Annotated in this window: 862 protein-coding genes, 11 tRNA genes, 1 other RNA gene, 11 pseudogenes and 1 riboswitch (2 of these 886 running past the window's edge); of the genes and pseudogenes, 457 read left to right on the top strand and 428 right to left on the bottom strand. The window is 63.0% G+C overall.

Annotated elements, in window-relative coordinates:
• On the top strand, positions 1-2,594 hold the 3' portion of the coding sequence (locus DVR09_RS03035) for an efflux RND transporter permease subunit (RefSeq protein ID WP_115415628.1). 856 nt of this gene lie to the left of the window's left edge; the window shows 2,594 of its 3,450 coding nt (coding positions 857-3,450); its start codon lies off the left edge, out of view; its stop codon occupies positions 2,592-2,594.
• A gap of 254 nt (positions 2,595-2,848) precedes the next feature.
• On the top strand, positions 2,849-4,108 hold the full coding sequence (locus DVR09_RS03040) for a DUF445 domain-containing protein (protein WP_234041533.1): 1,260 nt from the start codon (positions 2,849-2,851) through the stop codon (positions 4,106-4,108).
• 14 nt (positions 4,109-4,122) lie between these two features.
• Here DVR09_RS03040 and DVR09_RS03045 read toward each other — a convergent pair whose 3' ends face one another.
• The 4 genes and pseudogenes from DVR09_RS03045 to DVR09_RS03055 form a co-directional block, all read right to left on the bottom strand.
• Positions 4,123-5,049 (bottom strand): TonB family protein, encoded by a 927-nt coding sequence (locus tag DVR09_RS03045; RefSeq protein ID WP_115415629.1) that lies wholly within the window; start codon positions 5,047-5,049, stop codon positions 4,123-4,125.
• A gap of 60 nt (positions 5,050-5,109) precedes the next feature.
• Positions 5,110-5,235, bottom strand: coding sequence for a hypothetical protein (locus DVR09_RS17880; RefSeq protein WP_369692550.1), 126 nt, complete (start codon positions 5,233-5,235; stop codon positions 5,110-5,112).
• Positions 5,232-6,038 (bottom strand): electron transfer flavoprotein subunit alpha/FixB family protein, encoded by an 807-nt coding sequence (locus DVR09_RS03050; RefSeq protein WP_369692551.1) that lies wholly within the window; start codon positions 6,036-6,038, stop codon positions 5,232-5,234. The genes DVR09_RS17880 and DVR09_RS03050 overlap by 4 nt, the downstream gene beginning before the upstream one ends.
• A 28-nt stretch (positions 6,039-6,066) precedes the next feature.
• A pseudogene (locus DVR09_RS03055) lies at positions 6,067-6,812 on the bottom strand (electron transfer flavoprotein subunit beta/FixA family protein).
• A gap of 201 nt (positions 6,813-7,013) precedes the next feature.
• Here DVR09_RS03055 and DVR09_RS03060 point away from each other — a divergent pair.
• Complete coding sequence (locus DVR09_RS03060) at positions 7,014-7,526, top strand: DUF6265 family protein (RefSeq protein ID WP_115415630.1); 513 nt, start codon at positions 7,014-7,016, stop codon at positions 7,524-7,526.
• 19 nt (positions 7,527-7,545) lie between these two features.
• On the opposite strand, the gene sucC is transcribed toward DVR09_RS03060, so the two are convergent.
• Positions 7,546-8,745, bottom strand: coding sequence for an ADP-forming succinate--CoA ligase subunit beta (gene sucC / locus DVR09_RS03065; protein WP_115415631.1), 1,200 nt, complete (start codon positions 8,743-8,745; stop codon positions 7,546-7,548).
• A 119-nt stretch (positions 8,746-8,864) separates the two neighbouring features.
• Between sucC and DVR09_RS03070 the strand changes: the two genes are divergently transcribed.
• A complete protein-coding gene (locus DVR09_RS03070; protein ID WP_115415632.1) occupies positions 8,865-9,632 on the top strand; it encodes a 3'(2'),5'-bisphosphate nucleotidase CysQ in 768 nt (255 codons plus the stop codon).
• A 135-nt stretch (positions 9,633-9,767) separates the two neighbouring features.
• On the opposite strand, the gene DVR09_RS03075 is transcribed toward DVR09_RS03070, so the two are convergent.
• The gene (locus DVR09_RS03075) at positions 9,768-10,463 is read right to left on the bottom strand and encodes a YiaD family glycine zipper/OmpA-like lipoprotein (protein ID WP_115415633.1); all 696 of its coding nucleotides are present in this window, start codon (positions 10,461-10,463) and stop codon (positions 9,768-9,770) included.
• Between the two features lie 187 nt (positions 10,464-10,650).
• Between DVR09_RS03075 and DVR09_RS03080 the strand changes: the two genes are divergently transcribed.
• Positions 10,651-11,970, top strand: a complete 1,320-nt coding sequence (locus DVR09_RS03080) for a hemolysin family protein (protein ID WP_115415634.1) — start codon at positions 10,651-10,653, stop codon at positions 11,968-11,970.
• Positions 11,971-12,238: 268 nt separating this feature from the next.
• On the opposite strand, the gene DVR09_RS03085 is transcribed toward DVR09_RS03080, so the two are convergent.
• The 10 genes and pseudogenes from DVR09_RS03085 to DVR09_RS17355 all read right to left on the bottom strand — a co-directional run bounded on the left by DVR09_RS03085 (position 12,239) and on the right by DVR09_RS17355 (position 21,824).
• A complete protein-coding gene (locus tag DVR09_RS03085; protein WP_115415635.1) occupies positions 12,239-12,649 on the bottom strand; it encodes a DUF3035 domain-containing protein in 411 nt (136 codons plus the stop codon).
• The gene (gene lspA, locus DVR09_RS03090; RefSeq protein WP_174223715.1) at positions 12,646-13,197 is read right to left on the bottom strand and encodes a signal peptidase II; all 552 of its coding nucleotides are present in this window, start codon (positions 13,195-13,197) and stop codon (positions 12,646-12,648) included. The genes DVR09_RS03085 and lspA overlap by 4 nt, the downstream gene beginning before the upstream one ends.
• A pseudogene (locus DVR09_RS03095) lies at positions 13,194-16,309 on the bottom strand (isoleucine--tRNA ligase). Before DVR09_RS03095 ends, lspA begins: the two are co-directional and overlap by 4 nt.
• A gap of 102 nt (positions 16,310-16,411) precedes the next feature.
• Entirely contained in the window at positions 16,412-17,338 is a 927-nt protein-coding gene (locus tag DVR09_RS03100) for a bifunctional riboflavin kinase/FAD synthetase (protein ID WP_115415636.1), read from the bottom strand.
• Positions 17,335-18,504 (bottom strand): dipeptidase, encoded by a 1,170-nt coding sequence (locus DVR09_RS03105; RefSeq protein WP_115415637.1) that lies wholly within the window; start codon positions 18,502-18,504, stop codon positions 17,335-17,337. Before DVR09_RS03105 ends, DVR09_RS03100 begins: the two co-directional genes overlap by 4 nt.
• Positions 18,505-18,555: 51 nt before the next feature.
• On the bottom strand, positions 18,556-19,209 hold the full coding sequence (locus tag DVR09_RS03110) for a dihydrofolate reductase (RefSeq protein ID WP_162814833.1): 654 nt from the start codon (positions 19,207-19,209) through the stop codon (positions 18,556-18,558).
• Positions 19,210-19,320: 111 nt separating this feature from the next.
• Entirely contained in the window at positions 19,321-20,376 is a 1,056-nt protein-coding gene (locus DVR09_RS03115; protein WP_115415639.1) for a 5-(carboxyamino)imidazole ribonucleotide synthase, read from the bottom strand.
• Positions 20,376-20,858, bottom strand: a complete 483-nt coding sequence (gene purE / locus DVR09_RS03120) for a 5-(carboxyamino)imidazole ribonucleotide mutase (RefSeq protein ID WP_115415640.1) — start codon at positions 20,856-20,858, stop codon at positions 20,376-20,378. The genes DVR09_RS03115 and purE overlap by 1 nt, the downstream gene beginning before the upstream one ends.
• A 1-nt stretch (position 20,859) precedes the next feature.
• Positions 20,860-21,546, bottom strand: a complete 687-nt coding sequence (gene gpmA / locus DVR09_RS03125; protein ID WP_115415641.1) for a 2,3-diphosphoglycerate-dependent phosphoglycerate mutase — start codon at positions 21,544-21,546, stop codon at positions 20,860-20,862.
• A gap of 134 nt (positions 21,547-21,680) precedes the next feature.
• Entirely contained in the window at positions 21,681-21,824 is a 144-nt protein-coding gene (locus DVR09_RS17355; RefSeq protein ID WP_174223716.1) for a hypothetical protein, read from the bottom strand.
• Between the two features lie 114 nt (positions 21,825-21,938).
• On the opposite strand from DVR09_RS17355, the gene DVR09_RS03130 reads away from it, so the two are divergent.
• Positions 21,939-22,013: transfer RNA gene (locus tag DVR09_RS03130), tRNA-Thr, on the top strand.
• Between the two features lie 301 nt (positions 22,014-22,314).
• Here DVR09_RS03130 and DVR09_RS03135 read toward each other — a convergent pair.
• Positions 22,315-23,211 (bottom strand): SDR family oxidoreductase, encoded by an 897-nt coding sequence (locus tag DVR09_RS03135; RefSeq protein WP_115415642.1) that lies wholly within the window; start codon positions 23,209-23,211, stop codon positions 22,315-22,317.
• A gap of 95 nt (positions 23,212-23,306) precedes the next feature.
• Between DVR09_RS03135 and DVR09_RS03140 the strand changes: the two genes are divergently transcribed.
• Together DVR09_RS03140 and DVR09_RS03145 are read left to right on the top strand one after the other, a co-directional pair.
• Positions 23,307-23,774 (top strand): PH domain-containing protein, encoded by a 468-nt coding sequence (locus tag DVR09_RS03140; protein ID WP_115415643.1) that lies wholly within the window; start codon positions 23,307-23,309, stop codon positions 23,772-23,774.
• A complete protein-coding gene (locus DVR09_RS03145; RefSeq protein WP_234041534.1) occupies positions 23,771-25,300 on the top strand; it encodes a PH domain-containing protein in 1,530 nt (509 codons plus the stop codon). Before DVR09_RS03140 ends, DVR09_RS03145 begins: the two co-directional genes overlap by 4 nt.
• Here DVR09_RS03145 and DVR09_RS03150 read toward each other — a convergent pair.
• Positions 25,297-25,587 carry a GNAT family N-acetyltransferase gene (locus DVR09_RS03150; RefSeq protein WP_234041535.1) on the bottom strand — a complete coding sequence of 97 codons (291 nt, stop codon included), beginning with the start codon at positions 25,585-25,587 and terminating at the stop codon, positions 25,297-25,299. The genes DVR09_RS03145 and DVR09_RS03150 overlap by 4 nt on opposite strands.
• Before the next feature lie 61 nt (positions 25,588-25,648).
• Between DVR09_RS03150 and DVR09_RS03155 the strand changes: the two genes are divergently transcribed.
• Entirely contained in the window at positions 25,649-26,644 is a 996-nt protein-coding gene (locus DVR09_RS03155) for a threonine aldolase family protein (protein ID WP_115415645.1), read from the top strand.
• A complete protein-coding gene (locus tag DVR09_RS03160) occupies positions 26,641-27,585 on the top strand; it encodes a DMT family transporter (RefSeq protein ID WP_115415646.1) in 945 nt (314 codons plus the stop codon). Before DVR09_RS03155 ends, DVR09_RS03160 begins: the two co-directional genes overlap by 4 nt.
• Here DVR09_RS03160 and DVR09_RS03165 read toward each other — a convergent pair.
• On the bottom strand, positions 27,569-28,354 hold the full coding sequence (locus DVR09_RS03165) for a Rossmann-fold NAD(P)-binding domain-containing protein (protein ID WP_115415647.1): 786 nt from the start codon (positions 28,352-28,354) through the stop codon (positions 27,569-27,571). The two genes, DVR09_RS03160 and DVR09_RS03165, sit on opposite strands and share 17 nt — an antisense overlap.
• A gap of 42 nt (positions 28,355-28,396) precedes the next feature.
• Here DVR09_RS03165 and pepN point away from each other — a divergent pair, with 42 nt between their 5' ends.
• The 9 genes and pseudogenes from pepN (at position 28,397) to DVR09_RS03210 (ending at position 38,061) form a co-directional block, all read left to right on the top strand.
• A complete protein-coding gene (gene pepN / locus DVR09_RS03170; RefSeq protein WP_115415648.1) occupies positions 28,397-31,054 on the top strand; it encodes an aminopeptidase N in 2,658 nt (885 codons plus the stop codon).
• Positions 31,055-31,717 (top strand): peptidoglycan editing factor PgeF, encoded by a 663-nt coding sequence (pgeF, locus tag DVR09_RS03175; protein ID WP_115415649.1) that lies wholly within the window; start codon positions 31,055-31,057, stop codon positions 31,715-31,717. It begins immediately after the preceding gene.
• 282 nt (positions 31,718-31,999) lie between these two features.
• Positions 32,000-32,572, top strand: coding sequence for a ubiquinol-cytochrome c reductase iron-sulfur subunit (gene petA / locus DVR09_RS03180; RefSeq protein WP_115415650.1), 573 nt, complete (start codon positions 32,000-32,002; stop codon positions 32,570-32,572).
• A 23-nt stretch (positions 32,573-32,595) separates the two neighbouring features.
• A pseudogene (locus DVR09_RS03185) lies at positions 32,596-33,889 on the top strand (cytochrome b).
• An 18-nt stretch (positions 33,890-33,907) separates the two neighbouring features.
• On the top strand, positions 33,908-34,759 hold the full coding sequence (locus tag DVR09_RS03190; protein WP_115415651.1) for a cytochrome c1: 852 nt from the start codon (positions 33,908-33,910) through the stop codon (positions 34,757-34,759).
• Positions 34,760-34,838: 79 nt separating this feature from the next.
• On the top strand, positions 34,839-35,369 hold the full coding sequence (locus DVR09_RS03195) for an adenine phosphoribosyltransferase (RefSeq protein WP_115415652.1): 531 nt from the start codon (positions 34,839-34,841) through the stop codon (positions 35,367-35,369).
• Positions 35,370-35,462: 93 nt separating this feature from the next.
• Positions 35,463-37,316, top strand: a complete 1,854-nt coding sequence (locus DVR09_RS03200) for a cation:proton antiporter (RefSeq protein WP_115415653.1) — start codon at positions 35,463-35,465, stop codon at positions 37,314-37,316.
• Position 37,317: 1 nt separating this feature from the next.
• Positions 37,318-37,941 (top strand): OmpA family protein, encoded by a 624-nt coding sequence (locus tag DVR09_RS03205; protein ID WP_115415654.1) that lies wholly within the window; start codon positions 37,318-37,320, stop codon positions 37,939-37,941.
• A 46-nt stretch (positions 37,942-37,987) separates the two neighbouring features.
• Positions 37,988-38,061, top strand: a tRNA-Gly gene (locus DVR09_RS03210).
• A gap of 219 nt (positions 38,062-38,280) precedes the next feature.
• Here the strand turns inward: DVR09_RS03210 and panC are convergent.
• Positions 38,281-39,129 (bottom strand): pantoate--beta-alanine ligase, encoded by an 849-nt coding sequence (panC, locus tag DVR09_RS03215; RefSeq protein WP_115417757.1) that lies wholly within the window; start codon positions 39,127-39,129, stop codon positions 38,281-38,283.
• Positions 39,130-39,203: 74 nt separating this feature from the next.
• Positions 39,204-39,977, bottom strand: coding sequence for a CsgG/HfaB family protein (locus DVR09_RS03220; protein WP_115415655.1), 774 nt, complete (start codon positions 39,975-39,977; stop codon positions 39,204-39,206).
• A 226-nt stretch (positions 39,978-40,203) separates the two neighbouring features.
• Here DVR09_RS03220 and DVR09_RS03225 point away from each other — a divergent pair, with 226 nt between their 5' ends.
• From DVR09_RS03225 to DVR09_RS03245, 5 genes are all read left to right on the top strand, one after another.
• Positions 40,204-41,013 carry a division plane positioning ATPase MipZ gene (locus DVR09_RS03225; RefSeq protein WP_435867805.1) on the top strand — a complete coding sequence of 270 codons (810 nt, stop codon included), beginning with the start codon at positions 40,204-40,206 and terminating at the stop codon, positions 41,011-41,013.
• Positions 41,010-41,312: a DnaJ domain-containing protein gene (locus DVR09_RS03230; RefSeq protein ID WP_115415656.1), complete on the top strand. Its 303-nt coding sequence runs from the start codon at positions 41,010-41,012 to the stop codon at positions 41,310-41,312. Before DVR09_RS03225 ends, DVR09_RS03230 begins: the two co-directional genes overlap by 4 nt.
• On the top strand, positions 41,309-42,712 hold the full coding sequence (gene pgmG, locus DVR09_RS03235; protein WP_115415657.1) for a phosphoglucomutase/phosphomannomutase PgmG: 1,404 nt from the start codon (positions 41,309-41,311) through the stop codon (positions 42,710-42,712). The genes DVR09_RS03230 and pgmG overlap by 4 nt, the downstream gene beginning before the upstream one ends.
• A 20-nt stretch (positions 42,713-42,732) precedes the next feature.
• On the top strand, positions 42,733-43,554 hold the full coding sequence (locus DVR09_RS03240; RefSeq protein WP_115415658.1) for a DUF2059 domain-containing protein: 822 nt from the start codon (positions 42,733-42,735) through the stop codon (positions 43,552-43,554).
• Between the two features lie 191 nt (positions 43,555-43,745).
• Positions 43,746-46,229, top strand: coding sequence for a ligase-associated DNA damage response DEXH box helicase (locus DVR09_RS03245; protein WP_115415659.1), 2,484 nt, complete (start codon positions 43,746-43,748; stop codon positions 46,227-46,229).
• Positions 46,230-46,289: 60 nt separating this feature from the next.
• Here DVR09_RS03245 and DVR09_RS03250 read toward each other — a convergent pair whose 3' ends face one another.
• The 4 genes from DVR09_RS03250 to DVR09_RS03265 all read right to left on the bottom strand — a co-directional run bounded on the left by DVR09_RS03250 (position 46,290) and on the right by DVR09_RS03265 (position 48,895).
• On the bottom strand, positions 46,290-46,727 hold the full coding sequence (locus DVR09_RS03250; protein WP_115415660.1) for an ExbD/TolR family protein: 438 nt from the start codon (positions 46,725-46,727) through the stop codon (positions 46,290-46,292).
• 39 nt (positions 46,728-46,766) lie between these two features.
• Complete coding sequence (locus DVR09_RS03255; RefSeq protein WP_174223717.1) at positions 46,767-47,297, bottom strand: ExbD/TolR family protein; 531 nt, start codon at positions 47,295-47,297, stop codon at positions 46,767-46,769.
• 83 nt (positions 47,298-47,380) lie between these two features.
• Positions 47,381-48,178 (bottom strand): MotA/TolQ/ExbB proton channel family protein, encoded by a 798-nt coding sequence (locus tag DVR09_RS03260; protein ID WP_115415661.1) that lies wholly within the window; start codon positions 48,176-48,178, stop codon positions 47,381-47,383.
• A 57-nt stretch (positions 48,179-48,235) separates the two neighbouring features.
• Positions 48,236-48,895 carry an energy transducer TonB gene (locus DVR09_RS03265; RefSeq protein WP_115415662.1) on the bottom strand — a complete coding sequence of 220 codons (660 nt, stop codon included), beginning with the start codon at positions 48,893-48,895 and terminating at the stop codon, positions 48,236-48,238.
• 357 nt (positions 48,896-49,252) lie between these two features.
• On the opposite strand from DVR09_RS03265, the gene DVR09_RS03270 reads away from it, so the two are divergent.
• Both DVR09_RS03270 and DVR09_RS03275 read left to right on the top strand, forming a co-directional pair.
• A complete protein-coding gene (locus DVR09_RS03270; protein ID WP_115415663.1) occupies positions 49,253-50,095 on the top strand; it encodes a hypothetical protein in 843 nt (280 codons plus the stop codon).
• Positions 50,096-50,165: 70 nt separating this feature from the next.
• Positions 50,166-51,473, top strand: coding sequence for a homoserine dehydrogenase (locus DVR09_RS03275; RefSeq protein ID WP_115415664.1), 1,308 nt, complete (start codon positions 50,166-50,168; stop codon positions 51,471-51,473).
• Here the strand turns inward: DVR09_RS03275 and DVR09_RS03280 are convergent.
• On the bottom strand, positions 51,427-52,005 hold the full coding sequence (locus tag DVR09_RS03280; protein ID WP_115415665.1) for a hypothetical protein: 579 nt from the start codon (positions 52,003-52,005) through the stop codon (positions 51,427-51,429). The two genes, DVR09_RS03275 and DVR09_RS03280, sit on opposite strands and share 47 nt — an antisense overlap.
• Before the next feature lie 108 nt (positions 52,006-52,113).
• Here DVR09_RS03280 and glpX point away from each other — a divergent pair, with 108 nt between their 5' ends.
• The 18 genes from glpX (at position 52,114) to DVR09_RS03370 (ending at position 69,042) form a co-directional block, all read left to right on the top strand.
• Positions 52,114-53,088, top strand: a complete 975-nt coding sequence (gene glpX / locus DVR09_RS03285; RefSeq protein ID WP_115415666.1) for a class II fructose-bisphosphatase — start codon at positions 52,114-52,116, stop codon at positions 53,086-53,088.
• A 136-nt stretch (positions 53,089-53,224) separates the two neighbouring features.
• Positions 53,225-54,160: a ribose-phosphate pyrophosphokinase gene (locus DVR09_RS03290; protein WP_115415667.1), complete on the top strand. Its 936-nt coding sequence runs from the start codon at positions 53,225-53,227 to the stop codon at positions 54,158-54,160.
• Position 54,161: 1 nt separating this feature from the next.
• On the top strand, positions 54,162-54,935 hold the full coding sequence (hisN, locus tag DVR09_RS03295; protein WP_115415668.1) for a histidinol-phosphatase: 774 nt from the start codon (positions 54,162-54,164) through the stop codon (positions 54,933-54,935).
• A gap of 43 nt (positions 54,936-54,978) precedes the next feature.
• Positions 54,979-55,410, top strand: a complete 432-nt coding sequence (locus DVR09_RS03300; protein WP_115415669.1) for a hypothetical protein — start codon at positions 54,979-54,981, stop codon at positions 55,408-55,410.
• Between the two features lie 16 nt (positions 55,411-55,426).
• Entirely contained in the window at positions 55,427-56,167 is a 741-nt protein-coding gene (locus DVR09_RS03305) for an SDR family oxidoreductase (RefSeq protein WP_199798587.1), read from the top strand.
• 131 nt (positions 56,168-56,298) lie between these two features.
• Entirely contained in the window at positions 56,299-56,502 is a 204-nt protein-coding gene (gene rpmI, locus DVR09_RS03310) for a 50S ribosomal protein L35 (protein ID WP_067693021.1), read from the top strand.
• 23 nt (positions 56,503-56,525) lie between these two features.
• A complete protein-coding gene (gene rplT / locus DVR09_RS03315) occupies positions 56,526-56,885 on the top strand; it encodes a 50S ribosomal protein L20 (protein ID WP_115415670.1) in 360 nt (119 codons plus the stop codon).
• A gap of 118 nt (positions 56,886-57,003) precedes the next feature.
• Complete coding sequence (locus DVR09_RS03320) at positions 57,004-57,873, top strand: helix-turn-helix domain-containing protein (protein WP_234041536.1); 870 nt, start codon at positions 57,004-57,006, stop codon at positions 57,871-57,873.
• 105 nt (positions 57,874-57,978) lie between these two features.
• The gene (locus DVR09_RS03325) at positions 57,979-58,899 is read left to right on the top strand and encodes a helix-turn-helix domain-containing protein (protein ID WP_115415671.1); all 921 of its coding nucleotides are present in this window, start codon (positions 57,979-57,981) and stop codon (positions 58,897-58,899) included.
• A 263-nt stretch (positions 58,900-59,162) separates the two neighbouring features.
• The gene (gene pheS, locus DVR09_RS03330; protein ID WP_115415672.1) at positions 59,163-60,263 is read left to right on the top strand and encodes a phenylalanine--tRNA ligase subunit alpha; all 1,101 of its coding nucleotides are present in this window, start codon (positions 59,163-59,165) and stop codon (positions 60,261-60,263) included.
• On the top strand, positions 60,260-62,650 hold the full coding sequence (gene pheT / locus DVR09_RS03335) for a phenylalanine--tRNA ligase subunit beta (protein ID WP_115415673.1): 2,391 nt from the start codon (positions 60,260-60,262) through the stop codon (positions 62,648-62,650). Before pheS ends, pheT begins: the two co-directional genes overlap by 4 nt.
• Positions 62,647-63,420 (top strand): SDR family NAD(P)-dependent oxidoreductase, encoded by a 774-nt coding sequence (locus DVR09_RS03340; protein ID WP_115415674.1) that lies wholly within the window; start codon positions 62,647-62,649, stop codon positions 63,418-63,420. The genes pheT and DVR09_RS03340 overlap by 4 nt, the downstream gene beginning before the upstream one ends.
• 105 nt (positions 63,421-63,525) lie before the next feature.
• Complete coding sequence (locus tag DVR09_RS03345; protein WP_115415675.1) at positions 63,526-65,046, top strand: peptide chain release factor 3; 1,521 nt, start codon at positions 63,526-63,528, stop codon at positions 65,044-65,046.
• Positions 65,047-65,083: 37 nt separating this feature from the next.
• The gene (locus DVR09_RS03350) at positions 65,084-65,956 is read left to right on the top strand and encodes an alpha/beta fold hydrolase (protein WP_115415676.1); all 873 of its coding nucleotides are present in this window, start codon (positions 65,084-65,086) and stop codon (positions 65,954-65,956) included.
• Positions 65,956-66,513, top strand: a complete 558-nt coding sequence (locus DVR09_RS03355; RefSeq protein WP_115415677.1) for a pyridoxamine 5'-phosphate oxidase family protein — start codon at positions 65,956-65,958, stop codon at positions 66,511-66,513. Before DVR09_RS03350 ends, DVR09_RS03355 begins: the two co-directional genes overlap by 1 nt.
• 6 nt (positions 66,514-66,519) lie before the next feature.
• Positions 66,520-67,221 carry an endonuclease/exonuclease/phosphatase family protein gene (locus DVR09_RS03360; RefSeq protein ID WP_115415678.1) on the top strand — a complete coding sequence of 234 codons (702 nt, stop codon included), beginning with the start codon at positions 66,520-66,522 and terminating at the stop codon, positions 67,219-67,221.
• Positions 67,222-67,363: 142 nt separating this feature from the next.
• The gene (locus tag DVR09_RS03365; protein ID WP_115415679.1) at positions 67,364-67,702 is read left to right on the top strand and encodes a P-II family nitrogen regulator; all 339 of its coding nucleotides are present in this window, start codon (positions 67,364-67,366) and stop codon (positions 67,700-67,702) included.
• Between the two features lie 20 nt (positions 67,703-67,722).
• On the top strand, positions 67,723-69,042 hold the full coding sequence (locus DVR09_RS03370) for an ammonium transporter (RefSeq protein ID WP_115417762.1): 1,320 nt from the start codon (positions 67,723-67,725) through the stop codon (positions 69,040-69,042).
• Between the two features lie 148 nt (positions 69,043-69,190).
• Here the strand turns inward: DVR09_RS03370 and DVR09_RS03375 are convergent, their stop codons facing one another.
• From DVR09_RS03375 to DVR09_RS03385, 3 genes are read right to left on the bottom strand one after another with little or no spacing between them, the layout of a single operon-like run.
• A complete protein-coding gene (locus DVR09_RS03375; protein WP_115415680.1) occupies positions 69,191-70,777 on the bottom strand; it encodes a GMC family oxidoreductase in 1,587 nt (528 codons plus the stop codon).
• Positions 70,778-70,802: 25 nt separating this feature from the next.
• Positions 70,803-71,741 (bottom strand): sterol desaturase family protein, encoded by a 939-nt coding sequence (locus DVR09_RS03380; RefSeq protein WP_115415681.1) that lies wholly within the window; start codon positions 71,739-71,741, stop codon positions 70,803-70,805.
• A gap of 5 nt (positions 71,742-71,746) precedes the next feature.
• Positions 71,747-72,151 (bottom strand): hypothetical protein, encoded by a 405-nt coding sequence (locus DVR09_RS03385; protein ID WP_234041594.1) that lies wholly within the window; start codon positions 72,149-72,151, stop codon positions 71,747-71,749.
• Between the two features lie 62 nt (positions 72,152-72,213).
• Here DVR09_RS03385 and DVR09_RS03390 point away from each other — a divergent pair, with 62 nt between their 5' ends.
• Entirely contained in the window at positions 72,214-73,635 is a 1,422-nt protein-coding gene (locus DVR09_RS03390; RefSeq protein ID WP_115415682.1) for an amidohydrolase, read from the top strand.
• On the opposite strand, the gene DVR09_RS03395 is transcribed toward DVR09_RS03390, so the two are convergent.
• Both DVR09_RS03395 and DVR09_RS03400 read right to left on the bottom strand, forming a co-directional pair.
• A complete protein-coding gene (locus DVR09_RS03395) occupies positions 73,636-74,076 on the bottom strand; it encodes a protein tyrosine phosphatase family protein (protein ID WP_115415683.1) in 441 nt (146 codons plus the stop codon).
• Positions 74,073-74,891 carry a TerC family protein gene (locus DVR09_RS03400; protein WP_115417764.1) on the bottom strand — a complete coding sequence of 273 codons (819 nt, stop codon included), beginning with the start codon at positions 74,889-74,891 and terminating at the stop codon, positions 74,073-74,075. The genes DVR09_RS03395 and DVR09_RS03400 overlap by 4 nt, the downstream gene beginning before the upstream one ends.
• A gap of 247 nt (positions 74,892-75,138) precedes the next feature.
• On the opposite strand from DVR09_RS03400, the gene DVR09_RS17835 reads away from it, so the two are divergent.
• From DVR09_RS17835 to DVR09_RS03435, 7 genes are all read left to right on the top strand, one after another.
• The gene (locus DVR09_RS17835) at positions 75,139-75,858 is read left to right on the top strand and encodes a cold-shock protein (protein ID WP_115415684.1); all 720 of its coding nucleotides are present in this window, start codon (positions 75,139-75,141) and stop codon (positions 75,856-75,858) included.
• A 144-nt stretch (positions 75,859-76,002) separates the two neighbouring features.
• Positions 76,003-77,190, top strand: a complete 1,188-nt coding sequence (locus DVR09_RS03410; RefSeq protein ID WP_115415685.1) for an aspartate aminotransferase family protein — start codon at positions 76,003-76,005, stop codon at positions 77,188-77,190.
• Positions 77,191-77,203: 13 nt separating this feature from the next.
• Positions 77,204-78,127: an ornithine carbamoyltransferase gene (argF, locus tag DVR09_RS03415; protein ID WP_115415686.1), complete on the top strand. Its 924-nt coding sequence runs from the start codon at positions 77,204-77,206 to the stop codon at positions 78,125-78,127.
• Between the two features lie 43 nt (positions 78,128-78,170).
• Positions 78,171-79,085, top strand: coding sequence for an Hsp33 family molecular chaperone HslO (gene hslO, locus DVR09_RS03420; RefSeq protein WP_234041537.1), 915 nt, complete (start codon positions 78,171-78,173; stop codon positions 79,083-79,085).
• A 99-nt stretch (positions 79,086-79,184) separates the two neighbouring features.
• The gene (locus DVR09_RS03425) at positions 79,185-79,586 is read left to right on the top strand and encodes a hypothetical protein (protein WP_115415687.1); all 402 of its coding nucleotides are present in this window, start codon (positions 79,185-79,187) and stop codon (positions 79,584-79,586) included.
• 43 nt (positions 79,587-79,629) lie between these two features.
• A complete protein-coding gene (queC, locus tag DVR09_RS03430; RefSeq protein WP_115415688.1) occupies positions 79,630-80,340 on the top strand; it encodes a 7-cyano-7-deazaguanine synthase QueC in 711 nt (236 codons plus the stop codon).
• 4 nt (positions 80,341-80,344) lie between these two features.
• The gene (locus DVR09_RS03435) at positions 80,345-81,934 is read left to right on the top strand and encodes an MFS transporter (protein ID WP_234041538.1); all 1,590 of its coding nucleotides are present in this window, start codon (positions 80,345-80,347) and stop codon (positions 81,932-81,934) included.
• Here DVR09_RS03435 and DVR09_RS03440 read toward each other — a convergent pair.
• From DVR09_RS03440 to DVR09_RS03520, 18 genes are all read right to left on the bottom strand, one after another.
• The gene (locus DVR09_RS03440; RefSeq protein WP_115415690.1) at positions 81,931-82,458 is read right to left on the bottom strand and encodes a superoxide dismutase family protein; all 528 of its coding nucleotides are present in this window, start codon (positions 82,456-82,458) and stop codon (positions 81,931-81,933) included. The two genes, DVR09_RS03435 and DVR09_RS03440, sit on opposite strands and share 4 nt — an antisense overlap.
• A 96-nt stretch (positions 82,459-82,554) precedes the next feature.
• Complete coding sequence (locus tag DVR09_RS03445; RefSeq protein WP_234041539.1) at positions 82,555-83,667, bottom strand: OmpA family protein; 1,113 nt, start codon at positions 83,665-83,667, stop codon at positions 82,555-82,557.
• A 190-nt stretch (positions 83,668-83,857) separates the two neighbouring features.
• The gene (locus DVR09_RS03450) at positions 83,858-84,316 is read right to left on the bottom strand and encodes a DUF2793 domain-containing protein (RefSeq protein ID WP_115415691.1); all 459 of its coding nucleotides are present in this window, start codon (positions 84,314-84,316) and stop codon (positions 83,858-83,860) included.
• A 20-nt stretch (positions 84,317-84,336) separates the two neighbouring features.
• Positions 84,337-86,520: a GTA baseplate fiber-binding domain-containing protein gene (locus tag DVR09_RS03455; protein WP_115415692.1), complete on the bottom strand. Its 2,184-nt coding sequence runs from the start codon at positions 86,518-86,520 to the stop codon at positions 84,337-84,339.
• Complete coding sequence (locus DVR09_RS03460) at positions 86,508-86,939, bottom strand: NlpC/P60 family protein (protein WP_234041540.1); 432 nt, start codon at positions 86,937-86,939, stop codon at positions 86,508-86,510. The genes DVR09_RS03455 and DVR09_RS03460 overlap by 13 nt, the downstream gene beginning before the upstream one ends.
• The gene (locus DVR09_RS03465; protein ID WP_115415693.1) at positions 86,936-87,751 is read right to left on the bottom strand and encodes a phage/gene transfer agent baseplate hub protein; all 816 of its coding nucleotides are present in this window, start codon (positions 87,749-87,751) and stop codon (positions 86,936-86,938) included. The genes DVR09_RS03460 and DVR09_RS03465 overlap by 4 nt, the downstream gene beginning before the upstream one ends.
• The gene (locus DVR09_RS03470; protein ID WP_115415694.1) at positions 87,748-90,060 is read right to left on the bottom strand and encodes a DUF2460 domain-containing protein; all 2,313 of its coding nucleotides are present in this window, start codon (positions 90,058-90,060) and stop codon (positions 87,748-87,750) included. Before DVR09_RS03470 ends, DVR09_RS03465 begins: the two co-directional genes overlap by 4 nt.
• 286 nt (positions 90,061-90,346) lie before the next feature.
• Positions 90,347-90,919 (bottom strand): tail tape measure protein, encoded by a 573-nt coding sequence (locus DVR09_RS03475; protein ID WP_115415695.1) that lies wholly within the window; start codon positions 90,917-90,919, stop codon positions 90,347-90,349.
• Entirely contained in the window at positions 90,912-91,106 is a 195-nt protein-coding gene (locus DVR09_RS03480; RefSeq protein ID WP_115415696.1) for a phage tail assembly chaperone, read from the bottom strand. Before DVR09_RS03480 ends, DVR09_RS03475 begins: the two co-directional genes overlap by 8 nt.
• A gap of 115 nt (positions 91,107-91,221) precedes the next feature.
• A complete protein-coding gene (locus DVR09_RS03485; protein WP_115415697.1) occupies positions 91,222-91,572 on the bottom strand; it encodes a gene transfer agent family protein in 351 nt (116 codons plus the stop codon).
• Positions 91,569-91,988 carry a phage major tail protein, TP901-1 family gene (locus tag DVR09_RS03490; RefSeq protein ID WP_115415698.1) on the bottom strand — a complete coding sequence of 140 codons (420 nt, stop codon included), beginning with the start codon at positions 91,986-91,988 and terminating at the stop codon, positions 91,569-91,571. The genes DVR09_RS03485 and DVR09_RS03490 overlap by 4 nt, the downstream gene beginning before the upstream one ends.
• Before the next feature lie 388 nt (positions 91,989-92,376).
• Entirely contained in the window at positions 92,377-92,766 is a 390-nt protein-coding gene (gp17, locus tag DVR09_RS03495) for a tail completion protein gp17 (RefSeq protein WP_115415699.1), read from the bottom strand.
• The gene (locus DVR09_RS17065) at positions 92,767-92,949 is read right to left on the bottom strand and encodes a hypothetical protein (protein ID WP_162814834.1); all 183 of its coding nucleotides are present in this window, start codon (positions 92,947-92,949) and stop codon (positions 92,767-92,769) included. It lies immediately after the preceding gene.
• Positions 92,919-93,206, bottom strand: coding sequence for a head-tail connector protein (locus DVR09_RS03500; RefSeq protein WP_115415700.1), 288 nt, complete (start codon positions 93,204-93,206; stop codon positions 92,919-92,921). The genes DVR09_RS17065 and DVR09_RS03500 overlap by 31 nt, the downstream gene beginning before the upstream one ends.
• A gap of 312 nt (positions 93,207-93,518) precedes the next feature.
• Positions 93,519-94,661 carry a phage major capsid protein gene (locus DVR09_RS03505; protein ID WP_115415701.1) on the bottom strand — a complete coding sequence of 381 codons (1,143 nt, stop codon included), beginning with the start codon at positions 94,659-94,661 and terminating at the stop codon, positions 93,519-93,521.
• A gap of 319 nt (positions 94,662-94,980) precedes the next feature.
• On the bottom strand, positions 94,981-95,487 hold the full coding sequence (locus DVR09_RS17530; protein ID WP_369692552.1) for an HK97 family phage prohead protease: 507 nt from the start codon (positions 95,485-95,487) through the stop codon (positions 94,981-94,983).
• Positions 95,484-95,804 carry a DUF6127 family protein gene (locus tag DVR09_RS03515; protein ID WP_115415703.1) on the bottom strand — a complete coding sequence of 107 codons (321 nt, stop codon included), beginning with the start codon at positions 95,802-95,804 and terminating at the stop codon, positions 95,484-95,486. Before DVR09_RS03515 ends, DVR09_RS17530 begins: the two co-directional genes overlap by 4 nt.
• The gene (locus tag DVR09_RS03520; RefSeq protein WP_115415704.1) at positions 95,801-96,958 is read right to left on the bottom strand and encodes a phage portal protein; all 1,158 of its coding nucleotides are present in this window, start codon (positions 96,956-96,958) and stop codon (positions 95,801-95,803) included. Before DVR09_RS03520 ends, DVR09_RS03515 begins: the two co-directional genes overlap by 4 nt.
• Before the next feature lie 135 nt (positions 96,959-97,093).
• On the opposite strand from DVR09_RS03520, the gene DVR09_RS03525 reads away from it, so the two are divergent.
• Entirely contained in the window at positions 97,094-97,393 is a 300-nt protein-coding gene (locus DVR09_RS03525) for a GIY-YIG nuclease family protein (protein WP_115415705.1), read from the top strand.
• Between the two features lie 105 nt (positions 97,394-97,498).
• Here DVR09_RS03525 and DVR09_RS03530 read toward each other — a convergent pair whose 3' ends face one another.
• Both DVR09_RS03530 and DVR09_RS03535 read right to left on the bottom strand, forming a co-directional pair.
• Positions 97,499-98,854 (bottom strand): DNA-packaging protein, encoded by a 1,356-nt coding sequence (locus tag DVR09_RS03530; protein ID WP_115415706.1) that lies wholly within the window; start codon positions 98,852-98,854, stop codon positions 97,499-97,501.
• Positions 98,841-99,518 carry a hypothetical protein gene (locus tag DVR09_RS03535; RefSeq protein ID WP_162814835.1) on the bottom strand — a complete coding sequence of 226 codons (678 nt, stop codon included), beginning with the start codon at positions 99,516-99,518 and terminating at the stop codon, positions 98,841-98,843. The genes DVR09_RS03530 and DVR09_RS03535 overlap by 14 nt, the downstream gene beginning before the upstream one ends.
• A gap of 247 nt (positions 99,519-99,765) precedes the next feature.
• Between DVR09_RS03535 and DVR09_RS03540 the strand changes: the two genes are divergently transcribed.
• Positions 99,766-100,416: a YqaA family protein gene (locus DVR09_RS03540; RefSeq protein ID WP_115415708.1), complete on the top strand. Its 651-nt coding sequence runs from the start codon at positions 99,766-99,768 to the stop codon at positions 100,414-100,416.
• Positions 100,417-100,438: 22 nt separating this feature from the next.
• On the opposite strand, the gene spt is transcribed toward DVR09_RS03540, so the two are convergent.
• From spt to DVR09_RS03555, 3 genes are all read right to left on the bottom strand, one after another.
• Positions 100,439-101,689: a serine palmitoyltransferase gene (gene spt, locus DVR09_RS03545; RefSeq protein ID WP_115415709.1), complete on the bottom strand. Its 1,251-nt coding sequence runs from the start codon at positions 101,687-101,689 to the stop codon at positions 100,439-100,441.
• Positions 101,689-101,931, bottom strand: a complete 243-nt coding sequence (locus tag DVR09_RS03550; RefSeq protein WP_115415710.1) for an acyl carrier protein — start codon at positions 101,929-101,931, stop codon at positions 101,689-101,691. The genes spt and DVR09_RS03550 overlap by 1 nt, the downstream gene beginning before the upstream one ends.
• A 233-nt stretch (positions 101,932-102,164) precedes the next feature.
• Positions 102,165-102,533, bottom strand: a complete 369-nt coding sequence (locus tag DVR09_RS03555) for a response regulator (RefSeq protein ID WP_115415711.1) — start codon at positions 102,531-102,533, stop codon at positions 102,165-102,167.
• 102 nt (positions 102,534-102,635) lie between these two features.
• Here DVR09_RS03555 and DVR09_RS17535 point away from each other — a divergent pair, with 102 nt between their 5' ends.
• From DVR09_RS17535 to DVR09_RS03580, 5 genes are read left to right on the top strand one after another with little or no spacing between them, the layout of a single operon-like run.
• Positions 102,636-102,869, top strand: a complete 234-nt coding sequence (locus DVR09_RS17535) for a DUF3572 family protein (RefSeq protein WP_234041597.1) — start codon at positions 102,636-102,638, stop codon at positions 102,867-102,869.
• Positions 102,866-103,495, top strand: coding sequence for an HAD family hydrolase (locus DVR09_RS03565; protein ID WP_115415712.1), 630 nt, complete (start codon positions 102,866-102,868; stop codon positions 103,493-103,495). Before DVR09_RS17535 ends, DVR09_RS03565 begins: the two co-directional genes overlap by 4 nt.
• Positions 103,492-103,947: a RidA family protein gene (locus tag DVR09_RS03570; RefSeq protein ID WP_115415713.1), complete on the top strand. Its 456-nt coding sequence runs from the start codon at positions 103,492-103,494 to the stop codon at positions 103,945-103,947. The genes DVR09_RS03565 and DVR09_RS03570 overlap by 4 nt, the downstream gene beginning before the upstream one ends.
• Positions 103,922-104,692: a glycerophosphodiester phosphodiesterase family protein gene (locus DVR09_RS03575; protein WP_115415714.1), complete on the top strand. Its 771-nt coding sequence runs from the start codon at positions 103,922-103,924 to the stop codon at positions 104,690-104,692. The genes DVR09_RS03570 and DVR09_RS03575 overlap by 26 nt, the downstream gene beginning before the upstream one ends.
• Positions 104,689-105,828, top strand: a complete 1,140-nt coding sequence (locus tag DVR09_RS03580; protein WP_115415715.1) for a GNAT family N-acetyltransferase — start codon at positions 104,689-104,691, stop codon at positions 105,826-105,828. The genes DVR09_RS03575 and DVR09_RS03580 overlap by 4 nt, the downstream gene beginning before the upstream one ends.
• Here DVR09_RS03580 and DVR09_RS03585 read toward each other — a convergent pair.
• Positions 105,825-106,154: a sel1 repeat family protein gene (locus DVR09_RS03585; protein WP_115417767.1), complete on the bottom strand. Its 330-nt coding sequence runs from the start codon at positions 106,152-106,154 to the stop codon at positions 105,825-105,827. The genes DVR09_RS03580 and DVR09_RS03585 overlap by 4 nt on opposite strands.
• A gap of 290 nt (positions 106,155-106,444) precedes the next feature.
• On the opposite strand from DVR09_RS03585, the gene dksA reads away from it, so the two are divergent.
• From dksA to kynU, 7 genes are all read left to right on the top strand, one after another.
• The gene (gene dksA / locus DVR09_RS03590; protein WP_115415716.1) at positions 106,445-106,900 is read left to right on the top strand and encodes an RNA polymerase-binding protein DksA; all 456 of its coding nucleotides are present in this window, start codon (positions 106,445-106,447) and stop codon (positions 106,898-106,900) included.
• Between the two features lie 96 nt (positions 106,901-106,996).
• Positions 106,997-107,380 (top strand): PilZ domain-containing protein, encoded by a 384-nt coding sequence (locus tag DVR09_RS03595; protein WP_234041541.1) that lies wholly within the window; start codon positions 106,997-106,999, stop codon positions 107,378-107,380.
• Between the two features lie 44 nt (positions 107,381-107,424).
• The gene (locus DVR09_RS03600) at positions 107,425-108,885 is read left to right on the top strand and encodes an ABC transporter substrate-binding protein (protein WP_234041542.1); all 1,461 of its coding nucleotides are present in this window, start codon (positions 107,425-107,427) and stop codon (positions 108,883-108,885) included.
• Between the two features lie 5 nt (positions 108,886-108,890).
• Positions 108,891-109,307 (top strand): DUF4112 domain-containing protein, encoded by a 417-nt coding sequence (locus DVR09_RS03605; protein ID WP_115415717.1) that lies wholly within the window; start codon positions 108,891-108,893, stop codon positions 109,305-109,307.
• Positions 109,308-109,356: 49 nt separating this feature from the next.
• Complete coding sequence (locus DVR09_RS03610) at positions 109,357-110,148, top strand: tryptophan 2,3-dioxygenase (RefSeq protein ID WP_115415718.1); 792 nt, start codon at positions 109,357-109,359, stop codon at positions 110,146-110,148.
• Positions 110,145-110,810 (top strand): arylformamidase, encoded by a 666-nt coding sequence (gene kynB, locus DVR09_RS03615; RefSeq protein ID WP_115415719.1) that lies wholly within the window; start codon positions 110,145-110,147, stop codon positions 110,808-110,810. Before DVR09_RS03610 ends, kynB begins: the two co-directional genes overlap by 4 nt.
• Positions 110,803-112,020: a kynureninase gene (gene kynU / locus DVR09_RS03620; RefSeq protein ID WP_115415720.1), complete on the top strand. Its 1,218-nt coding sequence runs from the start codon at positions 110,803-110,805 to the stop codon at positions 112,018-112,020. Before kynB ends, kynU begins: the two co-directional genes overlap by 8 nt.
• 224 nt (positions 112,021-112,244) lie before the next feature.
• On the opposite strand, the gene DVR09_RS03625 is transcribed toward kynU, so the two are convergent.
• The gene (locus tag DVR09_RS03625; RefSeq protein ID WP_115415721.1) at positions 112,245-112,853 is read right to left on the bottom strand and encodes an HNH endonuclease; all 609 of its coding nucleotides are present in this window, start codon (positions 112,851-112,853) and stop codon (positions 112,245-112,247) included.
• A gap of 138 nt (positions 112,854-112,991) precedes the next feature.
• Between DVR09_RS03625 and gluQRS the strand changes: the two genes are divergently transcribed.
• From gluQRS to DVR09_RS03650, 5 genes are all read left to right on the top strand, one after another.
• Positions 112,992-113,834: a tRNA glutamyl-Q(34) synthetase GluQRS gene (gluQRS, locus tag DVR09_RS03630; protein ID WP_115415722.1), complete on the top strand. Its 843-nt coding sequence runs from the start codon at positions 112,992-112,994 to the stop codon at positions 113,832-113,834.
• Positions 113,835-113,846: 12 nt separating this feature from the next.
• Positions 113,847-114,077: an HIG1 domain-containing protein gene (locus tag DVR09_RS03635; RefSeq protein WP_115415723.1), complete on the top strand. Its 231-nt coding sequence runs from the start codon at positions 113,847-113,849 to the stop codon at positions 114,075-114,077.
• Positions 114,078-114,090: 13 nt separating this feature from the next.
• Positions 114,091-114,669, top strand: a complete 579-nt coding sequence (locus DVR09_RS03640) for a cob(I)yrinic acid a,c-diamide adenosyltransferase (RefSeq protein WP_115415724.1) — start codon at positions 114,091-114,093, stop codon at positions 114,667-114,669.
• Positions 114,670-114,842: 173 nt separating this feature from the next.
• Entirely contained in the window at positions 114,843-115,715 is an 873-nt protein-coding gene (locus DVR09_RS03645) for a 3-hydroxyacyl-CoA dehydrogenase NAD-binding domain-containing protein (protein ID WP_115415725.1), read from the top strand.
• 255 nt (positions 115,716-115,970) lie between these two features.
• A complete protein-coding gene (locus DVR09_RS03650; protein WP_115415726.1) occupies positions 115,971-116,315 on the top strand; it encodes a hypothetical protein in 345 nt (114 codons plus the stop codon).
• Here DVR09_RS03650 and DVR09_RS03655 read toward each other — a convergent pair whose 3' ends face one another.
• From DVR09_RS03655 to mutS, 3 genes are read right to left on the bottom strand one after another with little or no spacing between them, the layout of a single operon-like run.
• A complete protein-coding gene (locus DVR09_RS03655; protein WP_115415727.1) occupies positions 116,316-116,723 on the bottom strand; it encodes a YidH family protein in 408 nt (135 codons plus the stop codon).
• A gap of 42 nt (positions 116,724-116,765) precedes the next feature.
• Positions 116,766-117,170, bottom strand: coding sequence for a hypothetical protein (locus DVR09_RS03660; protein ID WP_115415728.1), 405 nt, complete (start codon positions 117,168-117,170; stop codon positions 116,766-116,768).
• A gap of 25 nt (positions 117,171-117,195) precedes the next feature.
• Positions 117,196-119,820, bottom strand: coding sequence for a DNA mismatch repair protein MutS (gene mutS, locus DVR09_RS03665; protein WP_115415729.1), 2,625 nt, complete (start codon positions 119,818-119,820; stop codon positions 117,196-117,198).
• Positions 119,821-119,933: 113 nt separating this feature from the next.
• Here mutS and DVR09_RS03670 point away from each other — a divergent pair, with 113 nt between their 5' ends.
• Positions 119,934-122,192, top strand: a complete 2,259-nt coding sequence (locus tag DVR09_RS03670) for an NADP-dependent malic enzyme (protein WP_115415730.1) — start codon at positions 119,934-119,936, stop codon at positions 122,190-122,192.
• Positions 122,193-122,328: 136 nt separating this feature from the next.
• Here the strand turns inward: DVR09_RS03670 and DVR09_RS03675 are convergent, their stop codons facing one another.
• From DVR09_RS03675 to DVR09_RS03685, 3 genes are read right to left on the bottom strand one after another with little or no spacing between them, the layout of a single operon-like run.
• Positions 122,329-122,541 carry a putative antibiotic biosynthesis monooxygenase gene (locus tag DVR09_RS03675; protein ID WP_115415731.1) on the bottom strand — a complete coding sequence of 71 codons (213 nt, stop codon included), beginning with the start codon at positions 122,539-122,541 and terminating at the stop codon, positions 122,329-122,331.
• A complete protein-coding gene (locus tag DVR09_RS03680; protein ID WP_115415732.1) occupies positions 122,538-122,987 on the bottom strand; it encodes a MarR family winged helix-turn-helix transcriptional regulator in 450 nt (149 codons plus the stop codon). Before DVR09_RS03680 ends, DVR09_RS03675 begins: the two co-directional genes overlap by 4 nt.
• Before the next feature lie 4 nt (positions 122,988-122,991).
• Positions 122,992-123,282, bottom strand: a complete 291-nt coding sequence (locus tag DVR09_RS03685) for a putative quinol monooxygenase (RefSeq protein WP_115415733.1) — start codon at positions 123,280-123,282, stop codon at positions 122,992-122,994.
• A gap of 450 nt (positions 123,283-123,732) precedes the next feature.
• Here DVR09_RS03685 and hutC point away from each other — a divergent pair, with 450 nt between their 5' ends.
• From hutC to DVR09_RS03705, 4 genes are all read left to right on the top strand, one after another.
• Positions 123,733-124,452: a histidine utilization transcriptional repressor HutC gene (gene hutC, locus DVR09_RS03690; RefSeq protein WP_115415734.1), complete on the top strand. Its 720-nt coding sequence runs from the start codon at positions 123,733-123,735 to the stop codon at positions 124,450-124,452.
• A 177-nt stretch (positions 124,453-124,629) separates the two neighbouring features.
• Positions 124,630-127,344: a TonB-dependent receptor domain-containing protein gene (locus DVR09_RS03695; RefSeq protein ID WP_115415735.1), complete on the top strand. Its 2,715-nt coding sequence runs from the start codon at positions 124,630-124,632 to the stop codon at positions 127,342-127,344.
• Between the two features lie 11 nt (positions 127,345-127,355).
• Positions 127,356-128,063, top strand: a complete 708-nt coding sequence (locus DVR09_RS03700; RefSeq protein WP_115415736.1) for a PepSY domain-containing protein — start codon at positions 127,356-127,358, stop codon at positions 128,061-128,063.
• Positions 128,012-128,794 (top strand): PepSY domain-containing protein, encoded by a 783-nt coding sequence (locus tag DVR09_RS03705; protein ID WP_234041543.1) that lies wholly within the window; start codon positions 128,012-128,014, stop codon positions 128,792-128,794. Before DVR09_RS03700 ends, DVR09_RS03705 begins: the two co-directional genes overlap by 52 nt.
• A 229-nt stretch (positions 128,795-129,023) precedes the next feature.
• Here DVR09_RS03705 and DVR09_RS03710 read toward each other — a convergent pair whose 3' ends face one another.
• The 7 genes and pseudogenes from DVR09_RS03710 to DVR09_RS03730 all read right to left on the bottom strand — a co-directional run bounded on the left by DVR09_RS03710 (position 129,024) and on the right by DVR09_RS03730 (position 136,213).
• A complete protein-coding gene (locus tag DVR09_RS03710) occupies positions 129,024-129,737 on the bottom strand; it encodes a LysR substrate-binding domain-containing protein (RefSeq protein WP_234041544.1) in 714 nt (237 codons plus the stop codon).
• Positions 129,738-129,803: 66 nt separating this feature from the next.
• Positions 129,804-129,995: pseudogene (locus DVR09_RS17885) on the bottom strand (helix-turn-helix domain-containing protein); the annotation flags it as partial.
• Between the two features lie 124 nt (positions 129,996-130,119).
• Positions 130,120-130,428, bottom strand: a complete 309-nt coding sequence (locus DVR09_RS17070) for a hypothetical protein (protein WP_162814836.1) — start codon at positions 130,426-130,428, stop codon at positions 130,120-130,122.
• The gene (locus tag DVR09_RS17540; RefSeq protein ID WP_234041545.1) at positions 130,425-130,661 is read right to left on the bottom strand and encodes a hypothetical protein; all 237 of its coding nucleotides are present in this window, start codon (positions 130,659-130,661) and stop codon (positions 130,425-130,427) included. Before DVR09_RS17540 ends, DVR09_RS17070 begins: the two co-directional genes overlap by 4 nt.
• A 145-nt stretch (positions 130,662-130,806) precedes the next feature.
• Entirely contained in the window at positions 130,807-132,018 is a 1,212-nt protein-coding gene (locus DVR09_RS03720) for a TolC family protein (protein WP_115415740.1), read from the bottom strand.
• Between the two features lies 1 nt (position 132,019).
• Positions 132,020-135,124, bottom strand: a complete 3,105-nt coding sequence (locus DVR09_RS03725) for an efflux RND transporter permease subunit (protein WP_115415741.1) — start codon at positions 135,122-135,124, stop codon at positions 132,020-132,022.
• A gap of 6 nt (positions 135,125-135,130) precedes the next feature.
• Positions 135,131-136,213 (bottom strand): efflux RND transporter periplasmic adaptor subunit, encoded by a 1,083-nt coding sequence (locus tag DVR09_RS03730; RefSeq protein ID WP_115415742.1) that lies wholly within the window; start codon positions 136,211-136,213, stop codon positions 135,131-135,133.
• Between the two features lie 130 nt (positions 136,214-136,343).
• Between DVR09_RS03730 and DVR09_RS03735 the strand changes: the two genes are divergently transcribed.
• Positions 136,344-137,000 (top strand): response regulator, encoded by a 657-nt coding sequence (locus DVR09_RS03735; RefSeq protein WP_115415743.1) that lies wholly within the window; start codon positions 136,344-136,346, stop codon positions 136,998-137,000.
• A complete protein-coding gene (locus DVR09_RS03740; protein WP_115415744.1) occupies positions 136,997-138,367 on the top strand; it encodes an ATP-binding protein in 1,371 nt (456 codons plus the stop codon). Before DVR09_RS03735 ends, DVR09_RS03740 begins: the two co-directional genes overlap by 4 nt.
• Positions 138,368-138,983: 616 nt before the next feature.
• Here the strand turns inward: DVR09_RS03740 and DVR09_RS03750 are convergent.
• Positions 138,984-141,989 (bottom strand): TonB-dependent receptor, encoded by a 3,006-nt coding sequence (locus tag DVR09_RS03750; RefSeq protein ID WP_115415746.1) that lies wholly within the window; start codon positions 141,987-141,989, stop codon positions 138,984-138,986.
• Between the two features lie 750 nt (positions 141,990-142,739).
• Between DVR09_RS03750 and DVR09_RS03755 the strand changes: the two genes are divergently transcribed.
• Entirely contained in the window at positions 142,740-143,456 is a 717-nt protein-coding gene (locus tag DVR09_RS03755; protein WP_115415747.1) for a TetR/AcrR family transcriptional regulator, read from the top strand.
• On the opposite strand, the gene DVR09_RS03760 is transcribed toward DVR09_RS03755, so the two are convergent.
• From DVR09_RS03760 to DVR09_RS03805, 10 genes are all read right to left on the bottom strand, one after another.
• Positions 143,453-145,729, bottom strand: a complete 2,277-nt coding sequence (locus tag DVR09_RS03760) for a porin family protein (RefSeq protein ID WP_115415748.1) — start codon at positions 145,727-145,729, stop codon at positions 143,453-143,455. The genes DVR09_RS03755 and DVR09_RS03760 overlap by 4 nt on opposite strands.
• A 279-nt stretch (positions 145,730-146,008) precedes the next feature.
• On the bottom strand, positions 146,009-146,494 hold the full coding sequence (locus DVR09_RS03765) for a PraA/PraB family alkane oxidation protein activator (RefSeq protein WP_115415749.1): 486 nt from the start codon (positions 146,492-146,494) through the stop codon (positions 146,009-146,011).
• Between the two features lie 404 nt (positions 146,495-146,898).
• Complete coding sequence (locus DVR09_RS03770; RefSeq protein ID WP_115415750.1) at positions 146,899-147,321, bottom strand: DUF2147 domain-containing protein; 423 nt, start codon at positions 147,319-147,321, stop codon at positions 146,899-146,901.
• A 153-nt stretch (positions 147,322-147,474) separates the two neighbouring features.
• Complete coding sequence (locus tag DVR09_RS03775) at positions 147,475-148,329, bottom strand: metal-dependent hydrolase (RefSeq protein WP_115415751.1); 855 nt, start codon at positions 148,327-148,329, stop codon at positions 147,475-147,477.
• A gap of 224 nt (positions 148,330-148,553) precedes the next feature.
• Positions 148,554-148,967: a potassium channel family protein gene (locus DVR09_RS03780; RefSeq protein WP_234041546.1), complete on the bottom strand. Its 414-nt coding sequence runs from the start codon at positions 148,965-148,967 to the stop codon at positions 148,554-148,556.
• Positions 148,964-150,247: an APC family permease gene (locus DVR09_RS03785; RefSeq protein ID WP_234041599.1), complete on the bottom strand. Its 1,284-nt coding sequence runs from the start codon at positions 150,245-150,247 to the stop codon at positions 148,964-148,966. Before DVR09_RS03785 ends, DVR09_RS03780 begins: the two co-directional genes overlap by 4 nt.
• Positions 150,248-150,316: 69 nt before the next feature.
• The gene (locus DVR09_RS03790; protein ID WP_115415753.1) at positions 150,317-152,527 is read right to left on the bottom strand and encodes a copper-transporting P-type ATPase; all 2,211 of its coding nucleotides are present in this window, start codon (positions 152,525-152,527) and stop codon (positions 150,317-150,319) included.
• Positions 152,524-152,802, bottom strand: a complete 279-nt coding sequence (locus tag DVR09_RS03795) for a DUF5676 family membrane protein (RefSeq protein ID WP_115415754.1) — start codon at positions 152,800-152,802, stop codon at positions 152,524-152,526. Before DVR09_RS03795 ends, DVR09_RS03790 begins: the two co-directional genes overlap by 4 nt.
• Positions 152,803-152,918: 116 nt before the next feature.
• Complete coding sequence (locus tag DVR09_RS03800; RefSeq protein ID WP_234041547.1) at positions 152,919-153,374, bottom strand: DUF411 domain-containing protein; 456 nt, start codon at positions 153,372-153,374, stop codon at positions 152,919-152,921.
• A 19-nt stretch (positions 153,375-153,393) separates the two neighbouring features.
• Positions 153,394-154,029 carry a DUF2231 domain-containing protein gene (locus DVR09_RS03805; protein WP_115415755.1) on the bottom strand — a complete coding sequence of 212 codons (636 nt, stop codon included), beginning with the start codon at positions 154,027-154,029 and terminating at the stop codon, positions 153,394-153,396.
• A gap of 111 nt (positions 154,030-154,140) precedes the next feature.
• On the opposite strand from DVR09_RS03805, the gene DVR09_RS03810 reads away from it, so the two are divergent.
• The 8 genes from DVR09_RS03810 (at position 154,141) to DVR09_RS03845 (ending at position 161,846) form a co-directional block, all read left to right on the top strand.
• Positions 154,141-154,425 (top strand): hypothetical protein, encoded by a 285-nt coding sequence (locus DVR09_RS03810; protein WP_115415756.1) that lies wholly within the window; start codon positions 154,141-154,143, stop codon positions 154,423-154,425.
• Positions 154,422-154,862, top strand: a complete 441-nt coding sequence (locus tag DVR09_RS03815) for a periplasmic heavy metal sensor (RefSeq protein WP_255704343.1) — start codon at positions 154,422-154,424, stop codon at positions 154,860-154,862. The genes DVR09_RS03810 and DVR09_RS03815 overlap by 4 nt, the downstream gene beginning before the upstream one ends.
• A gap of 9 nt (positions 154,863-154,871) precedes the next feature.
• A complete protein-coding gene (locus DVR09_RS03820; RefSeq protein WP_115415757.1) occupies positions 154,872-155,429 on the top strand; it encodes an RNA polymerase sigma factor in 558 nt (185 codons plus the stop codon).
• Between the two features lie 55 nt (positions 155,430-155,484).
• On the top strand, positions 155,485-157,233 hold the full coding sequence (locus DVR09_RS03825; RefSeq protein ID WP_115415758.1) for a copper resistance system multicopper oxidase: 1,749 nt from the start codon (positions 155,485-155,487) through the stop codon (positions 157,231-157,233).
• Positions 157,230-158,234, top strand: a complete 1,005-nt coding sequence (locus DVR09_RS03830) for a copper resistance protein B (RefSeq protein WP_115415759.1) — start codon at positions 157,230-157,232, stop codon at positions 158,232-158,234. Before DVR09_RS03825 ends, DVR09_RS03830 begins: the two co-directional genes overlap by 4 nt.
• Before the next feature lie 13 nt (positions 158,235-158,247).
• A complete protein-coding gene (locus tag DVR09_RS03835) occupies positions 158,248-158,748 on the top strand; it encodes a YybH family protein (protein WP_234041548.1) in 501 nt (166 codons plus the stop codon).
• A 192-nt stretch (positions 158,749-158,940) separates the two neighbouring features.
• The gene (locus DVR09_RS03840) at positions 158,941-159,339 is read left to right on the top strand and encodes a hypothetical protein (protein ID WP_115415760.1); all 399 of its coding nucleotides are present in this window, start codon (positions 158,941-158,943) and stop codon (positions 159,337-159,339) included.
• 296 nt (positions 159,340-159,635) lie between these two features.
• The gene (locus DVR09_RS03845) at positions 159,636-161,846 is read left to right on the top strand and encodes a TonB-dependent receptor (protein ID WP_115415761.1); all 2,211 of its coding nucleotides are present in this window, start codon (positions 159,636-159,638) and stop codon (positions 161,844-161,846) included.
• Here DVR09_RS03845 and DVR09_RS03850 read toward each other — a convergent pair.
• The 7 genes from DVR09_RS03850 to mtnP all read right to left on the bottom strand — a co-directional run bounded on the left by DVR09_RS03850 (position 161,843) and on the right by mtnP (position 170,600).
• On the bottom strand, positions 161,843-162,301 hold the full coding sequence (locus DVR09_RS03850; RefSeq protein ID WP_115415762.1) for a DoxX family protein: 459 nt from the start codon (positions 162,299-162,301) through the stop codon (positions 161,843-161,845). The two genes, DVR09_RS03845 and DVR09_RS03850, sit on opposite strands and share 4 nt — an antisense overlap.
• 52 nt (positions 162,302-162,353) lie before the next feature.
• Positions 162,354-163,529 (bottom strand): saccharopine dehydrogenase family protein, encoded by a 1,176-nt coding sequence (locus tag DVR09_RS03855; protein ID WP_115415763.1) that lies wholly within the window; start codon positions 163,527-163,529, stop codon positions 162,354-162,356.
• Positions 163,530-163,583: 54 nt separating this feature from the next.
• Positions 163,584-164,369 (bottom strand): acyl-CoA thioesterase domain-containing protein, encoded by a 786-nt coding sequence (locus tag DVR09_RS03860; protein WP_115415764.1) that lies wholly within the window; start codon positions 164,367-164,369, stop codon positions 163,584-163,586.
• Positions 164,366-164,920 carry a dCTP deaminase gene (gene dcd, locus DVR09_RS03865; RefSeq protein WP_115415765.1) on the bottom strand — a complete coding sequence of 185 codons (555 nt, stop codon included), beginning with the start codon at positions 164,918-164,920 and terminating at the stop codon, positions 164,366-164,368. The genes DVR09_RS03860 and dcd overlap by 4 nt, the downstream gene beginning before the upstream one ends.
• An 89-nt stretch (positions 164,921-165,009) precedes the next feature.
• Positions 165,010-168,147, bottom strand: a complete 3,138-nt coding sequence (gene putA / locus DVR09_RS03870; RefSeq protein ID WP_115415766.1) for a bifunctional proline dehydrogenase/L-glutamate gamma-semialdehyde dehydrogenase PutA — start codon at positions 168,145-168,147, stop codon at positions 165,010-165,012.
• Between the two features lie 96 nt (positions 168,148-168,243).
• Positions 168,244-169,731, bottom strand: coding sequence for a glycerol-3-phosphate dehydrogenase (gene glpD, locus DVR09_RS03875; protein WP_115415767.1), 1,488 nt, complete (start codon positions 169,729-169,731; stop codon positions 168,244-168,246).
• Positions 169,728-170,600, bottom strand: a complete 873-nt coding sequence (gene mtnP / locus DVR09_RS03880; protein WP_115415768.1) for an S-methyl-5'-thioadenosine phosphorylase — start codon at positions 170,598-170,600, stop codon at positions 169,728-169,730. Before mtnP ends, glpD begins: the two co-directional genes overlap by 4 nt.
• A gap of 255 nt (positions 170,601-170,855) precedes the next feature.
• On the opposite strand from mtnP, the gene DVR09_RS03885 reads away from it, so the two are divergent.
• The 9 genes from DVR09_RS03885 (at position 170,856) to DVR09_RS03925 (ending at position 184,413) form a co-directional block, all read left to right on the top strand.
• Positions 170,856-173,636 carry a phosphoenolpyruvate carboxylase gene (locus DVR09_RS03885; protein ID WP_115415769.1) on the top strand — a complete coding sequence of 927 codons (2,781 nt, stop codon included), beginning with the start codon at positions 170,856-170,858 and terminating at the stop codon, positions 173,634-173,636.
• Between the two features lie 53 nt (positions 173,637-173,689).
• Positions 173,690-175,039 carry a patatin-like phospholipase family protein gene (locus tag DVR09_RS03890; protein WP_115415770.1) on the top strand — a complete coding sequence of 450 codons (1,350 nt, stop codon included), beginning with the start codon at positions 173,690-173,692 and terminating at the stop codon, positions 175,037-175,039.
• 190 nt (positions 175,040-175,229) lie between these two features.
• Positions 175,230-176,162, top strand: coding sequence for a 1-phosphofructokinase family hexose kinase (locus tag DVR09_RS03895; RefSeq protein ID WP_115415771.1), 933 nt, complete (start codon positions 175,230-175,232; stop codon positions 176,160-176,162).
• Between the two features lie 95 nt (positions 176,163-176,257).
• The gene (locus tag DVR09_RS17075) at positions 176,258-176,635 is read left to right on the top strand and encodes a hypothetical protein (RefSeq protein ID WP_162814837.1); all 378 of its coding nucleotides are present in this window, start codon (positions 176,258-176,260) and stop codon (positions 176,633-176,635) included.
• A gap of 63 nt (positions 176,636-176,698) precedes the next feature.
• Positions 176,699-177,952 (top strand): TolC family protein, encoded by a 1,254-nt coding sequence (locus tag DVR09_RS03905; RefSeq protein WP_115415773.1) that lies wholly within the window; start codon positions 176,699-176,701, stop codon positions 177,950-177,952.
• An 11-nt stretch (positions 177,953-177,963) separates the two neighbouring features.
• Entirely contained in the window at positions 177,964-179,112 is a 1,149-nt protein-coding gene (locus DVR09_RS03910; RefSeq protein ID WP_115415774.1) for an efflux RND transporter periplasmic adaptor subunit, read from the top strand.
• A 46-nt stretch (positions 179,113-179,158) separates the two neighbouring features.
• Positions 179,159-182,422 (top strand): efflux RND transporter permease subunit, encoded by a 3,264-nt coding sequence (locus DVR09_RS03915; RefSeq protein ID WP_162814991.1) that lies wholly within the window; start codon positions 179,159-179,161, stop codon positions 182,420-182,422.
• Between the two features lie 238 nt (positions 182,423-182,660).
• Positions 182,661-183,290, top strand: coding sequence for a cation efflux transmembrane domain-containing protein (locus DVR09_RS03920; RefSeq protein WP_115415776.1), 630 nt, complete (start codon positions 182,661-182,663; stop codon positions 183,288-183,290).
• A 160-nt stretch (positions 183,291-183,450) separates the two neighbouring features.
• The gene (locus DVR09_RS03925; RefSeq protein ID WP_115415777.1) at positions 183,451-184,413 is read left to right on the top strand and encodes a cation diffusion facilitator family transporter; all 963 of its coding nucleotides are present in this window, start codon (positions 183,451-183,453) and stop codon (positions 184,411-184,413) included.
• Positions 184,414-184,572: 159 nt separating this feature from the next.
• Here DVR09_RS03925 and DVR09_RS03930 read toward each other — a convergent pair whose 3' ends face one another.
• The 13 genes and pseudogenes from DVR09_RS03930 to DVR09_RS17085 all read right to left on the bottom strand — a co-directional run bounded on the left by DVR09_RS03930 (position 184,573) and on the right by DVR09_RS17085 (position 196,821).
• The gene (locus DVR09_RS03930) at positions 184,573-186,087 is read right to left on the bottom strand and encodes a multicopper oxidase family protein (protein ID WP_115415778.1); all 1,515 of its coding nucleotides are present in this window, start codon (positions 186,085-186,087) and stop codon (positions 184,573-184,575) included.
• Positions 186,088-186,139: 52 nt separating this feature from the next.
• Positions 186,140-186,553: a copper-binding protein gene (locus DVR09_RS03935; RefSeq protein WP_174223718.1), complete on the bottom strand. Its 414-nt coding sequence runs from the start codon at positions 186,551-186,553 to the stop codon at positions 186,140-186,142.
• Between the two features lie 317 nt (positions 186,554-186,870).
• Positions 186,871-187,257: an EMC3/TMCO1 family protein gene (locus DVR09_RS03940; protein WP_115415779.1), complete on the bottom strand. Its 387-nt coding sequence runs from the start codon at positions 187,255-187,257 to the stop codon at positions 186,871-186,873.
• Between the two features lie 64 nt (positions 187,258-187,321).
• A pseudogene (locus tag DVR09_RS03945) lies at positions 187,322-190,527 on the bottom strand (efflux RND transporter permease subunit).
• Positions 190,524-192,032, bottom strand: coding sequence for an efflux RND transporter periplasmic adaptor subunit (locus DVR09_RS03950; protein WP_115415780.1), 1,509 nt, complete (start codon positions 192,030-192,032; stop codon positions 190,524-190,526). The pseudogene DVR09_RS03945 and the gene DVR09_RS03950 overlap by 4 nt, the downstream one beginning before the upstream one ends.
• The gene (locus tag DVR09_RS03955; RefSeq protein WP_115415781.1) at positions 192,029-193,258 is read right to left on the bottom strand and encodes a TolC family protein; all 1,230 of its coding nucleotides are present in this window, start codon (positions 193,256-193,258) and stop codon (positions 192,029-192,031) included. Before DVR09_RS03955 ends, DVR09_RS03950 begins: the two co-directional genes overlap by 4 nt.
• Positions 193,259-193,371: 113 nt before the next feature.
• Positions 193,372-193,602 (bottom strand): hypothetical protein, encoded by a 231-nt coding sequence (locus DVR09_RS03960; protein ID WP_162814838.1) that lies wholly within the window; start codon positions 193,600-193,602, stop codon positions 193,372-193,374.
• Between the two features lie 163 nt (positions 193,603-193,765).
• A complete protein-coding gene (locus DVR09_RS17080) occupies positions 193,766-193,918 on the bottom strand; it encodes a hypothetical protein (protein WP_162814839.1) in 153 nt (50 codons plus the stop codon).
• Between the two features lie 46 nt (positions 193,919-193,964).
• On the bottom strand, positions 193,965-194,669 hold the full coding sequence (locus DVR09_RS03965) for an NAD(P)-dependent oxidoreductase (RefSeq protein ID WP_115415783.1): 705 nt from the start codon (positions 194,667-194,669) through the stop codon (positions 193,965-193,967).
• 117 nt (positions 194,670-194,786) lie between these two features.
• Entirely contained in the window at positions 194,787-195,275 is a 489-nt protein-coding gene (locus DVR09_RS03970) for a DUF6692 family protein (RefSeq protein WP_115415784.1), read from the bottom strand.
• Positions 195,272-195,799, bottom strand: coding sequence for a DUF305 domain-containing protein (locus tag DVR09_RS03975; RefSeq protein WP_174223719.1), 528 nt, complete (start codon positions 195,797-195,799; stop codon positions 195,272-195,274). Before DVR09_RS03975 ends, DVR09_RS03970 begins: the two co-directional genes overlap by 4 nt.
• A gap of 408 nt (positions 195,800-196,207) precedes the next feature.
• Positions 196,208-196,657, bottom strand: coding sequence for a hypothetical protein (locus tag DVR09_RS03980; RefSeq protein WP_115415785.1), 450 nt, complete (start codon positions 196,655-196,657; stop codon positions 196,208-196,210).
• A 2-nt stretch (positions 196,658-196,659) separates the two neighbouring features.
• Positions 196,660-196,821 carry a hypothetical protein gene (locus tag DVR09_RS17085; RefSeq protein WP_162814840.1) on the bottom strand — a complete coding sequence of 54 codons (162 nt, stop codon included), beginning with the start codon at positions 196,819-196,821 and terminating at the stop codon, positions 196,660-196,662.
• Positions 196,822-196,894: 73 nt separating this feature from the next.
• Here DVR09_RS17085 and DVR09_RS03985 point away from each other — a divergent pair, with 73 nt between their 5' ends.
• Positions 196,895-197,332: a MarR family winged helix-turn-helix transcriptional regulator gene (locus DVR09_RS03985; RefSeq protein ID WP_115417776.1), complete on the top strand. Its 438-nt coding sequence runs from the start codon at positions 196,895-196,897 to the stop codon at positions 197,330-197,332.
• 171 nt (positions 197,333-197,503) lie between these two features.
• On the opposite strand, the gene DVR09_RS03990 is transcribed toward DVR09_RS03985, so the two are convergent.
• A tRNA-Leu gene (locus tag DVR09_RS03990) sits at positions 197,504-197,591 on the bottom strand.
• 110 nt (positions 197,592-197,701) lie between these two features.
• Positions 197,702-198,538 carry an MJ0042-type zinc finger domain-containing protein gene (locus DVR09_RS03995; RefSeq protein WP_115415786.1) on the bottom strand — a complete coding sequence of 279 codons (837 nt, stop codon included), beginning with the start codon at positions 198,536-198,538 and terminating at the stop codon, positions 197,702-197,704.
• A 155-nt stretch (positions 198,539-198,693) separates the two neighbouring features.
• On the opposite strand from DVR09_RS03995, the gene ftsE reads away from it, so the two are divergent.
• The 4 genes from ftsE to DVR09_RS04015 are packed head-to-tail and all read left to right on the top strand — an operon-like array spanning position 198,694 to position 201,564.
• On the top strand, positions 198,694-199,419 hold the full coding sequence (gene ftsE / locus DVR09_RS04000; RefSeq protein ID WP_115415787.1) for a cell division ATP-binding protein FtsE: 726 nt from the start codon (positions 198,694-198,696) through the stop codon (positions 199,417-199,419).
• Positions 199,416-200,348 carry a cell division protein FtsX gene (locus DVR09_RS04005; RefSeq protein ID WP_115415788.1) on the top strand — a complete coding sequence of 311 codons (933 nt, stop codon included), beginning with the start codon at positions 199,416-199,418 and terminating at the stop codon, positions 200,346-200,348. Before ftsE ends, DVR09_RS04005 begins: the two co-directional genes overlap by 4 nt.
• Positions 200,345-200,875 (top strand): YdcF family protein, encoded by a 531-nt coding sequence (locus tag DVR09_RS04010; RefSeq protein ID WP_115415789.1) that lies wholly within the window; start codon positions 200,345-200,347, stop codon positions 200,873-200,875. The genes DVR09_RS04005 and DVR09_RS04010 overlap by 4 nt, the downstream gene beginning before the upstream one ends.
• An 8-nt stretch (positions 200,876-200,883) precedes the next feature.
• Positions 200,884-201,564 carry a lysophospholipid acyltransferase family protein gene (locus DVR09_RS04015; protein WP_115415790.1) on the top strand — a complete coding sequence of 227 codons (681 nt, stop codon included), beginning with the start codon at positions 200,884-200,886 and terminating at the stop codon, positions 201,562-201,564.
• A 58-nt stretch (positions 201,565-201,622) separates the two neighbouring features.
• On the opposite strand, the gene DVR09_RS04020 is transcribed toward DVR09_RS04015, so the two are convergent.
• Positions 201,623-202,123, bottom strand: coding sequence for a MarR family winged helix-turn-helix transcriptional regulator (locus DVR09_RS04020; RefSeq protein WP_115415791.1), 501 nt, complete (start codon positions 202,121-202,123; stop codon positions 201,623-201,625).
• Between the two features lie 75 nt (positions 202,124-202,198).
• Here DVR09_RS04020 and DVR09_RS04025 point away from each other — a divergent pair, with 75 nt between their 5' ends.
• Positions 202,199-203,662: a serine hydrolase domain-containing protein gene (locus DVR09_RS04025; RefSeq protein WP_162814841.1), complete on the top strand. Its 1,464-nt coding sequence runs from the start codon at positions 202,199-202,201 to the stop codon at positions 203,660-203,662.
• A 75-nt stretch (positions 203,663-203,737) separates the two neighbouring features.
• Here the strand turns inward: DVR09_RS04025 and DVR09_RS04030 are convergent, their stop codons facing one another.
• Together DVR09_RS04030 and hisC are read right to left on the bottom strand one after the other, a co-directional pair.
• Positions 203,738-204,643 carry a prephenate/arogenate dehydrogenase family protein gene (locus DVR09_RS04030; RefSeq protein WP_115415793.1) on the bottom strand — a complete coding sequence of 302 codons (906 nt, stop codon included), beginning with the start codon at positions 204,641-204,643 and terminating at the stop codon, positions 203,738-203,740.
• Positions 204,640-205,722: a histidinol-phosphate transaminase gene (gene hisC / locus DVR09_RS04035; protein WP_435867806.1), complete on the bottom strand. Its 1,083-nt coding sequence runs from the start codon at positions 205,720-205,722 to the stop codon at positions 204,640-204,642. The genes DVR09_RS04030 and hisC overlap by 4 nt, the downstream gene beginning before the upstream one ends.
• A gap of 178 nt (positions 205,723-205,900) precedes the next feature.
• On the opposite strand from hisC, the gene metX reads away from it, so the two are divergent.
• Both metX and metW read left to right on the top strand, forming a co-directional pair.
• Positions 205,901-206,989: a homoserine O-acetyltransferase MetX gene (gene metX / locus DVR09_RS04040; RefSeq protein WP_115415795.1), complete on the top strand. Its 1,089-nt coding sequence runs from the start codon at positions 205,901-205,903 to the stop codon at positions 206,987-206,989.
• Complete coding sequence (metW, locus tag DVR09_RS04045) at positions 206,986-207,585, top strand: methionine biosynthesis protein MetW (protein WP_115415796.1); 600 nt, start codon at positions 206,986-206,988, stop codon at positions 207,583-207,585. Before metX ends, metW begins: the two co-directional genes overlap by 4 nt.
• A 3-nt stretch (positions 207,586-207,588) precedes the next feature.
• On the opposite strand, the gene DVR09_RS04050 is transcribed toward metW, so the two are convergent.
• Positions 207,589-208,089 (bottom strand): prolyl-tRNA synthetase associated domain-containing protein, encoded by a 501-nt coding sequence (locus DVR09_RS04050; RefSeq protein WP_115415797.1) that lies wholly within the window; start codon positions 208,087-208,089, stop codon positions 207,589-207,591.
• Complete coding sequence (locus DVR09_RS04055) at positions 208,089-208,481, bottom strand: VOC family protein (protein WP_115415798.1); 393 nt, start codon at positions 208,479-208,481, stop codon at positions 208,089-208,091. The genes DVR09_RS04050 and DVR09_RS04055 overlap by 1 nt, the downstream gene beginning before the upstream one ends.
• 114 nt (positions 208,482-208,595) lie before the next feature.
• On the opposite strand from DVR09_RS04055, the gene DVR09_RS04060 reads away from it, so the two are divergent.
• The 3 genes from DVR09_RS04060 to DVR09_RS04070 all read left to right on the top strand — a co-directional run bounded on the left by DVR09_RS04060 (position 208,596) and on the right by DVR09_RS04070 (position 210,206).
• The gene (locus DVR09_RS04060; protein ID WP_115415799.1) at positions 208,596-208,964 is read left to right on the top strand and encodes a hypothetical protein; all 369 of its coding nucleotides are present in this window, start codon (positions 208,596-208,598) and stop codon (positions 208,962-208,964) included.
• A 73-nt stretch (positions 208,965-209,037) separates the two neighbouring features.
• On the top strand, positions 209,038-209,457 hold the full coding sequence (locus DVR09_RS04065) for a hypothetical protein (RefSeq protein WP_115415800.1): 420 nt from the start codon (positions 209,038-209,040) through the stop codon (positions 209,455-209,457).
• A 77-nt stretch (positions 209,458-209,534) separates the two neighbouring features.
• A complete protein-coding gene (locus tag DVR09_RS04070; protein ID WP_115415801.1) occupies positions 209,535-210,206 on the top strand; it encodes a glutathione S-transferase family protein in 672 nt (223 codons plus the stop codon).
• A gap of 362 nt (positions 210,207-210,568) precedes the next feature.
• Here the strand turns inward: DVR09_RS04070 and mutM are convergent, their stop codons facing one another.
• Positions 210,569-211,384, bottom strand: a complete 816-nt coding sequence (gene mutM, locus DVR09_RS04080) for a bifunctional DNA-formamidopyrimidine glycosylase/DNA-(apurinic or apyrimidinic site) lyase (protein WP_115415803.1) — start codon at positions 211,382-211,384, stop codon at positions 210,569-210,571.
• A 237-nt stretch (positions 211,385-211,621) separates the two neighbouring features.
• Here mutM and DVR09_RS04085 point away from each other — a divergent pair, with 237 nt between their 5' ends.
• From DVR09_RS04085 to DVR09_RS04100, 4 genes are read left to right on the top strand one after another with little or no spacing between them, the layout of a single operon-like run.
• Entirely contained in the window at positions 211,622-212,353 is a 732-nt protein-coding gene (locus DVR09_RS04085; protein WP_115415804.1) for a class I SAM-dependent methyltransferase, read from the top strand.
• Between the two features lie 3 nt (positions 212,354-212,356).
• The gene (gene ubiB, locus DVR09_RS04090) at positions 212,357-213,919 is read left to right on the top strand and encodes a 2-polyprenylphenol 6-hydroxylase (protein WP_115415805.1); all 1,563 of its coding nucleotides are present in this window, start codon (positions 212,357-212,359) and stop codon (positions 213,917-213,919) included.
• Positions 213,886-215,028: a hypothetical protein gene (locus tag DVR09_RS04095; RefSeq protein ID WP_234041549.1), complete on the top strand. Its 1,143-nt coding sequence runs from the start codon at positions 213,886-213,888 to the stop codon at positions 215,026-215,028. Before ubiB ends, DVR09_RS04095 begins: the two co-directional genes overlap by 34 nt.
• Positions 215,025-216,119: a hypothetical protein gene (locus tag DVR09_RS04100; protein ID WP_115415806.1), complete on the top strand. Its 1,095-nt coding sequence runs from the start codon at positions 215,025-215,027 to the stop codon at positions 216,117-216,119. The genes DVR09_RS04095 and DVR09_RS04100 overlap by 4 nt, the downstream gene beginning before the upstream one ends.
• On the opposite strand, the gene DVR09_RS04105 is transcribed toward DVR09_RS04100, so the two are convergent.
• Positions 216,073-216,462 carry a hypothetical protein gene (locus DVR09_RS04105; protein ID WP_115415807.1) on the bottom strand — a complete coding sequence of 130 codons (390 nt, stop codon included), beginning with the start codon at positions 216,460-216,462 and terminating at the stop codon, positions 216,073-216,075. The genes DVR09_RS04100 and DVR09_RS04105 overlap by 47 nt on opposite strands.
• A 185-nt stretch (positions 216,463-216,647) precedes the next feature.
• On the opposite strand from DVR09_RS04105, the gene DVR09_RS04110 reads away from it, so the two are divergent.
• Positions 216,648-218,336 (top strand): bifunctional phosphopantothenoylcysteine decarboxylase/phosphopantothenate synthase, encoded by a 1,689-nt coding sequence (locus DVR09_RS04110; protein ID WP_115415808.1) that lies wholly within the window; start codon positions 216,648-216,650, stop codon positions 218,334-218,336.
• Positions 218,329-218,790, top strand: a complete 462-nt coding sequence (gene dut / locus DVR09_RS04115) for a dUTP diphosphatase (protein ID WP_115415809.1) — start codon at positions 218,329-218,331, stop codon at positions 218,788-218,790. The genes DVR09_RS04110 and dut overlap by 8 nt, the downstream gene beginning before the upstream one ends.
• Here dut and DVR09_RS04120 read toward each other — a convergent pair.
• The 5 genes from DVR09_RS04120 to secB form a co-directional block, all read right to left on the bottom strand.
• Positions 218,787-219,080, bottom strand: coding sequence for a hypothetical protein (locus tag DVR09_RS04120; RefSeq protein WP_115415810.1), 294 nt, complete (start codon positions 219,078-219,080; stop codon positions 218,787-218,789). The two genes, dut and DVR09_RS04120, sit on opposite strands and share 4 nt — an antisense overlap.
• Positions 219,081-219,249: 169 nt before the next feature.
• Positions 219,250-219,954, bottom strand: a complete 705-nt coding sequence (locus DVR09_RS04125) for a DUF4136 domain-containing protein (RefSeq protein WP_174223720.1) — start codon at positions 219,952-219,954, stop codon at positions 219,250-219,252.
• A gap of 176 nt (positions 219,955-220,130) precedes the next feature.
• Complete coding sequence (trpS, locus tag DVR09_RS04130; RefSeq protein WP_115415811.1) at positions 220,131-221,144, bottom strand: tryptophan--tRNA ligase; 1,014 nt, start codon at positions 221,142-221,144, stop codon at positions 220,131-220,133.
• A gap of 16 nt (positions 221,145-221,160) precedes the next feature.
• The gene (gene murJ, locus DVR09_RS04135; RefSeq protein WP_115415812.1) at positions 221,161-222,732 is read right to left on the bottom strand and encodes a murein biosynthesis integral membrane protein MurJ; all 1,572 of its coding nucleotides are present in this window, start codon (positions 222,730-222,732) and stop codon (positions 221,161-221,163) included.
• Positions 222,733-222,762: 30 nt separating this feature from the next.
• The gene (secB, locus tag DVR09_RS04140) at positions 222,763-223,296 is read right to left on the bottom strand and encodes a protein-export chaperone SecB (protein ID WP_115415813.1); all 534 of its coding nucleotides are present in this window, start codon (positions 223,294-223,296) and stop codon (positions 222,763-222,765) included.
• A gap of 254 nt (positions 223,297-223,550) precedes the next feature.
• Here secB and DVR09_RS04145 point away from each other — a divergent pair, with 254 nt between their 5' ends.
• From DVR09_RS04145 to DVR09_RS04155, 3 genes are read left to right on the top strand one after another with little or no spacing between them, the layout of a single operon-like run.
• Entirely contained in the window at positions 223,551-224,207 is a 657-nt protein-coding gene (locus DVR09_RS04145; RefSeq protein ID WP_115415814.1) for a Tim44/TimA family putative adaptor protein, read from the top strand.
• Positions 224,208-224,233: 26 nt separating this feature from the next.
• Positions 224,234-225,418, top strand: coding sequence for a murein transglycosylase A (gene mltA / locus DVR09_RS04150; protein WP_115415815.1), 1,185 nt, complete (start codon positions 224,234-224,236; stop codon positions 225,416-225,418).
• On the top strand, positions 225,415-225,981 hold the full coding sequence (locus DVR09_RS04155) for a Smr/MutS family protein (protein WP_115415816.1): 567 nt from the start codon (positions 225,415-225,417) through the stop codon (positions 225,979-225,981). Before mltA ends, DVR09_RS04155 begins: the two co-directional genes overlap by 4 nt.
• Positions 225,982-225,985: 4 nt before the next feature.
• Here the strand turns inward: DVR09_RS04155 and DVR09_RS04160 are convergent, their stop codons facing one another.
• From DVR09_RS04160 to ahpC, 4 genes are all read right to left on the bottom strand, one after another.
• Positions 225,986-227,536, bottom strand: a complete 1,551-nt coding sequence (locus DVR09_RS04160; protein WP_115415817.1) for a catalase — start codon at positions 227,534-227,536, stop codon at positions 225,986-225,988.
• A 161-nt stretch (positions 227,537-227,697) separates the two neighbouring features.
• A complete protein-coding gene (gene katG, locus DVR09_RS04165; RefSeq protein ID WP_115415818.1) occupies positions 227,698-229,911 on the bottom strand; it encodes a catalase/peroxidase HPI in 2,214 nt (737 codons plus the stop codon).
• Positions 229,912-230,149: 238 nt separating this feature from the next.
• Positions 230,150-231,739 carry an alkyl hydroperoxide reductase subunit F gene (gene ahpF / locus DVR09_RS04170; protein WP_115415819.1) on the bottom strand — a complete coding sequence of 530 codons (1,590 nt, stop codon included), beginning with the start codon at positions 231,737-231,739 and terminating at the stop codon, positions 230,150-230,152.
• Positions 231,740-231,911: 172 nt separating this feature from the next.
• Positions 231,912-232,478, bottom strand: coding sequence for an alkyl hydroperoxide reductase subunit C (gene ahpC, locus DVR09_RS04175; RefSeq protein WP_115415820.1), 567 nt, complete (start codon positions 232,476-232,478; stop codon positions 231,912-231,914).
• A 294-nt stretch (positions 232,479-232,772) separates the two neighbouring features.
• Here ahpC and DVR09_RS04180 point away from each other — a divergent pair, with 294 nt between their 5' ends.
• Positions 232,773-233,159 (top strand): hypothetical protein, encoded by a 387-nt coding sequence (locus tag DVR09_RS04180; protein ID WP_115415821.1) that lies wholly within the window; start codon positions 232,773-232,775, stop codon positions 233,157-233,159.
• Between the two features lie 118 nt (positions 233,160-233,277).
• On the opposite strand, the gene DVR09_RS04185 is transcribed toward DVR09_RS04180, so the two are convergent.
• Positions 233,278-234,981 carry a GGDEF domain-containing protein gene (locus DVR09_RS04185; protein WP_115415822.1) on the bottom strand — a complete coding sequence of 568 codons (1,704 nt, stop codon included), beginning with the start codon at positions 234,979-234,981 and terminating at the stop codon, positions 233,278-233,280.
• 62 nt (positions 234,982-235,043) lie between these two features.
• Complete coding sequence (gene aroC / locus DVR09_RS04190) at positions 235,044-236,132, bottom strand: chorismate synthase (RefSeq protein WP_115415823.1); 1,089 nt, start codon at positions 236,130-236,132, stop codon at positions 235,044-235,046.
• A 308-nt stretch (positions 236,133-236,440) separates the two neighbouring features.
• Here aroC and ruvA point away from each other — a divergent pair, with 308 nt between their 5' ends.
• Together ruvA and DVR09_RS04200 are read left to right on the top strand one after the other, a co-directional pair.
• Positions 236,441-237,049: a Holliday junction branch migration protein RuvA gene (gene ruvA, locus DVR09_RS04195; RefSeq protein ID WP_115415824.1), complete on the top strand. Its 609-nt coding sequence runs from the start codon at positions 236,441-236,443 to the stop codon at positions 237,047-237,049.
• A complete protein-coding gene (locus tag DVR09_RS04200; protein ID WP_115415825.1) occupies positions 237,046-237,603 on the top strand; it encodes a DsrE family protein in 558 nt (185 codons plus the stop codon). The genes ruvA and DVR09_RS04200 overlap by 4 nt, the downstream gene beginning before the upstream one ends.
• Before the next feature lie 37 nt (positions 237,604-237,640).
• On the opposite strand, the gene DVR09_RS04205 is transcribed toward DVR09_RS04200, so the two are convergent.
• Complete coding sequence (locus DVR09_RS04205) at positions 237,641-237,976, bottom strand: GIY-YIG nuclease family protein (RefSeq protein WP_234041550.1); 336 nt, start codon at positions 237,974-237,976, stop codon at positions 237,641-237,643.
• Between the two features lie 62 nt (positions 237,977-238,038).
• On the opposite strand from DVR09_RS04205, the gene ruvB reads away from it, so the two are divergent.
• Complete coding sequence (gene ruvB, locus DVR09_RS04210; RefSeq protein WP_115415827.1) at positions 238,039-239,064, top strand: Holliday junction branch migration DNA helicase RuvB; 1,026 nt, start codon at positions 238,039-238,041, stop codon at positions 239,062-239,064.
• A gap of 584 nt (positions 239,065-239,648) precedes the next feature.
• Here ruvB and DVR09_RS17090 read toward each other — a convergent pair.
• From DVR09_RS17090 to acnA, 4 genes are read right to left on the bottom strand one after another with little or no spacing between them, the layout of a single operon-like run.
• Positions 239,649-240,305 (bottom strand): hypothetical protein, encoded by a 657-nt coding sequence (locus tag DVR09_RS17090; RefSeq protein WP_234041551.1) that lies wholly within the window; start codon positions 240,303-240,305, stop codon positions 239,649-239,651.
• A 47-nt stretch (positions 240,306-240,352) separates the two neighbouring features.
• Positions 240,353-241,072 carry a prolyl hydroxylase family protein gene (locus tag DVR09_RS04220; protein WP_115415829.1) on the bottom strand — a complete coding sequence of 240 codons (720 nt, stop codon included), beginning with the start codon at positions 241,070-241,072 and terminating at the stop codon, positions 240,353-240,355.
• A gap of 44 nt (positions 241,073-241,116) precedes the next feature.
• Entirely contained in the window at positions 241,117-241,542 is a 426-nt protein-coding gene (locus DVR09_RS04225; protein ID WP_115415830.1) for a rhodanese-like domain-containing protein, read from the bottom strand.
• A complete protein-coding gene (gene acnA / locus DVR09_RS04230) occupies positions 241,539-244,214 on the bottom strand; it encodes an aconitate hydratase AcnA (protein WP_115415831.1) in 2,676 nt (891 codons plus the stop codon). The genes DVR09_RS04225 and acnA overlap by 4 nt, the downstream gene beginning before the upstream one ends.
• Positions 244,215-244,431: 217 nt before the next feature.
• Between acnA and DVR09_RS17095 the strand changes: the two genes are divergently transcribed.
• Entirely contained in the window at positions 244,432-244,584 is a 153-nt protein-coding gene (locus DVR09_RS17095) for a hypothetical protein (RefSeq protein ID WP_162814842.1), read from the top strand.
• Here the strand turns inward: DVR09_RS17095 and DVR09_RS04235 are convergent.
• Positions 244,581-245,471 (bottom strand): DMT family transporter, encoded by an 891-nt coding sequence (locus tag DVR09_RS04235; protein ID WP_234041552.1) that lies wholly within the window; start codon positions 245,469-245,471, stop codon positions 244,581-244,583. The two genes, DVR09_RS17095 and DVR09_RS04235, sit on opposite strands and share 4 nt — an antisense overlap.
• Before the next feature lie 146 nt (positions 245,472-245,617).
• Here DVR09_RS04235 and DVR09_RS04240 point away from each other — a divergent pair, with 146 nt between their 5' ends.
• Positions 245,618-247,045 carry a L,D-transpeptidase family protein gene (locus DVR09_RS04240; protein WP_115415832.1) on the top strand — a complete coding sequence of 476 codons (1,428 nt, stop codon included), beginning with the start codon at positions 245,618-245,620 and terminating at the stop codon, positions 247,043-247,045.
• A 6-nt stretch (positions 247,046-247,051) separates the two neighbouring features.
• On the opposite strand, the gene DVR09_RS04245 is transcribed toward DVR09_RS04240, so the two are convergent.
• From DVR09_RS04245 to ispG, 4 genes are all read right to left on the bottom strand, one after another.
• A complete protein-coding gene (locus DVR09_RS04245) occupies positions 247,052-247,759 on the bottom strand; it encodes a murein L,D-transpeptidase catalytic domain-containing protein (protein WP_115415833.1) in 708 nt (235 codons plus the stop codon).
• Between the two features lie 62 nt (positions 247,760-247,821).
• A complete protein-coding gene (locus DVR09_RS04250) occupies positions 247,822-248,373 on the bottom strand; it encodes a retropepsin-like aspartic protease family protein (RefSeq protein WP_234041553.1) in 552 nt (183 codons plus the stop codon).
• Between the two features lie 26 nt (positions 248,374-248,399).
• Entirely contained in the window at positions 248,400-248,888 is a 489-nt protein-coding gene (locus DVR09_RS04255) for a thioredoxin family protein (RefSeq protein WP_115415834.1), read from the bottom strand.
• Between the two features lie 2 nt (positions 248,889-248,890).
• Positions 248,891-250,033, bottom strand: a complete 1,143-nt coding sequence (gene ispG / locus DVR09_RS04260; RefSeq protein ID WP_115415835.1) for a flavodoxin-dependent (E)-4-hydroxy-3-methylbut-2-enyl-diphosphate synthase — start codon at positions 250,031-250,033, stop codon at positions 248,891-248,893.
• A gap of 340 nt (positions 250,034-250,373) precedes the next feature.
• Here ispG and DVR09_RS04265 point away from each other — a divergent pair, with 340 nt between their 5' ends.
• Positions 250,374-250,925 carry a DUF2799 domain-containing protein gene (locus tag DVR09_RS04265; protein ID WP_115415836.1) on the top strand — a complete coding sequence of 184 codons (552 nt, stop codon included), beginning with the start codon at positions 250,374-250,376 and terminating at the stop codon, positions 250,923-250,925.
• A gap of 27 nt (positions 250,926-250,952) precedes the next feature.
• On the opposite strand, the gene DVR09_RS04270 is transcribed toward DVR09_RS04265, so the two are convergent.
• The 4 genes from DVR09_RS04270 to DVR09_RS04285 are packed head-to-tail and all read right to left on the bottom strand — an operon-like array spanning position 250,953 to position 252,935.
• Positions 250,953-251,594 (bottom strand): DUF1109 domain-containing protein, encoded by a 642-nt coding sequence (locus tag DVR09_RS04270; protein WP_115415837.1) that lies wholly within the window; start codon positions 251,592-251,594, stop codon positions 250,953-250,955.
• Between the two features lies 1 nt (position 251,595).
• Positions 251,596-252,126, bottom strand: a complete 531-nt coding sequence (locus DVR09_RS04275; protein ID WP_115415838.1) for a sigma-70 family RNA polymerase sigma factor — start codon at positions 252,124-252,126, stop codon at positions 251,596-251,598.
• A gap of 30 nt (positions 252,127-252,156) precedes the next feature.
• Positions 252,157-252,615, bottom strand: a complete 459-nt coding sequence (locus tag DVR09_RS04280) for a DoxX family protein (protein WP_115415839.1) — start codon at positions 252,613-252,615, stop codon at positions 252,157-252,159.
• Positions 252,616-252,647: 32 nt separating this feature from the next.
• Positions 252,648-252,935, bottom strand: coding sequence for a BufA1 family periplasmic bufferin-type metallophore (locus DVR09_RS04285; RefSeq protein ID WP_115415840.1), 288 nt, complete (start codon positions 252,933-252,935; stop codon positions 252,648-252,650).
• A 196-nt stretch (positions 252,936-253,131) separates the two neighbouring features.
• On the opposite strand from DVR09_RS04285, the gene bufA2 reads away from it, so the two are divergent.
• From bufA2 to DVR09_RS04300, 3 genes are all read left to right on the top strand, one after another.
• Complete coding sequence (gene bufA2 / locus DVR09_RS04290) at positions 253,132-253,413, top strand: BufA2 family periplasmic bufferin-type metallophore (protein ID WP_115415841.1); 282 nt, start codon at positions 253,132-253,134, stop codon at positions 253,411-253,413.
• Between the two features lie 107 nt (positions 253,414-253,520).
• A complete protein-coding gene (gene bufB, locus DVR09_RS04295; protein ID WP_115415842.1) occupies positions 253,521-254,357 on the top strand; it encodes an MNIO family bufferin maturase in 837 nt (278 codons plus the stop codon).
• On the top strand, positions 254,354-255,205 hold the full coding sequence (locus DVR09_RS04300; protein WP_115415843.1) for an HvfC/BufC family peptide modification chaperone: 852 nt from the start codon (positions 254,354-254,356) through the stop codon (positions 255,203-255,205). Before bufB ends, DVR09_RS04300 begins: the two co-directional genes overlap by 4 nt.
• Here the strand turns inward: DVR09_RS04300 and DVR09_RS04305 are convergent.
• On the bottom strand, positions 255,121-257,217 hold the full coding sequence (locus DVR09_RS04305; protein ID WP_115415844.1) for a S9 family peptidase: 2,097 nt from the start codon (positions 257,215-257,217) through the stop codon (positions 255,121-255,123). The two genes, DVR09_RS04300 and DVR09_RS04305, sit on opposite strands and share 85 nt — an antisense overlap.
• 102 nt (positions 257,218-257,319) lie before the next feature.
• Entirely contained in the window at positions 257,320-258,528 is a 1,209-nt protein-coding gene (locus tag DVR09_RS04310) for a mechanosensitive ion channel (RefSeq protein ID WP_115415845.1), read from the bottom strand.
• A gap of 109 nt (positions 258,529-258,637) precedes the next feature.
• Between DVR09_RS04310 and DVR09_RS04315 the strand changes: the two genes are divergently transcribed.
• On the top strand, positions 258,638-259,735 hold the full coding sequence (locus DVR09_RS04315; protein WP_115415846.1) for an isoaspartyl peptidase/L-asparaginase family protein: 1,098 nt from the start codon (positions 258,638-258,640) through the stop codon (positions 259,733-259,735).
• Here the strand turns inward: DVR09_RS04315 and bla are convergent, their stop codons facing one another.
• Both bla and DVR09_RS04325 read right to left on the bottom strand, forming a co-directional pair.
• On the bottom strand, positions 259,736-260,665 hold the full coding sequence (bla, locus tag DVR09_RS04320) for a class A beta-lactamase (protein WP_115415847.1): 930 nt from the start codon (positions 260,663-260,665) through the stop codon (positions 259,736-259,738). It abuts the gene before it with no gap.
• Positions 260,662-261,555, bottom strand: a complete 894-nt coding sequence (locus tag DVR09_RS04325) for a prephenate dehydratase (protein WP_115415848.1) — start codon at positions 261,553-261,555, stop codon at positions 260,662-260,664. Before DVR09_RS04325 ends, bla begins: the two co-directional genes overlap by 4 nt.
• 137 nt (positions 261,556-261,692) lie before the next feature.
• On the opposite strand from DVR09_RS04325, the gene DVR09_RS04330 reads away from it, so the two are divergent.
• A complete protein-coding gene (locus DVR09_RS04330) occupies positions 261,693-262,400 on the top strand; it encodes a c-type cytochrome (protein ID WP_115415849.1) in 708 nt (235 codons plus the stop codon).
• Between the two features lie 65 nt (positions 262,401-262,465).
• Here the strand turns inward: DVR09_RS04330 and DVR09_RS04335 are convergent, their stop codons facing one another.
• On the bottom strand, positions 262,466-263,131 hold the full coding sequence (locus DVR09_RS04335; protein ID WP_115415850.1) for an RlmE family RNA methyltransferase: 666 nt from the start codon (positions 263,129-263,131) through the stop codon (positions 262,466-262,468).
• A 108-nt stretch (positions 263,132-263,239) separates the two neighbouring features.
• A complete protein-coding gene (locus DVR09_RS04340) occupies positions 263,240-264,457 on the bottom strand; it encodes a Ppx/GppA phosphatase family protein (RefSeq protein ID WP_115415851.1) in 1,218 nt (405 codons plus the stop codon).
• Between the two features lie 187 nt (positions 264,458-264,644).
• Between DVR09_RS04340 and DVR09_RS04345 the strand changes: the two genes are divergently transcribed.
• The 11 genes from DVR09_RS04345 (at position 264,645) to DVR09_RS04395 (ending at position 275,890) form a co-directional block, all read left to right on the top strand.
• A tRNA-Gln gene (locus tag DVR09_RS04345) sits at positions 264,645-264,718 on the top strand.
• Positions 264,719-264,783: 65 nt separating this feature from the next.
• A complete protein-coding gene (locus DVR09_RS04350; RefSeq protein WP_435867807.1) occupies positions 264,784-265,935 on the top strand; it encodes an acyl-CoA dehydrogenase family protein in 1,152 nt (383 codons plus the stop codon).
• Positions 265,936-265,962: 27 nt separating this feature from the next.
• Positions 265,963-267,042: a CaiB/BaiF CoA transferase family protein gene (locus tag DVR09_RS04355; RefSeq protein ID WP_115415853.1), complete on the top strand. Its 1,080-nt coding sequence runs from the start codon at positions 265,963-265,965 to the stop codon at positions 267,040-267,042.
• 25 nt (positions 267,043-267,067) lie between these two features.
• Positions 267,068-268,486, top strand: a complete 1,419-nt coding sequence (locus DVR09_RS04360; RefSeq protein ID WP_115415854.1) for an aldehyde dehydrogenase family protein — start codon at positions 267,068-267,070, stop codon at positions 268,484-268,486.
• Positions 268,486-268,941 (top strand): MaoC family dehydratase, encoded by a 456-nt coding sequence (locus tag DVR09_RS04365; protein WP_115415855.1) that lies wholly within the window; start codon positions 268,486-268,488, stop codon positions 268,939-268,941. The genes DVR09_RS04360 and DVR09_RS04365 overlap by 1 nt, the downstream gene beginning before the upstream one ends.
• 50 nt (positions 268,942-268,991) lie before the next feature.
• On the top strand, positions 268,992-269,648 hold the full coding sequence (locus DVR09_RS04370) for an exopolysaccharide biosynthesis protein (RefSeq protein ID WP_115415856.1): 657 nt from the start codon (positions 268,992-268,994) through the stop codon (positions 269,646-269,648).
• Between the two features lie 48 nt (positions 269,649-269,696).
• The gene (locus tag DVR09_RS04375; RefSeq protein WP_115415857.1) at positions 269,697-271,634 is read left to right on the top strand and encodes a DUF3604 domain-containing protein; all 1,938 of its coding nucleotides are present in this window, start codon (positions 269,697-269,699) and stop codon (positions 271,632-271,634) included.
• Positions 271,631-272,419, top strand: coding sequence for a peptidyl-prolyl cis-trans isomerase (locus DVR09_RS04380; protein ID WP_115415858.1), 789 nt, complete (start codon positions 271,631-271,633; stop codon positions 272,417-272,419). The genes DVR09_RS04375 and DVR09_RS04380 overlap by 4 nt, the downstream gene beginning before the upstream one ends.
• Entirely contained in the window at positions 272,416-273,387 is a 972-nt protein-coding gene (locus tag DVR09_RS04385; protein ID WP_115415859.1) for a HupE/UreJ family protein, read from the top strand. The genes DVR09_RS04380 and DVR09_RS04385 overlap by 4 nt, the downstream gene beginning before the upstream one ends.
• A gap of 80 nt (positions 273,388-273,467) precedes the next feature.
• Complete coding sequence (gene ftsH / locus DVR09_RS04390; RefSeq protein ID WP_115415860.1) at positions 273,468-275,426, top strand: ATP-dependent zinc metalloprotease FtsH; 1,959 nt, start codon at positions 273,468-273,470, stop codon at positions 275,424-275,426.
• 74 nt (positions 275,427-275,500) lie between these two features.
• Entirely contained in the window at positions 275,501-275,890 is a 390-nt protein-coding gene (locus tag DVR09_RS04395) for a hypothetical protein (RefSeq protein WP_115415861.1), read from the top strand.
• Between the two features lie 3 nt (positions 275,891-275,893).
• On the opposite strand, the gene DVR09_RS04400 is transcribed toward DVR09_RS04395, so the two are convergent.
• The 3 genes from DVR09_RS04400 to rpoZ form a co-directional block, all read right to left on the bottom strand.
• The gene (locus DVR09_RS04400; protein WP_115415862.1) at positions 275,894-276,487 is read right to left on the bottom strand and encodes a hypothetical protein; all 594 of its coding nucleotides are present in this window, start codon (positions 276,485-276,487) and stop codon (positions 275,894-275,896) included.
• A 67-nt stretch (positions 276,488-276,554) separates the two neighbouring features.
• A complete protein-coding gene (locus tag DVR09_RS04405) occupies positions 276,555-277,070 on the bottom strand; it encodes a DUF3667 domain-containing protein (protein ID WP_115415863.1) in 516 nt (171 codons plus the stop codon).
• Positions 277,071-277,176: 106 nt separating this feature from the next.
• A complete protein-coding gene (rpoZ, locus tag DVR09_RS04410; RefSeq protein WP_115415864.1) occupies positions 277,177-277,521 on the bottom strand; it encodes a DNA-directed RNA polymerase subunit omega in 345 nt (114 codons plus the stop codon).
• Between the two features lie 113 nt (positions 277,522-277,634).
• On the opposite strand from rpoZ, the gene DVR09_RS04415 reads away from it, so the two are divergent.
• Entirely contained in the window at positions 277,635-278,825 is a 1,191-nt protein-coding gene (locus DVR09_RS04415; protein WP_115415865.1) for a phospholipase D-like domain-containing protein, read from the top strand.
• 4 nt (positions 278,826-278,829) lie between these two features.
• On the opposite strand, the gene DVR09_RS04420 is transcribed toward DVR09_RS04415, so the two are convergent.
• Complete coding sequence (locus DVR09_RS04420) at positions 278,830-280,350, bottom strand: replicative DNA helicase (protein WP_115415866.1); 1,521 nt, start codon at positions 280,348-280,350, stop codon at positions 278,830-278,832.
• 148 nt (positions 280,351-280,498) lie between these two features.
• Between DVR09_RS04420 and DVR09_RS04425 the strand changes: the two genes are divergently transcribed.
• The 7 genes from DVR09_RS04425 (at position 280,499) to DVR09_RS17360 (ending at position 285,997) form a co-directional block, all read left to right on the top strand.
• The gene (locus tag DVR09_RS04425; protein WP_115415867.1) at positions 280,499-281,002 is read left to right on the top strand and encodes a UPF0262 family protein; all 504 of its coding nucleotides are present in this window, start codon (positions 280,499-280,501) and stop codon (positions 281,000-281,002) included.
• A 10-nt stretch (positions 281,003-281,012) separates the two neighbouring features.
• Positions 281,013-281,741 carry a glycoside hydrolase family 25 protein gene (locus tag DVR09_RS04430; protein ID WP_115415868.1) on the top strand — a complete coding sequence of 243 codons (729 nt, stop codon included), beginning with the start codon at positions 281,013-281,015 and terminating at the stop codon, positions 281,739-281,741.
• Positions 281,742-281,751: 10 nt separating this feature from the next.
• Positions 281,752-282,156 (top strand): cytidine deaminase, encoded by a 405-nt coding sequence (locus DVR09_RS04435; RefSeq protein ID WP_115415869.1) that lies wholly within the window; start codon positions 281,752-281,754, stop codon positions 282,154-282,156.
• Positions 282,153-283,172: a S66 peptidase family protein gene (locus DVR09_RS04440; protein WP_115415870.1), complete on the top strand. Its 1,020-nt coding sequence runs from the start codon at positions 282,153-282,155 to the stop codon at positions 283,170-283,172. Before DVR09_RS04435 ends, DVR09_RS04440 begins: the two co-directional genes overlap by 4 nt.
• A gap of 57 nt (positions 283,173-283,229) precedes the next feature.
• Complete coding sequence (locus tag DVR09_RS04445; RefSeq protein WP_115415871.1) at positions 283,230-284,534, top strand: amidohydrolase family protein; 1,305 nt, start codon at positions 283,230-283,232, stop codon at positions 284,532-284,534.
• Complete coding sequence (locus DVR09_RS04450; RefSeq protein WP_115415872.1) at positions 284,531-285,751, top strand: amidohydrolase family protein; 1,221 nt, start codon at positions 284,531-284,533, stop codon at positions 285,749-285,751. The genes DVR09_RS04445 and DVR09_RS04450 overlap by 4 nt, the downstream gene beginning before the upstream one ends.
• Positions 285,752-285,823: 72 nt before the next feature.
• On the top strand, positions 285,824-285,997 hold the full coding sequence (locus DVR09_RS17360) for a hypothetical protein (RefSeq protein WP_174223721.1): 174 nt from the start codon (positions 285,824-285,826) through the stop codon (positions 285,995-285,997).
• Between the two features lie 4 nt (positions 285,998-286,001).
• Here DVR09_RS17360 and DVR09_RS04455 read toward each other — a convergent pair whose 3' ends face one another.
• From DVR09_RS04455 to DVR09_RS04465, 3 genes are read right to left on the bottom strand one after another with little or no spacing between them, the layout of a single operon-like run.
• Positions 286,002-286,358, bottom strand: a complete 357-nt coding sequence (locus tag DVR09_RS04455; protein ID WP_115415873.1) for a hypothetical protein — start codon at positions 286,356-286,358, stop codon at positions 286,002-286,004.
• A 44-nt stretch (positions 286,359-286,402) separates the two neighbouring features.
• The gene (locus DVR09_RS04460) at positions 286,403-287,542 is read right to left on the bottom strand and encodes a M14 family metallopeptidase (protein ID WP_115415874.1); all 1,140 of its coding nucleotides are present in this window, start codon (positions 287,540-287,542) and stop codon (positions 286,403-286,405) included.
• Positions 287,539-288,144: a DUF4136 domain-containing protein gene (locus DVR09_RS04465; RefSeq protein WP_115415875.1), complete on the bottom strand. Its 606-nt coding sequence runs from the start codon at positions 288,142-288,144 to the stop codon at positions 287,539-287,541. Before DVR09_RS04465 ends, DVR09_RS04460 begins: the two co-directional genes overlap by 4 nt.
• Positions 288,145-288,281: 137 nt before the next feature.
• Between DVR09_RS04465 and galE the strand changes: the two genes are divergently transcribed.
• The 7 genes from galE (at position 288,282) to pal (ending at position 293,783) form a co-directional block, all read left to right on the top strand.
• Positions 288,282-289,292 (top strand): UDP-glucose 4-epimerase GalE, encoded by a 1,011-nt coding sequence (gene galE, locus DVR09_RS04470; protein ID WP_115415876.1) that lies wholly within the window; start codon positions 288,282-288,284, stop codon positions 289,290-289,292.
• Between the two features lie 88 nt (positions 289,293-289,380).
• A complete protein-coding gene (locus DVR09_RS04475) occupies positions 289,381-289,845 on the top strand; it encodes a YbgC/FadM family acyl-CoA thioesterase (protein ID WP_115415877.1) in 465 nt (154 codons plus the stop codon).
• Positions 289,842-290,540: a protein TolQ gene (gene tolQ / locus DVR09_RS04480; protein ID WP_115415878.1), complete on the top strand. Its 699-nt coding sequence runs from the start codon at positions 289,842-289,844 to the stop codon at positions 290,538-290,540. The genes DVR09_RS04475 and tolQ overlap by 4 nt, the downstream gene beginning before the upstream one ends.
• A complete protein-coding gene (locus DVR09_RS04485; protein ID WP_115415879.1) occupies positions 290,540-291,007 on the top strand; it encodes an ExbD/TolR family protein in 468 nt (155 codons plus the stop codon). The genes tolQ and DVR09_RS04485 overlap by 1 nt, the downstream gene beginning before the upstream one ends.
• A gap of 10 nt (positions 291,008-291,017) precedes the next feature.
• Positions 291,018-291,821, top strand: a complete 804-nt coding sequence (tolA, locus tag DVR09_RS04490) for a cell envelope integrity protein TolA (protein WP_115415880.1) — start codon at positions 291,018-291,020, stop codon at positions 291,819-291,821.
• Positions 291,776-293,200 carry a Tol-Pal system beta propeller repeat protein TolB gene (tolB, locus tag DVR09_RS04495; RefSeq protein WP_115415881.1) on the top strand — a complete coding sequence of 475 codons (1,425 nt, stop codon included), beginning with the start codon at positions 291,776-291,778 and terminating at the stop codon, positions 293,198-293,200. The genes tolA and tolB overlap by 46 nt, the downstream gene beginning before the upstream one ends.
• A 73-nt stretch (positions 293,201-293,273) precedes the next feature.
• Positions 293,274-293,783 carry a peptidoglycan-associated lipoprotein Pal gene (gene pal, locus DVR09_RS04500; RefSeq protein ID WP_115415882.1) on the top strand — a complete coding sequence of 170 codons (510 nt, stop codon included), beginning with the start codon at positions 293,274-293,276 and terminating at the stop codon, positions 293,781-293,783.
• A gap of 66 nt (positions 293,784-293,849) precedes the next feature.
• On the opposite strand, the gene DVR09_RS17100 is transcribed toward pal, so the two are convergent.
• Positions 293,850-293,999, bottom strand: coding sequence for a hypothetical protein (locus DVR09_RS17100; RefSeq protein WP_162814843.1), 150 nt, complete (start codon positions 293,997-293,999; stop codon positions 293,850-293,852).
• A 155-nt stretch (positions 294,000-294,154) separates the two neighbouring features.
• Here DVR09_RS17100 and DVR09_RS04505 point away from each other — a divergent pair, with 155 nt between their 5' ends.
• Positions 294,155-294,688, top strand: coding sequence for a J domain-containing protein (locus DVR09_RS04505; protein WP_115415883.1), 534 nt, complete (start codon positions 294,155-294,157; stop codon positions 294,686-294,688).
• On the opposite strand, the gene DVR09_RS04510 is transcribed toward DVR09_RS04505, so the two are convergent.
• The 3 genes from DVR09_RS04510 to DVR09_RS04520 all read right to left on the bottom strand — a co-directional run bounded on the left by DVR09_RS04510 (position 294,651) and on the right by DVR09_RS04520 (position 298,571).
• Positions 294,651-295,592 carry an ATP-grasp domain-containing protein gene (locus tag DVR09_RS04510; RefSeq protein WP_234041555.1) on the bottom strand — a complete coding sequence of 314 codons (942 nt, stop codon included), beginning with the start codon at positions 295,590-295,592 and terminating at the stop codon, positions 294,651-294,653. The two genes, DVR09_RS04505 and DVR09_RS04510, sit on opposite strands and share 38 nt — an antisense overlap.
• Positions 295,589-296,899: a cystathionine gamma-synthase family protein gene (locus tag DVR09_RS04515; protein WP_115415884.1), complete on the bottom strand. Its 1,311-nt coding sequence runs from the start codon at positions 296,897-296,899 to the stop codon at positions 295,589-295,591. The genes DVR09_RS04510 and DVR09_RS04515 overlap by 4 nt, the downstream gene beginning before the upstream one ends.
• Positions 296,900-297,161: 262 nt before the next feature.
• Positions 297,162-298,571: an SLC13 family permease gene (locus tag DVR09_RS04520; protein ID WP_115415885.1), complete on the bottom strand. Its 1,410-nt coding sequence runs from the start codon at positions 298,569-298,571 to the stop codon at positions 297,162-297,164.
• 126 nt (positions 298,572-298,697) lie between these two features.
• Here DVR09_RS04520 and DVR09_RS04525 point away from each other — a divergent pair, with 126 nt between their 5' ends.
• Entirely contained in the window at positions 298,698-300,629 is a 1,932-nt protein-coding gene (locus DVR09_RS04525; RefSeq protein ID WP_199798589.1) for a S9 family peptidase, read from the top strand.
• 72 nt (positions 300,630-300,701) lie between these two features.
• Here the strand turns inward: DVR09_RS04525 and infC are convergent, their stop codons facing one another.
• A complete protein-coding gene (infC, locus tag DVR09_RS04530; RefSeq protein WP_115415886.1) occupies positions 300,702-301,220 on the bottom strand; it encodes a translation initiation factor IF-3 in 519 nt (172 codons plus the stop codon).
• Between the two features lie 219 nt (positions 301,221-301,439).
• Positions 301,440-302,141 carry a ligase-associated DNA damage response endonuclease PdeM gene (gene pdeM / locus DVR09_RS04535; protein WP_115415887.1) on the bottom strand — a complete coding sequence of 234 codons (702 nt, stop codon included), beginning with the start codon at positions 302,139-302,141 and terminating at the stop codon, positions 301,440-301,442.
• Positions 302,142-302,186: 45 nt separating this feature from the next.
• Between pdeM and hemF the strand changes: the two are divergent.
• From hemF to DVR09_RS04570, 7 genes and pseudogenes are all read left to right on the top strand, one after another.
• Positions 302,187-303,057 (top strand): annotated as a pseudogene (hemF, locus tag DVR09_RS04540) (oxygen-dependent coproporphyrinogen oxidase).
• Positions 303,058-303,106: 49 nt separating this feature from the next.
• Positions 303,107-304,435: a TrkH family potassium uptake protein gene (locus DVR09_RS04545; RefSeq protein ID WP_115415888.1), complete on the top strand. Its 1,329-nt coding sequence runs from the start codon at positions 303,107-303,109 to the stop codon at positions 304,433-304,435.
• Positions 304,425-305,093, top strand: coding sequence for a potassium channel family protein (locus DVR09_RS04550; protein WP_115415889.1), 669 nt, complete (start codon positions 304,425-304,427; stop codon positions 305,091-305,093). Before DVR09_RS04545 ends, DVR09_RS04550 begins: the two co-directional genes overlap by 11 nt.
• Positions 305,094-305,263: 170 nt before the next feature.
• Positions 305,264-307,168, top strand: coding sequence for a M1 family metallopeptidase (locus DVR09_RS04555; protein WP_115415890.1), 1,905 nt, complete (start codon positions 305,264-305,266; stop codon positions 307,166-307,168).
• Between the two features lie 88 nt (positions 307,169-307,256).
• Positions 307,257-308,240: a hypothetical protein gene (locus DVR09_RS04560; protein WP_115415891.1), complete on the top strand. Its 984-nt coding sequence runs from the start codon at positions 307,257-307,259 to the stop codon at positions 308,238-308,240.
• A 61-nt stretch (positions 308,241-308,301) separates the two neighbouring features.
• Positions 308,302-310,392 (top strand): RelA/SpoT family protein, encoded by a 2,091-nt coding sequence (locus tag DVR09_RS04565; RefSeq protein WP_115415892.1) that lies wholly within the window; start codon positions 308,302-308,304, stop codon positions 310,390-310,392.
• Complete coding sequence (locus DVR09_RS04570; protein WP_115415893.1) at positions 310,389-310,754, top strand: VOC family protein; 366 nt, start codon at positions 310,389-310,391, stop codon at positions 310,752-310,754. Before DVR09_RS04565 ends, DVR09_RS04570 begins: the two co-directional genes overlap by 4 nt.
• Here the strand turns inward: DVR09_RS04570 and DVR09_RS04575 are convergent.
• Both DVR09_RS04575 and DVR09_RS04580 read right to left on the bottom strand, forming a co-directional pair.
• Positions 310,751-311,065: a DUF1905 domain-containing protein gene (locus DVR09_RS04575; protein WP_115415894.1), complete on the bottom strand. Its 315-nt coding sequence runs from the start codon at positions 311,063-311,065 to the stop codon at positions 310,751-310,753. The two genes, DVR09_RS04570 and DVR09_RS04575, sit on opposite strands and share 4 nt — an antisense overlap.
• Entirely contained in the window at positions 311,062-312,123 is a 1,062-nt protein-coding gene (locus DVR09_RS04580; protein ID WP_115415895.1) for a peptidylprolyl isomerase, read from the bottom strand. The genes DVR09_RS04575 and DVR09_RS04580 overlap by 4 nt, the downstream gene beginning before the upstream one ends.
• 308 nt (positions 312,124-312,431) lie before the next feature.
• On the opposite strand from DVR09_RS04580, the gene DVR09_RS04585 reads away from it, so the two are divergent.
• The 9 genes from DVR09_RS04585 to DVR09_RS04625 all read left to right on the top strand — a co-directional run bounded on the left by DVR09_RS04585 (position 312,432) and on the right by DVR09_RS04625 (position 326,701).
• Positions 312,432-312,522, top strand: a tRNA-Ser gene (locus DVR09_RS04585).
• 341 nt (positions 312,523-312,863) lie between these two features.
• Complete coding sequence (locus DVR09_RS04590) at positions 312,864-313,175, top strand: hypothetical protein (RefSeq protein ID WP_115415896.1); 312 nt, start codon at positions 312,864-312,866, stop codon at positions 313,173-313,175.
• A 435-nt stretch (positions 313,176-313,610) separates the two neighbouring features.
• Positions 313,611-315,260 carry a bifunctional helix-turn-helix transcriptional regulator/alpha/beta hydrolase gene (locus DVR09_RS04595; protein ID WP_115415897.1) on the top strand — a complete coding sequence of 550 codons (1,650 nt, stop codon included), beginning with the start codon at positions 313,611-313,613 and terminating at the stop codon, positions 315,258-315,260.
• A gap of 175 nt (positions 315,261-315,435) precedes the next feature.
• Positions 315,436-318,372 carry an autotransporter outer membrane beta-barrel domain-containing protein gene (locus DVR09_RS04600; RefSeq protein WP_162814844.1) on the top strand — a complete coding sequence of 979 codons (2,937 nt, stop codon included), beginning with the start codon at positions 315,436-315,438 and terminating at the stop codon, positions 318,370-318,372.
• 140 nt (positions 318,373-318,512) lie between these two features.
• Positions 318,513-320,378 carry a DUF294 nucleotidyltransferase-like domain-containing protein gene (locus DVR09_RS04605; protein ID WP_115415899.1) on the top strand — a complete coding sequence of 622 codons (1,866 nt, stop codon included), beginning with the start codon at positions 318,513-318,515 and terminating at the stop codon, positions 320,376-320,378.
• Positions 320,371-321,045 carry an exonuclease domain-containing protein gene (locus tag DVR09_RS04610; protein ID WP_162814845.1) on the top strand — a complete coding sequence of 225 codons (675 nt, stop codon included), beginning with the start codon at positions 320,371-320,373 and terminating at the stop codon, positions 321,043-321,045. The genes DVR09_RS04605 and DVR09_RS04610 overlap by 8 nt, the downstream gene beginning before the upstream one ends.
• 116 nt (positions 321,046-321,161) lie before the next feature.
• Entirely contained in the window at positions 321,162-321,440 is a 279-nt protein-coding gene (locus DVR09_RS04615) for a DUF4212 domain-containing protein (RefSeq protein ID WP_115415901.1), read from the top strand.
• A gap of 10 nt (positions 321,441-321,450) precedes the next feature.
• The gene (locus DVR09_RS04620; protein ID WP_115415902.1) at positions 321,451-323,226 is read left to right on the top strand and encodes a sodium:solute symporter family protein; all 1,776 of its coding nucleotides are present in this window, start codon (positions 321,451-321,453) and stop codon (positions 323,224-323,226) included.
• 103 nt (positions 323,227-323,329) lie between these two features.
• A complete protein-coding gene (locus tag DVR09_RS04625) occupies positions 323,330-326,701 on the top strand; it encodes a hybrid sensor histidine kinase/response regulator (RefSeq protein ID WP_115415903.1) in 3,372 nt (1,123 codons plus the stop codon).
• Here DVR09_RS04625 and DVR09_RS04630 read toward each other — a convergent pair.
• Complete coding sequence (locus tag DVR09_RS04630) at positions 326,671-327,306, bottom strand: response regulator transcription factor (protein ID WP_115415904.1); 636 nt, start codon at positions 327,304-327,306, stop codon at positions 326,671-326,673. The genes DVR09_RS04625 and DVR09_RS04630 overlap by 31 nt on opposite strands.
• 4 nt (positions 327,307-327,310) lie before the next feature.
• Positions 327,311-329,197 (bottom strand): acetate--CoA ligase, encoded by a 1,887-nt coding sequence (gene acs, locus DVR09_RS04635; protein ID WP_115415905.1) that lies wholly within the window; start codon positions 329,195-329,197, stop codon positions 327,311-327,313.
• Between the two features lie 186 nt (positions 329,198-329,383).
• Here acs and DVR09_RS04640 point away from each other — a divergent pair, with 186 nt between their 5' ends.
• Positions 329,384-330,772, top strand: coding sequence for a DcaP family trimeric outer membrane transporter (locus DVR09_RS04640; protein WP_234041556.1), 1,389 nt, complete (start codon positions 329,384-329,386; stop codon positions 330,770-330,772).
• Between the two features lie 56 nt (positions 330,773-330,828).
• On the opposite strand, the gene DVR09_RS04645 is transcribed toward DVR09_RS04640, so the two are convergent.
• The 3 genes from DVR09_RS04645 to DVR09_RS04655 form a co-directional block, all read right to left on the bottom strand.
• Positions 330,829-331,854 (bottom strand): TerC family protein, encoded by a 1,026-nt coding sequence (locus DVR09_RS04645; RefSeq protein ID WP_115415906.1) that lies wholly within the window; start codon positions 331,852-331,854, stop codon positions 330,829-330,831.
• Positions 331,847-333,049, bottom strand: coding sequence for a Na+/H+ antiporter NhaA (gene nhaA / locus DVR09_RS04650; protein WP_115415907.1), 1,203 nt, complete (start codon positions 333,047-333,049; stop codon positions 331,847-331,849). Before nhaA (DVR09_RS04650) ends, DVR09_RS04645 begins: the two co-directional genes overlap by 8 nt.
• 66 nt (positions 333,050-333,115) lie before the next feature.
• The gene (locus tag DVR09_RS04655) at positions 333,116-333,325 is read right to left on the bottom strand and encodes an HP1242/YdcH family protein (RefSeq protein ID WP_162814846.1); all 210 of its coding nucleotides are present in this window, start codon (positions 333,323-333,325) and stop codon (positions 333,116-333,118) included.
• 100 nt (positions 333,326-333,425) lie between these two features.
• On the opposite strand from DVR09_RS04655, the gene DVR09_RS04660 reads away from it, so the two are divergent.
• The 6 genes from DVR09_RS04660 to DVR09_RS04685 all read left to right on the top strand — a co-directional run bounded on the left by DVR09_RS04660 (position 333,426) and on the right by DVR09_RS04685 (position 340,105).
• A complete protein-coding gene (locus DVR09_RS04660; protein WP_115415909.1) occupies positions 333,426-334,340 on the top strand; it encodes a hydrogen peroxide-inducible genes activator in 915 nt (304 codons plus the stop codon).
• A gap of 79 nt (positions 334,341-334,419) precedes the next feature.
• Positions 334,420-335,541 (top strand): FAD-dependent oxidoreductase, encoded by a 1,122-nt coding sequence (locus DVR09_RS04665; protein WP_115415910.1) that lies wholly within the window; start codon positions 334,420-334,422, stop codon positions 335,539-335,541.
• Between the two features lie 45 nt (positions 335,542-335,586).
• Positions 335,587-337,725 carry a dihydrolipoyl dehydrogenase family protein gene (locus tag DVR09_RS04670; protein ID WP_115415911.1) on the top strand — a complete coding sequence of 713 codons (2,139 nt, stop codon included), beginning with the start codon at positions 335,587-335,589 and terminating at the stop codon, positions 337,723-337,725.
• Positions 337,726-337,754: 29 nt separating this feature from the next.
• Positions 337,755-338,186, top strand: a complete 432-nt coding sequence (locus DVR09_RS04675) for a hypothetical protein (protein ID WP_115415912.1) — start codon at positions 337,755-337,757, stop codon at positions 338,184-338,186.
• 16 nt (positions 338,187-338,202) lie between these two features.
• Complete coding sequence (locus DVR09_RS04680; RefSeq protein ID WP_115415913.1) at positions 338,203-339,480, top strand: NupC/NupG family nucleoside CNT transporter; 1,278 nt, start codon at positions 338,203-338,205, stop codon at positions 339,478-339,480.
• Between the two features lie 19 nt (positions 339,481-339,499).
• The gene (locus tag DVR09_RS04685; protein ID WP_115415914.1) at positions 339,500-340,105 is read left to right on the top strand and encodes a CDP-alcohol phosphatidyltransferase family protein; all 606 of its coding nucleotides are present in this window, start codon (positions 339,500-339,502) and stop codon (positions 340,103-340,105) included.
• On the opposite strand, the gene DVR09_RS04690 is transcribed toward DVR09_RS04685, so the two are convergent.
• On the bottom strand, positions 340,095-341,024 hold the full coding sequence (locus tag DVR09_RS04690) for a DUF1499 domain-containing protein (protein ID WP_234041557.1): 930 nt from the start codon (positions 341,022-341,024) through the stop codon (positions 340,095-340,097). The two genes, DVR09_RS04685 and DVR09_RS04690, sit on opposite strands and share 11 nt — an antisense overlap.
• 13 nt (positions 341,025-341,037) lie before the next feature.
• Entirely contained in the window at positions 341,038-343,062 is a 2,025-nt protein-coding gene (locus DVR09_RS04695) for a glycoside hydrolase family 3 C-terminal domain-containing protein (protein WP_115415915.1), read from the bottom strand.
• Between the two features lie 133 nt (positions 343,063-343,195).
• Here DVR09_RS04695 and DVR09_RS04700 point away from each other — a divergent pair, with 133 nt between their 5' ends.
• The 9 genes from DVR09_RS04700 to gcvPB all read left to right on the top strand — a co-directional run bounded on the left by DVR09_RS04700 (position 343,196) and on the right by gcvPB (position 354,371).
• Positions 343,196-344,167, top strand: a complete 972-nt coding sequence (locus DVR09_RS04700) for an ArsR/SmtB family transcription factor (RefSeq protein WP_115415916.1) — start codon at positions 343,196-343,198, stop codon at positions 344,165-344,167.
• 17 nt (positions 344,168-344,184) lie between these two features.
• Positions 344,185-345,084 carry a methylenetetrahydrofolate reductase [NAD(P)H] gene (metF, locus tag DVR09_RS04705; RefSeq protein ID WP_115417785.1) on the top strand — a complete coding sequence of 300 codons (900 nt, stop codon included), beginning with the start codon at positions 344,185-344,187 and terminating at the stop codon, positions 345,082-345,084.
• 2 nt (positions 345,085-345,086) lie between these two features.
• The gene (locus tag DVR09_RS04710; RefSeq protein ID WP_115415917.1) at positions 345,087-346,127 is read left to right on the top strand and encodes a homocysteine S-methyltransferase family protein; all 1,041 of its coding nucleotides are present in this window, start codon (positions 345,087-345,089) and stop codon (positions 346,125-346,127) included.
• A complete protein-coding gene (locus DVR09_RS04715; RefSeq protein ID WP_115415918.1) occupies positions 346,124-346,651 on the top strand; it encodes a GNAT family N-acetyltransferase in 528 nt (175 codons plus the stop codon). Before DVR09_RS04710 ends, DVR09_RS04715 begins: the two co-directional genes overlap by 4 nt.
• 4 nt (positions 346,652-346,655) lie before the next feature.
• Positions 346,656-349,280 (top strand): methionine synthase, encoded by a 2,625-nt coding sequence (gene metH / locus DVR09_RS04720; protein WP_115415919.1) that lies wholly within the window; start codon positions 346,656-346,658, stop codon positions 349,278-349,280.
• Between the two features lie 246 nt (positions 349,281-349,526).
• Positions 349,527-349,623: riboswitch (glycine riboswitch) on the top strand.
• Positions 349,624-349,777: 154 nt separating this feature from the next.
• Positions 349,778-350,953 carry a glycine cleavage system aminomethyltransferase GcvT gene (gene gcvT, locus DVR09_RS04725; RefSeq protein ID WP_115415920.1) on the top strand — a complete coding sequence of 392 codons (1,176 nt, stop codon included), beginning with the start codon at positions 349,778-349,780 and terminating at the stop codon, positions 350,951-350,953.
• A gap of 3 nt (positions 350,954-350,956) precedes the next feature.
• On the top strand, positions 350,957-351,328 hold the full coding sequence (gene gcvH, locus DVR09_RS04730; protein WP_115415921.1) for a glycine cleavage system protein GcvH: 372 nt from the start codon (positions 350,957-350,959) through the stop codon (positions 351,326-351,328).
• 95 nt (positions 351,329-351,423) lie between these two features.
• On the top strand, positions 351,424-352,791 hold the full coding sequence (gcvPA, locus tag DVR09_RS04735) for an aminomethyl-transferring glycine dehydrogenase subunit GcvPA (protein ID WP_115415922.1): 1,368 nt from the start codon (positions 351,424-351,426) through the stop codon (positions 352,789-352,791).
• On the top strand, positions 352,788-354,371 hold the full coding sequence (gene gcvPB, locus DVR09_RS04740; RefSeq protein ID WP_115415923.1) for an aminomethyl-transferring glycine dehydrogenase subunit GcvPB: 1,584 nt from the start codon (positions 352,788-352,790) through the stop codon (positions 354,369-354,371). Before gcvPA ends, gcvPB begins: the two co-directional genes overlap by 4 nt.
• Before the next feature lie 96 nt (positions 354,372-354,467).
• On the opposite strand, the gene DVR09_RS04745 is transcribed toward gcvPB, so the two are convergent.
• A complete protein-coding gene (locus tag DVR09_RS04745) occupies positions 354,468-355,736 on the bottom strand; it encodes a lipopolysaccharide biosynthesis protein (RefSeq protein WP_115415924.1) in 1,269 nt (422 codons plus the stop codon).
• A gap of 16 nt (positions 355,737-355,752) precedes the next feature.
• Positions 355,753-356,637, bottom strand: a complete 885-nt coding sequence (locus DVR09_RS04750; RefSeq protein ID WP_234041559.1) for an NTP transferase domain-containing protein — start codon at positions 356,635-356,637, stop codon at positions 355,753-355,755.
• Here DVR09_RS04750 and DVR09_RS04755 point away from each other — a divergent pair.
• Entirely contained in the window at positions 356,627-357,349 is a 723-nt protein-coding gene (locus DVR09_RS04755; RefSeq protein WP_115417786.1) for an Nmad3 family putative nucleotide modification protein, read from the top strand. The genes DVR09_RS04750 and DVR09_RS04755 overlap by 11 nt on opposite strands.
• Here DVR09_RS04755 and mmsB read toward each other — a convergent pair.
• The 21 genes from mmsB to DVR09_RS04860 form a co-directional block, all read right to left on the bottom strand.
• Positions 357,336-358,202, bottom strand: a complete 867-nt coding sequence (gene mmsB / locus DVR09_RS04760) for a 3-hydroxyisobutyrate dehydrogenase (protein ID WP_115415926.1) — start codon at positions 358,200-358,202, stop codon at positions 357,336-357,338. The genes DVR09_RS04755 and mmsB overlap by 14 nt on opposite strands.
• Positions 358,203-358,628: 426 nt before the next feature.
• Positions 358,629-359,414: an enoyl-CoA hydratase-related protein gene (locus tag DVR09_RS04765; RefSeq protein WP_115415927.1), complete on the bottom strand. Its 786-nt coding sequence runs from the start codon at positions 359,412-359,414 to the stop codon at positions 358,629-358,631.
• A gap of 116 nt (positions 359,415-359,530) precedes the next feature.
• Positions 359,531-360,580, bottom strand: coding sequence for an enoyl-CoA hydratase/isomerase family protein (locus DVR09_RS04770; RefSeq protein WP_115415928.1), 1,050 nt, complete (start codon positions 360,578-360,580; stop codon positions 359,531-359,533).
• Positions 360,577-360,972 (bottom strand): VOC family protein, encoded by a 396-nt coding sequence (locus DVR09_RS04775; protein WP_234041560.1) that lies wholly within the window; start codon positions 360,970-360,972, stop codon positions 360,577-360,579. The genes DVR09_RS04770 and DVR09_RS04775 overlap by 4 nt, the downstream gene beginning before the upstream one ends.
• Positions 360,969-362,123 carry an acyl-CoA dehydrogenase family protein gene (locus DVR09_RS04780; protein ID WP_115415929.1) on the bottom strand — a complete coding sequence of 385 codons (1,155 nt, stop codon included), beginning with the start codon at positions 362,121-362,123 and terminating at the stop codon, positions 360,969-360,971. The genes DVR09_RS04775 and DVR09_RS04780 overlap by 4 nt, the downstream gene beginning before the upstream one ends.
• Positions 362,124-362,172: 49 nt before the next feature.
• Positions 362,173-362,559: a RidA family protein gene (locus DVR09_RS04785; protein WP_115415930.1), complete on the bottom strand. Its 387-nt coding sequence runs from the start codon at positions 362,557-362,559 to the stop codon at positions 362,173-362,175.
• Positions 362,556-362,864, bottom strand: a complete 309-nt coding sequence (locus DVR09_RS04790) for an I78 family peptidase inhibitor (protein WP_115415931.1) — start codon at positions 362,862-362,864, stop codon at positions 362,556-362,558. Before DVR09_RS04790 ends, DVR09_RS04785 begins: the two co-directional genes overlap by 4 nt.
• 12 nt (positions 362,865-362,876) lie before the next feature.
• Positions 362,877-363,347: a hypothetical protein gene (locus DVR09_RS04795; protein ID WP_115415932.1), complete on the bottom strand. Its 471-nt coding sequence runs from the start codon at positions 363,345-363,347 to the stop codon at positions 362,877-362,879.
• A 27-nt stretch (positions 363,348-363,374) separates the two neighbouring features.
• Positions 363,375-364,868, bottom strand: coding sequence for a CoA-acylating methylmalonate-semialdehyde dehydrogenase (locus DVR09_RS04800; protein WP_115415933.1), 1,494 nt, complete (start codon positions 364,866-364,868; stop codon positions 363,375-363,377).
• 88 nt (positions 364,869-364,956) lie between these two features.
• Positions 364,957-366,171 (bottom strand): DUF819 family protein, encoded by a 1,215-nt coding sequence (locus tag DVR09_RS04805; RefSeq protein WP_115417788.1) that lies wholly within the window; start codon positions 366,169-366,171, stop codon positions 364,957-364,959.
• 84 nt (positions 366,172-366,255) lie between these two features.
• Positions 366,256-367,569, bottom strand: coding sequence for an oxygen-independent coproporphyrinogen III oxidase (hemN, locus tag DVR09_RS04810; RefSeq protein ID WP_115417789.1), 1,314 nt, complete (start codon positions 367,567-367,569; stop codon positions 366,256-366,258).
• 31 nt (positions 367,570-367,600) lie between these two features.
• Entirely contained in the window at positions 367,601-367,810 is a 210-nt protein-coding gene (locus DVR09_RS04815; protein ID WP_115415934.1) for a hypothetical protein, read from the bottom strand.
• Positions 367,807-367,965 carry a cbb3-type cytochrome oxidase assembly protein CcoS gene (gene ccoS, locus DVR09_RS04820; protein WP_115415935.1) on the bottom strand — a complete coding sequence of 53 codons (159 nt, stop codon included), beginning with the start codon at positions 367,963-367,965 and terminating at the stop codon, positions 367,807-367,809. The genes DVR09_RS04815 and ccoS overlap by 4 nt, the downstream gene beginning before the upstream one ends.
• Positions 367,962-370,085 (bottom strand): heavy metal translocating P-type ATPase, encoded by a 2,124-nt coding sequence (locus DVR09_RS04825; protein WP_115415936.1) that lies wholly within the window; start codon positions 370,083-370,085, stop codon positions 367,962-367,964. The genes ccoS and DVR09_RS04825 overlap by 4 nt, the downstream gene beginning before the upstream one ends.
• The gene (locus tag DVR09_RS04830) at positions 370,082-370,531 is read right to left on the bottom strand and encodes a FixH family protein (protein WP_306664141.1); all 450 of its coding nucleotides are present in this window, start codon (positions 370,529-370,531) and stop codon (positions 370,082-370,084) included. The genes DVR09_RS04825 and DVR09_RS04830 overlap by 4 nt, the downstream gene beginning before the upstream one ends.
• On the bottom strand, positions 370,528-372,111 hold the full coding sequence (gene ccoG / locus DVR09_RS04835) for a cytochrome c oxidase accessory protein CcoG (protein WP_115415937.1): 1,584 nt from the start codon (positions 372,109-372,111) through the stop codon (positions 370,528-370,530). The genes DVR09_RS04830 and ccoG overlap by 4 nt, the downstream gene beginning before the upstream one ends.
• Positions 372,098-373,009, bottom strand: coding sequence for a cytochrome-c oxidase, cbb3-type subunit III (ccoP, locus tag DVR09_RS04840; protein WP_115415938.1), 912 nt, complete (start codon positions 373,007-373,009; stop codon positions 372,098-372,100). The genes ccoG and ccoP overlap by 14 nt, the downstream gene beginning before the upstream one ends.
• A complete protein-coding gene (locus DVR09_RS04845) occupies positions 372,999-373,163 on the bottom strand; it encodes a cbb3-type cytochrome c oxidase subunit 3 (protein ID WP_115415939.1) in 165 nt (54 codons plus the stop codon). Before DVR09_RS04845 ends, ccoP begins: the two co-directional genes overlap by 11 nt.
• A complete protein-coding gene (gene ccoO / locus DVR09_RS04850; protein ID WP_115415940.1) occupies positions 373,160-373,924 on the bottom strand; it encodes a cytochrome-c oxidase, cbb3-type subunit II in 765 nt (254 codons plus the stop codon). The genes DVR09_RS04845 and ccoO overlap by 4 nt, the downstream gene beginning before the upstream one ends.
• A 12-nt stretch (positions 373,925-373,936) precedes the next feature.
• Positions 373,937-375,613: a cytochrome-c oxidase, cbb3-type subunit I gene (ccoN, locus tag DVR09_RS04855; protein ID WP_115415941.1), complete on the bottom strand. Its 1,677-nt coding sequence runs from the start codon at positions 375,611-375,613 to the stop codon at positions 373,937-373,939.
• Between the two features lie 80 nt (positions 375,614-375,693).
• Entirely contained in the window at positions 375,694-376,395 is a 702-nt protein-coding gene (locus DVR09_RS04860; protein ID WP_115415942.1) for a helix-turn-helix domain-containing protein, read from the bottom strand.
• 144 nt (positions 376,396-376,539) lie between these two features.
• Here DVR09_RS04860 and DVR09_RS04865 point away from each other — a divergent pair, with 144 nt between their 5' ends.
• From DVR09_RS04865 to DVR09_RS04880, 4 genes are all read left to right on the top strand, one after another.
• Positions 376,540-377,208, top strand: a complete 669-nt coding sequence (locus tag DVR09_RS04865; RefSeq protein WP_115415943.1) for an OmpW/AlkL family protein — start codon at positions 376,540-376,542, stop codon at positions 377,206-377,208.
• A gap of 111 nt (positions 377,209-377,319) precedes the next feature.
• Positions 377,320-377,393 (top strand) — tRNA-Gly (locus DVR09_RS04870).
• Positions 377,394-377,428: 35 nt separating this feature from the next.
• The gene (locus tag DVR09_RS04875; protein ID WP_115415944.1) at positions 377,429-378,481 is read left to right on the top strand and encodes a YeiH family protein; all 1,053 of its coding nucleotides are present in this window, start codon (positions 377,429-377,431) and stop codon (positions 378,479-378,481) included.
• A 22-nt stretch (positions 378,482-378,503) separates the two neighbouring features.
• Positions 378,504-378,755 (top strand): DUF6356 family protein, encoded by a 252-nt coding sequence (locus tag DVR09_RS04880; protein WP_177822615.1) that lies wholly within the window; start codon positions 378,504-378,506, stop codon positions 378,753-378,755.
• A 130-nt stretch (positions 378,756-378,885) separates the two neighbouring features.
• On the opposite strand, the gene DVR09_RS04885 is transcribed toward DVR09_RS04880, so the two are convergent.
• Entirely contained in the window at positions 378,886-379,680 is a 795-nt protein-coding gene (locus DVR09_RS04885; RefSeq protein ID WP_115415945.1) for an SDR family oxidoreductase, read from the bottom strand.
• 77 nt (positions 379,681-379,757) lie between these two features.
• Here DVR09_RS04885 and DVR09_RS04890 point away from each other — a divergent pair, with 77 nt between their 5' ends.
• The 4 genes from DVR09_RS04890 (at position 379,758) to DVR09_RS04905 (ending at position 382,028) form a co-directional block, all read left to right on the top strand.
• Positions 379,758-380,321, top strand: coding sequence for a TMEM165/GDT1 family protein (locus DVR09_RS04890; RefSeq protein WP_115415946.1), 564 nt, complete (start codon positions 379,758-379,760; stop codon positions 380,319-380,321).
• Positions 380,322-380,412: 91 nt separating this feature from the next.
• On the top strand, positions 380,413-380,874 hold the full coding sequence (locus DVR09_RS04895) for a Dps family protein (protein WP_115415947.1): 462 nt from the start codon (positions 380,413-380,415) through the stop codon (positions 380,872-380,874).
• A gap of 75 nt (positions 380,875-380,949) precedes the next feature.
• The gene (locus DVR09_RS04900) at positions 380,950-381,570 is read left to right on the top strand and encodes a 6-phosphogluconolactonase (protein ID WP_115415948.1); all 621 of its coding nucleotides are present in this window, start codon (positions 380,950-380,952) and stop codon (positions 381,568-381,570) included.
• Positions 381,558-382,028, top strand: a complete 471-nt coding sequence (locus DVR09_RS04905; protein ID WP_115415949.1) for an NUDIX domain-containing protein — start codon at positions 381,558-381,560, stop codon at positions 382,026-382,028. Before DVR09_RS04900 ends, DVR09_RS04905 begins: the two co-directional genes overlap by 13 nt.
• 70 nt (positions 382,029-382,098) lie before the next feature.
• On the opposite strand, the gene dinB is transcribed toward DVR09_RS04905, so the two are convergent.
• Positions 382,099-383,217, bottom strand: a complete 1,119-nt coding sequence (gene dinB / locus DVR09_RS04910; protein ID WP_115417791.1) for a DNA polymerase IV — start codon at positions 383,215-383,217, stop codon at positions 382,099-382,101.
• Positions 383,218-383,284: 67 nt separating this feature from the next.
• On the opposite strand from dinB, the gene DVR09_RS04915 reads away from it, so the two are divergent.
• Positions 383,285-384,550, top strand: coding sequence for a multidrug effflux MFS transporter (locus DVR09_RS04915; protein WP_115415950.1), 1,266 nt, complete (start codon positions 383,285-383,287; stop codon positions 384,548-384,550).
• A gap of 79 nt (positions 384,551-384,629) precedes the next feature.
• Here DVR09_RS04915 and DVR09_RS04920 read toward each other — a convergent pair whose 3' ends face one another.
• The 6 genes from DVR09_RS04920 to crtY all read right to left on the bottom strand — a co-directional run bounded on the left by DVR09_RS04920 (position 384,630) and on the right by crtY (position 392,648).
• Entirely contained in the window at positions 384,630-386,177 is a 1,548-nt protein-coding gene (locus tag DVR09_RS04920; RefSeq protein ID WP_115415951.1) for an acyl-CoA carboxylase subunit beta, read from the bottom strand.
• Between the two features lie 110 nt (positions 386,178-386,287).
• A complete protein-coding gene (locus DVR09_RS04925) occupies positions 386,288-388,159 on the bottom strand; it encodes an acetyl/propionyl/methylcrotonyl-CoA carboxylase subunit alpha (RefSeq protein WP_115415952.1) in 1,872 nt (623 codons plus the stop codon).
• 145 nt (positions 388,160-388,304) lie between these two features.
• A complete protein-coding gene (locus tag DVR09_RS04930) occupies positions 388,305-389,246 on the bottom strand; it encodes a phytoene/squalene synthase family protein (protein ID WP_174223722.1) in 942 nt (313 codons plus the stop codon).
• 77 nt (positions 389,247-389,323) lie between these two features.
• Positions 389,324-389,905 (bottom strand): LOG family protein, encoded by a 582-nt coding sequence (locus DVR09_RS04935; RefSeq protein WP_115417792.1) that lies wholly within the window; start codon positions 389,903-389,905, stop codon positions 389,324-389,326.
• Positions 389,906-389,913: 8 nt separating this feature from the next.
• Positions 389,914-391,464 carry a phytoene desaturase gene (locus DVR09_RS04940; RefSeq protein ID WP_115415954.1) on the bottom strand — a complete coding sequence of 517 codons (1,551 nt, stop codon included), beginning with the start codon at positions 391,462-391,464 and terminating at the stop codon, positions 389,914-389,916.
• Positions 391,461-392,648, bottom strand: coding sequence for a lycopene beta-cyclase CrtY (crtY, locus tag DVR09_RS04945; RefSeq protein ID WP_115415955.1), 1,188 nt, complete (start codon positions 392,646-392,648; stop codon positions 391,461-391,463). Before crtY ends, DVR09_RS04940 begins: the two co-directional genes overlap by 4 nt.
• 228 nt (positions 392,649-392,876) lie before the next feature.
• Between crtY and DVR09_RS04950 the strand changes: the two genes are divergently transcribed.
• The 6 genes from DVR09_RS04950 (at position 392,877) to DVR09_RS17365 (ending at position 399,156) form a co-directional block, all read left to right on the top strand.
• Entirely contained in the window at positions 392,877-393,716 is an 840-nt protein-coding gene (locus tag DVR09_RS04950; RefSeq protein ID WP_115415956.1) for a MipA/OmpV family protein, read from the top strand.
• 85 nt (positions 393,717-393,801) lie between these two features.
• Positions 393,802-395,355 (top strand): flavin-containing monooxygenase, encoded by a 1,554-nt coding sequence (locus DVR09_RS04955; protein ID WP_115415957.1) that lies wholly within the window; start codon positions 393,802-393,804, stop codon positions 395,353-395,355.
• Between the two features lie 8 nt (positions 395,356-395,363).
• On the top strand, positions 395,364-395,762 hold the full coding sequence (locus DVR09_RS04960; RefSeq protein WP_115415958.1) for a hypothetical protein: 399 nt from the start codon (positions 395,364-395,366) through the stop codon (positions 395,760-395,762).
• A 105-nt stretch (positions 395,763-395,867) separates the two neighbouring features.
• Entirely contained in the window at positions 395,868-397,691 is a 1,824-nt protein-coding gene (locus DVR09_RS04965; RefSeq protein ID WP_115415959.1) for a DUF885 domain-containing protein, read from the top strand.
• A gap of 103 nt (positions 397,692-397,794) precedes the next feature.
• Positions 397,795-398,958 (top strand): glycosyltransferase family 87 protein, encoded by a 1,164-nt coding sequence (locus DVR09_RS04970; RefSeq protein WP_115415960.1) that lies wholly within the window; start codon positions 397,795-397,797, stop codon positions 398,956-398,958.
• Between the two features lie 48 nt (positions 398,959-399,006).
• Positions 399,007-399,156: a hypothetical protein gene (locus DVR09_RS17365; RefSeq protein WP_174223723.1), complete on the top strand. Its 150-nt coding sequence runs from the start codon at positions 399,007-399,009 to the stop codon at positions 399,154-399,156.
• Between the two features lie 75 nt (positions 399,157-399,231).
• Here DVR09_RS17365 and DVR09_RS04975 read toward each other — a convergent pair whose 3' ends face one another.
• Entirely contained in the window at positions 399,232-400,755 is a 1,524-nt protein-coding gene (locus DVR09_RS04975) for an alanine/glycine:cation symporter family protein (protein ID WP_115415961.1), read from the bottom strand.
• A gap of 251 nt (positions 400,756-401,006) precedes the next feature.
• Between DVR09_RS04975 and secE the strand changes: the two genes are divergently transcribed.
• Positions 401,007-401,210 (top strand): preprotein translocase subunit SecE, encoded by a 204-nt coding sequence (gene secE / locus DVR09_RS04980; protein ID WP_115415962.1) that lies wholly within the window; start codon positions 401,007-401,009, stop codon positions 401,208-401,210.
• Between the two features lie 44 nt (positions 401,211-401,254).
• Entirely contained in the window at positions 401,255-401,791 is a 537-nt protein-coding gene (nusG, locus tag DVR09_RS04985; protein ID WP_115415963.1) for a transcription termination/antitermination protein NusG, read from the top strand.
• Positions 401,792-401,887: 96 nt separating this feature from the next.
• Here nusG and DVR09_RS04990 read toward each other — a convergent pair whose 3' ends face one another.
• A complete protein-coding gene (locus tag DVR09_RS04990; RefSeq protein WP_115415964.1) occupies positions 401,888-402,166 on the bottom strand; it encodes a metal-sensitive transcriptional regulator in 279 nt (92 codons plus the stop codon).
• A 68-nt stretch (positions 402,167-402,234) separates the two neighbouring features.
• Here DVR09_RS04990 and DVR09_RS04995 point away from each other — a divergent pair, with 68 nt between their 5' ends.
• Both DVR09_RS04995 and DVR09_RS05000 read left to right on the top strand, forming a co-directional pair.
• Positions 402,235-403,974 carry a copper resistance system multicopper oxidase gene (locus DVR09_RS04995; RefSeq protein WP_115415965.1) on the top strand — a complete coding sequence of 580 codons (1,740 nt, stop codon included), beginning with the start codon at positions 402,235-402,237 and terminating at the stop codon, positions 403,972-403,974.
• Positions 403,971-404,912, top strand: a complete 942-nt coding sequence (locus DVR09_RS05000) for a copper resistance protein B (protein WP_115415966.1) — start codon at positions 403,971-403,973, stop codon at positions 404,910-404,912. Before DVR09_RS04995 ends, DVR09_RS05000 begins: the two co-directional genes overlap by 4 nt.
• Positions 404,913-404,927: 15 nt before the next feature.
• On the opposite strand, the gene DVR09_RS05005 is transcribed toward DVR09_RS05000, so the two are convergent.
• The 4 genes from DVR09_RS05005 to DVR09_RS05020 form a co-directional block, all read right to left on the bottom strand.
• Complete coding sequence (locus tag DVR09_RS05005) at positions 404,928-406,622, bottom strand: LuxR C-terminal-related transcriptional regulator (RefSeq protein ID WP_162814847.1); 1,695 nt, start codon at positions 406,620-406,622, stop codon at positions 404,928-404,930.
• A gap of 269 nt (positions 406,623-406,891) precedes the next feature.
• Positions 406,892-407,794, bottom strand: coding sequence for a hypothetical protein (locus DVR09_RS05010; protein ID WP_115415968.1), 903 nt, complete (start codon positions 407,792-407,794; stop codon positions 406,892-406,894).
• A gap of 98 nt (positions 407,795-407,892) precedes the next feature.
• The gene (locus DVR09_RS05015) at positions 407,893-408,939 is read right to left on the bottom strand and encodes a retroviral-like aspartic protease family protein (protein ID WP_115415969.1); all 1,047 of its coding nucleotides are present in this window, start codon (positions 408,937-408,939) and stop codon (positions 407,893-407,895) included.
• A gap of 93 nt (positions 408,940-409,032) precedes the next feature.
• Complete coding sequence (locus DVR09_RS05020) at positions 409,033-410,190, bottom strand: sensor histidine kinase (protein WP_162814848.1); 1,158 nt, start codon at positions 410,188-410,190, stop codon at positions 409,033-409,035.
• Positions 410,191-410,524: 334 nt separating this feature from the next.
• Here DVR09_RS05020 and rplK point away from each other — a divergent pair, with 334 nt between their 5' ends.
• Positions 410,525-410,956, top strand: coding sequence for a 50S ribosomal protein L11 (gene rplK / locus DVR09_RS05025; RefSeq protein ID WP_067690596.1), 432 nt, complete (start codon positions 410,525-410,527; stop codon positions 410,954-410,956).
• A gap of 4 nt (positions 410,957-410,960) precedes the next feature.
• Positions 410,961-411,653: a 50S ribosomal protein L1 gene (gene rplA, locus DVR09_RS05030; protein ID WP_115415971.1), complete on the top strand. Its 693-nt coding sequence runs from the start codon at positions 410,961-410,963 to the stop codon at positions 411,651-411,653.
• 91 nt (positions 411,654-411,744) lie between these two features.
• Here the strand turns inward: rplA and DVR09_RS05035 are convergent, their stop codons facing one another.
• Genes DVR09_RS05035 through DVR09_RS05050 form a run of 4 tightly spaced genes read right to left on the bottom strand, consistent with a single transcriptional unit; the run spans position 411,745 to position 415,987 of the window.
• Entirely contained in the window at positions 411,745-412,668 is a 924-nt protein-coding gene (locus DVR09_RS05035) for a GNAT family N-acetyltransferase (RefSeq protein ID WP_234041561.1), read from the bottom strand.
• Positions 412,665-413,633 carry a polysaccharide deacetylase family protein gene (locus DVR09_RS05040; protein WP_115415972.1) on the bottom strand — a complete coding sequence of 323 codons (969 nt, stop codon included), beginning with the start codon at positions 413,631-413,633 and terminating at the stop codon, positions 412,665-412,667. Before DVR09_RS05040 ends, DVR09_RS05035 begins: the two co-directional genes overlap by 4 nt.
• 52 nt (positions 413,634-413,685) lie before the next feature.
• The gene (locus DVR09_RS05045) at positions 413,686-414,444 is read right to left on the bottom strand and encodes a competence/damage-inducible protein A (RefSeq protein WP_115415973.1); all 759 of its coding nucleotides are present in this window, start codon (positions 414,442-414,444) and stop codon (positions 413,686-413,688) included.
• A gap of 34 nt (positions 414,445-414,478) precedes the next feature.
• Positions 414,479-415,987, bottom strand: a complete 1,509-nt coding sequence (locus tag DVR09_RS05050) for a flavin-containing monooxygenase (protein ID WP_115415974.1) — start codon at positions 415,985-415,987, stop codon at positions 414,479-414,481.
• A gap of 184 nt (positions 415,988-416,171) precedes the next feature.
• On the opposite strand from DVR09_RS05050, the gene DVR09_RS05055 reads away from it, so the two are divergent.
• Both DVR09_RS05055 and DVR09_RS05060 read left to right on the top strand, forming a co-directional pair.
• Positions 416,172-417,212 (top strand): LacI family DNA-binding transcriptional regulator, encoded by a 1,041-nt coding sequence (locus DVR09_RS05055; protein ID WP_174223724.1) that lies wholly within the window; start codon positions 416,172-416,174, stop codon positions 417,210-417,212.
• A 17-nt stretch (positions 417,213-417,229) separates the two neighbouring features.
• The gene (locus tag DVR09_RS05060; RefSeq protein WP_115415975.1) at positions 417,230-420,553 is read left to right on the top strand and encodes an amidohydrolase family protein; all 3,324 of its coding nucleotides are present in this window, start codon (positions 417,230-417,232) and stop codon (positions 420,551-420,553) included.
• Positions 420,554-420,622: 69 nt separating this feature from the next.
• Here the strand turns inward: DVR09_RS05060 and DVR09_RS05065 are convergent, their stop codons facing one another.
• The 9 genes from DVR09_RS05065 to DVR09_RS05105 form a co-directional block, all read right to left on the bottom strand.
• Positions 420,623-421,966 carry a methyl-accepting chemotaxis protein gene (locus tag DVR09_RS05065; protein ID WP_115415976.1) on the bottom strand — a complete coding sequence of 448 codons (1,344 nt, stop codon included), beginning with the start codon at positions 421,964-421,966 and terminating at the stop codon, positions 420,623-420,625.
• A gap of 57 nt (positions 421,967-422,023) precedes the next feature.
• Positions 422,024-423,826, bottom strand: a complete 1,803-nt coding sequence (locus DVR09_RS17840) for a methyl-accepting chemotaxis protein (protein WP_162814849.1) — start codon at positions 423,824-423,826, stop codon at positions 422,024-422,026.
• The gene (locus DVR09_RS05075; RefSeq protein WP_234041562.1) at positions 423,823-425,361 is read right to left on the bottom strand and encodes a putative bifunctional diguanylate cyclase/phosphodiesterase; all 1,539 of its coding nucleotides are present in this window, start codon (positions 425,359-425,361) and stop codon (positions 423,823-423,825) included. The genes DVR09_RS17840 and DVR09_RS05075 overlap by 4 nt, the downstream gene beginning before the upstream one ends.
• 105 nt (positions 425,362-425,466) lie before the next feature.
• The gene (locus tag DVR09_RS05080; RefSeq protein ID WP_115415977.1) at positions 425,467-426,330 is read right to left on the bottom strand and encodes a CheR family methyltransferase; all 864 of its coding nucleotides are present in this window, start codon (positions 426,328-426,330) and stop codon (positions 425,467-425,469) included.
• On the bottom strand, positions 426,321-427,418 hold the full coding sequence (gene cheB, locus DVR09_RS05085; RefSeq protein ID WP_234041563.1) for a chemotaxis-specific protein-glutamate methyltransferase CheB: 1,098 nt from the start codon (positions 427,416-427,418) through the stop codon (positions 426,321-426,323). Before cheB ends, DVR09_RS05080 begins: the two co-directional genes overlap by 10 nt.
• An 11-nt stretch (positions 427,419-427,429) precedes the next feature.
• On the bottom strand, positions 427,430-427,795 hold the full coding sequence (locus DVR09_RS05090) for a response regulator (RefSeq protein WP_115415978.1): 366 nt from the start codon (positions 427,793-427,795) through the stop codon (positions 427,430-427,432).
• A gap of 56 nt (positions 427,796-427,851) precedes the next feature.
• Positions 427,852-428,286: a chemotaxis protein CheW gene (locus DVR09_RS05095; RefSeq protein ID WP_115415979.1), complete on the bottom strand. Its 435-nt coding sequence runs from the start codon at positions 428,284-428,286 to the stop codon at positions 427,852-427,854.
• Complete coding sequence (locus DVR09_RS05100) at positions 428,283-430,691, bottom strand: chemotaxis protein CheA (protein WP_115415980.1); 2,409 nt, start codon at positions 430,689-430,691, stop codon at positions 428,283-428,285. Before DVR09_RS05100 ends, DVR09_RS05095 begins: the two co-directional genes overlap by 4 nt.
• Positions 430,692-430,754: 63 nt before the next feature.
• Positions 430,755-432,098 (bottom strand): MATE family efflux transporter, encoded by a 1,344-nt coding sequence (locus DVR09_RS05105; RefSeq protein WP_369692557.1) that lies wholly within the window; start codon positions 432,096-432,098, stop codon positions 430,755-430,757.
• A gap of 131 nt (positions 432,099-432,229) precedes the next feature.
• On the opposite strand from DVR09_RS05105, the gene DVR09_RS05110 reads away from it, so the two are divergent.
• Positions 432,230-432,997, top strand: a complete 768-nt coding sequence (locus tag DVR09_RS05110) for a class II aldolase/adducin family protein (RefSeq protein WP_115415982.1) — start codon at positions 432,230-432,232, stop codon at positions 432,995-432,997.
• A 25-nt stretch (positions 432,998-433,022) separates the two neighbouring features.
• Positions 433,023-433,574 carry a (2Fe-2S)-binding protein gene (locus DVR09_RS05115; RefSeq protein ID WP_115415983.1) on the top strand — a complete coding sequence of 184 codons (552 nt, stop codon included), beginning with the start codon at positions 433,023-433,025 and terminating at the stop codon, positions 433,572-433,574.
• A gap of 204 nt (positions 433,575-433,778) precedes the next feature.
• On the opposite strand, the gene DVR09_RS05120 is transcribed toward DVR09_RS05115, so the two are convergent.
• Positions 433,779-435,896, bottom strand: a complete 2,118-nt coding sequence (locus DVR09_RS05120; RefSeq protein ID WP_115415984.1) for a TonB-dependent receptor — start codon at positions 435,894-435,896, stop codon at positions 433,779-433,781.
• 162 nt (positions 435,897-436,058) lie between these two features.
• Between DVR09_RS05120 and arsC the strand changes: the two genes are divergently transcribed.
• Positions 436,059-436,403, top strand: coding sequence for an arsenate reductase (glutaredoxin) (gene arsC, locus DVR09_RS05125; protein WP_115415985.1), 345 nt, complete (start codon positions 436,059-436,061; stop codon positions 436,401-436,403).
• A 4-nt stretch (positions 436,404-436,407) separates the two neighbouring features.
• On the opposite strand, the gene DVR09_RS05130 is transcribed toward arsC, so the two are convergent.
• Positions 436,408-437,757 carry an MFS transporter gene (locus DVR09_RS05130; RefSeq protein WP_115415986.1) on the bottom strand — a complete coding sequence of 450 codons (1,350 nt, stop codon included), beginning with the start codon at positions 437,755-437,757 and terminating at the stop codon, positions 436,408-436,410.
• A 121-nt stretch (positions 437,758-437,878) separates the two neighbouring features.
• Here DVR09_RS05130 and DVR09_RS05135 point away from each other — a divergent pair, with 121 nt between their 5' ends.
• Positions 437,879-438,487 carry a class I SAM-dependent methyltransferase gene (locus DVR09_RS05135; RefSeq protein ID WP_370459233.1) on the top strand — a complete coding sequence of 203 codons (609 nt, stop codon included), beginning with the start codon at positions 437,879-437,881 and terminating at the stop codon, positions 438,485-438,487.
• Here DVR09_RS05135 and DVR09_RS05140 read toward each other — a convergent pair.
• Positions 438,484-439,308 (bottom strand): glycerophosphoryl diester phosphodiesterase membrane domain-containing protein, encoded by an 825-nt coding sequence (locus DVR09_RS05140; protein ID WP_115415988.1) that lies wholly within the window; start codon positions 439,306-439,308, stop codon positions 438,484-438,486. The two genes, DVR09_RS05135 and DVR09_RS05140, sit on opposite strands and share 4 nt — an antisense overlap.
• A gap of 59 nt (positions 439,309-439,367) precedes the next feature.
• On the opposite strand from DVR09_RS05140, the gene lipB reads away from it, so the two are divergent.
• Both lipB and DVR09_RS05150 read left to right on the top strand, forming a co-directional pair.
• A complete protein-coding gene (gene lipB, locus DVR09_RS05145) occupies positions 439,368-440,039 on the top strand; it encodes a lipoyl(octanoyl) transferase LipB (RefSeq protein WP_115415989.1) in 672 nt (223 codons plus the stop codon).
• Positions 440,036-440,299, top strand: coding sequence for a hypothetical protein (locus DVR09_RS05150; protein WP_115415990.1), 264 nt, complete (start codon positions 440,036-440,038; stop codon positions 440,297-440,299). The genes lipB and DVR09_RS05150 overlap by 4 nt, the downstream gene beginning before the upstream one ends.
• Here DVR09_RS05150 and DVR09_RS05155 read toward each other — a convergent pair.
• Positions 440,296-441,171 (bottom strand): HpcH/HpaI aldolase/citrate lyase family protein, encoded by an 876-nt coding sequence (locus DVR09_RS05155; protein ID WP_162814850.1) that lies wholly within the window; start codon positions 441,169-441,171, stop codon positions 440,296-440,298. The two genes, DVR09_RS05150 and DVR09_RS05155, sit on opposite strands and share 4 nt — an antisense overlap.
• Positions 441,172-441,202: 31 nt before the next feature.
• Complete coding sequence (locus DVR09_RS05160; RefSeq protein WP_115415992.1) at positions 441,203-442,315, bottom strand: alkene reductase; 1,113 nt, start codon at positions 442,313-442,315, stop codon at positions 441,203-441,205.
• A gap of 55 nt (positions 442,316-442,370) precedes the next feature.
• On the opposite strand from DVR09_RS05160, the gene DVR09_RS05165 reads away from it, so the two are divergent.
• Positions 442,371-443,279, top strand: coding sequence for a DMT family transporter (locus DVR09_RS05165; protein WP_115415993.1), 909 nt, complete (start codon positions 442,371-442,373; stop codon positions 443,277-443,279).
• Positions 443,280-443,283: 4 nt separating this feature from the next.
• On the opposite strand, the gene DVR09_RS05170 is transcribed toward DVR09_RS05165, so the two are convergent.
• The 7 genes from DVR09_RS05170 to DVR09_RS05200 all read right to left on the bottom strand — a co-directional run bounded on the left by DVR09_RS05170 (position 443,284) and on the right by DVR09_RS05200 (position 450,922).
• Positions 443,284-444,600 carry a DUF2254 domain-containing protein gene (locus tag DVR09_RS05170; protein WP_115415994.1) on the bottom strand — a complete coding sequence of 439 codons (1,317 nt, stop codon included), beginning with the start codon at positions 444,598-444,600 and terminating at the stop codon, positions 443,284-443,286.
• Positions 444,601-444,659: 59 nt separating this feature from the next.
• A complete protein-coding gene (locus tag DVR09_RS05175; protein ID WP_115415995.1) occupies positions 444,660-446,792 on the bottom strand; it encodes a prolyl oligopeptidase family serine peptidase in 2,133 nt (710 codons plus the stop codon).
• Positions 446,793-447,051: 259 nt separating this feature from the next.
• The gene (locus DVR09_RS05180) at positions 447,052-447,303 is read right to left on the bottom strand and encodes a GIY-YIG nuclease family protein (RefSeq protein WP_115415996.1); all 252 of its coding nucleotides are present in this window, start codon (positions 447,301-447,303) and stop codon (positions 447,052-447,054) included.
• Positions 447,304-447,447: 144 nt separating this feature from the next.
• Entirely contained in the window at positions 447,448-448,434 is a 987-nt protein-coding gene (gene nadA, locus DVR09_RS05185) for a quinolinate synthase NadA (RefSeq protein WP_115415997.1), read from the bottom strand.
• Positions 448,435-448,522: 88 nt separating this feature from the next.
• Positions 448,523-449,299 (bottom strand): hypothetical protein, encoded by a 777-nt coding sequence (locus tag DVR09_RS05190; protein WP_115415998.1) that lies wholly within the window; start codon positions 449,297-449,299, stop codon positions 448,523-448,525.
• Between the two features lie 79 nt (positions 449,300-449,378).
• The gene (locus DVR09_RS05195; protein WP_115415999.1) at positions 449,379-450,065 is read right to left on the bottom strand and encodes a DUF4230 domain-containing protein; all 687 of its coding nucleotides are present in this window, start codon (positions 450,063-450,065) and stop codon (positions 449,379-449,381) included.
• Complete coding sequence (locus tag DVR09_RS05200; RefSeq protein WP_115417798.1) at positions 450,050-450,922, bottom strand: MBL fold metallo-hydrolase; 873 nt, start codon at positions 450,920-450,922, stop codon at positions 450,050-450,052. The genes DVR09_RS05195 and DVR09_RS05200 overlap by 16 nt, the downstream gene beginning before the upstream one ends.
• A 119-nt stretch (positions 450,923-451,041) precedes the next feature.
• On the opposite strand from DVR09_RS05200, the gene DVR09_RS05205 reads away from it, so the two are divergent.
• On the top strand, positions 451,042-452,505 hold the full coding sequence (locus tag DVR09_RS05205) for a glycerol kinase (protein ID WP_115416000.1): 1,464 nt from the start codon (positions 451,042-451,044) through the stop codon (positions 452,503-452,505).
• Here the strand turns inward: DVR09_RS05205 and DVR09_RS05210 are convergent, their stop codons facing one another.
• Together DVR09_RS05210 and DVR09_RS05215 are read right to left on the bottom strand one after the other, a co-directional pair.
• Positions 452,506-452,964: a DUF1465 family protein gene (locus DVR09_RS05210; protein WP_115416001.1), complete on the bottom strand. Its 459-nt coding sequence runs from the start codon at positions 452,962-452,964 to the stop codon at positions 452,506-452,508. It abuts the gene before it with no gap.
• A 92-nt stretch (positions 452,965-453,056) separates the two neighbouring features.
• On the bottom strand, positions 453,057-453,266 hold the full coding sequence (locus DVR09_RS05215) for a YdcH family protein (protein WP_115416002.1): 210 nt from the start codon (positions 453,264-453,266) through the stop codon (positions 453,057-453,059).
• 165 nt (positions 453,267-453,431) lie between these two features.
• Between DVR09_RS05215 and DVR09_RS05220 the strand changes: the two genes are divergently transcribed.
• The 5 genes from DVR09_RS05220 to tilS all read left to right on the top strand — a co-directional run bounded on the left by DVR09_RS05220 (position 453,432) and on the right by tilS (position 458,854).
• Positions 453,432-453,587: a YdcH family protein gene (locus tag DVR09_RS05220; protein WP_115416003.1), complete on the top strand. Its 156-nt coding sequence runs from the start codon at positions 453,432-453,434 to the stop codon at positions 453,585-453,587.
• 71 nt (positions 453,588-453,658) lie between these two features.
• Complete coding sequence (gene ptsP, locus DVR09_RS05225) at positions 453,659-455,929, top strand: phosphoenolpyruvate--protein phosphotransferase (protein ID WP_115416004.1); 2,271 nt, start codon at positions 453,659-453,661, stop codon at positions 455,927-455,929.
• A 141-nt stretch (positions 455,930-456,070) separates the two neighbouring features.
• The gene (locus tag DVR09_RS05230; RefSeq protein WP_115416005.1) at positions 456,071-456,901 is read left to right on the top strand and encodes a RodZ domain-containing protein; all 831 of its coding nucleotides are present in this window, start codon (positions 456,071-456,073) and stop codon (positions 456,899-456,901) included.
• Between the two features lie 107 nt (positions 456,902-457,008).
• Entirely contained in the window at positions 457,009-457,914 is a 906-nt protein-coding gene (locus tag DVR09_RS05235) for a tol-pal system YbgF family protein (RefSeq protein ID WP_115416006.1), read from the top strand.
• Positions 457,915-458,017: 103 nt separating this feature from the next.
• A complete protein-coding gene (tilS, locus tag DVR09_RS05240; RefSeq protein ID WP_115416007.1) occupies positions 458,018-458,854 on the top strand; it encodes a tRNA lysidine(34) synthetase TilS in 837 nt (278 codons plus the stop codon).
• Positions 458,855-458,860: 6 nt separating this feature from the next.
• Here tilS and DVR09_RS05245 read toward each other — a convergent pair whose 3' ends face one another.
• The 8 genes from DVR09_RS05245 to rimO all read right to left on the bottom strand — a co-directional run bounded on the left by DVR09_RS05245 (position 458,861) and on the right by rimO (position 469,524).
• Positions 458,861-459,517 (bottom strand): L,D-transpeptidase family protein, encoded by a 657-nt coding sequence (locus tag DVR09_RS05245; RefSeq protein ID WP_115416008.1) that lies wholly within the window; start codon positions 459,515-459,517, stop codon positions 458,861-458,863.
• An 84-nt stretch (positions 459,518-459,601) separates the two neighbouring features.
• Complete coding sequence (gene eda, locus DVR09_RS05250) at positions 459,602-460,213, bottom strand: bifunctional 4-hydroxy-2-oxoglutarate aldolase/2-dehydro-3-deoxy-phosphogluconate aldolase (RefSeq protein ID WP_115416009.1); 612 nt, start codon at positions 460,211-460,213, stop codon at positions 459,602-459,604.
• Positions 460,210-461,181: a glucokinase gene (glk, locus tag DVR09_RS05255; RefSeq protein ID WP_115416010.1), complete on the bottom strand. Its 972-nt coding sequence runs from the start codon at positions 461,179-461,181 to the stop codon at positions 460,210-460,212. Before glk ends, eda begins: the two co-directional genes overlap by 4 nt.
• 2 nt (positions 461,182-461,183) lie before the next feature.
• Positions 461,184-463,001 carry a phosphogluconate dehydratase gene (gene edd, locus DVR09_RS05260; RefSeq protein ID WP_115416011.1) on the bottom strand — a complete coding sequence of 606 codons (1,818 nt, stop codon included), beginning with the start codon at positions 462,999-463,001 and terminating at the stop codon, positions 461,184-461,186.
• Entirely contained in the window at positions 462,991-464,433 is a 1,443-nt protein-coding gene (gene zwf, locus DVR09_RS05265) for a glucose-6-phosphate dehydrogenase (RefSeq protein ID WP_115416012.1), read from the bottom strand. The genes edd and zwf overlap by 11 nt, the downstream gene beginning before the upstream one ends.
• A gap of 85 nt (positions 464,434-464,518) precedes the next feature.
• Entirely contained in the window at positions 464,519-465,316 is a 798-nt protein-coding gene (locus DVR09_RS05270) for a transglutaminase-like domain-containing protein (protein ID WP_115416013.1), read from the bottom strand.
• A gap of 225 nt (positions 465,317-465,541) precedes the next feature.
• A complete protein-coding gene (locus DVR09_RS05275) occupies positions 465,542-467,908 on the bottom strand; it encodes an EAL domain-containing protein (RefSeq protein WP_115416014.1) in 2,367 nt (788 codons plus the stop codon).
• Positions 467,909-468,150: 242 nt separating this feature from the next.
• Entirely contained in the window at positions 468,151-469,524 is a 1,374-nt protein-coding gene (gene rimO / locus DVR09_RS05280) for a 30S ribosomal protein S12 methylthiotransferase RimO (protein ID WP_115416015.1), read from the bottom strand.
• A gap of 77 nt (positions 469,525-469,601) precedes the next feature.
• Between rimO and DVR09_RS05285 the strand changes: the two genes are divergently transcribed.
• Entirely contained in the window at positions 469,602-470,000 is a 399-nt protein-coding gene (locus tag DVR09_RS05285) for a DUF1761 domain-containing protein (RefSeq protein WP_115416016.1), read from the top strand.
• Here DVR09_RS05285 and DVR09_RS05290 read toward each other — a convergent pair.
• The 3 genes from DVR09_RS05290 to serS are packed head-to-tail and all read right to left on the bottom strand — an operon-like array spanning position 469,997 to position 473,338.
• Positions 469,997-471,124, bottom strand: coding sequence for a potassium channel family protein (locus DVR09_RS05290; protein ID WP_115416017.1), 1,128 nt, complete (start codon positions 471,122-471,124; stop codon positions 469,997-469,999). The genes DVR09_RS05285 and DVR09_RS05290 overlap by 4 nt on opposite strands.
• Before the next feature lie 52 nt (positions 471,125-471,176).
• A complete protein-coding gene (gene surE / locus DVR09_RS05295) occupies positions 471,177-471,941 on the bottom strand; it encodes a 5'/3'-nucleotidase SurE (RefSeq protein WP_115416018.1) in 765 nt (254 codons plus the stop codon).
• Positions 471,941-473,338, bottom strand: a complete 1,398-nt coding sequence (gene serS, locus DVR09_RS05300) for a serine--tRNA ligase (RefSeq protein ID WP_115416019.1) — start codon at positions 473,336-473,338, stop codon at positions 471,941-471,943. The genes surE and serS overlap by 1 nt, the downstream gene beginning before the upstream one ends.
• Positions 473,339-473,469: 131 nt before the next feature.
• Here serS and DVR09_RS05305 point away from each other — a divergent pair, with 131 nt between their 5' ends.
• Positions 473,470-474,771: a sulfotransferase family protein gene (locus tag DVR09_RS05305; protein WP_234041564.1), complete on the top strand. Its 1,302-nt coding sequence runs from the start codon at positions 473,470-473,472 to the stop codon at positions 474,769-474,771.
• Positions 474,772-474,826: 55 nt separating this feature from the next.
• On the opposite strand, the gene DVR09_RS05310 is transcribed toward DVR09_RS05305, so the two are convergent.
• Positions 474,827-477,157, bottom strand: coding sequence for a TonB-dependent receptor (locus tag DVR09_RS05310; RefSeq protein WP_115416020.1), 2,331 nt, complete (start codon positions 477,155-477,157; stop codon positions 474,827-474,829).
• Between the two features lie 128 nt (positions 477,158-477,285).
• Between DVR09_RS05310 and DVR09_RS05315 the strand changes: the two genes are divergently transcribed.
• The 3 genes from DVR09_RS05315 (at position 477,286) to DVR09_RS05325 (ending at position 480,097) form a co-directional block, all read left to right on the top strand.
• Positions 477,286-477,906, top strand: coding sequence for a TetR/AcrR family transcriptional regulator (locus tag DVR09_RS05315; RefSeq protein ID WP_370459229.1), 621 nt, complete (start codon positions 477,286-477,288; stop codon positions 477,904-477,906).
• Positions 477,907-477,957: 51 nt separating this feature from the next.
• The gene (locus tag DVR09_RS05320; RefSeq protein WP_115416021.1) at positions 477,958-478,221 is read left to right on the top strand and encodes a hypothetical protein; all 264 of its coding nucleotides are present in this window, start codon (positions 477,958-477,960) and stop codon (positions 478,219-478,221) included.
• Positions 478,222-478,414: 193 nt separating this feature from the next.
• Positions 478,415-480,097, top strand: a complete 1,683-nt coding sequence (locus DVR09_RS05325) for a BCCT family transporter (RefSeq protein WP_115416022.1) — start codon at positions 478,415-478,417, stop codon at positions 480,095-480,097.
• A 71-nt stretch (positions 480,098-480,168) separates the two neighbouring features.
• Here the strand turns inward: DVR09_RS05325 and DVR09_RS05330 are convergent, their stop codons facing one another.
• From DVR09_RS05330 to DVR09_RS05360, 7 genes are all read right to left on the bottom strand, one after another.
• Positions 480,169-480,837, bottom strand: a complete 669-nt coding sequence (locus tag DVR09_RS05330; protein WP_115416023.1) for an enoyl-CoA hydratase/isomerase family protein — start codon at positions 480,835-480,837, stop codon at positions 480,169-480,171.
• A gap of 84 nt (positions 480,838-480,921) precedes the next feature.
• A complete protein-coding gene (locus tag DVR09_RS05335) occupies positions 480,922-481,851 on the bottom strand; it encodes an electron transfer flavoprotein subunit alpha/FixB family protein (protein ID WP_115416024.1) in 930 nt (309 codons plus the stop codon).
• A 27-nt stretch (positions 481,852-481,878) separates the two neighbouring features.
• A complete protein-coding gene (locus tag DVR09_RS05340; protein ID WP_115416025.1) occupies positions 481,879-482,625 on the bottom strand; it encodes an electron transfer flavoprotein subunit beta/FixA family protein in 747 nt (248 codons plus the stop codon).
• A 117-nt stretch (positions 482,626-482,742) separates the two neighbouring features.
• A complete protein-coding gene (locus DVR09_RS05345; RefSeq protein ID WP_162814851.1) occupies positions 482,743-485,094 on the bottom strand; it encodes a TonB-dependent receptor in 2,352 nt (783 codons plus the stop codon).
• A 312-nt stretch (positions 485,095-485,406) separates the two neighbouring features.
• Complete coding sequence (locus DVR09_RS05350) at positions 485,407-486,210, bottom strand: SDR family NAD(P)-dependent oxidoreductase (protein WP_115416027.1); 804 nt, start codon at positions 486,208-486,210, stop codon at positions 485,407-485,409.
• 2 nt (positions 486,211-486,212) lie between these two features.
• Positions 486,213-487,007: an enoyl-CoA hydratase/isomerase family protein gene (locus DVR09_RS05355; RefSeq protein ID WP_115416028.1), complete on the bottom strand. Its 795-nt coding sequence runs from the start codon at positions 487,005-487,007 to the stop codon at positions 486,213-486,215.
• On the bottom strand, positions 486,997-488,634 hold the full coding sequence (locus DVR09_RS05360) for a class I adenylate-forming enzyme family protein (protein WP_162814852.1): 1,638 nt from the start codon (positions 488,632-488,634) through the stop codon (positions 486,997-486,999). The genes DVR09_RS05355 and DVR09_RS05360 overlap by 11 nt, the downstream gene beginning before the upstream one ends.
• 227 nt (positions 488,635-488,861) lie before the next feature.
• On the opposite strand from DVR09_RS05360, the gene DVR09_RS05365 reads away from it, so the two are divergent.
• The 15 genes from DVR09_RS05365 to DVR09_RS05435 all read left to right on the top strand — a co-directional run bounded on the left by DVR09_RS05365 (position 488,862) and on the right by DVR09_RS05435 (position 503,232).
• Positions 488,862-489,377: an FAS1-like dehydratase domain-containing protein gene (locus DVR09_RS05365; protein WP_115416030.1), complete on the top strand. Its 516-nt coding sequence runs from the start codon at positions 488,862-488,864 to the stop codon at positions 489,375-489,377.
• Positions 489,374-489,841, top strand: coding sequence for a MaoC/PaaZ C-terminal domain-containing protein (locus DVR09_RS05370; protein WP_115416031.1), 468 nt, complete (start codon positions 489,374-489,376; stop codon positions 489,839-489,841). Before DVR09_RS05365 ends, DVR09_RS05370 begins: the two co-directional genes overlap by 4 nt.
• Before the next feature lie 99 nt (positions 489,842-489,940).
• Entirely contained in the window at positions 489,941-491,080 is a 1,140-nt protein-coding gene (locus DVR09_RS05375; RefSeq protein WP_115416032.1) for an acyl-CoA dehydrogenase family protein, read from the top strand.
• Positions 491,073-491,867: an enoyl-CoA hydratase/isomerase family protein gene (locus DVR09_RS05380; protein ID WP_234041565.1), complete on the top strand. Its 795-nt coding sequence runs from the start codon at positions 491,073-491,075 to the stop codon at positions 491,865-491,867. The genes DVR09_RS05375 and DVR09_RS05380 overlap by 8 nt, the downstream gene beginning before the upstream one ends.
• Positions 491,857-492,618 (top strand): enoyl-CoA hydratase/isomerase family protein, encoded by a 762-nt coding sequence (locus DVR09_RS05385; protein ID WP_162814853.1) that lies wholly within the window; start codon positions 491,857-491,859, stop codon positions 492,616-492,618. Before DVR09_RS05380 ends, DVR09_RS05385 begins: the two co-directional genes overlap by 11 nt.
• The gene (locus DVR09_RS05390; RefSeq protein WP_115416035.1) at positions 492,615-493,085 is read left to right on the top strand and encodes a MaoC family dehydratase; all 471 of its coding nucleotides are present in this window, start codon (positions 492,615-492,617) and stop codon (positions 493,083-493,085) included. Before DVR09_RS05385 ends, DVR09_RS05390 begins: the two co-directional genes overlap by 4 nt.
• 4 nt (positions 493,086-493,089) lie before the next feature.
• Positions 493,090-493,563, top strand: coding sequence for a Zn-ribbon domain-containing OB-fold protein (locus tag DVR09_RS05395; RefSeq protein WP_162814854.1), 474 nt, complete (start codon positions 493,090-493,092; stop codon positions 493,561-493,563).
• The gene (locus DVR09_RS05400; RefSeq protein WP_115416037.1) at positions 493,560-494,543 is read left to right on the top strand and encodes a VOC family protein; all 984 of its coding nucleotides are present in this window, start codon (positions 493,560-493,562) and stop codon (positions 494,541-494,543) included. The genes DVR09_RS05395 and DVR09_RS05400 overlap by 4 nt, the downstream gene beginning before the upstream one ends.
• Positions 494,540-498,025 (top strand): indolepyruvate ferredoxin oxidoreductase family protein, encoded by a 3,486-nt coding sequence (locus tag DVR09_RS05405; protein WP_174223725.1) that lies wholly within the window; start codon positions 494,540-494,542, stop codon positions 498,023-498,025. The genes DVR09_RS05400 and DVR09_RS05405 overlap by 4 nt, the downstream gene beginning before the upstream one ends.
• Positions 498,022-498,903, top strand: coding sequence for an SDR family NAD(P)-dependent oxidoreductase (locus DVR09_RS05410; RefSeq protein ID WP_115416038.1), 882 nt, complete (start codon positions 498,022-498,024; stop codon positions 498,901-498,903). Before DVR09_RS05405 ends, DVR09_RS05410 begins: the two co-directional genes overlap by 4 nt.
• The gene (locus tag DVR09_RS05415; protein WP_115416039.1) at positions 498,900-500,063 is read left to right on the top strand and encodes a thiolase C-terminal domain-containing protein; all 1,164 of its coding nucleotides are present in this window, start codon (positions 498,900-498,902) and stop codon (positions 500,061-500,063) included. The genes DVR09_RS05410 and DVR09_RS05415 overlap by 4 nt, the downstream gene beginning before the upstream one ends.
• An 11-nt stretch (positions 500,064-500,074) precedes the next feature.
• A complete protein-coding gene (locus tag DVR09_RS05420) occupies positions 500,075-500,509 on the top strand; it encodes a VOC family protein (protein ID WP_115416040.1) in 435 nt (144 codons plus the stop codon).
• 2 nt (positions 500,510-500,511) lie between these two features.
• A complete protein-coding gene (locus tag DVR09_RS05425; protein WP_115416041.1) occupies positions 500,512-501,222 on the top strand; it encodes an SDR family oxidoreductase in 711 nt (236 codons plus the stop codon).
• Positions 501,223-501,401: 179 nt separating this feature from the next.
• On the top strand, positions 501,402-502,022 hold the full coding sequence (locus DVR09_RS05430) for a TetR/AcrR family transcriptional regulator (RefSeq protein ID WP_162814855.1): 621 nt from the start codon (positions 501,402-501,404) through the stop codon (positions 502,020-502,022).
• Between the two features lie 19 nt (positions 502,023-502,041).
• Complete coding sequence (locus tag DVR09_RS05435; protein ID WP_115416043.1) at positions 502,042-503,232, top strand: acyl-CoA dehydrogenase family protein; 1,191 nt, start codon at positions 502,042-502,044, stop codon at positions 503,230-503,232.
• Here DVR09_RS05435 and DVR09_RS05440 read toward each other — a convergent pair whose 3' ends face one another.
• The 7 genes from DVR09_RS05440 to DVR09_RS05470 form a co-directional block, all read right to left on the bottom strand.
• On the bottom strand, positions 503,233-504,456 hold the full coding sequence (locus DVR09_RS05440; RefSeq protein ID WP_115416044.1) for an acetyl-CoA hydrolase/transferase family protein: 1,224 nt from the start codon (positions 504,454-504,456) through the stop codon (positions 503,233-503,235). It lies immediately after the preceding gene.
• A gap of 4 nt (positions 504,457-504,460) precedes the next feature.
• On the bottom strand, positions 504,461-505,651 hold the full coding sequence (locus DVR09_RS05445; protein ID WP_115416045.1) for a cytochrome P450: 1,191 nt from the start codon (positions 505,649-505,651) through the stop codon (positions 504,461-504,463).
• 125 nt (positions 505,652-505,776) lie between these two features.
• Positions 505,777-506,805: an acyl-CoA dehydrogenase family protein gene (locus DVR09_RS05450; protein WP_115416046.1), complete on the bottom strand. Its 1,029-nt coding sequence runs from the start codon at positions 506,803-506,805 to the stop codon at positions 505,777-505,779.
• Positions 506,802-507,950: an acyl-CoA dehydrogenase family protein gene (locus DVR09_RS05455; protein ID WP_115416047.1), complete on the bottom strand. Its 1,149-nt coding sequence runs from the start codon at positions 507,948-507,950 to the stop codon at positions 506,802-506,804. The genes DVR09_RS05450 and DVR09_RS05455 overlap by 4 nt, the downstream gene beginning before the upstream one ends.
• A 153-nt stretch (positions 507,951-508,103) precedes the next feature.
• Complete coding sequence (locus DVR09_RS05460) at positions 508,104-508,877, bottom strand: SDR family NAD(P)-dependent oxidoreductase (RefSeq protein WP_115416048.1); 774 nt, start codon at positions 508,875-508,877, stop codon at positions 508,104-508,106.
• 26 nt (positions 508,878-508,903) lie between these two features.
• Positions 508,904-510,103, bottom strand: a complete 1,200-nt coding sequence (locus tag DVR09_RS05465; RefSeq protein WP_115416049.1) for an acetyl-CoA acetyltransferase — start codon at positions 510,101-510,103, stop codon at positions 508,904-508,906.
• On the bottom strand, positions 510,096-511,619 hold the full coding sequence (locus DVR09_RS05470) for a 3-oxoacyl-[acyl-carrier-protein] synthase III C-terminal domain-containing protein (protein WP_115416050.1): 1,524 nt from the start codon (positions 511,617-511,619) through the stop codon (positions 510,096-510,098). The genes DVR09_RS05465 and DVR09_RS05470 overlap by 8 nt, the downstream gene beginning before the upstream one ends.
• Positions 511,620-511,859: 240 nt before the next feature.
• On the opposite strand from DVR09_RS05470, the gene DVR09_RS05475 reads away from it, so the two are divergent.
• From DVR09_RS05475 to DVR09_RS05490, 4 genes are all read left to right on the top strand, one after another.
• Positions 511,860-513,023, top strand: coding sequence for an acyl-CoA dehydrogenase family protein (locus DVR09_RS05475; RefSeq protein ID WP_115416051.1), 1,164 nt, complete (start codon positions 511,860-511,862; stop codon positions 513,021-513,023).
• 187 nt (positions 513,024-513,210) lie between these two features.
• Entirely contained in the window at positions 513,211-514,326 is a 1,116-nt protein-coding gene (locus DVR09_RS05480) for a Rieske 2Fe-2S domain-containing protein (RefSeq protein WP_115416052.1), read from the top strand.
• 23 nt (positions 514,327-514,349) lie between these two features.
• Positions 514,350-515,576 carry a sulfotransferase family protein gene (locus DVR09_RS05485; protein WP_115416053.1) on the top strand — a complete coding sequence of 409 codons (1,227 nt, stop codon included), beginning with the start codon at positions 514,350-514,352 and terminating at the stop codon, positions 515,574-515,576.
• The gene (locus tag DVR09_RS05490; protein ID WP_115416054.1) at positions 515,573-516,895 is read left to right on the top strand and encodes a DUF1254 domain-containing protein; all 1,323 of its coding nucleotides are present in this window, start codon (positions 515,573-515,575) and stop codon (positions 516,893-516,895) included. The genes DVR09_RS05485 and DVR09_RS05490 overlap by 4 nt, the downstream gene beginning before the upstream one ends.
• A 120-nt stretch (positions 516,896-517,015) precedes the next feature.
• Here the strand turns inward: DVR09_RS05490 and DVR09_RS05495 are convergent, their stop codons facing one another.
• From DVR09_RS05495 to DVR09_RS05525, 7 genes are read right to left on the bottom strand one after another with little or no spacing between them, the layout of a single operon-like run.
• Positions 517,016-517,453, bottom strand: a complete 438-nt coding sequence (locus tag DVR09_RS05495; protein WP_162814856.1) for a lipocalin-like domain-containing protein — start codon at positions 517,451-517,453, stop codon at positions 517,016-517,018.
• The gene (gene paaN, locus DVR09_RS05500) at positions 517,443-519,161 is read right to left on the bottom strand and encodes a phenylacetic acid degradation protein PaaN (RefSeq protein ID WP_115416056.1); all 1,719 of its coding nucleotides are present in this window, start codon (positions 519,159-519,161) and stop codon (positions 517,443-517,445) included. The genes DVR09_RS05495 and paaN overlap by 11 nt, the downstream gene beginning before the upstream one ends.
• A 20-nt stretch (positions 519,162-519,181) precedes the next feature.
• The gene (locus DVR09_RS05505; RefSeq protein ID WP_115416057.1) at positions 519,182-520,342 is read right to left on the bottom strand and encodes an acetyl-CoA C-acyltransferase; all 1,161 of its coding nucleotides are present in this window, start codon (positions 520,340-520,342) and stop codon (positions 519,182-519,184) included.
• 4 nt (positions 520,343-520,346) lie between these two features.
• Entirely contained in the window at positions 520,347-521,576 is a 1,230-nt protein-coding gene (locus tag DVR09_RS05510; RefSeq protein ID WP_115417802.1) for an acetyl-CoA acetyltransferase, read from the bottom strand.
• Between the two features lie 4 nt (positions 521,577-521,580).
• The gene (locus DVR09_RS05515) at positions 521,581-523,272 is read right to left on the bottom strand and encodes a class I adenylate-forming enzyme family protein (RefSeq protein ID WP_115416058.1); all 1,692 of its coding nucleotides are present in this window, start codon (positions 523,270-523,272) and stop codon (positions 521,581-521,583) included.
• 1 nt (position 523,273) lies between these two features.
• Complete coding sequence (locus DVR09_RS05520; protein WP_115416059.1) at positions 523,274-524,770, bottom strand: carotenoid oxygenase family protein; 1,497 nt, start codon at positions 524,768-524,770, stop codon at positions 523,274-523,276.
• Between the two features lie 5 nt (positions 524,771-524,775).
• Positions 524,776-525,726 (bottom strand): NAD(P)H-dependent flavin oxidoreductase, encoded by a 951-nt coding sequence (locus DVR09_RS05525; protein WP_234041566.1) that lies wholly within the window; start codon positions 525,724-525,726, stop codon positions 524,776-524,778.
• A gap of 134 nt (positions 525,727-525,860) precedes the next feature.
• Here DVR09_RS05525 and DVR09_RS05530 point away from each other — a divergent pair, with 134 nt between their 5' ends.
• From DVR09_RS05530 to DVR09_RS18020, 11 genes are all read left to right on the top strand, one after another.
• Positions 525,861-528,188 (top strand): TonB-dependent receptor, encoded by a 2,328-nt coding sequence (locus DVR09_RS05530; protein WP_115416061.1) that lies wholly within the window; start codon positions 525,861-525,863, stop codon positions 528,186-528,188.
• A 323-nt stretch (positions 528,189-528,511) separates the two neighbouring features.
• Complete coding sequence (locus tag DVR09_RS05535; RefSeq protein ID WP_115416062.1) at positions 528,512-529,432, top strand: winged helix-turn-helix transcriptional regulator; 921 nt, start codon at positions 528,512-528,514, stop codon at positions 529,430-529,432.
• A gap of 752 nt (positions 529,433-530,184) precedes the next feature.
• Entirely contained in the window at positions 530,185-530,388 is a 204-nt protein-coding gene (locus DVR09_RS05545; protein WP_115416064.1) for a hypothetical protein, read from the top strand.
• Positions 530,389-530,409: 21 nt separating this feature from the next.
• On the top strand, positions 530,410-530,727 hold the full coding sequence (locus DVR09_RS05550; RefSeq protein ID WP_199798591.1) for a helix-turn-helix domain-containing protein: 318 nt from the start codon (positions 530,410-530,412) through the stop codon (positions 530,725-530,727).
• A 163-nt stretch (positions 530,728-530,890) separates the two neighbouring features.
• The gene (locus tag DVR09_RS05555) at positions 530,891-531,655 is read left to right on the top strand and encodes a reverse transcriptase family protein (RefSeq protein WP_162814858.1); all 765 of its coding nucleotides are present in this window, start codon (positions 530,891-530,893) and stop codon (positions 531,653-531,655) included.
• A 339-nt stretch (positions 531,656-531,994) separates the two neighbouring features.
• Positions 531,995-533,329: a tyrosine-type recombinase/integrase gene (locus DVR09_RS05560; RefSeq protein ID WP_234041567.1), complete on the top strand. Its 1,335-nt coding sequence runs from the start codon at positions 531,995-531,997 to the stop codon at positions 533,327-533,329.
• Between the two features lie 248 nt (positions 533,330-533,577).
• Positions 533,578-534,213 (top strand): hypothetical protein, encoded by a 636-nt coding sequence (locus tag DVR09_RS05565; RefSeq protein WP_115416066.1) that lies wholly within the window; start codon positions 533,578-533,580, stop codon positions 534,211-534,213.
• Between the two features lie 35 nt (positions 534,214-534,248).
• The gene (locus DVR09_RS17105; RefSeq protein WP_162814859.1) at positions 534,249-534,740 is read left to right on the top strand and encodes a hypothetical protein; all 492 of its coding nucleotides are present in this window, start codon (positions 534,249-534,251) and stop codon (positions 534,738-534,740) included.
• A 503-nt stretch (positions 534,741-535,243) separates the two neighbouring features.
• Entirely contained in the window at positions 535,244-536,698 is a 1,455-nt protein-coding gene (locus tag DVR09_RS05580) for a hypothetical protein (RefSeq protein ID WP_115416068.1), read from the top strand.
• A gap of 264 nt (positions 536,699-536,962) precedes the next feature.
• Complete coding sequence (locus tag DVR09_RS18015; RefSeq protein ID WP_435867810.1) at positions 536,963-537,316, top strand: transposase; 354 nt, start codon at positions 536,963-536,965, stop codon at positions 537,314-537,316.
• Positions 537,238-537,468 (top strand): transposase, encoded by a 231-nt coding sequence (locus tag DVR09_RS18020; RefSeq protein WP_435867808.1) that lies wholly within the window; start codon positions 537,238-537,240, stop codon positions 537,466-537,468. Before DVR09_RS18015 ends, DVR09_RS18020 begins: the two co-directional genes overlap by 79 nt.
• Positions 537,469-537,744: 276 nt before the next feature.
• Here the strand turns inward: DVR09_RS18020 and DVR09_RS05590 are convergent, their stop codons facing one another.
• The 3 genes from DVR09_RS05590 to DVR09_RS05600 all read right to left on the bottom strand — a co-directional run bounded on the left by DVR09_RS05590 (position 537,745) and on the right by DVR09_RS05600 (position 539,842).
• On the bottom strand, positions 537,745-538,653 hold the full coding sequence (locus DVR09_RS05590) for a hypothetical protein (protein WP_115416069.1): 909 nt from the start codon (positions 538,651-538,653) through the stop codon (positions 537,745-537,747).
• Positions 538,654-538,744: 91 nt separating this feature from the next.
• Positions 538,745-539,215, bottom strand: a complete 471-nt coding sequence (locus tag DVR09_RS05595) for a hypothetical protein (RefSeq protein WP_115416070.1) — start codon at positions 539,213-539,215, stop codon at positions 538,745-538,747.
• A 21-nt stretch (positions 539,216-539,236) separates the two neighbouring features.
• Positions 539,237-539,842, bottom strand: a complete 606-nt coding sequence (locus tag DVR09_RS05600) for a hypothetical protein (RefSeq protein ID WP_162814860.1) — start codon at positions 539,840-539,842, stop codon at positions 539,237-539,239.
• 258 nt (positions 539,843-540,100) lie between these two features.
• Between DVR09_RS05600 and DVR09_RS05605 the strand changes: the two genes are divergently transcribed.
• Complete coding sequence (locus DVR09_RS05605; protein ID WP_115416072.1) at positions 540,101-540,337, top strand: helix-turn-helix domain-containing protein; 237 nt, start codon at positions 540,101-540,103, stop codon at positions 540,335-540,337.
• A 204-nt stretch (positions 540,338-540,541) separates the two neighbouring features.
• Here DVR09_RS05605 and DVR09_RS05610 read toward each other — a convergent pair.
• Positions 540,542-540,616, bottom strand: a tRNA-Val gene (locus DVR09_RS05610).
• Positions 540,617-540,684: 68 nt separating this feature from the next.
• A complete protein-coding gene (gene sppA, locus DVR09_RS05615; protein ID WP_115416073.1) occupies positions 540,685-542,568 on the bottom strand; it encodes a signal peptide peptidase SppA in 1,884 nt (627 codons plus the stop codon).
• Between the two features lie 103 nt (positions 542,569-542,671).
• Here sppA and DVR09_RS05620 point away from each other — a divergent pair, with 103 nt between their 5' ends.
• Both DVR09_RS05620 and DVR09_RS05625 read left to right on the top strand, forming a co-directional pair.
• Positions 542,672-543,697: an aspartate carbamoyltransferase catalytic subunit gene (locus tag DVR09_RS05620; RefSeq protein WP_115416074.1), complete on the top strand. Its 1,026-nt coding sequence runs from the start codon at positions 542,672-542,674 to the stop codon at positions 543,695-543,697.
• Positions 543,694-544,923, top strand: a complete 1,230-nt coding sequence (locus DVR09_RS05625) for a dihydroorotase (protein WP_115416075.1) — start codon at positions 543,694-543,696, stop codon at positions 544,921-544,923. Before DVR09_RS05620 ends, DVR09_RS05625 begins: the two co-directional genes overlap by 4 nt.
• A 67-nt stretch (positions 544,924-544,990) precedes the next feature.
• Here the strand turns inward: DVR09_RS05625 and DVR09_RS05630 are convergent, their stop codons facing one another.
• The 3 genes from DVR09_RS05630 to DVR09_RS05640 are packed head-to-tail and all read right to left on the bottom strand — an operon-like array spanning position 544,991 to position 547,602.
• Complete coding sequence (locus tag DVR09_RS05630; protein WP_162814861.1) at positions 544,991-546,307, bottom strand: SPOR domain-containing protein; 1,317 nt, start codon at positions 546,305-546,307, stop codon at positions 544,991-544,993.
• Between the two features lie 38 nt (positions 546,308-546,345).
• Positions 546,346-546,861, bottom strand: coding sequence for a hypothetical protein (locus DVR09_RS05635; RefSeq protein ID WP_115416077.1), 516 nt, complete (start codon positions 546,859-546,861; stop codon positions 546,346-546,348).
• Between the two features lie 24 nt (positions 546,862-546,885).
• Positions 546,886-547,602 carry an AAA family ATPase gene (locus DVR09_RS05640; protein WP_115417806.1) on the bottom strand — a complete coding sequence of 239 codons (717 nt, stop codon included), beginning with the start codon at positions 547,600-547,602 and terminating at the stop codon, positions 546,886-546,888.
• A gap of 232 nt (positions 547,603-547,834) precedes the next feature.
• On the opposite strand from DVR09_RS05640, the gene DVR09_RS05645 reads away from it, so the two are divergent.
• The 4 genes from DVR09_RS05645 (at position 547,835) to bfr (ending at position 551,274) form a co-directional block, all read left to right on the top strand.
• Positions 547,835-548,941: an SPOR domain-containing protein gene (locus DVR09_RS05645; RefSeq protein WP_115416078.1), complete on the top strand. Its 1,107-nt coding sequence runs from the start codon at positions 547,835-547,837 to the stop codon at positions 548,939-548,941.
• A 60-nt stretch (positions 548,942-549,001) separates the two neighbouring features.
• A complete protein-coding gene (locus tag DVR09_RS05650) occupies positions 549,002-550,291 on the top strand; it encodes a DUF418 domain-containing protein (protein ID WP_174223726.1) in 1,290 nt (429 codons plus the stop codon).
• 178 nt (positions 550,292-550,469) lie between these two features.
• Positions 550,470-550,658: a (2Fe-2S)-binding protein gene (locus DVR09_RS05655; RefSeq protein ID WP_115416079.1), complete on the top strand. Its 189-nt coding sequence runs from the start codon at positions 550,470-550,472 to the stop codon at positions 550,656-550,658.
• Between the two features lie 124 nt (positions 550,659-550,782).
• A complete protein-coding gene (gene bfr / locus DVR09_RS05660) occupies positions 550,783-551,274 on the top strand; it encodes a bacterioferritin (protein ID WP_115416080.1) in 492 nt (163 codons plus the stop codon).
• Between the two features lie 6 nt (positions 551,275-551,280).
• Here bfr and DVR09_RS05665 read toward each other — a convergent pair whose 3' ends face one another.
• From DVR09_RS05665 to der, 3 genes are all read right to left on the bottom strand, one after another.
• Entirely contained in the window at positions 551,281-551,487 is a 207-nt protein-coding gene (locus tag DVR09_RS05665) for a hypothetical protein (protein WP_115416081.1), read from the bottom strand.
• Positions 551,488-551,612: 125 nt separating this feature from the next.
• Positions 551,613-552,110: a DUF2721 domain-containing protein gene (locus DVR09_RS05670; RefSeq protein ID WP_115416082.1), complete on the bottom strand. Its 498-nt coding sequence runs from the start codon at positions 552,108-552,110 to the stop codon at positions 551,613-551,615.
• The gene (gene der, locus DVR09_RS05675) at positions 552,110-553,543 is read right to left on the bottom strand and encodes a ribosome biogenesis GTPase Der (protein ID WP_115416083.1); all 1,434 of its coding nucleotides are present in this window, start codon (positions 553,541-553,543) and stop codon (positions 552,110-552,112) included. Before der ends, DVR09_RS05670 begins: the two co-directional genes overlap by 1 nt.
• Positions 553,544-553,663: 120 nt before the next feature.
• Here der and DVR09_RS05680 point away from each other — a divergent pair, with 120 nt between their 5' ends.
• A complete protein-coding gene (locus DVR09_RS05680) occupies positions 553,664-554,245 on the top strand; it encodes a CHAP domain-containing protein (protein WP_115417808.1) in 582 nt (193 codons plus the stop codon).
• Here the strand turns inward: DVR09_RS05680 and DVR09_RS05685 are convergent, their stop codons facing one another.
• The gene (locus DVR09_RS05685) at positions 554,246-554,530 is read right to left on the bottom strand and encodes a DUF3297 family protein (protein ID WP_115416084.1); all 285 of its coding nucleotides are present in this window, start codon (positions 554,528-554,530) and stop codon (positions 554,246-554,248) included.
• 150 nt (positions 554,531-554,680) lie between these two features.
• On the opposite strand from DVR09_RS05685, the gene DVR09_RS05690 reads away from it, so the two are divergent.
• Positions 554,681-554,765, top strand: a tRNA-Leu gene (locus tag DVR09_RS05690).
• A gap of 64 nt (positions 554,766-554,829) precedes the next feature.
• Positions 554,830-556,392, top strand: coding sequence for a trigger factor (gene tig, locus DVR09_RS05695; RefSeq protein ID WP_115416085.1), 1,563 nt, complete (start codon positions 554,830-554,832; stop codon positions 556,390-556,392).
• 74 nt (positions 556,393-556,466) lie between these two features.
• Here tig and DVR09_RS05700 read toward each other — a convergent pair whose 3' ends face one another.
• The 3 genes from DVR09_RS05700 to DVR09_RS05710 are packed head-to-tail and all read right to left on the bottom strand — an operon-like array spanning position 556,467 to position 561,502.
• The gene (locus DVR09_RS05700; protein WP_115416086.1) at positions 556,467-557,834 is read right to left on the bottom strand and encodes a cation:proton antiporter; all 1,368 of its coding nucleotides are present in this window, start codon (positions 557,832-557,834) and stop codon (positions 556,467-556,469) included.
• 6 nt (positions 557,835-557,840) lie between these two features.
• A complete protein-coding gene (locus DVR09_RS05705; protein ID WP_115416087.1) occupies positions 557,841-559,409 on the bottom strand; it encodes an amidase in 1,569 nt (522 codons plus the stop codon).
• A 44-nt stretch (positions 559,410-559,453) separates the two neighbouring features.
• Positions 559,454-561,502 (bottom strand): TonB-dependent receptor plug domain-containing protein, encoded by a 2,049-nt coding sequence (locus tag DVR09_RS05710; protein WP_115416088.1) that lies wholly within the window; start codon positions 561,500-561,502, stop codon positions 559,454-559,456.
• 314 nt (positions 561,503-561,816) lie between these two features.
• Here DVR09_RS05710 and DVR09_RS05715 point away from each other — a divergent pair, with 314 nt between their 5' ends.
• The 3 genes from DVR09_RS05715 (at position 561,817) to DVR09_RS05725 (ending at position 564,749) form a co-directional block, all read left to right on the top strand.
• Positions 561,817-562,512, top strand: a complete 696-nt coding sequence (locus tag DVR09_RS05715) for an ATP-dependent Clp protease proteolytic subunit (protein ID WP_115416089.1) — start codon at positions 561,817-561,819, stop codon at positions 562,510-562,512.
• A gap of 189 nt (positions 562,513-562,701) precedes the next feature.
• Positions 562,702-563,973: an ATP-dependent Clp protease ATP-binding subunit ClpX gene (gene clpX, locus DVR09_RS05720; protein WP_115416090.1), complete on the top strand. Its 1,272-nt coding sequence runs from the start codon at positions 562,702-562,704 to the stop codon at positions 563,971-563,973.
• A gap of 86 nt (positions 563,974-564,059) precedes the next feature.
• Positions 564,060-564,749: an aspartate/glutamate racemase family protein gene (locus tag DVR09_RS05725; protein ID WP_115416091.1), complete on the top strand. Its 690-nt coding sequence runs from the start codon at positions 564,060-564,062 to the stop codon at positions 564,747-564,749.
• A 72-nt stretch (positions 564,750-564,821) separates the two neighbouring features.
• Here the strand turns inward: DVR09_RS05725 and DVR09_RS05730 are convergent, their stop codons facing one another.
• On the bottom strand, positions 564,822-565,730 hold the full coding sequence (locus DVR09_RS05730; RefSeq protein ID WP_115416092.1) for a cation diffusion facilitator family transporter: 909 nt from the start codon (positions 565,728-565,730) through the stop codon (positions 564,822-564,824).
• A gap of 5 nt (positions 565,731-565,735) precedes the next feature.
• Positions 565,736-566,404, bottom strand: coding sequence for a monofunctional biosynthetic peptidoglycan transglycosylase (gene mtgA / locus DVR09_RS05735; protein ID WP_115416093.1), 669 nt, complete (start codon positions 566,402-566,404; stop codon positions 565,736-565,738).
• Positions 566,405-566,513: 109 nt separating this feature from the next.
• Here mtgA and DVR09_RS05740 point away from each other — a divergent pair, with 109 nt between their 5' ends.
• Complete coding sequence (locus DVR09_RS05740) at positions 566,514-567,848, top strand: M20 metallopeptidase family protein (protein ID WP_115416094.1); 1,335 nt, start codon at positions 566,514-566,516, stop codon at positions 567,846-567,848.
• A 78-nt stretch (positions 567,849-567,926) separates the two neighbouring features.
• Here DVR09_RS05740 and rpoH read toward each other — a convergent pair whose 3' ends face one another.
• Complete coding sequence (rpoH, locus tag DVR09_RS05745; RefSeq protein ID WP_174223727.1) at positions 567,927-568,832, bottom strand: RNA polymerase sigma factor RpoH; 906 nt, start codon at positions 568,830-568,832, stop codon at positions 567,927-567,929.
• Between the two features lie 122 nt (positions 568,833-568,954).
• On the bottom strand, positions 568,955-569,899 hold the full coding sequence (locus DVR09_RS05750) for an RluA family pseudouridine synthase (protein WP_115416096.1): 945 nt from the start codon (positions 569,897-569,899) through the stop codon (positions 568,955-568,957).
• 16 nt (positions 569,900-569,915) lie between these two features.
• On the opposite strand from DVR09_RS05750, the gene DVR09_RS05755 reads away from it, so the two are divergent.
• The 8 genes and pseudogenes from DVR09_RS05755 (at position 569,916) to DVR09_RS05785 (ending at position 574,412) form a co-directional block, all read left to right on the top strand.
• Positions 569,916-570,311, top strand: coding sequence for a M67 family metallopeptidase (locus DVR09_RS05755; RefSeq protein ID WP_115416097.1), 396 nt, complete (start codon positions 569,916-569,918; stop codon positions 570,309-570,311).
• Between the two features lie 34 nt (positions 570,312-570,345).
• The gene (locus DVR09_RS05760) at positions 570,346-571,005 is read left to right on the top strand and encodes a histidine phosphotransferase family protein (protein WP_115416098.1); all 660 of its coding nucleotides are present in this window, start codon (positions 570,346-570,348) and stop codon (positions 571,003-571,005) included.
• Positions 571,006-571,022: 17 nt separating this feature from the next.
• Positions 571,023-571,715: pseudogene (locus tag DVR09_RS05765) on the top strand (N-acetylmuramoyl-L-alanine amidase); the annotation flags it as partial.
• Between the two features lie 185 nt (positions 571,716-571,900).
• Positions 571,901-572,413, top strand: a complete 513-nt coding sequence (locus tag DVR09_RS05770) for a sigma factor-like helix-turn-helix DNA-binding protein (RefSeq protein ID WP_115416099.1) — start codon at positions 571,901-571,903, stop codon at positions 572,411-572,413.
• Positions 572,414-572,456: 43 nt separating this feature from the next.
• Positions 572,457-572,792 (top strand): hypothetical protein, encoded by a 336-nt coding sequence (locus DVR09_RS05775; protein WP_115416100.1) that lies wholly within the window; start codon positions 572,457-572,459, stop codon positions 572,790-572,792.
• Between the two features lie 38 nt (positions 572,793-572,830).
• Positions 572,831-573,268, top strand: a complete 438-nt coding sequence (locus tag DVR09_RS17110) for a hypothetical protein (protein ID WP_162814862.1) — start codon at positions 572,831-572,833, stop codon at positions 573,266-573,268.
• 5 nt (positions 573,269-573,273) lie between these two features.
• Entirely contained in the window at positions 573,274-573,846 is a 573-nt protein-coding gene (locus DVR09_RS05780; RefSeq protein WP_162814863.1) for a JAB domain-containing protein, read from the top strand.
• A complete protein-coding gene (locus DVR09_RS05785; protein WP_115416102.1) occupies positions 573,846-574,412 on the top strand; it encodes a hypothetical protein in 567 nt (188 codons plus the stop codon). Before DVR09_RS05780 ends, DVR09_RS05785 begins: the two co-directional genes overlap by 1 nt.
• On the opposite strand, the gene DVR09_RS05790 is transcribed toward DVR09_RS05785, so the two are convergent.
• Positions 574,409-574,840, bottom strand: a complete 432-nt coding sequence (locus DVR09_RS05790; protein ID WP_162814864.1) for a hypothetical protein — start codon at positions 574,838-574,840, stop codon at positions 574,409-574,411. The genes DVR09_RS05785 and DVR09_RS05790 overlap by 4 nt on opposite strands.
• A 223-nt stretch (positions 574,841-575,063) precedes the next feature.
• Between DVR09_RS05790 and rnpB the strand changes: the two genes are divergently transcribed.
• An RNA gene (rnpB, locus tag DVR09_RS05795) (RNase P RNA component class A) lies at positions 575,064-575,464 on the top strand.
• Positions 575,465-575,519: 55 nt separating this feature from the next.
• Here the strand turns inward: rnpB and DVR09_RS05800 are convergent.
• Complete coding sequence (locus tag DVR09_RS05800) at positions 575,520-576,320, bottom strand: metallophosphoesterase family protein (protein ID WP_115417810.1); 801 nt, start codon at positions 576,318-576,320, stop codon at positions 575,520-575,522.
• A 267-nt stretch (positions 576,321-576,587) separates the two neighbouring features.
• Between DVR09_RS05800 and DVR09_RS05805 the strand changes: the two genes are divergently transcribed.
• On the top strand, positions 576,588-577,340 hold the full coding sequence (locus DVR09_RS05805) for a TorF family putative porin (RefSeq protein ID WP_115416104.1): 753 nt from the start codon (positions 576,588-576,590) through the stop codon (positions 577,338-577,340).
• Positions 577,341-577,404: 64 nt separating this feature from the next.
• Here DVR09_RS05805 and DVR09_RS05810 read toward each other — a convergent pair whose 3' ends face one another.
• A complete protein-coding gene (locus DVR09_RS05810) occupies positions 577,405-578,100 on the bottom strand; it encodes an SIMPL domain-containing protein (RefSeq protein ID WP_115417811.1) in 696 nt (231 codons plus the stop codon).
• Between the two features lie 147 nt (positions 578,101-578,247).
• On the opposite strand from DVR09_RS05810, the gene DVR09_RS05815 reads away from it, so the two are divergent.
• Positions 578,248-578,685 (top strand): VOC family protein, encoded by a 438-nt coding sequence (locus tag DVR09_RS05815; protein ID WP_115417812.1) that lies wholly within the window; start codon positions 578,248-578,250, stop codon positions 578,683-578,685.
• Here DVR09_RS05815 and nhaA (DVR09_RS05820) read toward each other — a convergent pair whose 3' ends face one another.
• Positions 578,686-579,903, bottom strand: a complete 1,218-nt coding sequence (gene nhaA, locus DVR09_RS05820; protein WP_115416105.1) for a Na+/H+ antiporter NhaA — start codon at positions 579,901-579,903, stop codon at positions 578,686-578,688.
• 83 nt (positions 579,904-579,986) lie between these two features.
• On the opposite strand from nhaA (DVR09_RS05820), the gene DVR09_RS05825 reads away from it, so the two are divergent.
• From DVR09_RS05825 to DVR09_RS05845, 5 genes are all read left to right on the top strand, one after another.
• Positions 579,987-581,390, top strand: a complete 1,404-nt coding sequence (locus DVR09_RS05825; protein ID WP_115416106.1) for a glycosyl transferase family protein — start codon at positions 579,987-579,989, stop codon at positions 581,388-581,390.
• Entirely contained in the window at positions 581,387-582,523 is a 1,137-nt protein-coding gene (locus DVR09_RS05830) for a hypothetical protein (protein WP_115416107.1), read from the top strand. The genes DVR09_RS05825 and DVR09_RS05830 overlap by 4 nt, the downstream gene beginning before the upstream one ends.
• A gap of 46 nt (positions 582,524-582,569) precedes the next feature.
• Positions 582,570-583,475, top strand: a complete 906-nt coding sequence (locus DVR09_RS05835; protein WP_115416108.1) for a sulfite exporter TauE/SafE family protein — start codon at positions 582,570-582,572, stop codon at positions 583,473-583,475.
• A gap of 35 nt (positions 583,476-583,510) precedes the next feature.
• On the top strand, positions 583,511-584,224 hold the full coding sequence (locus DVR09_RS05840) for a TIGR02186 family protein (protein WP_174223769.1): 714 nt from the start codon (positions 583,511-583,513) through the stop codon (positions 584,222-584,224).
• 460 nt (positions 584,225-584,684) lie between these two features.
• Positions 584,685-586,301 (top strand): ATP-binding protein, encoded by a 1,617-nt coding sequence (locus tag DVR09_RS05845; protein ID WP_234041602.1) that lies wholly within the window; start codon positions 584,685-584,687, stop codon positions 586,299-586,301.
• Positions 586,302-586,552: 251 nt separating this feature from the next.
• On the opposite strand, the gene DVR09_RS05850 is transcribed toward DVR09_RS05845, so the two are convergent.
• Both DVR09_RS05850 and DVR09_RS05855 read right to left on the bottom strand, forming a co-directional pair.
• Positions 586,553-587,284 (bottom strand): 7-carboxy-7-deazaguanine synthase QueE, encoded by a 732-nt coding sequence (locus tag DVR09_RS05850; protein WP_115416110.1) that lies wholly within the window; start codon positions 587,282-587,284, stop codon positions 586,553-586,555.
• Positions 587,285-587,600: 316 nt separating this feature from the next.
• On the bottom strand, positions 587,601-590,432 hold the full coding sequence (locus DVR09_RS05855) for a valine--tRNA ligase (RefSeq protein ID WP_115416111.1): 2,832 nt from the start codon (positions 590,430-590,432) through the stop codon (positions 587,601-587,603).
• A gap of 214 nt (positions 590,433-590,646) precedes the next feature.
• On the opposite strand from DVR09_RS05855, the gene DVR09_RS05860 reads away from it, so the two are divergent.
• The 4 genes from DVR09_RS05860 to DVR09_RS05875 are packed head-to-tail and all read left to right on the top strand — an operon-like array spanning position 590,647 to position 594,218.
• Positions 590,647-591,759: an ABC transporter permease gene (locus DVR09_RS05860; protein ID WP_115416112.1), complete on the top strand. Its 1,113-nt coding sequence runs from the start codon at positions 590,647-590,649 to the stop codon at positions 591,757-591,759.
• The gene (locus tag DVR09_RS05865) at positions 591,759-592,667 is read left to right on the top strand and encodes an ABC transporter ATP-binding protein (RefSeq protein WP_115416113.1); all 909 of its coding nucleotides are present in this window, start codon (positions 591,759-591,761) and stop codon (positions 592,665-592,667) included. Before DVR09_RS05860 ends, DVR09_RS05865 begins: the two co-directional genes overlap by 1 nt.
• 4 nt (positions 592,668-592,671) lie before the next feature.
• Complete coding sequence (locus DVR09_RS05870) at positions 592,672-593,622, top strand: MlaD family protein (protein ID WP_115416114.1); 951 nt, start codon at positions 592,672-592,674, stop codon at positions 593,620-593,622.
• Between the two features lie 11 nt (positions 593,623-593,633).
• Positions 593,634-594,218 (top strand): ABC-type transport auxiliary lipoprotein family protein, encoded by a 585-nt coding sequence (locus tag DVR09_RS05875; protein ID WP_115416115.1) that lies wholly within the window; start codon positions 593,634-593,636, stop codon positions 594,216-594,218.
• Between the two features lie 4 nt (positions 594,219-594,222).
• Here DVR09_RS05875 and DVR09_RS05880 read toward each other — a convergent pair whose 3' ends face one another.
• The 7 genes from DVR09_RS05880 to crcB are packed head-to-tail and all read right to left on the bottom strand — an operon-like array spanning position 594,223 to position 598,463.
• Positions 594,223-594,765, bottom strand: a complete 543-nt coding sequence (locus DVR09_RS05880; protein WP_115416116.1) for an MOSC domain-containing protein — start codon at positions 594,763-594,765, stop codon at positions 594,223-594,225.
• Positions 594,766-594,770: 5 nt separating this feature from the next.
• Positions 594,771-595,463: an ATP12 family protein gene (locus tag DVR09_RS05885; RefSeq protein ID WP_115417814.1), complete on the bottom strand. Its 693-nt coding sequence runs from the start codon at positions 595,461-595,463 to the stop codon at positions 594,771-594,773.
• Complete coding sequence (locus DVR09_RS17370; RefSeq protein ID WP_174223728.1) at positions 595,460-595,633, bottom strand: hypothetical protein; 174 nt, start codon at positions 595,631-595,633, stop codon at positions 595,460-595,462. The genes DVR09_RS05885 and DVR09_RS17370 overlap by 4 nt, the downstream gene beginning before the upstream one ends.
• Before the next feature lie 37 nt (positions 595,634-595,670).
• The gene (locus DVR09_RS05895) at positions 595,671-596,330 is read right to left on the bottom strand and encodes an HAD-IA family hydrolase (protein WP_115416118.1); all 660 of its coding nucleotides are present in this window, start codon (positions 596,328-596,330) and stop codon (positions 595,671-595,673) included.
• Positions 596,327-596,932, bottom strand: a complete 606-nt coding sequence (locus tag DVR09_RS05900) for an FMN-binding negative transcriptional regulator (protein ID WP_115416119.1) — start codon at positions 596,930-596,932, stop codon at positions 596,327-596,329. Before DVR09_RS05900 ends, DVR09_RS05895 begins: the two co-directional genes overlap by 4 nt.
• Positions 596,932-598,056 (bottom strand): RluA family pseudouridine synthase, encoded by a 1,125-nt coding sequence (locus tag DVR09_RS05905; RefSeq protein ID WP_115416120.1) that lies wholly within the window; start codon positions 598,054-598,056, stop codon positions 596,932-596,934. Before DVR09_RS05905 ends, DVR09_RS05900 begins: the two co-directional genes overlap by 1 nt.
• Positions 598,053-598,463, bottom strand: coding sequence for a fluoride efflux transporter CrcB (gene crcB, locus DVR09_RS05910; protein WP_115416121.1), 411 nt, complete (start codon positions 598,461-598,463; stop codon positions 598,053-598,055). Before crcB ends, DVR09_RS05905 begins: the two co-directional genes overlap by 4 nt.
• 218 nt (positions 598,464-598,681) lie before the next feature.
• On the opposite strand from crcB, the gene rpsU reads away from it, so the two are divergent.
• The 9 genes from rpsU (at position 598,682) to DVR09_RS05955 (ending at position 608,228) form a co-directional block, all read left to right on the top strand.
• Positions 598,682-598,888, top strand: a complete 207-nt coding sequence (gene rpsU / locus DVR09_RS05915) for a 30S ribosomal protein S21 (protein WP_067677802.1) — start codon at positions 598,682-598,684, stop codon at positions 598,886-598,888.
• Between the two features lie 81 nt (positions 598,889-598,969).
• Positions 598,970-599,527 (top strand): FKBP-type peptidyl-prolyl cis-trans isomerase, encoded by a 558-nt coding sequence (locus DVR09_RS05920; RefSeq protein WP_115416122.1) that lies wholly within the window; start codon positions 598,970-598,972, stop codon positions 599,525-599,527.
• A gap of 20 nt (positions 599,528-599,547) precedes the next feature.
• Positions 599,548-601,233 (top strand): DUF4153 domain-containing protein, encoded by a 1,686-nt coding sequence (locus DVR09_RS05925; protein WP_115416123.1) that lies wholly within the window; start codon positions 599,548-599,550, stop codon positions 601,231-601,233.
• Positions 601,234-601,290: 57 nt separating this feature from the next.
• Positions 601,291-601,593 (top strand): Asp-tRNA(Asn)/Glu-tRNA(Gln) amidotransferase subunit GatC, encoded by a 303-nt coding sequence (gene gatC / locus DVR09_RS05930; RefSeq protein ID WP_115416124.1) that lies wholly within the window; start codon positions 601,291-601,293, stop codon positions 601,591-601,593.
• A 105-nt stretch (positions 601,594-601,698) separates the two neighbouring features.
• Positions 601,699-603,180 (top strand): Asp-tRNA(Asn)/Glu-tRNA(Gln) amidotransferase subunit GatA, encoded by a 1,482-nt coding sequence (gatA, locus tag DVR09_RS05935; protein WP_115416125.1) that lies wholly within the window; start codon positions 601,699-601,701, stop codon positions 603,178-603,180.
• Positions 603,180-603,380, top strand: coding sequence for a hypothetical protein (locus DVR09_RS05940; RefSeq protein ID WP_115416126.1), 201 nt, complete (start codon positions 603,180-603,182; stop codon positions 603,378-603,380). Before gatA ends, DVR09_RS05940 begins: the two co-directional genes overlap by 1 nt.
• Positions 603,373-604,869 carry an Asp-tRNA(Asn)/Glu-tRNA(Gln) amidotransferase subunit GatB gene (gene gatB / locus DVR09_RS05945; RefSeq protein ID WP_115416127.1) on the top strand — a complete coding sequence of 499 codons (1,497 nt, stop codon included), beginning with the start codon at positions 603,373-603,375 and terminating at the stop codon, positions 604,867-604,869. Before DVR09_RS05940 ends, gatB begins: the two co-directional genes overlap by 8 nt.
• Before the next feature lie 150 nt (positions 604,870-605,019).
• A complete protein-coding gene (locus tag DVR09_RS05950) occupies positions 605,020-607,182 on the top strand; it encodes a S46 family peptidase (protein ID WP_115416128.1) in 2,163 nt (720 codons plus the stop codon).
• Between the two features lie 173 nt (positions 607,183-607,355).
• On the top strand, positions 607,356-608,228 hold the full coding sequence (locus DVR09_RS05955; RefSeq protein WP_115416129.1) for a hypothetical protein: 873 nt from the start codon (positions 607,356-607,358) through the stop codon (positions 608,226-608,228).
• A 75-nt stretch (positions 608,229-608,303) separates the two neighbouring features.
• Here DVR09_RS05955 and DVR09_RS05960 read toward each other — a convergent pair whose 3' ends face one another.
• From DVR09_RS05960 to DVR09_RS05970, 3 genes are all read right to left on the bottom strand, one after another.
• On the bottom strand, positions 608,304-608,612 hold the full coding sequence (locus DVR09_RS05960) for a hypothetical protein (RefSeq protein ID WP_115416130.1): 309 nt from the start codon (positions 608,610-608,612) through the stop codon (positions 608,304-608,306).
• Between the two features lie 67 nt (positions 608,613-608,679).
• On the bottom strand, positions 608,680-611,550 hold the full coding sequence (locus DVR09_RS05965) for a M16 family metallopeptidase (protein ID WP_174223729.1): 2,871 nt from the start codon (positions 611,548-611,550) through the stop codon (positions 608,680-608,682).
• Between the two features lie 26 nt (positions 611,551-611,576).
• The gene (locus DVR09_RS05970; protein ID WP_115416131.1) at positions 611,577-613,775 is read right to left on the bottom strand and encodes an acylase; all 2,199 of its coding nucleotides are present in this window, start codon (positions 613,773-613,775) and stop codon (positions 611,577-611,579) included.
• Positions 613,776-613,894: 119 nt separating this feature from the next.
• Here DVR09_RS05970 and DVR09_RS05975 point away from each other — a divergent pair, with 119 nt between their 5' ends.
• Positions 613,895-615,343 carry an ATP-binding protein gene (locus DVR09_RS05975; RefSeq protein ID WP_115417816.1) on the top strand — a complete coding sequence of 483 codons (1,449 nt, stop codon included), beginning with the start codon at positions 613,895-613,897 and terminating at the stop codon, positions 615,341-615,343.
• Positions 615,344-615,361: 18 nt separating this feature from the next.
• Here the strand turns inward: DVR09_RS05975 and DVR09_RS05980 are convergent, their stop codons facing one another.
• On the bottom strand, positions 615,362-616,867 hold the full coding sequence (locus DVR09_RS05980) for a hypothetical protein (RefSeq protein WP_115417817.1): 1,506 nt from the start codon (positions 616,865-616,867) through the stop codon (positions 615,362-615,364).
• A gap of 294 nt (positions 616,868-617,161) precedes the next feature.
• Between DVR09_RS05980 and clpB the strand changes: the two genes are divergently transcribed.
• The gene (gene clpB, locus DVR09_RS05985; protein WP_115416132.1) at positions 617,162-619,744 is read left to right on the top strand and encodes an ATP-dependent chaperone ClpB; all 2,583 of its coding nucleotides are present in this window, start codon (positions 617,162-617,164) and stop codon (positions 619,742-619,744) included.
• Here the strand turns inward: clpB and DVR09_RS05990 are convergent.
• Together DVR09_RS05990 and DVR09_RS05995 are read right to left on the bottom strand one after the other, a co-directional pair.
• Complete coding sequence (locus DVR09_RS05990) at positions 619,741-620,718, bottom strand: 2OG-Fe(II) oxygenase (protein WP_115416133.1); 978 nt, start codon at positions 620,716-620,718, stop codon at positions 619,741-619,743. The two genes, clpB and DVR09_RS05990, sit on opposite strands and share 4 nt — an antisense overlap.
• 85 nt (positions 620,719-620,803) lie before the next feature.
• A complete protein-coding gene (locus DVR09_RS05995; protein WP_115416134.1) occupies positions 620,804-624,022 on the bottom strand; it encodes a TonB-dependent receptor domain-containing protein in 3,219 nt (1,072 codons plus the stop codon).
• Between the two features lie 430 nt (positions 624,023-624,452).
• Between DVR09_RS05995 and DVR09_RS17750 the strand changes: the two genes are divergently transcribed.
• Positions 624,453-624,581 carry a hypothetical protein gene (locus DVR09_RS17750; protein ID WP_255704012.1) on the top strand — a complete coding sequence of 43 codons (129 nt, stop codon included), beginning with the start codon at positions 624,453-624,455 and terminating at the stop codon, positions 624,579-624,581.
• Positions 624,582-624,767: 186 nt separating this feature from the next.
• Here the strand turns inward: DVR09_RS17750 and DVR09_RS06000 are convergent, their stop codons facing one another.
• Complete coding sequence (locus DVR09_RS06000; RefSeq protein ID WP_162814865.1) at positions 624,768-625,244, bottom strand: hypothetical protein; 477 nt, start codon at positions 625,242-625,244, stop codon at positions 624,768-624,770.
• A 225-nt stretch (positions 625,245-625,469) separates the two neighbouring features.
• Between DVR09_RS06000 and DVR09_RS06005 the strand changes: the two genes are divergently transcribed.
• A complete protein-coding gene (locus tag DVR09_RS06005; RefSeq protein WP_115416136.1) occupies positions 625,470-625,751 on the top strand; it encodes a hypothetical protein in 282 nt (93 codons plus the stop codon).
• Between the two features lie 31 nt (positions 625,752-625,782).
• On the opposite strand, the gene DVR09_RS06010 is transcribed toward DVR09_RS06005, so the two are convergent.
• The 3 genes from DVR09_RS06010 to DVR09_RS06020 form a co-directional block, all read right to left on the bottom strand.
• Positions 625,783-627,612 carry a tetratricopeptide repeat-containing sulfotransferase family protein gene (locus DVR09_RS06010; RefSeq protein WP_162814866.1) on the bottom strand — a complete coding sequence of 610 codons (1,830 nt, stop codon included), beginning with the start codon at positions 627,610-627,612 and terminating at the stop codon, positions 625,783-625,785.
• A 53-nt stretch (positions 627,613-627,665) separates the two neighbouring features.
• The gene (locus tag DVR09_RS06015; protein ID WP_115416138.1) at positions 627,666-629,198 is read right to left on the bottom strand and encodes a putative 2OG-Fe(II) oxygenase; all 1,533 of its coding nucleotides are present in this window, start codon (positions 629,196-629,198) and stop codon (positions 627,666-627,668) included.
• A gap of 93 nt (positions 629,199-629,291) precedes the next feature.
• Entirely contained in the window at positions 629,292-632,447 is a 3,156-nt protein-coding gene (locus tag DVR09_RS06020; protein WP_234041568.1) for a TonB-dependent receptor domain-containing protein, read from the bottom strand.
• Positions 632,448-632,812: 365 nt separating this feature from the next.
• On the opposite strand from DVR09_RS06020, the gene DVR09_RS06025 reads away from it, so the two are divergent.
• Together DVR09_RS06025 and DVR09_RS06030 are read left to right on the top strand one after the other, a co-directional pair.
• On the top strand, positions 632,813-633,985 hold the full coding sequence (locus tag DVR09_RS06025; RefSeq protein ID WP_115417819.1) for an acetyl-CoA C-acetyltransferase: 1,173 nt from the start codon (positions 632,813-632,815) through the stop codon (positions 633,983-633,985).
• Between the two features lie 90 nt (positions 633,986-634,075).
• Positions 634,076-634,861 (top strand): SDR family NAD(P)-dependent oxidoreductase, encoded by a 786-nt coding sequence (locus DVR09_RS06030; RefSeq protein WP_115416139.1) that lies wholly within the window; start codon positions 634,076-634,078, stop codon positions 634,859-634,861.
• 129 nt (positions 634,862-634,990) lie between these two features.
• Here the strand turns inward: DVR09_RS06030 and DVR09_RS06035 are convergent, their stop codons facing one another.
• The gene (locus tag DVR09_RS06035; protein ID WP_162814867.1) at positions 634,991-637,537 is read right to left on the bottom strand and encodes an HWE histidine kinase domain-containing protein; all 2,547 of its coding nucleotides are present in this window, start codon (positions 637,535-637,537) and stop codon (positions 634,991-634,993) included.
• Between the two features lie 319 nt (positions 637,538-637,856).
• Here DVR09_RS06035 and DVR09_RS06040 point away from each other — a divergent pair, with 319 nt between their 5' ends.
• Together DVR09_RS06040 and DVR09_RS06045 are read left to right on the top strand one after the other, a co-directional pair.
• Positions 637,857-638,729, top strand: a complete 873-nt coding sequence (locus tag DVR09_RS06040; protein WP_115416141.1) for a crotonase/enoyl-CoA hydratase family protein — start codon at positions 637,857-637,859, stop codon at positions 638,727-638,729.
• A gap of 67 nt (positions 638,730-638,796) precedes the next feature.
• Positions 638,797-639,267 (top strand): MarR family winged helix-turn-helix transcriptional regulator, encoded by a 471-nt coding sequence (locus DVR09_RS06045; protein WP_115416142.1) that lies wholly within the window; start codon positions 638,797-638,799, stop codon positions 639,265-639,267.
• A gap of 43 nt (positions 639,268-639,310) precedes the next feature.
• Here the strand turns inward: DVR09_RS06045 and DVR09_RS06050 are convergent, their stop codons facing one another.
• From DVR09_RS06050 to DVR09_RS06080, 7 genes are all read right to left on the bottom strand, one after another.
• Positions 639,311-640,312: a type II secretion system F family protein gene (locus DVR09_RS06050; RefSeq protein WP_115416143.1), complete on the bottom strand. Its 1,002-nt coding sequence runs from the start codon at positions 640,310-640,312 to the stop codon at positions 639,311-639,313.
• A 20-nt stretch (positions 640,313-640,332) separates the two neighbouring features.
• Positions 640,333-641,304: a type II secretion system F family protein gene (locus DVR09_RS06055; protein WP_115416144.1), complete on the bottom strand. Its 972-nt coding sequence runs from the start codon at positions 641,302-641,304 to the stop codon at positions 640,333-640,335.
• Between the two features lie 50 nt (positions 641,305-641,354).
• Entirely contained in the window at positions 641,355-642,644 is a 1,290-nt protein-coding gene (locus DVR09_RS06060; RefSeq protein WP_115416145.1) for a pilus assembly protein CpaE, read from the bottom strand.
• Positions 642,645-642,650: 6 nt separating this feature from the next.
• Complete coding sequence (locus DVR09_RS06065; RefSeq protein ID WP_115416146.1) at positions 642,651-643,298, bottom strand: CpaD family pilus assembly protein; 648 nt, start codon at positions 643,296-643,298, stop codon at positions 642,651-642,653.
• A 13-nt stretch (positions 643,299-643,311) separates the two neighbouring features.
• Positions 643,312-644,898, bottom strand: coding sequence for a type II and III secretion system protein family protein (locus tag DVR09_RS06070; protein ID WP_115416147.1), 1,587 nt, complete (start codon positions 644,896-644,898; stop codon positions 643,312-643,314).
• Positions 644,899-644,939: 41 nt separating this feature from the next.
• Positions 644,940-646,043: a Flp pilus assembly protein CpaB gene (gene cpaB, locus DVR09_RS06075; protein ID WP_115416148.1), complete on the bottom strand. Its 1,104-nt coding sequence runs from the start codon at positions 646,041-646,043 to the stop codon at positions 644,940-644,942.
• 92 nt (positions 646,044-646,135) lie between these two features.
• Complete coding sequence (locus DVR09_RS06080) at positions 646,136-646,852, bottom strand: A24 family peptidase (RefSeq protein ID WP_115416149.1); 717 nt, start codon at positions 646,850-646,852, stop codon at positions 646,136-646,138.
• Between the two features lie 85 nt (positions 646,853-646,937).
• On the opposite strand from DVR09_RS06080, the gene DVR09_RS06085 reads away from it, so the two are divergent.
• Genes DVR09_RS06085 through DVR09_RS06095 form a run of 3 tightly spaced genes read left to right on the top strand, consistent with a single transcriptional unit; the run spans position 646,938 to position 649,232 of the window.
• Positions 646,938-647,897: an alpha/beta hydrolase gene (locus DVR09_RS06085; RefSeq protein ID WP_115416150.1), complete on the top strand. Its 960-nt coding sequence runs from the start codon at positions 646,938-646,940 to the stop codon at positions 647,895-647,897.
• 2 nt (positions 647,898-647,899) lie between these two features.
• Positions 647,900-648,997 (top strand): NAD(P)/FAD-dependent oxidoreductase, encoded by a 1,098-nt coding sequence (locus DVR09_RS06090; RefSeq protein ID WP_115416151.1) that lies wholly within the window; start codon positions 647,900-647,902, stop codon positions 648,995-648,997.
• 58 nt (positions 648,998-649,055) lie between these two features.
• Entirely contained in the window at positions 649,056-649,232 is a 177-nt protein-coding gene (locus tag DVR09_RS06095) for a YegP family protein (RefSeq protein WP_115416152.1), read from the top strand.
• 6 nt (positions 649,233-649,238) lie between these two features.
• Here the strand turns inward: DVR09_RS06095 and rnhA are convergent, their stop codons facing one another.
• Genes rnhA through ispH form a run of 3 tightly spaced genes read right to left on the bottom strand, consistent with a single transcriptional unit; the run spans position 649,239 to position 651,620 of the window.
• Positions 649,239-649,682 carry a ribonuclease HI gene (gene rnhA, locus DVR09_RS06100; protein WP_115416153.1) on the bottom strand — a complete coding sequence of 148 codons (444 nt, stop codon included), beginning with the start codon at positions 649,680-649,682 and terminating at the stop codon, positions 649,239-649,241.
• A complete protein-coding gene (thrB, locus tag DVR09_RS06105) occupies positions 649,679-650,635 on the bottom strand; it encodes a homoserine kinase (protein ID WP_115416154.1) in 957 nt (318 codons plus the stop codon). Before thrB ends, rnhA begins: the two co-directional genes overlap by 4 nt.
• A gap of 1 nt (position 650,636) precedes the next feature.
• Positions 650,637-651,620 (bottom strand): 4-hydroxy-3-methylbut-2-enyl diphosphate reductase, encoded by a 984-nt coding sequence (gene ispH / locus DVR09_RS06110; protein WP_115416155.1) that lies wholly within the window; start codon positions 651,618-651,620, stop codon positions 650,637-650,639.
• A gap of 97 nt (positions 651,621-651,717) precedes the next feature.
• On the opposite strand from ispH, the gene DVR09_RS06115 reads away from it, so the two are divergent.
• The 9 genes from DVR09_RS06115 (at position 651,718) to tatC (ending at position 658,916) form a co-directional block, all read left to right on the top strand.
• On the top strand, positions 651,718-652,371 hold the full coding sequence (locus DVR09_RS06115; RefSeq protein WP_115416156.1) for a hypothetical protein: 654 nt from the start codon (positions 651,718-651,720) through the stop codon (positions 652,369-652,371).
• 47 nt (positions 652,372-652,418) lie between these two features.
• The gene (argS, locus tag DVR09_RS06120) at positions 652,419-654,158 is read left to right on the top strand and encodes an arginine--tRNA ligase (RefSeq protein ID WP_115416157.1); all 1,740 of its coding nucleotides are present in this window, start codon (positions 652,419-652,421) and stop codon (positions 654,156-654,158) included.
• Between the two features lie 2 nt (positions 654,159-654,160).
• Entirely contained in the window at positions 654,161-654,856 is a 696-nt protein-coding gene (locus DVR09_RS06125) for an SPOR domain-containing protein (protein ID WP_115416158.1), read from the top strand.
• Between the two features lie 71 nt (positions 654,857-654,927).
• Entirely contained in the window at positions 654,928-655,950 is a 1,023-nt protein-coding gene (gene nagZ / locus DVR09_RS06130; protein WP_115416159.1) for a beta-N-acetylhexosaminidase, read from the top strand.
• A complete protein-coding gene (locus DVR09_RS06135) occupies positions 655,947-656,756 on the top strand; it encodes a segregation and condensation protein A (RefSeq protein ID WP_115416160.1) in 810 nt (269 codons plus the stop codon). The genes nagZ and DVR09_RS06135 overlap by 4 nt, the downstream gene beginning before the upstream one ends.
• Positions 656,756-657,370, top strand: coding sequence for an SMC-Scp complex subunit ScpB (gene scpB / locus DVR09_RS06140; protein WP_115416161.1), 615 nt, complete (start codon positions 656,756-656,758; stop codon positions 657,368-657,370). Before DVR09_RS06135 ends, scpB begins: the two co-directional genes overlap by 1 nt.
• A gap of 60 nt (positions 657,371-657,430) precedes the next feature.
• Positions 657,431-657,661, top strand: a complete 231-nt coding sequence (gene tatA, locus DVR09_RS06145; protein ID WP_115416162.1) for a twin-arginine translocase TatA/TatE family subunit — start codon at positions 657,431-657,433, stop codon at positions 657,659-657,661.
• Positions 657,662-657,685: 24 nt separating this feature from the next.
• Positions 657,686-658,120 (top strand): Sec-independent protein translocase protein TatB, encoded by a 435-nt coding sequence (gene tatB, locus DVR09_RS06150; RefSeq protein WP_115416163.1) that lies wholly within the window; start codon positions 657,686-657,688, stop codon positions 658,118-658,120.
• Position 658,121: 1 nt separating this feature from the next.
• A complete protein-coding gene (gene tatC, locus DVR09_RS06155; protein WP_115416164.1) occupies positions 658,122-658,916 on the top strand; it encodes a twin-arginine translocase subunit TatC in 795 nt (264 codons plus the stop codon).
• On the opposite strand, the gene DVR09_RS06160 is transcribed toward tatC, so the two are convergent.
• Positions 658,901-660,550, bottom strand: a complete 1,650-nt coding sequence (locus tag DVR09_RS06160) for an amidohydrolase (protein ID WP_115417820.1) — start codon at positions 660,548-660,550, stop codon at positions 658,901-658,903. The genes tatC and DVR09_RS06160 overlap by 16 nt on opposite strands.
• 106 nt (positions 660,551-660,656) lie before the next feature.
• Here DVR09_RS06160 and DVR09_RS06165 point away from each other — a divergent pair, with 106 nt between their 5' ends.
• The 4 genes from DVR09_RS06165 to DVR09_RS06180 all read left to right on the top strand — a co-directional run bounded on the left by DVR09_RS06165 (position 660,657) and on the right by DVR09_RS06180 (position 669,272).
• The gene (locus DVR09_RS06165; protein ID WP_115416165.1) at positions 660,657-661,907 is read left to right on the top strand and encodes a threonine ammonia-lyase; all 1,251 of its coding nucleotides are present in this window, start codon (positions 660,657-660,659) and stop codon (positions 661,905-661,907) included.
• Between the two features lie 171 nt (positions 661,908-662,078).
• Entirely contained in the window at positions 662,079-662,921 is an 843-nt protein-coding gene (locus DVR09_RS06170) for an arginyltransferase (protein WP_115416166.1), read from the top strand.
• Positions 662,887-665,061: an autotransporter assembly complex protein TamA gene (locus tag DVR09_RS06175; RefSeq protein ID WP_115416167.1), complete on the top strand. Its 2,175-nt coding sequence runs from the start codon at positions 662,887-662,889 to the stop codon at positions 665,059-665,061. The genes DVR09_RS06170 and DVR09_RS06175 overlap by 35 nt, the downstream gene beginning before the upstream one ends.
• The gene (locus DVR09_RS06180) at positions 665,061-669,272 is read left to right on the top strand and encodes a translocation/assembly module TamB domain-containing protein (RefSeq protein ID WP_115416168.1); all 4,212 of its coding nucleotides are present in this window, start codon (positions 665,061-665,063) and stop codon (positions 669,270-669,272) included. The genes DVR09_RS06175 and DVR09_RS06180 overlap by 1 nt, the downstream gene beginning before the upstream one ends.
• Before the next feature lie 7 nt (positions 669,273-669,279).
• On the opposite strand, the gene DVR09_RS06185 is transcribed toward DVR09_RS06180, so the two are convergent.
• From DVR09_RS06185 to DVR09_RS06220, 8 genes are all read right to left on the bottom strand, one after another.
• On the bottom strand, positions 669,280-669,846 hold the full coding sequence (locus DVR09_RS06185) for a fasciclin domain-containing protein (protein ID WP_115416169.1): 567 nt from the start codon (positions 669,844-669,846) through the stop codon (positions 669,280-669,282).
• Positions 669,847-669,858: 12 nt separating this feature from the next.
• On the bottom strand, positions 669,859-670,857 hold the full coding sequence (locus tag DVR09_RS06190; RefSeq protein WP_115416170.1) for a hypothetical protein: 999 nt from the start codon (positions 670,855-670,857) through the stop codon (positions 669,859-669,861).
• A gap of 244 nt (positions 670,858-671,101) precedes the next feature.
• On the bottom strand, positions 671,102-674,593 hold the full coding sequence (locus DVR09_RS06195) for an autotransporter domain-containing protein (RefSeq protein WP_162814868.1): 3,492 nt from the start codon (positions 674,591-674,593) through the stop codon (positions 671,102-671,104).
• A gap of 230 nt (positions 674,594-674,823) precedes the next feature.
• Positions 674,824-676,233, bottom strand: coding sequence for a type I glutamate--ammonia ligase (gene glnA / locus DVR09_RS06200; RefSeq protein ID WP_115416172.1), 1,410 nt, complete (start codon positions 676,231-676,233; stop codon positions 674,824-674,826).
• A 55-nt stretch (positions 676,234-676,288) separates the two neighbouring features.
• Positions 676,289-676,627 carry a P-II family nitrogen regulator gene (locus tag DVR09_RS06205; protein WP_115416173.1) on the bottom strand — a complete coding sequence of 113 codons (339 nt, stop codon included), beginning with the start codon at positions 676,625-676,627 and terminating at the stop codon, positions 676,289-676,291.
• 168 nt (positions 676,628-676,795) lie between these two features.
• Complete coding sequence (gene argC, locus DVR09_RS06210; RefSeq protein WP_115416174.1) at positions 676,796-677,734, bottom strand: N-acetyl-gamma-glutamyl-phosphate reductase; 939 nt, start codon at positions 677,732-677,734, stop codon at positions 676,796-676,798.
• Positions 677,724-678,077 carry a hypothetical protein gene (locus tag DVR09_RS06215; protein ID WP_115416175.1) on the bottom strand — a complete coding sequence of 118 codons (354 nt, stop codon included), beginning with the start codon at positions 678,075-678,077 and terminating at the stop codon, positions 677,724-677,726. The genes argC and DVR09_RS06215 overlap by 11 nt, the downstream gene beginning before the upstream one ends.
• Before the next feature lie 74 nt (positions 678,078-678,151).
• Positions 678,152-679,552 (bottom strand): leucyl aminopeptidase family protein, encoded by a 1,401-nt coding sequence (locus tag DVR09_RS06220; protein WP_115416176.1) that lies wholly within the window; start codon positions 679,550-679,552, stop codon positions 678,152-678,154.
• Positions 679,553-679,597: 45 nt separating this feature from the next.
• On the opposite strand from DVR09_RS06220, the gene DVR09_RS06225 reads away from it, so the two are divergent.
• Together DVR09_RS06225 and map are read left to right on the top strand one after the other, a co-directional pair.
• Positions 679,598-680,416, top strand: coding sequence for a DUF4163 domain-containing protein (locus DVR09_RS06225; protein WP_115416177.1), 819 nt, complete (start codon positions 679,598-679,600; stop codon positions 680,414-680,416).
• A 40-nt stretch (positions 680,417-680,456) separates the two neighbouring features.
• Positions 680,457-681,284 (top strand): type I methionyl aminopeptidase, encoded by an 828-nt coding sequence (gene map, locus DVR09_RS06230; RefSeq protein WP_115416178.1) that lies wholly within the window; start codon positions 680,457-680,459, stop codon positions 681,282-681,284.
• A 33-nt stretch (positions 681,285-681,317) separates the two neighbouring features.
• Here the strand turns inward: map and DVR09_RS06235 are convergent, their stop codons facing one another.
• Both DVR09_RS06235 and ccmA read right to left on the bottom strand, forming a co-directional pair.
• Entirely contained in the window at positions 681,318-681,971 is a 654-nt protein-coding gene (locus DVR09_RS06235) for a heme exporter protein CcmB (RefSeq protein ID WP_115416179.1), read from the bottom strand.
• Entirely contained in the window at positions 681,968-682,549 is a 582-nt protein-coding gene (gene ccmA / locus DVR09_RS06240; protein ID WP_115416180.1) for a heme ABC exporter ATP-binding protein CcmA, read from the bottom strand. Before ccmA ends, DVR09_RS06235 begins: the two co-directional genes overlap by 4 nt.
• Before the next feature lie 57 nt (positions 682,550-682,606).
• On the opposite strand from ccmA, the gene DVR09_RS06245 reads away from it, so the two are divergent.
• Positions 682,607-682,900 carry a 4a-hydroxytetrahydrobiopterin dehydratase gene (locus tag DVR09_RS06245; RefSeq protein ID WP_115416181.1) on the top strand — a complete coding sequence of 98 codons (294 nt, stop codon included), beginning with the start codon at positions 682,607-682,609 and terminating at the stop codon, positions 682,898-682,900.
• Here the strand turns inward: DVR09_RS06245 and DVR09_RS06250 are convergent.
• From DVR09_RS06250 to DVR09_RS06260, 3 genes are read right to left on the bottom strand one after another with little or no spacing between them, the layout of a single operon-like run.
• On the bottom strand, positions 682,889-683,935 hold the full coding sequence (locus tag DVR09_RS06250) for an alpha/beta hydrolase (RefSeq protein WP_115416182.1): 1,047 nt from the start codon (positions 683,933-683,935) through the stop codon (positions 682,889-682,891). The genes DVR09_RS06245 and DVR09_RS06250 overlap by 12 nt on opposite strands.
• A gap of 20 nt (positions 683,936-683,955) precedes the next feature.
• Positions 683,956-684,762, bottom strand: a complete 807-nt coding sequence (locus DVR09_RS06255; RefSeq protein WP_115416183.1) for an SDR family oxidoreductase — start codon at positions 684,760-684,762, stop codon at positions 683,956-683,958.
• A gap of 22 nt (positions 684,763-684,784) precedes the next feature.
• On the bottom strand, positions 684,785-685,402 hold the full coding sequence (locus tag DVR09_RS06260) for a DNA-3-methyladenine glycosylase family protein (RefSeq protein ID WP_115416184.1): 618 nt from the start codon (positions 685,400-685,402) through the stop codon (positions 684,785-684,787).
• A gap of 90 nt (positions 685,403-685,492) precedes the next feature.
• Here DVR09_RS06260 and DVR09_RS06265 point away from each other — a divergent pair, with 90 nt between their 5' ends.
• The 26 genes from DVR09_RS06265 to DVR09_RS06390 all read left to right on the top strand — a co-directional run bounded on the left by DVR09_RS06265 (position 685,493) and on the right by DVR09_RS06390 (position 712,024).
• The gene (locus tag DVR09_RS06265) at positions 685,493-685,810 is read left to right on the top strand and encodes a 2Fe-2S iron-sulfur cluster-binding protein (protein ID WP_115416185.1); all 318 of its coding nucleotides are present in this window, start codon (positions 685,493-685,495) and stop codon (positions 685,808-685,810) included.
• Between the two features lie 307 nt (positions 685,811-686,117).
• Entirely contained in the window at positions 686,118-687,134 is a 1,017-nt protein-coding gene (locus tag DVR09_RS06270) for a cysteine synthase A (protein WP_115416186.1), read from the top strand.
• A gap of 31 nt (positions 687,135-687,165) precedes the next feature.
• Complete coding sequence (locus tag DVR09_RS06275; RefSeq protein WP_162814869.1) at positions 687,166-687,528, top strand: hypothetical protein; 363 nt, start codon at positions 687,166-687,168, stop codon at positions 687,526-687,528.
• Positions 687,506-688,297, top strand: coding sequence for a motility-associated ABC transporter substrate-binding family protein (locus DVR09_RS06280; RefSeq protein WP_115416188.1), 792 nt, complete (start codon positions 687,506-687,508; stop codon positions 688,295-688,297). The genes DVR09_RS06275 and DVR09_RS06280 overlap by 23 nt, the downstream gene beginning before the upstream one ends.
• A gap of 347 nt (positions 688,298-688,644) precedes the next feature.
• Complete coding sequence (locus DVR09_RS06285) at positions 688,645-689,130, top strand: division/cell wall cluster transcriptional repressor MraZ (RefSeq protein ID WP_115416189.1); 486 nt, start codon at positions 688,645-688,647, stop codon at positions 689,128-689,130.
• Positions 689,127-690,065 (top strand): 16S rRNA (cytosine(1402)-N(4))-methyltransferase RsmH, encoded by a 939-nt coding sequence (gene rsmH, locus DVR09_RS06290; protein ID WP_115416190.1) that lies wholly within the window; start codon positions 689,127-689,129, stop codon positions 690,063-690,065. Before DVR09_RS06285 ends, rsmH begins: the two co-directional genes overlap by 4 nt.
• A complete protein-coding gene (locus tag DVR09_RS06295) occupies positions 690,065-690,571 on the top strand; it encodes a hypothetical protein (protein WP_115416191.1) in 507 nt (168 codons plus the stop codon). Before rsmH ends, DVR09_RS06295 begins: the two co-directional genes overlap by 1 nt.
• 62 nt (positions 690,572-690,633) lie before the next feature.
• Positions 690,634-692,337 carry a peptidoglycan D,D-transpeptidase FtsI family protein gene (locus DVR09_RS06300; RefSeq protein WP_115417821.1) on the top strand — a complete coding sequence of 568 codons (1,704 nt, stop codon included), beginning with the start codon at positions 690,634-690,636 and terminating at the stop codon, positions 692,335-692,337.
• On the top strand, positions 692,334-693,806 hold the full coding sequence (locus DVR09_RS06305) for a UDP-N-acetylmuramoyl-L-alanyl-D-glutamate--2,6-diaminopimelate ligase (protein ID WP_115416192.1): 1,473 nt from the start codon (positions 692,334-692,336) through the stop codon (positions 693,804-693,806). The genes DVR09_RS06300 and DVR09_RS06305 overlap by 4 nt, the downstream gene beginning before the upstream one ends.
• On the top strand, positions 693,803-695,269 hold the full coding sequence (locus DVR09_RS06310; RefSeq protein ID WP_115416193.1) for a UDP-N-acetylmuramoyl-tripeptide--D-alanyl-D-alanine ligase: 1,467 nt from the start codon (positions 693,803-693,805) through the stop codon (positions 695,267-695,269). Before DVR09_RS06305 ends, DVR09_RS06310 begins: the two co-directional genes overlap by 4 nt.
• 17 nt (positions 695,270-695,286) lie before the next feature.
• Positions 695,287-696,357, top strand: coding sequence for a phospho-N-acetylmuramoyl-pentapeptide-transferase (gene mraY / locus DVR09_RS06315; protein WP_115416194.1), 1,071 nt, complete (start codon positions 695,287-695,289; stop codon positions 696,355-696,357).
• Positions 696,354-697,649, top strand: a complete 1,296-nt coding sequence (gene murD / locus DVR09_RS06320; RefSeq protein WP_115416195.1) for a UDP-N-acetylmuramoyl-L-alanine--D-glutamate ligase — start codon at positions 696,354-696,356, stop codon at positions 697,647-697,649. The genes mraY and murD overlap by 4 nt, the downstream gene beginning before the upstream one ends.
• Before the next feature lie 5 nt (positions 697,650-697,654).
• Positions 697,655-698,911 (top strand): FtsW/RodA/SpoVE family cell cycle protein, encoded by a 1,257-nt coding sequence (locus DVR09_RS06325; protein WP_370459171.1) that lies wholly within the window; start codon positions 697,655-697,657, stop codon positions 698,909-698,911.
• Positions 698,908-700,104: an undecaprenyldiphospho-muramoylpentapeptide beta-N-acetylglucosaminyltransferase gene (gene murG, locus DVR09_RS06330; protein WP_115416197.1), complete on the top strand. Its 1,197-nt coding sequence runs from the start codon at positions 698,908-698,910 to the stop codon at positions 700,102-700,104. Before DVR09_RS06325 ends, murG begins: the two co-directional genes overlap by 4 nt.
• Positions 700,101-701,525 carry a UDP-N-acetylmuramate--L-alanine ligase gene (gene murC, locus DVR09_RS06335; RefSeq protein WP_115416198.1) on the top strand — a complete coding sequence of 475 codons (1,425 nt, stop codon included), beginning with the start codon at positions 700,101-700,103 and terminating at the stop codon, positions 701,523-701,525. Before murG ends, murC begins: the two co-directional genes overlap by 4 nt.
• Before the next feature lie 44 nt (positions 701,526-701,569).
• Entirely contained in the window at positions 701,570-702,496 is a 927-nt protein-coding gene (gene murB, locus DVR09_RS06340; RefSeq protein WP_115417822.1) for a UDP-N-acetylmuramate dehydrogenase, read from the top strand.
• A 9-nt stretch (positions 702,497-702,505) separates the two neighbouring features.
• Positions 702,506-703,480 carry a D-alanine--D-alanine ligase gene (locus tag DVR09_RS06345; protein WP_115416199.1) on the top strand — a complete coding sequence of 325 codons (975 nt, stop codon included), beginning with the start codon at positions 702,506-702,508 and terminating at the stop codon, positions 703,478-703,480.
• Positions 703,473-704,381 (top strand): cell division protein FtsQ/DivIB, encoded by a 909-nt coding sequence (locus tag DVR09_RS06350; protein WP_115416200.1) that lies wholly within the window; start codon positions 703,473-703,475, stop codon positions 704,379-704,381. The genes DVR09_RS06345 and DVR09_RS06350 overlap by 8 nt, the downstream gene beginning before the upstream one ends.
• The gene (ftsA, locus tag DVR09_RS06355; protein WP_115416201.1) at positions 704,381-705,667 is read left to right on the top strand and encodes a cell division protein FtsA; all 1,287 of its coding nucleotides are present in this window, start codon (positions 704,381-704,383) and stop codon (positions 705,665-705,667) included. The genes DVR09_RS06350 and ftsA overlap by 1 nt, the downstream gene beginning before the upstream one ends.
• A 135-nt stretch (positions 705,668-705,802) precedes the next feature.
• Entirely contained in the window at positions 705,803-707,602 is a 1,800-nt protein-coding gene (ftsZ, locus tag DVR09_RS06360) for a cell division protein FtsZ (protein WP_115416202.1), read from the top strand.
• 48 nt (positions 707,603-707,650) lie between these two features.
• Complete coding sequence (locus DVR09_RS06365) at positions 707,651-709,054, top strand: tetratricopeptide repeat protein (RefSeq protein WP_115416203.1); 1,404 nt, start codon at positions 707,651-707,653, stop codon at positions 709,052-709,054.
• Between the two features lie 61 nt (positions 709,055-709,115).
• The gene (locus DVR09_RS06370; protein WP_162814870.1) at positions 709,116-709,265 is read left to right on the top strand and encodes an SPOR domain-containing protein; all 150 of its coding nucleotides are present in this window, start codon (positions 709,116-709,118) and stop codon (positions 709,263-709,265) included.
• Positions 709,266-709,414: 149 nt separating this feature from the next.
• Positions 709,415-709,918, top strand: a complete 504-nt coding sequence (locus DVR09_RS06375) for a type III secretion system chaperone family protein (RefSeq protein ID WP_115416205.1) — start codon at positions 709,415-709,417, stop codon at positions 709,916-709,918.
• A 134-nt stretch (positions 709,919-710,052) separates the two neighbouring features.
• Positions 710,053-710,793, top strand: a complete 741-nt coding sequence (locus DVR09_RS06380) for a Bax inhibitor-1/YccA family protein (RefSeq protein ID WP_115416206.1) — start codon at positions 710,053-710,055, stop codon at positions 710,791-710,793.
• Between the two features lie 133 nt (positions 710,794-710,926).
• Positions 710,927-711,862 carry a hypothetical protein gene (locus DVR09_RS06385; protein ID WP_234041570.1) on the top strand — a complete coding sequence of 312 codons (936 nt, stop codon included), beginning with the start codon at positions 710,927-710,929 and terminating at the stop codon, positions 711,860-711,862.
• Between the two features lie 86 nt (positions 711,863-711,948).
• Positions 711,949-712,024 (top strand) — tRNA-Ala (locus DVR09_RS06390).
• Positions 712,025-712,197: 173 nt separating this feature from the next.
• On the opposite strand, the gene DVR09_RS06395 is transcribed toward DVR09_RS06390, so the two are convergent.
• Both DVR09_RS06395 and DVR09_RS06400 read right to left on the bottom strand, forming a co-directional pair.
• Positions 712,198-713,073, bottom strand: a complete 876-nt coding sequence (locus tag DVR09_RS06395) for a hypothetical protein (RefSeq protein ID WP_115416208.1) — start codon at positions 713,071-713,073, stop codon at positions 712,198-712,200.
• A complete protein-coding gene (locus DVR09_RS06400) occupies positions 713,070-714,386 on the bottom strand; it encodes a replication-associated recombination protein A (RefSeq protein ID WP_115416209.1) in 1,317 nt (438 codons plus the stop codon). The genes DVR09_RS06395 and DVR09_RS06400 overlap by 4 nt, the downstream gene beginning before the upstream one ends.
• A gap of 106 nt (positions 714,387-714,492) precedes the next feature.
• Here DVR09_RS06400 and DVR09_RS06405 point away from each other — a divergent pair, with 106 nt between their 5' ends.
• A complete protein-coding gene (locus tag DVR09_RS06405; RefSeq protein WP_234041571.1) occupies positions 714,493-715,119 on the top strand; it encodes a PadR family transcriptional regulator in 627 nt (208 codons plus the stop codon).
• A gap of 74 nt (positions 715,120-715,193) precedes the next feature.
• Positions 715,194-715,646, top strand: coding sequence for a hypothetical protein (locus DVR09_RS06410; protein WP_115416210.1), 453 nt, complete (start codon positions 715,194-715,196; stop codon positions 715,644-715,646).
• Between the two features lie 4 nt (positions 715,647-715,650).
• On the opposite strand, the gene DVR09_RS06415 is transcribed toward DVR09_RS06410, so the two are convergent.
• A complete protein-coding gene (locus DVR09_RS06415; protein WP_115416211.1) occupies positions 715,651-716,823 on the bottom strand; it encodes a glycosyltransferase family 4 protein in 1,173 nt (390 codons plus the stop codon).
• A 172-nt stretch (positions 716,824-716,995) separates the two neighbouring features.
• Between DVR09_RS06415 and DVR09_RS06420 the strand changes: the two genes are divergently transcribed.
• From DVR09_RS06420 to DVR09_RS06430, 3 genes are all read left to right on the top strand, one after another.
• Positions 716,996-718,153, top strand: a complete 1,158-nt coding sequence (locus DVR09_RS06420; protein ID WP_115416212.1) for a phosphoserine transaminase — start codon at positions 716,996-716,998, stop codon at positions 718,151-718,153.
• Between the two features lie 97 nt (positions 718,154-718,250).
• Complete coding sequence (serA, locus tag DVR09_RS06425) at positions 718,251-719,834, top strand: phosphoglycerate dehydrogenase (protein ID WP_115416213.1); 1,584 nt, start codon at positions 718,251-718,253, stop codon at positions 719,832-719,834.
• 103 nt (positions 719,835-719,937) lie between these two features.
• Complete coding sequence (locus tag DVR09_RS06430; RefSeq protein ID WP_115416214.1) at positions 719,938-721,050, top strand: ATP phosphoribosyltransferase regulatory subunit; 1,113 nt, start codon at positions 719,938-719,940, stop codon at positions 721,048-721,050.
• Here DVR09_RS06430 and DVR09_RS06435 read toward each other — a convergent pair.
• The 4 genes from DVR09_RS06435 to DVR09_RS06450 are packed head-to-tail and all read right to left on the bottom strand — an operon-like array spanning position 721,047 to position 724,021.
• On the bottom strand, positions 721,047-721,652 hold the full coding sequence (locus tag DVR09_RS06435; RefSeq protein ID WP_115417824.1) for a glutathione S-transferase: 606 nt from the start codon (positions 721,650-721,652) through the stop codon (positions 721,047-721,049). The two genes, DVR09_RS06430 and DVR09_RS06435, sit on opposite strands and share 4 nt — an antisense overlap.
• On the bottom strand, positions 721,645-722,607 hold the full coding sequence (gene trhO, locus DVR09_RS06440) for an oxygen-dependent tRNA uridine(34) hydroxylase TrhO (protein WP_234041572.1): 963 nt from the start codon (positions 722,605-722,607) through the stop codon (positions 721,645-721,647). Before trhO ends, DVR09_RS06435 begins: the two co-directional genes overlap by 8 nt.
• A gap of 46 nt (positions 722,608-722,653) precedes the next feature.
• A complete protein-coding gene (locus DVR09_RS06445; RefSeq protein ID WP_115416216.1) occupies positions 722,654-723,472 on the bottom strand; it encodes an aldo/keto reductase in 819 nt (272 codons plus the stop codon).
• Positions 723,473-723,523: 51 nt separating this feature from the next.
• Complete coding sequence (locus tag DVR09_RS06450) at positions 723,524-724,021, bottom strand: RrF2 family transcriptional regulator (RefSeq protein ID WP_115416217.1); 498 nt, start codon at positions 724,019-724,021, stop codon at positions 723,524-723,526.
• A 68-nt stretch (positions 724,022-724,089) separates the two neighbouring features.
• On the opposite strand from DVR09_RS06450, the gene DVR09_RS06455 reads away from it, so the two are divergent.
• The 3 genes from DVR09_RS06455 (at position 724,090) to DVR09_RS06465 (ending at position 727,018) form a co-directional block, all read left to right on the top strand.
• On the top strand, positions 724,090-725,016 hold the full coding sequence (locus DVR09_RS06455; protein ID WP_115416218.1) for a hypothetical protein: 927 nt from the start codon (positions 724,090-724,092) through the stop codon (positions 725,014-725,016).
• Between the two features lie 170 nt (positions 725,017-725,186).
• Complete coding sequence (locus DVR09_RS06460) at positions 725,187-726,476, top strand: adenylosuccinate synthase (RefSeq protein ID WP_115416219.1); 1,290 nt, start codon at positions 725,187-725,189, stop codon at positions 726,474-726,476.
• A gap of 29 nt (positions 726,477-726,505) precedes the next feature.
• On the top strand, positions 726,506-727,018 hold the full coding sequence (locus tag DVR09_RS06465) for a L,D-transpeptidase family protein (RefSeq protein ID WP_115417825.1): 513 nt from the start codon (positions 726,506-726,508) through the stop codon (positions 727,016-727,018).
• Here DVR09_RS06465 and DVR09_RS06470 read toward each other — a convergent pair.
• Positions 727,015-727,389, bottom strand: coding sequence for a DUF6768 family protein (locus DVR09_RS06470; RefSeq protein WP_115416220.1), 375 nt, complete (start codon positions 727,387-727,389; stop codon positions 727,015-727,017). The two genes, DVR09_RS06465 and DVR09_RS06470, sit on opposite strands and share 4 nt — an antisense overlap.
• Positions 727,386-727,952 carry an RNA polymerase sigma factor gene (locus DVR09_RS06475; RefSeq protein WP_115416221.1) on the bottom strand — a complete coding sequence of 189 codons (567 nt, stop codon included), beginning with the start codon at positions 727,950-727,952 and terminating at the stop codon, positions 727,386-727,388. Before DVR09_RS06475 ends, DVR09_RS06470 begins: the two co-directional genes overlap by 4 nt.
• A gap of 122 nt (positions 727,953-728,074) precedes the next feature.
• On the opposite strand from DVR09_RS06475, the gene DVR09_RS06480 reads away from it, so the two are divergent.
• Positions 728,075-729,046: a helix-turn-helix domain-containing protein gene (locus tag DVR09_RS06480; RefSeq protein WP_115417826.1), complete on the top strand. Its 972-nt coding sequence runs from the start codon at positions 728,075-728,077 to the stop codon at positions 729,044-729,046.
• On the opposite strand, the gene DVR09_RS06485 is transcribed toward DVR09_RS06480, so the two are convergent.
• The 4 genes from DVR09_RS06485 to argH all read right to left on the bottom strand — a co-directional run bounded on the left by DVR09_RS06485 (position 729,004) and on the right by argH (position 732,759).
• Positions 729,004-729,810, bottom strand: coding sequence for a precorrin-2 dehydrogenase/sirohydrochlorin ferrochelatase family protein (locus DVR09_RS06485; RefSeq protein WP_115416222.1), 807 nt, complete (start codon positions 729,808-729,810; stop codon positions 729,004-729,006). The genes DVR09_RS06480 and DVR09_RS06485 overlap by 43 nt on opposite strands.
• A 12-nt stretch (positions 729,811-729,822) precedes the next feature.
• Complete coding sequence (lysA, locus tag DVR09_RS06490; RefSeq protein ID WP_115416223.1) at positions 729,823-731,085, bottom strand: diaminopimelate decarboxylase; 1,263 nt, start codon at positions 731,083-731,085, stop codon at positions 729,823-729,825.
• A gap of 61 nt (positions 731,086-731,146) precedes the next feature.
• The gene (gene lptM / locus DVR09_RS06495) at positions 731,147-731,383 is read right to left on the bottom strand and encodes an LPS translocon maturation chaperone LptM (RefSeq protein ID WP_115416224.1); all 237 of its coding nucleotides are present in this window, start codon (positions 731,381-731,383) and stop codon (positions 731,147-731,149) included.
• Positions 731,383-732,759 carry an argininosuccinate lyase gene (gene argH / locus DVR09_RS06500; protein WP_115416225.1) on the bottom strand — a complete coding sequence of 459 codons (1,377 nt, stop codon included), beginning with the start codon at positions 732,757-732,759 and terminating at the stop codon, positions 731,383-731,385. The genes lptM and argH overlap by 1 nt, the downstream gene beginning before the upstream one ends.
• Before the next feature lie 16 nt (positions 732,760-732,775).
• Here argH and DVR09_RS06505 point away from each other — a divergent pair, with 16 nt between their 5' ends.
• A complete protein-coding gene (locus DVR09_RS06505; RefSeq protein WP_369692563.1) occupies positions 732,776-733,333 on the top strand; it encodes a TlpA family protein disulfide reductase in 558 nt (185 codons plus the stop codon).
• 22 nt (positions 733,334-733,355) lie between these two features.
• On the opposite strand, the gene DVR09_RS06510 is transcribed toward DVR09_RS06505, so the two are convergent.
• Positions 733,356-733,431, bottom strand: a tRNA-Val gene (locus DVR09_RS06510).
• Positions 733,432-733,531: 100 nt separating this feature from the next.
• Between DVR09_RS06510 and DVR09_RS06515 the strand changes: the two genes are divergently transcribed.
• A complete protein-coding gene (locus DVR09_RS06515; RefSeq protein WP_115416226.1) occupies positions 733,532-734,509 on the top strand; it encodes an asparaginase in 978 nt (325 codons plus the stop codon).
• 99 nt (positions 734,510-734,608) lie between these two features.
• Here the strand turns inward: DVR09_RS06515 and DVR09_RS06520 are convergent, their stop codons facing one another.
• The 4 genes from DVR09_RS06520 to fmt form a co-directional block, all read right to left on the bottom strand.
• A complete protein-coding gene (locus DVR09_RS06520; protein ID WP_115417828.1) occupies positions 734,609-735,721 on the bottom strand; it encodes a zinc-binding dehydrogenase in 1,113 nt (370 codons plus the stop codon).
• A 78-nt stretch (positions 735,722-735,799) separates the two neighbouring features.
• Positions 735,800-736,561: a tRNA pseudouridine(38-40) synthase TruA gene (truA, locus tag DVR09_RS06525; RefSeq protein WP_115416227.1), complete on the bottom strand. Its 762-nt coding sequence runs from the start codon at positions 736,559-736,561 to the stop codon at positions 735,800-735,802.
• Positions 736,558-736,956: a hypothetical protein gene (locus DVR09_RS06530; RefSeq protein WP_115416228.1), complete on the bottom strand. Its 399-nt coding sequence runs from the start codon at positions 736,954-736,956 to the stop codon at positions 736,558-736,560. Before DVR09_RS06530 ends, truA begins: the two co-directional genes overlap by 4 nt.
• Positions 736,956-737,864, bottom strand: a complete 909-nt coding sequence (fmt, locus tag DVR09_RS06535; RefSeq protein ID WP_115416229.1) for a methionyl-tRNA formyltransferase — start codon at positions 737,862-737,864, stop codon at positions 736,956-736,958. The genes DVR09_RS06530 and fmt overlap by 1 nt, the downstream gene beginning before the upstream one ends.
• A gap of 43 nt (positions 737,865-737,907) precedes the next feature.
• Between fmt and recR the strand changes: the two genes are divergently transcribed.
• The 3 genes from recR to DVR09_RS06550 all read left to right on the top strand — a co-directional run bounded on the left by recR (position 737,908) and on the right by DVR09_RS06550 (position 740,935).
• Complete coding sequence (gene recR, locus DVR09_RS06540) at positions 737,908-738,504, top strand: recombination mediator RecR (protein ID WP_115417829.1); 597 nt, start codon at positions 737,908-737,910, stop codon at positions 738,502-738,504.
• A 212-nt stretch (positions 738,505-738,716) separates the two neighbouring features.
• Positions 738,717-739,289 (top strand): peptide deformylase, encoded by a 573-nt coding sequence (locus DVR09_RS06545; protein ID WP_115416230.1) that lies wholly within the window; start codon positions 738,717-738,719, stop codon positions 739,287-739,289.
• Positions 739,290-739,471: 182 nt separating this feature from the next.
• Positions 739,472-740,935: a DNA recombination protein RmuC gene (locus tag DVR09_RS06550; RefSeq protein WP_115416231.1), complete on the top strand. Its 1,464-nt coding sequence runs from the start codon at positions 739,472-739,474 to the stop codon at positions 740,933-740,935.
• Here the strand turns inward: DVR09_RS06550 and DVR09_RS06555 are convergent, their stop codons facing one another.
• From DVR09_RS06555 to DVR09_RS06590, 8 genes are all read right to left on the bottom strand, one after another.
• Positions 740,936-742,339 carry an amidohydrolase family protein gene (locus DVR09_RS06555; RefSeq protein WP_115416232.1) on the bottom strand — a complete coding sequence of 468 codons (1,404 nt, stop codon included), beginning with the start codon at positions 742,337-742,339 and terminating at the stop codon, positions 740,936-740,938.
• A gap of 142 nt (positions 742,340-742,481) precedes the next feature.
• Entirely contained in the window at positions 742,482-743,291 is an 810-nt protein-coding gene (locus DVR09_RS06560) for a TrmH family RNA methyltransferase (protein WP_115416233.1), read from the bottom strand.
• A 1-nt stretch (position 743,292) separates the two neighbouring features.
• The gene (locus DVR09_RS06565) at positions 743,293-743,571 is read right to left on the bottom strand and encodes an HPr family phosphocarrier protein (RefSeq protein WP_115416234.1); all 279 of its coding nucleotides are present in this window, start codon (positions 743,569-743,571) and stop codon (positions 743,293-743,295) included.
• Entirely contained in the window at positions 743,568-743,993 is a 426-nt protein-coding gene (locus DVR09_RS06570; protein WP_115416235.1) for a PTS sugar transporter subunit IIA, read from the bottom strand. Before DVR09_RS06570 ends, DVR09_RS06565 begins: the two co-directional genes overlap by 4 nt.
• A gap of 71 nt (positions 743,994-744,064) precedes the next feature.
• Positions 744,065-744,970: an RNase adapter RapZ gene (rapZ, locus tag DVR09_RS06575; protein ID WP_115416236.1), complete on the bottom strand. Its 906-nt coding sequence runs from the start codon at positions 744,968-744,970 to the stop codon at positions 744,065-744,067.
• A 12-nt stretch (positions 744,971-744,982) separates the two neighbouring features.
• A complete protein-coding gene (locus tag DVR09_RS06580) occupies positions 744,983-745,429 on the bottom strand; it encodes an HPr kinase/phosphorylase (RefSeq protein ID WP_115416237.1) in 447 nt (148 codons plus the stop codon).
• Entirely contained in the window at positions 745,426-746,997 is a 1,572-nt protein-coding gene (locus DVR09_RS06585) for a stimulus-sensing domain-containing protein (RefSeq protein ID WP_115416238.1), read from the bottom strand. Before DVR09_RS06585 ends, DVR09_RS06580 begins: the two co-directional genes overlap by 4 nt.
• A gap of 17 nt (positions 746,998-747,014) precedes the next feature.
• Complete coding sequence (locus DVR09_RS06590; RefSeq protein WP_115416239.1) at positions 747,015-747,746, bottom strand: response regulator transcription factor; 732 nt, start codon at positions 747,744-747,746, stop codon at positions 747,015-747,017.
• A gap of 204 nt (positions 747,747-747,950) precedes the next feature.
• Here DVR09_RS06590 and DVR09_RS06595 point away from each other — a divergent pair, with 204 nt between their 5' ends.
• A complete protein-coding gene (locus DVR09_RS06595; protein WP_115417830.1) occupies positions 747,951-749,549 on the top strand; it encodes a phosphoenolpyruvate carboxykinase in 1,599 nt (532 codons plus the stop codon).
• A 121-nt stretch (positions 749,550-749,670) separates the two neighbouring features.
• Here the strand turns inward: DVR09_RS06595 and DVR09_RS06600 are convergent, their stop codons facing one another.
• Both DVR09_RS06600 and DVR09_RS06605 read right to left on the bottom strand, forming a co-directional pair.
• On the bottom strand, positions 749,671-751,251 hold the full coding sequence (locus tag DVR09_RS06600) for a tetratricopeptide repeat protein (protein ID WP_177822616.1): 1,581 nt from the start codon (positions 751,249-751,251) through the stop codon (positions 749,671-749,673).
• Between the two features lie 74 nt (positions 751,252-751,325).
• The gene (locus DVR09_RS06605; RefSeq protein WP_115416240.1) at positions 751,326-753,179 is read right to left on the bottom strand and encodes a DUF885 domain-containing protein; all 1,854 of its coding nucleotides are present in this window, start codon (positions 753,177-753,179) and stop codon (positions 751,326-751,328) included.
• 54 nt (positions 753,180-753,233) lie between these two features.
• On the opposite strand from DVR09_RS06605, the gene DVR09_RS06610 reads away from it, so the two are divergent.
• Positions 753,234-753,455, top strand: coding sequence for a hypothetical protein (locus DVR09_RS06610; protein ID WP_083508206.1), 222 nt, complete (start codon positions 753,234-753,236; stop codon positions 753,453-753,455).
• A gap of 7 nt (positions 753,456-753,462) precedes the next feature.
• Here the strand turns inward: DVR09_RS06610 and DVR09_RS06615 are convergent, their stop codons facing one another.
• Together DVR09_RS06615 and DVR09_RS06620 are read right to left on the bottom strand one after the other, a co-directional pair.
• Positions 753,463-754,128, bottom strand: a complete 666-nt coding sequence (locus DVR09_RS06615) for an energy transducer TonB (protein WP_162814871.1) — start codon at positions 754,126-754,128, stop codon at positions 753,463-753,465.
• Positions 754,129-754,354: 226 nt separating this feature from the next.
• Complete coding sequence (locus DVR09_RS06620; RefSeq protein ID WP_115417831.1) at positions 754,355-755,011, bottom strand: alpha/beta hydrolase; 657 nt, start codon at positions 755,009-755,011, stop codon at positions 754,355-754,357.
• 151 nt (positions 755,012-755,162) lie between these two features.
• Between DVR09_RS06620 and DVR09_RS06625 the strand changes: the two genes are divergently transcribed.
• The 3 genes from DVR09_RS06625 to DVR09_RS06635 all read left to right on the top strand — a co-directional run bounded on the left by DVR09_RS06625 (position 755,163) and on the right by DVR09_RS06635 (position 758,071).
• Positions 755,163-756,185 carry a cysteine desulfurase family protein gene (locus tag DVR09_RS06625; RefSeq protein WP_234041573.1) on the top strand — a complete coding sequence of 341 codons (1,023 nt, stop codon included), beginning with the start codon at positions 755,163-755,165 and terminating at the stop codon, positions 756,183-756,185.
• Between the two features lie 483 nt (positions 756,186-756,668).
• Entirely contained in the window at positions 756,669-757,745 is a 1,077-nt protein-coding gene (locus DVR09_RS06630; protein WP_115416242.1) for a cysteine desulfurase family protein, read from the top strand.
• Positions 757,742-758,071, top strand: a complete 330-nt coding sequence (locus tag DVR09_RS06635; protein ID WP_115416243.1) for a 2Fe-2S iron-sulfur cluster-binding protein — start codon at positions 757,742-757,744, stop codon at positions 758,069-758,071. The genes DVR09_RS06630 and DVR09_RS06635 overlap by 4 nt, the downstream gene beginning before the upstream one ends.
• Here the strand turns inward: DVR09_RS06635 and DVR09_RS06640 are convergent.
• On the bottom strand, positions 758,068-759,018 hold the full coding sequence (locus DVR09_RS06640) for a DUF4349 domain-containing protein (protein ID WP_115416244.1): 951 nt from the start codon (positions 759,016-759,018) through the stop codon (positions 758,068-758,070). The genes DVR09_RS06635 and DVR09_RS06640 overlap by 4 nt on opposite strands.
• A gap of 205 nt (positions 759,019-759,223) precedes the next feature.
• Positions 759,224-759,781 (bottom strand): type 1 glutamine amidotransferase domain-containing protein, encoded by a 558-nt coding sequence (locus DVR09_RS06645; RefSeq protein ID WP_115416245.1) that lies wholly within the window; start codon positions 759,779-759,781, stop codon positions 759,224-759,226.
• 144 nt (positions 759,782-759,925) lie between these two features.
• Here DVR09_RS06645 and DVR09_RS06650 point away from each other — a divergent pair, with 144 nt between their 5' ends.
• Together DVR09_RS06650 and parC are read left to right on the top strand one after the other, a co-directional pair.
• A complete protein-coding gene (locus DVR09_RS06650) occupies positions 759,926-760,699 on the top strand; it encodes an ion transporter (protein ID WP_115417833.1) in 774 nt (257 codons plus the stop codon).
• A 58-nt stretch (positions 760,700-760,757) separates the two neighbouring features.
• Positions 760,758-763,049, top strand: coding sequence for a DNA topoisomerase IV subunit A (gene parC / locus DVR09_RS06655; RefSeq protein WP_115416246.1), 2,292 nt, complete (start codon positions 760,758-760,760; stop codon positions 763,047-763,049).
• 117 nt (positions 763,050-763,166) lie between these two features.
• Here parC and DVR09_RS06660 read toward each other — a convergent pair whose 3' ends face one another.
• The 6 genes and pseudogenes from DVR09_RS06660 to DVR09_RS06685 all read right to left on the bottom strand — a co-directional run bounded on the left by DVR09_RS06660 (position 763,167) and on the right by DVR09_RS06685 (position 768,209).
• Positions 763,167-763,697, bottom strand: coding sequence for a hypothetical protein (locus DVR09_RS06660; protein WP_115416247.1), 531 nt, complete (start codon positions 763,695-763,697; stop codon positions 763,167-763,169).
• A gap of 230 nt (positions 763,698-763,927) precedes the next feature.
• The gene (locus tag DVR09_RS06665) at positions 763,928-765,112 is read right to left on the bottom strand and encodes a CCA tRNA nucleotidyltransferase (RefSeq protein WP_115416248.1); all 1,185 of its coding nucleotides are present in this window, start codon (positions 765,110-765,112) and stop codon (positions 763,928-763,930) included.
• On the bottom strand, positions 765,109-765,711 hold the full coding sequence (locus DVR09_RS06670; protein ID WP_115416249.1) for a CoA pyrophosphatase: 603 nt from the start codon (positions 765,709-765,711) through the stop codon (positions 765,109-765,111). Before DVR09_RS06670 ends, DVR09_RS06665 begins: the two co-directional genes overlap by 4 nt.
• Positions 765,708-766,256 carry a DUF1285 domain-containing protein gene (locus tag DVR09_RS06675; protein ID WP_115417834.1) on the bottom strand — a complete coding sequence of 183 codons (549 nt, stop codon included), beginning with the start codon at positions 766,254-766,256 and terminating at the stop codon, positions 765,708-765,710. Before DVR09_RS06675 ends, DVR09_RS06670 begins: the two co-directional genes overlap by 4 nt.
• 219 nt (positions 766,257-766,475) lie before the next feature.
• Positions 766,476-766,981: pseudogene (locus tag DVR09_RS06680) on the bottom strand (GNAT family N-acetyltransferase); the annotation flags it as partial.
• Positions 766,982-767,030: 49 nt separating this feature from the next.
• Positions 767,031-768,209 (bottom strand): PQQ-dependent sugar dehydrogenase, encoded by a 1,179-nt coding sequence (locus tag DVR09_RS06685; protein ID WP_115416250.1) that lies wholly within the window; start codon positions 768,207-768,209, stop codon positions 767,031-767,033.
• Between DVR09_RS06685 and rnhB the strand changes: the two genes are divergently transcribed.
• The 5 genes from rnhB to folP all read left to right on the top strand — a co-directional run bounded on the left by rnhB (position 768,208) and on the right by folP (position 772,837).
• A complete protein-coding gene (rnhB, locus tag DVR09_RS06690) occupies positions 768,208-768,834 on the top strand; it encodes a ribonuclease HII (RefSeq protein ID WP_115416251.1) in 627 nt (208 codons plus the stop codon). The two genes, DVR09_RS06685 and rnhB, sit on opposite strands and share 2 nt — an antisense overlap.
• Before the next feature lie 37 nt (positions 768,835-768,871).
• Complete coding sequence (locus DVR09_RS06695; protein WP_115416252.1) at positions 768,872-769,801, top strand: calcium/sodium antiporter; 930 nt, start codon at positions 768,872-768,874, stop codon at positions 769,799-769,801.
• 197 nt (positions 769,802-769,998) lie between these two features.
• Positions 769,999-771,138 carry a site-specific DNA-methyltransferase gene (locus tag DVR09_RS06700; protein ID WP_115416253.1) on the top strand — a complete coding sequence of 380 codons (1,140 nt, stop codon included), beginning with the start codon at positions 769,999-770,001 and terminating at the stop codon, positions 771,136-771,138.
• A 40-nt stretch (positions 771,139-771,178) separates the two neighbouring features.
• The gene (locus DVR09_RS06705; RefSeq protein WP_115416254.1) at positions 771,179-771,724 is read left to right on the top strand and encodes a GNAT family N-acetyltransferase; all 546 of its coding nucleotides are present in this window, start codon (positions 771,179-771,181) and stop codon (positions 771,722-771,724) included.
• A gap of 3 nt (positions 771,725-771,727) precedes the next feature.
• Entirely contained in the window at positions 771,728-772,837 is a 1,110-nt protein-coding gene (folP, locus tag DVR09_RS06710; RefSeq protein WP_115416255.1) for a dihydropteroate synthase, read from the top strand.
• Here the strand turns inward: folP and DVR09_RS06715 are convergent.
• Both DVR09_RS06715 and DVR09_RS06720 read right to left on the bottom strand, forming a co-directional pair.
• Positions 772,834-773,628 carry an SDR family NAD(P)-dependent oxidoreductase gene (locus DVR09_RS06715; RefSeq protein ID WP_115416256.1) on the bottom strand — a complete coding sequence of 265 codons (795 nt, stop codon included), beginning with the start codon at positions 773,626-773,628 and terminating at the stop codon, positions 772,834-772,836. The genes folP and DVR09_RS06715 overlap by 4 nt on opposite strands.
• A gap of 127 nt (positions 773,629-773,755) precedes the next feature.
• A complete protein-coding gene (locus tag DVR09_RS06720; protein ID WP_115416257.1) occupies positions 773,756-775,174 on the bottom strand; it encodes a sigma-54-dependent transcriptional regulator in 1,419 nt (472 codons plus the stop codon).
• 188 nt (positions 775,175-775,362) lie between these two features.
• Between DVR09_RS06720 and DVR09_RS06725 the strand changes: the two genes are divergently transcribed.
• From DVR09_RS06725 to DVR09_RS06800, 16 genes and pseudogenes are all read left to right on the top strand, one after another.
• The gene (locus DVR09_RS06725; protein WP_115416258.1) at positions 775,363-775,488 is read left to right on the top strand and encodes an aa3-type cytochrome c oxidase subunit IV; all 126 of its coding nucleotides are present in this window, start codon (positions 775,363-775,365) and stop codon (positions 775,486-775,488) included.
• Between the two features lie 4 nt (positions 775,489-775,492).
• A pseudogene (locus DVR09_RS06730) lies at positions 775,493-776,619 on the top strand (NAD(P) transhydrogenase subunit alpha).
• Between the two features lie 119 nt (positions 776,620-776,738).
• Positions 776,739-777,083, top strand: a complete 345-nt coding sequence (locus DVR09_RS06735; RefSeq protein WP_115417835.1) for a DUF559 domain-containing protein — start codon at positions 776,739-776,741, stop codon at positions 777,081-777,083.
• Positions 777,083-777,367: an NAD(P) transhydrogenase subunit alpha part 2 gene (locus tag DVR09_RS06740; protein ID WP_047806364.1), complete on the top strand. Its 285-nt coding sequence runs from the start codon at positions 777,083-777,085 to the stop codon at positions 777,365-777,367. The genes DVR09_RS06735 and DVR09_RS06740 overlap by 1 nt, the downstream gene beginning before the upstream one ends.
• Before the next feature lie 104 nt (positions 777,368-777,471).
• Positions 777,472-778,935: an NAD(P)(+) transhydrogenase (Re/Si-specific) subunit beta gene (locus DVR09_RS06745; protein ID WP_435867811.1), complete on the top strand. Its 1,464-nt coding sequence runs from the start codon at positions 777,472-777,474 to the stop codon at positions 778,933-778,935.
• 1 nt (position 778,936) lies between these two features.
• Complete coding sequence (locus tag DVR09_RS06750) at positions 778,937-779,281, top strand: hypothetical protein (protein WP_115416259.1); 345 nt, start codon at positions 778,937-778,939, stop codon at positions 779,279-779,281.
• Positions 779,282-779,334: 53 nt separating this feature from the next.
• Entirely contained in the window at positions 779,335-780,528 is a 1,194-nt protein-coding gene (locus DVR09_RS06755) for a parallel beta-helix domain-containing protein (RefSeq protein ID WP_115416260.1), read from the top strand.
• Positions 780,525-781,553, top strand: a complete 1,029-nt coding sequence (locus tag DVR09_RS06760) for an SO2930 family diheme c-type cytochrome (RefSeq protein ID WP_115416261.1) — start codon at positions 780,525-780,527, stop codon at positions 781,551-781,553. The genes DVR09_RS06755 and DVR09_RS06760 overlap by 4 nt, the downstream gene beginning before the upstream one ends.
• The gene (locus tag DVR09_RS06765; protein ID WP_115416262.1) at positions 781,550-782,530 is read left to right on the top strand and encodes an alpha/beta fold hydrolase; all 981 of its coding nucleotides are present in this window, start codon (positions 781,550-781,552) and stop codon (positions 782,528-782,530) included. Before DVR09_RS06760 ends, DVR09_RS06765 begins: the two co-directional genes overlap by 4 nt.
• Before the next feature lie 102 nt (positions 782,531-782,632).
• Positions 782,633-783,295: an aspartate/glutamate racemase family protein gene (locus tag DVR09_RS06770; RefSeq protein WP_234041575.1), complete on the top strand. Its 663-nt coding sequence runs from the start codon at positions 782,633-782,635 to the stop codon at positions 783,293-783,295.
• A 113-nt stretch (positions 783,296-783,408) separates the two neighbouring features.
• Positions 783,409-784,569 (top strand): deoxyguanosinetriphosphate triphosphohydrolase, encoded by a 1,161-nt coding sequence (locus tag DVR09_RS06775; protein ID WP_115416264.1) that lies wholly within the window; start codon positions 783,409-783,411, stop codon positions 784,567-784,569.
• On the top strand, positions 784,562-785,263 hold the full coding sequence (locus DVR09_RS06780; RefSeq protein ID WP_115416265.1) for an NAD(P)H-binding protein: 702 nt from the start codon (positions 784,562-784,564) through the stop codon (positions 785,261-785,263). The genes DVR09_RS06775 and DVR09_RS06780 overlap by 8 nt, the downstream gene beginning before the upstream one ends.
• Positions 785,263-785,712: an ABA4-like family protein gene (locus DVR09_RS06785; protein ID WP_115416266.1), complete on the top strand. Its 450-nt coding sequence runs from the start codon at positions 785,263-785,265 to the stop codon at positions 785,710-785,712. Before DVR09_RS06780 ends, DVR09_RS06785 begins: the two co-directional genes overlap by 1 nt.
• Before the next feature lie 79 nt (positions 785,713-785,791).
• Positions 785,792-787,342 (top strand): fatty acid--CoA ligase, encoded by a 1,551-nt coding sequence (locus DVR09_RS06790; RefSeq protein WP_115416267.1) that lies wholly within the window; start codon positions 785,792-785,794, stop codon positions 787,340-787,342.
• On the top strand, positions 787,339-787,932 hold the full coding sequence (locus tag DVR09_RS06795) for a DUF938 domain-containing protein (RefSeq protein ID WP_115416268.1): 594 nt from the start codon (positions 787,339-787,341) through the stop codon (positions 787,930-787,932). The genes DVR09_RS06790 and DVR09_RS06795 overlap by 4 nt, the downstream gene beginning before the upstream one ends.
• 89 nt (positions 787,933-788,021) lie before the next feature.
• Entirely contained in the window at positions 788,022-788,330 is a 309-nt protein-coding gene (locus tag DVR09_RS06800) for a hypothetical protein (protein WP_115416269.1), read from the top strand.
• Between the two features lie 113 nt (positions 788,331-788,443).
• On the opposite strand, the gene DVR09_RS17415 is transcribed toward DVR09_RS06800, so the two are convergent.
• The gene (locus tag DVR09_RS17415) at positions 788,444-788,572 is read right to left on the bottom strand and encodes an entericidin A/B family lipoprotein (protein WP_115416270.1); all 129 of its coding nucleotides are present in this window, start codon (positions 788,570-788,572) and stop codon (positions 788,444-788,446) included.
• A gap of 117 nt (positions 788,573-788,689) precedes the next feature.
• On the opposite strand from DVR09_RS17415, the gene DVR09_RS06810 reads away from it, so the two are divergent.
• Positions 788,690-788,920, top strand: a complete 231-nt coding sequence (locus tag DVR09_RS06810) for a hypothetical protein (protein WP_115416271.1) — start codon at positions 788,690-788,692, stop codon at positions 788,918-788,920.
• 56 nt (positions 788,921-788,976) lie between these two features.
• Here the strand turns inward: DVR09_RS06810 and DVR09_RS06815 are convergent, their stop codons facing one another.
• Positions 788,977-790,506: a TadA family conjugal transfer-associated ATPase gene (locus DVR09_RS06815; RefSeq protein ID WP_115416272.1), complete on the bottom strand. Its 1,530-nt coding sequence runs from the start codon at positions 790,504-790,506 to the stop codon at positions 788,977-788,979.
• Between the two features lie 257 nt (positions 790,507-790,763).
• On the opposite strand from DVR09_RS06815, the gene glmS reads away from it, so the two are divergent.
• Positions 790,764-792,587: a glutamine--fructose-6-phosphate transaminase (isomerizing) gene (gene glmS / locus DVR09_RS06820; protein WP_115416273.1), complete on the top strand. Its 1,824-nt coding sequence runs from the start codon at positions 790,764-790,766 to the stop codon at positions 792,585-792,587.
• A 99-nt stretch (positions 792,588-792,686) separates the two neighbouring features.
• On the top strand, positions 792,687-795,053 hold the full coding sequence (locus DVR09_RS06825) for a putative bifunctional diguanylate cyclase/phosphodiesterase (RefSeq protein ID WP_234041576.1): 2,367 nt from the start codon (positions 792,687-792,689) through the stop codon (positions 795,051-795,053).
• Here the strand turns inward: DVR09_RS06825 and purQ are convergent, their stop codons facing one another.
• Positions 795,054-795,731 (bottom strand): phosphoribosylformylglycinamidine synthase subunit PurQ, encoded by a 678-nt coding sequence (gene purQ, locus DVR09_RS06830; protein WP_115416274.1) that lies wholly within the window; start codon positions 795,729-795,731, stop codon positions 795,054-795,056.
• Positions 795,731-795,964, bottom strand: a complete 234-nt coding sequence (purS, locus tag DVR09_RS06835) for a phosphoribosylformylglycinamidine synthase subunit PurS (protein WP_115416275.1) — start codon at positions 795,962-795,964, stop codon at positions 795,731-795,733. Before purS ends, purQ begins: the two co-directional genes overlap by 1 nt.
• Before the next feature lie 329 nt (positions 795,965-796,293).
• Between purS and DVR09_RS06840 the strand changes: the two genes are divergently transcribed.
• The gene (locus DVR09_RS06840) at positions 796,294-798,486 is read left to right on the top strand and encodes a TonB-dependent receptor (RefSeq protein ID WP_234041577.1); all 2,193 of its coding nucleotides are present in this window, start codon (positions 796,294-796,296) and stop codon (positions 798,484-798,486) included.
• Between the two features lie 57 nt (positions 798,487-798,543).
• On the opposite strand, the gene DVR09_RS06845 is transcribed toward DVR09_RS06840, so the two are convergent.
• On the bottom strand, positions 798,544-801,426 hold the full coding sequence (locus DVR09_RS06845) for a M16 family metallopeptidase (RefSeq protein ID WP_162814872.1): 2,883 nt from the start codon (positions 801,424-801,426) through the stop codon (positions 798,544-798,546).
• 126 nt (positions 801,427-801,552) lie between these two features.
• On the opposite strand from DVR09_RS06845, the gene DVR09_RS06850 reads away from it, so the two are divergent.
• Entirely contained in the window at positions 801,553-802,434 is an 882-nt protein-coding gene (locus DVR09_RS06850) for a diacylglycerol/lipid kinase family protein (protein WP_115416278.1), read from the top strand.
• On the opposite strand, the gene purC is transcribed toward DVR09_RS06850, so the two are convergent.
• Positions 802,435-803,238, bottom strand: a complete 804-nt coding sequence (gene purC, locus DVR09_RS06855) for a phosphoribosylaminoimidazolesuccinocarboxamide synthase (protein ID WP_115416279.1) — start codon at positions 803,236-803,238, stop codon at positions 802,435-802,437.
• 151 nt (positions 803,239-803,389) lie between these two features.
• Between purC and DVR09_RS06860 the strand changes: the two genes are divergently transcribed.
• Genes DVR09_RS06860 through DVR09_RS06870 form a run of 3 tightly spaced genes read left to right on the top strand, consistent with a single transcriptional unit; the run spans position 803,390 to position 806,405 of the window.
• Complete coding sequence (locus DVR09_RS06860) at positions 803,390-804,532, top strand: 8-amino-7-oxononanoate synthase (protein WP_115417838.1); 1,143 nt, start codon at positions 803,390-803,392, stop codon at positions 804,530-804,532.
• Positions 804,532-805,152, top strand: a complete 621-nt coding sequence (gene bioD, locus DVR09_RS06865) for a dethiobiotin synthase (protein WP_115416280.1) — start codon at positions 804,532-804,534, stop codon at positions 805,150-805,152. The genes DVR09_RS06860 and bioD overlap by 1 nt, the downstream gene beginning before the upstream one ends.
• A complete protein-coding gene (locus DVR09_RS06870; RefSeq protein ID WP_115416281.1) occupies positions 805,149-806,405 on the top strand; it encodes an adenosylmethionine--8-amino-7-oxononanoate transaminase in 1,257 nt (418 codons plus the stop codon). The genes bioD and DVR09_RS06870 overlap by 4 nt, the downstream gene beginning before the upstream one ends.
• 58 nt (positions 806,406-806,463) lie before the next feature.
• Here the strand turns inward: DVR09_RS06870 and DVR09_RS06875 are convergent.
• From DVR09_RS06875 to infA, 5 genes are all read right to left on the bottom strand, one after another.
• Positions 806,464-806,538: transfer RNA gene (locus DVR09_RS06875), tRNA-Phe, on the bottom strand.
• Positions 806,539-806,627: 89 nt separating this feature from the next.
• A complete protein-coding gene (yacG, locus tag DVR09_RS06880) occupies positions 806,628-806,810 on the bottom strand; it encodes a DNA gyrase inhibitor YacG (RefSeq protein ID WP_115416282.1) in 183 nt (60 codons plus the stop codon).
• Positions 806,800-807,753 carry a ribonuclease E/G gene (locus DVR09_RS06885; RefSeq protein WP_115416283.1) on the bottom strand — a complete coding sequence of 318 codons (954 nt, stop codon included), beginning with the start codon at positions 807,751-807,753 and terminating at the stop codon, positions 806,800-806,802. Before DVR09_RS06885 ends, yacG begins: the two co-directional genes overlap by 11 nt.
• Positions 807,746-808,321 carry a Maf family protein gene (locus DVR09_RS06890; RefSeq protein WP_115416284.1) on the bottom strand — a complete coding sequence of 192 codons (576 nt, stop codon included), beginning with the start codon at positions 808,319-808,321 and terminating at the stop codon, positions 807,746-807,748. The genes DVR09_RS06885 and DVR09_RS06890 overlap by 8 nt, the downstream gene beginning before the upstream one ends.
• Before the next feature lie 6 nt (positions 808,322-808,327).
• Positions 808,328-808,585 (bottom strand): translation initiation factor IF-1, encoded by a 258-nt coding sequence (infA, locus tag DVR09_RS06895; protein WP_011413465.1) that lies wholly within the window; start codon positions 808,583-808,585, stop codon positions 808,328-808,330.
• Between the two features lie 225 nt (positions 808,586-808,810).
• Here infA and DVR09_RS06900 point away from each other — a divergent pair, with 225 nt between their 5' ends.
• Positions 808,811-811,375, top strand: coding sequence for a TonB-dependent receptor (locus DVR09_RS06900; protein WP_115416285.1), 2,565 nt, complete (start codon positions 808,811-808,813; stop codon positions 811,373-811,375).
• Between the two features lie 4 nt (positions 811,376-811,379).
• Here the strand turns inward: DVR09_RS06900 and DVR09_RS06905 are convergent, their stop codons facing one another.
• The 4 genes from DVR09_RS06905 to DVR09_RS06920 all read right to left on the bottom strand — a co-directional run bounded on the left by DVR09_RS06905 (position 811,380) and on the right by DVR09_RS06920 (position 816,372).
• Positions 811,380-812,159: an esterase/lipase family protein gene (locus tag DVR09_RS06905; RefSeq protein WP_115416286.1), complete on the bottom strand. Its 780-nt coding sequence runs from the start codon at positions 812,157-812,159 to the stop codon at positions 811,380-811,382.
• A complete protein-coding gene (locus tag DVR09_RS06910) occupies positions 812,156-813,754 on the bottom strand; it encodes a WS/DGAT/MGAT family O-acyltransferase (RefSeq protein WP_115416287.1) in 1,599 nt (532 codons plus the stop codon). Before DVR09_RS06910 ends, DVR09_RS06905 begins: the two co-directional genes overlap by 4 nt.
• A gap of 161 nt (positions 813,755-813,915) precedes the next feature.
• Complete coding sequence (locus DVR09_RS06915) at positions 813,916-815,037, bottom strand: BaiN/RdsA family NAD(P)/FAD-dependent oxidoreductase (RefSeq protein WP_234041605.1); 1,122 nt, start codon at positions 815,035-815,037, stop codon at positions 813,916-813,918.
• A 51-nt stretch (positions 815,038-815,088) separates the two neighbouring features.
• On the bottom strand, positions 815,089-816,372 hold the full coding sequence (locus DVR09_RS06920) for an APC family permease (protein WP_115416289.1): 1,284 nt from the start codon (positions 816,370-816,372) through the stop codon (positions 815,089-815,091).
• A 79-nt stretch (positions 816,373-816,451) separates the two neighbouring features.
• Between DVR09_RS06920 and uvrC the strand changes: the two are divergent.
• Positions 816,452-818,480, top strand: a pseudogene (gene uvrC, locus DVR09_RS06925) (excinuclease ABC subunit UvrC).
• Between the two features lie 92 nt (positions 818,481-818,572).
• Here uvrC and DVR09_RS06930 read toward each other — a convergent pair.
• Positions 818,573-819,154, bottom strand: a complete 582-nt coding sequence (locus DVR09_RS06930) for a YqaA family protein (RefSeq protein WP_115416290.1) — start codon at positions 819,152-819,154, stop codon at positions 818,573-818,575.
• A 293-nt stretch (positions 819,155-819,447) separates the two neighbouring features.
• Between DVR09_RS06930 and DVR09_RS06935 the strand changes: the two genes are divergently transcribed.
• The gene (locus DVR09_RS06935) at positions 819,448-820,266 is read left to right on the top strand and encodes a universal stress protein (protein ID WP_162814873.1); all 819 of its coding nucleotides are present in this window, start codon (positions 819,448-819,450) and stop codon (positions 820,264-820,266) included.
• A 21-nt stretch (positions 820,267-820,287) separates the two neighbouring features.
• Here DVR09_RS06935 and DVR09_RS06940 read toward each other — a convergent pair whose 3' ends face one another.
• Positions 820,288-822,126, bottom strand: a complete 1,839-nt coding sequence (locus DVR09_RS06940) for a DEAD/DEAH box helicase (protein WP_115416292.1) — start codon at positions 822,124-822,126, stop codon at positions 820,288-820,290.
• A 251-nt stretch (positions 822,127-822,377) separates the two neighbouring features.
• Between DVR09_RS06940 and DVR09_RS06945 the strand changes: the two genes are divergently transcribed.
• A complete protein-coding gene (locus DVR09_RS06945) occupies positions 822,378-825,245 on the top strand; it encodes a TonB-dependent receptor (RefSeq protein ID WP_115416293.1) in 2,868 nt (955 codons plus the stop codon).
• Positions 825,245-826,276, top strand: coding sequence for a phytase (locus tag DVR09_RS06950; RefSeq protein WP_115416294.1), 1,032 nt, complete (start codon positions 825,245-825,247; stop codon positions 826,274-826,276). The genes DVR09_RS06945 and DVR09_RS06950 overlap by 1 nt, the downstream gene beginning before the upstream one ends.
• A 244-nt stretch (positions 826,277-826,520) precedes the next feature.
• Here DVR09_RS06950 and DVR09_RS06955 read toward each other — a convergent pair whose 3' ends face one another.
• The 10 genes from DVR09_RS06955 to hisG all read right to left on the bottom strand — a co-directional run bounded on the left by DVR09_RS06955 (position 826,521) and on the right by hisG (position 837,356).
• Complete coding sequence (locus DVR09_RS06955) at positions 826,521-827,444, bottom strand: acyl-CoA thioesterase (RefSeq protein WP_115416295.1); 924 nt, start codon at positions 827,442-827,444, stop codon at positions 826,521-826,523.
• Between the two features lie 21 nt (positions 827,445-827,465).
• On the bottom strand, positions 827,466-828,503 hold the full coding sequence (locus DVR09_RS06960; RefSeq protein WP_115416296.1) for a hypothetical protein: 1,038 nt from the start codon (positions 828,501-828,503) through the stop codon (positions 827,466-827,468).
• Complete coding sequence (locus DVR09_RS06965; protein WP_115416297.1) at positions 828,500-829,531, bottom strand: GNAT family N-acetyltransferase; 1,032 nt, start codon at positions 829,529-829,531, stop codon at positions 828,500-828,502. The genes DVR09_RS06960 and DVR09_RS06965 overlap by 4 nt, the downstream gene beginning before the upstream one ends.
• 23 nt (positions 829,532-829,554) lie before the next feature.
• Positions 829,555-830,427: a cupin-like domain-containing protein gene (locus tag DVR09_RS06970; RefSeq protein WP_115416298.1), complete on the bottom strand. Its 873-nt coding sequence runs from the start codon at positions 830,425-830,427 to the stop codon at positions 829,555-829,557.
• The gene (locus DVR09_RS06975; protein ID WP_234041578.1) at positions 830,424-831,599 is read right to left on the bottom strand and encodes a GNAT family N-acetyltransferase; all 1,176 of its coding nucleotides are present in this window, start codon (positions 831,597-831,599) and stop codon (positions 830,424-830,426) included. The genes DVR09_RS06970 and DVR09_RS06975 overlap by 4 nt, the downstream gene beginning before the upstream one ends.
• 127 nt (positions 831,600-831,726) lie before the next feature.
• Positions 831,727-833,823 carry a sodium-translocating pyrophosphatase gene (locus tag DVR09_RS06980; protein ID WP_115416299.1) on the bottom strand — a complete coding sequence of 699 codons (2,097 nt, stop codon included), beginning with the start codon at positions 833,821-833,823 and terminating at the stop codon, positions 831,727-831,729.
• 150 nt (positions 833,824-833,973) lie between these two features.
• On the bottom strand, positions 833,974-834,834 hold the full coding sequence (gene thiL, locus DVR09_RS06985; protein ID WP_115416300.1) for a thiamine-phosphate kinase: 861 nt from the start codon (positions 834,832-834,834) through the stop codon (positions 833,974-833,976).
• A gap of 127 nt (positions 834,835-834,961) precedes the next feature.
• Positions 834,962-835,414 carry a transcription antitermination factor NusB gene (nusB, locus tag DVR09_RS06990; RefSeq protein ID WP_115416301.1) on the bottom strand — a complete coding sequence of 151 codons (453 nt, stop codon included), beginning with the start codon at positions 835,412-835,414 and terminating at the stop codon, positions 834,962-834,964.
• A complete protein-coding gene (hisD, locus tag DVR09_RS06995; protein WP_174223732.1) occupies positions 835,411-836,700 on the bottom strand; it encodes a histidinol dehydrogenase in 1,290 nt (429 codons plus the stop codon). Before hisD ends, nusB begins: the two co-directional genes overlap by 4 nt.
• Positions 836,700-837,356 (bottom strand): ATP phosphoribosyltransferase, encoded by a 657-nt coding sequence (hisG, locus tag DVR09_RS07000; protein ID WP_115416302.1) that lies wholly within the window; start codon positions 837,354-837,356, stop codon positions 836,700-836,702. Before hisG ends, hisD begins: the two co-directional genes overlap by 1 nt.
• 36 nt (positions 837,357-837,392) lie before the next feature.
• Here hisG and DVR09_RS07005 point away from each other — a divergent pair, with 36 nt between their 5' ends.
• A complete protein-coding gene (locus DVR09_RS07005; protein WP_115416303.1) occupies positions 837,393-838,484 on the top strand; it encodes a DUF2332 domain-containing protein in 1,092 nt (363 codons plus the stop codon).
• On the opposite strand, the gene DVR09_RS07010 is transcribed toward DVR09_RS07005, so the two are convergent.
• Genes DVR09_RS07010 through DVR09_RS07025 form a run of 4 tightly spaced genes read right to left on the bottom strand, consistent with a single transcriptional unit; the run spans position 838,485 to position 841,367 of the window.
• The gene (locus DVR09_RS07010) at positions 838,485-839,387 is read right to left on the bottom strand and encodes an alpha/beta fold hydrolase (RefSeq protein WP_115416304.1); all 903 of its coding nucleotides are present in this window, start codon (positions 839,385-839,387) and stop codon (positions 838,485-838,487) included. It abuts the gene before it with no gap.
• Positions 839,388-839,389: 2 nt separating this feature from the next.
• Positions 839,390-840,205: an SDR family NAD(P)-dependent oxidoreductase gene (locus DVR09_RS07015; protein ID WP_115416305.1), complete on the bottom strand. Its 816-nt coding sequence runs from the start codon at positions 840,203-840,205 to the stop codon at positions 839,390-839,392.
• A 10-nt stretch (positions 840,206-840,215) separates the two neighbouring features.
• Positions 840,216-841,106, bottom strand: coding sequence for a pirin family protein (locus DVR09_RS07020; protein ID WP_115416306.1), 891 nt, complete (start codon positions 841,104-841,106; stop codon positions 840,216-840,218).
• A 12-nt stretch (positions 841,107-841,118) separates the two neighbouring features.
• Positions 841,119-841,367, bottom strand: a complete 249-nt coding sequence (locus DVR09_RS07025) for a BolA family protein (protein ID WP_174223772.1) — start codon at positions 841,365-841,367, stop codon at positions 841,119-841,121.
• A gap of 83 nt (positions 841,368-841,450) precedes the next feature.
• Here DVR09_RS07025 and DVR09_RS07030 point away from each other — a divergent pair, with 83 nt between their 5' ends.
• Positions 841,451-842,044 (top strand): DnaJ domain-containing protein, encoded by a 594-nt coding sequence (locus DVR09_RS07030; RefSeq protein WP_115416308.1) that lies wholly within the window; start codon positions 841,451-841,453, stop codon positions 842,042-842,044.
• Here the strand turns inward: DVR09_RS07030 and DVR09_RS07035 are convergent.
• Positions 842,041-842,433 (bottom strand): DUF302 domain-containing protein, encoded by a 393-nt coding sequence (locus tag DVR09_RS07035; protein WP_115416309.1) that lies wholly within the window; start codon positions 842,431-842,433, stop codon positions 842,041-842,043. The genes DVR09_RS07030 and DVR09_RS07035 overlap by 4 nt on opposite strands.
• 117 nt (positions 842,434-842,550) lie before the next feature.
• Entirely contained in the window at positions 842,551-843,396 is an 846-nt protein-coding gene (locus DVR09_RS07040; RefSeq protein WP_115416310.1) for an oxygenase MpaB family protein, read from the bottom strand.
• Between the two features lie 108 nt (positions 843,397-843,504).
• Here DVR09_RS07040 and cobS point away from each other — a divergent pair, with 108 nt between their 5' ends.
• Positions 843,505-844,497, top strand: a complete 993-nt coding sequence (gene cobS / locus DVR09_RS07045) for a cobaltochelatase subunit CobS (RefSeq protein ID WP_115416311.1) — start codon at positions 843,505-843,507, stop codon at positions 844,495-844,497.
• A gap of 49 nt (positions 844,498-844,546) precedes the next feature.
• Complete coding sequence (locus DVR09_RS07050; protein ID WP_115416312.1) at positions 844,547-846,748, top strand: transglycosylase domain-containing protein; 2,202 nt, start codon at positions 844,547-844,549, stop codon at positions 846,746-846,748.
• Here DVR09_RS07050 and DVR09_RS07055 read toward each other — a convergent pair.
• Positions 846,745-847,152: a PaaI family thioesterase gene (locus tag DVR09_RS07055; RefSeq protein WP_115416313.1), complete on the bottom strand. Its 408-nt coding sequence runs from the start codon at positions 847,150-847,152 to the stop codon at positions 846,745-846,747. The genes DVR09_RS07050 and DVR09_RS07055 overlap by 4 nt on opposite strands.
• 1 nt (position 847,153) lies before the next feature.
• Positions 847,154-847,600, bottom strand: a complete 447-nt coding sequence (locus tag DVR09_RS07060) for a PaaI family thioesterase (RefSeq protein WP_115416314.1) — start codon at positions 847,598-847,600, stop codon at positions 847,154-847,156.
• A 132-nt stretch (positions 847,601-847,732) separates the two neighbouring features.
• Here DVR09_RS07060 and DVR09_RS07065 point away from each other — a divergent pair, with 132 nt between their 5' ends.
• From DVR09_RS07065 to DVR09_RS07075, 3 genes are read left to right on the top strand one after another with little or no spacing between them, the layout of a single operon-like run.
• Positions 847,733-847,885: a hypothetical protein gene (locus DVR09_RS07065; RefSeq protein ID WP_162814874.1), complete on the top strand. Its 153-nt coding sequence runs from the start codon at positions 847,733-847,735 to the stop codon at positions 847,883-847,885.
• A gap of 16 nt (positions 847,886-847,901) precedes the next feature.
• Entirely contained in the window at positions 847,902-848,873 is a 972-nt protein-coding gene (locus DVR09_RS07070; RefSeq protein WP_115416316.1) for a hypothetical protein, read from the top strand.
• Entirely contained in the window at positions 848,861-849,757 is an 897-nt protein-coding gene (locus DVR09_RS07075; protein WP_177822617.1) for a transposase, read from the top strand. The genes DVR09_RS07070 and DVR09_RS07075 overlap by 13 nt, the downstream gene beginning before the upstream one ends.
• Positions 849,758-849,922: 165 nt before the next feature.
• Here DVR09_RS07075 and ruvX read toward each other — a convergent pair whose 3' ends face one another.
• Genes ruvX through pyrE form a run of 8 tightly spaced genes read right to left on the bottom strand, consistent with a single transcriptional unit; the run spans position 849,923 to position 855,651 of the window.
• A complete protein-coding gene (gene ruvX, locus DVR09_RS07080; RefSeq protein WP_115416317.1) occupies positions 849,923-850,411 on the bottom strand; it encodes a Holliday junction resolvase RuvX in 489 nt (162 codons plus the stop codon).
• On the bottom strand, positions 850,387-851,631 hold the full coding sequence (locus DVR09_RS07085; RefSeq protein WP_115416318.1) for a DUF3089 domain-containing protein: 1,245 nt from the start codon (positions 851,629-851,631) through the stop codon (positions 850,387-850,389). Before DVR09_RS07085 ends, ruvX begins: the two co-directional genes overlap by 25 nt.
• Positions 851,621-852,733 (bottom strand): AI-2E family transporter, encoded by a 1,113-nt coding sequence (locus DVR09_RS07090; RefSeq protein WP_115416319.1) that lies wholly within the window; start codon positions 852,731-852,733, stop codon positions 851,621-851,623. Before DVR09_RS07090 ends, DVR09_RS07085 begins: the two co-directional genes overlap by 11 nt.
• Before the next feature lie 22 nt (positions 852,734-852,755).
• Positions 852,756-853,667: a signal peptidase I gene (lepB, locus tag DVR09_RS07095; RefSeq protein WP_115416320.1), complete on the bottom strand. Its 912-nt coding sequence runs from the start codon at positions 853,665-853,667 to the stop codon at positions 852,756-852,758.
• Positions 853,625-854,026 (bottom strand): holo-ACP synthase, encoded by a 402-nt coding sequence (gene acpS, locus DVR09_RS07100; protein WP_115416321.1) that lies wholly within the window; start codon positions 854,024-854,026, stop codon positions 853,625-853,627. The genes lepB and acpS overlap by 43 nt, the downstream gene beginning before the upstream one ends.
• A gap of 10 nt (positions 854,027-854,036) precedes the next feature.
• Positions 854,037-854,336, bottom strand: a complete 300-nt coding sequence (locus DVR09_RS07105; protein WP_115416322.1) for a hypothetical protein — start codon at positions 854,334-854,336, stop codon at positions 854,037-854,039.
• The gene (locus tag DVR09_RS07110; protein ID WP_115416323.1) at positions 854,333-855,073 is read right to left on the bottom strand and encodes a pyridoxine 5'-phosphate synthase; all 741 of its coding nucleotides are present in this window, start codon (positions 855,071-855,073) and stop codon (positions 854,333-854,335) included. The genes DVR09_RS07105 and DVR09_RS07110 overlap by 4 nt, the downstream gene beginning before the upstream one ends.
• Positions 855,070-855,651, bottom strand: a complete 582-nt coding sequence (gene pyrE, locus DVR09_RS07115; RefSeq protein WP_115416324.1) for an orotate phosphoribosyltransferase — start codon at positions 855,649-855,651, stop codon at positions 855,070-855,072. Before pyrE ends, DVR09_RS07110 begins: the two co-directional genes overlap by 4 nt.
• 213 nt (positions 855,652-855,864) lie before the next feature.
• On the opposite strand from pyrE, the gene coxB reads away from it, so the two are divergent.
• The 14 genes from coxB (at position 855,865) to DVR09_RS07180 (ending at position 866,631) form a co-directional block, all read left to right on the top strand.
• A complete protein-coding gene (gene coxB, locus DVR09_RS07120) occupies positions 855,865-856,929 on the top strand; it encodes a cytochrome c oxidase subunit II (protein WP_370459147.1) in 1,065 nt (354 codons plus the stop codon).
• 30 nt (positions 856,930-856,959) lie between these two features.
• Entirely contained in the window at positions 856,960-858,669 is a 1,710-nt protein-coding gene (ctaD, locus tag DVR09_RS07125; protein WP_115416325.1) for a cytochrome c oxidase subunit I, read from the top strand.
• A gap of 79 nt (positions 858,670-858,748) precedes the next feature.
• Positions 858,749-859,405 (top strand): alpha/beta fold hydrolase, encoded by a 657-nt coding sequence (locus DVR09_RS07130; RefSeq protein ID WP_234041581.1) that lies wholly within the window; start codon positions 858,749-858,751, stop codon positions 859,403-859,405.
• A 324-nt stretch (positions 859,406-859,729) separates the two neighbouring features.
• Complete coding sequence (locus tag DVR09_RS07135) at positions 859,730-860,644, top strand: heme o synthase (protein ID WP_115417842.1); 915 nt, start codon at positions 859,730-859,732, stop codon at positions 860,642-860,644.
• Positions 860,641-860,763 carry a cytochrome c oxidase system small membrane protein gene (locus DVR09_RS17755; protein ID WP_267899714.1) on the top strand — a complete coding sequence of 41 codons (123 nt, stop codon included), beginning with the start codon at positions 860,641-860,643 and terminating at the stop codon, positions 860,761-860,763. The genes DVR09_RS07135 and DVR09_RS17755 overlap by 4 nt, the downstream gene beginning before the upstream one ends.
• A gap of 7 nt (positions 860,764-860,770) precedes the next feature.
• Positions 860,771-861,343 (top strand): cytochrome c oxidase assembly protein, encoded by a 573-nt coding sequence (locus DVR09_RS07140; RefSeq protein WP_115416326.1) that lies wholly within the window; start codon positions 860,771-860,773, stop codon positions 861,341-861,343.
• 66 nt (positions 861,344-861,409) lie between these two features.
• Positions 861,410-862,231: a cytochrome c oxidase subunit 3 gene (locus DVR09_RS07145; protein ID WP_115416327.1), complete on the top strand. Its 822-nt coding sequence runs from the start codon at positions 861,410-861,412 to the stop codon at positions 862,229-862,231.
• Positions 862,231-862,620, top strand: a complete 390-nt coding sequence (locus tag DVR09_RS07150) for a DUF983 domain-containing protein (protein WP_234041582.1) — start codon at positions 862,231-862,233, stop codon at positions 862,618-862,620. Before DVR09_RS07145 ends, DVR09_RS07150 begins: the two co-directional genes overlap by 1 nt.
• Entirely contained in the window at positions 862,621-863,193 is a 573-nt protein-coding gene (locus tag DVR09_RS07155) for an SURF1 family cytochrome oxidase biogenesis protein (protein WP_234041583.1), read from the top strand.
• Between the two features lie 50 nt (positions 863,194-863,243).
• Complete coding sequence (gene thrC, locus DVR09_RS07160) at positions 863,244-864,635, top strand: threonine synthase (RefSeq protein ID WP_115416328.1); 1,392 nt, start codon at positions 863,244-863,246, stop codon at positions 864,633-864,635.
• Entirely contained in the window at positions 864,635-865,525 is an 891-nt protein-coding gene (locus DVR09_RS07165; protein ID WP_115416329.1) for an RsmD family RNA methyltransferase, read from the top strand. The genes thrC and DVR09_RS07165 overlap by 1 nt, the downstream gene beginning before the upstream one ends.
• Before the next feature lie 11 nt (positions 865,526-865,536).
• Complete coding sequence (locus DVR09_RS07170) at positions 865,537-865,911, top strand: dihydroneopterin aldolase (RefSeq protein ID WP_115416330.1); 375 nt, start codon at positions 865,537-865,539, stop codon at positions 865,909-865,911.
• A complete protein-coding gene (locus tag DVR09_RS07175; RefSeq protein ID WP_115416331.1) occupies positions 865,908-866,207 on the top strand; it encodes a Rossmann fold domain-containing protein in 300 nt (99 codons plus the stop codon). The genes DVR09_RS07170 and DVR09_RS07175 overlap by 4 nt, the downstream gene beginning before the upstream one ends.
• A 205-nt stretch (positions 866,208-866,412) precedes the next feature.
• Positions 866,413-866,631 (top strand): hypothetical protein, encoded by a 219-nt coding sequence (locus tag DVR09_RS07180; RefSeq protein ID WP_115416332.1) that lies wholly within the window; start codon positions 866,413-866,415, stop codon positions 866,629-866,631.
• Positions 866,632-866,708: 77 nt separating this feature from the next.
• Here the strand turns inward: DVR09_RS07180 and DVR09_RS07185 are convergent, their stop codons facing one another.
• Positions 866,709-867,227 (bottom strand): hypothetical protein, encoded by a 519-nt coding sequence (locus DVR09_RS07185; protein WP_162814875.1) that lies wholly within the window; start codon positions 867,225-867,227, stop codon positions 866,709-866,711.
• A 202-nt stretch (positions 867,228-867,429) separates the two neighbouring features.
• On the opposite strand from DVR09_RS07185, the gene rplU reads away from it, so the two are divergent.
• From rplU to DVR09_RS07200, 3 genes are all read left to right on the top strand, one after another.
• Entirely contained in the window at positions 867,430-867,888 is a 459-nt protein-coding gene (rplU, locus tag DVR09_RS07190) for a 50S ribosomal protein L21 (RefSeq protein ID WP_115416334.1), read from the top strand.
• A gap of 12 nt (positions 867,889-867,900) precedes the next feature.
• On the top strand, positions 867,901-868,170 hold the full coding sequence (gene rpmA / locus DVR09_RS07195) for a 50S ribosomal protein L27 (RefSeq protein WP_067673038.1): 270 nt from the start codon (positions 867,901-867,903) through the stop codon (positions 868,168-868,170).
• Between the two features lie 208 nt (positions 868,171-868,378).
• The gene (locus DVR09_RS07200; RefSeq protein ID WP_115416335.1) at positions 868,379-868,924 is read left to right on the top strand and encodes a GNAT family N-acetyltransferase; all 546 of its coding nucleotides are present in this window, start codon (positions 868,379-868,381) and stop codon (positions 868,922-868,924) included.
• A gap of 60 nt (positions 868,925-868,984) precedes the next feature.
• On the opposite strand, the gene DVR09_RS07205 is transcribed toward DVR09_RS07200, so the two are convergent.
• A complete protein-coding gene (locus DVR09_RS07205) occupies positions 868,985-869,863 on the bottom strand; it encodes a metal-dependent hydrolase (protein WP_174223733.1) in 879 nt (292 codons plus the stop codon).
• A 115-nt stretch (positions 869,864-869,978) separates the two neighbouring features.
• Here DVR09_RS07205 and DVR09_RS07210 point away from each other — a divergent pair, with 115 nt between their 5' ends.
• Positions 869,979-870,578, top strand: a complete 600-nt coding sequence (locus DVR09_RS07210) for a TetR/AcrR family transcriptional regulator (protein ID WP_115416336.1) — start codon at positions 869,979-869,981, stop codon at positions 870,576-870,578.
• A gap of 4 nt (positions 870,579-870,582) precedes the next feature.
• Here DVR09_RS07210 and DVR09_RS07215 read toward each other — a convergent pair whose 3' ends face one another.
• Both DVR09_RS07215 and ygfZ read right to left on the bottom strand, forming a co-directional pair.
• Complete coding sequence (locus tag DVR09_RS07215) at positions 870,583-871,674, bottom strand: S41 family peptidase (protein ID WP_234041584.1); 1,092 nt, start codon at positions 871,672-871,674, stop codon at positions 870,583-870,585.
• A gap of 67 nt (positions 871,675-871,741) precedes the next feature.
• Positions 871,742-872,476 carry a CAF17-like 4Fe-4S cluster assembly/insertion protein YgfZ gene (ygfZ, locus tag DVR09_RS07220; RefSeq protein ID WP_115416338.1) on the bottom strand — a complete coding sequence of 245 codons (735 nt, stop codon included), beginning with the start codon at positions 872,474-872,476 and terminating at the stop codon, positions 871,742-871,744.
• 38 nt (positions 872,477-872,514) lie between these two features.
• On the opposite strand from ygfZ, the gene pyrC reads away from it, so the two are divergent.
• Entirely contained in the window at positions 872,515-873,552 is a 1,038-nt protein-coding gene (gene pyrC / locus DVR09_RS07225) for a dihydroorotase (protein WP_115416339.1), read from the top strand.
• On the opposite strand, the gene rarD is transcribed toward pyrC, so the two are convergent.
• Positions 873,530-874,432 (bottom strand): EamA family transporter RarD, encoded by a 903-nt coding sequence (gene rarD / locus DVR09_RS07230; RefSeq protein WP_115416340.1) that lies wholly within the window; start codon positions 874,430-874,432, stop codon positions 873,530-873,532. The two genes, pyrC and rarD, sit on opposite strands and share 23 nt — an antisense overlap.
• Positions 874,433-874,616: 184 nt before the next feature.
• On the opposite strand from rarD, the gene DVR09_RS07235 reads away from it, so the two are divergent.
• Complete coding sequence (locus DVR09_RS07235; protein WP_234041585.1) at positions 874,617-875,102, top strand: glycine zipper 2TM domain-containing protein; 486 nt, start codon at positions 874,617-874,619, stop codon at positions 875,100-875,102.
• 217 nt (positions 875,103-875,319) lie between these two features.
• Positions 875,320-876,030 (top strand): hypothetical protein, encoded by a 711-nt coding sequence (locus tag DVR09_RS07240; RefSeq protein WP_115416341.1) that lies wholly within the window; start codon positions 875,320-875,322, stop codon positions 876,028-876,030.
• 7 nt (positions 876,031-876,037) lie between these two features.
• Here the strand turns inward: DVR09_RS07240 and astD are convergent, their stop codons facing one another.
• Both astD and DVR09_RS07250 read right to left on the bottom strand, forming a co-directional pair.
• The gene (gene astD, locus DVR09_RS07245; protein WP_115417845.1) at positions 876,038-877,450 is read right to left on the bottom strand and encodes a succinylglutamate-semialdehyde dehydrogenase; all 1,413 of its coding nucleotides are present in this window, start codon (positions 877,448-877,450) and stop codon (positions 876,038-876,040) included.
• A gap of 69 nt (positions 877,451-877,519) precedes the next feature.
• Positions 877,520-878,935 (bottom strand): protein adenylyltransferase SelO family protein, encoded by a 1,416-nt coding sequence (locus DVR09_RS07250; protein WP_115416342.1) that lies wholly within the window; start codon positions 878,933-878,935, stop codon positions 877,520-877,522.
• A gap of 74 nt (positions 878,936-879,009) precedes the next feature.
• Between DVR09_RS07250 and DVR09_RS07255 the strand changes: the two genes are divergently transcribed.
• From DVR09_RS07255 to DVR09_RS07275, 5 genes are all read left to right on the top strand, one after another.
• Positions 879,010-879,876: an alpha/beta fold hydrolase gene (locus tag DVR09_RS07255; RefSeq protein WP_115416343.1), complete on the top strand. Its 867-nt coding sequence runs from the start codon at positions 879,010-879,012 to the stop codon at positions 879,874-879,876.
• On the top strand, positions 879,873-881,018 hold the full coding sequence (locus DVR09_RS07260; RefSeq protein WP_115416344.1) for a glycosyltransferase family 4 protein: 1,146 nt from the start codon (positions 879,873-879,875) through the stop codon (positions 881,016-881,018). Before DVR09_RS07255 ends, DVR09_RS07260 begins: the two co-directional genes overlap by 4 nt.
• Before the next feature lie 117 nt (positions 881,019-881,135).
• The gene (locus tag DVR09_RS07265) at positions 881,136-881,936 is read left to right on the top strand and encodes a tetratricopeptide repeat protein (protein ID WP_162814876.1); all 801 of its coding nucleotides are present in this window, start codon (positions 881,136-881,138) and stop codon (positions 881,934-881,936) included.
• Positions 881,937-881,978: 42 nt separating this feature from the next.
• The gene (locus DVR09_RS07270; protein WP_115416346.1) at positions 881,979-883,325 is read left to right on the top strand and encodes an outer membrane protein assembly factor BamB family protein; all 1,347 of its coding nucleotides are present in this window, start codon (positions 881,979-881,981) and stop codon (positions 883,323-883,325) included.
• Positions 883,326-883,381: 56 nt separating this feature from the next.
• The gene (locus DVR09_RS07275; RefSeq protein ID WP_435867790.1) at positions 883,382-884,737 is read left to right on the top strand and encodes a methyltransferase family protein; all 1,356 of its coding nucleotides are present in this window, start codon (positions 883,382-883,384) and stop codon (positions 884,735-884,737) included.
• On the opposite strand, the gene DVR09_RS07280 is transcribed toward DVR09_RS07275, so the two are convergent.
• Genes DVR09_RS07280 through DVR09_RS07290 form a run of 3 tightly spaced genes read right to left on the bottom strand, consistent with a single transcriptional unit; the run spans position 884,738 to position 887,228 of the window.
• A complete protein-coding gene (locus DVR09_RS07280) occupies positions 884,738-885,040 on the bottom strand; it encodes a putative quinol monooxygenase (RefSeq protein WP_115416347.1) in 303 nt (100 codons plus the stop codon).
• A gap of 19 nt (positions 885,041-885,059) precedes the next feature.
• Positions 885,060-886,430 (bottom strand): glutamate--cysteine ligase, encoded by a 1,371-nt coding sequence (locus DVR09_RS07285; RefSeq protein WP_115416348.1) that lies wholly within the window; start codon positions 886,428-886,430, stop codon positions 885,060-885,062.
• A gap of 42 nt (positions 886,431-886,472) precedes the next feature.
• A complete protein-coding gene (locus DVR09_RS07290; RefSeq protein WP_115416349.1) occupies positions 886,473-887,228 on the bottom strand; it encodes a 16S rRNA (uracil(1498)-N(3))-methyltransferase in 756 nt (251 codons plus the stop codon).
• 238 nt (positions 887,229-887,466) lie between these two features.
• Here DVR09_RS07290 and ubiA point away from each other — a divergent pair.
• The 3 genes and pseudogenes from ubiA to DVR09_RS07305 all read left to right on the top strand — a co-directional run bounded on the left by ubiA (position 887,467) and on the right by DVR09_RS07305 (position 889,261).
• Positions 887,467-888,374, top strand: a pseudogene (gene ubiA / locus DVR09_RS07295) (4-hydroxybenzoate octaprenyltransferase).
• 4 nt (positions 888,375-888,378) lie between these two features.
• Positions 888,379-888,831 (top strand): tRNA (cytidine(34)-2'-O)-methyltransferase, encoded by a 453-nt coding sequence (locus DVR09_RS07300; RefSeq protein WP_115416350.1) that lies wholly within the window; start codon positions 888,379-888,381, stop codon positions 888,829-888,831.
• 79 nt (positions 888,832-888,910) lie between these two features.
• Positions 888,911-889,261, top strand: coding sequence for an ArsR/SmtB family transcription factor (locus DVR09_RS07305; RefSeq protein ID WP_115416351.1), 351 nt, complete (start codon positions 888,911-888,913; stop codon positions 889,259-889,261).
• Here DVR09_RS07305 and DVR09_RS07310 read toward each other — a convergent pair.
• Positions 889,252-889,623 (bottom strand): VOC family protein, encoded by a 372-nt coding sequence (locus DVR09_RS07310; protein ID WP_115416352.1) that lies wholly within the window; start codon positions 889,621-889,623, stop codon positions 889,252-889,254. The genes DVR09_RS07305 and DVR09_RS07310 overlap by 10 nt on opposite strands.
• Positions 889,624-889,747: 124 nt before the next feature.
• Between DVR09_RS07310 and soxR the strand changes: the two genes are divergently transcribed.
• The 3 genes from soxR to DVR09_RS07325 all read left to right on the top strand — a co-directional run bounded on the left by soxR (position 889,748) and on the right by DVR09_RS07325 (position 893,878).
• Entirely contained in the window at positions 889,748-890,185 is a 438-nt protein-coding gene (gene soxR, locus DVR09_RS07315; RefSeq protein WP_115416353.1) for a redox-sensitive transcriptional activator SoxR, read from the top strand.
• Between the two features lie 310 nt (positions 890,186-890,495).
• Positions 890,496-892,634 carry a TonB-dependent siderophore receptor gene (locus tag DVR09_RS07320; protein ID WP_115416354.1) on the top strand — a complete coding sequence of 713 codons (2,139 nt, stop codon included), beginning with the start codon at positions 890,496-890,498 and terminating at the stop codon, positions 892,632-892,634.
• Positions 892,634-893,878, top strand: a complete 1,245-nt coding sequence (locus tag DVR09_RS07325) for a PepSY-associated TM helix domain-containing protein (protein ID WP_115416355.1) — start codon at positions 892,634-892,636, stop codon at positions 893,876-893,878. Before DVR09_RS07320 ends, DVR09_RS07325 begins: the two co-directional genes overlap by 1 nt.
• A gap of 190 nt (positions 893,879-894,068) precedes the next feature.
• On the opposite strand, the gene DVR09_RS07330 is transcribed toward DVR09_RS07325, so the two are convergent.
• Both DVR09_RS07330 and DVR09_RS07335 read right to left on the bottom strand, forming a co-directional pair.
• Positions 894,069-894,596 carry a SixA phosphatase family protein gene (locus DVR09_RS07330; protein ID WP_115416356.1) on the bottom strand — a complete coding sequence of 176 codons (528 nt, stop codon included), beginning with the start codon at positions 894,594-894,596 and terminating at the stop codon, positions 894,069-894,071.
• 10 nt (positions 894,597-894,606) lie between these two features.
• On the bottom strand, positions 894,607-897,348 hold the full coding sequence (locus tag DVR09_RS07335; RefSeq protein WP_115416357.1) for an ATP-dependent DNA helicase: 2,742 nt from the start codon (positions 897,346-897,348) through the stop codon (positions 894,607-894,609).
• A gap of 195 nt (positions 897,349-897,543) precedes the next feature.
• On the opposite strand from DVR09_RS07335, the gene DVR09_RS07340 reads away from it, so the two are divergent.
• A complete protein-coding gene (locus tag DVR09_RS07340; RefSeq protein WP_115416358.1) occupies positions 897,544-898,554 on the top strand; it encodes a hypothetical protein in 1,011 nt (336 codons plus the stop codon).
• 75 nt (positions 898,555-898,629) lie between these two features.
• On the opposite strand, the gene DVR09_RS07345 is transcribed toward DVR09_RS07340, so the two are convergent.
• On the bottom strand, positions 898,630-899,838 hold the full coding sequence (locus DVR09_RS07345) for a methionine gamma-lyase (protein WP_115416359.1): 1,209 nt from the start codon (positions 899,836-899,838) through the stop codon (positions 898,630-898,632).
• Between the two features lie 118 nt (positions 899,839-899,956).
• On the opposite strand from DVR09_RS07345, the gene DVR09_RS07350 reads away from it, so the two are divergent.
• Positions 899,957-900,406 (top strand): Lrp/AsnC family transcriptional regulator, encoded by a 450-nt coding sequence (locus DVR09_RS07350; protein ID WP_115416360.1) that lies wholly within the window; start codon positions 899,957-899,959, stop codon positions 900,404-900,406.
• A gap of 77 nt (positions 900,407-900,483) precedes the next feature.
• Here the strand turns inward: DVR09_RS07350 and DVR09_RS07355 are convergent, their stop codons facing one another.
• On the bottom strand, positions 900,484-900,843 hold the full coding sequence (locus DVR09_RS07355; RefSeq protein ID WP_115416361.1) for a hypothetical protein: 360 nt from the start codon (positions 900,841-900,843) through the stop codon (positions 900,484-900,486).
• 228 nt (positions 900,844-901,071) lie between these two features.
• Between DVR09_RS07355 and DVR09_RS07360 the strand changes: the two genes are divergently transcribed.
• On the top strand, positions 901,072-902,700 hold the full coding sequence (locus tag DVR09_RS07360; protein WP_115416362.1) for a lysine--tRNA ligase: 1,629 nt from the start codon (positions 901,072-901,074) through the stop codon (positions 902,698-902,700).
• Positions 902,701-902,771: 71 nt separating this feature from the next.
• On the opposite strand, the gene DVR09_RS07365 is transcribed toward DVR09_RS07360, so the two are convergent.
• Positions 902,772-903,440, bottom strand: coding sequence for a prolyl hydroxylase family protein (locus tag DVR09_RS07365; RefSeq protein ID WP_115416363.1), 669 nt, complete (start codon positions 903,438-903,440; stop codon positions 902,772-902,774).
• Between the two features lie 101 nt (positions 903,441-903,541).
• Between DVR09_RS07365 and DVR09_RS07370 the strand changes: the two genes are divergently transcribed.
• Positions 903,542-904,096: a cytochrome b gene (locus tag DVR09_RS07370; protein WP_115416364.1), complete on the top strand. Its 555-nt coding sequence runs from the start codon at positions 903,542-903,544 to the stop codon at positions 904,094-904,096.
• An 88-nt stretch (positions 904,097-904,184) separates the two neighbouring features.
• Here DVR09_RS07370 and DVR09_RS07375 read toward each other — a convergent pair whose 3' ends face one another.
• Entirely contained in the window at positions 904,185-905,345 is a 1,161-nt protein-coding gene (locus DVR09_RS07375; protein ID WP_234041358.1) for an RcnB family protein, read from the bottom strand.
• 220 nt (positions 905,346-905,565) lie between these two features.
• Here DVR09_RS07375 and DVR09_RS07380 point away from each other — a divergent pair, with 220 nt between their 5' ends.
• Both DVR09_RS07380 and DVR09_RS07385 read left to right on the top strand, forming a co-directional pair.
• Positions 905,566-906,135 carry a PNPOx family protein gene (locus DVR09_RS07380; protein WP_234041359.1) on the top strand — a complete coding sequence of 190 codons (570 nt, stop codon included), beginning with the start codon at positions 905,566-905,568 and terminating at the stop codon, positions 906,133-906,135.
• Between the two features lie 265 nt (positions 906,136-906,400).
• A complete protein-coding gene (locus tag DVR09_RS07385) occupies positions 906,401-907,075 on the top strand; it encodes a hypothetical protein (RefSeq protein WP_162814877.1) in 675 nt (224 codons plus the stop codon).
• 58 nt (positions 907,076-907,133) lie between these two features.
• On the opposite strand, the gene DVR09_RS07390 is transcribed toward DVR09_RS07385, so the two are convergent.
• Positions 907,134-907,571 carry an FKBP-type peptidyl-prolyl cis-trans isomerase gene (locus DVR09_RS07390; RefSeq protein ID WP_115416367.1) on the bottom strand — a complete coding sequence of 146 codons (438 nt, stop codon included), beginning with the start codon at positions 907,569-907,571 and terminating at the stop codon, positions 907,134-907,136.
• 203 nt (positions 907,572-907,774) lie between these two features.
• Here DVR09_RS07390 and DVR09_RS07395 point away from each other — a divergent pair, with 203 nt between their 5' ends.
• A complete protein-coding gene (locus tag DVR09_RS07395) occupies positions 907,775-908,893 on the top strand; it encodes an endonuclease/exonuclease/phosphatase family protein (RefSeq protein WP_115416368.1) in 1,119 nt (372 codons plus the stop codon).
• 115 nt (positions 908,894-909,008) lie between these two features.
• Here DVR09_RS07395 and DVR09_RS07400 read toward each other — a convergent pair whose 3' ends face one another.
• A protein-coding gene (locus tag DVR09_RS07400; protein WP_115416369.1) for a hypothetical protein crosses the window boundary here: on the bottom strand, positions 909,009-909,321 show its end. The gene runs 332 nt beyond the window's last position; only the last 313 of its 645 coding nucleotides appear in the window; its start codon lies beyond the right edge, outside the window; it ends in the stop codon at positions 909,009-909,011.

Consider the following 909,321-nt stretch of genomic DNA (forward strand, 5'->3'; position numbering starts at 1 on the left):
CCATGAGCCGGGCCAAGGGCGCATCGGACGTTACCGTCTATGAGGAGGCGCTCCAGAAGATCGAGCAGATCGAGGCTGAAAATCCAGGCGTGAAATTCATTCCGCTGTTCAACACGGTCAAATACACCAAGGACCAGTATGAAAGCGCCATGGCCGCCATGATCGAGGGCGCGATCCTCGCCGTGGTCGTGGTCTTCTTCTTCCTGCGTGACTGGCGCGCGACAGCAATTTCTTCCGTTGCCATTCCGCTTTCCGCTATTCCGACCTTCTGGTTCATGGATCTGCTTGGCTTCAATCTGAACCAGCTTTCGCTGCTGGCGCTGGCACTGGTCGCGGGCGTTCTGGTCGACGATGCCATCGTGGAAATCGAGAATATCGTGCGCCATATGCGCATGGGGAAGACTGCCTATCAGGCTTCCATCGATGCCGCGGATGAAATCGGCTTGCCGGTTGTCGCCACCAGCTTTTGTATCGTCGCGGTGTTCTTTCCCGTGGGCGCCATGCCCGGCATTTCCGGGCAGTTCTTCAAGAATTTCGGCTTTACCGTCGTCGTCGCCGTGCTGATGTCGCTGGCGGTGGCGCGCATGATAACGCCAATGCTCGCGGCCTATTTTCTCAAGGCGAAAGGCCAGGCGGCGCATGGCGAAGGTCCCATGATGGATCGCTATATGAACGTCCTGCGCTGGTCGCTCGATCGCGGCAAGATGCATGCTGCGCGCGAGGGCATAGAGGGCCCCCGCCACCGCTGGCTCTATATCTGTTTCCTCCTCGTGATCATGCTAGGGGCCCTTATTGCAGCTGCGGCCGGGATGCTCAGCAGTTTCAGCGTCATAACGAGTCTCGGTATTCCCGAAATGATCGCAGCGGGTGGTGACAACATTGTGGCCAGTGTCCTAGCGAAGCTGGTGGCCATAGTGCAGTTGGCTATCGCGACGGTTGTCGGCTTTCTTGCCCTTATCGCTTTCTTCCGCTTGATTGGGTTGGCGATGCGCTTTTGCGGAAAACGGGCTCGTGACGTCTGGAAATATCTCTATGCGCGCTTTCTGGATCACCGGGTATGGATGCTGGGAATAGGCTATTTCGCTCTGTTGCTTACCATTATGTTGTTTTCGGTGACGCCAGCGCAATTCCAGCCCTCGATTAATGTCGACAACAGCAGGGTGGAAATCGAGATGGTGCCCGGCACCACGCTTGAGACGACAGAGCAGGTTACCAACGAGGTCGCCGACCTGCTCTACGCGCAGCAAGAAGTGGAGCTTGCTTTGGAGCGCGTCCGCGAAGGGCAGGCGACAATATACGTAACTCTGCGCGAAGACCGCGAACGCACCTCGATCGAATTCGAGCGGGGCCTTGCGCCCACGCTCGCCCAAATTCCCGATGCGCGTGTGCGCTTCGCTTCCCAGTCCAGCGGTTTCGGCTCCGGTCGCGACATGACCGTAATGCTTGCAGGTTCGGATCCCGATCTCCTCAATGAAACGGCCCAAGAGCTTGTAGAGCAGATGAAGTCACTCGAAACGCTTGTGGCTCCGCGCATTAGCGCTGACATCAATCGGCCGGAATTGATTATCGAGCCACGCGAGGAGCTTGCCGCTGAACTTGGGGTAAGCACTGTTGCGCTGAGCCAGACGATCCGTATTGCCACCATGGGTGAAATCGAACAGAACGCGGCGAAATTTTCGCTATCAGACCGTCAGATACCGATCCGGGTCAAGCTCGGGGAACAGTCTCGTGAAAATTTGGAAACTATTCGCTCCCTTCCGGTCCAGACGGTGAATGGAAGCACGGTACCGCTATCACGTGTGGCCGACATCCGGTTCGGATCCGGCCCCACAACCATCCAGCGCTATAATCAGAATCGACGTGTCCTGGTTGGTGCCGACTTGGCTAGCGGTGTCCTCGAAGGGGTTGCTCAAGAACAGATTGATGCGCTTCCGATCTTGCAGAATTTGCCGACCGGCGTGGTTCGCGATGTTGTCGGTCAACAAGAGATTCAGCAGGAGCTAACAGATAATTTCAGCATTGCCCTGCCTACTGGCGTCCTACTCGTCTTTGCGGTTCTGGTCTTGCTTTATGGAAAGGTCGTGAGTCCGCTGGTCAATATGACGTCCCTCGCGCTGGCACCTCTGGGTGGCATCCTTCTGGTCTGGCTGGTCGGTCAGCCGGTTTCGATGCCCGTCCTCATCGGGACGTTGCTTTTACTTGGCATCGTTTCCAAGAATTCGATCCTTCTGATCGACTTTGCGATCGAAGAAATGGCCAAGGGGACGCGGAAATTCGAGGCCATCGTTGATGCAGGGCATAAACGTGCACAACCAATTGTGATGACCACGGTCGCAATGACCGCTGGCATGGTTCCGACGGCAGTTTCTCTCTCTGGCGACGGCGCATGGCGGGCGCCGATGGGGACAATGGTCATCGGTGGGCTAATTCTGTCTACCCTCTTGACCCTGTTGATCGTACCAGCTGGCTTTAGTCTTGCCGACGGCTTTGAAAGGCGAATCGGTCCTTGGCTGCGCAACCATCTTCTGACCTTCAAAGATGGTGATGACGTTGCGGGCGCGCAATCTCAAGGAAGTGCGCGCCCTGTTCCCTGAAGCGTCACATATGCTTTGGCCGGTCTATCGACAGGTGAACAATTGGATCACCCATTCGTTGAACGTGCGTGCATCACGTCCACAGATTGATCCTGATGCCTGTTCCTCTGCAAGAACGACAGTTGGGGCAATTGCGGAAATAGTAGCGGCTACGACTATGCTTGCTTTTGTCAATTTCCGAAGATTATTCATCATGTCCTCCACTTTGCCTGATGGCTATTCATCCATCAATAATAAGCATGCTCCAACCACGAATGTCTGACAAGAGCGGGGTGTATATCCCCCCCGACCGTGCGCGGGCGATGCGGCGCACGGCGACCGGCCTCATCGTGTTGATGGCGGCGCTGTTCCTGTGGTCGGGCCGATTTCTCGACGCGCATCCGGCCTGGGGGTATCTGCACGCCTTCGCCGAGGCCGCCATGGTTGGCGGGCTGGCAGACTGGTTCGCGGTGACCGCCTTGTTCCGCCACCCGCTCGGCCTGCCGATTCCGCACACGGCGATCATCCCCGAAAACAAGGATCGCATTGCCGATACGATGGCGGGCTTCCTGCGGGAAAACTTCCTGACCCCGGCGGTTGTGGGCCGCCGGATGGGTGCCATGAACCTGGCGCATGCGGTCGGCAGCTATCTGGCGGATCCCAAATCGACCAGGGACTCGCGTATTCGCGCAGGAGCGGGCGAACTGGCGATCGAGGTCCTCGAATCGCTCGATCCGGACCGGCTTGGTACGCAGGTCCGCGGCGGGATCAAGGCTCAGCTCAGCAAACTCGAGATCGCACCGCTGCTTGGCGGAATGCTTGAGGCGATGATCGCCGACGGTCGCCACAAACCGCTGATCGACAAGATCATCCGGTGGGCTGGTCTCGTGCTCGAAGACAATGAAACGATGGTACGCGACATGGTCCATAAGCGCGCCAATGCGGTACTGCGCTTCACCGGTCTCGACGAACGGTTGGCCAATTCGGTTCTCGATGGGCTTTACAAGCTGCTGGCCGAAGTGCTGGTCGATCCCCAGCATCCGCTGCGCGACAAGATCGAAGAAGGCCTGCAGGAGCTGGCTCGGGGTCTGCGCGAAGACCCCGAAATGCAGGAGCGGGTCGAGCGTATGAAGCGCGAGTTGCTTGAGAACCCAGCCATCGGCGATTGGTGGCAGGGTGTGTGGGAGCGGCTGCGCGCCAATCTCACCCAGACGATCCGCACATCGGGCGGCACAGGCCATGGCTATATCGGCGAAACACTGGGTGAACTGGGCGCAGCGCTGCGCGACGACGAGCGCCTGCAACGCCAGATCAATCGCTTCGCCCGCCGTACCGCCGTTGGCGTCGCTACGCGCTATGGCGACCAGATCGTCCGGCTGGTGTCCGAAACCGTCAAGCGCTGGGACGCGCAGACGATTACCGACCGTGTGGAATCAGCGGTGGGGCGCGATCTTCAGTTCATCCGCATCAACGGTACGCTGGTGGGTGGGCTGGTCGGGCTGACGCTGCATTTCCTGACGAGCATGCTCGGGTAGCCTCCGGGTCTGGACTAGAAGACCGCATAGACGACTGTCGTGGAGAAGAAGGCGCGTACCGGCTTGCCCTCTGCGTCCTGTGCAGGCTCGAACATTGCGTGCTGTTTGAACAGTTCGCAGGCCCGCTCGTCGAAATTCTCCGCCTTGGTTTTTTCGATCGTGATGCATTTTTCGACCCGACCATCCGTTCCAATCAGGACCTTTAGCTGCATGATCGCGTCCTCGCCGCGCCTTTCCGCCTTGCTCGGATAGTGCTTCTGTATCTGCCGGGCGACCCGTTTCATGTTCAACGGCTTCACCCCGGTCGCAATTCGCGCGATCTCCTTCGGGTCGACGCCCCAGAATTCGTACAAATCGGTGGCGCAGGCGTTCAGTGCCTTGAACCCGTCTGCAAGATCGCCCGTTGCCAGACGAACGCGCCGGTCCTTGCGGCTGAACTCGACATATTCGATCTGCGCGCCGTGCGCGGGGTTGAGCTCCGAATATGTTTCGCCAAACTGCTCGGCTTCATCCGGCTCCCCTCGGCTATCATGCTCGAAGCGGCGATAGCCGGTTGATTCGATCGCCTTGCCGAAGCTGGCGAGTTCCAGGCTGTCGCGTCGTATCGGGCCGGATGAGGACTCGTCCAGTTCGAAGGACTCGAATGCCGGGCCGAAGGATGCGCTGACCCGGCGCACCGAGCCCAGCAGATCGATTGCCCCGCCAGCGACCAGCCAGTTGAAGGTCCCCGATGGTCCGGTCTGTTCCATCCAGAAGATGGTCTTGGAATCGCCGGTTCCGAAAAGCCGCGCAAGTCGGCAACGCTCCTCACCATAATCGAGTTGCCAATGGCTGGAAGGTTCGAGAATTGTCAGCGACGAATCTGCGGCACTCGTGGCAGTGCCGGGCGCGGATATCGCCAGAATACTAGTCGCAACCCCTGCACGAAACCGGATACGCATGAAAAACCCTCCTGCGATACTGTACCGCAGGAGGGTTTCATCTTTGGCGTCACAATGCAATCAGAGCTTTTCGGTGAGCTCGGGTACGATTTTGAAGAGGTCTCCGACGAGGCCGATATCGGCGACCTGGAAGATGGGGGCGTCTTCGTCCTTGTTGATGGCGATGATGGTCTTGGAATCCTTCATGCCCGCAAGGTGCTGGATCGCGCCCGAGATGCCGATGGCGATATAGACTTCCGGGCCACGATCTTGCCGGTCTGGCCGACCTGGTAATCGTTGGGGACATAGCCCGCATCGACCGCCGCGCGGCTCGCGCCGATCCCGGCGCCGAGCTTGTCGGCGAGCGGGGTGATGACCTGCTCGAAGGTTTCCGCATCCTTCAGCGCGCGGCCGCCCGAGACGATCACCTTGGCGCTGGTCAGTTCGGGGCGATCGCTCTCGGCGATCTCTTCGCTGACGAAGGCCGAGATCCCGGCATCGGTCGGGCCGGATACCTCTTCGATTGCCGCTGAGCCACCTTCGGCGTCAGCCTTGTCGAAGGCGGTGCCGCGCACGGTGACGACCAGCTTTTCGTCCGAGCTTTCGACCGTCGCGATGGCGTTGCCGGCATAGATCGGCCGGGTGAAGCTCTTCTCGCCCTCGACCGAGAGGATGTCCGAGATCTGCATCACGTCGAGCAGCGCGGCAACGCGCGGGGCGATGTTCTTGCCGGTGGTGGTCGCAGGCGCGACGAAGGCATCGTGATGGCCCATCAGATCGGCCACCAGCGGCGCGACATTCTCGGCCAGCGCATGTTCGTAGGCCGCATCGTCGGCAAGGTGGACCTTGCCCACGCCCGCGATTGCCGCGGCCTGTTCGGCTACCGCGCGGCAGCCCGATCCGGCAACCAGCAGATGGACTTCGCCGAGCTTGGCAGCAGCGGTCACCGCAGCCAGCGTGGCGTCGGCGAGGCTCTTATTGTCGTGTTCGACCCAAACGAGGGTTTTCATATCTGTCTTCCTTCTCGTTCAGTGTGGCTCAGGCGATGCCCAGCGCTTTGATCTTGGCGACCAGAGCATCGACATCCTCGACCTTCTCGCCCGCCTGGCGAACCGGGGCTCGGAGACAGTGGTGGTCTTCAGCCGCGGCGCGGTGTCGACGCCGTAATCGCCCGGGGTCCTGGTATCGAGCGGCTTCTTCTTCGCCTTCATGATGTTGGGCAGCGAGGCATAGCGCGGCTCGTTCAAACGCAAATCGGTGGTGACGATGGCGGGCAGCGTCAGCTTGACCGTCTGCAGGCCGCCATCGACCTCGCGCTTCACGGTGACGTGATCGCCCTCGACCTCGACCGTGTTGGCGAAGGTGCCCTGCGGGCGGCCCATCAGCGCAGCCAGCATCTGGCCGGTCTGGTTCGAATCGTCGTCGATCGCCTGCTTGCCCAGCATCACGATGCCGGGCTCTTCTTCCTCGGCGATCGCCTTCAAGATCTTGGCCACCGCCAGCGGCTCGACCTCGTCCTCGGTCTCGACCAGGATCGCCCGGTCGGCGCCCATGGCCAGTGCGGTGCGCAGCGTCTCCTGCGCCTTGGCCGGGCCGACCGACACCGCTACGACCTCTTCCGCCTTGCCCGCTTCCTTGATGCGGATCGCTTCCTCCACCGCAATCTCGTCGAACGGGTTCATGCTCATCTTGACGTTGGCAAGATCAACGCCAGACCCATCCGCCTTCACGCGCGGCTTGACGTTGTAATCGATCACCCGCTTCACGGGGACGAGGATTTTCATGCAATACCTTCCTCTCGACTTGAAACCTGTGCCGCCCGCCTAGCTTGCGTTTACGTAAACGTCAAGTAACGCGGGGAGGCGGGACACGACACTTTACCGATCCCTCGCGCGGCGCGCAGGGCAGGTCAAGCCGCGTATGGGTCAGTCTTTACTATGGTCGGAACGACGCATAGTTTCGCGGTCCAAGACAGGAGGTGCTTCATGCGCGTTTGGCCCCTTATCGTGGCGAGTGCCGCGGCACTGGTTTCCTTTCCCGCCTTGAGTCAGGAAACCCGCACGGTCCCGAAGGATCACGTACCGCCTCCGGCAACGCTGGACGATGTGAAGTGGCTGGTCGGCCAGTGGGCGGGCGAGGGCATCGGCGGCCAGCCTGCCTATGAAAGCTGGCTTCCTCCGACAGGTGGAACGATGGTCGGCACCTTCGTCCAGCAAGCCGATGCGGATACGATCCGCTTCACCGAGCATCTCTACCTGATGGAAGAGGCGGGCACGCTGGTCCTGCGCCTCAAGCACTTCAATGCCGATTTGACCGGATGGGAGGAGAAGGATGACATGCTCACCTTCCGCCTGATCACGGCGGAGCCCTGCGCAGCCTATTTCCGTTCTTTAACCTTGCGTTGCGACGGGGAGAACGGCTTGCTCGCCGCCGTGCGCATGAAGAGCGACGGCAGCGAGGTCAACGAACTGATTTTCCGCTTCGAGCGGATGAACTGAGCCGAAGCGTGGCGGCCGGTCAGGCCGCCTGCTTCACCTCGGCAACGATCTTGCGGGCAGCGTCGCCCAGATCGTCGGCACTGACGATCGGGAGGCCCGAATTGTCGAGGATGGCCTTGCCCTCTTCGACATTGGTGCCTTCGAGGCGCACGACCAGCGGCACCGAGAGATTCACGTCCTTGGCTGCCTGGACGATACCGTTGGCGATAACGTCGCACTTCATGATGCCGCCGAAGATATTGACGAGGATACCCTCTACCGCCGGGTCCTTGAGGATGATCTTGAACGCCGCGGTGACCTTCTCGGTCGTCGCGCCGCCGCCCACGTCGAGGAAGTTGGCGGGGAAAGCACCGTTCAGCTTGATGATGTCCATCGTCGCCATGGCGAGGCCTGCGCCGTTGACCATGCAGCCGATATTGCCATCGAGCTTGATGTAGGCGAGATCGTATTCGCTCGCTTCGACTTCGGCCGGGTCTTCCTCGGTCTCGTCGCGCAGCGCTTCGACATCCTTGTGGCGGAACAGCGCGTTTCCGTCGAAGCTCATCTTGGTGTCGAGGACGAGCAGATTGCCGTCTTCGGTTTCGACCAGCGGGTTAATCTCGAGCATTTCGCAATCGAGATCCATGAAGGCGGTGTAAAGCTGCCTGGCCAGCTTCTGCGCCTGCTTGTTGAGATCGCCCGTCAGCTTGAGCGCGAAGGCCACCGCGCGGCCATGGTGCGGCATGAAGCCCTGTGCCGGGTCGATGGTGATGGTGGTGATCTTTTCCGGCGTCGAATGCGCGACTTCCTCGATGTCCATGCCGCCTTCGGTCGAAACGATCATGGCGACGCGGCCCGTGGCGCGGTCGACCAGCATCGAGAGGTAATATTCCGAGGCAATGTCGACGCCGTCGGTGACATAGAGGCGGTTGACCTGCTTGCCCGCATCGCCGGTCTGGATGGTCACCAGCGTGTTGCCGAGCATTTCCCTGGCGTTGGCTTCGACTTCCTCGATGCTCTTCGACAGGCGCACGCCGCCCTTCGCATCCGGGCCGAGTTCCTTGAACTTGCCCTTGCCGCGGCCGCCGGCGTGGATCTGCGCCTTGACGACATAAAGCGGACCCGGCAGCTGCTTGGCACCTTCGACCGCTTCCTCCACGGTCAGCGCGGCATGACCGGCGGGGATGCCGATACCGTATTTCGCGAGCAGTTCCTTGGCCTGATATTCGTGAATATTCATGTCGAAGCGTCGTCCTTCGCGTGATGCGCGTGGGGGAGGTGAGTGTCGCGTGGGCCATAAGCATGTCTGGGCGCGCTTGAAAAGACCGACTTTCCGGTACATTGGCGGCCCGAGCACCCATGATCGACAGCAAGCGCCTGGAATCCATCGTCTCCGAAGCGGGACGGATCGCCTTCGGCCTGTGGCCGGGGGCGGGGAACGCCTTGGATTCATGGGAAAAGAAACCCGGCGATCCGGTTTGCGAGGCGGACCTGGCGGTCGATGCCTTTCTCAAGCGAGAGCTGGGGGCGCTGCTCCCTTCGGCCGGATGGCTGTCCGAGGAAACCGCCGACGATTCGTCTCGTCTCGACCATGACCTGATCTGGTTGGTCGATCCCGTGGACGGTACGCGCGATTTCATTCGCGGACGAACCGGCTGGGCGGTCTCCGTCGCGCTGATCAGCGCCGGTCGGCCGCTCATCGGTACGCTGTGCGCGCCGGCGCGAGGGGAAGTCTGGCAGGCCGTTGCCGGACAGGGGTCATTTCGCAACGGCGAGAGGCTCCATGCCAGCAAGCGACAGGAATTTTCCGGATCGCGCGTGCCCGCGCTTGCCTTGCCCAAGACAGATGGCGATCTGATCACGGTCGACCAGCCCAATTCGATTGCGCTGCGTATTGCGATGGTGGCCGCCGACGAGGCCGACCTTGTCGCGACGGTGCGCTGGGGATTCGAATGGGATATCGCCGCTGCCGGAATGATCGCGCGCGAGGCGGGGGCCGCGGTTAGCGACGCCTATGGCAACAAGCTGGATTACAACAAGCGCGATCCGCGTGCTTTCGGAGTGCTGGTCAGCGCGCCCGATATTCATGGAGCGGCGGTCGAGCGCCTGGCCCGGCGGATTGGGTAGGTGGATATGAGGTGCGCCACCGACCTCCGTCGATAGCTTGCAGAACGGTCAGGACGGAGGTCCTGACCCCACGCAAAAAGGGGTCGACCCGAAGGCCGACCCCGAATGGTTGCGGATACATCGAAGGGCGGGCGTCTAGTACCCCTGTCCCTGCGCTGCCTGCACATCTTGCTCGTCGAAAGGAATGATTTTGATTTCGACGCGCCGGTTGAGCGGTTCGTTCACATTGTCACCGGTCTGAACCTTGAGCCGCGTCTCGCCGAAACCCATCCAGCGAATGCGCGAAGAGCTGACTCCGCGCGAGATCAGATAGTTCGACACCGCTTGCGCACGCTGTTCGGACAGGCGCTGGTTCGACTGGGCCGAACCGACCGTGTCGGTATGGCCGTATACATCGATCAGGCTGTTGGGATATTGCGTGAGGCTGCTGGCGACACGGTCGAGCAGGTCACGGAAGCCCGGAGAAATGGTATAGCTCCCGGTGGCGAAGGTCACGCCGTCGGGCAGGTTGACGAGGATTGCTTCCCCACCATCGGTTTCCGAAACGTCGACGCCGGACCCGGCGGTCTGTTCTTTCAGTTCCTTGATCTGCTGGTCCATCTTGTAACCGACCGCGCCGCCGGCAACGCCGCCTGCGGCCGCGCCGATGATGCGCCCGGTCTTGCCCCCGATCACCCCGCCAAGCAGGCCCCCGACGATGGCGCCGCCGGCCCCGCCGAGAACGGTGCGCGAGACTTTTCTCTCGCCGGTATTGGGATCGGTGACACAGGCCGAAACGGTCATAAGCGATACGGCGGCCAGGCTGGCGGTAAGAATGCGCGACTTTTTCATATGATATTCCCCATCATGTGTAGCTCCAGGCCCGAATTAGGGGGCCGAGGCCGGGCGAACGGTACCGGACGCGCCCACCCGCGTCACATCTCCCCAAACCGCTCAGTCACCGCAGCGTTCCAGCGCAATTGCAGATAAGTCGCGCAGCCCGCTGGCACGAGGCAGGTTTTGTGCTAGCCCCCGCCCTGTGACACCCTTTCCCTGGACCGACCTGCTGATCATTGCCGGGCTGATCGTCTTGAACGGCGTTTTCGCCATGAGCGAACTGGCCATCGTCTCTGCCCGTACCGCCCGCCTCAGGGCGGCGGCGCAGCAGGGGAACGGCGGCGCGAAGATTGCGCTGGAATTGGCGGCGGAGCCAGGCAAGTTCCTTTCCACGGTGCAAATCGGGATCACGTTGATCGGGATCGTCGCCGGTGCTTATTCAGGCTCGAGCCTTGGCGGCCCCGTGGGCGAGCGTCTGGCCGCTATCGGTTTCCCGACCGGCTGGGCGCAGGAGGCGGGCTTTGCCGCGGTCATTGCCGTGACGACCTATCTCAGCCTCGTGGTCGGCGAGCTGGTGCCCAAACAGGTCGCGCTGCGCGCTGCGGTGCCGATCGCGATTGTCATGGCACGGCCCATGGAGATGTTGGCGCGAATCGCCGCGCCGGTGGTGTGGTTGCTGGATATATCCTCTGGCGCACTCATTCGTTTGCTTGGCGTAAGGCCGGCGGGTCAGAGCGCCGTGACCGCCGAAGAACTCCATATGCTGTTCGCCGAGGCGACGCGCTCGGGTGTGATCGAGCATGAGCAGCATCAGATGTTGCAGGGCGTCGTTCGCCTCGCCCAGCGGCCCGTGCGTGAATTGATGACGCCGCGTACCGAAGTCGACTGGATCGACATCGAGGCCGATCAAGATGCGATTCGCGCCGTGCTCGATGAAAGCCCTCATTCGCTGCTGCCGGTGGCGGAAGGGTCGCCCGACAAGGTCCTGGGCGTGGTGAAGGTGCGCGAGATCCTGACCCGGCTCGTGGCGAAGCAGCCTATCGATCTGCAGTCGCTGATGATCAAGGCGGAGGTCGTGCCCGACCAGCTCGATGCCGTGGACGCTCTGCGGGTTCTGCAGCAGGCAGAGGTCGCGATGGCCATGGTCCATGACGAATATGGACATCTCGACGGCATCGTCACCCCGGTCGACCTGCTCACCGCGCTGGTCGGCGATTTTGTCAGCGATCAGGATCCGGGCGAAGCGCCGGGCATCGTCGAACGTGAGGATGGCAGCCTTCTCGTCTCAGGTTCGCTTTCGGCCGATGTTCTCGCTGATCGGTTGGCGATCGAATATGGCGAGGACCGCGAATTTGGCACGGCTGCCGGTTATGCTTTGCATGTCCTGAAGCGCCTTCCAGGCGAAGGCGATTACTTTACCGATCAGGGCTGGCGTTTCGAGGTGATCGATATGGATGGTCGACGAATCGACAAGCTGCTGGTGAGCCGCGAGAACGATGCCGTGCCAGGGTCGGTAGGATAAGAGAAGAGGGGTTTTTGCTTGGTCTCAAGCGCCGACGGACCCGGCCGGGGCCTTAGGCTATCCTCGCTCGCGCGACCTGACGGTCGCATCGCTGCGGGCGGGCGGTCGCCCTTGCCTCCCCTAGGGCTCGGAACTTTCGCCGAGGTCAGGGGATTCGCACCAGATTCGGGCCGGGGGAGGCCCGGCAAGGCCACGCGGCAGCGGGTGCAGCTTGCTGCACGTCTAGCGAAGCCGAACCCGCGGAGGCGGGCTCGCAAAACAAAACCCCTTACCGGGGGATCACCGCGCTCGCGCTCGCACCGTCGCCTTCGGGCGCGGCAATGATGTCGCGGGTCACGCTGCCCTTGGCGACGGTCGCGGTATCCGGGTCACCCACCGCGCTGCGGATACCGGGCGCGGCTGTTCCAGCGCGTTCGAGCAGGCTCGTCTCCACGCCGCTGCGTGCCTGAGGGCCGCCAAACAACGCTTCGAGTGTCTGCTGTGCGGCGCTGCCTTCGGCCGGGCGCGGGGCGCCGGGCTGCGGAGGAACGAGGTTGAATTCGGGCGGCACCACCAGGGGAGCCTGGCGCTGGACGGCGAATTCGTCGGGCCGGTCACGGTTGAGCAGGCCCCCGCCACCGCAGGCTGCGGTCATGGCGCCGAGGCCGGCGATCAGGGCGATACGGGCGTATTGGGTCATTGCTTGCTCTCCGCGGCGTCGGCCGCCTTGTTGTACATGAGGCCATCGACCTCTTGTTCATCCTTGTCGCGCATGAAGAAGGCCCGCGCAAGGACGATGACTACGCCGATGGTGATAGCCGCATCGGCGACGTTGAAAATCAGAAAGGGGCGGAAATCCCCGAAATGCAGATCGGCGAAATCGACGACATAGCCGAACGCGTACCGGTCCTTGATATTGCCCAGAGCCCCGCCGAGGATCAGCGACAGGGCCAGGATATCGCCGAGCAGTTTTTCGCGCAGCATCCACACCGTCACGACCAGCGCGATCAGCGCGGTGACGAGGACCAGGCCCCAGCGCATTTCGGGGCTGGTCGCCTCGAACATACCCAGCGACACGCCGAAATTGCGCGTGAAGCGCAGGTCGAAGATCGGCAGCAGTTCCATGGCGTCGCCGACCCGGTCGATACCGAGCACCTTGGTAACGTAATTCTTGCTCCACTGATCGGCGGCAAAGATCGCCAGCGCGACCACACAGCCGATCAGGCGGTTTTTCAGCACGGCGTTCATCGGGCGGCATCCCATTGCGCGACGACGGGTTCGCAGCGATCGCACAGATCGCCATCTTCCTCGACCGATGGTAGCAGGCGCCAGCAGCGCCCGCACTTGCTTTCGTTTGTCCGCGTGACCGTCACCATATCGCTATCGCCGCGCGTGACTGACGCGGTGATGAACAATTCGGCCAGATCGGCGTCGCTGAACCCTTCGGGCACCGCCGCGGCGGGCACGACCACGTCGGCCTCCAGCCCCGAGCGGATCACCTTGTCGCGCCGCAGCGGCTCGATCGCTTCCATCACATCTTCGCGAAGGGCGCGCAGTTTAGCCCACTTTGTACCGTCTGCACCAATGCCCGGCACTGCGGGCCATTCGAGCAGATGGACGCTGCCGCCATCTGGATAGCGGGTCGACCACACTTCCTCGGCAGTGAACACCAGTACCGGCGCGGCATAGCGGACCAACGCGTGGAACAGCAGGTCGAGCACGGTGCGATAGGCATTGCGCTTCACGCTGTCCGGCCCGTCGCAATAGAGCACGTCCTTGCGGATATCGAAGTAGAAGGCCGACAGGTCCTCGTTGCAGAAATCGACCAATAGCCGCGTATAGGCGGTGAAGTCGTAATTCTCCGCCGCCTGGCGCAGCTTGCCGTCGAGATCGGCGAGCAGCGCGAGGACATAGAGCTCCAGTTCGGGCACTTCGCCGACATCGCTCAGATCGCCGACGAAGCCGTCGAGCGCGCCGAGCAGATAGCGGAAGGTGTTGCGCAGCTTCCGGTACTGGTCGCCCGTGCCTTTGAGGATCTCGTCGCCGATGCGGTGATCCTCGGTCGAATCGACGCTCAATGCCCACAGGCGGATGATGTCCGCGCCGTACTGTTCCATGACCTTGAGCGGATCGATCGTGTTGCCGAGGCTCTTGGACATCTTGCGCCCGTCGCTCGCCATGGTGAAGCCGTGGGTCAGCACCTGGTCGTAGGGCGCACGGCCGCGTGTGGCGCAGCTTTCGAGCAGCGAGGACTGGAACCAGCCGCGATGCTGGTCGCTGCCTTCGAGATAGAGATCGGCGGGCCATTTGAGTGCAGGCCAGCGCCCGCTTTCCAGCGTAAAGGCGTGGGTGCAGCCCGAATCGAACCAGACGTCGAGAATGTCGGTGACCATCTCGAACTCGTCCGGATCGTGCTCGGGTCCGAGGAATTCGGCCTTGCGGCTCTCCTCCCAGGCATCGACGCCCTCTTCGCGCACTGCGACGACGACGCGGGCGTTGACGTCCGGGTCTTGCAAATAGGAACCGTCAGGCCGTACGAAGAGCGTGATCGGCACGCCCCAGGCGCGCTGGCGGCTGAGCACCCAGTCGGGGCGGCCTTCGACCATCGAGCCGATCCGGCGGCGCCCCTTCTCGGGCACGAAGCGCACGCGCTCGATCTCGGACATGGCGATTTCACGAAGCGTCGAGCCCCTTCCCTCCAGGGAAGGGGTTGGGGATGGGTGTTCGGCGGTCGCGGGCGCGGCCCCCCCACCCCGGCCCTCCCCAGCGGGGAGGGAGCTGCGGTACTGAGCTCCTTGTCCATCGGCACGAACCATTGGGGTGTGCAGCGATAGATGACCTTGGCTTTCGAGCGCCACGAATGCGGGTAGGAATGTTCGTAATCGGCGCTCGCCGATAGCAGCGCGCCCGCTTCGCGCAGGTCCGAACAGATCGGGCCTTCGGGCGCATTGAACGGCTTATTGATGACACTGCGCCGACGCTCGTCCTCGCCGCCGAGCCACGGCCAGTCGTCGCGATAGCGCCCATCGGCCATGACCGCGAAGACCGGCTCGATCCCATGCTCGCGGCAGAGCAGGAAATCATCCTCGCCATGGTCGGGCGACATGTGGACGAGACCGGTGCCGCTGTCGGTGGTGACGAAATCGCCCGGCAGGAAGGGGCGCGGCTTCGCGTAGAATGCGAGCGCCTTTTCCCACGTCGCGACCTCACTTCCGTCGTCGCCCCGGACTTGATCCGGGGTGGTGCTGCCTTCCGCTGCCGTCGCAGAAGAAGAGCCTTGGCCCGGATCAAGTCCGGGCTGACGGGAGAGGAGGAGGTCGTAGATGGGATGACGCGCGACGGTGCCGGCGAGGTCGGAGCCTTTGCCACTCCAACGCTTTGCAAGCACCAGCCCAACGCCACTATGTCCGTCGCGAGCGATCTGCCTCTCATAACGGGCCTTGAAGTCATCCAGAAGCGCCGACGCTATCAGGAATCGTTGGCCCGCCAGCCTAGTGCGCAACTCGTCAGGGTAGGGAGGATGCGGTTCATTGACCGATGACCAAGCGGTGTGGACTATCGAGTCCAGTTCAAGAAGAACATATTCAACGTCTTCGCCATAGGCCAAAGCCTGGTTCACCGGAATCGTCCACGGCGTGGTGGTCCACACCACCGCATACGCGCCGACCAGCTCCTCGATCGGGCTTTCCACGATCTCGAACGCTACGTCGATCTGCGGGCTGTCGGTCAGGTCCTCGTATTCGACCTCGGCTTCGGCCAGCGCGGTTTCTTCCACCGGGCTCCACATTACCGGCTTCGAGCCGCGATAGAGATTGCCCGCCTCGGCGAATTTCATCAGCTCGGCGACGATGGTCGCCTCGCTCTCGAACTGCATGGTCAGATAGGGGTTGTCCCAGTCGCCCATGATGCCGAGCCGCTTCAACTGCTCGCGCTGCACATCGACCCATTTCTGGGCGTAGGCGCGGCATTCGGCGCGGAATTCCTTCGGCTGGACCTCGTTCTTGCTGCGCTTCTTCTTGCGGTACTGCTCCTCGACCTTCCATTCGATCGGCAGGCCATGGCAGTCCCAGCCCGGCACATAGGGCGCGTCCTTGCCCATCAGGTTCTGCGTGCGGCAGACCATGTCCTTGAGCGTGTGGTTGAGCGCATGGCCGATATGCATGTCGCCATTGGCGTAAGGCGGGCCGTCATGCAGGATGAATTTCTTGCGCCCGGCGCGCGCCTCGCGCATCTGACGGTAGAGGCCTTCCTCTTCCCAGCGCGCGGCAATCTTCGGCTCCTTTGCGGGGAGGCCGGCCTTCATGGGAAAATCGGTCTTGGGCAGGAAGACCGTGTCTCTGTAATCGCGCTTCTCGGACATAGAGGCGAGCCGTTAGGGCAATCGGCGGCGGCGATAAAGTGTTTCGTCGCTTCGCTACCTCTCCCACCACTTCGACTCCCGGATCACGTCCGGGGTGACGGGTCAGCCGAGCAGCCCCCTGGCCTCGTCGCAATCCTTTTCCATCTGGGCGATCAGACCCTCGAGCGAATCGAACTTCGCCTCGCCGCGCAGGAAGTGGTGGAAGGCGACTTCGATTTCCTGGCCGTAGAGATCGCCCGAGAAATCGAAGAAATAGGGCTCGAGCAATTCCTTGGGCGGGTCGAATTGCGGGCGCACGCCGATATTGGCCGCGCCCTTCAGTTCCTGCCCGGTCGACAGGATACGCCCGGTCACTGCGTAAACGCCATATTTCGGGCGCAGATAATGTTCGACCGGCAGGTTCGCCGTGGGATAGCCGATCTCGCGCCCGCGCTTGTCGCCGTGTTGAACCACGCCGCGAATGGCGAAGGGGCGGGTGAGCAGGCGCGCGGCCTCCTGCGGATCGCCCTCGCGTAGCGCATCGCGCACCCGGCTGGAGGATACCGGCTTTCCCCCATCCATCACCGGCGGCACTGCGCGCGCCTCGATCCCGGCATCCCTGCCGAGGCTCACCAGCTTGTCGAAATTGCCGCCGCGCGCCTTGCCGAAGGTGAAATCCTTGCCGGTAACGACGCCCGCGACGCCGAGATGATCGCCGAGCAGCCTGCCCACGAAATCCTCTGCCGTGGTTCCGGCCAGTTCGCCATCGAAATGGAATACCAGCATCGCGGTTGCCCCGGCGGCGATATAGTGTTCCTGCCGCTGCTCGAGCGTGGTCAGGCGGAAGGGCGGCGCATCGGGCTTGAAATGCCGCACCGGATGCGGATCGAAGGTCGCGATGATGCTTGGGCGGCCCTGCGCGCGCGCCCAGCGGATCGCCTCTCCCGCCACGGCCTGGTGGCCGAGGTGGAAGCCGTCGAAATTGCCCAATGCGATGATCGCGCCGCGCAGGCTCTCGGGCAGCGGTTCGCGGTGATCGAGCCACCTCATTGGGGCACCAGCCCTTCGCCGATCACACGCAGCGCATTGCCGCCCATTGCCGCGCGAATCTCGTCCTCGGCAAACCCTTCGTCGATCAGCGCCTGCGTCATCTGAGTTAGCTGCGAGGTGTCGAAGCGCACGGTGACCGCGCCGTCATAATCGCTGCCCAGCGCGACATGCTCGATGCCCACGAGGTCACGAATATGCTTCATCGCCTTCGCGGTGGCGCGCGGGGAGGTGTCACACACCGCGCCCTCCCAATAGCCGACGCCGATGATCCCGCCGGTCGCGGCGACGCCGCGTATCTCTTCGTCGGTGAGGTTGCGGTTGACCTCGCAGGTCGCCTGCACGCCGCCATGGCTGGAGACCACCGGCCGTGTCGCGATGGCGAGCACTTCGGCGACGCACTGGTGGCTGCAATGCGCGATATCGACGATCATTCCCATGCGTTCCATCCGGCGGATCACATCGCGTCCCATCGGGGTGAGCCCGCCCTTTTCGATCCCGTGCATCGATCCGGCAAGTTCGTTGTCGAAGAAATGGGTGAGGCCTGCCATACGCATGCCCGCCGCATAAAGCCGGTCGAGATTGTCGGGATCGCCTTCGAGGCTCTGCAGGCCCTCGGCGCTGAACAGGGCGCCAATGCCCTTGTTCTCTGCCGCGCGGCGACCGAGTAGCCGCTTGAGGTCGGCGGGAGAGCGGATGAGCCGGAGTTCCTCGCGCGAGCTTGCCGCCGCACGCTCCAGTTTCTCGGCATGCCATAGCGAACGTTCGAGCAGGCTGCGCCAGGTCCGCACCGGCTGCATCTGGCCGATCGCCAGCAGGGTGATGTTGTCGCTATCGGCGGAGTTCGAATCGTAATTCTGCCCGCGCGGCGTCTTGGTAACGCTGGAGAAGACCTGCAACGCCACGTTTCCTTCGCGCAGCCGCGGCAGATCGACATGGCCGCGCTCCGCCCGGTCGAGCATATCGCGCTTCCACAGCAGCGTGTCGGCATGAAGATCGACGACATCGAGCGTCGCGTGAAGCGCCTTCGCCTCGTCGGACACTTCGATGAGCGGCTTGCCGTCGATCTGGTTCATATCCCGTTCGGCCATTCCCGGTACGAGCAGGAAGAACCCGGCAAGCGCGATGAGTATCACGCCAGCGAGGCCAACACAGAGCCTTTTTCTCATGAATGTAGCTCCGGTCGCATGGCAATGAAGCCTTTGGTGTTCGAAAGGAGCCTAGGCAAAAAGGCGAAGCTCGCCGCTTTCTGTCGTGGAACGGCCACGCGCGAGCGGTCGCTTGGGTTTATGAAGGTGGTTCCGTTCTTGATGTTCGGAAACAAGCGCGTTTCGCCGAGCAGCAACGTCCATCGCTTCTTTATGTCGAAGCTCGAAGACCTGAAATTCGAACTCGTCGGCCCCCTGGGCAACGACACGCTCGACTTCAAGTTCCTTCCTGGCCCAGAGACTTTCATCTCCTAGGATGCTTTGATCGAAAAACGCGTCGGCGTCCGGGAACTTCGCTTGGACGATAGTGATCAAGTATCGGTCAACAAAGGGCGCGAATTGTGCATATGTCTGCGCGCCACCAATCACATAGGCGTGTTTTGTCCGCCATCTCGTCCGCAGCGCGAGAGCTTCTGAAATGCTGTGGACGTGGTGGCACCCTTCATGCGGCGGGAACAACGATGGTGTGTGGGACAGCACAATGTTTTCGCGATGTGGAAGGCATGACCCCAAAGAGTCATATGTCTTGCGTCCCATAAGGACGACGCCGCCCTTCGTGGTTTGCTTGAAAAATCGCAAATCAGATTTCAGCGACCACGGAAGCCGATTTTCGATGCCGATCGCACCATCGAGACCCACGGCCACAATTGAAGTTAAACCGGTCATGTCTCGTCCCTGTGACATAGAGGCATTAGAATCTTCTCAACACGGCTTCGCAAGAGTCCATTATGCAACACTGGGCAGGGGCCTGTTCAAATGCTGTGAACAGCTTGTGTCTCACCGTTCCAGCCGGGTCACATGGCCCATCTTGCGCCCTTCGCGAACCTTCGCCTTGCCGTAATCGTGCAGATGCGTGTCGGGCGCGGCGAGGTGGTCCTGCGAGGCCGTGATGTCCGCGCCTATGATGTTCGTCATGGTGACGGCCTTCGCGACTGTTGCGGTATCGCCGAGCGGCAAACCTGCGACCGCGCGAATATGGTTCTCGAACTGGCTGGTGACAGCGCCCTCGATCGACCAGTGGCCGGAATTATGCACGCGGGGCGCCATCTCGTTGAAGATCGGCCCTTCATACGTGGCGAAGAATTCGAGCGTCAGCACGCCGACATATTTCAGCGCATCGGCGACCTGGCGGGCCAGCTCGCGCGCTTCGTCCACCTGGGCTTCGATGATGTCGCCTGCGGGCAGGGTGGAAGCGGCCAGAACGCCTCCTTCATGCGTGTTGCGCGCCGAATCCCAAAACCGGATTTCGCCATCCTGTCCGCGCACGAGGATGATCGAGAATTCGGCCTCGAACTCGACGAACCCTTCGTAAATCAAAGGAACGTCAGGGAGATGCAAGCCCTGCGCATCGCGGTCCGATCCGATCCGCCACTGGCCCTTGCCGTCATAGCCGTCGCGCCGGGTTTTGAGGATGCCGGGCGCACCCAGCCGATCGACCGCCGCTTCGAGATCGCTGCGCGAGTCGACCCGTGCATAAGCGGCGGGTCGGCCGCCAAGCCCTTCCACGAAGCGTTTCTCCGCGAGGCGATCCTGCGCGGTTTCGAGCGCGCGTGGATGCGGAAAAATGCGTCCTTCCGGCATGGCCGTGGCCGTGGCGACGGGTACGTTCTCGAATTCCCAGGTGACTACGTCGCATTGCGCGGCAAAGGCGGCAAGGGCTGCTGTTTCGTTCCACTTGTTCACGAACAGATCGTCGCACACCTGATTGACGACATTGTCGCCTTCGGGCGCGTAGGCGATGCAGCGATAGCCCAATTGCGCGGCGCTCACGGCCATCATTCGGCCAAGTTGCCCACCGCCGAGGATACCGATTGTCGAACCGCGCTGCAGCATCAGTCGACCGGGCGCTCGGTCACGGCCGCGCTGCGCGCCGCGCGCCAATCCTGCAGGCGCTGCGAAAGCGCGGGATCGTGATTGGCGAGGATCGCGGCGGCAAGCAGACCCGCATTGGTCGCGCCCGCCTTGCCGATGGCCAGTGTTCCGACCGGCACGCCGGCGGGCATCTGGACGATCGAAAGCAGGCTGTCCTCGCCCGACAAAGCCTTCGATTGCACGGGCACGCCAAGCACCGGAACATGGGTCAGCGCGGCGATCATGCCGGGCAAGTGCGCAGCCCCTCCGGCACCGGCGATGATTACCTCGAAGCCCGCATCCGCCGCGCCCTTGGCGAAAGCATACATGCGATCCGGCGTGCGGTGGGCCGAGACGATGCGCACATCGCTTTCGACACCCAGTTCCTCGAGCACCTCGGCGGCGCAGGTCATGGTGTCCCAGTCGGACTGGCTGCCCATGACGATGGCGACCTTGGCGTTCATCTCAGGCATCCTTCAGATAGTAGCGGTCGCCCGACACCTGCATGCCGTCGAATTCATAGACGATCGGTTGGCCGGTCGGGATTTCGAGACCGGTAATTTCGTCGTCCGAAATGTTCGACAAATGCTTCACCAGCGCGCGCAAGGAATTGCCATGAGCGGAGATGATAACCGTTTCACCCTTGCCGAGTTGCGGCAGGATCGCGCTTTCCCAATAAGGCAGCACGCGCTCGATGGTGAGCTTGAGGCTTTCGGTACGCGGCACGTCGATCCCGGCGTAGCGCGGGTCGTCAGACAGATCGAATTCGCTACCCACTTCGAGTTCGGGCGGGGGGACATCGAAACTGCGGCGCCAGATATGGACCTGTTCGTCGCCATGCTTCTCGCGCGTCTGTTGTTTGTCGAGGCCGGTCAGCCCGCCATAGTGGCGCTCGTTCAGGTGCCAGTCGCGCGTGACCGGGATCCATAGGCGGTCGCAGGCTTCGAGCGCGATGTTGAGCGTCTTGATCGCGCGTTTCTGGACGCTGGTGAATGCAGTGGTGGGCAGCACGCTCTTGGCTTTCATCAGCTCGCCTGCCTCGCGCGCTTCGGCCACACCCTTTTCCGTGAGGTCGACATCCCACCAGCCGGTGAAGCGGTTGGCAAGGTTCCACTCGCTCTGGCCGTGGCGGACAAGGATGAGTTTCGACATATCTGCTCCCGTTTCCGGTTCCAGCCCACTCCCCCCGCCCGGCACCCACGGCAAGATACTATCCGGGTGGCCGGGTGGGGGAGTGGGCTGGAACCGCACCCCCGCGTAAGCGGGACAACAATGAGCAAGGCGCGTTAGCTGGCCGCATCGTCCTTGGAAAGGCCCTGCTCGTCCGATTCGCGCATTTCCCGCCCCTGCGCCTTGCGGCGGCGCAGGTTCTCACGAAGTTTCGCGGCGAGGCGCTCTTCGCGGGTCATCTTGTCGTTTTGGGCGTTCATGGCGCATTCCTTTTGCGAAAATCGGCTCCAGCCGCAAGCGAAGGTTGACTTATGCGCCGCGTCTGCCATTAGCGCGCGCCTCCACCCCGCTGGCATTTCCGGCGGGCACGACGTGCTGCTGTAGCTCAGTGGTAGAGCGCACCCTTGGTAAGGGTGAGGCCGGGAGTTCAATCCTCCCCAGCAGCACCATTTTTCGAAGAAAAATGGATTCCTTGTTTTTCGCACCGACATCCGTCGGCGCGTCCTCGCTATGCGTGCAGCAAGCTGCACCCGCTGCGGGGCGGCCGCTTGGCCTTGCCGGGCCTCCCCCGGCCCGGTGCTCTTGCGGTCGCGGGCGTGTGGCGATGCCATCCGAGACGTAAGGCGAGGCAAGCGCGACTGCGCGCTTGCAGCGACGCGACCGCCAGGTCGCATGAGCGAGGATAGCCCAAGGCCGCGGACGCGGCCGCCGGTGCCTGAGGCTCAACAAAAACCGAATGCGCTGCGGCACCTAGGTCGATCTATCCGCCTTATCCTTGGCATTCGTGCCCTTGATCATTGCGCGCATCGCTTCCCACTGCTCGTCGCCCATATCCTTGAGCGCGGCATAGAAGTTGCCGCCATGCGCCTGAAAACCGCCGCCATCGATGGCGATCGTCTGGCCGTTCACCCAAGCCGCACCCTGCCCCATCAGGAACACTGCGAGATTGGCGATTTCGTGCATTTCGCCATGGCGGCCCATCGGGTTCATATCATCGTGAGAATTGCCGCCCCCACCGCCGGGTGAAAGGCGCGCGCTCATCCCGTCGGTGGGAAAGAGGCCCGGCGCGATGGCATTGAAGCGCAAGCCATAGCGGCCCCATTCCACCGCGAGGCTCTGGGTCATCGCATTGAGACCCGCCTTACTCATGGCGCTCGGCACCACGAAGGGGCCGCCGTTCCATATCCACGTGGTCAGGATGGAGAGGAAGCTGGCCTTGCGGCCTTCTTCGATCAGCCGTTTGCCCACATCGAGCGTGATGTAGAAGCTGCCGCGAAAGACGATATCGCTGATCGCATTGAAACCGTTGACCGACAGATCCTCGGTCCGGCTGATGAAATTGCCTGCGGCATTATTCACTACGCCGGTCAGCGCTCCATTGTCCCAGATCGCATCGACCATGGCGTGGATCGCATCGGGATCGCGGATATCGCAAGCATGCCCGACGATCTTTCCGCCGTGCCTCTCGCCGAGTTCCCTGGCCGCCTCGTCGAGCTTGCCCTGGCGCCGCCCGCAGATATGCACTTCGGCGCCAAGTTTGAGGAAGGCTTCGGCCATTTCCTTGCCAAGTCCGGTGCCGCCGCCGGTGACGAGGATGCGTTCGCCCTCCATCAGTCCTTCGCGAAACATCAGCCTTGAAATATCCATCGCTATATCCTCCCCTCTGCCCGGGCAGAGTCCTACTCAAATGTCGGCGCAATACCCAATTGAATCACCTGGCTGTATTGCCTAGCTAGAACGCCATGGACGACGCCGACGATCTCACCCAGCTCGACCCCGCTTACAAATCGATGCTGCGCTTGCAGCTGGCGATTGCCGCGCTCGTCCTGCTTGTCGCGGCGACGATTGCCGAGATGGCGATTCCCGGCTGGACCGGTGCAGTGTGGATCCCCGCCCTATTCGTGGCTGCCTACGCGCTGATCCGTGTTCCCCTGCGGCGCTACCATGCGACCGGCTTCTCGCTAGCGGAAGAACGCCTGCGGGTCGTACGCGGCATCTTTTTCCGTACCGACACGGTGGTGCCTTTCGGGCGGGTCCAACATATCGATGTCGGCCAAGGCCCGCTCGAGCGCGTTTTCGGCCTGTCCACACTGACCGTGCATACTGCGGGTACGCACAACGCCTCGGTGTCGCTGCCGGGCCTGAGGCATGAGGACGCGACTGCCATGCGCGAGAATATCCGCGCGGCAATCCGGCGCGATACGCGGTGAGCGGAAACACAGACGATACACCGCGCCGGACCGATCCGCGCACCTTTGCGGTACGCGCGGTCTCGTTGTTGTCGCAGCTCGTCATCCCGATCATGATCGGCGGCTTCGCCATTCTCGATGAAGGCGAATTCGATGACATGATCCTGTTCTTCCTGCCGCTGGTCCTTGCAGTGGTGGGGGCGAATATCCTGTTCGCATATCTGCGATGGAGCAGGCTGACCTATTCGGTGGGCGAAGCGGATATAAGGGTCGACAGCGGCGTGTTGTCGCGCGCCGCCCGCTCGGTTCCTTACGAGCGTATCCAGGATGTCAGCCTCGAGCAAAAACTGGTCCCACGCCTGTTCGGCCTGGTCGAGGTCAAGTTTGAGACCGGCGCGGGCGGCGGAGACGATCTCACGCTGGCCTATCTTCCGGAAAGCGAGGGCGAGCGTCTGCGCGAACTGGTGCGTACCCGCCGCGAAGGTGCCGTGCTGGAGCAATCCGATGACGAGGTGCCCGCGTCGACCGAAGAGAGCCGGTTGCTCTTCGCCATGTCGCCCCGGCGCGTCGTCACCTTCGGCCTGTTCGAGTTCTCGCTTGCGGTCGTGGCCGTTGTCGGCGGCTTCGCAAGTCAGATCGACTTCCTGCTGCCGTTTGAAATCTGGGACTGGAGAGCCTGGCGCGAACAGTTGGCCGGTCCGGGACAATGGCTGGCAGGACTCGGTTTCCTTGCACAAGTAATCGGCGGTCTGTTCGCGGTTGGCTCGCTCCTGCTCGTCGGCGTGGTGACTGGTGTGGTCCGGACTGTGATGCGCGAATGGGATTTCCGGCTTGAACGGACCGACAAGGGCCTGCGACGGCGACGCGGACTGGTGACGCGGACCGATCTCGTCATGCCGGTGCACCGTGTGCAGGCGCTGCGGGTAAGGACGGGATTCGTCCGCCGCCTGTTCGGCTGGCATGCGCTGAAGCTTGTGAGCCTTGCCGGCGACAGCGGCTCGGCCAATCACGAGGCGGCGCCCTTCGCGCAGCTGCAGGAAATCGCACCGGTGGTCGCGGAGACCGGCTTTTCGCTGCCTGACCACACTCTCGATTGGCACCGCGCAATGCCTGCCTACCGGACCGACAATATCCTTCTCGGCCTTGGCTCGATGCTCGCTATTTCGGCAGTGGTCCTTGCCTTTGGCCACGGATTACTCGCGCTGCTGGTGTTCATAGGCGGTGGCTGGATGGCGCTTCAGGAATACCTTGCCTGGCGCTGGGGCCGCCATGCGATCGATGCCGGGCAGCTTTACACACGCCGCGGCTGGTTCGCGCCGGATCTCGCCATCGCCTCGCGCGGCAAACTCCAATCGGTCGAGATCGTCCGCAATCCGCTGGCGCGACTGCGTGGCTATGCCGACCTGCGGTTTGGTCTGGCAGGTGGGCGTTTGAGCATTCGCGGGCTTCCGCTTGTGGAAGCCCGCCGAATACGCGACGCCGTGCTCGACAGTATGGCCGAGCAGGATTTCTCCGAGATGGTCGAGGGCCAGACCGTTCGCGCCTAGGCGCGCAGATCCGCCCATTCAGGATGGCGCTCGAACTGCGCGGCGACGTAGGAGCAGCTCGGGATAATGGTGAACCCTTCCCGGCGGGCATCCTCGATCAGGGCGTCCACCAGCCGGGCGGCGATTCCGTGGCCGCGCATATGCGATGGCACGATCGTATGCTGTGCGTCCCGCGCCCCATCGCGCAAGGTCCAGGTCAGCTTCCCGGCTTCTGTACCGCTTGCGCCGACTGCGAGATAGGCTCCGCTATCCGCAGAGTTTTGCCTTTCGATTTCGATCCGTTCCACTTTCATCCTTTCGAACTTTCCCTTCTGTGCAAGCAATGCTCCGGCAGTTAAGGGCGTTCCGATGCAATTCCTGTCCGACAATGCCGCTGCGGTCCACCCAACCGTGTGGGAAGCCCTTAAAGCGGCGGATTCGCCCGATTCGCCTTATGATGGCGATGCGCTGAGCGCCGCGCTCGACGAGCGTTTCGCACAGGTGTTCGACAAGCCGTGCACCGTGCTGTGGACGGCGACGGGGACGGCAGCGAATTGCCTGGCGCTGGCGACGATGGTCCAGCCGCATGGCGCGGTCGTGTGTCACGAAGACGCACATATCGAAGTAGACGAGGGCGGTGCGCCCGGCTTCTTCCTCCATGGGGCCAAGCTGATGCTGTGCGAGGGCGCCGGGGCCAAGCTCTCCCCTCGAGCGATCCGCGATATGATCGATCCGATCCGCAACGATGTTCATCAAGTCCAGCCCCATGCCATTTCGATCACCCAGGCGAGCGAGTACGGTTGCAGCTACCGGCCGGCAGAAGTGGAGGCGATTGCTGCGCTGGCGAGCGAACGCGGGCTGGGCCTGCATATGGACGGCGCGCGTTTCGCGAATGCTGTCGCTTTCCTCGATTGCGCGCCTGCCGCTGCGGCGGGGCCGGTCGACGCGCTCAGCTTCGGGTTCATCAAGAATGGCGGGCTCGGGGCGGAGGCAATTGTCTTTTTCGACCAGAACCTCGCCGATGTCGCACGGTATCGGCGCAAACGCGCCGGACATCTTCAATCGAAGGGGCGCTTTCTGGCGGCGCAGCTTCACGCACTGCTCGAAGGCGATGTCTGGCTGCACAATGCGCGTCACGCCAATGCCGCCGCGCAGGAGATCGCGCAGGCCTGCGATGGGCGCCTGCTGTATCCGGTTGAGGCTAACGAACTCTTCATGCGCTGCACGCTCGCGGAGCGGGAGACGCTGCGTGAGCGGGGCTTCGGTTTTTATGACTGGGGTGAAGATGCCGCGCGCTTCGTCACCGCCTGGAACACGCGTGAGGAGGATGCGCTATCGCTTGCCAAAGCGATAGCGAGCTTATGAACTCGCCGACCGAGGCCGAAAGCCTCTTCACCCCGCGCAATTTCGCAGCCTTTCTGCTGGTCAGCCTGATCTGGGGCGGGACCTGGCTGGTCATCCGCGACCAGATAGCGAGTGTTCCGGCGAGCTGGTCGATATCCTATCGTTTTCTGGTGGCTTCTTTCGGGATGTTCGCACTTGCCGCGATGCGGCGGGAACCGCTGCGCCTCGCGCCTGGCGGGCTGCGCTGGGCGGCCATGCTCGGCCTGTTCCAGTTCACGCTCAATTTCGGGTTCGTCTACAATGCGGAAAGCTACATTACCTCGGGCCTCGTCGCGGTGATGTTCGCCCTATTGGTCGTGCCCAATGCAGTACTGGGGCGTATTCTGCTCGGACAGAGGATTACCGGCGCTTTCGTGCTCGGATCGGCGATCGCGGCGCTTGGCGTGGCGCTGCTCTTCGCGCATGAATGGCGCTCATCCCCCGCCACGCTCGAAGAGGTCCTGCTGGGCGCGGGATTGACTGTCGGCGGAATTCTATCGGCGAGCATCGCCAACATCACGCAGGCGATGGACGGCGCGAAGAAGCAACCCTTCCTGGCGCTGCTCGCGTGGTCGATGGCAATCGGCGTGGCAATCAACACCGTCTATGCCCTCGCGATGGACGGCCTTCCGCAATTCGACATGCGACCCTCCTATTCGCTCGGCATTCTCTATCTCGGGCTGGCCGGTTCGGTTGTGACCTTTCCCCTATATTACGGGCTTGTGCGCAAGGTCGGGGCGGGGCAGGCCGCCTACAGTTCGGTGATCGTTCCGATCGTGGCGATGGTGCTCTCCACCCTGTTCGAGGGGTTTCAGTGGGGCGCGCTACCGGCTGCCGGGGCGATCATCACCCTGATCGGCATGGTCGTCGCGATGCGCGGACGTACCAGCGCCCCGCCAAGACGCGCTACGCCCGAACCGTAAGCGCGGCCAGCCCCTCGCGAAATGTAGGATATTTCGGCACCCAGCCGAGGACGCGCTTCGCCTTGCCATTCGCGACCCGGCGATTCTCCGCATAGAAGCCGCGCGCCATGGGCGACAGTTTCGCCTCCTCGATGGTCTGGAGCGGGGGAGGGGCGACGTTCAGCAACCGACAGGCCTCCTCGATTACGGCATTCTGGCTGGTCGGGAGATCGTCGGCGAGATTGTAGGCGCCCGGCAGCGTATCGCTCTCGATCGCTGCAACGACGCCGGACACTATATCGTCGACATGCACGCGGCTGAAGACCTGGCCGGGCAGGTCGATCCGGTGGGCGTTCCCGCCTTGCACCCGGTCGAGCGCGCTGCGACCTGGGCCATAAATGCCGGGAAGGCGCAGCAACCGTGCCCCTGCTTCGAGCCAGCGCGCATCGCAATGCGCGCGCGCGGTGCGCCGTCCGCCACCGGTAGGCGATGCCTCGTCGACCCACGCCCCCTGTGCGTCGCCATAGACGCCGGTCGAGGACAGATAGGCGAGCCATTTGTCCGTCAACGCATCGCCATAGCGGTCGAGTACGGGGTCGCTGCCATCGGAAGGCGGGACCGAACTCAGCACATGGCTCGCCTGCGATGCCGCCGCGACCACCGATTTGCTGTTCGAAAAATCGATGTTTCCCGCGCTTCCCGTGGCATCGACGTGCCAGCCGCGGGCGCGCATCTCTTGCGCAAAACGTCCCGCCGTGTAGCCGAGACCGAAGATGAACAATCGGGCCATCGGAGCGTATTAGCCGGTGATCCCGCAATTGACAGGAAAAGCATGGATATCGCGCGCACCCCCTCCAATCCCGACGGAAATCCGGAAATGGCCGACGCTGCCGTCGATCCCAAGAATCTGCCCGAAATCCGGCGCGAGGATTATCGGCCCTTTCCCTGGATCGTGTCGGAGACGCGGCTCGACTTCGACCTCGGCATCGACTGCACCCGGGTGCGCTCCACCCTCACGATCGCGCGCAATGCCAAGGCCGACCGTTCGTCGACCATCCGGCTCAACGGCGACGGGATCGAGGCAACCAGCGTCACCGTCGATGGCGAACCGACGCAAAGCTGGGTGATGGATGGGGATGATCTCGTGTTGACACTTCCGGGCGATGCCCACGAGATTGGTATCGAGACCGAAATCGACCCCAGTGCCAATTCGCAGCTTATGGGGCTCTACGCCTCCAGCGGCATGCTGTGCACGCAGTGCGAGGCAGAGGGCTTTCGCCGGATCACCTTCTTTCCTGATCGGCCCGACGTGCTGAGCACTTACAGCGTGCGGATGAGCGGCTCCAAGGATCGGTTCCCGGTACTGCTGTGCAACGGGAACCGGGTGGCGACCGGCGAGGAGGGCGATACCCATTGGGCCGAATGGCACGATCCCTGGCCCAAGCCGTCCTATCTCTTCGCGCTGGTGGCGGGCGATCTCGTCGCGCGCAGCGCCAGCTTCACCACGATGGGCGGCCGCGAGGTAGAGTTGAATGTCTGGGTGCGCGAAGGAGACCTCGATCGCACCGAACACGCCATGGAAAGCCTCAAACGCTCGATGAAGTGGGACGAGGAGGTGTTCGGGCGCGAATACGATCTCGACCTGTTCAACATCGTCGCCGTGAGCGATTTCAACATGGGGGCGATGGAGAACAAGGGCCTCAATATCTTCAACACCAAATACGTCCTCGCCGACCCCGAAACCGCCACCGATGGCGATTATGACGGGGTCGAGGGCGTTATTGGGCATGAATACTTTCACAATTGGTCGGGCAATCGCATTACCTGCCGGGACTGGTTCCAACTGAGCCTGAAAGAAGGCTTCACCGTGCTGCGCGACCAGTTGTTCAGCGCCGATATGGGGAGCGAACCGGTCAAGCGGATCGAGGATGTGCGGATTCTGCGCGGGGTGCAATTTCCGGAAGATTCGGGGCCGCTGGCACATCCGATCCGGCCCGATTCCTACCGCGAGATCAGCAATTTCTACACCGCGACCGTCTATAACAAGGGCGCCGAGGTGATCCGCATGATGCGCACCATGGCCGGCGAGGAGCGCTTCCGCAAAGGGACCGATCTCTACTTCGACCGCCACGATGGAGAGGCGGCGACTTGCGAGGACTTCGTCAAATCGATCGAGGACGGCGCGGCACTAGATCTCACTCGGTTCCGCCGCTGGTATTCGCAGGCCGGAACGCCCAGGGTCGGCGTGACACTGGAGCACGAGGGTGAAACGGCCAGGCTCACACTGACGCAGACCGTTCCCGCCACTCCCGGCCAGAGCGAAAAGCAGCCCATGCCCATCCCGCTCAAGCTCGCTCTGTTCGATCGTGCAAGCGGTACGCATAGGGGGGAAGAGCTTGTGATTCTCAACGAGGATCGCGCCGAGGTGACGTTCGATGGCTTTACCGAAAAGCCGATCCTGTCGATCAACCGGACGTTCTCGGCGCCGGTGACGATCGAGCGGGACGTATCGCGCGAAGAGCTGGTTTTTCTTGCGGAAAAGGATGACGATCCCTTCGCCCGTTACGAGGCCATGCAGGAACTGATGACCGGGCATCTCGTCGCGGATGTGACGGACGACCTCGATGACGATGAGCGCGAGGCGGCGCGTGAAGATATCGCGCGGGCCATGCGGTCGGTATTGGAGGACGATCAGCTCGACGACCTGATGCGCGGTGAGCTCTTGATGATGCCGGGTGCGACATATGTCGCCGAACAGATGCTGGTGGCGGACCCGGGGCGCATTCATGCCCGGCGCGAGGCGCTCAAAACCGCTCTCGGAACACGGCTGGCGGGGTCCTTGCAGGAAGTATACGCCCGCACGGAGAACATGCCGTTCTCGCTCGACGCGGGGGCGAAGGGGGCACGCAAGGTGAAGACCCTGGCGCTCGCCTATATCGCCGCCAGCGATCCCGCCAAGGCGGTCGAGCTGGCAGCCCGCCAGTACGATCGCGCGGACAATATGACCGATCGGCAGGGCGCGTTGATGGTGCTGGCCGGGCTCGATAGCGCCGAGCGTACCGGCAAATTGCTCGATTTTTACAATCGCTACCAGAATAATGCGCTGGTGATCGACAAATGGTTCGCGATCCAGGCAGGCTCGTTGCATCCGCGGGCGATCGAGCATGTGAAGGCACTGCGCGACCATCCCGATTTCACGCTGAAGAATCCCAACCGCGTGCGCTCGCTCTATATGGCCTTCGCCGCCAATCCTGCCGCCTTCCATGCCGAGGACGGGGAGGGCTACGCGATAATCGCCGATCTTATTCTCGAACTCGACCCGATCAATGCGCAGACGACTGCTCGCTTCGTCCCGCCGCTGGGACGCTGGCGGCGTATCGAGGAAAAACGCGCGAAACTGATGCGCGAAGCGCTCGAACGGATCGCCGCCGCGCCCAAGCTGTCACGCGACACGTTCGAACAGGTCGCCCGTTCTCTTGGGCGGGGCTGAATGGCGGAGATACTGAAAGCAGGCCTGCTGCAGGCGATCCCGCACGGGTTCTCGACCGCTGTCGGGCTCGATGTCGGCGAGATTCTTCCGGGCGCGCCGCTGGTTCGGCTTGAGCAGGTGCATTCCAACACGGTGTATCACGTCGCGGAGCCGTGGCGGGAGCGGCCCGAGGGCGATGCCTTGTGCACGGATCGGCCCGGCCTTGTGCTCGGCATCGTCACCGCCGACTGCGCGCCGGTGTTGTTCGCCGATCCGGAGGCAGGGGTTGTGGGCGCGGCGCATGCCGGCTGGCGCGGGGCACGATCCGGCGTTCTGGAGAATACGGTCGAGGCGATGATCTCGCTCGGTGCGCGTCGTGACCTTATCCGCGCGGCGATCGGTCCGACTATCGCGCAGGCAAGTTACGAGGTCGATCACCAATTCCGCGAACAATTCGGGGACGGGGCCGAGCAATTCTTCGCAGTCGGCCGCCCAGGCCGCTACCAGTTCGATCTGCCTGCCTATGTCGCGCACCGCTTGCAGGCCGCGGGTGTCCTCAGGATCGAGGACCTCGCCGAGGACACCTATACGCAGCCCGACCGTTTCTTCTCGTTCCGCCGCGCAACCCATCGCGCGGAAGCGGATGAGGGGCGGCAGCTCAGCGTCATTGCTGTGCCCGCCTGAGCCTCCCCCACGCAATGCGCATGGGCCGACAGGCACTCCCGCATAGGGGCGCCAATTCCCAGGCTCTTGCATGCCAGTGCACAATGCTTGCCAAAATGGCGGTTGGCAACCTGTCGCATAGCGGCTAGAGGCGCCTCCAAACCGGGCACGTTGGGGGCTTCCGCGCGCGTATTATTTCGTCGGGCGCTCCGGCCTTTATCGCTGACCGGGATGGATTCGCACATCGCGTCGAACCCCGAGAGGGCAGAGGCGCACTACCAAAGCAGGCAAGGCAAAGCGCTGATGGCAGACACGGCTGCAACCGCAACACACGAAACGGCAGGCGAGACACAAGATGGTATCCGCCGCCGCGATTTTCTAGACATCGCTGCGGTCAGTGCCGCCGGTATCGGTGGTCTGGCAGTGGTCTATCCGCTGGTCAGCCAAATGGCGCCTTCGAAGGACGTTCTGGCTGCCAGCACGACCGAGGTCGATGTCTCGGCGGTCGAGCCTGGGCAAGCGATCAAGGCGGTGTTCCGCAAGCAGCCCCTGTTCATCCGTCGTTTGACCGCGCAGGAAATCGCCGAAGCCAATGCGCGCCCGCTTTCGTCGCTGCGCGATCCCGAAACACTGGCCGACCGTACCAAGGAAGGCCGCGAGGACATGCTGGTTACCATGGGCGTCTGCACCCACCTGGGCTGTGTGCCGCTGGGTGCGGCCGAAGGCGAGGTGAAGGGCGAGTTCGGCGGTTATTTCTGCCCTTGCCACGGTTCGCATTACGACACCGCCGGTCGCATCATCAAGGGTCCGGCGCCGACCAATCTCGAAGTGCCGGAATACGAGTTCACCTCGGACACCGTCATCCAGGTCGGCTGAGCTTAGAGAGAAGAGACGAAACGATGAGCTTTCCCTGGGCCAAGGAATACACCCCGACCAATCCGGTCATGAAGTTCTTCGACGAGAAGCTGCCATTGCCGCGTCTCGTCTACGACGCGGTCGGCGCGGGCTATCCGGTTCCGCGCAACCTGTCCTATTTCTGGAATTTCGGCGTTCTCGCTGGATTTTTCCTGGTGGTGCAGATTGTCACGGGCGTCGTGCTGGCGATGCACTATGCGGCTAACGCGCAGGTTGCCTTCGCCACGACCGAACACATCATGCGCGATGTCAACTGGGGCTGGCTGATGCGCTATGCCCATGCCAATGGCGCGAGCTTCTTCTTCATCGTCGTCTATCTCCACATCTTCCGCGGCTTCTTCTACAGTTCGTACAAGGCCCCGCGCGAGATGATCTGGCTACTCGGCGTCGTGATCTTCCTGCTCATGATGGCGACCGCCTTCATGGGGTACGTCCTTCCCTGGGGCAGATGAGCTTCTGGGGTGCCAAGGTCATCACGGGCTTGTTCGGCGCGATCCCGCTGGTGGGCGAGCCGATCCAGATCTGGCTGCTCGGCGGCTTCGCCCCGACAACGCTGCCCTGAACCGGTTCTTCAGCCTGCACTTCCTGCTGCCCTTCGTGATCGCCGCCGTCGTGATCCTGCACGTCTGGGCGCTGCACATTCCGGGGTCGTCGAACCCGACCGGTGTCGAAGTGAAGCAGGAAAGCGATACGCTGCCCTTCCACCCGTACTACACGGCGAAGGACGGCTTCGGTCTCGGCGTCGCGCTGCTGCTGTTCTTCGCGATGGTGTTCTTCCTGCCCAACGCGCTCGGCCATCCGGACAACTATATCGAGGCGAACCCGCTCTCGACCCCGGCGCACATCGTGCCCGAATGGTATTTCTGGCCGTTCTACGCGATCTTGCGCGCTTTCACGGTCGACTTCCTGTTCATCCCCGCCAAGCTGCTCGGCGTGATCGCGATGTTCGGCTCGATCCTGATCTGGTTCTTCCTGCCCTGGCTCGACAAGTCGCCGGTGCGCAGTGGCCATTACCGGCCGCTGTTCCGCAAGTTCTTCTGGTTCGGCCTTATTCCCGCGATGATCGTTCTGTTCATCTGCGGCGGTGCCCCGGCGGAAGAGCCCTATGTGATGCTCAGCCAGATCGCGACGGCTTACTACTTCCTGCACTTCCTGGTGATCCTCCCGATTGTCAGCCAGATCGAGAAGCCCGAACCGCTGCCCTATTCGATCACCGAAGCCGTGCTTGGCGAAGACAAGCAGGCGGTGCTCGGCGAAAACGCAAAACCGGCCGTCTAAGCGAGAACGAGATAGAAAATGACCAAACTTCTCAGCGTCCGCCTCGTCGCCATTCTCGTCGGCCTCGGCTTCGCCCTGATCGCACTCTACTCCTTCGTTGTCGGGGCCTATGCCGCGATCACGGAGGAAGCCGCCGGACACGTTCCGTATGAAAAGCCGGAAGATATCGCCTATTCTTTTGACGGGCCGTTCGGCAAATGGGACATCCAACAGCTTCAGCGCGGCTTCAAGGTCTATGACGAAGTCTGCGCCGCCTGCCACAGCCTCAAATATGTCGCTTTTCGCGACCTTGAGCAGATCGGGTACGACGAAGGCCAGGTGAAGGCCTTTGCCGCGTCGAAGCAGGTGCCGGGCATCGACCCGAACACCGGCGAAGCGACCATGCGCCCCGGCCTTCCGACCGATTATTTCCCGTCGCCCTATCCGAACAATGTCGCGGCGGCTGCAGCGAACAATAACGCCATCCCGCCCGATCTTTCCTTGATGACCAAGGCGCGCGGAGACGGCACGAACTATGTTGCATCGCTGCTGGCCGGCTATGCCGAACCTTCGGCCGAACTGCTCGAAGAGCATCCCGAGGCGGCTCCGGGGCCGGGCCTTTATCACAACCCCTATTTCCCCAACCTCAACCTCGCCATGGCACCGCCGCTGACCACCGCCGGTCAGGTGACTTATGACGACGGCACCGAGGCGACCGTGCAGCAGATGTCCGAGGACGTCGCGGCCTTCCTGACCTGGACCGCCGAACCGACTCTGGTGGCGCGCAAGCAGACCGGCTGGCCGGTGCTGATCTTCCTGCTCTTCGCCACCGTGCTTGCCTATATGTCCAAGAAGCAGATCTGGGCTGCCGCAAAGCGCAAGGGCGACTGATCCCTCGGTCGACACGAATGACCAGCGCCCCTTGCGTCACATCGATGCAAGGGGCGCTTTCGATTCCGGGAGAGACGATATGACGCCCGCCGACCTGAAAGCCTTGGTCAGGACCATTCCCGACTTTCCGAAAAAGGGCATCCAGTTTCGCGATATTACGACTCTGCTCGGTAACGGGCGGGGGTTTGCCGCGTCGGTCGAATGGCTGGCGGATGAGGTGCGCGGGGCCGAGGCCATCGCCGGAATGGAGGCACGCGGGTTCATTTTCGGAGCAGCAGTTTCTGCGCGGCTCGGCCTGCCCTTCTTGCCGATCCGCAAATCCGGCAAGCTCCCTTGTCAGGTAATTGGCGTGGATTACGAGCTCGAATACGGACTTGACCGTCTCGAGATGGATCCTCAATCCGTTTCCGATGGACAGCAGGTGGCGATCGTCGACGATTTGCTCGCGACGGGGGGTACCGCTCTGGCTGCGACCGCACTGCTTCGCAAGGCGGGTGCCCGGGTCAGCCGGGCGGCGTTCGTGATCGGCCTTCCCGATCTCGGTGGAAGCAAGCGCCTCGCCGATGAAGCAGTGGACGTCCGTGCCTTGATGGAATTCGCGGGCGATTGAGCTGTCCGAGCCGGGGCTGGATATATTCGCCGCTTCGGGCATTTATAGAACTCGCGCCTTGAGCAGCGGATCGTCGCTCAGTCGGGGAGGGGCATGGAACAGTCTTTAGTCATCGCGATGGTCGGCATATTGGGCATCGGCGCCCAATGGGTGGCCTGGCGCACCGGATGGCCGGCCATCGTTCTGATGTTGGCGGCGGGCTTCCTGGCCGGGCCGGTCCTCGGCCTGTTCGATCCTGAACATGCCTTTGGCGACCTGCTCGACCCGATGATAGCCATCGGTGTCGCCCTGATCCTGTTCGAAGGCGGCCTAAGCCTCGATTTTCGTGAATTACGCCATGCCGGCGACGGCGTCTGGCGTCTGGTACTGCTGGGCGGGCCGATTGCCTGGGTGCTTGGCGCCTTCGCGGCTCACTCGATCGGCGGACTCGAATGGCCGGTCGCGATCCTGTTTGCTGGGATATTGGTGGTCACGGGGCCGACCGTCGTCATGCCGCTGCTGCGCCAGTCCTCGGTCAAGGCCCGACCGGCGGCGATTCTTAAATGGGAAGCAATTGTCAACGATCCCATCGGCGCGCTGTTCGCAGTCGTTTCCTACGAATATTTCCGTAAGGTGGCCGAAGCACCGGGCTCGGGCCTGATAGAGGTCGTACCGCCCCTGGTCATTGCGGCGATTATCGCCGGTCTGATCGGATATGTCGCCGCTGCCGCCATCGCCTGGGCCTTTCCGCGCGGGGCCATTCCCGAATACCTCAAAGTGCCCGTCCTTCTGACATCGGTCATCGTGGTGTTCGTGCTCTCCAACCAAATCGAACATGAAGCCGGTCTGGTCGCGGTCACGGTCATGGGCATCGCTCTGGCGAATATGAACATCACGTCGATTCGGAGCATCCATCCGTTCAAGCAGAATATCGCCGTCCTGCTGATTTCGGGCATTTTCATTCTGTTGTCGGCCAGCCTCGAGTTCGAGGAACTGGCCTATCTCAACTGGAATTTCGGGCTGTTCCTGCTCGCTCTGCTCTTTCTCGTGCGCCCGGCAACCATTCTGCTCAGTCTGCTCGGCAGTTCTGTCCCGTGGAACGAGCGGCTGTTCCTCGCCTGGATCGCCCCGCGCGGTATCGTTCTCGTCGCTATCTCGGGTCTGTTTGCCCTGCGCCTTGAGGACATTGGGTACGATGGCACGGCCTTGATCGGTCTGAGCTTCGCAGTGGTGGTGGCAACGATCGTCGCCCATGGATTCACGATCGACCTTGTCGCACGCCTGCTCGACCTCAAGGGCAGCAAGCGGCCCGGCGTCATCATCGTCGGAAGCACGCCCTGGACGATCTCGCTCGCGCTGATGATGAAGGAACTGAAATCGCCGGTCATGATTGTCGATCCCAGTTGGCAACGCCTGGCTCTCGCGCGTCAGAAAGGTCTGCCCTTTTATCACGGCGAGATTCTCAACGAGGCGACCGAGCACAATCTCGATCTGACCCCCTATGCGGTGCTGGTCGCCGCGACCGAGAACGAGGCCTATAACGCGCTGGTTTGTAACGAGTTCGCGTATGAAATCGGGCGCGATACGGTATTCCAGCTTGGCGACGCGGTCGACGATGACGACCGACATGCCCTGCCCAGCAGCATCCGCGGCCGCGCCCTTTTCGAATCGGGCTTCGGTGTCGAGGACGTCAACGAGCGGCTCGCGCGGGGCTGGGTTTTCCGCAAAACGAAGCTGTCGGAAGAATTCGATTTCGAGGCCGCGCAGGAGCGCCTGCCCGACGCAGCGTCAATGTTGTTGCTGGTCCGTGAGAGCGGCACGCTCCGCTTCTTCACCCATGCGGCGCGGCCTGAACCGCGGGCAGGGGACATCATTGTCAGTTTCGCCCCGCCACAGGAACGCAGCGCCCAGGACGCTGCGGCAAAACGCGAGCGCAAGCGCAACAAGGCCGCCGAACAGGGGACATGATATGAACCACCGGCTGACAATCATCATCGCGATTGCTGCGGCATCGCTCGTTCTTTCGGCTTGCAGCGAGCAGCGCCCGGCGGACACCGACGCCGGGGATTCGGGGGATGCTGGCGAGAAGCGTTCGATCTTCAGGCCCGAATTCCAGGTCGAGCCGATCGAAACCCTGGACACGCTCGGCACTCTGGAAACACGGGTTTTGTTTCCAGACGGAGCTGAACTGACCGAGGATGCTCTCGCTGAACTGGCAACGGTCCTGGCGTCGCCTCAGATCGCCGAGGGCGGAGAAATCATTCTGCGGGGGCACAGCGACAGCAGAGGCAGCGATGACGGCAATCTGCGCGCCTCTCAGGCCCGGGCGGAGGCGGTGCGCGATTGGCTGGTCGAGAACGGGATAGAGAGCGAGAGGATCACGGTCATTGCATTCGGCGAACAAAACCCCGCTGCTCCCAATGCCTTGCCCGACGGCTCGCCCAATAAAGAGGGGCGGGCCGCCAATCGCCGTGTGGAAATAGAAGTGCGCAGCGAAGAACAGCCTGCTGAGGGCAAACAGCCTACGCTCGCCGAAAGCCTTGCTTCGGCCGGGGAAGAGGGTTCGGAAGAAGACCTCGAGACCGAAGAATAGCGTGTTGACGCCGACGTGTCTTCGATGGCATTGGCGCATCGCCCGAGCGGGTATAGCATAGTGGTAATGCTCCAGCCTTCCAAGCTGGCTAGAGGGGTTCGATTCCCCTTACCCGCTCCAAACTTCCGACCATAAACTAACGAAGCGGCGCGCAGGGGTGCATGGCACTATCGGTAGCGCAAGGCCGGGCGCAGCGGATGCCTTCCGCAGACAGCGCCCCGCACCCGGCCCTTGCCAAGCGAAGGGCGCCTGCCCGGAGGCACCCTGCTCGATAGACGTTCCAGCGGACCCGCGTTTATCCTTGGTGGCCATTGCCCGAGCGGCGGCCTGCAACCGGTTTCAGTCGACCGCCATATTGTCGATCAGGCGCGTTCCGCCGATCCGGGCGGCAACGAACAGCCGCGTTCCAGGAGCTGCAACGGTGGCGGGCACAAGATTGTCGCCGTGCCGCAATTCGGCGTAATCCACTGTATCGAAGCCGGAATCGATCAAACGCCGGGCAAGATCGGCCAGAACCGCTTTTGCTGCCTCTCCTCTTGAAAGGCGCGCAATTGTCTCGTGCATGGCGTGTGGCAGGACGGCCGCGATACTGCGCTGCTGGGTCGAAAGATAGGCGTTGCGACTGCTCATCGCGAGCCCGTCAGCCTCGCGTATGATGGGCACGCCGTAAATCGCATCGACATGAGGCGATGTAAGATCGAGATCGCGTGCCATCCGGCGAATAACCGCAAGCTGCTGCCAGTCCTTCTCGCCGAAAAAGGCCATGTCGGGGCGCACTTGATTGAAGAGCTTGCAGACCACGGTCGCGACACCGTCGAAATGGCCCGGCCGGTCGGCGCCGCACAAGCCATCGCTCACTCCCGCAACCGATATGTTGGTCGCATAGCCCTCGGGATAGACCTCACTTGGCGGCGGCGCCCAGAGCAGGGCAACCCCTTCCTTATCGAGCAGCTCCGAATCGCGCGCAAGCTGCCGGGGATAGGCATCGAGATCCTCATTCGCCCCGAACTGACGCGGATTGACGAAAATCGACACGGCGACATGGTCCGCAAGTCTGCGGGCCTCGCGCACCAGCGTCAGATGTCCTTCGTGCAAAGCGCCCATGGTCGGTACCAGCGCCAGCGACCCGGTCTTGCGCAAGGCGGCGGTGGCGCCGCGCAATTCGTTCAATGTCGTGATCGTGTCCAGCGCTCGCACTCCGCCAACGAAAAGGGCGGGGCGATCTGTGCCGCCCCGCCCCACTTCTTGCAAGCCGTCCGATATCAGCGCGCTTCGGGCGCCGCCGCCGCGGCATCGACCGGCAGGCCGCCAAGCTGCGTCACCAGATCGGTATAGGCGTTGAGATAGGCGAGCACGATGATCTGGCCGATCGCCGTATTCTCATAGCTACCAAAGCCGCCCGCAGCACCGCCGCCCCCACCGAACAATCCGCCCCCGGCCGCCCAGCCGAGATCCTTCTTGCGGAAATATCCCTCGACCAGGGCTTCTTCCACCGTGGTGCGGGCATTCACCAGCGAAAGCACGACATTCGCTTCGCCTTTCTTGACCCGGATACCACCGGCGATCGCGCCTGCGGTCCGCCCGAACAGTCCGCCGACGACGCCGCCCAGCAGCCCGCCGCCGCCGCCCGAATTGCTGTTCGCGCTGACTATGTCGGGCTGGAGGAAGTAATCCGCTGTCCGGACCTGGCCCAAGCCCACATTCTGCCCACCCTGCAGCTCGCCCTGCTCCTGGAGCGCGCGTTCCATCGCCCGGCTCTGCATCGCGCGCCCGCGACTGACCATGGTGAAACAACCGGAGCGCTGGACAAATACACGAATGATCTGTTCGGGGCTGCCGAGATTGAGTTCGCGCCACCATTTGTCATCCGGCTCGACCACCGCGATGGTGCCGAGGTTCGTGTTGCAGCGCGGAATTTCCATTGTCGCGCGGTCCTGCGCCTTGCGGCCGGATGAGCGCCCTTGTGCGAGCACCGGCTCGGCCGCCATGCCTGTCATCGAAATTACAGCCAGAGCTGTGAAAAGTACCTTTTTCATTATCCGGGATCCCCCTCTGTGAACATTTCGCGGCGGTCGACCTGCTGTCGTTTCTCGCCGGTCAAATGCGACCCGGATGAGCTGCACAATATCAAAAGTTGCAATGCAGGCTAGTATACATCCGCCATTGTGGGAAAAACCAACGTGCCCCCCATGGCCCTGCGTTGCCGTGGAGCAGCGGGTTGGATAGGGACGAGCGCAGCATGATTTACACCGTCACATACCAATGATGTCCCGGCCGCACAGGATCGTGTTCGCCAACGAGAAGGGCGGAACGGGCAAATCCACCACGGCAGTACATGTCGCGGTGGCGCTTGCCTATCGCGGTGCGAATGTCGCCGCGTTCGATCTCGATCATCGACAGCGCACGATGTGCCGCTATTTCGAAAACCGCGCCGAAACGATGCAGCGCCGCGGCATCGATCTGCCCACTGCCCGATGCCATGTCGTCGAAGGCATGAACGAAGCTGCGATGGAGAGATTTGTCGAGGAGCGGGCTGCCGGTGCAGACTTCGTGGTGATCGATACACCCGGCCGTGACGATCCATTGGCTCGCCATGCCGCGACGACGGCCGATACGCTGGTGACGCCGATGAATGATAGCTTTGTCGATTTCGATCTCATCGGACAGGTGGAAGGGGAAAGCTTCAAAGTCCGCAAACTGTCCTTCTATGCCGAGCTGATCTGGGAGGCGCGCATCAAGCGTAGCCGGACATCGATCGAGCAGAACCGCGCGCAGATGGATTGGGTCGTGGTGCGCAACCGCACCGGTTACACCGAGGCGCGCAATATGGGGCGGATCAACCAGGCTCTGGCCGAAATGTCCAAACGAGTCGGGTTCCGCGTGGCGAAAGGCCTGTCGGAGCGCGTCATTTATCGCGAACTTTTCCCCTCGGGCCTTACTCTGCTCGACAAGGGGCATTTGGGCGATTTGGGAACCAGCCACCTCGTGGCGCGACAGGAGCTGCGCGGCCTGGTCGCCAGCTTGCGCCTGCCGGACAATACCGTCGAAATTGTTCCGGAAGGCGCGCAGTGATCCGCCTGCTTGCCCTCGTCCTTCTGGTTTCGGTGGCCTGCCGCCTGATCTTCGGCAAATGGCCGTGGGATTATCTGAGGGCACAAAGCGCAGCCGATCGCTCGCTTGCGCGTGCGCGCGCCATTCTCGACGTTTCCCGAAATGCGACCGCCGATGAAATTCGCGCGGCGCACCGTCGCATTGCTACAATAAATCACCCGGATAGAGGGGGTAGCAGCGCCACCTTGCAGGAAGCGAACGCGGCGCGCGATCTCTTGCTCGACCATCTTTCCCGTATTCGAACGGAGCGTTCCGAATGAGCCACAGATTTCACTCCACTATTTTGCGCGAATACGACATTCGGGGCATTATCGGAGAAACCCTTGGGGCGGAGGATGCGCGCGCGATCGGCCGGGGTTTCGGCTCGATGCTTGCCGAGGCGGGCGGCAAGAAGGTCGCGGTCGGCTATGACGGTCGGGTCAGCTCGCCCATGCTCGAACATGCCTTGATCGAAGGCCTGACCGCTTCGGGTATCGATGTGGCCCGGGTCGGCATGGGGGCGACGCCCATGCTCTATTATGCCGAGGCTTCAGCCGAGGACATTGATGGCGGCATCCAGATAACCGGCAGCCACAATCCCGCCAATTACAATGGCTTCAAGATGGTGTTTCAGGGCCGCCCCTTCTTTGGCGCGGATATCCAGGAACTCGGTCGCCGCGCTGCTGCGGGGGAATGGATCGATGGTGCGGGCCAGGTCGAGGAACGCGACGTCTTCGATGCGTATATCGACCGGATGCTCGAAGCGCTCGACGGCATCGATACCGCGGTGCTCGATCGCCTCAAGGTCGGTTGGGACGCGGGCAATGGCGCAGCGGGGCCGGCACTCGAAAGGCTCGCCGCGCGCCTTCCCGGTGAACACCACCTGCTCTACACCGATGTCGACGGCGATTTTCCCAATCATCATCCTGATCCTACGGTCGAGGAAAATCTGGAAGATCTGCGCGCGCTCGTCGTGGAGAAGTCGCTCGACTTCGGAGTGGCCTTCGATGGCGATGGCGATCGGATCGGCGCCATCGACGGTGAAGGGCGCGTGATATGGGGCGATCAGCTCCTGATGGTCTATGCCGAAGATTTGCTCGCGCGCCGCAAAGGCGTCACGATCATCGCGGACGTCAAGGCCAGTCGCGCCCTGTTCGACCATGTGGCGGCGCATGGCGGCAAACCGCTGATGTGGAAGACCGGCCACTCGCTAATTAAGTCCAAAATGAAGGAAACGGGATCGCCGCTGGCCGGGGAGATGAGCGGCCACGTGTTCTTCGCCGACGAATATTATGGGTATGACGACGCGCTCTATGCCGGTGTCCGCCTGATTGCTGCGGCCGCGCGGATCGGCAAATCGGTGACCGAGCTGCGCAGCGCCATGCCGCCGATGGTCAACACTCCCGAAATGCGGTTTCAGGTCGACGAAAGCCGCAAGTTCGCCGCGATCGAGGAGATCGCCGCACGCATCGCCGCCAGCGATGCGGTTGCGGACACGACCGACGGAGTGCGCGTGACGACCGACGATGGGTGGTGGCTCCTGCGTGCCTCGAACACGCAGGATGTCCTCGTCGCGCGCGCGGAAAGCGAAAGCCAGGAAGGCCTCGACCGCTTGGTCGCGCAGATCGACGAGCAACTGGCCGCCTCGGGCCTCGAGCGTGGCGAAAGTGTCGGACACTGAATTTGTAAGGGAGGGTTCGCATGATGAAGAAATGGATGCTGGCGATAGCTGCGCCGCTGGCACTGATTGGTCAGCCAGCTGTGGCTGACGAAAAAGTGGACGCCAAGGCCCACAAGCAGGCCGAGGCGATCGCCATGATAGCCGAGATGTTCCCGGCCGAGCCACTGACTCCAGAGCAGCAGGCCCGCCTGCCGCTTGCCGCTTCGCTGATCGAGCAAATCATGCCCGATGGCACGATGGACGAGATCATGGAGTCGATGTTCGATGGTATGCTTGGTCCGATCATGGACCTTGCCGATCAGGCAGGTCCAAGCCTTTCGACCTTCATCGGATATGACGAGACCGAGCTCGAATTGGATGACGAGGCAGTGGCCGAGATTGCCGCCATCATCGATCCAGAGTGGCGCGAGCGCCAGCGTCGGACTATGGACCTGACGAAGGTTATGATGGGCCAGCTTATGACCGCTATGGAGCCGGCGATGAAACGAGGCATGGCGGAGGCATACGCTGCCAATTTCACGCAAGCCGAACTCGAGGGCATTTTTGCATTCTTCTCGACCGAAGTCGGCGCGACCTATGCGCGCAAGTCCTACCAGCTTACGTCTGACCCGCGCATCATGCACGCCGCGATGAGCGAACTTCCCAAGATGGTCGCGACTTTCGAGGAGATGGGCCAGAACATGAAGGCGGAGATGGCGGACCTTCCGGAAAAGAAAGACTTTGAGGCGCTGGGCGCTACCGAACGCCAGCGGATCCTCTCCCTGACCGGCCTCACCGAAGAAGACCTGCGAGTGGGCATGCGACAGGTCGCGGAGCAGGATGTGAAGGACGCGCCGTTCTGAATAGGGGAGGTGAGCCGGTTTTACTGACTGGCCCTGGGCCGACTCGGTATCGCCGAGACCAAGTGCAGGGATGAAATCCGTGCGGCGTATGTGGCGCGGAAGGCCGAACTCGACTGCTCGGAGGATGCGCCCATGACCTTGTTCGTCGGCCCCTAGCGGGAACCGCGCGGGTTGCGCTACGCTGACCTTCCATGGCCGCGGTTCCTCCCGAAATCAAAGACTGGTTCGCCGGGCGCGGCTGGCATGTGCGCCGCCATCAGCTCGACATGTTGGCGGCCAGCGACGCGGGCCGACACGCCTTGCTGGTCGCGGATACCGGGGCGGGCAAAACGCTTGCGGGTTTTCTGCCGACGCTGGCCGACTTCACGCCCTCGCGCCTGGACGGGACTGAGCCGCCCGAAGGTCTTCACACACTCTACGTCTCGCCGCTGAAGGCCCTGGCGCATGACGTGCAGCGCAACCTCCTGACTCCGATCGAGGAAATCGGCCTTCCCATCCGCGTGGAGACTCGCAGCGGCGACACGCCTTCGGATCGCAAGAAGCGTCAGCGCATCCGTCCGCCGCATGTGTTGTTGACCACGCCCGAGAGTCTTTCCCTGCTGCTCTCCTATCCCGAGAGTTTCGAGCTGTTTCGCGGGCTCAAACGGATAGTCATAGACGAGGTCCATGCCTTTGCCACCGGCAAGCGCGGCGATCTGCTGGCTCTGGCGCTTTCCAGATTGCAGGCCATCGCGCCGCGGATGCAGCGTGCGGCATTGTCCGCGACGCTCGCCAACCCACAAGGCTTTCGCGAATGGCTTGCTCCGCTGTCTACGGGCGAACAGGGTGAGGTCGATGCCGTGGAGCTGGTCGAGGGCGAGGCGGGCGCGGCGGCCGAGGTCGAGATCCTGCTGCCCGATGAAGAGCGCGTGCCTTGGGGCGGCCACGCGGCGACCTGGGCGATCCCGCAGCTATACCGGCAGATTAAGGCCAACCGCACCACGCTGATCTTCACGAATACGCGTTTTCTGGCAGAGTACATTTTCCAGCACCTGTGGGATGTGAACGAGGACAACCTGCCGATCGGCGTCCACCACGGCAGCTTGAGCAAGGAGGCGCGGCGCAAGGTCGAGGCGGCGATGGCGCGGGGCGAGTTGCGGGCGCTCGTTGCAACTGCAAGCCTGGATCTCGGTGTCGACTGGGGCGATATCGATCTGGTGGTTCAGATGGGTGCGCCCAAGGGATCCTCGCGGCTCCTTCAGCGCATCGGCCGCGCCAACCATCGGCTCGATCAGCCCAGCCGAGCTTTGCTGGTTCCCGGCAATCGTTTCGAATTCCTCGAGGCCACTGCCGCCAAGGAAGCGGTGGATGAAGGCAAGCGGGATGGCGAGGAATTTCGTCCGGGCGGGCTCGACGTATTGGCGCAGCACGTCATGGCTTGCGCCTGCGCGGCACCGTTCCAGGAAGATGAGCTACTGGCGGAAATTCGCACGAGCCTGTCCTACGCCTGGGTCGACCGCGAGGTGTGGCAGCGAGTGCTCACCTTCGTCGCGACCGGCGGCTACGCGCTCAAGGCTTACGAGAAGTTCAAGCGGATCGTCCGTGATCGCGAAGGTGTGTGGCGGCTTACCCACCCCGAACAAGCGCAGCGACACCGGATGAATGCCGGGATCATCATCGATTCCGAAATGCTCGATGTGCGGATCCATGCGGGACGAGGGCGGGGAGGACGCAGCCTCGGCAAGGTGGAGGAGCGGTTTGCAGCCACGCTCAGCCCGGGGGACACATTCGCCTTCGCAGGCATGAGCCTCGAGGTTGTCAAACTTCAGGACATGGAAGTCGTGGTCACGGCAGCCAAAACCAGTGCAATGATTCCCAGCTATGGCGGGGCACGCATGCCGCTCACCACGCATCTGGCCGAACGGGTGCGCGAAATGCTGGTCGACCGCGCCGGCTGGGCTCGTTTCCCCGACGATGTGCGCGAGTGGCTGGAGGTGCAGGACTGGCGTTCGAAAATGCCAGGGCCGGGCCAATTGTTGGTGGAGAGCTTCCCCCACGCCAAACGGCATTACAGCGTCTACTACACGTTCGAGGGGTGGAACGCGAACCAGAGCCTCGGCATGCTCATTACGCGGCGGATGGAGGATAGGGGCCTGCTGCCCGGCGGTTTCGTGGCCAACGATTATTCACTCGCGGTCTGGGGTCTCAAGCCGGTTACCGACCCGGCACCACTTCTCTCCCCCGACATTCTGCAGGACGAGTTCATCGATTGGGTCCAGAGTTCGCACCTCTTGCGCCGCGCGTTTCGCGAAGTCGCAGTGATCGGCGGTCTGGTCGAAAGGCAGCATCCCGGAAAGCGCAAGACCGGGAAGCAGGTAACCTTCTCCACCGACCTCATTTACGACGTCCTTCGCAAATACGAACCCGATCACGTCCTGTTGGAGGCGGCATGGGCCGATGCGCGCACGCGCTTGACCGATGTCGGCCGTCTGGGCGCCCTGCTCGACCGATCGGCGGAACAACTGGTGCATGTCGAACTCGACCGGGTCAGCCCGCTCGCCGTGCCGGTCATGGTCATGATCGGCCGCGAGGCGACACCTCAAGGGGCGGTCGACGACGAATTGCTACTCGAGGCGGAAAGTCTCGCAGGCGCTGCGATGCGTGTGGAAGTAGTGCCCGACACCGACGGCGAGTAAACGAAAAAAGGGGCGGATTTCTCCGCCCCTCTCTTACGTTCGATCGTGCCGGGAACCGCTTTAGCCGGCCTTCCCGAACGTCCGATAGCGTTCGTTTCCGACGAAGCCGAACTTCGTCACACCGCTGGCCTTGATCAGTTGCAGGACCTTTGCGGCCAGATCGTAGCTGGCCTGCGCCTCGGGCTCGAACTGCAGCTCGGGCTCGGGGTTGATGCTCTTCGACTGCTCGAGCAGCGTACGCAACTGACCCATATCGACCGCGTTCCCGTTCCACAGGATCTGGTTGTCTACCGTGAGCACGAGCTTGTTCTTCTCAGGCTCGACGAAGACATCGGGCGGTGTCGGGTTGGGCTGCGGCAAATCGATGTTTACCGCATGGGTCGCGACCGGAATGGTGATGATGAACATGATGAGGAGAACGAGCAGGACGTCGATAAGCGGCGTCATGTTCATTTCCATCATCGGCGCGCCATCATCCTTGCCGCCTGACATTGCCATAGTGGGTTACTCCCTAATCTTCTTTGCCGAACCGTGCGATCACGCGTTGGGATCGACCGGGTTCGAAATGAAGCCGACGGTTGGGTAGCCCGCCGCCTGGACGTTGTAGATCGCACCCGCAACACAGGACCACGGTGCGTTTACGTCACCGCGGATATGCACCTGCGGAATCTTTTCCGGGTCTTCCATGATCGCCTCGGGGCCGCCGGCACGCTGCACAATGGCGTCGAGACGCTCGAAAGCCTGATCGTACAGTTCTTCGGAGGTGACCGGTGCGATATTGTTGAAATAGACGCGGCATTCGCCGTTGCGCGATGCACCTTGGAAACCGGGCTCGCCAGCGCTCACACCATTGTCGTCGGTGGTGCTGACGGTGAGGAGGAGGTTTTCGACCTTGTCCTTCGACTCGAGCGATTCGAAGACCGGGACTTCCAGCTTCTCGATGGTCTGGATCGCGACCGGAACCGCGATAAGGAAGATGATCAGAAGCACCAGCATCACGTCCACGAGTGGCGTGGTGTTGATGTCCGACATGGGCGTCTCGCCGCCACCTCCTGTCGAAATCGCCATGGTTCAGTTCCTAACGTTCGAAATTCTTGGGTTCGATGCGGAGAAATCCGGGACGGCCGATGGCCGCCCCCGATTCTGATCGATTACTTTTTGACCGTGGTGGTCGTCGCGGCCGGCTTTGCTGCCGGAGCGGTACGGGCGGCCTGGCCGGCAGCCTGTGTCGAGGTAGCGGTCATGTAGGTCGGCTTGACCGAACCGTTCGAGTTTATGTTGGCCAGAAGATCGTTCGAGAAAGCGTGCATCAGCTCGGCGATCCGCTTGTTGCGGCTCTGGAGCCAGTTGTAGGCAAACACGGCCGGAACCGCGACCAACAGACCAATTGCGGTCATGATCAGCGCTTCGCCGACCGGACCGGCGACCTTGTCGATCGAAGCAGAACCGGCGATCCCGATGTTGATCAGTGCGCGGTAGATACCGATAACCGTGCCGAGCAGGCCGACGAACGGTGCGGTTGCGCCGACCGTCGCGAGGAACGGGAGGCCGCCCGCGAGCTTCGAGTTGATCGTATCTTCCGAACGCTGCAGCGAACCGTGCATCCAGTCGTGCGCTTCGAGCTTGTCGGTCATCTTGGCGTGCTGGTTTTCGGCGAGGATCGCATCATCGACGAGCTGACGCCATGCGCTGTTCTTGTCGAGCTTGGTTGCGCCGTCCTTGAGCGAGCCGGCTTTCCAGAACTGCGTGCGCACGGCCTTGTACTGGGCCAGCACCTTGCGCTGTTCGAACAGCTTGGTGAACAGGATGTAGAACGAGCCGACCGACATGATCACCATCACGCCGAGAATGAACCAGGCGACGAAGCCGCCCTGTTCCATGGCTTCCATGAAACCGAAGGAGCTTTGCGGGGCTGCATCGGCGGCAGCTGCAAGAAGTTCGAAGGTCATAACGAGTGGTCCTTTTGAGTATTCCGTGGTCCGCCTGCCGCAGCAGGCCCTGGAGAGTTAGTTCAGCTGGTAGACGATTGTGGTCGACCAGGTATCTGAAATCGCATTGCCTGCGGCATCCTGCGCAGGGTTGAACCGTGCATAGCGGGTCATCCCGTCACAGGCGGCTGAATCGAGGTCGCTCGATCCGCTGGAGCGCGTCACGCTGCAGGAAGATACGCGACCATTGGCCCCAATCTGAACTGTCACGCCGACAGAGCCTTCGGTACCTTCGCGTTCTGCGCGACGGGGGTAGTTGCTCTGAATACGACGAGCCCAACCATTCTGGCCTTTGGGAGTCGCGCTACGAGCCTTGGAGGGCGGCGGCGGCGGTGCCGGGGGCGCGGGCGGAGGAATTACCAGCCGCGGCGGAGCCGGCGGTGGAATCGTCGTCTGCGTCCGGATCGGAGGCGGAGCCGGCGCGATATTGATCGGCGGCGGCGGCGCGACCGGCGGCGGCGGCGTGTCGGGCACGTTCTCCGGCGGCGGCGGCGGCGGCTCTTCCTCGGGGGGCGGTGGTTCCTCGATATCGATCGTCGTCACGCGCTCGACCACCTGCTGCACCGCATTGTATGCGAGGCCGGTGATGAGAGCGTAACCGAGAGCGACATGAATGAGGGCAACAATGATGATCGCGACGATGCGATTGCCGCTCATCTGTTGGTCAGCATAAGCCATTCGGTTGCATCACTCCATCGGTCGCCCCGGTTAACCCGGGGCCATTTGACACCCACTTGCGACCCGCCCGATTGGCGTGACATGGGGCATCGTTTACGCATTCTCGCCGCTAGGGCCTACGAAAGGCTCAGCGGCGAAGGCGCACCAAAGTTCCCAATTAGAACCCGGACACCTCTCCCCAAGCAACAATGTATCATCCACTCGGGTCCGGCCCGACCCTTTAGCTACGATGCCCTTTCACCGCAAATCCTTTATCGGTTAACCGGGGATTCAGTGCCGCGTGCGGAGGAACCTTAGGGAGCGGTCATGGGTTGACCGAATCGCCTCCCACATACGCAAGCAGAAGTAGCCATCATCATGCAAATCACACGATATTCAGCGAAAACTCTGCTCGCCTGCGCCGTCCTGATCTCGGTATCGGTGCCGGGTACGGCGCAGGATCGCGCGGGAGCCGAGAATCTATCCTATGCCGATATCGTCGACCTCGCCGATGGCGCTCCGCTCGTCTTGCGTGCGCAGATTCGCCGTCAAGCTACGGTGGAGCCCGAGCGGTCGCCCGGCCTGGAACAGGGATTCGTCCGGCTCTACGTCGAGGCGCGGACTTCGGCGTTGATCGCCGGAAATGTGCCGGTAGGGGAATCGCTGCACTATCTGGTCGACGTGCCGCTGGACGAACGGGGTAGGGCGCCCAAGCTGAAGAAGCAGGAGGTGATCCTGTTCGCGCGCCCTGTCCCGGACCGACCCGACCAGATCCAGCTGGTCGATCCGCGAGCCCAGTTTTCCTATAGCGAGGCTTTCGAGGCGCGGCTGCGGCCGGTTCTGTCCGCGCTCCTCTCGCCCGATGCACCTCCGCGGGTGACCGGCATCCGCGATGCCCTCGCGGTCGAGGGTACCCTTGCTGGCGAATCCGAAACCCAGCTTTTCCTCGACACCGAAAACGACGGACCGGTCTCGGTCACCATCGTGCGGCGTCCGGGGCAGGCTCCGCGCTGGGGTGTCTCGTGGACAGAGATCGTCGATCAGTCGGCACGCGCTCCGCAGCGTGATACGCTCGAATGGTATAGGCTTGCCTGTTCGTTGCCCGATACGTTGCCCGGCAGCGCCAACCTGTCGCGCGACCCGCGTTCGCGTGCTCTTGCCAGCGCGGATTATGCGCTGGTTCGCGAGGCGTTGGGGGCTTGCCCCCGCACCCGCGACTGACAGGCGGCGCTTCACCTTCCACAAGACAAACTGGTTCCCCCCACGCCAGTGGCTGCGCTAGGCGAGCGCCATGGCTGAACCTCTCCGCATTGCCCTTGCCGGGCTCGGCACCGTCGGAATCGGTGTGATTGAATTGCTCGAAACCAACCGGTCGACCATCGAACGCCGTGCCGGTCGTGAACTCCAGATCGTTGCGATCAATGCACGGGACCGTTCACGCGATCGCGGTATCGACCTGTCCCCTTATATCTGGGTCGACGACATGCAGGCCATGGCCGAGCGCGGCGATGTCGATGTCGTGCTCGAACTGGTCGGTGGATCGGATGGTCCCGCCCTCACTCTGGCACGGGCCGCACTCGATGCCGGCAAAGGGTTCGTCACCGCGAACAAGGCGATGATCGCGCATCATGGGCTAGCATTGGCGGAACAGGCCGCCCTGCGCGGTGTGCCGCTCAAGTTCGAAGCGGCGGTTGCTGGCGGAATTCCGGTGGTGAAGGGCTTGCGCGAAGGCGCCGCGGCCAATCGGATCGAGCGCATCTACGGTATTTTGAACGGCACCTGCAATTACATCCTGTCCGAGATGGAGCGCACCGGCGCCGATTTCGGCGACATGCTGCGCGCGGCGCAGGAAAAGGGGTATGCCGAGGCGGATCCCACTTTCGATATCGAAGGAGTCGATGCCGCGCACAAGCTGGCGATTCTCGCTGGGATCGGTTTTGGCGCGCGCGTGGATTTCGATCATGTCGCGGCTACGGGTATCGGCGAAGTCCGCGCGGCCGACATCACCCAGGCAGAATCGCTCGGCTATGTCATCCGGCTGGTCGGTATCGCCTCGCTCGACCGAAGCGAGAAGCGGCCTACGCTTCTCCAGCGGGTTCGCCCCTGTCTGGTTGGGCGCGGCCATCCCCTGGCAGCGGTCGCCGGGCCGACCAATGCCGTTGTCGCCGAGGGCAATTTCGTCGGACGCCTGTTGTTCCAGGGCGCCGGCGCCGGAGCCGGGCCTACCGCGAGCGCCGTGGTTGCCGATCTCATCGATATTGCGCGCGGCGATAGCGGCGCTCCGTTCTCGGTCCCGGTGGAACAGCTCGAACAACTCGCTCCTGCCGACCCGGGCAATCGCATAGGCCGCGACTACATCCGTTTCACCGTGAACGACCGACCTGGGGTGCTCGCCGAAATCACTGCCGCCATGCGTGATGCCGAGGTTTCGATCGAGAGCCTGATCCAGCGGGGCCGCGACCACGAGGGTGGGGAAGTTCTGGTGGCCATGGTCACGCATGAGGGACCCGAGCGCTGCGTGGCCAAGGCGCTCGACCTGCTCGACGGTTCGCCTAGCCTGACGGCTCCACCTCTGGTGATGCCGATTCTGAAGGACTGATGTCGCCGTCTTGGTCCGTTGTCGGTGCGGGCGGCAAGCCGAGGTCGATCTCTTTGCGTTGCTGCTGGGCGGGGGCGGCATTGCCGAGCGGTGCAAGGCCGCGGGCCATGCGATCCGCATCCGATCCCGGTGGTGCTTCCGGAAGAGCCGAGAAATCGACGATATAGGCGGGCGGAGGCGGACAGGGGTTCAGGCCGATCCCGCATACGCCGCTGACAGTTGCGGGCCCTCTGAAAATCCCCGCACCGGCCACGTCGGGCGCCCTGATATCGCCCTTGTTCATCGTTTCCTCGGCAAAGCGCTGCCGGGCACGCTCGGCGTCGAATCCGTATTCGGCCTTGTCGCGGCGCTTGCGGCAGACGATGATTTCTCCCGATATGGTCGCGGCTTCCTGTTCCGCGCTGCAATCCTCCAGCGGGCCTTCGAAATCGCCCTGCGGGATCAGAATATCGATCCGTTCGGGCGGCTCGGGGCCTTGCTGCGCGGCTCCGGCGCCTGGCAATGCGACCGCGCCGATTATAGTAATTGCCACCCACCAGCGTCTCGACAATGCAAGGCTCCCTGTCTATCCGCGCCCCGCAAACGAATTCTCGCGTCGGCAATCTGTCGCGCCAAACTCACGTGAGGGACTGAACCGATTATGAACTCGCCTGCCGAAAACCCGCTCGACCGCGTTCTGGTGCTGGAAATGGTCCGTGTGACCGAAGCCGCGGCGGTCGCCGCGTCCAAGCTCATCGGCCGCGGCGACGAAAAGGCCGCCGATGCCGCTGCGGTCGAAGCCATGCGCAAGGCCTTCGACACGCTTTACATGGACGGCACGGTGGTGATCGGCGAGGGCGAACGCGACGAGGCCCCGATGCTGTTCATCGGCGAAAAGGTCGGCGGCGCGCCGGGCCGCGGCCCCAAGATCGATATCGCTCTCGACCCGCTGGAGGGCACCACCATCACCGCCAAGGCCGGCCCCAATGCGCTGGCGGTTCTTGCGGCGGCGGAAGAAGGCTGCCTGCTCAACGCTCCCGATGTCTACATGGACAAGCTGGCGGTCGGCCCGGGATATCCCGAAGGCATTATCGATCTGGCAAAAACGCCGACCGAAAACGTCAAGGCGGTTGCCGAAGCGAAGGGCGTGGAGCCTTCCGACATCATCGTTTGCGTTCTCGACCGCCCACGTCATGCCGAGCTGATTGCCGAATTGCGCGGCCTTGGGTGCGGCGTGGTCCTGATCGGCGATGGGGATGTGGCGGGCGTGATCGCCGTGACCGACGAAGATACGACGATCGACATGTATATGGGCCAGGGCGGCGCCCCCGAAGGTGTCCTCGCTGCTGCGGCACTGCGCTGCGTTGGCGGGCAGTTCAACGGTCGTCTTGTGTTCCGCAACGACGACGAGAAGGCGCGTGCCGCCAAATGGGGCATAGACGATCTCGATCGTATCTATACCCGTGACGATCTGGTGAAGGGCGACTGCATCTTCGCCGCTACCGGGGTGACGTCAGGCTCCCTCCTCGAAGGTGTAAAATATCTGCGCGGTGGCCGCATGACGACGGAAAGCGTGGTGATGCGTGCATCGAGCGGCACCGTGCGTTGGATCAAGGGCGAACATCACACGAAGTAATTTTCGTGACGTGTGCTGGTCGCGGGTGTCGGCAGCACACATGGGCTAAAGACTCTTCAAAACCCTCACCGCCGTGTTGCAATCCCATGACGCTCGGCTAGGCGGGGCGCACTGCTAGCTCCCAAGGATTCGCCGCATGAAGATCATGGCCGCCAATTCGAACCTGCCGCTTGCTCGCGCGATTGCAGGCTATCTCGAAATGCCCCTCGTCGACGCGCAGGTACGCCGCTTCGCCGACGAGGAAATTTTCGTCGAAATTCACGAGAACGTGCGCGGCGAAGATGTCTTCGTGGTCCAGTCGACCAGCTATCCGGCGAACGACAATCTGATGGAACTGCTGATCTGCATCGATGCGCTCAAACGCGCATCGGCGCGGCGGATCACGGCAGTGGTGCCTTATTTCGGCTATGCCCGTCAGGATCGCAAACCCGGCCCGCGCACGCCGATCTCGGCCAAGCTGGTGGCGAACCTCATTACCGAGGCCGGGGCTGACCGGGTTCTTGCGGTGGATTTGCATGCAGGGCAGATCCAGGGCTTCTTCGACATCCCGACCGACAACCTCTTCGCCGCGCCGGTCATGGCGGCGGATATTCAGGCGCGTTATGGCGATCAGGACCTGATGGTGGTTTCGCCCGATGTCGGCGGCGTGGTTCGCGCCCGTGCACTCGCCAAACGGCTCGACAACGCCCCGCTGGCCATCGTCGACAAACGTCGCGACCGCCCGGGCGAAAGCGAGGTGATGAACATCATCGGCGATGTTTCGGGCCGTCATTGCATCATGATCGACGATATCGTCGATTCGGGCGGGACGCTGTGCAATGCCGCGCAGGCGCTGCTCGACCAGGGCGCGGCATCGGTAGCCGCCTATATCACCCATGGCGTGCTTTCGGGTGGCGCGGTGGCGCGCGTCGACGGGTCAGCGCTCAAGGAACTGGTCATTACCGATTCGATTCGCCCGACCGACGCGGCCAAAGATTCCGCCCGCATCCGCATCCTCACCATCGCTCCGCTGATCGGCGAGGCGGTACGGCGGATCGCCGATGAAAGTTCGGTCAGTTCACTGTTCGACTGAAATGACGACCGCAGCCGATCTTGCCTTGGCTAACCGCCTGGCCGAGGCGGCGGGCGAAGCGATCCGACCGCTGTTCCGTGGCGAATGGTCGCAGGAACAGAAGGCCGATCGCAGTTTCGTCACCGAGGCCGACCGTGCCGCCGAGGCGGCGATGCGCGCGCTTCTCGAATCCGAACGGGCGGATGACGGGATTATCGGCGAGGAATACGGAACCCGGAACGAAGGCGCAGGCCGCCAATGGGTGCTCGATCCCATCGACGGGACCACCAGCTTCATCGCCGGTCGACCGATTTTCGGCACGCTGATCGCGCTGATGCAGGATGGCTGGCCGGTGCTGGGCGTAATCGATCAGCCCATCGCCAAAGAGCGGTGGGTGGGCCGCATTGGAGACGGCACGACGTTTAATGGCAAGCCGGTGCGGGCCGCAGCCTGCAAAGAGCTGTCCGACGCAGTGCTGGCCACCACCACCCCGCACCAGTTTGCAGGCGATGATGTCGATGCCTTCATGGGCGTCGTCAAATCGGTGGCCGAACGCAAGATCATCTATGGCGGGGATTGCTACAATTACGCGCTGGTCGCATCGGGCCATGTCGATGTAGTCGTCGAGGCAGGCCTCAAGCTCCACGATTTCGCGGCTCTGGTTCCTGTAGTCGAGGGTGCGGGTGGCGTGATGAGCGACTGGCAGGGCAATCCCCTGGATGCGAACAGCGACGGCCGCGTGATCGCTTTGGGGGATTCCGCGCGACTGGAGGACGTGCTCGAAGCGATGGGGTGAGGTAAAGGCGGATGAAAAGATCGCCGCTGGGAGGAGACGAGGTATGAGCGAGATCGAGATCAGCGCATCGGATCGTGCGAAGCTATTGTCGTTTAGCGAAGACGAGCTCATGGCGAACATCGCGCTTCACGATGCATCCGCTGCCGCGCAATTTGGGATTGCCGGTGTCGCTAATGGTGGCTTCGCTACGAAGGCGGAGATGATGGGGGAGATGCACGCTGCGGGCCTGTGGAGCGACGTGGTGGCAAAGGGAAAGGCGATCTTTCACAAGCTGTGGAACGAGGCGAAAAATCTCGTATGCGGCACATACGATCAACTTGCGAAGAGCGGGGATCTCGAGAAGGTCCTCACTCTACTCGCCGGATTGCTTGTCACTCAACTGGGGTGGCCCAATCCGCTGGCACTGCTCGTCGTCAAAGCGGCAATGAAGCACGGACTCGAGCAGATGTGCAGCGTCTCTGCCATGCCTGTCTGATGCGCCGGTGCCTTGTGTGACCGACACGCTTGAGGGGCGGATCGCGCTGGTTACCGGAGCGGCGCGCGGGCTCGGCTTCGAAATTGCTCAGCGACTGATCGAAGACGGCGCGACCGTCTGGCTCAACGGCCGCGACCGAACTTCGCTGGAAGAGGCGGCAAAGCGGATCGGCGATGGCGCGCGGCCGCTGCCCTTCGACATTGCCGACGCTGCCGCAACCGAAGAGGCCTTCGCTCTGCTGGCAGAGGACGGGCTCGACATTCTCGTCAACAATGTCGGGCAGCGCGACCGGCGCCCGCTCGATCAGCTCCGGCGCGAGGACATGGCGGCGATGCTCGCCACGAATCTGGTTGCCCCGTTCGATCTTGCGCGGCGTGCCGTGCCGCTGATGCGAACACGCAAATATGGGCGGATCGTCAACATCACCTCCATCGCCGCCGATATTGCGCGCGGCGACGTGCTCTATACCGCGAGCAAGGGCGGGCTGGCGGCGCTCACCCGCGCGCTTGCCGCCGAACTCGGACCTGCCGGCATTACCGTGAATGCCGTCGCGCCGGGCTATTTCGCGACCGAAGCGAATGCGCAGATGGTCGCCGATCCCGACATCGCGCAGCATCTCGCACGCCGCACCTCGCTCGGTCGCTGGGGAGCGCCGAACGAAATCGCCGGCGCGGTTGCCTTCCTCGCCTCACCCGAGGCAAGTTACATCACCGGCCACACGCTGGCGGTCGATGGGGGCTATCTGGCCCACTTCTGACTTGCTTTTGCGCGCGGAACCGCTAGATGCGCGCCCTTCACCGACACGTGATTCATCTGCCGGTCTGGCCGTAAGGGCTGCCAGGGCTGGTTGTACGTGTCTCTGACCCGATATCCGAGTAGGAGATGAAAATGCCCAAGCTGAAGACCAAAAGCGGTGTGAAGAAACGCTTCAAGATCACCGCAACCGGTAAGGTCAAGCATGGTGTCGCCGGCAAGCGCCACCGCCTGATCAGCCACAATGCGAAGTATATTCGCCAGAACCGCGGCACCACCGTCCTGTCGGAAGCCGACAGCAAAACGGTGAAGAAGTGGGCGCCCTACGGCCTCGACTGAGCGCGAACTAAGGAGAATACGAAATGCCTCGCATCAAACGCGGCGTCACCACGCGCCAGAAGCACAAGCGTCTATTGGATCAGGCGAAAGGCTATCGCGGCCGTCGCAAGAACACGATCCGCATCGCCCGCCAGGCGGTCGAAAAGGCGGGCCAGTACGCCTATCGCGACCGCAAGGTTAAGAAGCGCAACTTCCGCGCGCTGTGGATCCAGCGCATCAATGCTGCGGTTCGCGCGGAAGGTCTGACCTATTCGCAGTTCATGCACGGCACCAAACTCGCCGGGATCGAACTCGACCGCAAGGTGATGGCCGATCTTGCCATGAACGAAGCGGCTGCCTTCAAGGCAATCGTCGAGCAGGCGAAGAAGGCACTGCCCGCCTAAGCGCGCAATCTGCCGCTAATTCCAAAGGGCGCTCCGCGAGGAGCGCCCTTTTTGTTTCGTAAGCGCTTGTCGCCGCTCCACAACTAGGTATATTCCCCTACATGTTGGGAGGGGACGATTGATCGATCAGAACTGTATTGATGTGCGGTTTTTCGCACCGCCGGATGATCTGGCGCGATGCTTCACGATGGTTTACCGGCTTGAAGTGAGCCTGCCCGAAGGCGAGGTGCTCGAAGACTGGCTTCAGCCCGAATGGTGCAATCTGCGCTTCTTCGCCGAAAATCCACCGAAGGCCGAATTTCCTGAAGGACCCAGCGTGTCCGGCGCCCGATTTCTGGCAACCGGCCCGACTTCCTGCCCAACACATTTTCTGCTCGGCAGAACGCGCATGTGGGGCGTGGGCCTGCTCCCGCACGGTTGGGCGCGCTTCGTGGGTGCGCACGCCGCCGATCACACCAATACGATTGTCGATGGCGAAGCGAGTCCGCATTTCTCGCGCCTCGCACCGCTGTGCGAGGCAATGTGCTCGCGCGAGCACTCGGACGAGGAGCAATTTGCATTCCTTACGGATTTCTTCCGCAAGCTTGCCAACCCTCCGCGCGACAGTGCGCGGATCCAGAAGGTGCACGAGGTCATGATCGATCCGCGCCTGCTCCATGTCGATGAATTCGCCCAGCGTAGCGGCATGTCCAAGCGAACGCTTGAACGCCTTTGTGCCCGTCATTTCGGATTTTCCCCGCGCCTGCTGCTGAGGCGGCAGCGGCTGATGCGCAGCCTTGCGGCCTTCATGCTTGAACCGCGGACGAGTTGGTCGGCCGTGATCGATGGTCACTATCATGACCAGTCGCATTTCGTGCATGAATTCCACGCTTTCATGCGCTGCTCACCCAGCGAATATGCGGCTAAACCACACCCTGTGATGGCTGCATTCATGGCGGATCGCAAACGGGTTTGGGGGTCACCGGCGCAAACCCTGGTTTCACCATGAGCAGGATCATGACACACTTCAGATCTGCAATGATGACAGGATGAACGATCTGTTCCCAAAGTCGGCCAATCAGGGCGCTGCGCGCCTCGCCCTCGGGGTGATGCGATGATGACGATCGGGGGCGCATCTCCAGCGATTGCCTTGCGATTTTTCCTCCCGCCGGGGCATCTTCGCCCCTTCGTTACGACGCTTTATCATCTCGAAATCTCGGGCGGTGGGGAAGACGATGCGGTGGAGGATTGGTTGCATCCCGAATGGGCCAATCTGCGGCTGATTCCGGATCGCACGATCGAGGCGGGAATGGGAGGCGGACCTCTCGAACGCGTACCCCGGGCGGTCATGGCGGGGCCTACCAGCGTGACCACGCATTTCCGCGCCCGCAAAGGAAGGTCTTGGGGTATTGGCTTTCTGCCGCTCGGCTGGGTTCGGCTGATAGGTGCTCCGGCAAACGCCTATGCCGATCGCTACGCCGATGTAGAAACCGATCCTGCTCTCGAGCGTCTGCGCAAACTGTGCGCCTGCGTCCTCGATGGAGATGGCGATCTCGTCGCCGAGCGCGACGCCATGGTCGGCGAGCTGGATGCGCTGCTGGCCGATCCTGCTGTGGGTGAGGGCGCGCGTGAGGCGAGATTGCTGCGGATCGAAGAGGCGATTACCGATCCGCGGTTCCATAGCGTGACGGAACTCGCTCAGACACTCGGCATGAGCACGCGCACGATGGAGCGGTTTTGCAGCAGGGTGTTCGGTTTTGGCCCGCAACTGTTGCTGCGCCGCCAGCGATTCGTCCGCAGCCTCGCCAAGTTCATGCTCGACCCTTCGCTCAAATGGATCGACACGCTCGACACTCACTATCACGACCAGGCCCATTTCGTTCGCGATTTCAGGCGGTTCATGATGATGTCGCCCAGCGAATATGCCAGCTTGCCGCATCCGGTTCTGATGGCCGCCGCCCATGCTCGTGCGGCCATTGCGGGCGAAGCGATGCAGGTTCTACACAAGTCTTCCCGGCCACTTGGCGGTGAATGAGCGACACGTGCCGCGATCCGGGTTCCTGCCGCGCATCTTCCTGCGCCGCCAGCGCGCCTTGCGAAGTTTCGCCCGGTCCCCGCGCGAGATCCGACAAGATAGGGGATCGGTCCTCGAAACTTCCGTCGCTGTGACCGGGCGCAATTCGTTGGTCCATTTGCCTCCATCTCGAGCGAGCGGCCCGGCCAATCGGGGCTTGGGATGCGGCGCCTAAGCGGCTAGAGGGCGCGGGCATACCTTCCCGACATATCAAGCCAGACAGAATGACCGACCTCGAACACCTCAAGACCGATGCGCTGACGCGGATCGAAAATGCGCCCGATGTCGCCGCCCTCGAAGCGCTGCGGATCGAATTCCTCGGCAAGCAGGGCTCGATCTCCGGGCTGATGAAAACGCTCGGCAAGATGACTCCGGAAGAGCGGCAGGTACAGGGGCCGCTGCTGAACGGGTTGCGGACCGAAACCACCGACGCCATCGCCGCACGAAAGGCAGTGCTCGAGGACGCCGAACTCGAAGCGCGGCTTGCAACCGAAAGCCTCGACCTGACCCTCCCCGCGCCCGAAGCGCCGAAAGGATCGGTCCACCCGGTCAGCCAAGTGATGGACGAGTTGGCGGAAATCTTCGCCGACCTCGGTTTCTCGATCGCGACCGGTCCCGAAATCGAGGACGACTGGCACAATTTCACCGCGCTCAACATGGCCGAAACGCATCCGGCGCGCGCGATGCACGACACCTTCTATTTCCCCGATCTGGATGCCGAAGGGCGGCGCATGTTGCTGCGCACGCATACCTCGCCAGTGCAAATTCGTTCGATGGTCAAGCAGGGCGCACCGATCCGCATCATCGCGCCGGGCCGCGTCTATCGCAGCGACAGCGATGCGACGCACACGCCCATGTTCCACCAGGTCGAAGGCCTCGTCATCGACAAGGACATCCACCTCGGCCACCTCAAATGGACGCTGGAGACCTTCCTCAAGGCCTTCTTCGAGCGGGACGATATCGTGCTGCGCCTGCGCCCCTCCTACTTCCCCTTCACCGAACCTTCGGTCGAGGTCGATGTCGGCTGGCAGGACGTGCAGGGTCGCCGGGTTCTCGGCGGTGACGGCGATGCGCCGGGCCACGGCTGGATGGAATTGCTCGGCAGCGGCATGGTCAATGCCCGCGTGATCGAGTTCGCCGGGCTCGATCCCGACGAATGGCAGGGCTTCGCCTTCGGCGTGGGCGTCGATCGCCTCGCCATGCTCAAATACGGGATGGATGATCTGCGCGCCTTCTTCGACGGCGACCAGCGCTGGCTCGACCATTACGGCTTCTCGCCTTTCGACCAGCCGACCCTTTCCGCCGGTGTGGGAGCAAGCGCATGAAGTTCTCGCTCGAATGGCTGAAATACTTCCTCGACACCGATGCGAGCGTGGCGGACATCGCTGCCGCGCTCAACCGGATCGGCCACGAGGTCGAAGGCATCGAGGATCCGGCGGACAGGCTGGCCGGTTTCCGCGTTGCCAAGGTGCTGACCGCCGACAAGCATCCCGATGCCGACAAGCTGCAGGTGCTGACCGTCGATACGGGCGAGGGCGATCCGCTGCAGGTTGTCTGCGGCGCGCCCAATGCGCGTGCGGGGATGAAGGGTGTGCTGGGCCTGCCCGGCGCGGTCGTCCCGGCCAATGGCATGGAGCTGCGCAAGAGCGCGATCCGCGGTGTCGAATCGAACGGCATGATGTGCTCGGTGCGCGAGCTCGAACTGGGCGAGGAGCACGATGGCATCATCGAGCTGCCCGAGGATGCCCGGATCGGCCAGACCTTCGCCGAATATCACGATGCCTCACCGGTGTTCGATGTAGCGATCACGCCCAACCGCCCCGATTGCATGGGCGTTCAGGGCATCGCGCGCGACCTCGCGGCGGCGGGCCTCGGTACATTCAAGCCGGTCGAGGTTTCCGAAATAGAGGCGCGCGATCCGTGCCCCGTCGAAATCCGCACCGACGATGCGGAAGGCTGCCCAGCTTTCTACGGCCGCGTCATCCGCGGCGTCGACAATACCAAGCCTTCGCCCGAATGGATGCAGCGCCGCCTGATCGCGGCGGGTCAGCGGCCGATTTCGGCGCTGGTCGATGCGACCAACTACCTCATGCTCGCCTTCGGGCGTCCGGCGCATGTCTATGACCTCGCCAAGCTGTCGGGTCCCGTTGTGGCGCGGCGCGCAAGGAACGGCGAGACAGTCGAGGCGCTCAACGAGAAGACCTACACGCTCGACGAGACCATGACCGTGATCGCCGACGACAACGGTGTGCACGACATCGCCGGCATCATGGGCGGCGAGCATTCGGGCGCGACCGAGGCGACGACCGACGTGTTGCTCGAAATCGCCTATTTCGACCCCGAGCGGATCGGCGTGACCGGCCGCGAGCTTGGCCTCGCCTCGGACGCACGCACACGCTTCGAGCGTGGTGTGGATCCGGACTTCCTCGACGATGGACTCGCGATCCTGACTTCGCTGATCCTCAAGACCTGCGGCGGCACGCCCACTGAGGTCGCGCGGGCGGGCGAGGTCCCGGCCGAGCCGAAGGTCATCGCCTTCGACCCGCACCTCACCTCGCACCTCGGCGGGATCGATGTGGCGCAGGACGAGCAGCGCGCGATCCTCGAAGCGCTCGATTTCCAGGTCGGCGAGGACTGGCAGGTTACCTGCCCCCTGCGCCGCCACGACATCGAAGGCCCTGCCGACCTCGTCGAGGAAGTGGTGCGCATCCACGGGCTCGACCATGTGGAGAGCGTGGCGCTGCCGCGAGTCGAAGGCGTGGCTCGTCCGACCGCCAGCCCGCTGCAGAAGCAGGAGCGCAAGCTCCGCCGTGCGGCGGCAGCGCGCGGTCTCAACGAGGCGGTGACCTGGTCCTTCCTGCCCACATCCGAAGCGGAGTATTTCGCCGATGGTGCGCAGCTATGGGTGCTCGACAACCCGATCAGCGAAGACATGAAGGCGATGCGCCCCTCGCTCATTCCTGGTTTGCTTTCGGCGGCAAAGCGCAACGCCGATCGCAGCGCGGATGGCAGCCGCCTGTTCGAGATCGGACGCCGCTATTTCCGCGGTAAGGATGGTGCCAGCGACGAGAAACCGACGCTCGGCGTGGTGCTCGCGGGTAACAAGGCTTCGCGCGGCTGGGCCAATGGCAAGGCGCAGGGCTTCGATGCGTATGACGCCAAGGCCGAGGCCGTCGCATTGCTCGAAGCCGCCGGTGCGCCGGTAGCAAACCTCATGGTGATGGGCGAGGCGGGCGACCAGTTCCACCCAGGCCAGTCGGCCACGCTGCGCCTCGGCCCCAAGAACGTGCTGGCCCGCTTCGGCGCGCTGCATCCCAAGACGCTCAAGGCCTTCGACGTCGCTGGTCCGGTGATGGCGGTCGAGATATTCCTCGATTCAATCCCGGCGAAAAAGGGGGCTGGCTTCGCGCGCGCCCACTACGCGCCGCCCGCGCTTCAGTCTGTCACGCGCGATTTCGCCTTCCTCGTCCCCGCCGATCTCGCGGCGGGCGACCTCGTGAAGGCGGTGCGTGGCGCAGATAAGAAGGCGATCGTCGAGGCGCGCGTGTTCGACGTGTTCGAAGGACAGGGCGTGCCCGAAGGCCAGAAGTCGGTTGCGGTCGAAGTCAGGCTCCAGCCGGGTGAAAAGAGCTTCACCGATGCCGAGATCAAGGCGATCTCGGACAAGGTGGTCGCGAGCGCCGCCAGGCAGGGTGCGGAGTTGCGCGGATGAAACCTGTCCTGAGCCCAGCCGAAAGGACTGCCTTTGTCACCGGAGCCACCGCAGGCATCGGCGAAGCCACCGTGCGCACGCTGGTGGCGAGCGGCTGGCGCTGCGTGGTGACCGGGCGGCGCAAGGAACGGCTCGACGCACTGGTGGAGGAGCTTGGCGCGGACAAGGTCCATGCGGCCTGCTTCGACGTGCGTGATACCGACGCGATGGATGCCGCCCTCGCCGCTCTGCCCGAAGCGTTCGCGGGCATCGATCTGCTGGTGAACAATGCCGGCCTCGCGCAGGGTCTCTCGCCCGCGCACGAAGCCAGCCTCGACGACTGGCAGACCATGATCGACACCAATGTGACGGCCATGGTGGTGCTGACGCGCAAGCTGCTGCCCACGCTGATCGAGCGCAAAGGCGCGATCATCGCCATCGGTTCGGTCGCGGGGAGCTACATTTACCCCGGCGGTAACGTCTATGCGGGCTCCAAGGCCTTCGTGAACCACTTCACGCTCGCTTTGCGCGCCGATCTGCATGGCACGGGCGTGCGCGTGACGAGCATCGAGCCTGGCATGGTCGAGACCGAATTCACGCTGGTGCGCACCGGCAGCCAGGAGGCGTCCGACGATCTCTATCGCGGTGCCGACCCGATGACCGGGCAGGACATTGCCGATACGATCCGCTGGATCGCCGAACTGCCCCCGCATCTCAATATCAACCGGCTCGAACTTATGCCGGTAAACCAGGATTTCGCCGGCTTCCGCGTCGCGCGCGAACACCACTAACCCATCAACGCCCGCCTCCGTTCGTGTCGAGCGAAGTCGAGACCCGGATGGCCTGGACGCATCTCGACTTCGCTCGATGTGAACGGGAGGGTAGGAAAAGAGACCATGTCAGACCGCCGCACATTCGCGATCATCTCGCACCCCGACGCGGGTAAGACCACGCTGACCGAGAAGCTGCTGTTGACCGGCGGCGCGATCCACTTGGCGGGCGAGGTCAAGGCGCGCGGGCAGGCGCGGCGAGCGCGTTCGGACTGGATGAAGATCGAGCAGCAGCGCGGCATCTCGGTGACATCCAGCGTCATGACCTTCGAGCGCGAGGGCATCACCTTCAACCTGCTCGACACGCCGGGGCACGAAGACTTTTCCGAAGACACCTATCGCACGCTGACCGCGGTCGATTCCGCCATTATGGTGATCGACGCGGCCAAGGGTATCGAGCCGCAGACGCGCAAGCTGTTCGAGGTCTGCCGGCTGCGTAGCGTGCCGATCATCACCTTCGTCAATAAGGTCGATCGGGAAGGGCGCCCGGTGTTCGAACTGCTCGACGAGATCGCCGACATGCTCGCGCTCGACGTCAGCCCGCAGGCCTATCCGGTGGGCATGGGCGGCGAGTTTGAGGGCGTGCTGGATTTCGCCACCGGCTGCGTCGCGCGGCCCGAAGGCCCCTCAAAGGAATTTACCGGCACGCGCGACTGCGACCCGGCCATCCCCGAGCGTTTCGCGGAGGAGATCGAGCTGGCGCAGATCGGCTATCCCGAATTCGACCTCGAAGCGTACCGGAATGGCGACCTGACCCCCGTCTACTTCGGATCGGCGCTGAAGAATTTCGGCGTTACCGAGCTGATCGAGGCGATCGCGAAATACGCCCCGCCGCCGCGCCCTCAGCCCGCAGGCGACGAACAGATCGCGCCCGACCATAACGAGGTCACCGGTTTCATCTTCAAGGTGCAGGCCAATATGGACCCCAACCACCGCGACCGCATCGCCTTCATGCGGCAGGTTTCGGGCACCTTCAAACGTGGCATGAAGCTGACGCCCTCGGGCCTCGGCAAGCCGGTCGCGATCCATTCTCCGATCCTGTTCTTCGCGCAGGACCGCGAAGTCGCGGACACTGCCGAGCCGGGCGACATCATCGGCATTCCGAACCATGGCACGCTGCGCGTGGGCGATACGCTGAGCGAAAAGAACGCGATCCGCTTCACCGGCCTGCCCAATTTCGCGCCCGAAATCCTGCGCCGCGTCGCGCTGGTCGATCCGACCAAGACCAAACAGCTTCGAAAGGCGCTCGACGACCTTTCCGAAGAGGGCGTGATCCAGGTCTTCTATCCCGAGATCGGCGGCCAGTGGATTATCGGCGTGGTCGGCCAGCTCCAGCTCGACGTGCTGATCAGCCGCCTGTCCGCCGAATACAAGGTCGAGGCCAGGCTCGAAGCCTCGCCCTTCGCCACCGCGCGATGGATCAAGGGGGACGAGAAGGCAATGAACGAGTTCGAGAAATTCAACCTGTCCAACCTCGCCAAGGATCGCGACGGCGATCTGGTATTCATGGCCAAGAGCCCGTGGGACGTGAACTACCAGCAGGAAAAGAACCCGGACCTCACCTTCTCGGCGACGAAGGAGCGGTAGGCTTGCGGCAGGCGCACCAAGGCGGCATTGCAGCGCCATGACGCTTCACGCCGGACCGACTTCGCAGACTTTCATTTCGCAGCGGCTGAGGCTGCACTATCTCGACTGGGGCAATCGCGGGAAGCCGCCGCTGGTGCTCGTCCATGGGGGGCGCGACCATGCCCGCAGTTGGGACTGGGTCGCCGAACAATTGCGCGACGATTGGCATGTGGTGGCGATGGATCATCGCGGCCACGGCGATTCGGACTGGGTCAGCGACGGCAATTATTCCGCCAATGACATGGTCTACGATCTTGCCCAGCTGGTCCACCAGCTCGGCGTGGGGCCGGTGACCATTGTCAGCCATTCGATGGGCGGCAATGTCTCGCTGCGTTACGCCGGGACCTTCCCCGAGATGGTCACCAAGATCGTCGCCATCGAAGGCCTCGGCCCCAGTCCCAAACGGCAGGCCGAAATGCGGGCGAAGAATTATCCCGAGCGGCTCAATGAGTGGATCGGCAAGAAGCGCGCCGCCTCGGGTCGGATACCCCGCAAGTATGAGAGCATCGAATCCGCCTTCGCGCGGATGATCGAGGAAAACAGCTATCTCACCGAAGAGCAGGCGCGGCACCTCACCATTCATGGGGTGAATCGCAACGAGGACGGCACGTATAGCTGGAAATTCGATCCCCATCTCAATGTCTGGGCGGTGGAGGATATCGCCGACCAGTTCCTGCACCAGACCTGGGCTGCGATCACCGCACCCACGCTGTTGCTTTATGGCGCGGACAGTTGGGCCTCGAATCCACAAGGCGACGGCCGACTCGACCACTTCTCCAATGCCGAGGTGATCGAATTCGAGAATGCGGGTCACTGGCTGCATCACGACCAGTTCGACCGGTTCATGAAGACGATACGGGATTTCCTCTGATGGCGGAATTCTTCGACCGGCTAGCCGATGACCATGTCGCCATGCTGGCAAAGCAGCCGGTCTTCTTCGTCGCCACCGCGGCGAGTGACGGACGGATCAATCTGAGCCCGAAGGGTTATGACGCGTTTCGCGTACTCGGGCCCAACCGTGTGGCCTATCTCGATCTGGCCGGGTCGGGGAACGAAACGCATGCCCATCTCACAGTGGACGGGCGCATCACGATCATGGTTTGCAATTTCGAACAGCCGGCTCTTATCTTGCGGCTGTACGGGACGGGCAAACCGGTCTTGCCGCAGGACCACGGTTGGGAAGAACTCGCGGCGCATTTCAAACTGCTGCCGGGCACAAGGCAGATTTTCGATATCGCAGTGGACAGCGTGCAGACCAGTTGTGGCTGGGGTGTGCCGTTCATGGAATTTGAGCGGGAGCGGGATACGCTGGTCAAATACTACGCAGGGCGCGATCCGGAGGAATTCGTGGCCAAGCGGCGGTCACGTGATCGCAGTATCGACGGTATCCCTACCAGGCCGACCGACCGCTACTTTGCTGGCGATTGACCGCGCGTGCGCCTGACTTTCGCCAGTTACAACATCCACAAGGCAGTCGGGCTGGACCGCAAGCGCGATCCCGAGCGCATTCTCAGCGTGCTTCACGAGATCGATGCCGATATCATCGCGTTGCAAGAGGCGGATCGCCGGATCGGGCAGCGCGCCAGCGTGCTTCCGCGCGCCGAGATCGACGATACCCATTGGCGCGTCGTCGAAGTGGCCAAACGCCCGCGCAGCATTGGCTGGCACGGCAATGCGCTGCTGGTGCGGCGCGACATGGATGTCTTGGACGGTGAAGCGCTCGATCTGCCGACGCTCGAACCGCGCGGCGCGGCCTGCGGCGAGCTAATGGTCGAGGGGCACCGGCTGCGTGTCATCGGTACGCATCTCGACCTGTCGGGTCTGCGCCGCCGCGACCAGATCCGGTCGCTGCTCGAATTCTGCAATGGCTGCGAACGCGATCTGCCGACCGTCATCATGGGCGATTTCAATCAGTGGGGAAGGCGCACCGGGGCCATGCGCGAATTTGCCGAAGGCTGGCATGTTGTCACGCCCGGCCGAAGCTATCCCAGCCGCCAGCCTGTTGCCACGCTCGACCGGATCGTGGCCAGCAGCCACTGGGACTGCGTCGAGGCGCAGGTCCATCACACCGGTCTGTCGGCGGTAGCATCGGACCACCTGCCCGTAATTGCCACGCTGGACTTGATTAAAAAATAGGCAGCAGCCCAATCATTAGGCAATAGTTGGTGTAGGCGGCGCGCCTCTGAGGTCGAATCGTGCCGAAAAGCGGTTTGGCACGCACTTTGCTGCATGTGCGAACGCCGGTGACGGACCGGCGGACCACACAGGGGGTGAAGGCGTGAAATTCATCATCGCTGTCATCAAGCCATTCAAGCTCGACGAGGTGCGCGAAGCGCTCGGCGACATCGGAGTGGCCGGGATGACCGTTACCGAAGTCAAGGGATTCGGCCGCCAGAAGGGCCAGACCGAAATCTATCGCGGCGCCGAATACTCGACCAACATGCTGCCCAAGGTGAAGCTCGAGATTGCCGCGAGCGACGACCTCGCCCCGCAAGTGGTCGAGACGATCCAGCAGACCGCCAGCACCGAAGCCATCGGCGACGGCAAGATCTTCGTATTCGACCTCGCCAGCGCCACCCGCATTCGCACCGGCGAAACCGGCGACACCGCGCTCTGACGGACAGGATGGGACCCATGATGTTTCGAACTCTTTCTCGCACCGCCGCCCTCGGGCTCGCGCTGCTCACGCCCGCCGCGGCATTCGCGCAGGAGGCGGCCGAAGCCGCCGTCGCCGTGCCCAACCCCGGCAACAACGCCTGGATGATGACCGCCACCGTTCTGGTCATGCTCATGATCCTGCCGGGCCTCGCCCTGTTCTATGGCGGCCTGACTCGTTCCAAGAACATGCTCTCCACCATGACCCAGATCGGCGCGACCGCCTCGTTGGCGATGCTGGTATGGGTGATGTGGGGCTATTCGACTGCCTTCGGGCCGGAAGGGAACGCCTTCTTCAGCTGGGGCAATCTGTTCCTGTCGCAGACCGATGCCGCGAGCACGGCGGCGACCTTCACCGACGAAGTCATCAGCGAATTCGTCTTCATCAGTTTCCAGATGACCTTCGCCGCGATCACCGCCGCGCTGATCCTCGGCGCGACGGCGGAACGCATGAAGTTCAACGCCGTGATGCTGTTCGTCCCGCTGTGGCTGACCATCGTGTATTTCCCGATCGCCCATATGGTCTGGGCGGGCGGCGGCCTGCTGTTTGAAGACGGCGCGCTCGACTTTGCCGGGGGCACGGTGGTGCATATCAATGCCGGTGTCTCGGGCCTCGTGCTCGCCTATCTCCTCGGCAAGCGTCGCGGCTATCCGGCAGAACCCATGCCCCCGCATAGCATGACGTTGACCATGGTCGGCACGGGCCTGTTGTGGGTCGGCTGGTTCGGCTTCAACGCGGGCAGCGCGCTCGAAGCGGATGCTTCGGCCGGACTCGCCATGATCAACACCTTCGTCGCCACGGCAGCCGGCGCGCTCACCTGGATGGTCATCGAACGCGCAGCGGGCCACAAGGGCAGCGCGCTGGGCTTCTGCTCGGGGGTTATCGCGGGCCTCGTGGCGGTCACTCCGGCAGCGGGCAATAGCGGGCCGTTCGGTGCGATCCTGCTCGGTATCGTCAGCGCCGCCGTGTGCTATTTCTTCGTCGCCAAGGTGAAGGCGAAGCTCGGCTATGACGACAGCCTCGACGCCTTCGGCATCCACGGCATCGGCGGCATTGTCGGCGCAGTCGGTACGGCAGTCGTCTACCAGCCCTTCCTCGCCGGACCCGGCGACGGCTCGGTTGCGCTCGGCGCGCAGCTCTGGGTGCAGATCTTCAGTGTCCTCGTGACCATCGTCTGGGCCGGCATCGGCACACTGGTGGTGGGTATGATCGTCAAGGCGCTGATCGGCCTGAGAGTCACCGAGGAAGCCGAAGTCGACGGGCTCGACATCTCCGAACACGGAGAGCGTGCTTACAATTAACCAGTTCGGCGGGGCGCCGTTCTCTCCTCTTTTCTCCGGTGCCCCCGCCCAACCATGTTCCTCCTGCGAACACCGACTTTGCCGGGCCGGAGATTCGTCTCCGGCCCCTTTTTTGTCGATTCTTCCAGGCGCGCGTGCGTGCGGTGGACTAGCCAGCCAGCGCTGCGGTTACGAAATCCGCGCAGTGTTCGCCGATCATAATGCTGGGTGCGTTGGTGTTGCCGGAAACCAGACGCGGCATCACGCTGGCATCGGCGATGTAGAGCCCATCGATTCCCCGCGCCTTGAGCGTCGGATCGACCACCGCATCCTCGTCCGCGCCCATGCGGCACGTGCCGACCGGGTGGTACACCGTATCAGCCCGATTGCGGATCAGCTCGTCGAGCTGGGCATCGTCGTCGAGATCGATCGGATAGCGGTCTTGCGGATCGTATTTCGCCAGGCTGGGCGAACTGGCGATGCGATGCGACAGGCGCACGCCCGCGCGCAAAGTCGCGATATCGCGCTCGTCGTCGAGAAAGTTGGGATCGATCCGCGGCGCCATGCGCGCATCCGGCCCGTTGAGGCGGACGGTACCCCGGCTTTCGGGGCGGAGCACGCAGGCATGGAGCGAAAAGCCATGGCCCTTCACTTTCGTACGGCCGTGATCCTCGAGCATGGCAGGCACGAAATGCCACTGGACATCGGGCGCCGGCGCATCGGGCATGACCGCCCAGAATCCCCCGGCCTCGGCATAGGGCGTCGTCATGATCCCTGTGCGTTTGCGACGATGTTCGATAATCGCCTTCGCCATGCGTACAGTGCCGGTAAGACTGTCCCCGATCAGGTCCTTATTGGCGGTCTGCCAGCTCGAAACATAGTCGATATGGTCCTGCAAGTCGTTGCCCACGGCCTGCTTGTCTACCACGACGTCGATCCCGTATTCGCGAAGATGCGCGGCCGGGCCGATACCAGACAACATCAGGATCTGCGGCGAATTGAAAGCCCCCGCCGAAAGAACCACCGCGCCGCGCGCCTTCACCGTGCGCCGCTTCTCGCCAACGCTATAGGTCACTCCCGTGACCCGTCCGTCCTCGATCTCGAGCCGCTGCACGCTCACGCCGATGCGCACGTCGAGATTGCGCAGGGCCCGCTTCGGTTCGATATAGGCCCGCGCTGCCGACCAGCGTTCGCCGTCTTTCTGCGTCACCTGGTAAAGGCCGAAGCCTTCCTGCTTGGCGCCGTTGAAATCATTATTGCGCGGCAATTGCAGTTGGGCTGCCGCTTCCACGAAGGCGAGGCTGCCGGGGTTGGGCCAGTTCTGGTCGCTGACCCATAAGGGGCCATCGTCGCCGTGATACGCGTCGCTTCCGCGCACATTGTGCTCGGCTCGTTTGAAATAGGGCAGCACATCGTCATAGCCCCACCCGGTGCAGCCAAGCTTGGCCCAGTTGTCGTAATCCCATTTGTGGCCGCGAATGTAGATCATCGCATTGATCGCCGACGATCCCCCCAGCCCGCGACCGCGCGGCTGATAGCCGATCCGGCCATTGAGCCCTTTTTGCGGGACCGTCTCGAAGCGATAGTTCGAGGAATCGCGCAGGAAGGGCATGAATCCCGGCGTTTTGACCAAGACCGTGTTGTTACGGGGGCCGGCCTCCAGCAGGCATACGCTTTTGCCGCTCTCGGCCAACCGTCCGGCGACGGCACTGCCTGCGCTCCCGCCACCGATCACGATGACATCGAATTCGTCCATGATATCTCCTCTCTCGTCGGAGAGGTTAGGCAGCCTCCGCCTCGCCTGCAATCCGGTTTTCGTATGAAACGGATTTTTCTTCGGCTCCCTGGCGTTCGAGCCAGCGTTCGCGAATCTGGTCGGATGTCTCGCGGCTGCCATCATGCGTCCAGCCGGGTTCGCGCAGCAGGTAGGATAGCTTGTGCTTCCACGGCGCGCGCCACATGTCCTGGGCTATGCCGATCCATTCGTGGAACACGGCCCACAGCAGGTTGAAGCTGCCGAGCTGCTTGACGATGCCGTAGCGGATCGTCTCGTCCTCCACCTCGGGCTCGAACGTGCCGAACATCTTGTCCCAGACGATGAACACACCGGCATAGTTGCGATCGAGATAGCGCGGATTGGTCGCATGATGGACCCGGTGATGGCTCGGCGTGTTCATCACTGCTTCGAACCAGCGCGGCATCTTGTCGATCGCCTCTGTATGAATCCAGAACTGGTAGATGAGGTTGAATCCGGCGCAAATGGCGATCATCGCGGGATGAAAGCCGAGCAGAACCAGCGGCAGGGCAAAGGCGAATCCCAGCGTCAGATAGCCCGTCCAAGTCTGCCTCAGAGCCGTGCTGAGATTATAGTGCTGGCTCGAATGGTGGTTCACATGGCTCGCCCAGAACCAGCGCACGCGGTGGCCGAAGCGGTGGACCCAGTAATATTTGAGATCGTCGAGCACGAAGCACAGCGCAAAGGCCCACCAGGTCCAGGGAATATCGAACAGGCGGAATTCCCAAACCCACAGAAACAGAGCGAAGAAGGCGCCGCCGAACACCAGGCCCGAAACCGTGCTGCCGAGGCCGAAGGCCAGGCTGGCAAGCGTATCCCTGGGTTCATAGGCTTCGGGTCGTCTGCGCCAGGCCCAGATCATTTCGATCAGAACCAGGGCGACAAAGCCGGGTACGGCCAGTTCGGTGGGCGAAAAATCGGGCATGACGGTTATTGCCTTATCGCTTCTATCGTCCGAACCCAAGCCGCCGGATCGTCGAGTACGAGGCGCGCTGTGCCATAACGCTTTTCCGCAGTATCGATGAGGAGTGTGGACCCTTCGCTACGAACCCGGGTCGCGGAAGTGAGAATACGCCCTGCAAAGTGACTTCCGTGCTGCCGCAGCAGGAGCACGCGCCCGGCTGCGTCGCGCATCAGTGCGCCTTTGCCCGAGCGATCCAGGCCGATCGCGACCGGCTCGTAGCCGCTGACCGCCTCGTCGGCCGCGATGCGTACCGCCTCTTCATCCGCGAGGCGCGGGGCAGGGCCGAGCTTGAGCCAATATGCGAAGGCTGCCAGCGCAAGAATGGCGAGCAGCGAGCCGGCGAATTGCAGCAGGGCGGGGGCGATCTCCATCACGCGAATGGATTGGCATGATGTGCACTTTACGGCAAGCAGGCCGTGAAAGGGAGATACCGATGAAGTTCTTCGCCATTCTCGCCGTCGGAGCTGCCGCGATCGCCACGCCGGTACGTGCGCAGGATGTCGATCCGATCCTCCAGGTCGAAGCGCAGCAGGAACGAACCGAGCGCGTGGCTCAGCGGATCTGGGAGTTTGCTGAACTCGGCTATCTCGAAACCCGTTCGAGCGGGCTGCTGGTCGACGAATTGCAGCGCGAGGGATTTTCGATCCGCCAGGGCGTGGCGGAGATTCCTACGGCGTTTGTGGCCGAATGGGGCGAGGGCGGACCGGTCATTGGCCTGCTGGCCGAATTCGACGCTCTGCCGGGCATCAACCAGTCCTCTGCCCCGACGCGCGATCCGGTCGCGGGAAAGCATGCGGGCCACGCCTGCGGACACAACCTCTTCGGCGCCGGATCGCTTAGCGCGGCAATCGCTATCCGCAACTGGCTCGAGGCGACCGGCACACCGGGCCGCGTACGCCTCTATGGCACACCTGCCGAAGAAGGTGGGTCGGGCAAGGTCTACATGGCCCGCGCCGGCCTGTTCGACGATGCCGATTTCGTGATCGACTGGCACCCTGCCGACCGTAATTCGGCGGCCTCCCGCAAAAGCCTCGCCAACCGTTCGGGCAAGTTCCGCTTCCGCGGTGTTTCGGCCCATGCGGCGGGTGCGCCCGAACGGGGGCGCAGCGCGCTCGACGGGGTCGAGGCGATGAACATGATGGTCAATATGATGCGCGAGCATACGAGCATGGACACGCGCATCCATTACGTCATCACCGATGGCGGCAAGGCGCCCAATGTGGTCCCCGATTTCGCCGAGGTGTTCTATTATGTGCGCCATTCGGACGCGGATGAGGTTCGTGCCTTGTGGCCGCGTATCGAAGCGGCGGCCAAGGGCGCGGCCATGGGCACCGGCACCGAGGTCGATTGGGAGATCATCCATGGCAACAACCCAACGCTGCCGCTCCAGTCGCTGCAACTGATGATGGATGGAAAGCTTCGTTCGTTGGAGCCGATCGAACATACCGTCGACGAACTGGAATGGGCCGCGACGATTCGCGAAAGCCTGGGCGAGGACGCGCCCGAATTGGCGCAGGCACAGCAGGTCGAAGACTATGCCGTTTTGACGGGATACGGCTCGACCGATGTCGGCGATGTCAGCCGCGCGGTCCCCACTGTCAGTGTGCGCACTGCCACCTGGGTACCGGGTACGGCGGCGCATAGCTGGCAGGCGGTTGCCGCGAGCGGGCACAGCTACGGCGCCAAGGGCACGCAGCACGCGGCCAAGGCGATGGTGCTCGCGGCAGTCGAACTCTACACCAATCCGCAATTGCGCGAGACGGCGAAGGCCGAGTTCGCCGAGGCCAGGGGCGCGGACTATGTGTACGAATCGCTGCTCGGCGATCGCAAGCCGCCGCTCGACTATCGCAAGTAGTCAGCCCCGCGCGCGGGCGGCGAACATATCCATTGCCGGGCGAACCGGGCTGACATCGTAACCGGCTGCCGCGGCGGCTTCGCCGATGGCCTCCGGGTCGTCGCCACTGCGTGCGCGGGCCAGCGACCACAGCAATGTCGAGCGCGTCCCCGAACGGCAGAAACCCAGCACCGGCCCCTTGGCGGTCGCAAGCGCTTCCTGAAGCGCCTCGACCTGGGGTTCGCTGAAGCCCGCGCTGCCGATCGGGATTGCGATGTAATCCATCCCTGCCGCCCGCGTCGCCGCTTCTATATCGGCACCCGGCGGCTGGTCGGCAGCCTCGCCATCGGGCCGGTTGTTGACCACCAGCGCCATTCCCATGGCGGCGGCTTCCGAAATTTCCCGCGGCGTGACCTGCGGGCTCGCGTAGAAATCGTCGGACAGTTTTCGGAACTCGCTCATCGTATCCCTTCCTGTGCTCGGGCCAGTTTTTCCGCTCGCCGGTTGCGCTGAATGATGTTGAGGATCTCGACCCCGACGGAGAAGCCCATCGCGGCGTAGATGTATCCCTTGGGCACGTGGAAGCCGAACCCATCGGCGATCAGGACGAGGCCGATCATGACGAGGAAAGCCAGGGCGAGCATTACCAGAGTGGGGTTTTTCTCGATGAATTTCGCCAGCGGATCGGCGGCCACCATCATGATGCCGACAGTTATCACGACGGCGGTGACCATGATCGGAATTTCGTTCGTCATGCCCACCGCAGTCAGAATCGAATCGACCGAGAAAACGATATCGATGGCGACGATCTGGGCGATGACCGTGCCGAAAGTGGCCTTGGCCGCATCGGCGACACCGGGAGTCTTGTCGAGCAGATCGCCCGAATCGTCTTCCGGCTCCATCGAGTGATGGATTTCCTTGGTCGCCTTCCACAGCAGAAAGAGCCCGCCGGTCAGAAGAATGAGATCGCGACCTGAGAAAGCGGTTTCGAAACTGACCTTGTTGGTCCCTTCGACCGGTGGGCCGACGATGCCGAGGTCGAAGATCGGGGTCTGCAGCGTGACCAGCCAGCCGATCAGCATCAGCAGTGCGATCCGCATGATCAGCGCGAGCGCCAGCCCGATGCGCCGGGCACGCTGCTGTTGGTGTTCGGGCAGCTTGTTCGAGAGAATCGCGATGAAGATCAGATTGTCGACACCCAGGACGACCTCCAGCGCGATCAGGGTGAGCAGCGCCAGCCAGGCGGCTGGATCGGAAACCAGGGCCATTAAATCCATGATTTGCGCTGTGCCGAACGGCTCCGCTGCGTTCAAGACATCTTTCGCGCAACATCTTCTTTGCGAAAATGTCACATTTTTGCGGTTTGCAGGCCATTACATCTAAATCATTCGCGCATAGCGTTGTTTCGCGCTATGACGGATGCGCAAGGGAGGGTTTCGTGCCCGCCCGCGCCGGCACGGACTGCAGTCCTTCGTTTCGGTGGGTTCTGATTGACGGGCTGCACGACAAGGTATTGTTCGAGTTATGGGTTACGACAGAGGGCGCCGCCGCGGGAAGGACAAGCGCGACGGTTTCGGCGATGACGGTTTCGATAATTTCGGTGGCCCCCCGGCCGATTTCGTGCCGCATGAAGCATTCCAGAAGGACCGTTTCGGAGGCGGTGATCGTGGCGGCGACCGCGGTGGTTTCGGCGGCGGAAATCGCGGCGGCGGTGGTGGCGGCGGGTTCAACCGCATGCCTGCGCAGGTCGTCGGCACCGGCAAGGGAACGGTAAAGTTCTTCAACGGCCAGAAAGGCTTCGGCTTCATCCAGCAGGATGGCGGCGGTGAGGACGTTTTCGTTCACATCAGCGCGGTCGAACGTGCCGGTCTCGAAGGTCTTGCGGAAGGGCAGGAGCTGGAATTCAACCTCGTCGATCGCGGCGGTAAGGTGTCTGCACAAGACCTACAGGTGGTTGGCGACGTCATTCCCGTTGAATCGCGCGGCGGTGGTGATCGCGAATCGGCTCCGCGCCGCGAACTGACCGGCGAGAAGGCCACCGGGACGGTCAAGTTCTTCAACTCGATGAAGGGTTTCGGCTTCCTCACCCGCGATGACGGGCAGCCCGATGCGTTCGTGCATATCAGCGCGGTGGAGCGGTCGGGTCTGGCCGGTATCAACGAGGGCGAGCGTTACGAATTCGACCTCGAGGTCGACCGACGCGGCAAGTATTCGGCGGTCAATCTCGTCCCCGCACAGGACTGAGGCAAGGCGTTCCCGCGATCCGGTTTGACCCGGCGCGCGATACGCAATAGATCGCTGGCAAACACGCAAATGGCGGTTCCCCGGGGGCCGCCATTTGTCTTTCGCACTGTAATGCACCCATCAAGAGGTGCCGCTGGAGGACCCATGTCGATTTCGCCGCTGATGCCCGTCTATCCCCGCTGCGGGGTCCGCCCGGTCAAGGGCGATCACTGCCATCTGATCGATGAAGACGGTACGCGCTATCTCGATTTCGCCAGCGGTATCGCGGTCAACCTGCTCGGCCACAGCCATTCCGGCCTGATCGGCGCGATCCAGAAGCAGGCCGAGACGTTGATGCACGTCTCGAACCTCTATGGCAGCCCCCAGGGCGAGGCGCTGGCGCAGCGCCTGGTCGACAAGACTTTCGCCGACACGGTTTTCTTCACCAATTCCGGTGCCGAAGCGGTCGAAACGGCGATCAAGACCGCACGCGCTTACCATCAGCACGAAGATGGCGATGCCAATCGTACCGAACTGATCACCTTCACCAACGCTTTCCACGGCCGCACGATGGCGACCATCAGCGCCTCGAACCAGGAAAAGATGCACAAGGGCTTCATGCCGCTGCTCGCCGGGTTCCAATACGCCGAATTCGACAATCTCGACCACGCAAAGTCGTTGATGAGCGACAAGACCGCCGGCTTCCTCGTCGAACCGATCCAGGGCGAGGGCGGCATTCGCCCCGGCAGCGAAGAGTTCATTCGCGGCCTGCGCCAATTGGCCGACGAGAACGACCTCATGCTGGTCTTCGACGAGGTTCAGTGCGGCGTGGCGCGCACGGGAAAACTCTATGCCTATGAACATTACGGCATCGCGCCCGACATCATGGCCAGCGCCAAGGGTATCGGCGGCGGCTTCCCGCTGGGCGCATGCCTCGCGACCGAAAAAGCCGCGCGCGGCATGGGCTTCGGCACGCATGGCTCGACTTATGGCGGCAATCCGCTGGCCATGGCGGCAGGCATGGCGGTGATGGATGCCGTCGCCAATGACGAATTCCTCGCCGAAGTAACCGAGAAGGGCGAGCGGCTGCGCAGTCGCCTCGAACAGTTCATCGGCAATTACCCCGAGCTGTTCGAGCTGGTCCGGGGCAAGGGCCTGATGCTCGGCGTAAAGATGAAGGTCGAAAGTCGGCCCTTCTTCGTTCACTTGCGCGACAATCATCAGCTGCTGACCGTAGCGGCGGGCGACAACACGCTGCGCGTCCTGCCGCCGCTGGTGGCAGGCGATGCCGAATTCGACGAATTCTTCGACAAGCTTTCGGCCGGTGCCGCAAGCTACACCCCGGTCGGCTGAACGGAGCGAGACGATGCGGCACTTCCTCGATCTATCGGACGCGGGCGGGGATGCGATCGCCGCCATGATAAACGATGCACAGGACCGCAAGGCGGCGCGCAGCGAGTGGCCCAAGGGCAGACCCGATGCCGATGCGCCGCTGGGGGGCCATGTGCTCGGCATGATCTTCGAGAAGAACTCCACTCGCACGCGGGTTAGTTTCGACATCGCCATGCGTCAGCTTGGCGGAACGGCGCTGATTCTCGATTCGGGCACCACCCAGCTCGGGCGCGGCGAGAGCATCGCCGACACCGCGCGGGTGCTCAGCCGCATGGTCGATGCGATCATGATCCGCACCGACGATCACGCCAAGGCGCTGGAAATGGCGCGCCATGCGACGGTTCCGGTCATCAATGGCCTGACCGATCGTTCGCATCCGTGTCAGATAGTCGCCGACCTTCTGACCATGATCGAACATGACAAGGCCTTGCCCGGTCTCGAACTGGCCTGGCTGGGCGATGGCAACAATGTGCTGCACTCGATTCTCGAGGCGGCCGCGTTGATGAAGTTCAACGTGCGGATCGGGGCGCCGAAAGGCTATGAACCCGAACCCGAATTCGTCGAAATGGCACGCGCGGGCGGAGCGCAAGTCACCTTGACCCAGGATGCGGATAAAGCCGTGGCGGGGGCGGATATCGTGGTGACCGACACCTGGGTGTCGATGGGTCAGGAGCATGTTCACAACAAGCTTGCCGCCATGGCGCCGTTCCAGGTTTCCAATCGGCTGATGGGATTGGCGAAGCCCGATGCCAAATTCCTCCACTGTCTCCCCGCCCATGTCGGCGAGGAGGTGACGGAGGACGTGTTCGAGAGCGACCAGTCGGTCGTATTCGACGAGGCCGAGAACCGCATCCACGCCCAAAAATCGGTTCTGCTCTGGTGTTTCGATAAAATCTGACAGTCGGCGGCACACTCTACCAATCCGCGAAGGGGCGCCCCATATGGCGTCGATGGACGCTACTCCCCAGAATACACCCGAAACCTATTCCGGACGCCTGCTCGCTTTCACCATTCCCACGCGCCATGCGCGCGGTCGCCTGGTGCGGCTCGACCGGACGCTCGACGACATTCTCGCCGCGCATGACTATCCTGCACCCGTGACCCATTTGCTCGCGGAAGCGCTGGTGCTGGCGGTGCTGATGGGTGGGCTGGTCAAGGACGATGGCTCGCAAGTCACCATGCAGGCGCAGACCGAAGCGGGCGCGGTCAGCCTGCTGGTGTGCGACTACAAGGGCGGGGAGCTTCGGGGCTATGTCGATTTCGACGCGGCAAGGCTGGCCGAGCTGGGCGCCAATCCTTCGCTCTTCGCGCTCTTCGGCAAGGGCTATCTGGCCATCACTTTCGATCTGGCTGGTGGTCGGGGCCGGTACCAGGGGATCGTACCGCTGGAAGGCGACAACCTCTCGGAGGCTTGCGAACGCTATTTCTATCAGTCGGAGCAGGTACCCACGCTGATTCGCTGCGCGGTACGGTCCGATGGCGAGGGGGTAAGCGCGGCCGGACTGCTGGTACAGCATCTGCCGGAAGGCGAAGAGGGTCGCGAGCGCCTTCACAGCAAACTCGATCATCCCGAATGGGACCATGTGGCCATTCTCGCAGGATCGCTACGCCATGACGAATTGCTGGATTCCGCGCTCTCGCTTGAGGCCATCGCCTGGCGACTGTTTCACGAGGAGGACGAGGTCCGCATCCAGCCGGGCGCGGATATTGCGAAAGGCTGCCGTTGCTCGGTCGATCACTATCGCGAGGTGCTTGGACGGTTTCCGGAAGAAGACCGCAGGGATATGCGCGATGAAAACGGGATCGTCACGGTCGATTGCGCATTCTGCTCGAGACAGTTCGGGATCGAAATCTGACCGGCGTGTCGTTGTTATACAACAGTTCATCGTGATTGTGCTGTAATGATTACGAATCACGGGCGCGTCTGAACTTACGGACGAAAGGTGAATTTCGACATGGCTCGCAAACGGGCATTTTTTCTGGCGGCGCTTGCTGCGCCGCTCGCGGTTCTCGCCGTTCCAGCTATCGCGCAGGCTTCGCTGGCCATGCTCGACAGCCTTGATCGGGGCGGCTGGGAAGTCCGCTACCGCGATGGCAGCGCCGCACGCAAGGTGTGTGTGCGCACCGGGCGGGAGTTCATTCAGCTGCGCCACTCCGACAGCGGGTGCAACCGCTTCGTGGTTGAAGACAGCGCCACTGACGTGACTGTTCAATATACCTGCCGGGGCAATGGCTATGGCCGGACCCATATTCGCAAGGAAACGGCCTCGCTGGTCCAGATCGACAGTCAGGGGATTTCCGGCGGCAAGCCGTTCCAGTTCACCGCCGAGGCTCGCCGGACCGGCGCCTGCGGCTGATCCACTTCTTGCAGGCTCGCGCGCTTGCGAATAGCGAGCCTGCATGAGTCAATCCCAACCTTCCGGCCCCGCCGTCGTCCTGCTTTCGGGGGGGCTCGATTCCATGGTCACCGCCGCCATTGCCCGCGAAAGGGGGATGGCGGTCCATGCCCTCACGATCGATTATGGCCAGCGCCATGTGCGTGAACTGCAATCGGCATGGGCGATTGCGGAACGGCTTGGCGTTGAACGCCACATTGTCCTTCCCCTCGATCTCAGGCGCTTCGGCGGATCGGCCCTGACCGACGATATCGATGTGCCCAAGACCGGCGTCGGACACGACATACCCGTGACATATGTCCCGGCGCGCAACCTCGTCTTTCTGGCCCTGACCACGGCCTTTGCCGAAACGTCGGATTCGCGGGATATCTTCATCGGCGTCAACGCGCTCGACTATTCAGGGTATCCGGATTGCCGACCGGAATTCATCGCCAGCTTTGTCGAAACCGCGCGATTGGGCACGAAGCAGGGCGTGGAAGGGCGGCCATTCACCATCCACACTCCGCTGCAAGACATGTCGAAAGCGGACATTGCGCGCGAATGCTACAGGCTGGGTCTCGATCCTGCGTGGAGCTGGTCCTGCTACGATCCCACAGGTGATGGCCTCGCCTGCGGCGCCTGCGATTCGTGCCGCCTGCGGCGAAAAGGCTTTGCCGAGGCAGGCCTTGCCGATACCACCCCCTACGCAGAGGAAATCCACGACCGAGGGGAGTAGGGAATTGAGCCAAACGAAGGATGCCGCACCGCCGAGCCACGACACAGCCGGCGCCGGCACGGACACGGTACCCGCCTATAGCTGGTACGCGCTCAGTGTTCTCGTCCTCGTCTACGTCCTGAACTTCATCGACCGGCAGATCCTTTCGATCCTGGCCAATGATATCAAGGCCGATCTCGGCGTCGAGGACGACTATCTCGGCTTTCTCTATGGTACCGCCTTCGCGGTATTCTACGCCCTGTTCGGCATCCCGCTGGGCAAGCTTGCCGACAGTTGGAAGCGGGTCCGGTTGATGAGCCTCGGCCTCGCCCTGTGGTCGACGATGACGGCCCTTTCGGGCTTCGCCAAGAACGCCACCACATTGACCGTGGCGCGCATCGGCGTGGGCGTGGGCGAGGCCACGGCCAGCCCATCGGCCTATTCGCTCATCTCAGACTGGTTTCCCGCCCGGCTGCGCGCGACCGCCCTCGCGATCTATTCATCGGGGCTCTATATCGGCGGCGGGATCTCGCTGCTGATTGGCGGGCTCATCGTCGAGAACTGGAATGCCGCCTACCCCCAAGGCGGGCCGCTGGGTCTCGTTGGCTGGCAGGCGGCATTCCTCGCCGTCGGGATACCCGGGATCGCTCTCGCGCTGTGGGTCCTCACCCTGCGCGAACCGGTGCGCGGGGCGATGGACGGCTTGCCTACTCCGGAAGACCCGGCGCCCTTTCGCGGTTTCGTTCGCGAGCTCTTCCAGGTCATTCCGCCCTTCACGGTTTTCGGAGCGGCCGGACGCGGGGCGGGCGCATTGGCGCTGAACCTGCTGGGTGCGGCATTCTTTGCCGCGCTGGCCTGGGCGCTGTGGCGCTGGACTGGCGTCTTCGAACAATGGCTGTTTCTCGGCGTCGGATACTACGCGGTGTTCAGCTGGGCGATGGGCCTGCGCGCACGCGATCTGCCGACCTTCAGACTGACCTGGGGATCACCCGCCTTCATGTGCGTGGTTCTCGGCTACGGAACGGTTGCCTTCGTGGCCTATGCCGTATCCTATTGGGGCGCGCCCTATGCCGAACGGGCACTGGGCGTGAACAAGACCGATCTCGGCTGGTTCCTGGGCGCCCCCGCCGCCGTGGCCGGTTTTCTGGGCGTTATCCTTGGCGGCCGGATGGCAGACTTTCTGCTCGAGCGCAGACCCGAGGGACGCATCTGGGTCATTCTCTTCGGCCTTGTAGCACCCATCCCGGCCATATGGGTCGCGTATACGACCGATGATGTGGTACCGTTCTATATCGGCGCCTTCGTCGCCCAGTTGCTGAGTGCATCGGCGCTGGGGGCCGCCGCGGCATCGAGCCAGGCGCTGGTTTTGCCGAGAATGCGCGGACTCGCGACGGCAACCTTCTTCCTCTCCACCACTCTGATCGGGCTGGGCCTCGGCCCCTTCATGGCCGGCTACGTGTCGGCGACCAATGGCGACGACCTATCGATCGGCGTGCTTTCCACGCTGGTGGCCGCGCCGTTCGGGCTGGTATTGCTGATCGCCGCGCTGAAGCTGGTGCCAGGCGCCGCTTCGAGCGTGGTCGAGCGCGCGCGCGAAGCGGGAGAGCCGGTCTAGCCGCGTTTCAGAACGCCGCAGGCGATCCGCGCACCGGCATTGCCGGTGGGATCGGTGCGATAATCGTCGGAATTCGCGTGGACGACGACAGCAGTACCGTCCGCATCGAAAATGTCATCGAGGATCGCGTCGGCGTTACCTTGAAGGACGATTTCGGCGCTACCGGTGCCGTTGGCGCCGATCGCGAGATTGGGCATGTCCCCCAAGTGCTTGCCGCCAGGCGAGAGCTGCCCATGTGTGGCACCGCGCGGATTGAGATGGCCGCCCGCGCTCTTGAAGTCGGGGGCTTTGCAGCGACCGGTGGTGTGGAGGTGGAAGCCATGGTCCCCCTCTGACATGCCCACGGCCGCTACTGCGACGGTCAAGGTCCGGCCGTTGCTGAGCAGTTGGACGGTTCCCGCAGGCAGGCCGTTGGCGAAGCGAAGCGTGGTTTCGCCCACTCGGTCGCTCGGCAGGCTCTCTAATGTCGTACAACCGACCAGGGCGAGTGCGGCGAGCGAAGGAAGCAGTGAACGAAATTTCATGGCGGTCCTCTTGGTTTGAAGGTCGGCTTACTCCTGCCAACGAAAAAGGGGCCGGATTGCTCCGGCCCCTCTTACTTTTGGCGTTACGCCCTTCGCTTACATGCCCGAACCCGGACCGTAAGTGATTTCGACGCGACGGTTCTGCAGTTCGCGAACACCGTCGGCGGTCGGGACGCGCGGCTGCGATTCACCGAACGCTTCGCTGGTGATCCGGCCATCCGGAATACCGCGCGAGCTCAGGTAACCACGGACCGAGTCGTTACGCCGTTCGGCGAGACCCATATTGTAGGTTACCGAACCCGAACGGTCGGTGTGACCGGCCAGCATCACCGAGGCAGTGCCGCAGTTGGCGTAGGCCGAAACCGCATTGTCCAGGATCGTCGCTGCTTCCGGAGTGATCGCCGATTCGTCCCAGTTGAAGAAGACGATATACGGACCCGTCTCGCAGACCGGCGCCGAAGGCGGCGGCGGGGAGGCGGCGGCGGAGGAGGCGGCGGCGGCGGGGCGGCGGGGGAGGCGGCGGCGGGGCGGAGCACCGAAATTGTACTCGAGCGTACCCATCAACGAGTGGCTGGTGAACGAATCTTCCAGCGCGTTGCCACCCAGGTCGACCAGTTCGACGCTGTCGGCGTTGAAGTAACGATAGCGCAGGCCGACATCGACATTGTCGGTCAGCGGAGCGCGAACACCAGCAAGAACCTGCCAGGCAAGACCGCTATCCGAATCGTCGATCGACGAAGCGAAGTTCGAATAGGGGGTGACCTCATAGCTCGTGCGCGCCACGCCGACACCACCGCCGACAAAGCCCTGTAGGCCGTCATCGGGGCCGAAATCGAGCAGGCCGTTCAGCATGAAGGAAAGCGCGCTGACATCACCGCCAGCCGGATAGGAGCCTGAAGGCGCAACAAAACCGGCACCATAAGGCAGGCCAGGTGTGCCAACCAGGATGCTATCGACATCTGCCTGGCGATAGCTGACTTCGGCTTCCAGACGGAAAGCACCGAAATCGTAACCGACATAGCCACCGCCATCGAAACCATAGTCATGGTTGATGGTGTGTGCGTCCGGACCGCCGTTGATTTCGAATTCGGTATCTTCGACGAGCATGGCACCGAATTCGGCGCCGATGTACCAGCTGTCGTCCTTTGCCAGGGCTGGCGATGCAAGGGCCGTAGAGGCCATCGCCATTCCTATGACGAATTTCCGCATTATAGTTTCCCCTTTTTGCGAATTGGAGCCACCGAGTGCAGCATATCTAACTTTCAACCCTTGAGGTGGCAAGCAAACAATGGGCGGGAACTGTTGCAATAATGCCGCTTTTCCCGCGCATTGAGAATGAGTTCCGGGCTTCGGACCCCTTCCGTATCTGGCGAACGGTGCGGGGCGCATCGGGTTCCCGTCAAATTCGCGGGATTATCGCAAGTGTTGCAAGCAGGTCGACGATCGCCCCGATTGACGTACGCGCTTCGCTGTCGATTACCGAACCACCGGCCGGCGGCACGGGCCGAACGGGCCGGTTCCATCCGTCGAGAAAGGCCAGGCGTTCCCCCACCGAACGGTCGAAGACAAGCATGCCTTCCGCCGGGGCACAGAAGCTCCATTGCGTGCCGTCCCAGCTCGCCAGATGGTCTCCGCGATTCTCCCATTCGCCCGATGCGGCGGCAGCGACGATCCAGCACTCCCCGATCGCTGGGGAGGCGGGCGGCGTGCCGGCCTGCCCCTCCACCACCGGGTGGAGCAGCGCGTCGATCCGCGCCAGCGCTTCGTTCACGAAGAATTCCTTCTGCGCCTGTCCGGCAACGAGAAGGGGAAGCGCGTGGCGCCCGGTCGACGAGGCGAAGGTGAAAGGCTGGGTCATGGGGCGATCCTGTCGGTTGGTTAGGAAAGGATGGTGAGGTGCAGGGGCGGCGAGACAGCAAAGCTGCCTTTTTGGCGCACCCACAGCGACGCACCGGGTGCGAGCGCCGCGAGAGAGGCGATTTCCGGGGCGGGAAGCGCGAGGCTGGGTTCTGACACGGTCCACAAACGGGCGGGGTTTTCCGGCTCTCCCAACCCGACTTCGTACCGTTCGACCTGTTCCACGAGGGGTTGTTCGACCTCGTCGAGCCAGGGCCAGCCGCCTCGGGCACGGCGAGTCCAGCCAAGCACGATGCCGCCCGCGCCGTCGGATACGCAGCGAGGCTGGACCGGAAACAGGGGGCGCCGCGTCCGCCCAGGGGCCTCGAGTGTGGCCAGGACCGGGTCGCTATCGGCGAGACCGATGGCTGCGATTTGGCCGGGCTCGCCCAGATTTATCCCCTCCGGCAGTTCCATCAGCCGCTCGTCCAGCAGGGTGACCGGAGCTCCCGATGGATGGCCGCTCGCCGCCTCGATTTCCGTACCGCCGCGGCCTCGCACCAATCCGGTCAGCCGCCAGACGCCGTCACCTTCGGCCTTGCACTCTCCGAACTGGACGATCTCGTCACCGATCAGCAGGCGATTGGCGCCGCGTGCAAGCCCATCGGCGGTGACCGGTTCGAGGTCGGCGCTGTGGTCGAGGAGCGCGACGCGGCAGGAGGCAGACAGTTCGAGTCGCAGCGCGTTGCTCGGCGGCAGCATATCGATCAGCGTGCCTCCAACCGCGCGAACACGGCCGCTTTGCGCGAGTGGAACCAAACCGTCGCCACTCGTCCGATAGAGTGTCGCGCCCGACCAGCGTCCGTCCGGCGCGGAAATGGCGGCGAAACGACGCGCGATCTCGCTCGAACCCGTACCATCCCAAGGCAATTCGAACGCACGCAGGCTGGTTCTCACCGCAGGACGATCGGGCGGAGACCAGCCGCGTCCCGGGTCGGCGGCCTGGCTGGCGGTTGGTGGGGCGGCGTAGCGGACCAGCTCCAACTCGATCCCGCCTTCGCGCCACTCCCAGCTATCGACCTGCCACAGGCCAGACAGGCTCGGAGCCCGCACAATGCTGCCCGGCCCGATATCCGGATCGAGCTCGCATGTGCGCCAGGCCAGTGTTTCGCCGCCCTGCCGCCCCCGCACCGATGCCCGCACCAGAAGCGTATGGGCATCGGTGGCGCTCAATATTCCGGGAAACTCCAGCACCGACGCTGCCGAGCGGGTGGTCTGCAATGCGTCGGTGCGCTGAAGACCGGGCTGGTAGGCGCGCGACGGATCGTAATAGCGCAGCGCCGAAAGCACCCGATCGGGAGATGATGCGCGGGCCAGCGCGGTGCCGCTCTCACGGCCGAAATCGCCCTCTCCCCAGGCAGCTGCGGCGGGCAGAAGCGGTATCTCTCCCGATGGCTGCGCGCCTCCCTCGATCAGGGTACGCCCCTTGCCGGATAGGGCGGTCAGCGGCCTCAGTCGATCGATCAGCGATAACACCGCCGCCGGGCTGCCGCTGTCATGGATGAATCCTCGCAGCTCGGGGAATTCCGCCCGGCGGCTCGCAAGACCCTGCTGCTGCGCTATCTCATCGACGATCCGCGTGGCCGGATCGGCGAAAACTTCGAAACTGAGCGCGGGAATGCGGTTGCCGAAATCTTCCAGCGCGAGGTCCTCGAACACGACATAGGCGCAGCCCCGATAGGCTGGGCACCTGGCGCCGATTGCCGCCGCCAGCAAGGGATCGGGCATCTGATCCGCATGCCCGGTATGGATACGAAGGGTTCCGGCGGTCTTCAGGTCGCCCGCGCTGCCGCGCAGCAAGTGTCCGTCCGCCCAGATCCGGCCGACCGACTGGACGGGGCGGCTCGACAGGGCGAGGGCGAGCGAGACGCTGTAATTATAGGTCGTGGTTTTGGGTTTGCCCTTTCCGCCTCCGCTGGTCTCGCGATCTTCCTTCAGATCGGTGGCCCAGATCACCGTGCCCGGCACGCGCGCCGCGCCGTAGATCGCCGGGATCGGCTGGCCGTAGCTCGACGTGCTGATCGCCAGTTCCTTGAGACGCGGGCCTTCGCGTCGCGGCGAACCGATGATCGTGGAATCGAGGCTGCGACCCAGTGTGGCGCCTATCGCGCCGCCGATCGGACCGCCGACCAGAGTGCCGAGCGCACCGAGCACTAGCGTTGCCATGTGGTTTCCAATTCCGGTTGAAGCCGCCAGTGGGCGAGGGGAGCCGCCATGGCCGCGATATGCTGGGCGACCACGCGGCGCAGACCGGCATGGGCGTGAACGAAACGATCTGCGCCCAGAGCGACGAGGAGGTGATGCTGGGCCGGGCCTGGCCGGATCAGCAGGACATCGCCCCGCATCGTCATGCCGCGACAGCCGTGCAGTCCGTTTGCGCCTGCGAAGTCCAGCCAGCGCGCAATATCGGCATTACGCAACCGGTAGCCGCGCGGATAGCGCACGGCCTTCCCGCAGGCTTCGAGCGCGCAGCCGACGAGGCCAATGCAATCGAGGCCCGTTTCCGGGTCGCGCCCGTGTAGGCGGAAGCGGGTGCCGACCAGCGCTTCGGCTGCCCCGGCGAACTGTTCTGCAACCATCGTCATCGCGCCACCGGATATTGCGCCAGCATGTCGTTGCCGGGCAGGAAGGGTTCGCCGCGGAAATTGGCCGCATTGCCGAAACGCTCGGCGCAAGTGGCGATGGTCTTGTCGCACCCTTCGCGCAGGCGCACCCGCACATTGGCGGGCAGATCGGCGTCGATCCGCTGGGCAAGGGTCAGCACGCTGCCGTTGGTATCGACGATGGCGCTTTCCAGGCCGGTGGAGGGGCCGTCGAGCCAGCGCAGGAGGCCGTAGCGATAGGGCGCCGTTTCGGCGATATCCATCGTAACTGTGCCAGCATCGGGATCGAGTGCGAGCACGCGCGCGCGCTTCTCGAACGCCACCGGGTTGAGGCTGCATCCCGGCCCGCAAAAGCGTGCCCGGCACGAAGGGCCCGCGAGCGGAACCGTGTCTCCCGCCAGCCGGGCCTTGTCGCATGACAGCGCGGCCTTGAACCCTGCCGCTTCGCGGCTGACGCTGGCGATCGATCCGGAATACAGCGTGGCGCGTTCCAGCGTTTCCCAGTCGACGATCCCGCTTTCGACCAGCGCGCCGTCATATCGCCCCCGGGCGAGATCCGCCTCGGCGATCGAATCGTGACTGAGCGCCCCCTCGACATCGCCCGGATCGTCCTCGAAGCCGGCGGTAAGACGGATCGCGGCGGGCAACATGCCCGGGGCGGCGCGATGCAGGACGCCGTCGAACCACAAGTCGCGATCATGCGTGGTGAAGCCGAGCGTCACGCCGTCGCGCCGAAAGATGCGCCACCAGCTTGCCGCGGTTTCCAGCTCGGCGGCGAAGAATACCCTGCTCATGCCGCTTCCCGGATCTCGACTAGCGGAACCGAAGGCGCTTCGCCCGCCGCGAAGGAAAGGCCGCTCACGTCGAGCCGGTCTTCCGCGAAGCGAACCGGCACGTCGAACAGGAAACCGGCAGTGATCGGCGCACCGTTCGCGGGCGCGGTATCGAAAACGATCCAACCCCCCGTCTCATAGGTCCAGGCGGCAGTCGCGAGGCCGTCGACCGCGACGACCAGCGTCGCGAGATCGGGCCGGGTGATCGCGCGGAGCTGCTCGCCATAGGTCTTGACCAGGCGGTAGCGGCTGGCGATGCCATCGCCGTTGCCGAGCGGCTGGTCGGTGGCGGTGGGCGCGCCGGTCATCCCGTTGGAACTGAAATCGAAGGGATCGCGCAGGCGAAAGCCCCGTGCCGGGCCATAGCGCGCGCGGAAGAAGGTCAGCAGCGTGCACAGTTCCTTTTCCGAGCGGATGCCCGGGCCGACATCGTAGCGCATGCGGGCATCGGACCACAGCGCGTTGCGGTGTTCGTAGCCCGAGGCGGTGACGGCGACCGAGGTGGAAAATTCGGGGCTCGCCGCCGCATCCCGGCCAAGCGCGAGCGGATAGGCGACATCGTCGAAAGGGGTCATCACGTCTTCTCCGGGGGGCTGGCGGGTATATCCGTCGCGCGCGACCTGGGGCAGCGCCCAGACGAATCGCTGGCTCACGCCGCGTTCGCGGGCCTTATCCAGCGCCTCGTCGATCAGCGGCCAGGACGCGTCGGAATCGGCGGGATCGAGTACGAAACCGGAAAGATAATCGGTCGCGGCAGCCGGATAGGCGAGGTGCCGCTCGACCCAGTCATAGGCATGGCGCCGCGCCGCATCCGCCCCGCCAACCAGCCAGTCGTAATCCTCGAGCTGCAGGCGGTCGAAGGCGGGATAGCGCCAGCCGACCGGCATATTGGCGCGCCAGGCTTCGGGCGTCGCCGGATCGAGCACGGTGGGGGTGAAGGTAAGCAGCATGATTTCGGCGTTGCCGCCGGCCGCGTCGCGAACGGCACTGGCCAGCGCGAGCGTCGAATTGGCCAGTAGATCTCCGGCGGCATCGAGCAGAGCCGTCTGTGCCGCGTCGAGCGGATCGCGCAGCGAGGCGATCTCCACCGGATCGCCGCCCAGCGCGGCTCGCGCGCTCGCATCGTACAGGCAGGGCGCGCCGGTCTGCGGCACGGTCCACCACCATGGCTCGCCGATCTGGAACAGCACGGGCATCCCGGCGTCCAGCGCGATCTCCACGAACGCCCGCGCGATCTGTTGCAGATAGCCCATCGCGCCCGAATGGGCAGGCGATAGCAGCGCGGATGGCGGCTCCCAGCCGGTCAGCGCGGGCGATCCGTCATGCGCGCGCTGCTTCCAGTCGTTCCAGCAATGCGCGTCGAACAATTCGTAGGATAGCGACCAGACGAGATCGAAGCCATGGTCGCGCGCCGCTGCGGCATAGGCCCGGTGCCAGGCCTCGCACGGGCGGTTGATCGCGCCGCCCGCCAGGCTGACGTAATGTTCGCCGCCCAGCGGTTCGAGCCGGAAATAATGGCTCATCCCGACATAGTGGACCACGCGCCCGCGATAGCCGAGGCCTTCGATATTGCGGATCAGCCGCGCGGGCGTCTGGTTGAAACTGTCGTCATAGGCAGTGGCGATCTGCTCGCCATGGGCGGGGGCGAGCACATCGCCGATTTCGAGCGAGGCGTGTTCGCCCTCGCAGGAAATGGCGCTCATTTCGGCCCAGCCATCGACCCGCGCGGGCAATTGCGCCGTGCTGCCCTCGACATAGCCTTGCGGGACGAGGCTGATGAACATGCGGTCGATATCGGCCGGGTGGATCGCTTCGCCCGGAAGGCCGTAACCGGATTCCAGCGCGGAGAATGGCAGTTCGATCCGCGCATCGGTGGGCGAACCGCTGGCATAGTTCCACAGCCGGACATACCAGGCGCGCGGATTGCCTCCCGCGTCGCGGCCCTCGATCGTCAGCGTCGGGCCATGCGGTACGTCGAGTGCCAGCAGCCCGCCGCTGCGCCAGCGAAAGCGCAGCACGCAATGCGCGTAATCGCGCTGCGTCTCATAGGCGAGCAGCGGATGGTCGAGCGTGTCTTCGCTGTCCCAGATCAGCCCCGCAAGTTCGCCTTCGTGGTGAAACTCGCAATCCACGCGCAGCGCATCGGCTGCGGTCGTCACCACGCTGGCCATCATCGGGCGCGGGAAATTGACCGTCCAGAAGCGCGGATCGAAGCGCTGGATATAATCGGAATGCTGCCCGCGTCTCTCGCGGGCGAGCCAGAAAGCCATGGGGTTGTTTCCTTTTTTTGTGGGCCTCAAGCGCCGGCGGCCGCATCCGCGGCCTCAGGCTATCCACGCTCATGCGACCTGAAGGTCGCATCGCTGCGGGCGCGCAGTCGCGCTTGCCTCGCCTTCGGCTCGGAAAGCATCGCCAAACGTCTGCGAGCGCAAAAGCACCGTCCGCGACCAGCGGACGGCAAGGGCAAGCGCCCGCCCGCAGCGGGTGCGGCTTGCCGCACGTCTAGCGAGGACGAACCCGCGGATGCGGGTTCGAAAAACAAAAGATCGCCTGAGGCTAGACAGATAATACCCGCCGCACTGCGCTGGCCACCTGACGCGAGGATCGTTGCAGCGCGACCGGTGCGGAAGTGCCGCGCGGTGCCGACAAATTGATCGCGACGCGCACATCCGAGCGGCCCGTGCCGCCACCTGCATTCGGTTCGACCCGACCCGCGCTGGTCGGCACGAACAGTTCGGGGCCGCGCTCGCCGACCACATAGGGGCGGTCGGGGGCCACCAGCCCTCCGGTCGCGCGTCCCGGCAGGCCGAACAGCGCGCCGATCGTGCCCGCAAGCAGGCCGCCGAGCCCGCCATCGCCGGAACCGGCGAACAGACGGTCGAGCCCGAGCTGGAGCGCCTGGGCGGCGATCTGGTCGAGCGCGCTGGTGGCCATGCGTTTCAGGTCGTCGAATCCCAGGCCGCCCTTGCGGATCGCGAAGAGCAGCCCGCGTTCGAGCACCCGGCCCGCATTCTCGAAGCCGTCGAGCAGCGTCGTATCGAAGGTGCTGCGCATCGTTTGCATATCCGCAGCGAAGGCCTGCGTGTCGGCGCGTACCGAAACGATCAGATCGTCGATTTCGTCATCCATGGCTGTCTCGTTCGATCAGCGCCGCGATTTCGGCGCGGCTGGGCGGGGTTTCGCCGGGCAAGGGCGGGGCGAGGCTTGCGGTGAGTTCGGAAGGCGTCGCGTTCCAGAAGATGCGCGGCGTCCAGCGGAGATGCGCTGCGGCCAGCGCGGTCAGTCGAAGCGCCGCGCCCGAGAAGGCGTCGCTCACTGGCTCCCCTCCCTTGAGGGAGGGGCTGGGGGTGGGTGTGCCCCGCTTGCCGGATGAGGCGACCCCCGGGACCAGCCCCCTCCCCAAATGCAGGGGAGATCGCGTGGTGCGATCATCACGGCTGACCCTTCAGTATCTCGCTCAGCAGCACCCGCAGCGGCTTGGCGGCCGCCGCGAGGCCTTGGGCGAGCACGGCCTGCCCCACTTCTTCGCGGGTCAGCCCGCCGCGCTGGGCAAGGCAGTGCCAGAACAACGTGGCGATTTCGGCCAGCCGCAGCGCGCCTTCGCCCGCGCGTTCGACCAGCGCGAACAGCGATCCCAACTCTTCCTCGGCGCACACCAATGCGTTGAATGTGGGGCGCAGGAGATAGGGCCTGCCCGCGATGACAAGCGTGGCTTCGCCGCGAACCGGGTTGCTCGGCTTCTGGTCGGCGCTACCGCCTGTGGCTGCTTGAGCGCCGTTCACGATGGGACCCCGACCGGATTCACGGGACCAGAGCTTTCGAGCTGGAGCGCATAGGTCCGCTCGCCATTGAAATCGCCCGCATAGTCCAGCCGCTGGACAAGGAAGCGGCCGCGCACTTTCGCGCCGTCCTCGAAGCTCAGTTCGTAATCGTCGAGCGTTCCGGCGAGCGCATGGGCGCGCACCGATGCCTCGGCATTCGAACCGAGGAAGATGCCCGAGGCCGAGACCGAGACCGAGCGCGTTCCCGCGCCCGACAGCAGTTCGCGCCAGCCGCCGCTTTCCTTGTGCGTGACGACCACCGTGTCGCCATTGATGCTCATCTGCGTGGTTCTGAGCCCGGCGACGGTCTCGTAGCTTACGGGCGAACCGCCATCGCCGATCTTTAGGAGGAAGGCGGCACCTTTCTGGGCTGTCATGTCATGTGTCCTTTTTTGTTTGGCCTCAATCGCCGGCGGCCGCCTCCGCGGCCTTAGGCTTTCCTCGCTCATGCGACCTGAAGGTCGCGTCGCTGCGGGCGGCCAGTCGGCCTTGCCTCGCCTTCGGCTCGGAAAATCGAGTTGATCAGATGTGTCGCGCCAAATCCGGGCCGGGAGAGGCCCGCAGGTGCTCGACGCGGCACGCGTCGAAACGGCACCGAGGACGCACCGACGGAGGTCGGCGCGAAAAAGCCCCCTCTTCTTCAGAGGAGGGGGTTTGGGGGTGGTGGCGAGCGGAGCGGGCGCCTGAGGGCACCACTCCACTGCGACTAGGCACTGCTGCGCATCGCCAAGTCTCGTGGCCCCTCCTCTGAAGAAGAGGGGCCGATCAGCCTGCGATCGTCAGGAAGCGATATTCGAGCAGGACCGCTCGCAGGTTTCGGCGGCGGCGTTCGGCGCGGCTGCGCAGGAACCGGGTGACGACCACGCGAAACCCGCTCTGCTGCGGGGCGAGGGTGGCGATGCGCTGCTCGATGCGGGCGGCGATGGCGCCGGTTGCGGCTGCCTCGTCGCCGCGATCCACCAGTTCGAGCGCCAGACGAATCTCGCGGCCAGGCCCGGTCTTGGTCGACCAGTCGGTGCTCGCGCTTGCCGCAATCGCAATGTGCGGCGGGCTGGCGGCGATCGGACCTTCTTCCTCGATTGCATTGACCATCCCGGCGAGGATGGGGTCGGCGCGCAACCAGTCGACCAGCGCGCTGCGCAAGGCGGTTTCCATCTACTCGCTCCCTTGTGTGAAGAGCGGCCACAGCAGTCTAGCGCGGTGCCATTGGCCGCCATTGCGGCGGCGGGCGCGGATGCGGCTCTCGGCGCGGGCCGCGGCGAGCGTCGCGGCGCGGCGGGTGAGGCGCTGGGCCAGCGCGGCGAAACTCACAGCCGCACCATGCGGTAGGGTCGCCACAGCGCGGCGATGGATGTGGGCAGGCGCCCGTCATCCGCGTCCCGCTCGCGATATTGATGCGCGGCGAAGCGGACGATCCCGTGACGCAGAGCCTCGTCGAGATCGCTCCAGCCAGTGGCGGTAATGCCGGTGAATTGCAGGCACACCTGCCAGGCGGTCGCGAGCAGGCGGAGCAGCAGCGCGTCCTCGCCCGGCGTGCTGATCGCCAGCCATTGCTTGAGTTCGCCAAGTGGCTGGCCGGACAGGTTTGGGGGCATGTGGAGAGATTCCTTGTTTGGCCTCAGGCGCCGGCGGCCGCGTCCGCGGCCTTAGGCTATCCTCGCTCACACGCCCTTCGGGCGCGTCGCTGCGGGCGCGCAGTCGCACTTGCCTCGCCTTTGGCTCGGAGACTTTCGCCGGTCAGTTGGCTTGCGCCAGATCCGGCCCGGCGGAGGGCCGGCAAGGGCGACAGCCCGCCCGCAGCGGGTGCGGCTTGCCGCACGTCTAGCGAGGACGAACCCGCGGAGGCGGGTTCGAAAAACAAAAAACAAACAGGCCCGGCAGGGGACACCGGGCCTGCTTGCCAGCTCTTACAGCTCGATCTTCAGCAGCTTGATCGCATTGCTATCCAGCACCTGTCCGCCGACGCGCTTGGTGGCGTAGAAGTGAACGAAGGGTTTGTTGGTGAAGGGATCGCGCAGCACCTGCGTGGCGCTGCGTTCGGCGATCAGATAGCCGTGGCGGAAATTGCCGAAGGCGATCGGGAAGGTGCCCGCCGCGATATCGGGCATGTCCTCGGCCTCGACCACGGGATAGCCGAGCAGGCGGTCGGGCTGGCCTTCGACCAGGCCCGGCTGCCACAGGAAGGCACCGTCGGCACTCTTCAGCTTGCGCACTTCGGCGAGCGTGGCCGAATTCATCACGAAGCTCGCACCCTGGCGGTGTCCCGCCTTGAGCGTATGGATGAGGTCGATCAGCTTTGCGTCCGGGTTGGCATCGAACCCGCCCGCATCGCCCGAGGCGAGATATTGCAGCGTGCCGAAGGGGCGCGCGGCGTCCTCTGCCATCGTCGCCGGCGCATTGAGGAAGCCTTCGGGCTGGTCGATCCCGCTGCCGCCGATGAAGGCGGCCCCTTCGGCGCGGGCGAATTCCATCGCGATCTCGCTGGCGAGCCAGTTTTCGAGGTCGAACCCGGCATCGTCGAGCATCGCCTGGCTCGCGGCGGGGTTGGCGTAAAGCTCGCCCGTGGGCGGCGCGATCTCGGCAAATTCGGGCGTGTCGGTTTCGGGCCGCGCGGCGGTCTCGCTGACCCAGCCGCTGGCCGTGCCGCCGGTGGTGACGAGCTTGCGATAGCCCGCGCTGCCGGTCTGCACGACCTGGGCGATGGCGCGGATCGGGCTGATCTCGACAAGCGCGCGGGCAATCAAAGCGTCGATCTGGCGCGGCACGGCATAGCCGCCATCGGCGGGCACGGTTCCGGTGATCGACTTGAACTCGGCGGTCGAACCACGGCGCAGATAGCCGTCGACGAAGCCTTTCACTTCGGGGGCGCTCTCGTCGGCGGTGCCGATCGCGGGGCGGGCAGCTACGCGGCCGATCTTGTCGACGCGCGCCTTCACCTCGTCGACGTCGGAGCGCAGCGCGGCGACATCGGCTTCGGTCTTGTCCTGGCGGGCGACGATATCGAAGCTGGCTTCGGCGGTATCGGTGGGGGCGGGGGTGGTGGTGTCCATCGGTATTCCTCTTTCTTCACGGGGCTTGGATTTTTTGTTTTTCGAACCGACCTCCGTCGGTTCATCCTCGCTATACGTGCGGCAAGCCGCACCCGCTGCGGGGCGGCCGCGTGGCCTTGCCGGGCCTCCTCCGGCCCGGGTCCAGCGCGAGATTCTATGGTGGCGAGAGCTTCCGAGCCGCAGGCGAGGCAAGGCCGGAAGCGAAGTCGAAGACGCAGCTGGCCAAAGGCCACCTGCATGGCCGCCCGCAGCGACGCGCCCGAAGGGCGTGTGAGCGAGGATAGCCTAAGGCCGCGGACGCGGCCGCCGGCGCTTGAGGCTAAGACAGATAATGCACTCTTGCGCCGTCCTGCAGCGGGTGCGTCACCACGCTGACCTCGAACAGCTCGATCTCGGCGAGTTCCCGGCCCTGCGGCGTCTGGCGATAGGCCCTTGCGCGGTAGCCGAAGCTGAGGCCGTTCACCGCCCTTGTCCGCAGCAACCTGGCGGCGCGGCCTTGCGCCTTGTCGATGCTGGCAATGATCCTGAGGCCGCGCGCATCCTCGCCCGCGGTCTCGACCCAGCCGATGCGCCGGTCGGGCCGGTGCTGCCAGTAGAGCGGGTAGGGGCCGCTGCGCTCCGCCAGGGTGCGCGCGAAGGCGCCGGGGCGGATCGTATCGCGCGCACCGTCCACCTTGTCGAACAGCGCGGCATAGCCGGCTATGCGGAGCGGCCTCCCCTCCCTCGAGGGAGGGGCCGGGGGTGGGTGTGCGGCGCTTGCAGGCGAGGTCGGACCCCCACCCCTGGGCCATCCCGAAGGGGAGGGGGACCCGTGTTCGCGGCTCACGACAGCATCTCCCCGACACCCAGCCGCACCGCGATGCCGACCAGCAGCAGCGCGAGAACGCCGCGCACCAGCCACTCGATGGCCGCCTTCCATGCGCTGGCCTTGGCATCGCGCCAGGCCGACAGAAGCTCGCGCAATTCGTCCAAATCGTCCTGCGCCGAAGGATCGGCGAGGCCGAGCCGGCCCAGTACGCGGTCCGCGCCCAGCTCGCTCGCTTCCTCGACAATGGCGCGCAGCGTGATCAGCTCGACGCCGCCGGACGTATCGGCGCGGTTCGCCTGCGCGATCAGCCGCGCGAGCATGTCTTCTCGGGTCATTGCGAAGTCTCCAATCGGGAGAGGCCGAGCATGGCGCGCTTTTCCGCGCCGCTCAGGAAATCGGCGCCGCTGACCTGCGCCCACAGCTTCTCGCGGTCTTCGGCGAGCGCGGGAACGCGGTCGAGATCGACGATGGGCGGATCGGCGAACCAGTCCGACAAAGCTGCGTGCAGCCCGGCCAGGATCTTGCCCGCCAGCGGCAACAGGGTGAGCCGCCACAGCGCGCGGTTGGCCTCGCGGTAATTGGCATAGGTGTTGTCGCCCGGCAGGCCGAGCAGCATGGGCGGCACGCCGAAGGCGAGCGCGATGTCGCGCGCGGCGGCGGCCTTCAGCGTGGCGAAATCCATGTCGGCGGGGCTGAGGCTCATCGCCTTCCAGTCGAGCCCGCCTTCGAGCAGCATCGGACGGCCCGCATTGCCGTGGCCCTGAAAGGCGCTGGCAAGCTCGGCCTTGAGCCGGTCGAACTGGTCGCCGGTCAGGCCTCCCGCATCGCCGCCGTCATAGACCAATGCACCGCTGGGGCGGGCGGCATTGGCGAGCAGCGCGCGGTTCCATTCGCTCGCCGCATTGTGGATCGCCACGGCGGGCGCGGCGGCGGCGAGGCTGCCCGCGCCATAATGGTCGTCGGTGGGGTGGAAACCCTTGAGGTGGACCAGGTTCGGCCACCCGTCCTCATCCTCGAGCGGGATCGTGAGCGTGCGGTCGGCGAGGACGTAGCGAAAGGCGGTGGGCCAGCCATCCTCGCCCGCCACCACCTGCACCCGCTCGGGCCGCAGCGGATAGAGCTCGATGGGCACGCCCGCGCCGTCCTTGACGATCTGGACATAGGCATTGCCATGCAGGCTCAATTGCGCGGCAAGCACTTCGAGCAGCGGCTGCGACCCGCAGGAACAGGCGAGCAGTTTCGCCAGCCGCGCGTCGGCGCAGGAAACCGGCGCGCCGCCGACTCCCTCGGCCACGATCCGGACCGACCGCTGCGCCACCGGATTGGCAAGATAGGCCTCGGCCACCTCGCGGCTGTAATCGAACGGCGCGCGTCCCAACGGCCCGCCATCGAAGGCGGTCGCCCAGGGACTGATGAACCCGCGCGACACAGGCACGCGGGCATCGCCCCCGCCCTTGAAGGCGGAAGCGAGACTGGTGAGGAAGGACATGGGGGTCTCCGGCTTGGAAGTCTTCAAGTAAGCACCAGCCCCGGATCGGGGTCCGGGGCGACGTGTTGCAGGACTTGTTCGATTATTCGTCGGCCCGGGCTTGACCCGGGCCAGTGCTTTGTCTTTCAATCAGTTATGGATCGCGAACCACTCGGCGGCTGGGTCTACATCATGGCCAATCGCTATCGCGGCGCGCTCTATGTCGGCGTGACGAGTTCGCTGGCCGCGAGGGTCGCCCAGCACCGCGAAGGCACCGGCTCCGATTATTGCGCCCGCCGGGGTCTTACCCGGCTTGTCTGGGCTGAACGCGGCAGTGAAATCGACGAATGCATTGCGCATGAAAAACGGCTGAAACGCTGGCGCCGCGAATGGAAATTCGCGCTGATAGAGAAGGCCAACCCGGATTGGGACGACCTTTACGATGTGATTCTTTGAAAGGGGGAAGCCCTGGCCCGGATCAAGTCCGGGCCGACGAAATTCTCGTATCATCTCTATCTTCATCGTCGCGCCGGACTTGATCCGGGGCCGGTGCTTTTTCCCTCAAATCCGCCGCACCCTCGGCCTCGCGCTCTTGCCCAGCATCAACTCGCTCAGCGCCCAGACCAGCGCGTCGGCGCGGTCGGGCGATCGGCCCGGCCCTTCATAGCCGCCGCCTGCCATCAAGCCGCAGAGCTGATCCTCCAGTTTCGCGAAGAGCCCGGCATGGCGCACCCGCCCGCTTTCATAGAGCGCCGCGACGGGCTCGGCTCGCGCCACCTTGCCGCGGCTGGCATGGACCAGTTTCAGCGGCACCGAGATATTGGCGGCGCGCAACACGCTGGCGACCATCTGGCCGCCCTGATTGCCCTCGGCCACCACGCGGTCGGCCTGCCATGCCGCAGCCGCATCCGACACCGCGCGCGCCCACCGTTCGGGAGTCGCTTTCTCGACCGAGCAATCCGCGCGGACATAGGACACGCCGTCCGCCCCCAGCATGGCGACGACGATCCCGCAGGCATCGCCCCTGGCCGACACCGGAGGATCGACCGCCACCACGATGCGGAGCGGCCTGGGCAATTCGCTTCCTGCTCGGCAATTTTCCAGCAGCGCGCGGCTCCACAGCGCGCCTTCCACGGCGTCGACCATTTCGCCGGCCAGTTCCTGTCGTCCGAAGCTGCTGCCTTCGAACTGCTCGATCATCGAAGCGAGATAGTCGCCGGGTAGCACATGCTTGTTGTCGGTCGTCTTGCCTCTCGCCACCACCACTTCGCCCGTTGGCACCCGCGCAAGGATGTGGCGCATCAGCGCATTGGTGCGCGGCGTGGTGGTGGCCAGCACGCGGGGGCGTTCGCCCAGCCGCATGGTCAGTTGCAGATTGTTCCACGCGGCCAGCGCGCGGTCGCCCGCGCTGTCCCATTTGGCGATCTCGTCGCACCAGGCATGGCTGTGCTGGGGGCCGCGCAGCACTTCGGGCTCGTTCGCCGAATAGAGCCAGGCGGTCGCCCCGTTTTCCCAGGTCAGCTTGCGCAGGCTCGGCTCGAATAACGGGGCCAGCGCACCGGGGGCGGCGGCCAGCACGCCGCTATCGCCTTCGACCATGACGTTGCGGACTTCGGTCAGGCTCGCGCCGACCAGCGCGATGCGGGCGGCCGGATCGTTGCGGGCGACGTCGCGCACCCATTCGGCGCCCGCCCGGGTCTTGCCGAAGCCGCGCCCGGCGCAGATCAGCCATGTCCGCCATAGCTGCTCGGGCGGAAGCTGGGCATCGCGTGCCCAGCCTTCCCAGTAATAGCTTCCCAGCGCGGCAAGCTCGTGGGCCGTGAGCAGGCGGCCCAGTTCCGCGCGATCGGCCTCGGCTTCCGGACTGTCGCGCCGCAGCCAGTTCCCGCGCGAGGGAATGGATCTAGCCTTCGCCATCGCGCGCGGCCTTCCGGCGAGATTTGCGGATCGTCCGGTCGTTGGCACGGGCGCGTTGGCGCAGGGCATCGATCTTGGCGTTGATCGATGCGATGGTCGTCACTTCGTCGGCAAGCGCGCGGCGGCCCTTTTCGCGGGCCACGTTTTCGCGGTGCGCGACAAGGCAGCGCAGGGCGGTCGCCGTGTCGAATTTGCGCGCGCTTGCAGGGGTGATTTCGCCTGCCCCCTGCGCGCGCAGGTGTTCGAGCATCTCCATTTCCAGATTGTCGTATCCTTCGGCCAGCGCCGCATACCAGGCCCGCGCGAAGTCCGGGTCGTCGCGGCGCAGGCGATAGACCGCGCGCGGCGCGATCCCCGCCGCTTCGGCCGCGGCGCGGACATTGGAGCTTTCGGCCAGCGTTTCGAGGAAGCGTTCGATCTTCTTGGCGCCGATGCGGCGGGTGCCGCCCCGGCCGGATGCCCCCTCGCCAATGGGTATCCCGCGTGCCTCGTCCCATTCGCGAGCGAAGTCCGGGTCCATCCTGCGGCGGTGATAGGCGGTCGACAGGGCCACTTTGGCTGCGCGGGCGGCGGCGCGCACCTTCGGCTCGGCCCGCAGGGCGGCGAGGAAAGGGGCCATCCATTCGGGTTCGCGATGTGTCCCGGTCGCTGGTTTGCTCGGCACGTCGATCCCTTCCGCATTTGCACTGGGCACGAAACGACGAAGGGCGGCCCCGCAAGGACCGCCCGCCAGGCCCGATCATGGTCGGGGCCGTTCGAATCGCACTTTTCCGATGTTCCCTTTTGCTAGCCAAATAGCGTCACGATGTCAAGAGAAAATAACCAAATAGGTTAGTTCGAAGGCGTTGCCAACAGGGTTCGCCTCGCTTAATCCCGCATGTCTCACCGGGACGCGAGGAATCACCCCCACAATGATCATGAAACCGCTGCGCGGGCTGTACGATTGGACGATGGACAAAGCCGCGCACCCGCATGCCGTGTGGTGGCTGGCCTTTTTCTGTTTCGTCGAATCCTCGTTCTTCCCGATTCCGCCGCACCCGCTGCTCGGCCTGATGTGCCTTGCCGAACCGAAGAAAGCAGTGAAGTTCGCGCTGATCGCCACGCTGGCCTCGGTGGCGGGCGCGCTGCTCGGCTATGCGATCGGCTGGGGGCTCTACGACAGCGTCGGCGTGTGGCTGATTTCCTCGCTCGGCCTGACCGAGGCGTTCCCCGTCGCCGCCTGCCATTTGCGCGAATATGATTTCGAGGCGATCCTGATCGCGGGCGCGACCCCGGTACCGTTCAAGCTGCTGACGATCACCGCCGGCTTCGTCGGGATGAACCTCGTCACCTTCGTGCTGTCCAGCCTGTTCGCCCGCGCGCTGATCTTCATGACCGTGGGGATACTGTTCCGCGTGTTCGGCGCGCCGATCAAACGGGTGATCGACAAATATCTCGGCACGGTGACGACAGCGTTCGTGATTCTCGTGGTGGGCGGGGTGGTGATCCTCACCCAGCTCGGCGGAAGCGAGGAGGGCGATACCGGCCCCTGCGCCGCCCCGCCGCCGATCGAAGCGCGCTAGGCGCTAGGCGGCGCGCCCCGCGTCAGATAATCCCGACTTCCTTCCCGGCCTGCTCGAAGATCGAGAGGATCTCGCCGACTTCCTCTTCGCTATGTTCGGCGCAGAGCGAGCAGCGCAGCAGCGTCATATTGGCCGGAGTTGCCGGTGGGCGGGCCAGATTGACGTACAACCCACCCTTGATCAGCGCTTCCCACATGGCCGCGCCCTTCTCGAGATCGGGCATGATCACCGCGATGATCGCGCTTTGCGGCTCATCCGTGCCGAGGGTGAAGCCCAGGTCCTTCAACCCCTTGTGCAGATTGCGCGAATTCTCCCACAGATGCGCGCGCTTGTTCGACCCGTGCATCAGCTTGCGGATGCTGGTTTCGGCGGTCGCGACCACGGAGGGCGGAAGCGAGGCGGTGAAGACATAGGGGCGGCATACCAGCCGCATGATTTCGAACTTGGGGTGGTTCGAAACGCAGAAGCCGCCCACCGTTCCGACGCTCTTGGAAAAGGTGCCGATGATAAAATCGACATCCTCCATGACGCCTTCGGTTTCCACCACGCCGCGCCCGTTCTCGCCGATGAAGCCCATCGAATGCGCTTCGTCGACCAGCACCATCGCGCCGTATTTCTTGGCAACGGCAACCATTTCCTTGAGCGGCGCCACATCGCCCAGCATCGAATAGACGCCTTCGAGCACGACCAGCTTGCCCGCGTCCTCGGGAATGCGCTTGAGGCGTTTTTCCATCGCCTCGATATCGTTATGCTTGAATGGCACCACCTCGGCATTGCCCATGGCGCATCCGTCCCAGATGCTGGCGTGGCTGTCGATGTCCAGGACGATGTAATCGCCCTTGCCGGCGATGGTCGAGATGATCCCAAGATTGGCCTGGTAGCCGGTGGAGAAGACCATCGCATGATCCATGCCGTAGAAGTCCATGAGCGCCTGCTCGACTTCCTTGTGGCCCTGATACGTGCCGTTCAGAACGCGGCTGCCCGTGGTCCCGGAGCCGAAATCGGCCAAGGCCTGCTTGCCAGCCTCGACCACGTCGGGGTCGAAGGTCATGCCCATGTAGTTATAAGTGCCAAGCAGGATCGTGTCGCGCCCGTTGCAAATCGCACGGGTGGGCGAGAGGACCTTTTCCATCACGAGATTGAAGGGGTCTTCCTGCCCGCTGGCGAGCAGCCCTTCGCGCAGAGCGATGATGTCGTCGAACTTCGAGAACAGATCCCTGCCTTCGCCTTCGATAGTCTCCGGCTGGTCCGGTTGGATGATGCCCTCGCTCATCAGTCGGCCTGGAGCTTGGTTACGGCATCCACGAGCTGGCCGTAATTCTCGATCTCGGCCTGCTGGTTCATCGAGATGATGATGTCGAATTCGTCTTCGATTTCGGCAACGAAATCCATGACGGTCAGGCTGTCGAATTCCAGATCGTTGGCGAAGGTCGTGGCTTCGGTAATGGTTACGCCCTTCTTGTTGAAGGGGGCGGCCAGTTCGCGGATCTTTGCGTCGACTTGGGCTCGGTCCATGGCGGGGCTATCCAATCCTTATGAGGCGCAGGCCCGCTGGGGGCACGATGCGCATTTTGCTGCCGGGGCAAAGCGGCTTGTGGTGGCGTTTGTCAAGCGCAGCAGGCAGTGACGCCCCTGCCAAAAGCGGGCAAGCCTCTGTTCGAACGAGGGAAAGCGGACAAGTGATTTTGCCTCTGCGAAGCTGGCCCGTCTGCCGCCCTGGAGGCCTTCGCTGCCGATATGGCCGCCCGCTAATCGGGCACCAAGGCGCGTACCGCCGCCATGAAAGGCCCGATGGAAACGGGCTTGGCCAGATAATCGGCCGCGCCCGCATCGCGGATCCGCTCCTCGTCGCCCTTGCCGGCATAGGCGGTAACGGCCAGTACCGGGACGTCGGCCAAGGCGCTGTCGGCCTTGAGCTGGGCAATCAGATCGATCCCGCTGATATTCGGCAACTGGATGTCCATGATAACCAGATCGGGCGCGAATCGCTTCGCCGTGGAAAGCACGTTCTGCCCGTCGGCCACGGGCACCACTTCATGGCCATTGGCCTTCAACACGTCGCAGAACAGCTTACGGTTGAGATCGTTGTCCTCGACAACGAGGATTCTCTTTGCCACTTGGCGGCTCCTTCGCGTGTTTCGAAGGGGCCATATGGAAAAGCGGGAGCGCTGACAATTATTCGCGAACCATCCGGACAGGAAACGAGGACCGCCGAGGTGCTGGCGCTCGAAGCGCTCGGCTGGGCGCTGGCCGACGAGAAGCGGGCCGAGCGCTTGCTGTCGCTGACCGGCCTCACTCCCGACCGGCTGAGGAACGGGTTGAGCGATCGCGGCGTTCAGGCGGCAGTGCTGGAATTTCTCGCCAATCACGAGCCCGACCTGGTGCTGGCCGCCGATGCGCTTAACACTACACCCGAGGCGCTCGCCGCCGCTGCGCGGGAGCTTGCCGCATGAGCCGTCCGTTGATCATTTCCGATTGCGACGAAGTGTTGCTGCACATGGTCTCGCCATTCCGCGACTGGCTGGCCGAGACGCAGGGCGTGGAGTTCCGGATGGAGGGCAATGATTTCTCCAAGGCGCTGCGCTGGCAGGATAGCGGCGAAGTTCTCGCGCCCGAGGAAATCTGGTCCAAGCTCGGCGGTTTCTTCGACACCGAAATGCATCGCCAGACGCCTATTTCGGGCGCCATCGAAGGGATGGCCGCGCTGCGCGAACACGCCGATGTCGTCATCCTCACCAATCTCGTCGACAAGCGGCAGCAAATGCGCCGTGCGCAATTGCTCGATCACGGCCTCGATGCGCGGGTCTTTACCAATCAGGGACCCAAGGGGCCAGCGCTCCAGGCGATCCTCGAGGAATACAATCCCTCGAAAGCCATTTTCATCGACGATCTGGCGCAGCATCACCGCTCCGCGCGCGAGACCGTCGGCACCATCACCACGCTCCACCTCTGCGGCGAACCTTTGCTCGCTCCGCATATCGATTGCGCGCACACATCGGGTCATGCCGATGCACGGATCGATCGCTGGGACGAAGCGCTGCCGTGGCTGCTGGGCGAAATCGAGAAGGAAACCGCATGAGCATTCACGACCGTCTTCGTGCCCATGGCATCACGCTGCCCCCGGCGGCTGCGCCTGTTGCCAGCTATCAGCCCGTGGTGGTCGATGGCCACACCGCCTATGTGTCGGGCCAGCTACCCTTCATCGACGGCAAGCTGGTGACCGGCAAGCTGGGCGAGGACGTGGCGCTCGACCGGGGTATCGCCGCCGCGCGGGCCTGCGGTATGATGATCCTGTCCCAGCTCGAAGCGGCAGGGCTGATCGAACGCGTGGCGCATATGGTCAAGCTGGGCGGTTTCGTCGCGTCGATCCCCGATTTCTTCGATCAGCCCAAGGTCATCAATGGGGCCTCGGACCTGATGGTCGAGGTTTTCGGCGATCCGGGGAAACATGCGCGCAGCGCAGTGGGCGTGCCGGTCCTCCCGCTCAATGCCGCGGTCGAGGTCGATGCGATCGTTGCTCTCAAGGCTTGATCGCTTTCTCGTACCGTCACCCGACCCTGCGCGGGTTGGGTGGCTGCGCGAATGGACCTATGCGCACCGCGGCCTGCATGACGAGCTTGCTCCGGAAAACTCGCTCGCGGCTTTCGCCGGCGCACTCGAAGGCGGGATGGGCGTGGAATGCGATATCCAGCGCAGTCGCGACCATGCGGCGATGCTCATGCACGACTGGGAGCTGGACCGGCTTACCGGCGTGACCGGCCCGACCGCGTGTTATTCGGCCGAAGAGCTGGCGCGGATCGCCTATCTCGACAGCGAACACATGCTGGCGCGGCTCGACGATTTGCTGGAACTGGTGGATGGCAAGGTGCCTATCCTCGTGGAAATAAAATCGCGTCGTCGCTACGATGTCGAGGAGAGCTGCGTCGCTGTGCGCGACGCGCTGGCCGGATATGAAGGGCGCCACGCTGTGATGAGTTTCGACCCGCGCGTTTCGCGCTGGTTTCGCAGGCATTCGCCGAACACAGTGCAGGGCCTGGTCATGCGCGAGGACCATTACGGTATGACGCAGAAGGCCTGGCAACGGCATTTGGCATTGTGGTTCGCACGGCCTGAATTCATCGCCTATCACGTCGCGGCCTTGCCCAATCCGATGGTCTCCTCGCTACGCGCTGGCGGCATGCCGGTGCTCACCTGGACGGTCGATACACCGGACTTGCGCGACCATGCGCGGGTCCATGCCGACGCCCCGATCGTCGAAGGGGCCGGGGTAGCGTGAGCGATGGCGGCCTTGCCGCGCGCGTCGGCGGGTCGGTCGGCGCCTTCGACCGCGGCGAATGGAACGCGCTTGCGGGCACGGACAATCCCTTCGTCAGCCACGAATTCCTGACTGCGCTGGAAGATTCCGGCAGCGTCGGACCCGGGACCGGCTGGCAGCCGACCCCGCTGGTGATCGGCGAGGAGGGCGGGCCTTTGCTTGCCGCCATGCCAGCCTATCTCAAGGGGCACAGCCAGGGGGAATTTGTTTTCGACCATGGCTGGGCCGACGCTTACGAGCGGGCCGGGGGTCATTACTACCCCAAGCTTCAGATCGCGGTGCCTTTCACGCCCGCCACCGGGCCGCGCCTGCTATTGTCTGACCAGGCCTATGCCGCGCCGCTGCTGGCGGCGGCGGAGCAATTGTGCGTGCAAAACGGCTTTTCCTCCGCGCATGCGACCTTCATCGAACCGGCCCAGCAAGCGCTGTTCGAACAGGCCGGGTGGATGCTGCGCAGCGACATCCAGTTCCACTGGCACAATCGCGGCTTTGCAAGCTTCGACGATTTCCTCGCCACGCTGGCTTCGCGCAAACGCAAGGATTTGCGCAAGGAGCGCGCCGCCGCGCAGGCCGGTGTAGAGATACGCCGTTTGCGCGGCAACGGCATTCGCCCGGAGCATTGGGATGCCTTCTGGCAGTTCTACCAGGATACCGGCGCGCGCAAATGGGGCACGCCCTACCTGACGCGCGAGGCCTTCGACCTGCTGGGCGAGCGGATGGGGGAGGCATTGCTGCTGGTGCTGGCATTGCAGGATGGCGAACCCATTGCCGGGGCGCTCAATTTCATTGGTGGGGAAGCGCTATACGGGCGCTATTGGGGGTGCACGCGCGACGTGCGCTTCCTGCATTTCGAGCTATGCTACTATCAGGCGATCGACGCGGCGATCGAACTGGGTCTGTCGCGGGTGGAGGCGGGCGCGCAGGGCGGACATAAGCTGGCGCGCGGATATGAGCCGGTGGAAACGGTTTCGGCGCACTGGGTCGCCAATGTCGGCTTCCGTGAGGCAGTTGCCGATTTTCTCGACCGCGAGCGGGCCGGAGTGGCCGCGGATCGCAACTATCTCGCGACGCGCGGGCCGTTCAGAAAAGAAGGTTAGGCGACTCTGCGAGCGCCTTCGAGCAACCATTCGCGGGCACGGCGCTGGGCTTCGGCTATTTCCCGCGCGGTCATTTCATCCGAAACGTCGGCGCGGCACCAGCTTGCTTCTTCATGCCCTTTCGACGCGGCGATGTTGAACCATTTATGCGCTTCGACGAGGTCGCAGACCGCGCCGTGGCTTCCGGTCGAAAATGCGACGCCCAAGTCGTAGAGCGCGTCGATACTGCCCAATTCGTATGCGGCGAGACATTCGGCGACCAGCGCCCCGGCTTCCTCGCCCTGGATGATCGTGCCGTTGCCCCCTTCGATACCGGTAAGCTGCATCGTCATTCCCCTGAAGGACCGGCATCCATCGCCGGACGTTCAAGAAGTTCACAAAGTATGGTCAATAAAAGGTTAATACACGCTCCGCTTTCTTAATCCGCGAGCGAATAAACGCATATCTGCCACGGGCGGCGGGCATTTGCGCGGCTTACCGGATTGACGCTTGTGCCGTGGGTGGCGCTTGCCTATAGGCTCGCGCCGAGCGGGTCATACGGGGCACCGGGAAAATCCGGGCCTGCGGGACGGCGGTGGTCCGATGTCTCAATTCGACCAGGATGAGAGGGTCCTCAATGGCCTCTGTGGCAAACGAAAAGCAAAGACTAGCCAAGGCGCGCGCCGCAATCGGCGACGACTACGTTCCCGACGAAAACGAAGAATACATGAACGAACGGCAGCAGGAATACTTTCGTATCCTCCTGCTCGACTGGAAAAAATCGATTCATGATGCCGCCGGGCAGACGTTGCAGTCGCTGCAGGACGGTCCGATCCGCGAACCCGATCTGAACGACCGCGCATCCTCGGAAACCGATTGGGGGATCGAACTGCGCACGCGCGACCGCCAGCGCAAGCTGATCTCCAAGATCGACGCGGCGCTGCGGCGCATCGACGAGGGCGAATACGGCTGGTGCGAGGTGACGGGTGATCCGATCGGCCTCAGGCGGCTTATTGCCCGCCCGGTCGCGACGATGACCGTCGAGGCGCAGGAAGCCCACGAACGGAGGGAAAAGATCTCGCGCGACGATTGAACGCGCGATAACGGATTTTTTAGGTCTGTCGCTTAACGTCGCTTGGCGCCGGGACTCGCCCGGAGCCGGGCCTGAACGGAATACGTCAAGGATGCGATGAACGCCATGTCTTCGGTCGAGACGCGCAATGTTGCTCGCGACAGCCTGTTCCTCTTTGCCGAGCTGACCTTCGAGGGTCGGCCGGAGGCGATCCGGGTCAAGGTGCGCAATCTTTCCGCGGGCGGATTGATGGCCGAGGGTGCCGGTATCGCCGTATCGCGTGGAGACCGGCTGAAGATCAACCTGCGCAATGTCGGTATGGTGAAAGGCAATGTCGCCTGGGCACAGGATGCGCGCTTCGGCGTGTCCTTCGAAAGCGACATCGATCCCAAGGTGGTTCGTGCACCCGTCGGAGCCACGCGGGAAGCGCAAACCGGCGTGCCGGGTGTCGGTGTGGCTTCGGCCTTCTCTCCCGAAGAACGACGCCTTCGTAATCTTTGAACTGTACGGCTGACGTCGGTCCCGCAGGCTGCTAACCGGCAGTCATGCGCCCTTGGTTCCTCGCCTTCCTGTCCGCCTGTCTGGCCGCCTGCGGTACAGGCGAGGACGATGGCATAATCGATGTTGCTTTCATTGCCGAGCCCGAAGAGCTCCAGGCCGAGGGTGTGCGGCTGAGCCATGCGGGCCAGCACCTGCGCGCGGCGCTTTCCCCCGGTCTGGTGCGGATCGACTCGCGCGGGGAAGTGGTTCCCGGCGTTGCCGAGCGGTGGATCGTGACCGATGACGGCGCGAGCTATATTTTCCGCATCAACGAATTCGATCTAAGCGATGGTACAAGGCTGACGGCGCAAGTGGTCCGCGACGCCCTTCAGCGTCGGCTGCGTCAGCTCGATGGGACGACGCTCGGCTTCGATCTGGCCAAGATCCGGGACATTCGCGCGATGACCGGTCGTGTCATCGAAATCCGGCTGACCAGTCCGATGCCCGACTTTCTGCAGCTCTTGGCGCAACCCGAACTCGGAATCGGTTTCGGCGAAGGCGGGGCTGGCCTGATGACGCTCGTTACGGCCGGGGATGTGATGGCGCTCAGGCCCCTGCCTCCGGAACGACGCGGATTGCCGGAACAGCCCGGATGGGAAGACATCGTGCGCGAAGTGCGGCTGCATGCTGTCGACGCGGAGCGGGCCGCCGACGGCTTTTCGCAGGGCGATTTCGATCTCGTGCTTGGGGGACGGCTGGCGAACTTGCCGCTGGCGAACACCGGCCCCCTGTCGCGCGGAAATGTTCGCCTGGATGCGGCCATTGGATTGCTTGGCCTCGATGTCCACAATCCTCGGGGTTTTCTCGCCACGAGCGCCAATCGCGAGGCGCTTGCCATGGCCATCGACCGGACCGATCTCATGGCGCCGTTCAATATCGGCGGCTGGATTCCGTCGACCCGGATCGTGCCCGTCGCCCTGTCCGGCGCGCAGGAAACACCCGAAGAGCGATGGGCTGCGCTTACGCTGGAACAGCGGCGCGGCGAGGCAAGCCAGCGGGTTGCGCGGTGGCGTTCGCAAAGCGGGCAGGAAGCGCAGGTGGCCATCCATCTGCCGCCCGGTCCGGGCTCGGACCTGTTGTTCGAAGGGCTGGCTGATGACCTTGCTGCCATCGGCGTGTCCGCCACGCGCGTCGAAACACTGTCGGCCGCCGATCTCGCCCTGCGCGACCGTGTAGCGCGCTATGCCTCGCCGCGCTGGTTCCTCAACCAGTTCAATTGCGGGATTCGGCAGGCGCAGTGCAGCGAAGATGCGGACTACCTCGTCTCGCTCGCGCTCGATGCCCGCGACGGGACCGAGGAGGCTTCCTATCTCCACGAAGCGGAGAACACGCTTCTGGCAACGAATCTTTACATCCCGCTGGGTGCGCCGATCCGCTGGTCGCTGGTACGCGCGGACATCGACGCCTTCAGCGAAAACCCGTGGAACATCCATCCCTTGTTCCCGCTCTCCCGCGCCCCCATCTAGCGGATATGGAAGACCCGAATCGTCCGCGACCCATGGGGATCGACGTGCCTACCGGCACCGATCCGGTTTCGATCCGCAAGCGGATCGAGGCGATGGAACACCTGCTCGAACGCAGCATGGTGGTGCCGGGTACGAATTATCCGATCGGCCTCGACACGATCATCGGGTTTGTACCCGTGGTCGGTGATATCGTGACGGCCGTCATGGGCGCTTACATCGTTTGGGAAGCCAAGAACCTTGGTCTGCCGCGGTGGAAGCTGTGGCGGATGATCGGCAATATTGCGATCGACGGCGCGGTGGGCGCGGTGCCGGTGGTCGGCGACGCGTTCGACGTGGTCTATCGCTCGAACACCAAGAACCTGCGGATCGTGAAGAAGCACCTAGACAAGCATCACCCGCAAACACGGGTGATCGAGGGTTAGGGTAGGGAACTAGTTTCATCGGCGACCAATGCGCGCTAGGGCTGTGCGCATGACATCCGATGTTACCTATTCCAGCTATCTCGATCTTGACCGCATCCTTTCGGCGCAGCACCCGGCGTCCGATGCGCATGACGAGATGCTGTTCATCATCGTCCACCAGGCGAGCGAGCTGTGGCTCAAACTGTGTCTGCACGAGCTGATCGAGGCACGCGAATGCATCCGGCAGGACCGGCTGCGTCCGTCTTTCAAGATGCTCGCTCGTGTGGCACGCGCGCAGGGGCAGTTGATCCAGAGCTGGGACGTGCTGAGCACGATGACCCCGCACGACTATTCGACCATCCGCCCGCATCTCGGCGGGTCGAGCGGGTTCCAGAGCGCGCAGTACCGCATGATGGAATTCCTGCTTGGCGGGCGCAATCCGGACATGATCACCATGCACGAGGCGACGCCCGAAGTGGCCGAAGCCCTGCGCGAAGAGCTGGCGAAAAAATCGATCTATGCCGAGGCTGTCGCGCTGCTCGCGCGGCGCGGTTTGGCCATTCCGCAAGAGATACTCGAGCGCCCGGTCGGCGAACGATGGACCCACTCGTCCGAGGTCGAGGCAGCCTGGGCCGAGGTCTATCGTGATCCGAAGACATATTGGGATCTCTACGAACTGGCCGAGAAGCTGGTCGATCTCGAATACCACTTCCAGCGCTGGCGCTTCGGCCATCTCAAGACGGTCGAACGGATCATCGGCTTCAAAAAGGGCACCGGCGGAACGCCGGGTGTGCCCTATCTCGCGGGCGTATTGAAAGCGGCGTTCTTTCCCGAATTGCTGAGCGTGAGGACCGCGCTGTGAGTTCCTGGCGGTCCGATCGGCGCATCTGGGATATTTCCCAGACATTGCGCCCCACCAACGAGCAAGGGGGCCTGCCGGTCTGGCCTGGCGATACGCAATTCGCCTTCGAACGAACGTGGACAATGGAGGACGGCTCGCCGGTCAATGTCGGGCGGATGACGATGAGCACCCATTCGGGCACGCATGGCGATGCGCCGCTCCACTATTCGCAGACCGCGCCCGATATCGCGAGTGTCGCGCTCGATCCCTATCTTGGCGAGTGCCTGGTGATCGATGCCACCGACGTGAGCGGTGGAGCGATCTCGGTCGGCGATCTCCCGCATATCGAAAGCGCCGATCGGGTGCTGTTCCGCACCTTCGCCCGCTTTCCACATGACGAATGGGATGGCGACTTCACCGCCATTGATGCCGAAACGATCGAATGGCTCGCATTGCAGGGGGTGAAGCTGGTCGGGACCGATGCGCCCAGTGTCGACCCGCAGGAATCGAAGACGATGGACGCCCATAAGGCCGTGCTGAAGCACGATATGCGCATCCTCGAAGGGCTGGTGCTCGATGGCGTATCCGAGGGGCGCTACGAACTGATCGCCTTGCCGCTCAAGATCGCGGGCGGCGATGCCGGCCTCACCCGCGCGATTCTGCGAGAGCTTCCCGATGCTTGAGCGCGCAAGATGTCTCGACGTGGGCGATCCGTTGAAGGAATTTCGGGAGCGCTTCGATGTACCGGAAGGGGTGATTTACCTCGATGGCAATTCCCTTGGCTGCCTTCCCAAAGCGACGCCCGAGCGTCTGGAGCAGGTGGTTCGCGAAGAGTGGGGGCGGGACCTCATCCGGAGCTGGAACTCGGCGGGCTGGATCGATCTTTCCAGCAAGATCGGCACCAAGATCGCACCGTTGATCGGGGCGCGGGCAGACGAAGTCATCGCCTGCGATTCCACCAGCATAAACCTGTTCAAGTTGATCTCCGCCGCGCTTGCCATGCGTCCTGGGAGAAAGGTCGTGCTCAGCGAACCGGGCAACTTCCCGACCGATCTCTACATGATCGAAGGGCTGGAACGGCAGGGTCTTACCGAGCGACGCTTGGCCCCGCGCGAAGCATTGGCGGACGCGCTCGACGGGGATGTCGCCCTCCTTCTTCTCACCCATACACACTACAAAACGGGCGAGCTGTTCGACATGGCTGCCCTTACGCACGCCGCGCATGAAGCGGGCGCGCTGGTGCTGTGGGACCTGTCGCATTCGGGCGGCGCCTTGCCGGTGGATCTGAATGGCTGCGAAGCGGATTTCGCGGTCGGCTGCGGGTACAAATATTTCAATGGCGGCCCTGGCGCGCCGGCCTATGCTTTCGTCGCCGAAAGGCACCTGAAGGCCGCGCGGCAACCGCTGACCGGCTGGATGGGCCATGCCGCCCCTTTTGCCTTCAGCGACGATTACAAGGCAGCGCCCGGCGTGGAAAAACTGCTTTGCGGCACGCCTCCGATCCTCGGCCTCGCCGCCCTAGAAGTCGGTGTCGATCTTGTTGCAGAAATCGGCGTGGACCGGCTGTACGAGAAATCGCAGGCCCTGTCCGAGTTCTTTCGCCAGTGCTTGTCGGAACGTGGGGTCGTTCTCGATCTCGTCAGCCCGACCGATCCCGATGCGCGCGGCAGCCAGCTCTCCTTCCGCCACGATGAGGCCTACGCCATCTGCCAGGCGCTGATCGCGCGCGGCGTGATCGGCGATTTCCGCGATCCCGATATCCTGCGCTTCGGCTTCGCCCCCGCCTATCTGCGCTTCGAGGACATGGCGGAGGCCGCAAGGCACCTCGCCGAAGTGCTGGAAACCGGAGAGTGGCAGTGTGCCGAATTCCGCCAGCGGGCGGCGGTTACCTAGCTGTTGTAAGGAGGCGCCTGCACAACAGCGCGCGATTGAAACCCGTCGAGACAAAGGTCAACCCAATGGCTGAAGCGAAACATTTCGTTTTTCGCAAACATAAGGATTTGACCCAATGAGTGTTTCTGACCCAATCGCGATTGCCATGCTGTGCATCGCTTTCGCAGGATTGATAGTAAAGGTGATAGAGGTCGCTAACAAAATATGACCCCTAAGCTGATGCCTCACGCCTCCAGTTCGATGTCCCAATAGAGCCAGTCCCGCCAGGTTTCGTGCAAGTAGTTCGGCGGGAACTGCTTACCGTGCTGTTGCAATTGCCAATGCGTCGGGCGGATCGGTTTTGTGTAGAGCTGCATCCCGGCCTGCTTGGGCGTGCGGCCGCCCTTCTTCATGTTGCAGGGCGCGCAGGCCGTGGCGATGTTCTCCCATGTGGTCTTGCCGCCGAGGCGCCGCGGGACGACATGATCGAAGGTGAGGTTGTGCATGTCGCCGCAGAACTGGCAGCTGAAGCGGTCGCGCAGGAACACGTTGAAGCGCGTGAAGGCGGGAAACTCGCTCGGTTTCACATATTGCTTCAGCGCGATCACGCTGGGGATCTTCATATCGAGCGAGGGGGAATGCACCTCGCGGTCATAGGTCGAAATCACGTCGACCCGATCGAGGAAGATGGCCTTGATCGCGGTCTGCCAGGGCCACAGGCTCAGCGGGTAATAGGAGAGGGGGGTGTAATCGGCATTGAGGACGAGCGAAGGGCACGACTGCAGATTGCGCGTCGGATCTTCCTCGGTACTTCGGAACCTAGCGGCCCGTTCCAGCAGTTCGGCCTTGAACACCTGTGCGTCCCTCCCGATAGCTTCGAGAATGCATTTGCAAGGTAAAGCGTCAAGACTGTTACAGACAGGCTATCCACAGCCTTTCCACCGACTCGCTGCCTTTCACAGCAAGCGGAGCGCGGATGCGGCGGCTGGATCATGGTGATTACGCGGTTCGCGCCCAGCCCCAATGGCCCGCTGCATCTCGGCCATGCCTATTCGGCGATCGTCGCGCATGATCTGGCGCGCGAAGCTGGCGGCCGGTTCCTGCTGCGGATCGAGGATATCGACGGACCGCGATCGCGCCCTGAGCTTGCCGACGAGTTTCGCCGCGATCTCGAATGGCTGGGGCTCGAATGGGACGAGGTTCCCGCGCAATCGACCCGGCTGGCAACTTACGACAGGGCCGCAAACGAATTGCTCCGGCGCGGCTATCTCTATCCCTGCACCTGTACTCGGGCGGAAATCGAGGCACTGGAGCCGCGGCTGGGTTCGCAGGGCGCGATCTATCCGGGCACCTGCAAGGGGCGCCTGCTCGATCCCGCCAAACCTGCCGCACTGCGGCTCGATGTCGATCGCGCCTTGGCAGAGGCAGGGGAGCTGGTTTGGGTAGACGAGCTCGCGGGGCCGCAGATCGCCGATCCGCGCGAGGCGGGCGATGTGGTGATCGTGCGCAAGGATGCGCCGGCGAGCTATCATCTCGCCGCGACGCTCGACGATGCGGCTGACGGGGTGACGCTGGTGACGCGCGGGGCCGATCTGTTTCCCGCAACGCATATACACCGGCTGCTGCAGGCGCTTCTCTGCCTGCCGGTGCCGCGCTGGCATCACCATGGGTTGCTGCTCGATCGGAGCGGGCAGAAGCTCGCCAAGCGCCGCGGATCGGGTGCTTCTGGCCTCGGGCTGGCGGACCGGCGACAGGGCGGGGAGAATGGACTGTTGCTTGCAGAACAACTGCGCTTGCACAGATTTCCGGCTGGTATTTCGCTGCTGAACGCCTAAACCCGCTGGGCTATGACAACATTCCTCACCATCCTTCTCGTCATCATGATGGTCCTCGTGGTGGCTTCGCTGATCCGTGGGATCATCGCTTTCATGAAGAGCACCAAGATCGATCTGGAGAGCGGGGAACAGACCGACGCGACCGATATGCAGCTGGCGCAGAACAGGATGATGTTCGCCCGCATCAAATATCAGGCTCTGGCGGTCGTGGTGGTCGCGGTGCTCCTCGCCATCGCTAACTGATCCACAACGCGGCGTGGTCAAGCTCAACAAGATCTACACCCGTACCGGCGACGATGGCACCACGGGCTTGGTCGACGGGTCGCGTCTGCCCAAGCACGATGCGCGCATGGAAGCGATCGGCGCGGTGGACGAAGCCAATTCTGCGGTAGGGCTGGCGGCGGTCGCATGGGCGCAGAGCGCGTTTGCCGAGCCGCTTTACCGCATCCAGAACGATCTGTTCGACCTTGGTGCCGACCTTGCGACACCGGCCGCCGAAGATGACGACTTCGCGCCTTCTGAGATGGTTCTCCGAATTGTTTCCGCGCAGGTCGAATGGCTGGAAAAAGCCATCGACGCGGCCAATGCGCGGCTCGAACCCCTGACCAGCTTCGTCCTGCCCGGCGGGAGCGAAGTCGCGGCGCGCCTCCACTTGGCCCGGGCTGCGGTCCGCCGCGCCGAACGAGCGATGACGGCGATGGCTTCGCAGTCGCTGACCAACCCGCAGGCGCTCGCCTATATCAACCGTCTGTCGGATTATCTCTTCGTGCTTGCCCGCGTGGCAAATGACGACGGGCGCGCCGACGTGAAGTGGATCCCCGGCGCCAACCGGTAGTCGGAATTTGTGCCATCCAGGCCTGCTCCGTCACACCGGCCTCGGTCCGGTGTGACGATCGCAAAAGGGGCGCCGTCTGTGCCGGTCGGTCATGCCTGCCGGGAAGGCGCTGGTATTGTCGCCGCACGCCCGTTAGACCGCGCACTTTGCTGCACATGCGAAGGGAAATCTCGATGAACAAGACGGTCGCCATTATCGGTGCGGGGCAGATGGGTTCCGGCATTGCGCAAACCGTGGCCGCTCACGGCATGGATGTGCTGCTGGCCGATATAAGCCTCGATGTCGCCGAGAAGGCGCATGCGGGCATCGACAAGGCGCTCGGCAAGCTGGTGGGCAAGGGCAAGATCGAGATTGCCGATGCCGAAGCGACACTGAAGCGCATCACGCCAGTTGCCGATTATGCGCCGATGAAGGATGCCACCCTGATCGTCGAGGCAGCGACCGAAAAGGAAGAGGTCAAGAAGACCATTTTGGAGAAAGCTGGCGAATTCCTCGCCCCCGACGCGATCATGGCCTCCAATACCAGCTCGATCCCAATCACCCGCATGGCCAACTACTCGCCTGATCCGGCACGTTTTATCGGTTTGCACTTCTTCAACCCGGTCCCGATCATGGGACTGATCGAGGTCATCCCCGGCCTTGCCACGGCGCAGACGACAACCGACAAGACCGTGGCCTTTGCGGAAGGGCTGGGCAAGGAAGTGGTGCTGAGCCAGGACGAGCCCGGCTTCGTCGTCAACCGCATCCTGCTGCCGATGATCAACGAAGCGGTCTTCGTGCTCGGCCAGTCGACCGCCGGGATCGAGGATATCGACAAGGGCTGCCGCCTCGGCCTCAATCATCCGATGGGGCCATTGCAGCTTGCCGATTTCGTCGGGCTCGACACCTGCCTCGACATTGTCATGGTGCTCTACAACACCACGGGCGACAGCAAATACCGGCCCGCGCCGCTGCTGGTGAAATATGTCGAAGCAGGCTGGCTCGGTCGCAAGACCGGCCGCGGTTTCTACGACTATTCGGGCGAAGTGCCGGTCCCGACGCGTTAGTTTGCTCGCCTGACGGCTCGGCTGTTCCATCCCGCTCCCCCTCCCGACCACCCAATCAGGATGATGCTGTGGGTGGCCGGGAGGGGGAGCGGGCTGGAACAGCAAGGTCGGGACGGACGTCACGACCGCACTCATAAAAAGCTCCGGATGGGGCGACGGCTGGCACCGAAGTGCCGGACGAGCGACCGGCCCGCATCCAACAAATAACGGAACTCCAGGCCCCGCTCCCCGTTTCTCCTCCAAAGGAGATATTCAATGAGTACCACCAAGCCCGAGAGCCAGGAAATGCGCCAGTCCGGCCTTGCCCCGGAAACGCATAATGATGAGCAGGACGATCACCGTAGCCAGGCGCAGGAAGTCGCCGAGCAGGCGCGGGAGGTGACGTCCGAGACAGGCTCGCCGACCGAGAGCATCAAGAGCGACAGATCGTCGGGCCTGATGGGCGATTCCACGCAGGATACGGTCGATCACATGCGCGACATGGAAAGCTCGGGCCGGATCGACATGGATGCCTATACCGGCGAGCCGAACCACGACGACAATGTCGACAAATACGGCAAGGCGCGCAAACCCGACGGGTTGCGCGGCGACGGTGGCTGATTATTCGATCGAGCCGTCGTTCAGGATCCAAAGGCCGGCGGTTAGAACCGCCGAGCCGGTGGCAACGGCGTAGGCCATAAGTTTGAAATTCGGAGTCGAGATTGCTTCGAATTCATGCGGATCGAGCCGGGCGAGCGTTTTGCAGGCGCGTCGCTCGGCGGTGATGGCCAGCCAGCCGCCGCCCACGATGAAAACCGTGGCGATGGCTCTGGCTAGCCAAGGCGGCTCGAAATCTCCAAAAACAGCGCGAAAACCTAGGCCAATACCGATGGCCGCAAAGGCCGTCCGCATCCAGCCTGCAAAGGTGCGCTCCATCGCCATGATGTTGCGATCTTCGGCAAGGTCGGTGCGAAATTCCGCCCATTGCGTCGATTTATCGGGGCTATCCGGGGGATCGTCCTGCGCCATGACGTGTCAATGGGCGAAAGGCCGCGCCGGTTCCGGCGTCATCTATCGCACCTCTTCCGCAATGACAGGTTCTTCATCCGGTGCGGCCCTGGGGGCTCGTCCGTTAGGTGGTCCCACCATGGGCATGGCGTCGCCGGTCAAATGGCTGTGGTCGATCGTTTCTGGCTCGAATGGCTGGGGGTTGGCCGGACCGGTGGTGTCATTTTCGGCATACCAGGTGGACAGCGCCTGGTCGTTGCGTTGCACTTGCCGGGTTCCAGGCCCGGGCCATTCATCCCCGCTTGCGGGCTGCGCCCCCGCAGCCCGGCCCTCAATGGGCGGCGCGTCGCCCAGTTGGCCGATCACGCCGGGATCGTCTTCCCCGCCAATCAGCAGCGCCACGGCCACCAGAAACGCGCCAACCAAGGCCAGCTTCTTGACCAGTCCGGGAGGAAATTCCTGATCCATGGCCGCAGATCGTAGCGGATGGGGGTTAAGCGTCTGTTGCTGCGGCTTGCGCCTTCAAGGCATACAGCGTTTCGAGCGCCTCTCGCGGCGAAAGTGAATCGACATCGATTGCCTCCACCGCCGCATGTAGCGGATCCTCCTCGGCCTCCTCCATCTGCGCAGTGACCGCGAAGAGCGGCAGTTCGCCAAGGCCCGCCGCGAGCCCGCCGGTAGCCTCGCGGCCTTTCTCGAGCTTGTCGAGCACCGCCTTGGCGCGTTTGATAACCGGCGCGGGTACGCCCGCCAGCTTCGCGACCGACAGGCCGTAGCTGCGGTCCGCCGCGCCCCTGGCCAGTTCGTGCAGAAGCACCAGATCGCCCTTCCATTCGCGCGCACGGACATGGTGCAGGCTCAGCGCATCGCAGGTGTCGGCGAGGCGGCTGAGTTCGTGATAGTGCGTCGCGAACAGGCAGCGGCACCGCAGTTGCTCGTGCACCGCCTCGACCACCGCCCAGGCCAGCGCCATCCCGTCATAGGTCGAGGTGCCGCGCCCGACTTCGTCGAGAATGACGAAGCTACGCTCTGTCGCCTGCGAAAGGATCGCTGCGGTTTCGACCATCTCCACCATGAAGGTCGAGCGGCCGCGCGCAAGGTTGTCGCTCGCGCCCACCCGGCTGAACAGGCGATCGGCTAGCCCGATCCGCGCTTTGGTCGCGGGCACGAAGCTTCCCGCCTGGGCGAGCAGCATGATCAATGCGTTCTGCCGCAGAAAGGTCGATTTGCCGCCCATGTTCGGGCCGCCGATCAGCCATAGCCGGTCGTCCGGCCCGAGCGTGCAGTCGTTGGCGACGAAGCGTTCGCCGGTTTTGGCCAGCGCCTGTTCGACCACCGGGTGCCGTCCGCCGCTGACCTCAAGGCAAGGCTCGTCGAGGATTTCGGGTCGAGTCCAGTCGCCTTCGGCTGCGCGTTCGGCGAGCGCTGCGGATACGTCGATCCGCGCCAGCGCAGCGGCCGTTGCGGCGATAGCCTCGCGTGCGTCTATCACTTCGCCGACAAGGCGGTCGAAATGCGTCTCTTCGGCCGCCAGCGCATGCGCCCCGGCCTCCGCGATCCGCGAGGCTTCTTCATGCAGGCCGACCGAGTTGAACCGCACCGCGCCCGCCATGGTCTGGCGGTGGGTAAAGCCGCTATCCGCCGCCATCAGCTTGTCGCCGTGCTTGGCCGGTACTTCGATGAAATAGCCGAGCACCTTGTTGTGCTTGATCTTGAGAGAGGGGGTCTTGGTCTCCTCGCGATATTTTGCTTCCAGCGCGGCGATCGCCTTGCGCGCATTGCCGCTGGTTTCGCGCAAGGCATCGAGCGAATGGTCGTAGCCGCTGGCGATGAAACCGCCCTGGCTGCGCTCGGTCGGCGGAGAGGGGACCAGCGCGCGCGCCAGATGATCGACCAGCGCGGCATGACCGCCCAAAGCATCGCTCATCCGCGCAAGCAGTGCAGGCCGGTCGCTGCTGGCCGCCAGCATGTCCCGCACGCGCCGCGCTTCGGCCAGACCGTCGCGGATCTGCCCGAGATCGCGCGGGCTGCCCCGCCCAGCCACCAGCCTGCCGAGTGCACGGCCGATGTCGGGCGCCTGTCGCAGGACGGCTCGCAGATCCGCTCGCAGCAGCGGGTCGGCGTGAAAGTGCTGCACGCTGGCGAGACGTTCTTCGATCGCGCCGCGCTCGGCGAGCGGGGCGGCAAGGTCCTCGGCCAATTGGCGCGCGCCGGCCCCGGTGGAGCATCGATCAACGCAGGCGATCAAGCTGCCTGTCCGCCCGCCGCTTTGCGCCTCGAGTATTTCGAGGCTGGTGCGTGTCGCCGCATCCATCGCCAGATGCGCGCCCGATCCGCGCGCCACCGGCGGCAGTAGGAAAGGCAGCGTGCCGCGCCCGGCATGATCGAGATAGGCAATCAGCCCGGCCACCGCCGCGAGCATCGGCCGGGTGAAGGTGCCCAGCCCGTCGAGTGTTGCGATCCCGTGAATGTTCTTGAGGCGTGTTTCGCCATCCTCGCTACGGAAATCCGCGCGTGGCCGTGCGATCACTTCGGGCGGGGCGGCGTCCCAGTCCTCGGGGGCAACAACCTCGCTTGCTCCCAGACGCGCGAGCGCCGCATCGAGCGCCTGCGGATCGCATTCCTCGAGCTCCATTCGCCCGGTCGAGATGTCGCACGCCGCCAGTCCGACGCCGTCGCGCACCGGTGCCACTGCTACCAGCAGGTTGGCGCGGCGCGGTTCGAGCAGCGCTTCCTCGGTCAGCGTGCCGGCAGTAACGAAGCGCACGATATCGCGCGCGACCAGCGCCTTGGATACCGGCGTGCCTTCGCGTTTGGCGCGTTCCTTTGCCTGCTCGGGCGTCTCCGTCTGTTCGGCGATCGCGACCCGGCAGCCGCCCTTGATCAGCCGGGCGAGATAGCCTTCGGCCGAATGGACCGGGACACCGCACATCGGGACCGGTTCGCCATCGTGCTCGCCCCGCGTGGTCAGCGCGATGTCGAGCACGCCCGCGGCCACCTTGGCATCCTCGAAGAACAGCTCGAAGAAATCGCCCATGCGGTAGAACAGCAGTGCATCGCCTGCCTCGCGCTTGAGCGCCAGATATTGCTGCATCATCGGAGTGGGCTTGCCGGGCATGGGAGGGGCCTAGCGAGCATGGCGGTGATTCGGGAGTCGGGCTACCACTCCTTTCCCCTATGACTTCGCCGCCCGAACGGTTAGGGGCAGCAACGCAAGACAAGGGGACGCCGATGGCCGACGAGAAATCCGCATTCACCACCCGCGAAGCGCTGTTCTACCACGAGACGATTCGTCCCGGTAAGATCGAGATCATCGCCAGCAAGCCCATGGCGAGCCAGCGCGATCTCAGCCTGGCCTATTCGCCCGGCGTGGCCGCCCCGGTGGAAGCGATTGCGGCAAACCCCAAGGATGCGGCCCGTTACACCGCGCGGTCGAACCTCGTCGCGGTCATTTCCAATGGCACCGCCATCCTTGGCCTGGGCAATCTCGGCGCGCTGGCCTCGAAGCCGGTGATGGAAGGCAAGGCAGTGCTGTTCAAGCGCTTCGCCGATGTCGATTCAATCGACATCGAACTCGATACCGAGGACCCGGAAAAGTTTATCGAAGCCGTCGCGCTGATGGAGCCGACCTTCGGTGGCATCAATCTGGAAGACATCGCCGCGCCCGAATGCTTCATCATCGAACAGGCGCTGCGCGAGCGGATGAACATTCCGGTCATGCATGACGATCAGCACGGCACCGCGATCATCGCTGCGGCGGGCCTTATCAATGCCTGCCATCTGACTGGACGCGAGCTCAAGGACTGCAGGATGGTGGTGAACGGGGCGGGTGCTAGCGCGCTGGCCTGTACCGCACTGATCAAGGCGATCGGCGTGCCGCACGAGAACGTAATCGTATGCGACCGGTCGGGTCCGATCACACCAGGCCGCGCGGACGTCGACCAGTGGAAGAGCGCGCATGCAGTCGAAACCACGGCCACCAATCTTGAAGAAGCGCTCAAGGGGGCCGATATCTTCCTTGGCCTGTCGGCGGCAGGTGCGCTCAAGCCCGAATGGGTCGAGCATATGGCCGACAGGCCGATCATCTTCGCCATGGCCAACCCGGTGCCCGAGATCATGCCTGAAGATGCCAAGGCGGTCCGGCCCGATGCGATCATCGCCACCGGCCGCAGCGACTATCCCAACCAAGTCAACAATGTGCTGGGCTTCCCTTTCATTTTTCGCGGCGCGCTCGATGTGCAGGCGACCGCGATCAATGAGGAGATGAAAGTGGCGGCGGCGCGTGCCATCGCCGAACTGGCGCGCGAGCGCGTGCCCGAGGAAGTGGCTGCCGCTTACGGAGTCACGCATCAATTCGGCGAGGAGTACATCATCCCGGCCCCGTTCGACCCGCGCCTGATGGAAGTCGTATCCAGCGCGGTGGCGAAAGCGGCTATGGAAACGGGAGTCGCGCAGGCACCGATCGAGGATTTCGAGGAATACCGCCACCAATTGAAGGCGCGTCTCAATCCGACGACCGCTGCCCTGACCAATATCTACGAACAGGCTAAGGCCAATCCCAAGCGGATGGTCTTCGCCGAAGCGGAAGAGGATGTGGTGCTGCGCGCCGCAGTCCAGTTCCGCGACTTCGGCTATGGAGAACCGATTCTCGTCGGTCGGACGGAAAAGGTGCGCGAGAAGCTGGTCGAACTTGCCGTCGACGATCCCGACGACTGGATCGTCGAAAACTCCGCCCTGTCGGACAAGGTCCCGGCCATGGTCGATTTCCTTTACAAGCGGCTGCAGCGGCGCGGCTATACCGAACGCGATGTGGCCCGCATGGTCAATCAGGAGCGTAACGTTTTCGCCGCGCTGCTCGTCGCGCTGGGACATGGCGATGGCATGATCTCGGGTCTGACCCGTACCTTCAGCCAGACCGCACGCGAGGTCGGGAGAGTGCTCGATCCGGCTCCCGGTGCAGTACCCTTCGGCGTCCATATGATGATCGGCAAGAACACCACCGTGTTCCTGGCCGATACCACGATCAATGAACGCCCCACCGCCGAACAGCTCGCGCATATCGCCAAGGAAACCGCTGCCGTGGCGCGCCGCATGGGCCACGAACCACGCGTTGCCTTCCTGTCCTTCTCGACCTTCGGCAACCCCAGCGGGCAGTGGCTCGACAATATCCGCGATGCGGTGGCGATTCTCGACGCCGAGGAACCGGGCTTCGAATATGAAGGCGAAATGGCGCCTGACGTCGCGCTCAATCCGACCGTGATGAAGCTCTACCCCTTCAGCCGCCTGTCCGGACCGGCCAATGTGCTGGTGATGCCTGGCCTGCAATCGGCCAACCTGTCCGCAAAGCTGCTGCGTGAGCTGGCGGGAGAAACCACTGTTGGTCCGATGATGATCGGCATGGAAAAACCCGTCCAGATCGCCCCGATGACGGCGATCGCGCCGGACGTGCTGACCTTGGCGGTGTTGGCGAGTGCGGGCGTGGTGGGCTGACGGGCCGAGCTTCGCGAGAGCTTCGATTTCGCCGCGTGGCGACGGAACGGAGCCAGGCGCTTTGTGCGGGGTAAATCCTGCCCGCCGACTTGCTTCGTTGCAAGCGGTGTATACGGCCCACTCCGGACTGGCCCCATTACGGATTTTCGCGCGTAAGGTGGCTTGCGAGTCGGCGCATTTTCGGGCCGAGAACGAGGTTGGTCAGCGGAACCAGAATTCCGGTCAAAATCAACGTCTGCACGCCCAGTGGCAGGGGGTGGGCCAAGCCGGAAAGCAGGATCAGCAAGCACGTCACGAGCGGCCATACGATCAGCCAAACCAGCAGAAGATGGAGGAGGACGGTTTTCACGAACCGGCCTTTGCCGAAGACATGGCTCGGTTCAGGATCGAGAAATAGCCCGGCATGATCTCGGCAAGTTTCGCCTGGCCTGCCGCGGTAAGGGAAATCTCGCGCGATCGGGCATCATCAGAACTGGACGCGATGCTGATGAGCTTCGCGGATTCCAGGCTGCGCAGCACTCTCGTTACGACGGGTTTCGACACATCCAGCCGATCGGCGACCTCCCCCGCCATCAGCGATGAACGATCCGGTTCACGATCGATGACGACCAGAGTGAGAAAGCGCAATTGCGAGAAGCCATGGTCCGCGAAATACGCTTCCAGATCGCGGATCAGGAGACTTGCCCTACGCATCAGATCGAGCGCGTCCATGACGTTGCCGACATCGACGCCCTCGAACCGGTCGGAATAGCCTTCGACCATCTGCCGACTGGGCAAGTCCTTGAGAAAAAACATCGTACTAGGCCACCGGGTGGAGCCGAAGTATCTCCGGCTCCTCGGCGAGCCAGCGTTCATATGCCTTGAAAACCGCAACGGTATATGGCTGCTCGTGATGGGCTTTCAGAGCCGCTTCATCCTCCCATTCCTCATAGAGATGCAGGGTCCCGGTTTCGACATTCTCGCTCAACCGGAATTCGATACAGCCCGGCTCCGCGCGCGTTTGCTCGATTATGCCGCACACAGCTTTGCGCGCAGCGTCGAAATATTCGGGATGCGGCGTAATCCGCGCGATGATATTCAGTTGCGCCATTCTGAGGCTCCTTTAGTTAGCATGATAACTACATAGAGCCATGCTCTGCGTCAAGGCTGTAAATGCCGGGTGGTCCGATAGCCTTTCGCAAGCTTGCCCGCTTATCGCCCTGGCCGCCACCGTTTACATGCTCCAGCCTGATGTATATACATAATTTTGTCGAGGAAGCTCTATCGAAGGGCGGGTACGCCGAGGTACTTCGCCATGAGGCAGCGCTTGGGGGTGGCTAGTGGGCGAGTGCCGGAGGGGGGCAGCGATGATTGGTTTGCGGTCCGGGGTGCTGTCCCCAGTTCCTTCATGCTCAACCGGTTCAAATCCAAGGTCTATGGATGCTTGGCTTCGCGTTTGCCGCGCGGGTTGCGGGGGCGCCGCCGAGATGCAGAATGGCCATCATTGCGGACGCGGGACGATTAAGCGAGAACCCCCGAACGATTTGTGGAGATTACTCGTATGACCTCCCTTCACGAGCGGATCCGCTCCGACATCGAGAACCGCATAATGAGCGGTGATCTGGCTCCGGGCGACCGGTTGCCGATCGAAGCCAAGCTGATGGAGCAATATGGGTGCTCCCGCATGACGGTAAACAAGGCGATATCCGCTCTTGCTGCGACGGGTCTGGTCGAACGGCGCCGCAAGGCCGGTAGTTTTGTGGCCCGGCCTCAGGCCCATGCAATGGTTCTGGACATTCCCGATCTTGCAGAGGAAGTGCGCGGGCGCGACCAGGAGTACCGTTTCCGGCTTATCCATCGCGAGGCGGCCCAGGCAGAGGCGCTCGACCTAGGGCCGGTGCACCAATTTGGCATAGCGCCAATTTCGGGTCCTTCCTTGCTGACGATCGGTGTTCATATGGCTGATGGGTACCCTTTCGCTTATGAGAGCAGGGTGGTGAGTCTGACGGCGGTTCCTGAAATCGAGGACGCGGCATTCGATCCGGAATCTCCGGGAAGCTGGCTTCTCCAACACGTCCCCTGGACCGAAGCCGAAACCAATATCTCGGCAACGGGTGCGACCGAGCGAGAGGCCTGCAGCCTGAAGATCACTCCGGGCGCACCGTGTCTGGTCCTAGCGCGTAGAACTTGGCGAGGCAAAGAGCACATAACCGCAGTGCGCCAACTCTTCGTCGGCGAGTCTTACAGCCTTGACGCCCGATTCGGCTCCGCTCGGAAATAATGTTTCGTAAAGTCGATAATTAATTTCCAACAAGAGCAAGGATTTTGGACCTATATAGGAAAAAATTCTAAAAAAATCAGTGCTTTATGATGTTTTTGATGTATATACAAAAAGTCATTGACTGAGATCGGCAGTGTGTTCACTCTCCTGGAAATTCATTTTGGGAGGGTAAGTTCGATGCGTTGCAAGAGCATTTTAATCGGAACCAGTGTGCTCGCGGTGGCGATCTCGAGCCCGGTCGCAGCGCAGGATGCTGCGGACGAAGCCGCGACCGAAGCGAGCGGCGCGGACATATCCGCCGAGCCCGCTGCATCCAATGCTATTCTCGTAACCGGATCGAGAATTCGCCGTGCGGATATCGAAGGTGTTGGGCCGACGACCGTCGTTGGCGTGGAAGAAATGGAAAACACCGGCATCGTGAATGTCGAGACGCTTCTGCAGCGGCTTCCCGCCAATGCGGGCTTCGCCGGCAATCAGACCTCGGCCTACTGGACCGGCAATGGCTACGGCACCGCTCAGGTCAACCTGCGTGGTTTGGGCATCAAGCGCACGCTGGTGTTGCTCAATGGTCGACGCCTGGTCGCTGGCGGGACGGGTGCCAATTCCTCGCCCGACCTCAACATGATACCGGTCAACATGCTGGCTCGCACCGAGGTGCTCAAGGATGGCGCCTCCGCAGTCTATGGTGCGGACGCAATGGCGGGCGTCGTGAACATGATTACCCGTACGGATTTCGAGGGTATCAGAGTCGGCGGGCGTTACGGCATCACCGAACAGGGCGACGGCGCAGATGCTTCCATTGATGTTCTGGCGGGCTGGCGTACGGACACTGCGGGAATCATGGTCGCGGCCAATTATCAGAACACCGATCCGGTCAGCATGTTCAGCCGGGCACCGTGTTCGCTTGCCGAAACAACGCCGGGCTCTCTTTCCTGCGTGAACAGTTCCTCCACCATCGGTGGGCGGGCCGTGCTTCCCAATGGCCAGCAGATCAACTTCAATCAGGTTTTGGGTGGCGACGGGGACTTCTATGAACCCTACGATCCGGCCAAGCACAATTACAATTCCGCCCTTACGCTGAATGCGGTCAGTCCAATCGAGCGGTGGAGTATCGGTGTGTTCGGCGATGTCGAACTGGGTGACGCAGCCGAGGCCTTTGGCGAATTCCTCTATACCAAACGCAAAAGCAACCAGATCGCGACGCCGGGTACTCTGCGCAATCTGGCCATCCCGGCCAGCTTCCCCAGCAACCCTACGGGCGAGGATCTGGTCGTCATCCGGCGCCGTCTGGCGGAAGCCGGTCCCCGTCAGTTTTTCCAGGATTCCGAGACCTGGCAGGCAACCGGCGGGCTACGGGGCGATCTGTCCAACGCCTGGCACTGGGAAGCTGCCGTAAGCTGGGGAAAGAACACCGCCATCGACGGTTCGACCAATGTCGCCAATCTCGAGCGGGTGGGGAATGCAATCGATCCCGCGACCTGCGGCTCTAACGGTATCCCTTGCGCCGACTTCTTGGGTTTCGGGGACCTTACCCCGGAAGTTCTCGACTACATTTTGTTCACGTCGCGAGACAGGGGCGGAAACGAACTCGTCAGCGCGACTCTGGATCTCACCGGGGACCTCTTCACGCTTCCTGCCGGGGCGGTATCGTTTGCGACCGGTATAGCTTATCGTGAAGAAAAGGGCTGGCGGGATCCCGATCCCCTGACCGTCGCCGGTATCGCGAACACCAATCAACAGGACCCGATCTCCGGGAAAAGCAAGGCCAAGGAAGCCTATCTGGAATTGTCGGTTCCGGTCTTCTCAGGCGCTGCATTTGCGGAGGCCCTGACCGTCAATGGCGCGCTGCGGGTATCCGATTACGATCTCTTCGGTACGGACTGGAACTACAAGCTGGGTGCCGATTGGGAGGTGTTCGATGGTTTGCGTTTTCGTACCACCTACGGGACAGGCTTTCGAATCCCCAATGTGCCGGAATTGTTCGGAGGCGTTTCCGAAGGCAATCTGACGACCACCGATCCATGCAGCAATTACAGCACCAGCGGCAATGCGACGCTTATCGCGAATTGTCAGGCCACCGGCGTGCCGGCGGGATATGTCCAGCTCGGCAATACCATTCTGACCACGGTCGGGGGCAACCCGGATCTCCAGCCTGAAAGCTCAACGACCTGGACCATAGGTGCGGTCGTGCAGCCGAGAAATCAGATCCCGGGCCTTTCTCTGACGGTCGACTGGTTCGAGATCGATATCGAGGACGCAATCCGCGCCATTCCCGGTTCGACCAAGCTGGCAGTCTGCTACGCCAGCCCCAATCTGAGCAGCGAGTTTTGCGATGATTTCAAGCGAAGCACGCTGACCGGCGAAGTCACGGAGCTGTCCGCTCAGCCTATCAATACCGGCCTGGAGAAGATGAGCGGGCTCGACGTCGGCATGTTGTATAATCGATCAATCGGCTCGTTCGACGTATCCCTTAATTTGAACGTTACCTGGCTGAACGAATATACGGTCTACCCCTTCGAAGGCGGTGCTCCTATCCAGTTCGATGGCTTTATCGGTGGGGGTAATGGCGGTTATCCAGAGTGGCGTGGCTATGGCACTCTCACCATCGAAAACGGCCCGATCGGCGCAACCTGGTCCACTCAATGGATCGGTTCTGCCACCGATTTTAACGCCAGCCCCGGCGATATCGGCTATTCGACGCCGGACGTATTCTATCACAATCTGCAGGTGCGTTTCGACGTGAATGACCGGACCAGCTTCCGCCTGGGGGTCGACAATCTCTTCGATCGTGATGCTCCCTATATCCAGAGCTTTACCGACGCCAATACCGATACCATGACCTATGATCTCATGGGCCGCCGCTTCTATGTCGGTTTCCAGACCGGCTTCTGATCGGACCCACCATGAAAATCAGATGGCCACTCTTCGTTCGGCGTTTCCACAAATGGCTGGCACTGATCATCGGGTTGCAGGTGGTATTTTGGACGGCGACCGGGTTTTACATGGTCGTCATCCATATAGACCGGATCCACGGCGATCATTTGATCAAGTCGGCACCCGCACAGGTGTTGGATGTAGAACGGATGGTTTCACCCGAGGATGCGCTGCGTCGCTATCCGGGGGCTACGGAAATGCGGAGTTCGTCTCTGTTAGGCCGGACGGTGTGGGAAATCTCCGGGCCGTCAGGGATGAAGCTGGTGGATGCGGGGACGGGGGAAGTGCTTCGTCCCGTCACCCGCGACGAGGCTGCCGCGGTCGCTCGCGAAATCTATGCGTTCGACGAACCCATCCGTTCGGTCGAGCTTCTTACCAGCGCCCCGATGGAAATGCAGGGCCGCAAGCCACCCTACTGGCAGGTGGTATTCGACCGCTGGGACAGTCCCACCTTCTATATCTCGCCGGAATCCGGCGCACTCATTTCACGTCGGCATTCGCTTTGGCGGATCTTCGACTTTGCCTGGATGCTGCACATCATGGACTATGACGAACGCAGCGACATCAACAATCCGCTCCTTCGGATCAGCACCTGGCTCGCGGTTCTGATGGCGCTTACCGGCGCGTGGCTGCTGGTCTGGGCCTTCCCGAAACGTCGGAAAAAGAAGAAGCGCTGATGAAGAAAATCCGATTCTCGCCCCTGTTTTTTCGCCGGGTCCACAAATGGGTCGGCCTGATTCTCGGAATTCAGTTCATTCTGTGGGCTGTCAGCGGAGCCATGATGGCAACCATCGACATGGAGGCGATGAAAGCGCGTCCTGATGTCTCTCCAAATCAAATCCCCGCCGGTGATTTTGTCGATCCGGCAGAAATCGCTGATGAGCAGGTTACGGGGTTCGCGGTCCGTAGCATTGGCGACAGACCGATCTACGAAGTCTCCTACGATGATGGAATCCGCCTTTTCGATGCTCGCACGGGCAATGCGATAACGGTCGATCCGGCTTTCGTTCGCGCGCGCGCCGAGGAGATCGCTCCTGCGCGGATCAAGTCTATTACACGGATGGATCGCCCGAACCTTGAGGCACGGGACTATGAGGGGGCCGTGTGGCGTGTCGATTTCGCGGATGCCGAAAATTCCTCCGCATATTTCTCGGCGGCCTCGGGTGAGCTTCTGACGATGCGCGGGGATACCTGGCGTTTGTGGGATTTCTTCTGGATGCTCCACAATATGGATTACCTGGATCGCTCCAGTTTCAATCATCCCCTGATCATAATAGTGGCGTTTGGAACGCTGTTTCTCTCGGGAACCGGATTTTACCTGCTCTTCAAATCTTTCACCAAACGCGATTTTTCCTGGATTGTCCGCAGGAAACCGCCGTCGAAACGCGTATTGGCCAGTGATGATTAGAGGCCGCCCGTATACCGCATAGGCACGAATCTAAGCGCCCATTAACGCCGTCGGGCGAAAATACGCTTGTACACGCCGAGACAGGCCGAGAAGAGGCACAGGGCGTTGCATTTTGTGCAAGGCGACCTTTCCATCACTGCGATGGAATTCCTCGCCCTATTCGACGAACTATCGAGGCGTCAGGGGGAAGCCCTTCTGACACCTCTCCCAAGCCTTTCCGCTGGAGGCGTCACGGCGTCTCCAGCAATTTTTCGGGCAGTGTCGTCCCACCGTCCTTGCGCGTTTCTTCGGCGATCCACGCGCCGAAGCGTTGGACCGCGCGCGAATTGCCCGACACGGGCTTTGCTGCGATCGCATAGCTGAAGGGTGTGCGGACGTACTCGCCAAACGGCCTGACCAGTCCCGACGCGTTTCCATAGAAGTTGATCATATCCTCGAGCACGAGCGCCAGTCCAAGGCCGCTTTGGGCGGCTGCGACAAGCAGTGGCCCGTCATCGAACCTGTCGATGGTGAGATCGAAGTCCGCAGGCAACCCGACAGCAGCCATCCAGCTATCCAGTATGCGCGGCAGTTGGCGATGCACCAGCAGCGGTGTCCTTTTCAGCGTCTGTCTCAGCCCATCCAGAGGGTTCACCGTGCCTTCCTGAGCAACGATGAACGCACCCTGTGGGCGCAAGGGCTGGAACGACACTTTCTCCGCGCCCTCTTCGGCAAAGAATATGATCATATCGAGGCTGTCTCCGAGCTTTTCTACCGGAGAACCGGACGTATCCAGCCGGAGTTCTATGTCGGTGTTGGCTTTCCGGAAAAAGTCGAGACGCGGTATCAGCCATGCCGTGGCGAAGGATGTCGGAACGCCGACGACCAGCTCCATTTTTCGTGGTCCCTCGTGCCGCTCGAATACCGACATCATTTGATCGAAGGGCTGTTCGATCTCGGCCACCAGGCGCTTACCCTCCTGGTTGAGCCGATATTCATTCCCCGTGCGGGTGAAGAGGGCGGTGCCAACGTGCCGTTCCAGCTTTTGAACGCGCCGGCTGAGGGCCGAAACGGATAAATTCAGCTCGTCCGAAGCCTTGCGCAGCGAACCGAAGCGCGCCGCCGTGAGAAAGGCTTCCAGAGAACCGGTTGGAGGGAGTCTGCGAATTGTAAATTCCTCGAAACCTCGCGCTACTATGGACTGAATTGCTGCACTGCACAAATGACGATTTCTCGCCTAGTGGCGGCGCTGCGCTCATAAGATAAAAAATATCAGAGGCTTACCCCGTTGCGACGATTGCAATGATACCTTGATGTCTTTGCGATGGCATGCCCGGATGCTTGGTTCATACTGCATCGCAGCAACAGCGGAGGTTAGCATGCGGTTTTCCAAGAGACATCTTGTCCTCTTCTCGGTACTGTCTTCGGCACCGCAAGTCGCCCATGCCGGGCAAGTCGCCCATGCCGGGGAGGTCGTCGAATTCGCGCTGACGAAGAATGAATTGTCGACGTCCGAAAACCGGGAAGCCTTGCTCGACCGGATGACCAAATTCTCTATCGAACGGTGCAAGGACGGCTCCGGCTTCGCCGGTAAACCCGCAGTCAGGAAGTGTGCCGAAGATCTTAGGACTCAATTCGTGAAAGAGATCGATCATGAGGCTCTCACTCTGCTTGTGGAAATGAGGGCGCGCGATAGATTTCGCTCGGCACGCCGGTAACGGCAGCACGAAAGAGCCCCGTCTTCGGATGCGAGAAGCGAGGCCAAGGCCAATTCACGCGGGCTTATGCCTTCGATCTTGTGCGCAACGGGCCGACGGCGGAAGTGTTTGAGCTTGTTGACGAAGCACTCGGCCAGGTTGCGCTGGCGATAGCGTGCAGGGTCGAGCATGCGTTGCTCCTTGCGGTGGTCTGGTGTGCGACTTCAGGTGTCTCCGATTGAAAGCCGATTTCCCGCACGTGATGCGGTGGACAGCTCTCGAACCGCTTGCGGAATGAGGCGCAGGGGAACTTACCGCTCCTCTTCAGTCAGCAAGCTATAATTCGTGGCTGTCGATGCGCAGCTTGGTGATCGCACGCATCGCTTCGCCCCTTGCTTCGGTTTCGCTTAGGAATGCATGGTGGACCATCCGTTCGCCCAGCAGCAGGTCGGTCAGATCGATTTCGCCGAGTTCATAGCCCTTCCGCAGTTTGCGTAACGCGGCAATCTGCGCTTCGACTGCTTCGCGTGAACGCCGCCAAGCCGCTGTCCGATACCGCGCCTCGACAAGGTCTGCATCGGCGGTTTCTTCGACATTGTAACGTGCCAGACCTTCTTGCGCTCGCGCGGCTGAGGCAAGGGCCGCCGCCTCGCCTGCCAGTGCCCTGCGATGACCTCCGCCGAGCGGAATGGAGAAAACAAGCCCGGCGCCGGTTTCCGCGCCGCCGGATTCGGAAAACACTCTCACACCGACCGAAGGGTCGGCGAGCCGATCCTTGTCCATGCGATCGGCGATAGAGGCCCTCCGTTTTGCCTCGGCCCGGGCAGCACCGATCTCGTGGCTGTTAAGGACGACCAGATCGCGCAACTGGGAGAGGCGCGTATCCGAGATTTCGGGAGAAGGCAGATCGGGCGCTTCGATCGGAAGCGGAAGGCCCGGAAAATGCGCCTCCAGGCGAGCACGTGCCAAAGCTGTGCCGCCCTCCGAGCGGTCCAGTGCCACCCGAGCCTCTGCGAGCGCGGCGCGCGCCAGATCGACATCCAGTCGAGCCGCATCGCGCAAGTGCATCCGCCGGGTTATGGCGGCAAGCGACTTCTCGTAATTCGCCACTGCCGTGCGATCGACTTTCGCCCGCGCGGATGCGGACAGCCAATCGAACCATTGTTCGGAAAGAAGCAGCGCGGCCTGGTGGCGAGCATCCTCCGCGAGGTTGCTGGCGGCCGCGATGCCATGTTGGCCGATTTGGCGATCGAGCCGTGCCTTTCCCGGCAATCGAAATGCGCGCGTCACTTGAGCATCGTATTCATCGAACTCGCCGCCGATATCGACGCTACGGCGGGTGTAGCTGCCCGACAGGGTGACTTCATGTGGCCCCCTGCGCAGACCTGCGGCCCGAGAGCGTGCCGCTTCGAGGCGGGCGCGAGCGGCGACGACCGAGGGATGATCGTCGAGCACCTGCTGTACCGTCGCTTCGTCGGGCAAACCAGTTTCGGCCGCGAGGGGCGAGACCAACAGGAATGTGGCCGCCATGGTCGTGATCGGGCGCATTCTAGTCCTCCTCCAACCGCAAAGCATCGCTCGCCTCGCGTTCGGCTGCGGTTTCTCCAAACCGCTCGTAAAGGATCGGCAGGAGGATGAGCGTCAGCAGCGTCGCAGTCACGAGGCCACCGATGACGACGATTGCGAGCGGCTTCTGAATTTCCGATCCCGGCCCGGTTGCGAACAGCAGCGGCACAAGCCCAAAGGCGGCGATACTGGCAGTCATCAGGACGGGGCGCAGCCGCCGTTCGGCTCCGCGCCGCACCGCTTCGGAAAGAGGCATGCCTTGTTCGCGAAGCTGGCGGAAATACGCCACCATCACGAGACCGTTGAGCACGGCGATACCGAGCAAGGCGATAAAGCCGACGGACGCCGGGACGGAAAGATACTCGCCCGAAACCGCCAGGGCGATCATCCCCCCCACGGCCGCGAAGGGAATGTTGGTAAGGATCAGCAAGGATGCGCGCATCGATTTCAGCGTGAAGAAAAGGATGGCGAAGATCAGCACGATTGAGATCGGCAGCACCACCATCAGCCGTGCCGAAGCACGCTGCTGGTTCTCGAACTGACCACCCCATTCGATCCGGTAGCCCTGCGGCAGGGAGACATTCGCAGCGATATCCGCCTTCGCGTCCTCGACATAGCCGACGAGATCGCGCCCCGATACGAAGGCCTGTACCATGGCGAAACGCGAACCGTTCTCATGCTCGAGCTTGACCGGCCCGTAGGCCTGGCCGACATGCGCCACATCGCTTGCCCGCACGAGTTGGCCGGAGGGCGCGCGGTAGACGAGATCGGCGAAGCCCTGCGGTGTCAGACCGCGAGAACCGTCGCCCTTCAAGACAATCGGTACACGGCGGACACCATCGGCGACGATACCGGTACGCACGCCTTCGACCTGGGCACGCATCATATCCTGCAAGTCGGACACCGGCATGCCAACGCGGCCCGCGGCAACGCGGTCGATATCGATCAAGAGGTAATCCACCTGATCGTTGGCGACGGTCATAGCCTCGCTTGTTCCCTCAAGACCCTCCAGCCGCTTCTGGATTTCCCCTGCGAGGCGTGAGAGTTCGTCAAGATCAGGGCCGAACAGCTTGATCGCCAGATCGCCGCGTGCGCCGGTAAGCATTTCCGATGTCCGCATGTCGATCGGCTGGGTGAAGGTCGGTTCTATCCCGGGAAATTGCTCCATTACCTTGCGCAATTCGTCCAGCAGCCAGTCCTTGTCCTTCACGCGCCATTCCTCGCGCGGTTTGAGCTCGAGGAAGCTGTCGGTTTCATTGGGGCTCATCGGGTCGAGCCCGAGCTCGTCCGAACCGACGCGGGCGATCACTGCTTCGACTTCCGGCACCTGATCCAGAATTGCGCGCTGCACCTTCATGTCGCCCTCGACGCTGTGGTCGAGCGAGATCGAAGGGAGTTTGGTGAGCTGCACGATGATCGAGCCTTCATCCATCACGGGCAGGAAGGTCTTGCCGGTGACGGTGTATGCCCCGGCCGCCAGCGCAAGCCCGATCCCAGCCACCCCGAACACGCGTTTCTTGTTGTCGAAGCTTGCCGTCAGGGCTGCCGAATAACGCGGCGCGATTTTGCGCATCAACCAGGGTTCGGAATGGCCTTGCTTGACCTTGAGCAGATAGAAAGCGAGCACCGGGACAAGCGTCAGCGACAGAACCAGCGCCGAACCTAGCGCCAGCACGATGGTCAGGGCGACTGGTGAGAAAAGCTTGCCTTCCAGCCCTTCCAGAGTCAGCAGCGGGAGGAATACCAGCGCGATGATTGCAAGACCCGAAGCGACCGGCTTGGCGACTTCGACAGCGGCGACGAACACGTTGTGGATTTTGCTGTTCGTCGAGTGTTTGGGATCGGAAAGTCTCTCTACAACATTCTCGACCACGACCACCGCGCCATCGACAAGGATGCCGACGGCGATCGCAAGCCCGCCCAGGCTCATGAGATTGGCGCTGAGGCCAATCGACCGCATGAAGATGAAGGTCAGCAGGACGGCCATCGGCAATGCCAGTGCGACGATCACCGAGGCTCGGACATCGCCGAGAAACAGCAGAAGCAGGATGATGACCAGCACGGTCGCTTCGAAAAGCGCGGTCTCGACGGTCCCGACCGCGCGTTCGATCAAGTCCGAACGATCGTAGAAGACCGCGACGCTCATTCCCTCGGGCAGGCTGGGCTGAATCTCCTCGAGCCTTTGCTTCACTCCGTCGACGATCTGGCTGGCGTCGGCACCGCGCAAGCCGATGACGAGGCCTTGCACGGCTTCGGCTTCGCCGTTCTTGGAAACCGCGCCATAACGGGTGAGGCTTCCCATACGGACATTGGCGACATCGCCCACGCGTACGACCGCGCCCGTGTCGGCTTTGACGACCACGGCCGCAAGGTCCTCCAAAGTGCGGATGGCCCCGGTCGAACGGACGATCAGCGATTCCTCGCCAATGGTCAGCCTTCCTGCGCCATCGTTGCGATTGCTCATCTCGATGGCTTTGGCGAGGTCGGCGGTGGAAAGGCCGGATGCCGCCAGGGACGAGCTGTCCGGTGCGACTTCGAAAGTTTCGACGAAGCCTCCGAGCGCATTGACGTCTGCGACGCCGGGCACGGTGCGCAAAGCCGGACGGATCGTCCAGTCGAGCACCCGACGTTTCTCGGCCAACGATTGCGGCCCTTCGAGCGTGAACATGAACATCTCGGAGAGCGGCGTCGAAATCGGAGCTAGCCCGCCTTCAACCGTCGCCGGCATATCTTCCACCACCGCATTGAGCCGCTCGGAGACCTGTTGCCGCGCCCAATAGATATCGGTGCTATCTTCGAAATCGATCGTGATGTCGGCGATAGCGTATTTGGCGACCGAGCGGAGTACGGTCTGCTCGGGAATTCCGAGCATCTCCATCTCGATCGGCGTTACCACGCGGCTCTCGACTTCTTCCGGCGTCATCCCTGGAGCCTTGAGGATGATCTTGACTTGCGTGGTGCTGATGTCGGGGAAGGCGTCGATCGGTAGCCTGGCGAAGGACCATGCTCCAACCCCGGCGAGGACCAGCGCCAGGCCGATGACGCCCAGGCGCAGATCGAGCGCCTTTTTTATCAGATTGCGAAGCATGTCGGCTTACTCCGCGCTCATGGCTTTGAGTTCCGCTACGCTGCTCGCGGCGACGACTTCGCCCGCCGTCAGGCCTTCGGAGATGATAGCCTGCTGGTCGGTCGTTCCGACCACCGTGACCTTACGCGCCTCGTAGCTCCCTTCGTCGCGCACGAAGACATGGGTTCCTCCGCCGATCTTCGTCACAGCGTTGGCGGGTACGGCAATGCCGGACGGTGACGCCTTTCCTATGATCGTCACGCTGACATTGCGACCGGCGACGATCCCCGGGGCGCTGCCCATGCTCGCGCGGGCCAGTACCGACCGGGTGGCCGGGTCGATCGAGGGCGAAACCGCGAGAATTCGGCCACCGACGGGCACTGATCCGCCGCCATCGGTGGACAGCGCGATCTCGATCGGCATGGCTGGGCGGACCTTTCTCGCCAGCCGTTCGGGCAATTGCAATTCGACCTGATAAGCACCTTCGGCCTCGATCACGAAAGGGGCCTCCATGCCGTTCACCGGGCCACCTGTGACCGCGCCGACATGCGCGACACGGCCCGAAATCGGCGCACTTAGCGTCATGGTGCCATCCGGGCCGACGCCCGCCAGGGATGCCAGTCGGCGCTGTTCGGCGAGGCTGGCGCGAGCCTGCGCCAGCTCCGCATTCGCCTCGTCGGCACGGGCCGACGCTATGATCCCCTCATCCGCCAATTGCGTCAGTCGATGTGCGCGTGCCTCGGCGAGCCCAAGCGCGGATTGCGCCCTTGCCAGTTGACCGCGAATCTGGACAGGTTCCGCGGCACGCACGAGTGCCAAGGGCTGGCCACGGCGCACCGCCTGGCCTTCGATCACATAGACCCGCACCGCGGCGCCGGGGAACGGCACCGTTACGGCAACGCGCGCGTCGGGCGGGAAAGTGACGGTCCCGGGCACGCTACCGATCGGCACGTGGGTCACCTCCTGAGCCAAAGCCGTTTCGATCGCGAGACCCGATAGCGGATCGGCCCCGGCCGTATCTGCTGCGTCCGGCGGAGCAGGGTCCGTGCATGCGGACAGCCCGAGCAGGCTGGTAGCGAACCCGAGAGTAACGAGAGATCGAGCAATCATTCCCCGAAAATGACGCACCAAGCTGACAGCAACTTGTCAGTCTGGCAGCTTGTTGTCAGTTTCAAGAACCATACTCGATGGCTTTCCGCCAACACGCCACTACCCAGCGCGCCACTACGAGGCTTGTTCGATGCGCCTGCTCCTTGTCGAAGACGATCCCGAACTCGGTCGGCGCCTGGGCGAACGTCTGCGCGGCGCCGATTTCGCGGTGGAGGTTGCGCGAAGCAGGAGCGAGGCGGAGGACTGGCCCGATGTCGACCAGATGGCTGCGGTGATCCTCGATCTGGGGTTGCCTGATGGAGACGGGATCGAACTCCTCAGGCATTGGCGCGATCTGCGGATCGATACGCCGGTCCTGATTCTCACGGCACGGGGAAGTTGGCAGGACAAGGTCGAAGGCCTGAATGCGGGAGCAGATGATTTCGTTGTAAAGCCGGTCCGGCTCGAAGAATTGCTCGCTCGGCTCAACGCTTTGTTCCGGCGCCAGCAGGGTAAACGCAGCACCCTTATCGAAATAGGCGATCTCGCTCTCGACCCGCTGACGCGTCTGGTCGAGCAGGCTGGCAAGCCCTTGTCCTTGAGCAAGCAGGAATTCAAGCTGTTGCACCTGTTCATGCGCCGAGCGGGGCAGGTGATGTCGCAAAGCACGATCCTCGACGATCTCTATGAACTCGGGCACGAACGGGAACCGAACACGGTTGAGGTCCTGATCGGCCGCCTGCGGCGCAAGATCGGTCGTGATCGAATCGTCACTCTCAGGGGCATGGGCTATAGGTTCGAAAAATGAAAGAACGGCTCGTCCCCGGCAGCCTCCGCCTGCGCTTCCTGCTCGCAATCTCAGTCTGGGTGGCGCTGGGGATTGGCGCGATCTGGTTTTCGGCTGTCGGAATTTTCACTGCCCACGTCGAAAAGTCCTATCACGAAGAACTCGAAGTCCATGTGCGTGAACTTGCCAGGCTGGCCGTGTTGGATGGCCGAGGCGCAATCCGATTGAGCCGCCCCCTTTCAGACCCGCGATATGAGGAGCCACTGTCCGGCTTCTACTGGCAGATCACTGTCGACGGCCGGAAGCCCCTGCGATCCAGGTCGATGACGAAAGGCACTCTCGACGAACGTATAGCCCACTCTTCCAAAATCCTGCACACGCTTGACAATGGCCCGACCGGGCCGACGATCACTTACGGCCTCGTCGAGAAAGATCCGTCCGGTCGGATGATCCATTATGTCATCGCGACCGATCAGAGCGAACTCGACCGGCTTATCGATGGCTTCACGGGGCACCTCACCTTATGGCTTGCGGGGCTCGGCAGTCTCTTGCTCGCAACTGGCCTTGCGATAATCGGCTTCGGCCTGCACCCCCTCGATCGGCTTGCACGAGCTATTGCCCGCTTGCGGCAGGGTGAGGCGGAAAAGCTCGAGGGAGACTACCCGGCTGAGATCGCACCGCTTGTTGGCGATCTCAATGCATATATTCGGCAAAACGCGAACATGATTGCCCGGGCGCGTGTCCAGGCGGGCAACCTCGCGCATTCGCTGCGCACTCCACTGACCATCATCACAGACGAAGCAGAGCGCCTCGCCGGCAACCCGGAATGTTCGCAAGCGGCCCAGGTCCTTCTGGAACAATGCAGCGCGATGGAGCAGCAGATCGCCTATCAGCTTGCCCGGGCGCGATCGTCTTCGGGTCAGCCCCATGCTGCGCGTCCGACCCGCGTCCCCGATGTTGCAGAGCCTATTTTGCGCGCCATGAAACGCCTGCACCCGACCAAATCCTTCGCCATGAACGCGGCCGAATGCAACCGACTGACCATTCCGGTAGACGCGGTAGACTATGCGGAGTTGCTCTCCATTCTTCTGGACAATGCCGGCAAATGGGCGCGTCACGAAGTCCGGCTGGTGTTCGACAACGACGAGGACGGCGCTGTTGTGGCGAGGATTAGCGACGATGGCCCGGGCATCGAGCCCGAGAATATGGACAAAGCGTTTGCTCTGGGATCACGCTTCGACACGAGCAAGCCCGGCGCTGGTCTAGGCTTGGCGATTGCCCACGAAATCGCCGAGGCGATAGGCGTGGGACTGTATCTCGAAAACGCGGTAACCGGCCTGGTCGCCACGATAGTCTACCGTCCCACGGACCGGCCTGAGTCCAGTTGATATGGCGAACCGCCCGGGACGGATGGTCGCGGCGCCGCCGATGACGCGGAAGCGAATGGTCATCCGCATCCCGCGATTAATGCCTGCTCCCGAGAGACGCTTGCCAGCCGGTGCATCCGACAGGCCTGCTCTGCAACATGGCAGCGTATCGGGCGCTTCTTGAGAATATTCCGGCGAAGATGGACGGAGTTGGCAAGACCCGGACCTACCCGGTCGGGGAGGCCGAGACCACGATACGATTGGCAATTCTCCTCGAAGTGCGCCGAGGTACGACCGAAACGACAAAACCGGAACCCGAGCAAACCGACCGGGAATGGATAGTTCGGTGCAAGATGGGCATGCCGAAGCGAAATCCGCGATTGATCGATCGCCAGCATTGTTCGCGCTGATGGATCATTGGCTGGATTTGGATCTGGCGATCCTGGTAGGGCCGGGCTCTCGCTGAGACGGCGTTTGGAGCAAAGCGGTGCGGAAAAGTGTATTCTTGCCTCTTCCGCACCGCTTCCCTCGTCAATTAGGCAGACTTTGTCGCGCCATGCCAACGAGCATCAACCCGATGGGCTTCGCTCCCCATAGGGGGCACCCATTGCGCGAAGCATTGTCTCCGATTCTCGTGTCAGAAGCGCTTGGTCACATTGAAGCCGAATATGCGCGGATCGAGTGTGAACACATTCGTGGTCAGCCCGGAATCGTCGCTGTTCGTGAAGAAATCCGTGATCGGAGTATCGTTGAACAGGTTCTTCACATAGAACTGGAAAGCGATCTGGGATGCCGGTCGCTCCAGCGTGATTGCCAGGTTCGCATTGTCCCACGCCTTCAAGCGGTCGTATTCGGTATTGTAGACCCGGGCGAAGCTCTTCGATTGACGGTAATAATCGCCGCGAAATGTGAGTTCCCAATCGCCCTCGTCGATGAAGAATGTGTATTGCGCACCGATATTGAACGTCAATCTGGGGGCATTGGGCAGTTCGTTGCCTTCGAGATCGGCATAGAAGCCCCTTCCTCCGTTGGGAGCGTCGGTAAGCGGATTATATTCGAAGCCATAGAACTGGTAGAGCGGGAGACCGTCGATTTCCGGAGTAAAGGTGCCGAGTTCGGCCGTTCCACCACACAATGCGCTGAGCGCGGGAAAACCTAGGCCGAATGAAGTAAGGGGATTGGCCAAAACCTGTTCGACGATGTCCCGCGGCGCGATGCAGTTCGACGGGACCTGCAGCCATGGGCGGATCAGAACCCAATCCTCGTTCCCCTGGGTACGGTTCATGACATCTATCGACTGCGCGCCTTCTTTCAGCCGCGTTTTGAGATAACCCAGATTGGTATCGAGGCGAAAGGCGCGGGAGGGCCGCCAGGCAGCCTCGAATTCGAGACCCCAGACCGTCGCGTCGAAATTCTCATTCAAGGAAATGCGATCAACGATCTTGGATATCTGATAGCCCTGATAATCGTAATAGAATCCCGTCGCGTTCAAGATCAGACGGCCGCCATCGAAGCTGTTTTTCGTGCCGATTTCGAAAGCCGTCAGATATTCTGGTTCGAACGTGGCGGGCAGGGGCTGGAACTGAACGACAAAGGGATCGATGTCGGGACGCGGCGGATTGGTGCCGCCGCCCTTATAGCCACGCGAAACCGATGCGTAGATCAAAGTATCGTCGGAAAAATCGAGGTTCGGCCGCCAGTCTACGACAATCCTGCCGGTGGGCTCCGACCATTTTTGTACCACCGGATCGCCTTGGGGATAACCACCTGCGATCGACCCGCCGCTCGTCCCGTTCGTGCCTGCGCCCAGCAGTAGCTGGCTTGGAACAGGAGTGGTGGTCTTTTTGTCCTTGGTCCAACGGATACCGGCGGTGATATTCACCGTATCGGCAATTTTCCAGTAACCTTCCGCGAACACGGCCCAGGATTCGGTTTCGACCAGATTCCGGCTGAGGAAATAATTGTGCCCCATCTCGTCCAGGCTGCCGAGCGGATTGGGATCGACATAGACGCAGTCATACTCCGTCGTGCTTGGCTGGCAGTCGATATAGTCGGCCGGAGTGCCTCTACGGTTGTAAAGATTGTAGGCCAAGTAAGTGAATGCGTTGTTCAGGACGAAATAGTCGTCCTGAGTTTTGAAATTCAGATAATTCGTGCCGATATTGAAGTTGAATGCTCCATCGTAGTCGGATTGAAGGCGGAATTCTTGCGACCACTGGCGATTGCGCGATCGGCTTATGTCGATGGCCAGGAGCCGGTTCGATGCCCCGAGCTGCGGGTCAACGAATATGCCCCCGGGCGCGGCGAATTCCTGGTTTATCGGTAGCCCGAAGAATGGCCCAACAAGGTCCGTAGTATCGCTAAAAATGGGACCAGATACGAAACGGTTGTAATCCTGCGACGAATAATACCTGTCTCGTGCGTAGGCCGTTTGCGAAACCAACCGCAAATCATCCGATACTCCGAAATCGAGGTTGAGCTGGACCACGTCGTTCTTGGCGCGGAAGACGGGATCGTAGCTGGTTGCGATCTCGCGGAGGTCGCGCGATTGGACCACATCGGCGAAGGGGTCGCCTGGCAAAAATGCTGGAACCAAGTTACCCTTGTCGGGGTCCCTGCCCATGTTCAAGACGATCCGGCCCGCCGCGATGAAGGCCAGGGCTTCGGCATTGGGGGCTCCATAGGCATCGTCGCTGTACAGAGAGCCGGGAAGGCAGCCCTGGCTGAATTTCGAAGACAGGGGCACAGGCTCGAACTGCGATACGGGAACCGGAGTATCCCCGATCATGGTTTTCCCGGGATCGCGGGTGCACAGATTCTTGCCTGTACGAGACCTGTTGTCGTCTTCCTCGAAATGCTGCCAGACCAGATTGGCGTTGAAGCGGTCGCTCGGCTCCCATTCGAGGATGGCTCGGGTGGACCACAGGTCACGGCCATTCACCTTCTTCCCGGTAAAGGTGTTGAAGTCGTACCCGTCGCGCTTCGTCCAGGCCCCGGCTACGCGTGCTGCCAGCGTGTTGCTCAAGGGGATGTTGAGCATGCCGCTTGCGCGGGTGGTCCCGAAGCTGCCGACTTCCGCCCTTATCTCCCCGGCGAAGTCCGGGGTCGGCATGGCGGGGATGAGATTGACCACCCCTGCGGTTGCATTGCGCCCGTAGAGCGTGCCCTGGGGGCCGCGCAACACTTCGATCCGGGCCATGTCGAAGAACTCGGATTCGAACAGGCGGTTACGGATTAGCGGTGTATTGTTGAAGCTGACCGCAACGGCCGGATCCGACGCCGCCGAGATCGATTTTGTCCCGACACCGCGGATCGAGAAATTGTACATGCTGAAATTGGATTTCGAAAAGTTGACGTTCGGCACCGCCCTGAGAAGCTCCGAACCGCCTTCGATCTTCTGATTGTTGAGCGCTTCGGCCGATATGGCCGATATCGCGATCGGGACATCCATGATGGATTCCTCGCGCTTTTGCGCGGTAACGATAATCACGTTCCCACCGGGCACTGACTCCGCGGTTTCGCCCGTAGCCGCCGATGCGGCTGGTTGATCGGATTCCTGACCGTAGCTTGGTACCGCTGAAAGTGCAGTGATCGCGACAATGCTCGTCGTGCATGCTGCGCGAGCGAAAAAACTTCCCTTCATATCCTCTCCCCATGTCCTCGCCCGGATTACCTCGCCGGCCCTTCGAGTGGCGCGTACGCAGGCAAAAGGCGTAATTCTCTCGCCGTGCCCAGGAGGCTCGTGATCGGCGATTCCCATTGCCTCTCAGCAAAGAAAGCCCAGATCGCATCCCGACATGACGGGCCGAAAGCTATCAATGCTGACACTCATGTCAATAAGGTTTGACATTGGCACTCATGTCAGTGACCCATTTTCGAGGAATGTTTGCGGCAATATCATCTATCGCCCGCTGGCCTTCTTGGCGCAGCTTCGGCCTTGTTATTCATGAAGTATTTGAAGCGCGAAGAGGTACCAAAATGTTCTGTGACAGCACGCAAATTGCTGGGTTATAAATATTTTGTAATGCCTATGATATGATGTATCAGATAGCAGAATGAGATATGTTATTTGGCCGATTACATGATTGGTATGGAGCTGTATGCGTCTACCAAAACGCATGGTCCGACAAACCAAGGGCTGCTCCGAATATCGTCGCGAGTCATTCGCTAAGTCCATGCCAGATCGTGTATCATGGGGAGGTTGTAGTATACGATACTATAGACCTTCGTCCTTGATTATTTAGAAGAATTACACCGCGCAGCGGGCGCTCGACCAGCGCTGGCAGCGCAGGACGATTTGCATTGTATAACATAACCGTCCCATCAGAGCACAATCGACAAGAAGGGTGGCAGATCGATTTGTCAGAGCCGGATATCGGCGTATGATGCCAAGATGAAAAAAACGGAAAGGCTAGGCGGTGTGGGCAAGGGAACCGCCATACCTGTCGTAGCGCGAGGCAAGTATGCCAAATCGAGCGCGACAGGCAAGAAGGCCCCCCGGCGCAAACGCAGCGCGGAGGAAGCGCGCGAAGAAAGCATCATGGCCGCCCGGTCGCTGTTGCTGGAAGGCGGGCCTGGCGCGGTGACGGTGTCCAACATCGGGAAACGGGTTGGTATGTCGCATGGCAATATCATCCATCACTTCGGTTCTGCCGCGGGGCTGCAGGCTTCGCTCATGGGCAAGATGGTGGACGATCTCGCCGAGGCGCTCGAGAGTGCGGTCGAGCAATTTCGGGAAGACCCCGATGCACCGCGGACGGTCGTCGAGCAGGTGTTCGATGCGTTCGATTCCGGGGGCGCCGGCCAACTTGCCGCCTGGATAGTGCTGGCGAGGGATTTCGAACATCTCGAACCGATTCGCGATGCTGTCCGGTCGCTCGTCGGTGCCTTTGCTGAAAAGATCTCCGGCCCCCATGCCGAAGAACGGGTCAAGGGGGCCGTACTGACAATCGCCATTTCGGCCTTCGGGGATGCGGTCATCGGGCCGCATCTACGCGAGATGCTCGACATGGAGGACGACGAAATGCGCAGGCTGACGTCCAATATGCTGCCCCTGCTGATCACCATGCCGTTCCATGGGGGGGGCGCCAAACCGGACGAAGCGGCCTAGAACTGCGCGGTAACGGCAATCCGGATCGTCCGACCGAGCGGATCGAGTTCGTAGCGCGAAAACCCTTCCATCCTGTTCGGCGATTCCACCCATCTCCTGCTGTCGAAAAGGTTCCGGACGTCGAGGGACAGCTTTAGTGCATCTACCCAGTCCCTGGTTTTGGCACCGCGAATTAACATCCCGAGTTCGACAAAACCGCCCAAATTGAAGGTAGACGCGGGCGGGTAGCGATAGGCGACCGCTCCGTCGCGCGCGACCCTCGCAGCTCCGGTCCAGGTGCCGCCGAAATTCGCGCCCAGCCCCTTGCGCCCGACATTGAGATGAAAGGCAATACTGTGGCGCGCCTGGCCATTCGCATCGAGTCGATCGATGACGCTCAGACCCCTTCGGATTGCCGTTTCGCTCTTCAACTCCCACCGATGGGTTAGCGATCCCGTGATCGTCCATGGCGTGAACGCACCGCCAACCTTTCCGGCTTCCTGATGCGAATTTCGCGGCTGGCTCCAGCGCAACGACAGCCCGCTAGTGAGACGCTTGGTCACGTCCGAACCGATATTGATGGCCCTGGCATCGATTGCGATCAGCTCGCCGCGCGCGTTCCGAAACACCCGTTCGGGGAAGGCGGCCTCGACTTCGGGCGTCAACGCCGGCAGAGAAGCGATCCCGCCTTGCGCCCTGGCGTGGCGGTATCCAAGATCGACGGAAAGAAGGTGCCCGTCGAAAGGCGTGGCGCGCAGGTCGGCCGTGAAACTCTCGAGGCTCCCCCCAACAAGCGCGTCATTGCCGCCCAGGCGGAAAAGGGGCTGGACATACTCTCCACGCGTGAAATCGAACACCCGCTTCAATATCTCGACCCTCGGAGCGTAGAGTTGATCGTATGTGGGTTCGGTATTCTCATGCGAATAGGCGACGCGAAGGTTCACCGACTTCACGGGTGACCAGTCGATCGCACCGCCGATCCGGTAGTTCGTCGGCGCACCGCTAACCTTGCGGAAAGCCCCCGTCGCGCTCGCATCGACCTTTCCAAGCGCGGCGAACGGCTCTGTTCCCGCGCCAGTCAGGGGGAGCGAAAACGAGACCAGGCCGTCCAGCCGCTCACTATGCGTCACGCTGCTATAAGAACCGCCGGTGGAAGGGGCGAAGTCGGTGAATTTCACGCGCCGATGGCCCGCGTTCAAGGACAGGCTCGCGCGGGCAAGGCCGGCTGGAAGAGAGGCGATGGAGTTACCTGTGGTCAGAGAGAGGGTGTAGGCTTCTGATTTCGAACGCAGGCGGTTCGTTTGTGAGAGCAGACCACCATCACCGGCCGTTCGAGTGTAGCCATCTTCGACGACCTGTTCCGGCCCATCGGTGCAATAGCCGCTTTCCCTGTCTGTGGTTGCCCAATCCACGCTGTAGCGCAGCCTGAGATTGGACTGCCATCCCGCAACGGGGCCGGAGATCGCGAGACCTGCGGCAAGGCTTTCCGACGTCTGGCGACTTTCCAAGGCCGTGAGATGGCGCCGTAAAGGCCGCGAAACGGTGTCCGGAGGCAGGCCAATCTTCTGTATGCTCTGGCTACGATTTGCCGCAATGTTCAGCGTTCCGCTGAAGGCGCCGAAGGGATGGGTGGCGCTTGTATTGACCCCGGCGGAGTGCGCTCGCGGCAACAAGGCTTCGTATTCGGCCGGATCGATTGAAGCGTTGCTCCGGTCGAGATTGTCGAACTGCTGCAAAACTGCCGCCTGCGCGGGAATGGCGCGCTCGCTTTTGAGAAGTTCGGTGTCATGCGAATAGGTCGCGCCGATATTCCACCGCGTATCGTAATCGATGGCGAACCGGCCGATCGAGAGCTTCCTGCTCCTCCTGCCGCCGGCCGTGGGGGATTCCATGCCCGCTTCCGAACGCCAGGTTGCAAAGCGCCGCTTGAGTTCGAGGTTTACGACACGCTTCCCTTGCGCAAAGCCATAGGCTGCCGCCGCGTTTCTCGGTAGAATGGCAATGCGGGCCAAGGCTTCCTTGGGATAGTCGTCTAGTTCGCCAGGATTGGCAATGCGCCTGCCATTGACGAGCACTTCGGGTACCTGCCCGGATCCGTCCACCAGAAAGGCGGTGGCTTCCAGAAGTTCGCCAATCGTCGTGGCCGCGAAGGAGGCTATCTCGCTCTCCCCGATCTCGGCCTCCGCGTCGATTTCCGCACGGCCCCAACGTTTGCCTTCGACGATAATCGGCTGGCCTTGAGGATCGTCCTCGCTCGGTTCTGCGATCTGGTCGGGTACTTCGTCGCTTGCCATCGGGCCGGTCCGGGCAAACACGGAACCGCTTTCGCCGAGTGGTATGGCGCACAAACTGACGGACCAAGCTATTCGTACGAGCAATCGGGCGATGCGCGGCGATTGGCCGCGGCAGGACTGCCGGAATCGCTTCCACTCGAGGTTGGCCTTGGGGGTAATGGGACGCCTTTATCGTTTTGCGCGGCAATTATGCTGGCCTAAACCGACCAAAAAAGGCGCGCGTACCACGCGCGCCCTTCAAAGCTGAGGAGCTTGCCAGCTATTGCGCTGACGCCAAACTCACGGGGTGATGCTCAGCGGGGAACCGGCAGTCTGGCTCAGAGTGCCGGCCATTTTACAATCGGCACCGCTGGTCGCGGAAGAATTCGAGAGCGGGACGCTCAGAGTGATATTGCGCGGCGAGGCGGAGTTGCCACCCCAGACAGTCTTGATCGGCCCGGTGCACGTGCCCGAACTGAGCGGCGGATCGATCACCAGACCGGAAATGGTCAGGTAAGTGCCATCGTAAACAACCGAGCCTGTGCCGTTGACGGCGATGAAGCCGCATGGGAAGTTCCCACCGATTGAGGCGGTTGCGGATGCGCTGGAACCGGCCGTGGCGTCGACATTGACTGTCAGCGTGCAATCGTACGCTGCTCCGTCCTTCTGGACTGTAACGGGTCCGGAGAAGGTCGAAGTGCTCGCCGGTGTATAAGTATCGGCCATTGCCGCCGGGGCAATAACAAGCGCCGCTGCACCAGCCAGAATTCCTACATTCTTTAACATATTCCATCCTCTCCATTGTTTATTTGCATCGAAGCGAATCGATACAAGTAAAGAGTAGTCGAGTCGACAATGATGTCAATATCGGTTGTTAATGGCATTTTAACCTATTTGGGTAACTCCCATGAGAAGCAGTTGTCGTTGGATTATCGCCTGCAAGGTGCTGATCGAAGCGCGGCGGTCGTTTACCGATGACGCTTCGATCAGTGCGGGCCATGCTGGGTAAAAGTCGGATCGATGTCGGGGTTTGGGTCATCCAGAGCCGTTCGCTGGACCTGTCCGAAGTGGCTCACGAAGCCAAGGCATCGCAGTGGCCATTATTCGTGCATACGACCTCCCCGACGGGCCAGCGCTCGATTGGGACCGAATTTCGGCCAGCGGAAACCAGCTCGCTGCTGCGGAGGTGCTTACTTCGCCCGCGTCCAGATCTTGGTCCGGCAGAACACCGCGACGCAGCCCTTGATCCTGAGCTTGTCATTGGACAGCAACGTTATCTTCGCCGAACGTGCACCATCGCCTGTTTCCGGATCGTAGACGGGCCCCCCGGACCATTCAGTCGGTCCGCCGGTTACGTCCCGCAGCACGACCAGGCCCTTGAGCTTGCGATCGCGGAGGCGAGGGTTGGAATTACGCTCGTCGCGCTGATCTGGATTGGCGCGTAGTCGCGCCGCGTCGACGATCCTGCCGCAATAGGCGTCGCCGCAGCGGTAGATCTGCACTTTTCCGCCCTCACTGCCGGTATTCCATACCCCAGTGATGCTCGCCCCCTGAGCCAATGTGGGGGTGCCGAGTGTGGCTGCCACGGCAACTGCCAAGACTGCTTGTTTCATTGGGCTTTTCCTTCGGCGAAACCGCCTTTTGGACGAACGATTCCTCGCAGCAACGGTTTTACCTGCCAAGATTGGGAGGCTAGTCTGACGTTCGGATGTGGTGCGACGGCGGGAGAACCCGCTGAGGGCAATGGCTGCCTTGATCATAGCTCATCACCCCGTCGACAGATCGTATCGCGCATGCGTCTTGGCGAGCAAGTCGCGATCGTCGTGGTCCCACGGATGAAAGCCGGGGCGATAGTATCGGGCATATGGCACCATAATCCGCCGCAGGGCACCGGGTGCCACCAATAGGTATTTCAGGGTTCTCCACCAGGTCTTCGGTGTGTTTATCCCGTCCTGGCGATAGAGCGAGGCCATGTTCGCGCCGATCACGCGCATCACCACCCAAGTTGAAATCATCATGGCCGCGACGCGGACCAGATAGCGGCGCGGCCGCGACCAGCCCTTGGTCGCCAGCAGGAACGTGTCATAGGCCACGGCCTTGTGCTCGAGTTCTTCCACCGCATGCCAGCTCCAAAGCCGTCGCGCTTCCTCGGGCGCTCCCGCAAGATCCGCGCTATCAGCGGAAAGCAGGGCATGGGCGAGAATGGCGGTGAAGTGCTCGAGCGCACAGGTTGCGGCGAGTTTGCGGACATCGCTCCTCTTTTCATGGGAGGCCAGCGCACGCTTGGCTCTGCGTTCGAGCGCGGCGATGTTGTACCCTGCCTTGGCCGCGAATGCGTTGAACTCGAGATGTTCGCGGCTGTGTACCGCCTCCTGACCGATGAAACTCTTGATCTGTGATCTCAGGGGTTCGCTTGCGAGCCCCTGAAACCGGCGAACACTGTCCATGAAAAATCTCTCCCCATCGGGGAAAGTGGATGACAGTGCATTGAAGAACGCGGTCGGCACCGGATCTCCGCCGTGCCACCAGCGTTCGGCATCGGACGGCCCGGGCTCGAGCCGGAATTTAAGGTTCCGTACCGGAATTACGAGATTGTCCGGACTTTTCGAATAAGAAGACATCGCTCGACTCCATTTTGACATCAATGTCAATCTAAGACGTTTGGTGTCGGTGTCAACGATATGTGATTTAGCGCACGACCGGCCGGGATGCACGCTGCTTCCTGAAGGGACCTGTGTTCGATCCGCGGCGGGGGTCCCCGCGCGGACAGTTCACGTTTGCAGTATGCGTCCGCAAGGCAGGGCGGAGAGCTGCTGACGGAGAATGTGCTCGGTTAGCCGCCTTGCTAGTGCTGTTCGTGCATCATGGACCAGAAGATCTGGGCCGAACAACTGATGAGCACGAAGCCCGCCAGCGCCTCGACACCGGCGATTATGCGGAGATGGCCGGTCGGATAGATGTCGCCGAGGCCGAGCGTGGTCATGGTCACGAGCGAAAAGTAGAAATGATCCATCCAGCCGAGCGATTGGGTTCCGGCGAACGTGCCGAGCCCCCACAGTACGCCAAGTTCAAATCCGGTGGCGAACAGGGAAACGACGAGCAGGTGGGATAGGAGTACGAGTAGCGAAATGGCCAGCTTGACTACGAAATCGTTGCGCCGTGCCAGCCATCGATGACCCACACCGAGACTGGCGAGATGAAGTGCCACCGAGAGGAGAAACAGCGCAATGGCGAGGCCTAGCGCGATCGCCATCGTCATCGGAGGGGTTCTTCACGCCCGCCGTCGTTCGAGGCACGCGCCTCCGGTTTGCGGCTCAGATAGATACGCTCCGCCAGGAAGACCGCGCCGATCAGCACAGCGGCGATAACCAAGATCATCGGATCGCTCGCCAGTTTGATCGATGCGAACGCGATCAGCACCACGGCATCGGCAGCAAGTGCGGTCAGCAGTATCCAGCTTTTGGCATCGATCTCGTTGCGCAGGTGGCGCCACACACCCCAATGTACCAGCATGTCCATCACCAGATAAAAAATCGCGCCGAGGGAGGCGATGCGCGACAGGTCGAAAAGGACCGCCAACGTGCCCGCAATGACAACCGTGTAAACCAGCATATGACTGCGGATGCCGCCGCTCATGCCGAAATGGCTGTGCGGGATCATCTCCATCTCGGTCAGCATGGTAAGCATGCGGGAGACGGCAAAGACACTGGCGATCACGCCCGACATGGTCGCGGACAGTGCGATGACGATCGTGAAGTAGAAGCCAAGCTCGCCCAGTGCGGGACGAGCGGCTGCGGCCAGCGACGTATCGCGCGCGGCGACGATTTCGGGGATCGTCAGGCTCGCGCCGACGCCAAAGGCGACCAGCAGATAGACTGCCACGCAAATGGCGATGGAGATCATGATCGTGCGGCCGACATTACGGTGCGGATCGACGATTTCGCCGCCGCTATTGGTAATGGTGGTGAAGCCCTTGAAGGCGAGAATCGAGAAGGCGACGGAGGCCAGCAGCGCCTCGCCATTCGTCAGCCGGATAGGCCCGGCGAAAGCCCCGTCCCCCAAGCCGCTGGTCCACATCGCCGCTACGGCGAAGAGCACGATCCCGCCGACCTTGACGGCGGACATCACCAGCGACAGCCAGCTGACCGAACGGTTGCCCGATGCATTGACCAGATAGGCGAAGCCGATCAGCCCCAAAGCCAGCGCGGACACCAGCAGCCCGTTGCCATCGGCTTCGAACGGGCGCAGCGCATAGGTGGCGAAGGTCCGCGCGACCAAGCTTTCGTTGATGACCATCGACAGTGCCATCAGCAGCGATGCCGAGGCCGCGACCGTGCCTGGACCGTAGGCCTTCTGCAGGATCATTGCGATGCCACCCGAGGAAGGCCAGGCGTTGGACATCTTGATATAACTGTAGGCGGCGAGCGATGTGACGATCGCGCCCGCAACGAAGGAGAGCGGGAACAGGGGCCCGGCCAGTTCCGCGATCTGGCCGGTCAGCGCGAATATACCCGCACCGATCATGACGCCCGTGCCCATGGCGACCCCACCGGCAAGGCTGATCGAGCCCTTCTCGGAAGAGTCCGTGTGGCTGTGTTGCTCCATCGCCTAGAGTTTCGCGCTACGCAGCCGCAGCGAATTGAGTACCACCGAGATCGAGGAGGCACTCATCGCGAAGGCAGCGAACATCGGGCTGATGAGGATGCCGAAGAACGGATAAAGCACCCCTGCTGCGACCGGCACGCCTGCGGCATTATAGACCAGCGCGAAGAACAGGTTCTGCCGGATGTTGCGCATCGTTGCACGGGCAAGCCGCCGGGCGCGGACGATACCATCGAGATTGCCCTTCACCAGCGTGATCCCCGCGCTTTCGATCGCGACATCGGCACCGGTGCCCATGGCGATCCCGACATCGGCCTGAGCCAGGGCGGGCGCGTCGTTCACGCCATCACCGGCCATGGCGACCTTCGCGCCCGCCTGCTGCAATTCGCGGATAATCCGTGCCTTGTCCTCGGGCAGCACGTCGGCACGCACTTCGTCGATCCCCAAACGCGCCGCCACCGCATTCGCCGTCCGCTCGTTGTCCCCGGTCGCCATGATGATCCGCAGGCCGAGCGCATGCAGGTCCTTCAATGCCGCAGGGGTCGTCTGCTTGACGGGGTCCGCAACGGCCACCAGCCCTGCCAGGGTGCCGTCGATGCTCACGAACATGACAGTCTCGCCATCATCGCGGCGCATTCCAGCTTTCTTCTGCGCGCCATCATCGCGTTCAACACCGATCAGATCGAGCATGGCGGCGTTGCCGAGCGCGACCGCCCTGCCGCCAACCGTGCCGCGTACACCTTTGCCCGTGACCGCCTCGAAATCCTCGGCGGTCTCGGTCGCGATGTCGCGTTCCTCGGCGCCTCGCACGATGGCCTCGGCGAGCGGATGTTCCGAGCCGCGCTCGAGAGAGGCGGCAAGCGCCAGCACCTCGTTCTCGGTGAACCCTGCCTGGGGGAGGACTCCGACCAGTCGCGGTTTGCCCTCGGTGAGCGTACCGGTCTTGTCGACGATCAGCGTGTCGATCGTCTCGAACCGTTCCAGCGCTTCGGCATTCTTGATCAGCACACCCACTTGGGCGCCGCGCCCGGTGGCGGTCATGATCGACATCGGTGTCGCGAGCCCGAGCGCGCAGGGACATGCTATGATGAGCACCGCGACCGATGCCACCAGCGCATAGGCCAGTGCCGGAGCCGGGCCCCAGGCCGCCCAGGCGATGAAGGCCAGTATGGCGATCGCGATCACTACGGGTACGAACAGGCCGGCCACCTTGTCGGCGTATTTCTGGATCGGCGCGCGCGAACGCTGGGCGGCGGCAACCATCTCGACGATCTGTGCCAGCATCGTGTCCGCGCCTACGCGCCGCGCTTCGATTACCAGGCTGCCCGTGCCGTTGATCGTCGCGCCCGTTACAGCGTCGCCAACGGTCTTTTCAACCGGAACGGGTTCGCCGCTGATCATGCTTTCATCGATCGAGGAACGGCCTTCCGTCACGGTGCCGTCGACCGGCACTTTCTCGCCCGGGCGCACGCGCAGCAGGTCGCCGACCGCGACATGGTCCAGCTCGATTTCCTCTTCCGTGCCGTCAGGGCGGATCACGCGGGCGGTTTTGGCGGCGAGGTCGAGCAGGGCACGAATGGCCTTGCCCGTCCCCTCGCGCGCGCGCAGCTCCATCACCTGACCCAGCAGAACCAGCGTGACGATCACCGCTGCGGCTTCGAAATAGACGCCGACATGGCCTTCGGCATTGCGGAACCCGGCAGGAAATATCCCGGGCGCGATCACGGCCGCCACGCTGAACAGCCAGGCGGCGATAACGCCCATGGATATGAGCGAGAACATGTTGAGGTTGCGCGTAAGGAAACTGTTCCAACCGCGTACCATGAACGGCCAGCCGCTCCACAGCACGACCGGCGTGCCCAGAACTAATTCAAGCCACAGCGTTCCTCGCTCGCCGAGGATGTCCCGCACTTCGGGAAAGCCGAGATATGGCGCCATGGTGAGCACCAGCAGCGGGATGGTCAGAACCGTGCCAATCCAGAACCGCCGGGTGAAGTCGACCAGTTCGGGATTCGGCTCGTCTACGGCCATGGCGGCCGATTCCAGTTCCAGCCCCATACCGCATAGCGGGCAACTGCCCATGCTGGTGCGGCGCACCTCCGGGTGCATCGGGCAGGTCCAGACCGGACCGTCGTAACCGACGGGAACTTCGTCGTAACGCCCGTCGGTGGATGCAGGTGTGTCGTGGCCTTGATGGCAACCGGAATGATCGCTCATGCCGGATACCGCTTTGCGAAGAAACGATAGAGCGGAACGCCGATCAGGGCGATATACCAGCCATAGGCAAAGACACAGATCAGACCGGACAGGAATGCTGTCCAGGTCAACCATTCGAAACCTGGCAGGAGAGGCGCCCAAGCCGTCCACATGCGCATTGCGTCCGGCATAAGGAGGCCGAAGCCAATACAGATCAAGTAGGAAATCGCGAGGAAGGTGGAGATCGTCCAGCCCCAGCGCGATATTGCATTACCCATTGTTTCCTGAATTGCCATGTCAGCCCCCTTGCTAGCGTGACTTCGTATCGTGTCTGCTTGTCCGGCCGGTGGCCGACGCGTCTTTCGCGAGAAGGCCGTGATCGGCCTCCTTGCCGCTATTCCGGTTCACCGCGTCAGCGATAGCTCGCATAGGTGCGGGTTCCCGACTTGCCGAAGGCAACGACCTTGTACGGCTGATAGTGCTGTTCGTGGCCCGGCGCTTCCATGCCCGGTGAGCCAAGCGGCATTCCCGGCACGGCCAGGCCCGTAACGCCCCTGGGTTTCTCTTTCAGCAAACGCTGGATCTCCTTGGCCGGGACATGGCCTTCGATCACATAACCGGCCACTGTCATCGTGTGACAGGACGCAAGGTCGGCGGGTACGCCTCTAGCCTTTTTGACCTGCACCATGTCGGCGCGGTTGACCACCGCTATATCGACCTTGAGCTTGGCCTCCATCTGCTCGGCCCATTTGTGGCAGCAACCGCAGTTCGGATCACGATACATGGTGTAAGTGGCAGCCTGCGCCGCCTGCGACAGGGCTGCGAGCGACAGTGTGGTTGCGACCGCGAGGGACTTGAGCGTTTTCATGTCTCGATCCTTGTTCTGTTCATAGTCCGAGGTGATTTGGTCCGAAGACCATCTCGCCACCGAGATAGCCCTGGTAAAGAATGGCGGCTGCGAGCAGTGCGAGAAGAGCGCGCAGGGGCGTCCGCGACGGTCGCGATGCCGCCCACCAGGCAATCAGCGAAACGATGGCGATCGCCGTGCCGTTCCACCGATGCAGGCCGAGCGTTTCGGACCTGTCGGTCAGGCGCCAGCCTGCGGCAAACCAGCCGAGCGCAGCAGCAAAGGTGGCGCCCAGGGCTCCGCCGGCGACAAGAACACGAACGCTCGTTTCCAGTCCGAGAGCTGGGCGGGCCAGCAATACAAGCTCGGCGAGAAACGCCGTCAGGAGCAAGGCGATCGGGAAATGCGCGGCAAAGGGATGCAGGCGGCCAAGGACGTCGGAGAGGGAGAGGGACCTGTCCTCGACCGCCTGCGAGACGGCTGAGCCATCCAGCGTCTCGGAGGTTGTTGTTGCACCCGTCTCGATTGACGCCGCCGCCTCGCCATGCGTGGACGCCATAATTGCTGCCATTTCCGCGTCAGACATATCCTGCTGATGCGCTTCGTGAGCGAACGCGCCGGTGGCTGGACCCGCGAATAGCAGAGCGGCGAGAAGGGCGGAGAGAACGAGCTTCATGTCGAACAGTACGTGGGTGTACCAACCATCCCTCAAAAAAATTGTTGAGTGTCAGTTCGGTGCCGCGCGTATAAAGGGCATGGAGAGCCTTTTCACGAAAGACCGAATACGATGAGCGATTACGATCAGATCGACCAGGGCCTGAAAGGCCTTTCCCGGCTCACCGCTTCATCGCAAGCGAGTATCTCTTTCGATGCGGTGTGGGAGAGAGCCGGACAGTTACAGGCAAAGCACGAGGCCAGACAGCGCAGTGGCATGTTCGCGGCGCTCTTCGTGGTCGGGCTGGGCGCGGGCATGGGCGTGCCCCAGACAGCAGCGTTCGCCTCCGATGCTCCATCCATCACTCTATCGGGTGGTGATCTGACGCCTTCTGCCCTGCTTCATGTAACGCGATGAGCATAAAGCCCTGGCATCTCGCCATTGCAGTATTGCTGGCGGCTCTGGCCGGTTGCATCGGGGCGCTGGCGGCAGATCGGTGGATCCGTGCGAATGACGAGCCGACGCTGCACGAGTTCGTCCACGACGAACTCGAGTTGACCGCGGAGCAGAGCAAGCAGCTCGAAACCCTCGAAGCGGCCTATGCCGTGGAATACAAAGAACTGGAACTTGCACTGCGCGCCGCCAATGCAAGATTGGCGCGCGCCATGGACGAAGAACACGAGTTCGGTCCCGAAGTTGCCGCCGCTATCGACGAGGTGCATGCGCGCATGGGGGCCTTGCAAAAGGCGACCATCAACCACGTATTCGATATGCGCAAACTTCTGAACCCGGCCCAGCAGCAGCTGTTCGATAGGCATGTCGGAACCGCTTTAACGCGCGACCCGCGCGCTTGAGAAGCCGGGTTGAAGCAGGAACCAGGCAGCGAAAAGGTTCTGGTCGAGCGCGTGCGGGAGGGCGATCGGCAGGCGTTTGCCGCGCTCATCCGTCCGCAATCCCAGCGGCTGATCGCCATGGCCAATCGGATGCTCGGCGCTTCGGCCCAGGCCGAAGAATGCGTTCAGGATGCCCTTGCGTCTGTTTGGGTGGCGCGCGCACGCCTTGATCCCCAGCGTCCGTTTACGCCGTTCGTGACCACGGTTGTGCTGAACAAGTGCCGCGATCGGTTAAGGCGCCGTAAGGTCAAGGGTGTTTTCGGTTTTCCGGAGCAGATCGACGATTTATCCATCGCCGACGATACTCCCGATCCCGAAGCCCAGGCGATCGACCGGCAGAAGCTGGCACATTTGCGCGAAGCGCTCGACAAGCTGCCCATGAAACTGCGTGAGGCGCTTGTCCTCGTGGCCGTGGACGAACGCAGCCAACGGGAGGCGGCGGATATTCTCGGCGTTAGCGAAAAGACCGTGGAAACCCGGGTCTATCGTGCCCGCAAGACTCTGCGAAAAAAGTTCGACCAAAACTGAGGGGTGGAACCGGCGAAAACGTAAGAGCGGTCAAACAGTCAGGGAAACCGCCTTCATGTCCGCGCTCAGCCGTCGATCGTTTTTGTCGTCCAGTACAGGTGCCGTCGCCGCCACCGGCCTGCTTACCGCCATGCCCGCCTGGGCGCGTGGGGCGGTATCGGGCACCGTTGCGCGCAAGGGCAGCGACGTCTTGTCGGGCGAGCATCTGACCATGTCGGTGGCCGACACCCTGTTCACCACCGGATCGCGCCGAGGCCCGGGCGTTGCGGTCAACGGCACCATTCCAGGCCCGCTTGTCCGCCTGAAGGAGGGGCAGAACCTCGTTGTCGACCTCGTCAACAACAGCACGCACGGAACGTCGATCCATTGGCATGGCCTGCTTGTCCCTTTCCTGATGGATGGAGTGCCCGGCGTCAGCATGGCGGCTGTCGAACCCGGTGAGACCTATCGTTACGAATTCCCCATCCGCCAATCGGGCACATATTGGTGGCACGCACATACGCTACAGGAACCGCTCGGTCATTACGGGCCATTGATCATCGACCCGGTCGAGCCCGAACCGCATCAGTACGACCGCGACTATGTCGTCATGCTCTCCGACTGGAGCGAGATGAGCCCGCACGAGATCATGAAGAAACTGAAAGTCGCGGACGGCTATTTCAATTACAACCAGACGACCTGGACCGACGATTACGATATGTCCGGCGAAGATCGGCGCATGTGGGCGCGCATGCGGATGATGCCGACCGATATCTCGGATGTCAGCGGCGCGACCTATACATTCCTCGTCAACGGGCATGGCCCCGAGGACGGGCTGGAATATCTCTTCCGGCCCGGCGAGAGGGTGCGGCTGCGCTTCATCAATGGTTCCGCCATGACCTATTTCAATGTCCGCATACCGGGCACGGCGATGACGGTGATCCAGGCCGATGGGCAGAATGTCCAGCCGGTCGAAACCGATGAATTCCAGATCGGCGTTGCCGAAACCTATGACGTGATCGTCGAGCCGACGGCGCTCGCCCATGCGATCGTAGCCGAATCGACCGACCGGTCGGGCATGGGGGTGGCGATGCTGACCAGCCGTCCGGGTGCGAAGGCCCCAGTCCCGGCGCTGCGCAAACCGCCGCTGCTGACCATGGCCGATATGGGCATGGGCGGCATGGATCATTCCGCTCATGGCGGCGGGGATACTATGGGCGGTGACATGTCCGGCGAGGCCGCGATGGCAGGGGGAGCCATGACAATGCGTGATACGTCGCGTCTGCCCGAAACCGTCAAGGTCGGCCCCGGTCTCGACATGGTCTCGGCAAATCCCGTCGACAGGATGGATTACCCCGGCCTTGGCCTGGAGGATGTCGGTCATCGTGTGCTCGACTACAGCCAGCTCGTCTCTCACAAACCGCATGCCGAAGTGCGCCAGCCGACCCGGCTGAAGACGCTACATCTGACCGGGAACATGCACCGCTATATGTGGTCCTTCGATGGGGAGAAGTTCAGTGCCGTGACCGAACCGATCCGCTTTGCCTATAACGAGCGTGTTCGGGTGAAGCTGGTGAACGACACCATGATGGCGCACCCCATCCACCTGCACGGTCATTTCTTCGAACTGGTCAATGGCGCAGCTCCGGACCGCCAGCCGAAAAAGCACACGCTGACGGTCCAGCCGGGCAGCAGTGCGCAGTTCGATCTCACTGCCGACGAACGCGGCGACTGGGCGTTCCACTGCCATCTGTTCTACCACATGCACAACGGCATGTTCCAGGTGGTGACAGTACGCCCGCTGGCCGGTGGAGGCGCAAAATGATCCGCGCTTTCTTCCTTCTCGGCACTGCGCTGGCGGTTGGTACTTCGGCCATGGCGCAAGAGCAGCCGCACGCAGCACATACGATGCCCGCCCCGCAGTCCCCGCAAGAGCAGCCGGCGCATGACATGTCAGCCATGGATGTCGAGAAGGCAGCTTCGCAAGACCGCGCCAAAGACTCGGCGGCGCAGTCCGGCGAGATGTCGGCGATGGATCATGCCGCCATGGGGCACGGCACTATGGCGATGGATTCGGCTATTCCCGAAACGGCCCCACCTCCCGAAGCATTCGAGAATCCCGGTTTCGCCGCCGATGCCTTTGTCGGCGCGGATGTGATGGCCGCCTCGCGCGCCGAAGTGATCGGTGAAATCCGCGGGCCGAAGGTGTTCTGGGTTCAGGGTGACCGGCTTGAATATCGGGCGCGCCAGGGCGAGGACGGCTATCTGTTCGATCTCCAGGGCTATTACGGCGGCGATCTGAACAAATTGTGGTTCAAGGCGGAAGGCGAGGGCGCCTTTGGCGAGGATATCGAAAGCGCCGAGTTGCAGGCGCTTTACAGCCGCGCAATCGCGCCATTCTTCGATGTCCAGCTGGGTGTGAAGCAGGACCTCACCGGTCCGGAGCGGACGCATCTTGCCGTCGGCATACAGGGCCTGGTTCCCTATGAATTCGAGGTGGATGCGGCGGCCTTCCTGTCGACCAAGGGCGATCTGACGGCCCGTATCGAGGGCGAACTCGACCAGAGGATCACTCAAAGATTGATTCTACAACCGCGCGCTGAACTCTCGCTTGCCGCTCAGGACATCCCCGAGCTCGGAGTGGGCGCGGGCCTCGACAGTGTGGAGCTGGGAGTGCGCCTCCGCTACGAATTCGCGCGCGAATTCGCGCCCTATATCGGCGTCGACCAAGAATGGAAGCTGGGCGGCAGTGCCGATTTCGCCCGCCTTGCGGGCGAGGATCCCAGCGTCACCAACTATGTTGTCGGCATCCGTTTCTGGTTCTGAGGAGAAGAACACCATGCGAATTCTCACTATGCTCATGATGGCGCAGGCCACAGCTGCCACGCCCGCGCTGGCTCAGGACCATTCCGGTCATGCCGCGCATACGCCGCAGCAGGCGGAAGTGGCTGCCGTCGGCCAAGCCACCCCCGAAGAGGCCCTCATATCCTTCCGCTCGGCGCTTGAAGGGCTGGATGGCGCGGCCATGACGCGGCTCTTTGCCGACGAAGCAGTCATCGTCGAGAACGGCAAGGCCGAAGGAACCTTCGCCGAGTATTTCGAACACCATCTCGGCCCGGAACTGAAAGCTATAAAGAGCTTCCGCTTCATCGAACCCACGATCGATATCGTCCGCCAGGGTGAACATATGGCGATGGGTATGGAAACCTATCGCTACCGTATCGAACTGGCAGACGGCCGTGTGATCGAACGCCGCGGCAGCGCGACCTCCGTCCTGATGCACGATGCGGCGGGATGGAAGATCCTGCGCTATCACAGCAGTTCGCGCCCCGTTTCCTGATCGGGTCGTATGCCAGGCGCATCAGTGCCGCCTGCCAAGCTGTTTTTATCCTGCTAGCGTCTTGTCGGCGTCAGCCCCTCGGACATTCTACGGTGTGGCGATCGGCGTTGATGGCCGCAATACATCGTCGATCGTTGGACCTTTCTGAAGACCGTGATGGGAACCGGTTTCGATACGACAGGTTTTTGATTCATGAGAACCAAGCTCGTCGCGGCCAGCGCCGCATCCGCCCTTTTTGCAACCCTTCTGGCAGCCTGCGGTTCGGCTGAAAGCGAATCTCCGGATAGCGAGGTCGCGATGGCCCCCGAAGCCACCGCCATGCAGGAAGACAACCCCGACCTCGCCCCCAATCCGGTGGAAACCAATCCCGAGGGCGATGCCGAAGCGCCGGATATCGCAGCCGAAAACTGCATTGAGGAACTGGCACGGATCGCGAACCAGCCGACATCGATTATCTCGGTGGAGCGTGTGGAGGTCGACCAAACCGGTCCAACCCACTTCCTGACGGTTGAAGGGGCCGCCGCGCCATGGGCGTGTAAGACGCTCCCGAATGCGAGTGTCGCGGAATTGTATTATACGCAGGAAGGCTAGGGGCCGCCGCCTGCGCACGATGATTTTTCGCCGAATGCAAGCGTGGATTGTCGCGGATCGGTAGCGACGCGTATCCTCGGTGATGTTTTCGTCATCGAGTGCGGGCGCTCCGGTCCTTCGCCGTCCGTAGCCATACGGGGCGCATGAAATCGCGCCCCTGCCTGTCGGCACAGGTCGCAACCGAGCCAATGCACCGCCACACATTTCGTCGTCGAAAAACGTAGGTTTGTCGATCCGCCGGAAGACGAAGGACAAAAACGGTTGCGTCATTCCGGAGTCCGTTTATTGGCGAGGATATGTTGTATCGTAAACAAACCTCCCGCCGCCTTTTCGCCTCCACACTCGCACTCGCGACCGTGCTTGCCGCCGCTCCGATAGCTGCGCAGGAAAGCGAGGATCCCACATCTTCGGAAGCCGATGAACCGCCTTCCGAAGACCTGCACGATCGCCGGATCGACTATCAAGGGCAGATCATCGTCAGCGCGCAGGGCCTGCGCCAGTTCGATCTACTGGCAGGCACAAGCGTGGTCGAAGCGGCCGATCTCCAGCGTAATATGGACGGGCAACTGGGTGAAGTTCTTGCCAGTCTTCCCGGTGTTTCGGCCTCGGGCTTCGCGCCGGGGGCGTCGCGCCCGATCCTGCGGGGGTTTGCCGGAGAGCGCGTCAAGGTCCTGGTCGACGGGATCGGCGCGATCGACGCGTCGAACACTTCGGACGACCATGCCGTGTCGATCGACCCGCTGACCGCCGAAAGCATCGAGGTGCTGCGCGGCCCTGCGGTGCTGCTGTTCGGCAGCCAGGCAATCGGCGGCGCGGTCAATGTGATCGACAAGCGCATTCCGCGCCGCATTCCCGACGAACCGATCCATGTCGATCTGGTCGCGCGCGGCGATACCGCCAGCGACCTGCGTGAATTCGGCGGCTCGATTGATGTGCCTCTCGGGAATAGCGGTTTCGTGGCCCATATCGATGGGTCATGGCGCAAAACCAACGATCTCGAGATTGCAGGTTATCAGGTCGCCCCGCTCCTGCGTGCCGAGCTGCTCGAAGAGGCAGCCGAAGAAGAGGCGGAAGGCGAAGTCGAGGAAGCTGCCGAACTGCGCGAAGCGGCGGAGCAGCGCGGAATCCTGCCTAACAGCGCGACCGAGACCTGGACCGCCAATGCCGGCCTCGCTTTCGCTCGCGGCGATAGCAGCCTTGGCGTCTCCTTTGGCGTCTATGACACGGACTATGGCATCCCTGGTCGTCCCGGTGCGGGGCACCATCACGGCGAGGAAGAGGAGGGCCATGACGAGGACGATCACGGCGACGAGGAGTATGGCGAGGAAGAGGGCGAGGAACTCGTCAGCATCGGCCTGCGCCAATATCGCGCGGACTTGCGTGGGGACGTCTTCCTGGGCGAGGGTTTCTTTGAACGGTTGAGACTGCGCGCGGGCTATTCCGACTACACCCATACCGAATTCGAGGGTGACGAGGTCGGCACGGTCTTCGATGTCGAGGGGATCGAAGGGCGGCTCGAACTGGTCCAGAACCAGCAGGGACGCTGGCGCGGTTCGATGGGTGCGCAATATTATTTCCGCGATTTCGAAGCGGTCGGCGCAGAAGCCTTCGTGGCGCCAAACCGGACCGAGCAGATCGCGTTCTTCGCGCTGCAGGAATATGGCAACGGGCCTGTCCAGGTAGAAGGTTCCGTCCGCTTCGAATCGACCGACGTCGATTCGACCCAGCTCGGCATCGAACGCAGCTTCGATACCTTCTCCGGTGCGCTGGGGCTGGCCTATGACGGGCCGCAGGCCTTCCGCGCGGGCGTGAACGTGTCACGCGTGGCCCGGGCTCCCTCTGGCGAAGAGCTGTTCTCCAACGGTCCGCATATCGCCACCCAGGCCTTCGAGATCGGCGATCCGAACCTAGACACCGAACGGGCATGGGGCGCGGAAATTTTCGCGCGCGGCCGTGTGGGGCGCGCGGAATTCAGCCTTGCGGCATACAAGAACTGGTTCGACGACTTCATTTACCTGAGCGCCACCGGCACGGAAGAAGATGAACTGCCCGTCTTCGCCTATCGCCAGCAGGACGCCACCTACACCGGCGTCGAAGGCGAGATCGATTACGAGTTCTACGATGACGGCAATGTCGCACTCGGTGCCGAACTGCGCGGCGAATATGTCCGCGCCAAGCTCTCCGACGGTAATTCGGTGCCGCGCATTCCGCCCTTGAGCCTGTCCGGCGCGCTGACCGCGTCGGCGGGGGATTTCGACCTGCGCGGCGAGGTCGAATGGTTCGACGATCAGCGCAAAGTCGCGCCGTTCGAAACCGCGACCGAAGGCTTCACCCACGTGAACGCGGCGATCACCTGGCGGCCGCTGCGCGACAACCCGAACGTCAGCTTCATCGTGAAGGCCGACAATATCTTCGACGTGACGGGCCGCCGCCACACCAGCTTTACGAAGGATTTCGTGCCGCTGGCGGGCCGCAACATCAGCGCGAGCGTGCGCGCCAGCTTCTAGTCGCTGCTGGCCGCACTGGCGCCTTCGGCCTTGCCTTCGGCATGCGCGGCGCGGACTTCGGCGTCGAGCCGCTTCGCGCGCTCGTCGACCACGTCGATCCGCCCGCGCACCTGGCCATAAGCAAAGACCATCAGCAGGCCGCCGATGATGGCCAGGTTCTTCAGCGCCATCGCGGCCTGGACCTGGTCGGTGACCTGTTCGTGGAAGAACAGCGTGGTGAGCGCTGTGAAGACGATCAACGCGAGGCTGGCGATCCGCGCCATGAAGCCGCTGGCAAGCACCAGCCCGGCCAAGATCTCGAATACGCCCACAGCGAGCGCAAGGCTGCCTGGAAAGGGCGATTCCGCTTCCATATAGGCGGCGGTTCCGGCGGTATCCATGACCTTGCCGAACCCGGCGAAGACGAACAGTGCGCCGAGCAGGATGCGCCCGATTATCGCGGTGATGGCTGCCATTGATTCTCTCCCCGTATAATGTTCTCTCAAACCCGCTGCGGCTTGGTGGTTCCTACTCCTCTACCGCGAAGGTCAGCTCCGCATGGTCCCGCAACCGCTCGACCAGCGCTTCGCCGAGAAACGAGCCGGGCGTGCCGACTCCGCCTTCGGCGTCGCTGTCGAGCAGCGCCATGCCGGTTTCGGCCAGCATCCGGCTGGTCGAACCGTAACCCGGATCGTACTTGCCCTTTACTCCGTAATGAAGCCGTTTGCCGTCGGGCCATTCGCCGACGAACAGGACATCATAGAAGCCGTTCTCGCGCTCTTCCTTGCTCGGTCCTTCGCCCGGCTTGGGCGGCTTGGCGCCGAAGGGGTTTTTGAGCATTTCGACCACAGCATTGGCGGCTGCCTTGCCCGCTTCGCCCGGACTGGTGAGCATCATTTCGTCATAGCGGAAATCCTTGCCATAGGGGTGGCCGCGCAGGAAATTGGTGCGGTGGACGTTCTTGGTGTTGATCGTCGCCATGATGAAGGGCGCGGACCACTTGCCCAACTCGTCCTCATAGCGGGGGATCAGGCCCGATGGCTGGTCGGGACCCTCGAAACCCGGCGTCAGGCCGAAGGGATCGTTCAAGACCTTGATAATGCCCGGGTTCTTCGCCGCTGCCTTCATTGTCGCGGTCAGGCTGGCCGCAGTGCCGCCCGAGAAGGTGCCCTGCATGGCGCGCACCCGGCCCTTGACGCGCGGCGCGGGCGAGCCGTGGCGTGCCACCGCTTCCTTCTGCAGCATCAGTACGCCGAGGTCGAAGGGGATCGAATCGAAGCCGGACGAGAAGGTGATCCGCGCGCCCGATGCCTTCGCCGCGCCGTGGTGCAGGTCGATCTGCTCGCGCATCCAGGCGGGTTCGCCGCACAAATCGGCATAGTCGGTGCCGGTCTTCACGCAGGCCGCCACGAGCTTGTCGCCATAGAGCTGGTAAGGGCCGACCGTGGTGAGCACGACCTTGGTGCGGCTGCACATGGCTTCCAGGCTCGCGGGATCGTCGGCATCGGCAATCACCAGCGGGGTCGATTTGGGCGCGCCGATCTCGTCGCGTACGGCTTCCAGCTTGTCCATGCTGCGCCCGGCCATCGCCCATTTGGGGCCATTGGCGGCGTTTCCGTATTCGCGCACGAAATGTTCGGCGACGAGGCGCCCGGTGTAGCCGGTGGCGCCATAGACGATGATGTCGAATTCGCGGTTAGCCATGTGTCTCTCCTTTGCCCGCCTGTGTGCGCGCGGGCGCGGGGAGAGTCAAAGCCGTTACCGCGTGAAGGGTCGGTGGGGCAGGACGCCTGTCTGGCTCGAAATCGCGAGCAGGGTGCCGTCTTCTGCGAAATGGCGTGCGCTGCCGTGTACCACCCCCCGGTCGAATGCGGCAAATTCCGTCACGCTCAGGATCCAGCCCGGTTCGGCAGCCCGGATAAAGCGGAAGGTTGCATCGAGGCTCGACCCGCCGCGTGTACGCGGATGCGCGCCCAGGAAGAAGTCGCTCACCATGGCCAGCCACCCGGCGTCATTGGCGAAACCCGCCGCCGAGCGTGACCACACCGCCTCATAGCCGCGTACATTGTCTTCCAGCGCTGTTCGCCTCTCTAGCTGCCCGACGAGGTTGTCATCATAGCCATTGGGATCGGAGGGTTTCGCCTCGCCATCGGCAGGGCCCGGGACATCCGGCATTTGCGCAAACTGCGTATCGCTGTCACCCGGTCTCGCGCCGAGCGCTGCATTGACCCGGTGGACGGGCCGCTCCCCGGCAAAGGCGATCGCCGCCCATTGCGAGACGCTTCTGCCTCCACCGACCGGCTCGCACTGGATAATCAGCTCCTCCACGCCCTGCGTCGGCGAGAGGAACTGCGTATTGGCCCAGAGGATCGGCTGCCCGCTGTCCTGTTCGAGCGCATCGATGGTCGCGGCCAGTGCGGCCCCGCCCATCACATGCGGATGCTCGGGCGGGCCCACCGTCGCCGGCCGGGTCACGGGAAAGACATAGCGGCCTTCGCCGCCTTCGGGTGCGCATCGCCAGAAGGGGAAGCGCGCTATGCTCACAGCCTTGGCAGCGTGACCCCGCGCTGGCCCATGTACTTGCCCGCACGGTCCTTGTAGCTGGTCTCGCAGCGCTCGTTGCCCTGGAGGAAGAGGAACTGGCACGCGCCCTCGTTGGCGTAGATCTTGGCCGGCAGCGGCGTGGTGTTCGAAAATTCGAGGGTGACGTGGCCTTCCCAGCCCGGCTCCAGCGGCGTGACGTTCACGATGATCCCGCAGCGCGCATAGGTGCTCTTGCCGAGGCAGATGACCAGCACATCCTCGGGCACGCGGAAATATTCGACCGTGCGGGCAAGCGCGAAACTGTTGGGCGGGATCACGCAGATGTCGGTCTCGCGATCGACGAAGCTGTTGCTGGCAAAATCCTTGGGATCGACCACCGCGCTGTCGACATTGGTGAAGATCTTGAATTCCGGCGCCACGCGTGCGTCATAGCCATAGCTCGACAGCCCGTAGCTGATAACACCCTCGCGCCGCTGCGCCTCGACGAAGGGCTCGATCATGCCTTCGTTCTGCGCCTTGTCGCGGATCCACTTGTCGGAAAGAATCGCCATGTGAGAGGCATTCCCGATTGGGCTGGCGGGGGCAAGCGGGAGACGCGGAATATCCCCTCTTTGGCGCCATCGCGGCGGGTGGCGGCCGGTCAGCTCGCTAGCAGCGTCGCGTTGCCCCCGGCAGCTGTCGTGTCGATGCACACCACGCGTTCTGTGGCGAAGCGCTGGACATAGTGCGGGCCGCCGGCCTTGGGACCGGTGCCGGAAAGGCCCTCGCCGCCGAAGGGCTGGCTTTCGACCACCGCACCGATCTGGTTGCGGTTGACATAGAAATTGCCGACCTTGGCGCGGGCCTCGACGAAGGCGCGCACGTCGTCATTGCGGCTGTGGAGGCCCAGGGTAAGGCCGTATCCGGTCGCGTTGATGTCGGCGACGACCTGCTCGAGATCGGTAGCCTTCCACCGGACCACATGGAGCACGGGCCCAAAGTTCTCACGCTTCAGGTCGAGAATCGAATCCATCTCGATGATCGTCGGCGCGACGAAGCATCCGGCACCGGCTCCGCGATGGAGCTTGCGGCGCCAAACCGGGCGCCCCCCCTTCTTGCGACGCGCAACATGGCGTTCGAGCGCGGCCTTGGCATCGGGATCGATCACTGGGCCGACATCGGTCGAAAGCTCCTCTGGATTGCCGATGGTCAGAGCCTCGAACCCGCCGTGGATCATCCGCAGCATCTCTTCGTAAACGTCGTCCTGAAGGTAGAGGACGCGCAGCGCCGAACAGCGCTGGCCCGCGCTCTGAAACGCGGATGCCACCACGTCGCGCGTCACCTGCTCGGGCAGTGCAGTGGAATCGACGATCATTGCATTCTGCCCGCCCGTCTCTGCGATCAGGGTAGCGATCGGCCCTTCGCGCGCAGCGAGGGTGCGGTTAATCGCCTGTGCGGTCTGGGTCGAACCGGTAAAGGCAACACCCGCAATGCGCGGGTCCGAGGTGATCATTTCACCCACATCGCCGGCTCCCGGCAAGAGCTGGAATGCCTCTTCGGGAATTCCAGCCTGGTGGCACAGGCGCACCGCCAGCGCCGCGATCAGCGGGGTTTGTTCGGCGGGCTTGGCGACCACCGTATTGCCTGCGGCAAGCGCGGCGGCAGGCGTGCCTATGAAAATCGCGAGTGGAAAGTTCCACGGGCTGATGCAGGCGAACACGCCGCGTCCGTGAAGGCTCAGGCGGTTTTCCTCGCCCGTCGGGCCGGGCAGCGGCATGGGCCCGGTGAACAGGCGGCGCGCCTCATTGGCATAGAAACGGAGGAAATCCACAGCTTCGCGCAGTTCGAGCACGCCGTCCATCAGCGTCTTGCCGGCTTCGCGCTGGCACAGGCTGAGGAACTCGTCGGTGTGCTCTTCGAACAGGTCGGCTGCCGCTTCCAGCAGCAGCGCGCGCTTTTCGCCGCCGAGCCGGTCCCAGCCGGGCTGGATCGCTTCGGCGCGAGTGATGGCCTCCTCGACCTCGAAATCGAGCGTGTCGCGTCGCGTACCGACCTCGGCTGTCAGATCGTGCGGTTTGGTTATCGGTGCGCGTTCGCTTTCCGCCCCCGACATGAACGTCGGCTCGGCTTCCCAGTGCTTGCTTTCGAGCACGGCAAGACGTTCTTGAAGCGGTTCGAGCACCAAGGGATCGGAGAGGTCGATGCCGGCTGAATTGCGGCGGTCGGGAAAGATTTGGGCGGGCAGCGGAATGGCCGGGTTGCGATAGGGTTCGAGCGTGGCGAGTTCGGCTACGGGATCGGTCGCCAGCTCGGTGGCGGGCACTTCGGCGTCGGCCATGCGGTTGACGAAGGAGCTGTTGGCACCGTTTTCGAGCAATCGGCGCACCAGATAGGCGAGCAGATCCTTGTGTGTACCGGTGGGCGCATAGATGCGTACATTGGTACGGGCATTGCCTTCCATCTGCGCCAGCGCGCCGTAAATGTCCTCGCCCATTCCGTGCAGCCGTTGGAATTCCAGCGGTTTGGAACCAGCCAGCGCCTTGATCGCACCGATCGTATAGGCGTTATGCGTGGCGAAGGCGGGGTAAATCGCATCGTCTGCGGCAAGCATCTTCTCCGCGCAGGCGAGATAGCTGACATCGGTTGCAAGCTTGCGGGTGAAAACCGGAAAGTCGGTGAAGCCGCCGACATGGCTGAGCTTGATTTCGGTGTCCCAGTAGGCGCCTTTCACCAGCCGCACGAAGAACCTGCGATCATATTTGCGCGCGAGCCGGGCGGTCCAGTCGACCATCGGAACGCCGCGTTTCTGATAGGCCTGGATAGCCAAGCCGAAGCCTTCCCAGCGGCTGCCATCGGGGCGCGTGAACAAGGTATCGTCGCGTGCCAGCGCTTCGATCAAGTCCATCGACAGCTCGAGCCGATCCGCCTCTTCGGCATCGATCGTGAAGTGAATATTCGCATCGCGTGCCTTAGCTGCGAGATCGCGAACGATCGGCAACAGGTCGGCGATAGCGAGATCGGCGTGCAGGAACGAGTATTTCGGATGCAGTGCCGACAGTTTGACGGAGATGCCCGGCGAGGTGCGCATATCGCCTGTCGACTCACGCGCCAAGCGCTCGATCGCCAGTTCATAGCTCGTCCGGTAGCGCTCGGCATCGGCATAGGTCATCGCACCCTCGCCGAGCATGTCGAAGCTGTGCGTCAGACCACGGGCACGCTCGGGCTTGGCGCGTTTCAGCGATTCTTCGATCGTGCGACCATAGACGAATTGCCCGCCCAGAATGCGCATAGCCTGCAAGGTGGCCTTTCGGATGACCGGCTCGCCAAGTCGTGTGACTGCGTTCTTAAGTGTTCGGCGCATCCCTTTCTGGGCTTCTTCGGGGCGTTCGAGCACCTCCCCCGTCAGCATCAGCGAGAATGTTGCCGCGTTGACGAAAGTGGATGAGCTTTCGCCCATATGCTCGGCCCAGTCGATATCGCCGATCTTGTCGCGGATCAGCGCATCGGCGGTTGCGGCATCGGGCACGCGCAGCAGAGCCTCGGCGAGGCACATCAGCGCGACGCCTTCCTCTGTCGCGAGGCCGTATTGCTGAAGGAAAGCATCGATTCCGCTGGCTTTGCGCTTACGTGCTTCTTCGATCAGGTGGACCGCAATGCGGGTCGCGTCCTCGTGTTTCGCACTTGCGCCTGCTGCTTGCGCCAGGCGCTCGGCCACGCAGGTATTCTCCTCCGCGCGATAGGCTTCGCGAACGGTTTGGCGGGAAATTGCGGGCAGGCGAACAGGATCGTGCAGGGCCATACGACTCCGAATGACTAGAGGGTTATTTCGCGCCACTTGGACCCGCGGCGCCTTGCTTTCAAGCTTTGTGAAAGCCCTTGGTTCCGTAACGTCGCGTTACGCCCTGGCGGCGAACCATTCGGCGACTGCCTGCCGCGCTTGGGTGGGCAGATGGAGGCCGAGTTTGCTGCGCCGCCAGAGAGCGTCTTCGGCGGTGCGCGCAAATTCCTGGTCGACGAGATAGCGCAGCTCGGCTTCGAACAGCGTTCCGCCGAAATCCTGCCCCAAATCGTCGAGCGATGTCGCTGTGCCGAGCACCCTGTCCATCCGTGTGCCATAGGCACGCGCGAGACGCAGCAGCATCTCCGGCGGAACCCAGGAATAGCGTTCGCTCGCGCGCCAGAGGAAGGCGGCGAAATCGCCATCGGGCATGTCTCCGCCGGGCAGGGGCGCATGCGCGGTCCATGGCTTGCCAGGTAGGGCGAGCACTTTGCCCAGCCTGTCGAGCGCATGTTCGGCAAGTTTGCGGTAGGTGGTGATCTTGCCGCCATAGACCGACAGGATCGGTGCGCCGCCCTCTGCTTCCAGTTCGAAGACATAGTCGCGGGTCACGGTCGAATTGCTCGCGGCATTGTCTTCGTAGAGCGGGCGCACGCCAGCATAGGTCGAGGCGATCTCCTCCACGGTTATCGCGCTGGCGAAATAGCGCGAGGCCGCATCGCATAGATACCGCGTTTCCTCATCCGAAATGCGCACCGCATCGAGGTTGCCTTCATGCAGCAGATCGGTGGTGCCGATCAGCGTGAAATCGCGCTCGTAAGGGATCGCGAAGACGATGCGGCCATCGGGCTGCTGGAAAATATAGGCGTGCTCGCCGGGAAATCGGCGCGAGACGATGATATGGCTGCCCTTGACCAATCGGAGGTGGGCGGGGGTGCCTTGGCCAAGCGCGACCTTCGCCACCCGGTCGACGAAGGGACCGGCGGCATTGATGACCGCGCGCGCGGAGACCTTCCGTTCGCCCTCCTTGTCGCGCAGAGCGGCGCTCCAGCTTTCGGCGGAGCGCTCGAGATCGGTGCATTCGGTGCGCACCAGGACCTCTGCTCCGCGTTCTTCCGCGTCCTTGGCGCTCAGTACCACCAGGCGGGCGTCCTCGACCCAGCAGTCCGAATATTCGAACCCCGCCGCAAGCCGGTCCTGCAGCACGCCGCGATGCGGCGCGATGCGCAGGTCCACGCGCTTGCTACGCGGCAAGCTCATCTTCCCACCGATGCGATCGTAGAGCACAAGTCCGAGTCGTAGCATCCATTTCGGCCGCATCGTCGGTTCGTGCGGCATGACGAAGCGTAGCGGCCAGATGATGTGCGGCGCATTGCGGAGCAGCACCTCGCGCTCGCGCAGGCTTTCCGCGACCAAGCGGAATTCATAGTGTTCCAGATAGCGCAAACCGCCATGCACAAGCTTGGTACTGGCCGAGGAGGTGTGCGAAGCAAGGTCGTCCTTCTCGACCAGCAGCACCCTCATGCCGCGCCCGGCGGCATCGCGCGCTATCCCCGCGCCGTTGATGCCGCCGCCGATGACTAAAAGGTCGTAAATCGCGCTCATCCGGACTTGAGCAGCCGTCCTGCCACCGCGTCGAGCTTGGCCAGCAGGGCTTTATCATGCCGGTCCGGCGCCGTGATCACCGCGTCGCTCAGCGCTTGGTCGATAGGAGAAGGCGTGCGCTTTTTCGGCAGGTTCTTGCAGAAGGTTTCGATGACCTCGCGCGCCAGTTTCGCATTGCGCTGCATCTGCTCGACCACCTGCGCCAAGTCGACCGCTTCGGTTTCCTCGCGCCAGCAGTCCCAATCGGTGACCATGGCGAGCAGGGCGTAGGGCAGCTCTGCCTCCCGCGCGAGCTTGGCTTCGGGCATGCCGGTCATGCCGATCAGCTCGGCGCCCCAATGGCGATACAGCCTGCTTTCGGCGCGAGTCGAGAATTGCGGCCCCTCCATCGCGAGATAGGTAGCGCCCTCGGCGCATTCGCCCCCCGCCATGGCCACCGATCTGGCCGCATGTTTCGACAGGCGCTGGCAAACCGGATCGGCCATGGACACATGCGCCACGAAGCCATCGCCGAAAAAGCTCGACGCACGGCCCTTGGTGTTGTCGATGAATTGATCGACGGCGACGAAGCGGCCGGGCGCCAGTTCTTCGGATAGGGATCCGACCGCGCTGATGGCGAGAATATCGGTACAGCCCGCGCGCTTGAGCGCGTCGATATTGGCGCGCGCATTGATGGTGGAGGGCGCGATCCGGTGGCCGCGGCCGTGGCGTGGAAGGAAGCGCACCCTGACATGACCGATCCTGCCGCACAATATTTCATCGGAAGGCTCGCCCCAGGGCGATTGTACCGGAATCCACTGGGCCTCCTCGAGTGCGTCGATGGCATAGAGCCCCGACCCCCCGATTATGCCGATGGTCCACTCGCTCATGAAATCCCCTTGCCGAAAGCGCTTGTCCAGAAAATCACGGGTGGCGGTTGGCGTGCACTCTGTCCAGAAATTTACCGCGCGACGATATCAGCGCTCATCGGGGAGCATAAAAGAGACCGTCCGTCCAAATGAGGGCGAAACGTAAGCCAATATCCCTTTCGCATCCGTATTCATTGGCCCTGCTGCGGGCATTGCTTGACAGCGCCGCCGCATTGCCGCGGAACGCATTCCCTTCCCGGTGCATAGAGAAGAACGATGGCCGAAACGACGATCGAACCGACATTGGCAAGCTTGAGCGAACGCTTGCGCATCCTCCACCGACAAACGCGCGAAACCCCGCTCTTCAATCCCGTTTTCCAGCTCTCGCTCGACATTTCGCGCAAGCTGGAAGGGGGTGAGCTCAGCATCGAAGCGCTGGCCGGGCTGGTCGACGAATTGGAAACCCAGTCGCTCGGCGCGCGGGCCGCACGATTGCGCCAACTGATCGAGCCGCAGGATGCGGTCCAGAGACTCGCGGCCCTGAGCGTCGCAAATGACGACTTCGAGACGTTTTGTGCGATGTGGGAACGGCCCCATATGCACGCGGTCTTCACCGCCCATCCGACCTTCCTCCTGTCGCCCCACCGGAGCGAAGCGGTCGCGGAGGCTGTCTTGTCGGGCGGCGAGCCCCGGCTTCGCGAAGCTCCGGAGGAGCCGGAGATCACGCTGCGATATGAGCATGATCGCGCGATGGCGGCGCTCGCCAATGCGCAGGATGCGCGCGACCGCATGGTGAGCGGGGTTTTGCGGGAAGCTCGGCGGGCCTTTCCGGATCGCTGGTCCGAACTCCAGCCGCTGCCGTTCCGCTTCGCCACCTGGGTCGGCTACGACATGGATGGCCGCACCGATATCAAATGGTACACGTCCATTGCCTTCCGTCTGGCCGAGAAGGCCCAGCGGTTGGGCCGGTATGCCGATAGACTGGCGGAAATCGATGCCGCTCACGATTTTGTCGCGACCCTGCGCGCCGCATCCGACCGTGCCGAAACCAGCGCGGCGGAATTTGCCGGTGATCTTTCGGATCCCGAAGCCCTTTCGGCAGCGGCGAACCGGTTGACGAGGGATGGTCCCGACAAGCTCCTTTCGCTCACCCCCCTGATCGAGCAACTGGAGAGCGATGCAGCCGCTGGCGATGCCGAGCGGGCCATTGCCCTGCGCACGCTTGTCGCTGCTATGCGCGCGGATGGGCTGGGCATGGGCTGGATTCACTTCCGCGTGAACGCGAAGCAACTCCACAATGCCATCCGGACTCGCCTCGGGGACGCGGCGGATATCGATCTGTCGAGCCGCGGCGCCATTGCGGCGCTGCGCGAACTCCTTGCAAATGTCGAGCCGCAAAGCGCCAACTTCGCCAGCCTCGCCGTCGAAAGCTCGACCGCGACCCGCCAGTTTCTCGCAATGGCGCAGATTCTCAAACATATCGATGCCGATGCGCCGATCCGCATGCTGGTGGCAGAGTGCGAACAACCCTCGACCGTGCTTGCCGCGCTCTATTTCGCCAGATTGTTCGGGATAGCCGACAAGGTCGATGTGTCGCCGCTGTTCGAAACGGAAACCGCGCTCGAACATGGCGGACGGTTCTTGGACCTCCTGCTCGCAGAGCCAGATTACCGCGCCTATGCGCGAACGCGTGGCCGTGTCGCGATTCAGACGGGGTTTTCCGATGCAGGCCGGTTCGTGGGGCAGATACCCGCCAGCCTGGCGATCGAGCGCCTGCAGGGCCGTCTGGCTGAGGCGATGGACGCCAACGGCCTGAGCGATATCACAGCGCTGATCTTCGACACGCATGGCGAGGGAATGGGGCGGGGCGCGCATCCTTCCAGCTTCGAAGATCGTATCGAATGGGCGCTCAGCCCGTGGGCGCAACGGCGGTTCGCGCGGGCTGGAATCGCGCTCGAACCCGAAGCGAGTTTCCAGGGCGGGGATGGGTATCTGCTGTTTGCGACGCCCGACATGGCGCTGGCCACGCTGACGCAAATCGTGGCGCACAGCCCCGCGCACACCGATTCCGACGTGCCCACCGATCCTTTCTATCGCCGGACCGATCTCAGCCTCGATTTCTACCGCGCGATCAAGGATCATCAGCGCGAACATCTCGAAAGCCGCACCTATAGCCGCGCGATCACGGCCTTCGGCCTCGGCCTGCTGAACGAGACAGGCAGTCGCAGGTCGCGCCGACAGAGCGACCTCAATGCCGATCGCGAGATGAGCCTGCGGCAGATACGGGCGATACCGCATAATGCGATCCTGCAACAATTGGGCTATCCCGTGAACATCATCGCCGGGGTGGGCAGCGCGGCGGAAAGCAATATCGAGGAGGTGGGCGCATTGCTTTCGGAAAGCCCGCGCGGTCGCCAGATCATGCGTTTGGTGCGCGCTTCCAACGCGCTTGCGAGCATCAAGACCGTTGCCGCTTTCGGCGAACTGTTCAACTCCGCCTATTGGGCGAGCCGCCCCTATCGCGGGACCGAGCCGCATCTGGCGCAGGCCTGCGAGGCTCTGGCCGAATATCTTATCAAAGACGATCGCAACGGGGTCTTCCGGCGCCTTGCTTCGCGGTTGCGTGTCGATGCGCTCAAGCTCCACCGGCTGTTCGATCTCGTGCCGGACGACGATCCGCATCCTGAACGCGAAAGCGTCCGCCGCGCGATCGGCGTATTGCAGGCCGTGCGACTGGCGCTGCTTCAGCACATGTTTCTCAAGGTGGTTTCGGTACCTGCATTCAGCCGCGCCAACGACATCAGCCGCACCGATGTGCTCGAAATGGTGTTCACCCTGCGTATCGACGAGGCCCTGGCGCAGCTTCGCCGTGCCTTTCCCACCAGCTTCCCCCGCAAGGACGATTTCAGGCTCGACGAGCCGGGCGAATATCCGCGCGGCGAAGGCGAAGGATATGCCGCGATCCGCAAGAATTATATCGACCCTATCGAGCAAGCCTACGCGCTGTGTCTGCGGATATCGACCGCGATTGCCAATGAATTCGGTGCGCACGGCTGATTGATATCGGAGTGAAACCGGCGCATTGTCTTCCCGTCCGATGGGGGGAAGTAATGATGGGAAACTTTCTGCTTGGCGTAGGCGCCACGCTGCTGGCGCTCGGCGTGTTTGGTTATCTGGCCTTCCGGCTGTTTCGTCGCGGCCCGCTGACCTTCGCGATCGAGGACTTCTACACGCATGTCGTCGATGGCGATGTCGGCCCCTTCGTTCGCGATGTTCAGGCCGATGTTCCGCATGCGCAGGAATGCCGCCTGGATGACCGCCTGTCCTGCTCGATCCGCGATGCGGTGCAATCGCATAACCAGGCGGGTCGGCCGGATTGCAACGTGCTGCTGCTGTCGGGGGGCGGTCAATGGGGCGCCTATGGTGCCGGTCTGTTCGACACACTCAGCCGCAACAGCGCCAACGAACTGGCGTTGAACGATGTCGGGGTCATCACGGGCATTTCGACCGGGTCGCTTCAGACCTTGATGCTGATGGTGGCGCTCGACCCAAAGCAGACGCCCGAAATGCGCCGCTTTGCGCTCGATCGGCTGGTATGGGGCTATTCGCCGAAACGCGAGAGCGAGGTCGTCAAGCATACCAAGATGATCGGCGTCCCGGTTTACGGTTCGGCCGCGGGCACTGCGCCTTTGCGCAAGCGGATCGTCGAGGCGCTCATGCCAGGCGGCGATACGCGACTGATCGAAGCGATCGGGGAATCGAGCATCGAAGGTTTCGCCGGTTTCGTCGAAGCGGAACGCGGGGTGTTCCGCTATGCCGATATCAAGGAGCTGGTGAATGCCGCGCCCAATGCCGCGGCAGCGGCAGAGGCTCTGGCGGCGGCGGCAATGGCATCTTCGGCCATGCCGGTATTCCACCAGCAATTGCGTATCGCCGGCAGCAACGGAAAAGCGCTCGCGCTTTACGATGGCGGGGTCCGCCGTTCGGTATTCTTCGACCGCGCCATGGCTGCCGTCGACGCCGAAGTGCGCGAGCAGATGAAGGGTCACGCGCTGGCAAAGGTTGCCGACGGCGTCACGCAAGACGCTTTCGTAAAGGATTACGAAGCGACGGCACCGAGCGTCTATGTGGTGCGCAACGGCCCCACGGCGCGCAAGCCCGACGCGACGCTCAACACCAAATCGGGTCCGCTCAGAAACGGCCAGCGCGGTTACGATCTGCTCGTCAATGAAAGCGAAATCGGAGCGATCGCAGCGCTCAGGCTCAACAATCCCTATGGCCGTATCATGCTGACCAGTGCGGATCGCTACGATACCTTCCCCAGCGATGTGGGCGAGAACTTCAAGAAGGACGAGATGTTCAAACCCGCCTTCATGGCCCGCCTGCGCGATCTCGGCCGCCACAAGGCAGAACGGCCCGAGGGTCCATGGTGGCCGCTGAGCAAGATCGACGGGGTTTAAGAAGCGTCGCAAAAGCGGCGATCCCGCTGTGCGGCCCGGGTCAGGCTTTCATTATCGGTCGCTGTCCCTGGGTAGAATGCGGTATCGATTCGATCTCCGTCACTCCGGATAGTTTCGTCGCGGTCAAAAACCATGTGGCGTCAGCCGAACGGATACGTAGTAAAGGCGGCCCAGAGCAGGAGATGGGCGCATGATGGACATCGGCACACTGACGCTGAACCCGACGATCGACGTTGCGTGCGAGGTCGAGCAGGTCATTCCCATGCGCAAGATGCGCACGCAAAACGAACGCTACGATCCTGGCGGGGGCGGGATCAATGTTGCCCGCGTCTTTGTCCGCCTGGGGGGGAATGCGCGTTGTTACTATTTGTCCGGCGGCGCAACCGGCGTCGCATTCGACGGCCTGCTGGACCTGCACCAGCTTGTGCGCTCGCCAATCAGAATCGCGGGGGCGACCCGGGTCAGCACCGCGGTCCACGAGTGCAATACGGGCCAGGAATTCCGCTTCGTCCCGGGCGGACCCGAGGTGACGGAAGAGGAATGGACCGAGTGCCTCTCGATACTGCAGCGCTCGCGCCATGATTTTCTGGTAGCCAGCGGTTCGCTGCCGCGCGGCGTACCGTCCGATTTCTACGCAAGGGTCGCGGCGATCGCGGCCAAGAACGATGTACGTTTCGTTCTCGATACGTCGGGAGAAGCGCTTGCGGCCGGGATCGAAGGCGGTGGGGTTCACCTCGCCAAGCCGAGCCTCGGAGAGTTTCGTGCCCTGATCGGTCATGATTTGCCGGACGATACAGCGATTGCCGAGGCCGCGACCGAATTGGTCCGCACCAAAAAGGTCGATTATCTGGCAATCACCATGGCTGAAAGAGGGGCGCTGCTGGCGAGCCGCGAGGGTGTGCTGCGTCTGCCGGCCATAACGGTCGAGACGAAAAGCGCGGTGGGGGCAGGTGACAGCTTTTTGGCTGCGATGGTTCATGCGCTCGCGGCCGGCAAGGAACCCGGTATTGCCTTTCGCTTCGGGCTTGCAGCTGGTGCTGCCGCTGTGCTCACCCCGGGCACCGATCTATGCCGGATAGAAGATGTTCAACGACTGTTCGAGCGCTCAATCGCGGATAGTTGAGGCGCGGACTTGTTATAATATAACAAGTCCGCGCCATTTAAGTGCTTTTCGACCCTTCTCATGACAACCTTCATTTGCTAGAGGGCTGCCAGCCCATGACCACGAGCTACCGTCGCCTTGTCCTGAAACCGTTCATCGTCCTGCTGATGCTGGTCGCGATGGTTTTTGTGACTGCGGCGGATGCTGCGGCCTGCGGGGCCGAAGTGATGCCGGAAGCTTCTGCTGTTCTGATTGACGGCAATGGCGATACGGTTGCTTCGGCCTCCATTGCTGATGAAGAGCCAGGCGGTGACTCCGCTCCGACAGAGCAGCATGGCGTATGCAATCATGGCCACTGCCATCACGGGGCAAGCTTCGCTGCTCCTGTTCAGAAGACTTCGGTTATGCATGAGCCTGTCCTTCTTGTCTCAGCTCCGCCGATGGTCCTGGTGTCGAGTGTCAGCGATCGACTGAGGCGTCCTCCTCGCGCCTGACGACCGTCATCGCACTGCGTGCTGCAGTGCTTTTCGGATCGTCAGCAGAGGAAATTTCCAGAAATGTCAGCCATCAATTGGCGGGGAGTCCTGTTTGCAGGGCTGACCCTCGCCGCAATCGCCACACCCGTGGCGGCGCAGGAGCGTGAGCGCCTCTCGCTCGACGATGCCTTGCGTCGCGCGGATGTCATTGCGGGTCCTAACCAGGCCGCGCCCAATCCGCGCATAGCTGGTCCGCGGGCGCAGGCCGACGCTGCGCGCGCTCTCGTCGGTCAGGCTCGGCTCCGGCCCAATCCCGAAGTATCCTTCGAGGCCGAAAATATTGCAGGTAGCGGAGCGTTCTCGGGTTTGAGCGCTACCGAATATACGTTCTCCATCGGACAGCGTCTCGAGCTTGGAAACAAGCGCGGGACGAGGGTCCGTGCAGCGCAGGCCGGCGCAGACCTCGCCGATCTGCGTGCCGATCTCGCGGATGTCGACCTCGCCTTTCTTGTGCGCGAGCGCTACTTGGCGGCAACAGCCGCTGCCGCGCGTGTCGAACTTGCGCGCGATGTCGTCACACGTAACGAAGAACTGGCGCGGATAGCCGGCCTGCTGGTCGAGGTCGGCCGCGAACCTCCCTTGCGTGCACTTCGCGCCGAAGCTGCCCTGGCGGAAGCAAGAGCCGAGCTGGAAGCGGCGGACGCGGCGAGCGTTGCCGCGCGTACGGCGCTCGCTTCGCTGTGGGGCGAACAGAACAGTCCCCCCACGGTTCCTGCCAGTTTCCCGGTAATCGACCCGCCCGCCCGTCTTCTCGCCGCGACGGATGGCCTTGCGCTGAAGGCCGCGCGCGCGGAAAGCCGGGTGGCAGCAGCCGAAATTGCCCGCGAGCGTAGCCTGCGGTTGCCTGACCCGGTCGTTTCGGCGGGCGTTCGCCGCTTCGCGGAAAGCAAAGACAACGCTTTCCTTGTCGGTGTGTCGATCCCTCTTCCATTCAGCAACCGCAACCAGGGTAACATCGCTGCCGCAGAGGCCGAATTCAGGGCCGCATCCGCGCGTGAGGCGGTGGCACTGGCAGATTTCGAGCAGGCGGTGACGCGTGCGCGTGCCCAGTTCCTTGCTGCAGAGATGCGCGTCGAAACGCTTTCCGCCACGTCGCTCCCGCAGGCCGAAGAGGCGCTGCGGCTTGTCCGTATCGGGTACCGCAACGGCCGCTTCCCCCTGATCGAGGTGCTCAGTGCTGCCGAGGCGCGCGATGCCATCCGTGAAGCGCTGATCGCTGCGCAGGAAGAACGGGGCCAGGCTGCCGCCGCACTCATCCGGCTGGCAGCACAATGAGGAAAACAATCATGAACCGCAAAACACTGGCGATCATCGCCGGGGCAATCATACTGTCCGCCGTTATCCTGTCGCTCTTCTGGCCCGATGGCGCTCAAGAAACCGAACCGGTCGAAACAGCGAGCGAGGCCGACCTGCCCGAAGGGCTCGTCCTGCTCGATGAGCAACAGATCCGTGCAGCAAAAATTTCGGTCGAGGCCGTTGGCCGGGGCTCTGCCGTCGAGCTGGTTTTTCCGGCGACGATTGCCGCGAGCCCGACTGGGAGTGCGAGGATCGATGCGCGCGCGGCGGGCGTCGTGCGGAGCGTGAACAAGACACTGGGCGACTATGTTCGCGCAGGAGAAACCGTTGCGCGCATCGAAAGCGCGGATGCCGCAGCGCTGGCATCCCAGCTCAACGCGGCCCGGGCACGGGTGAATGAACTATCGGCGGCCTACGAGCGGGAGCGCCGCCTGTTCGAGGCGAGCGTGACCGCGCGCCAGGATCTGGAAGCGGCAAGGGCCAATCTGCAGGTCGCCCAATCCGAATTGTCGCGCGCGCAGGCCGCCGTTGCCGCTGCCGGCGTCAGCGGGGATGGGAGATCGCTTGCGGTGACCAGCCCGCTTGCAGGGCGGATCACGGCCGCGCCGATCATCTTGGGCGCGTTCGTCGCCTCCGGCGAGGAACTTTACCGCGTTGTCGATCCCGATGCGATGCAGGTCGAGGTTGCTCTACCTGCCGTCGATGCCACCCGTATCGCTCCCGGCGACCAAGCCACTCTGGAAATAGGCAACGACGATGAGGTCAGCGCCCGCGTCCGGTCGGTGACGCCCTCACTGGATATGGAAAGTCGCAGCGCCACGGCGGTTCTTGCGCTGTCCCGGCCGATACCCGGATTGCAGCCCGGCGCTTTCCTTCAGGCGCGTATCCGGCCTTCGGGTGAGGTCGACCAAACGCGGATTTCGGTTCCCGAAGACGCGGTGCAGACCATCGATGGTCAGGACATGGTTTTCGTGCGGACCCGTCGCGGATTTCAGGCGCGACCCGTTGTAACCGGCACTCGGTCAGGCGGCCAGGTCGTCATCGAATCCGGTCTCGAAGCCAAGTGGCGGATCGCCACTGCGAACGCCTTCCTGCTCAAAGCCGAGCTCGAGAAAGAGAGCGCCGAACATGGTCACTGATAATCCATCCGAGGGCCAGCACCTCGAAGAGAAGCACGGTCATGGCCTGATTGGCATGATCCTCGATGTAGCGGTCCGTTTCCGCTGGGTGATGATCGTCCTGACGGTCGGGATCTCCATCTGGGGCGCGCTCAACCTTTTGCGCCTGCCGATCGATGCCGTTCCCGACATCACGAACGTCCAGGTACAAATCAATACCGAGGCCCCGGCTCTTTCGCCGTCGCAGGTGGAGACCCAGGTGACGTATCCGGTCGAAACGGGCCTGGCCGGTATCGACGGTCTCGAAATGACCCGTTCGATTTCGCGCAACGGCTTCAGCCAGGTCACCGCCATCTTCGAGGAGGGTACCGACATCTATTTCGCGCGCCAGCAGGTGAATGAACGGCTGGCACCCATCACCGCCTCGCTTCCCGAAGGTGCGGAACCGGTCATGGGGCCGATTTCCACCGGCCTCGGCGAAGTACTCATGTATACCATCGAGTATGAATATCCGGGCGGAAAAGGCGCACCCGTCGGTGGGGCAACCGGTTGGCAACGGGACGGCAGCTTCGTCACTGAACGCGGCGATCGTCTGGGCAGCGATGTTGCCAAGGCCGCCTATCTTCGCACAGTGCAGGACTGGGTGGTCGCACCGCTCATGCGATCGGTCGATGGCGTTGCGGGGGTGGACTCCATCGGGGGATTCGAAAAGCAATACCTGGTTCAGCCCGATCCCGCGCGGTTGACCGGATATGGTCTGTCTTTCGACGCGTTGATTCAGGCGCTGGAAGCGGCCAATCTGGCCGAAGGCGCTAATTTTGTCGAACGGTCCGGTGAAGCGCTGCTCGCCCGCGTCGATGCGCGGCTTGGCAGTATCGAAGATATCGAAAACGCCGTCGTCGCAACTCGTGAAGGCGTTCCGATCCGGATCAGCGATGTCGCGACGGTCGCCATCGGGGGCGATCTGAGAACCGGCGCTGCATCGCTGAATGGCGAGGAAGCCGTGGTCGGGACGGTTCTCATGCGAGCCGGGGAAAACAGCCGCACGGTTTCCGCTGGAGCCGCGGAAAGGCTTCAAGAAGTTCGATCCTCGCTTCCGGAGGGCGTCGCCGCCGAGATCGTGTACAACCGTTCCTCGCTGGTCGATGCGACCATTGCGACGGTCGAGAAGAACCTCGTCGAGGGTGCTCTTCTGGTCATTGCGGTGCTGTTCCTCCTGCTCGGCAACATCCGTGCCGCGATCATCGCGGCGCTGGTAATCCCGGTCTCGATGTTGATGGCGGCAATCGGAATGAACCGCCTCGGCGTCTCGGGCAATCTGATGAGCCTGGGGGCGCTCGACTTCGGCCTGATCGTCGATGGTGCTGTGATCATCGTTGAAAACAGCGTCGCTAGGCTCGCCGCGCGACAGCATCACGAGGGACGCTTGCTCACGCTCGGCGAGCGCTTGGCCGAAACACGGCTTGCCGCGCAGGAAATGATCAAACCGACCGTTTACGGACAGGCGATCATCCTGCTGGTCTATGCCCCTCTGCTGACGTTCTCCGGCGTGGAGGGCAAGACTTTCTCGCCGATGGCGATCACGGTCATGCTTGCGCTCGCTTCGGCTTTCGTCCTGTCGCTGACCTTTGTTCCCGCCATGATCGCCGTGTTGTTAAACAAGAAGATGACTGAAAAGGAGGTCAAGCCGATCCGCCTGGCGAAGGAACGCTATGGCCCGCTGCTGAGAAAAACGATTGCCCGGCCTTGGCCAGTGATCGCTGGCGGGGCTGGACTGTTCGTTCTGGCAGCTTTCGTTTTCACCCTGCTGGGTAGCGAGTTTACTCCGCAGCTCGACGAACGCGACATAGCCATCCAGTCGCTCAGGATTCCGTCCACGTCGCTCGAGCGGTCGCTCGCCATGCAACGCCAGGTGGAAGACCGGCTCGAGCAGTTCCCGCAGGTCGCGCTGGTGTTCTCGCGTACCGGCACGGCGGAGGTTGCGAGCGATCCGATGCCGCCCAACGCATCCGATGCCTACGTCATTCTGAAGCCACGCGAGGAATGGCCCGATCCGGACCTGCCGAAGGATGAGCTCGTTTCCGAAATGGAAAGTGCCCTCAATGGTCTGGTCGGCAATCTCTACGAATTCAGCCAACCGATCGAACTGCGCTTCAACGAGCTGATCGCCGGCGTACGCGGTGATGTCGCAGTCAAGATTTATGGCGACGATCTCGCCGCCATGACCTCGACAGCCAACGAGGTGGCAGGTGTCCTGCGGGACATCGAGGGTGCCGCCGACGTCAAGGTCCAGCAGGTGACCGGCTTCCCGACGCTCGACATCGTCTTCGATCGGCCGACGATCGCCCGATACGGCCTGACCGTGCAGGATGTGGCCCAGTCGGTTGCCATAGCACTGGGCGGTCGGCCGGCGGGTCTCGTCTTCGAGGGTGATCGCAGATTCGACGTGATGGTGCGCCTCGCCGATGCGACACGCGATGACTTCGACCAACTCGGAACGCTGCCGATATTGCTGCCCAATGGAGCGACCGTGCCTCTGCGAACTGTCGCCCAGTTCCAAGTGGTCGACGGGCTTGCCGAAGTGCGCCGTGAACAGGGCCGCCGCCTCGTGATCGTCTCGGCCAATGTGCGCGAACGCGATCTTGGCACCTTCGTCGAGGAAGCTCAGGAAGGAGTGCGTGATCGGGTCGAACTGCCCGCAGCCTCGTTTATCGAATGGGGCGGGCAGTACCAGAACCTCCAGGCCGCCCAGGGACGGCTTGCCCTGGTGGTGCCGCTGGCCTTCGCGGTGATCCTGCTGTTGCTCTACATGGCGCTCGGCGGATGGGTACCCGCGCTCGCCGTCTTTACCGCAATTCCGATGGGTCTTGCGGGCGGTGTGTTTGCCCTGGCGCTGCGTGGCATGCCGTTTTCCGTTTCGGCGGCCGTGGGCTTCATCGCGCTTTCGGGAGTGGCGACACTCAATGGACTGGTGATGGTCACCGCGATCCGCCAGCGCCTGGAGAAAGGGGTCGAACTCAGCGAAGCGGTTGTGGATGGTGCCTTGGCCCGGTTGCGACCGGTGCTGATGACCGCGCTCGTCGCGTCGCTCGGCTTCGTACCGATGGCGATCGCCACCGGCACCGGGGCGGAAGTGCAAAGACCGCTGGCAACCGTCGTGATCGGCGGCTTGATTACGGCGACAGCGCTCACACTGTTCGTCCTGCCCGCAATCGCACGGCTGATCCTCAACCGTTCGGACGACGGGCAGAGTTGGCGCCAAAGATGGTGGGACCGCCTGCGCCGTAACGCCACACGCGACGAGCAGCGTGAGTTGGGAGACATAATTTGACAGCGCTCCTATTTGGGCAGCTCATGCACCACATGGGTGACCGAAGGATACGTTTCGGAGGAGTGGCCGTGCACAGCGGCCACTCCACCCGCCTGTCTTCCTTTGATCGCATCGCGGTGGATTGGAAGGACGGAGTGAACCAGCTCAATCGTTCCCGGTTTCGGACCGACGAGGAAATTCTTACGCCCTCACCGCGTTATGCGGCAGGAAAAGGCGTGAGGATCGCAAAGGCGCCTTCATGAGCGGCGAAGGGGAATTCAGGCTGGATACGGCGAAAAGGCGCAGGACACTCTGGGTGGTTCTGTGGCTCAATCTCGCCATTGCCATCGGATTCTTCGCGGTCGGCTATCTTGCCGATTCCAACGCGCTGCTCGCGAACGGCCTCGACAATTCTTCCGATGCGCTCGTCTACGCTCTCAGTCTACTGGCGCTCGCCCGTCCGCGCCGATGGAAGCGGGGGGCCGCGCGCTTTTCCGGAATCATGCTGCTGGTCTTTGCGGCAGGCGTCATCATCGATGCCATCAGGCGTTTCGTGGACGGGTCCGATCCCGCCGGCATGATGATGTTGGCGATGGCGGCTGTCGCGGCGGTGGTCAATCTGGTCTGTCTCCGCCTGTTGCAGAACATGGAAGGCAAGGATGTGAACCTGCGCGCGGCCACGACCTTCAGTTTCAACGATTTCATTTCCAATGGTGGAATCATCATCGCCGCTGTCATTGTGATGCTGACGGGGGCTAACTGGCCGGATCTCGTCGTTGGCATCGCGGTGGCCGGAATCGCGATCTATGGGGGGATCGACATCTTGCGCGATGCTCACATGGATGGCCATGACGAGCGCGGGACGGTGCATGGCAAGAAACGCGAATAATGGCGTTCCACAGAGATATGCGACCGGGAAGATGTCCTCGGGTTCTGACCCCGGTCGTGCTTGCAGGCCAAGGGGACAGCCCCGGATTGGCTCGCGAGCAGTCGTGCGGTCGCGAATTGTGCGGTTATCGAAGCGGTAACACGAATAGGGGAGTGCATTGATGGTGCAGTCGGGTGGGCACTCAGGGCACAGTCATGGAGAAGAACAGCTCAGCGACCGTCAGCTGGTTCTCGCAGTAGCGATCAATGTCCTTCTGACATTGGCCCAGATCATCGGCGGTATTGTCTCCGGCTCGCTGGCGCTCATCGCCGACGCATTGCACAATTTCAGCGATGCGGCTTCACTCGGACTAGCCTGGTTCGCGCGGCGGATAGGTCGGCGTCCCGCCGACAAGCTCATGACATTTGGTTATGCGCAGGGCGAGGTGGTCGCAGCGCTCATAAACCTGACGACCCTGCTCATCATCGGATTCTATCTGATAGTCGAGGCGATCAACCGGTTTGCCGATCCGCAGCCGGTCGAAGGTTGGACGGTGATCGCGGTTGCCGGCGTGGCTCTCGTCATCGACCTTGTCACCGCCTTCATCGTCTATCGCGGCGCGCATGAAAGCATAAACATGAAAGCCGCTTTCCTGCACAATGTCTCGGACGCCCTGGCATCGGTAGGCGTGATCGTCGCCGGGGTTCTCATTATCCTGTACGATCTCTACCTCGCCGATCTGGTGATAACGCTCATCATTGCGGGTTACGTCATCTGGCAGGGCATCACGCTCCTTCCCCGGACCGTACGATTGTTGATGGGCGCAGTGCCGGATGAGTTGGAGTTCGACCGCATCGTCGAGTTTCTCGAAGGTCAGCAGGGTGTCGAGAGCGTCCATCACGTTCATATCTGGAACCTGGGCGAACATCATCGCGCCCTCGAAACGCATATCGTCCCGTCGTTTGATTCGCTCGCTGCCTTCGAGGAGTTGAAGCTATCGCTCCGCGCCCGTCTCACGCAGCGTTTCGGCATCGCGCATGCCACGTTCGAAGCGTGTCTCGCGCGCGACTGCGAAAATGCGTTGGTGGCCGACCATCACCCGGCGGGCGGGCGCACCGATCATGACGATCAAAGTGACCAATAGGGACGGTTTCGACTGCTCAACCTTTAGCAAGAAACCGGCCCCGCAGACCATGCGGATCGATGATCGACAAATCGTTACGGCATTTTGCTGGTTGCTGGCGATAATGCGTGAGCGCTCATGGCGCGGCATCGAGATGTGGCAGAGTTCCCGGTTCCAATATCAGATGACCACGAACTGCCCCATCATGCCCGCATCCTCGTGCTCGAGAATATGGCAGTGATACATATAGGGAAGATCGGGATCGGTGTGCTCCTCAAAGCGGAGCAGCAGGCGCACCTGTTCGCGTGAATGGACGATCACCGTGTCCTTGAAGCCGGTTTCCATCGGTGGAGGCGCTTTGCCATCGCGATCGAGCACCCGGAATTGCACGTTATGGATGTGGAAGGGGTGTGCCATCATCGAGGCGTTCACGATCTCCCATATCTCCCATTGTCCTACGGGAACACGTGTATTGACGACATTCATGTCCATGGTCGCGCCGTTAATCGACATGCCTCGTCCCATCATGCCCATAGCAAGCACAAAACGCCGCGTCAGGGCGGCAAGCGACGGATCGGGCGGGGGCAGCGACACTAGGTCCGCAGGCAATTGCGCGGCGGCAAAAGAGCCTGTCGGCCTTATGTCGAGAATGGGGACTACATCGCCGCCACGGGTTTCCCGGCTGCCCATCATGCCTCGACCGCGACCGCCCATCATGCCCATGGTGTTACCCGGTCTGTGGGCCAACAGCCGCAGCGGGCGTCCATCGGAAAGATCGATGACAACCTGCGCGCGTTCTCCAGGGGCGAGGATGACTGAACGAACGGAATGCGCAGATGCCAGCAATCCGCCATCGCTCGCGACCAGTTGCATCGACCGGTTGCCTTCGAGCGAGAAGGTGTAAAACCGGGCATTCGATCCGTTGAGAATGCGCAACCGGACTTGTCCGGTGCGTGCTTCGAACAGCGCGTTCCGGGTGCCGTTGACATAGAGGGCATCGCCCTTAACACCCATCATCCGGGTGCGCATGTTCAGCGGATAGATTATCCGGCCCGAACCGTCGATGACACGGTCCTGTACGATCAGGGGAATGTCGTCGACACCATATTCGCTCGGCAGACCGAGGCGTTCTTCTTCATCGTCGCGGACGTAGATCGGCGCGGCGAGGCCCGCATAGACCTGCGGTCCAGACCGGCCATGCAGGTGCGAATGGCACCAGTAGAGCGAGGCGCGCTGGCGCACTTCATATGATGGGCTCCAGCGCTTGCCGGGCCGGATCACTTGATGAGGCCCCCCATCGGCGGCGGCAGGAAGTTCGAAGCCGTGCCAGTGGACGGTGACATCTTCGCTCAGTTGGTTGTCGATGTGAAAGCGCACGCGCTCACCGCGGCGCATGTCCAGCGTCGGCCCCAAGTAGGGGGCCTCAATACCGATCGTTTGCGAAGCTGTGCCCGGGACAAATTCCTTCTCACCCGCAGTCACGGACAGGCGGAAGGTTCGCACACCCTGCTCGATCAGACCCCTGTTCAAGGGTGGAACAGCGAGCGGATTGCGCTCGTCCGAACCGTCGAGCATCGCTGCGCTGCGCACCTGGCAACCGGCAAGCGGGAGAGCGGTCGATCCGAACGCCGCAAGGCCGAGACCCCCGACCAGCTTGCGCCGATCGATAAGGAATGGCTTTTCCTTGCCGTTCATCCTCGTACCGCTCCCTCGCTAGAGTATTGGCCTCCGGTTCTCTCCCGTCACCTTATTTCGGGGCAATGGAGGTGATACTGCTGCCTTGCGGACCAGTGGTGAATTCGAAGGCCACTGCATCGCCCACGCCGACCTGGTCGCGCAATTGTTTGTCGGCTTCGAAGCTCATCGTCATGGCGGGCCAGTCGATCGCGGGGATCGGGCCATGCTTGATGGTGATCGTACCCGCTTCGGGATCGATCGCGGTTACCGTGCCTTCGGCGCGAGCATCGTGCATCGCATCGGTATCCTCCATCATGGGCGTGTCGTCTGACATAGGCATGTCGCCTGACATGGGCATTCCATCGCCGTCGGGCATGGAATCGTCCATCATCGTCTGTGCCGCCTCCGGCGTTTCCTGGGCGCTGTCGCATGCAGCGAGCGCAAATGGGGCAGCCAGCAGGCCAAGATAGGTTGCTACACGCATTCGATGTCTCCTTAAGGGTGTCTCGGCGTTCAAAACCGGGTGCCGTGACAAATATGAGCTTCCCGGAGCGGAGCTATGGGCCGGAGCGAGCGGCGGCACGATGCCTTCGATTGTTCCTGCCTCCGTGCCGTTGATTGCCACGGGCTCCGCCCCGGCAGGTCATTTGGGCTTTGCTCCGCTGAGGCAGATTGCCGGCCTTCGTCATCGGATTAGAAATGACGAAGGCCGGGGTTGCATCCGGACGATTCAGGGGGACTGCGTAGTGCAATCGTCCGGATGCTTGGGTGTGGGACAAGCCGCCATTGATGAAGGGGCGCCTATTGTTGCGTCTTGCCGTCCTCGGCCATGGCCGGGTTATCCGCCATCTGCGCCATCATCTCTTGCATCATCGCCATATGCTGATGGCACTGCTTCATCATCTCGGCGTTTTCACCCGACATCATCTGCGCCATCTGCTCTTTCATCTTCTTGCGGTGCTCGGCCATCAATCGTTGGCGCTCTGCCGGGTCGGTTGCCGCTTTCGCGCGCTGCCTGAGATCTTGCATCTCCTGCATGGCCTGCTGGTTCTGCTGCATCCCGCCATCGTGTTCCATCTGCATGCCAGACTTCTGTCCGCTGTCGTGCTGATGTTGTGTTTCCTGTGCGATCGCGGGAGCTGCGACGACTGCAGCCAACGCGGAGGCTACCAGAAGAAACTTTTTCATATCGTCTTTCCTTTTCGATCCGGACCGGACTGACCCAGTCATTCCCAATACGCACGGGCAGGGCCTACCCCTCAAAATTCGGTTTTTCGTCGATGAGGGGATCATGGGGTGGGGTGTTCTGCATTTGCCGGCTCATCCGCACTATCATATCGATTGGCCTGACGGGGCGGCGCAACAGCAGATAGGCCGCGGGAAGCAGGAACATGGATAACAGAGGGCCGTGATCATTCCGCCGATCATCGGGGCGGCAATCCGGCTCATCACTTCCGAACCTGCGCCCGTGCCTATCAGGATCGGGAACAGGCCGGCCAAGATTACGGCGACGGTCATTGCTTTGGGCCGGACCCGCAACAGCGCACCTTCGCGGATGCTCTGGTCGACCTGTTCGGCAGTGAGTTCCCCGCCGCGCCGCTCGAGCGCTGCTTTCAAATAGATCAGCATCACCACGCCGAATTCCGCAGATACACCGGCGAGTGCGATGAACCCGACGGCGGTCGCCACCGACTGGTTGTAGCCCATGAGATAAAGCAGCCAGTAACCGCCGGAAAGTGCGAACGGCAAGGTGCCCATGATAAGCAAGGCTTCATCCACCCGCCTGAAGATCAGATAGAGCAACAGGAAAATGATCACCAATGTGGCCGGCACCACGACTTGAAGCCGTTCATAGGCGCGGGTGAGATATTCGAACTGCCCCGCATAGGAAAGGCTGACGCCAGCAGGCAAATCGACACCAGCGGAGACGGTTTCCTGAAGGTCGGTGACCACTGAGGCCAGATCGCGCCCTCGAACATCGACATAGATGTAGCCGGTAAGCCGCCCTTGCTCGCTCTTCAGCATCGGAGGGCCATCGCTGACGCCGACACGCGCCACGGTGCCGAGCGTGATCTGTTGTCCCGAAGGCGTAAGCAGCGGCAGCGCCCTCAGCTTGTCCACACTGTCGCGGATCTCGCGTGGATAGCGCACATTGATCGGATAACGCGCCAGGCCTTCGACTGTTCGGGCGATGTTGGTGCCGCCGACTGCGCCGGCGACGATCTGCTGAATGTCGGCGATGTTAAGCCCGTATCGGGCGGCTGCCGCCCGATCGATGTCCACATCGACATAGCGGCCGCCGGAGAGCCGTTCCGCAAGTGCCGAACTCACCCCGGGAACCGCCTTGGCGATCCCTTCGATCTCGAGCGCGACGCGCTCGATTTCCTCGAGGTCCTCGCCGGAGACCTTGATCCCGATCGGGCTCTTGATCCCGGTGGCCAGCATGTCGATGCGATTGCGGATCGGCGGGACCCATACATTGGCGAGTCCGGGCACTTTGACCACCCGGTCCAACTCCTCGACGAGCTTGTCCGGAGTCATCCCCTCGCGCCATTGATCGCGCGGTTTGAAGCGGATCGTGGTCTCGAACATGGTCAGCGGTGCCGGGTCGGTCGCCGTATCGGCGCGTCCCGCCTTGCCGAACACGGTTTCAACCTCCGGGACCGACTTGATGAGGCGATCGGTACGTTGCAGCAGCTCCGATGCTTCGCCGGGAGACAGAGCGGGCAGCGCGCTCGGCATGTAGAGCAGGTCACCCTCGTCGAGGGGTGGCAGGAACTCCCCGCCCAGCCGAGTGAAGGGAATAGCCGTGGTAAGAAAAATGAGACCGGCAATCGCCAAGGTCGCCTTGGGCCGTCGCATGACCCAGTCGAGCCCGGGGCGATATATCTTCGTCAGCCAGCGATTGAGGAAGTTGGAATCCTCGGATGGAATCTTTCCACGGATCAGCCACCCCATCATCACCGGTACCAATGTAACCGAGAGAATGGCCGCCGCCGCCATGGCATAGGTCTTGGTGAAGGCGAGCGGGGCGAAGAGGCGCCCTTCCTGCGCCTGCAGGGTAAAGACCGGCAGAAAGGACAGGGTGATGATCAGCAGGCTGAAGAACAGCGCAGGGCCGACCTCCTTCGAGGCGTCGGCGATGATCCGCCACCGCTCCCGTGTCGCGAGAACGGCATCTGGATTCTCGTGTTCCCACCGTTCGAGATGCTTGTGGGCGTTCTCGATCATAACGACGGCGGCATCGACCATCGCACCGATAGCGATCGCGATTCCCCCCAGCGACATGATATTCGCATTGACCCCCTGAAAGCGCATCACGATGAAAGCCGCGAGCACCCCCAGAGGCAGGGTAATGATGACGACCAGGGCCGACCGTGCGTGCCAGAGGAATAGCGCGCACACCAAGGCCACCACGATGAATTCCTCGATCAGCTTGTAGGTGAGGTTTTCCACCGAGGCGTCGATCAGTTGCGAGCGATCGTAGGTCGTGACGATCTCGACGCCCTCGGGCAGGCTGGCCTGCAATTCGTCGAGCTTCTGTTCGACTGCCCGGATCGCGCTTCGCGCATCCGCACCTTGACGCAGAATGATGATGCCGCCGGCGACTTCGCCATCGCCATTGAGTTCGGCGATACCGCGACGCAGTTCTGGACCGATCTGGATCGTCGCCACATCGCCCAGAGTCACCGGAACGCCGCCGGCCGTTGCCCGCAAGGGGATGGCCCGGAAGTCGTCCAGACTGCCGAGATAGCCCGATGCGCGGACCATATATTCGGCTTCTCCCATCTCGACGATGGAGCCGCCGGATTCCTGGTTTGCCGACTGGATCGCACTGACGATTTCGGCATGGGTGACGCCGAACGACGCCATCCGGAAGGGCTCGAGCACAATCTGATACTGCTTGACCATCCCGCCGACGCTGGCGACCTCCGCGATACCCGGAATGGTTTTGAGTTCATAGCGCAGGAACCAGTCCTGCAGGCTGCGAAGTCCAGCCAGATCGTGCCCGCCGGTCCGATCGACCAGAGCATATTCGTAAACCCACCCGACACCTGTCGCATCGGGTCCAAGCGTGCTTGTGACCCCTTCGGGCAGACGGTTCTGCACTTGGTTCAGATATTCCAGAACGCGCGAGCGCGCCCAGTAAAGATCGGTGCCGTCTTCGAAGATGATGTAGACGTAGCTGTCACCGAACATCGAGTATCCGCGCACGGTTTTCGCGCCCGGGACCGACAGCATGGTCGTCGCCAGCGGATAGGTGACCTGGTCCTCGATGATGCGTGGCGCCTGCCCCGGATAGTTGGAGCGGACCACGACCTGGACATCGGAAAGATCGGGCAGCGCGTCGACCGGTGTTGTGCGAACGGCCCAAAAACCGGCCAGGGTCACGGCGATGGCCGCGAGCACGATGAAGAACCGATTTGCGATCGAGGCATCGATGATTCTGGCAATCATTGTCCGCTCCCCCGGATGGTCTCGATCCGGGGGCCCGCATCTTGCTGAACGAAGGTGAAATGTACCCTGTCACCCTTCTTGAACCCGCGTATCTGGGCCGGGACCTTGAGACGGAAGGTCATCGTCATCGCGGGCCAATCGAGCCGTGGTACGGCGCTGTGCCGCAGGGTCACCGTGCCATCGGCAATCTTCTCGATGGTGCCCGTCGCGCTGAAGCGCGATTCCTCGTTGTTCTCTTTGGCCGCGTCGCTTGCCTGATCGATCGGGCGGACATCGAGACCGGTCAGGCTGGCTTCGGAATCGAGCAGGAACTGGCCGGAGGTGACGACTTTTTCGCCGGCAGCGAGACCGGCCAGAACCTCTGTCCTGCCGCCTGCTTCGCGTCCGATACGAACCTCGGCAGGCATGAAGCCGTTCTCGTCCTGGTTGACCATTACGATGGTTCGCCGCCCGGTCCGGATTACCGCTTCGGAAGGAACCAGCAGCGCCCGGCGAGTATCCGGGGTCAGGGAAACCTGCGCGAACATGCCCGGCTTGAGCCGTCCCGATGGATTGGACAGCTCGGCGCGGACGGTGATTGTTCGGCTTGCATCCTGCGCGCTGGGAAGAATGGCGATGATCCGTCCCGCGAACCGTTCTTCGGGAAATGCGGTCAGGGTCGCGTTGACGGGCTGTCCGACACGGACATTCGCAGCTTGTGTCTCGGGCACTGCAGCTTCGAGCCAGATCGGAGAGAAGCCGGTGATTTCCGCCAGAGTCTGGCCCGATGTCACACTCATCCCCGGGCGCACGGCGAGCGATGTGATCGCCCCTCCGATCGGCGCCGTAACCGTGATCGTCGAGTGTGGCCGCCCACTACGCCCCACCGACGCAATAAGCCCGGAGGACATGCCGAGCAGACGCATCCGTTCGCGCATGGCGCGGGCCAGTTCCTCGTCGCCGCTGCGCAGCACGGCGAGATATTCCTGCTGGGCGCCGCCCCATTCGGGTACGAGGATGTCAACGAGGGGCGCACCGCGTCCGACCACGTCGTCCGGCGCATGGCCATAGGTTCGCTCGACATAGCCCCCTGCGCGCGGCTGGACGATCGCAACGTCGCGCCCGTTGTAGGCCAGCACCCCGGTTACGGTCACTTCGGGTTCGAGAATGCCGTATTCGGCCTGTGTCGTGCGAATCCCGAAATTCTGCACCATGCCGGGATTAATCTTCACGCCGGCCGACACCTCCTCGCCCGCACATTTGGGCAACAATTCCATATCCATGAAGGGTGACTTGCCTGGCTTGTCGAACTGCTGTCCTGGAACCATCGGATCGTACCAGTACAGCACGTCCTCGCATTCGCTGTCCGGCCCACCGACGTTCTCGTTCGGTTGACTGCCGCTGCTGCCGAGCTGTGACAGACCATATCCGGCTGCGAGACTGATCAGGGCGACAGTGGCCGCCGTCGTCCATGACTTCTGACGCGGCGACAGCCTGTCCCACGCGGCTTGTGTTGCGGCTCTCATTGGCCATGCTCCCTGTAGGTCAGTCTTAGATTGGCTGCGGCTTCGACGGTGGCTTGCTCGCGCGCGAGAATCTCGATGCGCAGCACTGCCAGTGTCTTGATCGCTCCGATCACGTCGAGCAGGTCTGCGCGGCCTGCGGCAAAACTCGCTCGTTCGAGCTCGGCCCGGCTTTCGGCCAGCGGCAGCAACTCGTCGGTGGCGCGTTGCCATTGCCGATAGGCGCTGCGCCATGACGCAACATCCGCCCCAAACTGCGCTTCGAGCGTGCGCAGCATGTCCAGTCTGGCTTCGCCGGCAGCGGCGGCTTGCGCGCGGGCAGCCTCTATCCTGGGTTGCTGTCGGCGCTTGGCGAACAGTGGCAGGGTAACCGTGCCCATGACGGAGAACAGATCGCCATATTGGCGTTCGCGGATGCCGTAGCTGGCACCGACGCTGAAGTCCGGTCGCAGATCGGATCGTGCCAGGTCGACACCCGCTTCGGCCTGCCTGATCTCAGTTTCCGCGAGCACGATTTCCGGGGTGTACTCCAGCGTCGCGCTCAATTGCTCGGGATTGACCTCGGGCGAAGGGGGTGGGCCAACGGCCAGCGCGTCCTCCACGGCGATATAGCGGGCAAGCCGGGCCTGCGCCGTCTGCATGTCGGCCCGGATTTGTGTTCGCCTGTCTTCCACTTCGAGTACCGCGCGGCGGACCTCCAGGCTTTCGCCGGGTCTGGCTGTGCCAGCGGCCACCGAACTTCGCGCAAGGGGCACCAGGCGCTCGATCTCGTGGAGAGCGTCGCTGGCGATTTCTTCCGCCTGTTGGGCATAGGCAAGAGATATCCACGCGCGCCCTGCGCCCAGCCGTGCGGCATTGCGCGCATAGGAAAGCTCGGCGGAGGCCCGCTCGATGTCGGCCGCAGCCAATCCTGCGCGCGCGCGGCGTTCGGTCAGGTTCGGTATCTCCTGATCGACGCCGATTTCGAAAGCCGTCATCATTGTCGGGTCGAGGAGATCGGGACCGGTCGCCGGCAGGTTGCGTAGCCCGGCCCGCAGCTTTGGATCGGGCAATTCGTCGGCTGCATCGGCTACGTCCCGCCGGGCATCGAGCCGTAATTCGCTCGCCCGGATCCGTGGTTGGTCGCTGACCGCCGCTCTCAGAGCGTCGTCGTAGGCCACCGATTGGGCATTACTTGCCGACGCTAAGGCCAACAGGACCGGAAGCGCGGTCCACCATACTCGTTTCATGATTCTCATTCCGCAAAGAGGCGCGCCAAGCGCGCGGTCGGACCCTGCAGGCGGCGCGAAATGCGCGGGCCGTTCGTCCGGTGTGGGCGTGCAGAATTACTCCCGCACGAGCGCTACGCCCGTGCTTGCGGAGGCGGGGTTTCGGGGACGCGCGCGGTGCTTGCCAGGGGAAAGCCGGTAATGTCGGCGAACAGGGATAGAACTGTCAGGCGGTCTCGGGGCGCCATTGCATCATCGACGAGGGCCAACGGAGAAATGCAGCCGTGAGTTACGAGGCACTCGATCCGCATATTCTCGCACGGAGGCCCGTCGCTGTCGTGCGCGGGCGAGGGTTCGGCCGCCATGCGCATCTCGGTGCAATCGCCCCCCACCGCCGTGGAATCTTGCGGAATTGCCGATGCATGGGCGATCGATTGAACGAATAGGCCGCAAGCAATCAAGACGAGTGCAAAGGTGCGTAGCATTCGGACATATCGTGCAGGGGCGGTCGGCTCGGCCAAAGTGTGCTTATCCCTGCTGGTCCGCGGCAGCCTCTGACGCCGCTTGCCAAGCGCCCATGGGGCCGAGATAGATATCGAGCTTTCCCAACCCCTTGCCTTGCCAGCCGATCAGACAGGACAGTTGGGAAAGTCCCGGCGTCTCGATCTTTTCCAGAACCATGTCGTGTCCTTACGCTCCTTGCCGCCAAATCGGCGCATGTATTCGGTCAGGCGATGCCGAGTTCGGTTTTCAACGCGGTCATGTCTTCGAACCGGTTTTCTTCCGGCCGTCCGATCGCCGGCTTGGCCTGCACCCACGTGTTTTCGCAGACGAATTCGAGAAGGCTGGCCGCCAAGTCGGCATGACGGCATCGCAAACAGCCTTCGGCCAGCCGCTCGTCGGAGATGATAGCTTCGCCGGTAAAGGGTGCGTCCAGGAGCCATCCAGGACGGGCTGCGGTCCAGTCGAGGTCGGTCTCGCGCTCCAGCGTCTTTTCCATCGCTCGCATTTCTTGGAGGATATTGTGAAGCGCGGGCCTTGCCATGAGTTCGAACCACGCCGGAATGCTGGGCTGCGGCTCTACGAAAGCCGCCGAGGTTACCACGATGCGGCGGATCGATGTTTCCCGCATCGCAAGAATTAGCTTTCGCGTTCCCTCTGTATAGAGCGGAGGCGGGTGGATGGCTGTCGAGGGGCTTAACGCGACCCCGAGCGCAGAAATGATCGCGCGGCATCCTTCAAGATTATCGGCGAATCCACCGTTCAGGACATCGCATTCGATGTATTCGACGCCTTCGATCCGATCCGATGGCGGGGGCAAGGAGTGTTCGAATGCCCGCACCGCCACGTCGCGGCGGATTGCCTGACGCAGGATTTCGCTCCCGGTTTTTCCTCCGGCTCCGAAGACGGCAATGGGGGATGTATCGCTCACTGGCTTACTGCCCTTGTCTCTGCTCCGTCCTGCGATCGGCAGCGCGCGATCGAGGCGGATGTGCGTGGATGCTGTCAGGCGAACGCCGGCGGATGCCAGCGCCCTCCCGGGCGCGGGCTAGGTCTCGTCACTGTCGCAGGTTGTGTAGCCCCAGAAGCCGAACTCGTCCTTCGCTCGCGGGACAGCGACGATCATCTCTTGCATTTGCAGGCCAGCGGTTCCCCGATCGTCGAGCAGGCGCGTCCGGATGCGAAGCTCTCCGTTGGCAAAGCTCCCGAGACCGTTCGACGTTACCGGGATGAGCTTGCCGTTGATCTTGATCGCGCCCCGCCCGTCGCCATCATGGACGAAAGAGGGGAAAGCGACTTCGGTCAGGCGGAACTGGCAGGCATTCTCGGCTCCGAGAGCGGCGAGGTCCGCATCGCTCATCGTCTCGGGAAGCATCAGCCCTGGGCTGAGATTCGCGAGCGCGCTGGCCGCGTTCTCGATCGGAGCCGCGCTCGCCGGTGGATCGAGCCTGGCCTCCCGGTCATTTCCGACGGCGGTATTCGAATTGCAGGCCGCCAACGGTGCCGCGGCCAATGCGATGAAGGCGATCCGGTTCATTGCTGCATCTCCTCGGGCAGGCGTTCTGAGGTCCTGGGGCCATTCCGTTCGATATCGTCGATCAGATATTTCATCTCGGCGATCTCGCGGCGCTGCGCGACAATGATAGCCTGGGCGAGTTCGCGCACACGCGGGTCCTTCAGGCTGGCCCTTTCGCTCGTCATGATCGCGATCGAGTGGTGCGGGATCATCGCCGCCATATACTCGGTGTCATCGACGGTGGTCTGGCTGCGCACGAGCCACAAGGCGAGCGCGAAAACCAGGGCGCCGACACCCAGAATGACGAAGTTCTTGGTCCGGTCCTTATACATGCCCCACATGAAGAGCAGCATGACGACCATCATCATCGCGCCCATCACGAACATCATCCAGAAGCGGGTTTCGCTCCAGAAGACATCGTCCATGTCGAACGTGTTGGCATACATCAGGAAGAACATGATGACGGTGGAAGTCGAAACCATGGCCATGAATCGCCAATAATTGCCGCCCCCTGCCTTGTCGGAGTGGGATGGAGTTTCGGTCATGCTGCTTCACCTTTCTTCGACATGGTTTCTCAAACAGTGCCAAGCGAACGATGTCCGCCCAGCCCCTGCAATATCTCGATAGCGGCTGTAACGCGCCAAACGACGGGCGCGGCGAAAAGCATGGGGCCGTCGGGGCGCGCAGCAGAGTCTGCGCCTCTGCGTATCTTGGCTATGATGGCGCACCTTCTTCCCTGCCCTGTCTCACGAGGATGAGAACATCCTGTCAGGCAATACGATGGACCGGGGCGCATCCCTCAAAATTTGTTCGGAGATCGACCGCAGGACATCCGCTCGTCGCTTCCTGCGGATACGCTTCGCGACGATCGCGAGGGCGGGACCGGGCGATCCCGTTGTAGACCGCAAACAGATAGAGCGCGCATTTTTCCTGCCGCCAAGGTGCCAAGAAACCTAGCGCCCGGCTGACGAGCGACGGCGGGCGGTGAGCTTGCGCCCGTCCAGCGCGTTCTTCGTCAGAAGCCAGAGATTGACCGCGCCTGCGGCGAGTTCGACCATTTGTATGGCATAGAATGTTCCATCGAAATCGCCGGCTTTCGCCTTGGCGGCCAGAAACAGCGCCGAAGGGATGAGAATCAGAACGCCGTTGGCGGCAATGATCGGCATCCGCTTGCGCTTTTTGCCGACGAGACCGCTCGATCGCCCGCCGCCGAGTGCGAAGCCGGTTCCGCCGACTGCCGCCAAAGCGGGAACGAGAATGATGAAACCCCACGGGATGAGCGTCTTGACCAGAACCACGAAAGGTTCCGAGCCCGAGAGTTCGGAGATGGCGGTAGAGAGCCAGAAAATTGCGATCATGAGGATCGCAACTCCACCGGCGAGAGGATGGATGATCTTCTTCATTTTCACTGTCCCGATCCCGCTGCGAGCGGCGCATCGGTGCGGATCGCGCGGCGATATCCAGGGCCTTCGACCACCGGCACGATTTTGAGCTCGCGCTTCTGCGTCGCAGCGGCGGCGAGGGCCATCGCGCTTTCCCGGATGGCGAATGCGGTAAGATGTGTCATTGGACCTTCCTCTCATCTACATAGCATGCTATCTTCATATACACAGCATGCTATGGATATTCAAGGTCACGAGATGTCATTCGAGAAAAACGGCTCCATGGGCTTTGTCACCAACCGGCTGGCGCGGTTGTTCGCCCAGCATCTGCACGCCCGAATCGCGCCTCTGGGGCTCGCTCCGGCGCAGTTCATGACGCTTCTGGAACTTTGGGAAGGCGATGGTCTGACCCAGGCAGAGCTTACCGATCGCCTCGATGTCGAGCAGGCGACCATGGCCAACACCCTCTCGCGGATGAAGCGGGATGGACTGATCGAGCGGACGCCGCATCCGCACGATCGGCGCGCGCAGCTTGTCTGGTTGACCGACAAGGCGCGAGCCCTCGAACAGTCGGCAAAACAGGCGGCGCATTCGGTCAACCAATTGGCGCTGGCGGGGTTGGAGGGGGTCGATGCCGCAGAGGTGCTCGGTCATATGAACGCGATGATCAAAAGCTTGCGCGAAGAGCCCGGATGAGAGTGCCAGGGCCCCAGACACGGGACGGCAAAGGCCTTTAGGTCCTGACGCCTGGGCGACGAGCGTCAGCCATAGCGAGCGTTCCGATACTCTTTCCGATATGATCCGAAGGGCGGCTCGAAGATCGCGCTACCCTTGAAGCCTTGGACGATCTCTTCGATTTCAAGGGATTGGTGCGGTCGAGAAGACTCGAACTTCCACGGGTTATTCACCCACAACGACCTCAACGTTGCGCGTCTACCAGTTCCGCCACGACCGCACACAGTCTGCATCGGGAGCGAATCCTGCTGGATGCTCCCGCCGGTAGGAGCGCGCCACTAGCAGCGAGGCTGCGCCCCCGCAAGCACCTTTGTTGACCGAATCCGAAAGCTAGCGCGGTGCCCAGCCGATATCCGCGAACACGGCCGACTTCGGTACATCGGTGACGGCTTCGTTGATGGTCAGCTCCTCGCCCGGCGCCAGGTTCGATTGGGGGGGCTGGACGACCCAACTGTAGACCTGCCGCTCGCGCTGGTCGCGCAAAACGATCAGAATTGGCGGGATCTGCCGCGATTCGCGCGCGGTATTCGTGACAATGATCCGCGCGCCGAAGAATTCGGTCCCGTTGGGCAATGTACGCCGTTCCTGCTGGTCCACGGGGAAAGCCAGTTCGAGATCGGGTTGCGCGGCTCCGAACAGCGGGCGTGTCACCGGCACCCATTCGGGGAGGCCGCCATAGTTTACCGCCGCCACGGTGCCGAGTGCGATTACCGCGAAGAGGGCCGCGGCCCAGGTCCATAGCTTGGTGACGTTCCGGCGCGGACGGAACGGGGGAGCATGATCGAAGCGTGAAGGCCCTTGTTCGGTTTCGGCCTCCGGCGGCGGCGGGAGATCCTCCTGCACTTCGCCATAGGGCGGTGCGGTTTCGTCGAAATCAGGCCCGTCGCGGCCGGTTCTTCCGCTATCCGCGTCGTCATATGTGAAGCCCGGCTTGGCTGCCGGATCGGGTGCGGCCGGCCTTTCGACTGCAGCCGGTTGCGGCGCAGTCGGCTCTGGCGGCGGTGGCGGTACCGGCACTATATCGACGTCCGCGAGGCGTTCGGCATCGGGGCCGTCCTGGAACCAGCTATGCTTGCATTTCGCGCAGCGCACCGTGCGCCCGTCGAGTCCGATGGCACTGTCGGGCACGACATAACGCGTCGAGCAAGCGGGGCAGGCGATGATCATGGTGACCCAAGGCCTTAGGCTGCCTCGTGAATCACGACAAGCGACTGCCCTGTTCGCAAACCCAGACGGCGCCTTTTTTCCACATGCAAGCGCGGGTATAGGCTGTTTCGGACAATGACGGGCGCTTTCTTCCTCTTGATCGACCGGGCCGGACAATGAGCGGCTCCGAGGGCGAAGTCGTCCAGTTCGACAATGTCGGGTTGCGTTACGGCACCGATCGCGAGGTGCTCTCCAATGTTTCCTTCACACTCTATCCGGGGCGGTTCTATTTCCTCACCGGGGCCAGCGGCGCGGGCAAGACCTCGCTGCTCAAGCTGCTCTATCTCGCCCAGCGCCCGTCGCGCGGCGCGATCCGCCTGTTCGGGACGGATGTCATAACCCTGCCGCGCGAACGCCTGCCCGCCTATCGCAGGCGGATGGGCGTGGTTTTCCAGGATTTCCGCCTGGTCGACCATCTCTCGGCCTTCGACAATATCGCGCTGCCGCTTCGCGTGTCGGGCGTCCGCGAGGCGGATCTGCAGGGGCCGGTGTCCGATATGCTCGACTGGGTGGGGCTCGCCAACCGGGCCGACGCCCGTCCGGCAACGCTCTCGGGCGGCGAGCAGCAACGCGTCGCCATCGCGCGCGCGGTAATCGGGCGGCCCGATATGCTCGTGGCCGACGAGCCGACGGGCAATGTCGATCCCGAAATGGCGCTGAAGCTCATTCGCCTGTTCGAGGCACTCAATCGTCTCGGCACCACCGTGGTGGTGGCGACCCACGATGTCCACCTGCTGCGAAAAGTGCCCGATTCGCTTATCATGCGGCTCGACAAGGGCGCATTGTCGGACCCCACCGGCGCGCTGCGCTATCCGCCACGCCGTGTGGGGGCGGGGGAATGAAGAAGCCTCCGGTCGTCACCCGCGCGGTGGAGCGCGGCCTGTCGCCCTTCCGCGGCCGCCGGGCAGCGCATCTCCTGCCGCAGGCGCGCCTGGGCGGGCCGATGCCGTGGGTCATAGCGATCATGGTCGCGCTTGTCGTGCTGGCCGCAGGTGGCGGGCTGGCGCTCGGTAATCTGGCCGACCGCGCGAGAGGAGAGCTGGCGGGCAGTGCGACGGTCCAGATCGTCGAAGCCGATCCCGCTCTGCGCGCGCAGCAGGCGCAAGCGGCGGCGGCGATCCTCGCTCAGGACTCCGCGGTTGCGAGCCTGTCGGTGGTTCCGCAGGAGACGGTGGCGCAATTGCTCGAACCCTGGCTGGGCACCGACGATCCCGAACAGACCGTGCCGCTCCCTGCCCTGATCGACATGCGCTTGCGCGACGGCGCCGATGCGGCGACGCTCGATCGATTGCGCAGCCTGCTTGTCGACCAAGCGCCGTCCGCACGGATCGATACGCAGGCGCAATGGCTGGCGCCGGTCCTGTCGGCGCTTTCCTCGCTCGGCTGGATGGCGCTTGGGCTGATCGCCCTGCTCGCCTTTACCGGCGCGGCAGCGGTCTGGCTGGCGGCACGCAATGCGCTGGGTGCCAATCGCGAGACAATCGAGATCGTCCATCTTCTCGGCGGCAATGACGACCAGATCGCCCGTATTTTCCAGAGATCGATTTTCGCCGATGCGCTGGTCGGGGGCGTGTTGGGGCTGGTGGTCGGTGCCATGGCCGTGTGGCTGATGGGCGCGCAATTCGCGGCGCTGGATTCAGGTCTGGTGTCCGGCGGCGGCCTTGAGACGAGCGACTGGCTGGTCTTGGCCCTTGTCCCCGTGGGCGCGGTTGTTCTAGCGGTCTACACGGCACGTTTGACCGTGCTGGCCTCGCTCAGGAAAATGCTGTGATTCTCCGTTTATTCGCCGCCGCCCTGCTGGTTTATGCGTTCGGTTTCCTCGGCTTCGCCGTGTCCCTGCCGAAGCCGGTTTCGGGCGAGCCGACCGATGCCGTCGTCGTGCTCACCGGCGGGCCGGGCCGCATCGCGCGCGGTCTTTCGGTGGTCGAACAGGGGCTGGCAAAGGAAATGTTCGTATCCGGTGTCGATCCGGAAGTGCGACCCGCCGAATTCGCGGCCGAATTCGATGTATCGGCCCGCACGATGGAATGCTGCGTCAAGCTCGGCTATCTCGCGGTCGATACCCGCAGCAATGCTGGCGAGGCTGCGCAATGGCTCAAGGAGAACGACTTTCGATCCGTCCGGCTGGTGACGACGGACTGGCACATGGCGCGGGCCGGTTCCGAATTCGCCGAAACGCTTCCGCCGGAGATAAGAGTAGTCGAGGACGCGGTTTCCTCGCACCCCAATCTCGCCACGCTCTATCTGGAATATAACAAGCTTCTGGCCGCCGCGATTTCGCAAGGCCTGCCGAGCTGAGGCCCCCCATGCGACTGCTGCGTAACTTTGCCTTCTATTTCGCTTTTTACGTCGGCTCCCTGCTGATTACCTCGGCTTCGCTGATTGCGCTTACCTTCAGCGTGGAGGCATTCCGGGCGCGGGTGCGGGACTGGTCGCAATGGCAGCGGTGGTGCCTGACCCATCTGCTCGGTTGCGAGATAGTGATCGAAGGCGCGCCGCAGAATGAGCCGGTCCTGTATGCGATCAAGCATGAGAGCTTCTTCGAAGCGATCGATGCACCCGCGCTGCTGGATTGCCCCAGCGTATTCGCCAAGCGGGAACTGTTCGACATCCCGCTATGGGGCCGTGCGGCGGCTGCCTTCGGGCTGGTGCCGGTCGAACGCGAGGCCGGTGCCAAGGCGTTGATGAAGATGATCCGCTCGGCCAAGGCGTTGGTTGCCGAGGGGCGCCCGCTGGTAATCTTCCCGGAAGGCACGCGCGTGCCGCATGGCGAGAAGCGCAAGCTGCAGGCAGGCTTTGCGGGCCTTTACAAGATGCTCGGCCTTCCGGTGGTGCCGGTCGCGGTCGATAGCGGGCCGATCTATCACAGGCGACTGAAAAAGCCGGGTCGGATCACGTATCGCTTTGGCGAGCCGATCCCGCCGGGCCTCCCCCGTGCGGAAGTGGAAGAGCGGGTGCGCGAGGCGATCAACGCGCTCAACGGGTGAGTTCGCCGCGCCCGCAAGCCCAGGAAACCGGCTGTGGGAAAGCGTCGGCATCGCAAATCTAGCCGCAGTGGTCCTCGACGCGTTGGGAAAGCGGTTTCCTCTCCAGTGCATCTTCCAGCCGATCGATCGCGGCGATGGCATCGCCTGCTTCCGCGTTCAGTTCGATCGCGGCCTTGTCGAGCGCATCGAACAGCGGGGCCAATTGCCGGGCGAGAGCCATCCCCTTGTCGGTCAGGGCAAGTACGCGTCGCCTGCCGTCGCGTTCATCCGCCCGTGACCCAACCAGGCCCTCCTTCTCGAGCGCGCCCCTGATGACGCTTATCGACACGTGCGAAACCTGCAGGCGGTCGGCGAGGTCGGTAACCGACATCGGCTCCCCGCTGCGAAGGCAATTGAAAACGGGAAACCAGCGCTGCTCGAAGGCGACCCCGCGCTTTTCATAGAGCGCCTTCGCTTCACGATCGATCCTGTCGCTCAGGCGCCTCAGGCGTCCACCAAGCGCGGCAGCGCCATGGGCTCGGACCGCGTCTTGGGCAGGTTCTTCGGGTGCTTTTCTCATGCGGCTTGACATATCCGTAACTGATTACATAAATGAGTTGCGATGACAAATTGGAAGTGAACCCCACAAATGTCGATGACGAAGATTTTTTGCCGCAAGGTTCTGGCCATAGGTGCTGCAGCGGCACTCCTTGCTCCCCTTTCGGGATGTCTGGCGCCTCTGGACCGGACTGCCGCACCGAGCCTGGAAAGCTATGCGTCACAGCTCACAGAAACCGCCGACTTCAGCGGCGTAATTCTGCTGGCGCGAAAGGGCGAAATCGAGTTTCAGGGGGCTTATGGGCTGGCCGATAGGCAAACCGGGCGAGCGAACACGGTCGACACGAAATTCAGCCTCGCGTCGGTGCCGAAGATGTTCACGGCGGTAAGCATCCTCCAGCTTGTCGATGCCGGCGCAATTTCGCTGGATGACACGATCGGCACACACCTGCCCGACTATCCGAACCGGGCCGCGGCAGAGCGCGTTACCATCGAGCATCTTCTGATGCACACGTCCGGTGTCGGTAATTACTGGGAGGCGATGGAGAAGCTGGATGGTGCCAGCCTGGACAGCCATAGCGACTATCTGCCGCTGTTTGCCGACATCCCGCTCGAACATGAACCGGGGACGGCGTTTTCCTATTCGAATGGCGGCTATGTCGTTCTTGGGCTGATTATCGAAGCGGTGACCGGTACCAACTATTACGACCATGTGCAGGCTGCGGTCTTCGACAAGGCCGGAATGCAGGATACAGGGTATTTCCTCCCCGGAAAGCCGGTGCCCGATCGCGCCCAAAGCTACATGCGATCCGTCGAGCGTCCTGGGTCATGGGATGACATGGCCGCCCGCGCCGAACCGCGCGGCAGTGCGGCAGGGGGTGGCTATTCGACTGCCGGCGACCTGCTCCGCTTCGCCACCGCGCTCAAGCAACACCGGCTGCTGAGCCCGGACATGACCGATGTCTTCCTGCAAGGACGCCTTGAAACACCGGTTGGGAAGTATGGCTACGGAATCATCGAACAATCTCTCAACGGAACGCGTCTCCTCGGCCATTCCGGCGGGCATTACGGTGTCGCGGCGGAGCTGATGATGTTTCCGGACCTCGATACCGTTTTCGTCGTCCTCTCCAACGGCGATGTCGACGCTTACTGGGATGTGGAGATGTATGCCCATGAAATGATCGCCGGACCGACCGATGAGACCCGCAATTACGCCTTCACCAAGCAGCTCATCGCGGAAACGGTTGCGAAGGGATACGATGCCGGATTGAAAATGCACCGCAACCGCGACGCCGTGCGAAAGGCGCGGGGCGGCGTGATCGATCTGGCTGCCTTCAAATATATTCACCGGAGACACTATGATAAGGGGATCGATCTTCTGCGCCTGAACCGAGCGATAGCGCCCGATTCCGATGACGCCATCTTCAGTCTGGCACAGGGTTTGCGTACTGCCGGACGAAACGAGGAAGCGCTCGAAACCTACCGCGCCTATCTTGAGAGAGTGCCCGACAGCTCCGAAGCGAAATCCCTCATCGCTGCGATCTCGCGGGAAGGTTCCTGATCCCTTTTCGCCCCGGCGCCGGTCGTCGGGGAAATCGGGTTCCGGCAGGCTGACAGCCAGCCAGCCGCTCACCGCCTAGTGGTCGCCCCGCCCGAAATCCGCCCTCGCATCGTCCTGGCCTTCGTCGATGATCGAACGGCGGATCGTGCGGGTGCGGTCGAACAGGTCGAACAGGGTGTCGCCGTCGCCGTTGCGGATGGCGCGCTGAAGGAGGCTGAGATCCTCGGTGAAGCGCCCCAGCACTTCCAAAACCGCGTCCCGGTTCGACAGGAAGACGTCGCGCCACATGGTCGGGTTGCTCGCCGCGATGCGAGTGAAATCGCGAAAACCGCCGGCTGAATATTTGATCACCTCGCCCCGGGTCACATCTTCCAGATCGCTCGCGGTGCCCACGATGGTATAGGCGATGAGGTGCGGGATATGGCTGGTTACCGCAAGCACGAGGTCGTGGTGGTCGGCATCCATGATTTCGACCTTCGCGCCAAGGCCCTCCCAGAAGGCGCTGACGGCTTCGATGGCATCTTGCGGTGCGTCCTTGCCCGGAGTTAGAATGCACCAGCGATGGCGGAAAAGTTCGGCAAAGCCTGCATCCGGCCCGCTCTTCTCGGTTCCGGCGACCGGATGGGCGGGGATCACCACGGCCCCGGGCAGTGCCTTGGTCAGCGCCTCGCCCACGCTGCGCTTGGACGATCCCACATCGCTGACCACGGTTCCCGGCCTCAGATGCGGAGCTATGGCTTCCGCGGCATACCCCATGGCGCCGACGGGGACGCAAAGGATGACCAGATCGGCCTCGCCCACGGCATCGGCCACGCTGTCGCACACGGCGCCGACCAGCCCGCGTTGTGTGGCACGGGCGCGCACGTCGGAATCGGCATCCCAGCCAGTGGTCGCGACTTCGGGCTGCATGGCGCGCGCCGCCAAACCGATCGATCCCCCGATCAGGCCCAGCCCGATAATCGCCACGCGCTCGATGGTCATGCGTCTTCCCCGCACAAACTGCGCAGCACGCCGATGATCTCGTCCATTTGATTTGCGGTGCCGATGGTAATGCGCAGCGCTTGCGCCAGGCCCTGCCCGGGCAGGTGGCGAACGGCATATCCCGCCTCGGCTATGGCATCGAGCGCGGTTTCGGCCGCAAGATCTCCCTCGAACAGGATCAGCACGAAATTCGCCTTGCTGGGTATTGCGCGCAGGCCGTGATTGCCCAGCCCCTCGATCGCCGCGATAAAGCGCTTGCGCTCCTCGCGATTGGCCTCGCGCGAGCGGGCGAGAAAGGCGTGGTCGGCGATGGCGGCCAAGGCCGCACGCTGCCCGCTGGAGGTGACATTGAACGGGCCGCGAATGCGGTTGAGCACATCGATCAGGTTGGGCGTGCCCGTTGCCCAGCCGATACGCTCGCCAGCCAGGCCGTAAATCTTCGAGAAGGTACGCGTGACGAGCACATTCTCATGCGCCATCGCCAGGTCGAGCCCGCCGTCATTCTCTCCGGGTTCGAGATATTCGGCATAGGCCTGATCGATCACCAGCAGGGCGTCGCCGGGCAGTCCCGCATGAAGCCGCTCGACCTCTGCCCGCGGCAGATAGGTCCCAGTCGGATTGTTCGGATTGGCGAGGAACACGACCCGTGTGCGCTGTGTCACCGCGGCGAGCAGGGCATCGACGTCGGCGGTGTAATCCGTGTCCGGCGCTTCGACGGGGGTCGCCCCGCATCGGCGCGCGGCGATGTCGTAGACCGCGAAGCTGAAGCGGCTGAAAAGCACCTCGTCGCCCGGCCCAGCGAAACCCTGCGCGGCAAGGTTGAGCAATTCGTCCGAACCCGTCCCGCACACGATTCGCGCCGGATCGATGCCGTGCTGCTTGCCGATCGCGGCGCGCAGGGCCGTGGCGTCCGGATCGGGGTAGGCGGCAGGCACATGATCGGTTGCCAGTGCCGCCAATGCCGAGGCGCTACAGCCCAGCGGGTTCTCGTTGGCGGAGAGTTTGACGAGCCTGCGCCCGTCGGCGCGGGTCGACTTGCCGGGGACATAGGCGTGGATGCCCTCGATCCAGGGCTTCATTGTGGGAGCTTGCTTTGCCATCTGTGCTTCGCCGCATGAAAGAATTACGTCGCTTCGACAAGCACAGGACGAGTGGCGAGGAAAAAACATATCTCGCAAAGGCCGAGGCTGAGCTTGTCGGAAGCGAAGCTGGCGCGTAGCGCCAATCCTTGTCCTGTTCCTCTCGCGAAGGTCAGTTTTGAGCGCGACGTCGCAAACGATCACACTACCCGGACCGCTCCCTCTCGATGGGGGAGGCGAGCTCGCGCGTGTCGAGGTGGCGTTCGAGACTTATGGCGAGCTGAATGCGGACCGGTCCAACGCGATCCTTCTGTGCCATGCGCTGACCGGCGATCAATATGTCGCCTCGGCCCATCCGATCACCGGCAAGCCCGGCTGGTGGGAACGGATGGTGGGGCCGGGCAAGCCGATCGATACGGATCGCTTCCACGTTATCTGCGCGAATGTCATCGGCAGCTGCATGGGCTCGACCGGCCCCGCAAGCGCGGCCCCCGACGGCAGCCCCTATGGCATGCGCTTTCCGGTCATCACCATCCGCGACATGGTGCGTGCGCATGTCGGCCTGCTCGATGCGCTCGGGATCGACCGTCTCCATGCGGTGGTCGGCGGATCGATGGGCGGGATGCAGGCGCTCAGCCTTGCCGCCAACTGGCCCGAACGCACTGCCCGTGTTCTGGTGATAGCCTCGACCAGTCGCCATTCGGCGCAGAACATCGCTTTCCATGAACTTGGCCGACAGGCGATCATGGCCGATCCGCGCTGGAAGCAAGGCAATTATTACGGGGGCGAGGCGCCCGATAACGGCCTCGCCGTGGCGCGCATGGCAGCGCATATCACCTATCTTTCCGAAGAGGCGCTGACCGGAAAGTTCGGGCGGAACCTGCAGGACCGGGACGCCAAGAGCTTCGGTTTCGATGCCGATTTCCAGGTCGAAAGCTATCTGCGGTATCAGGGCAGCGGCTTCACCCGGCGGTTCGATGCCAACAGCTATCTCTATATCACCCGCGCGATGGATTATTTCGACCTTGCGGAAGAACATGGCGGCAGGTTGGCCGATGCGTTTGCGGGGGCGGATGCGCGTTTCTGCCTCGTCAGCTTCGACAGCGACTGGCTCTATCCCACGAGCGAGAGCCGTCATGTCGTTCACGCCCTGAATGCGGCGGGAGCCGCGGTGAGTTTCGTCGAACTTTCCGCGCCGCACGGGCATGACAGCTTCCTGCTCGACGTGCCCGCGCTCGACCGGGTTATCGGGGGGTTTCTGGGATGAACCATCCCGCAACCGAACTGCGCCCCGATCTCGCGGTGATCGCTGACCAGATCGAGCCGGGCAGCCGGGTACTCGATATCGGTTGCGGCGATGGCGCGCTGATGCTGGCCCTGCGCGACAAGGCATGCGACGTGCGCGGGATCGAGATCGACGGTGCCTGTGTCGAGCGCTGCGTATCGCAGGGCCTGTCCGTGGTGCAGGGCGATGCCGACCGGGATCTGGGCGATTATCCGGATAAAGGGTTCGACTATGCCGTGCTGAGCCAGACGCTCCAGACCGCCGAACGGCCCGACCGGATGCTCGATGAATTGCTGCGCGTGGGCAGGCGGGCCTTTATCAGCTTCCCCAACTTCGCGCATTGGCGCACCCGCGCCGCGCTGATGCTGGGCGGCCGCATGCCGGTGACGCGCAGCATTCCGGTGAGCTGGTACGAAACGCAGAACATCCACCACGTCACCATTCTGGACTTCCGCGACCTCGCTGCCGAAAAGGGCGCGACCATTGTGCGCGACTGGTATTTCGCCAAAGAGCGCCCGATCGGTCGCTTGGCCGCCAATAGCCGTGCGGAGTTTGCTGTGTTCGAACTCGCGCGCTGATCGTCAGCCGGCTTTCTTCGGAATTTCCGCCACGTGCGGTTCATGCCCCCAATGGCGCAGCAGGGCGAGGACATGCTTGCCGGACAGGCCGAGCGTGCCGGTGTTGCGCAAGGGGTGGACGTTCATCCGCTCCGCCTCGGCGAGCGATCGGTCGAGCACCACGGTCACACTTTCGGGCTGTGCGTTGATCATCGCGAGAGGTGTGACCGAACCGGGCGTTATGCCCAGCAGGCGGTCCATATCCCCGGCCTTGCCGAAACTCACGCGCTTGCAGCCGATCGCGGCGGGCAGGGCCTTCAGATCGGCGCGTGCCTCGGCTGGCACGGTGACCAGCCAGAAGGCGCCGCCCGCATCTTTCAGGAACAGATTCTTGGTATGCGCGCCGGGAATGTCGGCATCGATGTTCCGGCTCTCCTCGACTGTAAAGACCGCCGCGTGCTCATGCGCTTCGAACGGGATTGCCAGCGCGTCGAGGTCCGCCAGCAATCCCGCTTCGCCGCGCATCACGCTTCGCGGTGGATGCCGCAGATTTTGTGCCCGTCGAGATCGCGGAAATAGGACAAGTGCATCGTGCCCATGGTGTTCTGGCGCGGGCCCGGCGGGTCTTCGATGCTGGTGCCGCCGGCCGCTATGGCCGCATCGTGCAATTCCTTCACCTGTTCGCCGCTGTCGCATTTGAAGCCGATCGTCATGCCATTGGCGCAGGTGGCTGCTTCGCCATCGATCGGCTGGGTAAGGCAGAAGGTGCCGCCATTATGCATGAAGAAGACGCGCTTGTTGCCCTTCGCATCGGTATTGTCGATCGCCATTTCGCAGCCGACGACCTTGAGCACTTTTTCGTAAAAGGCCTTGGCCTTGTCGATATCGTTGGTGCCGATCATGATGTGGTTGAACATCCCGTCTCTCTCCTTTGAGTTTCGATTCGCCACCTTACTGGGCCGCAGCATCCTGACAAGCGGCGATCGTATTTCGTCGCTTGCGGTTCAGCCAGGCGCGCGTAAAAGCGCCGCATGTCGACTATCCTCGCCTCGCTCGCCCTGTCCTTCATGCAAGCCGCCACCGGCGCTCCGGCTGCCGCCGCCACGGACCTGCCCGATCTCACGCTCGAACAGGCCAGCGGCTTGCGCTGTTCGGTGGCCTTCGGCCTGGTCCACCGCGCCCAGCGCGACGGCGAACTCGCCAACTATCCCGTCATGGCCGAGCGCGGGCAGGAGTTCTTCGTGCGTACCACCGCCCGGCTGATGGACGAGCTGGGGGCGGATCGCGATACGATCATGGGCCTGGTGGTGCGCGAGCATGAAGAGTTCGGCGGATCGCCCGAGCGGCTGGACGAAGTGATGCCCGCCTGCCTGCTGATGCTGGACGCATCGGGTCTGTAACTCCCGTTCAGGATCGCGTCAGTGCGCATGCGCTAGCGGTGTGCGCCGATTGTGAACCTGCCGGGGATACCTCATGCGCAAAATCCTCCTGCCCGCCTTGCTCGCGGCGCTCGCCACTCCCGCGATGGCTGAAGCCGCCGGACCCACCAACGCGCCGCTTGCGGCCCTGGGCGAACAGATGCACGATCCCGAACGTCAGCGGGACATGGCGCTGATGCTGCGGGCGATGACCGAAGTGTTGCTCGATATGCCGATCGGTCCGCTTGCCGAAGCCGCCGCCGAAATGGCGGGTGAGGACGTGCGCCCTATCGATCCCGATATGACGCTGCGCCAAATGACGCCCGAAGCCGATCGCATCGGCGACGAAGTTTCGCGCAATGTGCCGCGCGCCATGCAGGCCGCCGGTTCGATGGCCGAAGGTCTCGCCGCGATGACCCCGCTGCTGCGCGAAATGGCCGAGCGGTTCCGCGAAGCGATGCCGGAACGCGATTGATCCACCGCTAAATTGGCACCTTGCCTTCTTGGCCCGGTGGACGGGCGGCCCGCCCTTGTGGCAATGCGGCTGAATCCATGTGGCAACTTCATCAATTCCCCCTGTGTCCCTTCAGTCGCAAGCTGCGCCTGTTGATGGGCGAAAAGAACGTCGCTTACGAGCTGGTGCGCGAATACCCTTGGGAAGGGCGCGACGAGCTCTGGCACCTCAATCCTGCCGGGCGGACGCCGGTCTTGCATGACCCCGCGCGCCAGGTGGCGCTGAGCGACAGCCAGGCAATCTGCGAATTCCTCGAAGAAACGGTCGACCGCACACCGTTGATTTCCGGCAGTGCGCTGCAGCGTGCGGAAATCCGCCGCCTCGTCAGCCTGTTCGACGAGAATTTCTACCACGACGTGACCGAACCCGCGCTGCACGAGAAGATGAAGAAACGCATTGTCTTGCGCCAGTCGCCCGATGGGCAGGTGCTGCGCCAGTTGGGCCGGATGCTGCACGGCCATCTCGACTATATCGACTGGCTGGTCGATACGCGCCAATGGCTCGCGGGGCCGACGTTGAGCCTCGCGGACCTGACCTGCGCAGCGCATCTGTCGGTGGTCGATTACCTCGGCGCGATCGACTGGAAGGGGCACGAGCAGGCGCAGGGCTGGTACATGGTCATGAAAAGCCGCCCCAGCTTCCGCCCGCTACTGAGCGAAAAGATGGACGGCCTGCCCCCGCCACGGGAATATGCTTCGCTGGATTTGTGATGGCGGGCAGCCGGTCTTAGATGATTATGCCTTGCCGGTAAGCTATCTTTGCAGGCCCGTGGATCTTGCTCCCGCGCTTAGTGATCTCAAGCGATACTGAGGCACGATCAATCCGAGTAAATAGAACACCGAGACATTTGTAGAATGTCATGTCTCGTCCAATATTGGCCTCGACGTGAAGTTCGATCCGGTCGGGATTGGGGCCATAGTTGCGCACCACTGCGTCATCGCCGTAGAACCGTCTCACCGTGTCCATGACAAAAGCTCTTTCCGCTTCCGTAAGAGGTGCCGGTGTTTGCGGCAGCAGGGGGTCGGATGCTTCAGGCATTTGCTAGCAATAGCTGCAAGACGTTTCTGTTCAACTACCTCTGACAAACGGGACAGTACCATGTGCTGCGCCCGCCCTGCACGATGCGGCGGATCGTGCCGCCGTCTTCGTGGTGGCAGGGCTCGCCCTCGCGGCCGTAGACGTGGAAGCGAGTGGCGAAATAGCCCAGCTCGCCATCGGGCTGGGCGAAGTCGCGCAAGGTGCTGCCGCCGTCGCGGATGGAGCGCTCGAGCACATCCTTGATTGCCGGGACGAGGCGGCGAAGTTGCGGCATGGTCACCTTGCCGCCTGCCTTTCTTGGGGAAATGCCCGCATGCCACAGCGCCTCGCAGACATAGATATTGCCGAGGCCCGCCACGATCCGCTGGTCGAGCAGCAGCAGCTTGATCGCCTGCTTGCGCCCGCGCGTTGCCTCGCGCAGGTGCTCGGCTGTCAGGTCATCGCCCAGCGGCTCCGGCCCCAGCGCGGCGAAGGGTTTCCACGTCACCAGCTCGCCGCTGGTCATCAAATCGACCGATCCGAACCGCCGCGGATCGTTGAGGGCAAAGACGTTGCGCTGCGTCTCGATCACCAGATGGTCGTGCTTGTCGGCCTCCTCCGGATCGATCCGCCACCGCCCGCTCATGCCGAGATGAAAAACCATCGCGTGGTCGCGGCTGGTATGGATGAGACCGTATTTCGCGCGGCGCGAAAGATGCGTCACGCTTGCCCCGGTCAGCGCCTGCACCAGATCGGGCGGAAAGGGGCGGCGCATATCGGGCCGGTTCACGCGCACGCTGACGATCCGCTCGCCCTCGAGAAAGCGCGCCAGACCGCGCACTGTGGTTTCGACTTCGGGTAGCTCGGGCATGGTGCAAGAGCGGGTAACAGGGACTCTTGATGGCGTCTATTCGCTCCCTTCGGTCGCTGCGCCCTGTTCCGTCCCACGCCCCCTCCCGACCACCCACGGCACGGTATCTTATGGGTGGTCGGGAGGGGGCGTGGGACGGAACAGCAAGGGAAGCGCGGATGCGCTTCACGCACGCGACAAAAACTCCCTTCCAACCCGCATTTACCTTGCGCCCATCACCCCCTAAGGCCGTTACCCATGAACGACACCGTTTCCTTCGGCTACGAAGACATCGACGCGACCGAAAAGACCGGCCGCGTGGGCGAGGTCTTTTCCAATGTCGCCGCCAAATACGACGTGATGAACGACGCCATGAGCGGCGGTATGCATCGGCTTTGGAAAAATCGCTTCGTCGCGCGCGTAAAGCCGCAGCCGGGCGAGGCGATCCTCGACATGGCGGGCGGCACGGGCGACATCGCCTTCCGCATGGCGGAGCGCGGCGCGAGTGTCACCGTTTCGGACATCAACCAGGACATGCTCGATGTCGGCATTGAACGCGCGATGGAGCGCGGGATCGACGGGTTGGTCTGGAGCCGCCAGAACGCCGAGGAGCTGACCTTCTCCAGCCGCACATTCGATGCCTACACCATCGTCTTCGGCATCCGGAACGTCACCTATATCGACAAGGCCTTGCGCGAGGCCCACCGCGTTCTGAAGTTCGGCGGTCGCTTCTATTGCATGGAATTCAGCCAGACCGAATGGCCGGGCTTCAAGGAAATCTACGACCTCTATTCGCACAAGGTCATGCCGCAGCTCGGCAAGGTGATCGCGAATGACGAGGACAGCTATCGCTATCTCGCCGAATCTATCCGCCGCTTTCCCAGGCCGGCCGAATTCGAGGCGATGATCCGCGATGCCGGTTTCGAGAATACACGCGTCGAATCGATTCTCGGCGGCGCCGTGAACATTCATTCGGGGTGGAAAATCTAGAGCGTGGTACGGCCCGCAACCCACATCTGGCGGCTTCTCAAATGGGGCCGCACGCTGGCACGCCACGGTGCGCTGCGCGGGATTGAGCGCGATCCCAACACACCGCCGCCGGTCAAGCGGCTGGTGCGTATTGCCCGCTTCGGCACCGTGCAGCCCAAGGAACCCGACTATGCGGGCGCTTTCCGCGAAATCGGCCCGGCGGCGATCAAGCTCGGCCAGACGCTCGCCACGCGGCCCGACCTCGTCGGCGAGGACGCGGCCCGCAATCTGCTGACCTTGCAGGACGATCTGCCACCGGTCGCCTTCGAGCACATCAAGCAGAGTATAGAGGCGAGCTTCGAGCAGCCTCTCACGGCGCTGTATTCCGAATTCGATCCCGTCCCGATCGGTGCCGCCTCGATCGCACAGGTTCACCGCGCGGTCACGACCGAGGGCAAGCAGGTTGCGGTCAAGGTGCTGCGCCCCGGCGTGCGCGAGCAGTTCGCGCGCGACATCGACACCTATGAATGGGCCGCCGCGCATGTCGAGGCGATGGGCGGCGAGGCTTCGCGCCTCCGCCCGCGCCTGGTCATCGCCAATTTCAAGCGCTGGACCAATCGCGAACTCGATCTCCGGCGCGAAGCCGCCTCCGCCTCGGAACTCGCCGAACATATGGTCGGCACGCCTGGATACGAGATACCCGGCATCGACTGGGACCGCACCAATGGCCGGGTTATGACCATCGACTGGATCGACGGCATCAAGATCAGCAATACCGAGGCCATCCGCGCGGCGGGCCACGATACCGAAGACCTTGCCAGTCGTCTGGTGCTGGCCTTCCTCAAGCAGGCGATCGCTGCGGGCTTCTTTCATGCCGACATGCACCAGGGCAATTTGTTCGTGAAGGCGGACGGGACCATTGCCGCGATCGATTTCGGCATCATGGGCCGGATCGACCGGCGCGCGCGCATGTGGCTGGCGGAAATCCTCTACGGGCTGACGACCGGCAATTACAAACGCGTCGCCGAAATCCATTTCGAGGCGCAATATGTGCCGAGCTATCACAATGTCGACGAATTCGCGACGGCGCTGCGCGCGGTGGGCGAGCCGATGCGCGGCAAGCCGGTGAGCGAGCTGTCGGTCGGGCAGATGCTCGACGGACTGTTCGCCATTACTCGCGATTTCGACATGCAGACGCAGCCGCACCTGCTGCTGCTGCAAAAGACCATGGTGATGGTCGAGGGCATCGCCACGCAGCTCAATCCCAGCATCAATATGTGGGACACTTCCGCACCCTATGTCCGCAGCTGGATCCGCGACGAGCTGGGTCCGGAAGCCGCGATTGCCGACCGTATTCGCGAGGATACCGAGACGCTGCTGCGCATTCCCGACCTCGTCCGCAGGATCGAGGATCGCTTTCCGCCCAAGGGCGGCGCGCCCGAACCGCCACCGCTGCCCGATGTGGAATTGATGTGGGAAAGGCGCCGTCGCAAGGAGCGTTCGCGAGGGCTGCTGGGCTATGCCGTGGCGGCAGTGGCAGGGGGGCTGGCGACATGGGCGGCGATAGCACAGGGGTGGATCGGCTAGGCAAAGCCGCTACGGCGCCAGCCTGGGACCGCTTCGCCCACTGGAGGTCATGGCCCGCCCGCATTCTGTTGGCGGCGGTGGTTGCCCTGCTGGTTCTTGCCGCGCTCACTCCGCTGGGTGCACGCATGGATGGCATGCCCGCGGAAGGTCTCGACCTGCCCTCCAACGAGCCGTCAGCCGAGAGCCAACCTCGGCGCGACGATGATCTTGCCTTCTACGATCGCGTGATCGAGCGGATCGCGGGCGGTGAGGCCTATTACGATTTCGTCGTCGAGGAGCAGCGCGCGAGCGACTATCCGGTGCGTCCGGGCCTTGCGGTGCGGCTCCCGACGCTCGCCTATATCCACGCTGCTCTGGGCGAAGCGGGGATGACTGTCCTCGCGATCCTGCTGATGGGCGCGACTGTCTGGGCGTGGTGGAAACGCCTCGGCGAAGAACCGGGCGGTCGGCGCGTGCAGCGGATCGGTACGGCGTTCATGTTGATGGGCGCTTCGCTCGGGGTCCACCGCTATCATTTCGTGCTGCATGAACTGTGGGCTGGAATGCTTCTGGCGCTGGCCTTTGGGCTGCACCGGCCCGGGCGCTGGGGCGGGGCTCTGGCTGTGGCGGCCCTGGCTTTGGCCATCCGCGAACATGCCTTGCCTTTTGTCCTACTCATGGGCGCGATGGCGGTCTGGCGGCGCGATTGGAAGGAGGCAGCGGCATGGGGCGTTCTGATAGTGGCTTTTCTTGCGGCAATAGCCTGGCATTTTTCGCTGGTTTCGTCGCACGTCCTGCCCAGCGATCCCGAAAGCCCCGACTGGCTGGTGCTGCGCGGATTATCGGGCTGGCTCGGCAATATCGTCTTGAGCTCGAACCTGCGCTTCCTGCCGCATGAAATTGCCGGACCGCTGGTTCTGCTGATGGTGCTCGGCTGGGCGGGCTGGAAATCGCCGGCAGGCACGACCGGTACGCTCCTTTTTCTTGGCTATGGTCTTGCCTTCATGCTCGCGGGTCGGGCGAACAATTTCTACTGGGGGGCGGTCGTGGCGCCTGCAATGTTCGTCGGGCTCGCCTTCGTGCCCATGGCCATCACGTCTTTGGTGCAATCTGCGCGAGGTAAGGCGTGACCCTGCCCGAACGGCCTTTCGCACGTTTGCCGCGTTGGGCGGCATTGGCGCTGCTGCTGGCTCTGCTGTTCGCCTGTGTCTGGAACGCCTTTGCGCTCGAGGCGCGCAATGCTGCGCACGAGGCGGATATCGAACAGCGGCTCGAACGCGGACAGCGGGTCGATATGGACCTCTACCGCGCGGTCAACGCGCGCGTGGCGGCCGGAGAGGACTATTACAGAGCGGTGGCAGACGAGCATCGCGATTTCGGCATGCCGCTGACGCCTTTCGTCACTGTGCGTACACCGATTCTGGCATGGACGAGCGCGCTTTGGGGGGAAGGGGGCTGGCGCATTATCGCGGTAATTCTCTGGAGCGCGAATGTGCTGGGTTGGATGGTCGCTTTGCGACGGGAACGGCGGTTGGAACGCCTCGCCGCAGGTGCGCTGGCCGGGCTGTTCGGCATGGTGGCGTTCATTGCCGACATTCCTTTCAGCCACGAAATCCTGGCCGGGATGCTGCTGTCGCTGGCGCTGGCCGCTTCGGCGGGCAGCCTGTGGGTTGGCGGCTTGATGCTGGCATTCGCCGCAATCGCCTTGCGCGAACTGGCGCTGCCCTTCCTGCTTGCGTGGGGCGCCATCGCCATATTCGCGGGCGAACGACGCAAGCTGGTCGCGATTTCAGGCGCACTGGTCCTGATCGCGCTTGGCCTTGCCCTTCACGCGTCGGCTGTCGCCGATGTGCGTGCGCCCGGCGATCTCGTCTCGCCGGGCTGGCGCGGGATGGTCGGACCCGCTCTGCCGTTTTACGGCATCCACATCACCACCTTGCTGCAAACGCTTCCTGCATGGCTCGCCGGCCCGCTCGGTGTGCTCCCGCTGTTCGGCTGGCTTGCCGTGGGTGGTCGGCTTGGCACATTCGCCAGCCTGTGGTTCGCAGGCTTCATGGCAGCGGTCGCGATTTTCGCGCGGCCGGAAAATGTCTATTGGATGGGCCTGTTCATCCCCGCCTACGGTGTTGGGCTGGCCTTCGCCCCACGTGCTCTCGTCGACCTGGCCGGTGCGATCAGGCGTCCGGTTTCGGAACGCCCCAGGCCCGCATTGCCACGATGATGACGATGCAATGGAAAGCCTCCACCGCCATGGGCATCATCCACCCGTCATAGGGGCCTTGCGCGATCACGTTGATGAACCGCCCGATAAAGGCGATGCCGAACAGGCCGAGCGCGGGCAGCAACGCTTCGGGACGCCGTTTCCATGCGCCCCAGGCAAGCGACACCGCAGTCACATAGAAGAACGCGGTCATGTCTCCGCGCAGGGTGGATTCGCCATGAGTGGATGCGATCGCCAGCCCGAAATCGCCCGCCGCGCCTGCCGGGTCGACCAGAAAGCTGGTTCCCAGCACCAGATCGAGGATCGCCAGCGCAAGCAGTATCGCGCTCAGGATCACATGCATGAAAACCTCCCCGTTTCCCCTTTTTTCACCATGTGATGTTAGGCGGATTCGGGAAAAACGCCAGTGCTATGCGCTGGTCATGTCGGACAGGGGGCGCTAGCAAGCGCAGCGATGAGTTTACGGGTTACCATTCGCCGATCGGCCCGGAAGGGCACGGGCATGATGCAGGCCGGTGGGGGCGCGGCATGAGCGGTCCGAAGATCCTGCTCGTCATCGGCGGCGGCATCGCGGCCTACAAGTCGTGCGAGCTCGTCCGGCTGATCCGCAAGGCGGGGGGCGAGGTGACGTGTGTGCTGACCAAGGGCGGACAGCAATTCGTCACCCCGATGGCGCTCGCCGCCCTGTCCGAGAACAAGGTCTATACCTCGCTGTTCGATCTCAAGGACGAGGTCGAGATGGGGCACATCCAACTCAGTCGCGAGGCCGACCTCGTGGTCGTTTGCCCTGCCACCGCAGACCTGCTGGCCAAAATGGCGGCCGGCATTGCCGACGATCTCGCCACCACGCTGATCCTCGCCACCGACAAGCCGGTGCTGACCGTGCCGGCGATGAATGTGAAGATGTGGGAGAATTCGGCAACCAAGCGCAATGCCGACTGGCTGCGCCAGGCGGGTGTGGCAGTAATGGATCCGGACGAAGGCCCGATGGCGTGCGGCGAGTTCGGTCCAGGCCGGATGCCCGAGCCACCTGCGATCCTGGGCCGCATCGGCGAGGAGCTGGGTCTCGATATCGAGCTGCCCGAACTGATGGCGCCCGCGCCCGCGCAGCTTGCGGCGCCCAAAGAGGACATCGCCGACGATTCCTACACGGCGGAAGACCTCGAGGACGAGGACGAGGCGGAGCCGAGCGGCGGCGGATTGGGCGGCCTGCTTGCGATGATTATTCCGCGCTCGACCCAGCAGCGCAGCCACGAGGAGATCGAGGCCGAGCTCGAGGACTTGCCCGAAGCGGATGCGCCCGAGATCGCCGAACCGCCCGAGGCGGGCGAACCGCTGCCCGATGCGGGCCCGATCCTTGCCCAGAAGGGCAAGGCGTCGTCCGCCCCGCCGATCGACCCCGCAGCGCTCAACCACGAAGTCGCTCGGCAGGACATGCGCGCCATGCCGCAGCCGGTCGCGGATCGGACTGCGACCACTACAGTCGCATTCGACGATTCCCCGCTGGCGGGACAGGCCGCTTTCGATCCCGATCCGGCGCATCGCCCACTCTACGGCAAGCATGTGCTGATCACCGCCGGGCCGACCCGCGAACCGATCGATCCGGTGCGCTATATCGCCAACCGGTCGAGCGGGAAGCAGGGCTTCGCCATCGCCGCGATGGCCGCCGCCGCCGGTGCGCGGGTCACGCTGATCGCCGGGCCGGTCCATTTGCCGACGCCGGTGGGGGTGGACCGTGTCGATGTGGAAACGGCCGAGGACATGGCCGAAGAGGTGCGCCGCGCCCTGCCGGTAGACATCGCCTTCATGGTCGCCGCCGTTGCCGACTGGAAGAGCAAACATGTCGCGGGCGAAAAGATGAAGAAGCGCGGCAGCGCACCGCCAGCCCTGATCCTGGCCGAGAACCCCGACATCCTCGCCAGCACCGCCGCGGGGCAGAAACGACCGACATTGTTGATCGGCTTCGCCGCGGAGACCGAGAACGTGGTCGAGAATGCCAAGTCGAAGCGCAAGCGCAAGGGCGCCGACTGGATCATAGCCAACAATGTTTCGGGCGCGGAAGGCGACAGCGTGATGGGCGGCGACCTGAACCAGGTTCACATCGTCACCGCGAGCGGTGTCGAAAGCCTGCCGGAAATGCCCAAGGAAGACGTGGCGCGCGAACTGGTGCTTCGCGCCGCCGAAGCCCTGCATCCCGTAGAGGACGACCATGACTGAACCCGTCGGCGTGCGGCTCAAGCGCCTGCCTCATGGACGCGGGCTCGATCTGCCCGCCTATGCCACCAGCGGCGCGGCGGGGATGGACGTGCTCGCGGCCGAAGACCTGACCCTGAAACCGGGCCAGCGCCATGCGGTTGCGACCGGCTTAGCCTTGGCGATCCCCGAAGGGTATGAAATCCAGGTCCGCCCGCGTTCGGGCCTGGCATTGAAGCACGGCATTACCGTGCCGAACACGCCGGGCACGATCGACAGCGATTATCGGGGTGAGGTGAAGGTCATCGTAATCAATCATGGCGCTGGCGATTTCGCGATCGCGCGGGGCGACCGTATCGCCCAACTGGTGCTGGCTCCGGTCACCCAGGCCGCGTGGGAAGAGGTCGAAGAACTCGACGAGACCGATCGCGGTGCGGGCGGTTTCGGATCAACCGGCGGGCACGCGCGGCTTGGCTAGATGACCTTGCCGGTCGCCAGTTCGACCCAAAGGAGCATCGCGATTGCAACCGCCCCGCCAATGCCGATCAGCCGCGCCGAGGGTGTCCGGGCGAGCCGCAAGACGATTTCCAGGCCGATGCCGAGCAGGGCGAGCAGCGCGGCCATGCCCGCGAAATCGCGCAGATCCCAGGCCACTTCGCCGGTGAATTGCATCGCGATTGCCGGGGTCATCAGCACCAGCAGGGCCAGGCCGACATATACGCGACGGACCGATCCCGATCGGGGCAGCCGCAAGTCGGGTCTAATCATTTCCCATCTCCTTCGCCTGGTATTTTAGCCGGGGAAGGGCGCGAATGCCCAGGTCGCCCATCGAGCGAGCAGGGACGCAGGCAGAATTAAGCGAACGCAAACAAACGAAAAAGGGCGGTCCGATCCATCGGCCGCCCTTTTCCTGTCATTGCGTCGGTCGGATGCGCCGCTAGTCGATACGGCGCACCGTGGTCTTTTCCGGGGCGATCGAGATGCGCAGCGTCTCGCCCGAATTGCCCGGGAAGTCGGTAAACATCGCCTCGACCAGATTGGGCACCAGATATTGCAGACGGTTCGAGGTGGATACCGCCTGGGCCTTGCCTTCGAACAATCGCTCGCCGGTCGCCGCGCGGTCGATCTTCATGTCGATGCCGCTGGTATAGACGGTGTAGCTGCGCACCTCGGGGCCGCCGAACCACGGATCGTAGAAGCCGTAGCCCCAGCGACTGCCGTAATAGCGCGGGCGGTAATATCCGAGCCGCGAACGGTAGCCGAAGGGCGAACGGTAACCGTACCAGGGCGAATAGAACGGGTCGTGAAAGCCTGTCGTGCGCACACGCTCTCGCCCATTGTCGACCCCGTAATCGAAGCGCACCAGCAACGAGGCATCGTCTGCCGATCCAGCTTGCGCATATCCAAGCCGCGCCATCTGCGCTTCGACGAGATCGGCATATTGAGCGAATTCGAGCCCGCCCGCCAGCGCCGGGTCATCCGCGACCACATAGTAACTTTCGCCCTGCGGGGCGGGCAACTGCGTCTGATAGCGCGAAACGTCGGCTTTGAACGGCGTGGCGCAGGCGGCAAGGCCTGCCAGGATCATCGGAACGGAGGCAAGCTTGAGTGTGCGCCCCCAACCCTTTTTGCGGTCGGTCATCATCAGTCCTCTTCGAACGAGCACGCAGTCTACCACGATTACGCGCATTTGCGCAGTCCGCCGCTTCCCCAAGGCACACTGCCAGTAACTGTGCCTGTGTGTAGACGAACGCCCATGAACCCGATTTGAATGCCCAGATTCACATTTCTTGTATCTACGTACCGTCTTTGAAGGACTTAACGGATAAGACCCAACGCAGTGTAGGCCGCCTCCAATGTCGGCCGTCCGATTTCGCGCGCCTGGCTGGCGCCGCGCGCGAGGATTGCATCCAGCGCTTCGCGGTCGTCGAGCAATGCGGTGAAGCGCTCCGAAATAGGGCGCAGGGTTTCCACCAGCAGTTCGCCCAGCGCCGGCTTGAATTTACCGAAACCCTCGCCGCCGAAGTCCTTCAGCACGTCCTCGACGCTGGCATCGGTCAGCGCGGCATAGATTGTGACGAGGTTCAGCGCCTCGGGGCGATCTTCCAGACCCTTTTCCTCGCTCGGCAGGGGTTCTGGATCGGTTTTGGCCTTCTTGATCTTCTTCATCACCTCGTCGGGCGAGTCGGCGAGTTCGATGCGGCTCATTTCCGAAGGGTCGGACTTGCTCATCTTCTTGGTTCCGTCCCGCAGATTCATGATCCGCGCGGCCTTGGGCGGGCTGATCGGATCGGGCAGGGTGAATACCGGCGCATCCTCGGAAGCGAAGTCGTTATTGAACTTCTGCGCGATGTCTCGGGCGAGTTCGAGATGCTGCTTCTGATCCTCGCCCACGGGGACGTGCGTTGCCTGATACAGCAGTACGTCGGCCGCCTGCAGCACCGGATAGGTGAACAGCGCCGCGCTGGCACCTTCGCGGTTCTTGCCGCTCTTGTCCTTGAACTGCGTCATCCGGTTCAGCCAGCCCATCCGCGCAGTACCATTGAGCAACCATTGCAGTTCGGCATGGGCGGGCACCTGTGCCTGATTGAACAGCACGCTGCGCGACGGATCGATGCCGCAGGCGACCAGCGCGGCGGCCATCTCCAGCGTCGCCCGTCGCAATTCCGCCGGGTCATGCGGCATGGAAATCGCATGCAGATCGGCAAGGAAGAACAGGCATTGCTCGCCTTCGCCCATCTCGTCCTGCATCCGCACCCAATTGCGGATCGCCCCCAGATAATTGCCGAGGTGGAGATTGCCGGTAGGTTGGATGCCGGAAACTACTCTCATTGCAGGGCGCATGGGATCAGGGATTCCTCTTTTTGGTGAGGGCAGCGATGCGCTGCCGGTCGATGGCGCCGACGGCGAAGGCGACGCCGAAATAGACGATGGCCGAACAGGCGACGAGCACCGCGAGGGCGGCGAGGCGCGCGAACAGTCCCGCAGCGAACCAGCCGGTTAGCAAATCGCGCGCATAGAACAAGGCAAGGCCCATCGCCCCGGCTGCGACCAATTGCCGCGCGATCCGCAGCAGCAGCGCGCCCGGCAGCGCGTACCAGCCGCGTTTCGCCAGTACGAGGCAGAGGAAGCCGACATTGATCCAGGCGCCGATCACGCTGGCATAGGCGACGCCGATCACTCCGAACCGCTGGAGGAAGGCGAGGTTGAAGGCAATGAACACGCCCAGCGATATAAACGCCGCGACTACGGGCGTTTTGGTGTCCGCCCGGGCGTAGAAATTGGGCACCAGCACCTTTACCAGCACATAGGCCGGAAGCCCCAGCACCAGCGCGGCCAGCACTTCGCCCGCAATGGCTGCATCCTCCACGCTGAACCGGCCGCCCTGGAAAATCATGGTCACGAAAGGCGTGGCGCAGATCGCCAACGCCACCGCTGCGGGAATGGTCAGCAGCATCGACAGTTCGATCGCGTCGGACTGGATGCGATCGGCGCCTTCCTTGTTGTCGCTGCCAACGAATTTCGACAGCGTCGGCAGGATCGCGGTGGACAGCGCAATGCCGATGATCCCAAGCGGCAACTGGTTCAGCCGATCGGCATAATTCATGTAGCTCACCGAGCCTGTGGCAAGCTGGTTGAGGAAATAGAGCTGGACGAGCGTGTTGATCTGGTAGGCGCCGCCGCCGATCGCGGCGGGCAGGGCGATGATCGACAGGCGCTTTACCTCGGGCGTGATCCGCGGCCACAGCAGGCGCGGGCGGAAGCCTTCCACCCTGCTCCAGTAATAGAGCCAGGCCAGTTGCAGCACGCCGCCCCCGGTGACCGCCCAGGCCACGCCGAAGGCGACCTGCTCGACGCTCCAGCCGAGCGCGCCCATGGCAAAGTCGCCCGCCAGCAGCGCGGCGATCAGCACCAGGTTGAGGATGATCGGAAAGCTCGCCCCGGGGGCGAAGCGGCTGACCGAATTGAGCATTCCGGTAAACAGCGTGACCAGGCTGACCAGGACGATATAGGGAAACATGATCCGCGCGAAGGCGACGGCGATATCGAATGTCGCGGGATCGACCGGCTTGTCCGACAACAACCAGATAACCCCCGGCATGGCGAGCATCATGATCGCGGACAATGCGATCAGCACCGGCAGGAATACGCTCAGCACATCGTCGGAGAAACTGCGCGCCTCCTCGATCCCGCCTTCGCCGTTCAGGCGTTTCGAGAACATCGGGACGAAGGCGGCGGAAAACGCCCCTTCCGCGAACAGGCGGCGGAAGACATTGGGGATGATGAAGGCCTGAAACCAGGCATCGGTTACCGCATTGGCGCCGAGGACGCGCGAGAAAATCATCTCGCGCGCCATCCCGGCCACGCGGCTGACCATGGTCAGCCCGCCGATCGTCCCGACGTTCTTGAGCAGGCTCACCTGTCAGAGCCTCGGTTGCAAGTCAGGCGCTCAGGCGTCGCCAGCGGGCGGCGTTGCGCCCTGGGCTTGCTGTTCCTGCGCGCGGGCGGCCAATTGCTGCTGGTAAAGCGCGCCGAAATCCATCGGATCGAGCATCAGCGGCGGGAAGCCCGCATCGCGGCTGGCATCGGCGATCACGCGCCGTGCGAAGGGGAACAGCAGGCGCGGTGCTTCGGCGAAGAGGAAGGCGTGCGCATGTTCGTCGGGCAGGTTGCGCATGCCCATCAGCCCGCAATAATCGAGGTCGATCAGGTAGAGATTGCCCTGGCTGGTCTTGGCCGTGGCCGTGATCTTCAGCGTTACCTCGTGGACCTCGTCGGTAACTTTGTCGGCGCCGATATTGACCTGCACGTCGAGCTGCGGTTGCTCGTTCCACTGGAAACATGCGGGCGCGTTCGGGTTTTCGACCGACAGGTCCTTGATATATTGCGAGATAATGCCCGCGCTGGGCTGGTTGTCGACGCCATTGGCGCCGGCTGCGGGATCCATGTTGAGGTCGGTGAGAACGTCGCCTTCGTCGGCCATGAGCAGTCGCTTTCCAATTATCCGAATGTGCGTCCCCGCGAGCCGCTGGTGGTCGCGCGGGACTGTCGGGGCGCGCGCCTAGCATTGTCGGCGGCGCGTAGCAATGCGTGGCCGCGAGCGGTCGCGGCACAGGGCGATGTTCGTCGCACTACCATTGTCGGTTTGTAATTCCTTCCTATCTAGGGCAGGAAAGACGCTGGACTGCCGGGGGCACGCTGCCGCCCGCAAAAGAAGTAGGGAAGCAGGTTACTTACGTGATCATCGAGATCGTCATTCTCGCCATGATCGCCGCCTTTCTCGGGCTGCGGCTCTATTCGGTGCTCGGTCGCCGTTCGGAGCATGAGGAAGAGGTGATTCCACACCGGTTCGAACGTGGGGATACCCCGCCGCGTGCGGACAATCCGCCGCGTCAGCTACGCCAGCCGGTCGTTCTGCGCGGGGTCGACGACAGCCGCGCGCCGGCCAACGAAGCGGGCGTCCGCGCGATTGCTTCGGCAGATCCGGCTTTCGATCTGCTCGGCTTTCTCGAAGGGGCCAAGAGTGCCTATGGCATGATCCTCGAAGCTTTCTGGAACGGCGACAAGGAAACCCTGCGCGAACTCACCGACGATGACGTTTATGCCAGCTTCGCGGGCGCCATCGATGCGCGCGAGGAAGCGGGCGAAACGCTCGACAACCGTCTGATCCGGATCGAGGACGCCAGCGTCCATTCCGCCGAACTCGACGGGCGGACCGCCCGCATCGCGGTGCTTTTCGTCGCCGATATCGCTGCCGTGACGCGCGATGCCGATGGGAATGTGATTGCCGGTTCGCTGGACGATGCGATCGAGAGCCGCGACATATGGACATTCCGCCGCAATATCGGCGCGTCCGATCCCAACTGGGTGCTCGACGAGACGGACGAGGGCTGACGCCCCGCGCGCAACGGGGAGGGTTCATGCACAAATCGATGGTGATCGCGATGACGCTGGCGCTTGCTGCCTGCGTCAGGATGGTGCCCGATACCAGGCCGGTCCAGGGTGTGGCGCTACCGCCGGGAACCGTCTCCAGTGCCGCCTTCGCGCCGATCGAGCGCGGAGCGGATGTCGCATCGTTGGGGTTGGCGCCCGACGATGCAGGCACGGCGCTGGTATCCTTCATCGAATCCTGCCCCTCGATTCTCAAGCGTGAGGATGCGAGCGGGCTGACCTTTGCCGAAGACTGGCGCCCCGCCTGCGAAGCCGCGGCAACGTGGCCGGTGTCCGATGCGCGGCGCTTCTTCACCAGCTATTTCGAAACCGCGCGTGTGGGCGATGGCGCGGCGTTCGCCACCGGCTATTTCGAGCCCGAAATCCGCGGTAGCCGCACCCGCATGCCGGGCTATGACGTGCCCATCTACGCCGTGCCCCCGGAACTCGTGCGGGCCTGGCCCGATGATATGCCTGAAAGCGAGCGCGAAGGGCGGCCCCCCCTCGGGCGTTACAATGCCGGTGGGGCCTTCGTCCCCTTTTACGACCGTACCGAAATCGAACTCGGCGCGTTGGAAAATCGCGGGCTGGAGATAGCCTGGGCGGCGGACCCGGTAGAGTTCTTCTTCCTCCAGATTCAGGGCTCGGGTCTGCTGCGCCTGCCCGACGGTTCGCTGATGCGGATCGGTTATGCGGGCCAGAACGGGCGCGAATATGTCGGCATCGGGCGCGTCATGCGCGAGCGCGGTCTGATCGGCGAAGGCACGCCTTACGAAACCTCGATGCAGGGCATCATGGCCTATATTCGCGACCATCCCGCCGAGGGGCGCGACATCATGCGCCTCAATAAAAGCTGGGTGTTCTTCCGCGAGCTGAATTCGGATGGCCCGCTGGGTTCGCTGGGCGTGCCGGTCCGCCGTGAAGCCTCGGTCGCGGTCGACCCTAAATTCGTGCCCTACGGGGCGCCGGTATTCCTCGATATGGAAACCGATGTCGCCGATGGCCTGTGGATCGCGCAGGATACGGGCGGCGCGATCAAGGGGGCCAATCGGTTCGATACATTTTGGGGCAACGGCCAAGATGCGCGGGAGATTGCGGGCGAGATGAGCGCGCGCGGATCGGCGCTGGTTCTGCTGCCGCGAGGGACGATCGAACGGCTCCAAGCCCGGCGATGAGCGCGCCGCGCGGATTGTCGGCGGAAGAGGCCGCTGCATGGGAGAAGGTTGCGGCGACGACAGTGCCGCTGCATCCGCTCAAGCCTGTCCAACCCCGCCCCGCGCATGAGGCGAAAGCGCCCGCCCGGCCCGCACCGCCCAAAAAGGCAAGCTTGCCGCGCGCGCCGAAGCCGGCCCGCATCGCGCCGCCGCCGCCGACCCGGCCGACTCAACCCGACCGGGGTCTCGATTCGCACTGGGATCGGCGGCTGAAATCCGGCGGGCTGCAGCCGGAACTGACGCTGGACCTGCATGGCCACAATCTCGATGCCGCCTATGACCGGCTGATGAGCGGGGTGGCGCAGGCACGGGCGATGGGCGCGCGCACGATCCTGCTGATCACGGGCAAGCCGCGCCCGGTGGCGTCGGCGGATCGCAGCGAGCGCCGCGGTGCGATCCGCGCCAAGGTGCTCGACTGGCTGGCTGCCTCGAGCCACCATTCGGCCATCGCCGCCGTCCGCCGTGCGCATCAGCGCCACGGCGGAGACGGTGCACTCTACATCGTGCTCAGGCGCGAACGCTGAAGGGTCATTCGGCGTCGGCCTTCGCCGCCGCGCCCTCACCGGAAATCGCCACTGCGCTGGCCATACCCGGTGCGTTCGACTTACCGCCAATTTTGTCGCGGACGGCCTCTTCGATGCGATCGCCGATCGCGGCATCGACATTGCGCCAATATTCGAACGCCCGCACCAGAACCTTCTCGCTGACGCCATCGGCCAGATGGCCCGCGACATTGGACACGAAGCGATCGCGCTGCGCATCGTCCATCACGTCGCGCACGAGGATGCCCGCCTGTGTCCAGTCGTCATCGTCTTCGCGCAGGGTGTAGGCCTGCCGCACCATATCGCCATCGGCGTGCCAGGTCGCTTCGCCGCCCACTTCGGGCTGGGCCGCCGGTCCGCCATAGGAATTGGGGGCATAGACCGGATCGACGGCATTCTTCACCCGCATGTCGCCTGCGCGCGAATAGGAATGGACCTCCGCGTTTTTGGCCGAGTTCACCGGAATCTGCTTGTAATTCACGCCCAGCCGCGCGCGATGCGCATCGGCGTAGGAAAAGCCGCGAGCCAGCAGCATCTTATCGGGCGACAGACCGATGCCGGGGACCATATTGTTGGGTTCGAAGGCGAGCTGTTCGATCTGCGTATCCCAATCGACCGGATTTTCATTGAGCACCAGCTTGCCGACTTCGATCAGCGGATAATCCTCATGCGGCCAGACCTTGGTCAGATCGAACGGGTTGATGCGATAGGTCTTGGCATCCTCATAGGGCATGATCTGCCATTTGAGCGTCCAGCTCGGGTAATCGCCCTTGTGGATAGCGTCGAACAGGTCGCGACGGTGATAGTCGCTGTCCTCGCCCGCTTTCTCGACTGCCTCGTCCTGCGTCAGATGGGCATTGCCGCTTTCCGTCCCGACGTCGGTGTGGAAGTGGAATTTGACCCAGAACTTCTCGCCATCCTCGTTGATGAGCATGTAGGTATGGCTGCCATAGCCGTTCATCTCGCGCCAGTTCTTGGGCACGCCGCGATCGCCCATCAGATAGGTCACCTGATGTGCGCTTTCCGGGCTCAGCGTCCAGAAATCCCACATCATGTCGTGATCGCGTAAGGCATTGTCGGCGCGGCGCTTCTGGCTGCGGATGAAGTGCTGGAACTTCAGCGGATCGCGGATGAAAAAGATCGGCGTGTTGTTGCCGACCATGTCGAAATTGCCGTCTTCGGTATAGAATTTGACCGAAAAGCCGCGCGGGTCGCGCCAGGTGTCGGGGCTGCCACGTTCGCCCGCCACGGTGGAAAACCGCATTGCGACATCGGTCTTCACGCCCGGCTGAAACAGCTTGGCCTTGGTATATTTCGAAACGTCTTCGGTCGTCTCGAAGTAACCGAATGCGCCCGAACCCTTGGCATGCGGTTGGCGCTCGGGAATGCGCTCGCGATTGAAGTTCGCCATCTGCTCGATGAGATAGTGATCGTTGAGGACGATAGGACCGTCGCGGCCGATCGTCAGCGAGTGCTCGTCGCTCTGAACCGGGATGCCTGCATCGGTGGTGGTGGGGGGGATTTTTGTGCCGGACATGGGCGACGCCTTTCTGTGTGATTGCGATAGACATACGAGCCGATCGCCGGTTCGGGTCCCGGGCCTGGTGATACATTTTGCCGTTCGGTGTGATCGGATCGCGCGAATACAAAAACCCCCGGCATCGCTGCCGGGGGTTTCGTGCGAACCGGCGGGCCGGATCAGTGATATTTGGCGTATTCGAGATCGAAACGATCGGCTTCCATCACCTTGGTCCAGGCCTTGACGAAATCGTCGACGAACTTCCGCTCGTTGCCGTTTTCGGCATAGACTTCGGCCACGGCGCGGAGCTGCGAATTCGATCCGAAGACGAGGTCGGTGCGCGTGGCGTGCCACTTCACATCCCCCTTGAGCCGGCACTTGCCGACGAACTCCTCGTCTCCGCTCTCATCGACCACTTCCCACACCGTGCCCATGGCGAGCAGGTTGGTGAAGAAGTCGTTCGACAGCACGCCGGGGCGATCGGTGAGGACGCCGATGCTGTTGCCATGCTGCGTATGCTTGCTGACCGCTCCCAGTGCCCGCATGCCGCCGAGCAGCGCGGTCATTTCGGGCATGGACAGGCCGAGCAGATGCGCCCGGTCGACCAGCATGTCTTCGGTCTTCACGCTCGCCTTGGTCCTGAGATAGTTGCGGAACCCGTCGGCAAACGGCTCGAGCGGTTCCCAGCTTTCGGCGTCGAACTGATCTTCGGTCGCATCGCCGCGGCCGGTGCTGACTGGCACGGTGATGTCGTAACCGCCATCCTTCGCCGCCTTCTCGATCGCCGCCGCACCGCCCAGAACGATGGCGTCGGCCATCGAGATGTCGCCGCGCAGCTCGTCGAGCTTGGCCAGCACCTTGCCCAGTTCCTCGGGATCGTTGACCGCCCAGTTCCTGAGCGCATCGAAGCGGATATGCGCGCCATTGGCGCCGCCGCGATGGTCGGAATTGCGATAGGTCGAGGCCGAGGCCCAGGCTGCCTTGACCAGTTCGCTGACGGAGAGGCCGCTATCGAGGACCGCCCGTTTGAAGTCGGCGACCGCGCTGTCCGACGCCTGCTTCCCGGCCGGGACCGGGTCCTGCCAGATCAGGTCTTCGGCCGGAACTTCGGGGCCGAGATAGCGGACCTTTGGCCCCATGTCGCGGTGGCACAGCTTGAACCAGGCGCGGGCGAAAGCGTCGTCGAGCGCGGCCTGATCGTCGCGGAAGCGTTCGGAAATCTTGCGATATTCCGGGTCGCGTTTCAGCGCCATATCGGCGGTGGTCATCATGGTCGGGACCTTCTTGGACGGATCGCGCGCATCGGGCGCCATGTCCTCGGGATCCGGATCGATCGGCTGCCACTGGTTCGCGCCGGCGGGCGACTTGACCAGTTCATAGTCGTATTTGAACAGCAGGCGGAAATAGTCGCCGCCCCACTGGGTCGGATTGGGCGTCCAAGCCCCCTCGATACCGCTGGTGGTGATATGGCCCTTGCCGATTTCTTCGGGGTCGGTCAGCCAGCCAAAGCCCATGGTGTGCAGGTTTTCGCCCTCGGGTGCCTTGCCGAAAGTATCGGAAGGCTTCGCGCCATGCGCCTTGCCGAAGGCGTGGCCGCCAGCAGTCAGCGCGACCGTTTCCTCGTCGTTCATGGCCATGCGGGCGAAGGTTTCGCGCATGTCGCGCGCCATGCCTTCGGCATCGTGCGGATTGCCGCCCGGACCTTCGGGATTGACGTAGATCAGCCCCATCTGGATCGCCGCGAGCGGGTTTTCGAGCGCCTTGCCCTCATCGGGAATGATGCGCGTTTCCGCACCGGTATCGACCCACTGTTCTTCGGTGCCCCAATAGACGGTTTCGGGCTCGAACACGTCCTTGCGCCCGCCGCCGAAGCCGAACACCGGGCCGCCCATCGACTCGATCGCGACATTGCCGGTGAGGATGAACAGGTCGGCCCAGCTGATGTGCTTGCCGTATTTCTGCTTGATCGGCCACAAGAGGCGGCGCGCCTTGTCGAGATTGCCATTGTCGGGCCAGCTATTGAGCGGGGCGAAGCGTTGCTGGCCGCTGCCCGCGCCGCCGCGTCCGTCGCCGGTGCGATAAGTGCCCGCCGCGTGCCATGCCATGCGGATGAAGAAAGGGCCGTAATGGCCGTAATCGGCCGGCCACCAGTCTTGGCTGTCGGTCATCAGATCGGTCAGGTCGCGTTTCAGCGCCTGATAGTCGAGCGCGTTGAACGCCTCGCAATAGTCGAAATCCTCGCCCATCGGGTCGGCACTGCGGCCGCCCTGCTGGAGGATTTCGAGTTGAAGGCTGTCGGGCCACCAATCGCGGTTGGTACGGCCCAGCAAGCCGCGCATCCCGCCATCGCCATGGAAGGGGCAGCCGCTCATTTCACCTGTCTTGGCGTCCATCGTCTCTCTCCACTCTCTTTAGATTCGAAAATCCGGTGAAAGGATGATGCGCCTTTGTCGTTAATTCGTCCAATCGATTAATTGCGTCGAATTGATTGCCTCAGGCGATGATGTGCAGTTGTTTTCCCGTCATCGCGAGGAGCCGCAGGCGACGCGGCAATCCATGGTGGCGAAACCAACATCTGCGGCACATTGGATTGCCGCGCGACTGCGTCGCTCGCAATGACGGGGATGTTTTCTAGGCGGCTTGCGCGACGTCCTCGGCCGGCTCGGTGCGGATGAGGTAATCGAAGGCCGACAGGCCTGCCTTCGAGCCTTCGCCCATCGCCACGACGATCTGCTTGTAGGGCACGTCGGTAACGTCGCCTGCACCGAAGACGCCGGGAAGGTTGGTGCGACCTTCCTCGTCGGTGACGATTTCGCCGAATTTGGTGAGTTCGAGGCCCGAACCCTGCAGCCATTCGGTATTGGGGACGAGGCCGATCTGCACGAACACGCCTTCCAAATCGATGCGGCGCTCCTCGCCCGACTGGCGGTCCTTCAGCACGAGGCCGTCGACCTTGCCGTCCTTGCCGGTGATCTCGGTGGTCTGCCCGCTGGTGACGATCTCGACATTGGCCATCGAGCGCAGCTTCCTTTGCAGCACCTCGTCGGCGCGCAAGTGATCGTCATATTCGATCAGCGTGACGTGGCCGACGATCTTGGCCAGGTCGATCGCCGCCTCGACGCCCGAATTGCCGCCGCCGATCACCGCGATGCGCTTGCCCTTGAACAGCGGACCGTCGCAATGCGGGCAATAGGCCACGCCCTTGTTGCGATATTCCGCTTCGCCCGGAACGCCGAGATTGCGCCAGCGCGCGCCGGTGGCGAGGATCAGGCTGCGCGCCTTGAGGCTCGCACCATTGCCAAGCTCCACCGTGTGCAGACCGCCTTGCTTCTCGGCAGGTATCAGCTTCACTGCCTTGGCGAGGTCCATCAAGTCGATGTCGTATTCGCCCACATGGCGCTTCAATTCGCCGGCCAGCTTCGGCCCTTCGGTATAGACCGTGCCAGGCAGGTTCTCGATCCCCAGCGTATCGTGCAACTGCCCGCCGAAACGTTCGGCGGCGATGCCCGTGCGAAAGCCCTTGCGCGCGGTATAGATGGCGGTTGCTGCCCCGGCCGGGCCGCCGCCGACCACCAGCACTTCGAATGGGTCCTTGGCCGACAGTTTCTCTGCCGCTTTCGCTTCGCTGCCCGTGTCGAGCTTCGCCAGGATTTCGGCCAGTTCCATCTTGCCGTTGTAGAACGGTTCGCCATTGAGGAAGGTCGCGGGCACGGCCATGACCTCGCGTGCATCGACCTCGTCCTGATAGGTCCCGCCTTCGATCAGCGTGGCGGTTATGCGCGGGTTTTCCAGCGCCATCAGGGTCAGCGCCTGCACCACGTCGGGGCAGTTGTGGCACGACAGCGAGAAATACATCTCGAAAGCGTAATCGCCTTCAAGTCCGCGGATCTGTTCCAGAAGATCGGCATCGACCTTGGGCGGGTGCCCCCCGGCCCATAGCAGGGCCAGCACAAGGCTGGTGAATTCGTGACCCATCGGCAGGCCCGCGAAACGAACCCACTTTTCCGCATCGCCGCCGCGGCGAATGACGAAGCTGGGCTTGCGCTCATCGGTTCCGTCGAAACTCGCGCTCGCAAGGTCGTGAAGCGCGGCGATTTCTTCGAGCAATTCGCGCGTCTGCGTGCTTTTGGCGTCATCGCCGAGCGAGGCGACCAGTTCGACCGGTTCGCGCAGGTTCGCGAGATAGGTCTTGAGCTGCTGGGTCATGGTTGCGTCGAGCATGGGCGGACTCCGGGCTCCGGGTGGGACGAAGGATTCGATAATCTTGAGGAAGGGAAAAGGCCCGGGGCGAGGGGGGAGGGGGGTGCCCCGGGCCTTCCAGCGACCCGAGTTTTAGGCTCGGGCTCTTATGCGGGCGCCCTTAGAGCGCCCGATCTGTCATCAGGCTTAACGCCTAGATCTTGCCGACGAGGTCGAGCGAAGGCGCCAGCGTGTCTTCGCCTTCTTCCCATGCGGCCGGGCAGACCTGGCCGGGATTGTTGCGCACATACTGGGCCGCGCGAATCTTGCGTACCAGTTCGTTGGCATTGCGGCCGACACCTTCGCAGGTCTGTTCGACGAGCTGGATGACGCCATCGGGATCGACCACGAAGGTCGCCCGATCGGCAAGGCCGGCGCCTTCACGCAGTACGTCGAAATTGCGTGCCAGCACGTGGTTCTGGTCGCCCAGGAACGGGAAGTTCAGCTTGCCGATCTTCTCGCTGGTGTCGTGCCATGCCTTGTGGCTGAAATGGGTGTCGGTCGATACGCCATAGACTTCGACGTCCAGCTTCTGAAGCATTTCGTAATGTTCGCCGAGGTCTTCGAGTTCGGTCGGGCAGACGAAGGTGAAGTCGGCCGGATAGAAGAAGAAAACGGCCCACTTGCCCTTCACGTCTTCGTCCGTGACTTCGAAGAAGTCCTTGCCGGCCTGGAAGGCGGTGGCGGTGAACGGTTTGATCTGGCTTCCGATGATACCCATGAATGTCTCCGTAGTTCGGGTTGAAACTGATGGGGGTCAGATAGGCCTTGTTGCGATGCACAAAAGCGATAAGTTGCGATTGCGAGGATCGAAATAATCGATCAAATCGATGGAACCTTCGATAAGCTCTGCATCTGGACGCGTTCGTGCATTTTCCATCCTGTGCTGTTCGGCTCGCGCGGTTGCCGCCACAAAGCCGCCCATGGAGGAACGCGTGTATGGACGGGTCGTTGTACCTGTCATGCGGGCCGACGATGACGTGAAGGCTGCGACCTGTTTACGAGGAGGAACTCGATGATGCGGAAACTGGGAATTTCGATGGCGATCACGGCGCTGGTCGGCCTTGCCGCGTGCGAGCAGGCTGAGCAGGATGCCGACCCGAATACCGCAGAAACGGAAATCGCGGAGGCGGAAATCGAGCAGGTTACCGGCTCGGAAGCTCCGCTGGCGGAACGCAAGATCAGCTTCTGCGATGGCGAAGGCAACCGCTATGCGAGCGAAGAGGAAGCGCAAGCCGCCGGTCTCGAACCAGCGGAATACGGAGCAACCTATTGCCCCGAATATCTCGAGCCGACCATGCACCCGAGCTGGGATAAGGACGGCGATGGCCTAAACGATTGCGAGAAGGACGGTATTTGCGACGATTCGGTCGATTACACCCAGCCCGGACCCGACGCATAACGTACTACATTCGATGCGCGGCGGAGTGTCCCCCGCGCGGGAAAGCCGCGGTTTTCAAGCCTAGCTATGCGGGGCTGACAAACGCGCGGGACGCAAGGGCCATCGCGTTCCGTCCGGTTCATGCGGCATCCTTTGGCGCCCTGGGTTTGCGCACGATGGCCGAAGATTCGGTTCTTTCGAAATAGGCTAACCGTTCGACAACCATGCGGTCGCGGCCTTCGTCCTTGGCGCGATAAAGAAGGACATCGCACCGCGAATACAAGGTCTCGTAATCGAGTTCGCTATTCGCATCGATCCCGGCGAGAATGATGACACCCATGCTGCATGTTACTTGCCATTCGATTTCCGGTACGTCGCTTGCGATAGCCTTCGCGACGGCTTGACGAAGATCGGCAAGCTGCTTTTCCGGCCGGCGGTGGGTTGTTTGGATCAGGAACTCCTCGCCGCCCAAGCGTATGGCGCGTGTCTGCGGTTCGGTGCGCAAAACGTCGGCGAGTGCGCAGAGCACGCGATCGCCGACGATATGGCCATAGGTGTCGTTGATTGCCTTGAAATAGTCGATATCGAGGATGGCGATGGCCGATGAACCGACAATCGGTTCGCTCTTATCGTCGAGCGCACGCCGGTTGAGGAGCCCGGTGAGGCTGTCGTGTCGGCTCACCTCGTCGAGTTCATCGGCACGGACAATCGCTAGATCCCTTTCACGCCGCAATGTCAGAAGACGATCGGCAACGCCAAGAGTGACTGCGACTTCTTCGAACACGCATCCGATATAAAAGAACAATGTCGTATCATACTGCGCGCCGATCGGGCTTAGCTGTCCCAGAAGGCGCCAGCCGCCAAGCAGCATGAGCGGAGCGAGGCCGACTATCAGATACCAGACGTATCGGCTGCCCCGCCGCGCGGCGGTTGCGAGATACACGACGAGAAACGCCAGGATGGGGACGAAACCCATATGGTAAGCTTGGAATTGCCAGTTCGGCGCGGCCAGCGGAAATACCGCATTGGCGACGCTAATGAACAGCGCCCAGCCCGCGAAAATGATGGCCATTTTTCGCAAGCGAGGGGGTACGGCGTCTCGCTCGACGAAATGGGTGGCGAAAATCAGGGTCGCTGCAACCGTGAAGCCGGTGTCGGCCAGCGCCATGCGGACGAGAAGGCCCATCGGCACTCCCGCTATCTTCGATAAAAGACCCGAATTGATAAGAACCGTGGCGAGCAGGGTCGTTGCGGTGGCGAAATGCCAGAATACGAATTTCTGCCGGAGCACCTGATAGACCGCCATTCCGAAGATCAACGGCATGACGAGCATGCCAGCCAGAGCGGCAATCAAAAGAACGAGATTGTCGAGCCCGGGCTCGGCGGCGGGATCGCGATCGACCAGACGGGTGGTTGTCACCACACGCGGATCACCTAGTCGGTCGATAGCCACAACCACATCTCTGCCCGGTGGGGTCGGCAGCTTGAAGAGGTCGGTGCCGACGACCGGTGCGAGATCATCGATCTTCCAGGACCGGCTGCGAATACGCCCGTCAGTATCCCGCGTCACCACATGGATCCGCTCGAAAACTCCGCGTTGGGCCGTAACGAAGCGCGTACCGCCATGTGTTGGCCCGGCATCGATGCGCAAAAAAATCCGTTCATTGTCGAGCGAAACCGTTTCGCCATCGCATCGCCAGTCCTGCGCGAAGGCCTCGGCTCCTGGCGCGCCTTTCGCTACGGGTAGCGCGGCAATGCAATTCTCCACGCCAGCCTGAACGGAAGCGCTGGTGGGCGCTGCAAGGCTGATCGCGAAGAGAAACAGGATCAGTAGCGGTCTCATCGAACGACCACCACTAAGGCAGGCTCTAGAACATACGGTTAATATGCTATGATTGCGGGCTATCACCCCTGCCAGCACTGCGCGCGGTGGAGCAGCTTGTGATCGGCCAGCACCAGCGCCATCATCGCTTCGACCACGGGTGTTCCGCGGATACCGACGCACGGATCGTGGCGGCCCTTGGTGCGCACTTCGGTTGCCTCGCCGTCGCGGGTCACGCTGGCGACAGGGGTGAGGATCGAGCTGGTCGGCTTGAAGGCCACGCGGCAGGTCACCGGCTGGCCGGTCGAGATGCCGCCCGCGATCCCGCCTGCATGGTTGGCCTCGAAACGGGGGCCGTCATTGCCCCCATCGTTTAAGGAGGGGCGCATCGGGTCGGCGTTCTGTTCGCCGGTCAGCCGCGCGGCCTCGAAACCGTCCCCAATCTCGACCCCTTTGACTGCGTTGATGCTCATCATGCCCGCCGCCAGATCGCTGTCGAGCTTGGCATAGACGGGTGCACCCCAGCCCGCCGGCACACCATCGGCCACGCATTCGACCACCGCGCCGAGCGACGAGCCGGCCTTGCGCGCCTCGTCGACCAGCCTTTCCCAGCGCAATGCGGCCTGTGCGTCGGGGCACCAAAAGGGATTGCGCGCGATTTCCTCGCGGTCGAAATTCGCGGGGTCGATCCGGTCACCGCCGATTTCCGCGACATAGGCGACGATGCTTACCTCGGGGATGACCAGCCTCGCCACGGCGCCCGCCGCCACGCGCATCGCCGTCTCGCGCGCCGAACTGCGCCCGCCGCCGCGATAGTCGCGGAAGCCGTATTTCGCGTCATAGGCATAGTCGGCATGGCCCGGTCGATAGGATTTCGCGATTTCGGAATAGTCCTTCGATCGCTGGTCGGTGTTCTCGATCAGCAGGCTGATCGGCGTGCCCGTGGTCTTGCTCTCGAACACGCCCGACAGGATGCGGACCGCATCCGGTTCCTGGCGCTGGGTGGTGAACTTGTTCTGCCCCGGCTTCCGTGCGTCGAGGAAGGGCTGGATGTCGCTTTCGGACAATGCGATCCCCGGCGGGCACCCGTCCACCACCGCGCCGATCGCGGGGCCGTGGCTTTCGCCCCAGGTGGTAAAGCGCAGGGTCCGTCCGAATGTATTCCAGCTCATGCGCCTGTCTTGTCCCAAGCGGCCGGGCCTGTCCACTTTGCCTTTTTTGGGGTGGGGTGAAGCCGAGATTTTCCTACATGGCCGAAAGTCTGCGATAGGAATGGGGAGTGAGAAAGGGGGGGCGGGGTGCCCGCAATGTGTCACCCTAGGCATCGAGTGATATTACGCCACAAAATCATGGACTTGTGTCATGAATCGATTGGGTGACAGGGTGTCGCCTTTGTCACCCCGACCCGGCTGGGGCAGGTGCTGGCGATAATTCGGCCGCCGGACTGGTCAAGGCGCCCAATGTCGGGCAGGAACAAACCATGATTGCAAAGCTCAAGGGATTGCTCGACGAAACCGGCGCCGACTGGGCGGTGATCGATGTGTCGGGCGTCGGCTATCTCGTCCATTGCTCGACCAAGACGCTCGCCGCGCTGGGCGAGGTGGGCGGGGCCTGCACACTCTATACCGATTTGCAGGTGAGCGAGACCGATATGCGCCTGCTGGGTTTCGCCGAGGCCGCCGAGCGGGACTGGTTCCGCCTGCTCACCCAGGTACAGGGTGTCGGCAGCAAGGTGGCACTGGCGATCCTCTCCGCGCTTTCGACGGGCGAGGTGCAGGCGGCCTGCTCGAACGGCGACGCGGCGATGATCGCGCGCGCAAACGGTGTCGGGCCGAAGCTGGCGGGGCGCATCGTCAACGAGCTGAAGGACAAGGCCGGCGCGCTGCCGGGCGGCGGGATGGTCGGCGCTGCGGGTGTCGCCGTGACCCACGCGGGCAGTGCCAGCGCCGATGCGGTGAGCGCGCTCGAAAACCTCGGCTTCAAACCCGCCGTGGCCGCGCGCGCGGTGGCCGCGGCACAGGGCGAACTGGGCGAAGATGCGGGCGAGGGCGACCTCATCCGCGTCGCATTGAAGAGGGCAGCAGGATGAGAGTGGCAATTTTGCGATATGCGATGACGGCGGCCTTGGCGGCACTGGTAGCTTCGGCGGCGAGCGCGCAGGACATGAGCGCCTTCGAGACGGGGCCGGTGTTCAAGGACTTCGGGCCTCACGCGCCGGTCGAGGGCGTGGGAAAGCTGTCGGCGGGCACGGCGTTCAAGCACAGCTTCGACGTCAGCGAGGCTGCGAGCGAGGGGAAGGCCAACCGCCATATCGAAAGCGCCGCGCGCTTCATCAACATGCACGCTGCCGCCGGAGTCGATCCTGAGGATATTCAGGTCGTGGTCGTGGTTCACGGCGGCGCTTCGCTCGATCTGCTCAAGGAACCGGCGTGGGAGGCACAGGGCAAGCCCGGCGTGAACGCCAGCCACGCCCTGGTGCGCGACCTTCTCGACCACGGTGTGCGGGTAATCCTGTGTGGCCAGAGCGCCGTCGCGCATGGCATTGCCCGGTCCGATCTCATCCCCGGCGTCGAGATGGCGCTCTCCGCCATGACCGCGCACGCGGTGCTGCAGCAAGCGGGCTATACGGTGAACCCGTTTTGAGTGGGATATCCCCCCATGTCGTCATCCTGAACTCGTTTCAGGATCCATTTTTCGGCTCGTCCGAAGCAAGCGGCTCGAAGCCCAATTCTATAGCCAAATCTATCCAGTGCGGATTGTCCCCTTCGATGAGGTTGATCTTCCATTGACGATGCCAGCGCTTCAATTGCTTCTCGCGCAGGATCGCGTCCTCCATGTCGCCGAACATCTCGAAGCGCACGAGACGATGGACCTTGTAGCGCGCCGTAAATCCGCCTGTAAGGCCCTCCCGGTGTTGATAGAGACGCTGCATAAGGTCGCTGGTGACGCCGACATAAATCGTTCCGCGCGGCTGACTCGCAAGGATGTAGACGCAGGGTTGGTGCTCGATCGGCATGCGTGGGTGATTGCCGCGCGATGGATGCTGAAACAAGTTCAGCATGACGGTATGGGGGTGGTGTGACCGAACCCGTCCCCCTCCATTCGCCCGACCGGCAGCCCGAAGACCCGGATGCGGCGCTGCGGCCCAAGAGCCTTGCCGAGTTCGTCGGACAGAAGGCGGCGCGCGAGAACCTTCGCGTGTTCGTCGAGGCTGCCAAGCAGCGCGGCGAGGCAATGGACCATGTGCTGTTCTTCGGCCCGCCCGGGCTAGGGAAGACGACGCTGGCGCAGATCGTCTCGAAGGAGCTGGGCGTGGGGTTCCGCGCCACTAGCGGCCCGGTCATCGCCAAGGCGGGCGATCTGGCCGCACTGCTCACCAATCTCGAGCCCAACGACGTGCTCTTCATCGACGAGATTCACCGGCTCAATCCGGTGGTCGAGGAGATTCTCTATCCGGCGATGGAGGACCGCGCGCTCGATATCATCATCGGCGAAGGGCCGTCGGCGCGCAGCGTGCGGATCGACCTGCCGCCCTTCACGCTGGTCGGCGCGACCACGCGGCAGGGCTTGCTGACCACGCCGCTGCGCGACCGCTTCGGCATTCCGGTGCGGCTGACTTTCTATACCGAGGACGAGCTGCTCAAGGTCGTCACCCGCGGCGCGGGGCTGCTCGGCATGGGCATCGACGAGGGCGGCGCGCGCGAGATTGCCCGCCGTTCGCGCGGCACCCCGCGCGTCGCAGGCCGCCTGATGCGCCGAGTGCGCGATTTCGCCAGCGTGCTGGGCGAGCCGATCGTGACCACGAAAGTGGCGGATGAGGCCCTGACCAGGCTCGAGGTCGATTCGCTCGGCCTCGATGCGATGGACCGCCGCTATCTCACCATGATCGCAACGACTTACAAGGGTGGCCCGGTCGGGGTGGAAACGCTCGCGGCGGGCCTGTCGGAACCGCGCGACACGGTGGAGGAGGTGATCGAACCCTATCTCATCCAGCTCGGCCTGATCGCGCGAACCGCGCGGGGGCGCTGCCTCAACGATGGAGGCTGGGCGCATCTCGGCTTGTCGCCGCCATCGACACCGCAGGGAGACATGTTCGACAAATAGGGTTATCGAAGCGGTAAGAAAGCTGCATCAGAGGGTCCCGAAACGGGACGGGGCTTGCACAACCCTCGTATTTCCGCGAAAAATTTACTTTCTAGATGCATGAGCGATCAGTAAATTCGCGCGAAAATCCGAAAACGGGAGTCGCAGAAAGAATCAAGGGTCGCTGCAAGGCGCGGAAATTCCTCCGCTCCTTGGGCGGTCGCAAGAGGAAGTTTCACGATGTCGGTCAAGTCAGCTCTAGCCAAACTCTCGGCCACCGCGGCGGGTGGAGCGTTGCTTGCAGGCGGCGCGGTGCATGTCGCGGAAAAGCCGATTTCCGACAATCCGCAATACAAATCGAAAGCGGTGAAATACGTCAAGCAGGCCAAGCCGCGCGCCGTGCCGCGGCCGACCGTGCCGCGTGCCCGCACCATTCCACGCCAGGTCGAATGCGTGCCCGCCGAATCGCCCGAAGCGGCCTATAACCCGAACAATATCTGCCCGCCGGTCTATCGCCAGGCGATGGCCCCCGTTCCCGTACCTCCGCTGCCGGCAGCGGCGCCGGTCGGCGGTGGCGGCTCGGCCCGCTCGATCCCGGGCGGTGGCTATGGCGGCGGATATGGCGGCGGCTTCGGCGGCGGCTTCTTCGGCGGGTTCTTCACCGGCTCGAGCGGAGGCGGCAGCGTCATCGTCAATTCGACCACCACGACCGGGGGCGAAACGCCCGACGTGATCGTCGACGTATCGACCACCACGTCTACCGGCGGCAGTTCCACCTCGACCTCGACGGGTGGGTCCTCGACCTCGACCTCTACAGGAGAGGTTTCCACAACGACCAGTTCGAGCAGCAGCACGGGTGAGGTGTCCACTTCGACCGGCGCGGTTACGAGCACTACGAGCACGGGTGAGGTTTCGACCTCGACCGGCGCTGTCTCGACATCCACGGGAGAGGTGTCGACCTCCACCGGCAACGTTTCGACCTCCACGGGAGAGGTGTCCACCTCTACCGGCGGTGTCTCGACCTCTACCGGCGAAGTGTCGACGACGAGCGGCAACATCACCTCGAGCACCAGTTCCTCGTCCTCGACCAGCACGTCGAGCTCATCGTCGTCTTCCACCTCGACCTCGAGTTCCTCCTCGACCAGCACGTCGAGCTCCAGCTCAACCTCCAGCTCGGGCAGCAGCAGCGGGACCGACGTGCCGGCGCCGCCGATGATGGCGCTGTTCGGTATGGCGGCCGCCGCGATTCTCGGCCGTCGCAAGTTCCGCATCAAACGCGGCGCCTGAGGAAATTGCCTGCGGCCGGAGCTTAGTCGCGCTGTTGCAGGCTCCATGCGCCCTGGCGATACCATTGCGTCACGACATATTTGGTCCCCGCTTCCACGGGTAGCGCGGCATGGCGCGTTGCGCGGTTGGGGCGGCCCTTGCGGTCCATATTGTCCCACATGAGCAGCATTCCTGCTTCGGGCGCGATCTTCAGATCGAGTTCCGGGAATTCCGTCTCGCCACCCGCCTCGACTGCGTTGAGATAGACCATCGCGGTCCAGCTTCTTTGCCCGCCGCGCCGACGCTCGACCTGCCAATGTGGCCGATCGAGGCGAAAATGGTCCCGGTGGTGGCGGTATTCCTCGCCTTCGCGATATCTCTGCCCTTGCAAGGGTTCGGCATGCCGTCGATCCAGGCCTGTCACCTCGCCGATTTTTGCCGCGAGCTTTTCCGTTGCGGGCAATCCCTGCGCGAAGAAATGAGTCGAACTCGTCCGGCCCCTCGGCGCCACTTTTTCCGAGAACAGGGCGGAAGGCTGAATCCGACTGTCGATGATCGCGATGAGCTCGCGACATTGCTGCACGGACAGAAAATCGCGCATGAGGAACATGTCCGCCTTGTCGCCCCCGGCCGGTTCCAGGCGCGGATTGCTCATCGCGTGGTGACGCACATTTTCGCCGATTTCCCGCATGACGATCGGATCGGCCTGCGGGTCGATTTCCTCGCGACCCAATAGCTTGGCCAGATATTCGACCAGAGCCATGTCAGGCGCGCACTGCGCCGGTTGCCGCTCCAGGTAAGGCGGGGTCAGTCACGCTCTACCGGAAAGTCGGAGGCCTCCCAGGCAAGGATGCCGCCATCCAGATGCAGGGCGGCCGTACCCGATGCGGCGGCCAGCCGTTCTGCGGCGATGCCCGAGCGGCGGTCTGACCGGCAATAGAGTATGCGTTCGCTCCCCCGAGGGTCGGGCAGGGCTTCGGGATCGAATTCGCCGAGCGGGATGTTGATCGCGCCTGCCAGATGGCCCTGGGCGAATTCTTCGGGCGTGCGGACATCGATCAGCTGGATCGGCTCGCCTGCGGCGATCCTGGTGGCCAGAGTGCCCGGGGCGATCGTTTCGACAACGGCGCGGGCGGGCGCTTCCGCCACATCGTCGTCGGCCGGGCGCGCCTGCGCGGAACAGGCGCCGAGCATGGTCGCCGCCAATCCCGCGAGGAGCGCATGCCGCATCATGCGGCCGCCAGTTTCCGGAGCACGTAGTGGAGGATGCCGCCATTGCGGTAATACTCCATCTCGTTCGCCGTATCGATGCGGCACAGCGCGGTGAAGCTGAAGGTCGAGCCGTCTTCGCGGGTGACTTCGACTTCGACATCCTGGCTCGGACTCAGGTCCGCCAGCCCCTTGATGGTGAAGCTGTCGGTTGCCTTGAGGCCGAGGCTGTTGCGGGTGTCGCCATCCTTGAACTGCAGCGGCAGCACGCCCATGCCGATCAGGTTCGAGCGGTGAATACGCTCGAAGCTTTCGACGATGACCGCCTTCACGCCGAGCAGGATGGTGCCCTTGGCCGCCCAGTCGCGGCTGGAGCCGGTGCCGTATTCCTTGCCCGCGACGACCACCAGCGGCGTGCCGTCTTCCTTGTGCTTCATCGCCGCGTCGTAGATCGGCATCTGCTCACCCTTGTAGGTGGTGACGCCGCCTTCGATCCCGGGGACCATTTCGTTCTTGATGCGGATGTTGGCGAAGGTGCCGCGCATCATCACGTCGTGATTGCCGCGGCGCGAGCCGTAGGAGTTGAAGTCCTGCTTCGCGACCTGGTGGCTCTGCAGATAGGAGCCTGCAGGGCTGTCTTCCTTGATCGAACCCGCCGGGCTGATGTGGTCGGTTGTAACCGAATCGCCGAGGATCGCGAGCGGCTTCGCATCGGTGATGTCGGTCACCGGCGCAGGCGTCATTTCCATGTCTTCGAAGAAGGGCGGCGAAGCGACATAGGTGCTGGTCGGGTTCCAGCGATAGGTGTCGCTGGCCTCGACATTGATCGCCTGCCAGTGTTCGTCGCCCTTGTACACATCGGCGTAGCGGGTGACGAACATCTCGCGGTCGATATTGGCGGCGCGGTGTTCGCGCACCTCGTCATTGGTCGGCCAGATATCGGCGAGCATCACGTCGTTGCCGTCCTGGTCCTGCCCGATCGGCGTTTCGGTGATGTCCTCGGTCACGGTGCCCTTGAGCGCGTAGGCGACGACCAGCGGCGGGCTGGCGAGGAAGTTGGCACGCACATCGGGCGACACGCGGCCTTCGAAGTTGCGGTTGCCCGAAAGGACGCTGGCGGCGACGATGTCGTTGCCGTTGATCGCCTTCGAAATCGGCGGGGCGAGCGGGCCTGAGTTGCCGATGCAGGTGGTGCAGCCATAGCCTACGAGATCGAAGCCGAGATCGTTGAGATCGTCCTGCAGGCCCGACTTTTCGAGATAGTCCGTGACGACCTGCGAACCTGGTGCGAGGCTGGTTTTTACCCAAGGCTTGGGCTTGAGACCCTTCTCGTTCGCCTTCTTGGCGACGAGACCGGCGGCAATCAGCACGTCCGGGTTGGAGGTGTTGGTACAGCTGGTGATCGCGGCGATCACCACGTCGCCATCACCGATGTCGTGGTCTTTGCCATCGACACCGACGCGGGCGGGAGCATCCTTCTTGTAGATCGACTTGAGATCGCCATTGAAGAGCTCGTCCACCTCAGGCAGCGCGACGCGGTCCTGTGGGCGCTTAGGACCGGCGAGGCTGGGCACAACCTTGGACACGTCGAGTTCGAGCGTCTTGGTGAAGACCGGCTCGTTCTCGGGCGTGAACCACATGCCCTGTTCCTTCGAATAGGCTTCGACCAGCGCGATGGTTTCTTCGTCGCGGCCCGTCAGACGCATATATTCGAGCGTCTTGTCGTCGATGCCGAAGAAGCCGCAGGTCGCGCCGTATTCGGGTGCCATGTTCGCGATGGTCGCACGGTCGGCGAGGCTGAGCTTGGCAACGCCTTCGCCGTAGAATTCGACGAAGCGGCCGACCACGCCGACTTCGCGCAGCATCTGCACACAGGTCAGCACAAGGTCGGTGGCGGTCACCCCTTCGGCCATTTCGCCGGTCAGCTTGAAGCCGACGACCTCGGGGATCAGCATCGAGATCGGCTGGCCAAGCATGGCGGCTTCGGCCTCGATGCCGCCCACGCCCCAGCCAAGCACGCCCAGGCCGTTGATCATGGTGGTGTGGCTGTCGGTGCCGACGCAGGTGTCGGGATAGGCGACCGCGTTACCGTCCTGGTCATCGGTCGACCACACGCCCTTGCCGATATATTCGAGGTTCACCTGGTGGCAGATGCCGGTGCCCGGAGGGACGGCGGAGAAGTTTTCGAAGCTCTTCGAGCCCCATTTGAGGAAGTCGTAACGCTCCGCATTGCGAGCATATTCGAGTTCGACATTCTTTTCGAAGGCCTTGGGGTGACCGAATTCGTCGACCATGACCGAGTGGTCGATCACGAGGTTGACGGGCACCTGCGGGTTGATCTTGGCGGTATCGCCGCCGAGCTTCGAAATCGCGTCGCGCATCGCGGCCAGATCGACCACGCAGGGAACGCCGGTGAAATCCTGCAGCAGCACGCGCGCTGGGCGGTACTGGATTTCCTTGCCCGTCGCGGGGTTCTTCTGCCAGTCGGCGATCGCCTGCGCATCGTCGGTCGAAACGGTGAAGCCGCCATCCTCGAAGCGCAGCATGTTTTCGAGCAGGACCTTGAGGCTGAAGGGCAGCTTCGACACATCGCCGATCGTCTTCTCCGCCTTGGCGAAGGAATAATAAGCGTAGTCCTTCCCGTTCACGGTGAGGGTGGAGCGGGTTCCGAGCGTGTCCTTGCCGACCTGGGTCATGCGCGCATCTGTCCTTTCAGTTGAGGGCCGTCACCCGACCAATGGGCAGGGCGGTAGAATGTGCCGCGCACCTGCGCCGGAACGCCGAAAAAATCAAGAGTGCGGCACTGCAACATAGACCAATTGGGGAACCTAGGACCGGTTTCAGCGCTTACTTAGGCAAAATCAGGGCAGGTGCGCCGCATCGGGCAGCACGGCCTGAAGGATGGAGTTAACAATGTCTTCGCTTCTGGAATTGGGTGATAGCCCGCATCGTTCGCTTCGCGTCGCTGTTCTCGCAGCCGTGCTTGGCGTTGCAGGCTGTTTTACCGCTGCCTTCACTTTCGCCGATCAGCCGGTGCAGGCGGCCGAAGTCGAGCAGAGTCGCTAAATCCGGCGGCCGGTCGTCGGGGCGCGTGGTTTGCGCGCCGCTACCCAGCATGACGCGACAATGATCGCCGTGCCAATGATCGTTGGCGTAGTGAGCTTTTCGGTGAAGAAGATCCAACCGAACAGCGAAGCCCATAAGAACCCCGAATATTCCAGTGGGACCAGCACTTGCGCCTCGGCGCGGGCATAGGCCCAGGCGAAGGCCATGGCGCCTGCGACTGTCAGAACCGCAGCTGCGGTGAGGTCTACCAATGTGCTGCGGTCGGGCATCTCGAACAGGAACGGGACCGCAAGGCCGAGCAGGATGACCGACACACCTGAATGAAATGTCGCGATCTCTGCTGGGCCAGCAACCTGAGACTGCCTGCGGATCAGGATGAAGCTGTAGGCATACAGCAACGCGGAAACGAGGATGGCCGCGAGGCCGAGTGCGGTGTCTCGGTCGAAATCGGACTGGCCCATCTTTCCGCCGATAATCACCAGTGTTCCCGCAAAACCGAGAAGCGATGCAATCACGGCCTGTCGGCTGATCGTCTCGCCCAGCAGAACGCGTGCCAGGTAGAGCGCGATCAGCGGCGCGACGAAGCTGATTGCGATCGCTTCGGCGAGGGGCAGTTTGGTGATTGCATAGAAGAACGTCAGCGCCATGAAGGTCGCAACCACCGAGCGTTGGAGATGCAGTTTCAGCACTTGCCTATCGGGCCACCGCCGGCCACGCGCCAGCCACAGGGGCAGGGCTATACCGGTCGCGATGGCCGAGCGGAGCCAGGCGGCCGTAAGTGCTCCCACCGCCAAGGCGGCGCTTTTCATATAGGCGTCCATCAGCGAAAGGTTGGCAACCGCCAGGGTGGCCATCGCCATGGGGAGAAGGACATGGTTGCGGTTCACCGGGCCGCCCTATCTGGCCAAACGACCTACGTCACTGCCAATTCAGCCTTGCGAAAGCCATCGTACTGGATTGGCGCTGCGCAAACGAGTACTGTAACGTCACGCCGCGCGCGCCGCATGTGCGCGGGGCGCATTTGGTAGGACTTATGACACGCTTTCGTCTAATTATCGGCACCGCAATGGGTGCGGCGCTCTGCGCGACCTCGGTTCTGGCGCAGGATAGTGCCCCGGAAAACCTTCTTCCGCCTGAACCGGAAAAAGTCACCGAAGAGCTTCCCGATTATACTGCCGACGCACCCCGCCCGGCGGCGCAGCCAAGTGTCGATGAAAGCTTCGACGATATCCGCATGGAGCGTGGCGAGATCGTCCAGCAATTGCCGGTCCTCGTCCGCGAATGGAGCATTGCCCAGGCCCGGGATCTGCTCGCTTTCATTCCCACGGTCGAGGCCGAGGGGCTCGTGCCTTCCGACTACCGCCCCGCGGAATTGCGCATGGCGATCGACAGTGGCGAAGGTGCGGCGCTCAACGAGATGGCGAGCGAAATCTTCGTGTGGCTGGTGGAAGACCTGCGCGATGGTCGGACGCCCATGGATGCGCGCCGTCAGTGGTTCGTCGTCGATCCGGATCCCGATGTCCTGCCATCGCACCGCTTGCTGGAAGCGGCGGTCGAGAGTGGCGATATCGCGGGCACGCTAACGGCGCTCAATCCGGTTTCACCCGACTATGCGCGCCTGAAGGAAGAGCTCGCGGTCACGACCGATCCGGCCAAGCGCAAGCTGATCCGGGCCAATATGGATCGCTGGCGCTGGCTCGCGCGCGATCTGGGCAAGCAGTATCTGCTGGCCAACGTTCCCGAATACCAGCTGCGCCTGACGGTGAACGACAAGATCATCAAGCACTACCGCGTGGTGGTCGGCAAGCCCGGTCGCACGGCGACACCGCAACTCGCCGAAATGGTCGAGGCGGTCATCTTCAACCCCACATGGACGGTGCCGCAGTCGATCGTGAAAGGCGAAGGGCTGGGCGCGAAAGTTCTGAACAATCCCGGCTGGGCGCGGGCCAATGGTTACAAGGCGACCAAGGGCGCCAATGGCTGGATCACCGTGGTCCAGCAACCGGGGCCGGGCAATTCGCTCGGGCTGATGAAGCTCGATATGCCCAATCCGCATGCGATCTTCTTCCACGACACGCCCGCCAAGGCACTGTTCGCGCGCGACAACCGCGCCCTGAGCCACGGCTGCATCCGGGTGCAGGGTGCGCGCGAGCTGGCGATGACGATGGCCATGCTGGGCAATGCCGACAGCCGCGAAGACTTGCCCGTGATCCAGCAGGAAGTGTCGGAAATCACAGCATCGCGCAAATACACGCGCTATCCGATGGAAAAGCAGTGGCCCGCCTACATTACCTATTTCACCTATGGCGTGGATGTGAACGGAGAGCTGCGCCGGTTCGACGATATCTATGGTCGCGACGCGCCGGTTCTGGCTGCGCTCGATGCCCCGCGCCAGCGTGAGCGCGCGCGGGAGACGAGCGAAGAGGTCATCGAGATCGTCGACGATCTGCAGACCAGCTAAGGGCCTTTAGAAAACGCCGGGATTGGTACGGCTGAAGGTCGTGCCATCCTCGCGGCGCAGCAAATCGTACTGGGCGACCGGGGGAGTGGTTGAAGTGCCGTCTTCGGCCAGGCCGTAGCTTCCCGCGACGAGCAGGCGCCCGCCCGACAGGTCGATCAGCGCGCGGTCGAATTGTTCCGGACCCATGGCAAAGCAACCGTTGGACCTGCCTAGCCGCCCCCAGCGGTCGACATGCTCGGGCGTGGCGTAATTCGCCTGGTGCATCACGATGGCGCGGGGAAGCGCGTTGGAATTGGTCTGGTCGAGCCCGTCGAGCCGGATCGAGGTGCCATAACGTCCGACATACCAACTGCGCGTCATGAAAGCGCCACGGCTAGAAGCCTCGCTGCCTTCGATATTCGAATAGCGCTTGAGCCAGCCATCGTGTTCGCCATCCGAGCCGGTGCCATGGCTGACGTGGTAGCTCGCCACGCGTTCGTTCTCGAGATCGACGAAATGGAAGCGCTTGCTTGCCGAATGCAGCCCGAAATCGGCGATTCCGACGATATCCTTGCGCCAGACTTTCGATCCGACCCTTTCCAGTTCAGCGCGAGCAATCGCCATCAGCTTCGCGTCGCGTGCAGAAGTGGGATTGACCTGAGCAAACAGGCGCGTGGGAAGGGCTGCCACTGCCCCGGCAGCAAGAGTGCTCTTGATAAGATCGCGGCGTTTCATCGATAATTTCCTTAGCAGGGAGCGACTGACGACGCCATGAACATTGCGCCCGGCCGGTCTGGCTATTCGCCCAGCACCATGCGGTCGCCCTCGATCCGTACCGGCTGGATGGTGGTCAGAAAGCTCTGGCCGAGCAGCGAGACGGCAAGACCATCGGGCACGATGACAGCGCGGACGTTGCGCGCCTCGTGGCCGCCCAGAGTCACCCTATCCAGCGACACTTCTACTCCATGCACCGGACCCGAGGCGCCGCGGGCAACCGGGTCGACATCGGCAGCGGACCAAAACAGACCTGCCGCCCGCGCATCGGCGCCGGTCAGCGCGATCACGCTCGCGCCCGTATCGACGAGGAACTCCAAACTCGCACCATTGACGGTAGCATCGGCATAGAAATGCCCATCGGCCGCGCGCGGCAGTTCGGTCGCACCCGCGACCCATGCGGCATAGCTGTCAGTGTCGCCCGATTGCTTATCGCTCGCGGTGTATGCGGCTGTGTCGGCGACGGCTGCGTTGGCGGGCGGGCCTTCGGTGGAGAAATCCATCGGGCCATCGGGCACCAACGCTGCGCCCGCGAAGGCCATGATGGCAATAGCAAGAAGGGCGATCTCCCGCATAGCGGCGGACTATGCACAAAGCGGTGTTAAATCGCGGTAAAGCCCAGCAGCTCCGCATAGATTGCGTCGGCATCGCGGCTTGCCGCATTGCGCCAGGTGGTGGCGGTTTCTGCGTTCACCAGCGTCCCCTGCGAATCGATCACCAGCAGGTTGGGCGTGCCCGGCAGCGCCTCGAGACCGAAACGGCGGGCGATGTGCAGATTGTGGCCGTCATCGGTCTGCGGCATTCCGACATTGATGATGACCAGTTCGAAATGTTCGTCGATCAGTTCCGCAAAGCGCGGCGTTTGGAGCAGGCCGGCCAGTGCCCGGCTGTCGTGACACCAGTTTGCGCCCATGACCAGCAGCACTTTGGTATCGCGTTCACCCGCCCGCGCCAGTGCCGAATCCACGGCGGCGGTTGCATCCAGCTGGGCATCGTAAGCCCGCGCTTCGGGATGGTGAGACGCTTGGGGTGCTGGTGCGTGGGAACACGCTGCCAAAAGCAGCGCCAAACCGGCAGCGATGCAACGCATTGCTATTCCGCCGCCTCTCTCGCATGCGGATCGAAGGCCACCGCCTCGCCCGCCTCGATGAGTGCCGCTTTCTCTTCCACCAGTTTCACAATGTGGTCGAGCATGTCGCCCGACTGGACATGGTGGTCGGTCACGCCCGAGAGGTAGACCATGTGTTTGCCATTGCCGCCGCCGGTGATGCCGATATCGGTCTCGCGCGCTTCGCCTGGGCCGTTGACCACGCAACCGAGCACCGAGAGGCTCATCGGCGTCTTGATGTGTTCGAGCCGTTTTTCGAGCGTTTCGACCGTGCGGATCACGTCGAAACCCTGCCGCGAACAGCTTGGGCAGGACACCACCCGGACGCCGCGTGTGCGCAGGCCTAGGGCTTTCAGAATCTCGTAGCCGACCTTCACTTCCTGCTCGGGCTCGGCAGAGAGCGAAACGCGGATCGTGTCGCCGATGCCCGCCCACAGCAGGCTGCCGATCCCGATCGAGCTCTTCACCGTCCCGCCGACAAGGCCGCCCGCCTCGGTAATGCCGAGATGGAGCGGGCAATCGACCGCTTCGGCCAGCCCGTGATAGGCGGCTACCGCGAGGAACACGTCGCTGGCTTTCACCGCCACCTTGTATTCGTGGAAATCGTGGTCCTGCAGCAGCTTGATGTGGTCGAGCGCGCTTTCGATCAGCGCTTCGGGGCAGGGCTCGCCGTATTTTTCGAGCAGGTCCTTTTCCAGGCTACCGGCATTCACTCCGATGCGGATCGCGCAGCCATTGGCCTTGGCCGCGCGGACCACCTCGGCCACGCGCTCGCTGCTGCCGATATTGCCCGGATTGATGCGCAGGCAGGCCGCGCCCTTGTCGGCGGCCTCGAGCGCGCGCTTGTAGTGGAAGTGGATGTCCGCAACGATCGGGACGCCAGCCGCCTTGGTGATCTTGTCGAAATGCTCGGTCGATTCCGCCGTCGGGCAGGAAACGCGAATAATATCCGCGCCCGCATCCTCGCAGCGGCGGATCTGGTCGATCGTCGCGCCCACATCCTCGGTCGGCGTATTGGTCATGGTCTGCACGGTGATCGGCGCATCGCCGCCTACGGGGACGTTGCCGACCATCATCTGGCGGGACTGGCGGCGCTCGATAGTGCGCCAAGGGCGGATGGAAGACATGGTGCGCGATATAGTCCGTGGAGCATGAAGGGGCAATGACAGGGCATATACGGTGCTGCACGAATCGCCCGATCACTCTGGCAATCTCTCTGGTGACCGTGATGGGGTTAGGTCGCCCTGAGTTTCCCGGCGGACCTGCCTGGGATGATTTTCGGTGCAATATCGGGAATGGCCGGTGGGGCGGTGGTTCGGGGCTTGGCCTTGGAGGGCGCTGCTTCCGCACGCCGACCGCGCAGGCCGAAGCGTGCTTTCTATAAGATGACCGGACAGTTCACACGGATGTCATCACCCGGGTCCTAGCGGCGGTCGTCGAGGAAATGCACAGCAGCCGAGGGAAAACATGGCAATCGGAAAACTCAAACTGACATGCGCAAGCACAATCCTGATCGCAGGCCTATCGGGCTGCGCGACGATCTCGGAGAAAAGCTGCGCCTATGACGCATGGTATGACGTGGGTTTTCGCGGAGCGATGGCCAATCACGATCGAGCGGATTATCTCGACGACATCCTCAAAGACTGCGGAAAACACGGTTTCGAGCCGGATATCGCTGAACTGCGGCGTGGCTTTGCGGATGGGACGGAACGCTTTTGCGAGCCCGATAACGGCTTTGCGTGGGGGCGCGCAGGACAGAGCTACAACGGGATCTGCCGCTCGCCCGAATTTTCCAATGCCTATGCCGAAGGCTACCACATCTATGAAGTCGAGACCCGCCGATCGGCGATCGTCTCGCGCCTGTCCTCGATCCGGTCCGAGCTGGAAAAGCTGGAGAAAAAATTCGACGAAGACGAACTGACGGAAGAGGAACGGGGCAAGGCCCAGCGCAAGTACGACAAGCTTCGGCGTGAGCGCAAAGATCTCGGACGTGAGCTTGAGGCTCTGCCCTTCGTCTGATCGGCCCGCCGGTGGTCTGCGGTCGGATTACCACCGCACCAGCGGAGGGACGCCAAGGCGCCCGACCAGCGCGCCGAGAGCCACCGGCAGGGCATGCCAGATGCCGAGGTGGGACAAGGTGTCGATCGGGCAGGCCAGGCCATAGGCGAAGCTTCCCAGCGCCCCCGCCGCGATGCCGGTGAAGGTCCCGGCAAGCGTGGGCGAGACCGGTGCCCCGCGCCGCAGCCAGCCGACCAGCGCGGCAAAGGCCAGCACGCTAAAGGCCGAACCGGCGAGGAAACAATCGAGCCCGTAGGGATCGTGCGTGACCTCGTGCGGATCTCCGTGAAAGCCGAGCATCACCAGCGCCGCCACCGGCAGCACCGCGAACATCGCCAGCGACCAGCGCGCGCCATCATGGCTGTTGCCTACGCGCGGTCCGGCCATGCGCACCACGGCCAGCGCCGTTGCCACACCGAGTAGGCCCAGCATCCCATTGGCGATGAAGAAAAATGCCGATGCGTGGCCCGACAGAACGCCGCGCCATAGCCCGTCGAGCAGTTCGACCGCGAGGATCGTGCCGACGACGGCCAGCGCGACCAGCGCGATGCCATGCGCCAGCTTCATCGGCCGGACAGGCGACAGGTCGGCCGCGAGTTCATCGATCAGGGGGTTGGGGACCCGGTTCATGTCAGTCTGCTTTCTCTACGAGCGCGGACAGCTTCTTGAGCCCGCGATGGATGTTCACTTTGACCAGGCTTTCGCTCTGGCCGGTCTTGGCCGAGGCTTCCGCGATCGAAAGCCCCTCGATTTTGACGAGTTCGATGACCTCGCTCTGCTTTTCCGGCAGGTGGACGAACAGCCGTTCCAGGCTCATCCGCGCCATCACGGCCTCTTCCTCGCTGTCCTCGGCGGCGTCGTGATCGCCCAGCTCGTCTTCCGCCTTGCGATAGACCTTGCGCAGGTGGTCGATCCAGCGATAGCGCGCGATCGCCGCCAGCCAGGGCAGGAAGGCGCGGGTCGGATCCCAGGTCGCGCGCTTGGCGTGTACGGCCATCATCACCTCCTGGACCAGATCGTCGAGCTGCGCCGGGGCGACCCGGCGGCGGAAATACCGTTCGAGCCACAGCTGGATTTCGGCGAGGAGAACGCGATAGGCGTTGGCGTCGCCCTTTTGCGAGGCGGCCATAAGCTGGGCGAGGCTGGCTTCGTCGGCGATCATCGCGTTTCTCTCCCCGGAACCGGCAGGCTATCAGCTGGCGCGGCGCGAGGCGAGCAGCGCGTCGAGCGAGAACAGCCCGCCGCCGCGCGAAACGAGTATCGTCGCCATGGCGACCCACAAGATATGCTTCTGCCACCAGGCTTCGGGAAAGACGAAGATCTGGATCACCAGCGTCATGATCAGCAGCGATAGCGCCGAAAACCGCGAAAAAATGCCGAGCACCAGCAAGATGGGGAAGAGGTGCTCGGCATAGGTGGCCATCGGGGTCGCGATGGTCGGGGGGATGGGCAGGCCCGGATATTCGTACTCGAACAGGAAATAGGCCTGATCGCTGATCGAGAGCAGCGAACCGTCCTCGACCTTGGTGCGGCCCGAGCGCCAGAAAATCCCGGCGAGGGCCACACGGGTAAGCAGCAGGGCAAGCCCTTCCGGCACGCGCGAGGCGAGCCAGGCGGCAAGGTGATCGTAGCGGGCGAGTAGCGTCTGCATGGCTTAGCTCGTGTGGCTGGGAGCGGGATCGGTCAGCGCTTGATGGCGGTCAGCGAACCCTTGCCCTTTGGGGTGGAGATCTTCTCGCAACTGCCCTTGGGGACGAGCTTCCAGGCATTGCCCTGGTAATCGCGGGTGGAGGTGCCGGCGCAGCTTGTGCCCGGGCCGGCGGCGCAGTCGTTCTCGCCGGCCTTGGCGACACCGTAGCATTTTTCCATCGCGGGTTTCTTCTGCGCGGCGGCGGGGGTGGCGGCAAGACCGGCGGCGACGCTGGCGGACAGCGCCATACCGGCGAGACGGGCAATCGATTGGGTGTTCATGTCGGTATCTCTCTCGAAAACATCACTTGGGGGGCGCCCCGGCAAAAACGCCGGAACTGGCCTGTCATTCGGGCGCATGCCGGGCGTTGTTACAGCGCGACGAAAAAATTTCGGCGGTGTAACCGGAGCGGGCCAGCGGGCGAATGACCCTCGTGTGCGCAGTCCCGCGCATCACGATCAAAAGGGATCACGTCCAATGACCGCCATTCGCAAACCCGCCGCCGCTGCCGCAGCAGCCTTCGCGCTTTCCTCCATGGCAGCTTTCGCTGCCGAACCGCCCGCCGGCAGCACCGGCCGTGCGCTCGGCGCGGAAGACACCGTCCATTGCTACGGCGTGCATTCGTGCAAGGGACAGGCCGACTGCGCGACCACCGAGAATGCCTGCAAGGGCCAGAACGACTGCAAGGGCCACGGCTTCAAGGCGATGAAGGCGGGCGATTGTCTCGCCAAGGGCGGCACGATCGGCGACCTCGGCTGATCCCCTCCCTTGCGGTTTCGGGCCGCAGGCTCGAAGCGAGGCCCGGCAGGCCTCTGTTCCCGCAACTCTGCCGGGCCACCCCTCCCAAGCCCGATCATGGAGAATGCATGAGCGCGATTGCCCCTTTCGACGGTTTCGGCCTCGGCCTCCGGCGGACGCATTACGCCGATTTTCTCGATGGCGAGGTCGAGGTGGATTTCGTCGAGGTCATCTCCGAGAATTACATGGTCGAGGGCGGCAAGCCGCTGCGCGTGCTCGAACAGGTGCGCGAAAAGCACCCGGTGATCCTTCACGGCGTGTCGATGTCGATCGGATCCGCGCAAGGGTTGGATGAAGATCACCTCTCGCGGCTGCGCACGCTCGCCAACCGGATCGACCCGCTCTGGATTTCCGATCACCTGTGCTGGACCCGCACAAGCGCGCATAACAGCCACGACCTCCTGCCGCTGCCGCTAACGACCGAAGCGCTCGACGTCGTCTGCGCCAATATCGACCGCGCGCAGGACGCGCTTGGGCGACCGATGCTGTTCGAAAACCCGTCGAGCTATCTCACCTTTCCCGAAGACGAGATGGCCGAATGGGAATTCCTGTCGGAGATGGCGCATCGTACGGGATGCTACCTGCTGCTGGACATCAACAACGTCTATGTCAGCGCGCATAATCACGGGTTCTCGGCGCGCGACTACATCGCCGGGCTCCCGCTCGACCGGGTGCGCCAGATCCATCTGGCAGGGCACGAACCGGGCGAGATCATCATCGACACGCACGACCGCGCGGTGAGCGACGGCGTATGGGAGCTTTATGTGGATACGATCGCGCAGCTCGGGCCGGTCGCGACGATGATCGAGCGCGACGACAAGATCCCGCCGCTGGACGAGCTGCTCGCCGAACTCGAGCTTGCGCGATCGCTGGGGCGGGGCAATGCGGGGGCGATCGCGGCATGACCGGCCTTGCCCAGCGACAGGCGGCCTTTCTCGGCGCGATCCTCGACGACGAGGCACCTTTGCCAACGGGCTGGGGCGACGAACGCGCGCCTGGCCTCGCGATCTATCGCAACAATTACCGCTCCTCGCTGGTGAAAGCGCTGCGCTCGACCTTCGAGATGACCGAGCGGCTGGTCGGCGAAGATGCGTTCCGCCGTGCCGCCGCGCATCACTGCATCATGTATCCGCCGCGAAGCTGGACTCTGGACCTCGCCGGGAAGGGCTTTCCCGAAACCTGCACCGAGCTATTCACATACGATCCCGATGTGGCCGAACTGGCTGCGCTCGAATGGGCGATGCACGAGGCATTTGTTGCGCGAAACGCAAAGCCGCTGACCACCGCCGGTTTCGGGGAGGCCTGCGCCACATTCACCGAAGGCGACTGGGAAGGCCTTACACTAACCTTGGTGCCCGACCTGCGCGTGGTTGGCGCAAGCCATGATCTCGTTCGCCTCTGGTCTTCCCTCGCAGCCGATACCGCGAAACCGGATGTGGTCCCGTTCGGAGAGGCGCAATGTGCGATCGTCTGGCGCGAGGGTGAACGACCCGTCTTCGCTCTTCGCCCGGCATGGGAAGGCGCGGCGCTGGACGCGTTTCACAGGGGCGCGACATTCGGCGAAGTCTGCGCGGCGCTGATCGAAACACTGGGCGACGAGGCGGCGATCGCCGAAGCCGGCGCAATGCTGGCCCGATGGGTCGGCGAAGGGCTGATCGACAAACTGGCTCAGGGGGTGGAAACCTCGTCCGCCGTGACCCCGCTCTCGCCCTTCGCGTCCGAATCATCCGACTCGTCCTTGTCGGTCCGGTAACGGTCGAACCAGGCGAGGATGTTCTCGGTCTTGGCAATCAGGCGCGATGGCCGCGAGGCAATGCCATGCGAACTGCCCGGTACGCGAATAAGCATGGTGTCGACGCCGCGCAGCTTCAGCGCCTGGTAGAACTGCTCGCTCTCGGTGATCGGCGTGCGGTGGTCTTCCTCGCCCGTCAGCAACATGGTCGGCGTGGTGACATTGCCGACCAGGCTCAGCGGCGAGCGCTTCCAGTAATGCATCGGGTCCTCCCACGGCAGGGCAGGGAACTGGTGATAGGTCTGGAAGATATAGCTATCTGCCGTCAGTGTCTTCGATAGCCAGTTGATCACCGGCTTGGCCGCCACCGCCGCATTGAAACGGTCGGTCAGCCCGACGAGATAGGCGGTGGCGATCCCGCCTGCCGAACCGCCGGTGACGAAGAGATTGTCCTCGTCGATAAAGCCTTTCGCGATCATCGCATCGACGCCCGACATGTGATCGGCGGCGTCCTCCTCGCTCGAATACTTGTGCTCGAGCAGCAAAGCGAAATCCTCGCCATAGGAGGTCGAACCGCGATGGTTGTCGTAGAAAACGACGTAGCCCTCGGCGGCATATCGCTGCACCTCGGCGCTGAAATGCGGACCATAGGCGGCATGGGGGCCGCCATGGATCTCAAGGATCAGCGGGTATTTCTTCCCCGGGTCGAAGCCGGGGGGCGTGACGTACCAGCCCTGGATCTCGGTGCCGTCGAAACTCGAGTTATAGGTGATCTCGTGCACTTCGCCGAGCGTTCTGTGGGCGAGGAGGTCCTCGTTCAGGGCCGTAAGCTGGCGACTGCGGTTGCCGCTGCGCACGGCGAGATCGGCGGGCCGTTGGCTGGTCCCCGCGGTCCAGGCCAGCGTGCCGTTGGCCGCAACATCGTAAGTGCCGCTTGTATAGGGACGTCCAAGCGTTGTGCCGCCGAGACCCTCCGCGACCGTTGTGACACGACCGTCCAGCGATACACGGCCGATCTTCTTCTCGCCGCGATCTTCGAAGGTGAAATAGATCGCGCGATTGCCGCCCCAGCGGATATCGCCGACTTCGCGATCGAGGCTTTGGGTGAGATTGCGCGCGCCGCTACCATCGGCATTCTTCACGCACACATCGATCTGCCACACCGGTCGCTTGACATTCGGCATGCAGACGAAAGCCACACGCCCACCGTCGGGAGAAACCTGCGGATTGCCTTCCGCCCCGCTGCCGGAAGTGAATTGGCTGAGCGCGCCTCTGCCGACATCGACCGTATAGATGTCGCTCTCGACCGTCTGCAGTTCCCAGCCCTCGTTGCGATTGGCGGAGAAATAGATGCTTCGGCCGTCGCGGCTCCACGATAGCGGCCCCTCGTGGTCGAAATCGCCTTGGGTCAGCTTGCGCGGCGTGCCGCCATTCGCGGGAACCACGAAGACATGGCGGAAGGCCGGGTCGAGAAAGCCTCGACCATCGCGGCGGAACTGGGCGTGATCGATCACCTTGACTGCGGCCGACCATTTGGCGCCTTCAGGCTTTTTCGGCATCTTGGCCAGCGGTTTGCGCTCGGCATCGACATTGCTGGTAAAGGCGATCCATTGCCCGTCGGGCGACCAGGCCAGGCTGCTCGCACCGCTGTCCAGACTTGCCACCTGCTGAACCTGTCCGCTGTCCATCCATCGCGTGTAGATCGCGGCACGGTCGTTGGAGTCGCGCCCGGAATATACAATGCGGCGACCGTCGGGTGACCATTCGGCATGGCTTGCCCCGTCGACTACCAGGCGCGGTTCACCACCGACCACGGGGACCATCCAGATCGCCCCCTCGGTCCGGTCGGACATGATGTCGTTCGAGCGGCGGACGAAGAGAACAGTGCGACCATCGGGCGATATCCTCGGGTCGTCGGCATATTCCAGCGCGAATACGTCCTCGGCGCTGAATGTCGTATCGTCCTGCGCCGCTAGTGGTGCCGCCGCGATTAGCGGTCCGGCCAAAACCCATGCGCGGAAAAGGCTTCTCATCTGCCTGGTCTCCCTATTTCGTGGGATGCGGCGTAGCACAGAAAAAGGGGCGCGGAAGGTCTAATCCCGCGCCCCTTTAGCGTTCCCGAAAGGGTGTTATGTTCAGGCGCCCGGAGGCAAGGGATCGTCCGATTTCGGGGCCGATCCGGCAAGATCGCTGTCCATCTGTTCGAGCTTCCTTGCAGCCCAGTCGCGGCCGCCGAGACCGAAAGCGAGCGCGCCTGCGACCGCAATTCCCGCGATGAGGATGGTCAGCGCATTGGCCGGGATCATTCCGCCGATGCCGGTGAATTGCAGTCCCATGAAGACGAACAGGATGATCGTTGCCCAGCGGACGATGGTGGCCGCAGTGCCGCTCCCCGCATCGCCCGCTATCAGCCGCGCGAGCAGGTTGGCGATCAGGAAGCCGAAGGCGATGACCACCGCCCCGAAGATTACCCGTCCGCCCAGTTCTAGCAGTTGATCCAAGATCACGGTCAGTTCGGGAAAACCGAGCAACCGTGTAGCCGCGATGGCGAAGAACAGGATGATCGCGACTTGCACCACGCGGGCGATGATGCCCGATGCGGTGGTGCCGTCTCCGACCAGTCCGGTTTCCGCCAGTGCCCGGTCGACGCCAAGGCCCGGCAACACCTCCTTGATGATTTGCACCACGAATTTGCTGATCAGATAGCCGATACCCAGCAGCACCGCCGCGGCGATGATATTCGGGATGGCGGCGAAGATCATCTCGAGCATGCGCGAAGCCGGACCGCTGATCGAATCGATGCCAAGCTGTTCGAGCGCGGCGATCGCCACCGGAATGGCGATCAGGACATAGATGATCGTGCCGATGGTCTTGCTGATCGTGGTGTTGCCGGTGACATTGTCGACCCCGCCGCGATTGGCCCATTTGTCGAAATCGACCGTTTGCAGCGTCGTCACGACCAGGTCGCGCGCAATCCGTGCAACCATCATGCCGATGAAGAAGATCAGGCCCGCCCACAGCAGGTTCGGGAGGAAGGCGACAACATTCTCGAGCAGGCTGTCGATCGGTCCCGCAACACCGCCCAGTTCGAGGATGTTGAGAATGATCAGCAACCCGAACAGCCAGATCAGTAAGGATACGATCTTGCCGAGCGATTCTCCCAGCGACTGGCCGCTGCCGGTTCCGCGCTTGAAGAAATCGACAGCGTCGACGAGTTTGGCGAAGGCCCATTTCGCCGCGCGTGCGGCGAGCCAGGTGATGACGAGCGCAACGATGGCCAGCAGGATTTTCTCCCCCAGCTCCATCGCCAGCTGTTCGTCGAAACGATAGCGATCGAAAATCATGAAACCTCTCCCCATTGGTTTCCGTAGCGTCAGGGCTATCACGGTGTCGGAAATCTACAAAATCCTTGTGGGGGATTGAGTGGATAACTCGCCGTGCTATCCCTCTCGCATGAGAGGATTTTTCACACCGCTAGTCCGCGCTTTCGCCGCGATTTCGATTTTGTTCGCATATCCTGCGGCGGCGCAGGCCGATCCGGGATGGTCGATCGCCATCCATGGCGGAGCCGGGACCATTGAACGCGAAAACATGACGGCGGAGCAGGACGCCGCCTATCGCGCGGCGCTGCAGAACGCGCTCGATGCCGGCGCCAAGGTGCTGCGCGAAGGCGGCAGCGCGATGGATGCGATCCAGGCGGCGATCGAACCGATGGAGGACGATCCGCTGTTCAACGCCGGACGCGGCGCGGTGCTGACCTGGGATGGCGATATCGAACTCGACGCTTCGATCATGGACGGGCGCACGCGCGATGCGGGCGCCGTGGCGGGCGTCACCGGTATCCGCCACCCGATCGAGCTTGCCCGAAAGGTGATGACCGACAGCCCGCATGTCATGCTGGCGGGGGGCGGGGCAGAGGCATTCGCGGCCGAGCAAGGCCTGGAACTGATGCCGCCCGAATGGTTCGAGACCGAGCGGCGCAAGGAGGCGCTCCAACGGATGAAGGCTCGGAAGCTCTCGGCGATCGACGTCGATGTGAAGTTCGGAACGGTCGGCGCGGTGGCGCTCGACAGCCAGGGCAACATGGCTGCGGGCACCTCGACCGGCGGGATGACCGGCAAACGCTGGGGTCGGATCGGCGATGCGCCGATCATCGGTGCGGGCACCTATGCCGACAACCGCGCCTGCGCCGTCTCGGCCACGGGCTGGGGCGAATTCTTCATTCGTGTCGGCGTTGCGCATGAGATCTGCACGCGCCTGCGCTATCGCTATCAGACGGAAATCGGCGCAGCGCAGGCCGAAGTGCCGCGCGACAGCGAAGGGCAGCCGACCTATATCGTCCATGCCAGCGAGTTCGGGCTCGATGCCGCCCAGGCTCAGGAAGAGATCGATGCGGTGATCGCCGAGGTCGGTGCGCTGGGCGGCGACGGCGGCGTCATCGTCGTGACGAGCGAGGGCCATCCGCTGTTCAGCATGAATAGCAGCGGCATGTATCGCGGCCGCGCCACCAGCGATGGCACGAACGAGGTGGCGATCTACGCCGACGAATAGCTAGGTCGGCAAGGGCGAATCGAGTCTTCGCGCCCATTCGGCTAGGAGCCTTCCCACTTGCGCGAAGGCAGCGTCGACTCTTTGGCCATCGATTGGTGCCCCGACAGGGGACTGATGATACACGGCAAAGAATGTGGGCGCTTCAGAGGGATCGAGCGCAAAGCCGATATTTCCGCGCAGATAACCCATTCCTGGATGCGCGCCCGAATTGCCGGTCTTGTCGCCAGCGACCCAGTCTTCGGGCAGCCCCGCCCTCACGCGCTTGAGACCGGTTGTCGATTCGATCATCCACTGGCGCAGTTCCCGTCGCCGAGGTGCTGCGAGTGGCGATTCGCTGTTCGTAGCGAGCATTTTCGCGAGTGTGCGAGCCATGGCTACCGGCGTCGTCGTGTCGCGGACATCGCCTTCCGGGACGAAATTCACCGCGGTCTCCATCCGGTCGAGCCGCGAGGTCTCGTCGCCGAGCCTGCGCCAGAAGGCCGTCAGTCCGGCAGGTCCGCCGACCCGGTCGAGCAGCAGGTTGGCCGCCAGATTGTCCGATACGGTCTGGGCGGCATGAGCGAGTTCGCTCAGCGTCGCTCCCTGCGCGACACGCTCTCCGGTGAAGGGTGTGTGAAAGATGAGATCGTCGGCTGTCCAGGTCACCCGTTCGGAAAGGTCGAGTGTGCCGTCCTGTCCGAGGGATAAGGCCTGTGCCGCGAGCGATGTCTTGAAAGTGGAACACATGGGAAAACGTTCATCGCCGCGATATGCGATATGGGCGTGACGTGCCGGAGCGTGGAACGCAACGCCAAGCCGCCCTCCCAGTGCCCGCTCTAGGATACGAAAGGTCGCTGAGAAGCGCCCGTCCGCGCTCCGGTCGAGAGGCACGCAGGCCATGCCCGCCAGAGCCGCTGCGCCTGCAATCATGCTGCGTCGGTCGAGCGTCATCCGCGCTTCCGTGCCTGCGCATAGCTGCCCAGCAGGCGGACCTCGTTCGTCTGGAAGGCGAGTTCCTCCAGCGCTGCATCCACGCGCGGATCGCCCGGGGCGCCTTCGATATCGGCAAAGAACTGCGTTGCCGCGAAGCTCGCGCCCTTTTGGTAGCTTTCCAGCTTGGTCATGTTCACGCCATTGGTCGCGAAGCAGCCTAACGCCTTGTAGAGGGCGGCGGGGATATTCTTCACCTCGAAAATGAACGTGGTCATCGCCCGTGCGCCTTCGAGCGCCGTGGGATCGCGCGCCTCCTTCGCCAGCACAACGAATCGCGTCGTATTGTCATGCGCGTCCTCGACTTCGCGCTCGATAATGTCGAGGCCGTACAGGTCTGCCGCCAGCGCCGGGGCGATGGCTGCGACATCCCGCCTGCCACTCTCCGCAACGAACGCCGCCGCGCCCGCTGTATCGGCATGGCTGAGGCCGATGATCCCGCGTTCGGACAGGAATTTGTGCGACTGACCGAGCGCTTGCGGATGGCTGTAGGCGGCCTCGAACGGACCCGGGCCGAGCGCAATCAGGCAGTGCGTGATGCGCATGAAATGTTCGGCCACGATGGCCAGACCGCTGCCGGGAAGCAGGAAGTGGATATCGGCCACGCGGCCATGCTGGCTGTTCTCGATCGGGATCATCGCGCAGCCGGCCGCACCGTTTTCGACCGCTTCGAGCGCATCTTCGAAGCTGAAGCACGGCAAAGGCAACGCATCGGGAGCGAACTGCATGGCCGCCTGATGCGAGTTCGAACCCGGCGCGCCGCCAAAGGCAATGGCGCGCATGGGATCTTGCGCTGCGGCGGCGCGCATCGAGTCGACGAGGGCGAGAGCGGGCTTGGCGAATTGGCGCATGGTCCGAGCGGCGTTACGGATGCGTTGTGATCGCATCAAGCGCTATTGCGCCCTGCGCACTTGCGCAAGGCGTGCACGCACACTAGAGCGGCGCGCAACCATCAGACCAACCGATTTTTCGCCGGGTATTTTACGCAATGGACGATCGCTTCAACACCGCCGCTGGCTGGGTTCTCTTCGCGGGCATCATTGCCCTTGGTGGTTCCATAGTTTCGGGGATGTATTTCCACGCCGACGATGGCGGGCTGCCGGAGGGTGTGGAACCTGGGTATTTCATCGAAGGCGAGGAAAGCGAAGGCGGCGCCGATGCGGGACCCGATCTGGGTACTTTGCTGGCCAATGCGGATGCCGCCGCCGGCGAGCGCGTTTTCGCCAAGTGCACGGCCTGCCACACGATCGATCAGGGCGGTGCCAACGGTATCGGTCCCAATCTTTATGGCGTCATGGGCAAGGCGATTGCCGGCGGCGCGGCCGGTTTCGCCTATAGCTCGGCACTCAGCGAAAAGGGTGGCCAGTGGACATGGGAAAACATGGATGCCTGGCTGACGAGCCCGCGGGGCTTTGCCAATGGCACGAAGATGAGCTTCGCCGGCCTCGGCAAACCTGAGGACCGGGCCAATGTCATGGAATTCATGGCAACTTACGGGGGGGCACCGGCCAAGCCCGAGCCCGCCGCTCCTGAAGAAGAGGTTGTCGAAGGCGAGGATGCGCCCGGCGCCGGTCCCGGTCCGGTCGAAGGCGCCGAAGTGGGTGCCGCGGAAGCTGCTGGCGGGATGAGCGCCGATCAGCCGGTTGCCGCCGACAATGCCGCGACCGACAATGAGGGCGCAACCAAGGTCGACTGACCCCGGTTTCGTTATCGATCGGTTTCGAAAACCCCGCCCATGGCGGGGTTTTTTGTGCCCTGCGCCTATACGCCGCCCTTGAAGCCTTGCGCGATGACGTACCATTCGCTCGAACCCTTACGGCTGGCGGGCGGTTTGGCGTGCTTGACCGTCTTGAAATGCTGTTTGAGCAGTTTGAGCATTTCGTTGTCGGTTCCTCCGGCGAGCACCTTCGCCAGATAGGTTCCGCCGGGTGCCAGATTCTCGATCGCGAACCAGGCCCCTGCCTCTACCAGCCCCATGGTACGCAAATGGTCGGTCTGCTTGTGGCCCACGGTATTGGCAGCCATATCGCTCATGACCAGGTCGGCCTTCCCGCCCAGCGCGTCTTCCAGCACTGCGGGGGCCTCGTCGTCCATGAAATCCATCTGGAAAATGGTCACGCCGTCGATGGGCTCGACTTCGAGCAGGTCGATGCCCACCACATGGGCTTTGGGCTTCAGCTTGCGCACCACTTGGCTCCACCCACCCGGCGCGATACCGAGATCGACGACGCGCGTGACACCTTTGAGCAGGCCGAACTTCTCGTCCAGCTCGATCAGCTTGTAGGCGGCGCGGCTGCGATAACCTTCGGCTTTGGCCTGTTTCACGTAAGGATCGTTGAGCTGGCGTTGCAGCCAGCGGGTCGAGCTCGCGGTGCGTTTCTTCGCGGTGCGGACGCGCGTGTCGCGGTCTTTGCCTGAGCGTGCCATTATGATTGGGTCCTTGCTTGGTACACCTTCGACCTCCGTCGAAGGCTTGCTGGAACAGCCGAAAGGGAAACGCGGAGGCGCTTCCCGCACGCATCAAAAACACCGAAATCAAACATCCTGCTCTCGCATTCGCTGGACCGCCGCGCGGCTGCGTTCGCCTTCGGCATCGGCGGCAATCAAGCTGCGCAATATGCCTTCGCGAATACCGCGATCGGCCACGCCAAGCTGTTCGGCGGGCCAGATGTCGAGGATCGACTCGAGAATAGCACAGCCGGCAATGACGAGATTCGCCCGATCGTCGCCGATGCAGGGCAAGCGCTTTCGTTCCGATGCGCTCATGCGCGACAGCCTGGTCGAAATGTCGCGCATCGCCAGCGAGGGCACGATCAAGCCATCGACCGCGCGCCGATCATATTGGGGCAGCTCCAGATGCAGGCTGGCCAGCGTCGTCACGGTTCCGCTGGTGCCGAGCAGCCGGATCGGATCGGGCGCGAAGGTATGTTCGCGGATCCGTTCGGCGAATTCGGCGAAACTGCGTCCGACCGTGCGGCGCATCTGGACATAACGATCGAGCCGAGAGTGCTCGCTCTCGTCTGTCCCATCAACCATGTCGGTGAGGGAGACCACGCCCCAGGGAACGCTCAGCCAATCGAGAATGCGCGGGACTTTCTCGCCCGGCTGCACCAGGACGAGTTCGGTGGAGCCGCCGCCAATATCGAAAATAATCGCCGGGCCGTTGCCTTCTTCCAGCAAGACATGACAGCCAAGCACGGCGAGCCGTGCCTCTTCCTGGGCGGAAATGATATCGAGCATGATGCCGGTTTCGCGCTGCACCCGTTCGATGAAGGCTTCGCCGTTGGATGCACGACGGCATGCTTCCGTGGCGACCGACCGGGCGAGCCGAACATTGCGGCGGCGGAGTTTCTCCGCGCAGACATGCAGCGCCGCCACTGTGCGTTCCATCGCCTCGTCGGACAGTTTGCCACTGGCCGCGAGTCCCTCGCCCAGGCGAACCACGCGGCTGAAGGCATCGATCACGGTAAAATTCTCGCCCGATGGCCGGGCTATCAGCAGGCGGCAGTTATTGGTGCCGAGATCGAGTGCCGCATAGGCCTGTCGGCGCGGCGGGTGGCCGGAATGTGGGCCGGGCTGGCCGTTCGGCCGGGAAGCGATTGCGCTGTCGCGATGCGGCGCATTACGTTTGCCGCCACGCTTTGTTTCGGGCCGGGAAGGGCGTTTGTAGCGGAAATCGGCTACCTTGCCGGACTTGCCGCCCCGTTGTGTCCCGCGCCCCCTTTTCGTGTCCGGCGGAGTATGGTCCGCCATAGTCGGAGCTTTCTTATTCCTCCCGCGCAAACCACCGTGCACGGGGACTTGACGGCGATGCTAGCGGCGAAGCGGGGGCGGGGCAAGTGCGCGCGCAACGCACGGGGTTGACCTCGCGCGACGGCGAAACTAGATGCGCGGCCTCTTCCGGAGCGGCTATGCGATTCTCGCCCGCCCGGACGGCTGATGCCCCGTCGTCTAATGGTAAGACTACGGACTCTGACTCCGTCAATTGAGGTTCGAATCCTCACGGGGCATCCAATTTTCTTATCCCGTTGCCAAACCTTCTCCCGCGCGCCAAAAAGGTTGCAATGGGAGACGGACATTTGAGCGAAACCTTTCCGGAAATCCGCGACGCAGTGCGGCGGCTGTGCGCCAAATTCCCTGGCGAATACTGGCAGCGGCTCGATCGCGAGCGGGCTTATCCGACCGAATTCGTGACTGCGTTGACCGAAGCCGGTTTCCTGTCCGTTCTGATTCCCGAGGAATATGACGGGTCGGGCCTGGGGCTCGAGGCGGCCTGCGCTGTGCTCGAGGAAATCCATCGTTCGGGTTCGAACGGCGGGGCATGCCATGCGCAGATGTATACCATGGGCACTTTGCTCAAGCATGGCAGCGAGGAACAGAAGCGCGAATATCTGCCCAAGATCGCCAGCGGCGAGCTGCGCTTGCAGGCCTTTGGGGTCACCGAACCGGGGGCAGGGACCGACACGACTCGCATTTCGACTTTCGCGAAGGATGCGGGCGATCACTACGTGGTCAACGGCCAGAAGATCTGGATCAGCCGCGCCGAGCATTCGGACCTCATGGTCCTGCTGTGCCGCACGACCCCGCGCGAGGAATTCGCCAAACCGTCCGACGGCATGAGCGTGCTGCTGGTGGACATGCGTGACGCGGTCGGCAACGGTCTGACCGTGCGGCCCGTGCGCACCATGCTCAACCATGCGACGACCGAACTGTTCTTCGACGATCTGCGTGTTCCGAAATCGGCCTTGATCGGCGAGGAGGGCAAGGGTTTTCGCTACATCCTCTCGGGCATGAATGCCGAGCGTATCCTGATCGCTAGCGAGTGCATCGGCGACGGGCGTTTCTTCATTGACAAGGCCAGCGCCTATGCGAAGGAGCGGAACGTCTTCGGTCGTTCAATCGGCGAGAATCAGGGCGTCCAGTTTCCGATTGCACGCGCCTATGTCCAACTGTCTGCCGCAGCCGAAATGGTCACCAAGGCGGCCCGCATGTTCGATGCGGGCGAGACGGCCGGGACCGAGGCGAACATGGCCAAGATGCTGGCGAGCGAGGCGAGCTGGTTTGCCGCCGACATGTGTATCCAGACGCATGGCGGTTTCGGGTTCGCCGAAGAATACGATGTCGAGCGCAAGTTCCGCGAAACCCGACTCTACCAGGTCGCGCCGATCAGCACGAATCTGATCCTCAGCCATGTGGCGACGCATGTGCTGGATTTGCCCAAGAGCTTCTAAAACAACGAAATCACCGAGGAGAGAGAAATGTCGAGCAACGGTCCGCTGACCGGCCTCAAGGTCGTCGAATTCCAGGGCATCGGCCCGGGGCCGCACGTGGCGATGATGCTCGCCGATATGGGCGCAGAAGTGGTGCGGATCGAACGCGCGGGACACCAGCCGATGAACCCGGTGGTCGAACGCGCGCGGCATCGTGTCGCGGTCGACCTCAAGAGCGAGGAAGGGCAAAGCTTTGTCAAGACGGCGCTCAAACATGCCGACGTGCTGGTCGAGGGCTTCCGCCCCGGCGTGATGGAGCGCCTCGGCCTCGGCCCGGACGAGATGCTCGCGGCCAATCCGCGTCTCGTTTACGCGCGGATGACCGGCTGGGGGCAGGACGGCCCGCTGGCGCAGGCTGCGGGGCACGACCTCAACTATATCGCGATCACCGGCGCGCTCGACGCGATCGGCAAGCGCGGCGAACTGCCGGTGCCGCCGCAGAATCTCGTCGGCGATTTCGGTGGGGGCTCGATGTATTGCGCCATGGGCATCCTCGCCGCGCTGTTCGAGCGCGAGCGGAGCGGCAAGGGGCAGGTGGTCGATGCCGCCATCGTCGATGGCGTCACCAGCCTGATGAGTTTCTTCTATGGCCAGCCGCACAGCGCACTGCGCACAGTCGAACGTGGTGCGGGCCTGCTGGGCGGGGCGGCGCATTTCTATCGCTGCTACACTTGCAAGGACGGCAAGGAGATCAGTGTCGGCGCCATCGAGCCGCAATTCTATGCCGAGCTGCTCCAGCGCGCCGACGCGCCCGAGCATCTGCGCGAGGCGCAGATGAACCCCGCGAAGTGGGACGACTACGCCGAAGACCTCGCCGAACTTTTCGCCACGAAAACGCAGGCCGAATGGTGCGAGCTACTTGAAGGGACCGATGCGTGCTTCTCGCCGGTCGTCCCGCTCGACCATGCAAAGGACCATCCGCACATGAAGGCACGCGGCGCCTTCGTCGAACATGGCGGCCGCTGGCACACCGCGCCTGCCCCGCGTTTCGACCGCACGCCGAATACCATTCGCGACAGTGCGGAAGACGGCGATCAGGTGGTGGCGCGCTGGGCGGAAGGGGGCTAAACGCACGCGCAAAGGAGAGATTCCCATGCGCAATTGCACCAAGTTCTACATCGACGGCCAGTGGGTCGATCCGGTCGAGGAAAACACCCAGCCGGTCGAAAACCCGGCCACCGAGGAAACCATCGGTCACATCAGCTTCGGCACAAAAGCCGATGTCGACAAGGCAGTGGCCGCTGCGCGCCGCGCGTTCGAAAGCTTTAGCCAGACGAGCAAGGAAGAGCGCCTTACTCTGCTGCGCGCGATCCAGGCCGAGATCGAGAACCGCAAGGAAGAGCTTGCCACTGCGGTGAGCGACGAAATGGGCGCGCCGATGAGCCTTGCGAGCGGTCCGCATGTCGGCCTGCTGGCCGGGCACTGCCAGAAGGCAATCGAGATTCTCGAAGGCTTCGCATTCGAACGCCAGGACGGACCGACGCTCCACGTATGGGAGCCGGTCGGTGTGGTCGGCATGATCACCCCGTGGAACTGGCCGCTGAACCAGATCGCCTGCAAGGTCTTCCCCGCGCTGGCGACGGGCAACACCATGGTATTGAAGCCTTCCGAAATCGCGCCCTTCAACGCCTATATCTTCGCCGAGATCATGGATGCGGCGGGCGTTCCGGCAGGGGTCTTCAACCTCGTCAATGGCGACGGGCCTGGCGTGGGCGAGGCGATTTCCGGCCATCCCGATATCGACATGGTCAGCTTCACCGGCTCGACCCGGGCGGGCATTCTTATTGCCAAGAACGCCGCCGACACGGTCAAACGCGTGGCGCAGGAATTGGGCGGCAAGAGCCCGAACATCGTGCTCGACGACAGCGCCTTCACCCAGTCGGTTGCCAAGGGCACCGTCGCCATGATGGGCAATTCGGGCCAGACCTGCACCGCGCCCAGCCGCATGCTCGTGCCGCAGGGGCGCATGGAAGAGGCCAAGGCTGCCGCCAAGGAAGCGGCCGAGGGCGTGATCCCGGGTGATCCCAAGGGCAATGCCGCGATCGGCCCGGTCGTCTCCCGTACGCAGTGGGACAAGATCCAGGGCCTGATCGAAAAGGGCATCGAGGAAGGCGCGACGCTGGTCGCGGGTGGTCCCGGAAAACCCGAGGGGCTGGAGACCGGCCACTACGTCAAGCCGACCGTCTTCGCCGATGTCGAAAACGACATGACCATCGCGCGCGAGGAAATCTTCGGGCCGGTCCTCTGCATCCTCGGCTACGAGGATTACGACGACGCCATTCGTATCGCCAACGATACCGAATACGGCCTTGCCAGCGCGATCACGGGCGAGGATGTGGAGACCGCCCGCAAGCTGGCCAAGCGCATTCGCGCCGGCCGGGTCGCGATCAATGGCGGCTACGATCTCAACGCGGCCTTCGGCGGGTACAAGAAGTCGGGCAATGGCCGCGAATGGGGCGAATGGGGCTTCCACGACTTCCTCGAAGTGAAAGCCGTGATGGGCCACGGCTGATGGCAGGCAGGCACTTCGACGAATGGCAGGTCGGCGACAAGCTGACCCATGAAATCCGGCGCACGGTGACGGAGGCGGACAATCTCTTCTTCACCGTGATGACTCACAATCCGCAGCCGCTCCACCTCGACGTGGAAGCGGCGAAGGAAAGCGAGTTCGGGCAGATCCTCGTCAATGGGACCTATACCTTCTCGCTGATGGTGGGGCTGAGCGTGGGGGACACCACGCTCGGCACGCTGGTCGCCAATCTCGGCTACGACAAGCTGGTCATGCCCAAGCCGGTGTTCATCGGCGATACGCTGCATGCGACCAGCGAAGTGATCGGATTGCGCGAAAGCAAATCGCGCCCCGATACGGGCATCGTCACTTTCCTGCACGAGGCGGTGAACCAGCGCGGCGAAGTGGTGTGCCGCTGCGAGCGGTCGGCCCTGCTCAGAAAGAAGCCATCGAAATAGGCGCGTAACCTTTCTACTCCTCGCGCGTTTGGTGCGCTAGGGAGAGCGACGTGTCGAGCAAGGAACCGGAAAGCGTCGAGGAAGTCATCGGCGAATTGGACGAGCTCGCCTCGAAGAGCGATGCCGTGCGTATCCGCGATGTGCTCGACGATTTCGGTGGGCGTAGTTTCGGCCCCTTCCTCCTGCTCCCCGCCTTGCTCGAAATCACGCCGATCGGCGGAATTCCGGGCGTGCCGAGCTTTCTGGCCGCAATCATCGCGCTGATCGCCATGCAAATGCTGATCGGCAAGGATCATGTCTGGCTGCCCGGTTTCGTCGAACGACGCGCGATCGAATCGAAGAAGCTGCACAAGGCGGTCACAAAGCTGCGCGGCGTTGCCCGGTGGCTCGACGATCACAGCCGTGACCGTTTCGACTCGTTGACACGAGGCGTATGGATCAAGGTTGCCGCGGTGGCGGTTCTCCTCTTGTGCGCAACGGTCCCTCCGCTGGAATTTCTGCCATTCGCCAGCTCCGCGCCGATGCTCGCCATCGCGGCGATCGCCCTGGCCCTGATTGTACGGGACGGGCTGGTTATGGTCTCGGCCCTGTTGCTGGCAGCGGCGGCGCTTGGCGGCGGAACCTACTATTACTACACATCGGACGGAGGCGAAGGCGCGGGTGGCATGGTTCTCGCGCCATCCTGGAACGCAGGCCACCGGGCTTGACCGCTGCCTCGCTCCGCGCTCAAGATGCGTCGGGGTCGAGGGAGAGGGATGATGCGTACAGCTCTTTACGCGACCGTCGTGGTTTGGTTGCTCGGCGCCTGCTCGATGGGGCCGGGAGAACCGGCGGAAGACCAGCGCGGGGACGGCACCGATACGATCGAACTCGCCGAATTTCCCGACCGGCCCTATTGGGGCGACACGCATCTTCATACCGATATCTCCGTCGATGCCTTTGGATTCGGTGTCAGGCTGGGGGCGGAAGAGGCGCTGAAATTCGCGCGCGGCGACAAAGTCACAGCCACCACCGGCATGGAGGCGCAGCTCGACCGGCCGCTCGATTTCCTTGTGATCTCAGACCACTCCGACGCCATGGGGGCGACGCGCCGCCTGTACGATGCACCGCGCATGCTGGTGCGCGATCCGACATTGCGGCGCTGGTACGATATGATGCACGAAAGCCCCGAGCAATCGACCCGCGCGGTGGCCGAACTCATCACGGCGGCGGCAAATGACGAGATACCCGAGGCGTTGCGCGACCCCGCTCGCCAGGCGGCTGCGACACGCGAACTGTGGGACACCCACCTCGCCATGCTGGACCGGTACAACCGTCCCGGCGAATTCACGGCCTTCGCGGGGTTCGAATGGACGCTGATGCCCGATGGCAACAATCTCCACCGCGTGGTGATGTTCAGGGATGGCAGCGTGAAGACCGGACAAGTGGTGCCGTTTCCCGGCCTCGATACGACGCCCGAACAGCTATGGGATTATATGGAGGCCTATGAGGCCAATACCGGCGGACGTGTGCTGGCCATCCCGCATAATTCCAACCTGTCCAATGGCTTGATGTTCGATCTGGTCGGACCCGATGGCGGGGCGATGGGGGCCGATTATGCCCGCCGCCGTGCGCGCTACGAGCCCGTGGTCGAGGCCACGCAGATCAAGGGCGACAGCGAGACGCATCCCTTCCTCTCCCCGAACGACGAGTTTGCCGCATTCGGTGTGGCGGGTTGGGAGCTGGGCAACCTTCCTCTAACCCGCCGCTCGACGCCCGACATGTATGCGGGCAGCTATGTGCGCAGCGCGCTGCTGCGCGGATTGACGCTCGAACAGCAGATGGGAGTCAATCCCTATGCTTTCGGCCTGATCGGATCGACCGACAGCCATACCGCACTGGCGACGGGCGACGAGGACAATTTCTTCGGCAAGCATACCGGCAGCGAACCACACGCCGAGCGTGCCTTGGCCGCGCAAAACCTTGGAACGCGGGAAGGGCGTTTTGGTTGGCACTATCTTGCCGGCGGTTACGCGGCGGCGTGGGCGCGAGGCAATACGCGCGCGGAAATCTTCGACGCCTTTATGCGGCGCGAAGTCTACGCGACCACTGGCCCGCGCATGGTCTTGCGCCTGTTCGCCGGGTTCGATTTTGCCGAGGACGACTGGGATGGCGACTGGGTCCGCGCGGGCTATATGCGCGGCGTTCCGATGGGCGGCGATCTGGAAGATAGCGGCCGGGCGCCGATATTCCTCATCTCCGCGCTGAAGGATCCCGATGGCGCCAATCTCGACCGGGTGCAGGTGATCAAGGGCTGGGTCGATGCCAACGGCCAGGCGCAGGAGCGCGTCTATGACGTTGCCTGGTCGGATATGGATGGCGAACGGCGTCGCATTGGCGGCAAAGTACCCGCTGTGGGCGATACCGTGGTCCGGCGCGAGGCGACTTACGAGAACTCGATCGGCGCGGCGGAATTGCGCGCGACCTGGCGCGATCCCGACTATCGCCCGGGCCAGCGCGCCTTCTATTACGTGCGCGCGATCGAGATCCCGACGCCGAGCTGGGTCCTGTTCGATGCCAGGCGTTTCGGCTTCGACCTGCCGCCCGAGGTGGTCGAGGCGAACGTGATTCAGGAACGCGCCTATTCCTCGCCCGTCTGGCTGCGACCGCGCCGGGGGCCGGGCGATGCGCCGCGCATCATGGACGAGGGATGATCCGCACGCTGCTGCGCGATCCGCTCGCGCACTTCCTTCTTGCCGGGGCAGCCATCTGGGGCGCGCTCGCGCTGATCGGCGATCCGGTCGATCCGGCGAGCCGAACGATCGAGCTGTCGCGCGAGCGGCAGGCAGGGATCGCGTTGGGCTTCGAGCGAATGATGGGCCGCCCGCCGACCGATGCCGAAATGGACGCGGCCATCGCACGCTGGGTGCGCGAGGAAGTGCTTTACCGCGAGGCCATGCGGCTGGGTGTCGACCAAGGCGATGCGGTCGTGCGGCGGCGGCTGGCGACCAAGATGGACGAGCTCGCTGGAGCAGAGGCGGAGGTCGTGCGGCCGACCGATGCAGTCCTCGAACGGTGGCTTGCCGACAATGCGGAACGCTATGCCGAGGGTCACGCGATTAGCTTCGCACAGGCTTTTTTCCCGAGCGCGCAGACCGCCCGCGACGCGCTCGGCGGGCCGGCTCCACCCCGGGGCACAGCGATAAGTCTGCCGAGGTCGGCCGACGCCATGAAAATGGCCGAAGTCGAAGCGGTTTTCGGACGGGAATTCGCGTCCGGGCTTTCCGCTCTCTCCGCCGATGAGACGTGGCAGGGGCCGATCCGCTCGGGATTTGGCTGGCACCTCGTACGCCTCGACCGCCGGACGGCGGGAAGCGTACCGGCACTCGACGAAATCCGCGAACGGGTCGAGGCCGACTGGCGCAGCGCGACCATCGCCGAGCGGCGCCAGCGCGCTTACGAAGTGCTGCGCGAGGCCTATACGGTCGAGGTCGAGTGATCCGCTGGCTTGCCGCGCTGTGCCTGCTCGTGTTGAGCGCACCCGCGCTGGCGGACGAGATGCGACCGGTCGCAATCCAGTTCGAGCAAATCGGCGGACCCGATTGGCGGCTAGGCTGGCGCCAGCCGATCGCCAGTGCGGCGGACGACCGCATGGCGATGCCGCGACTTCCGGAGAATTGCCGTATCGAAGGAGACATCCAGCGCCGGATGGCGCCGCTGGCTGCTCACGGCAATGCACGTGTGATTTGCGACGGCACCGTTGCCGGTGAGTCGATCGGCTGGCCTGCCTTCCCCGGCCATGGCGAGGCGATCCTGCGGGTCGCGCCGCTGGATCGCGGCGTGCAGGTCCATCGCCTGACGCCCGAAGAACCCACGGCCATGATCGCCGCAAAGCCCTCTTCCGCGCAGGTCTGGCGCGGCTATTTCGTCATCGGCGTCGAGCATATCCTTGCCGGATGGGATCACCTGCTGTTCGTCATCGCGCTGGTCCTGCTCGTCGCGCGGCCCTGGCCGGTGGTGAAAGCTGCCACGGCCTTCACAGTCGCCCATTCGATCACGCTCGCGGCGGTCACGCTGGGCTTCGAAGGCATCCGGCAGGACGTCGTCGAGGCGCTGATCGCGCTGTCGATCGTATTCCTTGCCGTGGAAATCGCACGGGGCAGTCGCGATACACTCACCCGCCGCTTGCCGTGGCTGGTCGCCTTCGCCTTTGGCCTGCTGCACGGTTTCGGTTTTGCCGGGGCCTTGCGCGAGATCGGCCTGCCGGAGGGCGAGGTGCCCGCCGCGCTGGTCAGCTTCAATCTGGGCGTCGAGGCGGGGCAATTGCTTGTCGTTGCCGCCGTCCTGATACTCATGGAGTGGGTCGGGCGGCTGCGTCCGGATGCCAGACCGCAGCTGATCCGGTTCTCCGCCTATGCGATCGGTATCACGGGCAGCTATTGGCTGATCGACCGGCTCGTCGCCTGAAAGCGGAATTTCCGTGCAGCCCTGCAACTTGCCATTCCCCGGTTGCACCCTACATTATCGGCAGTGAAAGGACTCCGCGCATGAGCGATCAGAATTCCCCGCCCGAGCCCGAGGGCAACGGCCCTAACCCCTGGGTCAAGAGCCTGATGATCTGGGGCGGCATTTTTCTCGCCCTGCTGATGGTCGTTTCGGTCTTCGGCGGCGGGTCGAGCGGGGCTGGTGCGCAAATTCCCTATTCGGATTTCCGTGACAAGGTGGCCGAAGGTTCTGTCGCCAGCGTGCAGATTTCGGAAACGCAGATTGCCGGCGAGATGAAGAATGGCGAGCAGTTCTCGACCATTCCGGTGGCGAACGACGCCACGTTGCCGCAACTGCTCGAAGATAATGGTGTGCGCTATTCCGGCGTAGAAGCCGAAGGCGGGAATATCCTCCTCTATGCGCTGATCCAGATCCTGCCCTTCGTCCTGATCCTCGGTATCGCCTTCTTCGCTCTGCGTCAGGTGCAGAAGGGTGGCGGCGCGGGCGGCGCGATGGGCTTCGGCAAGTCCAAGGCCAAGCTGCTCACCGAGCGCCAGGGCAAGGTGACGTTTGACGATGTTGCCGGCATCGACGAGGCGCGTGAGGAGCTGGAGGAGATCGTCGAATTCCTCAAGGATCCGCAGCGTTTCTCCAAACTAGGCGGGCAGATTCCAAAGGGCGCGCTCCTGGTCGGTTCGCCCGGTACCGGCAAAACCTTGCTCGCGCGCGCCATCGCGGGCGAAGCGGGCGTGCCTTTCTTCACGATTTCGGGTTCGGACTTCGTCGAAATGTTCGTCGGTGTCGGCGCGAGCCGCGTGCGCGACATGTTCGAGCAGGCCAAGAAAAATGCGCCCTGCATCCTGTTTATCGACGAAATCGACGCGGTGGGCCGCTCGCGTGGTCACGGCCTCGGCAATTCGAACGACGAGCGGGAGCAGACGCTCAACCAGTTGCTCGTCGAGATGGACGGTTTCGAGGCGAATGAGGGCATCATCATCATCGCCGCGACCAACCGGCCCGACGTTCTGGACCCGGCGCTGCTGCGTCCGGGCCGCTTCGACCGCCAAGTGGTGGTGCCGATCCCCGATATCGACGGGCGCGAAAAGATCCTCGCCGTACATATGAAGAAGGTGCCGCTGGCACCCGACGTGAACCCTCGCACGATTGCACGCGGCACGCCGGGTTTCTCTGGCGCCGACCTCGCCAACCTCGTCAACGAGGCTGCGCTTCTGGCTGCTCGGCGCAACAAGCGCCTCGTCGCCATGCAGGAATTCGAGGACGCCAAGGACAAGGTCATGATGGGCGCCGAACGCCGCAGCATGGTCATGACCGAGGACGAGAAGAAGATGACCGCCTATCACGAGGCCGGCCACGCGCTGGTTTCGCTGAACGAGCCGGCATCCGACCCGATCCACAAGGCCACCATCATTCCGCGCGGCCGCGCGCTTGGCATGGTGATGCGCCTGCCCGAGCGGGACAATTATTCCTACCATCGTGACAAGATGCACGCGAATCTGGCCGTCGCCATGGGCGGCCGCGTAGCGGAGGAAATCATCTTCGGACACGATAAGGTATCCAGCGGGGCCAGCGGCGACATTCAGTACGCCACGGATCTTGCGCGCAACATGGTCACCAAATGGGGCATGTCCGACAAGCTCGGCCCCCTGCAATACGAGGCGAGTCAGGAAGGCTATCTCGGCATGGGCCAGACGGCGCGCACCATGTCGGGTGCCGAGACCAACAAGCTCATTGATGCCGAGATCAAGCGGCTCGTCGAAGACGGCCTCGCCCGGGCGAAGGAAGTGCTCACCGCGCAGGAGGACAAGCTCCACCTGCTGGCTCAGGCAATGCTCGAATACGAAACCCTAACCGGCGACGAGATCGACCAGTTGATGAAGGACGGCAAGATCGACCGTCCCGACGAGCCCAAGGGTCCGGTGGTTGTCAAACCGATGGCTGGTGCCGCCGTGCCCAAGGCCGGTAAGAAGTTCGACGGAGGCCCCGCGCCCCAGGGCGCCTGATCACCGTGACTGACATTTCCTGTTCAGTTTCACTGCGATAAAGCCCTCCCGGTATCCATCGGGAGGGCCATTTCATGCGTATCGGTGTCACTGCTCTGGGCTGTGCTTTGCTCGCCTCTGGCGCGCAACTCGCCGCCGGTCCCTCGGAAGAGGTGAATGCCGAGCAATTCTACACGACCGCAAGGCAGGTCGAGAAGAAGGGCGCCCTCGCGCTGTTCGACAAAAGGACCAAGGTCATGCAGGCACAGATAAAGGATGCGGCCCTCAGTGCCCGTGCCGCCAACGCGGCGGCCACAGACCGGGGCAGCCCGCATTTCTGCGTCCCCGACGCCGCACGCAAGAAAGGCCTCAACGTGCAACAGGTTCTCAATATGTTGGGCGGCCTTGGGCAACCCTTGCGCCAGCGTTCGACCCTCCAGGCCGCATGGCTGGAGGCGCTCAAGAAGAGCTATCCTTGCCGCTAGGCGCTAGAACAGCCCCAGCAGCATCAGCAGCGATGTGAAGAGCCCGAGGACGATTGCTATCAGAATGCTGAGTACCGAAAGGCGCCAGAAGGCCGAAAAGCGCGACAGGGCATAGGTTCCGCGCAGGTGCTTGTAGATGTGAATCGGTGGGATCAACAACGATCCCAAAGCCACTATGCTCGTGGGCATGCCTGCCATTCCGCCCAATACGATGGCCAAAATCAGCAGCGTCATGAAGGCGAGCGAGTAGGTGACGAAAATGGCATGGTCATAAGCGCGGAAGCGGCGCTTCCAGAAGAACAGCAGCCAGACGAAGGGAACCGATAGGGGAATGAGCAGCCAGCTGAATTTATAAAAGCTGGTCTGCAACTTGTAGAGCATCAGGCCGGGGTTTTGCTGCCACTTTTCGAGCCCCTTTTTCAGCCACCCGGCATTCGCGGAGTCGAGGTTCCAGTCCTCCCCGATCGCTGTGACCTCGGCGAGGTCTTGCGGATCGGTGTTCGTCACGATCTGGGGCGATTGGCCTTGCGAGAGACTCGCCGGTTCTTCTCCGGTTGGCCCCTTGAGAAACGGCAGTTCCTGGCGCGCTTGCGCCACTGCGGCGAGCTGCCGTTCCAGCTCGGCGAGCTCTTCTTCGGCGCCCGCGCGCTGGGCATGCCCCGTTTCAGGGCGGCGATGCGCTCTGCCAACGTGTCGCGTCGATTTTCAAGCCGCTCGACCTGCTCTCCGGCCAGTTCCCGCAATTGCGCATCGGTATCGCCGCGCAGGTCGGTGGGGCACTGATGCCGGCGATCTGGAATACGGCGAACATCAGGAAGATGGAGAACAGGAACAGCGCCATCGGCGAAACGAAGCGCGTGCGTTCCCCGTCGATATATCGCCGGGTGAGCTCGCCGGGCTTGAACAGCAGTCTAGGCAGGGTGCGCCAGGTTTTGCTGTCGAAGTGCACCGCGCCATGCGCGATATCGTGCATGAACGCACTCAGCGTGCGATGCAGATGCGCTTTCTGGCCGCAGTGATGGCAATGTTCGCCGACCAGCTGTGTGCCGCAATTGAGACAGGCGCCTTCGGCGAAATGTCCTTTTTTCAGCGGGGTGGCGCCACCCGGTCTTTCCGCAACCGCCTTGGCGTATAATCCGCCCTCGACTGCCGTGCCGAGCCCTTCAACGATGTCGCTCATTGCACCTCCTGTCGCGGCGCAGGATAGAGAGGGCGGCCGTAATGTCGCAACGCAAAAGGCCGCCCCACGGGCGGCCTTTCCACGGTTCGGCGATCTTACGCTCGGCTCAGCCGTCGTAATCGGCGCCGATCGAGGTCGAGCGAGTGGGTGCCGACGCGGTAATCCGCAGCGCCTCCGCCGACTGGCTGAGCGAGCCGACTTCATCGATCTCGTCATCATCGTCCGGCAGAATTTTCTGCAGATTGGTAACGGCCGCTTCCTTGAGATCCTTGGGCTTGATCGTCTGCTCCGCGATTTCGCGGAGGGCCACCACCGGGTTCTTGTCGCGATCGCGGTCGAGGGTCAGCTCGGCACCGCCCGAAATCTCGCGCGCCCGCTGGGCGGCCAGCAGAACGAGATCGAAACGGTTGGGGACCTTGTCTACGCAGTCTTCGACGGTAACGCGCGCCATGGGGCACTCCGATGCAAATCAAGTGATTCCGGGGAAGCGCCGCATTTAAGCCGGGGACGCGGCATAGTCAAGGATTTGCACCGGAGAGCCAGCACGGATAAGCGGTCAAGCCGATGGCCGATGCCTACCCTGATAAAGAGTCTGCGGGTCCTGCTCCTTGGCGGGAACTGGAGACGTTCGAAATTACCGCGCAGGGCCATAGTTTCACGGTTTTTCCGGCAGGTTCGCAGCGGCTCGATGCGCTGCTCGAAATGATCTCCGGCGCGAAGCGGTCGATCCGGCTATTCTACTACATGTTCGTGGATGACGATACCGGACAACGCGTCCGTGATGCGCTGGCGCAAGCCGCGCGGCGCGGTGTGGATGTGGTCCTGCTGGTCGATGGTTTCGGTGAGGACGTGGAGGAGGGATTTTTCGAGCCACTGCTTGATGCAGGCGGCCGCTATCATCGCTTTTTGGCCAAATGGTCCCGGCGGGCTCTCATCCGAAATCACCAGAAACTGGTGGTGGTGGATGAAGATGTCGCGATGATCGGTGGTTTCAACATCGAACACGACTATTTCGAAACGCCCGAGAACAATGGCTGGCACGATCTCGGCGTCAGGCTCACCGGCGATGCGGTCGCCCGGTTGATCGAATGGTTCGATGAGATCGAGGATTGGGTCTCGCGTCCGAATGCGCAGTTTCGTGCGATCATTCGCAAGGTCATGCGCTGGAAACCGGGCAATGGGCCGGTGCGGCTGTTGATCGGCGGCCCGACGAGAGGGCTGTCGAGCTGGGCCAAATGCGTGGCCGAGGATATCGAGCGCGCCGACAGGCTCGACATGGTCATGGCCTATTTTTCCCCGTCCAAGCGGATGCTGCGGCGCATGGGCAAAATGGCTCAGCGCGGCGAAATGAACCTGATCATGGCGGGCAAATCGGACAATGGGGCGACTATCGGCGCGGCGCGTTCGCTCTATCACTATCTGCTTTCGCAAGGGGCGAGAATTTGGGAGTTCCGGCCCAGTAAACTGCATATGAAGCTGCTCGTGGTGGACGATGCCGTCTATCTCGGCAGCGCCAATTTCGACATGCGCAGCCTGTATGTGAATCTGGAGTTGATGTTACGCGTCGAGGATGCCGGGTTCGCCGAAAGGATGCGCCGGTTCATCGCCGATCACCATTCAGGTTCCAAGGAAATTACCCCCGCTGCCCATTTGCGCAAGTCGACCCTGTGGAACCGCATCCGCTGGAACCTTAGCTGGTTTATCGTTGCCGTGGTCGATTACAATGTCGCCCGGCGGCTCAATCTCGGATTGTAGAGACTCATTCGTAATCTTCGTAATGCCGCACGTCGGGGCTGGAGAACTTGGTGAATTCGCTGTGGAACAGCAGCGGAACGTTGCCGGTCGAGCCGTGACGCTGCTTGGCAACGATCAGAGTCGCCTTGTTTACCAGCTCCAGATGGCGCGCTTCCCATTCGGCATATTTCATCCGCACTTCTTCCGAACTGGTCTCGTCGGGCGTGTCGGGCTTCAGTGCGTTGTGGTAATATTCGGCGCGGAAGATGAACCACACCATGTCGGCATCCTGCTCGATCGAACCCGATTCGCGCAGGTCGGAAAGCTGGGGGCGCTTGTCCTCGCGCTGTTCCACCTGACGCGATAGCTGCGACAGGGCAATCACGGGGACATGCAACTCCTTGGCCAGGGTCTTCAGGCCACGACTGATCTCGGAAATCTCGTTCACACGGTTGTCACTCGCGCGGCCCGATCCCTGTAGCAGTTGCAGATAATCGACGATGACAAGGCCGATGTCGTGGCGTCGCTTGAGCCGGCGCGCCCGCGTCCGCAGTGCGCCAATGGTCAGCGCCGGGGTGTCGTCGATGTAGAGCGGCAGGTCCGTCAGTTCCTGACTGGCGAAGGAGAGGCGCTGAAATTCCTCGCGGCTCAGCTTGCCCGAGCGCAGCTTCTCGCTCGAGATTTCCGCCGTTTCCGCAAGGATACGCGTGGCGAGCTGGTCGGCGCTCATTTCGAGGCTGAAGAAGGCGACGCCTGCACCGGGCGACTTTTCCGGCTCGATCCCGGCTTTTTCGTCGTCCATCCGCCGCCGCGCGGCATTGAAGGCGATGTTGGTCGCGAGCGAGGTCTTGCCCATCGCCGGGCGCCCCGCGAGGATCACGAGGTCGGAATTGTGCAGGCCCGAGGTCTTGTCGTTGATTGTGTCGAGCCCGGTGGTCTTGCCCGAGAACCGTCCGCCGGAATTCATCGCCGCCTGCACGACCTCCAGCGCACCGAAGGCAGCCTTGCGGAAGGTCTGCGCTTCGTTGCCGGTGCTTGCGCCTTCGGCCACGCGATAGAGGTCGGCCTCGGCCTGTTCGATCTTGCGCAGGGGCTCGACTTCGTCCGACGTGTCGAGCGCGCCTTCGACGAGGTTGCGCCCCACCGTGACCAGTTCGCGCAGGAGCGCGAGGTCGTAGATCTGCTCCGCCAGTTCACGCGGGTGGAGCAAACCCTGCCCGTCGGCGGTCAACTGCGCGAGATAGGTCGTCCCGCCCAGTTGCTTCAGCGCCTCGTCGCTTTCGAAATAGGGCTTGAGCGTCACGGGCGTGGCTACCGAATTGCGATCGAGCAGCTTGAGGACACGCTCGTAGATGCGTTGGTGCACCGGCTCGTGGAAATGCTCCGCCATCAGCGGCGTCGTCAGCTCCTCGATCACCTTGTTGTCGATCAGGACTGCGCCGAGAAAGGCGGCCTCTGCTTCCAGGTTGGCAGGCAGTACGGGGCCTTTGGCCGGTTTCTCTGAAGTCGAATCATCTGCGGGAAAAAGGAGATCGGTATCGGCCATTCTCCCTAGATGCCTTTTGCGCCGGTCCAGTGGAAGGCACCCGGTCGGCGAAATTTTTCGATTGCCGGCTCTTGTCCTGTGGATAGTGGGGACACAGTTTCACCCCTTGCCGCAACCCGCCTAACTCTGCGAAAGCATCCCGCAACGCATGACCGATTCCGTATCTTCTTCGGGCGACCACCGCATCGCGCATATCGAGCTCGACGAGGAGACGATCATCTGGCGCAACGCCGATATCGAGCAAGAACGGCGCATCGCGATTTTCGACCTGATCGAGGAAAATTGTTTCAAACCGCTGCGTGCGGTCGAACGCGGGGCGAACGGCCCCTATCGCCTGACGCTGGCGGTGCGCGACGGGCGCTTGCTGATGACCATTGCCGATGAAAGCGAGCAACTGCTCGAGGAACTGCTGCTCGGTCTTGCTCGGTTCCGCAGGCCGATTCGCGAATATTTCGCCATTTGCGACAGCTATTACCAGGCCATCCGCAAGGCGACGCCGATGGAAATCGAAACGATCGACATGGCGCGCCGCGGGGTTCACAATCGTGCGGCGGAGCTGCTGATGGAACGCCTGGAAGGCAAGATCGAAACCGACTTTGCCACTGCCCGCCGCCTGTTCACGCTCATTTGCGTCCTCCACATCAAGGGCTAAGGGGGCGCGAATGGCCAGGAACAATCGGCGCCGGAGAAAGTCCCGCCTCCCGAAGGCTCTGTCGCGTGCGGGCAAGGCAGTTCTGGTTCTGCTAGTCGTTGCGGCGATCGGAGCTTCCTATGCCTGGTACGAAGGGCGCAGCTGGCGGCCCGACGAAGCGCTCTGGCCGGATCAGGGCGGTCTGATCGGTGCGGGCGATGGCGCGGTCGATTTCGATACAATCGCCGGGCTGGGCGCGAAATTCGTTTATCTCGAGGCAAGCGACGGGGCCGGGCGCAAGGATATCGCTTTTGCGCAGAACTTCGCCCGCGCCCGCGCTGCGGGGCTGGAAGTCGGCGCGGCGCATCGTTTCGACCCTTGCGCGGTCGCCGATGGCCAATCCGCCAATTACGTCACCATGGTGCCGCGGGACAGCGACCTTCTGCCCCCCGCGATCCTGCTCGAAACGACTGCCGCAATCTGTCCCTCGCGCGTATCGAAAGCAGCCGTGCAGAGCGAGCTGACGACGCTCGTCAACCAGATCGAGGCGCATAGTGGCAAGCCCGTGATCCTCGCACCGTTCGAGGAGTTCGAGGAAGCCTATGCCCCCTCGCGCCGATTCGACCGCCAGCTCTGGCTGACGCGTAGCTGGTTCGAACCCGACTACGCCACGCGCCCCTGGCTGATGTGGACCGCCAACCGCTGGTATCAGACCGAAGCGGCGCAGTCGCCGCTACGCTGGGTCGTGGTGCAGCCCTGAGGATATTGCCATGACCGACGACGATCTTATTGCCGCTGCCCGGGACGCATCGCGCCATTCCTACTCGCCCTATTCGAACTTCGCCGTTGGCGCGGCGCTGGGCTTTGCCGATGGCAGCGTGGTGACGGGCACCAATATCGAAAATGCCAGCTATGGCCTCGCGCTGTGCGCCGAAGCGGTGGCTGTGTCGAAAGCAATGGCGGATGGGGTGCGGGGCGGACTCGAAGCGGTCGCGGTGACCGGTCCGGGGACCGACCCGATCACGCCGTGCGGCCGTTGTCGTCAGGTGCTTAATGAACTTGCGCAGCTCGGCGGGACCGATCCGGAAATTCTCTGTGTCGGAGCCGAGGAGGTCCGCAAGATACGACTTTCCGACCTGCTTCCCCATGCCTTCGGACCTGCGAGCCTGACATGATCGCGCGGCGCGCCGCGCTTGGTCTGATGGGCGGGCTGGCGGGCGCGGCGCTGATGCCGGTTGCGGCGACTGCGAGGACCCCGCGCAAACCATCGCGCCTGCGTCAGGGCGACACGGTCGGCCTTGTGGCCCCCGCGAGTGCGGTGACGGTGCCTTACGAGCTCGACCGGGCAATCCACTGGATCAGAGGCATGGGGCTCGTTCCGAAGATCGGACGACACGTCGCGGATCAGGACGGATATCTGGCCGGTAGAGATATCGATCGGGCGGCGGACATCGATGCCATGTTCGCCGATCCCGAGGTCCGCACCCTCTTCGCGGTGCGTGGCGGATGGGGCGGAGCACGTATCCTCCCTCTTCTCGATTGGGCTTCGATCCGTGCGAACCCCAAGCTGTTGATTGGCTACAGCGATACCACCGCGCTGCATCTGGCCATTGCGGCACGTGCGGGATTTCCCACGCTGCATGCGCCCAATGCCGCGAGCCGATGGGAGGCGGCGAGCTGGGAGAGCCTGTGGCATATTGCCTTCGCAGGCGCGATGCCGGTGCTGGGTGGCGAAGAGGTCGAGCGCGCTTCCGGCCGGGTGGCGCGTATACTGGTCCCTGGGTCTACGCGCGGGCGGCTGCTGGGCGGGAACCTGACGATCCTCTCCACGCTGATGGGCACCGGCTGGCTGCCTGCTTTCGACGGCGCGATCCTCTTCCTCGAAGATATCGGCGAGGAACCCTACCGTGTCGACCGCATGCTCCAGCACTTGAAGCTCGCGGGGGTATTCGACCGGGTGAACGGCGTCGTTTTCGGACAGTGTACGCGCTGCACCTCGCCCGACCCGGATTATGCAGGCTTTTTGCTGGACGATGTGATCGACCGGCATCTGGCTGGGCTCGACAAGCCGGTGATTGCCGACTTCAACACTGGCCACGTTACCAACCAACTTACATTGCCGATCAATGTTCCGGTGGAGCTCGATAGCGCCTCGCGCACATTGCGGATGCTCGAACCCGCGGTTGGCTGACCCTGCTTGCAATTTCCATTCGGCGCGGTTTAATCCTCGCCCTCAAGGGAGATTTTCATGACTGGTCGAATCCTACGCCGTGCCGCACTCGCGGCTGGTGCCATCCTGGCTTGCGCGGCGAGCGGCGCCGGAGCGCAGGATCGCGCAACGGCTTTCACCGGTGCAACGATCCACACCATGGCGGGGCCGGTGATCGAAAACGGCACACTGGTGATCCAGGATGGCAGGATCGTGGCCGTGGGCGCCGACGTGGCCGTGCCTGCCGATGCCGACACTCGCGATGCCAGCGGCATGGTCATTATGCCGGGTATCGTCGATACGCATTCGCATATCGGTTCGGTGGCGGGGGCTGACCGCTCTTCGCCCATCCAGCCGGACGTGCGCGCGATGGACGCGATCAATCCGAAAGATGCAAGTATCGCCAAGGCGCGCGCGGGCGGCGTCACCACCGCCAATGTCATGCCCGGCTCGGGCTGGCTGGTCAGCGGCCAGACCTTCTACATGCGTCTGCGCGATGGCGACACGGTCGAGGACATCGCCTGGTATTTCCCCGACGGGTCGGTGATGGGCGGACTCAAGATGGCCAACGGGACCAATCCGATCGGCGCGACGCCCGGCTTTCCCGGGACACGGGCGAAATCGGCTGCGTTGGTTCGCGCGGCTTTCGCCGAGGCACAGGGTTACTGCAAGGGCGACCGGAAGAAGGTCGAGCTCGGTAAAGAGGCGCTGTGCGAAGTCCTGTCCGGCAAGCGTCTGGTCCATTTCCACACTCACCGCGCCGACGATATCATGACCGTGCTGCGGCTGCAGCGCGAGTTCGGATTCAAGGTGCTGATCCAGCACGGGATGGAAGCCTGGAAGGTGGCCGAGGAACTGGCGGCGGCAGGCATTCCGGTATCGAACATCCTGGTCGACAGCCCGGGCGGCAAGCTGGAAGCGATGGAATCGCGGCTGGAAACAGCGGGTATCCTCGAACGTGCGGGCGTTCTCACCTCGCTCCATTCGGACGACGGCATTATCGACAGCCGCCTGATGTTCCGCCAGGCTGGTATTGCCGTGCGCGGCGGCATGAGCCGCGAGGGCGCATTGCGAGCGCTGACGATCAACGGTGCAAAGCAACTCGGGCTCGACGACCGCGTCGGCAGTCTGGAGCCCGGCAAGGATGCGGATTTCCTGATCCTCGATGGCGATCCGCTGTCGGTCTATACCGATCTTATGGAAACCTGGGTCGAAGGGCGGAAGCTCTTCGATTGCAGCACCGAGGAAGGCAGGCTGATGGCCGAAGGCGGTTATGGCGCGGGTGATCCGATGGAGCTTGCGCATCACCACTGGGAAGTCGCCGAAGCGGAGACCGCACAATGAACGCCCGTATCGCCAAACTCGCCGCGATCATGCTGGCGCTCGCTCCCACCAGCCTTGCCGCGCAGGATATCGCGGTTCGCGCCGAAATCCTGCACACCATGGAAGGCGCCGCGATAGCGGACGGTGTCGTGGTAATCCGGGACGGCAAGATCGCCGCTGTCGGGCCTGCCGCCTCTACCGTTGTTCCCGACGGTCTCGAAGTTCTCACCGCCACGGTCGCGACGCCCGGTTTCGTCGATGCTCGTACGGTGGTCGGCCTCGCCGGGTTCATGAACCAAGCTCACGACCAGGACCAGCTCGATACCGGTTCTCCGCTTCAGCCGCATCTGCGGGCCATCGACGGATACAATCCGGATGAGGATCTGATCGATTGGCTGCGCGGTTTCGGGGTAACGACGATCCATACCGGACACGGCCCTGGCGCCGTGGTTTCGGGCCAGACGATGGTCGCCAAGACATGGGCGAAGACTGCCGATGCAGCGGTGATCGTTCCGCGCGCCATGATCGCGGCCAATTTGGGGGCCGATGCGCTCGACCGCGAGAAGGGGCCTGGTACGCGACCCAAGCAGATCGCTCTCCTTCGCTCCGCACTCACCGCGGCCCGCACGCCCAAGCCGCCCCAAAGTGGTGCCGACAAGGACGATGCCGAGACCTTCGAGAAGCTCGATGCGAGGGTGTGGAAGGATGTTCTGGCCCGCCGCGTGCCGCTGATGATTACCGCCAACCGCGCGCAGGACATCATGTCGGCCCTACGGTTGAAGGAAGAGTTCGACATCGATGTAGTGATCGATGGCGGGGCGGAAAGCTATCTCTTGATCGACGAGCTGCGCGATGCCGGCGTCACCGTTATTCTGCACCCGACCATGGCGCGCCATTATGGCGATATGGAAAATGCTAGCTTCGCCACTGCAGCCAAGCTGCGCGAGGCGGGTATCCCCTTCGCCCTGCAGTCCGGCTATGAAGGATATGTTCCCAAGACGCGTGTCATCCTGTGGGAAGCCGGGTGGGCGGCTGCCAACGGCCTGGCACGAGAAGCTGCTATGGGAGCGATCACCTCGGATGCGGCCAGGGCAATCGGCGTGGGCGATCGCGTCGGCTCGCTTAAGGTCGGCAAGGACGGCGATGTGGTGCTGTTCGATGGCGATCCGCTCGAATACACCAGCCATGTCACAGGTGTGGTAATCGAAGGACGGGTGGCCAGCCGCGAGGAGCGCTGACAGCGGGCGTCCCATTAACCGCTTTTTGAGTGGAATCGCGCTATTGCAGGTATGTCAGGAGACATACCCAAGATGAAATTCGTTGCCCTTGAATCGCGTGGCGGTAACTATCTCGTGGTCGCTTCAAACGTGGCCTGGCTGCGTGCGGCGGAGAACGGCCAGACAAGCGTCGGTATTGTCGGCGGCCAGCCTTTGCTGGTTACCGGAACCGTAGAGCAGGTCGCGCAGAAAATCCTGGCGGGTTGATCGGTCAGTTTTCGTAACAGCGAATCCACCGCTTCGCGCCCTGCCATTCCACCGTGCCGTCATAGCGGCCCTCATTGTATCTGGCGTGGAGCGTGACGAGCGTCTCGAGCGCGTTCGCGTCGGTCAGCAAAAGGCGCAATTCTTCGTCATCGAGCCACCATTGGGGGGCATTGACGGGAATGACCCTGTCTTTGGCCCGTAACTGCGTGCCGATGATCGGCGCGCCGGGCACATGGCCGATACCCACCGCTATCTCGAGATCGCTGCCATCCGCGGTGCGACATATATACCCACCGGTCGCTTGCGCCGGGGCGGCCAGCGCAAGCGAAAAGGCTGCTGCGAGGAAGAGAGTTTTTCGCATTCCGGAGCGATACTCAATAGCTGCTGAACGGTCGCTGGCCGGAATCAGCTTTCGCGGGCATCCATCCATTCGAGCAATGCCGCGAGGCAATCCCGCGCGAGCAGTTTGCAGCGTTCGGGGCTCCAGCCCTGTTCGGGCTCCGGGCTGGCCGGATTGTCCTTGTAGGGCATTTCCAGCGTCATCGCGGTCGCGCCGAAGCGCTCGGCCACCTGGTTGGTGCTCATCGACAAATTGGCCTTGCCCGGGGCCGCCTTGGTGTAGCCCTGCTCGGTCTGGAAATCGGGCGTTCGGCGGTCGAGGATCGCCTCATAGCGATAGTAGCGATTGCCCTGTTCCTCGGTCCAGCCGGGGATGCCTTCATAGCCAGCAAGGAAGCTGACGGGAATCGCCTCGTCGCCATGCACGTCCATCGCGAAATCGACGCCGGTCTCGTCCATCCGGTTGCGGATCGCGAGCACTTCGGGCGATTTCTCGGCGGTCGGCTCGACCCATTCGCGGTTGAGGTTGGTGCCCGCCGCATTGACGCGCAGATTGCCGCGTTTCGATCCGTCGGGGTTGCAATTGGGCACGATGTGCAGACGGCAACGCTTGCGCAATTCGCGGCCCACGCTGTCGGCGGGGTCGGTCAGCACTTCCAGCGCGCCCTCCATCCACCATTCGGCCTGCGTCTCGCCCGGATGCTGGCGGGCATAGAGCCATACCTTGAATTCACCTTCGCCCATCTCGAGGCTGTCGAGCGGCTGCCCGTCGAGCGTGGTGCCGAGCTGGACGTAGTCGACGCCTTCCGATGCGGCTGCCTCGGCGATCAGATCGTGGTGGCGCTCCATCGAATAAGGCGCGAAATAGGCGAACCACGCGATGTCGCTTGCCGGGGTGTAGCGGATCGTCAGCGTGCCGCCGTGCTCGTTTTTATCGTAGGTCGAAGCGGCACGGCCCCAATAGTCGCGGTCTTCCGATACGCAGCTATCGTAGCCAGGCCAGCCGCCCGGATAGGCACTTTCCTCGAGACCCGTGATCTTGAGGACGAGTTCGCGCCCCGCCGCGCCCGAAACGCGGAAATGGTACCATTGCTTGAATTCGCTGTTTGTGTCTTTCGGGATCGCCAGCATGGCACTGGCGCCGTCCACCGACAGGACTTCGATATTGCCACTGTCGAAAGCGGAATCGATCCGGATATCGCTCACTCGGTAACCTCTACTTCTATCGTTTCGCCATTGTTACCGGGAAATTCCCGGAACAGCGCGGAGGCGACCGTCTGAGCGTTCGCCGATCCGCGTGCAAGGGGTGAATTTTCGGGCGGCTGGAAATCGGCGCGGCCTTCCCAGATGCTCTGGCCGCTGGCCTTGTCGCGAATGGTCACGGCAAGCTCCGTGCCGAGACGATCCTTCGGCCCGCCGCCCAGATTGATGCCAATGCCCACACCGACGCCCGAGCCGTAACTGCCGGTCGATCCGCCGACCCCGACGCTGACCGGGCTGCGTCTGCCACCGCTGCCGATGACATATCTCTCAAGCGAGATCTGGGCGATCTGGCCCGCGTTGCCCCGGTCGCTTTCGACATAGCCTAGGCGACGCAATTCGTCGGCGACCGCTGCCTTGTAGGGCGCCAGCGCAAGACTGTCTTCTTGAACACCCGCAGCGGTTTCAACGAAGATGCGTCCTTGGCCCAGCTGTGCCATGCGGTCGGGTGCGACGAAGCGGGTCACTTCGACAGGGCCGGGCGGAGTGGCGCATCCGGCAAGCGTCAATGCGGCGGAGATGCCCAGGGCGAGGGGAAGCGGTTTCATGGTCGGCGATCCTTCTTGCGTTTCGAGGTCCGATTACCTGTCCTGACAACGCATGGGCAGGCAATTCCGCACCGGAAAGCGTCTCCACGCGCGTTAGGGCGTTGCCGTTACCAATTGGTATGTTAGGTGCGCAGACCATGAGCGAAACGAGCAAAGTGCCCGTGCTGGTCACCGGCGGGGCAGGGTATATCGGCAGCCATGCGGTGCTCGCCCTGCGCGATGCAGGCTGGCCGGTGGCCGTGATCGACAATCTCTCTACCGGGTTCGCCTTCGCCGTGCCCGACGATGTCCCGCTCTATGAAGGGGATATTTCCGACATCATCCTGCTCGAACAGATCTTCGCGGAGCAGGGGATCAAGGCGATCATGCATTTCGCAGGGTCGATCGTCGTGCCCGAATCGGTCGAGAACCCGCTGAAATATTACGACAACAACACGGTGAGGAGCCGCGCGCTGATCGAGGCGGCGGTCGCCGGCGGAGTCGAGCATTTCATCTTCAGCTCGACCGCCGCGACTTACGGTACGCCGGAAACATCTCCGGTGTCGGAAGACAGCCCCAAGCGCCCGATCAATCCCTATGGCTGGTCGAAGCTGATGACCGAGCAGATGCTGGCCGATGCCAGCGCTGCGCATGGGTTCAATTTCTGTGCGCTCAGATATTTCAATGTCGCGGGTGCCGATCCGCAGGCCCGGACCGGCCAGTCCACTGCCGGAGCCACGCATCTGATCAAGGTCGCCTGCGAAGCGGCCACGGGCAAGCGCGACAGCGTGGCTGTGTTCGGCACCGATTACGACACGCCAGATGGCACCGGCGTGCGCGACTACATCCATGTCAGCGATCTGGCGAATGCGCACCTGCTTGCGCTCGAAGCGCTGATCGAACAGCCCGGTCGCTCGCTGACAATGAATTGCGGCTATGGACGCGGCTTCTCGGTGCTCGAAGTGCTCGACGCGGTGGACCGGGTGACCAACCAGACGATCGCCCGCCGGATGGAGCCACGCCGGGCGGGTGACCCGGCAGAGCTCGTTTCCGACCCTTTGCGGATTCGCGAAACGCTGCCGTGGCAGCCCAAACATGCCGATCTCGGCGATATCATCGCGCATGCATTGCAATGGGAGCGGAAGCTGTCCGAATTGCGTGGCGAGTGACGCAGCGCCGGTTGGTCGCTCGAAAACGGCGGTTCGTCGTTCTACATTGCCGCCGGACTCGCGGCTCGTCTAAAGGGCGCGCTTGCCTATGACCTTGCCCTCCTTCCCCGATGGAACGCTCGATGGTGACCGGCACCTGTACGCTGTGCGGGTCTATTACGAGGATACCGACCTGTCCGGCATCACCTATCACGCCAATTACCTGCGCTGGTTCGAACGCGCGCGGAGCGATTTGCTGCGCTTGCTGGGCATCGATCAGCGCGCGGCGATAGAGGCGGGCGGCGGCGCCTATGCGGTCTCCGAGATCAATCTCAAATATCTGCGCCCTGCGCGGCTCGACGATGATGTGCTGATCGAGACGCGCTGCACCGAGATGCGCGCCGCCTCCTGCCGGATGCACCATCTTGCGTTCAGGTTGGCAGGTGAAGAGCGCGAATTACTTGCCGAGGCACATTTGCGCGTCGGCTTCGTTTCACCCGAAGGCAGGCCCAAGCGCCAGCCGAAGGAATGGCGCGCGGCCTTCGCGCGGTTTGTCGGGCAAGGGGATTCATGAGTTCGCTATCACTTCTCGCCGCCGGGGCACCGACCCGGCTCGATCCGATCCAGCTTTTCCTCGACGCCGATATCGTCGTCCAGCTCGTCATGGCCGGGCTGCTCGTCGCCAGCATCTGGGTTTGGATGATCATCGTCAGTTTCAGCCTGCGGATGAAGAAGCTGCGCAGCCGGACGATCGAATACGAGAACGAGTTCTGGCAGGCGGAAAATTTCGACCGTTTCACTTCCGAGCGCGGCAATAGAGACATCCCCGCCGCACGTGTGGCGCAAGCGGCGGTGGCCGAATATCGCCGCTCGACCAAGACCACCGTCCGAGACCCGGAGGCGCTGCGCGGCCGGATTGCGGTGGCCATGGACAGCCAGATCGCGCTCGAAGCCGACGATATCGCCGAGCGGCTGAACTTCCTCGCCACGGTCGGCTCGGTTGCCCCATTTGTGGGGCTGTTCGGAACCGTCTGGGGCATTATGAACAGCTTCTTCCAGATCGGCGCGCAGGAAAGCTCCTCGCTTGCGGTCGTCGCCCCCGGGATTTCCGAAGCGCTGTTCGCGACTGCCATCGGCCTGTTCGCGGCCATCCCGGCGGTGATCGCCTACAACCGCTTCAGCCACCGGGTCGACCGCTACGAAGCGCGGCTGCAGCGTTTCGCCGACAAGCTCAACGCGACCTTCAGCCGCCAGCTCGAGGCGCGCTAATGGCGATGGGGCTTGCCTCTTCGCGGGGAACACGACGCGGGCGTCGTCGTCCGATGAGCGAGATCAACGTCACGCCCCTTGTCGACGTGATGCTCGTGCTGCTGATCATCTTCATGGTCACCGCCCCGCTGCTGACCGCCGGGGTGCCGATCGATCTGCCCGACAGCCGGGCAGCGCAACTGCCCGATGAACAGCAGCAGGTGACGATCAGCATCGACCGCGCCGGCTATGTCTACATCGACGATGTGGAGGTGCCCGTCGGCGGTCTGCCACAGGCGCTCGAAAGCCTGCCGCGGAGCGGAGGCGAGGGGCCGGACATCACGCTGCGGGCCGACAAGGCGCTCGACTATGGCCGAGTCATGGCGGTGATGGGCGAACTCAATCGCGCAGGCCTCAACCGCATTTCACTGATTACCAACAGCGCCGCACCGGCACCGCTCAACGCCGGTTCATCGGAAGAGGAATAGCCTCGGCGTCATGGAGAGAACGGGCATCAGGGCAGAGGAGCGGACCGGACTGATCGTCGCGGTCGTGCTGCATCTTGCACTGTTCGGCCTGCTGGTCGTGCAGGGGCTGTTCCCGGCCCCGGTGATCGATCCGCCGCAACGCATGACCGTCAGCCTCGCCGAAGATGTCGGGCTCGCCGCGACCGCGCCCGATCCGGTCGCCGAAAGCCGCGCCTCGACCGCCCCGACCATGGATCTCAACCCGGCCCCAGCGCCCGAGCAGGAAGCGCCGACCCCGCCGCAGGTCGAGCGTCCCGCGCCGCAAGTCCAGTCTCCGGTGCCCGCACCCAATTCGGCCGCCGACACCCGGCCGCGCCGCCGCCCCGAGTCCCCGCGCACGCAAAGCCAGCCGCAGAGCAGCCAGCGCGGCGGCGGCTCGCGCCTGGGAGACAATTTCCTCGACGGTGCCGGCGACAGCACCCGTACCAACGAAACGCGTATCCCGGCCGCGCGGATCGGCAACAGCGCCAAGGCGTCGCTCTTCCAGGCAGTCGCTCGGCAATTGCGCCCGCACTGGCAGCCGCCGAGCGGCCCCGAGGTCGAGAAGATCGTTACCAAAGTCCGCTTCCGCCTCAATCCCGACGGCACGCTCGCCGGGGCGCCAAGCGTTGCGGGGCAGCGCGGCGTGAACGCCACCAACCGCGCGCAAGCCGGACGCCATGGCGAACAGGCTATCCGTGCGGTACAACTGGCCGCCCCCTTCGACCTGCCCGACGAATATTACGAGGCATGGAAACTCATCACCGTGGATTTCGACTGGAGATTGGCCCAGTGAAGTATGTTCTGATTGCCGCCGCGGCCTTCGTCGCTGCCCCCCTTGCCGCCCAGAACCAGGATCTCGGCCAGCCCATCCCGGAGGGTGGAGAAGTCGAGACGATCGAAGAGAGCGAGGGTCTCTCGGGCTCGGTCAGCTTCGAAGGCAATCTCGACGATCTCGGCATTGCCATTCCGGGCTTCGCGACCGATCGCGATGTGGCGACGCCCGCGAGTTCATCGGGCACCGCGGCGCTGGGCAAGGAACTGGCGCGGGTCATCACGGCCGATTTACGCAATAACGGCCTGTTCAAGCCGACCGGTCCCGATGCGCTGCCGCAACCCTCCTTCGGCGAAATCACTTCACCCAATTGGCCGATCTGGTCCAACCGCGGCGCGGAAATGCTGGTCCATGGCTATGTTCGTGGCCGCGGCGACGACCGCCTGACTGTGGGCTGCTATCTCTACGACATGGCCTTGCAGCAAGAATTGGTGCGCGAGGGCTGGGTCGTGCCGCCTGCCGACTGGCGGCGGGCCGCTCATAAATGCGCCGACCTTATCTATTCGCGCCTGACCGGCGAGAGCCCGTTCTTCGACAGCCGTATCGCCTATATCGCCGAGACGGGTCCGAAGGATAACCGGTCCAAGCGTCTTGCGATCATGGACAGCGATGGGGCCAATCACCGCTTCATCACCACGGGCCGTTCGACTGCGCTGACCCCGCGCTATTCGCCCGATTACAAGAAGCTGTCCTACTTGAGCTATGTCGACGGCAATCCGCGTATCTATGTTTATGACATCGGTACGGGGCGTCAGACGCTGGTGACGCAAAGCGCCAATCCGACCTTCGCGCCGCGCTGGAGCCCGGATGGGCGCTGGCTGCTCTATTCGATGGCGGTCAACGGCAATACCGACATCTACCGCGTCTCTTCCAGCGGGGGAGAGCCGGTTCGGCTGACCAATACACCAGGGATCGACATTGGCGGGTCCTACTCGCCTGACGGTGGCCGCATTGTCTTTGAAAGCGACCGGTCGGGTGCGCAGCAATGTTATGTGATGAATGCCGATGGTTCGGACCAGCGCCGCATAAGCTTTTCAGGCGGGCGCTGCGCCACACCCGAATGGAGCCCGCGCGGCGACCAGATTGCCTTCACCAACGCCAGTTCCTTCAACATTTCGGTGATGACGCCCTCGGGTGGCAGCGTACGGACGCTGACCAGTGGCTGGCAGGACGAAGCGCCGACCTGGGCGCCCAATGGGCGCATCATCCAGTTTTTCCGTACCGAACGCAACAGCGGCAAGACCTCGCTTTGGCAGGTCGATCTCACGGGCGACAATCTGCGCCGTCTGCCGACGCCGGTCGATGCGTCCGACCCCGCCTGGGGACCGATTTTGCCGTAACTGCATTGCATTGAACAGGGGACGAATTCGGGGGGCAAACCGATCATCCAAGCTGTTTAAAAGGGGACAGCCTATGAATACTCGTGCTGCTACCGGCCTGATGCTTGCATCGACCATCGCTCTTGCCGCCTGCCAGAAAAAGGCACCCGAGGAGCTACCGCCTCCGCCGGTCGAAACGGCAACGCCGACTCCCACCGCGCCCACTGGCCCGTCAGCCGGTTCTCAGGCGCATTTCGTCGATGCCGTGGGCCAGGCGAATACGGTGGTTTACTTCGATACCGATCGCTTTAACATCGATACCGAAGACCAGACGAAGCTGCAGCGCCAGGCGCAGTATTTCAGTCAGTATCCGCAGGTCAGCTTCACCATCGAAGGCCATGCCGACGAGCGCGGCACGCGCGATTACAACCTGGCCCTGGGCGAGCGACGTGCCAATGCGGCGAAAAACTATCTCGTGTCGATCGGCATTCCCGCCAACCGCATCCGCACGGTAAGCTACGGAAAGGAACGTCCGGTTGCGCTGGGGTCGAACGAGGCCGCCTGGGCACAAAACCGCCGCGCGGCAACCGTCACCATCAACTGATCACGCGAAAAGGGCTCCCCTGCAAAGTGGGGAGCCCTTTCTGGCTGCCATTGAGGCGAGCCTTGCCTATCGGGTCGCAGCGAAGGTTGCTGCGGGAGCAATACCTGCCAGCCGATCGGTGGACCCTATCGAGAAATGGCCGAGACCGCTGGCCATGGCAAAGGCGGCCATTGCGAAGATCGCGGCGGTGGCGGATAGGGCTAGCTGTCTGCTCACGGTGTTTCTCTCATTTGGGATCGCTACGATTTACATATGAAGATTTCATTGCATTGCAACATTTCATTTTGCAACCTATCTTCGTGCGCTTGCACCTTTCGTCAGGCCGCCTAGATTGACGCGCATGTTTCCCGGCCTCATAAAATCCCGCTCGCATGTCTAAGGCGCGCCGCTCGAACGATTGGGGCTTTCCCCGCTGGCGCGGTTACGGATCGTCGCGCGAAACTACGACCGTGCGACTATGCGACCGGCACGGCTGCGAGGAACCGGGCGATTGCCCGGCACCCAAGGCGCCGAACAGTCCCGAACGCTGGATGTTCTGCCAGACGCATGCCGCCGAGTACAATCGCAAGTGGGACTATTTCGAAGGGCTCGACAAGGCCGAGAAGGAAGCCCGGACCAAGACCGAGCAAAGCCAGAATGCGGGCTATGCCGAAGCGCAGCACTATGGCTGGAGCGGTAGTGGCGACGGTTCGCGCAGCGCCGATGAAATGCGCGCGCTCGAGGTGCTCGAGCTGGAGGCCGACGTCGAATTCATCGCGATCAAGAAGGCTTGGCGCGATAAGGCCAAGACCGTCCATCCCGATGTGAAACCCGGCGACAAGGAAGCCGCCGCCGAGTTCCAGAAACTCCAGCTCGCCTACGAAGTGCTCAAGGCTGCCGAAGAGCGGCGCGAGTGGAAGGGCTAGGGGCAGCCACCGCGCGGTCTGCAAGGCGCGCTGCGATGGCTTGCGCCAGGCGCTGCCCCAAGCCCAGCCCCTGCTGGGGATAGAGGTACGGCTCGATCGCCTCGGCTTCCATCACTGCCAGGTCTCCCGACGGAAGCCGCGCCATGTCGATCCGGCAGTATAGCAAGTCGGTGAAGGGCAGTGCCGCCACGACCGCTTCGGCCTTGGCCAGATCCTGCGGGTCGGGCGCATAGTCGCATTCATAGCCGCCATAGAGCGATTGGATACGGTATTCGCCTTCGCCAGCACGCTTGAGAACGCCATGGCTGAAAGCGCCGTCGACGAAAACGAAGGTATATTCGCCTTCTTCGACGATGCTCGGCAGGAAGGGCTGGACCATGCAAGCGCGCCCCATCGACCAGCCTTCGTCGGGCAGGTTATCGCGCGAGAAGCTGTACTGACCCAGCCCGCCGGCACCGACTTGGCGCTTCACCACGACGCGGTCGGTATCGAAGTGTTCCATCGCTGCCTCGATACCGGCCCGGTCAATATCGGTGCGCCAGAGTGTCGGAACGCTCGTTGCACCGCTCTTTTCGAGCTCCTTCAGATAACGCTTGTCGACATTCCAGCGCACCACCTCGGGCGGATTGCAAACCTGAATGCCGCGCGCCGCGAGGGCTTCGAGCTTGGCGAGAAACGCATCGGGATGATCCTGGTAGTCCCACGCCGTGCCGAGCAGGATCAGCGCGATTCCATCGAAATCCTCCAGCGGTGCGCGCCAGTCGATTTCGTGCAGCTCCAGTCCGGCGGTCTCGAAAGCCGGGCGCAGCGCCGCGACCTCCAGATCGTGCTCGAAGGCATCTCCCCGGCGCGGTCCATCGCCTGGGAGCGTATCGGCACAGGCGAGGAAGCCGATCCGGATCATACCGCCTCCAATGCCTGTTCGAAGTCGGCAATGAGATCGTCCGGGTCTTCGATACCGATGCTGATCCGCACCAAATTGTCCGAAATGCCGAGTTCCGCGCGGCGTCCTTCGGGCACCGACAGATGGGTCATCGATGCCGGGTGGCTGGCGAGCGTTTCGGTCCCGCCGAGACTGACCGCCAGTTTGGCGATCTTGAGGCTGTCGAGGAACCGGAAGCACTCCGCCTCGCCGCCCCTCAAGAGCAGCGAGAAGGTGCTGCCCGCTCCCTTGCAATGGCGGTCGTAGATGTCCTGCTGCCGCGCGTCCTTTATCATGCCGAGATAGCCCAGGCCTTCGACCTTCGGATGTTGCGACAGGAATTGGCAGACTTTGGCCGCGTTCTCGCCTGCGCGGTTCATGCGCAGTTCCACCGTCTCGAGGCTGCGCAGGAGCATCCAGGCGGTGTTCGGATCGCAGATGCCGCCCATCGTGTTGCGCAGCATGCGCACGGGGTCCATCCACTTCTTGGCTCCCGCGATGCTGCCGGCAACGAGATCCGAATGGCCGCCGACATATTTGGTCAGCGAATAGCATACGATATCGGCACCCTGGTCGAGCGGGCGCTGCCAGAGGGGGCCGAGAAAGGTGTTGTCGATGGCGATCGGGCAATCCCAGTCCAGCGCTTCGTCGCGCGCGGCCTTGACCGCTTCGACATCGACCAGCGCATTGGTTGGATTGCCCGGGCTTTCCAGGTAGATCATGCAGACCTTGCCACCGTTCTGGCTGGCCAGATCCTTGGCCCTGGCGAGAACGGCGTCGATTTCCTCGCGCGTGGCACCGGCGGGAAAGTCGACATACTCGACGCCCCAGCGCGACATCCACTTGGCGACGAACCCTTCGCTCGCGGCGTAAAGCGGGCCGGAATGTACGATGACATCGCCCTTCGACGCATAGGCCAGCATCAGCACGCAGATCGCGGTCATGCCGCTGGAGAAGCTCAGCGCATCCTCGGCGCCATCCCACACCGCCAGGCGATCTTCGAGGATTTCCTGGTTCGGCGCATTGAAGCGCGAGTAAACGAGGCCGTCGGCGCCGCCCGGCCGCTTGCCGGTAATGCCTTCGAAATGACGCTTGCCATCGGCAGCACTGGGAAAGGCGAAGGTGGAGGTGAGGAAGATCGGCGGCTTGAGGCTGCCTTCGGACAGAACCGGGTCGTACCCATAACCCATCATCAGTGTGCTGGGTTTCAGTTCGCGCCCGTCGATCTTGGTCACCTCGGGCTTGGGGGCCATGCGCGGCGAGGTCGGGTCGATATCGTGGTCGCTCATCGGGCGAGCATCCTTCCTGAATCACGCCCCCAGGAAGGCGGGAGCCGGTTGGGCTGGTCGGGGCACCCGTTCCTAACCTCCGCAGGAACGCCTCTCCACCGACAGCGCTTTCGGCTGCGGTCCATATGTCGGAGCGAGGTTGGTTTCAACTGCGACGAAGCCGGAGGCATGGACCACAGTTAAGGACCAGGATGCGTGGGCCGAAACAAGCCGCGGTATCGCGTCGATCCGACACGGGCCGGGCGGGGAGCAAAAGCCCCTGTCAGACCAGCGCGTTCATCCCCCACACCACGCCCACAATCATGAAGATCCCGACAATGTCCAGCAGCAAACCGGCCTTCACCATTCGTCCGATCCGGATGTGCCCTGTCGACCAGGCGATGGCGTTCGGCCCGGTCCCGGCGGGCAACATGAAGCCCCAACTGGCGGCAAGCGCGGCGGGCATGGCAAGCAAGATCGGATCGACCCCCAAGGCCACCACCAAAGCAGCCACGACCGGGATAATTCCGCTGGCGGTCGCCACATTGCTGGCGAACTCGGTAATCAGCACGACCATCGCCACGACCGCAATTGCGACCAGCACCAGCGGCCACGCCTCGAGCGGCAGCAGCGCATTGCCCAACCATTCGGCCAGCCCGCTCGCGCTCATGCCCGCCGCCAGCGCCAGCCCGCCGCCGAACATCATAATGACGCCCCAGGGTGCGCGGTCGGCCTCGTCCCAGATCAGCAGGGGCCGTCCGGTCCCGTCGGGCAACAGGAAGAGCGCAAGGCTGGCGATAATGGCGATGGTCCCGTCGGTCCACGAGCCTTCGGGCAGATAGGGCGCGACGATCAGCCGCGTCATCCAGGCTAGGAAGGTCAGGCCGACGATCACCATCAGGCGGCGTTCCGCCGACCCCATCGGTGCTTCGTTCACGACAGCCGCCCGCGCCGCCGCAACGTCGAAAGGGTGCTCTGCCACACGCTGTACGCGCGCTACCAGAAAGGCGGCCAGCGGCACGCCAAGCACCACGATGGGGAGGCCGTAAAGCGTCCATTCGGCAAAGCTGATTTGCGTCCCGATCATCGTGTCGAGCAGGCCCACTGCAATCGCGTTGGTGGGCGAACCGACCAGCGTGCCGAGCCCGCCCACGCTCGCGGCAAAAGCGATGCCCATCGGCAGCGCGCCGGCAAGGCCTTCGCGCTCGTCCGCGGCGACCCCGCCCCCTGCCAGCACGGCAAGCGCCATGGGCATCATGATCAGCGCGGTGGACGTGTTCGAAATCAGCATGGAAAGGATCGCAGCGGCGATCATGAAGGCCAGCAGCAATCCGGCCTGTCCGCCACGCCCGCCGATCGCATTGAGGATGGCCAGGGCAAGCCGTCGGTGCAGCCCGGTGCGTTCGATGGCCAGAGCGATGAAGGCGCCGCCCAACAGCAGGAACAGGATGGGCGAGTAATAGGCGCTGGCCGTATCGCGTGCGTTCATCACCCCGGCAAACGGCAGAACGACGAAAGGCATCAGAGCTGTCGCGGTGAGCGGCAGGGCCTCGGTCATCCACCAAGCGGCCATCAGTACAACCAGGCCGGCGACGATGAACGCTTCACGGTTCATTCCGGCAGGAGCTGGCAGGAAAATGCTTCCCAGCAGCGCAAGCGCACCCACCAGGAATCCAATGCGTTTGGCTGTCACGTCGCTGCGATCCCCCTCATATCTGGTGCTAACAGTCTCCGTTCACAAGGACAATCTTGGCGCTTGTCGGAATTCTGAACCCCGCTAAGGTAGGTGTATTGCTTGAATCATACGGGAGAGGAAGCTGTGATCCGATCGTTTTCCATGCTCGCGGCCGTCTCGCTCGCCGCGCTGACCGCGCCCGCCATCGCCCAGGCGCATGAGGGGCACGCAACGACCGAAGAGGCGCAGGTAAAGACCTACACCGCGCAGCAGTTCTTCGAATCGACCAGCTACGGCGTCGGTTCGCCCAGCGGGTTCAACTTCTCGCCCGACGGGAAATATGTGCTGGTAAATTCCGATGCGACCGGTGTCTTCAACGCCTACAGGATCTCGGTGGCGGGCGGCGAGCCTGTTCCGCTGACGACATCGAGCACCAATGCGACCTTCGGTGCAAGCTTCTTCCCCGATGATTCGCGGGTGCTGTTCACCGCCGACGAAGGTGGGGACGAGCTCAACCACCTTTTCGTCATGCACAAGGATGGCACGATTACCGATCTGACGCCGGGCGAGAAGGTGAAGGCAGGGTTTGCTGGATGGCACGCCGACGGCAAGACCTTCTACGTAATCACCAACGAGCGCGATTCTGCCGCCTTCGACCTCTATGCTTATGATGCCGCAACCTATGAGCGGAGCCGTGTCTTCACGAATGAAGGTGGCTTCTCGATTAGCGATGTGTCGCCGGATGGACGCTGGGTCGCCCTGTCGAAAGCGCTATCGAGCGCGAACAGCGATCTCTATGTCGCCGACCTTTCGGCGGCCGGGGCCGAGCCGAAGCTGATGACTCCGCACGAAGGCAATGTGAGCTACGGCGCCTATACCTTCACCCGGGACAGCGCGGCGCTAATCTACGCGACCAACGAACATGGCGAATTCAGCCAGGCCTGGCGTTATGACCTGGCGAGCGGAGAAAAATCGTCAGTGGTCGAGGCGGATTGGGATGTGGCCTTCCTGCAATATTCACCCACCGGTCGCTATCGCGTCAGCGCGATCAACGAAGACGCGCTGACTGCCGTTACCATCCTCGACCAGACAAGCGGAGAAACGGTCACACTCGATGGCTTGCCCGAGGGCAGCCTTGGTTCGATCCGCTTCGACCCGGCCGAAACGCGGATCGCCTTCACGCTGACGTCGGATACGTCCCCGACGGACATCTATGTCGCCGACCTGGCGAGCGGCGCGGCGACCCGGCTGACAAAGGCGCTCAACCCCGCGATCGACGAAGATGACCTCGTCACTGCCACCGTGGCCCGTTTCCCAAGTTACGACGGGCTGGAAATCCCCGGCATACTTTACCGGCCCAGAGGCGCTAGTGCGGCCAGTCCGGCCCCGGCCGTTGTTCTGGTCCATGGCGGCCCGGGCGGCCAGAGCACGCGCGGCTACAGCGCGATGATCCAGCATCTGGTGAACAATGGCTATGCTGTCTACGCAATCAACAACCGTGGCTCTTCGGGCTACGGCAAGACCTTCTTCCATATGGACGACAAGAGGCACGGCGATGTCGATCTAAAGGACGTGATAGCCTCCAAGGGCTTCCTACAGGGGCTCGACTGGGTCGCGGACGATCGCATTGCGGTCATGGGCGGCAGCTACGGCGGCTATATGACGGCTGCTGCGCTCGCCTTCCATCCGGAGGTGTTCGATGCGGGCATCAACATCTTTGGCGTTACCAACTGGGTGCGAACGCTGAAATCTATACCGCCGTGGTGGGGTAGCTTCCGCGATGCGCTCTATGACGAGATGGGCGATCCGGCGAATGACGAGGAACGGCACCGTGCGATCTCGCCGCTGTTCCACGCGGGCAAAATCACCAAACCAATGCTGGTGGTCCAGGGGGCCAACGATCCACGCGTGCTACAGGTCGAAAGCGACGAACTGGTCGCGGCGGTCAGGGCCAGCGGCGTGCCGGTCGAATATGTGTTGTTTCCCGACGAAGGCCACGGTTTCCGCCGCCGCGAGAACCGCATTACCGCCTCGGAGGCCTATCTGAAGTTTCTCGACGAACACATCGGGCGCTGATCGCAGCAGCACAAAACGAAAAGGGCGGGCCATACGGACCCGCCCTTTTCGTAGTCTCCAAACGGCTGTTCCCTACTTGGGCGCCAGCACCATGATCATCTGGCGGCCTTCGAGACGTGGGAAGGCCTCGACCTTGGCGATTTCCTCCACGTCGTCGCGGACGCGGTTGAGCAGGTCCATGCCAAGCTGCTGGTGGGCCATTTCACGGCCACGGAAGCGCAGCGTGCACTTCACCTTGTCGCCATTCTCGATGAACTTCACGACATTGCGCATCTTCACGTCGTAGTCGTGCGTGTCGATGTTCGGGCGCATCTTGACCTCTTTGATTTCCTGGGTCTTCTGCGTCTTGCGCGCGAGGTTCGCCTTCTTCTGCGCCTCGTAGCGATATTTGCCGACATCGAGGAACTTGCACACCGGCGGGTCCGCATTGGGGGACACTTCGACCAGGTTGAGGCCAAGCTCGTTGGCCTGCTCGGTCGCTTCGCGGGTGAACATAACGCCGAGGTTCTCGCCTTCGTGATCGATCACGCGGACCTTCGGCACATTGATCATGTTATCGTAGCGCGGGCCGCTTTTGACGGGCATCTGCATGCTACGGCGGGGTGGACGGGCTATGGGGTAATCTCCTTGATTCTGCCTGTTTCGAGGGGGGTATGTAGGGAGAAACGCCGGAATTCGGAAGGGGGAAGGGGAGGTTTTTGTCTCATGCATCCATCTCCTTGGGTCCGATCACCGCACTTCGTCCGCAAGGGGCGCAGTCTAGGCTGGCGTAGACCCGAGGAGAAACCGATGCAGGCCGGTTCGAAAAAGCTACGCTGCTTGCCACAAATTGAACCGGGCCAGCTTACCCTTTGCAGGAACCACCGCGTCGATTCGGTCTGCCGGTTGGAGGGCTTTCAGGATTGCTGGATCGGCTGCGTTCATCCCGCCCGTGTAAGCGCCGAAGGCGGGTAGGATCATCCGGCCAGTGGGCTTGCCGTCCGGCCCGTCATTGGCGCTTACTACCGCGCAGGGGCGGCGGATCATACGCTGGCGAACCTTCAGTTGCAGGCGCGGATGGTAGTGGCCGGAAAGTTCGGGCCGGGTTTCGCCCTTCTGCGCGCGGTGCCGCAGGATGGTGCCGCCGATCTCGAGTTCCTCGGCCAGAGTGCCGCCGTGGCGAGCTTCCATTTCCGGATCGTGATTGCCGGTGATCCAGACCCAGTCGACCGCTTTGGTGAGGGCATCGAGCATGCCCGAGGCGTGCGGTTCCAGGCGGGTCGAACCGTCCGAATCGTGGAAATTGTCGCCCAGCGTGATGACGCGGCGCGCGCCGGTTTCACGGATGGCCAGTGCCACACGCTCCAGCGTTTCCCGGCTATCATAGGGCGGGATCATCTGACCATGACGGGCGAAGAAGCTGCCCTTCTCCAGATGCAGGTCCGCCACCAGCAGCGTGCCCTCGCGCGGCCAGTAAAGCGCGCGGCCCTCTGTCAGGAGCCATTCCTCGCCTGCGAACGAAAGGGGAACCATGCGTGGCTATTGCCGCCTGCGCGCCGCAATGGCAAGGGCTTCGACATGACCGACTGGACCCAGCAGACCGACACCGCCCGAACCTGGTTCGAAACCCTGCGCGATCGTATCTGCGCGGAATTCGAGAGCATCGAGCGCGAGGCAGGATCGGATGCGCGTTTTCAGTACGATAGCTGGAACCGGCAAGAGGAAGGCAATGCCGATCCGGGTGGTGGAACACGGGGTCTCATGAAGGGGCAGGTGTTCGAAAAGGTCGGCGTCAACGTTTCCACCGTGCGCGGCAATTTCGCGCCTGAGTTCGCCGCAACCATCAACGGTGCGAGCGCGGAAAACCCGGGTTTCACCGCGACCGGTATCAGTCTGGTGGCGCATATGGCCAATCCGCATGTGCCCGCCGTACACATGAACACGCGTTTCCTGACGACGGGCAAGGCCTGGTTCGGGGGCGGGGCGGATCTCAACCCGCCGATCCCCTATGCCGAGGATACAGAGGATTTCCACGCCCGCTTCCGCGCCGCCTGCGCCGCGCATAATCCGACCTATTACGAGCGTTTCAAGAAGTGGGCGGACGATTACTTCTACATCCCCATCGGGGCGTCCATCGCGGCGTGGGCGGGATATTCTACGACCATCTCGAATGCGAGGCCCTTCTGCTGATGGTGGGGCCGCCTTCGAACGCAATCTTGCCTTTACCAAGGATGTTGGCGAGGCGTTTCTCGATATCTTCCCGAAGCTGGTCCGCCGCAGGATGGAGAGCGCGTTCACGAGCGAAGACAAGCAGACCCAGCTCGAATGGCGCGGGCGCTATGCGGAATTCAATCTCGTCTACGATCGCGGCACGCTGTTCGGCCTCAAGACGGGCGGCAATATCGACGCTATTCTGATGAGCCTGCCGCCAGAGGCGGTATGGAACTGACGGCACGGGCGCCGTGGAACTGAACCGCAGGATCCCGGTATAGTCTCGGATGACTGCGCTGCGCGATCCGATCCGGCTGATTCCGGCCCTGTTCCTGACAGCGATAGCGCTTGGCACGCTGCTGCTCTGGCTGCCCATTTCCACGGCCGACGGTACGCAAACCGCTTTTCTGACTGCGCTGTTCACGTCGACCTCGGCCGTCGCGGTGACCGGGCTGATCGTTGTCGATACGGCAACCTACTGGTCACCGTTCGGCCAAGGCGTCATTCTGTTTCTTTTCCAGATCGGCGGTTTCGGGATCATGACGGCGGCGAGCCTGTTCGGGCTCATGGCCGGGCGGGGTTTCGGTCTGCGCGACCGCATCGCAACCCAGGTGGAGCGCAGCCGCCTCGAAGTCGGCGATGCGCGCTCGGTGCTCAAGCTCGTACTGGCGATCACCCTTATCGTGGAAGCGGCCCTCGCGGCGATTCTGACCGGGCGTTTCATGCTGTCCTACAATTTCCCGTTCGGCGAGGCCCTGTGGCACGGCACGTTCCATGCGATCAGCGCATTCAACAATGCAGGCTTTTCAAGCTTCTCCGACAGTGTGATGGGTTTCCAGTCGGATGCGGTGATCCTCCTGCCGATCATGCTGGCGGTCGTACTGACCGCGCTCGGTTTTCCCGTGATGCAGGACTTGCGCCATCACGGGGTTAGCTGGCGGCGCTGGACGCTGCACACCAAGATCACCGTGAGCGGCACGGCCGGTTTGTTGCTGGGCGGCTTTCTTGCCATTCTGGCGATGGAATGGGCCAATCCCGATACGCTGGGCTCGATGAGCGTAGGTGCGAAAATCCTCAATGCGGCTTTCCACTCCGTGATGCCGCGCACGGCTGGCTTCAACAGTCTCGATGTTGGCGCTTTCCATGACGAGACGTTGATGGCGAACTACTTCCTGATGTTTATCGGGGGAGGGAGTGCCGGGACGGCCGGCGGTATCAAGATTACGACTTTCGCCGTTCTTCTGGCGGTCGTCCTGTCGGAAGTTCTGCGTCGCAAGGACGCGGACGTGTTCGGCCGCCGTTTCGGCCATGCGGTGGAACGTCAGGCCCTGACGGTGGTCGTGCTGGCCGGATCGTTGATATTCGGCGCGACGACTTATCTTGCCATGATCACCCCGCTGCCCTTCGAGGATCTCCTGTTCGAAAGCATCTCGGCCTTCTCGACCGTTGGGCTTTCGACCGGTGTGACCGCAGAGCTGCCGCCTGCCGGCCAGATCGTCATCATCGCGCTCATGTTCATCGGACGCGTCGGGACGATAACCGTCGCCACCGCGCTCGCGCTGGGCGGCGAGCCGCGCCCGTTCCGTTATCCGGAGGAGAATCCCATTGTCGGCTGATACACGCAACCCCGTCCTCGTCGTCGGTCTTGGCCGTTTTGGCGGGTCCGTCGCCCGCACTCTGGAACGGATGGGGCACGAAGTGCTCGGCGCGGATACCGACCCGGCCAGAGTGCAGGAATATGCGGGCGACTTGACACAGGTGGTCGAGGCCGACTGCACGGATGTCAAATGCCTGGACAAGCTCGGGGCGAGGAGTTTCACCTCGGCGGTTGTCGGAATAGGAAGCGATATCGAGGCGAGCGTGCTGGCGGTGCTGGCGCTATCCGATCTCGGTGTCGCCAACATCTGGGCCAAGGCCATCAACGAGAAGCACGGCCGCATTCTGGAGCGGACGGGAGCGCATCATGTCGTGTTTCCCGAGGAAAAGATGGGCGAGCGCGTAGCACGCCTTCTCAACGAGCGCTTGCTGGACTTCATCAGTTTCGGCGACGAATTTGCCATTGCAAAGCTTGCCGCACCCACAGCCATTGTCGGCCTGCCGCTGATTACGAGCGAGTGTCGCAAGAAATTCGACGTGACCGTCATCGGGGTGAAGCGCGAGGGCGAGGACTTCATTCACGCGGTTCCCGACACGTTGATCATGCCCAAGGATATTCTGGTCGTATCCGGCAGAGTCGAAAAGATCGAAGCGTTCGCAGCGCAGCACGGGCATTGATCGCCACCGCCCCCTTGGGCGCGGAAATGTGCGCAGGCGATTATCCAGGCCCGGCCTGTGTTTTCGTGCGCGGGGCTGGCGCGCGGTCACTGGATCGGCAATAGCGCCCCGGCGTAGACAGAACATCAGGCCGGGTCGCGAATCCGGCACCATGCAACGGAGACATACCCATGCGCCGCCTTGCCGCCCCGCTCGCCCTGCTGCTTGCCAGCACCGCCTGCACCACGATGGAGGCCGCTCCGCCGGCGACTTCCGCCCTGCAGCCGGAGCGCATGATCTCGCCGATTCTGACTTCGCCCGAAGCAGTCGATGCTTCGACCTATGCCGAGCCGCAGGTTGCGCGGGTCACGCACGTCGCGCTCGATCTCGATCTGGATTTCGCCGCCCGGCGCGCCAGCGGTACGGCAACGCTCGACGTGCTTGCGGCATCCGGCGCGAACGAAATCGTGCTCGACAGCAACGGTCTTGAGATCGCGCGGATCACCGATGGCGCAGGCCGCGAACTCGCCTATGAGATCGGAAATATGGTCGAGGAAGGCGGAAAGGGCGCTCCGCTGACCATCCAGCTCGACGGCGCGACCACCCTGCGCATCGAATATCGCGCCCCTGCCGATGCCAGCGCGCTGCAATGGCTCAGCCCGGAACAGACCGCAGGCAAGGTCCACCCCTTCCTCTTCAGCCAGGGCCAGGCGATCCTCAACCGGACCTGGATTCCGACGCAGGACAGCCCCGGCATCCGCCAGACCTGGGAGGCCCGGATCACCGCGCCTAAACCGCTCGATGTCGTGATGAGCGGGGTGCGACAAGGCGAGCCCGAGGACCTCGGCAACGGACGCCGCGCCTTCACCTTCGTGATGGACAAGCCGGTGCCGCCCTATCTCATCGCGCTGGCAGCGGGCGACATCGATTTTCGGGCGATTGGTCCGCGCACCGGCGTATGGGCGGAGCCGTCGGTGATCGCTCGCGCGCGTGCCGAGGTGGCCGATACCGAGGAGATGGTCGTCGCAGCCGAGAAGCTCTACGGCGAATATCGCTGGGGTCGCTACGACATGATCGTGCTGCCACCGGCCTTTCCATATGGCGGGATGGAAAACCCCGTGATGACCTTTCTCACTCCCACCTTCATCGCGGGCGACCGGTCGAACAACGGTCTCGTCGCGCATGAGCTGGCGCATAGCTGGTCGGGCAATCTGGTGACGAATGCCGTATGGGGCGATAGCTGGCTCAACGAAGGCGTGACCACGTACTTCGAGAACCGCATTGTCGAGGCAGTCTACGGCAAGAAGCGCGCCGAGCAGGAAGCTGCGCTGATGTATGCCAATATCCTCGATACAATGGCCGAAGTGGGCGGGGATGCGCCGGGTACGGCGCTCAGCACCGATGGCGGCTACGAACTGGGCAGCGCGATCGCTTACGATAAGGGCGCTTTCTTCCTGCGCACGGTCGAACGTATCGTCGGGCGAACACGCTTCGACGCCTGGCTGCGCCAGTGGTTCGACAACCACGCCTTCCAGCCCGCCACCAGCGAGATGTTCCACAAGGATATGATGGTCAATCTCGTGCAGGGCGAGGCCGAAGCCGAGGCATTGATGCTGCGCCAATGGATTTTCGAGCCCGGCCTTCCTTCGAACGTCGCCAAGCCCGATCCGGCGGCCTTCGCCGAGGTGGACCGCGCCGTCACAGCGTATACGTCTGCCGGAACCATCCCCGCCGCCTATTCCGACTGGACCGCTGCCGAACAGATGCGCTTTCTCGACAACCTCCCGAAAGAGCTTACCGCGGACCAACTGGCAGCACTCGATGCAACACTTGGCCTCTCGGGCACCGGCAATAACGAGATACGTTTCCTGTGGTTGGAGATGGCGCTGGAGAACCGCTACGATCCCGCCGTGCCGCAGGTCGATGCCTTTCTGTCCGAAGTGGGCCGCGCGAAATTCGTCCGCCCGCTGTTCCAGGTCCTGTGGAACGAGGGTGAGTGGGGGCGCCCGATTGCGACGCGCATCTACGCGAAAACCCGCGACAGCTATCACGCGGTGACGCGGGCCGGAGTGGACCGGGTGATGGATGGCGAATGATTGCAGGCAGCGCATGATTGTGTGCACTGGATGCGATTGAAACGAAGTCGGCTTGACGCTAGGGCTTGGGGCGACAGGGAGACTTGCCATGACATCTCGCCTCGCCGCCAGAACCGCGCCGATACTGCTGCTGCTAGCCCCGCTGCTGGCAATCCTGGCGGCCCGGCTGGCAACCCATAGCGACATCGCCGCCCGCCATCCGCGCACGGCTGCAATCCTGTTTCTCTGGATAGCCGCCGACGCGCTGGCACTGGCGCTGATCGCGAAGGCCCCACGCAATAGGCCTGGCTTGCGGGCTTTGCTGGGTGCGATTGCGGCGGGGTGCATCGTCGCCACACTGGCTGCGGCGGCGCCGGTGCGGGCGGCCTTGCTGGACATGCAGGGTGTGGTCATCGCGATGGCGCTGACCGTTGCGGCCTATCTCGGCTGGAGCTTCGTTCTTGCCACGCGGGCATTTCTGGCCACCCGTTCGGTAGAAGCTGCCGCCAGTGAAGTCCTTCCCGCAAAACTCGTGCAGTTCGCCGCCCATGAAAGCGCGATGATGCGGATGGCACTGTTTAGCTGGCGCGCGCGGCCGCATGTCCCTGAAGGTGCACGGGGTTTCGCCTATCACCGCGTGATTAATCCGATGATCGGCGTATTTCTCGTGCTCCAGGTCATCGAAATTGTGGTGGTCGATCTGCTGGTCAGCCACTGGAGCGAGCGGGCGGCGTGGGTGCTCCTGGCGCTGGGTATCTGGGGCTTCCTGTTCCTCGTCGCGCTGATGAAGGCTTTCCGGCTCTATCCGGTGCTATTGCGGGAAGATGGCGTGCAGGTGCGTGCTGGAACGGCAATCGATCTTTTCGTCCCCTTCGATGCGATCGCAGAAATAGAGCCGACGATTTCCCACGCCGAAACGCAGCAGAAGGCCGTGTTGAACGCGGCCATCCTTTCCCATCCCAATGTGGTGCTGCGGTTGTCGCGCCCGCTCGAATACCGTCCCTTGTTCGGGAAATCGCGGCAGGTTCATCGGGTAGCCTTCCGCCTGGACGAGTCGGCGCCCTTTCTCGAAGCGCTATCGCAGCGGATTTGATCGCGCGGCTCAGCATTTTTCGTTGCATTGCAGCAGGGTTTGCCCACATCGTGAGCACAGGATGCTGCGCCAGTACGAACTCGTAGAGCGGGTCAAGGAATACGACCCCGACGCCGACGAGGCGATGCTCAACCGCGCCTATGTTTATACGGTGCAGAAGCACGGCACGCAGACGCGGGCGAGCGGAGACCCCTATTTCTCGCATCCGGTCGAGGTCGCGGGCCTGATGACCGATCTGAAGCTCGATCAGGAAACCATCGCCACCGCGCTGCTCCATGACACGGTCGAGGACACGCTGGCGACGATCGAGGACATCGAGGCCAATTTCGGCACCGATGTCGCACGGCTGGTCGACGGCGTTACCAAGCTTTCCAAGATCGAGCAGATGCCCGAGAACGAGCGCGCGGCGGAAAACCTGCGCAAGTTCCTGCTCGCCATGAGCGAAGATATCCGTGTGCTGCTGGTCAAGCTGGGCGACCGGCTGCACAATATGCGCACGCTGCATTTCATCAAAAAGCCGGAGAAGCGCCAGCGCATCGCACGCGAGACGATGGATATCTATGCCCCGCTGGCGGAGCGGATCGGCATGTATGAATATATGCGCGAAATGCAGATGCTCGCTTTCGAGCAAATAGAGCCCGAAGCCTTCAAGACCATCACCCAGCGCCTCGATCAGATCCGCAACGAGGATGGCGGGCAAGTCGATGCCATCGCGCTCGACATGAAGCATGCGCTGGCCGAAGCCGGGATTACCACCGAGGTTTCCGGCCGCGAGAAACATCCCTATTCGATCTGGCGCAAGATGGCCGAACGGCATGTCAGCTTCGAGCAGGTCACCGACATCATGGCCTTCCGCATCATCTGCGAGGACGTATCCGATTGCTACCGGGCGTTGGGAGTGCTCCACACGACGTGGCAGTTCCTGCCCGGCAAGTTCAAGGACTACATCTCGACGCCCAAGAACAATGGCTATCGCTCGCTCCATACGTCGCTGATTTATGGCAAGTCGATGCGGGTCGAGGTGCAGATCCGCACGCGCGAGATGCACCGGCTGAACGAATTCGGACTGGCGGCGCATTGGGCCTATAAGCAACACGACCGTCCCGATGGGGAGGTCGGCTGGCTGCGCGACCTGATTGAGATCGTCGATGCCAGCCACGATCCCGATGAGCTGCTCGAACACACGCGGATGGCGATCTATCAGGACCGCATCTTCGCCTTCACGCCCAAAGGCGCGCTGTTCCAGTTGCCCAAGGGGGCCACCCCGGTCGATTTCGCCTTTGCCGTCCATACCGATCTGGGCGCGCAGACCGTTGGCGCCAAAATCAACGGACGGCACATGCCGCTGCGCACGCAGCTCAATAATGGCGACGTGGTGGAGATCATCAAAAGCGATCAGGCCGATCCGCAGATGAGCTGGCTGGGCTTCGTCGTCACCGGCAAGGCGCGTGCCGCGATCCGCCGTGCGGTACGGCTCAAGGAACGCGCCGAGGTGGCCGAGATCGGCAAGAAACTGTTCGACGAGATCGCTCTGCGCGTGCCCGCCAAGATCGGCAAGAAGGCGCTGCGCGAGGCCCTCAAACGGCTCGAAATGGAAGAAGACGAAGATCTCTTCTACGCCATCGGTGCGGCCAAGATCGAAGACCGCACGGTCATGGAGGCGCTGGTGCCGGGCTGCACGGCGGAGCTCGAAAACGAACCGGACTGGGCGAAGAGCGGCAAGGCTTTGTCGATTCGGGGGTTGACGCCCGGCGTGGGTTTCCAGCTCGCCGAATGCTGCCACCCGGTTCCCGGCGATCGGATCGTGGGATTGCGCAAGCCGGGCGAGGGAGTCGAGGTGCACACGATCGACTGCAGCCGCCTGGCCAGCGGGATCGACAGCGACTGGCTCGATCTATCGTGGGGCAAACGTTCGCGCGGGGCTGTCGGGCGGCTGCGCGTGACCCTTTACGACCGGCCGGGGACGCTGGCCGAAATGGCGGGCATCTTCGCGCAGAACCACGTCAATGTGACGAGCCTGGAGCAAACCCAGCTCGATCATCCCTTTACCACTTACGAGATCGATCTCGAGGTGCAGGACGTGCCGCACCTAACACGTATCCTTAGCGCATTGCGGGCCAGCGATTCGGTGGCCCAGGCGGAGCGCGTATGAGCCCGATCACGGGCATAGACCACGTCCAGCTCGCCATGCCGCATGGCGGCGAATCGCATGCCCGGCGCTTTTGGATCGATCTGATGGGGTTGGAAGAGGTGGCGAAGCCCGCGAATCTTGCGGTGAATGGCGGCTGCTGGTTCGAAGGTGGGGGTGTCGCGATCCATTGCGGTGTGGAAGAGGGCTTTCTTCCCGCACGCCGTGCGCATCCCGCCCTGCTGGTCAGCGATCTCGCTGCTTTGGTGGAGCGGCTGGGCAAGGCGGGAATCCGCTTCAAGCCGGGCAAGGAGCTGGACGGCTATATTCGGGGCGATATCGCCGATCCCTTCGGCAATCGTATCGAATTGATGCAAAGGGTTTAGAGCAGTTCGAGTGTCAGAACGGCTTCGTCGCCTGCCACGAGATCTTCTGCCTTCAACACCTTCTTGCCCACCAGAAGCCACCATTCTCCCGTTTTGGAAGGGAAGACCGAGGTCTTCCAGCGCGTTTCGCCGATCGTGGCCATGACCTTGACCGATCCGAAGCCGCGCCTGCCGCCCAGTTCCAACCGGCGGATGCGTTCGTGCATGGCGATCGCCTCGGCCGCCGCGCCATCGATCGTCAGCAGATGGTAGGTCGCCTTTTCGCCCTGCCAGCGGGTCACGGGTCCGCGAAAGGCGAGCGTCTCGTTCAATCGGCCACTCGCCGCACGGGCACCGGGATGTTGCAGATATCGGCACCGCCAGCCGGTACGTTGAAGAACGGATCGCGGCGATTGGCCCGCGCATCGGCATAGCGCGCGAAGGTCTCGCCCCCGGTGGAGAGGTATTCGAAGGCAGGTCGCTCGGCTTCGGGCAGGTCGCTGGCAACGCGCACCGAAAGGATTGGGACGCGCTTGCTCTCGTCTTCGTAAAAACCGAGCTGTCCCTTGCCGCGCGGCAGCGAAGAAAGGTGCTCTATCCCTTCCACGATGCGCCCGACCAGCGCGATATTGCGGTCGAGATGGCGCGGCGCATGGCCGATGACAGTATAGAGTTCCGCCCCCGTGCCTGCATCGGGCGCCAGGTTCCGGCCAACGCCGACCATGCCATAGCAGTGCACGGGCCAGGCGATGTCCCGGTGTTTGGGTTGGAATTCGGCTTCCATGCCGACCGGCCACCCCCCGATATAGGCGGTTTCGAGTGCGTAGCTGTCGCCCTTCTGGCGTGACAACGCCTCCCGAAACTGCGCTCCGTCGGGGATGATTCCTTGTTCCACCAGCCCCTTGATCCAACTCGTCCGCAAGACTGCGCTGAGCGGGTAATAGGATGGATCCCCGCCCGGATCGCGCGGGTACTCGAAGACGTAATCTCTCTCATGCGTCTCCGCGAGCCCTTCCGGCAGCGGTTTCGCCGCTCCATCGGTTTCCGGATTGTCGTAATTCGGATCGCCCCACTGCACGACGTAATTGTCCTGAACGCGGTTGACGGTGATGCCGTCGTACCACTGCGCGCGTGCGAGCGTGCGAATGTTGTCGACCCAGCTCTGGCTGAAGGGTTCTGGCATAAGCTGGATGACGACGGTGCGTCCCGACCCGTTTGCCGCAGGCGCCAATGTCATCACGATGAGGTCTTGCGCCGGGATATCGAGCCACTCTTCCACCGGAGCCTCGGCCACGATCTGGTTGGGCGAGGGCGCTGCGGGCGCATCCTGCGCCAGAGCGGGAGAAGTGAGCGCAAACAGCGCGGCGAGCGAAATCAGCGGCTTCGTCATGGCGGAAGCGGTGCCACCAAGCGCGCCAAAACGAAAGCCCCCTCTCGCACATTGTAGGGGCGGGAGGGGACTTCGAGGTGGTGTTCGCAGGGTATGCCTGATCCGCGCAGCACCGCCACTAGGGACGGTTGTACACCGAATCCGCATTTTGAGAACCTTTGCGTTCCGCTTCGGCTTGCGAAACCCACCGGTCGCCGCTAGACGCGCGCGTTCTTGGTTGGCCTACCGCGTTGTGCGCTGCTCGAGGCCGGGCTCGCTGAAGCGGGTCCCGCGCTCGAGTAACGAAGTGGCAGCGCAACCGAGAATGCGGAGCAGTGGCCGAGTGGTCGAAGGCGCACGCCTGGAAAGTGTGTATACGGTAACCCCGTATCGAGGGTTCGAATCCCTCCTGCTCCGCCATTTCACCCCCTGCGCCGAAGACGGGAAGGCTGCGATCGGGTGCCAGTATCCCATATGGGATATTAGGCCTTCGCTTCCTGCCTGATAGCCATCCTCTCACAAGCAGCGCCAACGGGCGCTGGTCGGTTCGAGATGAATGGGAGGGCCGTATTGCCCCGTGACGTGTCATATGCGCCGCAGCGAAGTGCTGTGCCGGGATAAGGCGGGTTCACCCTTCATCGAGTTCTTCGAAGCGTCACCGGCGATCCGCAGCGCTTCGTTGCGCGGCGGCGGACCATCTCGCCCCTCCAGGTGCAGACCCGTCGCCGCTTCGGCATTCAACAAGCGAAAGGTCCGTTCACATGCGTATTCCAGTTATCGCCCTCTCGATCACGCTAGCAATCGGGACAATGCCTGCTTTCCTGGCGCCCCTCTCGGCTCAACAATCCTCGGTCGAGGTCGTCAAGGACGGTTCGTGCCCCACGGGTTTCAAAGCGAGCGGATCGTCCTGCAAGTCTTCGGGCAAGGTTGCGATCGTTCGGCTGGGGTCGTGCCCTACCGGCTTCAAGAGCTCGGGAAATTACTGCGTCGGTGATAAGGGCGATTATGCAGAGGTGCGCGATGGATCGTGCCCCTCCGGTCTCAAGTCCTCGGGCCGCTACTGCATCAAGTAACCGCAATCCGAAGAACGCGGCGGGCAGCATCGTTCAGACACGGTGCTGCCCATTTTCCATGGCTGCACCGATACGCAATGCGTGGCGCTTCGCCCTCGGCAGGATGCTCGGCGCGTCCTCCCAACGATAGGGCAGTTTCGCGGATCGATGGCGCGGCGGCCGTGTCACTCGCCAACCCTTGTCTGCGTTCTCACGCAACCGTCCGGGACGGGGAGGGGCCGTTCGCGGATACGAACGGCCCCGGCGGGACGAACGATGACAAGCATCATCACGGGTCGCAACTGTGTCCCGCCAAGTAAAATGCCCGGCCAGTCCACCACTGTATAGGAGTGGGTTTTATTTGCGCGCATGTCCCAAATGGGACATTCCGGGGTTGTTCGATCGGCCCTAGTTCAGCTTGCTGACCATCTCAGTCCAGCGGATCGCAACGCTCTTATGCCTATCAAACTCAACTCGACCCAGCTCGAGGACGTGGTCGCACAGACCTATTCGGCAATTGCGCGCCCTGACCGTGTGATCGAATTGCTCGGGACGGTTTCCCGGTTTCCCGAACGCAGTGCCGACAGCACCAGTGCGCTCGAAACGCATCTCGCGAATGCTGCCAGCATCATCGATCAGATGTATCCGCACAATGCCGACGATCTTGCCGCGCTGGATACCCAAGGCGATCGCGTGCCGGATAGCGATCTGGCAATGGATGCCGCGCAGCGGGTCGTTCATGTGAACACCGCCATCCTGGCCGACCCGGCTTTCATACCCGGCCAGTTCCTGCCCGATTGGGTACTCGACGGCGTGGGCAGGGGGGTGCCGGAACGAGAGTGCCTGCCACGCAACGAGACCCCGCGACTGGTGCGCCTCCATTGCAGCGAGGACGATGTCGATGGTAGCTGGTTCATGGTTCGCCGCGAAGAACTTAGCGAAGGGCTGCGCTATCATTTCTTCGCCGTTCGCATGCAGTGGGACGACCGCCACGGCCTGAGCTTTCAGGACGCCCTTGGCCTTTCCGACGTGGAAACCATGCTTTTGCGCCACTTGGTTCGTGGAGGCACCCTGCGCGGTTTCGCCGATCGCCGAGATCGCTCACTGGGTACAGTGCGCAATCAGATGAAGGTCCTGCAGCGCAAATTGGGCGTCCGTTCGAAAGAAGAGGTGCTGCTGCTTTATGCCGGTTTCGCGAGCACCATGGATGGGAGCGCCAACCGCACCAGCCCGGCGCCGCATGAATGCACCAACCTCCTTCATTCAGACGATGGCAGTATCGCATGGGAAGAGATGGGCGATCCACAGGGCAGGCCGGTGGTGTTCTTTCATCCGCTGGAAGGCGCGTTGATGCCGAACCGGGCCGAACGCGCTTTCCGACAGCACGGTTTGCGGATCATCGCCCCATGGCGTCCGTTTCACGGTGACACATCCGGCGAAGGGTTCGGCCAGGACGGAATCGAATCCTTCGCAGCAAAGCTCAGCGGTTTGCTCGAACAGCTCGATGTGTCACGCGCCACGGCCTTCGCGACGCAGGCGGGCGCACCGTATATGATGGCCTGTATCAAGCGGTCGCCGGCTATTTTCGATCGCGCGATCGGCGCAGGAGCATTCCTACCGATCGGAACCGAAAGCGAAATGGGCCTGATCCCAGCCAGCCACCGAATGTCGATACGCGCCGTTCGTACCGCCCCCGCCGTTGCCCGGATGTATCAGCGGGGCATGCTGGCCGCGATCGGCAGCGGGTCTTTCCACCGGTTCGTCGAGGACTTCTACGATGGGTATCAACGCGAACTGGACGCCGTACGGCATCCGGAACTGCTGAGCGTTTTCCGGCGCGCTGCCAGCTATTCCATAACGAGCACACTCGATGGCCCGATAGATACGATGCAGTTCTGGGCGAGCGACTGGTCGGAGCTGTTTGCCGATATCGAGGTGCCGCTGTCGCTTATGTATGGCACTCACGACGCGAACATGCCTCGTGCGCTGGTCGAAGCGGTCAGCGCTCGGCTCGGCCTGCGGCGCGCCAGCTTCATCGAGAATGCGGGCAGCTTTCTGCTGATGGACAGCCCCGAGGCAGTCGCACGGCTGCTGTCGGAACGGTAAACGAAACCGCCCGGCATTTTGGCGACGGTGACTCGGGGGAGCTTGGTACCGCCCGGTACCGTGCGCGGCCCGCCCGACCCACCCAGAGAGCGTTTCGTAATGTCCCATCTGGGACATGCCGTTGTATTTCCCGGCTCTTTATTCGGAACCCCAGTTTCCAAACCAGGGGTTATGCATGTCTGCCAAACGTATTTTTTCCGCAATCGCACTGTCTTCCGCATCCTGTCTCGCACTTGCTACTCCAGCCAAGGCGGTCACGGGAAACAGTCCGATCATCCAGGGTTTTCAGACCGCGGGTTCGATCTGCCGGATCAATTTCCGTTACACGGTCAGGGGATCCGAAAATGATTTCAATCAGAACGATCTCTTTCACGAGGTTCTGACCGATGCGGGCGGCGGCAACATCACGACCCCGCGGCTGCTCAGTGTTCTGACCAGCGGGAGCCGTTCGCGGGCCACGCAGATCGATCTGTCGTCTGCCGGATTGCGAGGGGGCGGCAGCGCGCCCTATGTCGCGATCTACGATACCGATGCGGCCGGTACGCGCGAGCAGTTGGTCGGTCGCACCCAGGTGAACCTTGCGCAGATGGCGTCCGTACAGGGCGAATGTGCGGCAGTGGCACGGAAATTCGGCTATGCGGCAAATACCGCGCCGGTTACCGAGGCCGGTGCGGATCAATCCGTCACCGCCGGATCGCAGGTGACGCTCGATGGCAGTGGAACCAGCGATCCCGACGGCGATACGCTGACCTATAGCTGGACGCAGGTTTCCGGCCCGTCGGCTGCCATCAGCAACGCCAATCAGGCGGTGGCCCAGGTCCAGACCCAGGCCGGCCCTTCGGCAACATATGTTTTCGAACTGACGGCAACAGATCCCAGCGGTGCGTCGAACAGCGATCGGGTGACTATCCAGACGCTTGGACAGGGTGGCGTGGTCGTACCCGTGAACAGCCCGCCTGTAGCCGATGCCGGGCCGGATGCCACTATCGCTTCCGGGGCAACGCTGGTTCGGTTGGATGCTACAGGGTCAAGCGACCCCGATGGTGACACGCTGAGTTTTCAGTGGACACAGGTTTCCGGTCCAAACGTGACTTTGCGCAATTCCAATCTTGCCAACGCCACCTTTAGTGCTCCTTCCGGGATCGCCGCGCAGCAGCAGCTCGTTTTCCAGGTCACCGTAACCGACCCGGGCGGGCTATCTGCCACGGATACAGTGACTTATACCGTTAGCGGCAATCGCGCTCCGGTGGCCGATGCCGGTAGCGACAGGACGGTTGAAGGCGGCACTGCCGTCACGCTGGATGCCACGAGTTCTTCGGATCCCGACGGCGACACGTTGAGCTACAGCTTTCGCCAGACGGGCGGGCCGAATGTGGCTCTGAGCGGCGACAACACGGCCACGCCAAGCTTCACGGCCCCTCTCGGCACGCCGACCGCACAGACATTGACCTTTGAAGTCACCGTCGATGATGGACAGGAAACGGCGACGGACAGCGTGGTCGTCACGGTGTCGCCAAACAGTGCGCCGAACGCCGATGCAGGCGCGGATATCGGACCTGTCGACGAAGGTAATTTGGTGACCTTGAACGGGTCGGCATCGAGCGATCCCGATGGCGATAGTGTCAGCTATAGCTGGACGCAGATTTCCGGCCCGTCGGTGGTGCTGGCCGGTCGCACCAGCGCGCAAGCCAGCTTCACCGCGCCCGGCGTCAACGGGACGCAGGATCTGGTCTTCGAACTGACGGTCGATGACGGCCAGCGACAGTCGACCGACCGGGTGCGTGTGAGGGTGCGGGAACGCGGTTCGATCACCATTGTTCAAAGGGTGATCGGCGACGATGTGACGGTTGGGTATTCAAGCAATGTTCCCGGCCTTGCCGCCCAACTGACCACGTCGAACGGTATCGGAAAAATCACCGCCACCGATGTCAGCGCCGGCAATTACAGCTTCAGCGTGGATGACCTGCGAGTGCAGGGTTATGCCCTGACGGCTCTCGCCTGTTCGGATACCGACAGTATCGTGACCAGCGGCGGCGGCTCGGGTTCGGTGGCGATCGCCCTGTCTCCGGGCGAAAGCCTGACCTGCACCGTGACGCTGGCCGATACGCGCAGCGCCGCGCAGCGGGCGATCGGCGAATTCATCGGCGGGCGTAATGCCCTGCTGCTCGCCAACCAGCCGAATTTCCAGCGCCGCCTGGACCGGGTGAAGGGCCGGCAGGCCGCCGGTGGCAGCGCGATGATCGGCCAGGTTCCGGTTCCGGGAAGCGGCAATCTTCCGGCGCAGGTCAATGTCACGCGATCGAGCAAGAGCATCTCGACCAGCCTGGCGATGGCGCAATCCGCGCTGGGTGGCCCTGATGGTGGGGGCAAGCTCGACATCTGGTTCGAGGGCTCGCTGGCGGATGTCTCGCTAGGCAATAATCGGGGCGAGTTCGCATTGGGCTATTTCGGGATCGACTATCTGGTCCAGGACGGCCTCCTGATCGGTGCACTGGCTCAATTCGACCGCTTCGACAGCGACGATGCGTTGGCGACCGGGCAGAGCGAAGGGGATGGGTGGATGGTCGGCCCATATCTGACCGCCCGGCTTGCACCGCGTTTCTACATCGATGCGCGTATTGCTTTCGGTGGATCGGACAACAGCGTCTCGCCCCTGGGCACTTATGCCGACGGATACGAGACCGACCGTATCCTCGCCAGTGCTTCCGCGATTGGCGATCTGGATCTAGGCGATGGCTTCACATTGTGGCCCGAACTCGGCCTGCGCTATATCCGCGAGGATATCGATGGCTATGTCGATACGCTTGGCGTGGCCGTGCCCGATGCGGTGATCGATCAGGGTGAACTCGCGCTCAGCCCGCGGCTGGATTATCGCTCGATCTCGCAAGAGGGGTGGGTTTTCGCACCTTACGCCGAGTTCGAAGGTGTGCTGACTTTCGGTGCGGACGCCTTCTCGGCGGTCGATAACGGTCTGCGCGGCCGGGGCGCGCTGGGGCTCGACATCTCCTCGCCGGGCGGCCTGCGGTTCGGCGTTTCGGGCTTCTACGATGGTATCGGCGAAGACGGTTTCGAAGCCGCTGGTGTGACGGCGACCGTATCGCTTTCATTCTGATCGCTGCAAGTCGACAAGACAGAAGGGGCGTCGCGAGCCATGCTCGCGGCGCCTCTTCTTTTTGGCCTTCCCGCCTGCCGAGATGAGAATAAGACGAAGGTCGATGCGACTTGAAACCGGATCGGTGCTAGGTTTCGCGCATGGCCAGCGAACCCCGCGACATCGAAGCCTTCATTCGCGCCACCGCGCCGTTCGATCGCCTCGATGCGGAACAGATCGCCCCCATCGCGCGCGCGGTGATGGTGCGGTATTTCCGGGGAGGCGAGACGATCCTGGAAGCGGGCTCGCACAATGACTGGCTGTATATCGTCCGTTCGGGCGCGGTGGAGCTTCGTCTGGCGGGCGAGGAACTGACCGCGCGCATCGGCAGCGGGGGTATCTTCGCTTTCCCTTCCTTGCTGCGCGGAGGCGAGGTGAGAAACGAGGCCCGCGCTATCGAGGATACGCTGGTCTATCTCTTGCCTGCCGCCGAATTCCATCGCTTGCGCGAGGCATCGGCACGGATTCGCCAGTTCTTCGCCGAAAGCGAAGGCGAACGCATTGGGAATGCCGTTCGCGAACTCAAGCTCAAGCGTTCGGGCATTCTGGAAGAAACACCGATCGGTGCGCTGGTCCGCCACCGCACAACGGTATCCTGCGGGCCGCAAACATCGATCGAGGACGCGGCGCGGCTGATGAGCCATCGCGATGTCAGCACTCTGGCGATATGCGACGATGACGGGCACTTGCAGGGGATTTTCACCGACAAGGATCTGCGCAATCGCGTGGTGGCCATGGGCCATGGTCTCGACCGGCCCGTAAGCGAAGTCATGACGCCGAACCCGCGAACCCTGCCGGAAAGCGCCAGCATATCGGAAGCCATGGCGATCATGGCGGCAGGCGGGTTCCGGCACATTCCCACGATAGCCCCCGATGGGGAGCTTGGCGCAATCCTCAGCGCGACCGATATCCTTGCCCATCTCGGTGACAGCGCGATCGATACCGGCATGCTGGTTGCCAAGGCCGCCGAACCGCAGGCGCTGATTGCCGCCGCGCGGCGGATCCCGGAAGGGTTCGCTCGAATGCAGGCCGGCGGCTTCCATGCCGACCATACGATGCGCTTCACCTCGGCGCTGGGCGAAGCGGTGCATCGCCGAGCCGCCGAGCTTGCAGAAGCGGAGCTTGGTCCGCCCCCGGTCCCCTATGCCCTCATGGTGTTCGGTTCGCTCGCCCGGGGTGAACAACTGGTCGGATCGGACCAGGATAACGGGCTGGTCATCGATGATGCCGTCGACGATGCCGGGAGGCGCTATTTCGAGGGCCTGGGCACCCGTATCTCGGACCTGCTGCACCAGGCCGGTTTCGTCTATTGCAAGGGCGGGATCATGGCGAAGAATGCCGAGCAGCGCCTGACTGCGAGCGAATGGCGTACCCGCTATGCGCGCTGGATTCACGATCCCGATGAAGACCGGATTTTGCGCGCCACCATCTTCTTCGACATGCGCGCCGTTCACGGCAAGGTGGATCTAGAGCACAGTGTGCGCAGCGAGGTTCTCGCCCAGGCGCGGGCCAATCCCCTGTTCCTCAGCTATCTGGCACGCGATGCGCAGCGCAGCCGGGTTCCCCTGGGCATTTTCCGCAATCTCGTGCTGGAAAAGGCGGCCGATGGGCATAAGGTTTTCGATGCCAAGGCGCAGGCCATCCTGCCGGTGATCGACATTGCCCGCACATTTGCGCTGGCCGAGGGGATCGACGCTGTAGGCACGCTCGAAAGGCTCGTAGCGCTTGCCGGAAGCGGCAAGATGGCGCGGGGCGATGCGGAAAGCCTCAAGGACGCTTTTCTCCTCGTCAACGAACTGCGCATTTCCCACCAGGCCGATCAGATCAGGTCGGGGACGGAACCGGACAACGAAATCGCACCAGACGCGCTGTCTCCGCTGGAACGCGACTATTTGAAGGATGCTTTCTCGGTCATCAGGGCGGGTCTCGAATCGCTACGGCGCAATCTGGCAGGCGGCATTGCGTGAACGGTTCGGCAGGTGGCGTTTCGAACGCGGGCTCAAATCCTGCCGCGCGGCGGACATCGACCTGTTGCGATCCTATGCCGACGCCGAATGGCCATCGCGCGATACCCCCATTCACGAAGCGCGGCTGATCGCCCTGGATTTCGAACTCGATGGGCTGGGGCCGCGCGCCCATGTCCTCCAGGCCGGCTGGCTCCCTGTCACGACCCGCGGCATAGAGATCGGCGGCGCGTGCTCAATCGATGTGCGCAGTATGCGACGTCTCGATGCGGATGCGGTCACGGTGCACGGTATCGGAGAGGACCGGGCGCAATCGGGCGAGGCTCTGCAAGACGTGGCGAGCCGGTTCCTGCGCGATCTGGCGGGGCGAGTGGTCGTGGCCCATGGGGCTTCGATCGAAATAGAGGCGATCCGCCGGATTTCGAAAGCGCTGTTCGGTATAGCCGTTCCCGTGCGTTCCATCTGCACATTGGCGCTGGAACGGCGGCTGAGCCCCAACCGGATCGGCAATGACGGCTATCGGCTCGCTGCGGCACGCAAACGCTATAATCTACCGGATTATCAACAACATGATGCGCTGTCCGATGCCCTGGCGGCGGCAGAACTGTTCCTCGCACAGCTCACCCGAATGGCGCCCGTGCCTCGCCTCGGTTCGCTTGAGACCTGGTAGCCGCCCGCTTCATTAGACTTATGTCGCGCTCGTGCTTGCACGACCATGCCCATAGCCTGCTTGCGCGACGGTCCCGAATCTGCGGGCGTGCGAAAACAATATGGAAGGGGGAGGCGATGGCCGACGAAAGCGAAGTCCACGAAACCAGCGAGGCGGAGGGTGCCTACTGGCGTGACAATATCCGGTTGCTGGTCAGTCTGATGGCGATCTGGTTCGCCTGCTCGTTCGGCGCGGGCATCCTGCTGCGCGACTGGCTCGACCAGTTCATGCTCGGCGGATACCCGCTCGGCTTCTGGTTCGCCCAGCAGGGCTCGATCTACATCTTCATCGCACTCATCGTCTTCTACGTCGTCCGGATGAAGAAGCTCGAGCGCAAATACGATCTCGACGATTGAGGAGGCGATCATGGATACACAGACCCTGATCTATATCTTCGTCGGCCTCAGCTTCGCGCTGTATATCGGCATCGCGATCTGGTCGCGTGCCGGGTCGACGAAGGAATTCTACGTTGCCGGTGGCGGGGTGAACCCGGTCGTCAACGGCATGGCCACGGCGGCCGACTGGATGAGCGCCGCCAGCTTCATTTCGATGGCGGGGCTTATCGCTTTCCTCGGCTATGACGCGAGCGTCTATCTGATGGGCTGGACCGGCGGCTATGTGCTGCTGGCGCTGCTGCTGGCGCCCTATCTGCGCAAGTTCGGCCAGTTCACCGTGCCCGATTTCATCGGCACGCGGTACTATTCCAAGGCTGCGCGCGTGGTGGCGGTGATTTGCCTGATTTTCATCAGCTTCACTTACATCGCGGGTCAGATGCGCGGTGTGGGGATCGTCTTCAGCCGCTTTCTCGACGTACCGATCACGCTGGGCGTCATCATCGGCATGGCGATTGTCTTCGTTTATGCCGTGCTCGGCGGGATGAAAGGCATCACCTACACGCAGGTCGCGCAATATTGCGTGCTGATCTTCGCCTATATGGTTCCGGCCTTCTTCCTGAGCTTCATGATAACCGGCAATCCCATCCCGCAGATCGGGCTGGGTTCGACGGTGAATGACGGCTCCGGTCTGTATGTGTTGCAGAAACTCAATCTGGTGCTCACCGATCTCGGCTTCGGGCAATATACCGACGGCTCGAAGAGCATGATCGATGTGTTCTGCATCACGCTGGCGCTGATGGTCGGCACGGCGGGCCTCCCGCATGTGATCGTGCGGTTCTTCACCGTGCCCAAGGCATCCGACGCCCGCAAATCGGCCGGCTGGGCACTGGTGTTCATCGCGCTGCTTTACACCACCGCTCCGGCAGTGGGTGCCTTCGCCCGCCTCAACTTCATCGATACGGTGAACGAGACGAGTTATTCCGAAGCGCCTGGCTGGTTCAAGAACTGGGAACGCAACGATCTGATCGCCTTCTACGACAAGAACGAAGACGGTGTGATGCAGTATCGCAGCGGAGATTCGATCATCGGAGCTCCCAGCTATGCCGAAACGACGGCGGCTGCGGGTCAACGCGCGCTCAACAACGAACCCGACATGACCAGCGAGAACGAGGTCTATGTCGATCGCGACATCATGGTGCTGGCCAATCCGGAAATCGGGAATCTGCCGGGCTGGGTGATCGCGCTTGTCGCGGCGGGCGGCCTTGCGGCGGCCTTGTCCACGGCAGCGGGGCTGTTGCTGGTGATATCGAGCTCGGTCAGTCACGATCTGCTCAAATCGACCTTCAAGCCGAACATTTCGGAAAAGGGCGAGTTGCGCGCCGCGCGTATCGCGGCGACGGCAGCGATCGTGGTCGCGGGTTATCTCGGCATCTATCCGCCCGGATGGGTGGCGCAGGTGGTCGCCTTCGCCTTCGGCCTGGCCGCGGCCAGCCTGTTCCCGGCCATCTTCATGGGCATTTTCTCGAAATCCATGAACAAGGAAGGGGCGATCGCGGGCATGGTGACGGGTCTGGCCTTCACCTTCGGCTACATCTTCTACTTCAAGCTGGCGAACCCGGCGGCGAATGTGGCGGAGAACTGGCTCTTCGGCGTGTCGCCCGAGGGGATCGGCGTGGTCGGCATGGTGCTCAACTTCGCCGTCGCGATCGCGGTGTCGAAGGTAACGGCGAGCCCGCCGATGGAAATCCGCAAGCTGGTGGATTCGATCCGCGTCCCGCGCGGTGCGGGTGATGCCCACGCGCACTAGGCTCGGGCCGGAGTGAAAGGAGGGGGCGGCACTTCACGGTGCCGCCCCCTTCCTTGCATTGCGCGGCGACTGGGATAGTCTGTTTGCGGGAGGGCAATCGGCCATGCTGTTCGGGACGGCGATCGCTGCCGCGACGCTTTATCTTGTTGGCCTGTTCTGGCTGGCGGCGCGCCAGGACCGCGCAGCCGATGCGGGCAAGACGCTGCCGCCACGCCAGCGCGACTGGGTCTATGGGCTGAGCCTTGCGGTCTATTGCACCAGTTGGACTTTCTTCGGCGGCGTGGGCACTGCGGCCACTGCCGGGTGGCACTATCTTTCGATCTATCTCGGGCCGGTTCTGGTGTTCACGCTGGGGTTCGGCCTGGTGCGCCGTATCCTGGCGCAGGCCAAGGCGCAGCATTCCACCTCTATCGCCGACTTTCTTTCCGCCCGCTACGGCAAGAGCGCCGTGGTCGCCGCGCTGGTGAGCCTGATCGCAACGGTCGGTTCGCTGCCCTATATGGCGTTGCAGTTGCAATCGGTGGGCAGCTCTCTGCTCGCCCTCGATCCGGGCCTTGAAGCCAGTGTCACGACCGACGAGCTGGTCCTTCTGGTGGCGGGCAGCATGGCGTTGTTCGCGATTCTCTTCGGCTCGCGTCGCGGTGACCGGTCAGGCGACAACAACGGTCTCGTGATCACTATCGCGGTTGAATCGGTGGTGAAGCTTGTCGCGCTGGTTGCGCTTGCCGCCTTTGCGGTGGTTTTGCTGACGGGCGCGCCGCAAGGCTTCACTCAGGTGGTGTCGCCGTTCTCCGCCTTGCAGCTCGATGCCCGTTTTGCGATCCTTACCCTTACGTCGGCATGTGCGGCATTGTGCCTGCCGCGCCAATTCCACATGGCATTCGTCGAGGCGCAGACCGATCGGGCGACACCCACCATGCGCTGGCTGTTTCCCGCCTATCTGGTCGTCACGTCGCTGGTCATCGTGCCGATCGTGCTGGCCGGACTTTCGGTCCTGCCGCAATCGACCAATGCGGACATGATCGTGATGGCTCTGCCGCTTGCCGCTGGCAGCGATGCCCTTGCGCTGCTGGTGTTCATCGGCGGCTTTTCCGCTTCCACCGGGATGATCGTCGTCGCCAGTGTCGCCCTGTCGACCATGATTACCAACGATCTGATTTCGCCGCTGCTGTTCAGGCGCGAACTGACCGGCAGCGGCGATCGCACCCGTCTTGCCGCGCGACTGCTCATGGTCCGGCGCCTGGTCATCGCCGGCCTTCTGTTCTTCGCCTATCTCTTCTATCTGGGGTTCGGAGCAGCGGCCAATCTGGCCGGACTTGGCACGCTGGCCTTTGCCGCCGCGTCCCAGTTCGCCCCCGGGCTGGTGATCGGCATGACCAACCGCCACGGCAACAAGGTCGGCATGGTTTCCGGTCTCGCGGCGGGGTTCACCTGCTGGCTGGTCCTGCTGATCTACCCTGCGGCGACCGGTCAGGCTCCCATCTTCTCGATCCATCCTGACATGTTGGTGTCGGGCGTTATCCTCAGCCTGGGCGCGAATATCGCGGCCTTCTGGTTCGGCTCTGCCGTCGGACGGGAGACGCTGGTCGATGCGGCACAGGCGGCGACCTTCGTCGGGGCTGCCGCGCCAGGTGGGAGGCCCGCCTTCACAACCGCCAAGCGGATCGCCGATATTCGCTTGCTGCTCGCCCAATTCGTCGGAAAGAGACGCGCGCGGGCTTCGCTCGAGGCGATGGGCAGCGGCCTGCGCGACAGCGATCCGGCGAGCCCGGAAATCTTGAGCATGGCCGAACGGCTTATCGCCGGCGTGGTCGGCAGCTCTTCGGCCCGCATGTTGATGACCAGTTGGTCGCAAGGCGACCCCGTGCCGCTCGAACAGGTCGTGGCGATGTTCGACGAAACGAACCGCCGCCTGACCTTCAGCGGCGATCTGTTACGACTGGCGATCGAGAACATCGATCAGGGAGTGGCGCTGGTCGATGCGGAGATGAAGCTGGTCGCCTGGAACAGCCGGTATCAGGAAATGTTCGCCTTGCCCGATCATCTGGCCAGCGTCGGCACCTCAATCGCCGACCTCATTCGGTACAATCTGCAGCAGAGCGGGATGCCCGAAGAGGAGATCGAGGAGCAGGTTGCCCGGCGCCTCGACCACATGCGCGCAGGCCGCCAGCATCGTCTCGAGCGGGAACAACCCGACGGGCGGATCATGCGCATCGTCGGCAATCCGGCACCGGGCGGCGGGTATGTGACCAGTTACAGCGATATCACGGCCGATCGCCGAGCCGAACAGGCGCTGGAACAGAAGGTTGCGGACCGGACGCGCCAGTTGAGCGAAGCGAACGCCGCCCTGGAAGCGGCGACCCGCTCCAAGACCCGCTTCCTTGCGGCGGCCAGCCACGACCTGATTCAGCCGCTCAACGCCGCACGTCTGTTCGCGTCCGCGCTGGGCGAAGAGGTGCGCGGACGCGATCAGCTCGTCCGGCTCGTGCGGGATCTCGATGGCTCGATCAGTTCCGCCGATCGCGTCATTCGCACCTTGCTGGATATTTCGAAGCTCGATGGGGGCGGCATCAAGCCGCGGCCCGAACCCGTGGCGCTCAATGACATTCTCGACGAAATGGAACGCGAATTCGCGGTCCAGGCACGCGACAAGGGCCTCGATCTGCGGCGCGTGCATACCAGCGCCTGGGTGACGACCGATCGCGGGCTGCTGACCAGCGTGGTGCGCAATCTCACCAGCAATGCCATCCGCTATACGCGCAAGGGGGGTGTTCTTCTGGGTGTGCGGCGCTCTGGCGAGGAGGTGGAACTATGTGTCTACGACACCGGGCCGGGCATTGCGGAAGACGATGTCGAGCGCCTGTTCGGCGAATTCCAGCGGGGAGAGTCCGGCGATCGGGAAGGCCTGGGTTTGGGCCTGGCCATTGTCAGGCGTATCGCATCCCTGCTCCAGGCCGAAGTGGTTACCCGGTCGGTCCGGGGATCGGGCAGCCGGTTCGCCGTGCGGTTGCCCGTTTTGCGCCGAGGCGCGCGCGCCGCGCCCGAACGGATGCGACGGGCATCGACTTTGCTCGACGCGAAGGTTCTAGTTGTCGACAACGATCCTTCCGCACTCAGCGCAACCGCTGCATTGCTCGGCAAATGGGGCCTTCGGGTTGTCTGCGCATCGGGCAAGCAGGAGGCGCTGGCGGTTGCGCCTACCGCGCCCGATGTGGTCATCATGGATTTCCGTCTCGATGGCCGCGACCGCGGCGATGGTGTCTTTGAAGACTTGTGCAAGGTCTGGAACGCGCGCCCACCGGCCATCCTGCTGACCGCCGAGGCGGGTGAGGAGACGGGGCAGGCCGCCGCGCGCATGGGGGCCAATCGCCTGCTCAAGCCGTCCTCGCCCGCAGCCTTGCGCGCGCTGATTTCCGATTGCGTGGCCCGCCGTTCGGCCACAGGTCAGTCCGAAGCGGGTTCGGCCTTTTCCTGATCGACATCCAATTTGGCGGCCATCAGCACCGCCTGGGTCCGGTTGACCACGCCAAGCTTGCGGAAAATGGCGGTGATGTGGGCCTTCACCGTCGCTTCGCTGATATCCAGCTCATAGGCGATCTGCTTGTTCAACAGCCCTTCGCTGAGCTGACCGAGAATACGCCTTTGCGCGGGGGTAAGGCTGGCGATCTTCGCCAGATCGTCATCGGTTTCGGCATCGTTCGGCGGAAACCAGGGATCCCCTTCGCGTACGCAGGCGAGTGCTTCGCGTATTCGATCCAGGCTGGCCGACTTGGGAATGAACGCGGCTGCGCCCAACTGATTCGCAGCCGCATAGACGCGCGGTTCCTCGCTCGCCGAAATGATCGCCACCGGCAGGGCGGGAAAGTCCTGCCGGAAATCCATCAAGGCGGTAAGCCCGTTGGAATCCTCCATATGCAGGTCGAGCAACAGTGCTTCGGCCCCGGCCTCGACTTCGCGCCGCGCCTCGCTCGCGCTCGATGCCTCCACGATCGTCGCATCTGGCCAAACCTTTGTTACCGCATGAGTCAATGCCGTGCGGAACAGCGGATGGTCATCGGCGATGATGATGCGTTGGGCCATAAACTCAGTTGTTGTGCCTGCCTTCGATCAATCGATCAACCAGGCTGGGGTCGGCGAGCGTCGATGTATCCCCCAATGTGCCGTAATCGTCCTCCGCGATCTTGCGCAGAATCCGGCGCATGATCTTGCCGCTGCGGGTCTTGGGCAGCCCGTCCGTGAACTGGATATGGTCCGGCGACGCGATCGGCCCGATTTCGCTGCGCACATGCCCGCGTAGTTCGGAATAGAGCGCATCGCCGCCTTCCTCGCCCGCGTTGAGCGTGACGTAGCAGTATATACCCTGTCCCTTGATATCGTGCGGATATCCGACCACCGCGGCTTCGGCGACCTTGGGGTGCAGAACCAGCGCGCTTTCGACTTCGGCGGTGCCCATGCGGTGGCCCGACACGTTGATGACATCGTCGACGCGGCCGGTGATCCAGTAATATTCGTCCTCGTCGCGGCGGCAGCCGTCCCCGGTGAAATATTTGCCCTTATAGGTGCTGAAATAGGTCTGTTCGAAGCGGCCATGGTCGCCATAGACCGTGCGCGCCTGACCGGGCCAGCTATGCGTGATACACAGATTCCCCTCGGTCGCCCCGTCCAGAACCTCGCCTTCGTGGTCGACCAGTTGAGGGCGTACACCGAAGAAGGGCCGACCCGCGCTGCCCGGCTTCATATCATGCGCCGAAGGCAGGGTCGTGATCATGCAGGCGCCTGTTTCGGTCTGCCACCAGGTATCGATGATCGGGCAGCGCTTTTCCCCCACGACATCGAAATACCAGCGCCATGCCTCGGGATTGATCGGTTCCCCGACTGTGCCGAGCAGCCGTATCGAGGAGCGATCATGCGCGGTTACGAACGCATCGCCTTCGCGCATCAGAGCGCGGATCGCGGTTGGCGCGGTATAGAGAATGTTGACCTTGTGCTTTTCCACCGTCTGCCAGAACCGCGAATGGTCGGGATAGCTGGGTATGCCCTCGAAGATCACCTGTGTCGCCCCGTTGAACAGGGGGCCGTAGGTGATATAGCTGTGGCCGGTGACCCACCCGATATCCGCCGTGCACCAGAACACCTCACCGGGCTGATAATCGAAGATGTAGTGGAAGGTGGTGGCGGTCCAGACGCCATAGCCGCCTGTCGTGTGCACCACGCCCTTCGGCTTGCCGGTCGATCCCGAGGTGTAGAGGATGAAGAGCGGATCTTCCGCTTTCATCGGTTCGCAGGGGCATTCGGCATCGTTTGCCACCTCGTGATACCAGTGGTCGCGGCCCGCTGTCATGTCGATCTCCGCGCCCGTGTGGCGAACCACCAGCATCCCGTCGAGCGGCGTATCGTGATCGGGTTCGGCCAGAGCGGCGTCGACATTCGCCTTGAGCGGAATGTGCTTGCCACCGCGAAGGCCCTCGTCGGCGGTGACCACGAAACGGCTGCCGCAGCCTTCGATGCGTCCGGCGAGTGCTTCGGGCGAGAAGCCGCCGAATACCACCGAATGGATCGCGCCGAGACGCGCACAGGCGAGCATGGCGAGCACGCCTTCCACGATCATCGGCATGTAAATCGTCACGCGATCGCCCTTGCCGACGCCGATAGCCTTGAGCGCATTGGCCATGGCGACCACCTCGCGGTGCAATTCCCGATAGGTCAGCGTGCGGCCTGGGGAGGCGGGATCGTCCGGCTCGAATATCAGCGCGGCCCGATCTCCAAGCGTCTCCAGGTGCCGGTCCACCGCATTGTGGCACAGGTTGAGCTCGCCATCGGCGAACCAGGCGATGTGGACCGGATCGAAGGACCATTCGCCCGCCTTGGTGGGAAAGGCCGACCAATCGAGGCGTTTCGCCTGGTCGAGCCAGAATTCGTCGGGCTGCTCGACCGATCGCCGGTACAGTTCCTCGTACTCTTCCGGGTGCAGTGGGTTTCATGGTTGGTTTCTAGGCGCTGGACGGAATCGAGCATCGATGATCTCCCTTCATCCTGTTCAATAGCACTCCGCCCCCATGCGCGCTTTCAGACGAAGGTCTTACGACCATCTGCCCATTCCCGGCCAGTGCCGGGCACCGCATACTCGCGACAAAATAGAAGCGAGGGAGGTTGGGATATGGCACTGAAGGATATCGGAAAACACACCCGTGCGGCACTGCTTGCCGCGACGTGTCTTACAGCAACGCCGGCGGCGGCTCAGGATGCAGGGATCGAGGAGCGCCTCGACCGGCTGGAGGCGCTGGTCGCAAGCCTGCTCGAACGGATGGATGCCGAACAAGGGCGAATGGATGCCCGCCAGGCCGAAACGCTCGCCGCGACCGAACAGGCACTCGCCGAAACGCGCGCCTTGCAGGAACGCCAGGTGCAGCTTGCCGCGCAGATCGACGAGCCGAAGAAACAGGAAGACAAGGGCTTTCGCGTCGGGAACACCACCATCGCCTATGCGGGCTATGTCAAGCTCGATGCGATCTCGCAGCGCACCAGTGGCGGGCAGGTCGGCACGGGCAGTATCGTGCGCGATTTCCTCATTCCCGGGGCTATTCCGGTGGGCGGCCCTGCGTCGGGATGGGATAGCGATTTCAGCGCGCGGCAATCGCGCCTGATCTTCAAGACCGCCACCGATGTTGGCAACGGGCACGAACTCAATTCGCAGATCGAACTCGATTTCATGGTTACACCGGGTGGCGACGAGCGCGTGTCGAACAGCTACCAGCCGCGCCTGCGACAGGCGTTCATAACCTACGACAACTGGCTTTTCGGCCAGACCTGGTCGACCTTCCAGAACGTCGGCGCGCTGCCCGAGAGCCTGGATTTCGTCGGAACCACGCCGGGCACGGTGTTCGAGCGCCAACCGATGATCCGATACACCAGGGGCGGCCTCATGATCGCAGCGGAGCAGGCCGAAACCACTGTGACCGCGCCAGGGGGTGCGCGCGTGCTGGCGGGCGACGATACGCTCCCCGATTTCGTGCTCCGCTATAATCTCGCGCGTGACTGGGGCTCGTTCAGCGCTGCCGGGATCGTCCGCAATCTGCGGATTACCGACGATGATTTCGGCACCGGCACCGACAGCGCTCTGGGCTATGGGGTCAGCCTGTCGGGCAAGGTCAAGCTTGGCGACAAGGACGACCTGCGCTTCATGGGCACCGTCGGCGATGGGCTCGGGCGGTATATCGGGCTGAATATCGTCAACGACGCCGCATTGGACCTCGATGGCGATCTCGACCCGATCTTCACCTATTCGGGGTTTGCCGCCTATCGGCATGTATGGTCGGACAAGTGGCGTTCGACGATTGCCGGTTCCTATTTCAAGGCCGACAATCCCGTCTTGCTGACCGGCGGAACGGTGACCGACGAGAGCTGGAACGTGCTCGCGAACCTGATCTTCTCCCCTGTGCGTCCGGTCGATATCGGCATCGAATATATGTATGCGGAGCGCTCGCTCGAAAACGGGCTTTCGGGCAATCTTCAGAAAATCCAGGTGTCGACCAAATACTCTTTCTAGCGCGGGGCAGCCGCCGGTCGATCATCTCACCGGCGGCGGCCTGAACAGTCTGGCGGTCACCTGTCTTTGAGCGGCGCCAGACCTTCGCCTTCCTTCGGCCAGTCCTCTTCCTCGCCGCCGCGTGTCTTCCATAGCGAATAGAGCACACCGGCAGCGATCAGGGCGGCGGTCACACCGAGGCTGACCCAGGCGGGGAACTTCTCTCCGCCGAGGAGGAAGTCGGCGACGAAGATTTTGCTGCCGATGAACACCAGCACGGCTGCCAACGCGTATTTCAGGTAGTGGAAGCGGTGAACCATCGCGGCGAGCGCGAAGTAGAGCGCCCGCAAGCCGAGGATCGCGAAAATATTCGAGGTATAGACGATGAAGGTATCGGTCGTGATCGCGAAGATTGCGGGAACGCTGTCGACCGCGAAGACCAGATCAGCCAGATTGATCACCACCAATGCCAGCAGCAGCGGGGTTGCGGCGCGAACCATGCGTCCCGTTTTTTCGTCGCGCACCCTCACCAGAAATTTCTGCCCATGAAGTTCGGGCGTCACGCGCATGTGGCGGCTGATCCAGCGGACTACCGGATTGTTGCCCACGTCCATGGGCTGATCCCCGGCGAAGAACATCTTGATGCCGGTGAAGATGAGGAAAGCAGCGAATATATAGAGCACCCAATAGGCTTCGGCCAGCAAGGCGGCGCCGCCCGCGATCATCAAGCCGCGCAGCACGATCACCGCCAGGATGCCCCACAGCAGCGCGCGATATTGGTATTTTGCGGGAATCGCGAAGTAGGTGAAGATCAGGCTGATCACGAAGACATTGTCGATCGACAAAGCCTTTTCGATGAAGAAACCCGTGAAATACTGCATGCCAGCCGTATCACCACGCTCGAACCAGACCCACACGCCGAAAAGCAGCGCCACCCCGATATAGAAGGCCGAAAGCTTGAGGCTCTCGCCGATGCCTAGTTCGCGATCTTCCTTGTGCAGGATGCCCAGATCGAACGCTGTCAGGGCGATGACGATGCCGAGGAAAGCCGTCCAGAACCAGACCGGCGTGCCGAGCCAGTCGGCCATGAAGAGATCAAGCATGGAGGGCGTCTTTGCCGATGATGCGACCGGCCCGAGGCGTGCCGGCCAGTACGGTCATGCCGATCAGCGCCGAAACCAGCGATCCGGACAATACACCCATTTTCACGGCATCGACCTGAGTCGAATCGACGAAAGCGAGACCGCCGATGAACAGGCTCATGGTGAAGCCGATACCGGCCAGGCATGACAGGCCATAGACATGCCTCCAGGTCACTTCCGGCGGCAATGTAGCCATTCCGGTCTTGGCCGCGATCCAGCAGGCACCGAAGATACCGATCTGCTTGCCCACGACGAGACCTGCGGCAATGCCGAGCGAGAGCGGCGCGAGGAGCGCTTCGAGCCCGGCCCCGGCAAAGGATACGCCTGCATTGGCGAATGCGAAGATCGGCAGCACCAGGAATGCGACCCAGGGGTGGAGTGCATGTTCCAGCCGCTCGAGCGGGCGTTCCTCGCCGGTCGCGATGGGGACGAACATCGCCGTTACCACGCCCGCCAGCGTCGCGTGGACGCCGGACTTGAGAACGCAGATCCACAGGAAGGCGCCGAGCAGGAAATAGGGGATGGTTCGCGCAACGCCGAAGCGGTTGAGCAGCAGCATTCCGGCCGCCGGAACGAGCGCGAGCGCCAGTGCGGAAAGGTTCATGTTCTCTGTGTAGAACAGGGCGATAATGGCGATCGCACCGATATCGTCGATGATCGCGATGGCGAGCAGCAATGCCTTGAGAGCTACCGGCACACGGCTGCCAAGTAGGGCGAGCAGGCCCAGGGCGAAGGCGATATCGGTCGCGGCCGGGATGGCCCATCCACGGATGTTTTCGGGCGATCCGGCATTGATGGCGACGAAAACCAGAGCCGGGACCGCCATGCCGCCAATCGCGGCATACACGGGCAACGAGGCCTGCTTCCAATTGCGTAGCTGCCCGGTGACGATTTCGCGTTTAACTTCGAGCCCGATCAGGAAGAAGAACAGAGCCATCAGGCCGTCGTTGATCCACAGCACCAAGGGCTTGTCGATCGTAACCAGATCACCGGCGGTGAAATTCACCGGAGTGGCGAGAAAACCCTGATACTGGGAGAGGAGAGACGAATTGGCGATGGCCAGCGCGATCGTGGCGGCCACGATCAGCATGATGCCGCCTGCGCTTTCGCTGGAGATGAAGGCGCGGAGACGCTCGGTGGGGGTTGGCTGGGTCATGGGTTAATGGGGCGACGACCGGAGGGGGGAGGATGGGGATGGGGGTTCCGACCGTCGCCCCATGGGTCAGCCTGTAAGGCCGCGCCCGTAGTAATGCCGCTGGAGAGCGACGATCTTGTCCTTGAGGCGCAGACGCAGTCGCTTCAGCGCCTTCAGCTCGTCGCGCGCAATCGCCGATTTCGTGGTATCGATCAGGCGGTTCAGCTGGCGATGCTCACGCGTGAGCTTGCGCAGGTAAGGTATCATGATCTTTTCATCGGGTGACTTGCGAGTCATGCTGCTCTCCATTGTCTTGGACAGGGATATGCGTGAAAGCGGTGTGATAATCTAATTCAAATCCCATTCCTTAGCCAATAAGATATGCTAATGGGGGTGCGTGCCTACGCTCAGACAGTTCGAAATCTTCGTCAGATTGGCAGAAACCGGTAATATGGGTGAAGCTGCGCGGGGCCTTGGCCTCACCCAGCCCGCCTTGAGCCAGCAATTGCGTGCGCTCGAGGATAGGCTGGGCCTGCGCCTGTTCGAACGGGTCCCCAAAGGCATGCAACTGACACCCGCCGGGCGCGATCTGGTCGCCGGGGCGCGTAGTGTGATCGCCGCCGCCCGCGATTTTCGCGATGCCGCGGATCACGTCGCCGCAAAGCCCGCCGGTTCGATCCGCTTCGGCGTCAGTCCGACGATCGGGCCTTATCTCTTGCCTGCCGTCATCAAGATTCTACACGAACGCTATCCCGACCTACGCCTGTTCATGCGCGAAGGTATTCCGACCGCGCAGCACGCCGCGCTCGAGGCGGGCGAACTCGACATGATACTGTCCCCCCTGCCGATCGCCGGACGCGGGCTGCAGGTCGAACCACTGTTCCGCGAACCGCTGCGGATCGTCGCGCCACCCGACGACCCGCTGCATGCCAAGACCTCGCTCGTGCACGAAGACTTCCGCGGTCGGACCTTTCTCACGCTCGATCACCGGCATCACTATCATCGCCAGCTCATGGACATTTGCGACAAATTGGGAGCCTCGGTGCTGTCGGATTACGAGGGCACGAGTCTCGATGCCTTGCAACAGATGGTCGGTTCCGGTGTCGGGCTGGCGATCCTTCCCGAACTCTACATTCGCTCGGATGCGGGTGGGCTGGATATGGTGCGCATTGCCGAACCGGACGGCTGGGCGGAGTATCGCAGCCTCGCCGCAGCCTGGCGCCCCAGCGCGGCCTATGCCGATCTGTACGCCGAAGTCGCGCAGGTGATCGCCGACGAGGCTCGCAAGCGCGCAAGCCTTCAATTGGCTTAGTTTCGGTGCCTCGGGGTTGCACCGGCCAGTGTCTCAACGCGATTGACATCTCTTTGGCTGCCGGACACGTCCGGTGTCGATGCGGAAGACCGGACCAGTTCTGCTGCTCGTCGGGGGCGGGCATGCGCATCTCGGTGTGCTGGCTGACTGGGTAAAGCATGGCAGCCCGCGCGGCAGGACCATTCTGGTCACTCCGCACCGCCATGCACGCTATTCGGGCATGATCCCGGGAACCGTTGCGGGCGAATATGCGATCGACGAGGGAACCATCGACCTCGCCGCGTTGGCGAAGCGGGCCGGAGCGGAGCTGGTGCTCGACCGATGCACGGCGATCGACCCTTCGCATCGCTCGATCGAAACGGAGAAAGGTAGCCGCATCGCATTCGACTATTGCTCGATCGATATCGGCGCCGTTGCGCGGGCGCGGGAAGTGCTGGGCGAAGACCCGCGCCTGCTCGACGTTCGGCCGATTGCAAGTTTCATCTCGCGCCTGTCCGAAAAGTGCGAAGGAGCGGGTTCGGAGCGCAACCATATTGCAGTGATCGGGGGCGGTGCCGGAGGCGTGGAGCTGGCCTTCGCCGTGCGTCGCCGCTTCGAGGATCGTGGCACGCGCGTGACTCTCGTCACAGGCGAAGCGGGCCTGCTCGATGGCTTTTCCCGCCGCGCGAAGGCGCTGGCCGAGCGCGCGCTGCGGCACGATGACATTGCCCTCGTCGAACAGGATGCGCGCTTGGAGGCGGGGTGCCTTGTTGCCGGGATGCGCACGCTCGAACCGGTCGACTTTCTCATTGCATCGCTCGGCGGGGCTGCCCCGGCATGGCCCGGCAGGGGCGGGCTTGCCGTGAGCCGGGGCGGCTTCATCGCCGTCGATCGCCATCAGCGATCTGTGTCCCACCCGCATATTCTGGCAGCGGGCGACATCGCCATGCGACAGGACAGAATGGTGCCCCGTTCGGGGGTCCATGCGGTGCATAGCGGCCCCGTGCTCGCCTCCAATCTGCGCCGATTGCTGGGCGGCGGCGGTGCGATGCGCAGTTACAGGCCCCGGCCTGCCAGTCTCTACCTTGTCTCCACCGCTGACGGAAAAGCGATAGCCAGCTACGGCATATTCGCCGCCCATGGCCGCTGGGCGGGATGGCTCAAGCGCTGGATAGACACGCGCTGGATCGCATCTTTCGCCAAGCTGAGCGGGAGAGTGTAACCGGCAGGTAGCGGCGCACGAACAGGCGATCGACAGAAGGAATCCATGAAGAAACTCCTCATCATTCTGATTCTTGCGGCGCTGATCGCGGCCTATTTCGCCTTCGGTCTCGGCGACTATTTGACAGTCGAGGGCGTCAAGCAGGTCGCGGATGACGTCGGCGGTTACTACGCGCGCAATCCGGCGCAGGTGATCGCCTTGTTCTTCCTGGTCTATGTTGCGGTTACGGCGGCCTCGCTTCCGGGCGCGGCAGTGATGACGCTGGCGGCAGGCGCGATGTTCGGCGTGTTGGTCGGGACAATCGTGGTCTCCTTCGCCTCGACGCTGGGCGCCACGCTGGCCTTCCTCGCCTCGCGCTATGTGCTGCGCGACACAATCGAGGCGCGCTTCGGCGAGCGGTTGAAAGCCGTAAATCAGGGACTCGAGCGGGATGGGGCCTTCTACCTCTTCACCATTCGCATGATCCCGCTGTTCCCCTTTTTCGTAGTGAATTTGGTGATGGGTCTTACGCGGATCCGGGCGTGGACCTATGCCTGGGTCAGCCAGGTCGGCATGCTGCTCGGCACGATCGTCTATGTGAATGCGGGCACCCAGCTCGCGCGGATCGATAGTCCGGCCGGAATTGCCTCGCCCGCTGTCCTGATCTCTTTCGCGCTGCTCGGCATCGCGCCGTGGTTCGCCAAGGCGATCATCGCCTGGATCAAGCGGCGCAAGGTCTATGCGGGCTTTGACAAACCCAAGAGATTCGATCGCAATCTGGTTGTTATCGGCGCCGGATCGGCGGGGCTCGTTTCCGCGCTGATCGCGGCCACGGTGAAGGCCAAGGTCACGCTGGTCGAGGCTGACAAAATGGGCGGCGATTGCCTCAATACCGGCTGTGTTCCGTCCAAGGCGCTGATCAAGAGCGCAAAGGTCGCCGAGCAGATGCGCCGTGCCGACCGCTACGGGCTGGAACCGACGGAACCCAAGGTCCCCTTCAACCGGACGATCGAACGCGTCATGGGCGCGATCAGGGCAATCGAGCCGAACGACAGCGTCGAGCGCTATGAGGGCCTCGGTGTCGATGTGGTGGAGGGTTACGCGAAGATCGTCGATCCGTGGAGGGTCGAGATAACGTGCAAGGATGGCGGCGTGCAGCGCCTGACGACCCGGGCGATCGTAATTGCCGCAGGCGCCGATCCCGTCATACCCCCGATCGATGGCCTGGAAGGTAGCGGCTTTCTGACCAGCGATACCATGTGGGATGCCTTTGCGCAGATGGATGAGCCACCTGCGCGCGTCGTCGTGCTCGGCAGCGGCCCTATCGGATGCGAACTTTCACAGGCGCTTGCCCGGCTGGGTTCGCAGGTAACACAGATCGAGATGGAAGATCGCGTTCTCATCCGGGAAGACACCGAGGTCTCGGCACTTGCGAAGGCATCCCTGGAAGCATCGGGCGTTCGGGTACTCACCGGCCACCGCGCGGCCCGCATCGGTAAAGGCGAGCTTGTCGCCGATCACAAGGGCGCGGACATCACGATACCCTTCGATACGCTGATCGTCGCTGTCGGCCGTGCCGCGCGGCTCAAGGGCTATGGCCTCGAGGATATCGGCATCGACACCGACAGGACCATCGTCACCGACGATTTCCTCGCAACGAAGTTTCCGAACATCTACGCCGCTGGCGATGTCGCAGGGCCGTTTCAGCTCACCCATGTGGCCAGCCACCAGGCCTGGTTCGCCAGCGTCAATGCGCTGTTCGGACAGTTCAAGCGCTTCAAGGCGGATTACCGTGTGATCCCCGCCGTGACCTTCCTTGACCCCGAAGTGGCGCGCGTCGGCATCAACGAGAGCGAGGCGAAAGAGCAGGGGATCGATTACGAAGTCACCCGCTTCGATCTCGACGATCTCGACCGGGCGATTGCCGAAAGCGAGACCAAGGGCTTCGTCAAAGTGCTCACCCCTCCCGGCAAGGACACGATCCTCGGCGCGACCATCGTCGGGGCGCATGCCGGTGAGCTGCTGGCCGAATATGTGCTGGCGATGAAGCACAAGCTCGGCCTGGGCAAGATCCTCGGCACGATCCATTCCTATCCGACCATGGCCGAAGCCAACAAATTCGCCGCCGGCGAGTGGAAGAAGAAGCACAAGCCGGAAGGCTTGCTCAACCTCGTCGAGAAATACCACGCCTGGCGCCGCGGATAGCATCGCGCGCGGGTCAACGGAGACAACCCATGCTTTCCAGGATTTCCCTTCTCATCATGCGTGTTGGCACCGGTATGCTGCTCGTCCTGTGGGGCAGCGTCCGGCTGCTGGGCGATGGCATGGGCACCAAGCTGGCCGAAAAATATTACGGCGGTGTCGGTGCGGCCAATTCCTTCCAGCTCGCCTTCGCGACCGTTGAAGTCGTCATCGGTGTGCTGGTCGTGCTGGGCCTCTTGCGCCGCTACTCGCTGATTGGCTCGGCGATCATTCTCGTCGGCGGTGCCTTTCCGATCTGGCGCCACTTCCTCGACCCGTTCGGGCGCTATCTCTTCGCCAATCCCGAAGATGCCAACCTGCTGTTCTTCCCTTCGATCACCGTGGCTGGCGCGGCGCTTGCGCTGATCGCTTTTCGCGAACATGACACGCTGGCGCTGGACAGCCTGTTGAAGCGCAAGGACTGATCGGCGAGGGGAGCCCGTGGAGGTATTCGACCAGTTTCGCGGGCTTGCTGGCATTGCCTTGCTGGTATTGCTCGCGTGGGGATTGTCTGAGAACCGTGCCGGGCGTCCGTCCCTGGGCTGGATCGCAGGCGCGCTTGCGCTGCAGGTTTTCCTCGCGCTCCTGATCGTGCGGGTGCCGATCGTCTGGGATGCCGTGACCTTGGCGAACGATGCGGTCGCGGCAATCGAACGCGCCACGCTGGATGGCTCGTCCTACATGTTCGGGTATCTCGGCGGCGCGCCGCTGCCGTTCGAACTCAGCGAAGGCGCCGAGGCGCCGGTCGTTATCGCCTTCCAGATCCTCCCTTTGGTGATCGTGTTTTCCGCGCTTGCCGCGCTGCTGTGGCATTGGGGCGTGCTGCGCTGGCTGGTCGATGGCCTGTCCTATCTCCTGCGCCGCACGCTCAAGGTGAGCGGTGTCGTCGGCCTGTCGGGCGGGTCGAACCTGTTCCTCGGCGTGGTAGAAAGCCCGCTGGTGGTGCGGGCCTATTTCGCCAGGATGAGCCGGGCCGACCTGTTCCAGGTCATGGTCCTTGCCATGGCCACGATCAGCGGTGCGATCCTGATTCTCTACGCGACGACGCTGTCGCGGACCGTGCCCGACGCGGTGGGACACATGATCTCCGCTTCGCTCATATCGCTGCCGGCGGCCTTGCTGGTGGCGAAGCTGATGGTGCCGGGGGAAGCGGACGACGCCGATAGCGAAGAGCCGGCGCGCAATGAGCCGGGGCTGCGATACGAATCGAGCATCGATGCGATCATCAAGGGAACGATGGACGGCATGCAGCTGTTCCTCGCGGTCATTGCGGTCATCATCGTGGTCTTCGCGCTGGTTTCGCTGACCGATCAGGTGCTTGCGCTGCTGCCGCTGGTCGATGGCGACCCGCTGACGCTGAAACGCCTGTTCGGCTGGGCTTTCGCGCCGCTGATGTGGCTGATCGGGGTGCCCTGGGGCGAGGCGCAGGCGGCGGGCAGTCTGATGGGCACCAAGGCGATCCTCAACGAATATGTCGCCTATCTCGAACTTGCGGCACTACCCGATGGGACCTTCGCGCCGCGCAGTTTGCTGATCGTGACCTATGCGCTGTGCGGCGTGGCCAATCTTGCAAGCATTGGGCTGCTCGTCTCGACGATCGGCACGCTATGTCCGGAACGGCGCGGCGAGGTGGCCGGGCTCGGCATACGCAGTTGGATCGCGGGCAATATGGCCACGGCGATGACCGGCGCGTGGATCGGGCTCATCACCTGGGGCTGAAAAGAGGAAGGAGGAGGCGATGTTCGATGCCAGATTGCGCCCGCTGATCGATCCGCCGCTCAACCGGCTCGGCCGGATACTGGCGGGCTGGGGCGTAACTGCGAACACTCTGACATTCGCAGGACTTGCGCTGGGGCTGGGCGGCGCGGCGGCGATCGCTTTCGGGCAGTTTGCGCTCGGCCTCGCACTCATCCTCGTTAATCGCCTTTTCGACGGTCTCGATGGCGCCGTCGCCCGCGTCCACGGGCCGACGGCGCTGGGCGGTTACTTCGACATCGTCGCCGACTTCGCTTTCTACGTCTCGATCCCGCTGGCCTTCGGCTTGTTCGACCCGGCGAACACGCAGGCGGCGCTGGTGCTGGTGGCTAGCTTCGTTCTAACGGGCGTGAGCTTCCTCGCCTTTGCTGTAATCGCTGCCGAGCGCGGCGCGGAGACCACAGCGCATGGGAAGAAGAGTTTCTTCTATTCGACCGGGCTGGCCGAAGGGGGCGAGACCATCGCCGTATTCACCGCGTTTGCTCTGTTGCCGGCGTGGTTCGTGCCGATCGCCTATGGCTATGCCGGGCTGTGCCTGCTGACCGTGTTCCAGCGCAGTGCGCTAGCCGTGATCCAGTTCAGGGATTGAGCCGCGCGGCAACCGCCTCGCGCAGCTTGGCGATCCGCGCCGCATTCGCACCAAGGTCGCTCACGCCGACACGCGATACCGAACGGAAGTCGACCTGACCGTCGGACACCCGCGCAACCACGTCGTCCTTGAACCCGAACCAGAAGGTTTCCGCGACGCCTTCGACGCGGCTGTTGGCCATATCCGAAGTGACATCGTGGAAGCCCAGTTCCATCATGGATGCGGCCACGGCGACCATAACGTCTTCCGTGCTTGCCGAACCCGTGGGCAGCGGCACGAGGTCGGGATAGGCCTGCGCAATCACTTGCGCGTGCGACTGGTTGGCGAGCGGGGCTTCGCTGTTCGCCCACATCTCCAGCTCGCCCAGCGGCGTCGTATAGTCGTTGAGCGGATTAGCGTCGCTGGTCGCTCGCGCATCCAGCGTTACTTGCGAGAACGCCGGCGGGTTATCGACATCGGTCGCGACGTCGTGAATCGGTGGGATATCGGCGGCCTGCCCGCGAACATAGGCCAGCGTGCCGAAGATACCCAGCGGGACCAGCAGCGCGAGCAGGGACAGCAGCCAGCCGGTCCGTGGTTGGCGGATCAGCACGACGATCAGCGAAACCAGCGCGATCAGGGCGACAATGCCGAGCAATACCGGTCCCGCCTGTATCGTCAGGGTGATCAGGCCCGTGCGCCAGCCCCACAGGCCGAATTTGGTGCCCAGCGCCGCCACGGCAAAATAAACCGGCAGCAAAAGCGCGAGAACAAGGGCGAGACGGCTATGCCAGGGCGAGTGTGTCATGCCGACCTTGTAGCGCCCCGCAAACGCGCTGCAAACCGGGGCGGGCGTGCTTGCCTTCAGACGAAGGTCGCCGCCTGCGGTCCAGCCCGGCCTCCGCTCCCGCTTTTCATGGCAAGCGACCGCGCCGAGCATGGCGGATCATTGGCTATCCGACGCTGCGAAGCTTGCCGAAGAGGGCGGGGAGGGGTTCGGAGGCGAGGTCCCTGCTCATCGCTTCGACAACGGCGCGGGGCACCGAAATCTGCTCCGAGAAGGCGCGACGTTCGCTGAGCCCCACCGAGATTTCGTAAGCTCCGGGCTCGACGGTGAATTTGCCGTTGGTCTCGAAGTGGCCCAACTGATTGCCGCCAAGTTCGAACATCAGATTGCAGCTCTTACCGGCGTCCAGAGATATTCGCTGGAAATCCACCAGGGTACGTTCGGCGGCGCCGCGATCGATGGGGCGCCGGAGATAGAGTTGGACCGTCTCCATCCCTTCGCGTTCGCCGACATTGTGCAGGATACTGGTCACCACGATACGGTTGTGACCAAGCTCTATTCTCGGCTCTTCGATGCGAAACGGGGAAAAGCCCAGCCCATGACCCAGCGGGAGACCCTCGCGGGAATTGTCGATCAAGGCAACGGGCAGGCGCCCACGCGGCGCGAATGCCCCGGTCAGCACTTCGGCGATGGCATGGCCGGACATGCTGCCCAATTGCCCCGCATGAAGAACGCATGACAGTTTACTTCCCAGTATGTCCGGATCGAGCGGATGCGATCCGAGAGTGACCAGAATGGTATTGCGATTGGCGGAGCGCAGTCCCTCGAGCAGGTTACGTTGTGCCTCGCCCAACTCTGCCATGGCGCCAAGCACGGCAATCACCGTTTGCGATCTGCGCGCGGCTTCGCTCGCCAGGCCGATCGCCATTCGGTCGGCGGGCGCCAACCGGCCGGGATCGGAACCACCCTGGCGCAATGCCAGGCCGGGAACATATTTATAAGCGATCCCCAAGGCATCGAACCCGTCCGTCAGGCTGGCCCCCTCCCTGCCGGAGGACCCGGTCGGCAGCGCGCGATCGGTAGCAGCCGGGCCAACCACAACTATATCGCCCGAATCGATCCCCAGCGGCAGGAGAGCGGGCTCGTGGCGTAGCAACACGATGGCATGGCGCGCCGCGTCCAGTGCCAGCGCGCGGGTTTCCTCCGCCTCTATCGCCCGGTCGGTGTGCCGATCCAGTCCCTCGCTGCTGAACAGGCCGAGATCATATTTGGCCCCGATGACCTTGCGTACCTCGTCGTCGATCTGGAACGGCGCGATACGTCCGTCTTCGATCGCTGCCACCATCGCGCCGTGAGGCAGCCCCTCGAATGGTCCGGACGCCATTTCGAGACCGGCTGCCGCAGCGATCTTCGACCATCCGGCAAGGTCCAGCCCCTCATAGCCTCCGGGCTCACCGATCGACAGGGAGTGTTCGCGGGAGCCATCGGCGAGATCGGGAAAGCCATGCGCCATGGCCCCCAGCGCGACACTGCCCGGATCGGAGATGCGCAGGACGCCGGCGATCAGGCGAAGCTTGTCACGCATTCGCCGCGTATCGCGCCGGACAGTCCAGGAAGGATCGTCCAGCCTAAGACAGGCGAGCAGCCCCGGTTCCCGCACATCTTCCGACTGGAAGCCACGCACCCAGGCCGCGGCCATCCGACGGGCGAGCAATTCTACCGATCCCCAGCAATCCGCCAGATCGCTGTCGGTAACACTCGTGCAAAGCGACACATCCGGCCCCAACAGCCAGTTCCGTCCGGCGGCCTGCGCCTCTCCGGCGATCAAGCGGGCCGAGCGCTCTGCCAGCTCGCAATCCCAGCTCGATGCGAAAGCGAAGGATGATGGCAATACCGCTGTCTCGCCGCGTCCGGGGGCATCGGCGATGAACAGGGGGATACCCAGACGGGTTTCCTCCACGGCGATCCGCTGGAAAGCGGCATATTCGCTCGACAACCCCCATCCGACGAAGCCGCCCAGATGTCCGCGCCGCAATTGATCGCGTATCTGGTGATCGTGGCTCGAATCCCCTGCAACGGGTGGACGTTGCAACACGAGCTGACCGACTTTCTCCTCCACCGTCATGATGGCGAGCAAGTCTTCGACGAAACGCTCGCGCTCGGCGGCGTGATCGGAGCGGCGGCGGGGCATGACAGCCCCGCATCGCACGCAGTGGTAAACATCCCGTTTGGATGAGCACGATTATTGTCCAAGCATCTCTATGGGTCGATTTAGCTGAGCTGTGATTTACAGATATAAAAATACCTTTATATCTCCACCTGGAATGCGAACCGAAACCATCTTCCGTGCCCTTGCCGACCCCACGCGTCTGAGGATCATGCGCCTGCTGGGCTCGATGGAGCTTGCCGTTGGCGAGGTCGCGCAAGTGCTCGGCCAGAGCCAGCCCAGGGTTTCAAGGCATATCGGTATCCTGTGCGATGCGGGCCTCGCCGAAAGGCGCCGCGAAGGCAGTTGGGTTTTCCTACGGGCCTGCGCCAACGCCGTCGAGGTGCCACCGCTCTGCACGGCGATCGCCGAATTGCTCGTGGAAGCCGAGCGGGCCGACGCCCAATTCGCCGAAGAGTGCGAACGCGATCGCCGCAAGCTTGCCGAAATCCGGCACCATCGCGAGAGCGAGGCGCAGGCCTATTTCAGCGAACACGCGCATGATTGGGACGAACTGCGTCGCCTCCATTCTTCCGACGAAGCGGTCGAAGGTGCGTTGGCCGAGGCGCTTGGCGATGGTCCGCTCGGCCGTTTGCTGGACATCGGAACCGGTACCGGGCGCATGGCGGAGCTGTTTGCCGCGCGTGCCGAGCGTATCGTGGCGCTCGACAAGAGCCTGGCCATGCTGCGTGTCGCGCGCGCCAAGCTGCAGCACCTGCCGACCGAGACGGTCGAACTGGTGCAGGGCGATTTTTCCTCCCTGCCGTTCGCGCCCGACAGTTTCGATACTACCCTGTTCCATCAGGTGCTGCATTTCGCCCAGTATCCCGGAGCAGCGCTGGCCGAGGCAGCGCGCGTGACGCGGCCGGGGGGGCGGATCGCGATCGTCGATTTTGCTGCGCACCAGCGCGAAGAGTTGCGCGACCGGCATGCTCATGCCCGGCTCGGCTTCGAGGACAGTCAGATGGATAGCCTGCTGAGCGAAGCGGGTTTCGATGCCCTGACGCCGACGTCACTCGGCAATGGAGAACTGGTGGTCAAGATATGGATCGCGCACCGGCGCGCCGAAAACAGGAAAGCAGCCTCGTGAGCCCGACAATCGACCAAATGCGCGAGGCCCAGCGCGCGCTCGAAACGCCGCTGTTTTCCGGCCTGTCCGGCGATATCGAGGTGAGCTTCGAATTCTTCCCGCCCAAGAACGAGCGGATGAACGAGACGCTGTGGCACAGCGTCGAAACCCTGGCGCCTCTGGGGCCACGTTTCGCGAGCGTCACTTATGGCGCGGGTGGGTCCACGCGCGAGCGCACGCACCAGCAGGTCGTGCGGATCCAGAAGGAAGCCCACATCCCCGCCGCAGCGCATCTGACGTGCGTCGAGGCCACGCGCGAACAAGTCGACGAGGTCGCCCGCCACTATTGGGACGAAGGTATTCGTCACATCGTGGCCCTGCGGGGCGATCCGCCCGATGGCGCGAACAAGTACACGCCGCATCCAGGCGGTTATGCCAATGCCGTCGAACTCATCGCTGGCCTCAAGAAGGTCGCCGACTTCGAAATCTCGGTAGCCGCCTATCCCGAAGTCCACCCGGATTCCCCCGATGCGCAGGCCGATATCGATAATCTCAAGGCCAAGTTCGATGCCGGTGCCACGCGCGCGATCACCCAGTTTTTCTTCGATCCGCAGTGCTTCTTCGAATTTCGCGACAAGGCTGCGGCAGCGGGGATCGCGGGCGAGATCGTGCCCGGCATCATGCCGGTGCTCAGCTTCGCCGCTGTTCAGCGCATGTCGGGCCTGTGCGGCACGGCCATTCCGCACTGGATGGAAGGGCTGTTCGACGGCCTCGACGACCGGCCCGAAGCGCGCAAGCTGGTCAGCGCGACCATCGCCGCGGAATTGTGCCGCCGCCTCTATGCGGGCGGGGTGCGCCAATTCCATTTCTACACTCTCAACCGCGCCGAGCTGAGCTATGCGATCTGCCATATGCTCGGCCTGCGCCCGAAGGTCTGACAATGTCCAAGCGCGAAGACTTCGTATCCGCTGCGAAGCGGGGCATCCTCATCAAGGACGGGCCTTACGGAACCGAGATCCAACGCGCGAAACTTTCGCCCGAGGATTATTCCGCCGGCATCTTGCTGGAGCAGGACCAGAAGGGCAATAACGACCTCGTCAATCTTACGCAGCCGCAGGTCATCCGCAAAATCTGCGATAGCTATATCGATGCCGGGGCGCATATTCTGGCAACCAACACCTTCAACGCCAACCGGATCAGCCAGGCGGATTACGGCGCCGAGGCGCTGGTCCATGAAATCAACGTCGCGGCTGCGCGCATCATTCGCGATGCGGTCGACGCGCGCACCGACGGTGTGCCGCGCTTCGTCGCCGGGGCGGTGGGGCCGACCAACAAGACGCTGTCGCTTTCGCCCGATGTCGAGGATCCGGGTTTTCGCGAGGTGAGTTTCGACGAGATCGTGGAGGTTTATGTCGAACAGTGCCGCGCGCTGGTTGAGGGCGGGGCCGATTTCATCCTGATCGAAACGGTGTTCGATACGCTTAATTGCAAGGCCGCGATCATGGCGATCAGGCAGCTCGAGCGCGAGCTCGGCCGCGAGATTCCACTAATGATTTCGTTGACGCTCACCGATCTTTCGGGGCGTAATCTGTCGGGTCATACGGTCGAGGCGTTCTGGTACACGGTGCGGCATGCGAAACCGCTGACGATCGGGCTCAATTGCAGTTTCGGCGCGGAACAGCTTCGGCCGCATGTGCAGCTTCTGTCCGACATCGCGGATACCTGGCTGATGGCCTATCCCAATGCGGGATTGCCGAACGATCTCGGCGAATATGACGAGGTGCCGGAAACCACTGCCGCGCTGACGAAAGTCTGGGCGCAGAATGGCCGTGTGAATGTTCTGGGCGGATGCTGCGGCTCGACACCCGCCCATATCGCGGCCATGGCCGCGGCCGTCGAAGGTCTCTCTCCGCGCGCGGTGCCGAAGGTCGCTCCCGACATGCATCTTGCCGGCCTCGAACCTTTTACGCTTGCCGCATGACGGCGCACGATCCGACGAGGGCGGTGGTCCGCGAAGCCTGTGCCGACGACGCCGGCAGGTTGTCGCTGGTCGCCGATGCGACCTTTCTCGAGACCTTCGCAGGAATGATCTGCGGCGATGCGCTGGTGGCGCATTGCGAGCGGGCACATGATCCCGGTTTTCTGCGCGACCTTCTGGCCGCGGGCGCGCGGGCATGGCTGGCGGAAATCGACCGCGCGCCGATCGGTTACGCCCTGCTTACCGAGCCCGAACTCGAAGCCGCGCGCGACGGCGATATCGAACTCAAGAAGATCTACCTCCTGTCCCGCTTCCATGGCAGCGGGATCGCCCGTCGGCTGTTCGATGCGGCGCTGGCCGGGGCGGCGGGCCGAAAACGTCTGCTGCTCGGGGTGAAGAACGACAATCATCGCGCGATCGCCTTCTACACCAAACAGGGTTTCCGGCAGATCGCCACGCGCCGTTTCGATGTCGGCGGAATCCTTTATGACGATGTCGTGCTGGCGCGCGCCATCGAGCGGACCTGACACCATGAACGATCTCTCCACTGCCCGTTTCGTCAATATCGGGGAACGCACCAATGTCACCGGCTCCGCCCGGTTCAAGAAGCTCATCATGGCGGACGATTACGAAACCGCCGTCGAAGTCGCGCGCGATCAGGTCGAAAACGGCGCGCAGATAATCGACGTCAATATGGACGAAGGCCTGCTCGACGCCGAAAAGGCGATGACGACCTTCCTCAAGCTGATCGCCGCCGAACCCGATATCGCGCGGGTTCCGGTGATGATCGACAGTTCCAAATGGGACGTGATCGAAGCCGGGCTGAAATGCGTGTCCGGCAAACCCATCGTCAATTCGATCAGCATGAAGGAAGGCGAAGAGGAATTCCTCGCCCATGCGCGGAAGTGCATGGATTTTGGCGCGGCGGCCGTGGTCATGGCTTTCGACGAGACGGGGCAGGCCGACACCAAGGCGCGCAAGGTGGAAATCTGCGCCCGCGCCTACGAGCTTCTGACAGGTATCGGCTTCCCGCCCGAAGACATCATCTTCGATCCCAATATCTTCGCCGTTGCAACGGGTATCGAAGAGCACGACCGCTACGGGCTCGACTTCATCGAGGCGGTGGCCGAGATCAAGGCGCGCTGCCCGCATGCCAAGACGTCGGGCGGCCTGTCCAACCTCTCCTTCAGCTTTCGCGGCAACGAGACGGTGCGCCGCGCGATGCATTCGGTGTTTCTCTATCACGCGATCCCCGCCGGGCTCGACATGGCCATCGTCAATGCGGGCCAGCTCGACGTTTACGACCAGATCGACCCGACCCTGCGCGAGGCGTGCGAGGATGTGATCCTGATGCGCCGCGCGGATGCGACCGAGCGGCTGATCGAGCTTGCCGAGAGCTACAAGGGCAAGAGCGCTGCGGACGAAAAGGCGGCCGAGGAGTGGCGCGGCTGGGACGTCAAGCGCCGCCTCGAACATGCGCTGGTAAAGGGTATCGATGCCCATGTCGTCGCCGATACGGAAGAGGCGCGCGAACTGGTTGCGGCATCGGGAGGGCGCCCGATCGAGGTCATAGAAGGCCCGCTGATGGACGGGATGAATGTGGTCGGCGACCTGTTCGGTTCGGGCAAGATGTTCCTGCCGCAGGTGGTGAAATCGGCCCGCGTCATGAAAAAGGCCGTGGCCCACCTCATCCCTTTCATCGAAGCCGAGAAGGAAGCTTCGGGCCTGGCCGATCAGTCCAAGGGCAAGATCGTCATGGCCACGGTCAAGGGCGACGTTCACGACATCGGGAAGAACATCGTCGGCGTGGTTTTGCAGTGCAACGGTTACGAGGTAATCGACCTCGGCGTGATGGCGCCCTGGCAGAACATCCTTGCCGCCGCGAACGAGAACGGGGCCGACATGATCGGGCTTTCCGGCCTCATCACGCCCTCGCTCGACGAGATGGTGACGGTCGCCGAAGAAATGCAGCGCGCCGAAATGACCATGCCTTTGCTGATCGGTGGGGCGACCACCAGCAAGGTCCACACAGCGCTACGCATCGAACCGGCTTACGACGGGCCGGTGATCCACGTGCTCGACGCGAGCCGAGCGGTAGGGGTTGCCAGTCGCCTCCTTTCCGACACGCAGCGCGACGAATTCGTCGAAACGACCGCAGCGGAGTACATGAAGGTGCGCGCCGCGCGCGAAGGCAAGGGGCAGAGCGTGCTCCTGAGCCTTGATGAAGCGCGGGCAAATTTCTTCGATGCCTATCTCAGCGACAAGGCTGCGCCCCCGCTCGAGCCCGGTGTCCATGCCTTCGATGACTGGGACCTCGCCGAGCTGCGCGACTATATCGACTGGACGCCGTTCTTCCGCGCATGGGAACTGCACGGCAATTATCCCGCGATCCTGACCGACGATGTCGTCGGCGAGACGGCGCGGCAATTGTTCGACGATGCCAACGCGATGCTCGACCGGATCGTCGCCGAGAAATGGCTGGTGGCCAAGGGTGTGGCAGGATTCTGGCCCTGCGCGCGCGACGGAGACGATGTGACCATTCACCGCGTCAATCGCGAAGAGCACGTCGTCCTCCCCTTCCTGCGTCAGCAGGTGAAGAAATCGCGCGACCGGGCGAATATGTGCCTGGCCGATTTCATCGATCCGGCGGGCGACTGGATCGGTGGTTTCGCGGTCGGCATCCACGGTCTCGAGCCATATTCGGCGCGGTTCAAGGACGACAAGGACGATTATTCGGACATCCTCCTGAAGGCGCTGGCCGATCGCTTCGCCGAAGCCTTCGCCGAGCGGCTGCACCAGCATGTCCGCACCGATCTGTGGGGCTATGCTCCGCAGGAACAGCTTACCAACGAGGCGCTGATCAAGGAGCAGTATCGCGGCATTCGCCCGGCGCCGGGCTATCCGGCCTGCCCCGATCACAGCCTCAAACCGATCCTGTTCGACCTGCTCGATGCCGAAGCGAACACCGGCATCAGGCTGACCGAAAATTTCGCCATGTATCCCACGGCGGCGGTCAGCGGGTTCTATTTCGGCCATCCCGAAGCGGAGTATTTCGGGGTGGCGCGGATCGGGCGCGACCAGTTGGAAGACTATGCGCGGCGACGCGGCGTGGACATGGCGACGGCGGAAAGATGGCTCAGGCCCAATCTCGATTGAGGAGCGACACCCTTCGAGCGTATCACGTCCGGGCCGAGGTGCGGCTTGCCCCGCGCCATCAGAGGGCGTTTTCCCGAGCGAACCGATGACGCCGTAGCCAGGGTTCGGCGAACCGAGACGGCAATGGTTCGTATGATCGGGCTGTCATTTGTCGGGGGCGAACCGGGTTCGACCTCAACTCGCGATTGACCGCGCGCGTACAATCGCGCAGGGCATACCGCGTCGGCTGTAGGAGCGATTCTGCGGCAGGCACGCACGGGAGAGATCGGGTGGCAGCGGCCATCCGGCGCCGAAGGAGCAACCGCCCCGGAAACTCTCAGGCTACACGGACCGTGCGGGCCATCGACACTCTGGAAAGCGCCCGGCGTTCACCGGGCCACCGAAGGGGTAAGCGTGCTCATCTGCGCGTCAGTCTCTCAGGTTTCCCGACAGAGGGGGCATGGGTTTTATGTGCGCGCACCGGCAAGGGGCGCACCCATGCTTGCGAGGGACGGGACTTGAGCGACGATACCGAAGACCAGATTGCCGAAATCGAAACGCTGCCGCTGGATGCCTGGCATCGCCGCAAGGGCGCGCGCATGGTGCCCTTCGCGGGTTATCACATGCCGATCCAGTTCGAAGGCATTGTGGCCGAACACAATTGGACCCGGCAGCAGGCGGGCCTGTTCGACGTCAGCCATATGGGTCAGTTGCTGGTCAGCGGGGAAAGGGCCGCCGAGGAGCTTGAAAAGCTGCTGCCCGGCGCGATCGCTTCGCTGAAGCCCGGCAAGGTGCGCTACTCTCTGCTGGTCGATCAAGATGGCGGCATCCTCGATGATCTGATGGTGACCAACGCCACACCCTGGATCGACGGCGACGAGGAGGAAGGCACCGAAGGGCATTGGGGCGAACCGGCCTATTACCTCGTGGTCAACGGCGCGACCAAATGGGACGATATCGCCCATTTGCGCGAACATCTCGATGACGATGTGACGCTCACCCACATGGACGACCATGCGCTAATCGCGTTGCAGGGGCCGAATGCGGCGACCGCGCTCAACCGGGTGATGCGCAATGTCATCGACGACATGGTCTTCATGGAAAGCGTGGTTCACGATTTCGGCGAATGGCCGCTGCGCATCACGCGTTCCGGTTATACTGGCGAGGACGGTTTCGAAATTTCGGTCCCCGCCGAATTCGCCGAAAGCCTTGCCGACCGTCTCTGCGCCGAAATCGAAGTGCGCCCGATCGGCCTGGGCGCGCGCGACAGCCTGCGTCTCGAAGCGGGCCTCCCGCTCTATGGCCATGACATCACCACCGAAACCGATCCTGTATCCGCCGATCTTGGCTTCGCGCTGACCAAGCGCCGCCGCGAGGAAGGCGGCTGGATGGGCCACGACAAGGTGATGCAGGTGTTCGAGAGCGGCCCGGCGCGGAAACGCGTCGGTCTCGCCATCGAAGGCCGTATGCCCGCGCGCGAAGGGGCCTCGATCTATTCCGGCGATACGCAGGTGGGCCGTGTCACCAGCGGCGGCTTCTCGCCCACGCTCGAGCGGCCCATCGCCATGGGCTATGTCGACACCCGGTTCGCCGAAGAGGGAACCGAACTCGAAGTCGAGGTTCGTAACAAGAGATTACCGACGAAGGTGGCCAAGCTTCCTTTCGTCCCCCACCGCTATCACAGAGGAAAGTGAGAGATGGCCCGATACTTCACCGACGAGCATGAGTGGATCGATGTCGAGGGCGACACGGCCACCGTTGGCATTACCGATTATGCGCAGGGACAGCTGGGCGATATCGTCTTCGTCGAACTGCCGGGTTCGGGCACCACGCTTAGCAAGGGTGGCGACGCGGCGGTTGTCGAAAGCGTCAAGGCGGCAAGCGACGTCTACGCCCCGATCGACGGCGAAGTGACGGAAGCCAACGAGGCGCTGGAAGACGATCCGGCATTGGTCAACACCGCGCCCGAAAGCGATGGCTGGTTTTTCCGCATGACCATTGGCGACAAGTCGCAGCTCGAAGGGCTGATGGACGAGGCCGCCTATAAAAGCTTCTGCGACGGGCTCTAACATTCGTCATCCCAGCGAAAGCTGGGATCGCTGTCCGCCTGGTCGGACTTCGCTGCACCAGATCCCAGCTTTCGCTGGGATGACGGGATTTTAAAATGCGCTACCTACCCCTGACCGATACCGACCGTTCGGATATGCTCGAGAAAGTCGGTGCGCCCGACATCGATGCGCTGTTTTCGGACGTGCCCGAGGAAGCGCGGCTTTCCGGCCCGATCGAGGGCCTGCCGATGCATGCCAGCGAAATGGCTGTCGAAAAGCACATGCGGCGGCTGTCGAAGAAAAACCTCGCGGCTTCCGATGCGGCGTTCTTCCTGGGGGCAGGGGCTTACAAGCATCACATCCCGGCCAGCGTCGATCACATCATCCAGCGCGGCGAGTTCCTGACCGCCTACACGCCCTACCAACCGGAAATCGCGCAGGGCACGCTGCAGATGCTGTTCGAGTTTCAGACGCAGGTGGCGCGGCTTTATGGCTGTGCGGTGGCCAATGCTTCGATGTATGACGGCTCGACCGCCTGCTGGGAAGCGGTGGCCATGGCCGGACGCGTGGCGCGCGGCAGGAAACGCAAAGTCGTGCTCTCCGGCGCGCTTCATCCGCACTATGCCGAAGTGGTGCGCACCATGGCCAAGTTCACCGAGGACGAGATCGCCGATGCCCCGCCGAGCCTGGCACCCGCGCCGGACGATGACGGGCTGATCGCCCGGATCGACGAGAACACGAGCTGCGTCGTGGTGCAGTATCCCGATATTCTTGGCCGCTTGCCGGACCTCGCGCGTATTGCCGAGGCCGCGCATGAAAAGGGCGCGCTGCTGATTGCGGTCAATACCGAACCCGTGGCGCTGGGCGCGATCAAGTCGCCGGGTGAACTCGGCGCGGATATCGTCGTCGGCGAAGGTCAGTCGATCGGCGTCGGCCTCCAGTTCGGCGGCCCCTATCTCGGCCTCTTCGCGGTGCGCGACCCAAAACACGTTCGCATGATGCCCGGACGGCTGTGCGGCGAGACGGTGGACGCGGAAGGCAAGCGCGGTTTCGTGCTCACGCTTTCAACCCGCGAGCAGCACATTCGCCGCGAGAAGGCGACCAGCAATATCTGCACCAATTCGGGCCTCTGCGCGCTCGCCTTCAGTGTTCACATGACGCTGCTCGGTGAAAAGGGCCTGCGCCAGATGGCAATGGAAAACCATCGTCTCGCCTGCCTTGCCGCCGACAGACTGGCCAGGGTGCCCGGCGTGACGTTGCTCAACGACAGCTTCTTCAACGAATTCACCATCAGGCTCGGCACGGATGCCCGCACGATCGTGCGCGCGCTGGCCGATAAGGGCGTGCTGGCGGGCGTCTCGCTCGGCCGGCTCTTCCCCGACAATCCCGAACTCGCGGACGGCCTGCTCGTCGCGGTGACCGAGACCACGAGCGAAGAGGATATCGAAACGCTCGCCTCCGCTCTCGAAGGAGAACTGGCATGAACGCGCCCAACGCCTCGGGCTGGAAGCCCGGCACCCCGGTCGAAGGGCACAATGCGATGAGCGGTCCGGACACCGCCACCGGCAACCGCGCGCTGATGCTGGAAGAGCCGCTGATCTTCGAGATCGGCCATGCCGAAACGACCGGGGTCGACTTCCCCACTCCCCTCCCCGGCGGGGAGGGGGCCAAGGCGCGCCTTGCGGGAATGGAGCGCACCGATCCGATCGGTCTTCCCGGGCTTTCCGAGCCGGAAACCATCCGTCATTACACGCGCCTCAGCCGCCAGAACTATGCCATCGACCTCGGCCTCTTCCCGCTGGGCTCGTGCACCATGAAGCACAATCCGCGCCTCAACGAGAAAGTCGCGCGCATGCCCGGCTTTGCCGATGTGCATCCCCTGCAGCCGGTCGATACCGTGCGCGGCGCACTGGAGGTGGTGAACGAGCTGGCCCACTGGCTGATCGATCTGACCGGCATGCACGGCGTTGCGATGAGCCCCAAGGCGGGCGCGCATGGCGAGCTGTGCGGCATTCTGTGCATTCGCGCAGCGCTCGAGGCACGCGGCGATGCGCGCGAGGTCATCCTCGTGCCCGAAAGCGCGCATGGCACCAATCCGGCCACCGCCGCCTTCGCGGGCTACAAGGTCGAGGACATCCCGGCGACGCCCGAAGGCCGGGTGGACCTTGAAGCGCTGAAAGCGCGGCTCGGCCCCGATGTCGCCGGGGTGATGATCACCAATCCCAACACTTGCGGCCTGTTCGAGCCTGACATGAAGGCGATCTCCGATGCGGTCCACGAAGCGGGTGGCTTCGTCTATTGCGACGGTGCGAACTTCAACGCCATCGTCGGCAAGGTGCGCCCGGGCGATCTCGGCGTCGATGCCATGCACATCAATCTGCACAAGACCTTCTCCACCCCGCATGGCGGTGGCGGCCCCGGCTCGGGTCCGGTGGTGCTGTCAGAAGCGCTTGCGCCCTATGGCCCGCTGCCATTCACGGCGCGTGACGGCGACGGCGTGGTTCATCTCGTCGAAGAAGAGAACGCGGCCGAGTTCGACCACACTAGGGCGTTCGGTCGCATGACCGCCTTTCACGGACAGATGGGCATGTTCACCCGCGCGCTGGCCTATATGCTCAGCCACGGCGCCGACGGGTTGAAACAGGTCGCCGAAGACGCGGTGCTCAATGCAAATTACGTGCTGCGCAGCCTTGAGGATGTGCTCGATGCGCCCTTTGGCCATAGCGGGCCGTGCATGCACGAGGCGCTGTTCAGCGACAAAGGCTTCGCCGAAGGCCTCTCCACACTCGATCTGGCGAAGGCGTTGATCGACGAGGGCTATCACCCGATGACCATGTATTTCCCGCTGGTGGTGCATGGCGCGATGCTGGTCGAGCCGACGGAGACCGAGAGCAAGGCGGCGCTCGACCAGTTTATCATGGCCCTGCGCAGCGTTGCCGAACGCGCCAAGTCGGGGGATGAAAGCCTCAAAACCGCGCCGCATTATGCGCCGCGCCGCCGCCTCGACGAAACCCAGGCAGCGAGAAAGCCGATCCTGGCCTGGAACGATCCCGACATGGTCTGACGCGAGGGGGCGCGGCTGGCGCCCCCTCTCTGCCGCGTTGGACCAGCAAGGCAGGATCGGTTTGTCCGATCGCTGCAACCCGTCCTCGGCCATCCCCTAGGCTTTCGGCGGGAGATCGGCCTTCGGTTTGACGGTGATGGTGATCTGCGAAAGCGAGATGATCGCCACCCAGAAGCCGATGACCGACAGGGCGGAGGAGCCGAGCACGGTGAAGGCCGCGCCTTTGGTTCCGTTCCAGCCCATGGCCACATCGAGCAGTGCCAGCCCGATGAGCGTGGGAATCGCACGGATGAAAAAGGCCGTCCCCGCGCGGCCCGCGCTGACCAGGAGCGATTCGAGGCTTGCCCCGACCAGCTCGATCGCCCCGGCAATGGCGAGGATTACCATCGTCCAGAACACGCGGAATTCCGGCCCGGCGATCAGGGCAAGGGCGGTTCGGCCGAAGAATAGGGTTACCAGAACCGCGAGCACCCCGGCAATCAATGCAATGTTCGCCATGCGGCGGGCCATCTCATGCGCTGTCTCTTGGGCGTGAACCAGCTCCGGGTAAATGGCCTTCGATACGGTTTGCGCCAGGCTGACGAGCGCCTGTCCCAACTGGCTGGCGACACGGAAGCCGCCCGCGGCCGTTTCGCCGCCTATGGCGCCGACCAGCAGGATCAGGACCTGCTTCGATCCGACATTGAGACTGCCCGACATATTCGTCGACCAGACAAACCGCCAGGCACCGGGATGCGCGCGCGGAATGCGGGTGAAGCTGATACGCGACAGGTCGATCTTTTCCTGTTTCGAAGCCGCGATCCACAGCGCCGTCGCCACCGCGATTTCCGCCGCCGCCCAGGCCAGAACGAAACCGGTGACCGTGGGCATGGCCACCGCCGCGATCCCGGCGCCTGCTGCGCGCACCATGGGCTGAACCGATTCCGCCGCCGTAGCCCTTGCATAGGCAAAGCGCAGGCGCAGCAGCCCGGTGGGCGTGGTTCGGATCGACAGAAGGGCGACCACGCAATAGCCGAATGCGACCGGAAGCAATTCCGCGGGCAGGGGCAGCCATAGAGGGGCGCTCCAGACCAGCGCAGCCGCCAGCACCAGGCCGATGGCAACCGACAGCATATCGAGCGCGATCGCGAAGCCAGTTGCATCGCCGGGGCCGTCTTCGCCGACGCCCCAGCGCACCACGAATTGCCAGGTCTGGAAATTGGCGAGCCCGGTCACCGTCTGGCCGAGCGCCAGAATGATCGCGAAATAGCCGAAATGGTCGAGGCCCAGCGTCCGCGTGGCCAAGGCGAGATAGACGATGCTCAGCACGGCATTGACGCCGCGCCCCGTCAGGAGCCAGCCGATATTGCGGATCAGACGGTGCATCGGTCCGCTGCGGGTATCAGGCAGTCGCCAGCCGCTTGACGAGCAGCTTTTCCGTCACGTCGAAAGTGCGTTCGTTATCGACATCGATCGCACAGTAACCGTGGCTCATCACCAGCGGCTTGAGCGTAAATCCGAACCGGCGCGATACTTGAGCGAACAGCTTTTCCTTCGTGCCCCAGCCGAGGAAGAAGCGGATCAGATTGACCACGCCGAAAGCCTTGGCGATGCGGCTGGGGAATTTCACGAACTGGCCGCCGCCCCGCATGATCTCGGCGGCGGAAAGCGCCTTGGCATTGCCGATCCAGTAGGCGTTGCAGTTCGAATACCCGCCATCGGAGAATTCATAGAACTTGGCCTGTCCCTGCGGATCGGCGGCGATCACGTCTTCCTTGCGCGCCAATGCGGCGGCCGCACCGGCGCCGCTGGCGATCGCCTTGTCGGCGAATTCGGTGAAATCCTCGGGCAGCCACAGGCAATTGTCGGCGGTGGTGATGAGGATCGGATAGCTTGCGCCCTCGGCTCCGGCGAAAACGCTGTCCACGAGGTTGAAGGCACCCGGCTTGAACACCACACGGCCTTCATCGACCAGCTTGGCGATCGAGGGAATCGCGGCGATCTCGTCAGGCTCGTGCGCGACCACGCGGATTTCGCCGATGCGCGGGCTGGCCGCGACGTTCATCACCACGCGCTCGATCATCGGCATGCCGCCGACCGGAACCACGCATTTCTGGGCCACGCCGGCACGCTCGGCAAGCGGATCGAGCACGCCCGAACGCTTTCCCGCCATGATGAGTGCGGTGACCTTGCCCTTGTTCTCGTCAGTCATGGCCGGGCAGATAGGCCCGAATGGCGCGGTTGTCACGGTCTGGCAGTTGCGGCACGAGACGCCGATGCGGATCATCTTTTCTCGCAAGGGCTTCGACAGCGCGGCGGGTGGCGGGCCTTCGCCGATCTTCGCTGGTCGTCCGGTGAGCCTGCCGATCCCGGCAGGGGCTGCATCGCGCACCACCTATGGCGATCTGGGACTGGGTGCATATGCCGCGGCGGCCAGCCGTGGGCGCCTGGGTGCGGAGGATTTGTGCCACCACGATCCGATGTTCCTTCCCGACGGCACCTGCCTGTTCGGCCAGTGCGGCGCGGCGCAGACGCATCTGGCCAATCAGGGCGTCGGGGTAGGCGATGTGTTCCTGTTCTTCGGCCTGTTCCGCGAGGAGGGCGGTGAGCCGCATCACCGCATATTCGGCTATCTCGAAGTGGAGGAGATTGCCGTGCTCGGCGACGGTGTGCCCGGCCATCTGGTCGAACGCGGCCATCCGCATGCCCTCGCGCTGCACGCCGCCAATGATGTCGTCTATGCCGGAGCCGGCGAGGAAGCGCGCCATGCCAGCGACGGCCTGCGGCTGACCGTGGCAGGCGGGCCGCCGTCGCTCTGGAACCGCCCAGCTTGGCTGAAACGGGGTGGGCTCAGCTATCACGACCGCGCCGACCGCTGGCTGCGCGGCGGGCGGTTGCAGAGCGTGGCGCGCGGGCAGGAATTCGTTGCCGATGTGGGGCGCCGCAAGGCCCCGCGCGAATGGCTCGCGCGGGTGCTGGCCGAAATCAGAGCGTCTTGATGATCGCCGAGAAATCGAGCCCGGCATTTTCCTCGGCAAACCGTTCGTAGAGCTCCTTGGCGTGGCGCCCGAGCGGGGTGGAGGCATCGGCGGTTTCCGCCGCTTCCATCGCCAGGCGCAAATCCTTGAGCATCAGCCCGGTGGCGAAGCCGCCCTGGTAACCCTTGTCCGCCGGGCTTTCGACGCCGATGCCGGGCATGGGCGTATAGGCATTCAAGGACCAGCAATAGCCCGAGGACTGGCTGGAGATTTCGTAGAATTTCTGCGGGTCGAGGCCGAGTTTCTCGGCCATCTTCATGGCCTCGGCAGTCCCGATCATGCTGATCGCGAGCAGCATGTTGTTGCAGATCTTGGCAGTCTGTCCCGCGCCCGCATCGCCGGCGTGAATCACCGCCTTGCCCATCGCTTTCAGCACATCTTCGGCGCGCTTGAACGCCTTCTCGGTGCCGCCGACCATAAAGGTCAGCGTGCCGCCATTCGCCGCTGCGATCCCGCCCGACACTGGAGCATCGACCATGTCGTATCCGGCGGCTTCGGCAGTCGCGATGACCTCTTTCGCGGTTGCCACGTCGATCGTCGAGCAATCGAGCAACACCGCGCCAGCGGGCGCCTTGCCGATGACGCTGGCTTCATAGACCGACTTCACGATCCCGCCATTGGGCAGCATGGTCACCACGCCGTCGACACCCTGTACGGCTTCGGACGCATCGGTGAAAGTCGCGCAGCCATTGGACTTGGCCGTGGCAAGCGCCTCTTCGGACAGGTCGAATGCGTTGACCGCGTGTCCCGCATTCACGAGGTTCGCGGCCATTCCGCCGCCCATATTGCCGAGGCCGATAAAGGCGATTTTCATTCTCTTTTCCTCTCGCAAACTGTTTATTCGCGCTGCTGTAGGTGACACAAGGTTACACCGGTGTCCGCCAAATCCAACAGCTCAAACCACTGAATCCAAATATCATTTCCTGTCCAGGGTGACAGATTGGGCCGATCTAGGCGCGGGGGCTGTTCCTCCCATGCGCCGCTTAACCCAAGTAGGGAAGGTGCACCGCGAAGCTAGCAGGGATGGCGCGCTGTAGGAAAGAACACATCCCGGAGCATCGCGATACCACCCATATTGCCGAGGCCGGTGAGGGCGGTTTTCATGGTCTGCATCCTCCCCCATCGGTCATTGCGAGCGGCGAAGCAGCGCGGCAATCCAGTCTCGCGCTTTCGGTAAAGGTCGGGAGCTGGATTGCTTCGTCGCTATGCGCCTCGCAATGACGAGGGGAATGGGGCGGGATTACCGCCCCTTCCACTTGCCCTCGCGCTTTTCGACGAATGCGGCCATGCCTTCGGCCTTGTCCTCGCTCGCGGCGAGGATCTGGAAGATGCGGCGTTCGACGATCAGACCCTGATCGAGGCTGGTTTCGAAAGCGGCATTGACCATTTCCTTGTTCGCGATCGCGGCCATGGGCGGCATTGCGGCGATTTGCGCGGCGCTCTTCATCGCTTCGTCGAGAAGCTGTTCATGCGGGACGACACGCGCGACCAGATTGCTGCGCTCGGCTTCCTCGGCATCCATCATGCGGCCCGTCAGGCACATTTCCATCGCCTTGGACTTGCCCACCGCCTTGGTCAGCCGCTGCGATCCACCCATTCCGGGGGCAACGCCCAGCTTGATTTCGGGCTGGCCGAATTTGGCGTTCTCGCTCGCAATGATGAAGTCGGCCATCATCGCCAGCTCGCAGCCGCCGCCAAGCGCGAAACCGTTGACCGCCGCGATCCACGGCTTGCGGGTCTTCTTGACGATTTCGCTGGTCCAGGGTGCGAAGAAATCGTCGAGATAGAAGTCGGCCGCTGCCTTCTCGCTCATCTCCTTGATGTCGGCGCCGGCGGCAAAGGCCTTGTCGCCCGATCCGGTCAGGACCGCGCATAGCTGGCTGCCATCCGCCTGATAGGCGGCGAAGGCGTGGATCAGTTCGTCGAGCACCGTGCTGTTGAGCGCATTCAGCGCCTTGGGACGATTGAGGGTAATCAGCGTAACCGCGTCACGCTGTTCGACGGTGATGGTTTCGTAGTCGGCCATTCGGCTTTCTCCAATTCGTCACCCTGAACTCGTTTCAGGGTCCATGTTGCTGTCCGCACCGTCCCCCGTGGGGCGAGATGGATGCTGAAACGAGTTCAGCATGACGGTGCGGGGCTTTACTTCAACGGCGCCCATTCCTCGCCGTCGGGAAGCGGCGCGAAGATGCTGTCGATCAGCTCCTCGCTGACCTCTTCTGCCGTCGCGGGGTTCCATTTCGGGTCATGCGTCTTGTCGACAATCACCGCGCGCACGCCCTCGGCAAAATCGGGGCGGGTCAGCACGCGGCTGGCGATGCGGTATTCCATGCGCATATTGTCGGCGAAACTGTCCAGCTCCGCGCTGTCGGCAAGCTGGCGCAGGGCAACCTTGCAGGTCTGCGGGCTCTTGGTGCGCAGAGTGGCGAGTTCCTTGGCCGCCCATTCGCTGTCATCGGCCTCGAGGCTGGCGAGGATATCTTCGTAGCGGTCGGAGGCGAAATGCTTGTTGATCCGGTCGCAATTCTCCTCGACCCGCGCCTGAGGCGGAGTGACGGACAATTCGGACAGGATGCCCGCAATCCGATCGGGGTTTTCGGCGATGCGCGCCTTGGCCTCGGCGAGCTTGTCGGCAGGCAGGTAATGCGTGGCGATCCCGGCAAAATGGCATTCCGCCCCGTCGAGCCGCGCCCCGGTCAGCGCGAGGAACTGGCCCAGCCGCCCGCCGAGCCGCGACAGATGCCAGCCGCCGCCGACATCGGGGAACAGGCCGATACCCGTTTCCGGCATGGCGAAGCGCGTGTTTTCCGTCGCGACGCGGTATTTGCAGGGCAGGGCGATGCCGACGCCGCCGCCCATGGTGATGCCGTCCATGAAGGCGACGATCGGCTTGGCATATTCGAACATCTGGTGATTGAGCTGGTATTCGTCATGGAAGAAAGCGCGTCCGCCTGCGCCGCCATCGTTCAGCGCGGAATGGCGCAGCAGGTTGATATCGCCTCCGGCGCAAAAGCCGCGGCCTTCGGCATGGTCGAGGATGACGGCCTCGATCGCATCGTCGGCAGCCCAATCGGTCAGCGCCGCGCTCATCGCGTGGCACATGTCGAGCGTCAGCGCATGCAGCGCCTTGGGGCGGTTGAGCGAGAGATGGCCGGTGTTGCCGTGGGTGTGGATGTTTACTTCGTTGATCATGCAGTTTTCTCGTATTCGATCAGATCCCAGCGATTGCCGAAAGGGTCGCTGAATACGGCGACAGTGCCGTAGCTCTCGCGGCGCGGGCTTTCTTCGAAAGAAATGCCCGCATCGCTCAATTTGCGGTGGGTTGCGGCGAAATCGTCCGTCTGGAGAAACAGGCCAACCCGGCCGCCGAACTGGTTGCCGATAGCGGCATGCTGCTCGTCACCTTTGGCCTTGGCGAGCAGGATACGCCCACCCGTTTGGCCACCGACGACCACCCAGCGCTTGCCTTCGCCAAGGTCGCTATCCTCGATCAGAGCGAAATCGAGCACCTTCGTGAAGAAGGCAGCGGCTTGGTCGTAATCGGGGATGACCAGCGTCACCAGTGCAAGGCTGGTGGCGCTCACTGCCGCAGCATCTCCCGACCCACGATCATGCGCATGACCTGATTGGTGCCTTCGAGGATCGAATGGACGCGCAGATCGCGCCAGAAGCGTTCGATCGGGTATTCCTTCAGATAGCCGTAGCCGCCGAAGAGCTGCAGCGCATCGTTGACGATCTTGCTGCCGCTGTCGGTCGCCAGGCGCTTGGCCATGGCGGAAAACTTGCTTTTGTCGGGCGCGTTGTCGGTGACCTTGGCTGCCGCGAGATAAAGCAGGGCGCGCGCCGCCTCCAGCTCTGTCGCCATGTCGGCGAGCATGAACTGGGTGTTCTGGAAATCGGCGATCGGCTGGCCGAATTGCTGGCGTTCCCTTGTATAGTTCACCGCCTCGTCGAGGCAGCGCTGGGCGCCGCCGAGCGAACAGGCGCCGATATTGAGGCGCCCGCCATCGAGGCCGGCCATGGCATAGCGGAAGCCGTCGCCTTCCGGCCCCACGCGGTTGGCCACCGGAACGCGGGCATCCTCGAATATGACCTGCGCGGTGGGCGAGGCGTTCCAGCCGAGCTTCTTCTCCGGCTTGCCGAAGGAAACGCCGGGCGTGTCCTTGTCGATGACCAGGCAGGTGATGCCCTTGGTCTTGTGTTCGCCGGTGCGGACCATGGTGACGTAGATGTCGTTGAAGCCGCCACCCGAGATGAACTGTTTGGTGCCGTTCAGAACGTAGTGGTCGCCATCGAGCTTGGCGCTCGTCTTCAGGCCGGCCGCATCCGAGCCGCTGCCGGGTTCGGTAAGCGCATAGCTGGCGACCTTTTCCATGGTCACAAGGTCGGGAAGGTATTTCGCCTTCAATTCCTCGCCGCCAAAGCGGTCGATCATCCATGCGGCCATATTGTGGATCGAGATGAACGAGCTGGTCGCGGGGCAGCCATAGGCCATGGCTTCCATGATCAGCGCCGCCTCGAGTCGGCCGAGGCCGATCCCGCCCGATTCCTCGCTGACATAAATCGCGCCGAAGCCCAGCTCGGCGCTCTGTTTGATCACGTCGATGGGAAAGTGCGATGTCTCGTCCCATTCGCCCGCGAAGGGGGTGATGTTGTCGGCGGTGAAGCGCTGCGCCATTTCCTGGATCTGCAGCTGCTCTTCGGTGAGTTGGAACTGTCCTGCATTCGTAGTCATGGCGCGGGCTCTAGCGCTCCGTGTGACGCTAGGGAAGGGGGCGCGGCGGTCAATCCGGCAGGATCGCCTCGGCCTCTATCTCCACCTTCCATTCGGGGCGGCACAGCCAAGCCACGCCCGCCATGGTCGCAGCGGGTTTTGCCTCACCGAAAAAACGTGCATGGACCGCGCCGACCGCGTCCTGGTCTGCCGGATCGGTCAACAGCATCCGTGTGCGCACAACGTCCATGGCACTGCCGCCAAGTTCCTCGATGGCGCGCAGGATCAGGACGCAACACCGCTCTGCCTGCGCGGCAGCGCCTCCCGTGGTGGAAGAACCGTCTTCCTCGACCGGGCCGGTGCCCGCAACAATGATACGATTGCCCACGCGCACGGCGCGGGCAAAGCCGAACCGGGCTTCGTAGGGCGAGCCGGTGAAGGCGCGGCGGCGGCTCACCCGCAGGTGATTTCGGTGATTGTCATCGCCTCATCATACTGCACGTTCACGCGGTCCGAGCGGTAGTCCATCGTCCAGACCGAATTGGGCGGACCCCAGCGCAGGGTTTTGGCGCCGCTTTTATCGACGATCTCCGCGCCGATTTGGTCGCTCGCCTCGCGGCCCAGATAGCCCTGTACGGCATCCGCATCGCATGTGCCGCCCGTGAGTTGGCGCATCCGGTCGGTCGGTGTTTCGGCCGTCTCGGCATATCCCGCGCAGGCGGCCAGCGGCAAGGCGAGACTGGTAAGGATCGGGATGCGCATGGTACTGCCTCGCTATTCGCATTTCTTCAGGGGCATGGGCTCGAACTGCTCTTCGTCGACCGGCTTCGGGGTCAGGGTTCCGCCGTCCCCGGAAAGGGTAAACAGGCGGGTCATCTGCCATTTTTCGCCTTCGCCTTCCATGGCGAGGCTTACGACGATGCGGCGCGGGCTGTCGACTTCGACACGCGTCACTTCGCCATAGGATTCGTAAAATTGCATGCCACGCGGGGTAATTTCCACGCGCAGGTCGGATGCGGGGTTACAGGTGCCCTCGACATAGTCCCAAACCCCGAGAAAGGCGGCGGGGATCGTGTCCGCTTCCACTTCCAGCGGCCCCGCCCCATCGCCGATTCCCCCATCGGGTTCGACGGGTAACATGGTTTCGCCGGGGGTCGGTTCGGCAGGTTCGTCCGGTTCAGCGGAACATGCCGCCAGAGCCAGCGAGGCCGGTAGAGCGATGAGGAGGTATGTGCGTATTATCATCGCTCTTCAACGCTCCGACCGTCTTTCCTATCCCATCGTCGGGATGACAAAGGCGTTCGAGCCATCGCCGCCGCCATCGGGCCAGCGCTGGGTAATCTTCTTGGATTTGGTCCAGAAACGCAGGCCTTCCATGCCGTATTGATCGATATCGCCGAAGCCGCTGCGCTTCCAGCCGCCGAAGCTGTGATAGCTCACCGGCACCGGGATCGGCACGTTGATGCCGACCATGCCGACATTCACACGGCTGGCGAATTCGCGCGCGGCATGGCCGTTGCGGGTGAAGATGGCCACGCCATTGCCATATTGATGGTCGCTGGGCAGGCGCACCGCCTCTTCGAAATCCTTCGCGCGCACGATTTGGAGGACCGGGCCGAAGATCTCTTCCTTGTAGCTTTCCATGTCGGTGGTGACCCGATCGAGCAGGGTCGGGCCGACGAAGAAGCCATCCTCATGCCCCTGGAGCGTAAAGCCGCGCCCGTCGATGACGACTTCGGCGCCTTCCTTTTCTGCCGTGTCGATCCAGCCTTCGACGCGCGCCTTGTGTTCGGGTGTGACGACGGGGCCGTAATGCGCATCCGCGTCGTTCGAGACGCCGACCCGCAGGGCATTGATCGCGGGGATCAGCTTCTCGCGCAGCTTGTCCGCCGTATCCTCGCCCACGGGCACGACGACGGGCAGGGCCATGCAGCGTTCGCCCGCAGATCCGAAGGCGGCCCCGGCAAGATCGTTTACCACCTGGTCCAGATCGGCATCGGGCATGACGATGCCGTGGTTCTTCGCGCCGCCGAAGGCCTGCACGCGCTTGGCGTTGGCCGAACCGCGCGAGTAGATATACTGCGCGATGTCGGACGAGCCGACGAAGCTGATCGCCGGGATGTCGGGATGGTCGAGGATCGCATCGACCATTTCCTTGTCGCCATGGACGACCTGCAGCAGCCCTTCGGGCGCGCCCGCCTCCAGGAACAGTTCGGCCAAGCGCACCGGAACGCTGGGATCGCGCTCCGACGGTTTGAGGATAAAGGCGTTGCCCGCCGCGATCGCCATGCCGAACATCCACATCGGGATCATCGCCGGAAAGTTGAACGGGGTGATCCCCGCGCCGATGCCGAGCGGCTGGCGCATCGAATAGACATCGATGCCCGGGCCTGCGCCTTGCGTATATTCGCCCTTCAGCGCCTGCGGGATGCCGCAGGCGAATTCAATCACTTCCAGCCCGCGCTGCACATCGCCATGCGCGTCGTCGACCACCTTGCCATGCTCGCTAGACAGCAGCTCGGCCAGCTCCTGCTTGTTGGCTTCGACCAGACGCTTGAATTCGAACATGATGCGGGCGCGGCGCTGGGGGTTGGTCGCCGCCCATTCGGGCTGGACCTGCTTCGCGGCGGCGACCGCCTGTTCGAGCAGCGCCGCATCGCCCAGCGCGACCTCGGCCTGAACCTCGCCGGTGGAGGGGTTCCAGATCTTGTGAGTGCGGCCCGTGGCGGGGTTATCGCCGACGATGAAATGGTCAACTTGGCGCATGATAAATCCTCTCGTGTCTTGGTAACGGCCAATAGCCGCGAGGGGTCCGAAATCAACCGGTTTCAGGTGAAACCGGCACGGCTCGCGGCTAGCCGACCGCAGCCATCCATTGCGCGCACAGTATCGCGCCATAAGTGCCCAGTGCATAGCCGAGCACGGCGAGCAAGACGCCGACCGGGGCAAGGGCGGGGTGGAAGGCGGCTGCAACCACCGGGGCCGATGCCGCCCCACCCACATTCGCCTTGCTGCCCACCGCGACGAAGAAGAACGGCGCCTTGATGATCTTGGCGACCACCAGCAGCAGAATGACGTGGAACAGCATCCAGATGAAGCCGATCGCCATGAAGGCGGGGGCATCGGCGATCTTGGTCACATCCATTCTCGTTCCGATCACCGCGACCAGCAGGAAGATGAACAGGACGCCGAATTTGCTCGCCCCGATTCCCTCGAGTTCGCGGGCGCGGGTGAAGCTGGCAAGGAGCCCGGCAGTGGTCGAGATCACCACGACCCAGAAGAATTCGCTCGCCAGCGTCGCTTCCTCGCCCTGTAATTCGGCGAAGAATTCGCCGAGCCAGGTGCCGAGCAGATGCGACAAGCCGACAACCGCGAAAGTCACGCCGAACAGCAGGACATAGTCGTTGGCCTTGGCCACACGCTCGATGCTTTCGGTATAATCCGCCATCGTGTCGCGCAGCTTCGCGATGGCGGAACTGTCCGCGCCGAGCCATTTATCGACCCGCTCATGCGCGCCCGCGCCATAAAGCAGGAAGATCATCCAGATTTCCGCAACGATGATGTCCACCGCCAGCAGGGCGGCGAAGCCTTCCAGCGGATAGCCATAGATTTCCAGCATGGCCGTCTGGTTGGCGCCGCCACCGATCCAGCTCCCGGCAAGAGTCGCCAGGCCGCGCCACGCAGCGGTATCGCCCGATCCGATGATCGAGGGTTCGAACTGGGCGACGATCCACAGCGCCAGGGGACCGCCGATCACGATGCCGATCGTGGCGGTCAGAAACATGATGATCGCCTTGTTGCCGAGACCGAGGATGCCCTTGATGTCGATACTGAGTGTCATCAGGAACAGCGCGGCAGGCAGAAAATAATCCTTCGCGGTCGGCCACAGATTGCTTTCGGACACATCGATAAGACCGAAGGTGGTCATCAGGCTGGGCACCAGATAGCACACCAGAATGATCGGCACGAAGACGTAGAAACGCTGCCAGCCGGGGCGGTCCCTAGTGGCGAAGACGAATCCCAGTATCAGGGCCAAGAGCCCGAGAATAATCCTGTCGTCGCTGATCATTTGCCCTGCGGCCCCGCCCATCGTTCCTGTTCCAGGCTGGACCTAGCGCGCCGCGAGGCGAATGCCAAACGGCGCGGCGGTGGCTTACACCGCGGAACTGAAGCGGCGTGCGGAAACCGGCCGATAGGCATCGAAGATCGCAGCGATGGAGCGCGCATAGGGCAATCCTTCGGGCAGGATTTCGAGCCATTGCCGATCGATCGACGCCAGTCCGCGATCGAGGAACGGCCGGAGCCGACCCGATGCTTCGTGCATCAAGCAGGCACCGAGCCGCGCGCGGCCCTGGCATAGCAATTGTTCGATCACCGCGCCGCGATAGCGATCGTCCGCGCTGCGGGTCACGCCCCTGCCAGCCGACAGAAGGCCTTGCGAAGAGAGCATCCGATAGCGGCCGCTATTCTTCTCGTTCTGTGCCAGAAGCTGCGGGAAGCTGCTGATGGACGACGCGCCGAGCCCGATCAGCACCTCGCTCTGGTCGTCGGTAAAGCCCTGGAAGTTGCGCTTCAGTCGGCCCTCGAACGCGGCCTTTGCCAGCGGATCGCCGCCCGGTTTCGCGAAATGGTCGAACCCGATCGGGGTGTAGCCATGGGTCGCGAGATAGGCATAGCCCATTTCCGCCATGGCGAAGCGTTCGGCCTGATCGGGCAGATCGGTGGTATCGATAACGCGCTGGCGCGGGACGATATGCGGGACATGGGCATAGCCGAACAGGGCAATCCTGTCGGCGCCGAGCACGCGGGTGCGCTGAAGGGTATCCTCAAGGTCGTGCATGTACTGGCCGGGCAGGCCGTACATGAGATCGAAATTGAGCGAGGTGACGCCTGCATCGCGCAGCCAGTCCACCGTTTCCACGATGCACTCTTCCGGCTGCACCCGGCCGATGGCCTTCTGACAATGCTCGGCAAAGGTCTGGACCCCCAGGCTGGCGCGCGAAATGCCGTGTTCGGCAATGACGTTGGCCCATTCCGCCGTCATGGTTCGCGGATCGAGTTCGATCGAAAGCGTGGGATCGTCCAGCGAGAAACGGCTTTCCAATGCCGCGAAAAGCGACCGGAAATCATCGGGTGTTATGGCGTTGGGGCTGCCCCCGCCGAAGGCGATTCTGCCGACGCGGACGTCATCCGGCAGCTCGCGCGACACGGTCGCGATTTCGTTGTGCAGGGCGTCGAGATAGGATTCGAGCCGTTGGCGGCGGTTCGCCTTTCCGGTGTTGCAGCCACAATAGAAACAGATCTTTTCGCAAAACGGGATGTGCACGTAGAGCGAGACCGTTCCCGAGGTTTCCTGCAAGGCCGTGCGATAGGCATCGACAGGTATGTCGGCGAATTCCGCGGCGGTCGGATAGCTCGTGTAACGGGGCACGGGCGTGGCGAGCAGATCGGGATAATATGTCCACATGCCTGCCTTCTGGGCAGGATGGGTCACAGCGTCATTGCGCTGAATCAAATTTCTTGCGGCAGGAACCGGCATGACACCCCTTCGCGGTGCAGGGCGCCTGCGGTTGGCGGTCGCGCTCGATCGGGATTTCTATCGTACCGCCCCCGCATATCTGGGCGGTAATGCTGCGCGCCTGCGCGGGCAGAGGCCCGATCGCCAGCGGAAGCAGTGCCATCACGGCGAGCGAGAGGGGCCGGTTCATTCGCTTTCGTCCTCTTCCTCGTCATCGATGAGGATGCGCTGGGCGGCCCCGTCGAGATCGTCGAACTGGCCCTTGCGCATGGCCCAGAAAAACCCGGCCAGGCCCAGCAGCCCCATGCCCAGCGCGATGGGGATCAGAAAGGCGAGCCCGCTCATCGGGCGGCCCGGGCGAGGCGCAGCGAATTGCCGACCACGACCAGCGAGCTGAGCGACATGGCCACCGCGGCGATCAACGGCGTAACCAATCCGGCCAGCGCGATCGGCAGGGCGAAGACATTGTAAAGGATGGCGAAAGCGAAATTCTGCCGCACGATCCGCATGGTCTGCCGCGCCACATTCACCGCCAGCGAAACCGGCATCAATGCCTTGCCCAGAAATACCGCATCGGCGGCCTGCTGGCTGACGTCGCTGGCGCTTCCCGGGGCGATCGAGGCGTGGGCAGCGGCAAGCGCCGGGCCGTCATTGATGCCGTCACCGATCATCAGGGGGCGATGACCGTCGGCTTTGAGTTGATCGAGCAGTGCCAGCTTGTCGTCGGGGAGCAGGTGTGCGTCCCAGGCGATGTCGAACTCGCGCCCGACGGCTTCGACCGCGGATGCGCGATCGCCCGAAACGATACGGCTTTCGATGCCCTGGTCGCGCAAAGAGCCGATCGCCTCGCGCACATCGCTGCGCAGCGGATCGGAAAAGGGAATGGCGACGATTGCGTCCCCTATTCGCAAGGCGGTCGAAAGGGTGGCGGTTTCCGCTTCGGACCGTTCGAGCGCGACGCGAACGCCGTCGATGCTGCCCGACACGCCGCGCCCGCCTTCCTCGCGCGGATCGTCGACTGCGGCGGGGACGATATCGTGTTGTCCGAGCGCTTTTGCGATTCCTTTGCTGAGCGGGTGACGGCTCGATTGCGCCAGCGCCAGCGCCACACCGGCTTCGCGGGGAGAGAGATGATCGATTTGCGGCACCGGCTCTCCGACAGTCAGCGTGCCGGTCTTGTCGAACAGGGCCATGTCGACTTCCGACAGCCGTTCCAGCGCGCTGCCGTCTTTCACCAGCAGGCCGCGCTTCGCCAGGGCGCCCGAGGCCACCACCTGCGCCGCGGGCACGGCCAGCCCCATGGCGCAGGGGCAGGTGATGATGAGCACCGCAATCGCGATCACCAGCGACTGGTGCCAACCCGCGCCCGCCACCATCCAGCCGATAAAGGCCAGCAATGCCAGTGAGTGGACGGCCGGTGCGTAGAGGCGCGAAGCACGATCGGCGATCCGCACGTAACTGCTACGCGACTGCCCTGCCTCGTCCATCAGGCGAGCGATTTCGGCCAGCACCGTGTCGGAGGCGGCCGCGCTTACGCGAACCCGTATCGGATTCCCCAGATTGACGGCCCCGGCATACACGCTCTCGTCAGCGGCGACCGGCTGGGGGACGCTTTCCCCCGTCAGCATCGAATTGTCGAGCGTCGACGCGCCGTGTTCTATGACGCCGTCGGCAGCGAGCGCTTCTCCTGCTGCGACCAGCATGAGCATTCCCGGCTCGAGTTTTTCGGCGGCCACCATGCGGCTCGCTCCGGTTTCGTCCACCACGGTCGCGCTCTTGCCCATCCGCGACAGCAGGGCACCGATCCCGGCGCGGGTCTTGTCGCGCATGGTCGCATCCAGCGCGCGTCCGGCCAGCAGGAAGAACAGCAGCATCACCGCGCCGTCGAAATAGGCATGCTCGCCGCCGCTGGCCGTCTCGTAGATACTCAGCGCGACGGCCAGCAGCACACCGATGGAGATCGGCACGTCCATGTTGGTCCGCCGGTGGCGCAGCGCCATGATCGCGCTGGCAAAGAACGGGCGGCCGGCATAGGCGACCACGGGAATGGCGATCAGCGCCGAAAGCCAGTGGAACAGGTCGCGGGTCACGCCGCCCGCGCCGGACCATACGCTGACCGACAGCAGCATGATGTTCATCATGCCGAAGCCTGCCACGGCCAGCGACCGCAGAAGGGCTTTCGTTTCCTTCTCGTCCTTGCCCATCGGATTGTCGGCGACCGCCTGGGCCTCGAAACCGATCCCGGCGATCGCGCGGACAAGGTCTTCCTCGCTCAGCGAGGCTTCGTGGCGCACGGCCACACGCTTCGACGAGAAATTGACCCGTGCCGATTCCACCCCTTCGAGGCCCGCCAGGCCACGCTCGATCTTGGCGATGCAACCGGCGCAGCGCATGCCCGGCACGGTGAACCGGCTGTCCTCCAGCCTGGCACCCTCGAGCGTGTCGAGAGGAACCGGGGCGTTCATCGGATCTCGGTTTCGTCGATCCAGCGGGCGCCGCCGCCATCGATGGTCAGCCTCACGATCCAGCGTCCGGCGGGAAGTGCGCGAGTGGAGACGTAGCGGTTCTGCCCGGCCTGCTCGAATTGCAGTTCCATGTCCTCGGGCTTGCCTAGGGGACGCCGGAGATCGGCGGAGAGCAGGGCGGATTGGGGGACCTTTTCCGTGGTCACGACCAGCCGCCCCTCGGCATCGCGCGCGAGGGAAGCGGAATAGCCCAGCCGTTCGCTCTCGCGCGCCTGCTCCAGCCAGCCGTTGAACTTCTGGCTCGCGACATAGGAGTTTTCGACCACGACACCGCCAAAGCCCGCAATGGCGCGCGAGGCCATGTAGAAATTGACCGCGATCACGATCCCGAAGCCCACGACCATGATCAAGGCCATGTGCTTGCCGGTGAATTCACGCCGCATCATTCGCTCTCCGGCGCATCGAAACGGGTCTGCACGACATCGCTTTCCCGTTGTTCGTCAAGCGAGGTTACACGGAAAGAGAACTCTTGCGAGGGGGTACCGGCGGGAACGGCAACGTAAGCGCGCACCTGACGAACGAGGTCCGCCGGGACGGCTACGGTCTGCGTCGGCGCGGCCTCTGTGCGATTGACGTTTTCCGTCCACATGACCGCTCCGGGCAGTCCCTCGATGGCGATCTCCATGTCGCGCGGGCGGCTTTCCATATTGCGCAGCTTGAGCGTGTAGGCATTGCGTACCGATCCGTCGCTCAGCAGCATGAAGGGCGGATTTCGGTCGGGTGCTACGGTAAGATCGGTATGGCTGCGAACGCCGAGCGCGAACAGCATCGCACCGCCAATGCCGCCCCAGATCATGGAATAGACAAGGGTGCGCGGGCGGAACAAAGTGCGCCAGGGCGATTTGGGCTCGCCACCGGCGGCTTCGCGTTCGCAATCTTCCAGCGTCGCATAGTCGATCAGGCCACGCGGGCGGCCGATATCCTTCATCACCCGGTCGCAGGCATCGATACATAGGGCGCAGGTGATACAGCCGATCTGCGGCCCTTCGCGAATATCGATCCCGGTCGGGCAGACCTGGACGCATTGCTGGCAGTCGATGCAGTCGCCGAACGCGCCGGGGTTCTTCTGCGCCTTCTTGATGCTGCCGCGCGGCTCCCCGCGCCAGTCCTTGTAGGTAACGAGCAGCGACTGTTCGTCCATCATGGCGGTCTGGATGCGCGGCCAGGGGCACATGTAGATACAAACCTGCTCGCGCATGAAGCCGCCCAGCGTGACCGTGGTCAGGGTCAGGACGGCGACGGTGCCATAGGCCACGGGTGCCGCCTCGCCCGCGAAGAAATCGCGCAGCAGCGTCGGCGCGTCGGCGAAATAGAGGATCCAGGCGCCGCCGGTAATCAGGCCGATGAAGAGATAGACCGTCCATTTCGACGCCCGGCGCAGGATCTTGCCGAATGTCCACGGGGCCTTGTCCAGGCGGTGTCGGGCATTGCGATCGCCGTCGAACAAACGGTCGATATGCTGGAACAGATCGGTCCAGACGGTTTGCGGGCAGGCATACCCGCACCACGCGCGGCCTACCGCGCTGGTGATCAGGAACAGGCCGATCCCGGCCATGATGAGCAGGCCGGCGACGAAATAGAATTCGTGCGGCCAGATCTCGATGCCGAACATGTAGAAGCGGCGATTGGCGAGATCGACCAGCACCGCCTGGTCGGGCGCATAGGGACCACGGTCCCAGCGAATCCATGGCGTGATGTAATAGATCGCCAGAGTGACGACCATCACCAGCCATTTGAAGCGGCGAAACGGCCCGTCGATGCGCTTGTTGTGAACGACCGCGCGCTTTTCGTAGAGTTTTTCGGGCAGATGCGCGCGGGCAGGTTCGTGCGGCTCGTGGCGACGGGTCGCCGCTTCGGGTTCGGCGACCGCGCTGGAAACCGGTTCGTTGGTCTTGGCGACCCCGTCCTCGACGACGACCGACCAGTCGCGGTCGTCGCCGGGTTTGCGTTCGTCAGGGTTGTTCATCGACCTCTGCCTCGGGGTTCTCCGCGACCTCCACGAAGTCTTCGCCTCCCCCGAGCGAATGGACATAGGCGGCCAGCATCTTGATGGTCACCGGATCGAGCCTGCCTTCCCATTTGGGCATCATGCCCATCCGGGGCTGCAGAATTTGGCGCTTGATCGCCTCGCGGCTGCTTCCGCGCAGCCAGATGGCGTCGTTGAGCGTCGGCGCACCCTGTGCACGGTCGCCGCCGCCTGCGGGGCCATGGCAGGCCGCGCAATTGTCGGCATAGATCCGGGCGCCCGTGGCGTTGGTTTCCGCCTTGCCGCTCAGCGAGAGCACATGGTCGACGAGCGCGTCGAGCTGCGCGGTGTCGAAAGCACCTTCGAACGGCGGCATCACGCTCATGCGGGTTTCATCGTCTCCCGCCTGGCGAATGCCGTGGACGAGCGTGTATTCGATCGCCTTCAGATCGCCGCCCCACAGCCAGTCATCGTCATTGAGGTTGGGATAGCCCAGTTCCTGGCTGCCGGCGGCGCCGGAGCCGTGGCACTGGACGCAGTTCACCCGGAACGCGGCTGCTCCGCCGGCCACCGCCTGCTGCATCAGGCCGCTTTCTTCGGGCAGGCGTTCGATCGGTATGCGGGCAAGTTGCTCGCGGACGGTCGCCCGCGCCTGATCGGCGGCGGACATGTCCTTCGCCAGCTCTCCCCGGCTGGACCAGTTGAGCATGCCCACGGTCGCCCGGTCGATCATCGGCCAGGCCGGATAGGCGATCACGTAGCCGATCGCGAAAATGATCGTCAGGTAGAAGGTCCACAGCCACCATCGCGGAAGCGGCGTGTTGAGTTCCTCGATACCGTCCCATTCGTGGCCGACTGTTTCGGTACCGGTCGGTTCGTCGATGCGCTTATTCGCCATCGTCTTGTCCCTTGAAAATCATCGTCGCGGCGTGGTGGTTGCGCTTTCCGGCGCCGGGCCGAAATGGCCAGGCACACAGCCCGACAAACAGAACCAGCATGGCTATCAATGCGTAGCTGTCGGCAAAATGGCGCAGGGTTTCATAGAAGCTCATCGACCCTTCTCCTCGGCCAATTCTTCCAGGGGCGCAGCGCTATCGAAATCGACCAGCGTGCCGAGCATCTGAAGATAGGCGATCAGCGCGTCCATTTCGGTCAGGCGATCGGGATCGCCGTCGAAATCGCGAATCAGCGCCTTGGGATAGCGCTCGGCCAGATCGCCCGGATCGGCATTGGGATCGGCCTGCGCCAGCATGTCGGCCTCGGCCTGTTCGATATCGTCGTCGCCATAGGGCACACCGACACGGCGCAGCGCGGTCAGCGTGGCGGTCGGATCGCCGATCTCGAGATCGGTTTCCTTGAGGAAGCCATATTGCGGCATCACGCTTTCGGGCACGACGCTTTGCGGGTTTTCGAGATGCTGAACGTGCCATTCGTCCGAATAGCGGCCACCCACGCGTGCAAGATCAGGCCCGGTACGCTTGGAACCCCACTGGAACGGGTGGTCGTACATGCTTTCCGCCGCGAGGCTGTAATGGCCGTAGCGTTCCACCTCGTCGCGGAACGGACGGACCATCTGGCTGTGACAGGTATAGCAACCTTCACGGATATAGATGTCGCGCCCGGCCTGTTCGAGCGGGGTATAGGGGCGCACGCCCTCCACTTCCTCGATCGTGTTCTCGAGATAGAACAGCGGCGTGATCTGGACGAGGCCGCCGATGGAGACGGTAATGAACGTCGCCACGGCCAGCAGGGTGATGTTGCGTTCGAGCCGTTTGTGGCCCTTGACGGTTTCTTCGACGACGGGGTCTGACATGGTCGTGCGATCCTATTCGGCCGGAACGGCTTCGGGGCGGGGCTGGACGATGGGGCGGTCGGCCTGCGGGTCGTAGGCTGCATCGCGGAGCGGTGCTTCTTCCCGCTGCTTCCCGGCGAGGGTCATCCAGATATTGTAGCTCATGATGATCGCGCCGCTGAGATACATCAGTCCGCCGGCCATGCGCATCACATACATCGGGAACATGGCGGCGACACTGTCGGCGAACGACCAAACAAGGTAGCCGTCAGGCCCGTATTCGCGCCACATGAGGCCCTGCATGATGCCGGCGACCCACATGCTGGAGGCATAGAAAACGATGCCGAGCGTCGCGAGCCAGAAGTGCCAGTTGATCATGCGCAGCGAATACATCCGCCCACGCTTCCACAGACGCGGGACCAGGAAGTAGACGCAGGCGAAGGTAATCATGCCGTTCCAGCCCAGGGCGCCGGAGTGGACGTGGCCGATGGTCCAGTCGGTATAGTGCGACAAGCTGTTGACGCTCTTGATCGACAGCATCGGCCCTTCGAAGGTGCTCATGCCGTAGAAGGCCAGCGCCATCACCATCATGCGAATGATCGGGTCGGTGCGGACCTTGTCCCATGCCCCGTTCAGGGTCATCAGGCCGTTGATCATACCGCCCCAGCTCGGCATCCACAGCATGACCGAGAAGACCATGCCCAGCGTCTGCGCCCAGTCGGGCAGCGCGGTGTAGTGGAGGTGGTGCGGGCCTGCCCAGATGTAGAGGAAGATCAGCGACCAGAAGTGGATGATCGACAGGCGATAGCTGTAAACCGGGCGTTCGGCCTGCTTGGGGACGAAGTAATACATCATCGCCAGGAAGCCCGCGGTCAGGAAGAAACCGACCGCGTTATGGCCGTACCACCACTGGGTCAGCGCGTCCTGGACACCGGCGAAGGCCGAATAGCTCTTGGCGCCCAGCAGGCTCACCGGCATCGCCAGATTGTTGACGATGTGGAGCATGGCGATCGTCACGATGAAGGCGAGGTAGAACCAGTTGGCCACGTAGATGTGCGGTTCCTTGCGCTTCGCAAGCGTACCGACGAAAACGATGAAATAGGCCACCCAGACGATCGTCAGCCACAGATCGACATACCATTCGGGTTCGGCATATTCGCGGGACTGGGTGATGCCGAGCAGATAGCCGGTGGCGGCCAGCACGATGAACAGCTGATACCCCCAGAACACGAAGCGCGCGAGACCCGGAAAGGCGAGCTGCGTGCGGCAGGTGCGCTGGACGACGTAGAAACTGGTCGCCAGCAGCGCATTGCCGCCGAAGGCGAAGATCACCGCGCTGGTGTGTAACGGACGGACGCGACCGAAATTGAGATAGGGTTCGAAATTGAGCTGCGGGAAAGCAAGCTGCGCGGCGATGAAAACACCGGCGAGCAGCCCGGCGAGACCCCAGAACATGGTCGCGATCACGCCCCAGCGAATCACGTCGTCGTCATAGCGGGACGGGCCATCGGGCATCTTGAAGAAGCCCTGCGCCTTGCCCATCGGATCGAAGCGCGACGCGCTCATCCAGATCATCGCAAAGGCGACGATGGCGATTATCGTGGCATGCGCGGCAAAACCGGCGTCAGCGGCCGCTACCGCCGACGCGATGGCCGCAAGCATGATTATGAACCATAGGCCAATCCGGCCCAGTGCGGCTTCAGCGTGCATAAGGGTCTCCGTCCGTTCAAGAGCGGCCTAGGCCGCCACCTCGGCAGTCGCATTGATCTGGATCAATTTGGTGAAAGAATTCATGCTGCATCACGCAGATAGCCGGCGCGCGCCTTCAGCATTTCCATCTCGCGCAGAACGATACCCGATCGCCCCGTTGTCTCGATCACGCCTGCCTCGCGCAGCAGGCTGAGCTGGCGGCTCACCGTTTCGATCGTCAGGCCGAGACTTTCCGCGATATCGCGGCGCGACATCGGCAATTCGAGAAGGACCGTTCCGTCCTGTTCCATGCCGATTCGCTCGCTCATCGCCAGAAGGAAAACCGCGACTCGTTCCGCGGCAGTCTTGCGGCCGAGGGCGATCGTCTTTTCGCGGCAACGCCGCAAGGAGCCGGTCGTATTGTCGAGCAGGTGGCGCAAAATCCCCGCTTCGCTTGCCGCGAGATCGAGAAAGTCGTCCGCCGGGAAGGTCAGGAGGCTGCAATCGCGCAAGGCGCATACCGAATAGGAATAATTGTCCTGTTCGGGCACCGAAAACACCTCGCCACCGAAATGAAAGGCGACGATCTGGTCGCGCGCCTCGGAAGCGTGGGCAACCAGCTTGGTTGCCCCCTGGCCGACAAATATGAGTTGCGAGGAATTTCCGTCAAAATCGAGCGAGCGGTCCTTTTCCAGCGCGACCTGCCGGGCCAGCGCCTGAAAACGGAGATGCGCCGCGTCGGACAGGTCCGGCGACAGGATCTTCAAGGCAAAGCTTTCGAAGGCTTCGGGGAAACTCGTCATGCCGCATCTCTCGCAATTCGCGACCTGCAAATCTTTGATCGAGATCAATGAAGGCCGAATATTCGGTCTCCAAACAGGGGGCAAGCGTTGCAACCATACTGAGTCGCACGGGGCGACCGCTGCAGCGCCATGAGGACAAAGACAATGAAGAAGCTGCTTGCAGCCGCTCTCGCCGGTGTAGCGATGATTGCCGCCCCCGCTCAGGCGCAGGACAATGACGGCAAGGTCCAGGTCAAGGTGCTGGGCACCTATGTGGCACCCGATGGCGAGATCACCGATCTGCGCACGGATATCGTCGGCCTCCCGGCAGGAACGCAAACCGAGGCAAACGACAACTTCGTGCCCACGCTGGCCATCGAATATTTCGTCAGCCCGAACATCTCGATCGAGACGATCTGCTGTGTCACCCAGCACGATGTCGATGCCGTGTCCGGCCTTCCCGGTGCCGAACTGGTTTCCGATGCCAAGCTGATCCCGGCGACTTTCACCGCGAAGTATCACTTCGACGTAGGCGGCGCGAAGCCTTATCTCGGTGCGGGCGCGACCTACTTCTGGTGGATCGATGTCGAGCCGGGTGCGGCAACTATCCCGCTGGGTGTCACCGAAACCACTCTGTCGGATGAATTCGGCTTCGTTCTCCAGGCGGGTATCGACGTGCCGATCAACGATAGCGGCCTCGGCTTCACCCTCGATGCGAAGCGCTATTTCGTCGACACCACGGCCCGCTGGTATGCCGGCAATACGCTGGCCATCGAGACCGAACACAAGCTCGATCCCTGGGTCCTGAGCGCAGGCTTCGCCTACCGCTTCTGATCGCAGCGATGCGCGAATGAAAGGCGACCTCCGGCGGATAGGCCGGGGGTCGCTTTTTATGTCCTGCCCATTGACCTGGCGCGCCCCTCAAGCCAATGGCGCCACCACCATGCGGGTGTAGCTCAATGGTAGAGCAGCAGCTTCCCAAGCTGACGACGAGGGTTCGATTCCCTTCACCCGCTCCAATCGTGCCGTTGCTTTCGATCGCTAGCGGGGGGCTATGCGCGACAGGATCGATACCTTCTACATGGCCGATCTCTATGGCGAGCTGCAGCTTTCGCCGAAGGCGGAGCGTCGCAGCTGGCATGCGCCCGTCCCCGGCTTGCTGCTGGTTACAATCGCCGCGTTGGCGGCCTTGTGGCTGAGCGACCATTATGGCGCGCCGCAGATCCTGCTGGGGCTTCTGCTCGGCTTTGCCCTGAACTTCGCAAGTGCCGACGAGCGGCTGAGGCCCGGGCTCGACATGGCTTCGCAGACTTTGCTGCGCTTCGGGATCGTCCTGCTGGGCCTGCGGGTCACCTTCGGCGAGATCGCCGCGCTGGGGCTGATTCCCTTCCTGGGCCTCGTGGCGATCATGGCGGCGGTGATCGGGACCGGGATGGTTGCGGCGCGCTGTGCCCGGCTCGATCTCCGGTTCGGGCTTCTCGCGGGCGGGGCCACGGCCATTTGCGGGGTCTCGGCAGCACTCGCGCTGTGGAGCGTCATCGGATCGAAAAGGGTGAGCCAGGAAGGTTTCGCCATCACCGTGCTCGGCGTCACGCTGGCCAGCGCGCTCGCTTTGGCGACCTATCCCGCGCTCGCCGCCATGCTCGGATTGACCGATACACAAGCCGGGTTTCTCGTCGGTGCCTCGATCCACGACGTGGCGCAGGCCATCGGCGGTGGTTTCGCGGTATCCGACAAGGCGGGAGAGGTGGCGACGGTGGTGAAACTGTCGCGCGTCACGCTGCTGGTCCCGCTGCTGCTGCTTGTCGCCCTGTTTCTCGGGCGGCAGGGCGGGGGTAACCGGTTCTCGCTGCGGCAGGGCGTGCCCTGGTTCATCGCGGCTTTCGTGGCCGTGGTCGCGCTCAACAGCTTCGTCCAAATTCCCGCTGCGGTGGGGCAGGCCGGAGCCTCGGCGGCGGGTTTCTTCCTGCTGCTGGCGGTGACCGCCGCCGCCATCAAAGCCGATCTTTCCGGCATTCTGTCGCATGGCTGGAAAGCCTTCGTGCCGGTCGCGGCGTCCACCTTGACTGCCTTCGCCCTCGCGCTCAGCGTCGCGTGGGCGCTCTGATCAATCTACAGGACCATCTGCCATGTCGATCTTTACCGACCACCCGCATTCGATCGGCGAGAGCTATTTCGAGCATTTCGTCAGCGCATCGCGCTTCGGCGCGAGATTGATCGGCGCCGGCCTCGCCTGCATCGTCCACGGGGTGTTCCCCTTCTGGTGCAAGACAACCGGCAGCAAGGCGGTCAGGCAATTGTCGGCCGAGATGATTCACGGTCGCGAGAAGTTCGGCCCCGGCGACCGGCGTCAGGGCGAACAGCGCGACTGGTGCATCTAGCGGTCATCGATGCGCTACCGCTTCGTTACTTGAGCGCGGGCGCTGGTTTTTCGACGCGCTATCGCTTCGCTACTTGAGCGCGGGCGTTGGTTTTTCGACGCGCTACCGCTTCGCTACTTGAGCGCGGGCTCTATTTCGGCGGCATCCGGATGGCACCATCCAGCCGGAACTGGTGGCCGTTAATGTAGCTGTTGCGCGCGATTTCGCAGATGAGGGAGGCGAATTCCTCGGGGTGGCCCAGCCGCTTGGGGAAGGGGACGGAGGCGTTGAGCTGATCCCACATCTGCGGGTTGCGATCCTTCATGCCCAGCATCAACGGAGTGGCGAAAATGCCCGGCATGACCGAATTCACGCGGATGCCGATGTCCATGAGATCGCGCGCCATGGGCAGAACGAGCCCGTTTACCCCCGCCTTGCAGCTCCCGTAAATGACCTGCCCGATCTGCCCGTCCTGCGCCGCCACGCTGGCGGTAAGCGTGATGCAGCCGCGTTCGCCGTCTTCGTTGAGCGGTTCGGCATTGGCCATGCCGAGCGCCGAGTGGCTGGCGACGCGATAGGATGAGACGAGAATCCCTTCCGCGCCGAAAGCGTAATCCTCCGTCGCCAGGCGTTTGTAGCGCCCGCTTTCCTTGTCCCAGCCCAGCGTTTTCCCGCGGCGACTGGTCATTGCGCAATGGACTGTCACGCGCTCCTGCCCATGCGCGGCGCGGGCTTTGTCGAACCCGGCGACCACCGATTGTTCCTGGGTAATGTCGACTCGCGCGAATGTGCCGCCAATGGCCTTTGCATGGGCTTCGCCCGCCTCTTCGTCGATGTCGAAAATCGTGACCTTGAGGCCCGCCTGGGCCAGCGCTTCGGCGCTCGCCCTGCCCAGACCCGATGCGCCCCCGGTGACCACCGCAGCCATGCCGTGCGTGAGTTCCATATCCGTTCTCCCCTGTGTTTCTCGCGCCAGCGTGCTATCGCAGACACCCGGGCATGAGAAGGGGAACCGGTCGCACCATGACATCGCTATTGTTCGCCATGGTCGCCAGCTTTCTTGCCGCCACCGGTGCGCGCGACCAATTGCTCGTCGCGCGCCTGTCGGCCGCGCTCGACCCTTCGACGGGCCTGCTCGCCATTGCTCTGGCCAGTTCCGCGATCACGGCGGGTATAGCTGCATGGTTCGGCGCACGGCTGGCGGAAACAATGTCCGAGAATGCAGCGACCATGTTCGTGGCGATTGCCTTGCTGCTGGCCGCGTTCGAATGTGCCTGGCCGAACCGGGAAAAGACACCAAAGGAGCCCACACGCTCGCTCGGCGCCATCGCCATCGTGCTGTTCGCGCGGCAACTGACCGATGCCTCGCGCTTCCTCATTGCAGCTTTCGCGGTCGTCTTCGCGTCATGGCCATTGGCGGGGTTCGGCGGCGCGCTTGGCGGCGGGGCGGCGGTTGCGATCGGCTGGGCCATGAATTCGGCATTGGAACAGCGGCTACCATTGCGGGCTATCCGGATCGGCCTGGCGCTGGCGCTGTTCGTGCTTGCGTCGATTACCGGGCTGACCGCGCGGGGAATAATCGTCTAAATCGATTACTGCGACTGCTATAATCGGGAAACTTAACCGCGCGGTGTCCGTTAGTGTGTTGAGAAACCAAATAACAGAAAGGGGTAATTTCATGGCTGAAGTCGGAGACAATTCGAAAGCCGGTCTGGTCGGCGCACTCAATGGCGCCCTGGCGGATACGGTGGCACTTTATTTCAAGACGAAAAACTTTCACTGGCACGTGGCCGGGCCGCGATTCCGCGATCTGCATGTGCTGTTCGACGAGCAGGCGGCGCAACTGATCGGGATGGTCGACGATCTCGGGGAGCGCGTCCGCAAGAACGACGAATTCACCCTCACTTCGATCGGGAGCGTCCAGAAACAGACGCGGATCGAGGATCAGGACGATGTGACACTCGCGGCCGATGCGATGGTTGTCGAACTGCGTGACGACAATAAGAAGCTGCATCGGCGTCTGGGCGAGGTAAAGGAAGCGGCCGAAGAGGCGGGCGACAACGCCACCAGCGGCATTGTCGATGACTGGATCGACCAGTGCGAGGAACGCATTTGGTTCCTCAACCAGACCAGCAAATAAACCCATCGCCATGCGAATGCGCATCGGGGCCGCCTTTCCCCTTGGGGATGGGCGGCCTTGGTGTATCAGGTGGCAATGGAAAACGTCACTATCGTCGAGGGATCCAGCGACAGCGCGATTGCGGACTGGCTGGCAGTGCAACTGGGCCGGGCGCTCGACGCTGGCGAGGGCTTGATTCCGATTACCGTGCCAGGTGGCTCCACGCCTTTCCCAATCATGGAAGCTTTGCTGGAGCACGATCTCGACTGGACCAGGCTGGTCGTCTGGCCTGGCGATGACCGCATGGTGCCCGAAGATCACGTGGCCTCCAACACAGGCAAGTTGCGGGATATGTTCGAACCGGCCGGCGCCGAAGTGGTCACGCTGACCGAGACCCTACCGGTGCCGCATTTCGCGCTCGCCTGGCTGGGAATGGGGGCCGATGGACACATTGCTTCGCTTTTCCCCAACACCGATCCCCAGATAGGCGAGCCGCGCAAGGTTGTGCGTCTTACCCCGGATCCGCTGCCTGAGGAGGCGCCGTTCGACCGGATCAGCCTGACGATCCCGGCGCTGCTCGCGAGCGATGGGATCGTGTTCGTCATCCGTGGGGATGAGAAACGGGCGGTGTTCGATCAGGCAGTTGCGGGAAAATCCGATCTCCCGGTTGCGCGGTTGCTGGCTGCGGCTAGACAACCGGTAACATGTTTCATCTGATCCCAAAGCCAGTGCACAAGCTGGCGCTCAGATTCGGTCATCGATTGCGTCATCACTGGCGCCGGATCACCGGCAGAACCGGACGGGGTGTGAGCATCGTCGGCCGCGACCTCGACGGCCGGATACTGCTGGTCCGGCACAGTTACGGTCCGAACGGCTGGTATTTCCCCGGCGGCGGGATCAGGCGAAACGAGACGAGCGAACAAGCCGCGTACCGCGAAATGCGCGAGGAGACCGGCTGCGCTATCGTGAGCATGGTGCTGGTCGGCGTGATCGAAGAGGAACTCTCCGGCGCGCCGCACACGGCCTATCTTTTCGACGGAGTGGTCGATGCCATGCCCCGGCCCGACGGCCGCGAAGTGATCGAGGCGCGTTTCTTTCCGACGCACTCGCTCCCCGAGCCGCTGAGCCCGCGAACGAGGGCACGGCTGAAATTGTGGCAGGCACGCAAAAGCTAGACGGTCTCCGCACGCATCTCAGGGTGAACTGTGGTCTCTTGGTAGCCGCTTCCCCAAGCTTGCCCGGATGTTACAGGAGCGAGAGCTGACTATCGGGACGCGTCTGCTCTTCCCCGCCCTCCCGCTCGAGCTTGGAGAGTGTCAGCCCCATCAACCGGATCGGCATCGGTAAGGGCAGCACTTCCTCGAGCAGCGCGCGGCCGATGGCTGCGAATTCCTCTTTCGAGGCGATGGGGCGGTCGACCGTCTTCGCTCGGCTGAAAATCTGAAAGTCGGTATATTTCATCTTCAGCGTGACCGTCCGACCTGTGGCTTCGGCGCGTTCGATATAGCCCCAGACGATATCGATGATGTCTTCCATGGTCTCGCGCAGTTCGCTGCCCGAGGACAGATCGCGACTGAAGGTCCGTTCGCCGCCGACCGACTTGCGGACGCGGCTGGAACGTACGGGGCGCAGGTCGATCCCACGCGCGGCTCGGTAAAGATAGTCGGCAAAGCTGCCGAAATGCGCGCGCAGCCACTCGATATCCTTCATCGCCAGATCGCCGCCCGTTGCGATTCCGAGCTTTGCCATTTTCTCCGCTCCCTTGGGACCGACGCCATGGAACCGCCTGATCGGCAGATCGGCGACAAAATGCGAGCCTTCGCCCGGACGGATGACGCACAGCCCATCCGGCTTGTTCTGATCGCTGGCGATCTTGGCGAGGAACTTGTTGTAGCTGACCCCCGCGCTCGCGGTCAGGCGCGTCTTCGCGCGGATTTCCTGTCGGATCAGCTCGGCGATCCGCGTCGCGCTGCCAATGCCGAGCTTGTCCTCGGTTACGTCGAGATAGGCTTCATCGAGGCTCAGCGGTTCGACCAGATCGGTATGGTGACGGAAGATCGCGCGGATTTGCTGCGAGACTTCGCGATAGACGTCGAAGCGGCTTTTGCAGAAAATCAGGTTGGGGCACAATCGCTTGGCGGTGACCGAGGGCATGGCGCTGCGCACGCCGAACTTGCGCGCTTCGTAACTTGCGGCGGCCACCACACCGCGCCCGCTCGATCCGCCAACGGCCACCGGCTTGCCGCGCAGTTCGGGGTTGTCGCGCTGTTCGACGCTGGCGAAGAAGGCGTCCATATCGACATGGATGATCTTGCGAAGGCCCTCGGCCTCGCCTTCGTCGTCCGTGTCTTTCGGGTCACTCATCGCTGCACCAGCATAAAGGCGCGGGTTGCAAAGCGGAACCTTGTCCGTCACCTGCCATTTCGTGCAAATGCGAAACGATCATCTTGCCAGCGGCGAAAGGCCGCTACCCGACCGTGCGCGCCGCCCGGCGATCGGGGAACGCGAGCTGATCTGGATGATGGCGCTGCTGATGGCGTGCAACGCTTTCGGTATCGATGCCATCCTGCCCGCTCTCGACGAGCTGGCCGGAAGTCTCGGTGCGCAAGGGAATGACCGGCAGTTCGTGGTCGGGGTTTATCTGCTGGCGGCGGGTTTCGGCACGCTGATTCCGGGCTCTTTCGCCGATCGCTTCGGCAGGCGGCCCGTGCTGTTTGCGGCGCTCGGCGCGTATATCGTGCTGTCACTGGCCTGTGCTGCTGCCACAAGCTTCACGCAGTTGATCGTTCTCCGGGCACTGCAGGGCTTCTTCGCGGCGGGGATCATTGCCTTGCCGCCCGCGATCATCCGCGACCGGGTGGGCGGCGACAAAATGGCGCGGATGATGAGCCTTATCTTCGTTATCTTCCTCCTGGTGCCGGCGGTGGCGCCAAGTATCGGGCAGGGTGTTCTGCTATTGCTGGGCGACTGGCGCTGGATTTTCGTCGCGATGGCCTTGCTCGGCGTGACGATGACGGTCTGGGTGTATGTGCGCCTGCCCGAGACGCTGCATGACGATGATCGCCAGGAGATCAATATCTCGGTTATCGGCCGGAACATGCGCAGGGCGGTCACCCTCCGGTCGACCATCGGCTATACGCTGGCGAGCGCGCTGGTTTTCGGCGGGTTGTTCGGCTTTATCAATTCCTCGCAGCAGCTCATCGGCGAAGCCTTCGGTGCGGGCGATATGTTCCCGCTGCTCTTCGCCTTCTGTGCGGGCAGCATGGCGCTCGCCAACTGGTCGAACAGCCGTATCGTCGAACGCTTCGGCGCGCGCCGGGTAAGCCATTCCGCGCTCTTCCTGTTCATCGTGGTGTCGGCCCTGCAATTGTGGTTCGCGACCCAACCGAACGAAAGCCTGTGGACCTTCGTGCCGCTGATGGCCGCGAATATGAGCCTGCTCGGCTTCATCGGCGCGAATTTCGGCTCGATCGCCATGCAGCCTTTTCGCCACATCGCGGGAGCGGCTTCGAGTGCACAAAGCTTCCTCCGCATGACCACTGGCGCTACGCTGGGGGCAGCGGTGGGTTATGCCTATGACGGCACGGCGCGCCCTTTGGCGCTCGCGCTACTGGTTTCCGCGATCATGAGCCTGCTATTCGTGCTTTATTCCGAGCGCGGCTCGCTGTTCGGGCCGCCGGAGCCCGAGGTGGAATAAGATCTCCGCAGGAGAACGGGCAAGAGCAGCAGGGCCGGGACGGATATCCTGACCGGATAGGGGATACGGGGATACTGGCCTATCCGCTTTCCAGCTTCCGCCATGCCAGCCCGGCAAATTCGCATAGCAGCGGGCGCGTGTCGCGCGGGTCGATGATGTCCTCGACATTGAAGCGTTCGGCGCTGCGGAACGGCGAGGTGACCTTGTCGAGCCGCGCGCGAATTGCGTCGAGCTCCGCCGCGGGATCTTCGGCGGCTTCCAACTCCGATTTATAGGCCACTTCCAGCCCGCCCGCGATCGGCAGGCTGCCCCAGTCGCCGCTCGGCCAGCAATAGCGATACTGGTAGGTTTCGGCATTGCTCATCGCGCTTCCCGCAATACCATAGGCACGGCGCAGGACGATCGAGGCGAGCGGGACACTTGCCTTGTAGATCGCGTTCATCGCCTGCACGCCGTAACGGATGGTCCCCGCCATTTCCGCCTCGCGCCCGATCATGAAGCCGGGATTGTCGACCAGATGGACGATGGGCAGGCGGAACTGGTCGGCAAGCTTGACGAACCGCTCCACCTTTTCGCTCGACTTGGCATCCCATGATCCGCCGAGATAGCTCGGGTCGCTTGCCAGAACCGCCACCGGCCAGCCATCGAGCCGTGCGAGCGCGGTAATGCAGGCGCGGCCCCACATGCGGCCGATTTCGAATACGGTGCCCTGGTCGAATACCATCTCCATACAGCGCCGCATCGAATAGACCTGCTTGTCCTGGCGCGGGACGAGCGAGAGCAGCGCTTCCTCGCGCCGGTGGACCGGGTCGGTACAGTTGGAGCGGCGCGCGAGCTGGCCGACATACTCGGGCATGAAGGACAGGAAATGCCGCGCGCGGGCGAAGGCTTCGGCTTCGCTCGATACTTCGTCATCGACCACGCCATTGCGGGTGTGGATGCCGCTTCCGCCCAGGTCTTCCTTGGCTTGGCTGTGGTCGTCGGAGCCCCTGTAGCTTTCACCCAGCCCATCGACCACGGCAGGCCCGGCGGCGAAAATCTGGCTGAGGCCCTTGACCATGATCGAATAATGGCTCGCGACCGTTCGCGCTGCACCAAGGCCTGCGGTGGGGCCGAGTGCGAGCGCCACCACAGGGACGGTGTCGAGGTTTTTCACTACGTCCGACCAGCCAGGCACGGCAGGGATATAGGTCGCGCCGATCTGTTCGAGCGTCTTGACGCTGCCGCCACCGCCCGTGCCGTCGATCATACGGATGAGCGGGAGTTTCAGCTCATGCGCCATCTTCTCGGCCTGCACCATCTTGCGGCTGATCCCGGCATCCGCCGCGCCGCCGCGAATGGTGAAATCGTCCGCCGTCGCGACGACGGGGCGGCCATTGATCAGTGCCTTGCCGAACAGAAAAGGGGCGGGAAGGACAGACTGTAGATTGCCCTCCTCGTCATAGGAGCCGCGCCCGGCGATCTTGCCGATCTCGCGGAAGCTGCCGTCGTCCACCAGCGCGGCAAGCCGGGCGCGGGCATCCATCTTGCCGCGTGCATGCTGACGGGCGACCTTCTCCTCGCCGCCCATCCGTTCGGCCAGCGCCTCGCGCTGGCGCAGTTCTTCGAGTTCTTTTTCCCAGCTCATCCTTGTCTCGTCCTTGCGAGTGCAGCGAAGCAATCCAGAGCAAAACGCGCGACAGTTCTGAATTGCCGCGTCGCTTCGCTCCTCGCAATGACGAAGTATTGAGGGCTTGCCTAGTCTTCCACAGGCTCCACCACCGCCAGCACGGCCTCGACCTGTACTTGCCCGCCTTCGCTGGCGGAAAGCTCGGTCACGGTCCCGTCGAACGGCGCGGTGAGCGCGTGTTCCATCTTCATCGCCTCGAGCACCATCAGCCGCTGGCCTGCGGTGACTGCGTCGCCCTCGGCTACATCGACCGCGATGACCTTGCCCGGCATTGGGGCAAGGATAGCGCCGTCACCCACCGCTCCGGCACCCGAACCGCGCGCCTGGCGTTCGAAGACGAAGCTCTGTCCGTCTGCGAAGACCACTGCGCGTTCGGGGTCAACGAAGCCGGTTGCATGGCTTTCGGCATGCGTACGCGCAGCAGGAATACTGCGCGTTTCGCCCTTGTGGGTGAGCACCGCGTCGAGCGCGCCCGGCGCGTTGAGGCGCAGACCGATGGGCAGGTCGTCGTGCTCCTCGGTCTCTGCCAGTGCGACGAAGTCGGCAGCGGTCTGCCAGATCTCGGCATCGGCCTCGTCGGAGGACACGAGCACGTCGAGCTTGGATTCGATGAAGCCGGTGTCGAGATTGGCTTCCTCGAAATCCTCATCGCGCAGGCAATTGGCGATGAAGGCTGCGTTGGTCTTGACCGGCCATATCTCGACGCTTTCGGCGATATCGGCGAGCTGGTCGATCGCCTCGGCGCGGGTCTCGCCCCAGACGACGAGTTTGGCGACCATCGGGTCATAGAAGGGCGAGATCATGTCGCCTTCCTCGACCCCGGTTTCGATCCGGCCTTCGACGCCGAGGTCGAAATGCTCGAGCCGTCCGGTCGAGGGCAGGAACCCGCCGGTCGGGTCTTCGGCATAGAGGCGCGCCTCGATCGAATGGCCGTCGATGAAGAGTTCGTCCTGCGTGGCCGGGATCGCCTCGCCGCCCGCCACGCGTAGCTGCCATTCGACCAAGTCCACCCCGGTGATCTCCTCGGTCACCGGGTGCTCGACCTGAAGCCGCGTGTTCATTTCCATGAAGAAGATGCGGTCGGCGCGCAGGCCTTCGCTGGCGTCGGCGATGAATTCGATCGTGCCCGCGCCCTCGTAGTCGACCGCCTTGGCAGCGCGGACGGCGGCGGCGCAGATTTCTTCGCGGGTCGCCTCGTCCATGCCGGGGGCGGGGGCTTCCTCGATCACTTTCTGGTGACGACGCTGCAATGAGCAGTCGCGTTCGAACAGGTGGACGACATTGCCGTGGCTGTCGCCAAAGACCTGCACTTCGATATGGCGGGGGCTTGTGATCCACTTTTCCAGCAGAACTTCGTCGTTGGAGAAGCTGGCCTTGGCCTCGCGCCGGCAACTTTCGAGCGAAGCTGCGAAGTCCTCGGCCTTGTCGACCTTGCGCATGCCCTTGCCGCCACCGCCCGCGACCGCCTTTATCAGCACGGGATAGCCGATGGCATCGGCCTCTTGCTTGAGGCGCTCGAACGACTGATCCTTGCCCTCATAGCCGGGCGTCACCGGCACGCCCGCCTCGCGCATCAGCTTCTTGGCGGCGTCCTTGAGGCCCATCGCCTCGATGCTCGACGGCTTCGGGCCGACCCAGATGAGGTCAGAGTCGATGACAGCCTGCGCGAAGCCCGCATTCTCCGACAGGAATCCGTAGCCGGGATGGATCGCTTCGGCGCCGGTCTGCCTGGCGGCGGCGATGATTTTCTCGCCTACCAGATAGCTCTCCGCAGCGGGGGAGGGGCCGATATGCACCGCCTCGTCGGCGCTGCGCACGTGGAGCGCCTTGGCATCGGCATCCGAATAGACTGCGACGGTGGCGATCCCCATCTCACGCGCGGTGCGGATGATGCGGCAGGCGATTTCGCCGCGATTGGCGATAAGGAGCTTCTGGATCATGCGGGTGCCGCTAACTCATTTTTCAAGTCATTGCGAGCCGCAGACGAAGCAATCTATCGCCAGTTGTGTCGGCAATCCTCATTGTTGGATGATGGATTGCCGCGTCGGCCCCGCAAGCCTGCTCGCAATGACTGCTAGTACGCTGTTACCACCCGGCGACAGGGCGGAAATCGTGGCGGCTCCAGATGATCGGCTCTTGCGGGCCGCTGGGGCGGTTCCAGACCGCCTCACCGAAAGCGGCGACGATGTGCCACAGCTTTTCCGGCCCGCTAACCCGTGTGCGGGTGTCCCATGCGACTTGCCCGCGATTCAGGACCTTGCGCCCGATCGCGCCATAGATGCGCGCGGCGGCGAGCACCGCCCAGCGCTGGCGAAACCGCAGCCGTTTGGCGCCGAGTTTGGAAGCGGCTTCGTGCTTTTCCATTAGCGCGATCATGCGGGGCATCAGGCTGGCGAGCTTGAAGCGGTTTTCGGGCAGCGCGTGTTCGCCCTGTTCCCAGCCCATCTCTTCGAGCCAGACCTTGGGCAGATAGCAGCGCCCGGCCTGCGCATCTTCCACGATATCGCGTGCGATATTGGCGATCTGGAAGGCCAGTCCCAGATCGCACGCCCGATCCAGCGTTTCCCCATCGTCTGCGGGGACGCCCATGATCCGGGCCATCATAATGCCGACCGCCCCGGCGACGTGATAGCAATACCGCATCATGTCCTGTTCGGTGGTGGGGCTCCAGCGCGTGGCGTCCAGCGCGAAACCGGCGATAACGTCGTTCGCCTCGTCCAGAGTCAGCCCGCATTCGTGGGCGACGAGACCGAACGCATCGAAGGCCGCATCGGCGGTAGGCTGCTCCTCGAAGGCGCGCTTCGTGAGGATGCGCAGTGCCTGAACGCGATCCTCTGCATCCTTGGGCGTGCCCTGGTCTCCCAGCGGACCGCCCTTGTCCTGATTGTCGGCGATATCATCGCAGCGGCGGCACCAGGCATAAAGCAGCCAGCTGCGTTCGCGCGTGGCCTTGTCGAACAGTTTCGAGGCGGCGGCGAAGCTGTGCGAACCCTGCTCGATCGAATCGAGCGATTTTTCGACCAGCATAGCCCGGTCCCGCCCGCCGCCAGCCCGGGCGGGCGTTGGTCGCAGATAGCGCGACGGGGCGAGAGGGCGGGGCTTGTTCAGAGGTCGTCGGCCTTCATCTGGAAGATCGGGGTGTGCGGCTCGTAGGCCGTCATTCGGTCGAGCAAACCGTCGAGCGTCGTGTCGTGGACGAGAATGCTCTGGTGGACGGGACGGACGAAACCGACATCGGCCATCTTGCGGTTAAAAGCGATCAATTCGTCATAGAAGCCGAAAGCGTTGAGCAGGCCGACCGGGTTGTTGTGATAGCCCAATTGTGCCCAGCTCATGGCCTCCCACAACTCGTCCATCGTGCCGACGCCGCCGGGAATGGTTATGAACCCATCGGACAAGTCGGTGAAGCGCTGCTTGCGCTCGTGCATGCCGCCGACGGTGTAAAGCTCGGTACAATCGTGATTGGCGACCTCGCTGTTGGCGAGCGCATCGGGGATGACGCCGACCACCTCTCCGCCTGCTTCCAGTGCGCCGCGCGCGGTGGCACCCATCAGACCGAGCCGGCCGCCACCATAGACGACGCCGATCCCTTTTTGGGCAAGACCCTTGCCGACATCGTAGGCGAGTTGAATATAGCGCGGATCATCCGGCGAAGCCGATCCGCAATAGATCGCAAGTCGTTTCATATCGCGGCTCATACCGCCAGATCCTCCAGCATAAGTCCCGCAGTCGCCTTGGCGCTGCCTACCACGCCGGGGATACCGGCGCCGGGATGCGTCCCAGCACCGACGAGGTAGAAATTGTCAAGCACATCATCGCGATTGTGCCCGCGGAACCAGGCGCTCTGCGTCAATACGGGTTCCAGGCTGAAGGCGCTGCCCATATGGGCGTTGAGGTCCATCGCGAAATCGCGCGGCGCGTAGTGGAACTTGGTCACGATCCGCGAATGGATATCGGGGATCAGGCGCCGCTCCAGCTCGTCGAGAATGCGTTTCTCGAGCAGCGGGCCCATTTCTTCCCAGTCGACTGCCAGCTTGCCCATATGGGCCACGGGCACCAGTGCGTAGAAAGTGCTCATGCCCTCGGGCGCCATGCTCGCATCGCTCACCGTCGGGTGATGCAGATAAATCGAGAAATCCTGCGGCAGCACGCCGTGATCGTATATGTCTTCGAGCAGGCCCTTATAGCGCGGCCCGAACAGGATCATGTGGTGCGGGATGCCCGGCCAGGTCCCTTCGATCCCGAAATGGACCACGAACAGGCTGGGGCTGAAGCTTTTGCGCGACAGGCTCCGGGCATAGTCCGCCCCGCGCTTGGAGCCAGCCAGCAGGTCCTTGTAGCTGTGCATGATGTCGGCATTGCTGGCGATTGCGTCGAAGCGGTGGCGCCAGCCCGAATGGGTTTCCACCTCGGTTACATGTTTTCCCAGAGTATGGATATGGACCACCGGATCGTGCAGTCGTACGGTCCCGCCGATCCGCTCGAAATGCTTGACCATGCCGGCGATCAGCCGGTTGGTGCCGCCCTTCGCCCACCACACGCCGCCATCCTTCTCCAATTTGTGGATCAGCGCATAGATGCTGCTGGTCTTCATCGGATTGCCGCCGACCAGCAGAGTGTGGAAGCTCAGTGCTTCGCGCAGTTTCTCGTTTTCGACATAGCTCGAAACCATCGAATAGACGCTGCGCCAGGCCTGCTGCTTGGCCAGCGCGGGCGCGGCCTTTATCATCGATTTGAAGTCCAGGAAGGGCACATGGCCGAGCTTGACGTAGCCTTCTTCGTAAACGGCTTCGGAATATTCGAGGAAGCGCTGATAGCCCGCGACATCGGCCGGGTTGAGCTGCGCGATTTCGCGGAATAGCTGTTCCTCGTCGTTCGAATAGTCGAACTGGGTGCCGTCGGGCCAGTGCAGGCGGTAAAACGGCATCACCGGCATCAGCTCGACGTCTTCGGCAATGTCGTGCCCGGTAAGCGCCCACAATTCCTTCAGGCAGTCGGGATCGGTGATGACCGTCGGCCCGGCATCGAAGGTGAACCCGTCCCGTTCCCAGAAATAGGCCCGACCGCCGGGTTTGTCGCGCGCTTCGACCACGGTAGTCTGGATACCGGCAGATTGCAGCCGGATGGCCAGCGCGAGACCGCCGAAACCGGCGCCGATCACGCAGGCGCTCTTGCCCGTGGCGACGGGATCGACGGGCTGTTCGCCGGAACCTGCGGCGGTGGGGGTGTTGAGTTCGGCGTTCATTGCGACCTTTCATGAACGAGCGGGTTGCCCTTGCCAAGCAGCGCCCGGATTGCGGCTGTTACAGCTACGGGCGGTTTGCCCGACAGGATGCGCAGCTTGTCCGCGAGCGTTGGACGCCCGGCATAGAAGCGTTCGACCAGCGGTTCGCGCAGGCGATAGAAGCGTTCGAACACGCGATATCGTTCCCCCGGCTTCGCGGCATCGAACAACATCCGGCCCAGCCGGCGGTAGAAGCGGGTGGCGCGCCAATGATCGTGGACGCGTTTCTCGAACAGCGCGGCGATCTGGGGTCCCGGCCTGTCTGCCACGCGGGCTAGGGCCAGGGCATTGGCAACGGCGAAGGGCAGAGTGTAACTGGTCAGCGGGTGCGTGAAGCCGCCGCGTGCCCCGGCGCGCACTATGCCAGCTTGGCCCAGGCTGCGGCGGTACGCGGTAAAATCACCGCCCGTGATTACCGGCAGGATTCCGGTTTCCCCGCCAAGGGTGTTTCCCCGCCACCCCATTGCCTGGCAATAGCTATCGATACGTTCCGACAGCACATCGCGATCGAGCACGGGGGCATCGGCGTAATAGGTGTCCTCTACGAAAAGCTCATTCGCGTTCAGCGGCAAAGTATATACGAACCGGTACGCGTCATGCTGCCTTACCCGCGCATCCATCACGATCGGACAGGCAAGCCCATGTGGGGTGTCCGTCCGCAGATGCCGTCCCATGAAGACCTGCCAGCCGCCGCGCAGATGCGCGGAAGGTTCGAAATCGCGGCAATCGACCACAACCCGGGCGGCCAGGCTCGCGCCGTTTTCAAGGGTGATACCATCCGGCGTCAGCTCGACGGCGCGCGAATTTGTGCGGATCGCATCCTGTGGCAGTTCGCGGCGCAAAGTCGCGTCGAAGTCGCGGCTTGCGAGCGATCGATAGGTCGAGCCGAGGCGGCGCTCATGGCCGGGAAAGAAGACGTCGTATCCGGCATCCCATTCGGTCTTTGCGAATGGGGCCAGCAGGGCGGCGCCATCATCGTCGAGATCGCTGGTGAACCAGCTCCACCGGTGGTTCCCGCCAAAGGCATCGCCCGCTTCGACAAGGGCGATCCGCATCTGGGGATGGCCCTTGCTGACGGCCAGCGCGGCCAGCCCGCCCGCCAGCCCGCCGCCCACGATGGCCATGTCGATCGCGCGCCCGTTCATTGCGTTCAGGGCTTAGGGGTGAAGTGCGGCTCCGGCAATTGCGCAGTTCCCGCACGGGCTAGAAACACGGTTCGGTGCCTGGTGGCGATGGCGACTGCCCGTCCCATTTCCACCTTTCCCGGTGGTCGTGCCGCAAAGTACGTGCCGCATTCGATCTGGCAAGAAGGCCAGGAACATGACATTGTCATAAGTGTTAGACAGCAAACAGGGAAATCCAGGGATATACTTATGAAATCGATGCTCGCCCTCACCGGCTCGCTGGCGTTGCTGGGTGCTGCGCCCGTGCAGGCACAAAATGTCGAGAACCTGCCTGCCGAAGAGGAAACGGTGTTCGATGGCGACTGGTTTTCCATCGGCGTAGGAGCCGTCTATTCGGCAAGCTACGATGGTTCCGACGACTATGTTTTCAGCCCGATTCCCATCGTGCAGGGGAAAATCGGCGGCGTGCGCATCAATCCGCGAGCGGGCGGGGTAGCCCTGGATTTCGTCAACGACCAGAGCGAAGGGGCGAAAATCTCGGGCGGGATCGCGGCGCGCCTCAATCGCAATCGTGCAACTCAGATCGAGGACACGGTGGTTTTGAGCTATGGCGAGCTCGACACGGCTTTCGAAGTCGGCCCCAGTGTGGGGATCAGCTTTCCCGGCGTGATGAACCGCTTCGACAGTCTCAGTTTCAATGTCGATACTCTGTGGGACGTTGCAGGCGCGCATGACGGCATCGTGGTCAGACCCACGGCGACATATTTCACGCCGCTCAGCCGCGGCATGGCAATCTCGCTTTCTGCTGGCGGAAGCTATGTCGACGACGATTACGCTCGATATTACTATTCCGTCCCCGCTGGCGGGGCCTTGCCGCAGTTTCAGGCCGAAGGGGGGTGGGACAGCGTCGGGGTGAACCTGCTCGCCGGGATCGATCTCAACGGCAATCTCGCCGATGGCGGTCTCGCACTGGTGGTGCTGGGAGGTTACTCGCGCATGCTGGGCGACGCCAAACAGACCCCCTTCACGTCCATTCGCGGTGATGCGGATCAATGGATGGGCGCCTTGGGGATCGGCTACACCTTCTAACCCTGGACGGGCCTGTCATTTGATGCGGATCAATGCATCGCTCTTCTCTCTCATGCGATAGATTCGCGCGAGAGAGGAGAGGCTGATGAACGTTGTCGGCAATATAGAGAGCGATACGGCGATCCATGTGGACGTGCTGATCGTGGGGGCTGGAATTTCGGGGATTGGCTCTGCCTATCACTTGCAGGAGCAGTGCCCTTGGGCGCGTTACGCCATCCTGGAGATGAAAGACACGTTCGGGGGCACCTGGGATACGCATAAATATCCCGGCGTGCGGTCCGACAGCGATCTCTACACCTTCGGTTACCGCTTCAAGCCCTGGGTCGGCGCGCCTATCGCCAGTGCCGGTGAAATCCTCAAATATATGGGCGAGGTGATCGAGGAAAACGGCATCGACGAGCATATCCGCTACGGCCACCGCATCACGTCCTGTGCCTATGCGCGCGATACCGGCCTCTGGACCGTTACGGCGACCCGGCTGGAAGACGGTGCCGAACTGACCTTTACCTGCAATTTTCTGTGGATGTGCCAAGGCTATTACGACCACGAAAACCCCTATCTCCCGCCCGAGTGGCAGGAAAAGGGGCTCGCCGACTTCCAGGGTGATTTCGTCCACGCGCAGGAATGGGACCCGGATTACGATTACGAAGGTAAGCGGATTCTTGTGATCGGATCGGGTGCTACCGCGGCCACCGTGGTTCCGGCCTTTGCCGAAAAGGCCGCGCATGTGACCATGCTGCAGCGCTCGCCGACCTATTTCTTCTGTAGCGAAAACAAGAACGAACTGGCCGACCGTCTGCGCGAAATCGGTGTCGACGAGCCAACCGTGCATCGCATCGTGCGCCAGCAGATCATGTACGATCAGGACCAGCTTACCCGTCGCTGCCAGAAAGAGCCCGATGTGGTGTTCGAGGAACTCAAGGAACTGGTGCGCGCCTTCACCGGCAAGCCCGATTTCGAGTTCGAACCGCATTTCACGCCGAAATACCGGGTTTGGCAGCAGCGCCTGGCATTCTGCCCGGACGGCGATGTGTTCAGGGCGGCGGTCGATGGCAATCTGACCGTGGTCACCGATACGATCGAGCGCTTTACCGAGACCGGCGTCACCACCTCTTCGGGCGAGGAGATCGAAGCAGACCTTATCGTGGCCTGTACCGGGTTCAACCTGCTTGTCATGGGCGGCATTCCGTTCACGGTCGATGGCGAACGTGTTGATTGGTCGGACACGGTGACCTACCGCGGGATGATGTTCACTGGCGTTCCGAACATGGCATGGGTGATGGGCTACTTCCGCGCTAGCTGGACCTTGCGCGTCGACATGATGGGCGATTTCGTTTGCGGGATGCTCAACCACATGCACGGCAGGGGCGTCGACCGTGTCGAAGTGCAGTTTCGCCCAGAGGACCGGGAAATGGACATCCTGCCCTGGATCGAGGCGGAGAATTTCAACCCCGGATATCTGATGCGCGGGCTCGATGCGATGCCGCGGCGCGGCGACAAATCCGAGTGGCGACACAATCAGGATTACTGGCGCGAACGTGAGGAGATCCCCCGGATTTCCTATGACGCGCCCGAATTCGTCTATTCCGGCGAACGATCGATAGGCACGAAGAAAAAGGAGCAGGCGGTCACCGCCTGAGACAAAAGATGGACGCGTTTGATCCCACCGCCTGGAGCGCCGCGTTGCTCGGCCTGTTCTGTATCGCCGTCGCTATCGGCGCATTGCGCCAGCCCGGCCTGTGGCGCCAGATGGTGGACGAGATCGACGGTTCGCCCGCACTCCAGCTCATCAGCGGGTTTTGCGAGCTTTCCGTCGGCGCGGCCATCTTTCTCCTCAACCCGTGGATTCAGGGCGATCTCCTGGCCATGATCGTGAAGACGATCGGCGGATTGATGATGGCGGAGGCGCTCGTCGTCATGGCGATGAGCGACATCTATTTCCACTTCTGGCTCAAGAATCTCGCCGCTTTGCACCGGCTATGGCCGCTCTTCACACTGATGGCCGGGCTGGCGCTCGCCACAGCGGGGATGATCCGACTCGCCTGAACGAAGCCGCCCGTCGATGGGAATCGCACGGTCGTCGGACGGTATGGTTGTGCCGCATCCACGGTTCTGTATTGCATGGGCAATACAGATGTCAGAGGAATATCCATGAAATTCGCACGCCACGCGCTCGCTTCGGGCGCCGCCCTCTCGCTTATCCTTGCCGCCGGTCCCGCACTGGCGCGCGATAGCGAGGAGACGACCCAATCCGCATCCGAGACGAGCGAACACGACAAGCTGTTTACCCTCTTCGCCGAATCCGATGCGCGCAGCCTCGCGCTCAACCCGATCGGTCGCCTGTTCCGAGGCGACGACACCAATGCCGACCGCCTCGGCGACTATTTCACCGATTCGATGTTCCTTGCCGCGCGGACCGACACCCAGCTCAATCTCGCGCTTCTCGCGCAGATCGACCGGGCGAAGCTGAGTGAAACCGATCAACTCGCCTATGACGTGTTCAAGTATAATCAGGAATCGGCGCTGCGCGGCCAGACCGACGAAATCCGCGAACTGACCGAAGTGCGCCCGATCAACCATTTCGCCGGCTTCCACACCTTTTACCCGAACTTCGCCAGTGGCGATAGCGCGGCGCAGTTCGAGACGATCGCCAATTACGAGGACAACCTCAGCCGTCACGACGACTATATCGCGATCACCGACCGCGCGATAGCACGCTCGCGTCAGGGGATGGAATCGGGTGTGGTCGAAACCCGGCTGACCATCGACCGGGTTGTCAAGCAGCTCGACACGCTGCTGGCGGTTCCGCTGGCGGATTCGATGTTCATGAAACCGGTGAAGACCTTCCCCGAGGATTTCTCTGCGGCAGACAAGGCGCGACTGACCTCGGCCTACGAAGCCAAGACGAAAGAGCTTTACGCCACGCATGAACGGCTGCGCGATTTCCTGCGCGACGATTATCTGCCGGTGGCCCGCGAAAGCGTCGGCCTGAGCCAAATGAAGGGCGGCGAGAAGCTCTACGCCCACATGATCGAGCAGACCACCACGCTGCCGCTTACGGCCGACTATCTGCACAATCTCGGCCTTAGCGAAGTGGCGCGGATCAAGGGCGCGCTGGAGGAGATCAAGGCCGAAGTTGGCTTTACTGGCACACTCAACGAATTCTTCGATTATGTCCGCACCGATGCCCAGTTCAAGCCGGAAAGTCGCGAGGCGCTGACCCAAAGCTATTACGATATCGGGAAAGAGGTCGATGCAAAGATCGGCCAGTATTTCTCGGTACTTCCCAAGGCCCCGCTCGAGATCAAGCCCTATGACGAATCGATCGAACAGTTTCAGGCTGGCGGTTCCTATCAGTCGGGTCCGCCTGACGCCTCGCGCCCCGGCACCTTCTACTTCAATGCCTATGACCTGCCGAGCCGCCTGACGACCGGCAATGTCACCCTCTACCTCCACGAAGGCGCGCCGGGTCATCACTTCCAGATCAGCCTGGCGCAGGAAAACGAGGATCTGCCTGCCTTCATGCGCTTCGGGGGCAACACCGCCTATGTCGAAGGCTGGGCGCTTTATTCCGAGACGCTGGGCTATGAGATGGGGTTCTTCGAGGACCCATGGAACCGCTACGGCACGCTGCAGGACGAACAGCTTCGCGCCATGCGACTGGTGGTCGATACCGGCCTCCACGCCAAGGGCTGGACCCGCCAGCAGGCGATCGACTTCATGCTGGAAAACTCAGGCATGACCGAGACCGAGGTGGTGGCCGAGGTAGAGCGCTATATCGCGATCCCGAGCCAGGCACTTGCCTACAAGGTCGGTGCTTTGAAAATTCAGGAACTGCGCCAGAAGGCGGAAGGCCGGTTGGGAGACGATTTCGACATCCGTGAATTCCACGCCCAAGTGCTCGATACCGGCAGCCTTCCGCTACCGGTGCTCGAGGCCAAGATCGACCGCTGGATTGCTTCCAAGGCCAGTTAGCAACGGGCTTGGGCGGGGATTGCCATCCGCCCCAACTGGCGACAGCCCCATCGCCGCGCTAACCCCGTCGCGCGTGTTTTCGTGACGGAGAGGAAGGGCGGCGATGGACTGGCTGCGCAGGGCGGACTGGCTGACGCACGAACGAGTGCGCGGCTACGCATTGCTCCTCACGTTCGTCAGCATTGGGGTGCTGGCCAATTCCTACATGAAGGCAATGGGGCCTGCGGGCACCGATTTCCTTGCCTTCTGGGGGGCGGGTCATGTCGTTATAGGAGGGGATCCCGCCGCCGCCTATGATCTGGCGTTGCAAGAGCGGGTCCAGACGGGGACGGGAAGCGAGGGATGGTTCGCATTCGTCAATCCGCCGCCTTTCCTGCTTGCTGTCACGCCCTTTGGTGCCCTGCCGTTTCCGGTCGCATGGATAGCCTGGGTGGCCATCACCTGGAGCTTGTGGGCATGGGCCGGCATTCGTGCGTTTCCTCGCCTTTGGCCACTCGTCATTGCCTATCCCGGGGCGCTGATCGCGGCGGGACACGCACAGACCGGCCTCCTGACAGGCGCCTTGCTGGTGCTGGCCGCGCATGAATTGGGCAAACGGCAAGCAATATCGGGGGCGGCAATCGGTGCCTTGGTGATAAAACCGCATCTTGCAGTGCTGGCGCCGTTTTGGTTCGGTGCAGCGGGCAAGTGGCCCGCTTTCACCGTTGCCGGCGTCACGGCAACGGCGCTGGTCGCGATTTCATGGGCTGCTTTCGGCAGCGAAACCATCATGGCCTATACCACAAGCTGGCGCGCGAGCGGTGCCCTGCTGGAAGGCATCAATCCCGATTTCCTGCGGCGCATGACGACGTTCTATTCCCAGGCACGGCTATTGGGAGGCGATATCGCGGGTCTGGTACTGGCTGTCATATCGGGACTGGCGGCTTGCGCGGTGGCCCTGCTTGCCTCACGCCGCTTCGGCGGCGATGCGCGTGCAGCAGGGGCCGCAGTCCTCGCCGCGACGGCGCTCGCCTCTCCCTATCTCTTCAGCTACGATCTGCCTTTCCTGATCTTCCCTACGCTCTGGCTGGTCATGCAGGGGCTGAAGCACGGTTTTCGCCCCCATGAAAAGCTGTTGCTCGTGCTGCTCTATTTTGCGCCCTATGCCACCCGCGCACTAGCGTTGCCCGTCGGGGTGAACTTCATGCCGATCGCCGCATTGGTACTGCTGGCGCTAGTCTGGAGCCGTGGCGGGACCAGCGGGCCGGGAACCTCTCGCGCACCCTAGTGTTTTTACTCATCAGGACGGAGGGCAGAAGTTTCATGGAGGTACGCCATGTCGAGTTTGTCCTTCCGCAGCAGCCGCCCCGATGGCTGGGTGCAGCCGAAGCCTTATAGCGACAGTTCGCTGCGCTATCGGATGCACGGCAAGATCCAGCCGATGGAACAGCCGGGTTTCCTGGCTCGTCTGTTCGGGCTACGCTGAGGGTTCAGTCGCAAATGGACGGGGCCGGAGGTCATAGCGACCTCCGGCCCCAATTCTTTGGGATCAACCCCGGCTTCAGTATTCTTCGGGTTCTTCTGGTGTCTCGGCCGTGTGCGTCGGGCCTGCATCCCTCTGGCCCTGCGCCAGCTTGAATACCACCCCGCTGAGCAGGGCAAGGGCGAGAAGGTTCGGCAGGGCCATGGCGGCATTGGAAATGTCTCCCAGTCGCCAGACCAGCTCGCTCGGCTGTGCCGCGCCAAGGAAGATAACCACGCACCACAGGACGCGCCAAGCCATGTGTAGCTTTTTCTCGCCCGAACGGCTGGAGCCTTTCACACGGTCATAGAGGAAGGTGATCGCCCGTTCGCCGTAATAGCTCCAGGTCAGCAGCGTAGTGAAGACGAACAGGATCAGTGCGATCGAGGCTACCAGCGTACCGATCGGAACCGAGGCAATCTCGACCGGGAAGGCCGCAGCAAAGGCTCCACTGGTCATTTCGAAGCCGACCCGGTCGGATTGCCACGCGTGGGCCACGGCTTCGCCACCCGCCGTAAAATCGCCGCGCACCGTAAGGATGACGAGCGCGGTCATGGTGCAAATTACGATCGTGTCGATGAAGGTGCCGAGCATGGCCATGCGGCCTTGCGTTTCGGGATCGTTGGTCTGCGCGACGGCATGGGCGATGGCGGTCGAGCCCTGGCCGGCTTCGTTGGAGAACAGGCCCCGTGCGACGCCAGCACGGATCGCGAGGATGATCGCCGCACCCACGAAGCCGCCGCTGGCCGCCTGCGGATTGAAAGCGCCGTGGAAAATCAGGCCGAAGGTTTCACCCAGATCGCCGAAATTGAGGATCAGCGCAATGACCGCCATGACGATGTAGGTGGCCGCCATGAAGGGCACGATTTTCTCGGCAACATTGCCGATCGACTTGATGCCGCCGATGATGACGATGAAAACGAGGATCGCGACGATCAGCCCGCCGAGCCATTCCTCGATGCCGAACAGTTCGTTGAGGCCATCCGCCACGGCATTCGCCTGAATCGAGTTGCCCGTTACCAGCGCGGAAAACAGCGTGCCGAGGCAGAAAACCACGGCGAGCCAGGTCCATTTCTTGCCCAGACCCATCATGATGTAGGTCATCGGTCCGCCGCGCAGTACGCCATCGCTGGTGCGCTCGCGGTAGCGAATGGCGAGCGAGCCTTCGGCGAAGGCCAGTGCCATACCGAACAGGGCCGTGACCCACATCCAGAAGATCGCCCCGGGACCGCCCAGCGCGATGGCGGTTGCGACGCCGGCAAGGTTGCCTGTCCCGACCTGACCGGACAATGCGGTGGAAAGCGCCGCGAAAGGGGAAATTTCGCCTTCGCCCTGGCTCTTGCGGCCGGCGAAGAGGCCCTTGAAGGCGCTGCCGAGTTTGATGATGGGGTAGAATTTAAGCCCCACCATGATCCACAGGCCAATGCCCAGCAGGACAATGGTCATGGGCGGGAAGGGGAGCACTTCTGCCCCGTTCCAGGTCCCGCCCCAAATGAAATCGGATAAATTGGTGACCGGCTGAATCAGCCGCTCGCCCAGACTCGGTGCCTGGCTTGTTGCCATCGCGTAAATTCCCCTCATGCGTCCCTTGACCGGAAAGCGCGTAGGCTAGTCGCGGGCAACACACTTGCAAAGAGGAGATTCGCGCGAGTCCACCGCTTGCTTTTTCGGGTTCGCGGGACTAGTGCGACTGTGTCTTCCGACATTGGGAATCGAGAAAAGCCCCTCCCGGACTTGAACCGGGGCGGCGAGAGACCCTACCTGAAAGGGACGTGGCGGAAGGCGGCACGATTTTTACGCGAGAGACGTGAGCAATGGCAGACGAAAAGAAAACCAGCCCGGCGGAATTTCTTCGCCAGGTGCAGGCCGAAGGGCGCAAGGTCGTATGGCCGACGCGCGAGGAAACGGTGCGCACGGCGATTTTCGTGTTCATCATGACCGTCATCCTCTCGCTTTTCTTCCTTGGCATCGACTCGCTTTTCAGCGCCGTGGTGCGCTGGCTGCTGACGCTGGCCTGATGTTTCTGGCCTGAGCCGCATTTCGACAGGATAATAGAGAACACATGGCACGCTGGTACATCATCCACGCCTATTCCGGTTTCGAGAACAAGGTTCGCGACGCAATTATCGCCGAAGCCGAACGGCTTGGCCTTTCCGAAGGTGTCGAGGAAGTCGAAGTTCCGACCGAGACCGTGACCGAGGTGAAGCGCGGCAAGAAGGTCCAGGTCGAGCGCAAGTTCATGCCCGGTTACGTGCTGGCCAAGCTGAACATGACCGACGACGTCTATCACCTCGTCAAGAACACTCCGAAGGTGACCGGTTTCCTGGGCACCAACAACAAGCCGCAGCCGATTTCCGAAAAGGAAGCGGCGCGCTATTTCGGCGGTGTGGAAGAAGCGCGTGCGGCGCCGAAGAAGGAAATCAGCGTCGATTACGAGATCGGCGATCAGGTCAAGGTGCTGGACGGCCCGTTCGCAAGCTTCAACGGCCTTGTCGAAGAACTCGATTTCGACAAGCAGAAGGTCAAGGTCTCGGTCTCGATTTTCGGCCGCGCGACACCGGTCGAACTCGATTTCGAACAGGTCGAACTGGTCAAGTAAGGCTGCGACTATCGGCTTTCGAAAGGCCCCGCCGGGATATGCCCGGTGGGGCCTTTTCGATTCCGCATTGCTCCTTTCGCCAAACCGGGCCGCGGACTATCGCTTGGCCTTCGCGAAAAGGTTGACCAGTTCCTCGACCTTGGTGTGCTGTTTGCGCGTATCTCCCGAGGCAATTGCTTCGGCCACGCAATGCGAGGCGTGTTTCTTGAGGATTTCGTCCTCGGCGCGGGCAAGGGCCGATTTCACCGCCTGCAATTGATGCAGGATGTCGATGCAATACCGATCGTCCTCGACCATCTGTGTAACCCCGCGCACCTGCCCTTCCACCCTGCGAAGGCGATCGACAATACGTGCCTGTGCTGATTTCTCGGCCATCGGAACTCTCGCTTGAAAGATACCCTATAGGGGTATACTGCGCCCGAAACGGAAAAATGGCAAGCCAAATGCAAGTTTCGATCAATACAACCCGCAGATCGCTCATCAAAAGCGCCGTCGCCATTGGCGGTCTCGCGGCTATGCCCGCATGGGCGCGCGGTGTGTCGCATGGTCCGATCCGCCAGGGCTTCGACGAAGTATCAGGCCGGGTGATCGATCTCGCGGTCGGCGAAGGGCCGATTGCCGTTGCCGGTCGGCGCGGGCATGCCTTTGCGGTCAATGGCAGCATTCCCGGGCCGCTAGTCCGCCTCAAGGAAGGCGAGCCGGTCACGCTGCGGGTGGCAAACCGCCTTGCCGAAGATACGTCGATCCACTGGCACGGTCTGCTTGTCCCGTTCCAGTTCGACGGCGTACCGGGCGTCAGCTTTCCGGGTATCAAGCCGGGCGAGACCTTCGTTTACGAAATGCCCGCATTACGCCAGGCCGGTACGTACTGGTGGCACAGCCACTCGGGCCTGCAGGAGCAGGCCGGCCATTACGGTCCGCTGATTGTGGACCCTGCCGGACCCGACCCGGTGGAGGCCGATCGTGACTATGTGCTGATGCTGAGCGAATTCACTCCGCTGCACCCTCATACGATTATGGCCAAGCTCAAGAAGGGCGAGGAATATTTCAACCGCCAGAAGACGAGCTGGACGGACGAATATCCACTGAGCGGCGCGGACCGGAGGATGTGGGCGGGTATGCGGATGATGCCCACCGACATCGCCGATGTGACCGGTTCGACCTACACCTATCTCGCCAATGGCCATGCACCTTCGGACGGCCTCGAATATTTGTTCAAGCCCGGCGAACGTGTGCGGTTGCGCGTCATAAACGGCAGCGCAATGAGCTTTTTCAACGTTCGTATCCCCGGTGTCCGCATGACCGTGGTGCAGGCCGACGGCAAGAACGTACGCCCGGTCGAGGTGGACGAATTCCAGATCGGCACGGCGGAAACCTATGACATCGTGGTCGAGCCGACGGGCGAGGCTCACACGATCGTTGCCGAAGCGATGGACCGGTCTGGCATGGCAGTGGCGACGCTTGCCTCGCGCCCCGGCGCCCGCGCGCCGGTGCCGCCCTTGCGCGATCCGGTCCTGCTTACGATGAAGGACATGGGGCACGGCAGCATGGACCATTCCGGTATGGATCATGCCGCGATGGGCCACGATATGCCGATGGGCGAGATGGACCACGGCGCGATGAACATGCGTGATACCTCCACACTACCGGCCGATGTTAAGGTCGGCCCCGGTCTGGATATGGTCAGCGCCGAACCGATCGACCGCATGGGCGATCCAGGCTTGGGGCTCGACAAAATCGGCCACAAAGTGCTCACCTACAACGACCTGTCGGCGCTCGAGCCCAATGACGATTCGCGCAGTCCCAGCCGGTCGATGGAAATCCATCTTACCGGCAATATGGAACGCTATATGTGGTCGTTCGACGGGAAGAAATTCAACGCGGTTGCGGACCAGCCGATCAGGTTTGCCTTTAACGAGCGCGTGCGGGTGAAGTTGGTCAACGATACAATGATGGCGCACCCGATCCACCTCCACGGCCATTTCTTCGAACTGGTCAATGGCGCGGATCGGATGCACCAGCCGCAAAAGCACACCGTCATCGTCCAGCCGGGCGGCAGTGCCACATTCGATCTCACCGCTGACGAAGTGGGTGACTGGGCCTTTCACTGCCATCTGCTCTATCACATGCATGCAGGGATGTTTCAGGTGGTCACCGTCGCCTCGCCGGAGGGCGTGGCATGAGGACCGTAATCGCGTTTGCAATCGTCGCTGTTCCCGTGCCTGCCCTTGCGCAGCACGAGGGGCATGGCCAGCCCGAAGGTGAAAAGCCGGTCGACCATTCTGCGATGGACCATTCGCAGATGGATCACGGTGCCGTCGCAGCGACCTCGGGCGGTCCGGTGTTGCAGGGCCTCAAGCTCGATATTCCCAAGCCGCCCGAGGCACCGCCACCGGCGGCCGCGGGTAGCGGGCCGCCCCGCGCGGCCGACGCGATCTGGGGCGCGGAGGCGATGCGGGAGAGCCGTGAGGCTCTGGCGCGCGAAAATGGGGGGATGACGCTGTTCTGGGTTCAGGGCGACCGGCTCGAACTGCGCAGCCGCGAAGGACATGACGGTTTCCTGTGGGACATTCAGGGCTGGTATGGCGGCGATATCGACAAGCTTTGGGTCAAGACGGAGGGCGAAGGCGAAGTGAACGGCCCGCTCGAAGATGCGGAAGTGCAGGCGCTGTGGTCGCACGCCATCGGCCCGTGGTTCGATTTGCAGGCAGGCGTTCGGCAGGATCTTACCGGTCCCGAACGAACCCATGCGGTGATCGGGGTGCAGGGCCTCGCACCCTATCTCTTCGAAGTGGATGCCGCAGCCTTCGTGTCGAACAAGGGCGACATTACCGCGCGGATCGAAGCCGAACTCGATCAGCGGATTACGCAAAGCCTGATTCTCCAGCCGCGCATGGAACTGGGGTTATCGGCGCAGGACATTCCGGAACTGGGTGTGGGCGCGGGCATCGACCATTTCGAGGCGGGGCTGCGTCTGCGCTACGAATTCGCGCCCGAATTCGCGCCCTACGTCGGAATAGAGCAGGAATGGAAGCTCGGCGACAGCGCCAATTTCGCACGCTTGGAGGGCGAAGATCCTTCGGTCACGAGCGTCGTCGTGGGGGTGCGGTTCTGGTTCTGAAAGCCGCTGCCCGTTTCAAGCGCCGCCAGCCGGCGACAACTGACGCAAGTGATCCAGCACCAGGCCCGGTCGCTGGAACAGGATGAACCCGCCTGCACCGGCTATCGGCCCGACCGCTTCGAAGCCGTGCGCGCTGCAATGAGCCAGTTGCGTGGGAAAATCGTGGATCGTGTCCTCTTCGCCGACCAGCACGCGCACCGGCGCGCCTGGTGCATCGAGCCAGCGCGACCAGTCTTGCAGGATCAGCAGCAGCCCCATCGTCATTCCCCGCGCTGCACGGTCGGGACGCGAAACGAAAGCCCGGCGCACCGCCGCCTGCACGTCCGGTCTGCGCAGCGTTTCGCGGTCCAGGGGGCTTTTTTCGAGCAGCCGGTCGAAATAGCGGTAGGTTTCGCCGCGCATGGATAGGCGAACGACGGCGCGCACCAGCAGTTGGAGAAAGGCCGGGCTCGTGCGTGCCAGCAGTAGCGGTGCGCGCCACAGGGGATTGCGTGTGGCAGTGTCCCTTCCGTCTCGCATGGGAATGGGCGATCCGGTCAGCACCACGCCCGATATCCGGTCCCCGAGATGCGCCCGCACCGCCAATCCGTAGGCTGACGAAAAGCTCGTTGCCAGGACGACGCACCGTTCGATACCCAGCGCATCGAGCAGCATTCCCGCGCGGTGGGCGAAATCGTCGACCCCGGTTAGCACGTCTTCGGACGCATCTAGCTGGGTGTAGAACGGCATCCACGGAATGATGAGATCGAACGCTTCCGTCTTGGCCCGCTGTTCCAGGTCGGGCGTGAGGAAGGGACCTTCGATGGAACCATGGAGCACGAGAACCGGTGTCCCGCCGGGCATGCCGCTACGTTCGAAGGGCATTTCGCTGCCATCGGCAAGAACCGCTGCGGGTTGGGTCGCGCTTTCGCTTTGCAGGCTACCGGTCGGACCCATTTGACCCAGCCGCCACGTTTCCGAAAATCCCGCATAGAGCGCGACCAGCTCGCTCTGCGAAGCCACGCCCAGCTTGCGCATGGTCGCCTTGAGCTGATTGCGCGCGGTGCCGATGGAACGGTCGCGATCGGCAGCGAAATCGGTCAGGCTTCTGCCTTCGACAAGATAACGCATCAATTCGCTTTCCGCCGTGCTGAGGCCCATGGCTGTGGCGAATTCGGCCGCGACGGGATCGTCCCATGACAGGCTCAGGCGGCGCAGGTCGATCAGCCGCTGGTCTTCGCGTTCGCGCACCGTGGCGACCATCGGAACGCCGCGTTCGTCTTCCGGTGTTCGATGGATGCGCAGGATCATCGATTGCCGGGAATCCCGTCCTTCGACGAATTGCCTGAGCCGCTGGCGCCGTTCAGTATCGAAGCCGGTTGCGAAATCCGGCAGCGTTTCGCCGGGGACCCATGAGTGTGCCTGGCCACCATCGACTATGCGCAAGGCGTTATCGAGAGTGAAAGCGATGGCCGTGTCGAAGCCGTGCTTTTCGGTGGACGGCCCCAGGGACAGTCCGGCAAAATCGGAGTCCTCGGCGAAGTGCACCCGGTCGAATATTTCGCCGACCTGTTCGATATGTGGGGCCAGCATTCGCGGGGCGTCACTGCCCTTATCGGCTGCCTTCGCTACCCGAAGTTGCAGATCGAAAAGGTGCTCCGGGGCGGCGACGACCTCATAAGCTTCGCGTATCAGCCGGTCGCGAAACGCATCGTCCAATTCGCCTGCCACTTCCCATTCTTCATCATCCACCGGCTGTGTATTGCGGTTGTGCTTTGCTTTTCCAAGAAAAAAGCGGGAACGGTCCGGAACCGCCCCCGCTTGTCAGTCGGCCACCGTGCCGCATGGCGTTTTGGGAAGCCCTCGCGCCATGCGGACGTGGCTGTACAGGGGGACCGATCGGAATCGGTCACTCGGGTCGCCCTGGAGAAAGGGATGACGCGGCCCGCAATTACCTGATTGGGACCTAGGACGGGTGCGGGCCGCGTCGGCCGCGTGGTTCAGCGCCTCGTGGCGCCGCGGCGATAGGCGAAGGCAGCGACACTCTTGCCCGAAGCGACATTGTAATACTGGCAGTAGAAGTCGGTGCCCTTGTCATTGTGCAGATCGGGCATGTTGAAACCGAGCATGTGTTTGCCGCGACGCTTGAGATCGTTGTCCCAGGCGCGCGAGCGGTCGGAATTGCTCCCGCTGGCAGTCGGCTCGTAGCCCAGCGAATTGCCGGTGTGCAGCATGATGTCCTTGCCGGCGATATTGCTCCAGCTGGGGAAGGCTGCGGGATTGGCATTCTGGCCGGTGTCCATCTCGATGCACTGCATCTTCCAGCCGCCCTTCATCGACGCCCACCGATTGGCGGGCACTTCGATGTAAAGCACATCGCCCGAAGCCATCGAGGGCATGATACAGCCATTGCTGGCGCTGACCGGCTCGCGGTCGATGATGCCGCCGCGCTTCTCCTGCGAGAGGCCTTGCTGGAAGGTATAATCGCCGAACTTGCCGACAAAGGCATTGCTGATCGGCAGCCCGGCACACTTGGTCATCGAAGTGAACTTGGCCGAAGGCGTCGGGGCGCGGCCTGCATATCCCGGACGCTTGGCCGTGCAACGACCGGTCCCGCCGGTCGCGTCGCAACCGCTGCGACTGGCGGCGCTTGCCGCTACGCCTGTGGCGATGGCTGCATTGCGCCCGCCGGCAACGGCAGCGGCCGCACCCACGACGTTGCGGCCCTTGGTGCGGCGGGTTTCTTCGACCACCTCGACGGCAGTATTGGCATCTTCCGCCGCTTTCTCGACCTTCTTGACGGCCTTCTTGAGTTTGTCGAACGGACCCGCGCTAACGGGAGTGGTGGCGATTCCCGTGGCGGCAACGGCCAATCCTGCGGCGATGAGAATTTGATGTTTCATGGTCACGATCCCTTGATTCCAAAAGGTTCGTGACGATTACGGGCGCCCTCTTTCCGCCTGAATGTCCCATCTGGTACATAGCCCGCAAAGAACCGGGCTCAGCGCGAACAGGCTCGCTCATCGGTAGCCCGCATTCGCGATGCGAGTGTGGAAGTGCGCAGGCGAATCGCCGATCTGTCGCATTTCTTGAGTTGAAACCGGACTTTGCGGTCCTTGAAATCCAGCGAAACCCGGCGGAAATTCTCCATAAGATCGGTGCCGAGCAGGAGCGAGGGTTCGTCCTGGAGGCCGAAGACTTCGAAAGGCGGAATGTCGGCGAAAGCGATTGGTACGTTACGCAGGGCGACTGGCCCGAGCTTGAGTTCCTGGATCACCATGAAATCCAGATCCAGAGCCTTTCCGGTAACGCCATAAACCGTGATCTTTTGGAGCTTGTCCTTGCGCCTGAGCTTCAAACGCTCGCGCAACGCCGTATTGCCGATGGTGATTTCGGACCCGGTATCGACCACTGCGTCGACCGATACACGGCCTGCCTTGACTTCGGTCAGGATCAGTTGGCCGCTCTGAAGGCGCCCCTTGACGATAATCACACCGCCTACCAGCGGGGCCGGGGTGAAACCGTCGTCCACGCTGATGTGCCGTTTCTCGAAATCGATGAGGAGGCGCTGTTCGACCAGGGCATCCAGGCCGATCATGCCATCGCCGCCAAGGTCCCGTTCGTCGAGCACCGGCAGTTCCAGATCGGTCGTTGCTGTCGGGCCGAGCATCAGTTCATCGACGAACACGCGGTCGACCATCTTGCTCTCCGTCACCCCGTGCAGCATCGTCGGCTCGCCAGGCGGCATTGCCAGTTTCCCGGCCAGCCTTTCGCCGACCACCGATGTGTCGGCCCCACTGTCGACGACGAATTTGTGCGGCCCGGTGCCATTGACCATGACGTCTACCGTCATGCGGCTGCGCAACTTGCGCGCATCGATTTCTTCGCCACTGATAGCCAGCGTTTCGTCGAACTCGGCTGCCGGAATGGCGGGTAGTGGCGTATTGGCGGGTTCCGGCAATTGCGGAGCCGGCTCCACCTGCGCAGAGGCGGCTGTGGCAATGCACAGCAAAGCCGAAAGAGCAATCGTCTGGACACTTCTGCTCATTCTCGATGCAATACACGCCCATCGGGCGATGAGCGAATCATCATCGACAAGGAACAAACCCGGTCCGACCGGAGAGGCGCGCGCCAACTACGCCTATTCGAAGGTCTCGTCGACGAGGCGGGCAGCGAGGGCAACGCTATCCGCATCCTGCGGATTGGCGAGCACGGCCGAGGCGGGCACTTCGAGCCGATATTCGAGCCCGTCATCGGTATAGGAACGGACCGCCTGTCCGCGCAGCACCTGCGGCACGATACGGGTCAGCAGTTTGGTTCCAAAGCCGCCTTCGGCAGGCCTGCCGCCATGCGTCTCGCCGCTGCGCGACATGGATTCGCGCCAGACGAGCGTGAAAACCTGGTCCTGTTCGGCCTCGGTGATGCTCCAGGAAACGTCGACCCGTACCTCTGGCCCGGCGGGCAGGCTGTATTTCTGGGCGTTGGTCGCCAGTTCGTGGATCGCGAGCGAAATCTGCTGTGCCGCTTCGCTGACGATCTGCGTGTCCGGCCCATCGATGGCAACCTGTTCCCCATAGGTCAGCAAAAGCGGATCGAGCTGTTGGCGGATGATCGTCTCCAGGTCTCCGGACTGGTTGTCGTCGCCCCGCAACACGGTCGAGGTTGCCCTCGCCAGGGACTGTATGCGGCCGAGCAGTGCTTCGACGAACTCTTCGGTCTGGTCGTGGCCGCGTGCGGTCTGCCTCGTAAGCGAAGTGACGACCGATAGGAGATTGCCACTGCGGTGTACGGCTTCGCGCGTCTGCACCGCAAGCTTGGCATTGGCGGCATGAAGCTCCTCGGTTCGCGCCGCCACCAGGTCTTCCAGCTTCGCCAGCGTTTCCTCATGCGCCCGCGCTTCGGCCTGGAGTTTCCGGTTGGCTTCGGCGAGCTGGGCAGGGGAGGGCAGGGAAACCAGGATCGGAATCAGGCGGAACAGCACTATGGCGGTGGCGGCGGAGACAAATCCGGTCGCTAGTTTTAGCAAACCGACCCAAGGATAGATCGGGTACCACAGGGTTACGATCCCCATCAGATGCGTCAGCCCGCACAGCAGGATGAAGCTGGCAAACAAGACAACCAGTCCCGAATAAGGAATGTCCTTGCGCCTGCGCAGCACCGTGAGCAGAGCCACGGGGATTGCCGTATAGGACAGGAAGATCAGCAGATCGCTGCCAGCCCAGAGGAAAACCAGCCACGGTTGCCACAGCAGACACATGCCGTGCGGCATATATTGCCAGATATCGACAAAGTTCTGCATGCGCGCTCCCCTTAGGAAGGGCACTCCTAGCACAGTCGGGTCAAAGCGATAGGCGCAAGGGTCTATTTTGTTGTTCTCAAGGGGAAAATACATTGTGAGCGGGCTGCCGGGAGGCTTGCGTAGAGGGCGGTGCGGGAGGAAGGAACCGGTCTCTTTGCCGCCGCCGAATAATGGGGCGAATCGCTTGCATTCGGGCGCAAAACCGTTATGTGCGCGCCTTCCCAAGTCATCCTCGGGAACCCGTGCGGGAGGTCTGATCCGTCAGACCGCTTGACCGCTTACCATGAGCCCCGGTTCGAGAGTGCCGTGGCGAAAGTGAGAAAGGAGGCCAGTTATGGCCAAGAAGATCGACGGCTATATCAAGCTGCAGGTGCCTGCCGGCACCGCCAACCCCTCGCCGCCCATAGGCCCTGCGCTGGGTCAGCGCGGCGTGAACATCATGGAATTCTGCAAGGCCTTCAATGCCGCCACCGGCGACATGGAAAAGGGCATGCCGATTCCGACCACCATCACGGTCTATGCCGACCGTTCGTTCACCTTCGTGACCAAGACCCCGCCGGCCAGCTTCCTCATCAAGAAGGCCGCCAAGCTCAAGTCGGGCTCGAAGGAGCCGGGCAAGGTTTCGGCCGGTAGCATCAAGCGTTCGGCTCTGGCGGAAATCGCCGAGCAGAAGATGAAGGACCTGAACGCGAACGACATCGAACAGGCCACCAAGATCATCGAAGGCAGCGCGCGTTCGATGGGCCTCGACGTGGTGGAGGGCTAAGATAATGGCTAAGCAGACCAAGAAGCAGCAGCTCGTCGCCAAGCTCGACAGCGAAAAGCTCTACAGTGTGGACGAAGCACTCGCCACGCTGCGCGAGCACAAGGCGAAGTTCGACGAGACTGTCGAAGTCGCGATGAACCTCGGCGTCGACCCCCGCCACGCCGACCAGATGGTCCGCGGTATGGTTTCGCTCCCGAGCGGCACCGGCAAGGACGTCAAGGTCGCCGTGTTCGCCAAGGGCGACAATGCCGAGAAGGCCAAGGCCGCCGGCGCCGACAAGGTGGGCGCGGAAGACCTCATGGAAGACATGCAGAACGGTAATCTCGACTATGACCGCGTGATCGCCACGCCGGACATGATGGGCGTCGTCGGTCGTCTCGGTAAAATCCTTGGCCCCAAGGGCCTGATGCCGAACCCGAAGCTGGGCACCGTGACCCCGAACGTGGAACAGGCCGTGAAGGACGCCAAGGGCGGCCAGGTCGAATTCCGTGTCGAAAAGCAGGGCATCATCCACTCGGGCATCGGCAAGCTCTCGTTCAAGGACGAGGACCTCAAGGCCAACTTCAAGGCCATGACCGACGCCATCGTCAAGGCCAAGCCTTCGGGCGCCAAGGGCAAGTACGTTCGCAAGGTCACGCTGACCTCGTCGATGGGTCCGGGCCTCAAGGTCGACCTGGCTGAAGTCGAAGGCGCGTAAGCACAGCTTCGCGGCCGTCGCCAAGACATATGAAAGGGCCGGTGGGTGCAGACCCGCCGGCCCTTTTCCGTGAGGAGCGCGGAGCCGTTCCCTAGCGCAAAAGGCGCCGCAGAGTGCCCTCGACGCCGGTTTGCCGTGCAAGCCGTTTCACGGACTTCACCGTGCCATCGAAGCCGCCGAGGCTCGCAATCACGGCGCGATTGGCCCAGGTCGGGCGAAGCATCAGGAAGCTGGCGCAATCCACGCTGTCGGTTCCGAACAGCGCCTTGTGCGCGCCTTCGCCCTCGGTGAAGTCGAAATATTGGTAGCGTCCCTCGGCAAAGAGATTCTCGAGCGCTGCCATCTGCAGCACCGTGCCGGGCGACAGACCGGCATGGCCGGGATCGAAGCCGAGATAGGCATAGACCAGCGTCTCGCGCTCCACCGGAAGGTAGAGATAGGCGACCGGAGCGTTGTCGAGGAAAAGCAGAAAAGCGCGCAGACGGTCCTCTGCCGCCAGATCGCGTCTCTCCGCCTGGGCGGCTTCGCCTTCGGGCAAGCCCGCGTCGAGCAGGCGCGCCTGATAGGTTCTGCGCGATAGCGGCTGGGCCAGCGCTGTGAATGTGTCGATTTCCTCGGGTGTGCGATAGGCACGCAGATCGAGCGAACCGCCCGCCGCCTTTTCGAACTTGCGGCGTTTGCGGCGCAGCGTCGAACGGGTCTTGGCCGAGAAGCGCGAGAAGTAATCTTCGTAACTGCCCGCCATGTCGATGAAGTATCGGGCATATTGTTCGCGCGAGCCGATCAGGAAGCCCGGCATCGCTGAGCGCAGGCGAAGTTCCGCCGCCGTCGGAGCGGAAAGCACCCGCAGCCCTTCCACACTGTTCAGCGCGGGCACCGGCGGCACCCGCCCGGCGAGAATATCCTGCAGCGAAAAGGCCAGCGTGGCGACCGAGCGCTCGATCGAAAACAGCCGCCGCGATCCTACCGTGAACGGGATGCGATATTCGGTGGAAGGCGTGAGATCACCCGTCACGATGCGCCGTAGAGCATATTGGAGGCGAGCTGTTCCATAACCCGTGCCGCGGAGCGGAAGGGGCTGTGCGGCATGGCGGCCGCGCCGGTCCCGTCACCGATTTGCGGCGGGTGGCTGGTGAAGGTCGCCCCATGCGCTCCCGGCGTCGCCGCTATGCTCGCGCAGAATCTGGCAAAGCGATCGCGGAGGATCGTGTTGGCGCGCGTACGGTCGCGGCTCATCAGCTCGAAGCTGTGGCTTACGATATTGAGCATGGCGGCGCCTTCGCGCACGCAAAAGCGCAGCGCCGCAGCCAGCTCGCGGTGCGAAAGTGCGGTGATCTGCGCATGGCGCTGGCCACCATGGCTGCGGATCGATCCTACGGGGACTTCGATCGTGCCGTGGTGGCAAACGACTTGGCGGTCGTCGGCGGACAGCGAAATGCGGCATTCCGAACCAGCGATCCCCGGCACATGGCTGCTATCGTAACGGATCCCCACCTTCGCCAGCGCGCGCAGTGTCGCATCGTCCGCGCCGAAATTGCCCGCCCTGAAGGCGGTGGGGGCCGGAGCCCCGGCCCGCATTAGAAACTCGCGCGCGATTTCGATCAGTTCGACCTGCTCCGACTCCGTAAAATCGTGCATGTTGCGGCCCGTCCGACCCGGCAGGGGATTGGCATCGCCGGCAATCTCCAACCATTCGGGGTGGAGATGCAGTTGTACCTCGTGGCCGCGTTCGAGTATGGGTTCGACCACGGCGGCAATCGCTCCTGTCCCCCACACCAGCGCGGGCATCGGGTCGACGAAGAACACGCCCTTGACCCCGTTCGCGTCCATCACATCCATTTGATGCCCAGTTCCGACTTGGCCCTGTGGGGTGCAGCAGGAAATTGATCGTTCGAACACTTCCTCGCGGGCTTTCGCGCCGAGGCGCAATGTGAGGCCCGGTGAATATTCGGTGTCGATGGTTATGTAGACTGCGGTCATCCATGTGACCTTATCACACGGAAGTTAATTGGGTAATGATAGACTTAGCGGTTCAGATGCCGCCGGGAGTGAAGTCGAAACCGGCAGTGGCAAGCCCGTCGCACAGGCTATCGACGCAGCTCTGGAGCTCTTCCTCCCGTGTCGAGCGGACGACGAAATTAGCGCCCACCCGCCCTTCGCGAAAGAAGGGATAACTGCCGATCTGACACTGCGGATGGGCCTGTTCGACCTGGCGCAGAATGTCGGCGACCTCGCTTTCGGGCGTCCAGCATCCGACCGTTTCGGACAGTAGCGGAGCGCCGCCTTCGAGTGTACCGGTCAGCGCATCGAGCATCCCGGCGGTAATATGCGGCACACCGGCCATGAGATGCAGATTGCCGAGCTTGATCCCCGGTGCACCCGACATCCGGTTGGGGATCAGTTCGGCGCCTTCGGGCACGCGCGCCATGCGCAGGCGCGCCTCGGTCAATTCCTTGCCGATGCTGGCGTAATAGCGTTCGAGCATGGCCTTCGCCTCGGGATGGATGACCACCGGAACACCAATCGCCTCTGCCACCGCATCCACGGTTATGTCGTCATGGGTGGGGCCGATACCGCCGGTGGTGAAGAGGTAGTCATACGCTTCGCGCAAGGCATTCACCGCTTCGACGATGCGATCCATCACATCGGGCACCACGCGCACTTCCGACAGGCGAATGCCCTGCACCTGTAGCCAACTGGCGACCTGGGCGATGTTCTTGTCGTGCGTGCGCCCCGAAAGGATCTCGTCGCCGATGACGACCAGACCCGCAGTATAGATGCGTTCATTCATGGATGGCACGCCTAACGTGCTCGGCGCATGAATGCTACTCTGCTGCTTCCAATTGCTGGTCGGCCGCGCGCGCATTGGCACCATGACGGCGGAATTCCAGCAGGCCATCGTCGACCGGCTCTTCCTTCATGCGTTTGCGATCGACCACATATTCCTGATTCAGCCGCCAGGGATAAGCGACCGCGTTTTTCGGCATGATCGATTTGGCGCGCTGGATATAGCCCGACGAGAAATCGAAGATGTCGTCTTCCTCGATCCGGGCTTCTGCCTCGGCTGTCAGAACCGGCTCGACTACATCGACACCCTTCGCGCGGCTCTCGTTGAGCACCCGGCAGATATAATCGGAATTGATATCCGCGCGCAGAGTCCAACTGGCGTTGAGATAGCCGAACACAACCGCCAAATTGGGCAGGTTCGAGAACATGCAGCCCTTGTAATAATAATGCTGGGCGAGATCGATGGCCTGCCCTTCGCGCGCGAGCTGGATCTTGCCTGCCACCGCGAGCTTGAGGCCAGTCGCGGTCACGACGATATCGGCGGGCAGGAAACGATCGTCGGTCAGACGCACTCCGCCTTTTTCGAAGGCTTTGATATGGCCGGTGACCACGTCGGCCTTGCCACTCTTGAGCGCGGTGAACAGATCGTCGTCGGGGACCAGGCACAGGCGCTGGTCCCAGGGGTTGTAGGGCGGGGTAAAGGGCGCGAGATCGTAATCCTCGCCCATCGACTTGCGAATACGTTTGTGAAGCGTCGCAGCCATTTTCTCCGGCTGGGTCCGCGCGCGTTTGAAGCCGAAATCCTGCAAGGTGATGTTCTTCCACCGCGTGATCCGGTAGGCGAGTTTCTCGGGCAGGATCTTGCGCAGGAAATTGGCCAGCGCATCCTTCGCCGGACGGCTGAACATCCAGGTCGGCGTGCGCTGCAACATGGTCACCTTGGCGGCCTTGTCGCTCATCGAGGGAACGATCGTCACCGCAGTGGCACCCGATCCGATCACGACGACATTCTTGCCGGTGTAATCGAGGTCCTCGGGCCAGAACTGCGGATGCACAATCCGACCGTCGAATTCGCCGAAGTCGAAGCCCGGATCATAGGGTTCGTCATAGTCGTAATAGCCCGACCCGAGATAAAGCCAGTTGGCGGTAAGGTGCTTTTTCTCGCCCTCGCCCGTCTCGAGCGTTACGTGCCAGCGCCCATCGCTCTCGCGCCAGTCGGCGGCGAGCACTTTGTGCCCGAACCGCATATGCTTGCGGATGTCGCGTTCATCGACGATCCGGTCGAGATATTCGAGAATGGCAGGCCCATCGGCGATCGACTTCTCGTGTTTCCACGGTTCGAAATCGAAGCCCAGCGTATGCATGTCGCTATCCGAACGGATGCCGGGATAGCGGAACAGGTCCCAGGTGCCGCCCAGGTTCTCGCGGCGTTCGACAATGACGAAATCATGGCCCGGCGCCTTTTCCTTCATATGCGCTGCCATGCCGATGCCGGAAATTCCCGCACCCACGATCATAACATCGAAATCGGTCGCCGTGTTCGTCATCTGTCTCTCCCAAGTTCCCGGAACCTAGCTCAGTCTGAACGAAAGCACCAGCCTCGGTTGCAGGGCGCAACCTAATTTGCGGGGTTCGGCTCCATCGGCGACTGGATCGCTTCCGCGTCCTGCTTGGCTATCGCTTTCGCGCAGAGCCTGCGTTAGGGCGGTCGGAAAGGGGAGCCTTCGCAGCATGTCTAGCAGCGCCAAGCAGAAGCCGCGGCGGGTCACTTCGATAGACGTGGCCGAACGCGCTGGGGTGAGCCAGTCGACCGTAAGTCGCGCGCTGGCCGGTTCGGAAACCATCACTCCGGCGACCCGCCGCCGGGTCGAACTGGCGGCGGAGGAACTGGGCTATCACGTCAATATGCGTGCCGCAGGCCTGCGGCGCGGTGAGACGGGCACGATAGCGATCGTCGTCATCGGGCGCGAGGGGCAGGGTCCCGCAGCCATCAATCCGTTTTACTACAGCCTGCTGGGAAGCACCTGCGCCGCGGCGGCAGAGCGCGGATACGAGGCGTTGGTCTCGTTCCAGGCCAAGCCGGAGGAGCTTTTCGGCCATTACGTCGCGCGCCGCCAGGCCGATGGTGTGGTCGTCATCGGGACGGCGACCAATCACGCAGCCTGGGATTATTTCCGCAAATGCGCGGAAGATACCGAAGGCATCGCTTTTTGGGGCTCGCCCTTCGACGACAGTGTCTGGGTCCGCTCGGACAATCGCGACGGCGGGCGGATTGCAGTGGAACGCCTGGTGGCCAGTGGTGCCCGGCAAATCGTGTTCGTCGGCGATACCGCATCTTCCCAGCGCCAGTTTCGCGAGCGCTACGATGGCTATCGCAGCGCCATGGAAGCGGCGGGGCTTGCGCCGGTGGATGCCGTGGTCAGCGAAGGCAGCGATCGCGTCTCTCAAGGCCGAAACGCCGTCGCGCAGTTGGTGGGCAGCGGGGCGCGCTTCGATGGCCTTTTCTTCGCCTGCGACGCGATGGCCTTGGGCGCGCTGGAGGAACTGGCCGCGCGCGCCATCGATGTACCGAACGATGTCGGCGTTATCGGCTTCGACGGTCTCGGCTCGGGCGAGTTCAGTTCGCCGCCCCTCACCACGGTCGAACCCGATTTCGCCCAGGCCGGCATGCTGTTGATCGATACTGCCCTCGCATCGCAGGACGAATGCCCCGAGCGCCGTGTTGCTGTCCATCTCGTCGAGCGCGCCAGCGTGCGCCGGCCAATCGAATAATCCACCCGGAGAGACCCATGAAAACCAGTATTGCCTCCGTGCTTGCCGCACTCTTCGTCAGCCAGGCCGCCCATGCCCAAGACCCGCAGCCGAGCCCCAACCCGGTGGAGGAGCAGGAAGTCGATGCATCGGCGGAGGACGGCCCCGCCGAAGGCAGCGGCCTGGCTGTCGATGCAGCTCCTGCAACGGCCAATCCGGCCGCCGAGGCCGAGGACGAAAAATGGGATGTCACCGCACCGCGCGGTGCGACCATCCGGCAGGTGCCGATCCGCACGGACGAAGGTACCTGGATGGATGTGGATGTGTCCCCCGACGGACGCATGCTCACCTTCTCGCTGCTGGGCGATATCTACACCATGCCGATCACGGGCGGTACGCCGACGCGCATTGCCGACGGTCTCGCATGGGAAGTGCAGCCGCGCTTTTCGCCCGATGGGCGGCGTATCGCCTTTACCTCCGACCGCGGCGGTGGCGACAATATCTGGATCATGAATGCCGACGGTTCGGACAAGCGCCAGCTGACCAAGGAAGACTTCCGGCTTCTCAACCAGCCGAGCTGGTCGCCCGACGGCAATTACATCGTCGCCAAGAAGCATTTCACCACCCAGCGCTCGCTCGGCACGGGCGAGATCTGGCTCTACCACGTCTCGGGCGGCGGCGGCGTGAAGCTGGTCAAACGGGCCAGCGAAGCGTTGCAGAAGGAACTGGGCGAGCCGGTCTATGCGCCCGATGGCGAGGCAGTCTATTACTCGCGCAACGTTACCGGCGGTCCGATCTTCGAATACGCGCAGGATTCGACGCAGGGCACTTTCGCGATCGAGCGGTACGAGCTGGCCACCGGCGAGGTGACCACGGCCGTCAGCGGCTTTGGCGGTGCTGTCCGCCCGCAGCCTTCGCCCGACGGCAACAGCCTAGCCTTCATCCGCCGCGACAAGGACCAAACCGAGCTGTGGGTGAAGAACCTCGCTACCGGCCAGCAGCGCATGATCTATGGCGATCTCGACATGGACATGCAGGAAACCTGGGCTGTCCATGGTTTCTATCCGCTGATGGACTGGGTGCCGGACGGCAATTCCATCGTGCTGTGGGCCGGCGGCAAGCTGAAGCGCGTGGCAGCCGATGGCAGTGGCGCGAGCGATATTCCCTTCAGCATCAACGATACGCGCGGCATGGCCGATGCGCCGCACCCGGTGATCCCGGTATCGCCCGACAGCTTCACCGCGAAGATACCGCGTTTCGCCAGCGTTTCGCCCGACGGGCGTACGGTCGTGTTCGAAAGCCTCGGCAAGCTTTATGCGAAACCGGTCGGCGGCGGCGCGGAGCGCAGGCTCACCTCGGGCACTGACGACGCGCTCGAGCTGTGGCCCTCGTGGTCGCGCGACGGGCGGCGGATTACCTATGTCCGCTGGACCGACAGCGGCCTCGGCCAGATCATGACCGCCAATGCCAATGGTTCCGGGGCGAGGGCGATCACCACCATGCGCGGCCACTATGCGAACCCGCGTTTCTCGCCCACCGGCGACACTATCGTGTTCGAAAAGCGCTCGGGCGGATACCTCACCTCGCCTGAATTCTCCGAGAACGCGGGCGTCTACAGCGTAAGCGCAGCGGGCGGTACGCCCCAACTCGTCGCACGCGACACGTCGAACCCGCAATTCGGCGCCGATAGCGACCGCCTGTTCATGCTGGGCCGCAAGGATGGCAAGCTGCAACTGCTCTCCGCCGATCTCGACGGCGAAGCGCGGCAGGTCCATGCCGAGGGCGAACTGGCGACCGAATATCACGTCAGTCCGCGCGGCGATTTCGTCGCCTTCCGCGAGAATTACGAGGTCTTCGCCACGCCGCTGATGCCCGGTGGGCAGGCGGTGACGGTGGGCGAAAAGGCCAGTTCGCTGCCTGTGGTGCGCGCATCGAAGGGCGGGGCGGACTACATCGGCTGGAGCGAGGGCGGCGACATGCTGACCTGGTCGATGGGGCCGGTGCTCTACCGCGCCAGCCTCGCCTCGATGTTCGCCAATGCGCCTAAGGACAAGGACGCGCCCGCTTTCGTTCCGCCGACCAGCGGCACCTCGCTCGAGCGCTCGGTTGCCGCCGACAAGCCGCGCGGCACGGTGGCGATAACCGGCGCGAAGATATTGACCATGGCGGGTGACGGTGCCGGTGCAATCGCCAATGGCACGATCGTCATCACCGGTGACAGGATCGCCGCCATTGGCCCGGCGTCCTCGGTCCAGGTCCCGCAGGGCGCGACGGTGATCGATGCGGCGGGCAAGACCATCATGCCCGGCCTTGTCGACGCGCATGCGCATGGGCCGCAGGGCACGGGCGATCTGGTGCCGCAGCAAAACTGGTCGTTGGTTCAGAACCTGGCCATGGGCACGACGACGCTCCACGATCCCTCGTCGCAGGCCAGCATGATCTTTGCCGCGGCAGAGCGTCAGCGCGCCGGCACGCTGCTCGCCCCGCGCATCTTCTCGACGGCGGAAATCGTCTATGGGGCCAAGGCGCCGAGCGTCTATGCGCGGATCGACAGCTACGAGGATGCGCTCGCGCATATCCAGCGGATCAAGGCGCAGGGCGGCATTTCGATCAAGAACTACAACCAGCCCCGGCGCGACCAGCGCCAGCAGGTGGTGGCCGCCGCACGCGCGGAGAACATGCTGGTGGTGGCCGAAGGGGGTTCGCTGTTCGGCATGGACATGAACTTGATCGCCGATGGCAATTCCACCCTCGAGCACAATGTTCCCGGCGAAGTCTTCTACGAGGATGTGCTGCAATTCTGGGCTGGGACGAACGTCAATTACACGCCGACGCTGGTGGTGACCTATGGCGGCCTGGCCGGCGATCCTTACTGGCGGCAGGCGACCGATGTGTTCGCCAACCCGCTGATGGTCCACACCCCGCCGCGACAGCTGATTGCGCAAACGGCACGGCGCGTGAAAGCACCCGACTGGGCTTTCGTCGACGACGAGGCTGCGCGCGAAGCGAAGAAGCTCGCCCAGCGCGGGGTCAAGGTTAGCATCGGGGCGCATGGCCAGCAGGCCGGTGTCGCTGCCCATTGGGAGCTGTGGAGCTTTGCCCGGGGCGGGATGTCGGCGGTCGAAGCGCTGCGGGCGGGAACGATCGAGCCTGCCAAATCGCTGGGCATGGAGCGCGATATCGGCAGTCTCGAAGTCGGCAAGCTGGCCGATCTCATCGTCCTGAATTCCGATCCCAGCGAGAATATCCGCAATTCGGACAAGATCGACCGCGTGATGCTGGGCGGTCGCCTTTACGATGCGCGGACGATGAACGAGGTCGAGACCGGCAACGCCCGGCGCCTACCCTATTGGTGGGAATGACCCCGGCCAGGACGGGTAGTGCGGATTGCGGTTCCGCGCTGCCCGTCGGCCGGGTCTGCATGAAGGCTTCTATTCCGCGCGGATCTGCCCCAGAAAGGCCTGTACGCGCTGTTTGAGCGCGCTGGCCTGACCTTCGAGTTCGCTGGCCGAATTGAGCACCTGGCTCGCGGCGGTGCCGGTGGTGATGCTGGTTTCGCGGAACTCGTCGATATGCGATGCGACCTCGTCGGTCGAACGGGCGGCGAGATCGATGCTGCGGGCGAGATCCTGCCCGGCGACCGATTGCTGGTCCACCGCGCTGGCAATCGAAATCGCGGTCGACTCCAGTTCCTTGATCTGCCCGGCGATCGAACGCAGCGCGCCGACGCTGGCGCCGGTCGAATCCTGCATTGCACGGATCTGCGCGGCCACGTCCTCGGTCGCGCGGCTGGTCTGGGCGGCCAGTTCCTTGACCTCGCTGGCGACCACCGCGAAGCCGCGGCCTGCCTCCCCACCGCGCGCCGCCTCGATCGAGGCGTTGAGGGCGAGCAGGTTGGTGCGCTGGGCGATCGACTGGATCAGCTCGACGATTTGCCCGACCTGGTCCGCCGAAACCGCAAGGGCGGAAATGGTCTCGTCGGCCCCGCTGGCGGCGTCGGTCGCCTTGCGCGCCAGTTCGGCCGAATGGGCCGCCTGACGGCTGATCTCACCGATCGACAGGGCGAATTCGTCGGAGGCCGCCGCCGCGGCGGTCACGCCATTATTCGCCTGGTTCATCGACTGGGAAACGCGCTGCGACTGATCGGCTGCACGCTCCGCGCTGGTTGCCATCCCCGAGGCTGTCACATTCAGTTGGCTCGCCGCAGTCGCCACGCCGCTGACCACATCTGCGACTTCACTCTCGAAGGCGCCGGCCATGCGGATCAGCTCAGTCTTGCGCTTTTTCGCCGCTTCCTTGCGGCCGGCGAACAGTTCGTCGAGCTTGTGACCGGATTTCAGAAACACTTCCAACGATCGGGCAAGATCGCCGATTTCATCTTCGCGGTCGAGGCCTGCCACCTCGATGTCGCGGGAGCCCCGGGCCAGACGGGCCATGCCGTGCGACACCTGGAGAAACGGTTCGATGACTTGATCGAGTATCAGTTTGAAGCTTACGATGCCGCCGACGAGAGATATTGCGGCGATGGCTATCACCGCGAACCGGGCGGTTTCCGCAAATTCGGGATAGGTCAGACCGATCACGGCGAGAAACGCAATTACGAGCAGACCGCCGAGCGTGATACCCGATGCCAGCTTTGCCTTGCGCGCCAACGACAAATCCATGAACCAGCGCGACAGCGCCGAATTGCGCGTTCGCGATTGCGAATAGTCTATATCCACATCCGCGATTTCCTGGACCAATTCGTCGGCCATGATCGAACTGTATGCGGTCATCCCCGTTTACCCCCTTAAGGCTGCGTCAACCGTAAGGACGGATTGCTTGCAATCGGGTTAAGCGGCGCGCACGTGTTGAAGGAATTGCGAGACCTGCGTCTGGAGCGTCATCGCCTGTGCCTCGAGCTCGGTCGAGGAATTGAGCACCTGACTGGCGGCCGCTCCGGTGGCGTAGCTGGTTTCGCGAACCTGCACGATATTCGATGACACCTCGTCGGCGGATCGTGCGGCAAGATCGATGCTGCGGGCGAGATCCTGCCCGGCGACCGATTGCTGATCCACCGCGCTGGCTATCGATGTGGCGGTGCTTTCCAGTTCCTTGATCTGCTCGGCGATCGAGCGCAACGCGCCGACGCTGGCACCGGTGGAATCCTGCATGGCGCGGATCTGCGCGGCGACTTCCTCGGTCGCGCGGCTGGTCTGGGTGGCCAGTTCCTTGACCTCGCTGGCAACCACGGCGAAACCGCGCCCCGCTTCCCCTCCACGGGCCGCCTCGATCGAAGCGTTGAGAGCGAGAAGGTTGGTGCGCTGGGCGATCGACTGAATCAGTTCGACGATTTGCCCGACTTGGTCCGCCGAAATGGAAAGGGCGGAAATCGTTTCGTCGGCACCGCTCGCGGCAGCGGTTGCCTTGCGGGCCAAGGCAGCCGAATGGGCCGCCTGGCGGCTGATTTCGCCGATCGACATGGCGAATTCGTCCGAGGCGGCGGCGGCGGCGGTCACGCCATTCGATGCCTGCTCCATCGAATCGGTGACATTGGTCGTCTGGACGGATGCCTGTTCGGCGGCGGAAGCCATGGAGTCGGCCGTGGTCTTGAGCTGAGCGGAAGCCGACGCCACCCCGTTGACCACCTCGCCCACAGTCGTTTTAAACCGCTGAGCGAAGCGCGCCATTTCCTGCCTGCGTTCCTTGCGCAGGGCTTCACGCTCCTGCGCCATGCTCTCGATCTGTCTTGCTGCCTGAAGGAATACCTCCAGAGCACGGGCGAGGTCGCCGATTTCGTCGCGACGATGTGTGGCCGGGATATGAATGTCCTTTTCGCCATCGGCGAGGCGCGTTGCTACATCGGTCATCCGGCCAAGGGTCTGCGATACGTCGCGGCCGAGGAAGCGCGCGCTCATCCAGACAATGGCGATTCCGGTCGCGGCGACGACGAAAAAAGCAACGAACAGCCACATCACCAGAGTTTGCGAACCCGCATCGGATATCTTTCCGATTGCTTCGATATCCTCGCGGGTTTTCTCGGCCCGGTCCGCGAAGTCCTGGCCTTCGAAATAGACGCTGTCGGCGAATTCCTGCCATTGCGCTTGTGAGCCGCGCGATTGCTGCGCTGCCTCGACCCGCGTTCGCATCGAGGCCAGCATCCCGTTGAGCTGCTCGATCTGCGGCAGGACGATCGGCGCGGCTTCGGTCACGTGATGTGTCAATCGGCTGAGATCGCGATCGGTCTCGGTGAGGGCATCCTCCGCCGAGACGAGATCATTGCGATCGCCCGAAACGGCATAACGCTGTACGAAGAGGAGGCCTTCATTGGTATCCGCCACCATCCGTTCGGCCAGACGGGCAGCGGCCGAGATTTCCATTCGCTCGGCCCGCGCACCGAGGGCGAAATATCCGCCCAGAAGCGTGGCGATCAGGCAGACCAACACCACTGCGGCATTGCCTATCGAAATGGCCCGCAGCTTTCCGCCGACCGAAAGACGCGACGGCCATCGGGCGCTACCCTGTGCGTCAATCCCTCCATCGCTGGCATGCGCCCGAACGGACGGTGCGTGCGACAGGGTTTCGTTCGGGCGATCTTCGGGAGATATCTCGTGTTCGGCCACCATGCCGTTGACCATGTCCTGCAGCGCGCTCATGCGACTTTTTCATTCCTGTTTCTGGAGAGGTTCGGAAGTCCGGCCGGCTTGCCGAGATGCTGGGCGATGTCTTCCGCCGGCATGGCCTTGAAATAGAGCCAGCCCTGGATTTGATCGCATCCCGCCGCACGGACCATCGCCGCCTGCTCTTCGGTTTCGACACCTTCCGCGGTTACAGCCATCTTCATGGCGCGCGCGACGGTGATGCTGGAAAGCATCATTGCCCGGCTGCCTTCGTCCTCGCTCGCCTGAACCACCAGGCTGCGATCGAGCTTCAGCTTCTCGAAGCGGAACTGCCGCAGGAAGCCGATCGAGGCATAGCCGGTACCGAAATCGTCGAGCGAGATTTTCACGCCGAAGCGGCGGACAACCGCCAGACTGCGTTCCGCGACCACGGGTTCGAGTACGAGGCAGGTTTCGGTGATCTCCAGCTCGAGGCGTTCGGGGTCGAAGCCGGTTTCTTCGAGGATGTGGCCGAGCTGGATCGGGAATTCCGGATTACGCAATTGGGCGGCCGAAATATTGACCGAGAGCGTAATATCGTCCCAGGCGAGTGCATCGCAACATGCCTTGCGCAAAACCCAAAGGCCGATCGAGTTGATCAGCCCGCTTTCCTCGGCCACCGGAATGAAGATGTTCGGGCCGACATGTTTCCCGTCGGGGCGTTCCCATCGCAACAGGCATTCCACTGCCACGATCCGGCGTGAATGGCTGTCGACGAGCGGTTGGTAGTTGAGGCGAAACTCGTTCCTTGCCAGCGCTTCGCGAAGCTCGTCGTTCATCTCTCTGAGCTGTTCGCGGCTCTTGTCGAAACTCGAGCTGAACCATGTGCAGCGCATCTTGCCGCCGCGTTTGGAAGCATACATTGCGATATCGGCGCGCCGGAGCAGTTCGGACGATGCGACCTCTTCGCGGGGGCTATGGCGGGCAAGGCCCATGCTCGCCCCTAGGGTAAGCCTGCGGTCCTCCACCTGGACGGGTTTGGCAAGGCGTTCGATAATGCGCCGACACACTCCCTCGAGGAGCGTGCCTGCAACCGGGCCGCCGATCATCATCGCGTATTCGTCGCCGCCAAGACGGTAGACCCGGGCTTCGCCATCGCTGACTTGCTTGAAGATTTCGGCGCATTCGCGGATCGCCGCATCGCCGACGAAGTGACCATAGTGGTCGTTTATCAGCTTGAAACCGTCGAGATCGATCATGGCGAGGGCGACTTCGTGGCCCTGTCTGTATTCATGTTGGATGTCGGAATGCAGCGCACGGCGATTGGGCAGAAGTGTCAGGCTGTCGCTGCGAGAAAGCTGTTCAACGCGGCGGATGTAGCGGATCCCGATAAATGCCGAAATCGCGGCTGCGATGCTGAACGCCACGGCGCCGAAAACGAGGATCGAGGACGAAGTCGCGAAGCCGAGAAAGCGATTGGCCAAGGCCACGGACCATGTCAGGAGAAAACTCCCGCCGAGCGCCGCCATGGGGCCAAATATGATGGCCCGCGTACCGTCGCTCGCATGTGAGATGTCCGTGCTGGCAGTCATCCTTCCCGACGCGTCCCTCTTGCGACCCTTGGCGACGGAGTAAATTGCATTCGCTAAAGAAGCGTAAACCGGCGGTTTACCTTGTCCGGTCGTCGTCCTTGCGGGCTAGGTGGCCGCTGCGCGCAGGCGCGGAAGGAAATTCACCCGGTCTTCCAGAACCGGGCTGTAAAGCGAGGATCCGAATTCTGCCGGTTTGAATTTCTCAGTCTGTCCCACCACGGTTTCGCCCGCGCCGAGCATCAGCCATCCATCGGGGGCGATACCGCTGGCCAGCCTGTCGAATGCGGCGGCGCGCGTTTCGGGATCGAAATAGAGCAGCACGTTCCGGCACATGACCAGATCGAAACGGCCCGGCGGTGGCGGAGCATTGAGGATGTTGTGTTGCTGGAACCGGGTCATGGACCGGATGCTGTCGATCGCCTGCCAATGGCCGCTGTCCTCGACGAAGAAATTCAGCATTTGCGAGACGCTGATTCCGCGCTGGATTTCGAATTGGGTGTAGCACCCGCTGCGGGCATGATCGATCGCCTTGCCGGAAACATCGGTGCCGAGAATCTCGATCTTCCAGTCTTTCCACCGGCCGGGCTGTTCGGCGAATATCATCGCGAGGCTCAACGCTTCCTGCCCGGTCGAACAGCCCGCCGACCAGATCGTCAGCCGCTTCTTCCCGTCCCGCTTGCTAGCGAGATCGGGCAGGACCTGATTGGCCAACACCGAGAAGTACGCTTGATCGCGGAAGAAATAGGTTTCGTTGTTGAGCAATGCCTCGACCACTCGCGTAGCGAGATGGCGTTCGCCGGGGCGCTCGAGCATGCATGCGAGCTGGTCTACATTCTCTATGCCGAACTCGCGGAAAAGGCCGGCAAGGGCGCTCGACACGCGCCAGCGGCGGCCTTCCGTCAGTTGCTGTCCCGTACGCTGCGCAAGTAAATCGCCGATAATCCGATGCGCGGCGTCGTCTACCGCCATGCGTCGGCTCCCGCGCCAGACAGCAATTTGTCGGCAAGGTCGGCGGGGGGCAGGACGGCGCTGGCAAGGCCCAATTCGGTAACGGCACGGGGCATGCCCCAGACTGCGCAAGTTTCGGCGCTCTGCGCGAAAATCGTGCCGCCGGCCGATGCGATGGATTGCGCGCCGTCGGTTCCGTCGCGCCCCATGCCGGACAAGAGTACCGCCGCGACATGTCCGTCGTACGCTTCGGCCAGGGTCTCGAACATCGGATCGACCGATGGCATGCACCCGCTTTTGACCGGATGGTAGGCCAGTCCCAGCACGCGACAGCCCGTCGATTTGCGAGCAACCAGATGGCCGTGGCCCGGCGCGATATAGATTTTGCCCCGCTCGATCTCGATCCCTTCATCCGAAAGGATCGCGTCGCGGCCTGCCGCCAGTTTCATTTGCTGCGCGAAGACCGGGATGAAACTGGAGGGCAGATGCTGGGTGATCAGGATCGGCAAATCGAAATTGGCCGGTATCTGGCGCAGGAACAGGTTCAGCGCGTGGATGCCGCCCGTCGAAGCGCCGATGGCCACGACCTTGGGTGGCTTTCCCGCCCTCTTCCTGGTGCCGGATGCCCGGACCATATCGGACGGGCCGAGTTCCGAAACACCCTTAAGCGCCCGGATCTTGTCCAGCAGAGCGGATTTGTATTCATCATCGAAGCCGCCGGGACGGGGTTTGAGCATGGTATCCGCAGCGCCCAGCGACAGGGCGCTCACAGTTGCTTCCGCGCCATCGGCGGTGAGCGAGGAAATCACCAGGACCTGCGTGTCGGGCGCCGCTTCGAGAATCTTGGGCAGCGCTTCCAATCCGCCCATTCCCGGCATTTCCAGATCCAGCAGCATCACGTCCGGTCTGACCGAAGCGAGTTCGGCGAGGCCGCTTTCCGCAGTGCTTGCGGTTGCAACGATGCGCATGTCGTTTTCCCGGCCGATCATGCGCGAAAAGACCGTGCGGACGGTGAGCGAATCGTCGACGATCATGACATTTACCGGATCGGCGCAGGACGTGTCCTGTGTATCCGATGTCAGGTCTGCGGAATTGAAGAGTGCGCCCATTTCGAGCCTCCTCAGGCCATTCCGACAAGCTGGAGCTTGATCTGCAGGGTTTCGTGATCGAAGGGCTTCATGACGTATTCGTCGGCCCCCGCGCTGATTGCCTCGCGAATGTGGGCGACATCGTTTTCCGTAGTGCAGAACACCACCTTGGGCTTGTCCCCGCCCTCACGCTGGCGCAACTGGGTGATGAATTCGATGCCGGTCATGACGGGCATGTTCCAGTCCAGAAGGACCACGTCAGGCATACCGTCATCGCATTTATCGAGGCCTTCCTGGCCGTTTTCGGCCTCTTCGACAGTGAAGCCGAGAGTTTCGAGAATGTGCCTCGAAACCTTCCGGATGACGCGCGAATCATCGACGATTAGGCAGGATTTCATTTCTATGACCTCTGCAGTGTTCGGCTGGTTGCTAGCGCCGGTAGGTAACTATTCGCTTAAGCTGCCCGGGCCACAGGGCCAGCCACGAGCGCATCGACATCGATCAGCAGAGTGGGGCCGCAATCGGTTTCGACCATCCCCCTTGCGGCCATCTGCCATCCGTGACCGAAACCCCCTGGTACCTCGATCGGGTCGCTACGGGCTTCGCCGACATCATATGCTTCTTCGACCAACAGGGCGTAGGAATGCCCACCGACCTGGACGACTGCCGCTCGGCGGTCGGAATCCTGCTCCTGCCCGCCAAATCCCAGCGCAATCTGGCAGTCTATCACGGTGAGCGCCTGGCTGCGCATGGCGGTCAGGCCGAGAATGAAATCGGGCGCTCCGGGAATAGGCGTGATTTGATCGATCTCGATCACCGACTGGACAAGGGCCGCGGGGATCGCCGCGCGACGGCCCGCGATCAGGCACATCAGAAGAAGATCGTTCATGCCGTTTTCTCTACTCTGGCTCGTTTCAAAGCGCTCAGCAGCGCCTCTCGGTCGTATCGATAAATGCTCTCATCGTCGTTCTCGGCCGGCTCGGGCTCCGGGCGCAGGCGAATGATATGGCGGGCGGGGAATGCAGGCCGCGGATCGTCATCGACCAGTTCGATTGCGACGTCGGTCTCCTCTTCCGGTTCGGTCGACACGCGATAGCCGGCCGCCTCGACCAGCGGTTCCAGAATGGTGCGCGCCCAGTCGCTGCTCGCTGGCAGGTGGCAGGACGCCGTCCGACCGGTCTTGCGAGCGGTGCCCTGGGCCGCGAACAACCCATGGCCGTCGATGACCGGCACGGGTTCACCGCCGATCAGTGTGACGCCCTCGACAGCGGGATCGGCACTGGAAGGAACGATTTCGCCATCCATATCGGCGGCGTCGAGCACTTCGCTTACGGCATAGACTACTTCGTGTTCGCCATCGGACAGGCGCAAGAGACGGCATCGGCCTTCCGGCAGCTCGCCATACTCCAGCCCGAGAAGCGAGAAGATGGCGCCGTCGATCACCGCCTGTTTGCGCGATCCCTCGATATCGATCGCCTCGCGGGAAATGGTGTCGATCCTGCGGACCAATTCGAGACGAACGGCGCGGCGGCGTCCGTCGAGGCCGGTGAACAGCATCACTGGCCGGGCCTTGCGTTGCTCGGTCTGTTCCTCCTCGGGCAGTGTTCGGGCCATGCTGCGCATCTCGTCGACCAGCCGGTGCTTTTGCGCAATGCTGGGGAGGTCCAGAAGCATCATGGGCCGACCATCGTCCAGCAGGGTCGTGCCGGCATAGAGGCCGGTTTCCATGATCGCGGGTGCGATCGGTTTCACCACGACATCTTCGTGATCGTAAACCCGGTCGACCGCGAGGGCGAAGACATCGTTCGAGGCCATGCGGACGAGAACGAGCGTCATGCTTGCCCAATCGACGCTGCCGGGGTCCTCGCTTCCGAGAATTTCGCCCAAGGCGAGGCAGGGCACGCGTTTGCCCCTGAAGGTGACGAGGCGGCGATCTCCGGCCTCGGCGAAATCGACATGGTCGCTGGATCCGAAGACGATCTCTTCGACATAGCTTCGCGGAATGGCATAGCGCTGGCCGCCGCTGCCCACGGTCAGCGCGGCGATGATGCTCAGTGTCAGCGGCAGCTTGAGATGAAAGCTGGTGCCTTCGCCCGGTTTGGTCGTGACGTCGATCGAGCCGCCGACATGTTCGATATTGGCGCGCACCACATCCATGCCCACGCCGCGCCCCGATACGGAACTGACTTTTTCCGCAGTGGAAAGGCCCGGTTCGAAGATGAGGTGGTGTTTGCGCCTTTCCGACATCTCGTCGATTTCCGCCTGGCTGTATATCCCGGCCGCCACGGCCTTTGCTGCCAGGCGATCGGCATCGATACCGCGCCCGTCGTCGCTGATGGCCAAAGTGATTTGGTTGCCCGACTGGCGAGCGGCGAATTTGAGCAGGCCGATCTCGTGCTTGCCGGATTTGATACGCTCGCCCGGCCCTTCCAGGCCATGGTCGATCGCATTGCGAATGATGTGGGTCAGGGGATCGCGGACCATTTCGATCATCTCGCGATCCAGTTCCACTTCGCCGCCTTCGAAATCGACCATCACCTGTTTGCCGAGTTCCGTCGAAAGATCGCGCACCAGGCGGGGCAGGGAGCTGAAGAGATGTTCGAGCCGCTGCATGCGCATGCGCGTGATGGAGCTGCGAACTTCGGCGAGGATCGTGCTCAGCCGATCGAACGGGCCGTCGATCTCCGGGTGATCTCCGGCGTCGCGCAATCGGCGGGCGAGGTCGTTGCGAGCCAGGACCATGTCCGACACGCCTTTCATCACCTCGTCGAGCAGTTCGGTCGGCAGGCGAATGGTGCGCTGGACGCTCGCAGCGCGCGCGGGTTTGGGGCCAGCATCCGCCTTGCCCTCAGCGGGCGATGTGGCTGTGACCTGTGTGGTTTCTGACGGTTTGTGTGGCTCGGCCGGGGACATGCCAGGCGTGTCGTCATGCGGGTTCAGCGCGGCGATCAGCGCATCGTCGCCGCCTTCGGGATGGTCTTCGCCCGCTTCGATGGAATCGATCATTTCGCTGATGCGATCGATGATGGCGAGCACTGCGGAAACGAGCGTGCTGTCGGCTTCGCGGCGGCCGGCGCGGCAATCGGCCAGTGCGTCTTCGGCGGCATGGCTGAGCTTTTCCAGATGCGGAAAGTCGAAGAAGCCGCAATTGCCCTTCACCGTATGGACGAAGCGGAAAATGGTATCGAGCCGCGCCCTGTCCGAGGGATCGGCTTCCCAGGCGACGATTTCGCCGCCGCTCGCTTCCAGCATTTCCCGGGTTTCCGCGACGAAATCCGCCAGCAGGTCATCCATGATACAAGGCCCCTCGTACGATCGGGAAAGGCTATGGACGAGGATGGTTAACGTTTGGTTTGACTATCGGCGCCCATCGTCGGGGCCGGAACGCAGCACTCTCCAGACTATGAGGGCCGCAAGGAGGCCGCCCGCAAGATTGGCCACCAGTTCGGCGGCATAGATCGCATCGGAGCCCCATTCGGTCCTGAGAACCCAGCCGAAAGGCAACATGACAAGGAACACGCGCGCGGCGCTCTGGGCCAGAGCGAAACCGGCGCGATCGACGGCGTTGAGCGCGCCATTGGCCACGATCAGCAGGCCGAACCCGACATAGCCCCACACCGAAATTTCCAGATAGCGCGTGAACTGTTCGATGACGGTGGGGTCTTCGGTGAAGAACCCGGCGAACCAGCCGCCCGTGGCATAGAGCAATACCGCTATGCCGAGGCCGTAGGCGATGCAGAACAGGCCCGACCACCACATCGCCCGGCGCGATCGGTCGGCGCGGCGGGCGCCCCAGTTCTGGCCCACGATCGCCCCGATCGAGCCGGACAGCGCGAGCAGGGGGACGACCGCGAAACTCTGCAACCGTCCCGCCGCGCCGAAACCCGCGACGGCGGATTCGCCCTGGCTCGCGAGCAGCGCAGTCAGCACCGAAAGACCGATCGGGTTGATCGCATTGGAGAAGGCGGCCGGCCCCGCCACCGACAGGATCGCCTTGCTCGATGCGCCGACGTCGCAATCGCGGATCGCCGCCGGGTGGATCTGCAACTGCGCGCCCTTGATCAGCCATAGGGCGACGAGAATGGCGATGAAGAACCCCGCAATCGTGGCATAGGCGGCGCCCGCCACGCCGAACCCCGCGAAGCCGAAGGCCCCGGTGATCAGGATCGGGTCGAGCACCCAGTTCGCGAGCGAGTACGTGATCGAGACATAGCTGGTCTTGCGCGCCTCGCCCTGTCCGCGCAGCACGCCGTTCAGCCCCATCTGCAACAGCATGACCGGGAGCCCCAATGCATAGGGCCGCATATATTGCCCGATCAGCGGGAGCAGGTCTTCCGATGCCTGCATCAGGCGGAACAGCGGGTCGAGCAGGATGTAGAGAACCACGCCGAGGACCACGCCGGTCGCCAGCGCGAACACTGCGCCGAAATTCGCCCGCCTTTCGGCCCGCGCCGAATCGCCTTCGCCCAGCGCGCGGGCGATGACCGAATTGATCCCGACCATGACGCCGACACCCAGGCTGGAAAGCGCGATGGTGATGGGGAAGATGAAGCTGACCGCCGCCAGCTCTTTCGCCCCAAGCTGGCCGATGAAATAGGCGTCGATCAGGCCGACCGACATGATCGCCGCGACGCCGAATATCATTGGCATGGTCTGGCTTACGAGGTGGCCGCGAATGCTGCCGCGGGTCAGTTTTGCCATCTCGCTCATCGCTTGGGGCGGTAGCGGGCGGCGGCGAGCTTGCCTAGCGCGGAGTCCTGCCCGCTTGCGGACCGCCGCATCCTCATGCGATACAGGTCTCGAAACAAAACCCCTTACGGAGAGACGACGCCATGGCCACGCAGATGAAGACCCGCGATTTCGAATGCAGCGATGCCGAATGGCAGGCGCGGCAGGACCTGGCGGCGTGCTATCGCATTTTCGAACATCTCGGCTGGGGTGAAAGCATTTACAACCACATCTCGGTTGCCGTGCCGGGCGAGGACGATACCTTCCTCATCAACCCTTTCGGGCTGCTTTATGACGAAGTGACGGCGTCGAACCTGGTCAAGATCGATGTGGAGGGCAATAATGTCGGCCCGTCGCAATATATGGTCAACAAGGCCGGCTTCACCCAGCATGCCTACTTCCACAAGCACCTGGGCACCCGCGCCAATGCGATCTGTCATGTACACACCACTGCCACCATGGCGGTATGCAGTCACAAGGACGGACTGGTGCCGACCAATTTCTACGCCTGCAATTTCCAGAACCAGATCGGCTATCACGATTTCGAAGGCGTCACGGTGCGCCCGGAAGAAGGCGAGCGGCTGGTCGAGAATCTGGGCGATCATTCGATCCTGATGCTGCGCAATCACGGCCCGGTGGTGATGGATAAGACGATCCCCGGCATGTTCGTGAAGATGTGGGCGTTGCAGCGCGCCTGCGAAATCCAGATCGCGACGCTCAGCCAAGGGGCAGCCAATGTCGTCTCGCAGGAGGTTGTCGACGTTCACCAGCGCGACCTGTCCGTCATGCAATCGCAGGGCGGGGCGGGCGTATTCGATTTCGAAGCGTGGAAGCGCCGCGTGTCGAAGATCGACGATAGCTGGAAATACTGACGCCTAGCGTCGGGGCGCCCGCCGCATGACCAGCATGACTGTCAACGGGAAGCCGATGCGCTTCCTGATGGACCCGGATACGCCGCTGCTGTGGGCGCTGCGCGATGCCGCCAATCTGACCGGTACGAAATTCGGGTGCGGCGAGGGCGATTGCGGCGCCTGCATGGTCCATGTGGACGGCGAGGCGCTGCGATCCTGCCTCATCACCATTGCCGAGGCCGAAGGGCGGTTCATCACCACGATCGAAGGGCTGAGCCGCGACCGCTCGCATCCGGTCCAGCAAGCGATGGTGGCGGAACAGGCGATCCAATGCGGCTATTGCACGCCGGGGATCGTCATGGCGGCGAGTGCTCTTCTGGCCAAGACGGCAGCACCGACCGAGGCGGAAATCAAGGCCGGGATACCCAATCTTTGCCGCTGCGGTGTATATCCGAGACTGGTCCGCGCCATCCAGCGCGCGGGCCGCGTGGCGCGGCGCAGCGAGACGATCAGTGCCGCTCCAGCACCCGGTATCAATGCCGGGGACGCCGCGCGGGAAGTCCCCGCGATCAGCGCACCCGCGGACCAGTCGGACTAGAGCGACGAAGGCGACACCCTGTCACCCGGGTTTTGCGGCCCGATCACTCTGAAAAAAAAGAGTAATTTTGGGATGCGGGCGGGTGACATATGGCGCCAAGCCCCCCCCGGGGGCAGCACGGCACGACAGGAAACGGCGGGCACCATAGGTACCCGCCGCTCGTGTAGGAAAGCCTGTTATCTCCCGCGAAGGCGGGGACTCTCGTCAGATTTCGAGCCGGACCCCGATCCGCGCGCTGAAGGGTTCGGCGGGCTGGACGTTCCTGTCGCCATAGGCGCTCGGATAGTAGGTCTCGTCGAACAGGTTTTCGATGTTGAGCTGCACGCTGAAGCGATCGCTTACGGTGTAATAGGCCGCCGCATCGATACGCCAGTAGCTGGGCAGTTCGACCGTGTTCGAGAAGCTGGCGTACTGGTCCGCCTGGTGAATTACGCCGAAGCCGAAGCCGAGCGCCTCGGTCACGTCGAAGCGGTTCCAGGCAGCGATCTGGTGTTTCGGGGTCTGCCGAAGGCGCTGACCGGCGGGTCCGAAGCTGCTGGCGGTCCGCAGTTCGCCATCGAGATAGGTGTATCCGACATTGGCCTGCCAGAAGTCGGTGATTTCGCCCACTGCGCCGATTTCGAACCCGTCGACGCGGCTTTCACCGGTCAGCGTGGTGTTCCCCAGCCCGTCGGTGAAGGGTGTCTTGCTCCGCTCGAGACGGAAAAGGGCCGCCGTCACCAGCACCTTGTCGAGCGGCGCCCATTTGAGGCCGAGCTCGTAATTGGTGAACTTCTCAGGCTCGAACTGCGCCGAGGTCGGGCTCAGCACGAGGAACTGGTCGCCCGCCTGGGGCAGGAAGCTCTCGGCATAGGACGCGTAGATCGAAAGATCGGGATTCGGCTTGACGATCAGGCCCAGACGCGGGCTGACCTTTTCATCGACCCGGTCACCCGCAACGCCACCCTTTACGTCGAGAGTCTGAAGGTCGAAGCGGTCCCAGCGCAGGCCGCCGACCAGTTCGATGTGCTCGCCGATCTGGAGCTGTTCCTGAACGTAGACACTGAGGGTCTCGAGCTGAGAATCGCGCGAGCGTGTTCCCAGATCGAGCGTGTAGGGCGGCACGAAGATCGTTTCGGCCAGGGGGGTTTCATTCGGATCGAGCCCGCCCGGGACGGCTGCCCGCGTAAAGATCACCCCATCGCGGCTGTTGATCGTATCCTGGCGGCTGGCTTCGAAGCCGAGCAGCAGCGTGGATTCAATCGTATCGCCACCCGTCTGCCAGACCAGATTGCCCTGGCCGATCCAGTTTTCGCGATCGGTGAAGTCGCGATAGCCGCTGAGGAAGACGGTGTTTTCTACCGAGTCGACGCCGGTCGGGAGGATATTGGCATAGACCTTGTCGTAATCGGCATACTGAATGGTGGCATTGGCGGTCAGGCCACTGCCGAAATCGTGTTCGATGCGAACGCGGCCGATATGAACCTGCGCTTCCGCCTCGTTGAATTCGGGATCGCCGAAGAAGGTCTTATCGAAACCGCGCAGTGGCCCGGTGCCGCCGACCGATGGTATGCCGCGATCGGTGACGCGCTTGTCATCGTCATAGGTATAGCTGGCAATCAGCGTGGTTTGCGGCCCCAACTGAGCGGTCAGGGTCGGCGAGATACCGAAGAAGCGGCCTTCGTAGAAATCGCGGTGGCTGTCGAATTCCTCGTAGGTGCCGTTCACGCGCAATGCGACGCCATCGGACAGCGGCTGGTTGACATCCGCCAGCAGGGCGAAGGCGCCGAAGCTGTCGACCGACGCCTCGCCGGAGATGGCCTGGCCCGACAGCTTGGCGCGCTTGGCCACGCGATTGACGGCTCCGCCGCCAGCGCCGCGGCCGAAGATCAGCGCATTGGCGCCCTTGAGCACTTCGACCCGTTCGATGTTGTAGAGCGAACGATAATATTGCGCATCGTCGCGCAGACCGTCGATGTAGAAATCGGCGGTGCTTGTCTGTCCGCGGATAATCACTTCGTCACGGTGTCCCTCGCCGGTTCTCATACTGATCCCGGGGACGTAGCGCAGCGCATCGTTGAGCTGATGGATCGCCTGGTCTTCCAGTTGATCCTCGGTGATGAAGCTGACACCCTGCGGGACGTCGATCAGCGGGGTCGGCGTCTTGGTCGCGGTCGAGCCATCGTCATTGTCATATCCCGTACCGCGATCGCCGGTAACGATAATGTCGGTCGGCAGATAGTCGCGTTCGGGCTGACCTCCGTCCTCGGCGAGGGCGGGGGTGGCGGCAAAGACGAAAGCGGCACCGGCGAAGAGCGCGGCGCGCGAAAAACGATCCCTCATGGAAAACTTTCTAATTCTGCGAGTGGTTATCAAACGATGCGCGCCTGCTATTGATAGCTATTCGCATTTGCAAGCGTCATCTGCGTGAAAAAATCGCAAGGGTCGCTTTCACTGATCGCAACACTCGCTTAGGCGACGGCGCGAACCAAGGAGATTCGACCCATGAAAGCGACCATCTGGCACAATCCCAAATGCGGCACCTCGCGCAAGACGCTCGCCATTCTCGAGAACCTTTCGAAGGTTGAGGTCGAGGTCGTCGAGTATCTCAAGGACCCGCCCAGCTCCGAAAAGCTCGCGCAGCTCTACAAGGATGCGGGCATCGCTCCGCAGCAGGGCTTGCGCCTGCGCGGAACCGACGCCGAGGAGCGCGGCCTTCCCGCTGCCGATGACGCGACCGTGCTGGCGGCCATGGCGGCCGAACCGATGCTGATCGAACGCCCGCTGGTGGAAACCGACAAGGGCGCGCGCCTGTGCCGTCCGCAGGACCGCGTGCTCGAAATCCTCTAGCCCCTCAGCGCCGGTCGAGCGTCAGCGTGCTGTCGGCCTGCAGCGCTCGCGAGCCATAGGCGAAAACGACCAGGCACAGGGCGACGATCAGGCCGAAGCCCAGCCAGTCGGAATAGTTGTAGAGCCAGACGCCGAGCGCCGGGGCGTAGATGAAACTCGCCCCGGCGACCGAGGCAGTGACGCCCCCGGCCTGGCCCTGTTCGGCCCGCGAGACCGCGAGCGATGTGCCCGAAGTATTGCCCGGCCGAAACAGGCCGAAGCCGAGCGAGGCGATCGAATAGCCGAGCGCGATCGTGTGCAGGTTCTGTCCCAGGCCCAGCACTACCGTACCGAGCGCCGCAATGGCGATCCCCCATAACGATGCGGCGCGCGGCCCCAGCTTAAGCCGCGGGATGAGCCCCCATTGGGCAAGCAGGGTGGCGATGGCACCGGCCATGAGGACAAGACCGACCGGCCCTGCGCCGGCAGCCGGATCGCCGCGCAGTCCCAACCGGTCGAGCACGAGGAAGCCTGCGATCCCGAGGATCATCGCCTGGGCATGCCCGCCGATCAGGCCCGAGACGACCCACGGGCGCAGGCGCGGCTCGAACCAGCGCAATCTCGCCGGAGCGTTCTGGCTCTCTTCCTGCTCCTCTTTCGAGACCTCGGCGGTCGGGCTGCCTGAATAGGGCGCGTCATAGGCACTGCCACGGGCCGGAAACCGGGGCACGTCGTCGGGCAGTCGCAAGCGCAGGGCAATCAGCGTGACCAGGCCGATCAGCGCGAAGATCAGGAACGGGCCGGCAAGCCCAAAGAAGGGAAGCACCATAAGCGGAGCGAGCGCGGGGCCGATTACTGTCCCCAGGCCGAAGCTGGACGCCACCAGCGAAAGCGCCTGCGTGCGCTCCGACCGGGGCGTGCGGCTGGCGACATAGGCCTGGACTGCGGGCGGTGCGGCGCTGCCGAACCCGCCATAGAGGCTCCGTGCCGCCGCGAACAGCAGCAAGGCCCAGAAGGCCGGAAGAATCCCGACAAGCCCCATCCACAGCATGATGCCGCACAGCAGGAAGCTGGCGATGAAGCCGAGCATCCCCAGCGCCATCATTGCCTTGCGTCCACGCCGGTCCGACCGCTGCGCCCAGATCGGGGCGCAGATCACCCACAACAATGCCGACCAGCTATAGGCCAGGCTGATCCAGACATCGTCGACGCCCAGCGAGGTTCCGATGGAGGGCATGACCGACTGCATTGCGGTATTGCCCGCCGCAGTGGTCAACATGACCGTGAACAGCAGCGCCATGCGCCCACGCGGAATGGCGCGCTGTCCGGCTGCCGGAGGCGCCGTATCAGAACTGGCGGGGTCGAAGTCTGCCATTGTGAGGGCGGTAGGGCGGCGCCGGTCAGCTTGCAATGGCGCAGCGAGCCTGCCAGACGGCCACACCAACGAAATTGTCACAGGGTTTGCGATTTTGACCGGACATCAGGGCTTTGGCGTTATCGAGCGCACGAGCTGGCGCAAGCGCGCGGCGCGGCTTTTCGGCCAATGGGGTGTGTTCTTCCGCGGGTTTGTCGAAGAGCCGCGCATGGTCGGCTCGATCATCCCATCCTCGCGCTTCACCATCCGCAAAATGCTGGCTCCGGTCGATTGGGAGCGGTGCGAGGTGTTCGTCGAATACGGCCCGGGCGTCGGAACCTTCTGCCAGCCGGTCCTCGATCGTTTGCGGCGCGACGGCACGCTGATCGTGATCGACACCAATCCGCTCTATATCGACTATCTCAAGAAGCACTTTACGGACAGTCGTTTCCACGCCGTGCACGGTTCGGCTGCCGATGTGGTCGACATCGTCGAGGCGCATGGTCACGACGGGGCGGACTACGTTCTTTCCGGCCTGCCTTTCTCGACCCTGCCCGATGGCGTCGGGCCGGCGATCGCGAAATCGACCTACGACGTTATCCGGCCGGGCGGCGCCTTTCTGGTCTACCAGTTTTCGGCCAAGGCGCGTGAGTTCATGGCCCGGCATTTCAAGCGCATCGATAGCGGTTTCGAATTCTGGAACGTGTTGCCGTGCCAACTCTTCTGGGGCTGGAAAGACCGCGAAGACTAGTCCTCGGTCGTGGCATCCGGATTATCGGACAGCCGGCCGAGCTGGGTGTGAACGGCCGCCAGGACGCACACGATAACCACGATCATGATCGCATTGAGCAGGCCTGAAATCACGGCCTCGCCCAGCAGCGCGGCCTGTTCTCCCGCGATCGCGAAGGCCAGCCCCAGGACCAGCGAGATCACGATCGAGAGGACCACGAAGGCGGCGAGCAGCAGCAGATAGAAGAAAAACAGCCGGATGCTGTTACCGCGGGTCAGCGCCCAGGACCGTTGCAGCGCCCTGATGGGATTGAGTTCGCCATCGATCGCGATCACCGGTGCCGCCAGCGAAAGCTTGGTCACGATGTAGCACACGACCACGAAGGCGATCACGCCGCCCAGCACCGCCAGCGCCGGCAATCCGGTGACTGCGCCGACTCCGATGAGAAGCCCCGCGACAATGGCGAACAGAGCGGTTTGAAGCAGTTGCGCCGCTATGTAGGTCGGGACCGATTTCACCCCGGTCGACAATGCTTGGCCCACAGTGGGATTCGCGCGTCGGCGCACCAGCGCCAGCATCGCCAGCAATCCGATGCCCTGAACGATTGCGAGAATAAGATAGACCCACCAATAGCTGGCATAGAGATCGTTGATGGCCCCCATCATCGCGTCCAGGTTGCCGCTCGCCTGGGCAGCCTCGAGATCGCCCATTTCGGGCAAGGCGATCGCCAGCGCGGCATAGGGCAGGAAAAAGAACACGCCGGCAATGACGGCCAGCAGACCCCGATTGCGGGACAGCAGCCCCGTGGTGTCTTTCCAGGCGGTGTCGAGATCGAATTTCATGCAGCGCTTCTCCCGTTTGCCCCTTGATAAGCGCTTCCCCAGTCGCCACGCAATCGCGCATGTCGTCCAATTTACCCGAAAATATCGAATGGCATGCCGAAGCGAGGCCAATCGGCTATCGCGAAGCACTCGAACGAATGACTGCTCGCAATCGGGCGATTGCCGAGGGCGAGGCGCGCGAGATGGTCTGGCTGCTCGAACACCCGCCGGTCTATACCGCCGGAACCAGCGCCGACGGGGCGGAACTGCTCGACCCGCGCTTCGAAGTGGTCGAAGCCGGGCGCGGCGGTCGCTACACCTATCACGGGCCGGGCCAGCGCGTCGGCTATATCATGCTGGACCTGAAAGACCGGGGCCGCGATGTGCGCTGTTTCGTCCATGCGCTCGAAGGCTGGGTCATCGCCACGCTGGCCGATATCGGGGTGGAGAGCTGGCGCAGCGAAGGGCGGATCGGCATCTGGACTCGCGACATCGACGGGCGCGAAGCAAAGATCGGCGCTATCGGCGTGCGGGTAAGGCGCTGGGTAACGATGCACGGATTTTCGGTGAACCTTGCGCCCGATCTGTCTCACTTCACCGGAATAGTTCCCTGCGGCATCGAGGAATTCGGCGTCACCAGCCTGGCACGGCTGGGAATCGACCTTGCGCCGTCGGCCTTCGATGAGGCATTGCATGCGCGCTTTGCCGATTTCCTCGGAACTCTAGCCGGAAAGGAGAGCTGCCTGCCATGAGATCACCACCTGTCGTCCTGCTCGCATGCGGGCTCGCAGTGCTAACCGCCTGCGGCAACGAGACCCCGGTGGAGGAAACGGGACAGGAGGCGGATCGCGATGCCAAGGGCGAGGTGATCGGCGGCACGATCGGCGACGATATGATCCCGCTGGATCGGCTGCGCTCGCAGTCGCCGCCAGTGCGCGCGGCGCAGGATTCGCCCCAGCCCGAACCCACCGCCGATTCGGATGAAGGCGACGCAACCGGACCGGAAACCTAATCCTCGCCCAATAGTCGCCTCGCGCGTTCCAGGTCGCTGCGATCCACGCGCCGGTCGCCTACCGTAAGCATGGTCGCGCCGGGATTGGTCGAGAATGCCGAGACGATCTTGAGCGCTTCGGACATCTCGCTTTCGAGCGGTGCGAAGGCCGCGTTGATCCCGGGAAGCTGCGAGGGATGGATAGCGAACATGCCCGTGAAGCCATCCGCCCGCGCCGCCTCGGCGATACGGGTGCAGACCTCGTCATCGCGCGCGTCGCGAAAGGGATGTTCGATCGCGCCGATCCCGCGAGCATGGGCGACCAACAGGATCTGCGCGCGGACATGGGCGAACCCATCGCTCCATCGCCCCGCCGGACCGCGCAGGCGGCGTGCGCCGAAAGAGTGGGCCAGCCCGACGGCGTCCCAGGTCAGTGCGGAAACCCGGGGGTGCAGTTCATCTGCAAGTCGCCCGATCGCCAGGGCGCTGGCGGGAGTCGATCCGAGTTCGGGCATGATGCGGGTGATATTCGCCGCAAGACCGCTGCGATCTTCGATTTCGTACAAGACCGAAGCCAGTTGACGGATATCGTCCGCCCCGCGGCACCGGCTCAGCACGATTCCATGCGGCGATCCCTCCATCGCGGCGTCGAGATCCGCGCGCCAGTCGGCGGTATCCATGCCGCCGATCCTGGCCCAGCGCTGAAATCTGCGCGTGGCCAGGACCTGTTCGCGGTGCGAGCGTAGCCAGTTGGCCGCCTCGATCCTGGCTCGTGCCTTGCGCGTCGGCGCGCCGGAGCGAGCGAGATCCAGAACGATCGCATCGGCCCCCGATCCGGCTATCGACCCGAGCGCCTCGCTCTTATCCGTCGGGACCAGGATCCACGAACGCATGATCGCCTCCAAATGATCGCCGCACGGCGAATCACTCGGCGGCAGCTTGCTCTTGCGCAATTAGCATAGGGTAATCGACATACCCTTCGGGACCGCGTCCATACCAGCTATGCGGCACGTTTTCATTAGGCGCTATCGCTGCGCCGAGGCGGAAGCGTTCCGGCAGGTCGGGATTTGAAATGAAATCCCTGCCCCAACTGATCGCGTCGGCACGGCCCGCATCGATGTCGGCGACGGCATCCTCTGGCGAATAATCGCTGTTGAGGATGAGCGGTCCCGAATAGATCTGGCGGATGAGCGGGCTCTGCTTGGGAACCTCGGTGGCCCCGAAAGTCCCGTCCGGTCCCGGCTCGCGCAGCTCGAGGAAGGCGATGCCGAGATCCTCGATCACCCTGGCCGCGGCGCCGAAGGTTGCCGCGGGATCGCTGTCGTCGCACCCTTGCGTTTCGCCATTGGGTGACAGGCGAACGCCGACGCGGTCCGCACCCCAGACATCGACGAGCGCGGTGAGCACTTCGCGCAGGAAGCGGGTGCGGTTTTCCGGGCTGCCGCCATATTCGTCGGTGCGCAGATTGGTGCTGTCGCGCAGGAACTGGTCCACCAGATAGCCATTCGCGCCGTGCAACTGGACGCCATCGAAGCCTGCCTTTTTGGCGTTTTCGGCAGCGTGGCGGTAGTCTTCGACGATCCGATTGATGTCCTCGGTCGTCGCCTCGCGCGCCTGTTCGTAATCCTTGCGGCCTTCGAACGTGTGCGCATGACCCGGTGCGGTTGTCGCGCTGGCCGAAACCGGTGGATTGCCGCCGAGGAACAGCGGGTGGACGAGGCGGCCCATATGCCACAGTTGGAGGACGATCAGTCCCCCTTCCTCGTGCACCGCGTCGGTCACCAGTTTCCAGCCCTCGACCTGTTCTTCGCTCCAGATGCCGGGCGCCGCAGGCCAGCCGAGCCCTTCCACGCTGATCCCGGTAGCTTCCGAAATGATCAGTCCGGCGCTCGCCCGCTGGCGATAATAGGTCGCCATCATTTCGTTCGGGACCGAACCGGGCTGGGTCGAGCGGCCACGGGTGAGCGGCGCCATGAAAACGCGGTTTCTGGCTTCGAGAGCGCCCATGGTGAGCGGCTGGAACAGGCTATCGTGCATGCGGGGACAAATCCTTTTTGCTGGCGCGACTTGGCCCTTGAGCTAAGGGCGGCTCATGAGCAGCGCAACCACCGCACCGGACAAGAATGGCTTTCAGACAAGTGCATGGCACTTTGCCGCGCTGATCGCTGGAAACATCGCGCTTGCGCTGGGGCCGTGGCTGGTACGACTATCGGATACGGGGCCGGTTTCGGCGGCGTTCTGGCGCCTGCTGTTGCCCGTTCCGATCCTTGCGATCCTGGCTTGGCGCGCGCGATCGCCCGGCCCACTGGACCGCAGGCTGGCCTTGTTGTGCATGGCGGCTGGCGCCTTTTTCGCCTTCGATCTTGCGAGCTGGCATGTCGGTATCGAGCGGACCCGATTGGCGAATGCGACGCTGTTCGGCAATTCCGGCGGGGTTATCCTGATGATCTGGGGCCTGATCGCGGCGCGCAGGGCGCCCACGGGGCAGGAAGGCGCCGGGGTGCTGGCGGCGCTGATCGGGGCGGCGATTCTGCTTGGTCGCAGCCTGGAGATTTCCGCAGCGACCTTCGTCGGAGACCTGTTTTGCCTAGCCGCTGGGATTTTCTATGCCTTTTACCTGTTGCCGGCCCAGCGCGCACGGGCCGTGCTCGGCCCCTGGAGTGTCCTGTTGCTGGTCAGCCTGGTGGCATCGCCCCTGCTCCTCGGCATGGCGCTGCTGGCGGGGGAGCCGATTTTTCCCGGCGAGGCCGGTTGGACACCGCTCCTCACCCTCGCAGTTAGTAGCCAGATCGTGGGACAAGGGCTGTTGGTGTTCTCGCTGCGCCATTTCCCGCCGCTCATCATCGGAATGGCGTTGCTGACGCAGCCTGCCGTTGCTGCGCTGGTCGGGTGGCTTGCCTTCGGCGAGATGCTTGTGCCGCTCGATATTCTCGGCATGGCGCTGGTCGGCGCCGCGCTCGTCCTGGCGCGGGCGCCCGGCAAGGTGGGCCGGGTCCGCTAGAAGGTTACCAGAAGGTCCTGTTGAACTGGACAATGTGGTCATCGAACCGTTCGAGGTCCGGGCCGACAAGAATGAGTCGCGCTTGTTCAGCCAGCTTTTCCGCTTCGCGCTTGAGCAGGCTCTGTCGCCGTTCGTCCTTGATTGGCACTGCCGTATTGGCGAGCGTGTCGAGCATCACTTCCGCAGCGATGGGCGAACTGGCCACGGCGCTGCGGATCGCCCCGAAACCGCGCTTCACATAGTGATCGAAATCGTCCGGGACGGGAATGACGGGGCAATCATCCCTATCTTCGCCGCAAATATCCTTGCGCAAATCGCGTCGGCCGATTTCCGCCGTCGCGGCGCCCAGCCAATGGAGCGCGGTGATCGCCGTGAAGGGGTCGTTGATGCCGGGCGACAAGGCGCGCAGACCGATCTCGACCAGTTCGTCGATAAGAAATTGTGGATCTTGTTCGGGCGTGCGTGTCGAACCGAGTGTGAAGCAATCGCGCACGCGGTCCTCGATACATTCGGGCTCGCAGCCCTTTATGTCCATGAACGGCACATCGCGGTGCACGAAATCGCCCGTGCGCACGCGAAGCGAAAAGGTGCAGCCGCAGTCGCGGGCGATCTTCGCCAGTTCCTCGAAATCGATCAACTGGACATAACCCGTTCCCCAGGCGGTGATCGGCTCGCCTCCAGCAGGCTCGACCGCGTCGCTGAATTTATCCTCGACCGGATAGGTATCGCGGATTGCCTCCAGCAGGCGTTCGCCGATGCCCTTGAGGACCTTGTTTATGCGAATGCTCGAGGGGATATGGTTGAGAAAGAAGACCAGCACGGCCACGCACAGGCCCATGAGAATATAGGCCACGAGGAGGGAAAGCTGCGGGGTAAAGCCGGGCAGGGCGGTGGCCGCTGCATCCGCGCCGGTCGCCGCGGTCTCGTCCTCCGCCCGAACGGCGCGCAGCACGATGATGGCGTACACAAAGCTACCGATGAAGGTCGCGAGGCTGAGCTGGTTGCCGCGATCCTCCATGAAGTTGGTCAGCAGGCGCGGCCCGTAATTGCCGCTGGCATAGGCGACCGCGGCAATGGTGATCGAAAACACGGTGGAGGCGACACCGATCATGCTGCCCGCCATGACGGTGAGCATGTTGGCCGCGCCTTGCGGGCGGGCGGGCACGATCCAGTCCACGTCGTTCAGAAACTCTGCGAAACCGGCCCGATCGACCGCCACCATGGCAAAAGCCAGCGCCGCCGCGACGAGCGAGAACAGCGCCGGATAGAACCAGTAATTCGCGTTAAGCCGTGCCCAGAAAAAACGTATGTCGGCGGTCAAGCGGGCATCCCTTGCCAGTTGCGGTCAGGGGATGAACGCGCGAATCGCAATTGGGTGCCTCACTCCGCTCCGCTGCCGATCTCGCGGTTGAGATAGGCGAGTAGCAGGGCGGCGCGCTTGGCGTCCTCCTCGTGGTCCGAGCCGACCGAATGCCCGCCTTCGCGATATTCGTGGTAGTAGAAGGTCTGGCCATAGGCCTCGTGCTTGGCCGCCGCCTTGCGCGCGTGGCCCGGATGCACCCGGTCGTCGAGCGTCGAGAGGTAATAGAAGGCGGCGGGGACATCGGGGCCGTCGCGCATGTTCTGATAGGGCGACCAGGCGCGCATGAAGGCCCAGTCCTCGGGCACATCCGGGTTGCCGTATTCGGCCATCCACGATGCGCCCGCGAGCAGCTTGTTATAGCGCTTCATGTCGATCAACGGGCTGCCCGAAATGATCGCGCCGTAAAGGTCGGGCCGCTGGTTGGCGACCGCGCCCACCAGTACGCCGCCATTCGACCGGCCGCTTGCCGCAATGCGACCCGGCGATGCGAGACGATTGGCGACGAGATCGTCGGCCACGGCGTGGAAATCGTCGAAGCTGTTCTGGCGTTTGTCGCGCAGCGCATCCTCGTGCCAGCGCGGACCGTATTCGCCGCCGCCACGGATATTGGCGAGGACATAGGCATTGCCGCTTTCGACCCAGAACAGGCCCAGCGGGCCGCTGCGATAGGGCTCTGCGGTCAGATATTTGGGCGTCTGCGCCGCGCGGAAACCGCCATAGGCGTGGATCAGCGTGGGCAGCGGGCCTTCGGCGCCCTTGGGCCGGACGAGGTAATAGGGGACCTTCGTGCCATCCTTCGAAGTCGCGAATTTCTGCTCGAAGGTAAACTTGTCCGCATCGAACTGCGCCGGTTCGCTGGCGATGGCGACCGGTTGGCCCTCGCTCGGAACGGCATAGAGCGTCGGCGGGGTGAGCATGTTTTCGACTGTGACGAAGGCAGTGTCGCCCTCGCCGCTGGTCTCGGCGATCTGGAGCGTGCTGTTGGCCGGAAGGTCCATGGCGCGCGCGGCCCAGCCCTCGGCTCCCGGGGTCAGCGCGATCAGCTTGCCCGAGACATCGTCGAGCACCTTCACCCAGAGCTTGTTTTCGGATGCGGCGACTTCTTCGATGGCCTGTGTCTCGCTCGGGCGGAAAACGACGACGGGATCGGGATCGGAACCGCGCAACACGTCTTCCAGCGACCATGCGAGCAGGGTGCCGGGCTGTGCGACACCGCGCGGGGTTTCGAAAGCGGAATTGAGCTTGGCGATCACCTGGCCGCCGAGAACCGCTTCGAATTCGGCGTCTTCGGGCAAGGGCAGCGGTGCGAGCGTGCCATCCTCGCGCGCGAGGCTGTACTGGCTGGTCCAGAAGCTCGGCCCCCGGCGCACGAAACGCCAGCGGGTGTCACCGTCGAGGATCGAAAAGCCGTTCATGCTGATGTCGGTCTGTTCGCCTTCGGCGATCTGGCGTGCCTCGGCGAATTCGGTGCCGCGCTGCCACAGTTTCACGAGGCGCGGATAGCCCGAGTCGGTCAGCGATCCTGCGCCTTCGTCGGTGCCGACGAACAGCGTGTCGCGATCGAACCAGGCGACGTTCGACTTGGCCTCGGGCAGGGTAAAGCCGCTCTCGACGAAAGCGCCGGTGCCGATATCGAATTCGCGCACGACATCGGCATCGGTTCCGCCTGGGCTGAGCGAGATTAGGCAGCGGGTGTATTCCGGCGCGAGGCAGTCGGCACCGTGCCAGATCCAGCTTTCGCCTTCCTCTTCCCCCAACCGATCGACATCGATCAGCACGCGCCATTCGGGCGCACCGGCCATATAGCTATCGAGGCTGGCGATCCGCCACAGCCCGCGCGGATTGTCCGCATCGCGCCACAGATTTGTAACCTGATCGCCCATGATCGCATCCGGCATCGCAATCTGGCGCGTGTCGTCGAGGATTTGCTTCGCCCAAGCCTTGGCGAGCGGATATTCGGGCTGCGCCGTCAGCACGGCTTCGGTATCGGCGTTCCACTGATCGACCTTGGCCAGCGCCCGCTCGCCCTGGATTTCCTCGAGCCAGATATACGGGTCGTCCGCATCCGTTTCCTGCGCGGCGAGGGGGGCGGCGGTGAATGCAAGCGCTGCGGCGAGCGCGAAGCGTGCGACGGGCGTGGTCTGTGTCATGCCGGGTGGTGTATGTGTGCGGCGGGAGAGGGGCAAGTGCGGAGTGCACGTCCGGAAACCCGTGCCTAAGGCGCAGCCGCCGGACTGGATTGCCGCGTCGCTGCGCTCCTCGCAATGACGAGAAGGCGGGAAAGGGGCCAAAACGGAAAGAAGCTCAATCAAGCTTGCCCCTCCGTCATTGCGAGCCGAAGGCGAAGCAATCCAGAGGCCGTCAGGCGCGAATCTCGGCAAACAGGTCCTGCCAGTGCGGATTGTCCCGTTAGATCAGGGGCAGCTTTTTCTTCCGCGATCCGCCCTTCAGCTGTTTTTCGCGCAGGATCGCGCTTTCCATATCGCCGTGCATTTCGAACCAGACGAGCAGCTTGCAGCGGTATCGCTTGGTAAAGCCGTCGATTATCCCTTCGCGATGCTGGCCGGCGCGTTGCGGCAGGTTCGAGGTCACGCCGACATAGATCGTGCCGTTTCGCTTGCTGGCCATGATGTAGACGGCGGGTTCGACAATGCGGCGCATTGGACTGGATTGCCGCGTCGCTGCGCTCCTCGCAATGACGAGCGGAGGAGATTGGTCCAAAGCCGAGTCAGTTCGCTTTGGTCACCCCATCCCATTTCGTCGTTGCGAGCCGCAGGCGAAGCAATCCAGAACGGTCAGACCTCGTCAAACCCGCCCCAGATCGCCCTTGCCGATCGTGCCGCTGGCCATTTCCAGCATGCGGTCGAGGCTTTGCTTGGCTTTCAGGCGCAGGCCTTCCTCGATCTCGATGCGCGGTTCCAGATCGCGCAGGCAGGCGTACATTTTCTCCATCGTGTTGAGCGCCATATAGGGGCAGATGTTGCAGCTACAGTTGCCGTCCGCGCCGGGCGCGCCGATGAAGGTCTTTTCGGGCAGCGCCTTTTCCATCTGGTGGATAATGTGCGGCTCGGTCGCCACGATCAGCGTGTCGCCTTCGAAGGTCTTGGCGAATTGCAGGATGCCGCTGGTCGACCCGACATAGTCGGCGTGGTCGATAATCGTCGGCGGGCATTCGGGGTGCGCGGCAACCGGCGCATCGGGGTGCTGCGCCTTGAGCTTGAGCAGCTCCGTCTCGCTGAAGGCTTCGTGGACGATGCACACGCCCGGCCACAGCAGCATTTCGCGATTGAACTTGCGGCTCATATAGCCGCCCAGATGCCGATCCGGGCCGAAGATGATCTTCTGGTCCTCGGGAATCTGGCTGATGATCGTCTCCGCGCTGGAGCTGGTGACGATCACATCGCTCAGCGCCTTAACCTCGGTCGAGCAATTGATGTAGGTCAGCGCGATATGGTCGGGATGCGCCTCGCGGAAGGCCTTGAATTTTTCCGGCGGGCAACTGTCTTCGAGGCTGCAGCCGGCATCCATGTCGGGCAGGACGACGATCTTTTCCGGAGACAGGATCTTGGCCGTATCGGCCATGAACTTCACGCCGCAGAACACGATCACATCGGCATCGGTTTCGGCCGCCTTGCGCGACAGTTCGAGGCTGTCGCCCACGAAATCGGCGATGTCCTGAATGTCGGCGGTCTGGTAGTAATGCGCGAGGATGATCGCGTTCCTCTCCTTGCGGAGGCGATCGATTTCCGCGAGCAGATCGGTGCCGGTCGGCAGGCTGGTTTCGGCAGTCATTGAATATCCCGTTGGATGCGTGTGAGGCGCTTATAGCTGCAACGGACGCGATGGCGAGTGCGTTCCGGGCAAGCGCGTTTGCATCCCGTCACATGGCGAAGCCCGGCGGGAGGAAGGCCTCCATCGGACGCTCTGCTCCGGCGCTGTCGGCGATGACCCATTCGGTGAAAGCGTAGCCCATCGGGGAATAGGCAAGCAGCATCGAAACGATGAAGGTCGCGGCGTACATGCCCAGTCCCCAGCGATAGGCCGGGTGGATGCCGCCGTGCCCGCGCCTGTCCGCGATCATCCCGATGATCGGAAAGACCATCGTGGCGGCCGTCGTTATGGTCCAGGCATTGGGGATCATCAGCGGCATGGGAAGCAGGCGGCCAAGGCCGGGTCCCGTCAGCACCGCCATCGAACACAGCATGAGGCGGCGATGCCAGCCATTGTAGCGCTGGCGGCGCAGTGCCCATAGCGCAAGGCCGCCGAAGCACAGCAGCAGGGCCAGGTTGCTGATGAGGAATTCGTTCACGTCGAAAAAGAACGGGCCGCCCGTGCGGCGCGCGACCACGATCATGATCGCGCCGCCCGCGATCACCATGGCCGGAACCCAGAGATAGGCGAATTTGCCGAGCGCGGCGTGGAGCTTCCAATTGCGCTGCGACGCCGTCACATGCTGCGCGAGATAAAGGCCGATCCAGCCCATGAAGACGAGAGCGTGGACGTGGTAGGCAGCGGGCACGTCGAAGCTCGACCGGCCCATGGCCAGATTGACCGAAAATCCGGCGACGATGATGAACGACATGACGAAAGCCATGATCGTGAAAAAGCGCGTATCGCCGTGAACGATCGTTTCACGCGGCGCGGTTGCGATGGCCATGGTCCCAAGCCCCCCCCTAAGCCAAGCGACCGATCTGTCTTTTGGCCAAGGCCTATAGCGGCGCCGGGACAAGGTCAAATCACTCGGGCGCGGGCTCCCCGTCGAAGCGCACCTCGACCGAGACGTCGCCATAGCCCGCGACCTGCATCGGGATGGCGAGGTTCTGCCGCACCGCATCCTTTGCCGCTTGCCGGGCAAGCGCGAGAACCTGCGGGTTCTTGGCGAATTCGGCGGCCTTGCGCTCGGCCTGCTGCGAATTGTTGCGCGCCAGATCCGCGCTCGCATCGCGGCTGACATAGGTGCCCTCGGTAAAGGTCTTCTGCGCACCCTCGTCGAGATTGGGGCGCGAAATCCGCAGCGGCGGGAGGATGACGCTCAGCGTCTCGCGCTCCTCGTCCCAGGCAAACCGGTCGCGGTCCATGCTGGACAGGTCGAGGCGGTATTCGACCGTCGCCGGGATGATCGCCGCCTGACGGCTTTCCAGCAGGTCGAGATTGAGCACGCCGCGCCGGTCGACACTTTCCGCGACGACTTCGAAGCGGGAGGAGAAGACAGTCAGCGAATTCTGTTTTTCGAAGGCCAGCATCGCGCTGCCCACCGGATCGCCCTCTTCCTGATAGAAAAAGGCCCGCCAGCCGAGCCAGGCGACGGCGGCCAGCAAGACGATCACGATCAGCCACGGCACCGCCTGGATGCGGGCGAGCGGCTGCTCGCGCCGAACCTCGGGTTGGATTTCGGGTGTCTCGGTCTTCAGATCGTCTGCCATACATCGCCCGAACGGGCGACGAGGCCGCGCTGTTCCAGATCGATCAGATGCGCGGTGACCGACATCTCGGCTGCCTTGTGCAGTTTGGGGTCGAGCCCCTTGTACATTTTGGGCACGAAATCGGCCGCCTCATGCGGTCCTTCGGCAAGATGGCGCACGATCTGGTTCTCGCGCTGGCGGCGATGGCCGATCATGCCGCGCACCAGTTGGCGCGGTTTTTCGACCGCCTCGCCATGCGCGGGATAGAAAACCCGATCCTCGCGCGCATAGAGCTTGTCGAGGCTTTTCATGTAATCGCCCATGTCGCCATCGGGCGGGATCACCACGCTGGTCGACCAGCCCATCACATGATCGCCGGTAAACAGCGCGCCGCTCTCCTCCAGGGCGAAGCACAGATGGTTGGAGACATGACCGGGCGTCGCCACGGCGGTCAGCGTCCAGCCGGGGCCGGTCATTCGTTCGCCGTCCTCCATCACCCGGTCGGGCTCATAGGTCGGGTCGAAAGCCTCATCGGAACGCGGCAGGTTGCTGTCGATCACCAGCGGCGCGCAGCCGACGATGGCCGCGCCGGTCCTGGCCGCCAGCGTCTTCGCGGCCGGCGAGTGGTCGCGATGCGTATGCGTGCACATGATCGCACAGACATGTTCCTCGCCGATCGCCGCATCGAGCGCGAGCAGATGCTCTTTCTCGTCCGGTCCGGGATCGATCACCGCGCAGCCATCACCGAGGCCGACGATATAAGTCTGCGTTCCGGTGAAGGTATAGGGCGACGGATTGGGAGCGAGCACGCGGCGGACCAGCGGTTCGAGCTGCATCGCCTTGCCGGTCGGCCACGGTTTGGGAGGAATTCCAGCCATTGCCATACAACTCTAGAGGTTCGGATCGCGCGAAGTCGAGACAGATTGTGCCCGGGCCGGTCGAGTTCTGCTTTCAGCAGGGCGTTGCATCGGATCGAGCCGAGCGGCAGAAGAGCCGCATGGGAGAACACATACTCGTCCTCGATGCAGGTACCACTTCCACCCGGGCGATGACTTTCGCACCCGATGGAACGGTGGAAGCGGTCGCGCAGAAGGACCTTACGCAGCATTATCCGAAGCCCGGCTGGGTCGAACACGATGCGGCCGAGATCTGGGACAAGACGCTCGCCTGCGCGCGCGAGGTCGTGCGCGGGGATGCCGGACGCATCGCCGCGATCGGTATCACCAATCAGCGCGAAACCGTGGTCGCGTGGGACCGAACCAGCGGCGAGCCGCTGACGCGCGCGATCGTATGGCAGGATCGGCGGACAGCGGAATTCTGCGCGGGCATGAAGGAATACGGTCACGAAGCCGAGGTTCAGAAGCGGACCGGCCTGCTGCTCGATCCCTATTTCTCGGGCACCAAGATGCGCTGGCTGCTCGACCATGACGAAGGCGTGCGCGCTGCCGCAGCACAGGGAACGCTGGCTTTCGGCACGGTCGAAAGCTGGCTGGTGTTCAAACTGTCGGGCGGCGCGCATCTGAGCGATGCGAGCAATGCCAGCCGCACGCTGCTGCTGGCGCTCGACGGGGCGCAGTTCGACGAGGATATGTGCGAACTGTTCGGCGTACCGCGTGCCACGCTGCCCGAAGTGGTCGATACGCATGGACGGCTGGCCGAATGCGACGCCGACCTGCTCGGCGCGGCGATCCCGATCTGCGGCCTTGCGGGCGATCAGCAGTCGGCGACGATCGGCCAGGGATGCCTTGCGTTCGGCGAGACCAAGGCGACCTATGGCACCGGCGCGTTCGTGCTGACCAATAAGGGGCGGGATATCCCGCATTCGGACCATCGCCTGCTCGGCACCGTGCTTTACCAGGAGAACGGCACGCGGACCTATGCCATTGAAGGCGCGTGTTTCGTCGCGGGCAGCCTCGTGCAGTATCTTCGCGACCAGCTCGGGCTGATAGGCAATGCCGCGGAGACCGAGGAGCTGGCCCGCTCGATCGAAGATAGCGGCGAAGTGGTGATCGTGCCTGCGCTGGCCGGGCTTGGCGCGCCGCACTGGCTGCCCGATGCGCGCGGCGTGATTTCGGGCCTCAGCTTCGCCAGCGGGCGCGCGCAAATCGCCCGCGCTGCGCTGGAGGCGATGGCGCACCAGACCCACGATCTTGCCAGCGCTTTCGATGCCGATGGCGCGCCCTGGTCGCGTCTGAGGATCGATGGGGGGATGAGCGCGAATGACTGGATGGCGCAGGATCTGGCCGATATTCTCGATCTGCCGGTCGAACGACCCGATTTCATCGAAACGACCGCGCTCGGCGCGGCTATCCTTGCCGCGGTCGGCTGCGGTATGCACGACACTCTCGAATCCGCGGCGCGAGCGATGCGCGGGAAGGCAAGCGTGTTCGAGCCCGACATGGGGATCGAGGTGCGCGAAGCCCGTCTTGCGCGATATGCCAAGGCGCTGGCGGCGGTGTGATCAGGCCGGGGCGAAGGCTTGCGCGATCCGGTCCTGGAGCGAGGCGACCGGCATATCGCCCCCCTGCCTTTCGCGGCGCCAGTCCCGATCGAGGCGGGCGACCCTCGCGTGCAGCCTTTCGCTCTCCTCGATCAAAGAACGGGTCTCGGGCTCCAGCCGCGCGAGATTGTCAGGGTCCGGCTCGCGTTCCACTGGCAAGGTTCCACATCGCTCGAGCTGCCGTTCGGAAAGCTCCCCGGCACGGTAGGCGCGCTGGTTGAGCAGCCAGGCGAGGATATGCATCAATCGTGTGGTCGTGCGCAGCCCCTCGATCGAAAGCGCTACCCGCGTGAGGTCTCCGACATGGGACACATCGTCCCGAAACCGCAAATCGAAGGCCGCGCGCGCATCGTCCGCGAGCACGAGGGCTTCCGAATAGAGATCCTCGATGATTTCTTCGTTGATGTCGCGAGCTGGCATGAAAAGGCAATTACGCCTCCGCCTCGCTTGCCGCCAGCGAATTAACCACACTTGTGCCGCGCTGATACGCGCCAGGCCTCAAGAGGCCGATTTCACGCGATGATATCCGGCAGCAGAACATCCTCGATGGCTGCTATCCGGTCCTTGAGCGCAAGCTTACGCTTCTTCAGCCGGGCCATCTGCAACTGGTCGACGAAACCGCTTTGCGCACCGGCATCCGCCAGCGCCGCGATTGCCACATCCAGATCGCGGTGCTCGCTGCGCAGCGATGCCAGCCTTTTGCGCAGTTCCTGTTCGTTCACGCCGACCTTTCCGGAAAATCGCCTCGTTCGACCGTTTCGTCGCATGCCTTCAACAAGGCTCTTTGTAAATTATCAATCCTGTGGTTTGATACTTGTTCTGCGGCCCGTGCCGCACCTGCGCACGAGTCGCTCCTGAGGTCGCACAACCGTCAAGGAGACAATCCGATGCAATCATCCCATGTCGATGCGCTCAAAGCCAAGCACGCCGGTCTCGAGGCCCGCCTGCACGAAGAGCAAACCCGACCGGCGCCCGACATCGCGATGATCCAGCAGATCAAGAAGCAAAAGCTCCTTATCAAGGAAGAACTCGCTTCCTGCTAAACTTGGCTATCAGGGGGCGGGACTACGCGTCCCGCTTCCGCCTGCCAACGAATTTGGTATAGGCAGCGGCTATGTCAGCCGCATCTTCAGCACGCCAGATACTCACCCGCCTGCACGAGGTCATGGCCGGGCGCACCCATGCCCAGCACAAGCTCGACCGGGTGGTAGAGATCATTGCCGAGAGCCTGACGAGCGAAGTTTGCTCGATCTACCTGCTGCGCGAGGGCGCGCTGGAGCTTTACGCCACGCAGGGCCTCAATCCCGAAGCGGTTCACGTAACCCGGCTGGCGATCGGCGAGGGTCTGGCAGGCACGATCGCGCAGAATATCGAAACGCTCAATCTGGCCGAGGCCAAGGCACACCCGGACTTCGCCTATCGCCCGGAGACGGGCGAGGAAAAATTCCATTCCTTCGCCGGTGTACCGATCGTCTACCGCGAACGGGCAGTCGGCGTGTTGTGCGTCCAGCATGTCGAGCCGCGCCGATACGAGGATGTGGAGATCGAGGCGCTGCAGACCACTGCCATGGTGCTGTCCGAACTTATCGCGCACAAGGAACTTGTCGACGAGGAAGGGCAGATCGATCTCGAAATCGCGCATATCGAAAACGATGTGCTACAGGGATTGACCTTGGTGAAGGGCCTCGCGGCCGGGCGGGCGGTATTCCACCAGCCGCGCATCGAGATCGACCAGGTCGTGGCGGAGGATATCGAGGCCGAACGGCAACGCGTCTATCGCGCTTTCGACAAGATGCGCGACCAGATCGACGCGCTCGGCAAGGAACCGGAATTCGGTAAGGGTGGCGAGCATGTCGAAGTGCTCGAAACCTACAAGATGTTCGCTTATGACGAAGGGTGGAGCCGCCGGATCAACGAGGCGATCGATAGCGGGTTGACCGCCGAGGCGGCGATCGAACGCGTGCAGCAGCGCACCCGTATGCGGATGCGCGAGATCGACGACCCGCTGCTGGCCGACCGGATGCACGATCTGGAGGATCTGTCCAACCGCCTGCTCCGGATCGTATCCGGCCAGTTGGGCACTGCGGCAACGCAGGGCCTGAGGCGCGACACGATCCTGTTCGCCCGCAATCTGGGCCCTGCCGAACTGCTCGAATACGACCGGCGGCGGCTCAAGGGCGTGGTTCTCGAAGAGGGCTCGCTCACCGCCCATGTGGTCATCGTCGCCCGCGCGATGGGTGTGCCGGTATTGGGGCGGGTATCCGGCATTCGCACCCGCGTCGCGGAAGGCGACGAGGTCATTCTCGATGCAGTCGAGGGCACTGTCACGCTGCGCCCGACGCCGCAGGTGGTCGACGCCTTTGCAACGCGTTTCGCCAAAACGCGTGAGAAGCAGGCGACCTATGCCGAATTGCGCGATGTCGAACCTTTTACGCGCGACGGCACGCGCATCACGGTAATGATGAATGCAGGCCTGCGCGACGATATGAGCGCGCTGGCGATGAGCGGCGCGGATGGCGTGGGGTTATTTCGAACCGAGTTCCAATTCCTCGTCTCTTCCACGCTTCCGCAGCGCGACCGTCAGTTGCGGCTTTACCGTGATGTGCTCGACGCCGCAGGGGACAAGCCGGTGGTGTTTCGCACCGTCGATATCGGCGGGGACAAGGCAGTTCCCTATCTCGACAGTGCGGTGGGCGAGCGCGACGAGAACCCGGCCATGGGCTGGCGCGCCTTGCGCCTGTCGTTAGAGCGGGAAGGCCTGCTGAAGGCGCAGGCGCGCGCATTGCTGGAAGCGGCCGGGGGCCGTTCGCTTTCGGTCATGTTCCCGATGGTGAGCGAACCGTGGGAATTCGATGCCGGAAAGCAGGTGTTCGAAGACCAGCTCCGGTTCCTGCGCGAGCGCCGCAAGCTGGTGCCCGAAACGATCGAATATGGGTGCATGCTCGAGGTGCCGGCGCTGGCCGATGCCCTCGACATTCTCGCTCCCAAGCTCTCGTTTATTTCGGTCGGCACCAACGACCTCACGCAATTCCTCTTTGCCGCCGATCGGGCCAACCCCAAGCTGGCCGAACGGTATGACTGGTTGAGCCCTGCCATTTTGCGCTTCCTGGCGCGGGTCGCGCAGTCGCTTGTGGGGCAGAATGTCAGGCTGGGCGTATGCGGCGAAATGGGCGGGCGCAGGCTCGAGGCGCTGGCGCTTCTCGGCATCGGCTACCGGCGTCTTTCGATCACGCCGGCGGCAGTGGGTCCGATCAAGGAACTGGTCCGCAAGGTGGATCTCAACGAACTGACGCAGCAGATGACTCGTTGGCTGGCTACGCCGCCGGGCGATATGCGCGCGGAGCTTCAGCGCTGGGCGGCCCAACACGATATCGATCTCGACTGATTTCGTCGCGAAACCGCCTCTCTTCGTCGGTACGCGTTTAATGTGTTATACTGCGATCTTGACAGAAGGTCGGCCGTGTCGCTTGTCCGCTGTCAAGACCAGAGGCGGGGAAACCGCGGGATCGCATTATTCGGGGATCGCATGAGCGAGGAAGACAATCACGAGCAGGACCAGCGGGAAGAACCCGATCGGGTTGGCGCAAGACTGAGGCGCGCACGCGAAGCGGCGGGGCTGGATATCGCCCAGGTGGCGGCGGAAACCCGTATTCCCCAGCGGCATCTGCTGACGATCGAGAATGGGGCGCTGGCCGATCTGCCGGCGCGCACCTATGCGGTTGGATTTTCGCGCACCTATGCGCGTCTGGTCGGGCTCGACGAGCGAGAGATCGTCGAACAGGTCCGCGAGGAATTGGCGGAAGGCGACGAGAACGGTGTCGGCCCCGCCAAGTTCGAACCCGGCGATCCTGCCCGTGTGCCGGGGCGTGGTCTTGCATGGTTCGCGCTGTTCGCCGCAGTGCTTTTATTGGGCGGGATATACGCCTTCTATAACAGCTATTTCGCCCCGGGGATGGGGCCTGCTCCGCTGAGCCAGCCGCAGGAACAGGCAGCTCTCGACCAGCAAGACGGGGGTGAGGCTTCGCAGCGCCCCGAAGCCCCTGCCGCATCCGGGCCGGTGGTGTTCACCAGCGAGATGGACGGCACATGGGTCAAATTCTACGATGCCAATGGTGAACGCCTCTACGAAGCGCAGATGGCGGAGGGCGACAGTTTCACGGTGCCCCCGGACGCCGAAGGGCCGCAGGTCTGGACCGGCCGTCCCTATGCCCTGGCAATAACGATCGGCGGACGCCCCGTTCCCAAACTCTCCGAAGATGACGAGATTATCAAGGATGTGCCGGTAACGGCGGAAGCGCTGCTGGCGCGAACCGATGATCGAGCCGCTCCCGAAACCGAGAGCAGTAGCGGCGGCTGATCGCACCATCCCCCCGGAAGGGGATAAGCCTGCTTCATGGCCTCGACAGATTCGCGAGGCTAGGGCACTCTCGCAACATACGGATATCCCACGAGGAGCCTCCCCCGATGACGTTCGGATCCTTCGCCCGCAACCTGTCCTTTCTCGGAGCGGGTTTTGCCTTGCTCGCCACCTCGACGCCGGCGCTGCCGCAGGATGGCAATGACGAGGCGCGCCTGCGGCGCCTCGAAGCCGAAGTGCGAGCCTTGCAGCGCAAGGTTTTTCCTGGCGGGGACGGGCGCTTCTTCGAACCCGAGATTAGCGCGCAGCCCTCGGTGCGGTCGACCGTGTCGGGTTCCTCGACCACGGCGGTCACCGATATCCTCGCACGGCTCGATGCGCTCGAGACGCAGCTTCAGCGCCAGACCGCGCAGAACGAGGAGAATGCGAATACGATCCGATTGCTTACCGAGCGGATCGATGCGCTGGAAGGCGGCGGTGCCGGCAATCCGGAGCCGGTCGCGGTCACTACGGGTGGGGGCGAGGAAGCACCCGGCGCCTCGCGCTCGCTGGCGGCGGAGATTTCCGGCCCGAGCGACGAGCGCCTTGCCGCAGTCCAGTCGATCGCCAAGCCCCAGACCGACGATCCGGCGGACGATGAATATTCCTATGGTTATCGTCTCTGGAATGCGGGCTTCTATCCCGAGGCGCAGCAGCAGCTTACGCTGTTCGTCGAGCAGAACCCCGGACACTGGCGCACGACGTACGGACGCAACCTTCTGGGCCGGGCCTATCTGGACGATGGCAAGGCAAAGGAAGCCGCCCCTTGGTTCCTCAAGAATTATCAGGAAGATAAAACCGGGGCGCGGGCGGGCGACAGCCTGCTCTATCTTGCCGAGGCGATGATTGCGCTCGACGATAGCCGCCGGGCCTGCATTGCCCTGGCCGAATTTTCCGAGACCTATCCGGCGCTCGCTGCGGGCCGCCTGCAAGGTCAGTATGAGGCCAGCCGTGCCAAGGTGAATTGCGATTGACGAGCGGTTAGACCAAGCTGTTCTCGCGCGGTTCGAAGCCGGTTTTCGCGCGCATAGGCCCGATGGCCAGCTCGGGCTGGCGGTATCGGGCGGGGCGGATAGCATGGCGCTGCTGGTTCTCGCCCATGCTTTTTTCGACCGTATGATCGAGGTTGCAACGGTCGATCACGGCCTGCGGCCCGAAGCCGGTGAGGAATGCGCGCTCGTGGCGCGCACATGCGAGGAGCGGGGCATCGCGTGCCATATCCTCAAGGTAACAGTGGCCGAGGGGAACCTGCAGGACCGCGCGCGTTCGGCCCGCTATGCCGCTCTTGGTCAGTGGGCTCGCGACCGGCAACTGGCGGCCATCGCCACCGCTCATCATGCCGACGACCAAGCCGAAACGCTGCTGATGCGGCTCAACAGAGGCAGCGGGCTGGCTGGTCTGGCCGGAATTCGTTCGTCGACGATGATCGAGGGATGTCCCGTTCCCGTGATCCGCCCCCTTTTGCAGTTCCGCAGGGAGGAGCTGCGCGCCATCCTGCGCGGGACGGGCACCCCTTTCGCCGACGATCCCAGCAACCGCGACGAGAGCTTCGAGCGTGTGAGGATAAGGCGCGAACTCGAAAAGGCGGACTGGATCGACCCGCTCGCCCTCGCACGCTCCGCTGCCCATCTCGAAGAGACCGAGCGCGCGCTCGCATCGATTGCGGATCAGTTGTGGGATAGCGAAGTCACAGTGACCGACGGACATATTGCCGTACCGATCGCGGATTCGATCGATGTGTCGTCGCGCCTCGTGGCACGCGCCATTTCGGGCTTCGGGCAGACCGTGTCGCTTGGGGAAGTCGCCGGCTTCCTCAAAACGCTCGACAGACGCGGCAATATTGCCGGTATATTGATCGAGAAACAGCAGGATGTGTACGCCTGCTCGCCCGAGCCGCCGCGCCGGTCGGGTTGAGCGCGATCAGATGATGCTATCGCCCATACCCATCCGCTTGCCGTCGGTAATCACGACACGGTCGCCCTCTTTGGCGATGGCGAACAGGCGCTTTGCAATATCGTCGGGAACGCCGATACAACCATGGCTGGCATACCCGTTTTCCACTTCGCTCCCCCCGTGGATCGCAATCCCGTCATTGGTCAGGAACATGCTCCAGGGCATCGGCGCATTGCCGTATTTCTCCGAAACATTGTGCCTCTGTTTCCACAAGATCGGAAAGACTCCGGTGGGGGTCGGGTGTTGATCGGTACCCAGCATGACGGCTGCGGCGCCGATTTCGTATCCGCCCCGGAATATCGAAATCACACGGGCCTGCAGATCGACCGTGACCAGTAGCGGGCCATCCGGAACGTTCTCATCGTCCCAATGCCATTCGCCATATTTTATCGGCCCGTCGATCGGCAGGACGCGGCGAACCGTATAAAGCCGCTTGGCATCGGTCGCGGCCTTAGCCGCGATCGCGCCGTGGGCGAAAACGGGTTGCGACACGGGCGTCGGCGCTTCGATGGCGGGCTCGGACATGTCGTTTTCCGCCGTTGCACGGCCACCGATGGCGATGCCTGCAAGCACCAGCGCCGCTGCCACGGTTCCGCCACCAATCCATTTCAGAATCACGTCCATGCGGCCAATATGCGCCTGCAATGGTGAATTTTCCAGTTTCACCTTGGAAACCGTCTCGAACCGGCACTGTCCGGACGACGGGAGCTAACCGGCCAAAGCGGCAGCTTCCCGCGCCAGCGCTTCGACGTTTTTTTCGTTCACCGGCCCGCGAGGAGCGACCCAGCTACCCCCGACACACAGCACCGGATCGAGAGCCAGCCACTCGCCCGCATCGGCGAGGGAGATGCCGCCGGTCGGGCAGAAGCGGCACTGGCTAAAGGGCGCGGCAAGGGCTTTCAAGGCGGGCAGGCCGCCAGCAGCCATTGCCGGAAAAAATTTGAAATGGGTCAGCCCAAGGTCGAGCCCGCGCATGATGTCGCCTGCATTCGCGATGCCAGGCAGGAACGGAATGCCTGCGCGAATGGCCGCCTTGCCAAGCGGTTCGGTAAGGCCCGGTGAGACGATGAACTGGCTTCCCGCATCGATTGCCTCGGCAAGCTCATGCTGATTGGTCACTGTTCCGGCGCCGACTATCGCGCCGTCGACCTCGCTCATAACGCGGATGGCGTCGAGGGCGACCGGGGTACGCAGCGTGACTTCGAGCACCGGCAGACCGCCCGCCACCAAAGCGCGGGCCAGCGGCCGGGCATGCTCCACCTCGTCCACCACGATGACCGGAATTACCGGGGCGGTCTGCATGATATCGCCGATGGTCATTTATGCTCTCTTACGAAGGCCGCCGCGGCACCGAACAGGCCCGGTTGCGGGTGGGTGATAAGTTTGACGGGGATCGAGGCCATCAGTTCCCGGAAACGCCCCTTGGCTTTGAACCTCTCGGCAAAGCCCGATCTGAGCAGCGTTTCCCGGATCCTGTAACCCAGCCCCCCGGCAATCACGACGCCGCCGAAGCCACCCTGGGCAAGCGCGATGTCGCCCGCGACGCTGCCGAGCGACATGCAGAAGCGATCTACCGCTGCTGCGGCAAGACTGTCGCTGCCATCCTGTCCGCGCGTCCAGATGGCAACATCGTCTTCCTCGGCGACCGGCTTGCCCTCCATCGCGGCAAGCGTCTGATAAATGTCCGATATGGCCGGGCCTGCCACGACCCGCTCCACCGAGACGCGCGTGTGGCGCTTGCGCAGGCGCGCAAGGATCGCGTCGTCGATCTGGTCGAGCGGGGCAAAGTCGATATGACCGCCTTCGGTGGCGGATACGCGGTAAGCCCCGTCCGTTTCGCGATAGAGGTGCGCAACCCCGAGGCCGGTACCGGGGCCAATCACGCTGAGGCGACCGGTGGGGGCAAGAGGTTTGTCGGGGCCGGTCAGATGGATGAACTGGTCTTCGCCGACGCGTGCGACGGTATGCGCCACCGCCTCGAAATCGTTGACAATGCAGTATTGTTCGACGCCCAGCTTCTCCTTCAACAGGGCTGGGCGGATGATCCATGGATTGTTGGTAAAACGGATGACATCATCGTTGACCCGGCCAGCTATGGCCATCGCAACGCGGGGCGGAAGGGTGCCCCCGGTCCGTTCGCGGAAACTCTCCCATGCGGTCCGAAAACTCGCATGATCCTTTGTATGAAGCGTTTCGGGATCGCTCAGCGCAATCCTACCGTCGCCCGTCGCGGTGGCTATGGCGAAACGCGCATGGGTGCCGCCGATATCGACGGTGACGATCTCCATGCTCACAGCCCCGCCATCGCCAACATCGATGAGGCCCCCTGTTCCGCGCCATCGGCATGCTGGCGGAACATTGCGAAGAACTCGCGCCCCATGCCCATTTCGGTCTCGGGCTGGGGCACGGCCTCACGATTGCCGAGATCGGCCGTCGTCGAAAGCTCGCCGGTGGCGGCGCACACACGTATATGGTCGCCATCCCGCAATCGGGACAGCGGGCCGCCGCCCAATGCTTCCGGGGTACAGTGGATCGCGGCGGGCACCTTGCCGGACGCGCCCGACATGCGCCCATCGGTTACCAAGGCTACCTTATAGCCGCGGTCCTGCAGCACGCCGAGCGCGGGGGTCAGTTTGTGAAGTTCGGGCATGCCATTGGCGCGCGGGCCTTGGAAACGGACGACGACCACGACGTCGCGGTCGAGTTCGCCCTTGGTGAAAGCCTCGTTCACATCGCGCTGGGTCTCGAACACGCGGCACGGCGCCTCGATGGTCCAGCGCTCGCGCTCGACCGCTGAGGATTTGAAGCAGGCGCGGCCCAAATTGCCTTCGACGAGGCGCATGCCGCCATCGGGCTGGAACGGATCGGAGGCAGGCCGCAGCATTGTGGTGTCGCCCGATGGCCCGGGATCGCGCCAGGCGAGCGCGTCGCCATCCATGCCCGGTTCGCGGCTGTAGGCCTCGAGCCCGCCTTCCCAGATGGTCTGGATATCCGCGTGGGCAAGGCCTTCTTCGAGCAGCGTGCCGATGACGTAGCCCATGCCGCCCGCTTCGTGGAAATGATTCACATCCCCCGACCCGTTGGGATATACCCGCGCGACCAGCGGGACCGCGCTCGAGAGTTCCGACAGATCGGTCCAGTCGAACGCGATGCCTGCCGCCCGTGCCATAGCGGGGATGTGGATCGCATGATTGGTCGATCCGCCCGTGGCGAGAAGGCCGATGGCGGCGTTCACGATCGCTTTCTCGTCGACGACACGCGAAAGCGGGCGGAAATCCTCGCCCCGCTTGCCGATGGCGGCCAGACGGTGCGTGGCCGCGCGGCTCAATTCCTGCCGGAGCTTGGCCCCCGGATGGATGAAGGCCGCACCGGGAACGTGGAGGCCCATCATCTCCATCATCATCTGGTTGGAATTGGCTGTGCCGTAGAAGGTGCAGGTGCCGGGCGAGTGATAGCTGCCCATCTCGCTGGCGAGCAATTCCTCGCGTCCGACCTTGCCTTCGGCATAGAGCTGGCGGGTACGCTGCTTTTCCCTGTTGGAGATACCGGTGCCCATGGGGCCGGAGGGCACGAAGATCGCCGGCAAATGCCCGAAGCGCAGCGCGCCCATGAGCAGGCCGGGCACGATCTTGTCGCAAATGCCCAGAAGCGCGACACCGTCATACATGGAATGGCTCAGCGCGACGACGGTCGAAAGCGCGATCGTGTCGCGGCTGAAAAGCGAAAGCTCCATGCCCGCTTCGCCCTGTGTGACACCGTCGCACATTGCCGGTGTCCCGCCGGCTACCTGGACGGTCGCCCCGACCTCGCGCGCCCAGATCTTCATCAGCTCGGGATAACGGTGATAGGGCTGATGGGCCGAGAGCATGTCGTTATAGGCCGTCACCACACCAAGGTTCGGCCCCTTGGCGGCCATGATTGCGGCCTGGTCTTCCTCCGCCCCGGCAAAGGCATGGGCCAGATTCGAGCAAGAGAGCGTACCGCGATTGACCTGTCGATCGCTTTCGCGGTCCATCAGGTCGAGATAATTCGCGCGGCTTTGCCGCGAGTTTTCGATTACCCGCCGGGTCACCCGATGAATCGTGTCGTTCAGCGGTCTATTCGTCATGCCAGCTCACCCCGTCGCGTTCGGCCAGAGCAATCGCCGCGCTCGGCCCCCAGCTGCCTGCACCATAGGATTTAGGCGTGATGACTTCCTCCTCCCACAGGGTGCGAATGGCGTCGATCCATTCCCACTGTGCCTCCACCTCGTCGCGGCGGACGAACAGCGTCTGATCGCCTCCGATCAGATCGAGTAACAGCCGTTCGTAAGCGATGCGCCGCACGGTACCGGAAAAAGCGTCCGGCATGGCGATGTCGAGCGGGATCTGGCGCAGGCGAATGCCCTCGCGGTCGAGGCCGGGCACCTTTGCCATCATCGATAGCTGGACGTTTTCCTCGGGCTGGATCCCGATGACCAGACGGTTGGGCCGGGTAGTCGCGCCGCGATCGGCAAAGATCGAATGCGGAATGCAGCGGAACTGGACCACGATTTCGGTCACTCGCTCCGGCAGGCGTTTGCCGGTGCGCATGTAGAAAGGCACGCCCTTCCAGCGCCAGTTGTCGACATGGGCCTTGAGCGCCACGAAGGTCTCGGTCTCGCTGTCCTTGCCCAGTTCCTCGTCATAGCCGGGAACCGCCTCGCCGTTCACGGCCCCGGCACGGTACTGGCCGGTCACTGTCTCGTCCTTAGCAACGGGGCGCAAAGCGCGCAGCACCTTGACCTTCTCGTCCCGCACCGCAGTGGAATCGAAGCTGGTGGGCGGTTCCATCGCGACCAGCGCAAGCAGTTGCAACATGTGGTTCTGGACCATGTCGCGCAGCGCCCCGCTGTCGTCGTAATAGCCAATGCGCGATTCCAGGCCCACCGTCTCGGCAACCGTGATCTGGACGTGATCGATATAGGTCGCGTTCCAGACAGGCTCGAACAGCAGGTTCGCGAAACGCAGCGCCAGGAGATTCTGCACCGTTTCCTTGCCGAGATAATGATCGATCCGGAATATCCGGTCTTCCGAGAAGGCTCTCGCTACAGCGTCATTGATTTCCTCGCTCGAGGCGAGATCGGTGCCGAGCGGCTTTTCCAGCCCGATCCGGACGTTTCCCTCGGTCAGCCCGGCATGGACGAGACCGTCGATTGTCGGCTCGAACAGGCTGGGTGCGGTCGACAGGAAGATCGCCAGACCCTTGGCGTATTCGCCCACCTCCTCGGCCAGCACCTCATACCCCCCGAGCGTGGTCGCATCGACGGGCACATAGCTCAGCCGATCGAGAAATTGCGCGATACCCCCGCGCCGGTTTTCGGGAAGGTACTTTTCCAGCGCCGCACGTGCGAAATCGCGATAGGCCGCAGTGGTCATTTCCGAACGTGCAGTTCCGACCACCCTGAGGTCGGGTTCCAGCAACCCATCGGCGTCCAGCGCGCACAGGGAAGGTAACAGCATGCGTTGCGCCAGATCGCCGGTGGCTCCGAACAGCAAGAGGCGGTCCGCGGTAATATTCATGCAGTGGCCCACGCGATCATCGTGTCATTGCTCCTCGTGAGTTCGGGTATCAGTGCGAGAGCGAGCACACCAGTCGGCTGCATTCCTATTCTTGCGAAACCGAAACCGAACTCGTGCGGAAGTCGCTTGGCCCGAAGCTTGTGAGAAAGCTCACATCCGCGGCATCGCGTCCGACGCCGATCTTCACGGTCTGGGAAGGGTCGGCCATCCCGGTCGGATCGACCAATTGCCATGTCCCCCCGGCGGGTGTCGCCGGGTCGGCAAGGAAGACTTCGGCAACCGCGTGAAAGTCGGGCGGATCAACCCCGGGGGCGTAACAGGCGACGTAGCGTGCGGGAATTGCACTGGCGCGCGCGAGGGCAATCAGGACATGGGCATAATCGCGGCAGATACCCTGCCGCGCAATGAAGCTCTGGGCGGCGCCGGTCCCGGAATCCGATACGCCGGGAACATAGGTGAAATTCTCGCCGATCCAGTCCCTCATCCGAGCGATGCGCGCGCCGCCCGCGGTATCGCCGAACTGTGCATCGACGAAAGACTGGAAGTCGTCCGCCGGGCAGTACCGACTGTCGAAGAGATATTCGACCGCTTCGCCTGGCAGTTGGTGGGCGGGCAGGGCAGACAGCTCTTCCAGATTGGAAACCTGTCGTTCGATATCGACACGTGCGCGATAGGCGACGGTGCACTCGCCTTGCGCCCTGATCCAGATCCGTTCGCCGATGTCGTGCTGCGCCGAAACACGCGCGCACCGCTCGTCCGGGTCCAGATCGGTATCGCTCGAAAGGATAGTCTGCTCGGGGATCGCAGCAGCTTCGAACTGCAACAGGATATCCGTCGGTGCAGCGAGGTGGAAGGCGAAGCGGGTTTCGATGGAGATCGGCATATGGCCGGTCAACGAGGGAGAGGCGGGGAGGTTTCGTCCTTATGCCGTGAGCGGCGCCCGGGAACCCCCGCGAAAACGAAAAAGGGCCCCGAAACGGGGCCCTTCGAATTCTATGTGGCGGTAACGCTCAGTCTTCGCTGAACAGCCACTTCCAGATGCTCCACATGGTCGTACCTCCTGTTACTTCAGGAGTTATATGCCATTAACCATAAGCGTTTGTAAAGTTTAAACCATGTTTGCGGCTGGCCTGTTTAGAGTAAAGTCTTGATATTCCAGAAGATCAGATAGAGATAAGGGGCGCGAAAATGCAAAGCCCTGGACCTGCTGGCAGCCCGCTTCCTCAAAAAGAACGATGTCTTGCGGGTTTTCCAGACCCTCCGCCACCACGGTGATTCGCGCCTCGCGGCCCATTGCGGCTATGCTCGATACGATGGCCCTTGCCTTGGGGTCCTTCGCCATATTGGCAACGAAGAGCCTGTCGATTTTCAGCTCGTCGAAGGGCAGTTCGTAGAAGGCTTCGAAGCTGGCGGCGCCGACGCCGAAATCATCCATCGAAATCTTGACGCCGAGGGATCTGAGTTCCTCGAGAATACTCGCCGCGACGGTATGGTCGGAAATGCGTGCTGTTTCGGTGATTTCCAGGGTCAGATACGAGGGATCGAAACGCGTTGCCTGCAGAACGTTGCGGACGATACCGGCGATCCGCATATCGCCGAGAAGGGTGGCCGAGATATTGACTGCCATGGAGATTACGCGCCCGCGAAAATGGAGCAATTGTCCGGCCGAACAGGCGCTTTGCAGAACATAGCGGGTCAAATGCTCCATCCGTCCCGCTTTTTCGCACTGCTGGATGAAGTGCTGGGGCGAAATGAAGCCACGTGCGGGATCGTGCCATCTGACGAGCGCCTCCACACCGGCAATCGACTTGGATGCGAGGTCGATCTTGGGTTGATAGACGCAATAGATCTCGCCCGCCTCCATCGCCTCGTCGATGCGTGCCCGCAGGGAGATGTCCCACAACAAGTCGCTTTGCGACCCTGTTTCGGCAACTGCGATAGGATTGTGGGCTTCCGAGGTCTCTTCGGCGGCGGCGATGGCGGCCGCTAACCGAACGGTCGGATCATCATCGATCGCCGCAACGCCGAACGTGATTCCCACATCCACCGAGAACCCGCCTACCTGAACGGGTGCGGCGAAAATGGCGCGCAACCCCTCGAGGTGATCGGTTACCGCATTGGTGTCGTCGCTTGCTACATGCCAGCCCAGATGGTGCCCATCGCTATAGATGGCCAGATTGGGATCGGCTGCGCGCAATCGGTCGACAAGTTTGAGGACATAGCTCCCCTTATCGTCCGAGCGTAAGGTCTTGAGAACACGTTCGTAGTTCTGGATTTTGGCTATGACGACATGGCCGCTTCCGGTTTTGTCACGTATGAGTCGGCTTTCGAGAGCGCGAAGTTTTGGCAGGCCGGTTTCGCTGTTCACCATCTCTACACGGCGCTTCCACCGTGCGCGCCAGCGGAAAGCCGCATAAAACCCAAGAAAACCCAGGGCGTAGGATAGATCAAGCCGGGTTCCGAGTTTGGATGAGGCAACGAAGAGGGCCGGGATCGTGAGAAAAATGGCCGCATATGCCACCCATCTACGCTTGCGTGTTCGACAAGCAAGAAGTGCTGCGATTAAGAGTAAGGCGAATATTGACAGTATCGTAGTGGCCCGAAGGTACCGCGTGTTGCCTGCCTTAAGTGTTTCGCCAGCATAAATATCAATAACGCTCGCTGGCGCATTCACGCGGCCCGGAATTGGTTGCTGTGTCCCTGGAACAATGTTTGTATGACCAAAAACTACTGTCTTGCCGGTAATATCGACCGGTGGCCGTGTTGCTCTTGGGTTGCCACTGTTTAGATCAGTTAACGGAAGAAAAGGGATTTCTTGACTGGCAAAGCCATAGTCTACGGAGAATTTCTTTCTGCTGGGCTCGCTAACTCCGCCAATTGCTGCGCCAAGCGACCGGACTAAAGAGCCATTTACTTCGTACCCATAGTGGATCTCCCATGCGAAACCGAAGAAGTTCCGATCAGTCTGATCCGATACGACACGCCCGGCCGGACTTGCGATATCGGGTGACGTTTTTCGGAGTATTCTCTCGCTCCCTGTCCCAGCAACAATTTGATCGACCAATGTGATGCGGGGACCGAGATCGGCAATTGCGCGGGCAAGCCGCGCGTCGGCAGCCGGATTGTCGGACGTTTCGAACGTGACATCGAGGAAGACCTTGCCGACGCCGAGCCGATCGAGCTCGTCGAGCGCTGCGGCCACTTTATATCGCCGCTCCGGCGCGGTGGGATCGTTGAGCGCTTCGTCGGAGCCGACAAACACGACGTCACCGGATGGATGCCGGTCGGCGATACGCGATTGGATCAGCCAGAGGAACTGATCGACCGGTTCGAACAGAAGAACGGCGTATGTGGCAAGCGTAATCAACCCCGCCCAAAACAGGTGTCGTAGGCGTTCGAACAGGCGCCTGCTGAGCAGCGCGCGTCCGCCACCGACGATTGCCTCTGCCGCCTTCAAGATGCGTGTTTCACCCATCGAACGCCCTTATGGCGCTCTTAAGTTTAAGAAAGGCTTGATGGTCCTCTCGCTGCAACCCCTTGCCCCAAGAGTACCGGGGGTTGCGAAGGTTAATGCGGATTTAGGAACTTGCCTGAACGAAATTCGAACCGCAGCTGGATTTGCGGATCATCCGGGGACGATTTCCCGTTCCGATTGAATTGGATAAGCGCACGGGGGAAAGGTAACCCGGCGGGGTTAACAGGCCGGATGTGGCCGTATCAGTGTACCGCTCCATACAAGTCGTGCGCGTCACTGTCCTCTATTGAGACAGTTACGATATCGCCCGCCGCGAGGGAGCTCGGCACGTTGCGCAGGTAAACCGCCCCGTCGATCTCCGGCGCGTCTGCCTGGCTGCGCCCGGTTGCGCCGATGTCGCCATCTTCATCCGGTTCGCCGACTTCGTCGATGATGACCGGAATTGTGGCCCCCACCTTGGCCGCGAGCTTCGCCGCGCTGATCCGTTCGGTGACTTCCATGATCCGGGCGTAGCGGTCTTCCTTGATGTCTTCCGGCACAGGGTCGGGGAGGCTGTTGGCCCGTGCGCCTTCGACGGGCTCGAAGCGGAAGGCACCGACACGGTCGAGCTGGGCTTCCTCGAGCCAATCGAGCAGGTACTGGAAATCCCCTTCGGTTTCGCCGGGGAAGCCGACCACGAAGCTCGAACGGATGGCGATTTCGGGACAGGTCTCGCGCCACGACTTGAGGCGTTCGAGAACCCTGGCCTCGTTTGCCGGACGTTTCATCGCGCGCAGCACCTTGGGGCTCGCATGCTGAAACGGGATATCGAGATAGGGCGTAAGCAGCCCCTCCGCCATCAACGGAATTACCGCGTCGACATGGGGATAGGGGTAGACATAATGCAGCCTAACCCATGGCGGCGTGCCCCCACCGATGTCGAGCTGGCCCAGCTCGCGCGCGAGATCGGTCATATGCGCGCGCACTTCGCGGCCTTTCCACATACGGCTCTCGTGCCGCGTATCGACGCCATAGGCACTGGTGTCCTGGCTGATGACCAGCAGTTCCTTGGTGCCCGCAGCGACCAGCTTTTCCGCTTCGCGCAGAACAGCATCGATCCGGCGGCTGGCGAGCTTCCCACGCAGGTCCGGGATGATGCAGAAGGCGCAGGAATGATTGCAGCCTTCGGAGATCTTCAGATAGCTGTAGTGGCGGGGCGTCAGTTTGACATCGGGCTGGGGGATCAGGTCGATGAACGGGCCTTGGGTCGGCGGCGCGTATTCGTGCACGGCCTCGACCACCTGTTCGTATTGATGCGCCCCGGTGACCGCGAGCACCTGTGGATGCGCCGCGCGAATGGCGTCGGCTTCCTCGCCCATGCAGCCGGTCACGATGACGCGGCCATTCTCGGCAATCGCCTCGCCAATGGCCTGCAGGCTTTCTTCCTTGGCGGAATCGAGAAAGCCGCAGGTATTCACCAGCACCACGTCGGCACCGGCATAATCCGGGCTCATCGCATAGCCGTCGGCGCGTAGGCGGGTGAGGATGCGCTCGGAATCGACCAGCGCCTTGGGACAGCCGAGGGAAACCATACCGACCTTCTTCTGGTCGGGGATCGGGGTAGTGGTCGTGCTCATGATTGCGCGCGCCTCTACACCCGTGGGCGGCTTTGCGCTAGCTTAGAGCGCATCGGGTGTTCGAGGGAGACGGAGAAATGGGTGAGATCAACTGGTTGCCTGTGCTGCTTGGCGCGCTGGCATTCTTTCTGGTGGGGGCCATCTGGTACGGAGTGCTGTTCAGCAAGGCGTGGCAAAAGGCGGCGGGCATTAGCGACGAGCAGCTTCAGGGCGGAAATATGGCGCTGATCTTCGGCCTGACATTCCTTGCAGAAGTCGTGATTGCGATGACGTTGTGGCATCTGATCGTCCGTACTGGCGCCAGCGACCGGGCGGTGATGATGATGGCAATCGGATTTGGCGCCACGATCATGACCCCGGCCATCGGGATCAACTACCTCTACCTACGAAAGACGCTGGCCCATTTCCTTATCGATGCCGGTCACTTCATCGTGGGTATGGCGGCGATGGGCGGTGTCTTCCTTTATTTCCGCTAATCCTCAAGCCTCCTTTTGCGGTCCTCGCGAGCGTGCCCGTCGCCCTTGGTCTCACCATTGGTGGTGGGCACGATTTCGACCACCACGTCGCCTGGCTGCAAGCGCTGGCATTCGTCTTCCCAGAAACCGAGCGCTCTGCCGTCGCGATAGACCCGCAAGCCCCGGCCCCCGGTTCGCAGCTCGCCGATAGCGCTGCCACATTCTTCCTCGGTGATCTCACGCTCGACCAGTTGGACTCGGCCGGTGACACTGGCGAGGTCTGCGAGATATTCGGCGATATGTTCCCCTTTGGCGCTGCCGGCGAGCAGCAGGCCGGTAAAGCGCACGGGATTGATGACATTGTCGGCGCCCGCCTGGCGCGCGAGCGATTCGTTGTCATCGGCGCGCACGACGGCACTGATCGGAACATTGGGGGCGAGCGCGCGCACAGTCAGCGTTATCAGTATCGTGGTATCGTCGCGTCCGGCCGATACGAGGACGTTCTGAGCCTCGGCAATCCGCACTGCCTTGAGCGTCTGGTCGCGCGTGGCATCGGCGGCCATGACATTGCAGCCCAGCGCTTCGGCTTCTGAGAGCCTGTCTTCGCTGGGATCGATTACGACGATACAGGATGGGTCCGTGCCGCGCTCGATCAGTTCGCTGACCGCTTCGGAGCCGGATATGCCATAGCCAAGCACGACGATGTGATCGGAGAGCTGTTCCTGGATGCGGGCCATGCGCCATTTCTCCCAGCTGCGCTTGATGATGAAATTATACGCCGTGCCGACGAAGATGAAGAAGACGGCAAAGCGGATCGGAGTCACAATGACCGCTTCGACGAGTCGCGCACGGTCCGAAATCGGGGCGATATCGCCAAAGCCTGTGGTAGTAATCGATATCATCGTGAAATAGATGACGTCGAGGAAGCTGACCTCGCCGTCGAGATTGTCGACCAATCCTTCGCGGTCCCACCAGTGGACCATGATGACGATGAAAATCAGGAACAGCGCCAGACCGAGCCGGATACCGAGATCGCCCCAGACCGGGAGCTTGACCGCGCGCCTGAGCGGCTGGAACCGCGGCCCGCGATAGCTGCGGGGCGGATTGGTAGGGGCGATCCTGTCGACCTGCTTGTCGCTGCTCATCGCGAGCCTTGGTGCGCGCGGAAGCACGCAGGGTCAATAGGATAGCGCGGGATCACCCTTCGAAGCGCTCGGCCAGCGCGCCGAGCGAAGAGTGGTGGGTGAGGTCGAGTTGAAGCGGGGTCACCGAAATATACCCCTCGTCGATTGCTTCGAGATCGGTGCCATGGTCGAGCGTGTGCTCGATCGCTTCGAGGCCGAACCAGTAATACTGGAATCCGCGTGGATCGCGGCCTTCGACTACCGTCCCGCGCGAGTAATCGTGAAAGCCCTGGCGCACCGCGCGGATGCCTTTCACTTCGGACGGAGGCACAGGCGGAAAGTTCACATTGACCAGCGTGCGCTTGGGTAGCGGCGTGTCGAGCAGCGGCGCCAGCACTTTCGCGCCCCATTCCGTCGCCGGGCCGAAGGGGCCGTTTTCGCCCATGCCCTCTTTCGAATAGACCTGACTCAGCGCGATCGAGCGCACCCCGGCCAGCGCACCTTCGATGGCCGCCGAAACGGTGCCCGAATAGGTGATGTCGTCGGCCAGGTTCGCTCCGCGATTGACGCCCGACAGGATGACATCGGGCTGTGCCTCGATCACCTTGCGCAGTCCCATGGTGACCGCATCGGTTGGCGTTCCGGTGACCGAGAACCGGCGCTCGCCATGCTTGCGTAGCCGCACCGGGCGGGTGAGGGTGAGCGCATGGCCCATGCCCGATTGTTCCTCGTCGGGCGCGCAGATCCAGATGTCGTCCGAAAACTGGCGCGCAATCGCTTCGAGCACTTCGAGGCCCGGTGCGTGGATGCCATCGTCATTGGTGAGCAGGATACGCATCAGGATATCGGCTCCAGTCTGGTTACGCCGCCCATATAGGGCGCAAGGCATTGCGGCACGGTGACGCTGCCATCGGCCTGCTGGTAGTTTTCCATCACCGCGACCAGCGTGCGGCCGACGGCGAGGCCCGAACCATTGAGGGTATGGACGAAGGCGGTCTTCTTCTCGCCTTCGGGGCGATAGCGCGCATTCATGCGGCGGGCCTGGAAATCGCCCGTGTTCGAACAGGACGAAATCTCGCGCCAGGCACCCTGACCGGGCAGCCACACTTCGAGATCGTAGGTCTTGCGTGCGCCGAAGCCCATATCGCCGGTGCACAGCAGCATGCGGCGATAGGGCAGGTTCAGCGCTTCGAGCACGCCTTCCGCGCATTTGGTCATGCGCTCGTGTTCCGCCTCGCTGTCTTCGGGGCGACAGACGCTGACCAGTTCGACCTTTTCGAACTGGTGCTGGCGGATGAACCCTCGCGTATCGCGGCCAGCGGAGCCGGCTTCGGAACGGAAGCACAGCGTATGCGCGGTCATGCGGATCGGCTCGGCCAGATCGGGCAGGATGTCGCCCGCGACCGAATAGGTGAGGGGGACTTCCGAGGTGGGCACGAGCCAAAGACGCTCTGGCAGATCGACATTGTTGTCGTATGCGGACATCGCGGCACGCAAAGTATCGCGAATAGAAGCGCCTGCCGGAAGAACTCGGCTAAGCTCGTCCTGCATCTTTTCATTCAGGCTTTTGAACGTCGAGAACGAGTCTTCTGGGAATTTCGGCAGCTTGTCGGTGCCGTACATCGCATCGTCGCCCACCAGCACGGGCGGGTTGCATTCGGTATAGCCGTTCTCGCGCGTTTGCTTGTCGAGCATGAACTGCGCGAGCGCGCGATGGAGGCGGGCGATGTCGCCGCGCAGGAAGGTAAAGCGCGCGCCCGACAGCTTGGTGCCGGTTTCGAAATCCATGCCGAGCGCGGGGCCGATGTCGGCGTGTTCCTTGGGCTCGAAATCGAACTCGCGCTTCGTGCCCCACTGGTGCTGCTCGACATTGTCGGTCTCGTCCACCCCTTGCGGCACGTCGTCTGCGGGCAGGTTGGGCAGGGTGGCGAGCAGATCGTGCAGCTCGGTTCCCGCAGCGCGCTCGGCCTCTTCCCATTCGGGCATGTTTGCCTTGATCTCGGCCACTTCGGCCTTCAGCGCTTCGGCCTTGTCCTTATCGCCCTGGCCCATTGCCTGGCCGATTGCCTTGGAGGCCTCGTTGCGGCGACTCTGCGCCTGCTGGACCCGGGTTGCCGCCTCGCGCTTCTTGGCGTCGAGCGCGACGATGCGGTCGGCCACCGGCTCCGCCCCGCGGCGGGCGAGGGCGGCATCGAAGTCGGACGGGTTGGCTCGAATAAAGGCGATATCGTGCATGGCCGGGCCTATGCCTTTTCGTATTGGCCTTGGCCAGACACTTCGCGGCCCCGCCCTTGTCCTTTCCGGGGCACGGTTCTAGTCCCCACTCGTTCAGGGGCAATTCCAAGAGCTTGAAAAGGCCATCCAGCTTGAACGACCAGCCGATCCAGCCACCGCGCCGAACCCGCTTCATCGATATCGCGGATGGCGTGATCCGGGGTGGGCGCAGGCTGGGGGTGATCGATCCGGCGCGGCTCGACAGGAACTTCTTGCTGGAACAAGCGGTTGACGCGACCGGCCTCGACGATTTCGGTGATCGGTGGTTCGAACGCCCGTTCGACGTGCTGCTCGATAGTGTTCGGCACGAGGCACAGCTCAATGCGGCGGGCGATTTCTCCGCCATGAAGATGTTCCATCATGTGCTGCGCGACCGGCTCTACACCCAGATGTGGTTTGCCCGGCATCCCGAAATCCTCGCCCGGCCGCTGAAGAACCCCGTGGTGATCGTCGGTCCGATGCGGTCGGGAACGACCCGGCTGCACCGGCTGCTGGCGAGCGATAAACGCTTTGCCCATTTGCGCAGCTTCGAGACGATCAGCCCCGTGCCGCGCCCCGAATTCGAGGCAGTGCTGGCGGGCGAGGCGGAAGATTTCCGGCCCAAGCTTGCGAGCCGCATCCTCAAGGTGGCGCGGCTGGCCAATCCGCGCACGCTGTCGATCCACCCGACCGGGCCGTTCGAGCCCGAGGAGGAGCTCGGCCTGGTTGCCGCCTCGATGTACGGGATGAAATGGGAAGCGCAGTGGCATGTGCCGGGATATTCCGAGTGGTGTGCGAGCGAATCCGCCGTGCCTGCCTATCGCCACATGGCCAATCTGCTGCGGCTGATCGGCTGGTCGCAGCAGGAAAGCTCTTTGCGGCCTTGGATCCTCAAGACCCCGCAACACATGCTCGATCTGCCCGCGCTACTCGAAGTGTTTCCCGATGCGCGGCTGATTTTTACCCACCGCGATCCACGGCAGGTCGTCGGCAGCGCCGCCTCGCTCGCGTGGAACCAGACGACGATCTACACCGATCGCGTATCGCCTGAGGAAACCGGGCGGCAGTGGCTCGACAAGACCGAGCAGATGATCGCGAAGATGCGATCGGCGCGCGATGCCATCCCGCGCGACCGCATGATCGATGTGCAATATGAGGATATGGAGCGGGACTGGCGCGAAACGATGGAGCGGGTCTATCGCTTCCTCGGCCTCGACATGGAACCGGCGGTGCCGGCAATGCAGCGCTATCTCGACCGTTCGGCCAATCTGAAGCGCAACCCGCACCGCTACAGCCTGGAAGAATTCGGCCTCAGCGAAGGCGAGGTGAACGAACGCTTCGCCGACTATACCGAGATATACGGCATCCCGGTGGAAGGACGGGCGGCGCCCATGTCGAGGCGGGTCGCCAAATAGGTAGGAAAAAGGGGCCGGAAGCCAGGCGTCCGACCCCTCTTGCGATCCGGATGGATCAGTAGGTGAAGGTTACCGAAGCGAAGACCTGCCTCGGGTTGCCGTAGAAGGCCGTCAACGTGCCTTCGGGGCCGAGGGTCGGAATGGGGTATCCGTTCGCACCATTCTGGATCGCGCCCGTCCTTGGATCGGTCCTCACAAAGGTATAGCCGCTGGTCTTGTACTCCTTGTCGAGCAGGTTCTTGCCGTAGAGCCCCACGCTCCAGCGATTGCCGGGGGCCGTATAGACCACGCTCGCATCGAGCAGCGCAAAGCCGTCCTGGTCGAGGAAGGGGTTCGGAATCTCGAACTGGCTCGTCTTGCTGCGGTAGGACAGCGTCGTTGCGAGATAGAGATCGCCTGCGCCCACCGGCGTATCATAGCTGGCGGTGATGCTGCCGGTTAGCTCGGGCGTGTTCTGAACCACGCGGGATTCCGCCACATCGGTCGGCGTATTGCCGATATTGGTGATGTATTCGTCATATTGCGCGTCGATATAGCCGAGCGATCCGGCAAGGCCGAACCCGCCGGGGAAGCGCGCATTGGCCTCTAGTTCGAGGCCCTTGAAGGTGGCCTTGCCCGCATTGGAGACGACGCCGCAGAAGGTCGTCACGCCCCCGACCTGACACGCGACCGAGCCCGGAATCTGAACGTCGGTGTAGTCGGCATAGAAGGCCGCTGCGGCGATGTTCAGGATACCGATATTGCCCTTGTAACCGATCTCGTAGCTGTCGACTTCCTCGGGCGCGAAACTCAGGAAGTCGGCGACCTCTTGGTCGGTCGGGCCTCCCTGCGTCGTGGTGGGCGCATTGAGGCCGACCCCGCGTGGATCGAAACCGCCGCCCTTGAAGCCTTTTGAATAGCTTGCATAAATATTGTGATCGGGCGTGGGCTTGAAGCTTATCGAGGCCCGGGGCGTGAATTTCTTGAACTCGCGGCTACCTTCGAAGTCGGTGCTCGGCCCGCCGAAAGGAACGCCGGCACCGCCGAAGACCGGTGAACCGCCGCCCAGATAGTTCTGGCGGAGGATTTCGGCGCTGCGTTCATCCCAGGTGTAGCGCCCGCCGACCGACAGGCTGAATTGCTCGTTCAGATCGTAGGTGAAATCGCCGAAGATGGCATAGGTTTCGGTATCCACATTGGCCTGGGTGAAGGCGGTAAACCCTGCGAAGGTGGTGAAAAGGCGCACGTCGAACAGCGTGTCGGCCTTGGCGTCGAGATAATAGAAGCCGAGCAACCCGCTGAACGGCCCGCCATCGTCCCAGACGAGCTGGAATTCCTGGCTGAGCTGCTCGTTGAAATAGGCGCCGGGCACATCGAGGTCGACCGCCGGAAGCGCGTCGAAATCGATCGGGGTGAAGCTGTCGTCCTTCCTCCATGCCGAGATCGAACGGAAGGTCAGCGCATTGCTCAGTTCGACCTCCGCATGCAGCGACAGGCCGTAGGATTCGACTTCCTGTTCCGGATCGTTGAGCGCGCCGCGCGTGTCGAAGACATTGTCGAGAACTGGCGCACCCGAAACGAGCCCCGGGATCAGCCGGTGGCCGCCGCGCGGATTGCTCTTGTCTTTGGTGTAATCGCCCTGCACGCGGATAAAGACCGGCTCGCCATAGCCGCCAAGCTCGAGGCTCGCGCGGCCGGCCCAGATATCCTTGTTGTAGTTTTCAAGGCCGGTGGTGAGATTGTCGCCGAAACCGCCGCGCGAAAGCCGCGCGATCGACCCGCCGATACGGGCCAAGTCGCCAAGCGGGGTCGAGGCGGTGATGACGCCTTCCGCCTGATCGTAAGTGCCATAGGTCGCGCGCACTTTCAACGCGGTGTCCTGCGGCAGGCGCCGGGTGACATATTTGACCGCGCCGCCGATCGTATTGCGGCCGTAGAGCGTACCCTGCGGGCCGCGCAGCACCTCGATCCGCTCGACATCGTAGATGTCGAGCACCGCCGCCTGCGGGCGGTTGAGATAGACATCGTCGAGATAGATGCCGACGCCCTGCTCGAAGCCGGAAACCGGGTCCTGCTGGCCGATCCCGCGGATGAAGGCGGACAGGGTGGAATTGGTCGCGCGACTGGCCTCGAGCGTGACATTGGGCACGGTCTGCCCGACATCGGTAATGTCGAGAGCACCCCGCTGCGAAAGCTGCTCGCCGCTGATGGCACTCACGGCCACGGGCACGTCCAGCAGTCTCTCTTCGCGGCGTCGGGCGGTGACGATGATGACATCTTCGTCGGCGGCAGGGGCAGCTTCCGAGATCGCGTCTTCAGCCGATTGCGCCTGCACGGGCGCGGCAATGAGTGCTGTCGTGGCTGCGCTGCAGAGCAGGCTTGCGGCTAGAATTCTGGTCGAACGCATTTCGGATTCTCCCTCCCGATCTTTATCTCTTGCTGGTAGCGATACTGAAACCTGAACCAACTTTCAAGTTTGTTCTTGCGCGAGGGTGGCGTTTGATAGGTAGGGGCATTCGGGTTGGGGATCGGCGCATGACAATGGCGGGCGAATTGAACGACAAGACGCCGCGCACCGAGCGCGGGCGGCGGACCTTGCGCAAGCTACTGGATGCAGCGGCAACCGAGTTTGCCGAGCGGGGTTTTCACGAGGCGTCTATCAGCGGCATCACGCGTAGCGCCGGTGTCGCGCTGGGCACGTTCTATACCTATTTCGACAGCAAGGATGCGATCTTTCGCGCTCTCGTCTCCGATATGAGCGCCGGTGTCGGCAAGGCGGCGCGCGAAGCGCTCGATCCGTCGATGGGCGCGCTGGAAGTGGAACGTGTCGCCCTGCGCGCATTCCTCGAATTCGCTTCCGAGCATAAGGAGATATACCGGATCATCGACGAGGCGGAGTTCGTCGATCCAGAAAGCTATCGCGCGCATTACGAAACCATCGGCGCGCGGATCGAAGAGCGCTTGAAAAAAGGCGCGGAGAGCGAGGAATTCCTACCGGGTCTCGGCACTCCCGAAGCCTGGGCACTGATGGGAATGAACGTCTTTCTCGGTCTGCGCTATGTGATCTGGGCGCGCGAAGGCGATCCCGATTTCCAGGAAATCGCGCGCCGGGCCAATGCCATGCTAGCCAACGGGATTGGCGGATCGGCCGAGTGATCGCGGAACCGCGTGCTCACGCTACCGTTGGTCTTGTGAAGGAGCATCGACATGATAGGCAAGGTCATCGGAGCATTCGTGGGCGATCGGATCGCCAGGCAGACAAGTGGCATCGGAGGCGCGAGCGGAGCCGCCTTGGGCGTCGTCGCAACTACCGTTCTGCGGCGCATGAGCCTTCCCGCTATGATCGCTCTCGGTGTGGGCGGCTATGTCGCGAAAACGGTGCTCGACAAGAGACAGCAGGAAAAGAACCGTTCATCCGGCGAGCCAACATCTCGCGCGGAAAATGGCAACGGCAGGGCTCGGGCCGCCTGACGACCAAACTCAACCGCCAGTACAATCCCAGGGGCCGCATCCAAGGGCGGCCCTTTTGGTTTACACATGGCGCGCATTTGCATCTTTCGGCAGGCTTTCTATGGTCGTGCCTAACGACCTTTCCCAGAAACATCAGAAACTTCAAACATCAGAAACTTCGCGCCTCTCCAAGGGCGTCAGGGCAGGAGACAGCATGACCGGAGAGACCGATACCACAATCGAGCCTCCATTGGTCGACCTGCCCATCAAGACAGCATCACGTGGATTTTACGACGGTTTCAGTCGCGAAGTGACGATTCCATCGAAGGTGATTGTGTCGCTGCTCATCATGTGGGCGATTTTCTTCCCGGTCAGCGCGAGCGAGACCCTGACCGCCGCCAATTCCACCATCATTTCCTCGTTTTCGTGGTGGTACGTTTATCTGGTCGCTTTCCTAATGTTCGCCTGCCTCACCCTGGCGATCATCCCGCAATCGGGCGAGTTGCGGATCGGCAATCCCGGAGAGAAGCCCGAGTTCGGCCGGTTTTCCTGGTTCGCCATGCTGTTCGGCGCAGGCATCGGTATCGGGATGTTGACCTATTCGACCGGCGAGCCACTGGCGCATTTCTCGAACAATCCCGAAATCATTCGCGGTGCGATCGAAGCGCGGTCGGTCGAAGCCGTGCGACCGGCCTATATCTACACGTTCCTGCACTGGGGCTTCGCTGCCTGGGGGACATATGCGCTGGTAGGGCTGGCGATTGGGTATGTGGCGTACCGGCGCGATTTGCCGCTTACCATCCGTTCGGCGCTTGCACCGCTGTTCGGGCTGCACCTTTCGGGGCGGTGGGGCCATCTGGTCGATATCGTGGCGGTCGTGGCGACGATCCTCGGGGTCGCGGTGACCATGGGCCTTGGCGTCGAACAATTCATCGCGGGCCTCGCCCGGCTGGGTCTGGGAGACTGGCTGCTCGATCGTGACGGGTCCTCCTCGGCAATGGCTGTGATCCTGGCTCTTGTCGTCCTTGTCGGCGCCTCCACGCTGAGTGCGCTTTCCGGCGTCGGCCGCGGGATCAAATGGTTGTCCAATCTCAATATGGCCCTGTCTTTCGCACTTCTCGCCCTGTTCATGATTGTCGGGTCCGGTCTGTTCGGCCTGCGTCTTTTGGGCACGGGTCTATGGGATTATCTGCGCACGCTGATCCCGAATTCGCTTACTCTGTTCGAAGGCGGAGGCGCGATGGGCGACGCGCTGGTGCAATGGCAACTCGACTGGTCCGTGTTCTATTGGGCATGGTGGATCGCCTTTGCGCCTTTCGTGGGCATGTTCATCGCCCGGATTTCGCGCGGACGAACGATCCGCGAATATGTCCTGGGCGTGATTCTCGTGCCCTCGCTCATGTGTTTTGTGTGGATGACGATCGTCGGCGGCACAGCCATCGATCTCGAACTGAGCGGAACTGCCCAGGGCGCGATCGTCGACACCGGCATTTCCGACCAGCTTTATGCCACGCTGGCCGTTCTGCTCGATCCGGCGGTCGCCACGCTGGTCTCGGGCCTCGTTGTCGTCCTGCTGATGACCTATCTGATCACATCGACGGACAGCGCGATCCTGATTGTCAACACCATCAACGGTGCCGGAGACAGCGAAGGCGAACAGCGTTACCATATTTTCTTCTGGGGCGCGGCACTGGCATTCGTCGTCGGGAGCATGCTGATTCTCGGCGGGATCGATGCAATCCGGATCACCATGATTATCGGAGCCCTGCCGTTCAGCTTCGTAGTCGCCATAATGGCGGTTTCGATCCTCAAGGCGGTCGTCTTCGATCTGAGGCGCAAACGGCACGGCGTACCCACTACTGCCCAGGGATGTGCCGATCTGATGGCTGGAAAGTAACGCCTTTCGTGCTTGCCATCGCGCAGTGACTTTTGCCTTCGCTTCTGCGCCTGTGCATTCGGGAGTGCGGTTCAGCCTTCCTTGGCACTCTTGTAGGCCTGGATTATCTGATGTTCGGCGTGGAGTTTGCCTGCCAGGGTGTGGCTGGCCGCCACTTTGAGCGTTCTTCGCGCGACATCGGAAACGGACCGCGGTGCCGCGGCGACCCTTGTGGCGACCTGGCAGGCTCTCTCCGGCAGCGCCCGATCGTCGACGATCTCGTTGACCAGACCAATCCTCAATGCAGTCGGCGCGTCGATCTTCTCGCCGGTGAGCATTGCTTGACTGGCCCATCGCGTGCCCACCGCCTCGCTCAGCAGGCTCGCCAGCCCGGTCCCTGAAAAGGCCCCGAGCATGGCGTGCGTATCCGCAAAGACCGCGCTTTCGCCAGCAAGGATGAAATCGCAGCGTAGCGCCAGTTCCAGGCCGCCGGTGATGGCCGGGCCATTCACGGCCGCGATGACAGGTTTGCCAGCCTCGCTTACCGCGCAAATGGAATCGGCGATGTGCGCTCTCGACCGGCTCGGATCGCTGAATTCCTTCAGATCGAGCCCTGCGCAAAAGGAGCTGCCCGATCCGGTGAGAACACAGGCTCGCCAGTGTGAATCGGCGCGAAGTTCGGCGAGTGCTTCGAGAAGGTTCTCGGCGAGGGGCGAGTTAAGCGCGTTGCGGGCGTCTGGCCGGTTGAGGGTGAGTAGCATCACCCCGTCGGCGGGTTCGGATTTCAGCAGGGGGGCGGGCAGGGCGCTTCTCCTCGATCGGCATCGACATGCATCACAATGCAATCAGAGCTTTTCGGTGAGCTCTGGCACGATTTTGAAGAGGTCTCCGACGAGGCCGATATCGGCGACCTGGAAGATGGGGGCGTCTTCGTCCTTGTTGATGGCGATGATGGTCTTGGAATCCTTCATGCCCGCAAGGTGCTGGATCGCGCCCGAGATGCCGATGGCGATATAGACTTCCGGGGCCACGATCTTGCCGGTCTGGCCGACCTGGTAATCGTTGGGGACATAGCCCGCATCGACCGCCGCGCGGCTCGCGCCGATCCCGGCGCCGAGCTTGTCGGCGAGCGGGGTGATGACCTGCTCGAAGGTTTCCGCATCCTTCAGCGCGCGGCCGCCCGAGACGATCACCTTGGCGCTGGTCAGTTCGGGGCGATCGCTCTCGGCGATCTCTTCGCTGACGAAGGCCGAGATCCCGGCATCGGTCGGACCGGATACCTCTTCGATCTCCGCTGAGCCGCCGGTCGCTTCGGCCTTGTCGAAGGCCGTGCCGCGCACGGTGACGACCAGCTTTTCGTCCGAGCTTTCGACCGTCGCGATGGCGTTGCCGGCATAGATCGGCCGGGTGAAGCTCTTCTCGCCCTCGACCGAGAGAATGTCCGAGATCTGCATCACGTCGAGCAGCGCGGCAACGCGCGGCGCGATGTTTTTGCCGGTGGTGGTCGCAGGCGCGACGAAAGCATCGTGATGGCCCATCAGATCGGCCACCAGCGGCGCGACGTTCTCGGCCAGCGCATGCTCATAGGCCGCATCGTCGGCAAGGTGGACCTTGCCCACGCCCGCGATTGCCGCGGCCTGTTCGGCCACCGCGCGGCAGCCCGATCCGGCAACCAGCAGATGGACTTCGCCGAGCTTCGCAGCAGCGGTCACCGCAGCCAGCGTGGCATCGGCGAGGCTCTTATTGTCGTGTTCGACCCAAACGAGGGTTTTCATATCTGTCTTCCTTCTCGTCTCTGGGGTTCAGGCGATGCCCAGCGCTTTGATCTTGGCGACCAGCGCATCGACATCCTCGACCTTCTCGCCCGCCTGGCGAACCGGGGGCTCGGAGACAGTGGTGGTCTTCAGCCGCGGCGCGGTGTCGACGCCGTAATCGCCCGGGGTCTTGGTATCGAGCGGCTTCTTCTTCGCCTTCATGATGTTGGGCAGCGAGGCATAGCGCGGCTCGTTCAAACGCAAATCGGTGGTGACGATGGCGGGCAGCGTCAGCTTGACCGTCTGCAGGCCGCCATCGACCTCGCGCTTCACGGTGACGTGATCGCCCTCGACCTCGACCGTGTTGGCGAAAGTGCCCTGCGGGCGGCCCATCAGCGCCGCCAGCATCTGGCCGGTCTGGTTCGAATCGTCGTCGATCGCCTGCTTGCCCAGCATCACGATGCCGGGCTGCTCCTCATCGGCGATCGCCTTCAATATCTTGGCCACCGCCAGCGGCTCGACCTCGTCCTCGGTCTCGATCAGGATCGCCCGGTCGGCGCCCATCGCCAGCGCGGTGCGCAGCGTCTCCTGCGCCTTGGCCGGGCCGACCGACACGGCGACGACCTCTTCCGCCTTGCCCGCTTCCTTGATGCGGATCGCTTCCTCCACCGCAATCTCGTCGAACGGGTTCATGCTCATCTTGACGTTGGCAAGATCAACGCCAGACCCATCCGCCTTCACGCGCGGCTTGACGTTGTAATCGATCACCCGCTTCACGGGGACGAGGATTTTCATGCAATACCTTCCGTTAAAAAAGGGAGCCGCCAGGTCAGAAACGAATTTCCGTCCTGGCGGCAGGAGAGAGGGTGGAATGACAGGGGGAGGGCAGGACGTACCCGCGAACGGTCCCTGTCAGTATCGATAGCCCAGAGTGACCCCGTAAGTGGCGGGTATGCCAGCGATGCGCGAGACATAGTCCGTCAGATGGGTCACATTGTTATAGTAGAACGCATTGGTGACATTACGGCCCCAGATCTGGGCCGACCAACCGGCGTCCTCGTCCTCGATACCGAGCCGCAGGTCGAGCAGCGCCACCGAAGGCAGTTCGAAGATGGGGTTCTCACCGAACGCGGCCGGGCTCGAATCGCGAACCGTCAGGCTTGCGCCGAGGACCGCACCCAGGCCGCCATCACCGAGCGAGAAGCGATATTCCGCATCGGCATTGACTTGCCAGGGGGGCGTGTTGGGGAAGCTTTCACCCACGTAACTGGTCAAGGCGCCGAACGGATCGCGAGGTTCGGCCGGAGCCTGCGGATCCTGCTGCACCTTGGTTTTTACATGAGTGATGCTGAGGCTGAAGCGCAATCCGCGGATCGGCCGAAGGACACCCGTGGCCTCGAACCCGTACACTTCCGATTCCGGAATGTTCACGAGTTGGGGTAGCGGGCCGAACACGGGCGTCAGGACAATTCCCTGCAACTGCTTGTCGCGATAGTCATTGTAGAACGCGGCGAATTCGAAGCTGAAGGTTTCGTCCAGCGTGCTGAAACGCGATCCGACCTCGTATGCCAGGACCGATTCCTGGGTGACCGGCGTGAACTGGCTGGACAGGATCGCGGGCACCAGGCCGTAACTCCCCGCCTTGTAGCCGCGCGTGACATTGGCATAGATCAGCGCATCGGGCGAAAGCTTGTAGTCGATCCCCACCCGCCAGGAGATATTGTCCTCGTCGAGGCTCGATGTCGCCAGACCGGGCGCGAAAGTCGCCGCGTCGAGCGTTACGCAGCCGCCTGGCGGGATCGTGGTCGGGGTGCCCGACAGGATCGTGGCCAGGAAGGAAAAGGCATCGCCGGCGCTTACACCGACCACGCCCGCTCCGGCGTCGCTGATACAGCCGGCGAAGTCCCGTTTCTGCGACGCGTAGCGGATCGACCCCTGCAGGGTCAGATCCTCGGTCAGATGGAAATCGAGACTGCCGAAGACCGATGCGGTTTCGACATTCTGCACGGCAAGCTGGCCTAGCGGAGAGAAGATGAACGGGCCGATGGTCCCATTGGTGCCCTGGGCGATCGTATAGGTCGATTCGCGCAGATCCTCGTCCTGGTAGTTGCCGCCAATCATCCAGTCGACATTGCCCACCGATCCCGAAAGGCGCAGTTCCTGAGAGAAGGTTTCGATACGCGTCGGGTGTTCGGCGACGAGGAAATTGTTGAACGCCGTACCGTCGATATCGATCGGCTGATTGCCATCGAATTCCGACCAGGCTGTGATCGATGTCAGCAAGATATCGTCCGACAGGTCAAGATCGGCGCGCAGCGACAATTGATAGAATTCATCGTCCCGGCGCAGATCGGCTCCGGCGTCCCAATCGGCTTCGCGCGGATTGTCCCCGGCGGGTGGAGAGGCCTGCATCGCATCCGCAATGTACTGTGTCAGCGGAGTGACGGGCACGGCCGGGGTGAACTGGATGAACTGCGCCGCCTGGCTTTCCGAACGATCCCGCCATGCGGATGCGCCGAACTGGAGGCTGAGCGTATCGGTCGGTTCCCAGTCGACGAGCAAGCGACCGTTGAGGAAATCCTTCTTGCCGAGCCGGTCATCGGGCCGGGTCGTGCTGTATTGCCAGCCGTCGCGCGTTTCGTATTGCACGGCAACACGGGCAGCCAGAGTGTCGCCCAGCGGACCGCTGACAAAACCTTCGAGATTGAATTCGTTGAAGCGGCCATAGGTCGCCGTCCCGCCGAATTCGAGCTGATCGGTGGGGCGCGCGGCGATGAAATTGATGGCGCCGCCAGTGGAGTTCATGCCGAACAGCGTGCCCTGCGGTCCCTTGAGGACTTCGACTCGCTCGAGATCGAGCACTGCTCCCCGGGTCATCGAAGAATAGGGTAGTGCGACCTGGTCGACATAAGCTGTAACGGCCGGTCCCGCGGAGGCCGAATTGTCGGCATAGCCGATGCCGCGGATCGACAGGATCGGTGTGCCGAACGCGCCCTGCTGATAGTTGAACCCGGGTACGACCTTGACCAGATCCGCCGCTTCGGAAACGCCTGCCGTCACCAGCGCCTCGCCGGTGATGGCGGTGATGGACATGGGAACTTCGGCGAGGTTTTCCGCGCGCTTCTGCGCTGTCACGATAATGACGGTGCCGCCGTTCTCGTCCGCGCCGTTTTCGTCGTCCGTCTCCTGTGCCAGTGCCGAAACCGGCACGAGCGCTGCACACATAGCAGCAGAAGACAGCAACAGGGTTTTGCCACCTAGCATTCGATATTCCTCCCCATAAAGAGTCTGGCTGTACCCGGTTTCCCGATCCAGCGGTCGCTTCACTGTCGACTTGAAGGGGCAAATCGCGGAAAATAAATCCCACGAAAGTCTCCGGATAACCGAAGACTTCCCCGATCGACGCGGACCGGCCGGCGAAGACCGAAACCGTAATCGCCAAACCTGTGAACCCCGGAAATCACTCTTCGGTAATCCTCCCTGGTTCCGATATTTTGGTATCGGTGCAAAAGCTGAGGTGCCACTCGGTTCGTGCTCGCTTTGCCGTAACGGCATGCGGCCATATCCGGGCGGCGATCAATCATTGTTTTCACCGTGGCAAGGCGGGGCGTCCGCGAAGGCCTGCGCGATCATGGTGTGACGTTCCGAGACAGGCGTGAGCCATTCCGCATGGGTCGCGATATGGCGCCTTCGATCGAGCATCCCGGTGAGGATTATCTCAGCCGCTTCCTCCGCAGCGATAACGCGGCACAGTTCCGGATCCATGATGGGCGGCTGATCGGTGTCGGTCTTGTCCTGGATCGTCGTGGCTATCCAGCCCGGGCACACGATCGACACATCGATGCCCCTCGGCGCAAGCTCTTCTGCCAGCACTTCGCTGTAGCCGACAACGGCATGCTTGCTGGCGGAATAGATGCCGAAACCGGGCAGCGGAACCAGCCCGGCCATGGACGCGATATTCACGATGTGGCCGCGCCCCGCATCGGACATCATCGGGATGAAAGCCGCGGTGCAATTGACCAGCCCGACAAGATTGACCGACAATATGCGCGCCCAATCGCGGGCATCGCAATCGACCAGCGGGCGGCAGATCGCTATTCCGGCATTGTTGATCAGGAAGTCGCAGCCACCGAAGTGCGTTCTGCATTCTTCCGCCAGCGCGGCCATGGTATCGGCGCAGGCGATGTCGCCCTGAAAGGCGAGCGCGCGTACCCCGCCTTCACAAAGTTCCTCTGCCACCCTGTCGGCAGCGTCGCCATCGATATCGACGACCATGATACTGCCGCCCTCGGCGGCGCATTGCCGGGCGAGCGCTTCGCCCAGTCCGGCGGCGGCTCCGGTGATGACGACACAGCGCCCCTCCAGGCGGTTCTGCGCCATCGCTAGCGGCCGATGAATTCGGGTTTGCTCCGCGCACGAAACGCATCGACCGCGATGCGGTGATCCTGGGTCAGCATGGACAGATTCTCGTAAGCTGCGGCGCGGTCGATGATGGCGTTCGCCGTCACCTTGAGCCCGGCATTGATGGAGGACTTGGTCCATTTCACGGCCAGTGTCGCAGCCTTGGCTATGCGCTGGGCCATCGCATCGACGACTTCGTCGATCCGCTCCCGTTCGACCGCTTCGGTGATCAGGCCGATTTCTGCCGCCTCGCTGCCCATGATCGGGTCGCCGGTAAGAAGGTATTTGCGGGCACGCGCATAGCCAATGAGCTGCGGCCAGATAACGGCCCCGCCATCGCCGGCGACCAGGCCGATTGCGACGTGCGGATCGGCAAACCGCGCATCGGGTGTGGCGTAAACGAAGTCGCAGAACAGCGCCAGGGAACAGCCCAGACCGACTGCGGGGCCGACGACACGCGCGATGATCGGCTTCTCGAGATCGAGCAGCGAGTTCTGGATGCGGCGATCGTTCTCGATGCTGGCGGAGGTCGCCGCGAGGTCGCCATCGAGCGACACGAGCCAGTCGATGTCGCCGCCGGCGCTGAACGCCTCGCCCGAACCGGTCAGGACGACGACCGACACTTCGGGATCGCGATCGACGTCGTAGAAGATGCGCGAGAATTCGTCATGGATCTGCGGATTGACCGCATTTTTCACCTCCGGCCGGTCGATCGTGATCGTCAGGATCGAACCGTCCCGGTCGATTTTTAGCGCTTCGTACCCATCATACTTCATCAGCCTGCTCCGTGATTTCTTCGCTGGTTGTGCCGAACCGAGCGGCCATTTTCGGCCGCAGTTCGTGTTTGACGATTTTCCCCGATGCCGTGGTCGGCATTGCGTCGACGAACGCGATGTAGCGTGGCACCTTCCAGCGAGAGACTTGGCTGAAGCACCAGTCCCGAACCGCATCCGCATCGGCATGGTCCGGGCGTGCGGGGCGCAACACCGCGCACAGCTCTTCGCCGTATTTGTCGTCGGGCAATCCGAAGACCGCCGCTTCGGCGATATCGGGATGTTCGATCAGATAGGCTTCGATTTCGGCGGGATAGAGGTTTTCGCCGCCGCGAATGACCATTTCCTTCAGCCGGCCCACGATGGTCACGTAACCTTCGCTGTCCATTGTGGCGATGTCGCCCGTCCTGAGCCAGCCGTCGCTGTCGAAGGCTTCGTCGGTGGCGGCAGTGTCGCCGTAGCGCAGCATCTTGCCGGGGCCATCGACACACAGCTCCCCCGGCGTGTCGCAAGGCAGCACCTGCCCCTTCGCGTCGACGACCTTGAGACTTACACCTTCAAGGGCGAGGCCGCTGGTTGCGGTCTTCTTTTCGGCGCTATCGTCCATCCTTACGCTTGCGCTTACACCGCAGCTTTCGGTCTGACCGTAGCCGTTGAGCATGGGCACGCCGAACGTGTCTTCGCACCGTTTGAGAAAGGGTGGGGGCACTGCCGCCCCGCCGATCACGATCCGTTGCAAGGCCGACAGGTCGCGCGCAGCGAAGCCGGGCTCTTCCATCATGGCGGTGAGCATGGAGGGAACACCGATGAAACCGGTGCAGCGTTCGCGTTCGAGGATGTCCAGCGCCTGCCCGGCGTTGAAAATATAGATCGGCAGCGTGGTCGCGCCGACGATCAGCGACCCCGGCGTCGAGCTGCCCGACCCGCCGACATGGAACAGCGGAAAGCCATGACACACGCGATCGCCATGCCCGAAGCCCCAGCGCTTGTAGGTGCGCGCCGCGATGGCGGTGATGCCCCCATGCGGCAGCCACGCCGCCTTGGGCACGCCCGTGGTGCCCGATGTGTACTGGATCATGCAGACATCGTCCGCCGCAACGTCGGGCAGCCGCGTGCCGGGGCGGGCTGCGCAGGCGATCCGCTCCAGATCGCAGGTCAGATCGAAACGGGCACGCAGCAGCGGCGTTTCGTCCGCGATATTCGTGAGTATGTGGGCGGCCGATGCGCCGCCGACCTGGCCGCCATGAAAAACGGCCACCACCTGCGATGCCTTCAAGGCATAAGCGAGTTCGCGTTCACGATAGAGCGGATTGATCGCGACCAGGATCATTCCGGCCTTGGCGATGGCATATTGCAGAAAGATCCAGTTCGGATGGTTCGAAGCCCAGACGCCGATCCGATCGCCCGCTCTAAAACCATGCGCGATCAAACCGCGCGCCAGTTCGTCGGACAGCCGGTCGAGCTCGCCGAAGGTCCAGCGGAAGTCGCCGATCGCTGGCTGGTGGACGAAGGCGAGGGCAGCATCGTCGGCCCATTTTTCAGCCGAACGGGACAGCGCTTCGCCGATGGTCGTGCGCGCTGCGGTCGGATCATCGGCCGTGTCGATCCAGAGTGATTGGCGCAGTGCCAATATCCCCTCCATTAACATTGGGAGCGCGGCTGAGCGGCGCTTCGATTGCCATCGTCATAGGCAGCCCAAAGGCCGCACGGCTGCTCGCCTATCGCTCGCAAACGCGCCCGATCTGTTGCGGATCGGCCGGTCGCGGGCCAACATCCAGGCATCAAAGATCGGTCGTCTGCGGATCGTGACGGTCCGGACTGCCGATTGCAGGGCCGGTGTTCTTTTAGGGGGACGGAATGACGAGCCTACCCGACACAGTGAAGGATTGGCTGGGCAAGCCGGTGATCGTGATGGACCATGTCCTTACGGTGGAACAGGGCCTGTGGGCCAATTTCTGCGTGGCGATCGAAGACGCGAATCCACTCTACTGGGATTACCGTCTGGCGCGCGAGGAAACCGAGACGGTGATCGCACCGCCCATGATGCTGCCGAGCTGGGCCATCGACCATGACTGGCGGCCCGAGCGCGAAGGTCCGGCCCCGCGTACCCTGGAACTGCATTTCATGGTCAAGGATGCGCTTGGATATAAGAATGGCCTTGTGACGGAGGTCGAACTCGAACTTCACGAGCCTCTTCGCGCAGGCGATTCCGTCAAGGCCGAACAGATATTGCGTAGTGTCGGCGATGAGCGCGAGACCAAGCTCGGGACGGGGCGTAACTGGGAAATCGATGTTGTCTATCGCAAGCCGGACGGCACCCTTGCCGGTGTCCAGAGCCTGACTTTCCTCGGATATGGGAGGGTTGACGCATGAACCGCGCGCCCAAGCCACATATCGGCATGAAACTGCCCGACCTGCTTCTGCCGGTCACGCGCAGACTCGTGAGCATGGGGGCGGCTGCGTCGAGGGACTGGCAGCCGCAGCACCACGATCCCGACTGGGCGCGGGAGGCCGGCCTGCCCGACATCATCATGAACAATTACACCCAGGCGGGACTGATCAGCCGGTTCGTTACCGATTGGAGCGGGCCATCGGGACGCATCGGCAGGCTGCGCTTTGCCATGCGCCGGCCGCTATGCCCGGTGGGGAACCTCACGATCCGCGGCGCCGTGGTCGATCTGTCGGCCGAATCCGACACGCTCGTATGGGTGGAGATCGACGCGGAAATTCTGGTCGGTGACGATATCGTCACGACTGCGACGATCCGCGTCGCGCTGCCCGGCCCGGGCGGGGATTCGTCGGCCTGGCACTGCTCGGGCTCGCGCTGGAATCCTTGAGGGTTCGGCTTCGGAAATATGAGTTCGAACAGAGTTGAGGTGAGCGCGGCCATCTGACCACTTCCCGGTGACTTTAGCGATTGGGAAGATGAGGCGCGCATGGACCTCGGGCTGTCCGACGAACAGAGAATGCTGCAGGATATGGTCCGCGACCTGTGCGAGGACCGGTTCCCGCTGACGGCGCTGCGTCGGCTCGAGTCCGATGACGATGGGCTCGATCGGGATTTCTGGCACGCCCTCGCCGATCAGGGGCTATGTGGTATTTCGATTGCCGAGGCCCATGGCGGCCACGGTCTCGGCCTGCTCGAATGTGCCCTCGTGCACGAGCAGTTCGGCTATCATCTCGCGCAGTCTCCCCATCTCGCCAGCTCGGTCTTGGCTGCATCCTTCATCGAGGCGGCTGGCGACGCTTCCCTGTCGGCGGCACTGTTGCCGGGAATCGCCGATGGCTCGCGCATCGTCGCGATCGCATCGAGCGAGGCGGGGAGGGGCGAAGATCTGAGCGACCAGCAGGCCGTGCTCCGCCGCGATCCGAAGGGCGTGCGGATTTCGGGCACGAAACACTTCGTTTCCTTCGCCAGCATCGCCGACGATCTCATTGTTTTCGGCCGCGATGAACAAGGCGGCCACGTGGTCGCCCTGGCCGTATCCCCCGGGGCCGACGGCATCACTTTGCGCAGGCAGCAGACCATGGCGAGCGAGCCCTGTTTCGAAGTGCAATTCGAAGATGTCTTCGTTCCGTCTGAGCGGGTTTTCGCCGATGGCGCCGATCCGACAGAAGCCTGGCGGGCGGCGATGTCCAAGGCCTGCGTCGTCATCGCCGCGGCTGCAACCGGCGCCGCGCGGCGGATTCACGAAATCAGCACCGCCTATGCCAAGGAACGCGAAGCCTTCGGCAAGCCGATCGGGGCGTTTCAGGCCATCGCCCATTATCTCGCCGATGCAATCGTCGAGATCGAAGGCGCCCGTGTGCTCTATCGCAATGCGGCCTGGATGCATGACGAGGCGCGGCCCTACGCGCTCGAGGCGGCGATCGCGAAACTGCAGGCCTGCAACATTTTCCGGCGGGCATCGGCGCTCGGCATCCAGGTCCATGGCGGGCTTGGCTACACGACCGAAGCGGATCCTCAGCTTTTCTACCGCCGGGCCAAGCAATGGCAGATCCTCAATGGCAGCGAGGCCTGGCTGACGGAGGAAATTTCCCGTCTCGATGCGAGCGGAGGGCATGCGGGTGTTTGAGACACTCGATTATTCGGTCCGCGACGGCGTCGCCGAGTTGCGCCTTCAGCGCCCCGAACGGCGCAATGCGGTCAACCACCGGATGCATGTGGAATTGCCGCAAGCCTGGTCCGCAATCCGGCGTGACCCGCAGGTTGTCGTGGCGATTGTGACCGGGGCGGGGAGCAAGGCCTTCTGCACCGGCGCCGATCTTGCCGACCTTCCGCCTGTCGAGGAGAGCGACGGGCACGGCGCGATGGCCTGGACCGGGCTGCGCAACAATGTCTGGAAACCGGTGATCTGCGCGATCAACGGGCAGGTGGTCGGAGGCGGGCTGCATTTCGTAGCCGATGCCGACATTGTCATCGCCAGCGATGAGGCGACATTCTGCGATAGCCACGTCAGCAGCGGGCTGGTCGCCGGATTGGAGCCGGTGGCACTGGCCCGCAAGATTCCGCTCGAAGCGGTCTTGCGGCTGGCGCTGGTCGGGCGCGGCTATACCATGTCCGCCGCGCGCGCATGCGAGCTGGGCCTGGTCGGCGAAGTCGTCCCCGCATCTCAGTTGATGGAACGAGCGCGCGAACTCGCGGCCCTCATCGCAGCCAATTCCCCATCCGCGATGGCGAGGACCAAGCGGGCGATCTGGAGGTCGCTGGAACTGCCGCTGTCGCAATCCCTGGATGCTGCTTGGCGCGATATCGAAACGCACAATCGCGGACCCGATTTTCAGGAGGGGATCGACGCCTTTCTGGAGCGTCGCCCGCCCGAATGGGCCGCTTACGATCCCGAGGCGCGCGATGACGGGTAAGCAGCAGGTGCAGGTCGACAGGATCGGCAGGACGGGGATTATCCGCCTCGACCGGCCCGATGTGCTCAACGCCTATACGCCCGATATGGGGGACGAGCTGGTCGACGCATTCCGCACCCTGGCGTCCGACAGCGAGGTCTGCGCCATCGTCCTGACCGGCAAGGGCAGGGCCTTTTGTGTCGGCGCCGATCGCAACTTCCTGAACGGCGAGAAGGGGCAGAACGGGCTGCGCCTCGGCGAAGAGGATTTCATCGGCGGGTTCGCGACCGAATTGCTGACGATCGCCAAGCCGACCATCGCGGCGATCAATGGCAAGGCGGTCGGGCTTGGCTGCACCATGCTGCTGCCGCTCGATTTCCGGATCGCCGCGGACAGCGCAAGTTTCTCTTTCCCCTTCGCACGTCTCGGCCTGATGCCGGGAATGGGATCGACTTTCCTGCTGCCCAGGATTGTCGGGGATGTCGCCGCGCGCGAAATCATCTTCGGCAGCGCGGTTCTGGATAGCGGGGCTGCCCTTCGGGCCGGGCTGATCGGCGAAGTGGTCGCGGACGATCGGTTGCAGGATGCGGCCATGCGGCTCGCAGCCACATTCGAAACCGCCGACGCGGCAACGCTGGCGGCGATCAAATCCACTCTCAACGGCGCCGCCGTCCGGGCGATGAACATCGCGGTCGAAACCGAGCTGCGCAAGGCGCGCGAATGCCTTGCCGCGCGATCGGCCATGCACAAGCAGGAACCCATCCCGACATGACGAACGATACGATCCGGTACGACGATCTCGACGCCTTGGCGCAACGTGTGGGGGGCGAGTTCGGGGCGTGGAGCCCTGCCATCGAAGTGCCCCAGCGCATGATCGACGAATTCGCCGAAATGACCGGCGATCACCAGTGGATTCATGTCGATCCCGCACGCGCTTCCGAAACGCCTCTCGGAACCACGATTGCGCATGGCTTCCTGATTCTGGCGCTTTCCAGCGTGATCAAGAACAGTTCCGACCTGGCCATAGTCGGTCATGGCAGCGCTCTGAATTACGGGCTCGACAATGTCCGGTTCGTGTCGCCGGTGCACTCGGGGGCACGGATACACGGCCGAACGAAAGTCTCCGCGGTGGCCGAGGAAAAAGGCGGCACCATGCTGACCGTGAGCGTCGCGATCCATGTGGTCGGTTCCGAAAAACCAGCGGTCTGCTTCGACTGGAAGCTGCTGTACCGGGCATGAGCCGATGATCGAAAGCATACCCCTTCCGATCGTGGACGATCCCGTCGACCGGGCTTTCTGGCAAGCTTGCGACGAAGGCCGGCTGTTGGTCCAGACCTGCACGCAATGCGGGCACCGCCAACACCCGCCCCGAGCGATGTGTCCCGCCTGTCGCTCGATGGAGCTGGGCTGGCAGGAATGCGCGCCGACCGGGCAGTTGTGGTCCTACGTGGTGCCGCACCCGCCGCTGCTCCCCGCCTTCGCCCCGCTCGCCCCCTACATCGTGGGGCTGATCATACCCGATGGGTTCCCGGGGATCAGGATGGTGGGGGCGATCGTCGCCTCCGCGGAAGAAGGCATCGGTTCGGTCGCGCCGGCCGAGATCGCGATCGGCGACCGGATGCGCCTCACATTTGTTCGATTGGCGGAGGATGTCGCTCTGCCCTGCTGGGTCCCGGATGCGGCCTGCGCCCTCTCTGAAAGGGAAGAAAAGCCATGAATATCAAATCGCTCGGATATGTGGGTATCGGCACGGCGAATCCCGGTGCCTGGCGGGATTTCGCGGTCGAGGTGCTTGGCATGATGCCTGCCCGCGCCGTGCCTGGCGAAGGCTGGGGCGAACCGGGCCAACCGCGCCCCGACACAGGGCGTCCCGAAGGGGTTGCCGAGGATGGATCGGTCTATCTCAAGATGGACGAACGCCAATGGCGCGTGGCGGTCCACAAAAGCGAGGAAGACGGCAAGCTGCTCTATTTCGGGCTCGAACTGGACGGGCATCTTGAGCTGGCGGCTGCGGTGGCGGAATTGCGCGCCGAAGGTATCGAGGTGCGCGAAGGGACGCCTGCGGATGCCCTGGCGCGGGCCGTGACGGGGATTGCCTATTGCGCCGATCCGTCCGGGAACCAGCTCGAACTCTATTACGGCCCGACGACCGACTACAATTTCGCCTCGCCCGTTCCCGACCTGAAATTCGTCGCCGGGGCGCTTGGGGTCGGCCACTTCAATCTCTTCGTCGACGATCAGGAAAAGTGCTTCGATTTCTATACGCGTGTGCTCGGCTTCAAGCTGTCCGATTACATCCGCTTCGGTCCCGATGCAGCGCTGCAGTTCCTGCGCTGCAATGCCCGCCATCACAGCATCGCCATGGTGGATATGGGGGCGGGCAACGTGCTGCAGCACATGCTCGTCGAAATGACCGATATCGACGATGTCGGAAAGACGCTGGACCGCGCGAAGCGATATGGCCTCGATGTGGTCAGCACGCTCGGGCGGCACCGGAACGATGGCATGCTGTCGTTCTATATGCGCGCGCCGGGCGGGTTCGATGTCGAGGTCGGCTGCGGGGGCAAGTTGCTCGATGAAAGCTGGTCGCCGAACGAATTCTGCGAAGGTGACGTGTGGGGGCATGACGGACTTGTCGAAGCCGTGGTGGAGGCGAGCGAAACGGCGCGGGCACGGATGCAAGCGGCCGCGTCATGACCGAAACAAGTATCGATTTGGAGTATCGCCTCGAAGACCGGTACACCCAGCGTTCGGGGCGCGTGTTCCTGTCGGGATCGCAAGCGCTTGTCCGCCTGCCGCTGATGCAGCGCCAGCGCGATATCGACGCAGGGCTCAATACTGCGGGCTTCATATCGGGTTACACCGGGTCGCCGCTCGGTGGATACGACATCGCGCTCAATCAGGTGCCCGAACTGCTCGAAGAGCATCACATCCATTTCGAGCCGGGGATCAACGAGGATCTCGGCGCCACCGCCGTTTGGGGTTCGCAGCAGGTCGGCCTGTTCGGCAATGCGCGATATGACGGTGTTTTCGGCATCTGGTACGGCAAGGGTCCGGGCGTGGACCGTTCGGGCGACGCGCTGAAGCACGGGAGCTATTCGGGTTCCGCACCCAATGGCGGCGTGCTGGTCCTCGCCGGAGACGATCATGGCGCGAAATCGTCCACCACGGCCCATCAGAGCGACCACGCCTTCATCCATTTCGGGATGCCTTTCCTGAACCCGTCGTCGGTGCAGGATTATCTCGATCTCGGCCTGCACGGTTTTGCCATGTCTCGCCATTCGGGCTGCTGGATTGGGATGAAATGCGTTACCGATATCATCGAAAGCAGCGCATCGGTCGATATCGACCCGAACCGGCCATCGATCACGATTCCCGACAGGGATGGCGAGGGACTGGCCGCGCGTTGGGGCGTCCCGGCCCTCAAAGCGGAAGATCGCCAGTACAATCAGCGCATCCCCGCGCTGCTCGAATATGTCAGGGTCAACCGGCTCAATCGAGAGGCGATTGCGGCACCATCCCGCACTTTGGGCATCGTGACCAGCGGCAAGGCCTATCTCGACGTCATGCAGGCGCTCGAGGACCTCGGCCTGGATGCTGCGCGGTGCAGGGAACTGGGTGTCTCGGTGTTCAAGGTGGCGATGCCTTGGCCGCTGGAGCCTGAAACGCTTTGCGAGTTTGCCGAGGGTCATCGCGAAATCCTGGTGGTCGAGGAAAAACGCCCGGTGATCGAGGACCAGATCGCCAGCCTGTTCGTCAACCGCGCAAATGCGCCGCTGCTGACTGGAAAGATAGACCCGGACGGATCGCCGCTGGTCCCGGCGGTGGGCGAGACGACCCCACTCATCGCCGCGCGGTCGATCGCTGCGAGACTCATCGCTTTGACCGGAGATGACGGCCTCCGCGCGGCGCTGGATGGTCTGGAGGCGGAAAGCGCGCCTCCGGCTCTGCCGGCGGCCACACTGGCCCGAATGCCGAGCTTCTGTGCAGGCTGCCCGCACAACCGGTCGACCAAAGTTCCCGATGGCAGCGTGGCCTTCGGCGGCATCGGTTGCCACGGGATGGCCACCTTCCTGCCCGAGCGGAACACGCCGACCCTGTTCCAGATGGGCGGCGAAGGCGCGCCCTGGATCGGCATTTCGCCCTTCACCGGCACCGATCATATCTTCCAGAACCTGGGGGACGGGACCTACTATCACTCGGGCCTGCTCGCCATTCGCGCGGCGGTCGCGGCCGGGGTCAACATCACCTACAAGATCCTCGCCAACGATGCGATCGCCATGACGGGCGGGCAGGAAATAGCGGGCCAGATGCGGGTCGATACGTTGAGCCGACAGATTCACGCGGAAGGTGTCGAGGCAATTGCCATCGTCTCGGACGAGCCCGATACCTATTCGCCCGACGCAGATTTCGCTCCGGGTACGACCATCCACCACCGCGACGAGATGGACGCGGTCCAGCGCCGGATGCGCGATACGCCGGGTGTGACGGCGATCATCTACGATCAGAATTGCGCCACCGAATTGCGGCGTCGGCGCAAGAGGGGGCTGGCGCCCGATCCGGATTCGCGCCCTTTCATCAATACCCGCGTATGCGAAGGCTGCGGCGATTGCTCGGTGCAATCGAATTGCATCGCACTGGAGCCTGTCGAGACGCGGTTCGGGCGCAAGCGGCGCGTCAACCAGTCGGCCTGTAATAAGGATTTTTCCTGCACGGATGGCTATTGCCCCAGCTTCGTCGTCGTGAATGGCGGGCAGCCGCGCAAGCGGTCGGACGGGCAGCAGGACTACACGCGATATGTCGATGCGCTGCCCGTGCCCGAAGCGGCATCCACCGCCTCGCCGTTCAGCCTGCTGGTGACCGGTATCGGTGGGGCCGGCGTGGTCACACTGGGGGCAATCCTCGGCATGGCGGCGCATCTGGAAGGCAAGGGTGCGTCGGTCCTTGATGTGACCGGTCTGGCGCAGCGCAATGGCCCGGTGACGAGCCATGTGAAGGTCGCCAATTCGCCGCAGGCGCTCAAGACAAGCCGGATCGGCCGTGCCGATCTGGTGATCGGCAGCGACATGGTGGTAACGGCATCGGCCGATGTGCTTGGGCGGATGCGCAAGCGGATGACGAAAGCCGTGGTCAACAGCCGGGTGGCGCCCACTTCGGACTTCGCGACCAACCCCGATCTCGATCTCGGCACGGACGAGATGGAGCGGGCTATCGCGCAGCGTTCGGCCGATTCCGAGTTCATCGAAGCCGGCCGGTTGGCCTACGCGCTGACAGGAAACGAAGTGGCGGCCAATCTCATGCTCGTGGGGTTTGCGGCGCAGCGCGGATGGCTGCCGGTTTCGCTCGACGCCCTCGATCGCGCCATCCAACTGAACGGTGCCGCCGTCGAGATGAACCGTGCTTCCGTTGCCTGGGGACGCTTGCTGGCGCATGATCCGACTCTCGTCGCGGAGCTGGTCGCGGCGAAGAATACCGCCGATCCGCAGTCCGTGTCGCTCGACGATCTGATCGCCGACTATGCGCGGGAACTCGAAGCCTATCAGGATCGGGCCTACGCGCAGCGATATGTCGATCTCGTAGCGCAAGTGCGCGCCGCGGAAAGCGCCCTGGCCGGGAACGATGGTCGGCTCGCGACCGCTGTGGCCCGATATTACTATAAGCTGTTGGCCTATAAGGACGAGTATGAAGTCGCCCGCCATCTAAGCAGCGAGGCATTTCGCGACGCGATCGCGGAAGAATTCGAAGGCGAATACTCGATCGAATTCCTCATGGCCCCGCCGATCCTGCAGCGGCGCGATCCGGTTACCGGGCGTTATCCCAAACGCCGGTTCGGTAGCTGGATATTGCCCGCGCTGAAGCTGCTATCCCGCTTCAAGCGGCTGCGCGGCACGCCTTTCGATCCGTTTGGCTATGCGGCCCATCGCAAAATGGAACGGGGGCTCATCGCGCAATATGAAAGCGACATCGCCATGGTGATCAAGCGGTTGGACGCCAAGCGATACGAAGCTGCGACCGAGATCGCGAGCTGGCCGGAACTCGTGCGCGGATACGACACGGTGAAGGACGAGCATATCGCGGCGCTCGAGGAAATGCGGGGCAGCCTGCTGGCAAGCCTGGCCGGCCCCGTGGCCACAATACCATCGCGCATCGCCGCTGACAGGAAGGAAAAAGTGTCATGAGCATTCTCGATGGGAAAGCCGCCATCGTGACCGGTGGCGGACGCGGCATCGGCAAGGGGCATTGCCTGGCTCTGGCGCGCTGCGGTGCCAGTGTGATCGTGAACGATATCGATCGCAGTGTCGCGGCGGAGACTGTGGAGGCCATCGAGGCATCGGGCGGAAAGGCTGCGGCCAGCGATGCCAATATCGCATCGCGCGGGGGCGCCGAGGCCCTGATAGGGCAGTGTGTCGATGCGTTTGGCGCGGTCGATATTCTGGTCAACAATGCCGGAAACCTGCGCAACCGATCCTTCCTCAAAATGAGCGACGAGGAATTCGATTCCGTTTGGCAGGTTCATGTCAAAGGCACCTTCTGGTGCAGCCAGACCGCCGCCCTGGCAATGCGAGAGGCGGGTCGCGGCGGAGCGATCGTCAACACGACATCGGGCGCACATTTCGGCAGCTTCGGCCAGACCAACTATGCGGCCGCCAAGGGCGCCATCGCCTCGATGACCTATAGCTGGGCGCTCGAGCTTGCCCGGTACGGCATCCGCGTGAATGCAATCGGCCCGACGGGCACCACACGCATGTCGGATACGTTCGCGGGCAAACCGTTGCCGTTCGTCGATCCCGGCCTCAACGGCGATCTGGTCGCCTTTCTGTGCAGCGATCTGGCGGAAAGTGTCAGCGGTCAGATCTTCGGATCGGGCGGGGAACGTGTCGCGCATATGGTCCAGCCGCATTATGGCAAGACGCTGATCCGGGAGGGGGGCTGGACTCTCGAGGCGTTGCAGGATCACTTCCTGCCGCAACTTGCCAGCCAGTTCGGGCCTCTCGGCATGCTTGGGCAACCCTATCCCTTCCATGATGGCGTCTCGGCGCAGGGACAAGAGGCGTGAGCGATCGCGCCGCCCTGAAAGACCGGACCGCGATCGTCGGTATCGGGCAGACGGAGTTCGGCAAGAACCTGGAGCACACGGAGCTTCAGTTGGCGTGCATGGCGATCCGTAACGCACTGGACGATGCCGGGATAGACGCGTCAGACGTGGACGCTCTGGGATGCTTCACGCAGGAAACGACTCCGGAGTTCGAGATCGCGCGCAATCTGGGCTTCGGAGAACTGCATTTCTTCAGTCAGGTGGCGCATGGCGGGGGGGCGGTTTGCGGCGCGATCGGACAGGTTGCCATGGCGATCGCGCTCGGCATCGCGAAAGTCGGTGTCGTGTGGCGGTCCCGCAAGCGCGGCGACCCTTCCAAACGGCAATGGGCGGGCGTGCAGCCGAGGATCGGCGATCATTGGAAATGGTCGCGCCCGCACGGCCTGTCGCGTCCGGTGGACGAGGTGGCCATGCTCATGCGGCGCTACATGCACGATCATGGGGCGACACGCGAGCAGCTCGCTGCGGTTGCGCTGACCCAGCGGGCCTATGCCAGGCGCAACCCCGATGCTCTCATGCGCGACAAGGCAATGGATCTGGACGATTATCTCGGTGCCCGGATGATCTCCGATCCGCTGTGCCTGTTCGACAATTGCCTGGAGAGCGACGGGGCCATTGCCATCGTGCTGACGGGGGAGGATCGGGCTGCGGATTGCAGACATCGTCCGGTGCTGATCCATGCCTTTTCGCAGGGGATGAGCCGCGAACACCAGCTGATGACCAATTATCACGGGGCCGATCCGTTCGTCAGTTCCTCGTCGGCGACGGCCCGGAACCTGTGGCGCCAGTCCGATCTGGCACCGCCGGATATCGATGTCGCGCAGATATACGACGCCTTCTCGCCGCTGGTACTGTTCAGCCTCGAAAACTACGGCTTCTGCGGGCGCGGCGAGGCCGCGCAAATGGCGGCGTCCGGCGCGCTAGGAGCGGGGGGGCAGCTTCCGGTCAACACTTCGGGCGGCAGCCTTTCGGAAGTCTATCTGCACGGCGCCAATCTGGTGACCGAGGCCGTACGCCAGATCAGGGGAACCTCGCCGAACCAGGTTTCCGATGCACGAAACTGCTTCATCAGCACCTGCGACAGCACCCCCAATGGTGCCCTCATTCTTCGTCGGCAATAGGGGAGATTGCAATGGAAACAGCACTGGAACACCGCGCGTTCGATGTCGGTTTTGTAACGCGAGATGCCGAACCCATGCAGCGATTCTATCAGGATGTGCTGGGATTGCAGCACGTTGCGACGATCCCGGTCGGGCCGGATACGCTGATCAAACTCGCCTATGGCCGCAGCATTCTGAAACTCTACGTGCCGGCCGCGCCACCGACACCGAGTGCCGATCCGGAACGATGGGCCTCGCAGGCCGGTATTCGCTACATCACGGTTCCCGTGGACGATGCGCGTGCGACACTCGAGAGATGCCGCAATGCTGGGGCTCCAATCTACTCCGAAATCGTCGAGCTGCCCGCAGATAGAAGGGCGGCCATCGTGGGCGATCCCGACGGGAATGCCATTGAGCTATTCGAGGATCCGGCCAGTATGGCACGGAAAACTGGGGAGACAGCTTGAACATGCCGACGTCAGAAGCACCCGCAACCCTCGTCATCACCGGTGCCAGCCGGGGGATCGGCCTCGAAACAGCGCGGCTCTTCGCGGAACATGGCTATCGCATCGTCAACATATCCCGCAGTCCGATCCCGATTGAGGGGGCGGTGGACATCACTGCCGATCTGGCCAGCCCGGACTGGGCCGAGCGGATCAAGGAAGAGCTCGATGCGGCGCTGGCTGGATCGGGCGAGATCAGCCTGATCCACAACTCGGCCATTCAACTGCCCGGCGCTATCGACCAGGTCGATGCGGGCGATTTCCGAAAGACGCTCGAACTGGCGGTTGTGGCTCCATCGATCCTCAATCGGCTGGTGCTGCCCCACCAGTCGGCCGGATCGTCGATCATCTATGTCGGATCCACGCTGAGCCAGCGTGCCAGCAAAGGGCTGGCGGCCTATGTGGCGAGCAAACATGCGGTCGTGGGTTTGATGCGAAGCACGGCGCAGGACCTTGGCGGGACGGGCATCCACACAGCCTGTGTCTGCCCCGGTTTCACCGATACCGAAATGCTGCGCGAATATGGCGGAGAGGCGACCGAATACCTCAAATCGCTGGTACACGAAAAACGGCTCATCGACCCGGACGAGATTGCGCGCATGCTGCTTTTTGCCGCGCGGAATCCGGTGGTGAACGGGTCGATTTTGCAGGCCGAACTGTGCTTCGTCCAACCCTGAAGCGGCCCGAAAATCCATAAAGCGAGTTCAATGTGAGCAAATTTTCAGTTTTTCTGATACTCTCGCAGACCGCCGCGGGAATGAGTGGGGACGGGGCGGCAGGCGCCGCTGGAAACAGCGCAAAGCTGGTTCGAATGCCCCGGCGATAATGGCGGTCGATAAGAATGGGAGACGGAGATATGACGGTATTGGATGCTCAGCTCGCACCGCGTAAGGTGCCTAAGCAGCAGCGCGCACAATTCACCGTGGATTGCATTTTGCGGGCGGCCGAATCCATTATCATGAAAAGCGGCTATGATGCCGCCAACACCAACCACATTGCCGAAGTGGCGGGCGTCAGCATCGGTTCGCTCTACCAGTATTTTTCCAGCAAGGAAGCCATCGCCGCGGCACTGGTCGAAAACGCGGTCATCAATGCCTCAGAGGTCCTGCGTGATTGCCTGATCGAAAACATGGCCAAGCCGCTCGAAGATTCGGCGCAGGCCATCATCGAGACGATCCTGAAAACACGGAAGCAATACAGCTTCATCTTCCTGCGCCTGCCCCGTGAAGTCCCCAAGCTGGGCAGGCTGTCGCGCACGGTTACGACGGAGAAGTTCCTCTATCATACGATCCGGGCCTATTATCAGCAGCACCGCGCGGAGATAAACGTCGACGATCTCGAAGTGGCGATGTTCGTATCGGAACACATTATCGTCGGCAGTATCGACGCCTATCTGGAAAACAATTCCCCAGCGATCACCGACGAACAGCTCGTCCAGCAGCTCTCCGACGCGTTCGTCAAATATCTCACCAAATAGTCTGCACGGGAACCCCGCCATGAATTTCGATTTCGATGCCGATCAGGTAGCGTTCGTCGCGCGTGTTCGGGAGTTTCTCGCCGAGGTGCGGGAATGGCCGGATGCGGACGACATCATGTGCCCGGAACGCGAATCGGATTCCATTCTGGCGGACACACCGGCGCGCAGGGCCTTCAACAAGGAACTGGCGCGCAGGGGGTACCTCGGCATGTCCTGGCCAAAGGAATATGGCGGGCAGGAAAAGCCGGGCATCTACGAATATCTCCTCAACGAAGAGCTTTCGCGCGTCGGTGCCCCCCTGATCGGGAAGGGGGTCGGATGTGTGGGGCAGACGCTCATTCGGCACGGGTCCGACAAGTTGAAGGCCGAGTTCCTGCCCAAGATCCTGTCGGCCGATGTCGAGTTTGCTCTCGGCTATTCGGAACCCCATGCCGGATCGGATCTGGCATCGCTGCGGCTGCGCGCGGAACGCGTCGAAGGCGGATGGATGCTCAACGGTCAGAAGATGTTCACCACCTCGGCCCATTTCGCGGACTGGTACTGGCTCGCCGCGCGGACCGATTTCGATGCGCCGAAGCATAAGGGCATCAGCCTGTTTCTTCTGCCGATGGATCAGGAGGGGATCACGATCCAGCCGATCGAAACGATGGGCGAGCATGTCACCAACGCGGTTTTTCTCGACAACATCTTCGTCCCGGAAGACTATCTGGTCGGCGAGTTGAACCGGGGGTGGCCCTATATTTGCGAAGCGCTCGATTACGAACGCTTCACCTTCTACACCTACAGCCCCCTAGAGGAAAAGCTCAAGGTGCTCAAAGGGTTGCTCGGCGAAACCAAGCGCAATGGCGAGCGCCTGGACGCGTCCACAGAGGTCCGGCACGGCCTCGCACGGCTTACGGCCGACGTTCAGATGGCCAAGATGCTGCAGCGCCGCGTTATCTACGCCTCCTCGCAGGGGCGCGTCCCCACGATCGAGGCCGCCATGTGCAAGCTCTACAGCACGGCACTCCACCAGAAGCTGGCAGACTTCGCGATCGATAGGCTTGGCGCGGATGGCCTGCTGCACAAGGCCGATCCCGACGCTCCCGCCGGCGGGAAGTGGGAATGGTCCTATCGCGCCACTGCACTCGACACGATCGGTGCGGGCACTTCGGAAGTTCAGAAGAACATCATCGCGAGGCGCGAGCTCGGCCTGCCGCTGGAGTTCTGATCAGGGTGCCGCTTCGATCAGAGCGGCTCGGAAGTCGGGGTGCGCGATCGCCACGAGCTCGGCAGCCCTCTCGCTCGCTGTCTTTGCGCGCAAGTCGGCGATCCCGTATTCCGTGACCACGAAATCCACATCGGTTCGCGCGATGGTGACCGGCAATGTCGAGGCCAACGAAGACACGATCCGCGATCGTTTGCCGCGTGAAGCCGTCGAGGGAAGGGCAATGATCGAACATCCTCCCGAGGATTGATGACCGGCCCGGCAGAATTCGGGCAATCCGCCCGGCGCGCTTATCGGCTTCGCTCCGAAACCCTCGGAGTTGACTTGCCCCAGCAGGTCCACCTGCAGCGCCGAATTTACGGCCACGAATTTCTCGATCCGCGACAATATGGACGCGCTATGGGTATGTCGCACCGGATTGAGGAGGAAGTCCTCCCGCCCATCCAGCCAGCAATAGAACGCGTGCGATCCGGCGATGGTGGCACACACGATCGGGAATTCCCTGTCGATCGAGTCGGCTTCGACGAGTCCGCGGATGGATTCCGTTACGATGCCGGAGTGGACTCGAAGCCGCTTCTTCGATCTCAAATGCTTGAGAAAAAGGCTCGGGACCTTGCCAATGCCGCATTGGATCGCCGCGCCATCATCGACGAGGCTGACCACGTTTCGTGCGATTTCGTCACCGATATCGTCGGGGTCGGTACCGCCCGACGCCAGCGCCAGCGGTGCTGCTTCGTCATTGAAAATTGCCGAAAATTCGTCGCGGTGAATGAGGTCGCCATTGATCAGGCGAGGGAGGGCCGGGTTGGCAAGCGCGACGACCCGCCCGGATGTTTCGAGCGCATCCCGCACGAACTCGGCGGACAGGCCGCAACCGACATAGCCGCGTGCGTCGGGAATGGTGGTCGGAACGAAGGTGATGTCCGGTGCGAATTGCGCAAGCTGCCGGCCGATGCCGGAATAGGTCGCGATGATTTGACGATAGGCCGGGAGTTCCGATGCAGGGAAAAAGCCTGCACTTTCCATCGCACCGGTCAGGACGGGATGGGCGAAATCGTTGAGGCCCGCGACGAAGTTCGTCAGCACCGACAGATGCCCAAGGCTGTCTTCATGTTCCTCGAGCCGGTTGCGCAGCGCAAGCGGTTCGCCGGTGGTGCCCGGAAGGAACAGGCGCGTGCTTTCGTGCAGCAGATCGGTCAGCGCGGCAGCCGTCAGGTTCTCGATCAAGATTTCAGTTCGCGTGCGGTTTGAACGAGATCGGTAGCTGGCAGAAGCCCTGGAGGAATTCTCCGCGAATCCGTTCGCAGCGATCGTGCCGAACTTCGAAATCGCCGACAGCAGCCAGAATTTCCTGGAGCAGGACCTGCCCTTCGAGCCGGGCGAGATGCTGGCCGAGGCAGAAGTGCAGGCCCGTGCCGAACGAAAGATTGCGGCGCTGGCGGCGGGTGATGTCGAAGCGGTCGGGCTCGTCGAACTCGCGCTCGTCGCGGCACGCCGCGGCGTACAGGAACAGAACAGACTGCCCCGGTCGCATGGTCTCGCCATGAAGTTCGACCTCCTGGCAAACCCTGCGGCCGAGCATGTTTGTCGGCTGATCGAAGCGGGCCGCCTCTTCGAAAGCGGCGGCGCAGAGCGTCGGGTCGTCCCTGACCATACCGAGCTGGTCAGGGTTCGCGGCGAGATTGTAGACCGTGCATGCCGTGGTCAGGGGGAGCGTGTCGGAGCCTGTGATGACCATGGCGAAGATGCTGAAGAAAATCTGCTCGTCGGTCAGCCGGTTGCCGTCGACGTCGGCATTGAGCCAGGTGACGATATGGCTGTGTTCGGCAGGTGGGTTCTGGCGGTACTTTTCGATCAGCCCCATAATGTATTCACGCGCCTCGGCAAAGGCCTGGGCACCTTCGGGCGTGGTACCGCGCACACCGGGCTCGCGCAGGTAGAACCGGTCGATATAGCCGCGGATGCGCAAGGCTTCCTCGTATTCCAGACCGATGAACGCGGCGATCAGTTGGAGCGCCGTCCGGCTGGCCAGCCGGTAGACATCGATCTCCCCCGTCGACAGCATGGGCGCTGTTTCAGTGCGAACCACACCGCGGACATGGTCTTCGATCAGTGCGATCTTGTCCTTCAGGTAGGACCGCCCGATGAGCCCCCGGGTACGGCCATGCGCAGGAGGGTCCATGAACAGGAACACCTCTGGCTGCGGCGCTTCGGACAGGAACAGCGCATCGGGGGATGTGCCGTGTGTGGCCGTGTAGGCCTTGCGGTCCATGCTCGCCTTCCAGATGTCTTCGAAGCGGGTCAGCGCCCAGCAGTCGAGGTCCTCGATGTAATAGGCGGGCGCCTCATCCTGCATCCGCTTGTAGGTGTCCCAAGGATGGGACCACAGGCTTTCGTCATAGGGCGAGTAGCTGATGGACATCGGACAGTCCTTTCATCGTGTCTTGGTGGTAATCGCACCGGCTGCATCGGAGTGAGCCAGAGCGCGGCATCGCGGCGCGATTGGTCCGCGCCAGTTGGTCAGCGCGGCAATGGCGGGCGAGGGGCTCATGAACCCGCGCCCGCGCGTTCGGCCGCGAGGATCGCATCGTGTCTTGCGGTCAGAAAATGCCAGAGCGGTTTGGGCCTGTTGCTCAAAACGGCTCTCGCCATCTCGCGCGCCCAATATCCCTCGTTCCCGAAGTCGCGCCGCCATTCCTGCGCCCTGAGCGAGAATTCATGCAGGTCGTATTCGCGCGTGAAGCCTATGGCGCCATGCACCTGATGGGCGATGTCGAAGACCCTATCCGCAGCCTTGCCGACACGCCATTTCGCCGCCGCGACCTCGAATGCCGCGTCGCCCAGCGCCATTGCCTGACAGGCGCTCGCGGCCGCGCAGGATGCCGCTGCGCTTTCTTCCATTGCGAGGGCGAGCTGGTGCTGGATGGCCTGGAAGGAGGAAAGCGACCTGCCGAACTGCTGGCGGTCGCGGGTATACTCGATGGCGAGGGCTACCATGGCCTCGATCGCGCCTGCCATCTGGCACGCGCGCATCAACGCGGCCTGGCGCGCATGATCCTGCGGCCCGCCGTCCAGTGGGCCTTCCGCGATGAGCGCAGCGCCGAGGTCTTTCGAGATCAGTTCTGCCCTTGAAGGTCGCGTGCCATTGGTGGTGGAACCGAACTCTCTCAGATCGACCAGTCGCCAGCTCTTGTCTCCAAGAGCCAGGACCCAATCCAGTTTTCCGGCCGCCAGCATCCGTTCGAGCCCCGCCGGACCTGCGGGATCGACCGAATGGAGGAGAAAACCGCCCATGCCATCGGGACATTTGAGCGAGAGCCCGGCCAGCCATGAACAGGCGAGTATTGTCTCGCTCACGGGGATTTCGAGCCGGTGGATCGCGCTGGCCCTGAATACCGCCCCCGCATCCTCCCAATCGCCACCGAAGCCCTCTGCTTCTTGTGATTGCAGAAGGCCGGGCAGACCCAGCTCGTCGATCGCGTGCCAGCTTGCGCGAGGGTCGGCGGTTCGATCCGCCGCCAGATCGGCGAAAAGGCGCTCGACCGTCTCCTTGAGAATGGACCGATGTTCGTTCATCGCAGGCCGAGCTCCCGGGCAATGATTCCACGCAGGATTTCTCGCGTTCCCCCTCTGAGGGAAAAGCAGGGCGAGCTTGCGATGAGATAGGTCAGGACAGGTTCGATCCCGGCTCCTGCATCGCTGAAGGACGATGCGGTGAATGCTCCCGAGAGGTCGCGCGCGATCGACTGCTCGTAGCGTGCGCCCAGGTCTTTAACGATCGCGGCTTCGAGCATCGGCGCCTCACCGCGTTCCAACCGAGACGCGACGGAAAGCGACATCTGCCTCAAAACCCACAGCTCCGCGGCCCATTCGCCCAGAAGTGCGAGCATCGCATCGTCCGGTTGCTCGTTCAGTGTTTCGCAGACCGATTCGAGCAGCACATGGCTGCTGAGAAACCGTTCCGGACCGCTTCGTTCGAGCGCCAGTTCGGCGGTGACTTGCGCCCAGCCCTGGCCTTCCTCGCCAAGCAGCATGCGGTCGGGCACGAAAACACTATCGAAGAAAACCTCGCAGAAATGCGCCGCCCCGGTCTGATCCTCGATCGGCCGGATGGTCACCCCCTCGCTCGACAGATCGACCACAAGCTGGCTGAGCCCGTCCCGCGACGACCGCGCGTCTTGCTGGGCGGTACGGACGAGGGCGATCATGAATTGGGACTTGTCGGCAAAAGTGGTCCAGATCTTTGAGCCGCTGACCGACCAGCCGCCGTCCACCCTTTCCGCGCGAGTCCTGAGCGATGCCAGATCGGAGCCCGAATTGGGCTCGCTCATCCCGATGCAGAAAAAGAGTTTGCCCGTCGCGATCCGCGGTACCAATTCGCGCTTCAGATCGTCGCTGCCGAATTTCAGGATCAGCGCGCCGCTCTGGCGGTCGGCGATCCAGTGGGCGGCGACGGGGGCGCCGACAGCGAGCATCTCCTCAGCAACGGTGTAGCGTTCCAGTTGGCTTGCCGCCTGTCCGCCGAAAGCCGTTGGCCAGGTCATGCCGATCCAGCCACGTGCGCCCATATCGGCGCTCAGCGCATCATCCCACCCCGACCAGCTTTGTGCGCGGATCTCGGGCGGCAATTCGCCGATCCTCTCGGATAGGAAAGCGCGGACATCGGCGCGCAAGGCGCTTGTACCGGAAGCCGTCCTGATGGGTTCGAATTGCGCATTCATCGGGCGAAAGCGCCTGACGCGATCGTTTCCGGGCTATTCCCGGTCCGCTGGTTCGGAGAGCCATGTGACATGCCCGCCTGCCTAGCGGGCGCCCCAGTCACCAACATCTCGCATTGGGCTCACTTGTCCCGAAAGGCGATCGCGGCAGCACGATCAGGTGGCGATATGGAAGCCGCCATCGACCGACAGATGCTGTCCGGTCACATAGCTCGCGGCGTCTGTCAGGAAGAACCAGGTTGCCGGCGATACTTCGTCGGGATCGGCGAAGCGACCCAGCGGAATCTGCGCCAGATAGCGTTCGCGGAAGCGCTCGTTGCGGATCGTTTCGGTCATCGGCGTTTCGACCACACCGTAGCAAATACTGTTCACGGTGATTCCGTGACGCGCCCATTCACGTGCCGCGCTCATCGTCAGGCCCAGCACGCCCGATTTCGCTGCCCCGTAATTGATCTGACCGATAGTGCCGCGGCGCCCGGCGTCGGAGGAAATGTTGACGATCCGTCCGGGCGATTGCACGCCGCGCTGCGCCTTCTCGATCAGCGCCCGGCCCACGGCACGAAGGCACAGGAATGCGCCTGTCAGATTGACGTCGATAACTTTCTGCCAGGTTTCCAGCGACATTTCATGCGCCAGAGCCGCGCGGATCACGCCGGCATTGTTGATGAGCCCGTCGAGGTCCCCGAACCGGTCGATCGTCCCGGCGACCAATTCGTCGACTTCCGATTCGACAGCCACATTGCTCGCAAAGCAGGCGAGGTTGGGGCTGTCGATTTCGTCGCGCGCCTGCTCGAGTGCTTCGGCATTGATGTCGACCAAGGCGATGTTGGCCCCCCGCGCGAGGCCGAATTCGGCAAGGGCACGGCCCACACCCTGGGCGCCGCCGGTTACGATAATCGTACGGCCTTCGAGGCCGAAAGCGTCGGTCATAGTTTTTCTCCGGATTGGGGTGAAAGTCAGCAGGTGCCGATTACGGAAATGCTGCAGACGTTCTTGTTCGGGAAACCACCGAGATTGTGCGTCAGTCCCAGCTTCGGCGTGTCCAGTTGCCGGTCGCCCGCCTGGCCGCGAAGCTGGAGATAGATTTCATAGACCATGCGCAGGCCGGTTGCCCCGATCGGATGGCCGAAGCACTTGAGGCCCCCATCGAGATTGCAGGGCACTTTCCCATCGGCGTCATAGGTCCCGGCCAGGACGTCGCGCCAGCCTTCGCCGGGCTTGGACAGTCCGAGATCTTCCATCGTGACCAGTTCGGTTACCGAGAAACAATCGTGGACTTCGATGAGATCGAGTTCCTCGCGCGGGTTTTCGATCCCCGCCTCGCGATAGGCGCGCTGTGATGCCAGGCGTGTCGTCAGAGCGTAGCTACCGTCCCATCCATCGAAACCGATTTCCGAACCATTGCTGAGCGCGAGCTGCATCGATTTGACCGTTACCATCGGCCCTTCGCCGACCAGCTTTTCGGCAATTGCCGGAGTGGTTACGATCGCGCAGGCCGAACCGTCGCTCACCCCGCAGCAATCGAACAGGCCGAGCGGATAGGCGATCATCGGCGCGTTGAGGATCTTGTCCTTGTCCACGCGCTTGCGCAGATGCGCCTTGGGGTTCTTGGCGCCGTTCTCGTGGCTCTTCCACGAGACATGCGCCATCGCCTCCTTGAGCTGCTCCATATCGATGCCGTGCGCCTCGACATAGGAACTGGCGAACTGCGCGAAACTGCCCGGAGCGGTGACACTGGGGAACCATAGATCCTCGAAGGTGCCCTTGGTCCTCTCCGGCAGGCCGCCATAGCCGGTGTCCTTGAGCTTCTCGACACCGAGCGCCAAGGCAACATCATAGGCGCCGGACGCCACACCATAGACCGCGCCGCGCAGGGCTTCGGTGCCCGTGGCGCACATATTCTCGACGCGCGTTGCGGCGATATTGGGCAGGCGAAGGGCGGTGGAAAGCGAAAGGGCCGATTTGCCGGGGCCCTGATCGTCGGAGGACAGGCCGAACCAGGCCGCCTCGATGCGATCGCGCTCGATATTGGCGTCTGCCAGCGCTTCTTCGAATGCCTCGACCATCAGGTCTTCGGCGCTGCAATTCCAGCGTTCGCCGAAGCGCGTGCAGCCCATTCCGACGATAGCGACCTTGTCGCGAATACCTTCAGCCATGGTGTGTCGTTCCTTGCTTTGCGGGGGAACGGTGCGGGGCCGTCCAAGTTGCGGGCGGCACTGCCTTCCAGCAGTAGCGGCGGAATCCGCGCTGCGGGTCGATGTCCTTGATGCGGAACTGCATCGCGAGCGGAGACCCCACTGCGACCTCGCCCGGAGCGAAATCGCTGAATTCGAGCATCGTCACACCGCCGCCGTCGAAGCGGATGTTGCCGTAGATCAGGGGCGGGTTGAACGATAAGGCCAGCCAGTCTTCGGTGAAGGATTTGACCGATGCGCGCTTGTCGGCGAACGGCTCCTTCACTTGGGTTCCGGTCGACCGGCAGGATGGGTTCACGCATACCCGCGTCCGCGGGAATTGCGGTGTGTCGCATTCGGTGCAGCGTCCGCCGACAAAGCCGGTTACCGTGTCGCGATGTCGGAAGAATGCCGATTGTGCCGTGCGGTTGTCGCGCTCCGCGCGCATTCCCCAGTCCATTTCGACCAAGCCGTTGAAGGACAGGAAGCGCAGATAGTTGTCGTCTTCCACGAAATCGGCGAGCATTGCCCGTGCGCCGACCAGTGGCGCGGCGTTGCCGATGCGATCGGTGGTCCTGAACAGGATCAGCTCGGCGCCCTGGCCGTAGCCCAGCAACAGAACGAGTTCGCCGGGACCTGCATTCTGAAGCGTGAGGGTCAGCGAAAGTAGTGGCTGGGCACAACCGGTGTCGCCAGCCTTCGAGATAATCTCTTCGGGAATGGCCTGCGCCGCGATTCCGCATGCCGCAGCCATCGAACTGGCATCGCGCGGATTGAGACCCGCAGGCACGAAATGGGCGATGTCGGTCGCTTCTATCCCGGCCTTCTCGAGCAATCCCGTGACTGCCTGAGGGATGATCCGAGAAAGCCCTTCGTCGCGTGCCCAGCGTTCTTCGAGCACATAGTCGAACGACGCTCCGCTGGAGCGGTAATGATCGGTGAAATCCACCGAAGTGGCGTGGGCGCAGACGAATTCGGCCAGCAGCCCTGTTTCGCCGACCGAGAAGGCTGCCGCCGCATCGCCGTATTTGAGTTCCTGGGGGCTACCGGGTTTCGTCCGCCGCTTGTCGGCAGCGACGACGAGGCTGTCTCCCGCCCCTTCCAGGGCCAGGCGTAACGCCGTTACACCCGCTTTCAGCGAACCGCCTATATCGGCGGATGCCGCAGCATCGTCCAGGCCTGCTGCTGCGGCGATCAGCCCGGCATTCTGGCGATCGGCGAATGGCATGGTGGTCGAGGCGAAGAACAGCGATCCCGGATCGCCGGAGCCGCCAAGGCCGTCCAACGCATGACGCGTTGCCGCGACCGCCATCGTGATACTGTCTTCATCGTGAGAACAGATCGCGCGATGCCCCTTGGCCGCACCGGGCTTCGAAGGTGTGGCCCATCTGACCGCCGAGGCGATTGCCTCGCGTGGAAGTCTTCGGCGCGGCACATAGGCGCCGAATGAGGTAATCCCGCGTTGCTTCAATTCCTGCTCCTGCCGAAAGTCGGCCATCTGCCGAGTCTGGTGGCCCGATCGCGCTCTCTCCGCCCCAGGGAGGCCTGAGGATGCGCGGCTGACTTGGCGGCTAGAGGAGCTCCCGCTCAGCTTGAACTCGCATCGAACCGCATTCATCCGGGCGATGAGCCGCTCCCCATTTGCGAGTTTGAAGTGAGGATGGCCGTTCGTAGGCCAGCGCGATGTGGCCAGCGGCTTTGCATCCCGTCGGCCCGAAGCAATATCGGGAATTAGAGAATGGCGCCGTCCGAGGACAATGAACATCTGACGATGCTGCGCGACACCTTGCGCCGCTTCATCGAGAACGAAATGCCGCGTGATCGGGTCTCGCGCTGGGACAAGGAAAACCGCTTTCCACGCGACGTGCATGACAAGCTGGTCGAACTCGGCCTCACCGGCCTGACCGTACCCGAGGAATACGGAGGCTCGGGCCGCGACATTCTCGCGACGATCCTCGTGATCGAGGAGCTTTGCTCGCGAAGTATGGCGGTCGGGTGCGCCTATATCCAATCGAGTTGCTATGCCGGCCTCAACCTGTGTGAAGTGGCCAGCGACGAGCAGAAGGAGACGCTGCTGCCGAAGGTCGCGCAGGAAGGCCTGATGTTCGCTTACGGCTTCACCGAACCGGATGTCGGGGCCGATCTTGCCAGCGTCAGCACCACCGCCCGGCGCGAGGGCGACGAGTTGGTCGTCAACGGGGCAAAGCGGTTCTGTTCGGGCGCGGCGATCTCGGACTATATCTACGCACTGGTACGCACCGGTTCGCCGGAGGAGAAATACCGCAATCTCTCGCTGGTTCTCATAAGGCCCGACGCCCCGGGAGTGACGCTGACGCCGCAGGACACGCTGGGGCTCAAGGGCGGGGGCACCTTCGATGTCAGTTTCGACGATGTGCGGATTCCGGTAAGCGACGTTGTCGGAGGCGAGGAAGGCCTGGGGCTGGGGTGGCAAAAGCTTGTCGGCCCAGGCCTCGACATCGAAAAGCTGGAGGTTGCCGCGATGGCGCTCGGCATTGCCCGCGGCGCCGTGGGCGATGCCTGGGACTATGCCCAGCAGCGCGTCCAGTTCGGCAAGCCCATCTGCACCATTCAGTCGGTTCGCCATATGCTGGCCGACGTGAAGACCAAGTTCGAAGCCTGCCGTCTGATGACCTACAACGCAGCCGAACTGGTCGCCTCGGGAGAGCCTGCCGCGGCGGAAACTTCGATGGCCAAGCTCTTCGTGTGCGATACCGCCCGCGATATCGTCCTGACCTGCCAGCAAATCATGGGCGCTTACGGCTATGTCCGCGATTTCGATATGGAGCGCTACGTTCGCGACATTCTGGTCATGCCGATCCTGGGGGGCTCCTCCGCCATCCAGCGCAACAATATCGCCAATCTGCTCAAGTTGCCGCGTTAGGCACCTTCGATGGCTGCCCCGCCTTGCTTGGCACCCGATCGCCAAGCTGAGCAAAAGCGAGTTTCCGGCGAGTTGAGCGAAAGCTCTGGACCGCCAACCCTTCGCTCATTGGTTCGGCGGCGCGGGGGTGACGCATGCTCTACCCGATGGGGCCGACTAGGAGACATCATTCGCGGAGCGATGGGCGATGGGAATTATCAGCAGCAGTTTTGTCAGGAATTGCTGGTACGTAGCCGGTTTCTCGCACGATTTCCCCGCCGACCGGATCGAAAGTCGGAAGATCGCGGGCGACCCCGTGGTGTTGTATCGCCGGAGCGACGGCCATCTTGCGGCGCTGGCGGACCGGTGTGCCCACCGCCATGCACCGCTCTCGCTCGGGCGGATCGAAGGCGACGATCTACGCTGTATGTATCACGGCCTCAAATTCAGCCCGGACGGGACATGTGTCGAGATTCCCGGGCAGGACCGGATTCCTGACAGAAGCTGCGTAAGAAGCTATCCGCTTGTCGAAAAAGGCGGCTGGGTATGGATATGGATGGGCCACAGCGATGCCTGCGATCCCGGCCTTATTCCGCCCGTCTGCGATTTCGACGATCCGGAATGGGTACAGAGTTCCGGTCAGCTCGATTACGAGGCGCCTTACGAGCTGATAAACGATAATCTGCTCGACCTGTCCCATCTCGCCTTCGTCCACGCGGATTCCTTCGGGGCGACGACGGGATGGAGCGACCGCCAACCTCGCCACATGCTCCTCGATCGCGGCATTCGCGTCGAGCGCTGGATCGAGGCGGCACCCCCTATCCCGCCATTGCCGCAGCTCTCGGCGTCGGACACCGTCGATATCCGGTCATGCTATGAATTCCACATCCCGGGAATATTCCTGATGCGCACCTCGTTCCACCGGACGGGAGCGGCAAAGGCCGCGAATTGGGGCGATCCGGTCGATGAGGAACTGTTCGCCCATTATTCGTGCCAGTCGGTCACTCCGATCGATATGCGTAGGTCGCGAACGCTGTTCAGTTGGGGGCCGGGGGCGGCATTCGGGGATAGGGCGATGGCGCAGCAGATGATCGCCATGGCGGATCACGCCTTCAGGGAAGACAAGGTCATCATCGAAGCCCAATTCGCCAATCTCGACGAGGAATCGGGCGTGCCAATGCTTGCCACCCAGGCCGACAAGCCGCTCACCATCTTTCGCGGAATCATGCAGAAGGCGCGCAACCGCGAACGCGATGGTTCCGTTGCCGAGGCCGCGCAGGCTGCGGTTCCGACCGAGGTCCCGCCCATGGCACAGGCCTCGTAGCGGTGCTTGGGGCAACGACCGGCATGGCCTGTCAATCCGCAACCGCATCGGGCGATCGCCGCGCCGCCATGGCCGCGCCGGACGGCGAGGTATCCGCTCTGCTCGCGGAAGCACGGGCGCTTGCGGGATACGATGATTTCGGGGACCTCGCCTTTCTGGAACCGCTCGCAATGCTGCTGCGCTGCGTCAGGGCCGATGGCAATCTATCGCAATCCGGCGAAGTGGCATTTCGGCGCAATATTCTGCGCTGCCTGGTGAACCGCCTGTGGACCCAGCGGGACTTTTCGGCCCATCCGGAAATTTTCGAGGAAGACGTCGACGATCCCATCGTAATCATCGGCCTGCCGCGATCTGGCACGACCAAGATGCAGCGTCTCCTGTCCGCGCTTCCCGATGAGGATGTCCAGCGCACGCCCTTGTGGCGCATGCTCTATCCGGCCCCGTTCGAGGGCACGCGCGCCGATGATTCCACCCGCCGCATAGCAGCGGTGGCATCGATCGGCTTCCATTCGGACGGGAACGCCGACCTGGCGGCGGCGCATCACATGGCGGCGCAGGAGCCGGAAGAAGACGTCCTGCTGTTCGATGCCACATTCGACGACTGGCTGTGGCCATCGATCTATGCGCCGTCGGTGCAGTATTACGAATGGGTCATCCAGCGACCGAGGATGGACAATTACCGTTACCTCAAGCGGATGTACCAATACCTGCAATGGCAGGACGGTGGCCGCAGGGGGCGTCGCTGGATCAGCAAGAACGTTCAGCATATCGCATCGCTGGAAGAACTGCTCCGGTGTTTCCCCAAGGCAACCATCGTTCAGTGCCACCGCGATCCGAGAGTTTCGATCCCGTCCCTAGCCAAGCTGACCCACACCCTCTGGTCGGCATTGGTGAACGATCCCGATCCGCATTTCGTCGGCGCCTGCATGCTCGATTGGTGGGCACGCGCGACCGATAGCTATCTCGAGACCCGCGATCGTCTGGGCGATGAGTTGCAGATCATCGATCTGCCATACGATCGTATCAAGAGCGACGCCGCTGGCGCAGCCATCGCGGTGGCCGAAGCTGCCGGAATACCGATGAGTGCAGAGAAAGCCGCCCTCCTGCGCGGGTGGGAAGCTGCGAACCCGCAGCACAAACATGGCCGCAACGACTACAGCGCCGACCAATTCGGCCTCGACGAGGAGGCCATCGGAGAGCGCTTTGCAACCTACATCGACCGTTTTGTCACTCAGGGGAGAGGCGCATGACCGTTTTGGAAGCCGACAATCCGGCGATGCTCAAGCAACTGGCCATCGATGCCTACATTTGGGGTATCCCGCTGGTTCAGACACGCATGTATCTGGAACTCGCCGAACGGCTCGAACTACCGTTCAACCAGCTCTTCGGCACGCCCGAACTGTGTACTCCGCAAAGCCTGGTTCCCTTGCCGAATGTCGATACTCTATACGGAATAGGGTGGCTCGACCTGACCACGCAGCCGCAATTGCTGAGTGTGCCCGAGGCTCACGACCGCTATTATCTCGTCCAGCTCAACGATGCCTATCTCAACAGTTTTTCCTATATCGGCCGACGGACCACCGGCACCGCGCCGGGCCTGTTTGCAATTTGCGGGCCGGGCTGGGAAGGGGATTTGCCAGAGGGTGCAATCCGCGTCGATGCGCCGACGAACCACGTTCTGGTCATAACGCGCGTGATGGTGGTGGATCGCGACGATCTGGCGGAGGCTCTCAGAGTTCAGCAAGGGTTATCCCTCACCGGGCTGTCGGATTTCCCCAGGATCACCAATCCCAACCGCCCGATCGACGATGCGTTCGACAATTTTCCGATCTCGCAGCCCGCGCGGCTTGGAGCGCGATATTTCGACGAGCTGTGCGCCGGATTGCTTGAGAACCCACCACCTGAAGAAGACGGACCATTTCTGGAAGAGCTTACCGCGCTTGGCATCCGGCCGGGGGCCAAACCGAGCCAATCGGGGGACGGCGAATTGGTCGACCTGCTCGATCAGGCGGCGAGCGAAGCCAACGCCATCATCCACGGCAGGGCCGGATGGCTGATCGACACGCGCGACGTGAACGGGTGGCAGGTCAGCTACGGGATCACGCAGCGGATCGAAGACCCTCTCGATCGCGCGGTGGTCGCGAAACTCGGCCCCGGCTGCCTCGTCCCGCAAGAAGGCCTGTATTTCTCGCTGAGACAGGGGCCGGACGGAGAGCTTCTGAGCGGCGACAAGAGCTATGTGTTGATCTTCCCGCCCGGGCAGACACCGCCCGTCGATGCCTTCTGGTCGCTGACCATGTATGGAGATGACTGGTCGCTCGTCGAAAACCCGATAGATCGTTATGCGATCAGCAATCGCACCCCTGGCCTGCGCTATGAAGACGACGGCTCGCTGATACTGCATATCCAGCACGAGCGGCCGGCGAGTGGCACCAGCAACTGGCTGCCGTGTCCGCCACCCGGATCGCCGCCCTTCCATCTCTTCATGCGGACATATCAGCCCCGCGCGGAGCTATCGGACGGCCGCTACGAGATGCCACCGCTCCAGCTTGGCGATAGCGCTCGATAACGCCGGAAACCACTCGGGCTGGCTCGTCAGCAGGACCGGCCCGGCCGATGATGGGGGCGCGGCAAGGATCGAACTTGCGGCCCCACCTGTCGGTAGCTTTCGCGAAGTTTCGAAGCGCTACTATGCCGCGCTACTCCATTGCAAAATGTGGTGGCGGGATCTGCCCTGGCCGATGTCTTCGTAAGCCGATAGGATAAGCCCTCCCTGACCGTCGAACTGCGCCAGCCGACGCTGTTCGGTTCCGGTCATGTCGGGATTAAGCGACATGGCGACCTCATGCACGACCTCTTCCCCTTCGATCCGCCATGGGCCGGCATAGTGGAAATAGCTGTCGAAGGCGGCCGACTTTTGCGCGGAAGCGGCATTGCGGGCATTGGCAATACCGAATTTCTGCCGGTCCCCTTTGGCAATGCTGGCGGTCATCGTGCCATCCGCCGAATAGACGATATAGCCCTGTGCCCGCTCTCCGAACGGGCGCGTCACGCCGCCGTCATCATATTCGATCCGCCAGTCGACCAGCTTCCATGCCCCGATGAAGTCTTCCGGTTTATGCGGCATCGGCCACCTCCTCACGCGTGGCCGGTCGGCGGCTCTGGACGATGCGGAACCGACCGGCGACGAAGGCAAGGTCGGCAAGGCAGGCATTGCCGGCCGGGTTGAGCCCAGTCACATGGTAGTCGCTATAAGCGGCTGCGAAATTCGCCCACATCGCGCCGTGGAGGTTGATCGAAAGATTCATGCCCGAAACCGTATAGGCATCCAGCGAACGGGCGATGAAAGCCTCGTCGGTCGAATAGAGGTAGGACGATATGGCGCCGTGTTCGCGCACTAGCTGCGTTGCTTCCTCGACCGCGTCGTCACCGGATTCGGCTGCGATGATAAACATCACCGGCCCGAAATGTTCCTCGGCATAGAGCGCTGCATTGTCGGCCGGGAGCGCGACGATCAGCGGTGTCATTGTGCGGGCATCGGGGAAGTCCGGATGTTCATAGGGGGTGGGGCGGCGCAGCACCTTTGCAGTGCGATGTCCCTCAGCCTCTTTTTCCAGTCGTCGAACGATATCGCAACTTGGCTCGGCCTGCACAGCGCCCATGATCCCGGCGGCCATGGCCGGATGCTCTGCGATTTCGTCGACCGCCGCAACCAGCGCCTGCGCCACATCGTCGAACGAAACAGGCCCCGTTGCCGTCGTGAAACCTTTCCTGGGAACATAGATGTTCTGCGGGCTGGTGCACATTTGCGCGGAAAACAGACAGGTTGCCCGCGCGATTGCCTTGGCTGTCTCGGCAAGGTCTTCGCAGCTTTCGAGGACAACCGAATTGATGCCTGCCGTCTCGGTGAAAAGCAGCTTGCCGGTAAGGGTTCGCTCGAGATGGCTGCCGTAACGCGGGCTTCCGGTGAAATCGACGATTTGAACGGCGGGATGATCTATGAATTCCTGTGCGACGGGGTGCTCCAACGTATCGACCGCCAGTGTCACCAAATTCGGATCGCAACCGAAATCGGCCAGCACGCGGCGACATTCCTGCACCGCAATGGCCATTGGCAGGATCGCGATCGGGTGTGGCTTGACGATTACCGGGTTGCCCGTTGCGAGGCTTGCGAACATCGCCGGATAAGCATTCCAGGTCGGGAACGACGCGCAGCAGATTACCAGTCCGATACCGCGCGGCACCAGCGTGTATTGCTTGTCGAGCACGACATCTTCCTTGCCGAAGGTCCGCTCCCATCTGGCCGAAGGCGATACGTCGCGCATTGCCTTGGCGGCATAGGCCAGCGCCTCGATCCCGCGATCTAGCGCGTTCGGACCGCTGCCGCTGAACGCTTGTGTGTAGCTTTGCCCCGCGACGTGCATCACGGAATGCGCCATCTCGAAATTGCGATCGTAAATCCGCTCCGCCATCTCCAGGCACAAGGCGATGCGCGCCTTCGATGCGGTTTTGCGCCATGCCGGCATCGCCGCCTGTGCCGCTTCGATCAGGGTAGCCGGATCGCCCTGAGGGTAGGTGATCCCCAGCGGTTGCCGCGTGAAGGGCGATACCTCCGAACCGAGCTGCCCGATCGTGCCCGGTTGCTGAAGGTCGAACGGTTTGCCGAGCAGCGTTTCGAATGCAGCCTTGCCAGCCCCGGGTTTCCCCGGCGCATGAAATTTCGAGCTGGGAGAATCGCGAAACGGGCTCCAGTTCTTGCGAGTCTCGATAGCGTCGATCGCTGCATCGAGTGTTGTAGCATGGCGAGCGATGAGGTGCTCAAGCGTTTCGGTCATTTCAGGATTCCATCAGCTCTTCAGTTGAGTCGTTCGACCACCATCGCCGCGCCGGTGCCCGAAGCGCCGGTGACCACCACCAGGCCGAGCGTTCCGTCGACCGCGTCGAGCGTGTCCAGCAGGGTCGAAGTCAGGATCGCGCCGCTTGCGCCGAGCGGATGCCCCTTGGCGATGTGCCCCCCGCTGACATTCACCTTTGCCGGATCGGGTCTGCGGTCGCGCAGGAATTTGGCGATCGTCACCGCAAACGACTCCATGAACTCGATCCGGTCCATGTCATCGAGCGTCATGCCGGCGCGTTCCAATGCCTTGTCCATCGAGGCCAGCCCTGCGGTAAGCGAAGCGGCAGGGTCGCCCCCGCATTCGGCATAGGCGACAATGCGGGCGCGCGGGCTTTCACTCAGTTCGCGTCTGCCGACCAGAGCCAGGGCGGCTCCGTCGCAGACGGGCGGAGCGTGTCCTATCGTGTGGAGCGGCTTGAAATGCTCATTCCCCAAGGCTTCGCCATAGTGCTCTTGAAGGGCACCAAATCCGGGCGGCATCGCGGCCAGAGATTCGTCATCCGTGCCGGGGCGTATACACTCTTCGCCATCGAGCGTTCCGGTTGCGATACGCGAGCGTTGTAGCGCCGGATCATTTTCCGCAGCGGCGGCCTTTTGCTGGGAGGCGAGGGCAACGGCATCGAGTTCTTCCCGCTTGATCCCCTCGGCATTGGCCAATCGGTCCGCCGCCAGCACAACCGGGATATAACGCGCGCGGAGCGGAAGGGATGCATCGCCGTAATAGGCTGCTCGGTCGCCCATAAAGGGAACGCGGCTCATGCATTCGACGCCGCCGGCGAGCACGCCTTGGGCTTGCCCGCTCGCGACCAGGCTGGCTCCTTGCCCGATCGCCGTCAGGCCCGAAGCGCAGTAATTGTTGAGCGAGATCGCGGCGGTATCGTCAGGCAGCCCCGCATGCAGCTTGGCGATAAGCGCGATATGTCCGCCCTGATCATCGGCCTGGCCAACACAGCCAAGCATGAGGGAATCGGGAGCGCGTGCATGTGTGCCGCAACGCTGCTCCAGGGCATCGATCTGCTGGCGGACGAGCTCCTGTGGACTGAGAGCGGCAAGCCCACCGCCTTCTTTCGCTTTTCCGCGCGGGGTACGAAGCGCGTCGTGGATGAATACTCCTTCCATGTCATCAGAATCCGACAACGAAGCTGCACGCGGTCGTAGCGCTGCCGCCGACATTGAAGGTCGCGATGTTGCGCGCGCCATCGATCTGGTAGTCTCCGGCATTGCCGGTGACCTGCCGCCAGCTATCGAGCATCATGCGAACGCCCGTCGCGCCCACCGGATGGCCGGTTCCGATCAGCCCGCCCGAGGCGTTGACCGGCACTTTCCCGCCGAGAGCGATTGTGCCATCCTCGATCGCGCGCCAGCTTTCACCCGGCGGTGTGATCCCGAAATGGTCGATCGCCATATACTCGGTTATCGAGAAGCAATCGTGCACTTCGACACCGTCGCACGCATAGACATCTGCCAGCCCGGCGCGACCCAGCGCATCCATCATGGCCTTGCGGACAAAGGGAAAAACGTAGGGCTGTCCCTTGCTGTCGTTGATTTTGCGCTGATACATGAGCGGTGCGGTGGTGTGGCCCCACCCCTTGATCCGCGGCACGGATTCCAGCGCAATGCCGCGACGCTTCGCCCATTTTTCTGCGTATGCGCGCGAGGCGAGAAAGATCGCCGCTGCCCCATCGGTCACCTGACCGCAATCGGATTTGCGCAACCGGCCTTCGATGCGCGGGTTCACCTCGTCATTCTCTCCCAAATGCTCATCGGTGATCGCCCAACCGCGCGTTTGCGCATTGGGATTGCGCTTGCCATTGGCGAAGTTGTTTTCCGAGATCGCGCGCAAGTGGGCACGGTCGATTCCGTGTCGCTTCTCGTACTCCTCTTCAACCCTGGAGAACATCCAGGGCCACAGATAGCGAGCCTCGTTCGCTTCCTGCCCGACCCACGCCGCCGCCCCCAGATGCTCCGCTGCCGTCTGCCCGGGTACATTGCGCATGAGCTCGATCCCGAGCACGAGCGCGAGATCGTAGCGTCCGGCCTCGATTTCCGCCGATGCGGCCAGGATAGCGATGCTGCCCGATGCGCAGGCAGCCTCGTGCCGCGATGCGGGGACACCGGCCAAATCGGGATGAACATGACCGAAGAAGCCGCCGAGCTGACCTTGCCCGGTAAACAGTTCGCCCACAAAATTGCCGACATGCGCGGTGTCCACTTCGGCGGGCTCGACACCGGTCGCCGCAAACGAGGCCTCGGCCACTTCACGGAACAGGTCGAACATGCCGTTACCCTCGCGTTCCATGTTCCGCGCGAAATCGCTCTGCGCTCCCCCCAGAACGAAAACTTCGCCAGTCATATCGCTATGCTCCTTCCCGTGATCCAAGGGCATGCTCGCGCACTTCGCTGCGCATCGCCTTGTTCGTGACGTTGCGCGGCAGGGCTTCAAAGCGGTACATCCGCTCCGGCAGTTTAAACACGGCCAGATCCTTCTCGCGCAGGAAGTCCGTAACCTCCTCGAGTGTGATTTCCCGGTCTTCGCGCGGCACATAGGCCAGCCCAATTCGCTCCCCCATCACCGGATCGGGCAGGGAGAAGGCACAGGCCTCCGCCAATAGCGGATGCCCGCCGAGCAACTGATCGATCTCTTCCGGAGCGATATTCACACCGCCGCGAATGATCAGATCCTTGCAGCGACCGACAAAGCGATAGAAACGCCCATCGCCCGCGATCTCGAAAAGATCGCCGGTACGGAAGAACCCGTCTTGGGTGAATGCCGCCTCGGTTTGCTCGGGCGCGTCGTGGTAGCCTTCGAACACTGACGGCCCGCGAATCTCCAGCTCTCCCGGTACGCCCATTTCGGTGATCTCGCTGCCGTCACCGATTGAAACCAGCCGCGTTTCGGCCATTGCCGCCGCGGTGCCGCCCAGCATCGGCTCCAGCACCATTTCGCGCGGAAAATAGCTGGCGCGCTCGACCGGATCGGGAACCGCCTCGGGGCCGGTGACGAGCGACATTCCCTCGTTCGAGCCGAACAGGTTGACGACCATGATTCCAAAGCGTTCCTGAAAGCCGCTGACCATGGATGGGGCCAGCGGGGCCGACCCCGAACCGATAGTACGCAGGCTGGAAAGATCCACCTTCGCCAGCAGCTCCTCGTTCTGGAGCAGCATATTGAGCACGGCAGGCGGCGCGATGGTGAATTGCGGGCGTTCCGTCGCGATCTGGCCGAGAAATACCTGCGGATCGAAGGGGTGGTGCAGCACCATGGTGCCGCAGACGCGCAGCCAGCTCATCGTCACCCCGCCGATGCTGGCCATGTTGATAAGCGGGAACGGATTGAGCATCACGTCGCCATCCCGTAGCCCCGAAGGCTGGTACGTCCCCGGTGCGATTGCAATCCAGTGATTATGGCTGCGCGGCACGCCTTTAGGGGTGCCGGTGGTGCCTGACGTCCAGCAGATCGTGAATACATCGTCGGCGTCGACACGATGTGTCTTTCGATGTGCCGCGAGCAATCCCGGGTCGGCCCGGGCGGCGCTGAGATCGACCGTGTCATCGGGCGCATCAGGCCCGAAGGTCATGATCTGGCACCCCGCGCCAATCACCTTGCGCGCGGTCGAGAGATGATCGTTGCCCTTGAAGCGGGTTGCGCAGACGAATGCACTCGGCTTGGCGATGCGATACATCTCCGAGAGTTCATGGCTGCGATACTGGACCGCCGCCGGGCTCACGACCGCGCCGATCGTTGCGGCGGCGAAATACAGGTTCACGAACTCGCTGATATTGGGCAACTGGACCATGATCACATCGTCCTTGCCAATGCCATTCGCCAGCAGGGCACCGGCCAGTCGCTCGGTTTCCGCAAGCATCTGCGCATAGGTTAGCCGCTGCGGCTCTCCGAATGCGAAAACGGCGCGGTTCGGCGGGTCCACGAGCGCCAGCCGTTCGGGATGGATTCCGGCATTGGCGCGAAACATATCCGCTAGGGTCGTGTCACCCCACCAGCCCTGTTCGCGGTAAAGCTGCCGCTTGTCCTTCGTCGCCGTGACCATATCAGGCCGCGAGCACGCTGTTTTCCGGCATGCCGATATCGCTGCCATTGGCCCAGGTCGAATGCGTACCCGAACAGATCCTTTCCGGCAGGATGATGCGGCAGACCGGACCTGCCTCGATATCTTTCGCATCGAGGAGGATGCATTCGGATTGGTCCGCATTCACATCGGAGACGTAGGAAATGATGTAGCCATCATCCTCGTCCTTGGCGCCGATGCGGGGGACAAAAGGGCTTTCGCTAGCATAACGGCCTTCGCCCAACTCATAGCTCCAGCTCTCGCCGGTCTCGAGGTCGTGTTTCACGATTCCCTTGAACAGGAACCAATAGGGTTCCGGAATCGCGCTATAGGCATAGCGGTACTTCCGCCCGGCGTATCTCTGGTTGATCATGCCGAATTCGAGGATGCGGTCGTCCAGGCGTTGCTCCACGGTCTCGCCGGTTTTCATGTTGAAGCGCCAGCGGTGGAGCTTGGGCTTCATCAGGCCCTGGCTGAGATAGGCCATCATCCGTTCGAGCCCCTCGGGCGCGTCGGGATAGCTCTTGGGTTGCGGCTCTTCCTGGAAATATCCGTCGAGCACGATCTCGTCGCCTTCCTCATAGGCGTTGAGCCAGTGCAATGTGTAGGTCGGCTCGGCCTCGAACCAGCGGATATCCTCCGGCCGACCATAACGCGGGATAATCGCGAAACGTGTCTTCATTTCCGGATGGAACTCGACCGCATGGACATTGCGCTCGAGCAGTTCCTCGTTCCAGAACAAGGGCATGTCGTTGAGGATCGAGTAGTTTTCGGTGAAGCACATGTCATGCGGCAGGCGTGGCCCGGGCAGCGGGATCGGAACATAGTGCTTCAGCTTGTTGTCGGGTCCGACCACGCCATAATGCATGTAGGGCGCGTGCTTCGAGTAGTTGAAGAACAGTAGCTCGCCGGTCGCCTCATCGAGTTTGGTGTGAGCGGAAATTCCGTCGACTGGAACCCAGCCTTCGGTGCCGAACTGTTCCATGGTGAACGGATCGAGGCGATATCCCTCGCCGCATTGATAGAAGGTCGAGAGGATTTTGCCCGCATGCACCACGACATCGGTCGAGGAACTGTCTTTGAGCCATTCCTGCGCACCCCAGCCGGGGCGCGTGGATTTGTGCGGTGGCTCCATCAGTCCGGCCCATAGCGAGCGCCCGGCTTCCCGTTCGGCTTCGAAGCCCTTGGTGCGCACGAACCGGCTGCGATAACTCGCCTTGCCATCCTTGAAACTGATCGAATGGACAAAGCCGTCGCCATCGAAAGGGTGATAGCGCCCGATCGGTTCGTGAACCTGGTTCTCTCCGGTACGAACATAGACCCCGTCGATATCCTTCGGGATCTCGCCGATCACTTCGGCCTCGCCATCGGCAAAGGTCGCATTCCATTCGTTGAATGTCGGGCGCCAGGCTCCCTTCATATAGGGATGATCGTTGGGCTGGATCGTAGTCTTGATGGTTTCAACCAGTTCCGCAGGCATTTGTCTCACTCCTCGATCTGGAACGGCGGCATCTGCGCCGCGATTTGATATTCGTCTTGCAACCGCTCAACGATTGCACCGACAGGCTCGATGGCTTCAACTGCGCCGACACCCTGGCCGGCGGACCACACGTTCTTCCACGCCTTGGCGTCGTCCTGTGCATTCTCGAAATTGGGCTTCTTGTCCTCCGGCATGTTGTCGGGATCATGCCCCGCCGCGATCAGGCTGTCCCTGAGCCAGTTGGCGGTTACGCCGGTGATGCCCTTCGATGGCACGATCTGATCGGCCCCGGCTTCTACCACCATTTGCTTGTAGGCATCCGCAGCCATGCTTTCCCGGCAGGCGATCAGCGCCGTCCCGAGATAGGCGAGGTCCGCCCCCAATATTTCAGCAGCACGAATTGCATGCCCGGTCGAAATCGCTCCACCCAGCACGATCGGCCCATCCCAGAAGCGCCGAACTTCCTCGACGAAGGCAAATCCGGCGGTCTGTCCGGTGTGTCCTCCGGCACCCGATGCTACCAGCACCAGCCCGTCGACTCCAGCCATCGCCGCCTTTCGCGCGAAACCGACCGAGTTGACGTCCGCGAATACCAGGCCCCCATAGCCATGGACCCGATCAACTACCCGGCTCGGGCTGCCCAGTGCGGTGATGACCAGCGGGGCCTCGTACCGGACCACAAGGTCCAGATCAGCGGACAACCGATCGTTCGAAGGGTGCACCACGAGATTCGCCGCCCACGCCGCCGCTTGCGGGTCGGCGCCGAGAGCGTCGGTGATTGTCTCGAGCCACTGGTCGAGAATCTCGGGCGTCCGCGCATTGGGCGTAGGGAACGATCCGATCATGCCGGCACGCGATGCGGCGACGACCATGTCCGGTCCCGATACGAGAAACATAGGCGCGGCAATCGCCGGGATGCGCAAATTGCGCGTCAGTCGGGCTGGGAGCCTGTTCACCAGATCGCTCCTTTGAGAAAACCGCCTGTTGAGAGTTGCGTAGTCATACTAACTTGTATAAACATACTAAATCGGCAGTTGCAATAGTCGATCCGACACGGGCGCATCGCAACAGTCCAGAACGGGAGAGAGTCATGAGATCAATCGTCAAAATTCTGCTGGCCGGGACCGCTTTCGCAGCACCGGGACATATCCTTGCGCAAGACAATCTCGTGGCTGCTACGGGAGGTGACGGGGCCGAGGATGTCGAGGAGGCCGGTGGTCTGGACGTCATTGTTGTCACGGCGCAAAAACGCGAACAGGGGCTTTCCGACGTTCCGATTTCGATTTCGGCAGTTACCGGTGAAGCGATCGAGTCCTATGGCCAGGCCAATCTGGAATCGGTCTCGTCGTCGATCCCCAATCTCAAGATCACCCAGACGGCCATCGCAAACCGCATTGCCATTCGCGGCATCGCCTCGGGCGACAACAAGGGCTTCGAACAATCCGTGGCAATGTTCGTCGACGGCATTTACTACGGGCGCGACCAGTTGAGCCGCATGCCTCTGGTCGATCTGCAGCGGGTCGAGGTCCTGCGCGGGCCACAGCCAACGCTTTTCGGCAAGAACGCCATTGCCGGTGCTGTGAATGTGGTGAGCCGCCGTCCGGCCGACCATTTCGAAGGATCGCTCAGCGCGAGCTACGAATTCGAGCATGAGGAAACGCGTGTTACGGGCGTCGTTTCCGGGCCGATCTCCGACACGGTCGGCGCGCGCGTCGTGGGATATTACCGCGACATGGACGGCTACTTCTACAATACGCGGCAGGATCGCAACGAACCCAACGTCCGCGAAGCCTTCGTGCGCGGGATGTTGGCTTTCGAGGGCGATAGCCCCCTGTCAGCCGACCTGAAGGTCGAATATGCCGATTTCAAGACGAAAGGGCAGCCGCGCGAGGCATTCGGTCCGGCAGGAAGTTACAGCCTTGTATTTGCGGGGCCGCTATTCGTGGAAACGGATGAGGATTATGTCCGGGCCGACGGAGGTTACGAGAGCCGCAACAAGATATTCAACGCTGTGGTCAACGCCAATCTGGAGCTGGGGGATCATACGCTTACCTCGGTGACGGGCTATCTCGACTACGATGTCGAGGAGACGATCGACGTCGACTTCACCAATCTCCCCTTGCTCGACGGCACTGCCCAATCGGAAGACTATCGCCAGTTTTCGCAGGAACTGCGGATCGCCTCGCCGGGCGATCGGGCTTTCAACTACATCGCCGGCGTCTATTACCAGAACACCAAGCTGGGCGTGACCGATCACGTGCAGTTCAATCCGTTCTTCTTCGGAACGCCGTTCAGGGCGTTGGGCGATACCTCCAACGACCGCGACTATTCGCAAAAGTCGGACTTGTATTCCGTCTTCGCCCAGGGCGAATATTCTCTCACCGACGATCTGCGTATCACCGTGGGAGCCCGCTTCAATCACGAGAGCAAGACAGGTAGCCGCGCCCTCGAGATCAATCGTGGGCCGCTCAGCCTCGCCGCCACCCCGCCGATCATCGATCCGGTCGTGATCGGAACGTTCCGTGCCCTTAACATCGAGGCGCACACCATATCGGGCAAGCTGAGCGAAAGCTCGTTCAACCCGATGGCCAATATCCAGTATGACGTGACCGACGCCTTGATGCTTTACGCGTCGTTCGCGCGCGGATCCAAGGCCGGCGGTTTCGACGCTCGCGGCAATTCGCTGCCCAGCTCGACCACCGTCGCTTCACCCGGCGCATTCGAGTTCGGTGACGAGCGGGCCGACAACGTCGAAGTGGGGCTGAAATACCAGACCCGCGACCTGGCGTTTAACCTCTCGGCCTATCGCACGAAGTATAGCGATCTGCAGACCAACGTGTTCGACGGCGTACTCAACTTCAACGTCAAGAACGCCTCGGGCGCGACGACGCAGGGTGTCGAGGCGGACATGCGCTGGGCGCTGGACGAGCACTTCACCCTGAGCGCGGCAGTCGCCTATCTCGATTTCGAATTCACCGATTTTCCGCTCGGCCAGTGCTATTTCCAGCAGGTGCCGGATAATGGCGGCTTCTGCAGCTATTCGGGCAAGCGCAATGCCCTTACGCCGGAATGGTCAGGCAATCTCAACGGCGATTTCAATCACGAGATCGGCGGCAATCTGAAACTGGGCGTCAATCTCAACGCCGATTTTTCGAGCAGCTATATTGCCGCGGCCAACCTCGATCCGCGTACCAAGCAAGATGGCTATGTGAAGATGGGCGCTCGGCTCTCGCTCGGCCATGTCGATGATAACTGGACGATTGCCCTGATCGGCCGCAATCTAACCAATGAGCGGATCATGCAGACTGCCGGCGCCTTGCCCTTGGCCACCACCATCACGGGCGGGACGGGCATCGCCTACAACGCCATTTATGATCGGCCGCGCAATATCGCACTGCAATTCGATTTGACATTCTGACACATGAAGATTGGCCCAGTCCCGTGCCAGCCGCAGCTTGGCGGGACTCCCCCGCTAAGCTGCGCGCACGGCAGGGCCTGTTTACAGCCGCCAGCCTGCGGCCGGGGGACACTTTTCGGGGCAGCCTCCCGACAAGGTCTCGCGACGAGCTCGGTGCTGTCCATAGCGATCCGGCGACGGAGATGGTCGTTGTAAAGCTTGCATCCGCTCCAGTGGCAGCCGATGCGTATATCGACGGAGTGAGTTTGTCAGCCTACCAGGCTATTGCCGATCCTCTCGTGCAAAGAGAATGAACAACACCAATTGAGCGCATCGAGGCAGAAATGAAGCAGGAAACGATCAGGGCGTGCTCAATATGGCGTGCGCTGGAGGTCGTCGGCGATGTCCCGGTCCTGTTGATAATGGAGCGGGCGTTTCTCGGCACCAAGACGTTTCAGAGCTTCGTCGAAGAAACAGGCGTCCCACGCTCCGTGGTGAGTGATCGCCTGAAAAAACTGGTCGCCGAGGAATGTCTGTCGAAGCGACCGGTGGAACACAAACGGCACAGCCGCTACCACCTGACCGAGAAAGGGCGCGCATTGTTTCCCGTTGCGCTCGCCATGGTCGGTTGGCAGCACGAATGGGAGAGTGGGCAACGCGGCTTTTCCGTCCAACTGGTTCATGCAAGCTGCGGCCATGTGGTGGAACCGCATGCAAACTGTTCCTGTTGTGGCCAGGAGATCGACCCGCGAGATGTCGATTGGAAACCGGGGCCAGGCCTTGTCCAGGTCGTGCCGCATTACAGCGCGCGGCGGCGCCCCTCGAAGGGCGTGACAGATCGCCGCGACAAGGCCGCGCTGGTGGATACGGTCATTGCCTTGTTCGGGGATCGCTGGTCGACCCTGATCGTGCGAGCCATGTTTTCCGGATTTCATCGCTTTGAACAGATCCAGCAGGATACGCAGATGGCCCCGAATATCCTGTCGGGCCGCATCTCCGAATTGATGGAGGCGGGCATTCTGACCTCGCGGCGATACACCGATCACCCTCCACGGCAGGAATACCGGCTGACCGCCAAGGGAAGGGCGCTCTACCCGGTCATCCTTTCCTTACTGCAGTGGGGGGACCGCTACTACGCCGACGCGAAAGGCCCTCCCTTGCTGCTCTCGCACAAGCCGTGCGACAATCCGCTGGAGATGGTGATGGCGTGCGATCATTGCGGGCATCCATTGCAATTGGACGAAGTTACCTTCCAGACCGCATGAAACCGATCTCGCTGTCGAGATGACCGCAACGTGCTGGATGAACGCCGCTCATCCGTTGATGAAAGGCTGAGCGGTGTATGCCGACGCACCTACCCAGATGTTCAATTGGGCAGCGGACCGGGGATTGATTGTCGCCAACCCGCTCGCCGGGGTGCAGCGGCCGGAGCTCGGTTATGTCTCGCGGGAACGTGTGCTCACGGTCGAGGAGGTGCGACAGATACAGGACGTGGCTGGGAAAGCTGAGCAACGCGGGCCTGACACACATGGGGCGCAAGCGCCGGGACGTGCATGGCGAGCCCATGCCGACTGAGACCCGGCCTTGCCTCCGGTGCCGCAAGCCCTTCGAGAGCGAGGGCTCGCATCATCGGCTGTGCGGCCCCTGCGCCAATCGGGTGAGCGAGACGAGCCCGTATGCGGTCTAGTTGTGGATAAGTTCGCCAACAGCGAACTTTCGCTTGTATCTGGCGAACTGCCAACCTACATCAATCTCAGCGTTTGGGTAATGGAGATGCACTAGAAGCATGGCGGTCCGCCGCCAGTGAAGGTCCCAGTTAGGCCTTTACCACTTTGCCAGCTCTCGTTCCGGCGTCTCGGCGTCGGAGAAACGAAGATGGTCCCGGTATGCAGTTATTCGGTTTGTTCGAATTTCTTGTGTGCAGTGTGCGCCTAGAAGCAAAACCTCAACCCTGATCCGCTCTCGGACCAAGTGCAGATCGACAGGCAATTCGGCCGGTCGATGGTCTGGGAGACTCATGATGGCTCATTTGCCGAAAAAGAGCCCAGACGCCGGGTTGTGGAAGTACGGACGGCAGGCGGTCCGGCGCATTGTGAAAGCAGTGCGGTGGAGCCTCGATAAGGTTCTGCGGAACCGCCTTGTCCTGATGTCGCTGATCAAGATGGCGGAAGCCATCGTGAAACTGGTCAGCGCCGTCCTCGAGATGTTCCGTCACTTCTAGGCGTCATTACAGAAAGGACGCATGATGCTGAACGAGGCGCTGCGACTGGTTCGGGTGTTTCATGACCTGAACAAGACGCAGACCGCAGATCGCGTCGGGCTCTCGAAGTCGTACATCACCGAGCTCGAGCGCGGCGACAAAAAGGTGACTATGGAGGTGCTGGAGAAGTACGCGGATGCGTTCTCCATCCCGCTGTCGTCTCTCATGTTCTTCGCGGAACAGGCGGCAAACCCTTCGCCTGCGGAAAAGACGCGCACATTCGTGGCGGGCAAGACCCTCAAGATGCTTGATTGGATTTCGACTGTGACGGCCGAGCGGGACGAGCATGAGCACGCATAAGCGGGTCCCGCTCAAGGCAAGCGCTCTCTTTCGGCTGACCTCGCCGCGCCGTCTCGCAAACATCCTCATGGTGACGCCCACCGCGCTCGAGCGGCTGGTCCGATGGGGTGACGAAAATTATCTCGTCCGCCCCCTCGCCCAGGTGGAAGGGAAGGCACCGCGAATGATCGAGGAGCCGAAGCCGCAACTCAAGCTCATTCACCAGCGCTTTGCGCGGTTGCTCGCTCAAATCGAGACCCCCGACTATCTCCACTCTGGTGTGAAGGGCCGCTCCTACATCACCAATGCGAACGCGCACACGGCGGACAAGGCCTGCATCAAGCTCGACATCAAGAAGTTCTTTCCCTCCTCGAGCTCGCACTACGTCCAGCGCTTCTTCGAGGACGTGCTCGAGTACCCGCCGGACGTGGCGGCCCGGGCTAAGCAGTTGCTCACATACGATGGTCATCTGCCGACCGGCGGCAATGCCAGCACCATCATGTCGTTTTGGGCTTACAAGCCGATGTTCGATGAAATCGCGGCGCTCGCTGTCGAGCTGGGTTGCGAGTTCACGGTCTATGTCGATGACATGTCTATTACTGGTGTGTTCGCCAATCGAAAGTGCCAACAGGCGGCGCGAAAGATCATCGCTCGATATGGTTTGAAGGCCCACAAGGCGAACTCCTTCTCACCCGGTCAACCACGGGTGCTGACCGGCATCGCAAAGACGCGGCGCGGTCGGGAGGTCCCGCACCGCCGTGCGAAGGGCATTGCCGAGCTCGAGCAGGTGGAGGCGGCTGCGTCCACTGTCGAGGACAAGATGAAGGTCCTTCCCTCCCTCATCGGGAAGCTCAGCGAGGCGGCCATCGTGGATCCATCATGGACCGGCCGGAAGGACGCGGCCGTTCACCGGCGCAGGAGGCTTAAGGTCGGAGCCGGAGCGGAGTGAGGAGCTAGATCGCTACCCCGAAAATACCCCTGACGGGGGTAGTGGGGTCATCTATTCAGCTAAGTCTCTGAAAAGATGGTGGGCGCGGCAAGGATTGAACTTGCGACCCCACCCGTGTGAAGGGTGGTATCACACGTTTTAGGACGACTCTTTCGTTATTGACGTTATTGGAATCCGGCGAGTCGTAATATCATACTGTTTCTGGTGTTATTAGCATCTAGCAGGAATTACCAACGTTCTCGGTGAGGATACAGTGGGGCGATTTAGATTGCCCAAAGTCCGAAGATTCGCGTATATCCCACTCAATACCCCACTTCAATCATGGAGAGGGACAGTTGAGTGATCGGTACGGCTAAAGCAGTAAAAGCGATAAAGGCGGCGAAGAGGCCAATTGGTCGGCCACGGCGGTTTGCGCGTTTCGAAGAGTTTGAAGCTTCACTTCCAGCCCAGACTGGTAAGCGGGCGGCTTACTGCGATTGTATTGGCATCTACAAAGGCGCCAAGACAACCAGCGTCTTTGTCAAAATCACCTTACCTAAAGGCGGGATATTCAGGAAGCGCTCGATCCCGCCTGGGGACGCAGTGGAGATCAAGCTCGGGAAACGAAGTTCTTGGGATTGGCCCGAACTGACCTTGGAGCGCGATAGGCTTCAAGGGCTGGCCGATAAGGGATTGCCATTGGAGGCTGACGAAGTTCCGCATTTTGCAGACTATGCGGCGGATTGGCTGGAGCGTCGCAAACCTACAATGAGAAGTTTTGGGGTTACTCGAGGGAACGTCAAATCTGCACTCAATCCGTCATTCGGCAAAAAGGCACTCAACGCGATCTCTGTGAGCGATGTGAACCGTTGGATTGGACAGCAAAGCAAGAATCTCAAGCCAGCATCGGTTCAACGGCAGCTCAACACTTTCAACGCCATTATGAACGATGCAGTTCAGGCCGGACTGATCGACCGGAATCCGTCAGACAGAGCGGACAAGATTCGCGGCATTGAACCAAGGCTTCGGTTTGTTACCGATGACGAATGGACACACATTCTAGCGACGGCGGAGAAGATCGAAGCTGAGCAAAGGGAAGCCAAGAAGCGTGTTCCTCAACAGACTACGGGCTGGTTGAATCTGTTTTTGATCTGGGCGCTCAATTCTGGAATGCGTCGTTCGGAAATCATGAGTCTTACTTGGTCTAGCGTGCGAAAGATAGATCAAGAGACGACTGTAGTTGAAGTGTTGAACACGAAGACAAGCAGGCCTCGACATGTGACTTGTACGGACGAGATGAAGGCTGTCCTTGTTCAACTCGAACAGCTGGACCGAGCAGAAGGAGATCAGCGCCTTTTCCCGATTTCTATGACCACGCTGAAGCGGACCCTGTCGAAGCTTTGGAAGGAAACTGGTCTCGATATTCGCCTGCATGATTTGCGGCGGACACATGCGACTATCCTTGTTGGCAACAACGTCGATGTGAGGGCGGTTGCTAGCAGGTTGGGCCATTCTAACACTGCAATGCTCGCTCAACGATACGCTGTAGACAGGGGTGACATGGCAGCAGCGAGGGCGTTTAATGCAAAGCGCAGGTCCGATGAGGAATCCGCAAAGAAAGGCAATGGGAGCGGTGAAGAACCGAAGGAAGAGGGAGTTCGTGGAAGTCTTGGGAGGCCAAGTCTTAGGTCTTAGGTAGCAAGCGCACATTTGCCTATGGTCAGTGCCGTGCGGCGCAGCCTACTCAGAATCAGGCCAAATCCGAGTTTCTGCGAAGCATCGGCATTGATGGAGATCGGTTGAATAACTCTTACCGCTGTTCCTATTGTGGCGGTCATTGGTTCAACGGCAGTGGTGGAAGCAAGATCAGGCGCGGCTACGATGAAAACGGAGAATGGATTCCCGTACCCTAGAACGCGTGCGTGCGGCGGAGCGAAATAGCGATGGGCGTGCTGATTTATGGCCTCGTAGGCCTCCTTATTTTGGGTGCTACTGTTACTCTGTATTTTGGAGGAGGCGGCGATGTTCCAGCGACCCTGAACGAATGGGCGAGTTTCGGAACCTACATTGCTGGAATAGCTGGGCCGTTGCTTAGTTTCGTGGCATTGGTAGCGGTGGCGCGGACACTCCACCTCCAGCGTGAGACACTGGACCTTGATCGAGAAAAGCAACTGGCTGACCAGCACTTACGTTGGCTCGATGCGCTGTATTCTGACATCTCCGATGCCTTGAGCACACCGGTAGCGACCGGTGTTACCCTTGGCTCCGTCCTCGATGAGCAGGTCAATCCGAAAACCGTTGACCAGAAACGGCTGCAATCGCGGCTAGAAAATCTGTTGAAGCTCGCCTCGCATTACTGCCGAGCGGTCGATATGTATCGCGACAACGTATCCGAGTTTTACGACCTTCAAATTTATCAGGATAGAGGTGGACGCCTGCTAGACGCCATCAAACCCCTTTCCGGATACCTCAGTAATTGTCAGGTAGGCCCCACCATTGAGTTTTGCGATATGCATCTGCGCGGGGAGCATGAGCGGGCAAAGCCGGAAGCTATGACTCGAAGCTCACGAGGATATTAGCCCGAAGTTAAGAGCACGTCGCCATATCAACAAATATGGAGGATTCTGATCCCACCGCATTCGAAGCCGCACTAGGCTACCTTCGTCATCGGGTTGCAATTGCAGTGATCGGCTTCGGAGTATATTTTGGTTGGCTGGTAGCAAGCCTCATTCTCCTCACTGTCCTATTCTCTTATTCCAATACACTGCAATCCATGGACGTAGCGCTACGCCGCGCGATCTTTGGGAGCATTTTCCTATTGGCTGCTGCTCTAACCTATCGATGTCGCGGAATTGCTCTTCGAGCGGCTGCGCGAGAAGGTCCCGACAAACCCCTCAGAATGTGGAAGCGAGACACTGTGGATCAGATGGGCCGCGATGCGGCGAGAATATTATTTGGCTTAATCAGCTTCTTTGTTGGAGCCGCATTGCTTCTGGCATTGGGCTACGCTGGATATTTTTTGATCACCGCAGTTTCGACGCCAATCGCTATTCTGATTGGTGCCATCATAATCGCATTTGCTATCGTCGTGGCTGCATCGCGGTAGGGCATTGCCGAATTGCGCCGCTGGCGGCTTTGTGCGTTTGTCACCTAATACCGCAAGTCTTGCCTAGTCTTTTGGAAGTCTTTGACCCTCAATTGAGATTGGTAAGGATCGCGCCCCTCAAATGGCGTTCATGAAAATCTTGACTTTTCTGACGATTCCGGTTATAATATTGGTGTGAAGGGTGAGATTTTTGTTTCGCTTTTCGCTTCATTCGCTGCACGACAAAGAGGCATCAGGGGCTGAGATGAGCAAAGCCCGACCGCCCAAAGTGCAGTGTTCTTGGAAACTCTAACAATGGAAGCCCATTTTTATACCGACAAGGATGTCGCCCGCAGACTAAATTTCTCCCCTTCATGGGTCCGAGGCCAACGGCATAAGCGGAAGTCCGGTTTGCCTCATTTTCTCAACATCGAACCAAGATACATTGGTTCTAATCCCCGATACGTAGCTACAGAAGTCGAAGCCTTCATAGCGGCGATTGAAGCCGCTTAGGAGGTCGAGACATGTTACACTCAGAATATGCCGCAAAGCAGCGGCAATTGCTCCTGTGGGCCTCTCAGGAGCCTTCTCAGAGCGATCTCAAGAGATTGCGGGGTAAGGGTGTCTTTTTTGACGAACGTATCCAAATTGAGGAACCAGTAGGTTCAGCATTCACTGATCGAGTGCTGGAAATTCTCGGCGCTGCGTTTCCGAGAAGGCGCAAGTGGAAGAAAGTTGATTTCGAGCTTCACACACTAAGGGTATGCGCAATTCTAGCGAATGCCATGCGGGCGAGAATCTTTCGCGAAATTCCCGCCGTTCTCTACTACGCAAAAGCAGACGCTGAGGCCTACGCCGACAAGCCGAATTGGATACGCCACGGTGCGCTAGATCGAACCGTCAAGATGCTGGTGAAAGTAGGATTGTTGCATCGCATCGCTGGCAAGAAGATGCCCGCCAGTCACAACGAGCGTTCCTGGGTGTCTTCCTATCTCCCAACGAAAAGCTTGATGGCGTTGGCAGACGAGACCGGAGTGAAGGCTGATGTGATTAACTGGACGGGTCCGACCGACAAGCTGGTCCAGCTCTATGAACCGAAGCCCGACAAGTATTTCGACAGGTTCAAGGGTGAGCTTGTCCAGCCTCAAAGAAGTTCGCCAATTGCGTTCGAGCCAACCCCTGAAACTATCGAATGGTCAGAGGTGCTAAAGGCGATCAATTCCCATTACAGCGAGCAAGAGATTTCGATAGGTGGTGGTGGCTTCAAGCTGAGGAAATGGCTCAGCGACTACAACGCTAGCTCTGAACGCGGAGGCGCTCCGTACCGGTTGCCTGAGACCTTTAAGAGCGACCTGTACAGGGTGTTTAACAACGGAAGCAGGGATAATCCGAGGTTCGATGAAGGAGGGCGACTCTTTGGGGGCTGGTGGATGCAAGTTCCCGAAGAATTGCGAAAGGCTATCCACATCAATGGTCAACCGACCATTGAGCTAGACTACAAGAATTGCCATCCTCGAATGCTCTATCACCAGCGAGGCATTGAACCGCAGGATGATCTCTATTGCCTGCCGGAGATCGAAGCATATGAGCAAGAAATAGGTAAGAAAGCGGGTACATACCGAACCGGTATCAAATGGCTCATGCAGGTGCTCATAAATGGCCGTGGGAGGCCGGATGTTTCTGATCAGGCCAGCGATATTCTTCTTCCACCTGATCTTACTATTGCGGAAATTGTGAGGCTGATCGAAGCTCACCACGACCCAATTGCGGATGCTTTCGGTACAGGAGCAGGACTTCGCCTAATGCGTGTGGAATCAGACATTGCACTCGAGATCATTTCAACCGCGATGCAGGAGGGGTGGACGGCACTTTCAGTCCATGACTCATTTATCACTGAGCGGGATCAGAAGGAGCGGCTGAGTGCATTGATGATCGATTCCTACACCAAGCGGCTTGGAGTAGAACCAGTCATAAAGTGAGAAGAAAAGGAGGGGCTAGCAAAGAGAGATAGATAGAGGAAACTGAACTCTTAGTAGGTCTCCTCTTACTCCATCTCTAGGAACTCATAAAATTCAGGTGGAAGAGACTGCGCCTAGCCACAACAGTAGCTGCTGAGACATCTTTAGGGGTGTATCGCCTTACCATACGTAATCGAATGTGGCATACAATGGGGCATAACCAAGCCACTCACTACCGCCCAAGTCCTCCGCCAATTTCCTGACGCCGAAACCTGCCTCCAGCATCTGTTCGCCGTTCGCTTTGGCGAAGGCTTCGAGTGCCCCAAGTGCCGGCGATCTGGCGGGAGGCATCGTATCATGGCGGAGCGGGCCTATTCCTGCCAGTGGTGCGGTCACCACCTGCACCCCACGGGAGGCACTCCGTTCGAAAAGACGCGGACGCTGCTGCAGCTATGGTTCTACGCAATCAACCTGTTCAACACCACACGCCACGGTGTCAGCGCCAAGGAATTGCAGCGTCAGCTAGGGGTGACCCACAAGACCGCATGGCGCATGGCGCGATGGAATATGCCTACTTCGACTATCGCCTCGCCGAAACGGTCACGGTCAACGGCATCGAGAAATTCTGGCGGCACCTAAAGTGGTCGATTAACTGCACTTACACCAGCGTGAGCGCGAAGCACCTGAGCAGTTACGTCAAGGAATTCGAGTACCGTTTCAAACGTCGCAATCTTCCGGAGACGACGCTACCCGAGATTCTTTCGACTTTCCGGCCATTGAGCGCAGAGTAGCTTCGAAGGCCTCGCGGTCGCCGATCTCGCCTTTACACTCGGCGATGAACTGATCGAGATTTCCGCTCCTCGGAGCTTGCTTTAGGGTGGTCATCGTGCGATTCTCGCTGCATGGAGCGCGCAATGTCAAGCAACGATCACCAACCCGAGTCAGGCCGCTCTTGGCTGACAGGACTTGCCGTGATCATTGCTGTAATTGTGTCTTATATAGGCTTTGCGAGCGTTTCCGTCGAGTGGACGTTGGCAATCGCCACTGCCGTTTTCCTCGGCCTAATCCTATTTCTTTGGCGAACCGGCGTCCGGAAACAGCGGGATCGGCGATCCGGGCGGTAGTGGGTGCAAGACCTTGGTCACCCGGTGTGATCCGACAACAGGAACCCAGCCTTCTTCGGTGTAATCTTCGCGGTATTTGACCTCGATTTTCATTCTTATGCCTTCAGCTAAAGTGACTGGCAATGTCCGGTCATGAATGGCATCCAAGAACGTTTGGTCCTTCACTAGCGCGCTGAATTCTATCCCATCCTTGGCAAAGCGCCAGCGCCTCGGCTCAGGCACAAGCGTCGCTTTGATGAGGACTACGTTCCAGGTGTCGGTGATGGTCTGAGAGGACGGGTCTGATACCGTCCCGCCATCGCTCATCCATAGGCCGCTTCGTGCAGCAAACTCTTCCTTTGGAACTGTGTGCCTTGAGCCACCGCCATAGGGTCTAATAATGTCGATTTGCTTGTAGGCCGGCTCCTCCTGGAGAATGCCGTAAAACTCCATCTCACGCCTCTGGAGGTCATTGGACTCTCGCAACAGTCGATTGTTCTCTTCGAATACTTGCATCTGATCTGGAGGAAGTCGAGGATCGTCGGAGAACTTGTTTTCGAGACCGATGACAATCATCGTGCCGCCAATGAGGCCCCCTAAAGTGATAGCCGCTTTGCTGACTAGCGGATATTCACCCATACCTTCAATTAGGCTTTCTCCGAAATTCTCACAGCTCCGGAGGGCGAACTTGAAGACGTCACTACCGTCTTCAACGCCTACCAACCCAACTTCCATTTGAAGTTGCGGGGCGACCAATTCACCAGCGGTTTTCAGAATCTCCACGTATGCGGCCAATGCACGTATTACATTGTCGGCATCGGGGGTCTCGCCTTCCGCGATCTCGAAGCGCAGTGTGACGTCAGCTTCTGCCATGTAACCCCCTGAATAGTGGCGCGGAAGCTATGCCGCACCTGTCAGGGAGTCAATTCACGTATGCGAAGGGGATACGCTCCCATTTTTCTTGCTAGAACGCTTTCACATAAGGAACCCAGCTGTACAGGCTTGGCATGAGACTAGGAAAAAACGCGAATAGGAAGAACCCAAGCAGAGTCGCAATCACAGTGATGTGCAATGCTTCAACTTGCGCGTTCGCATGCTCTTGCTCCTGATCTTCTAACCTCGCACGAATGAAGTTGATCCAGAGAGGCAAAACTACGCAAAGAAACGCGAATGGCCAAGCAATGATGCTAGCACCCTGAAGGTCGATAGCCAACATTGTCCAATTGACGACAAATGCGGTGAAGGCGAGACAAAGGTATGATTGTCCAGCCGCAGAGACAATTGAGCCAGCTATAAAACGTCGCTTGCTCCTAATTCCCGGTTTCCCTGCGAGCAGAACTCCCGGTAGACCTGCGATGTTCAAAACGAGCACAATTAGAAAATGCGCTAAGACACCGTAAACAATCAGTATCCCAATCGTGAAAGCTGTAGCCATGTCTTGCCCCCCAACTGGCAGTCAAAACCCGCAGGTTTGGCGTGTGACCATGACAGCGCCAATCTCTCGACCGGACTTTTCGAGGTAAAGAAAGCGAACTGAAGCACCAGCACTGAGTATTGAGGGCGACATGCTGTCGGCACAGATCATGCTGGCAATGCGAGAACGGTCTTGTTCTGTTACCGAAATCCCGGTGGCATCTACAACGGCAGTGAAGAGGATTTGCGTTCCAATTGCCTCGACTTTGGTGATTTCGGTGATCTCGTCTAGCGGCATTGGAGTTTTGGAATTGGCGCTGGCAGCAGCGCTTTGAAGTGACGCTTCTAGGTTGTTTGGATCGATCGCTGGAGGAGCCGGAGCGGGCGATCTTTGACCTGGTGGGTTGCACGAACTGGCGATCTGATTGCCCAACTCTAGGCGACCTTCGGAATAGGCAAACTTTGCAGCACCGATGCAATCACCCTCTGCAAGCATTGCGCCGATCTTTTTTTTGAAACGCTTCTCCTTGTCGCCAAAGATCAGCTTGCCGAGTGCCCTCCCAAGCTCGGCCTGTCCTTGAGTATCGTATTGCTCGTTGCCTCCCATATCCATAGTGTTGCAGTGGATCATGCCGCCGCCCATATCCATGCAGGTCGTACTGCTATCTTGAGCATTAGCGAGGTTGGGGGTCAGTGCCGAAAATGCGACTAGGAGGAAGGCAGCGGTCGCCAATGCCGCGCCGAGTTGGAATTCTCGATAGTGTGACACTAGTCTTACTATTACCGATCTAGTCATTGATACCCTCAGGAATGGCGGATTCATGAAGGGAAGTGTTTAGTGGAAACTAGTTAATGAGATACAATAGCCCGTGGACGGATAAACCTCAATTGCGGCCTATGCTGGCCGATGGACGAGGCTACGATCCTTGGCGAACTTGGCGACAGGATACGTGTTCAACGTAAGTCCATTGGCTTGACTCAAGAGCAACTCGCGCTGGTGGCCGGAGTTGATCGATCCTATTTCGGCGCGGTGGAGAGAGGCGAACGGAACGTCACCTTTACTGTACTCTGCCGTATATGCCTCGCTTTGCAATGCGATGTTGCAGACATAACTTCCGGCATACCGACAGGATGCTCGGCCTAGAGTCAGGAGAATCAGCGTGCGAGGTTTTTTGATTTTTTGTCCGGCAAAGCAGGTGGTCATCCAAACATATCGAGCTGGATCGCTTCCATGCCTCCCCCCCTTGGCTTTAAGAAAAATAGCTAATTTACAGACAGGGTGAGTGGGGATGGAGTGGGGCAAATGAATCGCCTCCCTCGCATTCTAAGACTAAGTATCTGAAAATAATGGTGGGCGCGGCAAGGATTGAACTTGCGACCCCACCCGTGTGAAGGGTGTGCTCTACCACTGAGCTACGCGCCCGTCCGTGGCGCTGGTGCACCGGACAGGCGCGCGCCTTTACGCCGCGATGGGCGCCATTGCAAGCGTTGCTATCGTCCGAAGAGGGCCACCAGCTTGGCCAGCAGACCGTCGAGCCGGGCAGGGCTGGTGACGCGGTCTTTGACCGAAGGGCAGGCGAGGCACATCGCCTGCATCCCGCGCGCACCCATCAGGCGGTCGACATCGGCCTCGATGCGGGCGATTTGCGCCTGTTGACGCATCGCGATCAGCCCGGCGACATCGCGCCCTTCCGCCGCTTCTTCGCCTTCCCCGATCAGCAGGCTACGCAGCAGGGTATCGGCGGGGCTGGGCTCGGTGCCGATATATTGCGCATGCCAGTCGCCGTCCTCCAGATTGGCCTGCTGGGCGGCCCAGGCCAGGGCTTCGTCCAAACCGCCATATTGGTCGACGAGCCCGAGCTGCCGCGCGGTGCCGCCATCCCATACCTGACCCTGGCCGATCCGGTCGGCCTGATCGCGCGAAAGATTGCGCGCGCTGCCCACACGGCTGAGGAAATCCTCATACCCGTTCTCGATCGAGGCCTGGACGATGGCATCCACCTCCGGCGTGAAACCGCCGATGATGTTGGGCTGGCCCGATAGCGGCGTCGTGCTCACGCCGTCAGTGGTGATTCCGATCTCGGCCGCGGTATCCTCGAAGGTCGGGATGACGGCGAAAATGCCGATCGAGCCCGTGATCGTTTCCGGTTCGGCGAAAATGCGGTCTGCGGGCGTGGATACCCAATAGCCGCCACTGGCCGCGACATTGGCCATCGAAACGGCAATCGGGATGTTTTTCGCCTTGTGGCGCAGAATCGCCTCGCGGATCGCCTCGCTCGCCAGGACCGATCCGCCGGGTGAATCGACTCGCACTACCAGGGCTTTCAAATCGTCGTCGAGCGCTTCGTCGAGCAGATCGGCGATCCGGTCGCCACCGGCGATGCCCGGTCCGGCGTCGCCATCGACGATCTCCCCTGCCACGGTAACGACACCTATGGCGCTGCCCGAAGTGGGAGCCGGATTGTCCTGTAACCACGCGCCGAGCGAGGTGTGGGGATAGGCATTGGGGCCGTCTCCCCAATCGTCCTCGCCCACCAGTTCGACCAAGCGCGCATCGAAATCCGCGCGGCTTCCGAGCTTATCCACGAGGCCTGCCTCGAGCGCCGCCGTAGCGAGATCGCCGCGTGCGGCCTCTACCCATTCGACCGGCCGAGTCGTTACCCGTTCGATATCGGCGCCGGGGCGGGCCTTCTTGAAATTGGCGCGGTATTCTTCCCATAATGTGGCGAACAGCGCGCTGTAATTCTCGCGCGCGGGTTCGGACAGGCTGGTGCGGTCGTACGGTTCGACGGCGCTTTTATACTCGCCCACCTTGTAGATTCGCGCATTGACCCGAAGCTTGTCGAGCAGACCCTTATAGAAAAGGATATCTCCGCCGGGGCCGGCGATCACGGCCCCGCCCAGCGGATTGAGCCAGACCTCGCTCGCATGAGCGGCCAGGAGCATGGAGTCGTCGGTATAGGCGGTGGCATAGGTGAGGACAGGTTTGTCGGCGGCGCGGACGCGATCCAAGGCCGCGCCGACTTCGGTCAGGTGGACCTGGCCAGCGCCGAGAAACCCTTCGAGATCGAGCACCACGGCCTCAATCCGCTTGTCGGCGGCGGCGGCATCGAGCGCGCGGACGAGGTCGCGTGCCTGGAATTCGCCGATGGGCGCCTGCTGTGACAGGAGCGCCGCGAAAGGATCGACCTTGCTACGTTCTTCCACGATGATGCCCGACAAATCCATCACCAGCGCCCCTTCGCGGACGGCTCCGGGGCTGGGCCGGGCTGTCAGCACTGCGAACAGCGCGGAAAAGAACAAGAGCATGAGGAGCAGGACCAGCCCGTCCTTGATGCCGACCAGCAGGCGCCATACTTTCCCGGCGAAACCCATATGCAAAATTCTCCTAATCCCTCCGGGTTAGGGAAACAGGCGCCGCATTTCCACTGGAAAGCGCTTGAGCGGTCGATAGACGTCGACTAAGGGCGTGGCCTCAATGACATCGACGGAATCCTCGCCCGACAAGGCCCGTTACCCGGCGGGTGCGCTCGCCTTTCCGCATCGCGACCTGATCGGTATCGGTCAGCTGGAACGGCATGAGGTCCTCTTTCTTCTCCACGAGGCGGAGCAATGGGTGGCTTTGAACCGGCAGCCGACGAAGCATGAAGAGCTGCTTTCGGGCCTCACGGTGATCAACGCCTTCTTCGAGAATTCGACCCGCACACTGCTCAGCTTCGAGATTGCGGGCAAACGACTGGGCGCCGATGTCGTCAATATGCACGCTGCGCAGTCGAGCGTGAAAAAAGGCGAGACGCTGATCGACACGGCGATCACGCTCAACGCCATGCGCGCGGATGCGATCGTGATCCGTCATGGATCGAGCGGCGCGACCCAGCTTATCGCGGACAAGGTCGATTGCCCGGTTCTCAATGCCGGCGACGGCCAGCATGAACATCCCACGCAGGCGCTGCTCGATGCCCTGGCACTGCGTCACGCCCTGCGCGATCGCGGCGAAACGGCGGAGGATTTCACCGGACTGAAGATCGTGATTTGCGGGGACATCCTGCATAGCCGCGTGGCACGGTCCAATCTGCTGTGTCTGCAAGCGCTCGGCGCGACAGTGCGCCTGTGTGCACCGCCCGCGCTGATGCCCGCCGGGATCGAAACCATGGGGGCCGAAGCCTACCACGATTTCGACGCCGCGCTCGACGGGGCGGATGTGGTGATGATGTTGCGGCTCCAGACCGAACGCATGAGCGGGCAGTTCATCCCTTCGGCGCGCGAATATCACCATCTCTACGGCTTGACGAAGACCCGGCTCGACCGCGCGGGCAAGGACGCGCTGGTCATGCATCCGGGGCCGATGAACCGCGGGGTCGAGATCGACAGCGAGGTCGCCGATATGATCGATCGTTCGATCATTACCCGCCAGGTCGAAATGGGAGTGGCGATCCGCATGGCAGCCCTCGACGTGCTTACGCGCCGCGCCCGTGGTGTGGATGGCTGGGGAGAGGCAGCATGAAGCAATTGCGGCCCTGTACCATCGTCGGCGGCAAGCTGGTCACATCCGGCGGGCTGGTCGACGGCTGTGTGAGGCTGGTCGACGGGCGTATCGACACGGTCGGCGCGGAAGTGCGGGATGGCGATGAAGTCATCGACGTCGACGGTAAGCTGGTCGGCCCGGGCCTGGTCGATCTCGGCGTATTTGCCGTGGACAAGCCGGCCTTCCATTTCGGCGGAATTACGCGGGCGGCACTCATGCCCGATCAGTCGCCGCCCTTGGACCTGCCGAGCCGGGTTTCGTACATTTCGAAGAGCGGCAAGCCCGATTTCTGGGTCCACCCGCTGGCCGCGGCGACGCGCGGCCTGGAGGGGCGCGAGATCGCCGAACTGGCTCTGATGCGGGAGGCCGGGGCACGCGGCGTCGCAACCGGGCGCCAGTGGATTGCCGATTCGGGCGTGATGCTCCGCCTGCTCCAATATTCCGCCATGCTGGACATGGTGGTGATCGCGCATGCCGAAGATGCTGCTCTCGTTGGTCAGGCAGTGGCAACCGCTGGCGAATTCGCCACGCGCCGAGGCTTGCCCAGCGCGCCAGCACAGGCGGAAGCGATCGCCTTGATGCGCGATGTCGCGCTGGCGGAAATGGCCGGTGCCCGGATTCACTTCCGCCAAGTGACGACGCGGGCGGGGCTCGATATCATCCGCCATGCGAAGGCGCGCGGAGTCGGTGTGACCTGCGGCGTCACGCCTGCGCACTTCATGCTATCCGATCTGGCGACGGTCGATTTTCGTACCTTCGCCCGCCTGTCGCCTCCCTTGCGCAGCGAGGATGATCGCCAAGCTGTACGTGAGGCAATCGCCGACGGAACCGTCGACGTGATTGCGAGCGGTCACGACCCGCGCGGACCGGAAGACAAGCGCCTGCCGTTCTCCGACGCCGAGCCCGGAATGGCCGGGGCTGAGACGCTGCTGGCGATGACCTTGTCGTTGGTGCGCGACGAGGTGATCGATATGTGTCGCGCTTTCGAACTCGTCGCGGCGAAACCCGCGGAGATACTCGGCGTCGAAGCCGGCCGGGTATCCGAAGGATTCGAGGCGGACATCGCGGTGATCGATCCGGACAAGCCCTGGGTTATCCAGAGCGCCCGAATGGAAGCGACTGCGGGCAATACCCCATTCGACGGACAGCCTACCCAGGGCCGTGTCACCAGCCTGTACAAGGGCGGAGTCCGGATCGACAGCTAGGCGATACGAAAGACCCCGCCCGGATCGCTCCGGACGGGGTCGCTCGATGGTACGGTGGATGCGCCTGTTAGCGCGCTGCGACCCGTACGTCGTTCTTGACCACGTCGATGGCACCCGGGAGCGGACGGGCCGATGCATAGGCAATGCACCCGCCACCCTTGCCCTTGACCGTCCTGCACATGGACTGCGCAGCCGCCTTGGCGAAACCGGCGGCGGCCACGCGGTAGTAGATCTTTCCGTTCACGCGCGCCTTGGTGATGACGCGCTCTGCATCTTCCAGTTCGGGATAGCGTTTGCGGAACTGCTTCCATGCCTCGTTGGCATCCGACATCGAGAAGTAGGAGCCCAGCTGGACATTGTAGTCGCCCCCGGCGGCAAGTGTCGGCGTCGCGGGGCTGGTCGTCCGGGAAGGGGAAGCCGCGCGTTTCGGGGTAGAAGCGGGCGTCTGCTGTACGATCTCTTTCGCTACGAAGCGAGTGCTCCCGGCGACGGGTACGAGAGCTGCATCGGCGAGGGCCGCATCTGCGCTGTCGTCACTTGCGCTCGCGGACTCGACCGGAGGCAGTTCCTTAGCGAAGGCGAAGTCACGGGTCGGGGCCTTGGTAACGGGTTCAAGCTCGGTAGCGTCCCCAGCGGCCAGCATATCCACGCTTGGGTGATTGATCAGCGCGAGCATTCTCGGCTGCCCGGGATCTGCCTGCGGCGTCACGCCCAGCAGACTTGCCACGCGGGCGGTAAACGCTTCCGGGCGCACCATGGCGGCCCACTGGGCCATCCGGTCGCCGACTTCGCCAGCGGGCACATCTTCCGCAGCCATGACCCGTGCAGCGCGCCAGTTCCCCTGCAAAGCGTAAGAATAGGCTAGGTTCTGCCGGACCTTGGGTGTGTTCTGGCCAGCGCGCAGCGCGTTGCTCAGCACATGGACACCTTGGTCGGGACGGCCGGCGAGAGCGATTGCCAGACCGAAATCGGCCGGGTCGAGCGCGCTTTCGAAGCGATCTAGAGTGGTAAGGGCGCCGACCTGATCGCCGATGGCGATCTGCGCCAGCGTATAGCTGATAATCGTCCGCGGCGCGGTATCGCCGAGCTCGATCGCTTCGGCAAAGGTACTCGCGGCGGAAGCGAAGCGGCCATCCTTGAGATAGGCATTGGCCAGCAATGTGCGGGTGTAGCCCTCGCGCGGATTGGCGAGGACTGCTGCCTCGGCATGTTGCACGGCCTTGGATGCCTTGCCCTTGGCGAGAGCCTTTTCCGCGTGCTCCGCCGAATAGGCGTGGCTGGGCGCGGTCTTGCCGGTGCATGCTGTAAGTGCGGTAGTCGCCAGCGCCGTGGTCACGGCGAGCTGGACGAACCGTTTGTTTCTGGCTTTCGTCTCGATGCTCATTCTAAATCCCCTCGAAGGCGATCCCACGTCGTTGAAGCTCATTTGGTTCCACCGCGCTGGACTTGGGCGGCGAGGCTTGCGATTTCCGGCATTTCGGCCAGCAATGCGTCGAGCGCATCCGTCACCAATTGCTGCGCACTGCGGCCGCGTACGGTGCAGGCCAGGCGCAGCATGAGATGACGTTCCTGGTCGAGCCTCAGTGTGAAGGCCGCGCGCTTGCCTTGCGCCAGGGCGGATTTCCGAACCGGCGGCCTGACCCGGGTCGGCGTGTCGAGTTGCGCCTGGATCTTGTCGAGGGATTCCCGGACCTGATTGGGCGCGCGGGCTTCGTTGGCGGCCTGCGGAGCGATGGCCACGACTTTCTCGGGAGTCGGCTGGGTCGTACCCTCTTCGTCGTCGCCCAGGTCGTTCCAACCCAGATCTTCCAGATTGGCGGCGGCTTCCTTGCCGTCGACGGGGCCCGGAACGCCCGATTGCGGGCGCATGGCCGGCTTCGCGCCGCCCTTGCGTGCCAAGAGGGTCGAGGAAAGAGAAGCGAAATTGGCGTCAGACATCTGGCGGCCTCCGCCTTTCCGGGCTTACTGGGCTACGCGGCGGCCGAAGCCGCCGGCAGGACGGTGGACACCAGGCAGTGCGGATTGCGCATGCGGTGCGGCGAAGATCGTGCGGCGAAAATTCTTCTCCAGACGGTCGGCGATATATTTCCACAGGGCCGTGACTTCGGCAGCGCTGCGGCTTTCCGGATCCACTTCCATGACCGTGCGGCCATCGATCATCGAGGCGGCGAAATCGGTGCGGTGATGCAGCGTGATGGGCGCGACCGTGCCATGCTGCGACAGCGCAACGGCGGCTTCCGACGTTATCTTGGCCTTGGGTGTCGCGGCATTGACGACGAAGACCAACGGCTTGCCGGCGCGTTCGCAAAGATCGACCGTGGCCCCGACGGCGCGCAGGTCGTGCGGGCTCGGGCGGGTCGGTACAACGATCAGTTCGGCCACCGAAATGACGGACTGAATGGCCATTGTGATGGCTGGCGGCGTGTCGAGTACGGCCAGCTTGAAGCCCTGCTGGCGGAGGATCGCAAGATCGCTTGCGAGGCGGGCGACCGTCGTCTGGGCGAAAGCGGGATACTCGTCCTCGCGCTCGTTCCACCAGTCGGCGAGCGATCCCTGTGGATCGATGTCGATCAAAACCACGGGTCCGGCTCCGGCGCGCTGCGCCTGGACGGCCAGATGCCCCGAGAGCGTGGTTTTGCCCGATCCGCCCTTCTGCGATGCCAATGCCAGTACACGCAAGACTTGGTCCCCCTGGGTTTGCGCCTGTTTCCAGTCCAATGTGCTGCAAGGTTTCGCAGCGGTTTCATCCTGGCAATCGCAGACTACCCCTAATTTTGGGTTAACCGGGCCGTGTGAAGAGCCGGTCGGATGGCGATGATTTGTTGGCAACATTTTGCTAACAGGTGATTTACTATAGGGTGCTGCCGATACAGCGCGTTTGCGCGCGCCGCCGCAGGGAAGGGTTCCGCTTATGCCACGATTTTCGAAAGCAGCTTGGAAGGTCGCGGCCGCGCTGGCCGCGGGCTTGGCATCCAGCCCCGCGCAGGCGGATGTCAAGGCAGGTGTCGATGCGTGGACACGTGGCGATTTCGCTTCCGCCGTGCGCGAATGGGCGGGGCCGGCGGCACAGGGCGATCCCGATGCGCAGTTCAACATGGCACAGGCCTATCGTCTTGGGCGCGGGGTCGAGATCGACACCGAACAGGCCGAAGCGCTCTATGCCAAGGCCGCAGCGCAGGGGCATATCAAGGCCGCCGACAATTATGGCCTGCTATTGTTCCAGCGGGGTGCACGCGAAGAGGCACTGCCTTATATATCCGCGGCGGCGATGCGCGGCGACCCGCGTGCGCAGTACATTCTCGGCATTGCGCATTTCAACGGCGATCTGGTGGCGAAGGACTGGCGCCGGGCTTATGCGCTTCTCACCCTGGCGAACTCCGCCGGTCTGCCCCAGGCGCGCGGGGCCCTGGCGCAAATGGACGAATACGTTCCGCTGGAGGATCGCCAGGCGGCTCAACCGCTTGCCGCATCGCTCAAGGCCGAGGCCGATGCCGCAAGGGCGCGTGAGCTGGCTGCGGTCGATCTCGCCCTCGCAACCGACGCGCCGAGCGGGTCGGCAGTGACGCCGCCCCGCCAGCCGCCGGTCACGCGTCCCGCCGGACCGCCGCAGGGGGGGCGCCAAGCCAAGGGCGCCGGTACGGCGGGGGCGGACTATACCTTGCCCGCGTCGCGCCCGACGGTCATCGCGCGACAGGAAGAGGAAGCGCTGTCCCGTGAAGCGGTGGCAGTGTCGAGCGCGCCTGCGCCTGCCGAACCGCAGCCAGTACCGGCCACGCGCGTCGCCACGTCCGAAGGGCCGTGGAAAGTCCAGTTGGGGGCCTTCGGCGTTCCTGGAAATGCCGAGCGCTTATGGAGCCAGCTATCGGGCCGCGCGGAAATAGCCGGGCGTGAGCGCATGCTTATCAAATCCGGCCGCCTGACCCGGCTTCTGGCAGGTGGCTATGCGTCACGGGCCGAGGCCAACTCAGCCTGTGCTTCGCTGAAGCGCAGCGGTCAGGGCTGCCTGGTTACTCGATAACCGCAATCCGTTTCACAAAGTGGTTGACCGTGCTAATGCGGCGATACGCAAGGAGATCGCATGAGCACGGCATACACTTCCGGACCGGAGGTCGGCGCAACCGGTCCGGCCTTACCGCTCGCAGCATCGGCGAGTCGGCGAATCGCAAGCCTGGACTTCATCCGGGGGCTTGCCGTCATGGGTATTCTGGCGGCGAATATCGTCGCCTTCGGTCAGCCGATGCCGGCTTATATGTTTCCCGACGCTTTCACCGTCCCGCATAGCGAGGCGGAGGACTGGATGTGGGTCGGGCAATTCATTCTGATCGACGGGAAAATGCGCGGGCTGTTCTCGCTGCTGTTCGGCGCTGGAATGTATCTGTTCCTGGAAAAAGCCTGGGCGCGCGGGCAGGGGGTCTGGTTACAAGTCCAGCGACTGTTCTGGCTCGGTGTGATCGGTCTGCTGCACTATTTCTTCATCTGGCGCGGCGACATTCTTTTTCTCTACGCTTGTGCAGGGCTTGCGGGCCTGTTGTTCGTGGCCCTGTCGCGCCGCAAGCAGCTCGTGCTCGGCGTGCTCGGCTATCTGGGCGGATGCCTGCTTTACGGCGGATTCGTGGGCTTTCTCCCCGCGGTCGCGGATACCGAAGTCGGCCAAAATCCGGCCTATTCGGAAATGGCCCGGGAACTGGAGGAGGAGAAGCAAGCCGATCTGGCGGATGGCGAACTCGAGACGCGGCTGATCTCAAGCGGCAGTTATGGTGCGTGGGTTTCGCACAATATCTCCGATCATGCCGGCGATCTGCCGTTTTATCTGTTCCTGTTCTGGTTCGAAACGCTTCCGCTGATGCTGATCGGCATGGCGGCTTATCGGTACGGCCTGTTCGATGGCGGGGTCGATCCCGGACGACAGCGCAAATGGGGTTGGGCGCTGCTGGTGGTCGGGACTGCCCTGACCGTGCCGGTGGCGCTGTGGGCCAAGAATGGCGGATTGACGTATTATGGCACGCTGGCGGCAATGGCCGGCTTCTCAATGCTTCCGCGCGGGCTGATCATTCTCGGTCTCGTTGCTTTGCTGGCCTTGTGGGGGCAGACGGTCAGTGGCGGGCTGGCCGAACGCGTCTCGGCGGCCGGGCGTGCCGCTTTCACGAATTATCTCGGCACGTCGATCCTCATGCTGCTTGTGTTCCACGGCTGGGGTTTGGGATTGTTCGGAGCGCTCGGACGCAGTGAACTGTATCTCGTGATGCTATTCACATGGGTGTTGATGCTGCTGTGGTCCAAGCCCTGGCTCGAACGCTTCCGGTTCGGTCCGCTCGAATGGGTGTGGCGCTGCCTGACTTACCGGAAGCTCTTCCCCTTGCGGCGGTGAAGGCGATTGCCTCTCCCGTCTCTCGCGGCAAGGAAGCGGGGAGATGCCGCAAGCGGGATATCCATCCCTTTTGCTAGTTCGTTTCGCCCAATTCAGCCCGCCATGTAGCAGTGGCGCTTGCTATTGAGAACGACTCGCACTAGATATGCTCTTGCGAATCAATCGCAGGAGTTTTCGAGTGTACGTTTGCATCTGTAATGCGATCCGCGAAAACGAATTGCGCCGTGCGGCGCGTCACGTTTCGGGAGATGCGGAAGCCTGCTACGCTGCCTTGGGCAAGGCCCCCTGTTGCGGCTCGTGCCTCGACGAGGCCGATGATATCCTTCAGGAAGAACGCGAATTCGGATTCATACCCGCGGCAGCCTGATTTCCCGCTAACGCAAATCGCTCGCAACTGGCGGAATTCCGCCACTTTTTACCGATACTACCTTGCCAAGCCGTCTCCTCAGGGCGCATAGGGGCGGCCTATTCAGCAGCAAGGAGACGGGGCCGTGAAAGGCGATCAAAAGGTTATCGAGTTCCTCAACAAGGCGCTCACCAACGAACTGACCGCCATCAATCAATATTGGCTCCACTACCGTGTGCTCGCCGATTGGGGCGTGACCAAGCTCGCCGAATATGAGCGTCACGAATCGATCGACGAGATGAAGCACGCCGACGTGCTGGCCGAGCGCATCCTGTTCCTCAACGGGCTTCCCAACTTCCAGGCGATCCATAAGCTCAAGGTCGGGGAAACGGTGGAGGAAATTCTCAAGGCCGACCTTGCGGTGGAAATGGAAGCGATCCCCTTGCTCAAGGACGCGATCGCCTATTGCGAGGAAGTACGCGACTTTACCACGCGTGAGATCTTCGAGCGCATCCTCGAAAGCGAGGAAGAGCATGTCGATTTCCTCGAGACGCAATTCGACATGATCGCCCGAATGGGGCTGGAAAACTATGTCCAGCTCAACAGCAAACCCGCAGGCGAGGGTGAAGACGGCTGACCGCGTTCACGTGACACGCCAGAACGTGGCATAGTGGCCGCCATGCTTTGAAAGCCGGGCAAGGCGGCGCCCGCCGTCCCAGATTTCCGCATCGCCCGCGCCAACATTGATATCGGCGATAGTCAAAGCGGTAGCGATATCGAGCGCTTCCAGGGCGACGGGTGCGCCGTCCGGCATTTCGCCGTCGTGAATTGAAACGCGGAATTTGTTCATCCTTCGCCTCCTTGTTCAGGCGGCTTTATCGCATGGATAGATGAACCCCGCCCGACACGATCGCGCTACTCGTCGCGGAATTGACTTCGGCTGGCCGCTACAGGTTTGTTCTGCGCGGCGGGACGTTACGGCATCGCGGATTTGCGCCGCTCGCGCATGCGTTGGCGGTTACGCCGCGCCGCGGTGCGCGTTTCCATCCAGAAAGATCCGAGACCGGCCACCAGCAGTCCCATGCAGATTACCCAGACAGCCGACACGAGCGAGCCAAGCGCAGTCTCCACGAATGCGCTGACGAACAACAATACGATGACGATGCTGATGGCGAGCGCGGACGCAGTGCTGAACATCACCGCGCGCTGGGCATAGATCCGCCGCTGCTCGAGGGCGGGCAATTCCCGGCGCAGGGCCGCGACATCGCCATCGTCGCCTGCATCGAGAATCCGTTCGATCTTGTTGGCCACCCAGATCAGGCGATTCGTCATCACGTTCATCACCGCGCCGATCGCGGCCAACAGAAAGGCCGGTGCAAGGCTGAGCTGAACCACTTGCTGCACGCGCAGGGTCGAGCTCGTCCGCTCGAGTAAGTCGCTGCCGGGCAGGGCGGTCAAGATATCCAGCAACACTAATGCTCCCCGCTGTAATTGCCGCCGCCGCCCTTATTGGCGTTATAGGGGTTCTTGGGGCTCTTGAGGACGACGCGCACCGGCACTGCCTCGAAGCCGAGTTTCGCGCGGATGCCGTTCACCAGATAGCGCTCATAGCTCTTCGGTAGCGAATCGAGGCGCGTACCGAAGACCACGAATCGAGGCGGGCGGGTGCTGGCCTGCGTGATGTAACGCAGCTTTATGCGGCGACCCCCTGGGGCTGGCGGCGGATTGGCTTCCAGAGCATCGTCGAACCAACGGTTGAGCGCGGCAGTGGGCACACGGCGGCTCCAGGCTTCGCGCAATTCGAAGGCCGCGCCGATCATCTGGTCGAGTCCCTTGCCGGTTTTCGCGCTTACCGCGAAGAGCGGCACACCGCGGACCTGGGCCAGCCCTTCGTTCAGCGCATCCCGAATGCCATTGAACAGGGCGCTGGCGCCTTCGGCGACGTCCCATTTGTTGATCGCGATCATCAGCGCGCGGCCTTCCTCGAGCACCATGTTGGCGATCTTGAGGTCCTGAGATTCAAGCCCGCGTGTTGCATCGAGCAGCAAAACGACAACCTCGGCGAAATCGACCGCTCGGCGCGCATCGGCGACCGAGAGTTTTTCGAGCTTTTCCGTGACTTGTGCTCTCTTGCGCATGCCTGCGGTATCGATCAGACGTATCTCTCGGGTCTCGCCGCTCTTGGGATCGGGCCATTCCCAGTCGATTGCGATTGAATCACGGGTGATGCCGGCTTCCGGGCCGGTCAGCAGGCGATCCTCCCCCAGCAGCCGGTTGATAAGTGTCGACTTGCCGGCATTGGGACGACCGACAATGGCCAGCTTCAGCGGGCCAGCCAATAAAGCTTCCTCGTCTTCCTCGTCGATCTGCGATTCGATCTCGGCGGCTTCCGCCTTGGCACCGATGATGGGCCAGAGATGGTCGAACAAATCGGCAATGCCTTCGCCGTGTTCGGCACTGATCGCGGCGGGTTCGCCGAAGCCGAGGGAAAAGCTCTCGTAGATGCCGGCATCGCCCTGGCTGCCTTCGGCCTTGTTGGCGACCAGCACGACGGGCACTTCCTGTTCGCGTAGCCAGCGCGCGATTTCCTCGTCGAGCGGAGTCAGGCCTACGCGGGAATCGAAGACGAAGAGAGCCGCATCCGCCCCCTCGAGGCTGATTTCGGTTTGCTTGCGCATCCGGCCGGGGAGGCTTTCGGGATCGTCGTCTTCCCAGCCGGCCGTGTCGACCACCTGGAATTCGAGCCCGGCGATCGTCGCATCGCCAAACCGGCGGTCGCGTGTCACACCGGGCTGATCGTCGACGAGCGCAAGGCGTTTGCCGACAAGGCGGTTGAACAACGTCGACTTGCCGACATTGGGGCGGCCGATGATGATCACCGTGGGTTTGGTAGAGGAAGGTACCATGATGGCGCGGCAAGTGGCGCTTTGCGCGCTGCATTGCAAGCGGCACTGCCCGTCCGGTTAACTCGTGTTAACCCTATGCGGAAGGAAGGCGACAAGGGTGCCCGGCATATTCCTGCCGATATGAGGAAAAACCTTGCCGCTTTAGCCCTGCTTGTCTGTGCCAGCCCGGTCATCGCAGAAGATTACGCCGGCTTCGCCCGCAGCGATACCGAACTGGAAGCTTATCTCCAGTGTGTTCCCTATGCACGCGAGGTCTCCGGCATCCAGATTTATGGCGATGCGTACACTTGGTGGGACCAGGCTCAGGGGCGCTATGCGACCGGCACTGCGCCGCGCCCCGGTGCGGTGATGGCTTTCCGCCCGCATCGCAGCATGCAGCTGGGCCACGTTGCCGCCGTTAGCCAGGTGCTCGATTCACGCCGGGTCCTGCTCGACCATGCGAATTGGTCGCCGATCAACGGTCGTCGTGGCCAGATCGAGAAGGACGTGCTGGCAGTCGATGTCTCGCCCGCGAATGACTGGAGCCAAGTTCGCGTCTGGTATGCGCCGCTCGGCAAGGTCGGAACGACTGCCTGGCCGGTCGAAGGTTTCATCTATTCGGACCGCAGGCCGCAGCAACCGCGCGTACAATACGCGATGGCACCGGCACGCAAACAGACATCGAAACGCTTTCTCAGCGCTTTCGCCGCCTACGCCGACTAATCAGTCGGCCTTTGCGACGGGCGGTTCCTCGCCCAAATCTTCGAACCATGCCTCGACAGGGCCGCTGAGCTTGAGAGTCAGCGGATTGCCTTTGCGATCGACGGTTCTGCCGGCCTGAACGCGCACCCATCCTTCGGAAATCGAATATTCCTCGATATCGGTGCGCTGCTTACCCTTGAACCGGATGCCGACGCCGCGTTGCAGCACCTCGGCGTCGAAATGCTCGCTTCGCGGGTTGACCGAAAGGCGATCGGGCGGGGTCTGGCTCTTGGTTTCTTCGCTCATGGCGCGCGGCCCTAATCGGCGCCGTGGCGCCCGGCAAGAGCAATTGATCGAGAGGTGCGTCCAGCGCGCTTGCGCATTGCGCCGCTCTCTACTAGAGGCACGCGCCTACACGCGAAGGTTTGGGCCGTTCGCGCGGCTTCGTTCGGGTAAGCGGGCGTGGCGGAACTGGTAGACGCGCTGGTTTTAGGTACCAGTATCGAAAGATGTGGGGGTTCGAGTCCCTTCGCCCGCACCAGTGCCGCCGCAGCGCGATGCCCCATCGCACATTATCGCTTTTGGAAAGTCACGAGTTTCAACCCATGCAGATCAAAGAGACCGCCAACGAGGGCCTCAAACGCGCCTACACCGTCACCATTCCGGCCAAGGAAATCGACGAGCGCGTCAACAGCGAAGTGAAGAAGATCGCTCCGCAGGTGAAAATGCCGGGTTTCCGCCCCGGCAAGGTGCCGGCGAACCTCGTGCGCAAGATGCATGGCGAGCAGTTGCACGCGCAGACGGTTAACGACGTGATTCGCGAATCGGTCGACAAGGTGATGGTGGAAAACAAGCTGCGTCCCGCCATGCAGCCCAAGGTCGAGCTCGCGGAAGGCTATGAGGAAGGCAAGGACGCGTCGCTCAGCGTCGAGGTCGAAGTCCTCCCCGAGATCGAAGCTCCCGAAACCGATGGCCTCAAGCTCGAGCGCCTGACCGTTCCGGTGACCGACGAGCAGGTCGACGAAGCGGTCGAGCGGATCGCGTCGAACAATAAGAACTACAAGGACGCCGCGAAGACCAAGAAGGCCGCCGACGGCGATCAGTTGATCATCGATTTCGTCGGCCGCGTCGATGGCACCGAATTCGAAGGCGGCAAGGCCGAGAACACCCCGCTGGTGATCGGTTCGGGCCAGTTCATTCCCGGCTTCGAGGAACAGCTGACGGGTGTGAAGACCGGTGATGAAAAGACCATCACGGTCACTTTCCCGGAAGACTATCCGGCCGAAAACCTCAAGGGCAAGGAAGCCGAGTTCGACGTCACCGTCCAGCAGGTGAAGGTCCCGGCCGACACCAAGATCGACGATGAGTTCGCCAAGAATCTTGGCCTTGAAAACCTCGACAAGCTGAAGGAGCTTTTGCGCGGTCAGCTTGAGCAGGAAACTGCCGGTCTCACCCGCACGCAGATGAAGCGCCAGCTTCTCGACACGCTGGCTGCAGGCCATGACTTCGCCGTGCCGCAGGGCATGGTCGATGCCGAGTTCGAGCAGATCTGGGCGCAGCTCCAGCAGGAAGCCGCACAGTCGGACGACGCCGAAGCCATGCTCAAGGAAATGGAAGACGAGAAGGACGATTACCGCAACATCGCCGAACGTCGTGTCCGCCTTGGTCTGCTGCTCTCGGAAATCGGCCAGAAGAATGGGGTCGAGGTCAACGCCAATGAGATGAACATGCTCATCCAGCAGGCAGCCCAGCAATATCGCGCCGAAGACCGCGAGCGGTTCGTTCAGTACGTCCAGCAGGAGCCGATGGCCGCCGCCCAGTTGCGCGCGCCGCTCTATGAAGACAAGGTTGTCGACTTCCTCTTCGACAAGGCCGAAATCACAGACCGCGAAGTGACGCGCGAGGAGCTCGAAGCGGCAATCGAGGCGGAAGAAACCACCGAGGAAACACCCAAGAAGAAGGCTCCGGCCAAGAAAGCTCCGGCCAAGAAAGCTCCGGCAAAGAAGACCGCTTCAAAGAAGGCCGACGACAAGCCTGCTGCGAAGAAGGCCCCGGCCAAGAAGGCTCCCGCGAAGAAGGCGGCTGCGAAGAAGGCGGACGATAAGGAACCGGCCAAGAAGGCGGCTGCCAAGAAGGCTCCAGCCAAAAAGGCCGCTGCCAAGAAATAAGCGGCCGCGAGCTGCACGTATCTGCGAGGGGCGGCGGACTTTCGGTTCGCCGCCCCTTCTCTTATGGCGCGACCTTATTCCGGTTTTGCCGATTTTTCGATTTCGAGGTCGGGACCGTCGGGCGACAGGGATGCCATACTGCTATCCTGCCCGGTATGGATATGCGCGCGGCGATTCTCGACATGCCGGATGAAGGGTCCGGAAAAAACGCCGTGAACCACGATCGACAGCAGAATGGCAAAGCTTACCGTTGCCCATAACAGGTCGATCTGCGCGAAGTCGGCGCTGTTCTGACCATAGGCAAGATAATAGATCGAACCCATGCCCCGTACGCCAAGGAATGCGACGGCGAGCTTGCCGATCATCGGCAGGTTGCAATTCATTTCCGCCAGCAATCCGGAGAGCGGCCGGATAACGAAGACCAGTGCGATGCCTACCAATGCAGCGGGCCAAGTCAGCGCTTCGAGCACACCGCTGGCGAGCATAGCGCCGAACCCGAACAGGACGGCCACCAGCACGATCTGTTCGATCTGGTCGATGAAGTGGTGGCTGATCTTGTGATAGCGGCTGCGATTCTCGCGTTGTCTCATCGTGATCGCACCGACGAACACCGCGAGAAAACCATAACCCTCGGTCAGTTCCGCCAGCCCGTATGCCAGTAGCAACGTGCCGAGTACGATCAACCCTTCGCTGGTCGAGTATACAGGGCGGTCAGCGCCTTCGCTTGCCTCGTCGATATCCTCCATCGGCGCGTCTGCCTCTCGCTCGAAGACGTACCACGAGCCGATCCGGCCCACGAGCCATCCGACAAGGCAGCCCGCCAGGATCCGCCAGCCGAGGTCGAGCGCGGCCCATTCCAGCGTCCAGCCTCCCAGCGCGGTCATTCCCACGGCGGCGATGGCGAGATAGGTGAAGGGGAAGGCCAGTCCATCATTCAGTCCGGCTTCCACTGTCAGGCTGAAACGCACATCGTGGCGCTGGTCTTCGCCAGGAGGGCCGACCTGCACACTGCGTGCGAGCACCGGATCGGTCGGAGCCAGCGCCGCGCCGAGCAGGATGGCGCTGGCCGGGGCCAGGCCCAGCGCCCACCACCCTAGCAAAGCTACTGCTGTGATCGTCAGCGGCATGGCGATGACGAGTAGTGGCCAGATCTGGCGCCAATTGGCCCAGCTCACGGGGCGGTCGATCGCAATGCCGGCCGCCATGAGCGAGGCGATGACGATGAATTCCGTCGCATATTCGAGCGTGAGAGCATCGAAACCATCCACTGTCGGGTTGAAGTGCGGCAGCCCCAGAGGCAGCGACCAGATGACATATCCGGCAGCGACATAAAGGATTGGCAGTGAGAGCCAGAAGCGCGCCAGCCAACGTTCCAGCGTGACGGCCAGGGTCAGGCCCGCGCCGAACACGACGAACATCAAGATGCGCGGGTCGAGTTCCATGGGGTGTCAGTCCACGGGCGCCAAATCGGGTTCCCAGCGCTCGAAGGAAGGTTGGGGTATCGTGGCGCTTCGGCCCCGTTCATAGGCAGCACCGATTGCGAGGATAGAGGCATCCTGCCAGGCGCCGCCCATGAAGCTGATGCCGATGGGCAGACGTTCAACCGCGCCCATCGGCACCGTGAGATGCGGATAGCCTGCGATTGCGGCGAGCGATCCGGCACCGATGCTGCCATTGAAGTTGTCGCCATTGACGAGGTCGCTTGTCCACGCCGGACCGCGGGTCGGGGCGACGAGCGCATCGACCTTATGCTCGCGCATCAACCGGTCGATCGCCTCTTCGCCCGCCAGCCGCAATGATGTGGCTCTTGCTTCGCCGTAGGCGGCTTCGTCGGTGGTTTCGAGAGCCTGTTCGAAAAGCGACTGGCCGAACCAGCGCAATTCGCTGCGTGCGTTTTCGACGTTGAAGGCAATCAGACCGGCGAGGTCGCGAGGCATGTTTTTGCCCGGGATTGAGGCGAGATAGGCTGCCATGCCGGTGCGCAGCTCATACAGCAGGACGGTGAATTCGGCCCCGAACATCTCGCCTGGCGCTTCATATTCGATTTCGACCAGCTCGGCTCCGGCGCGTTCCATGTCGGCCAGTGCGGTTTCGAACACCTCGCGGACGTCCTGCCGATTGCCGATCTGGTTGACGAGCACGCCGATGCGCACGCCTTCGAGAGAGGCATCGGCCAGACCCGCAGTGAAATCGGCGACATGCGCGTCCGCCTCAGCCGTCGCGGGATCGGCGGGATCGCTTCCAGCGATCGCCCCCAGCAGCAGGGCGGCATCGAAGACGGTGCGCGTCATCGGCCCGGCCGTGTCCTGCGAGTGGCTGATGGGAACGACATGCGTCCTGCTGACCATGCCGACTGTCGGCTTGAACCCCACCACGCCGTTGACACTGGCAGGGCAAGTGATCGAGCCGTCGGTTTCCGTCCCGATCGCGGCCCAAGCAAACCCTGCAGCAACTGCTGCTCCGCTGCCCGAGGACGAACCGCAGGTGTTGCGATCGATTGCATGCGGATTACGGGTCAACCCGCCCACGGCGCTCCATCCGCTGGTCGAATTGCCGTCCCGTATATTCGCCCATTCGGAAAGGTTGGTTTTGCCCATCATCACCCCGCCGGCCCGGCGAAGATTGGCGATCAGCGGTGCGTCGCGCCGGGTCCAGTTATCGGCCAGGGCGAGGCTGCCCGCAGTGGTCGGCAGCTCGCGTGTTTCGATGTTGTCCTTCACCAGCACGGTGCGGCCTTTCAACGCCGTGTGTCGGCTGCGCGCGCTTCGAATCTGCGCCGTGATATCGGGAGCGAGCGCGATGACGGCGTTCAGGCCATCGGGGCCGCTGTCGTAACGCGCGATCCGGTAGGCCTGACCGACAGCCGCCCCTTCCGCTGCGGTGGTTGCGGGTTCCAGGCCTTCGGGCAGTTCCATCTTCGGAATTTCGATCGTTGCGACGGGACGCCCCGTGTCCTGGGCGGCAAGCGGAGCTGCGAGGGAACAGAGCGAGGCGGCCAGGAGCAGTATCGTGCGCATGAGTAGGGTTCTGCCACCCGGCCACCCGAAAGCAAAGGCGCTAGCTAGAAATCCCCACTGATCGTCAGCCGAAAGATCGGCCCGATGCGGCGATCCTGATACTCCCTGAACAATATGGCGCCGTCCGGGCGTGGCCCGTCATAGACCGTTCGGCGGAAGAAGTTGCGAGCGCCCAGCAAGTTGTTGGCGCGCGCTTGAACCGTGAGACCGAGCACGTCCTTATGCTCGATATACAGCGAGCCCCAAACCGGTCCTTCCCAATCGCGACCTTCTTCGAAACGGCGCGAATAGGGTGCTTGATCGTAGTGCTCGAGGTTGGCGCCCCAAGCCCAGTCGGTTGAAGGTATATCGTGCCGGAAGTCGATCTCGAACATACCCTCCTGGTCGTAGGAGAAGGGGCGGTCGAGCCCTGTGAAGGGGTCGGTAACGCTCATCCAGCGTTTGACCGCCTCGATGTCGAGCCGTGCGCCTTTGAAGCCGACCGGGTCGAAATTGATCGTCGCATTGGCCTGCAGATGCAAACGGTCGGCGTCGCCGATATTACCGCGCGCCTCCCCGCCGCCAGGCAGCGGAAACCAGTCGATGAAATCTTCGAACCAAGCCTGGCGCGCCTGCAATTGGATCGATCCCCATGGGCCAAGCGTCTTGTTCGCCTCGATTTCGACGTTCCAGCTCTGATAGGGGACGAGCTCGTTATTGCCGCCATTTGCGTTGTCGTTGTTGAGGTTCACGCTGGCGAGAAAATCGCCGAAGGATAGCTGACTGACACGTCGGGCGATTGTGACCGAGACGTCGAAATCGTTAGTCGGCTTCCAGGTGGCGGCAAAAGATCCCTTGGGCCGCTTGAAGCTGCGCGAATTGGCAGCGGCGCCGGTCTGCTCGATTTTGGAAAACTCCATCGCGCCGATCAGTTGGAGCGAAAGCGTTTCGGACAATGTGCGGGACAGGCTCAGACTGGTTTCGTAGCGGTCCTCGGTTACTCCGCCAGTGCCTTGCGGGAAGGCAAGTTGGACGAATTCTCCGCCGGGAGACAGTTCGAACAGTTTCGAGGCCCGGTCGAGCCGGTTGAAGGCCGCTTCACCGGATAATTGCCAATCGGCATTCCACAGCTTCCAGCCATATTCGAAGCGACCGATCCGCTCGCCAGCGCCATTCACTTGTTCGAAGTGAAAGCCGGTGGAAGGGCGAGCGTCCGAAAAGCTATCGACCACCGTGGACTGGAAATTGTCGCGTTCATAGCGTTCCAGCCCGATGAGTTTGAGCGTACCCGGGCCGACGGGGAACTGGATATCGGCGCCGATTTCATATTCCGGACCATCTTCCTCACGGCGGGCATCGCGCGTGCGAATCGGGCCGCTTACCGGCGTTGCGATTTCGCTTTCGCGCCTTTTGAAATAGTCCTCGCGGTAGCTGAGATTGAGGTTCGCAACCACACCGCTGCCGAAATCATAGGCGAAGATCGTGGCCAGTTTCGGGTTGTCGAACTTGCCCGAAAACTTGGTGTCCTGTCTTTCGATCAGATCCCCGCTACCGTCGGAGATGATGATCGGCCCGTCGGCGCCGAAGCGATCATTGTCGTTGGTCAGCGAGACTGTGTAGTCGAGCGCGCCGCTGCTTCCACTCAGCGAAGCCTCGCCGCGCAATAGCTGCGCTTCGGTATTGTGCGGGCGGAAGCCGGTGGTCCAGCGGAACTGTCCGGACGCGCCGCTGCTGGTGTAGACAACGTTCGCGACCTGCCCGGTGAGGCCGGGAATCCCTGTTGCATTGCCATCGACGATTTCGATCCGAAGCACGTCGGAAGCCGGAATACGCCGTAGCTGATCCTGTACGCTTTCCGACTTGCTCGACAAGCGATCGCCGTTGACGATGACGTTCTGCGTCGCCTGTCCGAGCCCCCTTTGGCCCTGATTGTTGCCACCACTGATGGTGAAGCCGGGAATGCGTTCAACCATGTCGAGCGCATTGCGCGGGGCGAATTGGATGAAATAGTCGGGGTCGAAAGCCTGCGCGCCGGGCGTAGGGGCCGGTGCGACGGGTGCTGCCACATCGAGCGCATCCGTATCCTGCGCATGCGCTGCAGCGTTGACAGACATGGCAAGCGTCAACGTCGCTGTCGAGCATAGAAGCGGGCGTAAAGTCATGAAATAGCGGTCGTCCCTCGTTTCCCTCCTGCCGTGTCTACACCTGTAGGCGCGCGCACCAATTCCGCCTCGACCGATGACATCTGTCATCCGACGAACGGATTCACCTGCTGGATCGGTTGCCCGAACACCGCCGAACAGCTTGCCGAGGCCACTCGATCGGCGCCGTGCGCTACATATCCGCCGCTTTCATGGGTAAAGCCTCTTGAACATCTTGCGGGGCATGGCGACATAGGCGGCCAATTGACCCGACAAGAGGACTATTCATGATCGACCTGTTCGGCAGCGACGCCCACGGCGCCCAGGGCCAGTTCACCACCGACCCAGCCACCGGCGCGCTCGTGCCTGTCGTCGTGGAACAGACCAGCCGTGGCGAGCGCAGCTTCGACATCTTCAGCCGCCTGTTGCGCGAACGCATCGTGTTCGTCACGGGCCAGGTCGAGGACGGCATGGCCTCGCTCATCACCGCGCAGCTATTGTTCCTGGAAAGCGAAAATCCGTCCAAGCCGATCAGCATGTATATCAACTCGCCCGGCGGCGTGGTGACGGCGGGCATGGCGATCCACGACACAATGCAATACATCAAACCAAGGGTTTCGACCGTATGCATGGGGCAGGCCGCCAGCATGGGCAGCTTCCTCCTCGCTGCGGGAGAACCCGGTATGCGGATCGCGCTGCCCAACGCCCGTATCATGGTTCACCAGCCTTCGGGCGGCGCGCGCGGCATGGCGTCGGATATCGAGATCCAGGCCCGAGAAATCCTGCGCATCAAAAAGCGGATGAACGACCTCTATGTCAAATATACCGGGCAGAGCCTGGATGAGATCGAGAAGGCGATGGACCGAGACACCTTCCTCGAGGCGGACGAGGCCATGAAGTTCGGCATCGTCGACAAGGTTTTCGAAACCCGCCCCGAAAACGAGGGTGCCAGCGCCGACGGTTCGGGCGGCGCGCCCGAGTAATCCGCGCCCTGTATGCGCGCATGACATCTGTTCCCGTACGGGACTGTTGCAAGAATGTCGTAGGAATTGAGCAACCTTGCCGCTTCAGCTTGCGGCAAGGGGTGCGCGCTACCTAGGATATTGACCCATGACCTGCGTACCCTACAGTCGGGATTCTTCCGACGGGCACGCGGGGAAGACGTTTAGGATATGACCAAGTTGAGCGGTACCGACAGCAAATCGACCCTATATTGCAGCTTTTGCGGCAAGTCGCAGCACGAGGTGAGGAAGCTCATCGCGGGTCCGACCGTGTTCATCTGCGATGAATGCGTCGAACTGTGCAATGATATCATCCGCGAGGAAACCAAGGCGGGACTGGTCGGCAAGAAAGAAGGGGACGTTCCCACACCTGCCGAAATTTGCGCCACGCTGGCGGATTACGTGATCGGGCAGGATCGCGCCAAGCGCGTTCTTTCCGTTGCAGTGCACAACCACTACAAACGCCTGAAGCACGGCGCGAAGGCTGGCGATGTCGAACTTGCGAAGTCGAACATCCTGCTGGTCGGCCCGACCGGCTCGGGCAAGACGCTGCTGGCGCAGACGCTGGCGCGCACCTTCGATGTTCCCTTCACCATGGCCGACGCCACCACGCTGACCGAAGCCGGTTACGTGGGCGAGGATGTCGAGAACATCATCCTCAAGCTGCTTCAGGCCAGCGACTACAATGTCGAGAAGGCGCAGCACGGCATCGTCTACATCGACGAGATCGACAAGATCACGCGCAAGGCGGAAAACCCTTCGATCACGCGCGATGTTTCGGGCGAGGGCGTACAGCAAGCGCTGCTCAAACTGATGGAAGGCACCACCGCCAGCGTACCGCCACAGGGCGGGCGCAAGCATCCGCAGCAGGAATTCCTTCAGGTCGACACCACGAACATCCTGTTCATCTGCGGCGGCGCTTTTGCCGGACTCGACAAGATCATTGCCGACCGTCTGCAGAAGCGTTCGATCGGTTTTGGCGCTCATGTCGCCGATCCTGACAAGCGCCGCATCGGCGAATTGCTGGAAAAGAGCGAGCCGGAAGACCTGCTCAAATTCGGTCTGATCCCCGAATTCGTCGGTCGTCTGCCGGTCATCGCCACTCTGCACGATCTCGATGTCGATGCGCTGGTGACGATTCTGCAGGAGCCGAAGAACGCCATCGTCAAACAGTATCACAAGCTGTTCGAGCTCGAGGATGTCGAGCTTACCTTCACCGACGAGGCATTGCGCGCCATTGCCGAACGGGCGATCAAGCGCAAGACCGGCGCTCGCGGCCTGCGTTCGATCGTCGAGGCGATCCTGCTCGATACCATGTTCGATCTTCCCGACATGGATGGCGTGTCCGAAATCGTGATCGACAAGGATGTCGTCGAGGGCAAGAAGGAGCCCATTCAGGTGCACGGCGGCAAGAAGGAACAGGACAAGGAAGAGGCGGCCTGACCGCCAAACCGAATTCGCTGTGAAATAAGGGTGACGCGCTGCGGGATGATGGTCCTGTGGCGCGTTTTTCCTTATAGGGTCGGGGCATGAAAACCATCGGCCTGATCGGCGGAATGAGCTGGGAAAGCTCGCTTCACTACTATCGCCTTATCAATCAAGGCGTGCGCGCCGCTCGCGGCGGCATCGTATCCGCACCCCTGCTGCTTCACAGCTTCGATTTCGCGGAGATCGCGGCCATGCAGGCGGCTGGAGAGTGGGGCGCGCTGGCAGATCGGTTGGCCGCGGCGGCGCAGGGTCTCCACGCGGCGGGGGCCGAAGCGATCCTCATTTGCACCAACACCATGCACAAGGTGGCCCAGGCAGTGGACGACGCATCGCCTGCGGCGCTGATTCATATCGCCGATCCGCTGGCCGATGCTGTCATTTCGGCCGGACATTCGAGCGTCGGCTTGCTGGGCACGCGTTTCACGATGAACGAACCATTTTATCACGAGCGTCTTCGGGCGCGCGGCCTCCAGACGGCCTCGCCGCCGGTGGAGGAGCGTGACGAGCTCAACCGGATCATTTTCGAGGAATTATGCGCGGGGCGGGTCAACGATTCCTCGCGCGCGACATATATCGATAGCATCTCGCGCATGGCAGCGAACGGAGCGGACTGTGTCGCCTTGGCCTGTACGGAGATCATGCTGCTTGTCGAACCGGAAGACAGTATGCTGCCCTCCTTCGACACGACTGCGCTTCACGCCGCTGCGGCGGTCGATTTCGTGTTGTCGTAAGAGCCCCCCGCCTAATCCGCTACCAGCCGACTCGACACAGGGTGGATGCCGTGCCGCGGCAGGCGGGACGCATCAGCAGCACGCCTTGTCCGGATGGCTTCGCTCGATCTGGATGGTCGCGTGGCCGATCCGGTGGTGATGGTCCAGATCGCGCTGGATTTCGCGCAGCACGTCATCGCCCGGATGGCCACCGGGCATGACCAGATGCGCGGTCAGCGCGGTTTCTGTCGTGCTCATCGGCCAGATATGGAGGCTGTGAACCGCTTCCACTCCGGGCCGTGCCGATAGGTAGGCGCGCACTCCCGCTTCCGAAATGCCCTTGGGGACTGCGAGCAGGCTCATCGCCACGCTATCCTTCAATAGGCCCCAGGTGCCCCAGGCGATGACCAGCACGATCACCAGGCTCACGACCGGATCGATCCACCGTTCGCCGGTCCAGATGATGGCGAGACCGGCGATGACGACCCCCAGGCTGACCAGGGCATCGGCTGCCATATGCAAAAAAGCACCGCGGATATTGATGTCGTGCTGCCCGCGCATGAACAACGCGGCAGTGCCGGCATTGATGAGGATGCCGATCCCGGCGACGATGGCCATGGTGTCGCCCTGGACCGGAGCAGGCTCTGCAATACGATGCAGGGTTTCGAACAGAATCGCGCCGATAGCCACCAGCAACAGGCCCGCATTGGCCAGCGCGGCGAGAATGGTCGAGCTTTTGAAACCGTAGGTGAAGCGTTCCGAAGGGGGGCGCTCGGCCGCAATACTCGCCGTCCAGGCGAGCACCAAGGCGAGCACGTCCGATAGATTGTGTCCGGCATCGGCGAGCAGCGCCATCGAGCCGGATATCCAGCCATAAACCGCCTCGACAATGACGAAGCCGGTATTGAGTATGATGCCGATCAGGAAGGCGTTGCCGAAATCGGCAGGGGCATGGGCATGCCCGTGCCCATGATCGTGCGAATGGCTGTGACCCGAACCCATGGGATTTACCGATATACGCAGGAATCGAGCCCGTCACGGGCTACCGAGCCAATTCGCGCGGCGATCGTATTGCCGTGACGGGCGAGCCAGCCACGCGGATTCGTCACCGAGCGTTCCTTGGGCAGGGGAAGCGCGGCGGCCATGCGCGCAGCTTCGATCGGGGTGAGCGAGGCGGCCGATTTGCCGTAATAGCGGCGGGCACCTGCCTCCACGCCATAAGTGCCGATGCCGGTTTCCGCGACGTTGAGATAAACCTCCATGATCCGCCGTTTGCCCCAGATCTGTTCGATCAACACGGTGAACCAGGCTTCGAACCCTTTGCGGACATAGCCGCCGCCCTGCCACAGGAAGACGTTCTTTGCCGTCTGCTGGCTTATGGTCGAGCCGCCACGGATGCGCCCGCCCCGGGCGTTGTCCTCGATGGCTTTCTCGATCGCCTCGCGGTCGAAACCGTCGTGATTGCAGAACTTCCCGTCCTCCGCAGCGATGGCCGCGCGTACCATGTTGCGGTCGATGTTCGACAGCGACGTCCAGTCCTTGGTTATTCCGTTGCCATCCATCAGCATGGTCGCCGTGACGGGCACGGGCACGAAGCGGAACAACAGAACGAGCAGCAGGCTCAGGCCGATGAAGCCGATCACGGCCTTGAACAGGAAACGGACCAGCCAACGCATAGTGCGCCTCTAACCTTGCAAATGTCCCTGCGCAATCTGCCAGCTTGCCCTATGCCGTATCGCATGCTTACCCTGCGCCAGAAACAAGGGGCGCCACGAGGGAGAATTCATGCGCAAGGCACTTATCGGATTGGCCGTATCGGCCATGGCTCTATCACTGGGCGCAACGCCCGCTTCGGCAGATCCGGCCGCAGTGAAGCAGGCAGTGGCGGCGGATTACGATCGCCATCTTGAAAAGCTGTTCCTGCATTTTCATGCAAACCCGGAACTGTCCTTTCTGGAAACCGAGACCGCCAAACGGATGGCGGCGGAACTCCGCGATGCCGGGCTGGAAGTGACCGAAGGCGTAGGCGGCACTGGCGTCGTGGGCATGGCACGCAATGGCGATGGGCCGTTGATCCTGCTGCGCGCGGATATGGACGGGTTACCGATGCCGGAAAAGACCGGCCTCGATTATGCCTCCACGGCGACGCAGACCGGCCTGGACGGCAAGGAATATCCGGTCATGCATGCCTGCGGTCACGACGTTCACATCACCTCGATGGTCGGCACCGCGCGCCGCCTGATGGAGATGAAGGATGATTGGGCAGGCACGCTGATGTTCGTGGTGCAGCCGGCCGAAGAACGCGTTGGCGGTGCGGCGGCCATGCTGGAGGACGGCCTGTACGACCGGTTCGGCACGCCCGATTACGCGCTGGCTTTCCACGTCGCGTCGATCTTGCCGACAGGGAAGATTTCGGCCTCGGAAGGGATCCAGTATTCCAGCGCGGATTCGGTCGACATCGTCGTGCCCGGTGTCGGCGCGCATGGGGCAAGCCCGCATATGGGCCGCGACCCGGTCTATATCGCGTCGCAGATCGTCACGGCCATGCAATCGATCGTAAGCCGGGAAATCGAGCCGCTTTCGCCTGCGGTAATTACCGTGGGCGCATTCCATTCGGGCACCAAACACAACATCATATCGGATCGGGCCGAATTGCAGCTGACGGTCCGCGCCAATGACGAGGATACGCGCGCGCAACTGCTCGCGGCGATCGAGCGTGTCGCCGTCAATATCGGCAAGGCCCACGGGCTGCCCGACGAGCTTCCCGTTCAGGTGACCGTTTCGGAGGGGACGCCGGTGACGAATAACGACGCGAAGCTTGCGAGTCGGCTGAATTCGGTGATGCAGCGCGATCTTGGCGAGGACGTGCTGATCCCATGGCAGCAGCGCGGCATGGGGGCAGAGGATTTCGCTTATTTCGTGGCCGAGGAATATGGCGTGCCGGGCTATTACTTCGCGGTTGGCGGAACGCCGCAAGCAGCCTTCGATGTGGCGGAGGCTGGCGGCCCGCCTGTGCCCTCGCATCATTCGCCGCTGTTCAAGGTCGCGCCGCGGGAAAGCGTGACGCTGGGGACCGAAGCGATGGTCGCAGCGGTCCTCGATCTCGCCCCAGCGGAGTGAGTGACGGATCAAACGAAAAGGTCGCCGATCCCGGCTGGGTATCGGCGACCTTTTCGCGTTTGCGCTATGCGCGACTGATCAGGCGACGCCCGGCAGTAGCCTTTCGCCGGCGATCGCCTTCATCGCCTTCTGAAGTTTCTCGAACGCGCGCACCTCGATCTGGCGGATGCGTTCGCGGCTGACATTATACACCTGGCTCAGCTCCTCCAGCGTCTGCGGATTCTCCGTCAGGCGGCGTTCGGTGAGAATGTGCTTTTCACGCTCGTTGAGGCTGTCCATCGCCTCGACGAGCATGTCGTGACGCACGTTCGATTCCTGCGCGTCGGCGACCAGCTCGTCCTGCAGCGGACCATCGTCCTTGAGCCAGTCCATCCATTCGCCCGAGCCTTCTTCGCCATTGCGCATCGGGACGTTCAAGGAACCATCGCCGCCCATCAGCATGCGGCGGTTCATGTTGATCACTTCCTGCTCGGGCACGCCGAGGTCCGTCGCGATCTTTTTTACGTCGTCGGGATGAAGATCGGTGTCCTCGTAAGCGTCGAGGTTTTTCTTCATCCGGCGCAGGTTGAAGAACAGCTTTTTCTGCGCGGCGGTGGTCCCCATCTTCACGAGGCTCCACGAACGCAGGATGTATTCCTGAATGCTCGCCTTGATCCACCACATGGCATAGGTCGCCAGGCGGAAACCGCGATCGGCTTCGAACTTCTTGACGCCCTGCATCAGGCCGACATTGCCTTCGGAAATGAGATCGGACACCGGCAGTCCGTAGCCGCGATAGCCCATGGCGATTTTCGCCACCAGTCGCAGATGCGAGGTAACGAGCTGCGCCGCAGCTTCGGGATCGTCATGTTCCTCGTAACGCTTGGCAAGCATGTATTCCTGCTCTTGCGTCAGCACGGGGAACTTCTTGATTTCGGAAAGATAGCGATTGAGGCTCTGCTCACCGCCGAGCGCCGGGACGCTCAAAGTTTTGGTGTTACTCACTTGTACCCTGACCTTTCTAGCGTCGACCTCTTTCGCCGGACCCCTGCTGGGCATCCGACTCTCGGGCCACTGCGGTTACGTATAGCGGATGCGTGCGAAATTGCACATGGCTTTCGTCGATTTCAACGAGCGGTTTGGTCGATGAGTTCCCGCATATCGGCAGGCAGTTCGGCGCGGAAATCCAAGGTTTCAGCGCTGATAGGATGTCTGAATCCGAGCCGCGCGGCGTGGAGCGCCTGACGGTCGAAACCAAGCTCGTCGAGAAGCGGCCTGAGGGCCTTGGGCGTGCGTCCATATACTGGGTCCCCCAATAGCGCATGACCTATTGACGCACAGTGAACGCGGACCTGGTGCGTGCGCCCGGTTTCAAGCCGACATTCGATAAGCGCGGCATGGTCCAGGCGGCGGATGGTTTCGTAATGCGTCACCGCGTGTTTCCCGCGCGTCGCCTCGTCCGGCAGTACCGCCATCTTCTTGCGGTCGCGATCCGATCGTCCGATCCGGCCAGCGATCGTACCCGATGATGGATTGGGGTGTCCGGCGCAGACGGCCAGATATCGGCGGGCGATGGAATGATCGGCGAACTGCCTGGCCAGCCCCTCATGTGCGGCATCGGACTTGGCCACCACGAGCAGACCCGACGTATCCTTGTCGATCCGGTGCACGATACCGGGTCGGGCTACGCCGTTAATGCCCGACAGTTGCCCCTTGCAATGATGCAGCAGCGCGTTGACCAGCGTACCATCCCGATTGCCGACTGCCGGATGGACGACCATGCCAGCGGGTTTGTTCACCACAATCAGATGTTCGTCTTCGAACACGACATCCAGCGGGATGTCCTGTGGCTGCGCGGCCAGCGGTTCGGGTGGGGGCAGGGCGATGGTAAAAACGGTTCCCGCTTCGGCCTTTGCCGATCCGCTCTTCGCAGGCTTTCCGCCGATTTCGACCGCGCCATCGGCAATCAGCCCTTTCACCCGCTCGCGTGACAATCCGCTTGCCGCAGCCAGCGCCTTGTCGAGACGGCCGGTGTCGACGAGCGTTCCGGTGATGATTTCGCCGTCATCCATGCTAGGGCCATGCGCGATGCCAATCGAAGTCTCAAGCGAAGTCATCGAAACGCTTCTTGGCGAAGCAGCGCGCGCATATCCGCACGAATGCTGCGGGCTCCTGTTCGGCAAGGGTGACGAGATTATCTCTGCCAAGCCTACCGCAAACGTACATCCCGAACCCTCCAGGCATTTCGAAATCGATCCTCGGGCGCTTCTCGACGCCCACCGCGCTGCGCGCGGCGGCGACCGACAAGTGGTTGGCTATTATCATTCGCATCCCAATGGCGCCGCCGAACCATCCGCCACCGATCGGGCCATGGCAGCGCCCGACGGGGCGATCTGGGCGATAATCGCGGCGGGGCGAATCACGCTATGGCGTTCGGGGGATGCGGGGTTCGCAGCGCTTCCCTATGTGGTCGCCCCTCGCTAAGACGCTTACCAATTATTCATCTACCGGAACCCCAATGGACGACCGCCAATCGATCGATCTTGCCGCGATGCTGTGCTCGCGCCTGTGCCATGACATGCTCAGCCCGGTCGGGGCTCTTTCGAACGGGCTCGAGCTGCTCGCGATGGAAACCGATCCCGAAATGCGTGCCAATGTTATGCAATTGCTGGAACAGAGCGCGCTGATCAGCACCAACAAGCTCAAGTTCTTCCGTCTCGCCTTCGGGGCGGCTGGCGGCTTCGGCGAGCACGTTGAAGTGGCAGAGCCCCAGGCCCTGATCGAGGCGCTTATTGCGGATAAGGGCAATATCACCATCAATTGGGCACTGGCGGAGCCAACCCTTGGGAAACCGGCGGTGAAGGTGCTGCTGAACTTCGCCCAGATCGCAATCGACGCGCTGGTTCGGGGTGGAACGCTGGATATCGGCGCCGAAGTCAGGGATGGCGCCTGTGAGATCGTGGTTCGCGCAGGTGGACCCAAGATCGCTTTCGACGAAACGATCGGCAAGGCGCTCGATGGGTCACTCGACCGGAGTGAACTGACCAGCCGCACGGCTGCCGCGCATATGATCAACCTGCTGGCGAGCGAGAGCGGCGGCGGGCTGCAATACCACAAGGGCGCCGATATGCTCGTGCTCGGTGCGGTCCTGCCGCAGGGCGGGGGGCTGATCGGTTGACCGGCTCTTCGGGCGAGATGGACGAACTCGTCCAGCAGGAACGGCTCTCCCCCAATTTTGACGAGCGCAATGCGCCGGTGGAGATCGTCGTTCTTCACTACACCGAAATGCTCGGTCCCGATGTGGCGATCGAGCGGATGTGCGACCCGCAGGCCAAGGTTTCCGCGCATTACCTGATCGCCGAGGACGGCACGGTGACGAGGCTGGTGCCCGAAGACAAACGTGCCTGGCATGCCGGCGTGTCCTATTGGCGCGGCCACAAGGACATCAACTCGGTAAGCATCGGGATCGAGCTCGACCATCCGGGACACCTGCATGGCTATCGCGATTTCAGCGAGCCGCAGTTCGAAGCGCTGGTGCCGCTGCTATCCTCGATTATGAAGCGGCACGACATTCCCCGCGCCAATGTGCTCGGCCATTCCGACGTTGCCCCGCAGCGCAAGATCGACCCCGGCGAACTCTTTCCGTGGGAGCGGCTCGCCGAATACGGCCTTTGCCTCCCCGCCCCGAAGATCGAGCTGGGCGATCCCTTCGACAATGATGGCGCTTTCTATCTCGCGCTGGAACGCTTCGGCTACGACGTCACCGACGGGCATAAGGCGGTCGAGGCCTTTCAACGTCGCTGGCGTCCGCGCAAGATCGATGGGGAAATCGATGGTGAAGTCCGTGCGATCCTGTTCCAGCTCCTGATCGAGCGCGATCGGGGAAAGCCCGCTAGGTCAGATCCCAGAAGCGGGGCTGGCGTCCGGGCTGCGCACGGAACGCGACTCATGGCCGAACGAACGCGTCATATCATTACCGAAGCGCGCGGTTTTCTTCGTCTCCTTCTTGGAGAAATTGCTTATGTGATGCCACCTTGGCACTTCGAATTGCTCCCCTCGGCGCGATACCGTAGATGAGCGCCATGGATCGGCACGATATCCATTCCGTCTTCGACGCGCTTACCGAAAAGCAGGATGAAGCCCTACGGCTGGCCTGCCAGCATCTGACGTCCAAGCAAATCGCGCAGGAGCTGAATGTCGCCCCGGTGACGATCGACAAGCGTATCGATGCGGTCCGGGTCAAGCTCGGCCACATGCCCCGCACCGATGTTTTGCGACACTATAGAGCCTGGGCGGAAGGGTATGATCGAACCATAGATGACCCGACCATACTGGCGACCCCCCGGCAGGATGATGCACGGCGGCCCCGGCAGCCACGCGAGAGTTCCTACGTCTTCGAGGACTCTTTCGCTTTCGATACGAGAGCGTCCTGGGACCGGAATTCGCAATGGCTGCCGCCGAGGATAAGACCTTCGGACCTGAGAGTGGGCAGCCGGCTGTTGCTCATACTCGCGGGGGCGGTTGCGATCATGATCGTTGCCGTCCTCTCCATGGCCTTCGCCCATGCGCTGGGAACCATGTTCTAGGTCCGCAGCCACTCCTCGGCTCGTCTGCCAGAGGAGAATGCCGATGTCGCTTGATCTGCCTACCGCTACCGCCCGTATCGCCCGGGAATTGACGGAATCCGAAACCGCCATCGCCGACGCGTTGGCAAAGGCGACGGCTCTCCTGCACAGTGCTGCCCTTGCCGGTCGCGATCTCGGTGGCGCACCGGAGCTGGAAGGTCAGCGCGCCCTTCTGCGGCTCGAGAAAATCGTCCGCAGTCTGATCGATGTACGCGGTGAGACCGGCCGGGCGCACGGACAGTTGCGCGACATAGCGGTCGAAACGGGGGCTGGCGAAGAACCGGCCTGTCCCGACAACGGCTTCACCTCCGCCGAGCAGTTGACCACTATCGCAGCCTGACTTGTCTAAGCGAAGGCGAGGCTCCAAGGGCATGTGCCATGACCCGGTTTCTGATCCAGGTAGCACTTACCCTAGCGGTCCTCGTCCTCGCCTGGAGCAAGGGCGGAAAGCCGGAACGCTATGTCGCAACAATCTATTTCGCGCTGGTCTTCTCGGGGATCGCGCGCTGGCTGGTCGTCGGTCATTGGAGCGAGGAAGGTTATACCTCGGTGCAGACCTTCCGTTTCGTGGTCGATGCCGCCGCGCTGTTCGCGGTCACGGCTGTCGCGCTTTCCTATGACCGGTGGTGGCCCCTATGGGTAAGTTCGGCACAATTCATCGCAGTCGTTTCGCACCTACTGCGCGCGGCAGGCATGCCTCTCGAGCCGATCGTCTATGCGATAATGGAACGGTGGCCGGTCTGGCTGGCGCTGATCATTACCGGTCTCGGCACCCTGGCGCATTATCGCCGGTCGCGGATCGATCGCACCATCTGACCGGTTTGCTCGCGCCGCTCAGCGCGGATCCCCGGGAGCTTGCGGAACGCCTGCTGAAACGGTTCGGATCGATCAGCGCCCTGACCTACGCCAGCGAAGCGGACCTGCGTCAGTGTGCTTCCCACGGCGAACACTGGGTCGAGGCGTTTCTTGCTATCCGGCAATTGCTGCATGACGGTTCGCGAGAACAGATGGTTCAGACGCCTCTGGGCGACGATCGCAGCGCGCTCGACCGCTATCTCGTGGACACTATGGGCGGATTGCGCCGTGAACGAATGATAGCGATCATGGCCGATGGCGCCGGTTTCGTGATCTCGGAAGAAATCGTGGCGGATGGGGCGGAAGGCGAGATTCAAGTGTCTCCGCGCATCTTGTTCGGTCGGGCTCTCGCGCTCGATGCGCGGAGCATGCTTATCGCTCACAATCATCCCTCGGGGTGTGCCGAGCCCAGCGAGACCGACATACGCCAGACCAGGCAACTGGTGTCGCAAGCCGATAGGCTGGGTGTCTGCGTGTACGACCATCTCGTGATCGGCAGACGCACAGTTGTCAGCATGCGTGAGAGGGGGCTTCTGTGATGTCTACCGTAACGGCGGTTTTACGCGGGTTGGAGGAGCGGCTCTTCTCGTTCGCCGATTGGAAAAGAGCGCTGCACGCAATTTCGCAAGGGCGCCGAGCCGATCACACGCGAGGGGAAGACGATACGCCGAAAGAGAATGGCGGAATTCCGTCGGTCGACATGTCCGAACAGTCCGCTTGGGACATCCTGCTCTATCTATTCGTCCTTCACGCCAACGGGCGACCCGGAAGCCTTTCGGGCTCCTCCAGGGCGGCCGGTCTCGCAAAGGAGATAACCTCTCGCCGCATAGACAAGCTCGCCGCCGACCGGTTGGTGATTTTGAACCGCAGCCGGACGGACACTCGGGAAATGGAGGTACGGCTATCGCCTCACGGATTTCGAGTGGCCGAAGAGGGCATGCAGGGGTTCGTGATGGACGGACTGGCGCAGAGGGTGGATGCTGCGCGAAATACCGTTGGCGAGACTCCGTTCGATCAACGCATAGCGCACGAACTGAAAATCAACCTGGAATCGGTCGAGTTGCATCGCGCCAATGTGACGGCGAAGCGTATTCCGACGGGTTAGGCAATATCGTCGAGGTCAGCAGGTCCCAGATCGCTGGCCACGATCCCGAGCGCGGTCGCGGCGATGGCCCCGGTCATGGCGTGGGCCAGCGAATCCGGACTGGAAAAACTTCTTTCTATATCCAGACTTGGCACCGCGATGGTGGCGATGGCATCGCCCGATGCCGCTCGCGATGCCATCAGGCCCACCCTCTCGGTCGTCAGCAGCAATATTTGCTCCGTCCAACCGCGCTCGACAAGCCGCGCGACAGTGCTGCTCAGGGGTGGCTCGAAGTGCTCTCTCACCGCGTCCGGAGCTTCGTCAAGAATTTGGCAGAGCCGATGTGCCAGCGCCGAGATATCTTCACGGTTTGGCGCCCGTATTCGTTCGCAGTGGTCGAGAAACTCGCTCAACACCCTGTGCCACGGCGTGCCGGTAGAATTGTTCAAGCTCCGTCTCCTGCCCGTACTTAAAACAATTCCGAAATATCCAAGTCATGGTTGTATACTACCGCGCTTCTATTCAAGTCAATTTTTTGCCCGGAAAGGTATACAGATCGCTTATGGTGCTTCCGATTTAGGATAGCGCAAGTTACGCTTACCTTCGACCGATTGGGAAGTGCAACCTATCGGCCCTTGGCGAAGGAACGGTTATCGCCTATCTGCCGCGGCGCCAGGGGGCCGGGCAGCCGCGTGACTTCGGTCACGAGGAAAGTCCGGGCTCCACGAAACAAGGGTGGCGGGTAACGCCCGCCGGACGCGAGTCCAGGGAAAGTGCCACAGAGAGCATACCGCCGATGGCCCCCTCGGGGGATCAGGCAAGGGTGAAAGGGTGCGGTAAGAGCGCACCGGGGCTTCGGCAACGCAGCCCGCATGGCAAACCCCACCCGGAGCAAGGCCGAATAGGGGCGGCACGCTCGCGCAAGCGGGCAGGTGCGTTTCGCATCGACCGCCCGGGTTGGCTGCTGGAGCTCTGGAGCAATCCAGAGCCTAGACGAATGGCTGCCTCCGCGTAGCTGGTGTGCAAGCATACCGTGCGCGGGACAGAACCCGGCTTACAGGCCCCCTGGCAATTTTCGCGCGGTTCCGGTTTCGCGCAGTTCCGGCGATTACCGCGACCGCGTGGCCATCAGGCGAATTCGTCATGTGCGACAGTGATCGATCCGTCGCGCTCACGCGCCTGGATGATGCGACGTTGGTCCCCTTCCAATACCAGGGCCGTCAGATTGCCGGTGCGGAAGGCGCCGGTATCTATTCCGATACGATAGGGCGTGTGCTCGAGGTTCTCGAAAATGGTGTGGCCGTGCACGACCACGTGGCTGAATGGCTCGCGGTGTTTGAGGAATCGATCGCGGATCCAGCGCAGGTCCGACCTTTTCTGATCCTCGATGCTGTGCTTGGGATTGATGCCGGCGTGGACGAAGACATAGTCACCGGCGATGACGATGTCCTCCATCGCTTCCAGGAACTTGCGGTGCTTTGCCGGTACCAGATCGTGCAGTTCGCGCTGGAGCTCCTTCATCGTGAGTTCGTTGTAGCGCCGCTTCTTGATGCCGTAGCTGAGGACGGTTTCCTTGCCGCCGTGCTTGAGGAAGTGCCGCAGCATCTCCTTGTCCTCGAAGCTCTCCAGGAACATCTCTTCGTGATTTCCCGCAATGTAGCGTACCTTGCGGCGTTTGCCCCACTGACGGGCGGTTTCGATTACGCGTGCGCTTTCCGGGCCGCGATCGACCAGATCGCCCAGCAGGACCACCGTGCTCTGGGCGTCGGCTGCCCGCTCGTCGTCCTTCTCGATTGCCAGGATCAATTGGTCGAACAGATCGCAGCGGCCGTGGATGTCGCCCACAACGTAATAGCGCTCGCCCTGCGGCACGCTGGGACGGGGCTTCGTTTTGCCCCTTTTTTTCAGAAATTGTGCGAACTTGATCATGAACAGCTGTAGGATTTCGGCAGTGGTTCCGGAGGCCGTCCAGATAGGCGCATGGCGCGGCAGGGGCAATAAAGGCGCCTTCGCTTGTGTTTGCGCAGTTGCGAAAAAAGCACAGCTTATGTTGCGAATGCGAAAACCATCCGAGCGGATCTTGCGCATGGCGGTTCGGGTGTGCACATTTATGACCGTATCCGATCGAGGAGCCTAACAAAATGGCCCCGGCGGATTCGCAGGTGGGACGAAGCGACACTCGTATAGGAGTCTGTAATGCTCACGTCCTTTCGCGGTCTGGTGGCCGTATCGCTCGCTGCGGCGGGCCTTTCCCTCACAACCCCAGCCATTGCGCAGTCGGATGACGAAGTCGCCAGCGACTTCACGGTTTCGGCCAATGTGGCACTGACGACCGACTATCGGTTCCGCGGTGTGTCGCTTTCGGGCGGCGATCCGGCCCTCCAGGGGGGCTTCGATGTCGCGCATGACAGCGGATTCTACATCGGCACCTGGGCATCGTCGATCGACGGCGGTGCTGCTTACGGCGATCTCGAACTCGATATTTACGCAGGCTGGAGCGGAAACCTCAGCGACGCGGTCAGCGTCGATGTCGGGGTGCTCTACTATATTTATCCGACCGAGGATCTCGGGCTCGATACCGACTATATCGAACCCTATGCGTCGGTCGGAGTGAACTTCGGCCCAGCGGAAGCGACTTTCGGCGTCGCCTACGCTCCGGAACAGGATTCGCTTGGCGGGGACGACAATCTCTACCTCTATACCGATGTCGGTTTCGGTCTGCCCGGCACGCCGCTGACGGTCACGGGGCATCTGGGCTATACCGATGGATCGCTGGCGCCGCCGCTGCTTGCGGGCACGACCGATGACACCGGTCTGGACTGGTCCCTCGGTGCCAGCGTCGCGCAGGGGAATTTCGAGGTCGGCGTCGCCTATATCGGCGTGGAAGGACCTGCCATCGATGGCTTCACCGACGATGCGATCGTCGGCACCATTTCTGCCAGCTTCTGACCATACAGCGGCGAATTTGAGGGTAGGGGGCGCCGCATTGGGGCGCCCCCTACACGTCACTCGATCAGTCGAGCGCGAAATCGACTGTGGTCACGACCCGCACTTTTTTGAAGGGCGTGTCTCCGACACCCCAGCCACCGGCTTCGCCATCGCGTGCGTCGATCGAGAAATAGCCTTGGGTTGCCTTGCGGATGCTGCCGACATCGGCGCCCGAATCCTCGGCGAACTGCTCGGCCGCCATGCGCGCATCGCGCGTGGCCTCCGCCACCATTTCCGGCTTGATGGCATTGAGCCCCGTGAAGGTGTAGGTAATGCCCGACCCGTCTTCCAGCACCACACCCTTGCGAACCAGTTCGGCCTGCCTGCGAACAGCCCGCTGCGCCCGTTCGATATCCTTGGTCCGAAGAACGATGCGCTGGCGTACGGTGTAGAAAACGATACCGTCGTCGGTGTAATTGGACACGTTGACACCGGCCGGCGTGAGTTCGTTTTCGGGAAAGCCGAGATCGTCGAAGAACTCCCTTACGGCCGTAGCATCGCGATCGGTGCTCGCCTGCGCGGTTCTCAGATCGGTTGCGGTCGAGGCGAAAGACACGGTCCACGTCGCCAGGTCGGCCGTAACCTCGCGCTCGGCTAGGCCGCGCACGGTAACGCTTCGCTCGGCGGCTTTCATTCGGACCAGCCCGTCACCCAGGACAAAACCGCCCACGATCAGTCCAACCGCAACGATACCGGCACTGGCGAGCCATCGCACGAGCATTGCCTTGTCCGCCCGCGGCGTGGCACCAGTGTCGGTAATCTCGGCTTCGTCGGTCATGATCGCGCTCCTTATTGGGTTTCCCCCGCCCGTGGTTTGCTAGTCATCGGTCGATGAACCGTGCTTTAATGTCGACAAATGGAGTTCGAATTGACCGAATATCTGCACACCATGATCCGGGTGACGGACCCGGATGCCACGATCGATTTCTTCAGGTTAATCGGCCTCGAGGAAGCTCGCCGCTTCGATGTCGAGGCTGGGCGCTTCACGCTGATTTTCCTTGCCGCACCGGGTCAGGAAGGCGTTGCCGAGGTGGAGCTGACCTATAACTGGCCAGCGGAGGACGGCAGCCCGCCCGAACGTTATGACGCCGGGCGCAATTTCGGCCATCTCGCTTACCGGGTCGCGGATATCTACGAGACCTGCAAGAAGATCATGGATGCGGGCCACACGATCCACCGCCCGCCGCGCGACGGGCACATGGCTTTCGTCAAGACACCCGATGGCATCTCGGTGGAACTGCTGCAGGACGGCTATCTCGAACCGAAGGAACCGTGGGCGAGCATGGAAAACAGCGGAAGCTGGTAACTACGGCTGGTCGATATAAGGAGATACGGCATCGTCCGGGTGCTTCGCAGACATGCGCAGGATCGCATAACCCGCGATTGCGGATATCAGCGAGCCCAGCAGGATGCCGATCTTCGCTTCGTTTATCAGCAATTGCTGGCCTGCGAAGGCAAGGCCGCTAATGAACAGGGACATGGTGAAGCCGATGCCGCACAGGATCGACACACCCCAGATTTCAGTCCAGCTCGCCTGGTCCGGGCGCGGGGCGAAACCGATCTTGTCGGCGGCAAAGATGGCCGCGAAAATACCCACCTGCTTGCCGAGGAAAAGGCCCGCGGCGATCGCCAGAGGCAGCGGGGCGAGCAAATGCTCCACGCCCATTCCGGCCAGCGGAACGCCGGCATTGGCGAACCCGAAGACGGGCACGACCAGATAGGCGCTCCACGGGGCGAGACCGTGCTCCATGCGCTCCACCATTGTCTGGTCGTCGGGACCGACCATCGGGATGCACAGCGCCGCCACAACCCCGGCGATGGTCGCGTGGATGCCGGTGTTGAGCACGAAATACCACAGCACCAGTGCCAGCAGGACGAAAGGCCAGTACGACGAAACCCGCATACGGTTCAGGACCATCATCAACACGACCACGCCCCCAGCCGCCGCCAACCAGCCCAGCTTGATGTTGGCCGTGTAAAACAAGGCGATGACCATCACCGCGCCGATATCGTCGACGATCGCCACGGTCAGCAGGAACAGGCGGAGCGAAGCGGGGCAGCGATTGCCGAGCAGCCCCAGCACTCCCATCGCGAAGGCGATGTCCGTGGCGGCGGGGATGGCCCAGCCGCGCAGCAACTCCGCATCGTCCCCGACAACGCCGACATAAAACAGCGCGGGAATGGCCATGCCTGCCACCGCCGCCAGGATCGGAAGCCTGCGCGATTGCGGCGTGGAGAGCTGCCCTTCGATCCATTCGCGCTTCACTTCGAGCCCGACGACAAAGAAGAATACCGCCATCAGACCGTCGTTGATCCATAGGTGCAGATCATAAAGCTTGGGGATCGGCGTCCATGGCAGTTTGCCGTAAAACAGTTGCTCGTATTCGCCGGCGAACGGCGAGTTGGCCGCGATCATCGCGGCGGCGGCAACCAGGATCAGCAGGATGCCGGCAGACGCGTCGCTGACGAAAAGGGCGCGGACAGGGGCGAATACCAGGCGGAAGGCAGAAGGACGTTCGGTCATTATGGGCACGCTCTCTTTCGCAAAGCGGCCCACGTTGCAAGTCCTGAAACTCGAAGCTATCCAGAAAGGCAGGGGGGTGCCGTTTGGTACTAGGGTCGTTTACGATCGCGGAATGGCTCGTGCTGGTGCAGCACGAATTGCTGCTGTTTGCGGCGGCATTCTTTCTGCTCGGCCTCGTCGATGAACTGGCGCTCGACTGCACCTATTTCTGGTACCGGATCACGGGCCGTATCCGGACCCCGCGATTGCGCCACGGGCATGGCGACGACATTTCCAGCCTTGCCGGCCGGGCGGCAGTCTTCATTCCCACATGGCAGGAGGCCGATGTCATCGGTCCGACGCTGGCCCACATGCTCGGTGCCTGGCGGCAGGAAGAACTCACCGTTTATGTGGGATGCTACCGGAACGACGATGCGACGATGGCTTCGGTTCTCGCTGCGGTGCGTGGCGATCGCCGGGTGCGGCTCGTCATTCACGGAGCGGACGGCCCGACTTCCAAAGCGGATTGCCTCAATCGCCTTTACGCAGCGCTGGTCAAGGATGAAAAGCGCTCGGGTGTCGAGGCGCGGATGGTCATTCTCCACGATGCGGAGGATATGGTCGATCCGGCGGCGCTTTCGCTGCTGGACCGGGCCTTGTGGCACGCGCATTTCGTCCAGCTCCCGGTTCTCGCGCTGCCCCAGCGGCATTCCCCCTGGATCGGCTCGCACTATTCCGACGAATTCGCGGAATCGCACGCAAAGGTTTTGGTCGTGCGCGACGCTCTGGGCGCGGCGATTCCGGGAGCCGGTGTCGGCTGCGCGGTTGCGCGCGGTTCGCTGGCTGCGCTGGCTCGCGAGGAAGGGGGGCACCCTTTCGCGGCAGAATCGCTGACAGAAGATTACGAGCTCGGGCTCCGGATCGCGCAGGCTGGAGGAAAAGGGCGCTTCCTCAGAGTCCGGGATGAGGACGGGCGCCTCATCGCGACCCGCGCTTTTTTCCCGTCCCGGCTCGACGCGGCAATTCGGCAGAAGACGCGTTGGATGCACGGTATCGCCTTGCAGGGCTGGGACCGGTTGGGGTGGGGGCACACGCCTGTCGACCTGTGGATGCTTTTGCGCGACCGGCGCGGCCCCGTGGCCGCCATCCTTCTCGTCGTGGCTTATGCGCTGGTGGGGCTCATCACGCTCAATCTGGGGTTGCAGATGATGAACATAATCGAGCTCCCGCCGCTTTCGCCGCTGCTCCTCATGCTGCTCGCAATCAACTTCGCGGGATTGCTGCTGCGCCTTTGCCTTCGTGCGTGTTTCACCGCACGTGAATATGGCTGGCGTCAGGGGCTTCTCGCCATTCCTCGTACGCTGGTGTCGAATATCGTCGCAGTCATGGCGGGGCGCCGAGCGCTCTCCGCCTATATCGGCACGTTGCGCGGCGCTCCGCTGATGTGGGACAAAACCGAACATCGGGAACATCCGGTACTCAGCCTGTTCGGTGAAAACCGCCTATGAGGGATGCGGTCGCGCGGCGGCAGGGCCAGCCGGTCCTCTTTCTCGCACTCCTGCTCGCAGGATGGTGTCTGCTCAGAATAGTGACCTGGGAAAATCCCTGGCCCCTGAACAGCGTGTTGTCCGAGCCTTTCCGGCTGACCAACGCCGATCTCGTGGGGGAGCGCCAGGATAGTGCGCGCAGCGCCAGATCGCTTGGCACTGTCTCGCGAATTGCGGAGGAGGTCGGCGATCGGGGAGGCTTGGTGCGGGTGGCCCCATTGCCTTCGGCTTTCGATCCGGTGGTTAGATCAGAGGTCGGCGAGCCGACTCCATTGGCCACTTTCGACGAGCATTTCGACAGGCATCGCCGCGCGGTAGGCCATAATCTCCTCTTCGCCGCGAGCATGGCAAATCTGCCAATGCCGCGCAGCGTGTCCGACATGCTCGATCGGCGGCGCGAAGCACTTCCGCCGCGGCGTGAGCGCGTCGGCATCCCGCGTCCCGGCTGGCGGGCGGATAGTTGGCTCATGCTTCGCCCGGCAGGCAGTGGCTCAATCGGGTCCGGAGGGCGCCCGCCTGCCTACGGAAGCAGCCAGGCGGGCGCAGTCCTGACGTATCGCCTGGCACCGGCAAGCAGGCATGCCCCGGCCGCGTTCGTGCGCGCGAGCAGAGCGCTCGTAAGGGCCGGCGAAAGCGAAATGGCTGTCGGTTTTCGTATTCGTCCGGTCGCGCGCATTCCGATCGATCTGCATCTGGAAGCCCGTGCCACCGATCGGTCCGGTTCGACGGAAATTCGACCCGCCGCCTTTCTCGCCGGTGGTTTCGACGAAGTCGCCTTGCCAGGCGGACTGGATGCGCGCGGTTATGTTCAGGCGGGCTACGTGCACGGTCGTTTCGCTACCGGCTTCATCGATGGGAAAGCTGTCGCCACGCGCGAAGTCGCACGATTCGATCTGGGGCGGCTAAACGTGGGCGCGGGGGCCTGGGGCGGTGCGCAGAAGGATTCGAGCCGCCTCGATATAGGACCGTCCCTATCTCTCGATCTGCGACTAGGCCAGGCGGATACCAGGCTGGAGGCGGATTACCGCTGGCGCGTCGCAGGCCATGCGGAGCCTGGCAATGGGGGCGTTCTCACGCTTTCGACGGGCTTCTGACACGGTTCAGCTTTTATCCGTGACGCCCCTGCGATAGGGCGCAGCTATGGACGTCTACCTCCCTATCGCGAACCTGTCGGTGAACGGGCTGTGGATCGTCGCGCTCGGCGCGCTCACGGGGGTTTTGTCGGGCCTTTTCGGGGTCGGCGGTGGGTTCCTGACCACGCCGCTGCTGATCTTTTATGGAATTCCGCCGACGGTGGCCGCCGCTTCGGCATCGACGCAGGTCACGGGCGCCAGTGTCACCGGCGTGCTTGCCCATGGCAATCGCGGCGGGGTCGATTACCGCATGGGCATGGTGATGGTCGCGGGCGGGGTCATCGGGTCGGGGTTCGGTGCGCTGCTGTTCCGTTTTTTCCGGGCGATCGGACAAATCGACGTGGTCATCAGCGCGCTGTATGTGATTCTGCTGGGCACCATCGGCATGCTGATGGCGCGCGAGGCGGTCCAGACGTTGCGCGGCACCGGCAGCAGGCAGGCGGCGCGGCGCAGACACCATCCGCTGGTCGCCAGCCTGCCGATGCGCTGGCGTTTCTATCGCTCGGGTCTCTATATCTCGCCGCTCGCGCCGCTCATCGTAGGAGTCGCGGTCGGCATTCTGACCATGCTGATGGGCGTGGGCGGCGGGTTCATCCTCGTACCCGCGATGCTGTATATTCTCGGCATGAGCGCGAATGTCGTCGTGGGGACCTCACTCTACAATATTCTGTTCGTGACGATGGCGACCACGATCATGCATTCCTTGACCACCAAGGCGGTCGATATCGTATTGGTGTTTCTGTTGTTGATCGGTTCGGTGACGGGGGCGCAGCTTGGGTCGCAAATCGCCGTCAAGGCCAAGCCGGAATACCTCCGCCTGATCCTTGCCACCGTCGTCCTACTGGTCGCCTTCCGGATGTTTCTGGGCCTGTTTTATCAGCCCGACGAAATTTATACGGTATACCCGCTGTGAGAGCGCTGCTGCTCATCGTCTTCGCATTTGCGCTGATGGGGCAGCGCGACCCGATCCTGGTTCCCGAGGTGAGCCAGCACGATGTCGAGGTGCGCCAGGGATTTACCGGAACCGAATTGCTGCTCTTCGGCGCGGTGCTCGATCCACGGGGGCGGGCCGCAGGGAGCGACTACGATATCGTGGTCGTACTCAAAGGCCCGTCGCGGCCGGTCCGCCTGCGTGAAAAAGAACGCTTCATCGGCGTATGGATCAATGCGGCCAGCAGCGATTTCCGGTCTGTGCCGTCCTTCTTCGCCGTTGCGTCCTCGCGCCCGATTCCACAGATCGTCGACGAGAAGACCGCCGCGATCTACGAGTTCGGCACCGACTATATCCAGCTTTCGCCGAGCGGCGCGATCGACCCCGAGGAACGGGCGCGTTTCAAGGATGGGCTGGTCGACCTCAAGACACGCGAGCAGCTCTATAATCAGGACTTCGGCGGCGTGCAGATCAGCGAGCAGGTTCTTTACCAGGCCCGGATCACCTTGCCGTCGAACGTCACCACCGGCACTTACACTGCAGAAACCTTCGCCGTGCGCGGTGGGCGCGTAATCGCATCGGCCATGACCGAGGTCGAGGTGCAGAAGGTCGGGTTCGAACGCAAGGTCGAGGAATATTCGCAAGACCTTGCCTTGGTTTACGGTCTTCTCGCCGTGTTTCTCTCGGTTGGGATGGGCTGGCTCGCGGGGCGCCTTTTCGCGCTGATCTGACCCCGGCGACACCGCGCTATTGACGACATTTTAAGCAGTTTCGGGCAGGCGGTTCCGGTGCGCTCGGCATGCACGCTACGTGGGACATAATCAGACCGATGAACGACATGGGCAATCCGAACGACCGCACCTTCGACCCGCCGGGAGAAGAGGGTGCGGAATCATCGCAGTTCCGCAGAATATCCCTACGCGACCGGATTCGGCGCAGCGCGGAGACGGCCCCCCACACCCCCCCGCATCGCCGTCCGGCTACGTTCATCAGCCTGTTGCCGAAAAATCCTCGACAGAAGTCCGGCCCGAGCCGCCGACGAATCCGAAACCGATCCCCGAGAGACCGGCCACGGTCCCGTCCGAACAGCGGCCCTCCGCAACGGTCGACCAAGCCGGACCGCAGGCAGCAGACTCGACCGCAGGCACGCATATGGAGACCACGCCCGCCGCACGGGACGAACCCGACGACATGGGCGAGGATATGGGCGAGAATGCGACGCGGGCCATCGGAGAGGTGCTCGAAATCGCCGGTTCCGGATCGCAGGTCGCGATCGACCGCCGCCGGCTCGGCGAATGCGCCGACGATACCGACCCGGCGATCGCGATGGCCGGCCAGGTCGGCTCGCAGATCAAAGTCCGTGTCGGCAATAGCTGGCTGCTCGCCAGTATCCGCAATCAGCGGCAGGACCGCGACGCGGGTTCGATCCTCGCCAATATCGACTTTCTCGGCGAGGGGCTGGAAGAAAAGCTCACCGGCAAGCTGCACGGCTTTCGCCGGGGCGTGACGCGTTATCCGATACCGGGTGCCCCGGTCTATCCCGCCACGACGCAGGATCTGCGGCAGGTCTATGCCAGCGACGGCCGCAGTTCGGTCGGCATAGGAAAGGTCTATCCCACCAGAGACATCCGCGCCGGACTCTATGTCGATGCCATGCTGGGCAAGCACTTCGCCCTGCTGGGATCGACGGGTACGGGCAAGTCGACCGGCGCAGCCCTGATTCTGCACCGGATTTGCGAGGTCGCGCCGGAAGGCCATATCGTCATGATCGACCCGCATGGCGAATATTCGGCCGCCTTCCAGAATATCGGCGTTATCCTGGATGTCTCCAACCTGCAGATGCCCTACTGGATCATGAATTTCGAGGAGCACTGCGAGGTTCTGCTGACCAGCAATGGCAGCGAGCGGCAGATCGATGCCGATATTCTGGCGAAGTGTCTGCTCAAGGCGCGCCAGAAAAGTCGGCTGGCGGAAAACATGGGCAAGATCACGGTGGATTCGCCCATTCCCTATCTGCTGTCCGACCTGTCGAACGAGATCCAGGACGCGATGGGCAAGCTCGACAAGTCGACCAATTCGGCCCCCTACATGCGGATCAAGAACAAGCTCGACGAGTTGAAGGCCGATCCGCGATACCAGTTCATGTTTTCCGGAATGCTGGTGGCCGACACCATGGCCGACTTCATCTCGAAGATTTTCCGCATGCCGTCGAACGGCAAGCCGATCTCGATCATCGACGTCTCGGGCGTGCCGTCGGACATTACCGCCACCGTGGTCGCCGTGCTCAGCCGGCTGGTCTTCGATTTCGCCATCTGGGGCCGCGAGGAACGCACCAACCCGATCCTGCTGGTCTGCGAGGAGGCCCATCGTTACGTTCCGAGCGAGAAGCACGCCGATGGCAATTCGGTCGGCAAGATCCTCAGCCGGATCGCCAAGGAGGGCCGTAAATACGGCATCGGCCTCGGCCTCGTCACGCAGCGCCCCTCCGACCTGGCCGAGGGCGTATTGTCGCAATGCGGCACGATCATCTCGATGCGCCTCAACAACGACCGCGACCAGGAATTCGTGCGCGCGGCGATGCCCGAAGGCGCGCGCGGCTTCCTCGACGCGATTCCGGCGCTGCGCAATCGCGAATGCATCATCTGCGGCGAGGGCGTGGCGATCCCCGTCCGCGCCAGTTTCGACAATCTCGAGGAATCCAAGCGTCCGGCGTCGGAAGATCCGAGCTTCATCGAGCTGTGGAACGAGACCGGTGGGGAAGAGGAGATCGTCGAACGAACCGTGCGGCGGTGGCGGAGCCAGGGATAGAGGTAGCCTTGTATTACGCACCGACCTCCGTCGGTGCATCCTCGCTAGACGTGCAGCAAGCTGCACCCGCTGCGGGCGGCCAGTCGGCCTTGCCTCGCCGAGCGGCTCGGAGACTTTCGCCAAGCGCCGACAACCGCAAGAGTACCGGGCCGACCAGGACCGGCAAGGGCGACCGCCCGCCCGCAGGTGCTCGACGCGCAGCGTCGAAACAGCGCCGAGGACGCAGCCACGGAGGTGGCTGCGAAAAGCATTCACGTCCCCCTAGTATCGCCGAACAGGTGGATATGCAGCCGGTCGCTCATCCGGAAACCATGCTCGACGCATAGCGGGGCGAGCCATTTCTCGCGCGCGCGCAGCGTCTCGCTGTCGGTGCCTTCGGGCATCAGGAAGACGTGGTCAGGGCGGAAGCGATAGCGTTCGCGCAGCGCCAGCACCTCGTCGAGGTCGGAGGGTTCGGCGATGACGAATTTGAACCAGGCGCGTGGATCGGTGGCATAGGCGTCGAGCCGTTCGGGGATCAGGGCGAGTTCGGCGGGATTGCCGCTATGCGCCAGCTTGGGGCTGACATTGAACTGGTCGATGCGGATGTCGAGCCGGGGCGGGGCCTTGATGGTGCCGTTGGTCTCGATCTCGACGCCGATGTCGGGCAGCAGATCGAGCAGTTTGGCGAGCGCGGGGGCCTGCAAGAGCGGCTCGCCCCCGGTAATCACCAGGCGGTTTTGGCCAAGTGCCATGATGCGCGCGGCAACCTCGTCCTCGTCGAGCGTAACCTGATTGGCCTTGCGGTCATAGGTCTGGCCATCGCGGTGCGGGCGATTGTCGCCTTCGAACCGCCAGGTATAGGCGGTGTCGCACCATATGCAGGCAAGGTTGCAGCGCGACAGGCGCATAAAGGAGACCGGCATCCCCATGCTCGGACCCTCGCCCTGGACCGAGGCGAAGATTTCCGGCCCGCCGCCGTCATCGGTGGCGAGCGTCAGCATGGCGTGTAGGTGACACAAGGTGACACCGGTGTCACCCAAGTCCTACAGCTTAGTACCCTGAAAAATATGCCTTTCCTCCGTGCAGGATGACACATTCCCGGTTTTTGGGGAGGGGGGGTGTTCCCGTTGGGGGCAGCGCTTCACCATTTCAGCATGTCCCTGCCACAATTGGACCGGTGTAGGAAACTCCGCAATCGGTTGATCGCCATCGGTGCTGGCACACCCCTCCCGGCCTCCCCTTGAGGGGAGGGGCTTTGGGCGGTGGCCGAAAGGGCCAGGCACGCGCCCATTCCGGAGGAGACAGCGAGTGCGGCGGCTAGCCCAGCCGTGCCAGCGCCGCTTCGAGCCGGGCCACTTCGGCCACGTGATGCGCATGGTCGGCACGGGCCTTTTCGACCGCTTCGGGCTTGGCGCGTTCGACGAAGTTCGCATTCGATAGGCGGCCTTCGAGCGATTTGGCTTCCTTCGCACTCGCCGCGAGCGCCTTTTCGAGGCGGGCCTTTTCGGCTTCGATATCGATCACACCTTCCAGCGGGATGACGAATTCGTCCTCGCCCGCCGCGATCTGCATCGCCGCCCCCGAAGGCGCTTCGCCGAAGGTGACCGGGGTCAGGCGCGCCAGCCGTTCGATCGCGCCGGCATTCGTCTCGACCACCGATTTCGCCAGCGGGCTGGGCGATGCGCAAAAGGCCTGCAGCTTCGCGCCCGGCGCGATGCCGAGCTCGTTCTTCGCGGTGCGCGTGGCCGATGTGAGCGCGATCAGCCAATCGATCTCCGCCTTGGCCTCCGCGTCCACTTCCGCCTGCGGGTCGGGCCATTGGGCGGTGATGAGCGGATAGTCGGCGCGATCCCCCTGCTTCGACCACAGCTCTTCGGTGATGAAGGGCATGAAGGGGTGCAGCATGACGAGGATCTGGTCGAGCGCCCAACCGGCGACTGCCTTGGTCTCCTCGTCGAAATTGCCTTTGACCAGTTCGATATACCAGTCGCAGAAGCGGTCCCATACGAAGTGGTAGATCGTGTTCGCGGCGGCATCGAAGCGCAGGTCCGCCAGTGCAGCGTCGAGCGCCTGCTTGGTCTCGACCACCTCGCCGATAATCCAGCGATTGACCGCGTGGCTCGCCTTGGGGGCTGCGATGGACGTGCTCGCGCCGATGCCATTCGCTTGGCAAAAGCGCGTGGCATTCCACAGCTTGGTCGCGAAGTTGCGATAGCCCTCGATCCGCTTGTCATCCATCTTGATGTCGCGGCCCTGGCTTTCCATCGCCGCCATGAAGAAGCGCAGCGCATCGGCGCCATACTGGTCGATCAGGCCGAGCGGATCGACGACATTGCCCTTGGACTTGGACATCTTCTGTCCGTCGGCCGCGCGCACCAGGCCGTGGAGATAGAGCTTGGGCCAGGGGTTCTTACCCGTATTGTACTGCCCCATCATCATCATCCGCGCATCCCAGAAGAACAGGATGTCGAAGCCCGAAATGAGCAGATTGTTGGGGTAATGTTTGTCGAACAGCGAAGCCCTCTCCCCCTGCGGGAGAGGGTTGGGAGAGGGGTTCGTCGCGTCAGCGGCGACCATCGTCGCCGTCCCCTCTCCCTCCGCGCCTGTCGGCGCTCCTCCCTCTCCCGCAAGGGGAGAGGGGTTGCTCTCCGGCCAGCCGAGCGTGGCGAAGGGCCACAGGGCGGAGGAGAACCAGGTGTCGAGCACGTCTTCGTCGCGGGTCAGCGTGGCGCCTTCGCCTGCTTGGGCCTGCGCTTCTTCCTCGGTCATGGCGACATAGGGCTTCCCCTCGGCATCGTACCACGCCGGAATCCGGTGCCCCCACCATAGCTGGCGGCTGACGCACCAGGGCTGGATGTTCTCCATCCAGTTGAAGAAGGTCTTCTCCCAGCTCTTGGGGACGATCTCGATCTCGCCGCTCTTGACCGCGTCGATGGGCTTCACCGCGAGCTTTTCCGCGTCGACATACCACTGGTCGGTCAGCCAGGGTTCGATCACCACGCCGCCGCGATCGCCGAAGGGGGTGGCGATGGTGCGGGGTTCGGCGTCGAGTACCTGTTCCTCGCCCTTCTTCGTCTTGGCGATATGCGGGATGAGGTGGCCGGATTCCTTGAGCCGCTGCACCACCAGCTCGCGCGCACCGTCCACGCCGTCACGCTTGAAGCGGTGCAGGCCGAGGAATTCCTCGGGCACCAGGCCGTCGGCGGTCTGGCAGACATTGGCTTCGGCATCGAGCATGTTGAGCATTTCGGCGGGAGCGAAGCCTGCGCGCTTACCCACGTCGAAATCGTTGAAGTCGTGGCCGGGCGTGATCTTCACCGCGCCGCTGCCCAGTTCGGGATCGGCATGCTCGTCGGCGACAATCGGCACGCGGCGGCCGGTGATCGGCAGGACGACATGCTTGCCGACCACGCTCTTGTAGCGCGCGTCATCGGGATGCACCGCCACCGCCATATCGGCGAGCATGGTTTCGGGCCGCGTCGTCGCAACCTCGATATAGTCGCGCCCGTCATCCAGCGTGACGCCCTCTTCGAGCGGATATTTGAAGTGCCAGAAGTGGCCCTTCACATCCTGCGTCTCGACCTCGAGGTCGGAGATCGCGGTTTTCAGCTTGGGGTCCCAGTTCACCAGCCGCTTGTCGCGGTAGATCAGCCCGTCATTGTAGAGATCGACGAAGGTCTTGAGCACGGCTTTCGAAAAGTGCTCGTCCATGGTGAACTGTTCGCGCGGCCAGTCCATCGAACAGCCGAGGCGGCGCAGTTGGCGGGTGATCGTGCCACCCGATTGCTCTTTCCATTCCCAGACATGTTCGAGAAAGGCCTCCCGGCTCATGTCGGTGCGTTTCAGGCCTTGGGAATTGAGGTTGCGTTCGACGACCATCTGCGTCGCAATGCCCGCATGGTCGGTGCCGACCACCCACAGCGCATCCTTGCCGCGCAGCCGTTCGTAACGGATCATCACGTCCTGCAACGTGTTGTCGAGCGCATGGCCGATATGCAGGCTGCCGGTGACGTTGGGCGGCGGGTTGACGATCGTATAGGGCTGCGCGTCGGGGCGCTCGGGCCGGAACAGGCCGTTCTCCTCCCAATGCGCGTACCAACGCGCCTCGATGTCGGCGGGGTCGAAAGTCTTCGGTAGCTCGGTGGTCATTGCTGGGTTCGCTCGCGCTCACTGGCGGCACCGGCCCGCTCCCCTCCCGGCCACCCATGGCATTATCCTGTTGGGTGGCCGGGAGGGGAGCGGGCCGGTGCCGGAAATTCGATAGCAAGCCCATGCCAGCGCCCATACTGCGATGCAACGTTGCAGGTGATCCGGATCGATCACCGCTTGGCAAGCGCCTGATTTCCCCGCATACCGCGCCGCGATGGGTGGTATTGCCGAATACGAATTGGTCGAGGGGGACGACGGGGGCACAGTGCTGGCCTTGTCGGGACCCTATCTGGTGTCCACCATCGGTGCGATCGACCACGAATTGCGCGGTCTCGAAGGGCCGATCTCCAGCATCGATCTGGCCGCCGTGAGCGAAATCGACACGGTAGGGGCGTGGACGGCGACCCGATTGGCCAGTGCGCATAAGGCGGAGATTTCGGGTGCGAGCGAGCGCGCCGAACGCCTGATCGAGGCCTTGAAGAATGTGCGCGCGGAAGAGGAAATCGCCGCGCCGCGCCTGCCGGTATGGGAACGCGTGCCGCAGGCCATGGGCGAAAAGATGTTCGATGCGCGCAAGGGCGTGTACGGCGTTGTCGGCTTTCTCGGTGCATTGCTGGTGGCTTTCGCCAGCCTGATGCGTCACCCGAGCCGGTTCCGCTGGCTCGCGCTCGTCCGTCAGCTCGAACTGGTCGGCGTGTCGGCGCTGCCGATCATCGGCCTGATGAGCTTCCTGATCGGCATCGTCATCGCGCAGCAGGGGGCAGTGCAGCTTGCCCAGTTCGGGGCGGAGACGCTGACCGTCAATCTGGTCGGCCGGATCACCTTGCGCGAACTTGGCGTGTTGATGACCGCGATCATGGTCGCGGGCCGTTCCGGCAGCGCCTTCGCCGCCCAGATCGGGACCATGCGGCTGACCGAGGAAGTCGATGCGATGCAGACTATCGGCATTTCGCCGATGGAGGCGCTGGTCGTCCCGCGCATTCTCGCCGCGATCCTGATGATGCCGCTGTTGGGCTTCTATTCCGCCGGCGTCGCGATCGTCGGCGGCGCGTTCGTGGGCCAGTTCATGCTGGGAATACCCTTCTGGACGTTTCTTTCCCGCATTCAGGACGTGGTGCCGATTTACGATCTGTGGGTCGGCCTGATCAAGGCGCCGGTATTCGGCCTGATCGTGGCCCTGGCGGGCTGCTATCACGGCATGAACGTCAAGGGGAATTCCGAAGAGGTCGGCCTGCGCACCACCATGGCGGTGGTCACCGGCATCTTCGCGGTGATCGTGATCGATGCCTTCTTCGCCGTGTTCTTTACCGAGATCGGGTGGGGCTGATGGCGCAGGATGAAACCGGGCGCGAACTGGGCCGCCATGAGCGCTATCGCGGCGAATATCCGATCGTTGTGGAAGGGCTGAAGACGGCTTTCGGCCCGCAGGTCGTCCATCAGGACCTCGATCTCAAGGTCAGACGCGGCGAAATTCTCGGCGTGGTCGGCGGTTCGGGTACGGGCAAATCGGTGCTGATGCGCGCGATCATAGGATTGCAGCGCCCCACCGAAGGCGAAGTCAGCGTGTTCGGGCGCTCGATCGCCGGGAGCGATCCGCAGCAGGAGATCGGCATTCGCAATCGCTGGGGCGTCCTCTTCCAGGGCGGGGCGCTGTTCAGCACGCTGACGGTGGGCGAAAATGTCGAAGTGCCCCTGAAGCAGTTCTATCCCGACATCGAACCCGAACTGCGTCACGAAATCGCGCGTTATAAAGTGGTGCTCTCGGGCCTGCCGGAAGAAGCGGTCAGCAAATACCCTTCCGAGCTGTCGGGCGGCATGAAGAAGCGTGCCGGTCTCGCGAGGGCGCTGGCGCTCGATCCGGAATTGCTGTTTCTGGACGAACCGACCGCCGGGCTCGACCCGATCGGCGCCGCGGCATTCGACCGGTTAACGCTGGAACTCAAGGAAACGCTCGGCCTGACCGTGTTCCTCATCACGCACGATCTCGATACGTTGCACGAGATATGCGACCGGGTGGCGGTGATCGCCGACAAGAAAGTTATCGCGGTCGATACGGTCCCCAATCTGATGGAACTCGATCACCCCTGGATCCAGGAATATTTCAACGGTCCGCGCGGACGCGCCGCGCTGACCGCCCAGGCGCTCGACGAATTGCGCAAGCATATGGACGAGCCCGTGGCGGCACATGCGGTCAAAGCGTTGGACAAAGCGGATTCGAAGAAGGATAAGGCGTAGCTCAATGGAAACGCGGGCAAATCACGTTTGGGTGGGGGCGGTGACACTGCTGATCCTCGGCGCGCTCGCGCTGTTCATCGTCTGGCTCGCGCGGCTCGGCGGCGGGGCGCAGAACGAATACGACATCTTCTTCAAGCAATCGGTCGCCGGGCTCGCCAATGGCAGCTCGGTCGATTTCGCCGGCGTTCCGGTGGGGCAGGTGAACGAGATCGTGCTGTGGGACAAGGACCCCGAATTCGTCCGCGTGCGGATCAAGGTGCAGGAAAGCGTGCCCATTCTGGTCGGCACCACGGCCACAATCCAGGGCAGCTTTACCGGCGTTTCGACGATCACGCTCGATGGCGCGCGCAGCGGTGCCCCGCCGATTTCCTGCGAAACGACCGCCTGCACCGAAGGCGTGCCGATCATCCCGCCGACGACGGGCGGCGGTTTCGGTGCCGTGCTTGCCAGTGCGCCCCTGTTGCTCGAACGCCTGGCCACGCTGACCGAGCGGTTGACCATGCTGCTGAGCGATCGCAATCAGGAAGAAATTTCGCAGATTCTCGCCAATACCAATGCCGCGAGCGCGGGCTTCGCGGCGGCGGCCCCGCAGATGGAGCGGACCATGGCCGAATTGCAGGTGACGCTGCGCGAGGCGAGCGAGGCACTCGATCAGTTCGAACAGGTCACCGCCACGACCGATCGTATCCTTAACGAGGAAGGCGAGGCCATCGCCAAGGATCTGCGGGCAACGCTCAAATCGGCGAGCGGCGCGGCCAAGGCGCTCGAGGACACGTTGAACGATGCGCGGCCGGCCACCAAGCAGCTCACCGAAAGCACGCTGCCCGCAGCCGAAGCCACGCTGAAGGACCTGCGCGCCACCAGCAAGGCCTTGCGGGGCGTGACCGAAAAGCTCGACGAGCAGGGAGCCGGCGCGCTGCTTTCGAACCAGCCGCTGCCCGATTACAAGCCGTGAGAGGCAAAAGCATGAACAGCACCATCAAACTCGCCGCGCTGGCCCCAGCCCTGCTGCTGGGCGGTTGTCTCAGCCTCGGCGGCGAAGTCCCCGACAGCCTGTTGACGCTCACCCCCACCGCTTCGGCGCCTGTCGGGTCCGGCGGTGCGGACGCGCAGGTAGGGGCGCTGATCATCGCGGAATTCGAAGTGCCCAAGGCGCTCGATGTCACGCGCGTGCCGGTGCAGGTCACGGATACGCAGATGGCCTATCTCCAGGACGCCGTATGGGTCGAACGCCCGGCACGCCTGTTCGGGCGCCTGGTCGCCGAAACGGTCCGGACACGGTCGAACCGCATTGTCATCGATGGCGACGATCCCGGCGTGAGCGCGAACGACCGGTTGCACGGCTCGCTGCGTGCGTTTGGTTACGACGCCCGCACGCGCGAAGCCGTGGTCACCTTCGATGCGGTCCGCAATCGCAGCGACTCGACAGTGAGCACCCGCCGCTTCGAAGCGCGCGTGCCGGTCGCCGCTCCGGAAACGGCATTCGTGGGTCCGGCGCTCAACGAGGCGGCCAACGATGTGGCCGGACAGGTCGCCGACTGGATCGGCTGACGCGCTACACCGGCTCCAGCGCCAGATGCGGCAGGGGCGGCAGTTGCACCGTTATCCTATCGCCGGGCCTGATCGCACCGCCGGTCAGGGCGATGGCCATCACCCCTGCCTTGCGGATGAGGGACCCGTCCGCCTTCCTGTCCAGCACTGCGGACAGCAGGCCGCGCTGAAAGGCGTCGATCTGGGCGCAGGGATTGCGCAGACCCGTGATCTCCAGCCGCGCACCGGAGGGATCGATCGTCAGGATGCTGCCACGCGGCAACGCGAGCAGGTCAATTCCGGTGGTGAGGATGTTCTCGCCCAGATCGCCGGGCTCGACCGCGAAGCCGCGTTGGTGCAATTCGGTCAGCAATTCGGCGTGGATCAGGTGGACCTGTCGCAGATTGGGCTGGTTCGGATCGCCGCGCACACGCGAACGGTGCTTGACGGTTCTGCCTGCATGCGCATCGCCCGCGATACCGATTCCGGCGATGATCTCGATCCTGTCGCGGACCGTCTTGGAGAAGCCGTGCCCGCAACTCGCCGCAACGGTCTGGACACGTGCCATCGCACCTATCTCGCCAGCCGCGCGAATTCCATCGCCTTGAGGAAGCTCGCCAGCCGCCTCGCGCGGCGGTCGGCGGCTTCCTCGTCTTCGCCCCATTGCTCGACCTGCCAGTCTTCCTCCAGATTGGCGGCGGCCCAGAGCTGCTCGCCATCGGCATTCTCCTCCAGCGCGGCGAGGCCGATGCAGAGCGAGGCGGCGAGCGAGGTAAGCTGTTCGAGTGCCGTGAGAGCGAAGTGGTCGTGGCTGTCGAGGCGCATCTTCAGGCGATCCATCGTCTCGGGCGTGTGCGGCCGCGCGACGACACCGCTCACGCGCTCAAGTTTCACCCCTTCGCGCAATTCCAGTGTTTCGACCAGCGGGTCCCAGACCTTGCGCTGGCGGTGCCACAACGGCTCGTCCGGATCGGCGCGGTAGCACAGCGTATCGGTTTCCGCATAACGCAGCAGCTTGGCCACGATCTCGGCACGGGTGGCCGGAACGACGTCGAGCGCGTAATCGGTCATGTCGCGCAGGGCGAAGCGCGCAGGGTCGATCGTGTCGCCCTGTCCGGCCCATTCCGCCGCCAGCGCCTCGGCCAGGGCTTTCGACCTGACAAGCTGCGGATCGCCGCCCTGCGTCTTGATCGGCCGTCCGTCGAGCGCGACATGGTAGGCCGGGCCGGACTGTTCGACCGACACGCTCTTGTAGAATCGCTTCACGCGCGGCTGCTCCACCGTTTGGCCAGAATGGTCGGCAGGATGAAGACATCGAACGCGCCGAATGCAAGCAGCAGATAGCCGACCAGTTCGGGCAAGGGCAGGATCTCGCCAAGGACTAGCGCGCCGAGTACGCCCAGCACCACGCCCGACAATCGCACCGCTTGAATCATGAAGAACCGCGCTTTTGCCGGATCATGAGGCGCCGGATCATGCTGGTCCACGGATCATGTCTCCCAATTGACGGGCCGTGTCGGCCACTGCGCTGGCCCCCGTATCGAACAGTTCCTGCGGCTCGTGATAGCCCCAGGACACGCCGATGGCGCGGACACCGGCGGCAACGGCCATTTCCATGTCGAAACTGGTATCGCCGATCATCACCGCCTCGCCCGGCGCAACCCCGGCATCGACCAGCGCCGCTTCGAGCATGGCGGGATGCGGTTTGGAGGGGTGGCGGTCGGCCGTCTGCAGCGACACGAAGCGGTGCCTGATGCCATGTGTGTCGAGACAGGCGTGAAGGCCCCGGTCGCTCTTGCCGGTTGCCACGGCGAGCAGCCGGTTCTCGGCATCGAGCTCCTCGATCAGCGCGCCGATCCCTTCGAACAACGGCTCTCGCAAGGCGCCCGACAGGCGCAGGTCGCGAAAGCCGATCTTGTAGGCTTCCACCACGGCCTGGCGTTCGTCGTCGCTCGCATCGGGGGCCAGTTCGCGCAGCGCATAGGGCAGGCTGAGACCGACCATGCGCCGCACCTGCTGCCGGTCGGGCGCGACCAGACCGGCGCTGGCAAAAGCCTGCTCCATCGTCTCGCAAATCGCCGCCTGCCCGTCGACCAGCGTGCCATCGCAATCGAAGACGACCAGGCGGGTCATGCCGCCCGGTCTCGCATCCAGCGGGACATGGACCGATTGCCTTCCGCTTCGATATGATCGGCGAGCGCCCGCGCCACCGGGGCGGGTTTGTTCTGGCTCAGTTTCAGCGTGTCGCGCATCGCGGTGATGGAGAATTCGAAGCCCACGATACCGCGCAGCAAAGCCCGGCGCGCGGGGTCCGACATTTTCGCCATCGTCCACGGCACGCCGCCAGTGCTAATCCGCGCCTCGTGGCGGTCCGACAGGTCGGAAACCAGTTGTTCGGTCCGGCCATCGCCGAGCCGCGAAACCGTGCCATCGCATTCCAGAGCGACGTAATTCCAGGTCGGCACCTGATCGGCTGCATCGTACCATCGCGCCGAAACATAAGCGTCGGGACCTTGCAGCACCAGCATCGCCTGCGCGCCATCCAAATGGCGCGTCAGAGCGTTCGGCCGCGCGAGGTGAAACAGGAGCCGTCCGGTCTCCGATCTCAGGACAGGGACATGCGCCGCGCGGGGGCCATCCGGCGAATGGGCGAAAAGGGTGGCGAATGCCGACCCTTCAAGCAGGCGGTCGAGCAACGCGCCCGGATCGCCGCGAAACGCCGCATTCGGGTGCATCAGCGCTTCCTTCCCGGCTTGCGGGACTTTGCGCCAGCGCTGCCGCGGGCGCGACGCGGCGAACGCTGCGACTTGCGGTAGTTCTTGGCGTGCTGGCGCGCCTGCTGTTTCTTTTCCTCGCGGCTCTTGGGCGGCGGGTCGTCGCGCATTGGCGTTGCGTCGCTGGTGCTTTCGTCGAAACCGAGATGCTCCATCGAGCCTGCGAAATGCTCGGGCAGATCGGCCGTCACGTCGAGCTTGCCGCCATCGGGGCTGTCGATAATCAGGCGCCGGGCATGGAGGTGCATCTTGCGGCTGATCGCGCCGGTCAGGAAAGCGTCCCGTCCGCCATATTTGCCGTCGCCGACGATCGGATGCCCCATTGCCGCGCAATGCACGCGCAGCTGGTGGGTCCGCCCGGTCAGCGGCTGGAGTTCGAGCCAGGCGGCTTTCTTGCCCACGCTATCGACCACGCGGTACTTGGTTTTGGCCGGTTGGCCGTCCTCGTGGTCGACATGCATCTTTTCGCCGCCCGAGCCGGGCTGCTTGGCAAGCGGGGCCTCGATCACGCCTTCCCTGACGTCGGGCACGCCGATGACGAGCGCCCAGTAGATCTTCTTGGCGCTGCGCCCGGAAAAGCGTTTGGAAAAGAAGGCCGCGCTGCCGGGCGTGCGGGCGACCAGCAACACGCCCGAAGTATCCTTGTCGAGCCGGTGGACGAGGCGCGGGCGCACGTCTTCCTCGCCCGGGGCAAAGGCATCGAGCAAGCCGTCGACATGATTGAACGTGTTCGTTCCGCCCTGCGTCGCAAGGCCGGGCGGCTTGTTCAGCACCAGCGCGCCCTTGGTCCGGTGGATCACCATGCCCTCGGCCTGTTCGATCTCGGCCTTGGTCAGCTCGCGCTTGGCCTTGGCTTGCTTATGCGGTGCGTCGCCCCCCGGGGGCACGCGAATTTGCTGCCCTTGGGCAAGCCGGTCGTCGGGCTTCACCCGCTTGCCATCGACCCGGACCTGGCCGGTGCGCGCCCATTTGCTGACCGTGCCGAAGCCGATTTGCGGCAGGTGGCGCTTGAACCAGCGATCCACGCGAATGCCGTCATCGTCCGCCGCCACGGTGAAGATGCGTACTTCGTCGGAGGTCTTCATCCCACCATCCTCATCACGCCCAGGCCGACCATGAGGCCGGTGATGCCGAGCGCGATCGACAGAATCGCATAGAGCAGGGCGAAGAGATACTGCCCGCGCTGAAGCAGCATCACCATTTCCAGACTGAAGGCGCTGAAAGTGGTGAAACCGCCCAGCAGGCCAACACCCAGCAATAGCCGTAATTGATCCCCGTCGCCGCTGCCGTTGCGGGCGAGCCATCCGGCGAGTACCCCCATCAGCAGGCTGCCCGCGGCATTGGCGGCCAGCGTGGCGAAGGGGAAAGCGGTGACGATGGGTGCGCCGAGCCAGCCGGTCATAGCGCGACCCAATTGCCATCGCAGTACCGCGCCGACCCCGCCGCCGATGAAGACGTGCAATGCGGCAACTAAAGGAGAGAATGAGGACATTATGGCTCGCCTTAGCTGCCAAATCTCCATTCGTCATCCCGATGCGCGCGGTTGCGACAAAGACTTGCCATTGTCGGCACGAATCCGTATGTGCGCCTGCGTTCGAGCCGGTCCGGAACGGATTCGGCGCGTTTTTCGTTCTCTTGGCGAAACCGTTTTTCAAGGAGGCAAAACCCGCTGCTGCGGGCTCTGGCCCGCTTAGTGAGGTGTTTGAATTTATGCAGATCATCGTTCGCGATAACAATGTCGACCAGGCCCTGCGCGCGCTCAAGAAGAAGCTGCAGCGCGAAGGCGTGTATCGCGAAATGAAGCTGCGCCGCCACTACGAGAAGCCGAGCGAAAAGCGCGCCCGCGAAAAGGCTGCCGCCGTTCGCCGCGCCCGCAAGCTCGAGCGCAAGCGCATGGAGCGCGACGGCGCGAAGTAAGTCGCTATTGCGGCTATAACCAAGCTAAGCCATGAGGGCGCGGAGCAATCCGCGCCCTTTGCGTATCCGGAAGAGACATCCATGACCGAGATTACCCGCGTTCCCCTCCAGTCCATCAAGAAGGGCTCACTGACCAAGCTCTGGCTCGGTATCATCGTGGCCGTCGTGCTCGGCGCCGGCCTCGCCTGGGCCGCCGTGCCCAAGGGGCTCGATGTCGAAACGGTAACCGCGGGCACAGGCGATTCGCCCAAGCTGGGCGATGTGGTCTTCGTCAATTACGTCGGCAAACTGGCCGACGGGACCGAATTCGACCGTTCGCAGCCCATGCCGATCCCGCCGGGCCTGTTTCCCGAAGGCAACCCGCTATTGCTGGAAGAAGGCGCGATCATCGACGGCTTCATCGAAGGCCTGACCCAGATGCAGAAGGGCGGCAGCTATGTCCTCACCATCCCGGCCGAGCAGGCCTATGGCGCCGCACCGCCTCCGGGTTCGCCGATCCCGCCCAATGCCGATCTGGTGTTCGAGGTCGACGTCGTCGATTTCATGAGCCGCGAGGATTTCCAGACCCGGGCCGCCGCCCTTCAGTCCATGATGGGTTCAGGTGAGGAAGGCGAAGCGGGGACATCGCCAACCGAATAGACGCCACCGGGGGAGGGCGCATGAACGACACTATCGAGGATCACGCGCCCGAAACCCATAGCGACTGGCCGCTGCGCCCTTGGGCGCTGGCGGCTCTGCTGGGCCTTGCCGGGCTGGGCATTCACCTTATCGGCGAATGGGGATCGGACAGTTGGGTGCCGTGGCGCGCGGCGCTGTCCGCCGCAGTCGCGTTCGGAGCGTTGGCTTTCGCCTTCACGCTGGACCGCGATCGCTGGAAGCAGCCGCTGGCCTTTGCCGCGATCGTCGCGCTGGTCATGGCGGGTATTGCATGGCGGGTCGCCAGTGCGGGCGACCACCATGCCGACGAACCCTTCTGGCTTGCTGCCGGTGTGGTGGCCATCGCGCTGGCACTGCCGCTGTTCCAGGCCGGTTTTCATCGCCTGCGCTGGCGCACGCCCTACCGGCAAACGCATTTCCACGTCTGGGCCGATGCGATCAGCGCCGGTGGCGCGGTGGCTTTCACAGGCCTTTCATGGCTACTTCTGATCCTGCTTTCGACGCTGTTTTCCGCTATCGAGATCGACCTGCTCAAGGATTTGGTGAACGAGGGGTGGTTCGGCTGGACTTTCTCCGGCGCCGCTTTCGGCGCGGCGCTGGGCGTGCTGCGCAATCAACTCAAGATAATCGGCACGCTGCAATCGGTGGTGATGCTGGTGTTTTCGATCATCGCCGTGCCTTTGGCGATTGCGCTGGCGATTTTCATCGTCGCGGTGCTCGCAAGCGGGATATCGGTCCTGTGGAACGCCACCGAAAGCCCGACTCCGCTGTTGCTATCGGTCGCGGTGGCCAGCTTTATTCTGGTCAATGCCGTGGTCCGCAATGGCGATGCGGAGGCGAGCGAGAACCGCATATTGCGCTGGGCGGCACTGGTGCTGGCGCTGGCGATCTTGCCGCTAGCCCTGCTCGCGGCGATTTCCACCGGTACCCGCATTTCCGAATACGGCCTGAGCCCAGAGCGTTTGTGGGGCATCGTCGCGGTGGCCGTGGCGGTCGCTTATGGCCTTGCCTATTTCGTCGCGCCGATCCGTGGAGGTCTGACCGGGTGGATGGAACGCGTGCGCAGCGCCAATATGCATCTGGCCGTCGGCACTTGCGCCATCGCCTTCATTCTCGCGCTGCCGCTGTTCGATTTCGGCGCGATTTCGGCGCGCAACCAGGTCGCGCGGCTGGAAGCGGGCAAGGTGGCGGTTGACAAGTTCGATTTCGATGCGCTGCGCTGGGATTTCGGCGATGCAGGCAGAGAGGTATTGGAGGCACTGGCCAGCGACGACAATGCGGAAATTGCCAGATTGGCCGCCAAGGCCCGGGCTCGGGACAAGCGTGTCTACCGGCCACAACGGGATCACAACCGGGACCAGAGGCTCGCCAACCTTCGGTTTGGCTTCGATGCCCCCGATTTGCGTGAGGATGTTACCGATCTCGTCCGGGTGGCCGTCTGGCACTGTAACAAGCCCTGCGTCGCGCTCGATTTGGGCGAGGACGACGATGGCCGCCGCCGAATCGCACTCGTCGAAAACGGGAATGTCCAGTGGGAGGTCCTGCCAGCCGAAGGGGCACCCGAACCGGCGCATATGATCGAAAATCCGCAGCCCGAACAGAATGCCGATTCGCAGGTCGAAATCCGCGAATGGTCGGGACGCCGCATCTATATCGACGGTAAGCCCGCTGGCACGCCTTTCGAATAGGGCGCACACCCGTATCCCGGCTTGAAGCGCGGCCCCCGCGCGGCTAACGCGCGAGCCATGTCAGTAACACGCGAAGAAGTGGCCAAGATCGCCTCGCTCGCCCGCATAAGGATGGGCGATGCCGAGCTCGATCGTATGGTCCCCGAACTCAACAATATTCTCGCTTGGGTCGAACAGCTCGGCGAGGTCGATTGCAGCGGCGTCGAACCGATGACCGCGGTCATTCCCAATCACCTTCGCCTGCGCGACGACGTGGTCGATGCCATCCCCGAAACGGGCGGCGGCAGGCGCGACGATGTGCTCGCCAATGCCCCCGCCGCCGAACACGGTTTCTTCGGCGTGCCCAAGGTGATCGAATGATGGCTTGGGCTATTTATCGTCACCCCAGCGAAAGCTGGGATCTGCCTCAGCTTGGCGCGAGCCCGATAGAGATCCCAGCTTTCGCTGGGATGACGGAAGTTTAGAATGACCGACCTCACAAATCTTGGCGTCAAGGCCATCCGCGACGGCGTGACCGGTGGCGATTTCACCGCGCGCGAAGTGGCCGAAGCCTTCAACGCGGCAGTCGCCGAAGCGGCAGACCTCAACGCCTTCATCGTCACCACGCCCGACCATGCGCTCGCCGCCGCCGATACGGTGGACGCAAAGCGCGCGAAGGGCGAACACCTCGGCGCAATGGGCGGCGTGCCCATCGGGATGAAGGACCTGTTTGCCACCAAGGGCGTGCAGACCACTGCGGCGAGCCACATCCTCGAAGGCTTTACGCCGCAGTACGAAAGCACCGTGTCGCAGAATCTGTGGGATGCGGGCGCGGGCATGCTGGGCAAGCTCAATCTCGACCAGTTCGCCATGGGTAGCTCGAACGAGACCAGCTATTTCGGCAATGTCGCCTCGCCCTGGAAGAAAGACGGCGCCAATGCCGCGATGAGCCCGGGCGGGTCGTCGGGCGGTTCGTCCAGCGCCGTGGCCGCGCGCATTGCGCCCGCCGCCACCGGGACCGACACGGGCGGTTCGATCCGCCAGCCCGCCGCCTTCACCGGTATCTGCGGGATCAAGCCGACCTATGGCCGCTGCAGCCGCTGGGGCGTGGTCGCCTTTGCCAGCAGCCTCGACCAGGCGGGGCCGATGGCGCGCAGCGTCGAAGATTGCGCGATCATGCTCGAAGCCATGGCCGGTTTCGATCCGAAGGACGCTACCAGCCTCCAGATGGACGTTCCCGCATGGGAGGCCGGCCTCAATGCGGACCTCAAAGGCAAGAAAATCGGTATCCCGAAGGAATACCGGATGGACGGCACGGATGAGGAAATCCTCAAGAGCTGGGAACAGGGCAAGGAATGGCTGCGCGATGCGGGCGCGGAGATCGTCGATATCTCGCTGCCGCATACCAAATATGCGCTGCCCGCCTATTACATCATCGCGCCCGCAGAGGCTTCGTCCAACCTCGCCCGCTATGACGGTGTGCGCTACGGCCTGCGCGATCTGCCCGAGGGGGCGGGCTTGCAGGACATGTATGCTGCCACCCGTGCCGCCGGTTTCGGCGACGAGGTCAAGCGCCGCGTGCTGATCGGGACCTATGTTCTGAGCGCGGGCTTCTACGACGCGTATTATACGCAGGCGCAGAAGATCCGCACGCTGGTGGCGCAGGACTTCGAGAAGGCCTGGGCGCAGTGCGACGCGATCCTCGCGCCGACCACGCCGACGGCGAGCTTCCCGCTCGGCAGCCTCGATGCCGACCCGCTGACGATGTATCTGAACGACGTCTTCGCGGTTCCCGCCAGCCTTGCGGGCCTTCCCGCCATGAGCGTGCCCGCCATGCTCAACGGCGACGGCCTGCCGCTCGGCCTGCAGATCGTCGGCAAGCCTTTCGACGAACAGGGCGTACTGAATGCGGGTCTGGCAATCCAGCAGCGTGCCGGGTTCGACACGCAACCGGAGAAGTGGTGGTAATGCCCGGGGTCGGAATGCTTCTGGTCATCGTCGGGGCGATATTCCTGACCGGTGCGGTTGCGTTCTACATTTCGCGCAACGTCGAGCATGGCGAAGCGCGGTTCGGCCCCGGCGGCGAGCAACTGCCCGAGCATCCGCCGTCTCCCGAGACCAAAGACATGAGCGTGACCGTCACGCAGAGCGAGAAGATCGATGACTAAGTACCGCATCCAGGGCGCAACGGGCGAATGGGAGGTCGTGATCGGCCTCGAAGTCCATGCGCAGGTCACTTCCAACGCCAAGCTGTTCAGCGGCGCTTCCACCGCCTTCGGGGCGGAGCCGAACACGCAGGTCTCCCTCGTCGATGCGGCAATGCCGGGCATGCTGCCCGTTCCCAATCGCGAGTGTATCCGCCAGGCGGTTCGCACAGGCATGGCGATCGAGGCGCAGATCAACAAATGGTCGCGCTTCGACCGCAAGAACTACTTCTATGCCGACTTGCCGCAGGGCTACCAGATTTCGCAGCTCTACCACCCGCTGGTGGGCGAAGGTGCGCTGCATATCGAGGCGGACGAGAAGGCCGGAATCGCGGAAGACAAGGTCATCGGCATCGAGCGCATCCATGTCGAGCAGGACGCGGGCAAGCTGATGCACGACCAGCATCCGACCATGTCCTATGTCGACCTCAATCGCAGCGGCGTGGCGCTGATGGAGATCGTTTCCCGACCCGACATGCGCTCACCCGCAGAGGCCGGCGCCTATGTCCGCAAGCTGCGCAGCATCCTGCGCTATGTCGGATCGTGCGACGGGAATATGGAAGAAGGTTCGATGCGCGCCGATGTGAACGTTTCGGTGCGCAAGCCGGGCGAGGAATTCGGCACGCGGACCGAGACCAAGAATGTCAATTCGGTGCGCTTCGTGATGCAGGTCATCGAATACGAGGCCAACCGCCAGGTCGATGTGCTGGAAAATGGCGGCACGGTCGACCAGGAAACGCGCCTGTTCGATCCCGGCACCGGCACCACGCGGACCATGCGGTCGAAGGAAGACGCGCACGACTATCGCTATTTCCCCGATCCCGACCTGCTCCCGCTCGAGCTGGAGGAGGATTTCCTGGAAGAGTGCCGCGCCTCGCTGCCCGAACTACCCGACGCCAAGCGCAAGCGGTACGAGGAAGAGCTGGGCCTCACGCCCTACAATGCGCGCGAACTGACCGCCGAGGTCGAGACTTTCGCCCGCTTCGAAACGCTGCTGGCGGCCACCGCGAACGGCATCGGCAAGCCGGAGAAGGCTGTCGCGACGCAGGTTGCCAATTGGGCGCTCTCGGTCGCGCCGGGTGTGATCAAGTCGCTCGGCGAGGAAGCCAATCCCGCCCATGCCACGGCAGAGGCGCAGGCGAGCATCCTCGATATGCAGGCCAAGGGCGAAATTTCCGGCGGGCAGGCCAAGGAAATTTTCGAGATCGTGCTCAAGACCGGTCGCGATCCCGAGGAAATCGCCGAGACCGAGGGCCTCAAGCAGGTCAGCGATACCGGCGCCATCGAAGCCGCCATCGACGAGATTCTCGCCAATAACGAGGACAAGGTCGAGCAGTATAAGGGCGGCAAGGACAAGCTGTTCGGCTTCTTCGTCGGCCAGACGATGAAAGCGATGCAGGGCAAGGCGAATCCGGCGGTGGTCAATCAGATCCTGAAGGACAAGCTGGGCTGACGCCATTGGCGCCCGGTACGGGCCATCTCAGCGTCCCTGATCGAGTCGTCATGTCGCTGGCCGAGCGGGCGCTTGCCCCGGTCCCGTGCGCGAGGTAGCTTCACGGACATTCTTGCGCGTTTCGCGCAGATGGAAGGGGTCTAAATTCCAATGAAGAAAACCGCCGTTGTCGCAGCGCTCATGGCCTGCGCCGCATCCGCACCGCTCGCCGCCAAGGAGGGGATGTTCACCCCCGGCCAGCTTCCCGAAATCGCCGAGGACCTGCGCAAGACCGGGCTCGAGGTATCGCCCGAGGCGCTGTCGGACCTCACCGGTTTCCCCATGGGGGCGATCGTGCAACTCCAGGGTTGCTCGGGCAGCTTCGTGTCGGATGAAGGCCTGGTGGTCACCAACCACCACTGCGCGCGCGGATCGGTGCAGTTCAATTCCACTGCCGAGAACAATTATCTCGAAAACGGTTTCCTTGCCGAAACCAAGGGCGAGGAATTGCCCGCCGCACCCGGCTCGCGCGTTTATGTGACGACCGAAATCAGCGATGTCACCGCGCGCGTGCGCGACGGGATCGACGCCATGTCGCCCACCGAACGCTACGATACGGTCGACCAGCGGGTGAAGGACATCACCGCCGAATGCGAGCAGGCCGCAGGCTTCCGCTGCCTCGTCGCCAGCTTCTATGGCGGCAAGGAATACACGCTTATCAAGCGGCTCGAGGTCAAGGATGTGCGGCTGGTCTATGCGCCCGCCGATGCGGTCGGGAAATATGGCGGCGATATCGATAACTGGATGTGGCCGCGCCACACGGGCGACTTCGCCTTCTACCGCGCCTATGTCGCGCCCGACGGCTCCTCGGCCGAATACTCCGAGGACAACGTCCCCTACGCGCCCGAGCACCACCTCAAGGTGAGCGCGGCCGGGCTCGACGATGGCGATTTCGTGATGGCTGCGGGCTATCCCGGTTCGACCAATCGCTATACCCGTCTGGGCGAGGTGAAGAACACCTTCGAGTGGAGCTATCCGACCTTCGTCACGCTGCTGAACGACTGGATCGACACGATCGAAGCGGCTGCGCCCGAAGGGTCGGACGCGCGCGTGAAATACGAATCCCGCCTCGCCGGGCTCAACAATTTCGAGAAAAACCTGCGCGGCCAGATCGATGGCGCCCGCCGTGTCGGCCTGGTCGATCGCCGCCGCGCGCGCGAGGATGCGCTCAACGCCTGGATCGCCGCCGATGCGTCGCGCCAGCCCTATGCCGCGGCGATCGCCTCGCTCGATGCCCTGTCGGAAGAGAGCGCCACTGCCGCACGGACCAATTTCTGGTACAACAACGCCACCCGTCCGCAACTGCTGGGCGCGGCGCAGCGGCTCTACCGTCTCGCGAAGGAGAAGGAAAAGCCCAACGCGCAGCGCGAAAGCGGCTATCAGGATCGCGACATGGCGTTCTTCCGCCAGGGTCTGCAGGCGCTCGACCGCCGCTATGACGCATCGGTCGACAAGGCCGAATGGCTGCTGTTCCTCAATGGCTATCTCGCACAGCCCGAGGCGGAGCGCGTGGCAGCGTTCGACCAGGCGCTGGGCCTGACCGGCGTGGACGATGCCAAACAGATCGATGCCATTGTCGATGGCTATTACACGGGCACATCGCTCGACGAGAGCGACACGCGGCTCGCGCTGATGGATGCCACTGCTGCTGAGCTCGAGGCGAGCGACGATCCATTCATGAAGCTGGCGATCGCGCTCTACACCTACGAGCGCAAGCTGGAAGACGAGAGCGAAGAGCGCTCGGGCCGCGCACTCGCGCTGCGTCCCGCCTATATGGACGCGATCACGCAGTGGCAGCGCGAGCAGGGCCTGGCGACCTATCCCGACGCCAACAGCACGCTGCGCGTGACTTACGGCACGGTCCTCGGCGGCTCGCCCAAGGACGGCATGGCCTATTTGCCGTTCACCACGCTGGAGGGCATTCTGGCAAAGGATACCGGCGTGGACCCGTTCAATGCGCCCGAGACACAGCTCAAGGAAATCCGCGAGAAGGACTATGGCGGCTACGCGCTCGACAGCATCGGCTCGGTGCCGGTGAACTTCCTGTCGGACCTCGACAGCACCGGCGGCAATAGCGGCTCGGCCACATTGAACGGCCGCGCCGAACTGGTCGGCCTGCTGTTCGACGGTACGTTCGAAAGCGTCAATTCGGATTGGGATTTCGATCCGCGCACCACGCGCACGATCCATGTCGACACGCGCTACATGCTGTGGGTGATGGACAAGGTCGACGGGGCGCATAACCTGATCGAGGAAATGGACGTGGTGCGGTAAGCACAGCCATCAGATCGCATAGAAGGGGCCGCCGGAGCGATCCGGCGGCCTTTTTCTTGCACGGACGATGTCGTCATCAGTCGAAGGGCACGGGGACGGGCGGTCGAAAGCCAGGATTCAGTTGACCGAAGGTATCCGCCACCTAGGATTGGGCCAAATTAAGAGGGGGTTGCATGAAACTATCGAAATTCGGTGCGGCGATATCCGCGTTCCTGCTTTCGACCACGCCGCTGGCGGCCGAGACACTGGACAATACTTCGATCATCCAACTGGTGGAGATCAGCTTGGGTGAAGAAGCGATCGTGGCGAAAATCGATGCGACGGCAGCGCGCTTCGATGTGACGACCGATCAGCTCATTGTGCTCAAAAACCGAGGCGTCCCGTCATCCGTGATTGCGGCGATGATCGCCAAATCCAATGCCCCAACCGTGTCGGACGCGGCCAGCGTTTCGATGGATGATCCCGATCCGATGGTCCCCCATGCGTCGGGCGTGTATCTGATGGCCGACTGGCTCGCCGAGCCGAAAATGCAATATATCGACGCGACGACGACCAACCAGACGAAGACCGGCGGGTTTCTGGGCTATGCACTCACGGGTGGCATCGCTTCGATGAGCTTCAAGACGGTTATTCCGCAGCCCTCCGCCCGCATCGCGACGCGCCAGCCGCGACCGACATTCTATTTCTATTTCGATCAGGCCAACAGTTCGCTGTCGAACCGGGGAGGGGCCAATTTCTGGATGGCGGGTGCAGTAACGTCGCCGGCGGAATTCAGCCTGGTGCGGTTCAAGGTCAAGAATGATCGCCGCGAAGCGAAGGTGGGCAAGATCAACATTGGCGGCGCCAAGGCCGGGGTGATGGCGAAAGACCAGATCCCCTTCGATTACGAGCGCCTGGCCCCCGGAGTGTTCAGGGTGACGCCGAATGTCGAACTTGAACCGGGTGAGTATGGATTTCTCTATTCGTCCCAGACGGGAAGCGGCGTTGGAATGGCCGGGGTAGGGGCGCAGACCTCGCGTATTTTCGATTTTTCCATCACCGGCTGAGAAACGCCTGGTGCCGTAAGCAAAAAGGGCCGCCGGATCGCTCCGGCGGCCCCTTTTTTCGTCCTGGCGCGGCGTTCAGCCCTGGCGCTGGCCGGTCAGCGGCATGTCGCCGAACGCGCCGGCATTGACGGTGCCGGTCATCTGATCGCCATTCACGGTGGCGGTGCAGTTGAGCGTCATCGGCATCGGCACGGTCATGTCCATCTTCCACTTGAGCGTGTCGCCGCCTTCGATGGTGCCATCGGTGATGTCCATCGAACCCATGCCGCCGGCCATCGAGCCGGTGAAGCTGTTGCCATCATCGCCGGGCACGACGGTCAGCGTGCCCTTCTGGTCACCCATCGGGCTCTTGACCACGGTGTCATAAGTACCTGCTACGGACATGGATATTCCTTTCTTCGGTTGAGAATGCGAGTGGGCTTTCAATCGGGATTACTTACACGATTGTCAATTACTCGCTCGCGCCCATTTCCACGCGTTCGACCGGCAGCCCAAGCTGTTCGAGTTGCGGGGCGACGATTTCCGCGTCGCCCACCACGACCCATACGAACCGATCGGGATCGATCGCCGCGCGAGCTGCGGCATCGAGGCTTTCGGTCGTCTGCGCACGATAGCGGTTCGCCAAACGTTCGTAATGATCGTCCGGACGACCGTAGAGCGCATTGGTCTGCATAGCCCGCAGGATCGCGCCGGACGTTTCGAACTGGCCGGGCAATTCGCCGATCTCCGCGGTCACTATCCGGGTCAGTTCCTCGTCGCTGACACCGTTGGTGCCCAGAAACTCGCTCGTTTCGCGAATGAGTTCGGCCAGTGCATCGCCGGTACGGTCTGCCTGAACCGGCGCGCGCACGGTGTAGGCAACGGCCTTCTCGTTGGTCAGCGGAGCGCCCCGGACACCATAGCTCCACCCCTTCGCCTCGCGCAGGTTCATATTGAGCCGGGCGAGGAAGTTCCCGCCAAGTGCATTGTTGGCATTGAGGAAATCGACATAGGTTTCGTCACGCGCATCGGCCGGGGTCATCTGACCGCCATAGATGTAGCTCTGCGGCGAATTGGGCCGGTCGACCAGGACGATACGGCTGGCTTCGGCTTCTTTCGGTTGGGTTGCGAAGGCTTTTTCACCCTTGGCAACCGTCGGCGCCTGCCAATCGCCGAACACGGCATCGAGCGCGGTCACGATTTCGTCGATCGGCCGATCGGAAACCACGAACACCTCGCCATTGTCGGGCCGGATCCAGCGGTTCTTGAACCCGGTGATGTCGTCCCGCGTGATCGAGCGGAGCGAGGCCACCGTTCCATTGCCCGGCCCCGCATAAGGGCTGTTCTCGCCATAAATCAGCGGAGCCGCCGTACGCGCCGCAATCGATGCGGGTGTGCGCAGTTCCTGCTCGACACCGGTGATCTGCTGGGCGCGCACGCGCTCGACCTCTGCGGAATCGAATGCCGGGTTGCGCACGATATCGGACAAGAGCTCGAGCGAGGGCACGAGGTTGGCCGACAGGGCGGAAAGCGTGAAGCTGGACCGATCGGCCCCTCCGCCTAACGAAACATCCGCTCCCAAGCGCTCGCCCGTTTCGGCAATCTCGCGTGAACTCAGGCTGGTCGTGCCTTCTTCGAACAGGCCCAGCGTAAGGCTTTCCAAGCCGCGCTTGTCCAGCGGATCGGCGGCGCTGCCGGCGTCGAAGGACAGGGTGACGTAAGTCGCCGGAACGGCATCGCGCATCGCGTAATGGAGCGTCATGCCGTTGGCGAGCGTCCGGTGCTCGACATCGGGAAAGTCGAGTTCGGCGATAGAAGCGATCGGCGGGGCCGGCCTTACCTGCGTGACGGTTATCTCGTCGTCGGCGGCTTCGCTTGCGGAACCCCCGTCGCTTGCGGCAACGCTGGCGGCTTCTTCATAGTCCGCATCGCGCTCGCCCGGCTCGAGGACCAAGGTCATGGCCGGCCGCGTCATCCAACGCTGCATCGCGGCCTGCACTTCGGCAGGAGTGAGCGTCGCCAGAATCTCGAACTGACGGGCGTAGAAATCGGGGTCGTCGGCCAGCACCTCGCCCGAAGCGAGCGTAACCGCTTTGCCGCCGCGGCCACCGACCTGTTCGAGCCCGCGGATGGTGTCCGCCACCGAACTGGTCGCTGCCCGGCGGACTTCGTCTTCGGTCGGGCCTTCGGCGATGAACTGATCGACCAGTTCGTTGAGGCGCCGTTCCACCAGCGCCGCATCGGCATCGGGAGCGGCGGTGGCGGAAACGGTGAGAATGCCGACGCGCTGGAAGGCATAATTGCCGCCCGAAACGCCCACGGCGATCTTCTCGTCGCGCACCAGCGCATTGTCGAGACGGCTCGACGACAGGCCGCCGAGGATCTGTGCCCCGACGGTGAGCGCCGTCAACTCGCGGTCCGAAATGCCGGGCGCGGTCCAGTATTTGTTGATGCTGGTCGCCGCGACCTGATCGCGCATGACGGTGCGGACATCCTCGGCAAGCTCGGGAATATTGGCCTGGGCGGGATTGTTCACCGGGCCGCGCGCGATGGGGCCGAAATATTTTTCGACCAGCGGGCGTGCTTCGGCTGCCGATACATCACCCGCGAGAACCACCGTGGCGTTGTTCGGGCCGTACTTGTCGCGGAACCAGTCCCGCACGTCTTCCATGCTGGCGCTGTCGAGATCCGCCATCGAACCGATCGGCGTATGGTCATAAGGGTGCGGGGCGGGGAAAAGCGTTTCGACGATTTCATAGAAGATCAGGCCGCCGGGCTGATTATCGCCCTGACGCTTCTCGTTCTGGACCACGCCGCGCTGATTATCGAGCTTGGCTTGTGTAACCGCGCCGAGCAAATAGCCCATACGGTCGCTTTCGAGCCACAGCGCACGTTCGAGCGCGGGTGTCGGCACGGTCTGGAAATAGTTCGTCCGGTCGAAATTCGTCGTGCCGTTATAATCGGTGGCACCCATTTCCTGGAGATACTGGAAATAGTCGTTGGGTGCGTTTTCCGACCCGTTGAACATCAGATGTTCGAACAGATGCGCAAAACCCGATTTGCCTTCGGGCTCGTCCTTCGAACCGACATTGTACCACACGGCGACCGCGACGACGGGCGCCTTGCGGTCGGTATGGACGATGACGTCGAGCCCGTTATCGAGCGTGAATTTCTCGTAGGGAATGTCGACTTCGTCGACTAGCTCGGTCAGCGCGGCCGGTTCCGCGTCAGCGGCAGTTGTTTGCGCATGGGCGGCAGGGGCGATGCCCAGACCAGGAGTTGTGGCGCCCATGCCCAGGGCTAGGGCGAAAATGCTGGCGGTCAGAAAATGCTGTCTGCGCATGATACCTCGATATTCGATTCGGTTTTTCAATGGGGTTTGACGCTACGGCTTCCGGGCCGGTTCGTCACGGTCTTCCGGCTCGCTGCATTCGCTATCGCATCTTCGCGCCAGAAATTGACCGGCTTCAAGCGATGCTGGATGAACAGCGTAGCCTGATCGACATAATGCGGCGATGTCGGGCGCGTGGTGGCTGCGCCAAAGGGCTGGATCGATTGCGACCGCACGCGTTTCCCCGGAGCCCATTCGACGAACTGAATGAAGCTGTCCCCGTGTTTGACCGATAGCCGACCGTCTTCCTCCACCTCCCAGGTGGTCGACGCGCGCAATGTGTCCGAACCGCCATCCAGGGGCAGGTCGACATCCCCCTGCCGCAGGCGCAGCAGGTCCCCCATGGGCGGATCGATCCGGCCGAAATATGTGTTGAGATGATCGACCGACCATTCGAGCTGCTCGCGAACGTCGGGCAAGGGCTTGTTCTGATATTCGGCGGACATGAATTCCTTGATCATCAGCAGTGCCAACGCATCGCCTGGGCCGACATTGTCGGCGGTGAAGTCCCAGTCGACCAGCAAGGCGCGGGCGCGGCCGAGCTCGCTGTCGGGATCGAGTTCGAGCCGTTCGAGCGCATCCCACAGGTCGGCGACATATCCTTCGCGCTCGTAGGCAGTATCGTATTTGATCTGCTTCAACCGATCGAGTGTTATCGGCCCATCCTCGCTCATCAGCTTCCACGCCCGGCGCGAGCGGTTGGTCTGTTTGAGCTCCACCCCCAGTTCGGGCGGGACGGTGTCCGGCGCCAGATCGCTGCCTTCGCCTGCGGCGGTGAAGGGCGTGTTGTTGGCATTGTAGAGCCAGCCCGAAGCCGGATTGATATATTTCGGCAGGGCTTCGTAAGATACCGGCGCGTTCCACAATGCCTTGGGATCGTTGCCAGGCAGGACGCCGCGCCAGTCATATCCCTTGGCCCGATCGGGCAGGGCGGCATTATAGACATAAGCGATATTGCCCCCCTCATCGGCATAGATGAAGTTGGTCGAGGGGATATCCATCCGCGCCAGGATAGCCTGCCATTCCTCAAGCGTTTCCGCCTTGTTGAGCCGGTAATAGGCGTCGAGCTGTCCCAGATTGTCGATCCCGCCATAACGGATGGCGAAAGCACCCCTGTCGTTCTTGATGACCGGGCCGTGGACGCTGCGATATACCGTTCGCCGGACGGGGAGAACCACCGGCCCGAAGCGCACCGGAAGCGTGACCGTCTCTTCCTCCAGGTCGAGCCAGCGGTCCCCCATGCGATACTTCCTGCCGCTGTCGTCGAGCACCAGCTTGTACACGTCGGTCATGTCGGGCCGATTGACTGTATTGGTCCAGCCCAGATGTTCGTTATGTCCAAGGAAGGGAAACGGACTGCCGGGGAAATTGGCGCCGGCATAATGCCAGCCTTCGCCGCTTTGGACCACGAGTTCGTACCACGCCACGCCCCCGCGCCATGGCTGGTGACTGTTGGAGACGAGACGAGTCACGCCGTCGCCCGATTTTTCCGGCGCGATCGCAAAGGCGTTCGATCCCGCCAGGGCACCGTCTTCGCCCCAGGGCAATGGGTAGGCGCGGGCCTGGGCGGGGATTTCTTCCGCTCCGATGGATGGCCCGAATTCGGGCCAGAGGTCCTCGCCCGCAACCAGCGGTTCGATGGTGTTGTTCAACCCGAAGAAGAAGGGTTGGCGCAAGGCAAAGCCGGCGGCAACGTCCATGCCGTCAACTGGAAACAGATTTGCGAGCTTGATCTCTTGCGGGTGCGCCTCCGCATAGTCGTTGAGGCCCGTGGCGTAGGCTTCGAACAGCGCGCGCGTGTCTTCCGGCAGGTCGGGGTAGTTTCGTTCCGCAGTCCCGCGCGCATCGAGCAGGTGGTAGACATAGTCCACCGCCGCGCCATCGGGTCCGGCAATGGCGCCATACCGCCCGCGCGCCATGGCGATGACGTCTTGCAGCGTGAAGAAATCGTCTTCGGAATGGGCAATGGCGACACCATAGGCCACGTCGGCATCCCGTTCGCCGTAAATGTGCGGAACACCGAACTCGTCGCGGATGATTTCCGCCGTATAGCTATCGTTCGACTGCGCGACATCGCCCCGCTTGGCGAAGAACGGCTCCCAGGTGGCCAGTCCGACGAATGCCACCAGCACGAGTAGGAGCAGCACAAGGCCGATGCGGCCCAGCAATTTTGTCATAAAAATCCGTCCTCTGTTGCAACCGGCCTAGCGAGGAGGCGGTCGAGACGCAACGCGATTGGGCAAAACCGCGCCGGGCATGTTCCCCAGCGGGGATTCGGCTGGCTAACCACATGCGAGTGACAGCGCAGATCACCATTGGCCACGAATCTTCCGGCAAGCCGGTCGAGTTCGATATCGAGGAACTCCTCGCCACCCGCTTGCTCGTCCAGGGCAATTCGGGCAGCGGCAAGTCGCACCTGATCCGCCGGTTGCTCGAAGAGAGCGCCGGGATGGTCCAGCAGGTGGTGATCGATCCGGAAGGCGACTTCCCCTCGCTGGCCGAGGAATTCGGCCATGTGGTGATCGACGGATCGGCCTATTCGCCCGGCGAGATCGAAGCGCTCGCCCGGCGCATCCGCGAACACCGCGCCAGCGTCGTGCTCGATCTCGACGGGCTCGAGGTCGAGCAACAGATCCGCTGCGCCGCCCAGTTTCTGACCGCGCTGTTCGATGCCCCGCGCGAACACTGGTATCCTGCGCTGGTGGTGGTCGATGAGGCGCAGATGTTCGCTCCTGCGGCGGCTGGCGAAATGGCCGAGGACACGCGGCGCATGACGCTGTCGGCGATGACCAACCTGATGTGTCGCGGGCGCAAGCGCGGCCTTGCCGGGATTGTCGCTACCCAGCGGCTGGCCAAGCTCGCCAAGAATGTGGCCGCCGAGGCCTCGAACTTTCTGATGGGGCGGACCTTCCTCGATATCGACATGGTCCGCGCCGCCGACCTGCTCGGGATGGAGCGGCGGCAGGCGGAGCGTATTCGCGAGCTCGAACGCGGGCATTTCCTCGCGCTCGGGCCGGCGATCACGCGTGTGCCGCTGGCGGTGAAGATCGGCCCGGTGAAGACCGGCCACGCCGTCCGGAGCGAAGGGCTGATGGCGCTGCCCGATACGGCGCCCGAAGACATGGCCGCCTTGCTTACCACCGATCTGGCTAGCGAAGTCGCCAAGGCGCCGCCGCCGCCCGCCCCGCCGCCCGCACCACGGGTCGAGGAAGTGGCCGACAGCATCGCCGGGGCCGAGGAACGCCAGGTGGACACGCCTGCCGAGCCGGTCGACACCTCTGCCGTTGCCGCTCGGATAGCGGAAATCATCGGCGAGCTGGCGCAGGAGGAGGGGATCGCCTTCCAGTCGGCCAGCGCGCAATACCAGACCTTCCTCACGCGGTGCCGCCGCGAACGGCTGATCGGACCCATGCCCGACATGCGCGCTTTCCGGCGCCGTTTCGCGATCGCCGGGGCGGGACTGGGCGAACTCGAGGAGGCGCTACAGACGCGGATCATGGGTTTGGCCAAGGCGGTCGAAGAAGATCTTCTCGGTCCGTTTCTCGTTATCGCCAAGGCCGCCCATGCGGGCGAGACCCAAGTCGATGAGAACGAACTCGCGCGGGCTTACGGCACCAGTTCGCCGGGGCGTATCCGCCGATTGCTCGACCATCTGGAGCGGCAGGGCCTGGTCGTCGTGCGCGAGGATTTCGGCGGCGATCGCACGGTGATGGTCCCCGGCCTCGATACGATCGCCGTCCCTTAGGCGCGGCAAGTGCGCTGGTCAGAAACTGCCCTGGATGCCCAGCAGAAAAACATTTGTATTCACGTCCTGGCGTGACACGGTCGCGCCGCCTGGCAAATTGCCGCCGCTCAGGAAGTTTAGCGGTACGAACCCTTCGGCCAGGACATATTCGCCGAACAGATTGACATTGCCGACAGGGAACCAGGACAGGCCGGCGACGAACTGGCTCTGCGTTTCCCACGGTGCCCCTTCGTCCCCGGCGGTAAAGCGACTGAATTCGGCAGACAATGCGAATTCGCGCCGTGCATCGGCCCATTCTTGGCCGAAGCCGTAGCGCCCGCCGAAGGTGAAGGCGGTAGCTGGCACCGCTTCGAAGACACTCAGCGGGTTGGTAGGATCGGGCACGCGCGTACCTGGCCAGACTTTCGTGGTTTCGGCATATTCGCCCAACAGGTCGAAATCGCCAATCCGGGCCTTGCCATAGGCGGCCCAGGCCGGGTTGTTTTCCTGGCAGGAATTAAAGTGGGCAACCGGGTAGTCCTGGCAGTAGGCGCTGCCATGTATGTAACTTGCGCCGAGCGTGGCCGAGGCGAAATCGCTCAGCTTGGCAGTATAGTTGCCGTCGACGGCGAAGTTGTTGACCTTCGACGGAATGGACGTTCCATTGACGGGTGCGTTCGCGGCGCGGAACTGCGCGCCGCCCTGAACGGCCATGCCGCGAAGGTGGAAGCCGTCGGTATACAGCCCCACAGTGCCGCCGTAAGCAAGCCCGGCAAAAGCATGCCAATTGGTCGAGTTGGTGAACGGGCTGACAGTATCGTTAAGCCCGAACGGTACGTCCATCTTGCCGATCAGTGCATAAACGGGCGCTTTCTGCAGATCGCCCACCATGATCCAGCCGCGGCGCAGTTGAATTTGGTTGCGTGTCAGTGAGGTAATTGTGCCCGCCCCGAAGCTTTGCTGGGGATCGTAGAGAAACTCCGCATATCCCGTAATTCCATCGGTCAGTTGCGCGGTGACGGCGAGCTGTGCGGAATGCAGAACAATCTCGGACACCCGCTTGCCGCTCTGGTTGGCCCCTGTGGGGTGACGGGTAAGATAGCCGAAATTATTGTCGACATTGCTCAATTGCAGGTTGGCCAGCGCCGTGACCCCGCCCGAGAGAGTTACCGGATTGGAAAGCCGTTCGGCCGCTATGGCCTGCAACTGGTAAAGTGGCTTGGAGTTCGTTCGCTCGGCATGGTCGAGCATGGCGTAACCGTATTCCGGATCGATCCCCACCAGCGCGGTCGATTCCCGGCCTTGGATGGTGTTGTCGCCGCGTTCGGCCACCGTATCGCGTGTTCCATCAACCTCTGGCAGACGATCATATTGCGCTGCGGTACCATCTGCCTGACGCGGCTGTACGGCGATGGGCTGGCGCAGCGCTTCCACCTCGCCCCGCAAACGCGCATTTTCCGCTTCGAGGCGTTCGAGACGCGCCTCAATTGCCGCGAGCGCGCTGGCGTCCTGCGCCGCAGCAGGCCCGGCGATGGCAGCAACCATGGCGGCCCCTGACAATACACAGGCACGAACAGATAGTTTTGCCCTAAGGATTTGCATTTTTCAAAAGTCCCTGTCGATTTCGGGATCGGCCTAACTCATCATGGTTAACAGCCCACTAAGGTTTGGTGGTTTTTGGCAAGGGTCGGACACCTCGCGGGCGAATGGGACTTGCGTCGCTACCGCTGACGCCTACCTACAAACCTAATACACCTCGCGAAAAATAGCGGGGGCAGGTCTTGTGTTGTATAATTGCCACACCATATGAGGGCGGCAATTTCTGACTGGGGTGTTTGCATGAATCTCGAAAAGTTCACCGATCGCGCCAAGGGCTTCCTGCAGGCGGCGCAGACCGTCGCCATTCGCATGAACCATCAGCGAATTTCGTCGGCGCATTTGCTGAAGGCGCTGCTCGATGACGAAGAGGGCATGGCCGCGCAGCTTATCCAGCGAGCCGGGGGCAATCCTGGCGTGGCGATTACCGAGGTGGACAATACGCTGGCCAAGGTGCCGGCGGTGTCGGGTGGGGGGGCGCAGCAGACGCCCGGCCTCGACAATGATGCCGTGCGCGCGCTGGATCGGGCCGAACAGCTCGCCGAGAAGGCAGGCGACAGCTTCGTTCCCGTCCAGCGGCTGCTGCAAGCGCTGGCGCTGGCGGATAATGATGCGGGCAAGGCGCTGAAATCGGCAGGTGTCGACGCGAAGTCGCTCGAAGCCGCAATCCAGGAAGTGACCGGCGGTCGCACCGCGGACAGCGCCGGTGCCGAAGAAAGCTACGATGCGATGAAGAAATATGCGCGCGACCTCACGCAGGCAGCGCGCGACGGCAAGCTCGATCCTGTGATCGGCCGCGATGAGGAAATCCGCCGCACGGTGCAGATCCTCGCTCGCCGGACAAAGAACAATCCCGCCCTCATCGGCGAGCCCGGAACCGGCAAGACCGCGATCGCCGAAGGCCTGGCGCTGCGCATCGCCAATGGCGACGTGCCCGACAGCCTCAAGGGCCGCACGCTGATGGCGCTCGATATGGGCGCACTGATCGCGGGCGCGAAATATCGGGGTGAGTTCGAAGAGCGCCTCAAGGCCGTGCTCGACGAGGTGAAGGGCGCCGAGGGGCAGATTATCCTGTTTATCGACGAGATGCACACGCTGATCGGCGCAGGCGCGAGCGAAGGCAGCATGGATGCCTCCAACCTGCTGAAGCCTGCCCTGTCGCGCGGTGAGCTGCACTGTATCGGCGCGACCACGCTCGACGAATACCAGAAGTATATCGAGAAGGATCCCGCGCTCCAGCGGCGCTTTCAGCCCGTCTATATCGACGAGCCGAGCGTCGAGGACACCGTCAGCATCCTGCGCGGCATCAAGGACAAATACGAGCTGCATCACGGTGTGCGCATCACCGATGGCGCGATCGTCGCCGCGGCGCAGCTCAGCAATCGCTACATCCAGAACCGCTTCCTGCCCGACAAGGCGATCGACCTGATGGACGAAGCCGCCAGCCGCATCCGCATGGAGGTGGAAAGCAAGCCCGAGGAGATCGAAGGCCTCGACCGCCGCATCATCCAATTGCGGATCGAAGAGCAGGCGCTGCAAAAGGAAACCGACAGCGCTTCGAAGGATCGTCTGGAGTCGCTCCGCAAGGAACTGGCCGAGCTGGAACAGCAATCGTCCGAACTGACCACCCGCTGGCAGAACGAGCGCGACAAGATCCACGCCGAAGGCCGGATCAAGGAACAGCTCGATCAGGCCAGGCTCGAACTGGAACAGGCGCAGCGCGCCGGCGACCTCGCCAAGGCGGGCGAGCTGCAATACGGCCGCATTCCCGAGCTGGAGAAGAAGCTCGAGGAAGCCTCGGGCCAGACCGACAATGCCCTACTCAAGGAAGAAGTGACCGAAGACGACATCGCCGGTGTCGTCTCTCGCTGGACCGGCATCCCGGTCGACAAGATGATGGAAGGCGAGCGCGAGAAGCTGCTCGACATGGAGAATATCCTGTCGAAGCGGGTGATCGGGCAATCGCAGGCGATCGACGCCGTTTCCAAGGCCGTGCGCCGCGCGCGTGCGGGCCTGCAGGACCCGAACCGACCGCTGGGCAGCTTCCTCTTCCTCGGCCCGACCGGTGTCGGCAAGACCGAACTGACCAAGGCGCTGGCCGGCTTCCTGTTCGATGACGATACGGCCATGGTCCGCATCGACATGAGCGAGTTCATGGAGAAGCACGCGGTCGCTCGCCTGATCGGCGCGCCTCCGGGCTATGTCGGTTACGAGGAAGGCGGCGTGCTGACCGAGGCCGTGCGGCGCAGGCCCTATCAGGTGGTGCTCTTCGACGAGGTCGAGAAGGCGCATAGCGACGTGTTCAACGTGCTGCTGCAGGTGCTCGACGATGGCCGCCTAACCGACGGGCAGGGCCGCGTGGTCGATTTCAGCAACACGCTGATCATCCTGACCAGCAATCTCGGCAGCCAGTATCTCGCCAATATGGATGACGATCAGAAGGTCGAGGATGTCGAACCGCAGGTGATGGATGTGGTGCGCGGGCATTTCCGCCCCGAATTCCTCAACCGGCTGGACGAGATCATCCTGTTCCACCGCCTGGCGCAGGAGCACATGGCCCCGATCGTCGAGATCCAGGTGGCGCGGGTGCAGAAGCTGCTCAAGGATCGCAAGATCGTGCTCGACCTCACCGAAGGCGCGAAAAAGTGGCTGGGGCGGGTTGGCTACGATCCCGTCTATGGCGCGCGCCCGCTCAAACGCGCGGTGCAGCGCTACGTGCAGGACCCTCTGGCGGACATGATCCTGGCGGGCAAAGTGCCCGACGGCTCAACGGTGAAGATCGACGAGGGCGATGGGGAATTGGCGATGGGGGTTGGTTCCAACTAGAAAGGCCGCCCCGGCGGTCCCTCCAAATCTAGCGGGCGTTCGCGTATCCATTTGGAGAGGAGATATTTGGTGCCAGATTGGACAGGACACCCTGCATGAACAGATAGTGGACAAGGCTGCCCAGTGTGATCAATGTTTTGGAAGAGCAACGCGTCACCCGGCTTTCCTTTGAATGACCACTGGATAGCGTTAAACTGCGTTTCTCCTCCGGAGTAATCGTCATTTAGATATACAAGAAAAGTGAATTTTCGCTGATTTGCTGTATTGGGTAGGGTATCAAGATGCGACTTGTATTCTTGGCCTGTGTCGTAAGCGAGAATTTGGGTTGGCTCGCCCTGCTCGTAGGTTGAGTTGGTCGCTGCTGCGATTCGCCGATTAATCGCGTGCAATACCGCGTTCTCGCGCACGAAGGGGAAGGTCGCGGCGCGCGAATTGCGTATCGGGTCTTTCATAAGAGCGCCCGTGGCCGGATTGACCACTACCGAATCTCTTAGCTGCGGTTTTGAGAGATCTATTAGATATCTGCATTCAGAAGCCGATAAAAATCCACGGATCGCCCAGATATTCGGTTCAGAACGAACGGCTTCACGCTGCGCTATTGTCTCGGGATCGCCTTTGTCGTCGATATCCATCGCAGCCAGAAGCCTGAGCTCGTCTCGATAGGCTGGCATTTGGCTATTGCGCATCAAGGAGATCGTCTCGTTCCAGCGACGCGGGGAACCACCGGCACCTGTCGATAACAGCGCGAGAAAAATGTGCTCGGCATCCTTGTATTGGTGCTTGGCAGCAATGCCGTACAGTCGCTGCGCTTCAGTTAGATCCCTTCTGATAAGATCCCCGGACATCCGCCAGCTCGCGAGGGTATACGCCGCTGCAGGATCATTGTGGTCGGCCGCATCGCAAAGGATATTGAACGCATCGTGTATGCGTCCTTGGCTCACGGCTTCGAAAGCCCTTTCCGTTGCAGCAGGCATTGCGTCTCGACCTTTATGAACGAAAAGCGGGGCCGACCATTCCTGCCCGGCCCCGCTTGGGTATTCTGGCTAGCTCAGATCTGAATTAGAATTCAGCGCGTACACCAGCATAGAAATTTCGGCCTCGCACGGGGTAGATCGCGCTGCCGGCACCAATACCGGTAAGACCAAGAGGTGGGTTGGTGTTGAGGATATTATCCACGCCAAGAGTGAAGTCGAAATTCTCAAACTCAAAGCCGACACGGACGTCGTGATAAAACGTGTCCGGATAATATTCGACATCAGCATAGTCAGCGTTCTCGGGGGCGCGGCCCTGAAGCGAGAAGATGTCCTCGTAGTTGTTCAAGACCATCTTACCAATGAAACGCATTTCGTAGCCGAATGTGACCTCAGATAGCTTGAGATCCACGGTCCACCGGAACTCGTCCTGAGGGTCACCCAGTTCGCTTAAAATCCGGTTTTCGAAGTCGGGATTCGAGGGGTCTTCGAAATTGCTCCGCTCAAAGAGGTGGGTGTAGATAAAGCGAGTGCTAATCGCGTTGTCTTCACCGAACGGTCGCCTGTAGCTGACTTCGGCATCGATACCCCTTACAGTCCGGGCAGCGAAGTTGAGCGGTGTGATTTCCGCATCCGCATCCAGAATCTGACCTGGCTGCTCTTGGTTCGGACCTAAGCCGGCACCACGATACCTCTGAAAAATATCGCAGAACTGATTGTCCAGGCTCGGAAGATCGTAACAAGCGTTGACAATCTGCTGAGCAGACGGAGCGGAAATCACATCCTCCACTCGGATGTCATAGTAGTCGACCGTTAGAGAGAAGCCGGGAGCAAACGTCGGCGTGAAAACTGCGCCAATCGTGTATGAGTCCGATTTCTCTTCCGTGAGGTCTGGGTTCGAGCCACTGAGGATTTCCAACGAATAGTTGGGAAGGGTCGCGATCGAGGCCAGCAAATCCGGTCCGAGATCGGCAAGACAGTTCGCCGCCCGATTCTCGGAACCTGCCCCGATATTTGCCTCACGACAGGGATCCTGGAAACCAGGAGCAAAGTTCTGCGAAAGAGCCGAAGAAGTTTCGGACAGGTTCGGTGCGCGAACCGAGCGACCGTATTGCGCGCGGAAACGGATGTCGGGAATGGGTTGCCATTCCACGCCCGCATTATACGCCACTGTGGTCCCTACCGCGTTATCGTAATCCGAAACACGAACCGCACCCGATACCGTTAGCTCCTCAAAGAAAGGAGTGTTAGCGAGGATTGGGATACGAATTTCGCCAAAGGCCTCTTTCACCGTGAAAGGGTCTGGTGCGAAGGTAGGAAGGGCGTTGTAGAAAGTTCTTCCCGCCTCCACGATCGGATCCGCTTGGAAAAAGAGCTCTTCCCGGCGATATTCTGCGCCCACCGCAAAGCCGATCGGCCCGCCTGGCAATTCGAAGAAGCCGCTCGTATTGCCCGAAAGATACGCGGACGCAACGAACTGCTCCAGCTCGGCTACCGACGTGGTATCCTCGAGAATATAGGCCCCGGCAGCCGAGTTATCGGGTGCCCCAAAGGGATTGTATGGAACACAATTGGCTACGTCCTGATCGAGGAATGGCTCGTCAGCGGTATCATAAGCGATTGCCGCACTCGGATCGATTTGCGAACGGCAAACGATATTGCCCGTTGCAGGGTCAATCGCGGAGTCGAGGGCCAGCAGGAACCGATTCGGGACGATATTGCCCAAAACCCGCGTGGCCTCTTTAACCTTGCCGTAGTTCAGTGCGACTTCGTAGTTCCAAGCATTGCCGAACTCACCGCGAACGCCACCGACAATGCGATAGGTCTCGCGCTCGGACGCTTCATCTCGGCTACCAAGATCATCCAAGAAGCGGGAGAAGTCGAACCTGAACGAACCATCAGCAATAGCTGCCCTGTCGCCGGCGCTCAATTCGCGTGACAGAAACGCGTTCTTGATAAGGCTACCGCGGAGACCTGACGCCAAGAGCTGCTCGGTGATTACGCCTCGCGCTTGTTCGCTCAAGAATGGGTTGTCCAAGCGCACGCCTTCGCGGGAATCGCCGAAAGTCAGAAACTGCCCCTGGATAAAGGCGGGCGAGGATTGCTGACCCTGCGTTTTGATGTTCACGTATTTTGCTTCGACAAACGGAACAAGCGCCGGTGATATCTCAAATTTCGCGAGCAGATTAACGTTGATGCGTTCCTGATCGGGAAGCACCGATTGAAGGGTGCCTTCACGACCCGTCTGACCGTTGCCGCCGATTGCGGTACCGAAGGGGCCGCCGCCTATGATTGAACCTGCAGTTTCCGGAACCAGGCGGCCGTCCGCCGTAAAGAGGTACAGACAGTTGTAGGGCACGTCATTGTAGCCGACGCCGCAGCCGGGTGCATCGATCGTACCGACGCCATCGTCGATCTGAGCCTGCGTGGGCTGAGAGAACGGCACGAGGGTGTTGAAGAAAATCGTGCGGGAGCGGATATCCCTAACGAAGATACGATCAGGATTCCCATCGCTCCCGTTAGGGGTGCCCGCACCATCCGCGTCGACCACTACGAAGCCATCGTTGCGACGAAGATATGAAACGTCCGACCCGTAAACGCGTTCCTGATTCGCATACTCGGCGTGAAGAGTTACGTTGCCGCGACCGTCAGCGAAGTTCTGACCAATCATTCCCGATACATATTGGTTCGGGAAATTGCCCTCATAATTAACGCCGACATGCCCACGCAATTGGACGCCTTCGAAGTCATCGCGAAGAATGAAGTTCACCACACCCGCAATTGCGTCGGAGCCATAAATGGCCGAGTTGCCGCCAGTGACGACATCGACGCGTTCTATAAGATCGTTGGGGATAGAGTTGACGTCTACCGATGTGCCATTCGAAAGAATATCGGATGCGACATGGCGACGACCATTAACCAGCGTCAAAGTGCGTGAAGTGCCTAGGCCACGAAGGTCGAGGAGGTTAAGCCCGGTCGTACCGAGGAAACGACCCGCATTCGTTTGGCTGAAAGTACTACGCAGCTGAGGCAAGTCATTCAGCGTGTCGCCAACGTTGACCGAGCCTTGCTTAAAGAAAGCCTCGTTATCGAGCACGGTCACTGGGACGGCGGACTCGAGTTCAGGGCGCGCGATACGCGAGCCGGTCACCACGATCGCGTTGCTCGGCGGAGCAGAGGCGTCTTCAACGGTCTCGTCTTCGTCAACATCCTGCGCGAGCGCCGGCGTGGAGATCGCCATGGCGGCGAGGCCAGCACCGGTAAGCAGCGCGGCCCGACCACCCAAGGTGGCAAAGGTCTTTTTCATGATTTGCAGTCCCCTAAACTCGAGCCGGATCGGTCCGGCTAGTGTGCCGATAAGAGCAAGCCGTAAGCGCAGACGCAAGCAATGCGTCGCATAAATGGGTCCTGCATCTTACTATCCATGATGGAGAGTCACCAAATTGCCACACTTTTGGCCAGGCGGGACAGTTGTATGGACGGTTTGTGACAACGGGGCGGGCGCGGCGCGGCTCGTCCTGCTCTCGACGTATGCTGTTACCTGCTGTGGTATGCCGACAAGAGCATCGGGCGTGGTCGGTTGGCCAACGCACTTTTGCTACCGCGAATGCCTGTTGTGCAGATTCACCGGAAACTTTGATGAACCGAATGCTGATCTTGTCCTCGCTGCTCGGGACACTCGCTGCGCTCACCGCTTCTGCACAGGAAGTCCCGACCGCCAGCCCGGCGCTTGAGGAATGCCGGTTATCGGCAGCTATGGCACGGGTGGTAGCGACCGCCGTCCTACCATCGGCAATTACTTCAACTACGGCACCTACGACTTCCTGGGTCGTTCGGTGTTCCTCAACGTGACCCGCTCGTTCTGACGGTTTCCGAGAGATTGAATTGAGGAAAGGGGCGGAGTGATCTGCCCCTTTCTTTTTGCGCGAAGCGCACTGGCCGCGCCGCCGGCAGACCGCAAGCGTAGCCTCTTCTCACTGCGAAAAGGCGTAAGAAAAAGGGCGAGGATCGCGATCCTCGCCCTTTGGCAAATCCATTAGTGGCCCTGGACTCTACCGGATGCGACTGCCCTTGATCCCGCGTTGATTGTTGATGCGCAGGAAATAGGAACTGAGCGCACCGCTCTTTATTAGCAGCGTGTCGCCCTTGCGCGGTTCGAGCAGGCGCCCTGGTACGTCGTCGACCCGCCAGACCGCGCCTTCCGCAGTCCTGAGGGTATAGCCCGTCGAGTGCGATCCACTGACCGAAGCGATGGTGGTTTCCATTTGTGAAAACTCATCCTCGTCTTCGCGGTCGTCATCGCCCTTGCCGAAGATGCCGAAATCGGGAAGCGAGAAGCCGAAGAGTTTTCTGCGGGTCTTGCGAACCTCCTCGCGATCGACAAGCTTCAGTTCGCCCGCCTCGCTCGCTCCAACCATGGACTCGGCGGCGGTATCGAAACAGGCGAGCCGCGTTGCCGGGTCGCTCTCTGCCTGACAGGCCTTCAGTGCTTCCAGATAGGCGTTTGAAGGTGCCTGGTCATCGTCCATTGCGGCCGCAGCAGAGGCGCTGAATATGACAGCGAGAGCGCAAGAGGCACCGATCTGAAAATAGCCAAGGCGTCGCACCAATCTCTCCCGGGTCATCCTTTGAGTCCGCTAGAAGTCTATCGGAGCAGAAAATGAAAGCTACCTTTTTCGTCCAATTGTGTTCGACCCTGATGGACCGACCGTGTTAGGGAACGAGGGAATGTAGAATTGACAGGGAGTATCAGTATGAAATCGCGAACCCTTTGGAGCGCAATTGCCTTCATCGCAATCGCTTGCGCACCGGCGAGCGCGCAGCAGCCATCGGAGGGCGACAAGAGCGAAGAGGCCGTTGAGACAACGGGCGAAAAGTCGAATCTCGACGAGGTGATTTGTCGGACGTCGAAGGCGACCGGGTCGCGTGTGCGTACTTCGAAGCGGTGCCTGACCCGACGCCAGTGGACTGTGGAGCAGGCGCAGAATCGGCGCGATATAGACCGCGCGCAGACGTCTCGCGGTACCAGCGACTAGCTCAGCCCCGCAAGCGAGCTATGACAAACAGCTACTCGGTCGCATAATCCATTCGCTCCGCCCACGGGCGGAGCGTTTTCATTACGGGCTCAAGATGATCGGCATAACGCCGCCAGCGATAGCTAGCGCGGGTATATAGTTCCTCGCCAATTTGCGAATAGCTCGCCGTTCTGACCGGACCTCGTTTCCGCGCAGTTTGGGTATGATCGAGCAGGCCGTCGCTCCATTCAAGGCCAAGCCATTCGACAATCGGCTGCAGTTCGGCCTTCGGATCGATCACGAGCTTCTCGTATCGAACGGCCCGCCAGTCTACATCGAACAGGTCCACGGCGCGATGCCACGCCCGCCAGACGGCGTCATAGGTTCTTGCGGCCTCGTCGAGCGAGGTGAAGCTGCGCATGGCGAAATTAAGCGAAAAATTCGCCATGAAGCAGCTCAGCACCACATCATACGGATGTCGCTCGGCGAGGATGATTTTCGCTTCGGGGAACAGCCGGTGGATAAACGGCACGCGCTGCATGTGGAGCGGGTGCTTGTCTACCAGCCAGCGTTGATCGTCCCAGCCCTCCTCGGCGGCCCGAGCGAAGTACTCATCGCGTAGTTCCCCGATCCGCGTCTCGTCGAAGAGTGCGATGTCCTCACCCTCGATGCGCTTGATGATGCTGGCCATCATAGGGCGTTCTTCCAGAACGCTAAGATCGTCCAACCCCATCAGCATGGTATCGAGCAAGGTGGTCCCAGAACGCGGGAAGCCGACCAGGAATATGGGGTCACGGCGTCCGTCTGTGACTTTCGCATCAGAGAAGGTGCCAGCCCAGTCCGCAGTGCACTTTTCCAACTCGGCCTCCACCCGTTCGCGATAGTTTGCACCACGCGCGGGATGCGCCTCGGCAACGGCGGACTGGTTCATTCGCTCGAAGGCGGCAAAGGCCTTGTCAGCATTCTCCAGCCGGTCTTCGATACCCCCGACAAGTTGCCAGCGGCGCATTGGCAGGACGGTTTCCGGAATCGCATCGGCCAGTCGTGCCGCTTCCTCGAAATTGCCTGCCCGGCGCGCTTCCCAAGCGAGCAGAAAATTGGCCTCGGGTGGCGCGCTGGCCTTGTCGAAAGACGCGACGAGTTCGGCAAGCTCGTCGGTGCGGTTGAGCTTCTCCAGGATCATGCCGTATTCGACATGCGCCTCGCTGAAACCGTCGGTCAGCTCGATCGCTTTACGAAATGTGGCCATGGCATTGTCCAGATCGTCGACATGAGCATAGGCCATGCCGAGATCGATCAGCACGCGGAGATTGTCCGGTGCGATGCCGTGCGCGTCTTTGAGAACCTTTAGTCGTGGCCCACCACGATCGGCCAATCGCAGCAATTCGGCCAGATTGAGATAAATCTGGATATCCGCAGGGGCGAGGGTGATCGCTTGCTCAAATGCCGCAATCGCCTCGTCCCACTGTCTCTGCTCCATCAGCACGTTGCCGAGATTGTTGAGGCTGGCGAGGTCCGCAGGCTCTGCCGCTATCGCTCTGCGATAGGCATCAACCGCCGCCTCCAATTCGCCTCGCTTCTGGCGCACGAAACCTTCGATCCGGGCGAGAGAGGGCTCGGTCGAACCTTCGGCCATCGCCAGAGCTTCATCGAGCTGGTCCGCGCGAACCAAAGCAGCCGCGAGATTGTTTCGACTGGCCGTATCGCCAGGGTTGATGACCAGCAGTTCGCGAAGAAAGGGAATGGCTTTGTCGGTATTGTCCAGACGCAGGGCCGCCAGACTGCCCACGGCGAGAAAAGGGGCGCGCTCGGAAGTCTTCGTCAGGCAATCTTCGACGATTGCCAGCGCACCGGCCGGATCGCTGGACCGCAGCCGTTGCATGGCTTGCATCAATTCCGCGGGAGGGGGAGCAGCATTCATCCGGTTCAACCAATTCAGCTCTGTTGGGGGCGGGCGATGTCGAACGCCACGGTCATGCGTTCGCCCGCAGAGAACGGGCGCGTACCATGCCACATGGTACTTGGAAACAGCACTAGCCTACCTTGTTTCGGCTCGACGAGCCTCACGGGTTCGAGGCCAGGCAGGATATCACGGGATTCGCCCAGCGTCAGCCAGCCGGAATGGTCTGTTTCACCTTTACCCCGATCCTGGGCCTGTCCGATTGTGTCGGGCAGTGTGATATACAGCGCGGAGCTGATCCAGCCCTTGCTATGGACGTGGTCCGAATGGAAGCCCTCGTCCTTGAGCCGAACCGACCACGATCCAGCGACGCGCAGTGGATCGCGATCCTTCAAAAGCGTCGGGTGTCCCGCTTCGAACGGCGGCAGTTGCGCTACATGATCAGCGACCTTGGCAAGGATCGCCTTGCGGAGTTTCCGGATTGGGGCGGAAGTGCGCAGCAATAGATTGCCGTCGGTCTGGGTGCCTCCGCGAACGGATTGATCCAGCGGCTGTGCGCTAGCGAAATGCAAGTGGCGCAGATGCGATGCGAGCACGTCCAGATCGCCGAGAATGTTACCGAGATCATAGACGCTTATGAGCCGCTCGTCCGCTTCGAGCCAGCGATAGCGAGGGTTCTCCGTCAAACGCCAAGCCAGCGATAAATAAGGCCAGAGCAGATGATCATAGTCGCGGGCGATCACCGGTTCAATCAGCGCAGCCGCCTTTGCGGCTCGTCCGGCGCGAAGGTGATGGCGGGCGTGCAGAGAGGTGTCGTTGACACTAGAGCCTGGAGCGAGAGTGCCGAAGGTGGTGTCGGCCTCGGAGAGATTCCCCAATTCAGACATCGCATGTGCTGCCAAAATCCGGAGACTGGCGGGATCGCCCAGCTTGCCCCGGGCGTCCTGCAAACCGGCGAGCGCGCCTTCGAAGTCGAGCGCTTCGAGATGGGTACCGGCGAGCAAGGTCGTCAGTTCGAGTGAACGGGGCTGGCCAGCCAATGCCTTCGTAATGGTGGCATAAGGGTCGAGCCCCATCTGGCCGCGAATGTGCGCGGCATCGCGGTGGCCATCGATCCACAGAGGATTGGCGGCGAGCAGTGTGTCGAGATGGTCGACCGCGTCCTGGGCTCGGCCTTCGTGGAGGAGCGCGGCTCCCATGCCGAGCAGGGCGTGGCCATCCGTGGGAGCCATTTCGACCGCGCGCTGAAATAGAGCGACAGCAGGCGCTCCCGCCTCCAGTGCGCAACGTGCGTGGGAATGGGCGATCAGCGGATCGGAAGGGGCAAGTTTCGCGGCCTGTCCGAAGGCTTCCAGTGCCAGTGTGCTGTCCTGCGCCGTGCGTGCTGCAAGGCCGAGGAGCTGCTGCATGCGAGGGTCGCGGGGAAATTTGCGCGCCAGCTTACGTGCGATTGGCAGCAGGATCTCCGCATGATCGTTTCTGAGCAGGTCGAGGCCGACATTGAAGGCGGTTGCCGCATCGGTCTGCGGAATCGCTGCAATTGCCTGACGTGCGTCGGTACGGTTCACGGGGTTGGCACCTGTGTCGGATAACGTGGCAATGCCACAAACGAAAATGGCGGACCCGAAGGCCCGCCATTCCCTGTCTAGTCTGCGTGAAGCTTAGAATTCAAGCGTCACACCAGCGTAGATGTAGCGACCGATCGCGTCGTACACGGCGGCGTAAACGTTACCGTTACACGGACCCGACGGGCAGGACTGCGCCCCAACCAGCGGCGGTTCCTTGTCGAAGATGTTGTTCGCACCAAGACGGAAGTCGAAGTGGTCACCGGCTTCGTAGGTAAATGCCAGGTCGAAGTAGTTGACTGCGGGGAACCCGGCATTGCCCGGACGTGCCGGAGCAGCGTTCGGGTTCGGACCACCGGCAACACCGTCTTCATTATCGACGCTGCCGAAGTAACGCCAGCGGACCGAAGTTCCGATGCCGTTGGCGAAGTCGAAGCCAACGCGCATCTGATGACGCCATTCGGGATTCGGACCCCAGCTCAGTACGCCGGCCGAACAGGTGTTACCGAACAGGCCGGCACAATCGTATTCCGGAGCCTGTTCAAAGCCCGGATCCGTCGTCAACGACATCAGATAGGTTCCGACGAAGCTGAGGTTCAGACGACCGACATTGCCGATCTGCGTGCTGTAACTCGCCTGGACGTCGATACCCTCGGTGCCGATCCCACCAACGTTCGTGGAGAAGTCTTCCACGTAACCGGCGGAACTACGCCACAGCGAACCCGAGCCGTCACGATTGATCAGCGAGCAGAAGAACGGATCGGCAGTGTCGGTGCAGACCGCCAGGATGGTGTCCTGACCGTAGCCCTGGATCGCATCGACGAGGTCGATCTTGAACCAGTCCACGCTGGCGTTGAAGCCCGGCAGGAACTGCGGCGTAAGAACCACACCGGCGGTGTAGGTGTCCGCCGTTTCCGGCATCAGGTTCGCGTTGCCGCCGACCTGGCCGTTATACTGGGCCGCCGGGTTGGAACCAACCGTCTGGCCAACAGTGAGACCCTGCGCAAGACAGCCTGTATCTGCCGCCGTAATGACCCGGTCAGCACACGGATCGGTCGAGCCGTTAAGCTGAACACGGACCGGAGCAAAGAGATCCTGGACCGTCGGGGCACGCACAGCACGATTGTAGCCACCACGGATCATAAAGTCCGGGGTCGGCGACAGTTCAGCCTCGATCTTGTAGGTATCGGTGCTGAAGCCCAGCGAATAGTCGGAGTAGCGATAACCACCGGTAATGGTGAACTCGGTAAAGATCGAGTCCTGCACGATCGGCAGACGAACTTCCGTGAAGAACTCCTTGACGTCATAGGAACCCGAAACCGGAAGTGTCGGTGCCCCTTGGCCCGAAAGATCGCCGGCCTGGAAGGACGCATCCGAATCGAACTCAAGGCGTTCATTGCGGTATTCAGCGCCGAGAACGAGGCCAATACCTTCCGAAGCCCACGGACTCTGGATACCGTATTCGCCCAGTGCGCCGGAAACATAGGCCGAAAGGACCTGCTGACTCACAACACCGCGCGAAATGCCGGTGGTGCTGAGATAGTTGGTCGAGGCCGCGCTCGGGCTGGTGGAACCTGGGGAGAAAATATCCCAGGGAACACAGGCGGGATCGGTGCCATCGAGGGCCGAGCGGCAGACAGGGTCGCCATCCGGACCGGTTACAACGTCGAGCGCGCGGTTCAGACGAACGACCGAGAGGTCATTCGAATAGGTCTGCGCGAAGTTGGTCCGGCCATACTGGTAGTAGGTATCGTACGACCAAGCCGGACTGATGTCGCCCCGCATACCCAGGACAGCACGGTAGCTGGTGTGCTGGAGGTCGTCACGACGAGGGCCGCCCTCGATGTTACGACGAAGGAGCTGCAGGAAGCCGCGATTGTAGGTGTTGCCCGTGGTCGGATCGATGAAGTCGAACGGAGTGGTCGGCAGAGGCGCCAGCCCCTGCGCGGCGCGTGCCGCATTCGCCGCATCGACGTTGCCAACGACAGTGAAGGCTTCGGTCGGGTCCGGGCTTACAAGGAGGTTTTCTGTGTCGCAGAGCGCCGCCACTTGGTCCGGGCCAAGCAAGGGGTTGTCGCAGTTGATCGACAGTGTGTTACCGAAGTTACCCGACGGAGCGATCTGGGCGACCGTGCGGTCGTCCATGAACATGAACTCCATATACGGATGCAGCGCGGGGCTGATCTCGTAATCGGCGAAGACGCCTGCGGTGTAACGTTCATCGGGACGCTGGAAGTAGTTCAGCGGTGCATAGTTGAAGCGTTCGAACCCGGTCAGGGTACGATTCGCGCCGAAACCGGCCAGAGTCGAGGTGAAGTCGGGGATCCCGTCGGGAGTGCCGTCCGGACCAGTGAAATCAGGAACGGTGTCATAGTAAATCGCAGTACCACGAGGCGAGGTTAGCGAGCCACCGCACGTATAGAGGTTCGCACCGCCATCAACTGCCGCCTGGGTGTTGGCCGACAGCGCACAAGCCGAATAGTCGCGAGATGCCTGAAGGACTGCGTTGATCTTACGATAGCCGACATAGGCGGTGGCGCGGCCGCGACCATCGTCGAAGCTGGTGCCGAACGCGAGAGTTGCATCGAAAGTGCCGCCATTGGTCGACGTACCGGTCGGGTAACCGAAGCCACGCGCGTCGAGCGCATCGGTATAGATCGAGTTACCACGATTGTTGTGGTTGTAGACCGAATACTGGGTATCGAGCTTGAAGCCTTCGAAATCGGTATCCATTACGAAGTTGACAACGCCGGCCACAGCGTCGGCGCCATATACCGACGAAGCACCGCCGGTCAGGAGGTCAACGCGCTCGACAAGCACGGACGGGATCACGTTGATGTCGGCAGCCGATGTGGTGGGATCGCCCGGGACGAGGCGACGGCCATTGACCAACACCAGCGTACGCTCGGTACCGAGACCACGAAGGTTGAGGTTAGCGGCACCCGAGGCGCCGTTCGACAGCTGGCCGGCCTGTGAGGCAAAAACCTGCGGCAGCGAGTTGACGAGGTCTTCGACGCGGGTCGTACCCGTGACTTTGAACTCTTCATTGCTGATCACGGTGACCGGAGTGGCCGACTCAAGGTTCGGCTGCTTGATGCGCGAACCTGTGACGACGATTGCGCCCGCAGGTGCGGAGGAATCGACGCTTTCATCGTCTTCCGTCGCAACCTGGGCCATCGCCGGCTGCGCCAGAAGCGCAATGCCGAGAACGGCAGGCGCCGCGCTGGCTTTGAAGTAGGTGTGGAGTTTCACTTGATAATCCCTCTATTGATCGACCGACCCCTGAGGTCGGATCTCCAAGGAACCTCTGGACAAGGATGGTGGCCCGCAAGCGCTGAACGCTGAATACGTGTACGCAAATCCCTCCAGTGGAAGGCCGCATGTGCCTTTACGGACCCGGTCAATGCAAAGCTTTTGTTACATTGTGCACGGTTTGGCGTAAGGGGTGTGACGCCTATGTCACACCTCGCGATCTACCCTAAACTGGGCCTCACGGGACGATTCGATGAATGTGAAGCTTCAGAATTCGGCCTCGCTTGACGTGTACGTAAGGCGGGCCTAGGCAGCCGGTCCCTATTCAAAACCTACCTGCTTTCCCGTGCAAGAAGAGGATGATGATGCCTGAAGCCTATTTAGTCGAAGCCGTTCGCACCGCTGGTGGTAAGCGGGGCGGTCGCCTCGCGGGCGTGCATCCCGTGGATCTTGCCGCCAAGTCGCTCGATGCCATCATGGAACGCAGCGGGTTGGAGGCGAAGGCGATCGACGATGTCGTCATGGGCTGTGTCAGCCAGGGCGGCGAACAGGCGATGCAGGTGGGGCGCAATGCCGTGCTGGCCGCGAAACACCTTGGCGAGGGCGTTCCCGCGGTGACGATCGACCGGCAATGTGGGTCCTCGCAACAGGCGATTCAGTTCGCCGCACAGGCCGTGATGAGCGGGACGCAGGATGTCGTGATCGCCGCCGGTGTGGAAAGCATGAGCCGCGTGCCCATGGGGTCGACCGCGATGTTTCATATGAAAGAGGGTCTGGGCAATTACAAATCGCCCGGTCTCGAGGAGAAATATCCCGGCATCCAGTGGTCGCAGTTTATGGGCGCCGAGATGATCGCCCAGAAGCACGGTTTCTCAAAGGACGACCTCGACCGGTTTGCGCTGTCGAGCCACGAAAAGGCGATCGAGGCGACCAAGTCGGGCGCGTTCGCTGCCGAGATCGTGCCGGTCGAGATCGAGACCCCCGAAGGCACCGAGATGCACACGGTAGACGAAGGCATCCGCTTCGACGCGACGCTCGAAGGTATCGCCAGCGTCAAGCTGTTGAGCCCCGAAGGCAAGATCACCGCTGCAAGCAGCAGCCAGATCTGCGACGGTTCCAGCGCGGTGCTGGTGGTCAGCGAGAAGGCTCTGAAGGAATACGGTCTTACGCCGATGGCGCGCATACACAATCTGACCGTGACTGCCGGTGATCCGGTGATCATGCTCGAAGAACCGCTCTTTGCGACCGATCGCGCGCTGCAGCGTGCAGGGATGAACATTGGCGACATCGACTTGTACGAGGTCAACGAGGCCTTTGCACCGGTCCCGCTCGCCTGGCTCAAGCACACGGGCGCGGATCCCGAAAAGCTCAACGTCAATGGCGGCGCGATCGCGCTTGGACACCCGCTCGGCGCGAGCGGGACCAAGCTGATGGCCACGCTTGTCCACGCGCTGAAGGCGCGCGGCAAGAAATACGGCCTCCAGACGATGTGCGAAGGCGGCGGCGTCGCGAACGTGACCATCGTCGAGGCGCTTTGATTCAATGCGAGTTCCCGCGTAGGCGGGAAACCGCGATCGGATTGACACGATACCCCTGCCTTCGCGGGGGATCAGGAAGAGGAAGAGATAATGGAAGTCAGCAGCAATACCCCCGCAGTCGTCACCGGCGGCGCGTCGGGGCTTGGTGAAGCCACCGCCCGCGCGCTTGCCGCCAAGGGCGCCAAGGTCGCCATCTTCGACATGAACGAAGAAAAGGGCGAAGCAGTCGCCAAGGATATCGGCGGCGTTTTCTGCAAGGTGAACGTGACCAGCGATGAAGAGGTCGACGCCGGTTTCGCCAAGGCACGCGAGGCGCATAGTCAGGAGCGCATCCTCGTCAATTGCGCGGGCATTGGCAATGCGATCAAGACCGCCAAGCGCGACAAGCAGAGCGGCGAGATCAGCCACTTCCCGCTGTCGGCCTTCGATTTCGTGATCCAGGTCAACCTCGTCGGCACGTTCCGCTGCATCGCCAAGTCGGCGGCCGGAATGATGACGCTCGACCCGCTGAGCGAGGACGGCGATCGCGGCGCAATCGTCAACACCGCATCGGTTGCCGGTGAAGACGGCCAGATCGGCCAGGCGGCCTACTCCGCATCGAAGGGCGGCGTGATCGGCATGACCTTGCCCATCGCGCGCGACCTGATGAACGAAGGCATCCGCGTGAATACTATCCTGCCGGGTATCTTCGAAACGCCGCTGATGAACGCGGCCCCGCCTCAGGTAAAGGAAGCGCTGGCCGCCAGCGTCCCGTTCCCCAAGCGCCTCGGCAACCCGGAAGAATATGCCAAGCTCGCCATGTGCATGATCGAGACCGGCTATTTCAACGGCGAGGACGTCCGGCTCGATGGTGCTATTCGCATGGCGCCGCGATAAACGGAACTTTTTCGGAATACGGCGGACCTGTTCCCCGAAAGCATGGAGCCCGCGCAGTCCTGTGCGGGCTCCTTCTTTTTTGCGGATCGTGCAAGGAGCGGACCGGCCTGCCGCCTCTGGAATACCCGATCAGTCCGCCGACAGCAGGTGACGGGGGATGACTTCCTTGAGCTGGGCCATGGTGAATGGCTTGGTGATCGTCGGGACTTGCGCGAATTTCGAGTCCAGCATCGGTTCGCGGCCATAGCCGCTGGCAAAAACGAATGGCACGCCCGCATCGAGCAACCAATTTGCCGCCGCGATCGAGGTTTCGTTCCTGAGATTGATATCGAGCAGGGCGAAATCGACCGGAGAGGTCTGCAACGCGGTCAACGCATCGGCGCAATTCCCTGCCATCGTCACCCGGTCGGCGCCGAGGCTCAGCAGCATTCTCTTCTCGGTATTGGCGATCAGGAATTCATCTTCCAGGATGAGGAAATGCCGTTCGCCCGCCGAGGTGGTTTCGGGTGTTTGGCTGCGGTCCGAGGTTTGCGGCTGCGCGCGGTCGGTCGAGCGGGCGGTCTTGGGGGGCAGGTGCAAGCTAATCTCCATTCCTGATGTACGAGGGCGGATGTCGACACTGCCGGAAAGCTGAAAGGGAACCGCTTCTTCGATCAGTGCGGTGCCCGTGCCCGGTGTGCTGACATCAGACAGAGGTGGTCCACCCGTTTCTACCCAGTCGACGGTGAAACCGCCGTCATCCAACAAGGTGGTCGAAATAGTGACGCAACCCGTATCGTTGCTCAGCGAACCGTATTTCACGGCGTTGGTCGCGAGTTCGTGGATGACCAGTGCGAGAATCGGTATCGAATCGAAAGCGACGAAAATGTCCGGACCTTCAAACCTCGAGCGCCGCTTTTCCGGTCCCGGCCCTTCATAGGGTGCCAATTCGGATGCTATCAGATCCTTCAGCGAGATTGCCGACACCTCTTCCGAAGTCATCAGGTCGTGCGCGGTCGAAAGCGCGGAAATCCGGCCCTCCAGCATGGCCTTGTATTGATCGATCTCGGTTTGATTTTTCGATGATTGTTCGATGAGGCTGGCAATCAGTGTGATGATATTGCGAACCCGATGGTTGAGCTCGTCGATCAGCAATTGCTGTTTTTTGTTGGCACGGTCCTTTTCACGCGCGTCCTGTTCGGTCACCTTGAGGAGCACTTCGACGAACGTGGCGCGCAAGGCTTCGCCAGCGGCGATTTCGCGCTGTGTCCATTCATCCGAATAGCCGCGCACCGTTTCCTTCCATTCAGCGAAACCATCGCGCGGGGTCAGTTTGAAACTTCCCTTGGCGGCGATGGCGGGCTTCTCGGGATTGCCAGCCCATCTGACGCTCTTGGCCACTTCCGCACGGCACAGAATCAGATACGCGTCGGGCAGACGGGAAATTGGGATAACCAAAACACCTGCGGCAACATCCTTGAGTTCATCCGCATTCGCCAGATGATCGGACAACCGATCGGTCGCGAACACTTCGGTCCGGTCGCGCTCCCTCACGAAATCGAGGATCGCTCCGGACAGAAGCTCGTCGGGAGCCTTGCCATATCTGAGAAATTCGCCACCGATCTTCGCGATTACGCCATCGCATGGGATAACGCTGGTGATGAGATCGCCGATTTCGTCGAAGCGCGCCGAAATCCTGTTCGTCGACGCGAAGCACGCTGTGATCCGCGAGTGCACCATTAGCGTGCGTGCGGTGAGCTGGCGTCGCTCGAGAGCGCGACTCTCGCTGATCTTGGAGGATAAGATCTGGCCGAAAAGCTCGGCAGCGGACCGCTTAAGTTGCGAAATCCGCAGCGGACCCTGGACATGGTGGCACGCTACAAGGCCCCACAGCCCATCGATATCCATCAGGGAAATCGACATGGATGCACGAGCGCCCATATTCTTGAGATATTGGATGTGGACCGGCGAAATGGCCCGGCTGGCACACATGCTCAGGTCGAGAGGCGCGGCATGGCTCCGATTTCCGGTGCTCAGCAGTTCCGCCGTTTCGGCATCGACATCGGCAATCGAGCGGATGGGGTTGCGCCGATAAAGGGCGCGGGCCTGCTGGGGAATGTCGGTTGCCGGATATCGCAGGCCAAGAAAGGACTCGATCCCGGGGCCTCGCGCTTCGGCGATGACTTCGCCGCTGCCATCGGCATGGAATTTGTAAACCATCACGCGATCGAACCCGGTCAGCTCGCGCATATATTCCGCGCCATCCTGGGCAACGGCGGCCACACCGCTCCTGGAATCGAAACTCGTTGCAGCGTGGCGGACCTGCGGCAAGAAGTCGGTCTCTGTCCCGCCAAGGCACTCCTCTATCTCGACAACGATGCCCCGCCTGGAACGGGTCACGTTGACATCCGCCGGACGGTCGGGGAGGAAACCGTCAGTGTGGAAGATGCATTCGATCTGGTCCGCACTCGATATTGTACCCGCCGCTGCGACCACGGCTTTCCATGCCGCGTCGGCGAAGAGGGTCTGGGCCTCGCATTTCGGCAGTTCGCTCGCATCGATTTGAAGAAGCTCGGGTGCGTTTGCCGAATAGGTCAGCAACTCGCCGGTTTCGGAGAATTCCAGCAGTACCGCGAAGCTCTGAACATGGCCGATGATGTGGATCGGCTCGCGATCGCAGCCTGTGAGGTTCATCATGGTCATCTTCAAAGTAAGTACACCTTTTCGAATCCCGTGCGAGTAAAATTCGAATCCCGTGCGAGTAAAAAAGGACCTTTGGGGAAGGGGTTGCTTGCCACACCTCATTTGTTTCTTACGTTGTAGAGTGCCGGGGTGTACGCGGCGGGTCTGCTCTCGCCAGTCGGAATATGCCCCCGCACCATACGGGCGATACTGTTTCGGCGCCGTGAGAAACGCCATCGATTGCCGCCCCGACCAAGGCGTGCCACCATCTCCCCGACCCCGCTTTCACACCATGCCTGAAAAGCACGAAGGGCTACCAGGGAGAGACTACGCGATGACGGCTTTCACCCAGATTGTATTGGATAAGATCGACGGCGTTGCCACGATCACCCTCGACCGACCGGAAAAGATGAATGCTTTCACTGGCAGGATGGGCGCCGAAATCGCCGCGGCGATCGACGATACCGATGCCGACGACGAAGTGCGCGCCGTGATCGTGACCGGACGGGGCGAGCGCGCCTTCTGCGCCGGGGCCGATCTTACACCGGAAGATGGGGGCAGTGTTTTCTCCGACCCTTCGGCGGTAGACGATCTTGCCGACGAACGGGTTCGGGACGGCGGAGGGCGTCTGACCCTGCGCCTGTTCAGTTCCAGGAAACCGCTGATCGGGGCGTGCAATGGCGTGGCGGTCGGAGTGGGGGCGACCATGCAGCTTCCCTTCGATATTCGCCTGTGCTCGGAAAATGCGCGTTTCGGTTTCGTATTCGCGCGGCGCGGCATCGTTCCCGAAGCGGCTTCGAGCTGGTTTCTGCCCCGGCTGGTCGGCATGCAAACCGCGCTCGAATGGTGCATGACCGGGCGCATCTTCGATGCCGACGAAGCGCTGGATCGCGGCCTGGTCCGCTCGGTCCATCCGCAGGGCGAATTGATGGATGCGGCGATGGGCATCGCTCGCGAGATCGCGGACAACACATCGGCCGTTTCGGTTGCGATGACCCGCGCCATGCTGTGGCGGCTGGGTGCCGGGGGCCATCCGATGGATGCGCACCGGATCGACAGCCGGGCGATCTACCGCCTCAGCCGTAGCGAGGATGCGAAAGAGGGGATCGCCAGTTTCCTCGAGAAACGGCCACCAGCCTATCCCGACACGGTGAGCGCGAACATGCCCGATTTCTACCCGTGGTGGGAAGAGCCGACTTATGAGTGAGTCCGGGCGATAAGGTTACAATCGCAACGGCCTTGCCAAGCCGGAGGCGCGGTTTAAAGGTGTGGGCATGTCCAGACGTCAGCCCGCCCAACGCCTTGCCGAGTTCCTGCCTTATCAACTGTCGATCGCATCGAATGCTGTATCGACCCGGATAGCCGAACAGTACCGCAAGCGTTTCGCGCTCAAGACCACCGAATGGCGTATAATGGCGGTGCTGGGCGATCACGGTTCGCTGACCCAGCGCGATCTTTCGCAGCAAACCTTGATGGACAAGGTGCCGGTCAACCGCGCGTGTAAACGGCTGGAGGATCGCGGTCTGGTCCAGCGCTCGCCGAATGCCAGCGACGGGCGTTCGCATCTACTTGAACTGACGAGCGAAGGGCGCGCGGTCCATGCGGGGATCATGCCGTTGGCCCTGAAGATCGAGAGCGAGCTGTTTTCGGTGCTGAGCGAGGAAGAATGCGCCAGCCTGCTGGACATGCTCGTGCGTGTACGCGATCAGGCGGGCGACTTCGACGCGGAAAGCCTGGCCGACTGAAAATCGGCCAGGCTTCCTGTGCGACTGGCGCGGAAGAAGCGGGTTATCCGATACCGCCGCTGAAGGCATCGGCGATCGAACAGGCCGCCGGTCCGAGAATGACGATGAACAGGACTGGCAGGATGAACATGATCAGCGGCACGGTCATGATGGCCGGCAGGCGCGCGGCCTTTTCCTCGGCGCGCATCATACGCTCGTTGCGGAATTCGGCCGAAAGGACGCGCAAAGCGGAAGCTAGCGGGGTGCCATAGCGTTCGGTCTGAACCATGGTGGTGACGACGCCCTTCACCGCCTCCAGATTGACGCGGTAGGCGAGGTTGTCGAAGGCTTTCTTCCGTTCGTTGAGGAAGGACAATTCGATAGCGGTGAGCGCGAACTCTTCGCCCAGTTCCGGATAGGCGCGGCCCAGTTCCTTCGCCACCCGGTTGAAGGCAGCATCGACGGTCAGCCCCGCTTCCGCGCAGATGACCAGTAGGTCGAGCGCATCCGGAAGGCCCTTCCGGATCGCGTCCGAACGTTTGGACGCCAGATTGCTGAGGTAGATTTCCGGACCCTTGTATCCGAGAAACACGGCCAGCATCAGCGCGCCGTTGCGCTTCATCGGACCCCATTCGGGAAAGGTATCGAGCAAGAAGACGGATACAAAAACAAGGCTGCCCAGCAACACCGGCAGAACGGCGCGCAGGCCGATGATAACGATCGCCAGTTCCTTGTTGCGGATGCCTGCATGGGCCAGCTTTTGCTGAACGCCCTCTACCTGGCTCTCCTGCAACACTTTCATCTTGCCGAGCGTGTCTTTGATCTTCTCGGTCGTGTCGGTCTTGCGAACCAGGCTCTGCCGCTTCTTGGCGGACGCGGAAACCAGGCCCATCTTGAGCTCTTCCCGGCGGCCTTCGAGCGCTTTGACGCGCTTGCTCATCGGGTCCTTGATGGTGACCGCGGTGTAGATCGCGAACACCATGGCGGCGGCCGCGATCCCGATGAGGATCGAGCCGACCAGATAGACATCGAAGCCGAGAAGGGTGGGGCCGGTTGCAGCGTCCATAAGTCTAGTCCTTCCCCAGCTCAGATCTCGAAGCTGACCATCTTGGCCATGATGAAGGCGCCAATGCTCATCCACACGAGGCCGCCGAGGCCGGTTACGATCAGACGGTCATCCTCGAAGAAGCCGCCGATATATGTCGGGTTGATCCACCAGATCAGCCCGAAGACGATGAAGGGCAGGGCGCCGACAATATAGGCCGAAGCCTTCGATTCCGAGCTCATGGCCCTGATCTTGAGCTTCATCTGCGCCCGCTTGCGCAGCACGTCCGAAAGATTCGACAGGGTTTCGGCGAGGTTACCGCCGGTTTCGCGCTGGATGGCGAGGGTGATGCAGAAGAAGTTGAATTCCGGAATACCGAGCCTGTCCGCCGTTTCCTGAAGGGCATCCTCCATCGTGCGACCGATCTTGATCCGCTCGACGACGCCCTTGAATTCCTCGCCGACAGGGCCGGGGACCTCCTGCGCGACGACCGCCAGGGTCTCGGTCACCGGAAGGCCCGAGCGCAGGCCACGCACGAGCAGCTCGATGGCATCGGGGAACTTCGCGTTGAAATTGTTGGTGCGCTTCTTGATCGTCCGCCCGACGATGAAATGCGGTAATCCCGCCCCCACCAGTACGCCGATGGCAAGGGACAGGCCCGGCGATCCGCTGCGCAGGAACATGAGCAGCGTCACGACGATGCCCAGCCCGAGCGATGCATAGGCATATTGGCTGAGCGTCCATCCCTTTCCGGTTCGGTCGAGCCGATTTGCCAGCGCCTCGATCCGCGAGGTCGATCCGGCGACTCGCTGCATTTTCGGCTTGCGCGCGGCAATGGCCTTTTTGAGCTGGGATTCGACCTTGGCGTCGGTGCTTTCCGAATGGCGATAGCGAAGCTGCTCCAGCCGCCGCTGGCTCGCCTTGGCCGCATTCGGGCCGGAGAGCATGGCGTATCCTATCGCCAGCAAGGCGAGGACCCCGACGGCCACAAGCACCGGCTGGATGATATTCATGCGTAGTCTCCGTCCATTTGCAAGCTACCCTAAGCGCGTCCTGGGTGCGGTCATTCCACAGGCTGGGCGGCCGGTGCGTCCTTTTTCTTCGCGAGCAGATTCTTGAAATCGAAACCGCCGAGCAGCGATTTCTTCGCGCCGGTCTCCTCGGCCGCATCGGCCTCTTCGGTGCCGATACCGATGACGCGGGCGCAAAGCTGCTTGATCGCTCCCGTCGCCTTGGCTCCGCTATTGGCATCGACGAAAGTCTTGCCGAGCTTGGCGGCATTGGCCGCAGCCTTCTGATCGTAGGGGATCGTCACATCGATCTTGCGCTCGATCGAGGCTTCGAAATCGGCCTTGCTGATTTCGGCGGCCCCCGGTTGAACCTTGTTGGCCGCGATCACGACATGCGAATGCGGCGCATTCGTCTTGAGCCACGAAAGGATGCGGATCGTATCGCGGGCCGAGGCCAGCGACATTTCGGTGGCGAGCACGACGACGTTTATATCGTTGAGCAGGTGAGGGAAATTGATCATCATATTGCGCGGCATGTCGAGCACGGTCATTTCGAATGAATGCCTGAACTCTTCCTGCAACTGCACGAAAGCCGAACCGTCGGTCATCAGCGGATGATTGATCGGCGCCTCTGCCGAAAGGATCGCGAGATTGTCGCTCGCGCGGATCATCGCGCGTTCGATGAACAACCCGTCGATCCGGCTCGGATTGTCGATCGCGTCGGTCAGCCCGCGACCGGGTTCCAGATCGAGCGCCAGAGCGCCGGTGCCGAAATGCACATCGAGATCGAGCAGGGCGGTCGGCATGTGTTTCTCGGTGGCGAAGAGCCAGGCGAGTGACGTCGCGAGCGTGGATGCGCCAACGCCGCCCCGCGTGCCGATCACGGCAGTCGACATATGACGTTTGACGCCCTCGGCTTCGCCGGCGCGCGGAGCGAGAAAAACAGCCTGCGCCTGATTGAGCGAATCGCGCAGCATATTGGCCGATAACGGCTTGAGCAGGTAATCGTGGATGCCGCTTGCGAGCAGGTCGCGATACAGGCGCACATCGTTGACCTGGCCGATGGCGATCACCACCGTGCCCGGTTCGCAGACTTCGGCCAGCGCGTTGATGTCGTTCAGCGGGTCGCCGCTTTCGGAAAGGTCCACCATCAAGATGTTGGGGCTGGCCGAAACCGATAGAGACTGAATCGCGTTGCGTAATCCGCCCTTATTGCATTTCTCGGGCTGCCAGCCGAGCTCGATCACCACCGGGCGCAGTACATCGAGAGCATTATCGTCGCAGATATAGGCCGCAAAGGCGTCGCGGTTGCCCGCCATGCCGGATTTGAGTGAAGCGCTCATGGCTGCTTAATCTCCCTTGCTGCTGACTTGCGACAGACCGCCCGCGCCGGTCGGAGCCTTTTCGCGATAGGCCTCGATCGCCTTGGTCGAAGTGGTGACCACGGTCTCGCCCGAGCCCTTCTGTCCCGAAATGAGATCTTCCGGGTTTGCGATCATCGCAGCGAGATTGCCGTTCACCGCGCAGCCGTAACCAGGGTAGGTTGCGTTATATTCGTTTGCTTCGTTGTTGGCCGACCAGTCGGGACACCCGGGAACGCTAGCCGTCGAACGGGTTATGACGATGCGCGCCTCACCCGGATCGATGTAGTCGGGAGTGACCGGGGAACTCTCGCTGACCAGCAGGCCATGCCGCCCGGCGAGAGCGGCGAGATCCTCTCTCACGGCCGGATTGGCGGTCGGATCGTCGAGCGAGATGCGATCGCCATAGCCAAGTTCCATGGCGTCGAACCAGCCCGCGACACGGCGCTGCTCGCCGAGCGGCAGGCCATCGCCCGCAGTGCGTATGTCGAGCGTGAAGTTGGTCCGTTCGACAACGGGCTGACGAGCGCTGTAAAGCGAACGGTTTTCGGTCGGGAAACCGCCGCAGGCACTCAGTGCGAGGCCGAGCGAGGCGGCCAGCGTACCGGCGAGCTTGCGATTGAATGCGATAGCCATGTTACGCGTCCCCTTATTCGAAACTGAAACCGGGCTTGGCCGAGGCGGTCCGCTCGTTGCGACGCGCTTCGGTTTTCCCGTCTGATGCTTGCTGGTCGCCACCGTCGACCGGCGTTCCTTGCGAAATAGCAGGTGCGGCAGGCTGCGACTGAACGGCTCGTGGTTTCGGACGGTCGCCGCCGGTCACGCCGTCGCTTTGCTGGAAGCCGAGCAGGCGCTGGAATTCGGTCGGCTTGCGGAAACCGTCGGTCGGCAGCTTGATGTCGTTCCCGTCGATCGGTTTCACCAGATAAGGCGTCACGACGATTACCAGTTCGGTTTCGCCCTTGCGGTAAGTGGTCGATCGGAACAGGTTGCCGAGGATCGGAACATCGCCGAGGCCCGGAGCCTTGTCGATCGTATTGGTCGCGTTGTTCGACAACAGGCCGGCGATCATGAAGCTCTGGCCCGAGCCGAGCTCGACGGTGGTTTCCGCGCGGCGGGTCACCAATGCGGGCACCTGGAAACCTTCCAGCGTGATCGCGCCCTGGCTGGACAATTCCGACACTTCCGGACGCACGCGCATCGATATACGACCGTTCGAAAGCACGGTCGGCGAATAGGCCAGACTTACGCCATATTTCTTATATTCGATCGAGGTTGTGCCAAGCCCCTGACTCAGCGGGATCGGGAATTCGCCACCGGCCAGGAATTCGGCCGTTTCGCCCGAAAGCGCGGTAAGATTGGGCTGCGAAAGCGTGGTCACGAGCCCTTCGGTTTCTGCCAGATCGAGCGCGGCGCCGATGTCGAGACCGAGAAACTTGCCGAATGCACCCAAAGTAGTGCCCGGCGAAATCGGGTTGACGGTGGAACCGGGCAATTCCTCGATCTCTCCGGTCACGGGATTGAAGACCCTTTCGACGGTTTTCGAACCGGTTCCCAGCGCCCTTCCGGGGTTGAATTCGGGAATTGCGCCTTGCCTTCCCTGGCCGATGCCGAACTTGAACCCGCTGCTGCTGTCGATGCTGGTCAGGTTGACGCCGAGCGCCCGCACGAAGCTGCGGCTTACCTCGGCGATGCGAACCTGCAGGTTCACTTGCAGCGGGGTGGCCATGCGCAGCCTGCTGATGACATTCGCATCTTCCCCGACAAAGGCTTCCACCAGGCGCTGTGCTTCTTCCGCATCCTCGGGACCGGCAACGGTTCCGGTGAGGAGAATGACGTTGGATCCCATGGTGGCGACCGATATCTTCGCCTGGGGCATGGCCAGCGCGAGAAGCTGATCGATGCTGCCGATGTTGGAACCGACGCGGATATTGGCCGACCAGATGATGTCTCCGGCCCGGTTGCTGGCGTAGATCGTGGTTTCGCCGCCCGCCTTGCCGAAGACGTAGAGCTGACGCTGGGATTTCACCTGAACGTCGGCAATCTGGTCGTTGGCGATGAAGACATCGGCCATGGCGCCGGGGACGTTGACCAATTCGCCGCGACCGATCGAAAGCACGATTTCCGAGCTCGGGCTCACGATCGACTGGGCTGTCGCGACGCTCGTCGGCGCGCTGGCCAGTGGCGCGATGGCCAGACTGGCGACCAGCAATTTCGTGGTAAGTCGACGTTTCATGGATGTGCCCCCTGATTGGCTACCCGTTTTTTCTTTCCGGCTCATGCGACGGCAACCGGCTGCGCGACCGGCCCGATCGTGGCTGGTAGCGAGGTTCCATCGGCCTGCCCGCCCTTGATGACGCCGGTCACGGCGCTGATCTTGGCGGCGCCGACCGGGACGCGTTCCGTTTCCTTGCCGCGGGTGACGCGCACGCTCGGCCCCTGGCGGACGGGCATGCTCGGTTCCCCGGCTGATTGGGGCGGCGGCGGACCCGCTACCGCGCCCTGCGGCGGTACCGTGCGACGCTGAAAACGCGAGACGTCGCCGCCGGTCACATAGGTGCTTTTCCCATCGTCGGGGCGCGCCATGGCCTGACGTAGGATGCGTTCCTCCTCTTCGGGAGTCGCGTCGTCGGGAATGGCGATGTCGCCTGCGGCGATCGCGCGCTCGAGCTCGGTCTGGTTGTCGGCCAGCGAGCGCAACGAAAGGCTGAGCGTACCGATCGTCTGCGCCACGGCGATCTTCTCGGCTATTACGGGCGTGACCTCGAGCGTGACGGTGCGAAATTCCTTCACCACCGTCGAGCCGTCTTCGGCCTGTTCCGAAACGGTCGACTGGTCCGTAGCCAGGACGCGAAGGTTACGCAGAATGGTTTCCGACGCGTTCAGGCTTGCGCCGTCATTGCCCCCCACTTCCTGGGTCAGCACCATGTCGACACGGTCGCCGGGAAAGACGAATCCGGCCACACCCGACTGAGCGGTGACGGGAACGGTAATGGCCCGCATGCCCGGGGCGAGGGCGGCGGCGAGGAAGCCGCGATCGCCCGGCGCGACGAGCGAACCCTGCGTGACCGGTTCGCCGGCGGTTATCGGGTGACGAACAACCGTACCGAGAAGCTTGTTCATATCGGCTTCGCCGTCGAGGAAGTAAGCGTCCTGAACCAGTTCTTCGGGCCAGAGCTGGTACCCGATCGCGTCGGCCGTTATGATTGTGCCGACAGGCAGCGCCCGCTGCGCGACGAGGACTTTGGGACCGCGCGCTTCGACCTGGGCGGCTTCGGCCTGAGGCGCGCTCGCACCGGCAAACATGCTCCGCGCGATGAGCGCCGTACCCACTGCAACGATCAGTGCGGCGACCAGCAGAACCAGTTTCTTCCTATCCATGGCTGTCTAGCCTCTCTCGTTCGGCCCGCGGAATCCCGGTGCGGGCAAGTATGGGTTCGTGCTGTAGGGTCGAATTGGTTAAAATCGCGTTCTCAGCCGCCGGTCATGGCCGGGTGGGCGGCCAGCAACTGCCCGCTGGCGACGATCCAGATACCGGCGAGCGAAATAGCCGGGCCATAGGGAACCCAGAGATCGCGCTCGTGCCGCCGAATGATGCGGATCGACCCAAGGGTGACCACGAGCAAGATGGCGAATGGTGCGAGTATCACAGCGATGGCCGCAAGGGGGGTGGAAGAAGTCGTTTCGACCAAACCCTCCGGCACGGGCAGCGTCGGCCCGCCGAGCACGGCGCTGGCGAAAAGCACGGCAATCAAGGTGCCCAGAACCAACAGCGCGGAATCGCGCGCAGGGCTGGTCTTGAAAGCATTGGAATGAGCCACCCGCCAGGCACCGACGGCCATGGTCAGCACCCACCCCAACATCGCCATGGCCACCAGCAAAAAGGTGAATTGCGAAGGCGGTATCCACAAGGAAAGGGCCGTGAGCAGCTTTACGTCTCCACCCCCCATCTGGCGGATGGCGAAGAGTACGCAGCAGACCGCGAAAACGACGGCTGCCAAACCCAGTTGAAACGCAATCCCGGGCCATAGCGGCAACCCGATCGACAGCCAGTATAGCGGCGCGCCGAGTGCCACCGTCATCGTCAGCCTGTTGCTGATCGTCCGGCTCTTGAGGTCGGTGACGATTACCCAGAGGAGTGCGATTGCCAACCCGGCAAGCAATACGTAGGTGAAAATCTGGCTTTGCATGACGCCCCCGACGCTTCCTTGACGGGAGGTGCTACACGAGCGTGCTTACCAAAAAGTAACCATTGAGGAGGTCGAGATCGCCGGCATGTCAGCGTCACACCAGACAATCGACCGCCGCGTTATTCCCCCTGCGGCAAAAGAATCGACTTTCACGCTGGCCGATGGGCACGCCATCAGGCGGATCGACTGGCCGGGGGTAGACGAAGGCGGGCGCGGTTCGCTGCTGTTCCTCCCGGGACGGGGTGATTTTTACGAAAAATACCTCGAAACGCTCGATCACTGGCATCGCGCAGGTTGGCGTGTCACGGCGGCCGACTGGCGAGGTCAGGCGGGCTCCGGCAGGCTGGGCGGCGATGCTGTTACCGGCCATATCGACGATTTCGCGACCTGGAGCGAAGACCTTGCTTGTCTGTGGAAGGCGTGGAAAGCGAAAACACCTGGGCCGCATATCCTCGGTGCCCATTCGATGGGGGCGCATGTGGTGATGCGCGCACTGGTCGATGGTCTCGTCGATCCCGAAGCAGTGGTTCTGAGCGCGCCGATGATCGGCATGGCGGGGCCGCCCCTACCCCTGGCTGTGCTTCATGGTGTCGCGCGAGCGATGACCCGGATCGGCAAGCCGACACGACCCGCATGGAAGTGGAGTGAAAAGCCCGGTGAAATGCCCGCCCGCCGCCGCGACCTACTCACTCATGATGCCGATCGCTATGCGGACGAGCTGTGGTGGCGCGAAAAACGGCCCGAGCTGGTGATGGGGCCTGGAAGCTGGGGCTGGGTAGAGCGTGCCTACGCTTCGGCCCGCCGATTGGGCGAGGCGGGGGCGATGGAAGCCGTCCGGGTTCCCGTCCTTATTATCAGCACCTCGGCGGACAGGCTGGTCGATCATGCGGCGGCCGTCCGCGCGGCGCGGCGCCTGCCCGGCGGCGAACTGATCGAGTTCGGGGAAGAGGCGCATCACGAAATCCTTCGCGAAGTCGATCCCGTGCGTGAGCGCGCGCTGGCGGGTATCGACGAATTCCTCGATCGCGTGGCCCCGCGGAAATGACCATGACCGTTTACGATTTTGCCATCGTTGGTGCCGGGATCGCGGGGGCCAGCCTCGCCGCTGAGTTGTCCGCAGGCGGTGCCCATGTACTTCTGCTGGAGGGGGAAGAGCGCCCGGGCTATCATGCAACGGGGCGCTCGGCGGCGTTCTGGGAAGAATGTTACGGCGGGCCTGAGATCGTGCCGCTGACGCTCGCTTCGGGGCCTTTTTTGCGTGACAACGGCTTTCTGCGCCAGCGCGGTGCCCTGTATATCGCCAGGGAGGGCGACGAGGAGCTGGTGACGCAATTCATGCGACGGTTCGTTCCGACCGGTGCCTCGATCCAGCACATGGGCCGCGCGGATATCCAGAAGAAATTGCCCGGAGTCCGGCGCGTCTGGTCCGATGCGATTTGGGAACCGGTATGCGCGGATATCGATGTGGCTGCCTTGCACTCGCACTATCTGGCCTTGGCGCGCGAGGGCGGTACCCGGCTCGAATGCAGAGCCCGTGTCGCCGATCTCGATCGCGGCCAGGGGGAATGGACTATCGCTGTCGCAGGTGGGGAAACCTTCCGCGCCGCAGTCGTAGTGAATGCGGCAGGCGCATGGGCCGACGAATTGGCAAGGATTGCCGGCGCGAAGCCTGCTGGTATCGTACCCTACCGGAGGACGGTCGCGCAGGTACGGGTAGACCCGCCCGTCGACGAAGACCTTCCCCTGGTGCTCGACATTCGCGGGCGCTTCTATTTCAAGCCCGAATCGGGCCGCCTGTGGCTCAGCCCGCACGATGAGGAACCGAGCGAGCCATGCGACGCGGCGCCGGAGGAACTGGCAGTTGCCGAGGCGATCGCGCGGCTCGAGGAAGTCGTCGACTGGAAGGTGACGGCGGTGGAGCACAAATGGGCGGGCCTGCGCAGCTTCGCGGCGGATCGGCGCCCGGTCTATGGCTACGATCCTGAGGCCGCCGGTTTCGCCTGGTTCGCCGGGCAGGGCGGGTTCGGGATCCAGACGGCCCCCGCGGCGGCGCGGCTCGCCCGGCAGCTTTTGCTGGACGAAGAGCGCGATGCGATGACCGGGCACCTCGATGCGGAACTCTACTCGCCCGCCCGCTTAGCCTAGCCAAGGGCGCGATACGCGCTAGGGTGGTCAAACCCCCGTAGAGTAGGAGCGACGACCGATGAGCCACCATTTCGAAATCTACAAGGACAAGGCGGGAGAATTCCGCGTGCGCTTCAAATATAACGCCGAAGTGATGTTCTCGACCGAAGGATATTCGTCGAAGGCGAGTGCACAGAACGCCATCGATTCGATCAAGAAGAATGGCCCGGGGGCCGAAGTCGTCGACAACAGCTAGTCAGGGCTAGCCCTGGCGCGCGATATGGTCTGCCTCGTTGCTGGCGAGGCGGTCCACGCGGTCGTTTTCTTCATGGCCTGAATGGCCTTTGACCCAGTGCCATTCGACATTGTGCCGTTCGGTCAATTCGATCAGGTCGTGCCACAGTTCCGCATTGCGGACCGGTTTGCGGCTGGCATTCACCCAACCGCGTTTCTTCCACCCGTGGACCCACTTGGTGATCCCGTCGATCAGATATTTGCTATCGGTGTAGAGATCGACTTGGCAGGGCTCGATTAATGCGCCCAAGGCCTTGATGGCAGCGGTCATCTCCATCCGATTGTTGGTGGTTTCGGCTTCGCCGCCGCTGATTTCCTTCTCATGCGGTCCCATTCGCAGCAGCGCGCCCCAGCCACCCGGACCGGGATTTCCCTTGCAGGCGCCATCGGTAAAAATTTCGACCTTTTTCATGCGAAGGCGCTTTGACCTGCTGCACGATAGAATTCCAGCCGCCGCATGAAATCCATCGGGTTCTTCCGCTGGACCAGGGCATCCTCGGGCGTGTCGAGCCAATCTTGCGCACGGCTGGCGATGAACCGCAGACAGGCTCCTTCGGCCAATAAGGGCAAGGCCGACCGTTCGATTTCGTTCAGCGGACGGGTTTCTTCATAGCCTTCGACAAGCGCGCGACCGAGCCGTTCGTCGAACTGCTCTCCGCGGGCGTCGAAGCACCAGGCCGCATGGGTCACCGCCAGATCGTAGGCCATGGCGCCGGTGCAGGCGAAATAGAAGTCGATAATTCCCGTAACCCGCTCGCCGAGCATCAGCACATTGTCCGGGAAAAGATCGGAATGGATGATCGATTGCGGCAATTCCTCGGGCCACTTACGCAAAATGCCCGCGCCGATCTCAAAAATGGCGGGAAGCTCCGTATCGATACCGTGCAGGGCGGCTGTTCCGCATTGTCGTAAGATGGCCAGCGTATCGGCGGGGGCGAGATCGTTGGGTCTTGCCCTAGGAAAATCACGGGCTGCCAGATGCGCCCGTGCCAGCGCACTTCCTACCGCGCGGGCTTGCCCAGGTTCCGGACTGGTCGGCGAAACGCCTGGTAGAAACTCGATGAGGGCTACGGCCTTGCCATCGATCATGCGCCAGGCATCGCCCGCACTATCGTGAATCGTGCGCGGCACCGGGCAGCCGGCTTCCGAAAGATGATCGAGCAGACCCAGGAAGAAAGGCAGATCCGCCGTGTCGATCCGCCGCTCGTACATGGTGAGGATGAAACGCCCCTCGCTCGTTTCCACCAGCCAGTTCGAATTCGACACGCCTTCCGCGATGCCCTTGGCGGAAACCAGATCGCCGACATCGTAATGCGCGATGAGGCGCGCCAGCTCCTCCGCGGCGAGGTGGGTATAGACGGCCACGTTATTCGGTGAGTTGGCGAGGGAGCTTGAAGATCATGTTCTCTTCGGCCGAGGTGACGATTTCCTCGTCGACCAGCCGCCAGTCGGACAAACGATCGACGACCTCGCGTACCAGCTTCTCCGGAGCCGATGCCCCGGCGGTAAGGCCCACGGTGCCGACGCCTTCGAGCCAGCTCGGATCGATTTCGTCGGCGCGCTGGATGAGCCTCGCCTCGGTGCCCATCCGATCCGCGACTTCGACAAGCCGGAGCGAGTTCGAGGAATTGGGCGCACCGATGACCAGCACCAGATCGCAGCTCGCCGCGATCTGCTTGACGGCGGCCTGCCGGTTGCTGGTGGCGTAGCAGATGTCCTCCGCCTTGGGCGCGACAATCTGCGGGAAACGTTCTTCCAGGGCGCGGATGATATCGCGCGTATCGTCCACCGAAAGCGTGGTTTGCGAGAGATAGGAAAGCGCATCGTCGGGCGAGAAATCCAGTTGCGCGACATCCTCAACGGTTTCGACCAGAGTGATCCGGCCCTCGGGAACCTGCCCCATCGTTCCAATAACTTCCGGATGGCCGGCATGGCCGATGAACAGGATGTGCTGCCCCTTTTCGATCTGACGCTCGGCCTGGCGGTGGACCTTGCTCACCAGTGGGCAGGTGGCATCGACATAGAGCATCTTGCGCCGCTCGGCCTCCGCCGGGACGGTCTTGGGAACACCATGCGCGCTGAACACGACCGGCGCATCGTCGGGCACCTCGTCCAGTTCATCGACGAAGATTGCGCCCTTGGCTTTCAGGCTGTCGACGACATAGCGATTATGCACGATCTCGTGCCGGACATAGACCGGGGCACCATATTTTTGCAGCGCCCGCTCGACAATTTCGATCGCCCGATCGACACCGGCGCAAAAGCCGCGGGGCGCAGCGATCAGCAGTTTGAGCGGGAGGCGCGGGTCGCCATCGGAAACGGCAGGCGTGGATGGAAAGGGGGCATTCATGTGTCGCCCTCTAGCGCTTTCGCGCGGGCCAAGCTAGGGCAAGCCGCAGCCTCCAGGGGCTATGAATTCGAATGACCGCAAAAGGGAAATTAGCCGCATGACCATCCGTACTCGCCTTCTTCCCGCGCTTGCCCTTGGCCTGGCGTTGGCCGGTTGCGCAAGGGAAGGTGAACTGGTCGTCGATCAGGGCGTCGGCATTTCCGCAGTCCGGACGACTTGCCCAGCCGTTGGAATTCCCGATTACACTGGCGATATCACGACGTTTCGCGCACCGGGTGCGATCACGATCGCAGACCTCGACGTGACGGCGGCGATCACCAATCTTCGTTCGAGCTGCAACGAAGAAACGGGCGACCGGGTGTATACCGAAGCGACGTTCGATGTGGTTGCGCGCCGTGCCGATACGCGCGGCAGCCGCACGGTCACCTTGCCCTATTTTTCGACAGTGGTCCGCGGCGGATCGGCCGTGGTGACGAAGCGTGTCGGAAGCGTGACCCTGCAATTCGCCGACGGGCAGGAACGCACTCAAACGCGGGGCACTGCCGGGGCCTATGTCGATCGCGGCGCCGCAACGCTTCCGGCCGATATTCGCGAACAGATCACCCGCAAGCGCAAGGCCGGCGATCCCGACGCCGCACTCGATCCGCTGGCCGATCCGGCCGTGCGCGCAGCGGTGCAGCGGGCCACCTTCGAGTTGCTGATCGGGTTTCAACTGACCGAAGACCAGCTCCGCTACAACGCCACGCGCTAAGCGCGCTCGCATCTTGCCATTTCGCGCCGATAGTCTAGGCGCGCGCCATGGCTGATATGCAGACACTTCACGCGGCCTTCGTGGCTCGCATCGATGCGGTATTGAACGCTCTCGAAATGGAGGGCGTCCTGCCCGCCAACACATCGCGCGCCAATGTGACGGTTGAGCCCCCGCGCGACCCCGCGTATGGCGATCTGGCGACCAATGCGGCGATGGTCCTCGCCAAGCAGGCGAAGACCAATCCGCGCGCGCTGGCCGAGAAGATCGTCGAGCATCTCCAGCGCGAACCCGACATTACCGAGGCGACCATCGCCGGTCCGGGCTTCATCAATTTGCGTCTGTCGCCCGAGGCATGGCGCCGCGAATTGCTCGCCATTTCAAAGCTGGGCGAGGATTACGGCCGTTCCGACATGGGTAAGGGCGCGACGGTCAATGTCGAATATGTCTCGGCCAATCCGACCGGCCCGATGCATATGGGCCATTGCCGCGGCGCGGTGGTGGGTGATGCGCTGTCGGGCCTGCTCGAATGGGCCGGTTATCGTGTCACGCGCGAATATTACGTAAACGATGCGGGCGGTCAGGTGGATGTGCTCGCCCGTTCCGCGCACCTTCGCTATCGCGAGGCGCTGGGCGAGGACATCGGCGAGATTCCCGAAGGTCTCTACCCTGGAGACTATCTGAAACCGGTGGGTGAGCGGCTCGCGCAGGAATTCGGCACGGCCTACCAGGACGCGCCCGAAAGCGAGTGGCTGGAGCTGTTCCGTCAGCGCTCGGTCGCCGCGATGATGGAAATGATCCGCGAGGATCTGGCGCTGCTTGGCATCCATCACGACCTGTTTTCTTCCGAAGCAGAATTGCAGGCTGCAAAGAAGCCCGAGGCGGCGGAAGCCTGGCTCCGTGAACACGGTTTCGTCTATGACGGCGTGCTCGAAGCGCCCAAGGGCAAGGCTCCGCCCGAGGATTGGGAGCCGGTCGAGCTACCGCTGTTCCGCTCTACCGAATTCGGCGACGATCAGGACCGCCCGATCAAGAAGTCGAACGGCGCCTGGACTTATTTCGGTGCCGATCTCGCCTATCACTTCCAGAAGGCCGAAAAGGCCGACGCACTGATCGACATATGGGGCGCCGACCACGCAGGTACGGTCAAGCGGATCAAGGCCGCAGTCGCCGCGCTGACCAAGGGCGCGGGGCGCGACGTGCCGTTCGACGTCAAGCTGGTGCAGATGGTCAAGCTGCTGCGCGACGGCGAGCCGGTCAAGATGTCCAAGCGTTCGGGCACTTTCGTTACGCTGGCGGATGTCGTGAACGAGGTGGGCAAGGACGTGGTGCGCTTCACCATGCTGACCCGCAAGCCCGACGCACAGATGGAATTCGACTTCGCCAAGGTGGTCGAGGCCTCGAAAGACAATCCGGTCTTCTACCTGCAATATGCGCATGCGCGCATCCATTCGACCCTGCGCAAGACAGGCGTCGAGCCGAGCGACACGCATTTGGACCGTCTCGGCGAGGAAGAGCTCGCGCTGGTGCGCGAGGCTTCGCAATTCCCGCGCGTGGTCGAATCCGCCGCCAAGGCGCGCGAACCTCATCGCATTGCCTTTTTCCTCGGCGATCTCGCCGCCGCCTTCCACAGTTTCTGGAATGGGGGTAATGACGATCCGTCGAAACGGATCATTCAGGAAGGCGATCCCGAACTGACCGCTGCGCGGCTGTTCTTGGCTACGCAGATCGGGCAGGTGATCCGCAACGGGCTTGCGATCCTGGGGGTCGAAGCGGTCGAGGAGATGTGAGCATGGCGGCGTCGACGCCCTACGATACGGACGAGGATTGGGAGGGTGAGGGCCAGCTGGACCTTGCCGATGACGAAAGCCTGCCGTGGCTCGAAGCGGGTGAGGACGAGGACGAAGCAGCGGGCTTCGACACGTCGCGCCTGTGGCTCATGGGCGTGCTCGCGCTGGCTCTGCTCGCCGTGGTCATAGGTGGCATCTGGTTCTTCTCCAACCAGGCCTCCGACGAGCCCCCGGCCGATGGCAGTGTAATCGCCGCGCCGGACGCCCCCTATAAGACCAAGCCCGAAAACCCGGGCGGCAAAACCTTTGCCGGGACGGGCGACACGAGCTTTGCCGTGGGCGAAGGGCAGACGCGCGAAGGAAAGTTGGCCGAACCGGCTGCCGCTCCCGCAGCGGGTTCGGGCGAGTCTGCTAGCCCAACCATTGCCTCGACGGTCAATGCGGGAAGCCGCAGCGCGCCTCTGCCCGGCACGGCGGTTCAAGTCGGTGCCTATCCTCGCCGCGCCGATGCCCAGGCTGCGTGGTCGAACCTGACCCGCCAGACCGAAGCGCTCAATGGTGTGAAGCACCGTGTGGTCGAGGCTCAGGTCGATATCGGCCGCGTCTATCGCCTGCAGGCGCTGGCCGGGGATCGCGCCTCCGCCAACCGGCTATGCGCTGCGCTCAAAGCCGATGGGCTCGCCTGTTTCGTCAAGTAGCTGCCGAATTTCCACACTTGGCACACAGCGCGCGCTTGCGCGGCTGGGGTGTTAGCGTCACCGTACCGCGCATGACACCCGCCATTTTCGGCATTTCCGGCCTCGACCTGACAGCCGAGGAACACGCCTTCTTCAAGGACGCCGATCCGGCGGGCTACATCCTGTTCGCGCGCAATTGCGATAACCGCGATCAATTGCGCAAGCTGACCGACGATCTGCGCGCGATCCATGGCCGCGACCGACTCATTATTTCGATCGATCAGGAAGGCGGCCGCGTCGTCCGGATGAAACCGCCCGAGTGGCAGCGCTATCCGGCGGGTGAGGCATTCGCCAGGCTGTGGGACATCGCCCCGGCGTCCGCGATCGAAGCGGCGCGGGTCAATGCCGAGGCCATGGGGCGCGAGCTTGCCGAAATGGGCATCACGGTCGATTATCATGCACCCTTCGATGTCCGGCGCCCGGAAACCGACGATGTGATCGGCGATCGGGCGCTGGGCAGCGAACCGATGCAGGTCGCGGCGCTGGGGCGCGCAGTGCTCGACGGGATGGGCCGTGCGGGCATCGTGGGGTGCCTCAAGCATATGCCCGGGCATGGCCGTGCAACCTGCGATTCGCACAAGGAGCTGCCGCATGTCGCCGCCAGCGATGTGGAACTCGCGATCGACATAGAGCCGTTCCGCACACTGGCCGCTCATCCGTTGGCGATGAGCGCGCATATCGTGTTCGAGGCGTGGGATGCGGAAAACCCGGCAACGCTCTCGAAAACCGTTATCAGCGAGATCGTCCGCGGGAAGATCGGTTTCGACGGTCTGCTGCTGTCCGACGATATCGACATGGAGGCGCTGGACGGGACGATTGCCGAGCGTTCGGTCCGCGCGCTGGCGGCGGGTTGCGACATCGTGCTGAATTGCTGGGCTAAAATGGACGATCAGATCGCCATTGCCGAGCGCTGCGGAAGCATGAATGCAAAGACCCGCGAGCGGCTCGAACGCGTGCATGCGGCCATGTGCGACGCGCAAGACGGCACCGATACCGAAGCACTGCTCGCGAAGCGCGATGCCTTGCTGGCAATCGCCGAGGGCCGCGCCGCATGACCAGCGACGGTCTCCTGTTCGCCGATGCCGATGCGGATACGCAGGAGGAATGGGATGGTATCGCGCGGGACAGACCGGACGACGGAAATGCGCTTTATCTCGAACTCGACGGGTGGGAAGGCCCGCTCGACCTGTTGCTCGACCTCGCGCGGCGGCAAAAGGTGGATTTGCGGTCGATCTCGATCCTGGCGCTGGTCGACCAGTATCTGGGCTATATCGACCGCGCCGAAGCGCTGAAGCTCGAACTGGCAGCCGACTATCTCGTGATGGCAGCGTGGCTTGCCTATCTCAAATCGGCGATGCTCCTGCCCAAGGAAGAGCAGGAAGACCCCAGTCCAGAAGAGCTTGCGCTCAAGCTGCAACTGCGCCTCCAGCGCCTTGGCGCGATGCGCGATGCGGCAGCGCGGTTGATGGGGGGCGACCGGATCGGGCGCGACGTGTTCCTGCGCGGCAACCCCGAAGGTCTCGACATCGTGCGCAAAACGAAATGGCGCTGCGATCAGTTCGCGCTGATCGAGGCCTATGGAAGGGTCAAGGCACGCACCGCGCCGGCCATCCATATGGTCCGCGAACGGCCTGTCATGACGCTCGAATCCGCTCTCGACCGGGTATCCAACATGCTTGGCGTGACGCTGGACTGGATGGAACTGCGCGATTTTCTTCCGCCCCATGCCGAACCGAGGCTCAAGCGTTCCGCGCTGGCTTCCAGCTTCGTTGCGGCGCTCGAACTGGCGCGGCTGGGCAAGGCGGAATTGCAGCAGGAGGATACTTTCGGACCCCTGCGCCTGCGTCGGATGCCCGGCTGATGGACGACCTCGTCCGCGCCGTCGAAGCCGCCTTGTTCGCTGCGGAAGAACCGATGACGGCAGAAGCACTGGCGGGCTTTCTCGGCGATGCAGCGGTGGGCGATGTCCGCGCGGCGTTGCGCCGCGTCGCCGAAGACTACGAAAAACGCGGCATCCACCTCGTCGAGCGCGGCAAGCGCTGGCATTTCGAGACCGCACCCGATCTCGCGCATCTTCTGCGCCGCGAGAAAGAGCAGCTCCGCCGTCTGAGCCGCGCGGCGACCGAAGTGCTGGCGATCATCGCCTATCACGAGCCGGTCAGCCGCGCCGAGATCGAATCGATTCGCGGCGTGCAGACATCGGGTGGCACGCTCGACGTGCTGATGGAGGCAGGCTGGGTGAAGATCGCAGGACGGCGCGAAGTGCCTGGGCGCCCGACGATTTATGCGACGACGCCCGAATTCCTCGATCATTTCGGCCTGTCGAGCCGCCGCGACCTGCCCGGAATCGCGGAATTGCGGGCGACCGGCCTGCTCGATCCTGTAGAAGATGCCTATGAAGAGTTGATCTCCGACCCCGCAGCCGGTGATTCGGACGCAAAAGAGGATGGTGAAGAGGCCTCGAGTGAAGCCTGACTGGCGCTAGGCCGCGGCAGCGCCTATATCGTCTGCAAGCAATTCGAAAGAGAAGGTCCCATGGGTCTCAGTGTCTGGCAGATCGCCATCATCGCCATCGTCGTCCTCGTCCTCTTCGGTCGGGGTCGCATCTCCGAAATGATGGGGGATTTCGGCAAGGGCATAAAAAGTTTCAAGCAAGGCATGAATGAAGACGAGGCACCTGCAAAGCAGATTGGCCACGAGGCGAAGCCCGCCGACGAAGGGCTGACGCCGGACCAGGTCAAGCAGCAAACCACCGACACCAAGTAAGTTCGCGAGAAGGCGAGGCAGGCCATGTTCGATATCGGCGCCAGCGAGCTGCTGGTGATCGTCATCGTGGCGATCCTCGTGATCGGCCCGAAGGACATGCCCAAGGCGCTGCGTCACGCAGGCCGCTGGATCGGCAAGCTGCGCCGCATGTCGAACCATTTCCGCGCCGGACTCGACGAGGTCGTCCGCCAGGCGGAAATCGAGGAAATGGAAGAGAAGTGGGCCGCGCGGAACAAGGATATCATGGCCAAATATCCCGACGGTTCGACGCCCGAGGCGGGGGCGCCCGAGAACCTGCTGCCCAACGAAATGGAGCCGCTTTCTTCGGCAGGCGAGGTCCCAGACGCGGACGCGGCGGCCGAGGCGGCGATCGAGCGCGCCGCGCCGGTGAAAGCGCCCGAGCATTCGAACGAACCGCCATTGCCGCTCGACCCGCCCCACGCGGGCAAGGACGCCTGACATGGCCGTCATCAAGGATATCGACGAGACACAGGCGCCGCTGCTCGATCACCTGATCGAATTGCGCGCGCGGCTGGTGCGCTGCGTGCTCGCGCTGGCGATCGCCTTCGGCATCAGCCTCTATTTCGCCGATCCGATCCTCGGCTTTCTCATCCAGCCGCTGAAGAACTCCTTCGCGGAAGGCGAGGGGCAACTCATCTTCACCAAGCTGTACGAAGTGTTCTTCGTCGAGCTGAAGGTCGCGCTGTTCGCGGGGTTCTGTCTCAGCTTCCCGATCATTGCCAACCAGCTTTGGGCCTTCATTGCGCCCGGGCTCTATGCGAAAGAGAAGAAGGCTTTCCTGCCTTTTCTGCTGGCGACGCCGATCCTGTTCACCATGGGCGCGGCCCTGGCCTATTACGTGGTGATGCCAACGGCGTTCCGCTGGTTCCTCGGCTTCGAAGGCACGGCGGGCGGGCTCGAGATCCAGGCGCTGCCGACCGCGAATGAATATCTCGGCCTGGTGATGCAGTTCATTCTCGCTTTCGGGATGAGCTTCCTGTTGCCTGTGTTGCTGCTGCTCCTGCACCGGGCAGGTATCGTAACGCGCGACCAGCTCGTTTCCGCACGCCGCTACGTCATCGTTGGGGTGGTCGCGCTGGCCGCTATTATCACGCCGCCCGATCCAGGCTCGCAGCTATTGCTGGCGATCCCGCTGCTGCTATTGTTCGAAGGCTCGCTCGTGCTGATGCGGCTGACCGAGAAGCGGCGCAAGGCGGAAGCGGGAAAGCCCGAGGAACCTCAGTCCGCGTCGTAGACCTTGCGTCCGCCGACCCAGGTTTCGAGCACTTTCGTCGCGCGCAGTTCGCTGGGCGTCGCCAGTAGCGGATCGCGGTCGATCAGGACGAAGTCGGCCCGTTCGCCCGGTAGCAGCCTGCCGAATCGTCCTTCCGCAAAACCGGCATAGGCGGCTTCGCTGGTGAAGCCGGCCAGCGCCTGCTCGCGATTGACCCGATCCTGCGGTCGCCAGCCGCCGAAAGGCTCGCCATTGGCGTCCATGCGTGTGGTTGCGGCGGCGAGGCCGGCGAAGGGATCGGGCGATTCCACCGGTGCATCCGACCCGAAGGCCAGCCGCCCGCCCAATTGCAGGATGCTGTTCCAGGCATAGGCGCCCTCGAGCCGGTCCGGACCGAGCCGCGCCTCCGCCATCAGCCTGTCGCTGGTCTGGTGCACCGGCTGCATCGAGGCGATGATACCGTTCCGTCCGAGCTTGGGCAGGTCGACCGGATCGACGATCTGGACATGCTCGATCCGCCAGCGGCGGTCGCCCGGAAAACTCTCGGCGATTTCCGCAATGGCGTTGAGCGCGTCCGCGTTCGCCGCCGTGCCGATTGCGTGGATCGCGGGTTGGAAATTGCCTTGGGCGGCGCGCACGAGGATGTTGCGCAGCTTGGCCGGGCCCGTAATCGGCAGACCGGTATTGCCCGGATCGTCGGCATAGGGGCGCTTGAGCCAGGCCCCGCGGCTGCCCAGGGCGCCATCGAGGTAGAGCTTAACCCCATTCATCCGCAGCCTATCATTGTAAAGCCAGGGCGAAGGGCGCGCGCCTGCGATCAGTTCCATCTGTTCAGGCCCTGCCGCGTAGGCCATGATCCTCAGCGTCAGCGCCCCTTTGTCACCCGCCCGGCGGAAGGCCTGCCAGTCCTCGATCGTGGTGCCCATATCGGCGACGGCGGTTATGCCATGGCGGTGCAGGACTTTCTGTGCCTCGGCAAAGGCGAGGTCGCGCTCGTTAGGTCGCGGGGCCGGGATGGCCGCCCGCATCAACTCTTCGGCGGCATCCACGAAGACGCCCGAGGGCTGCCGCGAACCGGGCAGGCGCTCGATCCGGCCACCGGCGGGGCTTTCGCTCGCCGCCGTAATTCCCGCCGCCTGCATGGCGAGCGTATTGGCCCAGCCGGCATGTCCGTCGACGCGCGCCAGATAGACCGGGCGGTCGGCGACCGCGCTGTCGAGTTCGGCAGCGGTGGGAAAGCGGCCCAGCCCCCATTTTTCCTGGTTCCAGCCGCGTCCCAGAATCCAGGGGCGGGCTTCGTTTTCCGCAGCGAACCGGCGGATTTTGTCCAGCGCTTCGGCAAGCGAATTGGTATCCGACAGGTCGAGCGTCAGCGCGCCGATGCCGATCCCCATGACATGTGCATGGGCATCGATCAGGCCTGGGATCATCACCGCACCCTGGCCATTCTCGCGGTAATCGGTCTGTGGCTTCTTCTCGCCCGATTCGAGGATTTGCGCGACCTTGCCGTCATCGTCGATCACCAGCGCGGTAAAGCGCTGGATTTTGCCATCCACACCGATGGTGATCCCTTCGACATTGTCGATCAGTACGTCAGCCTGCGTCGGCCCGGCGATTGCCAGCGCCATGGCACTGGCGAGATATTTGAACTTCATCTGAGGCGGCCCCTCCGGATTAGAGCGCCCGCGATAAGGCATAGCTTGCGCGAGGCAAACCCTTTCGGCGATTGCGTCGGAGCGGAGCGGGCCGTAGGGGCGATCCATGACCGAAGCATCTCCCGTGCGTGCCTCGAAGGCGACCGAGCTTTTGACTCTCGACGATGTCCGCGCCGCTGCGGCCCGGATCGAAGGCGCGGTGGTCCGCACGCCCATGCTTCACTCGCAAACACTGTCGGAGATTTGCGGAGCGGACATCTGGCTCAAATTCGAAAACCACCAGTTCACCGCCGCCTATAAGGAGCGCGGCGCATTGAATGCGCTACTGCATCTCGACGATGAACAGAAGGCGCGCGGCGTGATCGCGGCCTCGGCCGGCAATCATAGCCAGGGGCTCAGCTATCACGGTCGCCGCCTTGGCGTGCCGGTCACGATTGTCATGCCGCAAACCACGCCCAGCGTGAAAGTGATGCAGACCGAAAGCGTGGGCGGCAATGTCGAGCTGTTCGGCGAGACTTTCGACGAAGCCTATGCTCATGCGCGCGAGCTGGAAGAGGAGCGCGGGCTCACCTTCATCCATCCCTTCGACGATCCGCTGGTGGCGGCGGGGCAGGGTACGGTCGCGCTCGAAATGCTCGCGGACAAGGATGATTTCGATTGTCTCGTCGTGCCGATCGGCGGCGGCGGTTTGATGAGCGGCATGGCGACGGTCGCCAAGGCGGTGAAGCCCGAAATCGAAATGGTCGGGGTGCAGGCCGAACTCTACCCGTCGATGTATTCCGCCGTGACCGGAGACGATCGCCCCTGCGGTGGCGATACGCTGGCAGAAGGGATCGCCGTGAAGGCGCCGGGCCAATTCACCCGTCAGATCATCGCCGAACTGGTCGACGAGGTGCTGCTGGTGAAGGAACCGAAGCTTGAGCATTCGGTGTCGCTGCTGCTCCAGATCGAGAAGACCGTGGTCGAGGGCGCAGGGGCGGCGGGGCTCGCGGCCGTGCTGTCCAATCCAGAAAAATTCGCGGGCAAGACCGTCGGGCTGGTCCTGTGTGGCGGCAATATCGACACGCGCCTGCTCGCCAACGTCCTGCTGCGCGATCTGGCCCGTTCGGGCCGCCTGGCGCGGTTGCAGATCGTGTTGCAGGATCGCCCGGGGGCCTTGTTCAAGGTGATGCGCGAATTCAACGCGCATAACGTCAATATCATCGAGATCTACCACCAGCGCATTTTCACCACTTTGCCGGCGAAAGGGCTGACGGCGGAGATCGAATGCGAAGCCCGCGACGGGGAGCAGATCGACCGGTTGGTGGGTGCGCTTCGCGAAAAAGGCTACAGCGTGGAGCTTGCAGAGCTGGCCTGAATGGCACGCCTGGCCATCGCCGAAAATCCTCGGGTTCGGCGCGCTTTTCGAGCTAGTCGGCGGGCAAGGCCCGTTTTTCATGGTTAAGAGGGTTTTAACGCGGGTCCGGCTCTGGCATTGATACGTCCAACAGGTAAGGATTTCTTAGCCTTCGAGAGGACGCAGCGCCAAGTGACCGCCCCGATCCGCTTCCCCCGGTTTTTCGTAACCAGCCCCGCACCGTGCCCGTATCTGCCGGGCAAGAGCGAGCGAAAGGTCTTCACCGAATTGCGCGGCGACAATGCCGACGAACTGAACGAAGCTCTGGGCCGGATCGGCTTCCGCCGCAGCCAGACGGTTGCCTACCGCCCGTCCTGTCTCGATTGTCAGGCCTGTGTATCGGTTCGTGTGGTGGCCGATGAATTCAGGCCATCCTCCAGCCAGAAGCGCGCGCTGAAGGCCCATGACGATCTGATCGCCACCGAATGTCGACCCTGGGCAACCTCGGAACAGTTCGATCTGTTGCGGAAATATCTCGCTGCGCGTCATCCGGGTGGCGGAATGACGCAGATGGAAGAGACCGACTTTGCGGATATGGTGGAACACACCAGCGTATCCAGCTATGTCATTGAATATCGGGAGCCGGGGATCGGCGCCGAACCGGGTCGTCTGGTCGGAGCCTGTCTCACCGACTACCAGGGCGATGGGCTGTCGATGATCTACAGCTTCTACGACCCTGATCATAAGGATCGCGCAGGGCTTGGAAACTACATCATCCTCGACCATATCCGCCGTGCCGCCGAAAACGGACTGCCTTACGTCTATCTCGGCTATTGGGTCGAAGGGGCAGAGCGGATGCAGTACAAAATTCGCTACCGCCCGCTCGAACGGCTCGGCCGCAGTGGATGGGAACGCATGCCCGAGCATGAGCAGAAACGACTCATCGCCGTCGCTACGGCTCCCCGCGCCAAGCGGCGGGATGACGCTCTTCCGGCCAAAGATGGCCTCGCTGCGGAATACAAGATCGCCGAGTGACCGGATAGGGCTGGCCTTTGGCGCCTGCGCTGCCGCCATCGCGCTTTCGACTACTTCGCCGCTCGCCGCGCAGGACAGTGTTGCGCCGCCATCGCTCGAGGATCTGATACCCGACGAAGCAGTCGAGAACTCCGACGACTGGGCTCGGCGGGGGACCGACGATTCGGGCGCTTCCGAAACGGATGTACCTGCCGGCCCGGACTTGGAGGCGCCGATCGCCGAACTGCCCGGCATCTCGGTGGCTTGGCCTGAGGATATCGAGCTCGAGCCGCTTCAGTCGCTCGAGCCCGAGCAGGATATCGAGTTTGCGCAATTGCTCGAAGGCGCGCCGCAGATCGCGGTCGACGAGGCCGAGCTCGAGGAACTGTCCTCGACACTGGTCCTCGGCTTTCCGCAGAAGGAGCCGCCGTTCAGCCAGAGGGGTGATTTCGTCGATCGCTTCGAAGCGCTTTCGACTATCGAGGAGCTCGGCGGTGGCGACGAAAACGTCGCCCAGCTCGCCGCCCGGGCGCGCGAGGACGAAGAACTGCTCGGCAATCTGCTGCGCGTCTACGGCTATTACGATGGCGAGATCATTCGTACTATCGGCACACGCGATGCGGGTGAAGATGCGGCCGTGCAGAGACCCCGTGTGCGGTTCGATATCGTGCCGGGGCCTCGCTACAAGGTCGGCGTGGTCGATCTGGGCGAGCTCGGCACGGCATCCGACGCCGTTTCGTTGCGCAGGTCCTTCGGGGTCGAGACCGGGGACTATTTGCAATCGGATACCATCATCGCCGAGCGCTTCGACCTCGATCGGGCATTGGGCGAAAGCGGGTACGCCTTTGCCGAAATCGACGAGCCCGAACTGCTGATCGATCACGAGCGGGTCGAGGGCGACCTGACCATGCCGGTACGACCGAACGGCAAATATGTTTTCGGCGAAGTGATCAGCAGCGACGAGGCGTTTCTTTCCAGCCGCCACTTGGCGAGCATCGCCCGGTTCGATCCCGGCGACGTCTATCAACGCAGCCTGGAATTCGATCTTCGCCGTGCAGTGACCGCCACCGGCCTGGTGTCCACCGCCGGGGTCGAAGTGCGCGAAGTAGAGCCACCGCAGGGTGACGAACCCGGCGTGGTTGCGATTGATGTTACGATGGAGCGGGCGAAGCTGCGCACTATCTCGGGCGCAATCGGGTATGGTTCGGAAGAGGGTGTTCGCATCCAGGCGAGCTGGGAGCATCGCAACCTGTTTCCGCCCGAAGGCGCGCTGCGACTGCGCAGCATCCTGGGCACGCGCGAACAGCTTGCCGGGATCACCTTCCGCAAGAACAATTTCGGCGGGCGCGACAAGGTCCTCACTGTCGATGCCTATGCTTCCAGCGTCGATACGGTTGCCTATGACGCGCGCACGGTGGCGCTGACGGGCACGTATGAACGCACATCGACACTGCTGTTCCAGAAGCCGCTGGCCTGGGGCATCGGAGCGGAAATACTCGCCACCGACGAACGCAACCGGATCGTCGACGGGATTGCCCGCCCGCGCCAGACCTATTTCGTCGGCGCGCTGTTCGGCCGCGCCACGCTGGATACAAGCGATTCCCTGCTCGATCCCACGCGTGGCTATCGCGTGACCGGCTTCCTCGCTCCGGAAACCTCGCGCACGCGGGGGCAACAATATTATTACCTCCGCAACCGGGTCGATGCGTCCTATTACCAGTCGATCGGGGACCGGACGATACTTGCCGCACGCGCCGCTTTCGCCAGCATTCAGGGTGCCGATCTGATCGGGGTTGCGCCGTCGCGCAGGCTTTATGCCGGAGGCGGTGGCTCGGTCCGCGGGTATGGCTATCAGGCGATCGGCCCCAAGAATGAGTTCATGGAACCGATTGGCGGGCGCAGCCTCGTCGAAGCCTCGATCGAGGCGAGAATAGGGACCGGGTTTCTGGACGGCGCGGTTTCGGTCGTGCCGTTCTTCGATCTCGGCAGTGTATCGACCTCAGCCACGCCCGATTTCGGCGAAATCAAGATGGGTGCAGGTCTCGGCCTACGCTATACAACCGGCTTCGGACCGATCCGGTTCGACGTTGGCATCCCGCTCAATCCCGAACCGGAGGATTCCGCTGTCGGGGTCTATATCTCCTTGGGGCAGGCCTTCTGATGACCGAGGATATACGCGATCCGGCGGCAGAGGATATGGCACCCGCGCGCCGCAGCCGGTCCGGACGGCCAGGCAAATGGCTGCTGGGGGCGGTAGCGGCACTGGTCCTGCTCCTTGCCGGAGCACTCGTATTGCTCAATACGCCTTTGGGCGAACGCTTCCTGGCCAGTCGCATTGCCGAGCGGACGTTTCCCAATGGCTTGAATATCCAGATCGGCCGGATCGAAGGCAATTTGTACGGCGCAGCCACCTTGCACGATGTTCGCCTGTCCGATCCCAAAGGCGTGTTCCTGACGATTCCACGGGCGGAAATCGACTGGAACCCAGGTGCATGGCTTTCGAACCGGCTTGAAATCGACACATTCGCCGCGCGGCGCGCGGTCATGGCGCGTATTCCGGAGTTTCTCCCAAGCGAAGAGGACGGGCCGATCCTGCCCGGCTTCGACATCTCGATCGAAGAGCTGGAGATCGACCAGCTCACCCTGGCTCCGGGGATAGCTGGCGAGAATGCGCAGCGCGTCGATCTTGCGGGCAGTGCGCAGGTCGCCGACCGTCGGCTGTTGGTCGATGTCGACGGGCGGCTCGGACGGCGCGACCGGGTCGCCTTGCTGGTTGACGCGGAACCCGATGGCGATGATTTCGACCTGTCGCTCGATGTCGTTGCGGCAGCGGATGGACCGCTGGCCGCTCTGGCCGGTGTCGATACACCGCACACCGCCTCCATTCGCGGCGACGGTACATGGTCGCGGTGGTCCGGCGGACTGCTTGTCCGCAACGAGGGCGAGCGTGTCGCCGCCATGCGCATCACCAACCGGGCAGGCGTCTTTGGGTTGCTCGGCAAATTCGATCCTTCCGGTTTCCTGTCCGGAACCCCGGCCAAGGCCTTAGGGGACGATGTAGCCTTCAAGGCCGAACTGGCGATCGACAGCCGCATCTTCGATGGCCAGGCCAGGATGATCGGGCGTGGTATCGGTATCGATGCAGCCGGTCTCGTCGATTTGGGCGAGAACCGTGCCGAAGAGCTCCAGGTCGAGGCATTCGTGCGCGATCCCGATCTGCTGGGCGACGGTCTTGCTTTACGCGGTACTCGCCTGACGGCCACGCTCGACGGGCCTTTCCGCGACCTTGCGATTGTTCACGATCTCCGCGTGGAAGAGCTGGACCTTGGCGGTACGCTGCTCACCGACCTGCGGCAGCAGGGAACCGCCCGCTATGACGGCACGCGCTGGACGCTCCCGCTCGACCTGTCGCTGGCAAGGGTGACGAGCGGCAATACTCTGCTCGATCCTCGCTTGGTCGATGGCAGGGGGCGGGGCACGCTGGTGCTGAGCGGGTCGACTCTGCTGTCCGACGATGTGCAAATTGCCTTTCGGGGGACCTCGGCCAATCTGGCCCTGCGCGGCGATTTGTCCCGTGGGCGCTATCAGGTGCGCGGCCCCGTACAGGCGCGCGGGCTCACGCTTGATAACGTAGGCACCGCAGGCGGTACGGCCATGATCGATCTCGTCCTGGCACCGGGATCGCCCTGGCGCCTCGCGGCGGATGTCGATGCGCGGATTGCGCCCGTTTCCAATGCCACTCTCGCCAATCTGGCCGGTGCGCCGATACGCGTTCGGGGAGGCATCGCGGTGGGCGGTTCGGCGCCACTCGATTTCAATCGATTGCGTGTCGATGCAAGCAAGGTGCGGCTTGCTCTGGACGGGAGTGTCGCTCAGGGCACGACCCGCGTCGCCGGGGCAGGCACGCATGTCGATTTCGGAGACTTTACTATCGAAGCCAGCGTCGCCGACGCTGGCCCCAGCGCGGCGCTGGTGTTCGCACGACCGGCGACCGGATTGGAAAACGTCCGCGTGGCGATAGCGCCCAGCGATCAGGGATTTGCCATCGAGACCGAGGGCAGTTCCGTCCTCGGCCCCTTTGTCGGCGAACTGGGGCTGATCGCACCGGAAGATGGCCCAACGCGCATTGCGATCGAACGCATGCGCGTATCCGACACCGCTGTTACCGGCGCAGTCACGCTGGTCGATGGCGGTGTGGATGGCACCTTGGCTTTCGGCGGCGGCGGGCTCGACGGGACGGTCGCACTCGCGCCGCGCAATGGCGGACAGGGGCTCGACATCGCGCTGCAGGCGCGCAATGCGCGCTTCGGTGGTGACACGCCCCTGCGCATAGCACGGGGAAATCTCGAAGCCGCGGGCCTCATTCGCGAGGGCGATACGACCTTTTCGGGTTCGGGCACTGCCGCCGGACTGTCCTATGGTACGCTGTTCATCTCCCGGCTCGCGGCACAGGGCGAGATCGAAAACGGGATCGGACGCGTGGATGCTTCGCTGGCGGGCAGGCGCAGCGGACGTTTCGTGCTCGACCTCAATGCTCGCATCCGTCCCGAGCAGATCGCGCTGGCGGCACAGGGCGAGTTCGGGGGTAGGCGCATCTCCATGCCGCGCCGAGCTGTCCTGACCAGTATGGAGGGAGGCGGATGGCGCCTTTCGCCCACTCAGCTATCCTATGGCGACGGCGGTCTGATCGCTTCGGGTCTCTTTGGCGGCGGCGACCTCGATTTCGATTTCAAGCTCGCGCGTATGCCGCTCTCCCTCATCGATATCGTGCGGGCCGATACCGGATTGGGCGGCACAATCTCCGGCACTGTGGCTTATCGGACCGGGGCCGACGGGCTACCGGTGGGGGATGCCAAGGTCCGGATTGACGGGCTCACCCGGTCCGGCCTCGTCCTCACATCGCGGCCGGTCGATGTGGCGCTCATGGCGCGCCTCAGCGAGAGCGAACTCGAAGCGCGCGCGCTGCTGCGCAATGACGACATCCGCCGCGGCCGCGTACAAGCGCGGATTACGGGTCTGCCGTCCAAAGGAATGCTCATCGACCGGTTGCGAGCCGGGCGCCTTTTCGGCCAGTTGCGCTATAGCGGTGCGGCGGAAAGCCTGTGGCGCCTTGCCGCTCTCGACACCTTCGACATCACCGGACCGATCGATATCGCTGCGGACGCTTCGGGCAGCCTCGAGGATCCCACGGTGCGTGGTTCGATCTCGGGCGAGGATCTGCAATTGCGCAGCTCGCTCTCGGGTACCGATATTCGCGACATAGCCATGCGCGGCAGCTTCCGCGGCTCGCGGCTTCAACTGACGCGCTTTGCCGGCAGCCCAGCCACGGGCGGCAGTGTCAGCGGCAGCGGCATCGTGGACCTGCGCACTCTGGGGGAATCGGTGGAGGGCCGCGTACTGGAGATTCGCGGACCGATCATCGATCTGCGCGCTTCGGCGACGAATGCGCAACTGATAGATACCGGCGGATTGAGCGCCACGGTTACTGGTCCCCTGAGGATCGTATCCAACGGCCTGGGGGGGACCATCGCCGGCCGTGTTCGAATCGACCGGGCGAGTTGGCGGCTCGGCACCGCCGCCGACGACCTGAGACTGCCGCAAATCGTCACGCGCGAGGTCAATGCACCGGTGGGTCGGGCTCCGCGAGCTGCCCCCGGGAGGCCGTGGCGCTATCTTATCGATGCGCGGGCTGCCAGCCGTATCGATGTCGACGGCATGGGGCTCGATAGCGAATGGTCGGCGGACGTCATTTTGCGCGGGACAACCGACGATCCCCGGATCGGCGGCAGAGCCGAAGTGGTCCGCGGCGACTATACCTTCGCGGGAACACGGTTCGAGCTTACCCGCGGCGAGATCGAATTCGACGAGAATGTGCCGGTCGATCCCCGACTGGATATCCGAGCGGAGACACAGCGCGACGGGCTGACCGTGGAAGCGACAGTGAGGGGCAGCGCCACGCAACCAGAAATCGCCTTCAGCTCCAACCCGGCCCTGCCCGAAGAGGAACTGCTCGCCCGCTTGCTGTTCGGCGGGTCTGTCACCAGCCTCTCCGCCACGGATGCCGTGCAGCTCGGCGCGGCGGTGGCAAGTCTGCGCGGTGGCGGCGGCATGGATCCGATCAATCAGCTTCGCAGTGCGATCGGCTTGGACCGTCTGCGGATCGTCAGTGCGGACCCGGCACTCGGCCGCGGCACGGGGGTTGCTCTCGGCAAGAATTTCGGTCGCCGGTTCTATGCGGAAATCATCACCGATGGGCGTGGTTACAGCGCGACCGAGGTGGAGTTCCGCGTCACCAGTTGGTTGTCATTGCTGGCGGCTGTCTCGACCGTCGGACGCGAGAGCGTCGTTGCCGAGATCAGCCGCGATTATTGAGCACCCTTCAGCCTTTGGGCGGGAGCAGAACGGCATCGATGGGGATCACGACGCCATTGTTCGCGGCAATGGCAGCCCCTGAAAAAGCAGCGCGAGATGTGTCGCCCGTTGCGACGCTCAGTCGATCTCCGTCTCTGTCGAACGTGACTGTTGTCTGGCCGAGTGTGGTCATCGTGACGGGGCCTCCGGCCTGATCGATCGCCTCGCCAATCGCTTCCGGAGTGAGATGACCGGGCAGCAAATGATCGCGCAGAATTGCGACGAGGAGCGGGCGTTGCTCTTCCCGGAGGAGATCGGCGCCCTCTTCGCCCAAGGCTTCGAATGCTGCGTCGCGCGGCGCGAGCATGGTATAGCTTGCCGCCCCCTCGAATACGCCTGATAGCTCGGACTGTTCAATGGCCCTGCGCAGTGTATCCAATTGCTCGTCCGCGCCGAGGCCAGCAGCGAGCGTGAGCGTGCCGTCGTCGCGTGTCGCGGTTTCGGCAGGCGTCTCGTCTTGCTCACCACATGCCGCGATCAGCGGTAACGAGGCCAATGCGAATGCGGTAAGGGCGGTTTTGCATGTCTTTATCATGTCGTGCCCTCCTCAAACCAGCAGATCGATGGCAGCTGCCACAAGCTGTGTTTTGGGGTCGATCCGGTACACGTAACCGTCCGAATACCGATACCAGGCTTCCGGAGTATCGTAATACCGATCCCGGTAGGAATAGGGCACGTTGTAAACATCGTATCCCGACGGCATCGGACGCCCGATGGTGAATTCATCGCCGGTCAGCAAGGCCGCCACAGACGTTATCGCGGCGTCTTCCGGGTCGACCCGATAAATGACATTGTCCGCGTAACGGTATGACGAAACCGGCCCGAGATCGTAATAGTCGACATAATAGTCTGGCAGGGCATAGCTCTCGTAGGTCGAAGGCCACGCATTCCCGATCGCCAGCGCTCCGCCGAGCAGCGGAATGTAGCCGGCGATATTGCCGCTTCCGCCGCGCTGCAAGAGGTACCCATCGCGGTAAAAATAGGAGCCGGGAGCGTAATTGGTCAGGCCGAACAAGCCGGGCCGATATTTGTAGCCATTCCAGCGATCATTTCGATAGGTGGATTTCTTGGCCTGCCCCGGGGGCTGGCAGCCATTACGCTTCTTCGCCAGACCCGGCGGGCATCCGGCGATAGCGCTGCGATTGCGATCCCGCGTCAGAAATGCGCGATCACGGTCGAAACGCACGCGCTCGATATTGCGGAGCCGTGGCCCGGTCGTCTCGCGTGCAAGGGCATTGCGGTCGATACGCTTTTCGAGCGCGGCGCCGACATGCCGTTCAGCGTTTTTGTCTTTGGCGCGTCGGTTCTCGCGCGGGGCGCGATCTTTCATAACGCCGGGACCTGTCGGTCTGTCGACGGCATCGGCCCAGCCGCGATTATCGTGGACATCGACTCTTCTGTCGGAGCGGTCGGCCTTGCCGCGATCCGCCTTGGAAGGGCCGCGTTGTTCGGCGGCCTTCGGATTTCCATTGCCCTTGCCGGGATCGGCATGGGCGCTACCTGCGGCGAGCGCGAGGGCTGCCGCGCCAGCAAGCAAAAGTCTCATTTGTTAACTCCTTTTGCCTGTAACGGGAGCGGGCGCGTTCCGGTTCCGAATGAGGTCTCCGGTCGCCCGGCGTGCTCCGGGCCAAAGTGCGGATGGATCGCCTCCCGTCATCGTGCGGCCTGAACACGCGAGAGCCGTCGATCGCTACGGACAAGCCGCGCGAAGCTATTGTCCGACCGAACAAAAGAAGGGCCGCCCGGTTTCCCGGACGGCCCATTCCTTTCGAGCAAAAAGCGTCGTTAAATCAGAACTTGAAAGTAGCCGTGGCGCGATAGGTCTGCGCGTTGGCGTTCTTGCGTCCGATTGTCGTGTCGACGCCGAGGCCGAAGCTTGCCGCTCCGCTGCGGACCTGCGCCGAAAGCCCTGCTTCGGCCCAGTTCTTGTCGGGGCTGGCGATCGGGAAGATCGCGCCCGGGCCGGTTCCGTTCGCGAAGTTCGCGGCGAACCAGTACGGGCCGTCCTTGTACTCGTGCACGAAGTCCAAATTGGCATCGAGCTGGAAGCCGCTGCTGACCTTCTGATAGTCCAGACCGATCCGGCCCTGGAGGCTTTCGAAGTCCTCGCGGGTGATCTGCAAGGCGAGCGGCCCTCCGGTTTCCGTAACGACGTCGAAGGATTGATCCGCGTAGCGCAGCTCGATCCCCGGCGAGATCGTGCCGAGCGGGCCTTCGAGATCGTAGGAGAGGCCGAGCGCTGCGGTGAGGCCGCCATCGCTGCTCTCGCTGGTCAGCGTCTGCGTCCCACCAAGGAACGCCACCGTCCGCCGCGTGTCGACATCGAGATCGGTCAGGCTGACCTGCCCGTCGATGACGAAGCCGTCCACGGTCTTCGCGCTACCGTAGAGCGAGACCGCCAGCATCTTGGATTCGGCTTCCTGGTCGAGCACGACATCCGCGTCGAGATCCGAATAGTAGAGCGACAGGCCGACCATCGAGCTTTCGTTCGGGAAATGCTCGATACCGCCCCCGAAGAAGTAGCCGTCGACGTCGGTATCCGCTGCGGTGTAGCCCGGCATCGATTCGCCCTCGCCGTTGAGCAGGCCGCCGGCGAGGTAGATGGCGAAGTCCTCGCGGATGGCGCCATCGCGGACACGGGTGGGCTCGCTTGCCTGGTCGAGGCCGAGGGCACCGGCCGTGACCGGCTGGCTGCCACGCGAAACCTGCATCTGCGCCGTCTGGATCGGATTGCCGAGCGTGGCGATGGTGCCACCCGAGCTCTCCAGGGTCGACTCACGCAGCCGCGAAGCATTGAACGACTGCAGGTTGTTGTACGACTGCGCGGTCAACTGCAGCGCTGCCGATTCCGCAACCGGAGCCAGGCCGGTGAAGGTCGCCTGGATGGTGGCCGCATCGGCGAAGTCGAGCCCGTAAAGCTCGGCCAGGGCGGCATTGCCACGGTTCTGGTCGAACAGACGTGCATAGCCGAGCTGAACCGGATCGTTCCGGTCGATCGCCGTGGTGTAGCTGAGAGCGATGATCTCCATCAGCACTGCGGTATCGGTATAGCTGAAATTCTGGCGCAGGATGGCCGACAGTTCACCTTGCTCGAAGGTTCCGGTAACACCGCCAGCGGCAGTCAGGATGGTATATTCCTGACCAAGGCCATTGACCTGCTGCGTGATACCCGCGCCCACGGCTACAACGCCGCCGATCGATGCTTCACCAGTGACTGCCAGCAGGTCCGAGCTATTATCGGGACCGATGTCGATCATCAGGGTGGAGCCGGAGGAGAGGACGGCCGAACCATCGATGGTCAGCGTGTCGATGCCGCCAATCGTGCCCGGCGATATCGCACCAGTGATGTTGGTGACGAACGGCGCGGTGATCGTGCCGCCACCCTGCAGGGCGCCGCCAAAGATCGTGTAGTCGCCGACCGAAGTCAGCCCGCCATTCACCGTGATCGTTCCGCCGAACTGGCTGATGTCGATCAGCGACGTCAGACTGCCATCTGCGGTGATGTTGAGGCCAGCGCTGCTGCGCACGGTGAGACGGTCGATAGTAACATCGCTGCTAAGTGTTGTGGTGCCCGCATTGGCGAGGGTCACATCGAAATAGCGTGGATCGACATTAACGTCCGCATCGTCGCTGACAACCGGGTCGATATTGTTTGGCACGAAGTCGGTCGCACCGGGCAGGCCGTTGTCAAGCGTAGGATCCGGAAGCGGATCGCCCGAGAATTCGGGCTCGCCGCCATCGCTCGCGTGCGGAGCGTCTTCCGCAAACTCGACACCTCCGTTACCATGCGCGACCTCTTCCGCGAATTCCGGTCCACCATTGTGCGGCTCGTTGGCCATGATCAGACCATCACGAGCCAATGCACCGCGGCCACCGGCAGTGGTGCCATCTGCAGCAGCGACAGCTTCAGGCGATGCCTTGGTTTTGCCGCCACCCAGCGCGTTGAGCACCTCGCTATCGACTTCGCCGATCGCCGAAGTCGTCGTATCATCGCCATTGCGGGCCGGGGGTGTTTCTTCTCCGTCGGATAGGTCCTGGCAGCCCTCACCTGGATTATCGCCCTCGCGGTCGAAACAGATTTCACCCCATTGCGGAGCATCGCCTTCCGTCCCCGCACCCGGCGACGTGGGGACCCCGTTTACGATATCGCCGTCAGCATTGATAATGCGATAATTGGGGTCGAGTGTGGTCTCCCAATGGCTGGCATCTTCCCAATTGCCGTCACCCGCCTTGGCGGTGACATAGCGATAGGGATTGTTGGCAGAGATCCAGTCCCAATAAAGGAAAAGGGGCTGATAGTAGGTCTGGGTACCATAGCTGGAAAAGACCTGTGGGCCGAAAAAGCGCGAACCGCCAGAGAGGACCCCGATCACCAGATCTTCGTTGGTTATTGGATTGTTCGCTGCGTCGAGGATCAGCGGGCCACCCGAGTCGCCGCCAGCAGTCGTGGCCTCGCGTTCACGCGGCTCATCCTTAAAAAGGTTGAAGTCGAACGGGTTGGTCTTGTTCGGATCGTCGAAATCGAACGTATAGAGAACTTGGGGCAAACCGCTGTCGGGATTGCCGAAAAGGAAGGCGTTGCGCGAGTCGAACGAAGTCAGGGCGCCGATCATGTTCTCGGCCGCGCGACGCCGCCAATCGATCGCCTGAATGTCGCCAGCTGTACCATTGCCCGTGCGACCGTAACCGGTAATGTTCACGTGATAGCCGGTGCCGTCTTCGTCGGTGATTTCGCCCGGCGCGGGGAGCGGCGAGAACAGCAGCGACCAAGTCGGGATATTCGCAGCCGGCGTGTCGAGACTCGCAATTGCGACATCGGCCTCCAAGAAACCCTGCGCGGCAGGATCCTCCAGTGAGCGCGAATCGTAATAAATCCGATTGACGTTGAAGACCGCGATATCCGGATTGCTGGCAAAACCGTTCGCGAACCAGTTTTGAAAGCCAGGCAGGGCATTGAAGTTGAACGAAAAGGCAGAGCGTATGCCATCTTCGCGATAACGTGTCGCATCGACAACATTATCGTCTGCATCCCCGTTCACACAGTGCGCGGCGAAAAGCACGGTACGCGGATTGATCAAAGTACCTGTGCAGACGAAACCGTCATTTCTGAAAAACATACCAACGCCGCGAAATTCTTCATCTTCATCGACGATATCGTCTGGCGTGTAGTTGTCGTTAGGCACGATGGCGTGAGCAGGCGTGCTCATTGCGACGGTCGATAGAGCGATGGTGGCGGCGCCCGCCAGCAGACGACCGCCCGTACGGTTGAAACTCGATTTCATTACGAAAGCCCCTCCAGGAATGGTTCGCAAGCGCGGCCCTGAACCGCGCATGGGAATGTTCTAGGCCCAAGATAGGCGAAAATGGAAGGGCTTTGGGTGGAGCAAGGAACCCTTTTTGCGGGGTTATGTTGCAGTGAGGACGCACTTTTTCATGGTTTCCAACGAATAAGGCGGCCGGATCGCTCCAGCCGCCTTCTCGATATCAAATCCGCCTGATCGGCGGAGATGGATCAGGCGCTGTAATACATGTCGAACTCGGCCGGGCAGGGCGTGGTTTCGACACGCAGGACCTCTTCCCATTTGAGTTCGCAATAGGCTTCGATCTGATCCTTGGTGAAGACGTCACCCTTAAGCAGGAAGTCGTGGTCCGCCTCGAGGCTTTCGAGCGCTTCGCGCAAGCTGCCGCAGACGGTCGGAACGTCGGCGAGCTCTGCCGGGGGCAGGTCGTAGAGGTTTTTGTCCATCGCTTCGCCCGGATGGATCTTGTTGGTGATCCCGTCGAGGCCCGCCATCAGCAGCGCGGCATAGGCGAGATAGGGGTTGGCCATCGCGTCGGGGAAGCGGAATTCGACACGCTTGGCCTTGTCGCCCGCGCCATAGGGTATGCGGCACGAAGCCGAACGGTTGCGCGCCGAATAGGCGAGCAGCACGGGCGCCTCGAAACCCGGAACCAGGCGCTTATAGCTGTTGGTCGTCGGGTTGGTGAAGGCGTTCAGTGCTTTGGCATGCTTGATGACACCGCCGATATAGTAGAGGCAGTTTTCGCTCAGGCCGCCATACTGATTGCCGGCGAAGGTCGGCTTGCCGCCGTCCCAGATCGACATATGGGTGTGCATGCCCGAACCGTTATCGTCCTTGATCGGCTTCGGCATAAAGGTCGCGGTCTTGCCATAAATATGCGCGACCTGATGCACGACATATTTGTAGATCTGCATATTGTCGGCGGTCTCGACGAGCGTGCCGAAGGTTACGCCGAGTTCATGCTGCGCGGCCGCCACCTCGTGGTGATGCTTGTCGCAGGGCAGGCCCATTTCGATCATGGTCGAGACCATTTCGCCGCGTATGTCGACCGCGCTGTCCACGGGCGCCACCGGGAAATAGCCGCCCTTGGCGCGCGGACGGTGGGCGAGGTTGCCGCTTTCATATTCCTTGCCCGAATTGGTCGGTAGCTCGATATCGTCGATGGCGTAGCCCGATCCGGCATAGCCGTCTTCGAAACGGACATCGTCGAACATGAAAAATTCGGCTTCCGGACCGACATAGATGGTGTCGCCGATGCCGGTCGACTTGAGGTAGGCTTCGGCGCGCTTCGCGGTCGAGCGCGGGTCGCGGGCATACCATTCGCCGGTGGAGGGTTCGACGATGTCGCAGAAGACGATCAGCATCGGTTCGGCGCTGAAGGGATCGACATAGACGCGGTCGAGATCCGGCTTCAGGATCATGTCGCTTTCATTGATAACCTTCCAGCCGGCGATCGAGGAACCGTCGAACATCAGGCCGTCCTCGAGCTCGTCTTCGCCGAGTACGCCCGCGACCATGGTCAGGTGCTGCCACTTGCCCTTGGGGTCGGTAAAGCGCAGATCGACCCACTCGATGCCTTCGTCCTTGATCCGTTTCAGGACGTCGCTTGCACTTGCCATTGGTATTGCCTCCGTTTGAACTGGAATTGCGGTTGCGGGTCGTCCCCGCGAAAACTCAGATTGCGTCGTCGTCTTTTTCGCCCGTGCGAATTCGCAGCGCGCCTTCGATCGGCGAAATGAAGATCTTGCCGTCGCCAATACGCCCGGTCTGGGCGGCGGCGGCGATCGCTTCCACGGTGCGGTCGGCAGTGCCATCGGGGACCACGACCTCCAGTTTCACCTTGGGCAGGAAGTCGACGACATATTCGGCGCCGCGATAAAGCTCGGTATGCCCCTTCTGGCGCCCGAAACCCTTGGCCTCGGTCACGGTGATGCCGGACACGCCGATTTCGTGCAGCGCCTCCTTCACCTCGTCGAGCTTGAATGGCTTGATGATCGCTTCGATCTTTTTCACCTGGCGGTGTCCCCCGAGAGTTTAGGTACCCGTATCGCACGTGACTTACGCATCGCGCTCGCCCGTGTTCCAAGAACCGTGCCAAACGCGCAACGGGCGGATTTGCGTGGATCGGATAGGAGCGGATAGGCAATGGTGCCCGAAGAGCGGACAGGCAGTGCCTGTTTTTTAGGCACTCGGCAGCCGCAGGCCCGCCGTTTCCGGCAAGCCGCACATCAGATTGAGATTTTGCACCGCCGCCCCGCTAGCGCCCTTGCCGAGATTGTCCAGCCGCGCGACGAGGCGCGCGTTCCAGCCGCCTTCATTGCCGAAAACGAACAGTTCGAGGCCATCCGAAGGCGAGGTATCCCTGTCCAGCAGGAGTTCGCCGACCGGGGCCTTGCCGTGTACCGTCACTACCGGCGAGCCTTCGTAGAAGCTCGCAAGCGTATCGCGCAGGCTGTCGGCATGCGGATCGCCTTCCATGGCACCAAGGTGCAGCGGTACTTCCACGATCATGCCGCGGAATGCCGAGACGACCGAGGGCGCGAACAGGACCGGATGCTCGAGCCCGGCATGCGTCTTCATCTCGGGCAGGTGCTTGTGAGCCAGATCGTAGCCATAGGCGCGAAAAGCGGGCGCTCCGTCGGCTTCGAAACGCTCGATCAGAGCTTTGCCGCCGCCCGAATAGCCGCTCACGGCATTGACACTATAGGGCCAGTCGGCGGGAAGAATGCCTTCGCGGACCAGCGGCGCTACCAGGGCGAGAAAGCCGGTCGGATAACAGCCGGGATTGCTTACCCGGCGGGCGTCGGAGACCCGCTCCCGCCCGACCAGTTCGGGAAAACCGTAGCACCAGCCTTCGGCGGTGCGGTGGGCGCTCGAGGCGTCGATCACCCGCGTGCCATTTGCCGGATCGATCAGTTCCACAGCCTCGCGCGCGGCATCATCGGGCAGACACAGAATGGCGATATCGGCTTCGTTCAGCGCTTCGCGCCGCGCGCCGGTATCCTTGCGCTGCGCATCGTCGAGGCGGAGGAGCACGAATTCACTGCGGCCCTCGAGCCTTTCGGCGATTTCCAGGCCGGTTGTGCCGGCCGCGCCGTCGATGAAGATCTTATGCGTCACTGGCAGGGGCCAGCGCGTCAAGCCGGACATACCCGCTCGGCCCTTTGGGGCCGCAGGCGATCCATGCCCAGTCACCAGCGCAATCCAGCAATTCGATTTCCGCGCCTGCGTCGACCGTGGCGCCGGTATCGGCATCATCGCGCATGGCGAGCTTCAGCGCGACAGGCTGCGGGCCGATTTGCCGCACATGCGGAATGACGTAGTGGGCGGCCAGAAAATCCTCCGCCAGCGCAATATGCGCCAGATCCCCACGCAAGGGCAGCGTTCCCGGGGCGGGCCTTTCGACCCGGCCTTTCAGTCCGACAGTCTTTTCGGGAAGGGAATAGCTGGCTGGAACAGTCACGCTGTGTGAAGAATCCGGTTGTGAACGTTGCGGGCGCTTAGCCTTGCTGGACTGTTCAAGCAAGGCAACGCCGTTCAGCCTCCCCCGAAACGATCGCGCAGCATGTGCCAGGCGGCACGCAGTCCATAGGCATCCCCGCCCTTGGGGCGACCGGGCCTGGCGACCGGGCGCCAGGCAAAGGTATCGAAATGTGCCCAGTCGATCCCTTCGCCGACGAATCTGTCGAGGAACAGACCCGCCACGCTGGCTCCGGCAAAAGAATTCCCATGCGCATTTTGAATATCGGCAATGTCGGAATTCAGCCATTCACGATAGGCATCGGGCAGGGGCAGGCGCCAGGGTTCGTCATCATGTGCCTTGCCAGCCGCTATAAGGGCTGCGGCGGTGGAATCCTGACGGGTCATGAGCGCGGGAAACTCCGGACCCAGCGCCACGCGTGCCGCTCCGGTCAGTGTGGCGAAATCGATGATGAAGTCGGGCTTTTCCTCGCTTGCACGTTGCAGCGCATCGCCCAGGATCAACCGGCCTTCGGCATCGGTATTGCCGATCTCCACGGTCAGGCCCTTGCGGGATCTGAGCACGTCTCCGGGACGGAAACTGTTGGAACTGATCGCGTTTTCGACTGCCGGAACCAGCAGGTGCAACCGCACGGGCAGCCCCGCATCCATGACCAGCCCGGCCAGCGCGATCGCATGGGCCGCACCGCCCATGTCTTTTTTCATCAGCAACATGCCGGAGGAACTCTTGACGTCCAGCCCGCCGCTGTCGAAGCACACCCCCTTGCCCACGATCGCGAGGACCGGATCGCCTTCCTTGCCCCAGGTCAGGTGCATGATACGCGGCGCGTGATGGCGTGCGGCGGCGCGGCCCACGGCGTGGACCATAGGGTATTCCTGCTCCAGGGCATCGCCTCTGGTCACAGTCAGGCTGGCCGAATGCTGCTTGGCCAGCTTTTCGCATTGCTCCTCCAGCGCAGCAGGCCCCAGATCTTCGGCAGGCGTGTTCACAAGATCGCGCACGAGGCACACGGCCCGCGCTTCCGCCACTGCGCCGCCGATCGCCTTCACATTCTTGGTCAGCAGCACACGCGGCCCGACCGGTCGTTCGGGCTTTTTGTACCGGTCGAAAACATATTGCGCGGTCTGCCAGCCATGAAGCGCGGGTCCGGGCTCGCCATCGGCGCGGCGATAGATCCCCTCGGGCAGGCTTTCGGCCAGCTTTGCCATGCACCAGCTCGAAAGGTCCTGTGGATTGGCCACGCCGCCCACCGCGAACCAGCCGTCTTCGGCATTGTCTTTCGCCGGAACAATGCCGACTTGATATCCGCTACCGTCGAATTTCTGCGCCTCCAATGCCGCGCGCTGGCCAGCCGAGAGCTGCTTGATCCACTCGGGGAAGCCCTCGCGGTTGACGAGGTGGATCGAAATCGCCTCCTGCCCCCGGTCGGGCTGGATAAGCGGGTGGTTGTCGGCCATAGTCGGACTGTCCCTGTAATAATCGTATTCGTAAAGGAAACCGCGATGCGTGCGCCCCTGTTCCTGATTTCGCTCGCCCTGTCGAGTGCGGCCTGCTCCGATGGTGCGGAGTATGCGAAGACGGCAGACGGCACCGATCCCCAGAGCAGCGACGCTCAGGCTCTCGCATCCGCAGGCGCGATAGCGACAGCCGAGGCGCGATCCATCGCGGAGGAGACGGACCGATACGATTTCGCCTATTCCTGGCCCGCCGAGGCAGCCGCCGAACCGAAGCTCTCGGCCTATCTGGAGACAAAGGCCAAAGGGGTGCGCGAAGAATTAAAAGAAGAATCCGATGAGGACTGGGACGCGGCGCAAGGACAGGAATGGACGCCGCGCCAGCACAGCACCTCGGTAGAATGGAAAGTGGTTGCCGACATTCCCGGCTATCTCAGCCTGTCGCGCCACCTAGCGACCTATTCCGGAGGAGCGCACGGCATGTATGGTGTCCAGTCGCTGGTCTGGGACCGCGAGGCGGAAAAAGCCATGAAGGGGATCGAACTGTTCACTTCGCCCGTCGCGCTAGAGCAGGGCATCGGCCAGCGCTTGTGCGATACCCTGAACAAAGCGCGGGAAAAACGCCGCGGCATGGAAGTCGAGGAGGGCAGCGACGACATATTCGACAAGTGCCCCGGCCTCGACGAAGCCAGCATTTTGATCGGATCTTCCAATGGCAGGACGTTCGATCGCATTTCGGTCTATTTCGGACCCTATGTCGCGGGCGCCTATGCCGAGGGCGATTACGAACTGGACTTCGATGTGACAGCCAGTGTGATCGACGCGGTGAAGCCGGAATATGCGGATGCCTTCAGCGTCCGCGGTTAGGCATCTCGCAATCGGCGGATAAAGCGCCTATGTGGGCGGGATGACCGAATATCAGGTAATCGACGCGGACGAGACTGTCTATCGCGACGGCACGATCAAGCTCCATGGGCCGGAAGGCTTCGAGGGAATGCGCAAGGCAGGTCGCCTGGCGGCCGAAATCCTCGACGAACTGACCAGCTTCGTGAAGCCGGGCGTGACCACGGGCGAGATCGACGACAAGGCGCGGACCATGATGCTGGATGCCGGCGCGGTGCCTGCAACCATGGGCTATCGCGGTTACACGCATAGCTGCTGCACGTCGATCAACCATGTGATCTGTCACGGCATCCCTTCGGACAAGGCACTGAAGGAAGGCGATATCGTCAATATCGACGTGACCCCGCTATTGGACGACTGGCACGGCGATACCAGCCGCATGTTTTTTGCCGGTGAACCCTCGATCAAGGCCAAGCGGCTGGTGGAGGTCACCTATGAATGCCTGATGCTGGGGATCGAGGCGGCTTCCAGGCCCGGCGCGCGGCTGGGCGATATCGGCGCCGCGATCGAAGCGCATGCGCGCCAGTTCCGCTATGGCGTGGTGCAGGAGTTCTGCGGCCATGGCCTGGGCCGCCTGTTCCACGATGCGCCGGAGGTGATCCACGCCGCGCGCGCGGGCACCGGGCCGGAACTGAAAGCCGGAATGTTCTTCACCATCGAGCCGATGATCAATGCCGGGCGGCCCCACGCCAAGATTTTGCGCGACGGCTGGACGGCTGTGACCCGCGACAAGTCACTGTCGGCACAGTTCGAGCATTCGATCGGGATTACCGAAGACGGCGTGGAAATATTTACCGAAAGCCCCAAAGGGCTGCATAAGCCGCCATACTGAAGAAACGTGGGCGGGCGGACGGGCGTTCGCCAATTACCCTTCGCGCGCGGAACGTATTGCGGCGCCTGCGACGAAGGGCGTCACGGCGCACAGGCCCAGGCTGATCGCGGCGGCCAGGGCGATCCCGCCATCGCCGGTGGTAGAAAGCGCTCCGGCCCCGAAAATCAGAATGGGAACGGCCAGCGGGATCACCATCAGACCGGCCAGTGCCGCTCCTCCGCGCAGGGCTGCGGTAAGGGCTGCCACGGCGAGCCCCACGGCAGCGAGCCCGGGTGTTCCGGCAAGCAGGCCGAGCAGAACCGTGCGGGTCGTGGGGCCATCGAGGCCCAGCAATCCGGCCGCGGGAAGCGTCGCGAGAAGCAGCAAGGGGGCGAAGGCCAACCAATGCGCCAGCAAGCGTACCGCCATGACCAGCTCCTCGCTTATGCCCCGCAGGTGCAACTGGTCGAAAACCCCGGCATCGAGATCGCCCGACACCAATTTTTCGAGCGGAAGGATCGCTGCCAGAAGGGCGGCCACCCAGATCACACCGCCTCCGGTACGGGCGAGCAATTGCGCGTCCGGCCCCACGGCGAAGGGGTAAAGCATCGCAACGGCAAGAAAGAAGAGGAGCGGCAGAACGCCGCCGCCGCCACGCCCGCCGGGCAGCAGCAATCCGAGGTCCCGTCGCAGAAGCGTGCCGATCATGCGGCGAACTCCGCCAGCTCGACGCGGGTCGGCGAGGGGAGGGCGATATGCTGGTGCGAAGCAACGATCGCAATCCCGCCACCGGCGCAGTGCTGTTCGATCAGTGTCTCGAAGGTTTTCTGCGCCTGGCTGTCGAGCCCGTTGAGCGGTTCGTCCAGCAGCCAGATGGGACACCCCCGGTTGAGCAGGCGGGCCAGCGCGGCGCGTTTCTTCTGGCCTGTGGAAAGATAGCGTACCGGCACATCCATCAACGGTCCAAGCTGGAGCAGTTCGAGCGCGCGCCCGGGTTCTCGGCAGCCATCGATCCGTTGCCAGAAAGCCAGCGCCTTGCCGAGTGGAAGGTTCGCATCGAAAGCGAGTCGTTCGTCCACCAGACCCATGGCGCCCTTGCGATCCACTTTGCCGGCATAGGGTCGCAAGAGTCCGGCAAGGATGCGCATGAGGCTGGATTTGCCTATGCCATTCGCGCCGGTGATATGGCACGCATCGCCCGCACCGCATTCAAGCGTGAGTCCACGAAACAGCAGCCGCTCCCCGCGGCGGCAGGCAATATCCTTGGCGACGAGGCGAGCTTGCATGGGCAGGGGCGATAGGCAAAAGCGCCCCCAGCGACAAGGAAGAGGAGATTCGTGCCCATGACCGTCGAGCAATTGACCGCAGAGGAACGCGATAGCTGGCTGAGCGGGCTGAAGGGCTGGGCGCTTACGCGCGAGGGCAAGGCCATCCAACGCACCTTCGAGTTCGGCGACTTTTCCGAAGCCTTTTCTTTCATGACCCGCGTTGCGATGATCGCGGAGGCGCGCGACCATCATCCCGAATGGTTCAACGTCTATAACCGCGTGGAAATCACGCTCACCACGCATGATGCGGATGGGCTGAGCCGGCGCGACGTCAAGATGGCGCGCAAGATCGACGCACTACTGGCCTAGCGTTCCCTCGCGCGGGCGCGGTCCGAGGTCGTAGAGCAGGCATTCGTAATACAGGCGGGCACGGCCCCGTGAGGCCGCGCCGGGTGTCGTCCAGCGGCTGTTTTCCAGCGTGCATTCGGTGTCGGCGCGCGCCTGTTCTTCTGGCGTACGCTCTCCCACTTCGGGTCCTCCGATCAGCGGATAGCTCTTATACTCGCGCTGCGGCGCGGCGAAGAGCAGGCGAAAGGCATCGAGCGCCATCGGATGGTAAAGCGTTCCGTGCGTTTCGCTCTCGCCCGCGTCGACGAATGTCCAGGCAAGCCCGTCGGGCGCCGAGGCGCGCAGCGCATCGACCAGCCGTTCGGTCCCCTCGCGGTGCCAGTCGCCTTCATTGGCGGTGGTGAGATAGAGGCGGCGGTCTCCCTCCGGGTGCCGCGCGAAATAGGCGGCAGCTTGCTTGCCGTATTTCATCTGCTCCCACCACATGCTGGGCGAGATGGCGATGTAATCGTCGAACAGTGTCGGTTCCTCGAGCAGGGTTTCCACCACGAACAGCGCGGCAAGCGATTCTCCGATGATCGCGTCGCGCCCATTGGTGCGGAAACTCGCCTCGACCAGCGGCTTCAGCTCTTCGCGCAGGAAGCGGCGATAGCTGGGCGATCCGCCGGGCGTGGCCCGCAGAAATTCTTGATAGGGCTTCGGATCGGCGACCGGTGGGGATAGTTCCTTTCGGCGGTTCACGCTTTCGATGCCGATGAGGATGAAGGGGGCGAACGACCAGTTCATATCGCGGCTCTGGGCGATACCGGCAATGTGCTCGAAATCCTGGTCCGGCCCGCCATCGAGGAGATAGACCACGGGATAGCGTCTTTCCGGCTCCTTATCGTAGCCGGTCGGAAGACGCACAGTTATCTTGCGGCTTTCCCCGTCCAGAACGCCGGTTTCGACCGTATAGGTCGTGGCGACCGCGAGCGGCTCGCCACCGGTGAGTTGCGCGGAGGCGGGTAGAGCGAACGCCAGCGCCGTGGCAGCACCGAAAACGGAAAGCAATCGCATGTATATGGCTCCGAAAGGCGTTACTGGCCCAGCGGGCGGAACGACGAACGGGTCTGCTTGCGGACGCGGCCAGGCAGCCAGCGCGCGGCGAAGGCCATGGTCTTGGCGGTCTTGCCCACGGTGGTGTGCAGCTTTTCGCCATGGACTGCGGCCCAGGCCGCGGCAGCGACTTCCTCGACCGGCGTTATCTCCAGCCCCGCGTCCCGCACCCGCTGGCGGATGCCTTCATTGGTCCGCGCATTGGGGTTATGGTCGAGCAGCGGGGTGTCGATGAAGCTGGGCATTAGCGAGCGCACCCTGATGCCATCCTCGGCCCATTCGCCATCGAGGCTTTCGGTAATCGCGCGAACCCCGAATTTGGTCGCCGAATAGACGCTGGCCCCGGGCGTGCCGTAAATGCCCGCCGCGCTGGCCGTGTTGAGCAGGCAGGAACTCGGCGCGGTCTTCTGGAGGTGGGCATACGCGGCCTGCGCACCGAACAGCACGCCTTTCAAGTTGATGTCGAGGCAGCGCTCGATTTCTTCGGTGCTGTTTTCGAGCAGCGATCCGCCGAGCGGGATGCCGGCATTGTTGAACACCACGTCGATGCGACCGCCGGCCGCAACCGAGAAGGCTTCGAGCGCTTCGTCCCAGGCCGCGCGGTCGCGGACGTCGAGAACATGCGAATAGACGAAGCCGTTGCCGATCTGCTCTTCGGTTTCGCGCATGCCCGCCTTGTCGATGTCGCCAAGGCCGACGAACCACCCGCGCGCGCCGAAATACAGGGCGACCGCCCGCCCGATGCCGGAGCCGCCCCCGGTGATGAAAATCGCCTTGCGATCGCTCATGTTCTCTCTCCCTCCAGCGGCTCTACAGCGCCGCGTTGTTATAGGTGTGCCAGGTGAAGATGGCCATCGCGCCGCGATGGGGCCGCCATTGCTCGCCTAGGGCTCGCGTTTGCTTCTCGCTCGGTCGTTCCGGCAGGTCGAGAAGCCGACCGACCGCTTCCTGAACGGCCAAATCGCCTGCGGGCCAGATGTCCGGACGGCCTTCGGCGAACAACAGATATATCTCTGCCGACCAGCGGCCGATTCCCTTGATCCGGGTCAATTCCGCAATCGCTTCTTCGTCGTCCGTCGGCAGATCTTCGAGGCAGATTTCCTCATTGGCGACGAGTTCGCATAGCGATCGCGCATAGCCCTGTTTCTGCCGCGACAGCCCGCATGCCCTTAAGGTATTGAAATCTCTCGAAAGCAATTCATGCGCGGGCATGTCTTCGCCCAGCTCCGCTTCGAGCTTGTTCCAGACCGATGCGGCAGCCGCCACACTGACCTGTTGGCCCACAATCGTACGCAGCAAGGTTTTGTAGCCGATCGGACGGATGCGTTCTTCGGGATAACCGCAACGCATGATCGCCGCGGCCACCGCCGCGTCGTCCGCAGCGACAATATCCAGATGCTCGCGCAATTGTGCATTGGTCAGCCCCATGGCGAGTGAACTTGCCTTCCCCGTCGCGATTGAATAGCAGCGCCACGCATAGGTTGGGCCAGTGGCCCTTTGCAACCGAGGATAGACGTAATGCCCAAACTGATCGTGACCACCCGCGAAGGCGAAACAAGCGAGATCGATGTCGCCGACGGCCTGACCGTTATGGAAGCGATCCGCGACAACGGCTTCGACGAACTCCTCGCATTATGCGGTGGCTGCTGTTCCTGCGCGACCTGTCACGTCCATGTCGATGCGGGTTTTGCCGACAAGCTTCCCGAAATGAGCGAGGATGAGGACGATCTGCTCGAATCGACCGACCATCGCGTAGCTACGTCGCGCCTGTCGTGTCAGATCCCGTTTACGGCGGAACTGGACGGCTTGAAGGTTACGATCGCGCCGGAGGATTAATGGCGTCTGTTCGCACCTGACTGCGTCAGTCGCTGCGCCCTGTCCCATCCCGCTCCCCTCCCGGCCACCCAAGGCATGGTATTCTGTGGGCGGTCGGGGGCGGCCGGGAGGGGGAGCAGGCTGGAACAGCAAGGTCGGGACGGATGTCCTGACCGCACCCAACAAGAACACCGGCAGGCGCGCGGGATGGAACATCCACGGGCCGGGCGGGTGTTCGGGGCGCACGGAACAAACACTCAATCCCCCTTTCCGCCCTGCAAGCGCTTGTAGTTTGCGCTCGCATCGGGGGCGCACTACCTCCGCATGCATGACTACAATTCCCGTACGCGAGCAGACGCTCGACCTCATCGGCAATACGCCGCTCGTCCGCCTGGAGGGGCCGAGCGCGGAAGCCGGTTGCGATATCTTCGGCAAATGCGAATTCGCCAATCCCGGCGCCTCGGTGAAGGACCGCGCAGCACTTTACATCATCCGCGATGCGGAAGAGCGGGGCGAATTGAAACCCGGCGGTACGGTGGTCGAAGGCACGGCCGGCAATACCGGTATCGGCATCGCGCTGGTGGCCAATGCCCTGGGCTATCGCACGATCATCGTAATGCCGGACAACCAGTCGAAGGAAAAGATGCAGACCATCCGCGCGCTGGGCGCGGAGCTGGTCACCGTCCCGCCGACCAAATATGCCGACTGCAACCATTTCCAGCACGTCTCGCGCCGCATGGCGGAAGAGATCGACGGCGCGATCTGGGCGGGCCAGTTCGACAATACGGCCAACCGCAAGGCGCATATCGAGACGACCGCGAAGGAGCTGTGGGATCAGCTCGATGGCCGGATCGACGGTTTTACCTGCGCAGCCGGCACCGGCGGGACGATCGCCGGAGTCGGGATGGGGCTCAAGGAACTGGACGAAAACGTCACCATCGCGCTGACCGATCCGCATGGCGCGGCGCTGTATAACTATTTTGCCCATGGCGAGCTGAAGGCGGAAGGATCTTCCGTGGCGGAGGGTATCGGGCAGGGGCGTATCACCGCCAATCTCGAAGGCGCGCCCATCGACACGCAATTCCGCGTCTCCGATGAGGAAGGCCTGGATTGGGTCGCCCGCCTGCTGCGCGACGAGGGGCTGTGCCTTGGCCTGTCCAGCGGCATCAATGTTGCCGGAGCGATCGCGCTCGGCAAGCAATTGGTCGCCGAAGGGCGCGAGAATCCTCGTGTCGCGACGATTCTGTGCGACACGGGTTTTCGCTACCTCTCGACGCTTTATAATGCGGAATGGCTGGCGGCGAAGGGCTTGCCGGTGTTTGACTGGTTGCAAACGGACGATTGACTGATGGGCGGGCCTCCCTAGGTTCATGCGCGTGCACCAATTCTTCGATATGAGCCGTAAGCCGCTGGTTGGCGACCTGCCCGACGTGCCCGGCAACGATGCGCGGCGTGCGCGGACGGTGCAGCGGTTGCAGATCGGCATCACCGGAATTGTCATGATGATCCTGCTGATCGGGCTGGCGAGCATCGTTCAGGACCGCGCTGCCGAAACCGACGCGACCACCGTGCCCGCTGCCGCGCCGACGACCGAACCGACACAGGCCGCTCCGCAGAACGATCCGTTGGTCGAGGCAGGGGTGGTGCCCGATCTGCCGGTAGAGCCGGATGTAACCGCCACCGCCATTCCGACATCCGGCCCGCAGACCGAAGACGATGTTCCAGCGGCTCAGAACTAGGGCGCTGCTGCCCTTTCTTGCGCTGCTGGCTGCTGCCTGTTCGGCAGGGCAGGCCGATCACGAAGATCTGCCCAAACCCCGCTTGGGCCTTTTCACGAGCATACCGCTTTACTGGGGTGAGGGCGAAATCGGGACTTTCATCGATGGCGAAGGAAAGTCCGACTGGGTGCGCGCGGAACTCGAAACGCGCTTTGAACTGGTTCCCCTCGATACGCTTGAGCAAGATGCGCTGGCAGGCCTGGACCGCGTAATCCTGGCGCAGCCCAGACCGCTTGCGCCGTCGGAAAACGTCGCGTTCGACCGATGGGTGGCAGAGGGAGGCAAGGCGGTGATCCTCGCCGATCCGATGCTGACCCGGCACACGCGCTATCCGATCGGAGACCGGCGCAGGCCGCAGGATGTGGTTCTGCTTTCGCCGATCTTGTCACGCTGGGGCGTGGAGCTGCAATTCGACGAGGATCAGCCTGGCGGCGATAGAATGATCGAAGTCGATGGCCGGGGCTTTCCGGTGAATTTGCGAGGCCGGTTCATCCGCAAGGATACCGGCGCGGCGGATCGGCCGTGCCAGCCCATGGGCGACGGGCTGTTTGCCCGGTGCGTGCGCGGGCGAGGGTCGGCGGTCCTTTACGCCGATGCCGCCGTGCTCGATTGGGAGGGGGCCGACCCGGTCCCTTCGGCACGCAGGGACGCACTCTGGCATCTTCTTCGCCCCTTGATGGACGAGCAGCGCGACCTCGCGCAGCCGGATGAAACCGCCGACGCGGCCTGAGACGGGAAATCGCGGGCAGAGCCCGGCGGCCCGCCCCGAACGCTTGACCGATTCCTTGAAAACACGCGCTTTTCCAAACCTTTCGTTAAGGAATTGGTAGGGTGTTCAAGAATGACGGTGGGAAAAATAGCAATGTAAATCAGAGGTTTGTCAGCTTTTCCCGTAAAATCCCGCAAATTTCCCTTCCATCCCCGCCTCTCCCGCTGTAAACCCGGACCACATCGGACAAGCACTGTCTATGCGCGCCCGGCCCGCAGGCTGGGTGGCTCGCCCGCATGCTCGGGCGAGTGCGGAGAAGTCTTGTCAGATGGGGAGGTAAGCAAAACCGATTTCGGGGTTTGGGTACAGTGTCTTTCGGAGGGTATAGCGGACAGGCCTATTCGCCCGCGGGCGACAAGGGCCGCTTCGTGCTTCCGCCCCTCTTCCGCAAAGCGGTCAAGGAAAGCAGCGACGGGCGCGTTTTGTGTCTGATGAAGCACCCGACATGGACCTGCCTGGTCGGCTTCGGCCTGTCCCGTAAGCCCGAACTCGAAGCCCAGCTCGACCGCGAAGAGGAAATGGCGGTTCGTCTCGGGAAAGACTTCGATCGCGATACCCGCTCCAGCCAGCTCTTCGGCTTTCAGGAATTGCCTTTCGACGATAGCGGGCGGTTCGTCATGCCCGACCATCTGCGCACGCTCGGCCAGATCGAGGGCGGTCTCTATTTTCAGGGCGGCGGCCGCTTCTTCACCCTGTGGAACCCGGATCAGCTCGGCAAGATGGGCGACGATTGGGCGGGCGCCAAGGCCGCCTGCGAGAGCTTCCTTGCCGACGCAAAGGCGAAAGGCAAATGACCGGCGCCCCGCACATCCCCGTCCTGCTCGACGAAGTGATCGAGGCGCTCGATCCGCAGCCCGGCGACGTCGTGATCGACGCGACCTTCGGCGCGGGCGGCTACACCCGTGCGCTGCTGGATCGCGGCGCGACCGTGCATGCCTTCGACCGGGATCCCGACGCAATTGCCCAGGGCCGCACCTGGCGCGAAACGGAGGACAATCCGCCACGCCTCACTCTTCATCCGCACCGCTTTTCGGAGATGCTCGACGTCATGACATCGAACGGCGTCGCGAAGGTCGACGGCGTGGTGATGGATATCGGCGTGTCCTCGATGCAACTCGACCAGGCGCATCGCGGATTTGCCTTCTCGTCCGACGGTCCGCTCGACATGCGGATGAGCCAGGACGGCCAAAGCGCGGCGGATTTCCTCAACACCGCCGACGAGGCGTCCATCGCCGATGTCCTCTATACCTATGGCGAGGAGCGCCAGTCGCGCCGCGTCGCGCGGGCGATTGTCGCCGCGCGTCCGCTGGAAACCACCGGGGCGCTGGCCCGCGTGGTACGCAAGGCCTTGGGTCACAAGCCGCATGACAAGAAAGACCCGGCCACCCGCACCTTTCAGGCCATCAGAATTCACGTGAACGGCGAGCTCGACGAACTGTCCCAAGGATTGTCGGCTGCCGAACACCTGCTGCGGGAAGGGGGCCGCCTTGCGGTGGTCAGCTTCCACAGCCTCGAAGACCGGATCGTCAAGCGCTACCTGCGCGAGGCGTCCTCAACCCCGAGCGCCTCGCGTCATGTCCCAATGGTTGCGCGGGACGATCCGGTTTTTTCGAAGATCTCCAAAGCGATAAAGCCGACAGATGCGGAAATCGAGCGCAACCCGCGTTCGCGTTCCTCGGTTCTGCGCCATGCAACGCGCACGGCGACGCCTGCGCGGGAGGCAGCGTGATGGTCGGCGGGTCGCGCATCAGGCAGATCGGCTGGGCACTGGTCCTCGGCGTGTGTTTCGCGCTGCTCCTCGCACTGACCTTCAAGGTCAATGCGGTGAAGAGCGACGTGCGTCTGGCCGAACGCCAGATCATTGCCGCGCAGCGTGCCAAGCTCATGCTTGAAACCGAATTCGAGACGCGCGCCAGCCAGCAACAATTATCCGACTGGAATGCAGTGGAATTCGGATATTCCGCGCCTCGCGCCGACCAGTATCTCGAGAGCGAAAGGCAGCTCGCCGTACTGGGTGCCCCGCGCGGCCTCCATGCGCCCGACCCGGTCCGCGTCGCGCTCAACCGCCCGGCGGCAGAAGAAGACGGGTTGTTTGCCGACTGGCTGGAGGACGATCCGGCGGGACGCGAAAAGGCGCGGCCGGCAAAGCATGAATTGGCGGCGACGGAGGCTCTGGCCGACCGGCTCGCCAGCCCTGCCGTCTCCATGGCCGCGGTTGCCGAGGTGAGCCAGTGAACGCCTTTTCCGGCTTCGGGCCTGCGATCGCCGCAGGCAAGAGCGGGCACGGGGCGGTGAGCATGGCCGTGGCCTCCGGCCGCGTCCAACTGGTCACCGTGCGGCAGCGCTCGCTGACGCTCGCTCGCTGGCGCATATTGTGGATCGTTCTGGGCTTCGTTTTCGTCGCCCTGCTGGCGCTGGTGCGGATTTCCTATCTCGGCATGTCCGACCAGGGATTGCGCGGGACGTCGCTCGAAGAGGCCTTGTTGCCCCCTCGTGGGGAAATTACCGATCGCAATGGTGTGCCGCTTGCCCGTGCGTTTCCGGCCTATGCTCTGTGGTTCAACCCGAAGGCGTTGGGCGAAGGCGGGGCTCCGCTGGTGCGCGATCCCGCAACCGTTGCGGCAAAGTTGAAAGCGATCTTCCCCGATCTCGACGAGACCGCCGTGACCGCCCAGCTCGCTTCGGGAAAACAGGGCTATATCCGCCGCCGCGTTCTGCCGGAAGAGGCCAATCGCGTGCAGGAAATCGGCGAACTCGCGCTGGAAATGCCGATGGAAAACGACCGGCATTATCCGCAGGGTTCGATGGCCGCGCATGTTCTTGGTTACGTCGCCGCCGATGGCAAGGGGCGCGTCGGGATGGAGCAAGTGCTCGACGCGCAGCTTTCCAATCCGGCAACGCGCGGCACTCCGGTCGCGCTGTCAATCGATTCCCGCGTTCAGGGCGCGCTGGAAGACGAATTGCGGCGTGGCATGAAGCTCGTCCAGGCGCAGGGCGGGGCGGGCATCGTGCTCGACGTCGATACGGGCGAGGTGCTCGCACTGGCCTCGCTGCCCGAATTCGACCCCAACAAGATCGATGCGCGCGGCGAAAAACTCATGTTCAACCGGGTGACCAACCAGGTCTATGAATTGGGTTCGACCTTCAAGCCCTTGTCGGTTGCCGCGGCGATCGATGCTGGCGTGGTGCGCAATCTGGGTCGGCGCTGGGATGCCAGCCCGGTCAAGGTCGGCCGCTTCAGTATCAAGGACAGCCATGACATGGGCGCCGACCTCAATGTGGTCGAGACGCTGATCCATTCGTCCAACACCGTTACCGCGCGCGTGGTCGACGAGCTGGGTCCCGAACGCATGCGCCGCACTATGATCGATCTCGGTATGAACGAGCGCCCCTATATCGAGCTCCCCGCAAAGGGTTTTCCGATCTGGCCCGGCGAGAAGTGGCGGCGCCTGCGCTCGATGACGATCGGCTACGGTCACGGGATCGCCGTGACCCCCCTGCATCTCGCCAGCGCCTATGCGGCGATGGTCAATGGCGGTATCTGGCGTCCGACGACCCTGAAAAAGCTCGGCCCGGGCGAGGCCCCCAAGGGGCGCCGGGTCTTCAAGGCCTCGACGTCGAGCAGGATGCGGCAGATTTTGCGGGCGATCTCGATCTACGGTACCGGCAAGAACGCCGATGCGCCGGGTTATCGCGTAGGCGGCAAGACCGGATCTGCCGAGAAACCGGGCGGTAAGGCGGGCTATCGGCGGACGGCGCTGGTTTCGACCTTCGCCGCGGCCTTTCCGATGGACCGGCCGCGCTACGTAGTTATCGCCATGCTCGACGAACCGCGCGGCACACTGGCCAGTTCCTACCAGCGTACCGCCGCCTGGAACGCGGCGCCCATCGTGGGCCGCCTGGTTCCGCGCATCGGCCCGCTTATCGGCGTGCGCCCCGACGATACGCGCGACGTCGATATTTCCGATATCAAGCCGCTGATCCCGGAGGCGAACAAGTGAAGCTTGCCAAGCTCTGCGCCGCAGCGGGGTATCCCTGCGATGCCGATATCAACGTGACCGGTTTCGCGATCGACAACCGCAAGGTTGCGCCCGGTACGGTGTTCGGAGCCTTTCAGGGCTCGCAGGTCAATGGCGAGGACTTCATCGACGCCGCTATCGAGAGCGGCGCAGTCGCGGTGGTCGCCCGGCCCGGTGCGAAGGTCGAAGGTGCTATCCATATCGCCGACGATACGCCGCGCCGCGCTTTCGCCGCTTTGGCTGCGCAATATTTCACGCCGGTGCCGGATCATATCGTCGCCGTCACGGGGACCAACGGCAAGACCTCTACCGTCGAAATGACGCGGCAGATCTGGCGCATGGCGGGCGAGCGCGCGGCAAGTATCGGAACGCTGGGCGTCACCACGCCGGATGAAAGCGTTTCGACCGGGCTGACGACGCCCGACATCGTCACCTTCCTGTCGAACCTCAGCGGGCTGGCGCGCGAAGGCGTGACCCATGTCGCCTATGAGGCTTCGAGCCACGGCCTTTCGCAATATCGCAATGAGGGTGTGGCGGTGGAAGCTGCCGGTTTCACCAATTTCAGCCGCGACCATCTCGACTACCATGCCGACATGGAAGAATATTTCGCGGCCAAGATGCGGCTGTTCGACGAAGTGGTATCCGACGGCGCAACTGCGGTCGTATGGATGGGCTCGGGCGAAAGCGGCTGGAATGCGCGTGCGGTCGAACATGCTTCAAAGCGCGGACTGGCCATCATGACCGTGGGCGAGCAGGGCGAGGCAATCCGGCTGACGAAGCGCGAGCCGACTCAACTCGGCCAGTCGCTGACGGTCGAACATGAGGGCAAGAACCGGACGATCAACCTGCCGCTGATCGGCGCCTATCAGGTTTCGAACGCTCTCGCGGCCGCCGGTCTTGCCTTGGCGACGGGTATCGATGCAGGGCTGGTGTGGGATGCGGTCGCCCGTTTGCAGCCAGTGCGCGGACGGCTCGAACGCGCTGTGATCGCGCCTTCGGGCGCGCCGGTCTATGTCGATTATGCCCACACGCCCGACGCGCTGGAAGCGGCGATCGCGGCGCTGCGTCCGCACGTCGATGGCAGACTGATCACAGTGTTCGGTGCCGGCGGCGACCGCGATCATGGCAAGCGCGTCCCCATGGGCGAGGCAGCCGCCAAGGCCAGCGATGTGGTAATCGTTACCGACGACAATCCGCGCGGCGAGGATCCTGCGGAAATCCGCCGCCAGGTGCTTGCCGGAGCGCCGCGGGCGCGCGAAGTTGGCGGACGTCGCGAAGCCATCCTCGCAGCTATTGCCGAAGCGGGCGCGGACGATATCGTCCTGGTCGCCGGCAAAGGACATGAAACGGGTCAGATCATCGGATCGGGAGAAAACATGCGTGTGTTGCCCTTCGACGACGTCGATGTCGCGCGCGAATGCGCTGCTGAAATAGCCAGAGGTGCCGCATGAGCGCGGCGATTCTGCGCCACCCGGCCTATGTCGAATGGCCCGCCGATCCGCGCGACCGGCTGCCGCTGACGCTGTGGGATGCGAAGAGCATCGCCGAGGCAGTCGGCGGCACTGCAAGTCATGATTTTCAGGTCGCCGGTGTCGAAATGGATAGCCGCGACGTGGTCAATGGCGATCTGTTCGTCGCGCTCAAGGGCGAGGCGATGGATGGCCATCGCTTTCTCGACAAGGCTTTCGCCAATGGCGCTGCCGGGGCGATCGTCGACCGCCCGGTCGAATGGCCGCACATACTCGTCGAAGACACCAGCAAGGCACTCGAGGCGCTGGCGCGCGCGGCCCGCAGCCGCGCCGAAGCGACAATCATCGGCGTGACCGGATCGGTGGGCAAAACCGGCGTCAAGGAAGCGATTTTCGCCAGCCTCGAACGCGCCAGCCGCGGTGCGGCGCACCGTTCGACCCGCAGCTACAACAACCATGTCGGTGTGCCGCTGAGCCTGGCCCGCATGCCCGCGCGCAGCCGCTTCGGCGTCTTCGAGATGGGTATGAATCATGCGGGCGAGATCGAGGGCCTCACGACGCAAGTGCGCCCGCATGTCGCGGTCATCACCACCATCGCCCCGGCGCATATCGAGAACCTCGGCAGCATGGAGGCGATCGCCGACGCCAAGGCGGAAATCTTCGCCGGGCTGGAGCCGGGTGGCGTTGCCGTGATCCCCGCCGATACCCCTCACTACGAACAGCTCAAGCTCGCGGCTCTGCGGGTGGGGGCGCGGGTCGTCAGCTTCGGCAGGGCGCGCTTTGCCGACATGCGCCTGCTCGACGCGATTCCCAGCGCCAATGGCGGCAGCCTCGTGACCTGCGAATTCCCCGAAGGACGGCTGTGCTACACCGTTGCCGAACCCGGCGATCACTGGGTGGTGAACTCGCTGGCGGTCATGGCGGCGGTGCGCGCGGCGGGCGGCGATCTGGCGGCGGCCGGTCTCGCACTTGCCGAAATGGGCGGCCTCAAGGGGCGCGGCGCGCGCCATGGCATCGACGCTCCCGGCGGAAAGGCGCTGTTAATCGACGAAAGTTACAATGCCAATCCCGCCAGCATGCGCGCCACGCTTGCGCAACTGGCCCAAACGCCTTCGACCCGGCGCATTACCGTTCTCGGAGCGATGAAGGAACTGGGCGATTTCGCTCCCAGGTTCCACGCCGCCCTGGCCGAGCCGATCATCGAAGCCGATGTCGATTACGCGTTGCTGGTTGGCGACGAGATGCGTGTGCTCGCGCGGGAATTGGGGAAACCGCAGAACACCGCGCTTGGCAAGCCGCTTGCCTACGCGCATTGCGATAGTGCCGACGAGGCGATCGAGCTGCTCGAGGACTTCGGTGTCGTCGCGGGCGATGCCATTCTGGTCAAGGGCTCCAACTCGGTCGGCCTTGGTCGGCTCGTGGATCATTTCACCCGCGTCGGCTGACGCGACGAGAGGCTTGCTTGCTTTATCTCCTCGCCGAATGGTTGAATTTCGAAGGCATCTTCAACCTCGTGCGCTATCAGACCTTCCGCGCCGGGGCGACGCTGATGACCGCGCTGGTGATCGGCCTGGTGATCGGCCCACGTTTCATCGACATGTTGCGTGTCCGGCAGGGCAAGGGGCAGCCGATCCGCGAAGACGGCCCGCAGAGCCATCTTGCCAAGCGCGGCACGCCGACCATGGGCGGGCTGATGATCCTCATCAGCCTGTCGCTGTCGGTCCTGGTATGGATGGATTTGCGCAACCCGTTCATCTGGGCGTGTCTCGCGGTCACGCTGGGGTTCGGCCTGATCGGCTTCCTCGACGATTACGACAAGGTTTCAAAGGCCAGCCACAAGGGCGTTTCCGCGCGTGTGCGGTTGCTGCTGGAATTCGCGGTGGCGGGCGTGGCCGCCTATATCACGGTCAGCCAGATCAACACTTTCGTCTATGTTCCCTTCGTCAATGATTTCGGCGTCGAGCTGGGCGCGTTCTACTATGTCTTCGCTGCCGTTGTGATCGTCGGGGCGGGCAATGCAGTGAATCTGACCGACGGGCTCGACGGGCTGGCAACCATGCCGGTAATCATCGCGGCCGGTACTTTCGCGCTGATCGCCTATCTCGTCGGCCGCGTGGACTATTCCGAATATCTCGGCATCCCGCATGTCGCGGGCGCGGGCGAACTGGCGATCTTCTGTGCCGCGATCATGGGCGCGGGGCTCGCCTTCCTGTGGTTCAACGCGCCGCCCGCCGCCGTCTTCATGGGCGACACGGGCAGTCTCGCATTGGGCGGTGCGCTCGGCGCGATTGCGGTGGCGACGCATCACGAGATCGTCCTGGCCATCGTCGGCGGCCTGTTCGTGTTCGAGGCGCTCAGCGTCATCATCCAGGTGTTCTGGTTCAAGCGCACCGGCAAGCGGGTGTTTCGCATGGCCCCGATCCACCACCATTTCGAACAGCTCGGCTGGTCGGAGAGCAAGGTCGTGATCCGCTTCTGGATCGTGTCGATCGTGCTCGCACTCATGGGGCTCGCGACGCTCAAGCTACGATGATCACCTCGACCGCCTGGAAGGACAAGAAATACGCGGTGCTCGGCCTCGCGCGGTCCGGCCGGGCCACGGTCGAGGCGCTGCTGACGGCAGGCGCGGACGTGCTCGTGTGGGACGACCGCGCCGAGGCGCGCGCGCCTTTTAGCGGGCGCTGCGCCATCGGCGATCCGCTGGAGGCGGACCTGACCGGCTATGCGGGCGTGGTGGTCAGCCCCGGCGTCCCGCTCAACACCCACCCGATCAAGCCCCATGCCGACAGCTTCGGCGCGCCGGTGATCGGCGATGTGGAGCTTTTTGCGCAGGCGAGGGCGGAACTGCCGCCGCACAAGATCGTCGGCATCACCGGCACCAACGGCAAGTCGACCACCACCGCGCTGGTTCACCACATTCTGCAAGAGGCAGGCGTGCCGACCACCATGGGCGGCAATATCGGCCTGCCGATTCTCGAGCAGGAGCCTTTGCCCGAAGGTGGGGTCTATGTGCTGGAGCTGTCGAGCTACCAGATCGATCTTACCTATTCGCTCGATTGCGACGTGGCGGTGCTGCTGAACATTACGCCGGATCATCTGGACCGGTACGATGGGGATTTCGCGAAATATGCGGCCAGCAAGTCGCGTCTGCTTGCGATGCAGAGGCGCGGTCAGAATTCCATCGCCCGATTTACCGATGCGCGGGTATTGGGCCAATTTGCCGAAGGTACGATTGCGAGCATCCTCGAGGATGTCTTGAAGAACAGGGGGGTGGAGCCCAGCGGGCAGGCCGATTGGCCATCGCTGCAAGGCCCTCACAATTTGGAGAACGCTGCCGCAGCCATCGAGGTCTGCGACATACTGGGCCTCGCCGGGCCGCAAATCCGCGCGGGACTAGAGAGTTACAGAGGCCTTCCGCACCGCATGGAGCGTGTCGCCGAAATCTCCGGTGTCGCCTATGTCAACGACAGCAAGGGCACCAATACCGCTGCCTCCGCTCCCGCGCTGGCCGCGTTCGACAACATCCACTGGATCGTCGGCGGGCTCGCCAAGGAGCCGGGGCTGGGCGAATGCGAGGCGGAGCTGGGCCACGTCAAGGCCGCCTACACCATCGGCAAGGCCGGGCCGGACTTCGCCGCATTGCTCCAGCCCCACGTGCCGGTGGAACAGTGCGAAACGCTCGACCGCGCCGTGGCTGCTGCCGCCGCGAAGGCCGAGGCGGGTGACACCGTCCTCCTCTCTCCCGCCTGCGCCAGCTTCGACCAGTATGCCGATTTCGAAAAACGCGGCGAGCATTTCCGCGCGCTGGTGGAGGGGCTGACATGAACACCATGCAGCCCTACGTCCCCGGCAAGCGCCAGCCCGCGCACATCCCCAAGGGCAAGATCTCTCGCTGGACCGAACTCAAGATCTGGTGGCGCGAGATCGACCGGGTGCTGCTGTTGCTGGTCCTGCTGCTGATGAGCTTCGGCACCATCGCCGTGGCCGCCGCCAGCCCGGCGAGTGCGGATCGGCTTTCGACTTCGAGCCAGACGCTCGACCCGCTCTATTTCTTCTACCGGCATCTCGCCTGGCAGGTCCTGGCGCTGGGAACCATGCTTGGAATATCCATGCTGGCGCGTGAGAATGCGCGGCGTCTCGGCATATTGCTCGCAGCGGTCATGACGGTGCTGCTGTTCCTCGTCCCCATAATCGGGGTAGAAATCAACGGGGCACGCCGCTGGATCAGTCTGGGCATGCAGTTCCAGCCTTCCGAGTTTCTCAAGCCCGGCTTCGCCATCGCCATGGCCTGGATCCTGAGCTGGCGCATGCGCGATCCCAACCTGCCGGTGCTGGGCATCGCCACTGCCTATCTGGCGCTGATTGCCGCGCTGATGATGATGCAGCCCAATTTCGGCGGCACGATCCTGTTCGGCGGCGTGTGGTTCGTGATGGTGGTGCTGTCTGGCGTCGACGTGAAGCGGCTTGGCGCGGTGATCGGCGGCGGGATTGTCGTTCTTACCGCGACCTATTTCCTGTATGACAATGCACGCCACCGGATCGATGCTTTTCTCGGCGGAGGCACGGCTTTCGATCAGGTCGATCTCGCCAGTCGCACCCTGCTGGCCGGGGGCTGGACGGGGGCGGGCTATGGCCTCGGCATCCGCAAGATGAGCCTGCCTGAGGCGCATACCGACTATATATTCAGCGTCATCGGCGAGGAATTCGGCCTGATCGCCTGCGGGCTGATCGTCCTGCTTTACCTTGCGATCGTGGTGCGGGTCCTGATGCGGTTGATCGATGAGGAGGATATTTTCGCGCTGCTGGCCGGGGCTGGGCTCATCGCCCTGCTCGGCGGGCAGGCTTTCATCAATATCCTCGTCAATCTGCAGCTTTTCCCTTCCAAGGGCATGACGCTGCCGCTGGTGAGCTATGGCGGATCGTCCACAATCGCGATCTGTCTCAATGTCGGGCTGATGCTGGCGGTCACGCGGCGCAATCCGTTCCTGAAAAGCAAGACCAGGGGACTTGGCGACAGGCTCGGCTTAGGGCAGACGGCCCCGATGAAAGACCAGACGGGTTCCGCACGGCGGGAGATACATCCATGACCGGTGCAAATCGCCACTATGTCCTCGCCGCTGGCGGCACGGGCGGGCACCTTTTGCCCGCCTTTGCGCTGGCCACCGAGCTGGAACGGCGCGGACACCATGTCGCGCTGATTACCGATGCGCGCGGCGCCGAGATTCCCGGCAAGCCCGACTTCCTGCCCGCGCATGTCATTCCGGCGGGGCGGTTCGGCCGCAATCCGCTCACCTGGTTCAAGGGACTGATGGCGGTTCTCGAGGGGCGCCGCATGGCTCTGCGTTTGTTCGACAGCTTCGAACCGAGTGCGGTCGTCGGGTTCGGCGGCTACCCTTCGCTGCCGACGATCCTTGCCGCCACCAGCGCGGATGTGCCGACCGTTGTGCATGAGCAGAACGCTGTTCTGGGCCGCGTGAACCGCCTGTTCGCAGGCCGGGTGCAGGCGATCGCAACCGCCTATCCGGAGGTCGAGCGGCTCGATACGAAACATGCGGAGAAGGTTCACCTTGTCGGCAATCCGGTGCGCGCGGGCGTGCTGTCGCTGCGCGAAGTGCCGTTTCCCGCCTTTACCGAAGACGGTCTGCTGCGCGTGTTGGTGACAGGCGGCAGTCAGGGTGCCCGGGTTTTGTCCGAAATCGTGCCCGACGGCCTCTCGATGCTGCCGCCCGCCTTGCGCCAGCGGCTGCAGGTCACTCAGCAATGCCGCCCCGAAGATCTGGACGCAGTGCGCGAGCGCTATCGCAACCACGGCATTCCGGCGGAACTGGCGACCTATTTCGAGGATATGGCCGCACGGCTTGCCGATGCGCATCTGTTCATCGGGCGCGCGGGCGCTTCGACGATTGCGGAACTGACCGCTGTCGGCCGCCCTGCAATCCTTATTCCGCTGCCGATCGCGACCGATGACCATCAGGCCGCCAATACGCGCGAGCTGACCCGGTCTGGCGGTGCGCGCATGATCCGGCAGGAACGCTTTTCCGGCAAGGAGCTGGCCAAGCAGATCAAGGCGCTGGCGGAAAATCCGCAGGGGCTCGCCAAAGCGGCGCATGCGGCGTGGAATTGCGGCAGGCCCCGGGCGGCCCAGGATCTCGCCGATCTCGTCGAAAGTTTCGGCGGAGCGGACATGATGGATGTGATCCGCGTGGGCGGCAACAATGCGCGCGGCGCTTCGCAGGGCATGGCCGCAGGCCAGGGCGCAAGCCGGGAGATCACGAAATGAGGGGCGTCCCGACAAGTATCGGCACCATTCACTTCGTCGGCATTGGCGGCATCGGCATGTCGGGCATTGCCGAGGTGATGGATAACCTTGGCTACGAGGTGCAGGGTTCCGACATGAAGGAAGGGCCGACGGTCGAGCGTCTGCGCAAACGCGGAATGAAGATCGCCATCGGTCACGCGCCGGAGAATGTCGAAGGCGCGGCTGTGGTCGTTACGTCCACGGCGGTCAAACGCACCAATCCCGAAGTCGCCTTTGCGCTGGAGAATCGCATCCCGGTCGTGCGTCGGGCCGAAATGCTGGCCGAGCTTATGCGGCTGAAGTCGACCGTTGCCGTGGCTGGAACCCATGGCAAGACGACCACCACCAGCATGATCGCCGCACTGCTCGATGCGGGCGGAATCGACCCCACAGTCATCAATGGCGGCATCATCGAACAATATGGTTCGAACGCACGCCTCGGCGACAGCGAATGGATGGTGGTCGAAGCCGACGAGAGCGATGGCAGCTTCCTGCGTCTCGATGGCACCATCGCCGTGGTCACCAATATCGATCCCGAACACCTCGACCACTATGGGGATTTCGATGGGGTGAAGGCTGCCTTCGTGGAATTCATCCACAATGTTCCGTTTTACGGTGCAGCGATATTGTGCATCGATCACGAGGATGTTCAGGCGGTGATCGGCAAGGTGCGCGACCGCAATGTCGTAACCTATGGCTTCAACCTTCAGGCCGATATTTGCGGCGTGAACGTGCGCCCCGATGCGGGCGGCAATTGTTTCGATGTCATCGTACGCCGCCGGGGCCAGGAAGACCGGCGGATCGAAGGCGTGCGCCTGCCGATGCCGGGGCGGCACAACGTCCAGAACGCGCTCGCCGCGATCGCGGTTTCGATCGAGATGGGGTGCCCCGACGATGTGATTTGCAATGGCTTTTCCGCCTTTGGCGGCGTCCGGCGACGTTTCACCAAAGTGGGTGAGGTGCCAAGCGGCGATGGCGTGGCGACGATCATCGACGACTATGGCCATCACCCGGTCGAGATAAAGGCCGTGCTTGATGCTGCGCGCGAAAGCGCCGGCGAGGGGCGCGTGATCGCCGTGGTTCAGCCGCATCGCTACACGCGTCTGCGCGATTTGATGGACGACTTTCAGAGCTGTTTCAACGCGGCGGACGAGGTCTATGTCACGCCCGTATATGCCGCGGGCGAGGACCCGATCGAAGGCGTCGACGCTGATGCGCTCGTTGCCGGTCTCAAGGCACGCGGCCACCGCGCCGCTGCCACGGTCGAGGACGAGGCGGAGCTTGCCGAAAAGCTCGCGAGTGATCTGCGCGCGGGTGATTTCGTGGTCTGCCTCGGCGCGGGCGACATCACTCAGTGGGCGGCAGGCCTGCAGAATGGCATCGCGAAGGCGACCACGGCATGAGCGATTGCGACCAGCCAGGCGATGCGTGGAACTGGGATAGCGGGATGGCGCCCGATTGCGAGGTCGAGGGCAGCATAGCCGCTCCCATCGACGTGCGCGGCCTCCGCGGCAAGCTCACGCCCGATGCGCCCTTGGCCAAGCTGGTCTGGTTCAAGTCGGGCGGCAGGGCGGACTGGCTGTTCGAGCCGGCCGATCTCGACGATCTCAGACTGTTTCTCGAACGGCTAGGCGGCAACCTTCCGGTGATGGCGCTGGGCTTGGGCTCGAACCTGATCGTGCGCGATGGCGGTGTTCCCGGCGTCGTCGTCAAGCTCGGCAAACCCTTTGCCGATATCGAGGTGGGCAACGATCACACGCTGACATGCGGTGCGGGGGCACATGGCATTTTGGTGGCATCGACAGCACGCGATGCGGGGATTGCCGGGGTCGAATTCATGCGCGGCATCCCCGGCACGGTGGGCGGATTCGTCCGGATGAATGGCGGGGCCTATGGCCGCGAAGTCAGCGATGTGCTGATCGACTGCGACGTGATCCTTCCGGGCGGGCAATTCGTTACGCTTCCGGCAGCGGATCTGCGCTATAGCTATCGCCACTCCGTGCTGCCCGATGGTGCGGTGGTGGTTCGCGCCCGTTTCCAGGGCGAGCCCGGCGATCCCGAGATTATCGGCGCGAAGATGGACGAAATCGCCGAAGCGCGCGAAAATTCGCAGCCGCTGCGGACCAAGACGGGCGGTTCGACATTCAAGAACCCGCCGGGCAGGAAGGCCTGGGAACTGGTCGATGCGGCCGGGTGCCGCGGCCTGAAGATGGGCGGCGCACAGGTGAGCGAAAAGCACACCAATTTCCTTATCAATATCGACAATGCGACCAGCGCCGACATCGAGGGGCTGGGCGAGGAGGTGAAACGCCGGGTCTATGCGAATTCGGGCGTCGAGCTCGAATGGGAAATCCAGCGCGTTGGGCGGCCGTAAGGACCAGGAATGACCGATCTCCCCAAACTCCATATCGCCGTGCTCATGGGCGGCTGGGCGAACGAGCGACCGGTAAGCCTCATGTCGGGCGAGGGCGTTGCCAAAGCGCTGGAAGAGCGCGGCCACACGGTGTCGCGGATCGACATGGACCGTCAGGTGGCCGCGCGCATCGCGGAGGCTGCGCCCGACGTGGTGTTCAATGCGCTGCACGGCGTGCCGGGCGAGGATGGCAGCGTGCAGGGCATGCTCGACCTGATGGGCATCGCCTATACCCATTCGGGCCTGGCGACCTCGGTTATCGCCATCGACAAGCAACTGACCAAGCAGGCGTTGGTGCCGCATGGAATCCCCATGCCCGGCGGGCGCATCGTCAAAAGCGCGGACCTGTTCGAGCGCGATCCGATGCCGCGCCCCTATGTGCTCAAGCCCGTCAACGAGGGCAGTTCGGTCGGGGTGGCCATCGTCACCGACGAAGGCAATTACGGCAATCCCATCGCGCGCGATGCCAAGGGTCCGTGGCAGGACTTCGCGGAATTGCTGGCCGAACCCTTCATCAAGGGCCGCGAAATGACCACCGCGGTGGTGGATTTCGAGGACGGTCCACGCGCGCTCGCGGTGACCGAATTGAAACCCAAAAGCGGTTTTTACGATTTCGACGCGAAATATACCGATGGCATGACCGATCATGTCTGCCCCGCCGAAATCCCCGCGAATATCGAGAAGCTGTGTCTGGACTACGCGCTCAAGGCCCATAGGCTGCTTGGGTGCCGTGGCACGAGCCGGACCGACTTTCGCTGGGACGAGGAACAGGGCGAAGAGGGCTTGTTTATCCTCGAGACCAACACGCAGCCGGGCATGACACCGCTCAGCCTGGTGCCGGAACAGGGCAGACATGCCGGCATCGAATATGGCGAGCTGTGCGAGCTGGTCGTGGCTGCGGCGCTGCGTCATCATGCTGCGAAATCCGGTGACGGCGATGGCTAGGGTCAAACGCAAGCCCGCCGGTGTGCGCCGCTCGGCCGCGGCGCGCAGCCGCAGCCAGAAGGCCCGCGCCGCGAAGCGCCACACCAGCGGTCTGCTCGATCGGATGATGGGGGCATTGCCCTTCACCGAAGAGCAGTGGCACAAGTTTTTCCTGTTCGCGATCGTCGCGACCGGCGTCGGTATTGCCTGGACCATTGCAAGCTATGCTGGCGTTCCGGATCTGGTCAGGGCGGAACTGGCCAAGTCGGCCTCGCGCTCCGGTTTCGAGGTCAGCCGGGTCAGCGTGTCCGGTGTGGAGCAGATGAACGAACGGCTGGTATATGAACGCGTATTGGCCGAACGGGATCGCCCGATGCCGCTCGTGGAGCTCGAAGAGGTCCGCGAACGCCTGCTGGAATTGCCATGGGTATCGGATGCACGCGTTTCGCGCCAGCTTCCCGATACGCTCAAGGTCGATATCGTCGAACGCGTTCCGCATGCGGTTCTCCGCAAGCCTGATCGCCTGGTTCTTATCGACCCGAAGGGTAACGAACTGGAGCCGATCAGTGCGAAGAATGCAGAGAACAAGCTCCTGATCGAAGGTCCGGGAGCAGCGCGTCAGGTCGAGGAACTGGGCAAGCTGCTCGATGCCGCGCCGGCGCTCAAGCCCCAGATCGCGTCGGCCGAATGGGTCGGCAACCGGCGTTGGAATCTGACCTTCAAGACCGGCCAACTGCTCGCACTTCCCGAAGGCGAGCTTGGCCCGCCCGCGCTGGTGAAATTCGCCCAGCTCGACGGCATGCACCGGCTGATCGGCGGCAAGCCTGTGGCGATCGATATGCGTGTTCCCGACCGTGCCTATCTGCGCTGCGAAGACGGACCCTGCCCGAAGCAGATGTCGCTCAACGGACGGGACCAGTAATGGCGACGGCGCAGCCCCGCATCACCCGCGTATTCGGTGCCGTGAACATCGGATCGTTCCGCGTGTCCGCCATGATTATGGGGGAAGCGGAAGGGGGGGAGATGATCGTGCTCGGTTCCAGCCACCGCGCCAGCGACGGTATCAAGCGCGGCTACGTCACCGATATGCGCGCCGCCAGCCATGCGATCCGCACCGCGGTCGAAAAAGCCGAAGGAAATGCCAACACGTCGATCCAGAGCGTATGGATAGGCTGCGCGGGCGCGGGCCTGTCGAGCAAGATTTCGAGCGTGGAGATAGCCATTGGCGGGCGCCGCATCGAAGAGGACGATATCGAACATCTCCTCTATGCCGCGCGCGACCACCTGCATCCCGACGGGCGCATGGTGTTGCACGCGCAGCCTGCGCATTACACGCTCGATGGTGCGCATGGCGTCGCCAACCCCAAAGGGCTTCATGCGGAAGCGCTGGGCGTCGATGTGCACGTGACACTGGCCGAAGGCGCGCCGGTACGGAACCTGATCGAGGCCGTCCAGACGGCGCATCTCGACGTGGAAGGTGTGGTCGCAAGCCCCCTGGCGGCGGCGCACGCCTGTCTTACCCGGGAGGAACGCGAACTGGGCGTCGCGCTGGTCGAAATCGGTGCCCAGGTGACCAATGTGTCGGTCCATGCCGCGGGTATGCTGCTGGGTCTGAAATCGATTCCGATCGGATCGAACGACATCACCGATGCGATTGCTTCGTCGCTGGGTATCCGGCGCAGCCAGGCTGAACGGCTCAAATGTGTAGCCGGGTCTGCGATCGCCACACCGACCGACCACCGCGAGATGATCCCGGTCAACGGGCCTGGCGAGGAAGCGGGCGGACCGCTCGCACGCGGCGCGGACGAACACAACCGCATAGCCCGGGCCGAACTCGTTTCAATTGTTACCGACAGGCTCGGCATCGCCACCGCCGAAATCGGCAAGGCGCTCAAAACGATGGGCTTTGCGGGCGCGCAGGGTGGCCAGGTCGTGCTCACCGGCGGCGGCGCCGAACTGCACGGCATCGCGGAGTTTATGCAGGGCGCGCTGGGACAGCCGGTGCGGATCGGCAAGCCCCCTTCGTTGCAAGGGTTGCCCGAAGCGCATGCGACACCCGGTTTCGCGACGCTGGCGGGCTTGTGCCTTTATGCGGCAGACGACCCTGTCGACATCCGATCGGTGGGGCCGCGGTTCCAGCCGACCAAGCGCTATCGGGGCATGGGTCTGGTCAACCGTGTCTTTCAAGCGGTGCGCGAGTATTTCTGAGGGTTGATACGCGGCGCAATCCCGCCTTTAGCCCTTGTGGATAAGGCACATAAGGCTGCGGCCTGCGATTCGCTTTGTGCCAGAGTTGTGACATAAAGTCGGCAACGCGACTTTTGAATACCCAGGGGACTCTCGATGAGTATCAATATCGGACCGGCATCTGACGACGATCTTCGTCCCAAGATCATGGTTGTTGGCGTCGGCGGTGCGGGCGGCAATGCCATCGCCAATATGATGCAGGCAGAAATCGAAGGCGTCGATTTCATCGTTGCCAATACCGATGCCCAGGCATTGAGCACCTCCGCATCCGAAAAGCGCATCCAGCTCGGGCCGGATATCACCGGTGGTCTCGGCGCGGGCGCTCGCCCGGAAGTGGGCAAGGCCGCCGCCGAGGAAACGGTCGATGAGATCGAAGATGCGCTCGACGGCGTGAACATGGTGTTCATCGCGGCCGGCATGGGCGGCGGCACCGGGACCGGCGCCGCGCCGGTCATTGCCGAGGCGGCGCGCAAGAAAGGCGTGCTGACCGTCGGCGTGGTGACCAAGCCGTTCCTGTTCGAAGGCACGCGCCGCATGCGCGCGGCGGAAGCCGGTATCGACGAGCTGCAAAAGCACGTCGATACGCTGATCGTCATTCCCAACCAGAACCTGTTTCTGGTGGCCAAGGCGGAAACGACCTTCAAGGAAGCCTTCATGCTCGCCGACGAGGTGTTGCAGCAGGGTGTTCGGTCGATCACCGACCTGATGGTCATGCCGGGCCTGATTAATCTCGATTTCGCCGACGTGCGCTCGGTGATGAGCGAAATGGGCAAGGCGATGATGGGGACGGGTGAGGGCGAGGGCGACAATCGTGCGCTCGAAGCTGCCGAACATGCGATTGCCAACCCTCTGCTCGACGGTGTGTCCATGGCCGGTGCCAAGGGCGTTATCATCTCAATCATCGGCGGCGAGGATATGAAGCTGCTCGAGGTCGACGAGGCGGCGAACCACATTCGCGAACTGGTCGACGAGGATGCCAACATCATCTGGGGCAGCGCTTTCAACCCCGACCTCGAGGGCAAGATTCGCGTCTCGGTCGTCGCCACGGGGATCGAACCGGACGGTTCGGTCGCGGCTGCGCCCTCGCGCGCCTTTTCCATGCGCGAAAGCAGGGCTCCCAAGCGCCCGGTGCTCGATGTGCCGAGCGACGATCTCGCCGAAGAAGAGCCGTTCGAGCTGAACGAGGGGCTTTCCGCCGATCCCGAATCGCAGCAGCCCGGCCATGCTGCTGAAGCCTCGTCCCAGCCCGAACAGGACTCGGCAGACGTGGATGCGCTCGATCTCACGCAGGAAGTGGATGCCGACGAAGGGACACGATCCTTCGGTCTAACCCCGGCGACCTCTGGATCCTCGGATGGCGAGAACGAAGAAGACTATGACGATGTAGACGAAATCGTCGATCCGCTCGCGGGCTTGCGCAACGAGCATACCGAACGTTTCGACGCCACCGGCGATGAGGGTGTTCCGGAACCTGCCGATGACAGAGAATTCGGTGGAGCCCCCACGACCGATGGCTGGAACGAGGATGGCCCGACGCCTAGCCAGTCGGACGGAAACCAATCCGGAAGCGACGGTCCGCAGGATGAATTCGAGCTTGGCGACGAGCACCTTGCTACGGAAAGCCCGCTTGCGACCAAACCGGGCCGCAAGCAGCCCGTGCTTCCGGGAGATGGTCCGACGGGTGACGGTTCGACCGGCGCCGGTGGTTCGCCGGCTGGTCAGAGCGGCGGAGCTAGCGGCGCGCTGCCGGGCAATACTCTGTTCGAGCGTATGGCCAATCTTTCTCGCGGAGTCGGCAATACCGATACCGAGGACGATGATGACGACGATGACAATGGCGGAAGCGGCGGCGGACTTAATATTCCGCGCTTTCTCGGGCGCCAGAACAACCAGTAACCGGGCCGTGTCGGTGCGGGTTTACGGCCGCCTTGCGAGAATGACACCATGATCACCGGGCGACGAATTGGGTCGGCGGTGGCGTTGCTCGCTCTCGTGGCTTTGCCTGGGCATGCTTCCGCTCAGCGCGAGATCGTCCAGCCGCTGCCTGCACCGGGCGAGCGGCAGTTAAGCGACGCGCTTTCGCGGCTCGCGCGCAATGCGACCGATGTCGGCGCTCTGCTCGATGCGGGCGAGGCGGCGCTCGAACTGAACGATATCGATGCGGCGATCGGCTTTTTCGGGCGCGCCAACGAGCTTTCTCCCGACAATTCGCGGACGAAAGTCGGTCTGGCCCGTGCCTACACGCGGTCCCGCAGGCCGGTGGAAGCCCTGCGGCTTTTCGCGGAAGCGGAAGCGGCTGGGGTCGCCGATGCGCGCATGGCGGAAGAACGCGGGCTAGCCTTCGATCTCGTGGGCGATACGGCGAGCGCGCAAACGCTGTACAGGCTGGCACTGGCCAATGGATCCGGCGACGAGGTGACGCGGCGGCTGGCGCTCAGCCAGGCGATCTCGGGTGATCGTGAGGGGTTCGAGGCGGCTCTGCTGCCTTTGCTCGAGCGCGGCGATGTCGCGGCATTCCGGACGCGAGCTTTCGGCCTGGCGATTCTTGGCGATGCGCGCGAGGCGAAGGATATCGCGAATACGATGCTGCCCACTGGGCTCGGCACGCGCATGGCTGCTTATTTGGACTACATGCCCCGGCTGACCAAGGCGCAGCAGGCCGCCGCAGGCAATCTGGGTGTCTTTCCGCGTATTGCCAGTATCGGCACCGACGATGCGGGTATCGCCGAATATTCCCCGTCGCCGCCGCGGATTGCCCGCGCGCCGGCCCCGGCGGCCGTTCCGAATCCCGCTCCGACGCAGACGATGTCCGGACCGGGCGACCGTGGGGACCGGCGGGTTTCGGACAATGCAGGCGGCCCGGCGGGTAAAGAGCGCTCGTCCTCGCCCGCAACGCCGTCGGAGCCGGTATCGCAACCGGTCTCTGCCGCTCCCACGCGAAATGCCGCGGCGCAGCCCGTTCCCGATCGGGAAACCCCGCCCGCTTCCGGCCTTCGCGAAGAACCGGTGGTCGTCGCGCAGGCCGGTCCGGCAGGTGCAACCCGGTCGGCGACTGAAGTGTCTTCGGCATCGATGCCCTTGCCCGGCCCACCGCAGCGGCCACAATCCGTGCCAGAGCCGACGCCAGAGCCCGAACCTGCTTTCGAACCCGGCCCTCGTTCTGTCGCCGATGCCTTCAGCGGGTTTACTCTCGAACCGGGCTCGACCGCGCCTGGGTCGAATGGTGCGGTGGACATCACGAGGATCGACATTCCGCGTGAGCGAGCTCGGCCGAAGCCCCGCCGCCTCCCGTCCATCCCTCGCGTCACTGGGTGCAGGTGGCGACCGGAAAGGACAGGAGTGCCCTGAAATTCGATTGGCGCCGGATTTCCCGGAAGGCAGCCGGCAAGCTGGACGACAAGGGCCGTTCGTGACCCCGTGGGGCGAGGCCAACCGGCTTCTGTCCGGACCTTATGACAGTGCCGAGAAGGCGCGTGAAATGGTCAATGAACTCAGGAAGTTGGATATCGATTCCTTCCCCTTCACCAGTGCCGAGGGCGAGGCGATCGACACGCTCTGACCGCCGCGAGGGTTAATGCGTGGCTCAGTTTTGTTCACAAGCTTTGCACAAGCCTTAGCGGTTCTCCCCAGCGCCGACCGCCTCGTCCATTGCCAAGCGACGGTGCGTTTCTGCATCCCGCACCATATGACGCGCAGGGGACAGCTTCGATGAGACCATCAGAAGACCGCTATGAAGTCGAGGAGGACGCAGCGCCGCTCGACATGCTGGTCGCATTGTTCGAAGCGCGCGGTTGGCCCTGCGATTCGACTGCGACCGAAATGAGCGGGGAGATCCAGGGGAGCTGGATCAAATACCAGGTGCGCGGCATCTGGCGTTCGGACGATATGGTGCTGCAGATCCTTTGTTTGCCCGACATCCGCATCTCGAAGGACAAGCTGGCGCCCGCGCATGAACTGGTCAGCCTGGTGAACGAGCAGATGTGGCTCGGCCACTTCGATATCTGGTCGAATGGCGGCGTGCTGCTTTACCGCAACGCCACCATGCTGGGCGACGATGGGTTGCTAAGCCTGGGCCAGGCGCAGGCGCTGGTGGAGATCGCCGTCGACGAATGCGACAGGTTCTATCCCGCGTTCCAGTTCGTTTTATGGGGAGGGCGCACGCCTGCCGAAGCGCTGGAAGCGGCTATGGTCGACGCCGCGGGCGAGGCCTGACCGACGTTTTGCAAGCGGTTGATTGCCATTGGGGTTAGCCGATCCGGTTTCTCTTGAAATCGGGGGGCAAAACACCGATATTCTCATTCAGGAGCAGAGCGTATTTCCGCGCTGCCAAGAGGAGTTGCATCAAGATGGCCAATTGGAACGACACCGACCAGAGGCAGGGCTTCGGCACCGTGCCGCGCGCTGGCGACGCCGTTGCCAGGCAAGAGACTTTCGACGCTGGGCTGCGCAAGCACATGCTGTCGATCTATAACTACATGACTTCCGGCGTATTGCTGACCGGCATCGTCGCTTTGCTGGCCGCGCAGAGCGGCCTCGCGCTTGCCTTCGCCAGCGGTCCGCTGATGTGGATTGTCGCCTTGGCTCCGCTCGGCTTCGTCATGGCGATGAGCTTCGGCCTCAACAAGATGAGCAGAGGCACCCTTCAGGTGCTTTTCTGGTCTTTCGCGATCGTGATGGGCCTGTCGATGTCGACGATCTTCCTGCGTTTCACCGGGGAATCGATTGCCGCCACCTTCTTCGCCACGGCGGGCGCTTTCGCCGGCCTCAGCCTGTTCGGCTACACAACCAAGAAAAATCTCCAGGGCTTCGGCACCTTCCTCGTGATGGGCGTCATCGGCCTTTTGATCGCCATGGTGATCAATATCTTCCTCCAGTCGAGCACGATGCAGTTGGCAATCAGCTTCATCGGGGTGCTGATCTTCGCGGGCCTCACCGCTTACGATACGCAGCGTCTGAAGCGCGAATATCAGTATCTGCGCGGCACCGAATTCGCCGGGAAGGCGATCATTATGGGCGCGTTGAGCCTGTATCTCGATTTCATCAACATGTTCATGTTCCTGCTGCAGTTCATGGGGAACCGCGAATAGGGCTAAACCACTCGTCGCAAACAGGAATCGTTTGACCGTGCCCGGGGCGCCACCAGCGTCCCGGGCATTTTCTTTGTGCGAAGGTCAGGCTAGACAGTCGGCTTCATCCCCCGTCAAGGGAGAACGGCGCAGGATGAACGCCAGCTTTATCGAGGAGGGTCAGCGGGCCATGAGCCGTGTTTCAAACCATACCATTCGCATAGCGGCCGTCGCCGCTGGTCTGGCCGCGCTTGGGGCGTGTGCCACGCCGCCGCCACCGCCGCCGCCACCGCCTCCTCCCCCGCCCGTGCAAGCCGTTCCGGTTCGTCCGTTGCCGCCGGGCCAGGCGTCCTACGCCATGGCCATTCCACGCGTGAATTCCATGGGGATGCGCGAAACCGTCAATCTCGGGATTTCCGACGACGAGAAGATCTGGCATTTTCGGTCCGCCTGGAATGTCGCGGCGCTCAACTGCCTCGACGCGCGGTATCAGCCGATCCTCGATGCCTATAGCAGCTACATCAAGGATTACGCGCGGCCGCTGAAGCGCGTCAACGATCGCATCGACGCCGACTATCGCCGTGAATATCGTGCCCGGCGGGCGGCCATTCAGGCGCGCGAAAGCCAGATGACGATGGTTTACAACTATTTCGCGCTGCCTCCGGCGCGATCCGATTTCTGCCGCACGGCCTTGGGTATTTCCCAGCAATATCTGGCTTCCGAACAGGTCGATCCGGAAGCTTTCGCGCTTGCCAATTTCACGGCTTTCGAAGGCCCGTTCGAACGGTTTTTCAAGGCATATGAGGAGTATGAGCGGGAATCCGCCGCCTGGGATGCCCGCTATGGCGAGCGTTACGGCGCTTCGCAGCCGGGTTATGTCGCCGTGCGCAACGCCCGCCGGGACCGGTTGCCGCAGCCCGGTCAGGATCCGACACTGCTGACCGCCCAGCCGTTGCAGGAAAGCACCGTCCGCGATCCCGAAAGCGGGGCGTCGATCCCGGTCGTTCCGGTCGACGAGACCCGTGCCTCGATCCCCGTCGTGCAACCGATCCCCAACGATGCGGGAGCCGACGATACACCGCAGGCGTAACCCGATTGAGGCTTTTCAGGCGCGCCGCCTTTCGCTAGACGGCGCGCCGCGCATTGCGGAGGCCTGCGATGCGGAAAACCTGGAACGGGGCCGTAGCTCAGTTGGGAGAGCGCGTCGTTCGCAATGACGAGGTCAGCGGTTCGATCCCGCTCGGCTCCACCAGGAAAAGTTCTTCTTCCCGTCATGCCTTTCGCGTCAGTCGCCCGGATTGGGCGGTTCCCGGCCTCGACCGCCGACATTTGAGGGTTGCCCGCTCGACCAGCGCTTCCGTGCTTAATGCGCCGCAGCGCATCCGCCGCCGGGCAGGTCGACGTCGGCGTCGCGATCGTCGCCCTCTAGAGGGCTCCGAAGGTCCAGCCTTCGGTGCGGGCAATAGCGGACGTCAGCCCAGCGGGCTGCCACCGGCGCGGATCGGGAGCAGTCTTGCGCAGCCAGGCGGCCGTCAGCAGGGCATCGGAAGAATGATCGTCGATCGGCCCGTTACCACGAACAGATGGGCAGCCGAGGGCGCTCAGCGCTCCGTTCAGCGCCTCATGCGTGCGCATCTTTGCCCTCGATGCGCTGCGCCCCGCTTCCAGTGCCGCGAGGCTGGTGTAGATTTCGACCACGGCAGAACCCTTTCCGGGCAATCGGTCGACCGGCCAGACGGGCAGACGGCTGCGTAGCCGATGAAGCATGCGCATGCCGGTGAGGCTGGATTTTCCGACCTGCGCCGCGCCGACGAGGTTGAAGTTGGAGTAGGGCTTGCAACCCATTGCCGCTTGCGCTGTCTCGGTCACGCGGAAGCGGCCGCGCCCATGGTCCGCACCGTCACAGCCGAAGTGGGACCCGGTGATGCCGCCATTGCGGAAGTACCGAGCAAATTCTGGGTGGTCGACGAACTCTTGCGCGCCCAGATTGGGATCGTTTGCGCAGATATCGTCGATCAGCGCCCACAGCGCGGGTGCATCGCGCAGAAGCCCGCCGCAGTGGGGAAAATAAGCGCCGCAATCTGCGAAGGGCAGCGCAATGCCGAGATCGAGCCCGACCAGCGTATCGTTGGGCAGGTCCTCGCGCAGCAGCGCCAGCACATCCTCGCGCGACCATCCGCGGCCCGGATCGACCAGCACCGGCGGCCCGCCACCGGCATCGGCCACCGCCAGGGCGATGCCCTTCTGCACCGGCCCCTTCGCGCCCGACCAGTCGATGGCGAGGAATTGGCTGAACCTCACTCGCGCTCGCGCCGCAGCTTGTCCCAATAGTCGAGCCGCTTTTTCACCTCGCGTTCGAACCCGCGTTCGACGGGTTCGTAATAGCGCTGTGGCTCCATCTCCTCGGGCCAGTAATCGTCGCCCGAAAAGCCGCCTTCGGCATCGTGGTCGTAGCTGTAGCCCGAACCGTATCCGATATCCTTCATCAGCTTGGTCGGCGCGTTGAGGATGTTCTGCGGCGGCATCAGGCTGCCGGTTTCGCGCGCGGATTTGAAAGAGGCCTTCTGCGCTTTGTAAACCGCATTCGATTTGGGTGCAGTGGCGAGATAGGTACAGGCCTGCACCAGCGCGAGTTCGCCTTCTGGGCTGCCGAGGAATTCGTAGGCGTCCTTGGCTGCCATGCATTGGACCAGCGCCTGTGGGTCGGCCATGCCGATATCTTCCACCGCCATGCGTACGAGGCGGCGGGCCAGGAAGCGTGGCTCCTCGCCGGCAGTGAGCATTCGGGCGAGGTAGTAGAGGCTGGCCTGAACGTCGCTGCCGCGCACCGCTTTGTGGAGCGCGGAGATGAGATTGTAATGGCCCTCACGGTCCTTGTCGTAAACCGCCACACGCCGTTGCAGGAATTTGCCCAGGCCCGCCGGGTCGAGCGGCTCCTCGATCTGTGCATTGTAGAGCGTTTCGGCCTGGTTGAGCAGGAAACGCCCATCGCCATCGGCACTCGCCACGAGTGCATCGCGCGCCTCCGGCGTAAGGGGCAGGGGGCCTTCGAGCTTCTCTGCCCGATCGAGTAGCTGGCCCAGCGCATCATGGTCGAGCCGCTGGAGGATCAGCACCTGCGCGCGGCTGAGCAGCGCGGCGTTCAATGCGAAGCTGGGGTTCTCCGTCGTCGCGCCGACCAGCGTCACCGTTCCACGCTCCACGAAAGGCAGGAAGCCGTCCTGCTGCGCGCGGTTGAAGCGGTGGATCTCGTCCACGAACAACAGCGTACGCTGGCCCGCCTCGGCAGCCTTGTCGGCGGCGGCGAAGGCCTTCTTGAGGTCGGCGACGCCGCTGAATACCGCGCTGACGCTTTCGAAGCGCATGCCCACGCTGTCGGCCAGCAGGCGCGCGATTGTGGTCTTCCCGGTGCCCGGCGGCCCCCACAGGATCATGCTGGAGAGGCGGCCTGCCGCCACCATCCGCCCGATCGCGCCTTCCGGCCCGGTCAAATGGCCCTGCCCGATAACTTCACCGAGATTTGCGGGGCGCAGCCGGTCGGCCAGCGGGGCATCCTCGCGCGGGGCGTCACCGGTTGGCGTCTGGGGCAGGTCATCGGGAAACAGGTCGGCCATTGGTCGGCTCACATAGGGTCTTCGCAGAGGAATTGCAGCGGACTATTGCGTCTCGAGCAGTAAGATATATCTTAGAGCTATCTAAGATACTACAAGGACTCTTGACATGCACAAGGCACACAAGTGGCGCAAAATGCGCAGGATGGGTGGCTGGCCTTTTGTGGCAGCCATGATGGCGGAGGCGGAATGCAAGGAAGGTCTCGGCGCATCCGCGAGATTCGGCGGCCCCGGCTGGACCTTCGACTTCGGGCCGCGTGGCGGCGGACGCAGACGCCGCCGGATGTTCGGGTCGGGCGAATTGCGTTTGGTGCTGCTCAAGCTCGTCGCCGACGAGCCGCGTCATGGCTACGAACTTATCAAGGCGATCGAGGAGCTAACCGAAGGCGCCTATGCCCCCAGTCCGGGCACGATCTATCCCACGCTTTCGCTTCTGGAGGATGAGGGCGCGATCGCGCAGGCTGCGGGCGACGAAACGCGCAAGGCCTATGAAGCGACCGATGCGGGACGCACCGAACTCGAAGAACGCGCGGACGAGGTCGACGCGCTGTTCGAGCGGCTGTCGGGCCATGGCGAACATCGCCGCGCCTTTGCCACACCGGAGATGTTCCGCGCGCTCGGCAATCTTGCGGGCGTACTCAAGAACCGCGCGCGCTCGGGCAAACTCGACGAGCAGACGATGCGCGAAATCGTCGATCTGGTCGACGAACTGGCGAAGAAGATCGAGCGGCTCTGAGCGGGTCCTATTGGCCACCGGCGGGCAGAAGTGCTATTTCTACCCGCCGGTTGGCCGATGGGGAGGTATCCAACATGAATACTGTCGCAAAGACGCCGTGGCACTTATGGGCAGTAGGATTCGTCACGCTGCTGTGGAACGGGTTCGGCGCCTACGACTATCTGATGTCGAAGGCCGAGAACCGCGAATATCTCGAAGGCATGATGGAGCCGACGGGCGTGACGGTCGACGCCGCCATCGCCTATATGGACGCCATGCCCCTGTGGGCGAATATTGCCTGGGGCCTGGGCGTATGGGGTGCTGTCGCCGGTTCGCTTCTCCTGCTCCTACGTAGCCGCTTCGCCGTACATGCTTTCCTCTTGTCGCTGGTGGGGCTGGTGTTCGGCATGATCCATCAATGGACGAATCCGATGCCGGGGATGACCGACCCGACGACGCCGATCATCTTCACCTTCGTGATCTTCGCAATCACCATCTTTCTAGTGTGGTACGCGCGCAGGATGGCCGCAGCGGGCGTCTTGCGCTGATCGTTTATCCGGCGGCGGCGCGCTCTTCGTGCAGTCGCAGGTAGGTTTCGACCACCGCCTGGTTGATCGCATCCCACGAATAGGCGCGGGCGGCCTTCTCGCCATTCGCGCCGTGCTGCAGCCGCAACGCATCGTCGGTGCAATAGGGGGCAAGCGCCTCGGCGCAGGCGGGTGCGAAGACATCGGGCTTGCCCGGTGGAACCAGTCGCCCGGTTTCGCCATCGGCAACCAGGCTCGCCGCACCCGTCGCGCCCGCGGCCACTACGGGCAGTCCGCAGGCCATCGCCTCGAGCGTGACGTTGCCGAACGTTTCGGTGATCGACGGGTTGAAGAAGATGTCGCCGCTGGCGAGCGCCATGCCGAGATCCTTGCCGGTTTTGAACCCGGCGAAGATACCGCCGGGCAGTGCCTTTTCGAACCATCCGCGCGCCGGGCCGTCGCCGATCACCAGAACCTTGTGCGGCACCTGACGTTTGCGCAGTTGAACGATGGTCTCGGCAAAGACGTCGAGGCCCTTTTCCATGACCAGTCGCCCGAGAAAAACGATCGCGACATCGTCATCGGCCAGGCCCTGCGCGCGCCGCCATTCGAGATCGCGCTTCGACGGGTCGAACACGGTTCGATCGACGCCGCGCGACCAGATGCTGATATCGTCATGCATCCGCTGCGCCTTCAATTCGGCGATCTGGCTTTGCGACGGTGCGACCAGCGCATCGCAGCGGCCATAGAAACGACGCAGGATCGCCTCGACTGCGGGTTCGAGAAAACCGAGGCCGTAATAGCGCGGATAGGTCTCGAAGCGCGTATGAACAGAGGCGAGAACGGGAATATCGTGCTGGCGCGCCCATTTCAGCGCCCCGTGCGCCACCGGGTCCGGCGATGCGAGATGCAGCATGTTCGGCGCGTACTTCGCCAGATCGTCGCGTACCCGATCGTCGATCCACAGCGGCAGGCGATATTCGCCCCGTCCCTTGACCGGCATGCGGACGTTGGGAACATCGACGAGATCGCCGGTTGCGGGAAAATCGGGTTCGGCGACCACCGGCGAATACACGCGCAGCGCGGCACCCTGCCTGAGCAAATAGTCGGCCAGCCGGTTCAAAGCCTGATTCGCGCCGTCCCGTGTATAATTGTAGTTTCCGCTGAACAGCGCGATACGAAGGTCGGTAACGTTCATCGCGGCCCTTTACGGAACTGGCGGGCGTTTGGCGAGGGGGAGCCGGTCGCGTGCGTGCCGCGTTTCGTCGCTGCATGACTATTTCGCATTGACTTGTTGCGGCGCAACATTAGTGCGGTCGGCGGGCCACGCGGTCCCAACGCCGCGCGAGCTCTCTGTAAGGAGAGAATACATGACTGCCGAACCGACGCTCAAGCCTGAGCGCCCTTTCTTTTCGTCCGGACCGACCGCCAAGCACAAGGGCTGGTCCGCCACCAATCTCAAAACCGAATCGCTCGGACGCTCGCATCGTAGCGCCCTTGGCAAGTCGCGGCTGAAATATGCCATCGACCTGTCGAAGGAGATGCTCGGCGTTCCGCAAGATTACCTGGTCGGCATCATGCCGGCTTCGGATACGGGCGCGCTCGAATGCGCGATGTGGAACATGCTCGGCCCGGATCGCCCGGCGACGGTCGCCGCATGGGAAAGCTTCGGCAATGTGTGGATTCAGGATGCGGTAAAGCAGCTCAAGCTGCCCAAGCTCACCACGCTCGACGCTGAATATGGCGAGATCCCCGACCTGGCGAGTATCCCGCAGGACAACGATGTTGTCTTTACCTGGAACGGGACCACCTCGGGCGCGAAGATCCCGAATACGGACTGGCTCGCCCAGGGCCGCGAAGGCGTGACGATCAACGATGCCACCAGCGCGGTGTTCGCGATGGAGATGGACTGGGCCAAGCTCGATGCCACGACCTATAGCTGGCAAAAGGTGATGGGCAGCGAAGCCCAGCACGGCATGCTGATCCTCAGCCCCAAGGCAGTTGAACGGATCGAGGAATACGATCCCGAATGGCCGCTGCCAAAGCTCTTCCGCCTCAAGAAGGGCGGCAAGATCAATAGGGGCATCTTCGAAGGCGCGACGATCAACACGCCGTCCATGCTGGCGACCGAAGATTACATCGACGCGCTCGAATGGGCGCAGGCGATGGGTGGCCGCAAGGCGATGTTCGAACGCGCGGATGCCAATGCCAAGATCGTGCTCGACTGGATCGAGGCAACCCCGTGGTTGCGCAACATGGTTTCCGACCCGGCAAAGCGGACCAATACCGGCATCTGCATGGTCTTCCAGGGCGAGTGGTACGACAACCTTCCCGATGACGAGAAGGCTGCCGTGCCCAAGAAAATCGTCAAGCTGCTCGAAGATCGCGACGTCGGTTACGACTTCAACGGCTATCGCGACGCTCCGCCGTCCTTGCGCATCTGGTGCGGCGGCACGGTCGAGCAGGAGGATTTGAAGCGCCTCCTGCCCTGGATCGAATGGGCCTACGAGCAGGTCAAGGCTGGATAATTGGCGTCGTCCCGGCGAAAGCTGGGACCGCTATCCGCTTTTTCCCGACATTACTGATGGCGATCCCAGCTTTCGCTGGGATGACGAGAGAAAAATCATGACCAAACCCAAAGTCCTCATTTCGGACAAGATGGACCCGAACGCCGCGCGCATTTTCGAAGAGCGTGGCTGCGATGTAGATGTGAAGCCCGGCATGACGCCGGACGAACTCAAGGCGGTGATCGGCGAGTATGATGGCCTCGCCATTCGCAGCGCGACCAAGGTCACGCCCGAAATTCTCGATGCCGCCGAAAATCTCAAAGTGATCGGCCGTGCCGGCATCGGTGTCGACAATGTCGATATCCCCTATGCCAGCGGCAAGGGCGTGGTGGTAATGAACACGCCGTTCGGCAATTCGATTACCACCGCCGAACATGCGATCGCGCTCATCATGGCCGTGGCTCGCCAGATTCCGGCGGCCGATGCCCGCACGCAGAAGGGCGAATGGCCCAAAAGCGACTTCATGGGCGTCGAAGTCACCGGCAAGACGCTCGGCCTGATCGGTGCCGGCAATATCGGCAGCATCGTCGCCAGCCGCGCGCAGGGTCTCAGGATGAAGGTCATCGCGTACGATCCCTTCCTGACCGAAGATCGCGCGATCGAACTGGGCATAGAGAAAGTCGATCTCGATACGCTGCTTGCCCGCGCCGATTTCATCACGTTGCACACGCCGCTGACCGATGAGACGCGCAATATCCTCAGCCGCGAGAACCTCGCCAAGACGAAGCAGGGCGTGCGTATCGTCAATTGCGCGCGAGGCGGGTTGATCGACGAAGAGGCGCTCAAGGACATGCTCGAAAACGGCCACGTAGCCGGCGCCGCGCTCGACGTGTTCGCGAACGAACCGGCCAAGGAAAGCCCGCTATTCGGTACGCCCGGCTTCATCTCGACCCCGCATCTGGGTGCCAGCACCACCGAGGCGCAGGTCAACGTTGCCCTCCAGGTGGCCGAGCAGATGGCCGATTACCTGGTCAATGGCGGCGTAACCAATGCGCTCAACATGCCCAGCCTGAGCGCCGAGGAAGCGCCCAAGCTGCGGCCCTATATGAAACTGGCCGAGAACCTGGGCAGTCTCGTCGGGCAATTGGCGCATGGCAACCTCACGAAGATATCGATCGAACGCGAAGGAGCGGCAGCCGACCTGTCCGGAAAGCCGATCGAGGGCGCAGTGCTGGCAGGCCTGATGCGCCAGTATTCGGACACGGTGAACATGGTCAACGCGCCCTATCTTGCCAAGGAACGCGGCCTCGATATCCGTTCGGTCCGGCATGAGAAGGAAGGCGCCTACAACACGCTGATCCGTGTGACCGTGGGCACCGAGCAGGGCGACCGCTCGGTGGCCGGGACGCTGTTCGGCAGTGATGCGCCGCGCCTTGTGCAGATGTTCGGCGTCGGCATCGAGGCCGAGCTGTCGGGCAATATGCTCTATATCGTCAACGAGGACGCGCCGGGCTTCATCGGCCGCATCGGTACGTTGCTTGGCGAAAACGGCATCAACATCGGCACGTTCCACCTCGGGCGTCGCCAGGCGGGCGGAGAAGCGGTGCTGCTCTTGAGCGTCGACGCGCCGATCCCGCAGGAAGTTGTCAAGCAGGCCTGCGCGCTCGAAGGCGTGAAGGTCGTGATGCCTCTGGCATTCTGACGCCCCCAGATCGTCATCCCGGGCTTGACCCGGGATCGCTCTTGGCTAGGCGCATGGAGGAAAGCGATCCCGGCTCATGGGCCGGGATGACGAATGAGGAACAATGACCACACCTGACGACCTACTGCCCGTCGGCCTCGAAGACGCTCTTCCCGATCGTGCCCGCACCATCACCACGGCCATGCGTGCCGTGCTCGATGCAATGGACGGGCATGGTTACGATCGCGTGCGGCCGCCATTGGTGGAATTCGAACGCTCTCTGGCCGGGCGGATGGATGGTGTGGCGACGCGCCGGATGGTGCGCTTCACCGATCCCGACAGTCTGCGCACACTGGCCCTGCGCAGCGACATGACCGTGCAGGTCGGTCGCATCGCCGCGACCGGCATGGCCGCAGCCCCGCGCCCGCTGCGCCTGTGCTATGCCGGCGATGTCGCTTTCCTGAGCGCGGATCAGCTCGATCCGGCACGCCAGCGGCTGCAATTGGGGGCGGAGCTGATCGGCGCCGACAGTGTCGTGGCGGCAACCGAGATCGTTTCGGTCGCTATCGATGCACTCAAGGCGGCGGGCGTTGCCACTATCTCGGTCGATTTCACGCTACCCGATCTCGTCGACACGCTTGCGGAAGATGCGATGCCGCTCGATGCCGAGCAGCGCGAGGCGGTTCGGCGAGAGCTCGACACCAAGGATGCGGGCGGGCTGCGCGAAGCGGGAGGCGAGGCGTATCTGCCGCTGCTTTACGCGACCGGCGCGTTCGACGAAGCGATTGCCAAGCTCGCCGCGCTGGATGTCGGCGGGGTATTGGCCAGCCGCATCGAGGGGCTGCGCGCGGTAGCAGAGGCCATCGGCGCCCGCGCCCGCGTAACGCTCGACCCGACCGAGCGTCACGGCTTCGAATATCAGAGCTGGTTCGGTTTTACGCTCTATGGCGAAGGCGCGCGGGGCGCGCTGGGCCGGGGCGGGACCTATACGATCAAGGGCAGCGACGAGGCCGCGACCGGCTTCTCGCTCTATATGGACCCGTTGCTCGATGCGCTGGCGCCGATGAAGACGGAGGAAGCGCAAAAGCTCTTCCTGCCGCTGGGCCACGATCGCGATGCGGCGGCGCGGCTGCGGGCGATCGGCTGGCGCACGGTTGCCGCGGTGTCCAACGGCGACGATGCTGGCGCGCTCGGCTGTTCGCACGTGCTCGACGGCAAGGAGCCGAAGGCGCTCTAGGCGGCCTTCCACTGGGGATGCTTGTGCATCACCCCGGCAAACAGCTCCGAATCGACCAGCCTTGCCAGCCATGCTTGCAGCCGGGGCAAGTCCTGTGCGTCGAACCAGGCGCGGTCGGCATTCGCGAACTGGCGGATGAACGGGAAAATGGCGATATCCGCGAAACCGCGTTTTGCGCCGCGAAGATAAGCGCTTTCATCCAGCCGCCGGTCCAGCCGCGCAAGAATTTCCATTGCGACCGCGCGGTGCTCCTCCGGCTCCACATCCTCGTACCGCGTGGCATATTTGTAGCGGTCGAGATGGTGCTTGAAAGGCCCGTCATTGGTCTCGACCAGTGCGGGGTCGTCGCGGTCCAGCCAGCCTTCGGGATCGCCCTGGCCAAGCGCCCACCGCATGACGTCCAGGCTTTCCTCCAGCACCTCGCCCTCCGTCGTCACCAGCACCGGAACGGTGCCTTTGGGCGACACTTCGAGCATCTGTGGTGGCTTGTCGCGGAGCACCACCTCGCGGTGCTCATAGCGCGCGCCGCTCACGCTCAGCGCCATCCGGGCGCGCATGGCGTAAGGACAGCGGCGGAAGCTGTAGAGCACCGCGTCAGCCATCGGTGTCCGCTTCTTCGCGCCGCCCGACATGCTCCAGCCCGCGCGCCTCGGCGAGCATTTCCTGCCGCTGCCGTTCGGCATAGCGCGCGCGCTGTTCGTCCGTCCGCTCATCCCAGCAGCGATGGCAGCTTATGCCTTCCTCATAGTGTTCGTGCCCCATATCCTCTGCACTCAGCGGGCGACGGCAGGCGCGGCAGAGTGTATGGTCGCCGAGCCTGAGGCCGTGGCCCACGCTCACGCGCTCATCGAAGACGAAGCACTCGCCATGCCACAGGCTTTCGTCTTCGGGCACATGTTCGAGGTAATTCAGAATGCCGCCCTTGAGGTGGTACACCTCCTTCACACCCTCGGCGCGGGCGAAAGCGGTCGATTTCTCGCAGCGGATGCCGCCGGTGCAGAACATGGCGATCTTGGGCGCGCCACCCTGCGCCTCGATCTCGGCGCGCTTGGCTCGGAACCACTCGGGAAATTCGCGGAAGCTCTTGGTCTCGGGATCGATCGCACCTTTGAAAGTACCGATCTGCACTTCGTAATCGTTCCGCGTATCGATCAGTATCGTTTCGGGATTGGAAATCAGCGTGTTCCAATCGTCGGGCGCGACATAGGTGCCCACACCCGCCAGCGGATCGAGATCGGGCTGACCCATGGTCACGATCTCTTTTTTCAGCCGTACCTTGGTGCGGTGGAAGGGCATGGCCGCCGCGCGCGATTCCTTGACCTCGATTTCCGCGCAGCCGGGCAGGGTCCGCACATGGTCGAGGACCGCCTCGATCCCTTCGTCGCTCCCCGCCATGGTCCCGTTGATCCCCTCGCGTGCGAGCAACAGAGTGCCGCGCACCCCTGCTTTTTCCATCGCGCCAAGCAAGTCGGGCTTGATCGCGGCAGGATCGTCGAACCGCGCGAACTGGTAGAGCGCGGCAATGCGGATGGGGAGGTTGGTCTTGTCGTCGGTCACGCGGCGCCCCCTAGCACCGCCTTGCGCGCGCCGCATCCCCCTCGCTTCACCCCTCGAACGAGGCCGGATCCGGCCCGAGCCGCCCGTCTGCATCGTCGAGTGCGTCGATCCGCGCCATCTGATTGTCCGACAATGTGAACGACAGTGCGGCGAAGTTCTGCTCGATATGGTCGCGGCTGGTCGATTTGGGGATTGGGCAGAGGCCGTGCTGGACGTGCCAGCGCAGCACCACCGCGCTGGGTGGTTGGCCGGTCTCGCCCGCGATTTCCTGGATCGCGGCTGCGTCCATGCCGCCGCCCTGTCCGAGCGGCGACCAGCTTTGCGTGACGATGCCCATGTCATCGTGCACCTTGCGCAGCTCGCGCTGCTGGAAGCTCGGGTGCAGTTCGATCTGGTTGAGTGCGGGCGTGACGCCTGTTTCATCGACGATGCGTTTCAAATCCTCTTCGCGGAAGTTCGATACGCCGATCGATTTCGCCTTGCCCTGGTCGCGCAGTTCGATCAGCGCTTTCCATGTGTCCACGAACAGGTTCTTGTCCGGGCAGGGCCAGTGGATCAACAGCATGTCGACATGATCGCGGCCGAGCCTTTCGAGGCATTTGTCGGCCGCCTTCAGCGTCCGGTCGTAGCCCTGGCTCTCGTTCCAGATCTTGGTCTGGAGGAAGATATCGGACCAGTCGCCTATCCCGTCGCCCACGCCGCGTTCGTTCCGGTAGATGGCGGCCGTATCGACCAGCCAGTACCCAACGTCGAGCGCGGTTTCGACCGCTTGAGCGGCCTGGTCGTCCTCGATTTGCCAGGTGCCGAAGCCGAGTTGCGGAATCTGGCGGCCGTCGTTGAGAGCGAGTGTGGGATAATCGGTCATTGTGTCTCCTTTGCCTTATCAATCATGCAGCGGAGACTTGTTTCCGGCAGGTCAGCCGCGCGAGCGCAGATTGTCCGCGATCCAGCCGGCCGCCTGTTCGACCTTGGCAGGTCCCAATTGCGCCGCGACGCTGCGGTTCAGCGTGACGAGGTCGATCCGCGCGAGGCTTTCGCGATAGGCGACCTCCGCCTGCGCGAAACCGGCGGCGATGTTGCAGGGCAGCTTGCAGTCCTCCGGCTTGCTGGCGCAGGGGCCGTTCTGGCGGATTTCGGTGCAGCGGAACATCGGTTCGTCACCATCGACCGCCAGCAAAATATCGAGCAAAGAGATGTCTGCGGGCGGCTGGGCCAGGCTGTAGAAGCCGCTGCGACCGCGCCCACCATTGACTATCCCCGCGCGGGCGAGGGCCTGCATCTGTTTGGCCATATAGGGTTCCGGAACGCCGTGAAACTCGGCCAGCGCGGCCAGCGACAGGCCGCGATCTGGCCACAGGGGCGCCAGCAGCGCGCAGGCATGCGCAGCCCATTCGACACCCTTGTTGATCCGCATTTGTCCAATCCCTCTTGCGCGCCATCTTATAAATGGATATTCAATGTCCAAATATAAGGAGAAGTACGATGCTGGGCAAACCTGATGGCCTCGACCGGCTGATGCAAGCGGTGATCGCACTGGTCGCGCTTTTCGCGGTGGCCAATGGCGTCTTCATGCTGGCCGACCCGCTGGTCTGGTACGGCACGCTGGAGACCGTCCAGACAACCGGGCCGGCCAATCGCCACTTCATCGGCGATATCGGCCTTGCCTATATTGTTTCGGGCGCGGTGTTGCTGTTCGCGTCGGCCAATCTTGCGCTTCGTTGGGGAGCCGCCTTGATCGGCATGAGCTGGCTTGCCGCGCATGGGGCTTTCCATGTTTACGAAGTGACCACCGGCATTTGCGGCCCGGACGTCTTCTGGCAGGATGCCCCCGGCGTGCTCGGTCCCCCGCTGCTGGTCTTGCTCGCTGTGGGAGTGCAGGTGGCCCGGCAGCGGATCTCGCCTGTTCCCCTGCCCAAGCACCTGTTTCTCTCCATCATGCGCAAGGTCGCCGGAAAGGCCGAACCCTATCTGGACGATCTCGACCGGGCAGCGGGCTTCGCGACCGAGAAATTCCAGCACGCCATGCTGCTGTCCGGTCATCGCTATCACGCGCCTGCGCCGCTGCTGCACATGGCCCGGCTGGGCTCGACCCGCGTGGAGGATTGCGGCCCCTGTGTCGAGATCGTCCGTCAGTTCGCTCTGGCCGACGGTCTCGATCCCGATCGCATCCAGAACGCGCTGATGGGCAGGCCGGATTGCGACGAGGATGCGCTGGCCTATGATTTCGGCATGGCCGTATCCTCCGGCGATGTCGCCGCTGCGGCCGAGCTGGGGGACCGGATCGAGGCGCTTTACGGCCGTAAGGTTCGCACCGAGCTGGCGCTGGGTGCGGCCAGCGGGCGGCTGTTTCCCGCGATCAAGCGCGGGCTCGGCTTTGCCTCGGCCTGCACCATTCCCCGCGCGGGCTGATCCCCTGCTTTCCTGTATGGGTGTGCCTGTGCGAGCGGCTTGACGCGGCACCTTCAGCCCCCTAACCCGCGCACCGCATTTGAAGCGGCTATCCGCTTCTCCATTCCATCCCTTGGTCGAGTCCTGTCGAAGGACCTTGTGGATCCCCGGGCAGGGGAAAAGGCGTATTCATGGCAAATGTGACCGTAATCGGTGCCCAGTGGGGCGATGAGGGCAAGGGCAAGATCGTCGACTGGCTCGCTAGCCGGGCAGACGCGGTCGTGCGTTTCCAAGGTGGCCATAATGCGGGCCACACGCTTGTCGTCGGCGACAAGACCTACAAGCTGTCCCTGCTGCCCAGCGGTATCGTGACAGGTACGCTGAGCATCGTCGGCAATGGCGTGGTGCTCGATCCCTGGCATCTCAAGGCCGAGGTCGAGAAGCTCGAGGGCCAGGGCGTCGAGATCAATCCTGACAACTTCGCCATCGCCGACAATTGCCCGCTGATCCTGCCGATCCATCGCGACCTCGACGGTCTGCGCGAAACGGCAGCCGGAAGCGGCAAGATCGGCACCACGGGCCGCGGTATCGGGCCGGCTTACGAGGACAAGGTCGGCCGCCGCGCGATCCGCGTCTGCGACCTGGCGCATCTCGATCATCTCGAACCGCAGCTCGATCGCCTGTGCGCACATCACGACGCGCTGCGGGCAGGCTTCGATCAGCCGCCGATCGACCGCGAGGAACTGCTCGCCCAGCTACGCGAGATCGCGCCCTTCGTACTGCAATTCGCCCAGCCGGTGTGGAAACGCCTGAAAAAGGTCCGCAAGGCGGGCGCCAAGATCCTGTTCGAAGGCGCGCAGGGCGTGCTGCTCGATATCGACCACGGCACCTATCCCTTCGTCACCAGCTCGAACACGGTCAGCGGCACTGCTGCAGCCGGCAGCGGTCTTGGACCCAACTCCACCGGCTTCGTGCTCGGCATCGTCAAGGCCTACACCACACGGGTCGGCAGCGGGCCTTTCCCGACCGAGCTCGACGACGAGGTCGGCGAGGGCATTGGCGAGCGCGGCCACGAATTCGGCACCGTTACCGGACGCCAGCGCAGGGTGGGCTGGTTCGATGCCGTGCTGGTGCGCCAGACCTGCGCGATCAGCGGTGTAACCGGTATCGCGCTGACCAAGATCGACGTGCTTGACGGGATGGATGAGGTGAAGATCTGCACCGGCTATCGCCTGAACGGCAAGATCATGGACTATTTCCCTAGCCATGCCGCCGACCAAGCCGCAGTCGAACCGATCTACGAGACAATGCCGGGGTGGAGCGAAAGCACCGCCGGGGCGCGCAGTTTCGCCGATCTTCCGGCCAATGCGGTGAAGTATATCCAGCGCGTGCAGGAACTGATCGAAACGCCGGTGGCGCTGGTTTCCACCAGCCCCGAGCGCGACGACACGATCCTGATGCGCGATCCGTTCATGGATTGATGGGAATTGCGCGTTATGGTGGAACCATCATGCGCAGCCTCGCCCTCTCTTCAGCGATCGCAGTTGCCGCAGCAGCGTTGCCAGCATCGCAGGCCCATGCCCAGCAGGCGCGGGCGGGAGAGCGGGCGGATTTCGTTCTCGTCGACAAGTCGGACCGTAAATTGTGGGTGTATCAGGGCGGCCGGGTGATCCGAAGCTATTCTGGCCTGCAATATGGTGACCGGCCGATGGGCCACAAACGCTTTCAGGGGGACGAGCGTACCCCGGAAGGGCGGTATACGATCACCTATGGCAACGAGCAGTCGAGCTTCTATCTCAGCCTGCATATCGACTATCCCAACGCGCGGGACAGGGCCTATGCGCGTGCCCGGGGCCGCTCTCCCGGCGGGCTGATCTTCATCCACGGCCAGCCCAATGGCCTGCCCTTCGACGAGCGGGTGCCGGGCGACTGGACCGATGGCTGCATCGCGCTCTCGAATGCCGAGATCGCCGAGCTGTGGAGCCTGGTGCCCGACGGAACCCCGATAGAGATCAGGCCCTAACCGCGCCGATCCTCCAGCATCGCCAACTGCACCTGCAGCCGTTTCACTTCGCGCAGGACCGTGAGCATGTTCATGCGGTTGAAAAACCATTCCTTGAGGAAACCCTGCGCAATCAGCGCCGCGATCGTTGCGAGGCTCCACAGCACCGTCTCGCGCACGTCAGGTGCGACGAGCGCCTGATAGAGCGTGTAGATCATTGCCGCACCGAGGGCGAAGGATACCACCGCCATGAGCTTGGCCCAGCCGCCCAGCGCGCCGCCCATGGCATCGCCGATCTGTCGGAACATGCCGCGATCCTCCTCCAGCCGGTCGAGAAATGCTCTGTCGTCCGCGTCGAGCGCGGTGCGGATCTGGTCGTCGATATCGGTCATAGGTCTTCTCCTGGTTTGTCTTCGCTCAGGGCCACTTTCAGCTTGCGGCGAGCGTGGAAGAGGCGCGTCTTGGCGGTGCCCAGCGGCACTTGCTGCACCTCGGCGATCTCGGCGAGGGTGAGCCCTTCGACGAAGAACAGTTGCGCGGCGAATCGCTGATCGCGGGGTAGCGCAGCGAAGGCCTGACGGATGGCTAATGCATCGTCCGCCGTGGCGGGCAGATCGGGCTCTTCCCCGCTCTCGGCCCTGTGCAATCTGTTCGACTGCGCCCTCCGGATATGATCCGTGCATCGTCGGCGCAGGATGCCGAAGGCCCAGGGCGCAAAGCGGGTCGGATCGCGCAAGCCCTCGACCCCGCGCAGGATCGACAGCCAAGTCTCCTGAACCACTCCCAGCGCCGCTTCGTCATCGGCCAGAAGCCGACGGGCGGTGCGCGCCAATCGTGGCTGCCAGCGTATGGCCAGCCTCTCCCCGGCGCGCCGGTCGCCCGATTGCACCAGCGTGACGAGCAGTTCGTCGTAGAGCCGTTCCGCCGACGGCGCTTTGGCGTTCCGGCCCTTCATGATCCGATAGTCGCAGCAAGACGGCTAATGGTTCAATCGGGCGAGTGATTTTCGCCTCGCTTCTTGACGTGATCTGTATTTGTTCTCATTATGTTTCTCGTTCGAACAAGGAGTGCGACTCGATGCAGGCCAATTTCAGCTACGAACCGGTAAGCGATTCTTCCGGCAGTCGGCTTTCGGTGACCGTGCTGGCGGATCGCGATCATGTTCGCGCCGAAATGCGTGAAGATGCATTGGCGGCCGGATTCCGCCTCCTCGAATGTTGCAGTCTGGAGGAGTATGCACAGGGACCGCTCGCCGCGCTGGGCGATCTGGTGTTGATCGATTGTGGGCAGGCGAGTGCCGATGCGCTGGCGCTGTTTTCCCGGCTCGACATGCGCGGCGGCAAGGCGGGCGCACAGATGGTGGTTTCGACAACAATGGCCGCGCTCGACAGCGTGTTCGCTTGCTTTTCCATGTCGTCTCCGCAGATCCTCGTCGATCCCGGAAGGGCCGAACGGGTGATCGCCATCGGCCGGGTGCTGGCGCGCATTTCCAATCTGCGATTGCGCGAAATGGGCGAGGAGGACCGGATCATGCTTTTGCGCCTGACCGAGCAGGTCGGTCGGCTTGCGGAACGGCTCGAGATGCTCTCGCCCGGCCAGCGCGAAGGGGGCGGGGCGTTCCGCTTCGAAGCGCCGACCACGGCTTGGCAGGGCGAGGGGCACGAATATGAGCCGACCCGTAAGGACGATGACCGTCCCCGCCTTCCCGATGCTGCCGTCATCCGGCGGTTGATCAAGGCCCGCCAGTTGCGCGCGCGTTATTTCGATGCCGACCACTTCGCCGATCCCGCCTGGGACATATTGCTCGATCTGGCGGCTGCACGGGCTGAGCGGCAGCAGGTCAGCGTCACCTCGCTGTGTATTGCGGCCGGGGTCCCGGCGACGACTGCGCTGCGCTGGATCGGCCAGATGGTCGATGCCGATCTCCTGGTGCGGGTTTCCGACCCGCACGATCGCCGCCGAGCCTATATTGCGTTGGCCGACAACACTGCCGATGCAATGGCGCGCTATTTCGCCGAAGTGCGTGCCGGGGAACTGGCGGTTATCTGACCCAGTCTCAGGATGACGGTCAGCCCATCTTCCGGCGGCGTGGCGGGAAGCGCCGCGCGCACCGCGTCGGCGCGCGCCCGGACCAGCACTTCTTCGGACACCTGCGGATCGTGCAATACGGTATCGGCCATGCCCAACGCGCGTGCCTGCCGCAGTGTCAGTTCCTCGGGATCGCTGCTGGTCAGCGTGAAATCCAGCACTTCGCTCCGCTTGGTCGCGTTCCTCGCGGCCAGCCATTGCTGCACTGTCCCGGCCTCGAAGTTCGCGAATGGATCGAGCGCGCCCCCTTCCTGCAAAGCGGTGTCGATCGCCCGTCGCCGCGCATTGCCATCGGGGAAGCGGGCACGGATGGCATCGCGCGCAGCTGCCAGTGCCGTCGCCAGCGGTCCTAGCGATTGGGGCAGAATCGCCTCCAGCCGCAGCCGCAGGTGCTTGGCAAGCCCTGCCGAGGCACCGCCCGTGCTCACCGCCACCAGCACCGGATCGCGGTCGAGCACACTCGGCAGAGTGAAATCGCACAAATCGGGCCTGTCGGCGACGTTCACCAGCAGCCCCGCGCGCTTGAGCCGCAGAGCGGCCGCCTCTGCAGCGCGGCTGTCCTCGAGCGCGACGAAAGCGATCCTCGCGTGATGGGCTTCGGTTTCGGGGCAGGGCAGGCCCCCGGAACGCTCCACCAGCCGGGCTTTCGCCGCAGCCATGTCGCCCGTCCCCACGACCACCACCCGCTCTCCGCGGATGCGGTGGAAGAGAGGAAGGCTATGCATGGTACCGGCGCATCAGCCGAGCCATTCCGGAACGCGCTCCGCATCCATGATCGCACTGGCCGCGATCCGGTCGGCGACCACGGCGTAGCGGTCGCCGTCGACCAGCGTTTCGGCCACGAAGCCGCGCGAATTGTACGACGAGGCCATGGTCGCGCCATAGGCTCCGGCAGTACGAAAAACCGCCAGGTCTCCAGCTACCAGGGCATCGCATTCGCGGTCCATGGCAAAGGTATCGCCCGTTTCGCAGATCGGGCCGACGATATGCGCGGTCATTTTCTCGCCCGTGGGCTCCACTGCTTCGAAATCGTGCCAGGCGCCGTACATGGCAGGCCGCGCAAGGTCGTTCATCGCCGCATCGACGACGACGAAGGGAGGACCGTTTCCGCTGCGCTTCGAGCGGATCACGCGGGTCAGCAATACGCCTGCATTGCCGGCGATCACGCGGCCGGGTTCGAACATGAGACGGACATTCCAGCCCTTGGTGACGCGCGCCACCATCGCGCCATAATCGGCGGGGGCGGGCAATTGTTCGCCCGCCTTGTAAGGCACGCCGAGCCCGCCGCCGAGATCGGCGTGCGTCACCGCGCAACCCTTGTCGCGCAATTCGGCAATCAGTGTGCCGACCTTGACGAAAGCGGTTTCTAGCGGCTCCAGCGAGGAAAGCTGACTGCCGATATGAACCGCGATACCGCGCATATCGAGGCCATCTTCACGCGCCAGCCCCGCATAGATTTCCGCCGCGCGATCCAGCGGGACACCGAATTTGTTTTCGCGTTTGCCGGTCGAAATCTTTTCATGCGTGCGCGCATCGACATCGGGATTGACCCGCAGCGCACAGGCGGCGCGCTTGCCGTGACGCCGGGCGATGGCGGCCAGTTCGTAACCCTCTTCCTCGCTCTCGATGTTGAACTGGCCAATGCCTTCATCGAGACCCTGCAGCAATTCGGCATGGGTTTTGCCGACGCCCGAAAACACGATGTCTTCCGGCTTCATTCCGGCAGCCAGTGCGCGTGTCAGCTCCCCGCCCGAGACGACATCGGCGCCGTACCCCTCGTTCGCGAGGATCTTCAGCACGGCAAGATTGGGATTGGCCTTCACCGCAAAGGCGATGTGCGGATCGTCGAGGCCGGAAAGCGCCTCGCGGAATACGCGCGCGTGCCGTTCCAGCGTCGCGCGCGAATAGACATAGACAGGGGTCCCCACTTCCTCGGCAATGCGCGGCAGGGGAACGTCTTCGGCGTACAGCACGCCGTCTCGATGCTGGAAATGATCCATGCGCGCGCCTGTGCCGAAAGCCCGCGCCTATGTCGAGCAAGGCTTGCTTGTTATCTTGATATCACTCGGGCGGGAGGTCGAAGGGATCGTCTTCGCGTTCTTCCGACCGGGTGCGCAATTCGACATTGCGAGCCGGTGCCGCTTCGGGATCGAGCACGAGCAGCTCGTCGGCATCGGGCTGCACCGCCGCGCCATAGGGAGCCGGGGGCAGCGAGGCGCCTTCCACGGGTTCGAGCGGGGCTTTCTGCCCGCAGGCGCCCAGCATTAGTGCGGCGACAAGTGTGACCCGGTAACGCATCAATCCTCCATCCCGAGGCGCTGCTTCGCCGCGGCCACCTGCTCCCTTACGCGAACCGGCGCCGTGCCGCCATAGGAAGCGCGCGCCGCGACCGAGGCATCGACCGACAGTGCATCGAACACGCGCTCGTCGATGCGGGGGTCGATCGCCGTGAGATCGTCGATGGCCAGGCCGTCTAGCGCGACACCTTTCTCGTCCGCCAGCTTGACCGCCGCGCCGGTGATGTGATGCGCCTCGCGGAACGGGATGTCCGCTTGCCGCACCAGCCAGTCGGCAAGGTCCGTGGCGGTGGCGTGCCCCGCCTCGGCCGCCTTGCGCATGCGCGCGGTGTCGAACCCGCTATCGGCCACCATCCCCGCCATGGCGGCCAGGCTCAGGTCGATCAGGCCCGCCGCTTCGAAAACCGGCGGTTTGTCGTCCTGCATGTCCTTCGAATAGGCGAGGGGCAGGCCCTTCATCGTGACCATCAGGCTGGTAGCGCAGCCGATCACTCGGCCCGCATGGCCGCGCACCAGTTCGGCGGCGTCGGGATTGCGTTTTTGCGGCATGATCGAACTGCCGGTCGAGAGCGTATCAGGCAGCTTGACGAAGCCGAAGGGCTGGCTCGCCCAGATGATGAACTCTTCCGCCAGACGGCTGAGATGCAGCGAGCACTGGCTCGCCGCCATCAGGTAATCGAGCGCGAAATCGCGATCGGATACGGCATCGAGGCTGTTGCGCGTCGGCCTTGCAAAACCGAGCGCTGCGGCGGTCATGTCGCGATCGAGATCGAATCCGGTGCCCGCGAGCGCCGCCGAACCCAGCGGGCACTCGTCCAGCCGCGTCAGCGCATCGGCAAAGCGCGAACGGTCGCGCATCAGCATCTCGAAATAGGCCAGCAGGTGATGGCCGAGCGTCACCGGCTGCGCGGTCTGCAAATGCGTGAAGCCGGGCATGATACTGTCCGCATGCTCTTCCGCCCGGACTACCAGCGCGCCCAGCACGGCGTCGATCCCGGCGACGGCGCGTTGCATGGCGACGCGCACCCACATGCGGAAATCGGTCGCCACCTGATCGTTGCGACTGCGCGCGGTATGGAGGCGCCCGGCGGCGGGGCCGACGATTTCGGTCAGCCGCGCTTCCACGGTCATGTGGATGTCTTCGAGATCCCAGTCCTCGGGCACCCCATCGCGCTCGTATTCGCCCGCGATCTGTTGAAGACCCTCGTCGATGGCCTTGGCGTCGGCCTCGCTCACGATGCCCTGTTTGGCCAGCATGGCTACATGCGCGCGGCTGCCCGCTATATCCTCGCGCCAGAGAGCCTTGTCGAAGGGGATCGAGGCGTTGATTTCGCGCATGATCGCGCTAGGCCCCTCGGCGAACCTGCCGCCCCACATCGAATTGGAGCTTTCCTTGTCCCGCTTGTCGTTCACGCTTGCCATTACCCTCGGTCTTGCTGTCGCGGGCTGCGATAGGGGCGCGTCCGATGCGGCGCAAGAAAGCACCGCTTCACCCGCGCCAACCGGCCGGATCGACGACGGCGAGGCAGGGACGCTGATGCCGGCGGCCAATGTCACCGATCCCGATGGACGCGTGCTCAATCTCGGCGCGTTGCAGGGTATGCCCGTATTGGTGAATCTCTGGGCCACCTGGTGTGCGCCCTGCGTCAAGGAGATGCCGCTACTCGACGAACTGGCGAGCGAATACGAGGGGCGCCTGAGGGTCCTGACCGTCAGCCAGGACATGCAGGGGGCGGACAAGGTGGAGCCGTTCTTCGCGCAGGGCGATTTCGCCATGCTCGAACCGTGGATGGACCCGCAGAACGAACTCGGCTTTGCGATCGGCGGCGGAATGATGCCGACCACGGTGCTTTACGATTCGCTCGGCCGCGAAGTCTGGCGCGTGCAGGGCGATTACGACTGGTCGTCGGAAGAGGCCCGCGCCGCCATCGACGCGGCTATCGCGGAGTAGTGCTCGGCGTATCTGCGGGAAGTGGTGGGCGATGACAGGCTCGAACTGCCGACCCTCTCGGTGTAAACGAGATGCTCTACCAACTGAGCTAATCGCCCCAACCACGGGAACCGCCATGTCGGCGGTGTGCTGCACATAGCGCCCAAATCGTCAAAATCAATTGCCGAGTTTGCATCGGCGGCGCTAGGCGGTGCAGCCATGACGACAAAGCTCACGGTTCTCGCCACCGGCGGCACGATTGCCGGGATTGCCGGGTCTGCCATCGCGCATGATTATCGCGCGGGCGAGATCGGGATCGAGGACTATCTCGAACGCGTCGGCGGGCTTGGTCTCGAAGCCGAGCTGTCGGGCACGCAGATCGCAAATATCGATTCGGCGGATATTGGGCCGGATGCTTGGCACTCGCTGCATATCGCCGCGCTGGCCGCGCTGGCAGACGGGGATTGCCAGGGCATTATCGTCACCCATGGCACCGATACGCTGGAAGAAACCGCCTTCCTGCTCGACCTGACGCTGCCCGCGACCAAGCCGGTGGTGGTGGTCGGGGCGATGCGGCCCGCCGATGCGGTCGGTTATGACGGGCTCAGGAACTTCGCCAATGCCGTGCGCGTGGCGAGCGATGCGCAAGCCGCCGGGCGCGGGGTGCTGGTGGTGATGGGCGACCGCGTGTTCGCCGCGCGCGATGTGCGCAAGGTGCGCACCCGCGGGACCGAAGCGTTTCGCGGCTTCCCGCGCGAATCGGTCGGGCTGGTAACGCCCGCCTCGCTCGAATGGTTCGGTGCCCCTTGGCGCAGCGAAACGCAGACCGCCTTCGCCTGGCCCGAAACACTGCCCGAGGTGATTGTCGTCTTCGCTCATGCAGGGCTCGACGGGGCGGCCGTGAGGCGACAAATCGGCGAGAACACGCGCGGCGTGGTGGTTGCGGGCGTGGGCGAGGGCAACATGCCCGAGAGCGCGCGGACCGAGTTGGTCAAGTTCGCCCATCGCGGCATCCCCGTGGTTCGTGCAAGCCGCGCCGACGAGGGCCTTGTCGACCGCGAGCCAGAAGATAGCGAAAACCGCTTCGTCGCCGGGCGCGCGCTCAATCCGCAAAAGGCGCGCATTCTGCTGCAATTGCTGCTGGCGGGCGGCGAGAGCGACCCCGCCGCCATCCAGCGCGCTTTCGACGCCCGCTAGCGATCACGTCATTGCGAGCGGCGAAGCCGCGCGGCAATCCAGAGTGGTACCGACCGGCCCTGGATTGCTTCGCTTCGCTCGCAATGATTGCTCCGGAGGTTATCCGTTCGGCATGACGAGATATTTCTCGCCGGTCTTCATCTGGCGATAGTCGAGGATCGCGTCCTTGGTCAGCATGCCTTCGAGATCGACCTTGGTCTTGTAGTGGCTCGCGAAGGTGGTGGTGAGGTTGTCGAGCACGCGCTTGCGCATCCGCATCACGGTTTCCATGCCCGCATGCTGCAGAAACGGAGTCAGCAGCCAGCCCGACAGCGTCCAGCCGAAGCCGTAGGAGGGCGTCAGCGTGGTCGGCGAAAAGTCGAGGCGGCCATAGATGAACATGCGCTTCGCCTGGTTCGAACCGTAGCGCGAATACTCGGTCATCTTCGACACCGCGACCTGCTCCATCGCCTTGAAGCAGGTGTCGACCATTTGGCCGCCGCCGATCGGGTCGAAGCCGTAAAAGGCGTTGGTTTCGTCGATGGTCGCCTTGAGGTTGGCGAAGAAGTTCTCGTCCGAGGAGTTGACCACGTGCTTCGCGCCGAGCCCGGTGAGCAGGTCCGCATGCTCCTGCTTGCGCACGATGTTGACGAGATCGAGCCCGTCTTCCTGGCAGATCCTGACCAGCATCTGCCCCAGGTTCGAGGCGCCGACCGTGTGCAGGATCGCCTTCTGGCCGTCCATCTTGGCATTTTCGGCAAAGCCCAGAGCGGTCATCGGATTGACGAAGCTCGATGCACCGGCCTCGGCGCTGTGATCGCCCAGCGGCAGGCACATGGCGGCGTCGGCAATGGCGTATTCGGCATAGGCGCTGCCCGGTACGCAGGCGACGCGCTGGCCCATCAGCGCCTTGGCCATGTCGCTGTCACCCGTGGCGACGACGGTGCCGGCACCTTCATTGCCTGCCGGAAGACGTTGGCCGTGGCGCGCCTTCTGCCCCGAATTGAACGGTTCGGGCATCTTGGCGACGACCTTGCCGGGCGAGTATTCGGCATTCTCGAAATCGGCCGCGCCGGTCAGGATCGCGAGGTCCGAAGGGTTGATCGGCGCAGCTTCCATCTTGACCAGCACTTGATTGCCCGTGGGATCGCGAAACTCGCTGTTCGCGATTTCGACCGTAAGCGTACCGTCGCTTTCAAGAGTAGTGAAAAGCTGCTTTCCGGTGGTTGGCATGTCCATTCTCCATATTCGAATCCGGTTTATGGAGCATCGCTACCTCGCTGCCGCACGCTTGGCTAGGGCGACGTTGCGTCAAGCGTCTTCGGGATAGATCGCGCGGACGAAATAGAGCCCATGCGGCGGGGCGTTGAGCCCGAGCGCCTGCCGGTCGCGTGCCGCCAGCGCCTCGGCCACCTGTTCCTCGCGCCAGCGGCCCATGCCGACCAGCGCAAGGCAGCCGACCATGCTGCGGACCTGGTGATGCAGGAAGCTGCGCGCCTCGGCATGGATGCGCACCTCCTCGCCCCAAGGTGTTTTGGCGCGCTCGACATCGAGCCGGTCGAGCGTCTTGACCGGGCTGTCCGACTGGCAATGGACCGAGCGGAAGGTGGTGAAATCGTGCAAGCCGACAAGCGCCTGTGCCGCGCGGTGCATTGCTTCGTGGTCGAGCGGCGTGCCAATCTGCCAGGCGCGGTGGAGGTCGAGCGTCAGCGGCGCACGGCGGTTGACGATGCGATAAACATAGGACCGCCCCGTGCAGGAGAAACGCGCATGCCAGTCATCGGGCACCGTCTCGCAATGGGTGACGGCGATCGGATCGGGACGGAGATGCGCATTGAGCGCCTCCATCAGGCGGAACGGCTTGATGACCTTCTCGATGTCGATGTGGCTGCGCATGGCGAGTGCGTGGACGCCGGTGTCCGTCCGTCCCGCGCTGTGCAGCCGCACCTCCTCGCCGAGTATGCGGAAAGCGGCTTCCTCGACCGCCTGCTGCACGCTGGGGCCGTCCTTCTGGCGCTGGAGCCCGTAGAAGGGCGTACCGTCGAATTCGAGTGTGAGGGCGAAGCGGGTCATAAACGGGCAAGCCAAGCGAGAATGATGAGGGCGAGGACCTGCGGAAGCAGCAGAAGCATGCCTGCCCATTGCAGCGGCGCAATTTCCCAATACGCACCACTGCATTGCAGGAAAACACACCAGGCGTTCGGAAAGATCGTCACGATCGCGATTGGCGACGCCAGCACCAGCGCAGCCCATGATGTCCATTGCGCTGCTTTCCGAGAGAAGTAGGCCAATAGCGCCGATGTAACGCACGCTAATATGGCCGCCCGGCCGCTCCAAACGACCAGCTTCCCAAACCAGTACTGGTCTTCCCCTTGGTGAAGCAAAGAGAGAGCATTCCCGATCAGGAAGGCGCAAACGAAGAGGAGCAAAGCTATCGCCGACGGTAGAATGCGAGCGCCATTTGCCATCACTTGATGTTCGTTTCTTGCGTCACCGCATTGCCGCGCAGAAAGGTGTCGAGGTCCATTGCCGGCTTGCCCGCGCGCTGAAGCTTGACCGGGCGGATCGCGCCGGTGCCGCAGGCGATCATTAGGTGGTCATCGAGGATCGCGCCCGGCGTTCCCGAACCCTCGACCACCTCGGCGCGCAGCAGCTTGACGCGCGCGCCGCCCAGTTCGAACCACGCACCGGGGAAGGGGGACAGGCCGTGGACATGCCGAACCACCTCCTCGGCAGGGCGGTTCCAGTCGATCCGCGCCTCGGCCTTGTCGATCTTCGCGGCATAGGTCGCCTCCGCATCGTCCTGGGGAAGCGGGTGAAGGACGCCGAAATCGATCAGCGTGCCGACCATCAATTGCGCGCCGATTTCGGCCAGCTCCTCGGTCAGCTCGCCGGTGGTCTTGTCCTCGATCGGGGTGCGCGCGAAGGCGAGCATGGGGCCGGTGTCAAGACCTGCCTCCATCTGCATGATCGTCACACCGGTCACCGGGTCGCCCGCCATTACCGCGCGGTGGATCGGCGCCGCACCGCGCCAGTGCGGCAGGATCGAGGCGTGGACATTGAGGCAGCCGTGCTTCGGCGCGTCGAGGATCGCCTGCGGCAGGATCAGGCCATAAGCGGCAACCACCGCCACATCGGCATCGAGCGCGGCGAAGGCCTCCTGCTCCTCGGCGGGTTTGAGCGACTTGGGATAGCGCACCTCGATGCCCAGGTCGCTGGCGCGCTGGTGCACCGGCGTCTTCGTCAACTCCTTGCCGCGTCGCCCGCCGGGGCGCGGCGGCTGGGTGTAGACGCACAACACCTCATGCGCCGCATCGACCAGTGCCTGCAGCGTCGGCACCGCGAAATCGGGCGATCCCATGAAGATAATGCGCATGACGGCCTTTCTCTGTTTCGCTGCGGCCCCTATCTGTCGCCTCATGGCATCGCAAGAGATCGAAACCCTCGCAGCCGCGCTCGCTCGCCTGCCCGGCCTCGGCCCGCGTTCGGCGCGGCGTGCGGTGCTGTGGCTGGTCAAACGCCGCGAAAGCGCGCTGCCCGCGCTGCTCGAGGCGCTGGCGACGGTGGGCGAGGCGCTGATCGAATGCGACACCTGCGGCAATGTCGACACCGCCAATCCCTGCGCCATCTGCGCAGACCCGCGCCGCGACACGAAATCGCTCTGCGTGGTCGAGGACGTCGCCGATCTCTGGGCGCTCGACCGGGCGAAGCTGTTCACCGGCAAGTACCATGTGCTCGGCGGCAAGCTGTCCGCGCTCGACGGTGTGCGGCCGGAGGACCTCAACATCGCTTCGCTGCTGGCGCGTGTGGAGGAGGGTGGGATCGACGAGATCGTCCTCGCCATGAACGCCACGCTGGAGGGTCAGACCACCGCCCACTACCTCGCCGAACGGCTGGAGGAGCATCCGGTGCGGATCACGCAGCTCGCCCATGGCCTGCCTGTCGGCGGCGAGCTGGATTATCTCGACGAGGGCACGCTGGCGCAGGCGTTGAGAGCCAGAAGGCCGGTGGGGTAGGTTTTGTCGGGTGCGCCTTCGACCTCCGTCGAAGGCTTGCTGCACCGGCCCACTCCCCACCCGGCCGCCCACGGCACGGTATCTTATGGGTGGCCGGGTGGGGGAGTGGGCCGGTGCAGCCGCAAGGGAAGCGCGGAGGCGCTTCCCGCACGCAATGAACTCACGCAACGAACAATTGAAGAATCTCGCGCTCGCGCCTATCTGAGCCGCATATGGCTATCCGTGAAATCCTCGAAGTGCCGGACCCCCGGCTCAAGACCGTGTCTACGAAGGTCGAACCCGACGAATTCGGCGACGAATTGAACACCCTCGTCTCCGACATGTTCGAAACCATGTATGCCGCGCCCGGCATCGGTCTTGCCGCGATTCAGGTCGGCGTGCCCAAGCGCGTGCTGGTGATCGACCTCCAGCCCGAGGATACCGACGCCGAGCCCGAACCTTGCAGCCATGACGGTCACGAGCATGTGCACTATCCGGTGAAGAAGGAACCGCGCGTCTTCATCAACCCGGAAATCCTCGACCCGGCGGATGAACTGGCGACCTACCAGGAAGGCTGCCTCTCGGTCCCCGACATCTTCGCCGATGTCGATCGCCCGGCGACCTGCCGCGTGCGCTATCAGGACCTCGAGGGCGAGACCCATGAAGAAGACCTGGACGGGCTGATGGCCACCTGCCTCCAGCATGAGATGGACCATCTCGAAGGCATCCTCTTCATCGACCACCTCTCGCGCCTCAAGCGCAACATGGCGCTGAAGAAGCTCAAGAAGCTGCGCGAAGCGGCGTAAATCCGCCTCTCTCGCCGTACCCAATCATCGTCACCCCGGACTTGATCCGGGGTCCCGCTTGTCTTCGCGGTAGCTGAGTTGGCGCAAGCAAGCCTAGCCCCGGCTCGCAGGCCGGAGCGACGATTGTGGGTAGGGTGGTCGAGGGGCTGGCGTTCCCCCTCCGTTCCGCCTAATGTCACGCGATGGATCCCACGCTTTTCGCCATCATCGCGCTCGTTCTCGGCCTTGGGCTGGGGTATTTTCTCGGCCACCGCTTCGGCATGGCGCCGGTCAAGGACTGGCAGGCGCGCCATGGCGAGAGCGAGACGCGCGCCAAGGAGCTCGACGAGAAGTTCCGCAAGGCGATCGTCGATCTGGAAAACGCCAGCGTGCGCGCCGACCGCGCCGATGCGCTCGATGCGGAGCTGCGCGAGACGCGCAAGATCCATGAAGCGGCGCTGGATGAACTGCGTCGCAGCAATGGTGCGCTCACCGCAGAACTCGCCACGCTCAAGGAAAAGACCGCCAATTTCGACGAGCAAAAACGCCTGTTGATCGAAGCGCGCGAGGAGCTGCTCAAGGAATTCCAAAACACCGGTTCGGCGGTGCTGACCAAGGCGCAGGAGGCCTTTCTCGAACGCGCCAACGAACGACTCGGCCATTCGGAAAAGACCAGCGAGGAAAAATTGAAGGCCTTGCTCGATCCGGTGGGCAAGCGGCTGGAGGCTTACGAGAAACAGGTCGCCGCGCTGGAAGAAAAGCGCACCGACGCTTTCGGGCGATTGTACCAGCAGATCACCGAGATGCAGCGCGGACAGGAAGAGGTCCGGCGTGAGGCGCAGCGGCTGGGCAACAGCCTCACCAATGCGCCCAAGGCGCGCGGGCGCTGGGGCGAGCGGGCGCTGCAGAACGTGCTCGAGCAATGCGGCCTGTCCGAACACACCGATTTCAATCTCGAACACTCGATGGAAACGGACGAGGGGCGGCTGCGTCCCGATGCCATCGTTCATGTGCCGGGGCAGAAGAAGCTGGTGATCGATGCCAAGGTGTCGCTCAACGCCTACCAGGCGGCCTTCGAGGCGGATGACGAGGGCGAGCGCGTGCGCCATCTCGACCTGCACGCCAAGGCCATGCGCGGCCATGTCCAGACGCTCGGCACCAAGGGCTACCAGAGCCAGTTCGACGAGGCGCCCGACTATGTCGTGATGTTCGTGCCGGGCGAGCATTTCGTCGCCGCCGCGCTCGAGCATGATCCCGAACTGTGGGACTTCGCCTTCCGCAACAAGGTGCTGCTCGCGACGCCCACCAACCTCGTTGCGATTGCCCGCACCGTGGCGCAGGTCTGGCGGCAGGACACGATCGCGCGCGAGGCGGTGGAGATCGGAAAAGCCGGTGCCGAGCTCTACGATCGCCTGGCCGTCGCCGCCGAACACATGAAGCGTGTCGGCGGGGGGCTCGAAACCGCAGTCAACAATTACAACAAGTTCGTCGGCAGCTTCGAACGCAACGTGCTGTCCGCCGGGCGCCGACTGCACGAAAGGGGCATCGAAATCGGCAAGCGTGAGATCGAAGAAGTGCCCAAGGTGGAAGCGACCCCGCGCTACAATGCCGAGGACGCCGCGCAGATCGAGGACGGAACCGGTGAAGGGCGCGAGGCGGCCGAATAGCTAGCGGCGGTTGCGCTCTCTGAGGTCGGCAATCATGCCATCCAGTACGGCGCGGTCGATGTATCTCCCGTTCCGGATGACGGCCGCGATCTTGCGTGTGTTGCGGATGTCGCTGATCGGGTTGGCTTCCAGAAGCACGAGATCGGCTCTCATCCCGGCAGCTACCGTTCCTCTGTCGTCATCGACCCCGAGCCACTTGGCGGCAAGCCGGGTGGATCCTTCGAGGATGGTCCGGTTGTCAAGTCCGGCCTCTGCCAGCGCTTCGAATTCGTCGTGCAGGGAATATCCGGGCGCAATGCCGGGCACGCCGGCGTCCGATCCCGTCAGCACCGTGAGGCCGGCCTGTGAGAAGGCACGCACGAACGGGCCGTTGAAATCGACTATGCTGCCTGCATATCCGACGAAACCCTCGTTCGACTGCGCGGCATAGGGATTGTGGTCGACATTGAGACTGTAGAACTCCGGGGAGAGCGTGCGCAGGTCCTCGCGCGTGCCGAGCGATGCCGGATCGCTGGCGATTTCCAGAATGCGCTTGTTGGCGCTCAGGGTCGCAACCAGCGCCGTGCCGTTGCTGCGCGCCATTTGCACGTAGGCGGGAATGGCGGTCTTGTCCGGTATAGCGGTTTGCTGCGCGAATTCTTCCGCATGGACGACCAGATCGTAGCCGGGCTGGAAAAAGGATGCGGTCATCCCCTGACCGCGCTGGGGAATATGACCGACTACGCGGATACCGCGTGAACGGGCCTCTTCGAGGATAGCGGTGAAGGTCGGCAGATCCACGCGCCCGTAAATCTTCACGTAACGATGGCCATCGGCCTGCGCGTCTCTGACGGCCTGCCTGCCGTCTGCGGGCGTGGCGGCGGCCTTCGAAATCCCGAACGGGAGGATGGGCTCTTCGCCATCGATCATGGCGGCGGTGACGATGTGCGGGCCGAGAATGCGTCCGCTTTCGATCTCGATCCGCTGGCCGATCGTTTCGGGCATAGAAGCGAGATCGAAGACCTGCAGCACGCCGTTGGCGATATAGGGCGTGAAGAGGTCTTGGAGGACGGCGGTTCCGTCCTTGGGTGTCTCTTGCCCGGTCAGCAGCCGCAACATGCGATCGTTGCCGAGATGCACATGCATGTCGCTGAAACCGGGAAGGAGCCATTTTCCCGAACCGTCGATCCGCGTCGCGCCTGGGTAGTCCCGGCTCCTGTCGGCGGGCAGGATAGCGACGATGCGATCGTCTTCGATCACCACGGTTCGCTCGGTCAGCGTCGCGCCGCTTTCGGTCATGGGGATGACGCCGACATTGTCGATGACCAGAGTCGCTCGAACTCTTTCCGCTACCGAGGCAAATGCCTGAAACGGTGACGCCGCTGCGATGAGGATCGATACCAGGATTATGAAGTGAAAAGACATGGGTTGATCCACCAGCGCGGGAAATCTGCGAGTTGAAGGGTGTGTTGCTTGGGTATAACGGGTTTGGGTTCAAGGCAAGTTGGCGGCGAAGCTTCGCAGTTGCCATGTGTAGCGTCGCAGAACCCCACACGGCGCGCTCCGGTCAGCTATCCAGCTCTGCCAGCACCTCATACCCCAGAACCGCCGCCGCCACGGCCGCGTTGAGGCTGTCCGCGCGGCCTTTCATCGGCATGGTTACCCGCAGGTCGCAGGCCATCTCGTAGGCGTCGGGCAGGCCGCGGCTTTCATTGCCGACCAAGACGAAGCAGGGCGCGGCATAGGGTGCGCCGCGATAAGGCTGCGCATCGCGCAGGCTCGCGGCGACGAGCTGGCCGGGTCCGCCGCGCAACCATGGCTCGAATTCGTCCCACCGCGCCTGCGCTATTCTCTGCGTGAACACCGCGCCCATGCTGGCGCGCACCGCCTCCACGCTGAAGGGATCGGCGCAGTCGTCGATCAGGATCAGCCCGCCCGCGCCGATCGCGTCGCCGGTGCGCAGCATGGTGCCCAGATTGCCCGGATCGCGCAGCGCCTGCGCCACCAGCCAGATATCTGCGCCGCCACGGTCCAGCGCGGCAAGCGACGTGTCGAACTCGCCGAAGACCCCCGCGACCGCTTGCGGATTGTCCTTCCCCGTGATCTTGGAGAGGATGTCGGCGCTTGTCTCGATCACCTCGCCGCCGCTGGCCTTGACCGCTTCTTCGAGCGCGGACAGCAGCGGGTGCGGATCGCGTCGGTCGGCGAGCACGAGCGTTTCGGGCACATGGCCGCATTCGCGCGCATCCGTCAGCAGGCGCAGTCCTTCGGCGAGGAACTTGCCTGCGGCCTTGCGGTGCTTCTTCTCGCGCAGTGCGCGCAGCGCCTTGACGGTGGGATTGGAAAACCCGGTAATGACCCGGCGTTCGCGGGTCATTTCACGGCTCCCCGAAGCCGTCCTCGACCATGGCGGAGAGGTCGGCCATGACCGCATCGGCATTCTCGCCCGCGACGATGATCTCGATCGTATCGCCCTTGGCCGCACCCAGCATCATCAGTCCGAGGATGGAGCCGCCGGCGGCCTCGTTTTCACCCTTCGCCACGCGAACCGTGCAGCCATTGGGCAGTTCGGCGACCGCATTGACGAATTTGGCGCTGGCCCGCGCGTGCAGGCCGCGCTGGTTGACCACCTCGATGCGCTTGCGCAGCTCGCTCAAGAGGCTTTCCGCGCGCTGTCGAGATCCTGGCCGAGGAACTCGCTTGCGACCGTGATGTAATTGCGGCCGGCGGTCTGCGCGGCGTTGACCGCATCGACCACATTCATGCTCTTGCGCGCGCCAGCCAGGCGGATGAGCATCGGCAGGTTGATGCCTGCGATCACTTCGATGTGGCCGGTGTCGAGCAGCGAGATGGCGAGGTTGGAAGGCGTGCCGCCGAACAGATCGGTCAGGATGATGGCGCCCGCGCCGGTATCCACCTGCTTGATCGCATCGGCGATATCCGCGCGGCGTTTTTCCATATCGTCGTTGGGACCGATACAAATGGTGGCCACGTCCTCCTGTTTGCCGACCACATGTTCCATCGCATCGATGAAGTGTTCGGCCAGTCTGCCGTGGGTGACGAGGATCATGCCGATCATGCAGCTTCAGTTCCGTTTGCGATGCCGAAGGATATGCGTGTCTGGCGCTTAACCATTCCTTGCCCCGGGGTCTAGCGTCGCTCGAGCGGGTCGGCGGGACGCGAACCGAGATTTCGGTGGATGACCGTGGGCGAAAATCCCGCCTTGCGCAAGGCCTCGGCTGCACGCTCCGCGCTATAGACCGAGCGGTGCCGACCGCCGGTACAGCCGAAAGCGATGTTGAGATAGCTGCGTCCCTGCGCCGTATAGCGCGGCATGACTTCATGCAGCAGTTCGATAATCCTTTCGAAAGCCGGGGCGAAAGCGGGGTCTGCGGAAATGTGATCGCCCACGGCCCTGTCCAATCCGGTTTTCTCGCGCAGCCCTTCGACCCAGTGCGGATTGTCGAGAAACCGCATGTCGAACAGCAAATCGGCCAGCGGGGGCATGCCACGGGCGAAACCGAAGCTCGAAATGGTCACGGTCATATTGCCCTCGGCATGGGCCGCAAACCGTTCACGCACGAGCTGCTGCAAATGATTGGTCGCGTAATCGGTCGTGTCGATGACGATATCGGCCCAGCGGCGCAGCGGCTCCAGCAGTTCGCGCTCTGCCTTGATCCCGTCGAGCGCAGGCCGACCGCGCGCCATCGGGTGCGGGCGCCGGGTTTCGTTGTAGCGTCGCTGCAATTCGGCACTGGAGCAATCGATAAAGAGAGCGGTGATTTCGACATCCTCCCGCGCTTCGAATTGCTTGCACATTTCGATGATTTCGGCGGGGACGAAACCGCGCGTGCGCGAATCGAAGCCGATCGCCAAGGGCGTGTCGCTGACAGTGCCGCCCTCGCTCGCGAGGAGGCCGCCGAGCAGACGGATCGGAAAATTGTCGATTGTCTCCCAGCCCAGATCCTCGAGCACTTGCAATGCGGTGGTCTTGCCCGCGCCCGACAGACCGGTGACGAGCAGGATACGCTGGGGGGGAATCGATTCGTCGGCCATCAGCGGCGGTGCCTATGCGTTTTCGCGGCGTTTGGGGAGGGGCAGTCCATGCAGCGAGAGTGCATATTCCGCGCGCAATGCCTGTACCGCATCACCTGCCGCGAAGTTCAGGACGGGGACCTCCAGACCTTCTATCGAGCGCAGCGCGACGTCCAGCGGATAGCGCGGAGCTTCCGGATCGAGCTGGAGGATCAGCGCGACGGGACCGCTGGCCACGGGCAGTTCGACGATCCCGACATTGCGCACTTCGATCAATCCCCTGATATTGGGCGGGGGAGAGGCGGTGAGGAACCCGCCCTCGCGGGCGATGCTTACCGCGTCATCGCCCACCAACATCGCCCCACGGTCGATCAGTGCCAGCGCAAGCGCCGATTTCCCGGCGCCGGGAGGCCCCGCGATCAGCAGCGCCCTGCCGCCGACGATCACGCCGGTGACATTGGCAAGAACAGTGGCGCTCATCGTTTCTGAGCGGCCGGTAGGCCCAGCTTGAGACACGCGCCGGATTCGCCGTCCTCACGCGATGCGGCGATCAGCGTACCGTCATGCGCTTCGGCAATCGTGCGCGCGATGGCAAGGCCGAGACCCGAATGGTTTCCAAAATCCTCTTCCTCGGGCCGGTCGGAATGAAAGCGCTGGAAAACCTTTTCACGCTTTTCTTCCGGAATGCCCGGCCCTTCGTCGCAGATTGCCAGCGTCACCCAATCGTCGCGGCGCGAAATGTCGGCCCAGATACGACCATTCGGAGGGGAGAAGGATACCGCATTGTCGAGCAGGTTCTGGATCACGCGTTCGAGCCGCACGGGAACGCCCATGACCCATACCGGCCGCTCGGCCCCGGATATCTCCAGCCTGCGCCCTTCATTCTCGTCGCGCGCCTCGCGGCTTTCGAAGATCGTACAGAGCAGCCGGGCCAGATCGACCCGCTCGAACTCGGTGCGCGACATTTCGGCATCGATGCGGCTGGCATCGGAAATCTCGGTGACCAGCCGGTCGATCCGGCGCACGTCATGCGTCGCGATATCGAGCAACTGCGCGCGCAGGGCCGGGTCCTCGACCTTGCCCAGCGATTCGGTCGCGCTGCGCAAGGATGCGAGCGGGTTCTTGATTTCATGGGCCACGTCGGCGGCGAAATGTTCCACCGCATCGATCCGCTGGCGCAGCGCGGCGGTCATGTCGGATATCGAGCGGGCAAGCATGCCGATTTCGTCTCGGCGCTGCGGCAGACGCGGAACTTCCACCTGGCGGTCGCGCCCCTGGCGGACGCGGATCGCGGCCTGCACCAGCTCGCGCAGGGGTCGCACGATGGTTTGGGCCAGGAACAGCGATAGCAGGGTCGAGATCGCCAGCGCCAGCAGCACGATCAGCGCGACGGTTGACCGCGCCTCGCGCACGCTTTCGGTGATGTCGACCGGATTGCGCGTGAGCAGCAGCGTATCGCCGTCGAGCCCGACCGGGGCGGCGGCGTTGATGACATGGGTGCCGTCGGGTGCATCGCGCAGCACGATCTGCGTCAGGCTCTCCTCGCGCGCGCGGCTGAGTTCGGGCCAGTCCTCCGCATCGTCGCTTTCGGGTTCGAGATAATCGGGCAGGGCGGGCGCGCCGACTACCCGGTCGAACCAGCGGTCGAGCTGCAAGGCGAAGGCGCCCTGATCCACGTCCTCTGCGCGCGGCAGGGTGAAGCTGGGCGGGGCGAGCTGGAAGCTGTCGGCCTCGAGTTTGCCGTCCGGATCGTAGACGCGCAATCGCAGGCGCTGTTCCTTGCCGATCTGGATCAGCAAGGCTTCCTGGCGCTGGGGTGTCGCCCCGGCCAGCGCTTCGGCGGTGATCTGCGCTTCGACCAGTGCGAGCTTGAAGCGCTCGTCGAGCAATTGTTTGCGATAGGCATCGACATAGATCACCCCGCCGCCCAACAGGACCAGCGGTAGGACATTGACGAAGAGGATGCGGCTGGTGAGTGAAAGCCGCCGCGACCAGCGCAGCTTTTCGAGCCGCGGATCGCCTTTGAGCACGCTGCCGGTTTCGGACATGGTTTCCGCGCTCCGTCTCAGCCTTCGTTGAAGCTGTAGCCCGCGCCGTAGAGGGTCTCGATCGCGGAAAAGGTCGGGTCGATGCTGCGGAACTTACGGCGCATGCGTTTGATGTGGCTGTCGACGGTGCGGTCGTCGACGAAGACATCGTCGGGATAGGCCGCGTCCATCAACTGGTTGCGGCTCTTGATAACGCCCGGACGTGCGGCCAGCGCCTCGAGCAACAGGAATTCGGTTACCGTCAATGACACCGCCTGCCCGCCCCAGGTCACGTGGTGGCGCGCCGGATCCATGAACAGCCGCCCGCGCTCGAGCACTTCGCCCGGCTTGTCGTCGAACTGTTCGGACAGCAGCAGCGGATGATCGCCGCCGCTGCGGCGCAGGATCGCGCGGATGCGCGCCAGCAGCAGGCGCAGGCTAAAGGGCTTGGCGATATAATCGTCCGCGCCCATTTCGAATCCGGCCTCCTCGTCGGTTTCGTCATCCTTGCTGGTCAGGAAGATCACCGGCAGCGGGGACTGTTCGCGCAGGCGGCGAAGCAGTTCCATCCCGTCCATCTTGGGCATTTTGATATCGAAGATCGCCAGATCGGGCGGGTTCGACAACAAGGCGCCCAGCGCCGCTTCGCCATCCGAATAGACCCGCGTGTCGAAACCTTCGGCCTGCAGGGCGATCGAAACTGTAGTGAGAATGTTGCGATCATCGTCGACCAGCGCGATGACTGTCCGGTTTTCCTCGCCCGCAGGCATGGATTCTGGCCCTGTGCTTTCCATCGTTTGGTGACTAGCCCTATTGTCGTGGCAAAACAACGCGGCGCTGTTCCACAGCGGCACTCAATGCCGGGCCGCAATTTGACGCAACGGCGTGGGACGACTATTGGCCATCGGGAAGGCCGCGCATTCGTATGCGAAGGCGATTCCCGGACGAACCCGCATCATGCGCTGGAGGATTCAGTGACCTTTCCGCTTTCCCACTCGCTTGCCGCGCAGGGCATCGAGACCACTGCCACCATTCATCCCAATCTGACCTCGGAAGAGCTGACCGCCGCCGCTCTGGACAATGGCGAGGGTCGCCGCGCCAAAGACGGCCCGCTGGTCGTCGAAACCGGCAAGCACACCGGACGCAGCGCGAAGGACAAGTTCATCGTCCGCGATGCCGAAACCGAAGATACGGTGTGGTGGGACAACAATGCTTCCATGACGAGCGAGCATTTCGCCGCACTCAAGGAGGACTTCCTCGAGGCCGTTGCCGAGAAGTCGGACCTTTACGTCGCCGATCTGTTCGGTGGTTCGCAGCCCGAATATCGCGTCAATGTGCGCGTCATCAACGAGCTTGCCTGGCACAACCAGTTCATCCGCACGCTGCTGGTTCGCCCGACCGAGGCGGAACTCGACGGTTTCGTGCCTGAATACACGATCATCGATCTGCCGACCTTCCGCGCCGATCCGGAACGTCACGGCTGCCGCAGCGAAACCGTGATTGCGGTGAACCTGTCTGAAAAGCTGATCCTCATCGGCGGCACTAAATATGCCGGCGAAATGAAGAAAAGCGTCTTCGGCATCCTCAACTATCTTCTGCCGGCCAAGGGCGTCATGCCGATGCACTGTTCGGCCAATATCGGCCCCGACGGCAAGAGCGCGGTGTTCTTCGGCCTGTCGGGCACCGGCAAGACGACGCTTTCGGCCGATGCCAGCCGCACGCTGATCGGCGATGACGAACATGGCTGGTCGGACACGGCGGTCTTCAACTTCGAGGGCGGCTGCTATGCCAAGATGATTCGCCTCAACCCCGAGGCGGAGCCGGAAATCTACGCCACCACCAAGATGGAAGGCACCGTGCTCGAAAACGTGGTGATGAACGATGCGGGCGAGATCGATCTCGACGATAACAGCCTCGCCGAAAACACCCGCGGCGCCTATCCGCTGTCCTCGATTCCGAATACCTCGGAAGAGAATATGGGGCCGCCGCCGTCCAACGTCATCATGCTGACCGCCGATGCCTTCGGCGTGCTCCCCCCGATCGCGCGGCTGACGCCCGACCAGGCGATGTACCACTTCCTGTCGGGCTATACGGCGAAGGTGGCCGGCACAGAAATCGGCGTGACCGAACCCGAAGCGACCTTCAGCACCTGCTTCGGTGCCCCTTTCATGCCGCGTCACCCAAGCGTTTACGGCAATTTGCTGAAAGAACGTATCGCGAAGGGCGAGGTCGCCTGCTGGCTGGTCAATACCGGTTGGACCGGCGGCAAATACGGCACTGGCAATCGCATGCCGATCAAGGCCACCCGCGCGCTGCTTAACGCCGCGCTCGACGGCAGCCTGAACAATGCGGAATTCCGCAAGGATCCGAATTTCGGTTTCGACGTGCCGGTGAGTGTGGACGGTGTGGAGGATGCCATTCTCGACCCGCGTTCGACCTGGGCCGACAAGGACGAATACGACCGCACGGCGGCCAAGCTGGTCCAGCTCTTCGTTGACAATTTCGAGCCTTTCGCCGCGCATGTCGATCAGGGTGTGCGCGATGCGGCACCGACCACGGCAGTAGCTGCCTGACCAAATCGGCTCCGCCAGAGGAGCCCATGAGTTGGAGAGGAGACCCCCGGCCGCGAGCAATCGCGGACCGGGGGTTTTGCCGAATGGATGGCCTGCGCGAACGTGCGTTCACCGAATGCGGTTAGGTGCTTTCTTCTTCGCCGTCCTCGGCCTCTTCGGTGTTGTCGTCCGCGACCGCTTCGAGTGTGCCGGTCAGGTCGATCATCGGGCCGGGGTGCCATTCAGTTCCTTCCGCAACCTCGGCCAGTTCCTCCAGATAGCGCTGAGCTTCGCGCGCAAGCGGGCCGCCATGCGGATTGGCCGCCACCGGATCGAGGCTGCTGCGGGCGATGGCGATCTTGCCCTCGCTGGCCTGCATGAGCCCCTTGTTCATCGCGAGGCCCTGGTCGAACAGCGCAAGCTGCGACGCGCGCTCGAGCGCATGTCGCGCGGTTTCATTCGGTTCCACGCCGCGCTCGACGAAGCTGCGGTAGTAATAGATCAGCGGTATCGGATGATCCTGCTCGATCCTGTTGAGGGCGGAGAAGGGCTGCATTGCCACGCCGTAGGCAGCATCCGGGTCTTCGGTGTCCTCGGCCTTTCCGAAAAGCGCGTAGCCTTTCTGGATCAGCGCGTTCTTTACCGTTGGATCGATTGCCAGCGCGGCATCGGCTGCAGCAATGGCCTCATCGTAATTGCCGGCATCGAACTCGGCTTCCGCCAGCGTCGCGAGCACTGCGGGATCGTCCGGGAATTCGGCGGCGACCTCGCGCAGGTCGGGCAGTAGTTCGAGCGCGTCTTCGCGCGACACGCCGCGCTGCAAACGAATGCGGAACGGCATAACCTCCCCTTCGCCTTCCGACAGCTTACGCACCCGGACCGGAGCCGTCTGGAGCGCGTCGGCCCCGAGGTCCCATACCTTCATTCTGCGCTGACGGAGGTAACGGTCGAGGTCTTTCTGAAGTTCGTCGAAATCGCCGAAGGCCTGGTTGGCCGCCTCGACCTGGTCGGTGCCACGCGTGATCGCGACGAGGTACTGCCCGAGTTGCCCGCGACGATCTTCGGCGAAATAGAGGTAATGGTACAGCAGCCAGGCACGACCGTAAAAGGCGTCGTATCGCTTGCTGCGGTTCTTTCTGTAGAGTTCCGGATCGATCAGTTCGCGAACGCTGACATCCTTGGCGTGGAAGAGTTCGCCGGCCCGATGGCGAGCCGGGCCGCCGATCGAGATACCGCCATCCTTTTCGAACTTCGCCGATGCATAGAATTCCGCCGCACCTTCGTTGACCCAGCGCGGCAACGCATAGGGCGAATTCGACATAAGGTAATGGTGCGCATACTCATGCAGCAGGATAGTGACCGAAAAGTCCGTCCGCTGCTTGTACATACGGATATCGGGCACGAAAGCCCGCGAAGCCCCGGCACGCGAGAGATAGAAACCCGAGACATTGTTCGCGCCCTCGCCAAGGAGTTTGCGGACCTTGTTCTCGCTGCCGACCACGAAGATGGTCACGCGGTTCGACGGGCTGGGTTTTGTGTCTTCTCGTATGTTCAACACGTTCAAGGCTGCGTGATAGCGTTCCAGCGCTTCGCCGAATTCCTGCACGTCTTGCCAGCGATCGTCGGCATAGACGACGAAATGGTCCGATTCCGCCACATACCAATCGGCCTGCGCGGGAACCGCGAAGACCAAGCTTGCAAGGAGAAGTAGAACCCTTTTCATCAAATCGACCCCTAAAATCCAATCGGGCCGACCATTGCATGATGATTTCAGCGATTGAAGTCCTAATATGAAGTCTAGCTGCTATTTTTTGCAATATAGCGGCCTACATTCTTCTCCAGAACGTCCATCGGAACATTGCCGCCCAGCACAACGGCATCGTTGAATGCCTTGAAGTCGTATGCTGTGCCCAATTCTCGCTGCGCGCGAGCGCGTTGGTCGACGATACGGCTGTGGCCGAGCTTGTAGCCGGTCGCCTGGCCCGGCCAGCTGCAATAGCGGTCGACTTCGCTTTCGACCCCGGCAGGCTTGCTGCCATTGCGTGTGACGAAGAAATCGACCGCCTTGGCGCGGCTCCAGCCCTTGGCGTGGAGGCCAGTATCGACCACCATCCGGCAGGCGCGGAAGGCGAGGCTTTGCAGGTAACCCAGACGCCCGACGGTGAAATCGTCATAGGCGCCCAGTTCGTCGGCCATCTGTTCGCCGTAAAGCGCCCAGCCTTCACTGAAGGGATTGAAGGCGAGGATTGAGCGGATCAGCGGCAGGCGGTTCGAATATTCGCCCTCCCACACATGGCCCGGAATGGTCTCGTGATAGGTCAGATCGGCCAGGTCGTATTTGCGGTGCAGATCCGTGGTCCTGAGGTTGATCCAGAAACGTCCGGGGATCGTCCCGTCCTTGCTGCCCGCGCCGCCATAGGCGCCCGGCGCGCCGACTTCCTCTGCGGGCGGGATACGGCGCACCTCCATGTTCGGATCGACCAGCGTATTGAAGGCGCGCGGCATCTGCGCCTTGATCCATTCGACCCGTTCGGCGATGAAATCCATGATCTCCGCACGGCCCGGATCGCCCTCGGCGAACTGGTAGCGCGGGTCCTGCGACAGCGCTTGCATGCGTTCGCCCACCGTGCCGCTGGTATAGCCGATATCGCGCAGGATCGGGTCCATGCGCGCATGCAGCGCGTCGAGTTCCTCCAGACCCTGCCGATGCACTTCGTCGGGTGTCAGGCGTGTGGTTGTGCTCGACCGCAAGGCCCAGCCATAGAATGCGTCGCCATGGGGGCGCGCGGATATGCCGGGATCGTCCGTCGCCACGGCTCGCTCGGCGCGCAGTTCCTCGAGCTGGCGGGTCAGCGCTTCGGCGATCGGGCCAGCTTCGATGCTCTTCGCGCGGTTGGCGTGGCTTTCCGGCATGCCCTTGGCCGCCAGCTTCGCGCGCAGATCGTCGGCGAAAAGCTCGCCCTTTCCGGCGCTGGCGATGGTCTGTTCCATCTGGCGAAGCGCCTTGTCGAGCAGGAAGGAAGGCGGCACCACGCCCATGCCCCGGGCCGCGCGAATGCGTGCAAGTTCACCACCGAACACAGCGGGCATCTGTTCCATCCGCTCGATATAGGCATCGGCATCGTCGCCATTTTCGACCTTGTGGTTCGATTGCATGAACCGTGGCAGGGCGAGATATTCGCCGACATTCTGAATCACGACATAGGGTGCGGTGCGCCAGTTGCCGACGGGCGTATCGCCATAGGGCAGGGCAAAGCCGTCGAGAGCCAGATCGTAGGCGCTTTCGACCACGTCGAGGCTGGTCAGCGTGTCGCTGTCGAGCCCTTCACGCGGGAAAGCGCGGACGCGGGCGAGATCCTCGCGCAGGGTGGCGGCATAGGTTTGCTGACCCTCGGGCGACTGGTCCTCGAGCCTGCCGCGCAGGTAAGCATATCGCCCGGTGTCGACCCCCAGCGCCGTCGCGCGTTCGGGTTCGTGTTCGAGCAGGTTATACCCCACGACTTCGAGCAGACGCTGCGCCCCGATCGAGCGCGCCTGCGATATGGCCTCGGGCCGGGCCGTGGCGGCGCATCCGGAAAGTGCGAGGGCGGACGTCGCGCCGAGACCGGCAAGGGCTTGGCGACGGGTGATGGCTGTGCTGGCAATAGTCATGCGCGCGGGTGTGCTTCGCACGCGCGGGGCTGTCAAATACCGTGCAAGCTGCGTATGGCGACGCGCATGCTCGATGCCGTGCTCTCGATAACCGTTCTCGCCGCGATCCTGCTGATCATCGGCGCCTTTTTTCTGTGGCGCCGCACAGGCAATGTGAAGAATGCGCTGTTGATGGTGCTGCTGGCTGCCGTGGCGCTGATGAATGTCGCGATCTGGACGCTGCCCGATGCGGGCGGCGAGGCGCCGCTCGACAGGCTCGAGCAGGGCGCCCGCTAGCTGCGGTTTACTCGGGCAACTGCCAGAGCACCGATCCGGTGTAGCTGCCTGCCACCGCCTCGCCATTGCCGCCGCGCGCCGGTTCGAACCGGGCACGTTTGCTGACCAGACGGCAGGTGGCCGCGTCGAGTTCGCCATGGCCGGTCGAGCCGGTGACGGTGCATCCAGTGACACGTCCGTTGGCGGCGATTTCAAGTCGGAAGGTGGCCAGGCCGGTCAGTTCCTTCCTGATCCAGACCGGGCGATAGTCATTGTTCGACAGCCATGCGCCGGGATCGTTCTTCGGCCTCGCGCCGACCGGATCGAAGCTCGGCTTCGGCGTCGGCTTGGGAATCTCCACGCCGAGGCCGGGCGAAGGCTTGGGAAGCGGCGGGAAAATCAGCGGGGTCGAGGGAATCGTCGGTTCGACCGGCTTCAGGTTCAGCTTCTGCTGGGGAATGTGAACCAGTGGCTGGGTCGGCTCGGCCGGTTTCGCCTCGACCGGATCGGCTGGCTTGGGCGGCGGGGGCGGTTCGATGGGAATATTGGTCGCACCGATCTCGTTGATGATCGGCGGCAAGGTTCCGGTCACCGTAAGGCCGGTGACCAGCAAGGCGCCGACCGCAACGTGCACACCGATGACGGCGGCCATTCCGGCGGGCGAGGGCCTGCGTGTCTGATCCACGTAAGACATGGTTTCATCCTCCTCCAATGTGGGAGACGGCGACCCGACTCCTCATCTTAGGAATGTTACAACGTAACAATACCGAGGCAAGAGATTTCGCATTGCAGATCGCAACGCGTTTTCGCCGCGCCGGGCACAGCGCACCGCATATCCAGCGACGACGAACCCGTAGAGGCGGGGTCGAAAATTGGAATTAATAGGAGGCACCGCCCATCGGGCTGATGCGTCTAGGCCATCACGTGATCGGGCAACTCGGGTCGAGGCGGAAGTCGAGATAGTTGTCGACCGACTTCATCAGCTCTTCCTGCTCGTTTTCGAAGAAGTGGTTCGCACGCGGGATTTCTTCGTGATGCACGGTGATGTGCTTCTGCGTGCGCAGCTTTTCGACCAGCTTGGTCACCGCCTGCGGCTGGACCACCGTATCCTGCGCGCCGTGGATGAAGATGCCGCTGGCCGGGCAGGGGGCGAGGAAGGAGAAGTCATACATGCTCGCGGGTGCGCCGATGCTGATCCAGCCGCGGATCTCGGGGCGGCGCATCAGCAACTGCATGCCGATCAGCGCGCCGAAGCTGACGCCGGCGACCCAGGTCACCTGCGCTTCGGGGTGGACCTGCTGCACCCAGTCGAGCGCGCTGGCCGCATCGGAAAGTTCGCCGATACCGTTGTCGAAGCTGCCCTGGCTGCGACCGACGCCGCGGAAATTGAAGCGCAGCGTGGCAAACCCGCGATTGACGAAGGTCTTGTACAGCCGCTGGGTCATTTGCTCGTTCATCGTGCCGCCGCCCTGCGGATGCGGGTGGAGAATCATCGCCACGGGTGCGCGGGGGCGCGGAGCGGGGGAGAAACGGCCTTCGAGGCGGCCTTCGGGGCCGGGAAAGATCACGGTCGGCATGGGAGGTATACCCTGGTCGAAATTTTCATGGGCGCGGCGCCCGATCAGGACTTGCGCGAGGTTGCGCGCTATATAGGGTTTATTGCCCAAATCGCAATCATTTCGAGACCGTATCATCCCAGACCGTATCTATCTCGACCATGCCGCCACCATGCCGCTGCGCCCCGAAGCGCGCACAGCGATGGAGGAGGGGTTCGACCAGTGGGCGAATCCCAGCAGCCCGCACGCGCAGGGGCGCAAAGCGCGCAAGCTTCTGGAGGATGCGCGCGAACGGGTGAAGGCAGCTCTCGACTGGGAGGGGGAAGTGATCTTCACTTCGGGCGCGAGCGAGGCGGCAGCGCTGGCGCTGCGGCATGCCAAGGCCGGTGCCCGGCTGGTCTCCACCGTGGAGCACGATTGCATGTTGCAGGCTGCGCCTGATGCCGAGCGTTTGCCGGTACGCAGCGATGGCGCGCTCGACCTCGATATTCTGTGCGAAGCGGCGCAGCGCGAAACGCCGTTGGTCGCCGTCCAGCAGGTCAATTCGGAAACCGGCAGTCGGCAGGACCTGGCGGCCATTGCGGGCATCGTCCACCAGGCGGGCGGCCTGCTCCTCGTCGATTGTGCGCAAGGGGCGGGAAAGATGCCGCTGCCGCCGTGCGACATGGCGGTCCTCGCCGCACACAAGTTCGGCGGGCCGATCGGCGTGGGGGCGCTGCTGGTGCGGGATTACGCCATGCTGGCGCCATCGGGCGGGCAGGAGCGTGGTTACCGGCGCGGGACCGAGAACATGCCCGGCGTGCTGGCCATGGCGGCGGCGCTGGAGGCCTGCGACCAGCCTTTCCTCGATCCCCATATTCTCGCTCCGCTCAACGAGCTGTCGGCGATATGCCGCGACATCGGTGGCGCATGGCTTTCCGACTGCCTTGCCGATCCCACACCCTATATCCGCGCCGTCGCCATGCCCAATATGAGCGCCACGGCGCAGGTCATGCGCTTCGACATGGCGGGGATCGCCGTATCCCAGGGCAGCGCCTGTTCGAGCGGCACGATGAAGACCAGCCGCGTGCTCGACGCGATGCAGGTCGAGCCCGAAATCGCCGCCAACACGATCCGCGTCTCGGTAGGCTGGAACACGACCCGCGCCGATGTGGAACGCTTTTGCGAAGTGTGGCTTGAACTGGCGAAGAGCTGATTTGCTCACGCAAAGGCGCAAAGGCGCAAAGGCTCTGTCTGCGGCGTGCTATCACACGAAGACACGAAGGCACGAAGATGCTTCTCGTCCCCGACCCCTTCGTGTCTTCGTGTCTTCGTGTGAGCAAATTATGAATGCCTGCGGCGCTCACCCTTCGCGCCTTCGCGCCTTTGCGTGATAAAGTCCTTACGCGCCCGTGCCATGGACTAGAGAGAACGCGCAGATGATCCGTCTCGCCTGTCAGGCCGCCACTCCGCCTGTCCCGAGACGCGCGACGGCGATGAATATTCCGCTTCCCTACTCGACATTTGCACGGCAGGTTCTGCGCCATGTTCGAACTGACAGCCCCCCGGCCCACCCTGCAAGTGTCACTCACCAAGAGTTTCTGCAACGCACTGTAATTGAAGAAATTCTTTGCGGTTCTTCATGGATGACACGGTGTCACCTTCGTCACCCGGCTGTTCGTGTGCCGGGGCAGGGTTCATGATCTATCTCGACTACCAGGCCACCACTCCGCTCGCGCCCGAGGCGCGCGATGCGATGCTGCGCTGGCTCGATGGGCCGGGCGGCACCGGTTTCGGCAATCCGCATTCGGCGCATCGCATGGGAAGGCAGGCCCGGGCCGCCATCGAGCTGGCGCGCGACCAGGTCGCCGCGCTGTTTCCGCCCAATGGCCGCGTGATCTTCACCGGGGGCGCGACCGAGGCGCTCAATCTCGCCATTCGCGGCTCCGGACGGGGCGGCACGGTCTCCTATTCGGCGATCGAGCATTCGGCGGTCGGCGATACCGCGCAGGACGCGGGCAAGAGCCATGTGCTCAATGTCGCCAATCCCGGCCAGTGCAACACCAGGCAGGACCTGCCTGACGACACGCGGCTGGTCTGCGTCATGCAGGTCAATAACGAGATCGGCACCATCCAGCCGACCATCGAATGGCACCGCAAGGCCAAGGGAGCGGGCGCGCTGTTCCTGTGCGATGCGGTGCAGGCCTATGGCCGTATCGAGGTGACCGGCGCGGATATGATCGCGATATCGGCGCACAAGTTCCACGGCCCCAAGGGGATTGGCGCGCTGTGGGTGCGCGACGGGGTCGATCTGCACGAGGTGCAGACCGGCGGCGGGCAGGAATTCGGCCTGCGCTCGGGCACGCTCTCGCCTGCGCTCATCGCGGGCATGGGCGCGGCGGCGGCAGAGGCGAAGGAGCGGATGGAGCAGGATCGCGAGTATGTCGAAAACCTCTGGCGGCGCGCGCGCGAACTCTTCGGCAACTGGACACTGAACGGCAGCGAGGAGGCGCGCTGGCACGGCAATCTCAACATCCGCCGCGATGGCCTCGACGTCGCCCGGCTGATGAGCGATGTGCGCGACGTGATGTTTTCCGCCGGATCGGCCTGCGCCAGCGGTTCGGGCCGCCCGAGCCATGTGCTGAAGGCGATCGGTCTTTCGGACAGGCAGGCGAAAAGCTCGATCCGCCTGGGCTTCGGGCGTTATACCACGTTGGAAGAGATCGAGGCCGCTGCGGGCAGGATCAACGCGGCTGCGGAGGCGCAAGGGTTGTGAAAATCGAATTCGAAACCGCGCAGGGCGAAACCGTCTCTGCCGAAGCCGAACCGGGCGACAATCTGCTGCGTGTGGCGCAAGGGGCGGGCCTCCCGCTGGAGGGAACCTGTGAGGGCCAGATGGCCTGCTCCACCTGCCACGTCATTGTTGCACCCGACTGGTCCGACCGGCTCGAGGAAGCGAGCGAGGAGGAAGAGGACATGCTCGACCTAGCCGCCGGGGTCGCGCGCACCAGCCGCCTGTCCTGCCAGATCGAGCTAACGGCGGAAATGGACGGCCTAACCGTGCGCATCCCCGCGACAAGCCACGATATGCGGGGGTTTTAGGAGGTTTCGGTGTTCTCAGGCTTTGTCCAGCCGTCTCCAATTCCCGTTGACAGGCCGAAACGCCGCCAGACTTTGACGCCCAGCCACGCCAGCAGCCCAAGCGGGACAAGGACGGCGAGCAGAACGATCAGTATGCTGATCATCGTGCCGAAGATGCCGCCCAGCGAGTTCCACGCATTGCGGATCGGCTGGGCGAAGCCGCCAATAGCCGGTTTGCCGCTTTCATAGGTCACGGTCATGTTCGAATAGGCGACGCGTCCGCGCATTTCAGCCAACCAGCTTTGCGCCTGGTCGATCTCTTCATTGACCTGCGCCACGCCGCGCTCCGCCGCGACCAATTCAGAAACTGTGCCGCGGCGATTGCGCAGCACCTCCATCAGCCGGTCCCGCAGCACGCTACGTGCCCGCAACCGTGCTTCTGTATCGACGATGCGTTTGGACAGGTCCTCGCCCTCGATCGAGGAGGAAACAAGCTCGCCATCGACTTTGCCGCTCGCATTGGCGAGGTCCTTGCCGAAGCTGCGGGCATCGCGGGCGCGCACGGCCAGCGTCAGGCTGCCATAGGCGTAGTCGCCCTCGTTCTCCGCCTGGTCCATGGAGATGATGCGGCACACGTCCGGCCCCTTGGCCTCGCACATGTCGGCGTGACGTTCCTGCAGGGGGCGGATCGCGTTGGAAGGGAGGCGGAAGCCGTAGGCATAGCGATAGGCGACCTGCGGCCTGCCCACCGGGATCTCGCCGCCGCCGGAGATGGTATCACTGGCTTCGCCCTCGGAGGCCTGGGATGCCATCGCCGGCGGGGGAGGCGGTGCAGCCATTTCATAGCTGGCCGCATCCGCCGCCTCGATGTCCATCGTCGTCACGCGTTCGACGGTATCGCTTTCGGCGCCGCTGCACGCAGCCAGAACCAGCAATAATGCGGACCCAGCAAGCAAACGTTTCCTCATGATTCTCTCCTCTTCCTTTACCCATCCAGGTTGCGCCTTATTTTCGCCACAATATTAACACAATCAAAACACATTTCCCATCAATGTTACAACGTGACAAAAGCGGCCCAGGCAAGGGGTGGAGAAATCCGCGAGCGCGCTTCACGCAATAAGCCCCGCCGCATCGCTGCGACGGGGCTTCTCGCTGTGAAGAGTATTCGGTTGTTTAGGCGGTTTCGAGCTCGCGCTTGTCGACGCTCTCGCCCAGCATTTCGATCAACGCCTTGCTAAAGGCGGGAATATCGTCGGGATTGCGGCTGGTTATGAGGTTGCCGTCGACGGTGGCCTCTTCATCGACCACCTTCGCGCCCGCATTCTTGAGATCGGTGCGGATCGAGGGCCAGCCGGTCACGGTCTTGCCGTCGATCAGGCCCGCCTCGGCGAGCAGCCAGGGAGCGTGGCAGATCGCGGCGATCGGTTTGTTCGCCATGCCGAATTCGCGGACGATGGCGACGGCGCGCTCGTTCATGCGCAGGATATCGGGGTTCATCTGTCCGCCGGGGAGCAGCAATGCATCATAGCCTTCGCAGCTCGACACCTCGTCGACCGTCTTGTCGACCGCGACGCTTTCGCCCCAGTCCTTGTCCTGCCAGCCCTTGATCTCTCCGCTTTCGAGGCTGACCACTTCGGTTTCGATACCGGCGTTCTCGAGGTTGGCCTTGGGTTTCATCAGCTCCGATTGTTCGAAGCCATCGGTAGCGAGGATCATCACGCGCTTGGTCATAGTGTAACTCCTTGATTTCGTGTTGCCTGTCCAACGGTTGGCGCGCAGCGCACGTTCCGCCGTGACAGCCGAGGCGTGGCGGTGGTAGGGCGGGTCGAAGATGGCCGCGCGATCCGGCCTGTTTCCTATCTGGAGTGTAAGAAAATGAGCCTGCGCGATAAGGTGCGCCAGCTGGTCGAGACACGCGCGTTCGAGCGTTTCATCATCGCGGTTATCGTCATCAACGCGATCGGGCTCGGCCTGGAGACCTCGCCTGCGATTATGGCGCGGTTCGGATCCGTTCTCGTGGCGCTCGATGCGATCGCGCTCGGTATTTTCGTGGTCGAGCTGACACTCAAGCTCTTCGCCTATGGCTGGCGCTTCTTCCGCAATGGCTGGAACGTGTTCGACCTCGCCATCGTGACTGTCGCGCTCATGCCGGCAGCGGGCGCATTCTCGGTCCTGCGTGCGCTGCGTATCCTGCGTGCGCTGCGCCTGATTTCGGTGGTGCCGAGCATGCGCAAGGTTATCATCGGATTGTTCAGCGCCATTCCCAGCATCGGCACGGTCATCGTGATGCTGCTGCTCCTGTTCTACATCAGCGCGGTGATGGCGACGAAGCTGTTCGGCGGGGCATTCCCCGAATGGTTCGGCAATCTGGGAGCCTCGCTCTATTCGCTATTCCAGATCATGACGCTGGAAAGCTGGTCGATGGGCATCGTGCGGCCGGTGATGGAGGTTTTCCCCTACGCCTGGGCTTTTTTCGTGCCCTTTATCCTTCTGACCAGCTTCATCGTCCTCAACCTTTTCATCGGTGTGATCGTCAACGCGATGGCGGAGGCGACCGAAGACGAAGCGCATGACGAACGCGAGGAGATCCTGCGGGAGCTCAAGGGCCTGCGCGAAGACATAGCCGGTCTTAAAAGAGGTGAGGATTAAGCCCCGCTTTTTGCTCAGCGGCCTCCCGCAGGGCCGAGCGCCTTGCTAGGGAGGTCGAATGGCCGATGTGACCGATATTCCCGATTCCGATCCGTTCGACACGATTGTCGACGCGCCTTTCGACAGCGCGCTGTCCGAACGCTACCTCGTCTATGCGCTTTCGACGATTACCGCACGTTCGCTGCCCGATCTTCGCGACGGGTTGAAGCCGGTCCATCGCCGCCTTTTGTGGACGATGCGCCAGCTAAAGCTCGATCCCACGAGCGGCTTCAAGAAATCGGCGCGTGTGGTCGGGGAAGTCATCGGTAAGTATCATCCGCATGGCGATACGGCTGCCTATGATGCGATGGTCCGCCTCGCGCAGGATTTCGCGCTGCGCTATCCGCTGGTGGAAGGGCAGGGCAATTTCGGTAATATCGACGGCGATAACGCCGCTGCCTATCGCTATACCGAAGCGCGCCTGACCAAGACGGCGATGCGCCTGATGGAGGGCCTCGACGCCGGTACGGTCGACTTCATCCCGACCTACAATAACGAGGAAGAAGAGCCGGAGATCATGCCGGGCCTCTTCCCCAATCTGCTGGCCAATGGCGCGAGCGGGATTGCCGTGGGCATGGCGACCAACATCCCTTCGCACAATGTCGCCGAAATCGTCGATGCGACGCTGGAGGTGATCGACAATCCGCATGTCGAACACGCACGGCTGATGGAACTGTTCAAGGGGCCGGACTTTGCCACCGGCGGGATCGTGGCCGAAAGCGCCGAGACGGTCGCCGCGGCCTACGAGACCGGGCGCGGCAGCTTCCGCGTGCGGGGCCGGTTCCACGCCGCCGAAGCCGAAAAGGCCGAGGACCGCGAGGCAGGCATCGAGCGATTGGGCGGCGGGCAATGGCAGTTGGTGGTAAGCGAAATTCCCTACCAGGTTCCCAAGGGCAAGCTGATCGAACAGATCGCGCAGGCCATTGCCGACAAGAAGCTGCCGATCCTCGAGGACGTGCGCGACGAGAGCGACGAGCATATCCGCATCGTGCTCGTCCCGCGCAGCCGCAATGTCGATCCCGAACTGCTCAAGGAATCGCTCTACAAGCTGACCGATCTCGAAACGCGCTTCGGCCTCAATCTCAACGTGCTCGATGCCGGGCGCACGCCGATGGTGATGGGACTGAAGGAAGTCCTGACCCACTGGATCGCCAGCCAGATCGACATCCTTCAACGTCGCAGCCAACACCGGCTCGACCAGATCGCCCGCCGGCTGGAGCTGGTCGAAGGCTATATCATCGCCTTCCTCAATCTCGACCGCGTGATCGAAATCATCCGCACCGAGGACGAGCCCAAGCCGGTGATGATGGAGGAATTCAGCCTCACCGACCGGCAGGCCGAGGCGATCCTCAACATGCGGCTGCGCAGTTTGCGCAAGCTGGAAGAAATGCAGCTTCGCGGCGAGAAGGACGATCTGCTCAAGGAACAGGACGAGCTGGAAAAACTGCTCGGTTCGCCTGCCCGCCAGCGCACGCGATTGAAGCGAGACCTGAACGCCCTGCACAAGGAATATGGCAAGGATACCGATCTCGGCCGCCGACGCACGACGATCGATGAGGCCGCCCCCGCGGTCGAATTCAGCATGGATGCGATGATCGAAAAGGAACCGGTCACGGTGATCCTGTCGCAGAAGGGCTGGATCCGCGGGGCCAAGGGGCATCTGCCTCTGGACCAGGAGTTCAAATACAAGGAAGGCGACGGGCCTGCCTTCGTGTTTCACGCCCAGACCACGGACAAGTTGCTGCTGGCGACCGACAAGGGCCGGTTCTTCACTCTGGGCGCGGACAAACTGCCCGGTGCGCGCGGCTTCGGCGAGCCGGTGAGAAATACGCTCGATATCGAAGCGACCGCGCAGATCGTGGCGGTGGTGGTGCACGAAAAGGGCAAGCGGCTATTGCTCGCCGCGAGCACCGGCAAGGGTTTCGGAACCACGACCGACGAATTGCTGGCCGAAACCCGCAAGGGCAGACAGGTCGTCAATCTGAAGGGCGATGCGCGGCTCGCGGTGGTTCGGCCAATCGCGGCGGGCCACGATCATGTCGCGGTGGTGGGCGACAATCGCAAGCTGGTGGTTTTCAACCTCGAAGAACTGCCGACACTGTCGAAAGGGCAGGGGGTCAAGCTGCAGAACTATCGCGATGGGGGGCTGTCGGATGCGACCACGTTCACGCTCGCAGAGGGCCTGTCCTGGCAGATGGGCGGCAAGGGCGACCGCACGCGCACGGAAGGCGAAATGTGGCAATGGAAGGTTGCGCGCGGCGGCGCCGGACGCCTCCCGCCGCAGGGTTTCCCGCGCGACAACAAGTTCTGATGTCGTCCGTGTATGGGGAGCAGAGGTCCCGATCGCGCGCGCGAATTACATGTAACTAAAAAGCCGGAGGCGATTCCTCGCCCCCGGCCTTTGTAAACCCGTCCAAGGGTAGTGGGATTATTCCCCGGCGCTGTCGCCAGCGGGGGCAGCCTGCGCCATTGCAGCTTCGATCTGCGCATTGGTCAGCAGCGCCATCAGGCCATGCTCGCCGCCGCTGAAGTGTTCGCGCAGCAGCGTGACTTTATCGGTTTCGTCGCCGCCGCGAGCGATCACGACGTTGTCGCCATTGATTTCGAGCACGGTGCCGAGCGGTGCGTGTTCCGCGTCCATCGCCTGCGCACCCACGACCAGCGCGGCATCGCGCTTGGCAGCGGCTTCGGCGAGCTGCGCATCGATCATGCCGTCGATCTGCGCTTTGGTGACGGTAATGGTCGGGCCGGCTTCGCCCTCGCCATACATGTCGACCGCCAGCGGAACCTTATGCTTGCCGGTGTCGAGGACGGTCTGGCCGTTTTCGACCGAAACGATCGTGCCCACGGCATTGCCTTCGGGACCGGTCACGACTGCACCGGCAACGACCTGCTCGTTGGCCAGGGCGGGGGTGGCGGCGAGGGCGATGGCGGCAACGGCCAGCTTCGCGAATTTCATAATGCAACTCCAAGACTTGTTATTCTTACGACGCGGCTCCCCCACGCGCGAAACGCGCGATCGAGCCGATCAAACTGGAAAACGCGGGCGAGAGTGGATATTCTGCGCCACCCGCAAGTTCCCCAAAGGGAACCGGCGCTCTATTTCACGGATCGCATCTTTCTGCAACCGCGTGGCATTTATGCTACATTGCACCTTAAGCCAAGCTGAAGGATCGCAATTGCCCGTGGTCAGCGGGCAGCGAGTTCTTCGTCGAGGAGGGCCTCCACCCTTTCACGGGGCGGGAAATGCTCCTCGACCCATAATGTCTCGATCCGCTGGAGAATGCGCGCGACCTCCGGCCCCTTGCCCACACCGCGCGCGACGATCTCGCCCCCCTTCAAGGGAAAAACGGGCAGTTCCCATCCCATGATCGGCGCCGCATCCGCGCCACCGATCAACAGGCGATCGATCGCGCATTCCATGCCGACCATATAGGCGAGTCCGCGCGGGTGTTCGCCGTCACTTATCTCGCGGCGGGCGACACATACCAACCGGCTGCGCTGGCTGCGCGAAAGGCGCAGGCGGGCGGCCACCGTTTCGGCCACTGGCGGAATCGCGGGAAGCAGGGCTGCCAAGCGGCGCATGGGATCGGTTGCGATAGCGGCGTGTTTTTCGGCAGCGATCAGGCGTTCGAGCTGGTCGACCTCGCGTCTGCCGCTTTCCGGCAGCACATGATCGAGTACTCCCAACTCGCGCATTTTCGCGAGCGTCGCCGCTGGATCGGGCAGGGCCAGCAGGTTCAGCAATTCCTGACCGACCCGTTCTCGGCTCAGTCCCTTCAGGGTCGCGGCGAGTTCGCTGCAGGCACCGGTTGCCTCCGCATCCCAGGAATCGCCGAAGCGCGTGACGAAGCGGAAGTAGCGCAGGATGCGCAAATGATCTTCCCTGATCCGCGTCGCGGCATCGCCGATGAAGCGCACGTGCCGCGCGGCGAGATCGTCCAGCCCGCCGAAATAGTCGCTGATCTCCAGCGTTTCGGGATGCGCATAAAGCGCGTTGATGGTGAAATCGCGCCGCGCGGCGTCGTCCCGCCATTCCTCGCTGAAGGCAATCGTCGCGCGGCGCCCGTCGGTGGCGACATCGCGGCGCAGCGTCGTGATCTCGACACTGCCGTCGGAAAGGACCGCGGTGACCGTGCCGTGATCGATGCCGGTGGGGATGGTGCGGATGCCGGCAGCCTTGCAGCGATCGATCACGGTCGCGGGCAAGTGCCGCGTCGCCGCATCGATATCGTTCGCCTCGTGTCCCAACAGCGTATCGCGCACGCAGCCGCCGACCCAGCGGACATTCTGCGCCCCCAAGGCATCGACCAGCTTCGCAAGGCTCGCGCGCTGCGTCCACGCGGCCCGGGGAAGGCGCGCACTCGTGCTCATTCGCGGGCCTCCAGCCAGGCGACCCGCCGCGACAGGTTCCAGCAGATCGCCGCCGTCACGCCCCAGATCCTGTAGCCCTCGTGGTCCATTTCGAGATATTCGCGCATCGCGCCTTTCCAGAATACCGAATTGCGGCCCCATTGCGATGCATCCATCAGCTTGTCGAGCGGACATTCGAACCAGCTTTCGACTTCGCGCGGGTCGGGGCGAATGGGCAGATCGTGCGGTACCGTTGCCAGCACCGGGGTGATGTCGAACCCCGTGCCTGTCTGATAGCGATCGGTCGTGCCGATGACCCGGACCTGCTCTGGCTCGATATGCAATTCTTCCCATGCTTCGCGCAGCGCCGCCTCCACCGCATCTTCGCCATGGTCTAGCTTACCGCCGGGAAAGGCGACCTGGCCGGGATGATCGCGCATGGTGCGCGGGCGCTGGGTGAGCAGGACGGTGGGGTCGGGCTGTTCGGTCACGGCTATCAGCACGGCGGCGTCGGCCGTGCGTTCCGCATCGGCGAAGCGGCTGTCCGACATCAGATCGGTCATATCGCGGCTGTGGCCATGCTCGAACAAGCGGGTCAGGCGGTCGAAGATCGCACTCATGCGGGCAGCAGAGTGAAGCTCTGGCCACTGCTCGTCACGGACCAGTCGTCACCGCGTTCGAGCGCGATCCGGGCGAGCTGTTCATAGGTCGAGCGGTTGAGCCGCGCTTCGCATCCGCGCCTGACATGAACGTAGATGGCAGGACGATCGGCATTGCCCGCCGCCCGGATCGCATTGTCAGGCCCGGCCACCACCAATTCATCGGTGTTCAGCCGAAAGGCGAGATCGCCTTCGGTCTCGCTGACATCGGTGGCGATGAAACAGGCGTCTTCGACTTCGATCGACAGCTTCTGATAAGGCGTCACCAGCCAATAGCTGCCGTCTTCCTCGCGATTGATCAGCCCGGCAAAGGCGCGGACCATGGCCGTGCGCGCGATCGGCGAACCCTCGTGATACCAGGTCCCGTCGGCGGCAATGCGCATATGGCTCTCGCCGACATGTTCCGGTGACCACTCCTCCACCGGCGGCAGCCTGCGTTCGGCAACCGCTTCGGCGATCTGGGCGAGCGACAGTCCGGCGAGTTCGGGGGGCGGGGTGTAAGGCACGGCGCCAGCGATGGCAGAAGGTGGTGGGAGAGACAATCCGTGTCTTTCTTCGGGTGCGCCTTCGACATCCGTCGAAGGCTTGCGGCACCGGCCCACTCCCCCACCCGGCCACCCACGGCACGATACTGATTGGGTGGCCGGGTGGGGAGTGGGCCGGTGCCGCCGCAAGGGCAGGACGGATGTCCTGATCGCACGCACCAAAAAACTACCCTTCCCAAGGCCCAGCATTCCTTCGGCGGGCAGGATCGCCGGATTTCCGGTCCGCGCCAGCAGGCGGTGTTTCTCGAACGGGCCGGGCAGTGCCAGCCCCCGGTGTGCCTAGCAGTGAAGTCCCAGCGGTCGTAGTACTCCGGATCGCCGATCATGATCTGCGGCAGCGGTGCGGCGCCATCTTCGAACCCTGTATCGATCGCGCCCAGGCTGGCCGCCATCAGCGCCTTGCCGAACCCTTCGCCCTGCCGTCCGGGCATGACCGCGACAGGGCCGACCATGATCATCGGATGCGAGCGGCCCTGCGGGTCGGTCAGCGCCACGGGCCAGAGCTGGATCGTCCCGGCGAGATAATCCTCGTCGTCGAGCGCGGCGAAGCTAAGCCCCTCGAGCCAGTCCATGCCTTCGCGGATGCGATAGGCGGTGCGCGCATGACGCCCTTCGCCGAACGCGGCGTCGAGCAGATCTTCGACCAGCGCCGGATCGATCGCGGAAAGGGGGACGAGGCTCGCCATAGGGCGCGCCGCTTAGGGCCGCCCCCTGCCGCTGTCGATCAATTTCGGCTTAGCCCGGTGTTAGCTTGAGCAGCCGCCCGCCTTCGCCGTCCTCGATCACCCATAGCGCGCCATCCGGCTCCTGGGTCACGCCGCGAATGCGCTGTTCCATCGGATAGCGGGCCACTTCGCGCGCGTCCTCGCCATCGATCGCCACGCGGATGATGGCATTGGAAGACAGCCCCGCGATCAGCGCGTCGCCCTTCATGCCGGGGAACATGTCGCCGCGATAGAAGATCATCGATCCCGGCGCGATGACCGGGGTCCAGGTGATCGCGGGCAGGGCATAGGCATCGCTGGTGTCGTTGTCGGGGATCGGATCGCCATCGTAATGGATGCCGTCCGACACATTTGGCCAGCCGTAATTCGCGCCCTCGCGCACGAGGTTCAGCTCATCGCCGCCGCGCGGGCCGTGTTCCATGTCCCACAGCCGTCCCTGCGCATCGAAATCCATGCCGAGGATGTTGCGGTGGCCCCAGCTCCAGATGTCCGGCGATGCACCGCCCTGTCCGGCGAGCGGATTGCCTTGGGCGGGCGTGCCATCGAGATTGAGGCGGACGATACTGCCGAGATTGTTGGCGGTGTCCTGCGCCGGGTCGAGCTTCTGCCGGTCGCCGCTGGCAACGAACATGTATTGCTCGTCGGGGCTGAAGACGATGCGGTGCGAATAGTGGCCGCGCCCCGTGACCTTGTCCTGCCGCCAGATAACCGCGAGATCCTCGATCGCGCAGGTCTGGTGGTCTTCGCAGGACAATGTACCGCGCCCGACCACCGCGCCGCGCGTGTCGCCGCTCCCGGCCTCGGCCCAGCTCAGATAGATCGTGCGGCCAGACAGCGGGCTGCCAGCCTGCGACGGCAGGAAGGCGACATCGCCCATCCCGCCCTGGCCGCCATAGTCGACTTCCGGAACGCCGGTGAAGAACAGTGCCTTGCCCGCCTCGGTATCGTAGCCCTTCAGCCCGCCTGCCTTTTCGCTGACCACCACGATTTCGGTGCCCGGGATGAACGTCACCGCCCAGGGCTCGTCGTAAGTGCCCATTTCGGCGACGGCGAAATTACCATCGAATTCACCAGTATCGGCGACCGCCGCATTCGTCGCGCCGTCTGTATCCACATTGGCGGCATTGCTGCAGCTTGCGAGCCCGATGGCGAGGGGTAGGATGACGGCGAGTAATGGATAGTGGGCCATGTTGAGTGCAACTCCCGAAACAGGTTTGGGTGCCGCGCCGCTGATCGTCGGTGTGGACGAAGCCGGGCGCGGGCCGCTGGCAGGCCCCGTAGTCGCAGCCGCCGTGGTGCTGTGCAAGCCCTGCCCCGAAGGGTTGGACGATTCCAAACGTCTTTCGTCGAAAAAGCGCGGCCTGCTGGAACCGCGGATTCGCGAAAGCTGCGCCTGGGGGCTGGCCGTGGTCGAGCCCGAGGAGATCGACCGGATCAACATCTTTCAGGCGACCATGCTGGCGATGACGCTGGCCGTGACCCGGCTGGTCGATGCGCTGGAGCGCGACCCCGACCAGGTGCTGATCGACGGGAATATGAGCCCGCATGGCCGAAACCCCGGCTGGCGCTGGCCCGATGCCCGACCGATCGTCGGCGGCGATGGCAAGGAAAAGTGCATCGGTGCCGCCTCGATCCTCGCGAAGGAGCACCGTGACCGCTTGATGCGCGAAGCGGCCGATGCGCACCCCCATTACGGCTGGGAACGCAATGCGGGCTACGGCACGGCCGAGCATATGGAGGCGCTGCGCAGGCATGGGCCGACACCGCTCCACCGCCGCAGTTTCGCGCCCGTGGCCCAGCTTGCGCTGCTTTAGCGCTTGCGGCGGCGCTGCGGCAGGCTAGGAGCAGCGCATGGCATTGACGATAATGATGGTTCTCGGCGGGCTGGTCTTGCTGACGGTCGGCGGCGAACTGCTGGTGCGCGGTGCGGTTTCCATTTCCAGCCGCCTAGGCCTGCCCACGGTTGTGACCGGCGTGGTCATTGTCGGCGCGGCCACTTCCATGCCCGAACTGGTTACGAGCGTCGACGCCGCGCTGATGGGGTCGCCGGGTATCGCCTGGGGCAATATCGTCGGATCGAACATCGCCAACAGCCTGCTGATCCTGGGGGCGGTGGCCCTGCTGTTTCCGTTTCCGCTGACCGGCGCGGGCAAGCGTGACGCGGTGGTCGGCCTGATCGCGTCGGTCCTGCTGGCGGGCATCGCCTTCGCCGGTTTGCATTCGATCGGCATCGGCATTTTCCTGCTGGCCGCGCTTGCTACCTATGTCCTGTGGCGCGTGACCCATCCCCGCAAGACGGAGGCGGTCGAGGAAGACGGTCAGGACGGCCCGCAGATGGCTCTCATTCTCGCAATCGCGCTGTTTCTCGTTGGCGTCGGCGCGCTGGTTACGGGCGGGCACCTGCTGGTCGAAGGCGCGGTGGAGATCGCCCGTGTGGCCGGGGTCAGCGAAGTGGCCATCGGCGCCACGGTGGTCGCGGTGGGCACTTCGCTCCCCGAACTCGCCGCCTCGATCGCGGCCGCCTGGCGCGGTCAACCGGGGTTGGCGCTGGGCAATGTCGTCGGCTCGAACGCCTTCAATCTGCTGCTGATCGGCGGCGTGACCATGACCATCGCGCCGCTCGCGATCCCGGTCGAGCTGCTCGATATCGAATGGCCGCTGCTCGTTGCCAGTGCCGCGCTGCTGCTCGGCCTGTGCGCTTTCGCCAAACAGGCGGGGCGGGCTCTGGGTGCGCTTCTGCTGGCAGCCTTCGCGGCCAATTCGGTGCTGCTGTTCGCTTGACCGGTAGCATGAGTCCTCCGTGCCACACCGCACCATCTTGAGTCGACGGATTCCGTACGGACTCAATATCTTGTGCCGGGCACCTTCTGTTCTCTCTGAGCAATCGGGCGACAATCACGATGTGTCGGAATTTTCGTGCTTGACCGGGAATCCATTTGGACTCACCCTGTGGATAACTACGGATAGGGGTATGCATCATGGGGGTCATCACGACCACGAAAAGTCGCGCGAAAGCGACTGTAAAACAAACGGAAACGCCCAAGGAGCTGCTGCCGCTCGGGCAGATTATCCCGGGCGATTGCGTCGAAGCGATGCGTTCGATCCCCGATGCCAGCGTGGACCTCGTCTTTGCCGATCCGCCCTACAATCTCCAGCTCGGCGGCGATCTCAACCGGCCCGATGGCAGCCATGTCGATGCGGTGACCGACCACTGGGACCAGTTCGACAGCTTCGCGCTCTACGACACATTCACCCGCGATTGGCTGACCGAGGCCAAGCGTATTCTCAAGCCCGATGGCGGGCTGTGGGTCATCGGCAGCTATCACAACATCTACCGCGTCGGCGCGATTCTGCAGGATCTGGGCTTCTGGATTTTGAACGACATCGTCTGGCGCAAGTCGAACCCCATGCCCAATTTCCGCGGCACGCGCTTCACCAATGCGCATGAGACGCTGCTGTGGTGCAGCCAGGGCGAGAAGGCGAAATACCACTTCAACTACCGCGCGATGAAGACGCTCAACGACGAGCTCCAGATGCGCAGCGACTGGGTCCTGCCGATCTGCAACGGGGCGGAGCGGCTGAAGGAGGGCGGCCACAAGGTCCACCCGACGCAGAAGCCCGAAAGCCTGCTCTACCGCGTGCTGCTCTCCACCACCGAGCGCGGCGACGTGGTGCTCGACCCGTTTTTCGGCACCGGCACGACCGGCGCGGTGGCCAAGCGCCTGGGCCGCGAATGGATCGGCTGCGAGCGCGAAGGCAATTACCGCGAGGCCGCGCTGAAGCGGATCGAAAAGGAACTCCCCCTCGACCAAAGCGCGCTCACCACGATGCAGGCCGGCCGCAGCGCCCCCAAGGTGGCCTTCGGCGCGCTGGTCGAAAACGGCTATATCAAGCCGGGGACCGAGCTGTTCGACAAGAAACACCGCTGGGTCGCGACGGTGCGGGCCGATGGCTCGCTGGCCTGCGGCAAACAGACCGGCAGCATCCACGGCCTCGGCAAGGAGCTACAAGGCGCGCCGAGCTGCAACGGATGGACTTTCTGGCACTACGAAGTGGATGGAGACGTGAAGCCCATCGACGCCGCGCGGCAGCTCTATCTGCTGGCGGTGGAGGACTGAGGGGCTTTCCAGTCGAGCACCGGCCAAGGCAGGGCATACCATGATCAAGCCCGTCACCACTCTTCAGACGCCGCGTTTCACCATGCGCAAACTGCGGCGCCAAGATGCCGCGGCCCTGCTGCCGACGCTGGGGGACGAGGCGCAGTGCCGCTATCTCTCGCGGCCCGCCTTCTCGTCGGAAGAAGAGCTGTGGAACTGGCTCGCCGATCCGAGCTGGACCGGTCGTACCTGGATTGCCGAGGACGCCTGTGGGACGGTCGTGGGGCGTTTCGTTGCGGTGCCGGACGAGGAGGAGGAGGGGGTCGAAGAAATCGGCTACATCACCTGCGCCGAACGACAGGGTATGGGAATCGCGCGCGAATGCACTGCCGCACTGGTCGCGCATCTCTTCGACGGGGGCCATGTTCGCAGGCTGATTGCCGAGATCGATGCGGAAAATTCACCGTCGATACGTCTTATCGAACGGCTTGGATTCCGCCGCGATGCGCTACACATGGCGTATGAGGAAACCCACAAGGGGGTCTGCGATGTCGCTATTTACAGCCTTTCGCGGGAGGGGCAGGCCGCGTTGCGGGAAAGCGAGTAAACCATGACCGACCGCATCTATATCCGCCCCATCGCCCTCGTGCCCGGCCCGCAAACCGAGCATGGCAATGCCATCCGCCTCGCGGGCGGGATGGTCTATGCAAGCCGCTTTGCCGTGATTCTGCGGCGGGAAGGACAGATAGCCGAACGCTGGCTCGCCGCGCCCGATACGATGGCCGAGGTGCTGGGCCAGTTGCCCGATGCCGTGGGGGCGGAGGCCGAGGCGCAGTGGTCGAACCTGACGCTCGCGCATCCGCCGATCGAGCTGGGCGCGCGTACGGTGCGGCTCGATCAGCCGCAGGTGATGGGCATCCTCAACGTCACGCCCGACAGTTTCAGCGATGGCGGCGCGCATGACAGCCCCGATGCCGCGCGCGAACATGCGGCGGCGATGGTGGAGGCGGGGGCGAGTATCATCGATGTGGGCGGGGAAAGCACGCGGCCCGGCGCCAAACCGATGTGGGAAGGCGACGAGATCGCCCGCGTCGTGCCCGCCATCGAGGCTTGCGCGGGTATGGGCGCGGCGGTCAGTATCGATACGCGCAAGGCGGCGGTGATGGAAGCCGCGCTCGAAGCCGGGGCGCATCTGGTCAACGATGTGTCGGGCCTCACCCACGATCCGCGCAGCGCCGAAGTGGTCGCGCGCGCTGCTTGCCCGGTAGTGCTGATGCACGCGCCCGGCAGCGGCGAGGATCTGCATGAGGGCGGGGCCTACGACAATGTCGTGTTCAACGTGTTCGACGAACTGCGCGCCCGGCGCGATGCCGCTCTGGCGGCAGGGGTGGAGGCGCAGGGCATCCTGCTCGATCCCGGCATTGGTTTCGGCAAGTCGCTGGCCGACAATCTCGCGCTCATCAATGCGCTGCCGATGTTCCATGCGCTGGGCCACCCGCTGCTGCTGGGGGCGAGCCGCAAGCGGATGATCGGCGCTCTGTCGAACGAAGTCGCAGCGTCCGACCGCCTGGGCGGAAGCGTGGCGCTGGCGGTGAAGGGCATGGATGCGGGCGTCCAGCTCCACCGCGTCCACGACGTCCCCGAAACCCTCCAGGCGCGCAATGTCTGGCGGGGCCTTCGCGATGCGGCGCTTACCGACTTTAGCGATTTGCCGGACTAGCTCCCCGGCGAGGCCGCAGATCCCGCCAGCAACCCGCCATCGAGCGTAAGCTCGGAGCCGGTCATGTAGGCGCTGTCGGCGCTGGCGAGGAAGACGCACAGCGCGGCCACCTCCTCGACCGTGCCGAAGCGCTTGAGCGGCGTATCCGCGACCAGTGCGGCCATTCGCGCTTCACGATCCGGCCCGTCGCCCAGCATCGGCTCCCAGATCGGGGTGAGGATGGCGGCGGGGTGGATCGAGTTGCAGCGGATTTGCCAGCCTTGCTGCGCGGCATAGAGCGCAACCGATTTGGTGTGGTTGCGCATCGCCGCCTTGCTTGCCGCATAGGCCGCCGCGCCGGGAATGCCGACAAGGCCGGAGCGCGAGGACATGTTGATGATCGAGCCCGTGCCGCCCGAACTCGCCTGCGTCTTCATCGCGCGCAGGGCATAGCGACAACCAAGGAAGCAGCCGTCGGTATTGACCGCATGGACCTTGTGCCACTCGGCCAGGCTGGCGTGCTCGGGATCGTGCGCTACGGGGCTATCTTCGAAGCCGGTGATCCCGGCATTGTTGACCAGCACGTCGATCGCCGGGAAGGCCTCGGCCAGCGCCTCCCACTCCGCCTCGCTCGCCACGTCGAGCCGGTGCCATGTGCAGCCGAGTTCGGAAGCGGCTGTCCTGCCCGCCTCCTCGTCGATATCGGTGAGGACGACGCGCGCGCCTTCGGCCAGGAAAGCTTTGCACACGGCCTTGCCGATGCCGCGCGCACCGCCGGTTACCACGCAGAGCATGTCGTTCAGTTTTTGCATTGAGGGACCTCGGGAAATTCAGGTGAGAGTCCGGGCGTTGTCCGGCCCGATCGAGCATGTGTCCGACTTAGCGGTGGCTCTTGTTCACCTGAGGCGCTCCCTTTCGTGAGCCTTCTATATGGCCAACTCACGCCGCATTGTCGATGCCGAGTTCGCTGAGCTTGCGGTAGAGAGTCGAGCGCCCGATGCCGAGACGGCGGGCCACTTCGGTCATGCGCCCACGATAGTGTCCGATGGCCAGGCGGATGATGTCGGCCTCGATCTCTTCGAGCGGTCGGACATTGCCGTCGTCGGTATAGAGCAGCACGCCAAGCCCGCGCGCGCGGCTTTCGCCCCGGTCGGCCAGATCGCCGAGCATTTCGGCGAGCTGCGGAAAGCTGTGCGCGGTCAGTGCCTCGCGCTGTTCGAAAACACAGGCGCGGAACAGCACGGCTTGCAACTGGCGGACATTGCCGGGCCAGTCATAGGCTTCGAGAAGCGAGAGCGCGCTGTCGGCGATCGAATGATGCTTGAGTCCCGGCTGTTCCCCGATCTTGGCGAGGAAGTAGCGGGTGAGGGCGGGGATGTCGCCGAGCCGCTCGCGCAGGGCAGGAAGGCGGATACGGGTGGCGGCAAGCTGATCGTAAAGTTCCTGCGAGAACTCGCCGGCGGCGACCAGCTCGTCGAACGCGAAATCGCTGGTGGCGATCACGCGCAGGTCGATCTTGAAGCCGTGCGCCGCGCCGGTGGGGCGCACGATGCCGCTGGCAAGGGTTTCCGCAAGACGCGCCTGATGGGTGGTGGGCAGGCGGTCGATATCGTCGAGTATGAGAGTGCCGCCATCGCAATACTCGATCAGTCCGGTCTGGCGGTCGAAGGCTCCGGCAAAGGCGCCTTTCTCATGTCCGAACAACAGGGATTCGAGCGAGGCGGGCGGCATGCCGCCGCAATGCACCACCCGCATCGGCGCCTTGGCCCTGCTGCTGGCGGCATGCATGGCCCGGGTCAGCATATCCTTACCCGTGCCGCTTTCGCCCTCGACCAGGACGTGGGCGTGGCCGCGCGCTGCCGTGGCGGCCTTGGCCAGCGCGGTGCGGAAAGGGGCCGCCGTTCCGACCATGGCGTCGAAATCGAGTGGATGGGGCAGCTTTTCGGCCATTGGTTGAAGTTCGGCGCGAGGCCGTTCGGCGCGGGTCGCACTGGCGAGCGCCTGCAGCAATCGGTCCGACCCGACGGGCTTGATGAGGTAGTCGGTCGCGCCCGCGCGCATGGCCTCCACCGCCAGCAAGGGCGATGTGCTCGCCGTTAGCATAAGCAGCGGAAGATCGGGCCGGGCCTCACGCAATTCGCGGATCAGGTCGCAGGCCGCATCGCCCGGGACCCACTGGTCGAGCAGAATAGCCTGTACGTCGCTGCCCTCGGGAGAGGCGAGCGTTTCGAGTGCCGCTTCGCTGGTTTCCACGGTCAGGGTTCGCCAGCCTTCGCGCGCGGCCAGCGCCGACACCAGCCGACTTTGTGCCGGTTCGTCGTCGATCAGCATCAACAGGCGGTTTTCCTGGGTCGCCATGTGTTTTGCCGTGCTCCCTCGCAACGCTCGGATATCAGATCATGTTCTTGTCCCCACCCTCTATCCGAAACGGGTAAAGAGCCGATTAAGCCTGTTTCACGGGCACTGGCGCGACGGCGGGGCTTGAGCGCGGGGCACCTCCGCGATAGACCGACCGGGAAATCAATTCCAAACGGGGACATATCGTCATGGATTCCGCCAACGACCACAAGGCGCACAACAAAACCTACGAGTCTTTCATCGGCTTGCTGAAATGGTCGGTGCCGCTCGTTGCCATCCTTACCCTGCTCATCGTCATCCTGATTGCCGAATAAGCGCATGGCGCTACGTATCGCGGTGCTTAAAGAGCGCGCGCCGGGCGAGAGCCGGGTTGCGCTGACGCCCGAAACGGCGAAGAAATTCGCCGCGCTCGGGGCCATGGTCGTTGTTGAAGAGGGAGCGGGTCTGGGGGCGGCGATCACCGACGAAGCTTACGCGCAAGCCGGGGCGGAGGTCGTTCCCGGTCCGAAAGCGGTCGAGGGTGCGGATATCGTGCTCGGTGTGCAGGCGCCCGATGTCGCCGCGCTGGCGGGCGCGAAGCCCGGGCATGGGTCGCGGCGACCTTCGATCCGTTTCGCAATCGCGAACTGGTCGAGGCTTACGCGAAGGGCGGTTTCGAAGCGCTGTCGATGGAATTCATGCCGCGCATCACCCGCGCGCAGAGCATGGATGTGCTCTCCAGCCAGTCGAATCTGGCAGGGTACAAGGCGGTGTTGACCGCAGCCAACGAATACGGCCGCGCCTTCCCGATGATGATGACCGCCGCCGGCACGGTGCAGGCGGCCAAGGTCTTCGTGATGGGCGTGGGCGTGGCGGGCCTCCAGGCGATCGCCACGGCCAAGCGGCTGGGCGCGCAGGTCAGCGCGACCGATGTGCGCAGTGCCACCAAGGAACAGATCCAGTCATTGGGCGCCAAGCCGATCTTCGTCGAGAATGTCGCCGGGATCGAAGGCGAGGGTTCGGGTGGCTATGCCACCGAAATGAGCGAGGAATACCAGAAGGCGCAGGCCGAACTGGTGAGCTTGCACATCGCCAAGCAGGACATTGTCATCACCACTGCGCTGATTCCGGGGCGCGCTGCGCCGCGGCTTATCAGCGACGCGCAGATCGCGACGATGAAGCCGGGCAGCGTGATCTTCGATCTCGCGGTTGCGCAAGGCGGCAATGTCGAAGGGTCCAAGCCTGACGAGGTAGTGGAAAGGCACGGCGTGAAAATCGTCGGCTACACCAACACCGCTGGCCATCTGGCCGCCGATGCATCGGCCCTGTTCGCGCGCAATCACTACAACTTCCTCTCCGCCTTCTGGGACAAGGAGGCGGGCAAGCCCGTCCTCGACGAGGAAATCGGCGACGCCGTGCGGCTGACGCAAGGCGGCAAGGTCGTGAACGAGAGGCTACTCGCTTGATCGCAAGCGCTTCCCAGCCTCCCCGGAACGGGGAGGGGGACCGCGCGAAGCGCGGTGGAGGAGATTCGAGGTTCGTTGCGAGACCGGAGGTGGTTCGCGCCCGCAAGCTGCGCAGGGATATGTCCAAGCCGGAGCGGATGCTTTGGCAACAACTCCGCCAGCGTCCGAGCGGATTCAAGTTCCGCAGGCAGCATCCGATCGGTCCCTATATCGCCGACTTCTGCTGCCTGTCCGAGCGTTTCGTCGTTGAGGTTGATGGCAGCGCTCACGAAAATTCCGACCGCGCCAAGTTCGACGAGCGACGCGCGCAATATTTGAGAGAAAACGGGTTCAGGGTCCTCAGGGTCAACGCCACCCGCGTCCTCGCCGATGCGGTCGATACCGCAGAAGCGATTGTCGCGTGGTTGGCGGATCCCTCCACCAGCCTCCGGCTGGTCCCCTCCCGTGCCGGGGAGGCTGGTTAGTGGATTTCATTTCGATCCTGTCGATCTTCGTGCTGGCGTGTTTCGTCGGCTATTACGTGGTCTGGTCGGTCACGCCCGCGCTGCACACGCCGCTGATGGCGGTGACCAATGCGATTTCCTCGGTGATTATCGTCGGCGCGCTGATCGCGGCGGCCGAAGCCGGTAGTCCGGCAGCCAAATGGCTGGGGCTGGCGGGCGTGGTGCTGGCGAGCGTGAACATCTTCGGCGGCTTTGCCGTTACCGAGCGCATGCTGGCGATGTACAAGAAGAAGGAGAAGAAGTGATGATGCGCTTCCTCTCCAACAGCCGTCACCCCGGCCCACGAGCCGGGGTCCCGCTTTATTTGCGGGTCGGGCCGAAGACAGCGGGACCCCGGAGCAAGTCCGGCGTGACGTTTGCCCTTCTGGCCGGTCTTTTTGCCACCCCCGCCCATGCCGCGACTGGCGAGGCGGTGAATCCGTGGGTTGCGCTGGCTTATCTGGTCTCGGGCGTGTTCTTCATCCTCGCACTGCGCGGGCTTTCGAGCCCTGCCAGTAGCCGCCGGGGCAATCGCTTCGGTATGGCCGGTATGCTGATTGCGGTGGTGACGACGCTGGTCACGCATGACGTCGCCAATATCGTCGAGATCGCAATCGCCATCGCTATCGGTGGCATGATCGGATTTCTCATCGCCCGCCGCATCGCCATGACCGCGATGCCGGAACTGGTCGCGGCGTTCCACTCGCTCGTCGGCCTGGCCGCGGTCCTGGTGGGCTGGGCGGCCTATCTCAATCCGGGCGCTTTCGGCCTGCTTGTCGGCGACAGCATCGGTGCAGTGAGCAAGGTCGAAATGGGTCTCGGCATCGCCATCGGGGCGATCACTTTCTCCGGCTCGGTCATTGCCTTTGCCAAGCTGTCGGGGCGGATGAGCGGTTCGCCGATCCTCTTGCCTGCACGGCATGTCATCAACCTCGGCACGCTGGCGGCGATCATCGTCTTGACCGCATTGTTCGCCATGGCCGGACCTTCCGAGACCATGCCGCTGATCATTGCGCTGACGGTGCTGGCCTTCCTCATCGGCTTCCTGCTGATCATCCCCATTGGCGGGGCGGACATGCCGGTCGTGGTTTCGATGTTGAACAGCTACTCAGGCTGGGCGGCAGCGGCGATGGGCTTCACGCTCGGCAATACGGCGATGATCATCACCGGCGCGCTGGTCGGCTCCTCGGGCGCGATCCTCAGCTACATCATGTGCCGCGCGATGAACCGCAGCTTCATCTCGGTGATCGCAGGCGGTTTCGGCGCCGATGCCAGCGCAGGCAGCGGCGAGGCGAAGGAGCAGCGCCCCTACAAGCAGGGCAGCGCGGCCGATGCGGCCTTCATGCTCGAACAGGCGGAAAAGGTCATCATCATCCCGGGCTACGGCATGGCGGTGGCGCAGGCGCAGCACGCCCTGCGCGAAATGGCCGACATGCTCGAGGAAAAAGGCGTCGAGGTGAAATACGCCATCCACCCCGTCGCCGGGCGCATGCCGGGGCACATGAACGTGCTGCTCGCCGAAGCGCAGGTGCCCTACGAGAACGTGTTCGAGCTGGAGGACATCAACAGCGAATTCGCGCAGGCCGACGTCGCCTTCATCATCGGCGCGAACGACGTGGTGAACCCGGCGGCCAAGACGGACAAATCCAGCCCCATCTACGGCATGCCCGTGTTCGACGTGGACAAGGCCAAGCAGGTCTTCTTCATCAAGCGCAGCATGGGCGGCGTGGGCTATGCGGGCGTCGACAACGATGTCTTCTACATGGACCAGACAATGATGCTGCTATCCGATGCGAAGAAGATGGTCGAGGAAATCGTCAAGGCGCTGGATTGACATGAAGCGCGTGCTGATCGCGCTTGCGCTGCTGGCCATTGTCGGCGTGATCGTATGGGCGACGATCGGCGGCGGGATGCGGGGCACGGTCGAAGACCGGCTCGAGGAACAGATGATCGCGCGCGGCCTGCCGCAGCCGATGGCCGAATGCATGGCCGGACGCATGGCGGAGCGGCTTTCGGTGGGGCAGCTTCGCAAGCTCGAAAATCTCCAGGCGGAGGCGGGCGAACCCGATATTCCGCTCACCATAGCCGAATTTCTGGAGCGGGTACGGCGCGTCGACGATCGCGAAGTCCTTGAAGTCGTGGCGAGTTCCGCCGCGATTTGCGCCTTCGCGAGTGGCTGAAACACTTGCAATCATTCGCTCTTGCGGCACAATAGGTTGCAAGGGAGAGACTCATGACCATCAGACTGTCGATTGCCGCCGCGCTTCTCGCATCCGCTGCCCCTGCCTTCGCCGCCACGCATGAGGTCGCGCCGGGCGAGAACGCGCAGCAGGAACTGCAGGAAGCCTTGATCCTGGCCGAGCCGGGCGACGAAATCGTACTGGCTGCGGGGCGTTATACGCTGACCGACGGGATCAGCCTCGATGTCGATGGCGTGACCGTGCGCGGGGCGGGCATGGACGGAACCGTGCTCGACTTCACCACGCAAGCGGATGCGGGCGAGGGCTTTCTGATCACCAGCGACAACGTGACCGTGCGCGATTTCGCGCTGGAAAACCCCAAGGGCGACGGGATCAAGTCCAAGGGCGCGGACAACATCGTCTATCACCGAATCCGCGTGACCTGGACGCGCGGGCCGCATCCCGAAAACGGCGCCTATGGCATCTATCCGGTGGAAAGCACCGGCGTGCTGGTCGACGGGGTGAAGGTCACCGGCGCGAGCGATGCGGGGATTTATGTCGGCCAGTCGAACGGGATTACCGTGCGCAATTCGATCGCCGAGGCCAACGTCGCCGGGATCGAGATCGAGAACAGCCGCAACGCGCTGGTCGAACACAATATCGCCACGCGCAATACGGGCGGCATTCTGGTCTTCGACCTGCCCGACCTGCCGGTGATGGGCGGGGGCAATGTGATCGTCGCCAACAACCTGGTGGTGGCCAACGACACGCCCAATTTCGCGCCCCCGGGCAATATCGTGGCGGGCGTTCGGCGCGGCACTGGCATCATGGTGATGGCCAATGACAAGGTGCTGATCGAGGACAACATCCTCTCGGGCAATCCGACCGCGCCGGTGATGGTTATCGCCTATACGCAGAGCTTCGAGGACGAGCGTTACAATCCGCTGCCACGCGAGGTCGTGGTGGGCGAGAATATCTATAATGGCGGCGGCTATGATCCGCAGCTCGAGGGCGCGGAGATGCTGCTCGAGGCCTTTGGCGGCGAACTGCCGCCGGTGCTGTGGGACGGGCTGGGTTCGCTCGCCGCGGTCGAGGGTACGGCAGGCTGGAGCCTCAATCTGGCAGAGGCGGGCGTCGGCCTCGACAGCGCGCAACCCGGCCCCCTGTCGGTTCCCGCGCCCAGCGGCGAGTTCGACCGCAGCGGTATCGGCGCGCCGGCAGAACTCGCGGCGCGGTTGGGGGGATGAAGTACGCAACCGCCTTGCTGGGTGCCGCAAGCCTTGCGCTTGCCGGGTCGTTCGTCGCGCGGGCGGAAGTGTTCTCGCAGCCCGCGATCGTCGAGCCGGTGAACGACGAGGCGATCGCGCAGGGCATGCCGCGCCTGTTGTCGCATTTCCGCTTTTTCCGCGATGCAAGCGCGCAAGTCCCGGTCGATCGTGTCACGCCCTACCGCCTGAACACGCCGCTCTTTTCGGACGGGGCGGAGAAACTGCGGTTCGTCTACCTGCCCGAAGGCACGGCAATGGCGGCGCAGGGCGAAGGACTGCCCGAATTCCCCGTCGGTACGGCGCTGATCAAGACCTTCGCCTTCGAACAGGATGGCCAGCGCCGCCTGATCGAAACCCGGGTTTTGCTCCACCGAGCCGATGGATGGCTGGCACTGCCCTATATGTGGAACGAGGAGCAGACCGATGCGCGGCTGGCGGTGGCAGGTGCGCGGCTCGATCTGACCACGCCGAAGGGCGAGGCGATCAGCTACCGCATACCCAATAAGAACCAGTGCAAGGAATGCCACGGCCTCGATGGCGAGGTCGTCCCGATTGGTCCCAAGGCGCGCAATCTCTCGCACGATTGGCTGAGCGAGATGGTATCGGCAGGGCATCTCGACACGCTACCGCAGGATGCGGATCAGTTCCCGGTTTGGGAGCAGCGCGAAAGCGCCAATCTTACTGCCGCTGCACGCGCCTATCTCGACGTCAATTGCGCGCATTGCCATCGGCCCGGCGCGACCGCCTCAAACAGCGGACTGGACCTGCGCTGGGAACAGCAGAACCCCGAGGCTATCGGCATCGGCAAGCGCCCGGTAGCCGCCGGACGTGGAGCAGGGGGGCACCTGTTCGACATCGTCCCCGGCTCGCCCGACAGCTCGATCCTGACCTATCGCATGGCCAGCCCGGAACCGGGCGTTGCCATGCCCGAACTCGGTAAATCCACCGTGGACGAGGAAGGGCTCGATATCGTGCGTCGCTGGATCGAGGAAATGGCGCCATGAAGTGGTTCTGGCGCATCCTTGGCGGGCTGGCGCTCGCGCTGGTGGTCGCCTTCTTTATCTTCCGCGTCCCCGATACCGATCCGGCGGAGATGCAGGCGAAATACGGAACGCCGCCCTCGCGCATGCTGGCCATCGACGGCGACAGGCGCGTGCATGTGCGCGACGAGGGGCCGCGCGATGCGCCGGTCATCATATTGTTGCACGGGTCGAATGCCGATTTGCACACCTGGCAGAAATGGGCCGATGCGCTGAAGGGCGATTATCGCGTGGTCCGCTTCGACCAGCGCGGACACGGGCTGACAGGGCCTGCCGCGGATGGCGAATACGCGCTCGGGTCCTTTGTCGAGGATATCGACGAAGTTGCCGACGCTCTCGATATCGACAGGTTCACTCTGGCGGGCAATTCGATGGGCGGGGCGATCGCCATGGGATACGCGATTGCCAAGCCCGAGCGCCTCGACGCGCTCGTGCTCGTCGATGCCGGCGGTGCCCCGATCGAAAGCGAAGGCAGCGGGAATCTGGCCTTTACGCTTGCCGGAATGCCGGTCGTTGGCGATGCGATGAGCCAGATGCTCCCGCGTTCGCTGGTCGCGCGCAGCCTGTCGCAAAGCGTCAGCAATCAGGATGTCGTGACGCCCGAGGCGGTCGATCGCTATTGGGAACTGGCCCGCTATCCAGGCAATCGCGCCGCGACGCGCAAGCGCTTTTCGGTCGGACGCAAGAATTTCGCTGTCGATGAGGTCGGCAAGGTCGCCGTCCCCACGCTGGTCATGTGGGGCGAGGAGGATGCGCTGATCCCCTATGAAGCGGCGGCCTGGTATATGGAGCATCTGCCCAATGCGACGCTGGCCAGCTATCCCGGAATCGGCCACATTCCGATGGAAGAGGCTGCCGAAGAGAGCGTTGCCGACCTGCAGGTATGGCTGGAGAAGGTGCTCGCGTCGACTAACGAGCAAAGCGGAGGAACCGCCTCGTAATCCGTCCGTTCTAAGCCCCGGATACGCGGAGAAACCGCGATCTGCGAACAACAGGGCGGATAAGAGGATCAACGCTTGCGAAAGCTCGGCATTATTGGGGGTATGAGCTGGATCTCGACCCGCGCCTATTACGAACGGATCAACAAATTCGTGCAGAAGCGCGCCGCCCCGATGGCGAGCCCTCCGCTACTGATCGAAAGCCTCGATTACAGCCCCATCGCGGCAGCCAAGAATGCCGACGACTGGGACCTGATCGCTTCCACGCTGATCGATTCCGCCCGGCGGCTCGAAAGTGCGGGCGCGGAAGGTCTCGTGGTCGCGGCCAACGCCATGCACAAGGTTTACGACCGACTGACCGAGGCGGTTTCGATCCCGGTGCTCCACATCGCCGACAGCGTGGGCAAGGCGATGAAGGAGGCCGAATGCGAAAGCGCGGCTCTGCTGGGCACCCGCTTCGTGATGACGGAGAGCTTCTATCGTCAGCGGCTGGTATCGCATGGCGTCAATCTGCTGCCGCCCGATCCGGGCGATGTCGAACTGGTCGATGGAATCATCTACAAGGAACTGATGCTGGGGCGCGTCACACGCGATGCCGAACGTGCCCTGAAGACGGTTATCACGATGAAGGAGAAGGAAGGGGCGCAGGCCATCGTGCTCGCCTGTACCGAGCTCGAACTGGTCGTCGATACCGATGCGAATGTCCTTCCCGTGTTTGATTCGACCGACATCCATTGCCGGGCGGCTGCAGACTGGATTCTCGGCTGAGATCGCCGGGCCGGACCTCGGCCGCAATCGGGCACAATCTGCCGAAAACCGCATGGGTTCGCATTTCGTTCACGTTGTCGCCCCGGGCAGGCTGACCTAAGCCTCGCCGCTGCATGCCCAGAGCCCCCTTCGCCTCCGATCCCGCCGCAAGTCGCGGCCGAGAATTCACCGAGGAACGCGAAGGCGCCCGCGGGCCGAGGAGCGAGTTCCAGCGCGACCGCGACCGGATCGTCCATTCGATTGCCTTTCGCCGATTGCGCTCCAAGACCCAGGTCTTCGTGGCACCCGATGGCGATCACTATCGCACCCGGCTGACCCACAGCCTCGAAGTGGCCCAGATCGGCCGCGTATTGGCGCGCGAGCTGGGCCTCGACGAGGATCTGACGGAGGCGCTGTGTCTTGGCCACGACATCGGCCATCCGCCCTTCGGCCATGCGGGCGAAGAGGCACTCGAACAGGCCATGGCCGATGCCGGCGGCTACGATCACAACGCGCATGGCCTGCGCACGCTGGCGCGGTTGGAAAGCCCCTATTGCGACCATGACGGGCTCAATCTTACCTGGGAAACGCTGGAGGGATTGGCCAAGCACAATGGTCCGGTGGTCGCACCCAACTGGGCGCTGACCGAGATCGACAGCGCTTTCCCGCTCGACCTGTCAAGCTGGCCTTCGCTCGAGGCACAGGTGGCCGCGATTTCCGACGATATCGCCTATGACAATCACGATATCGACGATGGCCTGCGCGCGGGCTTTCTCGATCTCGACGACCTGCTCGCGCTCGACTGGCTCGCCGACCAATGGCGCTCGGTCGAAAGGCGCTTCCCCCATGCCCCGCGTGATCGCCAATTGCGTGAGCTGGTCCGTTCGCAGATCGGCCTGATGGTCAACGATGTGCTGACCCATACGCGCGAACAGGTGAAAGACATCGCCAGCGTGGCGGAAGTGCGCGGCGCGGATCGGCAACTGGCCGGCTTCTCGCCGACGATGAAGGCGCAGGAGCGCGAACTGAAACGCTTCATGTATGACCGGCTCTATTACCATGACGAGCAGATTGCCACGGCCGAACGTGCGCGCGATGTCATAGCCCGGCTGTTCGTGGCCTATCGCCAGGATCCGACAAAACTGCCCGATGAATGGCTGTCGACGCAGCCCGAAGACGAGCCCCGGCGCAGCCGTCACATCGCCGATTTCATCGCCGGCATGACCGATCGCTATGCCATCGACCAGTGCCGAAGGATCTACGGACGCGCGCCCGAGGGATTGAGCAATGTCTGATGCAATCCGCATCGGCCTGATCGGCGCGACGGGGCTGATCGGTTCCACCGTGATCGAACAGTGCATCGGGCGCGAGGACGTGCGGCTGACGGGCATCGCCCGGCGTGAAGCCAGGCTGCCGCGCGGTATCCGCATGGAGATGTTCGTGGCCGAACCCGCCAAATGGGGTGAAGTGATCGAGGCCGTGCGTCCACGGGCGATCATCTGCGCATTGGGCACGACCTGGAAGAAGGCGGGCGAGGACGAAACCGCGTTTCGGGCTGTCGATCAGGATCTGGTGCTCGATACGGCGCGCGCCGCGAAACACTTCGGCGTCGAGCGTTTCGTCCATGTCAGCTCGGTCGGCGCGGACGCGCTTTCGAAAAACTTCTACCTGCGGGTGAAGGGCGAGGTGGAGCGCGAGCTGACGAAGCTCCGCTTCGACCGGCTCGATATTCTGCGCCCCGGCCTGCTGCGCGGCCAGCGGGAGAACGATCGCCGTTTGGCGGAGCGGTTGGGTATCGCGGCGGCGCCGATCGTCAACCTGCTGCTTCATGGCAAATATCGGCAATATCGGGCGATCAGGGCGGAGATCGTTGCGCAGGCCGCACTGGCCCTGGCCAAGCGGGCAGCGCGCGGACGTTTCGTGCATGACAATGACGCCATTCTGCGGGCGGCGAAATCGCTGCCGCGGATCGAGCACGGAGAGGCCTGATGTGGGACACCGCTTTCGGAATGGCGAATCTGCTGGCGCTGATCATGTGGTCGGCGCTGATCCTGCTACCGCGCTGGCCTGCCTTGCTGGCGGCGGTGCTGTATGCGGGTATCGGCCTGCTGTGTCTGGCCTATTCGGTCGGAGTTATCGGGCTGCTGTCGGGCGCTTTCGACGCGGCAGGCCCGGCCGGCTCGGCCGATTTTACCACGATCGAGGGGGTTCGCGCGATTTTCGCCAGCGATGGCGGGGTGACGATTGGCTGGATTCACTATCTCGCATTCGATCTGTTCGTCGGTCTGTGGATCGCGCGCGATGCCGATGCGAAGGGGTTTTCGCGGCTGATCCAGGCACCGATCCTGCTCGCGACCTTCCTCGCCGGACCGCTGGGGCTGTTGCTCTGGCTCGCCATTCGCGAAAAGCGCGCGCGCGAGCAGGGGCGCTGGCGATAATCCTCTTCCGAAACCGGGTTGTGCATAGCAACCGGCCTGCCATGATGCCTCGAATAGCTGAATACAGCGGAGAGGTTGAATGGCAGATGGCGAGATGCTCACTTTCGATGGGCTGATCCGGCACTGGACGCGCGAAAAGCCGGGGCAGGTGGCGCTCGAACAGGATGGTAAGGCACTGACTTTCGCGGCGCTTGACGAACGCTCGCGCCGGATCGTGGCCATACTGAAGGCGCAGGGGCTCGCGAAGGGCGACCGGGTGGCCTGGCTCGGCAAGAATGCGCGGCTCTATTTCGAATTGTTCTATTCCGCCGCGCGGATGGGCGTGGTCATGGTGCCCATTGGCTGGCGGCTGGCCGCGCCGGAAATCGCCTATATTCTCGGCGATACCGGGGCGAAGCTGCTCTTTATCGATGAAGGATTCGCCGGGCTTGCGGCAGGGGCCTGCGGCGACATGGAAAACCCGCCGAAAGTAATCGACACGCCAACCGCGAAATCGGACATTGCCGCGGCCCCGGCGGACGATTTCGAGGGGGCGGGGCCGGATGACGCCGTGCTCCAGCTTTACACTTCGGGCACGACTGGAAATCCGAAGGGCGCGGTGCTGACCAATGCCAATCTGTTTGCCTTGCGCCAGCCTGCCGAAGAAGCCGCACAGCCATGGTCGAGCTGGGACGAGGACGAGGCGATTCTGGTCTGCATGCCTTGCGCGCATATCGGTGGGACCGGCCTTGGCATCATGGCCATGGCGGCAGGTGTCCGCGCGATCGTGCAGGCCGAATTCACGCCGGATGGCGTGCTCGACGGTTTCGAACAGGGGATCACGCGCCTTTTCATCGTACCCGCCGCATTGCAGATGGTGGTTCAGCATCCGCGCGCGAAGGATACCGACATGTCGGCGGTCAAATACGTGATGTATGGCGCTGCGCCTATCCCGCTCGATTTGCTGCGCGAGGCGGTTCAGACGATTCCCGAAGCCGGTTTCCTGCAATGCTACGGCATGACCGAAACCACCGGCACCATCGCCATGCTGCCGCCCGAAGATCACACGCTCGAAGGCAATCAGCGAATGAAATCGGCGGGCAAGGCGGTGCCGGGCGCGGAGCTCAGGGTGGTGGACGAAGATGGCGAGGAACTGCCGCGCGGCGAGGTCGGCGAGCTGATCTGCAGGAGCCCATCCAACATGCAGGGATACTGGAACCTGCCCGACGCGACGCGGGGGGCGCTCAAGGACGGCTGGATGCACACCGGCGATGCCGCCTATATGGACGACGATGGCTACGTTTATATTCAGGACCGGATCAAGGACATGATCATATCCGGCGGCGAAAACGTCTATCCCGCCCAGGTCGAAAGCGCGATTTACGGCCATCCCGCGGTCGGCGAAGTGGCGGTGATCGGCGTACCAGACGACATCTGGGGCGAGGCGGTAAAAGCCTGCGTGGTGCCCAGGCCGGGCAGCGAGGTCGACCCGGACGATATCATCGCCTTTACGCGCGAGCGCCTGGCCGGGTTCAAGGTGCCCAAGACGGTCGACGTGATCGAGGCGATGCCGCGCAATGCCAGCGGGAAGATCCTGCGCCGCGAATTGCGCGCGCCCTATTGGAAAGACCATGACAGGCAGGTCAATTGAAACGCCATGCCCCGGCCACCGCGCGCAATTCGGAACCCCTGGCCGAAGTTTTGGCCGGGGAGTTGCCCAATGAGGGCCTGGTTCTGGAAATCGCCAGCGGGACCGGCGAACATGCCGTATTCATGGCGCGGCGCTTTCCCGCGCTCGATTGGCAACCCAGCGATTGCGCAACCGACGCGCTGCACTCCGTCGATGCCTGGGCGCAGGAGGCCGGGCTGGCCAATTTGCGCCCCGCGATCGCGCTCGATGCGGCAGCGGGCGACTGGCTGGTCGAGAGCGCAGACGCGGTCCTGTGCGTCAATATGGTCCATATCAGCCCGTGGCAGGCGACCGTGGGCTTGTTCGAAGGCGCGGGCAGGGTGCTGGCCTCCGGCGCACCGCTGATCCTCTACGGACCTTTTCTCGAAGCCGATGTCGACCCGGCGCTGTCGAATCTGGCGTTCGATGAAAGTCTGAAGGCGCGCGATCGGGCATGGGGGCTGCGCAATGTAGCGGACCTCGACGCGCTTGCGGAGGCCCGAAACCTTAACCGCACCGCCCACCACGAAATGCCGGCAAACAATCTCGTACTTGTGTATCGCAAGGATTGAGAAGGAAGACTACTTGCCACCCGATTGCGGACAGTTGCAGGTTGCGGCTTTTTCAGCGATATTGGCGACGTTTATGGGGAACTTGGTCAGTGCACGGATCTGAAATCACAAGTTTCATTGTTCAGGCCGTTGCGGTGATTGTCGTAATCAGTCTTCTTGCGCTGCCCTATCTTGCGTTTCGGCGTGCAAAGTCGAGTTTCGTCTTTTGCATCAAACTCGCATGTGCCGAAGCTGTTCTTCTGGCAGCGTGGTTGGTGTTTGCGACTGCAATTGTAGCGCCAGTTTCGATCAGCATCGCGATGCAAGCTCTAGCATTCGGTGTGATCGCCGCTGCGCTGGTATTGGCGCTGTGGTGGCTGTTCTGTCGACGAATGCGATCAAAGCAAAGCGGCGAGTAGTTACCACTCAAAACAAGCCATACCGTCCGCGATTGCCGCGCAATCTCGAATACCGCAAAAGAAAACGCCCGCCGGGCGAGGGCGGGCGTCTTGTTGTTGAATTTGCGGTCGGTTCAGGTTTCTTCGTCGACGGCGTTGGCGGCCGATTGCAAATCTTCGCCGGCGCCGCGGACGGTGTTGCAGGCTGCTGCGGTGAGGGTCATCGACGTGATGCCGAAAGCGAGCAGGATTTTCTTGACCATAACATCTTCCTTCCCAAAGGGCCCGTGACCGGGGTTCCGGAAAATGTAACGTAAGGCGTGACAAGTGGTTCCCCGGCCGGTTGCGGCGGTTCGGCGATATACCCATATGCCCGGACTGTGCCCGAACCCGACTTTCTTCTTTTCGCAAGCGATGCGGAACTGGCCGCCTATTGGGGCGGGATCTGTTTGGCGGTCGCGTTGCTTTGCATGCTGATGGAACGGCGCCGGATGAAGCGGAGCGAAATCAACCGGGTCGGCTGGATGCCGTGGACCGGCCTGTTCCTGACCTTTGCCGTGATCGGTGGCGGATTGCTGGCGGCCGCGATCCCCGCGCTCCTCACATCGTAGGTCCGGCCGTGAGGCGCGGCCCGCCTTGCGGCGAAGCGCCGGATTTGGAGCGCGCCCTAGAGGCAGGCCTCGAGATACGCCTGGTCGAAGCCGAACTGGCGCGCCTTTTCGAGCGTATACGGGCGCAGGCCCGACGAGCGGAATTCGCCCAAGATCTTGCCGTCCTCGCTTTCCTCCAGATATTCGAACTTGAACAGTTCCTGCGTCACGATCACGTCGCCTTCCATCCCGATCACCTCGGTGATGTTGGTGGTGCGGCGAGACCCGTCGCGCAGGCGCTTCACCTGCACGATCAGGTCGACGCTTTCCGCGATCTGGCGCGAAATCGCTTCCTTCGGAATCTTGATGTCGCCCATCAGAATCATGTTTTCCATACGGCCGAGGCACTCGCGCGGGCTGTTCGCGTGCAGCGTGCACATCGACCCGTCGTGGCCCGTGTTCATCGCGGCGAGTAGGTCGAAACATTCCGCGCCGCGAATCTCGCCCAGGATGATGCGGTCTGGGCGCATACGAAGGGCGTTCTTCACGAGGTCGCCAATGGTGATCGCGCCCTGACCTTCGAGGTTCGGCGGACGCGTTTCGAGTGGCAGCCAGTGCGGCTGCTGCAGGCGAAGTTCGGCGGCGTCTTCGATGGTCAGCACGCGCTCGCCCGGGTCGATCATCTTCGACAGGGCGTTGAGCATGGTCGTCTTACCCGAGCCCGTACCGCCCGAGATGACGATGTTCATCCGGCATGCGCCCGCGATTTTCAGCGCGGTACACATCTTGTCGCTCATCGAACCGAAATCCTTGAGCATGTCGAGCGTGATCGGCTTTTCGGAGAACTTACGAATCGAGATCGCGGTGCCGCGCAAGGACAGCGGAGGCACGATGACGTTCACACGGCTGCCGTCCTTGAGGCGGGCGTCGGCGAGCGGGGTGGTCTGGTCGACCCGGCGACCGACCTGATTCACGATGCGCTGCGCGATCTGGAACAAATGGCTTTCGTCCCGGAACTTGATCGGCGCGATGACCAGCTTGCCCTTTTTTTCGATGTAGGTCTGGTCGGGGCCGTTCACCATGATGTCCGAAACATCGGGATCGTTGAGCAGTTCTTCGAGCGGTCCGAAGCCGAGCAGTTCGTCGACCAGCACCTTCTCAAGCGCGAACTGTTCGCGGCGGTTCAGCGTCACCTTCAGCTCGGCCAGCACTTCCATGATGATGGGGCGGAATTCTTCCGACAGCTCATCCTTGGTCAGCGTGGCGGCCGCTTCCGGGTCGACGCGTTCGAGCAGGCGTGGGAGAACCTGTTCCTTGATCTTGTGGACGCTGGCTTCGAAGCCGCCAACCTCGCTCTGGCCCGAATGGGTCGAGTTCATGCGCTCTTCGAGGCGGGACATCGCGTCGCCGCCCGGGCCGCCACCGGCGCCGGGAGGCGGGGTATCGGTTTCGGGCAGCGGCGGGAACTGTTCGCCGCCATGCTTGCGGTCCGTCTTGGTCTGCGCAGGGGTCGGCTTGTCGCCACGCATGGGCTTGGCCAAACCGAATTGCGGACGGGCACCGGCCCCCATTCCTGCCGGTCCGTTCTTCCGTCCGAATGCGCTCATTCCGGTTACCCCCGAAGATACTCTTGTTCTGTCGAGCCGAACCCTGTGCCAATACGGCAAACCCGATCTCTCGAAATGTGGTGAATAAGAAAGAAACCTTGATTTTTCCCTAATGGGCCGGGGTTTGGGCAGGGCTGCTCAGGCCCGCCGTTGCGGGGATGCGTGGCACTCCGGCCCCGGCTTTACGGCAGCACGATTGATTGCTGGTCAGGAACCGCTAAGTCTCCGCCTCTGATATCTGTTGGAGATTGCGGTTCATGTGTGGAATTATCGGTATCGTGGGCGGTCAGCCGGTTGCGGATCGTCTCGTCGATGGCCTGCGCCGGATGGAATACCGGGGTTATGACAGTTCCGGAATCTGCACCTTGCACGATGGTCGGCTCGTTCGCCGCCGTGCCGAAGGCAAGCTCAACAATCTGGTCGCCAATCTTTCCAAAGACCCCGCACCCGGCGATATCGGGATCGCGCACACGCGCTGGGCCACGCATGGCGCGCCGACCGCGACGAATGCGCATCCGCATGCGACCGACCGGGTGGCACTGGTGCACAATGGCATTATCGAGAATTACAAGGAACTGCGCGCCGAACTGACGCAAGCCGGGCGCAATCTCGAAAGCGACACCGATACCGAAGTAGTGCTGCAGCATATCTCCTGGCTGGTCGAACAGGGGCAGTCGCCGCAGGAAGCCGTCGCCAATGTCTTGCCGCGCCTGCGCGGGGCCTTTTCGCTGGCCATCGCTTTCCGCGATCATCCCGACATGCTGATCGGCGCGCGGCTCGGATCGCCGCTGGTAGTCGGCTATGGCGAGGGCGAAACCTATATCGGCTCCGACGCGCTGGCACTGGCACCGCTGACCCAGCAGATCAGTTATCTCGAGGAAGGCGACTGGGTCGTCATTACCCGCGAGGGAGCGACGATCCACGATTCGGAGAACAACGAGGTCGAACGCGAAATCCGCTTTTCGGGCGCCTCCGCTACGGCCGTCGAAAAGGGCAACTACCGCCACTTCATGCAGAAGGAGATCTTCGAGCAGCCGACCGTGGTCGCGCAGACGCTGGGTTCCTATCTGCGCCGCTCGGACAATTCTGTCGCGTTGCCGCAGTTCGATTTCGACCTGTCGAGCGTGAAGCGCATTACGATCGTCGCCTGCGGCACCTCGTTCTATGCAGGGATGGTGGCGAAATACTGGTTCGAACAGTTCGCCCGTGTGCCGGTCGACATCGATGTCGCGTCCGAATTCCGCTATCGCGAGCCGGTTCTGGAGAAGGGCGGGCTGGCCCTGTTCATCTCGCAGAGCGGCGAGACCGCCGACACGCTGGCGGCGCTGCGGCATTGCAAGGAAAATGGCCAGACCATCGGCGTGATCGTCAACGTGCCGACGAGTTCGATGGCGCGCGAAGCGGACCTGCTGCTTCCCACCCATGCCGGACCCGAGATCGGCGTCGCGTCGACCAAGGCGTTCACCTGTCAGCTCGCGGTCATGGCCGCTCTGGCCGCGCATATGGCGGTGAAGAAAGGCCTGATGAGCCGGGCCGAGGAACAGGAAGTCGTCACCCATCTGCTAGAAGCACCGGCATGCCTCAATGCAGCGCTCGATCATGACGAAGATATCGCCAGCATGGCCCATCTCATCGCCCCGGCACGCGACGTTCTCTATCTCGGCCGGGGTCCCGATTTCCCGTTGGCTCTGGAAGGGGCGTTAAAGCTGAAGGAAATCAGCTATATCCACGCCGAAGGCTATGCCAGCGGAGAGATGAAGCACGGCCCCATCGCGCTGATCGACGACGAGGTTCCCGTGATCGTACTGGCGCCTTCTGGCCCGCTGTTCGAGAAGACCGTATCGAATATGGAGGAAGTACGGGCGCGTGGCGGGCAGATCGTCCTGATATCCGACGCGGAGGGGCTGGAGCATGCCGGCGAAGGGTGCCTCGCAACCATCGAGATGCCGCGCGTGCACCCGCTGATCGCGCCACTGGTCTATGCGATCCCGGTCCAGTTGCTTGCCTACCACGTAGCCTGCGTCAAAGGCACCGATGTCGATCAGCCGAGAAACCTTGCGAAATCGGTGACAGTGGAGTGATCCCGGCACTGCGAGCCCTGCACTCCGTAGGCGGCAGCGTCGCGAATGGTGTGTATTTCCTTTACCCGGAAATAACTCTTTCCGGTTAACCGTGAGTATGTGAGCGAGCAGACTTCCTCTCCAGACAAGCGAAATAGCGCGCTGTCCATCCGGCAGGTCATCGGGCTCGATGCGCCTGCCGGCACCGATTGGAAGCTCGTGCATGGACAGCAATATGCTCTGTTGAAAGAGCGTGTGGTTGCCCGGGCCGTGCTCCATCTGGTCGGCTTTCTGATGGTCGCGGCGACGCTTTACGGGGCGATACCAGTCGCGCTTCTGGCCGCATGGGGGATCGGTCTGCTGGTGGCCGTGGGATATTCGGCACGCGCGGACATCAGGCTCGCGGATGCCGGAAACCGCAAGATAATCTATTCGGAAATGAAATCGCACGCCCTGATGACGGCGGGCAAGGGCGCGCTGTGGTCGGTCGGCATGATCCTTGCCGCGCTCTTCGCCGATATAGGGGCGATGGGTATCGTCTGGGCAGCGGCGGCTATGCTCGTGGTCGGGAGCTGTGCGAGCCGGTTCAGTGCTCCGCTAAGTTCGATGGCCTTCGCCGGCGCGGTCGGCATTGGCGGCCTTGTCGCGAGCCTGATGGCAATGCAGTGGACCCTCGCGGCGGTTGTGGTCGGCACGACCTTGCTCGCGACGTTTGGCGTAGTCGAAAGCGCGCGTGTCGCGGTCGCGGCGCGCCTTTCCGATTATGCCATGCAGGAAAAAAGCGAAGTGGTGTCCATGCTGCTGCGCGAATTCGAGGAAGGCCAGGCCGATTGGCTGTGGCAGATCGATACTCAGCGCCGACTGAAGGCGATATCGCCCCGCTTCGCATATGCGCTGGGCAAGGAACCGAAAGAGATCGAAGGCAAATCCTTTCTCCAGATGATTTCCGGCGATGGCTGGGAGACGGGTCAGTTCCCGCCGAGCCTCCACGATCTCACGGACAAGCTGACCCGCAGGGAGAATTTCTCCAATCTCGGCGTGAGGGTTTCCATCGGCGGCGAAGATCGATGGTGGGAGCTTTCGGGCACGCCGATCATCGACGAGTTGGGCAATTATCAGGGCTTTCGCGGCGTGGGGTCCGATGTGACCGAACAGCGCGAATCGTCCGAGAAGATCGAATTTCTGGCGCGCTACGACACGCTGACCCAACTGCCCAACCGGCGGATGCTGAACGAGGCGCTTGGCGAAGCGCTGGCCCATGCCGATCGATGGCGGTCGCGCTGCGCTTTTCTGATGATCGATCTCGACCGCTTCAAGGCGATCAATGATTCGCTGGGTCATCTGGTCGGCGACCGGATGCTTGGCGAAGTTGCCGCGCGGCTGGAGAGCCTTGTGGGAGATCAGGAGATTTGCGGGCGTCTGGGCGGAGACGAATTCGCGGTGGTCATCCCCGACGCGTCGGACAATGGACGCGTGGAATTTCTGGCGCGGGCCATTATCGAGCGTCTGTCCGAACCCTATGAGATCGAAAACCACGTTCTCTATGTCGGCGCCAGCGTCGGCTCAGCCATCGGCCCCCGCGATGGTAAGTCGGTGGAGGAAATGCTGCGCAATGCCGACCTGGCGCTCTATCGTGCCAAGGATCGGGGCGGCGGCATGCACCGGGAATATGAGCCCGCCCTGCATGCCAATGCGGAAGAAAGGCGCCAGCTCGAGCATGCGCTACGGCATGCGCTCGAGAATGACGAGTTCACGCTGCACTACCAGCCCGTGGTCGATACCCGGTCGGAAGATGTGGTCAGCTTCGAAGCGCTGCTCCGCTGGAATAGCGCCCAACACGGCTTCGTCAGCCCCGGCAAGTTCATCCCGCTGGCGGAGGATACGCGCCTGATCGTGCCGATCGGCACTTGGGTCATGCAGGAGGCGTGCCGGGAGGCAGCCCAGAGCTGGCCCGAGCATGTGAAGGTGAACGTCAATGTCTCACCCGAACAATTGCTCGAGCCCGATTTCGCCGCCACCGTCGTCCGCGCGCTATCCCATAGCGCCCTCGATCCGAAGAGGCTCGAGATCGAAGTGACCGAAAGCATTTTCATGCGCGACGCAAGTATCGCCCGGCAGGCGCTGGAACAGTGCATGGCGCTGGGCTGTTCGATCGCGCTCGACGATTTCGGCACGGGCTATTCCTCGCTCGGCTATCTGCGCAAGCTCAAATTCTCGACGATCAAGGTCGATCGAACCTTCGTGCAGGGCGCCGCGCAACACAGCCCCGAATCGATCGCCATCATCCGGGCGGTCGTCGCCATGGCCGAGAGCCTGGACATGACCACAACCGCCGAAGGGGTCGAAAACGAGGAAGAGGCAGCCATGATCCGCGGGATGGGATGCACCAAGATCCAGGGCTTCCACTTCGGACGCCCGATGCCTGCAGAGGATGCCAGCGCCCTGTTTTCGCGGCGGTTGGAGAACCAGCGGCGCGAACGCGCCTGATCAGGCCTCGACCAGCGATTTCACCGCGTTTTCGAACAGGGCAAGGCCGTCGGTCCCGCCATGCGCCGGATCGACCGCGCGTTCCGGATGCGGCATCATGCCCAGCACATTGCCAGCACTATTGAGAACCCCGGCAATGCCGCGCCGCGAGCCGTTGCAGTTCTCGACATAGCGGAACGCCACGCGGCCGTCGCCTTCGATACGGTCGAGCGTGTCGTCGTCGGCGAAGTAATTGCCGTCGTGATGCGCCACGGGAATGCGGATCGTCTGCCCGCTGTCATAGCCACCGGTGAACAGCGACTGGCTGTTCTCCACCGTCAGATCGACCGTGCGGCAGATGAAGTTCTGGCTGGCATTGCGCATCAGTGCGCCAGGCAGCAGGCCGGCTTCGGTCAGCACCTGGAAGCCGTTGCACACGCCCAGAACGGGCACGCCGCGTTCGGCCCGGCGCGCGACGCTGCGCATGATCGGGCTGTTGGCCGCCATCGCGCCCGAGCGCAGATAGTCGCCATAAGAAAAACCGCCGGGCAGGGCGATGAAGTCGAGATATTCGGGCAAGTGGGCATCGCCATGCCACACCCGCATCGGCGCGGTGCCCGAAACGCGTTCGATCGCAACCGCCATATCGCGGTCGCAGTTCGAACCGGGGAAGGTGATGACGGCGGCGCGGAAAGCCATCAGCCGACCTTCTCGATGCGGTAGTTTTCGATCACCGTATTGGCGAGCAGCTTCTCGCACATCTCGGTCAGCGCATCGTCGCCGGTGCCGTCCGCGACATCCAGCTCGATCAGGCGACCGACACGGACATCGTCGACGCCTGCGAAGCCGAGCCCCTCCAGCGCATGATGGACGGCGCGGCCCTGTGGATCGAGAACGCCGGGCTTGAGCGAAACATGGACGCGGATCTTCATGCGATGAGGCCTTTCGTGTTGGCGCGCCTATGGCGCAGCGTCCCCGCGCATTCAAGCTCCTCGCGCAGTTGCGCAGGAGATCGCCAGACAAGTGGCGTGCGGGCCACGCGCTGTCGCATGATTGCAACAAACGCAATGATTCTGTCGTACACCGCGCGCCGAAGCGCCTTTTCTGCGATCAATCTGCTATCGGACCGCACGGCACAGACAGCCATACCCCTCCAAATGCCCGCCAGACCAATGCGTGCTCAAGCAGGAATCCTCCTTTTCATGACCATTCGCTCTACCGCTACCCGCTTTCTCGGACCAGCACTCTCGCCTTTGCAACCTTGGCGGCGCAACCGGCCCTGGCGCAGGATGCAGACGTAACCGGTGCCCAAGAAACCGCCGCCGGCCAGCTCAACACCATCATCGTGACCGCGAACCGGCGCGAGGAAAACCTCCAGGACGTCGCCGTCTCGGCTGCGACCCTCGATGCCGACACTGTGAAGACGATCTTCGATGCCGGTGCCGAAGTGACTGCGCTCGCCGCGCGCGTGCCCGGCCTGTTCGTCGAAAGCTCCAACGGACGCGCCGCACCGCGTTTCTATATTCGCGGTCTCGGCAATACCGATTTCGATCTTGCAGCTTCGCAGCCGGTTTCTGTGGTGATGGACGAAATCGTCCTCGAAAACGTGACGCTCAAGGCCTTCCCGATCTTCGATGTCGAGCGCATCGAGGTGCTGCGCGGCCCGCAGGGCACGCTGTTCGGCCGCAACACGCCCGCCGGGATCGTCAAGATCGACACCGCCCGTCCGGGCGATGAATTCGCCGCCCGGTTCTCGGCCAGCTACGGCAGCTTCAATTCGCTCTCGCTCGACGGCGGCGTTACCGTGCCGATCGCTCCCGGGGTCGCTTCGCTGCGCGTCTCGGGTCTTTACCAGCATCGCGACGACTGGATCGATAACGGCTTCACCGGTCAGGACGATGTGCTTGGCGGTTATGACGAACTGGCCGGACGCGCGCAGTTGCTGATCACGCCCGACAGCCGCCTGTCGATGCTCGGCACCGTGGCGTTCCGCGATCTCGACGGCACCTCGACGCCGTTTCGCGCCAATATCCTTGGCCCGGGCGATAACGACCTCAACGACAATTACGACCGCGACACGGTGTTCTACGACGCCGGCGGCGGCAATGTGGCCGAATATAACGCGCTGATCGCCAGCTTCCGCCTCGATTACGAAGCCGATTTCGCCACGCTGACCAGCATCACGGCCTATGCCGAAAGCGACGGTTCGAGCCGCGGCGACATCGATGGCGGCTGGATCCGGCGTGATGCCAATGGCGATGTGATAGAGACCGGCCCGGGCTTCATCCCGTTCGAATCGGACACGCAGGATTCGATCGATCTCGACCAGTTCACTCATGAAGTGCGGCTGGCGTCGAATCCCGGCGGCATGATCGACTGGCAGGTCGGCATGTTCGTGTTCCAGAGCGATTTCGATGTCACCACCGTCGGCTTCGGTTTTCCGCCATCGGTCACCGTGCGCCACACCAACGATGCCTGGGCGACCTTCGGCCAGCTTTCGGTGCAGGCGAGCAACGCAGTCAAGCTCACCGGCGGCGTGCGCTGGACCGACGACAAGAAGCAGTTCCGGGTCGTCTCGCCTTCGTTCATCTCGGGGCCGGGCGCTCAGTACCGCATCGTCGAGGACGATCGCCTGAGCTGGGATCTTTCGGCTTTCGTCGACGTCGGCGATGATGCCAGCGTCTATGCGCGTATCGCCAACGGCTTCCGTGCGCCGACGATCCAGGGCCGCGACGTGGCTTTCGGTTCGCCGCCCTCGGTGGCAACTTCGGAAAAGATCATGAGCTACGAAGCCGGCTTCAAGTCGGAATTCGCCGGCCGGACGATCCGCCTTAACGGCGCGGTGTATTACTACACGATCGAAGACCCGCAGTTCTCCGCCGTCGGCGGGGCGGGCAATCTGGTGCAGTTGGTCAATGCCGAAAAGGGTCGCGGTCTCGGTTTCGAACTCGACAGCGCTTTCCAGATCACGCCGGACTTTTTGATCACCGCCGGTCTGAGCTGGAACGACACCAAGATCCAGGACGATGCGCTGGCGGTGGGCATCTGTGCGCAGTGCACCGTCACCGACCCGACCGTCGTGCTGTCGGGCAATACCCGCGCGCTGGTGGACGGCAATCCGTTCCCCAACGCGCCGGAATGGATCGCCGACGTGACTGCGCGCTATGCCTTCCCGGTGGGCGATACGGGCGAAGTCTTTTTCTTCACCGACTGGGCCTATCAGGGGAAGACCAACTTCTTCCTTTATGAAAGCGAAGAGTTCAACGCGAACAACCAGATCGAGGGCGGCCTGCGAATCGGCTACGCACGGACCGACGGTCTGTTCGAAGTGGCGGCCTTCGTGCGCAACATCACCGATGCCGACAATGTGAAGGGCGGCATCGACTTCAACAACAACACCGCCTTCGTCAACGATCCGCGGGTGTTCGGCATCTCGGCACGCGTCAACTACTGAGCGCGAACCATGGCGTGAGACAGCGGGCCGGAAGGAGCGATCCTTCCGGCCCTTTGCCTATGGCTTCGGTACGAGGCTTTCGTGCAGGATGCGGATCCGCAGAGCCGCGTCCGGGTCGAGATAACGCCGAGCCGCGTCCCGCAGCATGGCGGGCGTCACCGCGCGGATGCGATCCTCGTAGCTGCGCACACGGTCGAGGCGCCCGGCGCGCAATTGCGCCTCGTCGATCGCCCGCAGCCACCAGCCGTTCTCGCGGCGGCTGAGCGCGATCTTCTCGAGCAGGGGCGCGCGGGCGCGCTCGATCAGGTCGCCCGATATCGGTCCCTCGCGGAATTCGCTGGCGATCGCATCTACCACGGCAAAGACTTCGTCAGCCTGTTCCGGCGCGACCACGACCGATGTCGAGAAGGTCCCGAAATCGCGATAGATATGCGACATGTTCGAACTGGCGCCGGGCGAATAGGAGGCGCCCAGCTCCTCGCGGATACGCTCGAGCATTTCGAGCCGCATCACGCCGGCGAGCAGTTGCATCGTCGCCTCTTCCTGCGCGTCGTCGTCATCGGTGGTCGGCCAGATGGTCATCGCCAGCGCCTGATCGGGCGCACCCGCATGCGTCAGCACGTGCTCGCTGCGGTCGGCGGTGAATCGGGCAAGTCGTTCGCTTTCCCATTCATCGAGTGTCGCCGCGCGTGGCGGCAGCGCGCCGAAGGTCTCGGCAACTGCGGCAATGACGGCGTTGCCGTCGAAGTCGCCGACGACGGAGATCTCGATCGGGGCGGCGGCGAACTGTTCGGCGGTCAATCGGCGCGCCTCTTCCAGCGTTACGCCAGCCAGTTCCGCCTCGGACGGGATGCCGAAACGCGGATTGCCATCGGCTACCAACCGCGCCACCTGCGCGCGCGCGACCGCTTGCGGCGTCGCGTCGAGCTGGGCGAGGTAGGGCGGCAGGATCGCCTGCCAGCGCGTCAGCATCTCCGATCGCAGACCGGGATCGCTGAAATAGGCAGCGCTGAGACGCATCTGCAGCGGCAGGTCGTCCATGGTCCCGCTCCCACGCACGGTGAACTTGTCCTCGTCGGCATCGAAACCGTAGGCCAGTCGGCGCCCGGCGAGGATCTGGCGCAGCTCGTCATAGCTATGCTCGCCTAGCCCGCCGAGCGCACTGACCGAAGACAGGAAGCTCGCCTGCCCCATTTTAGTAGACGGCAGAGCCAGTTGTCCCGATCCGATCCGGATCGCATAGCGCAGACGCCCCTTCTCGAAGTCGGTAAACTTCAAGTTCAATCGAACATTGTTTTCGAGGCGGATGGTCCTGACACCGAGATCCTCGAGCGTCACATCCTCCGCAATAGCCGATGGTTCGCCGAAATCGTCATAGGCAAAGGCCAGCCCACCATGGTCTTCCGCTGCGGCGACAGCTTGCGCTGCTGAGGTTCGCCAGGCCTCGACGATGGCCCGCTCGGCATCGGGAATGGCCTGCTTGGTCGACACATGGATCAGCGGGTCGGACAGCGCGAAATGCTCCGCGAAAGCTTGCGAAACGGCTTCTGCGGTGATGTCCGGCTTGTGCGCCAGAAACAGATCGTAACTCGTTTGCGGAGTCACGAAGATGCGCTCGCGCCGGGCGGTCGACAAAATGCCCTCGGCCAGCCCGCGGTTACGCCGTGTTTCCTGCTGGCTGGCCGCATCGCGGTAGCGCTGTTCGAAATTGGCGAGCTGTTCGGCCAGTTCCGCTTCGGTAAAGCCATGTTGCACAGCGCGGCGCCATTCCTGCTCGCCCACTTCGAGCGCGCGTTGCCATTCGCCCTCGCGCGCCTGCACCCGCACCTGCGCCTGCCGCTGAATATCGAAGAAGTCGGAGGCCGAGGCCCGCCCGCCGATGATCGGTGCATCGGCTGCATTGGCGATACGCTGCAACCGGCGATTGACGATCGCCGTGCCGAGGGCGACAAGCCGTGAGCGATCTGTTTCGGCGATGATCGGCCGGTGTTCGACATAGGGTGCGAACCGATCGATCACGACCACATGCGGGACGTCGGGGTCGACGAAATTGGCAGCCGCGGGGCCGCGCGCCAGATCGACCTTGCCTTTCTCGACGTGGACGCGCGGCGTGGGCGGGGCCGCCCAGTCGTCGAAGCGCTCACGAATCCTCGCCTCGATCATGTCGGGATCGACATCCCCGACCACCACCAGCGCGGCATTGTCCGGCCGGTAATAGCGGCGATAGAGATCGCGCAGCACCCGGCCCGGTGCGCTGTCGATGATTGCCCCGGTCCCCTCGGCCCGAAAACGCTTTGCATACCGCGTGTCGGGAGCGACGAAACCGAGATAGTGCTTGAGGCGGCGGATCGCGAAAGTGTTGCGCGTGCGCGTTTCCGACTGGATGATCCCGCGCTCGCGGTCGACCGCATCGTCGGCGATGGTCAGTTCGCTGGCGGTTTCGCGCATCAGCATCAGCGCCGTGTCGACCAGTTCGGGATCGGTGCGCGGCAGGTCGAGCTTGTAGATCGTGTCCTCGAACCCGGTCGAGGCGTTCGTATCCGCCCCGAATGCAAGCCCCAGCCGTTCGAGCAGCTTGGTCATCTCGCCTTCGGGCACATTGCGCGATCCGTTGAAGGCCATGTGCTCTATCATATGGGCGAGGCCGAGTTCGTGTTCGTCCTCGTCGATCCAGCCGATATCGAAGCCCAGGCGTACCACCGCCGTATCCTTCGGCGTGCCGTTTTTCAGGATCGCATAGCGCATTCCGTTTTCGAGCAGGCCGAAGCGCACAGCCGGGTCGGGCGCGATATCATAGATTGGGTGGCCCCAGCCGGTGCTTGCCCGCGCCGTTTCGCCAGCTGCGGGCGCAGGCTTTTCCTGAGCGGCGAGAGCAGGGGGCAGCGCAAGCACGAGGAGCGGAAGTGCCGCGAGCACCGGGCGAAGCGGGGATACAGTCATGATACGGCACGCTATGGCCCGCAGGCTCCGAATCCAAGCCTGACATGCGGGCAAATCCGCCGAAGTCATGGCGACATCGGCCAACTGCATGGTTGCACCTGCCCGGCACCGCGATAGGACTGGCGCATGCCGGTTCTCGACCTCGTCTATAATTCCTTTTCGGGCAGTTTTCGCCAGCAACGGCTGACCGCGCTCGTCGCCGCGCTGGAGCGCGAGGGTTTCGCCGTGAACCCGCTCCCGTCGCGCATCGACGGGATCGATCTGAGCGGGAAGGCCGAGCTTGTCTGTGTCCATGGCGGCGACGGGACGTTGCGCGATACGGTGCAAGCCCTCGGGGACAGGGCGGGGCAGGTCCCGCTTTGCATCGCCCCATCTGGCACTATCAACCTCGTGGCGCGCGAATTGGGCTATGCCAAGCAGCCTGCAGCCTTCGCGCGGCAATTGCACGCGGCATGGGAGCGTGGCCCCGGTAGCTGGGTGAAATCCCCGCTTTATCGCCTGGGGGACATGCCGATCGTCGCCTGTCTCAGCATCGGGCCGGACAGCCAGGCGGTGGCGCGCGTGTCCTCCTCGCTCAAAAAGCGGATCGGGCGCTATGCCTATGTGGTGGCGATGATGCGGCAGATACGCGCCTGGCCGCGCGACCCCATGACCATCCGCGGCGAGCTGGCCGATGGCAGGCCCTTCGAATGCGAGGCCGAGGCCGCCATCGTCAGCCACGGCGCGCTTTATGGCGGGCCTTTCCGGCTTAGCCATCACGCCGCGCTCGAAGCGGATTCGGTGGAACTCATCACGCTCGGGCGCTCGACCCGGCTCGACACACTGCGCCTGGTCACCGCCGCGCTGCTGCGCCAGTCGCTCGCCGAACGCGGCATCGCCGATATCCGCACCTGCCGCCGGATCGCCTTCGACCGCTGTGTCACGCCGGTCCAGGTCGATGGCGACCACATGCCCGACTGCGCCTATGCCATCGCGCCGGGCGGGCTGGCGCTCACCTATGTCGTGTGACTATTTCTTCGGCTTGGACGGGGTCCTGAGCCGCCCGCGATGGGCGTTCATGTCGAGCACTTCGCCCGGACCGCTATCGTCGTTCTGAAGCAGGCCGAGCCGCCGCGCGACTTCCTGATAGGCTTCGCTTTCGCCGCCCATGTCGCGGCGGAAACGGTCCTTGTCGAGCTTTTCGCCGGTGTTGATGTCCCACAGGCGGCAGCCATCGGGGCTAATCTCGTCGGCCAGGATCGTGCGGCTGTAATCGCCATCCCAGATGCGGCCGAATTCCAGCTTGAAATCGATCAGCCGGATATCGATCGCGCTGAACAGCCCGCACAGGAAATCGTTTATGCGGATCGCCATGGACGACATATCCTGCATCTCTTCATGGCTGCACCAATTGAAGCAGGCAATTTCCTCTTCCGACACCTTGGGATCGCCCAGTGCATCGTCCTTGAGGCAATATTCGATCAGCGTGTGCGGCAGCAGTTCGCCTTCCTCGATACCCAGGCGCTTGCTGAGCGAACCGGCGGCGACATTGCGCACGACGACTTCCAGCGGAATGATTTCGACCTGGCGGACAAGCTGTTCGCGCATGTTCAGGCGGCGAATGAAATGGGTCGGGATGCCGATATGCGACAGGCGCGTGAAGATATATTCGCTGATGCGATTGTTGATCACACCCTTGCCGTTGATCGTGCCCTTTTTCTCGGCGTTGAAGGCGGTCGCGTCATCCTTGAAATACTGGATGATCGTGCCCGGTTCGGGGCCTTCGTAGAGGATCTTGGCCTTGCCTTCGTAGATCTGGCGGCGACGTGCCATGGGCGTGCATTCCTTAGCGCTTCAAAGACTTGCGCCCCGGCGACGGAATCGACTGGCGATTGCGGCTGCCGGGGCGAATGGTTCTGCGCATACAGAAGCGGCGGGACGAAAGCAATTGCAGCCGCGCGGCGCGATGGTTAGCGCATCCGCGATGCCGTTTTCCCCCAGCACGTTTCGCCCGTTCGCCGCGCAGCAGGAAGATCTCGCCGAACTCGCGCGCAAGGACCGCCGGAGAGTCCTCACCCTGCCGCGAGGCGCGGACTTTTCTTCGAACGATTATCTCGCGCTGGCGGGCGATGAGCAGCTCAAACGGGCCGTCCGGGCGGCAATGGATCGCGGCGTTCCGCTGGGGGCGGGCGGATCGCGCCTGCTGCGCGGCAATCACGCAGAGCACGAGCTGCTCGAAGAAGAGGCGGCGCGGTTCTTCGGCAGCGAAAGCACGATCTTTTTTGCCAATGGCTACACGGCCAACAGCGCTTTGCTGGCAACCCTGCCGCAGCGCGGCGATGCGATCTTTCACGACGAGCTGGTCCATGCCAGTGCGCATGAAGGCATGCGGCTGTCGCGGGCGGTGCGGTTCGGCGTGACGCATAACGATGCCGATGCCTTCGCCGATGCGCTGGCCCGCTGGCGGCAGAGCAATTCGACGGGCACTGCCTGGATCGCGGTGGAAACGCTTTACAGCATGGATGGCGACCGTGCGCCGCTGGGCGCGCTGGCCGAACTGGCGGACCGTCATGGCGCGATCCTGCTTGCCGACGATGCCCATGCCACCGGCGTGTTCGGCGAAGGCGGCAGGGGGCTGGCGGACAGCCTCGCCGGGCGGGACAATGCCATCGTATTGCGCACTTGCGGCAAGGCGCTGGGCAGCGAGGGCGCGCTGCTTTGCGGGCCGCGCGTCATGCGCGACCATCTCGTCAATCGTGCTCGCGCCTTCATCTTCTCGACCGCGCCATCGCCGCTGATCGCGTCCTGCGTGCGCGAAGCGCTGAGGATCGTCGAGGACGAACCCGAACGCCGTAGCGCGCTCGCCGAACTGATGTCCTATGGTGCCGACCGGCTGGCACCCTTCGGCGTTTCGGCCAGCGGATCGCAGATCATGCCGCTGGTGCTGGGCGATGATGCGCGGACTATGCAGCTTGCGCAAAACCTGCGCGAGGCTGGCTTCGACATTCGTGGCATCCGCCCGCCGACCGTGCCTGTGGGCACCAGCCGCCTGCGCATCTCGCTCACCCTCAATATCGGCAAGCCGCAGATCGATGCGCTGGCCGATACGCTTTCGGAGATTCTTTGATGAGCGCATTCGTCGTAACCGGCACCGACACCGATGTCGGCAAAACCGTCTTCGCCGCGGCGCTGACGGGCGCGCTGGACGCGCACTATTGGAAGCCGGTCCAGGCCGGACTCGAGGAGGGCGGCGATCGGGTGCAGGTCGCGCGGCTGACGGGATTGGCCGAAGACCGGGTGCTGCCCGAAGCCTATCGGCTGGCCACGCCGTGCTCGCCCCACCGCGCGGCGGAGATCGATGGTGTCATCATCGATCCCGACGGGCTGGCGCTCCCGCCCCAGCGGCCACTGGTGGTGGAAGGGGCGGGCGGCGCGCTCGTTCCGCTGGGGGGCGATTTGCTCTATGCCGACCTTTTCGCGCATTGGGGTCTGCCCACGATCGTGGTTGCGCGCACGGCGCTCGGCACGATCAACCATTCGCTGCTGACGATCGAGGCGCTGCGCGCGCGCGGCGTGGCCGTGCATGGGATCGCCTTCGTCGGCGAAGCGATCGAGGATAGCGAAGCGACCATCTGCCGGATGGGCGCGGTCGAACGGCTCGGTCGCTTGCCCATGCTCGATTCGCTTGAGCCCGACACGCTGGCCGATGCCTTTGCGCGCAATTTCGATCTGGCGGATTTCCAATGACCCAGTCCCCCGTCTGGCACCCCTTCACGCAGCACGGGCTGGGCGATCCTGTCACGCTGGTCACCCATTCACAGGGCGCGGCGCTTTATACCGCCGATGGTCGCCGCGTGATCGATGCGATTTCGAGCTGGTGGGTTACCACCCATGGCCACTGCAATCCGCGCATCATGGCGGCGATCGCCGCGCAGGTGCAGCAGCTCGACCAGATGATCTTCGCCGGCTGGACGCACCAGCCCGCCGAAGACCTGGCGCGCGAATTGTGCCGGATCCTGCCCGATGCCCTTACCCGCGTGTTCTTTTCCGACAGCGGTTCGACTGCGGTGGAGGTCGCGCTCAAGATGGCGCTGGGTTACTGGACCCATCGTGGGGAGAAACGCGACCGCATCGTGGTGATGGACCATTCCTATCATGGCGACACGATCGGCGCGATGTCGGTCGGCGCGCGTGGTGTATTCAACGCCGCTTATGCGCCGATGCTGTTCGACGTGGGGCGCGTGCCCTTTCCCGGCACCGATCCGCAGGCGACCCTCGATGTGCTGGAGGCGGAATGCGCGGCCGGAGCCGCAGCGTTCATCGTCGAACCGCTGGTGCTGGGCGCGGGCGGCATGCTGATGTATTCGCCCGATATATTGGCTGAGATGCGCAGTGTCTGCGCCCGCCACGGCACGCTGTTCATTGCCGACGAGGTGATGACCGGCTGGGGGCGTACCGGCACGCTGACCGCCTGCGAACAGGCTGGGGTGGTGCCCGACATCATGTGCCTGTCGAAAGGGCTGACCGGCGGCGCCGTACCCCTGGCGGTGACCATGGCGAGCGAACCGATCTGGGAGGCGCATTATTCGACCGATCGGACGCGGACCTTCTACCATTCGTCGAGCTACACCGCGAACCCGTTGGCCTGCGCGGCGGCGAATGCGAATCTCGCCATCTGGCGCGAGGAACCGGTGCTGGAAAGGGTGGCTGCACTGGGCGCACGGCAGCAAGTGCATCTCGATGGACTTTCCGGTCATGCGATGGTGCGCAATGCGCGGCGCTGCGGAACGATCGCCGCGCTGGAACTGGGCGATCCCGACGGTAGCTACCTGTCCGATCTGGGGCCGCGCCTGCTGCGCCGTTTCCGCGAGGCCGATCTGCTGCTGCGCCCGCTCGGCAACACGGTCTATGTCATGCCGCCCTATTGTATCGATGAACCCGATCTCGCGCGGATATGGGCCGAGATCGCTTCGGCGGCCGAGGATCTCGCGGCGCAATAGCGTGGCGGCGGCGCGCCGAACTGGCGGGGCTGGTATTCGAAAGGCCAGGGTAGCGAAGTGGTGCCCAGGGGCGGAGTCGAACCACCGACACGACGATTTTCAGTCGTCTGCTCTACCACTGAGCTACCCGGGCACACTGCTTCGGCGAAGGGGCTTGAACAGCCCCGCGAGCAATGAGAGCGCGCCTATGGCGAAGCTGGCGCGCCTTGGCAAGGGGCAAATTCAGTCTTCCTTGCCGCCGGTGACCTCGGCCGCGATTTCCTCGGGCAGGGCGGGGCGCCCGGGTACGGCGTAGCCATCGCCGAACCATCGGGAAAGGTCGTGATCGCGGCAGCGGGTCGAACAGAAAGGCGTGTGCTCTTCGCTGCGCGGTTTCTTGCAGATCGGGCAGGGCTTAGTCGTCATGACCCACGATCTGGGCGGTGGCTGCCTCTATCGCAAGGCCCGGATCGGCCTCTATCCGTACCGGCCGCGCGGTGCGGCGTTCAAGCTCGGTGAGCCATTCTGTTTTGAGCTTGGCCTTCAACGCAGGGTGCAGGGTGAGCAATGTCACGCCCGGCCCCTCGACCATTTCCGCGCGGCGCAGCGCCATACGGGCGGCCATCCCTACGCGCGAGGTGGCAAATCGATGCAGCAGCGAAGGCCCTTCGAGCCGTGCGACGATCTGGACGAAGCCGAAACCGTTCATGGCGGTGCGCTCGTGCGGAAAGTCGGAGAGCGCCTCTTCCAGCGCCTCGTCCACCGCTTTGCGATCCGCCTTGGTTTGAAGAGTGGGAAAATCTATCCCGATCATACCGCCGAGATCGAACAGCGGGAGCCAGTGCGCGATGGCAGGCACTGCGGCCAGCGCCAGTTCGCGCGGCGAAAGGTCGCCGTCGATATCGATCAGCGTCATCGCGGGGGTAACGGCGAACAGCAGCGAGCCTCCGGGGAATTCGACTTCGCCGGAGGATGCGGCATGCCACACATCTTCCCACGCGCCTTCCGGAAATGCGCGGACGGGGGTGCCCTCTTCGAAGCGGTCGGGGACGGGAGAGCCCGCATTGGCCACCGGCCGGGCGGCGGCAAGCTTGAAGCGCCCGCGTTCGGTCATGGCAGCGCGGGTGATAGCGAAGCGGTAGCTTGCGCCCTCGCTTGCATCGCGCGGCAATTTGTCCACCGAGACCTCGCGACCCGACGGGTGCTGTACCATGCCGCGCGCGCCGGATTTGCGAACCAGCTTGCCGTCGAACCCCGCGCCTGCATGAAGCTCGCCCGGCCAGCGCACTTTCGCGGCGATCGGTGTGTCGCCGCTCATCAGCAGGGCACGGCGCTCGCCGATGCCCTCCTCGACCAGCCACTCAGGCAAGTGCGAATCCGGCTGCCTTGAGCAGCGCGCGCGTTTCGTAGAGCGGCAGACCGACGACGCCCGAATGACTGCCCTGGATGCGGCTGATGAGCCCTTCGGCAATGCCCTGGATGGCATAGCCGCCCGCCTTGCCTTCCCATTCGCCACTGGCGAGATAGGCGTCGATCTCTTGCGCCGAGAGCCGCTTGAACATCACCACCGTCTCGCTCAGCCGCTCGCGGATCGTGCCGTCGGGCGCGCGTAGGGCAATCGCGGAGAGCACGCGGTGGCGGCGGCCCGAGAGAAGTTCGAGGCACTTGCGCGCCGTCGCCTCGTCCTCGGCCTTGGGCAGGATGCGGCGTCCGGCGGCGACCACCGTATCACCCGCGAGGACATGGCCGTCGTTCGAGGCAGCGGCTTCGGCTTTTTCGCGCGCCATGCGCTTTGCATAATCGCGGGGCAGTTCGCCCTTGCGCGGAGTCTCGTCGATATCGGCAGGATTGACGGCGGCAGGCGTCACACCGAGGCGCGCGATAAGCTCACGCCTGCGGGGACTTGCCGATGCCAGGATAAGTGTGGGCTGGCCCACGGTGGCTTATTGCGGGCCGGGGCCCTGACCGGGGCCGCCGCGACCGGGCATGAAGCGGTAGGTGATGCGCGCCTTGGTCAGATCGTACGGCGTCAGCTCGCACAGGACTTCGTCCCCCACCAGCACACGAATACGGTTCTTGCGCATCTTGCCCGCGGTGTGGCCGAGCACTTCATGGCCATTCTCGAGCTCGACGCGGAACATCGCATTGGGCAGCAGTTCCACCACCTTGCCGCGCATTTCGAGAAGTTCTTCTTTCGCCATGTAGTCTGTCGTATCCGTTCGCTTGTGCAGTCAGAGCGGCGGCCTTTAGCGATGAAGGGCGGAAAAGGGAAGCCTTCGCGCGTTTTACCTCATTTCGACGAGCTACCGTCCCGGCTCGACCTGCGACAAAGCGATACCGAAATTGGCCTTGCGTGTAGGCCCGACGACCTGCATCGACCGTATTGGAAGGGGGTGGACGATTTTGCTGTAGGGAAGGCTTGTTTCTTGAAATTGCTTTCACTTTTCGCATCGTCCCTTCTTGCTATTGGTTGGGCGAATGCGCTCCATGCGCAGGACACTGCCCAGGCAGCCGAGGCCGGGTCGGAAGAGGATGAGAGCATTCCCTTGCCCCCCGGCACCATCGTGGTCACCGGAGAACGCATTCGCGGTCAGCTTATTGTCGATCAGCCGCCGATCGCCGAATATGACAGCGAGGATATTGCGGCATTCGGCGCGAGCTCCATCGCCGACATCATTGCCGCCATCGAGCCGGCGACGGGTGGTGCGCGCGGTGGCCGCGGGGGCGGACGGCCAATTTTCCTCATCAACGGCATGCGCGTGTCGAGCTGGCGCGAGTTCCATTCCTATCCACCCGAAAGCGTCGCCAAGGTCGAGGTGTTTTCGGAAGAGGTCGCCCAGCGGTTCGGTTACGATCCCGACCAGCGCGTGGTGAACATCGTCCTCAAGAACGACTATGCGGCGCTGACGGTGGAGGGCGAGTTGGAGGCGCCTGCGCGTGGCGGTTACTGGCGCAACGAGGAGGAGGTAACCTACCTCAAGATTGCCGACGGGGCGCGGCTCAACTTCAATCTCGATGTCGAGGATTCCAGCCTGCTGACAGAAGCGGAGCGCGGGTTCACGGTCCCTTCCGCGATTCCCGGCGTCGTCGATGAAGCACCGTTCCGCAGCCTCCTTGCCGACACGTGGCAGGTGGAAGGAACGGCGAATTATGCCAAAGCCTTCCTCGACAGCGGATCCTCGATCAGCCTGAACGCAACACTGTCGCGCGAGGAGAGCATGAGCCTGTCGGGCCTGCGCGATACGGGCACGGGCGCGGACCCTATCGAGCGGCGCACCCGGACCGATGCGCTCTCGCTGGGCGGGGCCTACAATCGCAATATCGGATCATGGAAGGCGACCTTCACGTCGGATGCGGTACTGTCCAACAGTGATACCGAAATCGACCGGCGGACGGGCAGCGGCTTCGATACGGCGGAGACGCGGCTCCGCACGGTGGTCAACAAGGCGACTTTCACGGGCTATCCGGTCGAACTGCCTGCCGGTGAGATATCGACCACCATCGATCTGGGCCTGGACTGGAAGCGGCTGGAAAGCGCGGATACGCGGTCGGCCGTCGACGCATCGATCACCCGGCGCAGGCTCGATGGCGGAGTGAACGTCAACATACCCATCGCCCGGCGGGGCGGGGCCTGGGGCGCCATTGGCACGGCCAGCATCAATCTGGCAGGCGGCGCGGAGGATCTTTCCGATTTCGACCGGCTGGCCAACTGGACGGCGGGGCTCAACTGGTCGCCCTTCGACAAGCTGAACCTCCAGCTTACCCGCATCTGGCGCGAGGTGGCGCCCGACATATCCGCGCTCGGCAATCCGCGGATCGACGAATTCAACGTGCCGGTGTTCGATTTCGCCACCGGACAGGATGTGCTCGCCACGGTCATCACCGGCGGCAATCCGAACCTTGCGCAGGAAACCCAGTCGGACTGGAAATTCGGCGCCAACTGGCAACTGCCATTTTGGGACAACACCCGGCTCCAGGCCGATTACGGCATCAACCGCTCGCGCGATGTCACCTTGTCCTCTCCGGCCTATACCGCAGCCTTCGAACAGGCTTTTCCCGACCGGATCGAACGAGACCCGGCGGGCGAGCTTCTCGCCATCGACCGGAGGCCGGTGACATTGTTCGAAACCCGGAGCCGGACATTGAGCTTCGGCCTGTCGACGCGCGGGCGTATCGGCGGGTCGCAGGGCGAAGGGCATGGCCGCGGCGCGCGGGCGTCGGGCGGGCGCGGCCATGGCGGACCCGCGACCGGCGGAGGGGCACGGGTCGACGCCGAGCGTTCGGCCCGGATGCGCGAGGCGCTATGTGCCGAACCGCCTCGGCTCGACCGATTGCCGCCGCCCATGCTCGAACGGCTGCGCGGCGAAGATGGCGAGATCGACCAGAAAAGGCTGAAACAGCTCCGCGAGCGGATGTGCGCGGCCCGGTCGAATGCGCCCGATGGCGAAAACGCGGAGCAGCACGGCGGTGGCCGCGCTCCGGCTGCAAACCCCTTCGCCCGCCGCAGCGGCGGTGGAGGGCGCTATTTCGCCAGTTTCAACCACACGATCACGCTCGAAAACGAAGTCACGCTCGCGCGGGGCGGCCCGGTGTTCGACCAGCTCGACGGGTTCGTGCTCGGCAGTGGGGCGATCCCGAAACACAGCTCGCGGCTGGAAACGGGCCTGTTTCTGGATGGTTACGGCATGCGCCTGTCGGGCCGCTATCTCGGCGAAGCGGTGCTGCGCGGCAGCGGGGTGCCAGGGGCTAGCGATCTCTTCTTCGGAGACCTCCTGACCTTCGACATCCGCCTGTTCGCGAATCTCGGGCAGATTTTCGAACGCGAAGACGGCGTCCTCAAGAACTTGCGTATTGCCTTCAGGATCGACAATGTATTCGATGGCCAGCGCCGCGTGGTCGATGCCAGCGGCACGGTGCCCGATGCCTACGACCCGCGCCGGATCGATCCGGTGGGCCGCTATCTCGGCATCGACGTGAGGAAGGTATTCTGACCCGTCAGTGCAGCGCGCGGCGCGGGAAGAACAGGCTGGCAAGGCCCGATGCGCGGAACGGTTTCCACGCGCCTTCGGCCTGTGCAAGCCGGTCGGCGATGGCATAGACCGCCGCCGGGTTCACGCCGAGGCCGCAATGGCTGGCGAGCACCTCGATGTTCTCGCAATCCTCCCGGTCGCCGCATTGCACCGATCCGCGCCAGTGAACCACGCCGTCGGTCCGGGTGAGGATCGAGGTGGTGGGCACCGGGGGCGCTTCGGCCAGCTTGCGGAAATTGCCGCCGCGCATCGGCTCGGGTTCCTTGCCGTTGAGATATTCGAACAGACGCGCGGCATTGGTATGGCCGCGATCGTCGCTGATCGGCGAACCCAGGCTGATCACCCCGCGCACTTTTTCGGGAGCCATCTTGGCGAGTTCGCGCGCGAACACGCCGCCCAGGCTCCAGCCGACGATCGACACCTTGCCAGCCGTGCGCTCGTGCAACTCCTCGACACAGCCCATCATTGCCTCGATGCGGGCATTGTCGATGCGCACATTGCGACCCAAATTCCAGCCCGCCGCATCGTAGCCGAGGTCCGACAGCAGCGAACGCAGCGGCGCGGTCGAATAATCCGACGCCATGAAGCCCGGCAGCACCAGCACGCCATGCCCGTCGCCGCGCGGCAGGGTGGAGAGCAGCGGGCGCAGGGCATAGAAGCTGGCAAGCTCGCCAAAGGCCCGTCCCGGTTCGGCCAGCGTCAGCAGGCGGCTGGGCGGGCGGGCTTCGATAGCTGTTGTCGTCATTCCTTGGTCGGACCTTTCAGGGGATGGGCAGCCTTGGGTTTCGAACGCGCACGGGAGGCATGAGTGCCGCCCTTGGCGGGTTCGGACGGCTTCTTCTTGGGCGCGGCCCGCTTCTTGGTGGCGGGCTTTGCGGCGTGTTTCTTGGCGGTTTTCTTAGGCTTGGCGGGTTTGGCGTCATCGCTCGCCGCATCGCGCAATTCCTCGAAACTTTCGCGAATGCAGTCTGCGTAGAATTCGGGATCGTCCATCATCTCGCGGTCGGCGGTGAAGGCGATGGTCGCTTCCTCGGTATAGCTTTGCACAACATGCGCGAGGCCCATGCCGTCGGTCAGGCAGATCAGACCCATCATGCTTTCCAGCCGCGCGCCGGCCGAATAAATCGGCACGGGCGGGCCGGGCACATTCGTCACGACGGTGGTGAAGATAGGGCCGACCCCGCGATTGGCGAGGCTGAGGCGGGTATAGAGCTGCGCGCCAAGGCTCATCCACAGCGCGGGGCTGACCTTGCTCATCTCGGTCATATTGCGCGCGCCCATGGCGTCGGCCATCGCCTTGGAATTGGTCGTGCGGTTATGAACCCAGGCCAGCCGTTCGAGCGGATCGGCGATATGCGTGCCGAGCGGCGCGATCATCGCGGCCACCTGATTGCCCATCGCATTCTTCTCGCCATTCGAGCGGACCGAGATCGGCGCCATGGCGGTGAGCGACTTCTTCGGCAATTCGCCGTGATGGTCGAGATAGCGCCGCAGCGCCCCGCCGATAATGGTCAGGAAGACGTCGTTGACCTTGGCGCCGTCCACGGCCGTGCGGATCGCCTTGATGTCCGCCAGCGGCACGCCGACCCCCTCGACCACGCGGTGGGGGCCGATCTTTCTGTTGAACCGCGCCTTGGGCGCGATCATCTCGGTCGAGACGTCGAATTCCTTGGCCGCCAGTCCTTTCAGCGCCTTGGCGAGGCCCGGGGCGGCCTTGGCGGCCACTTCAAGCTGCTTGAGCGGATTGGCGATCGCGTTGAAATAGCTCTTGCCCAGCAGTTCGACCGGGTTGGGCACCTTTTCGGGCTTCCAGTCGTCGGGGCCGGGCGGGGGCGGTTCGTCGGGTGTGAGCGTGTGCGTCGCTTCCATCAGGTCGATCCCGCTCATCCCGTCGATCGCGGCGTGATGGACCTTGGTGATATAGGCATAGCAGCCCTTGGGCAGGCCTTCGACATTGTCGAGCCCCTCGACCACGGTGAATTCCCACGGCGGGCGTTCGAGATCCAGCGGGCGGGCGAAGATACGCGCGGCCTGGATGCACAATTGCCGCCAGTCTCCCGGCGCGGGCAGCGCAACATGGCGGACATGGTATTCGAGGTCGAAATCGGGGTCCTCGATCCAATAGGGATAGTCGAGGTCGAAGGGCACGCGCACCATGCGCTGGCGCATGGTCTTGGAGAGTTGCAAACGGCTTTCGAAAAAGGCGAGGATATCCTTGAAGCGGACGAAACCTCCGGGTGCAGTCGAGGGGTTGTAGATCAGGATCGATCCGATGTGCATCGGCGAGTTACGCGTTTCCAGCGCGACGAAGCTCGCATCCATGCCCTGGAGCTGCTGCATAGGGTCCTTTCGCGCTGTCGCCGTGCTGCGTGAAGGCAGAGCGGCATCCTCCTGTTTCGGCCTGCCTGTTTCCGCAGGTCCGAATGGGCGAAGGCTAGCACGTGACGGTTCCGCGTCAACTTGCCGCCCCGGTAAAGACCTGCCGTAGCGGGATCAGGGGCTTAGAGCGCGTCGCCCGCAGCCACGCCGCTGGCCCAGGCCCATTGGAAGTTGTAGCCGCCCAGCCAGCCGGTCACGTCGACCGCCTCGCCGATGGCATAGAGCCCGGGAAAGCGCTTTGCTTGCATGGTCTTGGAGGAGAGTTCGGCGGTCGAGATTCCACCCACAGTCACCTCGGCCTTGGCGAAGCCTTCGGTGCCGTTGGGGTGGAAGGTCCACCGCTTGAGGCGCTCTCCCGCGCTGCGCAGCGCCTTGTCGGGTAGATTGCCGAGATCGCCGTCGAGACCGAGCTTGTCCGCGAGAATGTCTGCCAGACGTGCCGGGAGCGCCTCGCGAAGCTGCGTGCGCACGCCCGATCGGGGGTTTCCGCGTTTGGCATCCATCAGCCATTCGGCGGTTCGCTCGGGAATGAAGTCGACGAACAGCGGCTCTCCCGGGCGCCAATAGGAACTTGCCTGCAGGATCGCGGGGCCGGACAGCCCGCGATGGGTGAACAGCGCGGCCTCGGCAAACCCGGTCTTGTTCGCCGTGGCGACGACCGGGGCCGAGACGCCCGAAATGTCGCGGAACAGCACTTCCTCGCCGCCCAGCGTCAGCGGGACCAGGGCGGGGCGCGGCTCGACCACCTTGAGGCCGAATTGGCGGGCGAGGTCGTAGGCGAAGCCGGTCGCCCCCATCTTGGGAATCGAGGGGCCGCCGGTGGCGATGACCAGCGCGGGTGCGGTGTAGGTGCCGGTCTGCGTGGTCACGGCGAAGCCATCGCCATGCGCGACCGAGGTCACTTCCTCGCTGCAGCGCACGGTCACATCGCCTTTCGCGCATTCCTCCAGCAGCATCTCGACGATCTGTTTGGCCGAGCTATCGCAGAAGAGCTGACCCAGCGTCTTCTCGTGCCAGGCAATGCCGTAGCTTTCGACCAGATCGAGAAAGTCGCGCGCGGTATAGCGCGCCAGCGCCGATTTGGCGAAATGCGGATTGGCGCTGAGATAGTTTGTCGGACCTGCGCCGATATTGGTGAAATTGCACCGTCCGCCGCCCGAAATCAGGATCTTCTTGCCCGGTTTCTCGGCGCGTTCGAGTACCAGCACGCGTTTGCCCCGCTGTCCGGCACGCGCGGCGCACATCAGCCCGGCGGCACCCGCACCCAGGATTATCGCATCGTAGCTGGTGGGCACTTATGCCTCGTCGATCGGATATTCGGGCTGTTGCCGTGCGGCGATGAAGTAGAGCAGCGTGCCCGCAGCAATGAAGCCGCCGAGCACCAGCCATGCCTGCGCTTGCGCCTGTACGGAGATGAACAGCGAACTGCCCACCGCGAAGATCACGCAGAACAGGTGGAAGGGCACGATCCGCCCCTCGCGATGCTCGAGCACGGGCAGCGCGAGGCTGGTCACGATATAGGTCACCAGCCGCACCAGCGTCCCCGCCACGGCCAGCACCTCGAAACCTTCCCACAGGCCGAACAGCACCGCCACAACGCCGTAGAACAGGATCGCGTTGAAGGGCGTCAGGAAGCGCGGATGGACATATTCGAACCAGCGCGGGAGCATGCCGCGTTCGGCCATGCCGTACATCAGCCGCGGCTGCGCGACGCCGCTGGCGAAATTGTTGGCACCGATGCTGAAACTCGCCGCGATGACGATGGCGAGCGAGCCGATTTGGCCCATCGATGCGCCCGCAACCCCGGCGAGTGCGTTGTTCTCGCCTGCGAACTCAGGCCCGATGGCGATGAAGGCCCAGATTATCGCCATGTAGAGCAGCGTCACCCCGCTCACCATGGTGACGATGGAAAGCGGCACGTCGCGCTTGGGGTTCTTGAACTCGCCTGCAGCCTCGACCACGCCTTCGAAGCCGATGAAGGCGTAGAAGGTGAGCAGGATGACGGTTTCGACCTCGCTGAATTGCGGCAGGGCCACGTCGCCCATCCCGCTGCCCGCAAACAGGGCGGAAACGACCAGCAGGCCCAGCGGCACTAGCTTGATCGCGGTCATCACGCCCAGCGTGCCGACCGAGGCGCGCATGCCGTAGAGATTGACGATGGTGATCAGCGCGAGGCCGATGCCCGCCGCGATCGGGGTGACGCCCGGCTCGCCCAGCCACGGGAAGACCGCCGCGAGATAGGCGATCATCACATGCATATTGGCCGCCGCGGTCACGATGGCGCTGGCATAGCGCGCCCAGCCCGCCTGGAAGCCGACGAAGCGCCCGAAGGCCGCCTCGCCATACAGAACCGAGCCGCCGCTATGTTCGAAGCGGCTGGCCATCCAGGCATAGCACAGCGCCAGCGGCAGGAAGAGGATCCCGCCCACCAGCATCATCCACGGCGCGAAATTGCCGACCGCTGCGACGAGCACTGCGGGCAGGGCGAATATGCCCGCCCCGATCATCCCGTTCAGCGGAAACAGCGATGTCCCCCAGAAGCCGACTGTGCGCGGCGGTGCGAGTTTGGTCCCGTCCATCGGGCGGGGGATGGCCGCAAACGCCGCTTTGCACAAGCGGCCTTTGCCTAAGCGGTTCGGGCGCACTATCTCCACCCCCATGTCGCGCAGCAAGGCAGGTTCACCCCACGATCCGAGAGGCAAGGAGCGGTTCAACGAGGACCGCGCGCGCCAGACCGTGGCCGGCGCGCAGCCCGATCTGGAAGCCGGAATCGCCGCGATCCGCGAGACGGTGAAGACCCTGAAACCGCGCCCCGGCGTCTATCGCATGCTCGATGCGCGCGGCGATGTGCTCTATGTCGGCAAGGCCCGCAGCCTCAAGGCGCGGGTGGCCAATTACACGCAGGTAAAGGGGCTGACCAACCGCCTCCAGCGCATGGTCAGCCAGTGCCGCGCGATGGAAATCGTCACCACCAATTCGGAAGCCGAGGCGCTGCTGCTCGAAGCGCAGCTCATCAAGCGCTACCGCCCGCCATTCAACGTGCTGCTGCGCGACGACAAGAGCTTCCCCTTCATCCTTCTGCGCTCCGATCACGCCTTCCCGCGCATCCAGAAGCATCGCGGTGCGCGCAAGGCCAAGGGCAATTATTACGGCCCCTTCGCCAGCGCCGGATCGGTCAACAAGACGCTCAACGCGCTGCAGAAACTGTTCCTGCTGAGGTCCTGCACCGACAGCTTTTTCAACAATCGCGACCGACCCTGCCTGCTCTACCAGATCAAGCGCTGCAGCGCCCCTTGCGTCGGGCGGATCGACGAAGGGGGCTATGAAAGCCTGGTGCGCGAGGCGAAGGACTTCCTCGGCGGCAAATCGTCGGCGGTGCAGCAGGACCTTGAGCGGCAGATGGCCAAGGCGGCAGAAGACCTCGATTTCGAGACCGCCGCCATCCTGCGCGACCGGCTGCGCGCGGCAACCTTCATCCAGGGCAGCCAGGCGATCAACGCGGCCGGGGTGGGCGATGCCGATGTCTTCGCGCTCGCGGCCAAGGGCGGGCAGGTGGGGGTGCAGGCCTTCTTCATCCGCGGCGGGCAGAACTGGGGCCACCGCACCTTCTATCCGCGCAACACCGGGGACCTCGAAAAGGAAGAGGTGCTGTCCGACGTGTTGCTGCAATTCTACGAGGAAGTCCCGCCGCCGCGCACCATCCTCGTCGATCGCGTCCTGCCCGAACAGGACCTCGTTTCCGAGGCGCTGTGCGAGAAGGCGGGGCATGGCGTGGCGATCTCGATCCCGCAGCGCGGCACGCGGCGCAAGCTGATGGAACAGGCGAGCCGCAATGCGGTGGAGGCGCTCGAGAGGCGGCTGGCCGAAAGTGGCACCAAGGCGAAGATCCACCGCGAGCTGGCGGAATTCCTCGAGCTGGAGGACGTGCCGCAGCGCATCGAGGTCTATGACAACAGCCATATCCAGGGCGACAAGGCGCTGGGCGCGATGGTCGTCGCCAGCCCGAAGGCTTCGAGAAGGGCCAGTATCGCAAGTTCAATATCAAAAGCGCCCAGACCAATGACGATTTCGGCATGATGCGCGAGGTGATGAGCCGCCGCTTCCGCAATCTGGCGGAGTTAGGCCCTCCCCTGAAGGGGAGGGGTTGGGGAGGGGTGTGCCCTCGTCGGCAGATGATGGACCCCCAACCTCTAGCCCCTCCCCTGCGGGGACGAAGAACAGCCACGAAACCGTCTGGCCCGACCTCGTCCTGATCGACGGCGGCAAGGGGCAGATGTCATCGGTGCGCGACACGCTGGCGGAGATGGGGATCGAGCACGTCCCCCTGATCGCCATCGCCAAGGGCCCGCACCACGGCCGCGAGGGGCGCGAGGTGTTCCATTTTCCCGACGGGCGCGAGAAGACGCTGCCGGTCAATTCGCCGCTGCTGTTCTATCTCCAGACCCTGCGCGACGAGGTCCACCGCTACGCCATCGGCGCCCACCGCGCCAAACGCAGCCGCGCCATCACCGCCTCACCGCTCGACGAAATCCCCGGCATCGGCCCCGCGCGCAAACGCGCGCTGCTGCTGCATTTCGGCACGGCGGGCAAGGTCCGTGCGGCCGCGCTGGACGATTTGAAGCGCGCCCCCGGCATCAGCGCAGGCGTGGCGCAGCAGATCTACGATTTCTACCACGCGGGTGGGTGAGAGGTGGAGCGTTAGCTCACGGCCCTCTTGCGGACCTGGGGCCTGTCCCCCCGGTGATTGGTGGACTGCCTTGTCGGTGCCAAACAAGATCATCACAGTTTTGCGATCGACCACCAAGTTACTGCCGCCAGAAAGAGGATCAGAATTGTGCGCTGGACAACGATCGGCAGTCTTGACCACTGTGCAAGGATTGCCTCGCCGAAAAGGTGGATCAAGAGGCCGAGTAGGGCAAAGCGAATGAAACGGCTGGAAGAAAACAACGCCAGGAAGGTCGCGAATGGATAGCCTGTCGCTCCCGCTACCAAATTCACGAAATACGACGGGACAGGCGTAAGACCTCCGAGAAAAATGAGAGCGCCGCCCCGTTCGCTGAACGTCGACTTATAGGCTTCGACTGCTTCTTGGACGTTGAGGTAACGAGCCAGGGGTTCGGCAAAACCGGCTCCCAGCGAATACAGGATCGATCCTGCGATCGCGCTCCCCGCCACGGTCACCGCGACGAAGAGCCAGGTTCTTTGCGGAGCGGCAAGACAAAGGGCGACAAAGATCGCTTCATAGGGAAACGGGACTATGGTCGTCTCGAGTATCTCAAGAACCAGTAGAATTGGCAGCACGGCGTTGGAATGAGCGGCCAAGGCAAATCGTTCGGCGAGGTTGGGGCGGCGGTCATCCATTGAACGTCTCTATCAAAGACCATACGGTCGTCACGCCAAATGCGTGTCCTTGGCGAGTTTGAGGATGGGTTGCGCTTAGGTGATTTGGTTCGCAAGCAGGCACTCCTTCTCCCACCCCCTATGACGCCATCCGAAGGTCATGGTTTGGCCGAGCGCCGTTCGCGGTCCACCGCGTCTTCCCAGCCGCCCTTGTAAATTGATGTAGGTCAATGAGCGGGCGCGTTTGTGCTGTATGGTATAATCACAAGCCGGGACGTGGCCCGTCGGCCCTCCCGCCAGTGGGAGACCGAGCCATGAAGACCATCCTGTTCAACGCCACCGGGGACGCGAGCTTTTCCGGGCGGCTCGATGCCGTGCTCGATCTGGCGCGTGCATTCGATGCGCATGTCACGCTGCTGCACGCCATCCCCTACGAGGCCGCCGGGGCGATCGATTTCCACGGCGCGGCCTTCGCCGCCATGGTGCCCTATTGGCGCGAGGAGGCGGCGAAGCTGCGCGACAAGACGCTCGACGATCTGTCGAACGAGGGCGTGTCGTGGAACTGGGTCGAGGCGGCGGGGCCGGTGGCGCTGGCGATGCTGCGCGAATCCTCGCTCAACGACCTCGCCGTGGTGAGCGCGCGCGATCCCAATACGGTCGATGGCACACCGTCCTTCACCGCGGGCGAGCTGGCGGTGACCGCCGATTGCCCCGTGCTCGTCCTGCCCGATAGCTGCAAGCGGTTCGACCCGAACGCGGCGGCGCTGGTCGCCTGGGACGGATCGGCCGAGGCATCGCATGCGCTCAAGGCGGCGGTGCCGCTGCTGCACAAGGCGCAGGCGGTCTATCTCGCCACGGTCAAGGAGCCGGGCAAGGGCACGAAAGAGCCCGATCTGCCTCCGGTCAACGGGGCGGATTATCTCTCGCGCCACGGCATCTCCTGCGAGATGATCGAGGTCGAAGCGGGCGACAAGGGCGTGAGCGAGGCGCTGGTCGCCCATGCCGAACACCGCAAGGCCGGGCTGATCGTGATGGGCGCCTATGGCCGCACACGCCTGACCGAGCGGATTTTCGGCGGCGTGACGCGCAAGATGCTGTCGGATGTGCGCATCCCGCTGCTGATGACCAACTGAGCGGAATGGGGGCGGTCCCGGTCAGCCCTTGCGCGGGCCGCCGGGTTTGCCCGTGTCTTTCCGCTTGCCGCCGTCCTTGCGCTTGCCGTCGAACTTGGGCTTTCCGGCGAAGGGTTTGCCCCCGCCGGGCTTGTCCTTCTTGAAGGGCGGCCTGCCCCCAGAGGGCTTCCCCCCAGGCGGCTTGCCATGCGGACGGGCATGGACCTTGCCGCCGCCGCCATGCTTGCGGTTCGCCCGGGCTTCCACACGCGGGCCGTCGGGTGCCTCGACAATGGCGATTGCATCCTGCTCGTCATCTGGCGAGGCGGTGCGGCCAATGGCATCGGCGACCTTGGCGGCCACGGCGCGCGGCACCTGGAACCAGCTCTCGTGCTGGCCGATGCGGATCGCGCCGATCTCGTTGCGGGTGATGTGGCCACGGCGGCAGATCAGCGGCAGCAGCCAGCGCGGTTCGGCATTGTGGCGGCGGCCGATGTCCATCTTGAACCACACCGTGTCCTCGAAACCGGGGCGGTGGCGTTCGGCCTTGGCCTTCTCGCGCGCTTCGGGCGTGTTGGCCAGCAGCTCCTCGGGCTGCGGCAGCTCGGACCGGTGGGCGTGGACCAGCGCGGCAGCGATGTCCTCGGGCGCCATGCGCGCCATGATGTCGGCGGCGAGCTTGCGGTCGCCATCCTCGTATTCGCGCTCTGCGGTGATCGTCTCGAGCAGCCGCGCCCGGTCGCGCTTGGCGATCGCCTGGGGGGTGGGCGCATCGAGCCACTCGGCCTCGATCCGCGCGCCGCGCAGCATGCCTTCGACCCGGCGACGGCGGTTATAGGGTACGACGATGGCCGCCGTGCCCTTTTTGCCCGCGCGGCCCGTGCGGCCCGAACGGTGCTGGAGCGTTTCCGCATCGCGCGGAATTTCGACATGGATCACCAGGCTCAGCGTCGGCAGGTCGATCCCGCGCGCGGCCACATCGGTGGCCACGCACACCCGCGCCCGCCGATCGCGCAGCGCCTGCAATGCCTGGTTGCGCTCGCTCTGCGAATGCTCGCCCGACAGCGCCACCACGCCGAAACCGCGATTCTGCAGCGTGGAGTGGAGACGCCGCACGCTCTCGCGCGTGGCGCAGAAGCAGATCGCCGTCTCCGCCTCGTGGAAGCGCAGCAGGTTGACCACCGCGTTCTCGATTTCGGACGGGCCGACGGCGATGCCCTGGTATTCGATATCGCCGTGCCCGCGCGTCTCGCCCACCAGGCTGAGGCGCAGGGCATCGTTCTGGTAGCGTTCGGCCAGCCGTTCGATCGGGCGCGGCATGGTGGCGGAGAACAGCAGCGTGCGGCGCCCCTCGGGCGTTGCATCGAGGATTTCTTCCAGGTCCTCGCGAAAGCCCATGTCGAGCATCTCGTCCGCCTCGTCGAGCACCACGCCGATCAGGCCCGACAGGTCCAGCGCCCCGCGTTCGAGATGGTCGCGCAGCCGCCCGGGCGTGCCGACGACGATCGCGGGGCCGCCGCGCAGATTGCGCCGTTCCTTGCTCGCATCCATCCCGCCGACGCAGGTGGCGATGCGAACGCCCGCCCCGGCATAGAGCCAGGCAAGCTCGCGGCTGACCTGCAGCGCCAGTTCGCGCGTGGGGGCGATGACCAGCGCGAGCGGTTTCTCGCTCAGCGGCGAGCCGCCCAGTTCGCCGAGCAGTTGATCGGCCAGCGCGATGCCGAAAGCGACGGTCTTGCCGCTGCCGGTTTGCGCCGAAACGATCAGGTCGCGGCCTTGCGCTTCGGGATCGATGACGGCGGCCTGGACGGGGGTGGGTGCGTCATAGCCGCGTGCGGCCAGTGCATCGCCGATCACCGGCGGAAGAGTTTCGAAAGCCATGGAATCTCGTGTCTTGTCCGGCGCGGCGGTGCAGGGGGCACGGCTCGGGCGCACGGGGGTGCGGGGCCTTTAGCGTAAAAGACGCCGTTTGGCTTGCTGTTTTTTGTGCAAGTGCGAAACCCGATTCTCGAGCGTTCCATATGACGGTTCGGTTTCCGAATTCGCGCTTCCGTCGCAAAACCGCCGCCCAGCAGAAATCATCCGGTCAAACTGCCACCCTAGTGGCCCCTCAACGATTTCGGAGGGCAATAATGAAATTCAGGAAATCACTGTTCGCTGGTGCCGCCCTCGCGGCACTGTCGTTTCCCGCCATCGCGCAGGCGGGTGAAGTTGTCGGCACCGTGTCCGATGCGAGCGAAACGATCGCGCTGCGCAGCGCGCAGGTCCGCATCGTGGAACTGGACCGTGTGGCGACCACCGAGCGGGATGGCTCGTTCCTGTTTTCCGACGTTCCGGCGGGGAGCTACACGCTGGAAATAAGCTATGTCGGCGCTCGCACGGTAACGCGGTCGATCGACGTACCCGCCACCGGTATTGCCCGCGCGGATATCGCCTTGGCGGGCTTTGGCGACAATGAAATCCTGGTCATCGGTCAGGCCGCCAACCTGTCCAGCGCGCTTTCCCGCAAGAAAGAAGCGGACGGTGTTTCCGATGTGCTGACGCGTGACGCGATCGGCCAGTTTCCCGATCAGAATGTGGCCGAAAGCCTGCGCCGCCTGCCCGGCATCAACGTGCTGAACGATCAGGGCGAGGGGCGCTTCGTTTCGGTTCGCGGCCTGTCGCCCGATCTTGTCTCGTCGTCGCTCAACGGGGTACGGCTTCCAGCGCCCGAAAGCGATATTCGCGCCGTCGCTCTCGACGTGGTCTCTTCCGACATTATCGAATCGATCGAGGTGAAGAAGTCGCTCACGCCCGACATGGACGCCGATACAATCGGCGCCTCGATCGAGATCGAGACGACCAGTGCCTTCGACCGCAAGAAACGCCTTCTCTCGGCCAAAATCGAAGGCAGCTATAACCGCTACGCCGACGAGATCAGCCCCAAGGCCAGCCTCGACTTCGCCACACGGTTGGGCGCGAATGCCGGTGTGTCGGGCGGCGTCAGCTATTACCGGCGGGCTTTCGAAACCGACAATGTCGAAGCCGACGATTGGGCCGAGGCCGGCGGCACGATTTTTCCGCTGGAAGTCCAGTATCGCGATTACGATGTCGAACGCGAACGTTTCAGCGCGACGCTGGGCTTCGATCTGCGCGCCGGGGACAGTACCGAATTGTATGTTCGCGGCGTCTACAGCCAGTTCGACGATCACGAATTTCGCCGCCGCCTGACCTTCGATCTCGGCGATTTCGAGGATAACGGCCCCAGCAGCGTAAACGGCAACCAGGCTATTTTCGACGACGCGGATGAGGAGTTCACTGTCGAACGCGACGTCAAGGATCGCTTCGAAAGCCAGAAGATCCGCTCGATCGTCGCGGGCGGCGAGAGCGACTGGGGCACTTGGTTCGCCAATTACTCGCTGAGCTGGGCTAAATCGAGCGAGCTGGAGAACGGCAGCGTCGACCCGACCCAGTTCGAGCGCGACTTCGGACCCGAGGAAGCCGAAGACGCCCTCGGGAATGAAATTCCAAGCGGTCTCGCCCTCGGTTTCGACTACTCCGATCCACGCGTTCCGCTCTATTCGGTGGTTTCCGACGCGATCAACGGATCGTTCTTCGCCCCCGGCTCCTATGCGCTCAAGGACGTCGAATACGTCACGCTGTCGGATGCGCAGGACGAGGAATGGGCCGCCAAATTCGACATTGGCCGCCGTTTTGCCGCCGACAATGGCGAGTTTACGGCCCAGATCGGTTTCAAGGGGCGTTGGCGTGACAAGCGCTTCGATGGGAATGTCGAGTTCTACGAGAACGATAATTATACTCTCTCCGATGCGCTCGGCATCGGGCAGACCTATCGGCTGACCGACATCTCGCCGCTTCCCGGCTACACCGAAGCGACACGCTTCTTCTTCGACAATTTTTCGGATTTCGAACTGCAGGAGACCGACAGCGCCTATGACAGCGCGGTGGAGGATTTCGCCGTCGATGAGGACATCATGGCCGGCTATTTCCTCGGTCGCTGGGAAAGCGCGGACCTGCGGCTCGTCTACGGCCTGCGCTACGAGCATACCGACAACACCCTTGCCGGCAACAATGTGCTGCTGGTCGAGGAAGATGGCACCTTGCCCGATGGCAGCACCGCAACCGACGACACCGTGCTCGTCTCCCCGGTCAGTATCGACAAGAGCTACGATCACTGGCTGCCGAGCGTAAACCTTCGCTACGAGGCCCAAAACGATCTGGTCCTGCGTGCGGGGATGTATCGTTCGATCGTCCGCCCGACACCGTTCCAGCAGGCGCCGCATTTCGCCGTCGAGGAATCGGATGACGGCGAGCGGGAAGGCGAGTTCGGAAATCCCGATCTGCTGCCGACCGAAGCGTGGAACTTCGACGCGGCGATCGAATATTATATGAGCTCGAACGGCGCGATCCATGCTTCGGCCTTCTACAAAAGCCTGGATAACTTCATCGTCGAAGTGAATTCCGATGTCGCCGGTGTGTTCCGTGGCATCCCCTTCGACGAGGCGACCATCGCCCGCAATGGCGACGGGGCCGACATCTTCGGTATCGAACTGGGCTTTGCCCAGGCTTTCACCGGCGCACTCGACGGGTTCGTGCTGCAAGCCAATTACACCTTCACCGATGCAGAGGGGACAGTGACGACATTGGCCAGCGACGGTCCGCGCGACATTTCGCTGCCCGCCACGGCCAGGCATACGGCCAATGTCTCGATCGGTTACGACAAGGGACCGATCGATATCCGCCTGTCCGGCACCTATCGCGATAAATATCTCGACGAGCTGGCGGATACGCCCGAACTCGATCGCTATGTCGACGATCATTTCCAACTGGATCTGTCGGCCAAGTATCGCGTCAACGACAGGTTCCAATTGTTCTACGAGTGGGTGAACATCAACAACGCGAAGTACTTCGCTTATAACCGTTTGGGAAGTCGGCGTAATCTCTATCAATACGAAGAATATAGCTGGACCATGAAGGGCGGCGTGAGGGTGACATTCTGATGCGCAACGAACTCAAGATTTTCGCGCTCGCCAGCCTTGGGGTCGCGGCCGCCTGTGCGACGGTTCCAAAATCCGGCGATCCCACGGTGCCGGTCTTCGCGGTGGCGGAGACCGTGCCGGTGATGACCGAAAACGAGGATGCCGCCGACGATCCGGCGATCTGGCGCAACGCGGCTTCGCCTGCCGACAGCCTGATCGTCGCGACCGACAAGAAGGCCGGGCTGTATGTCTATGGGCTGGATGGCCAGGAGAAGAGCTTCAGCCCGCATCCCGCGCTGAACAATGTCGACCTGGTCGATATGGGGGACGCGGGCGTGATCGCCTTTGCCAGCGATCGCAGCGATCGGGCCAATGCCAAAATCGTTCTCTACCGGATCGACATCTCGACCGGCGGTCTGACCGAGCTTGGCCGCGTGGCCTCCGGTCCGGGCGAGGGTTATGGCATTTGCGGCACCCGCCGCGGGGATACGCTGGTGATCTACACCGCGCCCAAGAACGGCCGTATCGGCGAATGGGAAATTGCCCTGGGCGATACCCCCACGGCCAGGGAAGTCCGCACCATGCAGGTGCCTTCGCAGCCAGAAGGCTGTGTGGTCGATCACCGGAACGGCACGCTCTACATCGGCGAGGAACTGGGCGGCATCTGGCGCTTCGTACCCGGCTCGACCGAGGGCGATCTTGTGGCTCCGGTCGATGGGCGCAAGCTGGTTGCCGATCTCGAAGGGCTCGCCCTGGTGCCCGAGGGCGCCGATGGCGGCTGGCTTTATGCGTCGAGCCAGGGGGACAACACCTTCATGCGCTATGCCTTGCCCGGCGTAACACCCGCAGGCCGGTTCCGAATTGCCCAGGGGCGGTACGGCAGCGTGGAGGAAACCGATGGCATCGAGGCCATGCGGGGCGATTTCGGCCCGGCATTTCCGGGCGGGCTATTCGTCGCGCAGGACGGGATCAATGGCGGCACGGCGCAGAACTTCAAGCTGGTCCCGCTGGGCGATATCGAGCGGGCGCTGGAGGGACAGGGCGAGCGGTGACTTTCCTACATCCCCGCTCGGCGCTAGCCTTGCGCCGGGTTGGCGATGTGCGGGCTATCGCCCGGATGCCGGTGCCGGGATAGCGCGGTGAGCCGCGGGGGATTTTTCGGCGAATGTGTCACCCTGGCATGGGGTTTTCGGCCTAAATCTTTGTAAACACAGCAGAATACCCTGTTGGATTTGCCGGACACCGCTGTCACCTTGTGTCACCTACAAGCAGGCGGTGGGCCGTCCGGCGACGGCGCTATTTGGCGATGCGTTTGCGCATCATGCCTTCCTGCGCCACGCTGGCTACCAGTTCGCCATTGCGGTTGAAGATGCGGCCACGGTTGAAGCCGCGCCCGCCGCCGCTCCACGGGGCGTCGGTGGCGTAGAGCAGCCATTCGTCGGCGCGGGCCGGGCGGTGGAACCAGATGGCATGGTCGAGGCTGGCACCGACCAGCTCGCCGCGCATCCAGCTCAGGCCATGCGGCAGCGCGCTTGTGCCGAGCAGCGTATAGTCGCTGGCATAGGCAATCACCGCGCGGTGCAGCGCCGGGTCGTCCTCGATCGCGGGCAGCGGCGCGGCGGTGCGGAACCAGCTATGCGCCTTGGGTTCGCGCGGCTCGCTGTTCATCCAATGCAGCCTGTCGACCGTGCGCATCTCGATCGGGCGCGGGCGCAGCACGAGGGCGCGCTGCTGCTCGGTCATCCGGTCGCCGGCGCGCTCGACCATGGCGCGGCGCATTTCCATGTCGCTCGCCAGCTCTTCTGGCGGGGCGACGTCGGGCATGGTCACATCGTCGTGGCTCAGCCCTTCCTCGGGGCGCTGGAAGCTGGCGGTGAGGTTGAGGATCGGGCGCTGCGTGCCGTCCTCTTCCGGCTGGCTCGCCACCACCCGCCGGTTGGCGAAGCTGCGCCCGTCGAAATCGCGCGCAGTGGTGTAGTCGATGTCGACGCCCTCCTTGCCGCCGCGCAGGAAATAGGCGTGGAGCGAATGCGCCTCGAGACCCTCGGGCGCGGTGGCCTGCGCGGCCTGCAGCGCCTGCGCGATGACCTGGCCGCCAAATACGCGGCCCACGCCGCCGGGCTGCTGCGGGGCGGTGAAGGCGTCCTCGCCGGTTCGGGTCACGGTCAGCAGGCGGATAAGGCCGGCGACAAGCTCTTCAGGTTTCTTTTTCGTACTCACCTGGCGAGCTTTGCGGGCGCTTTACGTTTGCGTCAAGCGTCCACCGCTCTGCCATTGCCGGAAGGCGTAGGCGGCAAGGCCGAGCGACAGGAACAGCTCGCGATATTCAGAGCTGTCGAACATCATCAGCATCGTGGGGCCGAGGAGCAGGTGGATAAGCTGGCCGATCGCGATCCAGACGGCGAGACCGATCCACAGCGCCCGCTCGCGCGTGGCCACGGCGCTACCGGCGAAAGCAATGCAGGCGAACAGGCCGATCCAGAAGGCCGCCTGGACGGGAAGCAGGGTCCAGTGGCTGTAGGTGAACACCAGCATCGGCGCCGAGATTGCCGCCACCGTGCGGTCGGGGAGGAGGGCGGCAAAAGGTTGGACGAATGGCCATCGCGCGGCGTCGCTTTCGCGGATAAGCGGAAGGAGCATGAGGAACAGCCCGGTACCGGAGTAAAGGACCAGCTCCGTGAGATCGGTCTGGAAATTGTGCAGGTTGAACTCGCCCTGCCAGTTGCGCGCCGCGACGCTTTCCGGCGTGTCGAAGCCGATCTGGCGCTGGAACCAGCTCACTTCCTCGCCGCCCATGAGCAGAAACAGAAGCGCGAAACCGGCCGCGCCGAGCAGGTGAAGGCGTCGGTATGGCAGGGCGCGATCGGCGCGCCAGAGGTCGAGGAAGCGCGCGACCATGAAGCCGGAAGCGCCGAAAAGCAACAACGCGCTGAACCATTCGATCGCCCCGTCTTCCGCGCCTACAAGGGCATAGATGCGCGGGCTGGCGGCAAGCAGAATCGTGGCGGCAACCGTCAAAGCGACGACCAGGCGGGTGAGCCTGCGCGCACCGTGGGAAAGCGGTTCGGCGCGCAAGCCGGGACGGGCGAGGGCGAGCACCAGCGCGGCACACAGCGCAGCGGATATGCTGCGCCGCATCCAATGCCAGCCGCTGTGCAGCGGAGCTTCCTCGCGCGCGAAAGGCCAGCCGAAAGCAAGCTGCTCATACGCCATCATGCCGATTTGGAAACCGATCAGCAGACCGGCGGCGAGGAGAATGGAACGGGTCGAACGTGTCACACAGGACGCTCCCACCACGGACGCAGGGCTGCGGCGAGAAGCGCCCCGCGTACGAACAGGAGATCGACCATATCGGGACCCGCCTTGGCGCCCATTTCGCTTTTATACCCGGCATCGCCGAGGCCCCAGCTTATCCGCTCAGTCCCGTGCGCGGCGGCGCGAGCGAAGTCCTCGTAAAGCAGGACCCTGCCGGGGCCGAATTGGGTAAAGCGTTCGTCGTAATTGTTGGCGATATAATAGCGCACGCCGCCGGCCTGAATTCCGAAGGTGAAGGCTGCCGGAACATCTCCGATCCACATCACGCTGCCAAAGAGCATTTCGGCAAGCACGCGATCGTTGCACAGGTCTTCCCAATACCGGCGCATCGCCGGATCGCGGAACTTGGTATCGCCGCCATCGCCGAGCTTGCCCAGCCAACTCGCCGCCTCGATCCTCGCCATCGCGTCGCGGTGGTCGGCGGTCCAGTCCGCACCGCTAAAAAACACCGTCCGCAGGGGGCCTCCGTCTTCCTTCAGCCGCCGCTTGCGCCAACGGTTCTTGCGCCGTGTCTTGGTCGAGGGCCAGCCATCGTCGGCGGCGAGCGCCGCGAGATCGAGTTCGAAGACTTTTCCGAGTGGACGGGAAAGAACCTGCCAGCCGGCCATCCGCGAGGCCCGTATCAGGTTTTCCAGCGACGCATCGCCTGTCTCGACGGGACCCAGGCGCCAGACACGGCCCAGATCGTTCTTGTGCCGGGCCAGGGCGCGGGACAGGTCCGACGCGGCTATGCGGGGGGCGACGGGGACTCCGCGAAACGGCCAGTAACAGCCGCCTACTTCGCAAAGCACGAACGGCCCCTTGCGGCGTTCCACAAGGGCGAAGGCGGCACAGGGCGCGCCGGCGTCATCGGTCGCGACGAAGCTGGTTGCCGGCGCAGGGTTGCCCACCGCGAACCACCGATGGCGCAGAAAAGCGCGATCGGCCGGACCCGATTTCGCGAGGGCATCGAAGATCGCCGCTTCGCCAACACGCTGCTCGTTATGCGTCACGGACCTCTTCCGGCATAGGACTCCTACCTTCCGAATGCCCTGCGCCAGACCCGAAACGCCAGCGATTTAGTTTGGTTGCTCGTCGGCCAACGCCCCGGCGCCTTGGGTTCGATGCCCAGTTTGCGCACGAGCCCATTGAAGCACCGTGCCCCTGCTTCGGCATAGCTCCATTCGCTGCGCCAGGTGATCGACAGCGAGATTGAGCTTTCCGGCCCGTTGCGCACGAAATGCGGCGCCATCACCGGCACGAACACCGCTTCGCCGGGGCCAATCGAATAGGGAGTGCCCGCAGCCATCATATCCTCGGTCCAGGGCAATTCGCGTGGCCCACCGAGATGATAGCTCTCATGAACCTCGTCGGGGGCGTAGCGTGTATCGCCCGCCGGAAACTGCGTCATCACCTTGCTGCCCCTGAGCTGGAGCAGGATGTTGTGTTCGGGATCGAAATGATAGGGAGTGACGGCATGCGGGCTCGAGATGAAGATGAAGCCCTGCGGTGTTAGCATCTCGCCGGTCTTGGTCTCGATCGCGGGACGCAGCTCTTCGAGCAGATCCATCAAAAGCGCCCTGTATGCGGGGGCCTGTTCGATATTCTTCAGCACCGCCCAGCTTTCGCTGGTGGCGATGTGGCGGATCGTATCGCCGATCGTCATGCCGTTTCCACCGGGCTTGCCATCGATACCGATCGGCAGGTCGCCGCGATTGTATTCGATCGAGCTCTGCGGCAGTGCGGCGCCGAGTTCGGCCAGGGCGTCGAGGGTTAACCGCTCATCGTCTTGCAAATTGTGGTGCAGGACATGGGGGGTTTCGGGATAGGCGCGGCTGAAGGCCTCGCGCGATTCTTCCGGAAAAGCCGCACTTGCCTTGCGTGAGAGCACCGGGTCGTGCGCAGTCATTGTCGTTTCTCCTCTCGGCGCAGTTCGATGGCCGACAAGACGGCTCCGATCGAACGACGCAGTTTTCCCCCAATTCCCACGGTCACCATCGCGATTTCGCGACGGTCGGACCAGATTTGTTCGATCATGGGATGACCGGGCGCGGCGCAGCTATCCGAAACGTCGATATCGCCGCGTTCGAGCATAGCGAGATTTTCGACCTGCAGGAGCAGGCCGGGAGACAGTTTCGCATGATTTTCGTCGAAGGCCGTCTTGAAACCGAAACTGATCGGCGGCGTCACGAAGGTACACAGCATGGCTATGGGCTTGCCATCGAGATGAAACGCCAATCGTTCCAGGCGGCCGTAACGGGCCGCTCCGTCCAGACCCTCGCGAAACAGGGCTGCGGTTTCGGGCGCGCTCGAAAGCGATGATCCCCGCGCGCCCTTCCAGCCGGCGCGTTCGAGCGCGAGGAACGATTCGATCCAGTCCTCGAGCGCATCGGTGTCCGTTTGTCGGGAAAAGACGAGCTCGCCCGCTTCCTCCAGCCGCCGACGCTTACGGCTCAGTTCCTTGCGCCGCTTCTTTTCCATGGCAGCATTCATATGCTCTTGCGGCGACAACCCCTTGCACAGTGCAGCGCGGTGGACTGTCTTCACCGGTCTGAAGCAACGACCCGAACGGGCGGCCAGTTCACGAAGCGTTCTAAAAGCGGTGCCATCGGTCGGCAGATTGGCAAGATGAAGGAACAGGCTCGCGCGATGGTTCCGGTCGCACCAGTCGAGCAAATACTCCCAGAAAACGTGCGAATACCCTTCGGCCACCAGTGGTTCGCCGCAAAAACTGTTGGCGTGCAGCCAATTGGCAAGATGGGGGACGAACCGGCCGTGATAGTTGGTGCCGTACCGGATTGGCATGATACCGGCCAGCTTGCCACCGACGGCCAGAGTGGCCAGGCATACGGGCCCCTGCGGATCGAACTGTTCGAGCGATGGTTTCAAAAACCAGCGCTCGCAGAAAGGGTTGGGGGTCGGCGCTGTGCACGCCAGTTCGTGCCATGCAGCCTCGGGTATCGTGTCGATGACCTCCCGCCAAGGCCGCACGGAAAATCCATCCGGCAAAGCCGGACAGGCCCTGCGGTCCACGGACAAGCCATGCCATCGGGCGTCGATGAGGTCTGCGATGCGCGTCACAAGGTCCCTTCCGTCACCCGGGCCGTATAGGGGTAAGGGGCTTAGACTCGGTTAACGCGGCAAAAACGAAAGGGCGGAGGTACCCGTCGGTCCCTCCGCCCCGTTTCGATAAGGAAGATCGGACAGATCAGCCCGCCGCAAGCGCTGCCAGAAGCAGCAGCGCAACGATGTTGGTGATCTTGATCATCGGGTTCACGGCCGGACCCGCAGTGTCCTTATAGGGATCGCCGACGGTGTCGCCGGTCACGGCAGCCTTGTGGGCTTCACTGCCCTTGCCGCCGTGATTGCCGTCTTCGATGTACTTCTTCGCATTGTCCCATGCGCCGCCCCCGGCGGTCATGGACAGGGCGACGAAGATACCGCCGATGATCACGCCCAGCAGCAATGCGCCGACCGCCGCGAAGGCCTGTTCCTGACCGGCCAGCAGGTCGATCGCGAAGTAAACCACGATCGGTGCCAGCAGCGGCAGCATCGAGGGGATGATCATCTCCTTGATGGCAGCCTTGGTCACGAGGTCGACGGTCTTTGCGTAGTTCGGCTTGCTGGTTCCGGCCATGATGCCCGGATCGGCAGCGAACTGCTCGCGCACATCGACCACGACGTCACCGGCAGCGCGGCCCACGGCGGTCATGCCCATCGCACCGAACAGATACGGGAGCAGCGCGCCGAGGAGCAGGCCAACGATCACATAGGGGTTCTCGAGGCTGAAATTGACGTTCGCATCCGGAAACAGCTTTGCCAGATCGGTCGTGTAGGCAGCGAAGAGTACCAGCGCGCCGAGCCCTGCCGAACCGATGGCATAGCCCTTTGTCACGGCCTTGGTGGTGTTGCCCACGGCGTCGAGCATGTCGGTCTTTTCACGAACACTGTCGTCGAGACCGGCCATTTCGGCGATACCGCCGGCATTGTCAGTTACCGGGCCATAAGCGTCGAGTGCCACGACCATGCCGGCAAGGGCCAGCATGGCAGTGGCCGCATAGGCGATGCCCATCAGGCCTGCGAGCTGGAAGGTGCCTATGATGCCCGCCACGATCACGAGAGTGGGCAGCGCGGTCGATTCAAGGCTGATGGCAAGGCCCTGGATCACATTGGTGCCGTGGCCCGTTTCCGAAGCCTTGGCGATCGAGCGCACCGGACGATAGTTCGTGCCGGTGTAATACTCGGTGATCCAGATGATCAGGCCGGTAATCGCAAGACCGATCAGCGAGCAGTAGAACAGCATGCGTCCGCTGAACTCGGTGCCCTGGATCTGCGTGGTCATGCTGCCGAGCGCATAGTCCATAACCAACCAGATTAACGGCACGGCCAGCACGGCGGTGACGATGAAGCCCTTGTACATCGCGCCCATCACATTGGTGCTGCCCTTGCCGAGCTTCACGAAATAGGTCCCGATGATACTGGTGACGATGCATGCACCGCCGATCAGAAGCGGCAGCGCCATCATCGGCATCAGAAGTTCGCCCAGCGCATCGCCGAAGAGCAGCGCGGTCAGCACCATGGTTGCACCGACAGTCACGACATAGGTTTCGAACAGGTCGGCGGCCATGCCGGCACAGTCGCCGACATTGTCGCCGACATTGTCGGCAATCACGGCCGGGTTACGCGGATCGTCTTCGGGAATGCCCGCTTCCACCTTGCCGACGAGATCGGCGCCGACGTCGGCAGCCTTGGTGAAGATACCGCCGCCCAAGCGCGCGAAGATCGAAATCAGCGAAGCGCCGAAGGCAAGACCGACGAGGCCGTAGACTACTTCGTCGCTGTCAGCGGCAAATCCTGCCGGACCCGATAGGTACCAGAAGAACACGGCCATCGAGAGCAGGGCGAGGCCCGCCACGAGCATGCCGGTGATGGCGCCGGCACGGAAAGCCAGGGTCAGGCCCTGCTGCAGCCCGCTCTGTGCGGCAGCCGCGGTACGCACATTCGAGCGCACCGAAATGTTCATCCCGATAAAGCCCGCGACGCCCGACAGGACAGCGCCGATGACGAAGCCGATTGCCGGAAAAGTGCCGAGAAACACGTAGACCAGGACTGCGACGACGACGCCGACGAAACCGATGGTGGTGTACTGGCGTTTCAGATAGGCCTGCGCGCCTTCCTGGATGGCGCCTGCGATTTCCTGCATTTTTTCATTGCCGGCGCCTGCATTGAGCACCTGGCGGCTGGTGACGAAGCCGTACACGACGGCCAGCAGTCCCAGCACGATGGCTATGAGAACTAAGTCCACGAAAAATCCCCTCCCGTTTGGTTTTTTGATTATGCGACCCGGCGCGGGAAACGCCGGAACATATCGGAAGGGGTATAAGCGGCATCTGTTACGTGACAAGGCCGAACTGCGCAGCGATCCGCGTGTGTCGATCGCCCGCCGCGCAAGCAATCAATGCCGGTAGCCGAGGCCGTCTTTGGGATCGAGAATGCGACCATCGAGCGAAAGGAACGGCTGTGCCCCTTCCACCATCCCGATCCGCGCGGCGGGCACGGGCAATTCGGCCGAGACCGGAGCCGTAAACAGGAGCTGATAATCGTCGCCCCAGCGGATGCATTCGTCGAAGCGGTCGCGGTCGGCCACGGGGATCGCCTCGCTCTCGAGTGCGAAGCCGAGCCCGCTTGCGCGCGCCATGCGCCAGCAGTCGAGCAGCAGCCCGTCCGAGACATCCATCATCGCGCCGACATGCGGTACCAGCTTGTGCCCCACGGTCAGGAGCGGGCGAGGGCGCCGATAAGCGAGGTCGTTGACGCTGCCCGAGTCGCGATCGGATATTCCGAGCATTGCCCGACCCAGCGCGCCCGTGACATAGATCGCCTCACCGCTGCGGGCGCCGCGCCTGTCGGGTACGGGGGTATGTGTGGCCCTGCCGATTGCCGTGCAGCCCCATACTCGCCGCCCGTCGGCCCGCACCGTGTCCCCGCCGAGGAGAGGGGTGCTGTACTCGTCCAGAACCTCGCGAAGGCCGGCGACGAACCGGTCGTCCCCGGTGCCGAGCATGTGCGAGACAAGCACGCCGACCGGCTCCGCACCTTTCGCCGCGAGGTCCGACAAATTCACCGCGACCAGTTTCCAGGCGATATCTGCGGGGTCTTCGTCCTCGCGAACGTGGACGCCCTGAACCAGCGTGTCATGAGTGAGAACGAGCGTTTCGCCGCCAATCTCGACCACTGCGGCATCGTCTTCGAGCCCGCGCGCGGCGGGGTTGTTCGCTATCGCCTTCAACGCATCGACGAAATCCAGTTCCGCCATCACGCTATCCCGTCGCCCCGACCTCCGAGCCGGGGTCCAGCTTCCTTTGCCGATTGGCGGTTGGAAGCAAAGCAGCTTGACCCCGGATCAAGTCCGGGGTGACGGTGGTGAAGGGAGGCGAGCGCCCTCAGCGTCCGGCCTCTCTGGCCACTGCGTCGAGGATGCCGTTGACGAATTTCGCCTCGCGATCGTCGAAAAACGCCTTCGCGACATCGACATATTCGCTGATCGCGCTGGCCTTGGGGACATCGGGGCGGGCAAGCAGTTCATAGGCGCCCGCGCGCAGGATTTGCAGCATGGTTTTGTCGAGCCGCGCCAGCGTCCACCCATCGGCGAGGCGCGCGGTCAGTCTCTCGTCGATCTCCTCGCGCCGCGCATCCACACCGCTCACCAGATCGTCGAAGAAATCGACGTCGGCATCGGCATATTCCTCGTCCTCGATCACGCGACCGAGGCGGTGCTGGTGGAACTCGTCGAGCAGCTTGGCGAGCTTGGTGCCCTCCATCTGCTGCTGATAGAGCGCCTGGACGGCACCGAGGCGGGCGGCGCTGCGCGCCTGGGACTTGGAGTTCTGGTTCATTTCAGTCTCGTCGAAATCGATAGGGCGTGCGCAGGGAGGCCTTCCGCTTCCGCCAGCCTGACCGCCGCCGGACCGATCGCCGCGAGCGCCGCTTCGGAGGCATCGATAAAGCTGGTGCGCTTCATGAAGTCGAGCACCGACAACCCGCTGGCGAAGCGGGCGCGGCGGCCGGTGGGAAGGACGTGATTAGGCCCGGCGATATAATCGCCCACGGCTTCGGGCGTGTGCCGACCGAGGAAGACGCTGCCGGCATGGCGCAGACGATCGAACAGCACTTGCGGTTCGTCCACCATCAGTTCGACATGCTCGGCGGCCAGACGGTCCGACAGGGTCGGGGCCTGATCGAGGGTGTCGACGATCACGATCAGCCCGTGCGCGTCCCAGCTCGCCTTGGCGGTCTTTGCGGTCGGCAGTTTCATCAGCGCCAGGTCGATTGCATCCTCGACCTGCCGGGCGAGACTCTCGCTGTCGGTGATCAGGATCGACTGGCTGGTGGGATCGTGCTCGGCCTGGCTGAGCAGGTCGGCGGCGATCCATTCGGGATCGTTGTTTGCGTCCGCGATGACGAGAATTTCGCTCGGCCCGGCCACCATGTCGATGCCGACCACGCCGTAGAGCTGTCGCTTGGCCTCGGCGACCCAGGCATTGCCCGGACCCGCAATCACATCGACCTTGCCGATCCGGTGCGTGCCATAGGCGAGCGCGGCCACGGCCTGTGCGCCGCCGACGCGCCAGATTTCGTCCACGCCCGCGATATGCGCCGCGGCGAGCACCAGCGGATTGACTTCGCCCTTCGGTGTCGGCGTTGTGACGACGAGACGCCCGACGCCCGCCACCTTGGCGGGAATCGCGTTCATCAGCAGCGACGAAGGATAGGCCGCGCGTCCGCCGGGCACATAAAGTCCCGCCGCATCGACCGCATTCCACCGCGCGCCAAGCCGCATGCCGATATCATCGGTATAGTCGCGATCGTCGGGGAGCTGGCCCTCGTGATAGGCGCGGATGCGGCTCGCCGCCATCTCCAGCGAATCGCGCAGATCGGCATCGAGCGCGCTATAGGCGGCGCGGCATTCTTCCGCCGAAATCTGCCAGTTGCCATCGTCACCAAGCCCATGATTGTCGAAGCGCGCGGTATAGTCGACCAAGGCGTCGTCGCCGCGCTCGCGTACTTCGTTGATAATCGCGGCCACGTCGCGCCCGACCTGCCGGTCGCTCTCGCGGCGGTTGCGCACCATGCGGGCAAAAGCCTTCTCGAAGCCATCGTCCGAAATCCGCAGCAATTGCATCAGGCGGCCTCGCGCCGGGCCGCGTCTGCGCGGAATGCCTCGACCAGCGCAGCGACGCGGGGATCGGTCTTGAGTGCAGCGCGGTTGACGATCAGCCGCGCCGAAATGTCGAGGATACGGCTCGTCTCGACCAGTCCGTTTTCGCGCAGCGTCGTCCCCGTGGAAACGAGATCGACGATCCGTCCGGCCAGGCCCAGTTCGGGCGCAATTTCCATCGCGCCGTTCAGTTTCACGCACTCGGCCTGGATTCCCTGCCGCTCGAAATGGCGACGGGTAAGGTTGGGATATTTGGTCGCGACGCGCAGATGGCTGGCCCCGTCGATACTCGCCCCGCCTTCCTTCGGCTCCGCCACGGCCAGGTGGCAATGCCCGATATCGAGATCGACCGGCGCATAGAGATCGGCATAATCGAATTCCTCGATCACGTCCGATCCGACGATACCCATCTGCGCCGCGCCGTGGGCGACGAATGTCGCCACGTCGAAGGCGCGGACCCGGATCAGGCGCATATCCTCGCGCGTGGTGGCGAAGGTCAGCGATCGGTTGGCCTTGTCGTGAAAACCTTCTTCGGGCACGACGCCGGCACGGGCCATCACGGGCAGCGCCTCGTCGAGAATGCGGCCTTTGGGAACGGCGAAGGTCAGGCTGTCGTTCATGGCATGGGCAGATAGGCAGCAGCGGGACAAAGGGCAATGGCGATCGACAAGGCGAGATACGTGGCGATCGATCCGGATGCGACCGGACCGGAAGCGGTTGCCAGAGCCTTCGAGAACCAGGTTGCCTATTGCCGCGACAATGGTGCGCCGATCACCGCCCAAATCTGCCAATCCTTGCGAGAATTGCTCGACACCGACCGGGGAGGGGCGGTCATGCGCCGCGTAAGGCGCTGGGCAGGGCCAGCCCTTTCCGATGCATTGCCTCTGCGCGTGGCGGGTGGTCTGCACGCGCTCCATCTTGGCGGCGAGGAACCTGCCTTGTCCGCGATTTACGAAGGACTTGGGCCGACCGACGCGACCGAGCTAATCGCTTACGCGATCGAGCGGCACGAAGCCTTTCTGATGCCGTGGCTCGACGGTCCACCCCAAACCAACGAGGCGGGGCGCTCGGCAAGCTTCGCAGCCGCTTTCCTTTGGCTCGTCGACCAGGGCTTGCCGGGCAATTTCGATCTGCTCGAAATCGGCTCCAGCGCGGGCATCAATCTGATGATGCGGCGCTATCGCTACGATTTGGGCGGCGTGAAGGTTGGACCCAAGACTTCGCGCATGCAGATTACGCCCGAATGGCGCGGCAGTCCGCCGCCCGAGGGCAATTTCGATATCGTCGGGGCGGCGGGCTGCGATGTCGCGCCGGTCGATCTGACCGACGAGGCGCAGGCGCTGCGGCTCAAGGCCTATATCTGGCCCGAATTCACCGCCAGGTTTGCCCGCATGGATGCGGCGATCGAAGCCGCGAAGACGTTTCCGCCCGAGATCGTGCGCAGGCGGGCAGCCGATTTTCTCGCCGAGCGTTTGGAACGACCGCAGGAAGAAGGCACAACGCGTGTGCTGATGCATTCGGTGGTCTGGCAATATATCCCGCAGCCCGAGCGCGACCGGATCGTCGAGCTGATGGAGGCAGCGGGCGACCGCGCACGCGAGGATACGCCGCTGGCCTGGGTCAGCCTTGAGGCCAATCGCGATACGCATCGGCACGAACTGACGGTCAGCTACTGGCCGGATGGCGACATGCGCCGAAGGCTGGCAACGGCGCATCCCCACGGCAAGTGGATCGAATGGCGCGGTTGATCAGCCGGTTTTCGAGAGGAAAGCGTCGGCGGCAGCGTTGAAGGCTTCGGGCTTCTCCCACTGCACGAAATGGCCGCATCCAGGCACCTGCACCAGCTCGGGATTCTCGATCACCTCGTCAAGGCCGTCGAGGTTGCCAGGCGGCAGTGCCTGATCCTCCATCGCCCAGATCACCAGCGTGGGAATGGTCAGCTTGGGTAGCGGGACCGCTTGGTACCCTTCGGGCAGCTCGAATGGGGCATCCATCGGCAGCACCTCCATCGGGCTGGCGCGATAGTAATTGAGCATGCCGATTGCCGCATCGGGATCGGACCAGTCCTTGAGCAGGGCGGCCTGTTCCTCGGGTTCCATGGTGGCCATCACCTGGCCCTCGAAGACTTTCATGAGGAGGGCGGCCAAGCCATGTTCGCGCACCAGCGCATCATTGCCGGTGTCTCGGAAATCGCGAAAGTACTGGCTCGCCTCGCGCTGCTCGCGGTTTGTGTAGAGCAGTTTGGGAAACAGCACCGGGTGCGGCGCGTTGGCAATAATCGCGTGCGTCACGCGCCCGTTCATCATCCCACCGTAGGCGACACCCCACGCGATCGCGCCGCCCCAGTCGTGGCCGACGATGGTGAATGTATCGACGTCCAGCGCATCGGCCAGAAGGAACACGTCGCCCACCAGCTTGTCGGGCGTATAGGCCTCGACCTCTTGTGGCTTGGACGATCCGCGATAGCCGCGCTGGTCGGGCGCTATGCAACGGAACCTGTCCGAGAAATGTGCGATCTGGTTGCGCCAGGTGCGGTGGCTTTCGGGAAAGCCGTGAAGGAAAATCAAAACCGGCGCATCGCGCGGCCCTTCGTCGACCACGTCGAGTTCGATCCCGTTGGCGAGCACGACCCGCTTCTGTTCGAGTGTCATGCTCAGCCTTCCGCCTTCATCTTTTCCATATAGCCCGCCGCGACCATGCCCGCGACCTGGTCGAGCAATTGATCGGGCGTGCGGCGCATTTCGCCCATCGCCTCTTCCATGCCTTCGGCCACGATAATTTCGCGCTGGTTGGCCGCGACCGCATCGACAATCCGCCTGGCGGCCTCGGCAGGGGCTATGCCGTTGTCGATCACCTGGTCGCTGCGTCCGCGCCTGCTGCCGTCGGCGGTCAGCGCGTTGCGGCTGACATCGGTCGCGACCGAACCGGGACACACGACATGGACCAAAACCCCTTCCTGCGAAAGCTCGGCCCTCAACGCGTCGGCATAGCCGATCAGCCCGAACTTCGCCGCGCAATAGGCGGTTCGCATCGGCACGCCGACCTTGCCGGCAATCGAGCTGATGAACAGCAGCGTACCGCTCTGCCGTTCGACCAGATGCGGCAGCAACGCCTGCGTCGCGGCGATCTGTGCGGTGAGGTCGATATCGATAATTTCGCGATAGACGGAAATGTCGGTGTCGATCGCCGCGCTGCGCTGCGATACACCTGCATTGGCGACGAAGATATCGACACCGCCCTGCCAGGCGATGGCCTTGCTCGTCGCTGCCCGCATGGCCTCGTCGTCGCGCACGTCGAAGGGCAGGATCAGCGTCTCCGTTTCGATGCCTTCCGCCACGCTGGCGAGCCTCGCTTGGTCGCGGCCCGACAGGATGATGCGCGCACCGCGGCTTGCCCATTCGCGCGCCAGAGCCGCGCCGATGCCGCTGCTCGCGCCCGTGATCCAGGCGGTCTTGCCTTCGAAACTCATGAATTCCCCTTTACGGATAGGTAACGGTCTTGGGCGCCCCTTCGGGCAGGGGGATGAATTCCTCCTCGTCGCCCGGAACTTTGGGAAAGCGGCCCTCGCGCCAATCGTCCTTGGCCTGGTTGATTCTCTCGCGGCTGGAGCTGACGAAATTCCACCAGGCATGGCGCTTCGTCTCGAACGCTTCGCCGCCGAGCAGCATGACCCGCGCCCCGCTCCTGCTTTCCAGCGTCATGTCGCGCCCGGGCTGCAGGACGGCGAGCTCGAATTCCTTGAGCGCATGGCCGTCCACGCTTGCCTCGCCTCCCACCAGCATGACCGCCCTTTCGTCGGCGTCTTCCTCCAGCGGGATCGCCCCGCCTGCACCGAGGACGATTTCGGCATAGATGGTGTCGGCATAGGTCGTGGTCGGCGCGCGTTCGCCCCATAGTTCGCCCATGATGACCGTGGCCGTGGCGCGGCCATCCTCAATCACGGGCAGAGCGGTGATCGCTTCGAAGGCCGGATCGATCTCCTCGCGTCCGTCGGGCAGGGCGAGCCAGGTTTGCATGCCGTAGAGCTTCGGTCCTGCCTGGCGTTCTGCCTGCGGCGAGCGTTCCGAATGAACGATGCCCCTGCCGGCGGTCATCAGATTGACTTGGCCGGGCCGGATGGTCGAGAAACTGCCCAGGCTGTCGCGATGGTCGATCGCTCCCTCGAACAGCCAAGTGACCGTGGCGAGATTGATATGCGGATGGGGGCGGACATCCATGCCGCTGCCGAGGTCGAGCTGCGCGGGGCCGAACTGGTCGACAAAGATGAACGGGCCGACCATGCTGCGTGCCTTGGACGGCAGCACCCGTCGCACTTGGAACTGTCCGAGATCGTGAGTGACCGGGGTCAGCGTCTGCTCGAACAGTGCCATGCGTTTACTCTCCTAACTGGTGGGTGCCGAGGCCTGAATGGCGAGTGCGTGAACCCGCTCGCCGGGAATGTCGCCCAGCGCCTTGTTGACCATTCGCTGGCGCTCGAGACGCGACTTCTCGGCAAAGGCGGCGGCCTCGATCACCACGGTGAAATGCGATTCTCCGCTGCCGTCGTCGCCCGCGTGACCGGAGTGCTTGGCGCTGTCGTTGATTACCTCGAGCCGGGTGGGCTCGAACGCATCGATCAAACGGCGTTCCATTTCCTGTTGGACGGTTCCTGCCACGGGTTCGAATCTCCTTCTCGGGGTTTGCATAGCGCGTTTCGCTCCCCATTCTAGAACGAATGCGCCGGACAAGGTTTCACGGAAGGTACGAAGAAAGCGGCAAAGTGTGCGCGCACCCTACCTGCGAGGAGGCTGGCGAGTTCCGCGCGCCGGGCGGGCGCGGGCATGGATTCGACGGTCCGGGGGAATGGCGCTGGCTGTGTCTCGACCATGTACGCGAATTCAACGCGGGCTATGATTGGTTCGAGGGAATGAGCGCCGAGGAAGTCTTTGCCGCACAATCCCCCGGCGCGGGCTGGCGCACCGAAAGCCCCAGCTTCCGCCCCAACGCAGGTGTCGATGGTATGCCCCGCTGGGCCGATTTCGACGATCCGCTCGATGCGATTTCGGCGCGGGCGGCCGGGATCAAGAGCCGTGCAAAACGCGAAGCGGAAATGGCGATGGATGGCCGCTTCAGCCGCGAAGAGGCCGAGGCGCTGGAGGCGATGGGGCTGGGGCTCGACACCGATCGCCGCCGCCTGCGCCGTCGCTATTCGGAACTCGTGCGCCGCTATCACCCCGACCGAAACGGTGGCGATCGGCAATATGAGGCGCGGCTCAACCGGGTGGTGGAAGCCTATCAAATGCTGCGGAAATCGCGCGCGATCGCCTAGCCCCCGAGCATGTCGATCGCGGCTGCCAGCTTGTTCCGGATTTCGCGGGCCGCCCGGTCGAGATCGGGATTGTCGATTGCCTGCATCGAAGCGACCGGATCGATGGCGGCGACTTCGACCAGGCCCTTGTGAACCTGTTGCACGATAACATTGCAGGGCAGCATGGTACCCACCTTGTCTTCGAGCTGCAGAGCGGCATGCGCTGCCTCCGGATTGCATGCACCGAGGATGGTATAGGGCTTGAAATCCTTGCCCAGCTTGTCCTTGAATGTCGCGCTCATGTCGATCCGGGTGACGATGCCGAAGCCCTGATCCGCCAAGGCACGTTCGACTTGCGGCATCGCATCTTCGAAGGTTTCATGCATGTGGGTGGACAGATAATACGACATGGGGGCCTCCTTTTTTCTACAACAAACGAGTTATGCGCTTCGGGTTTCACGGAGCCGGGACGGTATCACGCTCTTCGCGCCGCGCGGATGATGGAACCCGGCACGCAACTGCTTTGGCTAGCCCTGTCGGAAGGCCCAGCGCAGCGTTTTGCCCATGCCCCACGTCGCCGCGCGTGCCGGTATCGCCGCGAGGCCCGGTCGTTCCAGGCCGAGCATCGAGCGGGCGAATGGCGGGAGCAGGGCAACCGCTTCCGCGCCAAGCAGGGCCTGGACGGCCGGGGGCGAGCCTTCGGGGCGCTGGGTAAGCACGAGTTGGGCAATCTCCCGCGCAGCCGGTGAACTGGTCAGGCCGGCGCGAAGGTCGCGAAATATCGTTTCGGCCTCGCGGCGGTTTTCCGGCACCGGATCGGCCCCCAATGCCCGGGCGACAAGAGCGAATTGGCGATAGTATTCGTCCTGCTCAGCGCCGTGCATGTCCGGCTTAACGTGGCGGATGTAGGCGGCGAGAAAGCTGGTCGCCTCGGCCACATGGACCCAGGCGAGGGTGCGTGGGTCGGTAGCCGAATAGGGGGAACCGTCGGGCAATGTACCGGAAACGCGCGCGTGTATCCGGTTTACCCGCTCGATTGCCTCCATGGCGTCATCGCGATGGCCGAAGGAGGTAACGGCGATAAATCGCGCCGTTCGTCGCAGCCGCCCATGCATGTCGCTGCGAAAATTGGAATGGTCGAGCACGCCCTGGAGCGCGTGCGGATGGAGCATCTGCAGCAGCAGGCCTCTGATTCCGCCGACCATCATCGCCACGATATCGGCGTGGACCATGCGGATCGGACTGTCGCGCTCGAACAGCGCCTCGTCGGACGGCGGCACCGGTTTCTGCCCCCCTTCCACATCGTTGAACACACCGCGCACTCGCTCGACGAGCTTTAGGCGGAGGCGTTCGGAAAGCGGTGTCGGCGGCATCGGGGGCGACTATGCGGCGGCCCGGGGGGAGAGTCGAGTGCCGCTTGGGCCGTACCGCGATTTCGTTGCTTGCAGCCACCTACCCATCCGTCTAACCCGCCTTTCGCGATGAACGATATGACCGACAAGACCTTCGACGCTTCCGCCAAAACCGTGCTCGCCGCGCCCGACATCACCGTCGACGTGCGCGAGACCTTCGGGATCGATATCGACTGGCAGGTACCCGCTTTCTCCAAGCCGGACGAACGCACGCCCGATCTCGACGAAGCCTATGTTTTCGATCCGGACACGACGCTCGCGATCCTTGCCGGCTTCGCGCACGACCGGCGCGTGATGGTGCAGGGCTATCACGGCACCGGCAAGTCGACCCATATCGAACAGGTCGCCGCGCGCCTCAACTGGCCGTGCATCCGCATTAACCTCGATGCGCATATCAGCCGTATCGATCTGGTGGGGCGCGATGCCATCGTGCTGCGCGACGGGTTGCAGGTCACCGAGTTCCGCGAAGGTCTGCTGCCATGGGCGCTGCAGCATCCGGTCGCGCTGGTGTTCGACGAATATGACGCGGGCCGTCCCGACGTGATGTTCGTGATCCAGCGCGTGCTCGAACAGCAGGGCAAGCTGACCCTGCTCGACCAGAACCGCGTGATCCGGCCCGACCCGCATTTCCGCCTCTTCGCCACCGCCAACACGGTGGGACTGGGCGACACGAGCGGCCTCTATCACGGCACGCAGCAGATCAACCAGGGCCAGATGGACCGCTGGAACATCGTCGTCGGCCTCAACTACCTTCCGGCCGAGACCGAACAGAAGATCGTCGAGGCGAAGAATCCGGAGATCGATCCCAAGATTCTCGCCGACATGATCAAGGTCGCAGATTTGTCGCGCCAGGGCTTCATCAACGGCGACATCAGCACCGTGATGAGCCCGCGTACGGTCATCACCTGGGCGCAGAACTACGCCATCTTCAAGGACGTCGGCTTCTCCTTCCGCCTCAGCTTCCTCAACAAATGCGACGAGGAAGAACGCATGCTGGTGGCCGAATACTACCAGCGGGTGTTCGGCGAGGACCTGCCCGAAAGCGTGGTCGGGAAGAGTTAAGGATAGACCCCCTATGAATTACTGTGTTGTTAGATTAACACAGTAGGCGATGGGCGTTTTCGATTCCTTCCGGCGCAAGCCCGAACCGCAGGCGGAGTTCTCTCCGCATCGCGGCTATTACGCCACGCATGACGGGCTCGATTACGAGGATTGGGACAATCGGCTGGACCGTCTCGACGATGCGCTGGCAGCCGAAGAGAAGAAGCGCCTGCGCTTCTGGCAGCGCGACTACTGGCGAGGCCGCCGCAAGCGCTGGTGGGCGGGGCGCATTCTTGCCGGGCTGATCGGCCTGTTCATTGCGCTGGTGGCGTGGCTGGCGATCACCGCGCCGCTGTCCAAGTCGCTCGAACCGATCGCAGCGCCGCAGATCACGCTTCTGGCGGCCGATGGCACGCCGATCGCGCGCAATGGCGCGATTACCGACGAGCCGGTCGAGGTGGCGAAGCTGCCGCCGCATGTCGTCGAGGCATTTCTCGCGACCGAGGACCGCCGCTTCTATTCGCATTGGGGCGTCGACCCGCGCGGGATCGCGCGCGCCGCCTGGACGGGCACCGGCGGCGGCAGCACGATTACCCAGCAGCTCGCCAAGTTCACCTTCCTGACCCCCGAACGCACGCTGACCCGCAAGGCGCGCGAGGCGCTGATCGCCTTCTGGCTGGAAAGCTGGCTGACCAAGGACGAAATCCTCAGCCGCTACCTCTCAAACGCCTATTTCGGTGACAATGTGTACGGCCTGCGCGCGGCGAGCCTGCATTATTTCTATCGCAAGCCCGAAAATCTCAGGCCGAATCAGGCTGCGATGCTTGCCGGCTTGCTCCAGGCGCCCAGCGCCTATGCGCCAACCAAGCATTACGACCGTGCCGAGAAGCGCATGCGGATCGTCATCCAGTCGATGGTCGATGCGGGCTATATCACGGAGGCGGAAGCCCGCGCGATGAAGCCTCCCGCGCTCGATGTGCGCACGCGCAACGATTTGCCCACGGGCACCTATTTCGCCGACTGGGCGCTGCCCGAGGCACGTGAGTTCACCGAGCAGGGCTATGCCCGGCAGACGCTGACGACCACGCTCGACAGCCGGTTGCAGAACATCGCCCGGCAAGTGACGCAGCGCGCACCGCTGGGCGAGGCACAAGTCGCGCTCGTCGCGATGCGGCGGAACGGCGAGGTCGTCGCCATGATCGGCGGCAAGGACTATGCGAAATCGCCGTTCAACCGGGCGACGCAGGCCAAACGCCAGCCCGGATCGACCTTCAAGCTGTTCGTCTATCTGGCCGCGCTGCGTGCCGGGTGGAGCCCCGAAGACAGAATTGCCAATACCGAGATCACCGAGGGAAGCTATCGCCCCAAAAATGCGCGCGAACGCTATTCGGAAAACCTGACGCTGGAAGAGGCCTTCGCACAGTCGAGCAATGTCGCCGCAGTCCGCCTGCTGGGCGAGGTGGGCAGCGAAAAAGTCATCGCGACCGCTCGTGATCTCGGGGTCACGTCACCTCTCGCCCAGGGCGATCCGAGCCTCGCTTTGGGAACTTCGACCATGTCGCTGCTCGAATTGACCGCAGCCTATGCTGCGGTGGCGGCAAACGAATATCCCGTCGAACCACACGCTTTCGCCCGTCCCGAGCGCGGCTTCTTCGAGAATTTGTGGGACGGCCCGTCGAGCCTGTCGTCCTCCACCCATTCGGAGATGGAGCGGATGCTGCGCTCGGCGATCAACGATGGCACGGGGCGCGCTGCGATGTTGCGCGGGCCGAATTATGGCAAGACCGGGACCACGCAGGACAATCGCGATGCGCTGTTCGTCGGCTATGCCGGTGATCTCGTGGTCGGCGTATGGATCGGCAATGACGACAATTCGCCGCTCGCCGGGGGGATCAGCGGCGGGGGATTGCCGGCGCGGATCTGGCGCGATTTCATGAACCGCGCGATGAATGTGAAAGCGGCACCGAGCCAGCCTGCGCCCCGCGAACAGGACGACCCGGGCGGACCGATCGAGCCGCTCGACGTCCCCGAAATCGACGATATTCCGATCGGCGATGGCAATTCACGCCTGCGCATCCGCGAGGGCGAAGCGATCTTTTCGACGGAAATCGACGGGATTCCGGTCGATATTACCTTCGGTGAAGGCGGCGTGGCGATCGACGAAGAAGCTATCGAAGAAGCGCGCAGGCGAGCCGATGAGCGCCGTTACGATGTCATCCGCGACCGGCGCGACGAAAGGTTGCGCGAAATGGAACAGGACGCCGGTAATTAACCTTCCGGGCTGGCCACCAGAACGTTCATCACGGCTGTCGCCACCGGGCGAGTGCGATCGTCCTGCCATGCTTCGACAGTGATATTGGCACTGCGCCGCCCCAGTTTGGTCACGCGGCCCAGCGCATAGCTGGTGCGGCTTTTGCCGGCCGCGAGATACTGCACCGTGATGTTGATCGGCTTGAGCATCGCCGCCCGGCTCTGGCGGCCAAGTTCCGCGCGCAATGCGGCGTAGCCCGCCGTTTCCAGAAGCCCCCCGGTGGCCCCTCCGTGATAATGCTCGGGACGGCCTTCCACGGTTTCTTCGAACGGAACCGAGAGGATCGGGATACCGTCCTCCCAGCTTTCGACAGTAATGCCGAGCGAACGGGCATAGGGTGTGAGCGCTTCGATTTCTTGAGCCATGTCAGAGCCTCGGGGCGGCGGCGATTTTCATGAACACCGCCTGGATATGAGCCACTGGATCCTCCGCATCGCCATCATGGGCAAGGCCCCGGACGAAGGCGGCGCTGCGTGTCAGGCGATAGCATTGCGAACGCCCGAACACGCTGGCCCCTTCGCAGGCAGGGCGCACGTAATCGACGCGCAGATCGAGCGTGGCGATGGCGGTGAAATCGTCCATCGCGCGCCAGATCGCCATGCCGCTGGCCATGTCCATCAGGCTGAGAATGGGGCCGGAAGCCAATACCCGCTGCCCCTCTTCGCCGAGCAGGTCCTCGCGCCAGGGCAGTTGCAGCTCGACCCAATCGTCGCCGTGGTCGGAATATTGCAGCCCGAGCCAGCCCGCATGTCCCCGACCCGTAAGGAAGGAGGTGGCCTTCGATGGATCGAATTTTCGCGCTTTCTCGCTCATTGCCGGGTGCGATAGCCGCACAAATCGGGGGCTTTCAATGTTTTAATTTCAGTTCGACGTACCTCGCCGCCAGCTTTGCCGGCGGCGGACGGGGGCATCGGGTCGGGGTCCGCCGGATTGCAGGAGCATTTCATGACTTTACCCAAGATCGATTTGGCCAGCCTGGCGGAACTGGACGGGGCCGTGGGCCTCTTTGGCAGCCTGGCTGCTGTAGCGTCGGACGATACGATCGTGGCGATCATGGTCTACGTCCACGATATGACGCAGGTCGAACTGTTGTTCTAAGCGCATAGCGAAAATCATGCATGTCGATCCGCGGATAGGCGCGTTGCGCGGGGACCGTATCGCGCAACGCGCAATGCAAGAAGCGGTCATGTTGGCGGCGGAGGATTGTCGCAGGGAGGACGGGCTATCCCGGGTTATCGGCGAACTGGAGGACTATGGAGCTGGGGCGGAGCTGGCCGAATGCGAGGCGCTGCAACGCCTGGTCGGCGCGGAGGAGGCGGCGCGGGCGGTCATCCTGCCGATGATAGAGCGTCTGGTGAGGCAACAGCGCGAGACACCGCTGGCGCAACTATCCTTGCGCCATCAGTCCGGCCCGGGCTTTCATTTCCTCCAACTCGCGGCCAAGGGTTCGGCCACGATGGGCCTGGCGCTCCATGATGGAATGGTGCCCGCTACATCGAACCCCGTTGCGACCTTCCCCGATGCGGAGCGGCATGAGATAGTCCTTGCCGGCGAGGCCGAGATCGAAGCCCTCCGGATCGTGACGGATTGCGGAGATCGGGTGGAAGTCGCTCGTACTGTTCGGCGCGTCGACCGGGGCGATTGCATCGTACTTGCCGACGCCGACTGTTCGCGCGTCGTGCGACGGGTGCATGGATGCATGCTCGCCTTGCGGCTGGCGCGGGTAGGGGATCGCCCGCGCCCGACCCGTCAGGTCGATCTCGCTTCGGGAAGGGTGGTTCACAAGGCAAGTGGAAACCGGCGTGAAAGCCAGCATGAAATGATGGTTGCGCTGCTGGGGCGGATGAAGCGGAGCGATGCCGCGCCCGTACTTGCGGACGTTGCCCGATCGGGGGGCGATCATGTGCGCTGGCAGGCACTGCGCGAATGCCTGGCGCTGAATACGAGTCTGGGCATGGATACACTCAGAACACTGGCGTCGGACGCTTCCGCTCCGCTCTCTTCCCACGCAAATGCCCTGCTTTCTCAGCTTGTCGAGCGTTATCCAGAACTGGAACAGGCCGAAGGAATGCCATGCCGCGCGTGATCGCCAATACCCAGTCGGCTGCCGCAAGCCTCGAGGAAACCGTCGACGCGATTGCCGAGGGCTTCGATCCCCGGGATGATGCCAGCACCGACGCAGCCGCCGCCGCGCTGGAACGTCTGGCCAATAACCGAACCTTCCTTGGCGATCTGATGATCGAGCAATTGCGCGAGCGGCACCGCGATACCTTCGAAGACAGCGCTTACGGCCCGCAGGCGATTGTGCTGTCACCGCTGGTCGGAGACTGCTTCCTGCGTGCCAACATCTGGCCGAGCGAGAGCGAAACCTGTTTTCGGACCAGCGGCGCGAAGAGCTTCGTCTACGGTGTCCCGCACGATCACAATTTCGATTTCCTCACCGCAGGCTATTTCGGCCCCGGCTATCGCAGCGATTATTTCGAAATCGTCTATGAGGACATTGCCGGATATTGCGGCGAGAGGGCGGAACTGCGATTTGTGGAACGCAGCGCGCTGGCACAGGGCAGGCTGCTGCATTATCGCGCGCATAGGGATGTGCATTCCCAGTTGCCGCCCGAATCGACTTCGGTTTCGCTCAACATCATGCGTGTGGATGCAGGGCAGGAGTGGTTCGACCAGTACGGCTTCGATCTCGATCGGGGTGCGGTCATGTGCCGACTCAATCCCTCCGCAAACGAGACATTCCTGCGCTGCGCGGTTGCGCTCGAAAGCGTCGAGGCTCTGGACCTTGCGGAGCAGTTCGGTCGCGACCATCCTAGCGGGCGCATGCGGCTGGCATGCTTCGAGGCGCGGGCCGGCCTCCTGCACAGCGATGCCGAGCGTGACGATCTGTGGCGCGACGCCGAACTGGCAGGAGATTTGATGCTGGCGCGTGAGGCTCAACTCCGCCGCGCCATGCTTCACCTATGAAACCCGGCGAACAGAGCGCACCCGCAGATCGCGGACACGATTTCGATTATCCCCTGTGGTCCGGAGCGGGGCTGGGTTGCGGTGGGTAAGCTCGGTATGAGAATACGCCATTTCGCTCTGGGCGAAGTGCCTGAGACCATCGATCCGCCGCATTTTTAGGCGCGGTTAGAACCCACCGCCAGCCAGCGTGTCTATTGCACCCTGGAGAATGATTGCCGCCGCATGGCTGTCGATCTTCTCCGCGCGCTTGGCGCGGCTCATATCCTGGCCGAGCATGGCTGCTTCGGCGCTGGAAGTAGACCAGCGTTCGTCCCATAGCAGCACCGGCAACAAAAGCGCCTTGGCGAGGTTTTTGGCATAGGCGCGGCTTGCCTGCGCGCGCGGGCCTTCGCTGCCATCCATGTTACGCGGAAGGCCGATGACGATGCCCTTGATCGATCGTTCGTCAACGATCGCGCGCAAGACACCGATATCTTTGGTGAACTTACTGCGCGGCACGGTTTTTCCCGCAGTGGCATAGCGCCATCCGGCATCGCATGTGGCGACTCCGATGGTTTTGGTGCCGAGATCAAGCGCGAGCAAAGCGCCGCCTTCGGGCAACGCATCACCATAGGTCAGCGCGTTATCGGTTACGATGCCCGTGCTCTCGTCCATGCCTTCACTCGCGCGACGACGTCTTCCTGGATGTTCTTCCAGAATAGCGGAATGTCGTAAACGTGGTAGTTGCCGCCAGGCAGAACCCCTTCGCCCAGCTCGGGCGGATCGCCGATCCTCAGCAGGCCCCGATCGTCGCAGCGCGCAGGTACCGCACCGGCAACCAGTTCGGCTGTGGCAAGATTGCTGCTGGGGACGAGCGTACCGAGATTGCGCGAGGCCACTGCCGAACCGCCCGCCGTGCCTGTCAGGGGGTTAACGCAGACGATGGGATCGTCCATCCCCCGCGGTTTTCCATCGAGGCCCGGAACGGCGCTGTAGCGGCGCAGAAGCTGACCCGCATCGCCATCATCGGCAAAGCTGGCATAGGCGATTAGGCAGGCGGACTGATTGGGCGCGGCGCAGGCCGGCAGGGGGAGGGCGGGCAAATCGTGCTCGACCGAAATCGGCCACCCCGGTGCGTAAACGGCGGCGATCCGGTCCTCCAGCGGCGTGCCCGCTACTTTCTCGCGCAGCAAGCGCAGCACATGGGTCGAGCCTTGGCTATGCCCGGCGAGCACGATCGGTTTGTCCGGACCCACGCTCGTCAGGAAATATTCGAAGGCCTGCGCGACATCGGCATAGGCCGCGTCGATGGCCTTGGTGGCGTCGGCCTTGTCGGTCAGGAAGGCGCCGACGGCGGCCTGTCGGTATTTGGGTGCCCACAGTTCTTCCGCACGGTTGAAAGGGCTGGCCAGCCCGCGCAGGAAAACGGCGGCAAGCCGGTCGGTGTCCGCATCGTTTAAGGCGGCGTTCCAATCACCCAGGGCACCCTTGGTATAGCTGGTCGGCGGTACGAAGAAGACCACGAACCTGGGCAGCGCATCGCTATCCGCCGCTTCTCCGCTGCGCGAACCGGTGGTCGCGAGCGGATCGGGAGCGTCCAGGCTACGTTCGGCCGCAGGCGTGTCGGGCGAGGCTTCGCGTTCGGCAGGGTCGGGCGCGCTCTCGGCAATGGCCGGCTGGTAGCGCGCGGGATCGCTAGTGCCGATCCCCGGGCGCGAATACCACATGCCCGGGTCCCGATAGGCATTGGCCGCCAACGGTTCCTGTTCGACGAATTCGCCGCGAGGGACGAAGGCGATTTCCGTCGCTTCGCGCGACCAGATCGATAGCGCGATACCGCCAACGATGACCAGAACGATACAGAATGCAAAGAAATACAGGAATTTACGCGCCATTTTCGGCACCTTCTCTTAGCTGTTCTTCGCTCGCCTGCTCAGCCCGCCTTTCGAGCGCAACTTTTAGCATGGCCAGAAGCGGATCGGCCAGGAACAGGCCGAGAATGCCAAACAGAATACCCATGATGAGCTGGAAGGCGAGAACCAGCGCGGGGGCGAGATCGACCGTCTTCTTGGCGATCATCGGGATCACCACGTAACCGTCGAAATTCTGGACGAAGAGATAGACGACGATGGTGTAAACGCCCATCTCGACGCCGCCGGAAAAGCCGACGAGCACCATCAATACGCCTGAGACGATCGCGCCGAGATTGGGGACGAAGGCAAGGAGACCGGTAAGGATTGCCAACAGCGCCGCCATGGGCACGGCTCCGATACCGATCAGCGGCGCGACGACCGCCAGCATGATGTATGTGAACACGGCTTCGACCACCATGCCCAGCAGTCGGCCGGCCATGAGGCGCCGCATCGTCTGGCCCATCCGCTCGGCGGTTTTGTAGAAGCGGCCGCGTTGCTGGCGTGGCAGCATCCAGGCGACCCCGCGTTCATATAGCTGCGGGTCGATCGCGACGTAAACCCCGATCACGAGGATGAGGACTATGGTTGCCACCCCGCCCAGAATCCCGCCCAATGCGCGGGTGACGGTGCTTATGCCGCTGCCGATACTGCCGAGGTAATTCTGCAGATAGTCCTGGTTGATCTGGATACCCTGGCTGCTGACCCAAGCGAAGAGTTCTTCGAGCTGCCGTTCGATGATGGCCGGCAATTGCGCCGCTTCCTGCGAAATCGTGGCACCCGCGAAATAGCCGAGCCACAGCAGAAAACCTACCGTCCCTACCAGCACGATCGCTACCCGCCAGCTTCGTCCGATATGAAGTATACGGCCAAGCAAGCGCGCCCCGCCATCGATCATCGAGGCGAAGACCATGGCCCCGAAAATGACCAGCAAGGGCCGCGCAATCCACACGGCGAGCGCGACGGTGCCAACCACCGCGACCCATACCATGGCGCGCGACACCTCCAGTCGGATGCGGGGATCGTTGATGCGCGAAGGGCTGGTGCCGAGGTCCCGGTCCTGAAGCTCCTGTGTCTTTTCCGCCATTTACGCCCTTTCTATGGGGATCCTAGCGTTCGGAGCCGGGATTTCGTTCCGCGACGGCAGGGCGCAGGGTCGACCAGGCACGGCCTTCGCGCAGACTCGTCCACCAGCTAATGGGGTTGAGCGAGGTTGTCCCGTCGAGCGAAAAGGTGATGAATTCGGCACGTCCGCCGATATTTTCCAGCGGAATGGGTCCCAGCAGGCCGCGCGGATGATCGAGTTCGCGGCTGTCTGCCGAATGATCGCGATTGTCGCCCATCACGAAAACGTGATCCTCAGGAACCGTGATCTCGGCGAAATTGTCGAGTGCCTGGTTTTGGTGATCGATGACTAGATAGGTCGCCCCGTTGGGCAGCGTTTCGCGTAGGACGGGTACGCGGCACACGCGCTTGCCGTCTTCGCTCGCCCGGAAATCGTCGAAGCCGAACCCGTCGCAGCGCGAATTGGCATCGAGCGGCAGATCGATAGCCGGTTCGACCTTCTGTTCCACCGGCGTACCGTTGAGGATGATCTGGCCATTGCTGACCGCAATGCGATCGCCGGGGAGGGCGACGACGCGCTTGATGTAATCCTCGTCGCGTTGCGGATGCACGGGAATGACGATATCGCCATATTCCGGCGTCGATCCGGCAACACGCCAATCACCGCGCGGGGCCAAGTGGAAGCTGATCGAGCTCCAGTTCCAGCCGTAGGGATATTTGCTCACCACCAGCCGGTCGCCGACCAGCAGGTTGGGCATCATCGATTCCGACGGGATGTAGAAGGGTTTGGCAATGAAGCTGTGGAAGGCGAAGACCGCCAGCAGCATTAGGGCAAGGCCGCGGATTTCCGCGATCCAGTCGACCTTTTCGTCGGATTTCTTGGATTTCTTGTTCACTGCCGTGGCGCCGGTGGTCACTGGGGTATGGCCTCGATTATGACGTAGGCCTGTGCCCATGGATGGTCGTCGGTGAGGGTGAGATGAATACGGGCCTCATGGCCGTGCGGCACCATTTCCGCAAGCACGATTGCCGCGCCGCCGGTCAGCGCCAGCGTTGGCGCGCCGGACCGGGCGTTGACCACGCCGATATCCCTCATGAACACGCCGCGGCGAAACCCGGTACCCACCGCCTTGGAGAACGCCTCCTTGGCGGCGAACCGCTTGGCATAGGTGCCAGCGATGGTAAACGGGCGCCGCCGCGCCTTGGCGCGTTCGATGTCGGTAAAGACGCGGTTCTCGAAACGCTCGCCGAAACGATCCAGAGAGTTCTGGATTCGCTCGATATTGCAGAGGTCGGAGCCAAGGCCGATGATCATTCGCGCGTTCCTACACCACCACCAACAACACGAACAGGACCATCAAGAGCGCTGCCAATCCCGCAACTCCCAGCGAATGTCCGGACTTCCCCATCCTCCACGATACCCAGCTCGACGCGGCCAGAAGCAGCGTCAACAGGATTGGCGCGAACATGGTGACGTAATCCAGAGCCGACATACTCTCCCAACCCATTGGTTGGGTGGCCCAGGCATATCCCAGCAGGAACATGATACTGGACGCCGCCAGCAAGCCGGCGAAAGTAATTCCGATCAGCACCGCAACCCAGAATCTGGGCTTGATTTCGCTCACCGTGCCTCGTCCATAAGCTGGCGCATCCGCCGGACCGCCGTTTCCAGCCCCACGAAGACCGCTTCGCCAACCAGGTAGTGACCGATATTGAGCTCGGCCAGTTCGGGGATGGCGGCAATCGGTGTGACGTTCTCATAGGTGAGGCCGTGCCCGGCATGCGGTTCGATGCCCATATCTCGGGCGAGCTTCGACATGGCGGCGATACGCTCGATCTCGCGCTGCTCGCGCGCGCTATCCCCGTCGAGCCCGGCATGGGCGTATTCACCGGTGTGGAATTCCACGACCGGCACGCCAAGTTGCCCGGCGGCCTCGAGCTGGCGTTCGTGGGCCTCGATGAACAGGCTCACGCGAATGCCATTGTCGCGCAGTTTCCACACAATGGGCGCGAGCGTATTGTGCAGGCCCGCCGCATCCAGCCCGCCCTCGGTGGTCCGCTCCTCGCGCTTTTCGGGCACGATACAGGCGGCGTGCGGTTTGTGGGCCAGGGCAATGGCCAGCATTTCCTCGGTCGCCGCCATTTCGAGGTTGAGCGGGAGGTCGGTCGCGGCCTGAATGCGCTCGAGATCGGCATCGCGGATATGTCGACGGTCTTCGCGCAGATGCGCGGTGATGCCATCGCCGCCCACCGCGGCCACGATTTCCGCCGCCCGCACCGGATCGGGATGATCGCCTCCGCGCGCGTTGCGGATGGTGGCGACGTGGTCGATATTGACCCCCAGGCGAAGGGGCGTGCTCAAGCCTTGCGGCTCCCGGGCTTGGTCACTTCGATGGCCGCCAGATCTTCGGGCAACTCATCCTCGGCATAGGTGGGGAAAGTGATCTCGACCAACGGGAAGAAAGGAACGCCGAGATCGGCGGAACCATTGCTGCGGTCGACGAGGGCTACTTCGGCAATGACTTCGCCGCCTTCGCGCCCGATAGCCGCAATAGCCTCGCGGCTTGAAAGGCCCGTGGTCACCACGTCTTCCACCATCAGAACTTTGGCGCCGGGTTCGAGTCGAAAACCGCGACGCAAGTGGAATTCGCCCTCGGGCCGTTCGAGAAACATGGCATCCTTGCCCAGCGCGCGGCCCATTTCCTGACCGATGATGATGCCGCCCATGGCCGGGCTGACGACGACATCGATCCGGCTGCGGATGTCGCGCGGGATCTTCTGCGCGAGGGCGAAGGCCAATCGACCGGCACGCTCGGGGTTCATCAATACGCGCGCGCATTGTAGATAGTGTCCGCTGTGTCGTCCGCTGGAAAGCATGAAATGGCCTTCGAGCAGGGCTTCGCTGGCGCGAAATTCGGAGAGGATTTCTTCTTCTGTCATGGCGCTAGCGTCCAAAGCGCCTCGCGCTCGATTGCGCAAGAGGCAAAGCTGCATACACATTTTTATCCGCCACCCGCTTGAGGCATTGGCAAAGCCTGCCTATAGGGCGGGCGCAATCGGGTCCTTTGTCAGGGGGCGCGTCCCGCCGCGCACGCGGGATTCGCGAAAGTGGCGGACCCGAAACGAGACACGACACGAAAGAGTGCCAAGACGATGAAAATTCTCGGCTCCCTCAACGGGTTCCACCGGATTGTCGCCAGCCTGGCGATGGCGGCGATGCTGGCTTTCGGCGCGCAGGGTGCAATGGCGCAAGATGCCGCCGAAGCGACCGCGACCGAACAACTCGAACAGATCGATCCCGCCGAAGCGGCCGATGTGGCCGATCCCGATGCGGTCGCTGCGGGTTCGGGGGCTTACACGCCGATGCAGCCCACCGAAGGCAAGGGCATGCCGGTTGCCGGCGGTATCGATGTGCAGCAGCAGTTCTCGCCGATCGGCCATCAGGCCAATTCGCTCCATATCGGGCTTGTCTGGGTGATGGTGCTGATCAGCCTCTTCGTGCTGGCATTGTTCGTTTATGTCATCCTGCGCTTCAACAAGCGTGCCAATCCGGTGCCTTCGAAGACCAGCCACAACACGATGATCGAGGTTATCTGGACGGTCGTCCCGGCGCTGATCCTGCTCGGTATCGCCGTGCCCTCGATCGGCCTGCTCAGCGCGCAGTACAAGTCGCCCCCCAAGGATGCGATCACCGTCAAGGCGATCGGCTATCAGTGGTACTGGGGTTATGCCTATCCAGACAATGGCGATTTCGAGATCGTCTCGAACATGCTGACCAAGGAAGAAGCGGAAGCGCGCGGCGAACCGCATCAGCTTGCGGTCGACAACCGCATGGTCGTTCCCGCCGGTGTGCCGATCCGCTTCCAGACCACCGCAGCCGACGTCATTCACTCGTTCGCCGTGCCCAGCCTGTGGTTCAAGCTCGACGCGGTCCCCGGTCGGCTGAACGAAAAGCTCCTTATGATCGAAGAGCCGGGCGTCTATTACGGCCAGTGCTCGGAACTGTGCGGCGCCCGCCACGGCTACATGCCGATCGCGATCGAGGCGCTGCCGATGGATCAGTACAACGCCTGGGTTCTGGCGCAGGGCGGCACGATCGCCGGTGCCGACGAAGTTGGCATGGAGGCCGATCCGTCGGCTGTTCCGCTTCAGGATCCCGAAAGCGCTGCGCCTGGCGCAGCAGGTGCGGGCGCTCCCCCCGTCGCCCCCACCGCATAAGATTTACGATTAGCTCGAGAGTATAGCACGATGGCAACCACCGCCGACAGCTTCCAGGCTCACACCGACGACCACGCGCACGACGCCGACCACAAGCCCGGTTTCTTCGCGCGCTGGTTCATGTCCACCAACCACAAGGACATCGGCACGCTCTACCTGATCTTCGCGATCATGGCGGGTATCGTGGGCGGTGCTATCTCCGGCATCATGCGTATGGAGCTGGCGGAGCCCGGCATCCAGTATTTGCAGTGGTGGGCCGAATTCATGGGCGGGACGCCCGATTTCGACACCTCCCTGCATATGTGGAACGTGTTCATTACCGCGCACGGCCTGATCATGGTCTTCTTCATGGTCATGCCGGCGATGATCGGTGGCTTTGGCAACTGGTTCGTGCCGCTGATGATCGGTGCGCCGGACATGGCGTTCCCGCGCATGAACAATATTTCGTTCTGGTTGACCGTGGCGGGCTTCGTCTCGCTGCTGTTCTCGCTGTTCGTGCCGGGCGGCACGGGTCCGGGCGCGGGCGTGGGCTGGACGGTCTATGCGCCGCTTTCGACGACCGGTTCGACCGGTCCGGCAGTCGATTTCGCGATCTTCTCGCTCCACCTTGCGGGCGCGGGTTCGATCCTGGGTGCGACCAACTTCATCACCACCATCTTCAACATGCGTGCGCCGGGCATGACCCTGCACAAGATGCCGCTGTTCGTGTGGTCGGTGCTGGTTACCGCGTTCCTGCTGCTGCTGGCCCTTCCGGTCCTTGCCGCGGCGATCACCATGCTGATCACCGACCGTAACTTCGGCACGACCTTCTTCGATCCCGCAGGCGGCGGTGACCCGATCCTCTACCAGCACCTCTTCTGGTTCTTCGGTCACCCGGAAGTCTACATCATGATCCTGCCGGGCTTCGGCATGATCTCGCAGATCGTATCGACCTTCAGCCGCAAGCCGGTGTTCGGCTATCTCGGCATGGCCTATGCCATGGTCGCGATCGGCGTCGTCGGCTTCGTCGTGTGGGCCCACCACATGTACACCGTCGGCCTCGACGTTAACACGAAGATGTACTTCACTGCGGCGACCATGGTCATCGCGGTCCCGACGGGCGTAAAGATCTTCAGCTGGATCGCCACGATGTGGGGCGGCTCGATCGAGTTCAAATCACCCATGGTCTGGGCGATCGGCATGATCTTCCTGTTCACCGTCGGCGGCGTGACCGGCGTCTATCTCGCCAATGGCGGCGTGGACGACGTGGTCCACGATACCTATTTCGTGGTCGCGCACTTCCACTACGTGCTGTCGATGGGCGCGGTGTTCTCCATGTTCGCCGGCTTCTACTACTGGTTCCCGAAGATGAGCGGCCGGATGCACTCCGAACTGCTTTCGCACCTGCACTTCTGGGGCTTCTTCATCGGCGTGAACGTGCTGTTCTTCCCGCAGCACTTCCTGGGCCTGCAGGGCATGCCGCGCCGTTATCCGGACTATGCCGATGCCTATGCCTACTGGAACGAGATCAGCTCGTTCGGCTACACCATCATGGCGCTGTCGATGATCTTCTTCTTCGTGAACATCGTCTACGCTTTCGTGGCTGGCAAGAAGGCCGCCGACAATCCGTGGGGTGAAGGTGCGACCACGCTCGAATGGACGTTGTCGAGCCCGCCGCCGTTCCACCAGTTCGAAACGCTCCCCGTGATCGAGGACCACCACACGGCCCACGATCACATGAGCAAGCCGGCCACGGCCTAAACGCCACGGCACTGGACAGATGAGAGCGGCCGGTCCCATGGTGGACCGGCCGTTTTCTTTTGTCCGGAGTATCCGTGTAATGCCCGAAATGCGTACCATCGATACCGGCCAGGTGAGCCTGCGCTGCGCGATCGCGGGTGAGGGTCCGCTCGTTCTGATGGTCCATGGTTTTCCGGAAAGCTGGTATTCCTGGCGCCATCAGATCGAACCGATCGCGCGGGCCGGTTTTACCGCCTGCGCCATCGATGTGCGCGGCTATGGCGGTTCGGATAAGCCCTATCCGGTGGAGGCTTACGCAATGGAGCGGATCGTGGGCGATCTGGTCGGTTTGCGGCAGGCGCTTTCTCCCAAGGCGCCCGCAGTATTGATCGGTCACGACTGGGGGGCGCCGATCGTGTGGAATTCGGCGCTCACCCATCCTGCGGATTTCCGGGCAGTCGCCGGCCTATCGGTGCCTTTCGCCGGTGTGCCCCAGCGCCCGTTCACCGAGGTCTTTCACGAACATTTCACCTCGCAGGGGCGTTTTTTCTACCAGGAATACTTCCAGAAGCCCGGCATCGCCGAGGCCGAAGCGGAAAAAGACCCGCGCGATTTCATCCAGCGTATGATGTATTCGATCAGCGGCGACGTGCCCCCGGCGATTACTGGGACAAGCCCTATGGCGCGACCTTCCTTGAGGGGCTGCCCGATCCTGCCCCGTCTCGTGGCTGAACGAAGACGATCTCGATTTCTATGAAGCCGAATTCCAGCAGTCCGGTTTTCGCGGACCGCTCAACCGCTATCGTAACCACGAGGCGGACTACGAATGGCTGCAGGGCTGGGCCGGGAAGCGCATCGAGCAGCCCGCGCTGTTCATCGGCGGCACGCGCGACCCCGCGACCTTCCTGTTCGGCGCTGTCGAGGACCCGATAGCGTTGGTGAAGATGTTTGCGCCGAAGGCCGAAGGTCACATTCTAGAGGGTGTCGGCCACTGGACGCAGCAGGAGCGGCCCGATGTGGTGAATCGCATCCTGATTGACTGGCTAAACCGCATCTGAAGCCCTATATGGCGCTCGATTCCATGACTCAGGCAGTTCCTACCCAGCTCCCCGCAGAATGGCGCGATTTCTTTGCGCTGACCAAGCCGCGCGTGATGAGCCTGGTGATCTTCACCGGCCTGTGCGGCCTGCTTGCGGCTCCCGGCAGCATCCATCCCGTGCTCGGCTTCACGGCCATCCTGTGTATTGCACTGGGTGCGGGCGGGGCGGCAGCGCTCAACCAGTGGTGGGAAGCCGATATCGATGCGGGGATGAAGCGCACTGCCGCGCGGCCGCTTCCCGCGGGTCGCATGAACCGCACCGACGCGCGCGATTTCGGAATATTTATTTCGGCCGCCTCGGTCGTCATCATGGGGCTGGGCGTGAACTGGCTCGCGGCGGCGATCCTCGCGCTGTCGATCTTCTACTATGCGGTGATCTACACGATCTGGCTCAAGCCGCGCACGCCGCAGAACATCGTTATCGGGGGCGGGGCGGGGGCTTTCCCGCCGATGATCGGGTGGGTCGCGGTCACAGGCGACATCACGCTGATGCCGGTGCTGCTGTTTCTCATCATCTTCATGTGGACCCCGCCGCACTTCTGGGCGCTCGCCCTGTTTGTGAAGACGGATTATGCCAATGTCGGGATCCCGATGATGCCGGTCGTGAAGGGCGAGAGATCGACCCGTCGCCAGATCCTGATATATGCGGTGCTGTTGGTGCCGATTGCCGCCGCGCCGTGGTTTATCGGCGGAACGAGCTACGTCTATGGTGTTGCCTCGCTTGCGCTGACGTTCGCCTTTCTGGCGCTGTCGTTTCCGGTGGCTTTTCGCCAGGCTGGCGAAAACGATACGATGAAACCCGAAAAGCGCTTGTTTGCTTTCAGCATCGTCTACCTGTTCGCGCTTTTCGCCGCGCTGGTGGTGGACCGTATGCTGGCCTATCAGGGATGGATATGATGACCCCCGAAGAAGAAACCGAATTCAAGCGACGCCAGAAGAGCCGCAATCTTGTGGTTGGTGGCATCCTGCTGTTTCTCGCCATCCTGTTCTACGTTATCACCATCGCCCGGATGTGAGGATTTCATGACGGCCGCGACTCTCGAAACCCGCAAGAATCGTACCGCGCTGCTGGCTTTCGGTGGCGCACTCGCCATGCTCGGTCTCGGCTATGCCGCCGTCCCGCTTTACGAACTGTTCTGTCAGGTCACAGGTTTTGGCGGGACAACCCAGCGTGCGAGCGAGAGTGACGCCGCCACGGCCGAACGCCTGGCCGCGAGCGCGGGGGGCAGGACGATCTCGATCCGGTTCGACGGGACCACGGCAGGCGATGTTCCCTGGAGCTTCCGCCCCGAACAGGTGACCGACACCGTCACCATCGGCCAGCGCGACATGGCGATCTATCTGGCGAAAAACAATTCGGACGAGACCATTACCGGCACCGCCACTTTCAATGTGGAGCCCGAGCAGGCGGGCGCCTATTTCAACAAAATTCAGTGCTTCTGCTTTACCGAGCAGGTGCTTGAACCGGGGCAGGAGGTGCGCATGCCCGTGCTCTATTTTGTCGATCCGAAGGCGCTCGACGATCCGAATATGGAGGGTGTCGAGCAGATCACGCTCTCCTATACTTTCCACCGGGCTCTGGATTCTGCCGAGTAGCCCCTAGACCCGCGCGCCATGGCGCATTAAGGGCACCCGCAAAGCGAAACCCAGGACGCGAGTACTATGGCTGGCAACGTCAATCACGAATATCACATTCTCGAACCCGATATCTGGCCGCTGATCGGCTCGATTTCGGCGCTCACCTTCACCAGCGGCATGGTGCTCTACATGCACGAAATGGCCAGCGGGCATCTCGTGCTCGGCCTCGGCATCGCTGGCCTGATCGCCACTTTTTTCGCTTGGTTCGGCAATATCGTGAAAGAAGCGGAGCGCGGGGATCACACGCCGATCGTCCAGCTTCACATGCGCTACGGCATGATTCTCTTCATCGCTTCGGAAGTGATGTTCTTCGTCGGCTGGTTCTGGAGCTGGTTCGATTTCGCGCTGTTCCCCAGCGAGATTTCCGAGGTCGTCGGCGGGGTCTTCCCGCCGCAGGCGATCGAAGCGGTGATCGATCCGTTCGGCCTTCCGCTGCTCAATACGCTGATCCTGCTGTGTTCGGGCACCACCGTTACCTGGGCACACCATTCGTTGATCCACGGGGATCGCGAAGGCCTCAAAAAGGGCCTGTGGCTGACGATCATCCTCGGTGTGATCTTCACCGCGATCCAGGCCTACGAATACGCCCATGCGCCGTTCGCTTTCGGTGGCAACACCTACAGCTCGGCCTTTTACATGGCGACCGGCTTCCACGGTTTCCACGTCCTCGTCGGCACGATCTTCCTGATCGTCTGCCTGGTTCGTGCCTATAAGGGCCACTTCACCCCGCGCCAGCATTTCGGCTTCGAAGCCGCTGCGTGGTACTGGCACTTTGTCGACGTCGTGTGGCTGTTTCTCTTCGTCACCGTCTATGTCTGGGGCGGCTGGGGCGCTGCCGTCCACTGATGCCTTCCGACAGGCCTGAAACACGCGAAGGGCAGCCCGGTATCGCCGAGGCTGCCCTTCTCGGTTTGTGCCCTCGCTGCGGGGCGAAGACGATGTTTGCCGGCATGCTGGCCTTTTCGAAGACGTGCCGCGCTTGCGGCCTCGACTATTCGCGTTTCAATGTCGGAGACGGGCCTGCGGCGTTGGTGACGCTTGCAGTGGGTACGATCACCGTCGCGCTGGCCATATGGGTGGAGCTGTCTTTGGAACCTGCCTGGTGGGTGCACGCGCTTCTCTGGGTTCCGCTCACCTTCGCACTCGTTATCGGCGGGCTGCGCGTGACCAAGGCGTGGCTGCTCGCCAGCGAATTCCTCAACGATGCCCGCGAGGCGGGCAGCAGGGATCTGTAAATGCGCATTCCGCTGATACCGACCGTGATCGTGGCGGCGGCGATTGCAACGATGGTTGCGCTGGGCTTCTGGCAATTGGGCCGAATGGACGAAAAGGCAGCGCTTATCGCCCGGGCCGAGCAATCTCTGGCAATGTCGGCGGAGGTCGAATATCCCCGCGATCCCGATGCGCTGGAAGGTGTCCTCTATCGGCGCACGACGATCGAATGCGTTGAAATCGAGGGCGTCACCACCGTGGCTGGCACCAGCCAGCGGGGAGAGAAGGGCGTGGCGCAGCGGGCAACCTGTTCACTTGCCGATGGCACGAAGCTGCGGGTCGACCTGGGCTTCTCCCGCAATCCGGCCCCGGTGGACTGGGCCGGGGGTGCGGTTCGCGGGACTATTGCCCCAGGTGGCAGGATCGTCGCCGCCGAAAGCGTTGCGGGTCTTGAATTGCTTGCTCCGCCCGATCCGCGCGATCTGCCTGACAACCACCTCGCCTATGCCGGTCAGTGGTTCTTTTTCGCGTTGACCGCGCTGGTGATCTACATCCTTGCGCTGCGCCGCAGTTCGACCCGCGCTAGGGCGGATTAAAGAGCCGCTTGCTTGCCCGCGCCCCTGCGCCCCGCTAACCGCCTTTTCCGATGAAGTACGTTTCAACTCGCGGCAGCGCGCCCGCGCTCGATTTCGCCGGTGTCACGCTGGCGGGCCTCGCCAGCGATGGCGGCTTGTATGTGCCCGAGGAATGGCCGCAATTCTCGCTCGATGAGATCGCAGCGATGCGCGGGCTGCCCTATGCCGAACTGGCGGCGCGGGTAATGCAGCCCTTTGTCGGCGACTGCCTCAGCCCCGACCGTCTGGGCGAGCTTACCGCGAAGGCCTATGGCCGGTTTGCCCATGCGGCGGTCACCCCGCTCACCCAGCTCGACGAACGGCAATGGCTGCTCGAACTGTTCCATGGGCCGACCCTGGCGTTCAAGGATGTCGCGCTGCAACTCCTCGGTCTGCTCTTCGAGGAGTTTCTCGAACGCGACGATGGCAGCCTGACCATCGTGGGCGCGACCAGCGGCGATACGGGTAGCGCGGCGATCGATGCCGTAGCCGGGCTCGACCGGGTCGAGATTTTCATGCTCCACCCCAAGGGGCGGGTAAGCGATGTCCAGCGCCGCCAGATGACCACGGTGCGCGCGCCCAACGTCCACAATATCGCCATCGACGGATCGTTCGACGATGCGCAGGCGATGGTGAAGCGAATTTTTACCGACCGCGACGTTACCGCAAAGCATCGGATCGGTGCGGTCAATTCGATCAACTGGGCACGGCTGATGGCACAGGTGGTCTATTACTTCGCCGCGTCGCTCCAGCTCGGCGGGCCGGACCGCAAACAGGCCTTCAGCGTGCCGACGGGTAATTTCGGCGACGTCTTTGCCGGCCATGTGGCCGCGCGCATGGGCTTGCCCGTCGAACGGTTGATCGTGGCGACCAATGTCAACGACATCCTCCACCGTGCCCTGTCGGCCGGTGACTATTCGACCGGGAGCGTCACGCCCACTGCCGCGCCGAGCATGGACATTCAGGTGAGCTCGAATTTCGAACGCCTGTTGTACGACGTTGGTGGGCGCGATGGCATGGCCATGGCCGAACAGATGCGCGCCTTCGAGGCGAGCAGGGCGATGCAGCTGACCAATGCCCAGCGCGAAGGGGCCGCCGCCCTGTTCACCAGCATGCGTGCGGACGAGAACGATATGGCCCGCGCCATGCGCTGGGCGAGCGAGGCATGCGCCGAGATCGTCGATCCGCACACGGCCATCGGGCTTCATGCCGCGCGCGCAGCGGATCTTCCCGCCGATGTGCCGGTCGTGACGCTGGTAACCGCGCATCCTGCCAAGTTCCCCGACGCGGTCGAACGCGCCACCGGATCGCGGCCTGCGCTGCCGGGGCGCGTGGGCGACCTGTTCGCCCGCGAGGAAGCCTATACCGAGCTTCCGGGTACCTATGAGGCCGTGCGCGATCACATATTGGCGAACGCATCCTGATGGCCGAACTGCGCCGCAATCCTGTCCTGATGATAGGCGAGGGCTGGGATGCCTATCGCCTGCTCGACAGCGGGCATGGTCGCAAGTTGGAAGCGTATGGCCCCTACCGCTTCATCCGGCCCGAACCGCAGGCCATGTGGTCGCCCCGGCTGGAGCAATGGGACGCGCATGGCGAGTTCGTGCCCGGCAGCGACGAGGATGGCGGAGGTCGCTGGCACTATTCGAAGGCGGTCCCCGACGATGGCTGGGCATTGGGCTGGGGCGAGGAAGCGCGCTTCACCGCCCAGTGCACACCTTTCCGTCATCTTGGCTTCTTTCCCGATATGGCGCCGGTGTGGGACTGGATGGGCGACCGGCTCGAAGGCTGCACCGACGCCGAAACCATGAACCTGTTCGGCTATACCGGTGTCGGCACGCAGGCACTCTCGCGCTTCGGGCGAGTGACCCATGTCGATGCGAGCAAGAAGTCGGTCGGCCAAGGGCGCGAGAACGCGGCGCTGGCGGGTCTCGAGGATCGTCCGATTCGCTGGCTGGTCGAGGATGCCGTGAAATACACCGCGCGAGAGGTTCGTCGTGGGCGGCGGTACGATGGGATCATTCTCGATCCGCCCAAATTCGGACGCGGCCCGGATGGCGAGGTCTGGCGGCTGGAAGAAGGCCTGCCCGGGCTCGTCTCCGATTGTCGCCGGTTGCTCGATGGCGATAGCCGGTTTCTTTTCCTTACCGTTTATGCCGTGCGGATGAGCAGCCTCGCGCTGGCGGGCCTGCTCGCCGAGGTCTTCGAAGGGCTTCCCGGAACGATCGAGCATGGCGACTTGGCGGTGCAGGAGGATGGCTCGGGCCGCCTGTTGCCTACGGCGATCTTCGCGCGCTGGTCGAATCCGCGCTAAAGCCCCCCGCAATGAACGATTCGCTGATCCTCGAAGTGGCCGATTTCGAGCATGACGTGCTCACCGGCATTTATTCCGAAGAAACCGGCCGCCCCCAGCCGCTGCGCTTTACCATTAAGGTGCGGATGAAACCGCTCGACCACTACGATGCGGACACCCCGCTCGACGATTCGAAGAACTACATGGATCTGAAGTTCGCCGCGTCCGATGCCTTGCCCGAGGGCGTGCATTTCAAATTGATCGAAGCGGTGGCCGACCACGTCTGCGAAACCCTGTTCCTGCAAGATGCGCGCGTTGAGGCGGTGACGGTGAAGATCGTCAAGCTGGCAATTGCCGAAGCGGGCGAGAAGATCGGCATCACGCTCCACCGCGAGCGCCGCGAATGAAACGTATCCCGGTCGACGGATTGCCCGACGACCCGCTCGCCGCCGCGGGTGTTTTTCACCAACATTGGCTGGCCCATGTCGAAGGCAGGCTGACCGCGGGGGAGGATGTCTTGCTTCTCCTGCCGCCGACAGATCACGGCCATCGCGAATGGCGGCTGGCGATCGTCGCGGGGCTGGCGCGCAAGCACGCGCCTCGGCGGATCAATATGGTGGCCGGCCAAGGGGAAGCCGTAGACGCTACCGAAGCGTATCTCGCCGGCGCGCCGGGGATCACCGGTCAGTACCTGGAAATCTGAGCCACGAGCGCACACTGCTTCGGACCTGCGGAACGCTCTCGAGGCCGACGATGATTCGATGAGCGACCGGATACCGGTTGCGGGTTCCGGAAGGAGGATCGAGACCGCGGCGATCCGGCATGGTGGAAAAAGCGGTTCTTGTTGATCGGCATCAAGGACCGTGTCCCGGCTTCGGCGCATCCATTGGAACGCAAAGGAGCTGACCATGTCGAAGCGCCTCACCCGTGAACTTGTCGCCAGGCACGCCGTCGCCGCCTGCAAGGTGGAGCGCGGGTTCGAATTGCCGAGGTGGCTCTATATCATGACGGTGGCACTTTATCTGGCCTTCCTCGCCATGATGGCGGCGGGCTATCGATATCAGAACCGATTTTTCCGGCGCTCGTCTTGGACTGGGGTCTCGCTGAAAGGACGATTGCCGCGTTGACTTGAGCGCGCGGCAAGCCGGGGGGAAGCGCGGGGTCGGGCAACCGGTTCCGCGCTTTTCGCTTGCTCTTCCGCCCGCTAGCGAATTTGCGCGCGCAATCGCTCGAGCACCGCGTCTTCCTCGGCCACCAGCGCAATCACGGCATTACGGGCGGCCTCGATGGCCTCGGCGTCCTGCGCCTGCACACGCGCGGCGGCATAGAGGATGTCGAGGTCGCCCAGCGCGACAGCCGAATTGCTGCGTGCCGAATCGAGATCGGCCAGCGCAACCTGCGCTGCTGCCCAACTGTCGCTCCCTATGCTGCTTCCGACTGCGGCAACCACCATGCGTTCTGCATCCGGCACCGCACCGAAGAAATCGGCATGGGAACTGCGGACCTGCCCGACCAGTGCCGCGAGTCGCGTGTCGAGATCGCCCGTGAGATCGGTTTCCACCTCGGGAACGTCGAGCTTTCGCCCCGGTACCGGCTGGAAGGTGCCTTCGGCTCGCTCTACGTCGCGAACTGCGAGCGAGGGATAGCGATCCGAGGCGGTACCGGCGCAACCAACTAGCAGCGCAGCGCACAGGGGGGCGACAGTAAGCTTGCGATCGATCATCGTGCCCTCCATATCACGCACTCCGCAGCGCGCCAGCGAGGATGCAAATTTCCTCTCGGCAAGCGTTGACTTGGCCCCTCCTTTCGCTTAACGGCACGCTTCTTTCCGGGGCTGCCATGGGCGGCCAGACGGGCGCGCCGTTTATTCGCAAGAGTTCGTCTTGTGGGTTAGGGCACAGCAATTTGAACGAGAGATACGTACCATGTTCGCAGTAGTGCGCACGGGCGGCAAGCAGTACCGGGTTGCCGCCGGAGACAAGATCGCGGTTGAGAAGCTGGCTGGCGAAGCCGGCGACACCATCACGCTGGGCGACGTCCTGCTTGCAGGCGAAGGCGATACGCTTTCGGATGCCGGCAAGGTCACCGTTTCGGCGGAGATCATTGCGCAGGCTAAGAGCGAAAAGGTCATCGTCTTCAAGAAGCGTCGCCGCCACAATTATCGCCGCAAGAACGGCCACCGCCAGCAGATGACCCTGCTGCGTATCACCGACGTCGGCACCGGCACCGCCAAGAAGGCCGCGCCGAAGAAGGAAGCTGCTCCGAAGGCCGATACCGCGGAGAAGAAGGCTGCTCCGAAGAAGGACGCTGCCGAGAAGAAGGCTCCGGCCAAGAAAGCAGCGCCCAAGAAGGCCGCCGCCAAAAAGACCGAAGACAAGAAGTAAGGAACACGGACGATGGCACATAAGAAAGCAGGCGGTTCGTCGCGCAACGGTCGCGATTCAGCCGGTCGTCGCCTTGGTGTGAAGAAGTTCGGCAGCGAGAATGTCGTCGCCGGCAACATCATCGTGCGTCAGCGCGGCACCAAGTTCTATCCGGGCACCAATGTCGGCATGGGCAAGGATCACACGCTGTTCGCCCTTACCGACGGTATTGTGCGCTTCCACAAGGGCAAGCTCGACCGAAAGTTCGTCTCGGTCGACATGATGGCCGAAGCCGCCGAATAACCGGACGCTCCGATAACGGGATCGTCCAAACGGGACGGTCCCAGCCGGGTCCATGATCCGGCAACCGAAGAGGGAGATGGGGCCAACCCGTCTCCCTCTTGTCGTTTCTCCCTCTTCGATTTCGCTGGCGAAACTTTCTTTCGTCATCACGCAATTGTCACGCGTCCGGCCTAGGAGCCCGGAGCGTGGATCCAAGGGGAGAATACCGATGTTCCATGTAACCGAGAGGCTGCTGTTGCGGCCTGCCTGGCCCGAAGATGCAGACGCGCTATTTGGCGGCATTGCCGACGAAGGCATCGTCCGCAATCTTGCCCGCGCGCCCTGGCCCTATCTCCCCAAACATGCGCGTGAATTCGTCATGCAGGCGCAGGACCCGCACTTTCCGCGCTTCCTGATTACGCTGCCCACCCAGTCGGGATCGGAAGTGATCGGGTGCATCGGCATCGATCCAATGGGCAATGGCGATGTTGAGCTCGGCTATTGGGTTGCCCGTGACCACTGGGGGCACGGCTTCGCGAGCGAGGCGGCGCGCGGTGTGCTGGACGTGGCAAAGCTGCTCGGTCACACGCGGATCGTGGCGGGTCACTTCATCGACAATCCCACTTCGGGGCGCGTCTTGCGCAAGATCGGCTTCGTACCGACAGGCAAGATTGCCGCGCGACATAGCTGCGGCCGGGGCGAAGATGCCGACTGCGCGCTCTATCGGCTTGATCTCGACGACAGTGCCGCCATCGCTCCGCAAATGGCGGCGTGAACAAAGCAAAAGGCCCCGCCGGCGATATGCTGGCGGGGCCTTATCCTCTTTGTAGGCCGCTTACTCCGCAGGCATCAAGGCGTCTTCGAAATCGCCCTCATAAAGCTCGATGAGCTTGCGATCGTCATGATCCCACGGATGGAAGCCGGGCTTGAAGTAAGCCAGCCATGCGGGGAAAATACGGCGGACAACGCCGGGGCTCACCGTGAGATACTTAAGCAGGCCCCATTTGGCTTTCCAGCCGGTGATGCCATCCTGTTTCAGCAGTTCGAGCGAATCGGTCCAACGGTTCTTGAAGAAGCGCGCGGTAACGCTGATCATCACCAGGCTGCGAACTTTCCAGCGCTTCCAGCCCGACCAGTCGCGCGTGGCATGCAGCCATGTGTCATAGGCCACGCCCTTGTGCTCGATTTCCTCGGCCGCGTGCCAGCGCCACATGTCGCGGACCTCCGGATCGGCCTCGGCAAAATGCTTCGGATTGGCGAGGAATTCGGCGGCCATCATGGCCGTATAGTGCTCCAGCGCCATGGTCACGGCCAGATTGGCGATTGCCGGGCGGTCCTTGGTCAGGGCCAGCATCTCGGCCACGCGCGTATCGATGGCCTTGATGTCGTAACCGGCGTCTTCGGCCAGGCGATTGAAGGCGATATGCTCGCGCGTGTGGTTGATTTCCTGTTTGATGAACGCACGAATTTCGGCCTCGAGCTTGGGGTCGGCTCCTTCGCGATGCGCCTTTACCGCTTCGATGAAGAAGGCTTCGCCCCTCGGGAAGGTGGCTGAAAGTGCATTGTGCCACGCGGTACCGAAGGGCTCGCCCGCCCACCAACGGCGCGGGCTGGTGCTGCGGTTGAAACGTTCGTCGCGTACGGTGATAGTCAGGTCGGCCGGTGTCGGCGCGGCTTTACGAACGGTGGTATCGATCGAAACAGGGGCGTTCATCATGGGCTCCGCTGAGTTAACTTACATCAGTGTAAGTAAGGACTGCTTACACCACTGTCAATAAAGAGGTGCTGTGCCTTCCCAGCCTTTGGCCGATGAGGTAGGCCCCCGGCACATGGCGACACGCAAACGACTTTCTCATGAAGAATCGCGCCTCGCCGCGCTCGCGGCGGCCCGCTCGCTCCTTATCGAGACCGGACCGCAATCGGTGACACTCAAGGCGGTCGCCGCGCGAATCGGGCGTACCCATGCCAATTTGTTGCACCATTTCGGCTCGGCGGCAGGCCTTCAAAAGGCACTGGCAGGGCATCTGGCGGGCACTGTGTGCGACACGATCATCGACGCCGTCAGGGCAAGCCGGGCGGGGCTGGGCAGCCCGCGCGAAGTGGTCGATCTGGCGTTCGATGCGTTCGACAAGGAGGGTGCCGGGGCGCTCGCGAGCTGGATGATCCTGACGGGCAATGAAGATGCGCTGACGCCGATCGTGGAAACCATCCACCAACTGGTCGACGAGATCGCACCGGAAGAAGCCGCGCATGGCAACGCGCCGATGCAGCTTCACGAAGAAACGCTGGCACTGGTGCTGCTGGCGATGGGCGATGCCCTCATCGGGACGGCCCTTTCTCGGTCGCTGGGATTGCCGGAAACAGCGGCGCGCGACCGGGCGGAGCGGATGCTGGTGCGATCGATGGAGATCCCACCTCCGGTAAAATAGCTTCCTATTCGCGGGGGTGCTTCCAGCGCGGGAGTTCGGCAATGTCGGATAGCTCGCTCTTGGCAAGCGCTTCGTATTCCGCACGCGTCGGCGCGTCCGGTTCGTTCCGAGCGACTTCTACCAGCGCGAGGCGATAAGCTTCGACCAGCGCCTCCTCGGCTGCGATCGGGTGGTCGGGCTTTACGCCGACATGTTCCCAGTTTTTGCCGGTGACCGGATTGATGGCGCGTCCGGTCGGGATGAAGGCGTAGAACCCATGACCGAGCGACATCGGCTCGCCGGGATTCGCCCCGCCACCCGTGGTCTCCCCGACCAAGGTCGCGCGTTCCTGCGTCTGTAGGTCGTAGGCGAGTTCCTCGCCACCCGAAAACGTATAATCCGACGTCACAACGAAAACGGGTCCAGTGTAACGCGGGGCAGCCGAGCGTACGGTCCAGAAATCGCGTGTGGTGTCCTCAACCCGGTTGTAAATGCTGTTGAGGTGTCGCTCGTCGCCCTGCGCGAAGAAGTGGCTGGCGAGCTGCGCCACGCTGGCGGGATCGCCGCCGCCATTCGAGCGCAAATCGATGATGACCGCGCTCATCCCCGACAGCATCTGCATGGCAGCCTCGTAGCCGGGGGCGACAAACTCTGTCGGCCCGAAGAAGCGGACATCGAGATAGCCGACATTTCCCGGCAATCGCGCAACGCGGTGGATGCCAAAGGCCTGCATGCCAAGCTGCCGCCTGGTTTCGCGGACTTCCTTTTCCGATGGCGCGGCACCACGCTCTTCAGGCGACATTTCGCGAAACGAAGGATCATAGCGCACTTGCAAATGTCGATCGTTGCCCGCTTCGCGCAAATCGCCGCGGAGGGCATCGGCGAAGGCCTGCGGATTGTCGATTCCGTCGTATTTCCCGTTCGCAGAAAGGCGCGCGAGCGTAGCGGATGCACTCTCGGCAATTTGGGGGAAGACATAATTGGAGCGCAATTTCTCTCCCAGCGTCGCTACCACTTCGGCTTTGGCCTGTCCGCTGAACGGTGGATCGGGCGCATCTTGCGCCTGTACTGTGCCGGCGAGAGCGAGTGGAGCAAGAAATGCAGACAGTTTCCTCAACACGGATGTAATCCTCCCAAACAACCCTTTGCGAAACAGAGCCATTGTGATGGGATTCCGCCCAGTCTTACTCTGCCAATGCCGATTTCAGCCAGTCGGGCGTCATGGCAGGGTCGATTGCATCGAGCCGCAAATGGTCGACCGCCAGATCGAGTTCCGGATAGGCCGCCTTGCGCCGCTTTTCGGCCGATTGGGCGAGCGGGACCACCATCAGGCGCCGGTTGACCTTGCTGCGCCAGTTCATCCGCGCGGTGTTTTCCTGGCCGATATAGCAGCCTTTGGAAAAGCTGACGCCATTCAGCTCGACCGCATTGGTTTCAAGCCACAGGATATCGCCCAGCTCCGCACGGGTTTCAGGGACGCCGAGAGCAAGGCGATGTGCCAGCCACGCCCCGTCCGCCGGACGATCGCCGTCATCCGTCGGTGCAAGCCAACGCTGCCCGAGCGCCGCGTTTCTCGGATCGGGCGCTCCGCCATCGCCCTGATGCGCCTGCCAATGGACCGCAACCGAAGGGTCGACCGCAATGGCGATCTTGCGGCGTAGGCGATAGAGCGACAGGCGCTTGGCAAGATCCTCCGCCGCATCCGCCTCGCAGTCGATCAGCAGCTCTCCTTCCGCGCCCGGCCAGACGAGGAAATCGAACAGCGTCTTGCCCTGCGGCGTCAGCAGCCCGGCATAGGCGGGCAGGGGGCCTGCGACATCGTTGGTAACGAGGCCCTGCAGGAAGTCGACGACGTCCTCCGCCGGGTCCTCGGTGGAGAGGCGGATCACGGAGCGGCTGGTCAGGCGAGTGGCAGTCATGGGTGACAGATAGGCCGCTCGCCGCCATAGGCAACACCATGGTCGAATCGCTGACAATCCGCCGCCCCGACGACTGGCACCTGCATTTTCGCGATGGCGATACGATGCGCGCGGTGGTGCCGCACACGGCGCGTCAGTTCGCTCGGGCGATCGTGATGCCCAATCTCGCGCCGCCGGTCACCACCACCGCACTCGCCGCCGCCTATCGCGAGCGGATCCTGGCGGCCGTGCCCGAGGGCGTGGATTTCACGCCGCTTATGACCGCCTATCTCACCGACGAGAGCGATGCGGACGATCTGGCGGCCGGCCATGCGGATGGCGTGCTGACCGCAGCCAAGCTCTATCCGGCGGGGGCGACAACCAATTCAGCCCACGGCGTGACCGATATCGCCAACATCATGGGCGTGCTCGAGCGCATGGCGGAGATCGGCATGCCCCTATGCGTCCATGGCGAAGTGACCACGCCGGACATCGACATCTTCGACCGCGAAGCGGTGTTCATCGACCGTGTTCTTCAGCCACTGGTCGACCGGCTGCCGAACCTGAAGGTGATCTTCGAGCATATCACCACGATGCAGGCGGTGGCCTTCGTCGAGAGCGCGGGGCCGAACATCGCCGCCACGATCACGCCGCAGCACCTGCATATCAACCGCAACGATATCCTCGTCGGCGGCATCCGCCCGCATATGTATTGCCTGCCCGTGGCCAAACGCGAACAGCACCGTCTGGCGCTGCGCGGCGCGGCGACGAGTGGCTCGGCAAAGTATTTCCTCGGCACCGACAGCGCGCCGCACCATCGCCATGCCAAGGAAAGCGACTGCGGCTGCGCGGGCATCTTCAACGCGCCCTTCGCGCTGGAGAGCTACATCAAGGTGTTCGAGGACGAAGGCGCGCTCGATCGTTTCGAGGCCTTTGCCAGCCTCAACGGCCCGGCCTTTTACGGCCTTGCGCCTAACGAGGAACGGATCACGCTGGAAAAAGCGGCGGTGGAGGTTCCCGCCGAGATCGATGGGGGCGAGGCACCGATCGTGCCTTTCCATGCGGGCGAAACGCTCAACTGGCGGCTGGCTTCCTAGTCCGGGCCACCAGGTCCCAGACGAAAATCGCAGCAGCGGTCCAAATGAAGGCGAAACAGGCTGCCTGCACGGGTTTCAGCTCTTCACCGAAGACCGTCAGGCCGAGGATGAAGACGATGCTCGGTGCGAGGAACTGGATGAAGCCGAGCGTCGAATAAGGAAGCTTGCGCGCCGCAATGGCGAAGAGCAGCAGCGGAAAGGCGGTCAGCGCGCCGCCCGCCATGATCGCCAGGCTCAGCTCGGTCGAGACGGCGAAAGAGGAACCCTGCGTCTGCGCGAAATACCAGGCGACTCCCATGGATGGCAGCAGCAGCAGGGCGGATTCGATGGTCAGCCCGGGGACCGACCCGACATCGACCTGCTTGCGGATAAGCCCGTAGGTCCCGAAGCTCAGCGCCAGCGTCAGACTGATCCACAAAGTCGTCAGCGCGCCCGCGGCGAGCAGGGATACGCCGACCGCCGCAATGCCGACGGCGACCCATTGCGGCCGGGTCAGCTTCTCGCCCAGCAGCAAGGTGCCCAGCAGCACATTGAGCAGCGGATTGATGTAGTAGCCCAGGCTGGCCGCATAGACCTGGCCATTCTGGATCGCCCAGACATACACGACCCAGTTCACCGCAATCAGCGCCGCACTCGCCGCCAGCCAGCCGAGTGTGCGGCGATTGGCCAGCGCGGCGCGCAATGCGGGCAATTGCCTGCGTATTAGCACGATTAGCAGGCACAGGGGCAGCGTCCAGATGATGCGCCAGCCGACAAATTCGAACGCGGGAACGCTCTGAACGAGAATCAGATAGAGCGGCAGGAAGCCCCAGATGACATAGGCCCCGAAGGCTGCGGCGAGGCCCGTCCGGTCATGCTGGGGTGGGGCGCCTGCGTCCATCGGGGCGCGCTAGGCGGCTGCGGAGAGCCCCGCAAGCCTCAATTCGTCCTCGCTGCGGCCTCGGTTCGTCGAAAATCGCAAATCTGACGACGCCGTTGCATTCGGTTCATCTTTGTGGACTTAAAGCTTAACGGCATCATCGACGCGGCTGTGGTGGCCAGCCCAAATAAAGAAGGACGAACCCATGTCGACGATTCTCAAGACCGTTTCGCTGGCGCTGGCCACATCGGGCCTCGCCTTTGCCATGCCGGTAAGCGCGGCCCCGGCGCTGCATGCACCCCAAGGGGCTCATGCCACTGTGACCGGCGACATGACCTACGAGCACAAAAAGAAACGCAAGTATCGCCACTACCGAGATCGCGATTACCGCGACTATCGGGATTACCGCGATGATCGCCGCTACGACGCGCGCCCCTATTACATGGGTTACGATCGCCATTACGGCCAGCCCGTCCGCTCGGATACGCGCATCTGGCGCGGGCGTGACGGGCGATATTATTGCCGCCGAGACAATGGCACCACCGGCCTGCTTGTCGGTGCCGGTGTCGGCGCGCTGATCGGTCATGAAGTCGCCGGGCGCGGCGACCGCACGCTCGGCGCGATCCTCGGCGGTGCCGCAGGCGCCTTGCTGGGGCGTACGATCGATCGCTCCAAAACGCGCTGCGGCTGACAATCATTACGAGTTTCGGCCGTGCCCACCCGCGGTCGGATACCACGGTTCCCACCGAGCCGTGCGGGCGTCGTTCGTTCTCCACCGGGAGGGCGGGCGGCGCCCATTAGCTTTCGCGGCGGTCCATGTCCCGCTATGGTGCAGGCCCTGCCGACAGGCTGGAACCCCGGCGGTTCTGGCTCCTATGTCGGCCTCGTTCCAAGCTGAAGGTCTACCTATGAAACGTCGCCTGCTCGTCTCCGTCCTCCCGATCGCCCTGCTTGCCGGCTGTGGCGACAAGGCAGAGGACGAGGCGGCGGGCGACGCCATGGACCCGGCCAGCGAACAGGCGCTCAACGATGAATTGATGACCGACCCGGATCTGGCCGGTCGCAACGAGGCGAATGCCGCCCTGTCGGGGACGGGCAATGCCGCCATCCCGAATATCGACAAGTCGCCGCGTGCGATCGAGGCCGCGCGCAGCCGCGCGGCCGAACTGGTCGGCGGGCACAGTAAACTGACATCGGCCCCGGCTGCCAAGGCGCTGGGCGACGATGCCGCACCAAGCGCCGCGATGGTAGCTGCCGCGCGCGCCGCCGTTGCGCCGGGCGACGCGAATTGCGGCGACAGGGTGAAATACACTTCGGCCTGGGCGGCCAAGCTGCCTGCGGCCTTCCCCGTCTATCCCCGTGGCAACACGCAGGAAGCTGCCGGTACCGACGAAGGCGATTGCGCGCTGAGGGTCGTCTCTTTCCTGACGCCGGTCGCGCTCGACGAAGTGCTGGCATTCTACAGCACGCGGGCGAAATCTGCGGGATTCAGCGTCGAGCATGTCACCAGCGCGGGTGACAACATTCTGAGCGGAACCAAGGGATCCTCGGCCTATGTCGTCTATGGGCGCCGACTGCCCGAAGGGGTGACCGAGATCGATCTGGTCACCACAGAGTAAGCCGCGCTCAGCCTTCCTTGATGCCCACGCCGATACTTGCGCGCGGCTGTTCCATTTCCGTGCTGGCGACAGGATAGGCGCAGTAATCCGCGGCATAGAAGGCAGCGGGGCGGTGATTGCCCGACAGCCCTACACCGCCGAAGGGTGCTGCCGACGATGCCCCATTGGTCGGCCGGTTCCAGTTGACGATCCCGGCGCGGATCTCGTGCCAGAACAGTTCGAAATCTTCGGGCTTTCCGCCGATCAGAGAGGCCGAAAGGCCATACCGCGTATTGTTCGCTTCATAGATCGCTTCGTTGAAATCGGCCACGCGGATCACTTGCAAAAGCGGGCCGAACAGTTCGATATCCGGGCGTTCGTGAATCTCGGTCGCATCGAGGATCGCGGGTGACAGGAAGGGCAGCTTCTCGTCGGGCCGCCGCATATGCATGATCGGCTTGCCCCCCCGGCTCATCAGCGCAACGAAGCTTTCGGACAGCAAATCGGCGGTGCCGTTGTCGATCACACAGCCCATGAAGGGCTGCGGATCGGCGAATGGTTCGTCGACGATCAGCTTTTCCGCCAGTTCTTTCACCGCCGGGACGATTTTGTCGAACACCGAATCGACCACGATCAGCCGCCGTGCTGCGGTGCACCGCTGCCCCGCGGATGTGAATGCCGATTGTACGATCGTTGCCGCGGCATCGTCGATCTTTGGGGTGTCGAGCATGACGATCGGGTTGTTGCCGCCCATTTCCAGCGCGACGATCTTGCCAGGATCGGAGGCCAGCTTGCGATTGATCGCAATGCCCGCCCGCGCTGAACCCGTGAACAGAACACCATCGACCATCCAGTGTTCGACCAGGCCTTGTCCCACTTCGACGCCGCCATGGATGCATTGCACCACGCCTTCGGGGACCTTGGCCTCGTGAAAGCAGCGGGTGAGAAATTCGCCCACGGCCGGCGTTTTTTCGCTTGGTTTGAAGATCACGACATTGCCGGCGATCAGGGCCGGAACGATGTGTCCGTTGGGCAGGTGTGCCGGAAAATTGTATGGGCCGAGCACCGCCATGACGCCATGGGGTTTGTGGCGGAGCGCGGCGGTCCCCTGCAGGGCGCTGTTCAGCTTCTTCTGGCCGGTCCGTTCGGCATAGGCGGTGATCGATATCTCGACCTTGCCGATGACCGATTCCACCTCGGTGCGGGCCTCCCACAGTGGTTTGCCCGTCTCGCGTGCGATCAGTTCGGCAAATTGTTCGGAATGCTTTCGCACCTGATTGGCGAACCGTCGCATGAGTTCGATCCGCCGACCGAGCGGTTCGCGTGCCCAATCGCGCATCGCCTCGCGCGCACGCTCGACAGCGGCGTCGACATTGCCCGATGTGCCGTGCCAGATTTCACTGCCAGTGGCAGGTTCGGTTGAAACCAGATCGGTCGCCATGGCGCTATTCGTATCCTTCATGTCTCTGTATGCGCGGCCTAGGTGGGAGGTTAGACGGGCCGCGTCAATTCAACTCGACGGGAAAGGCCCTGAATGGCCTGCCGGTATGGGGGGTGCGCCATGCGCCTGGCCCATTCTCCGCAAGGCGGCAACCTTGGCGTGAAGGGGCTGCCAATCGTCACCGTCCGCGATGGCGGCCCAGATCGCCTCGACCTCGTCGATCAACATCGATTGCGGCGCAGGGTCCTCCCAATAAGGGTGATCGCTCGCGACCGGTGCATACTCCGCGAAGGCATCCGCGAGTTCGCCCGGCACATTCCTGCCCCCGCGATGCGAAAAGAAAAACGCATCGGGTGCGATGCCGCTTTCGGTCATCGCTTTCTCGCAAGCCCCGACCAGCGCGGTATCGGCCTTGGTGCCGCGCGATTCAATGCCGAGCCGCCAGCACCACCGTCTGCCGACGGCTGCCATGTAGAGAGGCCCGAACCGCTCCATGGCCGCGATCAGCGGCGGTGCCTCGGCAATCGACCGAAGCGCGACGGCGAACTGGCCGCAGTTCCAGTGCAGCGCTTCGGGCTGGCGGCCAAAGCAATAGAGGCCCTGATGATCGAAATAGGCGGCGGTGAAGCGCGGGTCCCACTTTGGCAGGAAGCGCCATGGGCCGTAATCGAAGCTCTCGCCCGAAATATTCATATTGTCGGTGTTGAGCACGCCGTGGACGAAGCCCGCGACCATCCAGCTCGCCGCAAGATCGGCGAGTCTCTCGACCACCAGATGCATCAGACGGACCGTCGGTTCGTCACGTCCGGGCGCGTCCTCGGGCGGGGGCGGGCCGGGGAAATTGCCGAGACAATAATCGACGAGCTGGGCCATATGATCGGGTTCTTCCAGGGCGAGGAGGCGCTGGAACGTGCCGATGCGGATATGGCCATGGCTGAGCCGGGTCATCACCGCAGAGCGGGTGGGGGAGGGTTCGTCACCCCTCCACAATTCCTCCCCGGTTTCGACCACACTGAAGGTTTTCGATGTATCGACGCCCAGCGCTTCGAGCATCTCGGTCGCGAGAATTTCCCGAACGGCCCCTTTGAGAGTGAGCCGCCCGTCGCCTTTGCGGCTCCACGGCGTCTGCCCCGATCCCTTTGTGCCCAGATCCAGAAGGCAGCCCTCGGCGTCGCGCATCTGCGCATAGAGAAAGCCCCTGCCGTCGCCTATCTCGGGATTGTAGACGCGAAATTGGTGCCCATGATACCGCAGCGCGAGGGGATGCTGGAGGTTGCCCTCGAGCGGTTCGAACCGCCCGAACCGGGCAAGCCATTCGTCATCCGACAACCCGGCAAGGCCCACGCTCGCGGCGTGACGATCGTTGCGGAAGCGCAGGACCGTTTTCGGGAAATCGGCGGGCTCTACCGGATCGCCGATCCAGTGTCCCAGTGTTTCGATGGGTGTATCGGGGCGATAGCTCGCGGCTTGCGGTTCGGCGCGCATACAGCGATAGTGGGCGGCAAGACGGCCCGAAACAAGGGCAGCAACGCAAAGCGACTAAGGTTTTTGCCGCCAGAATGGATACCAGCTATACCGACCGCCATTGGCAGAGCGCCGACGGTCTCACCCTTCACTTCCGCGAATATGGCGCTGCCAACGATCGCCCCCCGGTCATCTGCCTGCATGGTTTGACGCGCAACGCGCGCGATTTCGATAGTCTTGCGCCGCATATCGCCGGGCAGGGCTGGCAGGTGCTCGTGCCTTCGATTCGCGGGCGCGGCGACAGCGACTATTCCGAGGATCCCGCCAGCTACAATGTCGGGACATATGCGCTCGATATTCTGGCCCTGCTGGACGCGGAGCGGATCGACAGTTTCGTGTCGATCGGCACCTCGATGGGCGGGCTCATCACCCTGATGATCGCGGCGACACAGCCGCAGCGTGTTGCCGGGACCCTGCTCAACGATGTGGGGCCGGTGCTCGAAACCGCAGGGCTCGACGCGATCAAATCCTATATCGGCCAGGGGCGCAGTTTTTCGACCTGGATGCACGCCGCGCGCGCGCTCGAGGATGTGCATGGCGCCGCGTTTCCGAACTTCGGGACCGAGGATTGGATCGTCATGGCCAAGCGCACGCTGACCCTGTGCAACAACGGCCGGATCGCCTTCGATTACGACATGAAGATCGCCGAACCCATTCTTGCTGCCGACGAAGCGGCCGTACCCCCCGATCTCTGGCCCGCTTTCGATGTGCTGGCGGAAAAGCCCCTGGCGCTGCTGCGCGGCGAATTGTCGCAACTGCTTTCGGAACAGGCCTTTGCCGAAATGCAGCGCCGCGCGCCGCAAGCCATCTGCGCCACGGTACCCAGCGTCGGCCACGCTCCCACGCTCGACGAGCCGGAAGCGCGCGCCATAATCGACCGGCTACTGGCGCTAATCGCGTGAGCCGGGCGCGGGGCGGGGCGGTGCCGCACATCCTTCATTTGCAATCCACCTTCGCCCCCGGAGGCAAGGAAGTGCGCACCGTCCAGTTGATAAATGCGTTCGGGAAAAAAGCGCGGCATACGATCATATCCGCCGAGCCCGACAGGCTGGGCGCCGCGGACCGGATCGCCAAGGGCGTGGATATTCGCCTGCAACCCGAATTTCCCAGCCTCAAAGGCCGGCCCACGCCCGGGCGATTGCAGAAACTCGCCAGGGCGATGCGCGGCTACGATCTCGTGTGCACATACAATTGGGGCGCGATGGACGCAGTCATGGCGCACACGCTGTTCAAGGACCTTCACGGCTTGCCTCCGCTGATCCATCACGAGGACGGTTTCGACGAGAGCGAGGCGAGAAAGCTCAAGACGAGTCGAACCTGGTATCGCCGGATCGCGCTGGGCAGGGCAGCCGGGCTCGTGGTTCCATCCGAGCGGCTCGAGGAAATCGCCCTGGTCGACTGGCAGCAGCCGCTCGGCAGGGTAAAACGCATTCCCAACGGTATCGATACCAAAGCCTTCGCCATGCGTCCCAAAAAGGATGCGCTGCGGCTGATCAAGCATCCGGGCGAATATTGGGTGGGCACGCTGGCCGGCCTGCGTACGGTCAAGAATCTGCCCCGGCTCGTGCGGGTCTTTTCCCAGCTGGCGGATAACTGGCAGCTCGTCATCCTCGGCGAAGGCGAGGCGCGTGAGGCGATTCTGGCTGAAGCCGACCGGTTGCAGATCAATCACCGTGTCCACTTGCCGGGGGCGGTCGATATTCCCGCGCGGGTCATCGGCCTGTTCGACATTTTCGCGCTATCGAGCGATTCCGAGCAGTTCCCGCTATCGGTGGTCGAGGCGATGGCGGCGGGGATTCCCGTTGTCGCACCCGCCTTGGGCGACATTGCGGGAATGGTGTCAGAGGCCAATACGGAGTTCATTGCGCCGCCGGGCGACGAAGAAGAACTGGGCATGGCATTGGTCCAGCTCGCCGTGTCCAAAGAGCTTCGCAAGGAAGTCGGCGAGGCCAATCGGGCGAAGGCAGTTGCCGAATTCGACGAGGCGAAAATGGTTGCGACCTATCGCCGTCTCTATTCGAGCGCGATGCGCATTGACCTGTAAGGCGTTTCAGGCAGCATTCACGCGGGCGGGGACAGGCTTAGCCGACCATTGCCCTCGACCTCACCTGTCCGTAAAGAGCCGCGCAAACCGATACCTATCCAGATGGAGCCCGCCGCCGTGGCCCTGACGCCTAAGAACCAATTGTCCCGTGAAGAAAAGCGCGCCAAGCAGCAGAGTGCCGAGCAGGAGGCCTTGCTGCGCGAGGTCGACGATGCCGTGCGTCAAGGCGATGCCCAGGAATTCCTCGATAAATGGGGCAAGCCGCTGCTCGGCTTGCTGATACTGGGCTTGGCTTCATTCGGCGGATACCTTTATTGGGACAGCCGCCAGGAAGCCGCGATGGAGAGCGATTCCGAAGCGCTGGTGGGTGCGCTCGACCAGATACAGGCGGGCAATGTCGGCAGCGGGTTCGACCGGCTGGAAGACCTCGCCGGCAAGGAAGGTAGCGGTGCCGCGGCCGCGGCGGCGATGATGCGCGCCGGTATTGCCGAACAGCGCGGCGATACCGAGCAGGCCGTGACTCTGTTCAAGGCTGTTGCCGATAACGACGACGCTGCACCTGCCATGCGGGACCTCGCGCGCCTGCGGGCGACTGCAATCGATTACGATAGCATGGAAAGTGCGGAGATTATCGCTGCTCTCAAACCGCTGGCGGTGCCGGGCAAGGCCTATTTCGCGAGCGCCGGTGAACTGCTCGCCCATGCCTATCTCGATCAGGGCAAGCGCGACGAGGCAGGCACCCTGTTCGCCCAGATCGCCAAGGACGAGGAAAGTCCGGAATCGCTCCGATCGAGAGCGCGTCAGATGGCAGGCGTACTGGGCGTCGATGCGATCGAGGATGTGAACGAACTGCTCGAAGAGCAAAGGGTCGAACGCGGCGGGGCCGATGGCGAAGGCGCCGTGGTCGCAACCGAATAAGGCCGATTGCGGCCCTTCAGGATTTACGGAACGAGGATATAGATGAAGCACCGCACAAACTTTACGCGAACGGCATTTGTCGCGGTTCTGGCCACAGGCCTCGGCGCTTGCAGTGGCGGCCTTTTCGGCGGCGGCGACAACAAACGGGTCACGCCGACCATGGGGGAACGCCAGCCGATCCTTTCGCGTATCCAGACCGGCGCCGAAGTCGATCCGGCGCTGGCCGGCGTTTCGGTCGTCCTGCCGCCGGCACAGTCGAACGACGTCTGGGCGCAGGCGGGAGGCAACGCCAACAAGTCGTATGGCCATCTGGCTCTGGGGGCGTCGCCAACGCGCGTGTTCGCGGTCAATGTGGAAGGGGCCACCAATCGCCGTCGTCTCGGCGCATCGCCGGTCGTGGGCGATGGCATCCTGTTCGCTGTCGGCGGAGACGGGAGGCTGTCCGCCTTCGATGCACAGACCGGCGCGCAGCGCTGGACCTATGATCCCGGGTTGGAAAGCGACCTCAAGCCGTCCGCCTTCGGCGGCGGTGCGAGTTACGATGACGGCAAGGTCTATATGACCGACGGCGCCGGCGATGTGATCGCGCTCAATGCAGCCGATGGGTCGGTGCTATGGAAGGTCAAGCCGTCCGGCCCGCTGCGCGGATCGCCGACGATCGCCTTCGGTTCGGTCTTCGTGATGACGCAGGACAACCAGATCTTCGCGCTCGATGCCAGCGATGGTTCGATCCAGTGGCAGGAGTCGGGCTCTTCGACCCAGGCGGGGGTCTTCGGGGTGGCCGCGCCAGCCGCGGGACAGGGCACCGTCATCGCGGGCTACAGTTCCGGAGAACTGATTGCGCACCGGTACGAAAACGGCCGAACGCTATGGGCGGACGCGCTTGCCCGCACCTCGATTTCGACTTCGGTCGGTTCGCTCACCGATATCGATGCCGATCCGATCATCGACAATGGCCGCGTTTACGCGCTGGGCCAGGGCGGTCGCATGGCCGCCTACGAACTGGTCACCGGCCAGCGGATCTGGGAACTCAACCTTGCCGGGATTTCCACCCCCGCCATTGCGGGCGAGTGGATCTTCGCCCTGACCGACGATGCGCGTCTGCTGGCCATCGCCCGTACCACGGGCAAGATTCGCTGGCTCACCCAATTGCCGCGCTGGCGGAATGAAGAAGACAAAAAGGGGCCGATTTTCTGGTCGGGTCCGGTACTGGCCGGCGGCAATCTGTGGGCGGTAAATTCCGAAGGACATGTTTACAGGATCAGTACGGGCGAAGGCTCAGCCAGCCTGTTCACCGATCTCGACCAGCCGATCTCCCTCGCGCCGGTCGTTGCGAACAATACGCTCTATATCCTCGACGACAGCGGCCGGATCACCGCGTTTCGCTGATTTTCATGCTAGCATGATGACTGTGTTAACCAATCCCGGTTAGACGAGGCACGGTCATGAGCGCGATGAAGCATGTACCCCAAGCGCGGCCGAAGAGCGATGTCTCATCGGCCGTCGGACTGGTGGGTCTTGCCGGGCTGTTCGCCTGGGTCGCTTTCGCGCGCGCATTTCCCGATATCGCCGACGCATTCGGCTGGGCGGTGCCCCGCGATACGCTGGGTGGCCCGAATTCTGCGCTGGTTGGCCTGCTGGCCGCCGCGATCCCGATGGCGGCATGGTCGATCTTCGTCGAAAAGGTCCATCTTCGTCCCTCGACGGGGCTCGACTGGTCGTTAAGGCGGACGCGCAAGCCTGATCGCGGGGCCACCTGGGTCAAGCTGGCCGGGCTGTGGGCGACCTGGGCCATTATCGCCGGCCTTTACTGCCTGTGCCGCTGGTATTGGGATGGGCAGTACGTTTTCTCCATGCAGGTGCTCGGCTATGCAGCACTTCCGCTGGTCGTTCTTTCGGTACCCTATGTTTTCTGGATCGACCGTGCTCTGGTGAACCAGCGCGACCATGCCTGGCACTTCGGCGCGCTGCTGCTGATGCGACCCGGCTGGGACTTGGCAGAGGTGAAAAAGCACTGGCAGATCTGGATCATCAAGGCCTTCTTCACCGCCTTCATGATCTCCATCATCCCATTTGCCTTCCGCACGATCGTGAGCGCCGATTTTGCCGAGGTCGCCGCGCGTCCCGAACGCATTGCGCTGACGATCATCGAGGCGATGTTCATGATCGATGTGATGATCGGTACGGTGGGCTATATCGTAACCATGCGCCCGCTCGATGCGCATATCCGCTCGGGCAACCCGCTACTGGGCGGCTGGGTGGCGGCGCTCATCTGCTATCCACCCATCGTCTGGGGCATTCTCGGCGGCGGCAAGGCGATCAATTACGAATTCGAGACGGCTGGCTGGCTGCACTGGATGGCGGGCAATGACGCGCTGATCGCACTGTGGGGCGCATTGCTCGTCTTCCTGACCGGGATCTATGCCTGGGCAACCTTCGCCTTTGGTCTGCGGTTTTCCAACCTCACCTATCGCGGCGTGCTGACCAACGGCCCATACCGCTTCACGCGGCACCCGGCCTATGTTTCGAAGAATCTGTTCTGGTGGGCTGCCATCCTGCCTTTTCTCGTCACCAGCGGTTCGATCGTGGAGGCGATCCGCAACTGCTTTTTCCTCCTGGTGGTCAATGCCATCTACTTCTGGCGCGCAAAGACCGAAGAGGCGCATCTCCTCGCCGAGGACCCCAAATATCGCGAATATCACGCCTGGATGGCACGGCACGGTCTTCTGACCGCACCCCTGACGAAGCTGTGGAGCCGCCTGAAGCCGCGTCCCGGCATCGCGCCGCAACCCGCCGAATAGTCAGCCGAGCGGTTGGCCCTCGTCGGTCTCGTAGACTCTGAGATCGCGTGACTGCGGCGGATTGGCGGCCATCACCTTCTGAAACTCGGCCATGTGCTCCGATTGGCCATGCGTATCGAGCGCCTCGCGATCACGCCATCTTTCGAACAGTATCAGAGTATCGGGATCGGCGATGTCGCTGGCAAAAGTGTAGTCCAGACAGCCATCTTCCGCGCGGCTGGCGCGCACCATCTCCACGATTGCCTTGCGCGTGGCGGCATCGATCGGACGCCCCAGCTTGATCGTCCCGTTGATCTGGATCACTGCCTGTCTCCCTCGGCTCTCAGAAGCTGTGTTCGTAAATGCGCGAAATATCGCCGCCCCAATCCCCGTGATAGCGGTCGAGCAGGACCTGCGCCGGCACTTTGCCACTGGCGACGATCTCGTCGAGCGTTTCGAGAAAGCCGGTTTCGTTATCGCCCGATGTGTTGAGACGACCGCGCGCGGCGAGGCCCGCGCGGGAGATGGCCAGCACTTCCCTGGCGAGATCGATCAGCTTGCCGCCACCCGGGATCGGGGCATCGAGCGCAAGCTTGGGCACGGCATTGCGCAATTCCTCGCGCTCTTCCATCGTCCAGTGTTTGACCACATCCCATGCCGCATCGAGCGCGCCCTGTTCGTAGAGCAGGCCGACCCAGAAGGCGGGAAGCGCGCAGATCCGGTTCCAGGGGCCGCCATCCGCACCGCGCATTTCGAGAAAGCTCTTGAGGCGCACCTCGGGAAAGGCGGTGGAAAGGTGGTCCCACCAATCGCTTTCCGTGGGTTTTTCACCAGGGAGCACTTCCAGCTTGCCGTCGAGGAAATCGCGAAAGCTCAGACCTGCCGCATCGATGTATTTCCCGTCGCGGAAGACGAAATACATCGGCACGTCGAGCATATAGTCGACCCAGCGATCATAGCCGAACCCGTCCTCGAAGACGAAAGGCAGCATGCCCGTGCGATGCGGATCGGTATCGCTCCAGATATGCGAGCGGTAGGACAGGTAACCGTTGGGCTGCCCTTCGGTGAAAGGCGAATTGGCGAACAGGGCAGTGGCGAGCGGCTGGAGCGCGAGGCCGGTGCGGAATTTCTGTACCATGTCGGCTTCGGTGGAATAGTCGAGGTTCACCTGGATGGTGCAGGTGCGCAGCATCATGTCGAGGCCGAGACTGCCCACGCGCGGCATGTGCCGCATCATGATTTCATAGCGGCCCTTGGGCATGACCGGCAGCTCTTCGCGTGTCTTGTCGGGCCACATACCAAGACCGATGAAACCGACCCCGAAGCGTTCGCCCACTTCCTTGACCTGCGCGAGGTGGCGGCCGGTCTCGGCGCAGGTATCGTGCAGATTCTCGAGCGGGGCGCCGGACAATTCGAGCTGACCGGCAGGCTCGAGGCTGACCGTGCCGTCCTCGCCCTTCATCGCGATGACCTTGCCGTTCTCCTCGATCGGCTCCCAGCCGTACTCCCGCAGGCTCAACAGGATATCGCGAATGCCACCGGGCTCGTCATAGCTGAGCGCGCGGTGTTCCGTGCAGCAATAGACGAGCTTTTCGTGCTCGGTACCGATTCGCCATTTGCTTTTCGGCTTCTCGCCGCGTTGCATCGGGGCGACCAACTGGTCGCGGTTTTCGATGACGGGATCTTCCGCCCCTGACGTCTCACGCGTGCTCATGACGCGTGGCGATAGGCAACCGAACGTTGCGAGGAAAGGAAATTAATCTTCGTCGAGCCAGTCGCCCGCCTCGGCCATCCATATCGCGGTTCCGGCGATCGCTGCCGTCTCGCCACGCAGAATGCGCGGGCCGAGGCTGATGGCGACCGAGGCGGGATGGGCACGGATGGCGGTGCGTTCGGCATCGTCGAACCCGCCTTCGGGGCCGACCAGAAGCGCTGCCGGGCCTTCGGCATAGCAGAAGGCATCGGCCGCGGGTTCGCCGCCTTCTTCGTCGGCGAAGAACAGGTGACGTTCCTGCGGCCAGTCGCGCAGCAGCGCGTCGAGCTTGGCCACCGGGGCTATTTCGGGCAGCGCTGTGCGCGCGCATTGCTCGGCCGCCTCGGTGACGATCGTGTCGGCCCTGTCGGCATTGAGCTTGTCGGCGACGCAGCGCCGAGTGACGACGGGCGCGATGCGCGCGACGCCCAGCTCGGTCGCCTTTTCAAGAACGAGGTCGAAGCGGTCTTTCTTGAGTAGGGCGGGGCAGAGCCAGAAATCGGGCACCGGTTCGCGCGGGCGCAGATGCTGCTTGGGTTGGAGCAGGACATGGCGCTTGCCTGCCTCGACCACTTCGGCGGCCCATTCGCCGGTGATATCGTCGCACAGGATCACCGCGTCTCCCAGGGAAACGCGCATTACTTTCGCGAGGTAATGGGCTTGATTGCCCTCGACCTGCACTGCGGCAGTGGCAGAGAGTTCCTGTTCGACAAACAGGCGCGGGGCGCTCTTCGGGGGCCAGGCGGGGGTGGCAGGCATGAAGCTGCGGTAGCGTTCGCGCGCGCGCGCGTCACCCTTTCGATCGACGGTTTCCTACGCGCGCATTATCTGGCACCCGTAATTTAGGCATGGCCGTGCCTCGGACATCAGCACCCGCCCCCCCGTGCGCGTGTGTGTCACCCCTGAAGTCGGAACTCAGATCGTTGAATAATAACATGTATTTTGGAAATTTCGCGGGTGACAGCGTGTCGCCTTTGTCAACCGGATGCGGGCTGGCATGACCGGCACAGGCGATGTCGTTCCCGACAGCGAGCATCGCGGCCTTGTCGCGCGCCTGCCGCAGCTTCCCGCGATCTTGCGCAACTGGCGCGGTTCGACCGCCCGATCGGCTGGTGGCTGCTGTTCTGGCCCTGCGCCTGGGGTGTGTGGCTGACAGGAGCAGGGTGGCAGCTCGAACTGCTGGGCTGGATGCTGCTGGGCAGCATTGCCATGCGCGGGGCGGGCTGCGTCTATAACGATATCGTCGACGCCGATCTCGACCGGAAGGTGGCGCGCACCGCCGCGCGGCCTGTGGCCAGCGGCCGAATCTCGAAGAAGCTGGCATGGGGCTGGCTGGCAGCCTTGTGCGCCGTGGGCCTGCTGGTGCTGTTACAACTGCGTCCGCTCGCGCAGGGTGTGGCGCTAGCCAGTGTGGTGCTGGTCGCTGCCTATCCCTTTATGAAGCGCATTACCTGGTGGCCGCAGGCCTGGCTCGGCCTGGTGTTTACCTGGGGGCTGCTGGTCGGCTGGACCGAATTGCGGGCGGACAATTGGGACGCGCTCCTGGCGATGTATGCGGGCTCCGCGCTCTGGGTAATCGGCTACGACACGATTTACGCGATGCAGGACCGCGAGGACGACGCGCTGGTGGGCATCCGGTCGAGCGCTCTGCGGCTCGGCGGGCGCGTGCAGGGCGGCGTGGCGGTGTTTTATGGCGGAGCGGTCGCGCTGTGGGCGCTGGCTTTCTGGCTGTATCGTGCCGACTGGGTCGCGCTGCTGGCACTGCTTCCCGCCGCGGGGCACCTGGCTTGGCAGGTGGCAACGCTCGATGGCGGGGATCCGGGCAATCCGCTCGACCGTTTCCGGGCCAATCGCTGGACCGGCGCGCTGGTCGCCGCCGCTTGCTTCGTGGTGGGGAACGCCTGACCCGATGCGCATCGCGATGTTCGAACCCGAAATTGCCGGCAATGTCGGTGCAGTGATGCGGCTTTGTGCGTGTTTGGGCGCGCGCCTCGATCTAATCGAACCAATGGGGTTCGTGTGGGATGACCGCCGCGTGCGCCGCGCGGCGATGGATTACATCGATCACGTCGAAGTGGTGCGTCATGCAGGCTTCGAGGCTTTCTACGGGACTCTGGGCGAGGGGCGCTTGGTTCTGTTCACCACCAAGGCAAGCCAGTCGGCTTACGACTATACCTATTCTCCCGACGACGTGTTGCTGTTCGGCAAGGAAAGCGCGGGCGTGCCCGACCATGTGGTCGAGGCGAGCGACGCGACAGTGCGCTTGCCGATGCGGTCGGAAGTGCGTTCTCTCAATGTCGCGACCAGCGCGGCGATCGCATTGGCGGAGGCACTGCGGCAGACCGGCACGCTCCCGCGCTAGCGCCCTACAGTGGACAAGTAGGCGCAGCCGGGCACCCGAAACTTGAGCGACTCGGCAGGGGTTTCTTAACCTTGCCGCCATGACCGACACTTTCGTCGCCCTGTCCGATCCCACCCGCCGACTGCTGCTCGACCGGCTGAGCGAGGAGGGCGGGCTGACCTTGTCCGACCTATCCGAAGATCTGCCGATGACACGCCAGGCGGTGGCCAAGCACCTCGCCGTGCTCGAGGCGGCCGAACTGGTCGCCTCCGAGCGCGACGGGCGTTGCAAGCGGCACTATCTCAACCCGGTGCCGCTGGCGAAGATGGCCCGCCGCTGGCTGGGGCGTTTCGAAGAGGTCCCGCTGGCGGCGATGTCCGGCTTTCACGGGTCCGCAGGCGAGGCTCGCGCGGCGCGAACAGAGACTGGCGCAGGATCGGCTCATTCATAGCTGACCACCTCGAATTCGATCCCGTCCCAGTCCAGGAAATAGAACCGGCGGCCAGGCTCGTAATCGTCATGACCGAAGGGTTCGAGGCCATGCGCCGTGACGACCATCTCCGCCGCGTCGAGATCGTCGACGGTGAAGGCGACGTGGTTAAGCGGCTGACCCTTGCGATAATCGCCCTTCACATGCTCGCCTGTGTAGAGAGCGATGTAGTCGTGAGCTTCGCCGACGTGGATCGTCCTCCCGCCTAGCTGCGACTGGCCGCGCCAGCGTTCTCTCCAGCCGAGTAAGTCCTTGAACAGCGCGGCGCTGCGATCGGGATCGGTCACCGATATATTGGCGTGTTCGAGGCGTCCTGTAACCATCGTGCATCTCCTTTTCTGGGGCGGGGGCCGAGAACCGGCCAATCGCCCGCATTTGCGATGCACATACCTTTGCAACCTCAACTTCACTTGAGGTCAAGTTTCAAAAGTCCTATCAGTGAAATCGATGAACTCGAACGACCTTCTCAGCATCGGCGACCTCGCGCGCCGCACCGGCCTCTCGGCCTCGGCGATCCGCTTCTACGAGGATAAGGGGCTGATCCAGGCGCACCGCACCGCGGGCAACCAGCGCCGCTTCCTGCGCAGCGATATCCGGCGGCTGAGTTTCATCCTGATCGTGCAAAAACTCGGCCTTTCGCTCGAAGAAATCGGCGACCATTTGCGCAGCCTGCCGCAGGGGCGCACGCCGTCGAGCTTCGACTGGTGGAAGATCAGCGAGGCGATCCGCGAAAGCCTCGACCGCCGGATCGCGCAATTGCAGGCCCTGCGCGACAATCTCGACGGCTGCATCGGCTGCGGCTGTCTGAGCCTGAAGACCTGCAAGCTCTACAACCCCGACGATATCGCCGCCGAGGGCGGGCCGGGGCCGAGGGTGCTGCGCTGATTGCCAACGGTCAGCTCATGCCCCGAAATCGGACTTGGTGGTGCATCTGACCGATCGGTAAAAGCGGCTATTCTCAAGAGCTGGATGCCATGAAAATCGCGCCTCTGGTCCAGTCATTCAGACTGGCAAACCGAAACTTGACTTCGACTTAGTCTTTTCTTGGCGGTCACCGCTGGAATTGCTTTTCCAGAACGCCGAGTCCCTGATCGCCACCACGCCGGCAATCCGAGATGCTATTGCGAATCGTTCTCATTGACCGTTGATCGTCGACCTCCTAATTCTCCTGCGAACGATTCGCAGGAAGAAAATCATGAGGACCTATCTCTTGCTCGCTGCCGCGAGCACCGCCTTGACGTTTGCGCCGGCTCATGCACAGGACGTCGCGCCGTCCGCCGACGCCTCCAAAGCGGAGCAGAGCGACGAGGTCGATCCCGAGCATACGATCATTGTCAGCGGCCGCGCTCAAAAGCTCTATCGCGTGGAGGAAACCAGTTCAGGCAAACTGGAGACACCCCCGCTCGAATCAAGCTTGGTAATCACCACCATCACCGAACAGCTGATCGAGGACCAAGGCGCGCGCGATGCGCAGGATCTCTATCGCAATATCTCGGGCGTGAGCTTCTTCAGCTATGCAGGCGTGACGGCGCGCGGGTTCCGGCAGGAGGAGATTTTCTACGACGGGCTCCGCGGCGATCCCTATGCTGGATTTTCCGTGCCGCAGCTGTTCAACGTCCAGCGAGTCGAGTTTCTAAAGGGTCCTAGCGGCATGCTCTACGGCCCCGGCGCGCCCGGTGGGTTGTTCAACTATGTCACCAAGAAAGCCCAGGACGATGAATTTGACGGCATGGTCAAGGTGATCGCCGGGACCGAGGACCGTTTCGGCGGGTCGGCTGAGGTCAATATGCCGCTGGGCAATGGTTTCGCGGCGCGCGGCGGGTTCTTCTACGAAGATCGTGGCACCTTCCGCTTCAATGCCGCTTCGCGCACCATGATTGCCGATGCGGGCGTGTCCTTTGATCCGGGCCCGGTGCGAGTGGACATACAAGCGACGCGTTATGATCAAGAGCTCGACGCCAACCGGCTGCGTGGCGTCCCGGTAGGCGACGATGGTGAGTTTCTGACTAGCCGACGCTGGAACCACAACGAGCCAACGGATTTCCTCAACCTCGAATCCGACGTTCTCCAAATGCGTCTGGAGGCGGAGCCCTTCGATGGACTAACCGTAGACGCCACGGCGCGCTATAACAGCGCGACCGAAGTGCAAAACTATCACGAGCCACGCGGGCTGTTCGATTCGGACGGCGATGGCACGATCGACGCCACGATCCGCGAGTTCCGCGACCAACGGCGCGAACAGGAGACTTGGTCATTCGGCGCGAACGCGATTTGGGCAACCGATCTGAGCGACACCGTGCGCAACCGCATGCTGTTAGGGGCCGACCACTACATCGCCGAGACCTATTTTCAGGGCCGCTCGCTGCGCGGCGGGACCACCGACATTCCGGGTCTGCCCAACCCGCTGAGCCTGTTCGATCCGCAATACGGCCAGTCCGACCGCGCGACCTACATTCAAGGCGCTTTCCGGATCAGCCGCGGCGACAGTAGTCAGACCGGCTTCTACCTCCTCAACGAACTGACCGTCGGTCGGCTGATCCTGACCGGAGGCATTCGCTACGATGAGGCTGATGCCGACGGGCTGGTCGAAGACGAGACCACCTATCGCGCCGGCGCCGTCTATCGCGTGACCGACGAGATCTCGGTTTTCGGCCAATATGCGACGAGCTTCGAGCCGCAGAGCGCAAGCGCGCAAAATCCGCTCGCCGGCGGCCCGTTCGATCCCACACGCGGTGATATCGTGGAGGGCGGCATAAAGACCGCGCTGATGGACGGGCGCATCCAGTCGACACTGTCCGCCTACCGCATCCGGCGTACCAATATCCTCCAGGCCGACCCGCGCGGCGATGTGGGCAATGACGGGGTAGACGATCTGCTGGCGGCTGGCGAGATCACCAGCAAGGGGATCGAGTTCGATCTGGCGGCCGACATCACGCCAGACTGGGTGCTGACGCTCGCTTACAGCTACAATGATACGCGCATCACGCAAGACAATGGTGGGGGCGGCTTCCCGCTAAATGTTGGCGACCGCTTTCCCAATGCGCCCGAACATCAACTGGGGTTCTGGACACGCTATCAGTTTCCCGGTCTCGGCCTCGCCGCGGCTCTGGGTGGCGACTACGTTTCCGAACGGGTGAGCATCAGTGGCCAGCCGGTCAATCCCTATATGGTGTTCGACGCTTCGCTGATTTACGAAACCGGACCGTATCGCGCACTCATCCGCGTCGATAATTTGTTCGACAAGACTTATGCTGCCTCGGGCTTCATCGAGCGGACGGGACATTTCCCCGGCGCGCCGCGATCGGCCTTCCTCGAGATTGGATATGCCTTCTGATGGAGATGGCGCGGGGCATCGAGAGCGGAACGTCGGTCCGCGCGAAACCCGCGCCCAAAGCCGCGCGGACGTGGTGGAAAGTGCATCAATGGGTCGGGTTGAAGCTCAGCCTATTCATGACCTTCATCTTGTTCACAGGGACTCTGGCGGTGCTTAGCGCCGAGATCGACTGGTTGGTCCAGCCGAGCCTGCGCGTTGCTCCGTCGACTGTCGAAGGGCCGATCGCCTGGGCCGAGATAGCCGAGAATGCACGAGGTTATCCCGGCGTGGCGAAGGTGAATTATATCGGCGCGCCGACCGCATCGGCCTTCGCTTCCAAGGTGACGGTCGAGGACGAGGCGGGCAACCTGTTCTTTCTTCACGCCCATCCCACCACGGGCAAGATTCAGGGAACCGGGCCATGGGTGGGCGCGCAGCGCGTGCTGCGCAACATGCACCGGCATTTGAACCTGCCGGTCAAATACGGCGTTCCGATCGTCTCCTCGCTCGCGTTTTTGCTGCTGGTGACGCTGGTCACGTCCTTCGTGGTCTACAAGAAGTGGTGGCGGGGTTTCACTAAGCCGCTACGCAACCGCGATGCGCGCACCTGGTGGGGGGATTTCCATCGCCTGGCGGGCGTCTGGTCACTGTGGTTCGTAGCGCTGATCACGCTGACGAGCATCTGGTATTTCGTCGAGAGCCTAGGCGGCAATGCGCCGCCGCATCCGCGCGTGGAGCGCGAGGCGCCGGTCGAAACGGGACGGAGCGAGGAGGGGAGTCTCGCGGCGGCGATCGATGCGGCGCTGGCTGCCTATCCGGGCCTGCAGGTTGAAAACGTCCAACTGCCGGGCGAAGAGGGTGTGCTGCAGATGAATGGCGAATTCGAGGCGGTGCTGGTCCGTCCGCGCTCGAACGCGGTTTATGTCGACGCCCGCACCGCTGAGGTGTTGCTTACGACCGACGGGCGTGAGTTGAACCTCCACCAGCGGATCGGCGAGATGGCCGACCCGCTCCATTTCGGCTATTTCGGCGGTTACTGGACCAAGGTACCCTGGTTCCTTTTCGGCCTGGCCATGACGGGGCTCTCGCTGTCGGGAGCGGCAATCTATTCACTGCGCATAGCGCGCGAGCGCGGCGATCAGGTGCGATTGGGACGAAGTTTTTCCGGTATGTGGCAGGGAATGGGGCGCTGGCGCTGGTTGTCAAACTCCCTGATCGCCATCGGATTTGTGTTTCTCGCCTTTCTTATCCTCGGCATTCAGTAGCTTTGTCGCCTTATCAGCGGTTTGCACCACGCCGACAATCAATAGCTGCCATGTTTAGGGCTGGGCCCCGTCTCGCCATCGGCCGAATGACCACTCCATTCGGTCGAAGAGCCGAAAGCGCGTCTTCGCGAAACCACTTTGTAGCTGTCCGAACCTGACTAGCACCCCGCCCGGAACCGGGCTGGTCCCCTCAATATTCCGGCCCAAGCTCCGGATCGAGGTCGCGGGGCCGGGCGAAATGCACCAGCACGCCGCAGCCGTCGCGCAGGTCGCTCCATTCCTCGATGTCGAGTTCGAACACGGCAAAGGCGGCGGTGGGGAATTTTACCTTGGCCTCGTCGTAGAGCGCGTTCTCGTTTTTGGGCGCGACCAGTTCGAACAGCATGTCGCCGAGGCCCGGATTGTGGCCCGAAACCAGCAGCGCATCGCCATCGCCGCCCTTTTCGCGGATTACGTCCATGATCGTGTCGGTCCCCGCGAGATAGAGCCGTTCGTCCCATTGCGGTACGAATGCGGGAAGCGCCGCAGCCAGTGTTTGCTTCACACGTTCGGCGGGGCTGGCGACCAGCCTGTCCCAGCCTACGCCATGCGCGCGGATATGCTCGCCGATCACCTGCGCCCCTTGGCGCCCGCGATCGTTGAGCCCGCGATCGAAATCGCGCTTGTCGCTTTGCCCCCAATCGGACTTCGCGTGTCGCAGCAGGCCGAGGATCTTCATGCGCGCGTCATCACTGGGGCTGGGTCTCCGCTGCCATCTGCTCGGGGCTAACAACACCCTTGGCAACGCGCTGTAAAGCCTCTTCGAGTGTCAACCGCGTGACGGGCGTGCCCTCGGGAAAGGCGGAAAGCAACCGGCTGGGGAAGGCGGGCGAGAGCATGACGAAATGGCCCGAATCCTCGCGCGTGCGGATCAGCCGCCCGAAGGCCTGCGCGAGGCGGGCGCGAATGATCCGGTCGTCATAGCGCTGGGCACCTCCTGCTTCCTCGGCGGCAGCGGCGCGGCGCGCGCGATGGAGGATGGTGGGGCGTGGCCAGGGTACGCTTTCCATGACCACGCAGCGCAAGCTTTTGCCGGGCACGTCGACCCCGTCGCGCAGCGCGTCGGTGCCGAGCAGGCTGGCGTGCGGATCGTCGCGGAAGATATCCGTCAGCGTGCCGGTATCGATCGGATCGACATGCTGGGCATAGAGCGGCAACCCCGCCCGCGCGAGCCGGTCGGCAATCCGGCCATAGACCGCGCGCATCCGCCGGATCGCCGTAAACAGGCCAAGCACGCCGCCATTGGAAGCCTCGATCAGCCGTGCATAGGCACCCGCGAGCGCGGGAATATCGCCGCGCCTGATGTCGGTGACGATCAGCACCTCGGCGCGGCTGGCATAATCGAACGGGCTGTCCGCCTGCGCGGTCTTGGGTTGCAATTCTAGATGCGGCGCGCCGCTTTTGGCGATGGCGTGAGCCCAATCGGGGCCGCTCTCGTCCCGATCGGTCAGCGTGGCGCTGGTCAGCATCACGCCATGTGCCGATTCGAGCACCACTTTTGCGAAGGGCTTCATCGGATCGAGCCAGTGGCGGTGGAGCCCGACATCGAATTCGCGCGCATCGTTGCGATCGACCTGCAACCAATCGACGAATTCGGGATCGGCCGGGCCGCCCAGGCGCGAAAGCAGCGCCTCCCATGCGGCAATCAGGTCGATCCTCCAGGCCAGCGAATGGCGCGCCCCCTCGATCCGCGCACGGCCCTGGCCATCGAGCCAGTCGGGCGCGTCTTCCAGGACCGCCTCGAGCCGACCCGCGAGTTTGAGGAGTGGCGCACGGATGGAGGCGAGGGCCTGCGCCGCCGTGCCTGCCGTCTCGACCAGTTCGCCCGGAAGCTGGGCGGTTTCGGTTTCGATGCCATAGCCCGCCTCAAGCCCCTTTTCGTCGCGCGCGAAGGTGGTCGCGCGCACGACGGCGAGGAGTTCTTCCAGCGGCCCGATAGGCGAGCCTTCCGCCAGACGTCCGAGCCAGCCATCGGAGGGCAGGGCATGCGCGGCCTCGACTGCGTCTTCCACCGCTTCGCCGCCCGCATCGTCATAGCTGGCGACATCTGCGAGACGGGCGGACAGGCCCCGGCGCCGACCGCGGCTGTTCTTTTCCGGCCCGATGATCCAGCGCCTCAGCTCGATTGCCTCCTGCCCGGTCAGCGCGGCGGAGAACGTGCTGTCGGCAGCGTCGAACACGTGATGACCTTCGTCGAAGACGATCCGCGTCGGGCGTCCGTTCACATCGCGCCCGCGAGCTGCATTGATCATCACCAGCGCATGGTTGGCGATTACCAGATCGGCCTGGGCGGCATTACGCGCACTGCGCTCGATAAAGCACTTCCGGTAATGCGGGCAGCCGGCATAGACGCATTCGCCGCGCTGGTCGGTCAGCGCCGCGATCCCCCGTTTGCGGAACAGCGTGCCGAGCCAGCCCGGCAGATCGCCGCCGATCATATCGCCATCCTGCGAATAGGCTGCCCAGCGCGCGACCAGATGCGCGAGAATGGCGGGGCGACCGGTAAAGCCGCCCTGCAGCGCGTCTTCCAGATTGAGCAGGCAAAGGTAGTTTTCCCGGCCCTTGCGCACGACCACTGGCGGTGAACCATCCGCGCGGATATTAGGCCAGGCGCGCCTGCTTTCCTGCCGCAACTGGCGCTGGAGATTCTTGGTATAGGTCGAAACCCAGACTGTCCCGCCCGACCGTTCCGCCCACAGCGAGGCGGGTGCGAGATAGCCCAGCGTCTTGCCGATGCCGGTGCCTGCCTGCGCCAGCAGGAGGTGGGGGCGTTTCTGCCTGTCGCGCGGGCCGAATACGCTGCCCGCGTCGCGCGCGAACAGCCTTTGCCCCTCGCGCCTCTCGGCACCTTCTCCGGTAAGCCGTTCAAGGTGCGCCTCGATTTCGGGCTCTTCGATCAGAACCTGCGCCGGTTGGGCTCGTTCGGGGGCCTCCTCCCACTCGGGCAGCCGCGAGAAGAGCCACTTTTCGGCGCGTTGCGGTTTCCTCACATGCGGAGCGAGCACATTCGCCCAGGGCCAGCGCAGCCGCGCGAGCGATTGCAAGCTCGACCATGCTCCTTCGCGCTGCTCCCAGTCCTCGCTCTCGCAGGTTGCCACCAATACGCCCGCGGCCTGCTGAAGCAGCAGGGGCACGGCAGCATCGTCGGCCGGTTCGTCGAGGCCCAGCGCATGGGCAAGCCCCTTGGGCGTGGGCACGCAAAAGCTCGCCGGATGGACGAACGCGAAGAGTTCCAGCAGGTCGAGGCCAGACAGGTCGGGATAACCCAACCTGCTTGCCACCAGCGGAGCATTCATCAGCAATTGAGGCGTATCGGCAGCCGCCATAACCGCCTCACCCTTGGAGCAACCGCGTGTCGGCCCGTTCGGGTCGCGCAGCCAGGTCCCGGCATGGCTTGCGTGCAAGGCAGGGAGGGGCACCGGCTGAGTCACATATCGACAATGAAAGCGCCGGAACGAAAAGTAAACAGAGGGCGGCGAGACTATGCCGAGGCACGTTCGCTTCATCGCAAGCACTTGGCGGTTAGTCGCGAATTGAATTGGAAAAATCGCGAAAAATCAGATTTTTAGACCTTCCTGAACAACCGTTCATTGGAACTGTGGCGAAATCGTGTTCGTTTTCTGGGCATGACCAAGACCCGTCATCTGATCGCCAGCGCCCCCATAGCGATTGCTGCAATGGCCGCGCTTCATACCTTTCCTGCGCATGCTCAGGAGGCCCCTCCTGCGAGTGCTCAGGACGCGCCCATTCTGGCTCTGGAGACACTGCCGCAGGCTTCGTCTCCGGCACCGGCCCCCGTGGCCATCGCATCACAACCGCCCGCGGCTGCGTCTGCGACCACGCCGACGACAACCGCGCCCGTACTCCCCGTCGAGCCCGTTGCAGCCGAACCGGTACTCCCCGAAACCCAGCCGGTGCAGATCGAGCAAGCTGAGCCGGTCGAGCCGGTGAGCGCGGACCCTGCGCCCGTCCGCCCGGCCACGAATGCCCGGGAGACGTACGCCCGAGAGTCGACGCCCGCTGCAGAACCGGCTGCTGTCATTTCCGTGTCGGAAAATGAAGGAGTAGCCGCTTCGGCCATGCCGGTGACTGACAATACAATGGAAACACCGATTGTTGCGGAAAGCGAGCTTGCGCCGATCCCTGAGCCCATCCGAGATGAAAGTTCCGCTGCGCTCCTATTCGCCCTGCTGGGCATCGGCGGGATCGGTTTGGTTGCCTTCCTTCTGATGCGCCGCCGTCGCCGTACCACGGATGTGCCGACAATTGAGCGCCCGGTAGTGGCCGCACCGATGACTATCGACCGCGAGCCGGTGGTGACCGCCCTTGACGAAGCGCCCCATCGCGAACTTCCGGTTGATCCGGCCCCCACTCAGCCGACCAGCGATGTTGCCGTGCCGCTTCCCGTACAGCTTCCTGAAAGCCGCCGCGAACGCGGCCGTCTTCTGCGGAGCCTGATCGAAGCGCGTCCCGACCGGGCCAATCCATTCCGCTCGTACAAGGCGCGTGCCAAACGTGCCCGCCTGATCCTCCAGTCGATCGGAACCCGTTTCACCAATCGCAAGCCGGGCATCGATCTGAGCCAGTACACCAATGTCTGGCCGGAACTGCGCGGCTGGCGTCCTGCGGCAGCCTAAACCCCTCCCGACCCCTCGAATGGTGTCGCAGCGGTAGGGGCGCCCTCCCACAAGGAAGGCGCCCCTATTGCCGTGTCACGCAGCGATGGAGAGATCGGACGCTGTGAGCGCCTGTTCGAGATCGGCAAAGATGTCCTCGGCATCCTCAAGCCCGATCGAGAGGCGCAGCAGGCCTTCGCCGATACCGTGCGCGGTGCGTTCCTCCGCCGTGTAGGTCGAATGGGTCATGCTCGCAGGGTGCTGGACCAGCGTTTCGGCATCGCCGAGCGAGACCGCGCGGACGATCATGTTCAGCCGGTTCATGAAACGGATGCCCTGATCGTAGCCACCGGCGAGGTCGAAGGCGATCATCCCGCCAGGCAGCGCCATTTGGCGCCGGGCCAGGGCGTGATGGCCGAAGCTTTCGAGGCCGGGATAGTGGACGGCGGCAACCTGCGGTTGCGCTTCGAGCCACCGCGCCACTTCCAGCGCGGTTTTGCTGTGCCGCTCCATCCGCAGCGCCAGCGTCTTCAATCCGCGCATGATGAGCGTGGCGGTGAAGGGGCTCATCACCGCACCGGTCATGTCCTTGAGGCCTTCGAGCCTCACGCGCTGCATTGTTTCGGCGCTTCCGACCACGAGTCCGCCGACGAGGTCGCCATGGCCGCCGAGATATTTGGTTGCGGAGTGGACAACCACATCCGCGCCCAGTTCGACCGGACGGGTGATGGCGGGAGTGGCATAGGTGTTGTCGACCACCACCTGGGCGCCACGGGCATGGGCCACTTCGCTGATCGCGGCGATATCGACCAGCCGCATATTGGGGTTGGCCGGGGTTTCGAAATAGACCAGTTTCACCATGTCGTTCATCGCCGCTTCTAGCGCTGACGGATCGGTCAGATCGACATGGGTAACCTTCACTCCGAATTTGGTAAGGCCGTGACGGAAGAAGGCGAAGGTGCAGCCATAGAGCGTCTTGTCGGTAACGATCTCGTCGCCTGCACTCAGCAACGTCCACATAACCGCAGTGATCGCGCCCATACCGCTGGCGGTGGCGACACCAGCATCGGCCCCTTCGAGCGTGGCGATGCGCTGTTCGAGCAAGTCGAGCGTCGGGTTGGATATCCGGCTGTAGAAATAGCCCGGCTGTTCGCCTGCAAAGATCGCACCGCCCTGTTCCGCGCTGTCGAAGGCGAAGGTGGAGGCCATGTGCATCGGCGGAGTGAGCGCGCCATGGTTCTCGGTCGGGTCGTACCCGTGATGGATAGCGCGGCTGGAAAACCCGGATAAGGGCGTGCGGCTCATGATACTGACCTTTCAATACGTCTTGGGGATCAATATACAGCCAAATGGATGGAATATGTCTGCAAATTGCGCCAATGAAAAAGGCTTCTTTGGCATATTATGCTAATCGGAGGGGTGGATGGATACGAAAGACCGCCATATTCTGCGCGAGTTGCAGCGCGATGGTCGGCTAACCAATGCTGAACTGGCCGAGCGGGTAAACCTCTCGCCGTCGCCGTGCCTCAGGCGCGTTCGCAATCTGGAAAAAGCGGGAGTGATCGACCGCTATGTCGCAATCGTCGACCGTGAGGCGGCCGGCTATCCGATTACAGCTTTCGTGCAGGTCACACTGGATCGGCATGATCGCGAAGTGGTCGAAGGTTTCGAGCGGCGTGTGCGGGAGACGCCCCAGATCCTGACCTGCCACCTGCTGACAGGCAGCTCGGACTATATGTTGCAGATCGTGGTTGCCGGGCTCGATGCCTATGAAGATTTCATGCGCAACACGCTGCACACGACACCCGGAATAGCGACGATCAATACCAGCCTAGTCTACAGTACGATCAAGGATACCGTCGAGCTTCCCTAGGGAGTTATGCAAACGAGCGAGGTCGGCATTCGCCGACCCCGCCCCTGTCTACCGGAATATCGCGTTCCGGAGCGCGTTCAGCATTTGCCGAAGGTCTTGGAGATGATCGTCACACCGGCGACCGAAATGGTCACTTTCACGCCGGTCGGGAAGCCCCAGGTTGTGCAGATGCTCAGGCAGGCCTGCGCAGCGGTGCCTTCGGGAACCGAAATCGGGATCGGGATGCACACCGATCCGATGCCCAGCGGCAGGTCCAGGCAGACCTTATGGTCCTTCACCGTTACGCTGATACATTCGGCCAGTGCGGCATACTCGCCGCCTCCTAGAATATTCGGGCTGCCATCGGAGGCTTCGATGCCTACCGTTTCGTTATGACGACGCGCGGCATCAAGTGCCTGTTCGACCTTTTCTTGGTTGAAGCTTGGAAAGTTTGCCATAATTGTAACCTCCTAGTTTGGTTGTTTGCGACATTAGCTGCCGCACGGAGATTGTTTCTGTTTCGGCAAAGCTTTTCGAATCCGACTCAGTCCATGGTGGCGCATACAAAGGTTGCAATCGCCCAAGGCGCGCCAAGTGGCTTGAAGAAGATTCCACGGAATCGGACATATCTGCGCAGGGCAACTTGCTGCTTGCGTCGGTGCTGCATTTTCGCGAGAGGCCGAGGCATGAGCATGACCGATCTGATCGCCGCCGCACGTGTGTCCAAGGCCTGGCCGTTCCAGGAAGCACAGCGCCTGCTCAAACGTTATCCCGACGGCACGAAGCCGGATGGTTCGCCTGTGCTGTTCGAAACCGGCTATGGCCCGTCGGGCCTGCCGCATATCGGCACCTTCCAGGAAGTGCTGCGCACAACGCTCGTAAGGCGCGCGTTCGAGGCCATGATCGGCGCGAAGCCCGAAGACGGCAAGACCCGGCTCGTCGCTTTTTCCGACGACATGGACGGGCTGCGCAAGGTTCCGGACAATGTGCCCAATCAAGAATTGCTCGAGGCCAATCTGCACCTGCCGTTAAGCCGTGTGCCCGACCCATTCGAAAAGGGGCATGAAAGCTTCGCCGCGCACAACAACGCCAAGCTGCGCGAATTTCTCGACCGCTTCGGGTTCGAGTACGAATTCATCGCCTCGAACGACATGTATAATTCCGGCCGCTTCGACGATGCGCTTCGCCAGGTCCTGCGCAAGAACCAGGACATTCTGGACATCATGTTGCCCACGCTGCGCGAAGAACGCCGACAGACCTATTCGCCCGTCCTGCCGATTTCGCCCTCGACGGGCCGCGTGCTGCAAGTGCCGGTCGAGGTGGTCGATCCCGAAGCGGGCCTGATCCGCTTCACCGACGAGGACGGGTCGGTGGTCGAACAATCGGCGCTCGGCGGCATGTCGAAGCTGCAGTGGAAGGTCGACTGGGCCATGCGCTGGTATGCGCTGGGCGTCGATTACGAAATGTACGGCAAGGATCTGACGGACAGCGGGGTGCAGTCGGGCAGGATCGTCAAGGTGCTCGGCGGCCGCAAGCCGGAAGGGCTGATTTACGAGATGTTCCTCGACCAGAATGGCGAGAAGATCTCCAAGTCGAAGGGTAACGGTCTCTCGATCGAGGAATGGCTTACCTATGGCTCGGAGGAGAGCCTGGGATTCTACATCTTTCCCAATCCCAAGAGCGCCAAGCAACTCCATGTCGGCGTGATTCCGCGTGCGGTCGACGATTACTGGCAGTTCCGCGAGCGGCTGGCCGAACAGCCTCTCGACAAACAGCTTGGCAATCCGGTGTGGCATCTGGCGCGCACCAATGGCGGGTTCGAGGGTAGCGAAGCGCCGGGTGCGGGCGACAGCCTGCCGGTAACCTATGGCCTCCTGCTCAACCTCGCCAGCGTCTTGGGCGCGGAAGCGAACGGGGAGGCGCTGCGCGATTATCTCGAAAGCTATATCGGGGCTGGCAAGATCACGCCCGAACTGGAGGCGCTGATCGGCACGGCGATCGCCTATACCCGCGACTATATCGTCCCGACACTGAACAAGCGCGCACCGGCGGCGAACGAAGCCGAAGCCCTGCGTGCGCTCGACGCGTATTTGGCGGATGCTGCGCCAGATACCGGTGCCCAGGATTTGCAGACCGAGGTTTATGAGATCGGCAAACGTGAGGAATACGGTTTCGAGAGCCTGCGCGACTGGTTCAAGGCGCTCTATCAGACGTTGCTCGGGAGCGATCAGGGACCGAGGATGGGCAGCTTCATCGCGCTTTACGGGATCGAGAACAGCCGCAAGCTGATTGCCGAGGCATTGGCCAAGGCGTGAAATAGCGAAGACGCAGGGCCTTGCCTCTCTCGCGCGCAGCGAGATGGCGACTATCGCCCTGGCGATAAGGCTCAGCTATGTTTTCGCGTGCGGTACCATTTGGTCAGCACGTATTTCTGCCCCTTGATGACCGGCGTGCCGGCATGCAGTGTGTTTTCGTTGGGCAGGCCTTCGGGCGTGGCATTGTTCCATACCATCAGCACGCCCGGCTTGGGCTCGATCGACGCACCTACCTCGACGAAGTGGGTGTGCCCGCCTTCCTCGACTTCGTTGAGAAAGGCCATGGCGGTCCAGCAGCGCTGGCCACCGCGCTTGCGTTCCAGCTTCCAATATTCCTGATCGGTATAAAACCAGTCATTATGCGGTTTGAATTCCTGCCCAGGCAGGTAGCGCTGGCCCTGTATGTTCTCGCCGACTTTGCCCGGCAGGCCCAGCCTGTCGTCGATTCGGCGGGAAATCGCCCTCACGAAGGGATCGTGCGGGTCGAAATTGCCCGAATAGGACGTGCGGAATTTGGCGACATAAGCGGTTTCATGTAGCTCGCTCGGCCGTGCGACGGCGTCGATCATTTGCATCAGCCGAGCGCATTCTTCCCCGGACAGGAAGTTGCCGATAGCGTAGATCTCCGCCTTGTCGGAGGGAATCCTGTAAGCCTGCGGATCGGAATCGAGCCGTTTGCGGACAAGCGCGCCAGCGCGCTTCAGTGCATCCTGATCGGGTACGGAAGCTGTCTTGGTCATGGTGGCACTGTGTTAGCAATCGCGCGCGCTGCATCAAGTATGGCGGCTTGCCGCACGATATCAGTCCGCTAGATTGGCTGCACCATATCGGAGAGGGACCTATGAACCAGACAGCCGCGCGCCGCTATTCGACTGGGGCCATGCTATTTCACTGGGCGATCGCCATCGCGGTGATCGTGAACTGGCGGATCGCCGAAGCGGCCGAGCAAGCCGAAATGCCAGCCAAGGCGGAAATATTCGCGAATCACAAGGCGCTCGGCATACTCATCCTCGTTCTGACTCTCGGCCGTCTCGCCTGGCGCTGGACGCACCCCGTTCCACCGCTGCCGAACGATCTTGCCAAATGGGAAGCCGTGCTCGCGCGCACGGTACATATCATCTTCTATGTCCTCTTGATCGGCCTGCCACTGGGCGGCTGGCTGGCCAATTCGATGACGGGCCGGGATATCGATTTCTTCGGATTGTTCACGATCCCGCCGCTTCCAGTGGGGGCCAACAAGGATCTTGGCGGATCGATCTTCGATATGCATGCGCTGGGCGGCACGATCTTCCTCTATCTGATCGGCCTGCATGTTCTCGGTGCGCTCAAGCATACGTTCTTCGACAAGAACGGTGGCATTTTCCGGATGCTGCCTTTCGGCAAGGTACCGGAGTGACGCTGACGTAAGAAACCCCCGCCGATCGCGCGACGGGGGTTTCCAAGGGCCAACCGGACCACTCTCGAATACCGGTGGGCTGTAAAACCTACCAGAAGAAGTCGTAAATCACGTCGACCACTTCGCCATTGTAGACATCGACCAGCAGCACGTCGTCGTAATACCGAACCCAGCGATAGGGACCGTACACATTCGGCAGGCGATAGCGCCAGGGGTCGTTGATCCAGTAACGGCTACCGAAGAACAGATTGCCAATCTGCACACCGATGTTCAGGCGGCGATAGCGATAGTCCCGGTAAGGCGCGTAATAGCGACCGAGGCGGAAGATATCGCGATTGTGGTAACGGTGGCGGTACCAGTCATAACGACGATTGTCGCGCCAGCGGCGATGGTCCCACCGGTCGTAATCGCGCCACCGGCGGCCATCGTAATAGCGTGCCCGGCGATGATCCCGGCGCGCCTCGCGGTAGCCATCGCGATACGCGTCGCGGCGGATGCGGCGGTCTTCCCAGCGATCCCGGCGACGTTCGGCCCTGCGGCCGTCACGATAGGCATCGCGGCGGATACGCCGGTCTTCCCGGGCCTCGCGGCGCCCGTCCTGCCGACGTTCGGCACGGGGGTCCTGACGAGCCTCGCGACGTGCGTCCTGGCGACGTTCCACACGGCGGTCCTGACGAGCCTCGCGACGTGCATCCTGTCGACGTTCGGCACGGCGATCTTGTCGGGCCTCGCGGCGCGCATCCTGTCGACGGTCGACACGATGGTCCTGACGAGCCTCGCGGCGTGCATCCTGTCGACGTTCGGCACGGCGATCTTGTCGGGCCTCGCGGCGCGCGTCCCGCCGACGCTCGGCAATACGCTCTGCGCGCCGCTCTGCACGATTGGGATCGACATAGGTACGGTTGCGCTCGGCGCGGTAGGTCCGGTTGCGGCGCTGGGTTTCACGGCGGTCCTGACGCCTGTCGACACGCCGCTCGCGCACATTCTCGCGACGTTCGCGGCGCGCTTGGGCGATGTCGACGCGGTTGTTTCCGGTCGATTCGGTCGCCTTCAGCCGGTCGCGGCGGCGCTCCCCTTGCGCACGGCGTTCGGTGCGTTGCTGGCGCTCGGCCCGCTGTGCACGGCGTTCCTGACGGGCCGCGGCGCGCTCGCCCCGGTCTCGCTCGATGCGTTCCTGCCGCTCGCGCGATTGCGCTTCGGCTTCGGTGGGCAGGGCAGTGATCGCCATCGCCACGGCGAGGGCGCTCAACGCGCTGCCTTTTAAGAGCTGGGTCAGATGCATGGAGCGTGTCCTTCTATGGGTCGGTGCCGCTCCACCACCAGCGGCCGTTCTTGATGTCGCACAGTGTATCAGAACGGCCTGACCCCAAACTGAACCGGTTCACCGCCACATTGTTCATCTTTTAATAGGAATTAATGAACAAATTGCGGGCTTGGCTCCATGACATGCCCGGTGCATGCAGGCGTCCATGTACGACACACTCGAAGAAGTACGCACCGATATCGCCGCGCGACTGACCGAAGCTGCGCGGGACCGCCGCGTCCCCATGCATACTCCGGTGGTGGTTACCGCCGATGCCGATGCGCGGGTGATGGTACTGCGCGACTTCGATCCCGCGCGATGGACCTTGCGGTTCCATACCGATGCCCGCGCACCCAAGGTCGCCGCGATCGGGGCAGATGCGCGATTAACCGTGGTCGCCTATGATCAACCGGGAAAGGTCCAACTGCGGCTGCACGGTTCGGGGCGGATAGAACGCGAGGGCGCGGCTGTGGATGCTGCCTGGGCGGCCAGCACGAATTTCGCACGTCGCTGCTATCTGGGCGAAGCGCCGGGCGCGAGCGCCGACCAGCCGATATCGGGTTTGCCGGAACATCTCGAGGGTGTGGAACCCGACGACGAACAAATCCGACGCGCGCGGGAAAATTTCGCGATTCTCCTGGTCGAAGTGGAGGAAATCGACTGGTTCAGCCTAGCTCATACCGGGCATCGCCGCGCGCTTCTGACGCCCATCGGCGGCGAATGGATCGCCCCGTAATCCGCCAAGGTTCGCCGTGGCGCGACCTGGTCCGTAGCGGTCGATGCCGATGGACAGACAGACGGAAAGGTCGGGGTGGCCTGACGGGCCAAGTCCAGGTCCTTCGAGCCTAGCTGTATCCGGGCTGCGTGGCATCACACCTTGCGCTTCGAAAACCCGAAGAAGACATGCTGAGGCACCTTGTGACTGTGCCGTTCGTCGTCCACTGTTCTATCCTTGTAGAACACCTGCCGCATTTTTGTCGTCCGCTAGCTAGAGCACGTTCATGAAAGTCCTGACAGCCATTATCGCCGGCTCCATGCTCTCTGCCTGTGCGAGCGGCGGACCCGAGCCCTTCCACATAGGTACGAAGCCTCCCGTGCGTACGGTGGATGGTTCGGCGGTGGTATCGAAAACCATGCCCGCAGCGCGTTTCGTCATGCCGAAGGCGGCGCGCTATATCGGCTCGACGCGTTTCGATCTGAAAGAGGTCGCGGATGCGGAAATTCACCTGTTCGTAGAGCCCGATGCAGCCGGTGTCGTAAAGCGCGCCTGGTGGATCCAATTCGAAAGCTATCTGCCGACCGTTCCCAATGCGCGCTACGACTTTGCCGATACGGGCTGGCCGCTGGTGACGCTGGGCGCGATGGACCTCTATTATCGTGCGCGATTTGGAGCCGCCTATGACAAGCCGCCGAAAGGATCGGAAGCGGAACGGGTGATCCAGATGGTCGAGCGTGCGGGATACCGTTTTCCCGTGGAAACCTTCAGCGCGCAGTTCCACAAGGTTGTGTCCGATGATGCGCGCTCGGAAGTGCTGGTCATCTTTATCGGCGATCTTGCCGATATCGGCCTGTCGGTCGAGGGAGTAATCGCTGGCGGCAAGGACGGAGCGCCGATGCGGTTATTGCACGAGCGCGTTCTGGAGCAGGCGAAACGCCACGTGTCGATCCAGCGCTAAGCCCTGCCGAAAGCGATCGGGGCGGCGGGCGGGTTGCTCACCGCCCGCCGCCATCATGTCAGGATGCGGTGTCGATGGCGCGCAGAGTTAGATCGAAAGTGAGATCCTCGCCAGCGAGCGGATGATTTGCATCGACCTTGATCGAATCCTCGCCGACCTCGACGATATGCAGCATCATCGGGTTGCCATCCGGACCCTGTGCCTGCAGCGCCATGCCGGGCTGCGGATCGGGGCCGGGGGGCAGTTGCGAACGGGGAATGTCCTGCACGAGATCTTCGCGCCGTGGGCCGAAAGCCTTGTCGCAGGGTATGGCAACCGATTGTTCCTCGCCCACCTGCATGCTGGTGAGCGCTTCTTCGATCTGCGGGAAAGTGTTGCCTCCGCCCAGCTCGATGGCCTGCGGACCGGCCTGCGCGGTACTGCCTACCTCCTCGCCGTCGCCCCGCTTGAGCACGTAGTCGATGGTTACGGTGTCACCGTTGTTGGGTGTGGTCATGAATGTCCTTTTTCGGATTTCGTGTTCGCGGCGGTAATGCGCCGACAAGAAACGCGCTCGCGCACCGAGCGCCTTGCAGCGAGTCTCGCAATTCGTACCGCGCTAGTCAATTGGCGCAATCTCACTCCGGACTTTCGGTGGCTAGTTGCCGGATTGGCCCTATAGGGTATTGATCGAAAACAAGGGGTTGGGAGAGAAGGCGAATGGATAGCAAGTCCGGTAGAGAATGGCTTACGCCCGTACGCTGGCTTCTCAGGGTCACTGCCGCGCTACTCGTTTTCGGATCGGTGCTCAGCACGACCGATCTCAATCAGTGGTGGATACGCATTTGGGATTTCCCGCGGTTGCAGATTCTGGTCGCAATGGTTCTTATCGCGGCCGCATTGTGGAAATTGGACCATGCCTGGCGGCCGTGGCTCCCACTGGCTCTCGCCGGTTTTGCGGTGTGGCAGTTCTACAGAGTATTTCCCTATACGCCGCTGGCCACGACAGAAGTATCGCGCGTGGCTCCCGATGAAACCAACGCCACAGCCTGTTTCACCGCCCTCACGCTCAACGTCTTGCAGGATAATCGTCAATATGCGCGCACGGCCGATCTCATCCGCGGCCTCGATCCCGATATCGTCCTGCTGATGGAAACCGATCAGGCGTGGGCCGATGCAATGGCACCGACGCTCGCGAATTATCCCGGCAGGATCGATCGCCCGCTGGACAATACCTATGGCATCATGTTTGCTTCGAGACTGCCGATGGACAATGCCTCGATCCAGGACCTGGCACAGAAAGATACGCCGTCGGTTCTGGCCACGCTGGCGGTCGGTGGTCATCGCTTTCGGATGATTGCGCTTCATCCCCGCCCGCCCATGCCCAAGCAGGATACCGAAGAGCGTGATGCAGAAATCATCATGGCAGCCAAGCAATCGCAGGACCTGGCCATGCCGGTGCTGGCGATCGGCGATTTCAACGATGTCGCTTGGTCGGACACGACGCGTCTGTTCAAGGATATTGGCGGTTTTCTCGACCCGCGGATCGGGCGCGGGACCTATGCGACCTTCCCGTCGGGCATGGTGTGGTTGGGCTGGCCGCTCGACCATTTATTCGCGACAGAGGAATTCCTTCTGGCCGACATGCGCGTGGGCGAAAGCGTCGGCTCCGATCATCGTCCGGTGATCGCCCGCCTGTGCCTCGACCCAGACGCCGCTTTGGGTCGCAACGAGAAGGCGAAAGCCCCCGACGCGGAGGACGAAGAGGAAGCGGGCGAAGTGATGGAGGAGTTCGAGGAAGACACGGCCAAGGACCGGATAGAGGGCGAGGAGGGCTAGGACGCCCGCATGCCGGCTCAGGCTTGGACATCTTCGGACCGTGGTCTTGCGATCAAGGCATTTACGGCCTTGTTTCGAAGTGGGTGATATGCGCCGCCTCGGCGACAAGGAGCCGCTACCGAATTTCGAAATCGAGCAATTCGAAGCTGGCGGGTGCCGTCGCATAGACGCCATGCCCACGCGCTGCAGTGGATCCGAAAACCAGCCCCACGCGGTTTGCGTTGGCCAGCGATCTTTCAAACGCACGTGGCCGATCTCCCGCTTTTATCCCGCCCACTACCGACCCCCATGCGGGGTCATCCAGCCTCACTGTCATCTCGTGAATGCCTGGCGCGATTTCGTGCACTGTATGAGCGGGGGCATACCAGCGATAGAGGGCGTAACGGCCCCTCGCGCTCCAATTGTCACCACGGCGCTGAAAGAACAGC

Source organism: Erythrobacter aureus (assembly GCF_003355455.1).
In the GTDB taxonomy this organism is placed as follows: domain Bacteria; phylum Pseudomonadota; class Alphaproteobacteria; order Sphingomonadales; family Sphingomonadaceae; genus Qipengyuania; species Qipengyuania aurea.

Excerpts from the sequence above, each read along its gene's own strand:
- DVR09_RS03040 (WP_234041533.1), top strand. The coding sequence starts at position 2,849 with ATGTCTGACAAGAGCGGGGTGTATATCCCCCCCGACCGTGCGCGGGCG.
- DVR09_RS03045 (WP_115415629.1), bottom strand. The coding sequence starts at position 5,049 with ATGCGTATCCGGTTTCGTGCAGGGGTTGCGACTAGTATTCTGGCGATA.
- DVR09_RS17880 (WP_369692550.1), bottom strand. The coding sequence starts at position 5,235 with ATGAAGGATTCCAAGACCATCATCGCCATCAACAAGGACGAAGACGCC.
- DVR09_RS03050 (WP_369692551.1), bottom strand. The coding sequence starts at position 6,038 with ATGAAAACCCTCGTTTGGGTCGAACACGACAATAAGAGCCTCGCCGAC.
- DVR09_RS03060 (WP_115415630.1), top strand. The coding sequence starts at position 7,014 with ATGCGCGTTTGGCCCCTTATCGTGGCGAGTGCCGCGGCACTGGTTTCC.
- sucC (WP_115415631.1), bottom strand. The coding sequence starts at position 8,745 with ATGAATATTCACGAATATCAGGCCAAGGAACTGCTCGCGAAATACGGT.
- DVR09_RS03070 (WP_115415632.1), top strand. The coding sequence starts at position 8,865 with ATGATCGACAGCAAGCGCCTGGAATCCATCGTCTCCGAAGCGGGACGG.
- DVR09_RS03075 (WP_115415633.1), bottom strand. The coding sequence starts at position 10,463 with ATGAAAAAGTCGCGCATTCTTACCGCCAGCCTGGCCGCCGTATCGCTT.
- DVR09_RS03085 (WP_115415635.1), bottom strand. The coding sequence starts at position 12,649 with ATGACCCAATACGCCCGTATCGCCCTGATCGCCGGCCTCGGCGCCATG.
- lspA (WP_174223715.1), bottom strand. The coding sequence starts at position 13,197 with ATGAACGCCGTGCTGAAAAACCGCCTGATCGGCTGTGTGGTCGCGCTG.
- DVR09_RS03100 (WP_115415636.1), bottom strand. The coding sequence starts at position 17,338 with ATGAGGTGGCTCGATCACCGCGAACCGCTGCCCGAGAGCCTGCGCGGC.
- DVR09_RS03105 (WP_115415637.1), bottom strand. The coding sequence starts at position 18,504 with ATGAGAAAAAGGCTCTGTGTTGGCCTCGCTGGCGTGATACTCATCGCG.
- DVR09_RS03110 (WP_162814833.1), bottom strand. The coding sequence starts at position 19,209 with ATGACCGGTTTAACTTCAATTGTGGCCGTGGGTCTCGATGGTGCGATC.
- DVR09_RS03115 (WP_115415639.1), bottom strand. The coding sequence starts at position 20,376 with ATGCTGCAGCGCGGTTCGACAATCGGTATCCTCGGCGGTGGGCAACTT.
- purE (WP_115415640.1), bottom strand. The coding sequence starts at position 20,858 with ATGAACGCCAAGGTCGCCATCGTCATGGGCAGCCAGTCCGACTGGGAC.
- gpmA (WP_115415641.1), bottom strand. The coding sequence starts at position 21,546 with ATGTCGAAACTCATCCTTGTCCGCCACGGCCAGAGCGAGTGGAACCTT.
- DVR09_RS17355 (WP_174223716.1), bottom strand. The coding sequence starts at position 21,824 with ATGAACGCCCAAAACGACAAGATGACCCGCGAAGAGCGCCTCGCCGCG.
- DVR09_RS03135 (WP_115415642.1), bottom strand. The coding sequence starts at position 23,211 with ATGGATATTTCAAGGCTGATGTTTCGCGAAGGACTGATGGAGGGCGAA.
- DVR09_RS03140 (WP_115415643.1), top strand. The coding sequence starts at position 23,307 with ATGGACGACGCCGACGATCTCACCCAGCTCGACCCCGCTTACAAATCG.
- DVR09_RS03155 (WP_115415645.1), top strand. The coding sequence starts at position 25,649 with ATGCAATTCCTGTCCGACAATGCCGCTGCGGTCCACCCAACCGTGTGG.
- DVR09_RS03160 (WP_115415646.1), top strand. The coding sequence starts at position 26,641 with ATGAACTCGCCGACCGAGGCCGAAAGCCTCTTCACCCCGCGCAATTTC.
- DVR09_RS03165 (WP_115415647.1), bottom strand. The coding sequence starts at position 28,354 with ATGGCCCGATTGTTCATCTTCGGTCTCGGCTACACGGCGGGACGTTTT.
- pepN (WP_115415648.1), top strand. The coding sequence starts at position 28,397 with ATGGATATCGCGCGCACCCCCTCCAATCCCGACGGAAATCCGGAAATG.
- pgeF (WP_115415649.1), top strand. The coding sequence starts at position 31,055 with ATGGCGGAGATACTGAAAGCAGGCCTGCTGCAGGCGATCCCGCACGGG.
- petA (WP_115415650.1), top strand. The coding sequence starts at position 32,000 with ATGGCAGACACGGCTGCAACCGCAACACACGAAACGGCAGGCGAGACA.
- DVR09_RS03190 (WP_115415651.1), top strand. The coding sequence starts at position 33,908 with ATGACCAAACTTCTCAGCGTCCGCCTCGTCGCCATTCTCGTCGGCCTC.
- DVR09_RS03195 (WP_115415652.1), top strand. The coding sequence starts at position 34,839 with ATGACGCCCGCCGACCTGAAAGCCTTGGTCAGGACCATTCCCGACTTT.
- DVR09_RS03200 (WP_115415653.1), top strand. The coding sequence starts at position 35,463 with ATGGAACAGTCTTTAGTCATCGCGATGGTCGGCATATTGGGCATCGGC.
- DVR09_RS03205 (WP_115415654.1), top strand. The coding sequence starts at position 37,318 with ATGAACCACCGGCTGACAATCATCATCGCGATTGCTGCGGCATCGCTC.
- DVR09_RS03220 (WP_115415655.1), bottom strand. The coding sequence starts at position 39,977 with ATGAAAAAGGTACTTTTCACAGCTCTGGCTGTAATTTCGATGACAGGC.
- DVR09_RS03225 (WP_435867805.1), top strand. The coding sequence starts at position 40,204 with ATGATGTCCCGGCCGCACAGGATCGTGTTCGCCAACGAGAAGGGCGGA.
- pgmG (WP_115415657.1), top strand. The coding sequence starts at position 41,309 with ATGAGCCACAGATTTCACTCCACTATTTTGCGCGAATACGACATTCGG.
- DVR09_RS03240 (WP_115415658.1), top strand. The coding sequence starts at position 42,733 with ATGATGAAGAAATGGATGCTGGCGATAGCTGCGCCGCTGGCACTGATT.
- DVR09_RS03245 (WP_115415659.1), top strand. The coding sequence starts at position 43,746 with ATGGCCGCGGTTCCTCCCGAAATCAAAGACTGGTTCGCCGGGCGCGGC.
- DVR09_RS03250 (WP_115415660.1), bottom strand. The coding sequence starts at position 46,727 with ATGGCAATGTCAGGCGGCAAGGATGATGGCGCGCCGATGATGGAAATG.
- DVR09_RS03255 (WP_174223717.1), bottom strand. The coding sequence starts at position 47,297 with ATGGCGATTTCGACAGGAGGTGGCGGCGAGACGCCCATGTCGGACATC.
- DVR09_RS03260 (WP_115415661.1), bottom strand. The coding sequence starts at position 48,178 with ATGACCTTCGAACTTCTTGCAGCTGCCGCCGATGCAGCCCCGCAAAGC.
- DVR09_RS03265 (WP_115415662.1), bottom strand. The coding sequence starts at position 48,895 with ATGGCTTATGCTGACCAACAGATGAGCGGCAATCGCATCGTCGCGATC.
- DVR09_RS03270 (WP_115415663.1), top strand. The coding sequence starts at position 49,253 with ATGCAAATCACACGATATTCAGCGAAAACTCTGCTCGCCTGCGCCGTC.
- DVR09_RS03275 (WP_115415664.1), top strand. The coding sequence starts at position 50,166 with ATGGCTGAACCTCTCCGCATTGCCCTTGCCGGGCTCGGCACCGTCGGA.
- glpX (WP_115415666.1), top strand. The coding sequence starts at position 52,114 with ATGAACTCGCCTGCCGAAAACCCGCTCGACCGCGTTCTGGTGCTGGAA.
- DVR09_RS03290 (WP_115415667.1), top strand. The coding sequence starts at position 53,225 with ATGAAGATCATGGCCGCCAATTCGAACCTGCCGCTTGCTCGCGCGATT.
- hisN (WP_115415668.1), top strand. The coding sequence starts at position 54,162 with ATGACGACCGCAGCCGATCTTGCCTTGGCTAACCGCCTGGCCGAGGCG.
- DVR09_RS03300 (WP_115415669.1), top strand. The coding sequence starts at position 54,979 with ATGAGCGAGATCGAGATCAGCGCATCGGATCGTGCGAAGCTATTGTCG.
- rpmI (WP_067693021.1), top strand. The coding sequence starts at position 56,299 with ATGCCCAAGCTGAAGACCAAAAGCGGTGTGAAGAAACGCTTCAAGATC.
- rplT (WP_115415670.1), top strand. The coding sequence starts at position 56,526 with ATGCCTCGCATCAAACGCGGCGTCACCACGCGCCAGAAGCACAAGCGT.
- DVR09_RS03325 (WP_115415671.1), top strand. The coding sequence starts at position 57,979 with ATGATGACGATCGGGGGCGCATCTCCAGCGATTGCCTTGCGATTTTTC.
- pheS (WP_115415672.1), top strand. The coding sequence starts at position 59,163 with ATGACCGACCTCGAACACCTCAAGACCGATGCGCTGACGCGGATCGAA.
- pheT (WP_115415673.1), top strand. The coding sequence starts at position 60,260 with ATGAAGTTCTCGCTCGAATGGCTGAAATACTTCCTCGACACCGATGCG.
- DVR09_RS03340 (WP_115415674.1), top strand. The coding sequence starts at position 62,647 with ATGAAACCTGTCCTGAGCCCAGCCGAAAGGACTGCCTTTGTCACCGGA.
- DVR09_RS03345 (WP_115415675.1), top strand. The coding sequence starts at position 63,526 with ATGTCAGACCGCCGCACATTCGCGATCATCTCGCACCCCGACGCGGGT.
- DVR09_RS03350 (WP_115415676.1), top strand. The coding sequence starts at position 65,084 with ATGACGCTTCACGCCGGACCGACTTCGCAGACTTTCATTTCGCAGCGG.
- DVR09_RS03355 (WP_115415677.1), top strand. The coding sequence starts at position 65,956 with ATGGCGGAATTCTTCGACCGGCTAGCCGATGACCATGTCGCCATGCTG.
- DVR09_RS03370 (WP_115417762.1), top strand. The coding sequence starts at position 67,723 with ATGTTTCGAACTCTTTCTCGCACCGCCGCCCTCGGGCTCGCGCTGCTC.
- DVR09_RS03375 (WP_115415680.1), bottom strand. The coding sequence starts at position 70,777 with ATGGACGAATTCGATGTCATCGTGATCGGTGGCGGGAGCGCAGGCAGT.
- DVR09_RS03380 (WP_115415681.1), bottom strand. The coding sequence starts at position 71,741 with ATGCCCGATTTTTCGCCCACCGAACTGGCCGTACCCGGCTTTGTCGCC.
- DVR09_RS03385 (WP_234041594.1), bottom strand. The coding sequence starts at position 72,151 with ATGGAGATCGCCCCCGCCCTGCTGCAATTCGCCGGCTCGCTGCTCGCC.
- DVR09_RS03390 (WP_115415682.1), top strand. The coding sequence starts at position 72,214 with ATGAAGTTCTTCGCCATTCTCGCCGTCGGAGCTGCCGCGATCGCCACG.
- DVR09_RS03395 (WP_115415683.1), bottom strand. The coding sequence starts at position 74,076 with ATGAGCGAGTTCCGAAAACTGTCCGACGATTTCTACGCGAGCCCGCAG.
- DVR09_RS03400 (WP_115417764.1), bottom strand. The coding sequence starts at position 74,891 with ATGGATTTAATGGCCCTGGTTTCCGATCCAGCCGCCTGGCTGGCGCTG.
- DVR09_RS17835 (WP_115415684.1), top strand. The coding sequence starts at position 75,139 with ATGGGTTACGACAGAGGGCGCCGCCGCGGGAAGGACAAGCGCGACGGT.
- DVR09_RS03410 (WP_115415685.1), top strand. The coding sequence starts at position 76,003 with ATGTCGATTTCGCCGCTGATGCCCGTCTATCCCCGCTGCGGGGTCCGC.
- argF (WP_115415686.1), top strand. The coding sequence starts at position 77,204 with ATGCGGCACTTCCTCGATCTATCGGACGCGGGCGGGGATGCGATCGCC.
- hslO (WP_234041537.1), top strand. The coding sequence starts at position 78,171 with ATGGCGTCGATGGACGCTACTCCCCAGAATACACCCGAAACCTATTCC.
- DVR09_RS03425 (WP_115415687.1), top strand. The coding sequence starts at position 79,185 with ATGGCTCGCAAACGGGCATTTTTTCTGGCGGCGCTTGCTGCGCCGCTC.
- queC (WP_115415688.1), top strand. The coding sequence starts at position 79,630 with ATGAGTCAATCCCAACCTTCCGGCCCCGCCGTCGTCCTGCTTTCGGGG.
- DVR09_RS03440 (WP_115415690.1), bottom strand. The coding sequence starts at position 82,458 with ATGAAATTTCGTTCACTGCTTCCTTCGCTCGCCGCACTCGCCCTGGTC.
- DVR09_RS03445 (WP_234041539.1), bottom strand. The coding sequence starts at position 83,667 with ATGCGGAAATTCGTCATAGGAATGGCGATGGCCTCTACGGCCCTTGCA.
- DVR09_RS03450 (WP_115415691.1), bottom strand. The coding sequence starts at position 84,316 with ATGACCCAGCCTTTCACCTTCGCCTCGTCGACCGGGCGCCACGCGCTT.
- DVR09_RS03455 (WP_115415692.1), bottom strand. The coding sequence starts at position 86,520 with ATGGCAACGCTAGTGCTCGGTGCGCTCGGCACTCTGGTCGGCGGTCCG.
- DVR09_RS03460 (WP_234041540.1), bottom strand. The coding sequence starts at position 86,939 with ATGACGATGGTTGCAGAACAGTTCGCCGGGGCAGCCGAAGCGCTGGTC.
- DVR09_RS03465 (WP_115415693.1), bottom strand. The coding sequence starts at position 87,751 with ATGAGCAGGGTATTCTTCGCCGCCGAGCTGGAAACCGCGGCAAGCTGG.
- DVR09_RS03470 (WP_115415694.1), bottom strand. The coding sequence starts at position 90,060 with ATGGCTTTCTGGCTCGCCCGCGAGAGACGCGGGCAGCATTCCGATTAT.
- DVR09_RS03475 (WP_115415695.1), bottom strand. The coding sequence starts at position 90,919 with ATGGATGACGAAATCGACGATCTGATCGTTTCGGTACGCGCCGACACG.
- DVR09_RS03490 (WP_115415698.1), bottom strand. The coding sequence starts at position 91,988 with ATGACAGCCCAGAAAGGTGCCGCCTTCCTCCTAAAGATCGGCGATGGC.
- gp17 (WP_115415699.1), bottom strand. The coding sequence starts at position 92,766 with ATGGAAACCGCCTTGCGCAGCGCGCTGGTCGACTGGTTGCGCGCCGAC.
- DVR09_RS03500 (WP_115415700.1), bottom strand. The coding sequence starts at position 93,206 with ATGCCCCCAAACCTGTCCGGCCAGCCACTTGGCGAACTCAAGCAATGG.
- DVR09_RS03505 (WP_115415701.1), bottom strand. The coding sequence starts at position 94,661 with ATGGACACCACCACCCCCGCCCCCACCGATACCGCCGAAGCCAGCTTC.
- DVR09_RS03515 (WP_115415703.1), bottom strand. The coding sequence starts at position 95,804 with ATGACCCGAGAAGACATGCTCGCGCGGCTGATCGCGCAGGCGAACCGC.
- DVR09_RS03520 (WP_115415704.1), bottom strand. The coding sequence starts at position 96,958 with ATGTCCTTCCTCACCAGTCTCGCTTCCGCCTTCAAGGGCGGGGGCGAT.
- DVR09_RS03525 (WP_115415705.1), top strand. The coding sequence starts at position 97,094 with ATGGATCGCGAACCACTCGGCGGCTGGGTCTACATCATGGCCAATCGC.
- DVR09_RS03530 (WP_115415706.1), bottom strand. The coding sequence starts at position 98,854 with ATGGCGAAGGCTAGATCCATTCCCTCGCGCGGGAACTGGCTGCGGCGC.
- DVR09_RS03540 (WP_115415708.1), top strand. The coding sequence starts at position 99,766 with ATGATCATGAAACCGCTGCGCGGGCTGTACGATTGGACGATGGACAAA.
- spt (WP_115415709.1), bottom strand. The coding sequence starts at position 101,689 with ATGAGCGAGGGCATCATCCAACCGGACCAGCCGGAGACTATCGAAGGC.
- DVR09_RS03550 (WP_115415710.1), bottom strand. The coding sequence starts at position 101,931 with ATGGACCGAGCCCAAGTCGACGCAAAGATCCGCGAACTGGCCGCCCCC.
- DVR09_RS03565 (WP_115415712.1), top strand. The coding sequence starts at position 102,866 with ATGAGCCGTCCGTTGATCATTTCCGATTGCGACGAAGTGTTGCTGCAC.
- DVR09_RS03570 (WP_115415713.1), top strand. The coding sequence starts at position 103,492 with ATGAGCATTCACGACCGTCTTCGTGCCCATGGCATCACGCTGCCCCCG.
- DVR09_RS03575 (WP_115415714.1), top strand. The coding sequence starts at position 103,922 with ATGCGATCGTTGCTCTCAAGGCTTGATCGCTTTCTCGTACCGTCACCC.
- DVR09_RS03585 (WP_115417767.1), bottom strand. The coding sequence starts at position 106,154 with ATGCAGCTTACCGGTATCGAAGGGGGCAACGGCACGATCATCCAGGGC.
- dksA (WP_115415716.1), top strand. The coding sequence starts at position 106,445 with ATGGCCTCTGTGGCAAACGAAAAGCAAAGACTAGCCAAGGCGCGCGCC.
- DVR09_RS03595 (WP_234041541.1), top strand. The coding sequence starts at position 106,997 with ATGAACGCCATGTCTTCGGTCGAGACGCGCAATGTTGCTCGCGACAGC.
- DVR09_RS03600 (WP_234041542.1), top strand. The coding sequence starts at position 107,425 with ATGCGCCCTTGGTTCCTCGCCTTCCTGTCCGCCTGTCTGGCCGCCTGC.
- DVR09_RS03605 (WP_115415717.1), top strand. The coding sequence starts at position 108,891 with ATGGAAGACCCGAATCGTCCGCGACCCATGGGGATCGACGTGCCTACC.
- DVR09_RS03610 (WP_115415718.1), top strand. The coding sequence starts at position 109,357 with ATGACATCCGATGTTACCTATTCCAGCTATCTCGATCTTGACCGCATC.
- kynU (WP_115415720.1), top strand. The coding sequence starts at position 110,803 with ATGCTTGAGCGCGCAAGATGTCTCGACGTGGGCGATCCGTTGAAGGAA.
- gluQRS (WP_115415722.1), top strand. The coding sequence starts at position 112,992 with ATGGTGATTACGCGGTTCGCGCCCAGCCCCAATGGCCCGCTGCATCTC.
- DVR09_RS03635 (WP_115415723.1), top strand. The coding sequence starts at position 113,847 with ATGACAACATTCCTCACCATCCTTCTCGTCATCATGATGGTCCTCGTG.
- DVR09_RS03645 (WP_115415725.1), top strand. The coding sequence starts at position 114,843 with ATGAACAAGACGGTCGCCATTATCGGTGCGGGGCAGATGGGTTCCGGC.
- DVR09_RS03650 (WP_115415726.1), top strand. The coding sequence starts at position 115,971 with ATGAGTACCACCAAGCCCGAGAGCCAGGAAATGCGCCAGTCCGGCCTT.
- DVR09_RS03655 (WP_115415727.1), bottom strand. The coding sequence starts at position 116,723 with ATGGCGCAGGACGATCCCCCGGATAGCCCCGATAAATCGACGCAATGG.
- DVR09_RS03660 (WP_115415728.1), bottom strand. The coding sequence starts at position 117,170 with ATGGATCAGGAATTTCCTCCCGGACTGGTCAAGAAGCTGGCCTTGGTT.
- mutS (WP_115415729.1), bottom strand. The coding sequence starts at position 119,820 with ATGCCCGGCAAGCCCACTCCGATGATGCAGCAATATCTGGCGCTCAAG.
- DVR09_RS03670 (WP_115415730.1), top strand. The coding sequence starts at position 119,934 with ATGGCCGACGAGAAATCCGCATTCACCACCCGCGAAGCGCTGTTCTAC.
- DVR09_RS03680 (WP_115415732.1), bottom strand. The coding sequence starts at position 122,987 with ATGTTTTTTCTCAAGGACTTGCCCAGTCGGCAGATGGTCGAAGGCTAT.
- DVR09_RS03685 (WP_115415733.1), bottom strand. The coding sequence starts at position 123,282 with ATGGCGCAACTGAATATCATCGCGCGGATTACGCCGCATCCCGAATAT.
- hutC (WP_115415734.1), top strand. The coding sequence starts at position 123,733 with ATGACCTCCCTTCACGAGCGGATCCGCTCCGACATCGAGAACCGCATA.
- DVR09_RS03695 (WP_115415735.1), top strand. The coding sequence starts at position 124,630 with ATGCGTTGCAAGAGCATTTTAATCGGAACCAGTGTGCTCGCGGTGGCG.
- DVR09_RS03700 (WP_115415736.1), top strand. The coding sequence starts at position 127,356 with ATGAAAATCAGATGGCCACTCTTCGTTCGGCGTTTCCACAAATGGCTG.
- DVR09_RS17070 (WP_162814836.1), bottom strand. The coding sequence starts at position 130,428 with ATGATCGATCTCTTTCACGAATTGAGTCCTAAGATCTTCGGCACACTT.
- DVR09_RS17540 (WP_234041545.1), bottom strand. The coding sequence starts at position 130,661 with ATGCTCGACCCTGCACGCTATCGCCAGCGCAACCTGGCCGAGTGCTTC.
- DVR09_RS03720 (WP_115415740.1), bottom strand. The coding sequence starts at position 132,018 with ATGCGCCCGATCACGACCATGGCGGCCACATTCCTGTTGGTCTCGCCC.
- DVR09_RS03725 (WP_115415741.1), bottom strand. The coding sequence starts at position 135,124 with ATGCTTCGCAATCTGATAAAAAAGGCGCTCGATCTGCGCCTGGGCGTC.
- DVR09_RS03730 (WP_115415742.1), bottom strand. The coding sequence starts at position 136,213 with ATGATTGCTCGATCTCTCGTTACTCTCGGGTTCGCTACCAGCCTGCTC.
- DVR09_RS03735 (WP_115415743.1), top strand. The coding sequence starts at position 136,344 with ATGCGCCTGCTCCTTGTCGAAGACGATCCCGAACTCGGTCGGCGCCTG.
- DVR09_RS03740 (WP_115415744.1), top strand. The coding sequence starts at position 136,997 with ATGAAAGAACGGCTCGTCCCCGGCAGCCTCCGCCTGCGCTTCCTGCTC.
- DVR09_RS03750 (WP_115415746.1), bottom strand. The coding sequence starts at position 141,989 with ATGAAGGGAAGTTTTTTCGCTCGCGCAGCATGCACGACGAGCATTGTC.
- DVR09_RS03755 (WP_115415747.1), top strand. The coding sequence starts at position 142,740 with ATGAAAAAAACGGAAAGGCTAGGCGGTGTGGGCAAGGGAACCGCCATA.
- DVR09_RS03760 (WP_115415748.1), bottom strand. The coding sequence starts at position 145,729 with ATGGCAAGCGACGAAGTACCCGACCAGATCGCAGAACCGAGCGAGGAC.
- DVR09_RS03765 (WP_115415749.1), bottom strand. The coding sequence starts at position 146,494 with ATGTTAAAGAATGTAGGAATTCTGGCTGGTGCAGCGGCGCTTGTTATT.
- DVR09_RS03770 (WP_115415750.1), bottom strand. The coding sequence starts at position 147,321 with ATGAAACAAGCAGTCTTGGCAGTTGCCGTGGCAGCCACACTCGGCACC.
- DVR09_RS03775 (WP_115415751.1), bottom strand. The coding sequence starts at position 148,329 with ATGTCTTCTTATTCGAAAAGTCCGGACAATCTCGTAATTCCGGTACGG.
- DVR09_RS03780 (WP_234041546.1), bottom strand. The coding sequence starts at position 148,967 with ATGACGATGGCGATCGCGCTAGGCCTCGCCATTGCGCTGTTTCTCCTC.
- DVR09_RS03785 (WP_234041599.1), bottom strand. The coding sequence starts at position 150,247 with ATGGGCACGGGCGTCATGATCGGTGCGGGTATATTCGCGCTGACCGGC.
- DVR09_RS03790 (WP_115415753.1), bottom strand. The coding sequence starts at position 152,527 with ATGAGCGATCATTCCGGTTGCCATCAAGGCCACGACACACCTGCATCC.
- DVR09_RS03795 (WP_115415754.1), bottom strand. The coding sequence starts at position 152,802 with ATGGCAATTCAGGAAACAATGGGTAATGCAATATCGCGCTGGGGCTGG.
- DVR09_RS03800 (WP_234041547.1), bottom strand. The coding sequence starts at position 153,374 with ATGAAAACGCTCAAGTCCCTCGCGGTCGCAACCACACTGTCGCTCGCA.
- DVR09_RS03805 (WP_115415755.1), bottom strand. The coding sequence starts at position 154,029 with ATGAAGCTCGTTCTCTCCGCCCTTCTCGCCGCTCTGCTATTCGCGGGT.
- DVR09_RS03810 (WP_115415756.1), top strand. The coding sequence starts at position 154,141 with ATGAGCGATTACGATCAGATCGACCAGGGCCTGAAAGGCCTTTCCCGG.
- DVR09_RS03815 (WP_255704343.1), top strand. The coding sequence starts at position 154,422 with ATGAGCATAAAGCCCTGGCATCTCGCCATTGCAGTATTGCTGGCGGCT.
- DVR09_RS03825 (WP_115415758.1), top strand. The coding sequence starts at position 155,485 with ATGTCCGCGCTCAGCCGTCGATCGTTTTTGTCGTCCAGTACAGGTGCC.
- DVR09_RS03830 (WP_115415759.1), top strand. The coding sequence starts at position 157,230 with ATGATCCGCGCTTTCTTCCTTCTCGGCACTGCGCTGGCGGTTGGTACT.
- DVR09_RS03835 (WP_234041548.1), top strand. The coding sequence starts at position 158,248 with ATGCGAATTCTCACTATGCTCATGATGGCGCAGGCCACAGCTGCCACG.
- DVR09_RS03840 (WP_115415760.1), top strand. The coding sequence starts at position 158,941 with ATGAGAACCAAGCTCGTCGCGGCCAGCGCCGCATCCGCCCTTTTTGCA.
- DVR09_RS03845 (WP_115415761.1), top strand. The coding sequence starts at position 159,636 with ATGTTGTATCGTAAACAAACCTCCCGCCGCCTTTTCGCCTCCACACTC.
- DVR09_RS03850 (WP_115415762.1), bottom strand. The coding sequence starts at position 162,301 with ATGGCAGCCATCACCGCGATAATCGGGCGCATCCTGCTCGGCGCACTG.
- DVR09_RS03855 (WP_115415763.1), bottom strand. The coding sequence starts at position 163,529 with ATGGCTAACCGCGAATTCGACATCATCGTCTATGGCGCCACCGGCTAC.
- dcd (WP_115415765.1), bottom strand. The coding sequence starts at position 164,920 with ATGGCGATTCTTTCCGACAAGTGGATCCGCGACAAGGCGCAGAACGAA.
- putA (WP_115415766.1), bottom strand. The coding sequence starts at position 168,147 with ATGGCCCTGCACGATCCTGTTCGCCTGCCCGCAATTTCCCGCCAAACC.
- glpD (WP_115415767.1), bottom strand. The coding sequence starts at position 169,731 with ATGAGCGCGATTTACGACCTTTTAGTCATCGGCGGCGGCATCAACGGC.
- mtnP (WP_115415768.1), bottom strand. The coding sequence starts at position 170,600 with ATGAGCGAGTGGACCATCGGCATAATCGGGGGGTCGGGGCTCTATGCC.
- DVR09_RS03885 (WP_115415769.1), top strand. The coding sequence starts at position 170,856 with ATGGCCGAAACGACGATCGAACCGACATTGGCAAGCTTGAGCGAACGC.
- DVR09_RS03890 (WP_115415770.1), top strand. The coding sequence starts at position 173,690 with ATGATGGGAAACTTTCTGCTTGGCGTAGGCGCCACGCTGCTGGCGCTC.
- DVR09_RS03895 (WP_115415771.1), top strand. The coding sequence starts at position 175,230 with ATGATGGACATCGGCACACTGACGCTGAACCCGACGATCGACGTTGCG.
- DVR09_RS17075 (WP_162814837.1), top strand. The coding sequence starts at position 176,258 with ATGACCACGAGCTACCGTCGCCTTGTCCTGAAACCGTTCATCGTCCTG.
- DVR09_RS03905 (WP_115415773.1), top strand. The coding sequence starts at position 176,699 with ATGTCAGCCATCAATTGGCGGGGAGTCCTGTTTGCAGGGCTGACCCTC.
- DVR09_RS03910 (WP_115415774.1), top strand. The coding sequence starts at position 177,964 with ATGAACCGCAAAACACTGGCGATCATCGCCGGGGCAATCATACTGTCC.
- DVR09_RS03920 (WP_115415776.1), top strand. The coding sequence starts at position 182,661 with ATGAGCGGCGAAGGGGAATTCAGGCTGGATACGGCGAAAAGGCGCAGG.
- DVR09_RS03925 (WP_115415777.1), top strand. The coding sequence starts at position 183,451 with ATGGTGCAGTCGGGTGGGCACTCAGGGCACAGTCATGGAGAAGAACAG.
- DVR09_RS03930 (WP_115415778.1), bottom strand. The coding sequence starts at position 186,087 with ATGAACGGCAAGGAAAAGCCATTCCTTATCGATCGGCGCAAGCTGGTC.
- DVR09_RS03935 (WP_174223718.1), bottom strand. The coding sequence starts at position 186,553 with ATGCGTGTAGCAACCTATCTTGGCCTGCTGGCTGCCCCATTTGCGCTC.
- DVR09_RS03940 (WP_115415779.1), bottom strand. The coding sequence starts at position 187,257 with ATGAAAAAGTTTCTTCTGGTAGCCTCCGCGTTGGCTGCAGTCGTCGCA.
- DVR09_RS03950 (WP_115415780.1), bottom strand. The coding sequence starts at position 192,032 with ATGAGAGCCGCAACACAAGCCGCGTGGGACAGGCTGTCGCCGCGTCAG.
- DVR09_RS03955 (WP_115415781.1), bottom strand. The coding sequence starts at position 193,258 with ATGAAACGAGTATGGTGGACCGCGCTTCCGGTCCTGTTGGCCTTAGCG.
- DVR09_RS03960 (WP_162814838.1), bottom strand. The coding sequence starts at position 193,602 with ATGGCGGCCGAACCCTCGCCCGCGCACGACAGCGACGGGCCTCCGTGC.
- DVR09_RS17080 (WP_162814839.1), bottom strand. The coding sequence starts at position 193,918 with ATGGTTCTGGAAAAGATCGAGACGCCGGGACTTTCCCAACTGTCCTGT.
- DVR09_RS03970 (WP_115415784.1), bottom strand. The coding sequence starts at position 195,275 with ATGAACCGGATCGCCTTCATCGCATTGGCCGCGGCACCGTTGGCGGCC.
- DVR09_RS03975 (WP_174223719.1), bottom strand. The coding sequence starts at position 195,799 with ATGACCGAAACTCCATCCCACTCCGACAAGGCAGGGGGCGGCAATTAT.
- DVR09_RS03980 (WP_115415785.1), bottom strand. The coding sequence starts at position 196,657 with ATGAAGAAGATCATCCATCCTCTCGCCGGTGGAGTTGCGATCCTCATG.
- DVR09_RS17085 (WP_162814840.1), bottom strand. The coding sequence starts at position 196,821 with ATGACACATCTTACCGCATTCGCCATCCGGGAAAGCGCGATGGCCCTC.
- DVR09_RS03985 (WP_115417776.1), top strand. The coding sequence starts at position 196,895 with ATGTCATTCGAGAAAAACGGCTCCATGGGCTTTGTCACCAACCGGCTG.
- DVR09_RS03995 (WP_115415786.1), bottom strand. The coding sequence starts at position 198,538 with ATGATCATCGCCTGCCCCGCTTGCTCGACGCGTTATGTCGTGCCCGAC.
- ftsE (WP_115415787.1), top strand. The coding sequence starts at position 198,694 with ATGAGCGGCTCCGAGGGCGAAGTCGTCCAGTTCGACAATGTCGGGTTG.
- DVR09_RS04005 (WP_115415788.1), top strand. The coding sequence starts at position 199,416 with ATGAAGAAGCCTCCGGTCGTCACCCGCGCGGTGGAGCGCGGCCTGTCG.
- DVR09_RS04015 (WP_115415790.1), top strand. The coding sequence starts at position 200,884 with ATGCGACTGCTGCGTAACTTTGCCTTCTATTTCGCTTTTTACGTCGGC.
- DVR09_RS04020 (WP_115415791.1), bottom strand. The coding sequence starts at position 202,123 with ATGAGAAAAGCACCCGAAGAACCTGCCCAAGACGCGGTCCGAGCCCAT.
- DVR09_RS04025 (WP_162814841.1), top strand. The coding sequence starts at position 202,199 with ATGACGAAGATTTTTTGCCGCAAGGTTCTGGCCATAGGTGCTGCAGCG.
- DVR09_RS04030 (WP_115415793.1), bottom strand. The coding sequence starts at position 204,643 with ATGACCATCGAGCGCGTGGCGATTATCGGGCTGGGCCTGATCGGGGGA.
- hisC (WP_435867806.1), bottom strand. The coding sequence starts at position 205,722 with ATGAAGCCCTGGATCGAGGGCATCCACGCCTATGTCCCCGGCAAGTCG.
- metW (WP_115415796.1), top strand. The coding sequence starts at position 206,986 with ATGAACCATCCCGCAACCGAACTGCGCCCCGATCTCGCGGTGATCGCT.
- DVR09_RS04050 (WP_115415797.1), bottom strand. The coding sequence starts at position 208,089 with ATGCGCGGCGAAGCGGGATTGCTGGCGGACCTCGACGCGCTGGCAATC.
- DVR09_RS04055 (WP_115415798.1), bottom strand. The coding sequence starts at position 208,481 with ATGTTCAACCACATCATGATCGGCACCAACGATATCGACAAGGCCAAG.
- DVR09_RS04060 (WP_115415799.1), top strand. The coding sequence starts at position 208,596 with ATGTCGACTATCCTCGCCTCGCTCGCCCTGTCCTTCATGCAAGCCGCC.
- DVR09_RS04065 (WP_115415800.1), top strand. The coding sequence starts at position 209,038 with ATGCGCAAAATCCTCCTGCCCGCCTTGCTCGCGGCGCTCGCCACTCCC.
- DVR09_RS04070 (WP_115415801.1), top strand. The coding sequence starts at position 209,535 with ATGTGGCAACTTCATCAATTCCCCCTGTGTCCCTTCAGTCGCAAGCTG.
- mutM (WP_115415803.1), bottom strand. The coding sequence starts at position 211,384 with ATGCCCGAGCTACCCGAAGTCGAAACCACAGTGCGCGGTCTGGCGCGC.
- DVR09_RS04085 (WP_115415804.1), top strand. The coding sequence starts at position 211,622 with ATGAACGACACCGTTTCCTTCGGCTACGAAGACATCGACGCGACCGAA.
- DVR09_RS04095 (WP_234041549.1), top strand. The coding sequence starts at position 213,886 with ATGGGCGGCGATAGCACAGGGGTGGATCGGCTAGGCAAAGCCGCTACG.
- DVR09_RS04105 (WP_115415807.1), bottom strand. The coding sequence starts at position 216,462 with ATGCATGTGATCCTGAGCGCGATACTGCTTGCGCTGGCGATCCTCGAT.
- DVR09_RS04110 (WP_115415808.1), top strand. The coding sequence starts at position 216,648 with ATGAGCGGTCCGAAGATCCTGCTCGTCATCGGCGGCGGCATCGCGGCC.
- dut (WP_115415809.1), top strand. The coding sequence starts at position 218,329 with ATGACTGAACCCGTCGGCGTGCGGCTCAAGCGCCTGCCTCATGGACGC.
- DVR09_RS04120 (WP_115415810.1), bottom strand. The coding sequence starts at position 219,080 with ATGATTAGACCCGACTTGCGGCTGCCCCGATCGGGATCGGTCCGTCGC.
- DVR09_RS04125 (WP_174223720.1), bottom strand. The coding sequence starts at position 219,954 with ATGACCGACCGCAAAAAGGGTTGGGGGCGCACACTCAAGCTTGCCTCC.
- trpS (WP_115415811.1), bottom strand. The coding sequence starts at position 221,144 with ATGAGAGTAGTTTCCGGCATCCAACCTACCGGCAATCTCCACCTCGGC.
- secB (WP_115415813.1), bottom strand. The coding sequence starts at position 223,296 with ATGGCCGACGAAGGCGACGTTCTCACCGACCTCAACATGGATCCCGCA.
- mltA (WP_115415815.1), top strand. The coding sequence starts at position 224,234 with ATGCACAAATCGATGGTGATCGCGATGACGCTGGCGCTTGCTGCCTGC.
- DVR09_RS04155 (WP_115415816.1), top strand. The coding sequence starts at position 225,415 with ATGAGCGCGCCGCGCGGATTGTCGGCGGAAGAGGCCGCTGCATGGGAG.
- DVR09_RS04160 (WP_115415817.1), bottom strand. The coding sequence starts at position 227,536 with ATGTCCGGCACAAAAATCCCCCCCACCACCACCGATGCAGGCATCCCG.
- katG (WP_115415818.1), bottom strand. The coding sequence starts at position 229,911 with ATGGACGCCAAGACAGGTGAAATGAGCGGCTGCCCCTTCCATGGCGAT.
- ahpF (WP_115415819.1), bottom strand. The coding sequence starts at position 231,739 with ATGCTCGACGCAACCATGACCCAGCAGCTCAAGACCTATCTCGCGAAC.
- ahpC (WP_115415820.1), bottom strand. The coding sequence starts at position 232,478 with ATGGGTATCATCGGAAGCCAGATCAAACCGTTCACCGCCACCGCCTTC.
- DVR09_RS04180 (WP_115415821.1), top strand. The coding sequence starts at position 232,773 with ATGATGCGGAAACTGGGAATTTCGATGGCGATCACGGCGCTGGTCGGC.
- DVR09_RS04185 (WP_115415822.1), bottom strand. The coding sequence starts at position 234,981 with ATGAGACCGCTACTGATCCTGTTTCTCTTCGCGATCAGCCTTGCAGCG.
- aroC (WP_115415823.1), bottom strand. The coding sequence starts at position 236,132 with ATGAGCTGGAATACATTCGGACGGACCCTGCGCTTTACCACCTGGGGC.
- ruvA (WP_115415824.1), top strand. The coding sequence starts at position 236,441 with ATGATTGCAAAGCTCAAGGGATTGCTCGACGAAACCGGCGCCGACTGG.
- DVR09_RS04200 (WP_115415825.1), top strand. The coding sequence starts at position 237,046 with ATGAGAGTGGCAATTTTGCGATATGCGATGACGGCGGCCTTGGCGGCA.
- DVR09_RS04205 (WP_234041550.1), bottom strand. The coding sequence starts at position 237,976 with ATGCCGATCGAGCACCAACCCTGCGTCTACATCCTTGCGAGTCAGCCG.
- DVR09_RS04220 (WP_115415829.1), bottom strand. The coding sequence starts at position 241,072 with ATGGCTCTGGTCGAATATCTGGCCAAGCTATTGGGTCGCGAGGAAATC.
- DVR09_RS04225 (WP_115415830.1), bottom strand. The coding sequence starts at position 241,542 with ATGATGCGGCATGCGCTCCTCGCGGGATTGGCGGCGACCATGCTCGGC.
- acnA (WP_115415831.1), bottom strand. The coding sequence starts at position 244,214 with ATGACCCAGGTCGGCAAGGACACGCTCGGAACCCGCTCCACCCTCACC.
- DVR09_RS17095 (WP_162814842.1), top strand. The coding sequence starts at position 244,432 with ATGTCTTCGCTTCTGGAATTGGGTGATAGCCCGCATCGTTCGCTTCGC.
- DVR09_RS04240 (WP_115415832.1), top strand. The coding sequence starts at position 245,618 with ATGACACGCTTTCGTCTAATTATCGGCACCGCAATGGGTGCGGCGCTC.
- DVR09_RS04245 (WP_115415833.1), bottom strand. The coding sequence starts at position 247,759 with ATGAAACGCCGCGATCTTATCAAGAGCACTCTTGCTGCCGGGGCAGTG.
- DVR09_RS04250 (WP_234041553.1), bottom strand. The coding sequence starts at position 248,373 with ATGCGGGAGATCGCCCTTCTTGCTATTGCCATCATGGCCTTCGCGGGC.
- DVR09_RS04255 (WP_115415834.1), bottom strand. The coding sequence starts at position 248,888 with ATGCGTTGCATCGCTGCCGGTTTGGCGCTGCTTTTGGCAGCGTGTTCC.
- ispG (WP_115415835.1), bottom strand. The coding sequence starts at position 250,033 with ATGTCTTCCATCCGCCCTTGGCGCACTATCGAGCGCCGCCAGTCCCGC.
- DVR09_RS04265 (WP_115415836.1), top strand. The coding sequence starts at position 250,374 with ATGGCAATCGGAAAACTCAAACTGACATGCGCAAGCACAATCCTGATC.
- DVR09_RS04270 (WP_115415837.1), bottom strand. The coding sequence starts at position 251,594 with ATGAACCGGGTCCCCAACCCCCTGATCGATGAACTCGCGGCCGACCTG.
- DVR09_RS04275 (WP_115415838.1), bottom strand. The coding sequence starts at position 252,126 with ATGATCGCCGACGAAGCCAGCCTCGCCCAGCTTATGGCCGCCTCGCAA.
- DVR09_RS04280 (WP_115415839.1), bottom strand. The coding sequence starts at position 252,615 with ATGCAGACGCTACTCGCCCGCTACGATCACCTTGCCGCCTGGCTCGCC.
- DVR09_RS04285 (WP_115415840.1), bottom strand. The coding sequence starts at position 252,935 with ATGAACACCCAATCGATTGCCCGTCTCGCCGGTATGGCGCTGTCCGCC.
- bufA2 (WP_115415841.1), top strand. The coding sequence starts at position 253,132 with ATGACCGCCATTCGCAAACCCGCCGCCGCTGCCGCAGCAGCCTTCGCG.
- bufB (WP_115415842.1), top strand. The coding sequence starts at position 253,521 with ATGAGCGCGATTGCCCCTTTCGACGGTTTCGGCCTCGGCCTCCGGCGG.
- DVR09_RS04300 (WP_115415843.1), top strand. The coding sequence starts at position 254,354 with ATGACCGGCCTTGCCCAGCGACAGGCGGCCTTTCTCGGCGCGATCCTC.
- DVR09_RS04305 (WP_115415844.1), bottom strand. The coding sequence starts at position 257,217 with ATGAGAAGCCTTTTCCGCGCATGGGTTTTGGCCGGACCGCTAATCGCG.
- DVR09_RS04310 (WP_115415845.1), bottom strand. The coding sequence starts at position 258,528 with ATGATTTTCGATCGCTATCGTTTCGACGAACAGCTGGCGATGGAGCTG.
- DVR09_RS04315 (WP_115415846.1), top strand. The coding sequence starts at position 258,638 with ATGAGAGGATTTTTCACACCGCTAGTCCGCGCTTTCGCCGCGATTTCG.
- bla (WP_115415847.1), bottom strand. The coding sequence starts at position 260,665 with ATGACGCTCGACCGACGCAGCATGATTGCAGGCGCAGCGGCTCTGGCG.
- DVR09_RS04325 (WP_115415848.1), bottom strand. The coding sequence starts at position 261,555 with ATGCGCCAATTCGCCAAGCCCGCTCTCGCCCTCGTCGACTCGATGCGC.
- DVR09_RS04330 (WP_115415849.1), top strand. The coding sequence starts at position 261,693 with ATGGACGATCGCTTCAACACCGCCGCTGGCTGGGTTCTCTTCGCGGGC.
- DVR09_RS04335 (WP_115415850.1), bottom strand. The coding sequence starts at position 263,131 with ATGGCACGCTCAGGCAAAGACCGCGACACGCGCGTCCGCACCGCGAAG.
- DVR09_RS04340 (WP_115415851.1), bottom strand. The coding sequence starts at position 264,457 with ATGGCGGACCATACTCCGCCGGACACGAAAAGGGGGCGCGGGACACAA.
- DVR09_RS04355 (WP_115415853.1), top strand. The coding sequence starts at position 265,963 with ATGTCGAGCAACGGTCCGCTGACCGGCCTCAAGGTCGTCGAATTCCAG.
- DVR09_RS04360 (WP_115415854.1), top strand. The coding sequence starts at position 267,068 with ATGCGCAATTGCACCAAGTTCTACATCGACGGCCAGTGGGTCGATCCG.
- DVR09_RS04365 (WP_115415855.1), top strand. The coding sequence starts at position 268,486 with ATGGCAGGCAGGCACTTCGACGAATGGCAGGTCGGCGACAAGCTGACC.
- DVR09_RS04375 (WP_115415857.1), top strand. The coding sequence starts at position 269,697 with ATGATGCGTACAGCTCTTTACGCGACCGTCGTGGTTTGGTTGCTCGGC.
- DVR09_RS04380 (WP_115415858.1), top strand. The coding sequence starts at position 271,631 with ATGATCCGCACGCTGCTGCGCGATCCGCTCGCGCACTTCCTTCTTGCC.
- ftsH (WP_115415860.1), top strand. The coding sequence starts at position 273,468 with ATGAGCGATCAGAATTCCCCGCCCGAGCCCGAGGGCAACGGCCCTAAC.
- DVR09_RS04395 (WP_115415861.1), top strand. The coding sequence starts at position 275,501 with ATGCGTATCGGTGTCACTGCTCTGGGCTGTGCTTTGCTCGCCTCTGGC.
- DVR09_RS04405 (WP_115415863.1), bottom strand. The coding sequence starts at position 277,070 with ATGAGCGACATCGTTGAAGGGCTCGGCACGGCAGTCGAGGGCGGATTA.
- rpoZ (WP_115415864.1), bottom strand. The coding sequence starts at position 277,521 with ATGGCGCGCGTTACCGTCGAAGACTGCGTAGACAAGGTCCCCAACCGT.
- DVR09_RS04415 (WP_115415865.1), top strand. The coding sequence starts at position 277,635 with ATGGCCGATGCCTACCCTGATAAAGAGTCTGCGGGTCCTGCTCCTTGG.
- DVR09_RS04420 (WP_115415866.1), bottom strand. The coding sequence starts at position 280,350 with ATGGCCGATACCGATCTCCTTTTTCCCGCAGATGATTCGACTTCAGAG.
- DVR09_RS04425 (WP_115415867.1), top strand. The coding sequence starts at position 280,499 with ATGACCGATTCCGTATCTTCTTCGGGCGACCACCGCATCGCGCATATC.
- DVR09_RS04430 (WP_115415868.1), top strand. The coding sequence starts at position 281,013 with ATGGCCAGGAACAATCGGCGCCGGAGAAAGTCCCGCCTCCCGAAGGCT.
- DVR09_RS04435 (WP_115415869.1), top strand. The coding sequence starts at position 281,752 with ATGACCGACGACGATCTTATTGCCGCTGCCCGGGACGCATCGCGCCAT.
- DVR09_RS04440 (WP_115415870.1), top strand. The coding sequence starts at position 282,153 with ATGATCGCGCGGCGCGCCGCGCTTGGTCTGATGGGCGGGCTGGCGGGC.
- DVR09_RS04445 (WP_115415871.1), top strand. The coding sequence starts at position 283,230 with ATGACTGGTCGAATCCTACGCCGTGCCGCACTCGCGGCTGGTGCCATC.
- DVR09_RS04450 (WP_115415872.1), top strand. The coding sequence starts at position 284,531 with ATGAACGCCCGTATCGCCAAACTCGCCGCGATCATGCTGGCGCTCGCT.
- DVR09_RS17360 (WP_174223721.1), top strand. The coding sequence starts at position 285,824 with ATGAAATTCGTTGCCCTTGAATCGCGTGGCGGTAACTATCTCGTGGTC.
- DVR09_RS04455 (WP_115415873.1), bottom strand. The coding sequence starts at position 286,358 with ATGCGAAAAACTCTCTTCCTCGCAGCAGCCTTTTCGCTTGCGCTGGCC.
- DVR09_RS04465 (WP_115415875.1), bottom strand. The coding sequence starts at position 288,144 with ATGAAACCGCTTCCCCTCGCCCTGGGCATCTCCGCCGCATTGACGCTT.
- galE (WP_115415876.1), top strand. The coding sequence starts at position 288,282 with ATGAGCGAAACGAGCAAAGTGCCCGTGCTGGTCACCGGCGGGGCAGGG.
- DVR09_RS04475 (WP_115415877.1), top strand. The coding sequence starts at position 289,381 with ATGACCTTGCCCTCCTTCCCCGATGGAACGCTCGATGGTGACCGGCAC.
- tolQ (WP_115415878.1), top strand. The coding sequence starts at position 289,842 with ATGAGTTCGCTATCACTTCTCGCCGCCGGGGCACCGACCCGGCTCGAT.
- DVR09_RS04485 (WP_115415879.1), top strand. The coding sequence starts at position 290,540 with ATGGCGATGGGGCTTGCCTCTTCGCGGGGAACACGACGCGGGCGTCGT.
- tolA (WP_115415880.1), top strand. The coding sequence starts at position 291,018 with ATGGAGAGAACGGGCATCAGGGCAGAGGAGCGGACCGGACTGATCGTC.
- tolB (WP_115415881.1), top strand. The coding sequence starts at position 291,776 with ATGGAAACTCATCACCGTGGATTTCGACTGGAGATTGGCCCAGTGAAG.
- pal (WP_115415882.1), top strand. The coding sequence starts at position 293,274 with ATGAATACTCGTGCTGCTACCGGCCTGATGCTTGCATCGACCATCGCT.
- DVR09_RS04505 (WP_115415883.1), top strand. The coding sequence starts at position 294,155 with ATGTCTAAGGCGCGCCGCTCGAACGATTGGGGCTTTCCCCGCTGGCGC.
- DVR09_RS04510 (WP_234041555.1), bottom strand. The coding sequence starts at position 295,592 with ATGATCCGGATCGGCTTCCTCGCCTGTGCCGATACGCTCCCAGGCGAT.
- DVR09_RS04515 (WP_115415884.1), bottom strand. The coding sequence starts at position 296,899 with ATGAGCGACCACGATATCGACCCGACCTCGCCGCGCATGGCCCCCAAG.
- infC (WP_115415886.1), bottom strand. The coding sequence starts at position 301,220 with ATGCAGATGCCCGTCAAAAGCGGCCCGCGCTACGATAACATGATCAAT.
- pdeM (WP_115415887.1), bottom strand. The coding sequence starts at position 302,141 with ATGGTTCCCCTTTCGTTCGCAGGCGAGGAATGGCTCCTGACAGAGGGC.
- DVR09_RS04545 (WP_115415888.1), top strand. The coding sequence starts at position 303,107 with ATGACTGCGCTGCGCGATCCGATCCGGCTGATTCCGGCCCTGTTCCTG.
- DVR09_RS04555 (WP_115415890.1), top strand. The coding sequence starts at position 305,264 with ATGCGCCGCCTTGCCGCCCCGCTCGCCCTGCTGCTTGCCAGCACCGCC.
- DVR09_RS04560 (WP_115415891.1), top strand. The coding sequence starts at position 307,257 with ATGACATCTCGCCTCGCCGCCAGAACCGCGCCGATACTGCTGCTGCTA.
- DVR09_RS04565 (WP_115415892.1), top strand. The coding sequence starts at position 308,302 with ATGCTGCGCCAGTACGAACTCGTAGAGCGGGTCAAGGAATACGACCCC.
- DVR09_RS04570 (WP_115415893.1), top strand. The coding sequence starts at position 310,389 with ATGAGCCCGATCACGGGCATAGACCACGTCCAGCTCGCCATGCCGCAT.
- DVR09_RS04580 (WP_115415895.1), bottom strand. The coding sequence starts at position 312,123 with ATGACGAAGCCGCTGATTTCGCTCGCCGCGCTGTTTGCGCTCACTTCT.
- DVR09_RS04590 (WP_115415896.1), top strand. The coding sequence starts at position 312,864 with ATGCGTATTCCAGTTATCGCCCTCTCGATCACGCTAGCAATCGGGACA.
- DVR09_RS04595 (WP_115415897.1), top strand. The coding sequence starts at position 313,611 with ATGCCTATCAAACTCAACTCGACCCAGCTCGAGGACGTGGTCGCACAG.
- DVR09_RS04600 (WP_162814844.1), top strand. The coding sequence starts at position 315,436 with ATGTCTGCCAAACGTATTTTTTCCGCAATCGCACTGTCTTCCGCATCC.
- DVR09_RS04605 (WP_115415899.1), top strand. The coding sequence starts at position 318,513 with ATGGCCAGCGAACCCCGCGACATCGAAGCCTTCATTCGCGCCACCGCG.
- DVR09_RS04615 (WP_115415901.1), top strand. The coding sequence starts at position 321,162 with ATGGCCGACGAAAGCGAAGTCCACGAAACCAGCGAGGCGGAGGGTGCC.
- DVR09_RS04620 (WP_115415902.1), top strand. The coding sequence starts at position 321,451 with ATGGATACACAGACCCTGATCTATATCTTCGTCGGCCTCAGCTTCGCG.
- DVR09_RS04625 (WP_115415903.1), top strand. The coding sequence starts at position 323,330 with ATGCTGTTCGGGACGGCGATCGCTGCCGCGACGCTTTATCTTGTTGGC.
- DVR09_RS04630 (WP_115415904.1), bottom strand. The coding sequence starts at position 327,306 with ATGGCCCAACGCATCATCATCGCCGATGACCATCCGCTGTTCCGCACG.
- DVR09_RS04640 (WP_234041556.1), top strand. The coding sequence starts at position 329,384 with ATGGCACTGAAGGATATCGGAAAACACACCCGTGCGGCACTGCTTGCC.
- DVR09_RS04645 (WP_115415906.1), bottom strand. The coding sequence starts at position 331,854 with ATGCTTGATCTCTTCATGGCCGACTGGCTCGGCACGCCGGTCTGGTTC.
- nhaA (WP_115415907.1), bottom strand. The coding sequence starts at position 333,049 with ATGACCCAGCCAACCCCCACCGAGCGTCTCCGCGCCTTCATCTCCAGC.
- DVR09_RS04655 (WP_162814846.1), bottom strand. The coding sequence starts at position 333,325 with ATGACTCGCAAGTCACCCGATGAAAAGATCATGATACCTTACCTGCGC.
- DVR09_RS04665 (WP_115415910.1), top strand. The coding sequence starts at position 334,420 with ATGCGGAAGACCGGACCAGTTCTGCTGCTCGTCGGGGGCGGGCATGCG.
- DVR09_RS04670 (WP_115415911.1), top strand. The coding sequence starts at position 335,587 with ATGAAGAAACTCCTCATCATTCTGATTCTTGCGGCGCTGATCGCGGCC.
- DVR09_RS04675 (WP_115415912.1), top strand. The coding sequence starts at position 337,755 with ATGCTTTCCAGGATTTCCCTTCTCATCATGCGTGTTGGCACCGGTATG.
- DVR09_RS04685 (WP_115415914.1), top strand. The coding sequence starts at position 339,500 with ATGTTCGATGCCAGATTGCGCCCGCTGATCGATCCGCCGCTCAACCGG.
- DVR09_RS04690 (WP_234041557.1), bottom strand. The coding sequence starts at position 341,024 with ATGCTCGGCGCGGTCGCTTGCCATGAAAAGCGGGAGCGGAGGCCGGGC.
- DVR09_RS04695 (WP_115415915.1), bottom strand. The coding sequence starts at position 343,062 with ATGCCCCGCCGCCGCTCCGATCACGCCGCCGAGCGCGAGCGTTTCGTC.
- DVR09_RS04700 (WP_115415916.1), top strand. The coding sequence starts at position 343,196 with ATGCGAACCGAAACCATCTTCCGTGCCCTTGCCGACCCCACGCGTCTG.
- metF (WP_115417785.1), top strand. The coding sequence starts at position 344,185 with ATGCGCGAGGCCCAGCGCGCGCTCGAAACGCCGCTGTTTTCCGGCCTG.
- DVR09_RS04710 (WP_115415917.1), top strand. The coding sequence starts at position 345,087 with ATGTCCAAGCGCGAAGACTTCGTATCCGCTGCGAAGCGGGGCATCCTC.
- DVR09_RS04715 (WP_115415918.1), top strand. The coding sequence starts at position 346,124 with ATGACGGCGCACGATCCGACGAGGGCGGTGGTCCGCGAAGCCTGTGCC.
- metH (WP_115415919.1), top strand. The coding sequence starts at position 346,656 with ATGAACGATCTCTCCACTGCCCGTTTCGTCAATATCGGGGAACGCACC.
- gcvH (WP_115415921.1), top strand. The coding sequence starts at position 350,957 with ATGGCCCGATACTTCACCGACGAGCATGAGTGGATCGATGTCGAGGGC.
- gcvPA (WP_115415922.1), top strand. The coding sequence starts at position 351,424 with ATGCGCTACCTACCCCTGACCGATACCGACCGTTCGGATATGCTCGAG.
- gcvPB (WP_115415923.1), top strand. The coding sequence starts at position 352,788 with ATGAACGCGCCCAACGCCTCGGGCTGGAAGCCCGGCACCCCGGTCGAA.
- DVR09_RS04745 (WP_115415924.1), bottom strand. The coding sequence starts at position 355,736 with ATGCACCGTCTGATCCGCAATATCGGCTGGCTCCTGACGGGGCGCGGC.
- DVR09_RS04755 (WP_115417786.1), top strand. The coding sequence starts at position 356,627 with ATGCGGATCATCTTTTCTCGCAAGGGCTTCGACAGCGCGGCGGGTGGC.
- DVR09_RS04750 (WP_234041559.1), bottom strand. The coding sequence starts at position 356,637 with ATGATCCGCATCGGCGTCTCGTGCCGCAACTGCCAGACCGTGACAACC.
- mmsB (WP_115415926.1), bottom strand. The coding sequence starts at position 358,202 with ATGAAAATCGCCTTTATCGGCCTCGGCAATATGGGCGGCGGAATGGCC.
- DVR09_RS04765 (WP_115415927.1), bottom strand. The coding sequence starts at position 359,414 with ATGGCCGACTACGAAACCATCACCGTCGAACAGCGTGACGCGGTTACG.
- DVR09_RS04770 (WP_115415928.1), bottom strand. The coding sequence starts at position 360,580 with ATGATCAACGAAGTAAACATCCACACCCACGGCAACACCGGCCATCTC.
- DVR09_RS04780 (WP_115415929.1), bottom strand. The coding sequence starts at position 362,123 with ATGACTACGAATGCAGGACAGTTCCAACTCACCGAAGAGCAGCTGCAG.
- DVR09_RS04790 (WP_115415931.1), bottom strand. The coding sequence starts at position 362,864 with ATGCGCATCCCGATCCTTACCAGTCTCGCCTTGCCGCTGGCCGCCTGC.
- DVR09_RS04795 (WP_115415932.1), bottom strand. The coding sequence starts at position 363,347 with ATGATAATACGCACATACCTCCTCATCGCTCTACCGGCCTCGCTGGCT.
- DVR09_RS04800 (WP_115415933.1), bottom strand. The coding sequence starts at position 364,868 with ATGCGCCAAGTTGACCATTTCATCGTCGGCGATAACCCCGCCACGGGC.
- DVR09_RS04805 (WP_115417788.1), bottom strand. The coding sequence starts at position 366,171 with ATGATCAGCGACGACAGGATTATTCTCGGGCTCTTGGCCCTGATACTG.
- hemN (WP_115417789.1), bottom strand. The coding sequence starts at position 367,569 with ATGTGGACATATTATCCCGATCTGCTCGCCACGCCCGTGCCCCGTTAC.
- DVR09_RS04815 (WP_115415934.1), bottom strand. The coding sequence starts at position 367,810 with ATGAACCGGCCCCTCTCGCTCGCCGTGATGGCACTGCTTCCGCTGGCG.
- ccoS (WP_115415935.1), bottom strand. The coding sequence starts at position 367,965 with ATGAGCGGGCTCGCCTTTCTGATCCCCATCGCGCTGGGCATGGGGCTG.
- DVR09_RS04825 (WP_115415936.1), bottom strand. The coding sequence starts at position 370,085 with ATGAACGCCCCGGTTCCTCTCGACACGCTCGAGGGTGCCAGGCTGGAG.
- DVR09_RS04830 (WP_306664141.1), bottom strand. The coding sequence starts at position 370,531 with ATGATGCGGCGTGAATTCACCGGCAAGCACATGGCCTTGATCATGGTC.
- ccoG (WP_115415937.1), bottom strand. The coding sequence starts at position 372,111 with ATGAACAACCCTGACGAACGCAAACCCGGCGACGACCGCGACTGGTCG.
- ccoP (WP_115415938.1), bottom strand. The coding sequence starts at position 373,009 with ATGGCGAATAAGCGCATCGACGAACCGACCGGTACCGAAACAGTCGGC.
- DVR09_RS04845 (WP_115415939.1), bottom strand. The coding sequence starts at position 373,163 with ATGAGCTTCTATGAAACCCTGCGCCATTTTGCCGACAGCTACGCATTG.
- ccoO (WP_115415940.1), bottom strand. The coding sequence starts at position 373,924 with ATGTCAGACCCCGTCGTCGAAGAAACCGTCAAGGGCCACAAACGGCTC.
- ccoN (WP_115415941.1), bottom strand. The coding sequence starts at position 375,613 with ATGCACGCTGAAGCCGCACTGGGCCGGATTGGCCTATGGTTCATAATC.
- DVR09_RS04860 (WP_115415942.1), bottom strand. The coding sequence starts at position 376,395 with ATGACGAGTTTCCCCGAAGCCTTCGAAAGCTTTGCCTTGAAGATCCTG.
- DVR09_RS04865 (WP_115415943.1), top strand. The coding sequence starts at position 376,540 with ATGAAGAAGCTGCTTGCAGCCGCTCTCGCCGGTGTAGCGATGATTGCC.
- DVR09_RS04875 (WP_115415944.1), top strand. The coding sequence starts at position 377,429 with ATGCGCGACAGGATCGATACCTTCTACATGGCCGATCTCTATGGCGAG.
- DVR09_RS04880 (WP_177822615.1), top strand. The coding sequence starts at position 378,504 with ATGTCGATCTTTACCGACCACCCGCATTCGATCGGCGAGAGCTATTTC.
- DVR09_RS04885 (WP_115415945.1), bottom strand. The coding sequence starts at position 379,680 with ATGGAACTCACGCACGGCATGGCTGCGGTGGTCACCGGGGGCGCATCG.
- DVR09_RS04890 (WP_115415946.1), top strand. The coding sequence starts at position 379,758 with ATGACATCGCTATTGTTCGCCATGGTCGCCAGCTTTCTTGCCGCCACC.
- DVR09_RS04895 (WP_115415947.1), top strand. The coding sequence starts at position 380,413 with ATGGCTGAAGTCGGAGACAATTCGAAAGCCGGTCTGGTCGGCGCACTC.
- DVR09_RS04900 (WP_115415948.1), top strand. The coding sequence starts at position 380,950 with ATGGAAAACGTCACTATCGTCGAGGGATCCAGCGACAGCGCGATTGCG.
- DVR09_RS04905 (WP_115415949.1), top strand. The coding sequence starts at position 381,558 with ATGTTTCATCTGATCCCAAAGCCAGTGCACAAGCTGGCGCTCAGATTC.
- dinB (WP_115417791.1), bottom strand. The coding sequence starts at position 383,217 with ATGAGTGACCCGAAAGACACGGACGACGAAGGCGAGGCCGAGGGCCTT.
- DVR09_RS04915 (WP_115415950.1), top strand. The coding sequence starts at position 383,285 with ATGCGAAACGATCATCTTGCCAGCGGCGAAAGGCCGCTACCCGACCGT.
- DVR09_RS04920 (WP_115415951.1), bottom strand. The coding sequence starts at position 386,177 with ATGAGCTGGGAAAAAGAACTCGAAGAACTGCGCCAGCGCGAGGCGCTG.
- DVR09_RS04925 (WP_115415952.1), bottom strand. The coding sequence starts at position 388,159 with ATGATCCAGAAGCTCCTTATCGCCAATCGCGGCGAAATCGCCTGCCGC.
- DVR09_RS04930 (WP_174223722.1), bottom strand. The coding sequence starts at position 389,246 with ATGCTGGTCGAAAAATCGCTCGATTCGATCGAGCAGGGTTCGCACAGC.
- DVR09_RS04935 (WP_115417792.1), bottom strand. The coding sequence starts at position 389,905 with ATGAAACGACTTGCGATCTATTGCGGATCGGCTTCGCCGGATGATCCG.
- DVR09_RS04940 (WP_115415954.1), bottom strand. The coding sequence starts at position 391,464 with ATGAACGCCGAACTCAACACCCCCACCGCCGCAGGTTCCGGCGAACAG.
- crtY (WP_115415955.1), bottom strand. The coding sequence starts at position 392,648 with ATGAACGGGCGCGCGATCGACATGGCCATCGTGGGCGGCGGGCTGGCG.
- DVR09_RS04950 (WP_115415956.1), top strand. The coding sequence starts at position 392,877 with ATGAAATCGATGCTCGCCCTCACCGGCTCGCTGGCGTTGCTGGGTGCT.
- DVR09_RS04955 (WP_115415957.1), top strand. The coding sequence starts at position 393,802 with ATGAACGTTGTCGGCAATATAGAGAGCGATACGGCGATCCATGTGGAC.
- DVR09_RS04960 (WP_115415958.1), top strand. The coding sequence starts at position 395,364 with ATGGACGCGTTTGATCCCACCGCCTGGAGCGCCGCGTTGCTCGGCCTG.
- DVR09_RS04965 (WP_115415959.1), top strand. The coding sequence starts at position 395,868 with ATGAAATTCGCACGCCACGCGCTCGCTTCGGGCGCCGCCCTCTCGCTT.
- DVR09_RS04970 (WP_115415960.1), top strand. The coding sequence starts at position 397,795 with ATGGACTGGCTGCGCAGGGCGGACTGGCTGACGCACGAACGAGTGCGC.
- DVR09_RS17365 (WP_174223723.1), top strand. The coding sequence starts at position 399,007 with ATGTCGAGTTTGTCCTTCCGCAGCAGCCGCCCCGATGGCTGGGTGCAG.
- DVR09_RS04975 (WP_115415961.1), bottom strand. The coding sequence starts at position 400,755 with ATGGCAACAAGCCAGGCACCGAGTCTGGGCGAGCGGCTGATTCAGCCG.
- secE (WP_115415962.1), top strand. The coding sequence starts at position 401,007 with ATGGCAGACGAAAAGAAAACCAGCCCGGCGGAATTTCTTCGCCAGGTG.
- nusG (WP_115415963.1), top strand. The coding sequence starts at position 401,255 with ATGGCACGCTGGTACATCATCCACGCCTATTCCGGTTTCGAGAACAAG.
- DVR09_RS04990 (WP_115415964.1), bottom strand. The coding sequence starts at position 402,166 with ATGGCCGAGAAATCAGCACAGGCACGTATTGTCGATCGCCTTCGCAGG.
- DVR09_RS04995 (WP_115415965.1), top strand. The coding sequence starts at position 402,235 with ATGCAAGTTTCGATCAATACAACCCGCAGATCGCTCATCAAAAGCGCC.
- DVR09_RS05000 (WP_115415966.1), top strand. The coding sequence starts at position 403,971 with ATGAGGACCGTAATCGCGTTTGCAATCGTCGCTGTTCCCGTGCCTGCC.
- DVR09_RS05010 (WP_115415968.1), bottom strand. The coding sequence starts at position 407,794 with ATGAAACATCAAATTCTCATCGCCGCAGGATTGGCCGTTGCCGCCACG.
- DVR09_RS05015 (WP_115415969.1), bottom strand. The coding sequence starts at position 408,939 with ATGAGCAGAAGTGTCCAGACGATTGCTCTTTCGGCTTTGCTGTGCATT.
- DVR09_RS05020 (WP_162814848.1), bottom strand. The coding sequence starts at position 410,190 with ATGCAGAACTTTGTCGATATCTGGCAATATATGCCGCACGGCATGTGT.
- rplK (WP_067690596.1), top strand. The coding sequence starts at position 410,525 with ATGGCCAAGAAGATCGACGGCTATATCAAGCTGCAGGTGCCTGCCGGC.
- rplA (WP_115415971.1), top strand. The coding sequence starts at position 410,961 with ATGGCTAAGCAGACCAAGAAGCAGCAGCTCGTCGCCAAGCTCGACAGC.
- DVR09_RS05040 (WP_115415972.1), bottom strand. The coding sequence starts at position 413,633 with ATGACCGCAGTCTACATAACCATCGACACCGAATATTCACCGGGCCTC.
- DVR09_RS05045 (WP_115415973.1), bottom strand. The coding sequence starts at position 414,444 with ATGAATGAACGCATCTATACTGCGGGTCTGGTCGTCATCGGCGACGAG.
- DVR09_RS05050 (WP_115415974.1), bottom strand. The coding sequence starts at position 415,987 with ATGACGAACACGGCGACCGATTTCGATGTTATGATCGTGGGTGCGGGA.
- DVR09_RS05055 (WP_174223724.1), top strand. The coding sequence starts at position 416,172 with ATGTCTAGCAGCGCCAAGCAGAAGCCGCGGCGGGTCACTTCGATAGAC.
- DVR09_RS05060 (WP_115415975.1), top strand. The coding sequence starts at position 417,230 with ATGAAAACCAGTATTGCCTCCGTGCTTGCCGCACTCTTCGTCAGCCAG.
- DVR09_RS05065 (WP_115415976.1), bottom strand. The coding sequence starts at position 421,966 with ATGACCGCATACAGTTCGATCATGGCCGACGAATTGGTCCAGGAAATC.
- DVR09_RS17840 (WP_162814849.1), bottom strand. The coding sequence starts at position 423,826 with ATGAGCGCGCTGCAGGACATGGTCAACGGCATGGTGGCCGAACACGAG.
- DVR09_RS05075 (WP_234041562.1), bottom strand. The coding sequence starts at position 425,361 with ATGACTGCCAGCACGGACATCTCACATGCGAGCGACGGTACGCGGGCC.
- DVR09_RS05080 (WP_115415977.1), bottom strand. The coding sequence starts at position 426,330 with ATGGCGGTAGACGACGCCGCGCATCGGATTATCGGCGATTTACTTGCG.
- cheB (WP_234041563.1), bottom strand. The coding sequence starts at position 427,418 with ATGGGCGCACTCTTCAATTCCGCAGACCTGACATCGGATACACAGGAC.
- DVR09_RS05090 (WP_115415978.1), bottom strand. The coding sequence starts at position 427,795 with ATGAAATCCTGCCTAATCGTCGATGATTCGCGCGTCATCCGGAAGGTT.
- DVR09_RS05095 (WP_115415979.1), bottom strand. The coding sequence starts at position 428,286 with ATGAACGATCTTCTTCTGATGTGCCTGATCGCGGGCCGTCGCGCGGCG.
- DVR09_RS05100 (WP_115415980.1), bottom strand. The coding sequence starts at position 430,691 with ATGGATGACCTGCTGGCGGATTTCGTCGCGGAAACCCGGGAAATGCTG.
- DVR09_RS05105 (WP_369692557.1), bottom strand. The coding sequence starts at position 432,098 with ATGGCAAAACTGACCCGCGGCAGCATTCGCGGCCACCTCGTAAGCCAG.
- DVR09_RS05110 (WP_115415982.1), top strand. The coding sequence starts at position 432,230 with ATGGCCACGCAGATGAAGACCCGCGATTTCGAATGCAGCGATGCCGAA.
- DVR09_RS05115 (WP_115415983.1), top strand. The coding sequence starts at position 433,023 with ATGACCAGCATGACTGTCAACGGGAAGCCGATGCGCTTCCTGATGGAC.
- DVR09_RS05120 (WP_115415984.1), bottom strand. The coding sequence starts at position 435,896 with ATGAGGGATCGTTTTTCGCGCGCCGCGCTCTTCGCCGGTGCCGCTTTC.
- arsC (WP_115415985.1), top strand. The coding sequence starts at position 436,059 with ATGAAAGCGACCATCTGGCACAATCCCAAATGCGGCACCTCGCGCAAG.
- DVR09_RS05130 (WP_115415986.1), bottom strand. The coding sequence starts at position 437,757 with ATGGCAGACTTCGACCCCGCCAGTTCTGATACGGCGCCTCCGGCAGCC.
- DVR09_RS05140 (WP_115415988.1), bottom strand. The coding sequence starts at position 439,308 with ATGAAATTCGATCTCGACACCGCCTGGAAAGACACCACGGGGCTGCTG.
- lipB (WP_115415989.1), top strand. The coding sequence starts at position 439,368 with ATGTCGTCCAATTTACCCGAAAATATCGAATGGCATGCCGAAGCGAGG.
- DVR09_RS05150 (WP_115415990.1), top strand. The coding sequence starts at position 440,036 with ATGAGATCACCACCTGTCGTCCTGCTCGCATGCGGGCTCGCAGTGCTA.
- DVR09_RS05155 (WP_162814850.1), bottom strand. The coding sequence starts at position 441,171 with ATGCGTTCGTGGATCCTGGTCCCGACGGATAAGAGCGAGGCGCTCGGG.
- DVR09_RS05160 (WP_115415992.1), bottom strand. The coding sequence starts at position 442,315 with ATGCACGATAGCCTGTTCCAGCCGCTCACCATGGGCGCTCTCGAAGCC.
- DVR09_RS05165 (WP_115415993.1), top strand. The coding sequence starts at position 442,371 with ATGAGCAGCGCAACCACCGCACCGGACAAGAATGGCTTTCAGACAAGT.
- DVR09_RS05175 (WP_115415995.1), bottom strand. The coding sequence starts at position 446,792 with ATGACACAGACCACGCCCGTCGCACGCTTCGCGCTCGCCGCAGCGCTT.
- DVR09_RS05180 (WP_115415996.1), bottom strand. The coding sequence starts at position 447,303 with ATGCGCCGCATTGTCGAACCCGCCGTCTACATCATGGCCAGCAAGCGA.
- nadA (WP_115415997.1), bottom strand. The coding sequence starts at position 448,434 with ATGACTGCCGAAACCAGCCTGCCGACCGGCACCGATCTGCTCGCGGAA.
- DVR09_RS05190 (WP_115415998.1), bottom strand. The coding sequence starts at position 449,299 with ATGGCCATCGCAACCGCGCCGCGTGAAACGATCGTTCACGGCGATACG.
- DVR09_RS05195 (WP_115415999.1), bottom strand. The coding sequence starts at position 450,065 with ATGGCAGACGATCTGAAGACCGAGACACCCGAAATCCAACCCGAGGTT.
- DVR09_RS05200 (WP_115417798.1), bottom strand. The coding sequence starts at position 450,922 with ATGGCTGGAATTCCTCCCAAACCGTGGCCGACCGGCAAGGCGATGCAG.
- DVR09_RS05205 (WP_115416000.1), top strand. The coding sequence starts at position 451,042 with ATGGGAGAACACATACTCGTCCTCGATGCAGGTACCACTTCCACCCGG.
- DVR09_RS05210 (WP_115416001.1), bottom strand. The coding sequence starts at position 452,964 with ATGCCAGCTCGCGACATCAACGAAGAAATCATCGAGGATCTCTATTCG.
- DVR09_RS05220 (WP_115416003.1), top strand. The coding sequence starts at position 453,432 with ATGCAATCATCCCATGTCGATGCGCTCAAAGCCAAGCACGCCGGTCTC.
- ptsP (WP_115416004.1), top strand. The coding sequence starts at position 453,659 with ATGTCAGCCGCATCTTCAGCACGCCAGATACTCACCCGCCTGCACGAG.
- DVR09_RS05230 (WP_115416005.1), top strand. The coding sequence starts at position 456,071 with ATGAGCGAGGAAGACAATCACGAGCAGGACCAGCGGGAAGAACCCGAT.
- DVR09_RS05235 (WP_115416006.1), top strand. The coding sequence starts at position 457,009 with ATGACGTTCGGATCCTTCGCCCGCAACCTGTCCTTTCTCGGAGCGGGT.
- tilS (WP_115416007.1), top strand. The coding sequence starts at position 458,018 with ATGGCGCTGCTGGTTCTCGCCCATGCTTTTTTCGACCGTATGATCGAG.
- DVR09_RS05245 (WP_115416008.1), bottom strand. The coding sequence starts at position 459,517 with ATGGACGTGATTCTGAAATGGATTGGTGGCGGAACCGTGGCAGCGGCG.
- eda (WP_115416009.1), bottom strand. The coding sequence starts at position 460,213 with ATGACCATCGGCGATATCATGCAGACCGCCCCGGTAATTCCGGTCATC.
- glk (WP_115416010.1), bottom strand. The coding sequence starts at position 461,181 with ATGGAGATCGTCACCGTCGATATCGGCGGCACCCATGCGCGTTTCGCC.
- edd (WP_115416011.1), bottom strand. The coding sequence starts at position 463,001 with ATGACGAATAGACCGCTGAACGACACGATTCATCGGGTGACCCGGCGG.
- zwf (WP_115416012.1), bottom strand. The coding sequence starts at position 464,433 with ATGAATATTACCGCGGACCGCCTCTTGCTGTTCGGAGCCACCGGCGAT.
- DVR09_RS05270 (WP_115416013.1), bottom strand. The coding sequence starts at position 465,316 with ATGCCGATCTCCATCGAAACCCGCTTCGCCTTCCACCTCGCTGCACCG.
- DVR09_RS05275 (WP_115416014.1), bottom strand. The coding sequence starts at position 467,908 with ATGGGTGAAACACGCATCTTGAAGGCGGCAGAGGCAATCGTCGGTGGC.
- rimO (WP_115416015.1), bottom strand. The coding sequence starts at position 469,524 with ATGAGCACGACCACTACCCCGATCCCCGACCAGAAGAAGGTCGGTATG.
- DVR09_RS05285 (WP_115416016.1), top strand. The coding sequence starts at position 469,602 with ATGGGTGAGATCAACTGGTTGCCTGTGCTGCTTGGCGCGCTGGCATTC.
- DVR09_RS05290 (WP_115416017.1), bottom strand. The coding sequence starts at position 471,124 with ATGAGCAGCGACAAGCAGGTCGACAGGATCGCCCCTACCAATCCGCCC.
- surE (WP_115416018.1), bottom strand. The coding sequence starts at position 471,941 with ATGCGTATCCTGCTCACCAATGACGATGGCATCCACGCACCGGGCCTC.
- serS (WP_115416019.1), bottom strand. The coding sequence starts at position 473,338 with ATGCACGATATCGCCTTTATTCGAGCCAACCCGTCCGACTTCGATGCC.
- DVR09_RS05310 (WP_115416020.1), bottom strand. The coding sequence starts at position 477,157 with ATGCGTTCGACCAGAATTCTAGCCGCAAGCCTGCTCTGCAGCGCAGCC.
- DVR09_RS05315 (WP_370459229.1), top strand. The coding sequence starts at position 477,286 with ATGACAATGGCGGGCGAATTGAACGACAAGACGCCGCGCACCGAGCGC.
- DVR09_RS05320 (WP_115416021.1), top strand. The coding sequence starts at position 477,958 with ATGATAGGCAAGGTCATCGGAGCATTCGTGGGCGATCGGATCGCCAGG.
- DVR09_RS05325 (WP_115416022.1), top strand. The coding sequence starts at position 478,415 with ATGACCGGAGAGACCGATACCACAATCGAGCCTCCATTGGTCGACCTG.
- DVR09_RS05330 (WP_115416023.1), bottom strand. The coding sequence starts at position 480,837 with ATGCTACTCACCCTCAACCGGCCAGACGCCCGCAACGCGCTTAACTCG.
- DVR09_RS05335 (WP_115416024.1), bottom strand. The coding sequence starts at position 481,851 with ATGAAAACCCTCGTTTGGGTCGAACACGACAATAAGAGCCTCGCCGAT.
- DVR09_RS05340 (WP_115416025.1), bottom strand. The coding sequence starts at position 482,625 with ATGAAAATCCTCGTCCCCGTGAAGCGGGTGATCGATTACAACGTCAAG.
- DVR09_RS05345 (WP_162814851.1), bottom strand. The coding sequence starts at position 485,094 with ATGCTAGGTGGCAAAACCCTGTTGCTGTCTTCTGCTGCTATGTGTGCA.
- DVR09_RS05350 (WP_115416027.1), bottom strand. The coding sequence starts at position 486,210 with ATGGCGCAGAACCGCCTGGAGGGGCGCTGTGTCGTCATCACCGGAGCC.
- DVR09_RS05355 (WP_115416028.1), bottom strand. The coding sequence starts at position 487,007 with ATGAAGTATGATGGGTACGAAGCGCTAAAAATCGACCGGGACGGTTCG.
- DVR09_RS05365 (WP_115416030.1), top strand. The coding sequence starts at position 488,862 with ATGACGAGCCTACCCGACACAGTGAAGGATTGGCTGGGCAAGCCGGTG.
- DVR09_RS05370 (WP_115416031.1), top strand. The coding sequence starts at position 489,374 with ATGAACCGCGCGCCCAAGCCACATATCGGCATGAAACTGCCCGACCTG.
- DVR09_RS05375 (WP_115416032.1), top strand. The coding sequence starts at position 489,941 with ATGGACCTCGGGCTGTCCGACGAACAGAGAATGCTGCAGGATATGGTC.
- DVR09_RS05385 (WP_162814853.1), top strand. The coding sequence starts at position 491,857 with ATGACGGGTAAGCAGCAGGTGCAGGTCGACAGGATCGGCAGGACGGGG.
- DVR09_RS05390 (WP_115416035.1), top strand. The coding sequence starts at position 492,615 with ATGACGAACGATACGATCCGGTACGACGATCTCGACGCCTTGGCGCAA.
- DVR09_RS05395 (WP_162814854.1), top strand. The coding sequence starts at position 493,090 with ATGATCGAAAGCATACCCCTTCCGATCGTGGACGATCCCGTCGACCGG.
- DVR09_RS05400 (WP_115416037.1), top strand. The coding sequence starts at position 493,560 with ATGAATATCAAATCGCTCGGATATGTGGGTATCGGCACGGCGAATCCC.
- DVR09_RS05405 (WP_174223725.1), top strand. The coding sequence starts at position 494,540 with ATGACCGAAACAAGTATCGATTTGGAGTATCGCCTCGAAGACCGGTAC.
- DVR09_RS05410 (WP_115416038.1), top strand. The coding sequence starts at position 498,022 with ATGAGCATTCTCGATGGGAAAGCCGCCATCGTGACCGGTGGCGGACGC.
- DVR09_RS05420 (WP_115416040.1), top strand. The coding sequence starts at position 500,075 with ATGGAAACAGCACTGGAACACCGCGCGTTCGATGTCGGTTTTGTAACG.
- DVR09_RS05425 (WP_115416041.1), top strand. The coding sequence starts at position 500,512 with ATGCCGACGTCAGAAGCACCCGCAACCCTCGTCATCACCGGTGCCAGC.
- DVR09_RS05430 (WP_162814855.1), top strand. The coding sequence starts at position 501,402 with ATGACGGTATTGGATGCTCAGCTCGCACCGCGTAAGGTGCCTAAGCAG.
- DVR09_RS05435 (WP_115416043.1), top strand. The coding sequence starts at position 502,042 with ATGAATTTCGATTTCGATGCCGATCAGGTAGCGTTCGTCGCGCGTGTT.
- DVR09_RS05445 (WP_115416045.1), bottom strand. The coding sequence starts at position 505,651 with ATGTCCATCAGCTACTCGCCCTATGACGAAAGCCTGTGGTCCCATCCT.
- DVR09_RS05450 (WP_115416046.1), bottom strand. The coding sequence starts at position 506,805 with ATGAACGAACATCGGTCCATTCTCAAGGAGACGGTCGAGCGCCTTTTC.
- DVR09_RS05455 (WP_115416047.1), bottom strand. The coding sequence starts at position 507,950 with ATGAATGCGCAATTCGAACCCATCAGGACGGCTTCCGGTACAAGCGCC.
- DVR09_RS05460 (WP_115416048.1), bottom strand. The coding sequence starts at position 508,877 with ATGACCGACGCTTTCGGCCTCGAAGGCCGTACGATTATCGTAACCGGC.
- DVR09_RS05465 (WP_115416049.1), bottom strand. The coding sequence starts at position 510,103 with ATGGCTGAAGGTATTCGCGACAAGGTCGCTATCGTCGGAATGGGCTGC.
- DVR09_RS05470 (WP_115416050.1), bottom strand. The coding sequence starts at position 511,619 with ATGGCCGACTTTCGGCAGGAGCAGGAATTGAAGCAACGCGGGATTACC.
- DVR09_RS05475 (WP_115416051.1), top strand. The coding sequence starts at position 511,860 with ATGGCGCCGTCCGAGGACAATGAACATCTGACGATGCTGCGCGACACC.
- DVR09_RS05480 (WP_115416052.1), top strand. The coding sequence starts at position 513,211 with ATGGGAATTATCAGCAGCAGTTTTGTCAGGAATTGCTGGTACGTAGCC.
- DVR09_RS05485 (WP_115416053.1), top strand. The coding sequence starts at position 514,350 with ATGGCCTGTCAATCCGCAACCGCATCGGGCGATCGCCGCGCCGCCATG.
- DVR09_RS05490 (WP_115416054.1), top strand. The coding sequence starts at position 515,573 with ATGACCGTTTTGGAAGCCGACAATCCGGCGATGCTCAAGCAACTGGCC.
- DVR09_RS05495 (WP_162814856.1), bottom strand. The coding sequence starts at position 517,453 with ATGCCGCATAAACCGGAAGACTTCATCGGGGCATGGAAGCTGGTCGAC.
- paaN (WP_115416056.1), bottom strand. The coding sequence starts at position 519,161 with ATGACCGAAACGCTTGAGCACCTCATCGCTCGCCATGCTACAACACTC.
- DVR09_RS05505 (WP_115416057.1), bottom strand. The coding sequence starts at position 520,342 with ATGGAAGGAGTATTCATCCACGACGCGCTTCGTACCCCGCGCGGAAAA.
- DVR09_RS05510 (WP_115417802.1), bottom strand. The coding sequence starts at position 521,576 with ATGACTGGCGAAGTTTTCGTTCTGGGGGGAGCGCAGAGCGATTTCGCG.
- DVR09_RS05515 (WP_115416058.1), bottom strand. The coding sequence starts at position 523,272 with ATGGTCACGGCGACGAAGGACAAGCGGCAGCTTTACCGCGAACAGGGC.
- DVR09_RS05520 (WP_115416059.1), bottom strand. The coding sequence starts at position 524,770 with ATGCCTGCGGAACTGGTTGAAACCATCAAGACTACGATCCAGCCCAAC.
- DVR09_RS05530 (WP_115416061.1), top strand. The coding sequence starts at position 525,861 with ATGAGATCAATCGTCAAAATTCTGCTGGCCGGGACCGCTTTCGCAGCA.
- DVR09_RS05535 (WP_115416062.1), top strand. The coding sequence starts at position 528,512 with ATGAAGCAGGAAACGATCAGGGCGTGCTCAATATGGCGTGCGCTGGAG.
- DVR09_RS05545 (WP_115416064.1), top strand. The coding sequence starts at position 530,185 with ATGATGGCTCATTTGCCGAAAAAGAGCCCAGACGCCGGGTTGTGGAAG.
- DVR09_RS05550 (WP_199798591.1), top strand. The coding sequence starts at position 530,410 with ATGATGCTGAACGAGGCGCTGCGACTGGTTCGGGTGTTTCATGACCTG.
- DVR09_RS05555 (WP_162814858.1), top strand. The coding sequence starts at position 530,891 with ATGATCGAGGAGCCGAAGCCGCAACTCAAGCTCATTCACCAGCGCTTT.
- DVR09_RS05565 (WP_115416066.1), top strand. The coding sequence starts at position 533,578 with ATGGGCGTGCTGATTTATGGCCTCGTAGGCCTCCTTATTTTGGGTGCT.
- DVR09_RS17105 (WP_162814859.1), top strand. The coding sequence starts at position 534,249 with ATGGAGGATTCTGATCCCACCGCATTCGAAGCCGCACTAGGCTACCTT.
- DVR09_RS05580 (WP_115416068.1), top strand. The coding sequence starts at position 535,244 with ATGTTACACTCAGAATATGCCGCAAAGCAGCGGCAATTGCTCCTGTGG.
- DVR09_RS18020 (WP_435867808.1), top strand. The coding sequence starts at position 537,238 with ATGGAATATGCCTACTTCGACTATCGCCTCGCCGAAACGGTCACGGTC.
- DVR09_RS05590 (WP_115416069.1), bottom strand. The coding sequence starts at position 538,653 with ATGGCAGAAGCTGACGTCACACTGCGCTTCGAGATCGCGGAAGGCGAG.
- DVR09_RS05595 (WP_115416070.1), bottom strand. The coding sequence starts at position 539,215 with ATGGCTACAGCTTTCACGATTGGGATACTGATTGTTTACGGTGTCTTA.
- DVR09_RS05600 (WP_162814860.1), bottom strand. The coding sequence starts at position 539,842 with ATGGATATGGGCGGCGGCATGATCCACTGCAACACTATGGATATGGGA.
- DVR09_RS05605 (WP_115416072.1), top strand. The coding sequence starts at position 540,101 with ATGGACGAGGCTACGATCCTTGGCGAACTTGGCGACAGGATACGTGTT.
- sppA (WP_115416073.1), bottom strand. The coding sequence starts at position 542,568 with ATGGGTTTCGCCGGGAAAGTATGGCGCCTGCTGGTCGGCATCAAGGAC.
- DVR09_RS05620 (WP_115416074.1), top strand. The coding sequence starts at position 542,672 with ATGACATCGACGGAATCCTCGCCCGACAAGGCCCGTTACCCGGCGGGT.
- DVR09_RS05625 (WP_115416075.1), top strand. The coding sequence starts at position 543,694 with ATGAAGCAATTGCGGCCCTGTACCATCGTCGGCGGCAAGCTGGTCACA.
- DVR09_RS05630 (WP_162814861.1), bottom strand. The coding sequence starts at position 546,307 with ATGAGCATCGAGACGAAAGCCAGAAACAAACGGTTCGTCCAGCTCGCC.
- DVR09_RS05635 (WP_115416077.1), bottom strand. The coding sequence starts at position 546,861 with ATGTCTGACGCCAATTTCGCTTCTCTTTCCTCGACCCTCTTGGCACGC.
- DVR09_RS05645 (WP_115416078.1), top strand. The coding sequence starts at position 547,835 with ATGCCACGATTTTCGAAAGCAGCTTGGAAGGTCGCGGCCGCGCTGGCC.
- DVR09_RS05650 (WP_174223726.1), top strand. The coding sequence starts at position 549,002 with ATGAGCACGGCATACACTTCCGGACCGGAGGTCGGCGCAACCGGTCCG.
- DVR09_RS05665 (WP_115416081.1), bottom strand. The coding sequence starts at position 551,487 with ATGAACAAATTCCGCGTTTCAATTCACGACGGCGAAATGCCGGACGGC.
- der (WP_115416083.1), bottom strand. The coding sequence starts at position 553,543 with ATGGTACCTTCCTCTACCAAACCCACGGTGATCATCATCGGCCGCCCC.
- DVR09_RS05680 (WP_115417808.1), top strand. The coding sequence starts at position 553,664 with ATGAGGAAAAACCTTGCCGCTTTAGCCCTGCTTGTCTGTGCCAGCCCG.
- DVR09_RS05685 (WP_115416084.1), bottom strand. The coding sequence starts at position 554,530 with ATGAGCGAAGAAACCAAGAGCCAGACCCCGCCCGATCGCCTTTCGGTC.
- tig (WP_115416085.1), top strand. The coding sequence starts at position 554,830 with ATGCAGATCAAAGAGACCGCCAACGAGGGCCTCAAACGCGCCTACACC.
- DVR09_RS05700 (WP_115416086.1), bottom strand. The coding sequence starts at position 557,834 with ATGGAACTCGACCCGCGCATCTTGATGTTCGTCGTGTTCGGCGCGGGC.
- DVR09_RS05705 (WP_115416087.1), bottom strand. The coding sequence starts at position 559,409 with ATGCGCACGATACTGCTCCTGGCCGCCTCGCTCTGTTCCCTCGCAGCT.
- DVR09_RS05710 (WP_115416088.1), bottom strand. The coding sequence starts at position 561,502 with ATGTCTGTCAACGCTGCAGCGCATGCGCAGGATACGGATGCGCTCGAT.
- DVR09_RS05715 (WP_115416089.1), top strand. The coding sequence starts at position 561,817 with ATGATCGACCTGTTCGGCAGCGACGCCCACGGCGCCCAGGGCCAGTTC.
- clpX (WP_115416090.1), top strand. The coding sequence starts at position 562,702 with ATGACCAAGTTGAGCGGTACCGACAGCAAATCGACCCTATATTGCAGC.
- DVR09_RS05725 (WP_115416091.1), top strand. The coding sequence starts at position 564,060 with ATGAAAACCATCGGCCTGATCGGCGGAATGAGCTGGGAAAGCTCGCTT.
- DVR09_RS05730 (WP_115416092.1), bottom strand. The coding sequence starts at position 565,730 with ATGGGTTCGGGTCACAGCCATTCGCACGATCATGGGCACGGGCATGCC.
- mtgA (WP_115416093.1), bottom strand. The coding sequence starts at position 566,404 with ATGCGTTGGCTGGTCCGTTTCCTGTTCAAGGCCGTGATCGGCTTCATC.
- DVR09_RS05740 (WP_115416094.1), top strand. The coding sequence starts at position 566,514 with ATGCGCAAGGCACTTATCGGATTGGCCGTATCGGCCATGGCTCTATCA.
- DVR09_RS05750 (WP_115416096.1), bottom strand. The coding sequence starts at position 569,899 with ATGGATGACGGCGAAATCATCACCGGAACGCTCGTCGACACCGGCCGT.
- DVR09_RS05755 (WP_115416097.1), top strand. The coding sequence starts at position 569,916 with ATGCCAATCGAAGTCTCAAGCGAAGTCATCGAAACGCTTCTTGGCGAA.
- DVR09_RS05760 (WP_115416098.1), top strand. The coding sequence starts at position 570,346 with ATGGACGACCGCCAATCGATCGATCTTGCCGCGATGCTGTGCTCGCGC.
- DVR09_RS05770 (WP_115416099.1), top strand. The coding sequence starts at position 571,901 with ATGAGCGCCATGGATCGGCACGATATCCATTCCGTCTTCGACGCGCTT.
- DVR09_RS05775 (WP_115416100.1), top strand. The coding sequence starts at position 572,457 with ATGTCGCTTGATCTGCCTACCGCTACCGCCCGTATCGCCCGGGAATTG.
- DVR09_RS17110 (WP_162814862.1), top strand. The coding sequence starts at position 572,831 with ATGACCCGGTTTCTGATCCAGGTAGCACTTACCCTAGCGGTCCTCGTC.
- DVR09_RS05785 (WP_115416102.1), top strand. The coding sequence starts at position 573,846 with ATGTCTACCGTAACGGCGGTTTTACGCGGGTTGGAGGAGCGGCTCTTC.
- DVR09_RS05800 (WP_115417810.1), bottom strand. The coding sequence starts at position 576,320 with ATGATCAAGTTCGCACAATTTCTGAAAAAAAGGGGCAAAACGAAGCCC.
- DVR09_RS05805 (WP_115416104.1), top strand. The coding sequence starts at position 576,588 with ATGCTCACGTCCTTTCGCGGTCTGGTGGCCGTATCGCTCGCTGCGGCG.
- DVR09_RS05810 (WP_115417811.1), bottom strand. The coding sequence starts at position 578,100 with ATGCTCGTGCGATGGCTCGCCAGTGCCGGTATCGTTGCGGTTGGACTG.
- nhaA (WP_115416105.1), bottom strand. The coding sequence starts at position 579,903 with ATGACCGAACGTCCTTCTGCCTTCCGCCTGGTATTCGCCCCTGTCCGC.
- DVR09_RS05830 (WP_115416107.1), top strand. The coding sequence starts at position 581,387 with ATGAGGGATGCGGTCGCGCGGCGGCAGGGCCAGCCGGTCCTCTTTCTC.
- DVR09_RS05835 (WP_115416108.1), top strand. The coding sequence starts at position 582,570 with ATGGACGTCTACCTCCCTATCGCGAACCTGTCGGTGAACGGGCTGTGG.
- DVR09_RS05840 (WP_174223769.1), top strand. The coding sequence starts at position 583,511 with ATGGGGCAGCGCGACCCGATCCTGGTTCCCGAGGTGAGCCAGCACGAT.
- DVR09_RS05845 (WP_234041602.1), top strand. The coding sequence starts at position 584,685 with ATGGGCGAGGATATGGGCGAGAATGCGACGCGGGCCATCGGAGAGGTG.
- DVR09_RS05850 (WP_115416110.1), bottom strand. The coding sequence starts at position 587,284 with ATGCTGACGCTCGCCACCGATGACGGCGGCGGGCCGGAAATCTTCGCC.
- DVR09_RS05855 (WP_115416111.1), bottom strand. The coding sequence starts at position 590,432 with ATGACCACCGAGCTACCGAAGACTTTCGACCCCGCCGACATCGAGGCG.
- DVR09_RS05860 (WP_115416112.1), top strand. The coding sequence starts at position 590,647 with ATGGGTGGTATTGCCGAATACGAATTGGTCGAGGGGGACGACGGGGGC.
- DVR09_RS05865 (WP_115416113.1), top strand. The coding sequence starts at position 591,759 with ATGGCGCAGGATGAAACCGGGCGCGAACTGGGCCGCCATGAGCGCTAT.
- DVR09_RS05870 (WP_115416114.1), top strand. The coding sequence starts at position 592,672 with ATGGAAACGCGGGCAAATCACGTTTGGGTGGGGGCGGTGACACTGCTG.
- DVR09_RS05875 (WP_115416115.1), top strand. The coding sequence starts at position 593,634 with ATGAACAGCACCATCAAACTCGCCGCGCTGGCCCCAGCCCTGCTGCTG.
- DVR09_RS05880 (WP_115416116.1), bottom strand. The coding sequence starts at position 594,765 with ATGGCACGTGTCCAGACCGTTGCGGCGAGTTGCGGGCACGGCTTCTCC.
- DVR09_RS17370 (WP_174223728.1), bottom strand. The coding sequence starts at position 595,633 with ATGATTCAAGCGGTGCGATTGTCGGGCGTGGTGCTGGGCGTACTCGGC.
- DVR09_RS05895 (WP_115416118.1), bottom strand. The coding sequence starts at position 596,330 with ATGACCCGCCTGGTCGTCTTCGATTGCGATGGCACGCTGGTCGACGGG.
- DVR09_RS05900 (WP_115416119.1), bottom strand. The coding sequence starts at position 596,932 with ATGCACCCGAATGCGGCGTTTCGCGGCGATCCGGGCGCGTTGCTCGAC.
- DVR09_RS05905 (WP_115416120.1), bottom strand. The coding sequence starts at position 598,056 with ATGAAGACCTCCGACGAAGTACGCATCTTCACCGTGGCGGCGGACGAT.
- crcB (WP_115416121.1), bottom strand. The coding sequence starts at position 598,463 with ATGTCCTCATTCTCTCCTTTAGTTGCCGCATTGCACGTCTTCATCGGC.
- rpsU (WP_067677802.1), top strand. The coding sequence starts at position 598,682 with ATGCAGATCATCGTTCGCGATAACAATGTCGACCAGGCCCTGCGCGCG.
- DVR09_RS05920 (WP_115416122.1), top strand. The coding sequence starts at position 598,970 with ATGACCGAGATTACCCGCGTTCCCCTCCAGTCCATCAAGAAGGGCTCA.
- DVR09_RS05925 (WP_115416123.1), top strand. The coding sequence starts at position 599,548 with ATGAACGACACTATCGAGGATCACGCGCCCGAAACCCATAGCGACTGG.
- gatC (WP_115416124.1), top strand. The coding sequence starts at position 601,291 with ATGTCAGTAACACGCGAAGAAGTGGCCAAGATCGCCTCGCTCGCCCGC.
- gatA (WP_115416125.1), top strand. The coding sequence starts at position 601,699 with ATGACCGACCTCACAAATCTTGGCGTCAAGGCCATCCGCGACGGCGTG.
- DVR09_RS05940 (WP_115416126.1), top strand. The coding sequence starts at position 603,180 with ATGCCCGGGGTCGGAATGCTTCTGGTCATCGTCGGGGCGATATTCCTG.
- gatB (WP_115416127.1), top strand. The coding sequence starts at position 603,373 with ATGACTAAGTACCGCATCCAGGGCGCAACGGGCGAATGGGAGGTCGTG.
- DVR09_RS05950 (WP_115416128.1), top strand. The coding sequence starts at position 605,020 with ATGAAGAAAACCGCCGTTGTCGCAGCGCTCATGGCCTGCGCCGCATCC.
- DVR09_RS05955 (WP_115416129.1), top strand. The coding sequence starts at position 607,356 with ATGAAACTATCGAAATTCGGTGCGGCGATATCCGCGTTCCTGCTTTCG.
- DVR09_RS05960 (WP_115416130.1), bottom strand. The coding sequence starts at position 608,612 with ATGTCCGTAGCAGGTACTTATGACACCGTGGTCAAGAGCCCGATGGGT.
- DVR09_RS05965 (WP_174223729.1), bottom strand. The coding sequence starts at position 611,550 with ATGCGCAGACAGCATTTTCTGACCGCCAGCATTTTCGCCCTAGCCCTG.
- DVR09_RS05970 (WP_115416131.1), bottom strand. The coding sequence starts at position 613,775 with ATGACAAAATTGCTGGGCCGCATCGGCCTTGTGCTGCTCCTACTCGTG.
- DVR09_RS05980 (WP_115417817.1), bottom strand. The coding sequence starts at position 616,867 with ATGGTTGCTGCCATCGCCGGGCCTGCTGCGGCGCAGGACGCCAGCGCG.
- clpB (WP_115416132.1), top strand. The coding sequence starts at position 617,162 with ATGAATCTCGAAAAGTTCACCGATCGCGCCAAGGGCTTCCTGCAGGCG.
- DVR09_RS05990 (WP_115416133.1), bottom strand. The coding sequence starts at position 620,718 with ATGCCTGCTGCAACGGAAAGGGCTTTCGAAGCCGTGAGCCAAGGACGC.
- DVR09_RS05995 (WP_115416134.1), bottom strand. The coding sequence starts at position 624,022 with ATGAAAAAGACCTTTGCCACCTTGGGTGGTCGGGCCGCGCTGCTTACC.
- DVR09_RS17750 (WP_255704012.1), top strand. The coding sequence starts at position 624,453 with ATGCCGGTTATCGGCAGCTATGGCACGGGTGGTAGCGACCGCCGTCCT.
- DVR09_RS06000 (WP_162814865.1), bottom strand. The coding sequence starts at position 625,244 with ATGGACGATGACCAGGCACCTTCAAACGCCTATCTGGAAGCACTGAAG.
- DVR09_RS06005 (WP_115416136.1), top strand. The coding sequence starts at position 625,470 with ATGAAATCGCGAACCCTTTGGAGCGCAATTGCCTTCATCGCAATCGCT.
- DVR09_RS06010 (WP_162814866.1), bottom strand. The coding sequence starts at position 627,612 with ATGCAACGGCTGCGGTCCAGCGATCCGGCCGGTGCGCTGGCAATCGTC.
- DVR09_RS06025 (WP_115417819.1), top strand. The coding sequence starts at position 632,813 with ATGCCTGAAGCCTATTTAGTCGAAGCCGTTCGCACCGCTGGTGGTAAG.
- DVR09_RS06030 (WP_115416139.1), top strand. The coding sequence starts at position 634,076 with ATGGAAGTCAGCAGCAATACCCCCGCAGTCGTCACCGGCGGCGCGTCG.
- DVR09_RS06035 (WP_162814867.1), bottom strand. The coding sequence starts at position 637,537 with ATGATGAACCTCACAGGCTGCGATCGCGAGCCGATCCACATCATCGGC.
- DVR09_RS06040 (WP_115416141.1), top strand. The coding sequence starts at position 637,857 with ATGACGGCTTTCACCCAGATTGTATTGGATAAGATCGACGGCGTTGCC.
- DVR09_RS06045 (WP_115416142.1), top strand. The coding sequence starts at position 638,797 with ATGTCCAGACGTCAGCCCGCCCAACGCCTTGCCGAGTTCCTGCCTTAT.
- DVR09_RS06050 (WP_115416143.1), bottom strand. The coding sequence starts at position 640,312 with ATGGACGCTGCAACCGGCCCCACCCTTCTCGGCTTCGATGTCTATCTG.
- DVR09_RS06055 (WP_115416144.1), bottom strand. The coding sequence starts at position 641,304 with ATGAATATCATCCAGCCGGTGCTTGTGGCCGTCGGGGTCCTCGCCTTG.
- DVR09_RS06060 (WP_115416145.1), bottom strand. The coding sequence starts at position 642,644 with ATGAGCGCTTCACTCAAATCCGGCATGGCGGGCAACCGCGACGCCTTT.
- DVR09_RS06065 (WP_115416146.1), bottom strand. The coding sequence starts at position 643,298 with ATGGCTATCGCATTCAATCGCAAGCTCGCCGGTACGCTGGCCGCCTCG.
- DVR09_RS06070 (WP_115416147.1), bottom strand. The coding sequence starts at position 644,898 with ATGAAACGTCGACTTACCACGAAATTGCTGGTCGCCAGTCTGGCCATC.
- cpaB (WP_115416148.1), bottom strand. The coding sequence starts at position 646,043 with ATGGATAGGAAGAAACTGGTTCTGCTGGTCGCCGCACTGATCGTTGCA.
- DVR09_RS06080 (WP_115416149.1), bottom strand. The coding sequence starts at position 646,852 with ATGCAAAGCCAGATTTTCACCTACGTATTGCTTGCCGGGTTGGCAATC.
- DVR09_RS06085 (WP_115416150.1), top strand. The coding sequence starts at position 646,938 with ATGTCAGCGTCACACCAGACAATCGACCGCCGCGTTATTCCCCCTGCG.
- DVR09_RS06090 (WP_115416151.1), top strand. The coding sequence starts at position 647,900 with ATGACCGTTTACGATTTTGCCATCGTTGGTGCCGGGATCGCGGGGGCC.
- DVR09_RS06095 (WP_115416152.1), top strand. The coding sequence starts at position 649,056 with ATGAGCCACCATTTCGAAATCTACAAGGACAAGGCGGGAGAATTCCGC.
- rnhA (WP_115416153.1), bottom strand. The coding sequence starts at position 649,682 with ATGAAAAAGGTCGAAATTTTTACCGATGGCGCCTGCAAGGGAAATCCC.
- ispH (WP_115416155.1), bottom strand. The coding sequence starts at position 651,620 with ATGAATGCCCCCTTTCCATCCACGCCTGCCGTTTCCGATGGCGACCCG.
- DVR09_RS06115 (WP_115416156.1), top strand. The coding sequence starts at position 651,718 with ATGACCATCCGTACTCGCCTTCTTCCCGCGCTTGCCCTTGGCCTGGCG.
- argS (WP_115416157.1), top strand. The coding sequence starts at position 652,419 with ATGGCTGATATGCAGACACTTCACGCGGCCTTCGTGGCTCGCATCGAT.
- DVR09_RS06125 (WP_115416158.1), top strand. The coding sequence starts at position 654,161 with ATGGCGGCGTCGACGCCCTACGATACGGACGAGGATTGGGAGGGTGAG.
- nagZ (WP_115416159.1), top strand. The coding sequence starts at position 654,928 with ATGACACCCGCCATTTTCGGCATTTCCGGCCTCGACCTGACAGCCGAG.
- DVR09_RS06135 (WP_115416160.1), top strand. The coding sequence starts at position 655,947 with ATGACCAGCGACGGTCTCCTGTTCGCCGATGCCGATGCGGATACGCAG.
- scpB (WP_115416161.1), top strand. The coding sequence starts at position 656,756 with ATGGACGACCTCGTCCGCGCCGTCGAAGCCGCCTTGTTCGCTGCGGAA.
- tatA (WP_115416162.1), top strand. The coding sequence starts at position 657,431 with ATGGGTCTCAGTGTCTGGCAGATCGCCATCATCGCCATCGTCGTCCTC.
- tatB (WP_115416163.1), top strand. The coding sequence starts at position 657,686 with ATGTTCGATATCGGCGCCAGCGAGCTGCTGGTGATCGTCATCGTGGCG.
- tatC (WP_115416164.1), top strand. The coding sequence starts at position 658,122 with ATGGCCGTCATCAAGGATATCGACGAGACACAGGCGCCGCTGCTCGAT.
- DVR09_RS06160 (WP_115417820.1), bottom strand. The coding sequence starts at position 660,550 with ATGAAGTTCAAATATCTCGCCAGTGCCATGGCGCTGGCAATCGCCGGG.
- DVR09_RS06165 (WP_115416165.1), top strand. The coding sequence starts at position 660,657 with ATGACCGAAGCATCTCCCGTGCGTGCCTCGAAGGCGACCGAGCTTTTG.
- DVR09_RS06175 (WP_115416167.1), top strand. The coding sequence starts at position 662,887 with ATGGCCTCGCTGCGGAATACAAGATCGCCGAGTGACCGGATAGGGCTG.
- DVR09_RS06180 (WP_115416168.1), top strand. The coding sequence starts at position 665,061 with ATGACCGAGGATATACGCGATCCGGCGGCAGAGGATATGGCACCCGCG.
- DVR09_RS06185 (WP_115416169.1), bottom strand. The coding sequence starts at position 669,846 with ATGATAAAGACATGCAAAACCGCCCTTACCGCATTCGCATTGGCCTCG.
- DVR09_RS06190 (WP_115416170.1), bottom strand. The coding sequence starts at position 670,857 with ATGAGACTTTTGCTTGCTGGCGCGGCAGCCCTCGCGCTCGCCGCAGGT.
- DVR09_RS06195 (WP_162814868.1), bottom strand. The coding sequence starts at position 674,593 with ATGAAATCGAGTTTCAACCGTACGGGCGGTCGTCTGCTGGCGGGCGCC.
- glnA (WP_115416172.1), bottom strand. The coding sequence starts at position 676,233 with ATGGCAAGTGCAAGCGACGTCCTGAAACGGATCAAGGACGAAGGCATC.
- DVR09_RS06220 (WP_115416176.1), bottom strand. The coding sequence starts at position 679,552 with ATGGCCGACAACCACCCGCTTATCCAGCCCGACCGGGGGCAGGAGGCG.
- DVR09_RS06225 (WP_115416177.1), top strand. The coding sequence starts at position 679,598 with ATGCGTGCGCCCCTGTTCCTGATTTCGCTCGCCCTGTCGAGTGCGGCC.
- map (WP_115416178.1), top strand. The coding sequence starts at position 680,457 with ATGACCGAATATCAGGTAATCGACGCGGACGAGACTGTCTATCGCGAC.
- DVR09_RS06235 (WP_115416179.1), bottom strand. The coding sequence starts at position 681,971 with ATGATCGGCACGCTTCTGCGACGGGACCTCGGATTGCTGCTGCCCGGC.
- ccmA (WP_115416180.1), bottom strand. The coding sequence starts at position 682,549 with ATGCAAGCTCGCCTCGTCGCCAAGGATATTGCCTGCCGCCGCGGGGAG.
- DVR09_RS06245 (WP_115416181.1), top strand. The coding sequence starts at position 682,607 with ATGACCGTCGAGCAATTGACCGCAGAGGAACGCGATAGCTGGCTGAGC.
- DVR09_RS06250 (WP_115416182.1), bottom strand. The coding sequence starts at position 683,935 with ATGCGATTGCTTTCCGTTTTCGGTGCTGCCACGGCGCTGGCGTTCGCT.
- DVR09_RS06255 (WP_115416183.1), bottom strand. The coding sequence starts at position 684,762 with ATGAGCGATCGCAAGGCGATTTTCATCACCGGGGGCGGCTCCGGCATC.
- DVR09_RS06260 (WP_115416184.1), bottom strand. The coding sequence starts at position 685,402 with ATGGGGCTGACCAATGCACAATTGCGCGAGCATCTGGATATTGTCGCT.
- DVR09_RS06265 (WP_115416185.1), top strand. The coding sequence starts at position 685,493 with ATGCCCAAACTGATCGTGACCACCCGCGAAGGCGAAACAAGCGAGATC.
- DVR09_RS06270 (WP_115416186.1), top strand. The coding sequence starts at position 686,118 with ATGACTACAATTCCCGTACGCGAGCAGACGCTCGACCTCATCGGCAAT.
- DVR09_RS06280 (WP_115416188.1), top strand. The coding sequence starts at position 687,506 with ATGTTCCAGCGGCTCAGAACTAGGGCGCTGCTGCCCTTTCTTGCGCTG.
- rsmH (WP_115416190.1), top strand. The coding sequence starts at position 689,127 with ATGACCGGCGCCCCGCACATCCCCGTCCTGCTCGACGAAGTGATCGAG.
- DVR09_RS06295 (WP_115416191.1), top strand. The coding sequence starts at position 690,065 with ATGGTCGGCGGGTCGCGCATCAGGCAGATCGGCTGGGCACTGGTCCTC.
- DVR09_RS06300 (WP_115417821.1), top strand. The coding sequence starts at position 690,634 with ATGGCCGTGGCCTCCGGCCGCGTCCAACTGGTCACCGTGCGGCAGCGC.
- DVR09_RS06310 (WP_115416193.1), top strand. The coding sequence starts at position 693,803 with ATGAGCGCGGCGATTCTGCGCCACCCGGCCTATGTCGAATGGCCCGCC.
- murD (WP_115416195.1), top strand. The coding sequence starts at position 696,354 with ATGATCACCTCGACCGCCTGGAAGGACAAGAAATACGCGGTGCTCGGC.
- DVR09_RS06325 (WP_370459171.1), top strand. The coding sequence starts at position 697,655 with ATGCAGCCCTACGTCCCCGGCAAGCGCCAGCCCGCGCACATCCCCAAG.
- murG (WP_115416197.1), top strand. The coding sequence starts at position 698,908 with ATGACCGGTGCAAATCGCCACTATGTCCTCGCCGCTGGCGGCACGGGC.
- murC (WP_115416198.1), top strand. The coding sequence starts at position 700,101 with ATGAGGGGCGTCCCGACAAGTATCGGCACCATTCACTTCGTCGGCATT.
- murB (WP_115417822.1), top strand. The coding sequence starts at position 701,570 with ATGGCGCCCGATTGCGAGGTCGAGGGCAGCATAGCCGCTCCCATCGAC.
- DVR09_RS06345 (WP_115416199.1), top strand. The coding sequence starts at position 702,506 with ATGACCGATCTCCCCAAACTCCATATCGCCGTGCTCATGGGCGGCTGG.
- DVR09_RS06350 (WP_115416200.1), top strand. The coding sequence starts at position 703,473 with ATGGCTAGGGTCAAACGCAAGCCCGCCGGTGTGCGCCGCTCGGCCGCG.
- ftsA (WP_115416201.1), top strand. The coding sequence starts at position 704,381 with ATGGCGACGGCGCAGCCCCGCATCACCCGCGTATTCGGTGCCGTGAAC.
- ftsZ (WP_115416202.1), top strand. The coding sequence starts at position 705,803 with ATGAGTATCAATATCGGACCGGCATCTGACGACGATCTTCGTCCCAAG.
- DVR09_RS06365 (WP_115416203.1), top strand. The coding sequence starts at position 707,651 with ATGATCACCGGGCGACGAATTGGGTCGGCGGTGGCGTTGCTCGCTCTC.
- DVR09_RS06375 (WP_115416205.1), top strand. The coding sequence starts at position 709,415 with ATGAGACCATCAGAAGACCGCTATGAAGTCGAGGAGGACGCAGCGCCG.
- DVR09_RS06380 (WP_115416206.1), top strand. The coding sequence starts at position 710,053 with ATGGCCAATTGGAACGACACCGACCAGAGGCAGGGCTTCGGCACCGTG.
- DVR09_RS06385 (WP_234041570.1), top strand. The coding sequence starts at position 710,927 with ATGAACGCCAGCTTTATCGAGGAGGGTCAGCGGGCCATGAGCCGTGTT.
- DVR09_RS06400 (WP_115416209.1), bottom strand. The coding sequence starts at position 714,386 with ATGGCCGACCTGTTTCCCGATGACCTGCCCCAGACGCCAACCGGTGAC.
- DVR09_RS06405 (WP_234041571.1), top strand. The coding sequence starts at position 714,493 with ATGCACAAGGCACACAAGTGGCGCAAAATGCGCAGGATGGGTGGCTGG.
- DVR09_RS06410 (WP_115416210.1), top strand. The coding sequence starts at position 715,194 with ATGAATACTGTCGCAAAGACGCCGTGGCACTTATGGGCAGTAGGATTC.
- DVR09_RS06415 (WP_115416211.1), bottom strand. The coding sequence starts at position 716,823 with ATGAACGTTACCGACCTTCGTATCGCGCTGTTCAGCGGAAACTACAAT.
- DVR09_RS06420 (WP_115416212.1), top strand. The coding sequence starts at position 716,996 with ATGACTGCCGAACCGACGCTCAAGCCTGAGCGCCCTTTCTTTTCGTCC.
- serA (WP_115416213.1), top strand. The coding sequence starts at position 718,251 with ATGACCAAACCCAAAGTCCTCATTTCGGACAAGATGGACCCGAACGCC.
- DVR09_RS06430 (WP_115416214.1), top strand. The coding sequence starts at position 719,938 with ATGACCACACCTGACGACCTACTGCCCGTCGGCCTCGAAGACGCTCTT.
- DVR09_RS06435 (WP_115417824.1), bottom strand. The coding sequence starts at position 721,652 with ATGGCTGACGCGGTGCTCTACAGCTTCCGCCGCTGTCCTTACGCCATG.
- DVR09_RS06445 (WP_115416216.1), bottom strand. The coding sequence starts at position 723,472 with ATGACCGATTATCCCACACTCGCTCTCAACGACGGCCGCCAGATTCCG.
- DVR09_RS06450 (WP_115416217.1), bottom strand. The coding sequence starts at position 724,021 with ATGCGGATCAACAAGGGTGTCGAATGGGCTGCGCATGCCTGCGCGCTG.
- DVR09_RS06455 (WP_115416218.1), top strand. The coding sequence starts at position 724,090 with ATGCTGGGCAAACCTGATGGCCTCGACCGGCTGATGCAAGCGGTGATC.
- DVR09_RS06460 (WP_115416219.1), top strand. The coding sequence starts at position 725,187 with ATGGCAAATGTGACCGTAATCGGTGCCCAGTGGGGCGATGAGGGCAAG.
- DVR09_RS06465 (WP_115417825.1), top strand. The coding sequence starts at position 726,506 with ATGCGCAGCCTCGCCCTCTCTTCAGCGATCGCAGTTGCCGCAGCAGCG.
- DVR09_RS06470 (WP_115416220.1), bottom strand. The coding sequence starts at position 727,389 with ATGACCGATATCGACGACCAGATCCGCACCGCGCTCGACGCGGACGAC.
- DVR09_RS06475 (WP_115416221.1), bottom strand. The coding sequence starts at position 727,952 with ATGAAGGGCCGGAACGCCAAAGCGCCGTCGGCGGAACGGCTCTACGAC.
- DVR09_RS06480 (WP_115417826.1), top strand. The coding sequence starts at position 728,075 with ATGCAGGCCAATTTCAGCTACGAACCGGTAAGCGATTCTTCCGGCAGT.
- DVR09_RS06485 (WP_115416222.1), bottom strand. The coding sequence starts at position 729,810 with ATGCATAGCCTTCCTCTCTTCCACCGCATCCGCGGAGAGCGGGTGGTG.
- lysA (WP_115416223.1), bottom strand. The coding sequence starts at position 731,085 with ATGGATCATTTCCAGCATCGAGACGGCGTGCTGTACGCCGAAGACGTT.
- lptM (WP_115416224.1), bottom strand. The coding sequence starts at position 731,383 with ATGCGTTACCGGGTCACACTTGTCGCCGCACTAATGCTGGGCGCCTGC.
- argH (WP_115416225.1), bottom strand. The coding sequence starts at position 732,759 with ATGTGGGGCGGCAGGTTCGCCGAGGGGCCTAGCGCGATCATGCGCGAA.
- DVR09_RS06515 (WP_115416226.1), top strand. The coding sequence starts at position 733,532 with ATGACGACAAAGCTCACGGTTCTCGCCACCGGCGGCACGATTGCCGGG.
- DVR09_RS06520 (WP_115417828.1), bottom strand. The coding sequence starts at position 735,721 with ATGCCAACCACCGGAAAGCAGCTTTTCACTACTCTTGAAAGCGACGGT.
- truA (WP_115416227.1), bottom strand. The coding sequence starts at position 736,561 with ATGACCCGCTTCGCCCTCACACTCGAATTCGACGGTACGCCCTTCTAC.
- DVR09_RS06530 (WP_115416228.1), bottom strand. The coding sequence starts at position 736,956 with ATGGCAAATGGCGCTCGCATTCTACCGTCGGCGATAGCTTTGCTCCTC.
- fmt (WP_115416229.1), bottom strand. The coding sequence starts at position 737,864 with ATGCGCATTATCTTCATGGGATCGCCCGATTTCGCGGTGCCGACGCTG.
- recR (WP_115417829.1), top strand. The coding sequence starts at position 737,908 with ATGGCATCGCAAGAGATCGAAACCCTCGCAGCCGCGCTCGCTCGCCTG.
- DVR09_RS06545 (WP_115416230.1), top strand. The coding sequence starts at position 738,717 with ATGGCTATCCGTGAAATCCTCGAAGTGCCGGACCCCCGGCTCAAGACC.
- DVR09_RS06550 (WP_115416231.1), top strand. The coding sequence starts at position 739,472 with ATGGATCCCACGCTTTTCGCCATCATCGCGCTCGTTCTCGGCCTTGGG.
- DVR09_RS06555 (WP_115416232.1), bottom strand. The coding sequence starts at position 742,339 with ATGTCTTTTCACTTCATAATCCTGGTATCGATCCTCATCGCAGCGGCG.
- DVR09_RS06560 (WP_115416233.1), bottom strand. The coding sequence starts at position 743,291 with ATGACCCGCGAACGCCGGGTCATTACCGGGTTTTCCAATCCCACCGTC.
- DVR09_RS06570 (WP_115416235.1), bottom strand. The coding sequence starts at position 743,993 with ATGATCGGCATGATCCTCGTCACCCACGGCAGACTGGCCGAACACTTC.
- rapZ (WP_115416236.1), bottom strand. The coding sequence starts at position 744,970 with ATGGCCGACGAATCGATTCCCCCCCAGCGTATCCTGCTCGTCACCGGT.
- DVR09_RS06580 (WP_115416237.1), bottom strand. The coding sequence starts at position 745,429 with ATGAGCGCCACTGTTCTTGCCAATGTCACCGGCGTGATCGTCGGCGGC.
- DVR09_RS06585 (WP_115416238.1), bottom strand. The coding sequence starts at position 746,997 with ATGTCCGAAACCGGCAGCGTGCTCAAAGGCGATCCGCGGCTCGAAAAG.
- DVR09_RS06590 (WP_115416239.1), bottom strand. The coding sequence starts at position 747,746 with ATGCCTGCGGGCGAGGAAAACCGGACAGTCATCGCGCTGGTCGACGAT.
- DVR09_RS06600 (WP_177822616.1), bottom strand. The coding sequence starts at position 751,251 with ATGAAAAGGGTTCTACTTCTCCTTGCAAGCTTGGTCTTCGCGGTTCCC.
- DVR09_RS06605 (WP_115416240.1), bottom strand. The coding sequence starts at position 753,179 with ATGACTATTGCCAGCACAGCCATCACCCGTCGCCAAGCCCTTGCCGGT.
- DVR09_RS06610 (WP_083508206.1), top strand. The coding sequence starts at position 753,234 with ATGGCGACGCGCATGCTCGATGCCGTGCTCTCGATAACCGTTCTCGCC.
- DVR09_RS06615 (WP_162814871.1), bottom strand. The coding sequence starts at position 754,128 with ATGTCTTACGTGGATCAGACACGCAGGCCCTCGCCCGCCGGAATGGCC.
- DVR09_RS06620 (WP_115417831.1), bottom strand. The coding sequence starts at position 755,011 with ATGCCGACCGTGATCTTTCCCGGCCCCGAAGGCCGCCTCGAAGGCCGT.
- DVR09_RS06625 (WP_234041573.1), top strand. The coding sequence starts at position 755,163 with ATGCCGCTGCGCCCCGAAGCGCGCACAGCGATGGAGGAGGGGTTCGAC.
- DVR09_RS06630 (WP_115416242.1), top strand. The coding sequence starts at position 756,669 with ATGATCTATCTCGACTACCAGGCCACCACTCCGCTCGCGCCCGAGGCG.
- DVR09_RS06640 (WP_115416244.1), bottom strand. The coding sequence starts at position 759,018 with ATGAGGAAACGTTTGCTTGCTGGGTCCGCATTATTGCTGGTTCTGGCT.
- DVR09_RS06645 (WP_115416245.1), bottom strand. The coding sequence starts at position 759,781 with ATGACCAAGCGCGTGATGATCCTCGCTACCGATGGCTTCGAACAATCG.
- DVR09_RS06650 (WP_115417833.1), top strand. The coding sequence starts at position 759,926 with ATGAGCCTGCGCGATAAGGTGCGCCAGCTGGTCGAGACACGCGCGTTC.
- parC (WP_115416246.1), top strand. The coding sequence starts at position 760,758 with ATGGCCGATGTGACCGATATTCCCGATTCCGATCCGTTCGACACGATT.
- DVR09_RS06660 (WP_115416247.1), bottom strand. The coding sequence starts at position 763,697 with ATGAAATTCGCGAAGCTGGCCGTTGCCGCCATCGCCCTCGCCGCCACC.
- DVR09_RS06665 (WP_115416248.1), bottom strand. The coding sequence starts at position 765,112 with ATGAGCACGAGTGCGCGCCTTCCCCGGGCCGCGTGGACGCAGCGCGCG.
- DVR09_RS06670 (WP_115416249.1), bottom strand. The coding sequence starts at position 765,711 with ATGAGTGCGATCTTCGACCGCCTGACCCGCTTGTTCGAGCATGGCCAC.
- rnhB (WP_115416251.1), top strand. The coding sequence starts at position 768,208 with ATGTTGAGTGCAACTCCCGAAACAGGTTTGGGTGCCGCGCCGCTGATC.
- DVR09_RS06685 (WP_115416250.1), bottom strand. The coding sequence starts at position 768,209 with ATGGCCCACTATCCATTACTCGCCGTCATCCTACCCCTCGCCATCGGG.
- DVR09_RS06695 (WP_115416252.1), top strand. The coding sequence starts at position 768,872 with ATGGCATTGACGATAATGATGGTTCTCGGCGGGCTGGTCTTGCTGACG.
- DVR09_RS06700 (WP_115416253.1), top strand. The coding sequence starts at position 769,999 with ATGGGGGTCATCACGACCACGAAAAGTCGCGCGAAAGCGACTGTAAAA.
- DVR09_RS06705 (WP_115416254.1), top strand. The coding sequence starts at position 771,179 with ATGATCAAGCCCGTCACCACTCTTCAGACGCCGCGTTTCACCATGCGC.
- folP (WP_115416255.1), top strand. The coding sequence starts at position 771,728 with ATGACCGACCGCATCTATATCCGCCCCATCGCCCTCGTGCCCGGCCCG.
- DVR09_RS06715 (WP_115416256.1), bottom strand. The coding sequence starts at position 773,628 with ATGCAAAAACTGAACGACATGCTCTGCGTGGTAACCGGCGGTGCGCGC.
- DVR09_RS06720 (WP_115416257.1), bottom strand. The coding sequence starts at position 775,174 with ATGGCGACCCAGGAAAACCGCCTGTTGATGCTGATCGACGACGAACCG.
- DVR09_RS06725 (WP_115416258.1), top strand. The coding sequence starts at position 775,363 with ATGGATTCCGCCAACGACCACAAGGCGCACAACAAAACCTACGAGTCT.
- DVR09_RS06735 (WP_115417835.1), top strand. The coding sequence starts at position 776,739 with ATGTCCAAGCCGGAGCGGATGCTTTGGCAACAACTCCGCCAGCGTCCG.
- DVR09_RS06750 (WP_115416259.1), top strand. The coding sequence starts at position 778,937 with ATGAAGCGCGTGCTGATCGCGCTTGCGCTGCTGGCCATTGTCGGCGTG.
- DVR09_RS06755 (WP_115416260.1), top strand. The coding sequence starts at position 779,335 with ATGACCATCAGACTGTCGATTGCCGCCGCGCTTCTCGCATCCGCTGCC.
- DVR09_RS06760 (WP_115416261.1), top strand. The coding sequence starts at position 780,525 with ATGAAGTACGCAACCGCCTTGCTGGGTGCCGCAAGCCTTGCGCTTGCC.
- DVR09_RS06765 (WP_115416262.1), top strand. The coding sequence starts at position 781,550 with ATGAAGTGGTTCTGGCGCATCCTTGGCGGGCTGGCGCTCGCGCTGGTG.
- DVR09_RS06770 (WP_234041575.1), top strand. The coding sequence starts at position 782,633 with ATGAGCTGGATCTCGACCCGCGCCTATTACGAACGGATCAACAAATTC.
- DVR09_RS06775 (WP_115416264.1), top strand. The coding sequence starts at position 783,409 with ATGCCCAGAGCCCCCTTCGCCTCCGATCCCGCCGCAAGTCGCGGCCGA.
- DVR09_RS06780 (WP_115416265.1), top strand. The coding sequence starts at position 784,562 with ATGTCTGATGCAATCCGCATCGGCCTGATCGGCGCGACGGGGCTGATC.
- DVR09_RS06785 (WP_115416266.1), top strand. The coding sequence starts at position 785,263 with ATGTGGGACACCGCTTTCGGAATGGCGAATCTGCTGGCGCTGATCATG.
- DVR09_RS06790 (WP_115416267.1), top strand. The coding sequence starts at position 785,792 with ATGGCAGATGGCGAGATGCTCACTTTCGATGGGCTGATCCGGCACTGG.
- DVR09_RS17415 (WP_115416270.1), bottom strand. The coding sequence starts at position 788,572 with ATGGTCAAGAAAATCCTGCTCGCTTTCGGCATCACGTCGATGACCCTC.
- DVR09_RS06815 (WP_115416272.1), bottom strand. The coding sequence starts at position 790,506 with ATGAGCGCATTCGGACGGAAGAACGGACCGGCAGGAATGGGGGCCGGT.
- glmS (WP_115416273.1), top strand. The coding sequence starts at position 790,764 with ATGTGTGGAATTATCGGTATCGTGGGCGGTCAGCCGGTTGCGGATCGT.
- purQ (WP_115416274.1), bottom strand. The coding sequence starts at position 795,731 with ATGGCTTTCCGCGCCGCCGTCATCACCTTCCCCGGTTCGAACTGCGAC.
- purS (WP_115416275.1), bottom strand. The coding sequence starts at position 795,964 with ATGAAGATCCGCGTCCATGTTTCGCTCAAGCCCGGCGTTCTCGATCCA.
- DVR09_RS06845 (WP_162814872.1), bottom strand. The coding sequence starts at position 801,426 with ATGACTGTATCCCCGCTTCGCCCGGTGCTCGCGGCACTTCCGCTCCTC.
- DVR09_RS06850 (WP_115416278.1), top strand. The coding sequence starts at position 801,553 with ATGCCGGTTCTCGACCTCGTCTATAATTCCTTTTCGGGCAGTTTTCGC.
- purC (WP_115416279.1), bottom strand. The coding sequence starts at position 803,238 with ATGGCACGTCGCCGCCAGATCTACGAAGGCAAGGCCAAGATCCTCTAC.
- DVR09_RS06860 (WP_115417838.1), top strand. The coding sequence starts at position 803,390 with ATGCCGTTTTCCCCCAGCACGTTTCGCCCGTTCGCCGCGCAGCAGGAA.
- bioD (WP_115416280.1), top strand. The coding sequence starts at position 804,532 with ATGAGCGCATTCGTCGTAACCGGCACCGACACCGATGTCGGCAAAACC.
- DVR09_RS06870 (WP_115416281.1), top strand. The coding sequence starts at position 805,149 with ATGACCCAGTCCCCCGTCTGGCACCCCTTCACGCAGCACGGGCTGGGC.
- yacG (WP_115416282.1), bottom strand. The coding sequence starts at position 806,810 with ATGACGACTAAGCCCTGCCCGATCTGCAAGAAACCGCGCAGCGAAGAG.
- infA (WP_011413465.1), bottom strand. The coding sequence starts at position 808,585 with ATGGCGAAAGAAGAACTTCTCGAAATGCGCGGCAAGGTGGTGGAACTG.
- DVR09_RS06905 (WP_115416286.1), bottom strand. The coding sequence starts at position 812,159 with ATGACGACAACAGCTATCGAAGCCCGCCCGCCCAGCCGCCTGCTGACG.
- DVR09_RS06910 (WP_115416287.1), bottom strand. The coding sequence starts at position 813,754 with ATGCAGCAGCTCCAGGGCATGGATGCGAGCTTCGTCGCGCTGGAAACG.
- DVR09_RS06915 (WP_234041605.1), bottom strand. The coding sequence starts at position 815,037 with ATGTGCGCCGCGCGTGCCGGACAGCGGGGCAAACGCGTGCTGGTACTC.
- DVR09_RS06920 (WP_115416289.1), bottom strand. The coding sequence starts at position 816,372 with ATGGACGGGACCAAACTCGCACCGCCGCGCACAGTCGGCTTCTGGGGG.
- DVR09_RS06930 (WP_115416290.1), bottom strand. The coding sequence starts at position 819,154 with ATGGATGACCGCCGCCCCAACCTCGCCGAACGATTTGCCTTGGCCGCT.
- DVR09_RS06935 (WP_162814873.1), top strand. The coding sequence starts at position 819,448 with ATGAAGACCATCCTGTTCAACGCCACCGGGGACGCGAGCTTTTCCGGG.
- DVR09_RS06940 (WP_115416292.1), bottom strand. The coding sequence starts at position 822,126 with ATGGCTTTCGAAACTCTTCCGCCGGTGATCGGCGATGCACTGGCCGCA.
- DVR09_RS06945 (WP_115416293.1), top strand. The coding sequence starts at position 822,378 with ATGAAATTCAGGAAATCACTGTTCGCTGGTGCCGCCCTCGCGGCACTG.
- DVR09_RS06950 (WP_115416294.1), top strand. The coding sequence starts at position 825,245 with ATGCGCAACGAACTCAAGATTTTCGCGCTCGCCAGCCTTGGGGTCGCG.
- DVR09_RS06970 (WP_115416298.1), bottom strand. The coding sequence starts at position 830,427 with ATGACTGCGCACGACCCGGTGCTCTCACGCAAGGCAAGTGCGGCTTTT.
- thiL (WP_115416300.1), bottom strand. The coding sequence starts at position 834,834 with ATGGCGGAACTGGATTTCGTCGATGCGTTGAAGGCGATAGCGAACAAC.
- nusB (WP_115416301.1), bottom strand. The coding sequence starts at position 835,414 with ATGAACCAGAACTCCAAGTCCCAGGCGCGCAGCGCCGCCCGCCTCGGT.
- hisD (WP_174223732.1), bottom strand. The coding sequence starts at position 836,700 with ATGCAATTGCTGCGGATTTCGGACGATGGCTTCGAGAAGGCTTTTGCC.
- hisG (WP_115416302.1), bottom strand. The coding sequence starts at position 837,356 with ATGAACGACAGCCTGACCTTCGCCGTTCCCAAAGGCCGCATTCTCGAC.
- DVR09_RS07005 (WP_115416303.1), top strand. The coding sequence starts at position 837,393 with ATGGCGATCGACAAGGCGAGATACGTGGCGATCGATCCGGATGCGACC.
- DVR09_RS07010 (WP_115416304.1), bottom strand. The coding sequence starts at position 839,387 with ATGACACTCGAACAGAAGCGGGTCGTGCTCGCCAACGGGATCGAACTC.
- DVR09_RS07015 (WP_115416305.1), bottom strand. The coding sequence starts at position 840,205 with ATGAGTTTCGAAGGCAAGACCGCCTGGATCACGGGCGCGAGCAGCGGC.
- DVR09_RS07020 (WP_115416306.1), bottom strand. The coding sequence starts at position 841,106 with ATGGCACTGTTCGAGCAGACGCTGACCCCGGTCACTCACGATCTCGGA.
- DVR09_RS07025 (WP_174223772.1), bottom strand. The coding sequence starts at position 841,367 with ATGGAACGCCGTTTGATCGATGCGTTCGAGCCCACCCGGCTCGAGGTA.
- DVR09_RS07030 (WP_115416308.1), top strand. The coding sequence starts at position 841,451 with ATGCGCCGGACAAGGTTTCACGGAAGGTACGAAGAAAGCGGCAAAGTG.
- DVR09_RS07035 (WP_115416309.1), bottom strand. The coding sequence starts at position 842,433 with ATGTCGTATTATCTGTCCACCCACATGCATGAAACCTTCGAAGATGCG.
- DVR09_RS07040 (WP_115416310.1), bottom strand. The coding sequence starts at position 843,396 with ATGCCGCCGACACCGCTTTCCGAACGCCTCCGCCTAAAGCTCGTCGAG.
- cobS (WP_115416311.1), top strand. The coding sequence starts at position 843,505 with ATGAACGATATGACCGACAAGACCTTCGACGCTTCCGCCAAAACCGTG.
- DVR09_RS07050 (WP_115416312.1), top strand. The coding sequence starts at position 844,547 with ATGGGCGTTTTCGATTCCTTCCGGCGCAAGCCCGAACCGCAGGCGGAG.
- DVR09_RS07055 (WP_115416313.1), bottom strand. The coding sequence starts at position 847,152 with ATGGCTCAAGAAATCGAAGCGCTCACACCCTATGCCCGTTCGCTCGGC.
- DVR09_RS07060 (WP_115416314.1), bottom strand. The coding sequence starts at position 847,600 with ATGAGCGAGAAAGCGCGAAAATTCGATCCATCGAAGGCCACCTCCTTC.
- DVR09_RS07065 (WP_162814874.1), top strand. The coding sequence starts at position 847,733 with ATGACTTTACCCAAGATCGATTTGGCCAGCCTGGCGGAACTGGACGGG.
- DVR09_RS07070 (WP_115416316.1), top strand. The coding sequence starts at position 847,902 with ATGCATGTCGATCCGCGGATAGGCGCGTTGCGCGGGGACCGTATCGCG.
- DVR09_RS07075 (WP_177822617.1), top strand. The coding sequence starts at position 848,861 with ATGCCGCGCGTGATCGCCAATACCCAGTCGGCTGCCGCAAGCCTCGAG.
- ruvX (WP_115416317.1), bottom strand. The coding sequence starts at position 850,411 with ATGGACGAGAGCACGGGCATCGTAACCGATAACGCGCTGACCTATGGT.
- DVR09_RS07085 (WP_115416318.1), bottom strand. The coding sequence starts at position 851,631 with ATGGCGCGTAAATTCCTGTATTTCTTTGCATTCTGTATCGTTCTGGTC.
- DVR09_RS07090 (WP_115416319.1), bottom strand. The coding sequence starts at position 852,733 with ATGGCGGAAAAGACACAGGAGCTTCAGGACCGGGACCTCGGCACCAGC.
- lepB (WP_115416320.1), bottom strand. The coding sequence starts at position 853,667 with ATGGGCACAGGCCTACGTCATAATCGAGGCCATACCCCAGTGACCACC.
- acpS (WP_115416321.1), bottom strand. The coding sequence starts at position 854,026 with ATGATCATCGGCCTTGGCTCCGACCTCTGCAATATCGAGCGAATCCAG.
- pyrE (WP_115416324.1), bottom strand. The coding sequence starts at position 855,651 with ATGACAGAAGAAGAAATCCTCTCCGAATTTCGCGCCAGCGAAGCCCTG.
- coxB (WP_370459147.1), top strand. The coding sequence starts at position 855,865 with ATGAAAATTCTCGGCTCCCTCAACGGGTTCCACCGGATTGTCGCCAGC.
- ctaD (WP_115416325.1), top strand. The coding sequence starts at position 856,960 with ATGGCAACCACCGCCGACAGCTTCCAGGCTCACACCGACGACCACGCG.
- DVR09_RS07130 (WP_234041581.1), top strand. The coding sequence starts at position 858,749 with ATGCCCGAAATGCGTACCATCGATACCGGCCAGGTGAGCCTGCGCTGC.
- DVR09_RS07135 (WP_115417842.1), top strand. The coding sequence starts at position 859,730 with ATGACTCAGGCAGTTCCTACCCAGCTCCCCGCAGAATGGCGCGATTTC.
- DVR09_RS17755 (WP_267899714.1), top strand. The coding sequence starts at position 860,641 with ATGATGACCCCCGAAGAAGAAACCGAATTCAAGCGACGCCAGAAGAGC.
- DVR09_RS07140 (WP_115416326.1), top strand. The coding sequence starts at position 860,771 with ATGACGGCCGCGACTCTCGAAACCCGCAAGAATCGTACCGCGCTGCTG.
- DVR09_RS07145 (WP_115416327.1), top strand. The coding sequence starts at position 861,410 with ATGGCTGGCAACGTCAATCACGAATATCACATTCTCGAACCCGATATC.
- DVR09_RS07150 (WP_234041582.1), top strand. The coding sequence starts at position 862,231 with ATGCCTTCCGACAGGCCTGAAACACGCGAAGGGCAGCCCGGTATCGCC.
- DVR09_RS07155 (WP_234041583.1), top strand. The coding sequence starts at position 862,621 with ATGCGCATTCCGCTGATACCGACCGTGATCGTGGCGGCGGCGATTGCA.
- thrC (WP_115416328.1), top strand. The coding sequence starts at position 863,244 with ATGAAGTACGTTTCAACTCGCGGCAGCGCGCCCGCGCTCGATTTCGCC.
- DVR09_RS07165 (WP_115416329.1), top strand. The coding sequence starts at position 864,635 with ATGGCCGAACTGCGCCGCAATCCTGTCCTGATGATAGGCGAGGGCTGG.
- DVR09_RS07170 (WP_115416330.1), top strand. The coding sequence starts at position 865,537 with ATGAACGATTCGCTGATCCTCGAAGTGGCCGATTTCGAGCATGACGTG.
- DVR09_RS07175 (WP_115416331.1), top strand. The coding sequence starts at position 865,908 with ATGAAACGTATCCCGGTCGACGGATTGCCCGACGACCCGCTCGCCGCC.
- DVR09_RS07180 (WP_115416332.1), top strand. The coding sequence starts at position 866,413 with ATGTCGAAGCGCCTCACCCGTGAACTTGTCGCCAGGCACGCCGTCGCC.
- DVR09_RS07185 (WP_162814875.1), bottom strand. The coding sequence starts at position 867,227 with ATGATCGATCGCAAGCTTACTGTCGCCCCCCTGTGCGCTGCGCTGCTA.
- rplU (WP_115416334.1), top strand. The coding sequence starts at position 867,430 with ATGTTCGCAGTAGTGCGCACGGGCGGCAAGCAGTACCGGGTTGCCGCC.
- rpmA (WP_067673038.1), top strand. The coding sequence starts at position 867,901 with ATGGCACATAAGAAAGCAGGCGGTTCGTCGCGCAACGGTCGCGATTCA.
- DVR09_RS07200 (WP_115416335.1), top strand. The coding sequence starts at position 868,379 with ATGTTCCATGTAACCGAGAGGCTGCTGTTGCGGCCTGCCTGGCCCGAA.
- DVR09_RS07205 (WP_174223733.1), bottom strand. The coding sequence starts at position 869,863 with ATGAACGCCCCTGTTTCGATCGATACCACCGTTCGTAAAGCCGCGCCG.
- DVR09_RS07210 (WP_115416336.1), top strand. The coding sequence starts at position 869,979 with ATGGCGACACGCAAACGACTTTCTCATGAAGAATCGCGCCTCGCCGCG.
- ygfZ (WP_115416338.1), bottom strand. The coding sequence starts at position 872,476 with ATGACTGCCACTCGCCTGACCAGCCGCTCCGTGATCCGCCTCTCCACC.
- pyrC (WP_115416339.1), top strand. The coding sequence starts at position 872,515 with ATGGTCGAATCGCTGACAATCCGCCGCCCCGACGACTGGCACCTGCAT.
- rarD (WP_115416340.1), bottom strand. The coding sequence starts at position 874,432 with ATGGACGCAGGCGCCCCACCCCAGCATGACCGGACGGGCCTCGCCGCA.
- DVR09_RS07235 (WP_234041585.1), top strand. The coding sequence starts at position 874,617 with ATGTCGACGATTCTCAAGACCGTTTCGCTGGCGCTGGCCACATCGGGC.
- DVR09_RS07240 (WP_115416341.1), top strand. The coding sequence starts at position 875,320 with ATGAAACGTCGCCTGCTCGTCTCCGTCCTCCCGATCGCCCTGCTTGCC.
- astD (WP_115417845.1), bottom strand. The coding sequence starts at position 877,450 with ATGGCGACCGATCTGGTTTCAACCGAACCTGCCACTGGCAGTGAAATC.
- DVR09_RS07250 (WP_115416342.1), bottom strand. The coding sequence starts at position 878,935 with ATGCGCGCCGAACCGCAAGCCGCGAGCTATCGCCCCGATACACCCATC.
- DVR09_RS07255 (WP_115416343.1), top strand. The coding sequence starts at position 879,010 with ATGGATACCAGCTATACCGACCGCCATTGGCAGAGCGCCGACGGTCTC.
- DVR09_RS07270 (WP_115416346.1), top strand. The coding sequence starts at position 881,979 with ATGAAGCACCGCACAAACTTTACGCGAACGGCATTTGTCGCGGTTCTG.
- DVR09_RS07275 (WP_435867790.1), top strand. The coding sequence starts at position 883,382 with ATGAGCGCGATGAAGCATGTACCCCAAGCGCGGCCGAAGAGCGATGTC.
- DVR09_RS07285 (WP_115416348.1), bottom strand. The coding sequence starts at position 886,430 with ATGAGCACGCGTGAGACGTCAGGGGCGGAAGATCCCGTCATCGAAAAC.
- DVR09_RS07290 (WP_115416349.1), bottom strand. The coding sequence starts at position 887,228 with ATGCCTGCCACCCCCGCCTGGCCCCCGAAGAGCGCCCCGCGCCTGTTT.
- DVR09_RS07300 (WP_115416350.1), top strand. The coding sequence starts at position 888,379 with ATGCGCATCGCGATGTTCGAACCCGAAATTGCCGGCAATGTCGGTGCA.
- DVR09_RS07305 (WP_115416351.1), top strand. The coding sequence starts at position 888,911 with ATGACCGACACTTTCGTCGCCCTGTCCGATCCCACCCGCCGACTGCTG.
- DVR09_RS07310 (WP_115416352.1), bottom strand. The coding sequence starts at position 889,623 with ATGGTTACAGGACGCCTCGAACACGCCAATATATCGGTGACCGATCCC.
- soxR (WP_115416353.1), top strand. The coding sequence starts at position 889,748 with ATGAACTCGAACGACCTTCTCAGCATCGGCGACCTCGCGCGCCGCACC.
- DVR09_RS07320 (WP_115416354.1), top strand. The coding sequence starts at position 890,496 with ATGAGGACCTATCTCTTGCTCGCTGCCGCGAGCACCGCCTTGACGTTT.
- DVR09_RS07325 (WP_115416355.1), top strand. The coding sequence starts at position 892,634 with ATGGAGATGGCGCGGGGCATCGAGAGCGGAACGTCGGTCCGCGCGAAA.
- DVR09_RS07330 (WP_115416356.1), bottom strand. The coding sequence starts at position 894,596 with ATGAAGATCCTCGGCCTGCTGCGACACGCGAAGTCCGATTGGGGGCAA.
- DVR09_RS07340 (WP_115416358.1), top strand. The coding sequence starts at position 897,544 with ATGACCAAGACCCGTCATCTGATCGCCAGCGCCCCCATAGCGATTGCT.
- DVR09_RS07345 (WP_115416359.1), bottom strand. The coding sequence starts at position 899,838 with ATGAGCCGCACGCCCTTATCCGGGTTTTCCAGCCGCGCTATCCATCAC.
- DVR09_RS07350 (WP_115416360.1), top strand. The coding sequence starts at position 899,957 with ATGGATACGAAAGACCGCCATATTCTGCGCGAGTTGCAGCGCGATGGT.
- DVR09_RS07355 (WP_115416361.1), bottom strand. The coding sequence starts at position 900,843 with ATGGCAAACTTTCCAAGCTTCAACCAAGAAAAGGTCGAACAGGCACTT.
- DVR09_RS07360 (WP_115416362.1), top strand. The coding sequence starts at position 901,072 with ATGAGCATGACCGATCTGATCGCCGCCGCACGTGTGTCCAAGGCCTGG.
- DVR09_RS07365 (WP_115416363.1), bottom strand. The coding sequence starts at position 903,440 with ATGACCAAGACAGCTTCCGTACCCGATCAGGATGCACTGAAGCGCGCT.
- DVR09_RS07370 (WP_115416364.1), top strand. The coding sequence starts at position 903,542 with ATGAACCAGACAGCCGCGCGCCGCTATTCGACTGGGGCCATGCTATTT.
- DVR09_RS07380 (WP_234041359.1), top strand. The coding sequence starts at position 905,566 with ATGTACGACACACTCGAAGAAGTACGCACCGATATCGCCGCGCGACTG.
- DVR09_RS07385 (WP_162814877.1), top strand. The coding sequence starts at position 906,401 with ATGAAAGTCCTGACAGCCATTATCGCCGGCTCCATGCTCTCTGCCTGT.
- DVR09_RS07390 (WP_115416367.1), bottom strand. The coding sequence starts at position 907,571 with ATGACCACACCCAACAACGGTGACACCGTAACCATCGACTACGTGCTC.
- DVR09_RS07395 (WP_115416368.1), top strand. The coding sequence starts at position 907,775 with ATGGATAGCAAGTCCGGTAGAGAATGGCTTACGCCCGTACGCTGGCTT.